Origin of the sequence: Mycolicibacterium tokaiense (genome assembly GCF_010725885.1) — a bacterium.
GTDB classification, from domain to species: domain Bacteria; phylum Actinomycetota; class Actinomycetes; order Mycobacteriales; family Mycobacteriaceae; genus Mycobacterium; species Mycobacterium tokaiense.
Genome location: NZ_AP022600.1, coordinates 2849228 through 3757549 on the forward strand (window position 1 = coordinate 2849228; position 908322 = coordinate 3757549).

Below are 908322 nucleotides of genomic sequence, written 5' to 3' on the forward strand. Positions count from 1 at the left end.
ACCTGGGGACACTGACCACCTCGGCGCTGGGGCTGGGCTGCATGGGCATGTCCGGTGCCTACGGCGTCGCCGACCGCGCCGAGAGCATCGCCACCGTGCGCGCTGCGCTGGACGCCGGCATCACGTTGCTGGACACCGGCGACTTCTACGGCATGGGGCACAACGAGATGCTGTTGGCCGAAGCGCTGCAAGGGATTTCGCGGGAGACCTATCAGCTGAGCGTCAAATTCGGCGGGCAGGTGGCGCCGGACGGGACGTTTGTCGGTTTCGACGGACGTCCGGCAGCGGTGAAGACCTCGCTGTCGTACTCGTTGCAGCGACTCGGTGTCGACCACGTCGACGTCTACCGGCCCGCCCGGCTCGACCCGGCGGTACCCATCGAGGACACCATCGGCGCCATCGGAGAACTGGTCGATGCCGGCTACGTCCGGCACATCGGCCTCTCGGAGCTGGGCGCGGAGAACATTCGTCGGGCCGCATCCGTGCGTCCGATCTCCGACCTGCAGATCGAGTACTCACTGGCGACGCGGGGCGTGGAGGACACGATCCTGCCGGCCTGCCGCGAACTCGGCATCGGCCTCACCGCCTACGGCGTGCTGTCCCGCGGCCTGATCGGCGGACACTGGACCAAAGACAGTGGCGGACAGGGCGATTTCCGCGCCGCCTCGCCACGGTTCGCCACGGAGAACCTGGACCGCAACCTCGCTCTGGTGGAGGCGCTGCGCGTGGTGGCCGAGGACCTGGGTGTCACGGTGGCGCAAGCGGCATTCGCGTGGGTGGCCAGCCGCGGTGGTGACGTGGTGCCGCTGATCGGCGCCAAGACGCGCGAGCGGCTCTCGGAAGCGCTGGGCGCGGCGGACGTGGTGCTGACCGACGCGCAGCTCGCCGACATCGAGAAGGCCGTGCCCGCCGACCAGGTGGCCGGCGCGCGCTACCCGGCGGCGCACATGGCGGCTCTGGATTCCGAGCGTTAGTCACGTTGACACTGCGTCCAGCGCGAGGTCCACTCGAACGTCGTCGCGCCCAGCGCAGTGTCAACGACTCAGGGATTGGCCTTGGCGATGACGTTCTCGGCGAACCACTCCAGGTTGCGGATCTTGGCGTCCAGCGGTTCGGTGTCCTCGCCCTTGATGTAGGGGATGCGGAAACCGACGATGACGTCGGTGACACCCTTGTCCTCGAGGCGCTTGATGCCGTCGAGGGTGAACCCGTCGATCGAGATGACGTGGATCTCGAACTCCTCGGCCTGCCCGACGCGCTCCTCCTCGTCGCGGAACTTGGCGAGCTTGGCCAGCAGCGGGTCGAGGTCTTCGGGATCGCCGCCGCCGTGCATCCAGCCGTCGTTGCGCGCGGCGCGGCGCAGGGCGGCGTCGGCGTGCCCGCCCACCAGAATGGGCACCGGCTTGGTGGGTGCGGGCGTCATCTTCGTCTTCGGGATGTCGTAGAACTCGCCGTGGTATTCGAAGTAGTCACCGGAGGTCAGCCCGCGGATGACGTCGATGCACTCGTCCATCCGTTTGCCGCGCCGGGCGAACGGGACACCCATGATGTCGTAGTCCTCGGGCCACGGACTGGTGCCGACACCGAGGCCCAGGCGGTTGTCGAACAACGCTGCCAGGGAGCCGGCCTGCTTGGCCACCAACGCCGGAGGCCGGATGGGCAGCTTCAACACGAAGATGTTGAAGTGCAGGTTCGTGGTCACCGCCGACAATGCACCGATCAACGCGAACGACTCGATGAACGGCTTGCCGTCGAGGAACTCGCGGTTGCCGTCCTCGGTGTAGGGATACTTCGAGTCCGATTCGAACGGGTAGGCGATGCTGTCCGGGATCGTCATCGCGTGGTACCCGGCTGCGTCGGCCGCCTTGGCCAACGGGATGTAGTAGCTCGGGTCGGTCATGGCCTCGGCATAGGTGAAACGCATACCCCGCAGACTAGAACACGTTCTAACTCACGCACCCGATAATGTTCGGACCTGTGCGGACCATCCACGTCATCGGCATCGGATCGGGCGACCCCGAGCACGTCACGGCGCAGGCGGTGACAGCCCTGAATGCCACCGAGGTGTTCTTCGCGATGGACAAGGGAGCTGCCAAGAGTGACCTGGTGGCGCTGCGGCGGGAGGTCTGCCGCCGGTTCATCCGCACGCCGGATTACCGCTTCGTCGAACTCGCCGACCCGCCGCGCGCTCGTGACGGGGACTACCTGCAGGCGGTCTCCGAGTGGCACGAGGCCCGCGCCGACGTGTGGGCGCACGCCATCGAGACCGAACTCGCTGCCGACGGCGTGGGCGCCTTCCTGGCGTGGGGGGACCCGTCGCTGTACGACAGCACGCTGCGCATCCTGGAGCTGGTCGGGACGCGGGTGGAGTTCCGCTACGACGTCATCCCGGGGATCACCGCGGTGCAGACGCTCACCGCCCGGCACCGCATCCCGCTCAACGACGTCGGCGAGCCGGTGCTGATCACCACCGGCAGGCAGCTGCGCAGCGCCGGGCTGACCGGCGATGCGGTGGTGATGCTCGATGCCGACTGCTCGTTCACCGAATGCCCACCGGCAACGCGGATCTGGTGGGGGGCCTACCTCGGCACGCCCGAGGAGCTGCTGGTCTCCGGCACCGTCGGGGAGGTCGGTGCGCAGATCGTCGAGCTGCGTGCGCAGGCCCGGGCTCGGCACGGCTGGATCATGGACACCTATCTGCTGCGGCCCTGATCGACGGGCGGCCCCGAACTCGTCGGCCAGATCTGTTCGATGGTCGCGTTGAGCTCGGCTCCGAGCAACACCGCCAATGCTGCCAGGTAGAGCCACAGGACCACAGCGATCGGCGCGGCCAGCAGCCGGAACACCTCGTCGTCCGCGTTGAAATCCAGATAGACCCGCAGTGCCGCGGCGGCCAGCAGGAACACCGCCATGGCGAGAACAGCCCCGGGGACGTCGCGACGCCAGGGCGTCCGCCAGGGCACGCCCAGGTGGTACAGCGTGGTCAGGACCCCGACCAGGATCACCACCACGGCCGGCCAGAAGAGACGATCCAGTAGTGCCAGGGTGGTCTCTGCCACGGCCTCGGGCGTCATCCACCGGATCAACCGGGGGCCGATCACCATCGGCGGCAGCAGCGCGACGGCCCCGAGCAGGCCGGCGGCAGTCACCGTCAGCGCCAGCAACCTACGCCGCCAGCCTCGCCGGGGTGGAACTCCGTAGGCGATCGTGATGGTCTCCAGATAGCGGTTGATGGCCCGAGATCCGGTCCAGACGGCCACCACGATGCCCACCGAGACCACACTCCCGTGGGTCTGTTCCAGGACGGCCCGGGCCACCGGTTCGTACGACGCGTAGGTGCGTGCCGACAGCGCCGATTCGGGTGCGTCGAACACCAGGCGGCGTAATTGGCGAGAGCCTTCGGGCCCCAGAATCCCGGCGATGAAGCCCAGCGCCCCGATGAGCGCCAACAGCAGCGCCGGTAACGAGATGACCGTGAACAGCGCGGCTTCTGCGGCCAGGCCGGGGACACGGTGTTCGCCGGCCCGCCGTGCCGTGCGGACGGCAAGCCGCCACAACTGGGCGACCGGCTGCGGTGAGCGAGCCAGCAGTCGCCGGCCCCTACGACGCAGGCCCGACTCCACCGCGGCGAGGCGGCGCCTCAAGAGCAGTAGGACTCGGTGGCCGTCGTCAGGGCTTGGGCGTACATCGGGTCCAGGGCGCGGTCGTGGATCACCGCCTGTTCGGCGCTGCCCAGTGCTTGCCGGCAGGCCGGGCCCAGCAACGTATCCCGGTGCAGCGAGATCTCATTGACGATGGTCTTGTTGAAAGCATTGATGGCGTCGCGCGATACGGACAGATCCGGCGCAGTCACCGGGGCGACCGCCGGATCCAGCTTCCACTGCCCGAACCGCGTGTACTGGATGCCTTCGTTGGCGTCGATCTGGTCCTGGAACACCGCCCGCACGTACATCGCGTCGACCTGCTGGGCGGTGGCATCGGCGGCCACGGTGTCCAGCACCACCGCCACCCGGGGCGGATCGTTGATGGGCCCGCCGTTGACCCACTTGAAGGCGGCTACGTTCTCGGCGGTCTGCAACCGCTGGGTCACGGTGTCGACCAGGGTGTACAGCGGGCTGGGCTCGGCGGTGGCCACCGGGGCTGCGGCCAGGAGGGCCGCTGCGGCCAGCGGTAAGGCGATCAGAGAAGTACGCACACTGCCATCTTGGTCGATGGCATGGGATCAGGCCGACAAACGGTCCGGGGCGGCGTCTGGGGCAGTGTGCCGGCGTGGTGCTTCGACCGTGCGCAGGCTCGGGCGGCGATACCGGGCGCGATAACGCTCGACGCGGTCCTGTTCCAGTTGATCGGCCCAGAAGCTGCGCTTGTGGGTGGCCCCGGCGGCCTCGCTGGCCCTGGCCAGGGCGGCCGCGCCGCGGCGGAAGCTCAGTACCGAGCCGGCCGCGGTGAGTGTCAGCGAGGTTGCGGCCGTGGCGGCCACCACCTCGCTGGCGAACGCCAGACCTGCCGTCAGCGCCCCGAGGGAGACGAACGCAAGCAGCAACATCAGGTAGCCCAGGTAGCTGATGGTCGACGGTCTGAGGCGGGTCACGTGAGTCCTTTCTATCAAACGATACGCGTAGCGTAGCGCTACGCCCAGTGTAGCGTGATGAGGGTCGAGAACATTCCCGAGCGACCGTCGGATGGTGCATATGGACAGCGTCGAAGACCGCATCGCCGAGGCCACGTTGGCGCTGCTGCGCAGCGGCGGACCCCGCGCGGTCACCGTGGAAGCGGTGGCGGCCGCCTCCGGTGTCGCCAAGACAACGATCTACCGACGACACCGGGACCGGCGAGAAGTGCTCTCGGCGGCGCTGTCCCGGGTGGCTTCTCCGCCGCCGATCGACCCCGACGCTTCGGCCACCGACCGGCTGCGCTGGTTGATCACCCAGGCCGTCGAAGCGGTGTCGGGCGGTGTCGGCCTCGGCGGGGTGGCCGCGATGCTCACCGACGAGGATCCCGAGTTCACCACGCTGTTCCGCCGCATCCTGGTGCAGCAGCGCGAGCGACTGGAGGCGGTGATCGACGTCGGCAAAGCAGACGGTGGGCTGCGCCCCGACCTGGACAACGCGGCGCTACTGGATGCGATCGTGGGCGCCTACCTCGCCGAGCATGCGCGCACCGGGGCGGTGGCTGTGCAGTGGCGGGAGCGACTGTTCGTGTTGTTGTGGCCCGCCGTGCAACCGGTCGGGTGACAAATCTCGGCGCAGATCGGCAAACTGGACTGGTGCCCGAACTCCCAGAAGTCGAAGCGCTGGCCGACTACCTGCGCGCCCACGCCGTCGGCTTGCCGGTGGGCCGGATCGACGTCTCGGCGTTTTCGGTGCTCAAGACGTTCGACCCACCGGTCACCGCTCTGTACGGGCAGACCGTCACCGGGGCCCACCGCTGGGCCAAGTACCTGGGCCTGCAGGTCGGGGAGTGGCACCTGATCACCCACCTCTCGCGGGCCGGCTGGCTGCGCTGGTCGGACAAGCTGGCCGCGACACCACTGAAGCCGGGCAAAGGACCCATCGCCTTGCGGGTGCACCTCGGAACACCGGGGGAGGCACCGGGATTCGACCTCACCGAGGCGGGCACCCAGAAGCGGCTCGCGGTGTGGCTGGTCGATGATCCCGCGAAGGTGCCCGGCATCGCCTCGCTGGGGCCGGACGCGCTGGCCCTGGGGCCCGAAGAACTGGCAGCGGTGCTGCGCGGCAACACCGGTCGGATCAAATCGGTGATCACCGATCAGAAGGTGATCGCCGGAATCGGCAACGCCTACAGCGACGAGATCCTGCACGTGGCCAAACTGTCGCCGTTCGCCACTGCGGGCAAACTCACCGACGCGCAGTTGGGAGCCCTGCACGACGCGATGATCTCCGTGCTGACCGATGCCGTCGCCCGCTCGGTGGGGCAGCAGGCCGCAACGCTGAAGGGCGAGAAGCGTTCTGGGCTGCGGGTGCACGCCCGCACCGGCATGCCGTGCCCGGTGTGTGGAGACACGGTGCGCGAGGTCTCGTTCGCCGACAAGTCCTTTCAGTACTGCGCGACGTGTCAGACCGGCGGCAAGGTGCTGGCCGACCGGCGGATGTCGAAGCTGCTCAAGTGAACCGGCTGAATTCATGAACCGGCTGCGGGTGTGGTGCAGCTCGCACCCACATGTCCAGGTGGTTTAAGGACGAAGACGCGGTGGTAGCCCTAGCGACATGATGGTGAAACTTTCGAAGATGACCCCCGCATTGTTCGCAGGTGCCGCAGCCGCGGCGTTCGCCTTCGCCCCCGCCGCGATGGCCACCACCCCGGCTCCGCCGCCACCGCCGTGCGTCAACGCCGACGGCACCCCGTGTGCAGGTAACGCGGTGGCTGGTCCCGGTGGCGCGGCTGCCGTGGCGCCGGGAGGCACCGGTGCCGAGGCGGGTCCCGGCGGCGCCTCTGCGGCCGTCCCGGGTGGACCTGCCGTCGACGCCGGTCCGGGCGGCGCCAGCGCAGTGGTGCCCGGTGGCACCGGAGCTGAAGCCGGTCCCGGTGGCGCCGCCGCCACTGTTCCCGGCGGTGTGGCTCAGGCCGGCCCTGACGGGGCTGCTGCCGTTGCTCCCGGTGGCACCGGCGCCGCGGCCGGCCCCGATGGTGCCAGCGCTTCGGTTCCCGGTGGGCCTGCGGTGGACGCCGGTCCCGGTGGTGCCAGTGTCGATATCCCCGGCGGCCCGGTGGGATCTGCCGGACCCGGTGGAGCGACGGGCTGCATCCCCGGCCTCGGCTGTGCCACCGTCCCGGCCGGCTGATCAACTGATCTGAAATACACTGCGGCACACGGTCTTGTGATCGTGTGCCGCAGTGTGCTGTCCGGGGTGCGGCGGCTCAGCCCACCCGGCTCACACGTCGGGCCGGGCTGGTCTTCGCCTGGCGGCTCAGCCCACCCGGCTCACACGTCGGGCCGGGCTGGTCTTCGCCTGGCGGCTCAGCCCACCCGGCCCCGTTCAGTCCGGTAGTGGCGCACCAGTGCGTCGGTCGAGCTGTCCGACTGCTGCTCCGGCGACCCGTCGCCGGTAATCACCGGCAGCAGCGCTTTCGCCTGGGTCTTGCCGAGTTCCACGCCCCACTGGTCGAACGAGTCGATGCCCCACACCACGCCCTCGGTGAACACCTGGTGCTCGTAGAGCGCGATCAGCTGTCCCACCACCGACGGCGTGAGCTTGGTGGCCAGGATCGATGTCGACGGCCGGTTGCCCGGCATCACCTTGTGTGGCACCACGTCAGCCGGAGTTCCTTCAGCGGCAATGGCTTCGGCGGTCTTGCCGAACGCCAACACCTGGGTCTGGGCGAAGAAGTTGCTCATCAGCAGGTCGTGCATGCTGCCGGTTCCGTCGGCGGTCGGCAGGTCGTCGGTGGGCTGGGAAAATCCGATGAAATCCGATGGCACCAGCCGGGTGCCCTGGTGCAACAGCTGGTAGAACGCGTGCTGGCCGTTGGTCCCGGGTTCGCCCCAGAAGATCTCGCCGGTGTCGGTGGTCACCGGAGAACCGTTGGCGCGCACCGACTTCCCGTTGGATTCCATGGTGAGCTGCTGCAGGTAGGCCGCGAAACGGGCCAGGTCGTTGGAATACGGCAGCACCGCGCGGGACTGGGCGCCGAAGAAGTTCGAATACCACAACCCGATCAGGCCCAGCAGTGCCGGTGCGTTGGATTCGATTGGCGCGGTGCGGAAGTGCTCGTCCACCAGGTGGAAACCGGACAGGAAATCGGCGAAGGCCTCCTTGCCGATCACGGCCATCACGCTCAGGCCGATGGCGCTGTCGACGCTGTAGCGTCCACCCACCCAGTCCCAGAAGCCGAACATGTTCGCGGTGTCGATCCCGAACTCGTCGACCAGCTTCTTGTTGGTGGACACCGCCACGAAGTGCTTGCTCACGGCGGCGTCGCCCAGGGCGTCGGTGAGCCAACGCCGCGCCGCGGTGGCGTTCGTCAGGGTCTCCAACGTCGAGAACGTCTTGGACGCGACGATGAACAAGGTGCTGGCCGGGTCCAGGTCGGCCAGGGTGGCCACCAGGTCGGCCGGGTCGACGTTCGAGACGAACCGCGCCGAGATCCCGGCGTCGGCGTAGTGCCGCAAAGCCTGGTACACCATGACCGGCCCCAGATCCGAGCCGCCGATGCCGATGTTCACCACGGTCTTGATGCGCTCACCGGTGGCGCCGGTCCACTCGCCGCTGCGCAGCCGGTCGGTGAAGGCACCCATGGCGTCGAGCACCTCGTGCACGTCGGCCACCACGTCCTGGCCGTCGACGCTCAACTGCGCGTCGCGGGGCAGCCGCAGCGCGGTGTGCAGCACGGCGCGGTCCTCGGAGGTGTTGATGTGCTCACCGGCGAACATGGCGGCGCGGCGGGCCTCGAACCCGGCGGCCCGGGCCAGGTCGGCCAGCAGCGTCAGGGTCTCGCGGGTGACGCGGTGCTTGCTGTAGTCGATGTAGAGATCGCCGACGGTGAGGGTGAGTTCCTCACCCCGGGAAGGGTCTTCGGCAAATATCTCGGTGAGGTGTTTGGTGCCGATCTCGTCGAAGTGACGGGTGAGTGCGGTCCAGGCTGGAGTCTCGGAGATATCCACGATGTCGGTCATTCCCAAACCCTAGTGCGGACCATGCGGCCAGGGGGTAGATGATTGGTGTATGGACATCGCCGCGCTGCTGAAGTCAGTTCCCACCGGGCTGTGGATCGGCGGTGAGGAACGCGCCGGGTCGTCGACCTTCGAGGTGCGCAATCCCGCCGACGACGCCGTGCTGGTCTCCGTCGCCGACGCCACCGCCGCCGATGCGATCGCTGCGCTGGACGCGGCCGCCGCCGTGCAGGCGGAGTGGGCTGCCACCCCGGCCCGCAAGCGCGGGGAGATCCTGCGCTCGGTGTTCGAGACCATCACCGAGCACGCCGACGACATCGCCGCGCTGATGACCCTCGAGATGGGCAAGGTGGTGGCCGAGAGCAAGGGCGAGGTGACCTACGGCGCGGAGTTCTTCCGCTGGTTCGCCGAGGAAGCCGTCCGTATCGGCGGTCGCTACCAGCACAGCCCCGCGGGCAACGGCCGCATCCTGGTGACCCAGCAGGCCGTCGGCCCGTGCTACGCCATCACCCCCTGGAACTTCCCGCTGGCCATGGGCACCCGCAAGATGGGTCCCGCGTTCGCCGCCGGCTGCACCATGATCGTCAAGCCGGCCCAGGAGACGCCCCTGACCATGCTGCTGCTGGCCAAGCTGATGGATGACGCCGGCCTGCCCAAGGGGGTGCTGTCGGTGCTGCCGACCAGTGATCCCGGCGGTGTCACCACCGCGCTGATCGACGACGGCCGGCTGCGCAAGCTCACCTTCACCGGATCGACGGGCGTGGGCAAGGCACTGGTCAAGCAGTCGTCGGACAAGCTGCTGCGCACCTCCATGGAACTCGGCGGCAACGCCCCCTTCATCGTGTTCGACGACGCCGACGTCGACGCTGCCGTGGACGGCGCCATCCTGGCCAAGATGCGCAACGGTGGCGAGGCCTGCACCGCCGCCAACCGCTTCCACGTCGCCAACGCCGTCCGCGAGGAGTTCACCGAGAAGCTGGTCAAGCGGATGAGCGAGTTCACCCTCGGCAACGGCCTGGACGAGTCGTCCAAGCTGGGCCCGCTGATCAGCACCAAGCAGCTGTCGAAGGTCACCGAACTGGTCACCGATGCCGTCGACCGCGGCGCCGCAGTGGCAGTCGGCGGAGAGGCGCCCGGTGGCGCAGGCCACTTCTACCCGGCCACGGTGCTCACCGACGTCCCCGCCGACGCCCGCATCCTCAAGGAGGAGGTGTTCGGGCCCGTCGCACCGATCACCGGCTTCGACACCGAGGACGAGGGCGTCGCCGCCGCCAACAACACCGAGTACGGACTGGCGGCCTACGTGTACACCAAGTCCCTCGACCGCGCGCTGCGCGTGGCGGAGAGCATCGAGTCCGGCATGGTGGGCATCAACCGCGGCGTCATCTCCGATGCCGCCGCACCGTTCGGCGGCATCAAGGAATCCGGCTTCGGCCGTGAGGGCGGCACCGAGGGCATCGAGGAGTACCTCGACACCAAGTACATCGCGTTGACTCTGTAACCCCGCGGAGCGCCTCCCGGATCGGGCCCCGCCACGCTTCTAGACTCCCGGCAACACCATGGGAGGTCGGGACGTGACAGCGGGGCCCGTCCGCATTGGCGGGCGTCGTCGATGGGTCGCTGAAACCACCCCGAAAACCCGGCGCGCGGGACGCAACATCCCCGCCCTCGACGGCATCCGGGCCGTCGCGGTGCTCCTCGTCCTCGCCGAACACGGCGGGGTTCCGGGCGTTCCGGGCGGCTTCCTCGGCGTCGACGTCTTCTTCGTCCTCAGCGGGTTCCTGATCACCTCGCTGCTGCTCGACGAATTGGGCCGCACCGGCCGGATCAGCCTGCGCGACTTCTGGGTTCGCCGCGCCCGGCGGCTGCTGCCCGCACTGCTGATCGTGGTGGCCGCGGTGCTGGTGGCCCGCGCGCTGTTCCCGCCGGACTCCATCACGGGCCTGCGCGACGACGCCGTGGCCGCCTTCCTGTGGGTGGCGAACTGGGCGTTCGTGGCCCAGGGCACCGACTACTTCTCGCAGGGCAGCCCGCCGTCGCCGCTGCAGCACATGTGGTCCCTCGGCGTGGAGGAGCAGTTCTACCTGGTCTGGCCGCTGCTGATCGTCGCCGTGGCGCTGCTGTTGCTGACCGCGCGCAAGGCCGCGCCCGCGCTTGCGGTGGTGCGCTGGACGGTGTTCGGACTGGCGCTGGCCGGCGCGGCCGCCTCGGCGACGTTGGCGCTGCGGTGGGTGTCCGAGGAGAACGTGAACCGGGTGTACTTCGGCACCGACACCCGCGTGCAGGCGCTGCTGATCGGCGCGGCCGCTGCCGCCCTGCTGGTGCGCGACTGGTCGGCGCTGACGTCCGGAGTGACCGTGCTGCGCAACCGCTGGATCCGGTGGGCCGCCCGGCTGGCGTCGGTGGCAGGCATCGCGGTCCTGGCGTTCGTCGCGCACCGCGCCACCGGCGCCGTCGCGGACTTCCGCGCCGGGCTGTTGATCGCGGTGGCCGTCGGCGCCGTGCTGGTGGTGGTGCCGGTGGCGCTCGATCAGCGCGGACCGGTGGCCCGGGTGCTGGCGCTGCCGCCGCTGGTGTGGCTGGGTGCCATCTCCTACGGCGTGTACCTCTGGCACTGGCCGGTGTTCCTGGTGCTCAACGGCGAACGCACCGGCTGGACGGGATGGCCGCTGTTCGCGGTGCGCTGCGCGGTGACCCTGGCGTTCGCGGCGCTGTCGTGGTGGGCGATCGAGCAGCCGGTGCAACGCTGGCGACCCTCGTCGGTGCCGATGCTGCGGTTGGCCACGGCTACCGCCGCCACCGCCGCCGTCCTGACCGCGACGTTCGTGCGGGTGGACATCGCCGCGCCGCTCGACGATCCGCTGGACATCTCCTCGGCGGCCATGGTGATGCCCGAGGTGCCGGTGCTGGTGGGTTCCGGGGTCGACGATTCGGCGACGCCGACGGTCGCGGTGTTCGGGGATTCGGTGGCCTGGACGCTGATGCGTTACTTCCCGCCCACCCCGGAGCTGCACCTGGCCGACTACACCACCATCGGCTGCGGGATCGCCCGCGGCGGCCCGTATCGGATGACGGGCCAGGAACTGACACAGAAGCCGGAATGCGACACCTGGCCCAGCCGCTGGGCCCAGCGCATCGAGCACTCCCGGCCCGACACCGTGCTGCTGATGATCGGGCGGTGGGAGATCGTCGACCGGATGCACGACGGAGACTGGGCCAATGTCGGCGAGGACGCCTACGACGAGTACCTGCGCGGCGAACTGAACCGCGCGCTGGACATCGTGAGCGCCACCGGCGCCAACGTCGTCGTCACCACCGCCCCGTACAGCCGCCGCGCCGAACGCTCCGACGGCAGCCTCTACCCGGAGGACCGGCCGGCGCGCACCGATGCCTGGAACACGCTGGTGCGGGAGGTGGCCGCCGAGCGGCCGAACGTGACCGTGCTGGACCTGAACAAGAAGATGGGCCCGGGCGGCTACTACCAAAACCGGGTCGACGGCATCCGGTTGCGCGGTGACGGGCTGCACCCGACGCCCGAGGCCGTGGAATGGTTGGCGCCGTGGCTGATCAGTGCATTGGAAGACAGCGCTCCGGAGGATCGAGCTCCGAAGAAATCATCGCCGTCTACGACGCCGCCGGGACGGTGACGGGCGCGGCTCCGCGTTCGCAGGTCTACGCCGACGGGTTGTGGCACGGCAGCGCCGGGGTGCTGGTGCGCTCCGGAGATGGCCGGCGGATCTATGTGCACCGTCGCACGGAGACCAAGGCCGTGTTCGCCGGTATGCACGACTGCCTGGCCGGTGGCGTCGTCGATCCCGGCGAGACCCCGTTGGACACCGCCGTGCGGGAGCTGTCCGAGGAACTGGGGGTCTCGGGGGTGCAGCCGGAGTTCCTGGCGTCGGCGGCGTGGGACGGGCAGTGGGCCGGGCGGCCGATGCGGTGTCACCTGTTCGCCTACGGGATCCGGTTCGACGGGCCGCTGCGGCATCAGGCCTCGGAGATCGCCGACGGCTGGTGGTGGACCGACGCGCAGCTGGCCGGGCACCTGGCCGATCCGGCGTGGCCGTTCGTGCCGGACACCCGGGTGCTGATCCCGGAACTGATTCAGTAGCCCAGGCGACCGCGGCCCATGCGCAGCAGCAGCATGGCCAGGTCTTTGCCCTCCGGTCCCAGGGTGCTGTACCGCTCGATCACCTTCATCTCGCGGCTGTGCACCAGCCGGGTGCCGCCGGAGGCCATCCGGGCCTTGCCGATGATCTTGGAGACCTCGGTGCGGCGGGCGATGGCGGCCAGGATCTCGGCGTCCAGGCGGTCGATCTCGAGGCGCAGATCGTCGATGTCCTCTGCGGTGGCCGGGGTTTCGGCTTCGGTACTCATGTCCTGCTCCGAGTTCTCGCTGTTGGTGGGTGGGTTGGGTCTCATCCGTTTTCGGGCCTCACACAACAGAAGAGCCCCGGATCCGGATTCGGACCGCGGGGCTCAGGGAAGTCGCTAAGCGCCGGGCACCGGTATCCGGTACCCGTAAAAAAATCGACGCCGCGCGTTGAGCACCAATCGAGTGTGCCACCAATACCCGCATCGGCGCAAAGTGTCTGTGTCCAGCGGTAAGTTCGTTGTCGATATGAGTGTGACTACCGAAACCGATCAGTTGCTCGAGGGTTTGAATCCCCAGCAGCGGCAGGCCGTGCTGCACGAGGGCACGCCGCTGCTGATCGTCGCGGGCGCGGGCTCGGGCAAGACCGCGGTGCTGACCCGGCGGATCGCCTACCTGCTGGCGGCCCGGGACGTCGGCGTGGGGCAGGTCCTGGCCATCACGTTCACCAACAAGGCCGCCGCCGAGATGCGGGAGCGGGTGGCGCAGCTGGTCGGCCCGCGGGCCCGCGCGATGTGGGTGTCGACGTTCCACTCGACCTGTGTGCGGATCCTGCGCAACCAGGCCTCGCTGCTGCCGGGGCTGAACTCCAACTTCTCCATCTACGACGCCGACGACTCGCGCCGGCTGCTGCTGATGATCGGCAAGGACCTGGGGCTCGACACCAAGCGCTACACCCCGCGGCTGCTGGCCACTGCCATCTCGAACCTGAAGAACGAGCTGATCGAGCCCGACCGGGCGGTTGCCGACCTAGACGAGAGCTCCGATGACCTGGCGCGCACCGTGGCCTCGGTGTACGGCGAGTACCAGCGCCGGCTGCGCGCGGCCAATGCCCTGGACTTCGACGATCTCATCGGTGAGACGGTGGCGGTGCTGCAGGCCTTCCCGCAGATCGCCCAGTACTACCGCCGCCGGTTCCGGCACATCCTGGTCGACGAGTACCAGGACACCAACCACGCCCAGTACGTGCTGGTGCGCGAGCTCGTGGGCCACGACCTGCCCGCCGACGACGGCGTGGGCCCCGGTGAGCTGTGCGTGGTCGGTGACGCCGACCAGTCGATCTACGCGTTCCGCGGCGCCACCATCCGCAACATCGAGGACTTCGAGCGCGACTACCCGAACGCCACCACGATTCTGCTGGAGCAGAACTACCGCTCCACGCAGACCATCCTCAACGCCGCCAACTCGGTGATCGCCCGCAACGCCGGCCGCCGCGAGAAGCGGCTGTGGACCGATTCCGGGGAAGGCGAGCTGATTGTCGGCTACGTCGCCGACAACGAGCACGACGAGGCGCGGTTCGTCGCCCAGGAGATCGAGGCGCTGGCCGACAAGGGTGAGATCAACTACAACGACGTGGCGGTGTTCTACCGCACCAACAACTCCTCACGCGCGCTGGAAGAGGTGTTCATCCGCGCCGGTATTCCCTACAAAGTCGTTGGGGGAGTGCGCTTCTACGAGCGCAAGGAGATCCGCGACATCGTGGCCTACCTGCGGGTGCTGGACAACCCCGGCGACACGGTGAGCATGCGGCGCATCCTGAACACCCCGCGCCGCGGCATCGGCGACCGCGCAGAGGCCTGCGTGGCGGTGTACGCGGAGAACACCGGCGGCAGCTTCAACGACGCGCTGCTGGCCGCGGCCGAGGGCAAGGTCCCGATGCTCAACAGCCGCTCGGAGAAGGCCATCGCCGGATTCATGGAGATGCTCGACCAGATGCGCGCCAAGCTGGACGAAGAACTCGGCGATCTGGTCGAGGACGTGCTGGACCGCACCGGCTACCGTCGGGAGCTGGAATCCTCCAACGACCCCCAGGACCTGGCCCGGCTGGACAACCTCAACGAATTGGTCAGCGTCGCACACGAATTCAGTACCGACCGGGCCAACGCCCTGGCCTTGCGGGACGAAGACGAGCCGGTCGACGAGGACGTGCCCGAGACCGGTCTGCTGGCCGAGTTCCTGGAGCGGGTGTCGCTGGTGGCCGACACCGACCAGATCCCCGAGCACGGCGCCGGTGTGGTGACCATGATGACGCTGCACACCGCCAAGGGGCTGGAGTTCCCGGTGGTGTTCGTGACCGGCTGGGAGGACGGCATGTTCCCGCACATGCGCGCCCTGGGTGATCCGCAGGAACTGTCCGAGGAACGCCGGCTGGCCTACGTCGGCATCACCCGCGCCCGGCAGCGGCTCTACCTCAGCCGCGCCAAGGTCCGTTCGTCCTGGGGCCAGCCCATGCTGAACCCGGAATCGCGCTTCCTGCGCGAGATCCCGCAGGAGCTGATCGACTGGCGGCGCACCGACGTCGCGCCCTCGGGGTTCAGCGCCCCGGTGGGCAACGCCGGGCGTTACGGCACCCCGCGGCCTGCCCCCGGCCGGACCGCTCCGCGCAACAAGACGCTGGTGGTGCTGGCGCCGGGCGACCGGGTGACCCACGACAAGTACGGGCTCGGCCGCGTCGAGGAAGTCGCGGGCGTGGGGGAGTCGGCCATGTCGCTCATCGACTTCGGCAGCGCCGGCCGGGTCAAACTGATGCACAACCACGCGCCGATCAGCAAGCTGTGACCCATGACCACATTGGCGAACCGAACCGGTACCGCACTGCTGGTCGTCGATGTCCAGCAGGACGTGGTGGCCGGCGCGCATCAGCGTGACAGCGTGGTCGCGACCATCGCGGCGCTGGTGCGCCGTGCGCGCGAACACCAGGTGCCGGTGATTTGGGTGCAGCACAGCGACGACGATCTGGCCCGTGGCAGCGATGGTTGGCAGCTCGTCGCAGAGCTGGCGCCCGACGACTCAGAGCCGTTGGTGGAGAAGAACTTCGGCGACTCCTTCGAAGCCACCGAGTTGGAGGAGGTGCTGGCCCAGCGGGAGGTGGGCCGGCTGGTGGTGACCGGAGCGCAGACCGATGCGTGTGTGCGCTCCACCCTGCACGGCGCCTTCGTGCGCGGGTACGACGTGACGCTGGTCGCCGATGCGCACACCACCTCGGACCTCAGTGAGTACGGGGCGCCGCCGCCGGCGCAGGTGGTTGCACACACCAATCTGTACTGGTCGTTCCAGCGCGCTCCCGGTCGGCAGGCGACGGTGGTGCCCGCGGCCGACGTGACTTTTTAGGACGTCCAGCGTCGCGTGCCGGGCAGGAACGCCAGCACCACGCTCAGCACCGGCAGCACCGGGATCAGATACACCGGCCAGGGGATCTTCGCGCCGGCGACAAACACGGCCCCGAAGGTCAGCAGCGCGACCACCGCACCGTTGGCGATCAGGTAGCGGCCCACGGCGCGGCGCAGCAGCACGGTGATCAGGCCGGCGACCGTGGACGCCGCGAACACGAACGCCAGGAACCCCACGCCGAGGCAGAACAGCCGATCCGTCTCCCACCAGCCGGTGATCAGGTCGGTGGCCACCACCGACACCGCCCAGCCGCTGAGCATCGCCACCACGGACGTGGCGATGGCACCGCGCGGGGACGGGACCGTCGGGGGCGCCGCAGCTGTCGGGAGCGGCGCCGGCGCAGACACCGGCGGGATCAGGCCGGTGGGCGCCTCGGGCGCGGTGGGGATGTGTGTCGTGCGCGGATCCGGTTGAGCGGGAACAGGACCGGTGGGGGCGCGGCGGATGATGCCGGTGCGGGTGTCGTCTGCGGCTGACGGCGGGGCCTGCGGGGCACGCCGGAGGATGCGGGTGTGGTCTGGGTCCGGTTCGGGCACCGGGTCAGCCGGCGTACGCGCCGACGCTGATACCGCGCTTGGCCAGCCACGGCACCGGATCGATCCGGTCGGTGCCGTTGACCAGGACCTCGAGGTGCAGGTGGGGCCCGGTGGAGTTGCCGCGGTTGCCGATGGTGGCGATCTGGTCGCCGGCGAACACCCGCTCGCCGAGCGTGACGTTCCAGCTGTTGATGTGGCCGTACAGCGTGACCGTGCCGTCGGAGTGCCGCAGCTTGACCAGCGCGCCGTATCCGGCCGTCGGCCCCACGTCGACGACCACGCCGTCGGACACCGCGTAGATCGGGGTGCCGATGGAGTTGGCGATGTCGACGCCGCCGTGCAGAGCGCCCCAGCGGTAGCCGAAGCCGGAGGTGAAGATGCCCTGGGTGGGCTTGACGAACAGGGGGCGCTGCAGCCGGGCTTCGCGCTCGGCGCGCTCCTGCGCAAAGGCGGCGCCCTTGGCCAGTTCCTCGGAGTGCATCGGCGTCAGCGCGGTGGGCGCCACGGTGACCAACTGCATGCCCTGCGACGCGGTGTTCAGGGCCCCGTTCATCGACTGCTGGCCGGAGGCCAGGACCGCTTCGGCGGTCGCGGTGTCGGACGGGTTGATGGCGGAGTGCGCCGCGGCCGCCGCGGCACCGGCGGCCATCGCGGCGATCATCACGCGGCCCTTGAGGGCGCTGGCGGCGGGCTTGCGGTGCGCGCCCGCGCGCGGGATCACTTCGGTGAGGTCGGGGTCGTAGCCGCTGAAGGTGTCGTCGTCGTCGGCCTCGCTGTCGACAACGGCCCCGAGGTCCCGGGTCACGTCGTTGTGCTCGACGCGACGCAGCAGGATCACGGGGGCGATGTCGTCGACGTCATGAAGGTCGTCGAGTTCCGGTGCGTTGAGCACGTCGGACTCGAGATCATCGAGGGAGATGACGTCGGTGATGTCGTTGGCGGCCACTGGGAGACCAATGTAGCGGTTCGCCAGCCGCGAGATTTCGGGTGCGCTGGTCGGCTCGTCCCTGGTGGGAGATGCTGCCGAGCGGTGTTGCGCCAACCTGAAACGTCCCTCTAGTCGTGACCAAAGCGTTATCTGGACTCAGAGACGTTAACCAAATTCCAATACAAGTGGCAACCCAAGCGAAGATCCGGCCCGGGATTGTGAGTTGTATCACTTCAACCGGGTCGGTGACATGTGCCACATGAGTGGTGGGCGGTGGTAGCGCGGACCACTCGTGTCGATAAAGTTCCCACCGGCGTGATCCGAGAAACCGACCGTCTTGAAGAATCGACTAAAGCCCGCCACTCCGGCAGATAGACAGTGAGCCCCATGGACCTTTTCGAGTATCAGGCGAAAGAGCTGTTCGCCAAGCACAACGTTCCCACCACTCCAGGCCGGGTGACCGACTCGGCAGAGGACGCCAAGGCCATCGCCGAGGAGATCGGCAAGCCGGTCATGGTCAAGGCGCAGGTGAAGGTCGGCGGGCGCGGTAAGGCCGGCGGCGTCAAGTACGCGGCCACCCCCGACGACGCCTTCACCCACGCACAGAACATCCTGGGCCTCGACATCAAGGGTCACGTCGTCAAGAAGCTGCTGGTCGCCGAGGCCAGCGACATCGCCGAGGAGTACTACATCTCCTTCCTGCTCGACCGGTCCAACCGCACCTACCTGGCCATGTGCTCAGTCGAAGGCGGTATGGAGATCGAAGAGGTCGCCGCCACCAAGCCGGACCGCCTGGCCAAGGTGCCCGTTGACGCCGTCAAGGGCGTCGACCTGGCCTTCGCCCGCGAGATCGCCGATAAGGGCCACCTGCCCGCCGAGGTGCTCGACGCCGCGGCGGTCACCATCCAGAAGCTCTGGGAGGTGTTCATCGGCGAGGACGCCACCCTGGTCGAGGTGAACCCCCTCGTGCGTACGCCGGACGACCAGATCCTGGCGCTGGACGGCAAGGTCACCCTCGACGCCAACGCCGACTTCCGCCAGCCCGGCCACGAGGAGTTCGAGGACAAGGACGCCACCGATCCGCTGGAGCTCAAGGCCAAGGAGAACGACCTCAACTACGTCAAGCTCGACGGCGAGGTCGGCATCATCGGCAACGGCGCGGGTCTGGTCATGTCCACCCTGGACGTGGTGGCGTACGCGGGCGAGAAGCACGGCGGCGTGAAGCCGGCCAACTTCCTGGACATCGGCGGTGGCGCCTCGGCCGAGGTGATGGCCAACGGTCTGGACGTGATCCTGGGCGACAGCCAGGTCAAGAGCGTGTTCGTCAACGTCTTCGGCGGCATCACCTCGTGTGATGCGGTGGCCAACGGCATCGTCAAGGCGCTGCAGATCCTGGGCGACGAGGCCAACAAGCCGCTGGTGGTCCGTCTCGACGGCAACAACGTCGAAGAGGGCCGGCGCATCCTGGCCGAGGCCAATCATCCGCTGGTCGTTCAGGCCGAGACCATGGACTCCGGGGCCGACAAGGCCGCCGAGCTGGCCAACAAGTAAGGGGCGCTTGCTATGTCGATCTTTCTGAACAAAGACTCCAAGGTCATCGTCCAGGGCATCACCGGCGGCGAGGGCACCAAGCACACCGCGCTGATGCTCAAGGCCGGCACCCAGATCGTGGGCGGGGTGAATGCGCGCAAGGCCGGCACCAAGGTCAGCCACAAGGACAAGGACGGCAACGACATCGAGCTGCCGGTCTTCGGCAGCGTGGCCGAGGCCATGAAGGAGACCGGCGCCGACGTGTCGATCGCGTTCGTGCCGCCGGCGTTCTCCAAGGACGCCATCATCGAGGCCATCGACGCCGAGATCCCGCTGCTGGTGGTCATCACCGAGGGAATCCCCGTGCAGGACACCGCCTATGCGTGGGCGTACAACGTCGACAAAGGCAACAAGACCCGGATCATCGGCCCGAACTGCCCGGGCATCATCACCCCCGGTGAGTCGCTGGTCGGCATCACGCCGAACAACATCACCGGCAAGGGCCCGATCGGCCTGGTGTCGAAGTCCGGCACGCTGACCTACCAGATGATGTACGAGCTGCGCGATCTCGGCTTCTCCACCGCCATCGGCATCGGCGGCGACCCGGTCATCGGCACCACCCACATCGACGCCATCGAGGCGTTCGAGAAGGATCCGGAGACCAAGCTGATCGTGATGATCGGCGAGATCGGCGGCGACGCCGAGGAGAAGGCCGCCGCCTACATCAAGGCCAACGTCACCAAGCCGGTCGTCGGTTACGTCGCGGGCTTCACCGCTCCCGAGGGCAAGACAATGGGTCACGCCGGCGCCATCGTCTCTGACGGTGCGGGTACCGCCGCCGGCAAGCAGGAGGCCCTCGAGGCTGCCGGGGTGGCCGTCGGCAAAACGCCGTCGGAGACCGCCGCCAAGGCACGCGAACTGTTCAACAAGCTCTGAGCACCAAACACAGACGGGCCCCCACCGCGAGGTGGGGGCCCGTTGTTGTTGTCTACAGATGTTGGGCCAGGAACTTCTCTACCGCGTGATAGAGGTCGATGCTGTTCTCGGGGTTCACGAATCCGTGCCCCTCGTCTTCCTTGATCATGTACTCGACCTCGACGCCACGGGCCCGCAGTGCGGCGACCATGTTGTCGGACTCGGCCTGCACCACCCGGGAGTCGTTGGCGCCCTGCACCACCAACAGCGGGGTGCGGATCTGATCCACCTTGGTGATGGGGGAGCGGGCCAGCATGTCGGCCTCCTGCGCCGGGTCGGCCGGGTCACCGACGTAGAGGTGCCAGTTGGTGGCCAGGAAGCGGCGGCCCACGACCGGCAGCGTGCGCATGAAGTTCGGCAGGCTGGAGATCCCGACGTAATCGATGGCAGCGGCGAAGACGTCCGGGGTGAACGTGACACCGACCAGCGTCGCGTAACCGCCGTAGGAACCGCCGAAGATCGCCACGCGGTCGCGGTCGGCGTAGCCCTTTTTCACTGCCCAGTCCACGGCGTCGATCAGGTCGTCGTGCATCTTGCCGGCGAATTCGCCGATCGCCGCCTGCGTGAATGCCTTGCCGTAGCCGGTGGACCCGCGGAAGTTGAGCTGCAGCACGGCGTAGCCGCGGTTGGCCAGCAGTTGCACGTCGGGCTGGTACCCCCAGCAGTCGCGGGCCCACGGCCCGCCGTGCACCAGCAGCACCATCGGCAGGTTGGTCGGCTCCTGCCCGACCGGCAGCGTGAGATAGCCGTGCAGATCCAGCCCGTCGCGGGATGCGACGGTCACCGGGGTCATCGGTGCCAGCGCATCCGGATCGAGGTTCGGGTAGGGCCGGAACAGCAGCCTGCTCTCCCCGGTGGCGTGGTCGTAGAAGTAAGCCACCCCGGGCGCGCGGTCGTGGGTGAAGCTGACCACCCACCGCTGACCGCCGGCATCGGTGGAGATGGCGGACAGATCACCGTCCGAGAGTGCCGAGAGCTTCTCCAGTACGCCGGCGAAGTCGGGGTCCAGGGCGTGGATCTCCTGGCGCTCGCCGTAGTACCGGACGCCGATCAGCTCACCGGTCTGCTCGCTGACGATGAACGGCGACGGCAACATGATCTGCGCTGCCAAGTCAAAGCTGGGATGGCTGTCGACCACCGTCTCCTCCCCGGTTGCCACGTCCAGGCGCACCGGTCGCAGCCGATCGCTGCCGTCGTAGGAGCCCAGCCACACCCCGGTGCCGTCCGGGGTGGGGACGATTGGATGGATGCCCAGTGGGTAGTCGCGTCCGTCGTAGACCTTGATGGAACGCGTCGACGTGGTGTCCGGATCCCACTGGGAGATCTCGACGTCGCCGGACGGGGTCAAGTTGTTGGTGAAGAGGTGACCGCCGGGCCCGGGGATCCAGGACACAACATTGCCCGGGTTCTCGGCGAGCAGCGTCAGTTCACCAGAGGCGATGTCCAGCTCGAAAGCGTCCATCAGCTCGGGGTTGCGGGCGTTGTGCTGCACCACGGCCTTGCCGGGCCGGGCCCGCAGCAACTCGTAGGACGAGCGGGTGTTGGGGAACGGCGTCATGTCGACGGCCGCGGCGTCCGGGTCGTCGAGGTCGACGCGGTAGACATGGAAGTTCTCGTCGCCGCCGGTGTCCTGCATGTAGAGCAGGTGACGGGCGTCGTGGGACCAGCTGTAGAGGTACACGCTGCGGGTCTCGTCCGCGGTCACACAGCGGGGTTCGCCGGAGCCGTCCAGGTTGTCGACCCAGATGTTGAGGCGGTTGCGCCAGGGCGCCAGGTAGGCGATGCGCGTGCCGTCCGGTGAGATCTGGGCACCGGCGCGCTCCGGTGGACTGAAGAATTCTTCGACGGAGATGCGGGCGGGGGCGCCTGCGTTCGTGGGCACGGTGTCCTTTCGGCGTTGGGGCCGCGGTGGGCGGTGTCACTAAGTGACAACCACACTCTGTCACTAAGTGACAACATCGTCAAGAATGCGGCCCCCAGCTGGCGAAACGAGAACACGTTCTATTAGCCTGTCGAAATAGTTTTCGATCAGGAGGTTTGGCATGCCCGTCGATCCGCGCACGCCCGTCATCGTGGGTGTCGGCCAGTTCACCGAGCGGATCGACGACCCCGGCTATCGCGGCATGTCGGCAGTGGACCTCGCCACCGAGGCCGCCCGGGCCGCACTGTCCGACACCGGATGCGACGTGAGCACCGTCGCACGGGCAGTGGACGTCGTGGTGGGACTGCGGCAGTTCGAGATCTCCGGTCCCATGCCCGCTGTGCTGGGCAAGTCGAACAACTACCCCCGGTCGGTGATGCGCCGCCTCGGGGGCGACCCGGCGCGGGTGGTTCTCGAGCCGGTGGGTGGGCAGGGTTCGCAGAAGGTGGTCACCGAGTTCGCCGCGGCCATCGCCGCCGGGGACATCGAGGTGGCGATGGTCATGGGCTCCGAGCCCGGTTCGACGGCCAAGTACTTCGCCGACCGCGATGACAAGCCTGATTTCACCGAGCACGTCGACGGGCAGCTCGAGGACCGCGGGCACCAGATCTACAGCTACATCGACGAATACACGGTGACCCATGGGCTGACCGGTGCCCCGGTGCAGTACGGACTGTTGGACAACGCGCGCCGCGCGAGGCTGGGTCTCGGTGTCGACGAGTACCGCCACGAGATGGCCGAGTTGTTCGCGCCGATGTCGAAAGTCGCTGCCAAGAACCCGTTTTCGTCATCACCGGTGGAGCGTTCGGTCTCCGAGATCGAGACGGTGACCGCCGAGAACCGGATGATCTGCGATCCCTACCCGCGACTGCTGGTGGCGCGGGACACTGTGAACCAGGGTGCGGCGACGGTGCTGATGTCGGTGGACGCCGCCCGCAGGTACGGGGTGCCCGAGGAGAAGTGGGTGTACCTGCACGGCCACGCCGACCTGGTGGAGCAGGGTCTGCTGTCGCGGCCCGATCTGGGGGCCAGTCCGGCCGCTGTGCGTGCGGTGCAGGAGGGTCTGCGGGTGGCCGGTATCGGTGTGGATGATGTCAGCACCTTCGACCTCTACAGTTGCTTCCCCTTCCCGGTGTTCGTGGTGCGCGAGGCACTCGGCATTGCCGACGACGATCCGCGGGGGCTGACGCTGACCGGTGGTCTGCCGTACTTCGGCGGCCCGGGCAACAGCTACTCGCTGCACGGGATCGCCGAGACGGTGGCCGAGATGCGGGACAAGCCAGGACGATTCGGCTTTGTCGGTGCCAACGGCGGCATCATGAGCAAGTACTCGGTGGGGATCTACTCCACGTCGCCGGTCGACTGGCGCGTCAGCCGCAGTGCCGAGCTCAACACCGAGGTGGCCGCGCTTCCGACAGTGCCCGTGGTCAAGGAGTTCGACGGCGCAGGCGCCATCGAGACCTACTCGGTGCGCTACGACTGGCCGGTGCGGACCGGGATCATCGTCGGCCGGGCCGAGGACGGGTCGCGGTTCATGGCCACCACCGAGGACGCTGAGCTGGTGGCTCTGATGTCCGACGGTGACCCCCTGGGCGCGCGCATCAGCGTGCAGTCAACCGCGAACGGAAATCGCGCAACGCTTTTCGCCGGTTAGAACGGTGGTGGTCTGTTCCATTCGGTGACGTGGGTGTCGTTGAGTTTGCGTTCGGCGTTGATGCGGTAGGCGCGTTGTCGGGCGTGGTTGCGTTTTCGGTATGTGGGGATGTGGTTGATTTTGCCGGGCGGGGTGGGTGTCGGCGGCGGGGTGGTGATCGGAGCTGAGGTGGTGTTGATGGTGGGGAAGTAGAGGCGGCTGGCGGGTTTGCTGGTGTAGGTCTGTCCGGTGGGGGTGGTGATGGTGCCGTCGGGGGCTTGGCTGTCGGTCCACCCGGTCCAGAAGGTTTTGCCGAAATGATGCAGTTTGCAGTACATCTTGCCGCCGGAGGCATGGGTTGTGCCGGCCGGCCACGGGGTGGTGTGGTCCCATTCGCAGAACTGGGCCGGGCGGTCGCAGTTCGGGAACCGGCACGTCAGGTCGCGGGCGGTGGTCCACTCCTGCAGGGCTGTTGACGGGCGGTAGCGCTGTTCGGGATTTGTCGCCGGTGCGGTGAGGTGGCGGACTGGTGCGCCGCGGGCGATGAGCGCGGCGATCAGCGGCGCCGGCATCGCGCCGAAGCCCACCAGGATGCCCGGCGGCGGATTGGGCACGCAGGGTGCTGGTGTCTCCGCTGCTTCGTTTTCGCTCTCGGGCTCCTGCTGAACGTCTGCTGTGGGCCGGCATTCGGCAGGTGAGCCATCGTTGGTGCTCTCCTGCTCGCGGGCGGGCTCTGGCTCCCCGTCGAGGGGGACGCGGGTGCCGTCGGGGTAGACCAGGGTGATGTCGCTGCGCGGCTGGCCGGGGTCCGGCGGCAACGGCGTGTCGCCGTCCATCAACGGATCGGGCTGGGCGTCGAGGGTGGCCGCTTCGGTGTAGATGTGCACCACCACGTGCGAGGCGCGGTCATCATCGTCGGCGGCGGCGGGGCAGTCCGGGTTCCCGCACTGGCAGGCCAGGTGGAAGGACCCGGCTCCCAGCGCCCCGTGGGCATCAGCGCGACGCTGATTCAGGGTCCGGGGGTCGTCTGTGCAGACCCCTTTGGCCATCGCGGTGATCCGCTGCCAATACAGAGCGGCATCGGCACCGGTGAGGCGCAGCAGGACCTCGGTGACCCCGTCTTTGGTTTCCAGGATCTCCACACCGCGGTCGCGGACCCGCACCCGGACCTGGCGCACCGCGGCGGGGTCGTACCGGTTGACCCAGATGTCGATGGCGTTGTCGAGTTTCTTGACCGATAGGGCACCCCAGGTGGTGGCGGCCTCGGCGAGGTGGGTTTCGACGACGGCGAGTACGTCGGGGTCGATGATGTTGGTGGTGCGGTGCACGATGCGTCGGGCGATGTATTCCGAGATCTGCCCGCCCAGCAACAGTTCAGCGATCTTGGGCAACCGGGTGGCCAGCGCGAGGCCGATTTCCATGTCGTTGGAGGCGCGGCCGTGGCTGGTGTCGCTGGCCAACGAGATCTCGGCGGCGGCGGATTTCCAGGCGGCTTCGGTGTCCTCGACGGGTGTCGTAGTCGTCGGTGTAGGTGCGGCTGGTCTTCTCGGCGATGAACAGCAGCCGGTGGGCGGCGACGGTGGCGGCCAGGGCGGTGTAGGTGGTGATCGCATCGTCGAGTTGCACGTCGGTCGGGCGTGTCAGATGGTTTGTGTAGGAGCTGCATGAGCCAGATGGAGCACGATGATGTCCATGGTTGTTCGGCAGGACAGTCAGGCCGGTGACGGCGATAACGGCGAGGAAGTAGACCGGCTGGAGTCAGGCCGGCAGGCGTTCGAGGCGTTGAAGGCCTCGGGCGGTTTCGACGACGTGCTGGCCAAGATCGACGCGGGTGAGCTGCAGTTGACTGGCGAAGGTGGCTTTCTGCAGGAGATGGTCAAGGCGGTCCTGGAGCGCGGCCTGCAGACGGAGCTGACCGGCCATCTCGGCTACGACAAGGGCGATCCCGCTGGGCGGGTACTTCCCAACGCCCGCAACGGTTTCAGCGCCAAGACAGTCTCTAGCGAGGTCGGCGACGTCACCCTGGCCATTCCACGTGACCGTGACGGCAGCTTCATTCCGATGCTGGTTCCGAAGGGCTCGCGGCGCATCGGTGGACTGGATTCGATGATCATCAGCCTCTATGCCGGCGGGATGACCGTCCGCGACATCGAGCATCACCTGGCCACCACGATCGGCACCGAGATCTCGCGGGAGACGATCAGCAAGATCACCGACGCGGTGCTCGAAGAGGTCCTGGAGTGGCAGCGCAGGCCGCTGGATCCGATGTATCCGATCGTCTATCTGGACGCTCTGGTGATCAAGATCCGCGACGGTCATCAGGTCCGAAACAAGTCCGCTCACATCGCTGTCGGAGTCGATATGGACGGGATCCGCCACGTGCTGGGGATTTGGGTCCAGCCCACCGAGGAGCGAAATTCTGGGCTGGAGTGTGCGCTGAGCTGGCCAATCGTGGCGTTAAGGACGTGCTCATCGCCTGTGTGGATGGGCTAACCGGCTTCGGCGACGCGATTGCCGCGACGTGGCCGCAGACCATCGTGCAAACATGCACGGTGCATCTCCTTCGGTCATCGATGCGTTTTGTTGCCTACGGCGATCGCAAACAGGTGGCCTCTGCGTTGCGCCTCATTTACACCGCACCCACCATCGATGCCGCGGAAATCGCTCTGCACGAGTTCGCCGCGTCCGCTTGGGGGAAGAAGTACCCGACTACGGTTCGAGCCTGGGAGGCAGCCTGGGACCGCTTCATTCCGTTTCTGTCGTTCCCGCCGGCCGTCCGCAAAATTATCTACACCACCAACGCCATCGAGTCGCTGAACTATCAACTCCGCAAAATCATCAAGAATCGTGGTCATTTCCCGAATGATCAAGCGGCAGTGAAGCTTTTGTGGCTTGCGATCTGCGATATCGAAGACAAACGCTCCCGAGAACGCGTTCGTCACCGCGACCGAACGACGCCCCAGCGGTACAAGCAAAGTAACCGTCTCGTCGAAGGCGCCATCGTCACTGGGTGGAAGCACGCACTAGGCGCCCTGGTCCTGGCCTACCCAGACCGACTAGAGCCATACATTTACTAACCAGCGTACTAACCAACGCGGCTCATACACAAAAGTCTTGACAAGCTCCGTCGGTCATCTGCGACCGCGCTGCGCAATCGGGCAACCCTGCGAACATGCCTCCACGATATAGACGGGGTCCGACAGAAAACGGCCGCCGAAAACAGCAGTGACAGATGAGAACTGGACGAATATCAGACCAGGGCGCTGAGCTTTCCGGCCAGCCGCTCCACGTAGGCGGCGACCTCCGGCTCCGACTTGTCCGGCAGGCCGAAGAGCACTTCGGTGACGCCCAGATCCTGCCAGTGCGCCAGCTTTTCGGGCACCGGCTTGAAATCCAAGGCCACGATTTGTGGGGCACCGTCGCGGTCGGCGGCAGCCCAGGTGTCCTGCAGCAGCTTCACCGGCTCGTCGATGTCGAAGTCGCGGGGCGTGGTGATCCAACCGTCGGCGCTGCGCGCGATCCACTTGAAGTTCTTCTCGGTGCCCGCTGCTCCGACGAGCACGGGAATGTGCGACTGGACCGGCTTCGGCCACGCCCACGACGGACCGAACTTCACGAATTCCCCGTCGTACTCGGCTTCCTCCTGTGTCCACAGCGCACGCATGGCCTCGAGGTATTCGCGCAGCATCGTGCGACGCCGGCCCGGTGGCACGTTGTGGTCGGTGAGTTCGTCGGTGTTCCAACCGAATCCGACGCCGAGACTGACCCGGCCGCCGGAGAGGTGGTCCAGCGTCGCGATCGACTTCGCCAGGGTGATGGGATCGTGCTCGACCGGCAGGGCCACCGCGGTGGACAGCCGAACGCGCGAGGTGACTGCCGCCGCCCCGCCCAGTGACACCCAGGGGTCCAGCGTGCGCATGTAGCGGTCGTCGGGCAGGGACTCGTCGCCGGTGGTGGGGTGCGCCGCCTGCCGCTTGATCGGGATGTGGGTGTGCTCGGGCACGTAGAACGTGGTGAATCCGTGCTCGTCGGCGAGCTTGGCCGCGGCTGCCGGGGCGATGCCGCGGTCACTGGTGAAGAGAACGAGCCCGAAGTCCATGCCCAGAATTAGAACGTGTTCTAGTCCAGAGGGCAAGGGTGGCGGATCCGTAACTGGACTCGCGACGAGTTTAAGGGGTGACCGGGTGGGCCGGCCGGAGTGTGATCGCGCCATGACCACTGAACGGATCGCGGAGAACGTCACGTTCGCCTACTGGGTGCCCAACGTCAGCGGCGGCCTGGTGACCAGCGACATAGAGCAGCGCACCGACTGGAACTACGAGTACAACAAGAAACTGGCCCGGACCGCGGAGAACAACGGTTTCGAGTACGCCCTGAGCCAGGTCCGTTACGAGGCCAGCTACGGCGCCGAGTACCAGCACGAGTCCACCAGTTTCTCTCTCGCGCTCCTGCTCGCCACCGAACGGCTGAAGGTGATCGCCGCCGTGCACCCCGGACTCTGGCAGCCCGCTGTGCTGGCCAAACTGGGCGCCACTGCCGATCACCTCTCGGGCGGCAGGTTCGCCGTCAACGTCGTCTCCGGCTGGTTCAAAGACGAGTTCACCCACCTGGGCGAGCCCTGGCTCGAGCACGACGAACGGTACCGGCGCAGCGCGGAGTTCCTCCAGGTGCTGCGCAAGATTTGGACCGAGGACGACGTGGATTTCCGCGGCGACTTCTACCGCATCCACGATTTCACCCTCAAGCCCAAGCCGGTGCACACCCCGGAGCTGTTCCAGGGCGGCAATTCGACGGCGGCCCGGCGCAACGGCGGACGCTACGCCGACTGGTACTTCTCCAATGGCAAGGATTTTGACGGCATCACCGAGCAGGTGGTGGAGGTGCGTGACCACGCCAGGGCGGTCGGCCGCGAAGTCAGCATCGGACTCAATGGATTCATCATCGCCCGGGACTCAGAGAAGGAAGCAAAGGAAGTCCTGAAGGAGATTGTCGCCAAGGCCAACCGGCCGGCGGTGGAGGGGTTCCGCGGAGCCGTCCAGCAGGCCGGCGCCTCGACCGGTGACAGGAAAGGGATGTGGGCAGACTCCAGCTTCGAGGACCTGGTGCAGTACAACGACGGCTTCCGGACCCAGCTGATCGGCACCCCCGAGCAGATCGCCGAGCGGATCGTCGCCTACCGCCGCCGCGGCGTGGACCTCATCCTCGGCGGTTTCCTGCATTTCCAGGAGGAGATCGAGTACTTCGGCTCACGGGTGCTCCCGCTGGTGCGCGAGATCGAGGCGTCGGACAACGCGCGGGAACTGACTCCCGTGTGACACGCGGATCGGCTCATGGCGCGGCCAGGTTGGTGCGCTAGCGTGGATCTCTGAATCACCGTCTCGAATGCCGAAGCCGGTGTTCGTCAGCGTCACCCCGGTGACGCCCCACGACACAGGAGAGGTCATGACCTACTCACCCGGTAATCCACCAGGCGGCGGGTTCCCGCCGGCGCAGCCGCCCGGCTCCTACTCGTCGGGTTCCTACACCGCGCCCACACAGTCGTTCGCTCCGGCGGCCGAGCCCGGCCCGAGCAAGCTTCCGCTGTACCTGTCCGCCGCCGTCGTGGTGCTGGGCCTGGCCGCGTACCTGTCGAGCTTCGGCCCGGTGTTCACCTCCAGCGCCGAACTGGGGCCGATCAGCGTCGAAGCGACCAGCGGCGGAGGGCCCTTCCTGACGCTGGCCACCCTGCTGGCCGCCCTGCTGGCGGCGGTCGGTCTGGTGCCCAAGGTCAAGGGACACCTGGCCGTGGTCGCAATCCTCGCCACCCTCGGTGTGCTGGTGGTCATCGGCCAGCTGTTCAACACCTCGAGCTATGTCACCACGGGCTGGGCCGCCTGGTTGGTGCTGGCCTTCAGCCTGCTGCAGGCCATCGTCGCCATCGCTGCCCTGCTCATCGAAGCCGGTGTCATCAGTGCCCCGACACCGCGGCCCAAGTACGAGCAGCCCCAGTACGGCCAGTACGGCCCGCCCTCGGGTTACTACGGCCAGCCCCAGGGACAGCCGCAGCAGCAAGGCCCGCAGCAGCAGGGCCCGCGGCCCGGGTATCCCACCCAGTACGGCGCCTACACACCAGGCCCCACCAGCGGCTACGTCCCGCAGGAGAGCCAGGACAATAGCCCGCCCACCCCGCCCACCGGCTACCCCAGCTTCAGTCCGCCGCCTGCGGTGGGGTCCGGTCAGCACACCGCCCCGCAGCCGCAGCCGCCGCAGACCCAGCAGTCTGCGCCGTCGCCCGGTCCCACCCCGTCGTAAGTCCGATACCGTCGGACCCGCTCAGGCGGGTGCGACGGGTTCTGACGTGAATGCAGGACAACCGAACGGCGGGCGCGCGCCAGGCGCGTGACCTGATCCGGGTCGCCTTCGGACCGGCTCTGGTCGCACTGGTCATCATCGCGGCGGTGGTGTTGGTTCAGCTGGTGGTCGCCAACAGCGACATGACCGGGGCGTTCGGCGCCATCGCGAGCATGTGGCTCGGGGTACACCAGGTACCCATCTACATCGGCGGCCGTGAGCTCGGCGTCATGCCGTTGCTGCCGGTACTTCTGATGGTGTGGGGGACCGCCCGCACCACCGCACAGGCCACCTCGCAGCGCGCGTCCTGGTTTGTCATCCGCTGGATCGTCGCCTCGGCGATCGGGGGACCGCTGTTGATCGCGGCGCTGGCGTTGGCGGTGGTGCACGACGCGGCCTCGGTGCTGACCGAATTGCAGACCCCCAGCGCTGGACACGCGTTTCTCAACGTGTTCGTGGTGCATGCGGCCGGCGCGCTGATCGGCGTCGGCGGCCGGACCGGGGCCCGGGCGCTGAGCGCGGTGCGGCTGCCGACCTGGCTGGCGGGGGCGGTGCGCGCAGCCACCGCCGGAGTGCTGGCCCTGTTCGGGCTCTCCGCAGGTGTGACGGCGGTGGCCCTGATCCTGCACTGGAGCACCATGCACGAGCTGTTCGGCATCACCGAGTCGATGTTCGGCCAGTTCAGCCTGACGGTGCTGTCGGTGCTCTACGCACCGAATGTCATCCTCGGCGCCACCGCCATGGCAGTCGGCTCCAGTGCCCACATCGGGTTTGCGACGTTCAGTTCGTTCACCGTGTTCGGCGGCGACATCCCGGCCGTGCCCATCCTGGCGGCCGCACCCACGCCGCCGCTGGGGCCGATCTGGGTGGCGCTGCTGATCGTCGGTGCCGCCGCCGGTGTCGCCCTGGGGCAGCAGTGCGCGCGCAAGCCCCTGCCGCCCGGACCTGCAGCGGTGAAACTGCTGGTCGCCGCTCTGCTCGCGGCGGCGGTGATGACTCTGCTTGGCTTCGCCGGCGGGGGTCAACTGGGTAACTTCGGCGCGGTCGGGGTGGACCATGCCACCTACGGGCCGGCGGTGTTCCTGTGGTTCGCCGTCGTCGGCGGCATCACCGTGGTGATGTCCGGCGGCGTGGCGCGCACCCGCCGGGTCAAGCCGGCGCCGGTGGTCGTCGAACCTGCCGAACCCGAGGCGGCGCTCGGGGAGCCGGACGACGAGGTGCTCGCCGAGCAGCAGACCGCACCGCTGATCCTGCCCGCGCCGGAGCCGACGGCCGCGCCGGAGCCGGAGCCGGAGCCGGAGCCGGAGCCTGAGCCGGAGCCGGCACCTGAACCGCTGCCGCCGATCGATCACGAGGCGCTCGCCGAGCTGCCCGACGTCGAGGACTTCCTGGACGCCGACAACGACGCCACCACCGGCGATTCCACCGGGGACAGACCACCGCCGCGCACCGACTAAGCTCCTCGGAGTGCAGCAACCCCTCCATGTGCCGCCCAGCGCGCCGGCCCGCGTGGTCGTCCTGGCGTCCGGCACCGGGTCGCTGCTGACCTCCCTGCTGAAGGCGGCCGTCGACGACTATCCCGCGCGGGTGGTCGCCGTGGGCGTGGACCGCGAATGCGCGGCCGAACAGATCGCCGCCGACGCCGGCATCCCGTCCTACCGGGTGCCGCTGCGGGACCACCCTGACCGCGCCACCTGGGACGCCGCCATCACTGCGGCGACGGCGGCGCACTCGCCCGATCTGGTGGTCTCGGCCGGGTTCATGAAGATCCTCGGCAACCAGTTCCTGACCCGCTTCCCGGGGCGCGTCGTCAACACCCACCCGGCGCTGCTGCCCTCGTTCCCCGGCGCGCACGCCGTGCCCGCGGCGCTCGAGTACGGGGTGCGCGTGACGGGCTGCACGGTGCACCTGGTGGACGCCGGGATGGACACCGGCCCGGTGCTGGCCCAAGAAGCGGTCACCGTCGCCGACGACGATGACGAACAGACTCTGCACGAACGCATCAAGGTCGTCGAGCGACGGCTGCTGGTGGACGTGCTGGCCGCGGTGGCCACCCGTGGCGTGACCTGGAGTGGACGAAAGGCGGTCTTCGCAAATGAGTGAGCGTAAGCCGATCCGGCGGGCGTTGATCAGCGTGTACGACAAGACCGGGCTGGTGGACCTGGCCCGGGGTCTGCACGACGCGGGCGTGAGCATCGTGTCCACCGGCTCGACCGCCAAGACCATTGCCGGCAGCGGCATTCCGGTGACACCGGTGGAGGACGTCACCGGCTTCCCCGAGGTGCTCGACGGCCGGGTCAAGACGCTGCACCCGCGCGTGCACGCCGGGTTGCTGGCCGATCTGCGCAAGCCCGAGCATGCGGAGGCGCTGGCCGAACTCGGTGTCGAGGCCTTCGAGCTGGTGGTGGTGAACCTCTACCCGTTCACCGAGACGGTGGCCTCCGGTGCCGGTGAAGACGAGTGCGTGGAGCAGATCGACATCGGTGGTCCGTCGATGGTGCGGGCGGCTGCAAAGAACCATCCCAGCGTGGCGGTGGTGACCGACCCGCTGGGTTATGACGGGGTGCTGGCCGCGGTGCGCTCCGGCGGCTTCACCCTTGCCGAGCGAAAGATCCTGGCGTCGTTGGCTTTCCGGCACACCGCGGAGTACGACGTGGCGGTGGCGTCGTGGATGGGCGACGTGCTGGCTCCCGAGGAACCGGCACAGAAGCTGCCCGCGTGGTTCGGTGGCACCTGGCGACGCAAGTCGGTGCTGCGCTACGGCGAGAACCCGCACCAGCAGGCCGCGCTCTACACCGACGACGCGGACTGGCCGGGCCTGGCGCAGGCCGAGCAGCTGCACGGAAAAGAGATGTCGTACAACAACTTCACCGACGCCGACGCGGCCTGGCGGGCGGCATTCGACCACGAGGACACCTGCGTCGCGATCATCAAGCACGCCAACCCGTGCGGGATCGCCATCTCGGCGGTGTCGGTGGCCGACGCCCATCGCAAGGCCCACGAATGTGATCCGCTGAGCGCGTTCGGCGGCGTGATCGCCACCAACAGCACCGTCAGCGTGGAGATGGCCGAGACGGTGGCCGACATCTTCACCGAGGTGGTGGTGGCCCCCGCCTACGAGCCCGGCGCCGTGGAGATCCTGGCTCGCAAGAAGAACATCCGGGTGCTGGTGGCCTCAGAGCCGCAGCCCGGCGGCACCGAGTTCCGACAGGTCAGCGGCGGCCTACTGGTGCAACAACGCGACGCGGTGGATGCGCCCGGCGACAACCCCGCCAATTGGGTGCTGGCCACCGGCGAACCGGCCGACGCCGCGACGCTGACGGAACTGGTGTTCGCCTGGCGGGCCTGCCGGGCGGTGAAGTCCAACGCCATCGTGGTGGTCAAGGACGGCGCCACCGTGGGTGTCGGCATGGGACAGGTCAACCGGGTGGACGCGGCGCGGCTGGCCGTCGAGCGCGGCGGTGACCGCGTTTCCGGGGCGGTGGCCGCCTCCGACGCCTTCTTCCCGTTCCCCGACGGTCTCGAGGTGCTGACCGCTGCCGGGGTCCGGGCGATCGTGCATCCGGGTGGCTCGGTCCGCGATGACCTGGTGACCGAGGCCGCCGCCAAGGCCGGCATCACGCTGTACCTCACCGGCGCACGGCATTTCGCCCACTAGGGCAGGCCGGAGAGCATCCGGCGGCGGACAGTCTGCAGATGCCGCTGCATCGCGGCTCTGGCGCCCGCCGGATCGCGATCGAACACCGCATCGGCGATCTCGCGATGCTCACGGCGGTCGGCCGTTCGGTCCTCGAGCGTGCAGTGGGTCAGTCGGCGGCGGTTGTCTTCCACCATGTCGTGCAGCGCCGCGACCACGGGGTTGTGGGTGGACAGTGCGAGCGCCCGGTGAAAGGCCAAGTCCCAGAACAGCACATCCTCGTGGGTCGTGGCGGCGTCGCCGTTCTCCAGGCAACGACGGATCTCGGCGAAGTCATCGGCGGTCGCAGCCACGGCCACCAGTGCCAGCAGCTCGGGTTCCCAGGCAGCGCGGGCCTCGATGAGCTCCGCCGGGCTCACCACGGCCACCTCGGCGAGAAACGTGCCGCGGCCCACCTGACGCGTCACCCGGCCCAGGCTTTCCAGGACCTGCAACTGGTTGCGGATGTCGTGGCGGCTGCGCCCGAGCAGGGCTGCCAGCGCGCGCTCGGTGGGCACCCGGGCGCCCGGCATCAACGCGCCCGAACGCACCTGTTGGTCGAGGTAGTCCTGCACGGACGGCATCACTGTCCCGTCACCACCAGGCGGACGAAACGGAGGTGCTCGGTCATCGCGGCGGCGGCGCGGCAGCGGTCGCGGTCGATCAGGGCGGCGACGATCGCGTGATGCTCACCGTGGATCGTGGCCCGGTTCTGTGGGGTGAACCCGTCGCGCTTGAGCCGGCCCCAGACCGGGTTGTTGCGGGTGGAGTTCAGGACGTCCACCATGGCCAGGACCTGGGCGTTGTGGGTGGCCGCTGCGAACGCACGGTGCAGCGAGATGTCCCACTGCTCGAACGACTCGTAATCGGTTGCGCTGTCTGCCCGTTCGAGGCAGCGGCGAAGCTCGGCGAAGTCGTCCTCGGTGGCGGCTGACGCTGCCAGTGCGACCACCTGCGGCTCGAACACCATCGAGGCGGACATGATCGCCGCTGGTGTGAAGGTGGCCCGCAGCCGTGGGGATGTCGCGTCGGCGGGGGTGACGAACGTGCCACGGCCGACGTGCCGGGTCACCGTTCCCTCCTTTTCCAGCTGGGCCAGGACGCCGCGGATCCGGGTGCGTGAGCAGCCGAGCTGCTCGGCGAGGCGGCGCTCTGCAGGCAGCCGGCCGTCGGCCTCCCGGGCGGCCCGGACCACATCGTCGACGAGGCGGCGCAGCGCTCGGTCCACGGCAGCTCCCTTCGAACAGGCCCGATCAGCGTAGTTGGCACAACCAATCGCAACCAATTGTCGTGCGTAACTCCGCGGTTAACTTTTCTGGCCGCGCTGGCGACCGTTTCACGTGCATGGTTCGCTGGCGGGGAGGCTATCAACGCACACATATTGGTCGGGATTGGTTCACGCCGATGCCGTCGCGACCACCGACGTCAGGAGACCGGCCGTGATCACCTACCAGGACGCCGCGCTGCCCAAGTTCGGCAAGTACTCCACCCTGGGCATCGGGACGCCCGGTGACGTCGTGGTGGTGGCCGGCCAGATGGGGGCGGACAGCTCGGGTGGGTTTCCGACGTCCGACGGGGCCGAACAGGTCAAGATGGCGTTCGACAACCTGGGGGTGGCATTGGCGGCGGCCGGTCTGGGCTTCGAGCATGTCATCGGCTTCCGCACGTATGTTGTGGGGCGCGAGATGATTCCGGAGTTCATGGCAGGGCGGGTAGAGAAATTCGCCGAGATCTATCCGAGCGGGATCTACCCACCCAACACACTGCTGATCATCGGAGGACTCGTCGAGCAGGAGGCGTTGGTGGAGATCGAGGCGCTGGCAGTCCGGCCCTGATCCGACCGTGACCGGGCGGGCTAAGGTTGACCCGTGGTGATCGCGGCCCGCGTGGCGCTTCTGCTGACAGTCTCGGTGCTGGCCGTGTCCTGCACCCGGTACGTCGAACCCACCCCGGTGGCGTCCGAGGACCTGCTGGCGGCGGGGCCGATGACCAGCGAGCAGGACTGCACGCCGGTGGACGCGCCGCTGACCGACATCGAAGCGGTGGACGACGGGGAACCGATCCTGCGCATCCCGCAGCCCGACGGCTGGGAGCGCTACACCGAGATGGACAGCGACCTGTTCCGGTTCACCATGACCAACATCGACCTGGCCAGCGACGACTTCGCGCCGACGGTGGTGGTGACACTGGAGAGCAAGTCGGGCAAGGAAGATCCGCAGGTGGTCTTCGATTCGCAGCGGGAGTCACTCGAGGTGGGCTTCGGCGCCACCGACCTGGTGGTCACCGAACAGCTGCACTGCGGCCTGCCCGCCGAGCTGATCGAGTACACCACCCCGCCCATCGGGGCCGTCGGAGCCTTGCCGGCACAGGTGCTCATCGTCGTGATGCACACCGAGGACCGCACCTACGCCGTGACCGTCACCAGCCAGACCGACGACCCGCAGAACCCGCAGTACCGCAGCGACACCGAACAGATCCTCGGCGGCTTCCAGATGCTGCCGCCCGCCGGCGGTTAACTGTCCTCCCGGCCGTCTCCGTACAGGTAGGGGTAGTGCGCGCCCGGCGCGATGGTGGCGTACTCGTCGGCCGGTAGCGGACCGATCCGCCACGCCGCGGGCAGATTGCAGGCGATGTCGTAACCGAAGAGCACCGGACCGTTCTCGCGCACCGACCCCAGGAACTCGATCCGGACGCCGTCGTCGCGGACCTGCGACGCATTGCGGTGATCGGAGCCAGGCGGGCCGTATCTCTCCGAGTCGTAGGAGAACCCGGCCGCGTCGAACACCGGGGTCATGTCCGCCACCAGCTGCTCCCACTGGGCGAGATCGAAACTGCCACCGGCAGTGACGAATTCACCGGATCGGTAGCGTCGGCCGACGGTGTGGTTGAACGGTTCCAGGCAGGCCTGCAGCCGTCCCGGGGGAGGCTGGCCGGGGTCGTCGGTGGGCACGTCCGGCAGCACCATCCCCGGTTCGATCCGATTGATGGCGTGTTGCACCTGCGCTCGGAGAGTACGCAGTTCGGCCTGCACCGTCTCCAGGTCGGGGCGGGCGTTGACCGTCTCCTGCAGCCGGTTGAGTTCGGCCTCATCGGGTTTGGCGGCCGGATCGACGTCACGCGCGTCGACACAGCCCGCCGATCCGAGGGCCATCCCGACCGCCAGCGCAACGGTGAGCAGGGTTCGCGGTAACGGGGTCACAAGCCTCACGAGTGGTAGTCGGGGTTCCAGATCGGCCCGCGCGGGCCCTGGATGGTCTGGGGCTCCGGCGGCGGCCCGATCACGGCGGACGGTACGCCGCCCACCACCGCGGCCGTGTTCCTGCAGGGCCGCCGCCGATGAGCCGATCCAGCCGGACGACGCGGCGCCGACCGCGCTGACAGCCTGACCGTGACGCGCCGACAGGGCACTCGGCAAACCGGGAAGATCGACCCGCAGGTTCTTCGGCACCGCCCCCTGTCGCTGACAGCAAACTCTGGAACGCATTCTAGTGCAGCTCCCGTCGGACTCGGCAGCGAATCTCTCCGGTTCAGCGTGACGCGTAGCGGGGCCCGAAAGTGGGCGGAGCCCATGCCAGTTGGATGCAGCAGTCGTAGCGTGGAGGTTGTGACATCACCTAACGATCTGCCCCGCACCATCGGCGAGCTGCGCGCCTCCGGCCACATCGAACGCGGTGTCAAGGAGGAGATTCGGGAGAACCTGCTGGCCCGGCTGGCAGACGGAGACACCGCCGAGACGGTGTGGCCGGGCATCGTCGGCTTCCAGGACACCGTGTTGCCGCAGGTCGAACGAGCTCTCATCGCCGGCCACGACTTCGTGCTGCTCGGTGAACGCGGCCAGGGCAAGACTCGGCTGCTGCGGTCCCTGACCGGACTGCTCGACGAGTGGACCCCCGTCATCGCCGGCTCCGAACTGGGGGAGCACCCGTACTCACCCATCACCCCGGAGTCCATCCGCCGGGTCGCCGAGTCCGGGGAGGACACCCCGATCAGCTGGCGGCACCGCAGCGAGCGCTACACCGAGAAATTGGCCACCCCGGACACCAGCGTGGCCGACCTGGTGGGCGACATCGACCCGATCAAGGTGGCCGAAGGGCGGTCACTGGGAGATCCGGAGACCATCGCCTACGGGCTGATCCCACGGGCCCATCGCGGCATCGTCGCCGTCAACGAACTCCCCGACCTGGCCGAGCGGATCCAGGTGTCGATGCTCAACGTCATGGAGGAGCGCGACATCCAGGTCCGCGGCTACACCCTGCGGCTGCCGCTGGACGTGCTGGTGGTCGCCAGCGCCAACCCCGAGGACTACACCAACCGCGGGCGCATCATCACCCCGCTCAAGGACCGGTTCGGCGCCGAGATCCGGACCCACTACCCGATCGAGCTGGACGCCGAGGTGGGCGTCATCGCCCAGGAGGCGCACCTGTCGGCGCAGGTCCCCGACCACCTGCTGCAGATCATCGCGCGGTTCGCCCGGCTGCTGCGCGAATCGACCTCGGTGGATCAGCGCTCCGGAGTGTCCGCCCGGTTCGCCATCGCCGCCGCCGAGACCGTCGCCGCGTCCGCGCGGCACCGCAGCGCCATCCTGGGTGAGCCGGATCCGGTGGCCCGCGTGGTGGACCTGTCCACCATCGTCGACGTGCTGCGCGGCAAACTCGAGTTCGAGTCCGGCGAGGAAGGCCGCGAGATCGCGGTGCTGGAGCACCTGTTGCGCCGGGCCACCGCCGATACCGCCCAGCGGGTGCTCGGTGGGCTCGACGTCGGCCCGCTGGTGGCCGCGGTGGACGCCGATCAGCCGGTCACCACCGGTGAACGTGTCTCGGCCAAGGACGTGCTGGCGGCGCTGCCCGACCTTCCGGTGATCGACGAGATCGCCGCACGCCTGGGTGCCGATTCCGACGGTGAGCGCGCTGCCGCGGTGGAGTTGGCGCTGGAGGCGCTGTACCTGGCCAAGCGTATCGACAAGGTCTCCGGCGAAGGCGAAACCATCTATGGCTAGACCCAGCCACACATCCCGCTATTCCCGCTACACCGGGGGCCCCGACCCGCTGGCCCCGCCGGTGGACCTGCGGGAGGCCCTCGAGCAGCTGGGCGAGGACGTCATGGACGGCACCTCGCCGCGGCGGGCGCTCTCGGAGCTGCTGCGTCGCGGTACGCCGAACATGACCGGTGCCGACAAGCTGGCCGCCGAGGCTCACCGCAAACGCCGCCAGCTGCTGCAGCGCAACAACCTCGACGGGACGCTGTCGGAGGTCAAGAAGCTGCTCGACGAGGCCGTGCTGGCCGAACGCAAGGAGCTGGCCCGCGCCCTCGACGACGACGCCCGGTTCGGCGAGCTGCAGCTCGAGGCGTTGTCTCCGTCACCGGCCAAGGCCGTCGAGGAGCTGGCGGACTACCGGTGGCGCTCACCTGAGGCCGACCAGAAGTATCAGCAGATCCGCGACCTGCTCGGCCGCGAGATGCTCGACCAGCGGTTCGCCGGCATGAAGCAGGCTCTGGAAAACGCCACCGACGAGGACCGTCAGCGTGTCAACGACATGCTCGACGACCTCAACAACCTGCTGGACCGCAACGCCCAGGGCGAGGCCACTCAACAGGACTTCGACGAGTTCATGGCCAAGCACGGCGAATTCTTCCCGGACAACCCGCGCAACATCGACGAACTGCTGGACTCGCTGGCCAAACGGTCCGCGGCAGCCCAGCGGTTCCGCAACAGCCTCTCGGCAGACCAGCGGGCGGAGCTCGATGCGCTGGCGCAGCAGGCCTTCGGGTCACCGTCGCTGATGAACGCCCTCGACCGGTTGGACTCCCACCTGCAGGCCGCCCGTCCGGGCGAGGACTGGGACGGCTCGCAGCAGTTCTCCGGGGACCAGCCGCTGGGCATGGGAGAGGGCGCGCAGGCGCTGGCCGACATCGCCGAGCTGGAGCAGCTGGCCGAGCAGCTGTCGCAGAGTTACGCCGGTGCCGCCATGGACGACGTGGACCTCGAGATGCTGGCCCGCCAGCTCGGCGACGACGCCGCCGTGGACGCCCGCACCCTGGCCGAGCTGGAGAAGGCCCTGATGAACCAGGGCTTTCTGGATCGCAGTTCGGACGGCAGTTGGCGGTTGTCGCCGAAGGCGATGCGCCAGCTGGGGCAGGCGGCGCTGCGGGACGTCGCCCAGCAGCTTTCCGGCAGGCACGGCGAGCGCGAGACCCGGCGCGCCGGTGCCGCAGGCGAACTCACCGGCGCCACCCGACCGTGGGCGTTCGGTGACACCGAACCGTGGAACGTCACCCGGACGCTCACCAACGCGGTGTTGCGCCGGGCCGGCACCGCGGCCGACGGGCCGCTGGACATCACCGTCGACGACGTCGAGGTGTCGGAGACCGAGACCCGGACGCAGGCCGCGGTCGCACTGCTGGTCGACACCTCGTTCTCGATGGTGATGGAGAACCGTTGGCTGCCGATGAAACGCACCGCGCTGGCGCTCAACCACCTGGTCAGCACCCGGTTCCGATCCGACGCGCTGCAGATCATCTCCTTCGGCCGGTACGCCCGTACGGTCAGCGCCGCCGAGCTGACCGGCCTGGAGGGGGTCTACGAGCAGGGCACCAACCTGCATCATGCGCTGGCACTGGCCACCCGACATCTGCGCCGACACCCCAACGCCCAGCCGGTGGTGTTGATCGTCACCGACGGCGAACCCACCGCGCACCTGGAGAGCTACTCGGCGGCCGACGGCGGCGGCTCGGCGGTGTTCTTTGACTATCCGCCCCACCCGCGGACCATCGCCCACACCGTGAAGGGTCTGGACGAGGTGGCGCGCATCGGCGCACAGGTGACCATCTTCCGGTTGGGTGACGACCCCGGGTTGGCGCGGTTCATCGACCAGGTGGCGCGCCGGGTGCAGGGCCGCGTCGTGGTTCCCGACCTCGACGGCCTGGGGGCGGCGGTGGTGGGGGACTACCTCAAAGCGCGCAAACGGCGGTGAGGGTCGGCTGGGTATCGAGATGGTGACAGGACCAGTATCCTGTGCAGGAAGAAATGCGCACCACTTGCCTGGCTCAGCCCGTCGCCCGCGAGTCTCCGTGCCGCCAGCAATACGAGTGTGGACCGCGAGGTAGCAAGTGAACCACTACGATGGCCAGTTTGACGGCCACGCTGACCTCCCGGAATGCGTGGTGACCGAGCAGTGGCGCGAGACGACGGTGATCGTCTCCTGCGCCGGAGTCATCGACATGGTCACCGCCCCGCACGTGGAGCAGCGACTGGCCGAGGTGGTCAAGAAGGAACCCTCAGCGCTGATCGTCGATCTGCTCGGGGTCGACTTCCTGGCCTCGCACGGGATGAACGTGCTGGCACTGGTGCGCCGTGAGCTCGATCCCGAGGTGAAGTTCGCCGTGGTCGCCGAAGGCCCGGCCACCAGCAGGCCGCTGACGCTGATCGGGCTCAGTGAGGCCATCAACATGTGGCCCACCCTCGACGCTGCCCTGAGCAACCTCGACATCACCCTCGCCGACTGACCCCTGCCGGATGACCAAGCGACCGAATGAGGCCGAGCTGGCCTGGGATCTGGTGGACGAACACCGGGACGCGCTGACCCAGGCGGAGCGCGACATGGCCTACGTCAACCTCGGCGTCGGCGAGTTCACCACCGTGATCCGTGACGTGCTCGGGGCGGTGCTGCGCGAGCAGCGGACGCTGTCGGCACCGCACGCCGCGGAGGTGCAGGCGTGGATCGACTGCTACGCGCTGCACGACGAGTTCCGCGCTCTGGTGGGGTAGTTCGGCCGACAGCCTTTTTTCACGCCGGTTGCGGGTGTGGATCGGCACCAGTCTGGGTAACACCGATCCACGTCGACACCAGGGCGGTGCGTCGGCGGCCCCACTGACACGGCTGAGAAGAGGCACCATGACCACCTTGACCGACTACGACGCTCCCCGGCGCCGCGACGTCGAAGACGCCCCCGCCGATCCCATCCGGGAGGTGGCCTCAGGACTCACCGTGCACGGTGACGCAGGTCTGGACGAGGATCCCAGCGATTTCGCGGAGCTCTTCGAACTGCCCGGTGCGGACCTGTCGGGTGAGGAGCTGGTGGTCAAGATCATTCCCAAGCGCGCCGACGAGTTCACCTGCTCGAGCTGCTTTTTGGTCTACCACCGCAGCCGGATGTCGTCCCCCGACTCGATGATGTGTGCCGACTGCTCGTAATCAGTTGTCGCGCAGCCGGTTTCAGGCCGGCAGCTGATTGGTGTTCTGGTTGCGGCGTTTCTTGCGCTTGATGCCGACGCTGCCCCACAGCGAGAACCCCGTGATGGTCACACTCGGCGCCCCCGGCGCACCGGCGGGCGGCACGTCGTGGGCGAAGGTGCCCATCACGCCGGTGCCGCGGATGGCGACGTTGACCTCCAGGGGCAGCAGGATGGTCTGGCCGCCCATGATCGAGTAGGCATGGATGTCGACGTCTGCGGAGGTGAAATCGGCGTAGCGCAGGTCGATCACGCCACCACCCCAGAGGGTGAAGGTGGTGAGCTTGCGTGGCACATTCCACCGACCGCGGCGTTCGAAACCGCTCATGATCGCCAGCAGTACGGTCGACGGGGCGGGCTTGCCCGCACCGCGGCGCGGAGCCAGCACGCCGGGCAGATCCTCCGACAGCCGCTCCAGCTCTGCGGTGGTGGTGGCCGCGTACGTCTTGGTCAACCGGTCCTCGAACTCCTCGAGGTCCAGCCGGCCCGCGGTGGCGGCGTCGGACAGCAACTGCGCAACCCGCATCCGGTCGTCCTGGATCGGATCTGTGTCGGAGGCTCGAGGTGATGAGTCCCTCGGCGCTGAATTGCTCATCACCGTCGAGCGTACGACGAACGGTGGTGGGCGCAAAGGTCAGCGAACAGAATCAACCCAGCGGGGCCGCCGCTTCTCCAGAAACGCGAGCATGCCCTCCTGCGCCTGTTCGGAGACGAACAGCTGCGCCGACTCGCGTGCCAGCCGATCGGCGTCGGCGTCGAACCCCGCCAGCACGGCGGCCGTGGTCAGGGCTTTCGAAGCGGCCAACCCCTGGGGGGACGCCTTGGCCAGATCGGCGACCACGGCGGCGACGGCGGCATCCACCTCCTCGGCCGCCATCGTCACCAGCCCGATCTGGGCGGCGATCGCTGCGGTGAACGTCTCACCGGTGAGGTAGTAGCGACCTGCGGCGCGCGGGGTGAGCTTCGGGAGCAACGTCATGGAGATGATCGCCGGTGCCACCCCGATGCGCGCTTCGGTGAGCGCGAAGGTGCTGGCCGGTCCGGCCACCACGATGTCGCACGCCCCCACCAGACCGAGCCCGCCCGCGCGCACGTGGCCGTCGACCGCGCCGACCACCGGCAGCGGGCAGGCCACCACGGCGCGCAACAGCGCGGCCATCTCGACCGCCCGGGCCAATGCGGTGTCATGCGGGTCGCCTGCGCTGTTCTCACCGAGGTCGGCGCCGGCGCAGAACGTGCCGCCGGTGTGGCCGAGGACCACCACGCGTACCGCGGGATCGGCCACGGCCCGCTCCAGCCCGGCGTGCAGTTGCTCCACCAGCGCGCTCGACAGCGCATTGCGGTTGTGCGGCGAATCCAGCCGCACGTGGGCGGCTCCGCCCTCGACCCGGTAGTCGACCAGCTTCGTCATCAGTAGGAGCGGGGCAGGCCGAGTGACGTCTGCGCCACGAAGTTCAGGATCATCTCGCGGCTCACCGGCGCGATGCGTGCCAACCGGGACGCCGTTAGCACCGAGGCGATGCCGTACTCCTGGGTGAGGCCGTTGCCGCCGAGGGACTGCACCGCCTGGTCCACCGCACGTACCGACGCCTCCCCGGCGGCGTACTTCGCCATGTTGGCCGCTTCGGCGGCGCCGAGGTCGTCCCCGCTGTCATACAGCGACGCCGCCTTCTGCATCATCAGCTTGGCCAGCTCGATCTCTACGTGGATGGCCGCCAGCGGATGTGCGATGCCCTGGTGGGCGCCGATCGGCGTCTTCCAGACCTGACGGGTCTTGACGTACTCGCTGGCCTTGTTGATGGCGAAGCGGCCCATGCCGACCGCGCTGGCGGCGCCCATGATGCGTTCGGGGTTCAGCCCGGCGAACAGTTGGGCGATCGCGGCGTCCTCGGCCCCCACCAGCGCATCGGCGGGCAGGCGCACCTCGTCGAGGAACACCTGGAACTGGAACTCCGGACTGATGATCTCCATGGGGATCTTGGTGTAGGTCAGCCCCGGGGTGTCGGTGGGCACGACGAACAACGCCGGCTTGAGGTTGCCGGTCTTGTGGTCTTCCATCCGGCCCACCACCAGGACGGCCTGGGCCTGGTCCACGCCGGAGATGTACACCTTCTGCCCGCTGAGGATCCAGTCGCTGCCGTCGCGGCGGGCGGTGGTGGTGATGCGATGGGAGTTGGAGCCCGCATCCGGTTCGGTGATGGCAAAGGCCATGGTGAGGGTGCCGTCGGCGATGCCGGGCAACCAGCGCTGCTTCTGCTCGTCGGTGCCGAACTTGGCGATGATGGTGCCGTTGATGGCCGGTGAGACCACCATCATCAGCAGCGCCGCTCCCGCGGCCGCCATCTCCTCCATGACGAGCGAGAGCTCGTACATGCCTGCGCCGCCGCCGCCGTACTCCTCGGGCAGGTTGACGCCGATGAACCCGAGCTTGCCTGCCTCACCCCACATTTCGTCGGTGTGCTGACCGGCCCGGGCCTTTTCCAGGTAGTAGTCCTGGCCGTAGTTCGCCGCGAACGCGGAAACCGACTTGCGCAACGCCTGACGTTCCGCACTTTCGATGAAACTCATGCTGTTCCTTCACTGTCGACGATCGCAAGCACCTGGCCCACCTCCACCTGTACTCCGGGGCCGACCCGCAGCTCGGTGAGCACACCGTCAGCGGGGGCGTTGACGGTGTGCTCCATCTTCATGGCCTCCAACCAGAGCAGGGGTTGGCCCTTGGTGACCGTGGCCCCCGGCTCGACGGTCACCCGGACCACCACACCCGGCATGGGCGCCACCAGGGAGCCGGACGTGTGTGTGCTGCCCGGTTCGACGAAGCGGGGCACCGCGAGAAGTGCGACCGCGCCCAGCGGGGAGTCCACGAAGACCTCGGTGCCGTAGCGCCGGACGTCGAACGCGATGTCCACGCCGGCGTCGGTGAGGATCACCTGGTCTGGGTCGGCCCGGCGCACGCTCACCCCGTCGTCGGCCGGCAGCCGGACCCCGGCGCGGGTGCCGCGGTAATGCACCTGGTGTCGTTCACCGTCGATGTCGAAGGTCTTGACCTGATCGGCCGACGCCAGGTTGCGCCACCCGCTGGGCAGCGTCGCGACGACGGCCGCGTTGCGGCGGTTGTGGGCTGCCGCGGCCAGTGCGGCGGCGACGGCGGACAGCCGCTGCGCCCGCGGGCCGGCCAGCGGCGCGGCCAGCACGCTCAGGTCGTGGGTGTCGAAGAACGCGGTGTCGGTGGCGCCGTCGCGAAACGCCGGGTGCCGCAGCACGTTCACCAGCAGGTCCCGGTTGGTCCGGATGCCGTGTACCTGCGTGCGCGCCAGAGCGGTGGCCAGTCGCCGGGCGGCCTGGTTCCGGTCGGGTGCGTGAGAGATCACCTTGGCCAGCATCGGGTCGTAGTGGATGGACACCAGTGATCCGTCGGTGATGCCGGAGTCCACCCGCACGCCCTCGGGGACCCCGAAGCGGTGCACCGTGCCCGACTGTGGCAGCCAGCCGCGTGCCGGGTCCTCGGCGTAGAGCCGGGCCTCGATCGAATGGCCCTGTGGGGCAGGCGGTTCGGCGTCCAGCCGGGAACCGGCGGCCACCTCCAGCTGCAGCGCCACCAGATCCAGGCCGGTGGTCTCCTCGGTGACCGGGTGCTCCACCTGCAGGCGGGTGTTCATCTCGAGGAAGAAGAAGTCGCCGTCGTCGTCGGCGAGGAACTCCACGGTGCCCGCGCCGGCGTAGCCGATGGCCGAGGCGGCGGTGTGGGCAGCGTCGAAGAGTCTCTGCCGCATCCCCGGGATGCGCTGCACCAGCGGGGAGGGCGCTTCTTCGATGATCTTCTGGTGTCGGCGCTGGATCGAGCATTCGCGCTCGCCCACCGCCCACACGGTGCCGTGCTGGTCGGCCATCACCTGCACCTCGACGTGATGTCCCCGGGGCAGGTAGCGCTCGCAGAACACCGCCGGGTCGCCGAAGGCCGACTGCGCTTCCCGGCGGGCGGCGTCCACCTGGGCCGGGAGATCGGCCAGCTCGGTGACCACCCGCATCCCGCGTCCGCCGCCACCGGCCGACGCTTTGACCAGCACCGGCAGCTGGGCTGTGGTCACGGTGCCGGGATCCAGTTCCTCGAGCACCGGCACGCCGGCGGCGGCCATGAGTTTCTTGGCCTCGATCTTCGAGCCCATCGCGCGGACCGCGGCCGGCGGCGGACCGATCCAGGTCAGGCCCGCCGCGAGCACTGCGTCGGCGAAATCGGGGTTCTCCGAAAGGAATCCGTAGCCGGGATGCACCGCGTCGGCGCCGGCGGAAGTAGCGGCGGCCACGAGCGCACCGGCGTCGAGATAACTGGGCACCAGCACCCGCAGGTCGGCTTCGGCGACATGGAGGCTGCCGGCGTCGGGCTCGGTGTAGACGGCGACGGTGCCCAGTCCCAGGCGGCGGCAGGTCGCGAACACGCGGCGCGCGATCTCGCCGCGGTTGGCCACCAGGACGTTGGTGATCATCGGGCTCACATCCTGAAGACGCCGAAATTCGACGTCCCCTCGATCGGGGCATTGGCGATGGCGGACAACGACATCCCCAGTACCGTGCGGGTGTCCCGCGGGTCGATGATCCCGTCGTCGTAGAGCATGCCGGAGAGCACCAGCGGCAGCGACTCGGCCTCGATCTGCCCCTCCACCGCCGCCCGCATGGCCGCGTCGGCGGCCTCGTCGAACTGCTGACCGCGGGCTTCGGTGGCGGCCCGGTTCACGATGGACAGCACGCCGGCCAGCTGGGTGCCGCCCATGACCGCAGATTTGGCGCTCGGCCAGGCGAACAGGAAGCGAGGGTCGAAGGCGCGCCCGCACATCCCGTAGTGCCCGGCGCCGTAGGAGGCGCCGATGAGTAGCGAGATGTGCGGCACTGTCGAGTTGGAGACGGCGTTGATCATCATCGAGCCGTGCTTGATCATCCCCTTCTCCTCATACGATTTGCCGACCATGTACCCGGTGGTGTTGTGCAGGAACAACAGTGGGGTGTCACTGCGGTTGGCCAGCTGGATGAACTGGGTGGCCTTCTGAGACTCCTCGCTGAACAGCACCCCGCGCGCGTTCGCGAGAATGCCCAGCGGATAACCGTGCACCCGGGCCCAGCCGGTGACCAGCGAACCGCCGTACATCGGTTTGAACTCGTCGAAGTCCGAGCCGTCGACCACGCGGGCGACGATCTCGCGGGGGTCGAAGGGAGTCCGCAGGTCGGCGGGCACGATCCCGACCAGTTCGTCGGCGTCGAAGAGCGGTTCGTGGACAGGAGCCGGTGCCGGTCCCGCTTTGCGCCAGTTCAAGCGCGCCACGATCCGGCGCCCGATCCGCAGGGCATCGGCCTCGTCGACGGCGAAGTAGTCGGCCAGACCCGAGGTGCGGGCGTGCATCTGGGCGCCGCCGAGCGATTCGTCGTCGGACTCCTCGCCGGTGGCCATCTTCACCAGCGGCGGCCCGGCCAGGAACACCTTGGAGCGCTCGGCGATCATCACCACGTGGTCGGACATGCCGGGGATGTAGGCACCACCCGCGGTGGAGTTGCCGAAGACCAGTGCGATGGTGGGGATGCCCGCGGCCGAGAGCCGGGTGAGGTCGCGGAACTGGCGACCGCCCGGGATGAAGATCTCTTTCTGCGTGGTGAGGTCGGCGCCGCCGGATTCCACCAGCGAGATCAGCGGTAGGCGGTTCTCCAGCGCGATCTGGTTGGCCCGGAACAACTTCCGGATGGTCCACGGGTTGCTGGTCCCGCCTTTCACGGTGGGGTCGTTGGCCACGATCACGGTCTCGACGCCCTCGACCACACCGATGCCGGTCACCAGGCTGGCGCCCACCTGGTAGTGACTGCCGTACCCGGCGAGCGGGCACAGCTCCAGAAACGGCGAGTCCTCGTCGACCAGCAGCTCGATCCGCTCGCGGGCGGTGAGCTTGCCGCGGCCGTGATGGCGCGCGACGTACTTCTCGCCGCCGCCGACCAGCGCCTTGGCCAGCTCGGTGTCCACTTCGGCCAGCTTGGCCGCCATGGCCTCGGCGGCCTGGCAGTAGGCGGCGCTCTGCGGATCCAGGACCGACTGCAGTGCTGTCATGACTGGTAGCCCAGCGTCTTGGCGGCCAGGCTGGTGAGGATCTCGGTGGTGCCGCCGCCGATTCCGAGGATGCGCATGTCGCGGTACTGCCGTTCGACCTCCGATTCGGCCATGTAACCCATGCCGCCGAACAGCTGCACCGCCTGGTGGGCCACCCACTCGCCGGACTCGACGGCGGTGTTCTTGGCGAAACACACCTGCGCGATCAGGTTCGCCTCCCCGGCCAGCTGCTGCTCCACCACGTGGCGGGAGTACACCCGCGCCACGTCGATGCGGCGGGCCATCTCGGCCAGGGTGTTCTGCACGGCCTGCCGGGAGATCAGCGGGCGACCGAAGGTCTCACGGTCGCGACACCACTGGGCGGTCAGATCCAGGCAGCGGGCGGCGCTCGAATACGCCTGTGCGGCAAGGCCGATGCGTTCGGAGACGAAGGCGGCGGCGATCTGCAGGAAGCCGGAGTTCTCGACGCCCACCAGGTTGCGCGCCGGCACGCGCACATCGGTGTAGGACAACTCTGCGGTGTCCGAGGAGCGCCAGCCCATCTTGTCCAGCTTCCGGCTCACCTCGAAGCCGGGGGTGCCCTTCTCCACCACCACCAGCGAGACGCCTGCCGCGCCGGGGCCCCCGGTGCGGCAGGCGGTGACCACGTAGTCGGCGCGTACACCTGAGGTGATGTAGGTCTTGGCGCCGTTGAGGATGTAGTGGTCACCGTCGCGGCGGGCGGTGGTGCTCAGGTGTGCGACGTCGGAGCCGCCGCCGGGCTCGGTGATGGCCAGTGCGCCGATCAGCTCCCCGGCCAGCGTGGGCCGCACGAACGTCTCGATGAGGTATTCGTCGCCGGAGGCGGCCATGTGCGGCACGGCGATGCCACAGGTCATCAGCGACGCGAACACCCCTCCGGGGCAGCCTGATTGGTGCATCTCCTCGCAGATCACCAGGGCATCGGCGCCGTCGCCTCCGCCGCCGCCCACACTTTCGGGGAACGGCGCGCCCAGCAGCCCGGCGTCGGCGGCCACGTGGTGCAGCTCGCGGGGCAGCTCACCGGCGCGCTCCCAGTCGTCGATGTGGGGCAGGATCTCGCGGTCGACGAAGCTGCGCACCGTCTTTCGTAGCTGATCGCGTTCCGGCGTGGTCCAGATGCTCACGGGAGAAACCTCTCGGGGATGTCGACAACACGACTGCGCAGCCACTCACCGACTGCCTTGGCCTGGGGATCGAACCGGGCCTGGTAGGCCACTCCTGCACCCAGGAGATCCTCGATGACGAAGTTCACGGCGCGCAGGTGAGGCAGCAGGTACCGGCGGACGGGCAGGCCGGCGGTTTCGGGTAGCAACCGGCCCAGGGTCTCCACGGTCAGAAAGTGCACCAGCCACCGCCACTGGTCATCGGAGCGCACCCACACCCCGACATTGGCCGCGCCACCCTTGTCGCCGCTGCGGGCGCCGGCCACCAGACCCAGCGCCGCGCGCCGGGTGGGGCCGTGCGGCAGGGGGGTGGGGAGTTCTGGTTCGGGAGCGTCGGCCAGGGGGAGAGTGTCGACGGCGCAGGCGATGTCGACCCGGGAGCCGTCGGCGTGCACCGCGACGTGCGGCACCGCGGTGGCATCGACATAGCCGGGGGTGAACACCCCGTAGACCTGACCGTCGGCCGGCGGCGTGGTGGCGTGAAACCCCGGGTAGCTGGCCAGCGCGAGTTCGACTGCGGCGCCGGAGAATCGGCGTCCCACCGCGGCGGGGTCCGGATCGCGCGCCACGCAGTGCAGCAGGGCGCTGGCGGTTTCCTCGGTCTCGGCGTCGGGATGGTCGGTGCGCGCCAGGGCCCACTGCAGCTCCGCAGGCCGGACCGGCAGCGCCGCCTCCAGTTGGCTGCGCACCAGCGCGGCCTTGGCGTCGATGTCGAGACCGGTGAGGACGAAGGTCATGGCGTTGCGGAACCCGCCGATGCTGTTGAGCGACACCTTCAGCGTCGGCGGTGGGGGTTCGCCGGTGACGCCGGTGATGTGCACCCGGTCGGGGCCGGCGGCGTGCAGGCGGACGCTGTCGAGGCGGGCGGTGACATCGGGGTTGGCGTAGCGGGCGCCGGTGACCTCGTAGAGCAGTTGGGCGGTGACGGTGTCGGTGCTGACCGCTCCGCCGGTCCTGGGGTGTTTGGTGATCACCGACGAGCCGTCGGCGTGGATCTCGGCCAGCGGGAAGCCCGGGTGCATGAGGTCGGGCACCTCGCCGAAGAACGCGAAGTTGCCGCCGGTGGCCTGGGTACCGCACTCGATCACGTGGCCGGCGATCACCGCTCCGGCCAACCGGTCGTAGTCGGTGCGGGCCCAGCCGAAGTGCGCGGCGGCCGGTCCGACCACCACCGAGGCGTCGGTGACCCGTCCGGTCACCACCACGTCGGCGCCACCGGCCAGGCACTCGACGATGCCCCAGGCGCCCAGATAGGCGTTCGCGGTCAGAGGAGTGCCGAGCCCGAGTTCGTCGGCGCGCGCCAGTAGGTCGTCGCCCTCGACGTGGGCGACGGTGACGGTCAGTCCCAGGCGCTGGGCCAGGGCGCGCACCGCCTGCGCCAGACCCGCCGGATTGAGCCCGCCGGCGTTGGTGACGATGCGCACGCCGTGGTCGACGGCCAAACCCAGGCAGGTCTCGAGTTGGCGCAGAAAAGTGGCGGCATAACCGCGGTCGGGGTGCTTGATCCGGTCGCGGCCCAGGATGAGCATGGTCAGCTCGGCCAGATAATCGCCGGTGAGGTAGTCCAGGTCGCCCCCGGTCAGCATCTCCTGCATCGCCGCGAGCCGATCGCCGTAGAACCCGGAGCAGTTCCCGATGCGGACCGCCGGAACCGGCTCAGCCACGTGTCCTCCCCATCTCAACCAACCGGTAGGTTACCTATAACCGGAGGTACCGAGTCAAGGGTGAGTTGTGATCACCGCGGTGGGTATCAAGGCGCTGAGCGGGTTCCGTTTTGGAGTCGGGGTCGCCGGCGGGCTATCCTGGGACCCAATCGTCGCCGCCGGCGTGCGCACTTTCCGTGCGGCGGACACCACAAGCAAGGAGATGCTCGTCATGGCTGTGCCCAAGCGCAGGATGTCGCGTTCGAACACCCGTAGCCGTCGCGCGCAGTGGAAGACCGAGGCCACCGGCCTCGTCAACGTCACCGTTGCCGGCGCTGCGCACAAGGTGCCGCGTCGTCTGCTCAAGGCCGCCCGCCTCGGCCTGATCGATCTCGACAAGCGCTGAACTCGTTCGCTGGCCGGCCGATGAAGGTGTGCGAGACTTTCGCGCACCTTCTCCCGCGCGCCTCTCAGGCCGCTCTCAGACATTGGGATAACACTGGTGGCCGTGCGGATTCTTGTCGTTGATGACGATCGCGCCGTGCGCGAATCGCTGCGCCGGTCTCTTTCCTTCAACGGCTACTCGGTGTCGCTGGCCGAGGACGGTGTCGAGGCGCTGAACGCGATCTCCACCGACCGTCCCGACGCCGTGGTCCTCGATGTGATGATGCCCCGGCTCGACGGCCTCGAGGTCTGCCGTCAACTGCGCAGCACCGGCGACGACCTGCCGATCCTGGTACTCACGGCCCGCGACTCGGTGTCCGAGCGGGTTGCCGGCCTCGATGCCGGTGCCGACGACTACCTGCCGAAGCCGTTCGCCTTGGAAGAGCTCCTGGCCCGGATGCGCGCGCTGCTGCGGCGCACGGGTCCCGAGGACAAGGCGGAGGCCGTCGCGCTGAGCTTCGGTGACCTGACGCTGGACCCCGTGACGCGTGAGGTGACCCGCGGCCAGCGTCAGATCAGCCTCACCCGCACCGAGTTCGCGCTGCTGGAGATGCTGATCGCCAACCCGAGGCGGGTGCTGACGCGCAGCCGCATCCTCGAGGAGGTGTGGGGTTTCGATTTCCCCACCTCCGGCAACGCCCTCGAGGTGTACGTCGGATATCTGCGTCGTAAAACGGAAGCGGAGGGCGAGCCGCGGCTGATCCACACCGTCCGCGGGGTGGGTTATGTGCTGCGGGAGACGCCGCCGTGAGCCGATATCGATGAGGTGCCGGGCATAGAGATGGCACGGCCCAACCGGCGCGAGTCGCGGACAACCACATCGTTGTCACTGCGGTGGCGAGTCATGTTGCTCGCCATGTCCATGGTGGCGATGGTGGTCGTCCTGATTTCGTTCGCCGTGTACGCCGTGGTCTCCGCCGCGCTCTACGACGACATCGACAACCAGCTGCAGAGCCGCGCGCAGCTGCTGATCGCCAGCGGATCGCTGGCCTCGGACCCGGGCAAAGCCATCGAGGGCACCGCATATTCCGATGTCAACGCCATGCTGATCAATCCGGGCCGCTCGATCTACACGGCCAACCAAGAGGGCCAGACGCTGCCCATCGGCGCCACCGAGCGCAGGGTGATCGCGGGCGAGCTGTTCATGTCGCGGCGTACCGCCGCAGATCAACGGGTGCTGGCCGTGCACCTGCCCAACGGCAGCACCCTGCTGATCTCCAAGAGTCTGGCGCCCACCGACGCGGTGATGATGAAACTGCGCTGGGTGCTGCTGATCGTCGGCGGCGTCGGTGTCGCGGTGGCCGCCATCGCGGGTGCGGCGGTCATCCGTACCGGACTGCGACCCGTGGCCAAGCTGACCGAGGCCGCCGAGCGGGTGGCGCGCACCGACGACCTGCGGCCCATCCCGGTGTTCGGCAGCGACGAGCTGGCGCGGCTGACCGAGGCGTTCAACATGATGCTGCGCGCGCTCACCGAATCCCGGGAGCGCCAGGCGCGGCTGGTCACCGACGCCGGCCACGAGCTGCGGACGCCGCTGACCTCGCTGCGCACCAACGTCGAGTTGCTGATGGCCTCCACCCGTCCGGGTGCGGCCAGCATCCCCGAATCCGAGATGGACGACCTGCGGGCCGACGTCATCGGGCAGATCGAGGAACTGTCGACACTGGTCGGCGATCTGGTCGATCTCACCCGCGACGACGCCGGCGGGGTGATCCACGAACCCGTCGACCTCACCGAGGTGGTGGAGCGCAGCCTCGAGCGGGTTCGCCGGCGTCGCAACGACATTGAATTCGACATCGACGTGACGCCCTGGCAGGTCTACGGCGACGCCGCCGGGCTGTCCAGGGCGGTGCTGAACCTGCTGGACAACGCCGCCAAGTGGAGCCCGTCGGAGGGGCGGGTACGGCTGACGCTCAAACAGGTGGACCCGACGCACGCCGAACTGGTGGTGTCCGACCTCGGGCCCGGGATCCCGCTGCAGGAACGCCGGCTGGTCTTCGAGCGGTTCTACCGGGCCACCGCGGCCCGCGCCATGCCCGGCTCGGGTCTGGGATTGGCGATCGTCAAGCAGGTGGTGCTCAAACACGGTGGCGCGCTGCGGGTCGAGGAGACGGTGCCGGGTGGGCAGCCTCCGGGCACCTCGATCTTCGTCCTGCTGCCGGGGCGGCCCGGGTCCCCTGCTCCCTTCCCCGACGCCGACGGAACTGACGGTGACGTCAACACCGGCGATTCACTGCCGATGGCCACCGATCAGGCAACGACACGATCACAACCGGGCGTTATCTCAGTCGATTCTCAGTCGACACGGGCAAGGTAGTTGCTAACTGGCAACGTTCTCCCGCCGTGACCCGTCCCGGTCGCGGAAGACTGTCGAAGGATCGGTGACCCGAGCATGACGAGCTACCCAGGGCCGCACAACCCTGGTCCCACGCCACCCAGGTACACCTCCGCGCCGCAGCAGTCCGGACAGCATCCGAATCCGCAGGCGGCGCAGCACGGTTACTACGCGCGTCCTCCCCACGGCCAGCAGAGCTACGACTGGCGTTATGCCACCGCGCCGCAGCCCGACCCGCGGCAGTCGGCGGCCTATCCCGCCTACCGGCCGCCACACACGGCGCCGCTGCCGCGTCAGAGAAGTTCGCGGACCAAGCTCTTTGCCGGTGCGATGGCAATCGCGGTGGTGTCAGCCGGAATCGGCGGCGGCGTGGCGGTGCTGGCCCATCCCGACGAGCGTCCGGTGAACACCTTCACCACGGCCAGCGGGCCTGCACCGGGAGTGCCCGCCGCCAACGTTCCCGCCGGCTCGGTGGAGCAGGTGGCCGCCAAGGTGGTGCCGAGCGTGGTCAAACTCGAGATCAGCCTGGGCCGCGCCCACGAGGAAGGCTCCGGCATCATCCTGTCGCCGGACGGTCTGATCCTCACCAACGCTCACGTGGTCTCTGCGGCCGGTGCGCCGTCGGCCGCACCCGACGCGCTGCCGGGCATCCCGTCCGGTCCGGAGCTGCGCGGGGCCAAGCCCGAGACCAGCGTGACCTTCTCCGACGGGACCACGACGGGTTTCACCGTGGTGGGTGCCGACCCGGCCAGCGATGTCGCGGTGGTCAAGGCCGACGGGGTGTCCGGCCTGACGCCGATCACCCTGGGCTCGTCGGCGGACCTGAGGGTGGGCCAGGACGTGGTCGCCATCGGTTCGCCGCTCGGGCTGGAGAGCACCGTCACCACCGGCATCGTCAGCGCCCTGAACCGGCCGGTGTCCACCGCCGGCGATGCCAAGAACCAGAACACCGTGCTGGATGCCATCCAGACCGACGCGGCGATCAACCCCGGCAACTCCGGGGGAGCGCTGGTCAACATGAACGGCGAATTGGTGGGCGTCAACTCCGCGATCGCGACCCTGGGCGGCGGGGACGACTCCCCGCGTTCCGGCTCGATCGGACTCGGGTTCGCCATCCCGGTGGATCAGGCCAAGCGGATCGCCGATGAACTGATCAGTACCGGTTCGGCGTCGCACGCCTCGTTGGGCGTCCAGGTGAGCAATGACACCGCCATCAACGGCGCGAAGATCGTCGAGATCACCCGCGGCGGCGCCGCCGCGTCGGCCGGCCTGCCCAATGGTGCGGTGGTGACCAAGGTCGACGACCGTCCCATCTCCGGGGCGGGGGCACTGGTGGCGGCCGTGCGTTCGAAGGCGCCGGGGGAGACGGTGACGTTGACCTACGTCGAATCCGATGCGGGCGACCCCCAGACTCTGCAGGTGACACTCGGGAAGGCGGCGCAGTGACCACGATATGGACCGCCACCTCACAGGCGGTGGGCAGGAAGTCGTCCTCCACATATACGGTTGCTTCCATGGAACAGCCGCACGAGCTCGTGGGCCGAGCTCTCGTCGTCGTCGTCGATGATCGGACCGCGCACGGTGACGAGGAAGACCACAGCGGTCCGTTGGTCACCGAATTGCTGAACGAGGCAGGCTTCGTGGTCGACGGAGTTGTGGTGGTGGCCTCGGACGAGGTCGAGATCCGCAACGCCCTCAACACCGCGGTGATCGGCGGTGTCGATCTGGTGGTGAGCGTGGGCGGCACCGGTGTCATGCCGCGCGATGTCACCCCGGAAGCCACCGTGGACATCCTCGACCGCGAGCTCCTCGGGATTTCGGAAGCGCTGCGGGCCTCGGGTCTGTCCGCCGGCATCATCGACGCCGGGATGTCGCGCGGCCTGGCCGGGATCTCCGGCAGCACCCTGGTGGTCAACCTCTCCGGTTCGCGCCCTGCGGTCCGCGACGGCATGGCCACGCTGAGCCCCCTGGCCGCTCAGATCATCGGCCAGCTCTCCAGCCTGGAAATCTGACTCGTCTCTCATGTGCCGTCTGAGTGCTCACCCGACGCCGGTGAGCGCCCAGGCGGCATTTTTTAATCTTCGTCCAATCTTCGGGGGCCACAGCCTCCAACCGTTTCTTAATGCTGCCGCAATGTTTCCTGAAGATGAACAGAACAAACGTGCCGAATGTGATCTTTGTCACAGAGAGGTGGGATTGTGACGTCGTTATCGCCCCGAGATCGAGATTCAGTTAACAAAATCTTCGGCTCGGAAATTCCCCAGGAATCCTCGGACGAGCGCGACCCCGACGCGGGGCGCGATGCCGCCGACCGTGATCGCTGGCTTCGCGACAACGTTCCGCCGCATCATCACTGAGCTGCGGCGACTCTACATATCGCCGTGATCTGCATTTATTTGCGTCCACGCGGATTCTGAACCGCACCTCGACCGCATCCCGGTGGCTCAGGACCCGCTGCGCGGGCGCCTGTGGCCAACTTCTCGGGACACAGCAGTTCAGCAAACTTCTGCCAGCTGAGTGACAGATGTGACACCAAAACCCCCTGCGTTGCCGGTCCCAGGCCGCCCCGTTATGTTTCTCCCGTCATCAACGATGAGCAAAACGTAAGAACAGCATGTGAGACCTCTCATTTGCGAAGTCTTACTTCGGGAGCGGTGTCACCATGCCTCTCACGAAAACCACCGAATCGGTGAAACCGCCCCGGGATCACCGCCGACACAGCTGGGGAGAACATGAAGGTAATCAGTCGGGTGCTGGTGGCGTTGATCGCCTCCATCGCGGCGCTGTTCGCGAGCACGGGCACTTCGCACGCTGGCTTGGACAATGAGCTGAGCCTTGTGGACGGCCAGGGTCGCACCCTGACCATCCAGCAGTGGGACACGTTCCTCAACGGCGTCTTCCCGCTGGACCGCAACCGCCTCACCCGCGAGTGGTTCCACTCCGGCAAGGCCGTCTACGCCGTGACCGGCGAGGGCTCCGACGACTTCGAGGGTGTGCTCGAGCTGGGCTACCAGGTCGGCTTCCCCTGGTCGCTGGGTGTGGGCATCAACTTCAGCTACACCACCCCGAACATCGCCTTCGACGGTCAGGACTACGGTTCGTTCGGCCCCGGTGTCGACACCGGCATCGACCTGATCCCCGCCATCGTGACCCCGCCGCTGTTCCCCGGCGTGTCGATCTCCGCTGACCTGGGCAACGGCCCCGGCATCCAGGAAGTCGCCACCTTCTCCGTGGACGTCGCCGGCGCCAACGGTGCGGTCGCCGTCTCCAACGCCCACGGCACCGTGACCGGTGCTGCCGGTGGCGTGCTACTGCGTCCCTACGCCCGGCTCATCTCCTCGGCCGGTGACAGCGTGACCACCTACGGCGAACCGTGGAACATGAACTGAGTCTTTACTCAGCACCAACAGTTCGTTGACAGAACAACCCCCGGCTTCGGCCGGGGGTTGTTTTGTTTTTTCCGCCGGTGGTATCCGCCATTTCTGGGAGGTGCCTGAAATCTGCGTCGGCGGGGTACCTCGTACCCATTCGACGTACCGGGAAAGCGCGCGCACCTATCCCGATATGACCGCGAGTTGTGTTGTCGCGCAGGTATTTTGAGTTTCCGCTTCGAGGTGGGGCGAACGTCGGAAAAATGTGCGCTCGGCCCCTCCGATATTTCCGGGCTCAGCGCCCGCACAGGGACTTTCACTGGTATTGTTCAGGAAGCTCTACGACTCACAGCAATAGGGCCGCTCCGGGTCCTCACTAATGAAGGGAAGCGCCGATGGCCGAAAACGCCAGTGGCCTCATCCGCAGTTCCAAGAAGCTGGGTGCTCTTGGACTCGGTTCGTTCGCCGTAGCCGCAGCGTTCATGAGCCTCGGCAGCGGAACGGCCAGCGCGGTTGAAGAGGTCGCCCCCACCCCGCAGGTCACCAGCCGCCAGGCGCTCGTCATCGACGACAACTCGCTGCGTTCCAGCGCCATCGGTGAGGCCCGTGGCTTCCTGAGCACCCGCGCCGCCGATTCCGGCATCGTCCACGCCGTCGGCGAGGTCAAGGACAGCATCATGGCCGTCCCCGGCACCACCGCTGCTCCGTTCAACCTGGAGTCCAACGGTGCGTTCGTCTTCTCCCCGCCGATCGGCGACTGGTGATCCAGTCGATCTGATCGTCTGATCCGATACAGAACCGCCCCCGGCCTCAGGTCGGGGGCGGTTTCTGCGTGTCGGGGCTCAGTCCTTGTCGGCGCTGGTGTGGCGGGCCGTGTCGGGACTGGGCCCGGTTCCGGGTCCGGTCACGTGCTGATCCGCCGCCGTGCTGGCGTCGGCGTGCTGGGCGTGCAGGAGGTCGCGGATCTCGGTCAGGATGCTCAGCTCGGTGTCCTGGGCCTGTTCGACCTCACCGCGCTCACGAAGCTTCTTGTACGGCAACACGATCACGAAGTAGACGACCGCGGCCACCAGGACGAAGTTGATGGCCGCCGACAGGACGGCGTTGAGGTCGACGAACTGGTCCCCGCCGAGCGGAATCCGCAGGATGCCGTACTCGCGCTCCGGCCCCGCACCGATGCGGTCGATCAACGGCTGCACCACATTCTGGGTGAAGGCGGTGACGAGCCCGGTGAAAGCGGTGCCGATGACCACCGCGACCGACAGGTCGACGATGTTGCCCCGCGCGATGAACTCCTTGAACCCCTTCAACATGGGTGAACCCTTCCCGCCGTCGGTGTCTGCAGAGCTTGAAGGGTAGTCCGGTGCGCAGCGCTGCGGCAGTTCAATGCAACGTCAGGGTGACGGCCTCGCCCAGGGCGGCGGCCGCCACCTCGGTGGCCGCAGCGGCGGGTAGGGCCACCAGAACCACCCGGTCGCTGCGCCCACCCAGCCCGCCGGCCTCCGGCGAGACGAGCACCACGACGGCATCGGTGGCGACGATGCGTGGGGTGGCCGACGCGTCTGGTGCGGGGCCCCCGGGCGGGACGGCGACGATGTCCACCACGTCCCCTTCTCGAATCAGGTCGAGGATCGCGCTCGATGTCAGCTGCACCGGCACCACCCGCGCGTCGGGGCCGGCGGCCGATTCCGTGAGACGAGGACCGAGCACACGCACATCGGTGATGACCTCCCCGGGCCGCACCGCGCCCGCGGGAGTGGCCCCGACCGCCGCGCCGATGTCACCGAGCGCCCCGTCGGGCAGCGTGTCCACCGGGCGTTGCTGCACCACGACGTCCTGCGCGGTGATGACCACGCCGGGGCGCAGATCCTGGGTGGCGACGATGGCGTCGCGGTGCGCACCGCCGGGTTCGGCACGCAGTGCCGCCGCCGCAGCCAGGAGCACCAGCCCGGCGGCGATCACCCGGCGGGCGCGCGCCGAGTGCACCCAATCCGGTTGCAGCGCTTGGCGAATGCGGTTGAACGGCGTGGGGTCGAGGCGGTGGCCCATTCCGGCACCCTAGAGACGGAAACAGGCAGCCCGCGCGCGATCGGCGGGCTGCCTGTGGATAACCGGGGGTGGCGCTAGCTGGACGCTGCGGCCGGAGCGGGCGAGGACGACTTGTCGCTGCTGGAGCTCTTCTCGCTCGAGCCCTTGCTGCTGGAGGTCGACGAGCTGTCGCTGGACGTCGACTCGGACTTCGAGGACGAGTTGGACGACGAACTCTTGGCGCCTTCGCGGCTGTCGGTGCGGTAGAAACCGCTGCCCTTGAAGACCACGCCCACGGAGTTGAACAGTTTGCGCAGGCGGCCGTCGCACTTGGTGCATGTGGTGAGTGCGTCGTCGGTGAAGGCCTGCACTGCGTCGAAGCGGTCGCCGCAATCGGTACACGCGTAGCTGTAGGTCGGCACCCAAAACCTCCGGAAAGTTCAGACAGTGGTTAGCACTCTACCGTGCCAAGTGCTAGAACGGCTATTCGGTGGCGGGAATTCCCGACCGCGCAGCCAGTGTGAGCAGTCCGGCACCGGGTGTCAACGCGTGCGTCATCGGCACGTCGTGCGGTTCGCTGGGCAGCTCGTCGACCAGTTCGTCGTCCCGGACCACGGCCACCAGGGCGGCAACCGGGTTCCGCAGCGCCAGCGACCGGTCGTAGAAACCCGCCCCTCGGCCGAGTCGTACCCCGAGCCGATCCACCGCCAGGGCGGGCACCAACACGGTTGCCGCGCTGCCGATGGTGTCCGGCGGCAAGGCCTCACCTGTCGGTTCGAGCAGCCCGAAGCCGGCGGGAGCCAATTCGCCGGGGCGATAGTCGGCCCACCACAGGGGGGACGGCGTACCGTCGGCGGTGGTGCGCGTCACCGGCAGCAGCACCCGCCCGCCGGCGGCCAGTAAGGCGTCCAGCAATGCCGGGGAACCGGGTTCGGTGCGAGTGGGAACATACGCGCAAACCGTTGCGCCGAGGCTCGGGATCGTTGCCACGTGCGACTTGAGCGCCGCTTCCTCTGCCTGGCGAACGCTGTCAGGCAGTGCGCGGCGGGTCTGGAGAATTTGCCTGCGCAACTGAGCTTTTGTCGGCGGCTGCACGGGTACAGAATTAGCATCCGGTGGCTTCCCTGGCCAGCCGGTGCGAGACTTCTCCAGCAGTTAGGGTGTGAACGATGAACGCACCTCAGGTACCCATTCCGCGCACGGCGATCGTGCCCGCAGCCGGTCTGGGCACCCGGTTCCTGCCGGCCACCAAAACCGTCCCCAAAGAGTTGCTGCCGGTGGTCGACACCCCTGGCATCGAACTGGTGGCCGCCGAGGCCGCCGAAGCCGGCGCCGAGCGGCTGGTGATCATCACCTCCGAAGGAAAAGACGGCGTGGTGGCGCACTTCGTCGAGGATCTGGTGCTCGAGGGCACCCTGGAGGCCCGCGGCAAAGAGGCGATGCTGGCGAAGGTCCGCCGGGCCCCTGCCCTCATCAAGGTGGAGTCCGTGGTGCAGGAGCGCCCGCTGGGACTCGGTCATGCCGTCGGCTGCGTCGAGAGTGTGCTTTCCGATGACGAGGACGCCGTGGCGGTGCTGCTGCCCGACGATCTGGTCCTGCCCACCGGCGTGCTGGAAACCATGTCGAAAGTGCGTGCCAAGCGGGGCGGGACGGTGCTGTGCGCCATCGAGGTCCCCGGGGACGAGATCAGTGCCTACGGTGTCTTCGATGTCGAGGTGGTGCCCGATGCCGCCAATCCGAACGTGCTCAAGGTCAAGGGCATGGTGGAAAAGCCCAAGGCCGAGGACGCGCCGTCCCCGTACGCGGCGGCCGGCCGCTACGTCCTGGACCGGGCGATCTTCGATGCCCTGCGCCGGGTCGACAAGGGCGTCGGCGGTGAGATCCAGCTCACCGATGCCATCGCGCTGCTGATCGACGAGGGCCATCCGGTGCACGTGGTGGTGCACCGCGGGTCTCGACACGACCTGGGAAATCCCGGCGGGTACCTCAAGGCTGCGGTTGACTTTGCCTTGGACCGTGATGATTACGGCCCGGAACTACGCAGCTGGCTGGTTGCGCGATTGGGGTTGAGCGAGCAATAGCGCTAGCGTCGGCCCGGTCGACCAAGCCGGGGGCCGATGGCAGAAAGGCGCGTTGTGCGTTCGGTGGAGGAGCAGCAGGCCCGTGTGCAGGCCGCCGCGGTGGCGCCGCGGCCGGTCCGGGTGGCGATCGCTGAGGCCCAAGGGTTGATGTGCGCCGAAGAGGTGGTGACCGAACGCCCGTTGCCCGGTTTCGATCAGGCCGCGATCGACGGCTACGCGGTGCGCAGCGTCGACGTGCTGGGCGCGGGTGCCACCGATGACGACGGCGACATGTCCGGTGGTCAGGTCAGCCTGCCGGTGACGGGCGTGATCGAGGCCGGTACCAAGACCCCGAGCCGGCTGCAGCCCAGGCAGGCTGCGCGCGTGCAGACCGGGGCGCCCATGCCCACGCTCGCCGACGCGGTGCTGCCGCTGCGGTGGACCGACGGCGGGCAGTCCCGGGTACGGGTGTTGCGCGGGGTGCGCTCGGGGGCGTACGTGCGCCGCACCGGCGACGACGTGCAGCCCGGTGACGTGGCGGTGCGCGCGGGCACCATCGTCGGTGCGGCTCAGGTGGGCCTGCTGGCAGCGGTGGGACGTGACCGGGTGCTGGTGCATCCGCGGCCGCGGCTGTCGGTGTTGTCCGTGGGCGGTGAGCTGGTCGACGTGTCGCGGTCGCCGGGCACCGGACAGGTCTACGACGTGAACTCCTATGCGCTTGCCGCGGCCGGCCGCGATGCCGGCGCCGAAGTCAACCGGGTCGGCATCGTGGACAGTGATCCGAAGAAACTGCGGGAAGTGGTGGAGGGCCAACTCAGCCGGGCTGAGATCGTGGTGATCGCCGGCGCGGTGGGCGGCGCGGCCGCCGAGAGCGTGCGTGCGGTGCTCGCCGAGCTCGGTGAGATGGAGGTGACCCGCATCGCCATGCATCCGGGATCGGTGCAGGGGTTCGGCCAGCTGGGCCGCGACGGTGTGCCGGTGTTCCTGCTGCCGGCCAACCCGGTGAGCGCCCTGGTGGTTTTCGAGGTGATGGTGCGGCCCCTGATCCGGCTCTCGCTGGGCAAGCGGCAGCCGCTGCGACGCATGGTGCAGGCCCGCACCCTGGCCCCCATCTCATCGGTTGCCGGGCGCAAGGGCTATCTGCGTGGGCAGCTGATGCGCGACCAGGACACCGGGGAGTATCTGGTGCAGGCGCTCGGCGGCGCGCCCGGGTCGTCCTCGCATCTACTGGCCACCCTGGCCGAGGCCAACTGTCTGGTGGTGGTGCCCAGCGAGGTGGAGCAGCTGCGCACCGGTGAGACCGTCGACGTCGCCTTCCTGGCCCAACGCGGCTGACGCTCGTGAATTTCTGGCGGTCCAACTCCCTGCACCCGGGCTGGCCCGCGGCAGTGGGGCCGCTGCGGGTGCGAGCCGGGGTGGTGCGGCTGCGGCCGGTGCGCATGCGCGACGCCGCCCAGTGGAGCCGGATCCGGATCGCCGACCGGCAGTACCTGGAGCCGTGGGAACCGACTGCCGAAATGGATTGGCCTGTGCGGCATGCAGTTTCGGCGTGGCCGTCGGTGTGCTCGGGATTGCGGGCCGAGGCCCGCCGGGGGCGGATGCTGCCCTACATCATCGAGCTCGACGGCCAGTTCGCCGGTCAGCTGACCGTCGGCAATGTCACCCACGGTGCGCTGCGTTCGGCCTGGATCGGCTATTGGGTGCACAGCGAGCTGACCGGCGGCGGGGTGGCCACCGGCGCGCTGGCGCTGGGGCTGGACCACTGCTTCGGTCCGGTGATGCTGCACCGGGTGGAGGCCACGGTGCGCCCGGAGAACACGGCCAGCCGCAAGGTGTTGGCCAAGGCCGGTTTCCGCGAGGAAGGGCTGCTGCGGCGTTACCTCGACGTCGACGGCGGCTGGCGCGATCACCTGTTGGTGGCGATGACGGTCGAAGAGGTCAACGGGTCGGTGGCCTCGACGCTGGTGCGGGCCGGCCGCGCACAGTGGGCCTGACCCAGATGATGCGGAAAATACGTCACGCAGTGTTGCAGATGTGACACGTGTGACTGGTGGTGCTTTACTCCAGCGAATTACAGGTGTGTAATTGACCTCGGCGCGCCGCCCTGGTTGCGCAGGTCAACCGACCTAGCCTGGAGGGGAAAGGAGCAGGCCACCATGCCAAGCATCCCCCAGTCATTGCTCTGGATCTCACTCGTCGTGCTCTGGCTGTTCGTGCTGGTGCCCATGCTCATCAACAAGCGGGACACCGTGAAGCGGACCAGCGACGTCGCCCTGGCCACCCGGGTGCTCAACAGCGGCGGCCGGGCCGCCCGGTTGATCAAGCGTGGCAAACCCGCCGCCGGTCACCGCAGTGACCCGCAGTGGCGCCCCGAAGAAGAACTGGACGATTTCGACGAGGACGAGACCGGTCCCGTCGTCGTCACCGGCAAGCCCCAGCGGGCGCGCGCCGTGGCCGTGGTGACCGCGGTCGCCGAAGAGGACGAGTCCGAGTATCTCGACGTCGACGTGGTCGAGATGGACTCGGGCGCACTGCCGGTGGCCAAGGCCGAGAAGGTCGCCGAGCAGGCCGATGAGCTGCCCCTGGAGTTCTCCTCGGAGGCGCAGGAGACCCCCGTCGAGGAACCCGCGGACGAGTCGGTGGCCGAGGAGCCTGCCGAGGTCGCCGCGGACGCCGGAGCGGAAGACGACGGCAGCGACGACGAGTACGAGTACGTCGACGACACCTCCGGGCTGGAGGCCGAGGAGGATGCCGAGCCTCCCACCGGGGCCATCCCGACCGCGGCCCGCGCCCGCCGCTTCGAGTCCAAGACGGCCGAGGCGGTCAGCGCGCGCAAGTTCCAGTTCCGCAAGCGCATGCTGATGTCGATGGCCGTGGCGCTGCTCGGCACCGCCCTCGCGGCCTACCTGTGGTCGCCGTCGATGTGGTACGCCTGTGCGACCGTCGGTGCCATCACCCTGCTCTACCTGGCCTATCTGCGCCGCCAGACGCGTATCGAGGAGCGGCTGCGGCGGCGCCGGATGCAGCGGATGGCCAGGTCGCGGCTCGGGGTGGAGAACACCGTCGATCACGAGCTCAACGTGGTGCCGGCCCGGCTGCGGCGCCCGGGGGCTGCGGTGCTGGAGATCGACGACGAGGACCCCGTCTTCGAGCACCTGGACTACGTGCCGTTCTCCCGCCAGTACGACCTGCCGCGCGCGGCGGGGCAGTGACGACCGGTTTCGGATTCGGTGCTGCCGGCTGGTAGCCTGCTACCGGTCAAGGGGCTATAGCGCAGTTGGTAGCGCGTCTCGTTCGCATCGAGAAGGTCAGGGGTTCGATTCCCCTTAGCTCCACAGAGATTCCAGCAGTCACGGATCACCGCCGGCTCGAGCGTTCAGGCGAGGGGGAGCTGTGAGTCAGTGGGCTGTGTCGCACATACCCTCGTGGCTGCTGCTGATTCTGATCATCATCGTCACGACAGGTGTGGCCATCGCTGCACAGGCGGTCGTGCGCCGCCGCTTCCCGAACCTGCGCGGTGAAGAGCACAACGACGTCACCAAGTTCGCCTTCGGCGTCGTCGGGTTCGTGTTCGCCTTCTTCATCGGGTTCGTGGTCTCGGCGATGTGGGGCCAGATCAGCCACGCCGACGACATCGTCCGCACCGAAGGGACCGCCGGCGCCCAGCTGGCCCGAGACTCCCACATCTTCGACGAGCCGGACCGCGACCGTATCCGGGCCAGCCTGCTGGAGTACGAGCAGGCGGCCATCACCGAATGGGACGAGATCACCGCGGGCCGGTCCTACCCGGAAGCCGACCGGGCGCTGAACCGGCTCTACGCGGGCTACGAGGCGGTGCAGGCCCGCACAGATGCGCAGAAGACGCTCCTGGCAACGTCATTCAGTAACTTGAACGACCTGAGCAAAGCCCGCGCAGAGCGCGTTCTCCAAGCTGCGACCGACACCGGCCCACCCTGGTCACTGTGGGCGGTCATCCTCATCACCAGTGGCCTGCTGCTCGGTTGCGCCGTCATCTACGGCGTGGAGAAGCCTGCCAACCACTACGCCATGACTGCCATCATCGGCGTCCTCGTCGGCGCGCAACTGTTCCTCGTCGTCGAACTGTCGCACCCCTATGTCGGTGCGGTGTCCACAGTGCCCGAACCCCTGTACCAGATCGTCCGCACTCTGCAGGCCGGGCCGGCCTAGCTGCACGGCAATTCTGGGACAGGAGTGCCACACTGGCTGAGTGACTTTCCAACCGACACCGCTGGAGGCCGTCGCGCTGTTCACCATCGTCCTGGCCATCGGGCTGGGTGCGATGAGCCCGGGACCGAGCTTCGTCATGGTGGCGCGCACCGCGCTGGCGGCCACGCCCGCGCACGGCCGACTGGCTGCACTGGGCATCGGCGCCGCCAGCCTGATCTTCTCGGTGGCCGCCGTGACGGGCCTGGGCGTGGTGTTTCTCGCAGCGGAGTGGCTGTTCGTGGCCGTCAAGGTCGCAGGCGGCGCATTCCTGGTCTACCTCGGGATCCAGATGTGGCGTTCCCGGGGCTCACACGCCGAGATCGAGGCCGAACGCACCGGCGGCGGGTCACGCACCTTCCTGACCGCCCTGCTCACCCAGATGAGCAACCCCAAGGCCATCGTGGTCTACGCCAGCGTGTTCGCCTCGGCGTTGCCCACCAACCCCTCGCTGTGGCTGATGGTCGCGATCCCGGTGTCTGTGGCCGCGGTCGAGACGCTCTGGTACCTCATCGTCGCCACCGTGCTCTCCCGCCAGAGCGCCCAGCAGACCTACCGTCGGTGGTCCCGCGCGATCGACCGGACCGCGGGATCCATCCTGGGTGGCCTGGGTGCCTGGTTCGCCGTGGATGGTGTGCGGACCGCGTTGCGGTAGTCCACAACTGCATCAGCCTCGAAGACGGCAACCGCTCCGGTAACGTCGGCGACATCGGAGAGGACGGAATGTCGTGGCCGAAAGTCTGGTGCAGCGCGCCGAAGATCTCGCTGCGCTCACGGTGTTCGCGGACTGCTTCGGAGCCGACCTCTATCCGCTGGCCCGCGAGCTGACGCCCATCACCGCCGAGCCCGGCGACGTCCTGATGGCCCAGGGCGGCCCGGCCGACTTCTTTCTGATCATCCACACCGGTCGCGTCGAGGTGAGCCACCACAGCGACGACAGTCCCTCCTTCGTCACCGACGTCGGGCCGGGCCGCATCGTCGGTGAGATCGCTCTGCTGCGGCATTCGCCGCGCACCGCCACCGTCACTGCGCTGGAGCACCTGACCGGCTGGGTGGGCGGCGACGACGCGTTCGACGAATTGATCGAACTGCCCGGCGTTCTGGCCCTGTTGATCCGCACCGCGCGCCAGCGGCTCGCCGCGTTCATCACCCCGGTCCCGCTGGCCCTCGACGACGGCACTCGCCTGCTGGTGCGCCCGGTGCTGCCCGGCGACAGCGAGCGCACCGTCACCGGCCCGGTGGAATTCTCCAGCGAGACGCTGTACCGGCGGTTCCAGTCGCCGCGGGTGCCGACACCGAGCCTGATGCGCTACCTCTTCGAGGTCGACTACGTGGACCACTTCGTCTGGGTCGTCACCACCGAAGCGGGTGACGTGGTGGCCGATGCCCGCTACGTCCGCGACGAACGCGACAGCAGTACCGCCGAGATCGCCTTCACCGTCGGCGACGACTACCAGGGCCGCGGCATCGGCACCTTTCTGATGGGAGCGCTCACCGTGGCGGCGCGGGTGGCCGGGGTCAAGACGTTCTCCGGCCGGGTGCTCTCGCAGAACCGGGCCATGCGCTCCATCTTCAACCACGCCGGCGCCCACTGGGAGCGCGAGGATCTGGGCATCGTCACCACCGTCGTCAACGTGCCCGCCACCGTACCGTTCGGTCCCGAGACCGAGAAACGGCTCGAAGACGTTGCCCGGCAGATGATCCGGGTGTTGTAGGGAGTCAGATGACCAGACCGCCGTTGTCCAAGGACACCACCTTGTGCATTTCGCTGGCCGCACGGCCCAGCAATATCGGCACCCGATTCCACAACCATCTCTACGAGACGCTGGGGCTGGACTTCATCTACAAGGCGTTCACCACCACTGACATCGCCGCGGCCATCGGCGGGGTGCGGGCACTGGGAATCCGCGGCTGCTCGGTGTCCATGCCGTTCAAGCAGGACGTGCTGGCACTCGTCGACCACGTGGAGGACTCCGCACGGGTGATCAACGCGGTGAACACCATCGTCAACGACGGCGGGGTGTTGACCGCCGCCAACACCGACTACCTTGCCATCGAGGCGTTGATCGGCATCCACCACCTCGACCCCGCGCAGACGGTGCTCATCCACGGCAGTGGCGGCATGGCCGCTGCGGTCGCCTCGGCCTTCCGCGACAACGGCTTTCGCGCCGGCACGCTGGTGGCGCGCAATCCGGTCACCGGGCCCGAACTCGCCGAACGGCTCGGCTACCACTGGCGTCCGCACGTTGGCGGTGCCACCGCGTCGATCGTCGTCAACGTGACGCCGGTGGGGATGGCGGGCGGACCCGAGGAGCACGACTCGCCGTTCGACACCGCCATGATCGCCGCCGCCGACACGGTGTTCGACGTGGTGGCCCTGCCGTCGGAGACACCGCTGATTGCCGCGGCCCGTTCGGCGGGCAAGCAGGTGATCACCGGCGCCGAGGTGATCGCGCTGCAGGCCGCCGAGCAGTTCGCGCGCTACACCGGGGTGCGCCCCACCCCGGAGCAGGTCGCCGAGGCGTCGCGGATCTCGCGGGCCTGACTCACCCGGCGGTGATGGTGGTCTGCCCGTCGATGAACTGGGTGGCGGCCTCGAGCACCTCAGTCTCCTGCTGGCTGGCATAGGCATTGAGTTGCAGCACGTACACTCCGTCGGCCGCGGGAATCACCACCGTCTTCTGCGCGATCATGCCTTCGCGGCCGTCGATCTCGTACGCGCCGGCAATCTGGAATGCGTCGAAACCACTGAGCTGGTTGCGGGAGCCCTGGTTCATCGGCTGCCAGCCCGGCAGGTTCTCCAGCTCACCCGGGGCGTACTCCAGAATCGCGTCGGGGTCGACGTCGCCGGTGAGCTTCGACATCAGTGCCAGCACCCGGGGCGGGTTGTCCGGCACCTGCGTGCCCGGGAACACGATGGCCCCGAACGGCGCCTCGGGAATGTTGTCCCGGGCCTCCCACCCCGGTGGCACGGGCAGATTCACCACCGGGACCCCCGGTTGATCCCGCGCGACAGCCTGCTCCTGGATCCCGTTGGCCGCGATGTAATCCTGGATGGTCTCGTTGGGGCCGGCAGGCACGGACGGTGTGCTGGATTCCGCGGCCGGCGACGGTGACTCCGAGGTCTCCTGCGCGCTGCTTGTCGCTTCAGTGCTGGTGGCTTCGGTGCTGGTGGATTCGGTCGAGGAATCCGACCCGCAGCCCACCAGGGCCAGGCCGAGTGCGAGAGCGGTGATGCCCGCACCGGCGACGGAGGTGAGCTTCATCGGCGTGTCTCCTTCGAGCTTGGTTTGCCGCGAAGCCTACGGTGAGCAAAGGCGACGTGTTGGCATTGCGGCGGACTACGGTCGAGACCATGCCGTCACGCACTCTTCTCGCCACCGGACTCGGAACCGCCGCCGCCGCGGTGATCGGCAGCATCGCCAGCAAGGCGGGCGTCGAAACCTGGTACCCGACCGTGCGCAAGCCGCGCTATGTGCCGCCCAACGTGGTGTTCCCCATCGCGTGGACGTCGCTCTACACCGACATCGCCGTCACCTCCGCCGCCACCATCGACAGGTTGCGTGCCCGTGACGCCGCCGCAGCCAAGGGCTACACCGCTGCGCTGGGGCTGAACCTGGTGCTCAACGCGGGCTGGAGCTGGCTGTTCTTCAAGGCGCACAAACTGGGCCCGTCTGCTGTCGCGGCGGGTGCGCTGGCCGTCAGCAGCGCTGATCTGGCGCGGCGGACCGCGCAGGTCAGCCCGGCGGCCGGTCTCGCGCTGGCGCCGTATCCGCTGTGGTGCACCTTCGCCACCGTGATGTCCACCGACATCTGGCGCCTCAACCGCTGACCGCGGCGGCTGTGGTAGTAAGGGCCGGTGCGGGCACTGGCGCTGAGCGTCTCGGCGGTCACGGTGCTGGCCGGGTGCGGGCAGCCGGCGCCGCAGCCGCCCGCCCCGGCCACCTCGAGTGCCGCTGCGCCCGCCGGCATCGGCACCATCGACCCTGAACGCATCCGCCGCCTTCGCCCCGCGCTGCCCGAGGGATACGAGGTGGCCGACGTCGGCGGATACGCCTCGTCGCCGGTGGCGTTCTGGGGTCTGGGTCGGGGCGCGACCGCCGAACCGCCGCAGTGCGCAGCGCTGGTGGACCCCGCTCCGGACGGCCCGGCCGTCGGGATATCGGGCTCGGGCCCGGGGGGAATCGTCTACGTCGTGGTGGTCACCGGTCCGCCACGGCCCCAGGCCGGGCTGGACTCGGTGCTGCTCGGCGGCTGCGGACAATGGTCGATGGCCTACGGATCGTCGACCGCGGACGTGACGCTCACCGACGCGCCGATGATCGACGGGGCGGCGACGCTGGGTGCCGCAGCCACCGTTCGGGCCCGGGTGGAATCCGGCAACGAAACCGATTCGCGCGCCGACACTTTCCTGGCGCTGGTGGATCAGTACGTGGTGTTCGTGACCTTGGTGACCGATCCCGGCGCCGTCGGTGCGCCACTGCCGCCGCAGTACGCCAGCGACCTCCTGGTGACGACGGTCAACACGCTGCGTGGGTAGATTGGCCCCCGATGTGGAGTCGTGGTTGCAGTCGCAGAGCGCTGGTTGTCCTGCCGTGCGTCGGTCTGATGACCGCGTGCGCGTCCCCCGAAGAGGCGGCTGACGGCCCGTCCGCCGACATCGCCAAGGTGGCTGACGTCAAGGCGTCGTTCGGTCCCGAATTCACCGTCTCGGAGGTTCCGGTGACGGGCATCGACCCGGGCCTGCTGGCCGCCCAGAAGCTGCCCGACGGGCTGAAATTCGAGCCCGCGGACTGCTCCCAGTTCGCCGCCGGCCAGCAGCTGCCGGCCGACCTCAAGGGCAACATGGCGGCGATCTCGGCCGAGGGCGAGGGACTGCGATTCATTGCCATCGCGATGGAGACCAACACCGAACTGCCGATGGTCGAACCGGCCGAGAACTGCCAGAAGGTCAACTTCGCCGGCGGAGCGCTGCGCGGCACCGTCGAGGTGGCGCCGGTCCCGCAGATCGACGGAGTGCAGACCCAGGCGGTGCACCGCGTTCTGCAGACCACCGTCAACGGACAGCCCCAGACCGGCGAGATCTACAGCTATCTGGCGCACTTCGGCGACTACCAGGTGATCGTCACGGCCAACCCGCTGGTGCTACCGGACAAGCCGGTGGTGCCGGTGGACACCGCGCGGGCGCAGGCCCTGCTGACCGAGGCGGTCTCGGCGATCCGCTCCTAGCGGACGTCGCGCGGGCGGAATTGGATGCTGATCCGCGGCCCCGTCGGTTTCGTCGTCTTCGGGATGGCGTGCTCCCAGGTGCGCTGACACGAGCCGCCCATCACCAGCAGGTCGCCGTGGCCGTGCTGGATGCGCAGAGCGTGCCCGCCGCCGCGGGGCCGCAGCGCGAACGTGCGTGCCGCGCCCAGGCTCACGATGGCGACCATGGTGTCCTGGGTCTGGCTGCGGCCGATGGTGTCGCCGTGCCAGGCCACACTGTCCTCCCCGTCGCGGTACAGACACAGGCCGGCACTGACGAACGGCTCGCCCAGCTCCCCGGCGTAGATGTCGTTGAGCCGGCGGCGCAGCTGTTTGAGCGCCGGATGGGGCACGGGTTCGTCGAGCAGGTGGTGAAAACTGACCAGCCTCGGCACGTCGAGCACGCGGTCGTACATCTTGCGGCGTTCGGCCCGCCAGGGGATCACCTCGCGCAGCTCGTCGAACAGAGTGCGTCCCCATTCGACGTCCTCGATCCACCCGGACCGTACGTCGATCCACGCGCCGTGCTCGAGCTGGCGACGTTCGGCATGGTCGAACAACGAGTCCTGTACTGCTACCGACACCCTCACAGGGTATCGCACAGGCGTTCGACTGGTCAGAGCCGCGCGGCGCCCGGCCCGTGCTCGGCGAGCACGTCGCCGGGGTTGGTCAGCAGACAGCTCTTGAGGCTCAGGCATCCGCAGCCGATGCAGTCGGCCAGGTTGTCGCGTAGCCGCTGCAGGTGCAGGATGCGGTCGTCGAGATCCTGGCGCCAGCCCGCGGACAGCTTCGCCCAGTCCTTGCTGGTGGGCACCCGGTCCGACGGCAGGGTCGCCAGCGCCTCCCGCACCCGGGCCAGGGGGATGCCCAGGCGCTGGGACATTCGGATGAACGCCACCCGCCGCAGCGTGTCGCGGCTGTAACGGCGCTGGTTGCCGGAGGTGCGCCTGCTGGTGATCAGGCCTTCGCGCTCGTAGAAGTGCAGGGCGGAGACGGCCACACCGGCCCGGTGTGCCAACTCCCCGGGGGCCAGGTCGGAGGACTCCATACACCTGAACAATAGTTGAGGCGACGGATCAGGCTACGGTGCTAGGCGTGAGTGTTGCTCAGCTGGGTTCGAATTCCGAGGTCGGCAGGCTGCGCACGGTGATCCTGCACCGGCCCGGCGCCGAGTTGCAGCGGCTGACGCCGCGCAACAACGACACCCTGCTGTTCGACGGCCTGCCGTGGGTGTCGCGGGCGCAGGAGGAACACGACGCCTTCGCCGCGCTGCTCCGCTCCCGCGATGTGGAGGTGCTGCTGCTGCCGGAGCTGCTGGCGCAGGCCCTGGAAAGTGGCGCGGCCCGCATGCACGGGATCTCGGCGGCGGTGGACGCGCGCCGGCTCGGCTTGCCGCTGTCGCAGGAACTGGCGAGTTATCTGCGCACCCTCGACGCCGCGTCGCTGGCGCATGTGCTCATGGCGGGCATGACCTTCGACGAGCTGCCGTTCGGGGAACAGGAATTGTCGCTGGTGCGCCGGATGCACCACGGCGCCGACTTCGTGATCGATCCGTTGCCCAATCTGTTGTTCACCCGCGACTCCTCGTTCTGGATCGGCCCGCGGGTGGCGATCACCTCGCTGGCGATGCCCGCGCGGATGCGCGAGACGTCGCTGACCGATCTGATCTACGCCCACCACCCCCGGTTCCTCGGGGTGCGCCGGGCCTACGAGTCGCGTTCGGCTCCGGTGGAGGGCGGTGACGTGCTGTTGCTCGCCCCCGGGGTGGTGGCCGTCGGGGTAGGGGAGCGCACCACGCCGGCCGGCGCGGAAGCCCTGGCGCGCAGCCTGTTCGACGACAATCTGGCGCACACCGTGCTGGCGGTGCCGATTGCGCAGGAGCGCGCGCAGATGCACCTGGACACCGTGTGCACCATGGTCGACACCGACGCGGTGGTGATGTATCCGAACATCGTGGACTCGTTGTCCGCCTTCACCATTCGACGCCTGGACGGCGGTGCGGTGAAGATCGACCGCGCGGCGCCCTTCGTGGCTGCGGCCGCCGACGCGATGGGCATCGCGAAGCTGCGGGTGATCGACACCGGCCTGGATCCGGTGACCGCCGAGCGCGAGCAGTGGGACGACGGCAACAACACCCTGGCGCTGGCCCCCGGTGTCGTGGTGGCCTATGAGCGCAACACCGAAACCAATGCGCGACTGGAAGATTCCGGGATCGAGGTGTTGCGCATCTCGGCCTCGGAGCTGGGCACCGGCCGGGGCGGCCCACGTTGCATGTCCTGCCCGGCGGCACGCGACCCGCTTTGAACGCGGTCTAACACGCCCGTCGTTTCTGGGTCTCGATGGCCGCTGACACCCGGGAACCGAGGATTCGCGGGGAGTAGCGCTCGGCGGTCCAGACGGTAAACCACCCCTGGGCCTGCAGCACATCGTGTTGAATCTCCCGTTGGCGCAGCAGTCTCGGGTGGGCGGCAGCCTCGTTCGGCAGGAACATCACGGCCACTTTGCACCACGGCCAACCGAGCGGGATCGTGGTGGTGCTGCCGCCATCGCAGATGGTGATCTGGGTCTGCGGCCGGGGCAGTCCCCGGTCCAATAGGTTCAGTCGCAGTCGCGTCTCCCGCAGGGACAACGCCCCGCCGTCCATCAGGTGGGCGGCCAGTCGGGCGTCGCCGATGCCCGGCGTGCCCGCATACCTGTCGGCCACCCGCAGCACTTCCGACGCGGTGAGGCAGTTGCCGTGGGCGAGCGCATCGAGGATGGCCACGGCCTCGTCTCTCGGCCGGCGTCGGCCGATGTCCACTGCGGTCCGCGCGGCGGTGGTGAGGTGACAATCGGGCCAGCGGATGATCTCGTCGTCGGCGATCTGTTCGGCACGCACGCACACCTGCTTCGGCGGCCGGCGTTTCGACGTGATGACCTCAACGGGCCCGGTGAGGGGAATCCGGTACGCCCCCAGCAGGTGGGTGGCGACCAGGCCGGTGATGACCCCGGCACGGCCGGTCCACAACCACGTGGCTTCGGCCCAGTGCCAGGCGTCGAGCTCCGGCCAGTCCTTGGGCACGTAGACATCCGGCAGGATCGGGACGTACCGCCAGCGCAGCTGGCCCCGGGTGAGGAGACCCTGGGCGAGCGCTTCGGACCCCAGAAACGGGCGCATGTGGGCAATCGTGCAGGACCAGAGGCATACGGCCCGTCGTGGTGCGGTGCGGGCTGTGCATGAACGGCGATCTCGCCAGCATGCCGCGCACTTGTTACCGCAAGCGGGGCTGTCGGGTCAGCACCGCGTCGGTGGGAAGTGCTGTGGTGGGTGCTCTGCCTGGGATGTACACCATGGTTGTGGACGCGGTGCTGGGTTGCCGGATTCACGACCCTGGGCGGCGCCTCGGCCGGAACCGCCCGAAGGGCACTTCTAACGCCAGCTGGGCAGCCAGATCTGCATGTTCCAGGTTGCTTGCGAGATCGGCAGCCCGGTCAGGACCGGGAACAGCCACGCGAAGTTCGTCAGCACCACCGCGGTGTAGAAGCACACCACCAGAAGGCCCAGGGTGCGGCGCTCGTCGTTCTGCCCCCGCTTGTAGAGGATGTCCCCGCAGATCAATGCAATCGCCATCACCAGGAATGGCGCCATGGTGGCGGCGTAGAAGAAGTACATCTGCCGGTCGACCTCGGCGAACCAGGGCAGCCAGCCGGCGACGTAGCCCACCAGCACCACCGCGTAGCGCCAATCGCGGCGGAACATCGACCGCCACAGCGCGTACACCAGCACCGGCACGGCCAGCCACCACATGGCCGGCGTGCCCACGAGCATCACCGCCTTGACGCAGGACTGCACCCCGCAGCCGGGGACGTTCTCCTGGTCGATGGCATACAGCACCGGCCGTAGCGACATCGGCCAGGTCCAGGGCTTGGACTCCCACGGGTGATGGTTGCCCGCGGCGTTGGTGAGCCCGGCGTGGAACTCGTAGGCCTTCGCCGTGTAGTACCAGAGCGAGCGAATGGCGTCCGGAGGTTGCCACCACTGCCGCTCGCCGATCTCCTCGCCCACCACGTGCCGGTCCACCGCGGTCTCCGAAGCGAACCAACCCCAGTAGCTGGCCAGATACACCGCCAGAGGAATCAGCGCGAACACATACGCCGTCGGCCCCAGGTCGCGGCGCAGCGTCCCCAGCCAGGGCCGCGGCACCCGGTACTGGCGGCGGGCCGCGATGTCGAAGGCCAGCGTCATCACCCCGAAGAACAGGATGAAGTACAGGCCGGACCACTTGGTGGCGGTCGCCAGGCCCAGCAGCACGCCGGCACCGAACCGCCACCACCGCACGCCCAGACGCGGCCCCCAAGGCGTCTCGGTGATGCGGCCCTCGAGCAGGGCGGTGTGCATGCGCTCGCGCATCTGATCGCGGTCGACTATCAGTGCCCCGAACGCGGCCACCACGAAGAACACCAGGAAGCCGTCCAGCAGCGCGGTTCTGGCCGTCACGAAGGACACGCTCTCGGCAACCAGCAGCACCCCGGCCAGGCCGCCGATCAGGGTGGAGCGGCTGATCCGCCGCACCGTCCTGGCCGCGATCACCACCATCAACACACCCAGCAACGCGCCGGTGAACCGCCAGCCCAGGCCGTTGTAGCCGAAGATCCCTTCGCCGATCGCGATCAGCTGCTTGCCCAGCGGCGGGTGCACCACCAGCCCGAAACCGGGGTTGTCCTCGATGCCGCCGTTGTGCAGCACCTGCCAGGCCTGCGGGGCGTAGTGCTTCTCGTCGAACACCGGGGTGCCGGCGTCGGTGGGCGACTGCAGGTTCAGAAACCGCGTCACCAGCGCCAGGGCCGCCACCACGGCCGTCATGATCCAGCCGTTGGCCTTGTCGACGGGCCCGAAGTCGGCGACGGGGACGAGCGGGCCGGGGCTGATCACGGGTACGGCGCGCTCCGGCATCACGGTGGGAGGAGCGGTCATCGGCTGCGAGTGTACGGACCGTAGGCTGGTATTCCATGAGTGGTGGCCGACTGTTGCTGGGGGCCACTCCGCTGGGACAGCCCTCGGATGCGTCGGCCCGGTTGCGGGCGGCTCTGGCGAGTGCCGATGTGGTGGCCGCCGAGGACACCCGGCGGGTGCGCGCTCTGGCCACCGCGCTGGACGTGCGGATGGCGGGCAAGGTGGTCAGCCTGTTCGACCAGAACGAGTCGACGCGTGCGCCCGTGCTGATCGAGGAGATGAAATCCGGGGCGACGGTCCTGGTGGTCACTGACGCCGGTATGCCCCTGATCAGTGACCCCGGCTACCGGTTGGTCTCCGGATGTGTGGAGGCCGGTGTCCCGGTGACCTGTCTGCCGGGTCCGTCGGCGGTCACCACGGCCCTGGCTGTCTCCGGGCTGCCGTCCGACCGGTTCTGCTTCGAGGGGTTTGCGCCGCGCAGGGGCAGGCGGGCCTGGTTCGCGGCGCTGGCGGTCGAGCAGCGCACATGTGTGTTCTTCGAGTCGCCGCGCCGGCTGGCCGAGCTGTTGGGCGAGGCCGCCGACGCCCTGGGCGACGACCGCCGGGCCGTGGTGTGCCGCGAGCTCACCAAGACCCACGAGGAGATCGTGCGGGGCACGCTCGGCGAGTTGGCGGAGTGGGCCGCGGACGGGGTGCTGGGGGAGATCACCGTGGTGCTGGCCGGGGCGGTGCCCACGGCCGACCTCGCCACGCTGGTGGGTGAGGTGCAGGAGCTTGCCGCCGACGGCGTGCGGGTCAAGGATGCCTGCGCGCAGGTCGTGGCGGCGCATCCCGGCGCACCGTCGCGGCGCGAGCTCTACGAGGCCGTCGTGAAATCGGGAGCGCTCACGTCGCGGGAGTGACGCAGCCCGACCGTGGGCGCGGCCTTGTGCAGACACTCCTCCCACTCGGCGGCGGGGTCCGAGTCCGCGGTGATGCCGCCTCCGACGCCGAGGACCGCGGTGCCGGACGCGTCGAACTCCACCGTGCGGATGGCCACGTTGAGCTCGGTGCCGGCCACCGGCGAGGCCAATCCGACCGTGCCGCAGTACACGCCGCGCCGGTGCGGCTCCCACTGGGAAAGCAGTTCGCGCGCACGTAGTTTCGGAGTTCCAGTGACCGAGGCCGGTGGGAATGTGGCCGCCAGCAGTGCGGAGTTGGGCAGCGCCGTAGGCACGTCGGCGGTGACCGTCGACACCAGATGCCACACCCCGGGGGCCGGCCGCACGGTCAGCAGTTCGGGTACCCGCACGCTGCCGATGGTGGCCACCCGGCCCAGGTCATTGCGCACCAGGTCGACGATCATCACATTCTCGGCCACGTCCTTGACCGACCGGCGCAACAGCGCAGGGTCGTCACGCAGTGGCAGGGTCCCTTTGATCGGGCTGGACCACACAGCCGCGCCCCGGCGGCGCAGGAACAGCTCCGGTGACAACGACGCCACCGCGCCCCAGTCGCCGGCCACGAAGGCCGCGCGGGCCGGGGAGGTGCGCCCCACGGCGTCGGCGAAGAACTGCAGCGGGTCGCCGTCGAGGACGCCGGTGAACTGGGTGCAGACGCAGGCCTGGTACACCTCGCCGGCGGCGATGGCGTCCAGACAGGCGCGCACACCGGCCTCGTGGGCCGTCCGGTCCGGGGCGGTCCAATCGAGGTGCCAGGGCGCCGGCGGCGCGGAGGTGTGCACCGCGTCGGCCAGCCAGTCCGGCAGGTTGGCTCCGGTCAGGTCCTCGTACCACCAGACGCCGTCCAGGTCCCGGCGCAGTACACAGTCGGTCCAGCCGCCCGCGGCGACGGGGACGCGGGCGCCGGCGCCGTCGGGGTAGGACAGATGGCCGATCCATCCGCCGCCGACCGCCGACGGATGGTGGGCGGGAGCCACGTCGAAGACGCGCTCCGGCGCGCACTCGTCGGCGCGCAGCGACGGCGCGATCACTGCCGACGAACCGAACCAGTCGCCGGACAGCGCCGCAGGCGGCGCCAGCCCCTCCCGGGTGGTGGCCGCAGCGACGGCACGCAGCACCGCGGGGAACCCGCCGAGGTCGCCGAGCCGCTGGATGCGCACGGCTCCAGCTTCCCAGACCCGGCGCAGCCTGCAGGCTTCAGCGGCTGATCTGGCGTGGTGTCAGTACCGTGGCCAGCTTCTCCGGGTTGCGCATCGCGTAGAAGTTGGTCACCTTGCCGTCGGCGAACTCCACCAAGATCACCCCGGCGAGCTCGTCCCCGAGATAGGTGAGCAGCGCCGGGGTGTTGTTGTAGACGGCGGGTTCCACCCGGCCCGCCTCGCCGCCCAGGCGCACCAGACCCATGATGAGCTTGGCGACATTGACGGCGCCGGAGACCGGCCGCCGCGCCGCGCTCACCTTGCCGTCGCTGTCGGCGGTCCACACCACATCGGGTGCCAGCATCGACACCAGTCCTTCCAGATCGCCGGTGGCGGCCGCGGCGAAGAACCGGGTGGTCAGCTCGGCAGACGTGCGGGGGTCGACGGGGGTGAAGCGCTTGCGCCGGGCCTGGACGTGTTCGCGGGCCCGGTGTGCCATCTGCCGCACCGCGGCGCTGGATCTGCCGATGGCCGTGGCGATCTCGTCGTGGCCGAAGCCGAACACCTCGCGCAGCACGAACACCGCGCGCTCGTCGGGGGTCAGGGTTTCCAGCACCACCATCATGGCCATCGACACCGATTCGGCCAGCACCACGTCGGCTGCGGCGTCGGTGGTGTCGACGAGCAGGGGCTCGGGAAGCCAGGGGCCGACGTAATCCTCACGCCGGCGAGACTGCGCGCGCAGTGCATTCAGTGCCTGGCGGGTCACCAGCTGGGCCAGGTAGGCCTTGGTGTCGGTGACCCGGGTCAGGTCCACCTCTGCCCAGCGCAGATAACTCTCCTGCAGCACGTCATCGGATTCCGTTGCGGTACCCAGGATTTCGTAGGCGATGGTGAACAGCAGCGGGCGCAGGGCGGTGAAGCGCTCGGCGTGCTCGCTCACCGGGCGGCCGCCGGGGCGCCGGCGAGCCGCCGGGCGCGCCGACCGCCCTTGATCCAGAAGTAGGACCCGGGTTTGCGGGCCTCCTTGCGCAGGAACCCCAGCGTGCCCCGGCACACCTGTTCCTTGATGACAGCAGCGGTGCGCCCGCCGAGGTAGAGGTTGCGCACGCGGTCATCGGTGTGGGACAGCTGAATGGTGCCGGCGCCGCGGCCCAGGCTGACGCATTGACCGGTCATCACCTGCGACAGCTCGGCGGCGTCGGTGCCGGCGAGCCGGGCCAGCACGGTGTTGGCGGCCTGGGCGCCCATCGGCAGGGCGGCCTGGCAACTCATCCGCAGCGGCATACCCGACGGGGTGGCCGCGTCGCCGGCCGCGACGATCCGGGGATGGTCCACGCTGGTCAGTGTCTCATCGACGAGCAACCGCCCCACCGGATCCGTGCTCAGCCCACTGTCACGGGCCAGACTGGGCACACCGAACCCCGCGGTCCAGACCGTCGCCTCGCTGGGCAGCTGCCGGCCGTCGGTGAGTTCGACCGACCGGGCCCCGACCCGGGCCACCGCCGCGCCCTCGACCAGCGTGACCCCGAGGGTGCGCAGCCGCTTGACCACCGACCTGCGGCCGCTCGGGGACAGCGACGGCCCGAGCGCATCGGTGACCAGGGTGACGTGGCGGCCGGCTTCGGCGAACTCGGCGGCGGCCTCGATGCCGGTGAGCCCGCCGCCGACCACGACCACCGGCGCAGCGGCCGGCAGGTCGGACAGCCGGTCGCGCAGTTGTGTCGCATGCTCGAATTCGCCCAGCGGACAGGCGAACTCGGCGGCGCCGGGCACCGCGGCGGGGGCCGCACCGGTACTGCCCACCGCGTACACCAGGTAGTCGTAGCCCAGTTCGGTTCCCGAGCCCAGCGTCACCGTCTGCGCACCGGGGTCGATGCGCACCGCGGTGTCGACGACCAGCTCCACATCGGGGTGCAGCAGGCTGTCGTAGCCCTCAACGGCGTCGTCGTTGCCCGCGGCCAGCTGATGCAACCGGATGCGCTCGACGAACGTCGGGCGGGGGTTGATCAGCGTGACCGCGCATCGCTGGGTGAGGCGGTTGGCGGCCAGCACGCCGGCGTAGCCGCCGCCGATCACGATCGCGCGGGTGTCACTCATGTCGGGCTCCTTCGAGATCAACGGGCCGCCTTGTGGGGCCGTCTGACCTCGAGACACCGCGGGCCTACCGGCTGTGACAGTCTGTGATGCGGATCACTATGGCTGGTAGCGCGGAAACACCCCGCTGGGGGTGGGCAACTGGGTGCCGACCGCCAGTCGGGTGCCGATCGCGGCGAAGTCGCGCTGCTCGGTCGGCTGGCCCAGCAGGTCGAGGAGCTTGGCGGCCGAGGTCGGCATCACCGGCTGGACCAGCAGCGCGGCGATCCGCACCACCTCCATGGTCACGTAGAGCACGGTGCGCAACCGCTGTTGGTCGGCCGAGTTCTCGGATTTGGCCAGCTTCCACGGTTCGTTCGCCGAGAAGTAGCGGTTGGTGGCGCCCAGGGTCAGCCAGATGGCCTCCAGCGACTGGTGCATGGCTTGCTGGTCGTAGGCGGCCCGCGACCGGTCCAGCAGAGCATCGGCCTCGGCGAGCAGCGCGGAGTCGTCGTCACCCAGCGCACCCGGGTCGGGCACCACCCCGCCGAGGTTCTTCGCGACCATCGACAGGCAGCGCTGCGCCAGGTTGCCCAGTTCGTTGGCCAGATCGGTGTTGATCCGCGAGATGATCGCGTCTTCGCTGTAACTGCCGTCCTGGCCGAACGGGACCTCCCGTAGCAGGAAGAACCGGACGGCATCCAGTCCGAAGGCGTCCACCAGGGCCAGCGGGTCGACGACATTGCCGACCGACTTGCTCATCTTCTCGCCGCGGTTGAACAGGAAGCCGTGCGCGAAGACCCGCTTCGGCAGCGGAAGTCCGGCCGACATCAGGAAGGCCGGCCAGTAGACGGTGTGGAACCGGATGATGTCCTTGCCGATCATGTGCAGATCGGCCGGCCAGAACCGGCGGAACGACTCGGAGTCGGTGTCCGGGTAACCCACGCCGGTGAGGTAGTTGGTCAGGGCGTCCACCCAGACGTACATGACGTGGTCGGGGTGGTCGGGCACCCGCACACCCCAGTCGAAGGTGGTGCGCGAGATGGACAGGTCGGTCAGGCCGCCGGAGACGAAGCTGACGATCTCGTTGCGGCGCACCTCGGGCGCGATGAATTCCGGATGCTCGCGGTAGTGCTGGAGCAGTTTCTCGGTGTAGGCCGACAGCCGGAAAAAGTAGGTCTGCTCCTCGGTCCAGGTGACCGGGGTGCCGGTCTCGGTGGCGATCCGGGTCCCGTCCGGCAGTTCCTCGGTCTCGTCGACGGCGAAGAACCTCTCGTCGCGCACCGAGTACCAGCCGGCGTACGAGTCGAGGTAGATGTCGCCGTTGGCGTCCATCGCGGCCCAGATGGCTTTGGACGCCTCGATGTGGTCGGCGTCGGTGGTGCGGATGAAGCGGTCGAACGACGCCCCCAGCGCCTCCTGCAGCCGCTGGAAAACATCGGAGTTGCGCCGGGCCAGCTCCGCGGTCGGGATGCCCTCGGCCGCGGCAGTCTGCGCCATCTTGAGCCCGTGTTCGTCGGTGCCGGTCAGGTAGCGCACGTCGAATCCGTCGAGCCGCTTGAAGCGCGCGATGGCGTCCGTCGCGACGTACTCGTACGCGTGCCCGACGTGCGGTGCGCCGTTGGGGTACGCGATCGCGGTGGTGAGGTAGTAAGGGTCGCTCATCAGGTCTTCCACCTTATGGTGTGGCGGTGAGTTCGAAACGTTCAGGCGGTCGCGAGGCCCCGCCGCTGCCGCCGCCGCTGACGCCGCTGATCGACGCGCACACCCACCTGGACGCCTGCGGGGCCACCGACGCCGCGAGCGTCGCCGAGATCCTGGACCGCGCGCAGGCCGCGGGGGTGGGGGCGGTGGTCACCATTGCCGACGATCTGGACTCGGCGCGCTGGGTGGTGCAGGCCGCGCACTGGGACCCGCGGGTGTACGCCGCGGTGGCGTTGCATCCCACCCGCGCAGACGCCCTCGACGACGCCGCCCGCGCCGAACTCGAGCAGTTGGCCGCCGACCCGCGGGTGGTGGCGATCGGGGAGACCGGGATGGACCTGTTCTGGCCGGGCCGGCTGGAGGGCTGTGCCGAACCTGCCGTGCAGCGGGACGCGTTCGCCTGGCACATCGACCTGGCCAAGCGGACCGGCACACCGCTGATGATCCACAACCGCGACGCCGACGCCGCCGTTCTGGACGTACTCGCCGCCGAAGGTGCGCCGGACACGGTTATCTTCCACTGCTTTTCTTCCGACGCCGAGATGGCGCGTGCCTGTGTGGGCCGCGGCTGGTACCTGAGCCTGTCTGGAACCGTCAGCTTCAAGAACGCCCACGCGTTGCGGGAGGCTGCGGTCCTGATCCCCGATGACCTGCTGCTCGTCGAGACCGATGCGCCGTTTCTGACCCCGCACCCGTTCCGGGGGGCGCCGAACGAGCCCTACTGCCTGCCGTACACGGTGCGGGCACTGGCCGAGCTGCGCGGGACCGCCCCCGACGGCCTTGCCCGAACCACGGCAGCAAACGCCGAGCGCGTGTACGCTCTGCGTTCGAACGTTTCATAGGAGAGGGGCCCGGCGCCGTGACCGTCACAGCCGAGTTGGCGCCGCCCTCCGAGGTTCGTTACCGTCTCGTGATAAATGCGGGAGCATCAGGTCTCGCATCGGGGACAGTGGAACCGGGATATTCACACGTTGAACGCTTTGACCGAACTTCATCAGACACGCTCGCCGATACTGCGCTTCCTGGTCGCCGCCCTGCTTGTCGTCCTCGCGGTCGCCGGCGGCTTCGCAGTGACCGCGCACAAAACCGTCACGCTGACCGTTGACGGGGTGCCCATGACCGTCACCACCATGAAGTCCCGTGTCATCGACGTGGTGACCGAGAACGGCTACAGCGTGGGTGAGCGCGACGATCTGTTCCCCGCCGGCGACGAGCGGGTGAGCAACGCCGAGGCGATCGTCCTGCGCCGCAGCAAGCCGCTGGAGATCTCGTTCGACGGCCAGGACACCAAGCAGGTGTGGACCACGGCCACCACGGTGGACGAGGCCCTGGCGCAACTCGCGATGACCGACACCGCACCCGCGGCGGCCTCGCGGGGAAGTCGCCTCCCGCTCGAGGGCATGGCCCTGCCGGTGGTCAGCGCGAAGCCCGTGCAGATCGACGACGGCGGCGTCATCCGCACCGTGAACCTCGCAGCCCCCGACGTCGGGGCCCTGCTGGCCGCCGCGGGCGCCCCGCTGCAGCAGAGCGACCGGGTGGTGCCCGATGCGTCGTCCCCGGTGACGGCCGGGATGCAGATCCAGGTCACCCGGATCCGGATGGACAAGGTCACCGAACGGCTGCCGCTGCCGCCGCAGGCGCAGCGCATCGAAGACCCCACGATGAACATGAGCCGGCAGGTGGTCGAGGACCGGGGCACCCCTGGAACCCAGGACGTGACCTTTGCCGTGGCCACCGTCAACGGTCAGGTCACCGGGCGGCTTCCCGTTGCCAACACCGTCATCACCCCGGCGCGGGCGTCGGTTCTGCGGGTCGGTGCAAAGCCGGGAACCGAGGTGCCGCCGGTGACCAACGGACTCATCTGGGACGCCCTCGCACGCTGCGAATCCGGCGGAAACTGGGCCATCAACACTGGCAATGGGTATTTCGGTGGTGTCCAATTCGACCAAAACACCTGGGAGCGGCAGGGGGGCCTGCGCTATGCTTCTCGTGCAGATCTAGCAACTCGTGAAGAACAGATCGCGATTGCTGAAGTAACGCGGGCGCGTCAAGGTTGGGGCGCTTGGCCAACGTGCAGCAGTAGGACAGGGGCATCATGACCATTCGTCTGCTCGGTCGTACCGAGATCAGAAACCTGGCGAAGGAACTCGATTTCCGGCCCCGCAAATCGCTCGGCCAGAACTTCGTGCATGACGCGAACACGGTGCGTCGCATCGTCTCTGCATCGGGAGTCAACCGCAACGACAACGTGATCGAGGTCGGACCCGGCCTCGGGTCGCTGACCCTCGGCCTGCTCGACCGCGGCGCCACGGTGACCGCCGTCGAGGTGGACCCGGTGCTCGCCGGCCGGCTGCCGCAGACCATCGCCGAGCACTCCCACAGCGAGATCCACCGCCTCACGGTGCTGAACCAGGACATTCTCACGCTGCGCAAGTCGGAGCTGGAGAAGGAGCCGACGGCTCTGGTGGCCAACCTGCCCTACAACATCGCCGTGCCGGCGCTGCTGCACCTGCTGGCCGAGTTCCCATCCATCCGCACCGTGATGGTGATGGTGCAGGCTGAGGTGGCCGAGCGGCTGGCCGCCGAGCCCGGCGGCAAGGACTACGGCGTTCCCAGCGTGAAGGTGCGCTTCTACGGACGCGTGCGCCGCTTCGGCATGGTCTCGCCCACGGTGTTCTGGCCGATTCCCCGGGTGTACTCCGGCCTGGTGCGCATCGACCGCTACGAGACCTCGCCCTGGCCGACGGACGAGACCTTCCGCGACCAGGTATTCGAGCTGGTCGACATCGCCTTCGCGCAGCGGCGCAAGACCTCGCGCAACGCGTTCCTGGAATGGGCCGGTTCGGGCAACGAGTCCGCGTCCCGGCTGCTGGCCGCCAGCATCGACCCGGCCCGTCGCGGTGAGACGCTGGCGGTCGCGGAGTTCGTCCGGCTGCTGCAGCGCTCGGGCACTGCCGCCCAGTCCGACTCTGAGCAGCAGAGCGCCCCACAGCTCTAGCTCCCGGTCAGTTGCGCCGGCGCAACACCCGGTTCAGCAGTTCGATCATCTCGGCGCAGGTCTCGTACCGGGCGTCCGGATCCTTGGCCAGTGCCTTGGCCAGGATGGAGTCGAAGGCGTGCGGGATCCAGGACACCCGCCGCGCGATCTTCGGCGGCGGCTGCCGCAGCTGTGCGTCGATCAGAGCCGCCGGTGTCGGCGCGGTGAACGCTGCGGCTCCGGTGATCAGTTCGACCGCCGTGCACGCCAAGGCGTATTCGTCGGTGGCAGCTGAGGGCGCACGTCCGGTGAGCAGCTCCGGTGCCGCGTAGGGCAGTGACGCCTGCACGGTGGCCGCAGACCCGGCCGGCTGGTGGGTGATGCGCTTGGCGGGATCCAGCGACAGCCGTCCGGTGGGGTCTCGGGCCAGCCGTGCGGCCATGTCGGCGGCCACCGAGTGGGCCACGCCGAAGTCGATGAGCACGGCACCACGAGCTCCGAAGTCCCTGTGCACCAAGATGTTCGGCGGTTTCACGTCGCAGTGCACGATGCCGCGGCGGTGTGCGAAGTCCAGCGCCTCGGCAATCTGGCGCAGCGCCTGCAGGCGCAGGTCCAGGCTGTGCAGCGTGCTCACGTTGCCGCCGTCGACGTACTGCATGGCCAGCCAGTCGACGCCCCGGGTGTACATCTCGATGATGTGGGGGTGCCCGAGCCGGCGGGCGAAATCGAATTCGCGGGTGATGCGGATGAGCCGGGACTCCGTGCGCCGGCCCGGCGTCAGCACCTTCAACGCCACCTGGTGGTCATCGCTGATGCGCCTGGCCAGGTACACGGTGGCGCTGCCGCCGTGGCCGAGGACCTGCGCCACGGCGTACCCGTTGAAGTCCTCACCTGGACGCGGCACCTCTGCACTCTAGTTGCCGGCCCCGGTACCGCTAGGCTCGTGCGGTGTCCGCATCCGACGGCAGCACCGCCGCAGAGTGGGTACCGACTGGATCGGTGACCGTGCGCGTTCCGGGCAAGGTCAACCTGTTCCTCGCCGTCGGTGACACCCGTGCCGACGGCTACCACGAACTGACCACCGTCTTCCACGCCGTCTCGCTGTTCGACGAGATCACCGTGCGCACCGCCGACGTGATGTCGCTGGACATCACCGGCGAAGGGGCGGAGTCACTGCCCGTCGACGAACGCAACCTGGCCTGGCAGGCCGCCGAGCTGCTGGCCGAGCACGTGGGCCGGACCCCCGACGTGGCGATCACCATCGACAAGTCCATCCCGGTGGCCGGCGGGATGGCCGGCGGCAGCGCCGACGCCGCGGCGGTGCTGGTTGCCGTCAACCATCTCTGGGAGCAGGGCGTGCCCCGGCGTGACCTGCACGCGCTGGCCGCCGAACTGGGCAGCGACGTGCCGTTCGCGCTGCACGGCGGCACCGCGCTGGGCACGGGCCGGGGGGAGGAACTCGCGACTGTCCTGGCGCGCAACACGTTCCACTGGGTGCTGGCCTTCGGCGCGGAAGGACTGTCCACACCGAAGGTCTTCGCCGAGATCGACCGACTGCGCGAGAACGGTGAGCCGCCGCGCCTGGGCGACACGGAGCCTCTGCTGGCGGCCCTGGCCACGGGTGATCCCGCGCAACTGGCCCCGCTGCTGGGCAACGAGCTGCAGGCTGCCGCCATCAGTCTGGATCCGCGGCTGCGCCGCACCCTGCGGGCCGGGATGGACGCCGGTGCGCTGGCGGGGATCGTGTCGGGATCCGGGCCGACCTGCGCGTTCCTGTGCACGTCGGCGGGTGCGGCGGTGGACGTCGGCACGGAGTTGGCGGGTGCCGGCGTGTGCCGCACGGTGCGGGTGGCCAGCGGTCCGGTGCAGGGCGCGCGCGTGGTGCCCAGCCCGCTCGGGCAGTGACGTCGACCCGCAACGTTTGGCAGGTTACTTAAGAGGAGTTTAAGATGATTCGCGGTGGTGGAAACCGGTCTGACACGCGATGCCTCTCGAACGCCCTCCGAGACCCTCGGCGGGCGTTTTGACGACAGCAGTGCCGGGGCCGTGCCCATCGCCGGATCTCTGCCGATTCGAGACCTAACCGCAGCTCAATCGTGCGCGCGCGCCTTCTACGGTCCGCAGCAGACATCCCATACGTTCGAGTCGCTCCGGAAGCCGAGGAGGTCCTCGTGAGCAGGTTCACCGAGAAGATGTACTACAACGCCGCGACCAGCTCGAAAGGGATGGTCACCGGGGAGCCGCACGAGCCCGTCCGCCACACGTGGGGCGAAGTGCACGAGCGGGCCCGCCGGATCGCCGGTGGTCTGGCCGCGGGCGGCATCGGGCCCGGCGACGCCATCGGCGTGCTGGCCGGCTTCCCGGTCGAGATCGCGCCCACCGCCCAGGCGGTCTGGATGCGCGGCGCCAGCCTGACCATGCTGCACCAGCCGACCCCGCGCACCGATCTGGCGGTGTGGGCGGAGGACACCCTCACGGTGATCCAGATGATCGAGGCCAAGGCCGTGGTGGTGGCCGAGCCGTTCCTGGTCGCCATCCCGGTGCTCGAGGAGAAGGGCATCCAGGTGCTCACCGTCGGCGATCTGCTGGCCGCCGAGCCCATCGATCCGGTGGAGACCGGCGAGGACGACCTGGCGCTGATGCAGCTGACCTCCGGCTCGACGGGCTCACCGAAGGCCGTGCAGATCACGCACCGCAACATCTACTCCAATGCCGAGGCCATGTTCATCGGCGCGCAGTACGAAGTCGAGACCGACGTGATGGTCAGCTGGCTGCCCTGCTTCCACGACATGGGCATGGTCGGCTTCCTGACCATTCCGATGTACTTCGGCGCCGAGCTGGTCAAGGTGACGCCGATGGACTTCCTGCGCGACACCCTGCTGTGGGCCAAGCTGATCGACAAGTACAAGGGCACCATGACGGCCGCCCCCAACTTCGCCTACGCGCTGCTGGCCAAACGGCTGCGCCGGCAGGCCCAGCCTGGCCAGTTCGACCTGTCCACCCTGCGCTTCGCCCTCTCGGGCGCCGAGCCGGTGGAGCCCGCCGACGTCGAGGACCTGCTGGACGCAGGCAAGCCGTTCGGCCTGAAGCCGTCGGCGATCCTGCCGGCCTACGGCATGGCCGAGACCACCCTGGCGGTGTCTTTCTCCGAGTGCAACGCCGGCCTCGTGGTCGACGAGGTGGATGCCGACCTGCTGGCGGCCCTGCGGCAGGCCGTGCCCGCCACCAAGGGCAACACCCGCCGCCTGGCCACCCTCGGGCCACTGCTGACCGACCTCGAAGCCCGGATCGTCGATGAGCACGGCAACGTGATGCCGCCGCGCGGTGTCGGTGTGATCGAGCTGCGCGGGGAGTCGCTGACCCCCGGTTACATCACCATGGGTGGTTTCATCCCGGCGCAGGACGAGCACGGCTGGTACGACACCGGCGACCTGGGCTATCTCACCGACAACGGGCACGTCGTGGTGTGCGGCCGCGTCAAGGACGTCATCATCATGGCCGGGCGCAACATCTACCCGACCGACATCGAGCGGGCCGCCGGACGCGTCGAGGGCGTGCGCCCGGGCTGTGCGGTGGCCGTCCGCCTGGATGCCGGGCACTCACGGGAAACCTTCGCCGTCGCTGTCGAGTCCAACGCCTACCAGGACCCCGACGAAGTGCACCGCATCGAGCGTCAGGTGGCCCATGAGGTGGTGACCGAGGTGGACGTCCGGCCGCGCAATGTCGTGGTCCTGGGACCCGGCACCATCCCCAAGACACCGTCGGGCAAGCTGCGCCGCGCCAACTCGGTGGCGCTGGTCACCTAGACCTGTCAGGCCGAGCGCGGCTCGTCGTGCAGGGCCTCGGTGATACGCCGTTGGGCTTCCCCGACGGAGATGCGCAGCCGTCGGGCCAGCACGTCGGCCCAGGAGCTGTCGCCGAACTGCACCGGCTTCGGGCCGGTGACCAGCGTGCGCAACAGCCGGCGGTCGAAGGCGGCCATCTGCTTCTCGGCCTCTTCCACCCGCAGCAGCAGCGCGCGTTGATCGACGGGACGTAACTGCTCCAGCGGCTGCCGGGCCAACGTGCGCAAACCTGCTTCGATGCCGTCCAGTGCGGACAGGATGTCGTTGTTCGTACTCATGGCTGTGACGCTAGACCCGGCCACCGACACCGTGCCTACACTCGGGTGGATGAGTGCACAGCTGACGCAGCGCCGCGGCCTGAACGACTCGATCACCCGGTTCTGGAGCTTCGCCGCTCCCGCCTACAACCAGCCCTGTCTGCAGCGCTGGGTCTACCGCCCGGGCCAGGACGAGGTGGTGCGCGCTCTGCGCTCCCAGGGCTCGCAACGGATCGCCGACATCGCTTGCGGCACCGGCATTCTCACCGACCGGATCGAGCGTGAGCTGCGGCCCGACGAGGTCTACGGAGTGGACATGTCCGACGGCATGCTGGCCCAGGCCCGCCGGCGCAGTGACCGGGTGCGCTGGATGAAAGGCCCTGCCGAGGAGCTGCCGTTCGCCGACGGGTTCCTCGACGCCGTGGTCACCACGTCGGCGTTCCACTTCTTCGACCAGCCGGCGGCGTTACGGGAATTCCACCGCGTGCTGGCGCCCGGTGGGCTGGTGGCGGTGACCACCATCGGCCCGCGGCTGCCCCTGCAGCGGCTCTCGGCCGATCTGCGCAATCCGGCGCACATCCCCTCACCGCGGGAGATGCACACGCTGTTCACCGATGCCGGCCTGACCGTGGCCGATCAGCACCGCGTGGCGCGGCCGCTGTGGACCCAGCTGCTGTCCGATCTGATCACCGTGGGCGTCAAGAGTTAGTGCACGATCGGCAGCCGCAGCACCAGCCGCGCGCCGCCCAGGGCACTCTTTTCCAGAGCTGCTGTGCCGCCGTGCAATTCGGCCTGCTGAGCCACCAGTGCCAGGCCCAACCCCGAACCCGATCGCGACGCCGTGGACCCGCGGGCGAAGCGTTCGAACACCTCGGCGCGCTCGGCTTCGGGCACCCCGGAGCCGTTGTCGTCGACGGCGATCTCCACGCCGGCCGCCGAGCTGACCGCACTCAGCTGCACCTCGGTGGCACCACCGTGCTTGACGGCATTGGCGATCGCGTTGTCGATCACCAGGCGAAGCCCGGCGGGCAGGCCGAGCATCAGCACCGTGGGTGACGGTGCCAGCGACACCTTGAGGTCCGGATAGCTGCGCACGGCGTCGTGGGCGGCACGGTCCAGCAACTCGGTGATGTCCAGCGGCACATGATCGTCGGCGGTGGTCAGCTGTCCCTGCGCCAGCCGCTCCAGCGCGGTCAGCGTGGCCTCGATGCGGGTCTGGGTGCGCATGATGTCGCCGACCAGTTCCTCCCGCTGCGGGCGGTCCAGGTCCAGCGTGGAGAGCACCTCGAGATTGGTGCGCATGGCCGTCAACGGGGTGCGCAGCTCGTGCGAGGCCACCGCGGCGAAGTCGCGGGCCGATTCCAGGGCCTCCTTGGTGCGCTGCTGCTCGGTACCGATCCGGGCCAGCATGCCTTCCACCGCCTCGGCGATCTCCTCGGCTTCGCGCACCCCGCGGACCTGCACGTCGTCGGGGTTGGACTGCGCGTTGATGGCCCGGGCCTGCTGGGCCAACAACCGGAACGGGTTGACCATGATCAACGAGATGAACCAGCCCACCACGAAGGTGCCCGCGATGACGCTGCCGCAGATGATGAGCACCCGCGTGTGCTGGGCGTCGATGCGGCGCTCGGTCTCGGCGACGGGTGCGCCCAGGGCGATGGATGCGGGGCCCGCGGCGAACGTCCGGACCCGGTACTCCACCCCGTCGATGGTGGTGTTGGTGTAGCCGGTGCCCAGTTCGGGCAGCACGATCGATGGTGGCGCCGACACCGTGACCCCCCCGATGCGGGCGGTGCGGACCAGGTTGCCGTCCGGGGTGGCCTGGTCGACGTCACCGGCGCTGGGTGCGCTGAGGAGGTTGGAGAAGTCACCGAGGCTGCTCACCGAGTCCAGGCGCCGGTCCAGCTGGCTGTACTGCTCGTTGGTGATCCCGATCCACACCCAGGCCCCGAGAATCAGCACGGTCGCGATCACCCCGATCTCGGAGATGATCACGATGGTGCGCAGCGACAGCAGTCGGGCCAGTCCCCGCAGCAGCCGCTTCTTACCTGAGGGGGGCACCCAGACATCTTGCCCGACGTGGGAACCGGTTGGGCAATGTGCCCGCCGATGACCGGCGCCAGCTAACTGGTGATGGCACACTGTCAGCCAATGTCGGGGGGAGACACGGATGGGTGCTGCTGACGTCGGCGACACCGCGATGATGCTGGTGATACCCGTGGTGGGGTTGATCCTGCTGAGCTCGGGTATCTGGCGGCAACGACACGAGTCACGGGCTTCCCCGCCGCCCCCGGGAGCGCCGTCGCCCCAGCCGGTGCCGCATTCCGGTCCCGATGCGATCGCCACCGTACTGATCCTGCTGGGCAGCGGCCTGCTGGTGCTGGGCCTGGCCGCCACCGCGCTGGCCGCGCTGGGCCCGAGGCCGGATTCGACGCGGTCCGCCCGGCTGTCGCTGAGCTCACCGACGGCCGCTGCCCACCGGCTGCACGTGGGGGAATGCATCACGGATCGGCAGTACGCGGTGGCGGACATGTCGCCGAGGCCCACCGACTGCGCCGATCCGGACGCCGTCTACGAACTGGCCTATCAGGCCGAGGGCCCGTCGGCCACCTGTCCGGACGGGTTCCGGGAGGACTCCGGCTACGCCGTCCTGTTCAACAACTCCCACACCTACTGCTTCGTGCTCAACGTCGACGAGGGGGAGTGCTTCTCCGTGCTGCCTGAAGCGGACCTGTTCCGGCCGGTGGACTGCACCGACCCCGACGCGAACACCCGGATCGACAAGATTCTGGACGGCGCCGAGGATCTGGCGCTGTGTCCCGCGGGCCCGCAGGGTGCGTCCTTTCCGCAGCCGGCCCGCACCTACTGCGTGGTATCGCCCGGTTGATCGTCGAGGTCGATCAGCACCGGTGCGTGATCGCTGGCGCCCTTGCCCCGACGTTCGTCCTTGCCGATCTCGGCGTGCCGCACCCGGGCTGCCAGAGCCGGTGAGCCCAGGATGAAGTCGATGCGCATGCCGCGGCGTTTCTGGAACGCCAGTTGCGTGTAGTCCCAGTACGTGTAGACCCCGGGGCCCGGGGTGAAGGGACGCACCACGTCGGTGAATCCCGCGTTGTTGATCGCGTGGAACGCAGCCCGCTCCGGCTCGGACACATGTGTGTGGCCCAGGTAGGCCTCGGTGCTCCAGACGTCCTCGTCGGTGGGGGCGATGTTCCAGTCGCCCACCAGCGCGATCGGCGCTCCGGCGTCGTCGCCCAGCCAGCCCGCCGCGGTATCCCGCAGCGCCGCAAGCCAATCCAGTTTGTACGCGTAGTGCGGATCGGCCAGGGAGCGGCCGTTGGGAACGTAGAGGCTCCACACCCGCACCCCGCCGCAGGTGGCGCCGAGCGCGCGGGCTTCCGCAGCCGCCTCGACGTCGGGTTTGCTGCTCCAGGTGGGTTGGCCGGCGAAGCCGATCTCGATGTCCGCCAACCCGACCCGGCTGGCGATCGCCACGCCGTTCCACTGGCTGACCCCGACGTGGGCCACCTCGTAACCCAGTGCGGCGAACGGCATCGACGGGAACTGCGCGTCGGTGCACTTGGTCTCCTGCATGGCCAGCACGTCCACGTCAGCGCGCTCCAGCCAGTCGGTCACCCGGTCCACGCGGGTGCGGATCGAGTTCACATTCCAGGTGGCCAGTCGCATCCGACCACCCTAGGGGGTGCGTTGGAAGCCAGCGTCGGCAGTGTGTCCGATCCGCCAAACCTCCTGTGTCACTTCGGTATCTGAGGCCTCATCGCACCGATTTTGTCGGTGGTCGCCTATATGTTCGATGCATGGGAACGTCAGCTGTCGCCGATCGCGAGGCGATGCTGGCGGCCCTGGCGGAGATGGAAGAGCTGACCGCCCGGATGAATCGGCTGTCGATCGACGCGTTCTCCGATGTCGAGTTGTTGGATGTGCAGCAGCGGCGTGAAGCCATCACCCGCGCGCAGCCGGTGTTCGATCATCGGGTGTATCAGCGGATCACGTCTCAGAGTTCACCGGTGGCCTTGGGTGCCAAGAGTTACGCGGCAGTGTTGTCGCAGCGGTTGCGGATTTCCAGCTCGGAGGCGCGCCGCCGGTTGGATGAGGCGGCGTTGTTGGGGCCGCGGACCTCGCTGACCGGTGAGCCGATGGCGCCCACGATGCCGGGGTTTGCGCGCGGTCAGGCGCAGGGGTTGATCGGGGCCGAGCACATCAAGCATGTGCGGTGGTTTTTCCGTGAGCTGCCCGGCTTCGTGGACTTCCAGACCCGGGCCAACGCCGAAGAACAACTGGCCCAGCATGCCTGCGAGCTGGGGCCTGAGGCGTTCCGCGCCGCCGCCGCGCACATGCTCTATCTGCTGAACCAGGACGGGGAGCTCTCCGATGAGGACCGTCAAGCCCTGGCCTATATCCGGGTGGGTAAGCAACGCCCCGACGGGATGCGCCCGTTCGAAGGCTTGTTGACCCCGGAGGCGTGGGCGACTCTGGAGCCGTTGCTGGAGCGCAACGCCGCCCCGGGGATGTGCAACCCGGCTGATGAGAACCCCTGCCTTGACGGTGAACCCACCGAAGAGCAGATACGCAACGACACCCGCACCACGGGCAAACGGAATCACGATGCGCTGCTGGCTCTGTGCAAGCGCATGCTCACCACGCAGCCGACGGGGACCATCAACGGATTACCGGCGAACGTGGTCATCACCGTGAGTCTGACCGATCTGGAGAAGGGCACCGGCCACGGCCTCACTGCCGGCGGCACGCTGCTGCCGATCGCCGATGTGCTGAAGTTCGCCGCCCACTCCCGCCCCTGGCTGGCGCTGTTCGACGGCAAAGGGCTACCGCTGCATCTGGGCCGGGCCAGGAGGACCGCCACCCTGGCCCAGCGGTTGATGCTGCTCGCGAAGCACCGGGGCTGCACCATGCCCGGGTGCACCGCCAGCGCCTACCGCTGCCAGGTGCATCACGCCAACCAGGACTGGAAAGACGGCGGCCGCACCGACATCGAGGACCTGACGTTGGCGTGCGGGCCGAACAATCGGATGGTGGAGACCACCGGCTGGACCACAAGAAACCGCCCCGAGGATGGTGTCACCGAGTGGATCCCGCCGCCACACCTCGACTGCGGCCAGTCCCGCACCAACAACATTTACCACCCGGAACGGATCATCGACCCCGGCGACGACCCGTAACCAGAAGCTGATGCGCCCTACGCCAGAACGGAATCGACCTCGACATAGCGCACGCGGTGATGCAGGGCGAAGCCCATGGACTCGTAGAGCCGGATTGCCGCGGCGTTGTCGCTGAGCACCTGGACGTAACACCGGGTGGCGCCACGGGCGGCGCCCCACCCCATCAGCCCTTCGCAGATGGTGCGCGCGTGACCGCGCCGGCGCTGCTCGTCTGCCACCCGCACCGACGAAATACCCAGCCAGCGTGTGCCGTCCGGGGCGGAGGTCACCGCACCCCGACCCACGGCGGCACTGCCGACGGAGGCGAAGGTGACCTCGCCGTCGACCACCGCGGTGAGAACCTCGACCGGGACCTCACGTTCATACACCCGTAACCAATCGGCATCCGGACGGGTCGCCGACGTGATGGCGGCCGCGGGGCCTGCTTCGATGTCGCGCACCAGCACCCGGTTCTCCTTTATCCCGGGTGCACCGACCTTCAGCAGCCGCTCCGGCAGGGCCAACCACGCCGGCAGGCCACGCTCGCCGTACCAGCGTGCCACCGCGGGCAGTTCGGCCAACGTGGCTGACATCTGCAGCGGCACAGCTGAATTGGCCCGACTGGTGTGCCCGCCCGCGGCGCGTAGGAACCAGCCGCCGATCCAGTGCTGCTCGGTGCCCGGCCAGGCCAGCGCCGCCGCGTACTCCAGCGCCCGGATCTCGGAGTTGCGCACCGGCCGACCGCTGAGCTCCCGCACGCTGACGACGTCGGCAGGATCCACTTCGACGGTGCCGTCGGAGGCGGTGCGCACCAGGACAAGCGGCGACGTCGCCTCCAAGTGGCCGATGACGTCGGTCAGGCCGTCGGGCACCCGGTACCGGATGCTGACGCGGTTGCCGATGCCGGGGAACTCGATCAATGCCCGAAGGGATCCGGTCCCTCGCCCGGGGTCCAGGAGAAGCCCGGCACACCCCAGCCGTTCCGCTTGACCGCGCGCTTGGCGGCGCGGGCGTGGCGGCCCACCAACCGGTCCAGATAGAGGAAGCCGTCCAGGTGTCCGGTCTCGTGCTGCAGCATGCGGGCGAACAGGCCGGTGCCCTCGATGTCGACCGGGGCGCCCTCGGCGTCGACGCCGGTCACGCGGGCCCAGGTGGCGCGGCCGGTGGGGAAGTTCTCCCCGGGCACCGACAGGCATCCCTCGTCGTCGTCCTCCGGGTCGGGCATGGTCTCGGGTACCTCGGAGGTCTCGAGCACCGGGTTGATCACCACGCCGCGTCGCCGCACCGTCGCCTTGCGGTCATCGGCGCAGTCATAGACGAAGACCCGCAGCGGTACGCCGATCTGGTTGGCGGCCAAGCCGACTCCGTATGCGGCGTCCATGGTCTCGTACAGATCTTCGATGAGTGCGGTCACGTCTTCGGGGATCGATCCGCCGGGGCCGAGCTCCACCGGCTGGGTCGGAGTGTGCAGGACGGGGTCTCCCACGATGCGGATCGGAACTACTGCCATGGTCGGCAAGCTTAAGTCAGCCGACGCGCTGGTTCGGGTGCCCTCCCAAATGACGCGGGCGTGGTTGAATACTCGCGCAGAACCACACCGATGTCATTTCGTTGGCGAATGGTTACAAGGGAGCGGAATGGAAGGCGCCATGGCAAGGGCTGAGCGTTCGGGGGATGACGCTGAGCTCACCGATGGGCTGACCCGTCGCGAGCACGACATCCTTGCATTCGAACGGCAATGGTGGAAGTACGCCGGGTCCAAAGAAGAGGCCATCAAAGAGCTCTTCTCCATGTCAGCCACGCGCTACTACCAGGTGCTCAACGCCCTCGTCGAACGGCCCGAAGCGCTGGCGGCCGACCCGATGCTGGTCAAGCGTCTCCGTCGGCTGCGGGCCACCCGCCAGAAGGCCCGCGCCGCACGCAAGCTGGGCTTTGACATCACCTGAGTTAGGGTGGGCGCGATGAACGAGCGCGTTCCTGACTCCTCCGGGCTGCCACTGCGCGCCATTGTGATGGTGCTGCTGTTCCTGGGCATCGTGTTCCTGCTGGTCGGCTTCCAGGCGTTGAACTCCAGCGGTGACGATGACGACACCGCCGGTACGCCAGTGGTCACCACCACCTCCAGTGCGGCGCCGACCTCGGAGACCGAGGAGCCCGCGCCGCGCCCGGAGGTCCGGGTGTTCAACATCTCCGAGGTGGCCGGGGCGGCCGAGAACGTCGCCAACCGGGTGCGTGAGGACAACTGGAACGTCACCGAAGTGGGCAACCTGGTGCTGCCGGACGTGCCCGTCACCACCGTGTACTTCGGTGAAGGCGAGCAGGAGGCGGCCGAAGAACTGGGACGGCTGCTGGAAGCTCCCGTCGCACCCCGCATTCCCGAGGTCGCAGAGCAACCACCCGGGTTGATCGTGGTGGTCACAGGTTAGGCTGGCGCGCATGCCCGCCAGACTTCTGAAGAAGCCCGCGCTCGCCGTCGCAGTCCTGCTGCCCGTCGTCGGTCTGACCGCGTGCACCCCGTACGAGCCCGTCGCCTCCGAGCCGGGCACCACCCCGCCGGTGTGGACCGGCTCGCCGGCGCCCGCAGCGGGCGAGGGTGAGGGCGAAGGCGGTGCCGAAAGCCAGAGCAGCAGCGGCGCCGAATCGTCGCTCGAGGTGCCGATCAACACCGCCGACGGCACCGAAGTGGCAACGGCCACCTTCGAGTTCAGCGCCGGGTACGCGACCATCACGGTCGAGACCACCGAAACCGGGGTGCTGACCCCCGGCTTCCACGGACTGCACATCCACTCCGTCGGCGCGTGCGAGGCCAACTCGGTGGCTCCCACCGGCGGGGCGCCGGGTGACTTCCTGTCCGCGGGCGGGCACTTCCAGGTACCGGGCCACAGCGGGCACCCGGCCAGCGGCGACCTGAGTTCGCTGCAGGTGCGCGAGGACGGGTCCGCGCGGCTGGTCACCACCACCGACGCCTTCACCGAGGACGATCTGCTGGCCGGCCAGGGCACCGCGATCATGATCCACGAGGGCCCGGACAACTTCGCCAACATCCCGCCCGAGCGCTACAACCAGGTCAACGGAACCCCGGGTCCGGACGCCACGACCATGGCCACCGGTGACGCCGGCGGCCGGGTGGCTTGCGGTGTCATCGGCGGGCAGTAGCGCCGACCGCATCGATTTTGCCGGTTCCTACCGGCCGACCGTCGGCGTCGAATGGGAGTTCGCGCTCGTCGACGCGGTGACCCGCGACCTGTCCAACGAGGCCGCCGGGGTGATCGCCGAGCTGGGTGAGAACCCGCACGTGCACAAGGAGTTGCTGCGCAACACCGTCGAGATCGTCACCGGCATCTGCTTCAACTCCGGGCAGGCCATGGAGGATCTGGCCACGACGCTGCGTGCGGTGCGACAGGTGGTGCGCGGTCGCGGCATGGAATTGTTCTGCGCCGGAACACATCCCTTCGCTGAAGCTTCCGCGCAGAAGCTCACCGATGCTCCCCGCTACGCCGAGCTGATCAACCGCACCCAGTGGTGGGGCCGCCAGATGTTGATCTGGGGCGTGCACGTCCACGTCGGGGTGTCCTCGGCGCACAAGGTGATGCCGATCATCAGCTCCCTGCTCAACCACTATCCGCACCTGCTGGCGCTGTCGGCGTCCTCGCCGTGGTGGGAAGGTGAGGACACCGGCTACGCGAGCAACCGGGCGATGATGTTCCAGCAGTTGCCCACTGCGGGGCTGCCGTTCCAGTTCCAGACGTGGCGCGAGTTCGAGGGCTTCGTGCACGACCAGAAGAAGACCGGCATCATCGACCACATCAACGAGGTGCGCTGGGACATCCGGCCGTCGCCGAATCTGGGCACCGTCGAGATCCGGATCTTCGACGGGGTCTCCAACATCGAGGAACTCAGCGCGCTGGTGGCACTGACGCACTGTCTGGTGGTGGATCTGGACCGCCGCCTCGACGCCGGCGAAGCGCTACCGGTGATGCCGCCGTGGCACGTGCAGGAGAACAAGTGGCGCGCGGCGCGCTACGGCCTGGACGCCATCATCATCCAGGATGCCGACAGCAACGAGCGGCTGGTCACCGAAGACCTCGACGACCTGCTCAACCGGCTGGAACCGGTGGCCCACTCCCTGCACTGCTCCGACGAACTGGCCCGGGTGGCCGACATTCCCCGCCGCGGTGGGTCCTACCAGCGGCAACGTCGGGTGGCGGAGGAGAACGACGGGGATCTGCGTATGGTGGTCGATGCGCTGGTGGACGAGCTCATCCTCTAGAGATCTGGGTGCACCCATGGACTACACGTTGGCCGCACGGATGGTCGCCGGGATCGCGGTGACCGCAGCCGCCGTGGCGGCCTGCAGCACCACCGTCGACGGCAACCCGGTGGCCGGACCCGACACTCAGGCCCTCAGCACGCCGGCCCCCACCACTCAGTCGCCCACCACTCAGTCGCCGACGACGCGGACCACACCCCCCGGTGCGCCCACCGTGCCGTCCGTGCCCACCCGGACCGCGACGCCGGGTTCACCGGCGGCGGACACCACCTGCGACGAGTACATCAACCTCGACGAGACGGCCCAGCGCGAGGTCATCACCGCCGTCGCGGCCGACAACCAGCTGGTGTCGCTGAACCCCGAGCTGTGGGTCACCCTCACCAGCGCGCTGTGCACCTTCGCCGAACCGTCAACGCCGGTGCGCGACGTGCTGGCAGGGCAGGGGATCCGGTGACCGCGACGCCGATGTTCCCGCTGGAGACGGCGATGCTGCCCGGCGAGCAGCTACCGCTGCGAATCTTCGAGCCGCGGTACGCCGCGCTGGTGCAGGACACCTTGGACCGCGACGACAAGTCATTCGGGGTGGTGCTGATCGAACGTGGCCGGGAGGTGGGCGGCGGCGACGACCGCCTCGACATCGGGGTGCGGGCCCGCATCGCGGCCTTCGAGGACTACGGCGATGGCACCTACCGGCTGCGCTGCGCGCTGACCGAACGAATCCGGGTGACGCAGTGGCTGCCTGATGATCCTTATCCGCGGGCCGAGGTGCAGTCCTGGCCCGACGAGCCGGGCCCGGTCAGCAGCAGCGGGGTCGGCGACGTCGAAGACCGCATCTGGGGGCTGTTCGAACGGATCGCCCACGCGCGCGACGCGCACCTGCCGGAGCGGGCCGACGTGCTGGGCGACGGGCTGGATGTGCCTGCCGGACAACGGCTCTACGAGCTGGCGGCCCGGATGCCGATGGGCACCGCCGACAAGTACTCGGTACTGGCCGCCCCGTCGCCGGCCGACCGGCTGACCGCGCTGCAGGAGGCCGTCGACATCGTCTCTGCGATGGTGGAGTTCCAGCTCTCCGGCGACTGAGGCTACCTGTCGTCGCGCATCTCGTCGGCGGCCAGCAGGTCGTCGCGGTCGCGCTGCTCGCGGTAGGCCAGCTGGCCCACCCGCTGTGCCACCACCGGGGCGGTGATGAGGGTGAACAGGCCGGTCAAGATGATCATCCCCACGTCGGGGTGGCCACGCAGCCGCAACGCGGCTCCCAGCAGCACCAGCAACAGGCCCAGCGTCTGGGGCTTGCTGGCGGAGTGCATGCGCGAGAGGGTGTCGGGGAAGCGGACCACTCCGATGGCGGCGGTCAGCGCCAGCGCCGAACCGCCCAGCACCAGCACCCCGGACAGGACGTCGAAGGCGTTCATCGTTTCGCCCCCCGATTCTCGCTGTCGGGCACGCGGAATCGCGCCACGCTGACCGATCCGACGAAGCTGATCAGCGCCAGCGCGGCCAGGCTGTAGGTCACAGTGGTGTCCAGGCTGAACGCCGCCCAGGTGCCGATGCTGCACATGGTGACGGCCACCAGGGTGTCCAGGGCGACCAGCCGGTCCAGTGTGCTCGGGCCGGCCAGCAGCCGGAACATGGTGATGGCCGCCGCGGCGATCAGCATCACCGCGGCGATCAACCACACGGTGTTCACTGCGGCGCCTCCTCGGTCTCGGGGTCGCCGGCCAGTTCCTCCGCCGACGCGGGCCGCCACTCGCTGTCGCGTTCGAACGCCGCGATGAGCAGCCGTTCGACCACGGCGACCTGGTGGTAGAACTGCTTGACCGCCTTGTCCGATCCCACGTTGATGACGTGGGCATACAGCAACCGGCGCACCTGGTCGATTTCCAGCACGATCGAGCCCGGGATCAGGTTGTAGATGTTGACCGCGAGCGCCAGCACCAGGTCCGACTTCACGGACAGCTGGGCCCGCAGCACCGCGCTGCGCGGCGGCGGCCCGGGGCGGATGGCCAGCCAGGCGATCTGGAAACTGGACATCACCAGGTACACGTTGACGCGGATGACCAGGTTGAGCAGTGACAGGACATGCACCTTGCCCTGGACCGGCACCCGTGGCAGCGGCAGGAACACCGTGATGAGCAGTCCCACCGCCAGCCCGGACAAGACATTCGCCGCAGAGACGTTGCCCCACAACAGAACCCATACCGCAGTCAGGCCCACCAGCACCCAGATGCGCAGCATGAACCATCGCATCGTGGGTTTCTTCGGCGGTTTCCTCACGGGCGCGCACCTCCCACCACTGCGCCGATGTACTGATCGCGGTTGATCACCTCGTCGGCGGCCCGTTCGCTGAACGCGAAGATCGGTCCCGCAGCCACCGTCAGGGCCAGCCCGACGGCCATCAGCGCCATGGTGGGCACCACCATGCCGATGGGCATGCGGCCCACGTCGGCGCGCTCCTCGAACGGGATGTCCTCGTCGTCGTCGAGCAGCGCGGCCGGCCCGGCCGTGGAGCGTTCGCCTTCGGGGGCGTCGGCGCGGGCCCGCCAGAACGCCTTGGTCCACACCCGGGCCACCACGTACAGGGTCAGCAGGCTGGTCACCACGCCGCCGCCCACCAGCCACCAGGCCAGCACCGATCCGTCGGCGCTGCCCGCCTCCAGCAGGGCCACCTTGCCGATGAAGCCCGAGAACGGCGGGATACCACCGAGATTCAGCGCCGGGATGATGAACACGAACGCCAGCAGGGGGCTGGCCGCCGCCAGACCGCCGAGCCGTTTGAGCGTCGACGCCCCGGCTTGGCGCTCGATCAGACCCACCACCAGGAACAACGTCGTCTGCACGATGATGTGGTGGGCCACGTAGTAGATGGCCCCGGACATGCCGAGCTGACTGGACAGCGCGATCCCGAAGACCATGTAGCCGATGTGGCTGACCAGCGTGAAGGACAGCAGACGCTTGATGTCGCTCTGTGCGATCGCGCCCAGGATGCCCACCACCATGGTGAGCAGCGCGGCCACCAGCAGCAGGGGATCCAGCCCGCCGCCGGGGAACAGCAGCGAGTGCGCCCGGATGATGGCGTAGACGCCGACCTTGGTGAGCAGCCCGGCGAACACCGCGGTGACGGGTGCCGGTGCAGTGGGGTAGGAGTCGGGCAGCCAGGTCGACAGCGGGAACACCGCGGCTTTGATGCCGAACGCCACCAGCAGCACCGCGAACAGCGCACTGCGTGTTCCGGGGCTCACGTCGTCGAGGCGCAACGCCAACTCGGCCATGTTCAGCGTGCCGGTGGCCGCGTACACCAGCGCGAGTCCGAACAAGAAGATCATCGACGAAACCATCGAGACCATCACGTAGGCGATGCCGGCGCGCACCCGGTCGCGGGTGCCGCCGATGGTGAGCAGTACGAAGCTGGCCGACAGCAACACCTCGAAGCCGACGTAGAGGTTGAACAGGTCACCGGCCAGGAACGCGCTGCAGACGCCTGCGGAGAGCACCAGGTAGGTGGGCAGGAAGATCGACACCGGCTGGCGGTCGTCACCGTCGCGGATGCCCTGACCGATGGCGTAGAAGATCACCGCCAGCAGGACCACCGACGACACCAGCAGCATCAGGGCCGAGAGCCGGTCGGCCACCAGGGTGATGCCCAGCGGCCCCATGCCCGGTTCGCTCTCGCCCCAGCCGCCCACCTGCAGCGCCTGCACCCCGTCGCGGTCCACGACGTACACCAGCGCGGCGCACACCGCCACCACCGAGGTCAGCGCGGCCACGGTGATGGCGCGCTGGGTCCGCGGTTTGCGGCCCGCGATGAGATTGAGGGCGGCCCCGAGCAGCGGGATCAGCACGGGTAGCGGGATCAGGATCTGGGCCAGCATCAGCGCGACCCCTGATGTCCGGGCAGCGCGTCCAGCTCGTCGGGTTCGTCGGTGTCGGGATGCTCGGCCACCGTGCCTTCGAGCGCCTCCTCGTCGGCCTGGGCGGCCTTGGCTTCCTGGGACACCTTGGTGTCTTCGGGGTCGTTGGCGACTTCTTCGACCGTGGTCAGCCGGTAGGACCGGTAGGCCAGCGCCAGCACGAAGGCGGCGATGCCCATGGTGATGACGATGGCGGTCAGGATCATGCCTTGGGCCAGCGGGTCAGCGGTGGTGGTGTTGTTGCCGCTGGTGCGTCCGCGCACCGGGGGATTGCCGGACGGGCCCCCGGCCGTGAGGATCAGCAGGTTGATGGCGTTGCTCAGCAGCAGCAGCCCCAGCAGCATGCGGGTGAGGTTGCGCTCCAGCAGCAGGTACACCCCGCAGGTGGTGAGGCCGCCGATGATGATGAGCGGGACGATGTAGGTGGTCATCGGTGTGCTCCCACCGGCCGGCGCGGATTCTCGGCCATCTCGACGTCGATGCGGGCACCGAGACTGCGCAGGACGTCGAGCACCAGGCCCACCACGATCAGGTACACCCCCAGGTCGAAGAACAGGGCCGTGACGAACTTGATGTGGCCGAGCACCGGCACGTCCAGCTCGACGATGGCCGAGGACAGGGCGGGCGCACCCAGCAGAATGGAGGCCACCGCGGTGCCCGCGGACAGGCCCAGGCCGACGCCCAGGATCTTGCCCGCATCCAGTGGGATCGTCTCACCCAGCTCGTAGCGTCCACCGGCGAGGTAACGCAGCACCAGCGCCAGACCAGCGGTCAGGCCACCGGCGAACCCGCCGCCGGGGGTGTTGTGGCCGGTGAAGAAGAAGTAGATGGACAGCACCATGATCACCGGGAAGATGAAGCGCGTCGCGACCTCCAGCACCAGCGAGCGGTAGCGCGGGTCGCGGTACTCACTGCCCCGCAGCCAGGTGGTGTCGCTGGCGGCCGGGCTGTAGGCCATCACCACACCGATGTCGGGTTGCCCGGCGGGCTGGCTGGCCTGCGGCACCCGTGGTGCCGCGCCGAAGCGCCGATGCCGGAACACCAGCGAGGCTACCCCGGTGGCTGCCACCAGGAGCACCGAGATCTCCCCCAGGGTGTCCCAGGCGCGGATGTCGACCAGCAGCACGTTGACAGTGTTGGAGCCGTGGCCGCGCTCGTAGGCGGCGTCGGGCAAGAGTTCGGCGATGGGGCGGGTGTCGCGGGCGGCCATGGCGAACACCCCGAGGGTGGTGACGGTGGCGCCGACGGCCACGGCCAGCGCGGCGCGCGGGAGGCGGAACCGCTTCATGTGCGTCGCCTCGGCCTCGGCGGGCAGCGTACGCAGCACCAGCACGAAGATGACCAGGGTCAGCGTCTCCACCAGGAACTGCGTCAGGGCCAGGTCCGGTGCACCGTGGAAGGCGAAGATGACGCCGCAGCCGTAGCCGGTGAGGCCGACCAGCAGCACCGCGGCCAGCCTGTTGCGCATCACGACAGCCCCGAGCGCACCGGCCAGCATCAGCACACCCACGATCGGAGTGAACACCGATTGCCACGGCGCGAAGTCCGGCCGGTCACGCGCACCGGCGACCAGCACCACCAACGGCACCAGCACCAGCGTCGCGAGGATGACCGACTGGGTGGCGGGAATGGAGCCGCGCTGCGTGGTGCTGGTGACCCGGAAGGCGACCCAGTCCAGGCCGCGGAGGGTGGCGTCGTACACCCGGTCCGCGTTGCCCAGCGGCAGGAAGTGGAACCGCGCCCCGCGCAGCCGGCCGCGCAGGAAGAACGAGGCCGTACCTGCGGCCACAACCACGGCGGACAACAGCAGCGGCAGTGTGAGGCCGTGCCACAGCGCGAGGTGGTAGTCGGCCCCGCCGGGTAGCGATTCGGCGTACGGATCCAGGGCGTGCTCGAGCAGGCTCGGAACCAGTCCGAAGACCAGGCCCGCTGCGGAAAGCACCGCCGGGGCCAGCAGGAAGGTCGCGGGAGGCTTGTGCAGGTCGGCCACCCGGGTGCTGGGTTCGCGCAGGCCCTTCTTGGCGAAGGCGCCCCAGAGGAAGCGCAGGCTGTAGATGACGGTGAACACCGAGCCCAGGACGATCCCGGCGGTGGCCCAGGGCGCCCAGCTGCCCAGCGACGGACTGTGCAGGAGGGTTTCGAAATCGGCCTCCTTGGCCACGAAGCCCAGGAACGGAGGCAGGCCGGCCATGCTGGCCGTGGCGAGGACGGCGATGACCATCAGAACGGGGAGACGCTTGCCCAGCCACGCCAGTCGCCGGATATCGCGGGTGCCGCTGGCGTGGTCGATGATGCCGGTGACCATGAACAGCGCGGCCTTGAACATGGCGTGCGCGCACAGCATGGCCAGACCGGCCAACATCACGTTGCCGTCGCCGGTGCCCACCAGGACGGTGATCATGCCGAGCTGGCTGACGGTGCCGAAGGCGAGGATGAGCTTGAGGTCGTACTCGCGGATGGCGCGCCAGCCCGCGAGGATCATCGTCAGCAGGCCGAGGCCGAGCACCAGGGGCCGCCACGGCGCGGCGTCGGCGAAGCCGGGCGCCATCCGGGCGATCAGGTAGACACCGGCCTTCACCATGGCCGCGGCGTGCAGGTAGGCGCTCACCGGGGTGGGGGCAGCCATGGCGCCGGGCAGCCAGAAGTGGAACGGCACGAGTGCGGACTTCGACACCGCGCCGATCAGGATCAGCACGATGCCCACGTTGATCGCCAGGCCGGTGGGCGGGTTGGCGATCAGGTCGGAGAGCAGGTAGCTGCCGCCGAGTTCGCCGAGGATGACGATGCCGACCAGCATCGCCAGCCCACCTGCAGTGGTCACCATCAGCGCCTGGGTGGCGGCGCGCCGGCTGGTGGCGCGTTCGGCGTAATGGCCCACCAGCAGGAACGACAGCACCGAGGTCAGTTCCCAGAAGATGTAGAGCAGCAGCAGGTTGTCGCTGGTGACCAGACCGAACATGGCACCGGAGAAGGCGACCAACTCGGCGGCGAAGCTGGGCAGCCGGTTCTCGATGTGCTCGTCGTGGTGGTGGAAGTAGTCGGCGCAGTAGAAGAGCACCAGTGCGCCGATGGCCAGTACCAGCACACTCATCACGGCGGCCAGGGTGTCGAAGCGCAGGTCGATGTCCATCGACAGTTCCGGCACCCACTGGATGGTCAGTCGGTGGTCGTCACCCTGCGACGACGGCCAGTTGGTGGCGACCCAGAACAGTGAACCCGCGGGCACCAGCGCCAGGGGGTAGAAGGCCCGTCGTCCCCATCTTTTCACCAACAGCGGGGCCACCAGGGCGGCCACGGCATGGGCGATCAGGACGGCGAGCATGGCACTCCGTTTTTCTCAGGCGCCCGGGATGCCGAGCGTCGACTTGCGTCGGGGTGTCAGCCCACTGGTGGGCTTCGATCTTTACGGTTTGTTTACGGCCATCCTACGGTGTGGGGCGAAGTCGGAAACGCCCGGATCGCAAGCGTGTGCGAATGCGGGCATGAGACAAGGGTTTTGGATCACCGCCCGGTGGCGAACTCCCGCAGCGAGGCCACCTGCTCGGGGTCCAGCGATGGCCGCACGGTCGCCCGCGCCGCTTCCACGTCGGCCATCGTGACGTCTGCGGCGTCGATGGAGCGCCGCATCGCCGTCAGCGCCGCCTCGCGCAGCAGCGCCACGCAGTCGGCGGCGCTGTAGCCGTCCAGGTCGCCGGCCAGCGCGTCGAGGTCCACGTCAGCACTCAGCGGCACCGACTTGCCGGCCGTGCGCAGGATGTCCCGGCGGGCGTCGGCGTCCGGTGGCTCCACGAACACCAGCTTCTCCAGCCGGCCGGGCCGCAGCAGGGCGGGGTCGATCAGGTCGGGGCGGTTGGTGGCGCCCAGCACCACCACATCGCGCAGCGGGTCGATGCCGTCGAGCTCAGTCAGCAGCGCGGCCACCACCCGGTCGGTCACCCCGGAATCGTGACTTTGCCCACGCCGCGGCGCCAACGCGTCGATCTCGTCCAGGAACACCAGCGACGGGGCGGAATCCCGGGCCCGGCGGAACAATTCGCGCACCGACTTCTCCGAGCTGCCCACCCACTTGTCCATCAGCTCGGCGCCCTTGACGGCGTGCACGCTCAACCTGCCGGTAGAGGCCAGCGCCCGCACCACGAACGTCTTGCCGCAGCCGGGCGGGCCGTAGAGCAGGACGCCGCGCGGCGGGTCCACACCCAGGCGGGTGAAGGTGTCCGGGTGCTGCAGCGGCCACAGCACGGCTTCGGTGAGCGCCTGCTTGGTGGCCACCATGTCCCCGACGTCGGCCAGGGTGACCGCGCCCACGGACACCTCCTCGGTGGCCGAACGTGACAGCGGCCGGATGACTGTCAGGGCGCCGGCGAGGTCGGCCTGGGTCAGCACGGGTGCTTCGCCGTCGGTGCTGGCGCGGGCAGCCGCGCGCAACGCCGCCTCGCGGACCAGGGCGGCCAGATCGGCCACCACGAAACCCGGTGTGCGGCCGGCGATCTCCGTCAGGTCAAGATCGCGCGTCGGCACCGTGCGCAGCAGCACCTCCAGCAGCTGGCGACGGATGTCGGCGTCGGGCAGCGGCACCCCCAGTTCGCGGTCGCAGACGTCCGGGGCCCGCAGTCGCGTATCGAGGGCGTCCGGCACCGCCGAGGTGGCCACCAGCGCCACCCCAGCGGTGGCGATGGCGGTGCGCAGCTCGGCCAGGATCAGGCTGGCCACCGGCTCGGGCGGGCGGTCGGTGGCCGCGGGTAGCAATGCGTCCACATCGGTGATCAGCAGCACCCCGCCGGAGGCGCGGACGTCGGCGCAGGCCCGGGACACCGCCCGCAGCCGGTCCTCGGCGGCCAGCGCCCCGATCTCCGGGCCGTCGAGTTCCACCAGGTGCCGCGACGAGCACACCGTGCGCACCAGGGTGGCCTTGCCGACCCCGGCGGGCCCGGACACCAGCACCCCCAGATTGGCTGTCGCGCCCAGGGTTTCGAGCAGCTGCGGCTCGTCGAGCGCCAGCTTCAGCCACTCGGTGAGCTTGCCCGCCTGGGCGTGGGCGCCCTTGAGGTCGTCGAAGCTCACCGTCGGGCGGACCACGGGTTCGGCGGCCACCGTCGGCGCGGCGGCAGCACCGTCATCCCAGGCGAGCACGGAGTTGGGCTGCACGCTCACCGGTCCGGCCGGGTCGACCGCGCTGACCGTCAGCAGCTCCGAGGTCCAGGTGATCCCGACCGAGCGGGCCAGCGCCGCGGTGGCCTCCGTGGTCGAGGTCCCGGGTCCGAGGTCGCGGGGCAGCAGCGACACCGTGTCGCCGACGGTCATCACCTTGCCCAGCAGCGCCTGGCGCAGGGTGGCCGGGGAGACCGACCCGGCCGTCAGCCGCGACCCGGTCACGGTCACCGACCGGGCGCCGTGCACCGTCACCGGGGCCACCACCACGGAGCTGTCCTCGCGCAGGCCGGCGTTGGACAGCGTCACGTCGTCCAGCAGCGCGGTGCCCACCGGGGTGCCGGGACCCGCCACCCCCACCACGGCCGCGGTGGTGCGCGCCCCGGTGAGCGACACCGCGTCCCACTCCCGGATGCCGAGGGCCGCGATCGCTTCGGGATGCAGCCGGATGACCCCGCGCCGGGAATCCAGCGCGGAGGTGGTGAGCCGCGCCGTCAGGGTCAGCTGTGGCTGCACGTCAGCCGCCCGGCTTGCGCAGACCCAGACGTTGCATCCGGCGGTAGGGCGCCTTGCCGCGGCGGATCTCGCGGCGCTGCTTGCGCCGTTCCTTGGGCTTGGCGTCCCACGCCTCCGGCCGTGCGGCCACCCACCGCTGGCTGCGCACCGTGAACGGGATGATCAGCAGGTAGCCCACGATGATCAGCAACACCAACACGTAGGGGAACAGCAGCAGGGAGGCTGCGGCCGCGGCGATGGCGATCAGCAGGATGGGTGCGGCGTTGGACGGCATCGACACCGATTTCAGAGCCAGCGTGGGCACCCGGCTCACCAGCAGCGTGGCGTTGGCCGCGAACCACAGGCAGACGAACCAGGGCGCCGTCCACCAGCCGTGGCCGAACTGCAGCAGCGCGGCCAACGGGCCGATGACGCCGACGGCCCCACACGGGGCGGGCATCCCGGTGAAGTACTGGCGCGTGTACGCGGGTTTGGTGTCGTCGTCGAGCAGGGCGTTGAACCGGGCCAGCCGCAGCACGATGCACACGCAGTACAGCAGCGCGAAGATCCAGCCCACCGGTGAGGTGGGCAGCAGCGTCACGTACACCACCAGCGCGGGGGCCACCCCGAAGTTCACGGCGTCGGCCAGGGAGTCGATCTCGGCGCCCATCCGCGACTGCGCGTCCAGCGCGCGGGCGATGCCGCCGTCGATCCCGTCCAGCACCGCGGCCGCGCCGATCAGGGCCAGCGCGATGTGGGGCCGGCCGTCGAGGGCGAACTTGATGGAGGTCAGGCCGGCGCAGATGGCCAGCACCGTGGTGGCGCTGGGCAGGATCCGCATGGCGCGCGGACGCTGCCCCTCCCGGCGTTGCATCACGGCAGCTCGGCGAGGACGGTTTCGCCCGCGATGGCCCGCTGGCCGAGGCTGACCAGCAGTCGCGAGCCCTCCGGGAGGTAGGTGTCCAGCCGGGAGCCGTACCGGATCAGGCCGTAGGTGTCGCCGATCGCCAGCTTGTCGCCGGGCTTGACCTCGCAGACAATGCGCCGCGCCACCAGACCGGCGATCTGGGTGGCGATGATGTCCACGCCCTCGGGAGTGCGGATGACGATCGAGTTGCGTTCGTTGTCCGAGCTGGCCGACGGCAGATCCGCGGTGCCGAACAGGCCCGGCCGGTATTCGACGGCCACCACCTCACCGCCGATGGGTGCCCGCTGCACGTGGGCGTCCAGGACGGACAGGAAGACGCTGACCCGGGGCAGCGGCGTGTCGGCGAGCCCCAGTTCGGGCGGCGGCACCGCGTGCTCGATCAGGCACACCTGCCCGTCGGCGGGGGACACCACCACACCCGGGCGGGTGGGCGGCACCCGTTTGGGGTGCCGGAAGAATCCGGCCTGCACGGCGGCGGCGGCGAGGCCGGCGGTGCGCAGCCAGCGGGAGCGGTAGCCCAGGGCGGCCACCGCCAGGCCGGCGCCGACGAACGGCAGGCCCGCGGGGTGCATCGGAGGGACGGTGGACCGCACCAGATCTACGAGATGCGATGCTTCGGACGTGCGGGGTCGTCTGGCCACGCTTCTATCCTAGGTAGGTCGCCGAGGCGGCGACGGAGGAGCCGGGGAGGCAGGGCCTACCTGCAGAGGCTCAAGTGAGTTCCCAGACACGCACGGCCGACCCCGCGTCCACCTGCGTGACGTCCTCACCGATGTCGAGCAGACAGTTGGCGGAGGCGAGGTAGCGCAGGTGGTGGCTGGCGGGCGGTCCGTAGCCGGCTACGGTGCCGGTGGCCGGGTCGTAGACCCCGCGGCGGAACTGCCGTTTGCCGGCCGGGGACGTCAGCGCTTCGGACAGTTCGGCGGTGTGCTGCCTGCGGTGCACGTCGGCCAACCCCATCGCGGCGCGCAGTGCAGGTCGGACGAACACCTCGAAGGACACCAGCGCGCTCACCGGGTTACCGGGCAGGGTGATGATCGGCACCCCGCCGACGCGGCCCGCGCCCTGGGGCATCCCCGGCTGCATGGCCACCTTGGCGAACTCGACTTCGCCGTCGCCCAGGGCGTCCTTGACCACCTCGTAGGCCCCGGCGCTCACCCCGCCGGTGGTGATGATCAGATCAGCGTCCTCGAGATGCGCGGTCAGCGCCGCGCGGAACTCGGCGACGTCGTCGCTGGACATCGGGGCATGGCTGGCCACCGCGCCGGCGTCGCGCACCGCCGCGGCGAGCATCGCCGCGTTGGACTCGTAGATCTGCCCCGGCTGCAGCGCAGTCCCGGGCGCCACCAGCTCGGTGCCGGTGGACATCACCAGCACGCGCTGCCGCGGCGCGACCTCCAGTTCGGCGATGCCCAGTGCAGCGGCCAGCCCGACGGCGGCCGGCGTCACCACCTGGCCGGCGCGCAGTACGGGTGTGCCCGCGGTGACGTCCTCACCCGCGGCGCGCACGTGCTGGCCCGGCGGCGCCGACACCCGGATCTCCACGGTGTCGGTGCCGCCGTCGGTGCGTTCCACGGGTACGACGGCGGTGGCGCCCTCCGGCAGCGGAGCGCCCGTCATGATGCGGTGCGCGGTGCCCGGTGTCAGGGTCAGCGTGTCGGTGCGCCCGGCCGGGATGTCCTCGGCCACCGGCAGCCGCACCGGGGCCGCCTCGGTGGCCGCGGCGATGTCGGGTGCGTACACGGCGTAGCCGTCCATGGCGGAGTTGTCGAACACCGGAAGCGACAGCGGCGCCACCACATCGGCGGTCAGCACCAGCCCTTCGGCCTGCACCAAGGGCAACCGCGTTCCGGCACGCGGCGTCAGCAGGGCAGCCACCACCCGCTGATGTTCTTCGACGGTGCGCATCAGAACGGGAACCGCACACCGGTCAGTTGCTCGGAGACCGTCCACAGCCGCTCCTGCACGGCGACGTCATGGGACTGCTTGCTCGAGGACACCAGCACCGGATGGCCCCACAGTTCGCGGAAGCCGTCCGGGCCGTAGTACTGACCCCCGCTGGCGCCCGGGTCGGTGGCGGCGCGCAGCGTGGCCAGGGCACCCATGGCGGGGGAGTTGGTCACCAGGCCGGTCAGCTTGTCGACAAAGGGCAGTGAGGACCCCGGGATGTGGCGCATCAGCTCGGTGTTGGACACCCCGGGGTGGGCGGCCACCGCGATGGTCTCGGCGCCTGCGGTGGCCAGACGGCGTTGCAGTTCGTAGGCGAACATCAGGTTGGCCAGCTTGGCCTGCCCGTAGGCCGCCACCCGGTTGTAGCCGCGCTCCCACTGCAGGTCGTCGAAATGGATGGCGGCGCGGATGTTGTGCGCGATGCTGGCGACCACCACCACCCGCGAACCCGGCACCGGCAGCAGGTTCTCCAGCAGCAACCCGGTGAGCGCGAAGTGGCCCAGGTGGTTGGTGCCGAACTGCAACTCGAACCCGTCCTTGGTGGTCTGCTTCGGCGGGTACATCACCCCGGCGTTGTTGATCAGCAGGTCGATGCGCGGGTGGGACTCCTTCAGTTCGGCCGCGGCGGTCCGAACCGATTGCAGGGAGCCGAGATCCAGCGGCTGCACGGTGATGTCGGCGCGGGGCACGGCCCCGAGGATCTGCGCCGCGGCGGCATTGCCCTTCTCGACGTTGCGCACCGCGATCACCACGGTGGCCCCGCGGGCGGCGAGGACCTTCGCGGTCTCGAAGCCCAGCCCGGTGTTGGCGCCGGTGACGACCGCGGTGCGGCCGCTCTGGTCGGGGACGTCGTTTTCGGTCCACTTGGTGCTCATGTCCCCGAACATTACGGACACGGCATGCTCGACACCATGGATGGCATGCGTGATCCGTGTAATCCGCCGAGCAGCAGGGCCCCGCTGGTCTGGGCGCTGGGTGCGGCGATCCCGTGGGCGGTGGCCCTGGTGGGCATCGGTGTCTGGTTCGCCCTCGACGACCGGCTGCGGTGGCTGCAGTTCCTGGTCGCCCTGGCCGCCGTGGTGTGCGCGGTGGTCTCCGTGGGCGTGGTTCCGATGTGGCGGTACCGCGTGCACCGCTGGGAGATCAGCGACACCGCGGTGTACACCCGCAGCGGCTGGCTGATGCAGGAGCGGCGCATCGCCCCGATCTCCCGGGTGCAGACCGTCGACACCCACCGCGGCCCGCTGGACCGCTTGTTCGGCCTGGCCACCGTGACGGTGACGACGGCGTCCTCGGCCGGCGCGGTGCAGATCGCCGCCCTGGACACCGCGGTGGCCGACGGGATCGTCGCGCATCTGACCGCGGTCGCCGCGATCGGGGAAGCCGATGCCACCTGAGTGGAGCCGCCTGAGTCCGCGCATGCTGCTGGTGCATCCGGTGCACGAGGTGTTGCGGCAGGTGCCACTGCTGGTCGGGGCGGTGGTGCTGGGGTCGGCCACCAACAATCCGCTGTGGTCGCTGCTGGGTCTGGCACTGGTCATCGCGGTGGGTCTGGCGCGCTGGTTCACCACCACGTACCGCATCGACGACGAGGACGTGGCACTGCGCACCGGGGTGCTGCACCGCAGTGTGCTGACCGTCCCGCGCAGCCGGATCCGGTCGGTGTCCACCGATGCCCGTCCGCTGCACCGCCTGCTCGGGTTGACCGTGCTGCGCATCAGCACCGGCCAGGAAGCTCACGGCGACAAGGTTTTCGAGCTCGACGCGGTGCCCGCCGCCGACGTCGCGCGGCTGCGGGGCGTCCTGCTGCAGCGCGCCGCGACGGCTCCCGAGGCCGCCGTCAGCGAGGTGGTACTGGCGCGCTGGCAACCGTCGTGGCTGCGCTACAGCCCGCTGAGCATGTCGGGGCTGGTGATGATCGGCGCTGCGGTGGGGATCATCTACCAGGCCGGTCTGGGAGCGGCGCTGCAACGCTCCGACGTCGTGGAATCCGGTCTCGATGCCGCCGAGAACCTCGGGGTGGCGGTCGCGGTGGGTGTGGTGGTGCTGGTGATCGTGGTGGCGTCGGTGGTGTTGTCACTCGCGCGGTCGCTGCTGACCTACGGCAACCTGGTGCTGCGGCGGCGCCCCGACACCCTGGCGCTACAACACGGCCTGCTGCGGGTCCGGGAGCACACCTTCGACATGCGCCGGCTGCGCGGCGGCACCCTGCGACAGCCGCTGCTGGTGCGGCTGTTCGGCGGGGCCCGCCTCGATGCGGTGATGACGGGGGTCAACGGTGCCGGTGAGGCGTCGCTGCTGCTGCCGCCGTGTCCGGCGGCCACTGCCAGCGGGGTACTGGCCGAGGTCCTGGGTGACGGCACCCCGGTGCAGGTCCCGCTGCGCCGCCACGGCCCGGCAGCCGCTCGGCGGCGCTGGACCCGGGCGCTGACCGTGCCCGCGGTGCTGGCCGTGGCCGCCGCGGTGGCCGGTGTGCCGGCCTGGGTGTGGCTGGTGCTGGCGGCGCTGACGGTGGTGAGCGCACTGCTGGCCGCCGACCGGGTGCGGGCGCTCGGGCACTGGGTCGACGGCCGGTGGCTGGTCTCGCGCAGCGGCAGTGTGGAACGGCGCCGCGACTGCATCGCGGTGGCCGGGATCATCGGCTGGACGGTGCGCCAATCGGTCTTCCAGCGGCGGGCCCGGGTGGCCACGCTGGTGGCGGCCACCGCCGCGGGCACCAAGCGGTACGTGCTGATCGATGTGCCCGCCGACCAGGCCTGGGCGGTGGCGGCGGCCGCCTCGCCCTGGGTTGCCGACTGCGCCTGGATCGATCGGGGCAAATGAGCCCACAACTTGCGCGGTGACCCCGTGCGTTTACTGTCGCACCATGGCTACCGGCGGAGTGCTCTTCGACATCGATGGTGTGCTGGTGACCTCGTGGAAGCCGATCCCCGGCGCCCGCGAGACGCTGCGGGCGTTGTCCGACAACCAGATCGCGCGGTCCTACCTGACCAACACCACCACCAGGACCCGCGTCCAGATCGCCGATCTGCTCACCGAGGCCGGCATGGACGTCACCCCCGACGAGGTGATCACCGCGGCGGTGCTCACCGCCGACTTCGTGCGCGACCGGTATCCGGATGCCCGGTGCTTCCTGGTCAACAGCGGGGACATCGCCGGGGACATGCCCGGCATCGATCTGGTGGCGTCGGTGGACACGCGCGGTGGCCCCATGCCCGAGACTCCCGACGTGGTGCTGCTCGGCGGTGCCGGACCGGAGTACGACCACGTGACCCTGTCGTGGGTCTACGACTGGATGGCCCAGGGGGTGCCGGTGGTGGCGATGCACCGCAGCATGTCCTGGACCACCACCGAGGGTCTGCGCATCGACACCGGCATGTACCTGGGTGGCATGGAGGAATGCTCGGGGCGCAAGGCCACCGCAGTGGGCAAGCCCGCACCCGAGGGCTTCCTGGCCGCCGCCGCGCGGCTGGGGGTGGAGCCCGACGAGATGTTCATGGTGGGCGACGATCTCAACATCGACGTGCTGGCCGCTCAGGTGGTGGGGATGACGGGGGTGCTGGTGCGCACCGGCAAGTTCCGTCAGGACACGTTGGACCGTTGGGCCGCAGACGATTTCGCCATGCAACCTAATCATGTCATCGACTCGGTGGCCGATCTGCCTGCACTGCTGGGCCTTTAGCGATTTCGGCGCGTCGGTAACCGTCAGGCGGTTACCAACGCGCCCAAGTCGCTGGGACGTCGGGGTTCACGGAGATGATCTCGACGCTGGTCCCCGTCGGCGCTTCGTCGTCGTCGGAGCCACCGGCCGGGATCGGAGTCGATTCGTAGGTGTAGACACCAGCGCCGTTGGGGTTGGGACTGTCGAAGTGCACGTCCTTCAGGATCCAGGTGGTGTTCCCCAGAGTCACGGTCAGATCTCCGTGAACCCGGTAGATGGGTTCCTGTGCAACGATCTGTGCCTGGTACCCGGACCGGATCTTCAGGGTTTCGGTTTCGGTGAAGGTGTGGCTACTGGTCCAGGTGTGTTGGTATTCCTCCGAGATCTCGACGTTGATCAGATCGGAGAGGATCTTGAAGCTCTGCTTGGCGGCAATCTTCAGCGAGTCCGACGAGGACACCGAGTCGGAGATCGCCACGGCATAAGTCTGGTCGTCCGGAGTGGTGTTCTTCACGATGTGGCCGACGATGCGAGGGTCGGTCAGCGTCTCCTCTTGATAAGAGATCGCGAAGTTCTGGCATTTCCCGGTCGCCCCGTCCTTGCACAACAAGTCCACTATCGCCTCCTGGCGGGGGTCATCGGGAGGCAAGGTGATCGTGGTGCCGGGGAGGTCGAACAGGAAGGCGTTGTCCTTGCCGTAATTCTCGGGTGCACATGACACCCCGGACGAGTGAGACGAGCATGTGAGCGCATCGTGAAACGTCAGGTTGCTGATCACCAGCATATGGACATCCCAGGTACCTGCGTCCGAGGTGAAGATGGGGGTCACCGCGTTGTCGTGGAAGAAGAAGTACGTCACCTCGAAGTGTGCGGGCTGGCCCGGTTGGATGACGGTGCCGACACCGGGGCCGGACACCTCGGGATGAGATTCCCGGTAACCCTGAAACGTCACGGGCAGGCTGCTGAAGTTCCAGACGGTGTATCCCTGTGTGGTCACTCCCACGCCGCCGCTGGGTTGGACGTCGACCCGGATGCTGACGGTGCGGGTCATAGATGCGAACGGATTGAGCAGATTGATATGAAAGCCCTTCTGGCGCACGGAGATATCAAAGCTATCGGCTCCGCCGACGGCGGCAAAGCCCTCAGCCGGCGTGTAGGTGAAGGTGCCGTCTGCGGTCACCGTCACAGTGCCGTACCTCGGGTCTTGTCGCACCGTGTAGATCAGGGGGTCACCATCGGGGTCCACCGCGCCGACAGTGCCGATCACCTGGCCGCTCGGTAGCTGGCCATACTGCAGCGGGCGTACGGAGGGAGCGCTGTTGAAGAAGGTGCGCCGGACGAACTCGAACATTCCCGAAAAGAGCAGGGAGATCGGGTTTTCTGTCGGAGCTGTGCCGCCGATTGCATCCTGCAGTGACGCCGACAGGCGACTGAACGGCGTGCCCGGCTGAACGACGACCTCGGTGGCAGCCGGGTCTGCGACGGTATTGATGATATCGGCGGCGCCGGAATGACCATCTGCGATGGCGACGTCCTGGGCTCTGCCGGAAGAGTGTTCGGGTTCGGGTTCGGGGTCGTCCGAGTCGAGGACTGGGATGTCGGTGCCCTCGTCGTCCTCCTCGGAGGTCGGTTCAGCAGCGTCCTGGTGGTGATCACTCTCGGCATGATGGCCCGATTGTGCTGTCTTGGACGGCCGCTCCTGGGTCTCGTCGTCCGATGCCGGCTCCGGTTCGGCTACCGTGTCGGTCTCGTCCTCGTTGTCGTCAAGATCGCTCAGGTCCTCATCCAAATCCGCTGAAGGATCTTTGGTTTCGGCATCGGTGGGCCCAGCCGCGGATTCGCCGGAATTGTGCCGGGGTTCATTCGGCGCGGTTGTGGTCGACGTGTCCGTCGACGGGGATGTCTCATCGGTCGATGTCGATGTCGATGTCGATGTCGATGTCGATGTCGATGTCGATGTCGATGTGTCACTACCCGCCGTCGTGTCGGTCCCGGTTTCGGCGGGAGCGGCGGCCGCAATGGCGGCACCGTTCGCCATCGCTATTCCCAGTCCGACGGCCACGGCCGCGACGCGTGCAGCATTGCTCTTGGGTGACATGGTGCCCTTCCCGAGTCCGACCGGAGGCAGACCTGCATCGGCAGCAACTGGTTTTGCGGACTGAATCAATCACGCCTGTCGGCGGAAATCCATTGTCGGGAAGAGAAGTTCACCCGCAAACACTGAATAATTTGCCTCGACGACAGTCAAGCGCCGACTTGGCTAGGACGTCTGCCCGAAGCCGAGCTCGCGGACCGCGGAGATGCGCTCCTTGAGCTGATCGGAGGTGGCGGCCGCCACGGGTGGGCCGCCGCAGATGCGGCGCAGCTCGTTGTGGATCCAGCCGTGCGGCTTGTTCAGCCGGTGGTGCGCGGCGGACACCAGTGCGTTGAGTTCTTTGCGCAGGTCTTTGATCTGGCCGTGGGTGGCCCGTGGGACGGCGGCTTCGCCGGAGGCCGTGCGCTTTTCGAGCTGGGCCACCTGACGCTTGCTGAGCAGGTCGCGCATCTGGGTGACGTCGAGCAGTCCGGGGATGCCCAGATAGTCGGCTTCCTCGTCACTGCCGGCGGGGGTGGCGGTGCCGAACGACGACCCCTCGAAGATCACCTGGTCCAGTTCGGCGTCGGCGCCCAGGGAGGTGAACGCCTTCTCCTCCTCGCCGGCTTCGTCCTTCTTCTGCTTGGCCAGCTCGGCATCCAACGGGTCTTCGTCACCCTGGGATTCGCGGTGCGGCTTACCCAGGATGTGGTTGCGCTGTTCTTCCAGTTCGCTGGCCAGCATCAGCAGGTTGGGCACCGACGGCAGGAACACGCTGGCCGTCTCACCGGCGCGGCGCGAACGCACGAAGCGGCCGATGGCCTGGGCGAAGAACAGCGGGGTGGAGGCGCTGGTGGCGTACACGCCCACCGACAGCCGAGGCACGTCGACGCCCTCGGACACCATGCGCACTGCGACCATCCAGCGGCTGGTGCCCTTGGAGAATTCGGTGATCCGGTCCGAGGCGCCCTTGTCGTCGGAGAGCACGATCGTCGGCGACTCTCCGGTGATGGTCTCCAGCAGCTTGCCGTAGGCGCGGGCGGTGGTCTGGTCCGAGGCGATGATCATGCCGCCGGCGTCCGGCACGTGCTGACGCTTCTGCTGCAGGCGGATGTCGGCAGCGGCGATCACGGCCGGCATCCACTGACCGGCAGGGTCCAGGGCGGTGCGCCACGCGCGGGCGGTCTGCTCGGCGCTCAGCGGTTCACCGAGGCGGGCGGCGTGCTCGTCGCCGGCGCTGTCGCGCCAGCGGGCCTCGCCCGAATAGGCCATGAAGACCACCGGGCGGACCACGCCGTCGGCGAGGGCGTCGGAGTAGCCGTAGGTGTGGTCGGCGACGCTGCGCTGCAGGCCGTTGGCGTCCGGTTCGTAGGTCACGAACGGGATGGGACTGTCGTCGCTGCGGAACGGGGTGCCGGTCAGCGCCAGCCGGCGGGTGGCGTCGTCGAAGGCTTCGCGGATGGCCTCGCCCCAGCTCTTGGCGTCACCGCCGTGGTGGATCTCGTCGAAGATCACCAGGGTCTTGTAGTTCTCGGTGCGCACCCGGTGGCGATAGGGGTGGCTGGCCACCTGGGCGTAGGTGACGACCACGCCGTGGTACTCCGAAGAGGTCTGGGAGTTCGAGTTGGAGAACTTGGGGTCCAGGGCGATGCCCTGGGTGGCCGCCGAGCGGGCCCACTGGATCTTGAGGTGCTCGGTGGGCACCACGATGGTGACCTTCTCGACCACCCGCTCGCTGAGCAGTTCGGCCGCCAGTCGGATGGCGAACGTGGTCTTGCCTGCGCCGGGGGTGGCGACGGCCAGGAAGTCCCGCGGTTGCGTGGTCAGATATTTGACCAGCGCTTTCCGCTGCCAGCTCCGCAGTGCCTGGGTGCTGGGCGCTGCTTCAGCCCGCACCCTGGGTCTCCTTCCGACGGAAAGTGAGCCTAGGGCAAGGGGTTCCGTCGACGCGAGTCCAGTCGGCGTGTCTTACTCAACAAAGAAATTATCGTTGCGGATGAACCACTCGCGGCGCTCGTCGTCGGTCAGCTCACCCACCTGGGCCAACCCTTCGAAATAGTGCTCCCGGGGCGCCCCGGGAGCGAAGATCATCAGGATGGATGCGGGCTCGTCGGCGACATTGCGGAAGCCGTGGATACCGCCCGGTGGGACGTAGAGGAAGTCCTGGGGTCCGCCGGTCTTCCAGTCGGTGCCGTCGTAGAGCTCGATGGTGCCCGACAGCACGAAAAAGGCCTCGGACATGGCCCGGTGAAAGTGCGGGCCGGGCCCGCCCGCACCGGCGGCGAGATCCACCCGGTAGAGGCCGTAGTCGCCGCCGGTGTCGGTCTGGTCGGCCAGGTAGCGGTACTGCACTAGGCCGAACGAGTCGTGATCGGGGGCGTCGTCGCCGCGTTTGAGCCAGGCGCTGACCTCGGGGTCGCCGTGGTGGCGCGCGGGTGGGTAGGGCGGGACGACGAGGGACACCCGACTCACGCTAAACGGGGAACGTCACCTTGGTGAGCTCTTCGGAGACAGTCCACAGCCGGCGTTGCTGCTCAAGGTCGTAGGACCGGTCGCTGGAGGCGACGACGACGGGGGCGCCGCGCCACTGGGCCAGGTTGGCCGGTCCGTAGTACTGGCCGCCGAGCACGGCCGGGTCGGTGGCCGCGCGCAGCGACGGCAGCGCCCCGGCGGCGGCGCTCTGGGCGATGACCCCTGCCACGGCGTTCATGGCGGGTAGGACGGCGGCCGGCAGGTTGCGGGCCAGCTCGGTGTTCGAGGTGCCGGGGTGCGCGGCCACAGCGATGGTCTTGCCGCGCGGCGCCAGACGCCGCTGTAGCTCGTAGGTGAACATCAGGTTGGCCAGCTTCGATTGGGAGTAGGCGCCCATTCGGTTGTAGGAGCGCTCCCACTGCAGGTCGTCCCAGTGGATGGCGCCGCCCATCTTGTGGCCGTTGCTGCTCACGGTGACGATGCGGGCGCCCTCGACGTCCAGCATTGCGTCCAACAGCAGGCCGGTGAGCGCGAAGTGGCCCAGGTGGTTGGTCCCGAACTGCAGGTCGAAGCCGTCCTGGGTGGTGCCCTTGGGTGTGGTCATGACGCCCGCGTTGTTGATCAGCAGGTCGATCTTGGGGTGATCGGCCTTCAGCTGGTCGGCGGCGGTGCGGATCGAGTCCAGCGAGGTCAGGTCCAGCGCCTGTACCGACACGGCGCCGGAGATCCGGTCGGCGGCCTGCACCCCCTTGTCGGTGTTGCGGACGGCGATCACGACATGGGCGCCTTTGGCGGCCAGCGCCTTGGCGGTCTCGAATCCGAGCCCGGTGTTGGCGCCGGTGATCACGGCGATGCGGCCGGTCTGGTCGGGGATGTCGGCGGTGCTCCACGAGGTCATGTCTGTTCTCCTGGTCGGCGAGTACTCTGGATAAACCGGGGCGTACGCCCCGCTTGGCTCAACTATACGGAACGCCGGCCCCGGTTAAAGGAGGTGCGCTGTGAGCGAACAGGACATGCCGGTCCTCGCGGAAAAACCGATGCGTGCCGATGCGGCCCGCAACCGCGCCAAGGTGCTCGAGGTCGCCTACGAAACCTTCGCGGCCGAAGGGCTGGCGGTGCCCATCGACGAGATCGCCCGCCGCGCCGGCGTCGGTGCCGGCACGGTCTACCGCCATTTCCCCACCAAGGAAGCCCTGTTCGGGGCTGTCTTCGAGGACCGGCTGCGCCGCATCGCCGAGCACGCCCGAGCCTTGCTGTCCTCCGCCGGGCCGAGTGAGGCGCTGTTCGAGTTCCTGCGCCAGATGGTGCGCACCGGCGCCACCGACAGCGGGCTGGTGGACGCACTGGCCGGCTACGGCATCGATCTGGAAGCAGCAGCCCCGGGGGCGGAGGCCACCTTCATCGGCATGCTCGACGAGCTGCTCATCGCCGCGCAGCACGCCGGCACCGTGCGCACCGATGTCGGCGTCATGGAGGTCAAGGCGCTGCTGCTGGTCTGCAAGACCTCCCAGCTGTACGGCCCCGATGTCGCCGACCGCATCACCGAGGTGATCGTGGACGGCCTCGCGACCCGATGACGTGCACGGAGCTGCCACCGACGCCGGTGACGAAGAGGGTGCCGGTGGCGGGGTCGACAACCACCTGACCGTCGCGGTCGGTGATGGGGCCGGACGCGATCGCTCGGCGCGAGCGCGGATCCATCACCACCAGCCGGGGTGCCGCCACCATGATCAGGCTCCCGTCCGCGCCCACCGCCAACTGTCCGCGCCCGGGCGCCGCGGGTGACGGCGCTGTCCTGACCGCCCGGCTGGTCAGGTCGACGGTGTAGGCAGTGTCGGCCGACAGCAGGTAACCCGTGGGTGACGTGGGGTCCAGTGCCGCGACGACGTCCGAGCGGGCCTGTAGGTCGAGACGGTGCACGCCCAGATCGGGGGTCGACAGCATGGCGGCATCCGGCCCGCCGGTGACGACGGCCGTGGCTCCGTCCGCGGTGAGGATCAGTCGGTCCGCCGGAAAGTTCAGGTCCACCTCGGCGAGCTCCTGCCGGGAATCGGCATCCAGCACGGTGATTCCGGCGGGCGCTGCGGCGAAAGGCCGGTGCAGGAGGTATGCGCGTCGAGCCCGTGGATCGAGGGCCAGATCGGCCACCGGCGCCGACAGCAGCCTGGTCTCGACGAAGCGGCCGGAGGTGAGGTCGAGGATCGACAGCATCCGGCTCGGCAGGCCGTGTGTGTCGTCGCCGTTGCCCACCCACGCGGTACCCGTTGCCGGGTCCGCTGCGACGGTGCCGCCGGCCCGATTGGTCTTCACCCGGATCACCCGCGGCGGCCCCGGCTGTGTGGGATCGACAACCATCAGGGCGCCGTCGCCGACTCCCAGTAGCGTGTGGGTGGCGGGCAGGTAGGCCAGCTCGCCGATCGGCCGGTCGAGGGTCAGTGTCCAGGGGCCGGGTTCGATGCGTGTCGGGCCGTCGACGAAGGCGACCGAGCCGAAGGTGAGCGCGGCCGCCAGCCCGGCGGCTACGCCACCGGTCCTCCTCAGCCCGGGCCTGCGGGCACCCATGGTGGGAGTGTGGCACGAACCGGAAAGCCATCCGGTGTTTCCTTGCACTCGGCATGGGCGAGTGCTAAGAATGACATTGGCACTCGCACCTCGCGAGTGCTAGGTCGGCAAGGTGAGGTCGGGTCGCACACCCAGACCGTCCGTCGCGGGCACTGCACCCGACCGCAGCTTATGGGGCGACACGCACGCGGTCGCCCTGGCCGTGCCAGAACATATCCGGAGGATTCACTTCGTTATGGCTAAGACCATTGCGTACGACGAAGAGGCCCGTCGCGGCCTCGAGCGGGGCCTCAATGCCCTCGCCGACGCGGTAAAGGTGACGCTGGGCCCCAAGGGTCGCAACGTTGTCCTGGAGAAGAAGTGGGGCGCCCCCACGATCACCAACGATGGTGTGTCCATCGCCAAGGAGATCGAGCTGGAGGACCCGTACGAGAAGATCGGCGCCGAGCTGGTCAAAGAGGTCGCCAAGAAGACTGATGACGTCGCGGGCGACGGCACCACCACCGCCACCGTGCTGGCCCAGGCCCTGGTTCGCGAAGGCCTGCGCAACGTCGCTGCCGGCGCCAACCCCCTCGGCCTCAAGCGCGGCATCGAGAAGGCCGTGGAAAAGGTGACCGAAGGCCTGCTCGCCAGCGCCAAGGCCATCGAGACCAAGGACCAGATCGCCGCCACTGCCGGCATCTCCGCCGGTGACCAGACCATCGGCGACCTGATCGCCGAGGCCATGGACAAGGTCGGCAACGAGGGTGTCATCACCGTCGAGGAGTCCAACACCTTCGGCCTGCAGCTCGAGCTCACCGAGGGCATGCGCTTCGACAAGGGCTACATCTCCGGCTACTTCGTCACCGACGCCGAGCGTCAGGAAGCCGTCCTGGAGGATCCCTACATCCTGCTGGTCAGCTCCAAGGTCTCGACCGTCAAGGACCTGCTGCCGCTGCTGGAGAAGGTCATCCAGGCCGGCAAGCCGCTGCTGATCATCGCCGAGGACGTCGAGGGCGAAGCCCTGTCCACCCTGGTGGTCAACAAGATCCGCGGCACCTTCAAGTCGGTGGCCGTCAAGGCCCCGGGCTTCGGTGACCGCCGCAAGGCCATGCTGCAGGACATCGCGATCCTGACCGGTGGCCAGGTCGTCAGCGAAGAGGTCGGCCTCTCGCTGGAGACCGCCGACGTCGCGCTGCTGGGCACCGCCCGCAAGATCGTCGTCACCAAGGACGAGACCACCATCGTCGAGGGCGCCGGTGACTCCGACGCCATCGCCGGCCGGGTGGCCCAGATCCGTGCCGAGATCGAGAACAGCGACTCCGACTACGACCGCGAGAAGCTGCAGGAGCGCCTGGCCAAGCTGGCCGGCGGTGTTGCGGTGATCAAGGCCGGCGCTGCCACCGAGGTGGAGCTCAAGGAGCGCAAGCACCGCATCGAAGATGCCGTGCGTAACGCCAAGGCCGCTGTCGAAGAGGGCATCGTCGCCGGTGGCGGCGTGGCTCTGCTGCAGTCGGCTCCGTCGCTCGACGAGCTGAAGCTCGAAGGTGACGAGGCCACCGGTGCCAACATCGTGCGCGTCGCGCTGTCGGCCCCGCTGAAGCAGATCGCCTTCAACGCGGGCCTCGAGCCCGGCGTGGTTGCCGAGAAGGTCACCAACTCCCCGCAGGGCACCGGCCTCAACGCCGCGACCGGCGTGTACGAGGACCTGCTCAAGGCCGGCGTCGCCGACCCGGTGAAGGTCACCCGCTCGGCGCTGCAGAACGCAGCCTCGATCGCGGCGCTGTTCCTCACCACCGAGGCCGTCGTCGCCGACAAGCCGGAGAAGGCCGCCGCACCTGCGGGCGACCCGACCGGTGGCATGGGCGGTATGGACTTCTAAGTCCTGCTCTTCGGGAGGCCCCGGTGCGCTTGGCGCACCGGGGCCTCTTGCGCTGTCCCGAGTGTGGGTTCTGTGCACAGGCTGGGGTGGAAAACCGTGCGGGAAGCCCACGTTCGTCGGTGCAGACCTCCACGGTGCGGTCATGGAACCGTTCATCGGAAGTGCCGCGGTCCGGCGCGGCGAACTGACACGGCGTGGACTTGCGCGCGCCCACCGGCCGATCTACCGCGATGTGTACCTGGCCCGCTTGACTGCGCGATTGCGGGCCCGGGCCGCGTGGCTGGCCACCGGAGCGGTCCTCGGCGGGCTCTCTGCCGCGGCGGTGTTCGGGACGAAGTGGCTCGACCCTGCGGCACCGGCAGAAATCATCCGTCCCGATCGGCATAGTCAGACCGGGATCGTCGCGCATTCCTGGCAGCTGGTGCCCGGTGACGTCTGTTCCCGGCGGGGCATGCTGATGACCACTCCCGCGCGCACCGCTTTCGACATCGGCAGGCTGCGCCCGTGCGACGCCGCCGTGCCCGTCCTCGACGCCCTGATCAGGGCAACCGGGCTTGACCTCGCCGAGGTCGTCGACCTCGCTGGTGCCCGACGACGGGTCCGTGGCGTCGATCAGCTACGCGCGGTTCTCGACCTGTGCGACGGCGGTGCCGAGTCGCCGAAGGAATCGCAGGTCCGGCTGTTGCTCAGGGCTGCGGGTCTGCCGAGGCCGGAGACGCAGATCGAGTTCTACGACGCGTACGGTCAGCCGTTCATCCGAGTGGACATGGGTTGGCGCACCTGGAAAGTGGCCGTTGAATACGACGGCGTGCAGCACTGGGAGAACGCGAGGCAGCGGGAGTGGGATATCGAGCGCATCGCCCTGCTCGAAGCGATGGGCTGGATCGTCATCCGGGTGAGCGCGCCGATGCTGCGACGGCCGCAGGTGTTTATCGAGCGGGCACGTGTCGCCTTGCGTGCCCGTGGTTGCCCGATCTGAGCTCGACCGTGGGGGACATGCACAGATTCTGGGGCGGGACCGTGCACAGCGCCCACGCTCGAAACTGACATCTGCGCCCGCCAACGCGGGATCGCCGGCCCGCGGCCGGGAGGGAGGATCATCGCGCCCCTTGGTACGCCCATCTCCGCGAGGGCCACAACGAGTCGGGTTCTGCGTCAAGGGGACAACGCTGCACTCACGACACCGGATCGAGAACGATCACCGGGATGACGCGGCCGGAGCGGGCTGCGAACTCGTCAATGTGGGGCATCATTGCTCTTTGGCGATCCCAGATACGTTGCCGCTCAGCCTCACTGGCCACCCGCGCTGTGGCTTTGTGCGTGAAGCGTCCAACCTCGATCTCTACATCGGGGTTGGCGACGACGTTGTGATACCAAGCTGGGTTGGTGGGCGCCCCTCCGGCGGAGGCGAAGATGGCCCAGCTCCCACCCAGATCGTGATAGACGAGCAGCGAGATGCGTTCAAGCCCAGTCTTGGCCCCCGTGCTGTGCAAGATCAGCAGGGGCACGTCGCCGAAACTGGCGACTTTGCCGTTGTTGGCGCGGAATTCTTCGATCAGTGTCGCGTTCATCTCTTCGGGGTCGGCCATGTCGTGCCTTTCGTGGGGATGGGTTCCTGGACACAGGCTTGAGCTGACGGATGGTTCGTACTGGCGGCCGTTCGCCGTAGCCATCGCTTCCACTTCAAGACGGTTTCCGGCGTGAGGGGCCCGGAGTCATGTTTCGATGACGACCTTGCCGATGGTGCGGCGCGGAGAGACGGGGATTCGGGTCAGTCCTGTCTCAGGGCATGCAGCCCTGAGAGCGGGCCACCACCGACCTGCATCAGCCGGCCGCCGTCCCGCAGGCCTCCGATGTCGACCGGGGCGAAACCGAAACCGTCGACCACGTCACGGAAAGTTGTCTTCGCTGTGGCGTCGTCCCCGGCGTAGAACAGGAGTTGGCGCCCGGCGGGGTGGCGCGGGTCGGCTGCAATGTATTGGGCGAACAGCGTATTGAATGCTTTGATCACACGGGCGCCCGGCGCGAGACCAGCGACCCACTCGCTTCCGGTCTGATCGCCGAGGTCGGCCACCTCGACCGGGTCCAGTCGGGCGAACTGGTTGGTGGTGTCGACCAGGATGCGTCCGTCCCACGGTGGCAGGCCAGCCAAGGCCGCCGGGATGTCGGGCCACATCACCGTGAGAAACACCATGTCAGCCTTCGCGGCTTGCGCGGCCGTCCCCGCCGAAGCCAATGGCCCCAGGTTGGCTACCACCTCGCCCAACGTGGAGGGACCGCGGCTGTTGCTCAACACCACGCGATGTCCGGCCGCTACCAGATGTTGGGCGAGGGCCCGGGCAATGGTGCCGGCACCGATGATTCCACAGTTCATGATTCGTCCGCATTTCGATTTTTAATGTCTATCGTCATCAATAACGGTAGGCCTAATGCTGTCATTCGTCATCAATAATCGTCAAGCTGACCCAGGGTGCATCGAGACAGCTGCAGCTTCTCGGGGCCGCCGACTGGGCTAACATTGTTTTTGATGACGGATGACATCGATGGGTACGTCGCGTGCCGGAGATGACCGATGTGCAGCTCAGAAAGGGTGGGTCAGATGCCCCGTGTTTCACGGCAGCAGAAAGAGCGCAACCGCGAGCGCATCGTGGCCGCTGCGGGCCAGGGCTTTCGGGCGCGTGGGATCGATGGGGTGGGCATCGACGAGCTGATGAAGACGGCCGGAATGACTCATGGCGGGTTCTACAACCACTTCTCGTCGAAAGAAGACCTCGCCCTCGAAGTCCTCAACCAGGGCTTCACCGCTTCGTTGGATTCCGTCGATGCCTTGATCAGGGCTCATCCCCGCTCCGGCCGCGCGGCCCTGAATGCGATCTTCGACAGCTACCTGAGCACCTACCACCGCGACCACCCCGAAGATGGATGTGCTTCCGTGGCGCTGGCTGCCGACGCAGGCCGGCACGGTCTTGAGGCTCAGAGGCAGTACCGCCGCGGCTTGCACGGCTACCTCGCCGCGATCACCGACCTACTCCGGGGCAGCGCGAAGCCGACCGGAGCCAAGCTTGATGCACGCAGGGCGCGGGAGCAGGCCATCGCAGTGTTCAGCCAGTTGGTGGGCGCACAACTCATCGCCCGCGCGGTCGCCGAGGCCGATCCCGAGCTGTCCGATGAAGTGCTGGCCGCCAACAGTAGAGAGCTCAAACGTCGTTGTCTTTGATGGACAGCGATCATGCCGAGCCCGGGCGTCAGCGACCGTCCCCGATCGCGCGGGCCAGCCGGTACCCGCTGGCGATCACGCCGATGTGGCTGAAGGCCTGCGGGAAGTTGCCCAGGAACGACCCGTCGCGGGGGTTGATCTCTTCGCTGAGCAGCCCCAGGTGATTGGCCCGGGCGCACAACGAGTCGTAGAGTTCCAGAGCCTCGTCGAGGCGGCCCTGCCCGGTCAGGTTGTCCACCAGCCAGAACGAGCACAGGAGGAAGGCGCCCTCCTCGCCGGCCAGGCCATCAGCGGACACGTCGTGGCGGTAGCGGTAGATCAGGCCGTCGCCGGCGTCGAGCTCGCGGCGCACCGCGTCCACCGTGGCGACCATCCGCGGGTCGTCGAAGGCGACCACCCGGCGCAACGGCAACGCCAGCAGTGAACCGTCCAGGCCGCCGCGGGCGCCGCCGTCGATGGCGAGTTGTTCGGTGAACGTGCGGCGCTCGGGGTCCCACGCGTGCTCACGCAGCATCGCCCCCATCTCGTCGCGGGCACTGCGCCAACGGCCGGTGGGGCAGCCGCGCCCGGTGAGCTCGGCGATGCGCAGTGCGCGGTCCACCGCCACCTGGCACATGGCCACCGAATAGGTGAACGGCCGCCCCGAGGCGCGGATCTCCCAGATGCCGTGATCGGGGGTGCGCCAGCTGCCAATCGCCGTGTCCGCCAAGCTGCTGATCATGGACCACAGATGGTCGTCGACGGCGCCGCCGGCCCGCACCCATTGGTAGGCCACGTCCAGCAGTTCGCCGTACACGTCGTGCTGGGTCTGCCCGGCGGCGCCGTTGCCCCACCGCACGGGTGCCGAATCTCGCCAGCCGCGCAGTACGGGGTCGCTGGTCTCCGCGGGTGGTTGGCCCCCATCGAGGGCGTACATGATCGACGGCCCGCCGTCGCGCTCCGCGCAGGTCAGCGTCCAGGACAGGAACGCGTTGGCCTCGCTGGTCAGCCCGATCCGGCGCAACGCGTAGGTGGAGAAGGCGGCGTCACGCACCCAGGTGTAGCGGTAGTCCCAGTTCCTCTCTCCACCAACCCATTCCGGCAGCGACGAGGTGGCCGCGGCCATGATGCCGCCGGTGGAGGCGTGATCGAGGAGCTTGAGCGTCAGCGCCGAGCGCCGCACCAGGTGATGCTGGGGCCCGGCGTAGTCGATGCCCACGGCCCAGCGCCGCCAGACCTGAGCGGTGCGGTGGGCGAGTTCCTGTGCCGACACCCCGATGTGCACCTGACTGTCGGGCGACCAGGTGAGTACCGACTCGTAGAACTGGCCCGCCCGCAGGGCGACCGACGCCGCCAGGGTGTCGTCGCTGCGGTGCTGCAGCGGATGCGACGTACGCAGCTGCAGAGGCAACCCTGGATGGTCCGGTGAGTCGACCGTCCAGGCGTTGCCGATGCGTCCGAACGACGTCACCCGGAAAGGGCTGAACCGGATGTCGAGATCCACCGATCCGGAGATCACCCGCGCGATGCGCACCAGTTGACCGCGGCCGGACGGCACGATCTCGGTGAGGTCGGCGCCCGAGCGCATCGCGAAGAAGTCGGTGAGCTCCACCACCGCGTCGGGCGTGGTCAGCGTGGTGGTCAGCACGGCAGTGTCGTCGTGGTAGCGCTGCTCGGCCTCGAAGGGGCCGGCCGGTGCGATGGACCACACACCCCCGCGGTCGCGATCCAACAGGGAGGCGAACAGCGGTGGGGCGTCGAACCGCGGCACACACAACCAGGGCACCGCACCGTCGCGACCTACCAGCGCACACGTGTTGCCGTCGCCGATCAATCCGTGGTCCTCGATCGGCAGGAACCCGTCATGGGGTCGCAGGGGGCGGGTGGTGCTGACGCCGAACGGGCGGGTGACGCGATGGGGCACAGGCAGTCCTTGAGGGTCGAGGGATGCTCGGTTGGTACCCGTTCTGCCCGGTTTCTATGGCTGTTTCACGTAATACGTTCTGCAGCAATTACTTTGACTACAGCCAGTTCAAAAATATTGATGGTCAATGTTATTGAGGTGTTGCCGCGCGATGCAGCACCGCACGCAGGGGGATCACCCGCAGGCCGTCGCCCACCTCGCCGCGGCCGTCGATGATCAAGGTGAGGCCATCCGGTCGACGGGGCGGCCACACCAGCGTGACCGTGTCGAACGCGTGCACGTTGCGCCGAGTGCTGTTACCCACCGACGCCAGCTCGAACACCCCGTCCCGCAGCACCGGTACCTCGGCCATCACGTGGGTGCGGTGGTCCTCACCGACGGTGATCAGGTAAGCGAACGTATAGTCGGCCAGGGTTTCTGCCAGCGTGTCCAGTTCGACCTTGACGCTCATGCTGTGGGCGCCGGTTGGCGGCCACGGACCAGCCGGCCCGGCCGTGCGGCGGTGGGGCAGCCGTCTTCGGCGATCACCTCTCCGGAGACGATGGTGGCGACGTAACCGTCGGCCCGCTGGTCGAGGCGCCGGCCGCCGGCGGGCAGGTCGTAGGTGATCTCGGGCTTGTGTGCCCGCATGGCGGCGTGGTCCAGGATGTTCAAATCCGCCTTGTAGCCCGGTGCGATACGGCCTCGGTCGGCCAGTCCCGCCACGCGCGCCGGAACCGACGTCAGCTCCCGTACCGCCTCGGCCACCGTGAGCCGGCCGTGGTCGCGGTCCCGGGTCCAGTGGGTCAGCACGAACGTGGGAAACCCTGCGTCGCAGATCATTCCGTAGTGAGCGCCACCGTCGCCGAGGCCCAGTACCACGTCGTCGCGACGCATCCACCGTCCGACCGTATCCAGCGAGTTGTTCTCGAAATTCGCCATCGCCACCATCATCATGGCGTGCCCATCGTCGTCGAGCAGGCGGTCGTAGGCCTCCTCCAAGGGGCTGACGCCGCGTGCCCGGGCACGGGCGCCCACACTCGTCGCGGCGTCGGGCTCGTAGTCAGGCTGCTCGCCGAGGGGGAACATCCAGTCCCAGGCCTGGGCCAGGTACAGCAGCGGGTGCCCGGCGCCGGGGGAATCGCCGAGAATGCGCTGGCGCACTTCCGGTTTGCGCATCTGCGCCACCCGCTCGGCCAGCGGCAGCTCGGCAATCTCCTGGTAGCTGGGATACAGCACGAAGGGGTTTGCGGTCAGCTCCAGCCCGACCACCAGACCGATCGGGCGCGGGAAGACCTGCGCGGTGATGGACCCGCCCGCGGCGTTGTACTTCTCGATCAACGCCATGGCTTCCGGCCACAGGGGATCACCGACGTTGCCGGTCAGCAGCGAGAACGTCACCGGCAAACCGGCCTCGCCGGCCACGTCGAACACCTGACCCAGGACCTTCTCGAAGCCGCCGGCCGGAATGTCGGGCACGAACTGGATCAGCCCGCCGCCACCGTCGACAACACCGGCGAAGATGGCCTCCAGCTCGTCGCGGCCGGCATCGTAACTCGGTATGGGAGAACCACTCTCGGTCTTGTGGAAGGCGAACCGCGAGGAAGCGAAACCCAAAGCCCCCGCCCGTACCGCCTCGGCGGCCAGCTCCCGCATCCGTGCCAGATCAGCCGGTGTCGCCGGTTCCCGGTCGGCACCCCGCTGGCCCATGACGTACACCCGCAGCGGCGAATGGGGCAGGTAGGCCGCCACGTCGATGTCCAGCCGGCGGGCGGCCAGCGCGTCGAGGTACTCCGGGAAGGTCTGCCAGGTCCAGGGCAGCCCGTCGGTCATCACGACGCCGGGGATGTCCTCGACCCCGGCCATCACGTCCACCAGCACGTCGTGATCCTCGCTGCGGCACGGCGCGAACCCGACCCCGCAGTTGCCCATCACCGCGGTGGTCACGCCGTGTGCCGACGACGGGACCAGCCGGTCCGACCAGATGGCCTGGCCGTCATAGTGGGTGTGCAGATCCACGAAGCCGGGCGTGATCAACAGTCCGGTGGCATCGATCTCGCGGCGGCCCCGTTCTGCCACGGCGCCGACGGCGGTGATCACCGCACCGGTCACCGCCACATCGCCGACGTACGGTTCACCACCGAGCCCGTCGACGATGGTGCCGTTGCGGATGACCAGCTCAGGTGTCATACCGAAGCACGGTACTACCGGCCGGTGCGCCGCCGGGCCGCCTTGGCGGACCGGCTCAGCCCTGGTGACCCATGGCCCGGGAGGCTTCCTGGGCGGCTCCGGTTAGCAGCTCCACGTTGGCGGCGAGCTCGCTGTCGGGCAGATGAGCGGTCAGGCCGCTGATACTCAGCGCGGCGATCACCTCGCCGTCGAGGTTGCGGACGGGCGCGCTGATGGCGCGCACCCCGACCTCGACGTCATCGTCGCTGACGGCGTAGCCGGCCAACCGGATGTCGTCGAGCTGATCGGCCAGCCGCGTGCGCGCCTCCTCCGAGCCGCCGACGGCCTTGGCGAAAGCGCCGTCGAGGTACGCCTTGCGGTCACCGTCGGACATCGCCGCCAGCAGCAGCCGGGGTCCGGCGCCGGTATGCAGTGGCAGCGAGCCGCCGATCAACAGTGTGTGGGCGGTGGCATAACGCCCGTCGAGGCGTTCCACACACACCGCTTCGTTGTCACGGCGGACCAGCAGGAACACCGTTTCGCCCGTCACCCGGAACAGTCGGCGCATGGCGGGCAGAGTCCGTTCGCGCACGTCCATGTGGCGATTCATCGCAGCGCCGATGCGGAACGCGCCAATGCCGAGGCGGTACAGGCCGGAGGAAGGCCGTTCGGCGAACCCGCCGGCGGCGAGCGTGTCGAGGATCCGATAACAGGTGCTCTTGTTCAGTTCGAGTTTGGTGGCGATCTCGCCCAGGCTCAGCGGCTCGGGCGACTGCGCCAGCAACTCCAGCACGGCCATGGCCTTGACCAGCACGCGAACAGGTTCGCTACCCCGTGTCCCCTCTGGCACTGTGACCACTCCTCCTCTGCCCTCGGGCAGGACAGACACTACAAGCCACCACGCCCGACGGACGCCCTCAGCGCCTCGGTGGAGGCAAGGTCGACGATTCCGGCGTCGGAGCCCAGCCCTTGGGCGACCTGTGACGCCGCGGCGATCCCGAGCCGGGCCGCGTCGACGAGCGGTTCACCGGACAGCAGCCCGACGAGGTAGCCGGCGCAGAACGCATCACCACAACCGGTGGTGTCCACGACGTCGACGGTCAGCGCCGGCACCTCGTGGGTGCCCTCGCCTGAGACCAGCAGTGCGCCTTGGGCGCCGCGGGTCACGACAACGGTGCCGACACCGAGGGCGAGCAGCTTCTCGGCGGCTTCGGTGAGGTCGTCGGATCCCGTGATGGCCCGTAACTGGTCGTCGTTGGGCAGGAAGTGGTGCACCTGAGGCCACAGGTCGGCCAGGTCCGTGAGCAGGTCGGCGCGACCGACGCTGAGCAGGTCCATGGTGACGACCGTGCCGTGGGCGCCGGCGTGCTCGGCGATGCGCGGCAGGGCGTCGGCGGCGAAGTCGCCCAGCACGTCCGGGCCGCCGATGTGCAGCGCGTCGGCGTGGGCGACGCTGTCGAGGTCGACGTCGTCGGCGGTCAGTCGGTTCATCGCGCCCGGTGCGTGCAGGGCGGGGCGTGAGCCGTCCGGCCGGATCGGCAGGATGGTCGACGGCGTTGCGGCGCCGCGCTTCTCGGCCAGACCGGCGGTGTCGACACCGTGGTCCTCGAGAAGTAGCCGCAGCATCCGGCCGGCGGCGTCGTCACCCACGGCCCCAATGGAGGCAACGCGGGCGCCGAGTTTGGCGAGATCCACGGCGGTGCCCCCGGCGGTACCCGCCGCGGTGATCTTGATTTCGTCGAGCACCCGACGGCCCTGCCCCGGGGGTATGTCAGTCACCGGTCTGCCGAGGATGTCCAGGATGTGGGCGCCCAGACAGATGACCGTCACGATTGCTCCCGTCGGGCGACAACCGCCGCCAGTTCGTCGTCGCTGAGGATGCGCACCCTTCCCAGCGGCGCGGCGGTGGTGTACAGCTGCGCCAGCCATTCCACCAGATGCGCGCGGTCGTAGGCCTGGTCGAGCGTGTCGCCGTAGGCGACCGCACCGTGGTTCTGCATCAGCGCCGCGGTGCGGCCCTGCAAAGCGGACTCGACCGCCGCGGCCAACTCCGGTGTGCCGTAGGTGGCGTACGGCGCGACGCGCGGGGGGCCGCCCAGCCGCGTGATGTAGTAGTGCACCGCGGGAAGTGACTGCAGCGCAACCGAAACAGCAGTGCTGTGCAGCCCGTGGTGGTGTACCACGGCACGGGCATCGGTGCTGGCGTAGACGGTCAGGTGCAGTGGTGTCTCGGACGAGGGTCGGTGCGGGCCGTCGACCGTGGCGCCGGCCAGGTCGACGACGCAGACGTCCTCGGGCCCGATGGCCTGGTAGTCCATTCCCGAGGGGGACACGGCTACCAGGTCTCCGACGCGGATGCTGACATTGCCTGCGGTCCCGGTGACCAGACCGTCGGCGGTCATCCGGCGTCCTGCCTCGGCCACCGCGCGTCGGGCGAGGTCGAGGTCGTTGCTCATGTTGTCACGACGGTGTTGTCGTGGTCAGCCACCAGCACGGAATGCGCGACGTCCCAGCTGACGTCCACCCGGTCGCCGGTGGTCACCGTCGGTGCGTCGGTCCCGTCGCGGACCATGCCTCGCGGGCCGCCGTCGAAGTCCACCAGGATGCGGCGGAAGGCACCCTGGTACACCACTCCGGACACGGTGCCGCTGAGCCGGTTGTGCGCAGTGGAACCGTTGGCGCCGATGGTCATCCGTTCGGGGCGCACAATCAGTGTGCCGGGCCCGTCGGGTCCCTCACAGCGCAGCGCGGAGCTGCCGGTGTCGAGCACTCCGCCGCGCACGGTGCCAGAGAACACGTTCGAATCGCCCAGAAAGGTCGCCACAAAATGGGAAGCCGGTGTCTCGTAGAGCTGGGTCGGGGTGCCGACCTGCTCGATGCGCCCGTCACGGAACACCGCGATGCGGTCCGAGAGCGCCAGCGCCTCTTCCTGGTCGTGGGTGACGAAGACGAAGGTGATCCCCAGTTCCGAATGCAGCCGCGCGATCTCGAGCTGCAGGGAGTCGCGCAGCCGCTTGTCCAGGGCGCCCAGCGGCTCGTCGAGCAGCAGCGCCCGGGGGCGGAACACGATCGCCCGCGCCAACGCCACCCGCTGCTGCTGGCCGCCGGAGAGCTGGGAGGGCAACCGGTCACCGTGAGATCCCAGGCGCACCACCTCGAGCGCCTCGGCCACCCGGCGGGCAGTCTCCTCACGTCCGATCTTGCGGCGCTGCAACGGGAATGCGACGTTCTGCGCGGCGGTCATGTGTGGAAACAGCGCGTAGTCCTGGAACACCATGCCGAGGTTGCGTTTGTACGGCGGGTGTTGGGCGATGTCCTGCCCGTCGAGCAGGATCCGGCCCGCCGTGACGTCCTCGAATCCGGCGATCATGTTCAGCACCGTGGTCTTGCCCGACCCGCTGGGGCCGAGCAGCGTCATGAACTCTCCGGGCCGCACGTCGAGGTTGATCGCATCGACGGCGGGCTTGACCGCGTTCTTGAAAACCTTGGTCAAGCCGGTCACCTCGATGCCGGCTCCGGTTGTGATGTCAGGCATTGTCTGTGCTCCTACTGGTGGTGCCGGTGCGGCGGGCGAGGCCGGCCATTCCCAGCACCAGGGTGGACACGACGAGCACCACCGTGGAGGCCGCCGCGATGGTGGGATCGACCTCGTTGGTGATGGAGGTGAACATCCGGACTGGAAGAGTTTGCAGCTGGGGTGACTGCACGAACAGTGAGACCACCACCTCGTCGAAGGAGGTGACGAAGGCGAACAGTGCCCCGGAGAGCACCCCGGGCCGAATGATCGGCAGCGTGACAACCCGGAACGTCGTCCACGGCGAGGCACCGAGCATGGCAGCGGCGCGGTCGAGGGTGCGGTCATAGGTGCGCAACACGTTGGCGACGTTGACCACCACGAACGGCAGCGAGAGCACGGTGTGGGCGGCGATGAATCCCGTGGCGGTGCCGATCAGTCCCCACTGCAGGAAGACCACGTACAGCGCGACGGCGATCACGATGCCCGGCACGATCAGTGGGGCGGTGAAAAACCTTTCCAGAGCGCCACTTCCGCGGGTCATCCGAACGATCGCGAATGCCGCCATGGTCCCCAGCACGGTGGCGATCACGGTGACGATCACGGCGAGCTGCAGCGACACCAACAGCGAGGTCAGCCAACTGCGCTCGGTGAAGAACGTGACGTAGTGTTCGGTGCCCCAGGACGCCGGTGGGAACGCAAAACTGTTCTCGCCCGAGAAACTGATCGGGATCACGATGAGGACCGGCACCACGAGCCAGATGGCGATCAGTACCGCAAACGCTGTGAGCACCCGGCGCAGGGTGGTGCTGCCCGTCATGCCGTCCCTCCGAAGGTGCTGGTGGTGAGTGAACGCTGGGAACCGCTGCGGCGCCGGGTGAGCAGTTGGACCGCGGCCAACAGCAGCAGTGTCACGATCAGCAGGGTCAACGCCAGCGCACCCGCGCCGCCGAAGTTCACCAGTTCGTTGACCTGGACGCCGATGTACTGCGCCAGCATGGACTGCTGGGGTGACCCGACGAGCGCGGGCGTCACGTAGAACCCGAGGGACAGCACGAGCACCAGGGTTGCGCCCGCGGCGAGTCCGGGGAACGACAGCGGCAGGTAGACCCGAAGAAAGGCCTGGACCGGGTGGGCGCCCAGTGACAGCGCGGCGTCGACGAGACGGCGGTTGATGCCGCGCATGGTGTTGTAGAGCGGCAACACCATGAAGGGCAACATCACCTGGGCCATCGCAATAGTGACCCCGACCGGGGTGCCGAGAAGCTGGACGGAGCCCAATCCGAGTGCGGCGAAGGCCTTTTCGACCAAGCCGCCGTCCTGAAGCAGCACCACCCAGGCGAATGTCCGCGCCAGCAGCGAGGTCCAGAACGGTACCAGGACCAGGATCAGCAGGATCGCGCGCCACCGCGGGGTGGCGATGGTCATCAGGTAGGCGTACGGGTAGGCGATGACAGCGCAGACGATCGCCACCACGACGGCCATCACCAGCGTGCGCACGATGATGCTGACCGCGGCGCCGTCGGCGATGGCGGTGTAGTTCCCGAGTCCGGGCTCCGGTGTGGTGAGCGAAGTCAGCAACAGCTGCACGGAGGGGATGACGAAGTAGAGCAGCAACCACACTGCGGCGGGGACGGCGAGCAGCAGGGCGGCAAGGGTCCGGCGATTCCCGCGGGACGCCGGGGGTTCCGGTGCAGCGCTCGGTCCGTCGCGGGGGTCTGTGGTCGCGGCCGCGCGAGCCGGCTCGGTCACCGCCATGGCACTCCTCGTCATGGTGTTCCGATTTTGCAATGCAAAATCGGTTTCGTCTTTCTGAGACAACCCGATGCCAGCAACAGTGTCAAGGTCATGAAGAACATTTGCAACATTGATGAAACATGCTCATCGACAATGGTTTATGACTTTCCCCGTGCCCTTGACGGGCCACAGCCGATCTTTCTATGCTTTGCATATAGTAAATCGCATTTCACAATACAAAACGCGAAAGGCGAGCAGTGGCGAATCGAAAGCCGTTGACCACCATCACTGCACTGGCCGGCGCATGCGTAGTCGGGCTGACCGGATGCGTCGGGCCGCTGTTCGCGTCGTCGTCCGCCGACTCCCAGACCGTGGTCTTCGCCAATACCGGCGGAACGCTCGCCGAGATCTTCGCCGAGAACGCCTATCCCGACTTGCAGTCGCGGGGGATGACGGTGGCCGAGGAGTCGCCCAACAACGAGGCCAAGCTGACGGCGATGGTGCAGGGCGGTAACCCGACCTGGGACGTCTACTACTCCACTCCCTACAACGCGATATCCGGGTGCGGCACCCTGTTCGAGGAACTCGATCTCGACCGGCTCGACACCACGGGCCTGGACACGGACCTGCTGACCGACTGCGGGGTGCCGATCATCGGATCGGCGATGCTGCTGGTCTACAACAAAGAGACCTACGGCGCCAATCCGCCCACCGGGTGGGCCGATTTCTTTGATGTCGAGAGGTTCCCCGGCACCCGCGGCATCATGAACTTCGCCAAGGACGCCGGCATGGAGACCGCGCTGCTGGCCGACGGGGTGCCCGGCGACCAGCTCTACCCACTCGACTACGACCGTGCTTTCGCCAAGCTCGACCAGATCCGTTCGTCCACCCGGTTCTACACCACCGGCGCGCAGCAGACCCAGGGTCTGGAGTCCGGCGAGATCGACATGATGCTGGCGTGGCCCGGACGGGCCTACGACGCCGCGGCCGCCGGCGCCGACCTGGGCGTCGCATGGGATCAGCCGCTGCTGTTCTTCGACGCGATCACCATCGTCAAGGGCGCGCGCAACCTCGACGGCGCCTATGACCTCATCAATGCACTGATGGCGCAACCCAATCAGCAGGCGATCGCCGACCGGTTGCCCTACCAGCCGATGAACTCGGCCGCCCACGTCTCCGACGACCCGTTGATCCGCGAATTCGTCAACGGCCCGCAGTCACGCGGCACCGCGGTGCAGCGGGACAACACCTGGTGGGCCGAGAATCGCGATGAAGCCACCCAGAGGTGGACCGAGTGGGTGAACCAGTGAGGCTGGTCGGCTACGCAGACAGCCTGTCGGTCCGCGCCGGCGCCGATGTGAGCTTCGCGGTGTCGTCCGAACATCCGCGCGTACAGGCCGAAATCGTCCGGCTGCGCCGCGGCGGTGGTCCCCGGCACGGGATGGAGTTGCTCGAGGAGCGCATCGAATCCGACGTGACCGCTCTGGTGCCCGGACGGGTACAGACCACCGTCTCCGGCTCGTTCATCGAGGCGACGCTGGAGGCTGCCCTCGATGAGGTCGGGCTCGCGCTGTGGTTCAAGCCCACCGCCACCACGGCGCACCCGCGACCGCTGTGCACCGTGGGCACCGTGAGCGTCACCATCGCCGAGGATGGCTGCACGGTCAGCGCGGACGGCCGTGAGGTCGTGCGCGTGTCCGCCGGCGTCGTCGATGGTCAGTGGCACCACCTCAGCGTTCACGTGCACCGGACGGGTGCGGTGACGGTGGATCTGCGCCGGCCCGATGGCACCACAGTGTCAGGGCAGGGACATACGAATCCCCCTCGGGTCACAGGTGTCATCCGGATCGGGAGCGCGGGGGACTCGGGTGTGCCCACGTTCAACGGCGTGGTCGCCCGGCCGGTGGTCGCAGGTTCGTGGAGCGGCGACGTCGGCTCCCACCTGGCGCGGGGCGCCGATCCGCTGGCGGTGCTGGACCCCGCCCACACCAGTGTGCTCGACCTCGCGACCAACCCCGGCGGAACCCGGGTGCCCGACCGGGGCCGGCTCACCGCCGGCGGCGTGGTCCAGCATCTCCCGGCGCGCGGCGTCCCTGGTCCGTTCTGGACCGGTCGGGAGCGCGACTTCCGGCTCGCGCCAGAGGAATTCGACGGTATTCACCTGCACGACGATGATCTGGCCGACGCCGGGTGGTCGCCGGATGTCACCTGGTCGGTGCCGGCCACCCTGCCCAGCGGGGTGTACGCGCTGAAGCTGAGTGCCGGCGACGACGCCGACCGCATCCCCGTGGTGGTGACACCCGCGGTGCACCGGTCGCCGGTACTGGTGGTCCTGCCCACCTGGACCTATCTCGCCTATGCGAACTGGCGCACGTACGCCGAGTACGAGGCCGAACGCCTGCAGATCTACGGCGAAGCCCGCGGCGTCGATGACCGCGACCGTTGGCTGGCGCGGCATCCGGAGTTCGGGCGGTCGCTCTACGACGTCCACAGCGACGGCAGCGGATGCTTCTACGCAAGTACCCGACGCCCCATGGTGAACATCCGGCCGGACTACTACACGCCGACCACGCGCGGCTTCCGCCATTTTGCGCAGGATCTTCTGCTGCTGCACTGGCTCGACGCGCGCGGCGAGGACTACGCGGTGGTCACCGACGACGAAATCGACCGGGACGGAACGGACCTGCTGTCGCACTACCGGGTGGTCCTCACCGGAAGTCATCCCGAGTACTGCTCGGAGGCGATGTTGAACGCCTACGTCTCCTTCACCGACAACGGTGGGCGCCTGATGTATCTGGGGGGCAACGGTTTCTACCAGGTGACAGCACGCCACCCGGAGATCCCGGACGCCATCGAGATCCGCCGCGGCCACGCGGGAGTGGCGACCTGGGTATCGGCTCCCGGTGAGGAACACCTGTCGGCCACCGGCGAACCGGGAGGATTGTGGCGGATGCGCGGACGGGCGCCGAACCGGCTCGTCGGGGTGGGGTTCACCGCGCAGGGCTTCGACAAGGGGCACGGGTACCGCCGCAGCACACGCAGCACCGAATCCGATGTGTCCTGGGTGTTCGCCGGAGTCGGTGCCGACGCCGGCGAGGTGTTCGGCGACGCCGGGCCGGGGTTGGGAGGCGCGGCGGCCGACGAGTTCGACCGGGCCGACACCGCACTCGGCACACCGGCGCACGCGGCGGTGCTCGCATCGTCGGTGGGGCACTCCGAACGGATCGGGTTGGCACCCGAAGAGGTGGATCACGGGTACGCCGCCCCTCCACCCGGGGTGCATCCCAACATCCGCTCCGACCTCGTCCTGTTCGGCAACTCTTCTGGGGGAGCTGTGTTCTCCGTCGGTTCCATCGGCTGGACCACCGCCATGGCACATCACGACGGCGACAACGCAGTCTCCCGGCTCACTGCCAACGTCCTGGATCGCTTCCGCGATCAGCAGGGTTTCGTGGCTCCCCATCCGTGACCGACCCCTCGAGGAACAATGACTGAGATCCCCACCGCGGTGCTCGAAGATCGCGCCCGCTTCATCCGTACCGAAACACTGCGCCTGACCCGCATCGCCGGCGCAGGTCACTACAGCGCGGTGTTCTCCTGCGCCGAGATCTTCGCCGCGCTCTACTACGACGAACTGCGCCTTGACCCCAGCCGGCCCGACTGGGCGGACCGCGACCGGTTCGTTCTCGGCAAAGGGCATGCCGCCATCGGGCTGTACCCCGTGCTCGCGCATCTGGGCTACTTCGATCCGGCCGAGTTGGACAGCTACACCCGGCTGGGCAGCGCGTTCGGCGACCACCCCGACATGAAACGTATCCCCGGGATCGATTTCTCCTCCGGATCGCTCGGGCACGGACTGTCGGTCGGAGTCGGAATGGCCTGGGCCGCCAGGCATGCCGGCAGGGACAACCGCACGTGGGTGATGCTCGGTGATGCGGAGCTGGCCGAAGGGCAGATCTGGGAGGCCGCGATGTCGGCCGCCCACTTCCGGCTCGGCAATCTCGTTGCGATCGTCGACAACAATCAGCTGGGCATCGACGGCCGCGTCGACGACATCATGCGCACCGAACCGATCGACGCCCGCTTCGAGGCGTTCGGCTGGCAGACCCACCGTGTCGACGGCCACGATCTCGAGGCTCTGCGCGCCACATTCGCGGAGCTCGCCCCGCGCGGCGGTGACCGCCCGCAGCTCATCGTGGCCGACACCATCAAGGGCAAAGGCGTTGCCCGAATGGAACTCAGCCCCGACTGGCACGTCGGCAACCTCGTCGGCGCCGACTACGACGATGTGATGGAGGAGCTGACCCGATGAGCTCGACAGAGACCCAGGACCAGTCGGAGATCTTCAACGGGACCGCTTCGGTCGGGTTCAAGGACGCACGCTCGGCCGACGGCACCGACGTGCGGGCCATCCCGGCGTTCGTCTTCGGTGAGGAACTCGCCGTGCTGGCCGAGTCCGACCCGCGAATCGTGGTCCTGACCGCTGATCTCGGGAGATCCAACAGGGCAACGGATTTCGCCGTGCACTTCCCCGACCGTTTCGTCAACGTGGGCATCGCCGAGAAGAACATGGTGACGATGGCCGCGGGCATGGCGGCCGAGGGGCTGATCCCGTTCGCGGCGACCTTCGGCTCGTTCGCCGCGCTGCTGTGCGCAGAACAGATCCGCACAGACTGCGCCTATCCCGGGCTGCCGGTGCGGGTGGTCGGTCACCACTCCGGGATGTCGATGGGCTTCTACGGCACCAGCCACCACAGCCTCGAGGATCTGGCCATGATGCGCAGCATCGCCGATCTCACCGTGGTGTGCGCCACTGATGCCAACCATCTGCGCAGCCTGCTGCGCGTGTCGCTGGACCATCCGGGAGCGATGTACCTGCGGCTGGGCCGCGGCCGCGATCCCGAGGTCTATGACCGGCCCCCCGCGCTGACGCTGGGCCGGGCCGAGACTCTGCGGCAGGGATCCGATCTCACGCTGATCGCCACCGGTTCCACCGTCCACCCCAGTCTTGATGCTGCGCAGCGCCTTTCGGAGCAGGGGGTGTCGGTGCGGGTGGTGGACATGTGGACGGTGGCGCCGTTGGATCGGGATGCTGTGCGCGACGCCTGCAGGCAGACCCCGGCGGTGCTGACGGTCGAAGAGGCCAACCTCGCCGGCGGTCTGGGCTCCGCCGTGGCTGAATGTATTGCCGACGAGGGACTCTCGACACGCTTCCGTCGTCATGGTGTCCCCGACGAACACGTCCCGGTGGGTCCGCCCGCCGCCCTCTACGCCCACTACCGGCTCGACGGCGCGGGCATCGCCGACGTGGCACGCGAGCTCCTCGACCAGGACAGGACCCACCCATGACCTCCACACGCCAGGCTCTCGGCGAACAAGAATCGGCCCTGCGGGGCCGGGCCGGCCGGGTGATCCCCGGGGGGATGTACGGCCACATGAACGTGGCAGCCTTCAGCGACACCCACCCGCAGTTCATGCGGTCCGGGAACGGTGCGCGGGTCGTCGATGCCGACGGCCGCGAATACCTCGACCTCATGTGCAGCTGGGGACCGATGATCCTCGGACACAACCATCCTGGGGTGAACGCAGCCATCGTCGACCAACTCGGCCGCGGAGACTGCCTAGACGGCACCAGCCCGTTGGCGGTCGAGTACGCCGAACTCCTGGTGGACACCATCCCGGCGGCGAACTGGGCGCTGTTCTGCAAGAACGGCACCGACGCGGTGACCACCTGCGTGACCACTGCACGTGCGGCCACGGGGAAGCGCAAGGTGTTGGTGGCCCAGGGCGCCTACCACGGCGCGGTGCCCTGGTGCGCGCTGCGCGGTGAGGGGATCGTGGCCTCCGATCAGGAGCACCTGATCCACTACGAGTACAACGACCTGGCGTCGGCGGTCACCGCGGCCGAGGAGGCAGGCGAGGATCTCGCCGCAATCCTGGTGTGCCCGATGCGCCACGACATCAAGCGCGACCAGGAGATGGTCGACATCGAATTCGCACGCGGGTTGCGCGCGCTGGCCGATCGCACCGGTGCGGTCCTGGTGCTCGACGACGTGCGCTGCACCCACCGGTTGGATCTCGGTGGCAGTTGGGAGCCGATCGGGGTGCGGCCGGATCTGGCGGCGTATTCGAAGCCGCTGGCGAACGGGCAGCCGCTGGGTGCCGTCACCGGTTCGGACGCGCTGCGCGAGGCCGTGCGCTCGATCTACGTCACCGGGTCGTTCTGGACCGGGGCGCTGCCGCTGGCCGCGGCGCTGGCCACGCTGACCGAGCTGCGCAAGGGTGAGGCGCTGCCGATCATGGAGCGCGCCGGCCGGCGCCTGCGTGACGGCCTGGCGGCGCAGGCCGCGTCGCACGGCTTCGTGGTGAACCAGACCGGGCCGGTGCAGATGCCGATGCTGTCTTTCGCCGATGACCCCGACTTCCGGTTGGCTCGCGCGTGGGCCGAGGCCGCCGCGACCCGAGGGGTGTACCTGCACCCGTGGCATAACTGGTTCCTGTCGGCCGCGCACACCGACGACGTCATCGACGCGATCCTCGCCCGCACCGACGACGCGTTCGCAGACGTGGTGTAACGCCGCGGGGTGTCGGACCCCGAACATACGATGACGACGTGATCGATCACTTCGGAATCAACTGCAGCGACTGGCCGAAGTCGCAAGAGTTCTACGACGGTGTTCTGCGCGTGCTCGGGTACAGCAGGCAGATGGATGTCGGGGAGGCCGTCGGCTACGGCACCGAGGGCCACCCGACGTTCTGGATCGCCGACGCCGGTGCGGGCGATGTCACCGGACCCAACCGGGAGACCCACATCGCGTTCGCAGCGTCATCGGCGGCCGATGTCCAGGCCTTCTTCCGGACTGCGCTGGCGTTGGGTGCTGAGCCGCTGCACGAGCCGCGGCTGTGGCCGGAGTACCACGAGAAGTACTACGGCGCCTTCGTGCGGGACCCGGACGGCAACAACGTCGAAGCGGTGTTCCACGGCGGCGGCCCCGCTGACCACGGTGACACGCACGGATCCCTGGGTCCCAACTCCTACGCGTAGCGTCGGACACATGGCCGCAGATGCACTCAACGAACTCCTGACCGATGCGTTCACCCGGCTGATCGAACACGCCGAAGAGATCACCGACGGACTGACCGACAACGTGGCCACCTACCGGCCGACCCCGGACGCCAACACGGTGGCCTGGCTGCTGTGGCACAGCGCCCGGGTGCAGGATGCGCAGGTGGCCGATGTCGCGGGCGTCGAGCAGGCCTGGACGGCCAAGGGCTGGGTGGACACCTTCGGCCTCGACCTGCCCTGCGACGACACCGGCTACGGGCACAGCGCCGCCGACGTGGCCAAGGTGCAGGCCAGCGCGGACAACCTACTCGGCTACTACCGCGACACCCACGAGCTCACGCTGGCGTACATCGACAAGCTCGACGCCGGCGAGCTGCAACGGGTCATCGACGAGAACTGGGACCCGCCGGTGACGGCATCGGTGCGGTTGGTCAGCGTCCTCGACGACTGCGCGCAGCACCTGGGGCAGGCTGCCTACCTGCGCGGCATCACGCCTTGAAGTAGACCAGCTGATGGGTGACGGCCAGCAGGGTGTCGTCGCGTCCCCACAGCTGCGCCGTCTGGTCGAAGAACCCGCCGGTGAAGCGCTGCGCTCGGGCGGTGGCCAGCACGTAGTCCGCTTCTTGGCGCTGCAGTGCGGCGGCATCAGCGTGGAAATACACGGTGAATGAGATGGTGCCGGCGGGCAGCATCTGCCCGCGGCGCAGGAAGACGCGCGGATAGAACACGTCGCACAGCGCGGTCAGCGCCGGGTAGTCCAGGGGGCGGGGCGGCTGATCGCGCACCCACAACGTCGTCGTCGAGTCCGCGCTCTCGCCACTGTCCTCGCCGGGCACGGCGCCCTCGACGTACCGCATGTCATAGTTGCGCATCCACGTCACGAAGCTCGAGATGTCCAGTGGGGCAGTGTGTTCCGGCGCGGGTGCGGCAGGTGGTGCGGTCTCGGTGTCCGACCAGGTGTCGCGGCGGATGCCGAACACGGCGGTGGCGGTGGTCCGGGTCTCGCCGTCCTGAACCAACTCGGCGATCCAGTGCTGATTGGTGCGATTGGTGCGTACCGCACGCAGTTCGATGTCGAACGGGCCGTCGGCGATGGGTGCGGCGTAGTTGACCGTCAGCGACACCGGATCGCCGAGGCGGTCCGGATGCTGCTCGATGGCGCGGAGGACGGCCGCCGCGGTGACCCCGCCGAAGGGGCCGACCATGTTGGCGTAATCCGGGGTGGTGCGCCCGCGCGCGGAACCCGGGCTCGAGTCCAGCGCCAGGGCGACATCAAACGGGTGCGTCATGGGCGTTGAACTTACCCGCCGCCACAGCCCGTTTTGACAGGTGTCAACCCCGGTGCGACATCCGTCACACGGCGTGGTTAACATGGCCCGTATGACTGTCACCAGTGATGTCGCCAACACCGGGACCATCCACAATCCCGCGACCGGCACCGTGGCCGGCCAGGTCACCTGGACCGACCCCGCCGACATCCCGGCCATCGCCGCCGGACTGCGTGAGGCCCAGCGGGAGTGGGAGCGCCGCGGACCCAAGGGCCGTGCCCGGACGCTGTCGCGCTACGCGGTGTGGCTGGCCGACCATCGCGACGAGATCGAGACGCTGCTGATCGCCGAGACCGGCAAGTCCGCAGCAGACGCCGCACAAGAGGTGCCGCTGGTGCTGATGATCCTGTCGTACTACATCAAGAACATCGAGAAGGCGCTGGCGCCCGAAAGCCGTCCGGCGTCGTCGCCGCTGATGGCGATCAAGAAGATCTCGGTGTACTACCGCCCGCGCGCCGTCGTGGGCATCATCGCGCCGTGGAACTATCCGGTGGCCAACGCGATGATGGACGCCATCGGCGCGTTGGCCGCGGGCTGCTCGGTGCTGCTGAAGCCCTCTGAGCGCACCCCGCTCACCGCCGAGGTGCTGCTGCGCGGCTGGAACGAGGTGTCCGCGCCGCCGGTGCTGGCGCTGGCCCAGGGTGCCCGCGAGGTGTCCGAGGCGGTCGTCGACGTCAGCGACTACATCCAGTTCACCGGGTCGTCGGCCACCGGAACCAAGGTGATGGAGCGCGCGGCCCGCCGGCTCACCCCGGTCAGCCTCGAACTCGGCGGCAAGGACCCGATGATCGTCTGTGAAGACGCCGACATCGCGCTGGCTGCCAATGCCGCGGTGTGGGGCGCGATGTTCAACGCGGGCCAGACGTGTGTGTCGGTGGAACGGGTGTACGTCCTGGATGCGGTCTACGACCAGTTCGTCAACGCCGTGGTGGCCGCGGTGAACAAACTCAGTATGGGAGCCGGCGACGGCAACCATTTCGGCGCGCTGATCGACGAATCCCAGGTGGCTGTCACCGATCGGCACGTCCAGGATGCCCTGGCCAAGGGAGCCACTGCGCTCACCGGCGGCAAGCGCCCCACCGGGCGCGGCACCTTCTACCCCCCGACTGTGCTGGTGGACGTCGACCACTCCATGCTGTGCATGACAGAGGAGACCTTCGGCCCCACGCTGCCGATCATGAAGGTGGGATCGGTGGCCGAGGCGGTGAGACTGGCCAACGACAGCCAGTACGGCCTGAGTGCCTCGGTGTTCTCCAAGGACGTGCAGCGCGCGAAAGACATTGCCGTGCAACTCGATTGCGGTGCGGTCAACATCAACGACGTGATCTCGAACTTGATGTGCACCACCGCCCCCATGGGCGGCTGGAAGGCGTCGGGAATCGGAGTTCGCTTCGGCGGTTTCGAGGGGGTGCGCAAGTTCTGCCGCCAGGAGACCGTCGTGGTACCCCGGACCACCCTGGCGGCGGGCGGCAATTACTACCACAACTCGCTCAAGGCGCTGGCCCGGATGAACAAGCTGATGACCAAGGTGGCGCTGTCGGTGCCCCGGAAGGGCGCCAAGTAAGCCGCTGCTGAGCGTCCACCCGCCGTTCACCTTCCGGTCACCGAGGTGTTCGCGACGGCGGATACGTTGCGCCGGTGCTGCTGGACATCAACGCCTCGTACTCCGTCCTCGACGATGACGACGACGACCCCGTGCTGCTGCTGCAGCCCGGGGACGAACCGGTCGACACCTGGCGGGAGAACTACCCGTACGACGAGCGGATGAAGCGCGCTGAGTACGAGGAACAGAAGCGGTTGCTGCAGATCGAACTGCTCAAGCTGCAGAAGTGGAGCCAGGCCAACGGCCACCGGCACGTCATCGTGTTCGAGGGCCGCGACGCCGCCGGCAAGGGCGGCACCATCAAGCGCTTCATGGAGCACCTCAACCCCCGCGGCGCCCGCGTCGTCGCGCTGGAGAAACCCACCGAGCGCGAACGCACGCAGTGGTATTTCCAGCGGTACGTCAACCATCTGCCTGCCGCCGGCGAGATCGTCCTGTTCGACCGCTCCTGGTACAACCGCGCCGGGGTCGAGCGGGTGATGGGCTTCTGCACGCCCAAGCAGCACGCCGAGTTCGTCCGGCAGGTGCCGCTGTTCGAGCAGATGCTGGTCAACGATGGTGTCAGCCTGATCAAGCTGTGGTTCTCGGTGACGCAGTCCGAGCAGCGCACCCGGTTCACCATCCGCCAGGTCGACCCGGTTCGGCAGTGGAAGCTCTCACCCACCGATCTGGCGTCGCTGGACAAGTGGGATGACTACACCGCGGCCAAAGAGGACATGTTCGCGCTCACTGACACCGAGGTGGCGCCCTGGATCGTGGTCAAGAGCAACGACAAGAAGCGCGCCCGGATCAACGCCATGCGCTACGTGCTCGGTAAGTTCGACTACGACAACAAAGACCATGAAGTGGTCGGCCGGGCCGACCCGCTGATCGTGGGGCGCGCACTGTCGGACTGACGGCACCCGCCCCGGAGGGGCTGCTGCTGTGCGTGGGATGCTGGCGACGCTGCTGTGGTTACTCACCACGGTGGCGCTGGCGCTCGCCCTACCCGCGGCGTGGGTGCAGACGCACCTGGTGAATGAGGGCGGCTACGCCCGGTTCGCGGAAGACGCCGCCTCGCAACCTGCGCTGCAGCAGGCAATGGCGGGGGAGTTGACGACGCAGATCCTGAACCTGGGCCCTGGGTTGCAGCCCGACCTGGTGGCGGCGCTGACGTCGAGCTACACCGCCAGTGCGCCGTTCCCGCAGCAGTTCGCCGAGGCCAACCGCTTCGCCCACCGCTGGATGTTCACCGATGCCGTGGGGTCGCAGACCGACGCCGAGGGCCGTTGGGTGGTGGACATCGGGCCCATGCTCAACGACACGTCGATCAAGGACACGCTGCAGAACTACAACATCGAGGTACCGCAGTCGCTGCCGGTGCCGCTGACCCAGAATGCCCCGGAAGCCCTGCGGCCCGGGCGGTTACAGACAGTGGGCAGCTGGGGTCCGTGGTTCACCATCGGTGCGGTGGGGCTCGCGGCGGTGTTTGCGCTGTTGACCTTGGCGGCTGCCCGTTCACGCGGCAAAGCACTTGCGGCGCTGGGGGTCTCGGCGCTGATCGTCGGTGCTGCCGGGTGGGCCGGGCTGGAGATCGGCCGGGGACGGCTGGAAACCGCTCTGGGCGACACCTCCGGTGACGTCCGGGCGATCGCGGATGCGCTGGTGGACACCGCAATCGGCAGCATGCACCACTGGCTGAACCTGACCCTGGCCACCGGCGGGGGACTGGTCGCCTTGGGCGTGCTGTTCGCGATGCTGGGCGGGGTGTTCCGCCGGACGGTGCGGGAACCGGCTTAACGTGCGAACTTTCCGCGTCCCATGGGTCTGCGCCGGCCCAGGTGGTAGCCGAGGACGTACGCGACCGGTGGGAGGGCGAACATCGGAATCGACGCGATGAGGATCGCTACCCGGGAGGATCTGCGGTATGGCTTGTTGGGGCTCGGCGTCGTGGTTGTGTCCGCTCTGCTCTACGGGGCTATCGACGCCATGCATGAGCAACGTGTTGCCCGAGGGCAGATTCTGCAGTTCGCAATCCTGTCTGTGGTTTCGGCGGGGTTGTTCGCCGTGTGTTATTTAGGCGCGCACACGATTACCCGTGCGCTCAGGGCCGGATGTCGGCTTACCGCAGCACCTTCAGGAATGAGTAGCTCAGCGCCGACTCGGACGCCATCCGGGCATCGCCGGCAGCACCGGGGTGGCCCGCCCGGGATACACCCGGTCGTCGCGGTTGGAGGTCGTCATCAACGGCTCCGGGCACTCGACCTCCCAAGAGGCACCTGCCAGCAATAGCGGCTGTAGGCGGCGACGTTCGCGCTTGACCGCGCGGGATACCGATCAACCCAGTGGGACGGGAGTCATCTCGGTGAGCACGTTGAAGTCGAAGCCGTCGGCTTCGGCCAGATACGTTCTGGGGGCCGTGTGTCCGGCGTCGAGGCGCTGCACGCCGCGGGCGCATTGATATACCAGCGAATTCGACAGCGCATTCACCACGTTGACGTCGAGGGTGCCCGCGGCACGTGCGAGCGCCGCCAGCAGATGCAATCCCTCGTAGCAGGATTCACCCATGGTCCCCACCACCGGGGCGTCAGCGCCGAACCGGCGGGCATATCGCCCGACGAAGTCCAGGCTGTCCGACGTGCACAGCGACGAGAAGTACCCCGCGCCGACGTAGAGGTCGCGGCAACTGTGATCGCCCGCGGCCAGGAGCATGTTCTCGTCCATCAGAGGGGTCAGGCGCACCGCCTTGGCATCCAGTTCCCGCTCGGCGTACTGCCGGTGGAACTCGACGGCGTCCTGTCCCACCAGCAGAACGACCACAGCCGTGGCGCTCGAGCGCTCGAGTCGGTCGAGGGTTGCGCCGAAGTCCGCCGTGCCCAGCGGGACATACATCTCGTCGACCAGCGTCCCGGACCCCGTCGTCGCCAGGTGTCCTCGGATGGTGTTGGCGGTCCCGCGCGGCCACACGTAGTCGTTGCCGACCAAGGCCCAGCGGGAGATGCGCCTCTCGCCGGACAGCAGCGTCATCGCGGGCAACAGCTGCGTTTCCGGCGTCTCGCCGGTGACGAAGACTCCCGGGCGCCGTTCGCCGCCTTCGTACAACGAGTTGTAGATGTAGGGGATCGAACCGCCGATGGCTGAAGCCAGTGATTCCCGCACAGTGGAGGTGTGTACGCCCGCGAGCGCTTGTATTCTGCCCGCCATGGCGAGTTCCAGCACTTCCGCTCGAACCGTGTGCACCTGCGCACCGCCGTCGATGTGTGCGAGTCTGACCTCGCGGCCCAGTATGCCGCCGTCGCGATTGATCTCCTCGGCGGCCAGTTCCGCGCACAGTTGCGCGGAGGGACCGATGATCCCGAGCGGTCCCTGCAACGGATTGACCACGCCGACGACCACGGTGTCCGAGTCCGTGCGTCCCATGCTGTTCATGCGGCCCATCTCCACCACCAGGTCGGGGTTGTCCTTTGTTTACCCTCGACCACCCGTTACGGTAATCCACGGCGGGAGGTAACGACAGTTGGGAACCGTGAGCCAGGCTGCGCTGGCGTTGAGTGCGATTCAGAACTCGCTGCTGGAGCGGGTTCGTGAGGTGCTCGCCGCGCAGGGGTGCACCCTGGAGGAGTGGCGGATCCTGGATTGCCTCAACGGCTCCGGAGCTCTCGTGATGTCCGAGATCAGCGAGACGACATCGATTCCGCCATCGGCGCTGACGAAGATCGTCGACCGCATGGTGGCCAACAACCTGGTGTACCGGCGGACCGACCAGGTCGACCGGCGCAAGATCAATCTCCGGCTGACGTCCCGTGGCGCCAGCTCCTACCGGCACCTGGCCGAAATTGTCGATCGTTGCGACCTGCTGTACGACCAGGATCAGCTGCAGAAATTGACCGCGTTGTGTGACCTGGTGCGTGATGTGTCGGGTTCCGACCCGAAGCGGGGCGAGGTCCCGGCGTAGCGTTCCCGCGCCCAGGCCCGGTTACCGGGCGTAGATCTCGTTGTAGATCGCTTCGATGTCATCGGCGCCGGGAACACGGGGATTGTTGGCCGGGGATCCCGATGCCAGGGCCTGCTCCGCCATGGTCGGGATGAGCCGATCCCACTCGGCACGGGAGATGCCATAGTGCTGCGGCGTCGGCACGGTCAGGTCGCGGCACAGCTCGGCGATACCGTCGACGAAGTTCGCGGCGGCGCCGGCGCTGGGCTCGTGTTCGGTGGCCAGACCCATGGCACGGGCGCAGTCGGCGTACCGATCGGCGGCCCCGTCGATCGAGTACCGCGTGACCGCGGGAAAGAGCATGGCATTCGAAAGGCCGTGTGCCACATGAAAGTGCGCACCGATCGGCCTGCTCATGCCGTGGATGAGGGCGACGCTTGAGTTGGAGAACGCCATGCCGGCCTGCGTGGCCGCCATCATCATGGCTGCGCGCGCCTGCTCGTCGCTTCCGTCGGCGACCACCCGCCGGATGTTCTGACCGATCGCCCGGATGGCCAGCAGGCACAGACCGTCGGAGAATGCGTTGGCCTTGCGGCTGACGTAGGCCTCGACGGCGTGGGTGAGCGCGTCGATACCGGTGTCGGCGGTCAATCGAGCCGGCATCGACAAGGTGAGGCGGTAGTCGATGATCGCGGCGATCGGCAGGAACGACGTGCCGATACAGAGCATCTTCTCGTCGGTCGCACTGTCGGTGATGACGGTGAACTGGGTGGCCTCCGACCCGCTGCCGGCCGTGGTGGGGATCGCGACGATCGGTAGTGCGGGACCGGTGTAGACGCTGGGCGCCTTGAACTCTCGCATCGGCCTGTCGTTGACGCCCAGCACGGCCAACGCTTTGGCGGTGTCCATCGGGCTGCCTCCGCCGAAACCGATGACACTATCGGCGCGGTGTGCAGCCAGCGCCGCCTTGGCGGGGGTCAACGAATCGGTCGTCGGGTCGGGCACGGTGTCGGAGTAGACCGCGACGCTGGCCCCCGAGGCTTCCAGGGATGCGACGAGCCTCTCCACCTGGCCTGTGCTGACCAGGAACGCGTCGGTCACGATCAGCGGGCGCCGGGCGCCCAGGTCGCGGAGCACGTCACCGGTCTCGTCGACGGAGCCGCCGCCGATCCTCATGGTGCGGGGAACGGCGATGGCATGCGTCAGGTGTGTCACGGGTGTCCTCGATTTCGATTGCTGACTCGGTGGTCCGAAGCCGTTACAGCTTCCGGGGCGTAAATGCACGCGTCAATCCTCAGATCCGCACGAGCAGCGTGCATATCTGCACGGCAAGATGGGGTTGTGGAATCTGCCGACAACCTCCGCTATCTGCTCGAAGTGACGCGCTCGGGCTCGCCGCACGACGCCGCACGACGTCTCGGAGTCGACCGCACGACGGTCACCCGCCGCATCGCGAGCTTGGAAAGGGCATCTGGCGAGCGCCTGTTCGATCGTTCCAGCGGTGCGTGGCAGCTGACCGATGCCGGACGGCGCATGCTGCCGCATGCCGAAGCCATCGACGCCGCAGTCGTATCGGCGTTCCAGGACTCCGATCGGCATCAGGGCCTGCGCGGGCACGTGCGGATCGTCGCCTCCGACGGATTCGGGGCGTATCTGCTGACCCCCGGGCTGCTCCCGCTGACCGACGCACATCCCGATCTCGAGGTCGCCGTGGTCACCGCCACCACCCACGGTGTGCTGACGATGCGTGATTTCGATTTGGCCATCACCTTGGAGCAGCCATCACCGCATGCGGGTGTGGTCCGTCCGCTCGCTGATTACGAGCTGGGCCTCTACGCGTCCGCGGGGTACCTCGGCGCCCACGCTGAGGTGCGCAGTCTCGGCGACCTCGCCTCGCACGTCGTGATCTGGTACGTCGAGGCCCTACTCGACGTTGCGCCGCTCCGGTTCCTGGACGGCCTGCTCCCCGGTATCCGCGCGCGCGTGCAGACCACCAACATCACCGGGCATCACCACGCGGTGCGCGCCGGCTTGGGCATCGCGCCGCTGCCCACCTATATCGGTGATGCCGACAGTTCACTGACGCGGGTGTTGCCCACGGAATTCGCCGTCACCCGGCACTACTGGGAGGTCGTCCCGCGCGAGATATCGCGGCAGGCACGCGTGCGCGCGTTGCGCGATTTTCTGGACAACCTCGTGCTGACGCACCCGCAGTTGCGACCGCCCACCCAGCAAAGCGTCACATGGAAATAGTTGTTGCATCTAGATAGCACCAGTTCAACGACTTGCGCGTAACATGTACGAAACATACTGGTGAGTAGTTAATGCAGACGTAACCTGAAGTTCTTCAGTGGCGGCCGTGTTCTGGCTAGCGTGTGCTTTCGATCACGAGCGGATCGGGAAGCAGATTCCCGGCCGGAAAGGTGCACACGTGAAAGACGTTCAGGTCGCCGCTGTTCAGTTCGAGCCCACCCTGTTCGACAAGGAGGGCAACATCGACCGCGTGGCAGAGCTCGTCACCCGTGCGGCCGTGGGCGGCGCGAAGTTGATCACCGCTCCCGAGATGTGCACCACGGGCTACTGCTTCTTCGATCAGGGCGAGGCCGAACGGATGGCCGAGCCGGTACCCGGTCCCACCACACAGCGCTTCGAGCGGATCGCCCGAGAATGCCACTGCTACATCGTGTTCGGGATGCCGGAGCGCGACGAGGAGACCGGCCTGCTCTACAACACGGCGGTGTTCGTCGGCCCCGATGGGTTGATCGGAAAGCATCGCAAGACGCACGGCTACATCGCGGAACCGAAATGGGCGGCCCCGGGAGACCTCGGGCATCAGGTGTTCGACACCGAGATCGGGCGCATCGCGGTGCTCATCTGTATGGACATCCACTTCGTCGAGACGGCGCGACTGGCCGCGGTGGGCGGGGCTGAGGTGATCTGTCACCTCAGCAACTGGCTGGCCGAACGAACCCCGGCGCCGTACTGGATCTCGCGCGCCTACGAAAACGGTTGCTACGTCATGGAAAGCAATCGCTGGGGCTTGGAGCGCGGCGTGCAGTTCAGCGGTGGGAGCTGCATCATCGCGCCTGACGCCACGATTCTGGACCACATCGACTCCGGCGATGGTCTCGCCACCGCGACCATCACCGTGGGCTCTTCTGCAGACGCAGACCGGGCAGATCGTCCTGCACTGCGCGCCCGGCGGCCCGAGCTCTACCGTCAGTTGCAGATCAACAGCTATCTGTGGAACCCGAAGGACTTCTTCGGTCTTTACGGCCACCGCGGACTGCCCGAGGGCAAGGCGGCGACAGTCGCGGTGGCGCAATTCACGCCGGTGCCCGACACCGACGCCAACCTCGCCACGATCACCCGGCTCTTCACATCAACTGTCGCCGAACGCGGTGCCGAGCTCGTCGTCTTCCCGGAGCTGTCGCTGACCGCTCGAGCGGTGACCCTGCAGGATCCCGCCGTCGTGCACCTCATGCAGGCGGCCGCCGCGGCGTCGGCCTGGCTGGTCGTGGGTCTGGCGGAGACCGCTCCCGTCGATGGGCGGCAGTACAACTCCCTGGTCCTGATCGGCCCGGACGGCATCGAGGCGGTACACCGCAAGATCCACCTCCGCGATGGCGAACGTGCGCTGTTCGCAGCGGGCTCGGCCTGGACCTACGCCGACATTCCGCTCGGCCGCGTCGGATTGCTGCACGGCGACGACCTCCTGGTGCCGGAATCCGGCCGCATCCTGGCCCTCAACGCCTGTGATGTGATCGCGGGAAGTGCCGACAATCGCGAGCGGATCATGATGGGCCACAGTGGAACCGCAGTCGCGCAGAGCTATCCGATTCCCACCGGGCCGTCGCTGACACACTGGCACCACATGCGGGTGCGAGCGGGTGAGAACAACGTCTACCTTGCCTTCGCGAACACCGTGGACGCCGACGGGGGCGGTGGATGCTCAGGGGTGTTCGGTCCGGACACCTTCGCCTTCCCGCGCCGCGAACAGGTGTTGGCCGGCCAGGAGGGCGTGGCCGCCGTGCGTATCGACACCACCGACGCGGGGTCGGTCTATCCGTCGAACGTGGTGCGCCGCAAAGATCTGGTGGCCATGCGCCTGCCGCACTGGTACGGCGCGCTGTCGGGCCCGGACGTGCTGGTGCGCGACACCGACCTCGAGGACCGGACGGTCGCGGAGCCGCGCCACGCAGTGATCGCCTAACCCCCCCCAGAACCGCACAGGTGTGGACGTCGGCTCATCGCGTCCACACGGCCCCGTCGTGTCAGGTCATGCCGACGGTTGATTCGTCACACCCCGACGGGGTGTCCATTACGAAGAAGGTGAATCCTTGTCCCTCAAAAGCTATTTCCAGGGTCCGGCGACAAGTCTGGACGAGCAGGTCGAGAGTTATGCGACCACGCGTGTGCCCGACAACCAACGGTGGCGGCGCCCCGCCGTGCTGCTTGTCCTCAGTGGCAACATCACGGCGATGTTCTGGTTCGCCCTGGGCGGCCAGATCGGCTTTCTGGTGGGGTGGCCGATGTTCCTGATCCCGGTGGCCTACATGGTGATCGGCGCGACGATCATCGGCGCACTGGTGATGCGCATCGCCAGCCAGGAGGGTCTGTCGCTCACCTTGTTGTCCCGGGGCCTGGGCTTCGGCGCCAAGGGTTCGGCAATCGCCTCCATCGTGTATGCCGTCAACTACGTCTTCTACTTCGTTTTCGAGGGCAGCATCGTCTCGCATGGGCTGAGCCACCTGCTGGGCATCCCGATCGACTCGGGCCAGGCGACGGTGGTGTTCGCCCTGATCGCTGCAGCGGCACTGTACTTCTCCTGGCGTGGAATGCACTCGATGAATCTGCTGCAGCGCTTCGGGCTGCCGATCTTCGTCATCCTGTTCGTGATCGGCATGGTGATGCTGGCCAACGGCTATGTGCTGGTGGGCCCGGGGCAATGGGAGGCACAAGGTGGGCTGACCGCGACGGCGATGTGGCAGGCGATGAGCCTGGCAAACGGGCAGGTGGTTTTCCAGGCGCTGATCGCGACCGACTACGGCCGGTTCGTCAAGCGTTCGGTCGGTTACGCCGGCACTGCGGGCGTCATGTTCGTCGAGCTGGCCATGATCGTGGTTGTCATGGTGTTCGGTGTGCTGCTCGGCTTCACCATGCTCGGGCACTTCGACGGCACGGATACGGAGCGTCAGCTGTCGGCAACCGATCCCGGCTTGATCTTCGCCGTCGTGATGGGAGTGCTGGGGGTCATCTTCGCGATCATCACCCAGGTGCGCATCAACGTCATGAATCTCTATTCCGGTTCACTGGCGTTGTCCAATGCGTGGGACGCGCTGGCCTCCAAGCGAATCGGCCGGCAATGGTGGATGGTGGCGTTATGCGTGGCCGGCGTCGCCTGCTACCCGGTGAACATCCTGCAGTACACCGGAGAGTTTCTTGCCGTCACTGGAATCATGACCAACACCTGGATCTTCATCCTGCTCAGTGACTACTTCGTGTGCCGGAAGTGGCTCAAACTCGCTCCCGCGCAGAACATCGAGTACCGGGATGGACTGGTCAAGGACTGGAACGTGTGCGGAATGGTGGCACTCGGATCCAGCCTGCTGGTCGGCGCGCTCGGTGTGGCCGGCTTCTACCCCGTGTACCTCGCATCGTTTGTCGCGATGCTGCTCGGTCCGGTGATCTACATTCCGCTGACGGTCGCCACCCGGGGGCGCCAGTACGGTGCACAGCTCGAGCGCTCCGGCGAGGTGGGCGACGACGCGGACGCACAGGTCGCCGACGGCGTGTAGCTTCGCACTGCACCGGCGCGGGTGGGCCCAACCGCTCTACCCCAGCACCTTCCACAGGAACGAGTAGCTCAACGCGGACTTGAACGCCGTCTGCGCATTGTCGGCTGCCCCGGCGTGCCCGCCCTCGATGTTCTCGTAGTACCGCACGCGATGGCCGGCGGCCTGCAGTGCGGCGGTCATCTTGCGGGCGTGTCCGGGATGCACCCGGTCGTCGCGGGTGGAGGTGGTCATCAACAGCTCCGGGTACGTCGCCGTCGACGAGATGTTCTGGTAAGGCGAGTACTTGGAGATGAACTCCCAGTCCTGCGGGTTGTCGGGGTCGCCGTACTCGGCCACCCAGGAGGCGCCGGCCAGCAGCAGGTGGAAGCGCTTCATGTCCAGCAACGGCACCTGACACACCAACGCGCCGAACAGTTCCGGGTACTTGGTCAGCATGATGCCCATCAGGAGGCCACCGTTGCTTCCGCCCTGAGCGCCCAGCTGGGGCACCGTCGTGATCCCGCGGTCCACCAGATCGCGCGCCACCGCGGCGAAGTCCTCGTCGACCTTGTGGCGGTTCTCGCGCATGGCCTGGGTGTGCCAGGAGGGGCCGTACTCGCCGCCGCCGCGGATGTTGGCCAGCACGTAGGTGCCACCGCGGGAGAGCCACAGCCTGCCGAGCACGCCGTCGTACCCGGGTGTACGGGCCACCTCGAAGCCGCCGTACCCACCCAGCAGGGTGGGTCGTGGCCCCGGGCCACTGGCCACCACGAAGTAGGGAACCTTGGTGCCGTCCAGGGAGGTCGCGAAATACTGTGTGACGGTGATGTTCTCGGCATCGAAGAATGCCGGCGCGGACTTCACCTGCTCCAACGGGCCGCGGGCCGGTCCGTGCAGCAACCGCGAGGGTGAGTCGAAGCCGCTGGAGTCCAGGAAGATCTCGTCGTGCGTGTCGTCGGCGGCCACCACGACGGTGTTGGTGTTCGCCGGGATGCCCGGCATGGGGGTCGCAGTCCAGGTCCCGGGCTCCAGCACCGAAACGTGGGAGGCCACATCGCGAAGTGTGACAAGCACCAGGGCGTCCTTGGTCCACACGTGCTGGTGCAGGGAGGTGTGCGCATCGGGGGTGAACACCACGTCCAGAGTGGCTGTGCCCTCGAGGAACTGCTCATAAGGCGCAGCCAACAGCGCCCCGGCCGGATAGGTGTGGTCGCCGCGGGTCCAGTCGCTGCGCAGTTCGATCATCAGCCAGTCGTGATGCACGCCGACAGACGCGTCGGTGGGCGCATCGATCCGCAGCAGGGTCCCGTCGCGCAGTTCGGACACCTCGTCATTGAAGAAGTCGGTGGCGCGGCTGACGAAAGTGCGCTCGTACCCCGGGGTCAGATCCACCGAGGCGGCCACGATGACGTCTTCGGTCGAACCCTCGAAGACAGTCACGGCGTCGGTCAGCGGCTGGCCCCGCTGCCAGCGCTTGACCACGCGGGGATAGCCGGATTCGGTCAACGAGTCGGGACCGAAGTCGGTACCGATGAGGACGGAATCTGGACTTTCCCAGCTGATCTGGGTCTTGGCTTCGGGAACCGAGAATCCGTCGGCGACGAATTCCCGTGTGTGCATGTCGAATTCGCGCACGATGGCCGCATCGGATCCGCCTCGCGACAGGCTCACCAGCGCCCGGTCGTAACTGGGTTCGATCACGTCGGCGCCGGCCCACACCCAATTGGTGCCGTCGGCGGCGGCCAGCGCGTCCACGTCGATCACCACGTCCCAGGTCGGGTTCTCGCTGCGGTAGCTGTCCAGTGTGGTGCGCCGCCACAGTCCCCGGGGGTTGGTGGCGTCGCGCCAGAAGTTGTAGAGGTACTCACCGCGGCGCCGGACATAGGGGATGCGGCTGTCGGTATCGAGCACCTCGAGCGCCTGACGGCGCATCTCCTCGAAGTCGTCGTCACTCAACTCGGCGATCGTCGGCTCGTTGTGGGCGCGCACCCAGTCCAACGCGTCGTCGCCGGTGATGTCCTCGAGCCACAGGTAGGGATCGTCCACGGCTCCCATTGTGGCCTCCGGCGTAGTGTGACCCACATGACAGTTCCGTCGCGCGCACTGCTCACCCGGGCCGCCGCCGATCTGCTCGAGAGTCTGCAGCGGCAGCACGGGCCGGTGATGTTCCACCAGTCCGGCGGATGCTGCGACGGGTCCTCGCCCATGTGCTACCCCGTCGGCGACTTCATCGTGGGCGATCGTGACGTGCTGCTCGGTGTGCTCGACGTCGGTGACGGCGTGCCCGTGTGGATCTCCGGACCGCAGTTCGACACGTGGAAACACACCCAACTCGTCATCGACCTGGTCCCCGGCCGCGGCGGCGGCTTCAGCCTCGAGTCGCCGGAAGGGGTGCGCTTCCTGTCACGCGGGCGCGCCTTCACCGACGACGAGAACCGGCAGCTGGAGACGGTCCCTCCGCTGACCGGTGCCCAATATGAGGCGGGTGCGCAGCCGCCCGGGCCGCGGGGCGATGTGGTGGCAGAGGCCGCCGACGCCTGCCCGATACCGGCGGGACGCGCCGCGCAGTTCCCGCAATAGCGAACCGAGCCGTCGTAGGGTTTTTCCCGTGATTCCGCTCCCAAGGGCGTGGCTGCTGACCGGCGCAATGGTGGTGGGCAGCGCCGTCGGCGTGATCATCGGGGTCCTGACGACGGTGTTCGTCCACATCTCGATGCGCCCGGATGCGGCTATCGCACTGGTCCTCGCCGGCCCGACCCTTCTCGGTCTGGTGCTGATCCTCACCGCGGGCAGCCGGTGGGTCACGGTGTGGGGGACTTTCCTGCTGGCCATCGCTCCGAGCTGGTTCGGAGTGCTGGTGTTGACCCAGGTGGTGCAGCATGCGTGACAGCGCGGACACCGGCTCGATGCCGATGACCCAGCCGCACGAGGCGCCCATCTTCGACACCGGACCGCACCCCGTCCCGCTGGCCAAGTCGAAGCCCGACCGCAACCCGTGGTTCGACCCGATGTCCGCGCCGGCCGATGCCGAACGCGTCGACGATCTCTTCGGGCCGTCCGACGTGCTGCTGGCCGAGCGCGAGCCGGAGTCCACATCCAGGTCCGAACCGGTTTCCCCGATGGCGGTGCCCGGCCAGTACCACTTCCTCAAGGTGTGGCAGCTGCTGGCGGTGCTGGGGGCGACGTGGGTGATCGCCGCCGCTGTGGGCATCGGCCTGTACTACTGGTGGTTCCAGGCGGCCGACAAGACGTGGACCGAGGTCGGGGTGCTGATGTACGTGCTCGCGGCGGTGGTGGGAGCGCTGCTGGTGTCGCTGGCGGAGCAGCGCCCGACGCTGTCGGCCACCTCGATCGCCGTGCTGACCGCGCCCTTCGCCTCCGGGCTGGGGGCCGCCGCCCTGTACGTGTCGGTCGTGTTCGGCTGGGTCTCGTTGTAAGCGAACGCACCGCGGTCACATCTGCAAATCCGGCGCATTAGGCTGGTCATCGTGACTCACTATGATGTCGTCGTTCTCGGAGCCGGACCTGGCGGGTACGTTGCGGCCATTCGTGCTGCCCAGCTGGGGTTGAACACCGCAATCGTCGAACCCAAGTACTGGGGCGGCGTCTGCCTCAACGTCGGGTGCATCCCATCCAAGGCGTTGCTGCGCAACGCGGAGATCGCCCACATCTTCACCAAGGAGGCCAAGACCTTCGGCATCAGCGGTGAGGCCACCTTCGACTACGGCGCCGCCTATGACCGCAGCCGCAAGGTCGCCGACGGCCGCGTCGCCGGTGTGCACTTCTTGATGAAGAAGAACAAGATCACCGAGATCCACGGCTACGGCAAGTTCACCAGTGCCAGCGCCATGACCGTGGAACTCAACGAGGGCGGCACCGAAGAGGTCACCTTCGACAATGCCATCATCGCCACCGGCTCCCACACCAAGCTGGTGCCGGGCACGAAGATGAGCGAGAACGTCATCACCTACGAAGAGCAGATCATGGAACGCGATCTGCCCTCCTCGATCATCATCGCCGGGGCCGGCGCCATCGGCATGGAGTTCGCCTACGTGCTGAAGAACTACGGCGTGGACGTCACGATCGTCGAGTTCCTGCCCCGCGCGCTGCCCAACGAGGACGCCGAGGTCTCCAAGGAGATCGAGAAGCAGTACAAGAAGCTGGGCGTGAAGATCCTCACCGGCACCAAGGTCGAGTCGATCAACGACACCGGCTCGTCGGTGACAGTCAAGATCAGCAAGGACGGCAAGTCCGAGGAGCTCAAGGCCGACAAGGTCATGCAGGCCATCGGCTTCGTGCCCAACGTCGAGGGCTTCGATCTGGAGAAGACCGGTGTCCAGCTCACCGACCGCGGCGGTATCGCGATCGACGACTACATGCGCACCAACGTCAAGGGCATCTACGCCATCGGTGATGTCACCGCGAAGCTGCAGCTCGCGCACGTCGCCGAGGCCATGGGTGTGGTGGCGGCCGAGACCATCGCCGGCGCCGAGACCCTGGCGCTGGGCGACTACCGGATGATGCCGCGCGCCACGTTCTGCCAGCCGCAGGTGGCCAGCTTCGGCCTCACCGAGCAGCAGGCCAAGGACGAGGGCCACGACGTCGTGGTGGCCAAGTTCCCGTTCACCGCCAACGGCAAGGCGCACGGCCTGGCTGATCCGACGGGCTTCGTGAAGCTGATCGCCGACAAGAAGTACGGCGAACTGCTCGGCGGGCACCTGATCGGTCCTGACGTCGCCGAGCTGCTGCCTGAGCTGACGCTGGCGCAGAAGTGGGATCTGACGGCCACCGAGCTGGCCCGCAACGTGCACACCCACCCCACCCTGTCGGAGGCCTTGCAGGAGTGCTTCCACGGGCTGACCGGCCACATGATCAACTTCTGATTGTGCGTCTAGCCTCACTGCTGGCCGCCGGCCTCTTTGCCGCAGCGGGTTTGTTCGCCGGTCCCGCTGCGGCCGAACCGGCGGCAGCGAGCGCACCCGATCTGAGCGGGTACCGCGAGTTGCCGGCCGATACGTTCGTCGACAACCTGGTCGCTCAGGGCGAGGTGTACTTCCAGACGCCCGACGGCCTGTTGTGCGCCATCCGGCCCGCCCACGGGGCCGCCGGGTGCGACGGGCGCCTGCCGAACACCCGGGCCGGTGTCAACGAGATCGTGCTGGCCGCCGACCCGGCCGACCGCGGGCTGCGCGCCACCGCCAACCCTCAGTTCGTCAAGCCGTCCGGCAGCGCCGCACGGGTACTGCCCACCGGCTCGAAGATCGTCTATCAGGACTTCGAGTGTGCGGTGGCGGAGAACTCGATCACCATGTGCACCAAATCTTCTGGAGACTCCGGTTCCCAGCTGCAATGGCTGGAGATCTCAGCGGCCGGGACCGGTATCGGACCCGCCACCGCCGGGCTTCCGTCCGGCTTCCCGGACCCCAACGATTTTGTGGTGGGCGATGACACCTACATCGTGGGTGCCGGCGCCAAGAACCTGTTCCCGGTGTTCACCGTCGGCAACGGATTGACCTGCACCATCGCCATGTTCAGCGGCGGCGAGGTCGGCTGCAACGGCCCATTGCCGGGTGTGCGCGGGGGAGAGAACGAAGTCTTCGCGCAGCTGCCGGGTCCCGTCGGCATTCGCAAGACCGACGATCCGAAATTCGACAAGCCCGCCTATCCCGGCGTCATCCGCCAGCTTCCGGTGGGCTACCGCGTCAGCGAGATGGGCACCACCTGCATGGCCACCGAGGGCGGCGTGGCCTGCTTCGGCACGCTGGCCGGTCAGACCCAGGGCTTCCAGGTGTCGCCTGCGGGCACAACGACGTTCGGTGGCACCGACGTTGCCGAGACCGGGGAACTCGCTGCTTCGCCCGAGCCGCCCCGCTGAGAGTCGCGAGACCCTAGTCGGGGAAGTCCAGCGGTAGCTTCAGGGTGTTCATGGTGGCGGCCAGAGTGTCGTATTGCCCAGCCAGGAAGCAGAATTCGATCAACTGTCTCTGGTTGAGGTAGGTCGACAGCGCCGCCCAGGTCTCGCCGGAGACCTCGCGCGACAGCACGAACTCGTCGGTGGCACGCAGTAGGACCCGCTGCCGGTCGGTCAGCCCCTCGGCGTCAGGGCCCTCGAACACCTTGGCCTGCAGGCCTGCATCCACGCCGCGCGAGCGGGCCAGCCGCCGGTGCTGTTGGAGCTCGTACTCGCAGTCGCGCAGATGACCCACCCGCAAAATCACCAACTCTGCTTCGAAGCGCGACAGCCGACCCCAGTAGAGCAGCACACCGGAGAACGGCAGCCAGGCCCAGAACAACGCGGAATGCCGCGACAGGGCGTTGAACAGGTGGAACTGCGGTGCCCGGATGCCGCGGGCACCCAGCCGGCAGATCACCCAGTTGATGGGGCCGACATCACGAATGCTGCTGGTGGCCGGGATCCTGCTCATGACTGCTTCACCAGATACGGCGAGACCGTGCTGCGGTGCTCATCGAGGTCGAGGGCGCGCCCCAGGGCAGGGAAGGCGCGTTGCGGGCAGTTGTCCCGCTCGCATACCCGACAACCCGCGCCGATGGGTGTCGCGAGGTTTCCCGACAGGTCGAGTCCCTCGGAGTACACCAGCCGATTGGCATGGCGCAGTTCGCATCCCAGGCCGATGGCGAAGGTCTTGCCCGGCTGCCCATAGCGGGAAGCGCGGCGTTCGACCGTGCGCGCCACCCACATGTAGTTGCGGCCGTCGGGCATCTGTGCGATCTGAACTCCGATCTTGCCGGGATTGGCGAAGGTCTCGTAGACATTCCACAGCGGGCAGGTGCCGCCGGAAGAGGAGAAGTGGAAACCGGTGGCGGACTGGCGTTTCGACATGTTGCCGGCGCGGTCCACCCGGACGAACGACAGTGGTACCCCGCGCATCGACGGCCGCTGCAGGGTGGAGAGCCGGTGGGCGATGGTCTCGTAACTCACCGAGTAGAACGCCGACAGCCGCTCGATGTCGTAGCGGAAGTTCTCGGCGACCTCGTGGAACTGGCGGTACGGCAGCACCGCGGCTGCGGCGAAATAGTTGGCCAGTCCGAGCCGGGCCAGGATGCGGGACTCCTCGCTGGTGAAGTTGCCCTCGGTGACCAGCTTGTCGATCAGCGACCCGAATTCGAGGTAGGCCAGTTCGACCGCGAGTTTGAAGACCTGCTGCCCACCGGAGAGGTGGGCGCTCATCTCCAGCGTCTTGGTCTCGGGGTCGTAGCGGTGCAGCACGGTGTTGCCCAGGTCGATGCGCCGAATGATGCGTACACCGTGCACATGGGCCAGGCGCTGGGCGATGTCACGGGCCAGGTCGCCCCGGTGCATCCGCATCCTGTCGGTGAGATCCTCTGCGGCGGTGTCGAGTTCGTGGAGATAGTTCTGCCGCTGGTAGAAGTAGTCGCGTACCTCCTCGTGCGGCATCGTGATCGAACCGGTGCCGCTGCCGTCGGCATTGCGGTCCTCGGTGACCGCAGCCAGGCGGGCGTTGGTCAGCCGGTAGCGCTGATGCAGGTTCACCATCGCCTTGGCCAGCGCGGGATGGGCGCTCACGATGTCGGCCAGTTCGGATTGGTCGACATCGACGCCGAGATCCCGGTCGAGGGTGACTTCGCGCAGTTCGGCGATGAGGCGGGTGTCGTCCTGTGAGGCGAAGAAGGTGGCGTCGACGCCGAACACCTCGGTGATGCGCAGCAGGACCGCCACCGTCAGCGGGCGGACGTCGTGCTCGATCTGGTTGAGATAGCTGGGCGAGATATCCAGCATCTGCGCCAGCGCGGCCTGACTGAATCCCCGCTCGGTGCGCAGTTGCCTGACCCGTGAACCGACGAAGGTCTTGGCCATCCGTACAGCCTACCCGTCTGTTAAGGACCTGCTTCGCAGGATTGGCAAGTGTGCGCTGTCAAGCCTTGGTGCTGCCTGGGTAACCTCGAGGCTGCGGGGGGTCTCCCACAGCACAGACGAAGAGGGCGTTCGATGACGACACAGGCGGCTTCGGGGTTGGCCAAGACGATGATGCCGGTGCCCGACCCCCATCCCGACGTCTTCGACCGCGAATGGCCGCTACGAGTCGGAGACATCGACCGCACCGGACGCCTGCGTTTCGACGCCGCCTGCCGGCACATCCAGGACATCGGCCAAGACCATCTGCGTGAGTTGGGATTCGAGGAGACCCACCCGCTGTGGATCGTGCGGCGCACCATGGTCGACCTGATCCGCCCCATCGAGTTCAACGACATGCTGCGCATGCGGCGCTGGTGCTCGGGCACGTCCAATCGCTGGTGCGAGATGCGGGTGCGGATCGACGGTCGTCGGGGTGGTCTGATGGAATCCGAGGCCTTTTGGATCAACATCAACCGCGAGACGCAGGGGCCGTCGCGCATCTCCGACGACTTCCTCGCGGGGCTGCAGAAGACGACGTCGGTGGACCGTCTGCGGTGGAAGGCCTACCTCAAGGCGGGGCAGCGCGAGAATGCCGACGAGATCCGCGACTACCCGGTGCGCGTGTCCGACATCGACCTGTTCGACCACATGAACAACTCGGTGTACTGGACCGTCATCGAGGACTATCTGTTCTCGCACCCCGAGCTGCTGCAGGGTCCGCTGCGGGTGACGATCGAACACGATCTCCCGGTGGCGCTGGGAGACAAGTTGGAGATCCTGTCCCACGTCCACCCGGCCGGCAGCACCGAGGCGTTCGGGCCGGAGCTCGCCGATCGCACTGTGACGACGCTCACATATGAAGTGGCGGGCGAGACGAAAGCGATCGCGTCGCTGTTCTCGATTTAACAGTACCGTTGTCCTGTTATTTTGCGGCTTGACCTGCGCCGTTGGTGTTACCGGTCAGTAACTTCTGAACCGGTTCAGCAGAACAGCTACTTAACAGAATTAGCAAGGCGGGGCCCTGTCATGGCGAAAATTGGCAACGAATTGGCTGGACCTGCACATATCGGCAGTGGCATCGTAGATTCCAGCACACCAGTGAAGCTGCTCAGTCGTTAACAGGTCGGCGATCCCGACAACGACGTGGGCGCTTGACCATTCACCCTCGCGGCGCGTTCGCCGCGCACTTTCACATCCCGAGGAGCCGTCAATGTCGACCGTTGGCACCCCCAAATCGCCCGAACAGATCCAGCACGACTGGGACACCAACCCCCGCTGGAAGGGCATCACCCGCGACTACACCCCGTCTGACGTCGTGGCCCTGCAGGGCAGCGTCGTCGAAGAGCACACCCTGGCCCGCCGCGGCGCCGAGGTGCTGTGGGAGCAGCTGCACGACATGGAGTTCGTCAACTCCCTGGGTGCGCTGACCGGAAACATGGCCGTCCAGCAGGTCCGCGCCGGCCTCAAGGCCATCTACCTGTCCGGATGGCAGGTTGCGGGTGACGCGAACCTGTCCGGCCACACCTACCCCGACCAGAGCCTGTACCCGGCCAACTCCGTGCCGCAGGTGGTGCGCCGTATCAACAACGCGCTGCTGCGCGCCGACGAGATCGCCAAGGTCGAGGGTGACCGGTCGATCGAGAACTGGCTGGCCCCCATCGTGGCCGACGGCGAAGCCGGCTTCGGTGGCGCGCTCAACGTCTACGAACTGCAGAAAGCCCTGATCGCCGCCGGTGTCGCGGGGTCGCACTGGGAAGACCAGCTGGCCTCGGAGAAGAAGTGCGGCCACCTCGGTGGCAAGGTGCTGATCCCCACTCAGCAGCACATCCGCACCCTGACCTCGGCCCGCCTGGCCGCCGACGTGGCCGACGTCCCCACCCTGGTCATCGCCCGTACCGACGCCGAGGCCGCCACCCTGATCACCTCCGACGTCGACGAGCGGGATCAGCCCTTCATCACTGGTGACCGCACCAAGGAGGGCTTCTACCGCGTCAAGAACGGTCTGGAGCCCTGCATCGCCCGCGCCAAGGCCTATGCCCCGTACTCCGACCTGATCTGGATGGAGACCGGCACCCCGGACCTGGAGCTGGCCAAGAAGTTCGCCGAAGGTGTGCGCAGCGAGTTCCCGGACCAGATGCTGGCCTACAACTGCTCGCCGTCGTTCAACTGGAAGAAGCACCTCGACGACGCCACGATCGCCAAGTTCCAGAAGGAACTGGGTGCCATGGGCTTCAAGTTCCAGTTCATCACCCTGGCCGGCTTCCACGCCCTGAACTACTCGATGTTCGACCTGGCCTACGGCTATGCCCGCAACCAGATGAGCGCCTACGTCGAGCTGCAGGAGCGCGAGTTCGCCGCCGAGGAGCGGGGCTACACCGCCACCAAGCACCAGCGTGAGGTCGGAGCGGGCTACTTCGACCGCATCGCCACCACCGTGGACCCCAGCAGCTCCACCACCGCGCTGGCCGGTTCCACCGAAGAGGGCCAGTTCCACTAGAGCAACCAACGAGTCGAGCGCGCGCGTTTGTACAGTGACACGCAGTCACAGACGTACAAGCGCGCGCGCTCGCGCATGAGGGGAATCAGGTGAACAGCATCGAGCGGGTCGGGGTAGTCGGCGCGGGGCAGATGGGCTCCGGAATCGCCGAGGTGGCCGTGAAAGCAGGCGCCGACGTCCTGGTCTATGACACCGACGAGAAGTTCACCGCGTCGGGCCAGTCGCGCATCGCCGGCTCGCTGGACAAAGCCGTGGCCAAAGGCAAGCTCAGCGCCGAGGACCGCGACGCCGCGCTGGGCCGGCTGCGGTTCACCACCGATCTCGCCGATCTCGCCGACCGGCAACTGGTGATCGAGGCTGTCATCGAGGACGAGGACGTCAAGACGGCCATCTTCGCCCAATTGGACGCCATCGTGACCGACCCGGACGCGGTGCTGGCGTCCAACACCTCCAGCATCCCGATCATGAAGATCGCGGCGGCCACCGCAAACCCCGGCCGTGTGCTCGGTCTGCATTTCTTCAACCCCGTGCCGGTTCTGCCATTGGTGGAACTGGTCAGCACGCTGGTCACCGATCCGGCCGCCGCCGAGCGCGTCGAAGAGTTCGCGGGGCGCACGTTGGGCAAGCAGGTGGTCAAGTGCTCCGACCGCTCGGGCTTCGTGGTGAACTTCCTGCTGGTGCCCTACCTGCTGGCGGCCATCCGGATGGTCGAGGCCAAGGTCGCCACGATCGACGACGTTGACAAGGCCGTGGTGGCGGGGCTGTCCCACCCGATGGGGCCGCTGCGGCTGTCCGACCTGATCGGGCTGGACACGCTGAAACTGATCGCCGACAAGATGTTCGACGAGTTCAAGGAACCTCTGTACACGGCGCCGTCTTTGCTACTGCGCATGGTCGAGGCCGGGCAGCTCGGGAAGAAGTCCGGCCAGGGATTTTATTCTTATTGACGACACGGTTGCAGACATTGGCGTTAGACGCCGACCCTCGTTAGGGTGTCTAGCCGTAGGCCCGAGGGGTCGACCGTCGGGGAGACGGACCGCGGCGCGCACCGAGCGTCACTGGTGATCCCCGCGTGCCGCATATCTTCAGACTCAAGGATTGTTGCAGTGTCAGTAATCGAACCGGATCTCGCGCCGTATTACGAAGAATCTCAGTCGATCTATGACATCTCCAACGAGTTCTTCGCACTGTTCCTGGGCCCCACCATGGGCTACACGTGTGGCTACTACGAGCGCGACGACATGACGCTCGAAGAGTCGCAGAACGCCAAGTTCGATCTCGCCCTCGGCAAGCTGGGCCTGCAGCCCGGGATGACGCTGCTCGACATCGGTTGTGGCTGGGGCGGCGCCCTGGAGCGGGCGGTCACCCAGTTCGACGTCAACGTCATCGGCATCACGCTCAGCAAGGCGCAGTCCGAGTGGGCCCGCGCGCGGCTTGCCAAGATCGACACCCAGCGCAGCGTCGAGATCCGCATGCAGGGCTGGGAAGAGTTCAACGAACCCGTCGACCGCATCGTGTCCATCGGTGCCTTCGAGGCCTTCAAGGTGGAGCGCTACCCGCTGTTCTTCGAGCGCGCTTACAACCTCCTGCCGTCGGACGGCGTGATGCTGCTGCACACCATCCTGGCGCACACCCAGAAGTTCTTCCGGGACAACAAGATCAAGCTGACCCTCAGCGACCTGAAGTTCATGAAGTTCATCGTCGATGAGATCTTCCCCGGCGGACGCCTGCCCGCGGTGGAGGACATCGAGAAGCTCGCCGCCGATTCCGGCTTCACCCTCACCCGCACTCATCTGCTGCAGCCGCACTACGCGCGCACGCTGGACATGTGGGCGGCCAACCTGGAGGCGGCCAAGGACCAGGCCATCGCCATGCAGGGCCAGGAGGTCTACGACCGGTACATGAAGTATCTGACCGGCTGCGCCGACTTCTTCCGTCGCGGGATCACCAACATCGGGCAGTTCACGCTAGAGAAGCGTTAGCTCGGTCGCCGAGGCGGCGAGGGACGAGCCGGGGTGGGGGTACCCCCAGCGAAGCGAGGGGGCGCAGGGCCGGGCTACAAAAGCTGAAGCCGCGCCTTTTCGTCCTCCACGTCGAAATCGGCTGCGGGCCAGGACAGGTCAAGAGACTTCAACGCCTCGATCAACAGCTCGTTGATGGCCAGTCGGCTGTACCACTTGCGGTCGCAGGGCACCACGTGCCACGGCGCATGAGCGGTCGACGTCTTGTCCAGCACGGCCTGGTAGGCCTGCTGGTAGGCCGGCCACAACGCCCGCTCATCGATGTCGCCGGGGTTGTACTTCCAGTACTTGTCCGGCCGCTCCAGCCGCTGCGCCAGCCGCCGCTTCTGCTCCTCGAGTGAGACAAACATCGCGACCTTCACAATGGTGGTACCGGCGTCGGTGAGTTCCTTCTCGAAGGCGTTGATCTCGTCGTAGCGCGCGCCCCACACATCCGGCGGCACCAGGTTGCGCACCCGCACGATGAGCACGTCTTCGTAGTGCGAGCGGTCGAAGACGCCGATCTGGCCGGCCGACGGCAGCGCGTTGCGGATCCGCCACAGGTAGTGGTGCGACAACTCCTCGGCGGTCGGCGCCCCGAAGCTGGTGTAGCGGATGCCCTGCGGATTGGCGGCGCCGACGACGTGTTTGACGATGCCGCCTTTGCCCGCGGTGTCCATGCCCTGCAGGATCAGCAGCACCGATCTCCCGTCGCCCGCGCGGCTGTTGGCGTACAGCATTTCCTGCAGTTCAGCCAGCCGTTCGTTGCGCTGGGCCTGAATGCCTGGCGCGTCGGCCTTGTTGCCACTGAATCCGGGGGTGGCGTTGGCATCGATGGCGGCGACCGTGTCGCCAGGCCGGAAGGCGAGCACCGTGTGGGGTGCATGGGTCCACTGCGCAGGCAGGTCGGTCATCGCGTCAGCCTAACGACGGCGGCAGCTCCGGTGGCGGATGCGGCTGACTGTTGAACCGGGCCAGCGATCCGCCGCTTTCCACGATGCCCTGCAGTGCGCTCCACGAGAGCATCGTCAGGTAGTCGATCAGCTCGTCGGAACTCATCCGGCGGTGCGACATCCAGGAGTGGGTGGCCAGCTGGACGCCGCCGACGATCATGTAGGCCCACGGCTCCACACCCTTGGTGTCCATCCCGGCTCGCTGCATGCGGCGGCGGAACATCACGGCGAGCATGCCGGCGATGATCCGTTCGCTGTCGGCGATCACCTTGCTTTTGCTGGCCGAGCTGTTCGCGAAGACAAACGGGTAGATTTCGGGCTCGGCGGCCACGGTGTCGACGTACACCCGGATGATTTCGCGGGTGAGGTCGTAACCATCCAGATGGGTGGACAGCGCGGCCGCCATGTTGGGGATCAGGGTGGTCTGCACAAAGCGCATCATGACCGCGGTGGTGAGGTCGTTCTTGTCCACGAAATACCGGTAGAGAACGGTCTTGGAGACACCGATTTCCGCAGCTATCTCGTCCATGCTGATGTCGCGGCCCTGCCGGCGGATGGCGCCGAGGGTGCCGTCGACGAGTTCGTTGCGCCGATCCACCTTGTGCTGGTGCCAGCGCCGTTTGCGGCCGTCGACCTTGACTGGTTCGGCCTGGGGCTGTTGTGCCACGTGTCCGCTCATCCGTTCTGTCTTTCGGACCCGATGATAATGCGCACCAGCCCGGTCGGCCGGATCTGGTTGACGGAGGCCGTCACAGTAACTGGCTTGTGCCGGAGCGGAGCCGCCACCGGGTCATGACGGATGATGGACGGTGTGGTCGTGAGAAACCCGCCCGAGCGCGCGTCGCTGGCCGAGTCCTTTGCCGGCGCCGATTCGGCCGCCGATGCGCAGCGCCGCTCCGCCCTGCGGCGGATGAAGCTGGTGGCCCTGGGCTTCCTGGTGGCGGCCACGGTGATCTTCCTGGTCTGCACGTGGGCGCAGTCCCAGGGTGCCGCGCCCTGGGTCGGCTACGTGCGCGCCGCGGCCGAGGCGGGCATGGTGGGCGCGCTTGCGGACTGGTTCGCCGTCACGGCGCTGTTCAAGCACCCGCTGGGCATCCCGATCCCGCACACCGCCATCATCCGGCGCAAGAAGGATCAGCTCGGCGAGGGGCTGGGCACGTTCGTACGGGAGAACTTCCTCTCTGCCGACGTGGTGGAGACCAAGATCCGCGACGCGGAGATCGCCGGCCGGCTGGGCAAGTGGCTGGCCCACCCGGCGAACGCGACCCGGGTGGCCGGCGAGTCGGCCACCGTGTTGCGGGTGGGGGTGGAGCTGCTGCGTGACGAGGACGTCCAGCAGGTCATCGACAAGATGATCGTGCGCCGGATCGCCGAACCGCAGTGGGGCCCGCCGGTGGGGCGGGTGCTGGCCAGTCTGCTGGCCGAGAACCGTCAGGAGGCCCTGATCCAGCTGTTGTGCGACCGGGCCTTCGAGTGGTCGTTGAACGCCGGCGAGACCATCGAGCGGGTGGTCATCCGGGATTCGCCCAGTTGGTCTCCCAAGTTCGTCGACCAGTTGCTCGGCGACCGCATCCACCGCGAGCTGATGGACTTCACCGACAAGGTGCGCCGCGACCCCGACCACGAACTGCGCCGCTCGGCCAACCGTTTCCTGTTCGAGTTCGCCGAGGACCTGCAGAACGACGCCGCCACCATCGCCAAGGCCGAGTCGGTCAAGGAACGCCTGATGGCCCGCGACGAGGTGGCGGGCGCCGCGGAGACCGCGTGGCGCACGCTCAAGCGTCTGGTGCTCGAGGGGGTTGATGACCCGTCGTCGACCTTGCGCACCAAGATCACCGAATCGGTGCAGCGCCTGGGCGAATCCCTGTGCAGCGACGCTGATCTGCGCGACAAGGTGGACAACTGGATCGTGCGCGGCGCGCAGCATCTGGTGGCGCAGTACGGCGTGGAGATCACCGCCATCATCACCGAGACCATCGAACGCTGGGACGCCGACGAGGCCAGCCGGCGCATCGAGCTGCACGTGGGGCGCGATCTTCAATTCATCCGTATCAACGGCACCGTGGTGGGGGCACTCGCGGGCCTGGTGATCTACTCAGTGGCGCAGATCATATTCTGACCAGCGCTAGCTAGTGCTTGCAAAAGCTAGCAGCGGTGGGTACCGTGGTTTTTGTCAGTTTCAGACGAACCGCAGATTCCCGCACGTGTCGGAGGAAGACCCATGACGCAGGACGAAAATCTTGCCACCGTGGTGACTCACGCCGCGTCCGACATCGGCAGCTTCATCCGGGCGCAGCGCGAGGCGGCGCAGGTATCTGTGCGGCAGCTGGCCGAGAAGGCCGGGGTGAGTAACCCATACCTCAGTCAGATCGAGCGTGGGCTGCGCAAGCCATCTGCCGAAGTGCTGAATCAGATCGCCAAGGCACTGCGAGTGTCTGCCGAGGTGCTCTACGTGCAGGCCGGGATCCTCGAACCCGGTGAGCCGAACGCGGTCCGCGACGCCATCGTCACGGACATGGCGATCACGGAACGTCAGAAGCAGGTGCTGCTCGACATCTACGCCTCGTTCATCCAGCAGAACGAGGCCGCGGTCGAGGAATCCGTCCGGCCTCTGGAGGCTGCCCGGGAGGAGTCCACCACTGACTGACTGCGCTGCGACCGAGAAGTGCTGAATCACACAAGCTTTGACCAACATCGAAAGGAGCCAACCATGGCTGAGAACCCGACTGTCGAAGATCTGAAGGCCCCCCTGCTCGCTGCCGTCGGCGCCGCCGATTTGGCGCTGGCCACCGTCAACGAGATCGTCGCGACCCTGCGCGAGCGTGCCGACGAGGCCCGGGCCGACGCCTCGGCCCGCGCCGAAGAGCGTCGCGCGGCACTGACCACGGCCGTCGACGAGACCAGGGACCGGCTGACCAAGCTGCAGGACGACCTGCCCAAGCAGTTCGGCGAACTGCAAGAGAAGTTGAGCGCCGATGAACTGCGCAAGGTGGCCGAGGGGTACGCCGAGCAGGCGCAGACCACCTACACCCGGCTGATCGAGCGCGGCGAGGCCGCCATCGAGCGGCTGCGTTCGCAGCCGGCGCTGGAAGAGGCCGCCGAGCGTGCCGAGGGCTACGTTGATCAGGCCGTCGAGCTGACCCAGGATGCGCTGGGCACCGTCGCCACCCAGACCCGCGCGGTCGGCGAGCGCGCCGCCAAGCTGGTGGGCGTCGAACTGCCCAAGAAGGCCGAGGAGGCCGCCGCACCGGTGAAGAAGGCCGCCGCCAAGGCCCCGGCCAAGAAGGCCCCCGCCAAGAAGGCCGCCCCGGCCAAGAAGGCGCCTGCCAAGAAGGCCGCGCCGGCCAAGAAGGTCACCCAGAAGTAAGCAACTCGACGCGCGGTACGAGACCCGCCTACCCTTGACGCTGTGATGCTTCAAGGTGTGGCGGGTCTCGTCCTGTATGCGGTGCATGTCGGTGTGCTGATCGCGACGTTGTACGCGCTGGTGCACGCCGCCCTGCAACGCCCAGATGCCTATCCGGCCGTCGACAAACTGACCAAGCCGGTGTGGCTGATCATCCTGGGCGTCGCACTGCTGCTGGCCGTGGTGATGGGCCCTGGGTTCGGCTCGGCCATCGCCGCCTGCGCCGCGGGGGTCTACCTGGTAGATGTACGGCCCAAACTGCTTGAGATCCAAGGAAAGTCGCGCTAGCTCGATGTCACGTTCCGTCGCTGCCGTGGCAGCTTGCGCTCTCGTGTCCGCCACCGTGCTCCTGGCCCCGCCCGCGCAGGCCAGCCCGTATGTCTCCCATGTGGAATGGGCCAAGTGGGGTGACCTGTCCAGCCTGCGGGTGTATCCGACCACGGTCGGACGCTCCGGCTCGGGGATCGGGCACCGCACCGTGGGCGAGGCGGCCTGGGCCGAGGTGCTCGCCTTGTCGCCCGACGCCGACCTGCCCGGAATGCGTGATCAGTTTCTGTGTCACTGGGCCTTCGCCGAACTCCTGGAGCCCGGCAAGGTCAGCTGGAATCTGGAGCCCTGGCGTCCGGAGGTCAGTGAGGCCGAGCTGTATGAGGCCAACTGCAATCCCGGCGGCAGCGAGGAGCCGTTCTGATGGGCTGGACCCGAGAACAGGTGTCCGCGCTGATCGACCACACGCTGCTCAAGCCGGAAGCCGGCCCCGCGGACGTGGCGGCTCTGGTGGCCGAGGGGCACGCGCTGGGTGTCTACGCGGTCTGCGTGTCACCGTCGCTGGTGTCCACCGCAGTGGGTCCACTGCCGGTGGCCACCGTCGCCGGATTCCCGTCCGGTAAACACGCCTCCGAGATCAAAGCCGCCGAGGCCAGGCTCGCCGTACGCGACGGCGCCGCCGAAGTGGACATGGTGATCGACGTCGGGGCCGCGCTGGCTGGTGACACTGCCGCCGTGCAGGCCGACATCGCAGAGGTTCGCGCCGCCATCCCCGATGCAGTGCTCAAGGTGATCGTCGAGTCTGCGGTGCTGCTCAGCCTCGCCGACGCCGACACCCTGGCCGCGGTCTGCCGGGCCGCAGAGGCGGCCGGTGCGGATTTTGTGAAGACATCAACGGGCTTCCACCCGGCCGGCGGCGCGTCCGTGCCCGCCGTCTCGGTCATGGCCGACACCGTGGGAGGCCGCCTCGGCATCAAGGCCAGCGGCGGCATCCGTACGGCGGCCGCCGCGGTGGCCCTGCTGGACGCCGGGGCCACCCGGCTGGGGTTGTCGGCCTCACGCGACGTGCTCGACGGGCTCTGACTCTCTACAGCCCGGACAGGCAGGGATCCTGGCCGCCGCCGGGAATGCTCGATTCCGACACGGTGAACTGACTGGTCACGCCAGAATCGGTGACCTGCACGTCCTGCAGGTTGATCGCCACCGGGTAGTTCTTGGTGAGCTCACCGGTGAAGACGTCCAGCGCCGGCTGCACGGTCTCGCGGGGCAGGGTGAACCCGAGACCGCTGACCTGCAGCACCTCCAGCGCCAGCCCGCCGTTGACGCTGGTGGGTTTGGCCGTGATGCTGCCGAGGGCGCCCTCGAGGGTGATGGTGCCGTCGTTCGTGTTGGTGGTGACGTCGGAGACGATGCCGCCGAAGAGCGGGATGAGACCCTGCACCGTCTGCTTGATGCCCTCGGCACTCCAGGTGACGTTGCCGACCATCGAGCCGATGGTGCCGCCGGAGTTGCCGCTGTCCTCCAGCCGGACGTCCTTGATGTCCAGGGTCACCTTCATCCCCTTGGCGTCGCGAACCTGGTTGCCCGCGGTCTCGATGGAGATGTTGGTGTAGTGGCCGGTCATGTGCTGCCACAAGAACGGCGGCATGACGCCGAACGACGCGGTGGCCTGGTCTTTGACGATGCAGGCGATCGCGCTGCTCACCACGTCGTCGGCGCGCTTGCGGGCGTAGAGCTCACCGCCGACCAGACCGGCCGCGGCCAAGGCCACCACGATGACGAGCACCAGCACCAGCGACAGCGGGTCCTTAAGCCAGCCCAGGATGCCGCGGTCGTCGTCGTGGTCGTCAGGCGGTGGCGGAGTCTGGCCGGTCGGCCCGCCCGTCTGGGGGTACCACTGCGCCGACGCCTGCGTGGGGTCGTCCATCGGGCCCTGCGGACCGGGCCGCTGGGTTGGGATGTACTGCGTGTTCGGCTCCTGCGGAGCCTGACGCGGGATGCGCTCGGTGGGTGGGGTGTGCGGCGGGCCCTGCGGGGGGCGGCCCCACGGCGACTGGTCGCCGGGGCCCTGTGGCGGATTCGTCACTGTCGGGATTCTGCCTTACTCAGCTGTGCGACCTCGGATCGGTTTCGCAGAACGGCCAGCGCGTCGCGGGCCTTGTCCACGGTGGCGGTGTCGATGTCGCAGGTCAGCAGCTGTGGATCGGCGCCCGCGGTGACCACCGGTTCACCGTACGGTGACACCGCCACGCTGCCGCCCACGCCGGTGGGTCCGGTGGCGGCAACCGCGTCACCCGGATAGGCCTGATCCACCGCGGCGATGTAGCCGGCGGTGTCCAGCGCCCGGGCGCGGGCCAGCAGGGTCCACTGCTCCAGCTTGCCCGGCCCGGCCCCCCAGGACGCGCTGACGGTGATCAGGGCGGCGCCGCGTTGGGCGAGGGTGACGTAGAGCTCGGGGAAGCGGATGTCGTAACAGGTCGTCAGCCCGACGGTCACGCCGTCGACGGTGATGGTCACCGGTTCCCGGCCGGGCGCCACGGTTCGGGACTCCTCGAAGCCGAAGGCGTCGTAGAGGTGAATCTTGTCGTAGTGGGCGTCGGCCGTGGGGCCTGCGGCCACCAGGGTGTTCGTCACCCGCCCGTCCGGTGTCGGGCAGAACATCCCGGCCACGACGGTGAGACCGGCCTGCCCGGCGATCCGGCGCACGCCGTCGGCCCATGGCCCGTCGACCGGCTGGGCCACTGGACCCAGGGGAACCCCGAATCGGCACATGGTGGCCTCGGGGAACACCACCAGCGCTGCGCCGGCCTCGGCGGCGCGGCGGGTGTACTGCTCGACGAGCGCCAGGTTGGCGGCCGGATCGGTGCCCGAGGCGATCTGGGCGAGGGCGATACGCATGCAGCCCAGGGTAGGCGGCGGGACTCGGGCGGGTGTGGGACGAGGCCGGGGGCAGGAGCCGCCCTCCCGGAAAAGCAGTCGGCGGGCAGCTGGCAGCAGGCTGCCAGGACACTGAAACACGGGATTTACACCCGGTGCCTATTGCCGTAACGAGACAGCTATTACCTGTCAACTGACTCATATTGCTATGAGGCGCGCCTAGGGTTCCGCTGCAGTCGCAGGTCTGGTCCGAGAGGTGCAGGCGACCGGCAACGGTGCTGGTCGCTCCACGGCGGGACAAAAGCCCGGGAGACTCCATCGCGTACGGGAGGCTCCACGTGATTCTTCTCGGTGTTGCTCTGAGCATCGCTGTTGTCGTCGCCATCGGTTTCTATGTGTCCAAGCGGGTCGGAGGCGACAGCTCAAACTTCCTGGTGGGCGGCCGGATGATGCCCTACTGGCTGGTGGGCGGGGCTCTGATGGGCTCGGCCGTGGACACTAACGCCACCCTGGGCAACACCGACCTGGCCTACGGGTTCGGCTTCTGGGCCGGTGCCTCACTGCCGCTGGGTCTGGCCCTCTGTCTGCTGCTCACCGGCATCTTCTTCGCCAAGCCGATGAACCGGATGGGGCTGATGTCCTTCCCCGACTACTACCGGTTGCGGTTCGGCCGCCCGGTGGAGATCGGCGCCTCCCTGCTGCTGATCGTCGCGTTCTGCATGCTGGTGGCGGGCAACCTGGTGGCCGGCGGGCTGTTGTTCAACTACTTCCTCGGCATGCCCTACTGGCTGGGCGCCGTGCTGATCGCCGCCATCGCCGTGGCCTACACCGGCACCGGCGGCCTGATCGCCGACGCCTACACCGCGATCATCCAGATGGCGCTCATCCTGGTCGGCGCCATCGGCCTGTTGGTGTGGATGGCCAACACCCACGGCCTCGGCAGCCCCGAGGGCATGGGCCCGTTGGCGCTCGGCCAGCTCTCGGATCCGGCGCAGGGCGCGGTGATCAACTGGGCCACCCTGATCGCACTGGGTATCGGTGACATCGTGGCCATCGACTTCATGCAGCGGGTGTTCGCGGCCAAGTCGCCGGAAGCCGCTCAGAAAGCCTGCTTCTCGGCGGCGGCGGGCACCGCCCTGATCGGCATCCCGTTCGGCATCGCCATCCTGTCGGCGGCGTCCTTCCTGCCGGCCGAACTCGACGGGCCGGTGCTGTTCGTGCTGCTGGACCAGTACGCTCCGCCGGCGCTGGCGGTGCTGGTGCTGTGCGGTCTGGTGGGCGCGTCGATGAGCACCGCCAACGGCGCCATCCTGGCGATCTCCAACGTCTGCGTCCGCAACCTCGGCGGCGTGCGGCGCACCCAGATCACCGGTAAGCACGACCCCCTGCTGCGGGCCTGCCGGGTCGCGATGGCGCCGATGACGGTGTTGTCGATCCTGATCGCGGTGTACGTCCAGCAGACAGGGATCCTGCTCACGCTGGCGTTCGACCTGATGCTGGCCTGCCTGGTGGTGCCCTTCATTCTGGGCCTGGTGTGGCGCCGCGGCACCGTGGTCGCGGCGATGGCCGCCATGGCGGTGGGCCTGGTGGTGCGCATCGTGCTGTTCGCCCTGACACCGACGATGTACGGGGTGGAGAACACCATCTTCTACGTGCCCAACAACCTGGTGTCGGCGTCCTTCGACGGGTGGCCGACGTTCATCGCATTTGCCGCGGCCATCGTCACCTACGTCGCGGTCTCGCTGTCCACGCCGCCGGCCACCCTGCGCGGCCTGGACATCAGCGTGGCCGACGATGTGGACGACGCGCTGGCCTCGGCTCCGGTGAAGGCAGCGATCTAACCGGGGGCCACCACACTCCACGGCACCGTCAGCACGGCGTCGCGCAAGCGGCGCCGCTGCGGCTCCACCGGAAAACCGCTGTCGCGCAACGCTGTCAGCATGGCCCGCCACCGCACCCGCGGCCCGAACACCCCGTGACCGGCCGCCGCGGCCCACGCCTGGTCCGCCGCGGCCAGCAGGGTGTGGATGGGCTGGCCCGCAATGTTGTGGTGGATCAGCACTTTCGGTAACCGCTCAGCCAGATCGGACGGGCGTTCGATGTGGTGGGGATCGCAGGCCAGCGTCAGGCTCACCGGTGCCTGTGCGTCCAGCAGCACCCAGCAACACCGTCGGCCGAGCTCGTCGCAGGTGCCGTCGACGATCAGCCCGCCGGGCGCCAGACCGGCCTGCATAATCGCCCAGGCACCCGCCACCTCCTCCACGGGGTACTGCCGCAGCACGTTGAACGCGCGCACGAGAACCGGTCGCAGACCGGCCAATTCGAACCCGCCGACCCGGAATTCCACATCGGTGCCGTGCCGACGGGCCACCTGTACCCGCTCCGGGTCGATCTCCAGACCGACCACCCGCACATCGGGTCGCACCGCGGGCAGCCGCGCCGCCAGTTCCAGCGTGGTCACCGGCAACGCGCCGTAGCCGAGATCCACCACCAGCGGATCGGCCGCCGATTCCAGCGCCGTGCGCACCGCGGGGGAGTGAACCATCCAGCGATCGCAGCGGCGCAGCCGGTTGCGGCCGGTGGTGCCGCGGGTGATGGCGCCGAGCGGCCGGTGCATCTGCACTGTCTAGCGCTTCCCGGCCGCCCAGTCGGCCATGAACGCGCCCTCGGAGTCGTAAAGGCCGGTGATGTTCGACAGGATCAGCTGCTCAAGGGTGCCGCCGACCAGCGGGATGGACACCTTGCAGACACTGGCCAGCCGCAGCCGGCTGCCGGCGGACGTCGGCTCCAGGAAGTACGTGCCGCCGAAATGCCCCAGCCCGGCGGGGATGGCGGCCGAATAGGTGCCTTCGGCACGGTCGCGGGCCTCGTCGAACGGGTCGAAGTGCTGCTCACGGGTGACCACCATGTCGACCGGCATCACCGCCCGCGCCACCGGGGGCAGGTTGCTGCGCGGCATCACCTGGCGGAACACGATGTCGGTGCCGGTCTCGCCGGTGCGGAAGTCGGTCAGATCGGAGATCTGCTTCTGCCATCGGTAGGCCACCATCAGCGCTTCCCAGAACTCGCGGTCGGTGAACACGGCGTAGACCTCCCGGGCCGGGGCGTCGAAGTCCACCGCATACTCCGAGCGCCGGGTCATGAGCCGGCGAGCCAGGCCGTGGTGAAGCGCTGCTCCTCGATCAGCAGATTGCTCAGCTGACCTCCGATCACGGTCTCCAGCTTGCCGCCCACCAGCGGGATGCGTACCTCGACCGTGGCGCGCAGATCCATCCGGGACCGGTCACCGCGGGCCGACAGCGCACTCGTACCGCGCATGGTGGCCGGGGCTCCCACGATGGCGCAGTCCACCGTGCCGGTTGCCGTGCCGTCCGCCACCGGGTGCCAGGTCTCACGCCGCTGGATGCGCATGTCGCCGGTGAGGAACTGGGTGGCCACCGCGGGCAGGAACTCCCTGGGCAGCACCAGGGTGGTGGCGACGCTGACGGCGCCGTCGGTGGTCGACAGAGAATCCAGGGACGATTCGCCGACTCCCACCTCGGCCAGGCGGGCCAGCCAGAACTGTTCGTCGCCGAACGCCTGACGCACCTGCTCCACGGTTCCTTCGTAGTCGACGGACATGTCGAATGAACGCGGCATAGCCCGTGAGGCTACCGTTACCGCCCGTGACCGGTTCGCTCTACGGCGGCGCGGCAGTGGCCCACGATGTGCCCCTGGCGCCCTTGACCACGCTGCGCGTGGGGCCGGTGGCACGTCGGCTGATCACCTGTACCACCGCCGATCAGATCGTGGCGACGCTGAGCGCGCTGGACGGCGAACCGCACCTGATCCTGGCCGGCGGGTCGAACCTGCTGATCGACGACGAGATTGCCGACCTGACCGTCGTCCAGGTCGCCAGCCCACGAATCTCCCTGCACGGCAACTTGATCCGCGCGGAGGCGGGCGCAGTCTGGGATGACGTGGTGGTCACGGCCATCGCCGCCGGGCTGGGCGGGCTGGAATGCCTGTCCGGCATCCCCGGGTCGGCCGGTGCCACCCCGGTGCAGAACGTCGGGGCCTACGGCGCCGAGGTGTCCGACACCCTGACCCGTGTCCAGCTGTTCGAGGCCGGCGCGACGCGCTGGGCTGATGCGGCCGAACTCGGCTTCGGATACCGCACCAGCATCCTGAAACGGCCCGGACCGGTGCCGGTGGTCCTGGAGGTGGAGTTCGCCCTCGACCCCAGCGGGCTCAGTGCGCCGCTGCGGTACGGCGAACTGAGCCGCACCGTGGGCGTCGAACCCGGCGAGCGCGCCGAGCCCGCCCGCGTGCGCGAGGCGGTGCTCGCGCTGCGCCGCGGCAAGGGCATGGTGCTCGACGACGCCGACCCCGACACCTGGAGCGCCGGCTCGTTCTTCACCAACCCGGTGGTGACGGCGCAGGAGTTCGACCAGCTGCAGGCCTCGGTGGACGGGCCGGTCCCGCACTACCCGGCCGGGGACGCCGTCAAGCTGGCCGCCGGTTGGCTGGTGGAGCAGGCCGGTTTCGCCAAGGGTTATCCCGGCACGGAGGCGCCGGCCAGGCTGTCCACCAAGCACGCTCTGGCGCTGACCAACCGCGGGCAGGCGCGCAGCGCAGACCTCGTCGACCTGGCCCGCCGGGTGCGCGACGGGGTGTGGCAGCGCTTCGGGATCCGTCTGGAACCCGAGCCGGTGCTCGTCGGTTGTGTGATCTGAGCGCGGGATTTCCCTGGCGTCGCAGGGCGTCGGTACCGTGGGTCCACGTGGAGATGAATCGTCGTCGCGCCCTCGGCGCGCTGGCCCTCGGTGTTGCCGCACCCGGTGTCCTGGCGGCGTGCGCGCAAGCGGCGAACAAGATCGAGGCCGCGGTGGAGAGCCCGCCACCGGCCCCCACGCTGGCGTACTCACCCGCAGTGGCCAGCGCCGACGTCACCCCGACGGCGCCGGTCAGCGTGAAGGTCACCGACGGTTGGTTCCAGAAGGTCGCGCTCACCAACCCCGACGGCAAGGTGGTCGCCGGCAATCTGAACCGGGATCGCACCGAGTTCACCACCGCCGAACCGCTGGGCTACGGCGTGCAATACACCTGGAGCGGCTCGGCGGTCGGCCAGGACGGCAAGGCCGTCCCGCTGGCGGGCAACTTCACCACGGTGGCCCCGGCGGTCACCGTCAGCGGTCAGTTCCAGCTGGCCGACGGCCAGACCGTCGGAGTGGCGGCGCCGATCATCCTGCAGTTCGACGCGGCCATCGCCGAGGAGGACCGCGCCGAGGTGGAGAAGGCACTGAAGGTCACCACCACGCCCGAAGTCGAGGGCAGCTGGGCCTGGCTGCCCGACGAGGTGGGTGGCTCGCGGGTGCACTGGCGCACCAAGGAGTACTACCCGACGGGCACCGTGGTGCACGTCGACGCCGATCTGTATGGGGTGCCGTTCGGCCAGAACGCCTACGGGGCGGCCGATTCCACGCTCGATTTCGCCATCGGACGGTTCCAGTTGGTCAAGGCCGAGGCCTCCAGTCACCGCATCCAGGTGCTCACCGACGCCGGCGTCATCATGGACTTCCCCTGCAGCTACGGCGAGGGCGACCTGGACCGCAACGTCACCCGCAGCGGCATCCATGTGGTCACCGAGAAGTACGAGGATTTCTACATGACCAACCCGGCCGCCGGTTACGCCAACGTGCGGGAGCGGTTCGCGGTGCGGATCTCCAACAACGGCGAGTTCATTCACGCCAATCCGGCCAGCTCGGGCGCCCAGGGCAACTCCAACGTCACCAACGGCTGTATCAACCTCTCGCTCACCGATGCCGAGCAGTACTTCAACACCGCGATGTACGGCGACCCGGTGGAGGTCACGGGCACCCGCATCCCGCTGTCCTACGCCGACGGCGACATCTGGGACTGGGCGGTGCCGTGGGAGGAGTGGAAGTCGATGTCGGCCGTCAGCTCGGAGGCCTCGGCGCTGAATCTGCCGAGCACCGCCCCGGCGACACCGACCGATGCGCCGGTGCCCACCGCAGCGCCCGGCGGCTGACCTCAGACCTTGCGGTTGAACCGCCCGTTGGGCGCCTGGTCGCGTGGCCGGATCACGATGGTGTCGAGGTTGACGTGCGACGGCCGGGCCGCGACGAAGCCGATGACCTCGGCGACGTCGTGGGCCACCAGCGGCGTGATGCCCGCATATACCTTGTCGGCGCGCTCCTGATCGCCGCCGAAGCGCACCAGCGAGAACTCCGTTTCCACCGCACCCGGGGCGATCTCGGTGAGCCGCACCGGCTTTCCGAGCAGCTCGCCGCGCAGCGTGCGGTGCAGCGCGCCCTGGGCGTGCTTGGCGCCGGTGTAACCCCCGCCGCCGTCATAGGTCTCGGACGCCGCAATCGAGGTGACCGTGACGATCAGGCCGTCACCGGAGTCGATCAGCTTGGGTAGCAGGGCGCGGGTCACGCGCAGGGTGCCCAACACGTTGGTCTCCCACATCCAGCGCCAGTGCTCGACGTCGGCGTCGGCCACCGGGGCCAGTCCCTTGGCGCCGCCGGCGTTGTTCACCAGCACCGACACCGGCCCGGGTACTGCGGCCGCCAAGGCCTCCACCGACTCGCCGTCTGTGACGTCCGCCACAACCGCGGTTCCGTCGATCTCGGCGGCCAGCGCCTCTATCCGGTCCCTCCGACGGGCCACCACGACCACATGAAAGCCCTGGGCAGCAAGGGTTTTCGCGGTTGCCTCACCGATTCCAGAGCTGGCGCCGGTCACCACGGCGATGCGGCGGTCGGCGCTGGCGGGGGAGGCAGTTGGGCTCGTCATGGGTCCAACTCTAGTAACCGTGCTACGTTCTCCTCTGTGTCGAGGGGTCTTCAGAGCGCGCTGACCGGGATGTGTTGTTGTCCCGGTTCCTGCTGCGCCTGAGCACCCCCGGGAGGTTCCCGAGTCGCACGGCGTGGCCCACCAGCCCCCGCTTCGACTCCCCTGAGGACCTCTCCCATGACTGCATCACTGTCCCGCACCTCGCGTCCGGCAACGCATCCCCTGCGGACCCGCCACGCCATCGTCGCGCCGGCGCTGCGGATCGGTGATGCCGCCGCGGCCGCGGTCTTCAACGCCGCCCGCCTGCGCGGCCCCATCGCGCGTGATGTCATCGCCCAGGTCACCAAACTGTCCATTGCCACGGTGAACCGCCAGGTCACCGCCCTGCTGGACGCCGGCCTACTCCGCGAACGCGCCGACCTCGCCGCCTCCGGGGCCATCGGCCGGCCCCGGGTACCCGTCGAGGTTCATCACGAGCCCTACCTGACCCTCGGCGTGCACATCGGCGCCACCACCACCAGCATCGTCGCCGCCGACCTCTTCGGCCGCACCCTCGACGTGGTAGAGATGCCGACCCCGCGGGTGCCCCAGGAGCAGGCGCTGGCCGCGCTGGCCGGCAGCGCGCGGCGCTATCTGTCGCGCTGGCACCGACGGCGCCCGTTGTGGGTGGGCGTGGCCATCGGCGGCATCGTCGACGGCAATACCGGCCACGTCGATCACCAACGGCTGGGCTGGGAGCAGGCCCCGGTGGGTCCGGTCTTGGCCGAGGCGCTGGGCCTGCCGGTCTCGGTGGCCGCGCATGTCGATGCGATGGCCGGGGCCGAACTGCTGCTCGGCGTGCGCCGGTTCGCCAACCCGCAGGCCACCAGTCTCTACGTCTACGCCCGCGAGACCGTGGGCTACGCGCTGGTGATCGGGGGCCGGGTGCACAGCCCCACCACCGGGCCCGGCACCATCGCCAACCTGCCCGCGCACTCTGAATTGCTCGGCGGCTCAGGCCAACTCGAGTCCACCGTCAGTGACGAGGCGGTGCTCTCGTCCGCGCGCAGGCTCGGGATCGTCGGGGAGAACGCCACTGTGGCCTCGGTGCTGCGCGCCGCCCGCGACGGCAACGCGGCCGCGCGGGAACTGCTCAACGAGCGGGCCCGGGTGCTCGGCGAGGCGGTGGCGCTGCTGCGCGATCTGCTCAACCCCGACGAACTGGTGGTCGGCGGCCAGGCCTTCACCGAATACCCAGAGGCCATGGCCGAGGTGGAAGCGGCGTACGTCGCGCGCAGTGTGCTGCCGTCCCGGGACCTCCGCGTGAGCGCCTTCGGCAACCGGGTCCAGGAGGCGGGCGCAGGCATCGTCTCCCTCGGCGGGCTCTACGCCGACCCGCTGGCGGCCATCCGGCGGTCCGCGACCAGCGCGCGTGTGCTCGCCCAGTCGGACGCCGCGGTAGCGCACCCCGCCTGAACTCGACCCCGGGCCCGGGGTGCCATGATGGGGGCGTGCGCGTCGCCGTGTTGTCCGTCCACACCTCGCCGCTGGCCCAGCCGGGTACCGGTGACGCCGGTGGGATGAACGTCTACGTCATGCAGAGTGCGCTGCATCTGGCCCGGCGCGGCGTCGACGTCGAGATCTTCACCAGGGCCACGTCCTCGGCCGACGAACCGGTGGTGCAGGTGGCGCCCGGGGTGCTGGTGCGCAACGTGGTGGCGGGGCCGTTCGAGGGCCTGGACAAGAACGACCTGCCCACGCAGCTGTGCGCGTTCACCGCCGGGGTGCTGCGCGCGGAGGCCACGCATGAAGCCGGGTACTACGACATCGTGCACAGCCACTATTGGCTCTCGGGCCAGGTGGGCTGGCTGGCCCGCGACCGCTGGGCGGTGCCGCTGGTGCACACCGCCCACACCCTGGCCGCGGTGAAGAACGCGGCGCTGGCCGACGGCGACTGCCCGGAGCCGCCGCTGCGCTCCGTGGGTGAACAACAGGTGGTCGACGAGGCCGACCGGTTGATCGCCAACACCGAAGATGAAGCCCAGCAACTGATGTCGCTGCACCGGGCCGATCCGTCCCGCATCGACATCGTGCACCCGGGCGTTGACCTGACGACGTTTCGCCCAGGATCCAAGGCGGCGGCGCGGGCGGCGTTGGGGCTGGATCCGGCTGCGCCGACGGTCGCGTTCATCGGCCGCATCCAGCCACTGAAGGCACCCGACGTGCTACTGCGCGCCGTCGCCCTGCGCCCGGGCCTGCACGCCGTGGTGGCGGGTGGACCGTCGGGCAGCGGGCTGGCTGCTCCGGACGGATTGGTTGCACTGGCTGCCGAACTGGGTATCTCCGACCGCGTGACGTTCCTGCCGCCGCAGTCGCGCGACCAACTGGTCCAGGTGTACCGCGCCGCCGACCTGGTGGCCGTGCCCAGCCACTCCGAGTCATTCGGGCTGGTGGCCATCGAGGCCCAGGCCTGCGGCACCCCGGTGGTGGCCGCCGCCGTCGGCGGGCTCCCAGTGGCGGTACGCGACGGCCAGACCGGCGCGCTGGTGTCCGGTCACGACCCGCAGCGGTGGGCCGACACCCTGGGGGCGATGCTCGACAGCGACCTGGACGCCACGGGCCGCGCCGCCGCCGCCCACGCCTCGAATTTCTCCTGGGACCGCACCGTCGACGACCTGCTGACGGCCTACCACCGCGCCATCACCGACTACAGCCGCACGCATCGCCGCCCGCCCGCCTGGGAGCTCGCCACCCGGCGCGGCGCTCGGCGGTGGTCGCGCCGACGGGGCGTGCGGGCATGAACGAGTCCGTCACCGCGCTCATCGAAGCCGCGCTGCAGGAACGTGAACTGGTCTACACCCGGCACAAGGGTGCCCACGGCGGGCTGCCGGGCCTGGTGGTGGAACTGCCCGGCGACCGCAAGCTCAAGACCAACACCATCCTCAGCATCGGTGAGCACTCGGTGCGGGTCGAGGCCTTCGTCTGCCGCAAGCCCGACGAGAACTTCGAGGGTGTGTATCGCTACCTGCTCAAGCGCAACCGCCGGTTGTACGGGGTGGCCTACACCCTGGACAACATGGGCGACATCTACCTCGTGGGCCGGATGGCGCTGGAGTCGGTGACCGCCGACGAGATCGACCGGGTGCTCGGCCAGGTGCTCGAAGCGGTCGATCAAGACTTCAACACGTTGCTGGAGTTGGGTTTTCGCACCTCCATCCAGAAGGAGTGGGAGTGGCGCGTCGCCCGTGGTGAGTCGCTGAAGAACCTTCAGGCCTTCGAGCACCTCATCGACGACTGAACCCGTGCCGTCGTGAGACACTGGCGCCATGGCTGAATCGACCTTGGTGCTGCTCCGTCACGGCGAGAGCGAATGGAATGCTCTGAATCTGTTCACCGGTTGGGTGGACGTCGATCTCACCGACAAGGGTCGCCAGGAAGCCGTCCGGTGCGGGGAACTGCTGGTCGCCGAGGGCGTGCTGCCCGACGTGCTCTACACCTCGCTGCTGCGCCGGGCCATCACCACGGCGAACCTGGCGCTGGACGCCGCCGACCGGCACTGGATCCCGGTGCACCGCGACTGGCGGCTCAACGAGCGCCACTACGGTGCGCTGCAGGGTCTGGACAAGGCCGAGACCAAGGAAAAGTACGGCGACGAGCAGTTCATGACCTGGCGCCGCAGTTATGACACCCCGCCGCCGCCCATCGAGAAGGGCAGCAAGTTCAGCCAGGACGCCGACCCCCGCTACGCAGACGTGGACGGTGGCCCGCTGACCGAGTGCCTGGCCGACGTGGTGGCCCGCTTCGTGCCGTACTTCGAGGAGACCATTGCCGCCGACCTGCGGGCCGGCAAGACGGTGCTGATCGCCGCGCACGGCAACTCGCTGCGCGCCCTGGTGAAGTATCTGGACGGCATCTCCGACGACGACATCGTGGGCCTGAACATCCCCACCGGTATCCCGCTGCGCTACGACCTCGACGAGAACCTCAAGCCGATCGTCGCCGGGGGTATCTATCTCGATCCCGAAGCCGCCGCCGCGGGTGCGGCTGCGGTGGCCAACCAGGGCGCCCGGTAGCTCGTCGGGCAAGCACCGGGCAAACACCGGTTGAACGCAGGTGAACGCAAATGAAACACCTGGACGTGACCGTGTGACTTGTCCCGTTTTGGCCTCTCGCTGCTGGGATGGCGTTCACTCGATGCGTACGATTTTCGCGTGAGTGTGCTGTCGGCGTTCATCGTCGCCGGGGTCTGCGCCCTGGTAGCGCTGACGGCAGGTATCGCCATCGGGGCGGCCTTGCTGCCCCGCATTGCCGAGCGGCGACGCCGCGCCGCCGCGCTGACCCACGGCATCACCGTCTCGGAGATGCTGCAACGGCTGGTGACGCTGGCTCCGGTCGGGATCGTGGTGGTCGACATCCACCGCGACGTGGTGTTCATGAACGACCAGGCGGTGGCTCTCGGGGTGGTGCGGGACCGGCTGCTCGACGACCGCGCCTGGCTTGCCGCCGAGCGCACGCTGTCCACCGGTGAGCCCAGCGTCATCGACCTGTCCCCGCGCAAACCGGGCCCGTCCGGTCGCTCTGGGGTCTCGGTGCGCGGTCAGGTTCGACTGCTGGCCGAGGAGGACTCCCGGTTCGCGGTGCTCTACGTCGACGACCAGTCCGAGCATGCCCGCATGGAGGCGACCCGGCGCGACTTCGTGGCCAATGTCAGCCACGAGCTCAAGACTCCGGTGGGGGCCATGGGGGTGCTCGCCGAGGCGCTGCTGTCGTCCCCGGAAGACCCTGAGCTGGTCCGCCGGTTCGGTGGCAAGGTCCTCGCGGAATCCAACCGGCTGGCCAACATGGTGGGCGAGTTGATCGAGCTGTCCCGCCTCCAAGGTGCCGAGCGGCTGCCCGATCTGGAGCCGGTGGATGTGGACACGGTTGTCTCCGAGGCGCTTTCACGCTACAAAGTGGCCGCCGACAACGCCGACATCGAGATCACCACCGATGCGCCGACGGGTCTGCGGGTGCTGGGCAACCAACCCCTGCTCGTGACCGCATTGGCCAATCTGATCTCCAATGCCATCGCCTACTCTCCGCACGGGTCCACCGTCTCGGTCAGCCGCCGCCGGCGCGGAGACAACGTCGAGATCGCCGTCACCGACCGCGGTTTCGGCATCGCCCGCGCCGACCAGGAGCGGGTGTTCGAACGATTCTTCCGGGTCGACAAGGCGCGGTCCCGTGAAACCGGTGGCACCGGGCTGGGGTTGGCGATCGTCAAGCACGTGGCGGCCAACCACAACGGGTCCATTCGGGTGTGGAGCCAACCGGGCACCGGGTCGACCTTCACCTTGTCGATCCCGATGTTCACCGGGCAGACAGAACTCGACACCGACGGAGAGGAATGAGGACGTCGATGACCACTGAGCTCGCTGGAACGAGAGGTACCGCTGCACGATGACCAATGTCCTGATCGTGGAAGACGAAGAGTCGTTGGCCGACCCGCTGGCCTTCCTGCTGCGCAAGGAGGGATTCGAGGCGACGGTGGTGGGCGACGGACCTTCCGCGCTGGCCGAATTCGACCGCACCGGAGCCGATATCGTGCTGCTGGACCTGATGCTGCCGGGGATGTCCGGCACCGACGTGTGCAAGCAGCTGCGGGCCCGCTCCAGCGTGCCGGTGATCATGGTCACCGCACGCGACAGCGAGATCGACAAGGTGGTGGGGCTGGAGCTGGGTGCCGACGATTACGTCACCAAGCCGTACTCGGCGCGGGAGCTGATCGCCCGGATCCGCGCGGTGCTGCGCCGCGGCGGTGACACCGACGATCTGGGACTCGCCGACGGTGTGCTCGAGGCCGGCCCGGTGCGCATGGATGTCGAACGGCATGTGGTCAGCGTCAACGGGACCCAGATCACGTTGCCGCTCAAGGAGTTCGACCTCCTGGAGTACCTGATGCGCAACAGTGGGCGGGTGCTGACCCGCGGCCAGTTGATCGACCGGGTGTGGGGCGCGGACTACGTGGGCGACACCAAGACCCTCGACGTGCACGTCAAGCGGCTGCGCAGCAAGATCGAAGCCGACCCGGCCAACCCGGTGCATCTGGTGACGGTGCGGGGGCTGGGCTACAAGCTGGAGGGCTAGCTTTTCTGCGGCAGGGCGGTGAATCCAGGCGGTCCAGCCCTGCCGCAGAAATCAGTGGTGTGACTCGGCGGCCCTGGTCGCCGGGTGCACAGCTATCAGCCCCAAACCGCTGCGCCGCTTGCACATTGCGGCCAGCTCGGCATAGGCCTTCTCACCCAGCAGCTCGGTGAGTTCGGGGGCATACGACAGGTACACCTGCTTGGCGCCCACGTGGGCATTCGGATCGCCGGTGCAGTACCAGTGCAGGTCCTCGCCGCCGGAACCCCAACCACGCCGGTCGTATTCGGTGATCGTGGTCTTGAGGATGTCCACCCCGTCGGGGCGGGTCACCCAGTCCTGGGTGCGGCGGATCGGCAGCTGCCAGCACACCTCGGGCTTCATGGTCAGCGGTTCCACGCCGAGCTTGAGCGCCTTGCTGTGCAGGGCGCACCCGATGCCCCCCGGGAAGCCGGGGCGGTTGAGGAAGATGCAGGCGCCCTTGTACTTCCGGGTCCGCAGATTCGGCTTGTCGTCGTACTCGTCCATCTCGAGATAGCCCTTGCGGCCCAGGCCCTTGTCGCGGAACTGCCAGTCCTCGTCGGTCAGCTTCTGCACGGCGTCATCGAGCATCGCGCGGTCGTCGTCGTCGGACAGAAAGGCGCCGTGTGAACAGCAGCCGTCATCGGGTCGGCCCGCCACGGTGCCCTGGCACGCCGGCGTGCCGAACACACACGTCCAGCGGGACAGCAGCCACGTCATGTCCGCCACGATCAGATGTTCGGCGTTGTCGGGATCGGCGAATTCGACCCACTCCCGGGGGAAGTCCAGATCCACTTCACCGGGATGGTCGGGGTGCCATGCTGTCACGACAGCAACGGTAGACGAATTGCCGCGGTGCGTCCGTACATGACATCCCGGGGTATAGGTTTGGGTACGTGCGACTGGGCGTGCTCGACGTGGGAAGCAATACAGTTCATCTGTTGGTGGTCGACGCCCGGCGGGGCGGTCATCCCACACCGATGAGCTCCACCAAGGCTGCGCTGCGCCTGGCCGAGGCCATCGACAACTCCGGCAAGATCACCCGCAAGGGCGCCGACAAGCTGGTCACCACCATCGACGAGTTCTCCCGCATCGCGGCCAGCTCGGGCTGCGTGGAGCTGATGGCGTTCGCCACCTCCGCCGTGCGTGATGCCACCAACTCCGAGGACCTGATCGCGCGGGTGCGGGCCGAGACCGGGGTGGCCCTGCAGGTGCTCACCGGGGTGGACGAGTCTCGGCTGACCTTCCTGGCGGTGCGCCGCTGGTACGGATGGAGCGCCGGGCGCATCATCAACATCGACATCGGCGGCGGCTCGCTGGAACTGTCCAACGGCGTCGACGAGGAACCGGATGCGGCGTTGTCGCTGCCGCTGGGAGCCGGCCGGCTCACCCGGGAGTGGATGCCCGACGATCCGCCGAGCCGGCGCACGGTGAGTGCGCTGCGCGATTGGCTCGACAGTGAGCTGGCCGATGCCAGCGCCACCCTGCTCAAGGCCGGCAGCCCGGACCTGACGGTGGCCACCTCGAAGACGTTTCGTTCGCTGGCGCGGCTCACCGGAGCGGCCCCGTCGGGGGCGGGTCCCCGGGTGAAGCGGACGCTGACGGCCAACGGCCTCAGGCAGCTCATAGCGTTCATCTCTAGGATGACGGCGGCTGACCGTGCAGAACTGGAAGGAGTGAGCACCGAGCGCGCCCCGCAGATCGTGGCCGGTGCGCTGGTGGCCGAGGCGACCATGCGAGCGCTGTCCATCGAATCCGTCGACATCTGTCCATGGGCGCTGCGCGAGGGACTCATTCTGCGCAAACTGGACAGCGAAGCGGACGGAACGGCGTTGGTGGAGACCCCGGTGCGGGAAGCTGCGCGCCGCGCAGAGGACCGGCAGGACGGCCGGTCGAGAGGCAACAGACGATGACAGGACCACAGGACAGCGAAACCAGCACGCGGCCCATCTCGGTGGCCGAGCTGCTGGCCAAGAACGGCACCATCGGTGCCGCGCCCCCGGGTGGACGGCGCAGGCGTCGGCGCGGCAACGCCGATGCCGTCACGGTTGCCGAACTCACCGGCGAGATCCCGATCGTCCGTACCGGGGAAATTCCCGTCGTCCGCGAGGAGCCCGAGGCCGTCGCCGAGCCCGACGTCCCTGAGACCGAGGTCATCGAGACCGAGCCGCCCGCGGCGCAGGAGGACTCCGAGAGCCACGACCGCAACGGCAACGGCAGTGCCGCCGCCACCGTTGCCGAGACCCCGCACACCCGTCCTGAGCTCGCTGATGTCCCGGTCGCCCGCCGGGGTCCCGCCGTCAAGCCCGAACGCAGTCATTTCCCGCTGCCCACCCGGCGCGGCCCCGCCGAGACCATGAGCCCGGACCCGGTGGTCGACGAGGCGGCGGCACCCGAGGTCGACGAGCAGCCCGACGAGCTGGGCATCGGCTCGGCGCCGGCGGAGGCCTCGTCGCTGCAGACCTACCTCAAGGCCACCAGCGGACCGCTGTTCGGCGGCCAGACCGTGGCCGACGACCTGGCCCGCCAGTCCCGCACCGATGAGGATGCCGAGCCCACGGTGGCCGCTGACGAGCTGGAAGTCCTCGAGGTGGAGGAGGCGCTGCAGGAGCCGTCCGACACCGGGACGACGGCCGAGGGCTCCACCGAGAAGCTCTCCCGCGGTCAGATGGCGGTGCATGCGCTGCTGATCGCCGTGCAGTCCATCGTCGCGGTGGCCTTCGGTGCGGGCCTGTTCATCGCCTTCGACCAGCTGTGGAAGTGGAACAGCATCGTCGCGCTGGTGCTCGGGGTCCTGGTGATCCTGGGTCTGGTGGTGGGGGTGCGGGTGGTCCGCAAGACCGAGGACATCGGCAGCACGCTCACTGCGGTGGCGGTAGGGGCCTTGGTGACGTTCGGGCCGCTGGCGTTGCTGCAGGCAAGCTGAGCCAGCCCAGGCCTCATTCCGGTGCGTCCCGCCATCAAGGTCGGCCTGTCCACGGCCTCGGTGTATCCGCTGCGAACCGAGGCCGCTTTCGAGTACGCCGCGCGCCTCGGTTACGACGGCGTGGAGCTGATGGTCTGGGCTGAGACCGTCAGCCAGGACATCGCCGCCATCGAGACCCTCTCGGCGCGGTATTCGATGCCGGTGCTCTCGGTGCATGCGCCCTGTCTGCTGATCTCGCAGCGGGTATGGGGCGCCAACCCCATCACCAAGCTCGAACGCAGTGTGCGGGCCGCCGAGCAGCTGGGCGCCCAGACCGTGGTGGTGCATCCGCCGTTCCGCTGGCAGCGTCGCTACGCCGAGGGCTTCAGCGACCAGGTGGCAGAGCTGGAAGCCGGCAGCGAGGTGCTGGTGGCGGTGGAGAACATGTTTCCCTTCCGCACCGATCGCTTCTTCGGCACCGGCCAGCCGTCCATCGAGCGCATGCGCAAGCGCGGGGGCCGCCCCGGCGTCGGCATCTCGGCTTTCGCTCCCTCCTATGACCCGCTGGACGGCAACCACGCCCACTACACCCTTGACCTCTCCCACACCGCCACGGCGGGCACCGATGCCGTCGAGATGGCGCAGCGCATGGGGGAGGGGCTGGTGCACCTGCATCTGTGCGACGGCAACGGTGCGGCCACCGACGAGCACCTGGTCCCGGGCCGCGGCACCCAGCCCACGGTGGAGATCTGCCAGATGCTGGCTGCAAGTGACTTCGCGGGCCATGTGATCCTGGAGGTCACGACGTCGGGGGCGAGGTCGGTCTCGGAGCGGGAGACCCTGCTGGCCGAATCGCTGAGCTTCGCCCGGACGCACCTGTTGCGCTGAGTAGAGGAACTTCGTTTGTCCACCGAAACCCGGTTCTCCCATGCCATGACCCTGCAGCCCGGTCCGGTCGACGGTGACGCGGCGCGCTTCGCCGGGCACCTCAACGAGCACTGGACCATCGGCCCGAAGATCCACGGCGGGGTGATGCTGGCCCTGTGCGCCAAGGCGGCGCGGTCTGCCGGCGGCGACGGCCTCGAGCCCATGGTGGTGTCGGCGAACTACCTGCGCGCCCCCGACCCCGGCGCGGTCGAGCTGCAGACCCAGATCCGCAAACGTGGTCGCCAGGTCAGCCTGGTCGACGTCGAACTGGTCCAGGACGGCCGGGTCGCGGTGCGCGCGGCCGTCACACTCGGCGTGCCCGAACGGGACTCAGCGGCGCTGCTGGACGCCAACCCGGTTGCCGCTGCGATGAGCCCGGAGCCGCCGGCCGACATCGCGGCCATCGGACCGGGGCACCCGCTGGCCGGGGTGAACCATCTGGTGGCCGGCTGTGACATCCGGATCGATCTCTCCGAACTGGCGCCCGGCACCGCCGAACCGCGTACCCGGATCTGGGTGCGTCCGCGCGACGAGGCACCCGATGCGCTGTTCGCGCTGCTGTGCGGCGACATCTCCGCGCCGATGCCGTTCGCGGTGGGGCGGCGCGGCTGGGCGCCCACCGTGCAGCTGACCGCCTACCTGCGGCGGCGTCCGGCCGACGGCTGGCTGCGGGTGCTGTCCACCACCACGGAGATCGGTGCGACGTGGTTCGACCAGGATTACGTGGTGATCGACAGCGCCGGCAGCGTGGTGGCGCAGACCCGGCAGCTGGCGCTGGTGCCCACCCGGGACCCGGCCGAGTTGCGGGACAAGCGTTAGGCAGTAATTCAAGCCGGATCTCCTTCGCCTGCTCGTCCGCCCCCTCGCTCCGCTGGGGGAGCCCCCACGCAGCCTCGGCCTCCGGCGTTAGTTCGCCCACTCCCCGCGCGCGTGCCGGGGCGTGCCCGCGACCATTCGTTAGGGTGCCCACCATGGCAAGAATCGCGATTCTCGGTGGTGGCAACATGGGCGAGGCACTGCTCGCCGGTCTGTTGCGTGCCGGTCGGCAGGTCAAGGATCTGGTGGTCTCGGAGCGGATGCCAGAGCGGGCCAAGTACCTGGCGGAGAAGTACTCGGTGCAGGTCGCCTCCGCCGGCGACGCCGCCGAGCACGCCCAGTACATCGTGATCGCCGTCAAGCCCACCGATGTGGACTCTGTGGTCGCCGAGGTGGCCGAGGCGGCGTCCAAGGCCGAGGCCAACAGCACCGAGCAGGTGATCGTGAGCGTCGCCGCCGGAGTGCCGACGGACTATTACGAAAATCGGCTGCCCGCGGGCTCGCCGGTGGTGCGGGCCATGCCGAACGCCCCGGCTCTGGTGGGCGGAGGTGTCACGGCGCTCGCGCGGGGGCGGTTCGCCTCGGCCGAGCAACTCAAGGGCGTCGCGGAGATGTTCGACTGCGTGGGCGGGGTGCTGACGGTTCCCGAGAGTCAGCTGGATGCGGTGACTGCGGTTTCCGGCTCCGGGCCGGCCTACTTCTTCCTGATGGTGGAGGCACTCGTCGACGCCGCGGTCGACGCCGGGCTGCACCGATCGGTGGCCACCGACCTGGCTGTGCAAACCATGGCCGGTTCGGCTGCGATGTTGCTGGAGCAGATCGATGACGGTCGCCGCGCGGTGGCCGAGGGCGGTGCAGCGGTGGTCCCCGACACCACCGCAGCCCAGCTCCGCGCCACGGTGACGTCGCCGGGCGGCACCACGGCGGCCGGGCTGCGCGAGCTCGAGCGCGGAGGTTTGCGGACAGCGGTGGCAAGTGCCGTGGAAGCGGCCAAAAAGCGCTCTGAGCAGCTAGGAATTACATCAGAGTAGTTCAGGAAATTTTGACCGATAACCCCACACCCGTCGCAGTAACCCCAACAGCCCCGCTATTCTCCTCGTTGTAAGCGCGTGTTCGTGCCAGCGGAGGGGAAGCCGCTGGAACTGGCCGTGCCTGATTGATTGGGTTGCGATGACGTCTATGAACGGGCCATCGGGTGGCAAGCGGGACGGCGGAGCCGGAGACGGCCAGCCGGCTGCCAGAGCGCAGTTCCTCACTGTCGCCGAGGTCGCCGGGCTGATGAGAGTCAGCAAGATGACGGTGTACCGACTCGTGCACAACGGCGAGCTGCCGGCGGTGCGGGTGGGACGCTCGTTCCGCGTCCACGCGAAAGCGGTCCACGACCTCCTGGAGACGTCGTACTTCGACGCGGGGTAGTGCCGCGGGGGACCCCGGTGGGCTGTCCGTCCACCCCCCTTTTTTCGGTAGTGGCCACTCTTTCGGTAAGGTGGCCGGGTTCAGTCGTGTCAGTGAAGCGCGCTCAGCGCGCTGGTAGTAGGCAGCGGAGTTCATGGGTTCAGTCATCAAGAAGCGGCGCAAGCGGATGTCGAAGAAGAAGCACCGCAAGCTGCTGCGTCGTACCCGGGTGCAGCGCAGAAAACTCGGTAAGTAGCGCTTCGGAGATGCGGGCTCGCCATGTGCGGGCCCGCATCATCCTGCGCGGTACCGGTGTGTTTTCTGTCGGTCTCGCAGGTAGTGATGCCGACTGGGTGACCGGCCGGTAACCTGACTGAATGGAATCCGGCGGCGATCGCTACACCCCGGACGCCAGGACCCCTGCTCCTCCGCCCAAAGTCGTTCTCGTCACGGGCGCATGCCGGTTCCTGGGCGGGTACCTGACCGCACGTCTGGCGGCGGACCCCGCCATCGACCGGGTGATCGCGGTGGATGCTGTCACCCCGAGCAAAGACCTGCTGCGGCGGATGGGCCGCGCCGAGTTCGTGCGCGCTGACATCCGGAATCCGTTCATCGCCAAGGTGATTCGTAATGGCGATGTCGACACCGTGGTGCACGCCGCCGCAGCGTCGTATGCCCCGCGTTCCGGCGGGCGGGCCACCCTCAAAGAGCTCAACGTGATGGGCGCGATGCAGTTGTTCGCCGCCTGCCAGAAGGCGCCGTCGGTGCGCCGGGTGGTGCTGAAGTCCACCTCCGAGGTCTACGGCTCGAGCCCGTACGACCCGGTGATGTTCACCGAGGACAGCAGCGCCCGCCGTCCGCCCCGGGACGGCTTCGCCCGCGACAGCATTGACATCGAGGGGTATGCGCGCGGACTCTCGCGGCGCCGTCCGGACATCGCGGTGACCCTGCTGCGGTTGGCCAACATGATCGGCCCCGCCATGGACACCGCGCTGTCGCGTTATCTGGCCGGCCCGGTGGTGCCCACGGTGGTGGGGCGCGACGCCCGGCTGCAGCTGCTGCACGAGCAGGACGCGCTGGGGGTGCTGGAACTGGCCACCAGGGCAGGCAAGGCCGGCACGTTCAACGTCGGTGCCGGCGGCATCATCATGATGTCGCAGGCGATCCGGCGCTCCGGACGGCTGGCGCTTCCGCTGCCGTCGGCAGGGGTTCGGCTGATGGATTCGCTGTTGCGGGCCGCCAGCGGTACGGAGTTCAACCGCGACCAGTTGGCGTACATGAGCTACGGACGGGTCATGGACACCACCCGGATGCGCACCGACCTGGGCTACGAGCCGAAGTGGACGACGGTGGAGGCGTTCGACGACTATGTCCGCGGCCGGGGTTTGACTCCGATAATCGACCCGCGGTGGGTACGCTCGGTGGAGGGTCGCGCTGTGGCGGCAGCGCAGCGTTGGGGCAGCTAGAGATGAATTCTTCGGGGCGGGGAGAGGGTGGCCATCGTGTCTGGTGAGCCGGAAGCGAAAGTCATTCCGCTGCATGGTAATTCAGGCCGCGCGGCGGCCGCGCGGCGGGCATCTCTGCGTGCCGAGGCAGCCCGGCGGCACCCGTCGCTGCTGTCCGAACCGGACACCAGGGCCACCGTCGACGAAATGGCCGCCGTGGTGCGCGAGATCGACGCCCACCGCGGCGGTGCCGGCGGCGGCACCGGTGCGGACGACGCCCCGAACGAACTCGCCGAGCGCATCGCAGGGCTTGCGGAATTCGCGCGCAAGCGTCTCACCGGCGACTACGTGGTCGACGAATTCGGGTTCGATGCACACCTCAACGAGGCCGTCTTCATGCCTTTGCTGAGGTTCTTCTTCCGATCGTGGTTCCGCGTCGAGGTCAGTGGCATCGAGAACTTGCCCGAAGACGGTGCTGCACTGGTGGTGGCAAACCACGCCGGGGTGCTGCCCTTCGACGGGCTCATGGCGTCGGTGGCCGTCAAGGATCACCATCCGACGCATCGGGATCTGCGTCTGCTGGCCGCGGACATGGTCTTCGACATGCCCGTGCTCGGCCACGCGGCCCGCAAGGCCGGCCACACCATGGCCTGCGCCGCCGACGCACACCGACTGCTGGCCGGCGGGGAGCTCACCGCGGTCTTCCCCGAGGGATACAAGGGCCTGGGCAAACAGTTCAAGGACCGCTACAAATTGCAGCGCTTCGGTCGCGGCGGATTCGTCTCTGCGGCCCTGCGTACCAAGGCGCCGATCATTCCGTGCTCGATCGTCGGCTCCGAAGAGATCTACCCCATGCTCGCCGACGTGAAGTTGTTGGCCCGGTTGCTCGGATTGCCGTATTTTCCTGTGACACCGCTGTTTCCGTTGGCCGGCCCGGTTGGCCTGGTGCCGCTGCCGTCGAAGTGGCACATCGCCTTCGGCGCCCCGATCAGCACTGCCGACTACGACGACGGCGCGGCTGATGACCCCATGGTCACCTTCGAGCTCACCGATCAGGTCCGCGAGACCATCCAGCAGACGCTGTATCAGTTGCTGGCGGGCCGCCGGAACATGTTTTTCGGCTGAGGTCGAGCCGCAGCGTGGAACGAGTCTGCGGCGAAGAGCCTCAGCCCAGACAACTCGGCTGACGTGCGTTGAGACAGACATCAGGCGAGAGAATCCGCGGCGGAATCTCTCGCCTGATGTCTATCTCAACTGCTGGGCTCAGCCCTTGGTCAGAGTGAACTGGCAGATGTCGGTGTAGCCCTCGCGGAACAGATCGGCGCACCCGGTGAGGTAGCGCATGTAGCGGTCGTAGACCTCTTCGCTCTGGATCGCGATGGCCTCGTCCTTGCGGGACTCCAGCGCCGTGGCCCACAGGTCGAGTGTCTTGGCGTAATGCAGCCGCAGCGGGTGCACCCGCGCGACGGTGAACCCGACGCGCTCGGCGTGCCGCTGGACGGCGCTGACCTGAGGCAGGTCCCCGCCCGGGAAGATCTCGTCCATGATGAACTTGAAGAACTTCAGCTTGTTCATCGTCAGCGGCAGACCGCGTTCGGCGAATTCCGCATCCTCGGGCTTGACGATCGTGTGCAGCATCATCGTGCCGTCGGCCGGCAACAGGTTGTAGGCCTTGTCGAAGAACGCTTCGTAGCGGTCGCGGCCGAAATGCTCGAACGCGCCGATGGACACGATGCGGTCGACCGGCTGATCGAACTCTTCCCAGCCCTGCAGTCGCACCTCGGCGCTGCGACCGGAGTCGCGTACCACCGGCGACTCGGCGAGCAGCTTCTGGACGTGGGCCTTCTGGTTCTCGCTGAGCGTCAACCCGATGACGTTCACGTCATGCTTCTCGACCGCGCGGTGGATCGTCGCGCCCCACCCGCAGCCGATGTCGAGCAGCGTCTGACCCGGCTTGAGATCACACTTGCCCAGCGACAGGTCGATCTTGGCGACCTGGGCCTGCTCCAGGGTGTAGTCGTCCTGCTCGAAGTAGGCGCAGCTGTACGTCTGGGTGGGATCGAGGAACAGCCGGAAGAAGTCGTCGGAAAGGTCGTAGTGCGTCTGCACATCCTCGAAATGGGGTGTGAGTGCGCCGTCAGTGGAATTGCTGGCCGGGGGCATAGGCGCCGACACTATGCGCCGCTGATCCGCGATGCAATTGCCGCAACCTGTGCATCGGTCTCGGCACTGCTGGAGGCTTCGCCGAGCATGGTGACCACGGTGGTGAGCACCGGCTCGCCGTTCGCGTCGGTGACCTCACTGCGCAGCTCAGCGATGATGGCGCCGTGTGATTCGGTGACGTCATCCAGGTAGGAGTCGAAGTACAGCACGTCGCCGGCAACGATCGGGCGGTGGAATTCGAGCTTCTGGTTGCGGTGCAGCACCCGCGCCAGATTGATGCCGACGTCGAAGTTCTTGAACATCTCCAACTGCACCCGGCGACCGGCGACAGCGATGAATGTGAGAGATGCCACCACCGCGTCGTAGCCGAGCTCTTTGGCCGCTTCTTCGTCGTAGTGCGCGGGGTGATCGTCTTTGACCGCGCTGGCGAACTCGCGGATCTTCTCGCGACCCACCACGAAGCTGTCGTGGTAGCGGTAATGCGTGCCGATGATCTCTTCAGCAATGGCCATGGCAGGTAACGCGTCCTTTGCAATGGTGGTCAGCGGCGGAGCTTATCAGCGGCGACGTCTGGTCAGCGCCGACGTGACGCCACGGCCGCCAGCGCTCCGCCGGCCGCACCGAGCGCCAACGCGGACGGCACCCCGATCCTGGCGGCTTTGCGGGCGGTGCGGAAGTCCCGGATCTCCCAGCCCCGCTCCCGGGCAAGGTCACGCAGGTCGGCGTCGGGGTTGATGGCCACCGCGGTGCCGCACAGGGTCAGCATCGGTACGTCGTTGTAGCTGTCGGAGTAGGCGGTGCAGCGGCGCAAATTCAGGCCCTCGCGGATGGCGAGCGCGCGCACGGCGTGGGCCTTGCCGGTGCCGTGCAGGATCTCGCCGACCAATCTGCCGGTGAACACGCCGTCGACCGACTCGGCCACGGTGCCCAGGGCACCGGTGAAGCCGAGCTTGCGGGCGATGGTGGCGGCCAGTTCGTACGGCGTGGCGGTGACCAGCCACACCTGCTGGCCGGCGTCGAGGTGCATCTGCGCCAGGGCCCGGGTGCCCGGCCAGATCTTGTCGGCGATGATCTCGTCGAAGATCTCCTCGCCGACGGAAACCAGCTCGGCGGTGGGCCGGCCCTCGATGAACGCCAGCGCCTTGCGCCGGCCTTCGGCCACGTCGTCGCTGTTCTCCCGGCCGGTCAACTGGAACTTGGCCTGTGCGTAGACGAAGCCCAGGACATCGCCGTAGGTGAAGTACTTGCGTGCGGCCAGCCCGCGGGCGAAGTGCACCAGAGACGACCCGTGCACCAGGGTGTTGTCCACGTCGAAGAAGGCGGCCGCGGTGAGGTCCGACGGCGGGGGCGGGGGAGGTTCGACGGTCTCCAGCGCAGCGTCTTCGACCTCGGTCAGGCCCTGCGCGGCGCGCTCGGCGCTGGCCTCGCCCGCGACCCCTTGCGCACCGTCGACGTGGCGCCCGAGCATCGCGGACCCCCTTCCTACGGCTACCGGCTGCAGAATCACCCTACTAAGACACACTGGTACAGGTGAGTCGCGCACAGGTGGTGTTGCTGAGCAGGGCCGGGTGCAGTATCTGCATCGCCGTGCTCGAGAGGTTGACCGAGTTGGCCGCCGAGCTGGACTTCGAGCTGTCCACCGTCGACGTTGATGCCCGCGCCGCCGACGGCGACGCCACGCTGCGCGCCGAATACGGCGACCGGCTGCCGGTGGTGCTGCTCGACGGCGCCGAACACAGTTATTGGGACGTCGACGAGCCCCAACTGCGAGCTGACCTGGCCGCCCGGCGGCGTGAGGAATGGAACAGCTGATCAATTTGGTGGCCTGCACGGCAGGGATTACCGTGGACAACAGATTTTGCCGATATTGGCAAGCTTTTTCACCGTTGGCGGCAAGGGAGCGTGCTAGGTGATGGCTCGATTGGTGGCGTGCCTGTGAGCGTTCTGCTGTTCGGTGTTTCCCACCGTAGTGCGCCGGTGTCTGTGTTGGAGCAACTCTCCACCGACGAGTCCGACCAGGCCAAGATCATCGAGCAGGTGCTGCTGTCACCGCTGGTGACCGAGGCGATGGTGCTCTCGACCTGCAACCGCGTCGAGGTCTACGCGGTGGTGGAAGCCTTCCACGGCGGCCTCTCGGTCATCGGCCAGGTGCTCTCCGAGCATTCCGGCATGTCGATGGGCGATCTCACCAAGTACGCCTACGTCCGCTACGCCGAAGCCGCCGTCGAGCATCTGTTCGCGGTGGCGTCCGGGCTGGACTCCGCCGTCATCGGCGAACAGCAGGTGCTGGGCCAGGTGCGCCGCGCGTACGCCGCCGCCGAGGCCAACCAGACCGTGGGCCGCACGCTGCACGAGCTGTCCCAGCGCGCGCTGTCCATCGGCAAGCGGGTGCACACCGAGACCGGCATCGACGCCGCAGGCGCCTCGGTGGTGTCGGTGGCTTTGGGCATGGCCGAAACCCGCCTCGAGACGCTGGCCGGCCGGTCGGCGGCGGTCATCGGGGCCGGTTCCATGGGGGCATTGTCGGCAGCACACCTGGTGCGGGCCGGTATCGCCACCGTGCACGTGGTGAACCGCTCGATGCCGCGCGCGCAGCGGCTGGCCGAGAACCTGCGCGCCCAAGGGGTCGACGCGCACGCACACAATCTCGATGACGTCGCCGACGCACTGACCGATGTGGACGTGGTGGTCAGCAGCACCGGCGCCGTGCGCCCGGTGGTCTCGCTGGCCGACGTGCACAACGCCCTGTCGGGCCGCCGGCGCCAGTTGGTGATCTGCGATCTGGGCATGCCGCGCGACGTGGATGCCTCCGTTGCCGGGCTGCCCGGCGTCTGGGTGGTCGACATGGACCGCATCCAGCGCGAGCCGTCGGCGCGGGCCGCGGCCGCCGACGCCGATGCCGCTCGCCGGATGGTGGCCGCCGAAGTTGCCACCTACCTGGCAAGCCAGCGCATGTCGGAGGTCACCCCCACCGTCACCGCGCTGCGCCAGCGCGCCGCCGACGTGGTGGAGGCGGAGTTGCTGCGGCTGGACAACCGGCTGCCGGGCCTGGACACCGCACACCGCGACGAAGTGGCCAACACGGTGCGACGCGTGGTCGACAAGTTGCTGCACGCGCCCACCGTCCGGGTCAAGCAACTGGCCAGCGCTCCCGGTGGAGACAGTTACGCCGAGGCTCTGCGCGAGCTGTTCGAGCTCGATCCCACCGCAGTGGACGCAGTGGCCACCGCCGGCGAATTGCCTTTGGTGCCAACTGATTACGAGGGCCCTCGACCCGAGGTGGCCGGGTAATCGTTGTCTGAATCCGCCGTGATCCGCATCGGTACCCGTGGCAGTCTGCTGGCGACGACGCAGGCTGGTGTCATCAGAGACGCCCTCATCGCCGCCGGCCACGCCGCCGAGCTGGTGATCATCTCCACCGCCGGGGACCGCTCCTCGGCGCCCATCGCCGAGATCGGCGTCGGCGTCTTCACCGCCGCGCTGCGCGAGGCCATCGCCGCCGGCGAGGTGGACATGGCGGTGCACTCCTACAAGGATTTGCCGACCGCCCAGGACCCCCGGTTCGTCATCGCCGCCATACCGCCGCGCGAGGATGCCCGCGACGCCCTGGTGGCGCGCGACGGGCTGGTGCTGGGGGAGTTGCCGACGGGCTCGGTGATCGGAACGTCGAGCCCGCGACGGGCGGCGCAGCTTAGAGCACTGGGTCTCGGTTTGGAAATCCGCCCCCTACGAGGCAACCTAGACACCAGGTTGAACAGGGTAAGCAGCGGTGATCTCGACGCCATCGTGGTTGCTCGGGCGGGGTTGGCCCGCATCGGACGCCTCGACGCTGTCACCGAGACGCTGGAGCCGGTACAGATGTTGCCGGCACCGGCTCAGGGGGCACTGGCCGTCGAATGCCGCGCCGGTGATATCGACCTGGCGAAGGTGTTGTCCGAACTGGATCACACCGACACCCGGGTCGCTGTCACCGCAGAGCGAACCTTGCTCGCCGAGCTGGAGGCGGGATGCTCCGCACCGGTGGGCGCGATCGCCGAGGTGGTCGAGTCGATCGATGAGGACGGTCACGTCTTCGACGAACTGTCGCTGCGCGGGTGTGTGGCGGCAGTGGACGGATCCGACGTGATTCGCGCATCCGGTATCGGGACTCCCGGACGGGCCGACGAGCTGGGGCTCTCGGTCGCCAGGGAACTGTTCGAACTGGGTGCGCGCGAGATCATTGCGGACACGCGATGAGAAGTGGAGCGGAGCGGGCATGACCTCCCAAACGACGACCTCACAGACCGTTGGTCGGGGCCGGAAGCCGAAGCCGGGACGCATCCTGTTCGTCGGTTCCGGACCGGGAGACCCGGGCCTGCTGACGACACGGGCGCGCGCGGTGCTGGTGAACGCCGCGCTGGTGTTCACCGACCCCGACGTTCCCGAACCGGTGCTCACGCTCGCCGGCTCCGAGCTGCCGCCGGCCTCCGGGCCCGCGCCGGCACCGGAGAAGGACACCCCCAAGGACAGTTCGGCCCAGGCCAGCAGCGACGGCGTCATCGCCGACGAGATCGCCCCGCCGGTGGTCACCCTCGGACCCGACATCCGCCCGGCCCTCGGCGATCCCGCCGAGGTGGCCAAGACCCTGGCCCACGAGGCCCGCCTGGGCGTCGATGTGGTGCGGCTGGTGGCCGGTGACCCGCTGTCGCTGGATTCGGTGCTCGCCGAGGTCAACGCCATCGCCAAGACCAATCTGGTGTTCGAGATCGTGCCGGGACTGCCCGCGGCCACCGCGGTGCCCACCTACGCCGGCTTGCCGCTGGGCTCGGCCCACACCGTCGCCGACGTCCGCGGTGACGTCGACTGGGCGGCGCTGGCCGCCGCTCCCGGGCCGCTGATCCTGCACGCCACCCCTCAGCACCTGGCCGATTCGGCGCGCACCCTGATCGAGCACGGGCTCGTCGAGAGCACGCCGTGTGTGGTGACCGCCCAGGGCACCACCTGCGCCCAGCGCAGCGTCGAGGCCACCCTGCACGAGCTCACCGACCGGGCCGCCATCGGCGCGTCGGAACCCGCCGGACCGCTCACCGGCCCGCTGGTGGTCACCATCGGCAAGACCGTCAACCACCGCGCCAAGCTGAACTGGTGGGAGAGCCGCGCGCTGTACGGCTGGACCGTGCTGGTGCCGCGCACCAAAGACCAGGCCGGTGAGATGAGTGACCGTCTGGTCAGCCACGGCGCGCTGCCCATCGAGGTGCCCACCATCGCCGTCGAGCCGCCGCGCAGCCCCGCGCAGATGGAACGCGCGGTCAAGGGTCTGGTCGACGGCCGCTACCAGTGGGTGGTGTTCACATCCACCAACGCCGTGCGCGCGGTGTGGGAGAAGTTCGGCGAGTTCGGACTCGACGCGCGTGCCTTCTCCGGAGTGAAGATCGCCTGCGTGGGTGAGGCCACCGCCGACCGCGTGCGGGCCTTCGGCATCAGCCCCGAGCTGGTGCCCTCCGGCGAGCAGTCCTCGCTGGGCCTGCTGGACGAATTCCCGCCGTACGACGATGTTTTCGATCCGGTGAACCGGGTGCTGCTGCCGCGCGCCGACATCGCCACCGAGACCCTGGCCGAAGGCCTGCGGGACCGCGGTTGGGAGATCGAGGACGTGACCGCCTACCGCACCGTGCGGGCGGCCCCGCCCCCGGCGCAGACGCGCGAGATGATCAAGACCGGTGGCTTCGACGCCGTGTGCTTCACCTCCAGCTCCACAGTGCGCAACCTGGTGGGCATCGCCGGAAAGCCGCACGCGCGCACCATCGTTGCGTGCATCGGCCCCAAGACCGCCGAGACCGCGGCCGAGTTCGGGCTGCGCGTCGATGTGCAGCCGGAGACCGCTGCCATCGGCCCGCTGGTCGAGGCCCTCGCCGAGCACGCCGCCCGGCTGCGCGCCGAGGGTGCCCTGCCGCCGCCGCGTAAGAAGAGCAGGCGCCGCTAGGCATGCGTCAGCGTCCACGCAGGTTGCGCTCCACCCTGGCGATGCGCCGGTTGGTGGCCGAAACCTCACTGGAGCCACGGCATCTGGTGTTGCCGATGTTCGTCGCCGACGGGGTGGCCGAACCCCGGCCCATTTCCTCGATGCCCGGGGTCGTGCAGCACACCAGGGACTCGCTGCGCCGTGCCGCCGCCGACGCGGTGGCCGCCGGGGTCGGCGGGCTGATGCTCTTCGGCGTACCGCGCGACGAGGACAAGGACGCACTCGGGTCGGTCGGCGTTCACCCGGACGGCATCCTCAACGTCGCTCTGCGTGATCTCGCCGCCGATCTCGGCGAGGACACCGTCCTCATGGCCGACACCTGCCTCGACGAGTTCACCGATCACGGCCACTGCGGCGTACTCGACACCCGGGGTCGGGTGGACAACGACGCCACCAATGAGCAGTACATCAAATTGGCTGTGGCACAGGCTCAATCGGGTGCGCACGTGGTGGCGCCCAGCGGCATGATGGACGGTCAGGTGGCCGCCATCCGCGACGGTCTGGACGCCGCGGGACACAGCGACGTCGCCATCTTGGCGTACGCGGCGAAGTTCGCCTCGGCCTTCTACGGCCCGTTCCGCGAAGCGGTGGGCTCCAGCCTGCAGGGCGATCGCCGCACCTATCAGCAGGACAGCGGCAACGCGCGGGAAGCCCTGCGGGAGATCGAGCTCGACCTCGCCGAGGGCGCTGACATGGTGATGGTCAAGCCCGCGATGTCGTATCTGGACGTGGTGCGCGCCTGCGCCGACATCTCGCCGGTGCCCGTCGCGGCCTATCAGATCTCCGGTGAGTACGCGATGATCAGCGCGGCTGCGGCCAACGGGTGGATCGACCTGCGGGCCTCTGTGCTGGAGTCGCTGACCGGTATCCGTCGCGCAGGGGCGGACATCGTGCTGACCTACTGGGCGGCCGACGTGGCAGGCTGGTTGGCGTGAGCCATCCGCAGGGTTACTACCCGCCCCCCGGGCATCAACCTCCGCCGGCCCCGAAGCCCAAGGTAGAGCGTCCCGCCGATGTCGACACCGGCTTCTGGCTCTGGGTGATCGCGCTGCCCCTGATGAGTATCAGCTACACCGTGGATGCGGTGTCGGCCCCGAACAGCGTGGCGCTGGGCATCGCGCTGTCGCTGGGGATCCTGGTGGTGGTGGACGTCCTGGTCATCACCTTCCTGATCCTCATGCGCTCCGGCTACCGCTGGACCCGCACCGTGCTGACCGCCGGTGGCCTGGCCTCCATCGTGACGACCGTGTTCGGGCTGTTCGCCGAGGGGCGGCCGCCCTGGGCCGCGGTGAGCTCGGCAGTCACCGGCATCATCGGCGTGGTGCTGATCGCCGGCGGGGTGTACCTGCTGCATCGCAAAGAGTCCCACGAGTTCTTCACCCGCTGACCCCCTCTGCCCGCCTTCCCCCGCCACATGTGTGCGGTTTTGCGCAAGACACGCCGTGGCGGGCGAGCTGAGCACACATGTGTGCCGGGCGGGGGCGGGCTGGCTCCGACATGTGTGCGGTTTTGCGCGAGACACGCCGTGGCGGGCGAGCTGAGCACACATGTGTGCCCCGGGGTGACGGCCGCGCCCTCGTCCCTCAGGCGACCACTTGCCCGGCGTAAGCTGACCCGACCATGACCCCGACTTCGGCCACTCCCCGCCCCAAAGCCGTGGACACCGCGTTCTGGCTGCTGGTGGCGGGGGCGATTCTGCTGGTGATCAACGGTCTGATGGCGACCACGCTCAGCTTCAGCGCTTCGGCCACCGACCCCCGGGTGGCGAATTTGCTGGTCTTCCAGCGCGGGGCGGGCATCCTGTTCGTCGTCGTCGGTGCGGCGCTGGGATTCGTCAGCGGCAAGATGCGCCAGGGCGACCCCCGCTTCCGTCGTGCCACCATTGCCTTCGCCGCGACCATCACGGTGCTGGTCCTCGGACTGGCGGTGCTGGCCAAGGCGGTGTTCGTGGTGGCGCTGCTGGCGGTGGTGCCGATCATCGTGGGGGCGCTGGCGTTGACCCGTCCGCCGGTGGTGGCCTGGTTCATCGAGCAGGAAGCCGCGCGTGGCTGAGCCCGTGGAGCAGCCGCAGACCGTGCTGTTCTTCGAGAACGGCGCCAGCTGGTACTGGGTGCTGGCCGGGCCCGCGGCGGCCGCGGCCATCATCGGAATCCAGATCACCAGCGGCGCGGGGGTGCAGTGGGTGGTGCCGGTGGTGTTCCTGGTGTTGGTGTCGGGGTTCATCGCCGTGCAGATCAAAGCGGCGCGGATCCACACCTCGGTGGAGTTGACGCCGACCTCGCTGCGCCAAGGCACGCAGACCATGAGCCTCGACGAGATCGTGGCCGTGTACCCCGCCCCGAAGAACGCGACCCGCAGCTATTACGACGACCGCAGGCTCAACAAGAGCGCCGGAAGATCGAACGCGCTGGCCAACCGGGCGCTGAAAAAGGCCGGAGTCGATCCTGCCGAGCTGCCCGAACCCGCACCCACGCCCCGACAGGACGACGACTCGGCGACGGTGGCCAAGTGGCAATCCGCGCGCGCGCTCGGTGAGCTCACCGGGGTTCCGCGGGGGCGCACCGGAATCGGCCTCAAGCTCACCGGCGGACGTACCGCTCAGGCCTGGGCGCGCCGGCACGTCGAGCTGCGGGCCGCACTGACCGAACTCGTGGAGAGCCGGTCATGACGCAGCGCAGGCGGGCGCTGCTGGAGCTGGTCCTCGCCGTCACGGCTCTGGTCGGCGTGGTGCTCAGCGCGGTCAACGTGCGTCAGGTGGTCGACGTCGCACCCATCGCCGAGGGCGAACCGGCCACCACCTCGGTGCTCTATCACGCTCCGCCGCTGGTCCTGGCTCTGTTGTTGGCGACGGTGGCCGGGGTGCTGCTGGTGCTGGCAATCGCTCGCTGGCGGAGGCCACAAACCCATACCCCCTAGGGGTACTGTGGGTGGCATGACCAACCCATCGGTGAGTTCTGTCGCGACCGATCTCGAGCTGCGCGGCATGACGTGTGCGTCGTGCGCGGCCCGCGTCGAACGCGGGCTCAATGGGCTGCCCGGTGTGCAAGCCAGCGTCAACTTCGCCGTCGAGCGTGCGCACGTCGAGCATGATCCCGGCGTCAGCGTCGAGCAGCTCATCGGCGCGGTGGAGGCGGCCGGCTACCACGCCGCACCCGTTCCGACGCCGGGCGAAGCGCCCTCGCACGACACCCAGGAGCCGAGCCTGCGCGGCCGCCTGATCGGCTCGGCCGTGCTGGCCGTCCCCGTGGTGGTGCTGTCCATGGTGATGGCGTGGCAGTTCACCGGATGGCAGTGGCTGGTGCTGGCGCTGACCACACCCATCGTGGCCTGGGGCGGTTACCCGTTCCACCGGGCCGCGTTCAACGCCGCCCGCCACGGCGCCTCGACCATGGACACCCTGGTGTCCATGGGCACCCTGGCGGCCTACCTCTGGTCGGTGTTCACGGTGATCACCAACCCCGGCCCCCACTTCCACGCCCATGTCTACTTCGAAGTTGCCGCGGCGGTCACGGTGTTCCTGTTGGCCGGACGCACCGCCGAGGCCCGCGCCAAGCGGTCGGCGGGTTCGGCGTTGCGTGCGTTGCTCACCCTGGGCGCCAAGGACGCCGTGGTGGTGCGCGACGGCATCGAGACGCAGATCCCGGTCGCCCAGCTCGCCGTCGGTGACGTGTTCGTCGTCCGGCCGGGGGAGCGGGTGGCCACCGACGGCGACGTGGTGGAGGGCAATTCGGCACTGGACACCTCGGCGATGACGGGGGAGTCGGTGCCGGTGGACGTCACCGCGGGTTCCGCGGTGCTCGGCGGCGCGGTGAACACCTACGGGCGCATCCGGGTGAGGGCCACCAAGGTGGGCGCGGACACGCAGTTGGCCCGGATGGGCCAGTTGGTCACCGACGCCCAGAACGGCAAGGCCTCCATCCAGCGGCTCGCCGATCGGGTGTCGGCGGTGTTCGTGCCCGCGGTCCTGCTGATCGCCGCGCTCACCGTCGCCGGGTGGTTGCTGGCCGGCGCGGGCGTGGCGGCCGCGTTCACCGCAGCCGTCGCCGTGCTCATCATCGCGTGCCCGTGTGCACTCGGATTAGCCACGCCCACAGCCATTCTGGTGGGTACCGGTCGCGGTGCCCAGCTGGGTGTGCTGATCAAGGATCCCCAGGTGCTCGAGACCGTCACCGGCATCGACACCGTGGTGCTGGACAAGACCGGCACGGTGACCACCGGCCGGATGACCGTCGGCGCTGTGGAGCCGCGGCCCGGCGAGGACGCCGACGGACTGCTGCGCCGGGCCGCCGCGGTGGAGGCCGCGTCCGAGCACCCGGTGGCGGCGGCCATCGTGGCGGCGGCACGCGAGCGGGGCCTGGACGTGCCCGAGGTCCACGACTTCGAGAACCGGCCCGGCATCGGCGTTTCCGGTGCGGTGGACGGTGTGCAGGTCACCGTCACCCGGCAGGGCTCGATCACCGGCGTCGACCTGCTGGCACCGACGCCCGCGTCAGGCACCGGTGTCGACGTGGCCTGGGACGGTCGGGTGCGCGGCACCATCCGGCTGGCCGACGTGGTGAAGCCCAGCAGCGCGGCGGCCATCGCCGAGTTGAAGACCATGGGCGTCACCCCGGTCCTGCTGACCGGCGACAACGAAACCGTGGCCCGCGACGTGGCCGCCCAGGTGGGCATCGACCAGGTGATTGCCGGCGTCCTGCCCACCGAGAAGGCCGACGCTGTCCGCCGGTTGCAGGCCGAGGGGAAACGGGTCGCCATGGTGGGCGACGGCGTGAACGACTCGGTGGCGCTGGCGGCCGCGGACATCGGCATGGCCATGGGCACCGGCACCGACGCCGCCATCGAAGCCGGCGACGTCACGCTGGTGCGCGGCGATCTGCGGACGGTGCCGACCGCCCTGCGGTTGGCGACGCGCACGCTGGCCACCATCCGGGTGAACCTGTTCTGGGCCTTCGCCTACAACACCGCGGCCATCCCGTTGGCCGCGGTGGGCCTGCTCAACCCGATGATTGCGGGTGCGGCCATGGCGGCGTCGTCGGTGCTGGTGGTCGGCAACAGCCTGCGCCTGCGCCGCTTCCGCTGAACCCCGAGTTGGAACAAAGTGCAGAATCTGTAACACTGTTGCGGTGACCGAACTCGTGGACCCCGCGGTACAGCCCGACGCGCTGCCCCTGGGTGCGGACTCACTGATCTGGCGGTTCTTCGGCGACAACCGGATGTTCCTCATCGGGCCCCGTCCCGGCGTCCTGCAGCTGATGCTCGCCGAACTCGGCCAGGGGGTGCAGGACCATTCGGTGTTCTTCGCCGACACCGCGGCGCGGATCAAACGCTCACTGCCGCCGATCTTCCGCACCGTCTACGGCTCCGACGATCACAACGCCGGCACCCAGGTGCGCGATTTCCACCACAACATCAAAGGGGAGCTGCCCGGAACCGGCCGGCGTTACCACGCACTGGATCCCGATACGTACTTCTGGGCGCACGCGACGTTTCTGGACCAGGTGTTCTACTTCGCCGACACGTTTGTCACCCGGCTGACCGACGCCCAGAAAGAGCAGATGTACCTGGAGTCCAAGACCTGGTACCGCCGCTACGGCGTCAGCGACCGCCCGATGCCGGCGACCTATGCGGAGTACGAGAAGTATTGGCAGCACATGCTCGACGACGTGGTGCTCGACCACCCGTCGGCCACCTACAGCGTCGGCTACGTCACCAAGGGCTTCCCGCGGCCCAAAGGGATGTCGCCCCTGGCCTGGCGGGTGCTGTCGAAGGTGTTCAACCCGGTCGCGGCCTTCTTGACCACCGGAGGCCTACCACCGCAAGCGCGCGCCACGCTGAACCTGCCGTGGAGCCCCGCGCAGGAGCGGCGCTACCAGCGTTTCGCCGCGTTCTGGCGCAGCCGCCCGGTCAACTGGATCTGGGATCGGCTGCCGATGTCGGTGCGCTACAACGGCATTGCCAACGCCGGGTTCGCCAGGGAGGGGTCATGACCGACGATCCCGCCACCGCCAAGATCCTCGACGCCGCCGTCGCCGAATTCGAGCGCCACGGCTTCCGGCGGGTGGCCCTCGACGATGTCGCCAAGCGGGCCAAGGTCAGTCGCACCACCATCTACCGGCGGTTCGCCAATCGCGACGAACTGGTGGCCGCGGTGATCGACCGCGAGAACATCGCGCTGTGCGCCGACATCGCCGACGAGCTCGAACATCAAGCGCCACAATCCAACTACTACGTCGAGGCCTTCGTCTCGGCGATCCTGCGGTTCCGCAGCCACCGGGTACTCAACCAGCTGATCATCGACGATCCCGGGCTGGCGCTGGAATTGGCGCGCGAACACTACGGCGCCGCAGTGCTGCGCATCGCCGATGCGCTGGAGCGCATCTTCCCCGCCGGGTTCGCGCAGCGGGTGGGGGCGGCGGTGGTCGACGAACTGGCCGACGCCATCCTGCGCTACGCCATGATGGCGCTGCTGCTGCCGGGCAACCGGCCGCTGGAGTCCGCCGAGGACCTGCGTACCTTCGCCGCCGCGCACTTCCTGCCGAGTCTTCCTGCGGCACTGCGCACCGTGGCCGTATAAAGGTCGGTTATGAGCGCACTTGCCGACGTCGCACCCGCGTTTGTCGACATGGCCCACCGGATCGTCTGGGCGTCGGTGGCCACCGTCGACGCCGACGGCAGGCCCCGCTCCCGCGTGCTGCATCCCCTCTGGGAATGGGACGGCACGACGTTGACCGGCTGGATCGCCACCGGCCCCACCCCGATCAAGCGGGCCCACATCGCCGCACACCCAGACGTGTCGCTCAATTACTGGGACCCGACGCAGGACACGTGCAGTTGCGAGGCGACGGTGGAGTGGGTGTTCGACGACGACGAGCGCGTCGCGCTGTGGGAGCGGTTCAAGAACGGCCCGGCCCCGGTCGGCTACGACCCGGCCATCATCGAGCCGTGGGCCGGCGGGCCGACGTCGCAGGCCTTCGCCGGATGGAAGCTGAGCCCGACACGGCTGCGGGTGATGCCCGGCACCGTGATGACCCAGGGCTCCGGCGGGCTGCTCACCTGGCACGGCTGACCAGGGCAAGAACCCCCGCCGGGCATGCTGGATGCCATGACTGACGTGCTGGACGCCGCACAGACGCGGTACCTGGACGAGTTCCGGAAGCTGCGCGAGGAGTTCTCCCGGTTCATGTTCTCCTACAAGTTCGGCATGGAGGAGGTCGCCACCAAGGTCGGGATCCTGCAGCAGGAGTTCCAGCACTTGCAGCAGTACAACCCGATCGAGCACGTCAGTAGTCGGCTCAAGTCGCCGGAGAGCGTGCTGGACAAGATCGCGCGCAAGAACTGCGCGCCGAACTTCGAATCGATCCGCGAGACGATCACCGACATCGCCGGAGTCCGGGTCACTTGTTCGTTCACCTCCGATGTCTACCGGGTGTCCGAAGCGCTGACCCGGCAGGACGACATCACCGTTCTGCAGGTCAAAGACTATGTGCGCGAACCCAAACCGAACGGGTACCGCAGCCTGCACCTCATCCTCGAGGTGCCGGTGTTCCTGTCCACCGGTGGGGTGACGGTCCCGGTGGAAGTGCAGTTGCGCACCGTGGCGATGGACTTCTGGGCCAGCCTCGAGCACAAGATCTACTACAAGTACGACGGGGTGGTGCCCGCCGACATCTCCAGGACGCTGAGCGAGGCCGCGGAGACCGCGGCGCGGCTGGACACCGAGATGGAGCAGCTGCACCGCGACGTGCACGGGGAACTGCTGCCGGTGCCGGTGGAGGTGACGCGCGGCAACATCCCGATGTCCGACGAGGTGATCACCCGGCTGATCGGGGAGGGTTTCTCGGCCCGGCCGTGACGCCTCAGCCGCGGAACGGCACCTGGTCCGCGTGGCACACCGTCGCCGGCACCTGCAGATCCACCAGATAGCTGCGCACCGTCGCGGTGACGCAGACGCTGGGATCGGACACCGCCGGGTGGCCGTAGCCCACGTGGGTCAGCAGCGTCGCGTTGCCCAGCAGCCGGGCCACCGCGGCGGCGTCGCGGAACGGGGTCACCGGATCCAGCGTGGTCCCCACGACCAGCACCGGGTTGGGCGTCACCGCGCTCCACGGCCCCGCGTAGACGTGGGCGCCGCGCACCGGCCAGGACGCGCACGGTGCCCACTGCCACCAGGTCAACAGGGGACCGGACACCGGATCCAGGGCGCGGAACTGCTCCAGCCGCGCGGTGGCCGTCGACGCCGACACCTGGGCGGGGCTGTCCAGACAACTGATCGCCGCGGCCGGCGCCACCTCGGCCGTCCTCTGCGGCCACCACCGTCGCGCCTGCCTCAGCAACAGCCGGCCGTCCCCCTCGGCGGCCGCCGCCAGCCCGCGGGCCAGGTCCGGCCAGCGCCGCGGAGTCTGTAGGGCGCTATAGGTGGCCACCAGTGTGTCGCGGTAGGTGAGAGCCCCGATCGGGGTGGCCATGAGCACGTCGACCAGGGTCTGCTCGGTCAGCGGGCATCCGGCTGCCCGGCACAGCCGGACGAATTCACCGAACACCGCGCGAGCGTCGGTCATCGACGCCGCCAGCCGCTCCTCGGCCCCGGCCGCAACGGCGACGGGATCGGGCGGTCCGTCGAGCACCATGGCGCGCACCCGGGCGGGGAACACGTTGGCATACACCTGCCCCAGGAAGCCGCCGTAGGACTCCCCGTAGAACGTCAGCTGCGAGTCACCCATCAGCGCGCGCAGGTGGTCCAGATCGCGGGCCGACGCCGTACTGCTGACGTGGGCCAGCAGCTCGCCGTGGAACACGCCGCACCGCTGCGCAACGTCGTCGAGCAGGGGTGGGGACTCGGCATCGGTGCAGGTGATGGTGCTCCCGCGCGGATCCCAGCTCACGACGTCGAAGCGATCCCCGCCCAGGGCGGCCAGCTCGCGGCCCCGAGTGCGCAGGGCCTCGACACCAGAGCGTCCCGGTCCGCCCGGATTGACGAACAGCACGCCGAGGCGGTCCCCGGCGGCGGGGAAGCGGGCCACCGCCAGATCGATCGTCGCGCCGGCGGGGGCCGACCAGTCCAGCGGTACCGTCACCGTCGCGCACTCCAGGCCGTCGCCGCAGGGTCGCCACGACACCGCGGGCCGCGGTGGCACCGCGCAGGCGGCGAGCAGCAGGATCAGCACCGCCAGCACTGCGCGCATGGCATCAGTCTCGTCGGTCAGATGTGGCCTGCGTCACGTTTTCCGCCAACTCTGCGCGGTGTCCACTACACCCTGTAGTGGACGATTTGGGTGGAACTGGGACACTGGTCGACATGAGCAGTACCGAGCGGTCCGCCAAGCTCTTCGCCGACGCGTCGGAGGTCATTCCCGGCGGCGTCAACTCACCGGTCCGGGCGTTCAACTCCGTGGGCGGCACGCCCCGCTTCCTGGTGAAAGGGCAGGGTTACTGGCTCACCGACGCCGACGACAACCGCTACGTCGACCTGGTGTGCTCCTGGGGTCCGATGATCCTGGGCCACGCGCACCCCGCAGTGGTGGAGGCCGTCACCGAGGCCGCCCAGCACGGACTGAGCTTCGGCGCCCCCACCGCATGTGAATCGGAGCTGGCCCACGAGATCATCTCCCGGGTCAAGCCGGTGGACAAGGTCCGCCTGGTCAACTCCGGCACCGAGGCCACCATGAGCGCCATCCGGTTGGCCCGCGGCTTCACCGGCCGTCCCAAGATCATCAAGTTCTCCGGCTGCTACCACGGCCACAGCGACGCCCTGCTGGCCGATGCCGGGTCGGGGGTGGCCACGTTGGGCCTGCCGTCGAGCCCCGGGGTCACCGGCGCCGCAGCCGCCGACACCATCGTGCTGCCCTACAACGATGTCGCCGCGGTCGAGGACGCCTTTGCCGCGGCCGGCGACCAGATCGCGGCCGTCATCACCGAGGCCAGCCCCGGCAACATGGGCACCGTGCCGCCGCAGCCCGGGTACAACGCCGCACTGCGCCGCATCACCGCCGAGCACGGTGCGCTGCTGATCTCCGATGAGGTCATGACGGGTTTCCGGGTCAGCCGCGGCGGCTGGTACGGGGTGGACCCGGTGGACGCCGACCTGTTCACCTTCGGCAAGGTGATGAGCGGTGGACTGCCCGCCGCAGCGTTCGGCGGCCGCGCCGAGGTGATGGAGCGGCTGGCGCCGCTGGGGCCGGTGTATCAGGCGGGCACGCTGTCGGGGAACCCGGTCGCGATGGCCGCCGGGCTGACCACGCTGCGCCACGCCGATGACGCGGTGTACGCCAGGCTGGACGCCAACGCCGACCGGCTGCACACCCTGTTGGGCGACGCGCTGACCGCAGAATCGGTGGCCCACGTCATCCAGCGGGCCGGCAACATGCTCAGCGTCTTCTTCACCGACACCCCGGTGACCGATTTCGCCGAGGCGAAGAAAACCGAGACGTGGCGCTTCCCGCCGTTCTTCCACGCGCTGCTGGACGCCGGCGTCTACCCGCCGTGCAGTGCCTACGAAACCTGGTTCGTCTCTGCTGCTCTGGACGACGCCGCCTTCGAGCACATTGCCGCAGCCCTGCCCCGCGCCGCGAAGGCGGCCAAGGAGGCCACCCAGTGATCACCCGCGTCCACGTGATGCGCCACGGCGAGGTGCACAACCCGAGCAAGGTGCTCTACGGCAGGCTGCCGGACTATCACCTGTCCGACCGCGGCCGCGAGCAGGCCGCAGCAGTCGCCGACTGGCTGGCCGACCGCGACATCACCCACATCGTGGCCTCGCCGCTGGAACGGGCCCAAGAGACCGCCGCCGCCACGGCGTCGCGCCACGGGCTGCCCATCGACACCGATGCCGATCTCATCGAGTCCTGGAACATCTTCGAGGGCCAGCGGGTGGCGCCCGGCGACGGCGCATTGCGCGACCCGCGGAACTGGCCCAAGCTGCGCAACCCCCTGCGGCCGTCGTGGGGCGAGCCCTACACAGAGGTCGCTCCGCGCATGATCGCGGCGCTGCACCGCGCCCGTAAGGCCGCCGAAGGCCATGAGGCGGTGTGTGTTTCGCACCAGCTGCCGGTGGAGACGCTGCGCCGCGCCATGATCGGCAAGCGGCTGGCGCACCTGCCGACCAAAGGTGCCCGGATGTGCAACCTGGCGTCGCTGACGTCGTTCGAGTTCGACGGGGACCGGCTGGTGGGCTGGGGTTACGCGGAGCCGGCTGGGCACCTGTGATGCGGCGGTTGGCAGTCCTGTGGTGTGCGCTGGTGGTGGCGCTCGCCGGCTGCTCGACCGGTGACGACGCGGTGGCTCAGGGCGGCACGTTCGAGTTCGTCGCCCCCGGCGGGCAGACCGACATCTTCTACGACCCACCCGCCGACCGCGGGACACCCGGACCTGTCACGGGACCGGACCTGTTGGACCCGAACAGAACCCTGTCGCTGGACGACTTCGCCGGCGACGTGGTGGTGATCAACGTCTGGGGCCAGTGGTGCGCGCCGTGTCGCACCGAAATGCCGCAGCTGCAACAGGTCTACGACGCCACCAGAAGCAGTGGCGTCGCATTTCTCGGCATCGACGTCCGCGACAACAACCGCGACGCCCCGGTGGATTTCGTCACCGACCGCAACATCACCTTCCCGTCCATCTACGACCCGGCGATGCGCACCATGATCGCCTTCGGCGGCCGGTATCCCACCACCGTCATCCCGTCCACCATCGTGCTGGATCGCCAGCACCGGGTGGCCGCGGTGTTCCTGCGCGAACTGCTCGCCGAAGACCTGCAGCCCGTCGTCGAGCGGCTGGCCGCCGAGAGCCCCGAGAGCACCGACGCACCATGACCGGCTTCACCGAACTCGCCGCCACCGGGCCGCTGTTGCTGGCTCTGGGGGCGTGTCTGCTGGCAGGGCTGGTGTCGTTCGCCTCGCCGTGTGTGGTGCCGCTGGTGCCGGGCTACCTGTCGTACCTGGCCGCGGTGGTGGGCGTCGATGACCGCGGTTCGGTCAAGACCGTCTCCAAGATGCGGGTGGCCGGGTCGGCGGCGCTGTTCGTGGCCGGCTTCACCGTGGTCTTCATCCTCGGCACCGTCGCGGTGCTGGGCATGACCACGTCGCTGATCACCAATCAGGTTGTGCTGCAACAGGTCGGCGGAGTGCTGACCATCATCATGGGGTTGGCCTTCATCGGCTTCATCCCGGCCATGCAGCGGCAGGTGAAGTTCACCCCGCGTCAGGTGTCCTCGGTGGCGGGTGCGCCGCTGCTGGGGGCGGTGTTCGGGCTGGGGTGGACGCCGTGCCTGGGCCCGACGCTGGCCGGGGTCATCACCGTGGCGTCGGCCACCGACGGCGCCAGCGTGGCACGTGGGGTCACCCTGGTGATCGCCTACTGCCTGGGGCTCGGGGTGCCGTTCATCCTGCTGGCGTTCGGCTCGTCCTGGGCGGTCGGCGGGCTGGGCTGGCTGCGCCGCAACACCCGCACCATTCAGATCATCGGCGGCGTGCTGATGATCTGCGTCGGCGTGGCGTTGGTGACCGGGCTGTGGAGCGACTTCGTGTCCTATGTCCGCGACGCCTTCGTCAGCGACGTCAGGCTCCCGATTTGAACACCGACACCTCGCGAGCAGACACCAACTCGGGCGACACCCACTCCCCGAGTCCCATGTCGCGTCTGTTCGCGCCGGTACGCAACACCTGGCGGGCACTGACGTCGATGGGCACGGCGCTGGTGCTGCTGTTCCTGCTGGCGCTGGCCGCGGTGCCCGGCGCCCTGCTGCCGCAACGCAGCCTCAACGCCGGCAAGGTCGACGAATACCTGGGGCAGCACACCACCATCGGACCGTGGCTGGACCGCTTCCAGTTCTTCGACGTCTTCTCCAGCTTCTGGTTCACCGCCATCTACGTGCTGCTGTTCATCTCGCTGGTCGGCTGCCTCACCCCGCGGATGATCGAGCACGCCAAGAGCCTGCGTGCGGTTCCCGTCCCCGCGCCGCGCAACCTGGCGCGGCTGCCCAAACACCACACGGCGCAGGCCGAGGGCACCCCGGACTCGGTGGCCGAGCGGATGACCGCGGCGCTGCGCGGGTGGCGCAAGACCGTCCGCACCGACGGCGACACCACCGAGATCTCCGCCGAGAAGGGCTATCTGCGCGAATTCGGCAACCTGGTGTTCCACTTCTCCCTGCTGGGCATCCTGGTCGCCGTCGCAGCGGGCAAGCTGTTCGGCTACGAAGGCAACGTCATCGTCGTCGCGGGCGGGCCCGGCTTCTGCTCGGCGTCACCGGCGGCCTTCGACTCCTTCCGGGCCGGCAACACCGTCGACGGCACGTCGCTGAACCCGATGTGCATCAAGGTCAACGACTTCCAGGCCCAGTACCTCGAGAGCGGCCAGGCCATCGGCTTCGCCGCCGACATCGACTACCAGTACGGCCAGGACCTGACCAGCAACACCTGGCAGCCCTACCGCCTCGAGGTGAACCACCCGCTGCGGGTCGGCGGCGACCGGGTGTACCTGCAGGGCCGCGGTTTCGCCCCGTCGTTCACGGTGACGTTCCCGGACGGGCAGACCCGCAGCCAGACCATCCAGTGGCGGCCCGAGGACCAGACCACCTTCCTGTCGTCCGGCGTGGTGCGCATCGACCCGCCCGCGGGCATGTATCCCGACGCCGACGAGCGGCGTAATCACCAGATCGCCATCCAGGGCCTGTTCGCGCCGACCGCGCAGTTCGACGGGACGCTGCTGTCGTCGAGCTGGCCGGAGCTCAACGATCCGGCCGTGGCCGTCGATATCTACCGCGGCGACGCCGGGCTGGACAGCGGGCGCCCGCAGTCCATCTGGGATCTCGACCCGCGGCTGATCGACCAGGGCCGGCTCACCCGCGAGGAGCGGGTGAACCTGCGTGCCGGGGAGGATGTGCGGCTGGCCGACGGCACGGTGGTCCGCTTCGACGGCGCCACCCCGTTCGTCAACCTCCAGGTCTCCCACGACCCCGGGCAGATCTGGGTGCTGGTGTTCTCGCTGGCCATGATGGGCGGGCTGCTGGTGTCGCTGATCATCCGCCGGCGGCGCATCTGGGTCAGGATCGCCCCGGCCAGCGCGAACGGTACCGTGAACGTCGAGCTCGGCGGCCTGGCACGTTCCGACAATTCCGGCTGGGGCGACGAGTTCGAGAAGTTGACGGAGCGGCTGCTGGACACCGGTGACACCGCAGCGGCTCCGCCCAGAGAGAAGGTCCGATGAACTCCGATCACGTCGATCTCGGTCTGGCCCAGTACTCGGACTGGGCGTTCACGACGTCGACCCTGGTGCTGCTGGCGGCGATGCTGCTGTTGGCCGTCGAGCTGTCCTACAGCCGCAGCCGCAAGGTGGCCGACCGTGAACTGGTGGGCGCCGGCGTACGTGCCGACGGCGACCGGCCTGGCCTGATCGCCGAGGCTCCCAAGCGTCCCGCCGACGAACGCATCGGCCGCGCCGGCATCGCTCTGGTCTACGTGGGCATCGCCGCGCTGCTGGCCTGCATCGTGCTGCGCGGACTGTCCACCAGCCGCGTGCCCTGGGGCAACATGTACGAGTTCATCAACCTGACCTGCTTCTGCGGGTTGGTGGCTGCGGCGTGGGTGCTGCGTAAACCCCAGTACCGCTCGCTGTGGGTGTTCGTGCTGCTGCCCACCTTGATCCTGCTGACCGTCTCCGGGCAGTGGTTGTACACCCACGCAGCCCCGGTGATGCCTGCGCTGCAGAGCTATTGGCTGCCGATCCACGTCTCGGTGGTCAGCCTGGGGTCCGGGGTGTTCCTGGTCGCCGGGGTGGCCAGCATCCTGTTCCTGCTCAAGATGTCGCGGTTCGGTAATGGTGACGGCGCCCTCGCTCGGGTGATCCAGCGGCTGCCCGACGGACAGACCCTGGACCGGATCGCCTACCGCACCACCATCTTCGCGTTCCCTGTCTTCGGCTTCGGTGTCATCTTCGGTGCCATCTGGGCCGAGGAGGCGTGGGGACGGTACTGGGGCTGGGACCCGAAGGAGACGGTGTCCTTCATCGCGTGGGTGGTGTACGCGGCCTACCTGCACGCCCGCTCGACCGCAGGCTGGCGCGACCGTAAAGCTGCTTACATCAACGTCGTCGGCTTCGTGGCGATGGTGTTCAATCTGTTCTTCATCAACCTGGTGACCGTGGGTCTGCACTCGTACGCCGGGGTGAGCTGAGTTTGTGAGGAGTTCCGAACGTGACTGACGAACCCACGGAAGGCCGCCACGGTCGCGAGAGTTCCCGCCGCGAGAACGAGGCGCCGACAACATGGTTCGCCGAACAGAGCGGCGGCGAGCAGGCGCAGGAGCGCCCCGAACCCTCCTCGGACTACACCGAGTTCCACACCCCGGGCTACGGCACGCCGGCCATCAGCGACAGCCCGCCGCGGCCGTTGACAGGCTTTCGCTCCGAGCGCCGGTTCAGTGAACCCACCGGGCTGCCGAACGCCCCGCGCTGGAATCCGCCGCCCCCGGAGTGGAACCCGCCGCCACCACCGCCGGCCGAGCCACAGACCGAGCAGTTCCGCGTCATCCCCGCAGACGCCGCACCCGAGCCGGCACTTCCGGTGCCGTACCGCCCGGAGATCGCGCAGACGCCGTATCCGGACCTGTCCACGAGTTCGCTGCTGCGCGAGGTGAAACCGCCGCCGTCCAGCGGCTGGCGCCGGTTGCTGTATGTGGCGTCGGGCAAGCTGATCAACGTCGGCGAGAGTGCCAAGGACATCCACCACAGGAATCTCGTCGCGCAGGCCAATCAGCCGCTGGCGGGCTGCTACCGCATCGCGGTGGTCTCCCTCAAAGGCGGGGTGGGCAAGACCACCATCACCGCGACCCTGGGCTCGACGCTGGCCTCCCTGCGTGGTGACCGCGTGGTGGCTGTCGACGCCAATCCCGACCGCGGCACCCTGAGCCAGAAGGTGCCGCTGGAGACCCAGGCCACCGTGCGCCACCTGCTGCGCGACGCCGGGCGGATCCAGAGTTACAGCGACATCCGCGGTTACACCTCCCAAGGGCCCAGCCGCCTGGAGGTGCTGGCGTCCGAGACCGACCCCGCGGTGTCGGAGGCCTTCAGCGCCGATGACTATGCCCGCACCCTGGCGGTGCTGGAGCGGTTCTACAGCCTGGTCCTCACCGACTGCGGCACCGGTCTGATGCACTCGGCCATGGCCGCGGTGCTGGCCAAGGCGGACACCCTGGTGGTGGTCAGCTCGGGTTCGGTGGACGGGGCGCGCAGTGCGTCAGCCACCTTGGACTGGCTGGATGCCCACGGCCACCAGGAGTTGGTGCGCAATTCGATCGCGGTGATCAACGCCGTGCGGCCGCGTTCGGCCAAGGTCGACATCCAGAAGGTGGTGGACCACTTCTCGCGGCGCTGCCGCGCGGTGCGTTTGGTGCCGTTCGATCCGCATCTGGAAGAGGGCGCGGAGATCGATCTCACGCGCTTGCGGCGGGACACCCGCGAGGCACTGGTGGAATTGGCGGCTGTGGTGGCCGACGGGTTCCCGAAGCCCAACCGCGACGCGATGAACTGGTGACCGTCAGGTCCGCGGCTTGTTGTCCGGGTGGTTGAGCCGCCACAGGAATTCGGGATCGTCGTCGGGTCCGATGGTGCGAGGCTTGGGACGGTCGGCGCGCGCCTTGAAGACGCGCCAGCCGATGTACACCGCGGCGGCGAGCAGGACCACGAGGACCAGGAACGACACGAAACAACCTCCTTCACTCGAATATACGCGCGTCGGTAGGCTCGGGTTCGTGGTTGAACAGCCTCGTACGGGTCAGATGGTGGCGGACGTCGCGGCCTACCTGGTCGCCCGGCTGCTGTTGGTGGCGGCGCTGGCCGCGGTGCTGGTGTTCGGTGCCCGACTGTTGGGCATCGAGGAGTTCCCCATCGTGATCGCCGTGCTCTTCGCCATCGTGATCGCCCTGCCGCTGGGCATCTGGCTCTTCGCCCCGCTCCGCAGGCGCGCCACCGCGAGCATCGCCGCCGTCGACGAGCGCCGCAAGCGTGACCGAGCCGAATTGCAGGCGCGGTTGCGCGGCGAAGAGCCGCCGGCGGCATGAGGACCGCGTTCGGCGCCGAGTTCGCCGGCGCGCCGGGGTACCTCGATTCGCCGACGGTCGGGCTGCCGCCGGCGTTCGTCGCCGGAGCCGTCGCCGCGCACCTGGACGCGTGGCGCCGCGGCGCGGTGTACGCCCCGGACTTCGACCGCGATGTCGAGGCCGCCCGCGCCGGCTATGCGTCATTGGTCGGTGTCGCGCCTGAGGCGGTGGCCATCGGTGGCAGTGTCTCGGCGCTGCTCGGGCTGATCGCCGCGTCGGTGCCCGACGGTGTCCGGGTGGCCACCGTCGCCGGCGAGTTCACCAGCGTCACGTTCCCGTTCGCCGCGCAGGCCGGACGTGGCGTCACCGTCACCGAACTCGCCCCCGGCGAGTTGGAGCAGCGCGCGGGGGAATTCGACGTCGTCGCCGTCAGCCTGGTGCAGTCGGCCAGCGGACGGATGCTCGACGTGGCGACCCTGCGGGCCAACGCGGGCTCTGCCGTCACCGTCATCGACGTCACGCAGACGCTGGGGTGGTGCGCGGTGGATCTGTCGTGGGCCGCGGTGACCGTCGGTGGCGCCTACAAGTGGCTGTTGGCGCCGCGGGGGATGGCCTGGATGTCGGTGCGCGCCGACCTGCTCGAGGGCATCACGCCGCACAACGCCAACTGGTACGCCGGCCAGGATCCGTGGGCCACGGTGTACGGCCTGCCGCTGCGGCTGGCGCCGTCGGCGAAGCGGTTGGACACTTCACCGTCCTGGGCGAGTGCCATCGGCGCCGGCGCCGCCTTGCCGTGGCTGGCCGCACTCGACCGGTCTGCGGTGCACCGGCACACCGTCGGCCTGGCCGCTACGGTGCGGCGCGAGCTGGACCTGCCGCCGGCAGAGTCGGCGATCGTGTCGATACCCGTTGCGGGAGCGGCGGATCGACTGCGGACAGCGGGCATCCGGGCCGCGGTCAGAGCGGGCGCGGTGCGGGTCGGTTTCCACCTCTACAACACCGAGGACGACGTTGACCGGCTGCTGGAGGCGCTGCGCTGAACGCACAAAAAAGGCGCCCCGAGGGGCGCCTTTGATGTGAACGTGTCGTCAGCGCACGTTGACGTAGACCGTCTTGGTGTTCTGCGGCGCGAACTGGTTGTCGGAGTTGGGGCCGTAGCCGCCTTCGTTACCGGCGTTGGCGTTGGTGTGGCTGAAGGTGGGACCCTGACCGACCGACACGACGCTGGCTTCGCTCAGCGGGGCCGTGGACAGGCGGTTGACGATCACCTTGTAACCCTGGTCCTGCAGCGAGCTGATGGTGTCCTGCGCGTTGCCTGCTCCGGTGGGAGCGGCCATGGCCGGGGCGGCCAGACCGAGGAAGCCCGCGGTGAGGGCGGTGGCGGCGGCAGTGGCAAATCCGAACTTCTTCATGATCATTCTTCTCTCGTCTTTGGTGCTGGTGCGAATCGTGGCTCGCAGTAGATCTGTGGCTCGCGGTTCAGATCGGTCTCTCGTTCCGGTCTGCCCTGTTAAACCGGTGTTACGTCGGATTAATTCCGTCGCCGCTTTTTTTGGGTGCAATGGCGGAAAAAGCACGGCGGAGCGGTCAGATCTGGTGACGGCGATCACGAAAGGCGTTGTTCAGCAACGCCGGTCATAGGGGCTCTGTTTGAGTCGGCATGGCCCGGGCACCCGGAACGCATGAGCATCTGTGACACCTGTGGCAATGACTACGACAAAGCCTTCACCGTCACCTTCAGCGACGGCCGGGCGGCGACCTTTGACAGTGTGGAATGCGCGGCCGCCCAACTGGCTCCGGAATGCGCCCACTGCGGGTGCCGGATCCTGGGCCACGGCATCGAGACCGACGACGGCATCTTCTGCTGCGCGCACTGCGCCCGCAAGGACTCCAACGCCGACGTCAACGACCGTTACCCGGTGCCGGCCGGCGGTTAGCCCACCGTCAGGGCGACCCCGACGGCGATCGACCACACCAGCATGGTCAGCCCGGTGTCACGCAGCACCGGAATCAGGGCCGGTCCACCCTTACCGGTGGTGACCGGGCGCGACGCCCGAACCGCCAGCGGCGCGGCCACCAGACCGGCCAGGCACCACGGTGTGGCCAACGCCAGTCCCAGCGTGCCCAGCCCCGCCACGGCCAGCAGGGTGAGGTAGAGCGTCCGGGTCCGCGCGTCGCCGAGGCGCACCGCGAGGGTGATCTTGCCGGATTCGGTGTCGGTGGGGATGTCGCGCAGATTGTTGGCCACCAGCACCGCCGACGACAGACTCCCCATCACCACGGCGGCCACCGCACCCACCCAGTCGACGGCGAGCGCCTGCACGTACTGCGTGCCCAGTACGGCCACCAAACCGAAGAAGACGAACACCGCGATCTCACCGAAACCGAGGTACCCGTACGGTTTCGACCCGCCGGTGTAGAACCACGCCCCGGCGATGCACACCACGCCCACCGCGATCAGCCACGGGTTGGTGAGGATGGCGAGCGCCAGGCCGGCGGCGGCGGCCAACAGCAGGCTGATCACGGCCGCGATCAGCACCGAGCGCGGGGAAGCGACCTTGGAGCCGACCAGCCGCAGCGGCCCGGCGCGCACGTCGTCGGTGCCGCGGATGCCGTCGGAATAGTCGTTGGCGTAGTTCACTCCGACGATCAGCGCCAGCGACACCACCAGCGCCAGTCCCGCCTTCCACCACACCGCCGCACCCAGCCAGGCTGCGGCGCCGGTGCCGGCGATCACCGGCGCCACCGCATTGGGAAGGGTCCGCGGGCGGGCGCCTTCGATCCATTGGGAGACGGTGGCCATGTCGAAGATCGTCGCACGGGTCCTAGCTGAGGGCCGCCAGCCCCACCACCAGGTTCAGCGTCATGGCCAGGATCACTGCGCCCAGCAGGAAGCTCAGCAGCGCGTGGCGCAGCGCGGTGGCGCGGATGACGCGACTGCGCAGGGCGGTGTCGGACACCTGGTAGGTCATGCCGAGGGTGAAGGCCAGGTAGGCGAAGTCGGCGTACGCGGGGGCGTCGTCGGCGTTGAAGTCGATCCCGCCGCCGGAGGTGTAGTAGAGCCGGGCGTACCGCAGCATGAACACGGTGTGCACCGCGAACCAGGACGCGGCCACCGAGGCGATGCCGAGCACGGCCGCGGCGACGTCCCCACCGGAGGTCAACAGGTACCCGACGCCACCGAGGCTGGCCACGCTGGCCAGCACCACGGTGACGTGGGTGAACCCGCGGGTGGCGTCCTCCTCGTGGGCGTGGCGGGCGTGATGTTCAGTGGCGGCGGCGCCCATCCTGCCCACCAACAGCCAGGTCCAGCTCAGGTAGATGCTCGCGGTCACCACCCAGCCCGCGGCGGGGGCGTACGGCGCACCCGCCGTCGCGACCACGATTGCCGCCGCTGCCACCCCGCCGGCGGCCGCGCCCGCCAGCCGCGCCGCGGCGGGGCCGTCCGCGTGTAGTGCCGAGAAACGTGCCACGTCGGCAGTCAAGCAGAATGGACGGATGCTCGGAGTCATCGGCGGCAGCGGTTTCTACTCCTTCTTCGGGGACGACGCCCGCCCCCTCAGTGTCGACACGCCCTACGGCAGTCCCAGCGCCCCGATCACCGTCGGTTCGGTGGGGGAGCACGAGGTGGCGTTTCTGCCGCGCCACGGGGTCAACCACGAGTTCTCCCCGCACACCGTGCCCTACCGCGCCAACATGTGGGCGTTGCGGTCCCTGGGGGTGCGGCGGGTGTTCGGTCCCTGTGCGGTGGGCAGCCTCGATCCGGCGCTGGGCCCCGGCGCCATGGTGGTGCCCGATCAGCTCCTCGACCGCACCAGCGGACGGAAGGCCACGTACTTCGATTCCGGCGGCATCCACGTGGACTTCGCCGACCCGTACTGCCCCGATCTGCGGGCTGCGGCGGTCGGGCAGCCAGAGGTGGTGGACGGAGGGACCATGGTGGTGATCGAGGGCCCGCGGTTCTCCACCCGCGCCGAGAGCCGGTGGTACTCCAGCGTCGGGTTCTCGTTGATCAACATGACGGGCTACCCGGAGGCGGTCCTGGCTCGCGAACTCGAAATGTGTTATGCAGCAATTGCTCTGGTCACCGATCTGGATGCCGGGGTGGAAGCCGGAGCCGGGGTGAAAGCGGTGGACGTGTTCGCCGAGTTCGAGAAGAACCTGGTGCCGTTCAAGAACCTGGTGCGCCAGGCCATCGAATCGGTGCCCCGGGAGCGCAGCTGCACGCACTGCACCCCGCACGAGGGTGTGACGCTGCCGATCGACTTGCCATGAAGGTATTGCTCACGGGTGCAGCCGGTTTCATCGGAACGCAGATCGCCGCCGCGCTGAGGGCCAAGGGGCATGAGGTGGTGGGCCTGGATGTGTTGTTGCCGGCGGCGCATCACGACGCGGTGTTGCCCGAGGGTGTGGTCCGCGGCGACGTGGCGGCGCCGGACATCGTGGCCCATCTGCTCGACGGGGTGGATGTGGTGTGCCACCAGGCGGCCATGGTGGGCGCCGGGGTGAACGCGGCCGATGCGCCCGCCTACGGCAGGCACAACGACTACGCCACCACCGTGCTGCTGGCGCAGATGTATGCCGCCGGCGTGTCCCGGCTGGTGTTGGCCTCGTCCATGGTGGTCTACGGCCAGGGCGGCTTCGAATGCCCCAAGCACGGCGCGGTGGATCCGCTGCCGCGCCGCCGCGCCGATCTCGATGCCGGGATGTTCGAGCACCGCTGCCCGCTCGGCGACGAACCGGTGCACTGGACGCTGGTTGATGAAGATGCACCGTTGAAGCCGCGCAGCCTGTACGCCGCCAGCAAGACCGCCCAGGAGCACTACGCGCTGGCCTGGGCCGAGGCATCGGGTGGCTCGGTGACCGCGCTGCGCTACCACAATGTCTATGGAGCGGGGATGCCGCGCGATACGCCGTACTCGGGCGTGGCGGCCATCTTCCGCTCGGCGCTCGAGAAGGGCCAGGCTCCCAAGGTGTTCGAAGACGGCGGGCAGATGCGCGATTTCGTGCACGTCAGCGATGTCGCTGCGGCCAACGTGGCTGCCGTCGAATCACCTGCGCAGGGTTTCTTGGCTGCCAATGTCTGCTCAGGGCAGCCCATTTCGATTCTCGATGTCGCCGGTATCGTGTGCGAGGCCCGAGGTGGGCCGGCACCCGAGGTCACCGGGCAGTACCGCAGCGGCGACGTCCGCCACATCGTGGCCTCGCCGGAAGGGGCCGCCGCATCCCTGGGCTTCCGGGCGTCGGTGTCTCCGCAAGAGGGGTTGCGCGACTTCGCGTTCGCGCCGCTGCGGGCATGAGGTTGAGATGGACACCAGTCGAGTGTTTTCAGCCGATCTCTCGACTGTTGTCCAACTCAACCCATGCGCTGTGACCGGGCCCGCTTCACCCGCTCGATGATGTCGCGCTGCCGGTGGTCGGCGAGCACCCGGATGATGATCCAGCCGACGGACGCCAGGTATTCAGCGCGTGCGATGTCGCTGGTGAAGCTGAAGCGGTCGGTGCGATGATGCTCACCGTCGTATTCGACCGCCACCATCAGCTCCGGCCAGCCCATGTCGAGGAAGTACCTGCGCCCGTTGGGTCGACGCACCGGTATCTGCGTCCGCGGTACGGGAAATCCGGCATCGATGAGCGTCAGACGCAGCCTGCTCTCCTGGGGTGATTCGGCGCCGGCATCCACGCGGGCGAGCAGTGCGGGCACGCGCACGAGTCCTCGGATGTGAGGGTGCAGGCGAGAGCTCGAGTACCTCGTCAGCCGAGAACCGCGTCGCCCGTGACAGCGCGTCGAGCCTGGCGATCGCCCGGTATTCGGTGTCGCGGCGGGCCAGATCGAACGCAGTGCGAACGGGCGTGGTCACGCGCACGCCCCGGCGCACCATCACCTCGGCGTCCAGGAGTCGCTCATTCCTGGTGATGACTCCGCGAGGGGATCGACTGTTGGGCAGGTTCATCTCAACCGGTGTCCCGGTGTCCACCCACTTCGCACCGTGCAGAGCGGAGGCGGCGAGGCCCGTGATGACGCCTCTGCCCTTCGACCACTTCCATGCGGCCAGAGTCCGATCTTCCAATGTCACCGGCCCCTTCGCGGTGTACAGATTCGGCAGAAGGCGCTGATAGTCCTGTGCGAGCTGGTATTTGGTCACCTGCCCGGCGGCCACGGCCTCGCTTCCAACGAAGGGTTTCGGCATCGCACGACGGTGCCACGATGCTCACGGCTTCGTTGTCCTCCATCCACAGCGGGTTGAGATGGACGCCAGTCGACAGATGTGGCGGATTCCGTCGACTCCTGTCCACCTCAACCCACCCGGGTGCAGGTTTTCAGCGGCCTGCCAGCAGCCCGCCGTCGACGACGATCTCGGCGCCCGTGACGTAGGAGGCGCGATCGGATGCCAGGAACACGATCACCTCGGAGACCTCGACCGCCTGTGCGAAGCGCCGCAGCGGGATCTGGGTGTGCAGCAGCGCGGTGGCACCTTCGGGCAGCTGATTGAGTTCCGCGTCCAGCATCGCGGTTTCGATGTAACCGGGATGAACGCTGTTGCAACGGATTCCGAGCTTGCCGTAGGTGCAGGCCATCGACTTGGACATGGTGGTCACGGCCCCTTTCGAGGCGGTGTAGGCCAGGTACCCCTCGGCGGCGACGATGCCGAAGATCGATGAGATGTTGATGATCGACGCCGCTCGGCTGCGTTTGAGCAGGGGAAGAGCCGTCTTGGCCCCCAGGAACACACCTGAGGTGTTGATGTCCAGGGTGCGGCGCCAGGAATCTTCGGTCGACTCCTCGAGTCCGGCCATGTCCAGAATGCCGGCATTGTTGACCAGAACGTCGAGGCACTCGTGCCTGGCGGCCACGGCGTCGATCACGTTCTGCCACGACGCGGAATCGGTGACGTCCAGGTCATGGGCGTGCACCTCGAGCCCCTTGGACTGCAGTTGTTCGGCCAGAGTGCCCGCCAGATCGAACTGGACGTCGCCGAAGTGCACGACGGCGCCTTCTTCGGCGAGGCGGCGGACGTGTTCGGCACCCATCCCGCGGGCGCCGCCGGATACCAGCGCCACCTTTCCGTCGAGAAGTGGCTGCTGCGAAGTGGTCACGGTGAGATCTCCTGTGGATCGTGGTGGGTCGTGCGACGGATCAGAGGTGCGAAACCAGCTCGCTGACCTTGGTTCCGATCAGTTCGAAGCTGCGGCGGTACACCTCGGGATCGTCGGTGTACTCGTGCCCGAACGAGATGAGAGTGCCGAAGCCACCCACGGCCGCGTGCAGTGCCTCGATCTTGGCGGCAACGGTGTCCGGCGAGCCGACCAGGTGGAAATTGTCGACCATCCACTCCGCCGTCAGGTCTTCCTTGGCGATGGTGCCGCCCGTCACCAGATCTCCGAGGCCGAGTTCGATGAACGTGGGGATGTTGTAGTTGCCCCACAGGTCGCCCATGGAACCGTTGAGGTAGGCCTCGCGCGCCTGGTCGTCGGTGTCGGCCACCAGTACATCACGGCAGATGCGCCAGTTCGCCCGGTTGGCGGGGTGGCCGGCCGCGGTGGCCGCGGTGGCGTAGGTCTCCCAGTGCTGGCGCAGCACGCTCTCGTGCACCTGCTGACTCATCGGGTAGAAGCCGTGCCGGCCTGCGGTGGTCAGGGTGGGTGACGTCGCCTGCATGCCGGTCATGATGGCGGGGATCTTCGCCTGGAACGGCTTCAGGTGCGGGCCGTGGATGTCATCGGAGTAGGCCGGCATGTCGACGGTCCAGAACTCGCCGTCGATGCGGAACGGGCCCTCTTTCTCCCAGATGGCCTGGATGATCTCCAGCGCTTCGACCATCATCTGCGGGTTCTTCTTGCCGGTGTTGAACAGCTGCGCGTCGCTGGGGAACGCTCCGGGGGCGAAGCCTGCGATGTAGCGGCCTCCGGTCATGTGGTCGAGCCACATGATGCGGTGCGCCAGTGAGATCGGGTTGTGGTAGGCGAGTAGATGGGCTGCCGCCCCCAGTCGAATCTGGGAGGTGAGCTGTGCGGCGGCGGCGATCATGAGATCGGGTGCGGGACTGGGTTCCCCGCCGAGGGTGTAGTGCTCGGCGAAGAACACCTCTTCCCAGCCGTAGTCGTCGGCCCACTTCGTCAAGGTGAGATCCCAGTCGATCACCTGGCGGACGGTGCGGCGGCCGTGTGAGTAGTCACGGGAATAGGGGATGTTGAACAGTCCGAACTTCATGGTGTTCCTTCCTCAGGGTGGGGTGTGGTGGTGCGGTGAAATCGGGAGCGAAAGAACACGAGCGCAGGCTCGGCGGTGTCGTCGGGTGCGCCACCGATTTCGATGACGTCCGCCATGACGATCCAGTGGTCACCACCGTCGACGATTCGGTGGGTACGACAGTCCAGCCAGGCGACGGAGTCGGTGAAGACGGGATTACCTGCCCTCGATGTGGTGTATTCGACTGACTCGAAACGGTTTTCACTGCGAACAGCGAAGCGGCGCGCCAAGCTGTGATGGTGTCCCGCGAGGATGTTCACAGCGAAGGAACCTGTCGGCTCGATCAGGGGCCAGGTGGTCGACGTCCGCGCGACGGCGAGCGCGATCAGCATCGGATCCAGGGACAGCGACATGAACGACTGCAGCGTCATGCCCACGGGTGTCGCCCCGTGGTGGGCGGTGACGATGGTCAGGCCGGTGGGGAAGTGGCCGACGGCGCGTTTGAATGCGGCAACATCGCGGGTGGTTGTGGTCATCGGCTTCACCGTCTCGAGGCGCAAATTTGAACATCTGTTGAAATACGTGAACATCACGCAACGTAAACCGAGCGGGGTCCGCTGTCAATGGGAAGTCCGACTTCCGTCGGCCTGACCTGCCGATAAACCCTGCAGCGCAGCGCGATCAAAAGAACTGGCCTGCAGATGAGGGTGGTTGACTTTTCTGTTGACAGGTGTGGTAGGCGGAGTTACGCTTCCCCCACTCCCAGAGTTCAACGTTTGTTCAAATATTCCGTTGGGCGCCGGACCGTGTCTCCTGGCTCAGGTGAGCCGTCGTAACCACCCCACCCCATGTACTTCTTTCCCGGAAGGAAGATGAACATGTCCGAATCGCTTCAAGCCCCGGGGGCATCGAGTCAAGGGCAGCCCCCGCCTGAACAGTTCAAGCGGTCAATCGGCTTGATCTCCAATTTCTCCCTCGGTTTCACCTACCTTTCGCCGGGTGCGGGAGTTCTCTCCATCTTCGCGCTCGGGCTGGCGACGGCGGGGCCTCCCTCCATCTGGTGGTTCGTCATCGTTGCCGCCGGGCAGCTGCTGGTCGCGCTGGTCTTCGGAGAAGTGGTGTCGCAGTATCCGATCACCGGAGGGATCTACCCGTGGACGAGACGGCTCTGGGGTAGGCGCTATGCGTGGATGGCGGCCTGGATCTATCTGGCGGCCTTGATCGTCACCACCACGTCGGTGGTGCAGTTCGCTATACCGTTCCTGTCCAATCTGTTTCGGATACCGCCCGGTGCCGGAACCGGCCTGATGATCGCGCTCGGGCTGCTGGCAGTTGCCTTCGTCCTCAACAGCACGGGTACCAGAACACTCGCACTGGTCGCGCGAATCGGGTTCTATTGCGAGCTCATCGGGGTGGTGGCGCTGGGTCTGTATCTTCTTGTGTTCGAGCGAAAGAACTCGTTTGCGATGCTGTTCGACTCCATGGGGGTCGCGGGCTCGGAACCCTACCTGTGGGCGTTCCTGCTCGCCGCGCTGGTGGGCTTGTGGCAGTTCTACGGATTCGAGGCGTGTGGCGACGTGGCTGAAGAGGTCAGGGATCCCGAGCGGCGGATTCCGCTGGCCATGATTCTCACCATCGTCATCGGCCTGGTGGCGGCCGTCATCGCCTACGCCGGTTTCATCCTGGCCGCACCGAATCTCCAGGACATCGTCGACGGCAATGTGGCCGATCCCATCCCGGAGATCGTCCGAGCCAGTACCGGTGAGTGGGGCATGACGATGTTGTTGATCGTGGCGGCCACCATCTTCTTGTCGGCGGTGCTCTCGCAACAGGCCGCGCTGAGCCGGTTGCTGTACAGCTTCGCTCGCGACGACATGCTGCCGGGCAGTCGCTGGTTGTCCAAGCTCCACGAGGAGGTGGGTGGGGCTGGGGCAGTGCCGCGCAACGCGATGGTCGTGGCGTGCTGCGCCCCGATGGTGATCAGCCTCTGGCTCTACTTCAAGCCCGAGAGCATCGTGGCGGTTACCGCGTTCGCCGTCCTGGGCATCTACGTCTGCTTCCAGATGGTGGTTCTGGCCGCCCTCCGTCAGCGTCTCAAGGGTTGGCGGCCGGCCGGTCCGTGGTCACTCGGTGGGGCGGGCCTGTTGGTGAACATCGCAGCACTGATCTACGGGGTTGCCGCGATGGTTCTGCTGGCACTGCCCGGCGACGCGAGTCTGCCGTTAGTCGACCGCTGGATCGTGCTGATCGGACTGACGGTGGTGCTCGCCGTCGGCGGCGTCTACATGCTCGTGGCGCGGCCGTATGGAAACTCCGACGCACCCGAGGACGATGCGCTGCAGGTGGCCGAACAGTTGCGCCGGGGGGGCGCCGAGCGGTCGCGTTGACTGTTGTCAAGCTCGGAAAGACTGTCGCCGTGCTCCTTTTCGGGTGCACGGCGACAGCCGTCAGCGGGCCGCCATGGTGCGGCCGTCGGGGTAGTGCCGCAGAGGGTCGGACCTGATGATCGAGAGGATCACCCGGCGCAGCTCATCGTCGGGAAGATAGGCATCTCCGACGATGCGCTGCATCACCGCACCGTCCCAGAGAGCCTCGATCGCCGTCGCGGTGGTGGCGCCGCAATAGGCGGCCACTCCGGACTTCGCCCGCACCGACCACTTGCGCACCAACATGCGGTACCGCCTGTCGCGTGCGGCCTCCACGTACAGTTCCCACATCAGGATTGCGGTGTCGCTGTCGTCGGCAAGTGAATCAATAAGTGCCAGAACGGCATCGGCGAGTTCCTCGTCGTTGCGCGCAGTGCTGAAGCTGTTCTCGTAGGCGACGGAGACCCGCTCGACGTAGAAGGCGAACGAGTCAAGCAGCAGGTCGTTGAGATCGCGGTAGTGATAGTTCACCGTTCCCAGGGACATGTTGGCAACGGAGCACACGCGTCGATGGGTCACGCTTTTGACGCCCGTTTCTGCGACCACCTTCAGAGTCGCCTCCATCAAAGCCGCTCTGGTGGCCTCGGATCGATCGTTCTTGGTTCGCCCCAACCGACCCCTCCGTCAGATCGTGATGCGTTGCATCAGTCGGATTCGTCGAGGATAGCGTGTGCGTAGGGCCGCCTTTCCCGCGCAGAAAGGTAGCGACGCCGGGCGGCGATACTTGACAGTTGTCAACTCAAGGTGGCCATACTGATCGGGTGAAGACTGCGATCTGCGACCGGTTCGGTATCGACTTCCCGTTGTTCGCCTTCAGCCACTGCCGCGACGTGGTGGCCGCGGTGACCAATGCCGGCGGGTTCGGAGTCCTCGGCGGCACCGCGTTCACCCCCGAGCGGCTCGAGCAGGAGCTGGCCTGGATCGACGGGGAGGTGAAGGGCAAGCCGTACGGTGTCGACATCATCGTGCCCGCCAAGTTCGAGGGCAAGGGCGAGTCGCTGTCCACCGGTCAGCTGGTCGACCGCATCCCCGCCGAGTATCGCGCTTATGTCACCGAACTGCTTGCCGCACATGACATCCCCATCGACGACGAGAAGCGCTACGGTGGCTCCAATCTCTCCGGCGACACCGGTGAGCAACTGCTGGACGTCGCGCTCAAGCACCCGATAAAGATGATGGCCAACGCGCTCGGTGTGCCACCGGCGTACATGATCGAGGCAGGTGCCTCCAGCGGCGTGCCGGTGGCGGCACTGGTGGGCGCCAAGGAGCACGCCATCAAGCAGGTGGCCGCCGGTGTGGACGTCATCATCGCGCAGGGCACCGAGGCCGGCGGTCACTGCGGTGAGGTGTCGACGCTGGTCCTGGTGCCGGAAGTGCTGCAGGCTCTGGAAGAGACACCGGGGGGTGGCGGCATCCCCGTGCTGGCCGCCGGCGGCATCGTCACGGGCAGGCAGATGGCGGCCTGCGTGGCGATGGGCGCCGCGGGTGCGTGGACGGGATCGGTCTGGTTGACGACGGAGGAGGCCGAGACCGCGCCGTACACCGTCCAGAAGATGCTGGCCGCGTCGTCCCGCGACACCGTGCGCTCCACGGGCCGCACCGGCAAGCCCGCGCGCCAGTTGGTGTCGGACTGGACCGACGCGTGGGGTCCGGACAAGCAGAAGACGCTGCCGCTGCCCTTGCAGAACATGCTCGTCGAGCCGGTGCTGCGCCGCGTGGACAAGCTTGCCGCGCAGGGACATCCGGGCGCCCAGGCGCTGGCCACCTACTTCGTCGGCCAAGGTGTGGGTCTGATGAACAAGGTCAAGCCCGCCCGCGACGTGGTGCTGGAGTTCATCGAGGATTACGTGGCGGCCGCCGAACGTCTCGGAGCCTCGCTGGAGGACTGAGGCAGAAGGACCCGGCGCGCCACCGCGGGGGCGAACAGCGTCGACGGTGGCTCCAGGAGCTGGGTCACCCGCACGAACCTCTCGAACAGGGTGATGTCGGACATACACCGCGCGATCAGGCGGTTGGTGTACCACGCACCGAACCGCATCGCCGGCGTGCGGCGGCCCGGCACCTCCGGCACGGCGAGGTCCGCGGCGGTGGCCAGCTGCCAGGCCGCATCCACCGTCGCGGCGGTCGCGGCGAAGAACCGCGTCCCCAGTCGTACCGGGCCGTCCGTCAGGCAGCGGCGCAGCGCCTGCGCCTCCAACGCCACCACCGACATCCCCTGTCCGTAAGCAGGATTGAAACTGCAGACCGCATCGCCCAGCACCACCAGGCCCTCGGGGAACCGACGCAGCTTGTCGTAGCGCCGCCACTGTGTCGTCGGGTACCGGTAGCGGGCCGGTTCGCCGATGGGTTCGGCCCGCTGCAGGGCCTCGGCCATCGGCGCAGGTGCCCATCCGGCGGAGAACTCGCGCAGTGCCGGCCACTCGGTCGGCGGCTCGTGACCGGCCATGCCGGCACCGGTCAGTAGCCAGGTGTTGTCCTCACACTGCCCCAGCGCACCGCCGGTGGGCCGCCCGGGTGCGGTGCCGATGAGGAACATCTTCGCCGGCGGGTGTGGGTCGGGGATCCGCAGCAGCTGACTGGCATAGGCCAGACGAACCCGGGTGCCCTCCTCAACGGGCCGGTCGAAGCCCAGTTCCGCCAGGAACGCCGGAGTTCGCGACCCGCGTCCGGTGGCGTCGACCACCAGGTCCGCGGTCAACGCAACACTGCGGCCGCCCTCCCGCGGCGCCACCCGGGCGCCGGTGACACGCGGCCCGTCGGCCAACAGGTACACCGCGTCATGGCCCTCGAGCATCGTCACCGTGGCCAGACGGCGGACCCGCCGCCGCACATGATCCTCCAGAAACGGACGCGTGGACTGATAGGTGCGCAACCTCTCGGCAAACTCACCGGTGCTGCGGTGCAGGTCGTGGCCGCCCAGCACCTGCCAGAACTGCGAGAGCTCGTCCAGGTGTGCCGACCCGTCAGCGGTCAGCTCGTCGAGGATGCCGGGAAACAGCTCCTCCAGCGCCGACGAACCGCTGGCCAGCAGGGCATGCAGGTGTCTGCCCTGCGGAACCCCGCGCCGGTGCGCGGCGGCGGCCGGCAGATGATCGCGCTCCACCACCGTGACGCGGCGGTAGAACTCCGAGAGCACGGCTGCGGCCAGCAGCCCGGCGAAGCTGGCACCCAGAACGACGGCGTGTTCTTCCATGGCGCTCAGCGTGCGACGACGCCGCGGCGCCGACTAGCGTAGTGCGCTACTCCACAGGGCCTCCGCCAGCCAGGATTCGTCGTGCAGGTAGCGGCGGGCCAGCGCCGCGGTGCCCGCGGCGAACGTAGGCGCCAGCGGGATGGCCGCGTCGGCGTCGGCGTGGCTGCCGATCCAGGCCGACAGCATGATCCGCCGTAACATCACGAACGTCGGCACCAGCGCCAGATGGTCGTCGGGCAGCGGACGCACGGTCTGGTAACCGCGCAGCCAGTCGGCAATGATGCGTTCTGCCTCGGGGGTGTCTTCGATGAAGGACACCACCGCACCCAGATCGGCCAAATGCCAGGACCACCCGCAGTCGTCGAAGTCGATGACGGTGATGGGGGCGGTCGGATCGGCGGGGTCCACCATCAGGTTGGCCATCCGCAGGTCGGCATGCACGAGGCCGAAACGGTCTGCGTCGGTGCCGAACTCGGTCAGCCTCTCGATGATGCGTGCCACCGCCAGGTCGACGTCCGTGGCATCGGTTGCCGTGAGGTTGGGCGTGGCACGCCAGTCGCCCCAGCGCCCCAGCGGGCCGACAGTGGTCTCGAGGTCCCAGCGGAAGCGGGTGAAGAACTGCGGCGGCGACCAGCTCTCGACGTGGTTGTGCATCAGCGCCGTCAACCGGCCCAGCAGATCGAAGCCCACGGCGTCCGGCTGGTCTTCTGCGGTGCAGCCCGGGATGTAGGACACCGCGTCGACGTGCAGGACGGCGTCGGCCACGGTGGCGGCCACCACCTCACTGCCGTCGCGGGCCGGGATCAGCGCCGGCGTCACCACCTCGGTCTGTTCCCGCAGCGCGGTCATCCAGCTGAGCTCCGAGCGGATGGCGTCCAGGTCGTGGTAGCCGGGCCGGTGCACCCGCAGCACCCAGGGCACGGCGGTGCCCACCAGGTAGGTGGCGTTCTCCGAGAGGCTCAACAACCGCAGCGGTGCGTCGGCCGGATGGCCGTATGCGGGCAGCGCAGCGCGGGCGAACTCCTCGTGGTTGGGGGGCAGTCCAGGCATCGCAACAGTGTCGCCGAACCGCTCCCTCTCCGCGAGCGCTGGCGTCGGCAGAATTACGTACCTGCCCGCCGCCGATCCGGCCCGCCGGCGCGATTGGTGGCATCGTTGACGGTGTTATGACGAGCACCTTCTCCAACATCATGGACTCCAACAGCTACTCGGCGGGCCCTGGGGACGCCGAACCGCTGATCAGCGCGCGGGAGAAGATGCTCGGACCGGCCTACCGGTTGTTCTACGAGCGGCCGGTGCATCTGGTGCGGGGGCACGGCACCTACCTGTTCGACGCCGACGGGCAGCGTTACCTCGACGCCTACAACAACGTCGCGAGCGTGGGGCACTGCCACCCGCACGTGGTGGACGCGGTGACCCGGCAACTCTCGACGCTGAACACCCACACCCGGTACCTGCACGAGGCCATCGTCGACTACTCGGAGCGGCTGCTGACCACGCTGCCGTTCGAGGTCGACCAGGTGATGTACGGCTGCACCGGCTCGGAGGTCAATGACCTGGCGCTCCGAGTCGCTGAAATGCACACCGGCGCAACGGGTGTGATCGTCACCACAGATGCCTATCACGGCAACACCGCGGCCGTCACCGCCATCTCGCCGTCCCTGGGCGGGGCCACCGCGCTGGGGGCGCACGTGCGCACGGTCGCCCCGCCGGACAGCTACCGGGTGCCCAAAGACCGGTTGGCGCAGGCGTTTGCCGCCGACGTGGCCGCAGCGGCCGACGAACTGGTGCAGGCCGGCTACGGGGTGTCCTGTCTGATCGTCGACACCCTGTTCTCCTCTGATGGCATCTACACCGAAGCCGACGTGCTCGGTCCCGCCGTGGCCGCCATCCGGTCGCGGGGCGGCGTGTTCATCGCCGATGAGGTGCAACCCGGCTTCGGTCGCACCGGCAACGCCATGTGGGGATTTCAGCGCCACGGTGTGGTGCCCGATCTGCTCACCACGGGCAAACCGATGGGTAACGGGATGCCGGTCGCGGCCATGGCGGCCCGCTCCGACGTGCTCAAGTCGTTCGCGGTGGGCGTGCCGTACTTCAACACCTTCGGCGGCAATCCCGTCTCGATGGCGGCTGCCGCCGCGGTGCTCGATGTCATCGAAAACGAGCGGCTGATGGTCAATGCCGCGAACACCGGCGCGCTGCTGCACCGGGAACTGACCCGGATCGCACAGGATCAGCCCGGTGTGGGCGACGTGCGGGGCGCCGGCCTCTATCTCGGGGTGGAGATGGTCACCGATGCGGACACCAAGGCTCCCGACCGGGCCGGCGCGCGGCGTCTGGTCAACCGGCTGCGGGAGCGGCGGGTACTGCTGTCGGTCTGCGGCCATGACGGCAATGTCCTGAAAATCCGTCCGCCGCTGGTGTTTTCACCGGCAGACGTGGATTGGTTGTGCGCGGAGTTCGAGGCGGCGCTCATTCCCTAGCGAGCGGCAGCCGCACCTCGAAGCGTGCGCCGCCGTCGAGATTGTGCGCTGACAGGGTGCCGTGGTGGGCCTGCACCAGGCCGGCGGCGATGGCCAGTCCCAGGCCCGATCCGCTCGGCAACGTCGAATCCCCGCGCGGCACGCGGCCGTTGGAACCGCGGTAGGCGACGTCGAACACCCTGGCCAGGTCGGCCTCGTCGATGCCGACGCCGGTGTCGTCCACCCGCGCCCAGGCGCCGTCGCCGTCGCGGCCCAGTTGCAGCGTCACGGTGCCGCCGGCGGGAGTGTGGGCGATCGCATTGGCCACCAGATTGGACAGCACCCGCACCAGCGCCCGGTCGCTGCCCACCACCCGCAGCGGTGCTCCGGCCACGTCGGAGTGCAGAGCCACCCCGGCCCGTTCGGCGGTGATGCGGTGGGCGGCCACCACGTCGTCGACCACTTCGTCGAGAGCCACGAGGGCATCGGAGGTGGTGACGGCGCCGGCGTTGATCTTCGACATCTCGAACAGGTCGTCGACCATCGCCGAGAGACGGATGGATTCCTGCTCGATGTGCTTGGCATGCTCGCGAACTTCGTGGTCGCTGACCACCCCGTCGGCGATGGCCTCGGAGACCGCGCGGATGCCGGCCAGCGGGGTGCGCAGGTCATGGCTGACGAACGCCACCAGCTTGCGGCGGGACTGCTCGGCAGCACGCTCGGCGTCGCGCACCTCCTGCTCCCACACGGTGCGGCGGGCCTGATACCGGCCGAGTGTCACCGCCGCGGGAACCGTCACCACCGACACCACGATCAACACCACGACGATCTGGCTGAAGGTGTCGTCGAGCATGAAACGGCTGGCACCCAGCACGCCGGTGAAGGTGGCGACCACCGGGATCAGCACCAGCACCACCATGCTCGCCGCCAGCGACAACGTGCGGGCCAACCGGATGATCAGCCCGCCCAGCACCACCACGGGTCCAGAACAGGCCAGGGCGAGCAGCACGATCTCGATCAGCTCAACTGGCTGCATGCGGTACCTGTTCCTCGGCTCCGCGCCACAGGTAGCCGCGGCCCCACACGGTCTGCACCCGATGCTCGGGGCCCAGCTTGGACCTCAGGCGCTTGACGTGCACGGTCACGGTGGACAGGTCGCCGTAGTCCCAGTGCCAGACCTGCTGCAGCAACTGCTCGCGGGTGAACACGGTGTCGGAGTGGGTGAGGAAGAACATCAGCAGATCGAACTCGCGGTTGGTCAGGCCGACGGGTCTGCCGTCGACCTCGACGGTGCGCGCCGCCGAGGACACTGTGAGGCCCCCGACCGTGATGTCCACCGGCAGCACCCCCAGGGGGGCGGGCGACCGCCGCAGTACCGAGCGCACCCGCAGGGTCAACTCCCGCGGGCTGAACGGCTTGACCACATAATCGTCGGCGCCGGCCTCCAGGCCGGCGATGCGATCGTCTTCCTCGCCGAGGGCGGTCAGCAGGATCACCGGGACGCTGAAATCACCTGCCCTGCGCAGGTTGCGGCACAGGCTCAGGCCGTCCTGCCCGGGCATCATCACATCCAGCACCGCGACGTCGATCCGGTCGGTGCCCAGCATGCGAAGGGCGTCGGTGCCGTTGTCGGTCACCAGGACTTCCAGCCCGTCCCGTTCGAGGTATCGGCGCACCACGTCGCGGACGACAACATCGTCGTCGGCGATCAGGACGCGCGCCGCCGCTGCACCCAAGAAGCCTTCTCCTCTACATCCGAAACGCATCTACCTGCGATGACGTAATTCATTCGTCACCGAGTGCACCTCGGATGGGTGGCAATCGCGAATGCTAACGTCGGAGCCCATGCCCAACTGTCCGGTCACAGTGGTGCTGCCCTGCCTCAACGAGGCGGAATCCCTGCCGGGGGTACTGGCGGCCATCCCGACCGGATATCAAGCGCTGGTGGTCGACAACAACAGCACCGATGGCACGGCCGACGTCGCCCGGGCCCACGGCGCGCGGGTGGTCACCGAGCGGGTGCCCGGTTACGGAGCAGCAGTTCATGCCGGGGTAGTGGCCGCCGACACCGAGATCGTTACGGTGATCGACGCCGACGGGTCGCTGGATCCGGCAGATCTGCCACGGCTGGTCGCCGCGCTCGGCAATGCCGACATGGTGACGGGGCGGCGGCGAGCGGTTCCCGGACTGCGCTGGCCGTGGCACGCGAGGCTGGGCACCGCGGCGGTGTGTTTCCGGTTGCGCCGCAGGTACGGACTCGACATCCATGACATCGCGCCGATGCGGGCTGCCCGCCGGGATGCGCTGCTGGATTTGAGGATTGAAGACCGGCGTTCCGGGTATCCACTGGAATTGCTTGTGCGCGCCGCGGCGGCGGGGTGGACAGTGATAGAACTGGACGTCGACTATGGCCCCCGCACCGGTGGAACGTCGAAGGTCAGTGGTTCTGTTCGGGGGAGCATGCACGCCGCGGTCGACTTCTGGAGGGCCCTTACATGACGTCGGAGTTGCCGTGTTGCCTGTTGGTGGTGGCCAAGGCGCCGGTGCCGGGGCTGGCCAAGACCCGGTTGGCGGCCTCGATCGGATCTGAGGCCGCCGCCGATGTTGCCGCCGCGGCGCTGTTGGACACCCTGGATGCGGTGCTCGCCACGCCTGTAACGCAGCGGGTGGTGGCGTTCACCGGGGATCTGACGGCCGCGGCACGCGCCGCTGAACTGGCCGAACGGCTGCGCTCCTTCCGGGTGGTGGAGCAGCGCGGCGACGACTTCGCGCAGCGACTGCGGGCGGCGCACCAGGACTCCGACACCGGTCTTCCGGTGCTGCAGATCGGGATGGACACCCCCCAGGTCACCGCGCAGCTGTTGGAATCGTGTGCCCGCTTGTTGCTCGACCACGACGCGGCGCTGGGTCTGGCCGGCGACGGCGGCTGGTGGGCGCTCGGTGTGCAGAATGCGGCGATGGCCGCGTTCCTGGCCGACGTCCCGATGTCCCGATCCGACACGGGCGCACAGACTTTGGCGGGATTGCGGGCGACGGGTGCCGACGTCGTCTTGCTGCCCGAACTCGACGATGTGGACGAATTGCACGACGTCGCCGCGGTACGCGCAGCCTGTTCACCGTCCAGCCGCTTTGCGGCAGTGGGGATCTGAGATGTTCGGCAACCTCTATGAGCGGGCGCTGACCGGTGAGCGCTGCTGGATCCGCCACGATGACGGCACCGTCGACGTCCTGCCGGTGCAGACCTGGCTGGGCGGCAGGCAGGCCTCGCGCGCCGAAGCGCACTTCGACGCGACGGTGCTGGCCATGTGTGACGGCCCGACCATCGACCTGGGTTGTGGGCCGGGGCGACTGGTGGCCAGCCTGGCCCAGCGCGGCATCCCCGCGCTCGGCGTGGACCTGTCCGCAACGGCCATCGGGTTGGCGCGCAGCAGCGGCGCGCCGGCATTGCGCCGCGACCTCTTCGACCCGTTGCCGGGCACCGGCCGCTGGCACAACGTGTTGCTCGCCGACGGCAATGTCGGGCTGGGCGGTGACCCCTGGCGGGTGCTGCGCCGTTCGGCGGAGCTGCTGCGTCACGGCGGACACTGCCTGGCCGAGTTCGATCCCAAGGCGGCCGGCGTCAAAGTCGACTGGATCAGGTTGGAGACCCGCACCACCGTCGGGCCGTGGTTCCGGTGGGCGTGGGTGGGGGTCGATGTGGCTGCCGACCTGGCCGCTGACGTGGGGTTGACCGTCGACGGTATCCACACCATCGGTGACCGGGTGGTCGCCGCGCTGGCTGCCTGAGATGACGGCCTGTAACGCTTCGCCTCGGGAATGACACTGCACGGTATGAACACTGTGCGCGGCCCCGCCATCACCGCCCGGGTGGGGCGGTGGCTGGGAATCTGTGTGGGCGTCTGCTTCGTGACCGGCCTGCTCAGTCACCTCATCCAGCATCCGCAACCGTGGTTCGTCTGGCCGGCCGGCCCGGTGTGGCTCTACCGGCTGACGCAGGGTCTGCACGTGGCCACCGGAATCGCGGCCATCCCGCTGCTGATCGTCAAGCTGTGGTCGGTATGGCCGAAGCTGTTCGAGCGGCCGTTGTTCCGCTCGCCGCTGCACCTGCTGGAGCGTGGGTCCATCCTGGTGCTCGTCGCCTCGATGATCTTCCAGACGGTGACCGGGCTGATGAACATCGCGCAGTGGTATGCGTTCGGGTTCTATTTCCCTGTCGTGCATTACGCGATGTCCTACGTTCTTGTCGGTTCGGTCCTGTTGCACATCGCGGTCAAGATCCCGGTCATCCGGGCGGCGCTGGCGCAGCCGGTGGACTACGAGCTGGAGCCCGGCGCGATCTCCCGGCGCACCGTGCTGCACGGCACCTGGCTGGCCGCAGGTGTGGCAACGGTGGCCACCGTGGGGCAGACGGTGCCGTGGTTGAGCCGTGTCTCCGTGTTGGCTCCGCGCACCGGTGACGGCCCACAGGGCTTGGCGGTCAACCGCTCTGGCGCCGAGGCGGGGGTGCTGCAATCCGCTCGGGCGCCGGAGTATCGGCTGACGGTCACCAACGGCGACACCAGCCGCACCTTCACCGTCGAGCAACTGGGTGCCCTGCCCCAGACCACCCGCCGGTTGCCCATCGCGTGTGTGGAGGGCTGGAGTCGCAACGCCGAGTGGACCGGCGTGGTGCTGGGGGAGCTGCTGGCCGCCGTGGGCGCAGCCGGCGACCGCGATGTCAGGATGGTCTCCCTCGAGCCGCCGGGGCCGTATTCGCGGACCGTGCTGCCCTCGCGCCACGCCCGCGACGACCAGACCCTGATCGCGCTGCGGCTCAACGGCGAGGTGCTCGACATCGACCACGGTTATCCGTGCCGGCTGATCGCCCCGTCGAGACCTGGTGTGCTGCAGACCAAGTGGCTCAGCCGCATCGAGGTGGTGGCATGAGGATCGCTCTGGGCGTGCTGGGAGTGGCGGCCATGGGTTACGGGGCACTGCTGCTGTTGGACAATCCGTGGCCCATTCTGCTGCGCATAGCGATCTGGGCGGCGGCCGGAGTGCTGCTGCACGACTTCGTGTTCGCGCCGTTGGTGGCCGCGTTCGGCTTCGCGGGCCGGCGCCTGCTGCCGCGGGCATGGTGGGCGCCGCTGGGGGTGGCCGGATTGGTCAGCGTGGTGCTGGTGGCGCTGGCCGTGCCGGTGTTCGACCGCCCCGGCGCGCGGCCCACCAATCCCACGGTGCTGGACCGGGATTACCCGCTGGGACTGTGGCTCGCCCTCGGCCTCACCTGGCTCGTCACCCTGCTGTTCCTGGGATTTCGGCGCGCTCGCAACCGCTCAGCGGTTACCAGCGCGCCCAAATCACCAGTTGGTGAGGATGAGGTGGTTGAGGGCCAGGGCGCCGACGACGTTGGCCGCCAGCCACCAGCGCCGTGACGCCAGCGGCAGCAGTGCCGGTGCGGCGGTCAGCCACACCATGAAACCGAGCCAGATGCGTTCGGTCTCGGCCTTGCTCAGCATGCTCATGTCGGCGCACACGATGGCCAGCAGCGCCGCCAGCACCAGCAGGTGAATCCCTGAGCGCGCCTTGACCGCCGACCAGGAGAACGCCCGCGACACCCCGGCCACACTGCCCAGGCCGATCGCGCACACGGTGGAGGCGAAGTTGGCCCAGCCCCAGTACTGGAACGGCCGGTCCAGCGCGATGCCCTGCCAGTAGCGGGCCTGCACCGCGTGGTAGCCGTCGAACCACCAGAAGCCCGCGGCGTAGAACACCCCGACCACCACCAGCGCCGCCACGGCAGCGATCCCCAGCACCGCCAGCGCGCGGCGCAACGAGGGCGCACAGATCAACACCGCGACCGCAACCAGACCGATCAGCCCCAGGCCGTAGTTCAGGAAGATCGCCCAGCCCAGCAGCAGTCCGGCGGGCACCGCGAACCACACCGACCGGCGCACCGCCAGCGCCAGCAGCGCGATGCCCCACGCGGCGACCCCGGCGAAGTAGCCGTCGGCCGACACCGCGATCCAGATGGCCGTCGGCGCCACCGCCACGAACGGCGCGGCGGCGCGGGCCGGTTCCTCACCCGAGAGTGCCTTGATCGCCACCAGAATCGCCGCGGCGGCGGAGGCGCCGATCACCACGCAGAAGGCTCCCGCCCAGGCGCCGCCACCGAGACCGATGCGGTCCAGCCACACGAACGTCAGCAGCGCCCCCGGGGGATGGCCCGAGACGTGCGTCATCCAGGAATCCGGCTGGAAGTCGATGATGCGGTCGGCGAAAGACCGCACGGCATAGGGGATGTCGTCGACGGTCGGGACCTGGCGCAGATACTCGTGCGTCGCGGTCAGCCGGCCGGCGAAGCCGCGCTGCCAGCCGTCGATCATGGCCAACGAGAACGCCCAGGCGGCCGAGACCGCCCACGTCGCCCACAGCAGCGTGCGCCAGCCCAACCGCGCGGCCACCGACTGTCCCCAGATCACCGCGGCCAGGCCGATCAGGATGGCCGGGACGGTGCCCCAGCCGACGTGGGCGTCCCACCAGCCGAAGATCGGGGCGGCGCCGGCGAACGCCTCGAAGCGTTCCGCGTCGGCATTGATCAGCGGGGTGACGATGCCCAGGTCGAGTTTCGGTACCAGGAAGGCCGCAACCACCAGTACCACCGCCAGACCCACGACGACGAACTCGCGGCGACCGGTCTTCACACTCACCCACCCTAGGTGCCGGGTCGGGGACCCGGCCTGACGATTCGGTGACCGCGTGCCGCAGACTGTCCGGATGCGGCAGGTGCTGGCGCTGTCGGCGCCGATCGGTCTGGCGTTCATTCCACTCGGTATGGCGCTGGGATTCGTGGTGGTGCACGCCGGTCTGGACTGGTGGTGGGCCCCGACCTTCGCCGCGGTGATCTACGCCGGGTCGCTGGAGTTCCTGATGGTGCCGTTGGTGGCGGCGGCCGCGCCGGTGGCGACTGTGGCGCTCACCACGCTGGTGGTCAACGCCCGGCACGTCTTCTATGCGCTGTCCTTCCCGCTGCACCGGGTGCGGGGGATCGGCGGTAAGCTCTACAGCACCTACACGCTGTCCGACGAGGCCTACGCCGTCGGCGTGAGCCCGGAGGCGCAGCACTGGGGCAGCAGGTCGATCCTGCTGATGCAGCTGTGCTTCCAGCTGTTGTGGGTCACCGGCGCGACGCTCGGTGGTCTGGTGGGAGAAGCACTGCCGATCGAACGGCTCAAAGGTCTGGACTTCGCGCTGACCGCGTTGTTCATCGTCTTGGCCATCGACGCCTACCGGCAGCGTCCCGATCGCGTGACCGCTCTCAGCGCCGCCGGGTGCGCAATCCTGGCCTGGGTGCTGGTGCCAGGGCAGCTGCTGGTGTGCGCCTTCGCGGCGTTCACCGCCGTGCTGCTGCTGCGGAAGCGGCGCGGTGCCTGACAACGGTTACATCGCGCTGCTGGTTCTGGTCAGTGCCGCGGTGACGTGGATGCTGCGGGCGTTGCCGTTCGCCGTCCTGGCGCCCATGCGGCACAGCAGCGTGGTGCGGTATCTCAGTGTGCACATGCCCGTCGGCGTCATGGTGATGCTGGCGGTCTACACGGTGCACGGCGCTGCCCGCCAGACACCGGCGGAGGTGGGGTGGCTGGCGGTCGGGGTGGCGGTGACCGCCGGCCTGCACCTGTGGCGGGGTCAGGCGCTGCTGAGCATCGCGGTCGGCACGGCCACCTACGTCACGCTGTTGACGGCCTTCACCTGACAGCCCGGATATCGATCCCGGTGATCCCACCGACCCCGAACGTCAGCCGGATCCGGATGCGGACTCGCCCCTCTGCGGTCAGCACGATCACCGGTGCGCCGTCGAACTCCACCACCGCACCCGCGCGCGCCCGCTCGGCGAAGAAGTGGGTCTCCTCGGCCACCTCACCCGCCCCGCGAACCTCGGTGCGCACGCCGGACGGCACCAGGATGGTGTCCACCCGTCGCACCACACCGGGGGCCAACACCTGCAGCAACCCGAGGATGTCGCCGTCGCGAGACGCCGCCAGAAACGCCTCGGCCAGCGCGCGGTCAGCCGGTCCCGCCTGCGCGCCCCGCACGGCCCGGCGGGCGCGGCTGGCCAGCTGCTTGGCGGCCGCGGGGGTGGTGCCGATGGCGGCGGCGATGTCGGCGAAGGGGAACCCGAACACATCGTGCAGGACAAAGGCCACCCGCTGACCCGGCGACAACAGGTCCATCAGCAGCGGTAGTGCGGATGCGACATCTCCGGCGACGTCATCGCGGCGGTCGTCCCAGCTGAGCGACTCATCGAGCGGCACGTGAAAGCGCCGCTGCCGCAACATGTCCAGGCACACACGGGCCACCAGCGTGGTCAGCCAGCCGGGCACGTTGTCGATCGAACCCAGATCGGCCCCGGCCGCTTTGAGCCAGGACTGCTGCACCGCGTCCTCGGCGTCGTGGACCGAGCCCAGGATCCGGCGGGCGACTGCGGTCAGATGCCCTCGGTTCTCTTCGAATACGGCTGTGAGCTGCACTGTGTCACCTCTTCGACTACTCGGACGTCAACAGGTCAGCACACCGGCGAACCGTCCGAGGAGAACCGTGACAACTCTAACCCTGGTGATCACCGTGGTGACCGCCGTCGCGAACATCGGCATCGCCGTAGCGGACCTGGCCCGCGCCCCGTTCGTCCTGGCCAACTCGGCCGAGGTCGGTGTCGCGGCGAGCTGGATCCCGCCGCTGGCGCTGTGCAAGGCCGCCGGTGGGGTGGGCCTGCTCGTCGGACTGGTGGGCCCACCGCAGATAGGACTGGCTGCCGCAACAGGTTTGGTGCTCTTCTTTCTGGGTGCAGTGGCGATTCACGTCAAGACCCGGGTGCTGCACAACCTGGCGTTTCCGCTGGCGTACCTGGCGCTGGCCGTAACGACACTGGTCCTCAGTACAGCTCGGTTCGCATACTTTCCTCGCTGAACCGTTCCTCCAGTTCGGCCAGGCTCAGCCCGGCGTCCATCGCTTTGACCATCTGCGCCACGCTGGGCAGCGCATCAGGGCGCCAGGTATCGGGTTTCCACGTATCCGAGCGCAGAAAGGCCTTGGCGCAGTGGAAGAACACCTCTTCGATGGCGATCTGCAGGGCCAGGATGGGGCGCTTGCCCGCCACCATCATGGCGTCGAAGTAGTCGGCGTCGGCCACCACCGTGGCCGCGCCGTTGATGCGCAGGGTGTCACCACGGCCCGGAACCACGAACAGCGTTCCGGCCCGGGGACGTTGCAGGACATTGAGGTACCCGTCGACCCGCTTGTTGCCGGGACGCTCGGGGATCGCGATGGTGCTGTCATCGATGACGTGGACGAACCCGGGCGGGTCGCCCTTGGGCGAGACGTCGATGTTGCCGTCGGCGTCGGTGGTGGCCACAAAACCCAGCGGCGAGCGGGCCAGCCAGTCGCGATGGATCGGGGCCAGCGTGGGACTGACCTTCTCTTTGACCAGCTTGTGGGGTTCGCCGACGATGGCGCGGAGTTCTTCGACCGTGCTGACTGTGCGCATGGCCTCCATCATGCTCGGTGACGGTCAGCTGAAGCGGGCTACCAATGCGCGCCGGTCCAGCTTGCCGATCCCGCGACGGGGCAGTTCGTCGAGCAGGTGCAGTTCGCGGGGCGCGGCGGTGGGGTCCAGCGACTGTACGACGTGCGCTTTCAGGTCGGCCAAGGTGGGAGCGGCGCCGGCGGCCACCACGGCCGCCACCACCCGCTGTCCCAGCCGGTCGTCGGGCAGCCCGAAGACTGCGGCGTCGGCCACCGCGGGATGGGTCAGCAGCACGGCTTCGACCGGCTGCGGCAACACCTTGAGGCCGCCGGTGGTGATGGCCTCGTCGATACGGCCGACGACCCGCAGCACGCCGTCCTCCAGCACACCCGCGTCGTCGGTGCGGAACCAGCCGGGTTCGGCGAACGGGTTGTCGTCGGGAATGTTGCGGTAACCCTTGGCCAGCGTCGGCCCGCCCAGGATCACCCGGCCGTCGTCGATTCTGACGAGTACACCGTCCAGGGGCACGCCGTCGTAGACGCAGCCGCCCGAGGTCTCGCTCGAGCCGTAAGTGCGCACCACCACAATCCCTGCCGCAGCGGCATTGTCGAGCACCTGCGCCGGGGCGGGACCGCCGCCGAGCAACACGGCATCCAGCGCTGCCAACGCTTCGGTGGGCGCCGGATCGGTCAGCGCCTTGGCCAGTTGCGGCGCCACCAGCGAGGTGTAGCGCCGCCCGGTTCCCATCGCGGCCACGGCTGCCGGCAACGCGGAGACATCGAACCCCCGCGAGACGTCCAGTTCCACCGGGGTGGTCCCGGCCAGCACGCTGCGGATCACCACCTGCAGCCCGGCGACGTGATAGGCGGGCAGCGCCAGCAGCCAGGTGCCCGGACCACCGAGGCGGGTGTGGGTGGCGCGTGCACTGGCCGTCAGCGCCGCACCCGTCAGCAGTGCGCCTTTCGGAACACCCGTGGTGCCGGAGGTGCCGACGACGAACGCGACGTCGTCGTCGATCTCGTGGCCGGCCCGCAGCGCGGTGCGCAGCAATTCCGACTGGCGGGCATCGGCGGCGGGAACCGGCAACATCGCGGCGCCACCGGTCAGGGCCTGCTCGACGACGGGGATCAGCGCGACACCGGTGGTGACGTCGACCGCACGCAGGATGCTCACGGCAGATCGCGCGGATCGTCCAGAGGCCACCCCTTGGCGGCCAACCGCTCCCGAACCCGCTCGATGTCACCGGGCGAGGGGAGTTCGTCGGTGCGCCGGATGATCTCGGCGCCGATGTCGGCGTCGTCGATGTCGGGTCGGTTCAGCAGTTCGCGGGCCACCTGCTTGACCTCGTCGTGGCTCAACCGCCCGGACAGCAAGGCGAACAGCGGTTGGTAATCGGTGGCGGGCACGCCCTCGGGGTAACCCGCGCGCAGCCACGAGACGATGGCGCTGAGAAACCGGTTCACGTCTCCACTGTCCCCTCTGCGGCGCTCGGCTGCCGACCAGAGGCTACCCGCACGGGTGTGATCTACCAACGATCGGCGTGGCTCGGGTGAACGGGGCATGAACGTCACCTGGGAGTATGTATAAAGCCAGCTCAGCGAACGCTTGGCGGTTGTCGACGGTTAGTCGAATTCACCTATCAGACCGCACAATTAGCCCCATGAGCGCAGAGATGATCATTCTGATCCTCCTTATCGCGACGGCACTGGCATTCGACTTCACCAACGGCTTCCACGACACCGGGAACGCCATGGCCACCTCGATCGCGACCCGCGCGCTGAAGCCCAAGACCGCTGTCCTGCTGGCCGGTGTATTGAACCTGGTCGGCGCGTTCCTGTCGGTGGAGGTGGCGCTGACGGTCACCACCTCGGTGCTGAAGATCCAGGACAGCAAAACCGGCACGCTGCTGCCCAACATCGACGCCTCCACCGGGCTGACCATCATCTTCGCCGGGCTCATCGGCGGCATCCTGTGGAACCTGCTGACCTGGCTGTTCGGCATCCCGTCCAGCTCGTCGCACGCACTGTTTGGCGGGCTCATCGGTGCGGGGATGGCGGCCATCGGGCTGGCCGGCGTCAACTGGTCCGGCGTCACCCAGAAGGTGCTGATTCCGGCGGTTGCCGCCCCGGTGATCGCCGGTCTCGTCGCCGCCTGCGGTACCTGGCTGGTCTACAAGATCACCCAGAACGTACAGAAGAACCGCCGCGAGGAAGGGTTCCGGTGGGGTCAGATCGCCACCGCCTCGTTGGTGGCGCTGTCCCACGGCACCAACGATGCGCAGAAGACCATGGGTGTCATCGCCCTGGCGCTGATCACCACCGGCCACCTCACCGGTGACGTCGCCGAGGACGGACTGCCGTTCTGGATCATCGCCAGCTGCGCGCTCGCCATCGGCCTGGGCACCTACCTGGGCGGCTGGCGGGTCATCCGCACCCTGGGCAAGGGGCTGGTCGAGATCGAGTCGCCGCAGGGGCTGGCTGCCGAGGCCTCCTCGGCCGCGATCATCCTGAGCTCCTCGGCGGCGGGCATGGCGCTGTCCACCACCCACGTGGCCACCGGTTCGATCCTGGGCAGTGGCGTCGGAAAGCCTGGCGCGCAGGTCCGTTGGGCGGTCGCCGGCCGCATGGCGATCGCCTGGATCATCACCCTGCCGGCGGCGGGCCTGGTGGGAGCGGTCGCCTTCTGGATCTCGCACCTGGTCGCCGGAGCCACCACCCAGCTGGTGGGTGACGGCCTGATCTTCCTCATCCTGGTCGCGCTGTCCTTCTACATGTGGTGGCGCGCCCAGCAGCAGAAGGTGGACCACAACAACGTCAACGCCGACTGGGACGAGTCCACCAACTCCGTGGTGCCGGCCGACATGCGCGACGACGCCGCCGCCAAGACCACCGTCTAGAAGGAACCGACATGATCTATGTGGAAAGCATTTTCAAGGTCCTGGTGGTGGGTCTGATCCTGGGTGCCGGGTTGCCCGCGATCTTCGCCGCCGGGCTGGTGGCGTACTCGCACGGCGCCGGTGTCACCGACGCCGACGGCACCACCCACTCGACCAACCCGGCGGTGAAGTTCCTGGGGCTGGCACTGTTCGTCTTCGTCGGCTTCGTCATCCTGACGGCGCTGGCCTGGATCACCCGGTCTACCATCGAGCACCACTTCGGTATCAACCTCTTCCCGTTCGTGTGAGTGAGGCAGCCATGACGCAGAGTTCGTTCAACAACGTGATCGCCTGGCTCAACGCCGGTTTCCCCGAAGGCGTGCCGCCCAAGGATCACTTCGCCCTACTGGCGCTGCTCAAGCGCACGCTGTCCGAGGAGGAGGTGGTGGCCGCCGCCCGCACCATCCTCAAAGGTGCTGACGCCGACACCCCGGTGACCGAGGCGCAGATCCGCGAGGCCATTGCCGCGCTGATCGATAAAGAGCCCAATCCCGAAGAGATGCACCAGGTTTCGTCACGGCTGGCCCTGGTGGGCTGGCCGCTGGCGACGCCGGTGAATTAGCGACGATCGCGCCGCAACGGGTGATCCTCGGGCACCTGGACAAAGATCAGGGTCACCCCGTCGGGGTCGCTGACGTGCATCTCGTGCAGCCCCCACGCTTCCTGCCTGGCGGCCCGCGCAATCGGTACACCCCGGCCCTCGAGTTCGGCCTGGGTGGCGTAGAGGTCGCGCACCTGCAGCCACAGTGAGCCGCCACTGGTGGGCTCCCCGTGTCCGGCGAGTTCGATCAGCGACTGGCCGGCGTAGAACACGGTGCCCCCGCTGTACTCCCGGGCGATGGCCAGACCGATGCTGTCGCGGTAGAACTCGACCGAGCGCCGGTAGTCCGATGGCCGGAACAGGACGCGGCTGGCCAGAATCTCCATGCCCACCTGTCTATCACCCGGGCTGGAAGCCCTGACGTCGCATCAATCCGGTCACCACACCCGGGGCCACGGTGTCGACCGCCCGCGCAGTCATCGCGATCCGCGGTGCAATCCGCACGGGACGGGTGCGGGCTGCCTCGATCATCCAGTCAGCCGCTTCCTCCGCACTCAGGGCGGGCAGACCGTCGTAGGCCCGGGTCGGTGCGATCATCGGGGTGGCCACCAGCGGGTAGTACAGCGTCGTGGATTTGATGCCCTTGGGCGCCCATTCGGTTTCGATGGCGCGGCTCACGGTGCTCAGGGCGGCTTTGGAGGCGTTGTATGCGGCGAACAGCGGCACCGACTCGTTCATCACGCCCCAGGTCGAGACGTTGATGATGTGCCCGTCGCCGCGCTCGAGCATGCCGGGGGCCACGCCGCGGATCAGCCGCAGCGGTGAGTAGTAGTTCAGCGTCATGGTGCGCTCGACGTCGTGCCAGCGGTCCAGCGACTGCTCCAGCGGCCGCCGGATCGAGCGGCCGGCATTGTTGATCAGGATGTCCACCACGCCAACGTCTTTCATCAACGCATCGATGGCATCGAGATCGGACAGGTCACACGGGAACGCGTGGGCGGCGCCGCCGGCATCGGCGATCCGGTCCACCACCTCGTCGAGGAGTTCGGCGCGGCGGGCCACCGCGAACACCGTCGCACCCGCGGCGCCGAACTTCTGTGCGGCCGCGGCACCGATGCCGGAGGAGGCGCCCGTCAGCAGTACCCGCTTGCCCCGCAGATCGATGCGGGTGCGGGTGGGCAGGGTCAGCGGGGGACGCATGCCGGTCAAGGCCACGGCAGTGGCCAGGGCGTTCGTCGCGGCGCGCAGCGGATTCACGGAGCGCACGTTACCCGGCCCGGCTGAGGTGGCCCGCGTGCGCTCGCGGACGCCTCGGCGTCACAGCGGTGACGTGCGCCGCATCAGCCGGCAGGGGTGACGTGGTTGACATCAGCTGGTAAATCGAAATACCATTCGCGGCGACCAGCTCTCGAAAGCGGTCATCTGCCTTTGGTGGATCGGTCTACTCGACATGAGGAGCGCGTGTGGCGGAAGTGGCATTCATCGGCCTCGGCATCATGGGGGCGCCCATGGCGGCCAACCTGGTGGCTGCCGGCCACCGGGTTCGCGGTTACAGTCGCACCGCGGCCACCCGCTCCGCCGCGGCTGCCACCGGGGTCGAGCCTGCCGACACCGCCGCCAAGGCCGTCACCGGTGCCGACGTCGTGATCACGATGTTGCCCGATACCCCCGACGTGCTCGGAGTCCTGTTCGGCAGCCAGCCGTCACCAGTGGTCGACGACATCGCCGCGGGAGCCACCGTCATCGATATGAGCACCATCGAGCCCGGCGCCTCCGCTGAGATCGCCGCCCGCCTCGCCGAGCGTGGCATCGCGGCGCTCGACGCGCCCGTCAGCGGAGGGCAGGCCGGCGCCGAAGAGGGTTCGCTGTCGATCATGGTCGGCGGGGAGCAGGCTGTCTTCGACCGTTGCCGCCCGCTGCTCGAGGCGATGGGTTCGACGATCGTGCGCGTGGGGGCGGCGGGCACCGGACAGTCGGTGAAGGCGGCCAACCAGCTGATGGTGGCCGGACACCTGCAGATGCTGGCCGAGGCCCTGGTCTTCCTCGATTCCCAAGGCGTCGACCCCGAACTCGCCTTGGACGTCATCGGTGGCGGTCTGGCCGGCAGCACGGTGATTGCGCGTAAACGCCGCAACTACGTCGACCGAAACTTCACCCCCGGTTTCCGAGTGGAACTGCACCACAAGGACCTCGGCATCGTCACGCGCACCGCCCGGGACGCCGGGCTGGCGCTGCCGGCGACCGCCCTGGTCAGCCAGCTCGTGGCTGCCCTGGTGGCCCAAGGTCACGGTGGACTCGACCATTCGGCGCTGCACCGGTTGGCCATCGAGATGAACGGTGGAGTGGCCCGGTGAGTGCGGCTCCGATGAACACAGCGAAAGCGCACTTCTCACAGGCGAATTGGTGGGCCTCACCGTTCGCGATGTTCCAGACCAACCTGCGTGAGGTCGATGCGACCATGGACGTCGGTGCCGTCGCCGATGCTGTCGCCGCATTCGGAGCCGACACCTGGCTGGTCAACGGTGGCGGCATCATGTCCTTCTATCCCACCGACCTACCGTTCCAGACCCGCAACCCCTTCCTGGACGCGCGCCCCGGTGGTGATCTGCTGGGCGACGCAGTGGAGGCAGCCCACGCCCGCGGTCTGCGGTTGCTGGCCCGGATGGATTTCTCCAAAGTCAGCCAGGCCATCGCCGATGCCCACCCGCAGTGGTGCTTCGTGGGTCCCGACGGGCGGCGGCAGGTGTACAACGGTCTGGTCAGCGTGTGCCCGAGTGCCGGCTACTACCAGGAGAAGATCTTCGAGGTCATCGACGAAGTACTCGACCGCTACGACATCGACGGATTCTTCTTCAACTGGCTCACTTTCAACGAAGTCGACTACAGCGGCCGCTACTGGGGTGTCTCGCAAAACGCGTCCTCCAAGGCAGGCTTCGCCGAATTCAGCGGCGGCCTCGAGCTGCCGACCGGACCCGATTCGCCGCACTACGATCTGTGGCGGCGCTACTCCAGCGGAGTCATCCAGGAGCTGACCCACCGCATCAACACCCACATCCGCGGTCGCCGGCCCAACGTGGGTCTGATCCGCTCCGACATCGTGTTCTACGAAGCCAACAACGAAGTGGGACGCGAACTCTGGCACCACGCCACCGGTGAGGCCGTCAGCGCGTTCCGGTCCCGCGAGCCGCAGCGTCCGGTGGTGGTCAACTCCGTGGCCTTCATCGACATGCCGTACCGGTTGGCGGGGGAGCAACCGCAGCATTTCGCCCAGTACCTCCTGCAGGCGATGGCGCGCGGGGCCAATCCGTCGACCTACATCATGGGTGTGCCGGGCGACATCCCCAACGCCGCACTGGAATCCGCCGGTGAGATAGTCCGCTTCCATCGTGACCACCGCGCCGTGTACACCGATCTGGGCCCGGGTGCCCGGGTGGGGCTGGTGCGGCCGGACCGGTTGGCCCAGGACCTGGCGCGCCACGAACAGTCCACTCAGGAGTTCCGGGGGCTTTACGCCGCCCTGCAGCAGGCGCACATCGCCTTCGACGTGCTGCCGGCCGAGGGCATCGCCGAGATGAACTCCACCGGCGGCCTGCGGCGCTACCGGTTGTTGGTCATCCCCGACGTCCCCAGTCTGCCCACCGAGGTGATCGCCGCGCTGGACACCTTCGTCGACGCGGGGGGCCGGGTGGCCCTGACCGGTCGCAGCGGATTCGGCGACACCGGCCACGGCGTCCTGGCGGCCACCCCCGCGATCCGGATCACCGACGCGGTAGACGATGCCGAGCAACTCAAATCCACGTATGTCACCGCCGCCGACCAGGTGGCCGACGGGGTGCGCTTCGGCGCTTCCCTGGTTCCGGTGTACGGGGTGCACTACGACGTCGAGCTGCGTCGCGACGCGGACACCCGCGGCAGCCATCTCGCGCGCGCCCCGTTCGGTCCGCCCGAGAAGGCCTACGGCAACCAGCCCGACGGGCAGCCGGCCTTCGTCCTCGGCGCCCCGTCCGGCGCCCTGGGTGGCCGAGTGGGCCTGGTGCCCTGGACGATTGGACGCAGTTTTCACGAGTTGGGGCTGACCAGCATCCGCGACACCTTCCTGGAACTGGTGCACGAACTCGCCGGTGACGACCTCGGGGTGACGGCACAGCTACCCGAGCAGGCGGAGATCACCGTGCAACAACGCCCCGATCTGATGGTGGTCCACGTGCTGAACCTATCGGGGGCGCGACGCAAGAGTTTCGGGCCCGAGATCGACATCTCCGACGGGCGGTTGATCATCCCGATGCAGCCGGGTGCGGTCACGGTGCGTTCGCTGGTCACCGAGTCGGACCTGGCGACCGAATGGGACGGCGGCCGCGTCGTGGTGAGGCTCCCCAAGATCGGCCTCTATGACGTCATCACCATTGCTGCCGAGGAGACCCCGTGAGCAATATCAGGACCATCAGCACCGTGCTGTCCACTGTCCCGTTCACCGAGGCCGAGATCGACCAGCTGCGTGCGGCATTCGCACCGGCGGAGTTCGTGTGGTGCCCGTCTGACGACGACGCGACCATCGCAGCGGTGCTCGAGCGGGCCGACGTCGCTGTTCTCGAAGGCGATCTCGACGACCGCTTCGTCGCGGCGCCGCAACTGCGCTGGGTGCATTGCGATCATTCCGGGCTCAACCGCTCGGCCCGGCCCGACGTGTTTGACAAGGGTCTGATCGTCACCGGATCGGCAGGCCGCTCGGCGCCGGCCCTGGCCCAGCACGGATTCTATTTCGCACTGGCGCTCACCTTCGAGGCGCAACGGCTCTTCGAGCATCAGCGCGAGCACGTCTGGCGTGGCATCGACGGCTACTTCTGGAAGGAAGGCCTGTGGGGTAAGACCCTCGGCATCGTCGGCTTCGGCCACACCGGCCGGGAAATGGCCTCGCTGGGAAAGGCTTTCGGTATGCGGGTGATCGTCTACCGGCGCAACGGTGAGACCGTGCCCGACAATGTCGACGTGCTGCTCGCCGCGGACAACGGCGACACCATCGACCCGCTGGTCAACCAGTCCGATGTCATCATGCTGGCCACCCAGCTCACCGATGCCACCTACCACCTCTTCGACGGGCCGCGGTTCGCGCAGATGAAGTCCAGTGCCTTCATCATCAACCTCGCGCGCGGGGCGGTGATCGACACCGCAGCCCTGATCGACGCGCTGAACCGTGGTGAGATCGCCGGTGCCGGTCTGGACGTGTTCGAAGAGGAGCCGCTGCCGGCCGATTCGCCGTTGTGGGATGCCCCCAATCTGGTGCTCACGCCCCACATGACCCCCCGGATGCCGGACAAGACCCAACGTTCGATCAACACCATCGTCGAGAACGTCCGCCGGTACCGCGCCTGCGAGCCCCTGCTCAACGCCATCACTCCCCGCGATGCTTTCACCCGCAGTCCGCTCCTGGCCCCTGCCCTCGGTGCAGAGTTGCCCTCCCACGAAAAGGAGAACCGCCCATGACGACGATGTCATCGCGAGTCGCGGCGCTCGCCGTCGCCACCCTGCTCCTGTCGACTGCCTGCGGCAGCGGTACCACCGGCGGTGCGCCCGCCGACGGTAATCTGACCATCGTGGTCGCCGTCGAACCTGTGTCCCTGGACCCGTGCGACACCCAGGACGCGGCCAATGCGGTGGTGCTGCGCTCCAACGTGACCGAGTCGCTCACGCGAATCGACCCCGCCAGTGGTGAAGTGGTGCCGCTGCTGGCCGAGTCCTGGGTCCAGAAAGACCCCAACACATGGACTTTCACCCTCCGCGACGGGGTGACGTTCCACGACGGGACACCGTTCGACGCCGAGGCTGCCGCGGCCAGTATCCGGCGGGTGGTCGACCCCGAGCTGAACTGCCAGAACCTCGACCAGTTCCCCTACCCGCTCACCGTCACTGCCGTCGATTCCACCACACTCGACATCACCTCGGAGACACCGGATTCCATCCTGCCGGTGCGCATCAGCTACGCGGACATCGGTGCGCCCAGCACTCCGGCCGACAGCAAGACCACCGAACCGGTGGGCACCGGACCCTTTGCCTTCTCCGACCGGGTGCAGGGCGAGTCGGTCACCCTGGCCCGCTACGACGGCTACTGGGGCGAGGCGCCCGAGGCCAACGGTGTCCGGTATGTCTACCGCGCAGAACCGTCGGTCCGGGCCGGCATGGCCCGCACGGGGGAAGCCAGTCTGGCGGTACCGATTTCGGTGCAGGATGCCACCGATGACGACCGCACCCGGGAGTACAGCGACAACCGGGTGTTTTTCCTGCGTACCCCCACCGAGAAGGCCCCCTTCACCGACGTCCGGGTGCGCCAGGCCGCGGCCTATGCGATCGACAAGGACACCATTGTCGGCACCCTGATGCAGCGTTCTGGGCAGCCCACCGATCAGATCGTGGCCGCCAGCGTCAACGGCTTCGTCGAGGGCTATGAAGGGCCGGGCTTCGACCCCGAACGGGCCAAAGCGCTCCTGGCCGAAGCCAGGGCCGACGGTGTGGATGTCGACGCCGCGTTCGACCTGGTGACCCGCCCGGATCTGTTCCCGGGTTCCGACGAGGTGATCCAGTACGTCCACCAGAACCTGCAGGATGTCGGCTTCAACGTCGACATCCTGAGCCTGGACACCGACGCCTGGCTGCAACTGCTGCGCGCACCCTTCCCCGCCGATCAGAAGCCCAACATCATCGCGATCTCGCACGACAACGTGACGGGCGACGCCAGTTTCACCTTTCCGAAGTACATGGCCGGTGACGGATCCAACTCCACCATCCGCAGCCCCGAGATCGACACCCTGCTGCGCGAGGCCGAGCTGGCGGTCGGCGAGGACCGGGCCCGGCTCTACCAGGAGGCGGCAACCTATCAGTACAACGAGATCGCCGGATTCGTGCCGCTGGCACTGCAATCGAAGCTGCTGATGCTCGGACCCGGAGTCGAGTACGAACCGAACGGACTCACCGGTGTCGAACTCCGGGTCTCCGACATCACCTTCGCCGACTGATATCCCATGGGGACCTTCTTGCTTCGCCGACTCGCCGCCAGTGCGGTGACGGTGGTCGGCGTCGTGGTGATCGTGTTCTTCCTGGCCCGGATCACCGGGAACCCGGCCAACCTGTATCTGCCCGAAGGCGCCAGCCCGGAACGCTATGCCCAGTTCAATGCGCAGCACGGGTTCGACCTGCCGCTGTGGCAGCAGTTCCTGCGGTTCCTCGGCGGTGCCGTGCGACTGGACTTCGGCGACTCCATCTGGCAGCAGCGGCCTGCCCTTCAGGCCGCTGCGGAGGCCATGCCGCCGACACTGGCACTGGCGGTGATCGCACTGGCTGTCTCGCTGGTGCTCGCGGTTCCGTTGGGCGCCATCGCCGCCCGCCGCAAATTCAAGGCGGTCGACAAGGCGATCACCTTCTCCTCGCTGACCTCTGCCAGCGTTCCCGACTTCTGGTTCGCGCTGGTGGGCGTGCTCTTCCTGTCCATCCAGCTGGGTCTGCTGCCGACCTCGGGTGCCGCCTCACCGGCGGCCTGGGTGCTGCCGGTGGCCACCCTGACCCTGGCGCCGCTGGGGGTGCTGGTCCAGGTGACCCGTGGGGCCATGATCGATTCGCTGGCGTCAGGATACGTCCAGAATGCGCGGGCACGGGGATTCACCGGCAACCGGTTGGTTTACCGACACGCGCTGCGCAACGCCGCCCTGCCCATCATCACCGTCGCCGGTGATCGCGCGGCGGGCATGGTCAACGGTGCGATCATCGTGGGCACCGTGTTCGCGTTCCCCGGCATCGGAACGTTGATCGTCGGCGCCGTACTCAACCGCGACTTCGCACTCATCCAGGCCAGCGTGTTCATCGTCGGTATCGCGGTGGTGCTGCTGAACATTCTGGTGGACCTCACCTACGCACTGGCTGACGCCCGTGTGCGGATCAGTTGAGACGAGGCAGGTTACCCATGATCCCCACTCAGTCCGCCCCGGCCGCGGCCCCGGGCCCGGCCACCGGTGGCGCGACGACGGCCGGCCGCAGCGCCCGCCGCACCTACGCCGCCGACCTCAAACTGCTCATCCGCTCGGCCAGTGCACTGGCAAGCCTGATCTGGCTGCTGGCGCTGATCCTGATTGCGGCCGTGTTCCCGCTGTTCATCACCGACGCCGCCAACCACCAGGATCTCGCCCTGCGGTTCCTGCCGCCGTTCACCGTCGACCACGGCCTGTCGTTCGTGCTCGGCGCCGACAGCCTCGGCCGGCCGATCCTGTTGCAGCTCATCGTCGGGGCGCGGACCTCACTGCTGGTGGCGGCGTGCACCGTCGCGCTGTCGGCGCTGGTGGGCACCGTGATCGGCATCGTCTCGGGCTACTACGGCGGCTGGGCCGACACAGTGCTGATGCGCCTGGCCGACATCCTGCACACGGTGCCCTCACTGCTGCTCGCGCTGGCGGTGCTCTATGTGCTGCAGCCGAGCATCACCAACCTCGTGCTCGTGCTCGCGGTCACCCGGATTCCGGTCTACCTGCGCACCGCCCGTGCCCAGACACTGGAACTGCGGGAGCGGGTGTTCGTCGAATCCTCGCGCTCCATCGGTGCTTCCGACTGGCGCATCATGGCCAAGGACATCACCCCCATGGTCACCCCCACCATGCGGACGCTGGCCATGCTGGAAGTGGCCAACGTGATCCTGGCGGCTGCCAGCCTGAGCTTTCTGGGGATCGGCCTGCAGAGACCGGATGTCGACTGGGGGATGATGGTCTCCGACGGCCGGTCCTACCTCAGCGTCGCGTGGTGGGTGACCGTCTTCCCAGGACTGACCATCGTGGCCACCGCGCTGGCGGCCAACCTGCTGTCCAACTGGCTGCGGGCCATCGAAGATCCCACTCAGCGAGGCTTTTTCGTGAAACCGGCCAAGCGCACCACGAAGACGGCACGGTCATGACGGCGGGAACGCCGGCGCTGTCGGTTGATGATCTGCGTATCACCTTCCAGACCGAGAAAGGTGAGGTCGAAGCCGTTCGGGGTGTCTCGTTCACCCTGGCGCAGGGCGAGAGCTTGGCGCTGCTAGGGGAGAGCGGTTCGGGAAAGACGGTGACGGGACGGTCGCTGCTGGGCCTGGTCGATCACCCCGGGCGGGTCAGCGGATCCATCCGCTACCAGGGTGAGCAGATTGTCGGCCGCAGCGAGGAGCAACTGCGCCAGGTACGCGGCGTCGGGATGTCGATGGTGTTCCAGGATTCCCTGGACAGCCTCAACCCGGTGTTCTCCGTCGGCGCGCAACTCACCGAGATCCTGCGGGTGCGCCGCGGTGCGTCGCGACAGGAGGCCCGCGCCGAGGCGCTGCGTCTCATGGATGCGGTGGGCATTCCCGACCCGGAGAACCGCATCCGCGACTACCCGCACCAGTTCTCCGGCGGGATGCGCCAACGCATCTGCATCGCGATGGCGATCGCGCTGAATCCGCGGTTGCTGATCGCCGATGAACCGACCACTGCGCTGGACGTGACGGTCCAGGCGGGCATCCTGAAACTGTTGCGGCAGTTGCAGAAAGAGCGCCTAATGTCGCTCATCTTCGTGACGCACGACCTGGCGGTGGCACGGCTGGTCGCCGACTCGGTGCTGGTGATGTATCGCGGTGAGATAGTCGAGCGGGGCGTACTCGAGCAGGTGTTCGCCGCACCGCGGCATCCGTACACCAAGGCGTTGCTGGCCGCGCACCCCGCGCGGGCCCGGCGGTGGCAGGATCTGCGCTCACTGGCCGACGACGAGATCCAGCAGATGCCCCCGTCCGAGACCGATGCCGTGCTCACGCCTGCCGCGGCCGAGACGATCCTGGAGCAAGGAGCAGTCCATGACCCCCGCTGACGGACCGGTGCTGCAGGTTGAGGGACTGGTCAAGGAGTTCACCGGGGGCCGCGGGCGCGGCCGGACCACGGTGCGCGCGGTCAACGGGGTCAGCTTCTCGTTGTGGGCCGGTGAATGTCTGGCCATCGTCGGCGAGTCCGGCTCGGGCAAGTCGACGCTGGCACGATCGGTGCTGCGGTTGGTGGAGCCCGATGCCGGCTCGGTGCTGTTCCGCGGAAAGGATCTGCTGGCGCTCTCGCCGTCTGAGATGCGCTCGCAGCGGCGGCATCTGCAGATGATCTTCCAGGACCCGTACGCTTCGTTACATCCAAGACGCACTGTGGCACAGTTGATCTCCGAGCCGTGGGTGGTGCACAAGGACGTCTTCACCGATTCCCCGGCCGAGCGCGCGGCCCGAGTGCTCGACCTGCTCCGGCAGGTGGGGTTGCCGGAGTCGTTTGCCGACGAGTACCCGAGTCGGCTGTCCGGAGGGCAGCGGCAACGGGTGGCCATCGCCAGGGCGATCGGTCTGAACCCCCAGGTGCTCGTCCTGGACGAGCCGGTCTCGGCGCTGGACGTGTCGATCCAGGCTCAGATCATCAAGCTGCTGATGACGCTGCGCGAGCAGTTACAGCTGGCGTATCTGTTCATCAGCCACGATCTCGCGCTGGTCCGGCTCGTCGCCGACAAGGTGCTGGTGCTCTACCGCGGGGACGTGGTGGAGGCGGGCGACACCGCGACCATCTTCGCCGATCCTCAGCACGAGTACACCCGCACGTTGTTGGCTGCCTCCCCGACGTTGGACGCTCCCGTCGGGCACTGAGGCTCAGTCCGTGGGGGCCGGGCCGGTGGACCCGCGCACCAACAGGTGTGGACGGGTGACCTGCTGGACTTCGATGTCTTCGCCGAGCAGGTTGAGCAGCTTGGTGGCCACCGCGCGGCCGCGTTGCACCGCGTCGCGCTGGACCGTGGTCAGGGTGGGGTCGATCCACGCCCCGATGGGCAGACCGTCGAATCCGACCACCGAGAGTTGTTCGGGCACAGCCACTCCGCGTCCACGGGCGGCGCTGATGCCGGCGATCGCCATCGGGTCGGAGCCGTAGATGATGGCGGTGGGTTGCGCGTCGGTGCCATCCAGCAACACGGTGGTGCGCTCGGCGGCGTTCTCCGGGGTGTAGTCGGCGGCGATGGAGGCGATGGGCCGCAGCCCCTGGGTCGACATGGTGGCTTCGAACATCAGTCGGCGTTCGCGTGCCTGCACACGGTCATCCGGTCCGCCGATGTAGGCGATGCGTCGGTGACCCAGCTGCACCAGATGCGCTACGGCGTCGTCGATTCCGGCGCCCGGAGGATCGGAGTCCATGTGCGGCACCGGGTCTCCTTCGTCCGGTGTGCCGATCAGCACCGCCGGCAGACCCAGAGACCGCATGAGCGCGAAACGGCCGTCGCCGTAGCGGCTGTCGGTCAGGATCACCCCGTCGACCCGGCGTTCGTCGGCCATCATCCGGTAGGCGCGGGCCTCATCCTCGGGGGTGCGGTCGATCAGATAGAGCAGCAGGCCGTACCCGGCGGGTGCCAGCACCGATTCCAGGCCCGAGATCAACAGCGAACTGGTGGCACCGATCTCGAGCGCCCCCGGCCGATTGAGGACCAGTCCGACGGTCCTGCTGCGGGACCGCCGCAGCGCCACCGCGGCGGTGCTCGGCGTCCAGTTCAGCTTGTCCGCGGCCTCGTGGATCCGCGCCGCGGTGGGTGCGGAGATCCGGCCGGAGTTGTTGAACACCTTGGACACTGCGGCGCGGGAAACACCGGCCAGTGCGGCGACGTCGGCGATCGTCGGGCGTCTGCCGGTTCCCGGCGGGGGCACACTGCGTTCATTGCCCATGGTGGTCTCATCTCGCGGGTCGTACAACAGGTGCTGACAGCTCAGGGTAATCGATCTACCACACCCCGGCACAACTGTCAGACCCGTTTCCTGCGCTGCGCCCGACGCGCGCTCTGCAGCAGCTTGGTCTGCCTGCGGGTGCGCGACACCATCCCCTCGGTCCACCACCGCGCCAGCGGCACCACGATGAGCACGACGATCGGGTACACCAGGCCCCAGGCGTCACCGTCGTAGGCCGCGATCACCAGCAGCAGCACTGCCGCTGCCATCAGGATCGCCGTCATGGCCTGATCGCGGCGCTTGTTGGCCTTGTTCCGGTCCAGGTAGACCGTGCCCAGCCGCAGCGCGGCCTTGAGCACCTCGGGGTCTTCCGGCGCGGGGCCCGAGGTGCTGGCCCGCACGGCCGCCGACCGCTGAGCCGGCGACAGCCCCTGCACCTGGGCGGAGTAGGTCTGGCGGGTGTCCTGGGTGCGCCAGGTCAGCATCGCCGCGAACGCGATGGTGAACACGACGAAGAACAGGGTGCCCGCCGGCCAGTTCAGCAGGATCGGCCGGTGGGACTCGTCGGCGGAGAACATGCTCGCCATGACCGCGACCACGGCTCCCACCAGCGCCCAGCACAGCGCCTGCACCCACAGTGGAGCCAGCAGTATTCGCATGGCTGCATTATCCCTGTGAGTTCGGCGCGCTTCCGACCGCTCACCGGTTACAAGCGCGCCGAAGTCGCTAGAAGTAGCGGGGGAACGGGGTCCAGTCGGGGTCGCGCTTCTCCAGGAACGCGTCGCGGCCCTCGACGGCCTCGTCGGTCATGTAGGCCAGCCGGGTGGCTTCCCCGGCGAACAGCTGCTGGCCCACCAGACCGTCGTCGAGCAGGTTGAACGCGTACTTCAACATCCTCTGGGCCTGCGGGGACTTGCCGTTGATGGTGGCAGCCCACTCCAGCGCGACGGTCTCGAGGTCGGCGTGGTCGACGACGCGGTTGACCGCACCCATCTGGTGCATCTGCTCGGCGGTGTAGGCCTCACCGAGGAAGAAAATCTCACGGGCGAACTTCTGGCCCACCTGCCGCGCCAGATATGCGCTGCCGAACCCGCCGTCGAAGCTGCCCACGTCGGCGTCGGTCTGCTTGAAGCGGGCGTGCTCGCGGGAGGCCAGCGTCAGATCGCACACCACGTGCAGCGAGTGCCCGCCGCCGGCGGCCCAGCCGTTGACCAGACAGATCACCGGCTTGGGCATGAAGCGGATCAGCCGCTGCACCTCCAGGATGTGCAGCCGGCCCGCGCGTGCGACGTCCACCGAGTCCGCGGTCTCACCGCTGGCGTACTGGTAGCCGCTGCGGCCGCGGATGCGCTGATCACCTCCGGAACAGAACGCCCAGCCGCCGTCCTTGGGGGACGGGCCGTTGCCGGTCAGCAGCACCACGCCCACGGTCGGATCCATCCGCGCGTGATCGAGGGCCTGGTACAGCTCGTCGACGGTGTGCGGACGGAACGCGTTGCGCACCTCGGGCCGGTCGAACGCCACCCGGACCGTCGCGTCGGCCTTGGCCCGGTGATAGGTGATGTCGGTGAAATCGAAGCCGGCCACCGGCTCCCACTTCGAGGGGTCGAAAGGGTTCACGGGGTCACACGGTATCGAACCGGAACACCGCGCAACGCCCCGCCAGTGCTTCGAACTCCTCGGGCCTGCCCTCGGTGACCAGTCCCGCGTTCTTCATGAAGCTGACGCCGGTGGGCACCTTGTCGGGGAACATGTACAGCAATGGCCGCGCTTCCTCGACCGACATCTCCACCATGCGCACCTGTTCGCTGCGGCGTCCCTGCGTCAGCACCGCATTCGGATTGGCCCTGGCGTTGCGCACCCAGTCCGCCCCCGGGAAACCGCCCACCACATAACGCTTTCCGTCGACGTACATCGGTGTGATCGGGGTGGACCGCGGCTTGCCCGACGTGCGTCCGATCACCGTCAGCACCAGTGGGCCCTCTTTCCCGAAGATCGGGATCCCGGCCTTTTGGGCGACCATGAAGACCTTGTTCATCGGTTTGAGCCACCACGGTGGACGGGGATCGGCCATGCTGACGAGATTAGACCTCGAAGCCGAAATCGCGCACGGCGCGCAGCAAACCGTCCGGGCGCTCGGCCGTGGGCAGCGGATCCACCAGGGCGAAGCCGCAACCCACCGCGCGGGCGCCGCCGTCGGCTTCATCGCTGTCGCCCACCATCACGGTGTCGGCCGCCGCGACCCCCAGCCGCTGCAGGGCCGCGGTGAAGATCGCCGAGTCGGGTTTGACCGCGCCCACTTCGAACGAGAGCACGAATTCGTCGACGTGCTTGTCGGCGCCGATGGCCGCGAACGCGGGCCGGATGTCGAAGGCGATGTTGGACACCACCGCGGTCTTGATGCCGTGAGCTGCCAGCGTGGAGAGCACCTGTGCGGTGTCCGGGTAGGGCGTCCACGAGGCCGGGTCGATGACGCGTTGATACAGCGATTCGGCGTGGTGGTCGGCGACGCCGGATTCCCGCAGTACGTGGAGGTAAGCCTCGCGGTGCAGGTGTGGGGCCAGGTCGCGGTTGCACCAGGCGTGGTACTCCTGCGGGCCCATCTCCACCGATCGCCCGGTGGGCGCGGTCAGCCGGCGCATCAGCTCGGCCTGGACGTGACCGTCCACCTCCCGGTCGTCGACGGAGATGCCGGCAAACCAGCTCGGATCCTCCTCGAGGCGGAACAGGGTGCCGGAGAAATCGAACATCGCAGCGGTGTGGGGCACCCTCCCATGCTGCCATCGGCCTCGCGCTGATTTGGTTGAAGTCTTGTTTTCTGGATACCTCTTCGCTGTGAGTCTGTTCTCGGGGGCAGGTGTGGTGATTCCCGCACACAATGAGAAGGCGAATCTGCCGCGCACCCTGCGGGCCGTGATCACCGCTGCGGCCGGGGCGCTGATCCCGGTGCACATCGTGGTGGTGCTGGACAACTGCGACGACAACAGCGAGCAATTGGCGGCCATGTTCGGCACGCAGGTCCACTTCGTCACCGTCGACGCCGGCAATGTCGGTGCGGCCCGGGCGGCCGGGTTCAGCTATGTCCGTTCGTTGGGCACCACCGACGAGGACATGTGGTACGCCACCACCGACGCCGACACCCGGGTGGACCCGGACTGGCTGATCCGCCAGCTCGACGTGTGTTCGTCCGAGGGCGCCGACATGGTGCTCGGTGTGGTGCGGATCGCCGACTGGCGGCGGCTGCCGGTGGCAGTCCTGCGGCGGTACGTGCGCGGGTACGAGAGCAAGTCCGATCACGTGCACGGCGCGAACATGGGCTTTCGTGCCGACGCCTACTGGAAGGTGGGCGGATTCCAGCCGCTGCGTAGCAAGGAGGACGTGGACCTCGTGCAGCGGTTCACCGCGGCCGGCCTGCGGGTGCGCCACGAACCGAAGCTGTCGGTGGCCACCTCGGCGCGACCGCAGGGCCGTGCCCCGGGCGGCTTCGCCGCGCACCTGCGATCGCTGAACAAGGACTCCGCGTGACGGTTCGGCAGTGGCTGGAGGCCGGGCTGCTGGACCTGCCGCTGCCGGGCTCCGGTGCCACAGCACAGCGCTGGCGGCGGTTGGCCGACCTCGCCGAACAGGACCTGGTGGCCGCCCGCTTGGCCGAGGCGCATTGTGATGCGGTGGCCATCTTGGCCGAGCTGGGCGCCAAACCGCCCGCGCCGCACGAGCTCTGGGGGGTGTGGGCGGCCGAGGCGCCGGACGCGGTGGTGACGGTTCGCGACGGGGGCGTCCTCGACGGTGTCAAAGCATGGTGTTCCGGCGCGGGTCTGTGCACGCACGCTCTGGTGACCGCCCAGGGTGGGTTGTACGCCGTCGCAGTGGCCGACACCGAACCGCAGCCCTCGACGTGGGCCAACGCCGGCATGTCCGGAAGTGACACGCGCGCGGTGCGATTCGACGGAGTGCGGGCCACCTACATCGGCGACTACCTGGATCGTCCTGGGTTCTGGCACGGTGCCATCGGGGTGGCCGCGTGCTGGCTCGGGGGAGCGCGGGCGGTGGCGGCCCCGCTGTATCGCAAGGCCCGCGATGAGCACGCCCTGGCGCACCTGGGTGCTGTCGACGCCGCACTGGCCGCTGCCGACGCCGTCCTCGAGGTGGCAGCCGATCGGATCGACGCCGATCCGGGCGCCGACGCGCAGGTCCTGGCGCGGCGCGCCCGCGCCGTTGTCGAAGACGCTGTGGACCAGGCGATCACGCGTACCGGGCGGGCGCTCGGACCTGGCCCGTTGTGCGCCGACGCCGCTCACGCCCAGCGCGTGGCGGATCTGAGCATCTATGTCCGGCAGAGCCACGCCGAGCGTGATCTTGCCGAGCTGGGCCGCCGGGTGACGTCGGCGTGAGCAACGGAGCCCGGTTCGTGGCCCGGCCGCTGGCCGGTGGGGGCACCCCGACAGCAGACTGGCTGCGCGCGCAGCCGTTGCCGGTGTTGGACCTCTCCGACTGTCCCGGCCTGGTGGTGGTGGCCGCGCATCCCGACGACGAGACGCTGGGGCTGGGCGGCACGCTGGCGCAACTGGCGGCCCGCGGTGTCGAGGTCTCGGTGGTGTCGGTCACCGACGGCGGGGCCGCGGACGTCGCAGGTATCGACCAGCGCAGCCTCGAGCAGCAGCGGCGCAACGAGTTGAACTGTGCTGCAGAGATTCTCGGAGTCAACAGGGTGACCCGGCTGGGCTTGGCCGACGGTGCGGTGGCGGACGACGAGGATCGCCTGGTCGACCTGCTGGTCGAGATCCTGGCCGGTGAGCAGGTGTGGTGCGCGGCGACCTGGCGCGGCGACGGCCATCCCGACCACGAGGCGGTGGGCCGTGCGGCGGCCGTCGCCGCCCAGCGGGCCGGGGTGACGTTCGTCGAGTATCCGGTGTGGATGTGGCACTGGGCGGCGCCGGCGGATCCGGACGTGCCCTGGCATCGGGCGGTCTCGGTGCCCCTGGACCCCCCGGCGCTGGAGCGCAAAGAGATTGCAGCGCAGTGCTTCCAGAGCCAGTTCGCGGGAATCGACCCGGTGTTGCCGCCGTTCGTCCTGCCCCGCCTGATGGCGGTGGGGGAGGTGCTGTTCCGGTGAGACTGCCCGATGAGTACTTCCAGCGTATGTACGCCCAATCCGACGATCCGTGGCACCTGGCGACCCGCTGGTATGAGCAGCGCAAGTACGCCATCACCATGTCGTTGCTGCCGCGGCCGCGTTACCGGCATGCCTTCGAACCGGGCTGTTCGGTCGGCACTGTCACCGCACACTTGGTGCAGCGCTGCGATCACGTCACTGCCATCGATGTGGCGCAGGCGGCGCTGGACACCGCGGCGGCCCGCGTGACATCGGGGGTCACCTTCGCCCGGGGCAGCCTCGACGACCCCTGGCCCAAGGGTCCGTTCGATCTGTTGGTCCTCAGCGAGGTCGGTTACTACCTGGCCGCTGATGCGCTGGAAGATACTCTGCTGCAGGAGATTCCGCGGCTGGCGCCGGATGCCACGGTGGTGGCCGCGCACTGGCGCCACCCGGTTGACGACTATCCGATCACCGGTGACCAGGTGCACCAGGTCGTGGCCGGTGTCCCCGGGCTCACCCGCCTCGGCGGTTACCGCGACCGCGACGTACTGATCGAGGTGTTCGACACCGGGGATGGAAGCTCCGTGGCAACGCGCGAATTCCTGTGATTTGTGGAGTGTGACCGGTGCTCAGCGCCGGTGACACTCCACAAATCAACCGACTGAGCGGGTGGCGCCCTCCCAGAACCGGGCCCGCACGGCCTTCTTGTCCGGCTTGCCCAGACCGGTCAGCGGCAGGGAGTCGGCCAGCACCACCTGTTTGGGTGACTGCACCGAACCCTTGCGTTCCTTCACCGCGGCCTGGATCTCGGCGGTCATCTGCACCACCGCGGGCTCGGAGGAGTCGGCGTCCGCGCGCAGTACCACCACCGCGGTCACGGCCTCACCCCATTTGTCGTCGGGGGTGCCCACCACACATACCTGGGCCACCGCCGGATGTTCAGCGATGACGTCCTCGACCTCGCGCGGGAAGACGTTGAACCCGCCGGTGACGATCATGTCCTTGACCCGGTCGACGATGAACCAGAACCCGTCTTCGTCCTCGCGGGCCATATCGCCGGTGCGCAACCAGCCGTCCTTGAACGTCTCGGCCGTCTGCTCCGGCAGGCCCCAGTAGCCGCCGGCCAGCAGCGGCCCGGACACGCAGATCTCACCCGGCTCACCCTGGGGTACCGGATTGCCGTCGGGATCGAGCAGCGCGCAGCGGGCGAACAGCGTCGGCCGCCCGCAGGAGGACAGCCGCTTCTCGTCATGATCGACCTTGGCCAGATAGGAGATGGCCATCGGCGCCTCGGACTGTCCGTAGTTCTGCGCGAAGATCTTGCCGAAGCGCGAGATGGCCTCCGACAACCGGACCGGGTTGATGGCCGAGGCGCCGTAGTACACCGTCTCCAACGACGAGAGGTCGCGGGTGTGGGAATCCGGGTGATCCATCAGCGCGTACAGCATCGACGGCACCAGGAACGTCGCGGTGATCTTCTTTTCCTCGATGGTGCGCAGCACCTCGGCCGGATCGAACTTGGGCAGCACGAACATCTCGCCGCCCTTGATCGCCGTCGGCAGGAAGTACGCCGCGCCGGCGTGCGAAAGCGGGGTGATCATCAGGAACCGGGGTGTCTCCGGCCATTCCCACTCCGCCAGCTGGATGGTGGTCATGGTGGTGGTGGCCTGCACCGTCATGATCACGCCCTTGGGCTTGCCGGTGGTGCCGCCGGTGTAGGTCAGGCCGCCGATGTGATCCGGCGGCAGATCCGCGGCCACCAGCGGGCGCGGCTCGAACTTGGCGGCCTCGGCGTTCAGGTCCACCACGGTGGCGCCCGACTCGGCCAGCTCCGGAGGCACCGGCCCGATGGTGAGGATCTGCTTGAGCGAGTCCACCTTGCCGAGTAGCCCCAGCGCGCGCTCGACGAACATCGGCTGCGGGTCGATGATCAACGACGTCACCCCGGCGTCGGAGAGCACGTAGGCGTGATCATCCAGCGAGCCGAGAGGGTGTAGTGCCGTGCGACGGTAGCCCTGGGTCTGTCCGGCGCCGACGATCATCAGCACCTCGGGGCGGTTGAGCGACAGCAGCCCGACCGCGGTCCCGGTGCCGGCGCCGACGGCTTCGAACGCCTGAATGTACTGGCTGATGCGGTCGGCGAGCTGGCCGCCGGTCAAGGTGGTGTCGCCGAGATGCAGTAGCGGTTTGGTGCGGTGCCGCTTGAGCGCCCCCGCGAGCAGGTGGCCGGAATGAACGGGATGACGCAGCAGTTCGTCGCTCATGAACCCCAGACTAGAACGTGTTGCAGTTCTCGTCAGCAACCGGCCGGGAAATAGCATCACCAGATGCCGAGCCTGGACGACCTGCTGGACCGCGTACACGTGGTGAGCCTGCCGATGCGGGTGCGCTTCCGCGGGATCACCACTCGGGAGGTCGCGCTGTTCGACGGCCCGGCCGGCTGGGGCGAGTTCGGCCCCTTCCTCGAGTACGGACCGCCGGAGGCCGCACACTGGCTGGCCTCGGCCATCGACGCGGCCTATCACGACGCCCCCGCACCCCGGCGCACCCGGATCGCGATCAATGCCACCGTGCCCGCGGTGCCCGCCGCGCAGGTGCCGGAGGTGCTGGCCCGGTTCCCCGGCGCGGGTACCGCCAAGGTCAAGGTTGCCGAGCCGGGGCAGACGCTGGCCGACGACGTGGCCCGGGTGAACGCCGTCCGGGCGCTGATTCCGACGGTGCGGGTGGACGCCAACGGCGGCTGGTCGGTGGAGCAGGCGGTGACGGCCGCGGCCGCGCTGACCGCCGACGGGCCGCTGGAGTATCTGGAGCAGCCGTGCGCGACGGTGCCGGAGCTGGCCGCGCTGCGTCGGCGCGTGCAGGTTCCGGTGGCCGCGGACGAGAGCATCCGCAAGGCCGAGGACCCGCTGCTGGTGGTGCGCGAGCGGGCCGCTGACGTCGCGGTGGTGAAGGTGGCTCCGCTGGGCGGGGTGCACGCGCTGCTGGACATCGTGGGCCGCATCGACATCCCGGTGGTGGTGTCCAGTGCGCTGGATTCGGCCGTCGGCATCGGCGCGGGCCTCGCGGCGGCCGCGGCCCTGCCGACGCTGGACCATGCCTGCGGCCTCGGTACCGGCGGACTGTTCGTCGAAGACGTGGCCGACGCGCTGGTGCCCGTCGACGGATACCTGCCCGTCGGGCCCGTCGCCCCCGATCCGGCCCGGCTGGCCGCGCTGCGTGCCCCCGCCGAGCGCCGCGACTGGTGGATCGCCCGCATCCGCGACTGCCACCCCCTTCTCGCCGAAATCGCCACATCGGCCCAGGCCGAGGCTGGCGTGGGGGTTCCCCAGCGGGGCGAGGGGGCGGGCGAGCCAGGTGAAGGAGATGGGCCGGAAGTGTGAGGCCCAGAAGTTCGAGTAGCGACGGGATTTTTGTCGGTTTCGGCGCACCCCTTGACTCGCATCTTGTCAGTGCCTAGATTCTGAACTAGGCACTGACAAGATGGGAGCACGCCATGACGACCCCCGTGGTGGACCGACGTATCGGTGACGCCGACCGAGAGCGCGCCGCAGCCCAGCTCGGGTTGGCGCTCACCCGTGGCTATCTGGACTTCGCGGAGTACGAGACGCGGGTGGGTCAGGTGTTCACTGCGGCGACCTCCGCCGAACTCAACCCACTGACGGCAGACCTGCCCTCGGCGATTCGCCGCCACGACCCGCAACGGCTGGCCGCGCAGGCCCGGGCGGCGCGGCTGAGCGTGCGGATCCACCTGGCCGGCTACCTGGCGATGGTGGTGATTGTGCTGACGGTGTGGGCGCTCACGGCCGTGTTCGCCGGCGCCACCTACTTCTGGCCCATCTGGCCGATCCTGGGCGCCGGCATCGGCGTGCTCTCCCACACCGTCGGCGTCCGCCACGGATTCCGGCCGCCGTGCGCCGCTCCGCGGGGTGCCGGGCATGGACGTCCCGCGCCGTGGCGAGACACCATGAACTCATGACCCAAGTCGCCATCGTCGTCTACCCGGGCTTCACCGCGCTGGATTTCATCGGCCCCTACGAGGTGCTGCAGAGCGTGCCCGATGTCGAAATCCGCTTCGTCTGGCACGAAACCGGCCCCGTGACAGCCGATTCCGGGGTTCTGATGATCGGCGCCACCCACACCTTCGCCGAGACGCCGGATCCGGACGTGCTGCTGATTCCCGGCGGCATGACCACCATGGAGCATGCCCGCGACACCGCGCTGCTGAACTGGGTGCGCCAGGTCCACCGGCGCACGCTGTGGACCACCTCGGTGTGCACCGGCTCGCTGGTGCTGGCGGCAGCCGGGGTGCTCGACGGCGTCCGGGCCACCTCGCACTGGGGGATGCTGCCCGCGCTCAAGGCGTTCGGGGTCACCGCGGTCGGCGACCAGCGCATCGTGGCCCAGGGCAAGATCGTCACCGCCGCCGGGGTGTCGGCCGGCATCGACCTCGGCTTGTGGCTGGCCGCCCGGCTGTCCGACGAGGCCACCGCCAAGGCCATCCAGCTGATCATCGAGTACGACCCGCAGCCGCCGTTTGATTCCGGTCACATGTCGAAGGCCTCCGCCGCCACCAAGGCCTCGGCCACCGCTCTGCTGGGCCGCGACCTGGTGAAGCCGAAAGCGCTGGCGGCCGGCACCTTGCTGTTGTGGGACGCCGCGTTGGCGCGATTTCGGCGCGGAGACAACGCCCGTGAGCGACCGGATTCGCGCCGAAATCGCACGTAGTACCTTGGGCCGGGTGATCAACCTGGCCTATGACGACCGCGGCACCGGCGATCCGGTGCTGTTCATCGCCGGACGCGGGGGAGCCGGGCGCACCTGGCATCTGCATCAGGTCCCCGCCTTCCAGCGGGCCGGCTACCGGATCATCACGTTCGACAACCGCGGCGTCGGCGCCACCGAGAACGCCAGCGGCTTCACCACCGCCACCATGGTCAACGACACCGCGACGCTCATCGAGGAGCTGGTGGGCGGCCCGGTGCGCATCGTCGGGATCTCGATGGGCAGCTTCATCGCCCAGGAACTGATGGTGGCCCGCCCGGATCTGGTCAGTGAGGCCGTGCTGATGGCCACCCGCGGCCGCCACGACCACACCCGCGAGTTCTTCACCAACGCCGAGAAGAGGCGGATGGACGCCGGCATCGAGCTGCCGCCCGACTACTCGGCGAAAATCCGTATGCTGGAGAGCTTTTCGCCGGTCACGTTGAACAATGACCGGATGGCCGGCGACTGGATCGAGATGTTCACCATGTGGCCCGAGCGCAACACTCCGGGGCTGCGCGCCCAGTTGGAGGTGGCGCCGCAGGAGAACCGTCTGCCGGTCTACCGCAGCATCGGCAACCGGGTCCTGGTGATCGGCTTCGGTGACGATGTGGTGACGCCCCCGCATCTGGGCGCCGAGGTGGCCGACGCCATCCCCAACGCCCGTTTCCGCAAGATCCGCGAGGCCGGGCACCTGGGTTTCCTCGAACAACCCGAGACCGTGAACACCGCGATGCTGGAGTTCTTCAATGCCACCCGGCCGTCGCGCCCGGCCCTGGACCTAGTCTGAGTGGGGTGAACCCTTCGACGGCCCAGGCGCGCATCGTCGTCGACGAACTGATTCGCGGCGGTGTGCGCGACGTGGTTCTGTGCCCGGGCTCGCGTAACGCCCCGCTGGCCTTCGCCCTGGCCGACGCCGACCGCGCCGGCCTGCTGCGCCTGCACGTCCGCATCGACGAGCGCACCGCGGGTTTCCTGGCAATCGGGTTGGCTGTGGCCGCTGGGGCGCCCGTGCCGATCGCCATGACCTCGGGTACGGCGGTGGCCAACCTGGGTCCGGCCGTCGTCGAAGCCAACTATGCGCGGGTGCCGCTGATCGTGCTGAGCGCCAACCGGCCCTATGAGCTGCTGGGCACCGGCGCCAGCCAGACCATGGAACAGCTGGGCTATTTCGGCACCCAGGTCCGCGCCACCATCAGCCTGGGGCTGGCCGAAGAGGACGTGGACAGCCAAGCCGCCCAGTGGCGCTCGGCCACCTGCCGGGTGCTGGTGGCGGCCACCGGGGCCCGCACCGGCAACGCCGGCCCGGTGCAGTTCGACATCCCCCTGCGCGAACCGCTGGTGCCCGGACTGCAGGACAGTCCGGTGCCGCCGGGCCGCCCGGACGGCAAGCCGTGGACCTATACCCCGGCGGTGACGTTCGACCAGCCCCTGGAGATCGACCTGACGCCGGACACCGTGGTGATCTCCGGCCACGGCGCCGGCCCGCAGCCCGCGCTGGCCGGGCTGCCCACCGTCGCCGAGCCCACCGCGCCGGCCGCGACCACCCCGCTGCACCCGCTGGCGCTGCCACTGCTGCGGCCCGCGCAGGTGATCATGGCCGGGCGCCCGACGCTGCACCGGCCGGTCTCGGCGCTGCTGGCCGATCCGGCGGTGCCGGTGTTCGCGCTGACCACCGGCCCGCGCTGGCCCGATGTTTCCGGCAACTCGCAGGCCACCGGCACCCGCGCCCTCACCAGCGGCCGCCCCGACCCGGCGTGGCTGACCCGCTGCGCCGAGGCTAATGCCCACGCCTACCGGGCGGTGCGCGAGCAGTTGGCGCAGCACCCGTTGACGACGGGCCTGCACGTGGCCGCGGCGGTGGTCGACGCGCTGCGACCGGGGGACCAACTGGTGCTCGGGGCGTCCAATCCGGTGCGCGACGTGGCCCTGGTCGGCCTGAATGCCGCGGGCGTCACAGTGCGGTCCAACCGTGGGGTGGCCGGCATCGACGGCACCGTCTCCACGGCGGTGGGCGCCGCGCTGGCGCACGGCGGGCGCACGCTCGCGTTGATCGGGGACCTGACGTTCGTCCACGACAGCTCCGGGCTGCTGATCGGACCCACCGAACCGGTGCCTCCGGACCTCACCATCATCGTGTCCAACGACAACGGCGGCGGCATCTTCGAGCTCCTGGAGCAGGGTGACCCGCGCTTCCACGACGTGGCCTCGCGGGTGTTCGGCACACCGCACGACGTGGACGTCGGCGCGCTGTGCCGGGCCTATCACGTGGAGCACCGCGCACTCGAACTCGCCGAACTGCCCAGCGCGCTGGACGAACCCGGAACGGGGTTGCGGGTGCTGGAGGTGAAAGCCGACCGGTCCTCGCTGCGGACGCTGCACGCGGCCATCAAGGCGGCGCTCTAGTGGGTCGCGTGAAACGCTTGTGGCACATCCTGATCCACGGTCCCGGTGGCGAAGTGTCGCACACCAGGGCCGGGCGCATGATCCGGTGGGCGCGAGTGGCGGTACTGCTGATCACCATGCTGGTGACGTTGCAATCGGTGCTCCTGGTCGCCGGGGCCTGGCGCGATGACCTGGCGATCGCTTCCAACATGGGTGTCGCCGAGGCTCAGGTCCTCGACGCCGGGCCGCGGCGGTCCACCATCGAATTCGTCACCCCGGACCGGGTGACCTACCGTCCCGAGCTCGGTGTGCTGTATCCGTCCGAGCTGGAGAACGGTATGCGGATCTACGTCGAATACGATCGGTCCAACCCGGATCTGGTTCGGGTGCAGCACCGCAACGCACTGCTGGCCATCGTGCCGGCCACGTCGGTGGCCGTTGTCGGCTGGCTGGTGGCCGCCGCGGCACTGGTGGGTCTCGCGGTGCTGGAGAAGCGGATCGAGCTCAGCGCAACAGCGTCGTGAGCCACTGCTCGTCGGCGATGTCCACCACCTGTTCTCGGCCGAGGTCGTAAACCAGGGGAGTGCCCAGGTTGTTCGGTGAGATGTTTTCCAGCGCAGTGAAATTGAATTCCAACAGCGCGTCGGTGTCCACGGCGGTGTCGCCGTCGGCAATCCGGGTGACCACGGCGTCGGGCAACCCGCTGTCGGTGGCGATGTCGGCGAAATCCTGATCGGTGAAGTCGAAGAACGACAGGTCCTGGTTGGCCCACAACTCCTCCACGTAGTTCTGGAAGGTCGCGGCGTCCGTGCCGGTGTCGGTGGCGCTGTCGACGGCCAGGAACAGGGTGTTGCTGGCCGTGGCCGAGTAGTCGGTGAGGTATTCGTCGTCGAGGAAGGTCAGCGGCCGGTAGGTCACCGTCAGCCGGCCGGCCTCCATCGCGGCTTTCATCTCCTCGCCGTACCTGGCCTGCAGGTCGGCGCAGTGCGAGCACTGCGGTTCGGTGAAGATCTCCACCTGCAGCGGCGCGTCGGGGAAGCCCGCCACGATGCCGAACCCGTCCTCGGTGAGGGTCACCCCGGCGGTCCGCGGGTCGGGCACCGCCACCCCGGCGACCTCACGGGCACACCCCGTCAGGGCCAGCGCCACGACGGCAGCCAGTGCCAGCCCGGGCAGTCTCATGTCGGCAAAATCTACTCTTCTCGTGTCGTCTGCCTGGCGGCAACCTCGCGGACAGTCGGCGCTGTCAAGGTTGCGGCGTGCGCGTTGCGATCGTCGCGGAGAGCTTCCTGCCGAATGTCAACGGAGTCACCAACTCGGTGCTCCGGGTGCTCGAACATCTGCGCAGGACCGGCCACGAGGCGCTGGTGATCGCCCCGGATACGGTCCGCGGGGAACCGGCCGCCGACAAGGTGTACGACGGGATCCGCGTGCACCGGGTGCCCTCGAAGATGTTCCCCAAGGTGACGTCGCTGCCGCTGGGTGTGCCCCGCCCGCGGATGGTGGGCGTACTGCGGGGGTTCGGCCCCGACGTGGTGCACCTGGCCTCCCCGGCGCTGCTTGGGTACGGCGGTCTGCACGCTGCCCGTCATCTGGGGGTGCCCACGGTGGCGGTGTTCCAGACCGACGTCGCAGGCTTCGCGGCCAGCTACGGGGTGCCCACCCTGGCACGGGCGTCCTGGGCCTGGACCCGGCATCTGCACAGCCGCGCCGACCGCACCCTGGCGCCTTCCACCGCGGCGATGGAAGACCTTGCTGCCCATCGGATTCCCCGCGTGCACAAATGGGCCCGCGGGGTGGACATCACCGGGTTCGCGCCGTCGGCCCGCTCCGAGGACCTGCGCCGGGTGTGGTCGCCTGCGGGTAAACCCGTCGTCGGTTTCGTCGGACGGCTGGCACCGGAGAAGCACGTCGAGCGGTTGGCCGCCCTCGGCGATGACGTCCAGCTGGTGATCGTCGGCGAGGGCGTGGACCGCGACAAGCTCGGAAAGCTCTTGCCCACAGCAGTTTTCACGGGCGCACTCTACGGCCGGGAGCTCGCCACGGCCTACGCCTCGATGGACGTGTTCGTCCACCCGGGTGAACACGAGACGTTCTGCCAGACCGTGCAGGAGGCCATGGCCTCGGGGCTGCCGGTGGTGGCGCCCAACGCCGGTGGGCCCATCGATCTGGTGGCGCCATGGCGCACCGGGCTGCTGCTGGACGTCGCCGACTTCGAGACCAGGCTCAGTGAGGCGGTGGCCCACCTGGTGGCCGAACGACCCCGCTACGCCGTGGCGGCCCGCCGCAGCGTCCTGGACCGCACCTGGCCGGTCATCTGTGACGAGCTGCTCGGCCACTACGAAGCCGTGCAGCACCGCCATCGCCGCCACGCCGCGTAGTGATTGGTGGAGTCTCAGCGGCGCCCACCACCGCTGAGGCTCCACAAATCACCCTTGGGCGAGGACGGCCACCGGCTGCCACTGCTCCCAGGTCTGCAGCCGCTGCTCATAGTCGGCCTTGGCCAGCTGCAGCGGCACCTCGCCGAAGAACACCCGCAGCGGTGGTTCGGGCGCGTCCACCACCTGCAGGATGGCCTTGGCCGACGCCGTGGGATCGCCGGGCTTCGAAACCCGCTTGGCGCGTGCGGCTTTGGCGGCCTCGTGGGCCTCTGCGTAGTCCGGCAATTCCGTGGCGTGCTTGGCCGACGGCCCCGCCCAGTCGGTGTCGAAGCCACCCGGCTCGATCAACGTCACGTGCACGCCGAAGGACTCGACCTCCTGCGCCAGCGCCTGGGAGAAGCCCTCCAGCGCCCACTTCGAGGCGTTGTAGATGCCGACGTTCTGGAAGGCGGTGATACCGCCGATCGAGGACACCTGGATGAGGTGGCCGCTGCGCTGGGCGCGCAGATAGGGCAGCGCCGCCTGGGTGATCCACAGCGCGCCGAACACGTTGGTCTCGATCTGATCGCGTGCCTCGTGCTCCGAGAGCTCCTCGATGAAACCGAACTGCCCGTAGCCGGCGTTGTTGACCACGATGTCCAACCGGCCGAAGTGCTCGTGTGCCTTCGCCACTGCAGCGAAGTCTGCGGCGCGGTCGGTCACGTCGAGCTTGATGGGCAGCAGCGCGTCGCCGAAGCGGGCCACCAGATCGTCGAGCGTGCTGGTGTCGCGGGCGGTGGCGGCCACCTTGTCGCCGCGTTCCAATGCCGCAATGGTCCACTCACGGCCGAATCCTCGCGATGTGCCGGTGATGAACCAGACCTTCTCTGTCATAGCGCCTCCCTGGTGATGTCTGTGATGGACAACGTCGGCAAGGCGTACCCATTCCCGGAAAGACCCGGTTCACAGGTAGCTTTGACGACGTGAGCCGCGCGACGCTGGACAAGGACCCGCATGAGGTCGCCTCGATGTTCGACGCGGTGGCTCGGCGCTACGACCTGACCAACACGGTGCTCTCGCTCGGGCAGGACCGCTTCTGGCGCCGCGCCACCCGGGCCGCGCTGAAGATCGGCCCGGGGGACCGGGTGCTGGACCTGGCCGCGGGGACCGCGGTGTCGACGCAGGAGCTGACCCGCTCCGGGGCCTGGTGTGTGGCCTGTGACTTCTCGGTGGGAATGCTGGCCGCCGGCGCGTCGCGCAAGCTGCCGAAGGTGGCCGGTGACGCCACCCGCCTGCCCTTCGAGGATGGCGTTTTCGACGCGGTGACCATCAGCTTCGGGCTGCGCAACGTGGTGGACACCGTGGGCGGGCTGACGGAGATGGCCCGGGTGACCAAGCCGGGCGGCCGGCTGGTGGTGTGCGAGTTCTCCACGCCGACCGTGCCGGTGTTCGCGACGGTGTACAAGGAGTACCTGATGCGGGCGCTGCCGGCGATGGCCCGGATGGTGTCCAGCGATCCGGAGTCCTACGAATACCTGGCCGAGTCCATCCGGGCCTGGCCGGATCAGGCTGCGCTGGCGCGTCTGATCGCCGGCGCCGGATGGTCCCAGGTGCGCTGGCGCAACCTGTCCGCGGGGATCGTGGCGTTGCACGCGGCCACCAAGCCGTTGCCGCTCTGACAACCGTGTAATTTCGCCGAATTCAGGATTTTGTCATCGGGTTCTGGTCACACCCTGCGCCAGAACGCTTGCTCGGTTGATGTCTAGCCCTGCAACACTGGCAAATCCGGCGTAGCTTCGCAGGAGTTGCACAGATTCTCGTTTTAGCTCGATCTTTTTAATTTTCTGGACCGTCATTTGTTGATATAGCAATCGACCCGATGGTCAATATGTGACCCTGATCATTTGCATACATTGTGACGTGCATGGGTACTAGGAGCCGTGTTACGAATTAGCTGTCGTAACGACCAGCCGACACAAAGGCAACGGATGGCGACGTCGCTGGTGCCCCTCGGGCGCCGACGTAAGCGTCAAAATCCGGACACCGACCTGCCGCCCGACGATTTCGACGGAAGAGCCAAGACCATGAGCCCAGACGCCGTGACCACGGTGCGCGAAGCGATCTCGCGCGATGCCACCCCGCCCACCGTGTCGGTGATCATCCCGGCGCTCAACGAGGCCAGAAACCTGCCGCACGTAGCCAGGGCCATGCCGGTGGACATCGATGAGATCGTGGTGGTCGACGGCGGGTCCAAGGACGACACCGTGGCCGTCGCCCGCGAACTGTGGCCGGACGCGGTGCACATCAAGCAGACCCGCCGCGGCAAAGGAAACGCGCTGGCCTGTGGCTTCGCGGCCGCGTCCGGTGACATCATCGTCGCCATCGACGCCGACGGCAGCACCGATCCTGCCGAGATCCCGCGCTTCGTCGCCGCCCTCACCGAGGGCGCGGATTTCGCCAAGGGCTCGCGATTCATCGCCGGCGGCGGCAGCCACGACATCACCCGACTGCGCCGAGCCGGCAACTGGGGCCTCAACGCTCTGGTGAACGTGCTGTTCGCCGCCACCTACACCGATCTCTGCTACGGCTACAACGCCTTCTGGCGGTACTGCCTCGATGTCATCGACCTGCCGGACACCGAGACGCTGGACCCTCAGTGGGGCGACGGCTTCGAAATCGAGACGATGGTCAACGTGCGCGCCGTGGCGCGGGGGCTGACCATCGCCGAAGTGCACAGTTTGGAAGCCAACCGGATCCACGGGGAGAGCAACCTCAACGCCGTGCGCGACGGGCTGCGCGTGCTGCGCACCATTATCAGCGAATTCCACTCCCACGCCCGGGTCAAGGCGCCGCGCGGAAGCCACGACGAGGGCAACGTGGTGCCCTTCGGTACCTTCCTCAGCCGTCGCCTGCGACGTTCCGATGACCGTATCCGGGTGACCTCGAAATCGTTCTGGAAGGAACGCGCGCTGTGACCGGGGTGGCCCAGCCTGTGGCCGGCGTCGCCGACGCCGAGACCTCGCTGCGGCCCGCCGTGTCGCTGTGCGTGCCGGCCTATCAGGCAGAGCGGCACCTACGTGCCACCCTCGAGAGTCTGCTCGCGCAGACCCACTCGGATTTCGAGATCGTGGTGATCGACAACAACAGCTCCGACGGCACGGCCGCGGTGCTGGAGTCCTTCTCCGACAGCCGGATCCGGGTGATCCGCAACGAATCGACCTTGCCTTTGGTGGACAACTTCAACCACGCGGTGCGCCAGTGCCGGGGTGAGTTCGTCAAACTGGTGTGCGCCGACGACCTGCTGCACCCCGACTGCATCGCCGCGCAGAGCGCGGTGCTCGAACGGTACCGCGGCGTCGCCCTGGTGGGCGCCCAGACCGACTTCGTCGACGACGCTGGATCGGTGTTGCGCAGCCGTCGCGGCCTCGGCAACATCGTCGGGCGCCATCCGGCCCATCATGTGGTGCGCACCATTGTCCGTAGCGGCACCAATCCGATCGGTGCGCCACTGGCGGTGATGTTCCGGCGCTCGGATTTCCTGCGCTCCGGCGGTTTCCGCGACCGGTGGCTGTTTCTCAGCGACGTCGACCTCTGGGTCCGCCTGCTGCAGTACGGCGAGTTCTACGGAGTTCCCCGGACGTTGGCGTCCTTCCGGTTCGGCAGTCAGACCGTCACGGCCACCATGGCCGCCCGCTCTCAGCTTGCGCAGTACCGCGCCTTCGTGCGCGCGCTCAGCGCTCAGCACCGCTGGGGCATCACCCGCACCGACCGCGCGGTGGCCCACGTCCGGATGTGCGACAAGCAGCTGCGCCGCACCGTGCTGTTCGCCATCAGCAAGTACCGAGACGCCCGTCGATGACCGTCGCCGGCGAGGCTTCCACAGAGCAAGGGGCGCAACGTAACCTGCGCCTGAACACCTACAGCCTGGTGCTGGCCAATCTGCTGACCGCGGTGCTGGGCCTGGTGTTCTGGGGTGTCGCGGCGCGGCTCTATCCCGCCGAGGCCGTCGGTATCGGTGCCGCCGTGCTGAATTCGGCGGTGATGCTCTCGGCGCTGTCGATGCTGAGCATCGACTCGTTGTTCGAACGGTTCCTTCCCGCGGCGGGCACCCGCGCCGGGTACCTGTTGCAGCGGGGTTTTCTGGTGGTGGCCGCCGCAGCCCTGGTGGCCGGAGCGGTGACGGTCTTCGTCGGCCCCGACAGTCTGTTCGTCTCCGGCGCGATGATGCTGCTCTACCCCCTGGTGGTGCTCGAACACTGCCTGTTCACCCTGGAGGACCGGGCCACCGCAGGGCTCGGCGTGGCGCGCTGGGCGGCGCTGAAGAACATCTTTCACGCCGTGGCGAAACTCCTGGCGCTGATTGCTTTGGCCTGGACCGGAAGTGCGCTGTCGATCGTGCTGTCCTGGGTGGTCACCGGTGCGGTGGCCGTGGTGGTGGTGTTCCGCGCGATGCGGCGCAGGTATCGCAGCGAGCCGATGTTCCAGGAACCGCCCACGTTGCCGCCCAGGCGGGTGCTGCTGCGCTATTCAGGCACCGCCTACGCGCTGATGGCCGTATCGGCCATCCCGCCGCTGGCGCTGCCCCTGTTGATCCTCAGCCAGAGCGGCCCGGTGGCCAGTGCGCACTTCGCGATCACCTGGTCCATGATCGCCGCGCTGTACATGACTTTGCACCTGATCGTCAGCCCCTACGTTGCCGAGGTGGCGGCCCACCCCGACAAGGTCGGCAGCCTCTCGCGGCGCATGGTCATCATGATGGCGGCCGGCGCGCTGATCGGCAGCACCGGGCTGGTGGTGGTGGGACCGTTTGCGCTCGGCCTGGTCGGCGGCGACTACCGGGCCGGAGGCGAGGGCCTGCTCTATCTGGCCGCCCTCTTCATCCCGTTGGCCGCCATCACCGTGGTGTACGAGGGCTTCGCGCGGGTGAAACGTCGGCTCGGGCTCATCCTGGCTGTCCGGGGGGTCGCCGGTGTCCTGGTCATCGGCGGGTCTGTGGTGGCGATCGGTGAGTGGGGTGTGATCGGTGTGGGCTGGGCCCACCTGGTGGTGGAGGCGGTGGCCGCGGCGGTGGTGCTGGTGCCGATCATCGGTTTCCTGATCCGCAGCAAGCGCGACCCGCAATGGCTGGTGCGCAGCAGCGTCCGACCCGACGACGATCAGCCGATCCCGGTCACCAGCTGATCCGCCAGCGGCCTGCCAACTGCGGAAACCCTTGTGCCACTTCATCGAGAATGTCGGGCACCGTCAGCAGCACGTCATCAGGCGCGGCCTGCACCAGCTCATCAGGGCTGATGATGGGGATGTCGGTGCCCGGCATCCGCCGGCCCTGCTTGGCCGGGGAGGCGTCGGCCACGCCCGCCAACAACGAGCGGTCGGCGCCGGCCAGGCGGAGCAGCGCGACGGCCCGTGACGAGGCGCTGTAGCCGTAGACGGTGCGGCCTGCCTGGTGTGCCGACTCCAGCCAGCGGGCCAGGGACTCCGACTGGTCGCGGGCCTGCCGGTCCAGGTCGGCGACGACGGCCGCGTCGGTGATGCCGAAGGCCGCTTCGCGGGCCAGGATGGCCGAGACCTCGGCCGAGGGTGCGGCATCCCCGTGTACGGCGGCCACCAGCACGGTGCCACCGTAGAGATCGAATTCCCACGCCGCGGCCATACTCATCCCGACCTCAGCCAGCAGACCGCGCAGCGCAGTCAGCGAGTAGTAGGCAAAGTGCCCGTGCCGCAGCGCATTCCACTGCCCCTGCTCCACGATGGTCAGCAGGGAGTGGAACTGCAGCAGCAGTACCCCGTCGTCGGAGGTGGCCAGGCAGCGGGCGCGGAAGGCCGACCACTGATCCGGCTCGTGCATGATGCCGAAGCAGTCGAGCACCACATCGGCGGTCTCGGCCTCGGTGTAGCCGCGCTCGGTCAGCAGCGGGACCCAGGTGCCACCGTGCGGGCTGCCGAACTCCCGGACGGTGTTTCCGCGCAACCAGCCGTCACCCGCCAGCCGGCGCACCGCATCGGCGGCTTGGCTCCGCAGCGCCTCCGGCTCGACACCGCGGGGTTCCTCGGTCTGGGTGTCGTCGTCGGCCAACTGCGCCAGACCGCATGCCCCGCACAGGTCCATCCGCAGCGGATGTGATGATTCTGCTTCGCTCACCGGCATTTCCGCCGGTGGAAAATGATCGGCCGCCGGAACCAGGCCCAGGTCGAGCACCGGCTCCAAGGTCGGACTGGCGCAACCTCGACAGGTTTTCATGCCACAATCTCCTGATGCGCATCGAGCAGACGCGGTTGGCGGACGTGCTGGTGCTTGTCAATGAACCCCATTATGACCAGCGTGGCTTCTTCACGCGGACGTTCGACGCCGACATCTTCGACGGCCATCTCGGCGCAGGTACCTCGGCGAGCTTCGTGCAGGACTCCCAGTCCCGCTCCGTCCAAGGTGTGCTGCGCGGTATGCACGGCAGGTCGGGCCGCGGCGAGGCCAAACTGGTGCGGTGCGCCCGGGGTGCGGTGCACGACGTGCTGGTCGACATCCGAACAGAATCCCCGACCTTCGGTCAGCACGAAGCATTCGTTTTGGACGACACCGCTTTTCGTCACCTGTACATCCCACCGGGTTTCCTCCACGGCTTCCAGGCGCTGACCGCCGAGGCGGATGTCTGCTACCGCATCGACCGGCCCCACGACCCCGCAGAGGACCTGTCGGTCAACGCTCACGACACCGACCTGGCGATCGCGTGGCCGCAGCCGGTGACGCAGATGTCGGCCAGAGACGCCGCCGCGGGCAGTTGGCAGGACCTGCTGGCCCTCCTCACCTGACGGCGGGGTGCATCCGGGGCAGTGGGAAATACAGCTCGCCGCCCCAGTCCCCGATGTAGGCCAGTTGTTCGGTGAGCTCGCGTTCGAGGTTCCACGGCAGCGCCAGCACCACGTCGGGTCGGTCCTGCGCCAGCCGGGCGGGATCGAAGATCGGGATCCGGGTGCCCGGGGTGAATCTGCCGTGTTTGTACGGGTTCCGGTCGACGATGTACTCCAGGAGATCGGCGCGGATTCCGGCGTAGTTGAGCAGGGTGTTGCCCTTGCCGGGAGCGCCGTACCCCACCACGCGCTTGCCGTCGGCGCGGCACTCGAGCAGAAAGCGCAGCAGCTCCTGGCGGATCGCCTGTGTGCGGGACTCGAGCTGCAGGTAGCCGTCCACCTCGTGCAGGCCCGCGTCGGCTTCCTCGGCCAGCACGTCGCGCACCCGGTCGCTGGGCTCGCCGGCGGCCGCCAGCGGGCGCGCCCACAGCCGGATGGAGCCACCGTGGGTGCTCAGCCGCTCCACGTCCACCACGGCGAGGTCGGCGGTCGCCAGCGCCCGCATGGCCGACAGCACCGTGTAGTACTGGAAGTGCTCGTGGTACACGGTGTCGAACTGGGCGTGACGCACCAGGTCCAGCGCGTGGTGCACCTCGATGCTGAGCCAACCCTGATCGTCGAGCAGCCGGCGCAGTGCACGCGTGAAGCCCAGCAGGTCCGGGATGTGGGCGTAGACGTTGTTGGCGACCACCAGCTGGGCCGGGCCGTGCTGGCTGCGCACCCGGGCTGCGCAGGACTCGTCCAAAAACGCTGTCTCCGTGGGTACTCCGCGCTCACGCGCGGCTGCGCCGACGTTCACCGACGGCTCGATGCCCAGGCAGGGGATGCCGGCGGCCACGACGTGCTGCAGCAGGTACCCGTCATTGCTGGCCACCTCGACCACCAGTGAATCCGGGCCCAGACCCAGGCGGTCCACCGAGTCGGCGACGAACGCTTTCGCGTGCTGCACCCAGCTGTCGGAATATGAGGAGTAGTACGCGTACTCGGTGAAGGTGTCCTCGGGCGTGATCAGCGCGGGAATCTGCAGCAGCAGGCAGTCCTCACAGACCCGCAGGTGCAACGGGTAGGTGGGTTCGGGGTCGTCGAGTTCGGCTGCGGTGAGGAACTTCTCACACGGCGGGGTGGCACCGAGGTCGAGGATGCTGCGGAGCTTGTCCGAGTCACACAGTCTGCAACGCACGTTCACTCCAGAACAGTCGGTGGTCCAGTTGACCGGTGGACATCAGGTATTGGATCTGCTTGAGCCGGGTGTGCCCGCGGCCGTGGAAGGTGGCGCCGTCGAGGTCGATGCTGCGGAACACCCGGTGCAGTTGCGCGGCTCCCGCTGCCACCGACCAGCGCGCGGCGAAGTCGGGGAAGGCGGCATGGATGCGCGAGAAGTCCACCCGGTAGCTGCGCTGATCCGCACTGGGCGGGCCGAACGTGACTGCGCAGTCCGGGAATTCGGCGCCCACCAGCTCGGCGATGTCGCGGACGGTCACGTTGTTCTCGTCCGAGCCCACGTTCACCACCAGGTTGTGGGCGACGTCGCGATCGGCGGTGAGGGCACACCGGATGGCCTGGGCGATGTCGAGACCGTGGACCAGCGGCCGCCACGGAGTGCCGTCGCTGGTCATCGCGATGGTCTTCTCGATCCACGCCAATCCGCTGAGGTTGTTCAGCACGATGTCAAAGCGCATCCGTGGGGAGGCGCCGAACGCGGTGGCGTTGCGCAGGAACACGGGGGTGAAGGTGGCGTCGGCCATCGCGGTGAGATCGCGCTCCACCATCACCTTGCACCGGGCGTAGGCGGTCAGTGGATTCACCGGGCTGGTCTCGTCCACCACACCGTCGGCCGCGCCGTACACACTGCACGACGACATGTACACAAACCGTTGCACCCCGGCCTGTTTCGCGCAGGTGGCCAGGTGGACGCTGCCGGCATGGTTGATGTCGTAGGTGACCTCACCGATCAGGTCCCCCAGGGGATCGTTGCTCAACTCCGCCATGTGCACCACGGCGTCGAAGCCACGCAGGTCATCGACGGTGACCTCGCGGATGTCGGTGACCAGCGTCGCGGGCACCAAGCTCGGTGCGCCGGCCTGCCGCTCGGAGCACAGCCAGCCCGACTTGTAGTAACCGGTGTCCAGCCCCACGACGTCGAAGCCGTCGGCGGCCAGGGTGGGGGCCGTCAAGGCGCCCAGGTAGCCGTCGGAACCGGTGATGAGAACACGCATGACGAATCCTTATCTATGGCGTGAGCTTCTTCGACTGCTCGTCCCTCGCAGCCTCGAACTCACGCTGGAAGAACGCGATGGTGAGCTTGTCGGACACGAATCCCTCGGCGTAGCGGTGCTGGGACTGGACGCCGCGGATCCGCATCAGGCCCAGGAAGGCCTCGGCATCGAACCAGGGCTTACCGGTCTGCGAGGGGTAACACTGGTGCAGCAGTTGCTGTTTGCGTTCCGCGTCGGCTGCGGTGGCGGGCACGAAGACGTTGGGGGTGGGCAGATCTGATTCCCATTTCAGGATTTCGTAACCCCAGTACGGATGCCCGCGGAACTCCGTCGGCACCAGCTCGGCCAGCAGGCGGTGGTCCTGGTGCGCGTCGTGACGCTGCGGGCCGATCACCAGATCGGGTTCGCAGCTGCGCCGGAACTCGGCCAACCTGGACTTGAGCGCAGCCCAGTGCTGCGGGAGGCGTCCGTCCGGGAAGTCGTGCACCGTCAAACGCACGTCGGCGCTGTCGCACAGGGCGGCCAGTGCGGCCTTCTCCTCCACTTCCCGCTCGGTACCGGCCCCGGTGCACACCATGGCGTGCACCACCAGGTCGGGGTTGGCGCGGGTCATTGCCAGCAGGGTGGCGCCGGCGCCGATGGCGATGTCGTCGCAATGCGCGCCCACCACCGCGAGGGTGGCGATGTCGCGGGGCGACACCGCCGTCACGCGACGGCCTTGGATTCCCACAGCGCCCAGGGGCGCACACCCTTGTTGTAGTCGGTGTCGAGCTCGGCGCGCTCCTTGAAGGTATCGGCCGGCTTCCAGAAGCCTTCGTGGCGGTAGCCGATGAGTTTGCCACTCCCGGCCAGCGAGTAGCACGCATCGCCCACCAGGTCACCGTTCTCGGGGATCAGGTCGATGACGTCGCGGTGCAGCACGAAGTAGCCGCCGTTGATGCCCACCGACATCTCGGCCAGCGGCTGCACCTCTTTGATCTCACCCGAAGGCGCGATGTCGACACAGTGGAAGGAGCTCGCCGGCGGTACCACCAGCATCGAGGCCAGGGCGCCGCTGCTGATGGTGTTGTTCACCATGGTGTCCAGCGGAGCGTCGGTGAGCACGTCGGCGTAGTTCGCCAGGAAGTACTCGTCGTCGCCGAGGTACTTGCGCACCCGGCGCAACCGCTCACCGATGGGCGATTCGATGCCGGTTTCGGCGAAGGTGATGGACCATTCGGCGATGTCCGACGACAGCATCTGCACTTTGCCGTCCGACAGCACGAAGTCGTTGGACGGGGTTTCGTTGTAGCGCAGGAAGTACTCTTTGATCTTCTCCGCGCCATAGCCCAGGCAGAGGATGAAGTCCTTGTGGCCGTGATGGGCGTAGTACTGCATGACATGCCAGACCAGCGGGCGGGGGCCGACCATCTGCAGCGGTTTGGGGATCACGTCCTCCTGGGCCGTACGCATCCGCATTCCATACCCGCCGCAGAACAAGACGACCTTCATGCTTCGCTCCCTGTCGAACGAGGGACGCGCCGTGCGAGACACACGTGGCGCGCCACATCTGAACTTCTCCCCGAGTTCATTACCCGCAAATCATCAGTTCTTAACCATCGACGTTCTCCGGTCGGCGGGTTCTGAGGATTGAATCGAAATTATCGTCGGTGCGGCGCGGTGTCAATCCGACAGTGGCAAACAGGGCGGCGTATCGCCGGCGTCAATAAAATCTATGGCCTCACCTGCGTGAGTGCTGTGTATGTAGTGCTACACGATCACTTCTCGGCGACCTGGCGTGCTGACACCTGTCGAATCGCCGGTGCGGCGGATGCGTCACGAGGGGGCTCGGAGATGGAGTCGCCATTACGCAATAAGGCAAAGTCTCAGCGAATTGCCAGCACGGCATCGTGAGCTCATGAATGCAAATCGTCGACCTTGGCGGCGACACGGACGACACCGCTGGTGCGGATAGCATGGCGGGGTGGGTCTTCCGGATTTGCTGGCTGAGCTTGTTGTGCTGCAGACGATTTCGGGGGATCCCGCACCGCAGCGCCGAGCCATGGAACTCTGTCTGTCGACGGTTCGCCGTGGGCAGCCCAGTGTGCGCGTCGAATCCGACCTGGCGGGGCCACACCCGTGGGCGGTGCTGACCAACGACGCCGCGCCTGGGACGCCCCGGCTGGCGTTCTGCTGCCACGTCGACACGGTGCCCACCGGGCCGCTGCAGTCCTGGTCCTATGCGCCGTTCGGGGCAGAGATCCACGACGGACGACTGGTCGGCCGGGGCGCCACCGACATGAAGGCGGGGCTGGTGGCCGCGCTGGCCGCGGTGGGACACGCCGTCGATACCGGGGTCCCGGTGGCGCTCATCCTGACCTCCGACGAAGAGGTGGGCTCGCTGGGTGCCCAGGGAGCCGGCCATGCCGCCGCAGCGGCCGACCTGGGTGCCGTCATCGTCCCCGAGGCCACGGCCAATCGGGTCAACCTGGGGCACCGCGGCGCCCTGTGGCTGCGGGTGGCCACCGCGGGGGTGGCTGCCCACGGCAGCACGCCGCACCTGGGTCGTAATGCGATCCTGGCGCTCACCGATGTCATCCAGCGGGCCCGCGCCGAACTCCCGCAGGCCACCCACACCCACCTCGGCTCGTCGACCTGGAACCTCGGAACCGTCACCGGCGGGAGCGCGCCCAACATCGTTGCCGCCGATGCCAGTTGCGTCGTCGATCACCGCACCGTGCGCAACGGACCGGAGCTGCTGCAGTGGTGGACCTCCCAACCGGAGGTGGCGTCGGTGGACGCGCTGATCGACCTGCCTGCACTGTGGACGTCGGCCGACCATCCCTGGGTGGCCGGACTTCCGGTGGCGCCGGCGGCCGACCCGGTGTCCTACTTCACCGACGGCGCGGTGCTGGGCACCGTGCTGCCGGACGTGCCGGTGGTCATCTGGGGCCCGGGGGATCCGGCCACCATGCACGCCGCCGACGAGGCCGTCTCGCTGAGCGACATCGACACCGCGGTCGAGTACTACCGCAGCGTGGTGACGCGCTGGGGCGACGATCAGACCCGGTAGGCGTCCAGGCGCCGGTCGGCGAAGGTGTTGTTGAACTGGTTCAGCTGACGGCTGGCACCGATACCGCTGAGGTCCAGGTCGGCGATGATCACGTCCTCGTCGGAGGGTGATGCCGGCCCCGCCGCGTACCAGCCGCTGGGTGCGGTGATGACGCTGCGGCCCAGGAACTCCTGGCCGCGCTCGGTGCCGCACCGGTCCGCGGCGACGATGGGCACGCCGTTGCAGTGGGAGTTGGCGCTGCACAGGATGTTCGCCATGGCGCGGCCGTCGGCGTCGTTGCCGGCGGTCAGTGGCACCCAGTTGGTGGGCACACACAGCAGGTCCGCGCCGGCGAGGGCGAGGGTGCGGGCGGCTTCGGGGAACCAGATGTCGTAACAGATCAGGATGCCGATCGAGCCCACCGCGGTGTCGTACACCGGTAGGCCGACATCACCGGGGGAGAACACCACGTTCTCCTGATCCCACAGATGCAGCTTGCGGTACCGGCCGATGAAACCGTCCGGCCCCAGCAGCGCGCTGGAGTTGTACAGCCGCTCACCGTCGCGTTCGGCGATCCCGAACACGATGTGCATGCCGAGTTCGGTGCACGCGGCCAGCAGCCGGGCGCAGGTGGGCCCGTCCGGTACCTCCTCGGACACCGTGCGGCACTCGTCGGCATCGGCGAACATGTAACCGGTGGTGGCCAGTTCGGGGAACACCGCCAACTGCACGCCCTCGGCGGCCAGTCGGTGCATCGCGGCCACCATGGCGTCCACGTTGCCGCTGACGTCGAGCATCGTGGGATCGGTCTGCACGCTCGCGACGCGGATCATGGTTGATTCACCTTCTCTGGCTCTGGCTCGACATCTCGGGACAGGGTGCGCCGCCACGCGGGTTTGACCGACGATCGCCGCCACGGGGTCAACAGCACCTCGGCGACGGCCACCGTGCCGAAGGCCAGCAGGCCCAGGATCACCAGCAAGATGATGGCGGCGAACACCGACGCGACGTCGAGGCGGGACTGGGCTTCCAGCAGCGAGACCCCCAGTCCGCCGGTGGTGGAGGCGGTCCATTCGCCGAGTACCGCGCCGGTGACGGCGAAGGTGGCGGTCATCTTCAGGGCGGAGAACAACGGGGTCAAGGTGGCGGGCAGCGTCACCGAACGGAAGATGCGCCAACGGGTTCCACCCATCGCCTTCACCAGGGCAATCAGATCCTTGTCCACCGAGGCCAACCCGTCCAGGACGTTGACCACCACGGGGAAGAACACGATGAGCGCCACGATGGTCAGCTTGGGCGCCAGACCGAAGCCCATCCAGATCACCAGCGCCGGTGCGACGGCGATGATCGGCACGGCCTGGGAGGTGATCAGGATGGGGTAGAGGCCGCGTTGCACCAGCGGTGACCACGACATCACCAGGGCGAAGAAGAAGCCGGCGGTGGCGCCGATGAGGAAGCCGAGGATGAACTCCTGGCTGGTGATGACGGCGCCCGGACCCAGCGACGACCAGTCGTCGCGCAGCGCCTCGAATGTCCGTGCCGGACTGGGCAACACGTAGGGGGCGATGTCGAAGATGCGCACCGCCAGGTCCCACACCACGACCAGCAGGACCATGCCGAGCACGGGAATGCCCAATGCGCGCAGGCGAAGCGGGATGCTGGCGCCGATCTTCGGCATCACGCCACCTCCGGGGCGCGCCCGTAGATGAGGTCCAGCACCCTCGCCTTGAGCTCGACGTAGTGGGCGTCGGTGGTCATGTGGATGTCCCGCGGCCGGGGCAGGTCGATCGGGATGACCTCCTGCACACGGCCGGGCCGCGGTGTCATCACCACCACCCGGTCACCCAGGAACAGTGCCTCGTCGATGTCATGGGTGACGAACATGATCGTCTTGCGCTGCTCACGCCAGACCTGCAGCAGCCACTGCTGCATCAACAGTCGGGTGTGGCTGTCCAGGGCGCCGAACGGTTCATCCAGGAGCATGACGGGGTGATCGAGCGCCAAGGTGCGCATGACGGCCACCCGCTGCCGCATCCCGCCCGAGAGCGCGTGCGGATAGTGGTTGAGGTAGCCGCCCAGGCCGTAGCGCTGCGCCATCTCAGCCGCGGCCTCCCGGTCCTGGCGGGAGGCGCGGCCGGTGATGTCGGCACCCAGCACGATGTTCTCCAGCACGGTGCGCCACGGCAGCAGCAGATCCTTCTGCAGCATGTAGCCGACATGCCCCGACCGGCCTTTGATGTCGCGACCATCCAGGGTGATCGAGCCACTGGTCGGCGTCAGCAGCCCGGAGACGATGTTGAAGATGGTGGACTTCCCGCAGCCCGACGGGCCCACGATGCAGACGAATTCGCCGTCTCGCACGTCGAGGTCCACCGGCGCCAGGGCCTCGATGCCGTCGAAGCGCTGGGAGATGCCCCGCAACTGCAGGGTCACGGGGTGCGCCCGTCGGCGAGCCAGGACACGGTCTGCGTCCACAGCGTCGAGAAACCCTCCCAGCGGGTGAACTCCGCGGGTGCCCAGTGTGGGCCGATGTCACTGGCGAAGGCCGCGCATCGGCCCTCGCCGTAGTGGCCCACGGTCAGAAGCGGGTGGCCGTTCACCTGGGCCAGCACCTCCGATGCCGATCGGGGAGCCAGGCGCTGGAACCCCAGCAGTGCCGGCCAGGTGTCGGGAAGACCTGCGGTGCAGGGATGAACGGGTCCGAACAGGTGCGGGACGGCGCCTTCGGGAGTCTCCTCCCGGTCGTCGCCGTCCTCCATCAGGACCGGCAGCGACTCGGCCAGCGGTGAGTTCTTGTAGTTGGCTTTCGCCTCGATGCCCTGGAAGCTGAGGTAGCCGCCCACCATCATCAGCGACCCGCCCTCGCGCACCCAGTCCCGCAGCACCCGCAGCCGGTTCGGAAACGACTTGCCGTGCAGGAAAACATCGTTGGGCATCAACAGCGTGTTGGACCCGATGTCGGACAGGATCACCACGTCGAAGGCGTCGAGCTGGTCGGCGGAGGTGGGGAAGCTCTGCGCGGCGACGTGGTTGGGCATGAACGTCACCTGGTGCCCGCCGGTGGTCAGCGCGTCCGAGAAGTCCTGCACACCTTCCTGATAGGCCACCGTGGTGAAGGAGTCGAACCCCTTGGTGTGGATCGATGTGGTGGTCCAGGATTCGCCGGCGATCAGTACGCGTGCCACTGCCGACTCCTTTCGAGGTTGAGGGGAGGGGGTGTCATCGGATGACGGTGCACCCGTCGGGGCCGAACCAGATGACATCTTCGACCTTGACTCCGTAGAGGTGGTTGCCGACGAAGGGTTCGACGGCCCAGCCGCCCCACATCGGTGTGGGGTTGTTCCGGTCGATGTAACCCTGTGTGTAGGAGACGTTCTGACCGATCGAATGCCCGATGTTGCCCAGGCGGTCCATGTGATTCCACCCGGTTCCCGCGATGCAGTCGTTGAACGCCGACCACAGCTCGCGGGCGGGCATGCCGGGATAGGCGGCGGCCAGCACGGTGTCGTGGATCTTCTGGATCTCCGCTTTGGCCTCCAGATAGTCGGGCTGATCGCCGATGACGAAGGTCCGGGTGCAGTCGCCCCACCACCCGTCGACCACCGGATGCACGTCGATGAAGCCGGAATCGATGTTCCACAGCATCCGGTCGGTGGGCCCGACGGTGGGGAAGCAGTCCAGGCTGCCGGAGCCGAACCCGACGTTGACGATGGTCCACAGGCCGGTGGACCCGCGGGCGCGCATCGTCTCTTCTGCCCACCGGGCCAGCTCGCGTTCGGTCATGCCGGCCCAGATGACCTCGGCGGCCAGCTCGGCGACGTCACGGGCCAGTAGTTGCGCGGTGACGAGCCCGGCTGGGGGAGTGGGGCTGATGTCCTGCATGCGGTGTCCTCGGTTCGCTCAGTCGGGCAGGTAGTCGTCGGTCCAGTAGGCGCTGGGCTCGTCGACGGACTTCACCAGGTCCTGGGCGACGGCGGCGTCCAGCAATCCCTTCCACTGTTCGTCGCTCTGGACGAACGGCTGCGGCTGGGCCTCGAGGATCTTGGTGGTCGCGTTCCAGGAGTCGGTGATGAACGCCATGTCGGAGTCCGGGTAGGCCTTTTGGAAGGTCTCCATGGCAGCGGCCGGGTCGGCCAGGGAGTCTTCCAGTCCCTTCTTGGTGGCCGCCATGAAATCCTTTGCCGTGTCCTGGTTTCCGTCGAGCCAGCTGGTGTTACCGGCCACCACGAAGATGGGCGCGTTGGGTGCGCCATGTTCTGCGGCGGGCATGAAGAACGGTTCGAAGCCGCCGTTGACGCGGATCTCCGCGGACTCGGCATTGGTGACACCGGTGATGATGTCGACCTTGTTCTCCAGCAGCAGCGGCACGGTGTTGTCGGCGGCGGTGACCAGCTGCACGTCGGGCAGGGTCAGACCCACCGAGTCCAGCATCATCGTCAGCTGCGCCTTGGACCACGCGTCGTTGTAGATGCCGATGGTCTTGCCCTTGACCTGGGCCAGGTCGAACGGTTCGCGGGAGATCAGGCCCCAGTTGTTGCTGTCGCCGTAAGAGCCGATGGCCACCACCGGCGCGTCCTGGTCCTTGGCGAACAGCACGTCCAGGGTGGTGGTGAAGGCGACGTCGGCTTCGTCGGTGCCCAGGAACTTCATGGTGTCGGCGACGGTGGGCGGCGGCGTGATGGTCAGGTCGATGCCGGCGTCGGAGTAGTAGCCCTTGTCCTTGGCCACCACGAACGGCGTCCAGAACGCGTCGGCCACCGGCCATTCCATGATCATCCGGACCGGCTTGAGGCCGTTGTCCGTGGTTTCTGTCGAGTCGCCGCCGCAGGCGACGAGCCCGACGGTGGCGGCGGCGGTCAGCACGGTGGCTGCCACGGAGCGCAAGCGGATCTTCATACGTCTCCTCCGGTGATGTAAACGATTGCCTGAATGATGCGTCATACCAAACCACTGCGCAGTGAAACGGCGCAATAGCTCTGCGTTTCATGTGTGTAAACGATTGCCTGCCTTGGTCCGCAGGTGCTACACATGGGTGGTCGACGGAACGGGCGAACGGAATGAGGGGGCTGTGCGGCCGACTATCAGGCAGGTCGCCGAGCGGGCGGGGGTCTCGACGGCGACGGTGTCGCGCGCGCTGTCGGGCGCACGCACCGTGTCCCCGGAATTGGCGCGCCGCATCGAGGACGCGGTCGCCGAGCTGGGGTACTCGAGCAACGGCATCGCCAGCTCGCTGCGGCGCAGCCGCACCGACACCGTCGGCATGGTGGTCCCCGACATCGCCAACCCGTTCTTCACGGCACTGGTGAAGAACGTCGACCGGGTGCTGGCCGAACGCGGGCTGCAGATGCTGCTCTGCGACGCGCAGTCCAGCCCGCAGGTGGAGGCCGATCGACTCTCCTCATTGATCAACCGGCGGGTGGACGGCATCATCATCAGCCCCACCAACGAGATCGACAGCGGCCCCGCGGTGCGGGCGGCGTCCGCCCGGGTTCCCGTGGTGCAGATCGACCGCCGGGCCCGCGACACCGACACCGATTGGGTGGGCATCGACGACGACTTCGCCCAGTCCCTGATCGTCGGCCACCTGTGCGAGCGCGGGGTGCGGTCGGCGGCGTTCGTCAGCGCCCAGCCCACCGACTCGTCCACCGAACTGCGTCATGCCGGACTGCTGAAACACGCTGGTGCACAAGGCATCACCGTGCACCCGGACGCGGTGCTGATGGGGGAGTACTCCACGCGGTGGGGACAGCAGGCCGGGGCCCGGATTCTGGCGTCGGATACCCGGCCGGACGCCATCGTCTGCGGCAACGACCTCATCGCCCTCGGTGTGCTGCAGGCCTGCCGCGATGCCGGGGTCGCGGTACCGGAGCAGATGGTGGTGACGGGCTTCGACGACATTCCCTTTGCGGCGCTGAGCACCCCGCCGCTGACCACCATCGCCCAGCCGCTGGCCGACATCGCCGCCGAAGGGGTGCGGTTGCTGGCCCAGGCCATCGACGGCACCGCCACCACGCAGACCATCCGGGCCTCGCTGGGATCGCGTCTGGTGGTGCGCCAGTCCACGGTGATTTGTGGAGTGTCACCGGCGGACACCGCCGGTGACACTCCACAAATCACGTGAAGGGCTTGCGGCGATCCAGCCGTCGTGACCCGGCGCCGGCGCCACGCCACAGCTTGGCCACCCAGTCGGCATCCTCGTCGGTCACGAGGTTGCCCATCACCCGCACCGCGATGCCCATCAGCAGCTGCGAGCGCATCGCCAGCGGACCGGCCAGCGGCAGGAACCGGGGAATGGTCAACAACAGCGCCAACCGCCGCGCCACCGAGAAGCCGCGAGAGTAGTGCTGTTGCAGCACCGCCGGCCAGGCCTCGGTCAGATCACCGGAGCCCAGTAGCTCGGCCGCCAGCCGGCCGGTCTCCATGCCGTAGTCGATGCCCTCGCCGTTGAGCGGATTCACACACGCCGCGGCGTCACCGATCAGCATCCAGTTCGGTCCCGCCACCCCGGAGACGGCGCCACCCATCGGCAGCAGGGCCGACGACACCGCACGGGGTTCGCCCTCGAAACCCCACTCCTGGGCCTTGAGCGCGGCGTAGTGCTTGATCAGCGGCCGCAGCGCCACCTCGGCGGGCCGCGTGGCGGTGGCCAGCGCGCCGACGCCGATGTTCACCTCACCGTTGCCCAGCGGGAAGATCCACCCGTAGCCCGGCAGCACCGTGCCGTCGACGGCCCGCAACTCCAGATCCGAGGTCAGCCACGGGTCCGACGCCCTGGGCGACGAGAGGTAGGCCCGCCCGGCAACCCCGTACACCGTCTCCTGGTGCCACTGCCGGCCCAGCACCCGCCCCAACGTCGAGCGGGCGCCGTCGGCGACGATCAGCTCCCGGCAGCTCACCCGGTGCCCGTCGGCGAGCACCACCGCCGACACCCGGCCCGACGAATCATGTTCCACCGACACCGCTTTGACGCCCAACAACATCGCTGCCCCCGAGGCCTCCGCGGCCGCGCGCACGCGGTCGTCGAGTTCGGTTCGCGGCACCGCGGACCCGGTGGCCGGAAACGACGGCCCGGGCCAGCGCACCTGCACCGCGGAACCGAAGCCCGACATCCGCAGTCCGTGGTGGCGGATGTGGCCGTCGAGCCACGGTCCGAGCCCCAGGTGCTCCAGTTCGGCAACCGCCCGCGGGGTCAGTCCGTCGCCGCAGGATTTGTCCCGCGGGAAGGTCGCCGCATCGATCACCAGCACATCGCGGCCGGCTCTGGCGGCCCACGCCGCCGCCGCCGAACCGGCCGGTCCGGCGCCGATGACAACCACATCGGCAGCGCTGGCGGGGAGGGCATTCATGATGCCCAGTATGTTGGACCCGTGAGGACACCGGCGAGCGTGGTGGCGGGCGTGGATTTCGGCGATGCCGAGTTGGCCGCGAGTGTCCGCGACGGCGTGACGCAGATCGAGCAACTGATGGCCACTGAACTGGGCAAAGCCGACGAGCTGATGTCCGAGGCCGTGCACCACCTGTTCCTGGCGGGCGGCAAGCGGTTCCGGCCGCTGTTCACCGTGCTGTCGGCGTCGCTGGGTCCCGACCCCACCAACAACGACGTGGTGATCGCCGGAGCCGTCATCGAGATGGTGCACCTGGCCACGCTGTACCACGACGACGTGATGGACGAGGCGCAGGTGCGGCGCGGAGCCACCAGTGCCAACGCCCGCTGGAGCAACAACATCGCGATCCTGGCCGGCGACTATCTCTTCGCCACCGCCTCGCGGCTGGTGTCGCGGCTGGGACCGGAGGCCGTGCTGGTGATCGCCGACACCTTCGCCCAACTGGTCACCGGGCAGATGCGTGAGACCCGCGGTGTCACCGAGGGCGGCGACCCCATCGATCACTACCTCAAGGTGGTCTACGAGAAGACGGCGTGCCTGATCGCCGCGTCGGGCCGGTTCGGCGCGACGTTCTCCGGGGCCGACGACGAGCAGATCGAGCGACTGTTCCGCCTCGGCGGCATCGTGGGCACGGCCTTCCAGATCTCCGACGACATCATCGACATCGACAGCGATCCCGATGAGTCGGGCAAGCTGCCGGGCACCGATCTGCGCGAGGGGGTGCACACGCTGCCCGTGCTCTACGCACTCCGTGAGGACGGCCCGGATGCCGAGCGCCTGCGCACCCTGCTGGCCAAGCCGCTGGAGGACGACGCGGAGGTGGCCGAGGCCCTGGGTCTGCTGCGGGCGTCCACCGGCATGGCCAAGGCCAAGCAGACGGTGATGAGCTACGCCGAGCAGGCCCGCCAGGAGCTGGCGGCGCTGCCCGATGTGTCCGGCCGGCGGGCGCTGGAGTCGCTGGTGGAGTACACCGTCCATCGCCACGGCTGAGCCCGGGAACCCAGATCGCCGCTCCTGTCGTTAGATGAGCTGACATAGTCGCAATTTCTCGCAGGAGGACGCTGATGACCTGGCACACGGGTGGCAATCAGATCAAGACGTTCTTGCTCTTGATCGGGTTCACCGCCCTGATCGGTTTCATCGGGTTCCTGTTCGCCGGCGTCACGGGCAACACGGTGTGGATCTGGGGCGCCCTGGTCTTCGCGCTCGGCATGAACTTCTATACCTACTTCAACAGCGACAAACTCGCGCTGCGGGCCATGCATGCGCAGCCGGTCACCGAGATCCAGGCGCCGGTGATGTACAAGATCGTGCGCGAGCTCGCCACTGCCGCCCACCAGCCCATGCCGCGGCTCTACATCTCCGACACCGCCAACCCGAATGCCTTTGCGACAGGCCGTAATCCGCGCAACGCAGCGGTGTGCTGCACCACCGGGATCCTGCAGATCCTCAACGAACGTGAACTACGCGCCGTGCTGGGCCATGAGCTGTCCCACGTCTACAACCGCGACATCCTGATCTCCTGCGTCGCCGGGGCGATGGCGTCGGTGATCACCGCGCTGGCCAACATCGCCTGGATCGCGGGCATGTTCGGCGGCAACAACCGCCAGGGCAACGGCGGCAACTTTCTGGTGATCCTGCTGATCCAGCTGCTCGGCCCCATCGCCGCCACTGTGGTCCGCATGGCGGTGTCACGGTCGCGGGAGTACCAGGCCGACCAGTCGGGTGCCGAGCTCACCGGTGACCCGCTGGCCCTGGCGTCGGCGCTGCGCAAGATCTCCGGTGGCGTCGAGATGGCGCCGCTGCCGCCGGATCCCAAACTGGCCGACCAGGCGCACCTGATGATCGCCAGCCCGTTCCGGGCCGGGGAGAAGATCGGCAAGCTGTTCTCGACGCACCCGCCGATCGCCGACCGCATCCGGCGCCTCGAGGACATGGCGGGCCGGGGCCCCGGGCACTACTGAGCCGGCTCAGGCCGCGTCGCGGCTCGCGGTCGCTGTCTTCCCGGTCGGTGTCTTCTCGGTGACCTTGTCCTTGACCGGCTTCGTGTCTGTGTCTGTGTCCAGGTCCTTCACCGGAGCGGTCTCGCCGTCGGTGGGATCGTCGGCGTCCTCGTCGGTGGTGTCCGGCTCGGGTGCCTCGGTCGGCTCCTGGGCGGGTTCTTCGGTGTCCTCGGTCGGCTCTTCGTCCTCGACCGGCTCTTCGGTGTCCTCGACCGGATCTTCCTCGGCGGCGTCCTCGTCTGTCGGCTCCTCGGCAGGCGCAGGTTCCTCGTCCTCGCCGACCGGGACCTCGACGTCGGGCGTGGGTTCGGTCACCTCATCGGTGGGCTCGTCGTCGGCCGGCTTCGGGGTCTTGTCGGACGGCTCCTTGTCCTTGTCCTTGGAGCCCGAATCCGAATTCGACTCGTCGGCCACCTCTGCCGCGGCCAGGCTGGAGGTGGCGTCTTTGTCCGAGCGGTGTCCGACGAACAGCGACTCGATGCCCTCCTTGACCCCGACGATGAAGTCGAGGACCACCTTGATGGTGTCGGCCATGGTGGGCAGCAGACTGTTGCCGTCGGTGGTGGCGTCGCGGTACCCCCAGTAGACCAGCGCGGTGAGCGCAGGTTCGAGGACGTCGGCAAGTTCATTGCCGAACAAGCCGAAGTAGTCACGCAGCGGACGGACCAGCGGCAGCGGCCCGTCGTCCTCGTAGGTGACGTAGGTGACCCCGTTACGCGTCTCGACCTTGGCCTTCACCAGCGTGCCGTCGGGGTTCTTGAAGGTGACGTAGAGGACGCCGTCGATGCGCTCGGTGGTGACGTCCAGGCCGTCGCACGACATGTTCAACCGGCACGTCACGCTGCCGTCGGCGTTGACCTGCACGGGCGACAGCGCGCGGGTGAGGTAGGCCGCGACGGAGTTGGTCAGCGCCAGGGGATTGAGCAGCGACACCGCGGCGTAGGAGTTGAAGTCGTAGCCGAAGCTCGTCACCACATCACCCTGCGTCGGGCCGGCGACCGGAACATCCGGGGCAGGGGGAGTGACGACCGCCTCGCCGACCTGCAGCGACGGCAGATCGAACGACACCACCGGGCTGCCGGGCGGCGGGATATCGGGGACGGTGGCCGGGCCGGTGGGCGCCAGCGGAGGGAGCAGTTGGGGCGGCAGGTTCCAGCCCTGTTGGTTGATGAACGGCATGGTGCTGGTGACGCCCAGGGCCGTGGACGGGACCATGCCGTCCGGCCCGGACTCGTCCAACGCGCTCCAGATGCCGAACGGTCCGGTGAGGAAGTTGACCATGACGCCCCGGCTGTCCGAGGGCAGCAGGCGCTGCTGAATGGCATCGGCGATACCGCCCACGCCGTCGATCTCGCCGGAGCCGTCATCCATCAGCAGCGCGGCCAACAGCAAGGGGGGCGCAGCCGTCAGAGGCTGGATGACGGTGAGACCGGCGACGCTCACGGCAACGGCAGCTGTCGTCAATATCGACGACCGCAAATCCCCCGCCACGCAACCGCCTCCCCCAGAAACACCTGATAATTCACTGAGCAGTGTACGGCCTGCAGACCGTTGCTGAAAGGTATTGCGGACGCCAGCTCAGCTGCGGGTCTTGGCAGATATTGACGTGTGCGCGCAGAGTGGCATTCATTCGGCGATTCTGGCGTTTTCCTGAGCTTTACTGGCGGCATCCTCAGGTTCTGCGGCGAACTCATTCCAGGCTGGTAACACCGAGCGGGTCCTGCGACGAACCTCTAGTGTGAGCAGTGTGCTGAGCAGAGTCCTGATCGCGGCCTGCTGCGCGGGTGCAGCGTTGGCCGGTTCGTCGTCGGTGGCCGCCGCGGAGCCCGCGCCGCCTCCTCCGCCGCCGCCGAACATCAATGGCTTCACCCCGGTGGTGCCCTCGGACTACGAGGTGCAGCCGGGCCTGTACGGCTTCACCACACCTTCGGGCATCACGTGCGTCGTCAGTCGCAGCACCGCCTACGGCTGCAACGGGCCGTTCCCCGGCGCACCCAACGGCGCCAACATGATCACCGGCGGCGCCAACGGCATGCCCGGGTTCACCAACTCGCCGCGGCCGCTGTTCGTCTCCGACACCCCCGCCAAACCGCTGCCGGTGAATTCGCGGCTCAGCTACGGCACCATCAGCTGCGGTGTGGACGGGGCCGGCGCGGCCATCTGCACCAACAGCTTTGATCAGACCGGCTTCGTGCTGGGCCCGGCCACCAGCTGGAACTTCGGCGCCGTCAACCCGCTGCTGGATCGTCCCGAAGGCACCAACCCGTACGCGAACTGAGCACCAGGCGTTGAGGCTGCGCTGACGCCCGTGGTTCGGCCGAAATGGCGGGCGTGGTTGCAGTCTCAACGCACCCATCTCTGCCGGCGCCGTGCGCGCCATGGCAGAACAGCATCGCCGCGCCCGCGGGCTGACCCAGCTGGACAAGCTGATCGACCGCGTGCAGTACGCCCGAGACCTCGAGCGCAGCGACTACATCGCCCACGTCGGGTGGCTCGATATCCGCGTCATCGGAACTCACCCGGAAGCGCGCATCGTGCGACGGGTCAGTGACGCGTGTGTGATGCGCGGCTACGGACCCGGCACAAACCGCCGGGCGATCGGCAACCACTTCTGCAGATCGTCGGAGGTCTCGTACTCCGAGTCCAACAGGTAGAGGCTGGGCGCCGGGCAGCTCGCGCCGATCTCCACCAGCACCGGACGCAAGGTCAGCTCGGGTGCCAACGCATGGGCATACGACCCCCCGAGCATCAGCGGGAACGTGGTGGTCTGGCCGAGCTCGCCGGCGCCGAACTGGTCGAGGAACAGCTTCAGCAGACCGGTGTAGGTGGCCTTGAACGTCGGGGACGCCACCACCAGCACGTCCGTTGACTTCACGATCTCCTTGGCCTCGGCCACTTTCGGGTCACCCCAGCCGAGCAGTCCGGCGCCGAGTTCGACGACCTCGACGACGTGCTCGGGCGCTGCACCGGTGAGTTCGCGCGTCACCAGTTCAGCGGCGGCGCGGGTTCGCGAGTGGGGCTTGGGGTTTCCGACGACGACAACAGCCATGGCCCCAGTCAACACGTAACCGGCGCCGGGTGCAGCGTCGTCAGAACCCGCTGCCGTGCACCTCATGGCCGGGCTTCTCGGCAATCAGGCCGTGATAGGCCTGTTCCACGGAGGATCCGTGGTTGATCACCGCATCCACTTCGCGGGCGATCGGCATCGGGATGCCGTACTTGTCGGCGAACTCCATGATCACGCTGGCGGCTTTGACGCCCTCGGCCACCTGGTTCATCGACGCGATGATCTCGCTGAGCGGCTTACCGGAGCCGAGTTGCTCGCCGACGTGCCGGTTGCGGCTGCGCTGGGAGGTGCAGGTGACGATGAGATCACCCATGCCGGCGAGCCCTGCGAAGGTGTCGCGCGAACCGCCCAATGCCACGCCCAGCTTCGACATCTCCGCGACGGCCCGCGCCATCACCATGGCTCTGGTGTTCTCGCCGATCCCCAGCGAGTACCCCATGCCGACGGCGATGGCGTACACGTTCTTCAACGCGCCGGCCATCTCCACCCCGCACACGTCGTCGGTGGTGTACGTGCGGAAACGCTTGGTGCGGAACAGGTTCGCGAGGTTGGCCGCCAGGTGCTGGTCGGGCATCGCGAGTACGGCCGCGGCAGCGTAACCGTCGGCGACCTCGCGGGCGATGTTCGGGCCGGCCAGGATTCCGGCGGGGTGGCCGGGCAGCACCTCGTCGACGATCTCGCTCATCCGCAGATTGGTGCCCTGCTCGAGCCCTTTGACCAATGACACCACCGGCACCCACGGGCGCAGCTCGCGAGCCAGCTCGGTCAGCACCCCGCGAAACCCGTGCGAGGGCACACCCATGACGATGACGTCGGCGCAGTTGGCTGCTTCGGAAAAGTCGGTGGTGGCCCGCAACGACTCGGGCAGGGCGGTGTCGTCACCCAGGTACCGCGAGTTGCGATGGTTGTTGTTGATGTCGGCGGCGGTCTCCTCGGCGCGGACCCACTGCAGCGTCGGCCCGCGTCGGGCACAGATGGACGCGACGGTGGTTCCCCAGGAACCACCACCGAGCACGACGACCTTGGGATCACGCTGAGCGGGAGGCATGGCGATCAGCGTATTGCGCAGCCCGCAACTTGACGGGCGGTTGGTGAATCCCGTTGCTGGGTCACACCGCAGACTTGCGCATGGTGACCGCGCCGATGGCTGCGGCGATCATGCAGGCAAGTGCGACTGCGGCGGCGAACCAGGGGAACACCGTGGCCAGGCCCCAGTGCGTGGCGGCCCATCCGGCCACGATGGTGGGGATGGCCATGGCGGCGTAGGCGCACAGGTAGAACGCCGACATGGTCTCGCCGCGCTGACCGGAGGGAACCACTTTGGACAGATGGCGCAGCGAGCCGCCGAAGCCGAGGCCGAAGGTGGCGCCCAGCAGTGCGGCCGCGACGAACACCAGCGGCCAGGAGTGCAGCGCCAGCACCGGGATGGTCACCACCAGCGACACGGCCATGCCGACATCGCCGATGATCGCGGCGCGGTGGGCCGGGACCCTGGTGGCGGCCAGCTGCGCCATCGCCGCGGCGAAGGCGGTGATGCCGACAACCCCGCCCGCGAACAGCAGGTTGTCGATGTGCGTCTGGTGTGCGGCCAGCGACGGGTAGAGCGACAGCAGCACACCCAGCACCGACCACGACGCCATGGCCCCCAGCGCGGCGAACCAGAAGTCGGACCTGATGGCCTGCGGCACCGAAGGTTTCGAGATGCGAATGGGCCCACGCGAGCGGCTGGTGTGGGGTTCGCGCAACGTCAGCACACCCACCCCGACGACGGCGCACACCACAGCCACCACCGCGTACGGGGTGCGCAGTGGATGAGGCGCGTACTGGGCCAACACCGAGGACGCGACGATGGCCACGGCGATACCGATGTTGAAGCTGACGCCGCTGTGCAGGCCGGAACGCATGCCGTGGTCCGGTCGCAGATCCAGCAGCGCCGCCGCGGCGGCCACCACGATAGAACCCACGGCAGCACCGTGCACGGCGCGGGCGATCAGCAGCAGCACGATGTCCTCGGCGATCAAGAACAGCACCAAGCCGGCGATCAACGCCACCAGCGCACCCAACAGCACCGGCTTGCGACCCACCACATCGGAGATCCGGCCCGAGACCAGGACCGCGACCAGCGCGGCGAAGGCGTAGACGGCGAAGACAACCGTCGTGGCCAGCGGGGTCAGGTGCCAGGTGGACTCGTAGATGCCGTAGAGCGGTGCGGGCAGACCCGAGACTCCCAGCGCCATGCCGCACAGCACGAGCAGCAGGGGGTAGGCCCTACGCTGCGTTTCGGTTCCGTGCTGCGGATCGGTCGACGCCAGCGCCATCACGTCTCCTGGGGTAAGTTTGATGAGTATCGAACCGGCCCGAGCTTACGCCTGGTTTGATGATCATCAAACTGATTATCGGTGAGACGAGGAGCACAGCATGGCGGAGGTAGCCGCGGTCAGCGCCGTCGCGCCCGTCCATCAGGTGCTGGCCGCACTGCAGGACCCCGTGCGCCTGGAAATGGTGCGCCGGCTGCGCAACGCCGGCGCCCCGGTGAAGTGCCAGCTGCTCTACGACGGCATCAACAAGTCGACGGCCACCCACCACTTCAAGATCCTGCGCGAAGCCGGGCTCATCGAGCGGCTGTGCGCCGATGGGCAGACCCATCAGCGGCTGCGCGACGCCGACGTGGACGCCGCGTTGCCCGGTCTGCTCGATGCGGTGGTGGGCGGGGCGAACCGGGCGGCCGATCACTCAGTCTGAGCCCCTGTGCGCTGAACTTTTCTGTGTTTGCCGCAGCCGTATGGGCAGGATTGCCAAACCCCATCATCTCGCGCCATCATTGGCGACGAATTTCCTGCCGCCAGCATGTAAATCCAGCAAACATGCCGCGCACCTGCGGGTTTTCGCTGTTTCTGCCGGTTCGAAGTAGCGTTCGGCGAAAGTGTGCAAAAGCAAACAGGTTGGCGTAATGTCCTTTTCGTTCCATCGCGGGGGTTGCTCGGAAGAGTGGCAAGTATGCGGACGACGGGCGGCACACGCCGAGGCCGAAAGGTCATGTCCGACATCGCTCCTGTGATGTCGAACGGTTCACGGTGTCACGTCAACCGCAGACGAGAGCAGGCGGCCATGGGGTCGCAGTTCCATCACGCCGCGGTGGTTGCGGCGACGGTCATAGACCGGTGCGGGTGGCAGTCGATGTCGTCGAGGGGTCGACATACTCTGCGGTCACAGCGCCGGCGTCCGGCGCCGCAACCACTCAGGCGATCGCGCTCGCTCTCGCTGCCGGCTTGATGGGCGCCACGTCGGCGGACCGACCGAACACCATGTCCTCGTCGATGCGATCGAAATGATGGTCGATGGCGTCGGCGAAGAAGTTCTGCCGCACATTCCATGGCCGCTTGGTGCCCGACTTCGGCAGAGCGTGCGGGTTGCGCAGCACGTAGTTGGCCTGGATGTCCCAGGCGAGTTTCTCCGGCATCGGCTGGTCGCCCAGGTGTGGATAGGCATGGGTGTAGCCGCGCGAGCGCATGTAGGCCAGCAGCTTGGCCACCGAGCGCGCCGTCATGTCTGCGCGCAGCGTCCACGACGCGTTGGTGTACCCGACGCACCACGCGAGGTTGGGGACGTCCTCGAGCAGGTGTGCCTTGTAGACAAATCGGTCCTGCGGCGCGAGTGGGGCGCCGTCGATGCTGAGTTTCACCCCGCCGAGCGCCAGCAATTCCAGGCCGGTGGCGGTGACGATGATGTCGGCGTCCAGGTGGGCACCGGAGCGCACGACGATTCCCGTCGCATCGATGTGGTCCACGTGGTCGGTCACGACCTCGGCCCGCCCGGTGCTGATGGCGTGGAACAGGTCGGCGTCCGGCACCGCGCACAGGCGCTGGTCCCAGGGGTTGTAGCGCGGCTTGAAATGGACGTCCACCGGATAGCCCGGCGGCAGATTGGACATGGCCTGGCTTCGGATGAACCGCTTCATCGACCTGGGTGACTTGCGGGCCCACAGCCACACGAAGCCTTCGAAAAACGCGGCGAACCACTTCGCGAAAGCGTGAGAGGCCCTGCGCGAGGCTACTTTTCGCACCGCTTCGGTGACGGGGTTGACGCTCGACCCGCTCAGTACATAGCTGGGGGAGCGCTGCAGCATGGTGACTTTGGCGGCCTTCTCGGTGAGCGCCGGGATCAGTGAGATGGCGGTGGCGCCGCTGCCGATCACCACCACCGACTTGCCGGTGTAGTCCAGATCCTGCGGCCAGAACTGGGGGTGCACCACCGTGCCGGTGAAGGACTCCATCCCGGGGAAGGCGGGGGTGTGGCCCTGGTCGTAGTTGTAGTAGCCGCTGCCGAAGAACAAGAAGCGGGTGCGATACACCTTCTGTTCGCCGTCGGCGTCCACGTGCACCGTCCAGGTGTCGGTGCCCGAATCCCAGTCGGCGGAGCGCACATGGCTGCGGTAGCGGATCCGGCGGTCGATGCCGTGGGTGCGGGCCGCGTCCTTGATGTACTCGCGGATGTGGGCGCCGCCGGCCATACCCTCACGCCGGGTCCAGGGTGCCCACGGGAAGCTCAACGTGAAGATGCTGCTGTCGCTGCGCACGCCCGGGTAGCGGAACAGGTCCCAGGTGCCGCCCATCTGCTCGCGGCGTTCGAGGATGACGTAGTTCAAATCGGGGTTGCGTTCGGCGATGCGGTAGGCCGCGCCGATCCCGGAGAAGCCCGCACCGATGATCACGACGTCGACGGTCTCGGGATCGTGGTCGGTGTGCAGTTCTGGTGAAGTCACGACGTCCCCCAAAGATGTGGCACTGGTCACTCCAGCCTAGGCATCCACCGGTTGGTTGGGCCAGCCCGGTCGGTGTTCGGCCGCAGCCGCACTGCATTCATGTGCTATGCAAAAGGAATGGGTTTCTCAGCCGGATGTCGTCGTGACCGCTGAAACCACCGCACCCCCGCTGCCGCCACGCGGTGCTTTCCGACTGCTCATGGACCCCGCGTTCGGCTCCCTGTTCTGGGGCAAGATGCTCAGCGCCGCCGGGGTGTGGACGCACAACCTGGTGGCCGCGGTGGTGGTCTTCGAGGCCACCGGCTCGGCGCTGATGGTGGGCCTGCTCGGGGTCGCGATGTTCGTGCCGCAGCTGGTGCTCAACCCGCTGGCCGGCAAGTGGGCCGACCGCGGCGACCCCATCCGCCAGGTGATGATCGGGCGCATCGTCTGCCTGGTCGGGTCCGGCTCGCTGGCCATCTGGTCGATCCTGGCCACCGATCCGCAGGGCCTGGCCGCCGCGCTGCCCATCATCGCCGCGTCCGGCGTGGTCGGTATCGGGTTCGTGGTGGGCGGCCCGGCGATGCAGTCGCTGGTGCCGTCACTGCTGCGCCCCGGCGAGTTGTCCATCGGCATGAACCTCAATACCGTGCCGCTGACGATCGCGCGCATCGGCGGGCCCGTGCTGGGGGCGTTCGCGCTGGCGCATCTAGGCCCCACCGCCGCGTTCGCGGCCAGCGCCACCACCCACCTGCTGTTCATCGTGATGCTGCTGGCGGTGACGTTCCCCCGCCCGAAGCAGCACGCCGCCGGCACCGACTACCGCGTCAGCGCGGCGCTGCGCTACGTCTGGGCGGACCGCCCGCTGTTCCTGATGCTGCTGGGTGTCAGCATCGTGGGCTTCGCCTCGGATCCCTCGATGACCCTGGCGCCGTCCATGGCCGCCGAGCTGGGCGGGGGCACCAGCCTGGTGGGCTACCTGTCGGCGGCGTTCGGGATCGGTGCTGCGGTGGGCTTGGTGGCGCAGGCGCTGCTGAGCTCGCGGGTGTCGGCCGGTGTCACGGCGTCGGCGGGGCTGTGGCTCATGGTGCTCGGCACCGCGGGGGTGGCGCTGAGCCCGTGGACGGCCGCCGTGCTGGGGTGCTTCGCCGTGGCCGGCGTGGGTTTTTCCTGGGGCATGACCGGGTTGAGCACGCTGGTGCAGTCCCGGGCCCCCGACGAGTACCGCGGCCGCATCATGTCGCTGTGGCTGGTGGGTTTCCTCGGATCGCGGCCCATCGCCGCGGCCCTTCTGGGCTCGACGGCCGATCTGGTGTCGGTGCGGGCGGCCTTCCTGGTGGCCGCGGCGATCAGTGCCGTGGTGGCGCTGCTGTGCCGGGCCCGGGTACTGAACCGGCCGGGCCCGGTCGAGCTGCGCTTCTGACGCGAATCAGCGGTAGTTCACGAACTGCAGCGCGACGTCCAGGTCGGCGCCTTTGAGCAGCGCGATGACGGCCTGGAGGTCGTCGCGCTTCTTGGAGCTGACGCGGATCTCCTCACCCTGGATCTGCGCCTTGACGCCCTTGGGGCCCTCGTCGCGGATGATCTTGGTGATCTTCTTGGCGTCTTCGCTGCTGATGCCCTGCTTGATGTTGCCGATCACCTTGTAGGTCTTCCCGGAGGCCTGCGGCTCGCCGGCGTCGAACGCCTTCATCGAGATGTCGCGCCGGATCAGCTTTTCCTTGAAGACATCGACGGCGGCCTTGACGCGCTCTTCGGTGGACGACACCAGGATTATGCCGTCTTCACCCTGCCACTCGATGGTGGTGTCGGTGCCGCGGAAGTCGAAGCGGGTGGCGAGCTCCTTGGCCGCCTGGTTGAGCGCGTTGTCGACCTCCTGGCGGTCGGCCTTGCTCACTACATCGAACGATGAATCCGCCATCGGACACGTCCCCTCTGTTCAGTCGTTTTCGTGTTCGGTACATCCTCGTTGTACCCTGCTACTCGCACCAAACCCGGCAGGTTGCCCGAGCGGCCAATGGGAGCGGACTGTAAATCCGTCGGCTAACGCCTACACAGGTTCGAATCCTGTACCTGCCACGCGAGTGATGTTGCAAGACATCGCCAAAGCCCTGAATCCCCGCGGGGGTTCAGGGCCTTTTGCGTGGGCGTCCGCAGGGCACTCTGCGGGGTTGGTAGCGAGAGGCTCTCCCGAGCAAGGGCGTCGCGAGCTTCTTCGTGCTTTCCCGCAATACGGGGCCGATTGCTTCGATAGCAACCAAGAACGACGTGGACGGATCGCGGCTGCCGCGCCTGAACCGCTCAGGTCGAATCCTGACTGGATCGTGCACCCCCGGAAACGCCTTTGCGGCTGCGGCCGTCCAAGCGCCAGCGCAGAGACGCCATTGCGAATGTCATTCACGCACACCGCTCGTACAGGGCAGCAAGCGGGTCTTATTTGCTGAAGCAACAATGTGCTTGCGGGAAAACTGAAATCTGATGCGCGGCAGCGAGTAATCGACTAAAAGAGACTCAGTCTTACTGAGTGCATGACCGGGGGGTCCTATGGCTGAATTCTCAATTCCACAGGGTATGTCCGAATACCGGTGGATTCTGCCCACTGCGGTGTTCTTCGCAAAGCCCTACAAGCATACTTTGCTGGGCGTGTTGGGTGACTCGAACGGAACGGCAACGCCCTTGCTATTGGTGGATGTGAACCACGACTCCGGTATTGCAACCACCCATCAGATCGGAACCGTGCCTGCCGATGACCACAACGCACCTGCAATCAGCGCTGCCCCCGGAGACCCGATTCTGGTCGCTTGGAATCACCACGGCCAAGACACCCTGATCCGTTACCGAGTGGGCCTCCCCGACCTGCCCGCTAGTGTGGTCCAAGCACCCGAACAGACAGTTGATGTGGGTGACGTCGTGGCGTACGGGCAAGCCTGGAGAGTCGACCACCTTTCAGACCAGTCCAAGGTGACCTACTACCGGTTGTACCGTCGCACACTCACCGACTGGTATCTCCTGACCGAGGAGGTGGACCGGGAGACGTTGGAAGTCACGACCAATGCGCCCGGAACTCACCTTATTTCAGGGAACGGGACCAAGATTTACTGCACAACAGCCACCGGCTCAGCGGACGCGCAGGTGGTGCGCGTTGCAATTGGAACCAATCCCAGTGACGAAACAATCAATGGGGTGTCCTGGATCGAAATCGATCTGAACTCGGGTGCAATATCGACTCCGCTGGACGACACTTTCACCGCCAACGTCAGCGGCACCAACCTTCCGGTCATCCCAACTTACAGCCTCCGGCTGCTGCCCAACGTCAGCCAGGAGCGACGATTGTTTGCCGCGCGCCCGTGGCCATCCGCGATGGGTGTGCTAACAGCAGAGGGGGTTCCTACTAACCGGCCGGCCACTGCGCGCTACTGGCTATCCGAATGGGGCGGTCAGTACTCGTCACCCACGGTCGGCCCGCCCGCATCCGCCAATGGGCTGATCTGCCCGATCGGCGCTTCACCCAGTTGCGTCAGAAGTACCGAGGTGACGCTTGCGGACGGAGCGACCAGCATCGTGATGTCGATGGACATGACGCTGCCGTCCACGAAGCCGGACTACGCGTACCTGGACTTGTGTGGGCAGTATGACGGCGGCAACGGTTGGTACGCCTGGCTCGGCGCCTCCACCAACGAGCTAAAGTTAAGATTCGTCGTCAGCCGCGCAGGCGGACAAGCCTCCACCCTAACCTCGACGGTGCCGCTGAACGGCGTGTCATGGGGTGATCGCGTGCGGATCAAGATCACTTACACCCCGACAGCGGTCGCCGGCATCCGATGCACGATGGAGAACGCGGTTGGCAGCAGCTCGACGTGGACCACGATCGGCTCCCTCGCTGGTAACTCCGGCGCGATTGTGGTTGATCCCGATGCCTACTCTTGGATCGGAGCCCGAGCTCTGGACCGAGCCGACGGGCTGGTGGTGCACGTTGCTAAGTGGACACTCAGCGGAAACATCGCTACTGACATAAACTTCGGGAACGACGCCACCGGCTGGCCCGGCTACGCCACCGTCTACACCGACAGCTACGGCAATGGTTGGAGCGTATTTGGGCAGGCCGTTGTTGGACGCACCGCTTACGGGCCGGTCATTCCGCCGCAGGCCATTCCAGTTCGCTACGACCTTGGATTAGTCGGCGGTACCCTGTGGGCTTCGAGCTACCCGGGTGGTGCGTTCCAAGGCGCGGCGATCATCCTGGCCCGATTCAACGGGTCGAACCAGGAAGTTGTGCTGGCCTACATCATCGACGGGGACATAGTGGAGACGGTGCTGCATAGCCAGCCCACCAGCCAGGGAGAATTCTTCCGGCCTATGCCACCAGACAACGGCGGCCCATTCTGGGCCTGGGTTCTCAATGTCGAGTCGTATGGCACAGACCGGTTCTACGAGTGGGTGTCGTCGGCCTTCACCGTTAGTCGAGTGTGACGGACCTGAAATTGGCAATTGATCGGAGGCGGCCGCGACCGAGGCATACGGTGCGGGTCCTGCGGAAGACTCCTTGTTGGTGGGTTATCGCCGGCCACCCAAGGCGCCGCGAATCAACTCCATCGCTCTGGCTGGGCTTGCATGCTGAAGATAGCCACCGTCCGAGTGCAGCGCTACGCCGACACTGCTGCGATGCGGCAGTGCGCGAAGGTCTAAACAGGGAGCCCTGCCGTTGGTTGCGGCGTGCCGGCCGCGACCACCTGTGCTGAGGGCGACCCGACTTCTGCCGGTGGGTGCTTTGCAGGGTCCTCGCGAAGCGCGTAGATCACCGCAGCCGCTGTGGCTGCGATCAGGATCGCCATGAGGATGATCTTCACGGCAGGATGAGTGAAGGTTTTTGCGTCCTGCACCCGCGTTCTGAGTTTGCGACGCAGCGAGCGCCAGCGCTTGTACAGCAGAGTGTCCGCCATGGGGCCCCCAGAGCCTTGCGTTGGATTGCGGCGAGACATCGTTGGCAACCGCCGTCGGTCTTGGGCCGATCGACCGGTGAAAGAGATACCGCCTGAACAGCTTTCGTGAACCCTGATCTAGGTGGTCTCCGTCGCCGGGAATTGACGCAGCCGCTAGTCCCTACACTCTAGTCGGAAACCGGGCTGGTGCAAGGCCTACGAAAAGCGCCAGCCGACAGAAACTTTCATGAAGTTTGCCGCCACGGCTGCACCGGAACCAGAGTGCCTGCTAGTTACAGGCGTCGGCCACCATGGGGTCGTAGATGTTGCGGGCGGCGTCGAACTCCCGCACCACGCCGAAATCGACTTCCTGGGCGCTGCGAATCATTTTTCCCGCCTTCGGCTTCTGGTCGCACACCAGCCAGTCGGTGAGGCTGAGCTGACGCTGCTTCATGCCGGTGATGTTGTGCGACTCGAGGTCGAGCGGCATGCCCGCGGCCGCCGCAGTCACAGCGTCTTCGGCTTCCTGCAAATTCATTCCCTCGATAGAGGGCATTTTGAATCCCTGTGCCGCCGCCTGCGCGGGGCCCGCGACACCGACGGCGGCCGACAGCAGCGCCATGGTGCTGGCGGCGATAACGATGTGCTTTTTCATGATGGACAGCCTTCCACTGGGTGACGTGTGACGCAGCTATCTCGAATGCCCAGGTAATCAACCGGTTCAAGAGTGGCTCAGCTGCATTCGCGGACCGCCACAGCAACGTGGCGTCAACGATGTGCAGAGGTTGCCAATCGAGTAGCTGTGAACGCCAGACCTGACAGCTGTGAACGCTCTGTCCGGTGGCTGTGGGACCCTATTCCCGCATCCAGTCACCTCGCGGCACCTTCACAGGAATGGGTACTACATGCGCTGCGGCCTCAGCGAGAAAGGTTTAGCAGGGGTTCCAGGGGCGCTCGACCCGTAACGTCACGCGAGTCCGGGCAGGATTGAAGCTTCTGCCGGCCGCAGGCGACTGGCGACAGACCTGCCAACTGCCGGGGCTGAGAATCTGAGTGGGCTCCCCGTCCACAGGGGCGACTGTGAACCGGAACTGAGTGTCGGGGGACAGCGCCTGCACCGTATCCAGGGCCTTTGCCAGAGTTATCCCCGTCACCGACGGCATGCTGACAGTCGTAGCCGGTTGAGCTGACGTGGTAGGAGCCGGTTCGGCGGCGGCGGTGGTTGCTGAGCCCAACTGCGCAGGCAGCAGCACTGCGGCGGCAGCCACGATGGCGGCGGCATGCTTCTTCAACGATTGGTCCTCCCCTTGAGTCGGAACCAACCTAACCCACCGGTTGTATCAACACGATTGCCACAGCCCACCGAGACCGGACTGTTATGAAGCGCGCAGGTCATCGGCGCATTGATTTCCGTCTCATCAGCGTTGGCTCGGCGCAGCTGAAAACATCGTGTTCGTCGAGAGATTCAGGACGGCGGCGCACCGGGCGGCGAAAGCCAGTACCTGCAGGTCTGCGGACCAGGGCCCGACGATTTGCATGCCCACCGGGAGGCCGTTCGAGGACAGTCCGATCGGAATTGAGATGGCCGGCTGCCCGGAGATGTTGAACGCGTAGGTGTACGGGGTCCACGTCGTCCAGGGCAAGGCTGCCTCACGCTGACCGCCTTCGGGCACCTCAGCCTCGGCCGCAAACGCCGTCAACGGCAGCGTGGGCATCAGAAGGAGATCCCACGTGTCGAACAGACTGAAGGCCCACTCGTTGAAGGCTCTGCGCTGTTGCATGATCGTGAAAAACCCCGGCAGCGAATAGTCCCCGGCCAGGTCGGCGAGGCGGGCGAGCGCGGGGTCCATTACTTCGCGGTGAGTGCGCACCGTGTCGGCGAAGCCGATGCCGCGCCCGGTCACCCACAAAGCGTCGAAGATCTCTCTGGGCGCGGCGCGGTCGAGCGAGGTCTCGGTCATATCGGCGAGTTGTGCGCCCGCCAATGCCGCGACCGCTGAATCGAACACATCAGCCACCGCGGCGTCCGGTGTGACACCAAAAGGCGTGGGTATCACGGCGACGCGCAGCGGCGATGATGTGGCTGGAAGGGGCGCGGAAAACGACGATTGCGGGTCGCGGGAATCCGGCCCGCGTGTGATCCCGAATACGCACTGAGCGTCTTCGACGCTACGGGTCAACGGCCCTGCATGCGAGAGGTTCTCGTTGACGGTGCCCGGCCACACTGGAATCGCGCCCAGGGTTGGCTTGAAACCCACCGCGCCACAGAACGACGCCGGGATGCGGATGGATCCGCCGGCGTCGGTCCCAGTGGCGATGGGGACCGCTCCGGACGCGACGGTGGCACCCGACCCCGCGCTCGAACCACCGGTGTTGCACTCGGTGTTCCACGGGTTGCGCGTGACGCCGGTGCGGGGAGAATTACCGACTGCCTTCCACCCGAACTCAGGAGTGGTGGTGCGACCGACGATTACCGTGCCTGCGTTCTCGAGTCGAGACACCATCGGTGACGACACGGGTGCTGGGTCGTCGCTCGTGGTCAACGACCCTTTCCAGCACGGCTCGCCGGCAATGTACATGTTGTCCTTGGCAGCGATCGGGACTCCGTGCAGTGGGCCGCGGACGCGTCCCCCACGCACTTCGGTTTCGCGTTGCGCCGCCACTGCCAGTGCGCGCTCCGGCATCAGCGCGGCGTAGGCGTTCAGGCGCGGCTCCTCTCGGCGCGCAATCGCCAGAGCGCACTCGGCGAGCTGCACCGGGGACAGTTCTCCGGCGGCGACCCGCCGCCCCAGCGACACCCCGCTGGAGGCTGTGTATTCGTCCAGGCTGATCTCGCTGAAGGTCATCGCAGCGCCACCGTTCGCCAGGCCTTGCAGAAGGTGTCCGCCCAGGCGGGCGGCACAGAGGTACTTATCTTCACGAACCGTTCTCCGAACATCGGGGACTGATAGGTCCCGGGCCGGATGAAAACCCCGGTTTGGGCGAGGATCTGGTCACACAGGTCATCGGAGGTCCATCCGGTATCGGTGAGGTCGACGGCCAGGAAGTTGCCCTGAGACCGGGGCACCACCACCGAGCCCACGCCCGAGTCTGCGACCATGGCCTCGACGGTGTCGAGGTTGCGACGATTGACCTCACGCACCAGCGTCAACCAACGGTCCCGGACTCGCAGCCCCGCGATGGCCGCTCGTTGCGCCTGGATCCCTGCACCCAGAGGATTCGCCGGAACGGCCATCACCTCCGCGAGCAGCTCCGGTGACGCCACCACCGCGCCGACGCGGAGTCCCGCCAGCCCCAACCACTTCGAGAAGCTGTAGGTGGTGAAGGTGCGCTCCGGGTAGAGCGTTGCCGCCAAGGTGTGTGCGTCGGCGAAGTGGCGGTAGGTGGCGTCGTGAATCAGGTACGAGTCGGATGCCCGGGCCACCTCCACGATGTCGGCGAGTTCTTTGGCGGTGTAGGAACTGCCGAGCGGGTTCAGTGGGTCGATCAGGTAGATCAACGAGCATGGTTCGATCACGGTGGCGATCTGTGCGGCGGTCAGCAGCGCGCGGGGTTGCTCGAACACCGGGAGCGTGGTCACCTGCACGCCGCCCAGGCCGACGAACCGGGCCGGCCACGGCCATCCTGGGTCACTGGTGATCAGCCGGGAGATTCGCGGCGCCAGAGTCATACAGAGGTGGTGCAAGCCGGCTACCGCACCGTCGAGCACCCACGCGTCGAATCCGGGCAACTCCAGATCAGCCACGATGAGTTCACGTAGTTCGGTGAATCCCGCCGAGGGGGCGTATACCTGGAACTCGTGCCTGCGGGTGCTCTCGGCCAGCGCGGCCAGCACCTCGGGGGCTGGCTCCAGGTGGGTGGTGTTCTGACCCATCCAGATCACATCGTCCCGGCCGAGCAGCTCCTCGAACGACGGCAATGCCGGGCTGGTCATGTGACGACCCTTCCTTCGACGACTCGGGGCACACCATCGAAATAGACAGTGGCGCTCCGCATTACGCAGTCCAGATGGGCGACGGCCGCCACGGTGCCGCCGTAGGCGATTGAATTGCCGAAAGCGATGTGGGCGCTGCCGAGGGAGGACTCGGTCTCCATCGCCACACCGCAGACCGAGCCCTGCGGGTTGAGCCCGATCGACACCTCGGCCAGGTTGGCCATCCGCGGATCGCCGCAACGCGCCATCATCTCGGTCAGCCGGTCGGCCTCGTCGCCCTCGGTGGCGGTCAGAAGGCCGTCGCTCAGGTGCAGCACCGACAGAGCTGTGCAGGGGCCGGGTCCCATGAAGAGGTAGTCAGCGTCTATCACCACGACCCCGGAGGAGGAGGCCTCCACCGGAGCGGTGCCGGACTCGATGTCCGGCGGTGCCATGTAGGTGCCGGGATCGCGGGCGATTCCTGTGAGCGAGCGGCCTTTTCGTCCTCGGATTGATCCAGAGAGGTCGGTACCGGCAGGCGTGGTGATGCGGTAGGTGTCGGCGGTATCCCAGAGTGCGGCGATGGTCCGGGTGGTGGCGGACAAAGCGTCGAAGTCGACGTCGTAGGGGCCGCCGAGGCGGAAGGTCTCGGCGGTGACGCCCGGCATGGCCAGGTAGCGCCGGCCGGCGTCGGTGGCGTGTCTGCGGGCCTGGTTGGAACCGATGAACACCGAAGTGAGTTCTATGGCGGCGTCGGCGTCCAGCAGTGCCTGTGCCGCCTCGGTCGTCGGCTCCGAGCCCGGGATGTCGTAGCGGGGCGCGATCACCACCCGGGACCTGGCGTTGCGTTGATCGAGTCCGACGGCCAGCCCGGCGATGACGGCGGGGTCGGTGCCCTCATCGACCAGCAGTACCACGGTTTCATCGCTGCGGACACCCAAGCAGGTATCGAGAACCCGGGCGACGGTGCGGTCTGGGAGTGCGCGCATCGCCAAGCTACTCGGCCGCTGTCTCGGCGAGCGCCCTCACCGTGGCCAGGCGGGATTCAACAGTGTCGGTGGTCGGGAACGCAGCAAAGCAATCAATGTCCAACTCCGCCATGGTCTTCAGGTGCTCGCGTACCACCGATTTGTCCCCGCACAATGACATCCGTCGGACGAAACTGTCTGGTAGGAGCCCCGCCGCGGACTTGGCTTCCTGGAACTCTCCGCCGCCGTAGGACGATTTCACCCTCTGCGCGATGTCGTCCGGCAGCCCGGCGAGGCGGCAGTACTCCGGGGCGGTCTGCGGGAACCATGCGGCGATGCTGCGGCCGGCTTCCAGCGCGTATTCCTCGTCATCGCTGACGGCTCCGTAGCCGAACACGGTGATGGACGGGCGCTTGTCGCGACCGGCCTTCTCGGCGCCGCGTTCGATGTGGCTGAGGGCGTATTGCAGACCGTCGGGGTGCAGACCGGCCAGCAGGATGATGCCGTCCGCGATGCGCCCGGCCATCTCGAGGGTCCTGGGGCCGCTGGCGGAGACGTAGAGGGGGATCTGTGCAGGGGTGCCATGCCGGACGTGGGCGTGGTCGAGGCTGAAGCCGTGGGCGTCCCACGAGACCTCTTCACCCGACCAGAGTCGCCGGGTGGCGGTGATGGCATCCTCCAACACCGCCAGCTTTGCTGGTTTGTGGCCCAGGGCGAGCAGCGGGCGGTCACCGGCGCCGATGCCGTAGCGGAACCGCCCGTGGGAGATCTCCTTTTGGGTCAGGGCGGCGACGGCCCCGACTGCCGGATGCCGGGTGACCGGGTTGGTGACCGCTGTGCCGATGGACATGGTGGTGCTGTTCAGTGCCGCCAGGGTGGCGAAGGAGTAGCAGCACTTGGCGTGTAGTGACGAGTCGGTGAGCCAGAGTTGATCGACGCCCCAGCCTTCCATCTCGCTGACGATGCCGCCGAATTCATCTGCGGTGTAAACGGGTTGGAGAGCAGCTCCCACAAGCATGATGTTGTCCTTATCTCGGTGTCTGGTAATCAGGCTCCGGCGCCCAGGCTCAGGGCAGCGAACACGGCGTAGGCGCGGGTGGCTTCCACGATCTCGTCCACTGTCAGGTGTTCGTTGGCAGCGTAAGCGCTTTCGGCGCCCGGGCCGAAGATGATCGTGGGTACCTTATGCCCGACGCTGGAGGTGTCGCCCAGCCAGTTGCCCACCGATACCGGTGATTGGTGTCCACGTACCGATGCGAGCGCGCGGATCATCGTGGTGGCCACCTCGTCATCGCGACTGACGAGGTAACCGTCTTTGACGTCGACGAGTTCGACGTCGGCCTTGAACCGGGGATCGCGCATTGCGGCGGCCGCCAGGCAGCGGTCGATCTCGGCGCGAACCTCTTCGATGGTGACGCCGGGCTGTGGGCGGCAGTCAACCCGGATGACGCACTCGTCCGGGATCATCGACGGCCCGCCCGGCGGCAGCCCGCCGTACACGCGGCCGGGCGCCATGAAGGTCTCCGGGCCGAACAAATCGAGTACCCACTCTTCGAGCTGCGGCTCCAGCTTCGACGCATCGAGCTCGATGATGGCGTGTGCAGCAAGGAGATTGGCATTGATCGCGGCTGGCTTGTGGCAGGTGTGCGCGCTGAGGCCGCGCACCGTGATGTCGAAGTAGTACCGGCCGCGGTGGCCCAGGTAGATCTGGCTGCCCGAGCACTCGCCGAGCACAGCCAGGTCGGCGGGATGGTGAGCGAAGTACTCGATGGCGCCCAACTGGTCACCCATGTGATCGGCGACGCCGGCGAACGCCAGTCGTCCGTTGAGGGGAATTTTGCTGGCGCGCAGTGCTTCCATGGCAATCACCTGGCACACCAGGGCTGCTTTCATGTCCATGATGCCCTGGCCGTAGATCGAACCGTCGATCAGGGCACCCGAGAACGGTTCCGTGACCGTCCAGCCATGTGACGGTGGCTTGGTGTCGAGGTGGCCGGTCAGTACGACGGTCCGACCGCCGGTGCCGAAATCGAGGTGCCCGGTGGCGTTCGGGCGGTCGGGAAGGACCGGTTGCAGTGCCGCGCCATCGAAGCCGGAGGCGTGCATCATGTCTACGAGGTAGGCCGCAAAGGCGCCTTCATCGCCCAGGACGCTGGGAATCCGGCAGATTGCCTGCACGGTGGTGACGAGTCGATCGATGTCGATGTGCTCGTCGATGATGGCCAGAGTCTGTTCTTCGGATTCCGCGATCACGCCGTGTTCCTCCTTTATTAACGACAATATATGAGCAATGCCAGGTCGGGTCAAGCGGAACGGAGAAGCCGAAAAATCCGCTTTAGCAGCTTGTTTGGCAGGTAAGCGTGGACGTAACACAAGCTTTTCATGTACGAAACCACACGCACTCTGCCAGATTGAATACTATCGTCAAGATTCGAACCGCAAGGTCCACGTCACTTGGAGGAGTTCCCGAGCATGAACAAACACGTCTGGGCTGCCGTCAGTGCAGCCACCGCATCCGCTCTGGTCCTGGCCGGCTGTTCCTCCGGTTCCGGCTCGAGCCCGAGTTCGGAGAGCGCGACCGCAGCCGTCGACGGTGCCACGCCGGCGACGCTGATGCTGCCCTTCCCGCGGGGCATCTTCTGGACGCCGCTGATGGTGGCCGAGGAGCAGGGTTACTTCGCGGACCAAGGGCTCGACCTCAGCATCGAGGAGGCGGACGGATCGGGTTTCGTGACACAGCAATTGATCGCCGGTAACGTCGATTTCGGCTTCTCCGGCGCGGCCAGCGCTGTGGTGGCGGCTGAGACGGATCCCAACATCCGCATCCCGATGTGCTACCCGGCCAGCAACATCTTCATCATCGTCACACCCGAGGGCTCCGATGTGGCCTCAGTGGCAGACCTTCGTGGCAAGACTCTCGGCATCACCGAAGCGGGTGGTGGTGAGGAACCCATTGTCAACGCCGCGCTGGCCGAGTCCGGGCTGACGCCCAATGGTGATGTCACACTGCTACCCATCGGCGGAGCGGGCCCGCAGTCGCTGACGGCCCTACAGGACGGAACGGTTGACGCCTACGCCACCAGCTTCGCCGATCTGGCCACCTTTACCGCCGCGGGAAACAAGTTCACCGACATCACCCCCGAATCCCTGAACGTGATTCCGGGCGATTGTCTGGTGAGCACCGCCGCCGCACTGGAGGATCCGGCGAAACGGGAGATCGCAGTCAAGATCGCCCGCGCCTTCGCCATGGGCGCGGCATTCACTGACGCCAATCCCGAGGGCGCACTGGACATCGTGTGCAAGACGGTGCCCGAGGAGTGCACCGACATGAACTACGCCCAGGTGTACTTCGACGAGGTGCGGCGCTACGCGGGCAGCTACGACCCGGCCACACCGTACGGTGCGGTGAGCGCGGAAGGCTGGCAGACCACTGTCGACGTGCTGACCGACTCGGGTGTCATAAAGGGCTCAGCTGATCCCGTTGCGATGGGTTCCGGTGACGACATCACCAGCCTGCAGCAGGAGTACTCCGAGATCGACCTTCCCGCCGTGCAAGAACATGCGCAGCAGTATGCCCCGTGATTTCAGCCCGACCCGCGTCGCTGCTCGAGCCTCACAGGCCACTGGTTCGGCGATCCGGGTCGCCGGGGTGACCAAGGTCTACAACAGCGACAGTGGACCGGTGGCCGCGCTGGACCGTATCGATCTCGACATCGCCGAAGGCGAGTTCGTCTCGCTACTCGGGCCCAGCGGCTGCGGAAAGTCGACCCTGTTGCACATCGTCGCAGGCCTTACCGACGCGTCCTCTGGCAACGTCGACATCGCCGGTTCGCCCGCCAAGGCGGATCGCACCGATGTCTCGATCATGCTCCAGCGGCCGGTGTTGTTCCCGTGGAAGAACGTTCTGGAGAACGTGTTGCTGCCGGCCAAGGTGCAGAGACGGTCCCCGGCCGAGGCCAAGGACGCGGCCATGCACTTTCTGGAACTCACCGGGTTGGCCGATTTCGCCACCAAACAGGTGTGGGAACTGTCCGGCGGCATGAAGCAGCGGGTGAGTCTGGCCCGGGCGTTGGCCACCGACCCACCGGTACTGCTGATGGACGAACCGTTCTCGGCGCTCGACGAATTCACCAGGGAGCGTCTCAATGTGGAGCTCGCCCGGCTACATGACGAAAACGGTCGCACCACACTGTTCGTCACCCACAACATCGCCGAAGCGGTGTTCCTGTCAGACCGAATCGTCACCATGCGGCCGCGACCCGGTGGGGTGGTGGATGTCGTGGACATCGCGCTGCCCAGGCCGCGCACGACGGCGCAGGCCACCTCAGCGGCGTCCGCGGAGTTGGCGGTCAAAGTGCGCGACTCGATCAGCGCGTATCTGTAGATCCCGAGAACCCAAATGTGTAAGGAGCAGTTATGAGCTCGGCGCTCTCGTCGGAACCTGAAGCCACCGTACGCGAAGCGGACGCTCTGCCACGTCGGAGACGTGGATCGTCGATGTGGCGGTCTGTGTGGCCACCCACGGCGGTGATCCTGATGGTCCTCGCGATCTGGGAGGGCGTCGTCGGTTTCGGCATGGTGAACCCGATCATCCTGCCGCCCCCGTCGGCCATCGCCACCAGCCTGGCAGCGATGGTGACCGAACCCTTCTTCTGGGAGGCCGCACAAGCCACCATGACCGAGACGTTGGTCGGGTTTGTGATCGGCATCGTCACCGCCTGGGTGCTGGGCACGTTGCTCGGGATGTCGGATCTGGCCCGCCGTGCGCTGTACCCGATCGTTGTGGCGTTCCAGATCACTCCGCGCATCGCGTTCGCGCCGATCTTCCTGACCTGGTTCGGGTTCGGGCTCGAGTCGAAGATTGTGATGGCAGCAACCATCTGTTTCTTTCCGCTGCTACTCAATGTGTTGGTAGGCATGGAGACGGTGGACCGTGATGCCCGGACCCTGATGCGTTCATTCGGCGCCAGTCGCTGGCAGGAGTACCGGGAGCTGACCTTGCCTTCGTCACTGCCCCTGATCCTCGCAGGTATCAAGAATGCGGTGACGTTGGCATTGATCGGCGCCATCGTGGCCGAGTTCGTGGGTGCCTCCGTCGGAATGGGTGTGCTATCCAAGACGTTCAGTTTTCAGTTGGACGTCGCTTCCTCGTTCGCGGTGATCATCGCCCTGATGTTCTTCGGCCTGTTGCTCTACGGCCTTGTCGAATTGATCGACAAGAGGCTCGTGTATTGGCGCGATCGATCTTGATCCGAGCCCATCAACTATGATCACCGGTTCATCGGCCGTGTCACGGTCGCCAGTTCCTCAGGACACGAGCGCAGGGCTTTCGATGGATCTTCAGCAGGTCAAAGACCGTGTCTACTACCGGCTCCGTGAGGACCTCATCTCCCAGGAGATCCCGCCCGGCGCACCGCTCAAGGAGATCCCACTGTCCGAACGCTTCGGCGTGAGCAAAACCCCGATCCGGGAGGCTTTGGCGCGTCTCGAAAGTGACGGCCTCGTTGAGATCGCACCGTACCGCGGTGCCCGCGCCAAGTGGTACACCGCTCGTGACTTCGATCAGCTCTACGAGGCGCGGTTCGTCATTCAGGCTGAGTGCCTGCAGCGGATTACCGAGAATCCGACGTCCCCAGTGGCCGAGGAATTACGCCTGAACGTGCTGCGGTCCAAGGAACTGCTGGCCGCCGAGAAGTACGACGACCTGGTCGCCGAGATCGATCGCTTCGACGACATTCTGTTCAGCGCCATCGACAATGACGTGCTGCGTGAAGTGATCGATCGAATCGCCACCCATTTCCGCCGGATCGGTAAACACACCATGACCGAGGCCCGGTTTGTGTCGTCGGTGAATGAGCACGACCAGATTGTCAAAGCTGCCCGCGACGGGAACCAGAAGCGGGCGCGGGATCGGTTACTGAAGCACAGTGACCACACCAAGTCAGATCTATTGGCGATGCTTCAGTCCGGTCAGGCAAGCTGAACATTTCATCGAACCCGCGTTGGCGGCAACTGGGCGCATGTGACTCAAGTCACAGTGCGCGTACGATGGACTCATCTCTCAACGAGAGGAGAGGTGACATGAAGGGTGCGCACCACGACCCGGTGGACCACGTCCGAACCACCCAGCCACATGCGGGGGAGTCGTTCATCGACACCCTGTGGTGGCCGGGCCTCTTTCTCCTGGCTCTCGGCGTCATCGCCATCGCCGGTTTCGTCGCCGCGACGGCCTACAGCCGGGACGGTTGGCCGCTGATCCTCGGGCTGATCGCCGGTGCGCTGGTGACGGCAGGGGCGCTGTTGGTCACCATCGAGCATCAACGGGTCAAGAAAGTCGAGCAGCGCTGGATGGCCGAGCATCCTCGCAGCTCACACTGAACAACCCGACTTGCCGATCGGCTGCGCCACGAAACAATTTAGTCCGTCAACGTAACGTGGCGCCTGTCACAAAACTCGTTATGCTGTGATCCTCGCCATAAGGAAACGGGGATTGTCATGACCACTGCCCAGAACGTTCCGCTGGTCCCCGAAGCCGCGCTGCGGCCCGCCGGCAGCGGGCATGTGTCCGCCAAGGGTGTGCTGAGCGCGCTCTTGTTCGTCCTCGCCATGGGCGCCATCACCGCTGTGGTGGTGGCTGCACTCGCCGGCGAGACCACCGTGGCATTGATCATTGCGATCGTCACCGGGGCGGTGTTCGCGGCCCTGATCGTCTGAGCGGGTAGCTCAGCTCTTCAGCCACTGCATGATCTCGCGGGTCGGCCGGTCCACGATGTCGTCGAACTCGTGGTTCTTCTTGACGTAGGCCGAGACCAGCGGGCAGACCGGCACGATCCGTAACCCTTCAGCGCGAGTTGCCGTCAACGCTTCCCGCACCATCACCGTGGCGATCCCGCGGCCGCCGAAACTGTCGTCGACCTCGGTGTGGAAGAAAACCCGCTGACCGTCTTTGTCCCGGAAATCTGCCAGCCCCACCGCCTGCCCGTCCACGGCCACAGTGAACTTTCCGGGTTCCTTGGCGACAGCGAGGGCGGCTCCGGTCTTGTCGGTCAGTGTCATCGAACGTCCTTCCGGGTCGGCGGCTTCCGTGGTGTGAGGCGGGTGGTCGGCAGCGGCGGTGCGGGCAGCCAGTCCGGATCGCCCACGTAGCCCACCACGCTCCCAAAACGTGAGGACCGCTCCTGCCATTCCTGCCGGTATTCCACGATCTCCTCGTGGGTGCGGCCCACGAAGTTCCACCACATCAGCAGTTCCTCGGTGAACGGGGTGCCGCCGAGGATGATCGCGCGTGCGGGGGATTCGCCGGTGTTGACCATCGTCAACGACTCGCGTCCGACACCTTGGAAGGCGAGTTCGCCGACGGCGACGGGCTGCTCCGCGATCTGCAGCGAACCGGAATCCAGCAACACCCCGTGCTCGAAGTCGGTGTCCACCTCGATGGCAAGAGTTGATTGTGGCGGAAGATCGACCTGCGCGCCCAGCAGCGGAGTGAAGGTCGACACTGGGGAGCGTTGCCCTGCAAGTTCACCCAGAAATACCGTGATGGTGGCGTCGCCGCGTGAAACCGGTTGCGGGGCATAGTGATCGAACCGACGCTCGCTGTGGCGAAACTCGTCCGGGAGGGCTACCCACAGCTGAACCCCGTGCAGCACCATCGCCGCCGGCGTCGAGACCTCGGAGTGGCAGATTCCTGCACCGGCCGTCATCAGGTTGAGCTCACCGGGATGCACCAGCGCGTGCACGCCATTGCTGTCACGATGCTCGATCTCACCGGCGAACAGCCAACTCACCGTCTGCAGACCGGTGTGAGGGTGCGGGGGCACGTCCATGCCGGGCCGGTTCCTCACGTCGTCGGGGCCGTAATGGTCGGCGAAACACCAGGCGCCCACCAGGGAGCGCTGCCGCTGCGGCAGTGTCCGGCGCACGGTCATCGCCCGCGGGCCGCCCAGTGGCACGTCCCGGGGTGCCAGGATCTCCAGGCCGGGTAGCGGTGCGCGCGCGGAACAATCGATCTCGACCGGCGCGACTTCGGCGTTACTCATGTGCCGGGCTGCCGGTGGGGGTGGTTAACATCAACGCCACCTGATGACCCTACCCGCGGCAGCGCGGGGCGACGCTGAAAGCGGGCCATGGACGTAGCCCACGTGTTCATCGACAAAGCCGATCCGGCCGCCTATCGCGCGGCGATCGGCATGGCGTCCGCCGTCAGCGCTGCGGCCAAGGAACGGGGGCTCGCGCCGACGCTGGTCGAATTGATCAACGTCCGGGTGTCGCAGATCAACGGGTGCGCCACGTGCCTGGACGTGCACGCGCGCAAGGCAACTGCTGCGGGGGTGACGTCCCGGCAGCTGGCGACGGTGAGCCAGTGGCGGGAGACCGAACTGTTCGACGCGCGGGAGCAAGCGGCCCTGCGGCTGGCTGAGATCACCACGGCCCTGCCCGATCACGACACCGCCGAGCGCGAGTACGCACGGGCCCGCACCGCGCTGACTGACGATGAGGTCTCGGCTGCGGTGTGGGTTGCGATCGCCATCAATACGTTCAACCGAGTGTCGATTCTCAGCCGACACCCGGTACGCCCGTGATGTGGTGGCTAGGTCTACGTGCTGCGTCCAGCTACTCTCCCGTTGCGCCCTCGACACCCGAAAGTGCTTTGCTCGCCGTAGGCTGAGCGCCGAGACTTTTCCCAGAAGGAGACCACTCGTGAAGAAGTTCACCACCGCGGCCGGCGCCGGCCTCACCGCGCTGGCACTCGGCCTGGCCCTCGTGGGTTGCGGCTCGGACTCGTCCTCCGAATCCGACGGTGGAAGCTCGGCGGCGGAGACTTCCAGCGAGGCGACCACCACGGTGGCCCAAGACCCGCCGGCGAACCCCAACGAGACCATTCAGGACTTCATCGGCAAGAACGGCCTGCAGGAGACCGCGGTCAAGCCGGGCGAGGAGGGCGTTCCGACGGTGAACCTGCCGCTGCCGCCCGGATGGCAACGCCGCGACGACGTCCCCGAGGCACCCTTCGGAGCCTTCTTTTTCCCGGGCAGTGCGGTTCCCACCAACCCGCCGCGCATCCTGGTGCTGATGTCGAAGCTCACCGGGGAGGTCAATCCGGATGTCCTGCTCGAGTACGCCCCGGCGGAACTGCGCCAGATGCCGGGGTTCCAGGCCACCAATCCCGCGTCCCGCGGCGAGCTGATGGGCTTCCCCAATTCGCAGTCCGCCGGCACGTACACCACGCCGGGTGGTCTGGGCGTCGTCGCGCAGAAGACAGTGGTGATCCCTGCCGACGACGGAGCCTATGTACTGCAGTTGAACGCCTACGCCGCCGACCGCGAGGCGCCGCTGCTGATGCAGGCAATCCAACTGTTCGATCAGCAGATGGCCATCATCGTCTAGCGGCTGGCCCACAGACGCACAATCGGGTGCCACCCCTAGGGTGGCACCCGATTGACGTTGGAGCTCAGGGTTGGTGGATCACCAGCTGCCGATGGGGGCGCCCTGCCGGAACTCACCGTTCTGGCGGACACCAAATGGTGCCGAGCGGGTGCCCACCACGGCCTTCACACTGTCGCGGACCTCACCCTGCGAGTGCACGATGCCGGTATCGGCCGACCGGGTGCTGCCCCAGAAACCACGGGCCTCACCCTGGGCGCTGCGGCGCAGCGCGTTCTGGTCGACGACGGTGGCCTGGCGGCTGGTGACGTTGGGGCGGGGAGCCATCTCGCGGACGTCGGCACTGGCGGTCGCGGCACCCAGGCTCAGGAACGCGGCGGTGGCAGCCGCCGATCCGATGCCGAGGACGGTCAGCTTGGTAGCCAAGCGTGTCCAGCTACGGGCATTCTCGGTCATCGACTACATCCCCTCCATCACATCGGGCCACGGTGGTCCCTGTGTTTCATCGTTGCGGAGCTGCGAACGTTACCAGTCGAATACTTAACCTGAGGTGAAACTCCGGCGGGCACTGAGGGGGCGTGCTCCTATTGCGAACAGCCTCAATGTATTTCGGAAACGATTGAATTCGGTCGTTGCGCGGAGAAGCCTCGGATCACACTGGCCACACCCACGCTCCACCGTCTGTCTACAGATTCGCCAGTGCTGCCCAGCCACCCTCCGGCCTCCTGGATGGCGAGGCCTTGGGCCAGCGCCAGCAGGACGTGAGCAATGTCGTCGGGGCGTCCACGCAGCTGCCCGGTATCGACGCACCGTCGCACCCTGGAGAGCAGAACGTCCCGCACTGTCGGCGCCTGAGCGAGTTCAGTGGGGCCGGGGGCGAAGTCCTCGAACGGCCGGGAGAACATCACCCGGGCCAGTGCCGGATAGTCCAGACAGAACTGGCGGAACACCGGAATCAGCGCCTGCAGATCGGCCACGGGGTCCCCGGTGTCCGCGACCACCGCCATCGCCCGACCGAGTCGGCGAAAACCCTCGAAATACACCTGTCGCACCAGACCGGCCTTGTCGGCGAACAGTTCGTAGATGGCGGGCACCGACGTTCCGGCCTGTTCGGCTACCCGACGGGTGGTCAACCCGGAGACACCGTCGGCGCAGACCACGTCGACCGCCACCGCCAGCACACGGTCGCGCAAGTCGGCGGTGCGCTGCTTGACCCGCGGCATCGTGCGTTCCTACTTGAGGCCGAATTCGGCCTTCATGTTGTCGATGCCCGCACGGATCCCGTCGAGCGCCTCGGCCCGGGCCCGCAGTTTCGACGCGACATGGGCGCCGCGATGCAGGTTGGCGAACCCTCGGGCGGCCTCCTCGGCGCGCTCCAGCACCGCTTCGGGAAGGGCGATCTCGTCGATCCAGCCGGCGGCCAGGGCGGCTTCGCCGAAGTAGACCTTGGCCAGGCCCACCGACTGCTGGTAGGCGGCGCGGGTGAGGCGCAGTTTCATGACCTCGAGGGCTGCGTAGGGCAGGACCATGCCAATGGCGACCTCATTGGCCTGAATGTTGTAGCCGGGGGCCGCAATTCGATGATCGCCGCTGCACAGCAGGAATGCACCCATCGCGATCGCGTGACCGGTGCAGGCCATCACCACCGGCTTGGGAAACGACAGCAGCCGGTGGGAGAGCTCAAAACCGCCCTGCAGCATCGCGACCGAAGCGTCGACATCGCCGGACTGGAACACCTTGAGGTCGAAGCCGCCGCTGAACACCTTCCGGTTGCCGGCGAGCACCACGGCGCCGACGTCGTCGCGTTCGGCATTGTCGAGGGCGTCGTTGATGGCCTGCTGCATGCCGAGGCCCAGCACATTGGCCTTGCCGTCATCGAGGGTGATGACGGCAATGGTCTCGTCGTGCCGGTAGATGACTGCGCCGCTCATGAGTGACCTCTCCACGCTGGATCCGACGTTTCATAGCGACGTTACGAAACGTCGTTACGAAACGTCAAGAGTCACATCGGTGCGGCCAGCCGCTCTGCCGACGCCGGCCACTCGGTGTCCACCCAGGTGACCCGTTTCGGCAGGTGAAGCCAGTAGCGCGGGTGGGCCTCGACGTAGGCCCGCACACTCGAGTGCACCAGAGCGAGGTCGGGTAATGAGGCCCGCGGGCGCCGCAGCCTGCGCGGCGGCGACGGACGGGAGGGGATGGCCGGCAACGCCACGGTGGTCCCGCGGTACTGCACGCCCGCCTGCTGGGCTCCATCCAGGACCCAGTCCAGCGCCCGGTGGCTCAGCCGGGGATCGCCGGACGGCAGGCCGATGATGTCGGGATAGCCGCCGCGAAACCACACCTCGTCGATCGTCCCGGGGGCCACCGGTAGCGCCGACTCGCCGACCGCAGAGTCGATGCCTCGCGCATGCCGTCCGATCTGCACGGTCGGCAGCGACGTCGACATCGGCGGCAGCTCAGCAGGGGTGACCATGTGCAGCAGACCCACATAGGTGATGGGAACCGGCACGGCGCCGGCGACGGTGGCGGCGAGGTGGCCAAGTCGGGCCCAGTCGCCCTCCGGACGGACAACCGCCGGCGACAACCAGTGGGCGACGGCGAAATCGAACAGGTGATGATCGGGCTCCACCAACCCCACGGTGCCCAGCACCTTTGCCAGGAGGCAGACGCTCGCCGCACCTGCACCGGCGCCGAACAGCACCACCTGGTCCCCGGTGTCGTAGCAACCCGCCAGAGCTGAGTAGGCCTCGGCGGTGCCGCGGTGCAGTCCCTCTCGGTCGCCGCCGATCCGGATCGGCACGTGAACGCCGTCAGGCGCGGCCGGCGGGAGCCCCACCTGGCTCAGGGATGTAGAGGCCTCGAGTTCAACGGACAGCACGATCACCTTCATGGCGCTGACGTTGGTCGAGCATGGGCCGCGGGCCGCGCGTAGTGCGCTACTCGATTCGGTGGAGTCTGGGTCAGCCGCCCATCACGGTGCGCCACTGCTCGAGGCTGGACGCCCGGTACACGTAGTTGCTGCGTTTGACGACGTCCAGTGGCGCGCTGGTGTCCGCCGAGTACCAATGCCCGGGATACACCACCGGGTCGCCCGGCAGCGCTGCCAATTGCTGCAGACTGCGGTACATGTCGTCGACGTTGCCACCGGGGAAGTCGGTACGGCCGCAGCCCTCCAGGAACAACGTGTCGCCGGCAACCAGTCGGCCATCCAGTAGGAAGCACTGACTTCCCGGCGTGTGGCCGGGCGTGTGCAGCAATTCGATGTCGATGGCCCCCACGCTCAGTCGGTCACCGTGCTCGTGTGCGGTCAGATCCGTCCGCGCGATACCGGTGATCCGCGAAACCCATTCCGCTTCGTGAGTGTTGACGTGGATCGGGGTGCTCTGACGTTCCAGCAGTTCTGCGACGCCCTTGAGGGTGAAGCCCATCATCGAGCCGCCCACATGATCGGGATGGTGGTGGGTAACCAGCACGCCGGCCAGCGACATCCCATCCGCCTCGAGGACGTCCACCAGATCGTTCGCCGCGTAGGCCGGGTCCACGATGACGCACTGCTTCGTCTCGCGGTCGCCGATCAGATACGAGAAGTTGCGCATCTGGGTGGCGATCATGTCGCCGGCCGCAAAGTCACGCCCGGCTAGCAGCTGGCGGAAGTAGAGGCGATCATCGGTGCTGGAGGCCATCAGGCCAGAGTAGAGGTTCTTCCATGAGGCTTGACCAGCGGTTTGGTGCTTGATCCAGCCAGGCTGTACCCTCTTTAAGGCCCCGGCGGCAGCGAATGCTGACGCGGTGGGTGACAGGCCCCCTTAGCTCAGTCGGCAGAGCGTTTCCATGGTAAGGAAAAGGTCAACGGTTCGATTCCGTTAGGGGGCTCGGTGGACGTGCGGCGGGATTGTCGCTCGTACCTCGGGGCGGTGTAGCTCAGCTGGTTAGAGCGCACGACTCATAATCGTGAGGTCGGGAGATCGAGCCTCCCCACCGCTACAAGACTGACAAAGACGTGTTGAAAAGGACGAAACCGTGGCCTCCAGTACAGATGTCCGGCCGAAGATCACTTTGGCCTGCGAGGTGTGCAAGCACCGCAACTACATCACCAAGAAGAACCGCCGCAACGACCCCGATCGGCTGGAGCTGAAGAAGTTCTGCCCGAACTGCGGCAAGCACCAGGGGCATCGCGAGTCTCGCTAAACCCCAGTCAGGGCCGGCCGATCAACGGTCGGCCCTTTCTTTCGTTGGTTGAGTCGATCGAGTTAGGTCCACCCGTGCCCCTGTCTGAAAAACTGGTCGGGACGCATTACCGTTACCCCGACCACTATGAGGTCGAGCGCGAGAAAATTCGCGAATATGCCACCGCCGTCAAAAATGACGATGCCCCGTTCTTCGACGAGGGCGCCGCTGAGGAGCTGGGGTATACGGGTCTGGTGGCCCCGCTGACCTTTGTCTCCGTCTTTGGCTACACGTCCCAGCGGGCCTTTTTCGACCAGGCCAACATCGGTATTTCCGATCGCCAGATCGTCCAGGTGGACCAGTCGTTCAAGTTTCTGCGACCGGTCGTGGTGGGGGACAAGCTCTACAGCGATGTCTACGTGCACTCGGTCCGCCAAGCGCACGGGACCGACATCATCGTCACCAAGGTTCTGATCACGAACCAGGACGGCGAGTTAGTTCAGGAGTGCTACACCACCTTGGCGGGGCGTAGCGATGACGAAGAGAGTGGCTTCAACGATGGCTCTGCGTGAGTTCAGTTCGGTCAGTGTCGGCGACACCCTGCCGGAGAAGACCATCCCGTTGACCCGGATGGACCTGGTGAACTACGCCGGTGTGTCGGGTGACCTCAACCCCATCCACTGGGATGACGAGATCGCCAAGCTGGTCGGCCTCGACGTGGCAATCGCGCACGGCATGCTCACCATGGGCCTCGGTGGCGGCTACGTCAGCTCCTGGGTCGGCGATCCCGGTGCCGTCACCGAGTACAACGTGCGCTTCACTGCCGTCGTGCCCGTGCCCAACGACGGCAAGGGTGCCGAGCTGGTGTTCAGCGGCCGGGTGAAATCCGTGGACGCGGACGATAAGTCCGTGGTCATTGCGATCAACGCGACCACCGGGGGCAAGAAGATCTTCGGGCGCGCCGTGGCGAAGGCGACGCTGGCCTGACATGGCGATCAAAACCAACATCCTGGGGATGGTCTACAAGTACCCGGATTACTTCACCGTCGGCCGGGAGAAGGTCCGGGAGTTCGCCAGGGCAGTCAAGAACGACGACCCGGCCTTCTACGACGAGGACGCGGCGGCTGAGCTGGGGTACGACGGCCTCCTGGCGCCGCTGACCTTCGTCTCCACCGTCGCGCTGCTGGTGCAGCAGCAGTTCTTCCGCGACGTCGACACTGGCTTCGAGACCATGCAGATCGTGCAGGTAGACCAGCAGTTCCTCTACCACAAGCCGATCAAGGTCGGCGACAAGCTGTACCCGGTGATGGAAGTGGTGTCGGTGACCGAGCGCTTCGGCGCGGACATCGTGGTCACTCGCAACATCCTCACCGACGAACACGGGGATATGGTCCTGGAGGCCTTCACCACGCTGATGGGCCAGCAGGGTGAGGAATCGGCCAAGATCAAATTCGACATCGCCACTGGTCAGGTGACCCGGGTCGCGGATTAGTAGATAGCCATTACCCCGATGTACACTCGGACCTCGGGGTTCTCCCACGTACAAGCGCGCTGTCCGGCGGTTTGACCGATCGGGTAGCGCGCGAGTTATGTGGGGCCCAACCTGATGGAGTCGGCGTGGCCGGCTGCTGAAGGGGCGTAGCTCAACTGGCAGAGCAGCGGTCTCCAAAACCGCAGGTTGCAGGTTCAAGTCCTGTCGCCCCTGCTCAACTGAATATTCGAGATGGTGGACCACGAAGGAGCATGCGGTGAGCGACGAGCGCGACAACGCCGACGCAACCGACGGCACCACCGACCAGAACACCGGAGACCAGGGCAGGTCCTTGGCCACGGGCACTGTGACACCGCAGCGACCTACCGGTAAGCGTTCGCGTCAGCGGGCACTGGCCGGCGGCGGTACGGATGATGCCGAGCCGTCGACTGACGTCGAGACCGAGGCCAGCACCAACGGATCGGGCAAGACGCCCAAGGCGAAGACCGCCAAGGACAGCGGCGGGCCGTCGCGCAATCCGATCCTGTACGTCATCAACTACCTGAAGCAGGTCGTCGCCGAACTGCGGAAGGTCATCTGGCCCAACCGCAAGCAGATGGTCACCTACACCTCCGTGGTGCTGGTATTCCTGGCTTTCATGGTGGCGTTGATCAGCGGTGTGGATCTGGGTCTGGCCCGGCTCATCTCGCTGGTATTCGGCTAACGCAGCGCCGTCACCGACGACGAACCGCTGAACTGTAAGTGAGAGGACTGACAACCGTGACTAGCTTCGAGGGCGAGCAGCCCGCAGCTGAGTCGGGCGAGTCGATCGCCGACGACCAGTCGGTGACCCTCGTGGAGGACACCACTGAGGCAGAGGCACAGGACGCCCCTGCCGCAGAGGAGGCTCCCGCCGAAGCCGCCGTCGAGGTGGATGAGGACGAGGATCCCGCCGTCGCGCTCAAGCGCGAGCTGCGCAGCAAGCCCGGAGACTGGTACGTCATTCACTCCTACGCCGGGTACGAGAACAAGGTGAAGGCCAACCTCGAGACCCGCGTGCAGAACCTCGACGTGGGCGACTACATCTTCCAGGTGGAAGTGCCCACCGAAGAGGTCACCGAGATCAAGAACGGCCAGCGCAAGCAGGTCAACCGCAAGGTGCTGCCGGGCTACATCCTGGTGCGCATGGACCTGACCGACGATTCGTGGTCGGCGGTGCGCAACACCCCCGGTGTCACCGGGTTCGTCGGTGCCACCTCGCGCCCGACGGCGCTGTCGCTCAACGACGTGGTGAAGTTCCTGCTGCCGCAGGGCCAGCCGAAGAAGGCGGCCAAAGCCACCAGTGGGGCCGCCGCGGCCGCCTCGACCGAGGCCACGCTGGAGCGTCCGGTCATCGAGGTGGATTACGAAGTCGGCGAGTCCGTCACGGTCATGGACGGCCCGTTCGCCACGTTGCCGGCGTCGATCAGCGAGGTCAACGCCGAGCAGCAGAAGCTCAAGGTGCTGGTGTCCATCTTCGGCCGCGAAACACCTGTGGAACTGACCTTTAACCAGGTCGCGAAGATCTAAGTCGGAAAGAAAAGGAACACCCAGCATGCCCCCGAAGAAGAAGGTCACCGGGCTGATCAAGCTGCAGATCCAGGCCGGGCAGGCCAACCCCGCCCCGCCTGTTGGTCCCGCGCTCGGTCAGCACGGTGTCAACATCATGGAATTCTGCAAGGCGTACAACGCCGCGACCGAGTCGCAGCGCGGCAACGTCATCCCCGTGGAGATCACGGTCTACGAAGACCGCACCTTCACGTTCGCCTTGAAGACCCCGCCGGCTGCCAAGCTGCTGCTCAAGGCCGCGGGCGTGCCCAAGGGATCTGGCGAGCCGCACAAGACCAAGGTCGCCAAGGTCACCTGGGACCAGGTGCGCGAGATCGCTGAGACCAAGAAGGAAGATCTCAACGCCAACGACATCGACCAGGCCGCCAAGATCATCGCCGGCACCGCCCGGTCGATGGGCATCACGGTCGAATAAGACGAGCCCGCTTCACCGATTTCGTGGCAGGGCTGGCATCGGCCCGTATTGACCACGACCTCTGAACCAAGGAGATACCAATGAGCAAGACCAGCAAGGCCTACCGCGAAGCCGCCGAGAAGGTCGACAAGACCAAGCTGTACTCCCCGCTGGAGGCGGCGAAGTTGGCCAAGGAAACCTCGTCGAAGAAGCAGGACGCCACCGTTGAGGTCGCGATCCGCCTCGGTGTGGATCCGCGCAAGGCCGATCAGATGGTGCGCGGCACCGTCAACCTTCCCAACGGCACGGGCAAGACCGCCCGCGTCGCCGTCTTCGCGGTGGGCGACAAGGCCGAGCAGGCCCTCGCCGCCGGCGCCGACGTGGTGGGCAGCGACGACCTGATCGAGAAGATCCAGGGTGGATTCCTGGACTTCGACGCCGCGATCGCCACCCCCGACCAGATGGCCAAGGTGGGCCGCATCGCCCGTGTCCTCGGCCCGCGTGGTCTGATGCCGAACCCGAAAACCGGCACCGTGACCGCCGACGTCACCAAGGCCGTTCAGGACATCAAGGGCGGCAAGATCAACTTCCGCGTCGACAAGCAGGCCAACCTGCACTTCGTCATCGGCAAGGCCTCGTTCGACGAGAAGAAGCTGGCCGAGAACTACGGCGCTGCACTGGACGAGATCCTGCGCGCCAAGCCGTCCTCCTCGAAGGGCCGCTACCTCAAGAAGGTCACCGTCTCCACCACCACCGGCCCCGGCATCCCGGTGGACCCGCAGGTGACGCGTAACTTCACCGAAGAGGCCTAGCCACTTCGCAGTTCGTCAACGGAACCCCCGACGCGCCTGGCGCGGAGGGGGTTTCGTTGTGATTACGGCTGTTGCGGCGCGACGGGGATCCTGATGGTGCCCAGCAGAGCCCGATGGTCGGAGCCGGGAACGTACACCGTCTCGACCGAGGACGCCGCGGCGTTGCGCGTCAGAATGTGGTCGATGGTGAGCAGTGGGGGATGCCAGGTGCGCGACGGGAAAGTGGGGGCGAATCCCGATCCCGTCTGCTCGACAGCGTCTCGGTAACCGTTGCTCAGCAGGTCGCGGAACTGACGCGTGTCCGGCGTGCTGTTGAAGTCGCCAGCGACGACGACGGCGCCGCTGCCAATGTTGACCGCGTAGGCGCTCAGGGCTGCCTTCGTGGCGCTGATGCCGATACGCCACTCCCCAACGGTGTCCCGCTTGTCAGCCAACGGCGACTCGACATGGACGACGAGAGGCTCGATCTGCACTCCGGGAACCTCTACTCGCGCCGCCGCCACCGTGTAGTCCCGGGGCACCGGCGGACGGGGCCAGGACTGCATGAGGGAACGTATCTGCCAGCGCGGCTCGGGTGAACCTCTCCAGGGCGGCAGAGGTCAGTTCGGACACCAGGACGACGTCCGCATGCCACTGAGCCAAGGCCACGAATGTTGTTACGTCGGCCCGCCCGAGGCGCAGGTTTGAGGACACATCACGAGCCGGTCGGCGCACCACTACGTGGTGAGTTTCCGCATCATCCGGCGCAAGGTTGTGTTCCGACGGAAGCGGGGGCATTCGCATACCGCACATTCTGTGCCGCGCCGATAGTGCTCATGGCTTGAGCGCGCGTGATCGCACACGCATACATCCCCTCGCACGGACGACACTGTACGCGGAGCAATGATGTGCATGGCCGTCAACCCACCGGCCGGGACGTGATCCTGAGAGCGAGCTGTCGAAGCCCCCGACGCTGCGCCGACGGACTGCTGTTGGTGCTCGTGGGGATACTGAGGTTCTAGAGGGGGAATTTGCCTTGTTCCCCTGGGAACTACTCGCTCTGATGGCAAACAACCCCCGCACGCACCTAATCGACTGTCAAGCCATCTCGGAATCGTTGCTAGTCCTGTCCGGGACCTCCGTGTGCTCCTCTCGGCTTACGCGGGAGACGCTCCAGGATGGCTACCGTGAGCGCGACTACTAACGCGATAGCCAGGCGTTTTGCCTTTGTGAGATGCGATGCGCGCAGGCTGCGTAAGGCACCCCTACCTACCGGGGCGCGTTCCGATTGACACGCGTAAAGCTCTTTGCTCTAACGTCGAGCAGTCGAACGTGACTTGTTAGCGAACGCAAGCGAATCGCCGCGAACCCCGAGAATTAACCGTCTGGACACGCTGTGAGCTGCGGTTCGTGTTGACGACCTGTGAAGTGTCTGCGATGCTTACAGCAATCTCACGCAGTACTCAGGAAACACCAGTAAAGAAAAGGGGGGGACAATGTCCACCATTGCCACCAAGTTGAACTCGGTCACCACGAAGGTCAAGGTCGGCACCGCCGCCGTGGCGCTGGTGGGGGCTGCCACGCTGACGCCGGCTATCGCCGACGCCACCCCGGTGAACTTCACCGTTGCTCAGTCGGTCTCCGCGGCCGATCTCAGCAGCCTGCCTGTGCTGCCCGGCGGTCTGAACGCCACCGTTGATGCGGGCGCCTCGGCTGTCGGCCCGGTTTCCGGCGGCATCGTGTTCCTGGCCTCGCTCCCGCTGTTCGCGGTCGAGGCCCTGCGCGACACCTCCTACACCATCGGCAACCTGTTCGGTGGCGAAGGCAGCTTCATCGGTGGATTCTTCATCGGCTTCGGCAACAACCTCAACGATGCCCTCGAGAACGGCCCGTTCGTTCCTTACGGCTCCTAATTCCGGGCGATCGTTGATCGTTTGATTCTCTGAAGTGGCGCGACTCGTCAGTCGACGAGTCGCGCCATTTTGGGTTTTCTGGAACTCTTGCGGTTGGCTTCACCTGAAGTCCGACCGCACTGAAGCATGGGGAACTTCGACTTGGGTATTTTCTCTCGGCGCTCGGTCCGCGATTCCGACGGCGACGACGGTGACTTGTCCGACGACGTAGACGAACAGAGATGGTGGCAGTCCACGGGCGCCCGGCGGGCGCTGTGGATCGGTGCCGGCCTGGCTGTTCTGGTCGTCGTGTTCGTCGCCTGGTTGGGCGTCAACGCGTTCACCGCCAAGTCGAGCCTCGAAGAGGCACGCGGCAGTGCTCAGAAGACCAAAGATGCTCTGCTGCAGGGGGATACCGACGCGGCCTCACGCTACGCCGGGGAGGCGCAGTCACAGGCCCAGTCGGCCCGGGACGCTACGCATTCCATCCCATGGAACGTCGCCGCCGGCTTGCCGTGGCTGGGTAGTCCGTTCAAGACCGGGCAGCAGATCGCCAACGTCGTCGAAGGCTTGGCCACTGACGTGCTGGGGCCCTCGGCAGAGGTGGGCTCGGTGTTGGCGCCCGATCAGTTGCTCGCCGGTGGCCGGCTGGACGTCAAAGCGCTGAGCGCCGAGGAGCCGAAACTCAGTGCGCTCTCGGAGACCGCTTTGCGTCTAGACGCCGAAGCGCAGAGCATCGCTGAACCGGGATACATCTCGGTGCTCGCTGATGCTCGGACGCAGTTGCAGGATCAGACCCACGAGTTGACCAGCTTGCTGCACAACACCACCCTCGCTGCGCGAATCGCCCCGTCGTTCATGGGCGTCGACGGTCCACGTTCGTACTTCATGGGATTCCAGACGAATGCCGAAGCCCGTGGCACTGGCGGCCTTCTGGGCGGCTTCGGCGTACTGCGGTTCGTCGATGGCGAGCCTTCAGTCGATGACCTCGGTCCTAACACCGAGCTCGACAAAGCGTTCACCCCAATCGATCTGGGGCCCGAGTTCGAGAAGAACTATGGGTTCAGCAATCCCTTTACGGATTATCGCAACAGCAATCAAAGTGCGCATTTCCCGTATGCGGCTCAGATCTGGCAGTCCATGTGGGCGCAGCAGACGGGCATGAATGTCGATGGGGTGATTGCGCTGGATCCGATCGCGCTGAGCTACATCTTGGATGCGGTGGGATCGATCACCATGCCAGACGGCGAAGTGGTCACCCAGGACAACGTGGTCGAACTCACGGAGTCGACCGCGTACGTGCGCTTTCCTGACGATCAGGTAGCACGCAAGCAATACCTGCAGGACATCGCTAATCAGGTAGTCCGCAAGGTAACCGGTGACATTAAGTCCCCGCGCAAGCTGTTGGACGCGCTGGGCAAGGCGGTGAGCGAGCGCAGGATCGCGGTCTGGAGCTCCAATCCCGACGAGCAGGCGCTGATCGAGCAGACTCCGCTTGCCAATGTGATCCCCGATGACCCTGCGCCCTACGCAGAGGTGGTGATCAACAATCTGGGTGGCAACAAGATGGACTACTACCTCACCCGCGAGATCGAGTACGTCGCGGACGGCTGCACGGGGGATACCAGAAATTCCACGGTCACTGTTCGCTTGACCAACACGATCAAAGACATTCCGGAACCGGATTACATCGCGGGAACCCTCGGTTTTCCTGAGCGGTTCCAGGGGACGTTGCCGCGCGGCACCATGCTCAGCTCAGTCCGACTCCTCGCCACCACCGGCGCCACGCTGGAGAGTGTGCTGGTAAATGGCCTTCGTGCGCCCACCTTCATCTCTACCGAGCGCAACCATCCGAGCTTTGAAACGCAGCTGGCCATACCGCCTGGCGATACGGCTGAACTGACGTTTCGACTGGAGGAACCGACATCACCGGGCGCGGCTCGAGTGCCCGTTCAACCTCTCATGGATGATATTGACCCGGTTGTATCCGTACCCAGGTGTTCGGAATAGCCGGATGGCGATTTATTGCAGTATGGCAAATCTGCAGGACGCCAACTATATGCAAATGAGAGCAGCGACGCCGGGCGGCCAGGCCTTAATCCGAACGGTATGCTCTGTTCGATTGCAGGCTCAACAATTCGGCGGGCGCGGGGGCTTTGGAGAAATGGCAGCGAAGGGGCGGAATTGAATCTACAAGACGTATTAAGATCGCTGCGTGCCCGGTGGGTCACTGTAGGTCTGACGGTGCTGATATCAGTCGCGGCGGCGGCGGCGATCACTGTGCTGACGACGCCGATGTATCAAGCCACAACACGCCTCTACGTCTCAGCTGCTGCTGGGGGCTCAGTAGCGGAGATGTACCAGGGAAACAGGCTGTCCCAGGAACGAGTCCTGTCTTACACAGAGCTGCTCAAAGGGCAGACGGTCGCACAGCGGACCGTCGACAAACTCGGTCTGGACATGAGCGCGGCGGCGTTGAGTGCGAATGTCGAAGCAACCGCGAAGCCTGACACCGTGCTGATCGACGTCAGTGTCCGAGACACCTCACCGATCAGAGCCAGGGACACCGCGAATACGCTATCCGACGAGTTTGTGGGCCTAGTTCGCGAACTCGAAACCCCGGAAGCGGGTACACCCCCCAACGCCCGTGTTGTTGTCGAGCAGCGAGCTTCGATACCGACCTCCCCAATTGCGCCGAAGCCGGCGCGGAACATACTTGCGGGCCTGGGGGTCGGTCTGCTGTTGGGCATTGGGCTGGCAGTGCTTCGGGAGGCTCTCGACAACACGGTCAAGAGCAGGCAAGTGCTGGAGGAAACTGCTGAGACGGGTGTGGTGGGAAGTATCCCGCTCGACAAAGAGCGCCGCAAAGAGCCTGCGATCGCGTACGAAAGTGATAACTCGGCTATCGCTGAGGCTTTCAGGAAGTTGCGGACAAATCTGCAATTCCTGGCAGTCGACAATCCGCCGCGAGTCATAGTCGTCACCAGCTCTATGCCGTCTGAGGGAAAGTCAACAACTGCAATCAATATCGCGCTTGCGCTGGCAGAGGCAGAGCACAACGTCGTCATTGTAGACGGTGACATGCGAAAGCCGGTTCTCCACAAATACCTTGATCTGCTTCAGCCTGTGGGTTTTAGCACCGTTCTCAGTGGGGGCGCATCGCTCGACGAGGCCCTGCAGAAAACACGGTTCGAAGGACTTACCGCATTGACGTCCGGAGCGGTTCCCCCGAATCCGAGCGAACTTCTTGGATCCATGGCGGCCAAGAAGCTCCTCAGCGAGATGCGGTCGAGGTTCGACTACGTGATCGTTGACTCGACGCCACTGTTGGCGGTGACTGACGCAGCCATTCTGGCGGCGGGGGCCGACGGTGTGCTTCTGATCGCGCGGTACGGACAGACTAGGCGTGATCAGCTGGCTCACGCTGCAGCGAGCCTGCGAGACGTTGGCGCGACCCTGCTGGGTGCAGTCTTCACGTTGATGCCGCTGCGCGGGAACACCTCATACAGCTACACCTATTACGGCGAGGACAATCCGACCAAGGCAGCAGGCAACTCTTCCCACTCACGTCGCAGAGGTCTTAAGGGATCTTCTGGGCAGCAGAGTGCGTAAATGTCGCTGCTGCTCGAACGGCAGTCATCGAGAGTGATGCATCACGCGGTCTTCGCGCGCTACTGAGGCTTGCTGTCCTGATGTGCAGACTCGGCGAGCTTCACCTGGAGGTAGTAGTGCGTAAAGGCTCCGAATTGTGCCGATGACGAAATATCCCAGCGACGTGCAGCCTGTGCGCCAGGTCGGTCTCGGTCTACAACGGCGGTCAAACTCTCCTAAGATCGGTTGAGGACAAAGGGGGCATATGAAGATCAGCATTTTCGGACTGGGTTACGTCGGGGCGGTGTCGGCGGCGTGTTTGGCTTCTGACGGGCACACCGTGATCGGTGTTGATCCCAATCAAACAAAGGTCGATCTGATCAACTCTGGCCGAACTCCCATCATCGAAGCCGAGATCGGCGAGATGATTGCAGCTGAGGTCGCAAGCGGCCGTCTGCTGGCCACAACGGACGTGCGCGAAGCTGTGGAAGCCACCGATCTCTCGCTCATTTGCGTAGGGACACCCAGCCAATTGAACGGCAATCTCGATCTGAGCTACGTTCGCCGGGTATGTGAGCAGATCGGCGAGGCATTACGCGCCAAGCAGTCGTACCATGTTGTTGCGGCTCGGTCGACGATGCTTCCCGGGAGCATGCGCGGCGTCGTGATACCTACTTTGGAGAACGCGAGCGGCAAGCTCGCCGGCACGCAATTCGGTGTGTGTAGTAATCCTGAGTTCCTGCGAGAAGGAACCGCGGTGTGGGACTACTACCACCCGCCGAAGACGGTGATCGGAGAGACCGACGCTCGAGCCGGCGACCCGCTCGTTGAACTTTATGGGTCGTTGGAGGCGCCGTTGGTGCGCACTTCCGTCGAGACAGCTGAGATGGTCAAGTACACCGACAACAACTGGCATGCGCTGAAAGTGGCATTCGCAAACGAAATCGGAACCATTAGCAAAGCGGTGGGTTTGGACGGCCGCGAGGTAATGGACATCTTTTGCCAGGACCAGAAGCTGAACCTGTCCGCGTACTACATGAAGCCCGGCTTTGCCTTCGGCGGCTCCTGCTTGCCGAAAGACGTTCGCGCCCTGACTTACAAAGCCAGAAACCTAGACCTCGACCTACCGCTCCTAAACTCGATTCTCCCATCGAATAAGCGGCAGGTCGATCGCGCGATATCTATGATTACCTCCAAGGGAAAGCGCAAGATTGGCATCCTTGGATTTGCGTTCAAGGCGGGTACCGACGACCTGCTGTTGCCCGTCGCTATGGATGAGGATGTCGGCGTCATTGGCGGTGATGATGGGTGGGCTATGAGAACGGCCCCGCTCGGTGTGGTGAGCGGGGCCGTGGTGGGCTCGGTGACGGGGTCGTCGGCGTGGTGACGCCGTGGTCGGCGTGGTGAAGCGACTTGGGTTCAGTCGGTTGCTGTTTCGCTGATGGCGATGCGTGCGGCTTTCTCTCCGACGATGGAATGACCGGCGGCGAACGCCGCGGTCAGGGCGTGGAGAGCGAGGTTGTTGACCGCGCGGGGGTGCCCGCGTGAGGCGTTGTGGATCAGCGTGATCGCGTCGTCGGCGAACAGCACGTCGGAGCGGCCGGCGATTTTGGTGTGGTGGTTGATGTAGTCGGCGGTGTCGGCCGGTGTCATGCCGGGCAGGGTGTAGCGCACCGCGATGCGTTGATCCAGTGCGGCCAACACGCCCAGGCGTAGCCGGTGGCGCAGGGTGGGTTGTCCGACCAGCACGACAGCGAATGGTGATCCGGAGTCCATGTCGTGGTTGGTCAGCAGCCGGATCGCTTCGAGTTGACCGTTGTCGAGCAGGTGGGCTTCATCGACGACCAGGACGGGGCTGCGGCCGCGTTCGGCGTGCTCGGCGGCCAGGGCGTCAGCGGCCTGGGGTGCCAGGCGTGCGGTGTGAAAGACCGGGGTGTGGCCGAGGGCGGCCACGATGTGGGTGAGCATGCCGCGCACCCCGATGGTGGGGTTGGCCAGGTAGATGATGACGTGTCGTGCTGGGTCCAGCGCGGTGGCGGCGGCGCGGATGGCCACGGTTTTGCCGGCGCCGACTTCGCCGGTGATGACTCCGATGGCGCATTGGTCCACACACCAGGAGATTCGGGCGATCGCTTCGCTGTGTCCGGGGTGGCGGTGCAGCATCGACGGCGCGAGATCGCGTCCGAACGGCATCCGCGAGAAGCCCCAATGTGATTGCAGTCGTTGAATACTCATGCCGACACCCCATCCTTGTGATCGAGGCTGGGCAGCGCGAGTTGACCGGGAAGCTGATTGTCATCGGTGGCCGTGGCCTGGGCGCCGTAGAGGGCGTGGTAGCCGATGCGTTCGTCATCGCGCAGCTGCTCATGGTGGGCCGCGGCGGTCAATGCCAGGTAGTCGATACCGGTGGCTGCCGGCGGTGTCTGGCTGCTGATTTCGGGTCGGGCTTTGGGGTGGGCGTGGCGGGTGATCGTGTGGGCTATGGCTTGGCCGTAGCTTCTGTCCTGGTCGCGGACCTCGATGGCCTGCAGGTCGAACGGGGAGAACACCAGTTCCACCCGGCGCCCGACCAGGGCGGGGTCGACCTGGTAGGTGTTGGAATGCAGCGAGACGGTGGCGGTTTTGGTCACTATCCGGAACTCCGACCACAGGAACGCTTCGGTCAGATCCGCGGCGGTCGGCAACGCCGCAGGGTGGCCGAGCCGGTCGAAGCCGGCTTCCCAGCGGGCCAGTGGGGATTGCCCGGTCTCGGTATGGATTCGGCGGTGGTATTCGGTTTCAACCCAGGCCATGAACAGCCGGTTGAGCTCCAACAACGCACCAGCATGGTCGACCCCGGCCGCAGCGAGGTCCTCAGCGGTGGTGTCGGTCACCTCGACGAGGAACTGTTCACGCACGGTGCGGAAGAACCGTTCGATCTTGCCGCGGCCCTGCGGGCGACCGGGCGCGGAATGCACCAGCCGGATCCCGAGTTTCGCGCACGCCCGCAGCAACCACGCATCGACGAACGCGGACCCGTTGTCGACATAGATCGAGGCGGGAACTCCGCGAGCAGCCAACGCCGGCTTCAACGCCGCCGCCAGGCGCACGGTGTCTTCGGCGAACCCGAAGCGGTGCCCGACCACCAACCGAGAATGGTCGTCGAGGAACGCGAAGAGGTAGGTTTTGCGGTCCCCGACCCGCGGGCCGTGCAGGGCATCGCCGACCCACAGTTCATTCGGGTCGGGGGCTTCGAACCGCCCGAACACCTCAGCGCTCTGACCTGCGGCCGGGCCCATCAGCTCACACCGATGGAAGTGGCGCAGCAGCGTCGATTCCGAGGGCGCCCACCCAGTCGCGGTGCGCAGAATCCGGGCCACCTGCGCGGCGGTGCGGGCCGGGTTCTCCCGTTTGAGCGAGGCGGCCAACTCCAGCACCTGGACATCGGTGCGGGTGGCCAGCCGGCGCGGTTCAGGGACCAGCGCTTCGAACCCGCCGCCGCGGTAGCGCCGGATCCAGCGGTCCAGGGTGGCCCGCGCGATCTGGACCTGGGTGCCGAACGGGTCGATATGGCGACGGCCGGCGATCTCACGGACTACCCGGCCCCGCTGCCGGGTCGAGAGCCCCTCTTCCAGCGCGGGGCAGATCACCTGATAGCGGAACAACCCGATCGCATTCGCCCGTTCCCGACGCTTGTGGTCCTCCAACGACACCGCAGTGCCCTCCTCACACTCGATGGCCCCACCCGAAACCGTCTGTCGGGCAGGCGCCCTGGCGAGGATCACCGATCACCTGACTGTGCGTCAGGGGCAACTGGTGTTGCACGGCACCGCCGATGACATCGGCGGCCACCCAGGCGCCAACAGTCGAGCGCCGCTGACGGCCACCACCACCAGCGCCGGCGTCACCACGCCCAGCAACCCGGCCGGCCCGAACCGCTGCCCGATCGCCGACGCGGCGACCATCACCGCCGCCACGACATCGCGCCAACCACAGCCGAGCCCGTCGGGGATCATCACATCGATCCCCGTACCCACCGCCACCGTGAGAAACCACGTCCTCATCGACTCCAGACGCTGCCCAGCCCGCCGCAGCCAGCCCCGCACCGTCGACGGCGGTACCTGCAGTCGGGCAGCGATCCCGCGATGCCCTACCCCCTCAGCCCGCGCCGACAGCGCCATCCAAACCCGCTCGGCCGCATACGCTCTGCGCAACAGCATGGTGACCGGCAACAACACATGAGTGACCAGACAGGAGCGGCACCGGGCCCGGCGCGGCCGCACCCGATCATCGAGTCCCTCGACGTGGCGGGCGCGGGCATACCCCCAGCCGCCCAACACCCCGTCCGGACAAGCCGGGCAGGAAATCGCCCCACCAACCAGCCGCGACTCGACGCAGACACGATCGACCTCTACCGTCACCATCAGTGCCTCCGAGCACTACAGCGCGGCACCTCGCCAAGCCCGCCAAGACTTCAGCGAGGTGCCGCGCACCCATCAGTTCCTCGTCACACTGACGGTGCACACGAACAAGATCAACCCGACGACGGCGCCACAGGCCACATCAGCACGCTCAATGACGACCGCATACCCCGTCGTCGTCATCCCGAGAGACGGTCAACACCTGCGAGAGTCTCCGATCGTTGATGTCATCGAGCACCTGATCGGTAAGGGCTACGAACTCAAACTCTATGACAGCAACGTGAGTCTGGCCGCTCTTACCGGAGCTAATCGTGACTACATCTTGAATCATATTCCGCACATCTCGGGCTTGATGGTAGAGACCATCGATGAAGTGGCGGATTTTGCCGAAGTCATTGTTATTGGCAATGGCGCCGACGAATTCAAGTCTGCAGTCGCGAGTTCGCGGCAAGGGCAAGTTGTCGTCGACCTGGTACGAGTCACCGATGACACGAGTGCCGACGACTACGACGGAATTTGTTGGTGAAACTCAGGGTGCCGAACGGATCGCCTGCCACTGGACGTCGAGTTCTGATCCTAGTGGAGAACCTGCCCTCGCCATTCGATCGTCGTGTGTGGCAGGAGGCCACTACACTGCATGCGCATGGTTGGCAGGTGAGCATCATCTGTCCAACCGGCAAGGGCTACCAGAAGACTTTCGAAGAGATCGATGGAATCGAGATCCATCGGTACCGACTGCCCACCGAGGGCGACGGCGCGCTCAGCTATCTGGCGGAGTATTCGTCTGCACTGTGGAACACATTCCGGCTGGCCATCAAAGTTCGGCGGCGCCGGGGGTTTGACGTCATCCACGCGTGCAATCCGCCGGACTTTCTCTTCCTTGTCGCCGCCTTTTTCAAACTATTTGGAAAAACGCGGTTTGTCTTCGATCATCACGACATCAATCCGGAGTTATACGAAGCCAAATTCGGCCGTCGCGACCTTCTGTGGAAGGTGATGATCTGGCTGGAACGGGCAACTTTTAAAACAGCAGACGTGTCGATCGCGACCAATGAGTCGTATCGTAAAATCGCCATCGACAGAGGTCGTATGGATCCAGATCGTGTGTTTGTGGTCCGTAGCGGACCCGTGGTGGAAAGGCTGAGGATCCAGCCGCCCAAAGCAGAATTGAAGTGCGGTAGGAATTTCCTCGTTGGATATGTCGGCGTCATGGGTAAGCAGGAAGGCATCGACCTCCTGCTGGAGGCCGTCCGGGTGATCGTTCACGACACGGGTCGACGCGACGTGCACTTTGGATTGGTGGGGAGCGGTACCTCGTTGGCGGAGATGCAGCAGCTGGCGGTCGAGCTAAATGTTTCGGACTACGTGACCTTTACCGGAAGAGTGCCCGACGATGAGTTGCTCGACGTTCTGAACACGTCGGATGTGTGCGTCAACCCCGATGTTGCGAATGAAATGAACGACAAGTCCACGATGAACAAGATCATGGAGTACATGGCACTGGGCAAGCCCATCGTGCAGTTCGATCTCGCAGAGGGTCGTTACTCCGCGGGCGAGGCTTCTCTGTATGCGGCAAAGAACGACCCGCATGACATGGCGAGAAAGATCGTCGAGCTGCTCGACGATCCGGAGCGTCGTGCGCAGATGGGAGCTTTTGGTCATAAGCGCGTTCACAACGAGTTGGCCTGGCAGTACGAGGTGCCCAAGCTACTTCAGGCTTACGAAGCTGTCATGACGGATGGCCGCTGACTCCATCGGTAGACGGGTAGCTCGAACGGATCGTGCCGATCCCTTTCGGAACCCATGTTCGACCCAGGGTTCGCGGCATCGATGCAGGCACTCGGGCCGGAGCGAATCTGTGCCCGGACCTTGGCACTGCAACGGTGCTAGAGCGGTGGGTCTTCGGGGCCGCACCGGAAACCCGCATGGTAGACGACCCCCGAGGGCATGTCCCGAGACTGATCCCGGTAATAGCCCTCTTTGTAGCGGACTGTTTTGGTGTCGGGGATGAGGGTGCGGACGCGAAATGTGTCCGAGCCGTCTACGAAGGTTTGGCGTTGGCCATTGTGCCAAAGGCGGATCCAGCCTCTGTCGTCTGACGCAGACCAGCGGATCTGCATGGTCACGTCATGCCAATTTCCAACATCAAGCGGGGTGTGGAATATGGTGAATGAACGCTCGTACTCGCCCGGGGCAGATTGCTTCTGCACCTGGAGTGACCAATAACCGTTCTTCTTGCCGACCGACCACGCCAGTGGCGGTCCGGCGTGGGAGACGCCCCACCATTGATTGGTGATGCCTTGGCCGAGGTCGGCGTGATTCATAGGGAAATCGGTGTGGAACTTGGTGGCGAACTGGTACCACATCACTTCGCCTTCGGTACCGCCCGTTTCGGGACCACCCATGACTTCTGAACGCTGGGTTCCGTGCTCGTTCGGATCGCCGGGTTTAACCTCGAAACGGGCCGCGTGCCCGTACTTGCCGTCTTCGACGATGCTCGCTGTGGAATTCGAATCGAAGCCACCGGCACGGCCAGCGTACGACTCGTTCTGAACGGCCACCCACTGGCTGAAGTCGCCTGTGCTGTAGTCACCTACAAAGCTCACCGGTGATGCAGCAACGACACCTGCGGGCCCGAAGAAGAGCAACATCACGACGACTACCGACACTGCCGGCGCGATGGCTCGGGATGCCCGTTTCACCTTAGGTCCTCCAGCCTGAGTTGCACCTTCTCTCCTCTCATCGCTGTAGGAACCGCATCCGTTTCGCAGCGACCCCCGCCTGCGCTGCAAACTATTCATCGAACTCGAGTCGTAGAGAGGCGTTGACCCGTTTCTCCGGAGGCGCACAGCACGGGCAATGATCGCGATCATCTCAAGGCCCGCCCCGCCGCATCTAGCCGAACCTGACCTTGACTGATTCGACCTTCTCTTGTGGAAGGTAGAACGTGTTTTTCTTTCCGATCTGATCAAGAGTGATCTTTCCGTCGGCGTAAGCCGCGCGTCGGTAGTCTTCGGCAAACAAGATCTCTTCGTGGGTCGGTTCTTTGTTGTTCTCGAGAAGGAATATCGGGCGGTCTTTTCGTATGGTTTCAAGACCTCCTCTGAGGACGGTTGCCTCAAATCCCTGTACGTCGATCTTGATGAGATCCGGTGTGGTGCCCACTTCGTCCCAACGTCGAATCTCACAACGTTGTCGCTCGATTTTGAGATGCTTCTCATCGAAGCCGTAGATCCGACGTGCGTTGAGCCAACCGTGGGCGGAGTCGTAGTCGAACGACGCCAATCCATCGAACATGAAACCGCGGTAGTACGGAACGAAGAGTTCGAAGAATCCGTTCTCGTCGCCCAGGCCGAAGGCATGAATCGTTACGTTAGGGTCGTTCTCGTAGCGTTTACTAAGCCGTGCGGCCAGCACCGGATTGGGTTCGAAGGCAACAACCGCCGCGGACTTGTGGTAGAGCCGGAGAGAGTCAATGGTTTGTCCTCGGTTCGCCCCGATGTCAAGGAACTGTTGCCCGGCCGAGATGGGAAGCTTCTCGAAAGCCCGGTAACAGGAATCCGAGGGTGCATGCCTGACCTGGCGTAACTTGCGTTGTCCCCACGCTTTCACGTCAACCAGTGGACCAGCGTAGGTTTGCGCTGTCCGAATTGCCTTCTTCAATTCCACGTCATCCCCTATGTGTTGTGACACCGTGACAAACATCTGTGACATCCGACAATGTCATCGACCTCTGGATTGGCGAGTACTGGTTCTGTTGAGAGCAATCGTTCCGCATCTCCGCAAGCGCCGCTACTTTTGCAACGCCCGGTCATCGAATAGCTGGCCCCTGTCATAGGCCCGTTTTCCCGTACTAGCACCGTACGCCAGGCCGGAGACCATCCCGAGCGCGGTGAAGAACAATGGCGCGGCACCGGCGTCGGACAGATATGGGTGAATGACCATGAAAAGGGTCATGAGCACGAGGAGGAAACGCAGTGCCCGCGCGGCGGGGTTCGCCAGGGAGGCATCGTCGACGGCAACGGTACTGAGAACCCGGTGCATCCGAATCAATGCCGCGACAATCAGAAAAATCAGGGCGCCCAACAATAGGACTCCGCCCTGCATCAGAACTGTGATGTACATCGATTCCATGTAGGGAAATAGATGGCTATTCTCCGGAACCGGGCCGTAACCGGACCATAGATTACGGGTAATGATCGGCACGAAATCGCGCAACCACACATCCACTCTGAACCAGAACGATTTGGGCAGGATGGAGAAACTCTCACTGCTTCCATACTGGATCGCTAGGCGATCCGCGATGTTGTCGCCGATCGGCGAAGCGAGAGCTGCGGCCGAGAGAGCGATGATTCCGCCAATCGCCCAGGCAGCACGGCGAGTCGACAACAGAAACGCGAAAACCGCTGCAACGCAGATCAAGGCTGGGCTGGCGGTAGCGGTTGAGAGGATTCCGATACCCGATAGGAGCACCGTGGCGAGCATCAGTCGTCTGTCGCGATCATCAAGGCTCACCCGGGCCAGGCAGACGACGGCGATAACCACATGGATGCAGAGATACATTCCCAGCGCATGCTGGCTCGGGAAGAATCCCGTCCCGCGATACACCTGATAATCGAGGGGGTTGAGGATCTTATCGCGACCAGTGATCGCTGCCAGAATCCGACGCACGGGGCCAATGTTCGCGACTTGGAGCACCGCAACCACCGACATGACGCACGCAAGGATCATGGATGGTCTGAGCCACGTGAGAAGGCTCCGGCTCTTCTGGCCTATCGCATAAGCAAGCACATAGAGGAGGGCATACTGAGGTGCGCCGAGCAGCTCGTGTGGAAGGACTCCTAGGCTCAGTTCGGTGCGCCGGGCGAAGTTGACCAATGTCATCGCGACGTACACCGCGGCGTATACGAGGACTGCACCGCCGAGGCCGTCGATCAGCCGCCAGCGCCCACCCCAACGAACGAGAACTGCGGCAGCTAGCAGAACCATCAGGACATCAGAGATCTTCAGACCGGGCACGATTGCCCCGCGTGCGGTCCCTGAGGTTGCCGCGATCAACGCCAACACCACCGCGAAATCTCTGGGTTCTCCGCGAGAAACCGGCGGTCGAAGTGTCTTCAACGACGCTGATTGAGTCATTGCAGAGTCGAATGCTTCCGAATGGTCACGTACAGAGATCTCTGTCGGCATGCCGGACAGCTGGTCTTGTGCGAGTACCCCTGGACATGCTCCACCCCGTTCACCCGTTCATACTCTCACGTGAAATGTGGCGGTTCACGGCGTATGAGGTGACGTCTCGAAGCGCGCAGATGCTCGGCGGCCCGGACACCGGCCGGCAGGTCCCAGGTTGCTGACGTCTTAGCTGTCGGCGCACATATCCGACCTCGCACCGCAACTGGTCCTCCGCGTAACATGACAACGAACCGGAGCGCCGAATGGCCTGAGAGCTCCGCGATTTCACCCCGTGATTGCCCTTCGCACTTCTTCCCACATCTTGCGGGCGCCGGCCTTCTGCGTTTCCGCCCGCTCGGAGAGTCGAAGGCGGGTTGCCTCATAGGTCTCGTTTGAATCAAGCTGCTTCAACGCCACCAGCGCCTCATCGGCCGATGCGCTCACCGGCACCACGTACTCCTCAACCCCGTAATCGCGGAAGAGCTCAAGATATTTGTGGCTCCAACCTGTCGCGATCGAAGGAACCGACTGTGAGAGCGCACTCACCAGAGCATGGAACCTCGATCCGACGACGAGGGAACACGACCCGATGATCGCCTTGAGCTCCAGAGCGCTCGAGCGAGCGACGACTTCGACGTCGCACCCGTGTCGTGTCGCTGCCAGATCGCGCACCTGCTCCGCCAACGGGCGGTCCGTCTTTTCATGAATGAGCAAGAACGGACGGTGCCCGTTGTTGACGAGCTCGCGTACCAAACGAACGAGAAACTCCAAGTACGCGTTGCTGGTGTCGTCGCCCGTCTTGTCGAGCATCCGGATGTTGGGGATGATGCACGCCCGCCCGGCGAGATCGGCCGCTGTCGATGAGGGAACGGGATTGAGCAGATTGGTAAAGTCGGGGGCCAAGCGGATACCGGAGGCGTCGTCGCCGAGTGCGTGTAGGGCCTCGTAGGAGCTCTCGTCTCGTGCGAACACGAGATCAGCGGTCCGCAGAATCGCACGGGTGGCGGTGCGGGTGGGTTCTGTTGAGAACGGGCCAAAAGCCTGCGGCAACAACACAACTCGCTTGCCTGCTGCCTTCCATCGGCTGCACAGCCGCGCCATCTTTTGCGCTTTTGCCGGCCCCCATTGATCGCTGAACGCAAATCCCGACGCGTCCAAAATGACGTCCACATCACGATCGCTGACCAACTCGTAGCGCCGCCTCAGTGAAGAGGGGAGAACATTGCCTGCACTCGCCAGAAGCGCCGGTCCGCCCGGAAGGCGGTCGCGCCGCCGATTGGTTGTCCAAACATGGCTGCGAAGCCCCGCTTTGCGCCGTTCCTCGAACGTACCGATTCCGAGGTGCGCCGCCGGGATGAAGCCTTCACCCCATGACGAGTACTCCTGGCTCACGGCGTACGCCATGAGCTCAGCTCCCTTGTTGTAAAAGTTGATTCCGGTCACGGAGGCGATCACCCGCCGAGTATAGGTCGGCGCAAGGTATCTCGTTCGACGGTGAACGTGCTCGTCCCGTCTCCTGAAGGCGGTTCTGGCTACGGCTACACTCTGCGGGTGCCGCGTCGCATCTCAACGGTGGGACTCGCGTCATGTTGGCGCCGGGTCCCTCGAGTTTGGCCGCAACAGTGAATTTTCTCCGAAGTGCGCTACGCCGGTATCGCCGTTCCGGAGCGGGCGGACCCGTTGCTGCGAACGTGGCGTGGCTGCTCTTGGAACGTGGTGTCCAACTCGTCACCGGCTTGGCCGTAAGCATCCTGCTAGCCAGGTATCTAGGAGCGAGCCAGTTCGGTGAACTGAACTTCCTGATATCACTGGTCGCGCTGCTTGCTCCATTGGCCGCGCTCGGTTTGAACCACATTCTGACCAAGTACTTCGTCGAGGATCCTGACAACGCCGACCGTGCCGCCGGGACTGCGATGGCTCTCAGGTTCGGCGGCGGCTTCGTCGCTATCGCAGTCGCCCAGATTGTGTTGCTGTTCGTTCGGCCGGGGGACGGATGGAGTCAGATCTTCGGGCTGTATCTTGGGGTGGGGGCGCTGTTCAACGCCTTCCTGGTGATCGAATTCTGGTTCTTGGCGAAGGTTGAATCTCGGTTCGTCGCGATTGCCAAGATTGTCGGGGCATTGATCAGCGTTGCCACCAAGGCGCTCGCGGTGATGCTTGGCGCCGACTTTCAGGTATTCGTCATTCTCACCGCACTCGACTATGTGGTGGTGGGCCTGCTTCTGCTGGTCGCCTATCAGATCAGAACCAAGGGTGTCGCGCGGTTGAGGGCCAGTCTCAGCACAGCCGGTCGACAGCTGGGGCAGTCCTGGTGGTTGATCCTGTCAGGTTTGACCGCGACGGTGAATCTGAAAATCGACCAGGTGATGCTCGGTGTGATCTCCACCCCAACCGAGGTGGGTCTGTATGCAGTTGCGGCCCGACTCTCCGAGGTTTGGTACTTCGTACCCGAGATCATCGTGTCCTCACTCTTTGCGTCAATCCTTCGCGCCAGACTGGATGATCCCGAGGCGTACCAGAAGCAATTGCAGAAGGTTTACACGTTGCTCGCCTGGTTGGGCATCTCCGTTGCGGTAGTTGCGACGGTTATCGGTCCGCCGTTGATCCGGTTGCTCTATGGGCAGGAGTATTCGGCGTCAGGCACGCTGCTTGTCGTGCATATCTGGGCGGGCGTGTTCATGTCGATGCGCGCGCTCTTCAGCAAATGGCTTATTGCAGAAGAGTTGCTCAAATTCTCGCTGTACACACAAGCGGCAGGTGCGGTCACCAATGTTCTGCTGAACTTGTTGCTCATCCCTGTCTACGGGGCCATGGGAGCAGCCGTGTCCACGGTGATTTCCTACGGCATATCGTCTTTCGGAGCCTTGTTGCTGACCGCAAGGACCCGTCAACCCGCCAAGATGATGATCCTGGCGCTGTTCGCTCCAGCTTTGGCAATCTGCCACGCGATCTCGCGTCGACTGAGTCGCGGGTCTAGGCACGTCTGATGCTGGCTTATGTGTGGCAAGTGCGCACCGGCGCGATGATGCCCCTAAAGTCTCTCTCGTGGCACTGACTTTCCGGAAACGCGTGAAGCGATACCTGCCGTCTCGATATGTTGACGTTGCGCGCCGGTGGAACGGGCGCGCCGAGGCGGCAGCCATGCGCACTGCTGGGAAATCGCGGTTGCTCAGTTACCTGTACTTCGGAAACTGGGTGTCGCCGTTCCGCAGGGAGTTCTATGCGGTGGCTTACGGCCGCAGAATGTTCAACCAGAGTTTGCAGGGAGCCACCGGCGCGACCTATTTCCTCCGACGTAGTGCACACCGCATCGAGAAGGGCTTGATCTCTAGACCTCGTCGCTCGCTGTTCGCGCTCGACTACATCGGTCAGACAGTTTCCGCCTACCGAACCGAGGTCGAGCGGTTGAGTCACGACGCAGATCTGTCGAAAGTCGATCTGCAGTCACTGAATTGGGTGACGGACGTTCTTGGGGCGTACTTCGATGCCGTGGACAGCAGCCCGGTGACCGATAGCGCACGTGAGGTCTTTCTCGAGGCGAGAGCTCTCTACCGCGAGCCCGACCGCGTCCCGGAGTCTCAAAAAGAGCTCGTCCCCTACCCGTTCTCGAGTCTCGAATCGGCGCGAGTCTCCTACGAAGACTTTCTCGCGTTGAGCTGGCGGCGAAGGTCGGTCCGGTGGTTCGAGCCAAAAGCGGTGCCGCGGGACTCGCTTGACAAGGCTGTCGCCGCTGCGTCCTTGTCGCCGAGCGCGTGCAATCGCCAGCCATACGAGTTCAGGATCTTCGACGAGCCGGAGTTGGTGAAGAAGGTCGCGGCCGTACCGATGGGCACGCGTGGCTTCAGCGACAACTTTCCCGCGGTTGTGGTTCTGATAGGCAGGCAGCGGGCATACGCCAACCACCGAGATCGCCACATCATCTACATCGACGGCTCGCTGGCAGCGATGTCATTCATCTACGCGCTCGAAACCATGGGTTTGAGCTCATGTGCCATCAACTGGCCCGACATGGAGCCCCAGGAGTCTGCAATGGCGAAGTTGCTTGGTCTTGAGCCCGATGAGCGAGTCATCATGCTCATCGCCGTAGGGTACGCGGACCCGGAAGGCCTCATTCCGTACTCGCAAAAACTCGCTCTGGATCGGGTTCGGAGCTACAACCGTGCGGGCTGAGGACGTGAAACCTGATCACCCCGCAGTAGTCGAAGGTGGGGTTTTCATCGCATGGACTCGATTCCAGCGCCGGGCCGCGGTCCTGGGTGCACGTATGGGAGTGGACGTCCATTTCTTCCATCTTCGATGGGAAGGCGCGAACCGGTACGCCAAAGTTCTGTCTTACTTTGTCAAGGCGTTCCGGACGTTATTGCTGCTGTCGAAACGGCGCCCGACGTTCGTCATCCTTCAACTACCGCCTACGCCAGCGCTGTATGTCTGTGCGCTCTATGTCCGGATCGCCAGGATCCCGCTCGTCGTCGATTGCCACAACGCCGCCATCATGGAGCATTGGGGAAGGTGGCCCCTGACTGGGGCTTTGCTGCGGAGAGCTACCGTCCTAGCGCACAACGATCACGTCGCAACACTGGCCGCCCAGAGCTTCGACTTGGAGCCAGTAGTTCTACGGACAGGCATCATGAGTGCCGATCCTGACGCAGCGCAAGGAGATGAGACTTTAAAGCGTCTGAAACTCGAGAGTCAAAGCTATGTCTTGCTTCCTTGGAGTCTCCACACCGATGAGCCGCTCGAGGAAGCTCTGTCTGCGATACGGCAAATGCCCACGCAGCGGTTCGTCCTGACCGGTGACCCGCGAAAGATCGACCCGGCGTTGGCGTCGCATCTGCCGCCCAATCTGAGCGTGCCCGGTTATTTGCCGACGGCGGACTTTAACGAGTTGTTCGCTCACGCAGCGGCGGTACTTGTCCTGACTACACGCGAACTCACCCAGTTGAGTGGCATGGCCGAAGCCATGGCCTTCGAGGTCCCGGCAGTCATCAGTGATACAAAAACTACGCGCTACTTGTACGACACTGCGCCCGTCTACGTCGCCAACGAGCCTGATTCGATTCGTGCAGGATTGGAAGAAGTACTGCGTACGCGAGAAGTGTGCATCGCGGAACTCAAGACGTTGCGGTCCAAAACGGAAGAAGAATTCGAACGTCAGGTCCGCACACTAATCCAGACGATTGGGGACGCGAGGGCGCCGGGTAGTCGCTGCGGCTGAGGTGGAGTGAACCCATGCGAGCCGTCCGGTAGTGATATGACGTTGACCTGATCGAAGTGAGGCGAGGAGTGTCCGCTGCACGTCCTATTTGTGTGTACGGGGAACATCTGCCGGTCGCCGACGGGCGAACGACTGGCCGCGGCTTACGCCGCCGAACTCGGCATCCCTGACTTCGTTGCCTCGAGCGCCGGTACCCGTGCGGTGATCGGCCATCCCATTCACGAGAAGGCTGCGGTGGTGCTGGAGGAGCTCGGCGGCGATCCGTCCGACTTCACGGCCCGACAGCTCTCTGAGAAGCTCGCGTCGAAGGCAGACTTGGTGCTCGCCATGACCCGCGGGCACCGGGACAAGGTCCTGGGCATTGCGCCTCGATTGCTCAAGCGGACCTTCACCTTGGCCGAGGCCGCCGCCATAGCCGCGCATCCGGATGCCGCCACCATCGCGGATCTACCGCTGCTCAGGCCGCGCACCCCCACACAACAGCTTGCAGACGTGCAGGACCCCATCGGGCTGGACGCTGCAGTCTTCGAGTCTGTCGGTGCTCAGATCGCCACACTCCTGCCTCCGGTCATGAAGCTGTGTGCCCGTTCGTCGTCCGACTGACCGGGCTTGGACCGCCTCAGGTGTTTGCTTCTAGAACTCGTCATTCGATCTAGGTGGATTCCCGCTACCGCGCTTGGTTACGCGGGCGTGAATTCTTGCCGGTCACGTCGAAATCCTGGTCGCCGCCGTGCTAATTTTCCTGAGCGAATACTGTGCTCGCCTTGAGAATTTGTGAAGCGGTGGGCTAATGTTGCAGCCCAGGGGCCAATCGTTCGGGGGGAAGTATGACGGCGGTACACGACCGACTACGCGACCCAGCAAACATCGGCCCAAGGGGCGCGACTGATCCTGGCCGCGGGAAGATACCCGGGTGGCAGCGTGATTACGCGCGCCGGCTGATCGTTGTTGATGCGTTTGGTGTGATTTTCGCAATTGGCCTGGCCCAGTGGCTGCGCTTCGGTGAGTTGCCGGCAACCGAGGAAGTTTTCCAGCTCGAGAGCTATACCAAGGTCTCCATCGCGATTGCTGCAGGCTGGATGCTGGCCTTGGCGATCAACCGGTCGCGCTCCACGCGGATCATCGGCTCAGGCACCGAGGAGTACCGACGGGTTGTCCTCGCCACGCTGTCGACCTTCGGTGCCGTCGCCGTCATCTCGATGCTGTTCAAGCTGGAGATCGCCCGCGGGTACCTCATGATCGCGCTGCCCACCGGCATCGCGATCCTCACGGTGTTCCGCTGGCTCGCCCGCAAGCAGGTCATCAAGGCCCGCGCCAACGGCGAGTGCATCACCCGCGTTCTGGTGGTCGGCAATGCGCCGGCGGTCCGGGACTTCACTCAGGCGCTGGCTCGCGAGCCGTGGTCGGAGTACCGCGTGGTCGGGGCCTGCGTCTGCGGCCCGGAAGATCGCAAGCTCATCGACGTTCCGGGTGTCGGCACCGTCCGCGCCTTCGGCGACGAATCCAATATCGCCGCCGCCGTGGCCGCCACCGACTGCCAGGCCGTGGCCGTTACTGCCACCGAGCGCCTGGACGGCCGCGGCATCCGCGACCTGTCATGGGAACTGGAGCGGCTCAACATCGACCTGCTGGTCTCACCCGGCGTGGTGGACGTCGCCGTCCCGCGCCTGCAGATGCGCCCGGTCGCCGGCCTGCCGCTGATCCACGTGGAGAAGCCTCAGTACCACGGTGCCAAGCGCTTCGAAAAGCGACTGTTCGATGTCGTGTTCTCCAGCGCGGTGCTGCTGGCCGCATCGCCGATCCTGTTGGTGGTCGCCCTGGCCATCAAGCTGACCAGCCGGGGCCCGGTGTTCTACCGCTCCGAGCGCATCGGCATCGACGGCACGCCGTTCGAGATGATCAAGTTCCGCACCATGGTGCAGGGCGCGGACAAACTGGTCAGCCAGCTCGCCGACCAGAACGAGAGCGAAGGCGGGGTGCTCTTCAAGATCAAGGAAGACCCCCGCGTCACGCCGGTCGGCAAGTTCCTGCGCAAGTTCAGCATCGATGAGCTGCCGCAGTTCATCAACGTCCTCAAGCGGGACATGAGCGTGGTGGGTCCGCGGCCGCCGCTGGCCAGTGAGGTCAAGACCTACGACGACTACGCCAAGAAGCGTCTGCTGGTGAAGCCCGGCATCACGGGACTGTGGCAGGTCAGTGGCCGCTCCGACCTCTCCTGGGAGGACTCGGTTCGCCTCGACATGTTCTACGTCGAGAACTGGACCATGATCTCCGACATGGTGATCGCCGTGAAGACGGTGCGCGCCGTGTTCACAAGCTCTGGCGCATACTGATCTGATTCGTCGCTGACAATTTTCGCCGAAGCAGTCCCTCATCATCGTCGTCGCTCGACCACGGGCTTTTCAGCTGTCCAAACGAGTTTGCTGAGCAGCTCAAGGGTCGCGGAACATCGAGAGCAGGGCCATCGGTCGACGCATGCTCGGCGGCGAAAGTCGTTGTCAGAACACCAAAATCATTTGTGTCAGGTATTGTCTCCCCATCGCAACGACGTCCGCGGCCTTGCCGAAGACGAGTAGCTGACGACCGTGATGACGATGGGGGCGGCTGTGGTGGATCTCGAGTTGGCCAAGTTCCGTTGTCGGAGAAGGTTTTCCGGCATCCGGATCGGCGAGAGTCCGTGCTTCGACACCGATGACACATCGCGCTGGTTTCTGCAGCGGTTGGCCGACTCCAAACGGGTATCTGGAGTTCGGTACCGGGGGCTCCACGTACTCGGCGGCGAAGCTGGGCGTCGAGTTCATCGCCGTTGACTCCGACCGTGTCTTCCTGGATGCCGTGCGCGCCAAGATCGACGGGGACGGCTATGGGCGCCCCGACGGGCAGACCTTCACCTACGCCGACATCGGGGTGACCGGGCCCTGGGGACGCCCGGTCGGCGCGAGTACCCCTGCGCGGTTGGACAAGTTCCGGCGCTACTCCGACCCGCCAGCACAGTGCCTGGCCGACGGTCGGCTGCCGGACCTGATCCTGGTTGACGGCCGGTTCCGCGTCGCCTGCGCCCTCAAGACGCTCCGGATGCTGCGCCACACTCACGGCTGGACCATGCTCGTCGACGATTACACCGATCGGCCTGCCGACCACGTGATCGCCGACTTCGCCGACTTCGTGCAGTTGGTGGGACGCATGGCGGTATTCCGGGCGCCGGCGTCGGTAGACGGCGACGAGCTCGATCGCGCTATCGCGGCCTACGAGACGGTGCTGGATTGACGCTGCACTCGGCGATACGCCGCCGCAGGAACTGCCGGCCCGGTTCGGACGTGTTGCGTTCCAGCGCCTGCCGGTAACTCTCGGCGGCCTCGGTGTAGCGGCCGGCCCGGCGCAACAGGTCGCCACGCACCGCAGGCACCAGATTGGACCGGGCCAGCCGGGGATCGTGGGCCACCTGCTCCACCGCGGCCAAGCCCGCAGCGGGCCCGTCCCGGAAGCCCAGAGCCAAGGCGCGATTGGCGCGGACCACGGGGGAGTCCGTCATCGACACCAACCGGTCGTATGCCGCGCAGATGGTCACCCAGTTCGTCTGCTCCCAGGTGGGGGCGCACGCATGCGCGGCGGCGATCACAGCCTGGGGGAGATAGGGGCCGGCGGACCCGGCGGCGGTACGCAGCCGGTCCAGTCCGCGCGCGATCTTCGCGCGGTCCCAGTGCCGCCGGTCCTGCTCGTCCAGCGGAACCAACGCACGGGCAGCGTCCACCCGCGTCGCCCGCCGTGAATCATGCAACAGCACAAGTGCTGCCAGCGCGTGGCATTCGCGATCGCCGGGCATCAGGGCGCACAGCTCCGCGGACAGGCGCAGCGCTTCATCACACAGTTCGTCGCGCACGGCCGACGGCCCGCCGGTGGACCAGTAGCCCTCGGTGAACACCGAATACACACACGACAGCACGTGGGGCAGGCGCTCGGCCAACAGTTCGGCCGGCGGCACCCGCAGCGGGATGTTGGTGGTGCGAATCTTGTTCTTCGCGCGGGTGATTCGCCGCCCCACCGCACCCTCGTTCTGCAGCAACGCCCGGGCGATCTCGGCGACGGTCAGCCCCGACACCAGCCGCAGCGTCAACGCCAGCTGCGAGGACCGCTCCAACGCCGGGTGGGCGCAGGTGAACATCATTCGCAGCTCGTCATCGCGCACCGGGTGCGGGTCGGTGCTGTCCATCCGCATCAGCGCCTCATTCCGGGCGGCAGTGAATTCCCTGGCAGGGCGCTGGGATTCGCGACGAAGACGATCACGCGCCCGGTTGCGGGCCACCGTCAGCAGCCAGGCGCCCGGGTTGTCCGGAACGCCGTCGCGGGGCCACGCGCGCAACGCCTCGGCACAGGCTTCCTGGACGGCGTCCTCGGCCACACCGAGGTCCCCGCACCAGCGCGCCAGCGCCGCCACCGTGGCACCCCATTCGCGGCGGAAAACGCCGTTCAGCTCGACCACGGCTAGGACACGGAGATGTTGGCCAGTTGCCGTAATTCGACCACCGACACCGGGATCTGCGCGGCGACCGCGACGGCCTCGTCCCGGTCGGCGGCCCGCAGCAGGTAGAACCCGCCGGCCACCTCAGCCCCTTCGGCGTACGGGCCGTCGGTGATGATCGCCTCACCGTCACGCACCCGCACCGTGGTGGCCGTCGACGGCGGATGCAGTGCCGCGCCACCCAGGATGTGCGCGCCGCAGGCCTGGCCGAACTTCTCGTGCTCGCGCACGTCGGCGTCCCACTGCTCGGTCCCGGGCTCGGGGAATTCCGCCCCGGCGGGTTCCAGGAGCAAGGCGAGCCAGTCGGCACCCACCGGACCTGCCGGGGCTTCCCACTCGACCATCGGCCAGACCTCGACGCCGCCGACCTTGCACGCCGGGATGCCGCGGGCCAGCTGAAGGGCGTCGTCGAGGTTGTCCGCCTCGAAGACGTAGTAGCCACCGGCGATTTCGGCGCCTTCGGCGAAGGGGCCGTCGGTTACCACCCCGCCGGCAATGCGGACCGCCTCCGCCGCCGGAGCCAGCGCGTCCCCGGCTCGAATCGCATCCCCGGCCGTAGCGCTGAAGTGGGCGTACTCGGCCATGATCGCCTCAGCGGCGGCAGCGTCGTACTCGCCGGTGGGTTCAGGTCCCCGCAGAATTGCCAGATAGTGCATCATCGTCCGTCCTCGCAGCCAAGGAGTGCACCCTCATGGTGCACTCTCTACCTGTTTGACGAACAGCGCTCTGCAGATCCGACAGCGTTCTCGGACGAGTTTCAGACAACCACCGGCGCCGCGGCGTGGGAGTTGATCACCACCAGCGCGCTGACCCAGTCACCGGTCCCGGGATCTTGCAGCGTGGCCGGCTGCACCAGCCGGGTGCCGTCGGCGCTGACCTGCAGCGGCCCCTTGCGCGGGCCGGGCACCGTGACGGGGGTGCCGATCAGCGCGCCGTGGGCGGTGCTGTAGGCCGCCACCACAGCGGTATAGGTATCGGTGTCCTGATGGTGCACCGAGGTGACGACGTACAGGCGGCTGCCGTCCGGGCTCAACACCGGTGCGGACCCCGCTACAAGCCGCCCCGCCTGCGGGGCCCAGGTGTCGGTGATGCTGCCGGTCACGGTGTCGATGACCAACACGACGGTCTCGGTGTGCCCGGCCACGGTCCTGGAGACGGCGAGATACCCGGGGTCACCGGCGTTTCCGTTGAATGTCATCTCGGCGACCGGGGTGCCCGGCAGTGCAGTCGCAGACACCAGCGCGCCGGTCGCGCTGTCGATCACGATCAGCTTCGTGGCGGTGGTCAGGTACACCCGGTGGCCCTCGTCACTGTCCTGGCCATGCCCCACCAGGGGGCCCGGCAGCTCGACGGTGTTGAGCAGCGCGCCGGTGTCGGTGTCGATCACCAGCATGCGCGTGGACCAGTCCACGTCCGAGGATGTCCTCTCCTGCACCAGCTGGAAGGCGCGGGTGCCGTCGGCGCTGAACTGCACCGACCCATTGCCGTCCTCGAGGGTCTTGGCCACCCGCAGCTCGATCGGCGCCCCGACCAACTGCCCGGTGGCGGTGTCGATCACCGTCAGGTACAGGCTCTGCGCATCGGCGGGGCCCTCATGCTGGTCACCGCGCCGATGGACCGTCAACAGGTACGCGCGGGTGCCACCCGGATTGAACTGCATGGGAAAACCGTTGTCGTCGATGCCGCGGGTCTGCGCGGTACCGATCAGCGTGCCGTCGACGGCGCTGATGGTCGCCAATTGTGTTGTCGCAGGCTCGATCCTGGTGCCGAAATCGGTGACCGTGAGCTGGACGAAGCGGGTGGGATCAGCAGTGGAACGCTGCAGCGTACCCCGCGCACGGCCCTGCAGGACGGTGGTGTGCAACAGGGTTCCGTCGGTGGCGTCGAACATCGCCACTCGCGTGGTTTCGGCGAACGTCACAGGATCCCACACATTGGTGGACACGAACGCGCGGCTGCCGTCGGGACTGAAGAACAGCACCGGCTCGGTATCAGGTGACCCGCTGTCCTCGACGGCATAACCGTTGAGCACCAACGGATCACCAATCAGCGCGCCGGTGTGGGCATCCACCACGGCCGCCCTGGCGGTCGCGGTGTTGGTGAAGTAGATGTCCACCCTGGTGACCGCGTAGACCCGGGTGCCGTCCTTGCTCACCGCGAGGGGGCCGACAGGGTGCCCCTCGATGGTGACCGGGGCGTCGACCAGCGTGCCGGTGGCAATGTCGATGACGGCCAGCGTGGATTTCTGCGGCTGTGTGGCGTCGACGCCGGAGCCCAGGTTCTGCGTCACCATGTAGGCACGGGTGCCGTCCGCGCTGAACGTCAGCGGTTCACGGCTCAACCGGTCATTGGTGTGGATGCGGAATGAGCCGTCGACCACGATCGGGTTGCCGACCAGGGTGCCGGTGGTGGTGTTGATGACGGTGAGTTCGGTGAACCAGACGCGGTTGGTCTCGTCGAAGGTCTGAGTGGTCTGGAAGGCGCTGGTGCCGTCATCGCTGAGTTGCAGGTGCCCGGCCCGGTGTGCCTCGATGACGAAGCGGGAGCCCACCAGATCGCCTGTCGCAGAATCAATCACCACCACAGTGGTGGTGTAATCGTCGGTGTCTTCGTGGTACGCCTCGCTGGTCTGGACCACGCGGGTGCCGTCTTTGCTCACCCGGAAGTCGCCGGGCTGGCCAACGAGAGTGATCGGCGTGCCCAGGACAGCACCGGTTTCGGTGTCGACGACCGTGACCCGGGTGCGGTATTCACCCGTCGTGGCGTCGTAGATCTCCGAGGTGCGGTAGGCGCGGGTGCCGTCCGCGCTCATCACCAGGCCGACAGGTGTTCCCGCCGTGCGGATCTCGCTGATCACGGTCAGCCCGTTCACGTCGTAGGCCACCTCGACGATGATCGAGGTGGTGTCCGATTGCGCCAGTCCGAGCAACTGCGCACCCTGATGGATGACACCCTGGATCATGCCCGCGACTCCGGGCAGCCGGTAGGCCGCGGTATTGCTCGCGGTGACCGTGAAGGTATCGGTGCCGCCGACCGCGGCCAGTTCGGTGCCGGGGGTGTAGGTGAAGGCGCCGGTCACCGGATCGACGACCACCGATCCCTTGGGGGTGGTGCCGCTGCCGGAGTAGGTGAGCGCCGCGCCCTGGAAGTCCTTGCCGTTCAGCGTGCCGATGACCTCACCGGTGGGTGTTTGCCCGGTCTTGACGGGGTCCACTACAGGGCTCCGGTTGAACAGGGTGTACTCGAATTCCCTTCGCAGCCACGCCAGGATGGCCCACGCCGCCGGGCTTCCGGCTGGGGCGGCCGGCGCGGTGCCGGCGGCCTGCGGTGCGAAGCCGAACCACGACAGCACGCTGCTGACAAAAGTCTGGATGGGGTTGGCTGCGACAGCGGAGCCGACGACGGCCGCCGTCTGAGCGGTCAGGACCGGCGCGGGCGGCGCGGTCAGGGTCTCGGCGGTGGTGTCGACGTTCTCCGCCGAGTAGCCGGCGGTCCGCACGGTGCCGGAGTCCTGCTCTTCGGCCGGTTCGGTATCGGGGGAGTCCTCCGCCGGCCGCTCGTATTCGGAAAGTTCCTGCACCGCAGTCGAACCCTGCTCATCCTCGGACTGCTCGTGCCGATCGGACGGGGCGGCTTCCGGCCGGATGACGTCGGTGGTCGACTCGTCTGCGTCATCACTGGCGTCGTCATCACTGGCGTCGTCATCACTGTCGTCGGCGACCGGGGCGCTGCCGTCCTCAGAGGTCGCGTCGTCGTCGTCCTCGGCGGGGTCATCCTCGTCGTCAGTGTCCTCGTCGGTGGTGTCCGCGTCGGGTGAATCCGCACCGCCGTCGTCAGGATCCGCAGCGGGCTCCGGGTCGGATGCCGTGCCGGGGGAGTCCGCACCCGTCGACGACGAGGTGGACGAGGGTGCATCGTCCGCCAGAGCCACAGCGGGGTTGTTGGTGACAGCAACTCCGATGCCCAACGCCACGGCGAGCGCTCCCACCCGACCGATGTATCGCGCGTAACCCATGCTCGCATGCCCTCCCGGCGCAAACTGTGCAGGCCGACTGCGTGAACGGCCTTTTCAATTCATGCGAACGGGCCTCGGCGCCAGGAGCATAACTCTGGCAAACCACCGATAGCCAGGTTATTTACTTTGCCGAAAGATTTTGCGGCAAATTTCTGTGCGCGAGCGTCAGTTTTCGCGCCGGAGGTCGGGGCTTACTTGACGTAGGTGACCAGACTGACGTCCAGCGCCTCATCGACGAAGTAGTACTGGCAGCCGGTGAGGTAGCGCATGTAGTCGTTGTACGACTGCTCACCCGCGGCGGCAATTGCCTCGTCCTTGTGCTGCTCCAGCCGGGCCGCCCAGATGCCGAGCGTCTTGATGTAGTGATTGCGCAGCGACAGCACTTCCGGCACGGTGAAGCCGGCCTTCTCGCCGTGCTCGACCATCATCTTCGTGGTCGGGATGCGGCCACCGGGGAAGATCACCTCACCGATGAACTTGGCGAAGCGCGCCAGCTCGAAGGTGAGCTTCTTGCCGCGGGCCATCAGGTCGTTCGGGTGGTACCCGCAGCTGCTCTGGATGGTCATCCGGCCGCCGTCGGGCAGGCTGTCGTAGCAGGTCTTGAAGAAGGCGTCATAGCGCTCGAAACCGAAATGCTCAAAGGCCTCGATGGACACGATGCGGTCGACGGAGCCCTCGAACTGCTCCCAGCCCTCGAGGCGGACGTCGAAGGTGCGGGCGGTGTCGATCTTGGCCAGCAGCTGGTCGCAGTAGGCCTTCTGGTTCTTGCTCAGCGTCAGGCCGATGACGTTGACGTCATACTTCTCCACCGCGCGCTGCAGGGTCAGGCCCCAGCCGCAGCCCACCTCGAGCAGCGTCATGCCGGGCTCGAGCTGCAGCCGATCCAGGTGCTGATCGACGTTGGCGATCTGCGCCTCCGACAGCGTGGCGTTGGGCCCGGTGAAGAAGCCGCAGCTGTACTTGCGCGTGGGGTCTTGGAACACCCCGAAAAAATCGTCCGAGAGATCGTAGTGGGCCTGGATGTCCTCGAAGTGAGGTGTCAGGTCCTTGGTACCTGCGGATTTGTCAGACATGTGTGTGCTTACTCGGCCTTTCCTACCCAGCGCGCCTGGCAACCCTTCCAGGACAACCGCAACTAGCCCCTCACCATAGCGTTGTGCAGGTGAAGGACCCTACTTCGACGCCGACTTCTCCAGCGTGAATTGGCAAACATCGGTGTAACCCTTGCGGAACGCATCCGCGCAGCCGGTGAGGTAGTGCATGTACCGGTCGTAGACCTCTTGGGACTGGATGGCGATGGCCTCGTCCTTGTGCTCCTCCAGCGCGGCGGCCCAGTGATCGAGGGTCTTGGCGTAGTGCGGCTGCAGCGACTGGGTGCGGGTGACGGTGAACCCGGCCTTCTGCGCGTGCTCCTGGGCCAGCTCGATGGTCGGCAGGTACCCGCCGGGGAAGATCTCGGTGAGGATGAACTTGATGAACCGCGCGACGGAGAACGTCAGCGGGATCTTGCGTTCGGCCATCTGCGGAATCGTGAGCGCGGTGATGGTGTGCAGCAGCATCACCCCGTCCTCGGGCAGCACGTCGTAGGCCTTGGTGAAGAAGTCGTCCCAGCGGTCCCGGCCGAAGTGCTCGAACGCGCCGATCGACACGATGCGGTCGACGGGCTGGTTGAAGTCCTCCCAGCCCTCCAGCCGCACCTCCTTGGTACGCGGGCTGTCCGAGGCGGCGAACACCTCTTCCACCCGTTCCTTCTGGTTCTTGCTCAGCGTCAGCCCGATGACGTTGACGTCATATTTCTCGATGGCGCGCATCATGGTGCCGCCCCAGCCGCAACCCACGTCGAGCAGCGTCATACCCGGCTCCAGACCCAGCTTGCCCAGTGCCAGGTCCACCTTGGCGCGCTGAGCCTGCTCCAGGGTGTAGTCGTCCTGCTCGAAGTACGCGCAGCTGTAGGTGCGCGACGGGTCCAGCCAGAGTGCGAAGAACTCATCAGACAGGTCGTAATGGGCCTGCACATCTGCGAAGTGCGGTTTCAGTTTTCTCGCCATATCGGCTTGCGCCCTTCTGAGAGTCCCAGAGGCCGGTCATCAGGTTTCCCCGAAACCAACAACCACCCCGATGCCGAGTCGGACTCTACCTCTCGTGGATCAGCCGGCAGAACCGAGCGCATCCGAGCGTGGCGCCGACGCGCCCTCGGCAAACGTCACGCCCAGCTCACCGACGATCTGGTCCCACAGTTGCTCGGGTAGCTCGTGCCCCATGCCGGGGAATAGCACCAGCCGGGCGCGCGGGATCGTCGTCGCGATGGACCGCCCGCCGGCCGGACGCATCAGCTTGTCCGCCAGCCCGTGGATCACCACCGTGGGCGCGGTGATCTGACGGTTGTAGCGCAGCAGGCTGCCGCTGCCCAGGATGGCGCCGAATTGCCGGGCCACTCCCCAGGGGTAGAAGCTGCGGTCGTACCCGGCGATGACGTCCGCGCGCACCGTCTCGGCCGGGGTCGGGTAGCCGGGGCTGCCGATGATCTTGTTGACGCGCACCGCGTTGTCGATGATGACCTCACGCGGGGAGTCCGGTCGCGGCCCCTTGATGACGGCGAACAGCGCCCGCGGATCCGGGGGCGGCAGCGCGGCGCGGTTGTTGCTGGAGAAGATGACGCCCAGCGAATTGGTGGTGCCGGCGTGCCGGGCCGCGAACACCTGCGCGATCATCCCGCCCATCGAGGCGCCGACGATGTGCGCGTTGCCGATGCCCAGATGCGCCAGCACCGCGGCGGCGTCGTCGGCCATGTCTTCCAGGGTGTAGACCGCCGGGCTGGGGCGGCCCACCAGTGAGCGCGCCATGCTGGCGTACTGGTTGGTGTCCGCCTTCTGCCCGTCCAGCTTGCTGGACAGCCCGACGTCGCGGTTGTCGAAGCGGATGACCCGCAGCCCGCGGTCGATCAGCTTCTGGCAGAAGCCATCTCGCCACAGCAGCAGCTGCGCGCCCAGGCCCATGATCAGCAGGACAGCGGGATCGTCCGGGTGCCCGAGGTCTTCGTAGTAGATGTCCAGATCGCCGGACTTGGCGTAACCGCTGCGGATGTCCATCTAGACCTTTTCGTCCAGATCGGTGCGGTGCTCCCGGCTGACCTCCACCATGAAGTTGGCGAAGTAGCCGGAGAACTGCGGGTCGTTCATCATCTGCCAGGTCGGCGCGAGCAGCTTCATGTACCGCTCGACGTAGAGGAACTGCTTGCCGATGAGCACCAGTTCTCGGGGCAGCTTGACGTCGTAGGCCTCGGCGAGCGTGGACAGCTGCTTGCCGATGTCGGCATACGACATGTCGCCCAGGGTCTTCATGCTCAGCGGCTCGGCGAACGACTTCAGGTCCTTGGCTGCCTGCGCTTCCGGTTTGACGGTGCCGACGGCGCCGAGCAGGACGACGATCTTGCCTGCGGCGGCGTGGTCCTTCTTCACCAGCAGGGAGTGGATGAGCTCACGCAGCAGCCAACGGGTGCGCGGGTCGATGCGGCCCATGATGCCGAAGTCCAGGAACACCACCTGCCCCTGCTCGTTGACCAGGAGATTGCCGGCGTGCAGGTCGCCGTGGAACAGCCCGTGCCGCAGCCCGCCCTCGAAAGTGGAGAACAGCAGCGCCTTGACCAGCTCGGTGCCGTCGTGGCCCATTGCCTTGATGGCCTTGACATCGTCGATGCGTACCCCGGAGACCCGCTCCATGGTGAGCACACGCTCGCTGGTCAGGGCCCAGTGCACGTCGGGAACCTTGATGTTGCGGCCCAGCGGCGAAGCGTGCAGATGGCTGACCCAGGCCTCCATCGACTGCGCCTCCAGCCGGAAGTCCAGCTCCTCGGCCAGGTTGTCGGCGAAGTCGGCCACCACGTCCTGCGCCGACAGCCGCCGACCCAGCTTGGCGACCTCGACCAGTTGGGCGAACCGCTTGAGGATCTGCAGATCGGCGGCCACCCGCCGGCGGATGCCGGGGCGCTGGATCTTCACCACCACGTCTTCACCGGAGTGCAGCGTGGCGAAGTGCACCTGCGCGATCGAGGCGCTGGCGAACGGCGTCTCCTCGAAGTGCTTGAAGAGGTTCTGCGGCTCGTCGCCCAGCTCCTCCTTGAACAGCTGATGCACTTCGGCGGTGTCGGCCGGCGGCACCGAATCCAGCAGGCCGCGGAACTCGCGGCTCATCGGTTCGCCGAAGGCTCCGGGGCTGGACGCGATGATCTGGCCGAATTTGACGTAGGTGGGGCCCAGGTCGGCGAAGGTCTGCGGGATCTCCTTGATGACCTTCGACTGCCAGGTTCCCCGGGCTTTCAACTTGGATACGACGCGGGCGCCTGCGCAGGTGAGCTGCCAACCCGTCACGCCGATGCGGGCGGCCTCGGCGGGCAGCGGCACCCGGTCGAGCTTGGCCACCTCGCGGTGTTTGGTTGAACTCATACCTGGAGTCTCTCAAATCTGCTGGTCTGAGCCCAACGGTGATGTGCTAAGTAATTCGCGGCCCGGGTGTTCGCCCTGCTCATGGGCCATCGTGAGCGCAGTCACGTTGTTGACATCTGTCACACGAGTGTGGATGAAGCCCATCTTGCGCAGCACCGCCGGAGCGAGCACAAACGGGTAGAGATCCTCGCGTCCCATGGATCGGTTGACCATGTTCAGCGACCACGCCAGCGGCAGCCACATGGCGATGAGATCGTCGAACGTGCTGCTGCGCCGGTCAAAGCCGGCCGCGGCCGGGGCCAGGCCGAACGCGGCCGCCGTGTCGAGGGTGTCGCGGATGTGCAGATAGTGGGCGAACGTCTCCGCCCAGTCCTCGGCCGGGTGCATGGCGGCGTACGCCGAGACGTGGTGTTCCTGCCACGGGCCGGCGCCGGCGGTGTAGTGGGCATCGAGCGCGGCCTGGTAGTCGGCATCCGGATCGCCGAAGAGCCCCCGGAACTCGGCCGACGCGGCGGGCCAGGCACCGACGAGCCGATGGAAGTAGGCGTGCCCGGTTTCGTGACGGAAGTGGCCCAACAGGGTGCGATACGGCTCGTCCATCGACGTGCGCACCCGTTCGCGGTGCACGTCGTCGACTTCCGCCAGATCCAGGGTGATGACGCCGTTCTCATGGCCGGTGGTCACCGGCTCGACGCTGCTCGACAACAGGTCGAAGGCCAGCCCGAATTCGGGGTCGGTGTCACGGCCCACGATCGGCAGCTGGAGTTCGATCAGTTCGGCGATCAGGCGTCGTTTGGCACGCTCTGCCGAGGCGAACTGGGTCATGGCTGAGACGTCGGCGTCATTGGGCCGGGTGCGCGTCAACCGACAGGATCGACAGAGACTTCCGGCGCCGGCGGAGTCGAGGGCAACAAGCCAATTGCAGCCGGCCACATCCAGATTCGCGCACAGACTGTACTGGCCGGCGAGCACCACTTCGCCGGGCAGGCCGGCTGCATCAGGTATCGCGAGCAGCACTCCCGCCTCGGGGGAGAAGCCCAGTCTGCTGCCGCACGACAGGCAGATCGAGTTCTCGAAGGTGAGATGCTGCCCGCATCGCCCGCACCTCAGGTCGCGCATGTGTCCAGGTCGGGGCGCTCACCGAGCAATTCGGCCGTGGTTGCGTCATTCTCGCGGCCGGCTGCCGCCATCATGGCGGTGTGGGCATCCTCGGGGCTGGTCGCCGGCGGCACCACCAGCAGGGTGAGCCGCGCCCGACGCCCGATGACCTCGATGGTGTCCATCGATTGGCGCCGGTAGCCACCCAGGCGCAGGACCTGGCCGTTGCAGGTGATCTTGCGCGGCACGTCCGCCCAGCTGCGCAGGTTGTAGAGCACGCGTTCGACAGGGCCCAGCCGGACCGACAGCACTGCCACCAGATCGGGCAATTCCTTCTCGAGGCAGGCACTTTCGGGCCACCACGCCCCGTCGACAAGGCCGGTCTGCGGGCCCTTGGGCTTCAAGCGCAACCGGGCGGTACTGTGCTGGTGGACATCGTCGAGTAGCTGTGGTGGCGTCATGACGACGCTCCTGTCTAGACCGGAAATCAGCCGGGCTGTGATGATCGGCGACGACACGGCTCGAATGGTCACGTATGCGAAATACCGCCTGCTCACCACTGTACGCGCACACAGCGCTCGACGTGACCGGCGTCGTCGGTGCGTACCGTAGGTTCATGCGCAGAGACCGAACCCTTTCGTGGTTTTCCCGACTCGACCGGGCCGAGCGGGCTGCTCTGCTGGCCAATCCGCACGGTTATGTTCCGAGTACGGCGGCGCGCCGCATCGCCGCCCACACCACGTCGACCCACCGCGGCGAAACACACCAATTGCGTTGGCTGCTCAAGAGTTTCGAGGCCAACCGGCTGGAAGACGAGAGGCACCGTCTGGACGACTGGTGGGCCCGGCTCGCACCGGACGTGCGTGCCGATCTGGTGGATCACCGGTCGGCGGAGGTGCCGCGTGCACACCGGGAAGCGGTGCTGGACCTGATGCCCGGAGGCGTCCGGCAGGACGACGATCTGGAGCGCGGCTTCCCGATGCCCGACGTGGTGACCGCGTATCTCGACGGGCCGGCTACGCTCAGCCGCTCACCGGCTGCTTGCCCCACGGCGTGAGCCACGGGGTGGGCTCCCAGTCCTCGAGGCCGGCCAGCAGCTCGTAGAGGGTGGCGCCGTCGATGCTCTCGCGGATGATGTCGGCGTGGCCGGCGTGCCGCGCCAACTCCTCGATCATGTGGAACAGCACCCAGCGCACCGACCACGCCGAAACGTCCTTGGGGAACCACGGCACGTCGTGCGGCACGGGCACGGCCGCGGCCAGGTCGACGGTCTCGATCAGCCGGATGGCCTCGGCGTTGCCGGCATCGAACGCGGCCAGGATGTCGGCGAGCGTCTCGTTCTCGCGCATCACGAACTCGTTCTCGTACTCGGCCGACAGCTCCTCCATCGATCTGCCGTCGGACGGCGTGCCCTCCGGGGCCGAGGCCACCCGCTGCATCCAGCTGCGCTGGCAGCTGGTGATGTGCTTGATGAGCGCGCCGATGGACAGCGCGCTCGCCGTCGGCGTCTGACGGGCCTGCTCATCGGTGAGGCCGAAGGCGATGGCGTGGTACGCGTACTGCTGCGCCTTGAGGTACTCCAGCAGTCCGGCGCGCTCGTCGGCGATGGGCGGGGGCATGGCGGGCATGTCAGTTCTCCTTGTGTGCGTAAAGGTCACGGATGCAGGCAATTTCGGCTCCGTGATGGATCATCTCGCGGTTGATGTGCAGGACCAGCGTGGTCATCGGCTCGGCCGCCCAGTCGCCTTCGGCCGAACCGACCGGACGGGCCAGGGCGTCGTCGTCGAGCGCTCGGACCCCGTCCATCCAGCCGCGGTAGGCGTCGTCGAGCTGCCGCAGCGCGGTCTGGGCGTCGGGGGCGTAGTCCCAACTCTGGTAGTCCGCGGGCGGCCCACCGAAATGGCTGTGGGTGCGCGCGGCCAGGACGCCGACGATCAGGTGCGCCATCCGCCAGGCGATGGTGGTGAACGGCGCCGGCTCGGGCGGGGGATAGCTGAAATCGACCGAGCCGTCCCGATGCAGGGTCCAGCACCCGGGCACCGGCTCGAAGAAGTACTCGTCGTCGGTCAATCCCGCCAGCCGGGGTCGCAGCGCGCTCTGCCAGTGCAGATCGAGCTGGAAGACCAGCTGGTCGGTGAGGCTTCGAGCTGTCATGCGATCAGCGTCGCACCCCTTTAGGACAGTTTCGGTCCTAGAAGTGCGGCAGACTCGGGGCATGTCCGAAACCACCGGCCGGGTGCTCCAGCTGCTGGGGCTGCTGCAGTCCCGCCGCGTCTGGACTGGCGAGGAACTGGCCCGGCGCCTGGGCGTCACCGGCCGCAGCGTGCGGCGCGACATCGAACGGCTGCGCGAACTCGGCTATCCCGTGCACGCCAGCACCGGCCACGGCGGCGGGTACCAGCTGGGCGCCGGTGCGGCCCTGCCGCCGCTGCTGCTGGACCCCGACGAGGCCGTCGCCATGGCGGTCTGCCTGCGCCTGGCCGCCGGCGGCAGCGTGGCGGGCGTGGGCGAATCGGCGTTGCGTGCGCTGTCCAAGCTGGACCAGGTGATGCCGGCCCGGCTGCGCTCGCAGGTGTCCGCCGTGCACGAGGCGACGACGACCTTGACCGCCGGCTCGGACACCCCCGTCGAACCCGAGGCGCTGATGGCGCTGGCGCGCGCCTGCCGCGACCACGAACACGTCGACGCCGCCTACACCGACATCCGCGGCAACGAGACCTCCCGCCGGCTGGAGCCCTATCACCTGGTCACGACCGGGCGACGGTGGTATCTGCTGGCCTGGGACCGCGACCGCGACGACTGGCGCACGCTGCGGTTGGACCGGATGAGTGAGGTGCTGGCCCGCGGCACCACGTTCACGCCACGCGAGGCGCCGGATGCTGCCAGCTACGTCAGCCGCGCGATCAGCAGCAACTCCTACCGCTATGTGGCCAAAGTGCGCTATTTCTGTTCGAAAGACATTGTGGAACAGCATTTCTCGCCGTCAGCGGCAACCGTGGAAGCCGACGGCCCGGACACCTGCCTGGTGAGTGCGGGGGCCGACGACCCGGAGCGGATCCCACTGTTCCTGGCGATGGTGGGGCAGCCGTTCGAGATCCTGGGCCCGCCGGAGGTGATAGCCGGGGCCGCCGCGATGGCGGCGCGGCTCACTGCGGCGGTGCCGTGACACCCAGGCGGTCGGTCAGGAACAGGAACGCCTCAGCGAACGGATGCCCGGCGGTGGTGCGGCGCACCGACGTCCAGTCCACCTGCTCACGCACCGCTCGGGCCGCGGGGAGGAACTTCGCGAAATTGCAGTGATGCTCGTTGAGTGACAACAACTTCTCGGTCACCACCTCCGTCGGCGGCATCACCGGCATGCGGATGGCCAGCACGTCGGTCTCCTGTGCCGCGGCCAGCGACGCCGCCGTCACCGGCACCCCGTTGAGCTGGTGCAGCACGTCGATCACGAAGTCGTCCTCGATGCACGCTTTGAACAGCCAGTCCTCCGGGGTGCGTTCGATGGTGAAGCCCGCCTTCTCCAACGTCAGCGCCGCAGCCTCGGCGTCCGGCTCGGCCACGATGAAGTCGACGTCGTGCACCGGTTCCGGACCGCCGTGCACCCAGAGTGCGTAGCTGCCCGCCAGGGCGAACTCCGGTCCGTGCGCCTTGAAGGCCGACGCTGCGCGCTTGAGCGCGTCCCGGAGGTCATCGTTTCGCGGCGGCATGGGTACTAGGTACCCATGCGGATGGCCACATTCAACATCCTGCACGGACGCAGCGTGCATGACGGCGAGGTGCGACTGGACCGGCTGATCGAGAGCATCAAGGAACTCGACGCCGATGTGTTGGCGCTGCAGGAGGTGGACCTGGCGCAGTCGCGGTCGTCGATGGCGGACCTCACGGCGGTGGCCGCCGAAGCCATGGGCGCGGTGAGCCACCGCTTTGTCGCCGCGATCTCCGGGACGCCGGGCGCGACGTGGATGGCCGCCACCGGCACCGAGCAGCCCGGCTCTGCCGCCTACGGGATAGCCCTGCTGTCGCGCTTTCCGGTGCTGAATTGGCAGGTGCTGCGACTGCCGCGGATCCCGTTCCGCTTCCCGATGTACCTGCAGGAACCCCGCAAGGTCCTGACGATCAAAGAGGAACCGCGCGCGGCCATGGTGGCGCGTCTGGAAACCCCGCTTGGACCGATGACGGTGGCGAACACGCATCTGTCGTTCGTGCCCGGTTGGAACCGTGCTCAACTGCGCCGGCTGGTGCGCGACGTGCGTGGTTTCGCCGGCCCGCACGTGCTGATGGGTGATCTGAACATGACCCCACCGACCGCACGGCGAACCTCGGGGCTACGCCCGCTGGCAGCGGCGACGACGTTTCCCGCCGGAGAGCCCACCCGTCAGTTGGACCACATCCTGACCAACGATCCGTCACTACGCGGTGTCGAGGTCTCCACGCCGCAGCTGGCCATCTCCGATCACCGACCGCTGGTGGTGGAGGTGTCGAAGGCGTAGGCCGCGCTTGTTGTTGTGCCAGCGCAACTTGAACAGCAGCACGCTGCGGTGGGCTTCGAATCCCACCGAGAGCAGGTCACGAGAGTGTGCTTTCACAATGTCTCCACTGTGGCACAGGCCCCCGACGCTCGCCCTGCGTCGGTGGTCACAGCCCAGTGAACTCTTGGGCACGATCGGTGAACGGGCAGTGGCAACGGCGCCTGCGACCGACAAGCTGGACACATGGCACGGCCAATCCAACAGATGGCGACCGTCTCGGTCACCGTCGAAGACGTCGACGCGCGTGAGGTCCAGTTCCGTGCCAGCACCCCCGGAGCGGCGTTACCGCTGATCGGGACTCCACAATGGCGTCAGCTGCGGCAGTGGTTGATGCGCCTGATCCTGACCGAGCGGGTGTTGCGGTCCGAGGCGGTCCGCCTCGGCGTGTATGCCGACGACGCGCCCGCCCTGGCCGACGTCCTGCCCGACGGCACCGCCCGCTTCGAGGTGGGCAGCATCGCCGCGGCGGCCCTGGCCGATCCGCTGGCCCGCGCCGTGTTTGCCTTCGTCACCGAGGACATCGACGTCAGCGAGATGGAGGTCGCCGCCTACCACGACCGCAACCCGCGCCGCTTCGCCGCGTCCTGCGTCGACGGCCGGCGCGGCGGAACCCCGTCGCTGGATGCCGTGCGGCCCGCCATCGCTGCGCACCTGCGCGGCACCGCCCGCCGGCGCGCGTTCCGGCAATGGCTCGAGACCCGCAGCGCCGAGCTGCTGCAGACCGGCGTCCGCCACGTCGGCGATCCCCGCCGCCCCCGACGACGATGACGGCCGCAACCACGCTCGCACTCGACATCGGCGGCACCAAGATCGCCGCCGGACTGGTGGACGCCGACGGCACCCTGACCTGGTCTGCGAACAAGCCCACCCCTCGTGGGGGAGATCCCGAAGCGGTGTGGAACGTGGTGGCGCAGCTGATCTCCGCGGTGGCCGATCGCGACATCGCCGGGGTGGGCATCGCGGCGGCCGGACCGGTGGACCTGCCGTCGGGAACCGTCAGCCCCATCAACATCTCGGCCTGGTCGAAGTTCCCGCTGCGGGACCGGGTGGCCACCGCGCTGCCGGGGGTGCCGGTGCAGATGGCCGGCGACGGCGTGTGCATGGCGCTCGGCGAGCACTGGCGCGGCGCCGGCCGGGGATCGGCGTTCATGCTCGGCATGGTGATCTCGACGGGGATCGGCGGGGGCCTGGTGCTCGATGGCAAGCCGTACGTCGGGCGCACCGGCAACGCCGGTCACGTCGGGCACGTCGTCGTCGAACCCGGAGGGCCGCTGTGTTCCTGCGGTGCCCGCGGCTGTGTCGAGGCCATCGCCGCCGGACCGCGGATGGCGCAGTGGGCCCACGAACTGGGCTGGGACGCCCCACCCTCGGCGGGGGCACGCGAGCTGGCCGAGGCGGCGCGCGGGGGAGAAGGCGTGGCGCTGCGGGCTTTTCAGCGGGCAGCCGATGCCGTGGCGGCGATGATCGCGTCTGTGGGCGCGGTCTGCGACCTGGACCTCGCGGTGGTCGGCGGCGGGGTGGCCGGTGCCGGTGACGTGCTGTTCGACCCGCTGCGCGAGGCGCTGGCCGGCTACGCGCGACTGGATTTCCTGACCGGTATGCAGGTGGTACCCGCGACGCTGGGCGCTTCGGCCGGGTTGATCGGGGCGGCGGCGCTGCTGCGGGCGTGAGCTTGTTTTCTGCGCCAGGGCTGTGGATTCACGCTTTTCGCGACCGTGGCGCAGAAATGCTGATGCCGCGGCGGGCAAACGCGTCGCGCGCGCGTCGCACGATGAACGTTCTGCTGTGTTCGGCGACGACGCGGATGTCGATCCAACCCTGTTTGTCGATCATCTCGTAGCGCCCGATGTCGTCGACGTAGGTCGGCCGCAGCGCGAGGTGGTGACCGCCTTCGTAGTCCATCCCGATCATCGGCTCCTCCCAGCCGAGGTCGAGGTAGGCCGACCGGCGCCCGTCACTCACCCGCACCTGGGTTCGCGGCCGCGGAAACCCCTCCTCGATCAACAACAGCCGCAGCCAGATCTCTCGGGGTGACTGCGCGCCGGCGTCCATCAACGGCGCGGCCGCGCGGAGCGCACGAAGTCGACGGGCCCGGGGATAACGAGCGGCGACGGCCAACACCGCGTCGGCGTCGACGCCGGTAGCTGCGGCCAGCGCATCCAGGTGGGCGACTGCGCTGTGGCGCGGCAGATACCGTCCCAGGTCGAAAGCGGTGCGCTCCGGCGTCGTGACGCTGAAGTCGCCGATGCGACACACGTCGTCGTCGACAATGCGCTCTTCGTGGACGATCACACCAGGGCGTGGGCGTGTGTGCTCGGTGATGAGCTCGATGGGCACCTGATCGTCGACCCATCGGGCGCCGTGCAGAGCCGCTGCGGCCCGGCCCGCGACGATGCCCCGACGGTTGCTCCACAACCAGGCCTCGCGGGTGCGCAGCAGCAGGGTCGGTTCGACTCCTTTCGGGCGGTGCACCCGCGGCTGCACGCGCGCGTAGTTCCACCGCAGCGAACCGCGGGTGATCGCACCTGAGGCGAGGGATTCGGGGCTGAGCAGTGGGTCCATGGACGCAGCGTGGCGGCCGGCCCGGACCTTGCACGGGCCCGACAACCGCTGCCGGGGCGGGTTGGGGATGAAGGCAGCTCTGTGGAGAGGATTGCTTTTCTGCATCCGGGTCGCGATCTGCCCGATTTCGCGACCCTGCCGCAGAGAAAAGCGCGCGTTTTGGCTGATCGGGGTGGACCGCGCTACAGTGGTCGACGATCCACCGAAGACCGTCGGTCACCGAGCAATCGGTTGAAGGTCCGGGAACATCCCGGCGGCCCACGCAGGAGGACGAGGTTAGAACACGGCACTCGAGTGCCTTTCACGCCCCGGCCGCATCCTGCGCCGGGGCGTTCGTCGTTTCCGGCTCCGGTGGCAGCACGTAAGCAGTCAAGACACACCGAGGAGGCATGCATGGCCAAGCCTGACAAGGCCACCGCCGTTGCAGAGATCACCGAGCAGTTCAAGGCCTCGACTGCCACCGTCGTCACCGAGTACCGCGGTCTGACGGTGGCCAACCTGGCCAAGCTCCGGCGTTCGCTGGGCGAGGGGGCCACCTACTCGGTCGCGAAGAACACGCTGGTCAAGCGTGCCGCGGCCGAAGCGGGAATCGAAGGCCTCGACGACCTGTTCGCCGGACCCACCGCCATCGCCTTCATCCAGGGCGAGCCGGTGGACGCGGCCAAGGCTCTCAAGGCGTTCGCCAAGGAGAACAAGGCGCTGGTCATCAAGGGCGGCTACATGGACGGCGCCGCGCTGTCCGTGGAGCAGGTCCAGGCCATCGCCGACCTCGAGTCGCGCGAGGTCCTGCTGGCCAAGCTGGCCGGCGCCATGAAGGCCAAGACCAGCCAGGCCGCAGCGCTGTTCCAGGCGCCGCTGTCGCAGGTCGCGCGCCTGGCGCAGGCCCTGCAGGACAAGCGGGTCGAGACCGAAGGCGCCCCCGCGGCGCCTGCCGCCTCGGACGAGGCACCGGCAGCCGACGACGCGCCCGCCGAGACAACCGAATAACCATCCCACCACCCGGTCAAGAAATCTAGAAAGGACCACCATCATGGCCAAGCTCAGCACTGAGGAACTGCTCGACGCGTTCAAGGAACTGACCCTGCTCGAGCTCTCGGAGTTCGTGAAGGCGTTCGAGGAGACCTTCGACGTCACCGCCGCCGCCCCCGTCGCCGTTGCGGCTGCCGGCCCCGCCGGTGGCGCCCCCGCCGAGGCTGCTGAAGAGCAGTCCGAGTTCGACGTCATCCTCGAGGGTGCCGGCGACAAGAAGATCGGCGTCATCAAGGTCGTCCGCGAGATCGTCTCCGGCCTGGGCCTCAAGGAAGCCAAGGACCTGGTCGACAGCGCCCCCAAGCCGCTGCTGGAGAAGGTCAGCAAGGAAGCCGCCGAGGACGCCAAGGGCAAGCTCGAGGCTGCCGGCGCTTCGGTCTCCGTCAAGTAGTTCCACGCTTCACACGAAACCGCCTGGGATCCACGCGATCCCGGGCGGTTTTGTCGTATCTGGAAAGGTTGCCCGCATGCGATGGATATCGGCGCTCGTGGTCCTTGCCGTTCTGCTCTGCCCGCCGGCAACGGCCGGTGCCGCTGCGCCGATGTGGTCCGGGCTCGACGCGACGTCCTTCGACGGCCCGATCCCGCCCGCGGGAAGCACCATTGCCTCCGTACCGCTGGACCCGGCGCTGTCGGTGGCCGGAGCCGGGGCGGCCTATCGGGTGCTCTACTCGACGGTGAACCAGCATGACGCGCCGGCAGTCAGCACCGGTGCGGTGTTCCTGCCGCCGGGCCCCGCGCCCGAGGGCGGCTTCCCGGTGATCGCGTGGGCGCACGGCACCGTCGGCCTCGGCGACGACTGCACGCCGTCGGCGCAACCCCGCTCCGAACGGGACAACGAGTACCTCTCGCACTGGCTGGAGCAGGGCTACGCGGTGGTCGCCAGCGACTACGTGGGTCTCGGCACTCCCGGTCTGATGAGCTACCTCAACAGCGTGGCCACCGCCCACGGGATCGTCGATTCGGTGATTGCTGCCCACGACATGGGGCTGCCGCTGTCGACGAAGTGGGCCATCGTCGGGCAGTCCCAAGGCGGCGCCGCCGCGGTCAGCAGTGCCCGTTGGGCGTCGGAGTTCAGTGCCGACACCGGCCTGGACTACCGCGGTGTGGTGGCCACCGGCACCCCGGCCAACATCGACCGGTTGGTGGTGCAGGCCGGCCCGGACATGCAGCTGCCCGACCTGGCGCCGATCGCGAACGCCTACACGGCCTACATCGTCGCCGCGCTGCGCGAGGCGCGCCCCGACCTGGACCTGGACCGGGTGCTGAGCCCCGCCGGGCTGGCGGCCGCGCAGCGCGCCGAGACGGTTTGCGCGCGCCCGCTGGCCGACGAGCTGGCGCATCTGACGCCCGGCGCGTTCTTCACCGCTCCCGTGACATCGCTACCCGGATTCGACGCCGCCGCCCGCGAATTCATGGGCACCCCCACCTCCGGCTTCGACCGGCCCCTCTTCCTCGGGGTGGGCCTGCTGGACCGCGACGTGCCGCCGAGCTCGACGCTGACGTTCTACGACCAGCTGGTGGCCAACCACCAGGACGTGGTGCTGCACACCTATCCCGACGAAGATCACGGCGGCGCAGTGCTTGCCTCGCTGCCGGATTCGACACCGTTCCTCGCGGAGATGTTCCGGTAGTTACTGATTCAGCTGTTGCCTGATGGCCTGGTCCTGTTGCTGCCCGTACTGAACCACCAGATCCATCGGAACGGGATCATCGACTGCGCCCAGGAATTGAACCTCGGTGGCGGTGCCGCCGCGGGTGAACAGCAGCACGCTCACCGACTGTGTACCGTCCGGCGACATTCCGGAGGAGACGGTGCCGTTCTCGCCCACCTCCACCGGTTCGGTGGTCGGCGCGGCCACCAGGGCCGGCAGGTCGGCCTGCATGCTCTGCATCGCGCCGGATGCGGCCATCGGATCGGTCGAGACGATCACGGTGTCGATGATCCGTCTCGAGTCGTCGCGGTGCGCGAAAGTGCGCTCCACACCGGGCTGCCCGCCGGGGTTCAGCACCGGAGGTGCAGCGACGTACGCCGTGGAATCGGAGATGATGTTCGGATCCACCGCCAGTCCGGCGTAGTCGGGTGGCTGCGCGGCGGCCGACCCGGCTGCTGCGATCAGCGCCGCCGCGACCGTCGCGGTGACCGCGGCCGCCCTAGCCGTCAGCATGGGTAGCAGCCGTAGCCGTACCAGCCGTCACGCCAGTGCCATCCGCCGCCGCAGCCGCGGACGCCGGTGGTGCCGCTGCAGTCCAGCGGCTGGATCGACTCCGGACCTGTGACCGGCGCGGGTGCGGGCACACTGCCGACGTTCGGGTTGACCTGCGCTGCCTGCGCGGTGGGTGCGAAGCTCAGGAGCCCCGCGGCCACCACGCCTGCGACCGCCATACGGCGCAGCGTGCCTGGCTGGTGAAGGTGCATCGATGTTCTCACTTTCCTCGACAGATGGGTCATGCGGCGGCAGAGTCTGCCGACGTTTCGGTGTCCGAAGCAGGTTCGGTGTCCGGCTCCGTTGTTGCCGGTGTTTCGGGGGCCTCGTCTTCAGCCGGCTCGACCTCTTCGGCGGGCTCAGCGTCGTCGACGGTTTCGGTGCCTGTCTCATCGGACTCGTCGGTGGCCTCCGGAGCATCCGTCGGATCTTCGGTGTCCGTGGACTCCTCGTCGGCGGCAGGTGTCTCGTCCTGGACAACGTCGTCCTCAATAACGTCGTCCTCAACAACGTCGTCCTCAACAACGTCGTCCTGGATGACGTCCGCCTCGACGAGCGCCGGATCCGGCGCGTCCTCGCCAGTATCGGAAAGGGTGTCGACGGCAACCGTTTTCGTGGTCTGCTCCGGGACATCAGGTCCATGTACGGCGTCGTGGATGCCTTGTTCCACAGCCTGAACGAGGTCGTCGAGCACCGCCAGCGGGTTGGTGCGCAGACTGAACGGCAGGATCGACAGCGGTGCGTAGACGCCGGGGTCCTCGGTGCGGTCATAGCCGAGGTCGATCAGCACCCGCAGCACCGGCGAGATGAGATCGACGAACGGCCGGACCAGGGCGGTGGTGTTGGTTCTAGACGCCAGCTCCAGCAGCGGCATGACGATCGGCAGGGTCGGGCTGGGCACCACGATGTAGGTGTTGCCGTACTCGTCCTGCCTGCCGTTGGCGGGGTCATACACCGCGTCCAGGTACTCCTGCACCGAGGGGTAGTAGCCCGGAGTCTGGCAATTCGGCACCTGACAGGGGAGCGACGGACTGTATTTGTCGGGGGACAGCGTAGAACCGTGCAGATACATGAAGCCCGCGATGGCGTTCAGCACGGCCAGCGGGTTGCCCCAGTACTTCGGTGCATCTCCCACGCCGTCGTATTCCATGATGATCGAGGTGAACGTGATGCCGGTGTCGGTGGGAGTCGGCAGCCCGGTGGTGACGTCGAGAAACGGGATCTGACCGAGGAAGCCCAGCCGCGACCACAATCCGCCTGCGGGGTTGTCGATGTTCCCGCTGAGGACCACCTGTAGCCGAGCCTTGTCGTCGTCGCTCAGCGTCGAGGCCAGCGCGGCAAGGGTATTCGAGATCACCGCGGAGCCCTGCGAATGGCCGTAGAGGACCACCTCGTCGTCGGTGCCGGCCAGCGCCGCACCCATCGCCAGCGCCAACTCCGTCATGCCGCCCTGGACCGAGACATCCCACTTCTGGCAGTCCACAGCACACCAGCGGGGCAGGAAGGACAATGGCCAGAAGGAAGCCGGGTAGCTGATACCCACCACGTCACAGGTGCCGGCGCCCTCGCACGCGGTACCACCGAGGTAGTAGTTCTGGGCGTTGACCATCGAGTCCGGCAGCGGTACCGGCATGCCGGTGGGAGGGACGAACACCACCGTTGCGGCGTCGGCGCCCACCGGCAGGGCGACCGGCGTCGCGGCAACCACCGCCGCCGCGACCACACCGGCCACTACTCTCAGAGTTTCCCGCACGTCACCCCCAGCAAATCCGGTCACAGAATCGGCGGAATACCCCGAGATGGGAAACTCGTGCTGCGTACCGCCCGTCAAGCACGGTACAAATAATTGTCGGGTGTGTAACTAACCCATATGGGTGAAGTCCGCCCGCAAAACATGCAGGCATCTGCGACGGGGGGCGCCATGAGCGCAGGCGGTGAACTCGACCTTCTGGACGCGCTCTACAGCGCCGCGGCCGACCCCGACCGGTGGCCGGCCATCATCACGCTGCTGTCGGATCACGTGGGGGCACACGGCGGGATGCTGGTCCGCAACGCCACGGAGGCATCCGCAAGCAGTTGTGTGGTGGGCCGCCTCTGTCCGGAGATCTCGGCCCTGTACCTCGAGCGGTACACCGACAACCCGTGGACCCGGGCCGCCGAGGTGGTGCCCATCGGGGAGGTCGCGGTCCTGAGCGACTTGTATGACCTCCGCGAAGGTCGCCACCTGCCCTGGTACACCGATGTGCTGGTGGCCTCCAACATCCAGGAAATGGCCTACCTCAGCCTGCCGGGCTTCACCGGGCCCACGAGTGTGGGCGGGTTGGCGTTCTGTTTCGCCGACACCACGCACAGCGCGGAGGCTGCACACCGCCTCCGCGACTTGAGAACGCATCTGCAACGGGCGGTATGGCTGTCCCAACAGGTGGACCGGTCGCGCATGCTGGATCTGCGGCTCGACGAGATGCTGCACCGGTCCCCGGGGCCGGTGCTGTTGTTGTCGACCACGTGCCGGGTGGTCGGCATGAACAGAGCCGCCGAGGCGCTGCTGCGGGAACAGTCGGATCTCGGCGTCGACCGCAACGGGCACCTGCACGCCGACGCGCCCGCCGACGATGATGCGCTGCGCGCTGCGGCGCGGCGCGCGGTCAACCCGGGGGTAGACCCCTGCAGCGGTCCGCTGGCGGTGACGATCAACCGCCCGCCCCGAGCACCGTTGCGGGTGCTGCTCACGCCGCTGCCGCAGAACCACATGCTGCCCGCGCTGGACCCGGACGCGCAGGCCGTGGCGCTGGTGACCGTGGTGGATCCGGAGACGGTGCAACGCGCCAAGGCCGCCGCCCTGTCGGAGCTCTACGGGCTCACCACCGCCGAGGCGCGGGTGGCCGTGGTACTCGCAACCGGCGTCGGCAGGGTGAAAGTAGCGGAGCAGCTTCATGTTTCGCTGGAGACCGTGAAGAAACACACCGCTGCGTGCTTTCGCAAGGTGGGCGTGACCACCCAGGCGGGCCTTGCCTACGTGGTTGCCAGTGTGCCCAGCGGGCTGCCGTGACGCGGTGGGTTGGCGGCGCTTTGCCGCGGACGTCAATAAGGGAGTGACAACAACGGCAGTCCTTTGCGGAGGCGTGCGCTACAGTGACTCAAACCACAGGCCGGTGAGTTGGAGGGATGTCGCGTGGGTATTGGTATCCAGGTCGAGGGGCTGACCAAGTCCTTCGGATCCCAGCGAATCTGGGAAGACGTCACCTTTGATTTGCCGCCGGGCGAGGTCAGCGTGCTGCTGGGCCCCTCCGGCACCGGTAAGTCGGTGTTCCTGAAGTCGCTGATCGGGCTGCTGCGCCCGGAGCGCGGCAAGATCATCGTCGACGGCACCAACATCATCGACTGCTCCGCCAAGGAGCTCTACGAGATCCGCACCCTGTTCGGCGTCATGTTCCAGGACGGCGCCCTGTTCGGGTCGATGAACATCTTCGACAACACCGCGTTCCCGCTGCGCGAGCACACCAAGAAGAAGGAAAGCGAAATCCGTCAGATCGTGATGGAGAAGCTGGAACTGGTGGGCCTCGGCGGCGACGAGGGCAAGTTCCCCGGCGAGATCTCCGGCGGTATGCGCAAGCGCGCCGGCCTGGCCCGCTCGCTGGTGCTGGACCCGAAGATCATCCTCTGCGACGAGCCCGACTCCGGTCTGGACCCGGTGCGTACCGCCTACCTGTCTCAGCTGCTGATCGACATCAACGCCCAGATCGACTGCACCATCCTGATCGTCACGCACAACATCAACATCGCCCGCACCGTGCCGGACAACATCGGCATGCTGTTCCGCAAGCACCTGGTGATGTTCGGTCCGCGCGAGGTGCTGCTGACCTCGGATGAGCCCGTGGTCAGGCAGTTCCTCAACGGCCGCCGCATCGGCCCCATCGGCATGTCCGAGGAGAAGGACGAGTCGACGATGGCCGAGGAGCAGGCCCTGGTCGACGCCGGTCACCATGACGGCGGGGTCGAAGAGATTGTCGGGGTGCCCCCGCAGGTCATGGCGACGCCCGGTATGCCGGAACGCCAGGCTGTCGGCCGCCGGCAGGCCCGGGTGCGCGAGATCCTGCACACCCTGCCGCCGGCTGCCCAGGAGGCCATCCGCGAAGACCTCGACGGCACCCAGAATGCGTCGGCGCACCAGTCGAGTGAAGCCACCACCCGCCAGCAGGCCTACGACGACGATGCCCCGACGGGAGCCATCCCCGCGCAGGGTCAGGCCTGACGGCTCAGCCGAGCAACCAGTCGTTCGGCGAGAACAGCTCGCAGTGCACCTGCGCTGCGGCCACGCCGAGGCGGGTCACCTGGTCACGCACCGCGCGGACGAACCCGTCGCTGCCGCACAGGTAGATGTGTGTGTCCGGGCTCAGCGACACCTCGTCGAGGCTCATCAGACCGGCGTGGACGCCCGGTCGGTCTGACTGGCTGTCCTGGTACCACAGCTCCAGGGTGGCGGCGGGCAGTCGATCGACCAGTTCACGCTGGCGTTCCCGCAGCGGATGCGTGACGTCGCTGCGGTCGGCGTGCAGCACGTGTACCCGGGACTGCGTGCCGGCGGCAGCCAAGTGCTCCAGCAGGCTGATCATCGGTGTGACACCGATGCCGGCCGACACCAGTGCCACCGGCGCATCCGGCGGGGGCAGCGGAAGATCCCCGAACGGGACGGTCACATCGAGCAGGTCGCCGACGTGAACGTGGGCGGCGATCCAGTCCGACACCTCGCCGGACGGTTTGACCGCGAAGGTCAGGTTGCCCTGCGGCGCATTGACAAGGCTGTACTGACGCAACTGGCGGGCGCCGTCGGGCAGGGTCACGCCCACTGAAACATACTGTCCCGGTTGGGTTTCCCCGCGTCCGGCGACGGTGATCAGCACGGCCCCCGAGGGGTCGTCGGTCCGGGCCAGCACCCGCGCCCGCCGGTACACATCGCCGGTGTCGACGCCCGCGTCGGCGTAGAGGTCACGCTCGAGTGCGATGAGGGTGTCGGCAATGATCCAGTACACCTGGTCCCAGGCAGCGGCCACGTCGGCGGTCACGGTGTCCGATCCGAGCACCTCGACGATTGCCGCGAAGAGGTGCTCCTGCACGATCGGATATTGATCGGCGGTGACGCCCAGCGACGCATGCCGGTGGCCGATCCGGGACAGGAGGTCAGCGGGGTGGGGCAGGTCGGGGTCGGCGAGATGCGCGGCAAAGGTGGCAATCGAGGCGGCCAGCGCCCGCTGCTGGGCACCCTGGGCCTGATTGCCCCGGTTGAACAGGTTGCGCAGCAGCTCCGGGTGGGCGTCGAAGAGACGCTGGTAGAAGCAGGTGGTGATGCGGTCGATGTGCGCACCTACCAAAGGCAGTGTGGCCGAGATGATCTCAGCGTTCTCTCGGGTGAGCTCCACCTGTGTGGCGGGTGCGGTCATCGGTCGGTCCTCTCCAACGGGGTGAGTGAGATCAGCTGGAGCGCCGGGCTGCGCGCCAGGTCTGCGACGGTGTAGCGGTCGAGTTCGGCGTAGAACGCGGCCTTGGCGTCGGCCAGGGCGCGGCGCAGTCGACAGCCCGCGATCAGCGGACACGGTGACTGGCCGCCGCACTCGATGACCTCACGGTCACCCTCGAGCTCGCGCACCAGCCATCCGATCGACACCTCTTTGCCGGTGTCGGTCAGCGACAGGCCACCGATGCGCCCGCGGCGGGCCTGGACCAGTCCGAGTTCCACCAGCCGGGAGATGGCCTTGGCGATGTGGTTCTCCGAGGCCCCTGCGCTCGCGGCGATCTGACGGGTGGTCACCCGCTGATCGTCGGCGTCTCCAGCTGCCAGCAGCATCATCGCCCGCAAGCCCAGGTCGGTGAAGCGGGTCAGCTGCATGGTGCTGACGCTACTAATTGCGCATGCGCGATGCGACTTTTTAGGTTGTGGGTTCAAACACCCCGCGACGTGCGGTTTTTAGACCAGGGAAATCGCTATTGGCCGACGGCTTCACGGTGCGCGGGACTGCCCTCGCGATAGAACAGGTACCCGCCGTGGTGCAGGACGTCGCCGTCGAAGGTCCCGTCCGCGGTGAACCCGGTGTCGTCGACATAGTCGATCTGGTTGCCCGACACGGTGTAGGAACCGGTGTAGGCACTCTGGCGGCTGCCGCGGGCCTCGTCGTAGCGGCCGTCGGCGCGCAGTTCCTGGCGGATGTGACCGTCGGCGGTGACCCACATCCCGATGTAGGGATGCTCCGCCGCTGAATCCGCTTGTCCGGCAGGCGCGCACGCGGCCAGGGTGACCATCGTCAGCAGCATCAGCATGACTTTGCTCATACCGCCCGACGGTATCCGCGCCGGAAGAGGCCGGGCACGGTGCAGCTCTCCTGGGTGCGCTGCACCCAGGCTGCGCTCAGTCGACCGACTTCGGCCCGAGCCGTGCGGCGGCGCGGCGGACCACCGGCTCGCGCCTGCGCCAGGCGTCGGCGCGGATGGCCTCGACCACCGCCGGGTCGGTGTCCGCGCCGGACGGGGACCCCGCCCGCATCGGCGGCTGCGGATCGTATTCGAGCGCCAGCTGGATCTTGGCGGCCTCGGCAGGGCCGGCCAACTCAGCGGCCACGGTCAGGGCGAAATCGATCCCGCTGGTGACACCACCGCCGGTGAAGACGTTGCCGTCGCGCACCACGCGCTCATGGACCGGTTGGACGCCCAGGATGTCCAGCATCGGATGTGACGCCCAGTGCGTGGTGGCACGGCGCCCGGTGAGCAGTCCCGCCGCGGCCAGGACAAAGGCCCCGGTGCACACACTCGTCACGTAGCGGGCATCGGCGGCCTGGCGTCGTACGAAATCCAGCGCCACTTCGTCGTCGAGCAGTTCGAAGGCACCCTGGCCGCCGGGCACCATCACGATGTCGGCCTGGGGGGCGTCGTCGAAGGTGGTGGTGGGCATGATCGAGAATCCCGCGTCACTGGGCACCGGATCGAGGGTGTGCCAGGCCAGTTCGATCCGGGCGCCGGGCAGCCGGGAGAACACCTGAACCGGTCCGGTCAGATCCAGCTGCGTGATGTCGGGGAAGAGCAGGGCCACGAACGTCGTCGTCGGGGTGTCAGTGGACATGGTTCTCAGTCAACACCACGGCGGCGGCTCAGAACGGTGTGCCGCTGACCCCCAGCGCCTGCAGCCTGCTCCGGTAGGTATCGACACTGCGCAGCTTGACGTCCTCGTAACCGCGCACCAGGTCGGCGGCCTCGGCCAGCGCGACGGCACGGTCGCGGGTCTCGGCGCTCAGCCCTGCCGTGGCGTCCGCGATCATTCCGCGGTAGTGCGCCAGCAGCGTGCGCTCCAGGCGACGCATGGCGGTGTGCCCGAACGGGTCCAAAGGTGTTCCGCGCAGCCGCTTTCCATGCTTGAGCAGTCGCAGTGCGGCGTGCGTGCCGGGGCGCAGGCCGATCTTGCGGTCGCGGCCGAGCGCTTTGAGCGTGGGCGGGTGCAGCTTGTAGGTGAGGTTCTCTGCGCCGGGGACCGCGGCGCGCACCTGGTCCAGGAAGGCCGGTTCGGTCAGCAACCGCGCGACTTCGTACTCGTCCTTGTAAGCGGTCAGCTTGAACAGACCCCGGGCGACCGCGGCGCTGTAGGCGCTGTCCTCACCCAGGGCGCGCTCGGCACGCCACGCATCGGCCACCACCCGGATGTAGTCGGCGGCCACCGCGGCGCTCTGGAACGCGACGAGCTCGGCGGCGCGACGACGGACCAGGTCCGCGGTCTGGCCGGTGAACCCGGTGCCGCGCAGCAACGGGTGGTCGGCGGCCAGGGTCGGCGGCGTGACAGTGGGGGCCGTGGTGGCCGCCGCGAACGCCGCCGGGTCGGCCACCGCGACGCGGCCCCACTGGAAGGCCGCCTGGTTGGCCGCCACCGCGGCGCCGTTGAACGTGATGGCGTCCAGGATCGCCGACTCCGGAATAGGCAGCGCCCCACGCTGATACGCGGCCCCCACCAACAGGAAGTTGGCGGTGGTGGTGTTGCCGAACAGTGCCTCCGCGGCGGCCAGCGCGTCCATCGTGAGGGTGCTGCGGGACACCGACTGCAGGCGGTCGAGCAGCTCGGCGGTGGACGGGTAACTGGTGGCGGCGTCATACACCATGGCGCCCGTCGGCGTCTGGCTGGTGGACGCGACGACGCTGGTGCGATCGGCCGAGGCCAGCGCCAGGTTCTTGGCGTCGGCAGCGGCCAGCAGGTCGAACGCCAGCACGCAGTCCGCGGAGCCTGGGCTGACCCGGTTCGAGGTGGGGGAGGGGGTGCGCCCGATCCGCAGATGGGAGGTCACCGGACCCGCCTTCTGGCTCAGCCCGGTCTGATCAAGACCCTGCACGTGCAGTCCGGCCCGCAGCGCGGCGGTGCCCAGCACCTGGTTGACCGTGACGATCCCGGTGCCGCCGATGCCGGCCAGGAACACGTTGAAAGGTTGCTCCACCGAAGGCAATTCAGGCTCGGCGACCTTCGGCGGCGTGGTAGTGGTGCGGGTCGAGGCCACCGGCCGCTCCGGCATCTCGACGGTCACGAAGGACGGGCACTCACCGTCGAGGCAGCTGTAGTCGGTGTTGCAGCCGGTCTGATCGATGCGGGTCTTGCGGCCGAACTCGGTGTCCACCGGCTGCACGGACAGGCAGTTGGACTTCACGCCGCAGTCACCGCAGCCTTCGCAGACCGCCTCGTTGATCACCACGCGGGTGCGGCGCACCGGCAGCTGGCCGCGCTTGCGCTTGCGGCGTGCGTCCGCGGCGCACTGCTGGTCGTAGATCAGCACGGTGACGCCGGGGACGTCGCGCAGCAGTCGTTGCGCCTCGTCGAGCCGGTCGCGGTGCCACACCACGGCGCCCTCGGCCAGCCGCGCCCCCCGGTGCCGTTCGGGCTCGTCGGCGCAGACGATGACCTTGGCGACCCCCTCGGCGGCCAGTTTGTGGGTGAGCTCGGGAACCGACAGGCCCCCCTGCGCGTCCTGGGCGCCGGTCATGGCGACCGCGCCGTTGAAGAGCAGCTTGTAGGTGATGTTCACCCCGGCGGCCACGCAGGCCTGCAGCGCGAGCTGACCGGAATGGAAGTAGGTGCCGTCGCCGATGTTCTGGAAGATGTGCCCGACGTCGGTGAACGGTGCCTGGCCGATCCACTGCGCACCCTCGCCGCCCATCTGCGTCAGCCCGGTGACGTGTGAGTCGGCGCGCTCCGAGAGTGTCACCAGGGTGTGGCAGCCGATGCCCCCACCGGCCAGCGAACCGGCAGGCACGGCGGTGGAGCGGTTGTGCGGGCAGCCCGAGCAGAAGTAGGGCGTGCGTTTGGCCGGCAGCACCGTCAGTGGGATCGGGGCCCGCGCCGGGGCCGGCAGGTCGACGAGCCCGCTCAGTGCCCGGCGCAGCACCGGGGCCAGGCGTGCGGCGGTCAGCTCGCCGTCCGCGGGTACCAGGGGCCTGCCCTCGGCGTCCCGTTTGCCGAGCACCGCGGGCGCCGCGGCGAGGCCGTAGAGCGCTTCCTTGACCTGCCCCTCGACGAAACTCACCTTGTCCTCGACCACCAACACCGAGGGGACCCCGCGGGCGAGCTCACCGATCTTGCTGTCGCTCAACGGGTAGGGCATGCCGACCCGCAGGATCCGGATGCCTGCCTGCAGCAGCCGGCCCTCGTCGAGGCCGAGGTCGGCCAGCGCGCCCCGCACCGCGTCGTAGGCGGTACCCACCGCGACGATGCCCAGCCGGGCGTGCGGCGGGTCCACCTCGATGCGGTCCAGCTCGTTGGCTTCGGCGAACGCCCGCACCATCGCCCACCGCGGGCCGTACAGGTCGGCCTCGGCGAGCACACTGTCGGGCGGCGAGGCCATCACACGCTGCCGGTAGGTCCAGGGCGACCCCTGCCACTGCAGTGAAGGAACGTTGATGGACAGGGCGCTGACGTCGGTGTCGAAGGTCCACAGCCCGTCGGCCACATCGGCCACCATCTTCATCGCGACCGGGCACCCCGACGCCCGCGACAGCGCAATCGCGTGCAGTCCGAAGCGGACAACCTCCTCGGCATTGCGGGGAAACACGATCGGGATGTTCAGCGCGGCCAGGGAGCGCTCGCTGGCAGCCGGAACCGTCGACGACTTGGCAGCCGGGTCATCGCCGACGACGGCGAGCACCCCGCCCTTCGGGTGGATGCCGTAGGTGGTCATATGGCGCATGGCGTCCCCGGCACGGTCCAATCCGGGCCCCTTGCCGTACCAGACCCCCACGATCCCGTCATGGGTTCTGGTGCCTGCCGGCAGCTCCGACTGGCTGCCCCACACCGACGTCGCGGCCAGTTCCTCGTTGAGGCCGGGAACCAGGCGGACGTCGTGATCGGTGGCCAGCCATCCGAGGCCGGCAAGCAGGGTGTCCAGACCGGCCAGCGGGCTGCCCTGGTAGCCCGAGACGAAGGTGGCCGACCGCTGGCCGGCGCGGCCGTCGCGCAGGTGCTGCTCGACGAGCAGGCGGGCGATGGCCTGTACCCCGGTCAGCAGCACCGGGCCCGAGTCGGCGCGGAAGCGGTCGTCCGGGTCGGCCGGCGCCGCGGGTGCGATCTGGATCTCGTCGACAGTGCTCATCATGTTCCCCTTGCATCCGGGGCAGCGCACAGCTGCAAATCCTGATACTCAAAGACTCGTCCGATGCGCGATGACGTTCAACTATCCGGCCGATAACTAGTCATACTGATCAGATGGTGATGACCATCACGTTACGAGGTGACCGCAATGCTCAGCATTGACCGGCTCGACGCGAAGCTGCTGGCGGCGCTCACCGACGACGCCCGGGTGGGCATCGGAGAACTGGCCTCCATGCTCGGCATCGCGCGCAACACCGTGCAGGCCCGGTTGCGCCGCCTGACCGAGACCAAGGTGCTGCGCGGATACCGGCCTGACATCGATCTGGCGGCGGTGGGAATCGCCGTCCAGGCCTTCGTCGCACTGGAGGTCCGGCAGAACGAGCTGAGCGCGATCGCCCGGATGCTCGGCGATTTTCCCGAGGTGCTCGAGGTGCACGCGACCACCGGCCGGGAGGATCTGCTGGTCCGGGTGGCCACCTCCAGCCAGGCCGACCTGCAGCGCCTGGTCGAGGACATCGTGTCCCTGGGCGGGGTGATGCACTCGTCGACCACGTTGGCCCTGACCACCCCGTTGCCCTACCGCGTACAGCCGCTGTTGGAGGCCATGACCGAGCGGGCGGGATGGGGGCGCGCGACACCGGCGCCCGAGATCTGAGCGGGGTCAGACCGCCCGGGTGAACCAGGTGCGCAGGGTGCCGAGGTCCACCAGCTCGGTGAAGCGCTGTAGCACCGGAGTGAAGGACGGGTCGTCGTCGCGCACCGATTCCCAGGCCGCCCAGTCACGGACCCGGAGCACCTCCACGACGTCGGCAGCGCCGCCGTCGGGCGCCGAGGTGACGTGGTAGACCTCGAAGGACACCACCTGCGCGCAGGACCGGCAGGCCGGTTGATCGAGTTCGAGGGAGAAGCGCTGGAAGTCGGCCCACGGCACACCGGGGCGCAGCGCGAACATCGTGACGGCCACCAGGTCGTGGTCGGAAGCACCCATGGGGTCAGGATCGCAGACGTTCGTCCAGTTGCTCAGCGAGATACCCAGCCGACTGCTTAGCCGACGGGGAACCGAACGCCGCGTGACGCAGGGGTTTCGTCCGGCGACGGAGTTCACGGTGCCGGACCGGTTGACAGCCGCGTCACCTCTTGACGGAACAGCGCCGAGGGGCCACTCTGTTCGCAGCATGTTTGCAACAGGAGATTTGGACGCCAGCCAGCGTTTGAGAAGCGTTGCAATGGGCTAGTTGAGGAATGCGCGTGTGTCCGCTATTGTTGGACGTTGCGCTGGCTGCCTCCTGCCCACCTCACATTTCGCGCCGACCGTAGTACCTGGCCTGAGTTCTGCTCAGTGATCTGGTCGCGTGCCGTGTGTCTGTGATCCGGACAGCTGTCAACCAGCTCAAACCGAAGCAGATAGCGCGGCATCGGACCTCCGGTTCGCCGGAGATCTGACTCGCCGCATGAGGTGCCTGGAAGGACGCATCTTGGCAGTCTCCCGCCAGAACATTAGCTCTAATTCCTCCGTACCCGGTGCTCCAAACCGCGTTTCTTTCGCCAAGCTCCGTGAGCCTCTCGAGGTTCCGGGGCTTCTCGACGTGCAGACCGCATCGTTCGAGTGGCTGGTCGGTTCCGACCGGTGGCGTGAGAAGGCGCTCGAGCGCGGCGAGCTGGATCCCAAGGGTGGCCTCGAAGAGGTCCTCGAAGAGCTGTCCCCGATCGAGGACTTCTCCGGCTCGATGTCGTTGAGCTTCTCGGATCCGCGCTTCGATGAAGTCAAGGCGCCGGTCGACGAGTGCAAAGACAAGGACATGACGTACGCGGCCCCGCTGTTCGTCACGGCCGAGTTCATCAACAACAACACCGGCGAGATCAAGAGCCAGACGGTCTTCATGGGTGACTTCCCGATGATGACCGAAAAGGGCACCTTCATCATCAACGGCACCGAGCGCGTCGTCGTGTCGCAGCTCGTCCGTTCGCCGGGTGTCTACTTCGACCACACCGTCGACAAGGGCACCGAGAAGGACCTGCACTCGGTGAAGGTCATCCCGGGCCGCGGTGCCTGGCTCGAGTTCGACGTCGACAAGCGCGACACCGTGGGTGTGCGCATCGACCGCAAGCGTCGCCAGCCGGTCACCGTGCTGCTGAAGGCGCTGGGCTGGACCAACGAGCAGATCACGGAGCGCTTCAACTTCTCCGAGATCATGATGAGCACGCTGGAGAAGGACAACACCGCCGGTACCGACGAGGCGCTGCTGGACATCTACCGCAAGCTGCGTCCGGGCGAGCCCCCCACCAAGGAGTCCGCGCAGACCCTGCTGGAGAACCTGTTCTTCAAGGAGAAGCGCTACGACCTGGCCCGCGTGGGCCGGTACAAGGTGAACAAGAAGCTGGGCCTCAACGCCGGCCAGCCGATCACCAGCTCGACGCTGACCGAAGAGGACATCGTCGCCACCATCGAGTACCTGGTCCGTCTGCACGAGGGCCAGACCACGATGACCGCCCCCGGCGGCGTCGAGGTGCCGGTGGAGGTCGACGACATCGACCACTTCGGCAACCGCCGTCTGCGCACCGTCGGTGAGCTGATCCAGAACCAGATCCGGGTCGGCCTGTCCCGTATGGAGCGTGTGGTCCGCGAGCGGATGACCACCCAGGACGTCGAGGCCATCACGCCGCAGACCCTGATCAACATCCGTCCCGTCGTGGCAGCCATCAAGGAGTTCTTCGGAACCTCGCAGCTGTCGCAGTTCATGGACCAGAACAACCCGCTGTCGGGTCTGACCCACAAGCGTCGCCTGTCGGCGCTGGGCCCCGGTGGTCTGTCCCGTGAGCGCGCCGGCCTCGAGGTCCGCGACGTGCACGCCAGCCACTACGGCCGCATGTGCCCGATCGAGACCCCTGAGGGCCCGAACATCGGCCTGATCGGCTCGCTGTCGGTGTACGCGCGGGTGAACCCGTTCGGCTTCATCGAGACCCCGTACCGCAAGGTCATCGACGGCAAGGTCACCGACCAGATCGACTACCTCACCGCCGACGAGGAGGACCGCCACGTCGTGGCGCAGGCCAACTCGCCGACCACCGAGGACGGCGCCTTCACCGAGGACCGCATCCTGGTCCGTCGTAAGGGCGGCGAAGTCGAGTTCGTCACGCCTGCCCAGGTGGACTACATGGACGTCTCGCCGCGCCAGATGGTGTCGGTGGCCACGGCCATGATTCCGTTCCTCGAGCACGACGACGCCAACCGTGCCCTGATGGGTGCCAACATGCAGCGCCAGGCGGTTCCGCTGGTGCGCAGCGAGGCGCCGCTGGTGGGTACCGGCATGGAGCTGCGTGCGGCCATCGACGCCGGCGACGTGGTGGTCACCGAGAAGGCCGGTGTGGTCGAGGAGGTCTCCGCCGACTACATCACCGTGATGGCCGACGACGGCACCCGCCAGACCTACCGGATGCGCAAGTTCGCCCGCTCCAACCACGGCACGTGCGCCAACCAGCGCCCGATCGTGGACGCCGGGCAGCGCGTCGAGTCCGGCCAGGTGCTGGCCGACGGTCCGTGCACCGAGAACGGTGAGATGGCGCTGGGCAAGAACCTGCTCGTCGCGATCATGCCGTGGGAGGGCCACAACTACGAGGACGCCATCATCCTCTCGCAGCGCCTGGTGGAGGAGGACGTCCTGACGTCCATCCACATCGAGGAGCACGAGATCGACGCCCGCGACACCAAGCTGGGCGCCGAGGAGATCACCCGGGACATCCCGAACGTCTCCGATGAGGTGCTGGCCGATCTCGACGAGCGCGGCATCATCCGCATCGGCGCCGAGGTCCGCGACGGCGACATCCTGGTCGGCAAGGTCACCCCCAAGGGCGAGACCGAGCTGACCCCGGAAGAGCGTCTGCTGCGTGCCATCTTCGGCGAGAAGGCCCGCGAGGTCCGCGATACGTCGCTCAAGGTGCCCCACGGTGAGTCCGGCAAGGTCATCGGCATCCGCGTCTTCTCCCGCGAGGACGACGACGAGCTGCCCGCCGGTGTCAACGAACTGGTCCGCGTCTACGTGGCCCAGAAGCGCAAGATCTCCGACGGCGACAAGCTCGCCGGACGCCACGGCAACAAGGGCGTCATCGGCAAGATCCTGCCCATCGAGGACATGCCGTTCCTGCCCGACGGCACCCCGGTCGACATCATCCTGAACACCCACGGTGTGCCGCGTCGTATGAACATCGGCCAGATCCTGGAGACCCACCTCGGGTGGGTGGCCAAGACCGGCTGGAACATCGACGTCGCGCAAGGGGTTCCGGAGTGGGCGTCGAACCTGCCCGAGGCTCTCTACAGCGCGCCGGCCGACACCAACACCGCAACCCCGGTGTTCGACGGAACCCGGGAGAACGAGCTGACGGGTCTGCTGGGCTCCACGCTGCCCAACCGTGACGGCGACGTCATGGTCGACGGCGACGGCAAGGCGACGTTGTTCGACGGCCGCAGTGGCGAACCGTTCCCGTACCCGGTGACGGTGGGCTACATGTACATCCTGAAGCTGCACCACCTGGTGGACGACAAGATCCACGCCCGCTCCACCGGTCCGTACTCGATGATCACCCAGCAGCCGCTCGGTGGTAAGGCGCAGTTCGGTGGCCAGCGATTCGGTGAGATGGAGTGCTGGGCCATGCAGGCCTACGGCGCCGCCTACACGCTGCAGGAGCTGCTCACCATCAAGTCCGACGACACGGTGGGCCGCGTCAAGGTGTACGAAGCGATCGTCAAGGGCGAGAACATCCCTGAACCCGGCATCCCCGAGTCGTTCAAGGTGCTTCTCAAGGAGCTGCAGTCGCTCTGCCTGAACGTCGAGGTGCTGTCTTCGGACGGCGCGGCAATCGAGATGCGGGACGGCGATGACGAGGACCTGGAGCGTGCTGCTGCCAACCTCGGAATCAACCTGTCGCGCAACGAATCTGCCTCTGTCGAAGATCTCGCCTGATATTTATCTAGTCCCGAAAGGGGAAAGGGAGTTACGTGCTAGACGTCAACTTCTTCGATGAACTCCGTATCGGTCTCGCGACCGCGGACGACATCCGCAACTGGTCCTACGGCGAGGTCAAGAAGCCGGAGACCATCAACTACCGCACGCTCAAGCCCGAGAAGGACGGCCTGTTCTGCGAGAAGATCTTCGGACCGACTCGCGACTGGGAGTGCTACTGCGGTAAGTACAAGCGCGTCCGCTTCAAGGGCATCATCTGCGAGCGCTGCGGCGTCGAGGTCACTCGCGCCAAGGTGCGTCGCGAGCGGATGGGCCACATCGAGCTGGCCGCGCCCGTCACGCACATCTGGTACTTCAAGGGTGTGCCCTCGCGTCTGGGCTACCTGCTGGACCTGGCGCCGAAGGATCTCGAGAAGATCATCTACTTCGCCGCCTACGTGATCACCAGCGTCGACGAGGAGATGCGGCACAACGAGCTCTCCACGCTCGAGGCCGAGATGGTCGTCGAGAAGAAGTCGGTCGCCGATCAGCGTGACGCCGACCTGGAGGCCCGCGCCCAGAAGCTGGAAGCGGACCTGGCCGAGTTGGAGGCCGAAGGAGCCAAGTCCGACGTGCGCCGCAAGGTGCGCGACGGCGGCGAGCGCGAGATGCGTCAGCTGCGTGACCGGGCCCAGCGTGAGCTGGACCGGCTCGACGAGATCTGGACCACCTTCACCAAGCTGGCCGTCAAGCAGCTCATCGTGGACGAGAACCTCTACCGCGAGCTGGTCGACCGCTACGGCGAGTACTTCACCGGCGCCATGGGTGCGGAGTCGATCCAGAAGCTGATCGAGACCTTCGACATCGAGGCCGAGGCGGAGTCGCTGCGCGACACCATCAAGAACGGCAAGGGCCAGAAGAAGCTTCGCGCCCTCAAGCGCCTGAAGGTCGTCGCGGCGTTCCAGACCAACCGCAACTCGCCCATGGGCATGGTGCTCAACGCCGTCCCGGTGATCCCGCCGGAGCTGCGTCCGATGGTCCAGCTCGACGGTGGCCGCTTCGCCACCTCGGACCTCAACGACCTATACCGCCGTGTGATCAACCGCAACAACCGGCTCAAGCGACTGATCGATCTGGGTGCGCCCGAGATCATCGTCAACAACGAGAAGCGCATGCTTCAGGAGTCGGTGGACGCGCTGTTCGACAACGGCCGTCGTGGCCGTCCGGTCACCGGGCCGGGCAACCGTCCGCTGAAGTCGCTGTCCGATCTGCTCAAGGGCAAGCAGGGCCGCTTCCGTCAGAACCTGCTCGGTAAGCGCGTCGACTACTCCGGCCGTTCGGTCATCGTGGTGGGCCCGCAGCTCAAGCTGCACCAGTGCGGTCTGCCGAAGCTGATGGCACTCGAGCTGTTCAAGCCGTTCGTGATGAAGCGCCTGGTGGACCTGAACCACGCGCAGAACATCAAGAGCGCCAAGCGCATGGTCGAGCGTCAGCGTCCGCAGGTGTGGGATGTCCTCGAAGAGGTCATCGGCGAGCACCCCGTGCTGCTCAACCGTGCACCCACGCTGCACCGCCTCGGTATCCAGGCCTTCGAGCCGCAGCTGGTCGAAGGCAAGGCCATCCAGCTGCACCCGCTGGTCTGTGAGGCGTTCAACGCGGACTTCGACGGTGACCAGATGGCCGTGCACCTTCCGCTGTCGGCGGAGGCGCAGGCCGAGGCGCGCATCCTGATGCTGTCGTCGAACAACATCCTGTCGCCCGCGTCGGGCCGGCCGCTGGCCATGCCCCGTCTGGACATGGTGACCGGGCTGTACTTCCTCACCACCGAGGTGCCCGGCGATCTCGGCGAATTCACCGCCGCGGCCACCGACTCCCCGGAGACCGGGACGTACTCCTCGCCCGCCGAGGCCATCATGGCGATGGACCGCGGTGCGCTGAGCGTGCGCGCCAAGATCAAGGTGCGGATGACGCGGCTGCGTCCGCCGGCCGAGGTCGAGGCCGAGCTGTTCCCGGAGGGCTGGAAGCCGGGCGACGGCTGGACCGCGCACACCACGCTGGGCCGCGTGATGTTCAACGAACTGCTGCCGGTGAGCTACCCGTTCGTCGACAAGCAGATGCACAAGAAGGTGCAGGCCGCGATCATCAACGATCTGGCCGAGCGCTACCCGATGATCGTCGTCGCGCAGACCGTCGACAAGCTCAAGGACGCCGGCTTCTACTGGGCCACGCGTTCGGGCGTCACGGTCTCGATGGCCGACGTGCTGGTGCCGCCGCAGAAGGCGGCCATCCTCGATCGCTACGAAGGCGAAGCCGACGGGATCGAGAAGAAGTACCAGCGCGGTGCCCTGACGGCCGACGAGCGGCGTGAAGCGCTGGTCAAGATCTGGCAGGAAGCCACCGATGAGGTCGGTAAGGCGCTGGAGGAGTACTACCCGGCGGACAACCCGATCACCCTGCTGCCCAAGTCGGGTGCCACCGGCAACATGACGCAGGTGCGCAACCTGGCCGGCATGAAGGGTCTGGTGACCAACCCGAAGGGTGAGTACATCCCGCGTCCCATCAAGTCCTCGTTCCGCGAGGGCCTGACGGTGTTGGAGTACTTCATCAACACCCACGGTGCACGTAAGGGTCTGGCCGACACCGCGCTGCGTACCGCCGACTCGGGTTACCTGACCCGTCGTCTGGTGGACGTGTCGCAGGACGTCATCGTCCGCGAGACCGACTGCGGCACCGAACGCGGCATCATGGTCGCCATCGCGGAGAAGACCGACGACGGTGCACTGCTGCGGGATCCGCACGTGGAGACCTCGGCGTTCGCCCGGACGCTGGCCTCCGACGCGGTGGATGCCAACGGCAACGTGGTGGTGGAGCGTGGACATGACCTGGGCGACCCGGCCATCGACGCGCTGCTGGCTGCCGGCATCACCGACGTCAAGGTGCGTTCGGTGCTGACCTGCACCACCGGCACCGGCGTCTGCGCCACCTGCTACGGCCGTTCGATGGCCACCGGCAAGCTGGTCGACATCGGCGAGGCCGTCGGCATCGTCGCCGCCCAGTCCATCGGTGAGCCCGGCACGCAGCTGACCATGCGTACCTTCCACCAGGGTGGCGTCGGTGGCGACATCACCGGTGGTCTGCCCCGTGTGCAGGAGCTGTTCGAGGCCCGTGTTCCGCGCAACCGTGCCCCGATCGCCGACGTCACCGGGCGGGTCCGCTTGGAGGAGACCGACAAGTTCTACAAGATCACCATCGTTCCCGACGATGGTGGCGAGGAAGTCGTCTACGACAAGCTGCCGCGTCGTCAGCGTCTGCGCGTGTTCAAGCACGAGGACGGCTCCGAGCGTCCGTTGGCTGAGGGTGACCACATCGAGGTCGGCCAGCAGCTGATGGAAGGTTCGGCCGACCCGCACGAGGTGCTGCGTGTGCAGGGCCCGCGTCAGGTCCAGGTGCACCTCGTCAACGAGGTGCAGGAGGTCTACCGCGCCCAGGGTGTGTCGATCCACGACAAGCACATCGAGGTGATCGTCCGGCAGATGCTGCGCCGGGTGACCATCATCGATTCCGGTGCCACGGAGTTCCTGCCCGGATCGCTGACCGAGCGCAGCGAGTTCGAGTCGGAGAACCGTCGCGTGGTGGCGGAGGGCAACGAGCCCGCCGCCGGCCGTCCGGTGCTGATGGGTATCACCAAGGCGTCGCTGGCCACGGATTCGTGGCTGTCGGCGGCGTCGTTCCAGGAGACCACTCGCGTGCTGACCGATGCGGCGATCAACTGCCGCAGCGACAAGCTGATGGGTCTGAAGGAGAACGTGATCATCGGCAAGCTGATCCCGGCCGGTACCGGTATCGCCCGCTACCGCGACATCCAGGTGCAGCCCACCGAAGAGGCCCGCGCTGCGGCGTACACGATCCCGTCTTACGAGGATCAGTACTACAGCCCGGACTTCGGCCAGGCCACCGGTGCTGCGGTTCCGCTGGACGATTACGGGTATTCCGACTACCGGTAGTTCGGCGACCGATGTGGGGTGAGGAACGAGCCCCGCTGAGGAGCCGGACAATGAGGCGATAGTCCCCGCTATCGGCGCACGAGAGAAAGCCCCCGCTTCGGCGGGGGCTTTTTCGTTGCCTTCTGGGGCCCGGGGCTTGGGGCTCGGCGCTCGCGACGGGCGGCGCTCGCGACATGTGTGCGGTTTACTGCGGGACACGCCGCTGGGGCTGAGTACCGCACACATGTGTGCGGGGGTGCGGGGGCTCGGGCGTGACATGTGTGCGGTTTACTGCGGGACACGCCGCTGCGGCTGAGTAGGGCACACATGTCGATTCACCTGAGGGGCAATTCATGGCAGCACAGCCAGACCCGGCGCCGGCGCGCGCCCGGCCGCGTGCGGGCGCCCGGCAGGCGAAGCTGAGCCGCGACATCATCGTCAACGCCGCACTGAACTTCCTGGACCGCGAGGGCTGGGACGCCCTGACCATCAACGCGCTGGCCAACCACCTCGGCACCAAGGGGCCATCGCTCTACAACCACGTCCACAGTCTCGACGACCTGCGCCGCACGGTCCGGATGCGGGTGATCGGCGACATCATCGGCATGCTCAACACCGTCGGCGAGGGCCGGGTCCGTGAAGACGCCGTGCTGGTGATGGCCGGGGCCTACCGCAGCTACGCCCACCACCATCCCGGGCGGTACTCGGCGTTCACCCGGATGCCGTTCGGCGGCGACGACCCCGAGTACTCCGCGGCCACCAAGGAGGCGGCCGGGCCCGTCATCAATGTGCTGATGTCGTACGGTCTGGAGGGGGAGGACGCGTACTACGCGGCGCTGGAGTTCTGGTCGGCGTTGCACGGGTTCGTCCTGCTGGAGATGACGGGCGTGATGGACGACATCGACACCGACGCGGTGTTCTCGGACATGGTGTTACGGCTGACCACGGGACTGGAACGGCGAAGCTGAAAACGCGGGTAGGTTTGACCTGCGTAAGCGCTCCGGCAGCGGTTTTGTCGCCATGGCTGCCCCTGGTATCGTGGTAGCTCGTGCCTGGCCCAGATGGGCGCACGCGGCCGCTTCGACGGTAGGTGTGCGCGCACGCCGGGCCAATTCGCATGTCTACAGGCATCGGGTGGTCGTGAGATCGTCCCAACGTGCCGGGCGCGTGCGACACGCCCGGTCGCGGGGTACGCGGATCGGGCAAAACTGCAGTACAGAGACTTGACAACAAGGCTGAGTAGCACTTCAGCAACGCAGAGACAGAGCAGCACAGCACTACAGAGGAAGCCGGTAAATGCCAACCATTCAGCAGCTGGTCCGCAAGGGTCGCCGCGACAAGATCGCCAAGGTCAAGACCGCGGCTCTCAAGGGCAGCCCGCAGCGCCGCGGCGTGTGCACCCGCGTGTACACCACCACTCCGAAGAAGCCGAACTCGGCGCTTCGCAAGGTGGCGCGCGTGCGGCTGACCAGCGCGGTGGAGGTCACCGCCTACATCCCGGGTGAGGGCCACAACCTGCAGGAGCACTCGATGGTGCTGGTGCGCGGCGGCCGTGTGAAGGACCTCCCCGGTGTGCGCTACAAGATCATCCGCGGCTCGCTGGACACCCAGGGTGTCAAGAACCGCAAGCAGGCCCGCAGCCGTTACGGCGCGAAGAAGGAGAAGAGCTGATGCCGCGCAAGGGTCCCGCGCCGAAGCGCCCGCTGGTCAACGATCCCGTCTACGGGTCCCAGCTGGTCACCCAGCTGGTCAACAAGGTGCTGCTCGACGGGAAGAAATCCGTCGCCGAACGCATTGTTTATGGTGCGCTCGAACAGGCTCGTGACAAGACCGGTACCGATCCGGTCGTCACCCTCAAGCGCGCTCTCGACAACGTCAAGCCCGCCCTCGAGGTGCGCAGCCGCCGCGTCGGTGGCGCCACCTACCAGGTCCCGGTCGAGGTCCGCCCCGACCGTTCGGTCACCCTGGCCCTGCGCTGGCTGGTCAGCTTCTCCAAGGCTCGCCGCGAGAAGACCATGGTCGAGCGGCTGGCCAACGAGATCCTCGACGCGAGCAACGGCCTCGGTGCCGCGGTGAAGCGTCGCGAGGACACCCACAAGATGGCCGAAGCGAACCGGGCCTTCGCGCACTACCGCTGGTGACTCGCTCCGGCGGGTCGGTGCTGACTGCCGGGCGCAACGGAAAACACCTCATTCAGTAAGCGAAAGTTGGGAATCTAGCCGTGGCACAGGACGTGCTCACCGACCTCACCAAGGTCCGCAACATCGGCATCATGGCGCACATCGATGCCGGCAAGACGACAACAACCGAACGCATCCTCTTCTACACCGGTATCAGCTACAAGATCGGTGAGGTGCACGACGGTGCCGCCACGATGGACTGGATGGAGCAGGAGCAGGAGCGGGGTATCACCATCACCTCGGCTGCCACCACCTGCTTCTGGAACGACAACCAGATCAACATCATCGACACCCCCGGACACGTCGACTTCACCGTCGAGGTGGAGCGCTCGCTGCGCGTGCTCGACGGCGCCGTGGCCGTGTTCGACGGCAAAGAGGGTGTGGAGCCGCAGTCCGAGCAGGTGTGGCGCCAGGCCGACAAGTACGACGTCCCGCGTATCTGCTTCGTCAACAAGATGGACAAGCTGGGCGCCGACTTCTACTTCTCGGTGCAGACCATGAAGGACCGCCTCGGCGCGAACGTCGTCCCGATCCAGCTGCCGATCGGCTCCGAAGGTGACTTCGAGGGCGTCGTCGACCTGGTCGAGATGAAGGCCAAGGTGTGGCGCGGCGAGACCAAGCTCGGCGAGAAGTACGACACCGTCGACATCCCGGCCGATCTCCAGGAAAAGGCCGAGGAATACCGCACCGCCATGATCGAGGCCATCGCCGAGACCGACGATGAGCTCATGGAGAAGTACCTCGGCGGCGAGGAACTGACCGTCGAGGAGATCAAGAGCGGCCTGCGCAAGCTGACCATCACGTCCGCCGGTTACCCGGTGCTGTGCGGCTCCGCGTTCAAGAACAAGGGCGTGCAGCCCATGCTCGACGCGGTGATCGACTACCTGCCGAACCCGCTGGACGTCCCGGCCGCCGAAGGTCACGTGCCGAACAAGGAAGACGAGATCATCTCGCGGAAGCCCTCCGCCGATGAGCCGTTCTCGGGCCTGGCGTTCAAGGTCGCCACGCACCCGTTCTTCGGCAAGCTGACCTACGTCCGCGTCTACTCCGGCAAGGTCGACTCCGGCTCGCAGGTGGTCAACTCCACCAAGGGCAAGAAGGAGCGCCTGGGCAAGCTGTTCCAGATGCACTCCAACAAGGAGAACCCGGTCGAGTCGGCGTCCGCCGGCCACATCTACGCGGTGATCGGCCTCAAGGACACCACCACCGGTGACACCCTGAGCGACCCGAACAACCAGATCGTGCTGGAGTCGATGACCTTCCCGGATCCGGTGATCCAGGTGGCCATCGAGCCCAAGACCAAGAGCGACCAGGAGAAGCTGGGCACGGCCATCCAGAAGCTGGCCGAAGAAGACCCCACCTTCAAGGTGCACCTGGACCAGGAGACCGGCCAGACCGTCATCGGCGGTATGGGCGAGCTGCACCTGGACATCCTGGTGGACCGCATGCGTCGCGAGTTCAAGGTCGAGGCCAACGTCGGCAAGCCGCAGGTGGCCTACCGCGAGACGATCAAGCGCGCCGTCAACAACGTCGAGTTCACCCACAAGAAGCAGACGGGTGGCTCCGGCCAGTTCGCGAAGGTCATCATCAACCTCGAGCCGTTCATCGGCGAGGACGGTGCCACCTACGAGTTCGAGAACAAGGTCACCGGTGGCCGCGTTCCGCGCGAGTACATCCCGTCGGTGGATGCCGGCGCCCAGGACGCCATGCAGTACGGCGTGCTGGCCGGTTACCCGCTGGTGAACGTCAAGGTGACGCTGCTCGACGGTCAGTACCATGACGTCGACTCGTCGGAAATGGCGTTCAAGATCGCCGGTTCCCAGGCGCTGAAGAAGGCCGCCGGACAGGCGCAGCCGGTCATCCTGGAGCCGATCATGGCCGTCGAGGTCACCACGCCCGAGGACTACATGGGTGATGTGATCGGCGACCTGAACTCCCGCCGTGGTCAGATCCAGGCCATGGAGGAGCGCAGCGGTGCGCGCGTCGTCAAGGCGCAGGTTCCGCTGTCCGAAATGTTCGGCTACGTCGGCGACCTCCGGTCGAAGACCCAGGGCCGGGCGAACTACTCCATGGTGTTCGACTCGTACGCTGAAGTTCCGGCGAACGTGTCGAAGGAGATCATCGCCAAGGCGACCGGAGAATAACCTCCGGTGGTCGGCGGACCACACAACTGAACAGTCAAAACCTGCTTTAACCAAAGCACCAACAAGTCCAGGAGGACACAGAAGTGGCGAAGGCGAAGTTCGAGCGGACGAAGCCGCACGTCAACATCGGGACCATCGGTCACGTTGACCACGGCAAGACCACTCTCACTGCAGCAATCACCAAGGTTCTGCACGACAAGTACCCCGATTTGAACGAGTCGCGTGCATTCGACCAGATCGACAATGCGCCCGAAGAGCGTCAGCGCGGTATCACCATCAACATCTCCCACGTGGAGTACCAGACCGAGAAGCGTCACTACGCGCACGTCGACGCCCCCGGCCACGCTGACTACATCAAGAACATGATCACCGGTGCCGCCCAGATGGACGGCGCAATCCTGGTGGTCGCCGCCACCGACGGCCCCATGCCGCAGACCCGTGAGCACGTGCTGCTGGGTCGCCAGGTCGGCGTGCCCTACATCCTGGTCGCGCTGAACAAGTCCGACATGGTCGACGACGAAGAGCTGCTCGAGCTCGTCGAGATGGAGGTCCGCGAACTGCTGGCCGCTCAGGACTTCGACGAGGACGCCCCCGTCATCCGCGTGTCCGCCCTGAAGGCGCTCGAGGGCGACGAGAAGTGGGTCAAGTCCGTCGAGGAGCTCATGGAGGCCGTCGACGAGTCCATCCCGGACCCGGTTCGCGAGACCGACAAGCCGTTCCTGATGCCCGTCGAGGACGTCTTCACCATCACCGGTCGTGGCACCGTGGTGACCGGTCGCGTCGAGCGTGGCGTGATCAACGTGAACGAGGAAGTCGAGATCGTCGGCATCCGCCCCGGCACCACCAAGACCACGGTCACCGGTGTCGAGATGTTCCGCAAGCTGCTCGACCAGGGCCAGGCCGGCGACAACGTTGGTCTGCTGGTTCGTGGTGTGAAGCGTGAGGACGTCGAGCGTGGCCAGGTTGTGGTCAAGCCCGGCACCACCACCCCGCACACCGAGTTCGAGGGCAGCGTCTACATCCTGTCCAAGGACGAGGGCGGCCGCCACACGCCGTTCTTCAACAACTACCGCCCGCAGTTCTACTTCCGTACCACGGACGTGACCGGCGTGGTGACCCTCCCCGAGGGCACCGAGATGGTGATGCCCGGTGACAACACCGACATCTCCGTCAAGCTGATCCAGCCCGTGGCCATGGACGAGGGCCTGCGCTTCGCGATCCGCGAGGGTGGCCGTACCGTCGGCGCCGGCCGCGTCACCAAGATCACCAAGTGATCTAGCTTTTCGCTCAAGAGCGGCGCTCACCCGAGGGGGTGGGCGCCGCTTTTGTTGTGAGCCGGGCTGGTTGAGGGCCGCTGGGGCTGACAAGTGTGCGGTTTACTGCGGGACACGCCGCTGTGGCTGAGTAGGGCACACATGTGTGCCCGGGGGAGAGGGCGCTGGGTGTAACTTCTGGGGCCGCGGCCACGATGAACATCACGTGCTTCGACGTCTAGCTGCCATCATGGGTGCCCTCGCGATCGCCGGTTCGGCCCTGGCCACCGGCACCGCCGCCGCTGAACCGCTGTGCCCCGATGTGCACTGGATCGGTGCGGCCGGTTCCGGCGAGCGCGGGCCCGAGGCGACCCAGAACGGCGGCATGGGCCCGGTGATGTACCGGTCCTACCTCAACTTCCAGCAGCGCGCGGCCGCCAACGGCCAGACCGTCACTGCCGAGCCTGTCGTCTACCCCGCGACCGAGGTGCCCCTCGATGGCGGCATCCTCGACTGGGCCGGCTTCATCGGCAGCGTCGATCAGGGCGCCGGGGCGCTGGCCAACCAGTACGCCACCTTTGTGCAGCGCTGCCCGGGCAGCAAGGTCGTGGTGGCCGGTTACTCGCAGGGCGCGATGGTGGTGCACCGCAACCTCGCCGCCCTCGACGTCAGCCCCAACCTGTCCGCCGCGTTGCTGATCGCCGACGGCGACCGCCGCCCGGAGGACCCCACACTCAACCTGGGCACCGCGAGCCTGCAGCCCGGCGAGCGCCTCGGCGTCGCGCAGGACTGGCCCATCCTGGCCCACGCCCCGGCGCCGCTGCCCGTGACGGTGGGAAGCCGCACCATCAGCGTCTGCGAATACGGCGACCCGGTGTGTGATTACGACCCCGACTCCGACGATGACGAGGTGTCGGCGCGGGCGATCGCCATCCACACCAGCTACGCCAAAGGTGACTACAGCTGGGTGGCACCGCTGAACCAACTGGTGTCGATGGCACCGGCGCCGGTGGTGCCGCTGCCGGCTCCGGTTCCCGCGCCCGTTCCGGGGGTCTGAGCGCACTGCTTGCCGCTACGGTGAGCCCATGTCGACCTTCTGGCGGTATCTGAAGATCCAGGCCTTCGTCCTGGTGTGCGGCATCGTCGGCCCGATCTTTCTGGCGGTCTACTTCATGACGGGCTCGGACCCGACGATGAAGTGGATGTTCTGGACGGGATTGTTCATCACCGCCCTCGACGTGCTGATCGCGTTGGCCATCACCGGTATCGGCGTCCGCAAGAACGCGAAGATGCAGTTCCTGGAACAGCAGGGCGTCCTGGGCACGGCCGAGGTGGTGGGCATCCACGAGACCGGCACCCGGGTCAACGACCAGCCGCTGGTCAAGCTGGACCTGCGCATCGAAGGCCCCGGATTCGACGCGTTCACCACCCAGGACAGCGTGCTGGCGTCGATGTCGCGGATGCCGATGATCACCGGCCGCCGGCTGGTGGTGCTGGTGGACCCGGCCACCCACGAATACCAGATCGACTGGGACCGAAGCGCTTTGATCATCGGCCTGACGCCGGCGCGGTTCACGCTCGACGAGGACCGCCGGACCTACGACCTCACGGGACAGGTTGCCCCGCTGATGGAGATCATGGCGATCCTCAAGGCCAATCACGTTCCGCTGACCGGCACCATCGACATCCGCTCCAACCCCGCGGTGCGCCAGCAGGTGATGAACGTGGTGCGCCGGGCTGCGGCGCCGCCGCCGGCACCCGTTCCCGCACCGGCACCGCAACCCGTGGTGCCGGCGCCGTCGACGGCCGCCCGGCTGCAGGAGCTCGAGACGCTGCGTGCCATGGGCACCATTTCCGAGACCGAGTACACCGCCAAACGGGCTCAGATCATCGCCGAGCTGTAGCCACTAGAACACGTTCCAGTTCTGCTGCTAGCCTCCTACCAGCGGGTCGGCAGAAGGGACGGGATCAGATGACGGGATCGCTCGAGGGACGCGTGGCGTTCGTGACGGGAGCCGCTCGCGGACAGGGACGCGCACACGCCGTCCGTCTGGCCGCTGACGGCGCCGACATCATCGCGATCGACATCTGCGGACCGGTGACCGACTCGATCACCTATCCGCCGGCCACCTCCGAGGAACTGGCCGAGACGGTGCGCCAGGTGGAGGCGACGGGCCGCAAGGTGCTGGCGCGCGAGGTCGACGTCCGCGACCTGGCCGCCCAGCAGCAGGTGGTGGCCGACGCCATGGAGCAGTTCGGCCGCCTGGACGTGCTGGTGGTCAACGCCGGAATCCTGAGCTGGGGCCGGCTCTTCGAGATGTCAGAAGAGCAGTGGGACAGCGTGATCGACACCAACCTCTCCGGTGCCTGGCGCACGGTCCGCGCTGCGGTCCCGGCCATGATCGAGGCGGGCAACGGCGGGTCCATCATCATGGTGAGCTCGTCGGCGGGTCTGAAGGCCACTCCGGGCAACGGGCACTACTCGGCCTCCAAGCACGGCGTCGTCGCCATCACCAACGCCCTGGCGCTGGAGGTGGGGGAGTACGGCATCCGGGTGAACTCCATCCACCCCTATTCCATCGACACCCCGATGGTGGAGCGCGAAGCCATGATGGAGGTCTTCGGCAAGCATCCGACCTACCTGCACAGCTTTGCGCCCATGCCACTGCACCCGGTGCACCACGAAGGCAAGAGCGGCCTGTCGGAGTTCATGTCTCCGGAGGAAGTGTCCAACGTGGTGGCCTGGCTGGCCGGGGATCAGTCGATGGCGATCTCAGGATCGCAGATCGCCGTCGACCGCGGCGTCATGAAGTACTGACGCGAACTGCGCGACGGCCCAGTCGATCTCGTCTTCGGTGATCACCAGCGGCGGCGCGAACCGCAGCGTCGAGCCGTGGGTGTCCTTCACCAATACACCGCGCTGGGCCAGCCGCAGACTGATCTGCTTGCCGGTGCCCAGGGCAGGGTCGATGTCCACGCCCGCCCACAACCCGAGCCCGCGCACCGCCAGCACACCGTCGCCGGTCAAGGCCTGCAACCGGTCATGCAGCCGGGCCCCGAGAAGTGCTGAGCGACGCTGGAATTCGCCGGTCTCCAAGAGCCCCACGACGGTAGCGCCGATGGCAGCGGCCAACGGGTTGCCGCCGAAGGTGGAGCCGTGCTCGCCCGGGTGCAGAACTCCCAGCACATCCCGATCGGCCACCACCGCCGACAGCGGCAGCACCCCGCCGCCGAGCGCCTTGCCCAGCAGGTAGACGTCCGGCACCACGCCCCAGTGGTCGCAGGCGAAGGTGTACCCGGTGCGCGCCAGACCCGACTGGATTTCGTCAGCGATCATCAGCACGTTGTTGGCGGTGCAGATCTCGCGGACCCGCGGTAGGTAGTCGGCGGGCGGCACGATGATGCCCGCCTCACCCTGGATGGGCTCGAGCAGCACCGCCACGGTGAAGTCGTCGATGGCATCCGCCACCGCGGCCGCGTCGCCGAAGGGCACCGCCCGGAACCCGGGGGTGAACGGGCCGAAGCCGCCGCGGGCGGAGTCGTCGGAGGAGAAGCTGACGATGCTGATGGTGCGGCCGTGGAAGTTGTTCTGCGCCACCACGATGTTGGCCTGTCCCGCCGGCACGCCCTTGACGTCGGTGCCCCACTTGCGGGCCACCTTCATACCGCTTTCCACCGCCTCGGCGCCGCTGTTCATCGGCAACACCATGTCTTTGCCGCACAGCCGCGCCAGGGCTGCGCAGAACGGACCCAGGCGATCGGAGTGGAAGGCCCGGCTCACCAGAGTGACTCTGTCCAGCTGGGCGTGGGCCGCCGCGATGACGGCGGGGTGGCGATGCCCGAAGTTCACCGCGGAGTAGGCGGCCAGGCAGTCCAGGTAGCGCCTGCCGTGGGTATCGGTGATCCACGCCCCCTCGGCGGCGGCGGCCACCACCGGCAGGGGAGCGTAGTTGTGTGCGGTGTGGCGCTCTTCCAGGGCCAGGACGTCGGTGTCCTCAACGGTTGTCACGGTAGACCTCCAGCGTGCAGCACTTGACCGAGCCGCCACCCTTGAGCAGCTCGGACAGATCGACGGGGATGGGTTCGAATCCGAGCGTGGCCACCTGCTCGGCGAAACCGTGTGCGGCAGCGGGCATGACCACGTGCCTGCCGTCGGAGACCACGTTGAGCCCCAGCACATAGGCGTCGGCCGAGGTGACTTCGATTGCGTCGGGGAACAGCTGCAGCAGGGTCGCGCGCGACTGCTCGGTGAAGGCGGGCGGGTAGTAGGCGACGGTGGTGTCGTCGAGGACGGCCAGCGCCGTATCGAGGTGGTAGAACCGCGGGTCGGTCAGCTGCAGGGTCACCACCGGCAGCCCGGTCAGGGCGGCCACCTCGGCGTGCGCGGCCTCGTCAGTGCGGAAACCGGTGCCCGCCAGAATCATCGGGCCGACCACCAGCAGATCGCCCTGGCCCTCGTTGAGGTGTTCGGTGAAGCGGGGGGTGTAGCCGGCCGCCGTCATCCACGCGGCGTAGGCCTGCGCCTCACCGGCGCGCTCGGCGTACTTGAAGCGGGCGACGATCGCGGTGTCGCCGATCACCAGGCCACCGTTGGCGGCGTACACCATGTCGGGCAGCCCCACCTCGGGGGACACCAGGTCGACGGTGTGGCCGAGGCTCAGATAGACCTGGCGCAGCTCATCCCACTGGGCCAGCGCGCGCGCCGGGTCGACCGGGGTGGAGGTGTCCATCCACGGGTTGATCGCGTAGTCGACGGTGAAATGGATGGGCGCGGTCATGGCGTAGCGGCGCAGCGTGGCGGCGCGCGTCGGAGTGGCGGCGGTGGCGATGTCGGAAACCGTCATGTCATGAGGATATTTTCGGGCTGAGACGCAATCAATCTTCACTCATTGCGTGTCGAGGTAGCATCTGTTGCGTACATCTAGCAGCAGTAGCGATTTGTTGCGCAAGAGAGGGGTGACGTCGGTGGATCGTCTGGATGAGACCGACGAGCTGATCCTGGCCGAGCTCGCCGAGCACGCCCGGGCCACGTTCGCGGAGATCGGGGAGCGCGTCAGCCTTTCTGCGCCGGCTGTCAAGCGGCGGGTGGACCGGATGATCGACGGCGGGGTCATCCGGGGCTTCACCACGGTGATCGATCGGCAGGCCCTGGGCTGGACCACCGAGGCCTACGTCCAGGTGTATTGCCACGGAACGATTTCCCCCGATCAACTGCAGGCGGCGTGGGTGAACATGCCGGAGGTGGTCGCGGCCGCCACGGTGACCGGCACCGCCGACGCGATCCTGCACGTGCTGGCCCGCGACATGCGGCACCTGGAGTCCACGCTGGAGCAGATCCGGGCCAGCGCCGACATCGAACGCAGTGAGAGCATCGTGGTGCTGTCGAATCTGATCGACCGCTCACCGCCGGGGAGCTAGGGTGCGGCGCCGCCGGGCGTGCTGATCGTGTAGACAACTTGCGTGGGAATTGTCATTGTCGGCGGCGGTCTGGCCGCGACCCGCGTCGCCGAGCAACTGCGCCGCGCGGAGTACGACGGATCCGTCACCATCGTCAGCGACGAGGTGCACCTGCCTTACGACCGGCCGCCGCTGTCAAAAGAGGTGCTGCGCGCGCAGGTCGACGACGTGACGCTCAAGCCGCTGGAGTTCTACGACGAAAGAAACATCACGCTGCTGTTGGGGTCTGCGGCCACCGGCATCGACGGTGACGCCAAGACGGTCCGGTTGGACAACGGCACCGAACTGGCGTACGACGACCTGATCATCGCCACCGGGCTGGTGCCGCGGCGCATCCCGTCGTTCCCCGACCTGGAGGGCGTTCGGGTACTGCGCACCCTCGACGAGAGCCTGGCGCTGCGCAGCCACGCGGCGCAGGCCCAGCGGGCCGTGGTCATCGGTGCCGGGTTCATCGGCTGTGAGGTGGCGGCCAGCCTGCGGGGCCTCGGGGTGGACGTGGTGCTCGTCGAGCCGCAACCGGCCCCGTTGGCGTCGGTCCTGGGGGTGCAGATCGGTGAGCTGGTCGCCCGGTTGCACCGCGCCGAGGGAACCGACGTCCGCACCGGGGTCGGGGTGTCGGAGATCGTGGGACACACCCACGTGGAGAAGGTCGTCCTGACCGACGGCAGCGAGGTCGACGCCGACCTGGTGGTGGTGGGCATCGGCTCGCGGCCGGCCACCGACTGGCTGGCCGGCACCGGTGTGGCGGTGGACAACGGGGTGATCTGCGACAACGTGGGCCGCACCACCGTCCCGCACATCTGGGCCCTCGGTGACGTGGCCTCGTGGCAAGACGCCCTGGGACATCAAGCGCGCGTGGAACATTGGAGCAACGTCGCCGAACAGGCCCGGGTTCTGGTGCCGTCGCTGCTGGGCGCCACCCCTCCCGAGGCGGTGGTGGTGCCGTACTTCTGGAGTGACCAGTACGACGTCAAGATCCAGTGCCTGGGCGAGCCCGAAGGCGACGACGTGGTGCACCTGGTGGAGGACGACGGCCGTAAGTTCCTGGCGTACTACGAACGCGAAGGCGCCCTGGTCGGCGTGGTCGGTGGGGGCATGCCCGGCAAGGTGATGAAGGTACGCGCCAAGATCGCTGCAGGCGCGGCCATCTCAGAGATCCTCACCTGAGCTCACAGCCCGGCGGCCACCACGTCGAAGGCCTGGCCCAGGGCGTCGGTGAGGGCCACGGAGTCGTCAGCCAGCCAGTGTTCGTAGGCCGACAAGGCCACCCCCAGCATCATCCACCCGACGGCCTGGGGGCCGATGTCGGTGGGCTGCTGTCGGCGGCGATGGGCCACGAACTCGGCGATCACCGTCCGCCAGCCCGCGTACATCGTCATCGAATATGCCTGCAGCTCAGCGGTTTCCAGAATCAACCGCATTCGCTCGCGGTGGCGCACCGCCTCCATGGCGTCGAAGGTGTTGAACGCCAGCAGCCCTGAGCGCAGCGCGTCCCGCAGCGGCACCTGGGCGTCGATGCTGTCGAACAGCTCGCGCAGCTGGGCGAGGTGCACGTCGAAGTCACCCCAGGGCAGCGCGCTCTTGGATGCGTAGTAGCGGAACAGGGTGCGGCGGGCGATCCCCGCTGCCGTCGCCACGTCGTCCACGCTCACCGCGCCGAAGCCGCGGGCGCAGAACAGGTCGATGGCGACGTCCGCGATGTGGTCGCGCGTCGTGGACCGTTTACGCCCGAGCTGGGGCCGACCAGAAGTCACCGGTGAATCTCCTCTTCCTTTTCGGCACTGGATGCCATATTGTGATCCGAACCCGACGCTGTGTCGAGTGTCACATCACGAAGGGAGTGCAGCATGGATAACGATTCGCAGGGTGTCGCCGACGCCGAACTGGTCACCGAGTCGCTGGTCGAAGAGGTGTCCATCGACGGGATGTGCGGGGTCTACTGATCATGAGCAGCGCGCCGGCGGTGTCCTTCGATCCGGGTCTGGGGTGGCGGTTGCATCCGCAGGTGGCGGTACGGCCGGAGCCGTTCGGCGCGCTGCTGTATCACTTCGGTACCCGCAAGCTGTCCTTCCTGAAGAACCGCACCATCCTGGAGTTGGTGCAGACCCTCGACGCCCATCCCGACGTGCGCGCCGCGTGTCGCGCTGCCGGGGTCGACGACGACGCCGCCGCGCCGTACCTGCAGGCGCTGGCCACCCTCGCTTCATCGAACATGCTTGTGCGCAAGGAGAATTCATGACTGCTACGCTGCCCGTCCCACGGCTGGTCGATCAGTTCGAGCGGGGCCTGGATGCGCCGATCTGCCTGACCTGGGAGCTGACCTACGCCTGCAACCTGGCCTGTCTGCACTGCCTGTCGGCCTCGGGTAAACGCGACCCGCGGGAGCTGAGTACCGAGCAGTGCAAGGCGATCATCGACGAGCTCGAGCGCATGCAGGTGTTCTACGTCAACATCGGTGGCGGGGAGCCGACCGTGCGCCCGGATTTCTGGGAGCTGGTCGACTACGCCACCGACCACCACGTCGGGGTGAAGTTCTCCACCAACGGGGTGCGGATCACCGAGGCCGTGGCGGCCAAACTGGCGGCCAGCGATTACGTCGACGTGCAGATCTCCCTCGACGGGGCCACCGCGGAGGTCAACGACGCGGTGCGCGGGCGGGGTTCCTACGACATGGCCATCCGCGCGCTGACCAACCTCGCCGAGGCCGGCTTCCGTGACGCGAAGATCTCAGTGGTGGTGACCCGCCACAACGTCGACCAGCTCGACGAATTCAAAGCCCTGGCCGACCGTTTCGGTGCCACCTTGCGCATCACCCGGCTGCGTCCCTCCGGGCGCGGCGCCGACGTGTGGGACGAGCTGCACCCGACCGCCGCGCAGCAGGTCCAGCTCTACGACTGGCTGGTGGCCCACGGTGAGCGGGTGCTCACCGGCGACTCGTTCTTCCACCTGTCCGGCCTCGGCGCCCCGGGCGCACTGGCCGGGCTCAACCTGTGTGGCGCCGGGCGGGTGGTCTGCCTGATCGACCCGATCGGTGACGTCTACGCCTGCCCGTTCGCCATCCACGACAAGTTCCTGGCCGGAAACCTGGTTTCCGACGGCGGCTTCGCCCAGGTCTGGCAGCACGCACCGCTGTTCCGCGAGTTGCGGGAACCGCAGTCGGCGGGCGCCTGCGCGTCGTGCAACCACTACGACGCCTGCCGCGGCGGGTGTATGGCCGCGAAGTTCTTCACCGGGCTGCCGCTGGATGGGCCCGACCCCGAATGTGTGCAGGGCTACGGCGAATCCGCGCTGGCCGGCGATCGCACCAAGCCCAAGCCGTCGGGGGACCACTCCCGCACCACCAAGGGTCGCAACGACCCGGTGCTGCTCACCTTGAGCGCTCCCCCCAAGAAGTTCTGCAACGAAAGTCCGGTGTGAGTCATGGCTCGTGATACCTGGTTCGAAACCGTCGCCATCGCCCAGCAGCGGGCCAAGAAGCGACTGCCCAAATCGGTCTACTCCTCGCTGATCTCGGCCAGCGAAAAGGGCGTCACCGTCACCGACAACGTGGAGTCCTTCGCCGAGCTGGGGTTTGCCCCGCACGTGGTGGGCGCCTCGGCCAAGCGGGACATGGCGACAACGGTGATGGGGCAGAACATCTCGCTGCCGGTGATCATCTCCCCGACCGGGGTGCAGGCCGTCGACCCCGACGGCGAGGTGGCCGTGGCCCGCGCCGCCGCCGCCCGCGGCACCGCCATGGGACTGTCCTCGTTTGCCAGCAAGCCCATCGAAGAGGTGTGCGCGGTCAACGACAAGATCTTTTTCCAGATCTACTGGCTGGGCGGCAAGGAAGCCATCCTGGAGCGGGCCCAGCGGGCCAAGGAGGCCGGCGCGGTCGGGCTGATCACCACCACCGATTGGAGCTTCTCCCACGGTCGGGACTGGGGCAGCCCCAAGATCCCCGAGCAGATGAACCTCAAGACCATGCTCAAGATGAGCCCGGAGGTACTGACCAAGCCGCGCTGGCTGTGGGAGTTCGGCAAGCAACTGTCCCCGCCGGACCTGCGCGTGCCCAACCAGGGGCGCCGGGGCGAACCCGGACCGACGTTCTTCCAGGCCTACGGCGAATGGATGGGCACCCCGCCGCCGACGTGGGAGGACATCGCCTGGCTGCGCGAACGCTGGGACGGACCGTTCATGGTCAAGGGCATCGTGCGCGTCGATGACGCCAAAGCCGCTGTTGACGCGGGCGTTTCGGCCATCTCGGTGTCCAATCACGGCGGCAACAATCTCGACGGCACCCCGGCGGCCATCCGGTGCCTGCCCGCCGTCGCCGAGGCCGTGGGTGACCAGATCGAGGTCCTGCTCGATGGCGGCATCCGCCGCGGCAGCGACGTGGTCAAAGCCGTCGCCCTCGGAGCGCGCGCGGTGATGATCGGCCGCGCCTACCTGTGGGGTTTGGCCGCCGAAGGCCAGACCGGGGTGGAGAACGTCCTGGACATCCTGCGCGGCGGTATCGACTCCGCCCTCATGGGCCTGGGCAAATCCTCCATCCACGACCTCACCCCCGACGACATCCTCGTCCCGGATGGCTTCACCCGGACCCTCGGCGGCTGATACACGCGGGGCAGGCGTGGCGGAGGTGAACTCGATGCCACGGGCGGTGCTGCGGGGGTGAAAGAAAAACGACCGGTGCGTCAACAACTGAGGCGCTCCAGGTGAATTCGGCCTACCATCGGCACGTGCCCCACCGCAGCGAGCTCGGGAGTTCGACGTCGGGTCAGTTGCATCAGTTTTCGTCGGCGGTGCTCGTGCCCGTCGGCTCCTGCGAACAACACGGGCCCCATCTGCCGCTGGACACCGACACCCGGATCGCGGCGGCGGTCTCGTCCGCCCTGGCGCAGCGGCACCCCGGATACCTCGTGGCGCCTTCGGTGGCCTACGGCGCCAGTGGCGAGCACGAGTCCTTTCCCGGCACGGTCTCGATAGGGCAGGACGCCCTGCACGGTGTGCTGGTGGAGTTCGGCCGCTCGGCCTGCCGCTGGGCGCCGCGCGTGCTCCTGGTCAACGGACACGGTGGCAACGTCGGCGCGCTGCGTTCGGCCACCCGGCTGCTGCGCTACGAGGGGCGTGACGTGGCCTGGAGCTCGTGTTCGGTGCCGGGCGGCGACGCCCACGCCGGGCACACCGAAACCTCGGTCTTGCTGTATCTTTCGCCATCTGATGTGCTGATGGACAGGATCCGACCCGGCAACAGCGCGCCCCTGGCAGAGTTGATGCCGCGGATGCGGCACGGGGGAGTGGCGGCGGTGAGTGAGGTGGGAGTGTTGGGGGATCCGACCACCGCGACAGCGGTCGACGGCGCACGACTGTTCGACGGGATGGTGACCGCATGTTCGGAACGGGTGACCCGGTGGTCGCCGGATGCCGACGGGATGTTGCGATGACCCCCGACGTCGACGCCGCCCGCGCGGTGGCCGAGACCCGGCTGCCGGACGGCTTCGCCGTGCAGATCGACCGCCGGGTCAAGGTGCTGGGCGCCGGGGCCGCGCTTCTCGGTGGCTCACCCGCGCGGTTGCTCAGACTGGCCCCGGCGGCGCAGGACATGCTCGACGGCGGCCGCCTCGAGGTGTACGACGCCACCAGCGCCACCCTGGCCAGGACCCTGCTGGATGCCACCGTGGCCCATCCCCGGCCGGCCGGTGGCCCCGGGTACCGTGACGTCACCATCGTGATCCCAGTGCGCGACAACACCTTCGGTGTCAAGCGACTGGTGGCCTCCATGCGCGGACTGCGGGTGCTGGTGGTCGACGACGGTTCGGCGATACCGGTGAGCGTGGCGGATTTCGCCGGCACCCACTGCGATGTCGAGGTGCTGCGGCACCCGGTCAGCCGGGGGCCGGCCGCCGCCAGGAACACCGGGCTGGCGGCCAGCCACACCGACTTCGTGGCGTTCCTGGACTCCGACGTGGTACCGCGCCGCGGCTGGCTGGAGGCCCTGCTGGGTCACTTCTGCGATCCCGCCGTGGCGCTGGTGGCCCCGCGCATCGTCGGGATGTCGGCCACCGACAACCTGGTGGGCCGTTACGAGGCGGTCCGGTCCTCGCTGGACCTGGGCCACCGCGAGGCGCCCGTGGTGCCGTACAGCACGGTGTCCTACGTGCCCAGCGCAGCCATCATCTGCCGGCGTCGCACCGTGGCCGAGCTGGGCGGCTTCGACGAGACCATGCACTCCGGTGAAGACGTCGACCTGTGCTGGCGGCTGGTCGAGTCGGGCGCCCGGCTGCGGTATGAACCCATCGCCCTGGTGGCCCACGAACATCGCACCAAAGTCCGGGACTGGTTGGCGCGTAAGGCTTTCTACGGTACCTCGGCGGCACCGTTGTCTCGCAGGCATCCCGACAAGACCGCGCCGATGGTGGTGTCGGCGCCCACCGTGGTGATGTGGCTGCTGGTGGCGCTGGGCACCCGGCTCGGTTACCTGGCCTCTCTGGTGGCCGTCGGCGTCACCGGGCGGCGGGTGGCCAACGCCATGGCGGCGCCGGAGACGGGGCGTCGTGACGTGGTGGCGGTGACGGGTCGCTGGCTGGGGTCGTCGGTGTTGCAGCTGGCATCGGCCATCTGCAGGCACTACTGGCCGGCGGCGCTGTTGGCGGCCGTCTGCTCGCACCGGTGCCGGCGAATCGTGGTGCTGGCAGCCGTGTTCGACGGTGTGGTGGACTGGCTGTCGCGGCGACATCACGCCGACGAGGACACCAGACCGCTGGGGCTGCCGGCGTATGTGGTGCTCAAACGCCTCGACGACCTGGCGTACGGCACCGGACTGTGGGCCGGTGTGGTCCGCGAACGCAACCTGCGGCCACTGCGCCCGCAGTTCCGCCTTTGACAGCGCACAGCGACGTCCTGATCATCGGGGCGGGCAGCGCCGGATCCGTTCTCGCTGAACAACTGTCGGCCGAACCGGACCGGGTGGTGACCGTGCTGGAGGCCGGCCCCGGCACGCACGAGGCCGGCGTGGACGCGTTGACCCGCAACGGGTTGCAGCTGCCGATCGGGGCAGCCAGTCCACTGGTCGTGCGGTACGCCACCGAGTTGACCACCGCGCCCCAGCGCGTCGCGCAGCTCGTTCGCGGGGCCACGGTCGGGGGCTCGGGCGCGGTCAACGGTGGGTACTTCTGCCGGGCGACCCGGGCGGACATCGAGGGCTGGCAGCTGCCCGGGTGGGGCTGGGACGACGTGCTGGCGCACTACCGCGCCATCGAGACCGATCTGGATTTCGGGGAGCACCCCGATCACGGCGCCGAGGGCCCCATCCGGGTGCGGCGGACAACGGATCTGGCCGGCAGCACCGCTGCCCTGGTAACCGCCGCCGAGCGGGCCGGTTTCGCCTGGCTGCCGGACCTCAATGCCGCCGACGTGGTAGCCGACGGGATCGGCGCGGTGCCCCTGAACATCGTCGACGGGGTGCGCAACGGCCCCGGTGCCGCCTTCCTGGTGCCCGCGACCGCGCGGCGCAATCTCACGGTATTGACCCGAACCCGCGCCCACCGCATCACCTTCTCCGGCGGCCGGGCCACCGGGGTGGAGGTCACAGGCCCGCATGGGTCCACCACCCTGACCGCCGACCGGATCGTGCTGTGTTGCGGCGCACTGGGATCGGCGCACCTGCTGATGCTCTCGGGAATCGGGGACGAGGCGCAGCTGCGGCAGGCCGGCGTCCCGTTGACGGTCGCGGCACCGGTGGGGCAACACTGCGCCGATCACCCCGAGTGGGTGCTGCCCACGGACTGGGCGCACGCGCCCCATCGTCCGGTGCTCGAGGTGGTGCTCAGTGTGCGCGGTGAGCTCGAAATCCGGCCGTACACGGGCGGTTTCGTCGCGATGGTAGGTGACGGCAGCGCAGGGCGGCCCGATTGGCCCCATCTCGGCGTGGCACTGATGCAGCCGCGCACCCGCGGTCGCGTCGCACTCACGTCGGCCGATCAGAGCGCGCCGCTGCACATCGAGCACCGCTACGACGACGAGGCGGCCGATGTGGCGGCGCTGCAGGACGGCGTGGAACTGGCCAGGGAATTGGCGGCCGCGGCCAACGACATCGGTGAGCCGGCCTGGGCCACGTCGCAACACCTGTGTGCCACCGCGCCGATGGGGCTCGACGGTGACCCGGTTGCGGTGACGGATCCGCAGTGCCGGGTGCGTGGCGTCGACGGGCTGTGGGTGGTCGACGGGTCGGTTCTGCCCGCGGTGCCCAGCCGCGGCCCACACGCCACCATCGTGATGCTGGCCCACCGCGCGGCGGAGTTCGTCGCGGCGGGTTAGCTGAGGGGGACCAGCGCTTCGGCCAGCAGGGTGGCGGCTGCCACGCCGTCGAGCACGGGGACGCCGAGGCGCCGGCGCAGCGGCTCGGCGAAGCGCGCCATGGCCGCACAGCCCAGCACGATGGACCTGCTCCCGTCGGCGGCCAGCGCCTGCTCGCACAGCGCACCGATGGGCTGGAGGGTGGTGGGGTCGGAGTCGATGCGCAGCACCGGGATGTCGCAGGCGTGGACGCCCAGGCACGCGGCCGGGGTGTAGGTCTTGGCCAGCTCCCAGCCCCGCGGCACGGTCGCCGACATCGAGGTCACCACCGAGAACGTGCCCGCGGCCAGTGCGGCGGCGTGCATGGCAGCCTGCGCGATGCCCAGCACCGGCCGGCCGGTCAGTCGGCGGGCCTGCTCCAGTCCAGGATCGCCGAAGCAGGCGATCACGAAGGCGTCCGGCCGGGTCTCGGCGGGACGCTGCTGGGCGGCGGTCAGCTGCGCCAACAGCCCTGGCACACAACGACGTTCGTCGTCGTCGTTCTCGATGCTGGCGGGCCCGAACGGCGGATTGACCGCCTCGACCACGGTGCCCGGCCGGGCCACGGATGCCGCACCGGCCGCAATGGCGTCCGTCATGGACTCCGTGGTGTTGGGATTGACCAGCAGTAGCCGCACGCGCCGAGTCTAGGCACGATGGCGGCCGGGGGCGCGGCGGGCGCGCAGCGCCCGGACGAACCGCAGCTGCCGGTCGTCGCGTCCCGGCGCCCAGAGCCCCGCCAGCACGGCTGCGACCAGCAGTACCAGGGCCATCGCGACCAGTGAGGAATCCATGGCCTGCAGAAAAGCCGACTGCGCCGTGTCGGCCAGCGCCGGGCCGGCCGGACCCAGCTGCCCGGCCACCTGCAGCGCCTCGGCCAGCGAGCTCTGGGCCGGGTCGCGGGCCTGCTCGGGAAGCCCGGCGAGCGCGGGTGCGATGGCGTCGTCGTACCGCGCGGCCAGCAGCGAGCCGGCGATCGCGATGCCCACCGCGGCCCCCACCTCGCGGGTGGTGTCGTTGACCGCTGAGGCCACGCCCTGCTTCTCGTCGGGCGTCGACGTCATGATCGCCGATGTCATGGGGGCTGTGCACAATCCGATGCCGGTGCTCATGATGATCAACGGCCAGGCCAGGTCCCAGTAGGACGAGTCGAGATGCAGGAGGCACATGCACAGCAGGCCCGCCGCGATGAGCACCAGTCCGGTGACCAGGGCGACCCGCAGCCCGATCTTCGGGATGTACCAGCCGTTGGTGACGCTCAGCAGCAGCACCGGACCCATCAACGGCACCAGGGCCATCGCCGTCGCCAGCGCGCTGTAGCCCATCACCAGCTGGATGTACTGGATGACGACGAAGAAGAAGCCGAAGTTGGCGAAGAACAGCAGGGTGATCCCGGCTGCACCGGTGGCGAAGTGCGCGTCGCCGAACAGCCGCACGTCCAGGAGGGGGTGCCGGCGACGCAACTCGAGGGTCGCGAAGGCCGCCGCCAGACCCAGGCCCGCCGCCAGGCATCCGCCCACCAGCGGATCGGTCCACCCGCGCACGGGTGCCTCGACGATGCCGAAGACAAAGATCGCCAGCGCCGCGGCGACCAGCGCCGCACCCGCCCAGTCCAGAGGTGCGGCCGCCGGGTCTTTCGACGACGGCACGGTGCAGGTCAGTACCAACAGCACCGCGCTGGCGGCGGTGAACGCCCAGAAGATCGACTGCCACTCCCAGTGCCGCAGCAGCAGCCCGGAGCCCAGGAAGCCCACCACGGCGCCCGAGCCCACCACTCCTGCCCAGATGCCCACGGCCCGGCTGCGCAGGTCCTTCGGATACGCCGCGGTCAGCAGCGACAAGGTGGCCGGCATGATGAACGCCGCGCCGGCCCCGGCGGCCGCGCGGGCGATGATCAGCTGCAGCGGGCTGTCGAAGACCAGGGGAGCGGCCGAGGCCAGGCCGAAGATCGCCAGCCCGATCAGCAGCGCACCCCGGCGCCCGTAGCGGTCGCCGATCGCCCCGGCAGGCAGCAGTAGGCAGGCCAGGGCCAGGGTGTAACCATCCACCACCCAGGTGAGCTGGGTCTGGGTGGCAGAGGTGCTGACCGCGATGTCGCCGAGTGCGGTGTTGAGCGCGATCATCGACGAGACGACGATGCTCACGTCCAGGCAGGCGACGATGAGCAGCCAGAGACGGCCTCGTGACGATACTGCTGACATCGCCGGGTCGGTAGGCTGGCGATGCCGGGTGAGGGTGTCGACCATGTGTCGCTCCGCATCGGTGGACGGACTTTTGAGACTAACAGTCTCGTAGGAGTACCCGAATCCGATCCGACAATCCCACCGGCGGACAGAGGAGCCAGCGATGACCTCCGGGCGCACCGACCCCAGGCCGGCGCGCTCGCGTGCCCGGCTGCTGGAGTCCGCCACCGCACTGCTGCGCACCGGCGGCCCCAGCGCCGTCACCGTCGACGCGGTGCTGCGCGGCGCCAACGTCGCCCGCGCCACGCTCTACCGGCATTTTCCCAGCGGTAACGACCTGGTGGCCGCCGCGTTCCACGCCCTCATCCCGCCGGCCCCGACGCCGCCGGACCAGGGTTCACTGCGGGACCGGTTGATCGCCCTGGTGCAGGCACAGGCCCAGCTGATCGCCGACGCGCCCATCAGCCTGACCGCCATGTCGTGGCTGTCGCTGGGTGGCGACATGGCGCACTATCCGTCATCCACCGACAGCGCCGAAGTGCAGACGCTGCGCCAGCGGGTCGCCGAGCAGTACGCCGCGCCCTTCGAGGCCATCCTGCGCAGCCCGGACGCGGTGGCCGAGCTGGGGGAGGTGGACCGCGCGGAGGCCGCGGCGCTGCTGCTGGGCCCCATCGCCCTCGCCAAGCTCAGCACCCTGCCCGACGTGGACTATGACCGGCTGGCCGTGCTGGCCGTCGATGGCTACCTGGCCACCCACCGGGTCGTCAGCGCAGGGAGTACCGGATCGGCAGGTGCTTGAGCCCGCCGACGAACGTCGTCGCCGACAACTCCGGCGTGCCCGCCAGCTCGATCGACTCGATCCGCGGCACGAGCTCGGTGAACAGGCTGTTCATCTCCATCCGCGCCAGCGCGGCGCCCAGGCAGAAATGCACGCCGTAGCCGAACGACACATGCCGGTTGGGGTCACGGGAGATGTCGAAGCGGAACGGATCGTCGAACACCTCCTCGTCACGGTTGCCCGAGACGTAGGCCAGATAGACCGATTCGCCCTCGGCGATGCGGACACCGCGCACCTCGGTGTCGGCGGTGGCGGTGCGCATGAACTCCTTGACCGGGGTGCTCCAGCGGATCATCTCCTCGACCGCCAGCGGCATCAGGTCGGGATTCTCCCGCAACCGCTCCATCTCCGACGGGTTCTCGATGAGGGCGTGCAGACCGCCGGAGATGGCGTCCTTGGTGGTGTCGTGGCCCGCGCTGGCGACGATGACGTAGTACGACGCGGTGTCGACATCGGAGAGCGGCTCGCCGTCGATGCGGCCGTTGGCGATCGCCGAGGCCAGATCGTCGGTGGGGTTGGCCCGCCGCGAGGCGGTCAGCGTGGAGAAGTAGGAGAAGAAATCCAGCAGCACCGCCATCTGCTCCTCGGGGGTGGTGCCGCGCTTGTACTCGTCGTCGTCACCGCCGAACATCTCCTGGGTCAGGGTGTGCATGCGGCCGTAGTCCTCCTCGGGCAGGCCGAGCAGCGACATGATGACGTACAGCGGAAACTGCACCGCGATGTCGGTGACGAAGTCGCACTCCGGCCCGATGTCGCGCATCTGGTCGACGTAGCGCTTGGCCAGCTCGTCGACCCGGACCTTGAGCGCGCGCATCGCTTTGGGCCGGAACCAGTCCGCCCCGATGGCGCGGACGCCGCGGTGGTGGGGGTCGTCCATGTGGATCAGCGTGCGCAGGCCCATGCCCGCCTCCAGCTGGGCCTTGGCCAGGTCGTCGGCCTGGGCGGTGGACAGCAGCGGCCGCGGCTCGCTGATGAACAGGTTGTTCTCCCGCTCGATGGCCATGATGTCGGCGTGCTTGGTGATGGCCCAGAAGGGCCGGTACGGCGCCTGGTCCACCCAGGCGACCGGCTCCTGCGCCCGCATCCGCGTGAGCGCCGCATGCAGCCGGTCGTCGTCGGCATAGGCGGTGGGATCGGCCAGCACACGGCCGTCTTCGCTGGTGCGGCGATGCTGGGTGGGCGTGCTCATGCAGACGACTCCTCGCGGGCTCATTTGACAGGTGTCAGAGCCAGTGTGCGCGATCGGCGCGGCGCCGGGGAGCGGTTTGCGGCTATTGTCCGGTTACTTTGGATTCGAGTCCTGGGAGCCGCGTGCTGATCAGACGATGGACCGCGGCGCTGGCCCTGGTGACGCTGCTGGTGGGCTGCTCCGACGGCGGCGCCGACGGGCCGGCCTCCACGCTGGACTCCGGCGTCGTGGCCACCGCCGCGGGCTCGGTGCGCGGCCTCGTCGCTCCGGATCATGTTCTCTTCCAAGGGATTCCGTATGCGGCCGCGGCGGTCGGGGACCTGCGCTTCGCGCCGCCCGCGCCCCCGCCGCGCTGGGAGGGCATGCGCGACGCCACCAAGGTGGGCCCGCGCTGTATCCAGGACGCCGCGCGTGACCCGGACTGGGGCCGCGGGATGAGTGAGGACTGCCTGTCGCTCAACGTCTGGTCGCCCACCGACGCCGAGGACCTGCCGGTGATGGTGTGGATCCACGGTGGGGCGTTCGTCAACGGCAGCGCCGACCTCTACAACGCGCAGTGGCTGGCCACCCGCGGCGACATCGTGGTGGTGACCGTCAACTACCGGCTCGGCGCGCTGGGATTCCTGGCCCATCCGGCCCTGGGTCCGGAGGCCGAGGTGGGCAACTACGGCCTGGCCGACCAGCAGGCCGCGCTGCGCTGGGTGCGCGACAACATCGCCGCGTTCGGCGGGGATCCGGCCAAGGTGACGGTGGCCGGCGAGTCGGCAGGCGCCATGTCGGTCTGCGATCACCTGGTTTCGCCCGGTTCTGCTGAGCTGTTCCGGGCCGCCATCCTGATGAGCGGACCGTGCGGGGCACAGATCGACGTCGCCGCGGCCCGCCAACCCAGCCTGGACTACGCCGCCGGTGTGGGGTGCCCCGAGTCGGCCGCCGCTCCGGCCTGCCTGCGCGCCCTGCCCGCCGACGCCCTCACCGAGCCGGTCCCGTTCGGCCTCCTCGGTGACGAAGCGCTCTCCGGGCCGGTCACCGGGACCACGATCCTGCCGGTGGACCCGGTGGAGGCCATGGAGCAGGGCGAAGTCGGCCAACTGCCCGTGCTGGTGGGCACCACCAGCGACGAGTTCACGCTGTTCATGGCGCTGGAGTTCCTGCGGTCGGGTCGCGAACCCGGTCCGGCGGACTATCCGGGCCTGCTGGAGCGCACCTTCGGCGCCGACGCGGTGGCGGTGGAGCGGCAGTACCCGCTGGCGGCACACGCCGACAACACCTCGCTGGCCTACGCCGCGGCCGTCACCGACGGGCAGTTCGCCTGTGTGAACGCATCGATGGCCGACGGCATGGCCGCCGCGGGAGCCCCGGTGTACTCCTATGAGTTCACCGACGCGTCCGCGCCGGCGCCCGAGCCGCTGCGCCAAGTCCCGTTCCCGGTGGGGGCCAGTCACTCGCTGGAGCTGCGGTATTTGTTCGACATCGGCGGCGCACCCGCGCTGAACACCGCGCAGCAGCGGCTGTCGGACCAGATGATCGGATACTTCACCGCGTTCGTGCGCGACGGGGTGCCCGCGGCGCCGGATGCGCCCGAGTGGCCGCGGCTCGACGGTGCGGGCGGGCCGCGGATGTCCTTCGACACCGGTGGCAGCGAGGTCCGATCGGGCTTCGAGCAGGAACACCAGTGCGACTTCTGGGCGGGGCTGCGGCGCTGACCGTTGGCCGCGCACCCCGACATGTGTGCGGTTTTGCGGGGGACACGCCGCTGAAGCTCAGTAGGGCACACATGTGTGCGAGGCGACCGTGGACATGTGTGCGGTTTTGCGGGGGACACGCCGCCAGAGCTGAGTAGGGCACACATGTGTGCGCCGGCGGGGAGGGGTGCAGCGGGGGCTGTACATCCGTTGACCAGGGATTTGGATAGCGCCGGGATCTAGGGCATACTGTTCGGGTTGCCTTCTGCCGGGTCGACGCACTCTGCGTCCGATTCAGCGTGGGCATCCGACCTGCGCCCCCACGGGCGCGTCCGGTCCAACCTTAGGCGCGATCGAATTTTCGACGCGGACGAGGCTGCGTGAGGGCGACACACCCGACCGCGTGGACCGGTGAACCAAAGACAGGTAAACAGCGGCGGCATTTCGCGCGGGCATCGCGCGGAACGACTGGACAGTTGGGGGCTCCAAGGGGAGCCCCGTGAGTAGTGAGGTAGGAGAAAGCGTGGCGGGACAAAAGATCCGCATCAGGCTGAAGGCCTACGACCACGAGGCTATTGACGCCTCGGCGCGCAAGATCGTCGAGACGGTCACCCGTACCGGCGCCAGCGTGGTCGGACCGGTGCCGCTGCCGACCGAGAAGAACGTGTACTGCGTCATCCGGTCCCCGCACAAGTACAAGGACTCGCGGGAGCATTTCGAGATGCGCACCCACAAGCGCCTGATCGACATCCTCGACCCGACGCCGAAGACCGTTGACGCCTTGATGCGCATCGATCTGCCGGCCAGCGTCGACGTGAACATCCAGTAGGAGACCCAAGAACCATGGCACGTAAAGGCATTCTGGGCACCAAGCTGGGCATGACACAGGTGTTCGACGAGAACAACAAGGTCGTTCCCGTGACGGTCGTCAAGGCCGGACCCAATGTGGTGACCCGTATCCGCACCACCGAGCGCGACGGCTACAGCGCCGTGCAGCTCGCGTACGGCGAGATCAGCCCCCGCAAGGTGAACAAGCCGGTCACCGGCCAGTTCGCCGCCGCCGGGGTGAACCCGCGCCGCCACCTCGCCGAGCTCCGGCTCGACGACGAGGCCGCCGCCGCCGAGTACGAACTCGGCCAGGAGCTGACCGCCGAGATCTTCGCCGACGGCGCGTTCGTCGACGTCACCGGCACCAGCAAGGGCAAGGGCTTCGCCGGCACCATGAAGCGTCACGGCTTCAAGGGCCAGGGCGCCAGCCACGGCGCGCAGGCCGTGCACCGTCGGCCCGGCTCGATCGGTGGCTGCGCCACCCCGGGTCGCGTCTTCAAGGGCACGCGCATGTCCGGCCGCATGGGTAATGACAAGGTCACCACGCAGAACCTGAAGGTGCACAAGGTCGACGCCGAGAATGGTGTCATCTTGATCAAGGGCGCCATCCCCGGCCGCAACGGCGGGCTCGTCATGGTTCGCACCGCGATCAAACGAGGTGAGAAGTAGCAATGGCAACCACGATCGACGTTCGCACGCCGGACGGCAAGACCGACGGCACCGTGGAACTCCCGGCTGCCCTGTTCGATGTCGAGGCGAACATCGCGCTGCTGCACCAGGTGGTGACCGCCCAGCTGGCGGCCGCGCGCCAGGGCACGCACTCCACCAAGACCCGCGGTGAGGTCTCCGGCGGCGGCAAGAAGCCGTACCGCCAGAAGGGCACCGGTCGCGCCCGCCAGGGATCGACCCGCGCACCGCAGTTCACCGGTGGTGGCATCGTGCACGGCCCCAAGCCGCGCGACTACAGCCAGCGCACCCCCAAGAAGATGATTGCCGCCGCTCTGCGTGGCGCCCTCAGTGACCGCGCCCGCAACCAGCGCATCCACGCTGTTACCGAGCTGCTCAGCGGTCAGACCCCTTCGACCAAGGCGGCCAAGGCTTTCCTGGCCAGCTTGACGGAGAACAAGAAGGTGCTCGTCGTGATCGGCCGCGCCGACGAGGTGGGTGCCAAGAGCGTGCGCAACCTGCCCGGCGTGCACGTCATCTCGCCGGACCAGCTCAACACCTACGACGTGCTGCACGCCGACGACGTGGTGTTCAGCGTCGAGGCGCTGAACGCCTACATCGAGGCCAACACCAAGGAAGGGGCGAACGCCTGATGGCCACCATCGCCGACCCCCGCGACATCATCCTGGCCCCGGTCATCTCGGAGAAGAGCTACGGGCTGATCGAGGACAACGTGTACACGTTCATCGTGCACCCGGACTCGAACAAGACCCAGATCAAGATCGCCATCGAGAAGATCTTCAAGGTCAAGGTCGATTCGGTGAACACGCAGAACCGCCAGGGCAAGCGCAAGCGCACCCGTGCCGGCTACGGCCAGCGCAAGAGCACCAAGCGCGCGCTGGTCACCCTGGCCGCGGGAAGCAAGCCCATCGATCTGTTCGGAGCGCCGGCGTAGCCGGCAGGGAGATCTAGAAGAATGGCTATTCGTAAGTACAAGCCGACGACCCCCGGTCGCCGCGGCTCCAGCGTCTCCGACTTCGCCGAGATCACTCGCGATCACCCGGAGAAGTCGCTGGTTCGCCCGCTGCACGGCAAGGGTGGGCGCAACGCACACGGCCGCATCACCACGCGGCACAAGGGTGGTGGCCACAAGCGGGCCTACCGCGTCATCGACTTCCGTCGCCATGACAAGGACGGGGTCAACGCCACCGTTGCGCACATCGAGTACGACCCCAACCGCACCGCGAACATCGCGCTGCTGCACTTCCTCGACGGTGAGAAGCGCTACATCATCGCCCCCGAGGGTCTGAAGCAGGGCGCGGTCATCGAGTCGGGCGCCAACGCCGACATCAAGCCCGGCAACAACCTGCCGCTGCGCAACATCCCCGCCGGCACCGTCATCCACGCTGTGGAACTGCGGCCCGGTGGTGGTGCCAAGCTCGGCCGTTCGGCCGGTGTCAGCATCCAGCTGCTCGGCAAGGAAGGCACCTACGCCACGCTGCGTATGCCGTCCGGTGAGATCCGTCGTGTCGACGTGCGCTGCCGCGCCACCGTCGGCGAGGTGGGCAACGCCGAGCAGGGCAACATCAACTGGGGCAAGGCCGGCCGCATGCGCTGGAAGGGCAAGCGCCCCACCGTCCGTGGTGTCGTGATGAACCCGGTGGACCACCCGCACGGTGGTGGTGAAGGCAAGACCTCCGGTGGTCGCCACCCGGTCAGCCCGTGGGGTAAGCCGGAAGGCCGCACCCGCAAGAACAAGCCGAGCGACAAGCTCATCGTCCGCCGCCGGCGCACCGGCAAGAACAAGCGCTAGGCGAGGAAGGAAAGAGCCATGCCACGCAGCCTGAAGAAGGGTCCGTTCGTCGACGGCCATCTGCTCAAGAAGGTCGACGTCCAGAACGAGAAGAACACCAAGCAGGTCATCAAGACCTGGTCCCGTCGGTCCACCATCCTCCCCGACTTCATCGGGCACACCTTCGCCGTTCACGACGGTCGCAAGCACGTGCCGGTGTTCGTCACCGAGGCCATGGTCGGGCACAAGCTGGGCGAGTTCGCCCCCACCCGCACTTTCAAGGGTCACATCAAAGATGACCGGAAGAGCAAGAGGCGGTAATGACTACAGCTATCGAATACCCGTCCGCCATGGCGAAGGCGCGCTTCGTGCGTGTCTCCGCCTCCAAGGCGCGTCGCGTCATCGACCTGGTGCGGGGCAAGTCCGTCGCCGAGGCACTCGACATCCTGCGCTGGGCGCCGCAGAGCGCCAGTGAGCCCGTCGCCAAGGTGATCGCCAGCGCCGCGGCCAACGCGCAGAACAACGAGGGCCTGGACCCCGACACCCTGGTGGTGGCCGCGGTCATGGCCGACGAGGGCCCCACCGCCAAGCGCATCCGGCCGCGTGCCCAGGGCCGCGCCTACCGGATCCGCAAGCGCACCAGCCACATCACCGTGGTCGTCGAGAGCCGCCCGGCCAAGAAGAGCGGCGCCTCGGCCAACGCGGCGCGCAGCCGTCGCGCCCAGGCCAGCAAGGCCGCTTCTGCGAAGACCGCCGATTCGAAGGAGGGCTCGGAGTAGTGGGCCAGAAGATCAATCCCCACGGCTTCCGCCTCGGTATCACCACCGACTGGAAGTCCCGGTGGTACGCCGACAAGCAGTACGCCGACTACGTGAAGGAAGACGTCGCGATCCGCAAGCTGCTGGCCACCGGCCTGGAGCGCGCGGGTATCGCGAACGTCGAGATCGAGCGCACCCGGGACCGGGTCCGTGTCGACATCCACACCGCGCGTCCGGGTATCGTCATCGGCCGCCGCGGCACCGAGGCCGACCGCATCCGCGCCGACCTGGAGAAGCTGACCAAGAAGCAGGTCCAGCTGAACATCCTCGAGGTGAAGAACACCGAAAGCCAGGCGCAGCTGGTGGCCCAGGGTGTCGCCGAGCAGCTGTCCAACCGCGTGGCCTTCCGCCGGGCGATGCGCAAGGCCATCCAGTCGGCCATGCGTCAGCCCAACGTGAAGGGCATCCGGGTGCAGTGCTCGGGCCGTCTCGGCGGCGCCGAGATGAGCCGCTCGGAGTTCTACCGCGAAGGCCGGGTGCCGCTGCACACGCTGCGCGCCGACATCGACTACGGCCTGTACGAAGCCAAGACCACCTTCGGCCGCATCGGCGTGAAGGTCTGGATCTACAAGGGCGACATCGTGGGTGGCAAGCGCGAGCTCGCCGCCGCGGCCCCGGCTGCCGATCGTCCGCGTCGCGAGCGCCCGTCGGGCACCCGCCCGCGTCGCAGCGGCGCGTCGGGCACCACCGCCACCAGCACTGACGCCGGCCGTGCGGCCACGGAAGCGCCCGCGGTCGCAGAAGCGACCCAGGGCACCGAGGCCGCGGCAGGCGCGACCGAGACAACGGAGAGCTAGACATGCTTATCCCTCGCAGGGTCAAGCACCGCAAGCAGCACCACCCGCAGCAGCGCGGCATCGCCAGCGGCGGTACCTCGGTGAGCTTCGGTGACTACGGCATCCAGGCGTTGGAGCACACCTACCTGACCAACCGTCAGATCGAGTCCGCTCGTATCGCCATTAACCGGCACATCAAGCGTGGCGGCAAGGTGTGGATCAACATCTTCCCGGACCGCCCGTTGACCAAGAAGCCTGCCGAGACCCGCATGGGTTCGGGTAAGGGTTCGCCCGAATGGTGGGTGGCCAACGTCAAGCCCGGCCGCGTGCTCTTCGAGCTCAGCTACCCGGACGAGAAAATCGCGCGCGAGGCGCTGACCCGCGCGATCCACAAGCTGCCGATCAAGGCACGCATCATCACGCGAGAGGAGCAGTTCTGATGGCAGTCGGAGTTACGCCTGGCGAACTGCGGGAGCTCACCGAAGAAGAGCTGACCGATCGTCTGCGCGAGTCGAAGGAAGAGCTGTTCAACCTGCGCTTCCAGATGGCCACCGGGCAGCTGGACAACAACCGTCGGCTGCGCACCGTGCGCCGGGAAATCGCACGCATCTACACGGTGCTGCGGGAACGTGAACTGGGTCTGACCGCCGGACCCGATGGTGAGGAATCGTGATGGCAGAACAGGACAAGGGCACCAAGCACACGCCCCGTACCGAGCAGCCGCGTGGCCGTCGCAAGACCGCCATCGGCTACGTGGTCAGCGACAAGATGCAGAAGACCATCGTCGTCGAGCTGGAGGACCGCAAGTCCCACCCGCTGTACGGCAAGATCATCCGCACCACCACCAAGGTGAAGGCGCATGACGAGAACGGCGACGCCGGCATCGGCGATCGCGTGTCGCTCATGGAGACCCGGCCGCTGTCGGCGTCCAAGCGCTGGCGGCTGGTCGAGGTGCTCGAGAAGGCCAAGTAGCACCCGCAGTTCATTTCATCTCGAAAATGCCCGTCGCGTCACTTCGCGGCGGGCATTCTTCGTCTGATCGCGCCAATGTGTTTGCGGGACCGTCGGTTTCTGCATAGGATCGCGACGTGTTCTCCGGCCGTGGCACATCCCACCTGCAGACCTTGAGATGCGGGTGGACCAGCAGTTCTCTGTGCCCAGCCGCGTCGGCGGGCTGAGCCGACGATGGCTCTCCGATCCCATCTGGTCGCTTCGATGCCAGTAGCCGATGTCGCTAGCCTCGGTTCGCTGGACCGGCCCGCGCTGCTCACCCCGCCTTCCCCGGCCAGGCACAAACCCCGTAGCGTCGCCATCACCCTGGCCTCCGACGTTCTCACCGCGGCGGTGTCGCTGGCCGGCGGGGTCTGGTGGGCGTCGCTGGACAACGCCAACCTGGCGCCGGGCTGGCTGACGGTGCTGTTCGTTCCGTTGGTGGTGCTGCTGCTGAGCGTGCGCGGGGTTTACCAGCGCCGGCTCAACAGCAAGTTCCTCAACGAGATCGGCCCGATCGAGACCACCATCGCGGTGTCGGCCATCGTCTGGTTGGCGGCGATGGTTCTGCTGAACGTGCCGGGCCGGCCCGGGAAGATGGCGATCTACACCTGGATCTTCGCCGCGCTGCTGATCCCGCTCGGGCGGTTCGTCCTGGTGGCGATCCGGCGCCTGCAGCAGCGCACAGGCCAGTGGGGCGCTCCCACCCTGATCGTGGGCAACGGGCGGGTGGCCCACCAGATCATCGAACGCCTCGAGTCCTCGCCCGAATATGGTCTGCACCCCATCGGCCTGCTCGACGACGAGGCCCCCAACCTGGGCGGCGAGTCGCTGTCGGAATCCGCGGTGCCGTACATCGGCACGCTGGACGACATCGACCGCGCAGTCACCGAAACCGGCGCGGAGAACATCTTCATCGCCTTCTCGCGGAGCCGTGATCAGGCCTTCACCGACGTGGTGCACATCGCCCACCGCCGAGGGCTACGGGTCTGGGTGGTGCCCCGCATGTTCGACACCATCGGCGAGCGGGCCCGCATCGAGCACATCGGCGGCCTGCCGGTGCTGGCGCTGTCCTACACCAACCCCAACGGTTGGCAGTTCACCGCCAAGCACGCGTCCGACCGGATCCTGGCGGGACTGGGGCTGCTGGTCATCTCGCCGCTGTTCCTGACCTTGATGCTGTTGGTCAAGCTCAGTTCACCGGGGCCGATCTTCTTCCAACAGGAGCGGGTGGGCCGCGACGGCCGGGTGTTCGGCTGCCTGAAATTCCGCTCGATGCGGCCGCCGAGTGCTTCTGACGCCCGGTTCGAGCTGATCACCGGTGCGGCGCCCGGCGGGGTGGAGGGGGTGGACCGCCGCACCAAGGTCGGCAAGTTCATGCGGGCGACCTCACTCGACGAGCTGCCGCAGCTGATCAACGTGCTCCGCGGCGAGATGAGCCTGGTGGGACCCCGACCCGAACGCCCCGACTTCGTGGAACTGTTCGAGATGCAGATCCGCCGCTACGGCGAACGCCACCGGGTGAAGGCCGGCGTGACGGGGTGGGCTCAGGTCCACGGACTACGGGGACAGACCTCGATCGCCGACCGCGCCGAGTGGGACAACTACTACATCGAGAACTGGTCGCTGGGGCTGGATGTGAAGATCCTGCTGCTCACCGTCGCCGCGGTGTTCCGGGGCTCGGAGTAACTCAGCTCGGGCGCAGCAGCCCGGCCTCGTGATAGCCGCGGTCGGTGTTCACCTGCCACGGATCGACGTTCTTGCCGAAGTAGCGGTCCACGCTCTGCATGGCCGACAACATGGCGTGGTCCTGGTTGTCGTAGCGGTGCATGCCGTTGCGCCCGATCGTGTGCAGCGACGGGTAGGTGGCGCGCAGATAGTCCCTGATCTGCGCGACGCTGCGGTCCTGCGCTGCGTTGCGGATCGGGTAGGCGTAGCGGGAGCGGACCACCATGACGTGCTCCACGTCGCCGGTGCTCACACCGAGGGTGCGCAGGTCGCGTTCCACGGTGGTGGTGAGGTCTTCTGTCGTGGAGGGGCGCAGCTCCTCGTCCGGGCCGATGAAGTACTCGAAGCCGAGGTAGGTGCCGTCGAATCCCTTGGGCGCCAGCGCACTCGACCAATGGGCGTAGTTCTGGATCCGACCCACCCGGAACCCGTCGCCAGGGGTGTACACCCAGTTGTAGGGCATGTCGTAGCGGGTGCCCAGCGCGACGGCCACCGTCACCAGCCCGCGGTGCTTCAACGTGGCGGCCAGGCGGCGGATGCGCTCGGGCGGCGCCGGATCGAGGGCCTCGACCAACAGCCGCAGCGGCATGCTGGAGAACACCGCGTCACCGGTGAGGGTGTCGCCGTTGTGCAGTTCCACCGTCCACATCCCGCCGGAGAACCGCACGCGGACAACGCGGGCGTCCAGCGCGGTGCTCACCCCCGCCGCATCCAGCGCGGCAGCAGCGGCTTCCCACAGCTGGCCCGGTCCGTAGCGGGGGTAGAGGAAGGCATCCTGGTCCACGTCGCGCTGCGCCCGGCGGCGCAGGTCCCAGTGAATCGGCTTGATCCGCTGCTCGGCCCAGTCGCTGGTGATGGAATCGGGTTCGGCGCGCCAGGTCTTGCGGACGTAGCCGTCGAAGAACATCTGGTACCAGTAGCGGCCGAAGGTGTCGGTGCCCCAATCCTGGAAGCTCGCCGACTCGTCGGGAGAGCGGGCGCTGCGCTGCATCCGGCTGGCGGTGAAGCTGCCCAGACCCCGCATGCCGCGCCACAGACCCAGTTGGGTCAACAGTTCCCGCCCATGCAGGGGATAGCGAACGAAGTGACCGTCGACCAGCATGGCCGACCGCCGTCGCACCGAGATCCACTGGTCCGGCGGCAACAGCGACTTCCACAGCTCCATCACGGTCTCGTTGCGGGTGAAGAAGCGGTGCCCACCCGGGTCGACGCGCCACTGATCCCTCCGCGGGGTGCGCGCCAGGCCGCCCACCTGACCGGTCTCTTCCAGAATCCGCGGCCTGACGCCCATGCCCGCCAGCGTCAGTGCCGCCGTCAGCCCGGCCGGTCCGGCGCCGATGATCAGTGGCTCGGCCACGGTCACCGGCCCCGGCGCTGGGGGGAGAGCTGAAATTCGGAGAGCAGCTGGTCGATGGAGCCGGGTTCGAGGTCGTTGAGGGGGGTCGACAGGAAGGCCAATTGCGCGTACTGGCTCTGCATCGGCAGGAAGCCCGACAACAACGGTTCGGCGGTGGTGCGGATGACGAGGTCGACCTCGCCGATGTCGAAGGCGTCCGCGATGTCGATGTGCTCACGCTGGGCGCGCAGGTGGGCCTCGCGCATCTCGTCGACGGCGTCGTAGGCGGCCAGGATGTTGATCCTGAAATCCTCACCGATCATCGTCGTCTCCAGTTTGCGGGCGGCTGACAGATAGGTACCCGGTAAGAGCTCGCGTTTACCGTGCAATCGCACGGAACAGGACGCCGGATCAAAATTCTGCGGCAGCAGCGTGGTGAAGAAATGGGTGGAAGCGGCGAAAACCGCGTCCAATTCTTCGTCGGCTCGTCCGAGGTTTGCCCGGCTGAGGTTGTACACGGTGGCGGTGCGGACGCCACGGTCGTGTAAAAGCCTCAGAATGTCGGTGACTTTGTGGGCGCCGCGCAGATACGCCTCGGCGAGCGTGGTGGTGTTGGCCTCGGCCCAGCGGCGCAATCCATCGGGGATCAAGCCCACATGAGCCGGTCCTCGGTGCACCTCGTACCCCCTGGCGACAGCGCTGCGGGCAAATGTACATCGTGTAGCGGGCGGGACGCTAGGGGCGTGGCACCGACTCGAACATGCGCTGAGCTGCGAGGTTGGCCAGATCGGTGATCACCTGGATGTGCCCGGTTCCCCACAGCCGCGGCTTCTGGTCGAACACACACAGGCTGCCCACGGCGTTGCCGTCGGGGCTGATCAGCGGAATGCCCAGATAGGACACGAGCGTTCCGTCCAGTACCGCGGGGTGGTTCTTGAACACCGGATCTGTGCGGGCGTCTTCGAGCACCAGGGGTGCGCCGCTGGCCACGGCGTACTGGCACACCGACCGCTCGAGGGGAGTTTCACGGTCGGCCTCGGACGTGATCTGCAGGCCGATGGCGCTCTTGAAGAATTGCCGATTGGCATCGATCAAGGTGACGGCCGCGAACGGTGCGTCGAGTGCAGCGGCGGCGGCGCGGGTGATCCGGTCGTACACCTCTTCGGTCGGCGAGTCCAGCAGCCCGGTGGCCTGCAGGGCCGCCAGCCGCTGCGGATCGGTGACGGTGGCGCGGGCGCTGGGCATCGGCGGCTTGCTGAGCTGTTCGAGAGCCGCCAGTCGGGACACCAACTCGTCGAGCTGGCTACTGCCGGTCGCCCGGTGATCGGCCACCATCTGTGCGGCGACGGCCCGGGTGACATAGGACCGGACATCCTCGCCTGAATCGAGCGCGCACTGTTCGAGGGCACGGTTGAGCCAGTCGTCGAACCCGGACAGGGATGCGGTCACGGACTCACGCTAAACCACTCGGGGGTGCCGGGCACCAACTAATTGCCGAGGCTTCGGCGACGTGCGTGAGCCGCGCCCATTGTCGAACACCTATTTTCGGTAACGACAGGTGTCGAGTTTTTGCGTTGACGCAGGCGTCAAACATGACATTTCGCGCGTTATGTTTGCGGGTGACACGGTAACTGAATACGCTTTCGCCGTGAATTGGGGAGGGGCCGGCGGTGCACGCGTCGTGGCGGCCGTCATGGTCGGGGTACTGCTCACCGGATCGGGGGCGGGGCCTGCGACGGCAGAGCCCGGCGACGGCCCACTACTGGCCACCGCGCCGACCCTGCGTCTGACCGATCTGGGCGTGCAGCCCGTCCTCCCGTTCTATGGAGCCGCGGGGGAGACGTCGTTGACGTTGCCTGTCCCGCAAGGACTCTCACCGGCCTCGCTGGACGTGCTGGTCGAGCTGCCCGTCAACGTCGCCTCCGGGACCCTGATCGTGTCTCAGGAGGACCGCACGCTGGCGCGGGTCGGGTTGCCCCCGAACGCCGACCGCGCCCCGGTGTCCCTGCCGCTGACCGGGGTGCAGGTCACCGACAACGCAGTGACGGTGACGTTGCGCAGCTACCTGGTGCCGATCCAGGGCTACTGCCTGGACCCGGCGAACCCGCTGCGGCTGACCGACGCCAACCTCCGTTACGAGGGCACCGAACGACCGCCGAGCACCGTCGCCGAATTCCTGCCGCCGGTACTGCGCCAGCTGGACCTGTTCATCCCACCGGAACCGACCAGCGCCGAAACCGACGCCGCGCTGCGCCTCGCGACTGCGGTGGTGGCGCGCTACGGCCAGCAGGACACCGTGGTGACGGTCTCGCCACTGGCCGACGGACAGAGTGTTCCCGCGCGCCCGACGCCGCCGTTCCAGCGCCAGGTGGTGATCCGCGAAGGCGGCGATCAGGGTGTGGGCTTCACCCCCGGACCCGGCGTACCCACGCTGAGCATCGGCGGCCCCGCCGCCGAGATGGCCAATCAGACCAGGCTGCTCAGCAGCGATCTCGGGCGGTTGGCGCTGAGCTCACGAGCGGTGGCCGGCCCGTTGCGGTCCAGCCCGCAGCTACCGACCGATGTCACCACATTGCGTGACCTCGGGCAGGGCGGCGTCACCGCGACCGCGCTGACGCCGCAGGTCAACATCGCGCTGGACCAGACCCGGCTCGGCCGCGCGGCCCACGATCTGCGGGTGCACCTGCGCGGCTCCTACACTCCGCTGCCCGACAGCGTGGGCGGGCAGCTGGTCGCCTCCATCGGCGGGGAGACGATCGACCGGTGGACGGTGGACTCCTCCGGAGTCGTCGACCACTGGGTCGACGTGCCCGACCGGCTCCTGCAGCGCTACACCAATCTCGGTGTGGCCATGGACATCACCGGCAATGTCGGGCAGTGCGGCGAGTTCCAGCCCGTCACGCTGACCATCGACGGGGACAGTCCGGTGCAGAGCCAACCCGCCGATCCGCCGGTGCCCGGCGGGTTCCAGTCCCTGCCGCAGGCCCTCATGCCACGGGTCGAGGTGGGCATCTCCGCGGACTTCGACGACGCCCGCCGCGCGGTGGGTATCCTGGTGGGTCTGCAGCGGCTGAGCGCGCTGCCCATCGACACCGCGGTGGTGCCGGTGGACGAGGCGCTGCGGTCGCCGAATCCGGCGGTGATCATCGACGCCGACAGTTGGTCCCACGAGGGCGTCACGCTGCCCGTGGCAGGCAATTCCGATGGCGAGATCACCGTGCGCGACGCCGCGGGCGACGGCGAACCGAGCACCCTGCGACTGAACCCGGCGTTGGCGTTCGGCTCGCTACAGACGGTCTACAGCGGCGGCCGGACGCTGCTGGTGGCCACGTCCAACGGGGCGCCGGCGCAGCTCGACGAACTGATGGACTGGCTTGACGCCGATCCGGAACGCTGGGCGCGGCTGTCCGGTGACGCGCTGATCTCCGCGCCGGACCAGGCCCCTGTTGTGGTGGACACGATGGCCGAGCAGCAGCCGGCCGCCGACGACAACACGCGCTTCCCGGTGCTGTGGGTCGGTATCGCGGTTGCGGTGGTGGTGGGCGCAGCCCTGGCCGTCGGTGTGGTGATGTCGTTGCGGCGCAAGCGAACCTGATTGATCACCGTCGACACCGCACCGGCCGGGTCCCCATCGCGGGGCACCCCGGCCGCGCGCCTGGGCAGCTGGTATGCCGATCTCAACCCGACGGTGCGCGTCGGCCTGCGCTGGCTGCTGATTCTGGCCTGCGCGGTGGTGGCTTTCTGGCACAGCATCATTGCCCTGGTGCACACCACGCTGGTCGGCGGCATCGGCGGCTATGTGTGGACCGTCCCGGTGATCGCCGTGATGACCGCGGCCGCAGTGGCCCGCCGGTACCGCACCGAGCTGCCCATCCACGATCGCCAGACCGACATGATCGTCGCCATCATGGGCCTGGTCCTGGCCGGGCTGATCCAGCTGGTGCTGGTGCCCCGCTTCGCCGAGTTCTTCCACCTGCTGCGCCTGGATCTGGTGGCGATGCTGCTGTTCATCCTGAGCTCGTGCATCGCGCTGTTCGGTCTGCGTCCGGTGGCTCGCTTCGGGCTGGTGTGGGCGCTGACGTTCACGGTGTTCTCGCTGCCGTACTACCTGGTGGTGCTGATCATCGGCGGCGGGCGGGGAGCGGCGGGCGCGGCCACGCTGCTGATCTCCTCGCTGGGTGTGGCGATCGCCGTCGGCAACACGCGCAGGCGGGGTTTCATCGGCTTCTGCGTGGCCTCGGTGGTGGGGGTCGGGTTGTTGTTCGCCCTGGGCACGGTGTGGCGGGAGGCGCCCATGCGGATCTATCAGGGAGTGCCCGCGGTGGGGACGTTCTGCCTGGTGGTCGGCATCACCTTCCTGCTGCGGATCCGCCGCGACGGCACGCCGTTCACCGTGCTCAATCGCAAGGTCGAACCGCTGGCTGCCAAACAGGTCTGGTCCGCTATCCCGCTGGTGATCGGGGCCGCCCTGGTGCTGGCGTTCGTCCCGCTCCCGGCGCAGGCCGACACCTCGGGGATCCAGCGGGCCGCGCCGGGGGAGTTGACCTTCGGTCAGCCCGTGGTGGCACCGCGCGGCTGGGATACCGTGGCGCGCAGGAACTTCCGCGCAGTCGCCCGGTTCTACAGCAACGACTCGGTGCTGGTGCGCCAGCAGATGCTCGCCGAGACCGGTGACCGGCGCTTCGACAAGCTGTCGCGACCGCGCACGGTGATGGTGGACAGCATCGTCAGCCAGCGGCCGTCCACCTTCAACGTGTATCCGGCCCGGGCGATCTACGACATGACCGGAGCCAGGACCAGCCCCACCCACACGGTCGACCTGGGCTACGGCGTCGAAGGTCAGATCCTCTCGGTGGTCGACGACAACCTGCTGGTCACCTGGAATGCGCTGCGCTTCGACTGGGGTGATGAGCGGCTGGCGCAACGCATCACCGTCTTCGCTGTGGACAACCACGACCCCGACGCCCCCTTCCCGCAGCCCAGCGGGTCGACCTTGGGCACCCTGCGCACGCTGTTCACGTTGCTGTTCCGCGGCAACGACGTGCTGGATCAGCAGGCGCCGTCCTTCAAGGACGAGGAGCTGCTGACCGAATTCGGCCGGGCCCTGGTGGCCGCGCAGTTCGTTCCGGCGGGGCAGGACAGGTGAGCGTCGGTCCGGCCATCCGCGTCCTCGACATGTCCGACGAGGACGACCGCCGCTACGCGTTGCACCGCGCCATCAACCGGTTGCGCGACGACGATCCGGTGGCGTCGGCGGCCAACCCGGTGCTGGGGTGGCAACGCATCGTGTTGTGGGCGCTGCTGGGCGTCGTGGTGGTGTGCCTGGTGCTCGCGCCCATGCCCACCGCGGTGGCGCTGATCGGACTGTGCACCGCGGGATATCTGCTGACCATGGCCGACCGGGTGCTGATCTTCCGGCAGGGGTTGGCCGCCAGCGCCATCAGGATCACCGATGACGAGGCCCGCGAGATCCCGGACGACGAACTGCCGCTCTACACCATCCTGGTCCCGGCCTACAACGAACCGGAGGTGGTGGGCGACCTGATCGGGGCCATGGCCGCACTGGAGTATCCGGCGGACAAGCTGCAGATCCTGTTGCTGCTCGAAGAGGACGACGAGGTGACCATCACCGCGGCCAGGGCGTGCGCCGAGTCCGACGCGATCACCATCTGTCTGGTGCCACCGGCGGATCCCCGCACCAAGCCCAAGGCCTGTAACTACGGGCTGCACTTCGCCACCGGTGAGATCATCACGATCTACGACGCCGAGGACCTGCCGGAGCCGTTGCAGCTGCGCCGTGTGGTGACCGCGTTCCGCAGCCTGCCGGACACGGTGGCCTGTGTGCAGGCCAAGCTGGCCTATCACAACGGCCGGCAGAACATCCTCACCGGCTGGTTCACCGCCGAGTACGGGTTGTGGTTCGGGTACCTGCTGCCGGGCTTCATGCGCACCAACTCACCGATTCCGCTGGGCGGCACCTCCAATCACCTGCGCCGCGATGTCCTGGACCCGATCGGCGGGTGGGACCCGTTCAACGTCACCGAGGACGCCGACCTGGGTATGCGGATCGCCTCGTCCGGATTCCACACCGCCGTCATCGATTCCACCACGCTGGAGGAAGCCAACAGCGATGGCATCAACTGGATCCGGCAGCGCTCGCGCTGGTACAAGGGCTATCTGCAGAGCTGGCTGGTCCAGATCCGACGTCCCGTCCGGCTCTACCGCACCATCGGTTTCCGAAACTTCCTGCGCTTCAACCTGGTGCTGGCGGGCACGCCCATCATCGCGGTGCTCAATCTGGTGTTCTGGTTGATCACCATGCTCTGGTTTCTCGGCCAGCCCCAGCTGGTCGAAGAAGTGTTCCCGATGTACATCTACTTCCCGGCGCTGGTGGCGCTGGTGCTGGGCAACGCGGCCACCCTCTACATGAACCTGATCGCGCTGCGCGAGGACGACCGCTCCGATCTGTTGCTGCCCGCGCTGACGGTTCCGGTGTTCTGGTTGATGATGAGCGTGGCCGCCACCAAGGGCGTCTACCAGATGATCCGTCAACCGTCATACTGGGAGAAGACTTTTCACGGCCTGTCCGAAAAGCCCGCGCAGTGATGGCGCGGTGGAGCACCCGCCGGCTCAAGGTTGTCGTCTTCGTGACCGCCCTCGTCGGTTACGCGCTCGTCGGGTACTGGCTGCAGGTGCGCAATGGGTTCATCATCGGCGATGCGCTGTCGCGGGTGGTGGCCGCTCAGTCGGTGCTGTTCAGCAGGGACCCGCATCTGGCCGCCATCGGCTTCATCTTCACGCCGCTGACAGCGCTGGCGCAGCTGCCGGCGGTCGCGCTGAGCCCGGTGTGGCCGGAGATGACCGAGCGCGCGTTCGCGGGCAGCATCTCCTCCGCGTTCTTCATGGCTGCCGCGGTGACACAAGTCCTGTCGATGGGCACCGATCGTGGTCTGCCGCGGTGGTATTCGATCACCATCACCGCGTTGTTCGCGCTGAACCCGATGATCGTCTTCTACGGATCCAACGGGATGAGCGAGGCGCCGTTCATCTTCTTCATGACGTGGGCGGTACGCCGGCTGATCATGTGGATGATCAACGACGACGTACACCATCTGGTGGTGGCGGGCGCGATCGCCATGGGGCTGGCCTACCTGACCCGGTACGACGCGGTGGCGTGCGTCGCCGCGGCCGGGATCCTGGTGGGCGTCACCACCTTCCTGCGCGCACGCACACAACCCCGGATCCGGCGGGCACTGCTGGATCTGTTGATGGTCAGCCTGCCCGGCTTCGCCGCGTTCCTGGGCTGGGCGGTGGTGAGCTGGCTGATCACCGGTGAGGCCTTCGCGCAGTTCACCTCCCAGTACGGCAATGCCGCGATCCTCGCCCAGACCGGCCAGTCGGCACCGGACTTCCTGGAGGGCATGTCCTTCGCCGTCGTATGCATCACCCTGCTGGCGCCCACCGTCGTGCCGCTGGCCGGCTGGGCGGTGGCGCGGCGCTGGGGCCGGCCGTACTGGCCCACGCTCCTGGTGCCCCTGACCATTTTCGGTGCCGCGCTGACGTTTCAGAGCTACGCCTACGCCACGGGCAGCACGTTCGGATTCCTGCGGTTCTACATCATCGCGATTCCGTTGGCCGCCTGCCTGGCCCTGCTCGCGGTGCCCGACGGCGTGCTGCTGCCCACCAAGCGCCCGGGCCGGTTCGCGCCCCCCGCCCCGGTGGACCCGGCCGCGTCGTTCCGCGGCCCGCACTCGCGGTGGTCCCATGTGGCTGTCGCGGTGGTGTTCGCGATCTCGCTGCCGGTGACCGCGTGGGGGATGGGCCAGCCGAAGTACGCTCCCCAGGAGTTCGCCCTCGGCGCAGTGCTGGCGCCCCAGCCGGACAGCCTCAGCGAGCAGAAGGCCCACGAGCACCGCATCGCCGCGACCTTCTCCACCGAGCGCGAGATCGCCCACTACCTCGACCGCCTCGGGTTGGCCGAAGGGTCGGTCATCACCGACACGGTGTTCGGCTTCGCTGTGCTCGCCGCTGCCGACAACCCCAGGATGTACGTGATCCCGTCGGATCCGGACTTCACCGCGGCCCTCAACGACCCGGTGGCCGGCGGGGTGCGGTACATGCTGGCGGTCCCGCCCACCGGCCGCGGTGTGTCCGACGCGCTGAACCTGCGGTACCCCACGCTCTACGAGACGGGCGCCGACGTGGCCACCCTGGAGCTCGAGGTGCCCAACGCCGGTGACGGTCAGCCGGACTGGCGGCTGTACCGGGTCAACGAGGAAGTGCCCGCCGGCTGACGAGTCAGCAGGACAAACGGCAGTTGAACACACTGTGGGCGAACAAACGCGGGTGTACTGTGCGCTCGAGGTCTTCAGCACGCAGGGTCTATCACGAAACGAGGCGTTCAGTGGCACCGGAATTCAACGGCAAGATCGAGTTGGACATCCGCGATTCAGAGCCAGATTGGGCGCCGTTCGCCGCCCCTGCCGCTCCCGAGGGCGCGCCCAATGTGCTCTACCTGGTGTGGGATGACACCGGGATCGCCACCTGGGACTGCTTCGGCGGACTGGTCGACATGCCGGCCATGCGCCGCATCGCCGAGAAGGGGGTGCGGTTGTCGCAGTTCCACACCACCGCACTGTGTTCCCCCACCCGGGCCTCGCTGCTCACCGGGCGCAACCCCACCACGGTGGGGATGGCCACCATCGAGGAGTTCACCGACGGGTTCCCCAACTGCAGCGGCCGGATCCCGTTCGAAACCGCGTTGATGTCGGAGGTGCTGGCCGAACGCGGGTGGAACACCTACTGCGTCGGCAAGTGGCATCTGACTCCGCTGGAGGAGTCCAATCTGGCCAGCACCAAACGACATTGGCCGTTGTCGCGTGGCTTCGAGCGGTTCTACGGCTTCATGGGCGGTGAAACTGACCAGTGGTACCCGGAGCTGGTGTACGACAACCACCCCGTCGCCCCGCCCGGGACCCCCGAGGACGGCTACCACCTGTCCAAGGATCTGGCCGACAAGACCATCGAGTTCATCCGTGACGCCAAGGTGATCGCGCCGGACAAGCCGTGGTTCTCCTATGTCTGCCCCGGCGCCGGGCATGCGCCCCACCACGTGTTCACCGAGTGGGCCGACAAGTACGCCGGTCGCTTCGACATGGGCTACGAGGCCTACCGCGAGATCGTCTTCGAGAACCAGAAGCGGCTCGGCATCATCCCGCCCGACACCGAGCTGTCGGCGGTGAATCCGTATGCCGACCTCACCGGTCCCGGTGGGGAGCCGTGGCCCCTGCAGGACACGGTGCGGCCGTGGGACTCGCTGAACGACGACGAGAAGCGCCTGTTCGCCCGGATGGCGGAGGTGTTCGCCGGTTTCCAGTCCTACACCGACGCCCAGATCGGCCGGATCCTGGACTACCTCGAGGAATCCGGGCAGCTGGACAACACCATCATCGTGGTCATCTCCGACAACGGGGCCAGCGGTGAGGGCGGCCCCAACGGCTCGGTCAACGAGGTGAAGTTCTTCAACGGCTATATCGACACGGTGGAGGAGAGCATGCGCTACTTCGACCACCTCGGCGGACCGGACACCTACGGCCACTATCCGATCGGTTGGGCGATGGCCTTCAACACGCCCTACAAGCTGTTCAAGCGCTACGCCTCCCACGAAGGCGGCATCGCCGACCCGGCCATCATCTCCTGGCCCAGTGGGATCTCGGCGCACGGCGAGGTCCGCGACACCTACGTCAACGTCGCCGACATCACCCCCACGGTGTACGACCTGCTGGGGATCACGGTGCCGGCCAGCGTCGGCGGGTATGCGCAGAAACCTCTTGACGGTGTGAGTTTTGCTGCCACGCTGAAGGATCCGGAGCTGCCCACCGGTAAGGACACCCAGTTCTACACCATGCTGGGTACACGCGGCATCTGGCACAAGGGCTGGTTCGCCAACAGCCTGCACGCCGCCAGCCCGGCCGGCTGGGGACACTTCGACGCCGATCGCTGGGAGCTGTTCCACATCGAGTCCGACCGCAGCCAATGCCATGACCTGGCAGCCGAGCACCCCGACAAACTCGAGGAACTCAAGGCGCTGTGGTTCGCCGAGGCCGAGAAGTACAACGGGCTGCCGCTGGGAGATCTGAACGTCTTGGAGACCATGACCCGGTGGCGGCCCACCCTGTCGGCGGACCGGACCAACTTCGTCTACTACCCGGGAACCGCCGAGGTCGGTATCGGTGCGGCCGTGGAACTTCGAGGGCAGTCGTTCTCGGTGCTGGCCGAGGTGACCGTCGACTCCACCGGCGCCGAAGGGGTGTTGTACAAACAAGGCGCCGGTCACGGCGGCCACGTGCTGTTCGTCCAGGATGGCCGGCTGCACTATGTCTACAACTTCATGGGTGAGGACGAACAGCGGGTGAGCTCACCGGATGCTGTTCCGTTGGGCAGCCACGTCTTCGGGGTCCGCTATGAGCGCACCGGAACCGTGGAGGGCAGCCACACCCCACTCGGGGTGGTCTCGCTGTACGTCGACGACACCGTGGTGGCCACCGCGGACGGGATCCGGACCCATCCGGGCACCTTCGGTCTGGCCGGTGGCGGAATCGCGGTGGGCCGCAACGGGGGTCAACCGGTAACCAGTGCTTACAAGGCGCCGTTCGCGTTCACCGGTGGGACCATCGTCAAGGTCGTCGTGGACACCTCCGGGACGCCGTACATCGACACCGAACGGGAACTGGCCGCAGCGTTCGCCAAGGACTGACATGTTCGCACGGGTGTTCGCCGGTGTCTGTGCGTTGGCCGTGTGCGGCGTCGAACCTGCTGTCGCACAGGGGGAACCCCTCGACTACGGAGTGGTGGAGACCAGCCGCGTGCAGGTGGCGCCGCAGGCGCAGACCTGCCCGTCGCCGGAGCCGGGGCCGGGCCGGCAGCTGGTGTCCTCCGGCGGCACCGACGTCCCTGTGGTCGCGGTGCTGGCGCCGGACGGCTGGACGGCCCACGGCGCCACCCTCACCGGGCCTGCCGGCATGTCGGCTTCGATCACCGTCACGCCCACCGACCTGGGTCCGGCCCAGGCGTTCGAGTCCTACGCCGACGCCGCACAGGACAAGGCGCCCATCTCGTCGCTGAGCATCCTGCCGGCTGAACTGTGCGGCTACAGCGGGCAGGAGTTCCGCGGCATGTGGTCCGGCGCCGGGGACCCGCCGGTGGACTACCGGGACCGGCTGCTGCACGTGTGGACCGAGGGGCCGTCGTATCTGGTGGTGGTGCACGTCGAGGGACCGCAGGGTGCCCCCGGGCTGGATGCGGCCCAGGAGTTGATCACCGACCGGGTCGGGATCCGCCTGCCCTAGGCGGCGGCCGTCGCCCGCGGGGAGAGCACTCGGTGGCCCTGCCAGGCCACCACTGCGGTGATGCCCGCTGCCAGCCCGAACGGCACGGCGATGTGCACCTTCAGCAGCAGCGCGCCCACCAGGGCTCCGGCGAAGATCATCACGATCGCGCCCAGCCTGCGGTTGAGCAGCACACCCCGGCCGCCCTTGGTCCAGGTCTCCCCGGCCAGCGAGGCCAGCGTGGAGGTCACCACCACGGTGGTCATGTCGGCGACGCCCACCGCGCGCGCGACCACGGCCTGCGAGCCCATCACCGCGGCCGTCACGGCGGCCATCACGATCTCCACCACCGGGGCGGAGTCGTCGCCGACCACGGCCGCCACCACCGTCAGCGCGGTCAGGGTCACCGCGCCGAGCGTCAGCAGCACCGTCACCGTGTGATGCCACCCGGTGCCGCGGGCGGCCCGCGGCTTGCGCAAAGCCAGCCCAGCCACCCACGCGGCGGCGGTGAACGCCGCCAGCGCGATGGCCGGGCCCAGCACCGGCAGGTCGTCGGCTCCGGCGACGCCCATGCCCAGGATCACGATGTTGCCGGTCATGTTCCCGGTGAACACCCGGTCCAGGGCCAGGAACCCCACCGCATCGACCACGCCGGTGACAAAAGTCAGGGCGATCGTCAGGAACAGCGCGGTCTGGGCCCGTTTGGCGTCGGTCATGCCTGTCAGAAAACCAGAATCGCGAACACCGTGGACAGGATGAGGCCCGACATCACCGGGATGAAGCACTTGCGGGCCAGCGTCAACACCGGCACCCGGGCGAAACCGGCCACCGCGATCAACGACGACCAGGCCACCAGGGTGCCGCCGCCGGACCAGATGTTGCCCATCTGGCCGATCGCGGCCAGGGTGGCGGGATCCATGCCCGCGGCCGGACCCAGCGCACCCGCCAGTGAGCCGGTCAGCGGCAGACCGCTGAAACCGGAGCCGTCGAGCCCCGCCACCACACCGACCAGCAGTACACCGAAACCGAGCACGAACGGGCTCGGTGTCACGTGCGCCATGGCGGCGCTGATCAGGTCGAACAGGAACGCGGGACCGGTGGCGTCGGAGCCCATGCCGAGCACCCGCGCAGAGAAGTCACCACTGCCGATGAAGAAGAACCCGGCGATGGGCAGCACGATGCCCATCGCCTTGAACGCGAACACCAGGCCGTCGATGATGTGGCGCGACGAGCTCTCGAGGAAGTCGCGCCGGTCATTGGTGGCACTGGCTGCGAACAGCAGCATCGCTGCGATCCCGCCGACGATGCCCGCGGCGTCACCGCCCTGCAGCGGAGGCACCAGGTCGGTGAACTTGCCCACGAGCAGATACACGATGAACGCGAAGTACGCCGCCGGAACCAGGACGGCAAACGTCTTGGCTGCCATGGTCTTCGGTGGCTCGACCACCTCCACGGCATCGGTACGGGTCAAGGTGGCGGTGCCGGAAGGACCGGTCGGGACGGGCTCGCGAGGGGTGGCTCCGCCGCCGGAACCCGGATCGGTGTCGGGAGTCTCGTCGGGCAGCCCCAGCTTGTCCGCCTTGTTCTCCCAAGCAACCAGCAGGTCCTGCGACGGCTTCTGCCAGGTGCGCCGCTGCATGAGGTAGGTGATGCCCAGGGCGACCAGGCCGACGATCAGGGAGAGCACCAGTGACTTGTCGGCCACGCTGTCGGCGTCCACTCCCGCGGCCGTCGCCGAGATCCCGGGCGCCACCTTGATGATGTAGTCCGACGAGAGCGCCATGCCCTGCCCGGCAATGGCGATCACCATGCCCACCGACAGCGGGCTCAGGCCGGCGCGGATGGCCACCGGGATCAGCACCGCACCCACCAGCGGCACCGCCGGCGTCGGCCAGAAGAACAGCGAGATCACGTAGGTGACCACTGCCAGCACGATGAAACTGCTGGTGCTGCCACGCATGATGCCCCGGAAGGGCGTCACCATCAGCTTGTCGGCGCCCATCTCCCGCAGGGCGCCCAGCATCGCGGTGATCAGCGCGATGATCAGGAAGATGTTGAACAGCTCCTGGGCGGCCACCAGTGAGGCGTTGAAGATCGACGACAAGCCGGTGACGATGCTGCCGGAGAACACCCAGGCGGTGAGCAGGGTGGCGGTGACGGCTGGAACCAGGATGTTCTTGCGCAGCGCCATCGTGATGAGGATGACGACGATGCCTGCCAGATATATCCAGTGTGCGGCGGTGAGTTGTGCGTCCATCGGCGAGGTCTTTCGTTACAACTGCTCGTGGGCTGTGCAGTTTGATTGCAGGAATGCTCGGCTCGATGACCGTGGGGGTCAACGAGCACAGTGCACACCGTTGTGATCTCCACCATGTGCAATATGCGCTACGCAAGGCGACGGTGTGACAGCGCGTTTCGCCCAGGTAAACATGCCAACATCACACCACCGGGGCGGAAATCGCGGGCCGTTTCGCACCTCACGGCGCTGGTCATGTTGACCTGTTGAAGCCTTCTGGGGTGTGCATATCCTCCTGGGCGGGAGCTGCCATCTCCCGGTAGTGGGTGAGACAGTTGTCAGGACATGACTGACACCGACACCCGGGCCGATGCCGCCGGCACCACCGGTGATGGCACACCGCTGGGGCTGGCCGCCTTGCTGTCGGGCACCTTGCTCGGCACGCTGAGCAACAACATCGTCAACGTGCCGCTGCCCGCCATGCTGGCCGATTTCGACGCCCCCTTGAGCAGCGGGGTGTTCGTGGTGGTCGGGTTCCTGCTCACCTTCACCGCGACCATGCCGCTGGTGGGCTGGATCGGGGACCGGTTCGGCCGGCGGCGGGTGTACCTGCTGGCTCTGGTGGGCACCGCGGTCTGCGCCATCGGTGCGGCCACCGCGCCCACGTTGCCGGTGCTGATCGCCTGGCGCTGTGCCGGCGGGGTGGTGGCGGCGGCCTTCGGCCCCGCCGTGATGGGTCTGCTGCAGTGGATGTTCTCCGGAGAGCGCCGCGCCAGGGCCGTCGGGTTGTGGGCGTCGGTCAATGGCATCGGGCAGGCGGTCGGCCCTTCGATGGGCGGCTTCATCGCCGACGCCTGGGGGTGGCGCTGGGTGTTCGTGCCGCTGGTCCCGGTGGCGCTGGCCGGGCTGATCGGCACCCTGCGCCACGTTCCCGTGCACCCCGGCACCCGGATGCGGTTCGACCTGCTCGGCGCGATCGGGCTGACGCTGGGCTCGGGACTGCTGATCCTCGGTATCGCCCTGGTGCCACAGCCGTCCGGGGCGGTGCCGGCCGCGGCCCTGATCGCCGCGGCCGCCGCGGTGCTGGCCCTGTTCTGGTGGCACTGCCTGCGTGCTGAGCATCCGTTCGTCGACGTGCGGTTGGTTCGCGAGGCCCGGTTCGTGCGCAGTTCGCTGGCGGCGTTCGCGATGATGTTCAGCCTCGGGGCCGTGCTGCTGTCGGTGCCGCTGTTCCTCACCGGTGCGGGCCGGTCTGCGTCGGTGTCGGGGCTGGTGCTGCTGGTGGTGCCGGCCACCATGGTGTTGCTGGGCCCGCCGGTGGGCCGGTACATGGACCGGCTGCGTCCCCGCCGGGTGCTGCGCACCGGACTGGTGCTGCTGGCGGCCGGTCAGGTGGGCCTCGCAGCAGCCATGGGTGGGCAGGTTCCGCTCGGGGTTCTGGTCGCCATCCTGGCGCTAACCGGGGTCGGCATCGCGTTGGTCCAGACCCCGGCCGCCACCGGCGCCACCCGCTCGCCGGCCGGGGCCCAGGGCACCGGGCTGGGGCTGTACAACCTGATCCGGTTCAGCGGGTCGGGCATGGGCGCGGCGTGGGTGGCCATCGCCCTCGGCCTGGCCGGCTACCCGCTGCTGTTCGCGGGGGCCGCCGTGGTGGTGGCCTTGGGATTCATCGGGTCGTTCTTCGGGCCGGACCCGGCCTAACGGAAGCTCGCCTCACGGTCGACGGCCGCGCGCACCTCGGTGAGCATGTCGAGGCGGATGGCCAGCCAGACCGTGAACTGGTTCTCCGGTGCCCGGATGTCGAGCCCGATGATCCGCGACACCCGGTCCAGCTTGGCCAGCATGGTGTTGCGGTGCACGTCGAGGGTGCGGGCGGTCGCGTTGACGTTGCCGCCGTGCTCCAGGTAGCGGGTGAGCGTCTCCAGCAGGTCCGGAGACGAGCGCAGCGGTGTGACGATCTCGGCCAGCAGCGCCCGGCTGTGCTCGGTCTCGGCGATGTCGGCCAGCACCGTGAAGCTGCGCAACTGCTGGTAGGACGTGGCGCCGGTGCGGCCCAGTCGGCGGGCGATGCCCAGGGCCACCCGGGCTTCCCGGTAGCTGTCGGAGACGTCGCCGGCGCCGCGTGCCGGCCTGCCGTAGGCGACAGCCACGGGGGTGCCGCGGCGCTTGCGGAGCTCCGCGGTCATGGCCTCGGCGTAGTCGGTCATCTCGGTCCGCATCGCCGCGTTGTCCTGCCCGCGCAGCGACCGGACCACCACCAGGACGTCACCGATGACGGTGACGTAGGACTGCACCAGCGGGTCGGGGGACACCCCGGCGGCATAACGGGCCAGCCGGACCATGCTGGCGGCGGGGTTGTCCACCCCGTGGGGCAGCACGCCCGGTGCGACGAAAACACCGAAGCAGCTGTCGATGTCGATCTCGTGGTGCTCGGCGCGGGCCCGCATGTCGTGGTCGCTGGAGAAGCTGCCATGCACCAGGGCCTGGACAAAATCGCCGCGGGCCCGTTCCTCGGCCTCGTCGACGCTGTGCTGGCGCAGCATCTCCGAGCCGATGATGGCCGTGGCCTGCTCGGTGACGACGATGTGGCGGGCGGTGTCGTGTGCACCGGGTTCGGCACCGGGTACCAACACCAGCACCCAGCCCTCGAACGCCTTGCCGAGTCGGATCGCGCTGGCGATCACCGTCCACGGGCTGTTGTTCGGTCCCGCAACACGTTCCACGCGGGTGTCGTGTCCACTGTGGCGCCGCGAGGCCGGCAGGTCGGCGGACAGCATCACCACCACCGACTCGCTGAGCTGGGCCACCGCGTCGTCGGCGAGCCCGTTGTGCGCGACGACATTGCCGCGGGCGTCCAGGGCCATGGCCGGGTTGCGGGCCAGGTTCGAGACCTCGCGGATCAGCATCTCCAGGCCCGCGCCGCGGTGGAACAGCCCGGCCAGGGAGGCGTGCACGTGCGTGGAGTACCGCATCACGTGCACTTCCTGGTTGAGCGCACGCTCGGCGAGCAGCCGGTTCAGTGCGGCGAACCCGACCGGGAAACCGAGCTCGATGACCACCAGATCGGCGGGCAGCCCGGCGGACAGGAAGTCGGCGGGCAGGCTGCCGTCGACCAGCAGGGTGGTGGCGCCGCGGGCGGTCAGCGCGGTCAGGGTGCCGTGTTTGCCGAGCAGCGCCTCGGGCCGGCTGTACACCGCCACCCCGTCCAGCGGATCGGGCCGCGAGAGCACCTCGCCCAGCGGCAGCACCCACTGCAACTCGACGTGCAGCCGGTCGGCGCCCGCCAGCACCTGCGCGCCCGCCATCAGCGACTCGTCGAGCAAGCCCGCGACCGTCAGCCGGTCGTCCTCACTGGTTGCCTGCACTGTTCTCACCTGCGCTGTCTTCGGATTCGAGTGGGCCTGGTAATCGAATACACCTCGACTCAGCACACGGCCTATGTGCACTTTAACCCGTTTCCGGCCTTGTCACCGGACAACTTGGCCCTGCCACTGGGCTCGCCACGTTGGTAGAACTCTTCCCACGTCACCAACACCAGCTCAGGGATTTGTGGAGTCTCACCGGCGGTAGGCGCCGCTGACACTCCGCAAGTCGCACGAAACCGAAGCGAGGCACGCGCATGCACCAAATCCACCGGATCACCCTCGACGACGCACTGCCGCTGCTGGCGGCCGGGCGCGCGAAGGCGGAGGAGATCGGCGTCAAGCAGACCCTGTGCGTCGTCGACGACGGCGGCAATGTCCTTGCCCTACACCGTCTTCCGGGCGCCCGTCTGACCGGCGTCGACATCGCCATCGCCAAGGCGTTCACCGCCGCCGGCCACGAGCGCGCCACCCACCTGTTCAACGAACCCCCGAACGGTCCCGCGCTGCCCGGCAACGAGGCGTTCGGCATCAGCCACATGCTGCCCGGCAAGTTCGCCATCTTCGTCGGCGGCTTCCCCCTGGTGTTCGACGGGCAGATCGTCGGCGGCGTGGGCATCAGCGGCGGCAACGGCGAGCAGGACAAGGCCGTGGGCGCGGCCATGCTCGCGGAGTTCGCGGCGCTGACGTCCTCGGTGGCCCGTTAGGCCTGTGCACCATGACCGCCGCAGCGTGTTTGCGCAGGTCATTGTGTCCGTGGTCAGTGCCCGCGACGCTCACTAACGTCGACACTGCACCCGCATCGAAGCGGAATCTGTAGCACTGCAGCCCAATTCATCTTCATCCATCTGAGAGGACCGATTTCATGACCGAACTGCTGGGGCGTGACGAATTCCGCGCCGAGCTGGAGAACGCCATCAAGGGCCGCGAGGCCAAGAACGCGTCGTTCTCCAAGGCCTGGGCCGACGGCCTGCTGGAGCGTCACCATTTCGCCCGCTGGGCCGAGAACCACTTCCACTACGTCGGGCCCTTCGCCGACTACCTGGCCAACATCTACGCCAACACCCCCGATCAGTACACCGGCGCCAAGGACTTCACGCTGCAGAACATGTACGAGGAGGAGTTGGCCGACATCCGGCACACCGATCTGCTGATCAAGTTCGGCGAGGCCTGCGGCACCACCAAGGAACGCATCGAAGACCCGAACAACATGAACGCCATCACCCGCGGTCTGCAGTCCTGGTGCTACGCGGTGTCGCAGCGCGAGCACTTCGTGGTGGCCACCGCTGCCCTGGTGGTGGGCCTGGAGTCGCAGGTGCCCAGCATCTACATGAAGCAGATCGTCCCGCTGCGTGAGGTGTACAAGTTCACCGAGGACGAGATCGAGTTCTTCGACCTGCACATCACCTCGGACGTGGTGCACGGCGAGCGCGGTTACCAGATCGTGCTCGACCACGCCGACACCGTTGCCCTGCAGCAGCGTTGCCTGCAGATGGTGCGCTGGGGAGCCGAGATGCGGTTCTCCTACACCAAGGGTCTCTACGACACCTACGTCGCGCCGGAGCTGGCCAGCGTCTAGCGATTTCGGCGCGCTCGTAACCGCCCAGCGGTTACGAGCGCGCCCGAATCGCAGGAAAGGGACATCATGGGTGAGTGGATCGCGGTGGCCAGCACCAAGGAGCTGGGCCGCCGTCGCAAGCTGCGGGTCGAGGTCGACGGCACCGCCATTGCCTTGTTCGCCACTGACGGCAAGGTCTACGCGTTCGCCGATCTCTGTGTGCACCAGGACCGTTCGCTGTTCAAAGGCACACTGTTGCACGGCAAGGTGATCTGCCCCGGGCACCAGTGGCAGTTCGACCTCGAGACCGGCTACGAGGCCGACCAGGACCTGTGCCAACCCACCTTCCCGGTGCGGGTGGACGACGACGGCACCGTCTACGTCTGCAAGACCGTCCAACAGGAGATCCCCGCATGACCCGGCCCACCCATGTGCTCGTCGGCGCCGGCCAGGCGTCCGCGGTGGCCGCCCGCAACCTGCGCCGCCACGGTTTCGACGGCCGCATCGTGCTGATCGGTGACGAGCCGCACGCGCCCTACCAGCGCCCGCCGCTGTCCAAGGAGTTCCTCGCCGGCACCGACACCGAGGACTCATTGTGGATCCTGCCGGAGAAGTGGCGCACCGCCAACGACATCGACCTGATCACCGGGGCCACCGTCACGCGGGTCGACACCGCCACCGCCACAGTGGAATTGGACAACCACGCACCCATCGCCGCCGATGCCGTGCTGTTCGCCACCGGCGGCAGCCCGCGCCGGCTGCCGGTACCCGGCCCACGCCCGGACCTGGTGCACTACCTGCGCACCCTCGATGACGCCACCGGCCTGGCCCCACACCTGGCTCCGGGCCGGCGCCTGGCGATCATCGGTGCGGGCTTCATCGGCCTGGAGTTGGCCGCCACCGCCGTATCGGCCGGTGTGACGGTCACGGTGTTCGAGACCGCACCGGTCCCGCTGGAGCGCGTGCTCGGCGCCGACCTCGGCACCCTGATCACCCGCATGCACCGCGACAACGGCGTCGACGTCCGTACCGGCGCGGGTGTGGCGCACCTGCAGACGACGGCGGACGCGGTGCTGGTCGGCGATGAAGAGTTCGACGTACTCGTGATCGGCATCGGCATCACGCCGAATGTGCAGGCAGCCAACGCAACCGGACTGCACATCGACGACGGCATCGTGGTCGACGCGGCCGGGCGCACGAGTGTGCCCAACGTGTACGCCGCCGGTGACGTGGCCCGGCGCTTCTCGGCCAGGGCCGGCCGCCACATCCGGGTGGAGCACTTCGACAACGCCAGTCGCCAGGGTGTCGCCGTGGCCGGCGCCATGCTGGGCCGCGACGCGATCAACGACGACCCGCACTGGTTCTGGTCGGATCAGTTCGGCCGCAACATCCAGAGCGTCGGCTCGCTGACCGGCACCCCGGTGCTGCGTGGCGATCGCGACGGGCTGGACTTCACCGCCTTCTACCTCGACGGCGGCGCGCTGTGCGGCGCGTTCACCGTCGAACGCGGTGAGGACATCTCGGTGACCCGCGAACTGCTGGGCCGCGAGTTGGACCCCGCCGTGCTGGGAGACGAGGACACCGACCTGTGGGACCTGGCGTACGAGGACGACATCGAAGAGGTGACGGCATGATCGAGGGTTTGAACTTCATCGGCGGGAACTGGGTGCCCGCGGTGTCCGGGGCCACCTTCACCCGCAGCAACCCCGCCGACCCCGGTGACGTCATCGGCGCGTTCCCGGACTCCGGCGCCGACGACGTGCGCCTGGCCGTCGACAGCCTGGCTGCTGCTGCGCCTGCCTGGGCGGCCACCTCACCCGAGCGCCGCGCCGGTATCCTGGAAGCTGCTGCGGCGCAACTGGAGTCACGCAGCGACCAGCTGATCGCCGAGCTGGTCCGCGAAGAGGGCAAAACGCTGGCCGAGGCCACCATGGAGGTCAGCCGCACCCCGATGAACCTGCGGTTCTACGCCGCCGAGGCCACCCGCAGCTGCGGCGCCACCTATCCCGTGGCGGGGCAGACGCTGCTCTACACGGTGCGGGAGCCGATCGGCATCGTGGGCGCCATCACCCCGTGGAATTTCCCGCTCAACATCCCGTCCCGCAAGCTCGGGCCGGCGCTGGCGGTGGGAAACCCGGTGCTGTTCAAACCTTCTGAGATCACCCCGCTGATGGGGCAGCGGCTGGTGGAAGCCCTGCTGGCCGGGGGACTGCCGCCGGAGGTCATCGCGCTGGTGCAGGGCGGCGGGGCCGCCGGTGCCGCCGTGGCCGGCGACGAGCGCGTGGCCGCGGTGACCTTCACCGGATCCACCGCGGTGGGCAGACTGATCCACAGCCAGGTGGGCCCGCACCGGCGGGTGCAGTTGGAGATGGGTGGCAAGAACCCGGTGGTGGTGGCACCCGACGCCGACCCCGAACGCGCAGCTGCTCTGATCGTCAAGGGCGCCTTCGGCCTGTCCGGGCAGGCCTGCACCGGTACCAGCCGGGTGATCGTCACCGAGGCCAACCACGACGCCGTGGTCGATGCCGTTGTCGCGCGCGCCGAAGCGCTGCAGGTGGGCCCCGGCGCCGACACCGGCATCGACATGGGTGCACTCGCCAGCGCCGAGCAGCACAAGAAATTCCTGGGCTACGTCCAGGCCGGCATCGAGGACGGCGCCACCTTGCGCTGCGGCGGCGAGGACACCGGTGGCAACGGATTCTTCGTGCGTCCCGCGGTGTTCACCGACGCCACCGCAGGCATGCGCATCGTCGACGAAGAGGTGTTCGGACCGTTGATCGCCGTGCAACGGGTGAGCACCCTCGACGACGCCATCGACGCGGCCAACAACACCGAGTTCGGGCTCTCGGCCGCCATCGTCACCAACGACCTCACCGTCGCCCAGGAGTTCTCCCGCCGCTCGAAGACCGGGCTGGTCAAGATCAATCAGCCCACCACCGGGATGGCGATGAACGCGCCGTTCGGCGGCTACAAAGCGTCCTCGACCGCCACCTTCAAAGAGCAGGCCGGCGCGTCGATGATCGAGTTCTACCTCAACGAGAAGACCATCTATATGAATCCGGGACTGTGACATGACTGATCAGATCGACGACACCACAACCGAATTCGTCAGGGTGGCGCGCTCCGGCCAGGTGCCGGAGGGCATCGTGCGCCGGTTCTACGCCGGCGAGCACGAATTCGCCGTGGCGCGGTTGAAGGGCAAGGCGTACGCCACCTCCAATTACTGCACGCATCTGGACTGCCTGCTGTCGTCGGGCAAGCTGCGCGACGACGGGATCGGCTGCTCCTGCCACGGCAGTGCGTTCGACCTGGAGACCGGCGAACCGATCAGCCCACCGGCCACCGAACCCATCAAGACCTATCCCTGCCAGGAGCGTGACGGCGAGATCTTCGTCGGGGTCAATCCCGGTGAGGCACCGTCCGGCCCCACCCGGCGGCAGCGTCGGCAAGGATGACACCCGTGCGCCCGCCCACCCTGTCGGCCTCGGCCATGGTCAGCAGCAGCCATCCCGCTGCCAGCCTGGCCGGCGCCCGAGTCCTGGCCGACGGCGGCAACGCCGTCGATGCCACCCTGGCGATGGCCGCGATGACGTGGCTCACCCTGCCCGGTCAGTGCGGTATCGGCGGCGACGCGTTCGCCGTGGTCCGCGAACCGGACGGGCGGGTCTGGACCGTCAACGGGTCCGGCTTCGGGCCCGACGGCGGCACCGCGGACTTCTACCGGGCGCAGGGAATGTCGCGCATCCCCAGGGTCGGGCCGCTGTCGGTCACGGTGCCGGGTGCACCCGCGGCGCTGACGGCGCTGCACGCCCACGGTGGCACCCGGGCGCTCTCCGAGCTGTGGGCGCCGGTGGCCGACGCCGCCGAACGTGGGCTGCCCTGCTCGGCGCGCACCGCCGGCGACGTGGCGGAGGCACTGCACGACGGCGACCCCGGGCTGCTGTCGGTGTACGCGCGGGCGCAGGTGGGCACCCAGCTGCCCCAACCCGATCTGGCCGCGACCATCCGCCGGCTCGCCGACGACCCGGCCTGGTTCTACACCGGCGAGTTCGCGCAGCGCGCGGTGGCGATGTTGCAGGCTGACGACGTTCCCTTCTCCGGCGACGAATGGGCGGCCGGGGCCGCGGTGGCGCGGGAGGGCGCGATCACCGGCCGCTACGCCGGTGCCGTGGTGCATCAGACCCCGCTGCCGACGCCGGGCTGGATGGTGCTGCAGCAGGCGGCACTCTGCGACGCGGCCGTCGGCTTCAGCGGATGGCTCTCGGCCCCGGCCGTCGATCGGATGGCCCGGGCCGCGCGGTTGACCTTCGCTGATCGATTTGTGTTGTGCGGCAATGACAATGACGGTTCCCGTTATGTGCTGGATCCGGATCGTATTCGCGCGCAGCGCCGCGATCTGGACGAGCGCACCGAAGCGCGCACACCCGTCGACGTCGGCGCCGGCGACACCACCTCCACCGTCGCGGTGGATTCCGAGGGCCGGGCCGTCAGCTTCATCCACTCGCTCGGGTTCACCTTCGGCGCCATGATCACCGTGCCGGGCACCGGGGTGGTGCTCAACAACCGCCTGGGACGCGGGGCATATCTGATCGAGGGACACCCCAACGAGGTGGCGCCGCGGCGCAAGCCGCTGCACACCCTGAACGCCTGGGTGGTCACCGACGACGCCGGCGAGCTGCTGCACGTGGGCAACACCCCCGGCGGCGACGGGCAGGTGCAGTGGAACATGCAGCTGCTCTCGCACCTGCTCGACCACGGGCTGGACCCGGCCGAGGCCGTAGCCGCACCGCGGTTCACCGTGTTCCCCGGCTCGGACGCAGACGTCATCGGCGCCCCCGACGAGTTGCGCGTCGAAGAGACGCTGCCCGAGCCGGTCCGGCGGGAGCTGGCCGAGCACCACCACGTCGTGGTGCAGCCGGCCCTGGGCGGCGGCGGCAGCGCGCAGGTGATCTCGCGGGACGAGCGCGGCATCCTCTTCGGTGCCGCCGACCCGCGCCAGGAAGGGATCGCCCTCGGTGTGGGGTGAACCCGGTGTCGACTGACGCCCCGCCGCCGCAGGGTGACTACATCCCCGCGGTGCTGCACGACGGCGTGGTCCACACCGCCGGGATGACGCCGCGACGCGACGGGGTGCTGCTGGTCAGCGGCATCGTGGGGGAGACGTTGAGCGTCGAGGAAGCCCGTGCGGCGGCGGCCATCGCCGTGGGAAACGCCCTGGCTGCGGTCCGTTCCGTGCTGCCCGCGGGCGCAGGCCTGCGGTGTCTGAAGATGACGGTGTTCATTGCGTGTGCGCCGGGCTTCACCCAGCTCAGCGCGGTCGCCGACGGTGCCTCCGCCGTGATCGCCGAACAGCTGGGCCGCCCAGGTCTGCCCGCGCGGTCGGCCATCGGCGTACTGTCGCTGCCGTCCGGTGCCCCCGTCGAGGTGGAGCTCACCGCCGCTGTGGTGTAACTCGCGCGCCGAAACCGACGTTTTCCGTCGGCCACTCGGGCGGTGTCACGAGCAGGGATTTGGAGCAAAGCTGGCTGTCACCTAGACTCTAGGGGTTGCCGTGGGCAGACCTCGGCTGTCGCCTGTGCTCAGGAGATGGCTCTGCGTGCCTTTCGACAACAAAGACCGCGCACGACAGGTTTATCAGCCTGCCCGGAATCCGGGGAGGGTGGCTTCTCCTGGCGTGCACACAGATAAATCAGGTCTGAGGAGATCTAGTGATTCAGCAGGAATCGCGGCTCAAGGTCGCCGACAACACGGGCGCCAAGGAGATCTTGTGCATCCGCGTGCTCGGCGGCTCGTCGCGGCGCTACGCCGGCATCGGTGATGTCATCGTGGCGACCGTCAAGGACGCCATCCCGGGCGGCAACGTCAAGCGTGGCGACGTCGTCAAGGCCGTTGTGGTGCGCACCGTCAAGGAGCGTCGTCGCGCCGACGGCAGCTACATCAAGTTCGACGAGAACGCCGCCGTCATCATCAAGGCCGACAACGATCCGCGCGGCACCCGCATCTTCGGCCCGGTCGGGCGCGAGCTGCGTGAGAAGCGCTTCATGAAGATCGTCTCGCTGGCTCCGGAGGTTTTGTAAATGAAGGTCCGCAAGGGCGACACCGTGCTCGTCATCTCGGGCAAGGACAAGGGCGCCAAGGGCAAGGTCCTGGTGGCCTACCCCGACCGCGAGCGCGTGCTCGTCGAGGGCGTCAACCGCATCAAGAAGCACACCCCGGTCTCGGCCAACCAGCGTGGCGCGTCCTCGGGCGGCATCGTCACCCAGGAAGCCCCGATCCACGTGTCGAACGTGATGGTCATCGATTCCGACGGCAAGCCGACCCGCGTCGCGATCCGTCGTGACGAGGAGACGGGCAAGAACGTCCGCATCGCCAAGACCAACGGCAAGGACATCTGAGAGACATGACCACAGTAGAGAGCAACGAGAAGGTTCAGCCCCGGCTGAAGCAGCGCTACCGCGACGAGATCAAGGGCGCGCTGAACACCCAGTTCGAGTACGCCAACGTCATGCAGATCCCCGGCGTGGTGAAGGTCATCGTCAACATGGGTGTCGGTGACGCCGCCCGCGACGCCAAGCTGATCAACGGCGCCGTCAACGACCTGGCGCTGATCACCGGCCAGAAGCCCGAGATCCGCAAGGCCCGCAAGTCCATCGCCCAGTTCAAGCTGCGCGAAGGCATGCCGATCGGTGCGCGCGTCACGCTGCGTGGCGACCGGATGTGGGAGTTCCTGGACCGGCTGATCTCGATCGCCCTGCCGCGTATCCGCGACTTCCGTGGCCTGAGCCCCAAGCAGTTCGACGGGACCGGCAACTACACGTTCGGCCTCAACGAGCAGTCGATGTTCCACGAGATCGACGTCGACTCCATCGACCGCCCCCGCGGCATGGACATCACCGTCGTCACCTCGGCGACCAACGACGACGAGGGGCGTGCGCTGCTGCGGGCCCTCGGTTTCCCGTTCAAGGAGAACTGAGCAGATGGCAAAGAAAGCTCTGGTCAACAAGGCCAACAAGAAGCCCAAGTTCGCGGTGCGCGCCTACACGCGGTGCAACAGGTGCGGTCGCCCGCACGCGGTCTACCGCAAGTTCGGACTCTGCCGGATCTGCCTGCGTGAGATGGCTCATGCGGGCGAGCTGCCCGGTGTGCAGAAGTCCAGCTGGTAAACCCTCCCCCTTCCTGACAAGCACATCGCGGAAGGCCAGCACACATGTGCGGGGAACCGCCGCGAGAAAGGTGACACACCTGTCATGACAATGACGGATCCGATCGCAGACTTCTTGACGCGTCTGCGCAACGCCAACTCGGCGTATCACGACGAAGTGACCCTGCCGCACTCGAAGATCAAGGCGAACATCGCCGAGATCCTCAAAAAAGAGGGTTACATCAGCGACTACCGCACCGAGGACGCCCGGGTGGGCAAGTCCCTGGTGGTTCAGCTCAAGTACGGCCCCAGCCGTGAGCGCAGCATCGCCGGCCTGCGACGGGTGTCCAAGCCCGGTCTGCGGGTCTACGCGAAGTCGACCAACCTGCCGCGCGTGCTCGGCGGCCTGGGCGTGGCGATCATCTCCACGTCCTCGGGCCTGCTGACCGACCGTCAGGCAGCACGATCGGGCGTGGGCGGCGAAGTCCTCGCGTACGTCTGGTAGCGGGACAGGAGTAGAGAAACCATGTCGCGTATTGGCAAGCAACCGGTCGTCATCCCCAGCGGTGTCGACGTGACCATCAACGGTCAGAACATCGCGGTGAAGGGCCCCAAGGGAACCCTCACCCTCGACGTCAGAGAGCCCATCAACGTCGCCCGCGACGATGACGGTGCCGTTGTCGTCACCCGTCCGAACGACGAGCGCGAGAACCGCTCGCTGCACGGGCTGTCCCGCACCCTGATCGCCAACCTGGTGACCGGTGTGACGCAGGGCTACACCACCAAGATGGAGATCTTCGGCGTCGGCTACCGCGTCGCGCTCAAGGGCACCAACCTGGAGTTCGCGCTCGGCTACAGCCACCCCGTCGTGATCACCGCCCCCGAGGGCGTCACGTTCGCGGTGGAGACCCCCACCAAGTTCTCGATCACCGGCATCGACAAGCAGAAGGTCGGCCAGATCGCGGCGAACATCCGCCGCCTGCGGAAGAGCGACCCCTACAAGGGCAAGGGCATCCGCTACGAGGGTGAGCAGATCCGCCGCAAGGTCGGAAAGACAGGTAAGTAACCATGGCTCAGACAGCTACACAGGCCGCCGCCCGTAAGCCGGTGGGCCAGAACATCTCCGCCACCCGTCGGGTTGCCCGGATCCGCCGCCACGCCCGGCTGCGCAAGAAGGTCACCGGCACCGAACTGCGGCCGCGCCTTGTGGTCAACCGCTCCTCGCGGCACATCCACGTGCAGCTGGTGAACGACCTGACCGGCACCACGGTTGCCGCTGCGTCGTCCATCGAGGCCGACGTGCGTGCAGTCGAGGGTGACAAGAAAGCCCAGAGCGTCCGGGTCGGTCAGTTGATCGCCGAGCGTGCCAAGGCTGCAGGCGTCACCGCCATCGTGTTCGACCGCGGTGGTTACAGCTACGGCGGCCGCATCGCCGCCCTGGCCGATGCCGCTCGCGAGAACGGACTCGAGTTCTAAATGACTGACAACGGAAGGACCGCATGATGGCGGAGCAGACTTCGGGTGCCGAGGGCGCCTCGAACACCGGCGCCCCCAGTGCCGGAACCCGTACCGATTTCCAGCGCGGCGGCCGTGACGACCGCGGCGGACGCGGCCGTGGCCGCGGCGACGACCGTGGTGGCCGCGGTGGCCGCGACGATCGGGAGAAGAGCCAGTACATCGAACGCGTCGTCACCATCAACCGCGTCTCCAAGGTGGTCAAGGGTGGTCGGCGCTTCAGCTTCACCGCCCTGGTGATCGTCGGTGACGGCAAGGGCATGGTCGGCGTGGGCTACGGCAAGGCCAAGGAAGTTCCGGCCGCCATCGCCAAGGGTGTCGAAGAGGCTCGCAAGAACTTCTTCCGCGTGCCGCTGATCGGCAGCACCGTGACCCACCCGGTCCAAGGTGAGGCCGCTGCCGGTGTCGTGATGCTGCGCCCGGCCAGCCCCGGTACCGGCGTCATCGCCGGTGGTGCCTGCCGCGCGGTGCTGGAATGCGCCGGCGTGCACGACGTGCTGGCCAAGTCGCTGGGCAGCGACAACGCGATCAACGTGGTGCATGCCACCGTTGCCGCGCTGAAGCTGCTGCAGCGTCCCGAAGAGGTGGCGGCCCGTCGTGGCCTGCCCATCGAGGACGTCGCGCCGGCTCGGATGCTGCGCGCCCGTCGCGAGAGCGATGCGCTGGCGGCTGCCGCTGCGCGTGAAGGAAGCAACTGATCATGGCAGAACTCAAGATCACCCAGGTGCGGGGCATCATCGGTGCCCGCCACAATGCGCGTGAGAGCCTGCGCACCCTGGGTCTGCGCAAGATCCGTCAGTCGGTCGTACGTGAGGACAACGCCCAGACGCGTGGCCTCATCAAGGCCGTTCATCACCTGGTAGAGGTGGAGGAGGTCCAGTGAGCGTCATCAAGCTGCACGACCTGAAGCCGGCTCCCGGTTCCAAGAAGGCCAAGACCCGCGTCGGTCGCGGTGAGGGTTCCAAGGGCAAGACCGCCGGCCGCGGTACCAAGGGCACCAAGGCACGCAAGAACGTGCCGGTGACCTTCGAGGGTGGGCAGATGCCCATCCACATGCGGCTGCCGAAGCTCAAGGGCTTCCGCAACCGCTTCCGCACCGAGTACGGCGTGGTCAACGTCGGGGATCTCGCCAAGGCGTTCCCCGAGGGTGGCACCGTCGGGGTCCACGAGCTGGTGGCCAAGGGCCTGGTGCGCAAGAACGTGTTGGTCAAGGTCCTGGGCGACGGCAAGCTGTCGGCCAAGGTGGATGTCACCGCGCACAAGTTCTCCGGGAGCGCCCGCGAGGCGATCGCCGCCGCCGGTGGGTCCGCCACCGAGCTGTAGGAACTGCTGAGAAAGGCCCCGCACGCCGAGCGTGCGGGGCCCTTTCTCGTCTGTTGGTCAGCGCGAGGCGACCTGCAGCAGTTCCGAGAGTCCGGTGCGGTGCAGCATCTCCGCGCGCAGCCGGTCCAGCACGGCGAAGCCGACGTCCGCGCCGTCCTGCGCGGGGTCGATGTGCACCCGGAACGGCCGCGACCCGCGCGGTGCCCCGACCACGGCGACCACGGCCTGTGCCACCGCCGCCGGATCGGCGTCGGGCGGGACCACCGAGTTGAACGCCTCCTGCACCCGGTCGGTGAAGCCGGCGTAGGGCCCCGCCTCGTAGGCTTCGGCCACCGCGGTGTCGTCCGGGGACCCGGCGTGGGCGAAGTGGTTGGTGCCCTGGGTGAAGGCGCCAGGGACGATGATCGAGGTCTCGATGCCCCACAGCGCCAGTTCGCGGGCGTAGCTGACCGCCAGCGAATCCATCGCCGCCTTGGCAGCGAAGTACGGGCCCAGGTAGGGCGGTGTACCGCCGGCGGCGCTGCTGCTCGACATCCACACCAGCAGTCCGTCGCCCCGGTCCCGCAGGTGGGGCAGCGCAGCCCGGTTGACGCGCTGCGAGCCGACGACGTTGACGTCGTAGAGCGCGGCGAGCTGATCGGGGCTGAACGCCTCCGACGGCCCGTAGACCATGTGCCCGGCGTTGTGCACCAGGACGTCGAGGTGGCCGTGATCGGCGACCACGTGCGCCACCGCGTTCTCGACGGAGACGGTGTCCGAGACGTCGAGGTCCAGGGCGCGCAGGTCCACCCCGTGCGTGGCGGCGTGGTCCCTGATGGCTGCCACCTGTTCGGCGTTGTGGCCGTCGGTGCCGCGCATCGACGCGTAGACCACGTGGCCGGCGCCGGCCAGCGCCTCGGCGCACATGCGCCCGAATCCGCTGGAGGCGCCGGTGACGAGAATGACCTTGCCGGACATCACTGCCCCCCGTGCGGGTCGGAGGAGTTCAGGGTCGCGACGACGTCGTCGTAGTCACCGCGCGCTTCGCTGTAGCGCAGCAGCTTCACCCGCTCCACCTGGATCTCCTTGGCCTGCGGCTGGTTTTCCAGGATGTCCATCACCTCAGAGATGAAGTCCTCCAACGGCATCGCGAAGTCGCTGTCCCGCTGCCCGGGCAGCAGATCGGTGGCCACCGACGGCGGTACCAGTTCCCGCAGTTCGACGCTGGTGTCGGCCAGCTGCAGCCGCAGCGACTCGGTGAGCATGTGGATGGCGGCCTTGGTGGCGTTGTAGCTGGGGGTGGCCCGTAGCGGGGTGAATGCCAGACCGGAGGAGACGGTCACCACGGTGGCGGCGGGGCGGGTCTGCAGGTGCTCGATGAAGGCCGCGATCAGCCGGATCGGGCCCAGCAAATTGGTGGTGACGATCGATTCGGCGGAGTCCAGGAAACCCTCGGGGTGGTGCCAGTCCTCGACCTTCATGATGCCGGCCATCGCGATCACGACATTCAGGTCCGGGTACCGGGACAGCACGTCCTCGCGCGCTGCCCGGATGCTCTCCGGGTCGGCGGTGTCGATACGCACGGTGCCGAATTCCGGGTTCGCGGAGGCGATCTGGTCGAGCAATTCGGTACGCCGGCCGCCGACGATGACGGTGTTGCCGCGCTTCTGCAGCTCGGTGGCCAGGGCCAGGCCGATTCCGCTGGTGGAGCCGGGGATGAAGATGGTGTTGCCGGAGATGTTCATGGTGTCCTTTCTTGGTCCGTAGTCGCTACAACCCACGCTGCCAAAGAAGCTTCCATAAGTCCCATGCATTCTTATGATGCTGAGCATGCACCTGACGCATATCCTGCGCGCGGACCTGAACCTCATCCCGGTACTGGCCGCCCTGCTCGATGAGCGGCACGTATCGCGAGCCGCCGCGCGGTTGGGGATGAGTCAGCCGGCCACCAGTCGGGCGCTGCAACGGTTGCGGTCGCTGCTGGGTGACCCGTTGCTGATCCGCGAGCGCGACGGCTACCGGCTCACGGCGCGGGCGCAGATCCTGCACACCCAGCTCGGGACGGTGCTGCCGGCGCTGGAAGCGCTGGTGTCACCGGATTCGTTCGAGCCGGCCGATTCCACCACGCCGGTGCAGCTGGTCGGGACCGACTTCGCGGTGCGCCGTTTCGGCCCGGCCATCTGCCGGCGGCTGGGCGCGGACGCCCCGCAGGCGCCGGTGCGGTTCCACAGCTGGCGCTACGACACGATGGCCGACCAGATCCGCGGCGGCAACGTCGATCTCGGCCTGTTCGGCGGGTTCGCGCCCGACGACCTGTCGGTCGGCGAACTGTTGACCGAGCGCTTCGTCTGCGTTGTCGACGTCGACCACCCGGCGGCGGGTGCGGAGTTCACGCTGCGGGACTACCTGAGGCAACGCCATCTGGTGATCGACGTCGCCGAGGGCCGCCAGCCCGACGTCGACCTTCCGCTGAGAGCCCTCGGCGCGCAGCGTCATGCCGCGGTGGTGGTGCCCTATCACCTGGCGGTGCCTGCGCTGCTGGCCGGCACCGACCTGGTGGCCACCGTCCCGATCACCCTGGCGCAGGGGTGGCCGCAGCTGTACCCGGTGCGGCTGCTCGGTGCTCCGGTGCAGGTGCGTGAGCTGGAGTACCGGATGATCTGGCACCGGGCCTACGACGACGACCGCCGACACCGCTGGCTGCGTTCGGTGGTCCGGGACGCGGTGGCGCTCAGCGCCCCGACGGCACTACCGTGACGGGACGGTAGGACGTGTGCAGCAACGACTTCGCCACGCTGCCCAGCACCACCCGGCGCAGCCCGGTGCGCCCGCGCGAGCCGACCACCAAGGCAGCCGCGTTGTGTTCGTCGGCCACGGCGCAGAGAGTCTCGGCAGTGGCGGCCGAGCCGCGGCCCCGGCCGGGCGCGGCGTTGATCACCGAGACGCCCGCCGGTGCCGCTGTCGTGGGCTCGGCGGTGTCGTCCGAGGAGACGGACACCGCCAGTAGCTGCCTGCCGGGGAACAGGTGCTGCGCGGCGGCCACCGCGGTGGCCGCACCCGCCGACTGGTCGAAGCCCACCACGATGGGGCCGGCGGCCAGCGCCTCGTGCTCGGCGGCCAGCAGCGTCCGCTTGGTCACCACCACCGGCACCGGTGAGTGCAGCACCAGCAGTTCGGACACGCTGCCGAGCATCGCCTCGGACCCGGTGAGCCCGCGCGAGCCCACCACCACCGCGTCGGGCGTGTGCGTCTCGGCCAGTTGCGCCAGGCCGATGCCCTCACCGCCCCAGGCCTGTTTGACCAGCGCCTCGGCGTCCCAGCCGCCGGCCGTGGCCAACGCCACCCCGGAGTCGGTGAGCAGTTCGGCCTCGAAAGTGCCTTCGCGCTCCACGGCCTCGGTCAGCGCGGTGATGTTCCGCGACGACAGCCGCAGCCGACGGCGCAGGGCGGGGCTGGCGAACGGCGGGGTCAGGACGTAGGTGATGCGGGCATGCGCCTTCGGAAACAACCTCGTTCCGACTCGGATCGCAGTGGTGGCAGCCGGTGATCCGTCGTAGCCGACAAGCAGATCCATGAGGTCCCCGTTCGATTCCGTGTACACAGTCGATGTTCAGCTTAGTTTCTCCGCTCCGACCGGTCGGTAAGCTCGAAGCATGTTCGCTCTTTCCGGAGTTCCCGGCCTCGACGATGTGCGTACGCTGGCCCGCAAGGTCGACACCGCGCGCCACCACGGAATCCCGAACGGGTGCATCATCGAGTTGAACCTCGACATCGTGCCGCCCGAGACCGTCGGCTTCGACCCACTGGTGGTGCTCACCCGGGGCGGGCGCCCGATGACGCTGCGGCAGGCGGTCGCCGCGATCCACCGCGCCGCAGAGGACCCGCGCGTAGCGGGACTGATTGCGCGCGTTCAAATTCCGGCCGCCGCAGCCGGCCCGGTCCAGGAACTGCGGGCGGCCATCGCCGCGTTCACCGCCCACAAGCCGTCACTGGCCTGGGCGGAGACCTATCCGGGGACGCTGGCGTACTACCTGGCGTCGGCGTTCGGTGAGGTCTGGATGCAGCCGTCGGGCACGGTGGGCCTGGTCGGCTTCGCCACCAACGCCCTGTTCCTGCGCGACGCCCTGGACAAGGCCGGGATCGAGGCGCAGTTCGTCGCGCGGGGTGAATACAAGTCTGCGGCAAATCTTTTCACACAGGACAGCTACACCGACGCCCACCGCGAGGCGGACACCCGGCTGCTGCAGAGCCTGCACGAGCAGGTGTGGCAGGCGGTGGCCCGGTCGCGCGGCATAGACGTTGCCGAGGTCAACGCCCTGGCCGACCGGGCGCCGCTGCTGCGTGACGACGCCGTCTCGGGGCGTCTGGTGGACCGGATCGGCTTCCGGGACGAGGCCTACGCGCGGATCGCAGAACTTGTTGGCGCCGAAGGTATCTCACCCGAGACGGGTAGCGCTGACGACGACGGCGCGCCGCCTCGGCTGTTCCTGTCGCGGTACGCCAAGGCGTCCGCGCAGAACGGGCCCTCGGTGCCGGTGCCGGGGCGCGCCAGGAAGCCCAAGGTGGCGGTGGTGACACTCGCGGGACCCATCGTCAGCGGCCGCGGCGGTTCGGGATCGCCGTTGGGCAGGTCCAACGCCGGTGCCGACACCATCGCCGCCGCACTGCGTGCGGCCACCGCCGACGACGACGTCGACGCCATCGTGCTGCGGGTCGAGAGCCCCGGCGGCTCGGTGACCGGGTCCGAGACCATCTGGCGTGAGGTGGTCCGGGCCGTGGACGCCGGCACCCCGGTGGTGGCCTCCATGGGCGCGGTTGCCGCCTCCGGCGGGTATTACGTGTCCATGGCCGCCAGCGCCATCGTGGCCAACCCGGGCACCATCACCGGGTCCATCGGCGTGGTGACGGGCAAGCTGGTCGCCCGGGATCTCAAGGACCGCCTCGGCATCGGTTCGGATGCGGTGCGCACCAACGCCAACGCCGACGCCTGGTCGGTCAACGCCCCGTTCACCGAGGCCCAGCAGCAGCAGGTCGAGGCCGAAGCCGACCTGTTCTACAACGACTTCCTGGCCCGGGTGGCCGCCGGCCGCAACCTCAGTGTCGAGGCGGTGGACGCCGTGGCCCGGGGCCGGATCTGGACCGGGGCCGACGCGCTGGCGCACGGGCTGGTCGACGAGCTCGGTGGGCTGCGCACCGCGATCGAGCGGGCGAAGGTGCTGGCCGGCTTCGACGCCGACGCCGAGGTGAACCTGGCCGCCTACCCCGGATCATCGGTGCTGGAGGTGCTGCGACCCAAGCAGTCCTCCCAGCCCGCTGCGGCCTCGTTGCCGGAAGCGGTCGGCTCACTGCTGGTCCAGTCGGTGGCGGGTGTGCTGAGCCAGGCCGAGCGCACCCTCAGCGGCGCCAGCGTGCTGTGGCTGGGGGACACCCGGCTCTAGGCCGGGCGGACCGCGCTGACGTACACGATGTCACCCAGCGGGTCGTTCTCGTCGAGTGTCGGCGGGCGAAGGCCGTTGCGGCGGAACAACTCCGAGTTGGGCACGGTGTCCACCTGCCAGCCGCGATCGCCCAGGTAGTCCGCTGCGCTGTGCCGATGACCGCGGTACACCAGCGCGGCCATGTCCAGGTCCAGCCCCTGATCGGCGAATGCCGCCGAGGCGGCCGAGACCCGGTCGGTGTCGAGGTCGACGATGCCGGGTGCGAACTCGGTGGCGACCATGCTGGCGGGGGCGCTGAGGTCGATGATCGTGTCGAACAACCGGTCCTGAGCCTCCGGCGGCAGATAGATCAGCAGCCCCTCGGCGCACCAGGCGGTCGGTTGCGCGGCGTCCCAGCCGGCGGCGCGCAGCGCGGCAGGCCAGTCCTGGCGCAGGTCGACGCCGATGGCGCGCCGCTGCGCCGTCGGCTGCGCACCGAGCTGGGACAACGTGTCGGTCTTGAAGTCGATCACCTGCGGCTGGTCCAACTCGTAGACCGTGGTGCCGCCGAGCCAGGGCAGCCGGTAGGCGCGGGAGTCCAGCCCGGCGGCCAGGATCACCGCCTGCCGGATCCCGGCGTCGCCGGCGGAACGGAAGTAGTCGTCGAAGAACTTGGTACGCAAGGCCATTGCGTCGATCATCTGCTCGGCGCGTTCCGGGGTGAAGTCGGGGAACTGCGTGAGGTCCATCTGTCCGTCGACCATCCTGGTGGAGAAGTCGATCCCGACCGCACGCACCAGGGGAGCGGCCCACGGGTCATCGATGAACCGGCCGGCCTGGGTGGCCAGCGCCCGCGCGGCCGCCACCATGGTCGCGGTGGTGCCCACGCTGGACGCGGGATCCCAGGAGTCGTCTTCGGTACGTGCCATGCGCCTACTCTAGGGCAGCGGTCAGATATCCCGAGTCGCCGCCGAGGAACGCCGAGAGATCATCGGTCGGCAACTCAAAACCGTTGGCGGCGAACGCGTCCGCAGCCCGCAACGTCCGCGTCTGCCAGCCCAGCCCCTGCAGGTAGGCGCCCGCGGAGTTGCGCTGCCCCTGGTAGAACAGCTCGGAGAGCCGGATGTCGGAGCCGGCCTGCTGTGAGCGTTGATCGATCTTCTGCGCCCAGTCCGCCGGCAGCGCATCCATGTCCATGTGTTCGGTGGCCAGTCGGCTGCCCGGGGCCGAGAGCGCGGTGATGTGGTCGAACAGCGTGTCCTGGGCATCTGGCGGCAGGTAGATCAGCAGGCCTTCGGCGATCCACGCCGTCGGCCGCGACGGATCAAAACCGGCCTGCCTCAGCGCCGTGGGCCAGTCGTCGCGCAGGTCGATCCCGACGGTACGACGGTCCGCCGACGGGGTGGCGCCCAACGCGGCCAAGGTGCGCGTCTTGAAGTCGATGACCTCCGGCTGGTCCACCTCGAAGACCGTGGTCCCGGCCGGCCACGTCAGGCGGTAGGCCCTGGTGTCCAACCCGGATGCCAAGATCACCGCCTGGGTCAGGCCCGAGTCGATGAGGAAGTCGTCGAAGAACCGGGTGCGCACCACCATCTGCTCGATCATGGTCTGGCGGCTCATCAGCGGGTCGTCCTCGGTCAAGACGCCGCCGTCGATCATCGCGATGAACTGCTCCACCCCGACGGCCCGCACCAGCGGGTCAGCCCAGGGATCCTCGAGCAGAGCGTCGGGACCCTGTGAGGCCATCGCCCGGCCGGCGGCCACCGCGGTGGCGGTGGCGCCCACGCTGGAGGCCAGATCCCAGGTGTCGGAGTCGGTTCGTGTCATGGTCAATCCTTCCTGGTGGCGATCACGGACAGTGAGTTGCGCAGCGGGGCCAAGGTGTCGGAGGTGGGAAAGGCCCGCCCGTACGAGGCGAACACCTCGGGGCGTGACCGCGCGGTGACGTCCCACCCGCGGGTGCTGAGGTAGTCGACGACGGAGTTGCGCTCACCGCCGTAGGACAGGTCGGCGAAGTCGAGGTCGAAACCCTGCGATCCCCACTGCTCCCGGATCGCTGCCGCCCGTTGCCCGATGGCCGCGCCGGCATCGGGGTGGTACTCGGTGGCCAGCCGGCTGCCCGGGGCCGAGAGTGCGGTGAGGTGATCAAACAGCCGGTCCTGCGCCTGTGGCGGCAGATAGATCAGTAGTCCCTCGGCGCTCCACGCGGTGGGCAGGGAGTCGTCGAACCCGGCGGCGCGCAGCGCGGCGGGCCAGTCGTCGCGCAGGTCCACCGCCACCGTCCGGCGGTCCACCGTGGGTTCGGCACCCAACCCGGCCAGGGTCGTGGACTTGAAATCGATCACCTGGGGCTGGTCGATCTCGTAGACCACGGCGCCCGCGGGCCAGGCCAGGCGGTACGCCCGCGAATCGAGACCGGAGGCCAGGATGACGGCCTGCGGCAGGTCGGCGGAGACGAAGAAGTCGTCGAAGAACCGGGTGCGCACCGCCATGACGGTGGTCATGGCGGTCGCCGCCTCGGCGGCCTCCTCCGGAACCTCGAGGGCGCGATCGACCATCTTGGTGAAGAAGTCCACCCCGACGGCGCGCACCAGCGGTGCGGCGTAGGGGTCGTCGATCAGCGGATCGGGTTCGGTGCTGGCCAGCGCGCGGGCGGCGGCCACCATGGTGGCCGTCGCGCCGACGCTGGAGGCCAGATCCCAGGAGTCGGTGTCCGTGCGCCCGGCCGGAGTGCTCATCGTTGTGCGGTGATGTACACGACGTCGCCGAAGCCGACCTCGTCGTCCTCCACCGGGGTCAGGCCGGCCGCGCGGATCAGTTCCTCGGCCTTGCGCGCCTCGACCTGCCAGCCGTGCTCACGCAGGTAGCCGGCGGCCTCGGCACGCTCGCCCAGGAAGGTCAGCTCGGAGAAGTCGAGATCAAAGCCGTGGTCCTGCCACCGCGAGGTCACCGACTGCATCCGTTCGCGGGCGGCCTCCTGATCCGCGGCGCTGATGACCGGCACGCCCTCGACGGCCAGCCGGCTGCCCGCCGGGCTCAGCTCGGCGATCTGGTCCAGCAGACGGTCCTGGGCCTCTGGCGGCAGGTAGCCCAGTAGTCCTTCGGCGATCCAGGCGATGGGGGCCGAGGTGTCCAGCCCCGCCTCGCGCAGGGCCGTCGGCCAGTCGTCGCGCAGGTCGATCGCGACCGTCTTGTGCTCGGCGGTCGGCGTGGCACCCAGATCGGCCAGCGCCTGGGTCTTGAACGCGATCACCTCGGGCTGGTCGATCTCGAAGACGGTGGTGCCGGCCGGCCACTGCAGGCGGTAGGCGCGGGCGTCCAGGCCGGCGGCCAGGATCACGGCCTGGCGGATGCCGGCGTCGGTGGCGGCGCGGAAGAAGTCGTCGAAGAAGCGGGTGCGGGCGGCCATGCCGTCGGCAAAGCGCTGGACGCTCACCGGGGCGGAGCCGGAATCCAGGTCCGCTGCAGTCAGCTCGCCGGTGGCGAGTTTGGTGAAGAAGTCGACTCCGACCGCGCGCACCAGTGGTTCGGCGAACGGGTCGTTGATCACGGCGTCGGGGGAGTTGGTGGCCATGGCGCGCGCGGCGGCCACCATGGTGGCGGTGGCGCCGACGCTCGAGGCGAGGTCCCAGGTGTCGTTGTCGGTGCGCGGCATGAGCGTGAGTTCCTTCCCGAAGGTTAGTTAGCTGAGCTATAGACCACCCTACGCCGGGAAGGCTGGTAACCGACTGAGAGCAGTAGATGCGGTCGATGAGGGGCCCGGCTGTTACTCTCGTACACTGATTTGACGCGCGAGGCCGCTGGCTGTGGTTACCCCTCTGGCCTGCCGGTACTCGCAGCAAGACCCAGGATTTACCCGTCGCTGGCCCGGCCAGCCCCATCGGCACGTCGCGATAGAGCTGGCTGCCCAGGAGGAAGAGTGCTCTCGGCTTTCATCTCAGCGCTGCGGACAGCCGATCTCAGGAAAAAGATCCTGTTCACGCTGGCGATGGTCATCCTGTACCGGGTCGGCGCCTCGCTGCCGTCCCCCGGGGTGAACTACGGCAACGTGCAGCAGTGCATCGAACAGGTCAGTGGCGGCGACTCCGGCCAGATCTATTCGCTGATCAACCTTTTCTCCGGCGGAGCGCTGTTGCAGCTGTCGGTGTTCGCGGTCGGCGTAATGCCGTACATCACCGCGAGCATCATCGTGCAGCTGCTCACCGTGGTGATTCCGCGCTTCGAACAGCTGCGCAAGGAAGGACAGTCCGGTCAGGCCAAGATGACGCAGTACACGCGTTATCTCGCGGTCGCGCTGGCTGTCCTGCAGGCCACGTCGATCGTGGCGCTGGCCGCCAACGGCGGCCTGCTGCAGGGTTGCTCGCTGGACATCATCGACGACCAGAGCATCTTCGTGCTGGTGGTCATCGTCATCGTCATGACCGCGGGTGCCTCGCTGGTGATGTGGATGGGCGAGCTGGTCACCGAGCGCGGCATCGGCAACGGTATGTCGCTGCTGATCTTCGCCGGCATCGCCGCCGCCATCCCCGGTGAAGGCAAGAACATCCTGGACAGCCGCGGCAACATGGTCTTCGCGCTCGTCTGCCTCGCAGCCTTGATCATCATCATCGGTGTGGTCTTCGTGGAGCAGGGCCAGCGCCGCATCCCGGTGCAGTACGCCAAGCGCATGGTCGGCCGCAAGATGTACGGCGGCACGTCGACCTACCTGCCGCTGAAGGTCAACCAGGCCGGCGTCATCCCCGTCATCTTCGCGTCCTCGCTGATCTACATCCCGCAGCTGATCACCCAGCTGATCCAGAGCGGCAGCAGCAACCCCGGCCAGGGCTGGTGGGAGAAGTTCGTCGCGGACTACCTGTCCAACCCGTCGGACCCGATCTACATCGCGCTGTACTTCGGTCTGATCGTGTTCTTCACCTACTTCTATGTGTCGATCACGTTCAACCCCGACGAGCGCGCCGACGAGATGAAGAAGTTCGGTGGTTTCATCCCCGGCATCCGCCCCGGTAAGCCGACCGCCGACTACCTGCGCTACGTCCTGAGCCGGATCACGCTGCCCGGCTCGATCTACCTCGGCATCATCGCCGTGCTGCCCAACGTCTTCCTCGACATCGGCAACAGCGGCGGTGGCGTGCAGAACCTGCCGTTCGGTGGCACCGCGGTGCTGATCATGATCGGCGTGGGTCTGGACACCGTGAAGCAGATTGAGAGCCAGCTCATGCAGCGCAACTACGAAGGGTTCCTCAAATGAGAATCGTTCTCCTCGGGCCCCCCGGTGCAGGCAAGGGCACGCAGGCCGTGAAGCTGGCCGAGAAGCTCGGCGTCCCGCAGATCTCCACCGGCGACCTGTTCCGCCACAACATCAGCGCCGGCACCGAGCTGGGGATCGAAGCCAAGAAGTACCTCGACGCCGGCGACCTGGTGCCCGCAACGCTGACCAATGCGCTGGTCGACAGTCGTCTCGACGACGAGGACGCCGCCGCCGGGTTCATCCTGGACGGCTTCCCGCGGTCGGTGGAGCAGGCTGCGGCGCTCGAGGAGATGCTGCGCAAGCGCGGCCTGAAGCTCGACGCCGTGGTGGAGTTCCGGGTCCCGGAGGACGAACTGGTGCAGCGCCTGAAGGGACGCGGCCGCGCCGACGACACCGAGGACGTCATCCGCAACCGTTTCAAGGTGTATCGGGACGAGACCGCTCCGCTGCTGGACCACTACAGCGCCGAACTGAAGACCGTGGACGCCGTCGGATCGCTCGACGAGGTGTTCGCCCGGGCGCTGCAGGCGCTCGGCAAGTAATGGTCTCGATCCCCGGGCTGCGCGGCCGCAAGGTCGTGCCGCAACGGAGCCCCGGTGAACTCGACGCCATGGCCGTCGCGGGTGCCCTGGTGGCCAGAGCGCTGCGCGCGGTGCAACAAGCCGCGGTTCCCGGCGCGTCCACCCTGGACCTCGACCGGGTGGCCGAGTCCGTCATCCGTGACGGCGGCGGCATCCCGTCGTTCCTCGGCTATCACGGCTACCCGGCCAGCATCTGCTCCTCGGTCAACGACCGCGTGGTCCACGGCATCCCGTCGACGTCCGACGTGCTGGCCTCCGGCGACCTGGTGTCCATCGATTGCGGCGCCATCGTCGACGGGTGGCACGGCGATTCCGCCGTCACCTTCGGCGTGGGCCCGCTGATCCCGGCGGATGAGTTCCTCTCCGCGGCCACCCGGGAGTCCATGGAGGCCGGCATCGCCGCCATGGTGCCCGGCAACAAGCTCGGCGACGTCTCGCACGCCATCGAGAGCGGTACGAGGGCCGCCGAGCGCAAGTACGACCGGAAGTTCGGCATCGTCGCCGGGTACGGCGGCCACGGCATCGGACGCCAGATGCACATGGATCCGTTCCTGCCCAACGAAGGCCCGCCCGGGCGCGGTCCGCTGCTGGCCCCGGGCTCGGTGCTGGCCATCGAACCGATGCTGACTCTCGGAACCACGGCCACCCGCACCCTCGACGACGACTGGACCGTGGTCACCACCGACGGCTCCCGGGCCGCGCACTGGGAGCACACCGTCGCTGTCACCGACGACGGACCCCGCATCCTGACTCTCTGAGTCCCCGGTGCCCGAAGGCGACACGGTCTACGCGTTGGCCCGGCGCCTGAGAGCGGCGCTGGACGGCCGCACGCTGAGCGTCGGTGAACTCCGGGTGCCGCAGCACGCCACCGACGACCTCGCCGGTCGCATGGTGCTCGAGCACGTCACCCATGGCAAGCATCTGCTCACCCGGCTTTCCGGCGACCTCACCGTGCACACGCATCTCAAGATGTCCGGGTCGTGGACCATCTCCGGGGCGGGCCGGTGGCTGCCGCGCACCGTGATGCCGGACGTGCGGGTGATCCTGCGCACCGACGGCCCGGCGGCCTACGGGGTGAGGTTGCCGGTGGTGGATCTGCTGCGCACCCGCGACGAGCGCGACGTCATCGGGCACCTGGGACCTGACCCGCTGCGCGAGGACTGGGACCCCGCCGAGGCAGCCCGCCGGCTCGCCGCGGCGCCGGACCGCCCGCTGGTGGCCGCCCTGCTGGATCAGCGCTGCGTCGCGGGGTTCGGCAACCTGTGGGCCAACGAGCTGTGTTTCCTGCGCGGACACAACCCGTGGACGCCGGTGGCCGACGTCGACGTGGACGCGCTGCTGCGCCTCGGTGCGCGAGCGCTGCGACATTCGGCGACGGTGCCGGGCGCCATGCAGGTCACCACCGGGGTACGCCGCAAGGGCGAACAGCACTGGGTGGCCGGCCGCGCGGGCCGGCCCTGCCTGCGGTGCGGTACGACCGTGCAGGTGGTCGACGAGGTGCCCGGAGATCCGGAACGACGCCGGACGTGGTGGTGTCCCCGGTGTCAGCCCCGCTGACGATGCTTGAATGGTCGGATGCCGGAGCCAACCCGCGACCCCATCGCGCAGGCGCGCACCAACTGGGAGAAGGCCGGGTGGGGTGACGTCGCCGACGGCATGGTGGCCGTGACGTCGGTGATGCGCGCGCACCAGATTCTGCTGGCGCGCGTGGAAAGTGCCTTGCGGCCTTATGATCTGAGCTTCTCCCGGTTCGAACTGCTGCGGCTGCTGGCCTTCAGCCGCAACGGCGCCCTGCCGATCACCAAGGCGTCGGACCGGCTGCAGGTGCACGTCACCAGCGTCACGCACGCCATCCGCCGCCTGGAGGCCAGTGGTCTGGTGCGCAGGGTTCCGCACCCCACCGACGGCCGCACCACCCTGGTGGAGATCACCGAGCTGGGGCGCTCCACCGTCGAAGACGCCACGGAGACGCTGAACCGCAAGGTGTTCGCCGACATCGGCATCTCGGAGGCGCAAGCGCAGGCGCTGGTGGGCGCCATCGAGACCCTGCGCCACAGCGCGGGCGACTTCTAGCTCAGCGCAGGGCGTTGATGACGGCGCTGAAGTCCTCGCCGGCGTGCTCCTCGTTGAACGCGCGGTAGATCTCGGCGGCGTGGGTGCCCAGCGGCGCCTGGGATCCGGTGGAGGACACCGCGTCCATCGCCAGACCCAGGTCCTTGTTCATCAGCGCGGTGGCGAACCCGGGTTTGAAGTCGTTGTTGGCCGGCGACGTCGGGACCGGCCCGGGGACCGGACAGTTGGTGTGCACCGACCAGCAGTTCCCGGTGGCGCCGGTGATCACGTCGAACAGCGACTGGTCGGACAATCCCAGCTTCTCGGCCAGCACGAACGCCTCGCCGATGGCGATCTGCTGCACTGCCAGCACCATGTTGTTGCACAGCTTGGCGGCCTGGCCGGTGCCCGACGCCCCGCAGTGGATGATCTTGCCCGCCATGGGATCCAGCACCGGGCGTGCGCGTTCGACGGCCTCGTCGCTGCCGCCCACCATGAAGGCCAGGGTGCCCGCGGTGGCGCCCTTGACGCCGCCGGAGACCGGGGCGTCGATCTGCAGGAAGCCGCCCTTCTCGGCTTGGGCGTTGATCTCCCGGGCGTCGGCCACCGAGATGGTGGAGGTGTCGATGAACAGTGTCCCCGGGGCAGCAGCGGGCAGCGCCTCGGCGTAACAGGACTTCACGATGGCGCCGTTGGGCAGCGAGGTGATCACCACCTCGGCTCCCGACACCGCCTCGGCGCCGGTGTCGAACACGCTGGCGCCCTTGGCTTCCAGGGCTTCACGCAGGGCGGGTACCAGGTCGAAGGCCCGCACGGGGTGCCCGGCGGCCACCAGGTTGGCTGCCATCGGGCCGCCCATGTTGCCCAGGCCCAGGAATGCGATCGTCGTCATCGACTACCTCTCAACTCGCCGCTCGCGCGCGTGCGGCTTCTGCTCTGCCGATCACGACGCGCATGATTTCGTTGGTGCCTTCCAGGATCCGGTGCACCCGCAGGTCGCGGACGATCTTCTCCAGCCCGTATTCCTTGAGGTAGCCGTATCCGCCGTGCAATTGCAGGGCCTGATCGGCCACCTCGTAACAGGCATCGGTGACATAGCGCTTGGCCATCGCGCACAACGCCACCTTGTCGGGGTCGTCGGCGTCCAGCGCAGCGGCAGCCTGCCACAACAGCATTCTTGAGGTCTGCAGCGCGGTGGCCATATCGGCCAGGGTGAACCTGATGGTCGGCTCGTCGAGCAGCGATGCCCCGAAGGCCTCGCGGTCGCGGACGTAGGCCGCTGCCTTCTCGTAGGCGGTCTGCGCCCCGCCCAGTGAGCAGGCGGCGATGTTGATCCGGCCACCGTTGAGCCCGCTCATGGCGATACCGAAACCGGTGCCTTCGTCGCCGCCCAGCAGATTCTCCGCCGGCACCCGCACGCCTTCGAAGATCACCTGGGCGGTGGGCTGGGCGTTCCACCCCATCTTGACCTCGTCGGGTCCGAAAGACAGTCCAGCGGAGTCTTTCTCGACGACAAACGCCGAGATACCGCGCGGTCCTTCGCCGCCGGTGCGGGCCATCACCACATAGACATCGGAGCTGCCGGCACCGGAGATGAACTGTTTGACCCCGTCCAGGACGTAGTGCTCACCGTCCCGGACCGCCCGGGTGCGCAATGCCGAGGCATCCGAACCCGCCCCCGGTTCGGTCAGACAGTACGAGGCAATGGCCTCCATCGACGCCAGTTTCGGTACCCAGGTCTTGCGCTGCTCGCGGGTGCCGTAGGTGTCGATCATCCACGCGCACATGTTGTGGATCGACAGGAACGCCGCCACGGTGGGATCGGCGGCGGCCAACTGCTCGAAGATGCGGACCGCATCGATACGCCGCAGGCCGCTGCCGCCGACGTCTTCATTGCAGTACACCGCCGCCATCCCGAGCTCGGCGGCCGCGCGCAGCTCCTCGACCGGAAAGTGTTTGGCCGCATCCCAATCCAGTGCGTGCGGGGCCAGCCGCTTGGTCGCGAACGCCGCCGCGGTCTCGGTGATCACCCGCTCGTCGTCGTCGAGTCCGAACATGTGCATGGCGCGGCCTACTTCATCGTCGGGATGACGAACTCGGCGCCATCCTTGATGCCGGAGGGCCACCGCTCGGTCACGGTCTTGGTTTTGGTGTAGAACTGGATGGACGCCGGACCGTGCTGGTTGAGATCGCCGAAGCCGGAACGCTTCCAGCCGCCGAAGGTGTGGTAGGCCACCGGCACCGGGATCGGGACGTTCACCCCGACCATGCCCACCTGCACCTTGGACACGAAATCCCGTGCGGCGTCGCCGTCGCGGGTGAAGATCGCCACGCCATTGCCGTACTCGTGCTCCGTCGGCAGTCGCAGCGCCTCGTCGTAGTCGTGGGCCCGCACGATACACAGGACGGGTCCGAAGATCTCGTCGGTGTAGATGCTCATGTCGGTGGTGACGTGATCGAAGAGGGTGGGGCCGATGAAGAAGCCTTTTTCGAGGCTCTGGTCGTCGAAGGAGAGTTCGTCGGTGGTCCGTTCGCGGCCGTCGACCACCAGCTCGGCACCGGCTTCGACGCCCTGGCCGATGTAGTTGCGCACGCGCTCGAGTGCTGCGCCGGTGACCAGCGGCCCGTAGTCGGCCTTGGGGTCCAGGCTGTGGCCGACGCGGAGCTGATTGACGCGCTCCACCAAGCGGTTTCGCAGGCGGTTGGCGGTTTCTTCGCCGACGGGCACCGCAACGCTGATGGCCATGCAGCGCTCACCGGCGCTGCCGTAGCCGGCGCCGATGAGTGCGTCGACGGCCTGGTCGAGGTCGGCGTCGGGCATGATGATCATGTGGTTCTTGGCGCCGCCGAAGCACTGTGAACGCTTGCCGTGCGCGGCGGCGGTCGAGTAGATGTACTGCGCGATGTCCGAGGAGCCGACGAAGCCGACGGCCTGGACATCGGGGTGGGTGAGGATCGCGTCGACGGCCTCCTTGTCGCCCTGGACCACCTGGAACACTCCCGCCGGCAGGCCGGCTTCGAGGAACAGTTCGGCCAGGCGCAGCGGCACCGACGGGTCGCGCTCGGAGGGCTTGAGGATGAACGCGTTGCCGCAGGCCAGTGCCGGGCCGGCCTTCCACAGCGGGATCATCGCCGGGAAGTTGAACGGGGTGATGCCGGCGACGACGCCGAGGGGCTGGCGGATGGAGTAGACGTCGATGCCGCCGCCGGCGCCTTCGGTGAACTCACCCTTGAGCAGATGCGGGATGCCGATGGCGAATTCGATGACCTCGATGCCGCGCTGGATGTCGCCCTTGGAATCGGCCACGGTCTTGCCGTGCTCGATGGACAGCAGCTCGGCCAGTTCTTCCACGTGATCGTTGACCAGGGCAATGAATTTCATCATCACCCGGGCGCGGCGCTGCGGGTTCCAGGCCGCCCAGTCCTTCTGTGCCTCGACCGCCGAGGCCACTGCGGTGTCGACATCGTCCTTGGAGGCTAGGAGGACCTGTGCCTGCACCTGGCCGGTGCTGGGGTTGAGCACGTCCGCGGTGCGGGTGGAACCCAGTGTCGAACGCTTGCCGTCGATGAAGTGCGGAATTTGTGTGGTCATGAGTCATCCCAGGATCGGAAGTGGCGCGGGTATCCGCCCGCGATACGGATCAACTAGATACTTGCATATCCTAGTAATGTCTGGCGGCGAGGCGCAAGGGTGTGGTGGTCGAGGAACTGCGACACCCGGTCGTAATCGGCGTCGCGCGGTCACCGCGGGGCTAGTGTCAGCTCAGATCGAAGGGAGTTTGGGCGATGACCGCACACCCGGAGTCCGCGGAGCCGCTGCACGGTGGCTACCCGCGGCCCGATACCGTCCAGCTCGCCTACGAGGCTGTCGACGTCAATCGTGCAGTTCAGGTGTACCGCCACTTCTACCGCTCGGTGTCGGGTGCGGCCGTTTTCGAGGGCACAGTTGCAGCAGGCGTGCAGCCCAACACAGTGTTCGGCTATCTCGACACCCAGCCGCGCCATGTGGGCTTCACCCTCAACTCGGACACCCCGTACGGGGTGATCCTGCTCGACCTGCACGACGGGCCGATGGTGCTCGACGTCCCCGAGGGGTCGTTCGTGGGCGCCGTGATGGACATCCACCAGCGCTGGATCCTGGACTTCGGCCTGCCCGGTCCCGACGCGGGCAGCGGTGGCACGCATCTGATCCTGCCGCCCGGCTACGACGGTGAGGTGCCCGACGGACATCAGGTGGGGCGTGCCGACGCCTTCCGCGTGCTGGTGGCCGTGCGCTCCATCCCGCTCGACGGTGACGTCGCCGCCGCTCTGCAGCGCATCACCACCGTGGGGGTCCGCCCGCTCGGAGAGTCGCCGGATTGGGCCGAACCGACCTGGGTGGACATGACCGACGCCGGTCAGGACACCACCCCGGTGGCCATCGAGACCGGGATCGACTTCTGGACCTCCCTGCACCGCGTCATCGACGCCGAACCCGTGCTCGCGGACAGCCGCGCCCTCTACGGCGAGCTGGCCGCCCTCGGGATCACCAAGGGGCAGCCGTTCGAGCCCGACGACCGGATGACCCGGATCCTCGAACTGGCGGCGAAGACGGCGAATCTGCAGATGCGGGTGGAGTCGTTCGCCGACCGCACCCCAGGTCGGCTGGTGTGGGACGACCGGCACTGGGAGTGGGTGGCCCTGCGCTCGGAGAACGGCACCTTCGACACCGAGAACTACCGCGACACCTATGCGTTGGACAAGTGGTTCTTCCAGGCCATCGCCACCTCCCCGGCGATGTTCCGGCGCGACGCCGGGGCTGGCTCGCTGTACTGGCTGGCGCTGTCCGACCGCACCGGCGCCTACCTCGACGGCAGCAACTCCTACACCCTGACGGTCCCACTTCCGGTGCCCGCCAAGCTCTTCTGGTCGGTGACGCTGTACGACGCCGCGACCCGTAGCCAGGTGCGGACCGATCAGGGCCGGGCTGCACTGCGGTCGTTGTTCGAATTGTCCGACCTCGACGGTGAGTCCGTGACCCTGCACTTCGGTCCCCAACCGCCCGACGGCGACGAGAGTCGTTGGGTCAGGACCGTTCCCGGCGCTGGGTGGTTCGCCTACTTCCGCATCTACGGCCCCGACGGGCCCGCGTTCGACGGTTCCTGGAAGCCGGGGGACCTGGAACTGGTGGGCACCGGCGGCGATTAGGCAGTGTCGTCTAGGCGATGTCGTCGTCGGCGACCGCCGACGCGGCTTCGTCGATGATGGCGCGCATCGCGCGCTCGGCCTGCTCGGCCTCGCCCATCCGGATCGCCCGGGCCACCTCGTCGTGCAGCGCAATCGCGGTGATCTCCGGCTTGGCGGGCATCATCCCGTGGTGGGTACGGCCCATCAGCACCTCCGACACCACGCCGGACAGAGCGCGGAACATCTCGTTCCCGCTGGCGTCCAGCATGGTCCGGTGGAAATTCATGTCGGCGGTCAGATAGGCCTCCAGGTCGCCGGACCGGCCGTGCATCACCATGTCGGACACCGCGCCGGCCATCAGTCGGCAGTGATGCGGGGTGGCGCGCGTCGCCGCCAGGGCGGCGGCTGCCGGTTCGAATCCCTTGCGCAGCTCCGACAGTGACAGCAGAGTCGCGGTCCGATCGCCCACGTCGAGCCGCCACCGGATCACCATCGGATCGAAGACGTTCCAGTGCTCGGCGGGCTGGACGGTGATGCCGACCCGTCGCCGTGAGGTGACCATGCCCATCGATTCCAGCACGCGGACGGCTTCCCGGACGACGCTGCGGGAGACCCCGTGCTCGCAACCCACCTCGTCGAGCGTGAGAACGCGGTTCGCCGGGTACTGACCCGACACGATGGCGGTGCCCAGTGCAGAGACGACGGTGTCATGCAACGCGACGCCCATTGGCCGTTCGACCATCGAAGGATCATGTCAGATAACGGTCTGCTTGGCTAAGAGTCAGAGCAATTCTGGGTTTTGCTTGAATTAATCTGATCTATACGGCACAGTGTGTGATCGTAAGCACACTGGACCAGGCGGAGGACATGGCATCACCAATCGTCGTCATGGGCGTTTCGGGATCGGGAAAGTCAACGGTCGGGGCTGCGCTGGCGCAGCGTCTGCGCGTGCCCTTCGCCGATGCCGACGACTTCCACCCTGAGGCCAACATCGAGAAGATGTCGGCCGGTCATCCCCTCGATGACGATGACCGTCATCCCTGGCTCGAGTCGATCGGCCAGTGGCTGGCGCAGCACAGCGATGGCGGCGTGATGAGTTGTTCGGCACTCAAACGCAAATACCGCGATCAACTGCGCACCCACTGCGCCGACGTCGAATTCCTACATCTGGCCGGAACTCTCGAGGTGATCGGCAGAAGGCAGGCCAGCCGGCCTGGACACTTCATGCCGCCCGCACTGCTGGCGTCGCAGTTCGAGACGCTCGAAGCGCTGGAGCCAGACGAACGTGGCATCGCCATCGACGTGGACAACAGCATCGATGCGATTATCGAAACCTATGTCCAGTCAACCGAATCCGACAACCGGACCGAATAACCACCGCCACCGCACGAACAGTTGGGGAACCTCGTGAACACCATCGAACCGGCCTACGGCACGGGCACTCTACTCATCATCGCGGCGGCTGCCGTCGCCCTGCTGCTCTTCTTGATCATCAAGGTCAAGCTCCACGCGTTCGTGGCACTGGTGCTGGTGAGCTTGCTGACCGCCCTGGCGGCCGGGATTCCGGTGGCTGACGTGCCCACCGCGCTGACGTCGGGCTTCTCCAGCACGTTGGGGTCGGTGGCACTACTGGTCGGCTTCGGGGTGATGGTGGGCCGCCTGCTCGAAGTCACCGGCGGGGCACAGGTTCTTGCTGACACCTTGATCGGCCGGTTCGGTGAGAAACGCGCACCGCTGGCGCTGGGTGTGGCGGCACTGCTCTTCGGTTTCCCGATCTTCTTCGACGCCGGCCTGGTGGTGTTCCTGCCGATCATCCTGACGGTGGCCCGGCGATTCGGTGGCTCGGTCCTGCTCTACGCCCTGCCCGCCGCCGGCGCCTTTGCCGCCATGCACGCTCTGGTTCCGCCGCACCCCGGGCCCGTCGCCGCCGCGGAGGCCCTGGGCGCCAATATCGGTCTGACGCTGCTGATCGGAGCGCCGGTCGCCGTCGTCGTCTGGTTCGTCGGCGGCTACCTGGTGTCGCAGGTGCTGGGCAAGCGCATCCACGTCGACCTGCCCACCTCGATCTTCGGTGAGATCAACGGTGGCCAGGACGCGGATGACACCGCCGTAGGGGGCGGCAGCACCAAGACCGCAGCGCGCACGGCTCCTGCCTTCGGCACCGTGCTCGGTGTGCTCCTGCTGCCGTTCGTCCTGATCTCCTTCAACACCGTGCTCGACACCCTGATGACCGCCGGCGTGATCGAGGACGGCGCCACCTGGGCCGAGTACCTCAAGCTGTTGGGTAACACCCCCGTCGCGCTGCTCATCACAGTCATCGTGGCGACCGTGGCCCTCGGTCTGCGGGGCCGGTCGATGGCCACCGTCAGCGACATCCTGGACAAAGCGTTGGGCCCGATCTGCGCGGTCATCCTGATCACCGGCGCGGGCGGCATGTTCGGCGGTGTGCTGCGCCAGAGCGGTATCGGCGACGCGCTCAGCGGATCGCTGTCCAACCTCGGTATCTCACTGATCCTGCAGGCCTTCCTGATCTCCACGCTGCTGCGGGTTGCCCAGGGTTCGGCCACCGTCGCCCTGACCACTACGGCCGGGCTGCTCAGCGCCTCGGTGGCTGCTGCCGGCCTCGGTGGTGTCCAGTTGGTGGCCTTGGTGATTGCGATTGCGGCCGGCGCCACGGTGCTGTCCCACGTCAACGACTCCGGCTTCTGGCTGGTCAGCCGATTCTTCGGCATGGACGTCAAGACCACGCTGAAGACCTGGACGGTCATGGAAACCACCCTGGGTCTCACTGCCTTCATCATCAGCCTGGGGCTCTGGGCAATCGGCTGAGCGGCCGCCCGTCAGAAGGGTGGTTCTTCGCAGTCGTCTGCCGGTGGTGGTGGGGGTGGTGGTCGCCAGTCGGCGGTGATGGATTCGTCTTCCCAGGGGTCGTTGATCCAGGGGCACCAGGAGGCGGTGCGACGGCGGCCACTGAGGACCAGTCGTTTGAAGCGGACGTCGTTGCGGCGCCCCCGTTGTCTGATTTCGTGGGCGCGTTGCTGGTTGACCCACCGGGTCTCGCGGTTGGACGCCTGTTTGGCCGCCAACCCGGCCCGGGCAGCCGCGATCCGGGCGGTCTTCTCTGCCTTCGGGTCCCGCGGTCGGGTCCACGGTTTGGGGCGGCACGCTGCGGCGAGGTCGTCGAACAACTCCGCCCCATCCGGAGCCGACCGGTACGTCCGCCCGGTGGGTGAGGTCCACTCGATGGTGCCGCCGGTGAGTTGTCTGGTGCTCCAGCCGCCCTCGCCGGACAGGAACGTCTTAATCCTGTGATGGGTGCGGCATTTCGGATCCAGGTTGAACCCGGCGGTCCACCCGCCGCGCAGCGGATGCTGGTGATCGAACGGGATGCTGTGGTCGAGGTCGGCTGTCCAGGCGGGCTGGTTGCAGAACGGGAACGAGCACGTCAGCCCCCGGACGCGGACCCAGCGGTCCATCGCGGCGGACCAGTGGTGGCGCAGTAGCACCGAGGTGCCGTCGCGGGTTTCGGTGGGGGCATTCGGGTCGGTGTCGGGGTTGCGCACATCCCGGCATACGCTGCCCGGTTGGTCAACGAGTTCTCGGACTTGGTCGGCGTCGATGACGCCGTAGCCCTGCAGGAAGCCAGGTTCGTCGCTGTCGCCGGTGACGGTGGCGGCGGGGGCGATGACGTTGATGACGTACTGCGCCGCCGCCGCCGCCGGCGTGGTGTTGGGTTCGGGTCTGGGGGCGGGGCAGTCCTCACACCCGCACGCGCACGCCAACACAAAGCTGCCGTCGGCGATGGCCTCCGCCGCATCCACCCGCCGCTGCACCAACGTTCGCGGATCCTGGCCGCACACCGCCTTGGCCATCTGATCCAGCCGGGCATCGACTTTGGCGATCACCGGAGCGCCGGCGTAGAGGCGGATTTCACCCATTCCGTTGGGTAGTGCCTTCGCGCTGACTCGGCGTTCGGTGTCGGCGGCGACCCGACGCTCTTTGGCGCCGTCGGGATCGACGTGCAGGATGGCTCTGTCGACGGCACCTTGGAGGCGGGTGCGGGACCAGCAGTCCCAGGTCGCGATCTTCGCCGCCAGATTGCGGTCCACGTCCCGGATCGCGGTGTCAGTGACATTGGCCGTGCGGTTGATGATGAGTTTCGTCGAGTCCCAGTCCAACCGTCCGGAGGCCAGCAGACCGTAGATCTGCGGCAGCCGCTCATCAAGGGCGTCGGCATAGCCCACGATCTTCATGGCCACCGCCGGCGGTACCCCCAACGCGGGCCCGATTTCGGCGGCGGTGCGCACGAACCCGGAGATCAACCCGAAACCCGGATCGCCGTCAGGCAGCATCGCTTGTTGGTCGTAGCCTTCGTTCATCCGCTGGGCCAGCAGCGCGGCGATGGCGGCCATCCGATGCGCCCACACCGCGGACTCATCGAGGCGGGAAGATTCCACCTCGGTGAGCAGCGCTCCGGGATCGCATTCTTCGAACATACATTCGATTTTACCAGCGTTGCACCGCGTCTGCCAGCAAAAACAGCTTGCGGCTTGGGGGTGTGGATAAGATCCGGATTGTTGACTAAAGGTAGGCGTTCAGAGATCGGCGATCCGCGGGGCGTCTTCCTGGCGGTAGGGGAAGCGCGAACGGTCAGGCCCCTGACGGCCACCGCGGTCCCCCCGACCGGACTTCAACACCTCCGCTAGTGTCACCGAAGCGCCGAGGCATCGACCGTCGTCATAGTGCTGCGCCATTCGACCCTCAACCCTGCAGGCGCTCGCGCAACTCCGAGACGTACGCCTCGCACGCCGCCCACGTGGGCAGAACGCCGGCATCGCGGGCTTCGGCCACAGTGGGGGCATCGCTGTCGCGCTGGGAGAGCACCCACTCCGCGCCGAACACCGTCGTCGGCCACTCGATGCCCAGGCTGGGATCCAGCGGTGACACGGTGTGCTCGCGGCCGGGGGCATACTCCGACGAGCACAGGTACATCACCGTCGAATCATCCTGCAGGGCGAGGAAACCGTGCGCCAAACCCTCGCCGATGTACACCGATCGGTGCTCGCGGTCGTCGAGGAGTACCGCGTCCCACAGGCCGAAGGTGGGGGAGCCGACCCGGATGTCGACCACCACGTCGAACACGGCCCCGCGCACGCAGGTGACGTATTTGGCCTGCCCCGGCGGCACATCGGAGAAGTGCAGTCCGCGCACCACCCCGGTCGAGGACACCGAGCAGTTGGCCTGCTGCATCCCGAACCGGTGCCCCACCGCAGCACTGAACTCGCGATCGGTGAACCATTCGTAGAACATCCCCCGCTCGTCCTGGTGCAGCCTGGGCACTGTCTCCCATGCTCCCGGCACCCGAAGCTCCCGAAAAGTCATGTCACTGCCCACGTTCGGTGTAACTGCGCTCAACGGCATCTTTGAGTGGCTCCCACCAGTCCCGGTGGGTGCGATACCAGACGATGGTCTCGCGCAGGGCGTCGCGGAAGTCGAGGTGTGCCGGTTTCCACCCCAGTTCGTCGCGCAATGCCGAGGGGTCGATGGCGTACCGCATGTCGTGTCCGGCGCGGTCGGTCACGTGATCAAAGTCGTCGGGGTCGCAGTCCATCAACGTCAGGATGTTCTGCAGCACTTCCCGATTGGTGCGCTCACACTCGGCGCCGATCAGGTAGGTCCGCCCGGCGTCACCGTCGTTCAGGATGCGGCGCACCGCGTCGTTGTGGTCGCCGACGTGGATCCAGTCACGCACGTTGGCGCCGGTTCCGTAGAGCTTGGGCCGGCGGCCGGTCAGGATGTTGGTGATCTGGCGCGGGATGAACTTCTCCACGTGCTGGTAGGGCCCGAAGTTGTTGGAGCAGTTGGAGATCGTCGCCCGCACGCCGTACGACCGCACCCATGCCCGCACCAGCATGTCGGACGCGGCTTTGGTCGCCGAATACGGGCTCGACGGGTTGTAGGGCGTCGACTCGGTGAACCGCTGGTCGGTGCCGAGCTCGAGATCGCCGTACACCTCGTCAGTGGAGACGTGGTGCAGCCGCGCGCCGTGCCTGCGTACCGCCTCCAGCACCGTGTAGGTGCCGATCACGTTGGCATGCAGGAACGTTCGCGGCTCCGTCAGCGAGTTGTCCACGTGCGTCTCCGCGGCGAAGTGCACCACCGCGTCGGCCTCGGCGACCAACTGGTCCACCAGTTCGGCGTCGGCGACGTCGCCCTCGACCAGGCGGACGTCCAGGCCGTCGAGGGCCTGGCGGCTGCCCGCATAGGTGAGGGCATCGAGCACCGTCACCTCATCATCGGGGTGGTCACGCACCGCCGCGTGGACGAAGTTGGCGCCGATGAATCCGGCACCACCGGTGACGAGCAGCCGCATGGCCAAACTCTAGCTGGAGAGCCCCAGCGGTCCGGCCAGCTCGCGCAGCGTCGGCACCAGTTCGTCCTTGCTGCCCAGCACCTGGACGCACACGTGGTCGGCGCCGGCGTCGAGGTGTTCGGTCAGCCGCGCGGCGATGGCTTCGGGGGTGCCGTAGGCCACCACCGCGTCGATCAGCTTGTCGCTGCCGGGCTGCTCGACGTCAGCGGAGGTGAAGCCGAGGCGCCGCCAGTTGTTGACGTAGTTGCTCAGCCCCAGATAGAAGCCCACGGTCTTGCGGCCCAGCTCGCGGGCCTTCTCGGCGTCGGTGGTCAGCACCACCTTGTGCTCGGGCGCCAGGAACACGGTGTTGCCGATGCGTTCGCGTGCCTGGGCGGTGTGCTCCGGCGTGGTCAGATACGGGTGGGCGCCGGCGCTGCGGTCTTTGGACAATTCCAGCACTTTGGGTCCCAGCGCTGCGATCACCCGCCTGCTGGTGGGGACGGTCTTGGCGTCCAGGGCGTCGAGGTACGAGACCAGGGCGTCGTAGGGCTTGACGTACTCCTGGGTGTGCTCCGGGTGCCCGACCCCGATGCCCAGCAGGAACCTTCCGGGGTAGGCCTTCTCGATGCGGTGATAGGACTCGGCCACCGTGTCGGCGTCGGCGGACCAGATGTTGACGATGCCGGTGGCGATCTGCAGCGTGGAGGTCTGTTCCAGGATCGGTTCGACGAAGCTGAGATCGGCCGGCGGCGACCCGCCCACCCAGACTGCTCCGTACCCGAGCTGCTCGATCTCCACGGCCTGCTCCGGGGTGACCGGACCACCGGTCCACACGCCGAAACGACCCAGATCGGGCTTGAGCGACACAGCGTCAGTCATCAGGGGTGATCCCATCTCTATCGGAGACCCAACGGGCCTGCCAGCTCGGTCAGTGCGGGTATCAGCTTGTCAGGTGTGGTCAGCACCTGGACGGGCACATGGTCGGCGCCGGCGTCGAGGTGCGCTCGCAGCGCGCCCACGATGGCGTCGACCTCGCCGTGGGCGATCACGGCGTCGACCAAGGAATCACTACCCGGTTTGGCCACGTCTTCATCGGTGAAGCCGAGCCGTTTCCAGTTGTTGACGTAGTTCACCAGGCCCAGGTACACCTGCAGCATCCGGCGGCCGACCGCACGCGCTGCGTCGGCGTCGGCGGTCAGCACCACCTTGTGTTCGGGCGCCAGGAAGGCCTCCGGGCCCATCAATTCCCTGGCCTGCGCGGTGTGGGCCGGTGTCGTCAGATACGGGTGGGCTCCGGCGCTGCGCTGGGCCGACAGCGCCAGCACCTTGGGTCCCAGCGCGGCCACCACCCGGCGGTTCCGGGGCACGCCGTAGCGGTCCAGGTCGTCCAGATAATCGATCAGGGCGTCGTAGGGCTTCTTGTACTCGGTCTGCGCCTCCGGATGGCCGACGCCGATGCCGAGCAGGAAGCGCCCGGGGTAGGCGGCTTCGATGCGGTGGAACGACTCGGCGGTGGGACCCGGCGCGGCGGTCCAGACGTTGACGATGCCGGCGGCCACCTGCAGCGTCTCGGTGGCCGCCAGGATCGGTTCCACCCAGGTCAGGTCCGCAGGGGGTGATCCACCGGCCCACAGCGCGCCGAAACCGAGTGCCTCGATCTCCTGCAGTTCGTGGGGGCTGAATTGCGCCCACTGCTCGAAGTGACCGAAGACGCCGAACGGACCGAGATCTGGCTTGCTCATCTATTCGGCGTCCGCCGGGGCGATTTCGGCGGGGGTGACCGCCTCAGGGGCCGGGGCCTGCAGTGGCAGGCACACGATGAAGCGGGTGTCACCTGGCTTGGATTCCACCGACAGGTTGCCGTGGTGCTTCTCGACGACAACGCGCCAGGCCAGGTCCAGCCCCAGACCGGTGCCCTGTCCGACGGGTTTGGTGGTGAAGAAGGGAGTGAAGATGCGGTCGATGATGTCGGGGGGGATGCCCGGCCCGTCATCACAGATCTCGATGCGCACCATGCCGTCGCCCTCGCGCATGGTGCGGACGGTCAACGTGCCGTGCCCGTCCATGGCCTGTAGGGCGTTGTCCATGATGTTGGTCCACACCTGGTTCAAATCACCTGGATAGCAGAGGATCTCGGGCAGCCCGGTCTCGAACTCCTTGACCAGGGTGATGGGTTTGCCCTTGCCGGCATGGCCGATCTTGTCGCCGAACATCATCATGGTGCTGCGCAACAATTCGTGGACGTCGGCGCTCTGATAGGAGCCGCGGTCCATTTGCGAGTACTGCTTGGCGCCGGCCAGCAGTGCCGAGATGCGCTTGCTGGCCTCGGCGATCTCGTTCATCCGTAGTTCGTTGTCGATGGTGTATTTCAGCCACCCGACGGCCGACTGCAGCGACGCCGAGGCATCTGCCTCGTCGACCACCACCGACACCCGCTCCAGCCAGTCGGTGTCCAGTCCGGCTTCGACGAAGGTGGGGGCGTACTCCCAGGCGTGACTGATGCCGTGGTCCTCGAGCCAGTCACCGATCTGGTCCTCGCGGTCGGATGCTTCCAGCGCCGACAGTTCCAGGTCCTTGCTCTTGGCCACCTGCTCGGCCACCTGGTCCTGGATGGTGATCAGCGTCCGAAGGGCTTCGGGGGTGAACTTGGCCTCGGCCACCATGGCCAGCTTGTGCCGCATGTGACCGACGCCCTCGCGCAGGTCGGCGACCGCGCGCGCGGTGGCGGCGGCGGGGTTGTTGAGCTGATGGGTCAGGCCGGCGGTGATGGTGCCCAGCGCCAGCAGCTTCTCCCGCTGATCGAGGATCTGGCGCTGGCGCAGGCCGCCGACCATGTGCCCTTCCAACAGGTGTACGGCCATCGGGAACTGGGTCTGCATGAACTCGGCGAACGCGTCGGCCTCGAGGACGAACATGCGCGACTCCCGGGTCAGCCGCACCGAGGCCTGGTACATCGGTTCCTCGTTGGGGATGTAGGCCGACCACGCGCCGCAGTACACGCCGCGCTGCGAGGTGCGGTTGGTCTCGATGTCGACGCCGCCGGAGCGCTTGGACATCACCAGCTCACCGTCGATGAGGACGTAGAAGCAGGTGGCCGGGTCACCCTCGGCGCACAGCGGGCCGGGCGGGAAGGTGTTGATCTCGCCGTGCCCGCACAACATGTCCAGTTGCTCGTCGGTGAGGTGCTCGAACAGAAACAGCGTGCGCAACTCGTCGGCCAGGCACTGTTCGCCCATGGGGTGTCCCTTCTATCTCGCGTCGGTGTCAGGCACGGCGGTCTGCAGCGCGGGGATCGGTCGCCGCGGCAACTCGTGGGAACAAATCCGGCCCCGGTTTGATTCCATGGCGCACAGGTCTGACACGGCCGTGCTCCCGTCAGGCCTCGGCGAGGTAGCGGTGCACCAGCATGACCGCCATGGACCCCTCGCCGACGGCGGCGGCCACCCGCTTCGCGGAGTCTGAGCGGACGTCGCCGGCGACGAAGACGCCGGGCACGCTGGTCTCCAGGTGGTGCGGCGGGCGGTCCAGCGTCCAGCCCGAGATGTCGCGCAGGTCGGGACCGGCGACGATGAAGCCGTGGTCGTCACGCACCACCACCCCGTCGAGCCATTCGGTGCGCGGTTCGGCGCCGATGAAGATGAACATGCGACCGCACGAGAACTCCTCGCGCTCACCGGTTTTGGTGTTCTCCAGACAGATGCCCTCGAGATGGCCGTCGCCCTTGACCGCGTGCACGACGGTGTTGGGCAGCTCCTTGATGTTGTCGGTGGCCCTGATCTGCTGGATCAGGTAATGCGACATCGAGTCCTCCAGCGTGCGCCGGATGACGATGTTGACCGTCTTGGCGGTGCGCGAGAGGAACATCGCTGCCTGGCCGGCGGAGTTGGCGCCGCCGATGACGTACACCTCGTCGTTGTCGCAGTCGGAGGCCACCGAGGCGGTGGCGCCGTAGTAGACGCCTGCGCCGGTCAGCCCGTCGCAGCCCTCGGCGGTCAGCTGGCGGTACTCCACGCCCATGGCCAGGATGACCGAGCGGGCGCCGATCGAACGGCCGTCGGAGAGTTTCACGGTGCGGGCCGAGCCATCGATCTCGAGTGCGGTCACCTCGGCGGCGGTGATCAGTTCGGCCGCGAATTTTTCGGCCTGTCGGCGGGCCCGTTCGGCCAGCTGCGAACCCGACAAGCCGTCCGGGAAGCCCAGGTAGTTCTCGATCCGGGAGCTCTGCCCGGCCTGCCCGCCGGTGGCGGTGCGCTCGATCAGCACCGTCTTGAGGCCCTCGGAGGCGCCGTACACCGCGGCCGCCAGCCCCGCCGGGCCGCCGCCGATGACCACCAGGTCGTAGAAGTCGTCGGCTGGGGTGGTCGTCAGGCCCAGCACGGCGCCCAGTTCGGCGTCGGTGGGATTCACCAACGTCTCACCCTGTTCGGTGATCACCACCGGCAGGGTCAGCTCATCGAGGCTCGCAGCTTCCAGCAGCTGTTTGCCCTTGGCCTCATCGGCCCGGAACCAGGTGTAGTACAGGCGATTTCGGGCCAGGAACTCGCGCACCTCGGTGGAGCGGGCGTTCCACGGGTGGCCGATGATCTTGGTGTGCGGGATGGCGTGGTCGCCGGTGGAGCGCCAGGCGTCGATCAGCGCGTCGATCACCGGGTAGAGCTTCTCCTCCGGCGGGTCCCACGGCTTGAGCAGGTAGTGGTCCAGGTCGACGACGTTGATGGCGTCGATGGCGGCATGGGTGTCGGCGTAGGCGGTGAGCAGCACACGGCGGGCCATCGGGAAGATGTCCATGGCGGCTTCGAGGAACTCGATACCGCTCATCTGCGGCATCCGGTAGTCGGCGACGAATACCGCCACGGTCTCGCCGCGCAGCTTCAGCTCGTTGAGCGTCTCCAGGGCGTCCGGGCCGGATTCGGCGCGCACGATCCTGAAGTGTTCGCCGTAGTGGCGGCGCAGGTCCCGAGCGACGGCGCGTGACACAGCAGGGTCGTCGTCGACGCTCAGGATGACGGGTTTGCGGGTCTGGGACTCTGATCCGGGCATCGTCAGTAAGTATGCGCCGGACCGGCGACAATCGGCGTGGCGGTCGGCCGTTTATTCGGTGGGCGAAACGGGCTGTTCGTCGGCTGTCGGCGCGGCCGGCTCGCTCCGGTTCAACAATTGGGCCAGGTCGATCCCGGAGGCCCGCAGGCTCTCGACGATCTTGGCCACGGCCAGCGGGCTGACACCCAGCAACCCGCCCACCGCGTCCTGGGTGTCGGACGGCCCGCCGATGATGGACAGCCGATCGATCTCGGCCAGTGGCATCGCGGCAGCTTCGGTGGCCTTGACCACCGACGCCAGCACATCGGGCAGCGTCTGCAGCCGGGCGGCCTCGGGGGAGTAGGTGTTCAGCGCCGCTGCGATCTCCCGCTTACCGGCGGCCTCGGCCACCAGCTGCGCCTGCATGCCGTCGGCCTCGGCCTGGCGTTCCACCCGCAGCGCCTCCGCGGCGGCCTTGCGGGCGTCGGCCTGCGCCTGCCCGGCCAGGATGGTGGCCTGGCGCTGGCCTTCGGCCCGGGCGATGTCGGCCTGGCGCTGAGCTTCGGCCGGGGCGATGACGTCGGCCTGCAGAGCGGCCTGGGCCTGCTCGGCGCGACGCTGCTCCACCTCGATACGGGCCTGCACCCGGGCGGCCTCGGCCTGCTCGATCGCGATGCCGACGTCCTTCTGGGCCCGGGCGTTGGCCAGCGGGCCGGCCTGATCGGCCTCGGCGTTCTCGGCCTCGGTCTGGGCCCGGAGCCGTGCCAGTTCCACATCGCGGCGCTGGTTGGCGGTGGCGATCGCGGTGTCGGCCTCGGCCTGGGCGACGGCGCCTTCCTGGCGGGCCTTGGCCGACCGGATCTGGGCGTCGCGCTCGGCCTCGGCGGTGCCCACGGCGGCGTCGCGCTTGACCTCGGCGATGCGCCGCTGGCCCAGCGACTCCAGGTAGCCGTTCTTGTCGGAGATGCCGGCGATCTTGATGACGTCGACTTCCATGCCGATGCGCGCCAGGTCCGCCCCGGCTTCCTCGACGACGCTGCGGGCCAGGGTGTCGCGGTTGGAGTTGAGATCCTCGACCGTCATGGTGGCGGTGATGCCACGCAGGCTGCCGGCCAGGATGTCGTTGATCTGGTTCTGCAACGAATCCAGGTCCGAGGTGAGGAAGCGCTGGACCGCGGTCTGCACCGCCTCGTCGGCCGATCCGATGCGCACCAGTCCGACGGCCTCCACGTTGACCGGGACACCGTCGTTGGACAGCGCGTTCTGCAGGTTGATGCTGACGTTGAACGGCTCCAGGCTCATGATGTCGACGCGCTCGATGCCCGGCACCCGGAAGCGGGCGCCGCCGCGCACCACCTTGGGGGCGCCGCGGCCGGTGAAGACCGCCACCTCGTTGGGCGGCACCTTGATGTAGTTCTTGACGTAGATCAGCGGGACGACGACCAGCAGCAGGACTGCGGCGACAGCGGCGACGATGATGATCACCAGTGTGGACATCTAGAGCCGGCCTTCCAGATCGGGGACGGACACCACGTGGACGTGGTCGGCGTCGACATCGGCGATGTAGACGCGGGTGGACTTGCGTAGGGCGTCGGGTTCGGCGGTGATCGCGCGGGCGCGCACCCGGTTGCCGTCGGCGTCGGCGAAGGACACCTCACCCCATCCGCCCGGCGGGATGTCGAGGGTGACCGTGCCCAGCAACCCGATGTAGGAGGCCCGGCCGCGCTGGGAGTTGGACTGTTGCCGGCGCAGATACGGCAGGGCGAGGCCGTTGAGGACGAGGATCAGACCCAGCGCGGTGCCGGCGGCGACGACGCCCGCCACCGCGGGACCGGCCCCCGCCCAGGTGCTGAGCAGGCCGCCGGTGCCCGCGCCGAGGATCCCCGCCGACAGGCTGGTCAAACTGAGGAAGGGCAACCCCTCGTGGTCGGTACCGGTGTCGCCGAGAAGAAGTGCAGCAAGCAGGGCGATTGCGCCGACGACGAACGCTGCCACATACGCGGCTGTCACTGGGCCCCTCCCTGGTGGATGGACTGCGGTGTCCCTCGGCAGCTGTTTTGGAGCCTGGGCGGCGAGCGGGTATCGTAGACCAACGGTGCGGCTACCGCGCCGACTCTTTGCGTGCCCGTTCTGCAGACCAGTCTGCACGAACCTCAGGAATGTCTCACTTCCGGTCCACGTTTTGTAGTCGGAACAGACGCTGCGCCGACGTCGGACGCAGTTGATACGAAACGAAAAAGCAAGGATCGCCGAAGCGTATGGCCAAGAAAGACGGTGCCATCGAGGTCGAGGGCCGCGTGGTCGAGCCTCTGCCCAATGCGATGTTCCGCATTGAGTTGGAGAACGGTCACAAGGTGCTCGCCCACATCAGCGGCAAGATGCGCCAGCACTACATCCGCATCCTGCCGGAGGACCGCGTCGTGGTGGAGTTGTCTCCCTACGACCTGTCCCGTGGCCGCATTGTGTACCGCTACAAGTAAACAGTCCGACATTCCCATCCAGAACAACAAAGGATCGTTACTGCCGTGAAGGTGAACCCGAGCGTCAAGCCGATCTGCGACAAGTGCAGGGTGATCCGCCGGCACGGGCGGGTCATGGTGATCTGCTCTGATCCGCGCCACAAGCAGCGGCAGGGCTGAAAAACCCGGCTCCAGCAGCACCCACAACTGAATGCAGACCTCCCAGTACCACTGAGTGAATACGTCACTTGTCCACGTCCGGCACGGAGGCCGGACCCCGTGAGGGGAACGGACTGGGAACAGACCTCCGCCAATAGAAGGAACACTGCCTGATGGCACGTCTCATGGGCGTTGATCTCCCGCGCGACAAGCGCATGGAGATCGCGCTGACCTACATCTACGGCGTCGGCCGTACCCGCTCCCAGGAGATCCTGGACGCCACCGGCATCAGCCGGGACCAGCGCTCCAAGGACCTCACCGACGACCAGGTGGCGCAGCTGCGCGACTACATCGAGGGCAACCTCAAGGTCGAGGGCGACCTGCGCCGCGAGGTGCAGGCAGACATCCGCCGCAAGATCGAGATCGGCTGCTACCAGGGTCTGCGGCACCGCCGCGGCCTGCCGGTGCGCGGCCAGCGGACCAAGACCAACGCGCGCACCCGCAAGGGTCCCAAGCGCACCATCGCCGGTAAGAAGAAGGCCAGGTAACCAGCATGCCTCCAGCTAAAAAAGCCACGGGCACCGCTGCCCGGCGCGGCAAGACCACCCGCCGCAAGGAAAAGAAGAACGTTCCGCACGGCGCTGCTCACATCAAGAGCACGTTCAACAACACCATCGTCTCGATCACCGATCCCCAGGGCAACGTCATCGCCTGGGCGTCGTCGGGTCACGTCGGCTTCAAGGGTTCGCGCAAGTCGACCCCGTTCGCCGCGCAGCTGGCCGCCGAGAACGCTGCCCGCAAGGCGCAGGAGCACGGTGTGAAGAAGGTCGACGTGTTCGTCAAGGGCCCGGGCTCGGGCCGTGAGACCGCCATCCGTTCCCTGCAGGCCGCGGGCCTCGAGGTCGGTGCGATTTCCGATGTCACACCGCAGCCGCACAACGGCTGCCGTCCGCCCAAGCGGCGTCGGGTCTAGGGAGGATCTAGAAAATGGCTCGTTATACCGGACCCGCCACCCGCAAGTCGCGCCGCCTCGGCGTCGACCTGGTCGGCGGAGATCAGTCGTTCGAGAAGCGCCCCTACCCGCCCGGCCAGCACGGCCGCGCGCGGATCAAGGAGAGCGAATACCGCAATCAGCTGCAGGAGAAGCAGAAGGCCCGCTTCTCCTACGGCGTCATGGAGAAGCAGTTCCGCCGCTACTACGAAGAAGCGGTGCGTCTTCCGGGCAAGACCGGTGACAACCTGCTGCGCATCCTGGAAAGCCGCCTGGACAACGTGGTCTACCGCGCCGGTCTGGCCCGCACCCGTCGGATGGCCCGCCAGCTGGTCAGCCACGGCCACTTCACCGTCAACGGTGTGAAGGTCGACATCCCCAGCTACCGCGTGTCGCAGTACGACATCATCGACATCAAGGACAAGTCGATCAACACGCTGCCCTTCGAGCTGTCCCGGGCCAGCGCCGGCGACCGCCCGATCCCGGGTTGGCTGCAGGTGGTCGGCGAGCGTCAGCGCATCCTGGTGCACCAGCTGCCCGAGCGGGCCCAGATCGACATCCCGCTCAACGAGCAGCTGATCGTCGAGCTCTACTCGAAGTAACACGTCACGGTCCATCCGGACCGTGGATCACCTCTACGGCATCAAATAGCGGTTGCCGAGAAGGAGAAACAAAGAAATGCTGATTTCTCAGCGTCCCACCCTGGGCGAAGAGGTCATCGCCGAGAACCGTTCGCAGTTCGTCATCGAACCGCTGGAACCCGGCTTCGGCTACACCCTGGGCAACTCGCTGCGGCGCACGCTGCTGTCGTCCATCCCGGGCGCAGCCGTGACCAGCATCCGCATCGACGGCGTGCTCCACGAGTTCACCACCGTCCCCGGGGTCAAGGAAGACGTCACCGACATCATCCTGAACCTCAAGGGCCTGGTCGTGTCCTCCGAAGAGGACGAGCCGGTCACCATGTACCTGCGCAAGCAGGGCCCCGGTGCCGTCACCGCCGGTGACATCGTGCCGCCGGCCGGCGTCACGGTGCACAACCCGGACATGCACATCGCCACCCTGAACGACAAGGGCAAGCTGGAGGTCGAGCTCGTCGTCGAGCGCGGCCGCGGCTACGTCCCCGCCGTGCAGAACAAGGCCTCCGGCGCCGAGATCGGCCGTATCCCGGTCGATTCCATCTACTCGCCGGTCCTCAAGGTCACCTACAAGGTGGAGGCCACCCGTGTCGAGCAGCGCACCGACTTCGACAAGCTGATCCTCGACGTCGAGACCAAGAACTCGATCAGCCCGCGTGACGCCCTGGCCTCAGCCGGCAAGACCTTGGTCGAATTGTTCGGTCTGGCACGGGAACTCAACGTCGAGGCGGAAGGCATCGAGATCGGGCCGTCGCCCGCCGAGGCCGACCACATCGCGTCGTTCGCGCTGCCCATCGACGATCTGGACCTCACGGTCCGGTCGTACAACTGCCTCAAGCGCGAGGGTGTGCACACCGTCGGCGAGCTGGTCGCCCGCACGGAGTCCGATCTGCTGGACATCCGTAACTTCGGCCAGAAGTCCATCGACGAGGTGAAGATCAAGCTGCACCAGCTCGGTCTCTCGCTGAAGGACTCACCCGCCACCTTCGATCCGTCCGAGGTTGCCGGCTATGACGTCGCCACCGGCACCTGGAACAGTGATGCCGGCTACGACCTGGACGACAACCAGGACTTTGCCGAAACCGAACAGCTCTAAGTAGCAACCCGTCCCGGCCCTACCTGATACGGGGGTCGGCCCCACATAGGAGATAGTCGTCATGCCCAAGCCCACAAAGGGTGCTCGCCTCGGCGGGTCGTCTTCACACCAGAAGGCGCTTCTGGCCAACCTGGCCACCTCGCTGTTCGAGCACGGTCGGATCAAGACCACCGAGCCCAAGGCCCGGGCACTGCGGCCCTACGCGGAGAAGCTGATCACCCACGCCAAGAAGGGCACGCTGCACAACCGGCGTGAAGTGCTGAAGAAGATCCGCGACAAGGATGTCGTGCACACCCTCTTCGCCGAGATCGGCCCGTTCTACGCGGACCGCAACGGCGGCTACACCCGGATCATCAAGGTCGAGAACCGCAAGGGCGACAACGCCCCCATGGCCGTCATCGAGCTGGTCCGGGAGAAGACGGTGACCTCCGAGGCCGACCGCGCCCGTCGCGTGGCCGCCTCGCAGCCGGTGGCTGCTGCCGCAGCCCCGCAGGCTGCCGTGGAGCCTGAGGCCGCGGAGGGCCCGACCGCCGACGAGGCCGTCGAGGACACCACCACCGCAGCCGAAGCCGTCGAGGTGACCGACGAGGCTCCTGCCGAGGATGACAAGAAGTAGCACAAGCGCTGTGACCATGCCCGCCATCGCCTCCGATGGCGGGCATGTTCGTCTTCGGTTCGACATCGCCTACGACGGCACCGATTTCGCCGGCTGGGCCCCCCAGGACGGGCATCGCACCGTGGCGGGAGTGCTCGAGGAAGCACTGTCGACGATCTTCCGTACCCCCGTGGTGCTGCGCGTCGCGGGCCGTACCGACACCGGGGTGCACGCCAGCGGGCAGGTGGCCCACGTCGATGTCCCCATCGATGCGCTGGCCCAGGCCTATCCGCGCCGCCCCAGGCCCGACGATCCCGAATTCGGGCCCCTGGTGTGGCGATTGGCCCGGTTCCTGCCGGCCGACGTCCGCGTGCGCGACATCGTGCGGGCGCCTGCAGGATTCGACGCCCGGTTCTCTGCGCTGCGCCGGCACTACCGCTACCGGCTCACCACCGCGCCCTACGGAGTGGAACCCATGCAGGCCCGCTTCGTCACACCCTGGCGGCGGCCGCTCGACGTCGAGGCCATGGCGGAGGCGTCCGCGTACCTGTTGGGGCTCAACGACTTCGCCGCCTTCTGCCGCTACCGCGAGGGCGGCACCACCATCCGCGATCTGCAGCAGCTGTCCTGGGAGCGCGACGGACACCTGGTCACCGCCGCCGTCACCGCCGACGCCTTCTGCTGGAACATGGTGCGCTCAGTGGTCGGCGCGCTGCTGGCGGTCGGCGAGCACCGCCACCCGCCGGAGTGGGTGGGCGGGCTGCTCTCGGAGGTCAAGCGCTCCAGCGACTTCGCCGCCGCACCGGCGCTGGGGCTCACCTTGGTGGGCGTCGACTATCCGCCGGACGACGAGCTGGCGGCACGGACCGCCATCACCCGGGACATCCGCAAGCCTTAGATCCGGCCCGCCACGAAGTCGGCGGCCTGATTCACCATGCCGCTGTTGATGTAGGCCGGCTGCAGGTGATCCGACCAGTTGTTCTCCCAGGTGTTGGGGTCGGCGGGATTGCAGATGGGGTCCGCGCCATGGCACAGCTCGATGGTGCGTTCGCGGTAGAGCGGGCTGAAGTTGCTGATGGGCCCGATCCACGCCGCCCCGTTGCCGAACAACGCCACGGCGGCGATCTTCTGGTCCATGCCAGGCGGCAGCGGGTTCTTGAAACCCATGAAGCCGAACGGCACGGCGAGCACCACATCGGTCACCGCGGCGCCCAGGGAGTACCCGCCGAGCACCAGGCGGGTGTCCGGGCAGCGGGCCGCCATGTCCTGGATCCGGGCGGACATGTCGTTGGCGCCGACATCGATCTCGTTGTCGGCGGGGTAGTTGACCGCGTATACGTTGATGTTCTTGTCGGTCTTCTGCCGCAGTGCACTGACGAAGGCGTTGCCGATCTGTCCGACGCCGGCGGGCTCGATGCGGCCGCGGGCGAAAATCACCTCGACCTGGGGGCAGGCCGCCGCCGCGACGGGGACGGCGCTCAGAGGCCCGGGTGCGGCCACCGGGGCCAGCACTGCCGCTGCGGCGGCGCCGATGACTGCACAGAATGACCCGATCAAGCGCCCGACTCGCATGAGGCACATGGTACGTGGGCCCCGAGGGAGCTTTCAGAGTTTGGCGGCGGCGAAGGTGGCGGCCTGGTTCACCAGACCCGAGTCGAGGTAGGCGGCCTGCAGGTGGTCGCCCCAGTTGCTGGGCCAGGACTGTACATCCAGGCTGGAGCTGCACACCGGGTCCTGCGCATTGCACAGGTCGATCACTTTGTTGGTCCAGGTGGGCAGGAACTCCGACACCGGATACCCCAGCACCTTGCGCGCCCCGTTGCCGAAGAACACCACGGCGGCCACGTGCTCGTCGCTGCCGAGCGGCAGTGGGTTGGAGTAGCCGAAGAACGGGCCGGGGGTGGCCAGCACCATGTCGGTGACGGTGGCGCCCAGGGAATAGCCGCCGAGTACGAGCTCGGTGTCCGGGCAGTTGGCCACCATGTACTGGATGTGCGCGCTCATGTCCCGGGCGCCCTGGTCGACGCTGATCTCCGCGTCGTAGTCCACGGGGTAGTAGCCGATGGTCTTGGTGCTCTTGGCGCGCAGCGCGTTGACGAAGGCAGTGCCGACGATGCCGGTGCCGGCCGGTTCTTCCCGGCCGCGAGCGAACACCACCTCCGCCTCCGGGCAGGACACAGCCGCAGTGGCCGAGGGGACTGCGGCGGGGGCAGCGGTGAGCAGTGCGGCGGTGGTCAGCACCGCACAGGCCGACGCGACGACCCGCCGGATCTGCCTGTGACAGAAGTGACCCATGTGGTCAATATTAACGTGCGTTGCAGCTCAGACCCGTTGTCGTCGATCTGCCGCGTGGCGGCACCTAGAGGCGGCCGACCACGAACCCCGCGGCCTGGGGTACCAGCGGGCTGCGTTCGTAGCTGGTGTGGGCAAACGGATTCCGTCCGTCCGAACAGATCGGGTCGCCGTCGCTGCACATGTCGATGGACTTTCCGGCGAACTGTCCCGAACCGCTCAGCGGAACACCGAACTTGGCCGAGGGATTGCCGAAAACCGCTGCTGCAGCGACATTCCCGGAGAGGTTGCCCGGCAGAGGCGGGGCCGAGCCCAGGTCGCCGATCCGGTTGCCCAGCGGCGGAATGCCCGCCAGCATGTCGACGATCGCGGCGCCCTGGGAGTAACCGCCCAGCACGATGCGGGTGCCCGGGCACTGCTGAGCCATCACCGCGATGTGGTTGGTGGCGTCGCGGGCCCCGTCGGCGGCGCCCAGGAAGTCGTAGGTGGCGGGATAGATCACACCGTAGGTGCCCACGTTCAGACCGCTCTGGGCCCGGATCGAGTCGGCCAGCGCCACTCCCACCCGTCCGATGCCCGGCGCCTCGCTGGTGCCGCGGGCGAAGACCACCTCGACGTCCGGGCAGGCGGGTTCGGCCGATGCCGTGGGCAGACCCGCAGGAGCACCGAACAGCATTGCGGCCGCCAGCACCGGTGCGAGTGCCCGGCTCAGCAGGCGTCGAAGGGGGGTGTCACTCATGGCGCCCATATTCACACAGCGTTGCGACATCATCGACTCCGTCACACCCGTCCGGCGACGAAAGTCGCTGCCTGGGCGGTGAGTCCGGCGGGGCCGTAGTTGCTGTGGGCGAGGATGTCGTCGCCGCCGGAGCAGACGGGGTCGCCGAAGTTGCACAAATCGATCGAGCGGGTGCCGTACACCGGGCTGACAGTCAGCGGCAGGCCCACCTTCGTGGTGGGGTTGCCGAACACGGCCAGCGCCGCGATGTGTTCGGGGACATTGGGCGGCAGGGGAGCGTTGAACCCGACGGCGGGGAACGGGACGGCAGCCAGCACGTCGACGATCGCGGCGCCCTGCGAGTAACCGCCCAGCACCAGCTTGGTGGCGGGGCAGTTGGTCACCATCCACTGGATGTGGCCGCTGGCGTCGTTGGCGCCGCCGGCGGCCGCCAGGAAGTCCCAGGTGGCGGGGTAGTTGACGGCGTAGGTGCCGACGGAACGTCCGCCGACCTGCTCCCGCAGCGAATCCACGAACGCGGAACCGACGCGGCCCAGGCCGGGTGGTTCATCCGTGCCGCGGGCGAACACCACCTCGATGTCCGGGCAGGACGGTTCCGCCTGGGCGGTCGGGATGCCCGCCTGCGGGGTGGCGACCAGTGCCGCCACCGCCATGGCAGCTGCCCCCAGCAGGGCGCCGAGGATGCGGGAGATGCTCATGGGGCGTTTGTCGCGTGTCACAGCAAAGATGTTAGCCGGTCACGACAGTCTAGGGCTGGATGTCTTTGCCAGAGCGCACCGGCGCCACCGCCGGACCGGGCGTTTCCGGCCAGCTGGCCGCGGTCACTTCTGGTGTGCGATCCCCGGAGCGGGCCAGCGCCAGACCCACCAGCACGACGGCGCCGCCGACGGCCTGGACGGGCGTCATGGCCTCGCCCACCAGGAGCCAGGCCCACAAGACGGCGAACAGCACCTCCGACAGGCCGACCAGCGACGCGAAGCTCGGCTTCAGCCGGACGATGCCGCCGATGCCCAGCGTGTAGGCCAGGGCGGTGGGCAGCAGCGCCAGCAGGATGACCGGGACGATCCACGAGGTGGTGACGCCGGCGACCTCGACGACACCGGTACTGAACGCCATCGGCATCAGGCCGGTGAAACCCAGCGCTGCGACCGACGCCGCGCCCACGATCAGGCCCCCTGCAGCGAGAGTGATGGCGTCCAGACCGCTACCGTCGGTACTCACCGACTCGGCCATCAGGAAGTAGCAGGCCGCGCAGACGGCGGCGCCCAGGCCCCACGCCACTCCGACCAGGTTGATCTGAGCCGACGCCAGGCCGTCGAACACCCCGAGCACCAGCATGATCCCGGCCACCGCGATGCCGACCCCGGCCAGCGTACGGTTGCTGGGTCGCCGCGATGTGCTGGCCCAGACCCAGCCGACCACCAGCAGTGGGGCGGTGTACTCCAAGAGCAGCGCCACGCCCACCGACAGATGCGAGACGGCGTTGTAGTAGCACAGCTGCGCACCGGCGATCGGGATCAGCCCGTAGAGGACGACCGGGCGGATGTGCTGCACAGCCGAGCGGAACCAGCCAGGCTTGACGACGGTGGCGAACAACGCCATCGCGATGGCGCCGCCGGCGAGGCGGGCCGTCACCGCGGCCGTCGGGCTCCACCCGGCGGTCATCAGCGACTTCGCGAGGGGGCCGGACAAGCCGAACGTGAACGCCGAACCCAGCGCGAACATCAGACCGAGCCGAAACGTGGCGTCAGCCGACTTCGTCATCAGCATGGAGGCACCCCCTCAGATGTGTAATGAGTAAAATGAGCTTTGGTAGTGACAGTACGGCCGCCCCGCGTCAGGAGTCAAATGATTTTCAGTCATGACACTGAGCTCACACTGCGCGCGGCGTGTGTGCTGGTGAACACCGACCGCGTCGACGGCGAGCAGCTGGGTGACCTGGCCGCCTTGGACGACTATCTGCGCGAATGGGGCTGGACCGGGCGGCGTGACCACGACGGCGCCGAACTCGCCGACGTGCACCGCCTGCGGGTGCGCCTGGGGCAGATCTGGAGTGTCGCCGAGGACGAAGAGCGCGCCGTCGGCCAGGTGAACGCCCTGCTGTCGGACACCAGGGCCGCGCCGTGGTTGACCCGCCACCCCGAGATGCCGGAATGGCACCTGCACCTGGCGTCCATCCACGACCCGCTGGCCCAACGGATGGGCGCCGAGATGGCGATGTCGCTGGCGGACCTGATTCGCGCCGGGGAACTGCGCCGGCTCAAGATCTGTGCCGCACCGGACTGCGAGGCCGTGCTGATCGACCTCTCCCGTAACCGGTCCCGGATGTTCTGTGGCACCGGCAACTGCGGCAACCGGCAGCACGTCGCCGCGTACCGGGAGCGCCGCGCCACCCAGGAGTGAGCTCAGGCTCTTCTCAAGGCAACCAGTAGCCGCGGATCCGGTGGAATCTGCCGCGGCCGGAGATCGCGTTGGCTGCTTGCAGTCCCGACATCACCGCCGCCTCGATGCACCCGGCGTTCATGCCGCAGTCGGTCCAGTCACCGGCCAGCACCAGGTTGTCGTAGCCGCTCTCATCGGGGCGCAGCCGGAAGCGGTCCGAGCCGGGTAGTGATTGCACATACCGGTCCGATGGGTCGATGTTCACCGAGAGGTGCTGAGTGGCCACCGCGGCCGCACCGGTGAGACCGGCGGCGCCCATCAGCAGGCTCCAGTCGAACCCGGTGTCGGTGAACGCGGCGGGAAAGAACAGCCGCAGGTTGTCGAGATGGGCGGTGGCGTCGTCGAGCACCTGGCGGCGCAGTCGCTCGACGTACTGCTGCGCCGGTTCCTCGGTGGGCCAGGCGGCGTCGAGGCTGCCGCAGAAGTAGGCCACCGTGCCCGGAGTGTCTGCGGCAGGCCAGGTTTCGGACCAGAGCGTCTGCGGCATCGAGGCCCACGTCTCGAACGGGCGCAGGTAGCCGCTGACCGTCGAACCCGGATGGGTCCAGCCCAGCGCCGGTTCGTCGGGCCGCAGCCACAGCTGGAAGGCCTGGGTGGCCACCGTCGAGACCTCGCTCACCTGCTGACGCCATTCGGCGCGGTCGGCGATGAGCTCCCGTCCGACGATGGGCACCATCCCCAGCGACACCGCCAGGACGACGTGGTCGAAGTCGACTCCTTTTCGGAGAGTGCGTGTCTCGACGTCGGCGCGGATGCCGAAGTGGGATTCGGTGTCGTCGAGGACCTGGCCCGGACGCAGCTGGTCGGCTCGGGGCGCCGCGGGGAACACCGGCAGCCCGCCGACCCTGATCAGCGGATCGTATTCCTCGACGCCGTGGGCCAGCGTCGCCTGGCGTCCCATCGTGATGGAATCGATGGCACGACGGGAGGGGTCCAGGTGCAGGCCTTCGAGGCGGTGGAAGAACTCGAAGCGCACCCCCCGGGCCTTGAGCGCCTGGTACAACGGCGCGATCACCACGTCGCCCATGCCCGCGGTCATCTTCCAGAAGAAGGCGCCCCGGTAGGTGAACAGCGCCTGCCCCACCAGGAACACCATGGTGCCGGCCGCCACCGCCGGCTGCTCAGAACCTGCGGTGCGGTAACCGAATACAAGGTCGTACAGTCCGCGGATCAGCGCCGAGTCCAGCACCTCAGGGTGTGCGCCGTGGCGCAGCACCCAGTCGCCGAACTCCTCGTCGTTGATCGCCCGTAATCCGGCGGGATCGGTCACCAGATTGTCGGCGAGCACACCGCGGATCGCAGCCGCCACCAGAGAGACCAAAACCCCGACCCGCCGGTCGGAAACCCCCCGCGTGTGGTCGACGGATTTGCCCACCGTCACCAGTGCTTCGTCCAACGCGGTCACCGCCGGCGTCGGCGACCGCCGCGGATCATTCAGGGTGGCCAGTGCGGCGGTGACCGCTCGCAGCAGAACCGAGGCGGAAGACGAGCGAGGTCGGTGTGCCGGGTCCGGCCACGGGGACAGGGACAACCCGACTTCGCCGCCGGCGTCCACGGATCGGGCGAAAGCCGCCAACAGCGTGAGGGCCCGCTCGAGAAAGGCCGGCACCGAGACATCTCGCCCATCGTTGTCCGGGTCCCCCGGCAGCCGGGTATCTCCCGGGTGCGTCCCCAGCCAGGTCTGCCACGTGCCGTGAACCTCCTCGGCCAAACCTGGATTGGCAGCGGGAATGAGGGCCTGCTGCCACGATCTGATGGGGGCATCCGGGTCCGTGGTGTCGCGGTCCAGTTCCGCGTAACACGCGCGCAGCAGCGCGAACGCATTTTCGTAAGACCCCAGCCAGATGTGCAGACCGTGTTCCTGGATCCGGCCGTGCTCACCCCGACTCGACGCGGCTTTGCCCCCCAGCCGTCCACCCCGCTGATACACCGTGATGCCGTCGAAGCGCTGTTGCCAACCGGGTTCGCTCAGTCGCCACGCGGCCGACAGCCCGGCCATGCCGCCACCGAGGACGGCGACTCGGCCGCCGGGGCGCTTCATTGCAGAAGTGCACGCGCACAGGCCAGCTCCGGCCAGTCGCAGGGCTCCGGAAAGTACTCCAGGGTGGCGGCCAGCGTGTCTCGGCCCGCGGGCAGTCCCGCCTCGACCGCACTGACCGCCGCTCGGAGCTGGAAGACCGCCGCGCCCTGGGCCCGTGCCAGTTCGAGGGCGGCGCGCAGGTCGCCATGGCGTTGTGCATCGTCATCGTGGGTGCAGGACCGCAGTCTGAGCAGTTCTGTGTCGTAGAAGTGCATCCCCGTTCGGGCTGCCTCCGCCAGGCCCGCTTCCAGGCATCGCGCTGCGTCCCGGGGCGCCCCGACCGCGAGGTGCAGCCGTGCCAGCACCGCATCGTAATAGGTGATGAGGGAGATCACCCCATACGCGCGCCACGCATCGATGAACGCGGTCAGGGTGGCGATGTGGGTGCGCACAGCGGCGACGTCGTGGCGGTCGGAGTTCAGTGCTGCGAGCGCTTCGACTGTCTCGTGCTGGGCGGCGCCCACCATCGACCAGGAGAAGAAGCCATGTTGCTCACCCAGTCGGGCGAGGTCGGTCGCCGCTGCCCGGGCCTGCCCGATCTCACCCGCCTCGCAACGGATGATCACCTCTATTTGTCTGCTGTAGGCCAGGCTGAACGCGCCCTGCGGAAAATCCAGTTCGGCGCACCGTTTCTCGGCCTTCGACAACTCGCCTTCGGCCGCGGTGAGATCGCCGTCCACATAACGTGACAACGCACGGTGGGTGTAGAGACCCGCGGTGGCATCGTTGGGCATGAACAGCATGGCATCCAACTGCCGGGTGGCGTCGGCGCTGAGCGTCCGTGCAGCCAGGTCCATCTTGTCTCGCGCAATGCGAAAATCGCCGCGGTACCAGGCGAGCATTCCCAGCGCAAAATCGTTGATCGGCAGGAAGTCTCGCCGCGGCCCGGTCAGGCTGGCCCGGATGGAACGGACCAGACGCTCCGCCCGGTCGAGGTCGGCGCGCATGGTGTAGTAGGGATACAGTGACATGACCGTCGAGAACAGGTCGTCGTCTTGCAGATCGGTGCTGCACATGGTCAGGCAGTGCTCGAAGTCGGCAGCCGCGTTCGGGCTCGCCACGCCCTCGGCGGCTTGGGCCAGCAACGCGCGGCGCAGCCGTGCAAGGATCTCTTGTCGGTCGCGCTCGGAACTCGGTGGGCCAGCGGCGATCTGGCGGATGGCCTGACTGAGATGGTTACGTGCCTCCCGCAGCGCCCCGCGCTGCCAGGCGTTTCGTGAGGCGCGTTCCAGCGCGGTCGCGGCCTCGGCGAAGCGCTCGGCGCGGGCCTGGTGATGGGCGATCAACGACCAGTCAGGGTTACCGGTGTCCGAGGCGGCGACCAGCGCATCGGCAATTCGGCTGTGCAGCAGACGACGCACTGTCGGTGGCGACAGTTCAGCGGCGACCTCACGCAACAGCTCGTGTCGGAAGCGCCAACCGCCATCGGCGAGCGGATCCAGAACTCTGCCCGCGACCAACTGGTCCACGACGGTGGCCACCGCACCCTCGTCGGACTGCACGGCCGATGCCAGCAGATTCAACTCCACACGATTGCCGAGCACTGCCGCGGCCTCCACCACCAGCATCGCTTCGGTACTCGATCGCAACCTGGCGAAGAGAGCTTCGTACAACGAGTCCGGTGCTTCCGCCGACGTGGCGGCATCGGTGGCTTGTGCACCGATCTTGGCCACCACCTCTTCGATGTAGAGCGGGATACCGTCGCAGCGCTTGCGAACGGCACGCTGCGCTCGCCACGGCAGGTCGGGTCGCAGCGTGACGATCAGCTCGTCCGATTCCGAGTCCGTCAACGGCTGCAACTCGAAGACCTCGGCGCAGGACTCGACCGGCAGGACGATGTGTTCCCGGCTCGTCATGACGACCATGACGTGCCTACCGAGCGGAGCGCGTAGGAGCTCCTGCACCACTTCGCGCGAGTCCTCGTCGAACCAATGCATGTCCTCGGCGAGGATCAGAGTGGGCGAGTCCTGCACGCAGGCCGCCAAATAGCCCAGCACCGCCGCGACGACCTGGTTGTAGAGTCGGGGTCCCTCGGCCTGCGCCGGCCGATATCCGGCGTGAGGATCGATGCCGAGCACCGGTGCCAGCAGCGGAACGGTGGCCTCTGCGTCGATACCACGCACGGCCAGCTCCTGTCGGAGTAACCGCAGCCGCTCGGCGGGGTCGGAGTCGCGCCCGATGTGGCACTGCCGCTCGATCAACCGGCGGACCGGGCGCAGTCCGATCTCGGGATGGAAGGGCGATCCGATGAGCTGGAGGACCGCGGAGTGTGAGCGCCGGGCCAGGTCGATGACCGACCAGGCCAACCGGCTCTTGCCGATCCCGGCATCGCCGATGATGGCTGCGCCAGGGACTTCGAGGTCGCCGCGGGTTGCTGACTCCCATGCCGCGCGCAGACTCTCGAACTCACGGCGGCGGCCGATCAACGGACCGAACGCCACGGCGGGAACGTCCCGTTCACCGATGACGCGGAAGCAGCGCAGGGGATCCGCGACACCCTTGACGGCCCGAGGGGCCTGAGCGTGCAGTTCGAACACACCACGAACCAGGGGCTCGATTGCCTCTGAGACGGCGACGCTGCCCGGTTCGGCAAGGCTGCAGACGCGGGCGGCCAGGTTGGCCGCCAAACCGAACACGTCGTCCTGGTGGGTGTCGAGGTACACGATGCCCCGATGGATGCCGACGCGGACGTCGATGTCGAACCCGAATCGGCGCTGCACCCTCGCGCTCAATGCAGCGACTTCGCGAGTGATGTCCAAACCCGCCTGGACGGCCCGGCGCACGTCGTCTTCGTGGGCATGCGGGTGCCCGAAAAACGCGAGAAGCCCATCGCCTTTGGTCGATCCGATGTGTCCCTCGTAGCGCCGGACGATCCTGATCACGTCGTCGCGGTAGCGGCCCACGACTGTGCGGTAGACCTCCGGCTCGACCCGCGTCGACAGGGCGGTCGAGTCCACCAGATCCGCGAACATGATGGTGAGTCGACGGATCTCACCCTGATCCGTCGGCGCGGCGAGCAGGTCCTCGGCTTCCAGATTGCCCTCGTCGAGAGCCAGCACGCGGGCGGCCAGGTGTACGGCGGTTCGGCGGTCGCCCAGTTCGATGGCCCGGAACGCCTGGTCGAGAAGCTCATCGATGCGGCTGGGTGAATCAGGTTGAGTCACAGCGCGATCGCGACCGGTAGCGTGGCCTCGCCGACGCTGATCTCGCCGAGGTAGAGACCGCTGGGAATCCCCGCAGCGTTGACGGTCAGGGTCACCGTCGAATGGCCCCGCAGCAGCACCGGCTGGGACCCCTTGGTGACCACGGCCTCAGCCGGCCCGAACCGGGCCAATGCGGCAATGTCACTGCCGAGACCGGGACGTTGCAGCGACGTGACTCTCAGCGGACGGTCGTGCTCCTCGTCGACGCCGACGTCGATGGGATCCGAGGTCCGCTCTGGGCTGGTGTACCGGCCCGGGCCGGCCCCGACGGTCTCGATGACTTCGGCGCCGCGGATCATCCCGATACTGGACAGTCGGATCGCCGTGTCCACCCACCGGTTTGGTGTGAACGCGTTCGCGTCGACGTCGGCGGCAGCCTGCTGGGCAACCTGATCGACGTCGGTGGCAACTCGTGCGGCGACGGTGGCGAGGTGGTCGGCCATCAGCAACGGCTGACTCTCCGGCATACTCTGCAGCGGCACCCTCGCGAGGTTGATCGCGCCGGTCACCGCCACCGTGATCAGGGAGCTGAGAGTGGCCAGGGCGTCTCCCGCCGTGTACGGGGGAGGAGCGGTCGGTGGCGCATCGGTGTCGGAATCAACGGGATTCGTGGTCGCGCCCGCGTTGATCTTGGCGAATGCCCGGTCGGCAATGGCGGCTGTCTCGGTTACGACAGACTGGGCGACGCGGCGATACCGATCGGCGATGGCCTGGGGGTCATCCACGCTGGTTTCCTCCGTCCTGGGTTCGCGTCAGCTCCGGACGGACGTTTCTGGCGGCCGTGTCGTACACGTGCTCGGCGACTTCGACGGCGTTGCTGCCGATCTCGTTGACGATGTCACTCACGTCCTTACGGGTGAGCCCGTCCAACCACCGCGCAGCGGCGCGCCCCATGGTCGCAGTGGCGAGGCTGATCGACTGGGTAGCCAACTCTGCCGCGTCCGCCACGGTGTCGCCGAAGTTGGGTGGAAGATGTGCAGGTGCTGCGGCCGCGGCCGGACATTCGGTGTCCGAGTCCGGCAGCACCTGCGGCGGCGACTTCTCGAAACGGTGATAGCGGGTCTCGAGATCGTGGCGTTCCTGATCCGACAGATCTGGCGACCGCAGCTTTGCGGCGACCATCATGGCATGGCCGGCCAGCATGTCCCTGCTGATCTGACCCCAGCCGAGATGGCATGCCAGCGCCGAGGTGGCGGTGGGGCTCAGGCCGTTGACACGCTCTTGCTTGCTTGTCCGGATCCGCACACCATGCTCCTGCGGGGTGACCCAGATGTAGCCACTGTCGACTTCGACCAGCCCGCAATCGTTCTGTTTCGACGGGTCGATGTCGTAGTTGAGGTAGATGCCGTCCTGGGACTCGCCGTAGTAGAACAACAGCGCGGTCTGCAGGAGATAGTCGTCGGGCTCAGGACTGATGGTTTCCAGTACCCGGGTCCAGCCCGTGGTGGTGAAGACTGGTTCCTGATGGACCACAGCGCGAAAAAATGTGCAGCAGTAGGGCCAATTGCGGGGGTCGAGAATGCGGCGCACATCGTCGACGGTGAGCTTCGGCACCACATGATCGGTGTAGATGGTGCTGCAGTACTGCCCGTCGACTTCCTCGAGCATCCCGAAACAGGTCAGGCACTTGGCAGCGGTATCCGGCCCCAGATCGTCGCTCAAGGTGGCCACGAAATCGCGCCGCCCGTTGATGCGGTGAAGCTTGTCGTGGATGGCGGCGAAGCGCGGGAACTCGACCCGGGACCGCACTGCTTCGGGGGCGGGGTCCCCGGTGCTGGTGCCACCGGCTGCGCACACGATGTCCAGCGGACGGCGCAGTCGGTCAGCACCCGCTGACTCGGTGCCCATCGCACGTGCGGCGCGGCCGGCCGGGTCACCCGTCGGCCCGTTGCGGATCCTGTCGATCTTGGCCAGCACCATGGCGGGGTAGGCCGCACCGTGCAGCACGGCCGAGCGCAGCACCGCATCCTCGGCCGGACTGATGGACGCTGCCTCGACAGCGGTACGGGTGTAGCTGCCGCTGGCGACGCTGTGCAGCGTTTGCACACATTCGTCGTACTTCGGTAATGCCATCGGTTGCGAGTGCGGTGCGCGACGGATGTGCTTGCGCAGGAACTGCTGCAATTCCTCGTACCACCCGGCCTGCCCGTAACCGGTGGTGTTCGGGAGTAGACGTTCGACGGTCTCGATGATCTCGAGATCGTCAGTATTGCGGCGTTCGCGGGCGCGCACCACCTCGGCGTCGATCTCACCGAACAGCCCCAGTTGGTATCCGAAGAGTGAATCCATCCTCGACCCCGTCTTTCGCCGAACGCGGCGTTAGCATACCGTTGTCCGGGCGTCTCGACCGGGGGAACGAGGAGTGGCATGAGTGAGCACCACGCCGGCAGCTCGTCGGAAATTCCCTGGTCGGCGGTATTCGATCCATCTGTCAACGTCCGAGCGCTGGGAGAGATCCAGGCCCGGGGGTTCCGCGCGGCCACCGAACTCGTCGACCGGTTTGTCCGGACGACCGACGCCCCCGGTGGCCACGCGGCGTCTGCCTCCGACCGGCACGGCGGCCCCACCGCCGAAAATTCCGGTCCCGCAGCGCCGTCCGGTTTCGCCTCGATGATTTCGGCGTGGCAGGGGTTGGTGAGCCAGTGGGCCGACACCGTGCAGACGGCACCCGCCAACCGCCGGGGGGCGTGCGCATCGGTGGACCTGCCCATGTCCGCGGCAGAAGGTTGCGTCGCGATCCACGCCGCCGTGCGGGAAGATGCCACGGCCGTCGTGTGGCTGCACAACTCCGGCGACACAGATCTGGGTGAGGTCCGACTGCGGTGCGGCGACCTGATGGCCCACGACGGCAGCCGGATCACGTCCGAGGCCATCGGGTTCGACCCCGGATCGACCTCGATGCCCAGTCGCAGCAGCCGCGGTGTGCGCGTGGTCGTGGGCGTCACCGCCGAGACGCGGGCCGGGATCTATCACGGCACGCTCCTGGTCCATGGTCACCCGGGGGTCTGGTTGCCGGTCACCCTGACCGTCCCAGGAGCCTGACGATGACCAGCATCGACTCGGTGCGCACGATGGACGTGGAAACACAGTTGCACGAGGTGGGCCGGGCTGTGCGGAGATCGATGCTCGACGCCCTCCCCGACGGTGAACCTCACCAGTGGCTCTACAGCTTGATGCGCGAGTATCCGTCCCGGCCGGGAAAGGCTCTCCGACCTGCCCTGTGCCTGGCGGCGGGGCGCGCTTTCGGGGCGCGTACCGGCGATGTCGAGGGATTCGCGGTGGCCATAGAGTTGCTGCACAACGCCTTCCTGGTGCACGACGACGTGGTGGATGGCAGCGAGATGCGGCGCGGCAGGGCGACGCTCGTGGCCCGGCACGGAATGGCCGCCGCCGTGAACGCCGGCGACGGGCTGGCCATCGTGGCCGGGCAGGTGATGAGGCGCACCGCGCGGTTGTTGGATCGTGACCTCGCCGACCTCGTGTGGTCCGAGTTCGACACCATGGCGCTGCGGACCCTGGAGGGGCAGGCCACCGAAATCGGTTGGCAGCGTGACCATGTGGAGGATCTCACGCCGGAGGACTACCTCGAACTCATCATGCACAAGACCTGCTGGTACACCACCATCCATCCGCTGCGGGTCGGTGCCATGGTGGGTTCCGGCGGCACGGTCGATCTGGGACCGCTGGTGCGCTTCGGGTTTCACTTCGGTGCGGCGTTCCAGATCCGCGACGATCTGCTGAACCTCATCGGTGACGAGCAGACCTACGGCAAGGAGATCCTGGGTGATCTCTACGAGGGCAAGCGCACCCTGACCCTGGTTCACCTGATGTCCCACGCGACGGGCGCCGACCGCGATCTGGTGGGGGAGTACCTGCGGTTGCGGCGTGCCGAACGCACGCCGGAGATCGTCGCGGAGGTCCGGGCGCTGATGGACGCCTACGGCAGTATCGACTTCACCCGGGAATATGCCGAAGGGATCCTGCTGGTGGCCGAAGACCTCTTCGAGGTCGCTTTCGCCGACGCCCGACCCGGACCGGATCTCGACTTCCTGCGTTCCCTGGTGCCCTACGTCTGGGCGCGCTGGCGCTGACCTGTGGACAGCCGGCGGCAGGGGCCCGGTGCACCTCGTAGCGTGAGGCGGTGGCCTTTTCTTCGACCCGCGTGACGCTCAGCGGGCAGCGCTTCCTGGCGCACCGCCTGGAACGGGCGCTGGCCGGTGCCGACATCCACACGGACGAGTACTCGCCGCGAGCGCAGAGCATGTCGCTGCTGGTGGGTACGGTGGCCGCGGCGGCCGCCGTCGGTGTCTGTGCCGTCTTCACCGCGTCGCGGCCGACCGCCGACCTCGGCGACGCGCGCATCCTGACCGTCGAGGGCAGCACGGCGCTCTACGTCCGCGTCGACGACGTGGTGCATCCGGTGTCGAACATGACCTCGGCCCGGTTGATCGCCGAGACCGACGAACAACCGACGGTGATCTCCACGGCCGCACTCGATCAGGTGGAACGCGGTGCTGCACTGGGTATCCCGGGAGCTCCCGCGCTACTGGGCACGCCGCTGGACACCACCCCCGGCTGGACGGTCTGCGATCACCGGGGCACCACCGTCATCGCTGGTCCGCCCATCTCGGGTCCGGCGCTACAGGTGCTGGCGCAGGCTCCCTCCGGCCAGACCTATCTGCTGTTCGACGGGCAGCGGGCCCGGGTTGACCTCGGCGACCGGGCCGTGGTGCGCGCCCTGCACCTCGACAACGCGGCGCCGGTCCCGGTATCGGCGGCGCTGCTGGATCTGCTTCCCGAAGTGCCGGCCATCGCCACACCCGCGATCCCCGATCTGGGATCGGACGGGCCGTCGGCCCTGCCCGGTTTCCGGGTCGGGGATGTGCTCAGCGTTGCGTCCACCGCGGAGACCGACTTCTTCGTGGTATTGGCCGCGGGTGTGCAACAGGTGGGCCCGGTGGCAGCAGATGTGCTGCGCAGCAGCAGCATCCGGGCGTCGATCACAGCGGTGGCACCGGCAGCACTCGCCGCCTTGCCGGTGGTGGGCGTGCTGCCGGTTGAGCATTTTCCGCAACAGGTCACCCCGGTGCAGAGCGCCGGTGTCTGCGCCTCCTGGCAGGGCGGCGCCGTCGCCCTCCGCGCCGGGACACCGTCTGTCGACGGGCGGGTCCCGATGCGGCTGGCCGGCGCCGACGACGACGGCCCGGGCCTCGACGCCGTGTCTCTGCCCGCGGGACGGTACGCCTACGTCAGAACCCACGGCGGCGATACGACGGGCTGGTTGATCACCGACCTCGGGGTGCGCTTTCGCGTGCGCGACGCCGACACCGCCCGCGTCCTCGCGCTGCCCGATCCGGTCGCCGTGCCGCGCGCGGTGCTCGACGCCCTTCCTCGCGGTCCCGAACTCAGCCGGTCAGCGGCGCTGCTCGCCCACGACACTGTCGCCTCGCCGTGACCGGGATACCAGACCTGCGACCAGCAGCGCGGCCAAGCAGCACAGTGCCCCGATGGTCGCCGCCCGAGAGCCGGGATCGTCGCGCTGGGTCCGGGCGGTCAACGGAGTCGGCTCCGGAACAGGCTGCGGGGTAACGGGTTCGGTTTCGTTACTGAGAGCAGCGACGGGGTCCACCACGCCGTGGCCGGTCACCGGATCCCACCCGGCGCCGACCGGGCGGGCGGTGTCCTCGATGCGCCGCATCACCTGCCGCGCGGTGAGTGCCGGAAAGCGCGAACGCACCAGTGCCACCACACCGCTGACGACGGGTGCGGCATAACTGGTGCCCGCGATCGCCACGGTGCGGCCGAAGCTCTGCTGGGAGTCGACCAGGCCGGTGCCCGACGGATGCAGGGAGACCACCTGCTCGCCGGGGGCGGCGACGTCCACCCACGGGCCCGGCAGGGTGAACTCCGACGGGGCATCACCGGCACCCACCGATCCGACCGTGAGCACATAGTCGTCATACCAGCCAGGGCTGGAGGCCACCGTGGCCGTTTCCCAGTCCATGTCAGACATCTCGGGTTGCGGCGGGCAACGGCCCGCCCGCCGACGTTGCCCGCGGCGGCCACCACGACGACATCGCGGGTGTCCACGGCGTACGCGAGTGCCGCACCCAGGGGGCCGTCATCGACGAACCCGGAGGCGCAGGCGATCGACGAGATGTTGATGACACCCGCACCCAGGTCCGCGGCGGTACGGACCGCCTTGGCCAGCGTCGCAACATCGCCCACACCAGCCGCGCTGGGATCGGCGGCGGGTGCGAACAGGGTGCTGGACTGCCGGATCGCGACGATGGTGGCCCCCGGGGCCACTCCGCTGAACCCATCGGCGTCCGGAGATGCCGCGATGATGCCGGCCACCATGGTGCCGTGGCCGTCGCAGTCGGTGGTGCCGTCACCGGTGGAGACATAATCACCGCCGGCCTCCACCTGCGCGAGCCGGCGATGGCGCGTGACCCCGGTGTCGATCACCGCAACGCGCTGACCATCACCGCGGCTGAGCTCGTGAATCCTTCCGAGCCGCACCGGGTGTGGTGCGGCGGCAACCGCGGGGACCGCGCACGGCGCGGTCTGCACCGTGGGCACCGGTGGCATCGGTGCGGCCACGGCGGGCAGCAGAGCCGGATCGACGGTGGGTGCGGTGACGGCGTGCGCCGCCGGCGGGGGAGCCGACACGCCGAGCAGTAGCGCGGCCAACACGGCCCGCGCGCCCCTCATGGCCACACCGCGCCGGGGGTGAACACACCGAGGGCCCACCCGGCCACCGGAACCGCGGCGGCCAGAAGCGCCAACTCGAGCCCCTGCGCAGCCCGCCGTCGGGCCGGGCTCGAGAAGCCCCGGGGCGGACGGACCCCCACCAGCGCCACTGCCGCCGTGGCGCCCAGTTCCCAGCCGAGGCCCGGGGCGTGGCGGTGCGCGGCGACGAGGCCGCACACCAGTGCCAGCAGAGCTGCGCCGCACAGGCCGGTGGCCGCGGCTGTCTCCGGATGGGTGCGGATCCGCAGGACCAACACTGTGGCGGTGACCGCGGCCAGCGTGCTGGCCGCCCATCCCGGCGACACCGTGGTCACCACCGCCACCCCGGCTGCCGCGGCGGCGGCGGATCCGGCCACCAGACTGGTGATCAGTTGGCGCGCCTCGCGCAGCCGCGATCCCGGGTCCGGGTCCGAACCGAGCCGGCATACCCCGGCGGCCACCCGGAACGTCGTGGTCAGGACCGCCAGAGACACCACGACCGCGAGCACCGCCGCGGTGACCGCGCCGGCGGTGACGACGGTGGCGGCCAGGGCGGCGACGGCCCACACCGTGGCCAGGCAGGTCAGCGCGCCCCACCACCAGGTGCGGTCGCCGCAGATGCGCCCGCTCACCACGGCGGCCACCGCGGCAGCCGCCGCCCCCAGCAGCACATCGGGTAGCCCGGTGCCCGGCGCCGCGAACGCCGCCGCCGATGCGACCATGGCCGTGACCACCGCCACTCCGGCAACGGCGCCGAAACCCGGCGGCAGCGCCGTGCGGTCGCAGACCGCAGCGGGTTCTACTGGCACCGGTGCGGGTCGTGCCGGCGCCGGGGCCACCAGAAGAAGAACCGTTCCGTCGCCGACTCCGTTGTCGCGCAGACTCTTCGACGTGTCCACCACCCTGCCTGCGGCGTCGGTGACCCCTGCGCACAGCACCCCGGGATCGGCTCCGGCCCCGGTCAACAGGTCGTGCAGGTGCGGCAGCAGCGTCGCCAGTGGGATCCCGTCGGGCACGGCCACATCGGTCTCGGCGCCACCCCCGAAGATCGTCAACCGTGTCATGTCCACCCCGCGACCGTAGGTCGATCCGGCGAGCAGGGGCGACGGTCATCCACAGGTGAATTGCGGACTCCCGCAGCGCTGCCTACCGTCCGCACTCACATCATGAGGGGAGACCGGCTGTGCACCAGGTGATGAAAGCGGACCCGCCGGCGCCCACGGCGGTCCCGGTGGCCGCGCCGCCGCCGGTTCCCGCCGCGGCGCCGGCGGGAGTCGCGGCCCGGCTGATCCCGCTGTCCACCCTGGGCGTGACGGCGGCCATGGTGGCCGTGGTGTTGGCGACGGATTCACCGCTGGCGAGCAACCCGATGTTCCTGATGTTTCCGCTGATGATGGCGGTGTCGGCGCTGGCCAGCCTGGCCGGCGGCCACCGCGGCACCGCCGAGCTCGACGCCGTCCGGCGCCGCTACCTGCACCACCTGTCCGACATCGGGCAGACGCTGACGGAACATGGCGCAGCACAACACCGATGGCTCGCTCACCACCACCCGGGGCCCGAAACTTTGTGGCAGGTAGCCGGATCCGAGCGACGGTGGGAACGCCGCCGCGGGCACCAGGGCTTCGGTCGCATCAGATGCGGCCTGGGCGAGGTGAGCGCCGCCGCACAGCCCGAGCTCCCCGGCGGCACCGAACTCGGCGACGTCGACCCGGTGACCACCGCGGCGCTGCAGCGCCTCCTGCACGCCTACGCCACGATTCGCGACGCTCCCGTCACCGTGGATCTGGGAGCCGCCGCCCTGGTCCGGCTGCTGGGCGACGACAACGCCACCGCAGCGTGGGCGCGGGCCCTGCTGTGCCAGCTGGCCACCTTCCACACCCCGGCCGATGTGGCCATCGCCGTCGCGGGCCCGGAGCACCGGCTCGACCGCTGGGACTGGCTGAAATGGCTACCCCACCACGGGCATCCGCAGCACTGCGACGACGTGGGCCCGGCCCGGCTGGTGTACCGCGGCGTGGCCGACGCGGTGGCCGACCATACGCCGGGCCGGCAGCTGGTGCTGCTGGTGGACGGGACGACGGTGACGGCGGGCGACATCGGCGAGCGCCCCGATGTGACGGTGGTGTGCCTGGGCGGGGCGGTGGGCACCGGGGACGTGGTGTGGGACGCCTGCAGCGGCGAGGTGCGCCCCGATACCCTGTCGCTCCCCGCAGCCGCCGCCTGCGCCCGCCGACTGGCGCGGCGGGCGCCGGCGCCGGAACAGACCGCGGGCGCCGGGGACCCCCTGCACGTGCGACTCGGCCGCACCGACCGCGGCGACCCGGTGTACCTGGATATTCGCGAGGCGGCCCTCGGAGGTGCCGGTCCACACGGATTGTGCATCGGCGCAACGGGTTCAGGTAAATCCGAGCTGCTGCGCACCGTGGCGGTGGCGATGATCGCCCGGCACTCCGTCGACGAATTGAACCTCATCCTGGTGGACTTCAAAGGGGGCGCCAGCTTCCTGGATCTGCAGCGCGCTCCGCACGTGGCGGCCGTCATCACCAACCTCGCCGACGAGGCGCACCTGGTGGACCGGATGCGCGACGCCCTCGAGGGCGAGATGCACCGCCGCCAGCAGCTGCTCCGCGAGGCGGGCAACCTGGCCAAGGCCGACGACTACGCGCGGGTGCGGCAGACCCGCCCGGACCTGCCCGCGCTGCCCGCGCTTCTCGTCATCGTCGATGAGTTCTCCGAATTACTGAGCAGACAGCCCGATTTCATCGACGTCTTCACTGCGATCGGGCGGGTCGGCCGCTCACTGGGCATTCATCTGCTGCTGGCCAGCCGGCGCCTGGACGACGGTCGGTTGCGCGGGCTGGAGTCGCATCTGTCCTACCGGATCTGCCTCAAGACCCTCTCGGTCGCCGAATCACGGGCCGTTCTGGGGGTGCCGGACGCTCACCACCTCCCGGCGACGCCCGGCTCCGCCCTGCTCAAGATCGGCGCCGCCGACCCGGTGCCGTTCCGCGCCGACCAGGTGTCGGCCCCGGCTGTCCCGTCGTTTTCGGCACCCGCGCGTGTGTTGCGGCACCCGGTGCGGTTCACGTCCGTCCCGGCCGGTCCGGTTCACCGCGGTGGTGCCGACAACAGCTCGTGCCGTTCGGTTCTCGAGACGGTCCTCGACGCGGCGGCGGTGCCCGGTGCGGCGGCGCATCCTGTGTGGCTGGCGCCGCTGCGACACTCGCCGCGGCTGGCCGACCTGCCGGTGGGGGCAGGGTTGACCGTGCCCATCGGACTATCCGACCGGGTGTTCGAGCAGCGCCGGGTACCGGCGCTGCTGAACCTGTCGGGGGCGGCGGGCAACGTCGCGGTGGTCGGCGGGCCCCGCTCGGGTAAGACGACCGTGCTGACCACCCTGATCGGTGCGCTGAGCCTGGCGCACGGGCCCGATGAGCTGCACCTCTACTGTCTGGATTTCGGTGGCGGGGCGCTCGCGCCGCTGATCGGCCTGCCGCACGTCGGTGCCGTGGCCGGACGCCGGGATCCGGAGTTGGTGCGGCGCATCGTCGCTCAGGTGGTCGCCGAGGTGCGCCGCCGCGACGGGCGGTGTACCGCGGGTGCCGACACTTTTCTGCTCATCGACGGATGGGCCACCTTTCGGCAGGAGTTCGACGACCTGGAGAACACCGTGGTGTCGCTGGCCACCGAGGGCCTGGCGCACGGCGTGCACGTGGTCGTGACCGCCACCCGATGGGCGGATCTGCGGTCGGTGCTGAAAGACCAGCTCGGCTCCCGCGTCGAGCTGAGGCTCGCGGATCCGGTCGATTCCGAGGTGGACCGCACCCGTGCGCGGGCGGTCCCGAAAGCCCGGCCCGGTAGCGGCCTCACCCCCGACGGGTACCCGATGACAGCGGCCCTGCCCGGTGATCTCGACGCCTTGGCGGTGCAGCTGCGGGCCCGGCACGGGACGTCGTGCGCGCCGCGGGTGACCACCCTGCCCACCCAGGTGGACCGCAGGGCGCTGCCCTGGGCCGCCGACGCGGTGCTCGGGCTGGGAGATCGTGAGATGCAGCCGGTGACCCTCGATTTCGCGGTACGCCCGCATCTGGTGATCCTGGGTGACGCGCAGTGCGGCAAGACGGCGGCGATTCGGCTGCTGCTCGACGAGATCGGCCGCACGTCGCAGGCGGAGGTACACCTGCTGGACCCACGACGCACACTGCACCCGCAGGGTTGTCATGCCTACGCGGGCAGCACCACGCAGTGCGCGGACCTGGTGGCCGATCTGGTGGCGCGCCTGCAACCACGCACCCGGGCGGGCTGGACCGGCCCACAGGTCTACCTGCTGGTCGATGATCACGAGCTGACCGGCCGCGCCATCGAGCCACTGGTCGAGCTGATCCCGCACGCCCGCGACATCGGTCTGCACGTGGTGCTGGCGCGCCGGGGCGGTGCGCGGGCGCTCTACGACCCCGTGCTCACCGCGCTGCGGGACTGCGGTTCGGTGAGTCTGCAGATGAGTCAGGCCGGCGACGACGCCGGCCGGGCACGCGTGCTGCCTCCGGGGCGGGCCACGGTGGCCGTCGGCGCCGAGCAGCAGGTGGTGCAGCTGGCCTGGGTTCCGCCACGATGACCGTCACGTGCCTGCTGGGCCCCGCGGAGGTGCAGCGGGTGACACCGCCGGCCACCGTGGCGGATCCCATGCTGGCGGGCGCGGCCCTCGACGCCGGCCCGGCGCGCGTCGTCCTCGTCGGCGACCAGCCCATTGCCGTCGGCACACTCTGGCACGATCTGCTGGCGCCGCTGCTGGCGGACGCGGACGCGGCCACGCTGGTACATCCCGGTTGGTGGACCCCGCCGATGGTGGAGTTGGTGCACCGCGCCGCCACCGCACTGGTGCAGACCGTCACCGTGACGTCGCGGGCCGCACTGCTGGCAGGAAGCGGCCCGGGCCTGGTGGTCGTCGAGATCGCGGAGCACGCGGTCCTGGTGACCGGCAGCAGCGGCCCGCTCGGCTTGGTGCGCCGCGGTGATGGGTCGGTGGTCGAGCGCATCGCCGACCTGGTGGGCTCGAGCCCGGCCATCATCGACGCTCCCGCGGACATACCCGGGTCCTCGGTGCTCACCGGTGCGGTGGCGGCGGCCTTGTCCGTTCGGGGCGTGCGGGTGTCGCGCAACGGCGCCGAGCGGATCAGTGCCGCCCTCGCATCGCCCGCGCAGAATGTGTCGCGCCGGCCGCGGTGGGCGGTGGCGGCCGCACTGACGGCCGGGCTGGTGTCCGCCGGAGTCTGGGCGCTTCACCCGAGCGAGCCGGATAGGCGACCGGTGGTCACGGCTGCGCTGGTGGAGGGACGGGTCACCGTGCAGGTGCCCGCCGCCTGGACCGTGCAGCGGGTGACCACCGGGCCGGGATCGGCTCGCGTGCAGGTGGTTTCGCCCGAGGATCCCGACGTGATGCTGCACCTGACCCAATCCCGCGTTCCGGTGCAGGACCTCGCCGCCACAGCCACGGCGCTGCGGAGCGCCATCGATGCCGAGCCCGCAGGGACGTTCGTCGACTTCGACCCGGCGGGGCGGCGAGCGGGCAGGCCGGTGGTGACCTACCGGGAAGTGCGGCCCGGCCGCGACATCGGCTGGACGGTGTTGGTCGACGCAGATGTGCGGATCAGCATCGGCTGCCAGAGCGCACCGGGACGCGCGGACACGGTCGCCGCAGCGTGTGACGACGCGGTGCGCACCGCGCAGCGACTCGGGTGAACGCACTTTCGAGGGAACCAAAACGCCTCGGCGACAGACGAACAAGACAAGAGGAAAGGAGCTCCCGATGAGCAACTCAACACTGGCCACCGACTTCGCGCTCATGCGCGCGGCCGCCGACGCCACCGACGCCCGCAGCGCCGAGATCCGCACCCTGCTGCAGGGGTGTATCGGCAGATTGCAGGCGGTGCCCGCCTCGGTGTGGGGCGGCGCTGCCGCAGTCCGCTTCCGGGATGTGGTGGACCGGTGGAACTCCGAGACGGTCCGGCTGTGCCACTCGCTGGACGCCATCGCGGCGACCATCCGCCAGAACGAGAAAACCCTGCAGGAAGCCGGGCACCAACATGCCCAGCAGATCGCCGCCGTATCAAACGATCTGCGGCACTGAGACTTTCAGGGAGAGATGATGGATCAGATCAGCTACGACTTCGGTGAGATCGAGGTGGCCGTCAGGCAGGAGATCGCGCGGACCTCGGTGCGACTGAACGCCGCCCTGGACGACCTGGCCGCGCGGATCGCGCCGCTGCAGCAGGTCTGGACCCGCGACGCCGCCGAGGCCTACCGCGTCCAGCAGACCGCGTGGCAGCAGTCGGCCACAGCGCTCGACGAAATCCTGCAGCGCCTCGGTCGGGCCGTCGGTGACGGCGCAGCGGCCGTGGCCGACACCGACCGGGCAGCCGCCAACGTCTGGCGGTGAGCCGATGAGACCTGTGCGGCCCGGTGGGACCTGGAGAAGCCCGCCGGGCCGCACGGCACTGCAGTGTGGGGCAACCGATGCACCCGCCCGAGGAAAACGGCTATGGTGGCGGTCACACGGAGGGCCCGACCGCGGAGCCCGCCAGGGACCAGTGATCGCCGGTGACAGCTTCGACCAACGCGCATGACGGGCGCCGTACCCCGGCGCTTCATGCTGTGCACGAACGGTTCGTCGCGGGTGAGGTGGATGCCACCTCCCTGGCCGATCAGGTGCGCCCGGTGGTCGCGGAGAGCTGGCGACGCAGCCTCGCCGGTGGCGTCGATCCCGACCTCGGGGGAGCGCGGCCCTCATCGGTGGCACTGACCATCGCCCGGCTGCGCGAGACCCATCCGTTGGCGCCGGCGTTGCCCGTCATCCGGCGGCTGCTGGTCGACGATGCGGTGGAGTCCGGCGTGGTGGTGGCCGTGAGTGCGGCGGACGGGACCCTGCTGTGGGTCGAGGGCGACCCGGTGATGCGCCGCAAGGCCGAGGCCATGAACTTCCTGCCCGGCGCGGACTGGAGTGAGCGCGGCGCGGGTACCAACGCACCCGGTACGGCGCTGGCGTTGGACCAGGAACTGCAGATCCGCGGCGGGGAACACTTTTCCCGGATCGTGCAGCCCTGGAGTTGCACCGCGGCGCCGGTGCACGATCCGAGCACCGGCGCCCTGCTCGGTGCCATCGACCTCACCGGCGGTGACGAGGTGGCGTCGACGCAGACGCTGGCGCTGGTGCGGGCCACCGTGGTCGCCGTGGAGAGCCACCTGGCCCTGCTGCGGCTCACCGGCAACCCCAACCCCACACCGGCCGCCCGCAAGCCGCATCTGGTGGTGCTGGGCCCCCGCCACCGGCCCGGCTGGGTGACCACCGACGACCTCGGCCATCTGCGCGCCACCGGACTGACCGGCCGCCACGCCGACATCCTGGTCCTGCTGAGCCGCCACCCCGAAGGCCTGTCTGCCGACCATCTCGCCGTGTTGCTCGATGACAAGGACCTCGACGTCGTCACCGTGCGCGCCGAGATGTCGCGGCTGCGCAAGGTCATCGGTGCCGAACACCTGGGTTCGCGGCCATACCGGTTGCTGATGCCCATCACGTCCGACATCGGTGAGATCTTCGACGCCCTCGACGACGGGGATGTGGAATCGGCGTTGGCGCGCTACACCGGGCCGTTGCTGCCGCAGTCGGTGTCTCCTGCGATCGCCCGGCTGCGCACCCAGCTGTCGGCGTCGGTGCGCGGTGCGGTGCTCGCCGAGGCGGCGCGCGGCCGTACCGATCTGCTGCGGCGGTGGCTGCAGCTGCCCGAGGGGCGAGATGACCGGGAGGGGTGGCGACTGCTGCGCGACAGCGCGGTATCGGACCCGTTGCGTCGCGCCCAGGCGGGCGGGCATCTGGCGGGGATCGACTACGACCTCAGGTGACGTGCGCGCCGGCCAAAGACGATGTTTAGTGTCGCGTGGCAGCGGGTACCCGTTGTCGACTTTTATCCTTGAGCTGCACTGATCGAGTGGCGGACACAGTGACGATCATCTATCTGCAGGGACTGCGACTGGAGCCCCAGCCGCGCAACCGAGGGTGCGTCCAGCCGCGGCCGCGCTCGCGCACCACGCTGCAGGTCACCGCCCAGGACGGAACGGTCGAGGCACTCGGTGAAGTGGATGCTGCAAACGCGAAATCCTTCTCCGACCAGGTGTGCGCGGCAATCTCGGCAATGGATGACGCGGTGGGCGAGGTCACCGTCGACCTGTCCGGAGTGCGATTTTTCGCCGTCGACGCCTGCACCGCCCTGCATGCCGTCAACGCCCACCTCATGCGCGTCGACCGGGCGTGGTCGGTGGTTCCCGGCCCAGCCGTGAGCCGGGTGCTCGGACTCTGCGATCCGGCCAGCGTGATCCCGGTGGCCGACAGCGAGGAGCTGGCTGAACCCGCCTGAGCCGAGCCCGAGTGAACGTTGCAACTGTGGTGCAACGGTCGATCTCCTACCGTGGTGACGCACGACACACTCGTGAAGCTGACGGCAGGAGATTCCATGACCACCTATGCCCGGCCGGGTGCCGAGGGCGCGCTGATGTCCTTCGACGCCCGCTACGACAACTACATCGGCGGTGAATGGGTACCGCCGAACGCGGGCCGCTACTTCCAGAACCCGACGCCGGTGACCGGTGAGGTGTTCTGCGAGGTCGCCCGCTCCGACGAATCCGACATCGAGAAAGCCCTGGACGCCGCGCACGCTGCCGCGCCGGCCTGGGGCAAGACCTCGGCCGCCGAGCGCGCGGTCATCCTCAACAAGATCGCGGACCGCATCGAGACCAACCTCGAGTCGCTGGCGCTTGCCGAGTCCTGGGACAACGGCAAGCCCATCCGCGAGACCCTGAATGCCGACCTGCCGCTGGCCGTCGACCACTTCCGCTACTTCGCCGGGGTGCTCCGCGCCCAGGAGGGCTCGCTGAGCCAGATCGACGAGGACACGGTCGCCTACCACTTCCACGAGCCGCTCGGCGTGGTCGGCCAGATCATTCCCTGGAACTTCCCGATCTTGATGGCGGTGTGGAAGCTGGCTCCCGCGCTGGCCGCCGGCAACGCCGTCGTCCTCAAGCCGGCCGAGCAGACCCCGGCGTCGATCCTCTACCTCATCTCCGTGATCGGCGACCTGCTGCCCGCCGGTGTGCTCAACGTGGTCAACGGGTTCGGCGTCGAGGCGGGCAAGCCGCTGGCCTCGTCGAACCGGATCGCCAAGATCGCCTTCACGGGGGAGACCACCACCGGCCGGCTGATCATGCAGTACGCCTCGCAGAACCTGATCCCGGTCACCCTGGAGCTCGGCGGCAAGAGCCCGAACATCTTCTTCAGTGATGTGCTCGCCGCCGCCGACAACTACCAGGACAAGGCACTCGAGGGCTTCACGATGTTCGCCCTCAACCAGGGCGAGGTCTGCACCTGCCCGTCGCGCTCGCTGATCCAGGCCGACATCTACGACGAGTTCCTGGCCCTGGCCGCCATCCGCACCAAGGCCGTGCGCCAAGGGGACCCGTTGGACACCGAGACCATGATCGGTGCCCAGGCCTCCAACGACCAGCTCGAGAAGATCTTGTCCTACATCGAGATCGGCAAGAGCGAGGGCGCTCAGGTGGTCACCGGCGGCGAGCGCGCCGAGCTCGGTGGCGACCTCAACGGTGGCTACTACGTGGCGCCGACGATCTTCACCGGCCACAACAAGATGCGGATCTTCCAGGAGGAAATTTTCGGGCCGGTGGTGGCGGTGACGTCGTTCAAGGATTACGACGAGGCCATCTCCATCGCCAATGACACTCTCTACGGCCTGGGGGCCGGGGTCTGGTCGCGTAACGGCAACACCGCCTACCGCGCCGGCCGGGACATCAAGGCCGGTCGGGTGTGGACCAACTGCTACCACCAATACCCCGCACACGCGGCGTTCGGCGGCTACAAGCAGTCCGGCATCGGCCGCGAGAACCACAAGATGATGCTCGATCACTACCAGCAGACGAAGAACCTGCTGGTGTCCTACAGCGACACCGCCGCCGGATTCTTCTGAGCACCTGCGCCACCGGAACGAAACCCCGACGCCGCGTCGGGGTTTCGTCATTTTCGGACGCATCCGGCGAATGTGGGTTCGCGTCGCGGCGGCCGGTGGTTCAATGGCACAGCTTGGAGGACCCTGAGAGTCGGCTGTACGCGGCCGGTGTGCGCGACGACGGGAGTGATCGATGGCAGCGGGGAAACGGCGCGGTATCGCCGAACACCAGGAATCCAGCGAGTACCTCGAGCGGCGGCAGCTGAAGACCGGCAGTGCGGGATGGCTGCTGCTCGCGGGTCTCGGCGTCGGCTACGTCATCTCCGGGGACTACTCAGGGTGGAACTTCGGCCTGGAGCAGGGCGGTTTCGGCGGCCTGGCGATCGCCGCCGTGGTGATCGCGTGCATGTACCTCGCGCTGGTGCTGGGCATGGCCGAACTGTCCTCGGCGCTGCCGGCCGCAGGCGGCGGGTACACCTTCGCCCGCCGCGCGCTGGGCCCGTGGGGCGGATTCGCGACCGGCACTGCGATTCTCATCGAGTACGCGATCGCGCCGGCCGCGGTCGCCACCTTCATCGGTGCCTATGTCGAGTCGCTCGGGCTGTTCGGTATCACCAACGGCTGGTGGATCTATCTGGCCGTCTACGCCCTGTTCATCGGTATTCACCTGGCCGGCGTCGGTGAAGCGCTGAAGGTGATGTTCGTGATCACGGCGATCGCCCTGGTGGGGCTGGTGGTGTTCGCCGTGGCGGCCATCGGGCAATTCGACGTGGCCAACCTGACCGACATCGCCGTTGACGAGAGTGCCGCCGGAGCCTCTGACTGGCTGCCGCACGGCTACCTGGGCATCTGGGCGGCGATCCCGTTCGCGATCTGGTTCTTCCTCGCGATCGAGGGCGTCCCGTTGGCCGCCGAAGAAACAGCGCGACCGGAGCGCAACGTGCCGCGCGGCATCATCGCCGCCATGGGCGTCCTGCTGGTCACGTGCGTGACGGTGCTGGTGCTGACCACCGGAGCCGGCGGTGCCGCCGCGATGTCGACCTCGGGCAACCCGCTGGTGGAGGCCCTCGGTGACGGAACGGCGGCCAGGGTCGTCAACTACATCGGCCTGGCCGGGCTGATCGCGAGCTTCTTCTCGATCATCTACGCCTACTCCCGCCAACTGTTCGCGCTGTCGCGCGCGGGATACCTACCCAAGGTGCTGTCGGTGACCAACTCCCGGAGGGCGCCCACCCTGGCGCTGATCGTGCCCGGTGTGATCGGTTTCCTGCTGTCGCTCACCGGGCAGGGCGATCTGCTGTTGAACATGGCGGTCTTCGGAGCAGCCTTGAGTTATGTCCTGATCATGGTCAGCCACATCGTGCTGCGGCGCCGCGAACCCGACATGCCGCGGCCCTACCGCACCCCGGGCGGTGCGCTGACCACCGGATTCGCGCTCGTCATCGCGGTTCTCGCGGTGATCGCCACGTTCCTGGTGAACCCGGTCGCGGCCGGCTGGTGTCTGATCGTGTTCGCCGCCTTCATGGTCTACTTCGCCGTCTACAGTCGGCATCGGCTGGTGGGCAATTCGCCGGACGAGGAGTTCGCCATGCTCGCCCGCGCCGAAGGTGACCTGGAGTAGCCCGAATCGGCGTTTTGACCTGCGCGGACGCCGGCGGGTAAGCTCCTGCGCTGGCGTGCGATCAGCATCATGCGCCGTTTCCGGGTCAGTGTCGGTCGCCGGGAACGGGCATCACGCGCCGGGCCGACACCCGGAATTCCGGGATCCAGCAGCCCGTCAGGGCCCGAGAAAAGAAGGTAGCGCTGTGCCTACGTACACGCCGAAGGCAGGTGACACCACCCGTTCGTGGTACGTCATCGATGCCACGGATGTGGTGCTCGGCCGGCTCGCCGTCGAAGCAGCCAAGCTGCTCCGCGGCAAGCACAAGCCGACGTTCACCCCCAATGTCGACGGTGGCGATTTCGTGATCGTCATCAACGCCGACAAGATCGCCGTCAGCGGCGACAAGCTCCAGACCAAGTTCGCCTACCGCCACTCGGGCTTCCCGGGCGGTCTGCGTTCGCGTGCACTGGGCGACGAGATGCAGAAGCACGCCGACCGGGTGGTCGAGCGCGCCATCGTCGGGATGCTCCCGCACAACAAGCTGAGCCGTCAGATCCAGAAGAAGCTGAAGGTCTACACCGGCCCGGATCATCCGCATGCCGCTCAGCAGCCGATTCCGTTCGAGATCAAGCAGGTGAGCCAGTGACCGAAACCGTCGACACCACCGAAAACTTCGGCGGCGACGAGGTCGTCGAAGAGACCGTCGTGGCCGAAGAGTCCTACGAGCCCGCCGCCGAGGATGACGCCGCGGTCCGCGAGCCCATCTACATCGACCGTCCCATCCAGACCGTCGGGCGCCGCAAGGAAGCCGTGGTCCGGGTGCGCCTGGTCCCCGGCACCGGCAAGTTCGACCTGGACGGCCGCAGCCTCGAGGCCTACTTCCCGAACAAGGTGCACCAGCAGCTGATCAAGGCTCCGCTGGTCACCGTGGACCGGGTGGACAGCTTCGACATCTTCGCCCACCTCGACGGCGGGGGCCCCTCGGGTCAGGCAGGCGCCCTGCGCCTGGCGATCGCCCGCGCCCTGATCCTGGTCACCCCGGAAGACCGCCCGGCGCTGAAGAAGGCCGGCTTCCTGACTCGCGATCCGCGTGCTATCGAGCGCAAGAAGTACGGCCTCAAGAAGGCCCGTAAGGCTCCTCAGTACTCCAAGCGCTGATCCGTTCAGCCGAGTTTCACACCGATCGCCGGGCACTCATCCGAGTGCCCGGCGATCGGCGTTCGGGGCCCTGATCCTTGGATTGTGACCTGACCCACACCGTGTTTTCAGTGAACTGTCGTCGTGCGGTGCCCTGGTAGGTCCCGCGTCAGAGCTAATTGCGTGAGCAAGCGCCCCGGCCATTTCGCCGGTGGGCGGTTGAGTTCGCGACCCGCCCTGGGACAGCCTCGGATGCGGAACTTCGTCAAGTGGAAGGGGTAACTGATGAAGGTCATCAGCAAGAACGTCATGACCGCGACTGTCGGAACGCTGTTCGGTGGCTCGCTGCTGTTCACCGCGGGGTTGGGCGTCGCCGGCGCCGAGCCGATGCCGCTGGACGTGCCCGACGGCCTGGTGAGCGTGACCGTGGGCGGCACGCCCATCCTGGAGAACGTGCCGGCGGATATCGCCGCGAACGCCAGCATGGCGATCTGCGGCCCGACGGCCGGTGACGCGGCGACGCTCGCCCAGCAGGTGGACGCCGACGGCGCTGAGCAGACGGTGTGCACCGGCCTGCCCGGCGGCGACCTCGTGGTGACGCAGAACGTCAGCGCGGAGTCGACGTCGCCCTCACCGGTGGTCCCGGAAACCGAGGCCGGCGCGAGTGAGAGTGCTCCTGCCGAGGCGCCGACTGATGGCGCTGAGTCCGGCACCGAGGGCGACCTGAACGGCGCCGGGGCCGCTGAGGCTCCCGCCGAGAGCGAGGACAGCACAGGTTAATTGCCAGACACGACACCGCCCGCGCCCGAACCTGGACGCGGGCGGTGTTGTCGTTGTGAAGCACCTGCCTATCGGCTGCCAGGCCTTGATGCTCCAGACTCTCGACAGGAACATCGATCAGTAGGGGCGGCCACGAAAGGAGAGAGTCGATGAGCAGCAGGAACTTCACATCCGCGGTGATGGTGAGCGCAATCGGAGCAGCATTGTTGGTGTCCCTCGGCTCCGGGGTGGCGCAGGCCGCCGGGCCAGACGGCGAGGTCAACGTCGTCGTCGGCGGGGCCACCGTGCTCGACAGCGTGCCCGACGCCCAGGCAGCGCAGGCCGCCGCGTCGATGTGTGCGGCGCCGGAGCCGGCGATGGACACGATGGCCGTTGCGGTGGACGACACCGGTGGCAGCCGTACCGCGTGCGCTGGGCAGGCCGGGAAAGCCGTGGTCTTCGCCCAGAACCTACCTGCCGCAATGGAATCGTCGCCCGTGGTGCCGGGGACCAAGGCGTCCTGGGGGTCAGGAGAGGCTGCGGTGAACCCCGCCGGACCCAAGTCGATCAAGAGCAGCCTGCCCACGTCACCTGACAACATGTCGTCGGAGAACTGACCAGGGTCCGGGGCGCGGCAGTTGGCTCCGGGACCCCCTTGTGTGAGAAGTTTGAGCCCATGGCTCGACTTTTCGGTACCGACGGGGTGCGCGGAGTCGCCAACCGTGACCTGACCGCTGAATTGGCCGTTGCTCTCGGCTCGGCGGCGGCGCGCCAACTGGCCCGTTCGGGCTCCGCGGGGCGGCGGGTGGCCGTCGTCGGCCGGGACCCACGGGCCAGCGGCGAGATGCTCGAAGCGGCCGTGATCGCCGGTCTGGCCAGCGAGGGCGTGGACGCCCTGCGGGTCGGTGTCCTGCCCACGCCTGCGGCGGCGTACCTGACCAGCGCTTACGACGCCGATTTTGGTGTGATGATCTCCGCGTCGCACAACCCGATGCCGGACAACGGCATCAAGATCTTCGGCCCCGGTGGCCACAAGCTCGACGACGCGGCCGAAGACCGCATCGCGGAGTTGGTGGCGTCGGGTCCTGGTGAGCGTCCCACCGGTGCGGCCATCGGGCGTGTGGTGGACGCCGGGGACGCGCTCGAGCGCTACCTGCGGCATGTCGGCAAGGCGGCCTCCGCGCCCCTGGACGGGGTGACCGTGGTGGTCGACTGCGCCCATGGCGCGGCCTACGCCGCGGCGCCTGCCGCCTACCGCGCCGCCGGTGCCACCGTGATCGCCCTGAATGCCGAACCCAACGGTCTCAACATCAACGACGGCTGCGGGTCCACCCACATGGAGGAGCTGCGTGCGGCGGTGCGCGCGCACGGCGCTGATCTGGGCCTGGCCCACGACGGCGACGCCGACCGGTGCCTGGCTGTCGACGCCAACGGCGACGTGATCGACGGCGACGCCATCATGGTCATCCTGGCGCTCGCCATGCAGGAGGCCGACGAGCTGGCCTCCAACACCCTGGTCACCACCGTCATGAGCAACCAGGGTCTACACATGGCCATGCGCGACGCCGGGATCACGGTGCTCACCACCGGGGTGGGTGACCGTTACGTCCTCGAGGAGTTGCGGGCAGGCGAGTACACCCTGGGCGGCGAGCAGTCCGGCCACATCGTGTTGCCCGCGTACGGCACCACCGGCGACGGTATCGTCACCGGCCTGCGGCTGATGTCCCGCATGGCGCAGACCGGGACGTCCATCGCCGCGCTGGCCGCTCCCATGCGGACCCTGCCGCAGGTGCTGATCAATGTTGCGGTGGCCGACAAGACCACCGTCGCAGCGGCGCCCGCCGTGCAGAACGCCGTGGCGGAGGTCGAGGCCGAGCTCGGCGACACCGGCCGGATTCTGTTGCGTCCCTCGGGAACCGAGCAGCTGGTGCGGGTCATGGTGGAAGCCGCCGACGAGGACACCGCACGCCAACTGGCGGTGCGGGTGGCCGAATCGGTGAGCGAACAGAGCTGACGGGGGAACCGATCGGGCCCGTGCCGCGACTGAACACGGTATGGGACATTCCACCACCGCCAACATCGACACCGCCGTACTGATCACCGTCGCCGACCGCTTCGACGACGTCGCGATGCTCCTCGAACGGGCCGGGCGCAGCCGGCTCGGCTTCAGCGGTGCGCATGCGGGTTCGGCGCACACGGCCGGCGGTGATGCCGTGCGCCGTTGCACGGAACACCTGCTGGTGGACATTCAGGGCTGGGCCAGAGCGGCGGCCGAGATCGGCGTCGCACTGCGCAGCGGAGCACGGCGCTACCGTGACGCCGATGAAGCGGCGGCCGGCGGGCTGGGCTGATGACCGTAGATGTGACGGGTCGTCTGGCTGAAGGTATTGGGGCACTGGAGAACTCGCAGACCTATGTGCAGGCCTGTGCTGCCCGCGGCTACCACCACGGCGACCTGACGGCCCACACCCGGCAGTTGCACGACTGGTACGGCACCGAGGACGGGCTGGATCTGACCGTGCTCGACGCCGATCTCGCTGCTTTGCGCGCAATCGCGGCCGGCTGTTCGGATGCCCGGGAGTCGGTGCGTGCCGGCGCAGCGACTCTCGACGGCGCGTGGTCGGGTGAGAGCGGTGGGGCCGCCATCGCGTTCGTCGCACGGCACGGCACGGCTGCGGCCGCCGTCGGTGACGCGGTGGAGTCGGCCGGGCGGGCGGTGCAGCGGCTGCGTGACGAGCTGTGGCGGGTGGTCGACGAGAAGGTGCGCGCCACGCTTTCCGCCGATGACCTTGCCGCGGCGCAGCGCTCCGCCTGGTTGAGCGCTGCCCGGGCCGTGCTGGCCGGCGACACCGGAGATGCTGCTGCAGTGGTGGATTCGCAGATCCGCCCGCACGTCGAGTCGGTGATGGCCGGGGAGTGGCTGTCGGCGATGCGTCACGGTGCGGCGGCCGCGGCCGAGGCCTATCGGGTGGCCGTCGACGCGCTGTCGTCGCATCCCGCGGTACGGTTCGAGATCCCTGGGGATTTTGGTCCGCGGGGTGTGGTGCGAGCCGTGCCTGCAGTTTCGGTGGCTGCTTCGGCGCCGGCCGTGACGCCGACCCTGCCGGATCCCGCGGTGCCGAGCCCTGCAGCGGCCAATCCTGCGGCGCCGGGTCCTGCTGTCGCCCCAGTGAGCCCGGCTGAACCTCTGGCCGCGGCCCCCGGTGCCATGCCGGCGGCACCGATGTCGCTGCCGGATCCCATGTCTGCGATGGGCGGATTGCCCGGCCAGGTCGCCGATGCGCTCGGCGGCCTACTCGGGGGAGGCTCCGGAATGGGTGGTGCGGGATTGCCGGAGCCGGGGCCGATCGAGCCGCCGACCCTGCCGGAACTTGATGAGAAGCAGGACGAACCAGAGCCCATCGATGAGCCGGAATCGGAAGAGAGCGAGGAAGATCCGGTGGAATCCGACGAGCCGGGTGAACCCGAGGAACCCGACGAAACGGACGCCGCCGACGAGCCCGCTAAGCCAAAAGAGCCTGAACCGCTGGCTCCTTCCGCGGATCCTGAGCCGGCGCCGACTCCGGTGCCCGAGCCGGTCCCGCTCGCCGAACCTGTTCCCGAGCCCGTCCCCGGCGCCGAGCCGGAGACCCCCTGCGAGATCGCCGCGGACGAGCTCCCGCAAGTGGGGGAGTGACCTTCCGCCGAGCGTGCGTAGTAAGAGACTATGCCGCGTGTTGCAGTCGAAGATTACGACGTCCCCCTGTTGTCGTTAGAGGGCTTGGTGTCCCAAGACAACGAGGAGGACGTCGTGGTCAACAGTAGTGCTTTATCCCGTGGAGATCGACGCCGTAATAGCAGATTGTCCCGGTTGCGGGAGCTGGTGCCTGTCGGCAATGCCGTACTGGGTATCGATCTGGCTGATACGAAGCAGGTGGTGGTGCTGACTGACCTGGATTCTCAGGTCGTTGCGCGTAAACGAGTGAAGGCCAAAGCTTGGGAGCTTGGGCTGGTATTGGACTGGGCGCAGCGGACTGCCACCGCCAAGGGTTTCGCTGGTGTGACAGTCGGCTGCGAGCCAACCGGTCATCGGTGGCGTGTGGTCGAACAGCTTGCCGTTCAACGTGATGTGCCGTTTGTCTGCGTCAATCCAATGCTGGTCGGAAAGGCGCGGGAAACAGAGGATTACACCCGCGACAAGAGTGATGACAAAGATGCGGTGGTGATCGCCCGGTTGGTGGCGCAGCTGCACTGCTACGTTCCTGAACGGGCCGAGGAGACCTGGGCGCGGCTGCGCCAACTCGGCGCTCGGCGCGAGCGCCTGCTGGTGGAGGCCACCGCCTGTGTGCATCAACTACGTGATTTGCTTGAGTGTGCGTGGCCAGGAGTGCTCGATGCCGCTGCGGACCCGTTCGGTTCGTCGAACTGGTGTGCGGCGTTGTCAGTGGTTTTGAAACGCTGCGACGGCCATCCGGAACGGCTGAGCCGTTGGACCTTGGCGCGGTTTGAATCAGTTGTGGTCAAAGAACTTCCGCGGTGGGGCGGGCTGCGACGTCGCCGCGCCATCATCGAAGCGGTGTTCACCGCATTGGTCGATCCCAACGGAGTATGGGCGCAACGACGCGGCGCCCTGGAACGTGCCGGCTGGGTGCTGCAGGATTGGCAGGCCACGACCCAGCGTGTGGCGCAGGTAGAAGCGCGGATGGTCGAGGTCCTTGATGAGCTGGATCTCACCGATCTGGTCACCAGCATCCCTGGGCTGTCGGCGGTTGGTGCCGCAGCGATTCTCGCCGAAACCGGTGACCCCACCCGTTTCGACAGCCCCCGCGCCTTGGTCAAACATGCCGGGCTGTGCCCACGTGAGAACACCAGCGGCAACTTCTGCGGCCGATCACAGATCTCTCGCCGGGGCCGGCCCCGGCTGCGACTGGCCGCCTGGCGAGCGGCCTGGGGAGCTCTGCACCACAACCCGGTGATGTCCGCCCGCTACCGATATCTGACTACCCGCGACGATAATCCGCTCACCGATGGTCAAGCACGCGCGGCGATCGCTGCGGCACTTCTGAGGTGGCTGCATGTCGTGACGACCCGCAGAATTGCCTGGGATCCACGCGTCGCCGGTGCCGAGGTGATGCCCGTTGCTGCCTGATCCGCACGTGTGAAGACCACGGTTGGGGCCACAAGCTCGAAGCGCGCGTGAGGCACCCAGTGACCTCGTCAAACACCATGAGCAGGCCCCGCCCGTCCTGATGAACTCGGTTGAACGCAGTCGGGAACCGAACCCGCTTGAACACTACGTTGAGACCAGGACGACAGCAGGCCACCCAACCACACCTCTTGACTTCTCCCACTTACGAAGGTGTTTGTACGGGGGCGCGCCGTGGTTTGTGTGCAGTGTGCGCACGCTCGGCACGGGTGAGTCCGGCTCTGCCACTTCTGCAGGGCGGTGCGGGTGTCGGTTGCTCGAGTGTGGAGTTGTGACCCACTTTCTGGGGTGCGGCGGGGATCAAGTCCACACTCGGGCCGTGCCCACCTCCCCGCCGAGCGTGCGTGTTGGTACGGGGGCGCGCCGTGGTTTGTGTGCAGTGTGCGCACGCTCGGCACGGGTGAGTCCGGCTCTGCCACTTCTGCAGGGCGGTGCGGGTGTCGGTTGCTCGAGTGTGGAGTTGTGACCCACTTTCTGGGGTGCGGCGGGGATCAAGTCCACACTCGGGCCGTGCCCACCTCCCCGCCGAGCGTGCGTGTTGGTACGGGGGCACGCCGGTGAATGTGTGCAGAATGCGGACGCTCGGGTGTGGTGAATCCCGCTCTGCCACTTCTGCAGGGCGGTACGGGTGTCGGTTGCTCGAGTGTGGGGTTGAGACCCACTTTCGGAGGCGCGGCGGGGGAGCTTGTCAAGACTTTTGTGTATGAGCCGCGTTGGTTAGTACGCTGGTTAGTAAATGTATGGCTCTAGTCGGTCTGGGTAGGCCAGGACCAGGGCGCCTAGTGCGTGCTTCCACCCAGTGACGATGGCGCCTTCGACGAGACGGTTACTTTGCTTGTACCGCTGGGGCGTCGTTCGGTCGCGGTGACGAACGCGTTCTCGGGAGCGTTTGTCTTCGATATCGCAGATCGCAAGCCACAAAAGCTTCACTGCCGCTTGATCATTCGGGAAATGACCACGATTCTTGATGATTTTGCGGAGTTGATAGTTCAGCGACTCGATGGCGTTGGTGGTGTAGATAATTTTGCGGACGGCCGGCGGGAACGACAGAAACGGAATGAAGCGGTCCCAGGCTGCCTCCCAGGCTCGAACCGTAGTCGGGTACTTCTTCCCCCAAGCGGACGCGGCGAACTCGTGCAGAGCGATTTCCGCGGCATCGATGGTGGGTGCGGTGTAAATGAGGCGCAACGCAGAGGCCACCTGTTTGCGATCGCCGTAGGCAACAAAACGCATCGATGACCGAAGGAGATGCACCGTGCATGTTTGCACGATGGTCTGCGGCCACGTCGCGGCAATCGCGTCGCCGAAGCCGGTTAGCCCATCCACACAGGCGATGAGCACGTCCTTAACGCCACGATTGGCCAGCTCAGCGCACACTCCAGCCCAGAATTTCGCTCCTCGGTGGGCTGGACCCAAATCCCCAGCACGTGGCGGATCCCGTCCATATCGACTCCGACAGCGATGTGAGCGGACTTGTTTCGGACCTGATGACCGTCGCGGATCTTGATCACCAGAGCGTCCAGATAGACGATCGGATACATCGGATCCAGCGGCCTGCGCTGCCACTCCAGGACCTCTTCGAGCACCGCGTCGGTGATCTTGCTGATCGTCTCCCGCGAGATCTCGGTGCCGATCGTGGTGGCCAGGTGATGCTCGATGTCGCGGACGGTCATCCCGCCGGCATAGAGGCTGATGATCATCGAATCCAGTCCACCGATGCGCCGCGAGCCCTTCGGAACCAGCATCGGAATGAAGCTGCCGTCACGGTCACGTGGAATGGCCAGGGTGACGTCGCCGACCTCGCTAGAGACTGTCTTGGCGCTGAAACCGTTGCGGGCGTTGGGAAGTACCCGCCCAGCGGGATCGCCCTTGTCGTAGCCGAGATGGCCGGTCAGCTCCGTCTGCAGGCCGCGCTCCAGGACCGCCTTGACCATCTCCTGCAGAAAGCCACCTTCGCCAGTCAACTGCAGCTCACCCGCGTCGATCTTGGCCAGCACGTCGTCGAAACCGCCCGAGGCCTTCAACGCCTCGAACGCCTGCCGGCCTGACTCCAGCCGGTCTACTTCCTCGCCGTTATCGCCGTCACCGGCCTGACTGTCCTGCCGAACAACCATGGACATCATCGTGCTCCATCTGGCTCATGCAGCTCCTACACAAACCATCTGACACGCCCCGGCGGGGATCAAGTCCACACTCGAGATTCGTGCAAAACTCATCTGTCACTTCCGTTTTCGGCGGGCACGTTTTGTCGGACCCCGTCTATATCGTGGGGTCATGTTCGCAGGGTTGCCCGATTGCGCAGCGCGGTCGCAGATGACCGACGTGCAACTCGACGATGCGATCACCACCTACACCGCCCTGGCCGCCACCGTCGCCGCCCACCGGCTGCTGTTCATCGCCGAGAAGACCAGCCGCACCTACACCGACGACTACGACACCGTCGAGGACACCGAAGCCGCCTGGAAGTCCGCCGCCGCCGAGATCTCGTTGGCCAGCGACACCAGCCACGGCCGCGCCTCCAACGACATGGAAATCGGGATGGCGTTGGCGACTCGGTTGCCGAAGGTCGCTGAGTTGTTGTTGGGCGGGCAGATCTCGGAATACATCGCCCGGCGCATCGTGCACCGCACCACCAACATCATCGACCCCGACGTACTGGCCACCGTGGAGGCTTACATCGCTGAGGCGGCCACCACCTGGGGTGCCCTATCGGTCAAGAAACTCGATAACGCCATCGACGTCTGGGTGAATCGGTACGACCCGGCCGCGGTGCGCCAGGTCCGGGTGCGGGTCCGCGACCGCGGTGTGGAGATCCTGGAAACCAAAGACGGGGTCACCGAGGTCCTGCTGCGCCTCACCGGTGCCGATGCCGCGTTGTATTGGCAGCGGATCACCGCGATGGCCAAAGGGGTCTGCACAGACGACCCCCGGACGTTGGATCAGCGCCGCGCTGATGCCCACGGGGCGCTGGGAGCGGGGTTCTTCCACCTGGCGTGCCAGTGCGGGAACCCGGACTGCCCCGCCGCCGACGATGATGGCCGCGCCTCGCACGTGGTGGTGCACATCTACACCGAAGCCGCGACTGTGGCGGCGCAGCCCGATCCGTTGATGGATGGCGACACTCCGCTGCCGCCCGACCCCAGCCAGCCGCACAGCGACATCACCCTGGTCTACCCCGACGGCACCCGCGTCCCCCTCGACGGCGAACCCGAACCCGCCCGCGAGCAGGAGAGCACCGATGCCGTCACCGGCGATACCGCCGATCACCAAGGCGGTTCGTCCCCCCAGTGCCGGCCTACCCCAGACAGCGAAGTCCCGGGTGTGGAACAAGATTCATCCACTGAGGTCGAAAACCCTGCGGAGGTCGAGGCCGACAATGCCGTGCCAGCACCCTGCGTGCCCAATCCGCCCCCGGGCATCCTGGTGGGTTTCGGCGCGATGCCGGCGCCGCTGATCGCCGCACTCATCGCCCGCGGCGCGACGGTCCGCCACCTCACCGCGCCGGCGACAAATCCCGAACAGCGGTACCGCCCGTCAACAGCCCTTCAGGAGTGGACCACCGCCCGCGACCTGACGTGCCGGTTCCCGAACTGCGACCGCCCGGCCCAGTTCTGCGAATGGGACCACACCACCCCGTGGCCGGCCGGCAAAACCCATGCCTCCGGCGGCAAGATGTATTGCAAGCTGCATCATTTCGGCAAAACCTTCTGGGCCGGGTGGACCGACAGCCAAGCCCCCGACGGCACCATCACCATCACCACCCCCACCGGACAGACCTACACCAGCAAGCCCGCCAGCCGCCTGTACTTCCCCACCATCAACACCACCAGCGCCCCGATCACCACCCCGCCGCCGACACCCACCCCGCCCGGCAAGATCAACCACATCCCCACATACCGAAAACGCAACCACGCCCGACAACGCGCCTACCGCATCAACGCCGAGCGCAAACTCAATGACGGCCGCGCGGCCGAAGCCACCCGGCCGCCACCGTTTTAGTAGCGACTCAGCTATGCAGCCTGCGCAGCGACCCCAAAACCAAGCGGTCGCTGGCCAGCTCGTTGCGCTGTCCCTCGGACAGCGACTGCACCGAACGCAGCATCGTCCGAATGTCGGTGTGCACCCGCGGCTGAGCAGCCAGCAGCGCCTCGACCTTGCCGGTCACGGCAGCATCGAGCGCATCGGCGTCATCAACCACCTCGTTCAGCAACCCGATGCGCACCGCCTCGTCACCGGACACCGGTGCGCCACTGGCGGCCAGCCAGAAGGCAGCCCGTCGGCCGACCATGTGCGGCAGCCACGCCAGCACCAGCGCCGGAGCCAGATTGATCCGGACCTCGGGGAAGCTCAGCTTCGCTGCGCGGGTCGCGACGGCCACATCACACAGCGCTGCCAACCCCACACCGAACCCGGCCGCGTCACCGTGCACGCGCGCCACGGTCACCAGCGGGGTGGACGCCAGCGCCTCGTTGACCGCGACCAGCCTGCGGACCTCGTTCGGCAGATCATCCGGGGTGGCAGCGGTGCGCTCGCGGCCCATGCAGAACTGCTCGCCAGCCCCGGACAGCACCAGGACGTGCACCCCCTCCGGGGGATCGGTCAGTACCGCCGCCAGGGCGTCGCACATGTCCATCGTCATGAGGTTGCCGTCGGCGCTGTCCAACCTAACAGTGAGAACTGCGCCGTCGCGGTGGAAGTCGAGACCGGCGACGGTGGAGTGGGTCATGGTCATCTCAGTTCAGCCTTTCCAGTGCGATGCCGCCATACCAGTCCACGTCATCGGGTGCGGTGCGCACCGTGACCGCCCGGACGTGGGTGAAGTCGTCGAAGGATTCGGTGCCGCCTTCGCGGCCGTGGCCGCTTTCGCGCACCCCGCCCCAGGGGGAGCAAGGATCGAGGCGGTGGTGGTCGTTGACCCAGACGATGCCCTGTTCGAGCTTGGAAGCCACCCGGTGCGCGCGCGCGACGTCGCGGGTCCAGATCGAGGATCCGAGGCCATAGGGGGAGTCGTTGGCGATGCTGATGGCGTCGGCCTCGTCGGTGAACGGGATGACCACCAGGACGGGGCCGAAGATCTCCTCGCGGGCCACCCGCATCTGGTTGGTGACGTTCGACAACACGGTGGGGGCGATGAAGTATCCGTCGAGGCCTGCCACGGTGACGGGCTCGCCGCCGGTGGCCAGCGTGGCGCCTTCGGAGACCCCGATGTCGACGTAGTTGAGGATGCGTTGGCGGGCCCGCTCAGAGATCACCGGGCCCAGTTGAGTGGCGGCCTGGCTGGGGTCGCCGATCCGGATCCGTTCGGCCTGGGCGACCAGGGCGGCCACGAAATCGTCGTACACGGTGTCCTGCACCAGGATCCGGGTGCCGGCGATGCAGGTCTGCCCGGCGCCGACGAACCCGCCGAACGCGGCCCCGCGGGAGGACACCTCGACCGGCACATCGTCGAACACCAGCACCGGGGTCTTGCCGCCCAATTCCACCGTCGACTTCGCAAATCGCGACGCCGTGGCCACCGAGATGATCCGGCCCACCTCCGTACCACCGGTGAACACCACCTTGTCCACCAGGGGATGCTCCGACAGGCCCGCGCCGGTCACCGGACCCAGACCGGGGATGACGTTGAACACCCCAGGCGGGATGCCGGCCTCCAGCGCCAACTCACCGATCAGCAGAGCGGTCAGCGGGGTCTGCTCAGACGGCTTGAGCACCACACTGTTACCGGTCGCCAACGCCGGCGCCACGCTCTTGGAGGCAATCATCAGGGGGTGGTTGAACGAGGACAGGGTGGCCACCACACCGAGGGGGAACCGCGAGGTGTAGGAGTGGTACTGCCCCGACATCGGGACCACCGAGTCGCGGCCGGCCAGCAGCAGCGCGGCGTTGTAGCGGTACCACTCCGGCAGCCGGGTGATCTGCGCCTTGGTCTCGGTGATCGGTCTGCCGTTGTTGACGGTCTCCAGGCGGTAGAGCTTGTGCATGTCGCGTTCGAGCAGATCGCCGAAGCGGTTGAGGATCCGCGAGCGCTGGTGGATAGGCATCTGCGCCCACACCCCGGAGTCGAAAGCCTGCCGCGCCGAGCGCACGGCGTCATCGGTGTCTTCGATGCTGGCGCTGTGACACCGCGCGAACACCTGAGCCGTGGCGGGGTTGACCAACTCGAGGACATCACCGCGGCCTGCGCGGTGTTCCCCGTCGATCAGCAGCCCGTGCACCTGATCGTCGTTCTGGGTGGCGATCGAGCTCATAGCGAGTTCAGACATGGAGTTGTTCTCTCTGGTTTCGGCCGGGAGTTCAGGCAGTGGCAGGGGTTGCGGCGCGCTGGCGTGAGCTGGCTTCGAGGTCTTCGAACCGGCGCAGGATCGACGATTCCAGCACGGCCACTTCCTCATTGGAGGCCTTGCGCGGACGGGGCAGGTCTACGGGGATGTCCTCGTGGATGGTCCCGCCGGGGGCGAGCATCAGGATGCGGTCGGACAGTTCGGCGGCTTCCTTGACGTCGTGGGTGACGAAGACGACCGTCTTGCGGGTCTGCGCCCACAGCTCCTGCAGGTGCTCGCGCAGGCCGCGGGCAGTGATCGCGTCGAGGTGGCTGAACGGCTCGTCCATCAGCAGCACGTCGGGCTCGATGGACAGCGCGCGGGCGATGCCGACCCGTTGCTGCTGACCGCCGGAGAGCTGCCCCGGCCACTTCTTCTCGGCGTGCCCGAGGCCGACGCGCGTGAGCGCCTGGTGCACACGTTCCTTGGCAGCGTCGTCGCGCACCTTCTGGACGTACATCAGGTTGTCGAAGATCGATCGCCAGGGCAGCAGCCGCGGCTCCTGGAAGACGTAGGCCAGCTTGGCCTGCTGACCGGGTGCTCCGATCGTGACAGTGCCCGAGCTGGCGGGCTCGATGCCGGCGATGATGTTGAGCAGCGTGGTCTTTCCGCAACCGGACGGCCCGACCAGGGACACGAAGGACTGATCCGCGATCTCGAAGTTCAGATGGTCGATGACGGTCTGCGGTCCGGTGGGGGTGCCGAACACCTTGAGCAGGTTGGTGACGGTGACGTTGGCCATGAGGTCTCCTTGCAGGAATGAGGTGTGGTTACGCGGCGGCCGCGGTGGGTTCTCCGGGCGTGGATTCGCCGTCACGCCAACGGAATGCGCGCCGCGAGAGGCGCTCGAGCAGCACCCGGTCGGTGATCACCATGAACAGGATGAAGAAGGCGATCCAGGCGACGAAGCCGGGCAGCTGGTTGGCGTCATACCAGTAGCGGGCCCGGTGTCCCACGCCGTCGGCGGAGCCGAACCACTCCGAGAGCAGCAGACCGTTCCAGCCGGACATGACACCGAAGCGGATGCCCGCGACGACGTAGCCGGTAACGGCCGGCAGGACGGCGTGGCGTAGCCGCCGGGACGCCGGCACATCGTAGGACTGCGACATGTCCAGCAGCGCAGGGGGAATGGACCGGGCCCCGGCGGCGACGTTGACCACCACGAAGGGCACGGCGGACAGGATCACGGTGACGATGGGTGCGGTGTCGGCAAAGCCGAACCACATGGCACACAACAGCGCCCAGATCACCGCCGGGATGGCCAGGCCCACCAGGTTGACGTCGCCGAACAGGTTGTCGAACGTGCGGAAGTAGCCGATCGCGATACCGATGGCGATGCCGAGCACGATGGAGATCACCATGCCGATGGCAAATCGCTGCATGCTGACGATGAAGTTGAAGAAGAACTCGCCGCGCTCGATCTCGCTCATCGCCGCCTCGACCACGGGGGCCGGTCCGGGAATGCGGTCGCTGACCATGCCGACCAGCTGCCAGAACACCAGGAACACGGCGGCCGCGGCGACGCTGGCGCCGAACGGGCCGGTGAGCCAGCCCGGTGCCGCCGAGCGGCGGGCCGTGGTGGGACGGTCTGTCACGGGTGCGCTCATGTCAGCGGCCCCCTCTCCATGCGAAGAACCGTCGCTCCAGGCCGGCCAGGAACACTCGCTCGATCAACAGGATGAAGATCACGAAGAACCCGGTCCAGGCCAGCACGCCGGCAACCGAAAACTCTTGGTAGGACTGGCGGATCATGAACCCGATGCCGCTGCGGCCGCCGAAGACCTCGGTCAGCGCCTCCACCTTCCAGGCCATGGCGAAGCCGTAACGCAGGGCGGCGAACAGGAACGGCATCACCGACGGCAGGTACACCGACTTGACGATCTCGCCACGGCCCTGGCCGTAGACGGCGCTCATGTCCACCAGCCGGCGGTCCACCTCTTCGACGCCCTGGGCGACGTTGAGGGCGACGTAGGGCAGGGCCACGAAAGCCACCACCACGATGGGACCCACCGCGCCGATGCCGAAGAGGATCAGGGCGAACACCGCGAACGCCAGGCCCGGCACATTCCCGAGCACCAGCATGGGCTGCTGCCAGAAGTATTTCTGGTAGCGCACCCGGCCCATCAGCAGGCCCAGGGGCACGCCGATGACGGTGCCGATGGCGAACCCGAGTGCGATCTTGACGATGCTGGAACCGAATTGGACGAAGGCGGTGCCGTCGGCGGCCAGATGCCACATCTCGGCGGCGACTGTCCAGGGCGCGGGGAGCACGTACTCGGTGAAGAAGACCAGCGAGCACAACGACCACACCGCCAGCAGCACTGCGTAACCGACGAAGGCGAGCCCGATCCGCCGGGCCACACCGGAACTCCGGCGGGCGGGCACCGCCCCCTTGTTGGGGGCGGTGCCGGGTGCCTCGGCGGCCGTGTTGGCGGTGACGGTCACGATGCGCCGCCGGATTCAGACGGCCGGAACTTCGGCAGTGCCTGGTCCTGCTCCATGAAGCCGGTTTCCTTGAGCAGGGGGAACACCTGGGATTCGTTGTCGGCCCAGCTCTGGTCGAAGCGGATGTCGCGGACGAACCAGTCGTGGTCGTCGACGTAGTTCTGCACGAAGGCAATGTCCTCGGGCGCTTCGACTGCGAAGTGCTGCGGGTAGGTCTCGATGATGCTGGCGTTGTTGGCTTCCCATTCGGACAGGCCACGCTGCCAGACGTCGAGGAAGAACTCGACCTGCTCCGGGTTCTGCTCGGCCCATTCGGAGCCGGCCAGGAACACGTTGATCATCGGGCCCTCGTGACCTTGCACCACCAGTTCGGAGTACATGTCCGAGGAGGCCTTGCCGTCGTAGAGCACCTTGAGCTCACCGCTGCGCAGACCGGGTGCGGCGAACTCGGGCAGGCAGACACACGCCGCCACTTCGCCCTTTTCCACCAGGTCGGCCTGCTGCTGGGGATCGGAGACGATGATGTTGTAATCGCCTCCGCCGGAACGGAAGTCGACGTCGTGCAGCTTTTTGGCGTAGGCGCCCCAGACCAGTGTGGCCGAGACCGCGGTGAAGGCCGAGATGTCCTGGCCCTTGAGATCGGCCAGGGTGGTGGCGGGATTGTCGGCGCGGGCGATGATGACGCTGCGGTCCATGTTGTACTTGCCGATGACGATGGTGTCGCGCCCGGTTTCCTTCTCGATCACCGGCACCTCGTAGGAGGCCGAGGACACGATGTCGGCGTGACCGCCGGCGAACACGCCGAATTCGTCCCAGGTGGAGGAGGCGTCGATCTTGATGCCCGACTCCTGCTCCATCTCGGCGAGGATGCCCTGATCGGTGATGTAGTCCCAGACCGGATCGGGTGCAAAGGTGAAGCGGATGGTGCCGCCGTCACCGCTGGCTTCACCCGAGTCGGGCCGCGAGACACACCCGGACATGGCGACCGTGGTCGTGGCGGCTATCAGTACCGCCGTCAGTCGGCGTCCCAGACCGTTCACGATTGTGTTCCCTTCACTTGAGCGCCCCGCAGCTTCCTTGCCGCGGGTGCGGGTTCTGAGTGACTGCCGTCGTGGAAGCTGATGACGTCATCGGCTCCGGTGGCAGTCGGGTTTTCGAGCAGGTACGACAGGATGAAGTCGTGCGAGGTGGCCAGGTGCTCGCGGGTCAGCCGCGCAGCCAGGGCGGCGTCGCCGCTCTCCACCGCCTGCAGGATGCCGAGGTGTTCGGCGTGCAGGTGCTCGGTCCGGCCGATCACCTCCAGGTGCATGTACATGTAGCGATCGGTGAGGCGACGCAGCTGTTCGACGAGTTCGATCATCCGGGGGCGACTGGCCCGCTTGTACACGGCTGCATGGAATTCGGCGTTGGCAGACAACCAGATCGGCGCTTCGTTGCTGGATTCCATCAACGACATCTGCTTGCGCATCAACATGATGTCGGCCCGCCCGACGTTCGGCACCGCGATCTGGGTGGCCATCGGCTCGATCGCCTCACGCAGTTCGTAGAGCTCCTGTAGTTCTGGGACCGACATGCCGGTGACGATCGCGGTGGCCTTGGTGGTGGGGTGCAGCAGGCCCTCGCTGGACAGCAGCTGGATCGCGTCCCGCACGGGAATGCGGCTGACCCCGAACCGCTCGGCGATGCTCAGCTGCGACAGCCGCGAGCCGGGAGCGATCTCGCCGTGCAGGATCTCGGTGCGCAGTTGCCCGGCGATCCTGTTTGCAGCGCTTTCGTATGCCATTTCATCTCCATGTCGACGTTTCACTAGAAATGTATACAGCCGCGGATGTGCTGTCAATCACGTCCACGAGAATGTGAGATCGACGTCACCATTGAGAGGTCTGTCGACGACGTCGGCCCCGGCGCGGGCGCCGGGGCCGATCGAGGAGGGCGGATCAGGAGGTGAGGTTGACCAACTGTTCGACGAAGCCGACGCCCTCGCGCTCATCGGTGGCCAGCGGGTGCACCAGCATGGTGGTCACGCCCGCGTCGGCGAAGGCTGCCAGGCGCTCCTTGACAAAGGAAGCGGGTCCCACCAGAGAGACGTTGCGCACCAACTCATCTGGCACCGCATTGATGGCTTCCTCCTTGCGGCCGGCCAGGAAGAGGTCCTGGATGTGGTCGGCCTCGGCGCCGTAGCCGTAGCGGGTGGCCAGCTTGTGGTAGAAATTCTGGCCGCGGGCTCCCATCCCGCCGATGTAGAGCGCCAATTGTGGCTTGGCCCAGGCCAATCGCTCTTCAACATTGTCGCCGATCGCCAGGCTGGCCGAGACCATCACATCCAGCGGGCCCAGTGCGGCATCCCGCTTGGCCGCACCGGCGCGCAGCGACTCGCCCCACACGTCGTCGGCCTTCTCGGGCAGGAAGAACACCGGCTGCCAGCCGTCGGCGATCTCGGCGGTCAGCTCCACGTTCTTCGGCCCCAGCGCGGCGATGGTGATCGGAATGCTCTCGCGCAGAGGGTGATTGATCAACCGCAGCGGCTTGCCCAGGCCGGTGCCCCGGTCGGCGGGCAAGGGCACCTGGTAGTGCTTTCCTGCGTAGTTCACCTTCTCGCGGCGCCACACCTGTCGGCAGATCTCCACCACCTCGCGGGTGCGGCCCATCGGCGCGTCGAAGGGCACACCGTGGAAGCCCTCCATCACCTGCGGCCCGGAGGTGCCGATGCCGAGGCGGAACCGGCCGTCGGAAACGTAGTCCAGGCCGGCGGCTGTCATCGCCAGCAGAGTGGGGGTGCGGGTGTAGATCGGCACCACGCCGCTGCCGAGCTCGATCGTCGAGGTCTTGGCCGCCAGATAGCCGAGCTGGCTGATGGCGTCGTAGGAGTAGGCCTCGGCGACCAAGGCGATGTCGACGCCGAGCTTCTCGAATTCGACCACCTGCTCGGCGGCCTCGCGGAAGCCGCCCGAGTAGCTCAGAAAGATGCCAGTGCGCATGAACGAGTTATACACCCAACCAGTTGGTTGGCATCCGTTGCCTCACGGCTTGAGCAGCGAGACCACCTTGTTCTCCAGGTCCACCGGATCCTCATTCGGATCGCCCAGTTCGGTCTTCGGCAACGGCGCCTCGGGGTCTCCGAAGTCCTGATAGTCCTTGTTTCCTGCCAGCTCGGCGAGCAGAAAGCCGGTCAGCAGCGCGCGGACGATCTTCTGGGTGCTCGTGTCGGCGCCGGGCAGGCCGACCGCGCGCGCCAGCCGTCGTCCCTCCACGAGTCCGCCCGCCTTGCCGCCGTTGACCAGGCGTAACGTCCCGGCGTTCCACGCCCGGGCCAACTCGACGGCATTCGACCGCAGGGTCATCGGGTCGCCGGGGGCGGTCAGGATGAGGCCGCGGGCAGCCAGTCCGGCGGCGGCCTCTTCGGCCCGCGGAGAGGTGGAGGACGGGAACAGCGCACCGACGGCCTTCACCCGTGTGGGGGCGCCCGCGGCGGCGAACACCGCCGCCGAGCCGCCGAAACCGTGGCCCGCCACCCCCAGCTTCCCGGGGTGCACGCTGATCTGGCCCGGGCCCAGCCGCACACCCGAGATGATGTCCAGGGTCGTGCCCAGGTCGAAGGCCAGGTTCAGCGCCGACGGCGCCAGCCCCTTCTCGGTGTCCGGGGCCGCCGCCACGATGCCCCACGACGCCAGGTGTTCCAGCGTGCCGGCGTAGCTGTGCGCGGGTGTGAGCCAATCGTGCGCGAACGCCACACCGGGCAGATTGGTGCCGGACTCCGGTGTGTAGACCACCCCCGGCAGACCGGCAAAGGCCAGGTCACCGCGCAGAACACGGTGCGGTCCACGTCGGCGAAGTTTGGCGAAGAGCTTCTTCGTACTGGCCACCCCTAGACCCTATAGCGGGCGTTTCCGGAACAGGGGACAAGGGCGGCTGCACTACCCTGGTACCCCATGTGCGGAATCGTCGGATACGTGGGCACGCGTGATGCTCGCGAGGTCGTCGTCGACGCGCTCGGCAGGATGGAGTACCGCGGTTACGACTCCGCGGGCGTGGCGCTGCTGGACGGCCGGGGTGGAATGACAATCCGTCGGCGCGCCGGCCGGTTGGCCAACCTCGAGGCCGCGCTCGCCGAAACCGATGCCGCTGCGCTGCAGGGCAGCACCGGCGTCGGCCACACCCGCTGGGCCACCCACGGCAGACCCACCGACCGCAACGCCCACCCGCACCGCGATGCCGCGGGCAAGATCGCCGTGGTCCACAACGGCATCATCGAGAACTACGCGCTGCTGCGCCAGGAACTCGAGAACGCCGGCGTCGAGTTCGCCAGCGACACCGACACCGAGGTCGCCGTGCATCTGGTGTCCCGCGCCTACCACGACGGGGCCACCGCCGGAGACTTCGTGCAGTCCGTCTACTCCGTGCTGCCGCGGCTGGAAGGTCACTTCACCCTGGTCTTCGCCAACGCCGACCAGCCCGGCACCATCATCGCCGCGCGCCGGTCGACCCCGCTGGTGGTGGGCATCGGCGAGGGGGAGATGTTCGTCGGCTCCGACGTCGCGGCCTTCATCTCCTACACCCGCGAGGCTGTGGAGCTCGGTCAGGACCAGGCCGTGGTGATCACCGCCGACAGCTACGCCATCACCGACTTCCGCGGTGACGCCGCCGTGGACTACCGGCCTTTTCACATCGACTGGGACCTCTCGGCCGCCGAGAAGGGCGGCTACGAGTACTTCATGCTCAAAGAGATCGCCGAGCAGCCCGCCGCGGTGGCCGACACCCTGCTGGGACACTTTGTCGACAACCGCATCGTGCTCGACGAGCAGCGCCTGTCCGATCAGGAACTGCGCGAGATCGACAAGGTCTTCATCGTCGCCTGCGGCACGGCGTATCACTCGGGGTTGCTGGCCAAGTACGCCATCGAGCACTGGACCCGCCTGCCCGTGGAGGTGGAACTCGCCAGCGAGTTCCGCTACCGCGACCCGGTGCTGGACCGCAGCACCCTGGTGATCGCCATCAGCCAGTCCGGCGAGACCGCCGACACGCTGGAGGCGGTGCGCCACGCCAAGGAGCAGAAGGCGAAGGTGCTGGCCGTCTGCAACACCAACGGCAGCCAGATTCCGCGGGAATGCGACGCGGTGCTCTACACCCGCGCCGGGCCCGAGGTCGGCGTGGCGTCCACCAAGACGTTCCTGGCGCAGGTCGCGGCCAACTACCTCGTCGGCCTGGCCCTGGCGCAGGCCCGCGGCACCAAGTACCCCGACGAGGTGCTGCGCGAGTACAAGGAACTCGAAGCCATGCCGGACCTGGTGTCCGAGGTCTTGACGCGGATGGGATCGGTCACTGACATCGCGCGCCGGTTCGCGCAGAAGTCGACGGTGCTGTTCCTGGGCCGTCACGTGGGCTACCCGGTGGCGCTCGAGGGCGCGTTGAAGCTCAAGGAACTGGCCTACATGCACGCCGAGGGCTTCGCCGCCGGGGAGCTCAAGCACGGGCCCATCGCGCTGATCGAAGACGACCTGCCGGTGATCGTGGTGATGCCGTCCCCCAAGGGCGCGGCGATGCTGCACTCCAAGCTGCTCAGCAACATCCGCGAGATCCAGGCCCGCGGCGCGCTGACCATCGTGATCGCCGAGGAGGGTGATGAGACGGTGCGGCCCTACGCCGACCACCTGATCGAGATCCCGGCGGTGTCAACACTTTTGCAGCCGCTGCTGTCGACCATCCCGCTTCAGGTGTTCGCCGCGGCGGTGGCCCAGGCGCGTGGTTACGACGTGGACAAACCGCGCAACCTGGCCAAGTCCGTCACCGTCGAATAGCTAGCCCAGCAGCCACCCGTCTTCGGCGCCGATGGCGATGCCGAAGACGTTGATGCCGACCACACAGATCACCACACACGCCACGAACGTCCCCACCGCGATCGGCCAGGCCAGCGCTCGTCGCAGCAGCGCCAGCACGGTGAAGGTGATGCCGATGACGCCGGTGACGCCGGTGATCAGCAGGGTGCCGCTGACCGACCCGATGGCGCCCTGCACGCTGCACGTCGCGGGCGGGCAGGTGTCGAGGAACGCCAGCATGAACACCCCGATGAAGGTCGCGAACGCGCCGAACGCCACCGTCAGGATGATCGCGGTGATCGAAACCCCCAGATCCACACCGGAAATCGGCGGCTTGCGCGGGGCAGGCGGTGCTGGGGGCATCCCGTAGACCATGCCGCGAGTCTAAACTCGTGCCATCGACCTCACCGTTCCCGACGTGCGGATCGCCGTCGACAACCGGATCGGGCACTTCCGCAGTGCCGCGGCGTTCGCTGACTTCCTCGACCATTACCGCTCGTGCTGTGCGGCCATGCCGCCGGCAGCCGGCATCAGGGACCTCCCGACGGCGTTCGGCACCGTGCGCTGCTACCGCTTCGCCGGGGGCTCCGGCACCCCGGTGCTGCTGTTGCCCGGACGCAACGGCCCCACTCCGGTGTACGGCACCAACGTTGCGGCGCTGCTGCCCCAGCGTGACGTCTACTGCCTGGACCTGCTCGGTGAACCGGGCCTGTCGGTGCAGACCGCGCCCATCACCGACAGCGCCGATCAGGCGCGCTGGCTGCATCAGGCCATCACCGGTCTGCAGCTGCCGCGGCTGCACCTGTGCGGCATCTCCATCGGCGGGTGGGCTGCGGTCAACTACGCTGTGCGCTGCCGTGGGCCGGTGGCCTCGCTGACCCTGCTGGACCCGGCCATGACCTTCGACCGCATCCCGCTGCCCATGCTGGCGGCCTCGATCCCCATGGTGATCCCCGTTGTGCCGCAATGGATCAGACGACGGCTGCTGAGCTGGATCGCCGGCGGCTCCGATGTGGGCGCGGCCGCACCGGTAGCGGAGTTGATCAGCGCAGGCACCACCGACTTCGTGCTGCGGCTGCCGGCGCCGGTCAGGTTCACCGACGCGCAGCTGCAGGGTCTGCAGCTGCCGGTCCTGGGGTTGCTGGGTGGGCGCAGTGTGGTGGTGCGGGCCGACCGGGCGGCGCAACATGCGCGGAAGCTGTTGCCGCAGGCACAGATCGAAGTCTGGCCGGAGGCCTCGCACGCGATCAACGGTGAGTACCCCGACGAGATCGCCGCGCGTGCCCGGCGGTTCTGGGACACCGGCGGCGCCGACCACGTAGCCTGAGGCCGATGCGTCACTACTACACCGCCGAGGCGATCCGCGCCGCCGAGGCGCCGTTGCTGGCCGCACTGCCCGACGGAGTGCTGATGCGCCGCGCCGCCCACGGCCTGGCCACTGCGATCGCGCGGGAACTCCGGATGCGGACCGGTGCCGTTTCGGGCCGCAGCGTCAGTGCCGTCGTCGGCTCCGGGGACAACGGGGGTGATGCGTTGTGGGCCGCGACTCTGCTGCGCCGCCGCGGGGTCGCGGCCGAGGCGGTGCTGCTCAATCCCGACCGGGCCCACGCCGCGGGGTTGCGGGCATTCCGCGCTGCGGGCGGCCGTGTCGTCGAATCAATTTCACCGGCAACAGATCTGGTGATCGACGGCGTGGTCGGCATCTCCGGGTCCGGGCCGCTACGCGACCACGCGGCGGCCGTCTTCGCCGCCACCGACGCGCCCGTGGTGGCCGTTGACATCCCCAGCGGGATCGACGTCCACACCGGCGCCACCCCGGGATCCCACGTGCACGCGGCGCTCACCGTCACCTTCGGCGGGCTCAAGCCCGTGCACGCGCTGGCCGACTGCGGACGGGTGGAGCTTGTCGACATCGGGTTGGACCTGCCCGAAACCGACCTGTACGGGTTCGATGCCCCCGACGTCCGGGAACGGTGGCCCATCCCCGGGCGCGACGACGACAAGTACACCCAGGGTGTGACCGGGATCCTGGCCGGCTCGGCCACCTACCCCGGTGCGGCAATCCTGTGTACCGGGGCCGCCGTGGCCGCCACGGCGGGCATGGTCCGCTACGCCGGCACCGCCGCGGCCGAGGTGGTCTCCCACTGGCCGGAGGTCATCGCCACCACGGACCTGGCCTCCGCGGGTCGAGTCCAGGCGTGGGTGGCGGGCCCCGGTCTGGGCACCGACGAGGCCGGTGCACGGGCTCTGATGTTCGCACTCGACACCGACCTGCCGGTGATCGCCGACGCCGACGCACTGACCATCCTCTCGGCCCACCCCGAGCTGGTGGCGGGCCGCACCGCCCCCACGGTGCTGACCCCGCACGCGGGGGAGTACCGCAGGCTGGCCGGGCGCGCCCCGGGTGACGACCGGGTGGGCGCCGCCCGGCGGCTGGCCGAGCAGCTGGGCGTCACCGTGCTGCTCAAGGGCAACGTCACCGTCATCGCCGAACCCGCGGGGCGGGTGTTCCTCAACCCGGCCGGTCAGTCCTGGGCAGCCACCGCCGGTTCCGGTGACCTGCTGTCCGGGGTGATCGGCCCCCTGCTGGCCGCCGGGCTGGCGCCGGGCGAGGCGGCCGCCGCGGCGGCATTCGTGCACGCCCGGGCCGCCGGCCTGGCCGCCGCCGACCCCGGACCCGCCCCGGCCCCGACCTCGGCGTCGGGCATCCTCGCTCATCTCCGCCGCTCGATCGCCAGCCTCTAGGAAGGGAACCATGCCGCACATCAATCGCGCGTCGTCCTCGATCACCCCGGCCTACACCGGGCGGATGTTCACCGCGCCGATCCCGTCGCTCCGGCTGCCCGACGAGCCGATGGACCCCACTGCGGCCTACCGCTTCATCCACGACGAGCTGATGCTCGACGGCAGCTCCCGGCTCAACCTGGCCACGTTCGTGACGACGTGGATGGACCCGGAGGCCGAGAAGCTGATGGCCGAGACGTTCGACAAGAACATGATCGACAAGGACGAGTACCCGGCCACCGCCGCCATCGAGCAGCGCTGCGTCTGCATGGTCGCCGACCTCTTCCACGCCGAGAACCTGCGCGACGACGACCCCTCCAGCGCCATCGGTGTGTCCACCGTCGGCTCCAGTGAAGCGGTCATGCTCGGCGGACTGGCGCTGAAGTGGCGCTGGAAGGAGCGCGTCGGCACGAACTGGCGCACGCGCACGCCGAACCTGGTGATGGGTTCGAACGTGCAGGTGGTGTGGGAGAAGTTCTGCCGCTACTTCGAGGTCGAGCCGCGCTACCTGCCCATGGAGGAGGGGCGCTACGTCATCACCCCGGAGCAGGTGCTCGAACACGTCGACGAGGACACCATCGGAGTCGTCGCCATCCTGGGCACCACCTACACCGGTGAACTGGAGCCCGTCGCACAGATCTGCGCGGCCCTGGACCAGCTGGCGGATGAGAAGGGCCTCGACATCCCCGTGCACGTCGACGCCGCCAGCGGCGGTTTTGTGGTGCCGTTCCTGCACCCGGACATCGAGTGGGACTTCCGCTTGCCGCGGGTGGCGTCCATCAACGTCAGCGGCCACAAATACGGCCTGACCTACCCCGGCATCGGCTTCGTGGTGTGGCGCAACGCCGACTGCCTGCCCGAGGACCTGGTGTTCCGGGTGAATTACCTGGGCGGGGACATGCCCACGTTCACGTTGAACTTCTCCCGTCCCGGCAACCAGGTGGTGGGCCAGTACTACAACTTTCTGCGCTTCGGTCGCGCTGGATACGGCCAGGTGATGACGTGTCTGTCCAGCACCGCGCGCTGGCTGGCCGACGAGCTGGACAAAAGCGAGCACTTCGAGGTGATCTCCGACGGCTCGGCCATCCCGGTGGTGGCGTTCCGGCTGTCCGGCGACCCCGGCTACACCGAGTTCGACGTGTCCGCCGGCCTGCGCAGCTACGGCTGGCAGGTGCCCGCGTACACGATGCCCGAGGGGGCGCAGGACGTCGCGGTGCTGCGGGTGGTGGTGCGTGAGGGGTTCTCCACCGACCTGGCGCGGGCACTCAAGGACGACATGATCGAGGTGCTCGGCAAGCTGGACAAGCTCAAGCCGCAGGGCACCTTCGACGATGTGCAGCACTTCGCCCACTGACCCGTCTGGGACAATCGACGGCGGTGAAGACAACCGAGACCCCCGTGAGCGCCCCGACTGCTCAGATCGACCTGGACGCGATCGCCCACAACGTGCGGGTGCTGATCGAGCATGCCGGCTCGGCGGCGGTGATGGCGGTGGTCAAAGCCGACGGCTACGGCCACGGCGCGGCGCAGGTCGGCCGGGCCGCGCTGGCCGCCGGTGCCGCGGAACTGGGTGTCACCACCGTCGGTGAGGCACTGGCGCTGCGCGGTGCCGGGATCACCGCGCCGGTGCTGTCCTGGCTGCATCCGCCCGGCACGGACTTCGCCCCGGCGATCGCCGCCGACGTCCAGCTGGCGGTGTCGTCGGCAGAACAACTGGACGGGGTGCTCGAGGGCGTTCGCCGCACCGGCACCACGGCCATCGTCACCGTCAAGGTCGACACCGGTCTCAACCGCAACGGAGTGCCCGCCGCGGCGTTCCCTGACATGGTGGCGGCGCTGCGTCGCGCGGTCGCCGAGGACGCCATCCGGCTGCGCGGGATCATGAGTCACCTGGCGTGCGGAGACGAGCCGCAGAGCTCGGTCAACGACACGCAACGGCAGCGGTTCGTGCAGATGTGCGAGTACGCGCGTGCCCACGGACTGCACTTCGAGGTGGCGCACCTGGCCAATTCGCCGGCCACCGTGACGCGTCCCGACCTGGCGTTCGACATGGTGCGCCCGGGCATCGCCGTGTACGGGCTGAGCCCCATACCGAGCCGGGGTGACTTCGGTCTGATCCCCGCGATGACGCTGAAAGCCCCTGTGATGCTGGTGAAGTCACTGCGCGCCGGTGACGGCGTGTCCTACGGCCACACCTGGGTGGCCGACCGGGACACCGGAGTCGCGGTGATTCCGCTGGGATACGCCGACGGCATCTTCCGGGCGCTGGGCGGGCAGATGGAAGTCCTGATCAACGGCGTGCGGCACCGCAGCGTGGGCCGGGTGTGCATGGATCAGTTCGTGGTGGACATCGGTCACCACGACGTGGCCGCCGGAGACGAGGCAATCCTGTTCGGGCCCGGCGCTTTCGGTGAGCAGACCGCCCAGGACTGGGCGCAACTGCTCGGCACCATCAACTACGAGGTCGCCACCAGCCCGCGGGCCCGGGTGGTCCGCAGCTACCGGGGAGGCCCGCAGTGACCGAACCCCTGCAGCGCGGGCCCCGGTGGGGTCGTTGGCTGGCCGGTGCCACCGGCCTGGGCGCGGTGGCCGCGGTGGCGGGCGCTTCGGTGGCCAGGTCCATGACGCGCCGCTCGGTTCCCGACGATCCCTGGGCGGCGGAGGATTTCGCGCTGCTGGAAACCGACCGCGGCGGCGTGCTGACCACGCCCGACGGGGTGGATCTGGTGGTGCGCGAATCGGGTCCCGAGGACGCGCCGGTGACGGTGGTGTTCGCCCATGGATTCTGTATGAACATGGGCGCGTTCCACTTTCAGCGCCGCGAGCTCAGCGCCATGTGGGGCGAGCAGGTTCGCATGATCTTCTACGACCAGCGCGGGCACGGCCGCTCCGGCGCCGCCGCCCCGGACACCTATACCGTCGAACAGCTGGGCCAGGACCTGGAACTGGTGTTGACCACCATGGCACCCAGGGGATCGGTGGTGTTGATCGGGCATTCGATGGGCGGCATGACCGTGCTGTCCCACGCCCGGCAGTTCCCGCGGCGCTACGGCAGCCACATCGTCGGTGCGGCCATCATCTCGTCTGCGGCAGAAGGGCTTTCCCGGTCCCCCTTGGGGGAGATCCTGCAGAACCCCGCGCTGGAGGCGGCCCGCTTCGCGACGCGCTACGCTCCGAAGACGGTGCACCGGGGCCGCGGCGCGGTGCGGTGGATCCTGGCGCCGGTGTTGCAGGCGGCGTCTTTCGGCGACGAGCAGGTCAGCCCCGCGGTGGCCAAGTACTCCGAGGAGATGATCCACGACACCCCGGTGGAGACCATGGTCGGTTTCCTGCACGCCCTGGGCACCCACGACGAGAGCGCGGCCCTGCCGGTACTGGCGAAGATCCCCACCCTGATCGCGTGCGGTTCCAAGGACGTGCTGACCACCGCCGAGCACTCCGAGGAAATGGCCGCCGAGCTACCCAAGGCCGAGCTGCTGATTCTCGGCGGGGCCGGGCATCTGGTGCAGATGGAGCAGCCCGATCCCATCGACGACGCGCTGGTGCGATTGGTGGACCGGGCGAGCCCGAGCAAGCTGGTGGCGTTGACGCGCCGCATCAGGGAACGGACCCGATCCCGTGGCTGACACACACGCAGGAACCGCCGAACTCGCCACCCCGGAAGAGACCCTGGCACTGGGCCGCCGGCTGGGCGCCGAGCTGCGCGCCGGGGACGTGGTGGTGCTCTCGGGTCCGCTGGGAGCGGGAAAGACGTTGCTCACCAAGGGTATCGCCGAGGCGCTGGACGTCGACGGTCCCATCACCTCGCCGACGTTCGTGCTGGCCCGGTTGCATCGCGCGCGCCGGGCAGACGCCCCCGCCCTGGTACACGTCGACGTCTACCGGCTGCTGGACCACGGCGCGGCCGACCTGTTGGCCGAACTGGATTCGCTGGACCTCGACACCGACCTCGACGATGCCGTGGTGGTGGTCGAGTGGGGTGAGGGGCTGGCCGAGCGACTGTCCGACCGGCACCTCGACGTCCGCTTGGAGCGACTGTCGGATTCCGAGACCCGGACCGCGGTATGGCAGTGGAGTGTGGCATGACCAGGACCGTGCTCGTCATCGACACCGCCACCGCGGCCGTCACTGCGGCAGTGGTGTCCCTCGGTGACCCGCTGGCCACGCTGGCCGTCAGCATCACCGTCGACCCGCGGGCGCACGCGGAGACCCTGACCCCCAATGTGCTTGCTGCCCTGGCCGAGAGCGGATTGGGCATGGCGGACCTGGACGCAGTGGTGGTGGGCACCGGGCCGGGGCCGTTCACCGGTCTGCGGGTGGGGATGGCCACCGCCGCGGCCTACGGCCACGCCCTCGACATCCCGGTGTTCGGGGTGTGCAGCCTCGACGGCATCGGCGGCCACACCGCCGGCGGCACCCTGGTGGTGACCGACGCCCGCCGCAGAGAGGTCTACTGGGCCCGCTATCGGGACGGGGTGCGGGTGGACGGTCCCGCCGTCAGCGCGGTCGAGCAGGTGCCACTCGATGAGATGACCGCGGTCGCCGGCTCTCCCGACCAGGTGGTCCTCTTCGATCTGCCGGTGCTGGGACCCACCTATCCTGAACCGGCGAGACTGGTTGCTGCCGTGGCGGATTGGGAGTCCGAACCGCCCCCGCTGGTGCCGCTGTACCTGCGCAGGCCGGACGCCAAAACGCTGGTCGAGCGAGGCGTGGCCCGATGAACACGGTGGTGATCGACGCGCTCACCCGCGCCGACGCCCGGCGGTGCGGAGAGCTGGAGGAGATCCTGTTCCCCGGCGACGACCCGTGGCCGGCGCGGGCGTTCCTGCACGAATTGGCCTCGGCGCACACGTTCTACGTGGCGGCCCGGGCAGACGCCCGGCTGGTCGGCTACGCCGGCATCGCCAAGCTGGGCAACGAGGCGCCGTTCGAGTACGAGATCCACACCATCGGCGTCGATCCCGACTACCAGGGCCGCGGCATCGGCCGCGGGCTGCTGTCGGCATTGCTGACCCGCGCCGACAGCGACCGGGCAGCGGTGTTCCTGGAGGTGCGTACCGACAACACCCCTGCCATCACCATGTACGAGTCGACGGGTTTCGCGACCATCGGGTTGCGCAAGAAGTACTACCAGGGCAGCGGTGCCGATGCCTACACCATGCGCCGCGAACCGGTGGAGGAGGCACGATGACGGTCATCCTGGCAATCGAAAGCTCCTGTGACGAAACGGGAGTGGGCATCGCCCGGCTCGAGGACGACGGCACGATGACCCTGCTGGCCGACGAGGTGGCCTCCAGCGTCGACGAGCACGCCCGCTTCGGCGGCGTGGTCCCCGAGATCGCCTCCCGCGCCCACCTCGAAGCCCTGGGGCCGACCATGCGCCGCGCGTTGGCCACCGCAGGCATCACACAACCCGACGTGGTGGCCGCCACCATCGGTCCGGGGCTGGCCGGTGCGCTACTGGTCGGGGTGGCCGCCGCCAAGGCCTACGCCGCCGCCTGGGCGGTGCCGTTCTACGGCGTCAACCACCTGGGCGGGCATCTGGCCGCTGATGTCTTCGAGCACGGCCCGCTTCCCGAGAGTGTCGGGCTGCTGGTCTCCGGCGGGCACACCCACCTGTTGCATGTGCGCTCACTCGGCGAGCCCATCGAAGAACTCGGCACCACAGTCGATGACGCGGCGGGTGAGGCCTACGACAAGGTGGCCCGGCTGTTGGGGCTGGGTTATCCGGGCGGCAAGGTTCTCGACGACCTGGCCCGCACCGGCAACCGCGACGCCATCGTGTTTCCGCGTGGCATGACCCGACAGCAGGACGAGCGGCACGCCTTCAGCTTCTCCGGCCTCAAGACCGCCGTCGCCCGCTATGTCGAGTCCCATCCCGACGCCGACACCGCCGATGTGGCGGCGGGCTTCCAGGAGGCCGTCGCTGATGTGCTCACCATGAAAGCCGTGCGCGCCGCCACCGACCTCGGAGTGTCCACGTTGCTGATCGCCGGAGGGGTGGCCGCCAACTCCCGGCTGCGGGAGCTCGCCGAAGAACGCTGCGCTGCAGCCGGTCTGACGCTGCGGGTACCCCGGCTGCGACTGTGCACCGACAACGGAGCCATGATCGCGTCCTTCGCCGCGCACCTGCTGGCGGCCGGCGCTGCGCCCTCGCCGCTGACCGTGGCCAGCGATCCGGGGTTGCCGGTGGTGCGGGGCCAGGTGGCGTGAGCGCGCTCGACAAGCTCGAGATCGCCGAGCTGCTCTATCGCTATGCCGAGCTGATCGACGCCGGCGACTTCGATGGGGTGGGACGGCTGCTGGGCCGCGGCAGCTTCATGGGCGTGGCCGGTGCCGAGACCATCGCTACGCTCTTCGCGAACACCACCCGCCGCCATCCCGACCATGGCAACACCCCGCGCACCCGGCATCTGGTGCTCAACCCGATCATCGAGGTCGACTCTGGCACGGCGCGGGCGCGCTCGGTGTTCTGCGTGGTGCAACAGACCGACACCGTGGCTCTGGCGCCCATCGTGGTGGGCCGCTACGCAGACACCTTCGCCCACGACGGCCAGGGCTGGTACTTCACCGAACGCACCGTGGATGTCGAGATGGTGGGGGATGTGTCCGACCACCTGTTCATCCAGATGCGCACACCCAAGCCTTGAGCGCTAGCACTCTCGTGTATAGAGTGCTAGGCGGCAGGCGGACACTCCCTGTGTCGGCACCCGCGACGACGGCGCGAGGGTGTGACCGGATGCCGACAACCTGAAAGTTCGTATCAACTGAGTGAAGGGGCTCCATCGTGGCGAGCGTCAACATCAAGCCACTCGAGGACAAGATCCTCGTTCAGGCCAACGAGGCCGAGACCACCACCGCGTCCGGTCTGGTCATCCCCGACACCGCCAAGGAGAAGCCGCAGGAAGGCACCGTCGTCGCAGTTGGCCCCGGCCGCTGGGATGAGGATGGCGAGAAGCGGATTCCCCTGGACGTGTCGGAAGGCGACGTCGTTATCTACAGCAAGTACGGCGGCACCGAGATCAAGTACGGCGGCGAGGAATACCTGATCCTGTCGGCCCGCGACGTGCTGGCTGTCGTCTCCAAGTAAAGCGAATGTGATCCGCCCCGGAGATCCCGCACGCTGCGTGCGGTGATGTCCGGGGCGGCACGCGTAAAAGGACAAACATGAGTAAGCAGATCGAATTCAACGAAACTGCCCGTCGCGCCATGGAGACCGGCGTCGACAAGCTCGCCGACGCGGTCAAGGTGACCCTGGGCCCGCGTGGTCGCCACGTCGTCCTGGCCAAGGCGTTCGGCGGACCCGTCGTGACCAACGATGGTGTCACCATCGCCCGTGAGATCGACCTGGAGGACCCGTTCGAGAACCTGGGTGCCCAGCTGGTCAAGTCGGTGGCCACCAAGACCAACGACGTCGCCGGCGACGGCACCACCACCGCCACGGTGTTGGCACAGGCCATCGTCAAGGCCGGTCTGCGCAACGTCGCCGCCGGTGCCAACCCGATCGCCCTCGGTTCGGGAATCGGCAAGGCCGCCGACGCGGTGTCCGAGGCCCTGCTGGCCGCGGCCACCCCGGTGTCGGGCAAGACCTCCATCGCCCAGGTCGCCACCGTCTCCTCGCGCGACGAGGAAGTGGGCGAGCTGGTCGGCGAAGCCATGACCAAGGTCGGCAGCGACGGTGTGGTCAGCGTCGAGGAGTCCTCGACCCTGCACACCGAGCTCGAGGTCACCGAGGGCGTCGGCTTCGACAAGGGTTTCCTGTCGGCGTACTTCGTCACCGACTTCGACTCCCAGGAAGCCGTCCTGGAAGACGCGCTGGTGCTGCTGCACCGCGACAAGATCAGCTCGCTTCCCGACCTGCTGCCGTTGCTGGAGAAGGTCGCCGAATCCGGCAAGCCGCTGCTGATCGTCGCCGAGGACGTCGAAGGGGAGGCGCTGTCCACCCTGGTGGTCAACGCCATCCGCAAGACGCTCAAGGCCGTGGCCGTCAAGGCGCCGTTCTTCGGCGACCGCCGCAAGGCGTTCCTGGAGGACCTCGCCATCGTCACCGGCGCACAGGTGGTCAACCCCGATGTGGGCCTGGTACTGCGTGAAGCGGGTCTCGACGTGCTGGGCAGCGCCCGCCGCGTCGTGGTCAGCAAGGACGACACCGTGATCGTCGACGGTGGCGGCACCAAGGAGGCCCTGACCGGCCGGGTGGCGCAACTGCGCTCGGAGATCGAGAACACCGATTCCGACTGGGACCGCGAGAAGCTGGAAGAGCGGCTGGCCAAGCTGGCCGGCGGCGTGGCCGTCATCAAGGTCGGCGCTGCCACCGAGACCGCGCTCAAGGAGCGCAAGCACCGCGTCGAGGACGCGGTGGCAGCGGCCAAGGCTGCGGTCGAGGAGGGCATCGTCGCCGGCGGCGGCTCCGCATTGGTGCAGGCTCGCAAGGCGCTCGAGAGCCTGAAGTCGTCGCTGTCCGGCGACGAGGCCCTGGGTGTCGACGTGTTCAGCAGTGCGTTGTCGGCGCCGCTGTTCTGGATCGCCACCAACGCCGGTCTCGACGGCGCCGTGGTGGTCAGCAAGGTGGAGGGTGCCGAGGTCAACCACGGCTTCAACGCCGCCACCCTGACCTACGGCGACCTGGTGGCCGAGGGTGTCATCGACCCGGTGAAGGTGACCCGTTCCGCGGTGCTCAACGCCGCGTCGGTGGCCCGCATGATTCTGACCACGGAGACGGCTGTCGTCGAGAAGCCGGCCCCGGTCGAGGATGACGGGCACGGGCACGGCCATCACGGCCACACCCACTAGGAACAGTTCCACGCACAACACCCCCGGTCCGAGTGGGCCGGGGGTGTTGTCGTCTGTGGTGGCGCCGAGAGTGGGGCCTGTGCACAGAATCGAGCGGGAATGCGTGCATAAGGCCCACGGTCGCACCGGGTGACCACTCTCACCCGAGCGACGACAAATTCACTTGCCTGACACGAGTAAAATCACTTTTGCTCGTGACTCTTGGGGGCCGAGCGGCACATTCGTTGGTGGAGGGCACTGTGGTGGAGTCGACCCCTGGGCGCACGGGGCAGGCGTGGTTGGAGCGTCAGCGCGGAATGCTGGCCCGGATGGTGCGCGAGACCGATCCGCCCACCGACACCCTGCCGCGCATCTCCGCGACGGCCGGGCACGATGACGCCGACTACCGCCTGGTCGACGAGGTGCTCGACCTCGCAGGCAACATCGGCGCCATCCTGATGGCGTCGGGCATGTCCGCGACCTCCACCATGGATCAGGTGACGGCCGTCGCCGCCGCCTACGGCGTCAAGCGCTGCGAGGTCGACGTCATCAACACGACCATCCACATCGCCGCCTACCGCGGACCGTCCGCTCCGGCGGCCAGCACATTGCACATCGTGCAGTCGCGCTCCATCGACTTCAGCCGCCTGGCCGCAGTCGAGCGCCTGCTGGACCGCATCCGTGCCGGCCAGATCTCGCCGACCGACGCGCGTCAGGAGCTGAGCGCCATCATCACCGCGCCGCACCCGTACAAGCGTTGGATCGCCACCCTGGCCTGGGGTGCGCTGGCCTACGCCACCGCCGGCACCCTGGGCGGCACCTGGCTGGTGTGCCTGATCAGTGCCTTGAGTGCGATGACCATCGACCGGGTGAACCGCCGGCTCAACCGGCACGGCCTGCCGTTCTTCTTCCAGTACGTGGTGGGCGGGGCCATCGCGACGGCGCCGCCGATCCTGTTGTACTGGCTCGGTCCCACCATCGGGCTGCAATTCAGGCCCAGCGTGGCGATCGCGGCAGGCCTGGTGGTACTGCTGGCCGGGCTGTCACTGGTCGGGTCGGTGGGCGACGTCATCAGCGGCGCTCCGGTGACCGCGGCGGGCCGGTTCTTCGAGCTGGTGATGATGACCGGGGCGACCATCGCCGGGGTGGCCATCGTGCTGCACTTCGCCTACCAATTCGGTGCGCCGTTCGTCGCCATCAACGGCTATGCGCCCCCGGCCCTGGCCGAACTGCCCGCCCGCGTGGCCTTCGGCGCGGCCAGCGCGGCGGCCTACGCCCTGGCCTGTTATGCCGAACGCAGCGCGGCGCTGGCCGCCGGATTCGGCGGAGCGGCCGGCACGGTGGTGTTCCTGGCCGCCACCGGCGCCGGGGTGGGCGCTGTGGTGGCATCATTCGCCGCGGCTGTCGCCATCGGGCTGGTGGGCCGGCTGATGGAGCGGCGCAACCTGGCACCGCCGCTGGTCGTCTCGATCGCGGGCATTGTGCCGCTGCTGCCCGGTCTGGCTCTGCTGCACGGCGTATACGCCATCCTCAACGATCAGCACGCCGTCGGCTTCGCCTCGGTGCTGAGCGCGTTCTTGGTCGGCACCGCGTTGGCCGCCGGCGTCACGCTCGGTGAGTGGAGCTCGTGGAAGGTGCGCCGCCGGCGTCTCCAGGCCCGCCGCGGCAACCGCCGGCTGCGCCTGTCCGGGCACGCTGCGCTCAGCTCAGCGGACTGACCTAGACGGGCACCCGGGTGAGCAGTTCGTCGAGGGCCACCAGGTCCAGATAGGCGACCACCCGGGTCACCTGACCACCCGCCATGGTCATCACCCAGTTGTATTCGTTGACATACGGCAGGCCGTCACGGGCGGTGGCCGTTCCGCGCCACCGTGCCACCACCTGATCGCCCTGGGCGATCAGCTCGTGCACCTCGGCGGTGATCTGACCGTTCAGGCGCGACGTGATGGGGCCGGAGCCGTTGGCCAGGAACTCCTGCCGCGAGGTGTAGGTGGAGGGCGCCTCGGCGCGGGCCACCGTCCAGTGCACGTCGTCGGCCAGGATTCCGTAGAACGTGTCGGGGGCGCCGACACCGCGGTTGAACGCATCGGCCACGATCGTGATGTTGTCGGGCGCAGCCTCCTCGGCGCCGGCGCGTGGCGCGGCGGCCAGCGCGATCAGCGAACAGACAAGTACGGCAAGCATTTTCGGGTATGACATACCTGGCACGGTAGGTCCGATGCGGGCCGCAGGGCAGGGTGCAGTGCTCCCAGGATCACCCCGATTCGGCGATCGCACGCCCCGGGGTATACCCTGGTCCGCGTGACCATCGGTGTGCGTGCCAGCTATTGGCGCTTTATCAAGGCTCCGGGCGGAGCCGATACAGCGCAGCGCTAAGCAACGCATCCACCCGGAGCCCAGGCAGTGACCACACGGTCGCTGCCTTTTGTATGTCAGGGGCACCGGAGGTTTGCACTGGTGCCCAGTATCAGAAAGGCACCCCAGTGAACCTGGCGCAGATCGCCCCTCAGAACACCTCCGACCGGCGAATCCGCAGTTTCAGCGAGATCCCCAGCCCGCACGACGTGCTCACCGAATTCCCGCTGGGCGCCCGCCGCGCCGAGCGGGTGGCCCGCGACCGTGACGAAATCGCCGACATCCTGGCCGGTCGCGACGACCGCCTGCTCGTGGTGGTCGGGCCGTGCTCGGTGCACGACCCGGCGGCTGCGCTGGAGTACGCCAGCCGGCTGGTCAAGATCGCCGACGAACTGCGCGACCGGCTCAAGATCGTGATGCGGGTGTACTTCGAGAAGCCCCGCACCACGATCGGCTGGAAAGGCCTGATCAACGACCCGGACATGGACGGCACCTTCGACGTGGCGCGTGGCCTGCGCACCGCCCGCCAGCTGTTGCTCGACATCATCGACATCGGCCTGCCGGTGGGCTGCGAGTTCCTCGAACCCACCAGCCCGCAGTACATCGCCGACGCGGTGGCGTGGGGCGCCATCGGCGCCCGTACCACCGAGTCGCAGGTGCACCGCCAGCTGGCCTCGGGACTGTCGATGCCGGTCGGGTTCAAGAACGGCACCGACGGCAACGTCCAGGTGGCCGTCGACGGTGTGGGCGCTGCATCGGCCGCGCATGTGTTCTTCGGGATGGACGACATGGGCCGCGGCGCGTTGGTGAGCACCATGGGTAACGACGACTGCCACGTCATCCTGCGCGGCGGTACCGACGGCCCCAATTACGATGCCGCCGCGGTGACTTCGGCCGCTGCCACCTTGGCCACGGCCGGCCTGCCGGGTCGCGTCGTGATCGACTGCAGCCACGCCAATTCCGGGAAGGATCACATCCGCCAGGCCGTGGTGGCCACCGAGGTGGCACAGCTGGTGCGCGACGGCCTGCCGATCAGCGGAGTGATGCTGGAGAGCTTCCTGGTCGCCGGTGCACAGTCCCCTGATGCCCGGCCGTTGACCTACGGCCAGTCGGTCACCGACAAGTGCATGGACTGGGCGGCAACCGATTCGGTGTTGCGCGAGCTGGCCCGCGGCTAGCCACCGCTGGTATGACGGGCACAACCCGGGCGGGGGTGGTCGTCGTCGGTCTCGGGTCCATGGGGTCGATGGCGTTGTGGCAGTTGGCCGAACGCGGTGTCGACGTGGTGGGCGTCGAGCAGTTCGGCCGGGTTCACACCTGGGGCGCGTACGCCGGTGAGTCACGGTTGTTCCGGGTGGCTGCCAAAGAGGGCAGGGTGTTCACTCCGGCACTGCTGCGCGCACGCGAACTCTGGGTGCAGCTGGGTGCGGCGTACGGCCAGGACCTGCTGATCCCCGCGGGCGCGCTGAGCGTGGGGCCACGTGGCCATCCCGACCTGGAGGCCGGCCTGGCGGCCATCGCCGATCTGTCTCTGCCGCATGAGGTACTCGACGCCGGGCAGCTGCGGGCCCGCTTTCCACAGTTCTACGCCGATGACGGGGACATCGGGGTGCTGGACACCCTCGGCGGGGTGGTGCGGCCCGAGTTGGCGGTGGTGGCGGCCACCGAGCTGGCGCTGGCGCGCGGCGCCACCACCCACTACGGCACCACGGTGAAAGCCATCGAGCCCGGCCCGGCGGGCGTCCGGGTGGTCACCGACCACGGCGACCTGTTGGCCGAGAGGGCAGTGGTGAGCGCTGGGCCGTGGACCGCGCGGCTGCTGCCGGAGCTGGACGATGTCGTCAAGGTGGTCAGCTACCCGCTGATCTGGTTCCTGCCCCGCCACATCGACATGTTCACGCCGGACCGCCTTCCGGGGTTCATGCGTGACCTGCACGGTGTGCACGCGTTCGGCATACCCAGCCTCGACGGCTACAGCATCAAGGCCACTCCCGACATGCATCTCCCGCTGGCCGACGACTGGTCCGACCGCACCACCGCACTGACCGATGCGCAGCTGCAGCGAGCCGGCGTCCAGATGCAGAAGATGATCCCCGACCTGATCCCGGCCGCGTCCCGGTGGTCGGTGCACGCAGAATCGTTGGCCGCCAACAAGATGCCCATCATCGACAGCATGGCCGAGGGCCGCATCGTGGTGGCGACCGCGCTGAGTGGCAACGGATTCAAATTTGCGCCCGTCTGGGGCGAGGTGTTGGCGGATCTCGCCGCCGTGGGGGAGTCCCGATTCTCCGAGGCGGTCTTCACCGTCGATCACCACAAGAAGTTCGCGCTCTGGGGAGTGAGCGCAACCCGCACCGGCTAGGTTGCGGATATGACACTGCGGTACTGGGTTGCGCTGGTGCTCGGCTTGTTCGCTGTCGCGACGATGCTGACCGCGTGCGGTGGGGGTGGCGAATCCTCCCGGCCGGAATCCGGATCGGGGGTGGCCGCCGACAACGTCGCCCCTGTGCCGCAGAACGTGCCGGGGGAGGCGCCGATCGCCAAGCGCGACGTCGTGAAGACCGCAACCATGCAGATCACGGTGGCCGATCCGTCCGCTGCCGCCGACGAGGCCGCGGTACTGGTCGAGGAAGCCGACGGTCGGGTGGACAGCCGCACCGAAGACGCCGGATCGGGCACCGGGCGCGCGCAGACCTCGATCGTGCTGCGGGTACCGGTCGCCGAGCTCGACACCGTGGTGCGCGAGCTCAAGGAACTGGGCACGGTCGAGTTCGCCGAAACCACCGCCGAGGACGTCACTGCCCAACGGGTGGACCTGGACGCGCGCATCCGGGCGCTACAGACCTCGGTGGACCGGCTGTTGGCCATCATGGCCGAGGCCCGCGACCCGGAGGCGTTGATCACCGCCGAGGAGGCGCTGTCGCAGCGCCAGGCCGAACTCGACAGCCTGCGCGCGCAGCGCCAGGCGCTCGGCGAGCAGATCGACTTCAGCACGGTGAGCGTCTCTTTCACCGCCGAGCGGATCGGCGGGCCGGCTCAGTACCAGGGCTTCTTCGGGCAGGTCGAGCGCGGCTGGGACACGCTGGTGTCGGCCCTCGGCAGCGCGGTACTGCTGTTCGGGCTGGTGCTGCCGTGGTTGCTGCTGCTGGCCGCTTTCGCCGCCGTCTGTTACGGCCTGACCCGGTGGCTCGGCCGCGGAAAACGCACGCCCGCGCCCACCGCCGCGGCCCCACCCGCGCCGGTGCCCGCGGCGCCACCCGCCGAGACCGAGGAGTAGTGGCGCACACAGAAGCGCCCGGCTTCCGATGCAGAAGCCGGGCGTCCCCGAATGTCTGTGTCCGCGCTCAGGCGGTGCGGCGTATCCCGCGCTTGAGCAGAAGTTCACGCTCGGACTCCGAGAGCCCTCCCCAGATGCCGTACGGCTCGCCGACTGCCAGCGCGTGCGAACGGCACTGTGCGATCACCGGGCAACGACGGCACATCTCCTTGGCGCGCATTTCACGCTGCGCCCGGGCGCGGCCACGCTCACCATCGGGGTGGAAGAACATCGAGGAATCGACGCCCCGGCAATGTCCCTGCATCTGCCAGTCCCAGATGTCGGCGTTGGGGCCAGGTAGCTGTTGCGGCTGTGGCATTTGGAAACCCCTCTCTCCGCGCACATTTGATGCTGCGAGAGTTGTGGACTCGATCCGAGTGCTGTCGCCGATGACTACTCGTGAGGACAAAGTAGGTGCGCTTAGGAAATTCCGTCAATCCCCTCAGCCTGTGCTTAATGGCATAGAGACGACGCGAGATTTAACACCACGTTCATCATTGAGCGTGTTGCGGAGCGGAATTCGTGGTAGGGGCTTGAGCTCGGTGTGGCGCGATCCGGAAAATCCGCAGTTCGGATTCATCTTCACCCGGGCGTTGTTTCCTAGCGCTCGGCAGGCAGTTGATCTGCCGTTAACATGGCGACGACAAACTGTTAACCAGCAAAGCCGTAAAAACCTTTGAATCGTTACAGCGCCGGCCGCTCGTCCCACGTTGATACCGTGCCGTCGGTGACGTCGCAGACCGAAGCGCTGACCGCCGCCGCATTCGGAGCCGATGTGCACCGTTGGCCGCTGCCGGTCCCCGACACCGCCACGCAGGCCTGGCTGCGGGCCGTGGCAGCAGCCGGCCAGGGGCGCTATGGCGCGGCCCATGCCGACCTGGCGACGGTCCGTCGTACCGCGCCGTCCTCGGCGCTGCTGTCTCTGGCGCACAGCACCACCGGTTCACTGCTGCGCCAGCTGGGCTGGCACATCCGGGCCCGCCGATGGGATGGCATCGCCTTGCGCCTGGCCGGAAATCACCCGGAAGCCAGAGCCGACGCGCTGGTGGGTCTGGCCGCCGACGCGCTGGGGGTGGGGCGGTTCGGGGTATCGGCGACACTGCTGGATGCGGCGCGCACGCTCTCGGGCGCTCCGCCGCGATGCAGTGTCCGCTTGGCCTGGGTCAGCGCGGAGCTGGCGATGGCACGAGGCGACGGCGCCGGTGCCGTAGGGTATGCGCGGGCGGGCATCGAGGCCGCGGATGCCACCTGGCTGCGGCACCGCACCAAGAGCGAAGTGGTGCTGGCCGCGGCCCTGTGCACTGCCGGTGACCTGGATGCCGCGCGCGACGTGGCCGACGCCGCACTGATCGCAGCCACCCGTCACGGGCTGGTGCCCCTGCAGTGGGCGGTGGCGAGTCTGCTGGCAGCGGTGGGCAGCACAACACTGACCGCCGGGCAGCTCGCCGACACGCGGGATCGGGCCGCCGCCCTGATCGCCGCGCGCGGCGGCGACCTGCGCAGCTGAGCTGGGATCCGGCGACTCGCCGGGCCGTCGGGCGGCTGGGGGACGTCTGGGATGCGCCCCGGTCGCTATTGTTTAGCTGAGCCAATCAGCCGTGCTACTTCCGGTTCGTAACGTTGGAGATACCGCCGTCGATGACAATTCCAGGAGAACGTCTCGACGCCGTCGTTGCTGACGCGGTGGCCGGCGATCGGAATGCGCTCCGGGAAGTGCTGGAGACCATCCGCCCGATCGTCGTCCGCTACGTGCGGGCACGCATCGGAACCGCGGAACGCAGCGGTCTCTCAGCTGATGACGTGGCTCAGGAGGTGTGCTTGGCCGCCATGCAGGCGTTGCCGCGGTACCAAGATCAGGGACGACCGTTCCTGGCCTTTGTGTACGGCATTGCAGCGCACAAGGTAGCTGACGCACATCGTGCGGCCGGCCGGAACAAGGCTGACCCCACTGATGTCGTGCCCGAGCGCTTCAGCGTGGACGCGGGTCCCGAACAGCTTGCGATGAACGCCGACGCGGCGTCCCGCATGGATGCGCTGTTGAAGATCCTGCCGGAGAAGCAGCGCGAGATCCTGATCCTGCGTGTGGTGGTCGGAATGTCCGCCGAAGAGGTGGCCGAGGCCGTGGGCAGTACCGCGGGTGCGGTGCGGGTTGCCCAGCACCGGGCGCTGGCTCGGTTGAAGAACGAGATCACGGCGACGGGGTTCGACTATGCCTGATTTCGGGAGGGGTCCAAGCGAGCCGGAATCGCTGGACGACATCAACCGCAGTGACCGTCTGCTCGACGCGCTGGCCGGTGGCCAGCAGCGCATCCGCCCCGGGGACGCGGGCGAGGCCGAGCTGCTGAACCTGCTGGAGGGCTGGCGCGACGGTGTGCGCGCCCCCGGCACCAACGTGCTCAGCGAACAGGACGCGGTCAGCGCCCTGCACCGCGGACTGTCTCAGCCCTCCCCGCAGACCAAGGGCGCACGGAGGCATCTCGCTGTCGTGGGTTCCGTGGCCGCTGCGGTGCTGTGCATCGGTGGGTTCGGCGCCGTCGTGGCCGGCGCCGGCCCGGGTGACTCGCTCTACGGCATGCGCACCGCGTTGTTCGGTGAACCGCAGTCGGTGCGAGACGATCGGGTGGCGTTGGCCGCCCAGACCGAGATGGCCGAGGTCCAGCGGCTGATCGACCAGGGCGACTGGGATCAGGCGCAGCAGAAGCTGCAGACCCTGACCACCTCGGTGGTGCAGGTCGAAGACGCCACCCGCCAGCAGCAGCTGGTCGACGAGTGGAATCTGCTGAACGTGAAGGTGGAGAGCCAGGATCCAGCGGCCACCTTGCCGCCGCCCGAGCCGGGCGCTCCGCCGCTGACCCTGCCGGAGATCACGCTCCCGTCGGAGACCACATCGCCGGAGACCACATCACCGGAGACCACGTCGCCCGACACGACGGCGCCCGACACGACGACGCCCGACACGACGACGGCGCCGTCGGAGACCACCTCTCCGTCGGAGACCAGCCCGCCGTCGGAGACGAGCCCGACCACCACCGAGCCGAGCCCGACCCCCACGTCGACGCCGGCGACCACCACACCATCACCGACGACCACGGCGAGCAGCACGACCAGCCGGCCGCCTACCACGACGACGACCACCACCACGTCCGCGCGCCCGACAACGAGCACGACGACCACCACCACTGCGGTGGCGGAAGCCGAGGAGTCGGCGTCGACGCCGGTCACGACGACGGCGGCCGAGGCTGTGGTGCCCAGCACCACGTTGATGGAGGTGGAAACGGGAACTCCCGCGCCGTCAGCTGAGTCGGAAGCCCCGCAGGCTCCGGAGACGGCGGTGAGCACACCCACCACGACGACGGTCCCGAATGGACCGCTGATTCAGCTGCCCATCCCGGGCTTGAACTGACGCGGGGTCAGCCGTCAGCGATATCCGTCACTGTCCGACGTGGCCTCGTTCAGCGAGGCGTCGGCGTAACCGCGGCAGTAGTCCCAGGTGACGTAGGAGTCGGGTTCCGGGTCGTAGGCCGGTTCGTGCGGGCGGACGGTGCCGTCGATCAACAGCTGGAGCAGATTCGCCCGCAACATGTCCCAGTCGTGGTAGTGATCCTGCTGGCATTCGTCACAGCAGACCACCAGGCCGCGAATTCCCTTGTGCGCCAACAATGCTTCGTACACCGCGAGGTCGGCGAGATCCGCTTCCACAGCGGTGCGCTCCTGGGGATCGAGCGGTTGCCCAGGCTCGATCGCGTCGAGGGCCGCCGACGGGTCGGCAGGATCATCGGCGAAGGGGTCGGGCGGCAAACCCGGGGGGAGGTGGTCGCGCACGCCTCTACAGTACGCAGCCGCGCTGTGATCGCGCTAGCTGATGAGCGTCTGCACGGCCCCGTGGCGGCGTCGGAATCTGCTCCGGTGAGCCGATAAGATAGGTGTCCTCACTCCGCTTTGTCGTGGAGGCACTGCTGTTCTTGGAGGCCCCACCGATGGTTTCACCTGTAACCGATGCCGAACTGCACCCTGGGCGAGTGATCGCCGAGGACCGCGTCCACACCGGCGGCGACGACCCCAACAAGGTCGCGATGCTCGGGCTGACATTTGATGACGTGCTGCTGCTGCCGGCAGCCTCGGACATCATCCCGGCCACCGCCGACACCTCCAGCCAGCTGACGAAGAGGATCCGGCTACGGGTGCCCCTGGTCAGCTCGGCCATGGACACCGTGACGGAATCGCGCATGGCCATCGCCATGGCGCGCGCCGGCGGCATGGGCGTGCTGCACCGCAACCTGCCCTTCACCGAGCAGGCCGCCCAGGTGGAGACAGTCAAGCGGTCCGAAGCCGGCATGGTCACCGACCCGGTCACCTGCTCGCCGGACAACACGCTGGCCGAAGTGGACGCGATGTGTGCCCGCTTCCGCATCTCCGGGCTGCCGGTGGTCGACGACAAGGGCGCGCTGGTGGGCATCATCACCAACCGCGACATGCGCTTCGAAGTGGACCAGAACAAGCCGGTGACCGAGGTCATGACCAAGTCGCCACTGATCACCGCCCGGGAGGGCGTCTCCGCGGACGCGGCGCTGGGGCTGCTGCGGCGCAACAAGATCGAGAAGCTCCCCATCGTCGACGGCAACGGCAAGCTCACCGGCCTGATCACCGTCAAGGACTTCGTCAAGACCGAGCAGCACCCGTTCGCCACCAAGGACAGTGACGGCCGTCTGCTGGTCGGCGCTGCCGTGGGTGTCGGCGACGACGCCTGGGTGCGGTCGATGTCGCTGGTCGACGCCGGGGTGGACGTCCTCATCGTCGATACCGCTCACGCCCACAACCGGATGGTGTTGGAGATGGTGGGCAAGCTCAAGGCCGAGGTCGGCGATCGCGTCGAGGTGGTCGGCGGCAACGTCGCCACCCGGGCGGCGGCGCTGGCCCTGGTCGAGGCCGGTGCGGACGCGGTGAAGGTCGGCGTCGGTCCCGGCTCCATCTGCACCACCCGCGTGGTCGCGGGTGTCGGCGCCCCGCAGATCACCGCCATCCTCGAGGCCGTCGCCGTGTGCGGCAAGGCCGGGGTCCCGGTGATCGCCGACGGCGGGCTGCAGTACTCCGGGGACATCGCGAAGGCGCTCGCCGCCGGTGCGTCCACCGCCATGCTGGGCTCGCTGCTGGCCGGTACCGCCGAGGCGCCGGGTGACCTCATCTTCGTCAACGGCAAGCAGTTCAAGAGCTACCGCGGCATGGGATCGCTGGGTGCCATGCAGGGCCGCGGCGCGGGCGGCGCGGCGGGCAAATCGTTCTCCAAGGACCGCTACTTCCAGGACGACGTCCTCTCCGAGGACAAGCTGGTGCCGGAGGGCATCGAGGGCCGGGTGCCGTTCCGCGGTCCGCTGGCCTCGGTCATCCATCAGCTCACCGGTGGTCTGCGGGCCGCCATGGGCTACACCGGTGCCGCCACCATCGAGCAGCTTCAGCAGGCGCAATTCGTCAGGATCACTGCGGCGGGTCTCAAGGAGAGTCACCCGCACGACATCACGATGACTGTCGAAGCCCCGAACTACTACTCCCGCTAGGGGTCACATCAATGCGTGACATGGTTGAGATCGGCATGGGCAGGACCGCCCGTCGCACCTACGAACTCGACGACATCAACATCGTCCCGTCGCGGCGGACCCGGTCCAGCAAGGACGTCTCGACGGCGTGGCAACTCGACGCCTACCGCTTCGAGATCCCGGTGCTCAGCCACCCGACCGACGCGTTGGCGTCCCCGGAGTTCGCCATCGAGATGGGTCGCCTCGGCGGCCTCGGGGTGCTCAACGGCGAGGGGTTGATCGGCCGGCACGCCGATGTCGAGGCCAAGGTGGCCCAGGTGATCGAGGCGGCCGCCAAAGAACCAGAGCCCTCGGCGTCGATCAGACTGCTGCAGCAGTTGCACGCCGCGCCGCTGGACCTCGATCTGCTGGGCGCCGCGGTCGCCCGGGTGCGCGACGCGGGAGTTACCACGGCGGTGCGGGTCAGCCCCCAGAACGCCAAGGAACTCACGCCCACCCTGGTGGCCGCGGGCATCGACCTGCTGATCATCCAGGGCTCCATCATCTCGGCCGAGCGCGTGGCGTCCGACGGTGAACCCCTCAACCTCAAGACCTTCATCTCCGAACTCGACGTGCCCGTGGTGGCCGGCGGCGTGCTCGACCACCGCACCGCCCTGCACCTGATGCGAACCGGTGCCGCAGGCGTGATCGTCGGCTACGGCTCCACCTGGGGAGTGACCACCAGCAACGAAGTACTCGGCATCAGCGTGCCGATGGCCACCGCCATCGCCGACGCCGCCGCTGCCCGTCGCGAATACCTCGACGAGACCGGCGGCCGGTACGTGCACGTGCTGGCCGACGGCGACATTCACACCTCGGGTGAGCTGGCCAAGGCCATCGCCTGCGGCGCCGACGCCGTGGTGCTCGGCACGCCGCTCGCCGCGTCGGCCGAGGCACTCGGCGACGGCTGGTTCTGGCCGCCGGCCGCCGCCCACCCGTCACTGCCTCGTGGTGCGCTGCTGCAGGTGGCCCAGGGGGAGCGGCCGTCGCTGGCACAGGTGCTCAATGGGCCGTCCGACGATCCGTTCGGCACGCTGAACTTGGTCGGCGGCCTGCGTCGCTCGATGGCCAAGGCCGGCTACTGCGACCTCAAGGAGTTCCAGAAGGTCGGGCTCACCGTCGGCTCCTGAATTCTGCCGAGCAGACGCGAACTCGGGTTCAGCGGCCCGTCATCACCCGAGCTCGCGTCTGCTCGGGGCGCTCAGGTGGTAGGTCAGCCGTTCGGCAAGCCGGCCCGGACTCGCGCGTACATCGCTGCCGATGATCGGCACCACCAGCCACCCCATCTCCTGGAGTGCGGCTGTGCGCTTCTTGTCCCGCAGCATCTCCAGCGCGCCGGCGTGCCAGTCGATGCTCTCGTACTCCGCGGCCACCCTCTGATCCGGCCAGGCGAAGTCGACGCGGTACACGGTCCCGTCCTTGGTGACGATCTCGTACTGAAGTTCAGGAGTCGGCAGCCGGTGGTCGATCATCACCAGGCGCGCTTCGCTTTCCATCGCTGATTCCGCACGGCCGTCGGCGTGGGCGAGCAATTCGCGCACGTGGACAATGCCTCGGCGGCCATGCTGCTCCCAGACGGCTCGCGCCAGTTCGGCCGGCGTGCACCACCTCGAGTGCAGTGCCGCGTCCAGGGTCGCCAGCGCCCGCGGCCGCGGTACCTGCCGGGCCACTTCGATCGCGGTCCAGGCGGGGCCGGTGGCCAGCCGCCCGTGGACTCGTCGCAGCGGGGCGCCGAGGCGTTGATGCACCATCAATCCGATCTGCGGGCGCAGTCGAATGCCCGGATCCAGAACGTGCACGGCCGTCACCCCTTCGGTGTCGAATCCGTACAACGACGCCGCCGTCCCCAGGCACGCAACCACCTCTTGGCCGAGGTGCAGATCCAGCGCCCGCAGGCGGTCCAGCCGGTCGGGTATCCCTGCCGCGTAGATCCCGCGCCGCAGCCGGACCAGGTGTCCGGACTTGACCTGCCAGTCGAGCTGATCGCGGGTGATGATCTCAAGGAGCTGGCGTGTGGTTGCCATGCCACCGAGAACGTCAAGGAGTTGTTGCACCGCGGGATTCATGGCGTGGATGGTTCTCCGGTGACACGCCGCCGGTGTGCACGCGCAACGACGCTGTGGATGATTTCGCCGAGCAGACGCGAGCTCGGGTTCTGGAGCTCGTGATCATCCGAGTTCACGTCTGCTCGGCAAAGAACTTAGGGCACCCTCGCTAGCTTGTTACCGGTCAGTAAGTTCATAATGTGGCCATGGCTCCTGATTACGACGTGCTGGTCATCGGGTCGGGGTTCGGCGGCAGCGTCACGGCGTTGCGGCTGACGGAGAAGGGTTATCGGGTCGGCGTACTCGAGGCCGGTCGGCGCTTCGCCGACGAGGAGTTCGCCAAGACCTCCTGGAACCTGCGCAAATTCCTGTGGGCGCCCCAGTTCGGGTGCTACGGCATCCAGCGCATCCACCTGTTGCGTGACGTGCTGATCCTGGCGGGCGCCGGGGTGGGCGGCGGATCGCTGAACTATGCCAACACCCTCTATGTCCCGCCAGAGCCGTTCTTCAACGACCCGCAGTGGCGCGACATCACCGACTGGCGTTCGGAGCTGATGCCGCACTACGACCAGGCGCAGCGGATGCTCGGCGTGGTGACCAACCCGACCTTCACCGATGCCGACCGCATCATGAAGGAGGTCGCCGACGACATGGGCGTGGGGGACACCTTCGTGCCCACCCCGGTCGGGGTGTTCTTCGGCCCCGACGGCACCCAGACCCCGGGCAAGCGTGTGCCCGACCCCTACTTCGGCGGAGTGGGCCCGCAGCGCACCGGCTGCATCGAGTGCGGCTCCTGCATGACCGGCTGCCGGTTCGGTGCCAAGAACACGCTGGTGAAGAACTACCTCGGTCTGGCCGAAACCGCAGGCGCACAGGTGCATCCGATGACCACCGTCACCAGTCTGCGCCAGCGCGGCGACGGGCTGTGGGAGGTGGCGACGGTGCGCACCGGGCGCAAGGTGCGCCGCCGCAAGCGCACCTTCACCGCTGAGCACGTGGTGCTGGCGGCCGGCACCTTCGGCACTCAGAAGCTGCTGTTCAAGATGCGGGACACCAACACCCTGCCGCAGCTCTCCGACTCACTCGGCGTGCTCACCCGCACCAACTCCGAGTCCATCGTGGGCGCCGGCCGACTGCGCGTCTCCGACGACCTGGACCTCACCCATGGTGTGGCCATCACGTCGTCGATCCACCCCACTGCCGACACTCATATCGAGCCGTGCCGCTACGGCAAGGGGTCCAACGCCATGGGTCTGCTGCAGACGCTGATGACCGACGGCAACGGCCCGGACGGCACTGACATTCCGCGGTGGAAGCAGTTGCTGCACAATGCCTCTCAGGATCCGCGTGGGACCATGCGGCTGCTGAATGCGCGACGCTGGAGCGAGCGCACCATGATCGCCCTGGTGATGCAGCACCTCGACAACTCCATCACCACCTTCACCAAGCGCACCAAGTGGGGCACCCGCAGGCTGACCAGCAGGCAGGGCCACGGGGAACCGAACCCGACCTGGATCCCGGTGGGCAACGAGGTGACCCGGCGCATTGCCAAGAAGATCGACGGCGTGGCAGGCGGCACCTGGGGGGAGATGTTCAACATCCCGCTGACCGCCCATTTTCTCGGTGGCGCAGCCATTTCCGACAGTCCCGAGCATGGAGTCATCGACCCCTACCATCGGGTGTACAACTACCCGACGTTGTATGTCACCGATGGCGCGGCGATCTCGGCGAACCTCGGGGTCAACCCGTCGCTGTCGATCACAGCGCAGGCAGAACGCGCCGCGTCGCTGTGGCCGAACAAGGGCGAAGAGGATCTGCGGCCCGCGCAGGGGCAGCCCTACCGTCGGCTGGCTCCCATCGCCCCCCGCAATCCTGTGGTGCCCCACGACGCGCCGGCGGCCCTGCGGCAGTTGCCGATCGAACCGGTCAACACCGCCCGCTGACAGTCAGTCCGGAAACGCCACCGACGCGGCCGCGTCGCGCTGCGATTCCATGGCGGCCAGGCGTTCGGTGAGTTCGGTGCGGATCGCCTCGTAGCTGTCCAGCCCTGCGGGTAGGCGCAGTGGCGGGTCAGGCCGCCGAGTGCTGTCGTAGATCAGCGCCGCGATCCTCGCGGGATCACCGGTGAGATCGGCCGGATCCAGCGACTGCTGGGCCCGGCGCGCTGCGCCCACCGCCGTATCGCGGTACGGCTGCGTCTCCTCGGTGAACCGCATCCCGGACAGGAAATCGGTGCGGGTGCCGCCGGGTTCGACGATGGTGAACCGGATGTCGAAGTCCGCCACTTCCTTGGCCACGCTCTCGCTGAAGCCTTCCAGGCCCCACTTGCCCGCGTGGTAGCAGCTGTAGCTGGGCACTGTCGTCTGCCCGCCCAGGCTGGCGATCTGGATGATCCGGCCGCCGCCCCGTTCCCGCATGGATCCCAGGAACGCGCGGGTGATCAGCATCGGGGCCACCAGTAGCACCTCGACCTGGTCCCGGATCTGGTCGACGCTCATCTCCTCGAACGCGCCCACCAGCGCGTACCCGGCGTTGTTCACCACGATGTCCACCGGTCTGGCGGCTTGAGTGCGGGTCACCACGTCGTCGACCGAGACCGGCGGGCTGAGGTCGAGCTCTTCGACGGTCAGCAGCTCACCGTGCTGCTGTTTGAGATCATCGAGGGCCGAGGTGCGGCGAACGGTGGCTGTCACGAAATCATGCTGCTGCAGCGCATATTCGGCGATGGCGCGACCCAGGCCCCCGGACGCACCGGTGATGAACCAGTGGCGCGCTTCGGCGGTGTGGAGTTCTGGCATGCTGCGTCCTTTCCTGCCGGGTCAGGTGCTGCGGCGGCGGTGCACCGGCTCGCAGCCGGGCGGTTGTTTCGGGGTCGGCATCAGAGGTTGGCGGCGATAGACCGTCAAGGTGGTGGGCTTGTCGGTCGTGAGCGTCACCTCCTCGCCTGCGTGGCGGATGGTGAGTTCGGCATGCGGCCCGTCGCGCAGCGTGTAGGTGACGGAGTTGTGCACCACGTCGAGAGCCGGAAGTTGCGCCACGCCAGCCGAAACCGCAGCCGGGAGATGCCGTCGGGCAGGTGGGGGTTGAGCACGAGGAGCCCCTCGTCGTCGCGCAGACCACCGAATCCGGCCACCAGAGCCGTCCACGCACCGGCCAGTGAGGCCATGTGCAGGCCGTTGCGGGTGTTCTTGTGCAGGTTGCGCAGATCGATCAGCGCCGCCTCGTAGGTGTAGTCGTGGGCCAGTTCCAGGTGGCCGACATCGGCGCACATCACCGCCTGCGTGCAGGCCGACAACGAGGAGTCGCGGGTGGTACGACGCTCGTAGTAGTCGACGTTGCGGGCCTTCTGCTCGTCGGTGAAGGCGTGGCTCTGCCATTGCATGGCCAGCACCAGATCGGCCTGCTTGACCACCTGCGAGGGGTACAGCCGCACGTACGCCTCGTTGAGCAGCAGGGGGTACTCGGTGTTGGCGTGAAAGTCCCACTCCCGCAACGTGGTGAAGCCGTCGTGCTGCTGATGTACGCCCAGTTCCTCGTCGAACGGGATGTGGGCGGCGGCAGCGGCATCCCGCCACGCCGAGGTCTCCTCGGTGGACACGCCGAGGTCGTGTGCGGCGTCGGGGTGTCGCAGGCAGGCCTGCGCGGCGGCGCGCAGATTGCTCGCGGCCATCAAATTGGTGAACACGTTGTCGCGCACCACCGCGGTGTACTCGTCGGGCCCGGTCACCCCGTCGAGGTGCCAGACACCGTGGCGGTCGTGGTGGCCCAGCGACATCCACAGCCGGGCCGTCTCCACCAGGACCTTGAGCCCGCAGCTGCGCTCCAGGGAGTCGTCACCGGTCACCCACCGGTAACGCTCGAACGCCATGGCGATGTCGGCGTTCACGTGCCAGGCTGCGGTCCCGGCCGGCCAGTACGCCGAGCATTCCTCGCCCCGGATGGTGCGCCAGGGGAAGGCCGCTCCTTTCAGGTTCAGCGTCCTGGCCCGTTCCTTGGCCAGATCGAGAGTGCTTTCCCGCCAGCGCAATGCGTCGGCAGCCGCGGTCGGCATGGTGTAGGTGAGCACCGGCAGCACAAAGCCTTCGGTGTCCCAGAAGGCATGTCCGTCGTAGCCGTTGCCGGTCAGTCCCTTGCCGGGGATGGCGCGACGCTCGGCGCGGATGCTGGCCTGCAACACGTGGAACAGGCCGAACCGCACGGCCTGCTGGATGTCGGCGTCGCCTTCCACCTCGACGTCGGCGCCATCCCAGAACTCGTCGAGGAAGGCCCGTTGAGCGTCGATCAGGCCCTGCCAGCCGGAGTACCGGGCGCCGGCGATGGCTGCGGCCGCCTGATCGCGCAGGGCCGGTCGTGACCGCAGGCTCGACCAGCCGTAGGCCAGATACTTGACGATGCGCAGCTTCTGCCCCGGGCGCAGTCCGCAGATCACGGTGGTGCGGGCCAGATCGTCGTGCGAGTCGGTGGTGGTCTGGACGCGCCCGGGCACGTCGATCTCGTGATCCATCGCGGCCGCCATCATCAGCTCGCTGCCGCGGGTCTGGTGCACCAGCAACGCCGAGTAGTCGGTGTGCTCGTGGTGTATCGCCTGCAGCGGATCCTTCAGTGCCGCCGAGACCCGCGGATCATCTTCGGTCTCGGGCTGGTCCTCGTTGGTGACCAGTTCGGATTGCACTGTGACGCGGGTGAATTCGTCGACCGCTTCGACGATGTACTCGATCGCGGCGACTCCGCGGTGCACCAGCGACACCAGCCGGGTGGAGTGCACCTTGATCTGCTTGCCGGCCGGCGAACACCAGTGCGCGTCGCGCGTCAGCGTTCCCGCCCGCATGTCCAGCACGCGTTCGTGGGAGAGCAGCTCGCCATAGCGCAGATCGAACGGCTCATCGTCGACGAGCAGGCGGAACAGCTTGCCGTTGGTGACGTTGACCAGCGTCTGCCCGGCTTCCGGATACCCGTATCCCGCTTCGGCGTACGGCAGTGGGCGGGTTTCGAAGAACCCGTTCAGATACGTGCCGGGCAGCCCGCTCGGCTCTCCCTCGTCGAGGTTCCCCCGCAGGCCCAGGTGACCGTTGGACAGCGCGAACAGGGACTCGGCTTCGTCGAGCAGATCGAAGTCCAGGCGGGTTTCCCGGACACACCAGGGCTCGACGGGGAAGATCTCCGGGCTGATCACGGGGTGGGGTTCTCCATCAGTTCGGCCAGATCGGCGACGACGATGTCGGCGCCGTGTTCACGTAACGCTTCGCCCTGCTGGTGCCGGTCGATGCCGATCACCAGCCCGAAGCCGCCGGCGCGGCCCGCTTCGACGCCGGCGAGCGCGTCCTCGTACACCACCGCCGCCGACGGGGGAGTGTCCAGCAGTTGGGCGGCGCGCAGAAAGGAATCGGGCGCCGGTTTTCCGGGGATGTGCTCCTCGCGCATGGTCACGCCGTCGACGCGGACGTCGATGTAGCGCGCCAGCCCGGTCAGGTCGAGCACCTCGCGGGTGTTGGCGCTCGACGATACGACCGCCACGGCCAGGCCGGCATCCCGGACGGACTGCAAGTAGCGCTCGGATCCCTCGAAGACCGTCACCCCGTCGGTGTGCAAGGTCTTCTCGAACAGAGCGTTCTTGCGGTTGCCCAGGCCGTAGACGGTCTCGGCGTCGGCGCTGTCGGACAGCTGCCCGTCGGGCAGAGTGATGTCGCGGCTGGCCAGGAAGCTGCGCACGCCGTCTTCGCGTTTGCGCCCGTCGATGTACTTCCGGTAGTCGGTCACCGGGTCGAACGGGGTGTACCCGTCGCCACAACGCCGGTGCAGAAAATCATCGAACATGGCGGTCCAGGCCTTGTTGTGCACGCTGGCGGTGTCGGTGAGCACACCATCGAGGTCGAACAGACACGCGCGTATGTGCTCTGGGAGTCCCATCACAGCTACACCCTTACCCACTCTGGCTCCTGACCATGTGTGGGCGGCTGTGGCTGGGCAGGTGGCCGGGCCCGCCCCTGACTAGACTGGCGCGGTGGCAGATCACTCCTCCCCACGCCCTGTGCTGGTCATCGACTTCGGCGCGCAGTACGCGCAGCTGATTGCCCGCCGCGTCCGCGAGGCGCGGGTGTTCTCCGAGGTGGTCCCGCACACGGCCACGGTCGAGGAGATCAAGGCCAAGGACCCGCAGGCCATCGTCTTGTCGGGCGGCCCGGCCAGCGTCTACGCCGAAGGCGCGCCACAGCTGGATCCAGCCCTGTTCGATCTGGACGTCCCGGTGTTCGGCATCTGCTACGGCTTCCAGGCCATGGCTCAGGCGCTCGGCGGAACGGTGGCCCACACCGGCACCAGTGAGTACGGCCGTACCGATCTCAAAGTTATTGGTGGGGAATTGCATTCGGGTCTTCCCGAGAGTCAGCCGGTGTGGATGAGCCACGGCGACGCGGTCACCGAAGCGCCTGCGGGTTTCGACGTGGTGGGCATGAGTTCCGGTGCGCCGGTGGCCGCGTTCGAGAACCGGGCCCGCCGGCTGGCCGGGGTGCAATACCACCCCGAGGTCATGCACTCCCCGCACGGGCAGCAGGTACTCAGCCGCTTCCTGCACGACTTCGCCGGCATCGGGGCCAAGTGGACCGCGGCCAACATCGCCGAGTCGCTGATCGAACAGGTACGCGCCCAGGTCGGCGACGGCCGGGCCATCTGCGGGCTTTCGGGCGGGGTGGATTCCGCGGTGGCTGCCGCGCTGGTGCAGCGCGCCATCGGTGACCGCTTGACCTGTGTTTTCGTCGACCACGGCCTGCTGCGCGCGGGTGAGCGCGATCAGGTGCAGCGCGATTTCGTGGCGTCCACCGGCGCCAAGCTGGTGACCGTCGACGCCGAGGCCACCTTCCTGGAGAAGCTCTCCGGGGTCACCAATCCCGAGGGCAAGCGCAAGATCATCGGCCGCGAGTTCATCCGATCCTTCGAGGGCGCGGTGCGAGACATCGTGACCGACGGCGGTGGTGAGGTCGACTTCCTGGTGCAGGGCACTCTGTACCCCGACGTCGTGGAGTCCGGCGGCGGTGCGGGCACCGCGAACATCAAGAGCCACCACAACGTCGGCGGACTGCCCGATGATCTGAAGTTCAAGCTCGTCGAACCGCTGCGTCTGCTGTTCAAGGACGAGGTACGCGCAGTGGGCCGTGAACTCGGCCTGCCCGAGGACATCGTTGGGCGCCAACCGTTCCCGGGCCCCGGCCTTGGCATCCGCATCGTCGGTGAGGTCACCGCCCAGCGGCTGGACACCCTGCGCCGGGCTGATTCCATCGCACGCGAGGAGCTGAGCGCGGCCGGCCAGGACAGCCTGATCTGGCAGTGCCCCGTGGTGCTGCTGGCCGACGTGCGGTCGGTGGGCGTGCAGGGCGACGGGCGCACCTATGGTCATCCCATCGTGCTGCGGCCGGTGTCCAGTGAGGACGCCATGACCGCCGACTGGACCCGGGTTCCCTACGACGTGCTGGAACGGATCTCGACCCGCATCACCAACGAGGTGCCCGAGGTCAACCGCGTGGTGCTCGACATCACCAGCAAGCCGCCGGGCACCATCGAGTGGGAGTGAGGGCTCGCCCTCACGTTCTCCAGGGTCTGATCCTCTAGTCGTCGCGGCGGGGCGGCGCGTGCTGCGCACCCGCGCCGAGAATCGGTGGCTCGCGCGCCCCGTCCGCCACAGTGGTCCCGCCCGTATGCCGGCGCCCCAAGCCGCTTGATTCTGTCGGTGGGTGGGTGTTTACTCGTTGTATCGAACATACATTCGAACATCGAGCTGCCGGCCAGGCTGGGAGGGTGAGTGATGACGGCTGCGGTAGCGCCTGATCACGCGGGTTCTGGGCGTGCTGAGCTGCTCAAACAGCTGCGCAGTCAAATGGCGGGTGTCTCGGGGAAGGTGGGAGCGGGGCGGCGGTCACAGCCTACCGCGCCGCAGTCCTCTGCTCCCGAGCCTGCGTCGGAAAGTTTGCTGCCGGTGCCCGAAACGCTGCGTGAGCTGATGCCGGCGGGGTTGCCCAGGGGAGTCGTCGCAGTGGTGACCGGGGCCCGGTCGCTACCGCTGAGCATGGCGGCGGCGGTCACCGCGGCAGGTGGGCACGTGGCGATCGTCGGCCATCCCGAGGCCGGCCTGCTGGCAGCAGTCGAGATGGGGGCGGACCTGACCCGTATTGCGGTCATTCCGGACCCCGGCACTGATCCGGTGGAGGTCGCCGCGGTGTTGATGGACGGGATGGATCTGGTGGTGCTCGGGTTGGGTGGCCGATCTGTGACGCCCACCCGCGCGCGGGCGGTGACGGCCCGCGCGCAGCACCGGGGCTGCACCCTGCTGGCCACCGGCGGAGACTGGCCAGGGGCATCCCTGCGGCTGGAGGCCAGGGTGCGCGGGTACGACATGACGGTGGGTGCGGTGCCCGGACACGGCCGGATCGGCCGCGTCCAGGTGGCTCTGCGAGGTACCGGGCGTGGGGCGCGTTCCCGGTCGTTGGCCGGTTGAGATGGCGCGTTCACCATCTCGGGTGCTGGCTGTCTGGTGCATGGACTGGCCCGCCGTGGCGGCGGCGCTGTCGGCGCAGTTGCCTGCCACCGCGCCCGTGGCGGTCACCCTGGCCAACCGCGTCATCGCCTGTTCGGCGGCGGCCCGTGCGGTGGGGGTCAAACGCGCGCTGCGCCGGCGGGAGGCGCAGGCGCGGTGCCCGGATCTGCATGTGGTGACCGCGGATTCGGCCCGCGATGCCCGTTATTTCGAAGAGGTGACGTCGGCCGTCGACGCACTGGTACCGCGGGCCGAGGTGCTGCGGCCGGGGCTGCTGGTGCTCCCGGTGCGGGGGGCGGCACGGTTCTTCGGCTCAGAGGAGGCCGCCGCCGAGCGGCTCATCGATGCGGTGGCCGCCGGCGGTGCCGAATGCCAGGTCGGCATTGCCGATCAGTTGCCCACCGCGGTGTTCGCGGCCAGGGCCGGACGCATCGTGGCTCCCGGCGGGGATGCCGCCTTTCTGGCGCCACTGTCCATCCGGCAGCTCTCCACCGAGCCCAGCCTCAGCTCACCCGGTCGTGTCGAGCTGGCGGACCTGTTGTGGCGGATGGGTATCCGGGATTTCGGTCGGTTCGCCCAGCTGTCTCGCAGCGATGTCGCCTCGAGGTTCGGAGCCGATGCGGTGCTGGCGCACCGGTTGGCCCGCGCCGAACCCATGCGGGGGCCGTCCGGGCGGGAGGCGCCTGCCGATCTGGCTGCGGTGATGACCTGCGATCCGCCCATCGACCGGGTGGACGCCGCTGCCTTTGCAGGGCGGTCGCTGGCAGGTTCACTGCATCGCAGCCTGGAGTCGGCGGGGGTGGGGTGCACCCGGTTGGGCATCCACGCGTTGACGGCCAAAGGCGAAGAGCTGGAACGGGTGTGGCGGTGTGCCGAGCCCCTCACCGAGGATGCCACCGCCGACCGCATCCGCTGGCAGCTCGACGGTTGGCTCAACCGGCGCAATCCCGGTGACCGACCCAGTGCACCCATCGTCGAGTTGCGGCTCGAACCGGTGGAGGTGGTGTCGGCCGGTGCCCTGCAGCTGCCCCTGTGGGGCGGCCTCGGTGAGGAGGACAGGCTGCGGGCCCGCCGGGCCCTGGTGCGGGTGCAGGGTCTGCTGGGGCCCGAAGCAGTGCAGATCCCCGTGCTCAGCGGGGGGCGTGGTCCGGCCGACCGGATCACGTTGACACCGCTGGGAGACGAACTGGTGCCCCGGGCGGACCCGTCCCAGCCGTGGCCGGGCCAGTTGCCGGAGCCGTCGCCCACAGTGCTGCTCGACGAACCGGTGGAACTGCTCGATGCCCAGGGTGGCCCGGTGCGGGTCACCGGGCGCGGACTGTTCAGTGCCGATCCGGTCCGATTGGATTCACCTGCAGCGCAGGGAGTCCGGGCCGGGATGTTCCGCGGTGACCTGCAGTGGTGGGCAGGGCCGTGGTCGGTCGACGAGCGCTGGTGGGACGTCAAGGCACCGGCTGCGGGCCGCACCGCGCGGGTACAGGTCTTGTTGGAAGGTGACGCCCGGGCTGACGGCTGCGCCCGGGCGTTGCTGTTGTGTTATCGACGCAGGCATTGGTATGTAGAGGGGGTATATGAATAAACCGTAATTCGCACTTCGTCCACCACGCGGTGACCACCGGCTAGCGTCCGACGGGAGTACCCCCACGTCGAAGGGCGAGCCACACCATGCCGGCAGAAACGGCCATCCACTTCTTCCTGCAACTCGCCGTCATCCTGGCGGCGTGCCGACTGGCAGGTCTGATGGCGCAACGGCTGGGGCAGCCCCAGGTGGTCGGCGAGATGATCGCCGGCGTGGTGCTGGGGCCCTCGCTGCTGGGCCGGTTCGCACCTGAGCTGCAGGAATTCCTGTTTCCGACCGGGACGGCGAATGTGGTGCTGTACACCACCGCGCAGGTGGGGCTGGTGCTGTACATGTTCATCATCGGCCTCAACTTCGACGTCGCGCACGTCAGACAGCGGGCCGGCACCGCGGTGGCCGTCTCGACGGCGGGCACCGTGGTGCCCCTGGCGCTCGGGGCGCTGGCCGCCATTCCCCTGCTGCACAGCGGCGGCTTCTTCGGCGGCGAGGTCACCCTGGGCATGGCGATGATGTTCCTGGGCGCTGCACTGGCCATCACCGCGTTTCCCATGCTCGCTCGGATCATCTTCGAAAAAGGGCTCTCGGGAACCACATTGGGCACGCTGGCGCTGGCCTGCGGCGCCACCGCCGATGCGATCTCGTGGTGCATCCTGGCTGTCGTGCTGGCGGTGCACCGGGACAGCCCGGCCACTGCCGCGGTGGCCATTCTCGGGGGCCTGGCCTACACGGTGGTGCTGCTGACCGTCGGACGACGGGTGCTGGGCATCCTCGGCCGGCAGGCGGATGCGCGGGGGTCCATCTCGGCACCCGCGCTCAGCACCGTGCTCATCGTGCTGATGGCATGCGCCTGGTTCACCGACGTGGTCGGCATCTATGCCATCTTCGGCGCCTTCATCCTCGGGGTGGCGATGCCGTCGGGCTTCTTCGCCCGCCGCCTCACCGATCACCTCGAACCCCTCACCACCACCTTGCTGTTGCCGTTGTTCTTCGTCTACTCCGGCCTCAACACCCAGATCGGTCTGGTCAACACCCCAGGGCTGTGGGCGCTGACGCTGGGCCTGCTGATCATCGCCGTGGTGGGCAAAGGGGTCGCGTGCGCGGCGGCGGCCCGGCTGAGCGCGGTGCCGATGCGGGAATCCGTCGCACTGGGATCACTGATGAACGCCCGCGGGCTGATCGAACTGATCCTGCTGAACATCGGGCTGCAGGCCGGGATCATCACCCCGACGTTGTTCACCATCCTGGTGCTGGTTGCCATCGTCACCACCTTGATGGCGTCGCCGGTCTTCGAGTGGGTATACGGTCGCCACCAACGTGCCCACAGCCCGGTCGTGGTCGACTGACGGAGGAATAACGGCAATTCTTTTCCCGGGAGGCGCGTGGTGGCCGCGTGTAACGTGGACTGCGCTGAGGGAGCCCTCGGCACCTGCGAAAGGCAAGCGCGTGACCGGTCGAGCAAACATCTCGCATCTCGACGCAGCCACCCGAGAGGCGTTGGCGCACAAGATCAGGAGCCAGCTCGGCGCGGATCGGCCGGCAACGGCCGACCAGGACGTGGTGATCGCCGGGGGTGGTGTCGCCGCCCTGACGCTGGCGCTTGAGATCCGTGGCGAACGGCCCGGCACGCGCGTCCTGGTGGTCGAGCCGGATGCCTACCCCGTGCCCGAGGTGACGCACACTGTCGGCGAGTCCACCGTTGAGGTCTCCGCCCATTACCTGCGCGAGCGCATCGGGCTGGCCGAACATCTCAGTTCGTCACAAATTCGTAAGATGGGGCTGCGGATGTTCTTCTCCCGCAACGGCAACACCGACATCGCCCAGCGCATGGAGGTGGGTAGCTCCTCCTTCGTACCGCAGGTCACCTACCAGATCGACCGCGGAAGGCTGGAGAACGAGCTACACCGGCGGTGCCTGTCCGAGGGCGTCGACGTCACCTGCGGACGCGTCCGGTCCGTCGACTTCGGGACCGGCGATCAGCCGCACACCGTGCACGTCCAGAACGGCGACACACTCACCGACACCACAGCGCGTTGGGTGGTCGACGCCTCGGGCCGCAACCGTCTGCTGGGGCGCCAGCTCGATCTCAAGCGCGCCAATGCCCACCAGTGCAACGCCGTCTGGCTGCGGGTGGCCACCGAGATCGACGTCGGCCGCTGGAGCGACGACCCGGAATTCCAGGGTCGGCTGGTCGAGGGTGACCGCGCCATGTCCACCAATCACCTGATGGGGCAGGGCTACTGGGTCTGGCTCATCAGGCTGGCGTCCGGGGCCACCAGCGTCGGCATCGTCGCCGACCCCGCCTTTCACGATTTCGACGGGTTCAACACCCTCGACAAGGCCCGTGGCTGGCTGCGTGAGCACGAACCACAGTGTGCCGCAGTGCTGGCCGACAACGAGCACCTGATCCGTGACTTCCGGGTGATGAAGAAGTACAGCCACGGAGTCAGCAAGATGTTCGACGGACACCACCGCTGGGCGCTGACCGGCGACGCCGGCGTGTTCCTGGACCCGCTGTACTCCTCGGGCCTGGATCTCGTGGCCATCGGCAACGGTCTCATCACCGACATGATCGTCCGCGACCTGGACGGACAGGATGTGGCGGTACGGGCGCAGATCAGCGATTCGCTGTTCCGGTCGCTGACCGACATGTGGCTGAACATCTACCAGGACCAGTACACGCTCATGGGCACACCGACGGTGATGTCGGCCAAGGTCATCTGGGATGTGGCGTTCTACTGGGGATTCGTCGGATTCCTCTACATGAACCGCAGTTTCGTGCGGGTCGCCGACGACCCGGGCTTCGTCCCTCACCTGGAGGGCCTGATCGCCCTGAGCAACCGGATGCAGCAGTTCTTCCGGGAATGGGCTGCCGTGGAATCCGGCGCGCCGTCGGTTCCTTTTGTGGACCTGTACGCACCGCTGAACTTCATGGTCACCCTGCACGCCGCCATGATGGGCCCCAGCGCCGACTTCACCGGACAGTTCGACGCCAACGCACGTCTGCTCCGGCAACTGGCCGGTCAGCTGGTCGACAGTGTCCTGGCGGACAAGTCCGCCCTGTTCGACGACGACGCGGCCGTTCACCAGGTGCAGGCCTGGCAGCGGGATTCCCTTCTGCGGCAATGGCGATCGGTCTATCGGCAGGAACAGGCCGACAACCCGGTCAGCGACGGCTGGATCGTCAGCACCACACCGGAGCTGTTGCCCCGTTGACCACAGAATCCACGCGCACAGCAGGGCAGGGGATGACCATGCACAACCACCACCACCCCCGACCGCCGCTGGCGATCGTCGGAGTCGGCTGTCGACTGCCGGGCGATGTCAGCTCTGCACAGCAGTTCTGGGACCTTCTGTACACCGCGACAGACGCCACCAGCGTGGTTCCGGAAACCCGTTGGGACGCCGCACGTTACCACGACGCGGACCCGGCGAAGGTCGGCAAGATCGTCACCCGTCGCGGCGGGTTCCTCGACGAGATCGACCAGTTCGATCCCCAGTTCTTCGGCATGTCCCCGCGGGAGGCGCATTCCCTGGATCCGCAGCAGCGACTGCTGCTGGCTGCCAGTTGGGAGGCGCTCGAGGACGGCGGCATCCCCGCCGCCGAGCTGGCGGGCACCGACGTGGGCGTGTTCGTCGGTGGCTTCACCCTGGACTACCAGCTGCTGCAGAACCTCGGACGCACCAGTCGTTACCGGTTCAAAGCGCATTCGGCCACCGGCATGATGATGACGATGCTGGCCAACCGCATCTCCTACGCGCTGGATCTGCGCGGGCCCAGCATGACGGTCGACACCGCGTGCTCGAGCTCGCTGGTCGCGGTTCACCTTGCCGCGCAGAGTATCTGGAACGGTGAATGCCATCTGGCGCTGGCCGGCGGGGTCAACGTCATGATCGGACCCAACACCGCGATCGCCGAATCCAAGAGCGGGTTCCTCAGTCCGGAAGGACGGTCCAAGGCCTTCGACGACGCCGCAGACGGTTACGCCCGCGGCGAAGGCGGCGCGATCGTGGTGATCAAACCATTGGAGGCCGCGCTCGCCGACGGCGACCACATCTACGCCCAGATCCTCGGCACGGCCATCTCCCAGGACGGTCACACCGACGGCATCACTGTGCCCAGCGAGCTCGCCCAGGAAGCAGCCATCCGGGCCGCACTGGACCGCGCCGGCATCGACGCCACCGAGATCGGCTATGTCGAGGCGCACGGTACCGGGACCCCGGTCGGCGACCCCATCGAGATGCGGGCGCTGGCCGCGGCGCTGACCGCCGACCGCGATGCCGGCGACCCCCTGCTGATCGGGTCGGTCAAGACCAACATCGGGCACCTCGAGGCCGGTGCCGGGGTGGCCGGGCTGATCAAGGCCGCCATGGTGCTCGAACACGGCTACATTCCCGCCAACCTGCACCTGCGGACTCCGACGCGGCACGTCAGCCTGGCCGACCTCAAGCTCGACATCCCCGCTGCGGGACGGCCGTTCCCGGACCGCGCGCGCCGCCTCGCCGGGGTCAACTCCTTCGGCTTCGGCGGCACCAACGCCCACGTGGTGCTGGCCGAGCCGCCCGCCCCCACACCGGTGCCGCCGCCGGACAGCCCGCCACTGCCGCTGGCCGTGCTGCCGATCTCGGCGCGCAGCGAGGAGGCGCTGGTCGCCACGGCGCAGAACCTGGCCGCGCACCTCGATGCGCACCCGGAGATCACACTTCCGGATCTGGCGTACACCCTCGGGCGGCGGCGTTCCCACCTCAATCACCGCTTCACTGCGGTCGCCACCGACATCGCCGATGCGCGCGATCAGCTGCAGGCACTGGCCGACGGCGGCCGGCTCTCGATCGGCCGCACGGGCTCGGCGTCGCCCAAGATGGCCTTCGTGTGCACCGGGATGGGCCCACAGTGGTGGGGGATGTGCCGTGGACTCCTCGCGGAGTTCCCGGTCTTCGCCGCCAGTATGGAACGCACCGACCGCGAATTGTCCCGTTACGCGGACTGGTCGCTGCTGGCCGAACTGGGCGCCGACGAGGCGCATTCCCGGATGGCCGAGACCGAGATCGCCCAGCCGGCGAACTTCGCCGTGCAGGTGGCCCTGGCCGAACAGTTGGCCGAATTCGGCGTCGTCGCCGATGCCGTGATCGGGCACAGCGCCGGAGAGGTGGCAGCCCATCATCTCGCCGGGTTGCTCACCTTCGAGCAGGCTGTGCACGTGATCTACCACCGCAGCCGGCTGCAGCAGCGCACCAGCGGCCGCGGCCGGATGCTGGCCGTCGGTGTCGACGCTGAAACACTGCTGCAGACACTGGATCCGGCCACCCGCGACGAGTTCGGCAGGCGGGTGTCGGTGGCGGCCATCAACAGCCCGTCTGCGGTCACCGTGGCCGGGGAGGGCGCGGTTCTCGACGACATCGCCCGGCATTGTGAACAGGCTGGGATCTTCCATCGTCGGCTGGCGGTGAAGGTGCCCTATCACACGCACTACATGGACGACATCAAAGCCGACCTGATGACGGCTTTCGAGGGGCTGTCGTCCAAAGCTGCTGCCCGGCCTCTCTATTCGACGGTCACCGGTGAGCTGTTGGACGGCTATCAGGCCGGAGCCGCGTACTGGTGGCAGAACACCCGCGCCACCGTGCTCTTCGAACCGGCACTGCAGCGCATGCTCGACGACGGGTACACCCACTTCCTGGAGCTGGGCCCGCATCCGGTGCTGGCGGCGTCCATCCTGGAAACCGCAGGGACGCAGAAGGTGTCGACACTGGCGGCGCAGCGCCGTGACCAGGACGACACCCGCACCCTGCTGGGCTGTGTCGGTGCGCTGTACAGCCACGGTTGTGACCTCGATTGGGCTGCACTGCATCCGGGCGGCGAGGCCGCGCTGGTCGCGCTGCCGTCCTATCCCTGGCAGACCAGGCGGTACTGGAACGAGACCCCGGAGGCGGCCGAGGCGCTGTTCTACCGGCCGGTGCACCCGCTGCTGGGGCAGCCGGTCAGCGGGGTGCACCCCACTTGGGAAGCCGAGATCAGCGCCGACAGTGTCGCTTTCCTGGCCGATCACCGGATCCAGGGCAGCGTCGTGGTCCCCGGCGCGGTTTACCTCGAGATGGCGATGGCTGCCGCCGCCGAGACCTACGGCTCCCAGCACAGCGTGGACAACCTGGTGCTGCACCGGGCGGTCATCCTGGATTCGACCTGCGACCCCATCCTGCGGACCACCCTCAACCAGGACGACGGCACCCTGGAGTTCACGGCGTTCACCGCCGCCGCCGACGGCGATCTGAAGTGGTACATCACCGCCACCGCCGAACTCAACATCCTGCCCGCGCCGCGCAGGCGCATCGGGACGAGCGCCGACGACGACACGGTGATCAGGCTGACCGGCGACGAGTTCTACGACCGAACCCAGGCGCTGGGCTTCGATTACGGCCCCGCCTTCCGGTCGGTGCGCAGCGTGGCCGCCGGACACGACTGGGCCCAGGCCGACATCAGCGTCCCGGCAGCCGTGGCCGATGAGCTCGGGGAGCACCGATTTCACCCCGCGCTCATCGACGGCGCCTTCCACACCCTGTTCGGGGCGCCCTTCCTGGGGCAACAGGCCAGCAATGAACCCTTCCTGCCGACCGCGGTGCGGCACTGCGCGATCTACGGTGCACCACAACAGGAGATGACGGTCCGCGTCGACGTCCGCTCGGCGACCCGCGAGCAGGTGGTCAGCGACATCACGGTCACCGATCGGCACGGGACGGTGCTGGCTGTCATCGACGGTTTCGCGGTGCAGTCGCTTGCCACCTCGGCGCGCATGTCCGCAGAGCGCATCGACAAGGGCCTGTACCAAGTGATCTGGCGGCCGGCCGACACCCCGGACAGCACCGGTGAACCCGCCCACGGCTCCTGGCTGGTGCTGACCGACGACACCGGAGTGGGCGCGCAGGTGGCGCAGCGGCTGCAGGGCCTCGGTGCCCGGGTGCACACGCTGGGCTACCGCGACGCCGCCCAGCTCGACGATCTGATGGCCACCAGCGAGCTCGCCGGCGTCGTCGACTGCTGGCCGCTGGACATCACCGCCGAGTCCGACCACGGCAGGGGTGTCTTCGCCCTGCTAACGGTGGTGAAGACCATTGCGCAGCACAATCTCTCATCGACCAAGGTGTTCGTGCTCACCGCCGACACCCAACCCGTACCGGGTTCGGCGGTCACCGGGGTGGCCCAGGCGCCGCTGTGGGGTCTGGGCCGCGTCATCGGCCACCAGGAGTTCGCCGACCAGTGGGGTGGACTGATCGACGTCGACCTCACCGACGATCCGCAGCGGCTGGCCGAACGGATCAGCGCGCACCTGACCGGCGGCGGGGACGAAGACCAGGTCGCCCTGCGCGGCGAAGCCACCTATGTGCCGCGGCTGGCGTTGTGTACGGGCCTGACGCGGCCGTTTCCCACCAAACTCGCCGCCGATGCCACCTACCTGGTGACCGGTGGCCTGGGCGCCCTCGGCCAGGTGGTGACCGGCTATCTGGCGCAGCGCGGCGCCCGGCACATCACCCTGCTCAGCCGCAGCGCACTGCCCCCGAGGCGGCAGTGGGCCACCCTGACCGAGGCCGATCCGCACCACCGCGCCGTCTCGATGATCCAGGCGGTGGAACGGCTGGGTGTACACGTCGAGACGGCCAGCGTCGATGTCGCCGACGCCACGCAGCTGCGCACCTGGCTGGAGGATCACCACCGCGACGGAGGGCGCCGGATCCGGGGCGTGGTGCACGCCGCCGGAACGGTGGCCGATCAACTGCTGGTGAACATGAGCGAGGACGATTTCGCCGCGGTGCTGCGACCCAAGGTCCACGGCGCCCGGGCACTGCACGACGCCTTCGCCGACCGGGATCTGGACTTCTTCGTCCTGTTCGGCTCCGCCGGGTCCACCATCGCGGCTCCGGGGCAGGGCAACTACGCCGCTGCCAACGCCTACCTCGACGCGCTGGCGAATCACCGCCGGGCCCAAGGCCTTCCGGCGCTCACCATCGGCTGGGGCCCGTGGTCGGTGGGCATGGTCGAAGAACTGCATCTGGAAGATGTCTACGCCCGCCGCGGAATCGAACTGATCACCCCGGCGGTGGGAGCCCGCATCCTCGATCGCCTGATCAACCAGCCGGTGACCGATGTCGTTGCGATCACCGCGGACTGGAGCCGGGCGCGGCACGCCGGCCTCGGCGGCCGGTTGCCGCAGATGTTCGCCGAACTCGGCGCCGAGCCCACCGCCCCGGACGCCGCGGCGGGCTCGTCGCTGCTCGATGTCCTGGCCGCCACCCCGGAGGCTGAGCGCCCCGCGGTGATCACCGGGCAGGTCCGGGGTTTGGTGGCGTCGGTGTTCGACTGTGCGGTTCAGGACATCGAGCCCGACGACATCCTCGACGACATCGGACTGGATTCCATGATGGCGATGGACTTCCGGGTGCGGATCAACACGATGTTCTCGATCGATCTGCCGGTGCTCGAGATTCTGCGCGGGGTCAGTGTGAACTCGTTGTCAGAGCGCGTGCTGACCGAACTGCGCGCGATCCACGGCCAGGCGCCGGCCGCGTCGGAACCCGTCGAGGAGCCTGACGCCGAGCAGATGCTGGCGAACCTGTCCGAAGCCGAGTTGCGGGAACTGCTGGCCGAATTGGAGGCCGACCCCGCTGATCCGGACGCCGGGGCCAGGCAGACGTGAGCGCCGCAGTGCAGGTGCGGGGTCTGTCGAAGACCTACGGCTCCACGGTGGCGGTGCGGAACCTCGATCTCGAGGTCGCCTATGGCGAGATCTTCGCCATTCTGGGTCCCAACGGGGCCGGCAAGTCGACCACCATCGAAATCCTGGAGGGCAACCGGCGGCGTGATTCCGGTCAGGTGACGGTCCTGGGGGAGGACCCTGCCGTCGCTGGGCGGACGTGGCGCACCCGCATCGGGATCGTGTTGCAGGAGGTCAGCGACGCAGGGATGCTGACCGTGCACGAAACGGTGCAGATGTTCACCCGGTGTTACGGCCGCGCACGCGAACCCGCAGACGTCCTGGACCTGGTAGGCCTGGGGATGGTGGCGGGCTCGCGGGTGCGCGCGCTGTCCGGCGGCCAGCGTCGGCGTCTCGATGTTGCGCTCGGCATTGTGGGCTACCCGGAACTGGTGTTCCTGGACGAGCCCACCACCGGGTTCGACCCCGAGGCGCGGCGGCAGTTCTGGGATCTGATCAGGCTGATGGCCGCCGACGGCACCACCATCGTGCTCTCCACCCACTACCTGGAAGAGGCTGCGGCGCTGGCAGATCGGGTGGCCGTCGTCGCCGGTGGGCGCGTGGTGGCGGTGGACGCGCCGGCGAAGTTGACCGGTTACGCGGGTGCGGCGGCGACGGTGCGGTGGATGGACGGCGACACCCTGCGGGTGGAGCACACCGATCACCCCACCGAGCTGATCCGCCATCACAGCCGCCACGGCAGGGAACTCGACCAGCTGACGGTGACGAGGCCGACGCTGGAGGATGCGTATCTGCACCTGATCGGGGCGGTGTGACCACAGCCCAGCCGGCCCCGCGGGTTCCGCCCTCGGCGGTGCGGATCGGATTGTCGCGGGTGATACCGGAATTGAAGATGTTCTACCGCCGGCCGGAGCAGGTGGCGCTGACGTTCTCGATGCCGGCGGTGATCTGTGTGCTGCTGGGGTCCATCTTCACCGCGCAGGTTCCCGGGGCGCCGGTCAACACCGGGGCGGTGATCGCGGCCAGCATGTTGGCCTACGGCATCCTGTCGACGTCGTTCATCAACCTCGGAACCAGCATTGCCGCCGACCGCGACACCGGGGCGCTGCGGCGGTTGCGGGGGACGCCGGCGACGGCGACGTCCTACTTCATCGGCAAGATCCTGTTGGTGGCCATCGTCAGTGTGGCCGAAGCAGTAATCCTGCTGATGGTCGGCGTGTTTGTCTTCGATTTGCAGCTGCCGGCAACCGTTTTCGGCTGGTTCACCCTGGCCTGGGTGTTCGTCCTCGGCATTGTCAGCTGCTCGCTGGTGGGCATCTTGATCAGCAATCTGGCCAGCAACGCGGTGTCGGCGGCCGTACTCACCAACGGGCCGGCTGTCGGGCTGCAGTTCGTCTCGGGCACCTACGTGCCGCTGATGCTCCTGCCCACCTGGATGCTGGTGATCGGGTCGGTGTTCCCGGTGAAGTGGATGGCGCAGGGCTTCCGGTCGGTGCTGTTGCCGCCGGAGATGGTGGCCTTCGAGCCGGCCGGCAGCTGGGAGCTCTGGCGGGTGTTCTTCGTCCTGCTCGCCTGGACCGTGGGCGGGTTGATCGGGTGCCGCTCGGTGTTCCGCTGGTCTGACCGAAGGTAAAGATTGTGCACAATTCAATTGTGCTAAGCTCATCGGTGTGGCGGCTCTCCGGCTCGGCGACCATCTGTGTTTTGCGTTGTACGCGGCGTCGCGCGCGGTGGCTGCCGCCTACCGCCCGTTGCTGACCGAGTTCGGTATCACCTATCCCCAGTACCTGGTGCTCGTCGTGCTGCGCGAGGACGGGGCGATGAGCGTGCGAGAACTGGGGGAGCGGCTCCAACTGGATTCCGGCACTCTCTCTCCGCTGCTGAAGCGGATGGAGTCCGCCGGACTGCTGGTGCGGCAACGCTCCGAACTCGACGAGCGGTCAGTGCACGTCGACCTCACCGACGCCGGCCGCCAGTTGGAGGTCACGGTGCGGTGCGTGCCGCAGCGGCTCGCCGAGCTCGTCGGTGATTCGGGCTGGACCGAGGCAGACGTCGTCGCGCTGCGCGACGACGTCAACAAGCTCACCGCGCTGGTGCGTCACAGCGACAACCCCGATCAGTAGCACCCCATCGAATCGAAAGGAATCACCGATATGAACACCCTCTACACCGCCGAAGCCCTGGCCACCGGCGACGGCCGGGACGGCCACGCCACCACCTCCGACGGCAAGGTCGACCTGGACCTGTCCATCCCGAAAGAGATGGGCGGCACAGGCACCGGCACCAACCCGGAGCAGCTGTTCGCCATCGGCTATGCCGCCTGCTACCACTCCGCGCTGCGGCTGGTGGCCCGCGAAGCCAAGGCTGATGTGAGCGATTCCGCCGTGGGCGCCAAGGTCAAGCTCGGCAACCTCGACGGCGGTGGCTTCGGCCTCGCCGTCGAACTGGAGATCACCCTGCCGCACGTCGACCACGACGCCGCCGCCGAACTCGCGGAGAAGGCGCACCAGGTTTGCCCGTACTCCAACGCCACCCGAGGCAACATCGAGGTGACGCTGACGGTCACCGACGACTAGACGAGCCCGCGGGCGTAGCGGCCCACCCGGTCGGTGAACCGTTCGAAGAACACCGCCGGGTCGACGTCCACCCCGATCAGGGCGTTGGGGCCGCGACCCCAGATCCCGGTCCAGTCGGCGACCGTCATCCCGCGGGTCAGGGTGCCCGTCAGTTCCACATCCACCGTCGCCGCCGCGGTCCGCACCAGGTCCGGCTCCAGTGCCACCGCGGCGGCCAGCGGGTCGTGGACGTGCGCCAGGTAACCCTCGCCCTGGTCGTAGTGGAACTCGAAGTAGAAACGCATGGCGTCCTCGAGCACCCGGATCACCGGGTTCGCCGCGTCCGAGCGGGTACCTCGGGAGTCGAGCACACTCATGGTCACCGTCGGCGAACCCGCGGCGGCCGCCAACCGGGCCAGCCCGGTCGGGGTCATGGCCACCCGTTCGGTCAGGTTGAGCCCCAACACGATCGGCAGATGGGACGGGGTGTCCAGGCCCCACGCGGCACCCCAGCCGGCGAACACCTCGGCAGCGGCCTCGGGGTCCACGGCGATGTTCCACTCCGAGACGGGAGTGGTGTTGCCCTTGTATCCGAACGCCCCGCCCATGATCACCAGCCGCCGCAGCAGCCGCGGCAGGGCCGGCTCCAGGCGCAGTGCCAGCGCCAGGTTGGTCAGCGGTCCACATGCCAACGCCACCAACTCACCCGGGTGGTCGTGGGCGGCCTGCACCCACGCGGCGGCCGCGTCGTGGTCGGTGAGCCGGCGCTCGGTCGCGGGCAGTTCGGCGTAGCCCAGGCCCGAGGGCCCGTGGGTGTCCTCGGCGGTGCGCAGCGGGATCACCAGCGGCTGCGGTGCACCCGCCGACACCGGGATGTCCGGGGCGCCGCACAGTTCCAGCAGCCCGAGGTTGTTGACGCACACCTGCTCCATCGGCACGTTGCCGCCTGTGGAGGCGATGCCCACGATCTGCGCGTCGTCGCTGGCCAACAGGTAGGCCAGCGCCATCGCATCGTCGACGCCGGTGTCGACGTCGACGAAAACCGGGATGCGCGCTACCGATTCAGCCGCCGTCGTCATGCCGCAGACCCTAACGCAAGCCGGGGCCGTCAGCCGCGCACCAAACACCGCGAGCAGTGGCCAACTCGGGTGATCCGCGCCGCAGTCACCCGATTTGGCGTCTGCTCACCAATGGATACCGGGCACCAACCGGGCCACCCGCTTCGCCGGCTTGGGCACGCGGGTGCGGCGCCGAGACCGGGGCCGTGAGTCAATGACCGGCGCCGGCGCCGGCGACGGGGCGACACCGCGCGCCGCTGCGGAGTCCGGATAGCCGAGGTACAACTGGTGCAGCACCCGGCGCGACAGCTTGGGCAGCAGGTAGCGGCCGGCGTCGCCCAGGGTGCCCAGCGGGGTGTCGATCCGCACCGGCTTGTCGACCAGTGCCCGAACCACCATCGCGGCGGCGTGCTCGGCGGTGATCGCGGGAACGGGATTCAGCCGGCTGGACGGCGCGATCATCGGCGTGCGTACCAGTGGCATGTGGATGGTCGTGAAGGTCACGTGGTCCGACAGCGTCTCGGCTGCCACCACTTCCGCGAAGGCGTCAAGTGCGGCCTTGGTCGGTACATAGGCCGAGTACCGCGGCGAGCTGGCCTGCACACCTGCGCTGGACACGTTGACGACATGGCCGAAACGGCGCCGCTGCCAGTGCGGCAGCAATGCCAGCACCATCCGCACCGCGCCGAAGTAGTTGACCGCCATCACCCGCTCGTAGTCGTGGAAGCGGTCGGTGGACGCTCCGATAGAGCGCCTGATGGACCGGCCGGCGTTGTTCACGAGGTAGTCGACGTGGCCGAAGCGGTCGAGGATCTCGGTGACGGTGTGCTGCACGGAATCTGCGTCGGTGACATCGCAAGCGAAGGCATGGGCCTGTCCGCCGTCGGCTCGGATCTCGGCGATCAGCTCGTCGAGCGCGGCGCTGTTGCGGGCCAGGGCGAACACCGTGGCTCCGCGGGCGGCGACGGCGACGGCCGAGGCACGGCCGATGCCGCTGGAGGCGCCGGTGATGACGACGTGACGCCCCGCCAGCGGGTCACGGCTGCGGTGCTGAGCCCAGAAGGTCCACAATGCCGGTGCATAGGTGCCGAAGGCGGGGGCCTCGATACCCGTGCCGCGCAACGCCTCCTGAGTGTGGTCGGCGGTGAACTCCGACGTCATGCCCACGGTGTCGAGCACCCCGGCCGGGATGCCGACCTGGGTCACGGCCATGTTCCGCCACACCTTCAATCTGCCCTGGGCGCCCAGCACCGGGCCGGCGACGGCATCGGGCATGGTCACCGGACGGACCGGCAGCCCGGCCGCAGGCGCCAGGGCACGATAGAAGCCGCGAAGGCTCACCGACTCGGACGCGGTGAGGTGGAACGTCTGGCCGTCGTGCCCGTCGGCGTGCATCAGGGCCACCAGTGCGTCGGCGACATAGTCGACCGGCACCACGTTCATCCGACCCACCTGCGGTAGCGCCACCGGGGCGAACCATGGCAGTGCCGTGAGCTTGGCCAGCAGGCCGAAGAGGTGGTGCAGGCCGCCGGTCGTGTCGATCTCACCGGTGCGGGAGTCGCCCACCACCACACCGGGCCGATAGATGCGAAAGCGCAGGCCGGGGGTCTGGCGCACCCGCCGCTCGGCGTCGAACCTGTTCTGCTGGAACGGAGTCGGTAGATCCTGCCCCACGTCGAAGTCGTCCTCGGTGAACGTCCCGGCGAAGTTGCCCGCTACCGCGATCGAGGACACGAGATGCAGCGTCGCCCCCCACCGAAGGGTGAGTTCGATCAGCGCGCCGAGGTCGTCGTCGGTCCCGCAGTGCACCACGTGATCGACGACGAGGCCGTCCAGATCCGCGGGTGGAGGCGACACCTGGATGTCGGCGTCAGGGTCGTTCAGGTGGATCCGGTCCGCGATGTACCGGGCCAAGAACCCGGTACCGCAGGTAACGATATACTGCATGCAGCCATCGTGGACCGCCGCGGCGGCGCCGTCAACGCCGCAGCGTCAGCCCGACAGGCCGTCCCAGCTGACCAACTGCCAGCCGGTCACCGGATTGCCCTCGATCACCACCTGCCCGACGTTGGGCAACGGATGCGACATCAGCAGGTTCGCATCGGTGTTGGAGACCGTCAGTTGCGTCCAGACGGCGATGGCCGCACCGTGGGAGAAGGCAACCACGTTCTTGTCGCCGCTGTCGTAGATGCGTTGCATCGCGCCGGTGAACTCGTCGATGAACTCGTTGCCATCGATGGCGCCGGGGATCCGCGCGCTCCGCTGGCCCTGCAGCCAGAGCTCCGGGGCCAGGAAGTAGGTCATTGCAGCGGCGTCCTGTGGGCTGCCCTCGAACCAACCCGCGGGGATCTCTTTGAGACCGGGTAGGACGTCGACCTGCTCGCCCAGCTCCCGGGCCAGCGGGGCCGCGGTCTGCTGGGTGCGGATCATCGACGAGGCGTAGATCCCGTCGAAGTCCTTGCCGCGCAGTTCATCTGCCACCTGCTGGCCCTGCTGCTCCCCTTCTCCGGTGATGCCGGGCCCCGGCACCGTGGTGTCGATGACGCCGTCGGCGTTGGCCTGGGACTGGGCATGGCGGACGAAGGTGACGGTGATCGATTCCGGCGGCGCGGGATCGGAGCCGCAGCCGCTGAGCAGCACGGTCAGAGCCAGTAATGGTGCGACAAACCTGGGCATCTAGCGCCGCCTTCCCAGATAACCTTCCTGCGTCACCGTACAGACCAGTTCGCCACTGCGGTTGTAGATCAGCCCAGATGCCAGACCCCGCCCGCCGATGGCGCTGGGCGCGCGCTGGTCGTAGAGCAGCCAGTCGGAGAAGTCGACCGGCCGGTGAAACCACATCGTGTGGTCCAGCGACGCCATGGTTTCCATCGACTGCCAGGTCTTGCCCACCCCGACCTGTACCGGATCCAGGATCGTCCAGTCGCTGACGTATCCCAGCAGACACTGGGCCAGCATGGGGTCGGTCAGCAGCGCGCGCGGCGGTGCGGACTCCACCCGGAACCACACCCGGCACACCGCTTCCTCGGGTACGCCGGCGTCCACCGCCACCCGCGGCGGCGGGTCGATGTAGCGCATCTCGAACAGCTTCAGCCGGGCCAGTTCGGCGTAGCCCTCGTCGATGTAGGGCGCCAGCTGCTCGTCCAGGGTGGGCAGCGCTTCCGGCGGCGTGACCAGCGGCATGGGCTGCTGGTAGTCGTCGCCGGCGATGGGTTCGATGAACGACGCCATGGCTTCCATCACCACCACGTCCCCCTGGACGGTGGTGACCCGGCGGGTGGAGAAGGTGCGTCCCTCCCGCAGTGAGGTCACCTCGTAGCGCAGCGGCACCGCGGGGTTGCCCGGCCGCAGGAACGACGCGTGCAGGCTGTGCAGCAGCCGTCCGCTCACCGTGCGCGCCGCTGCGGCCATGGCCTGGGCCACCACCTGCCCGCCGAACACCCGTACGCGGGGGACGTCGTCGACGGGCTGCGCGCCCCGATAACTGGCTCCACCCAGATCCTGGACGTCGAACAGGTCCAGAACATCCTGCAATGATTGCGGCACGTATCTATAGAGCCACGTGCCCGCCCGGGCCGCTCACCCGGGTCAGTAAGGTCGGGGAAACTGCAAAGGAGCCCCATGGCGATCGACCCGACGGCCATCGGCGCGAAGGCCGACCCGTACACCTTCACCTGGACCGACCGCGACACCATGCTCTACGCCCTCGGCGTCGGCTGCGGCACCGCGGATCTCGCGTTCACCACCGAGAACAGCCACGACACTGCCCAGCAGGTGCTGCCCACCTATGCGGTGATCGCCTGCATCGGGTTCCCCGCCCTCGGCAAGATCGGCGAGTTCAACTTCGGGATGCTGCTGCACGGCTCCCAGCAGATCCGGCTGACCAAGCCCCTGCCGGCGGCGGGCCGGCTGGTGGTGGAATCCGAGGTCGCCGACCTGCAGGACAAGGGCGAGGGCAAGAACGCCATCGTGATGTTGCGCGCCCGCGGCAGCGACCCCGCGACCGACGAGGTGGTGGTGGAGACCCTGGCCACCTTCGTCATCCGTGGTGCCGGTGGCTTCGGAGGCGAACCCGGTACCCGCCCGCAGGCGCCGGAAGTGCCGCAGCGCGAGGCGGATTCACGCACCGCGATGCCCACCCGGGAGGACCAGGCGCTGATCTACCGGCTCTCCGGGGACCGCAACCCTCTGCACAGCGACCCGTGGTTCGCCCAGAACCTCGCCGGTTTCCCCAAGCCGATCCTGCACGGGCTGTGCACCTACGGGTTCGCCGGGCGGGCCCTGGTGGCCGATCTGGGCGGCGGTGACGCTGCCCGCATCACCGACATGTCGGCCCGGTTCACCTCGCCGGTGTTCCCCGGGGAGACGCTCACCACGTCGATCTGGCGCACCGGGCCCGGGCAGGCGGTGTTCACCACCGAGGCCGCCCAGCCCGACGGTTCCGGCGCCCGGCTGGTCCTCGAAGACGGGGTGGCCGCCTTCCAGGCCTGAATCGCCCGTCCAGGAGCCTTTCATCCGGCAGGATGAGCCGCATGAGGCTCATCGTCGGGTACCTGGCCACTCCGAGCGGCGACGACGGTCTGGCGCTGGGGGTGCGGCTGGCCCGCACCCTGGGCGCTGCGCTGGACCTGTGCATGGTGCTGCCCCACGACCGTCTCGGCACGGTGGGCGGCTTCGACCAGTTCCTGGCCGACCAGGCCCAGCAGTGGCTGGACGAGGCCGCCGCCACGGTGCCCGACGACATCGAGGTGGCCACCCATGTCAGCTTCGGTGAATCGTTCGCCGAAGGGCTGATCGAGGAATCGGCCCGCTTGGGCGCCGAGGCGATCGTCGTCGGCGCCGCCGGGGACGGTCTGATCGGGCGCTACTCGGTCGGCTCGGTTACCGGCGAGCTGCTGCACTCGTCGCCGGTGCCGCTGGCGCTGGCGCCGCGCGGCACCCGGCATTCCACGGCGCAGCGGGTCCGGGAGGTCACCTGCGCGTTGGGCCGCCGCCAGGGCGCCGACCTGTTGCTGGCCACCGCGGTACGCGCCAGTGCGGCGGCGGGCACTCCGCTGCGCCTGGTGTCGCTGGTGGCGCTGGACCCGGCGTTCGGCACCCTCCGCGACGATGCGGAGTCGACCCGAGACCGGGCGATCGCCCATGCGCGCCAGACCCTGGATGCCGCCAAAGCCGAATTGCCCGAAGGATTTCCGGTGGAGTCCACGATTGTCGACGGGCCGTCGGTGGAGGCGGCGGTCAACAAGCTCGACTGGCATGACGGTGACCTGATCATGGTCGGGTCCAGCCGGCTGAGTGCGCCGCGGCGGCTGTTCCTGGGGTCGACGGCGGCCAAGATGTTGCGCGTCCTGGAGGTCCCCATGGTTGTGGTGCCCCGCGAGCAACTGGGCGAGGAGGACCTGCCGTGACCGATCAGGCCACCGACGGCCGCAGCGCCAAGGGGCTGGCCGCAGGCAAGGTCGGCACCTTCTCCGGCGCCGTGCTCGGGATCTCCTCGGTGGCGCCGGGGTACACGCTGACCGCCAGCATCGGGCTGATCGTGGCCGCGGTGGGACTGAAGATGCCCGCGATCTTCATCGCCGGCTTCATCCCGATGTTTTTGACCGCCTACGCCTACCGCGAACTCAACTCCCGCACGCCGGACTGCGGTGCGTCGTTCACGTGGTCCACCAAGGCATTCGGGCCCTACGTCGGCTGGATGTGCGGTTGGGGCATGGTGATCGCCACCATCATCGTGCTGTCCAATCTCGCGGCCATCGCCGTGGAGTTCTTCTACCTGTTCATCGCCAAGTTGGTGAACCAGCCGTCCATCGCCGACCTGGCCTACAACACCGCCGTCAACATCGTCAGCACCCTCGCGTTCCTGGGTCTGGCCACGCTCATCGCGAGCCGGGGCATCACCACCAGCGAGCGGGTGCAGTACGTGCTGGTGGGTTTTCAGATGGTGGTGCTGGTGGCGTTCGCCGTCGTGGCGATCACCCACGTGGGTGCCGGTGACGCCCCCGCCGGTCTGAGTTTCGACCTGGACTGGTTCAATCCGTTCACCGGACTGGCCATGGGCGCGTTCGTCATCGGGGTGACCGGCTCGATCTTCGCCTTCTGGGGCTGGGACACCTGCCTGACGTTGGGGGAGGAGTCCAAGGACCCCACCAAGGTGCCCGGGCGGGCCGGATTGCTCTGTGTCACCTCGATTCTGCTCACGTACCTGCTGGTGTCCGTGGCGGTGATGATGTACGCCGGCATCGGGACCGACGGTCTGGGGCTGGGCAACGAGGACAACGCCGCCAACGTCTTCGGTGCCCTGGCCGATCCGGTGCTGGGCCCCGCCGGCGGCCTGGTGCTCTACCTGGCGGTCTTCGCCTCGTCGGTGGCCAGCCTGCAGACCACGTTCCTGCCCGCCGCCCGCGCCATGCTGGCGATGGGGGCCTACGGGGCGTTCCCGGCGAAGTTCGCGGAGGTCAGCCCCCGGTTCCTCACCCCGTCGTTCAGCACCGCCGTGGCCGGGATCGTCACCGGCACCTTCTACACCGTGGTGAGCCTGCTCTCGGAGTCGGTGTTGCTGGATACCATTGCCGCGCTGGGCATCATGATCTGCTGGTACTACGGCATCACGGCCTTCGCCTGTGTCTGGTATTTCCGTCGCGAGCTGTTCTCCAGCGTGCACAACCTCGTCTTCAAGTTCCTGTTCCCGCTGCTGGGCGGCATCATCCTGGCGGCGGTGTTCGTGATCTCGGTCAAGGAGAGCATGAACCCCGACAACGGCAGCGGTGCATCGCTGGGCGGCATCGGGCTGGTGTTCTTCCTGGGCTTCGGGTTGCTGGCGCTCGGTGCGGTGTTGATGGGGGTGATGCGCACCCGCAGCCCGGCCTTCTTCCGGGGCCAGACCATCAGCCGCGACTGAAAATCGGTTGGGTCGGGCGACGCTGCTGTGGCACTGTGGACGCAATGACCACATGGGCGGTACGGTCGGCGACCGACGACGATCAGCAGGCGATGTCACGCCTGGCGGCAACAGGTTTCGGTGTCTACATGGCGCCGGAGAGCAAGCGGCCGTGGCGGGTGATGGTGGCCGACGGTGGTTCGGTGGTGGTGTCCGACGGCCCCGAGATCGTGGGCATGGCCTGTTACCTGGACATGGAGCTCACGGTGCCGGGTGGGGTCACCCTGCCCATCGCCGGCGTCTCGGCGGTTGTGGTGTCCCCGACCCACCGCCGCCGCGGCATCCTGCGGGCCATGGTGACCGACCTGCACCGGCGCATCGAGGCCACCGGTGCGCCCATCGCCGCCCTGACGGCCAGTGAAGGCGGGATCTACGGTCGCTTCGGATACGGCCCGGCCACCATCGAGCGCTCCATGGTGGTGCAGCGGCGACTGGCCGAGTTCCACGCCGACGCCCCCGACGACGGCCGGGTGCGCCTGGTGGCTCCGGCGCAGCACCGCGACCAACTCATGGAGATCTACGACCGCTGGCGCCGCCGCACACCGGGCGGGCTGGCGTGCCCACAGGTGCTCTGGGATGACGTGCTGGCCGACCGGGACAGCGACCGCGACGGTGGCAGCGCCTGGTTCGCGCTGCTACATCCCGACGGCTACGCGCTGTACCGGGTGCGCCACGGCGACAAGGCCGTGGTGCGCACCGGGGTCACCGCCGTCACCCCGCAGGCGCACGCGGCGTTGTGGCGGACGCTGCTCGGGCTCGACCTGATCGACGAGGTGCAGATCGACACCCACCCGGCCGATCCGCTGCCCTACCTGCTGGCGGATTCGCGGCGGGTGCAGACCACCTCGATGGTGGACGCACTGTGGCTGCGCATCATGGACATCCCGGCGGCCCTGCAGGCCCGCACCTACCCCGCTGACGCGCACCTGGTGCTCGAGGTGGGTGACGGCCGGTTCGCGCTCGACATCTCAGGTGGCCGGGCCACGTGTGTCCCGACCGACGCCCCGGCGGATCTGCACCTGGATCTCGACGTGCTCGGCAGCATCTATCTGGGCACCCACTCGGCGCGGGATCTGGCTGCGGCCAACCGGATTCGCAGTGCGTCAGATGAGGCGCTGTACATGGCCGACGCGGCCTTCCGCAGTACGGTGCCCGCGCAGATGGGGTTTCACTTCTGACGCTGCACCCGCAGGATGTCCGACAGGGCGCGCCGCGGTGTCGGCGTCGGGGGCGCGGTCAGACCGGCGGCGCGACCCACCCGGACCAACACCTGCGGCACGCCGCTGCGGCCGATCAGCTCGGCGACCACCGCGCGAGCCGCAGGCAACTCGGTCACGTGCGACACCGTGCACGTGGCCAGCCCGGCGGCGGTGCATTCCAGCAGCACCGTCGACAGCGCCTCCCCGCAGGACAGGGCGTCGGCTCTGGTGTCCTCCGGAGTCGAGAGCACCAGAACCGCCGCCTCGTCGGCGCTGACGTCGGTGTGTGAGGCGTGGACGCCGGCCGGGAAGTTCCGGTTGACGGGCACCCGGTCATTGTCGATGACGCCGTTCAACAGGTCGGGCGGAATGCCCTGGTCCAGGTCGAAAGGTGCGGTCCACCAGTCGAGTTCGGCAACGTAGCCCGCGTCCTGGCGCCGCATCGCCTCGGTGAGCGCGGATGCCTCGAAGAGGTCGGGCAGCAGCGGCTCCGGCAGCACGGCCAACCGGGTGTCGGTGTCGTCCAGCAGATGGGTGAGCACGGGAACCAGCAGGTTCAGGTCGTCCGGGGCGCGCATCGGCAGCCGGTCGGTACGGCGCTGCGTGATGGCGGCGGCCCGGGCGCGGGTGGCCGCGGAGACGAAACCTGCCGGCCAGAACTCGACGGTGACCAGGTGCTCGGGGCGGTTGGGGTCGGGGAACCGGTCGACGAACGTCTGCCATCCGGCCGCGGCGGCCGCCACCCGCAGGTGGTCTAGGGCGGCGCCGCAGCTGATCAGCGCCTGGCGCGCGCCGTGGTCGGTGTTGCGCACCAGCCGGCTGTGGTCCAGGTGTAGCTGCAGGGTGTTGCCGTCGAGCACCCATAACCAGGGTTGGCTGTTGTGCAGGGACGGTGCCCGGCCTGCGAGTTCGACGGCTGTGCTGATCAGATCGGTGCTCACCGCCGTGTTGCCCATGGCGCCATCTTCGGCCCACGCGGGGTGGGCGCCCAAGACCGCTTGGTCACCGGGGGCGGGGACCAAAGGCCTCTCGTCAGTCGAACATCAGTTCGATACACTCGGGTACGTGGACAAGTTCCTGGGGCCGCCCACCTGGGGTGAGATGCAGCGGGTGCTCAACAGCAAACCCCGCCGCGCCGGGCTGCCCATGAAGGAGCCGGTGGGTGACGGCGGGGACAGCCCCGCCTGGTCGCGCAAGCGGGAAGCGTTCGAACCGGCAGGGGAGCGGCGGATCCGTTCCCGGGTGCCGTATGCCGAACTGCACACCCACTCGGCCTACAGTTTCCTCGACGGCGCCAGCACCCCGGAGGAACTCGTCGAGGAGGCCGCGCGGCTGGACCTGCGGGCCATCGCACTGACCGATCACGACGGTCTCTACGGCGTGGTGCGTTTCGCCGAAGCGGCTCAGGAACTGGACATCAGCACCGTCTTCGGGGCCGAACTGTCTCTGGGCGACGGGTCCCGTACCGAGGTCCCAGACCCGCCGGGGCCACATCTGCTGGTGCTGGCGCGCGGAGCGGAGGGCTACCGCCGGCTGTCGCGCCAGATCTCGGCGGCGCATCTGGCCGGCGGGGAGAAGGGCAAGCCGCGCTACGACTACGACGCGGTCACCGCCGCCGCCGGTGGGCACTGGCACATCCTCACCGGCTGTCGTAAAGGCCATGTCCGCCAAGCCCTTTCCGCCGGTGGGCCCGACGCCGCGGAGAAGGCCCTGGCCGACCTGGTGGACCGCTTCGGCGCTGACCGGGTGAGCATCGAGCTCAGCGGTCACGGCGGCCCGCTCGACGACGAACGTAATGCGGTGCTGGCCGCGCTCGCGCCGAAGTTCGGGGTCGGTGTGGTCGCCACCACCGGTGCCCACTTCGCCGCTCCTCAGCGTGGCCGGCTGGCCATGGCGATGGGGGCGATCCGCGCCCGCCAGTCCCTGGACCAGGCGGCCGGCTGGCTGGCACCACTGGGTGGCGCGCATCTGCGTTCGGGTGAGGAGATGGCCCGGATGTTCGGCCAGTTCCCGCACGCGGTCACCGCTGCAGCAGAGCTGGGGGAACAGTGCGCGTTCGGGTTGCAGCTCATCGCCCCGCAGCTACCGCCGTTCGACGTACCGACCGGGCACACCGAGGGCAGTTACCTGCGCGAGCTGACCATGCGCGGCGCCGCCCGCCGTTACGGTCCGCGCGACGGTGCTCCGCAGGCCTACGCACAGCTCGAGCGTGAGCTCGACATCATCTCCCGGCTGAACTTCCCGGGGTACTTCCTGGTGGTCAACGACATCACCCAGTTCTGCCGGGACCACAAGATCCTCTGCCAGGGCCGGGGTTCGGCGGCCAACTCCGCGGTGTGTTACGCCCTCGGGGTCACCCACGTCGACCCGATCGCCAACGAGCTGCTCTTCGAACGCTTCCTGTCCCCGGCGCGTGACGGGCCACCGGACATCGACATCGACATCGAATCCGACCTGCGGGAAGAGGCCATCCAGTACGTCTACACCAAGTACGGCCGCGACTATGCCGCCCAGGTGGCCAACGTCATCACCTACCGGGGTCGCAGTGCCGTCCGCGACATGGCCCGGGCGCTGGGGTTCTCGCAGGGCCAGCAGGATGCGTGGAGCAAGCAGATCGGCCAGTGGGGTGACCTCGCCGAGAGTCAGCACGTCGACGGCATCCCCGAACCGGTGATCGACCTGGCGTGTGAGATCAAGAACCTGCCGCGGCACATGGGCATCCATTCCGGTGGGATGGTGATCTGCGACCGGCCCATCGCCGACGTGTGCCCGGTGGAGTGGGCGCGCATGGAGAACCGCAGCGTGCTGCAGTGGGACAAAGACGACTGCGCGGCAATCGGATTGGTGAAGTTCGACATGCTGGGCCTGGGCATGCTCTCGGCGCTGCACTACGCCATCGACCTGCTGGCCGAGCACAAGGGGCTGGAGGTGGACCTGGCCATGCTCGACCTGTCCGAGCCCGCGGTGTACGAGATGCTGCAGAAGGCGGATTCGGTGGGCGTGTTCCAGGTGGAGTCGCGGGCGCAGATGGCCACGCTGCCGCGGCTCAAGCCCCGGGTGTTCTACGACCTGGTGGTCGAAGTCGCGCTGATCCGTCCCGGGCCCATCCAGGGCAACTCGGTGCACCCGTACATCAGCAGACGCAACGGTCTCGAACCCGTGGTGTACGACCACCCGTCGATGGAGCCGGCGCTGCGCAAAACCCTTGGCGTGCCGCTGTTCCAGGAGCAGCTGATGCAGCTGGCGGTGGACTGCGCGGGATTCACCGCCGCCGAAGCCGACCAGCTGCGCCGGGCGATGGGCTCCAAGCGCTCCACCGAGAAGATGCGCCGGCTCCGGGCCCGGTTCTACGAGGGCATGCACCACACCCACGGCATCACCGGCGACGTGGCCGACCGGATCTACGAGAAGCTGGAAGCCTTCGCCAATTTCGGTTTCCCGGAAAGCCATTCGCTCAGCTTCGCGTCGCTGGTGTTCTATTCGTCATGGATCAAACTGCACCACCCGGCGGCGTTCTGTGCGGCGCTGCTGCGGGCCCAGCCCATGGGCTTCTACTCACCGCAGACGCTGGTGGCCGACGCCCGCCGCCACGGGGTGCTGGTGCACGGCCCGGACGCCAACGCCAGCCTGGCCCACCCCACCCTGGAGAACGCCGGACTGGAAGTGCGCCTCGGCCTCGGCGACGTCCGCCACATCGGTGCCGAGCTGGCCCAGCGCATCGTCGACGAGCGAGATGCCCACGGCGCCTTCCGTTCTCTGCTGGATCTCACCGGCCGGGTCCAGCTCAGCGTGCCGCAGACCGAAGCCCTGGCCACCGCGGGCGCGCTGGGCTGCTTCGGCATCACCCGCCGCGAGGGACTGTGGGCGGCGGGCGCAGCAGCCGCCGAGCGTCCCGACCGGCTGCCGGGGGTGGGCTCGTCGTCGCATGTGCCCACCCTGCCCGGCATGAGCGATGTGGAACTGGCCGCCTCCGACGTCTGGGCCACCGGCGTCTCGCCGGACAGTTATCCCACCCAGTTCCTGCGCGCCGATCTCGACGCCAGGGGGGTGGTGCCTGCGTCCGGCCTGCAGGACGTGCCCGACGGCACCAGGGTCCTGGTGGCCGGAGCGGTGACCCATCGGCAACGGCCGGCCACCGCCCAGGGCGTGACGTTCATGAACCTCGAGGACGAGACCGGAATGGTGAACGTGGTGTGCTCGGTCGGTTTGTGGAGCAAACACCGCAAACTCGCGCAGACGGCGTCGGCGCTGGTGATCCGCGGAGTGGTGCAGAACGCCTCCGGCGCGGTGACCGTGGTCGCCGACAACATGGAGAAGCTGTCGATGCGGGTCAGTTCGAAATCCCGCGACTTCCGCTGACCAGCTGCGGTTAGCCCTCGGTGGGCGTGGTCCATACCTTGTCGATGCTGATCGCGAGGCGGGTGCTGTAGTCGCCCATCACCTCGGTCAGCCCCGCCTGCGCCGCGAGGGCTTCGTACTTGGCCCAGTAGGGGCCGTCGTCGCGGCAGTCGACGCCGTCGGCGTCGATCCGTGCGGTGCCACCGACGACGATGATGCCGCCGCCCCGGCCGTCGGAATCCAGGTTCAGGCTCACCTGCGGATGCCGCCGGATGTGGGTCACCTTGGCCGCGTTCGGCATGGTGTAGACGAACAGCTCCGTCCCATCGAAGAAGAACCAGATCAGCCTGGGTACCGGCAGCCCGGATTTGGCCACGGTGGTCAGCCATCCGAAGTCGTCGCCCGTGAGACGTTCGGTGACTTCCGGAGTCAGTTCAGCGGTCATGGGTGCGAATGTAGTCTCCGATCATGACCCTGCACCTCACTGTCGATGAACTGCTCACCACCACGCGCTCGGTTCGCAAACGGCTGGATTTTGACAGGCCGGTACCGCGGGAAGTGCTGCTGGAATGCCTGGATCTGGCGCTGCAAGCTCCCACCGGCTCCAACTCCCAGGGCTGGCAGTGGATGTTCGTCGAGGATGCCGAGAAGAAGAAGGCCATCGCCGACGTGTACCGGATCGCCGCGACGCCGTATCTGGAGCAGGAGAAGCCCAGCTACGGCGACGCCCGCGACGAACGCACCCCCAAGGTGGTCGACTCGGCCAAGTACCTCAACGAGCATCTGCACGAGGTGCCGGTGATGCTGATCCCGTGCCTGGAGGGCAGGCCCGACGGAGCACCTGCGGGGATGAGCGCCGGGTTCTGGGGCTCACTGCTGCCCGCGGTGTGGAGCTTCATGCTGGCGTTGCGCTCCCGTGAGCTGGGGTCGGCCTGGACCACGCTGCACCTGATGGGCGACGGGGAGAAGCAGGTCGCCGACATCCTGGGTATCCCGTTCGAGAAGTACTCCCAGGGTGGGCTGTTCCCCATCGCCTACACCAAGGGCACCGACTTCAAGAAGGCCAAGCGGCTGCCCGCCGCCGACCTGGCGCACTGGGACACCTGGTGACTACACGGCGCCGGTGAAACCGTGCTGGCGCCAGGCCTCGTACACCACCACCGCCGCCGCGTTGGACAGGTTCAGCGACCGCCGGCCCGCCAGCATCGGGATCCGCAGCCGCTCGGTGATGTGCGGGTCGGCCAGGGTCTGCTGATCCAGGCCGGTGGGTTCGGGTCCGAACATCAGAACGTCGTCGGCCTGGTAGGCGATGTCGGCGAAGGACGTGGTGGCGTGCGCGGTGAAGGCGTACACCCGACGGGGTTGCAGAGCCTCCCACGCGGCGGGCAGCGACGGGTGCACCGTCACCGACGCGAGGTCGTGATAGTCCAGACCGGCACGTCTCAATTTGGGCTCGGAGAGATCGAATCCGAGGGGTTCCACCAGATGCAGCGCAGCACCCGTCGCCGCGACCATCCGAATTGCATTTCCGGTGTTGGGTGCGATGCGGGGCGAATAGAACATCAATCGGAACATCACCCGATGATGTCAGTTCGATCACGAATTGTTTGCTCCGGATCGGTTTTCCGTACTTTCGCGGCACCGGGGCGGTCGCGCTGTTCATGCAGAACTGTGCAGTCGCCGTCCCTGCCCTGTCATACTTCAAGAATTGCCAGGCGAATTGAGCACACGCGCGGGTCGAATTAGCAGGAAAGTCACATGAATCAGGCGCAGACACCACGCGGCGGCGCGCAGCATTGCGCGCCCCGGGACACGGACGCGTCGCGGTGACCCACGATTCACCCGCCCCCATGTTCGACCAGCCCGGGTTGATCCCGCCGGCCGGACCCGTCATCCGCAAGCCGGCCCGCTGGTCACTGAGCAACTGGCCGGTGCGCTGGAAAGTGGCGGCCATCGCGGCGATCCCGTTGCTGCTGGCCGCGGTGTTCGGCGGCGTCCGGGTGTACGCCAGTGCCGTGGAGGCACGTGACCTGGCAGCGGCTGCGGACCGCACCGAGCTGGTGCCCGCGATCGACGACTACATGGCGGCGCTGCAGGATGCGCTGGTGGCCACCGCATCCGGCGGTGACACCGCCACCGCCGATGCCGACTACCAGGCCCGCAGCACCGAACTGCAGGAGCGGGTGGATTCCGTCGACCCGGTGTCCGATGTCCGCCTCGCGGTCACCGATCTGCTGACGCTGGGTCGGCAGCTGGTTGCCGACGCCGGCAGCTCGTACCTGCCCGAGCAGGTGAGTTCGTTTTCCCCCTTGCTGCTGACCGCCGAGACCGCGATCACCGGCTCGGTGCGGGGGGCTGATGAGTCCGTCCGGGTGCAGGCCGAGGGCCTGGCGCGGGCGGTCGGTGCGCGCGGCCAGATGGCCATGCAGCGCCTGCTGGTCCAGTCCGGCGGCGCCGTGGGCGAACCGGAGCTGCGGTCGTCGATGGTGGCACTGGCCGGCACCGAACCGTCCACCGTGCGCGGCATGGCCGAACTGTTGGGCCCGACCTCCGAGGAGGCCGCCGCCCTGCGCTCGCAGATGGTGCAGCGGCTCGACATCCTGTCCGACCCGGCAGCCCCGCTGACCGGTAACCCGCAACTGCTGCAGTCCATCCAGACCACCGACGACATCGCGGCGCGCCTGGTGGACGACACCGCCTCGGGCATCACCGCCGCAGTGCGCGACGAGGCCGCCGACGCACGTGCTGACGCGATCCGCGACGCCGCGGTGGTGGTGCTCACCTTCCTGCTGGTGGTGCTGATCGTCGTCCTGGTGGCCCGCTCGCTGACCCGCCCGCTGCGGCGGCTGCGCGACGGCGCGCTGAGCATCGCCCACCGGGACCTGGTCGACGAGATCGAACGTGTCAAAGCCGGTGACGAACGCGAGCCTGACCCACTGCCCATCCACACCACCGAGGAGATCGGGCAGGTGGCACACGCGGTCGACGAACTGCACACCCAGGCGCTGCTGCTGGCCGGGGACGAGGCGCGGCTGCGGGTGACCGTCAACGACATGTTCGAAACCATGTCGCGACGCAACAAATCGCTTGTCGACCAACAGTTGTCGCTGATCGACCGGTTGGAGCGCAACGAAGAGGACCCCGGACGTCTCGACAGCCTGTTCCGGCTCGACCACCTGGCCACCCGGATGCGCCGCAACGGCGCCAACCTGCTGGTGCTCGCCGGCGCCCAGATCAGCCGCGAACACAGCGCCCCGGAGCCGCTGGCCTCGCTGATCGCGGCGGCTGCCTCCGAGGTGGAGGACTATCAGCGGGTGCACACCCGCGCCGTGCCCGACTGTTCGGTGGTCGGCTCCGTCGCCGGTGACGCGGTACATCTGCTGGCCGAGCTGATCGACAACGCCCTGCGGTACTCACCGCCCAGCGCACAGGTCCGGGTGAATGCCGTGCACACCAGCAACGGCGGTGTCCTCGTCGACGTGGAGGACGACGGCCTGGGGATGACCGACGGCGACCTGCGGATCGCCAACATGCGGTTGACCGCCGGCGGTGAGGTGACCCCGGACAGCGCACGGCACATGGGCCTGTTCGTGGTGGGCCGGCTCGCGCGCCAGCACGGCATGACCGTGCAACTACTGGTCGGCGACACCGGCAGCGGGACCAAGGCCCAGCTCTACGTCCCGCCAGAACTGCTCGAGAACGTCACCGTCGCCCCGCAACCCGAGCCCGAACCCGAACCCGCGCCCCCGGCTGTTGCGCCGTCGCTGTTCGAGGCCCCGGTGCCCGAGCCGGCTGACGAATCCGGCACTGCGCTGCCCCGCCGGACGCCGGGATCCAGCGGCATCACCGGCGAGCCCCCGGCTGCCGATGAGCAGCCCGCCTGGTGGCCCGGTGAGGGTGCCGCGCGCAGCGGCGCACCCGCCGACACCTCCGAGTTCTTCTCCTCCCGCAGGCGCGCGCAGTGGGAAACCCAGGAGGAGACTGGGCACACCGAACCCGAGCCGGCCGAGCCCGCCACCTCCGACGTCGACCTGATCTACCAGAACATGATGTCCGAGTGGTTGGTGGACCCCGAAGACCTGCAGCAGCTGGCCACCCCACAGGATTGGAAGTCGGTGTGGGACAACGGCTGGGCCACCGCGGCCGAGGTCGAGGACGTGCCCGTCGAGACGCACACCGACCACGGGCTGCCGGTGCGCCGGCCCGGGGCACGCCTGGTGCCCGGCGGCACGTCGGCCGGTGCGCCGGAACAGACCTCTGAACGCGACCCCGACGCCATTCGCGCGTCCCTGGGTGCACACTTCTCCGGTGTCCAAGCCGGGCGCACCCACGGCAGCGACACCCCGACCGAAGGACCCGATCAGACATGACAGCGTCGCAGGAGAACCCGCTGGACTGGCTGGTGTCGAAGTTCGCCCGCGACATCCCGGGGGTGGCGCACGCGGTGCTGGTGTCGGTCGACGGTCTGCTGATCGCGTCCAGCGCGCACCTGCCTCCCGAACGCGCCGACCAACTCGCCGCCGTCACCTCCGGGCTGGCCAGTCTGGCGGCGGGTGCCGCGCAGCTCTTCGACGGCGGTCGGGTGCTGCAGTCGGTGGTGGAGATGGACCACGGTTACGTCCTGATCATGCAGGTGGGCGACGGCAGCCAGCTGGCCACGCTGGCGGCGAAGAACTGCGACATCGGGCAGGTGGGCTATGAGATGGCGCTGCTCGCCGAGCGGGTGGGCGGTGTGGTGTCCGCCACCCGTCGGCAGGCTCCGCAGACCTCGTGAGCCGCGATGGCGCCCGCTGATCCCGACCCTTACCGTGAGGCCAGCCTGGTCCGGCCCTACACGCTGACTTCCGGTCGCACCGACACCACCGTCGACCTGCCGCTGGCCGCGCCCATCCAGGCGGTGGGCGCCCACCGCTGGCCGTCGGGTGACCTGCGTGCCCGGATCGTCGACCTGTGTGTCGAGAGCCCGTCGGTGGCCGAGATCGCCGCACGCCTGGATGTCGCGCTCGGTGTTGCCCGTGTCCTGGTCGGAGATCTGGTCACGTCGGGTTACCTTCAAGTGCAGACGACGCTGACCGACGCGTCGAGCGCCGACGAACGTCGTGAACTGATCGGAAGGACGCTCCGTGGGCTACGCGCACTCTGACACGGCCCGGCGTGACGCCGCGTCCACCAAGATCGTCATCGCGGGCGGCTTCGGCGTGGGCAAGACCACGTTCGTGGGTGCGGTCTCGGAGATCATGCCGTTGCGCACCGAGGCCATGGTCACCAACGTCTCGGCCGGCGTCGACGAACTCGCCGCCACACCCGCAAAGTCGACCACCACCGTGGCCATGGACTTCGGCCGGATCACCCTGGGTGAGGACCTGGTGCTGTACCTGTTCGGCACACCGGGGCAGCGCCGCTTCTGGTTCATGTGGGACGACCTGGTGCACGGGGCCATCGGCGCCATCGTGCTGGTGGACACCCAGCGCCTGCAGGACAGCTTCGCTGCCGTCGACTTCTTCGAGGACCGCAAGATCCCGTTCATCGTGGCCGTCAACGAGTTCGACGGCGCGCAGCGGTTCGCTGTCGAGGAGGTGCGGGCGGCGCTGGCGCTGTCCGAGCGCATCCCGGTGATCACCGTCGACGCCCGTGACCGCGACTCCGCCAAGCATGCGCTGATCGCCGTCAGTGAGTACGCGCTGGAGTCGCTGTCGGCGTGACCGGATCCTGGATCGACCGGGAGTTCGTGGGTGAGGACTTCCGCGACGACGACCTGGTGGGGCTGCGCACCGAGCGCGCGGTGTTCACCGACTGTGATTTCAGCGGGGTCAACCTCGCCGAGTCCGAGCACACCGGGTCCGCCTTCCGCAACTGCCGCTTCGACCGGACCTCGCTATGGCACAGCACGTTTCGCGGGTGCAGCCTGATGGGCTCGGTGTTCTCCGACTGCCGCCTGCGGCCGGTCACCTTCGACGAGGTGGACTTCACGCTGGCCGTGCTGGCCGGCGCCGACCTGCGCGGGGCGAATCTGACCGGGTGCCGGCTGCGCGAAGCCGGGCTGGTGGAGACCGATCTGCGCAAGGCGGTGTTGCGCAACGCCGACCTGTCCGGCGCCCGAGTGCGCGGACTGAAGCTCGACTCCGCGGATCTGCGTGGCGCGCGGGTGGATCCGGACCTGTGGACGCAGGCGTCGCTGCGCGGGGCGCGCATCGACCTGCCGCAGGCGCTGGCCTTTGCCGCCGCCCACGGGCTGGACGTGCACGGCGACTGACTTTCCGCCGCCCGTTTTCCGGCACACATGTGTGCTCAGATAGGCCCGGACCGGCGTGTCGCGGAGTAAACCGCACAGTTGTCGAGTGCCGCGGAGGTGAACCTCAAGCAGCCTTGAGCCGGATCTTCCACCGCACGAAGCCGAGATAGGCGATGCACAGCGCAACCAGCATGCCCATGTCGAAGTACCACGCCTTGGTGGTGTGCTCCCACAGCGCGTCCTTGGGCGTCAGCGGCCCGGGCACCAGGTGGATCAGGTCGACCGTCGACGCCGAGGCGGCGAATCCCCAGCGGGCCGGGGTGATCCAGGACAGCTGATCGAGCACCAGGCGGTCGGTCACCGGGATCATGCCGCCGGAGAACACCAACTGGCTCATCACCGCCACCACCAGCAGCGGCATGATCTGCTCGGCCGACTTGGCCATCGCCGACAGCGCCAGACCCACCATCGCGGCGGTCACCGTCGTCGCACCCATCACCACGAACAACTCCGCGGTGGGCGGCAGGAACGAGACCGAACCCTGCGTCGGGCCGCCCTTGCCCAGCACCGCGATGGCCGTGACGATCGAGGACTGCACGATCGCGAACACCGCATAGATGCACACCTTCGCCAGCAGGTAGGCGGTGGTGGACAGCCCGACGGCCTGTTCGCGGCGGAAGATGGCGCGCTCGCCGATCAGGTCACGCACCGTCAGCGCGGTGCCCATGAAGATCGCGCCGACGTTCAGCAGCACCAGGATCTGGCCCGGCTCGTTCGGGGCGTCACCCAATGGGTCGGGCACGCCGAAGCCGACGGTGCCGGGCACCGACAGCGACAGCACACCCATGATGAACGGCAGCAGTGCCAGGAATATGAAGTAGCCGCGGTCGGAGATGATCAGGCGCATCTGCCGGCGACCGATGGTCGAGAACTGCCGCCGGAAGCTGGTCTTGGCGGGCTTGCCCAGATCCCCGGGTTCCTCGGTGGAGGCCTCCGCCTCCGGGGCGGGCCCGGTGCGCTCGATATAGCGTCTGCCCGCCTCGTCGGGGTCGCCGGCGACGGTGGAGAAGATGTCAGCCCAGTTGGTGGTGCCCAACTGCGGACCGATCTGGCTGGGCGGTCCGTAGAACGCGGTCTTGCCGCCGGGGGCCAGCAGCAGCACCTGATCGCAGACGTCGAGGTAGGTCAGCGAGTGCGTGACCACCAGCACCACGCGTCCGGCGTCGGCCAGCTGGCGCAACATCGTCATGACCTGGCGATCCAGCGCCGGGTCCAGACCGGAGGTGGGTTCGTCGAGAATCAGCAGCGACGGTCCGGTCAGCAGCTCGAGGGCCACCGATGCGCGTTTGCGCTGACCGCCGGAGAGCTTGTCGACGCGGGTGTCGAGGTGCTTGGTCATCTCGAGTTCCTCGAGGACCTGCATGACGACGTTCTCGCGGTCTTCCTTCGTGGTGTCCGGCGGCAGCCGCAGCTCGGCGGCGTACATCAGGGCCTGGCGCACGGTCAGCTGGCCGTGCACCACGTCGTCCTGCGGCACCATGCCGATCCGGGAACGCAGCGAGGCGTACTCGGCGTGGATGTCGTGGCCCTCGAAAGTGACCCGGCCGCTGGTCGGGTGGGTCAATCCGGCGACCTGCTTGGCGAAGGTCGACTTGCCGGCACCGGACGGGCCGATCACCGCGGTGAGCGTGCCGGGCCGCGCGTCGATGGAGATGTTGTTGAGCAGCGTCTTGTTGTTCTCGATGGTCCAGGTGAGCCCGCGGACCTCGAGGCCGCCGGTGCGGGTGGCAGCCTGGGTTTCCGACCGCCGCGCCAGCGTGCCGCCGGTGAACACCAGGTCGACGTTGCCGATGGTGACGACGTCGCCCTCACGCAGCGTGGCCTGCTCGACCCGCTGGCCGTTGACGAACGTGCCGTTGATGCTGCGGTTGTCGATGATTTCGGCGCCACCGGCGGAGGGCACCAGCGTCGCGTGATGCCGCGACGCCAGGACGTCGGGGATGACGATCTCGTTGTCGGTGGCGCGACCGATCTTGATGCCGCCCGCCGGCACCTCGGGAGTGCGACCCGGGCGCAGGATCTTGAGCATGCTGGTTGCGAGGTTGCCGTCGCCGGTGCTGCTGGTGACCGAGCGCGGCGGGATGGCCGTGGGCCCCATCTGGGTGGGCATCGCGCCCGAGGCGGGCGGATGCGCGGTCGGGTGCGCCTGGCTGGGGTAGTGCGTCGGAGGCGGCGTCACGGGTGGGCGCGCTCCGGTCGGGTACTGCGGAGGACGCGAGACCGGCGCCGGCGCCGGGGACTGCCACACGCCGCTGGCCGGGTAGTGCGGGGGCTGATAGTTCGACGGGGTGGTCCCGGTGACAGGCCGGTGCGCGACGGGCACCGCCGCGGTCTGCGGGGGAGTGCCCACCGCGCCGGTGTGCCGGCCGACCTCGAACTCCAGCCGGGGGCCGTCGGGGTTGCCGATGTTCAGCGCCAACCCGTCGTGCAGGTCGACGCTGGCGACCCGCCGATTGTTGACGAACATGCCGTTGAGCGAGCCGTTGTCGATCGCGATCCAGCGTCCGTGATCGAAGCGCAGCACCAGATGGGCACGCGAAATCAGCGGGTGCGCGATACGAACGTCTGCGCGCAGGTCACGGCCGACAACAACATCATTGCCTGCGGCGAAATTACGCGAAGACCCGTCGTGCCGAACGGTCAGTGCAGGTGCGACTGGTCGAGACATCGCGTCAACTCTAACCGCAGGGCTCCATTCGATGCGGGTGCGCTCAACGGTCCGGCGCGCCGGTCAGCACGCAGTGGGTGTGGCTGTAGATGGTCGGCATGCACAGGTTGCAGTGTGTGCACTTCGACCGCACCGAGCTGTCGGCGCGGATCCGGTTGATCAGGTCGGGCTCGGCGAGCACCGCGCGGCCCATCGCGACGAAGTCGAATCCCTCGGCCATCGCCTTGTCCATGGTCTCGCGGTTGGTGATGCCACCGAGGAGGATCAACGGCATGGTGAGCTCGGCGCGGAACAGCCGCGCCTCCCGCAGCAGGTACGCCTCGCGGTAGGGGTACTCGCGCAGGAACTTCGTGCCCATCATCTTCACGCCCCACCGCATCGGCGGCTTGAACGCACCGGCGAACTCCTTGACCGGGGCGTCGCCGCGGAACAGATACATCGGGTTCACCAGCGAGCTGCCCGCGGTCAACTCCAGGGCGTCGAGGCCGCCGTCGTCCTGCAGCCAGCGGGCGGTCTGCAGTGACTCCTCGGTCGAGATGCCGCCGCGCACGCCGTCGGCCATGTTGAGTTTGGCGGTCACGGCGATCTGGTCTCCGACCGCGCGCCGGACTGCCAGCACGGTGCCGCGCGCAACTTTCGCCCGGTTCTCCAGCGAGCCGCCGAACTCGTCGTCACGCCGGTTGAGCAGGGGAGAGAGAAACGAGCTGGCCAGATAGTTGTGCCCGAGGTGGATCTCGACGGCGTCGAAGCCGGAGTCGATGGCCAGCCGGGCGGCGTTCGCGTGCGCGTCCATGACAGCGCGGATGTCGTCCTTGGTGGCCTTCTTGGCGAACCGCATCGACATCGGGTTGAAGAACCGCACCGGTGCCAGGGCCTGGGCCTTGTTGGTCTTGGCGTTGGCGACCGGTCCAGCGTGGCCGATCTGCGCGCTGATGGCCGCGCCTTCGGCATGGATGGCCTCGGTGAGCCGGCGCAGCCCCGGGACCGCTTCCGGGCGCATCCAGAGTTGCCAGCCGTCGGTGCGTCCACCGGGGGCGACGGCGCAATAGGCCACCGTGGTCATGCCGATGCCACCCGCCGCGGGCTTGCGGTGGTAATTGATCAGGTCGTCGGTCACCAGCGCATCAGGGGTGGCCGCCTCGAAGGTCGCGGCTTTGATGATGCGATTGCGCAGCGTCAGCGGCCCGAGCTTCGCGGGACTGAACACATCTGGGCTGGTGTTCACTCTGGCACTCCAACACGGTGGCGGGGCAGTGTCAATGGATCTGAAACAATGGCCGCTGTGGGAGCACAGGTGCTGGACGGCAAGGCCACGCGCGACGAGATCTTTGTCGACCTCAAGGAACGGGTGGCGGCGCTGACCGCTCAGGGGCGCACCCCTGGTCTGGGGACCATTCTGGTGGGTGACGATCCGGGGTCGCAGGCCTACGTGCGGGGCAAGCACGCCGACTGCGCCAAGGTGGGCATCAACTCGATCCGCCGGGACCTGCCCGCAGACATCAGTCAGGCGACGCTCGACGAGACCATCGATGAGCTGAACGCCAACCCGGAGTGCACCGGGTACATCGTGCAGCTGCCCCTGCCCAAGCATCTGGACGAGAACGCCGCGCTGGAGCGCGTCGACCCGGGTAAGGACGCCGACGGTCTGCACCCCACCAACCTCGGTCGCCTGGTGCTCAACGAGCCTGCGCCGCTGCCGTGTACCCCGCGCGGCATCGTGCACCTGCTGCGCCGTTACGAGGTGGAGATCGCAGGGGCGAACGTGGTGGTGATCGGCCGTGGCGTGACGGTCGGGCGGCCACTCGGGCTCCTGCTGACCCGTCGGTCGGAGAACGCCACGGTCACGTTGTGCCACACCGCAACCCGCCATCTCCCGCAGCTGGCACGCGAGGCGGACATCATCATCGCCGCGGTCGGGGTGCCGCACATGGTGATCCCCGAGATGGTCAAGCCCGGCGTCGCGGTGGTCGACGTGGGGGTGAGTCGGGTGGACGGCAAGCTCACCGGCGACGTGCACCCCGATGTGTGGGACGTGGCCGGGTTCGTCTCCCCGAATCCCGGCGGCGTGGGCCCGCTGACGCGGGCGTTCCTGCTGACGAATGTTGTTGAGAGGGCCGAGAAGTCGCTGTGAGGCTGCGGGCGCGGCTGCAGAGTCAGTGGCCGATCGTGGTGGTCGGGCTGATCTTCGTGGCCGCGTTCGTCCTGGTGGCGGCCGGCTACTGGCGCCGCGGGGCGTTGCTGATCGGGATCGCCGTGGGGGTGGCGGCGGCGCTGCGTCTGGTGCTTCCCGACGATCGCGCCGGGCTGCTGGCGGTGCGGACCAAGACCATCGACCTCATCACCACGGGTTCGGTGAGCGCCGCGGTGGTGTACATCGCCTGGACCATCGACCGGCTGGGCACCAGCTGACAACACGGGCCGCGGAGCGTGTGCTCCGCGGCCCGGTCGGTGTTCGATGGGTGGGTTACTCGTTGTAGCCGAACATCGCATTCCAGGACCGTTGATCCTGCTCGGCCCATTCGATCGACTCGGCCGGGGTGATGCGGTGCACCCGCGGGTCGTCGAAGTCGGGCAGCTGGACCCCCCGCACCACCGGTGCCGGAACATCTTGTCGCACAGAGTATTCGCCGATGTCGCGGAGCACGTTCTGGCCACGCTGTGAGAGGTTCCAGTTCAGGAACACCTTGGCGGCGGCCAGGTTGGTGGCCGTCGAGGCGACTCCGGTGTAGTAGTCGTAGGCGGTGACGCCCTCGTCGGGAACGACGAAGTTCACCGGGGCGTTCTCGTTCACCGCGATGTTGACGCTGCTGACCACCACGGTGCCGGCGTCGATCTCACCCCGGGCCAGGCTGTCCAGTTCGGCTCCGAGGGAGTCGAACACCCGGGCCTGAGCGGCGTAGGCGCGCAGATAGTCGTCGCCCAGCACATCCCGCTGGAAGCGGGTCAGCGCCAGCGCGCTGCCGCCGGCGCCGGCCTGCGCGATGCCCAGCTTGCCGGCCCACTGGGGTCCCAGCAGGTCCTGCCAGCTCTTCGGTGCGTCCTCGGGATCCACCAGTGCGGTGTTGTAGCCGAACGTGTAGATCGGGTCAAAAGTCCGGTAGTAGTTGCCGTTGTCGAACACCACGTCGTCGCGCAGGTTGGTCGCGGTGGGCGGGGTGTAGGGCTGGAAGACCCCGCGTCGGCTCAGCCCCGAGACGAAGCCGGCATCGGAGATGCGCACCACGTCGGCGTTGAGCTTGCCCGCACCGTGTTCGGCGACGATGCGCTCGTAGAGCCGGTTGGGGGTCAGGCGGACCAGCTTGACGTCGAGCCCGGTGTCGGCTTCGAACTGCTCCAGTACGGTGGCCTCGCTGTCGGCGGTGTAGCCGCTGTAGAGAGTGATGTGGCCTTCCTCTTGGGCCGCCGCCCAGAGGTCGGGATCGGCGATCTGCTCACCGTTGATCACCAGCGCGGTGTCGCGTTCGATGGTGTCGGCGGGCCGGGCCAGCTCCGGCGTCGGGGGCGGCGGCGAACAGGCGGCCAGAACCGTTGCGACCGTGGCGAACCCGAGGGCCAGGCGGGCGGACAACTTCCTCATGAGATCTCCTTGGAGCCGAAGCGGCGGGCGAGCACGGCCAGCACGCCGATGACGGCGCAGTACAACAGGCTGAGTTCGGCCGCGGATTGGAACGACCCGTTGTCGTAGGCGTCGAAGATGGCGATCGACAGCAGCCGGGTGTCGGAGGTGAACAGGAACAGCGCGGCGGTCAGCTCACGCATCGCGAGCATCATCAGCAGCAGGAAGGTCGACGACAGACCCACCCGCAGCAGCGGTGCGGTGACGAAGGTGATGGCGCGGTGCCTGCGGGCGCCGAGCATCACCGCACTGTCCTCGAGGTCCTTGTCCAACTGGACGATCGAGGCCGACACCCCGCGGTAGCCCTGCGGCAGGAACACCGCCACGAAGGCGATGACCAGCACCGCCAGCGTGCCGTAGACCGGGATCGGCAGCGCCAGCCACGTCCACAGCAGGCCCAGGCCCAAGACGATGGCCGGTACCGCCAGCGGCAGCATGGCGACGTACTCGAGAAGTTTGCGGCCCGGCGCCTTGGTGCGGTAGCGGGTGTAGGCCAGAGCGAAGCACAAGGCGGTGCCGATGCCGGCGGTGGCCACACCGACCACCACGCTGTTGATCACGACCTGGTGGAAGTCGCTGCTCTGCAAGGTCTGTCCCATGTTCCACAGCGACAGTGCGCCGGGTGAGCCGAGCTGACCCAGGTTGGCGACGTAGGGGCTGGTCTGCATGGCGGCGACGATGAGGGCGAGTACGGGCAGCAGCACGGCCAGTACGAAGTACGCCCAGGCGAAGACGGCGGCCGGGGTGCGCCAGCCGCGCAGTGAAACCTGGCGGGCCCGTACACCTTTACCGCTGACGGTGGTGTATTCCTTGCCGCCCATGGCCCGTTGTTGGAAGGCCACCACGACCACCAGCAGGACGGTGAGCACCACGGCGAGTGCGGCGGCGTCGTTGGAGCGGGCCGGTGAGGCGTTCATCAGTCGGTAGATCAGGGTGGGCAGGGTGTCCACCCCGCCGGGGACGCCGATCACCTGGGCGACGGGGAAGTTCTCAACGGTCAGCGCGAACACCAGGATCGCCGAACCCAGCACTGCGGGCATCACCAGCGGGAAGGTGACCTCCCGCAGCATCCGGCGCACCGGGGCACCGTGCAGGCTGGCCGCATCCTCCAGGTCGGGGTTCATCAGCGACAGTGCGGAGTGCACCATGAGGAAAGGATATGGGGCGTAATATAATCCGAGCACAAAGATCATCCCGGTGAAGCTGTAGATGTCGATCAGATGGGGCATTCCCATCGCTCCGAACGCCAGGTTCAGGTACCCGGTGGCCGGGCCGGCCAGCAGCGCCCAGGCCAGAGCGCCCACCAATGCGGGCAGGAACAGCGGCATGATGGCGATGCCGTAGATCAGTTTGCGGCCCGGGATGTCGGTACGGGCGGCCAGGAACGCCAGCAGGCAGCCGATGATCAGCGCCACCGCCGATGAGCCGATGCCGACGGCGGCGGAGTTCAGCAGCGCGGTCTGCGCCGTACCCGAACCCAGCACCGCGAAGTTGTCGAAGGTGAAACTGCCGAAGTCGAACAGGTTGTCGCGCTCGGTGTTCTCGCTGAACGCTCCGGCGAGGATGAAGAACATCGGGCACAAGACGATGACGGTCAGCACCGCCAGCTGGATCAGGACGGGCATGGTGCCGCGTAGTCGGAGCCGGCGGCGGCGCGGCGGTTCACCGGCCGGCGCGGTCGACGTCTGCGGTACCGGTGGTGTTACGGTGGGAGCGCTCATGCCGTCACCACCGCGACGTCGGTGCGGTCGTCGATCAGCAGTTGGGCCGCGCCGGGGCGGGCGGTCACGATGGCCGATTCACCGATCCCCAGCACCGGGCTGCCGTTGCCGGTGGCAACGGCCTCGATCTCGGGGCCGTTGTCCAGGGTCACGCGGTAGCGGATCGAGGCCCCTTGGTAGCTGGCCACCTCGACGCGACCGGTCCAGTGTTGGCCCTGCGGTGCGGGTTCGGTGATACCGGTGACCAGCAGATCTTCGGGCCGCAGGCAGACCACCAGTGGCCCGTCGGCAGCGGGGGATTCGTCGGTGGCCACCGTGATGGCGGGGTGGTCGTTGAGCAGATAGCTCTGCCCCGACGAGGCGGCCGAGGCGGCGAAGATGTTGCCGATGCCGAGAAACTGAGCGATCGAGGCGCACGAGGGGTTCTTGTAGATCTGTTCGGGCGAACCGATCTGGACGATCCGGCCCTTCTGCATCAGGGCGATCCGGTCGGCCAGGGCGAAGGCCTCCACCTGGTCGTGGGTGACGTAGACGGTGGTCAGGCCCAACCGCAGCTGAAGTTCGCGCAATTCCATGCGCAGACGCTCGCGCAGTCGCGCGTCCAGGTTGGACAGGGGCTCGTCGAGCATCAGGACGCTGGGCCGCATGACCAGGCTGCGGGCCAGCGCGACGCGCTGCATCTGCCCGCCGGAGAGCTGGCTGGCGCCGCGGTCGGCCAGGTGGCCGAGGCCCACCAGGTCCAGAGCTTCCGAGACCCGCTGCTGGGTCTCGGACTTGCCCACCTTCTGCATCTTGAGGGCGAAGCCGACGTTCTGGGCGACAGTGCGGTGCGGCCACACGGCGTAGGACTGGAACACCATGCCGACGTTGCGTTTGTGGGGTGGCACCGACTTGCCGGTGGTGCTGTCGTGGACCACCCGGTCGCCGATGGTGATGGTGCCGATGCTGGGTGTCTCCAGCCCGGCGACGCAGCGCATGGTGCTGGTCTTGCCGCAGCCGGATTGCCCCAGCAGCACCAGGGATTCGCCGTCGGCGATGTCGAGGTCGAGATCGCGGACCACGGTGTTGCCGTCATAGGAGAGCGTCAGGTTGTCGATGGTGACTTTCATGATGTCCTTCTGTGGTGTGGGTGGCGGTGGATCAGGAGGCGGCCAGAGCGCGGGTGGTGTCGCGGCTTTGCTCGGCCAGAAACAGTTCGGCCCGGGCGATCCGGCGTGCGGCCCGGTGCAGGGCGATGTCGCGGGGGAGGAGATCGCCGTCGAGGGTGACGCTGGTGTCGATCACTCCGGCGGCGGTGCCGATCCGCAGCGACGACGGCGAGCGGCGCGGGCTGACGTTGCGGGCCACGATGCTGCCGTCCACGGTGGCCGCTGCCGCCACCGCCACCGCCGAGGTGAGGCCGATCGCGGGGTGCGGCGCCAGCATGGACACCATCCGGACGGCCACGTCGTATTCGCCTGCGGCCAAGAGATTTTCATCGCTGGTCGTGTAGTCCAGAGCAGGTCCGACGATCCCGACCTTGGGGACCGCGTGCTGCACTGGCTCCCCGGGTCTGGTCAATCCCATCGCCAGTGCGGCCCGGTGGCGCAGCTCGATCAGTAGCGGCAGCCGCTCCGCCAGCGCGCCGGTGTCCTCGGACCCGGTGAGGCCGAAGTCGTCGGCGTGCAGCAGCGCCGCGGGGGCACCCGCGTTGATCAACGTGGCCTCGTAGCGGTGCCCGCCTGCCTCCAGCAGATCCACGGCGTGGCCGGTGGGCAACAGAGCCGCCCGATTCGGCGCAACATCGGTGAACGTCAATGCAACCGGCACCCCGAGGGCCGTCGTTCCCGGTACGGTTGCGGCGCCGTCAGCCGGGACCACACCACCGGGAGTGGCGATCTCGGCAGACAACATGGCGCCGGTGTTCTGGTTGCGCATCCGCACCACCGTCAGCTCGGAGTCGACGGCCACCATGCCGGTCTGCAGGGCGTAGAGCCCGATCGCGGTGGCGCAGTTGCCGCAGTTGCTGCCCCATTCGACGGCGCGTTGGCCGAGGGCCACCTGGGCGAACAGGTAGTCAACGTCCACGCCATCGACCGGCGAGCGTCGCACCACGGCGGCCTTGGAGGTGGTGGACGTGCCGCCACCCACCCCGTCGAGCTGCAGCGGGTCGCCGGAGCCGAAGGCGGACACCAGGATCTCGTCGAGGCCGGTGGTCCGTAACAGTGGGTCGACGTCCACGGCGTTGAACAGCCAGCACTTGCTGGTGCCTCCCCGCATCCACGTGCCCCACAAGCTGGTCATGAGGTCCGGCCTCCTCTCCTCGGCTGGGGTGGCCAGCAAAGTGACCCGGCTCACCCTCGACTGCTGTTTCAGCGTGCATCACGTGAGGGTCGAGTACAATTTCGGAAAAGTCGATAACCATTAAGTTCAACTGAAAGCGGCAGCATGCTGGATCCCCGACGGATGCTCCTCCTGGTCGACGTGGTGCGGGCCGGCTCGCTCACCGCGGCGGCCAACCGGCTCAGCTACACCACCTCGGCCATCTCCCAGCAGATCGCCAAGCTGGAGGCCGAGGCCGGGCAGCCGCTGCTGGAACGGCACGCCCGCGGGGTGCGGCTGACCGAGGCGGGCGCGGCTCTGGCGCGCCGGGCCGAACGGATCGAGACCCAGCTGCAGGCCGCCCGAAGCGAGCTCGACGACATCGCCGGCCTGCGGTCGGGCACCGTGCGGATCGGCACCTTCCCCACCGTCGGGTCGAGCCTGCTGCCGCAGGTGGTCAAGCTGTACAAGTCCCGCCACCCCGCCGTCCGGCTGACGGTGCGCAGCTCCCGCTTCACGGCGCTGCGAGCCATGCTGGACACCGGCGAGGTCGAGCTGTCGCTGCTGTGGGACTACGAGTGGGCGCCGGTGACCGACCGTGAGCTGGTGGTCCGCGAGCTGCTGGTCGATCCGCCCACCCTGGTGGTTTCGGTCAACCACCGATTCGCCCACCGGGAGTCGCTGGACATGGCCGAGCTGGCCGACGAGCAGTGGATCACGCGAGAGGACAACCACCCCGTCGGTGCTGCGCTGGAAAAGGCATGCCAGAAGGCGGGTTTCGTGCCATCGGTGGCCTTTGCGGCCAACGACTACCAGGAGGCCCAAGCCATGGTGGCCGTGGATCTCGGGGTGTCCATGGCCCCGCGACTGGCCTTGTCCAACCTGCGGGAGGACGTCAAGGTCATCCCGCTGCGGGGGGCGCCGTCGCGGCGCATCCTGCTGGCGCATCTCGCCGAACACCGGCTCACTCCCGCAGAGGCGACCCTGGTCGACACCTTCGAAGAGGTGGCCTACCGCCATGACGGGAAGTCGTCGCCGGTCCGTAGATCGCGGCCCTGACGTACGGGCTTAAGTTCAGCTAAAGTGCTCTGCGGATTTTCGAGATTGTTGTGGAGGCACGTCGTTCCTACTGTGATCTGAGTAATGATTCATCGGGGCGTGTGATTGCCGAGGGATGTACTCCGCTCGCACCACGGTCCGGAACCGAGGGAACACCATGTCTTCTGTCGAGATTCTGCCTCTGATCGCGCTGGTGGCGATGTTCGTCATCGCCACGTTCTTCCCGATCAACATCGGCATCCTGGGATTCATCGGCGCCTTCGGCGTCGGTGCCTTCCTGCTGGGTTATGACGACAAGGAGATCCTTGCCGCCTTCCCCAGCTCCATCGTCCTGACCATCATCGGGGTCACGTACTTCTTCGGCATGGCCAAGAAGAACGGCACCATCGATCTGCTGGTCAACGCTTGCATCCGCGCCGTGCGCGGCCGCGTGACCGTGGTTCCGTGGGTGTTCTTCTTCTGCGCCTCGGTGCTGACCGCGCTGGGCACCTTCAGCCCCGCGGCCGTCGCACTGATCTGCCCTGCTGCCCTGTCCTTCGCGGCCAGGACCAAGATGAGCCCGCTGGTCATGGGGATCATGACCATCAACGGTGCCCACGCCGGTGCGTTCTCGCCCATCTCGGTCTCCGGCGTGCTGGTGCATGACCTGGTCGAAAAGAGTGGACTGACCATCGCCCCCTGGACGCTGTTCTTCGCCAGTTACGGCATGAACCTGCTGCTCTCGGTGCTGACCGTGGTCGGCTACGCGGCGCTGGCCCGGATGCGCAACCTGGAGTACAGCGCCACCGGCACCCGCATCGACGATGACGCCGACGGCAGCGGCGGCGCCGGTACGCACCCCGCGTCCGGTCCCGCCGGCGGGGGTGGCACCGGCACCCAGGTGCTGACCCGTCCGGTGCGCCCCGACGCGCTGATCACCCAGGTGCACCCGGTCACCGTGGTGCAGAAGCTGACGCTGTTCCTAATCGCGGCCGTGCTGGTGCTCGTGCTGGTGTTCCACCTGCCGATCAGCTTCGTCTCCATCGCCGCCGGCGCCATCCTGGCCTTCACCGACCTGTCCAAGCAGAACGAGGCCATCGCCGGCATCAGCTGGTCGACGGTGCTGCTGGTGGCGGGCATGGTCACCTACATCTCGCTGCTCGAAGAGGTCGGCACCATCGACCACCTGGCTCAGATGGCGATTACCATCGGCGCACCGCTGATCGTGGCGCTGGTGTTGTGCTACGTCATCGGCGTCACCTCGGCGTTCGCCTCGTCGACGGCCCTGCTGGCGGCGATCATCCCGATGGCGCTGCCGCTGCTGCAGACCGGCGCGCTGCCGGTGGTGGGCGTGGTGGCCGCACTGGCCATCGCCGCCACCGTGGTCGACGTCTCACCCTTCTCCACCAACGGCGCTCTGGTGCTCGCCAACGCCCAGGGCATCGAGCGGCCGCGCTTCTACCGGCAGTTGCTGGTCAACGCCGGCATCGTGGTCGCAGCGACACCGGCACTGTGCTGGCTGCTGCTGGTCGTCGTGCCCTCGATGGTCTGAGCCAGCCAAGGGTTTAGCGCAGCTGAACCCCTCTCCACTTTTACGTCATTGTTCTTCATCTTCGCGCGGGCCACCCTGGTCTCAGGGACCTGTCGCGGCGGAAAGGCACGCTCATGCTCACAGTTCGCGCCACCTGGATGCGGGGAGGCACCAGCAAATGCTGGCTCTTCCACGCGGTGGACATCGACCCCTTGATCGACCACGCCGGCGGCCTGGACGAGCTGCTCACGTCGGCATTCGGATCCGGCGACCCGCGTCAGCTCGACGGGGTGGGCGGCGGCAGCTCGACGACCTCGAAGGCCGCCATCGTCCGCCGCTCCCAGCTCCCCGGCATCGACATCGACTACCTGTTCGCCCAGGTCGCCATCGGCGATCGTCAGGTCGAGTGGGGCAGCAACTGCGGCAACTGCGCCACCGCGATCGGGCTCTACGCGCTGCAGACCGGTCTGGTGGCCGTCGACGCCGAGGTGACCTCGGTGCGGATGCGCAACCAGAACACCGGTGCAGTGCTCACGGCCGAAATTGCCACTCCCGCAGGGGCGATCCCCACCGACGGCGATGCCGCCGTGCCCGGCACCAGTGCGCTCGGTGTCCCGGTGGGCCTGACCTTCACCGGGCTGGCGGGTGCACCCGCGCAACTGCTGCCCAGCGGACGGGCCCTCGACACCGTGACTGTTGCGGGCCACGACTACTCCGCCACGATGGTCACGGCCGGTGCGCCGGCCGCGCTGTTCGACGCCGCCGATCTGGGTCTCACCGGCGCTGAGGACAATGCGGTTGTCGCCGAACACCTTTCGCTGTTGGTGGCGCTGCGCCAGCAGTCCTCTCTGCGGATGGGGTTGAGCAAGCCGGGGGATCCGGTCCGGCACGCGATCCCGAAGGTGGGCGTGGTGGGCAGCCCGCTGGATTACCGGACCGGCACCGGGGACCTGATCCGGGCCGACGATTACGACGTGTCCGTGCGGATGCTGTCGATGCTGGCTCCCCATCCCGCGATCGGACTGACGTCCGCGGTGGCCGTCGCAGCAGCATCCACCGTTGTCGGGGGAGTGGTTGCCGCGCGGAGCGCCGCCGCGCCGACGGGCCCCCTGCGGCTGGGCACCCCGGCCGGAGTTCTGCACGTCGAGCGCATCATGAACAACGGTGTGCTGGAAGCAGTCACGCTGCACCGGGCGGCGCGCCGCATCGCCTCCGCCGAGCTGTTCGTCGCGGAGCGGGCTCACGCCCTGGCGAGCTGACCCCTCACTGCGCCAGCGTCGCCCGGATCCCCACCGTCACATACGGCAACGCCACACCGGTGGATGCGGCCAACGCGGGGTGGGTGGCGAGCAGTTCGCGCACCTGATCCAGGGTCTGCGTCCGCACCTCGTCGGGCGAGGTGATGCAGTAGCTGCGCGATGCCACCAGATCGATGAGTGCCTGGGGCGTCAGGTAATTGGTCCATTCGACGTGGTGGCGCTCGATGTCGGCGAACGGCGCGGGCAGGCTCACCTCGTGGTTGAACGGATCCCGCTCGTGGCCGATGATCCGGCCCAGATCCTTGACCCAGCCCAGTCTTTCGTCGCGGGTGTTCCACACCAGACCCAGCCGCCCGCCGGGCCGCAGCACCCGTGCCACCTCGGGGATGGCGCGTTCCGGATCCACCCAGTGCCAGGCCTGCGCCACCAGTACGGCGTCCACACTGTTGTCGGCCAACGGAATCTCTTCCGCGGTGCCCAGCAGTGCCGGGGTGTCGGGCAGCGCGGCGCTGAGCACCTCCAGCATCTCGGCCAGGGGATCCACCGCCACCACATCGAGGCCGCGTTCCACCAGCCGGGTGGTCAGCTTGCCGGTGCCGGCCCCCAGATCGAGCACCGTCTGCGCACCCGGCGGCAGCAGCCAGTCGATGGCCTCCGGCGGATAGGACGGGCGCCCGCGCTCATAGGCCGCTGCCGCCGACCCGAAGGACCGCGAGAGCTCCCGCCACGAGCTCGACGACCGGCTCACCGTGCGGCCAGTTCCAGCGTCCGCCGCACCAGGACCCCCACCGCGTCGGTCTCGACCAGGAAGCCGTCGTGGCCGTAGATGGAGTCCACCACCTCCAGGCCGTCGCAGCCCGGCAGCAGGTCGGCGATCTCCTGCTGTAACCGCAGCGGGTACAGGCGGTCGGAGGTGATGCCACCGACGATCGTGGGCACCGGGCAGGACTGCAACGCCGTTGCCACCCCGCCTCTACCTCGGCCGACGTCATGGTTGGACAGCGCATCACTGAGAGCCACGTAACTTCCAGCATCGAAGCGGGCCAAAAGCTTCCCGCCCTGGTGTTCCAGATAACTCTGCACGGCGTACCGTCCGCCGGCCAGCGGATCCTCGGTGCCCTGCGCGTCGTTGCCGAAGCGGCTGTCGAGTTCTTCCTCGCCGCGGTAGGTCAGGTGCGCGAACCGGCGGGCGATCTGCAGGCCGGCGTCGGGGCTGCGGCCGGTGCCGTGGTAGTCACCGCCCTGCCAGTCAGGATCGGCCTTGATGGCCGCCACCTGGGTGCTCTGGGTGCCGATCTGGTCGGCGGTGGCGCGGGCGCCGACAGCCAGGATCAGCGCCGCGCGGACGGAGTTGGGGTTACTCACCGCCCACTCCAGCGCGCGGGCACCGCCCATGGATCCGCCGACCACCGCAGCCACCTCGGTGATCCCGAGGGCGGCCAGCGCGGCCACGTCGGCGTTCACCTGATCGCGCACCGAGATCACCGGAAACCTGGAGCCATAAGGCTTTCCGTCGCGGGCCAGCGAGCTGGGCCCGGTGCTGCCACGGCAGCCGCCCAGCACGTTGGTGGAAATGGCGCACCAGCGGTCGGTGTCGATGGGGGCGCCGGGGCCTGCCACCCCGTCCCACCAGCCCGGAGTGGGGTGGCCGGGTCCGGCCGGACCGGTGACGTGGGAGTCGCCGGTCAGGGCGTGCAACACCATCACCACGTTGTCGCGGGTGGGCGACAGTTCGCCCCACCGCTGCACCGCGATGGTCACGTCCTCGAGCACCACACCGCTTTCCAGCGTCAGCGCTCCGATGTGCACAACGCCGAGTTCGCCTTCGGCGGGCAGCGTGGCACTCAACTCAGGGGAGATCGTCACGGGGCGGTCCTCGCTCAAAAGGCCGCCACGGCTTGCGGATCGGTGGCCCCGACCTTGCTTGCCGCTGCGAAGCCCTGCTCGAGATCGGCCAGGATGTCGTCGATGCCCTCGATGCCGACCGCCAGTCGCACCAGTCCGGGGGTCACGCCGGTGGCCAGCTGTTCCTCGGGTGAGAGCTGCGCGTGCGTGGTGGACGCCGGGTGGATCACCAGCGAGCGCACGTCGCCGATGTTGGCGACGTGGCTGTGCAGGGTCAGCGCGTCGACAAAGGCCTTGCCCGCCGCCACCCCGCCGGCCAGTTCGAAGGCCAGCACCGCGCCGGTTCCCTTGGGTGCCAAAGTCTTCGCCCGCTCATGCCACGGCGAGGACGGCAGCCCCGCATAGTTGACCGACAGCACGTCGTCGCGGGCTTCGAGGAACTCGGCCACCTTCTGGGCATTGGCCACGTGGCGCTCGATGCGCAAGCTGAGCGTCTCCAGGCCCTGGGCGATCAGGAACGCGTTGAAAGGAGAGGCCGCCGACCCGAGGTCGCGCAGCAGTTGCACCCGGGCCTTGAGCGCAAACGCCGGTGCACCGAGGTCGGCGAACACCACACCGTGGTAGCTGGGATCCGGGGTGGTGAAGCCGGGGTGCCGGCCCTGGGTCCAGTCGAAGGTACCGCCGTCGACGATCACCCCGGCGATGGCCGAGCCGTGGCCACCGAGGTATTTGGTGGCCGAGTGCACCACGATGTCGGCTCCCTGGCTGATCGGCTGGATCAGGTAAGGGGTGGCGATGGTGTTGTCGACGATCAGCGGGATGCCGTGCTCGTGGGCGACGGCCGAGACGCCGGGCGTGTCCAACAGGTCGATCTGCGGGTTGGAGATGGTCTCGCCGAAGAACGCCTTGGTGTTGGGTTGCACCGCCGCGCGCCAGGAATCCAGGTTGTCCGGGTCGTCGACGAAGCTCACGTCGATACCCAGCTTGGGCAGGGTGTAGTGGAACAGGTTGTAGGTGCCGCCGTAGAGCCGCGGGCTGGACACGATGTGGTCCCCGGCGGACGCCAGGTTGAGGATCGCGAAGGTCTCGGCGGCCTGGCCCGAGGACAGGAACAGCGCCGCGACCCCGCCCTCGAGCGCGGCGATGCGCTGCTCGACGACGTCGGTGGTGGGGTTCATGATGCGGGTGTAGATGTTGCCAGGCTCCGCCAACCCGAACAGCGCCGCGGCGTGGTCGGTGTCGCGGAAGGCATACGAGGTGGTCTGGTAGATCGGCAGGGCCCGCGCGCCGGTGGCGGCATCGGGGCTCTGGCCGGCGTGCACCTGCTTGGTCTCGAAGGACCAGTTCAGGGTGGCATCGGTGGGTTCAGTCACGACTGTCGTGCCTCCATCGGTTCTGGGGGCCCGTTCTGGTGTCGGACCCGCGCTTGCCGTGTAACCGCGTGCGGTTACTCAACCTGGTCGTCTCCCGGGGCACCCCACCGCGGTTGGAGGGTTGCCGGCCAGCAAGCCGGGGCTATGCGCTGGCACTCATGACCGATTCGCACTGTATCGCACGCCCGCCGGTCGTTGCCACCTCGGGCGATCGGTGTGCCCACGCGTCGCCGCCGGTAGCCGCTGACAAGTGTGCGGTTTACTGCGGGACACGCCGTGCGCCGCGAGTAGGGCACACATGTGTGCGCCGGGAGGGCCGGTCGCCGCTGACAAGTGTGCGGTTTACTGCGGGACACGCCGTGCGCCGCGAGTAGGGCACACATGTGTGCGCGGAGATGGGGGCGGGTGCGACGGGCGGGGCGGGTGTGACGGAGGCGACGTCAGCCGGCCGGCGGCGCCATCGGCTGGGGCGAGGCGTTGTCCTCGACGAACTCGGCGATCAGCTCGGTGACCATGCCCGGCGCCTCGAGCATGGGGATGTGGCCCAGGCCGTCGAGCTTGTGGATCGTCGACCCCGCGGGCAGGTTCTCGGTGAAGTGCCGGTTGCCGCGCGGAGTGGGGAACACCCGGTCCTTCCCGCAGAGCACCAGCTGCACCGGGGTGCGAATCTCTTCGAGCTCCAGCAGGCCGGGCGCCGTCAGCGTCTTGACCAGCAGTGCGATGTAGGCGTGGCAGTGTGTGGCGTCGTCGAGCAGGGCCAGCAGGTCAGGGTTGTCGGGGCCGTCGGCGGGCCCGCTGACCATCAGGGTGGCGATGCGGCGGCCGAACGGGATGTCCAGGATCCGGGGCCCGGCCAGGCGGGCGGCCAGCAGCGCTGGCCCCATGGCCAGGAACTTGGCGATGGTCTCGAACTTGGTCGGTGAGAAACGGGTCCAGCCGCCCGCGGGCGCGACGGCGGTCAGGCTGCGGGCGCGACCGCGCCGCTCCAGCTCGAAGGCCACCCAGCCGCCCAGGGAATTGCCCACGACATGCGCTGTGTCCCAACCTAATTCGTCGAGCTGTCGTTCCACGTGGTCGACCAGCAGACCGGTGTCCATGACCCAGGAGCTGATGGTCGGTCCGCCGTTGTGGCCGGCCATGGTGGGCGCGAAGACCTCGAGTCCGCCCCGCTGGTCGAGTTGCTCGGCCACGGTGCGCCAGACGTTCTGCGAGCACAGGAAAGGGTGCAGGAGCAGGACCGGTTCACCCGAGCCCAGATGGATCGGCGCGACGCCGACGGCGGGGGAGTTCATGCGGACCGACATTAAGGTGATACCGGCGGTACCGCAATACTGCCGAGTTCGATTCCGGGCGTTTCGCTGCGTTAGGGTCGTGCTCCGTGATCGTCAGCACCATCAACGTCAACGGCATCCGCGCCGCGGTCAAGCACCGCTCCGCCGACAACCTGGGCCTGCTGCCCTGGCTGGCGCAGACCAATGCCGACGTGGTGTGCCTGCAGGAGACCAGGGCCGACGACGAGCAACTGGCCGCCGCGCTGGCACCTGCCCTGGACGACTGTTGGCAGCTGGCCTCCGCCGAGCCCCACCTCAAAGGCCGAAACGGCGTCGCGGTCCTGAGTCGGCACCCGTTCGACGCGGTCCGCGTGGGCGTCGGAGTCGACGAGTTCGCCGACCACGGTCGCTACCTCGAGGTCGACATCGCGAACCTCACCGTCGCCAGCGTGTACGTCCAGACCGGCGAGGCCGAGACGCCCCGGCAGCTGGAAAAGGAACGGTTCATGGTGGCGCTGGCCAAACGGATGGCCGAGCTGAGCACCTCGGGGCGGGACGCGGTGGTGTGCGGGGACTGGAACATCGCCCACACCGAGAACGACATCAAAGCCTGGAAGGCCAACGTCAAGAAGTCGGGTTTTTTGCCCGCCGAGCGGCAGTGGGTGGGGGAACTGCTCGACGCGGGCTGGGTCGACGTGGTCCGGCATCTGCACCCTGACATGGCGGGGCCCTACAGCTGGTGGTCCTGGCGCGGCAAGGCCTTCGACAACGACGCCGGGTGGCGGATCGACTACCAGCTGGCCAACCAGCAACTGGCGGCCCGCACCGTCGCCGCCCGGGTGGAGCGGCCCGAGGCGTACGCGCTGCGGTGGTCTGATCACGCCCCGGTGACGGTCGAGTACGTCTAGCCGCAGCCGGGTTCGGACGTCGCGCCGGGGGTGCCCGCTCCCTCGATCGCGGTGCGCACCGCGTCGTGCACCCGGGGATCCCAGGTCAGCCCGGTTTCCCACGGCAGGCCCGCGGTCTCGGAGACGAAGATGCTGTGGGTGTCGTCGAACTGCAGGCACCGCCGGTGAGGTAACACCCGCTCGCTGATGTCCACGGCGAGCGCGCTGGTGACCGCGACCAACCCGTCGTTGGGCCACACTGTGCGATTCACCGGGCCGGCCATGGTGAAGCGGTCGCCGGCGATCAGGGTCACCGGGATCTCGTCGAGAACCCCGGCCTGGTACTCGTTCCAACCGTCGGGCCCCATCAGGAACGCTTGATTGACCTCGCGACCGGAGCCGGCCATCAGCCGTTGGACCTCGGCCTGCATACCGTCCATCGCCGTCTCACAGAACCGGTCACCCAGACAGTCGGACTTCGGCGTGATGCCGTTGGCGTAGTCGGACAGGTAAGACCCCTGCCACGGGGTCCCGATGGTGGTCAGCGAGCGGATCCGGATGGGTGAATCGAGGCTCTGCAGCACGGCGAACGCGGCACGGGAGTACAGACCGCCCATGGAGTGACCCACGACATCGAGCTCACGGACGCCGAATTCGTCCTGCAGGTAGGTGAAGAAGCGCGCCAGATGTTCGCCGGCGGTGTCGATGCTGCCGGTCGAATTCACCGTCATGTTCTCGGGCAGGGTGACGGGGCAGTCGCCGAATGCGCCGAAGCCCGGCTGGTCGACGACGGGTCCGCGTCCGGCGAGTGCGGGCGAGGTGTAGACCGTGTGGCCGTGATCCAGGAGGTGTTGGCGCAGCGCGGTATCGGTGTTGCCTGCCGCCAATCCGGTGGCGCAGGCCTGATCCGGAGTGGTGAACGGGCTCGTGGCGTCGCCACCGGACACGATCACCACGGCGCGGCCGGTCGGTGGCGGAGCGGCGCCGGCAGCGGGTGCGCTGCACACGGCCGACATCATAAGGATGGTCACGGCGACCAACAACCTGTGCATGCCACCCACCTGTTCGCGTGTTGTGTTGTCAGGATGCTAGCGAGCCCCTCCGGTGCCGCGTGGGATGATCGATCCATCATGAGCGACACCAGCCGCACGCCTGCCCGCCAGGTCGTCTTCTCCGGCGCCCAACCCACCTCCGATTCCCTGCATCTGGGCAACGCCCTCGGCGCGGTCAAGCAGTGGGTGGCTCTGCAGGAGAGCTTCGACGCGTACTTCTGCGTCGTGGATCTGCACGCCATCACCGTCGCGCAGGACCCCAAGCAGCTGCGCCAGCGCACCCTGGTGACGGCCGCCCAGTATCTTGCGCTGGGCGTCGATCCGTCCAAGGCGACGGTGTTCGTCCAGAGTCACGTGCCCGCACACGCCGAATTGGCTTGGGTGCTGGGATGTTTCACGGGGTTCGGGCAGGCCGCGCGGATGACCCAGTTCAAGGACAAGTCGCAGAAGCAGGGCAGCGACTCGACCACCGTGGGTCTGTTCACCTATCCGGTGCTGATGGCCGCCGACATCCTGCTCTACAACACCGATCTGGTCCCGGTGGGCGAGGACCAGCGCCAGCACCTGGAGCTGACGCGTGACCTGGCGCTGCGGCTGAACGCACAGTACAAGAAGCTTTTCGTGGTGCCCGAGGCGATGATTCCGGAGTCGGCGGCCAAGATCCAGGACCTGCAGGAGCCCAGCGCCAAGATGAGCAAGTCGGCCGTCACCGACGCCGGGTTGATCAGTCTGCTCGACGATCCGGCCAAGACCGCCAAGAAGATTCGTTCGGCGGTGACCGACAGCGAGCGCGAGATCCGCTTCGACCGCGAGGCCAAGCCCGGGGTGTCGAATCTGTTGACCATCCAGTCTGCGGTCACCGGTGTGACGATCGACGCCCTGGTTGCCGGATACCAGGGCCGCGGGTACGGCGATCTGAAGAAGGAGACCGCCGAGGCGGTGGTGGAGTTCGTGACCCCCATCAAGTCCCGGGTCGATGAACTCCTCGCCGACCGCGCCGAGTTGGAGGCGATTCTGGCCGCCGGGGCGGCGCGGGCGCAGGAGGTGTCTGCGAAGACGCTGGATCGGGTATATGACCGGCTGGGCTTTCTGGCTCGGCGAAGATGACGACGTGGGAGGCTGGCAGTGACGGATCCGGCCCGCTCGGACACCGAGGTCGACGACATCGACGCCGAGGCTGAGAAGCCGGGATTGCTGGACCGCTACCGCGCCCGCTGGCACTGGTTCGATCACGTGATGCGGGCGCAGCAGCGCTACACCGACTCCAAGGGTGACTTCTACGCCGCCGGCATCACCTACTTCACCATCTTCGCGCTCTTCCCCCTGTTGATGGTCGGGTTCGCGATCGGCGGCTTCGTGCTGGCCGGATCTCCAGAGCTGATGGCCCAGGTGCAGGGTTGGATCCGCTCGAGCGTCTCCGGTGACATGGGCCAGCAACTGATCACGTTGATGGACTCGGCCATCGAATCGCGCGCCACGGTCGGTGCTATCGGACTGGCCACGGCGGCGTGGGCCGGGCTGGGCTGGATCGGCAATCTGCGTGAGGCCCTGAGCCAGATGTGGGGCCTGTTCCGCGATGAGCCACAGGGTTTCCTGCGCACCAAGTTGTCAGACCTGTCGGCATTGGTCTCGGTATTCGTGGCGATCGTCTTGACGTTCGCGCTGACCGCCCTCAGCAGCGGCAGCACCATGCGAACAGTGCTGCAGTTCTTCGGAGTGGGCGACATCCCGGGTCTGGGGGTGGGGCTGCAGGTGGCCTCCCGCGTCGCGTCGGTGCTGGTGTCATGGCTGCTGTTCACCACCATGATCGCCCGGCTGCCGCGGGAGTCGATCAGCTTCCGCAGCAGTATCAGGGCCGGGCTGATCGCCGCCGTCGGGTTCGAGATTTTCAAATTGGTGGCTTCGATCTACCTGCAGTCGGTGGTCACCGGACCGGCCGGCGCGACGTTCGGTCCGGTGCTGGGCCTGATGGTGTTCGCCTACATCACCGCGCGGCTCATCCTGTTCTCGACCGCCTGGGCCGCCACCTCCAAGGACAATCTCCAGGAGGACGTGGTACCGCCGCCCGAGCCGGCGGTGATCACCACCCGGGTCATCACCCGGCCCGGTATCGGCCCCCTGCAGGCTGCCGCGGCCGCCGCCGTGGGAGCGGTTGGTGTGCTCGGTCTTTCGCGAATCAGGCGGCGCGAGAACGACGATTGACCGCGCGGGCGATCAGGATCAGCCCGAACACCACCACGGTCCCCACCACCGCCACGCCGACGCGCACCGGTACCGCGTCCGCAGCCGGGACCAGGGTGGCCGCCTGCGCCGCTGCCACTGCGGCCATGTCGTCGATCGGTTGCTTCTCCTTGGGCTGCAGAGCCGGGTCCGGGTCCACCAGTTTCCCGACCGAGGTGCCGGCCGGCAGGCTGAAGCCGTAGTCCAGCAGGCGCGCGGCCTGCTCCCAGGGCGCAATCGGTTGTCTGGTGCCCTTGAGCAGAACCGTCACCAGTCGGCGGCCGTCCCGCTCGGCGGCGCCGACGAAGGTCTGGCCGGCGTCGTCGGTGTACCCGGTCTTGCCGCCGAGCGCGCCGGGGTAGTTGTAGAGCAGCTTGACGTCGTTGACGACTTCGTACGGCGGGTTGCCGTCGCGCCCAGGGAAATCGAAGGACTGCGTGCGCACGATGTCGGTGAACGTCGGGTTCTGCCAGGCGTACCGGTAGAACAGCGCCAGGTCGTAGGCCGAGGTGCTCATGCCGGGCCCGTCCAGACCGGACGGGGTGGCGGCGCGGGTGTCGCGGCCACCGAGCTGGCTCGCCAGAGTGTTGAGCTTGCCCAGTGCGGCGTCCCACCCGCCCAGCTGCATCGCCAGGGCATGGGCGGCGTCGTTGCCGGAGTGCATCATCAGGCCGTGCAGCAGGTCGTTGACCGTGTAGAAGCCGCCGGGGCCGACGCCCACCTTGGTGCCCTCGGCGTTGGCATCGTCCTGGGTTCCGGGCACCTGCTTGTTGAGGTTCAGCTCCCGCAATGACGCCAGCGCGGTGAGCACCTTGATGACACTGGCGGGGCGGTGGCGGCCATGGGGATCGCGGGCGGCGATCACCTCGCCGGTGTCCATGTCGGCCACGATCCACGATTCGGCCGAGACGTCGCCGGGGACCGGCGGGGTGTTGGGTGCGGCGATGATGCCGCAGCCGCCGAGGGCGTCTCCGCCCACGGGCTTGGCGGGCACGGCCAGCGGGGCCGGAGTGGGATCGCCGGGCTTGGGCACCTCGGAGGCGTCGACGGCCGGCGGGGTGGTGACCCGGTAGGGGCAGGCTTCGGGTTCGGCGTGCGCCAAGGCGGGGCTGCTCAGCGCGATCAGCGCCACCGCGAGCGCGGCGGCGTGCCGGAACAGGGGTCGTGTGGTCGCCATCGGGATGGAGATTAAGCGACCGATGCGGGCATTTCGGGGAGCCGCGCTGTGACTGATGTGAACCATGTTGTTTCTGAGGTCACGTGGACCGAGAGTGGACCGGCAGCGAGATGGCTACATCTGTCATTCGTCGGAGTCAGACAGCAGCAATGACGATCACGCGCGGTTGTCGACCCTCTCAGCAGTGTTTACCATGAGCTCGCTCGGCGATCAGCTATCGCTGTGTACAGGTGGAACCTGTGTCAGTGGCAGGTGCTCATGGGATCGGGGGACGGTCGGTGGATGGTGCGTGCATACAGACGACTCGAGATGGGCGGCTTGGTGGTGACGCCGCCGCGGTTCGCGGCCCCCTGCGGTTGCCGGGACTCGATGATGTGGAGCACGAATGCTGGCGTCAGTTCAGTGAATCGGCGACCCGGATCGGTGATCTGCTGCAGCGCACCCTGACGCGCGAGCACGGCTTCAGCCTGCACGACGTCATGCTGCTGCAGACGCTGGCGACCGCACCCGCCGGGTCGGCCCGGATGGGCGATCTGGCCGACGCGCTGGTGCTGTTGCCGAGCCGCCTCACCCAGCAGGTGGCCAGAATGGAGGGCGCGGGTCTGGTGGTGCGCAGCGTCAGTCCGCAGGACCGCCGGGGTGTGGTCGCCTCCATCACCGACGCCGGCCGGGTGCGGCTGGGGCCGGCGCTGGACACCTATGCCCGCGTTGTGCGCAGCCACTTCCTCGATCCGGTCACCCGCCGCCAGATGACGTCGATCGGCGACAGCTGCCGGCGGGTCGGCAGCGGGTTCGTCACGCCCCCGCAGCGGCCGAAACCGCTGAGCCTGTGACGAAGTCGGCCCCTGCCGGTGGCAGGGGCCGACTCGGATCGTTACGTCACATCCGGGCAGACGCCTCGGTCAGCACGTTGTGCAGGATGTCGTAGATGGCGTCGAATTCGCGCTGGCCGCAGATCAGCGGCGGCGCCAGCTGCACCACTGGGTCGCCGCGGTCATCGGCGCGGCAGTACAGACCGGCCTCGAACAGCGCCGGAGTGAGGAATCCGCGTAGCAGCCGCTCGCACTCCTCGTCGTTGAAGGTCTCCTTGGTGGCTTTGTCCTTGACCAGCTCGATGCCGTAGAAGAAACCCTCGCCGCGGACGTCGCCGACGATCGGAATGTCGAGCAGCTTCTCCAGCGTCGCCCGGAACGCCGGGGCGTTCTGCTTCACGTGGTCGTTGATCCCCTCGCGTTCGAAGATGTCGAGGTTGGCCAGCGCCACCGCCGCCGATACCGGGTGACCGCCGAAGGTGTAGCCGTGCCCGAAGACGGTGGAGCCGTCATTGAAGGGCTCGAACAGACGGTCGCTGGCGATCATCGCGCCGATCGGGGAGTACCCGGACGTCAGCCCCTTGGCGCAGGTGATGATGTCGGGGGTGTAGCCGAAGTCGTTGCAGGCGAACATCGATCCGATGCGGCCGTAGGCGCAGATCACCTCGTCGGAGACCAGCAGGACGTCGTACTCGTCGCAGATCTCGCGCACCCGCTCGAAGTATCCGGGCGGCGGCGGGAAGCACCCGCCGGCATTCTGCACCGGCTCGAGGAACACCGCGGCCACGGTGTCGGGGCCTTCGTATTCGATGGCCTCGGCGATCCGGTCGGCACAGTAGCGGCCGAACGCCTTGGGATCGGTGCTGAACTGCTCGGGAGCCCGGTAGAAGTTGGTGTTGGGCACCCGGAAGCCGCCGGGGGTCGGCGGATCGAAGGGTGCCTTGAACGCCGGGATGCCGGTGATGGCCAGCGCGCCCTGCGGCGTGCCGTGATAGGCGATGGAACGCGAGATCACCTTGTACTTGCCCGGTTTGCCGGTCAGCTTGAAGTACTGTTTGGCCAACTTCCAGGCGCTTTCGACGGCCTCGCCGCCGCCGGTGGTGAAGAACACCCGGTTCAGGTCGCCGGGTGCGTAGCCGGCGATGCGCTCTGCCAGCTCGATCGCCGGCGGCGTGGCGAACGACCACAGCGGGAAGAACGCCAGCGACTCCGCCTGCTTGGCGGCGGTCTCGGCCAGCTCGGCGCGGCCGTGGCCGACCTGGACGACGAACAGCCCCGAGAGCCCGTCGATGTACTTGTTGCCCTCGCTGTCCCAGATGTGGACGCCGTCACCACGGGTGATGATCGTCGGTGTGATCCCTTCACCGTGGCGGGCGAAGTGGCCCCACAGGTGCCGGTCGGCCTTGGCGGACAGTCCGCCGGCCAGATGTTGTTCGGTTTCCGAGATTATTGTCATCGCGTACCCCAATTGTATTGCTGTTTAACAAGTTTCAGATAAACCAACGTTTCGGTGGATATCACCCCTGGGACGGCGCGGATTTGTGTGTTGAGCAGGTCCAGCAGGTCGTCGTCGTCCTCGCAGACCACTTCGACGATGGCGTCGAAGGAGCCAGCGGTCAGGACCACGTAGTCGACGGATGCGATCTTCGACAGCTCGTCGGCGACCTTGAGGGTGTCGCCGGTGCACTTGATGCCGATCATCGCCTGGCGGGCGAAACCGAGCTGCATCGGGTCGGTCACCGCGACGATCTGCATCACGCCCGCGTCGACCAGCCGCTGCACCCGCTGACGTACCGCCGCCTCGGACAACCCGACAGCCTTGCCGATGCCCGCGTAGGATCGACGGCCATCCTGCTGCAGGTTCTCGATGATGGCCTTGGACAGTTCATCGAGCTGCATCGCCGGCCCGCCCGGGCTCGCGCGAAGATGCCCGGAGCCGATCCCGCCCAATTCGCGCATGGTCCTGATTGTGCACGGAATCAGTTGCGATGGGCAACTAATACTTTCAATATGCTCAGTCGGACCGGTTCAGGTCGAGTGAATACGTACAATCAGCCCTGGTCTGGGCAGTGCCGTTCGGCTACGGTGGCACGCATGACTGCTGTATCTGCGGCCGTGGCCTCCAGCTGGATCAACGGCGCACCGGTGCATACCGCCGGACCGCTGCACACCGTCATCAACCCGGCCGACGGCGCCGCGGTGGCGCAGCTGTCCCTGGCCACCCCCGCCGACGTGGACATCGCCGTCGCCTCCGCCCGCACAGCCCTGCCCGAGTGGTCGCGCGCCACCCCGGCGCAGCGGTCATCGGTGCTGGCCACATTGGCCGAGTTGATGGAGGCCAACGCTGCGGTGTTCATCGCCGAAGAAGTGAGTCAGACGGGCAAGCCGGTGCGGTTGGCGACCGAGTTCGACGTCCCCGGCAGCATCGACAATGTCGCTTTCTTCGCCGGTGCAGCGCGGCATCTGGAGGGCAAGGCCAGCGCCGAGTACTCCGGCGATCACACGTCGAGCATCCGGCGTGAGGCAGTCGGCGTGGTTGCCACCATCACGCCCTGGAACTACCCGCTGCAGATGGCGGTCTGGAAGGTGATCCCGGCGCTGGCCGCCGGCTGTGCCGTGGTCATCAAGCCGGCCGAACTGACGCCGCTGACCACGCTGACCCTGGCCAGACTCGCCACCGAGGCCGGCTTGCCCGACGGGGTGCTCAACGTCGTCACCGGCGCCGGCCACGATGTGGGCACGGCACTGGCCGGCCACCCGGACGTCGACGTGGTGACCTTCACCGGGTCGACGCCGGTGGGGCGCAAGGTGATGGCGGCCGCGGCCACCCACGGGCACCGCACGCAGCTCGAACTCGGCGGCAAGGCGCCGTTCGTCGTGTTCGACGACGCCGACCTCGATGCGGCGGTTCAGGGCGCGGTGGCGGCATCGCTGATCAACAGCGGGCAGGACTGCACCGCCGCCACCCGGGCGATCGTGGCCCGCGATCTCTACGACGACTTCGTGGCCGGCGTCGGCGAGGTGATGAGTTCGATCGTGGTCGGCGATCCCTCCGACCCGGACACCGACCTGGGGCCGTTGATCTCGTTCGCCCACCGCGCCAAGGTCGCAGGGATGGTCGAGCGCGCGCCGGGGCAGGGTGGCAGGGTCGTGACCGGCGGTGTGGCGCCGGAGCTTCCCGGGGCCTTCTACCGCCCCACGCTGATCGCCGACGTCGCCGAGGATTCCGAGGTGTACCGCGACGAGATCTTCGGCCCGGTGCTCACCGTGCGGGCGTTCGACGGTGACGACGACGCCCTGCGACAGGCCAATGACACCGACTATGGGCTCGCGGCCTCGGCGTGGACCCGCGACGTCTACCGGGCGCAGCGCGCCTCCCGCGAGATCAAGGCCGGGTGCGTGTGGATCAACGACCACATCCCGATCATCAGCGAGATGCCGCACGGTGGGGTGGGCGCCTCCGGATTCGGCAAGGACATGAGTGACTACTCCTTCGAGGAGTATCTCACCATCAAGCACGTGATGAGCGACATCACCGCCGTGGCCGACAAAGACTGGCACCGAACGATTTTCATCAAGCGCTAGGGTCAGTCGACGACCACGCCGGCGCGTCGCATCGCGGCGGTGATCAGGTGGTAGTCGATGGCGCCGTGGTGGCGCGCCAACGCGTCGGCGTCATCGGCGCGGCGGTCCTCGATCGCGCGGACCAACTGCTCGTGCTCGTGCAGTGCCCGCTTCTCCATCGCGGCCATGGTGGACGGTTCGCCCCACAGGTGCGCGGGGGCGCCGATGGACACCGTCGCCTTCAGGTTGAGCAGCACCCCGGTCAGCACGTCGTTGTGCGCGGCATCGTTGATGGCCAGGTGTAGCCGACTGTCTGCCTGCTGCGCCGGCAAACCCGAGTCCGCCGACCGGTAGTCGCCGAAGCGCTCCCACAGGATCGCGACGTCGTCGTCGGTGCGGGATTCGGCTGCCGCGCGGCACACCGCCCCCTGGAGGCGGCAGATGGCGTCGCACCGGTCGCGTAGTTCGACCAGGCGGTGCGACAGCGTGCGGCCCACGGTCTCGGTGGAGGAGTCGGGCCACTGGTCGCAGACGAAGGAGCCGCCTCCGCGTCCGCGCCGGGTCTCCAGCAGACCGCGCTCCACCAGGCGCGCCAGGGCGGCCCGAACGGTCATCCGGCCGGCGCCCAGGGCAGCGGCCAACTCCCGCTCGCCCGGCAGGCGGGCGCCGGGGAGGTATTCACCGATGGCGATCGCCGTGATCAGCCGGTCGGTCACTTCGTCCACGCGGGTCGAGGAGTCCAGCTGTTGATGCAGCACACCGGTCTGCGGCGGCGGGGGCGCGTCGCGCGCCGCCGCCGTGGAATGCCAGCCGTTGTGGGCCATTGCTTCACCCCTGTTCGTCAACTCGATGTTAATTCCCCCGATATGGTCTTGCCGCGAGACCTTTAGAGGTTCATGCTGTGCGGGTGCCTCGCGCAGAACGTTTCGTGCCTTTCGGTGATCACCAGACCTGGGTGCAGATCACCACACCGGTCAACGCCGATCCGCATGCCCTCCCGCTGGTGGTGCTGCACGGCGGCCCGGGCATGGCGCACAACTACGTCGCCAACATCGCCGAACTGGCGCAGGAAACCGGCCGTGTCGTGGTGCACTACGACCAGCTCGGCTGCGGTGCGAGCACCCACCTGCCCGATGCCCCTGCCGACTTCTGGACCCCGGCGCTGTTTGTCGACGAGTTCGACAACCTGTGCCGGGCACTGGAACTCGAGCGCTACCACCTGCTGGGCCAATCCTGGGGCGGCATGCTGGGCGCGGAGATCGCAGTACGGCAACCCGCCGGGCTGGCGTCCCTGTCGATCTGTAACTCGCCGGCCTCCATGGAGCTGTGGGTGGCCGCGGCCGGCGAGCTGCGTGACCAACTGCCCCCCGAGGCCCGCGACGCCCTGACCAAGCATGAAGCCGCCGGCACCGTGACCGATCCGGAGTACCTGGCGGCGACGGCCGAGTTCTACCGCCGTCACGTGTGCCGGGTGGAGCCCATGCCGAAGGACTTCCTCGACAGCGAAGCCCAGATGGAAGCCGAACCGACGGTGTACCACACCATGAACGGGCCCAACGAGTTTCACGTCGTCGGCTCGCTGCGGCAGTGGAGCATCATCGACCGGTTGCCGTCGATCACGGCGCCCACCCTGGTGGTGGCCGGCGAGTTCGACGAGGCCACCCCGGCCACCTGGGCGCCCTACGTCACGCAGATCCCCGGTGCCCGCCCCCACGTGTTTGCCGGCGCCAGTCACTGCACCCATCTGGAGCAGCCGGCGCAATTCCGTTCCCTGATAGCCGGATTCCTCGCCGGCTGTGAAGCTTCCGCTCAGTAGAAGGACGACGACATGGTCGACATCAAACCCGACGAGGGGCACCAGCGCAGCCTCGAATCATTCGGCTACAAGCAGGAACTGCACCGCTCGGTCAGCACCTTCGACCTGCTGGTCTACGGGCTGGTGTTCATGGTGCCGATCGCGCCGTGGGCCATTTTCGGCACGGTCTACAACAGCTCGTCGGGCATGGTGCCGCTGGTGTACGCCATCGGGCTGGTCGCCATGCTCTTCACGGCGCTGGCGTACTCGCAAATGGCCAAGTCCTTCCCGCTGGCCGGCTCGGTCTTCTCCTACGTCGGACGCGGAATCCACCCCGGGGTGGGCTTTTTCGCCGGCTGGGTGATGCTGCTGGACTACCTGCTGATTCCCACGCTGCTCTACGTCTTCGCCGCCGAATCGATGATCGGACTGTTCCCCGGCACCCAACGCTGGATGTGGGCCGTCCTCTTCGTGCTGGTGAACACCGTGATCAACCTGCTGGGAGTCGACACCCTCAAGATCGCGAACCGGGTGTTCCTGGCCATCCAACTGGTGTTCGTGGTGATCTTCGTCGTCATCGCCGTGCGCGCCATCAGCGGCGCCACCCTGCCTGACGTCGGCTGGAGTACCACGCCGCTGTGGAACCCGGAGCTGGTCAGCGCGCCGCTGCTGGCCGCCGCACTGTCCATCGCCGTGCTCAGCTTCCTCGGCTTCGACGGCATCGCCACCATGTCCGAGGAATCGACCGGTACCCGGAACCCGGCCGGGCGGGCCATGATCGGGGCGTTGTTCATCGTTGCGTTCCTGTTCATCCTGCAGACCTGGCTGGCCAGCCTGCTGGCCGGCGGCCGTGAGGCGTTCGACGACAGCGAGGCGGGTAACGCGTTCTTCAACCTGGTTCAGGCCGCCTCCAGCACCGGGTGGATGGACGCCTTCTTCGTGGTCAACGTGCTGGCGGTCGGCTTCGCCAACGCCATGGCTGCGCAGGCGGCCACCAGTCGCCTGCTGTTCTCGATGAGCCGCGACCGCCAGCTTCCGCACTTCCTGTCCAAGATCAGCGCACGACAGGTCCCGCTGGCGGCCCTACTGACCGTGAGCGCCCTGAGCCTGGTGCTGGTGTTGTTCTTCGTCGGGCAGATCGGGCTGATCTCCTCGCTGGTGAACTTCGGGGCGCTGACCGCGTTCTGCCTGCTGCACCTGTCGGTGTTGTGGTTCTACCTGGTGCGCAAGAAGTCGAAGAACTACCTGCTGCACCTGGTGGTGCCGACACTGGGCTTCGTGATCATCGGCTACGTGCTGTTCAACGCCGACTCGCTGGCCAAGATCGGCGGCGTGACCTGGCTGGTGCTGGGTGCAATCGTGTTCGCCATCAACCGGTTCCGCGGAGTCCGCACCGAACCCTCGGCGGATCACGCCGCCGAGCCCACGCGCGTGCAACCCTGACCGACGCTGCTACTGACCCTTCGGGACCACGATCACCGGGACGTCGACGCCGGCGAGGATCCGCGCCGCCGTGGACCCCAGGAAGATCCGACGCGGTGCGGCGAACCGGCTCGATCCCACCACCAGCAGATCCCCGTCGGCCCATTTCAGTTTGCGCAGCGCTGATTCCAAGGTGGTGCCGTCGGCCACCAGGGACTGGATGTCGGGCGCCTCGGGGACCGAGCGGGCGGCGGTGAGCAAATTCTGCTCGGCGGCCTCCACCTGCATGCGCCGCGCGACGGCCGTCGAGCCCTTTTCCGGGATGTTCTCGATGGTGACCAGCGAGATCATCCGTAGCGGCAGGGCGGCCGCGCTGGCCAGGGTCAACGCGATCGGCAGCGGATTGTCGGTGCGATCGGTGGTGGGGACGGCGACGGTGATCTCGCGGATCTTCACGGGCGGCTCGTCGCTCCAGCCTCTGGGCGCCAGGGCCACCGGGATGGGGGAGCAGTGCAGCAGGGCGCCGGCCACCGGGCCGATGGTGTGCCCGCCGAAGAATCCGTCCTTGGCGCCGCCCACCACGATCATGTCCGAGTGCTTGCTCTCGGCGAACTCGATCAGTGATTCGGCGAACGATTCCCCGACCAGCACAGCCGAACTCGCGGTCACCCCCCAGTCAGCCAGGGTGGCCACCGCCTCGGCCACCCACTTCTCACCCTGGCTCACCAGCATCTGCTGATACTCCGCGCGGCCGGGGTGCCCGTCGGGCAGCTCCTCCCGCACGATCAGCACCACGTCGACGTCGGCGTCGAAGGTCAGCGCCAGATCCGCGGCCAGGGCGATGCCGTCCTTACCGGTGGGGGTGGCCAGATACCCGACTGTCAGATGCATGACTCGAACCTGTGCTTTCGCTTCAGAAGGTGTCCGGCACCTTGACTTCGGTGGTGGCATTGAGGGTTTCGCCCCGGAAGAACCGCTTGGTGCCGAAGGCGAAGCAGGCCAGCATCAGCGGGATGCCCAGCACCAGCATGCCGACGCCGAGCACAAAGACCCCGCCGATCGACCCGAAAGCGGTATAGCCGTAATCGGGTTGGATCATGTCGGTGGCGCTCTGGACGAACGCCCAGGTCATCGCGATGGCGCCGAGGAGGGGGAAGATGCCGCGGAAGAACAGGTTGCGCGCCGAGGTGAACAACGTCCGGCGGAAGTACCAGACGCAGGCGTAGGCGGTGATGCCGTAGTAGAAGGCGACGGCCAAGCCCAGTGAGGCCACCGAGTCGGCGAGCGCGTTCTCCGACAGGAAGCTCAACACCAGGTAGAAGAACAGCGCCGCGATACCCATCACGATGGTGCCGAAGGCCGGGGTCATGTACCGCGGATGGACGCTGGCGAACCGCTTCGGGATGGCCTCATAGACCGCCATCGACAAAGTGCCGCGAGCGGTGGGCAAGATGGTGGTCTGCGTCGAGGACAGACCCGAGATCGAGACGGTCAGCAGCAGCAGGGACGCCGCGATGCTGCCGGCCACCGGCTCGCCGAGGATGGTCAGCACATCGTCGGCGTTCTCCTCGTTGTTCAGTCCGATCCCCGTGTCTCCGAAGCCGGCGAAGGATTGCACCGCATAGGCCACCAGTACATAGGTGCACACCAGGATCAAGGTGGTGATGACGGCGGCGATCCCGGGTGTCTTACCCGGGTTCTTGGTCTCCTCGCCGACGGCCAGGCAGGCGTCCCACCCCCAATAGATGAAGATGCACAAGATGATGGCCGCTGCGATGGCCGAGGAGTCCAGGCCGGTGGGCAGCAACCACGACAAGGACGGGGTGATGGCCTGTTCACCTGCGGTACCGGAGAACACGCGCACCAGTGCCCATACGCTGACCACGATCAGCACCCCGAACTGGATGGCGATCAAGACGTTCTGCACCCGTTCGGACACCACGATGCCGCGGGCGCTCAGCAAGGTCATCGCAAAGATGAAGAACGACCCGAGCAGTACCTTGGCGGTCAGGTTGTCGGCCAGGGAATCCAGACCCAGGAACTTGAACAGATAGATTGCGGCGACCTCGGAAACGTTGGCCAGCACGATGATTGCGGAGACCGCCAGGCCCCAGCCGCCGATCCAGCCGATCCAGGGGCCGAACGCTTTGACCCCCCAGGTGAAGGTGGTGCCACAGTCCGGGGTGTCCTGGGACAGTTCTTTGTAGGCGAAGGCCACCAGCAGCATCGGGATGAACGCCAGCACGAACATCGACGGCGCCTTGTCGCCCACCGCCAGCACGACGTACCCCAGCGTGGCGGCGAGGCTGTAGGCGGGAGCGACGGCGGCCAGGCCGATCACGATGTTGCCGACCAGTCCGAGGGCACCGGCTTGCAGGCCCTTGCCGGTGGTCGCCGCGGGCGGCGGTTGCGCTATTGCCATGGACGCAAAATATACGGTTCCCGTTGTTGCTGCGAGGCGTTACCACCGAATAGTTTTCCTGCGGGTAACACCGCGACCGAAGACGTTGCCCAGCGCCGGTTCTGATGCGCTGCCGGCCAACCAGGGCCGAGGCTAGGCTCGATTTCGTGACCACTGCAGACGGGCGCGCCGACGTGTTCGAGACGCTGCGGCCGCACCTGCTCGCGGTGGCCTACCGACTCACCGGTTCGTTTGCCGACGCCGAGGATGCCGTGCAGGACGCGTGGCTGCGGTGGGACCGCAGCCACGAATCGGTCGCCGATCCACCGGCCTGGCTGACGACGGTGGTGAGCCGGCTGTGTCTGGACCGGTTGCGGTCAGCCGCTCACCGCCGCGAGACGTACACAGGGCCATGGTTGCCCGAGCCGGTGGTGACACACGTCGCTGATCCAGACCCGCTGGGCGTGGTGGTGGCCGACGAGGAGGCCCGGTTTGCGGCAATGGTGGTACTCCAACGGCTCGGCCCGGCTCAGCGCGTGGCCTTCGTCCTGCACGACGGCTTCGGGATGCCGTTCAGGGAGGTGGCCGACGTCCTGGACATCAGCGCCGCGGCGGCCCGTCAACTCGCTTCGCGCGCTCGCAAGCTCGTCTCTGACGCCCCGGCCCCAACCCGCCACCCCGGGCACGAAGAGCTGGTCGGCAGGTTGCTGGCGGCGATGGCCGACGGAGACTTGGCCGCCGTGGTGCAGGCGTTGCATCCCGACGTCACCTTCACCGGCGATGCGAACCGCCATGCACCCACGGCCGTCCAGGTGATCCGCGGCCCCGACAAGGTGGCCCGTTTCCTGTTCGGCCTGGCGGCCCGTTACGGCCCCGCGTTCCACACATCCGCCCGGCTCGTCCTGGTCAACGGCGACCTGGGGTTCTACACACCGGGCACGCCCGCCGGCGATGGCTTTCCCGCCATGGCGCCGCACATCGTGGCGTTGACGGTCTGCGACGACGCAGTGAGCGCGCTGTGGGACATCGCCAACCCGGACAAGTTCAGTGCGTCGCCGTTGCGGGGTCAGCCACAATGAGCGTTCGCTCGTTCACGTTCCAGGAGGGCCCATGCAAGCGGACACGCCCGTCGCTGTCGTCACCGGCGCCGGCAGTGCGGAGGGCATCGGCTTCGCCTCGGCGCGCCTGATCGGCCGATCGCACCGGGTGCTGGTCGCCGCCACCTCCGACCGGATCCATCAGCGCGTCGACGAACTGAGGGCAGGCGGTGTCGACGCCGCGGGTTTCGTCGGCGACCTCAGCGATTCCGCCGTGGCCGCTGCCTTGGTGGAATCGGCGCGCGCGCAGTGGGGTCGGGTCGACGTGCTGATCAACAACGCGGGCATGGTGGCCACCACCGGCGCGGAGCAGCAACTCGCCGCAGGCGAGACACCGGACGACCAGTGGCGGGCAGCACTGGCACGCAACCTCGACACCACGTTCTATGTCACCCGCGCCGCGCTGGCGCCGATGAGCAACCGCGGTTACGGGCGGATCGTGAACGTGGCGTCCGTGTCCGGTCCGGTGATGGCCTACCGGGGCGACGCCGCCTACCACGCCGCCAAAGCCGCGATCGTCGGGCTCACCAGATCGTTGGCCCTGGACTACGGACACCTCGGAATCACCGCCAACGTGGTGGCACCGGGCTGGATCGAGACGGCCTCGGCGACGGAGCATGAACGCCGGATGGGCGCGGCCACGCCGCTGGGGCGCCCTGGGCGCCCCGACGAGGTCGCGGAGGTGGTCACATTTCTGGCATCGCCCGGTGCGTCGTATGTGAGCGGGCAGGTAATGGTGGTCGACGGCGCCAACTCGGTGGCCGAGGAACGCGGAGCTGGGCTGTGGGTCACGTAGGGCGGTGGCGGGCATAGTTGACCACCGAGGCTGCGCCGTCCGAGCGTGGATCGGAGGCGGCCGTCATGGAACCGTCGGAGGTGATGACGATGGCGTTGGCCTGGCCCATGGCCTCGGTGTGCATCGGCATCGTTTTGATGGGTAACCCGCTGTGTTGCAGCGACTCTCGCGCCTCGACCGTGAGATCGGCTTCGGCGGACACTGTTTCAGCGGTGTTGCCGTCGAATTGCAGGCCGACGATGGCCCGCGGTGCCGACACCGCCGCTTCGGCGCTCGCCCCTGCGATGATGCGGAGCAGGAGTTGCGCGATGATCTGCGGCTGGCCCTGCCCACCCATGGTGGAGAGCACATGACGCACCGCAGCGTCCTGCGTGGTCATGGTGGGCATCAGTGTATGGGCAGGCCGCTTGCGGGGGGCGATGACATTGGCGGACTTCTCATCGAGGGAGAAGCTGCTGCCCCGGTTGTGAAACAGGATGCCGGTCTCGGGGGCGATCAGCCCGGATCCGAACGCCCAGTACACGCTCTGGATCAGGGATACGGCGTACCCGTCGCCGTCGGCGGTGGCGATGCCCACCGTGTCGCCGTGCGGTACCTGGGGCACCCGCTCGGACGCGGTGTCGGTACCCGAGAGGCTGTGGAGGTCGGCGTTGACCAACTTGTCTACGTCGACCGGGACATGGCGTGGATCGGCGAGTAAGCGCGAGCGTAAACCATTGCCGTGAAGGAAGATTCGTATCATTGTGGCGAGGTCGTTGCCGAGCGGATCGGTGATGCCGAGGGCATCCAGGGCGCGCAAGGCCCGCAGCAACACAAAGCCGTGGGTGTTGGGCGGGCTGGACGACACGGTGAGACCGCGGAATGACACCGATACGGGGTCGGTGATCTCGGGGTTGAACTCTGCGAAGTCCCCCTTGTCCAATGTCGAGCCCCGGCTACGTAGGAAAGCGACCATGCTTTCGGCGAGGTCACCTTCGTAGAAGCAATCCGGACCTTCCTGGCGCAGAACGCGGAAGGTCTCCGCCAGTTCCGGTTGCCGGAAGACCTCCCCTTCGCGCAGGCGTCGGCCGCCGGGAGCGAACACGCGATCGAAGTCGCTCGTGCCGAACAGATCGGCCTGCTCGGAATCGACGAGGTGAGCGGCAAGGGACAGCGGCACCGGTGCACCGCCGGCCGCAGCCTCCTGGGCCGGCTCCAGCAGCCGCTCCCACGGTAAGCGGCTTCCCTGTCGCTGCAGGCATTGCCAGCCGCGGACCCCACCGGGAACTGTCACGGTGTCGACTCCGCGCATCGGCATGCGCCCCCGATGGGTCTCGCGCATCCTCGCCGGATCGGTATGTGTGCCTGCCCATCCCGAACCATTGACACACTGGATGCGGCCGTCCGGTGTGCGCACGAGTGCGATCAGGTCGCCGCCGAGCGCCACGTTGTGGGGGTAGATCACCGTCAGCACGGCGGCTGCGGCGATGGCCGCGTCGATGGCGCTGCCGCCGTCGCGGTAGGCGTGGACTCCTGCCTCGGTGGCCAGCGCGTGTGGCGTGGCCACGGCGCCGGTGAAAGACGTGGACGCCTGCGATGCCGTCACTGTGATCTGGCTCCTCGATGTCATGGTGTTCACGAGCTTCGCATGACGGTGAGGAGCACGCCGACCGCCTCGATGTCAGCTGCGCCCCGGCAGGCGGCAGGCGTCGCGGGAATCGAAGCCCTGCTCGGTGATGCCCAGGGCGGTGTTGACCCGGGCCCGCATGTTCTCCACGCCCACCTGATAGGTCAGTTCGACCACGCCGTCGTCGCCGAACCGGCGCCGTAGATCGGCCACCTGGTCATCGGTCACCAGGTGCGGATCGGCGGTCATCGCAGCCGCATAGTCGATGGCCGCGCGCTCGTCATCGGTGAACAGTGGGCTGGTCCGGTAATCGTCGATGTGCTCGAGTCGGGCCTGGTCAAGTCCGTTCAGCCGCATCAGCATGGCTCCGAAATCCACACACCAGGAGCAGCCGATCTGACGGGCGGTCCAGTAGACAGCCAGCTCGCACACGCTCGTCGGCAGCGTCGTGCTGGCACGTTCGAGGACTGCCTCGTGCAGGGCCCCGGCGATCAGCAGTCCCTTGTGGTGGGCGTAGACGGTGAACGGCTCCGGCACGGCGCCGAAGCGCCGCGTCGCGTAGCGGTACAGCAACCGGGTGAGCAGCGAGGTGGCGGGCAGCGGAGTGATTCGTGGCGTCATACCCTTCAGACGAGACAGGGCCGCCTGATGTGACAGCTATCCGGCGCGATTGCGGCTGTGGTGACGGCGTGCCTTCATCCTGTTGCCGCAGACCGCCATCGAGCACCAGCGCGCGGTGTTGGGCTTGCTGCGGTCGATCAGGAAGAGGTGGCACTCGGTGTTGGCACAGGGGCGCAGCCGGCCGGGGCTGGTGATGCGCAGCCCGTCCCAGGCTAGAGCGGCTCGGACGGCGCCGGTGGCTCCGGTCAGCTGCCACCGCACACCCGCCTCGGTGGCAGTCGGAATCAATTCTGCGGCAGCGAGAATCGGCTGCAGCGCCGACGGGGTTTCCTCGCCGCGGACGATTGCCTGCAGGATCGCGCGCGCCCGCAGTAGCGCCTGCCATTCTTCGCGGCTGGTCGACAGGCCGTGTCCGGTCAGCCACGATGCGGCAGCCCGGTGGTCGGCCAGGGTGTCGGTGGGGGAGCCATCGACCACCGGAGTCGTGTTCAGCAGATCGAGGAGCAGTTCCTCGTCGTCGGCATTGCTCAGCGCCAGATCCATACTAACCTCCAAAGACTTCTTGACAGGTTACCGTAATTCCGCTTCCATAGAGATAACCGGTAAAACAATGTTGAGGAGTTAGATCATGTCAGTGCATCACAGGTACGCGACCGTGGCCGGACGGCAGATCTTCTACCGGGAGGCGGGCGACGCCGACGCTCCGGTGATCGTGCTGCTGCACGGCTTTCCGACCAGCTCGTTCATGTACCGCCACCTGATCCCCGCGCTGGCCGACAGCTATCGGGTGATCGCACCCGATTTCCTGGGGTTCGGCTACTCGGACGCGCCCTCGGTCGCCGGCTTCGACTACACCTTCGACGCGCTGGCCGAGCACACGGCGGGACTGTTGGAACAGCTCGGCGTCACGCGGTACGCGATGTATGTCCAGGACTACGGCGCCCCGGTGGGGTGGCGGCTGGCCTTGCAAAACCCCTCTGCGATCACCGCGATCATCACCCAGAACGGCAACGGTTACGACGCCGGCTTCGTCCCCTCCGGTTGGGAGGGGGTCTGGGCCTATCAGCGTGAACAGACGCCGGAGACCGCGGCGGTGCTCACCGAGTTCCTGAGCTACGACGCGACCAAGTTCCAGTATCTCGGCGGCGTTCCGGATGAGAGCCTGGTCAGCCCCGACACCTGGAACCACGATTTTGCCCTGCTCTCGCGGCCCGGCAGTACCGAGATCCAGCTGAAGCTGTTCCTGGACTACCAGTCCAACCCGAAGCTGTATCCGGCCCTGCATGAATACCTGCGCAGCAGTGGCGTTCCCGTGCTGGCGGTGTGGGGCGACAAGGACCCGTTCTTCGGTCCCGACGGCGCGCGCGCGTTTGCCGAGGATGCCGTCGACGCTGAGATCCACCTGCTCGACGGCGGCCACTTCCTGCTCGAGAGTGCGCTCGAGGAGGTCGTCACGCTCACCCGCGATTTCCTGTCCCGCCGCCTCACCTAGGCCGAGCGTGCGCGTCCCCGGGCAACACGCGGGCAGCATCTCGTGGTCTGCGCACGCTCATGCCACCTGACGTGCCAGCTGATGCTTGATCCGGCGCGCCATGTCCCACTTGGACCGGCGGACGTCGTCAGCGACGATCGACATGACCGACCAGCCGAGCTCGATCAGGGCGGCCCGCTTCTGCCGGTCCTTGGTGAAGTCATCCGGCCCCGAATGCCAGTCATAGCCGTCGTATTCGACCGCGAGCAGCTGTTGCGGCCACGCGAAATCGACCCGCCACAGCTTGCCTCTTCTGTCGAAGATCTCGTACTGCAGTTCCGGGCTCGGGACGCCGCAGTCATGCATCGCCAGGCGCGCCTCGCTCTCCATGGGTGACTCGGCTTCGGGCCGCGCCAGCGGGATGAGCTCGCGTACGGCGACGATGCCGCGTCGCCGCTTCTGCCGGGCCGCGGCCAGTGTCAGCGTGCTGGGTGTGCAGGTGCCGCTGCGTAGGGCTGCGTCGAGGGTGGCCAGAGCTCGCGGTCGGCGCAGGCCGCGCGCCACTTCGACGGCGGTCCAGGCCGCGGTGGTGGCGGGCCGGCCGTCCACCGTAGCCAGGGGTGCGCCCTCGCGGCGGTGCACCACCAGGCCGTCGCTGTCGCGGAGGTGGTGCCCGACCGGCGTCAGCACGTGCAGGTCGGACACATCCTCGGTGTCGAAACCGTATGCCGCGGCAGCGGTGCCCAGGCACATTGCCACGGGTTCACCGGCGCGTAGGTCGAGCCCGCGGAGACGGATCTCGTCGGTCAGATCGCCTCGGGTGTAGACACCAGTCCACACCGCAGCGAGGTCGCCGGCCGACACCAGAGACTCGAAACGAGCACGGCCGACCGTCCGCAGGAGTTGTGCGGTGGTGGCGACATCGCCTTGGGTGTGCAGCAGCAGATCCAGCTTCTCGGGCACCCGCACATGCTGGGGTGTGGAACGCGATGTGGGTATTCACCACTGTGGACAAACCCGCGAGCGTGCGCAAACCACGGCTCGGGAGCGGCGCGTCTGCCGGGGACACGCACGCTCGCCGTAAGGAAAGAAAACTAGCGGGCGAACATCAACGCGCGCTTGACTTCCTGGATGGCCTTGGTGACCTCGATGCCGCGGGGGCAGGCCTCGGTGCAGTTGAAGGTGGTGCGGCAACGCCACACCCCGTCGACCTCGTTGAGGATGTCCAGCCGCTCGGCCGCCGCCTCGTCACGCGAGTCGAAGATGAACCGGTGCGCGTTGACGATCGCAGCCGGCCCGAAGTACGAACCCTCACTCCAGAACACCGGGCAGCTGGTGGTGCAGCACGCACACAGGATGCACTTGGTGGTGTCGTCGTAGCGGGCGCGGTCGGTCTGACTCTGGATGCGCTCGCGAGTCGGCGGGTTACCCGAGGTGATCAGGAACGGCTTCACGGCGCGGAACGCGTCGAAGAACGGCTCCATGTTCACCACCAGGTCCTTCTCCACGGGCAGGCCGCGGATGGGCTCGATGGTGATGGTGAGCTGCTTGCCCGCCTTCTTGGGCAGCATGTCGCGCATCAGCACCTTGCAGGCCAGCCGGTTCACCCCGTTGATCCGCATGGCGTCCGATCCGCACACCCCGTGGGCGCAGGACCGTCGGAACGTCAGCGTGCCGTCCAGGTAGCTCTTCACGTACGTGAGCAGGTTGAGCAGCCGGTCGGTGGGCAGACACGGTACCCGGAAGCTCTGGAATCCCTGGGCGTCCGGGTTCTCCGGGTTGAAGCGGGCGATCTTGAGCGTCACCATCACTGCTTCCTCCGGAACGGGAGGCAGGGGCGGGTCGCCGGCTTCGGGCTTGTCGAGGACAGGTGCACTCATGTCAGTACTTCCGTTCCATCGGTTCGTATCGCGTCTGCACCACGGGCTTGTAGTCCAGACGGATGTCGCTGAGGAGGTCGGTGCCGTCTTTGTAGGCCATGGTGTGGCGCATGTAGTTGGTGTCGTCGCGATCCGGGTAGTCCTCGCGGGCGTGGCCGCCGCGAGACTCCTTGCGGTTCAACGCACCGGCGACGGTGACCTCGGCCAGCTCCAGCAGGAAGCCCAGCTCGATGGCCTCCAGCAGATCGCTGTTGTAGCGCTTGCCCTTGTCGTGCACGGTGATTCGCGAGTACCGCTCCTTGAGGGCGTGGATGTCGGTCATCGCCTGCTTGAGGGTTTCCTCGGTGCGGAACACCGCGGCGTTGTTGTCCATCGACTGCTGCAACTCGGTGCGGATGTCGGCGACGCGCTCGTTGCCGTGCTCGCTGAGGATGTCGGCGACCCAACCCACGACCATGTCTGCGGGCTCCGGCGGCAGGTCCACGAAGTCGTGGCCCAGGGCGTACTCGGCAGCGGCGATGCCCGCGCGGCGGCCGAAGACGTTGATGTCCAGCAGCGAGTTGGTGCCCAGGCGGTTGGCGCCGTGCACCGACACGCAGGCGCACTCGCCCGCGGCATAGAGGCCGGGGATCACGTTGTCGTTGTCGCGCAACACCTGACCGTTGACATTGGTCGGGATGCCGCCCATGACGTAGTGGCAGGTGGGGTACACCGGCACCAGTTCGGTCACCGGGTCCACGCCCAGGTAGGTGCGGGCGAACTCGGTGATGTCCGGCAGCTTGGCTTCCAGCACGTCCTCACCCAGGTGGCGCACGTCGATGTAGACGTAATCCTTGTTCGGTCCCGCGCCCCGGCCTTCGAGCACCTCGAGCACCATCGAGCGGGCCACGATGTCCCGGGGCGCCAGGTCGACGATGGTGGGGGCGTAGCGCTCCATGAACCGCTCGCCGTCGGCGTTGAGCAGGCGTCCGCCCTCGCCGCGCACGGCCTCGGAGATCAGGATGCCCAGGCCCGCCAGACCTGTCGGGTGGAACTGGTGGAACTCCATGTCTTCCAGGGGAAGTCCCTTGCGGAAGACGATGCCCAGGCCGTCTCCGGTCAGGGTGTGCGCGTTGGAGGTGGTCTTGTACATCCGGCCCGACCCGCCGGTGGCGAAGACGATGGCCTTGGCGTGGAAGACGTGGATGTCACCGGTGGCCAGCTCGTAGGCGATCACACCGGTGGCCACCGGGCCGTCGGGCGTGTCGGTCAGCGAGATGTCCAGCGCGTAGAACTCGTTGAAGAACTCCACGTCGTGCTTGACGCAGTTCTGGTACAGCGTCTGCAGGATCATGTGGCCGGTGCGGTCGGCGGCGTAGCAGGCCCGGCGCACCGGCGCCTTGCCGTGGTCGCGGGTGTGGCCACCGAAGCGGCGCTGGTCGATGCGGCCCTCGGGGGTGCGGTTGAACGGCATCCCCATCTTCTCGAGGTCGTAGACCGCGTCGATGGCCTCTTTGCACATGATCTCGACCGCATCCTGGTCGGCGAGGTAGTCGCCGCCCTTGACGGTGTCGAAGGTGTGCCACTCCCAGTTGTCCTCTTCGACGTTGGCCAGCGCGGCGCACATGCCGCCCTGGGCCGCGCCGGTGTGGCTACGGGTGGGGTAGAGCTTGGTCAGCACCGCGGTGCGGGCGCGCGGCCCGGCCTCGACGGCGGCGCGCATCCCCGCCCCACCTGCGCCGACGATCACGACGTCGTAGCGGTGTTCATGGATCATGTGGTCAACTCCCGATGTTCGCGTCGAACGTCAGCAACACATAGGTACCCAGCACCAGGGTGAAGACCATCGACAGGGCCAGCAGCGAGTTCAGCCAGAACCGCGTGGAGTCCTTGCGGGTGTAGTCGGCGATGATGGTCCGCATCCCGTTGCCGCCGTGCAGCTGTGCCAGCCACAACAGCAGCAGGTCCCAGGTCTGCCAGAACGGCGAGGCCCAGCGCTGGGCGACGTAGTTGAAGTCGATGCGGTACACGCCGTTCTGCCACATCAACATGATGAAGAGGTGCCCCAGCGCCAGGAAGACCAGGACGATGCCGGAGAAGCGCATGAACAGCCAGGCGTACTTCTCGAAGTTCGGCATCCCACCGCGGCGGCGCGGCGCGCGAGGGTTGTCCAGTCCGGCGGGCCGGTCGAAACTCTTCTCCAGGATCGGCGCGATGGGCCGTTCGGGACTACTCATAGAAATCGCTCCGCCATGTGCATGCCGATGGTGACCAGGCTGGCCGTCATCACCACGATCCAGACCGCGGCGACGCCGACGAGCATCTTCTTCTGATGGCGCGGGCCCTCTGACCAGAAGTCCACCAGGATGACGCGGACGCCGTTGAGGGCGTGGAACAGCACTGCTGCCACGAGCCCGATCTCCATCAGGCCGATCAGCGGTGTCTTGTACGTCTCGATGATCTCGTTGTAGGCCTCGGGGCTCACCCGGACAAGTGCCGTGTCGAGCACGTGCACAAAAAGAAAGAAGAAGATCGTCGCACCCGTGATGCGATGTAGGACCCAGGACCACATGCCCGGATCTCCGCGGTACAGGGTGCGCCGGCGAGGCTTCTCCTGCTTGGCCGGCTGTGCCGGTGCCGCTGTGCTCATCTCAGCGCCTCCAACGCCATCGGTGGACGCCGGGGCAGTGGGCTCATCCCCAGCGTGGCGGTGTTCGATCCCCAATTGTTGCTTCGGGCAACCGTCTAGGAGGACTCTAATCCCATTTGAAGGAGCCAACTAATTGCCAAAACGTGACCGGCCGCCCCAGGCGCTCCGAAGTTAGGGTGACCTTGGTGAAAAGCCTGGTCGGGACAGGGGCTGGGTGAATGCATTCAGAGACAACGCGGGGATGGTGTCATGGACGTTGAAGTTGACTGGAAAGTGCTGCAGGACAAGGCGATAGAGGTCTCCAGGCGGGCATATGCCCCGTATTCGCATTTTCCGGTCGGGGCGGCTGCCCTAGTCGACGACGGGCGAATTGTCTCCGGATGCAATGTGGAGAATGTCTCATATGGCCTGGGTCTCTGTGCGGAGTGTGCTGTGGTCTGCGCCCTGCATTCCAGCGGTGGTGGACGGCTGCTGGCGCTGGCGTGTGTGGCCGCCGACGGCGAACTCCTGATGCCCTGCGGGCGGTGCAGGCAGGTGCTCTTCGAGCACGGCGGGGCGCAGATGCTGATCGCCCATCCGGCCGGCCCGAAGCGGCTGGCGGAACTGCTGCCCGACGCCTTCGGGCCCGACGACATGGAGCGTGTAACACCGTGACCCAGTTCACATTCGATGCGCCCACGGTCATCCGGACCAAGCGCGACGGCGGCCGGCTCAGCGACGCGGCGATCGACTGGGTGATCGACGCCTACACCCGCGGAGTCGTCGGGGACGAGCAGATGGCGGCGCTGCTGATGGCCATCTTCCTGCGCGGGATGGACCGCGCGGAGATCGCCCGCTGGACCGCGGCGATGATCGACTCGGGCGAGCGGCTGGACTTCTCCGACCTGAACCTCAAGCTGGTCGACAAACATTCCACCGGCGGGGTGGGCGACAAGCTGACGATCCCGCTGGTGCCCGTTGTCGCCGCCTGCGGGGCCGCCGTGCCCCAGGCGGCCGGGCGCGGGCTCGGGCACACCGGCGGCACCCTGGACAAGCTGGAGTCCATTCCGGGATTCACCGCGGAGATCGGCAAAGCTCAAGTGCGCCAACAGCTGTGCGAGGTCGGCGCCGCCATCTTCGCCGCCGGTGACCTGGCCCCGGCCGACCGCCTGATCTACGCACTGCGCGACGTCACCGCCACCACCGAATCGCTGCCGTTGATCGCCAGCTCGATCATGAGCAAGAAGCTGGCCGAGGGCGCCGACGCGCTGGTGCTCGACGTCAAGGTCGGTTCGGGGGCATTCCTGAAGACGGAGGAGGAGTCCCGGGAGCTGGCGCGCACCATGGTCGCGCTGGGGCAGGCCCACGGGGTGCCCACCCGGGCGGTGCTGACCGACATGGCGGTGCCGCTGGGCCGAGCGGTCGGCAACGCCGTCGAGGTCGCCGAGTCGCTGGAGGTGCTGGCCGGTGGCGGGCCTGCCGACGTGGTGGAGCTGACGGTGGCACTGGCCCGCGAGATGCTCGACCTGGTGGGTCTGCACGGCCGCGACCCCGCCGACACCCTGCGCGACGGCACGGCGATGGACAGCTTCCGTGCCCTGGTGGCCGCCCAGGGCGGGGACGCCACCGCCGCGCTGCCGGTGGCCCGGCACTCCGAGACCATCACCGCACCGCGAGGCGGCACAATGGGGGACATCGATGCATTGGCGGTGGGCATGGCGGTGTGGCGGCTCGGCGCGGGACGTGCGGTCCCCGGTGAGCGGGTGCAGGCCGGGGCGGGGCTGCTGATGCACCGCCGACCCGGAGAAGCCGTGGCCGCCGGTGACCCGCTGTTCACCTTGTTCACCGACACTGCCGAACGGTTCGGTCCGGCCGTGGCCGAACTCGACGGTGCCTGGAGCGTGCAGGACCAGGCGCCACCGACACGACCCCTGCTCATCGATCGGATCGAGTCATGACAACTCCACTCACGCTGGACAACATCCGCCGCGCCCCCAAGGCCCTGCTGCACGACCACCTCGACGGCGGGTTGCGGCCGTCGACGGTGCTGGAGATGGCCAACGAGATCGGCCACGAGCTGCCCGCCGACGACGTGGACGGCCTGGCCACCTTCTTCCGCACCGCCGCACACTCCGGGTCGCTGGTGCGCTATCTGGAACCGTTCGCCCACACCGTGGCCGTCATGCAGACCCCGGAAGCCCTGCACCGGGTGGCCTTCGAGGCCGTGCAGGACCTGGCCGCCGACTCGGTGGTCTACGCCGAGATCCGCTTCGCCCCCGAACTGCACATCGACAACGGCCTGTCCCTGGACGCCGTGGTCGACGCGGTGCTGGCGGGCTTCGCCGACGGCGAGAAGGCCGCCGCGGCCGACGGCAAGACCATCACCGTGCGCTGCCTGGTGACCGCGATGCGCCACGCCGCCCGGTCCCGGGAGATCGCGGAGTTGGCCATCCGGTTCCGGGACAAGGGAGTGGTGGGCTTCGACATCGCGGGAGCCGAGGCCGGATACCCTCCCACCCGTCACCTCGACGCCTTCGAGTACATGCGGAACAACAACGGGCGCTTCACCATTCACGCGGGTGAGGCCTTCGGCCTGCCGTCCATCCACGAGGCCATCGCGTTCTGCGGCGCCGACCGGCTGGGCCACGGCGTACGCATCGTCGACGACATCGAAGCCCTGCCCGAGGGCGGTGCCAAGCTGGGCCGCGTCGCCGGCATCGTCCGGGACAAGCGCATCCCGCTGGAGCTGTGCCCGAGCTCGAACGTCCAGACCGGCGCCGTCGCCAGCATCGCCGAGCATCCCTTCGCCGAACTGGCTCGGCTGCGCTTCCGGGTCACGGTGAACACCGACAACCGGCTGATGAGCGACACCACCATGAGCCAGGAGATGCTGCGGCTGGTGGAGGCCTTCGGTTACGGCTGGAGCGACCTGGAGCGGTTCACCATCAACGCGATGAAATCGGCCTTCCTGCCGTTCAACGAGCGGCTGGCCATCATCGACGAGATCATCAAGCCGCGCTACGCCGTCCTCGTCGGGTGATTTGTGGAGTCTTTCCGGTGCTGGGCGCCGGTGAGACTCCGCAAATCACTCACTCGCGGCGCAGGCGGGTGTCCAGGAAGCGCTCGAGGCGCTCGAAGCCCTCGACGGCCTTGGTGTAGGGCGCGCCGGGCTTGTCCGCGGCCGCCGGGTCCTCCACGTGGGCGACGAACTGCCCCAGCGGGGTATCGGCGGCCAGGGTCTTGTCCACCGTGTCGTCCCCGGAGTAGTCGCCGACGTCCTGGAGCAGCTCGACGGCCAGGGCCAGCTGATCGCGGTCGATGCCCTCTGGGCCCTCGGCGATCTCCTCCGACAGTCCGGTGAGCACATAGACGTTCTCGTCGGTGACGCTGACGTCCAGCGAGCCGTCCACCGCGGCGGTGCGGATGTCGTCGTAGGTGCTCAAGTCCGAGAGGTCGTGGTCGTGCTCGTCGGCCAGGTAGCGGGCCAGCGCCCGCTCGGAGGTGAAGACGCTGATGCGGCCGTTGCGACCGAGGAACAGCGGGCGGTCATCGAAGTAGCAGCGCAGGGTGAAGAAGGTCCCCGAGCTGGTCATCAGCTGAACCGGATCGATGCCGACCTTGGCCCAGAAGTCATCGTCGCCGCCGAGTGCACCGGCGCTCTCGGCCTCGGCGGCCAGCACCTCGTCCTCGGGGTCAACCTCGTCGTCGAGAACGCCGTCGTCGACGCCCTCGGCGCCGTCCTCGGCCACCAGCTCGTCCTCGGGCTCTTCGGGTGCCGGTGCGGCCAGCTCCTCGGTGGCCGCGGCCACCAGCTTCTCGTCGACATCCGGGGTGGTGATGATGTCGTCGATCGCGGCGATGATGCCGTCCCAGTTGCGCCCCACGATCGCGGCGATGTTGTTCCAGCGCTTGAGGCCGGCTTTGCCGCTGAATTCGTCCAGCCCGCCGTTGACGCCGCTGAGCGCGGGGTTGCCGTTGAAGAACTTGGTGACCGCGGGCAGCTCGCACACCGACCCGATGGACGACACGATGGCCAGCGTGCGGGCCAGGGTGGCCACCGACTCCTCGGTGGGCTTGTCGGCCAGCAGCTCTTCCACGGCGATCAGGTCGAACTGCCGATCCTCGCCCGGATCGAAGCGGTGTGCATTGGCCTCGACCAGCTGCGGCCACGCCGGGTGGTCGGACAGATCGTTGGGGGCGCCGCCGCGCACGAACGCCGCCAGCTCCGCCGGTCCGGGCAGGCCGTAGAGATCGTCCTCGTCACCCAGCAGCGCCTCCCACTCGTCGCCGGCATCGCGCCAGCGGGGCGCCCACACAGTGTAGAAATCGCCCGCGGTCAGGGTGAGTCGGATCGGCACAAGCTCAGCAGCCATGCGGCACAGGATAACGACGTGCCCTGGGGAGTCCGCGACGCCCGTGCGCAAACCACGTCGACGGCGCGGCGTTTTGCCCGCGGGCGCGCACGCTCGGCGGGAGTTCTCTAGGGTTGCGGCCTATGGATGTGCGGGTCGTCGATCACCCCCTGGCCGCGGCGCGGCTGACCACGCTGCGAGACGAGCGCACCGACAACGCCGGCTTCCGTGCCGCGTTGCGCGACCTCACGCTGATGCTGGTCTACGAGGCCACCCGCGACGCCCCCCGGGCGGCCATCAATGTGCGCACGCCGCTGATGGACACCACGGGCCACCGCCTGGCCTCGCCGCCGCTGCTGGTCCCGGTGCTGCGGGCCGGCCTCGGCATGGTGGATCAGGCGCACGCACTCATCCCCGAGGCCAAAGTCGGCTTCATCGGGGTCGCCCGCAACGAGGAGACCCACCAACCCACGCCGTACCTGGAATCGCTGCCCGATGACCTGAGCGAGCAGCCGGTCTTCGTCTTGGATCCCATGCTCGCCACCGGGGGGTCGATGGTGCACGCACTGGGGTTGCTGCAATCGCGGGGCGCCGTGGACATCACGCTGCTGTGCGTGGTGGCCGCCCCGGAGGGGGTGGCCGCCGTAGAGGCGGCGGCGCCACAGGTGAGGCTCTACACCGCCACCATCGACGACGGTCTCAACGAGGTGGCCTACATCGTCCCGGGCCTCGGCGACGCGGGTGATCGCCAGTTCGGTCCCCGCTGAGTGCGACGATTCCTGTTCTGGACCACGGCCGTCGCGCTGGTGATCGTGACCGTGGCCGGGGTGGCCGGGTACGCGCTGTTCACCCGTCCGCATGTCGACCCGCTGACCAAGGCGGACGCCATCGTGGTGCTCGGCGGCGATCAGGACGGCCGCATCGACTACGGACTGGAGCTGGCCCGGCAGGGTTATGCCGACACCCTGGTGATCGCCGACTCCTACCCGCCGGACTACCCGGTGATCCGGCGGGCCTGCGCATCGGGCACGGCGCGCATCGAGGTGGTGTGCTTCGTCCCCGACCCCTGGACCACGCTGGGCGAGGCGATGTTCGCCTCCGCCATGGCCCGGGAGCGCGGCTGGACGCACCTGATCGTGGTGTCCTGGAACTTCCACATGGTGCGGGCCCGCTACATCTTCGAGAAGTGCTTCGGCGGTGAGTTGACCATGCACCCGGTGCCCCGGGCCTACGACTACAGCGTCCCGTATTGGGCCTATGTGTACGCCTACCAGTACGCGGCACTGGCCAAGGCGGCCACGCTGCCCTGTTGACGGGACGGCTCAGTCGCTCCCGGGCCTGCCGGGTTTGCGACGGTGCTCGTCCATCATCGGGGTGTCCGCCACCACCGGGTAGTCGCCGGTGATGCCGATCCGGGCGGCCGAGATCGCCATCACCTTGGCGCGCACCGCATACCAGCCGGCGATCAGGGCGGGCACGATGACGGCGAGAGCGACGGCGTTCCAGTAGTTCTCGTAGCACATCAGGACGGTGACGGCCGCCAGGAAGACCAGGGTCGCGTAACTGGTGTACGGCGAGAGCGGCATTCGGAACGAGGGGCGGGTCAAGATGCCCTTCTTCTCCCACCGGTGCAGCTGGATCTGGCAGGCCACGATCATGCCCCAGGTCGAGATGATGCCCAGAGCCGAGAGATCCAGTGCGATGTTGAACGCCTCGGCCGGCACCACGAGGTTGAGCCCGACACCGAACAACGTGATCAGACCGGTCAGTGCGATCCCGCCGAACGGCACCCCGTTCTTGTTCATCTTGCCGGTGAACTGCGGCGCGCTGCCGTTGAGCGCCAATGAGCGCAGGATGCGGCCGGTGGAGTACAGGCCTGCGTTGAGGCTCGACAGGGCGGCGGTGAACACCACCAGGTTCATCATGCCGCCCGCGGCGGGCACCCCGATGCTGGAGAAGAACGTGACGAACGGGCTCTCGCCCGCCTTGTAAGCGGTGTAAGGCAGCAGCAGCGCCAGCAGGATCAGCGAACCCACGTAGAACACCGCAATCCGCACGATCACCGCATTGATGGCGCGCGGCATGATCTTGGCCGGATTCTCGGTCTCGCCAGCGGCGGTACCCACCAGTTCCACTGCGGCGTAGGCGAAGATCACCCCGGAGGTGACGATCACCAGCGCGAACAAGCCTTGCGGGAACAGTCCGCCGTTGTCGGTCAGGATGCCGAATCCGGTTGGCTGGTCCTGTATCTCGAAGCGGCCGGCCAGGAACACGGTGCCGACGATGAGGAAGAGCACCAGCGCCGCCACCTTGATCAGGGCTGCCCAGAACTCCATCTCGCCGAACAGTTTCACCGAGATGACGTTCATTGCCATCACCACCGCCAGGGCCACCAGCGCGATCACCCACTGCGGGATGGCCTGGAACATGCTCCAGTAGTGGGTGTAGAGGGCGATGGCGGTGACGTCGACGATCGCGGTCATCGCCCAGTTGAAGAAGTAGAGCCACCCGGTGACGTAAGCCGTTTTCTCGCCGAAGAATTCGCGTGCGTAGGACACGAACGCGCCAGAGGACGGTCGGTGCAACACCAGTTCGCCGAGCGCGCGCAGGATGAAGAAGACGAAAACGCCGCAGACGGCGTACACCAGGAACAGCCCGGGCCCGGCGCTGTTGAGCCGACTGCCCGCGCCCATGAACAGCCCGGTGCCGATGGCGCCACCGATGGCGATCATCTGGATCTGCCGGGGTTTGAGGCCTTTGTGGTAGCCCTCTTCCTCGTGGGCCAGCGCTGAGTTGTCGTAGCCCGTGGCAGGCGCGGTGCTCATGGTTCACCTCGGGATCGTCAGGAGCGGACGCACGCCGGTGTGCAGGGACTCCAGAGGTGTTCCCCACCGCAGGTGAACCCCGGTAAACCCTGGGTAAGGTGTCGTTACCCGGACCTGTCAGTTGGCTGTGAGCAGCGCGGAGACCTCCGCGCCGGCCTCGGCGAGCAGGGTGGCGGCCAGGGTGCGGGCCCCGGCCACATCGGCCTGCGGGGGCAGGGCCACTTCCAGATACCCCTTGATCTTGGGCTCCGTCCCAGACGGTCGGATGGCCACTCGCACGGACTCGCCGGTGAAGACCAGCGCATCGGTGCGCTGGTCGCCGCGCCGGTCCAGCAGGTCTTCGACGTTGACGTCGATACCGGCCAGCTGTGCCGGCGGGTGGGCCCGCAACCGGGTCATCACCGCCGGGGCATCATCGACCCGTTCGGTGGCGGCGGCGGTGGCGTGCACCCCGTGCCTGCGAGCCAGGCCGTCCAGGGCCTCGGGGACCGAGCTGTGCGCGGCCTTCAACGCCGACACCAGGTCGCAGGCCAGTACTGCTGCGCTCACGCCGTCCTTGTCGCGCACCGCCGCCGGATCCACACAGTGCCCGATGGCCTCCTCGTAGGCGTACACCAGAGCGTCGTCGGCGGCTCGCGCCAGCCATTTGAACCCGGTCAGGGTCTCCACGTGCCGGGCGCCGTGCGCGGCCGCGATGTGCGCCAGCAGCCGCGAGGACACCACGGTGCTGGCCACCACCGCATCGTCACGGTGTTGCGTGGACAGCACGTAATCGCCCAGCAGCCAGCCGGTTTCGTCACCGGAGAGCATCCGCCAGCCGTCGTGGGTGGGGATTCCCGCCGCGCACCGGTCGGCGTCGGGGTCCAGGGCGATGGCGATGTCGGCGTCGACCTCGCCCGCCAGCGCCAACAGGGCGTCGGTGGCGCCCGGCTCCTCGGGGTTGGGGAAGGTGACGGTCGGGAAGTCGGGGTCAGGCCAGAACTGGGTCTCGACGGTGTGGACGTCGGTGATACCGGCGCGGCGCAGCACCTCCAGGGCCACCGTGCCGCCCACGCCGTGCAGCGGCGTCAGCGCCACCCGCACCGGGCCCGCGGAGCGCCGCACGCCGGCCGCCCGCTCCAGATAGGTCTGCACGATCCCGGTGTCGCTGGGCTGCACCGCAACTCGCTTGATGGCCGGCGGAGCCTGCTGCATCGCCGCCTCGATCTCGCGGTCGGTGGGGGAGATGATCTGCATGCCACCGTCGAGGTAGACCTTGTAGCCGTTGTCGCCTGCCGGGTTGTGCGACGCGGTGATCTGCACCCCCGCGGCGGCGTGCAGGTGCCGGACCGCGAACGCCAGCACCGGGGTGGGCAGCGCGTCGGGCAGCAACAGCACCGAAAACCCGGCGGCGGCGAAGACCTCGGCAGTGGCCAGCGCGAAATCGTCGGAGTTGTGCCGGGCATCGCGGCCCACCACCACGGTGGATCCGGCCAGGCACCGATCGGTCAGGACCCGGGCCAGTGCCCACGTGGCGCGCTCGACGTTTTCGATGTTCATCCCGTCGGGCCCGTCGCGCATGGGGCCGCGCAGTCCCGCGGTGCCGAAGGTGATCACGTCGCTGATTGTGCCGCCTCGCTGTCGGCGAGCTTGCGCAGCACCGGCGCCACGATCATCAGCAGGTCGTACTCCAGTTCGCTGAGGCTCTCGCGCATGGCGGCCTCGAGCCACTGGTCCCGCTCGGCGCGGTCCTCGGCAAGGAGCCGCTCGCCTTCGGCCGTGATCTCGATGAGCTGGCGGCGACGGTCCTCGGGATCCGGACTGCGGGAGACCAGCGCGCGCAGCACCAGTTCGTTGAAGCTGTCGGTCAGTGACTGCACCCGCACCTGCAAGCGGGCGGCGATCTCGGCAGGTGTGGTGACGCCGGCGCGGCTGGCGTCGCCGAGGATCTGCATCTGGGTGAGCGTCAGCCCGGTGTCGAGACGGTGGCGGCGCATCTGCCTGGCCAGCGCCATGACCGATTCACGCAGTTCGGTTGCTGCGGGTCCACGTCCGTGCATCACCAAGTTATACCTTGGTAATTGCGGATCGAGAAGCCGAACACACTGGGTTGATTGATAGGGAAAGCAAAGGGCATACTTGTCAATAATGGTCAAGGGAGGGCTGAGGCTGATGGTGAGAACGGTGGCGCGCTGGGTTCTGCTGGCCGTGGTCACCGTCGCTGCCTCCGTCGGCCTGACGCTGCTGGGCGTGCCGTCTGCAGCCCTGTTCGCCGCCCTGGTGGTGGGCATCGTGCTGGCGCTGCTGTCGCTGGCGCCCACCGCGGTGCCGCGGCGGGCCGGACTGGCGGCCCAGGCGGTGCTCGGCGTCTACATCGGCACCATGGTGCACGACGATTCCCTGGCGGCGTTGGGTCCGCACTGGCCGATCGTGGTGACCGTCGTGGTGGCGACCCTGGCCATCTCCGTGCTGGCGGGGGCGCTGATGGGACTGCGCCGCGACGTCACACCGCTGACCGGTGCGTTGGCCCTGGTGGCCGGCGGAGCCTCCGGGCTGGTGGCCATCGCCCGGGAACTCGGTGGTGACGACCGGGTGGTGGCCGTGGTGCAGTACCTGCGGGTGGGTCTGGTGACCGCCACCATGCCGCTGATCGTGCTGTTCATCTTCCACCCCGACCGGTCCCACCCCACCCAGGTCACCGAGATTGCCTCGGCACCTTGGTATGTCAGCGTGGGCCTGATCCTGGCGATCTCCGTGGTGGGGGTGGTGCTCGGCAAGCTGGTGCGGCTGCCCGGGGCCGGGCTGCTGGGTCCGATGGCCATCACCGTGGTGCTGGAGGTCACCGGTCAGGACCTCGGCCTGACGGTCCCGTCGGCTCTGGTGCAGGTGGGCTACGTACTGATCGGGTGGCAGGCCGGCGTTGCCTTCACCCGCGAGTCCCTGAAGTCGGTGGGCCGCGCCATGCCCCTGGCGGTGGCGCTCATCGCGGCGCTGACCATCGCCACGGCGGGCCTGGGTCTGCTGCTGTCGCACGTCAGCGGTGTCACGCCGCTGGAGGGCTATCTCGCGACCAGTCCGGGCGGGGTCTACGCCGTACTGGCCACCGCCGTCGAGACGGGTTCTGACGTCACCTTCATCGTCGCCGCCCAGGTGCTGCGCATCCTGGTGATGCTGTTCGCCGCGCCGTGGATGGCCCGGGGCCTGGTGAAGCTCACCGAACGGTTCGGCGGTCAGAGCCGCGAGATCACCGAGGACAAGAGGGAGCCCATCGCCGTCGCCGACTGACGGCCGGCCTCGAGAACTTCGGCGTGGCTGAGCGGCTCGCCGGTCATGCCGGCAGCCAAGTTGGTCACCAGCGAGATGCCCAGCACCCGTGCGCCCGCTGCCCGGGCGGCGATGGTCTCGTGCACCGTCGACATGCCCACCAGATCGGCGCCCAGGGTGCGCAGCATCCGGATCTCGGCAGGCGTCTCGTAGTGCGGGCCCGGCAGTCCCGCATACACGCCCTCGGTCAGCGTCGGATCGATCTCGCGGGCCAGCGCCCGCAACGCCGGTGCATAGGCGTCCACCAGGTCCACGAACTCCGCGCCCACCAGCGGGGAGCGCGCCGTCAGATTGAGGTGGTCGCTGATCAGCACCGGCTGCCCCACCGCGAAGTCCGCTCGCAGACCACCCGCGGCGTTGGTCAGCACCACGGTGTCCGCGCCGGCAGCGCACGCCGCCCGCACCGGGTGCACCACGTCGGCCAGGTCATGACCTTCATAGGCGTGGATGCGGCCCACCAGGACCAGCACGCGGTGCTGCCCGAGCGGGACCGACAGCACCCGGCCGCCGTGCCCGGCCGCCGTCGGGGTGGTGAACCCCGGCAACTCGGCCATCGGGATCACCACGGTGGGTTCGCCCAGCACCTCGACAGCCGGGGCCCAGCCGGAGCCCAGCACCACGGCCACATCGTGGCGCTCGACGCCGGTGCGCTCGCGGATGGCGGTGGCGGCACGGGACGCTGCGTCGGCGGGGGAGCTCACGAACGGTGAGCGTAATCGCCCGCGGTGGCCGGGACAGGTCACACCTGCGCCAGTGGGATACTGCTGGGATGTCCGACACCGCCGCGTCCTCGACCGTCGAGGACGTCGTCCGTCGTCGCCGCGACGACCTGGTGGCGCTGTCGCATGCCATCCACGCCGAGCCGGAACTGGCCTTCGAGGAATACCGCAGCTGCGCCAAGGTGGCTGCGCTGGTGGCCGAGCGGGGCTTCGAGATCACCGAGAACGCGGGCGGCCTCGCCACCGCGTTCCGGGCGTCCTACGGCAGCGGACCCCTGACCGTGGGCGTGTGTGCCGAGTACGACGCGCTGCCGGAAATCGGTCACGCCTGCGGGCACAACATCATCGCGGCCTCGGCCGTGGGCACCGCGCTCGCGCTGGCTGACGTCGCCGACGATCTCGGGCTGACCGTCGTCCTGGTCGGAACGCCGGCCGAAGAGGCCGGTGGTGGCAAGGTGCTGATGCTCGACGCGGGTGTCTTCGACGACCTGGCAGCCACCGTGATGCTGCACCCGGGGCCCGTCGACATCGCGGCGGCCCGCTCGCTGGCCCTCTCGGAGGTCTGGGTGACCTACCGGGGGCGCGAATCCCACGCGGCGGTGGCGCCCTATCTGGGCGTCAACGCCGCCGACGCGGTGACCGTCACCCAGGTGGCCATCGGCCTACTGCGCCAACAACTCTCACCCGGGCAGATGATGCACGGCATCATCACCGAAGCCGGCCTGGTCCCCAACGTCATCCCGGCCAAGGCGCAGCTGCGCTACACCATGCGGGCCACCGAGACCTCCGCGCTGCGCGATCTCGAGCAGCGGATGGCCGGATGCTTCCAGGCCGGCGCGGTGGCCACCGGATGTGAGTACGACGTCGCCGAGGCGTCGCCGATGTACCAGGAGCTGACGCCCGACGGTTTCCTGGCCGAGACCTTCCGGGCCGAGATGCAGCGGCTGGGGCGTACCCCGCTGCCCGCTGAGATGGAGGCCTCGTTGCCGTTGGGAAGCACGGACATGGGCAATGTCACCAAGGTGATGCCGGGGATCCACCCCGTGGTCGGGGTGGATGCCGGCGGGGCCAGCGTGCACCAGCCGGGCTTCGCCGCGGCCGCGGCGAGCGCCAGCGGTGACACCGCCGTGGTGGAGGGCGCGATCATGCTGGCCCGGACCGTGGTCGCCCTGGCGGAGTCGGCGACCGAGCGGGACCGGGTGCTGGAATTGCAGGAGCGGCGGGTGGCGTCATGAGCATCAGCGACGTCACCGAATCCTGGCTGGCTGCCCACTACGACCAGCTGGTGGCCTGGCGCAGGCACATCCACCGCCATCCCGAATTGGGTCGCCAGGAGTTCGCCACCACCCAGTTCGTCGCCGAACGGTTGGCCGACGCCGGCCTCAACCCCAAGGTGTTGCCCGCCGGAACCGGCCTGACCTGCGACATCGGTCCCGAGCATCGGCCCCGGATCGCGTTGCGCGCCGACATGGATGCCCTACCGATGGCCGAGCGCACCAATCTGCCGTTCGCCTCCGCACTGCCGGGCGTGGCGCATGCCTGCGGACACGACGCCCACACCGCGATCTTGCTGGGCGCAGCACTGGCGCTGAACTCGGTCCCGGACCTGCCGGTGTCGGTGCGTCTGGTGTTCCAGGCCGCCGAGGAACTGATGCCCGGCGGTGCCATCGACGCCATCAACGCCGGAGTGCTGGCTGGGGTGTCCCGCATCTTCGCCCTGCACTGCGACCCGCGGCTGGCCGTCGGGCGGGTGGCCACCATCCCGGGACCCATCACCTCGGCTGCGGATTCGCTGGAGATCACCTTGCACTCGGCGGGCGGGCACACCTCGCGACCGCATCTGACCAGCGATCTGGTCTACGGGCTGGGCGCGCTGATCACCGGCGTGCCCGGCATCCTGTCGCGGCGGGTGGACCCGCGGCACAGCACGGTGATGGTCTGGGGTGCGGTCAACGCCGGCGTGGCCGCCAACGCCATTCCTCAACTCGGCACCCTGGCCGGGACCGTGCGCACCGCCAGTCGCGAGACCTGGCTGGAATTGGAAGCGCTTGTCGGCGAGGCGGTTTCATCGCTGCTGGCACCCCTGGGCATCGCGCACTCGCTGCAGTACAACCGCGGGGTGCCGCCGGTGGTGAACGAGGAGATCTCCACCCGCATCATGACCCACGCGATCGAGGCCATCGGTCCGGAGGTGCTGGCCGACACCCATCAGTCCGGTGGCGGCGAGGACTTCTCCTGGTACCTGGAGGAGGTGCCCGGCGCCATGGCACGCCTGGGTGTCTGGAGCGGGCAGGGGCCGCAGCTGGACCTGCATCAGCCCACCTTCGACCTCGACGAGCGGGCCCTCGGGGTCGGCGTGCGGGTGATGGCCAACCTGGTGGAGCAGAGCGCCGCCTTCTAGATCGCGTTCACACTGCGTCTACCGCGAGGAAGTGCGAGTGAACCTCGCGGTCACCGCAGTGTCAACGCAGGAGCTCAATTGATGGTGCCGGGGCCGATGTTGCGCGCCGGGCGGGTACGCAGGTCGTGGACGTAGTCGGCGGGAGCCCCGGCGATCTCGGCCGCATCGGCCATCACCCCGAGGTAGCGCGCCGACGGCATCCCGCCCTCCCAGGCGTCCAGCACATAGAGCCACGCCAGCACGGGATCGGTTGTGGTGTCCGAAGTTTCGCGGTGGACGCGGCAGCGGATCTTCTTGTGCACCCCGAAGTCGGAACCCTCCCAACGGTCCAGGGTGTCCTCGTCCTCTTTGGTCATGTCATAGAGCACCACGAACACCTTGGCGCTCGGATCCTCGACGATGGTGGCCAGCGCGCCCTCCCAGCCGATGTCCTCGCCGCCGAAGGTCAGCCGCCAGCCGTGCAGCCACCCGGTTCCCGCCATCGGCGAATGCGGCGCACGCTCCCGCATCTGCTCGGGATGCATGTTCGACCCGTAGGCGGCGTAGATCGGCACCCGATGAGCTTAGTCAGAAAGCGGCAGCTGGCCCATATCAGCGCCTCACCGATCCCCACGGGCCGCGATGGCCTAGGTTTGTACGGTGCCAACGCGCATCGTGATCATCGGCGGCGGCCCCGCCGGATATGAAGCGGCCCTGGTGGCTGCGGCTCGGGGTCCAGAAATTCAGGTCACCGTTGTCGACTCCGACGGCCTGGGCGGTGCGTGCGTGCTGTTCGACTGCGTGCCGTCCAAGACGTTCATCGCTTCCACCGGCGTGCGCACCGAACTGCGCCGTGCCGAGGGCCTGGGCTACGACATCGGTATCGACGCCGCCAAGATCGAACTCACCCAGATCAACAACCGGGTCAAGACGCTGGCCCGCAGCCAGTCCGCCGACATCGGCAGCCAGCTGCTCAACCAGCGCGTCACCATCATCGGCGGGCGCGGTGAGCTGGTGGACGACGTGTCAGGGATGGCACACCACCGGGTCAAGGTCAGCACACCCGACGGCAAGACCGGGGTGCTCAAGGCCGACATCGTGCTGATCGCCACCGGCGCCAGCCCGCGCGTGCTGCCCAACGCGGTGCCCGACGGCGAGCGCATCCTGACCTGGCGCCAGCTCTACGACCTCGACGAGCTGCCCGAACACCTGATCATCGTGGGCTCCGGGGTCACCGGTGCGGAGTTCTGCAACGCCTACACCGAACTCGGCGTCGACGTGACCGTGGTGGCCAGCCGCGACCAGATCCTGCCGCACGAGGACCGCGACGCCGCCGCTGCGCTGGAAGAGGTGTTCAACGAGCGGGGTGTGACGCTGGTCAAGAACGCGCGTGCCGACTCGGTGACCCGCTCCGAGCGCGGCGTCGCCGTGACGATGGCCGACGGCCGCGTCGTCGAGGGCAGCCATGCACTGATGACCGTGGGCTCGGTGCCCAACACCGCGGGCCTGGGCCTCGAGCGGGTGGGCGTGGAGCTCAAGCCCGGCGGCTACATCCCGGTGGACCGGGTGTCGCGGACCCCTGCCTCGGGCATCTACGCCGCCGGCGACTGCACGGGGTTGCTGCCGCTGGCGTCGGTGGCCGCCATGCAGGGGCGCATCGCGATGTACCACGCCCTCGGTGAGGGAGTGGCCCCGATCCGGCTGCGGACTGTGGCATCAGCCACATTCACCCGGCCCGAGATCGCCGCCGTCGGCATCCCGCAGACCGCGATCGACGACGGCAGCGTCCCGGCGCGCACCATCATGCTGCCGCTGAACACCAATGCCCGCGCCAAGATGAGCCTGCTGCGGCACGGTTTTGTGAAGATTTTCTGCCGCCCGGCCACCGGCGTGGTGATCGGCGGCGTGGTGGTGGCGCCCATTGCCTCGGAGCTGATCTTGCCCATCGCTCTGGCCGTGCAGAACCGCATCTCGGTGACCGACCTGGCGCAGACGCTGTCGGTGTATCCGTCCCTGTCGGGCTCCATCGTGGAAGCGGCGCGGCGACTGATGGCGCACGACGACCTGGATTAGCCGACGTAGCCTGGAGAACGCTGCAGCGTGTAACCACTGCGACGAGTAACGAGGAGTGCGCGTGACGGACGTCGAACTGGGCACCGGGTCGTTGATGGGTCCTGCAGAACGCCGGCGGGCGTGGGAGCGCCTGGGCGCCGAGCAGTTCGATGTGGTGGTGATCGGCGGAGGCGTCGTCGGCGCCGGGGCTGCGCTGGACGCGGCCACCCGCGGGCTCAAGGTCGCCCTGGTGGAGGCGCGCGATTTCGCCTCCGGCACCTCCAGCCGCTCGTCGAAGATGTTCCACGGCGGGCTGCGGTATCTGGAGCAGCTGGAATTCGGTCTGGTCCGCGAAGCCCTGCACGAGCGCGAGCTGTCCCTGACCACGCTGGCGCCGCATCTGGTTAAGCCGCTCCCGTTTCTGTTCCCGCTGACCAATCGGGTGTGGGAACGCCCGTACATCGCGGCCGGCATCTTCCTCTACGACCAGCTGGGTGGGGCCAAGTCCGTCCCGGCCCAGAAGCACCTGACAAAGTCCGGGGCGCTGCGGCTGGCCCCCGGCCTGAAGCGCAGCGCGCTCATCGGCGGCATCCGCTACTACGACACCGTGGTCGACGACGCCCGCCACACCATGACGGTGGCCCGCACCGCCGCGCATTACGGCGCCGTGGTGCGCACCTCCACGCAGGTGGTGTCGCTGCTGCGTGAGGGCGACCGGGTGATCGGGGTGCGGGTCCGCGACTCCGAGAATGGCGCCGTCGCCGAGGTGCGCGGACATGTGGTGGTCAATGCCACCGGCGTCTGGACCGATGAGATCCAGGCGCTGTCCAAGCAGCGGGGCCGGTTCCGGGTACGGGCCTCCAAGGGTGTGCACATCGTGGTGCCGCGGGACCGGGTCGTCAGCGAAGTGGCGATCATCCTGCGCACGGAGAAGTCGGTGCTGTTCGTCATCCCGTGGGGCACTCACTGGATCATCGGCACCACCGACACCGACTGGAACCTGGATCTGGCGCACCCGGCCGCCACCAAAGCCGACATCGACTACATCCTGGGCCACGTCAACACCGTGCTGGCCACCCCGCTGACCCACGACGACATCGACGGCGTCTACGCCGGGCTGCGCCCGTTGCTGGCCGGCGAGAGTGAAGAGACATCCAAGCTGTCGCGTGAGCATGCGGTGGCCTCTCCCGCACCGGGCCTGGTGGCGATTGCCGGAGGCAAGTACACCACCTACCGAGTGATGGCGGCGGATGCGATCGACCAGGCGTCCCAGTTCATCCCGGCCCGGGTGGCACCGTCCATCACCGAGAAGGTGCCGCTGGTGGGTGCGGACGGTTACTTCGCGTTGATCAACCAGACCGAGCACGTGGGTGCGCGCTACGGGCTGCACCCCTACCGGGTGCGTCATCTGCTGGACCGGTACGGCTCGCTCATCGACGAGGTGTTGGCCCTCGGCGCCGACGACCCCGACTTGCTGACGCCGATCACCGAGGCTCCGGTGTACCTGAAGGTGGAGGCGGCCTACGCCGCCGCGGCCGAAGGAGCGCTGCACCTGGAAGACATCCTGGCGCGCCGCATGCGGATCTCGATCGAGTACCCGCACCGCGGGGTGGACTGTGCCCGCGAAGTGGCCGAGGTGGTGGCGCCGATCCTGGGCTGGAGTGCCGAAGACATCGACCGCGAGGTCGCCACCTACATCGCCCGGGTCGAGGCCGAGGTGCTCTCCCAGACCCAGCCCGACGACGCCTCAGCCGATGCCCTGCGCGCCGCTGCCCCGGAGGCGCGGGCCGAGATCCTCGAACCGGTGCCCTTGACTTGAGGCCGTTGACTTGAGGGCACCGCTGCCGGACCGAGACGGCTTGGGGCCGACGAGGATTCGGCTGCGCGGGGGAGCGGTGCTGGTCGAACTGGCATCGCGGTTCGGGGAGGCGGCGGCGGACAAGGTGTTCGCCGGTGAGGTGGTGGACGCTGACGGCACGGTGGTGACTGCCGCCACCGTCCTGCGCCCGGGGGCGTTCGTGTACCTGTACCGGGACCTGCCCGACGAGGTGGCGGTGCCGTTCGAGATCCCGATTCTGCACCGCGACGACGACCTGGTGGTGGTGGACAAGCCGCACTTCCTGGCCACCATGCCGCGGGGACGGCATGTGGCCCAGACCGCACTGGTGCAGCTGCGGCGGTCGCTGCAGCTGCCCGAACTCTCGCCGGCGCACCGGTTGGACCGCCTGACGGCCGGGGTGCTGATGTTCACCTGTCGCCGTGACATTCGCGGCGCGTATCAGACGCTGTTTGCCCGGGGTGTGGTGCGCAAGACCTATCATGCTGTGGCGCAGGGGGTTCCGCAGGTCGAACTACCCGCAGTGGTGCGTACCCGCATCGTGAAGCACCGCGGTGTGCTGCAGGCGGTGCAGGAGCCGGGCGAACCGAACGCCGAGACGGTGGTGGAAAGTCTTGGCGGGCAGCGCTATCGGTTGACTCCCCGCACCGGCCGCACCCACCAGCTGCGGGTGCACATGGCCTCGATCGGGTTGCCCATTGCCGGTGATCCGTTGTACCCGGACATCGTCGACGTCGCCGCCGACGATTTCAGCACGCCACTGCAGCTGCTGGCGCACACGCTGGAGTTCGACGATCCGCTGACCGGCGCGCCACGGCAATTCGTCTCCGAACGCGACCTGAGTCGTTGACACTGCGGTGGCCGCGACCGCCACTCGAGGATCTTCGCGGTGGGCGCAGTGTGAACGATGGCGTGACGTAGCTCTTGTGCGGCCTCGGTGGAAATGGTCTTGTTGGGGGCCCTGATTACCGAGAGAAGGTTGTGGACATGCGTGCGGCACTGAGTGCGATGGTGGTTCTGACGGTTGGCGCGATGATCGGCGCCGGTGCTGCCGCCGCCGAACCCGCGCCGTCGGCCGAACAGTTGCAGGCCCAGCTGCAGAAGGTGCTCAACCGCTCGCTGCCCGATGCCGAGCGCGCTGCCGAGTTGCAGGGCGGCCTGGCTGCGGTACCCACCGCCAACAACATCGCCGGGGTCATGGACCAGTACAGCTCGATGATGTCGTGGCGGGTGCAGAACGCGTCGCAGCGCGGTGATCAGGTGGACGCCCAGTTGGCGGTGACCATCCCGATCTTCGGCACCAAGACCCATGACATCTACTGGGTCAACTCCGACGGCGCCTGGAAGCTGAGCAACCCCTCGGCGTGTGTGATCGCCCGTGACGCCGCAGGTGTGGACTGCACGGTCTGATCAATTTCTGGCAAAGGAGTGCGCGCCGGCGCTTTGTGTCCGACGATGTGGTGATGCTTCGGAAGCTGGGATCATGGTGCGCGGCGGTGCTGGTGGCCGGCTCGACCTTCGGTGTCGGTGTGGTGACCGCTCCGTCGGCAGAGGCGATCTGCGGTTCCGTCGGCGGCCGCTTCGTGGATGTCAGTGGGTGTTCGGATCCGCTGGCGGAGTTGCAGTATCTGCCGCCACCGCCACCGCCTCCGCCACCCCCACCTCCGCCGCCCCCGCCGGGTGCGCCCCCTCCGCCACCTCCACCTCCACCGCCGCCCCCACCTCCGCCTCCGGTGTATGTGGACCCCACGCCCAACGTGGATGTGTGTGCCAACGTGGGCCGGCGCATCAGCGTCAGTGGGTGCATCTGAGGCGTTCGTCGTAGCAGTTGGTTACCTGCCTTAATCTCGCGGTAACCGCTGCGGGGTTTCCTCCTATTACTCTCTGTTTCACCACAGAGGATGAGGAGGCGGCATGACCGATACCACCGCAGCTGCAGGACCGACCTTTCAGGTGACGCCGGATTTCTGGCGTCAGCTGCCGCAGATGTCGCTCGAAAAGTACCCCGGCACGCAGGGATTCATCGACGACGTCTATGTCAACCCCGAAAGCGTGCCGATGTGCGCGGGGTACTTCGAGCTGCGCCACACCGAGGCGCCGCTGGACTACTACTACGACTACGACGAGATGAAGGTCGTCCTCGAGGGCGAGTTCCGGCTCGAGAACGTCGACACCGGGCAGGTGCAGATCGCCAAGGCCAAGGACGCGATCTTCTTCCCCAAGGGCTCGCGAATCCTGTTCTCGACGCCGGATCGCGGGTTGGCGTTCTACGTCGGATACCGCTCCTTCGCGCCCTGACGACGTGACGCTCGCCGCGCCCGCACTCGAGACCTACCGGGTGCAACCCGGTTCGATCACCGCGATTCGGGTTCATCCCGGTGACCACCTCGACGTCATCGACCAGTTCGGCCGGCAGCCGGCCGAACTGACAGTGCTCTCTTCCAACCCCGGGGCCGTTCCCGGCGCCCCGGCCGATGCTCCCGCCACTGTGCTGCAGCGACTGGTGCCCGGCGACGAAGAAGACGGTTACGCGGCTCGTCGCATCCTGGGCATGGTGGCCTCCTACGGGGTGGTCGCAGATGAGGCGCGGGCCACGCGCCTGTTCGACGGGCACACCCGCGCGGGTGCCCTGGTGGGGTTCGATGTCGACGACGACGCGGTGCTGCTGCTGGCTGCTCCCGCGGTGCCGATGCAGATCGACAGTCTGGAGCCCAATCCACCGTCGGAGCTGTGGGTCCACCTGCGCCGCGCCGACCCCACCCGGATGGGCCCGGTGGAATTGCCTGCGCCACTGGCCGAGCCACTGCTGGACATGCGCATCGACGCCTCCACCGCGCTGGACTATCAGGTCAAGGCCGGGCAGTTCATCCAGATCATCGACGTCGAGGGCCGGCAGTGCTCGGACTTCCTGGCCTTCGACGCCCGGGCGCTGCAGGACGGCCGGGAGTTCGGCCTCGATGCCACCACCACCCGCACCATCGTCGGAAGCGCCTACCCGCAGCCGGGTCTGCGGGGGAAGTTCTTCGACGCCAGGGGGGCGGCGCTGGTGGAAGTGGTGCGCGACACCGTGGGGCGCCACGACACCTTCGGGTTGGCCTGCAACGCCAAGTATTACGAGGACATGGGCTACCCGGGTCACATCAACTGCACCGACAACTTCAACGCCGCCCTATCGACGTACGGGGTGCGCAGGCGCACCGGTTGGCCCGCCCTGAACCTGTTCTACAACACCGCTTTCGACGCGGCGCACCAGCTGGTGATGGACGAGCCCTGGTCACGGGCAGGTGACTACGTGTTGCTGCGGGCCACCGCCGACCTGGTGTGCGCCTCATCGGCCTGCCCGGACGACATCGATCCGGCCAACGGCTGGATTCCCACCGATATCCATGTGCGCGTTTACGATTCGACCAGGAGGTTCTCCGTGGCGCTGGGCCATCGCGTCACCCCGGATGCCGAGACGGTGCTGACCAAGAAGACCGCCTTCGCGTCGCGCACCGAACCGCTGACCCGGCACTTCACCGAGTACGCCGGCTACTGGCTACCCAGCACCTTCGAGGCTCACGGGGCGCAGCAGGAGTACTGGGCCTGCCGGGAGCGGGCCGCTGTGATGGATCTGTCGGCCCTGCGCAAGTACGAGGTGCTGGGCCCCGACGCCGAGGCATTGCTGCAGTGGGCGCTCACCCGCGATGTCCGACGGTTGTCCCAGGGGCAGGTGGTGTATTCGGCGATGTGTACCGACACCGGTGGCATGATGGACGACTGCACGCTCTTCCGGTTGGGCGACAACAATTTCCGCTTTGTCGGTGGCGACCCCTACGACGGGGAATGGCTACGTGAGCAGGCCGCCCGGCGTGGCCTGAGTCAGGTGTGGATCAAGGACTCCAGCGACCATCTGCACAACATCGCCGTGCAGGGACCGGCCAGCCGCGACCTGCTCGCCGACGTCATCTGGACCCCGCCCACCCAGCCGACCTTGCGTGAACTCGGCTGGTTCCGGTTCCTGATCGGCCGCCTCGGCGGACCGGCGGGGCCACCGGTGCTGGTGTCGCGGACGGGGTACACCGGTGAACTCGGCTACGAGGTCTGGGCCCACCCGCGTGATGCGGCCGCCGCCTGGGATGCGGTGTGGGCGGCGGGTGCGCCGCACGGGCTGTTGCCGCTGGGTCTGGACGCACTCGAGATGTTGCGGGTGGAAGCGGGTCTGGTGGCCAAGGGCACCGAATTCGACGACCAGACCGACCCCTGGGAAGCCGGGGTGGGGTTCACGGTGCCGCTGAAGTCCAAGGCGCACGACTTCCTGGGCCGCGAGGCGTTGATCGAGCGCAAAGCCCACCCGCAACGCGTGCTGGTGGGCCTGCGCATGGAGGGCAATGACACTGTCGGGCACGGCGACTGCGTGCACCTCGGCCGAAGCCAGGTCGGCGTGGTCACCTCCGGTGTGCGTTCGCCGGTGCTCAGTGCATCCATCGCCCTGTGCCGCATGGCAATCCAACACGCCGACATCGGCACGACTGTCGAGATCGGCAAGCTCGACGGTCACCGCAAGCGTCTCCCGGCCACCGTCGTCCGGTTCCCCTTCTACGACCCCGACAAAACGCGACCACGCTCCTAGGAGACTGTTCATGACCCGTACGGCGATCATCGGTGCCGGCCCCTGCGGCTTGGCGCAACTGCACGCGTTCGAGCTGGCTCGTGCTGAGGGCACAGACGTCGGTGAGGTGGTCTGCTTCGAGAAGCAGAGCGACTGGGGTGGGCTGTGGAACTACTCCTGGCGCACCGGCCTCGACGAGCACGGCGATCCGGCACACGGCAGCATGTACCGCTACCTGTGGTCCAACGGACCCAAGGAGTGCCTGGAATTCGCCGACTACACCTTCGACGAACACTTTGGCGCGCCCATCCCGTCGTTCCCGCCGCGCGAGGTGCTGTTCGACTACATCACCGGACGGGCCAAGAAAAGCAATGTGCGCCAGTACATCCGGTTCGACACCGCGGTCCGGCAGGTGAGCTTCGGGGCCGGGATGTTCACCGTCACCACCGAGGACCTGGTGGACAACGAGTTCAACTCCGAGCAGTTCGATTTCGTGATCGTGGCCTCCGGGCACTTCTCCACTCCGCACCTACCGGAGTACCCGGGCTTCCAGACCTTTCCCGGCCGCATCCTGCATTCCCACGATTTCCGGGATGCCTGCGAGTTCGCCGGAAAGGACCTGCTGGTGTTGGGAAGCAGCTATTCAGCCGAGGACATCGCGCTGCAGTCCCGCAAGTACGGGGCGAAGTCGGTGACCATCGCCTACCGGCACAACCCGATGGGATTCGGCTGGCCGGACGGCATCGACGAGGTGCCGGCGCTGCAGCACGTCGACGGCCGCACCGCGCACTTCGCCGACGGCACCACGCGGGACGTGGATGCCATCGTGCTGTGTACCGGTTACCAGCATCATTTCCCGTTCCTGGACCCGAGTCTGCGTCTGCACACCGCCAACAACCTGTACCCGGCCGGGCTGTACAAAGGGGTGGTGTGGACGGCCAATCCGCAGTTGCTGTATCTGGGTATGCAGGATCAGTTCTACACCTTCAACATGTTCGACCCGCAGGCGTTCTTCGCCCGTGACGTGGTGCTGGGCGCGACCGCCGTACCGGATGCCGCGGCGATGACCGCAGATACCGCGGGCTGGCTGGACCGGCTGCCCACCCTGAGCAACCCCGCCGAGATGATCGACTTCCAGACCGACTACGTGCGGGAGCTGCTGAGTCTGACCGACTATGCGTCCTTCGACCTCGACCTGGTGCGGGCGCACTTCTACACCTGGGAACACGACAAGGAGGAGAGCATCACCGGCTATCGCGACAAGTCGTTCAGCTCGCCGTGCACCGGCACCGTTGCCCCGGTGCACCACACCCCGTGGTGGCAGGAGATGGACGACAGTCTGGTGAGGTTTCTCCGGCAGCCCTGACCGGTGCCGCTAGCGCTGGCACCGGGGACACCAATAGGACACCCGGTCGCCCTCGGCGTCGCGGACCACCGAAGTTCCGCAGCGTCGGCAGGGTTCGCCGCCGCGGCCGTAGACCCACAGGTCCTCATCGCGGCGGGTGTTGCCGGTGGTGGTCCGGTTGACGCGCGACCGATTCGCCCAGAGCATCTTCTGCGCTCGTGATGCCAGCCGCAGTGGATCGGCCACCTCGCTGACGGCGGTGCTGGGGCGGAGTCCGAACAGGAAGCAGAGCTCGTTGGCGTACACGTTGCCGACACCGGCCAGATTGCGCTGATCCAGAAGCGCCTCGGCCAGCGGGCGCTGCGGATCGGTCATCAGGTTGGCGGCGGCGGTCTCGGCAGACCAGTCCTCACCCAGCAGGTCCGGCCCCAGATGTGCGACGGTGTCCATGTCGGTGCTGCGCTCGAGAACTTCGAGGATGCCGAGATCGATGCCATAGGCCACGGTGTCGGCGGTACCCAACACGATGCGCACCTTGTACCCGGGTCCGCGAAACCGGCCCACCTGCCAGCTGCCGTCCATCTTGAGGTGGGAATGGATGCTGGCGTCACCCACTCTGATGAAGAGGTGCTTGCCGCGTGCGAGCACCTCGTCTACCACCTGTCCGCTGAGATCAACCGCGGCAAACCGCGGCACCCGGACGTCACAACGGGTCAGTGCCTTGCCGAGCAGGGCGCTGCGCAACTTCTCCGCGGTGCGGTAAACGGTGTCGCCTTCCGGCATGAGAACGACCGTACCCCCGGAGCCGACGGCCCCGGGGGTACGTGTGGATCGAGCTAGCGGGTCACCATTGACCGATCGGCGGATCGAAGACGAACTGCCCGTTGTCCTCGAGGTTGAACGGGGCGGCCGTGGTACCGGGAACCGCCTTCACCGAGTCGTGCACCTCACCCTGGGCACTGATCTCCTGCATGTCGGCGGTGCGGCTCTCGCCGAGACCACGTGCTTCGCCGATGGCAGTGGAACGCAGGGAGTTGTCGTCGATGATGAGCGCCTGCCGGCTGGTCACCTGGGGGGTGGGCGCCATTTCTTCCACGTCCGCGCTGGCGGTGGCGCTGCTGAGGCCCAGGAACGCCGCGGAGACGGCCAGCGATCCCAAACCGAGCACACCCAGCGTTGTGAAGCTGCGTGAGTTGTTAGCCATCGAGCGTTTCCCTTTCTCCGTACAGTGATCGTCACTGCACGCGAAACGCTACCGGCGAAAACCTCGGTGTGCCCTACATTCCCAACATGCTCACAGGCAGTCTCCATGAATCAGACAGCGCGCCAAAGCTATTGACGCGCAGGTTGATTGCGGATTCACAGGTGGTTCCCAGTTGATGTCGAGTTAATCCGCAACTTCGGGCAGGTTGCCGGTCCCTCACCTCAAACGGCTGGTGCCGGTAAAGCGCTGTGGCGCAAGCGATCAAGAGTTCAGGCGGCTGCTGGGACATTCTTGCCGCGGAATGACCTCACAGTGACCGCTCAGGTTCGAGCCTGTCGTTCGCGGATCGGGGTGAAGGCGTCCACCAGTACCGACGCCATCTGCGCGAACACGGCATCGCCTGCGGGGTTCGACACCCGCAGCAGCGCCGCCCCCTCGTACAGGGCGATGATGGCGCCGGCCAGGTCGTCGACGCCCGCATCCGAGCGGCGGTCGTTCGCGGCGGCGACGTCGGAGATCAGCGTGGCGAGCCTGCCGGTGAAGTGGGCCCGGTGGGCGGCGAACTCGGCGCGCAGCGCGCTGTCGCGGGCCGCGTGCACAGTGAACTCTGCGAGCACCAGGATCCACTCGTCACCGCCGGCGCCGCCGTTGGCCGCGTAGTCGAGCAGGAGTCGGACGGTGTCGACCTCCGGTGCTGCGCTGTCCAGCAGGCGGCGCAACTCCTGGAGTATCTCCTCGGTCTTGCGGTCGTAGACCGCCAGGAAAAGCGCTTCCTTGGTGGGGAAGTTGGAGTAGAACGCCCCCCGGGTCAGGTTCGCGGCGGCGGTGATGTCGTGGATCGAGGCGCCGTGGAATCCCCGCTCGAGGAACGTCGCGAGCCCGGCGTCCAGTACGGCGGCGACGGTGACCGGCCTGCGTTTGGTCGGCGACTTCGGCATGGCGATTCCCTTCGTCCGGAACAGTCTGGCACATCTTGATACAGTGTGTATCCGATACGATGTGTATCCGTTTGAATGAGACGAAGGAACGGTAGTGAGCAAGCACGAACGAAGTGAGTCGCTGCGCGAAGGGCTGCGCGACGCCGTGTCGCCGCGCACGCTGTTTCTGGGGGTGGGCGTCCTGCTGCTGCAGTTCGGCTTCATCCTGTCCTACCTGGGCGCCTTTCACGCCCCGACTCCACAGCGCATCCCCGTTCAGGTGGTGGCACCCACACAGGTGTCCCAGTCCGCCGTCGACCGGCTCAACGCCATCAGCGGACAACCTCTGGAGGCCAGCGTGGCGCCTGACGAGAACAGTGCGCGGGCCGCACTCAGCACTGCGGACACCTCCGCGGTGTTCGTGGTCGACCCGGCCGGCACCGGCGACCGGTTGCTGATCGCCTCCGCGGGCGGAACCTCGGTGTCCGGGGCCGTCGAACAGATCTTCCAGCGGGTGGCCCAGTCCGAGGGCAGGACGGTGACGGTGGACGACGTGGTTCCGCTGGAGCCCGGTGACGGACGCGGACTGAGCGGCTTCTACCTCGTCATCGGCTGGGCTGTCGGCGGCTACCTGTTCGCCTCCATGCTCGGGGTGGCCAAGGGAGCGCGACCGGCCACGTTCCCGCGTGCGGTGTGGCGGCTGGGGGCAACGTTGCCCTACAGCCTTGCCTCGGGCGTGGGCGGCGCACTGGTGGCCGGGCCTTTGTTGGGTGCGCTCACCGGTCATGTGTGGGCGCTGGCCGGGGTCGGAACGCTGGTGGTGCTCGCGGCGGCGTCGGTGACCATGGCGTTCCAGATGTTGTTCGGGACGTTGGGGATCGCCTTGACGGTGTTGGTTTTTGTCATCCTCGGCAACCCGTCCGCCGGCGGCGCCTATCAGCCTGCGCTGCTACCGCCGTTCTGGCGGGCGCTGCACAATGTGCTGCCCAACGGCGCCGGAACGGACGCGGTGCGTGCCATCGCCTACTTCGGCGGCCACGGCACGGCAGGCCCGATCGCGGTGCTCGCGGTGTGGTCGGCAGCCGGCATCGTGGCATCGCTGGCCGCCGCGGCGCTGGCGAGCCGTCGACGGTCCCGCACCGCCGCCGAGCACCGTCGGCAGCTGCACGAGAGGCAGTTGGCTTCCGCGTGATCAGCGCAGCCGCAGGCCCCGCGGCGTCCGGCTGAACCCCGCCGCGGTCAGCGCGGCGGACACCGCGGCGTGGTCAGCGCCGGGGTCCAGCACGGCCGCACCGTTGATCCGTTCGACCAGCAGGCCGTCCACGCGGCGCTGGGTCACCAGGTCCGACAGCGCCGCGGCGGCGACATTGAGCGCCTCGGGGTCGGCGGTGAAGCTCAGCAGTGAGCGGCCACCACGTTCCAGGAACCAGGCCAGCTCGCCGTCGACCAGCACCACCAGCGCGCCGGCCTTGCGGCCCGGACGGTGGGCCGTGTCGGCCTCGGCATCGCGTACCGGCCACGGCAGCGCGGCACCGAACGGATTGGCCGGGTCGGTGGCCGCCAGGGCCACGGCAGTGCGCTCGCCACGCTGGTCGTCGACCGAGTCGGCGTGGGTGCGCAGCCTGTCCACGGTGGAGGCCGTCGAAAACTGTGCTCCACCCAGTGATTCGACGAAGTAGCCGCGCTGGCAGCGGCCGCTGTCTTCGAACAGCGACAGCACCTTGTACAGGGTGGCGAACCCGCCCGGTAGATTCTCCGAGGCCACCGAACCCTTGGTCAGAACCCCGTAGCGACCCAGCAGCAGCTCGGCGGAGAAATGGGCGCGCAGCGTCGAATCCTGCTCGGCCGCAGGCAGAGCCGACCAGCGGCCGGCCACCGTGGCGTCCACGGTGCGCGCCTGCGGGTTGGCCACGCTGTAGCGCGACAGCCGCGGCGCCCGCCGGGTGCGGTGGGTCGGAGTAGCCGGCTTGCGCGCCCCGGGTCGGCGGCCGCCCGAGAGTAGGGCCCGCACCGGCGCAAAGGTGTCACCGGTGATCCAGCCTGCCCAGATGAGTTGCCACAGTGCCTCTTTGAGGGAACTCTCGGACACACCACCGGCCACCAGTTGCCGGAAGAAGAAGGCGCCGTGCGCGTCACCGGGCCGGCCGAGGATGTCCAGCAGACCGGTGTGCACGTCGGTGAGGTCCATCTCCGAGGGTGCGGTCAGGGTCAGCGGCGCGGTGTCGGCGGTGTGGAACGCCACCCAGCCGTCACCGCCGGCCAGCGCCCCGGCGCCGGACCACAGCACCTCGCCGGAGGCCAGCAGCTCGTCGAGCATCGCCGGGGTGTAGCCGCGCACCCGTTGCCCGAAGATCAGCGGCTCCACCGCCGACGCGGGCATCGGAACCCCCGAGAGTTGTTCGATCACCCCGGCCAGCCCGTCGATGCCCGATGCGGTCCCCAGCTGTTGCCACCCGGGCAGGAACCGGGCGTAGGCCGCGGTGCTGACCGGCTCGACCTGGGCCCGCAGCGCTGCCAGTGACCGGCGGCGCAAGATGCGCAGCACCTCGGCGTCACACCACTGCTCACCCTCGGCATCGGTGAACTCGCCGCGCACCAGTTTGCCGTCGACCGCCAGGCGGCCCAGCACATCGGCGGCCACCCGCAGCCCCAGCCCGAATCGCGCCGCGGCGTCGACGGTGGTGAACGGTCCATGGGTGCGCGCATAACGGCCCAGCAGCTCGCCCAGGGGATCCTTGACCGATTCGGTGAAGGTGGCGGGCACTCCGACCGGCACGGCGACACCCACCCCGTCGCGCAACCGGCCGATGTCTTCGATGGCCACCCACCAGGTGCGGTCGGCGAAGGCCACCCGCAGCACCCGCTTGGCGTCGAGCAGGCCGTGCAGCCAGCCGCCCACATCGTCGGCGGTGCTGCGTTCGGTGGCCTCGTCCTCGGTGAGGGGACCGAGCAGGCGTAGCAGGTCGGCCAGGCCCTCGGCGTCGCGCACCGCCCGCTCGGGGGTGAGGTGCTGCAGCTGGCGGCCGGTGGAGGTGATGACGTCGGCATCGAGCAGTTCGCGCAACTCGACCCGGCCCAGGAGTTCGGCCAGCAGGGTGGAATCCAGCGACAGGGCCGCGGCCCGGCGTTCGGCCAGCGGGCTGTCGCCTTCGTACATGAAGGCCCCGACGTAGCCGAACAGCAGCGATGCCGCGAACGGTGAGGGCATGGACGTCTCGACCTCGACCACCTTGATGCGCCGCTGGGCGATCCGGCCCATCAGGTCGGTCAGCATCGGGACGTCGTAGACATCCTGGAGGCACTCCCGCACCGCCTCCAGCACGATGGGAAAGTCGGGGTACTTGCGTGCCACATCGAGCAGCTGCGCGGCGCGCTGACGCTGGTGCCACAGTGGGGAGCGCTTGCCGGGATGGCGGCGTGGCAGCAGCAGCGCCCGCGCCGCGCACTCCCGGAACCGGGAGGCGAACAGCGCCGAACCGCCCACCTCGGTGGTGACCAGCGGCTCGATCTCGTCGGGGTCGAACACGAACAGGTCTGCCCCAGGTGCGGTCTCGTCGGTGTCGGGCAGTCGCAGGATGATGCCGTCGTCGGACGCGGTGGGCTTCTCGTCGATGCCGAACCGCTCGTAGAGCCGCTTGCCGATGGCCAGCGCCAGGGGCCCGTGCACCCGCAGGCCGTAGGGGGAGTGCAGGACCACCCGCCAGTCACCCAGCTCGTCGCGGAAGCGTTCCACCACCAGCGTGGTGTCGGTGGGAACGGTACCCGTGGCCTCTTTCTGCTCGTCGAGCAGCCGCCACAGGTTGTCCACCGCGAAGTCGTTGAATCCAATTGTGGTGCAACGTTTTTCGAAGGTGGTGCGGTCCATCCGGGACAGCTCGCCGGTGAAGGCTCCCACTGCGGCGCCGAGCTCGGCGGGCCGGCCCACCGCGTCGCCGCGCCAGAACGGCAGCCGGGCGGGCTCTCCGGGCGCGGGGATGACCAGCACCCGGTCGTGGGTGATCTCGGTGATCCGCCAGCTGGTGGCGCCCAGGGAGATGACGTCGCCGGGCCGGGACTCGTAAACCATCTCTTCGTCGAGTTCGCCCACCCGCGAGGGCTTTTCGGAGTCCGCGCTGGAGGCCAGGTAGACGGTGAACAGGCCGCGGTCGGGGATGGCGCCGCCGGAGGTGACGGCGAGGCGTTGCGCGCCGGGCCGGGCGGTGACGGTACCGGTGTCGCGGTCATAGACCACCCGCGGCCGGAGCTCGGCGAAATCGGTGGACGGGTACTTGCCCGACAGCAGATCCAGGGTCGCTTCGAACGCACTGCGCGGCAGTGTCGCGAAGGGGGCGCTGCGCCGGACCGTGTCGAACCAGCCGTCGGCGTTCAACGGCTCCAGCGCACAGGCTGCGACGGTGTGCTGGGCCAGCACGTCGAGCGGATTGCCCGGTACGTGCATGGTCTCGATCTGACCGGCCAGCATGCGCTGCACCGACACCGCGCAGCCGATCAGGTCCGTGCGGTGCTTCGGGAACAGCACGCCGCGGGAGATCTCGCCCACCTGGTGGCCCGCCCGGCCGATGCGCTGCAGGCCGCTGGCCACCGAGGGGGGCGTTTCCACCTGGATCACCAGGTCGACCGAGCCCATGTCGATGCCCAGCTCGAGGCTGGAGGTGGCGACCACGGCCTTGAGTCGGCCGCTCTTGAGCGCGTCCTCGACGTCGGCGCGGGTCTCCTTGCTGACCGATCCGTGGTGGGCGCGGGCCAGCACGGGCTCGGCCCCGAAACTCTGACCGCTGCCCATGATGTGGGCGGGCGGGCCGCCGGGCACGCCGGGGTTGCGCTCACCGCAGAGTTCGACCCCGGTGCGCTCGGCGTGGATCTCGTTGAGCCGCGCGGTCAGTCGCTCGGCGAGGCGGCGACTGTTGGCGAACACGATCGACGAACGGTGGGTCTCGATGAGGTCGACGATGCGCTCTTCCACATCGGGCCAGATGCTGTTGTTCTCCAGGTTGGCCATGTCCGGCACCGGCACTTGGACGGTGAGCTCGAAGGTCTTGGCCGCAGGCGGGGCGACGATGGTGACCGGGGCGGGCCCCGAGAGGAACCGGGCCACCTCCTCAGCGGGGCGGACGGTGGCCGACAGCCCGATGCGCTGCGCAGGTTTCTCGAGCAGGGCGTCGAGGCGCTCCAGCGACAGGGCCAGGTGGGCGCCGCGCTTGGTGTTGGCGACGGCGTGCACCTCGTCGACGATCACGGTGCGGACTCCGGCCAGCGTCTCCCTGGCTGCGGAAGTGAGCATGAGGAACAACGATTCCGGCGTGGTGATGAGGATGTCCGGTGGTTTGGTGATGAGTTCGCGGCGCTTGGCGGGTGTGGTGTCGCCCGAGCGCACGCCGACGCTGATCTGCGGCGGCGCCGAACCCTCCCGTTCGGCGACGCGGCCGATGCCGGTCAGGGGGGTGCGCAGGTTGCGCTCGACGTCGACGGCGAGCGCTTTGAGGGGCGACACGTAGAGCACGCTGGTGCCGGGCGTGCGGTCGAGGTCGAGCGGGCCGGTCAGCTGGTCGATGGCCCACAGGAACGCCGCCAGGGTCTTGCCGGAACCGGTGGGAGCGATGACCAGCGTGTTGTCGCCGTCGGCGATCGCTTTCCACGCCTGCGCCTGGGCCGGGGTGGGCTCGACGAACGTGCCCGCAAACCACTGCCGGGTCAGTGGGCTGAACCGGAGCAGCGGGTCGGTGGTGACGGGCACGTGTCCATGGTGCCCCGGGGCACCGACAACACAGCTCAGCGGACCGCGATGGCCTCGCTGAGCTGCGACGGAATGCCGGGCACTCGGTTCACCGCATCCAGCAGCGCGTGCGCGCAGGCGCGGGCGATCTGCTCGGCGTCCAGCGTCGGATCGACGATGCGCTGCCGGCACATTTCCAGGGTGAAGGCCAGCCACCCGTACACCGTGACCCGCAGGTCCCGTTTCACCGGCTCGTCCAGGTCCGGCGCGACGGCGCTGACTGCATCGAGGATGCGTTGCATCTGCCGCATGGTGTCGGCGTCGTCGATGCCCATCAGCAGCGGGTCGGTGCGGCCCGGACCGATGTAGGCCGCCCAGGATCCGTGCGGATACCGCTCGTGGTACTCCAGGTAGGCCAGGACGCCGATGCGCAGCCGGTCGAACAGGGTCTGCCCGGGCACCGCCGGGGTGCTGGTGGCCTCGAAGAGTCGCTCGGCCTCCGCCCGGATCACCTCGGCGAAGAACGCCCTCTTGTCCGGGAAGTAGTGGTACATCAGCGCACGCGACACGCCGGCCAGTTCGGCGATCTCGTCGATGCGCACGTCGTCGTAGGGCCGTTCGCCGAACACCCTGGCGCCCAGGGACAGCAGTTCCGAGCGCCGGTCGTCGGGAGAGAGCCTCCTGCGCGACGGCTTGATCTCCGGCTGATCGGACATCCTGGAATACTATCTGACATACGTACAATAAGGGCAGCGGACGGAAGGTGGAGCCATGGCGGTGGTCGTGGGCGGGGTCAGCAGCGGTACGGCTCTGCAGGACCGTCGCCTGCCTCACCCACCGCGCCGGATCCCGCTGCTGGGTGACCTCTTCAGCTTCCGCAGCGACCAACCGTCACAATCGGTGTCCGCACTGGCCACCCGGCTCGGCCCACTGTTCGAATTCGCCTTCCTGGGAGCACGTTACGTCGTGGCCGCCGGCGCGGATGTGGTCACCGAACTCAACGACGAGACCCGGTTCTGCAAACACCTGGGCCCGGACATGGTGGCGCTGCGGGTGGTGGGCGGCGACGGGTTGTTCACCGCGCACAACGACGAGGCCAACTGGCGCCGGGCGCACACGTTGTTGATGCCCGCGTTCTCGCAGGCCGCCATGCGCCGCTACCACCCGACGATGCTCGCCGCGGCCGGCGAGCTCACCGGGGCCTGGGACCGCGCGGCCCAAACCGGCGCAGCAGTCGACGTCTCCGCCGACACCACCCGCATCACCCTGGAGACCATCGGCCGCTGCGCGGCCGGCTACTCCTTCGGCGCGTTCCAGTCCGCCCGCGCTCACCCGTTCGTGGAGAACATGGTGGAGGCGCTGGTGGGATGCGACCGGCTGGGGGTGTTGCGGGCGACGTTCCTGCCAGCGTTCCTCGGCGACCGCTACGAACGCAAGGTCAGGCAGCATGCCGCTGAGATGCACCGGGTCACCGATGCGATCATCGCCGCTCGCCGGGTCGACGGGCTGGGGCACCATGACGACCTTCTGGAATTGATGCTGACGCCCGGCGCCGACGGCGAGCCGGTGCTCGACGAGGCCAACATCCGTTATCAGCTGATCAATTTCCTGGTTGCCGGTCACGAAACCACCTCGGGTGCACTGTCGTTCGCGCTGTACTTCCTGTCCACCCATCCCGAGGTGTTCGCCCGGGCTCGCCACGAGGTGGACCGGGTGTGGGGTGAGAACCCGGAGCCACCGTTCGAGCAGGTCGCCAAGCTGCGCTACGTGCGCCGGGTTCTCGACGAGTCGCTGCGACTGCAGCCGACGGTGCCGGCGTATTACCGCGCCGCCCGGGAGGACACCGTGCTGGCAGGTGAGTACCGGATCCGCAAGGGGGAGTGGGTCCTGGCGCTGACGACGATGCTGCACCGTGATCCCCGGTGGGCCGGTCCGGGGCTGGCGCCGGTGGACGAGTTCGATCCGGATCGTTTTGCGCCCGTGCACCTGCGCGCCCGCCCCGCCCAGTTGTACAAGCCGTTCGGCACCGGTGAACGGTCCTGCATCGGGCGGCAGTTCGCGCTGCATGAGGCAGTGCTGGTGCTCGCGGCCCTGATCCGGCGTTACGACCTGGTGCCCGACCCGGACTACACACTCACCGTCGCCGAGCGGTTGACTCTGATGCCGAAGGACTTCCACCTGGGCCTGCGCCGTCGGGGTGGAACCTGACGGCCGCGGTGGGCGCCGTCGATCAGCTCGGTGAGAAGGCATCCCCGGCGCTGATCCGGCCTTCGCTCACCACCTCGAAGTAGGCACCGGCGCACGGCAGCCGGCCCAGGCCGAACGAGTCGACGAGGTTCTCGGCCGCCGGGGTGCGCAGCGCATGTGTCGCGCGACCGAGGTCGCCGTGTTCGAGGGTGGGTATCACGCAGCGCGGGGTGGGCCCCATTCCCTTCAACCGCGCGGTTCCGACAGCGAAAACCTGCTCAGTCCAGTCGTTCTCGCTGAAGGCGGGGTAACCCGGCGGTGTGGTGACCACGATGTTGGGTCGGTAGCGCACCGCTTCGGTGCCGATCCGCTCCAGCGTTGCGCTGGTGATCACGTGCAGCGGCGCCAGATCGACGAAGGAATCGCCCGGTGTCGCTTCGGCCAGTTCGAGTAGTGGAGCGTCCACCACCGCGTCCAGTCCGTGTTCGAGAACCTGATCGGGATCGGCACGTTCCAGGCTCACGCCGGGAGGCCGCTGGGTGGCAACCCGGACCCGGCGCGACACGAGTGCGGAGACCGCGTCGTCGAATCCGTCCTCCCCGGGGGCGACATCGGTGCCGTCGGGCAGTCGGACCCGCACGCGTCCGTCGTCGATCCTGGCCTCGCACGTCAGCAGCCGGCGCCACAGCCGAGCCTGTTTGGCGCTGGCCACCCTCCCGGTCTCGTCGTCGATCAACGCCAGCCGGCGGTCGCCTTCGGCGCCGTCGAAGCCGACGTGCAGCGCGGGCACTGTCTCGCCGAGCATCGACTTGACGGGGTAGCGGTGCAGGGTCTCCACGTACAGCGACGCTCCGGTGGTCATGGTCGAACCCTAGTCCTGGGCCGCCCATCCACGATTGACAGTCCTGGTCTGGTCAATTAGACCTTGACGTGTGCCCGTGGCTGCGTTGTCGGCGAATCTCGATCTGTCGACCCGGCTGTTCTGGCGGACGGTCGGTCGCCGCGTGGATATCGAGGGAGAACACAGCTGGCTGCAGGCGCCGCACACGGCCCGTGGCGGCAGCGGCGACGACTGGCTCGCCGAGTTCGACCGGGTTGGGCAGGTACGGCCCGTCGACCGACGCGACGGGCTGCTGGCCTCGATGGCGGACCTGGACGGTCCCGGATTCCGCGCGGCGCAGCTGGATCCGCAGGTCCGGGATTTCTACGAGCACACTGCGTCCTGGCGGATGGAGGTGTGGTCGCAGTGGAATGCGTTGTTCGCTCCTGCAGGTGAGGTGATCGCGCGGCTGTGGGGCCGGCGCGTCAAGCAGTTGGCCCTGCCGGTGCAACCGCTGTCCGTCAGCCGCGGGATGTCGAGTGTGGTTCGGGTGGTCGAACAGGACGGCGCTCGTGCGGGTGCGGCCTGGCTGCGCAATCTGCGCTCCGACGGATCGCGGGTCTACAGCGGGTTCTACCGGGTGAGTCGGCTGCCGTCGAACGCGCAGCCGCACGTGCATGTGTCATTTCCCTTGGAGCACGGCAACGTTCAGGTGTTCCTGGTGCCGCGTGTCGATCCGGACGGATCACTGTGGCTGGAATCGAGGTCCCGCTCGTTCGGGCAGGACGGGGCGTACGTCGCGGTGCGGTTCGACAACCGCTGGTATGCGGCGATGGTCCCCCTGCGGGAGACCTTCCACGTGTACGCCGACGAGGAGGGGGTGTTGCGCACCGATCACCAGCTGCGGATCGGACGCTGGCAAGCTTTGCGGTTGCACTACCGGCTGGATCGGTTGGAGAACGGAGACACGGCCGCCGACTGGGTACAGTGAGCGCCGACGGGTCCTGCGGCGCAAAAAGGGGGTTGTGCATGTCGGCGTCGAATCCCTCCGCTGCCAAACCCCCCGCCCGCCTGCGCACGCACGAGCAGGTGGTGGCCGAGATCGAGAGCCGCCTGAATTCCGGGGCGCTCAAAGCCGGGGATCGGCTTCCGCCCGAGCGGCAGTTCGCCGAGACGCTCGGGGTCAGCCGGGGCGCGGTCCGGGAGGCCCTGCGCATCCTCGAGGCGATCGGCGTGGTGGAGGCCGGACCCGGGTCGGGCCCGAACTCCGGGTCCCGGATCGTCACCGACAGCACCGTGGGGATGGGCATGCTGCTGCGGATGCACCTGCAGTTGGCGTCTTTCACCGAAACCGATCTCCTGGAGACGCGGCTGATGCTCGAGCGGCTGGCATGCCGCAAGGCGGCCGGCGTCGCCACCGGCGCGCAGATCTACCACTTGCGCCGCCTGGTCGACGAGATGCGCAGTGCCCCCGGAACGGCTGAGCATCACCAGCTGGACACCGCCTTCCATGTCGGGATCGCGCAGATCTCTGGCAACGGCCTGGCGGCCGCACTGATGGCGGCATTGCGGGACGCCCTGCACAACGCCATGATCGCCGGGTTCGAACGGCTCGACGACCCGGTGTGCACCATGGCAACCCTGACCGATGAGCACGAGCTGATTGTCGACGCGATCGCCGCGGGTGACGGCGGGGCGGCCGCCGACCACGTGGCCAGGCACATCCTCGGGTTCTACCGTGTGCTGGGGTTCAGCGAATTCAGCTGAGCGAGTCAGCTTTTGCCGGGGAAGCTCAGCGGATAGGGCACAAACCGTCCCCGCTCGGGGTCCACCAGAAGTTGCCTGCCGACCGGCGGGGTGGCGCGCTGCGGGCAATGCTGCCGATCGCAGGTGCGGCAGCCCGGCCCGATCGGCATCACATCCGGATCCACCAGGTCCAGCCCCCTGCTGTAGACCAGGCGCCCCGCCTGGCGCAGCTCACAGCCGAGGCCCACGACGAAGGTCTTGGCCGCCGACCCGTAACCGCCGCGACGACGAGTGACAGTGCGCGCCAACCACAGATACCGTTGCCCGTCCGGCATTTCGGCGACCTGCACGTTGACCTGACCGGGGGAGGCGAACGCGTCGTAGACGTTCCACAACGGGCAGGTGCCCCCGGTGTGGGAGAAGTGAAAACCGATGGCCGACTGGCGTTTCGAGATGTTGCCCGCCTTGTCCACCCGTACCAGGATGAACGGGACCCCGCGCATCCCGGGGCGTTGCAGCGTGCTCAGCCGGTGCGCGACGGTCTCGAAGCCCACGTCGAAGCGCTCCGAGAGGATTTCGACGTCGTAGCGCACTTTCTCGGCCGCGTTGTAGAACGTTGTGTAGGGCAGGATCAGCGCGCTGGCGAAGTGGTGGGCCAGACCCAACCGGGCCAGGTCGCGGGTGGTCTGGTCCGGCCAGATCTCGGCGTCGAGGACGTCGTCCAGCAGGTTGGGCACTTCCAGGAGGGCGATCTGGGTGGCCATCCGGAACGCCTGCTGCCCGGGCTGCAGGTCGGCAGCCAGCGTCAGGACGCCCCGATCGCTGTCAAAGGTGTACAGGTCGCCATCCTGGTCGCGACGGGCGGTGGTCACCCGAACCTGGTGGCGCGCCTCCAGATGGGCTCGCAGGTTCTGGCGTAGATCTCCACCATGGGCGGCGATGTCGGCGGCCAGCTCTTCGGCCGCACGGTCGAGCACGTCGACATAGTTCTGGTGCCGGTAGAAGAAATCCCGGACATGCTCGTGCGGCATCAGGGCAGGCCCCTCCGACCGGGAATCGGTCAGGGCCTCCAGGTGCACCATGGCGTCGCGGTAGCGGCGGTACAGGGCGATCACCGCGTCGGCGATCTCGGGCATCAGGCTGGCCAACTGGCGAATATCCGAGGCGGAGTGGGGAATGCCGGGGGCCGCCTCGGGTAGTGCCTCACGCAGCTCGGCGAGTTGGCGTGCGGTGTCGCGGGGCACGAAGAACGCCGGATCGATACCGAAGACCTCGGTGAGCCGGACCAGCACGGTGGCCGTGATGGGCCGCGCGTCGTGTTCGATCTGGTTGAGGTAGCTCGACGAGATGGCCAGAACGCGGGCGAGCTCGACCTGGCTGAGTCCGCGTTCCTCGCGCAGTCTGCGGAGGCGGATGCCTGCGAAGAGCTTGTCCACGGTCACAGGGTAGTACGGATTGCGAGGGTCACTGTTCGCACATTTCGCAAAAGCCGACGAAAGGCCAGGTGAAGGCGATTCTGTCGGGGTCAGTCCGATGCGAAACAGCCTCACGCCACCTCGATCACCGCTTTCCCGCGAATCTGGTGGGCGTCGAGTTCGGCCAAGGCTGCCGGGATCTCATCGAAGCCGAAGCGATGTCCGATCTGAGGGTGCACGGTGCCCTCGGCGTACATCCGGTGCAGCGCCTGCGCGCCCCAGGACAACAGCGTGGGGTCCTTGTCCAGGGTGGCGCCCCAGGCCACGCCGACTGCCGATACATTGCGCAGCAGAAGTCGATTGGTCTTGATCGCGGGGATGCCGCCGGCGGCGAAACCGATCACCAGGATGCGACCTTCCGATGCCAGTGCCCGTACCGCCTCGTCGAAGAGCCAGTCGCCCAGGGGATCGAGAATCACATCGACGCCGTCACCGCCGGTGAGTTCGCGGACCGTGGACGAGAAGCCCTGCTCGAGAACGATCACCTGGTCGGCGCCGGCCTCCTTCGCCACCGCGATCTCATGCTCACCGGCGACCCCGGCGATCACCGTGGCTTTCAGTCCTTTGGCGACCTGGACGGCGGCGCTGCCGATACCACCGGCGGCGCCCATCACCAGCGCGGTTTCTCCCGCTTCGAGGCGCCCGCGCCGGGCCAGCGCGAAGTGGGTGGTGTGGTGGTTGACCACCAGTCCGGCAGCGGTGTCGAAGCCCATGTCGTCCGGAATGGCGACCAAGGACTGCAGCGGCACAGACACCGCCTCGGCGTAGGCGCCGTCCCAGACGAAGGCCATCACCCGGTCACCGGTGGACCAGCCGGAATCTGTTGGTGCCCAGGCGATCACACCGGCCACCTCGCAGCCGGGGGTGAACGGGGTCTGGGGTTTGCGTTGATACTGGCCCTTGGTGAGCAGCAGATCGGGGAAATTGACCCCGATCGCTTTGACCTCGACCACCGCGGTCCCATCGGTGCGGGGCACGTCGGGGACCTCGTCGAGGGTCAGCGCCGTCGGCCCGTCGTAGGAGTGCAGACGGTAGGCCTTCACTGGTCGCCTCGCAGCCGGATCAGCACCTCGGCCACACAGGCAGGTTTGTCGCCGCCCTCGATCTCCATGGTGACCCGCAGGTTGGCCTGCACGCCCCCGGCCACCGGTTCCGCGTTGACCAGGGTGAGGCGCCCGCGCAGCCGCGAGCCCACCGGAACCGCTGCGGGGAAACGGATCTTGTTGGCGCCGTAGTTGATCGACGCGACAGCATCGTCGACGACGAACAGCTCGTTGAGCACCGGCGCGATGAGCGACATCGTGAGGTAGCCGTGCGCAATGGTGGTGCCGAACGGTCCGGTGGCCGCGCGCTCGGCGTCGACGTGGATCCACTGCGGATCCTCGGTGATGTCCGCAAAGGCGTCGATGCGGGGTTGGTCGATCTCCATCCAATGGCTGGAGCCGAGATCGAGTTCGGACTGCTCGGTCAGGGAGGCAATGGTCAGTCCGCTCACATCGACATCCCGCCGTCGACCGAGAGCACGGTGCCGGTGATGAAGCCGGCCTCCTCGGAGGCCAGGAAGCCGATGGCCGGGCACATCTCGGATGGCTGGGCGAAGCGCCCCAGCGGGATGGCCTTGGTCATCTCGGCCTTCTTGTCGGCGGGGATGGAGGCGATCATCCGCGTCTCGGCGTTGGGGGCGATGGCGTTGACGGTGACCCCGAAACGGGCCAGTTCTTTGGCAGTGGTCTTGGTGAAACCGATGATGCCGGCCTTGGCCATGCCGTAATTGGACTGGCCGGGGTTGCCGCGCAGGCCGGTGAAGGAGGTGATGTTGATGATGCGGCCGAAGTTCCTTTCGCGGAAATGAGGTACGCATTCCCGGGTGAACCGGAAGGTACCGCCGGCGTGCACGGCCATCACCTCGTCCCAGTCCTCGTCGGTGAGCTTCCAGACCACCTTGTCGCGCAGCACACCGGCGTTGTTGACCACCACGTCCACCTTGCCGGTGTCCTCGATCACCGTTGCCACAGCGGCTTTCACGTCCTCGGTGCTGCGAACGTCGGCCATCACAGCAACTCCACCGGCACGTTTGGCGGCGTCAGTGAGCTCGTCGGCGTCGACGTCGATCATGTAGGTCGCCGCGCCGGCGCCGGCGAAGAACGAGCCGAGTTCGAAGCCGATGCCGCGTGCGGCGCCGGTGACGATGACCGACCGTCCGGAGAAGTCGTAGGTCAGATTGCCCATGGATGAAGTGCCTTTCGGTGCAGGGGGATTGGGTCAGGAGTAACGGCGCAGAACCAGCGAGGCGTTCTGGCCGCCGAACCCGAAGGAATTGATCTGGATGACGTCGGCGTCCACGTGGGCGGGCTTCTGGGTGATCACCTGGAAGTCGGCGTCCGGATCCACCACGTCGGTGCCGAAAGCGTTGGGGAACATGCCGGATGCGAATGTCTCCAGCGCGGCGACCGCGCTCATGGCGCCCGAGGCCGCTCCGGTGTGCCCGGTGTGGCCCTTGATCCCGGTGACCGGCAGATCGCGTCCACCGTGCACCGTGTTGATGGCGCGGATCTCGGCGGTGTCCCCCTTGGCGGTTCCGGTGGCGTGGGCGTAGAGGGCATCAACCTGCTCGGGTTCGATACCGGCGTTGGCCAGCGCCTTGCGCATGACCAGCGCCTCCCAGGTGCCGTTCGGGTCCGGCGCGGACGGGTGGGGGCCGTCCGCCAGCGAGGCATACCCGGCGATCTCGGCGAGGATGGTCGCGCCGCGAGCCAGCGCGTGTTCCTCGCTCTCGATCACGAACATCGCACTGCCGTCGCCGATCACGATGCCGGTGCGGGACTGGTCGAAAGGGGTCAGGGTGCGGCGCTCGTCGGTGCTGTTGGTGATCATCCCGTACTGGGCCTGGGCGAAATACCAGGCCGGCGCGAAGTCGCCGTCACCCAGGGTCACGGCCTCGGTGCCGCCGGTCAGCGCGACGTCGGCCTCCCCGGAACGGATCAGCCTGGCGGCGTTGCCGATGGCGTCATTGGAGGACGCGCACGCGGTGGTCAGCGTGAGCAACGGACCGTGCAGGCCGTAGCGCATGCACAGTTGGGAACCCGCCATGTTCGGCAGGATGCGGATCATGGTCTTGCGGTCGACGCCGGCGGCGCCGTCGCGCTCGTAGGCCCGCTGCGCCTCGCTCAGCGAGCGGGTGCCGCCCATGCTGGTGCCGTGTACCACCCCGGTGCGCTCCGAGTCGAAGTCGTCCAATCCCGCGTCGATGCGGGCCTGCTCGGTGGCGGCCAGGGCCCATTGCGCGAACAGGTCGGTGCCGTCGGCCACCTTGGCGTCCATCCAGTCCGTGGCCTCGAAGTCGCGGACCGGGGCAAACCAGAAGGTGTCGGTCTCCCCGGGCCAGGAGATGCGCCCGATGCCGGAGACGTTGTTGCGCAACCCGTCCAGATAGTCGGTGACAGAGTTCCCGTTCGGGGCAATGATGCCGCGACCGGTGATGACGACTCTAGGCATGGCGGAGTCCTTCTGTGAGTGGGTATTCGGTTCCGGTCATGGTGCTGGTGTTCTCGAGCCCGCGGCTCACCGCGCCGATCAGATAGGGGCGCAGGTCTGTCGGGGTGACGATGTGGTCGATGGACCCCACCTCGAGTGCACGCTCCACGGTGTGGATGTCGTCGAACTCCTGGGCCACCGCGGCCTGTACCTCGGTGGTCACGGCCGCGGTCAATTCGTGCAACCGGTGGGTGAGCACCGGCTGCTCGTCCGCGGGGGCGGCGGTCAGCCGGCTCTGTAACTCCAGCACCGCCGGGTGCTGTTTGACCCGCGCCCTGACTTCGCGGGTGAACACCACCGCTGCGGCGGGTGCGCCGCCGATCACCGACGCCCGGGAGCCTTCGACGGCTGCGACCTCGAGGTGGGGGTTGAGCGCCTTGGAGAACACCACGTACGCCCCGCCGTGGTAACGGGAGATCACCGTGAAGACGATGGGGCCGCGGTAGTTGACGATGGCCCTGCCGATTTCGGCGCCGTACTCGAGCTGCAGCTTGGACATCGATTCCGGGGAGCCGTCGAAACCGGACAGGTTCGCCAGGATCACCAGCGGCCGCCGGCCACTGGCGCCGTTGATGACCCGCGCGAGTTTCTTCGAGGACTGGGGGAACAGCGTGCCCGCTGTCCAGGAGTCGGGACCATTGGCCGGCCGGGGCAGCCGCCGGCGCAGGTTGCGGGACTCGATGCCCACCAACGACACTGCGAATCCGCCGAGCCGAGTGTCCCAGGCCACCACGTTCTCCGCGTCCTGCCACGCTGTCCATCGCTCCAGAGGCGGGGCATCCTGGTCGCGGACCGCCGACAGCACCGAACGGATGTCGAACGGCCGCTTGCGGTCCGGATTGTGGGTGGCCGAGAAGATCTCGCCGACCGTGGCGAAAGCGGTTCCGTTGCCGCTGTTGCGGTGCGGATACGGGGTGATGTCGCGGTCCACCGGATCGGTCGTGGGCCGCCAGGCGCCGTGCGGCAGCGAAGACTCGTAGTGACGGAACAGCACGGCGCACGCGGACTCGACATCCGGCACCCAGAACTGCGCCTGCCCGTTGGGCCCCGCGATGCGGGCATAACCACCGATGCCGGTGTTGTCCTCGGCGGCCACCCCTCCGGAGAACTCGAGCGCCTGCTTGCCGGTGAGCACCATGGCGCTGCGCCCGACCATGATCAGCACTCCCGAGGTGTGCATCAGCATGGTGGCCTCGGCATCGAAGTACGACTGGGCTCCGACGTTCACCCCGACCACGACGACGTTGATCTCTCCGCCGGCCTGGGTGAACTCGATGATCCGCCGCAGCACCGCCGCCGTCGCGTCCAGGTTTTCGGTGCCGCTGTCCATGGCGATCCGAGCACCGGAGGACACCGCATACCACTCGGCCGGGATGCCCAGTTCGGCGGCCAGGTCCAGTGCGGCGATGATCCTGCGACATTCGGGCTCGGCCAGCGACGCCAGATCGCGGCTGGGCTCGTTCATGATGAGCACCCGGCGGATGGTGGCGGTGGAGCCGGCCGGCCTGCTCTCGATCACCCCGGTGACCACGCGCGCGGTGTTCTGACCGCGGGGACGCTCGACCGCTGCGAAGCCTTCATCGGTGAAGTCGTATTCGACGAAATCGCCGACGGGTAACTCGGTGTGGGTGGCGCCGGTGCCGACCAGGAGCTCGACGATCTCGTAGGGATACACCAGCCCCCGCCGTTGTAGGGTCACCACCCGGCGGCGGTACTCCGACATGGGTCGAATCGTGTTGTGCGAGGGCTTGGTTCGTCCGACCATCACACCCACTCGAGCCGGTGTGGTGATGTGCAGCACCTCGTCCGACCGCTCGCCGGTGTCCGGATCGTGTGTGACGACCCGGCCGATCACCTTCTCCAGGCCCAGTCCGCGGGTCAGGGGCAGCAGCTCGGCGATCAGTTTCTGCAGCTCGGAGTCGGTCAGCGTCCAGGTGGGCTCGGCATGGATCACGATGCGATTGCTCAGCGAGACCGAGGGATCGGGCAGCGCGGCCCTGGCTTGCCTGATGGCGATGGCCGCCTCGGACAGTTGGCCGGTGAGGTGGGCCGGATCGAGATCGAAGACCTCCAGAATCGCGATCAGGCGCTGATCGTTGCGGTTCTCCCGGGCGGTGGCATGCAGCAGGTGGACCCCGTCGGGGGCGGGCAGGCCCGAGAGTGCGAAGTTGTCGAAGCGCCACAGTTCCAGGCGCTCGGCCGCCGCGGGGTGCATACCACCGTGGCGGGTTGCGACGGCGAGGTCTCCGTGGCCGCCGGTGACGGTGAGATGGCGCGGCGCCCCGGTGAATCGGCCGCCCTCCCACCAGGTGATCACCAGGGTCAGATGGTCGCAACGACCGGCGACGTCGGTGAACACCCGCCGGATCGTGGACTCGAGCGCCGTGGCGTCCGGGGCCCCGTTACCGCCGACGAAGATGTCGATGTCGACGACCCCCGTGGTCTCGACACTGCCGGCGGCGGCCGAGAGGACGTCGCCGAGTCGGTCGGCGGTCCCCGCCACGGCCACCATCACCACGGTGTTTCCGTTGTCGCTCCGTGCCGACGTGACCCCGGTGATGCCGGTGAGTGGCAGTGCTGCGCACCGGGCGAGGGCGCGGTGCCGGTGGGTCCGGCGCAGCAGCGCTTCGAGAGCGGCGACCGCCTCGGGGCCCTGGTCGACGGCATGTGCGGCCAGCCAGCGGTCCAGCGGAGCGGGCAGGTGCAACAGGCCGGTGACGTCAGCCTGCTCACCGGCAAGCAGGAGGGCGGCATATCGCTCATCGGCGCTGCGTAATTCCCGGATGGCCGGGTGTTCCACCAGCCGGTGACGGACGGCGCGGCCGAGATCGGCGACGCCCGGGTAGCCGAGCTCTGCTGCCGTGATCACCGCGTCGACAACCTCGACCAACTCAGTGGAGTCCACGGTGTCGTGGTCGGGCTCCAGCCAGCTCTGCAATACCAGGGCGCTCACCTGCGCCACCCGATCCATCCGGGACTCGGCGCGCCAGACGTGGTAGAGCGCGTCGGTCAACTCAGGGCTCTGGCTGACCTCGGTCACGCCGTAATAGGCCAGCACACTGCGTACTTGCGCGGGGAAGTGGCCCGGCGCCAGCTCGTCGAGCCGGTCGGGTGAACGCAGCGCAAGGAGGAGCAGATCGGGCCGGGGGGAGCGGCGCTGCGTGCCGGTGTCCGCGTCGTCGTGGTCTGCGAACAGCGCCATCCGGTCGGCGGCGGCGCGGAGCACCTGCAGCCCGGCATCAAAGGGCAGCGCGTCGATTCGGGCGATGGCCTTGGCGGCAGCGTCGTCGTCGAGATCCTGGCCGAGGATCAGCCGCACCAGGGTGTCGCGATCGGTATCCGCCGAATCGGGTTGGTGCGCGGCCAGGTCGGTGAACGACAGTTGAGTCGCGACGCCCGCCGCGGCCTGATCCAGTGCCTCCATCCGGATGATCGGGCCACCCGCGCCCACCAGAGTTCCCGCCGGACAGACAATCTCGGTGATGCGCCCGGCCGCCGGCGCCACAACGGGCGACTCCATCTTCATCGCCTCCGCGATGAGCAACACCTCGCCGGGCCGCACCTCGTCACCCACAGACACCAGGACCTTGGCCACCACACACTGCGACTCGGCCCGCACCAGTCCGCCGTCCCCGCGCACGATGCGGTAGACGCTGTGTCCGGCCTCCACGGTGATCAGGGGACCACCGGCCACCACCGTCAGTGCCATCTCGTGGTCGCCGACGACCATTCTGCGTTCGAACTTCCCGACCTCGGCGACCTGCGCGGCGACCACCGTCCCGTCGACCTCGATCTCGAAATCATCGGCGCCCAGCCAGCGCACCGTGAAGCGGCGGCGTTCGCCCTCGTATTCCAGCTCGACGGTCATCGCGGTGTCGTCAACCGGGTCCAGGCGTCCGTGAGCGGCCATGCCGGCGAACCTGTCGAGGGCGTCGGCGTGATCGCGCCGGTAGGCCTCCACGGCCGCGGCCACGAGGGCGGGTGCTGCGTCAGGGGCATCCAGCAGGATGCCGCTGTCCAAGGCCCGGTCCAACCACGTCGTGTCGACATGGCCCGCACGGATGTCGGCGTTGTCGAGCAGGGCCATCAGGAAGCGCCGGTTGGTGGTACCGCCTTCGACCACCGCGGCCGAGCGGGCCAGCGCCCGCCGCAGCCGCGCCAGCGCCTCATCCCGGTCCCGGCCCCAGGCAATGACTTTGGCGATCATGGAATCGAATTCGGACGCAATGCTGTCGCCGGCCACCACGCCTGCGTCGGTCCGGATCGACGGACCCTGCGGAATGCGCAGTTCGACCACCCGGCCGGGGGCGGGGGCGAACCCGCGCCGGGGATCCTCGGCGTTGAGCCGGACCTCGACGGCATGGCCGCGTGGTTCGGGCGGGTCGCCGATCAGGGGAAGCCCCTCGGCGATGTCGAGCTGGAGCTTCACCAGATCCACGCCGGTGACCGACTCGGTGACCGTGTGCTCCACCTGGAGCCGGGTGTTGACTTCGAGGAAGTAGAAATCGCCAGTGTCCGGCCGCGCAAGGAACTCCACGGTGCCGACCCCGGTGTAGCCGACGGTCCGGCACAGCCGGCGGGCGGCGTCGAGGATGCGCTGACGGGTGTGAGCGTCGATGTCGACGGGGGCAGATTCTTCGAGGACCTTCTGGCGCCGCCGCTGCACACTGCAGTCCCGCAACCCCAGTGCCCACACAGTGCCGGCGGTGTCGGCGGCCACCTGCACCTCGAAGTGGCGTCCGCCCAACACCTGCGCCTCGAGGAACAGGGTGGAGTCACCGAATGCGGACTCGGCTTCGGACCTGGCGCCCGCGAACGCCGCGGGGAGTTCGGCGGCGTCGCGCACCACCCTGATGCCGCGGCCACCGCCACCGGCGGCGGCCTTGATGACCACCGGGAATCCGATCCGGTGCGCGTGGGCGAGGGCGTCGTCAGCTGTCGCTACGGGGCCATGGCTCCACGGCACCACCGGGACCTCGGCCGACTCGGCGACTCGCTTGGCGGCGATCTTGTCGCCGAGCTTGTCCATGGCCTCCGCGCTGGGCCCGATGAACCGCACTCCGATGCGCTCGCACAGGCGCACGAAATCTGGATTCTCGGCGACGAAACCCCAACCAGGCCATACCGAATCGGCACCGCTGGACCGCAGGGCGGTTTCGAGGACGTCGAGATCGAGGTAGGTGTGCCTGCGGGCACCGGTCACGGGGTCGGTGGACATGGTGGGTCCGAGATGGACGGCGTGGTCGGCCTCGCGGACGAACCAGGAGCCGGCGTCGGCGTCGGTGTAGAGCGCCACCGTTTCCAGGGGCACGCCCCGTTCCATGCCGTACTCACCCGCGGCGTTGAGGAAGCGCATCGCGGCCTCGCCGCGGTTGACGATCGCCACGTGCTTCAGCATCCGGCTTCGCTCCCTTCGTCGACGACGCTGACATTTCCAACTTCGGGGTCGCCGGACAAGGACGCGGGTTTGCGAAGTATTGAGAGCGTCGAACGTGTGAATTGCGAAGATTGCCAAGCAGGTTGGGGTATCACGGCTGGTCGAAGGGTTATCCGGGCGCGCTGAGAAGTCCGCCGAAGCGGCGCCGTGGACGGGTTTGACACGTGTTGTGTGCTGCGTAACTGGTAGCTATTGCCTGTGGCGTACACCACACCTATGGTAGGACCAAAGTGAGCCCTGTCACTTCGATTGGAGATGTCCATATGACCCATCAGAGCGCGGCTCTGCCCTCCGATGTGAAACAGCCATCCGACCCGCGAAGCCTGCGTAGGGTCGGCGCGGCCAGCCTCATCGGCACCACCATCGAGTACTACGACTTCTTCGTGTACGGCACGGCCGCCGCGCTGGTGTTCCCCGCCGTCTTCTTTCCGAGCGCAAGCCCGGCGATGGGCACCATCGCGTCGTTCGCGACGTTCGGGGTGGCCTTCTTCGCCCGCCCGGTCGGTTCCATCATCTTCGGTCACTTCGGGGACAAGATCGGCCGCAAAAGGACGTTGGTGTGGACGCTGCTGATCATGGGTCTGTCCACTGTCGCGATCGGCCTGTTCCCGGGTTACGACACCGGCGTGTTCGGGATTCTCGAGAACGGCATCGGCATCTGGGCGCCCATCCTGCTGGTGGCGATGCGGTTCCTGCAGGGCTTGGCGATGGGCGGCGAATGGGCCGGCGCAACACTGTTGACGGCGGAGTACGCCCCACAGGGTCAACGAGGCCGCATGGCGGTGTACCCGCAGTTGGGCCCGGCATGCGCATTCTTCTTGGCCAGCGGCACGTTCTTCCTGGCTTCGGTCACCATCGGCGCCACCAGCGAGACATTCTTGAACTACGGTTGGCGGCTGCCGTTCATCGCGTCGCTGCTGTTGGTGATGGTGGGCCTGTGGATCCGGTTGTCCATCGAGGAAACCCCCGTCTTCAAAAACCACCTACGCACCAAGGAAACGGTGAGTGCACCCGAGAAGCTGCCGTTCGCTGATGCATTCCGGGAGCAGTGGAAGCAGATCCTGATCGCCGGTCTGGCGATGTCCACCGTCTTCTCGATGTTTTACACCGGCAGCACCTTCCTGACCAGCTACGGCATCGGCAATCTCGAGTTCACCCGCACCATGATCCTGGGCTTCGGCATGATCGCCGCGGTGGCGCTGGGCGTGGTGACCTCCGCGGCCTGCATCCTGAGCGACAAACTGGGGCGCAAGAAGGTGATTGCCGTGGCCTACGGTGCCGCGATCGTCTGGTCGTTGGCATTGTTCCCGCTGTTGGACACCGGTTCGCCCATCGCTTTCCTGATCGGTGTCACCGTGACGCTGTGCATCTACGGTGTGGCCAACGGCCCGGCCGGCGCCTTGCTGCCGGAGATGTTCAAGTCGCGGTTCCGTTACACCGGAGCGGGTTTGAGCTACAACCTGGGCGGCATCATCGGCGGCGCCATCCCGCCCATCCTCGCGGCACAGATCGTGGCCACGTCGTCGAGCATCTGGGTGGGCGTGCTGCTGGCCGCTTTGTCGGCGGTGAGCCTGCTCTGCGTCCTGGCTCTACCGGAGACCAAGGACCGCAACCTGGAGGAGACGGCCGCTCGTTGAGGGGGCTGACACTGCGGCGCCGCCAGGGAATCTCCCTGGCGGCGCTGTTGTTTCGCGGGGGAGTTCCGGCGGGCCTCCTGACTCCGCCGGTTGCAGCCTCCCCATCCCGGGCTCACGGGTCGTCGCCGGGTGGGTCTTCGTCGGGTTCATCGGGGGCGAGGATGCGGTCTCCGGTGGTGGTAGGGGTTGGTGCGGGCTTGCCCGCAGTCCAACGCTGGTGGTGGGATCCACTCGGTGATGCCGTCGTCGGGGCGGTTGCGGGTGGTCCACCCGGTGGTTTCGACCATCCTGTTGTCCGGCCCGCACGCCAGAGTCATGTCCTCGACGTCGGTGTTGCCGCCGTCTTTCCAGTCTTTGTTCGCGTGGTGGACTTCGGAGTGGTAGCCATCGGCGGTGCAGCCCGGGGCGGTGCAGCCCCGGTGCTGAGCCAGCAGCACGATGCGCTGCCCCGGTGAGGCGACGCGGCGGGTGCGGCCGAGATGCAGCGGCACTCCCTTGCCGTCGAACAGTGCCAGCCAGAGGTAGGCGTGCGAGGCCATGCGGATGACGTCGCGCATCGGGATCAGGGTGCCGCCGGCGGTGAGCCCGTGTCCGGCTGCCTTTTCCAGGTCTTTGAGTTCGGTGCGGATGATGATCGTGGCCGGTAGGCCTTTGTGTTGACCGAGATCACCGGAGGCCAGGACCGCTCGACCGGCGGCCAGGAACGCGTCGTGGTCGCGTTGGCTCTGGGTGCGCGTGTCTGTGGCCGCGTGCTCGGGGTCGGGTTCGCCGTCGACTTGTGGGGTGTCGTCGGCGGGGTTGCACATGCCGGGGGCAGCGAGTTTGGCTTTGACCGCTTCCCAGGTGGCTGCGGCTTCGGGGGTGAGGTATCCGGAGATGGGGACGGTGCCGTCGGGGCGTTGTTTGCCCAGGCGCAGCCCGCGGCGGGCTTGGCGGTCGGTGTCGGTGAAGGTGCCGTCTTGGTCGAGCAGGTACTTCAACCGGTCGGCGACGGCGGTGAAGCCGTCGGCGCCGAGGGTGCTGGCGTGGTGGGCGAGGTCGGTTTCGGCGGCTTCGCGGGCTTGGAAGTCCACCGATTGGGGCAGGGTGCGGAAGAACGACTTGATCTCGCTGACATGCTCAGGCCCGATCAGGCCCTTCTGTTGGGCGGCGGCGACTTTCGGCAACGCGGGGGGCATCGGCTCACCGGTCAGGGCGGTGCGGGGCCCGAGGAGTTCGGCGTTTTTGAGGCGCCGGAATGCTTCGGCTTCGCTGATCCGCAGCCGGGCGGCCAGGACTTTGGTGTAGCTGCTGGCGCCCAGTTCTTTCGGGGCGCATTCCGCGCGCAGACGGTGGTAGACCTTGTGATCGAGGACGGGGTGTTGCCAAGAGAGGGTTTCGCGGCGCTGCTGCAGGTCCAACAACTCCAGCGGGGTGAAGGCGTCGATGGACAGTGAGTTCATCTGCGCTTGCAGGGTTTCCATCTGGGTCAGGGCGGCCAGCATCGCCTCACGATCGGCGACAGCTGACGTTCCCATGCCTCGAAACTAGACCTGGGGTCCGACAAAAATCCGAGCAATGTGACGCCAGATACTCAAGTGGCACAGGGGTTTAGGTGCTCAAACCCGCTTTCGCCGAGACCGACGAAATGCCGAACCGCACTCGCAGATTCGGGCCCCATCTCTTGGCCCGATCTCCTTCGACTGGCTCGTGCCTCGCCAGCCTCGGCCTCGGGCCGGCGTCGGTTTGGGCGAGATGGAGGTGGGGGAACTTACTACTGCGGGGTAGCGGAACCCATCTTTGGCTCCACGGGCACCAACGCATCGTTGCCTCGCTTGACCGTCCACCCGGCCTCTTCACGATCCCATTCGGTGGGCGAGGTCTCCATGCCTCGCAGGGTGCGTTTGAGAACCTTGCCGGTGGGCGTCTTGGGGAGATCGCCGATGAACTCGAGATACCGCGGAACGGAGAAGTAGGGCAACCGCTTGGCGCAGTGTCGCAGCACCGCAACAGGATCGGGGGAGTCGGCACCCTCGGCGATCACCAGGAACGCTTTGATGTCGTCCTCGCCCTCCTGGGCGGGCCGGGCGATCACCGCGGCGTCCACGATCCCCGGGATCTCGGTGAGGGCCACCTCGATGTCGTAGGTGGTGACGTTCTCGCCTTTGCGCCGGATGCGGTCATTGAGCCGGTCCAGGAAGTAGAAATAGCCGTCGCTGTCCCGGCGGGCGGCATCTCCGGTGTGGAACCACAGGTTTCGCCACGCTTCGACGGTCCGGTCCGGCATGGCGTGGTAGCCGAGGAAGGTGGTGAACGGGTACCGCGGGCGCACCACGATCTCGCCGGCCTCGCCGTCCGGCACCGGCTCGTCGGTCACCGGGTCGACGATGCGCACCTCGAACCAGCTGTCCAGAGCCTTGCCGCAACTACCGGGCCGCAGCGGCTCGCCAGCGGGACGATAGAGGGGCAGACAGATTTCGGTCATGCCGTAGGCCTCGATGCACAGCGTGTTGAATCGGCGCTCGAAGTCCGCGGCGATGACGCCGGGCAGGGGGATGGTGACCATCCGGCGCACCCGGTGGTCGGTGTCCTCGGGACGCTCGGGGCGGTCGAAGATGTATTGCGCCATCACCCCCAGCAAGCTGGTCACCGTGGCGCCGCAGTTGCGCAGATCGTCGAGCCAGCCGCTGGCGCTGAACGCGTCCGCCAGCACCATCGAAGCGCCGGTCATCAGGCATGGAAGTACTTGCATGAACTGCGCATTGGCGTGGAACAGCGGCAGGCAGATGTAGTAGACGTCGTCGCCCGAGATGTCGAGTTGTTCCACCACGTGCGCGGCAAAGGTGTGCATGTGCGCGTGTGGCACCACCACACCTTTGGCCGGGCCGGTGGTGCCTGAGGTGTAGATGATCGCCGCGGGATCGCGGTATGACACCTCGACAGCGGGGACGGCGCCGTCGGTGTCGTCGAGATCGGACAGGGCGACGGTGGGCAGCGCCAGCGTGGGCATCTCGCCGCGCACCACCACCGTGGCCACCGTCTTGAGCTCTCCCGCAACATCATCGAGCGTGCCCGCGTACCGCGTGTCGATGATCGCAATGGTGGCGCCGGAGTTGTTGGCGGTGTGGGCCAGGCTGGCACCACGATTGGCCGTGTTGGAGGGGACCTCGACGGCGCCGAGCAGATTGATGGCGAACCAACTGATCAGCAGGTCGATCGAGTTGTCCATGATGAGCAACACCCGGTCGCCCTTGTTGACGCCCAGGGACGCCAGACCCGCTGCGCGGCGTTCCACAAGCTCCAGCGCCTGGGCATACGTCAGTGTCTCGCCGGAGATGGTGCTCATGAACGGCTTGTCGGCGTAGGCGCGCGCGGCGTCGCGCAGGAACCGCGGCAGAGTGAAGTCCAGTCTGTCCTCCGGCCGGAAGCGGGGTCCCGCCAGGGGTGGCCGGGTGTCGGACAAAGTCATCGCGGTCTCCTATGCACGTCGTGTGGCCACCGTCGCACCGTTCATCAACTGTGACGTAGGCTACTATGGACTCTGGATCCAGGATTCGCAACCACGCCTCGCAGCATCGAAAGGGTGACCCCGTGCCGGAAACCACCGTGGCCCACCTGATCGCCGCACGGCTGCGGGCCCAGGGCGTGCGGCGAATATTCGGACTCTGCGGCGGCCACATCCAACCGCTGTGGGACGCCGCCGCCAGAGCAGGCGTCGAGATCATCGACGTCCGCCACGAAGCCGCCGCGGTCTACATGGCCCACGCCACCGCAGACCTCACCGGTGAGCTGAGCGTGGCCATGGTGACCGCCGGCCCCGGGCTCACCAACGCGGTGACGGCGATCTCCAACGCGTATGTGGGTCGCAGCCCGGTTCTGGTCCTTTCCGGGCGTCCACCGCGGCCGCAGACCGGCATGGGCGGTATGCAGGACATCGCCCAGGCTGAGATCGTGCGACCCATCTGCCGTCTGGCCGAGCAGGTCTCGGAACGTCACCACGTGATACCCAGGCTGGACAAGGCGATCGCGGCCGCACTGGGTGCGGCCACCGGCGCCACCGGGCCTGCCTACCTCGATTTCCCCACCGACCTGCTGGACGAGCAGGTACACGACGCCGACGTCCCTGCGCTGGCGATGCACCGCCGGGAAGCTGTTGTGGCAGCGCCGGATCCGGTGTCGGTGGGCCAGGCCGCCACGCTGATTGCCGAATCTGCACGCATCGTGGTGATCGGCGGCCGCTCGGTGCGCACCGCGGGGCCTCAGGTGCGCAGCTTCCTCGACCGCACGCAAGCGCTGTACCTGGACTCCGGCGAAAGCCGCGGGGTGATCCGCGACGACGTGCCGGGTTTTGTCCCCGCCGTGCGGGGCCGGGCCATGGCCGAGGCCGATCTGGTGATCACGCTCGCCCGGCGGCTGGATTTCCAGCTCGGCTACGGTTCGCCCGCGGTGTTCTCCCCGCACGCCCGCTTCCTGCGCATCGGGACGTGCTTCGAGGAGCTCGGCGAGAACCGCCGCGGTGACGTCGAGGTGCACGGTACGACGGCAGCCGTCCTCACCGCTCTGGCTGACGCCGCCCCCGCCGCACCGGATCTGGTCTGGGTTCAGGAGATGCAGCGGGCCAACACAATTCGCCGAGACAAGCTGACCGCGGCACTGCTGGATACCACGCCGGCCGACGACGGACTGATGTCGCCCAACGTCGTCATCGGCGCGGTCAACGCCCTGCTGACCGACCGATCGGTGGCGATCGCCGACGGCGGGGACATCCTGTCCTTCGCCCGGGTGGGCCTCAAGCCGGTCGACTACCTCGACTGCGGGGCGCTGGGCTGTCTGGGGGTCGGTGTGCCCTTTGCCGTTGCCGCGGCCCTGGAGCGGCCTGCCGAGCCGGTGATCGCCGTGATCGGCGACGGCAGTTTCGGTTTCACCGCCATGGAGGTGGACACGGCAGTCCGACACGGCGCAAAGGCCGTCTTCGTGGTCGCCAACAATCAGGCCTGGAACATCGAGCGCCACGACCAGGTGGACCGTTTCGACAACAACCTGGTGGGGGTGGACCTACCCGGATGCCGCTACGACCAGTTGGCCCGCAGCCTCGGTGCCCACGGCGAACGCGTGGAAGACCCCGACGACCTGGCCGGCGCACTCACACGCGCGCTCGACAACGCCCCCGCCGTGGTGGACGTCCTGGTGTCCCGGACGCCGAAGTCCGCGGACTACCTCGGTGGCCTCGCGGCGGTTCCACCCCGCCAGGCGGTGGGGCCGTGGAATGCTGCCGAGGTCAAGCGTTATGTCGTCGGCGGTACTCGAGGAGATACCACGTGAGCCTTGGACCCGATCTCGGTGCCCGGACGCCGCACAGTTTCTCATCGCTCGGTGCGCTGCCGCCGCGGGACAGCAGCGCACTGGCCCGGTCGGTGCGCGACCGGCTGCGGCTTGCGATCGTGCTCGAAGAGATCCCGGCGGGGGTGCGGCTGAACCAGGTTCAGGTGGCCGAGCAACTCGGGGTCAGTCGGATGCCGGTGCGGGTGGCGGCGGCCGACCTGGTGGGCGAGGGCCTGCTGGAACCGCTCCCCACTGGTGGCGTCGCCGTGCGTGCCCTCTCACGATACGACGTGGAAGCCGCCTACAAGGTGCGCGAAGCTCTCGAGGCGCAGGCGGTGCGGGAAGTGGCGCTGGCCGAATCCCGGGACCTCTCCGGCATCATGGCTGTACTGGATCGCCATGCCGAGCTGGGTGGCCGCAACGACACCGCGATGCTGCTGGAACTCGATCGGGACTTCCACGGGGCCATCCTCGACGCCACCGAGAACCCGTATTTCAACCGGGCCATGGTGGCCATCTGGTCGGTGGTGGAGCGGGCGATGGCCGGCATGCTGCGCACCGTGCCCGATCTGTTCGACACCGCCTGGAAGCAGCACCGGCAGATCGCCGAGGCGCTGTCCGCCGGTGATGCCGACCTGGCGGAGCGCCTGGCCCGCGAACACCTGCGTGATGCCTTGACGGGCTACCTCGACGCCAACCCGGACAGCTAGCCCTTCAACGTGCGCTGGTAACGGCGCATGCCGCTGATCCAGCGGTCGTAGTCGTTGCCCTTGCCGCGGTACATGTCCAGCACCTGCGGGTGCGGCAACACCAGGAACCGGTCTTCACTCATGGCGTCCAGGGTGGCCGCAGCGACGTCGTCGGCGCTGATCACCGTGCCGGACTGGACAATCGACTGCGCGCCCACCCGGCCGGCCTCCTCGGTGGATGACCGGACCGCATCGAGCAGCGGAGTGTCGACTCCGAGCGGGCACACACAGCTGACCCCGATGCCGTCGTCGCCATAGGTGATGGCCAGCCACTCGGCGAATCCCACCGCGGCGTGTTTGGAGACCGCGTAGCCGGCCGCCCCGATCTGCGACAGCAGCCCGGCCGCCGAGGCCACCGAGACGAAGTAGCCGCTGCCTCTGGCCTGCCACCCCGGAACCAGCTGCTCGGCAGCCCGGATGTGCGCGCGCACGTTCACATCCAGGACGGTGTCCCAGCTGGCTTCGGTGCCCAGGCCGGCGGCGCCGATGATGCCCGCGTTCGCGACGAAGATGTCCACCGGTCCGAAGCTGTTCTCCGCCAGAGCGATCAGGGATGCGATGCCCTCGGAGGTGCCGGCATCGGCTTGCAGTGCGACCGTTCCCGGGGTCTCGGCCCCCGGCGGCGTCAGGTCGCCGACGACCACCCGGGCTCCCGCGGCCGCCAACCCCTGCGCCAGTGCCCTACCGATACCCGAGCCGCCGCCGGTGACGATGGCGACCTTGCCGTCGATGTCCATGGGTACCTGTTTAGACGAATTGCACGCCCTGGGCCAGCGGCAGCTCCGAGGAGTAGTTCACCGTGTTGGTGGCCCGACGCATGTAGGCCTTCCAAGAGTCCGACCCGGACTCGCGTCCGCCACCGGTCTGCTTCTCGCCACCGAACGCGCCGCCGATCTCAGCGCCCGACGTGCCGATGTTGACGTTGGCGATACCACAATCGGATCCGTCGGCCGCCATGAAACGTTCGGCCTCCCGGATGTCGGTGGTGAAGATGGCCGACGAAAGTCCCTGCGGCACCGCATTGTTGAGGGCGATGGCCTCGTCGAGGGTGTCGTAGGTGAGGACGTAGAGGATGGGCGCGAAGGTCTCCTCGTGCACGATCGCGGTCTGCGCCGGCATGCGCACCACCGCCGGCGTGACGTAGAACGCCCCGTCGTCACCGGTCTGCACCCGTTCACCGCCGGTCACCTCGCCGCCGTCGGCGCGGGCCTGCTCGAGTGCGCCCACCATGTCGCGGTAGCCGGTCTCGTGGATCAGCGGACCCACCAGCGTGCCGTCGGCGAACGGGTCACCGACCGGCAGGCTGCGATAGGCCGTGCTGATGCGCTCGGCGAGTGTGTCCACCACCGAGGTGTGCGCGATGACCCGGCGGAGGGTGGTGCAGCGCTGTCCGGCGGTGCCCGCCGCCGAGAACACGATGCCGCGCACGGCGAGATCCAGGTCGGCCGACGGGGTGACGATGGCGGCGTTGTTGCCGCCGAGCTCCAGCAGGACCTTGCCGAAGCGCTGCGCCACCCGTGGGCCCACCTCGCGTCCCATCCGTACCGACCCGGTGGCGCTGAGTAGCGCCACCCGAGGGTCGTCGACCAGCTGTTCGCCGACGTCGCGTCCACCGATGACCAACTGGCTCACCGCGGGCGGTGCACCCACCTCACGGGCGGCCCGCTCCAGCAGAGCCTGACAGGCGATGGCTGTCAGGGGGGTCAGCTCCGACGGCTTCCACACCACCGTGTCGCCGCACACCAGGGCGATCGCAGAGTTCCACGCCCACACCGCGACCGGGAAGTTGAAGGCCGTGATGACGCCGACCACCCCGAGCGGGTGCCAGGTCTCCATCAGCCGGTGCCCCGGCCGCTCCGAGGCAATGGTCTTGCCATACAGCTGACGCGAGAGGCCGACGGCGAACTGGCAGACGTCGATCATCTCCTGCACCTCGCCGCGGGCCTCGGAGGTGATCTTGCCGGCTTCGATGGTCACCAGGGTGGCCAGATCGTCCTTGTGCTCGGTGAGCAGCTCGCCCAGCCGGGCCACCAGCGCACCGCGCACCGGAGCCGGTGTGGTGCGCCAGGATGTGAACGCGTCGGCGGCCGCGGCGATGGCGGTCTCCACGTCGACTCCGGCGCCCTCGGCGATGGTGAACAACACATCCCCGGTGACCGGAGTGCTCGACTGCACCCCGTGACCGCCCGGAGCGGCCAGCTCGACATCCTCGACGGGACGCCCGAAGATCGTCGCCAGGGCTTCCCGGGCACGTCCGCGCAACGTGTCGGATGAGGGCATGGTGGTGGTGGCGTCCATGACTGTCATGATGCCGCTTTCTCGTAGAGGGCGTAAGGGTCGTGCAGATCTGTGCCGATGGCGCCGGCCAGCCATTCCCCGCTGTAGGCGGAGGTGTCGGTGGCGGCGCCGGCCACGGCATCGCTGTCGGTGTTGGAGCGGAAGATCCCCGCCGCGGAGGCTGGCAGGAAGTCCTCGTACACAACGGGTTTGGCGGGATTTCCGTGCTGGTAGTAGGCCAGGCCGGAGGCGCACATCTCGGCGTCGGTGCGGGGGAAGTGGCGTGCCCACACCTCGGCACGGTCGGTGGCGGCGGCCGCCTCGGCAAAGGCGGTGTCGTAGCGGGCGCGGCCGGCGGGGGTGAGCGCGACCCCGCGTGCCTCGACCTCACCGAAGCGCACCCGCAGGGTGCCCTCGGAGACGGCGCCGTCGGCATCGGCAAACCGGCGCGGCTCGGCCAGCGCGCGGAACGACGTCTGGCGCAGCAGCACGTCGGGACCGTCCCAGCGGGGCGGCCCCTGGATGGCGTCGATCATGGTGATCCCGCGCGCCGACATGCGGACGTAGAGGTCGTCGATGTCGAGCACACGCGGGGTGAGGTGGTTGATGTGGGTGGAGGAGACGCCGGCGATGTCGGCGGCCACGGCGGACACCTGCGAGAGCTCCTGGTACCAGGCCCGGTCGATGGGCTCACGGGACAGCGCGAACGCGGCCACCGCCCGCGGGACGAACTCATCGGCCTGGGTGGCTGTGCATCCACCGTCGGCAGCGAATCGCCCTGCGTCGGCGATGAGTTGAGGATCGAACAGCGTGCGTGTCGAGAGTGCGCGCAGGACGCGTGCACGCAGGTCGGCGTCGAAGAACCGGGCGTCATCGGTGGCCAGCATGGAGGTGAACACCCGGAAGGGATTGCGCGCGAGTTCGTCGGCGTAGATGGGCCGAAATGCCGTGGAGACCACCGGCACCGGGGATGCAGCATCACGCAGGTCGTAGAAGCCCACCGGAAACATCCCGAAAGCCGCGAACAACGCGGCGACGTCGGCCAGTTCGCCCGGGGTCCCCACCCGGATGGCGCCGTGGCGCTCGGCGGTGACCCGGTCCAGGCTGCCGAGCCGCTCGGCCTTCGGATGTGCGGTCAGGTGATCACGGTTCACCTGGGCACTGACCTCCACCAGGGTGGTGTAAGCGGGTACCTCGCGGGCGTACATGGCCGACAGGTCGGCGGCGAAACGCGCACGCAGTCGCCAGGTGGGCACGAATGGCTGCCCGTTCATGATGACCCCGTCCTGCGATAGTCTCCGCGTGTGTCTTCTAGCCGAGGGACGGCCGACGCCGAGCATCTCGACGACATCGACAAGGCTCTGGTGCGTGAACTGGTGTCCGACGGCCGCGCCACGCTGGCCCATCTGGCCAGTACTGCCGGCCTGTCGGTGTCGGCGGTGCAATCGCGGGTGCGGCGGCTGGAATCCAGGGGTGTGGTGAAGGGATACACCGCGCGGGTCAATCCCGAAGCGGTGGGCCACATGTTGTCGGCGTTCGTCGCCATCACTCCTCTCGATCCTTCTCAGCCCGATGATGCGCCTGCCCGCCTCGAGCACATCGATGCCATCGAGGCGTGTCATTCGGTGGCGGGCGACGAAAGCTACATGCTGCTGGTTCGTGTGGGATCGGCGCGTGCCCTCGAGGATCTCCTGCAGCAGATCCGGACAGCGGCCAACGTCCGCACCCGAAGCACGATCATCCTACAAACTTTTTACGACGGAAGACAATCTCTACCGTAGATATTCCTGTGAATCAGGGCTGAGGCCGGTTTCTTTACCGTCAGCTGTAAAATTTCCGTTAGTATTCGCGGCATGACGGAACTTTTGTCGCGTGAAGCCGGGTTTGCCGGAGAGATCACGGCCACCGACGTCCACGAGGTGCTGCGGCGCAGCATCCTGGCCGACGGTATGGACCTGGTGCTCGATCTCGAGCGGTCGCAGGGCAGCTACCTGGTGGACGCCCGCACCGGTCGCCGCCACCTGGACATGTTCACGTTCTTCGCCTCCTCGGCGTTGGGCATGAACCATCCGGCGCTCGCCGAGGACGCCGACTTCCGCACGGAACTCGCCGCGGCGGCCGTCAACAAACCGAGCAACTCCGATGTGTACACCGTGCCCATGGCACGGTTCGTCGACACCTTCGCCCGGGTGCTGGGTGACCCCGCGCTGCCGCATCTGTTCTTCGTCGACGGCGGGGCGCTGGCCGTGGAGAACGCGCTCAAGGTGGCCTTCGACTGGAAGAGCCGGCTCAACGAATCCCGCGGCCGCTCAGCCGAACTGGGCACCCGGGTGTTGCACCTCAAGGGTGCGTTCCACGGCCGCAGCGGGTACACGCTCTCGCTGACCAACACCGACCCCAACAAGGTTGCGAGATTCCCGAAGTTCGACTGGCCGCGCATCGACGCTCCCTACGTCCGCCCTGGCGCCGACATCGACGCACTCGAAGCGGAGTCGCTGCGCCAGGCCCGGGCCGCCTTCGAGGCGTACCCGCATGACATCGCCTGCTTCATCGCCGAACCCATCCAGGGTGAGGGCGGCGACCGGCACATCCGCGCCGAGTTCTTCGCCGCGATGCGCGCGCTGTGCGATGAGCACGACGCACTGCTGATCTTCGACGAGGTGCAGACCGGCTGCGGGATCACCGGGACGGCGTGGGCCTACCAACAGCTGGGCGTCGCCCCCGATGTCGTGGCGTTCGGCAAGAAGACGCAGGTGTGTGGCGTGATGGCCGGCCGGCGGGTCGACGACGTGGCCGACAACGTGTTCGCCGTCAGCTCCCGGATCAACTCCACCTGGGGCGGCAACCTGGTGGACATGGTGCGGGCCCGTCGCATCCTGGAGACCATCGAGGCCGACGGCCTGTTCGACAATGCCGCCGCCTGCGGCAGGTACCTGCTCGACGCCCTGACCGAGCTGGCTGCCGATCACCCGGGCGTGGTGCTGGACGTGCGTGGCCGTGGACTGATGTGTGCCTTCAGCCTGCCGACCGCCCAGGCGCGCGACGCGCTTGTCGAGGGATTGTGGCAGCGGGGTGTGGTGATGCTGGCCAGTGGTGGCGACAGCGTGCGGTTTCGTCCGGCGCTCACGGTGAGTCGTGGCGAGATCGACGCCGCGGTGGCCGCGGTGCGTGAGGTGCTCAGCGGGTTGGCGTAGCGGTGACGCGCAGGATCTCGGCTCGCAGGCTGCGTAGCTGAGATCCGCCCACCAGCACGCAGCCGTGCAGTTCGGCCAGGCGGCGGGCAGCCGGGGTGAACTCCTGGTTGGACACCACCATGGTGCGGGTGCAGTCCTGCATCGGAGCGCCCGCCACCACCTCCTGGACCGCACCCGGCCCCACCGGGCGGCCCAGCCGTTTGCACTGCACCGCAACACGATCCGGGCGCCGGCCGAGGATCAGGTCGACACCCCAGTCGCCGGTCAGCGGAGTCATGATCACCGGCACCCCGGCGCGGCGGGCGATGGTGGCCACGAAGTCCTCGAACTCGGTGCCCGACATCTGTGCGGTGGGTTCTTCGCGTGCGGCCGGGGTGGCGGCCCCGCGTAACGCACCTGCCAGGAACCGCGGCGCCAGGATGGCAGCCGCGGCGATGAGCACGCAGAACGCCGGGTCCACGCCGAGCAGATAGGCGCCGACACCGGCCACCGCAGCGAACAGCATCAGAAACCGGACCCGGAGCACGGCACGATGTTAGGGGGCTCATCCGACAGAAGACTCCCGGTCTGCTTACTGTGGAGACCATGACCGTTGCCAAGCGTGAACGCGCCGCCCTCGTCGAGACCCTGCGCGCCGTGGACGCGGACGCCCCCACGTTGTGTGAGGGGTGGACCGCCCGGGACCTCGCCGCGCATCTGGTGTTGCGGGAACGCCGCCTCGACGCCACCCCCGGCATCGCGTTGGCGCCCCTGCAGAAGTACACCGCCAAGGTGCAGGACCGGATTGCGGAGTCCACGCCGTATCCGGAACTGGTCGACAAGATCGCCGGCGGGCCGCCCATCTACTCGCCGTTCGTCATCCTGGATCCGCTGGTGAACGTCACCGAGATGTTCGTACACCACGAGGATGTGCGCCGGGCTCAACCCGGTTGGGAGCCACGGCAATTGGACAGTGCCACCGTGGCTGCGCTACTGCGCCCGTTCCCGTTGCTGAGCAAGGTGGCGCTGGCCAAGGTGCCGGCGCGGCTGGTGCTGCGCACCGACGCCGGCCGCACACTGGCCACCGTGGGCAATGGGCCGGAAGTCGTGTTGACCGGCGCGCCAGAAGAGTTGGTGCTGTACGCCTTCGGGCGCGATGCGATCCGGGTGGACTTCGCCGGTGACGAGACCGCGGTGGCGGCCGCGAAGACCGCCAAGCGGGGACTCTAGCTCTCGGTGCCCGTGGTCAGCGCCCGCCACACCCGGGCCGGGGTCATCGGCAGCCGGTGCAGACGGATCCCGATGGCGTCACGAATGGCGTTCGCCAGCGCCGGCGCCACCGGGTTGTACGGCGACTCACTCATCGACTTCGCACCCTGTGGCCCCAGCCGGTCATAGGTGTCGGCGAACAGGACCTCGGTCACCGGCAGGTCGGCGAGCTGGGGAATGTGGTAATTGCGCAGCGTCGCATTGGTCACCGCGCCGTCGTCGCCGAGCAGCATCTCCTCGTACAGCGCGCCGCCGATGCCCTGTGCGACGCCCCCTTCCACCTGGCCTCGACACTGCTGCGGGTTGATCACCACACCGGCGTCGGCGGCCTGCACCGAGTGCAGCACCCGCACCACGCCGGTCGAGGTGTCCACCGCCACCCGAAAACCCTGCACGTTGAAGGCCACCGATCGCGGTGTGCCGTCGTGGCGACCGACACCCTCCATCGGGGCGTCGCCGACCAGCTCGGCGAACCCGATCAGCCGGTCACCGCACTGCACGCCGTTGGGGCCGAGCTCGCACTGCGACGGGTCAACCCCGGCCAGCGCTGCCGCCGACGCCAGGAGCGTGGTGCGCAGGTGCGCACACGCGGTCTGCACGGCCTTGCCCGCCACCACCGTTCCCGCCGAACCGAAGGCACCCGTGTCGTGTGCGGCCACATCGGTATCGGACTGGCGCAACACGATTCGGTCTGACGTGGTGTTCAGTTCGGTGGCAGCGAGCTGCGCGTGCACCGTCGATGTTCCGTTGCCGAATTCCGCGGTGCCCACCCACAGCGTGTAGGCACCGGAGGCAGACAACGACACCCGTGCTTCGGCAAAATGCCCCCGGGGCGGAATGGTCGCGATCATGGCTGCCGCCATGCCGGTGCCGACCCGCCACTGCGGGCCGACAGGTGCCGGGGTGCCCGCGCCGCTGCGCAGCGACGCCTCCACCAGGTCCAGGCATTGGTCCAGACCGTAACTGCCAAAGGTCAGATCATCGCGGGCCACATGGGAATCGACGAAGTCGTCGCCGGGCACGATGACGTTGCGCCTGCGCATCTCGAACGGGTCGACGCCCAGCTGTACCGCCAGCTCGTCGATCGCCGACTCGATCGCGAAGATCATCTGCGAGAGGCCATAACCGCGGAAGGCCCCTGACGGCAGGTTGTTCGTGTACACGGCTTGGGCGTCGACGTGTTTGTTCGGGCAGCGATACAGCGCCAGCGACTCACCGCAGCTGTGGAACATCACGCCGGGGGAATGGTTGCCGTAGGCCCCGGCGTCCACCAACACGTCGGCGGCCAGTGCGGTCAGCACCCCGTCCGCCCCGGCAGCTGCCGTCACGTCGATCCGGAAGGGATGGCGGCACGGCGCCACCGTGAATTGGTCGCCGCGGGTGAATTCGAAACGCACCGGCTGCCCGAGTCGCAGCACCGCCAGCGCCACCAGGTCCTCGGTCAGCATCTCCTGCTTGCCGCCGAAGCCGCCGCCCACCCTCTTGGTGAACACGTGGACGTCCTCGCGGGCCAGCCCGAAGACATGGCACAACTCGTCGCGAACCAGGAACGGAACCTGGGTGCTGCTGCGGATCACCAGCCGACCGGCATCATCGCGCCACCCGGTGCACCCGTGTGTCTCCAGATGGCTGTGCTGCACCCGCTGGGTGTGCCACCGGCCCGTCACCACCGCGCCACCGGTGGCGCGTGCGGCCGCGATGCCGGCCTCGACATCGCCTACGCCGCCGTGCAATTCGGCAACCGTGTTGCGTGCGGGATCAGCGATGCGGCTGGTGTCCGATTTGTCGCCGTGCACCAGGGGTGCGCCAGGGGAGCGGGCGGCCTCGGGCTCGAACACCGCCGGCAATGCCTCGTACTCGACCACCAGAGCGCGGCAGGCCTTTTCGGCGGTGGCCAGGTCGTCGGCGACCACCGCGGCCACCCGCTGTCCGAGGTGCCGAACGGTGTCGTCGAGCACCCGGGTGTCGTCGGGATCGTCGAGGCGGTTCTCGTGCCGCGCGGTCGAGAACGCCACCGGCGGACTGTCGTGGTGGGTCAATACCAGGCGTACGCCCGGCAGGGATTCGGCGGCGGAGGTGTCGATGGAGCGGATTCTGGCGTGGGCCATCGGACTGGCCAGCACGGCCATGTGCAACAGGCCGGGCATCGTGAAGTCCATGGTGTACTGCTCGGTGCCGGTCACCACCCGCGACCCGGCGGGTGCGCTGACGGACCGGCCCACATCAGCGCCCTGCGCCGGCTTCTCGGTGTTGGCCCGCCCGTCCACCGCGTCGGTGATGCTCCGGTAGCCGGTGCAACGGCACAGGTTGCCCTTCAGGCTGCGGGGCAGATCAGCCAGTTGTGCCTCCGACAGCGCCGAGGCGGTGGTGATCATCCCGGCGGTGCAGAACCCGCATTGAAAGCCGGCGGCTTCCAGGAACTTTCGTTGCATGGGGTGCAGATCGTCGGGGGTGCCCAGGCCCGCGACGGTGGTGACGTCGCGATTGTCGGCGCGAAAAGCCGGGAAGACGCACGAGTGGACCGCACGCCCGTCCACCAGTACCGAACAGGCGCCGCAGTCGCCGGCGTCGCAACCCTTCTTCACCTCGAAGTGCCCCTGGTCGCGCAGGAAGGTGCGCAGACACTGGCCGGGCCGGGGGTTGCCGCCGGCCGGCTCTCCGTTGATGCGGATGCTCACCGCAGCGCCGCGCAGACGTCTCGCGCCAACTGCAGGGTCACGCCGCGGCGCCAGTCCGGATCGCCATGCGCGTCCCTGGTCCACTCGTGGTCGGGGATGCGGTCATGCTCGACCTCGATCTGGTGATCGGTTGGGGCGGTCTCGAACACGAACACATAGGGGCGCACGGTCGCTGCGGTGATCGACAGCCAGAACCGCCCCCCGTCGGCGATGGTGTCGCGGCGGCCGATCACCACGATCCCCGAGCGGCCCAGCTCCGACGGCGCCAGCTTGCGCATCTGCGTCTGGGCCCGCAGTGCGTGTGCGGGTAGGTGCACCGAACGCAGGAGATCACCCGCGCTCAGCACATTGGTGGAATCACCGGTGACGAAGTCGGTGATCGCAACTCGGTACTGCGATCCGTCGGCCCGCCAGACGGTCACGGTGCCGTCGAGCGCCGAGAGCAGCGAGATGATGGCCCCCGCCGGGAACGAGAGACAGACGTTGCCCCCGACGGTTGCGGTGTGCCAGATCTTGAACGACATGAGCAACGCCTCGCAGCACTGCCGCAGCAGCGGGGCGGCCCGCCACTGCGGACACAGCGTCGGGAGTTCGTCGGACAGTGCCGCCACCTGCTCGATGGTGCAGGTGGCGGCAATCTCCAGTTCGTCGCGCCCGATCACCCACGGCTGCCAGTCCAGTCCGGTGATGTCCACCAGTCGCCGCAGCTGAGTCTGCGGCTCGGAGAACAACCACGTGCCGCCCGCCAGCACCGCATCGTGGGGCCCGAGAGGCCAGACATCATCGCGGCTGGTCGCGATGTCGACGACCTCGACGGTGTGCAGGTCCATTCCGTCACGCTAGTCAAGCGGGCACCGCGGCGCAGCGCGGCGAGAAGGGGCCACTGCAGCGGGAAATGCATGAATTACGTCGCAATTACAGCACCGACACGGAAACAATTCGATAAATTTGTGTCCGAACGTTTTGGGTTCCGAACAGGCGGGTACAGGGGAGCACCCGGAAAGGAACGACATGGCGGTCACGCGCAGGTCAGAGGCACAGTTGAGTGCCGATCCCCGCACCGATGACGTGCGCGGCCACACCGGTGGGGGTAAGACTCGCAGCCCTGCCGACGCGGTGCGGTTCACCGTGGCTGTCGCCGTGGCCGGACTCGCCTTCCTCATCATGGCGGCCCTGTGGGTCGGTACGTGTATCGAGTCGATGGACGTCGACACCGTTGCCTGCGGCGTACCGCAGCGCACGTTTCTCGGTGTCGGTGCCCCGATCATCCTGCTCGGCGGCGCGGTCTGGGCATTCGTCTGCACCTATCGCGCCTGGCGAGAGGACAGCGGAGAACGCTTCTGGGCATGGCAGGGCGCGGGGTGGTTCCTGGCCACCGCATTCCTGATCACCCTGGCGATGGGATTCCCGGCGCTCGCCTGGTAGGCACGGCGCAGTGGGAGAGGCGTCAGCGCCGCTCCTCGTCCGGATCCAGCTCGTCCAGGGCCTGCCGCTGTTCTTGCCAGTCCCCGGGGTCGCTCTCCAGTGGCGGGGCGCCGTCCGGACCGTCGGCAGGTGCCGGGTCGGCCACCGGCTGCTGTTGTTCCATGGCATCGTCGATCGGTACGTCATCGGAAAAGGGACCAGACATGCGACGGTAGTTACCCGTGTGACCGTCCGCGAAAACGGTGCCCGCCGACTCGGGGAACTCTGGAGCCGATGCGGGGGCCGGCGAGACCGTCCACCCGCGGTTGATACCCCGGCGCAGGGCGTCCACACACGTCCGTTGCCATGTCACATCGGAGTTTGGCAGCGCCGTTGCGGGGGGTACGACTGCGGTCACCATTTACATCGAGACGGCCGTCGACACCACAGAACGGGGAAGGGTGGAGCCATGGTTAGTTGGTCTGCCAGCTGGGGTAGTCTCGGTGCGATATTGCCGGGAGGCCATTACATGTTCGAGTCCGAAAGTTCCGACACCGCGAGCGTTCGCAGCCCCAAGGCTGTGGAGTTGCGCATCGATGCGCAGCTGGAGAACCTCGCCGTGGTGCGAACCGTCATCGGGGCGATCGGGACTTTCGAGGACCTGGATCTGGATGCGGTGGCCGATCTGCGGCTGGCGGTGGACGAGGCCTGCACGCGGCTGATCAAGTCGGCCGCCAAGGACGCCACGCTGGTCCTGGTGATCGACCCCCGCCCCAACGAACTGGTCATCGACGTGTCGACGTCCTCGACCACAGAGGACGTCCTGACGCCTGGCAGCTTCAGCTGGCACGTCCTGACCTCCCTCACTGATGATGTCAGCACGTTCCGCAACGGATCGGATGTCGACGGGCTCGGACCGGTGTTCGGCATCTCGTTGACGACGAGGCGAGTGAGCCCAGCACGGTGACCCCGCCAGGTTCGCAGGGGTCGGCCTCGCGTACCGGAGCTTCGCGTTCGAGTTCTGAATACGCCGATGTGCCGGACATGTTCCGTGAGTTGGCCGAGCTGCCACCGGATTCCAGGCAGTTTCAGCGGCAGCGCGACCGCATCGTGGAACGCTGCCTGCCCCTGGCCGATCACATCGCCCGCCGTTTCGACGGCCGCGGCGAACCCCGCGACGACCTCGTCCAGGTGGCCCGGGTGGGTCTGGTCAACGCCGTCATCCGGTTCGACGTCAATGCCGGCTCGGACTTCGTGTCGTTCGCGGTCCCCACGATCATGGGTGAGGTGCGACGGCACTTCCGCGACAACAGCTGGTCGGTGAAGGTACCTCGCCGACTGAAGGAACTGCATTTGCGCCTGGGCAGCGCCACCGCCGAGCTGTCCCAGCGGCTCGGTCGCGCCCCCACTCCCACCGAGCTCGCCGAGGAACTCGGTATGGATCGCGACGAGGTGGTCGAGGGCCTGGTCGCAGGCAGCTCCTACAACACCCTGTCGATCGACAGTGGCGGCAGCGGCAACGAAGATGCCCCCGCCATCGCCGATACTCTCGGCGACGTCGACCTGACCCTCGACCAGATCGAGAATCGCGAGGCGCTGCGGCCGCTGCTGGAGTCACTCCCCGAACGGGAACGCACCGTGGTCGTCTTGCGCTTCTTCGAATCGCTGACCCAGACCCAGATCGCCGAACGCATCGGCGTTTCGCAGATGCATGTGTCGCGTCTGCTGGCCCGGGCGCTGACCCGGCTGCGCGATCAGCTCGAGTGAGTGGTCACCACTGGCAGGGTGCGGTCCGGATCGCAGATCCGCAGCACCCGCGCCACTGGCTCGCTGGCTGATACCGTCCATCGGATCCCGGCCGCGGCGCAGCCGACGTTGACCATGTGCAGCGCCGAGAAGCCGGCGGTCCCGAAGAACTGCAACGTGCTCAGGTCGACGTGCAACGCCCGGCCGGGGCGCAGGTGCGCGGTGACGAATCGGCCGAAGTCTTCGGCGTTGGCCGCGTCCAGGTCGCCGGCGAGGGTGATCGTCACATGGTCGTCGTGCCACGCCACCACAGCGCGTTCGAAAGTCGTGGAAATGGGTTTGGTGGACATCGTGACCCCCATCAATCGCTGCGAAAGCTCGCGGGTCGCGTCAAGTCTCGAGTTCTGACAAGCTCGCCAGTTTGACGTTTCCTGGTTCGGCTGTGAACTCAACCTGTAGCCGACCATACGCCTACCGACACCGGCCGACAACATCGTCGGTGGTCAGCGCACCGGAGTGACCGGGCCGCCCATGATGTTGCCGACGATGCCCCGGATGACATTCGTGCCGTCTTCGACCCGCAGCTCGTCGTACCACTGCTGGGTGATCTGCGGATCCTTGGCGTGGGTGACATCGCAGCGTTTGCGTGCCCGCAACACCAGGTCTGCGGCTCGGTCGACGCGGGCTCGCTGGTAGGCCGCGAGTGCGGTGTGCACATCCCCCGGGTGATCGCGGAACGCCCACTGCAATGCCACCGCGTCCTCCATGGCCGAGCAGCCGCCCTGCCCGATGTCGGGGGTGGTGTTGTGCGCCGCGTCGCCGAGTAGCGCGACCCGGCCCTTGACCCAGGTGGAGAACGGGTCGAGGTCGGCGATCTCGACCCGGTTGGTGGTCATCGGGTCCAGCGTGTCGATCAGAGTCTGCACACCAGGTGCCCAGCCCCGGAAATGCTCGCGCAACACTTCGCGGGCGGTACCCGGCTCATAGGGCAGGCCGGGCGGTGCCACCACGTCGAAGAAGAAATAGAACCGCCCTCCGGCCACTGGCATCACCGAAACGCGTTGCCCGTCACCGACGTACGTGGTCCATTCGGTGGCAGGTCCGATGGCGTCGTCAGCGTCCACCAGGCCGTTGAAGTTGACGTAGCCGGCGTAGCGACGCGTCACCGGGGCACCCAGGACGTACTCGCGGGTGATGGAACTGGCTCCGTCTGCGCCGATGACGACGTCCGCGGTCGCGGTGGTGCCGTCGGCGAAGGTGGCGCTGGCCGAGCCAGGACCGTCCTGCACCGCCACCATTTTCATGCCGAAGTGGATGTCCTCGAGGCCGTAGGCCTGCATCAGCATCATCTGCAGATCGGCCCGGGCGATCGGGTAGGGCCGCTGGCCCACCTGGTCGATGAGCGGCTGCAGCGAGAATCGGCACATGGTGTCGCCGCTGTGCCCGTCCAGATAGCTCATGCTGTCGACGATGCCGCCCAGCGCGGCCGTCTGCTGCTCCAGCCCCAGATAGTTCAGACACTTGACCCCGTTGGACCAGACCGAGATGGCGGCACCGACGGGTTTGTTCTCGGTGACGCGTTCGTAGACTTCGGTGTCGATGCCGATCTGCCGCAACGCAAGTGCTGCGCTCATGCCGCCCATGCCGGCGCCGATGATGATGGCTTTCACTGGGCTCAGCTTCCGCGGTAGGTGGAGTAGGCGTACGGCGAGAGCAGCAGCGGTACGTGATATTTGGCTGCGGCGTCGGTGATCTCGAAGGAGATCACCACCTCGGGGTAGAAGCCGACCACACCTTGGGCTGCGAAATAGCTTGCGGTGTCGAAGGTCAGGCGGTACACCCCGGACAGCTCCTCGTCGGTGAGACTGGCGATCCGGCCGTCGTCATCCGTGCCGGCCTGGGCCAGGATGGCGCCCGCGGAGTCGGTCAAGGTGACCGCCACCCCGGCTCCGGGCCGGCCGGTGACGGCATTGAGAACATGGGTGCTCACGTGTGTCATGACCTAGATCCTGCCTCGCTCATCAGGCGCTCGAGTCGCAGGCGGTTGATCTTGGCGAGTTCGGCGCGCATCACCCGGCGCTCGGTCTCGGGATCGTTGTCCAGCCGTTCGGTCAGGATGGCCAGCAGTTCCTCGGCCGAGCGACCGCTGGCGCACACCAGATACACGTAGCCGAACTTCTCGTCGTACGCCTTGTTCTTGAGCGCCAGCTGGGCCTTGACGTCGTCACCGGCGGTGGTCACCGCAGCCTGCTCGCGGGCGGACGACGGGTTGTCCACTGCGGCGCCGATCCGGGGGTGGCCGTCGAGTGCCGCATCGATCTCGGCGTCGGGCAGCTCGGCCAGCACCCGGTCGGCCCGGTCCAACAGCGCGTCGACGCTGCGAAAAGGTGCGCCCGCCAGAACACGACGGGCCCAGATCGTGGAGCTGCACACCCCGAAGAGCAGGTGCATCCGCTGCCGGTCGGTCAGGGCGTTGAAGTCTTCCAGGCTCGGCATCTACTGCAACTCGTTGAGCCGGCTGAACCGCGCGGCCGCAATGGGATTGGCATCGGCCACCAGATCGGTGAACCGGTAGTTGGCGATCTTCTCCACCTCGATCAGTGCGAAGGCGCGTTCGGCCGCCGGGGAATTGTCGATCCGAGACCATCCGTTCTTGAGCACCCGGTCGAAGTGCTCGGTCTCCCGGGCACAGATGATCAAAGGGAAACCGAAGTGTTCACGATAGGCGGCGGCCAGCTGCACCACGTCATTGTGGTCGCTCTCATCGAGATTGGACAATGCGACGTGATCGACGGCCAGGGCGGCCCCGGTGTCGTCCTCGGCCCCCAGGTCCGGGAAGGCGTTGAGTAGCTCGAGCTGCTGGTCGCCGGTGCCGGTGAGCACCGCGTCCTGGAACGCTTCGCGCAGCGCCCTGGTGGTGGCAAAGGGCCGCTGGCTGTAGGCCCGCTCGATCGCCCAGGGGACGTCCTGCACCACGTGACCGAACACCTCGGTGAAGCGTTGCGCGGTCATCGCATTCACTTCGTCGAGGGTGATGGAGCCGCCGCCGGCAACCCGGGCGCCGAGGCCGCCGGTGTGGAAGAACACGATGTTCAACACGATCGCCGTGACGGCGCCGATGCTGATGCCGGAGCCGAAGATCAGATCCAGCCCGGTGGGCATGGCCGAGGCGATGTCGGGATACGCCGTGACCCACAGGGCCAGCGCCAGGCTGGTGGTCACGATGATCAGGTTGCGGTGATCGGTGAAGTCGACCTTGCCCAGGGTCTGGATGCCGACGACCGCGACGGTCGCGAACAGCGTCAGTGCCGCGCCACCGAGCACCGGGTTGGGGATGGAGGCGACGATGGCGGCCACCTTGGGCAGGAAGCCCAGCAGGATCATGAAAACCCCGGCCGCGGCGACCACCCAGCGGCTACGCACGCCGGTGAGGCGGACCAGGCCGACGTTCTCGGAGAATGCGGTGTAGGGGAAGGAATTGAAGACACCGCCGATGGTGGTGGCCAGTCCATCGGCGCGCAGCATCCGGCCGATGTCGGCGGCCTTGATGCGCTTGCCGACGATCTCGCCGGTGGCGATGGTGGAGCCGGTCGACTCCACGGCGGTGATCAGCAGGACGATGATCATGGTCAGGCAGGCCACGAAGTCGAACTTGGGCAGCCCGAACAGGAACGGCGGTGTGAAGCCCACGGCGGCCGCCTCGCCCACCCGGTCGAAGTTCATGTCGCCGAGGGCGTAGGCGACGGTGCAGCCGATCACCAGACCCAGCAGGACGGCGATGGTGGCCAGGAACCCGCGGAACAGTCGCTGAATCGCCACGATCACGGCGATGGTGCCCAGGGCGTACAGCAGCCAGCGCAGGTTGGTCGGGTCCGGTTCATGGGTGGTCGGATTGGTGACCGCGTCCATCGCGCCCACGGGGACCAAGCACAGGCCGATGATGGTGATCAGCGTCCCGGTGACCACCGGCGGGAAGAACTTGAGCAGCTTGATGAACACCGGTGCGATCAGGAAGGTGAAGACACCCGCGACGATCACCGCGCCGTAAACGTAGACCATGCTGGCCGAGCCGCCGCCGTTCGCCAGTCCGATCGCGATGATGGGGGACACCCCTGCGAAGGTGACGCCCTGCAGCAGCGGCAGCCGCACCCCCACCTTCCAGAAGCCGACGGCTTGGATGATGGAGGCGATGCCGCAGGTGAACAGGTCTGCGGTGATCAGCATGACCAGCTCTTGTTCGGACAACCCCACCGCGCCGGCGATGATGATGGGCACCAGCACCGCGCCGGCGTAGAACGCCACGACATGCTGGAAGCCGTAGGTGGCCAACTTGGGGACCGGCAGCAGCTCGTCGACAGGGTGGACGCGCTTGCCTGTGGTCGGTTTCGCCGGGGCGGACATCGTGCAAGTTTCCGGCAGTCCGACAATGTTCGCATGTCGAGCGACGCGCGGGTGACCGGAGTGGTGCTGGCGGCCGGCGCGGGCACGCGCTTCGGCATGCCGAAAGTGCTTGCTGCGCAGGGTGCGTGGCTGCGCCAGGCCATTTCGGCGCTGGCGGGGGGCGGCTGCGACGACGTGGTGGTGGTTCTGGGGGCGGCGGTGGTGGACGTGCCCGCTCCGGCCCGTGCGGTACTGGCGCCGGACTGGTCCGACGGCATGAGTGCCTCGCTGCGGGCCGGTCTGGCCGCTGCGGCCGGGGCCCGGGGGGTGGTGTTGCACCTGGTGGACACCCCCGACGTCGGCGCCGACGTCGTGCGCCGCGTGCTGGCCTCCGATGCGGAGCTGGCGCGCGCGGTCTATCGCGGCCGTCCCGGACATCCGGTCTACATCGGGGCGGCGCACTGGCCGGCGCTGGTGGCCGGTCTGGTCGGGGACCAGGGGGCGCGGGCGTTCCTGTCCGGCCGGCAGGACGTGGTCACCGTCGAATGCGGGGACCTGGCGACCGGTGCCGACATCGACACCCCCGAGGCGATGCGCTGAGCGCTCAGCGGGGCAGCAACCCGAGCGCCCGCACCGCGTCCCGTTCGTCGCGCAGCTCGGCCACCGAGGCGTCGATGCGGGTGCGCGAGAACGGATTGATGTCCAGACCCTCGACGATCTGCCAGCGACCGTCTGCCGCGCGGCACGGGAACGAACAGACCAGACCCTCGTCGACGCCGTAGGCCCCGGGGGAGGGCAGCGCCACCGACGTCCAGTCCCCGGCCGGGGTGCCGTGCACCCAGTCGTCGATGTGGTCGATGGCACCGTTGGCCGCCGATGCCGCCGAACTGGCTCCGCGGGCCTCGATGATCGCGGTACCGCGGCGCGCCACAGTGGGAATGAAATCGTCCGTCAGCCAATGGGTGTCGGCGGCGTAGTCGGCCCCGGACCGACCGCCGACGGTGGCGTGGAAGATGTCCGGGTACTGCGTGGGGGAATGATTGCCCCAGATCGTCATCTGCGTGATCTCGGTGACCGGCACCCGGGCATGCCGGGCCATGGCGGCGATGGCCCGATTGTGGTCCAGGCGGGTCAAGGCGGTGAACCGGTCGGCCGGGATGTCGGGGGCGTGGGCTGCCGCGACCAGTGCGTTGGTGTTGGCGGGATTGCCCACCACCAGGACCCGCACGTCGGCGCCCGCGCCGGCGTTCAGGGCCCGGCCCGCGGTCGCGAAGATCTCGGCGTTGGCCGACAGCAGATCCGCGCGTTCCATGCCCTTGGTGCGCGGGCGGGCGCCGATCAGCAACGCGACGTCCACCCCGTCGAACGCGCGCACCGGATCGTCATGGATCTCGGTGCCCACCAACAGCGGAAACGCCCCGTCATCGAGTTCCATCACCACACCCTCGGAGGCACGAACGGCAGCCGGGAGCTCCACCAGCCGCAGCACCACCGGGGTGTCGTGGCCGAGCATGGCGCCCGCGGCGATGCGGAACAGGGCGGCGTAGCCGATGCTGCCTGCTGCGCCGGTGACGGCAACGATCTGGGGGCGGGGCATCTGCGACTCCTGCGGCTGGGGACGGGCTCGGCCGCCAGTCTGGCATTGCGCCGGTCAGGGCAGCCCCAGTGCCCCCGTCGCGAACCGGCGTACCGCGTGCTCGGCGGTGGTCAGCGCCGCCTGGTGGCCGGTGCGGGCCCGCGCGGTGATGCGGCCGTCGGCCGGGTCGAGCACCACCTCGGCCAGCATCTCGCCTGTGGTGGGCTCGCTCACCGCCCAGGTGAACCGGCGCTCGTCGAGCCAGTCGCGGGTGCACCGGGCGACGTACTCCGGGTCTGGCTCACCGAGGGCCGCCAGCGCCGGGCGGTCGTCCACCCGGTCGTCGGCCCGCAGTGCACGCAGATACCAACTGCCGGCGTTGATCTCGACGGGCTCCACGTCGGCCATTATGCGGCGTCGGCGGGCGACAGCTGCGGGATGTCCCGGTCGTGTGTCGCGGAGGCATCAGCATCGGCATCGGCCGTCTTCTCGGTCTCTTGAGTTTCTGCTGCATCTTCGGTTTCTGCGGTGTCCTGGGTGTCTGCGTCTTCGGTCTCGGCGGGGGAGTCTTCGCTGTCTTCTGCGGCGGGTTGCTCGGACGAACCGGGCTCGCCCTCGGTGTCTGTCTCGTCGTCGTGGCGATCCTCGGGACCGGTGTCCTCGGGCTCTGCGTCCGGTTCGGGTGAATCCGAATGTGCAGTCCTCTCAGCCACTTTCGCGACGTCGAGGGCCGGGACGACACCGACCGGAACCTTCTCGCCCACCGGCACATCGCGGCGGTAGCCCAGATCCACCAACGCCTTCAGTGCAGGCTCCAGCAGTTTCAGTGGGGGTTCCAGCACCGGGCGCAGCACCGGAACGTGCTCGATGAGTTGGTACACCGGCATCAGCAACGGCAGGTGAGGTGCGGCGATGGTGACGAAGCGGACGCCGGTCTCCTCGTCGACGTAGGTCATGTTCGGATCGTCGATGACCTCGCCCAGATCGGCATGCTGATAATCCAGATGCAGGTAGTACCAGCCCAGCGCGGCGTTGAGTGCGGTCAGCGGCAGCAGGGGGTACGCCGGGAAGTCGGAGATCGGATCGTATTCGTAGGCGATGTCGGTCACCGGGAAGTCGGTGTCCGGCAGCGGCCCGCGCACACCCAGCCAGCCAGTCACCGTCGGAAATCGTTCCAGCACACCGCCGTTGCCGCGATACGGTCCGCCGATCAGGATGAACTCCAGCTGCTCCGGACTCAACAGGCCACTCTGTGCCGCGATCTCGTGTGCCGCCACGAGGGCGCCTGAGGAGTAGCCGGCCACAACAAGCTTGTCGAGGTCGTCCTCGTCGTCGACGTCGCTGTAACGATCGATCGCGGCATGCAGTTTGGCGATGCCGTCGTTCTGGGATGCCGTGTAGCCGGGGAAGAGACCGAACGAGTCGGCCCGCCACGGCACCCGAACCACGTCGTAGCCCGGGAAACCGAAATTGGGATCAGCGGGGTCGAAGTAGTGGTCCAGATCCTTCTCGACGCCGTTGGCGGTGGGGTTCAGGTTGCCCGGAACCAGCAGAACGGTCCGCGCGGCCAATCGCAGTTGGGGCGCTGGCACGGGTGCCAGCGCCACGCAGACGGCGGTGGCGACCGCGAACATTGACGCCTGGATCGGCCGCATCAGCGCCCCCCTCGATGATCCGGACGGCCAACGTTACAGGTGGGGGTGCCTGCAGGTGGCGTTCTGACCAGAACGGCCGCCCCGGGTGGGAGCGGCCGTCTCGGTGGTGCGGGGGAGGATCAATCCTTGAGTTCAGCCAGGACGGTGCCCTGGGTGACGGCGGCGCCCGCTTCCACGGACAGGCCGGTCACCGTGCCGTCCTTGTGCGCCGTCACCGGGTTCTCCATCTTCATGGCCTCGAGCACCACGATCAGGTCGCCCGCGGACACCTGCTGGCCCTCTTCGACGGCCACCTTGACCACGGTGCCCTGCATGGGAGCGGTGACCGAATCGCCGGACGCCGCGGCACCACCACCGGCACCGCGCTTGCGGGGCTTGGGCTTCTTGCGGATCACACCGCTGCCGCCGGCCGGCGCACCGCCGCCGATGGCGAGATCGCCGGGCAGCGACACCTCGACGCGACGCCCGCCGACCTCGACGACGACCGTCTGGCGCGGGGTGGCCTCCTCCTCGTCGACCGCGCCGCCACCGGTGAACGGTTCGACGGTGTTGTCCCACTCGGTCTCGATCCAGCGGGTGTGCACGGTGAAGCCGTTCTCGTCACCGATGAACGCCGGATCGGACACCACGGCACGGTGGAACGGAATGACGGTGGCAAGGCCCTCGACGGTGAACTCGGCCAGCGCCCGACGGGAGCGCTCCAACGCCTCCTCGCGGGTGGCGCCGGTGACGATCAGCTTGGCCAGCATCGAGTCGAACTGGCCGCCGATCACCGATCCGGTCTCCACGCCGGAATCCAGGCGGACGCCGGGGCCGGTGGGCGGGACGAAGTTGGTGACCGGGCCGGGGGCGGGCAGGAAGCCGCGGCCGGCGTCCTCGCCGTTGATCCGGAACTCGAAGGAGTGCCCGCGTGGGGTCGGATCCTCGGTGATCTCCAGGGGCAGGCCGTTGGCGATGCGGAACTGCTGGCGCACCAGGTCGATGCCCGAGGTCTCTTCGGTGACCGGGTGTTCCACCTGCAGGCGGGTGTTGACCTCGAGGAAGGAGATGAGCCCGTCCTGGCCCACCAGGTACTCCACGGTGCCCGCGCCGTAGTAGCCGGCCTCTTTGCAGATGCGCTTGGCGGACTCGTGGATCTCCTTGCGCTGCGCGTCGGTCAGGAACGGCGCCGGGGCCTCCTCGACGAGCTTCTGGAAGCGACGCTGCAGCGAGCAGTCGCGGGTGCCTGCGACCACGACGTTGCCGTGGGTGTCGGCGATGACTTGGGCCTCGACGTGGCGCGGCTTGTCCAGGTAACGCTCGACGAAGCATTCGCCGCGACCGAAGGCCGCCACGGCCTCACGGGTGGCCGAGTCGAACAACTCGGGGATCTCTTCGAGGGTGCGGGCGACCTTCATGCCGCGGCCGCCGCCACCGAAGGCTGCCTTGATGGCGATCGGCAGGCCGTGCTCCTTGGCGAACGCCAGGATCTCGTCGGCGTCCTTGACCGGGTCCGGGGTGCCGGGCACCAGGGGGGCGTCGGCGCGCGCGGCGATGTGGCGGGCGGTGACCTTGTCGCCGAGGTCGCGGATGGACTGCGGGCTGGGCCCGATCCAGATCAGCCCTGCGTCCAGCACAGCCTGGGCGAAGTCCGCGTTCTCGGACAGGAAGCCGTAGCCGGGATGGATGGCGTTGGCGCCGGACTTCTCGGCGGCCTCGAGCAGCTTCTCGAACACCAGGTAGGACTCGGCGGAGGTCTGCCCGCCGAGGGCGAAGGCCTCGTCGGCCAGGCGCACGTGGGGGGCGTCGGCGTCGGGCTCCGCGTATACGGCGACGCTTGCCAGGCCGGCATCCTTGGCTGCACGAATCACCCGGACCGCGATTTCGCCGCGGTTGGCAACGAGAACTTTGGAGATGCTCGAACTGGCGTGACTGGGCACTACGCCTCCTGGGGGTCAAGTCTGTCGGTCGGTCAACGGCCGTCTCTAAGAAACGTCTTTAAGAATCTATCCGGCAGTTTAAAGGCCGCACCTGTTGGCTGGTGGAGGCGGTGCCGGTTACTTGAAAGTAAGTTACGTCGGGCGTTGTCAGAGGGCTGCGCGGCCGCGGCCCGGCATTCCCGCTACCGTCGACGGATGGGGGTCGCACGGGTGCTCACCGCGTTGATCCTGACGGTCGCCCTGGGGGCCTGCTCCGAGCGCGTCGTCGCCGGCACCGCGACGAAGCCGGCACAGGAGAAGGCGCCGCATGGTGCTGACCGGTCACTGTCACCGCTACCGGTAATCGGCTACGTCGCCACACCGACGGCAGGCGGTACCGACATCGACGTCTACTATCTCGCGCCGGCGGACTCGGTGCCCAGGGCGGTGGCTTCCATGACCGACGACTCCTGCGTGTCGCTGCCGGACATCGTGTCCGGCGATGACGGGCGCATCGAGATCAGCGTGCGGCTGATGCGGCCGAGCAGCGCCGGTGCCCCGAATTTCCCGGCGTGCCAAATGGCCGGTCAGTACACGGTCAGACGCCAGGAATGGGGGCCGTTCGCCCGCGTCGGCCAGGTGGTCACCGATTCGCCGATCGCCACCACGGGCAACGAGATGACCAAGCCCGCTGCGCCGGGGAACGTGGTGCCGCGCCTGGACGGTCTGCCGCCGACTGACACTTTCACCGGCAGTGACCGCGGCCTGCTGCCGATCCGCGACTACAGCGTCTCCGAGGACGGATATCTCGACATCACCTATCTGAGTCCACGGGTCCCCGGCGCCGCCGCGGGTTCACACACCCCGGGTTGCCGCGACACCCGCATGCACTCCGGGATCGAGAGCAACCGCATCACCGTCAACGTGCGGCTCGGCTGGACCGACGGTGGCGGCCGCTACACCGAGGCCGACAGTGCGCTCTGCCGCAACGAGGGGCCGTGGGCGACAGTCCGCACGTTGATGTGGATCAAGGTCGGTGCAGACCCGCTCGTGCTCACCGACGGACCCATCGTCGACGCAGCGGGTGCGGTGGTGGTGCCGGCCGCTGCCGGCAATCGGGTGCCCGAGCGCGCCTAAACGTCGCGCAGCCGCCGCTTGATCCGCGCCAGCATCGCCGACATGCCGCGCAACCGCAGCGGGCTGATCAGCGACGCCAGCCCCAGCTCGGAGTAGAAGTCATCCGGCACCGCCAAGATGGCCTCGCGGCTCTGACCGTCCAGGCCGGTGGCCAGGATGGAGGCGAAACCGCGGGTGGTCGGCGCCTCGGCCGGGGCGCTGAAGAACAACCGCACCTGATTCGGGTCGGCGGCGTCGACATGCAGGAACAGCGGCGACTGGCATTCCGGCACCGGTTCCATGGCCGCCTCTTCCAGGTCGGCGGGCAACTCTGGGAGGTCCTGGGCGAACTCCAGCAGCAGCTGCAGCTTGTCCTGACCCTGCACCTCGGCGAAGTCGGACACCACCTCGGCCAGCGGCGCGGGCAGCGTCACGCTTCTCCTGGCGCGTCCCCCGACACGATGGGCACCCGCACGGTGTTGCCCCATTCGGTCCAGGACCCGTCGTAGTTGCGGACGTTCTCCACACCCAGCAGGTGGGTGAGCACGAACCAGGTGTGGCTGGAGCGCTCACCGATGCGGCAGTAGGCGATGACAGGCTTGCCGGCCTCGCCGACGAAGCTGTAGATCTCGTCGAGCTCGGCGCGGCTGCGGAAGCGCGAGTGGTCGTCGGCGGCCTTGGCCCACGGAACCGACACCGCGGTGGGGATGTGGCCGCCGCGCAGGGCGCCTTCCTCCGGGTAGTCGGGCATGTGGGTGCGCTCGCCGGTGTACTCCTGCGGGGAGCGCACGTCGATCAGCGTCTCGGTGCCCAGCGTGGCGAGCACGTCCTCCTTGAACGCACGGATGGCGGCGTCGTTGCGTTCCACCACCGGGTAGCCGGTGGCCGAACGCGTCGGCACGTCCAGGGTGGTGTCGCGGCCGTCGGAGATCCACAGGTCGCGTCCGCCGTTGAGCAGCCGGACGTCCTCGTGGCCGAAGAGCGTGAAGACCCACAGGGCGTAGGCCGCCCACCAGTTGCTCTTGTCGCCGTAGATCACCACGGTGTCGTCGCGCGAAATGCCTTTGCGGTTCATCAGTTCCGCGAACTGTTCCCCGGTGATGTAATCGCGCACCTCGGGGTCGTTGAGGTCGGTGTGCCAGTCGATCTTGACCGCGCCGGGGATGTGGCCGATGTCGTAGAGCAGCACGTCTTCGTCGGACTCGACGATGGCCAGGCCCTTGGTGCCCAAGTGCGCCGACAACCAGTCAGCGGTCACGAGGCGCTCGGGGTGGGCGTAGTCCTTGAGCTTGGGGCTGGGATCTGCTGGAAGCGGCACGCGTCGAGCCTACCGGTCGCCCACCCGGTACATGTGCGCTCAGGCGGGGTTGGCGGCCCACAGTGACGCAACGGACACACCGAGGTCAGCCAGCATCCGTCGCAGCAGCGGCAGGCTCAGCCCGATCACGTTCGACGGGTCGCCCTCGATGCGGTCGACGAACCAGCCGCCCCGCCCGTCGAGGGTAAAGGACCCCGCCACGAACAGCGGTTCGCCGCCGGCGATGTAGGCGTCCAGATCCGCGGGCGGCGGTTGGCCGAAATGCACTGTGGTGCAGCCAGATTCGGCAGCCTCACGCCGGGTTCCCGCGGTGCTGCGGATGACGCAGTGGCCCGTGAGCAGCTCGCCGCTGCGCCCGGCCATCGCCGCCCACTGGGTGTGAGCGGCCGCGGCGCTGCCGGGTTTGCCGCGCAGCTCACCGTCGAGCAGCAGCATCGAATCGCAGCCGACCACAACACAATCGGCTGCGATGTCCGCGGGCAGCCGGGCCATCACGTCGTGAGCCTTCGCAACGGCCAGGGCCGTCACCACCTCGGCAGGGGCCGCGTCCGGCATGCCGGCGATGATCGCGTCCTCGTCCACGCCCGAGACCACCACCTGCGGCGCAACCCCGGACTGGTTGAGCACCGCGCGGCGTCCCGAGGACGCCGACGCGAGCACCAGTCGCGTCATCGGCGCATGTGCGTCCGCTCCAGCAGGGTGACCCGCTGCCAGCTCGTCAGGTGGTAGCGCAACTTGTCCACCGGATGGCCCCATGGATTGAGCTCCTGAGGGCCGGGTTCGCCGGTGCCGCCGCCGGCGGCGGTGAGCACCGCCACCAGCGCGGCGATCTCCTCGTCGGAGGGCTCTCCCTTGACGATCCTGATCTCCGTCTGCGGCGGCGCGGGATCGTCGATGGTCATGTCCCGCGGGTCACTGACCTCGGTGATGTCGACGTGTTGAGACAAAGTGGCTCCGTTTTCGAAATCGACGAGGGGTCAGAGCGGGATGTTGCCGTGCTTTTTCGGCGGCAGCTGGGAGATCTTGCGCTCCAGCAGACGCAGCGCGGTACCGATGTAGCCGCGGGTGTGGCTGGGCGGGATCACCGCGTCGACGTAGCCGCGCTCGGCGGCCACGTACGGGTTGACCAAGGTGTCCTCGTAGGTCTGCTGCAGTTCCAGGCGCAGCGCGTCGACGTCGGCGCCCTCGGCGGCTGCGTCCTTGAGTTCCTTGCGGTAGACGAAGCCCACCGCGCCGGAGGCGCCCATCACGGCGATCTGGGCGGTGGGCCAGGCCACCACCACGTCCGCGCCCATGTCCTTGGAGCCCATGACGCAGTACGCACCGCCGTAGGACTTGCGTGTGATGACGGTGACCTTCGCGACGGTGGCCTCGCCATAGGCGTACAGCAGCTTGGCGCCACGGCGGATGATGCCGTTGAACTCCTGGTCGGTGCCGGGCAGGAAGCCAGGCACGTCGACCAGCAGCACGATCGGGATGTTGAAGCAGTCACACGTCCGGATGAACCGGGCTGCCTTCTCCGAGGCATTGATGTCCAGGCAGCCGGCGAACTGGGTGGGCTGGTTGGCCACGATGCCCACCGGACGTCCGTCGACTCGGCCGAAGCCCACCAGGATGTTGCCCGCGTAGCCGGCCTGCACCTCGAGGAACTCGTCGTCGTCGAGGATGCGCGTGATGACCTCGTGCATGTCGTACGGCTGGTTCGGCGAATCCGGGATGAGGGTGTCGAGCTCGACATCCTCATCGGTGAGGTTGTCCTCGACTGCGCCGGGATGCGGCGGCGCCGGGTAGCGCGGCGGCTCGGCGTAGTTGTTGGGGGGCAGGTAGCTCAGCAGGTCCCGCACGTAGTCGAAGGCATCTTGCTCACCTGAGGCGACGTAGTGCGCGGTGCCGGACTTGGCCATGTGGGTGTGGGCGCCGCCGAGTTCCTCCATGGTGACGTCCTCACCGGTGACCGTCTTGATGACGTCCGGGCCGGTGATGAACATCTGGCTGGTCTGGTCGACCATGATGACGAAGTCGGTCAGCGCGGGGGAGTAGACGTGCCCACCGGCCGCGGCGCCCATGATGAGCGAGATCTGCGGGATGACGCCGGAGGCCTTGATGTTGTTGTGGAAGATCTTGCTGTACAGGCCGAGCGAGACCACACCCTCCTGGATGCGGGCGCCCGCGCCGTCGTTGATGCCGATCAGCGGGCGGCCGGTCTTGATGGCCAGCTCCTGCACCTTGACGATCTTCTCGCCGTAGACCTCGCCGAGGCTGCCGCCGAAGACGGTGGCGTCCTGGCTGAAGACGCACACTTCGCGGCCGTCGATGGTGCCGTAGCCGGTCACCACGCCGTCGCCCACCGGTCGGTTCTTCTCCAACCCGAAGTTCGTGCTGCGGTGCCGGGCCAGCGCGTCGAGTTCGACGAACGAGCCTTCGTCGAGCAGGGCGAAGATGCGCTCACGGGCGGTGAGCTTGCCCTTCGCGTGCACCTTCTCGACCGCGGCCTCGCCGACCGGGTGCGCAGCTTCCTCGACCCGCTTGCGCAGGTCGGCGAGCTTGCCCGCTGTGGTGTGGATATCGACCTTGCTGTCTGCAGGAACCCCGGCGTCCGGCTCGGTAACACTCGTCATGGGATCCGATGTTATCGGCTGCGTTCTTAGAATTCCGCCAGGGTTGCGTTGAACCTCCCCCGCGGGGTGTCGGGCCGCGGCTCACGCATTCCAGAGATCTCCGCTTCGACATTTGCTACAGTCCGCGGTACGGGTGAGTGAAAATGGTTGCTGCCTGGTATTTCATGATAGATTCATCCGGCGATGTGGTGATTGCTGGCGGAATTGCCCCGGGGGGGCGCTGTGAGTGTTGCTGATCCGGCAGCGGGTGCACTGGCCGGCGCTGCCGGGCGCGGAACGGATTCAGGAGCGTGGCGCGGCCGGTACCGCCGACGGCTCTTCTACATCGATGCCGGGGCCGTCGCAGCATCGGTCCTGATCGCCCAGTGGCTGCGTTTCGGCGTCTGGCCGGGCAGCGGTGACCGCGGGTTCGCCGACTACAACCTGGTGTCGCCGGCTGTTGCCACCGCCTGGATGCTGTCGCTGGCGATCAATCGGGCCCGGTCCCCGCGCGTCATCGGAGCAGGTCTGGAGGAGTACCGCCGGGTGGTGGTGGCCACGCTGGCGGTGTTCGGCGCCATCGCCGTCGTGTCAATGCTGCTGAAACTCGAGATCGCCCGGGGATACCTGGTGCTCATGCTGCCCCTCGGACTGTCGGGGCTCTTGACGGGCCGGTACGTCGCGCGCCGCCTGGTCCGGCGAGCGCGGCTGCACCATGGCCGGTGCCGGACACGAGTTCTGGTGGTGGGCAACCCCGGCGCGGTCCGGGACCTGGCCGTCAACATGGTCATCGACGCCGAGGCCGGCTTCGACGTGGTGGCCGCGTGCGTCCCGGGACAGCAGGGCGGCCGGTTCATCGACGGCCGATTCATCGAGGTGCCGGGCCACCCCCCGATACCGGTGCGGGGCGACGTCGACAACGTCATCGACGTCGTCGTCGAAGCGGACTGCGGAGCCGTGGCCCTGGTCGCCACCGATCGCCTCGACGCACAGAACATCCGGGCGCTGTCCTGGCAGTTGGAGACCCTCGAGGTCGATCTCATGGTCGCTCCGGGCGTGGTGGACGTGTCGGGAACGCGGCTGACGCTCAAGCCGGTCGCCGGGTTGCCGCTCATCCACGTGGAGAAACCGCAGTACAGCGGCGCGCAGCGATTCCAGAAGCGGGCGTTCGACCTGGTGGTCGCGACCGCGGTTCTGGTGCTCTCCAGCCCGCTGCTGCTCGGGGTGGTGCTCGCACTCACTGTGACCAGCGCCGGGCCGGTGTTGCAGCGCTCGGAACGCATCGGGCTCGACGGAGAGCCCTTCGAGATGCTGGAATTCCGCACCGGCTCCGACGGCGATGCGCGGCTCACATCGCTGGGCCGGCTGCTGCGTCGATTCCGCCTCGACACGCTGCCGCAATTCATCAACGTGCTCCGGCGTGACATGAGTGTGGTGGGACCGCGGCCGCCGCTGGCCGACGAGGTGGCCACCTACGATGACGAGTCCCGCCGTCGACTGCTGGTGAAACCCGGCGTCACCGGGCTGTGGCAGGTGACCGGCCGGGCCGATCTGTCCTGGGACGATGCGGCACGCCTGGACCTCTTCTATGTGGAGAACTGGTCCATGACCGCCGACCTGCTGATCGTCGTCAAGACACTGCGGGCCCTGCTCGCAGGCAGCGGCGGGTCGTAGCCGTGCTTGTCCGCCGCTGCGCACGGCCATGACCTGGGTAAAGTGCCCTCGTGGGTTACCCGGATAACGTCCTGGCCAGAGACGAACAGGTGGTGCTGCACCGGCACCCGCACTGGAAGCGGCTGATCGGTCCGATCCTGGTGCTCCTGCTCGCCACCGCGCTGGCCGCCTTCGGCGCCGCCGTGGTGACCAACACCGACTGGGAACCGACCGCCAGGACCGTCGTCGCGGTGGTCATCGGGGCGGTCTGGTTGATCCTGGTGGGGTGGCTGACGATATGGCCGTTCCTCAACTGGTGGACCACACATTTCGTGATCACCGACCGCCGCGTGATGTTCCGGCACGGACTGATCACCCGCAGCGGCATCGACATCCCACTGGCCCGGGTCAACAGCGTCGAATTCCGCCATGGGCTGCTGGACCGGATCCTGCGCACGGGCACGCTCATCATCGAGTCGGCGTCCCAGGATCCGTTGGAGTTCTATGACATCCCGCGGGTGGAGCAGGTCCACTCGCTGCTGTACCACGAGGTGTTCGACACCCTGGGCTCGGAGGAGTCGCCCAGCTGATCAGGGCTGGTGCTGTCCGGGCACGCCGTGGCGCAGCTCGTATTCGTCCTCGAGCGCCTCGGCGATCCCGCCGCCGGTGAGGGTGGACTCCAACGCTTTCTCGGGGTTGCGTGCGAACTCGTCGGGGAAGACGAAACGCCGGAACGCCCAGAACCGGAACGCCATCTGCAGCAGGTTGCCGATGACGTACGCCGAGATGAAGTCGGCGATGTTCTCGACGGTCAGCGACACCTCCGGCACGCGCAGCATCAGCACGTAGCTCGAGATCCACAGCGGAGCCATCGACAGCAGGACGCCCACCGCACTGACCCCGAAGAACAGCAGGGCCTCGTGGTGGCGCTCACGGCCGCCCCGGTCGCGGAAGCTCCATTCCCGGTTCAGGATGTAGGACGCGATCACCGCGACGATGCCGGCGATGATCTTGGCGGTGACGGGCTTGGTGTCGAGCACCGTCAGCTTGAGCGTGAAGAAGATCGCCGAGTCGATGATGAACGTCGTGGCGCCGACGATGGCGAACTTGATGAGTTCGTGATGCCGTTCGGCGAACGGACGGACCGAACGCGGTAACCGCGCGATCGTTGCATCGGCGAAGGACATAAGGGTGGAGTGTACGGAGCGCTGCGCAGCGCTGGGTAATCGTCGATCATCGGTGCTGCTCACCGGCGGTGATCACCCAGCCGACGGCATGACACCATGATGGTGTGCCGAGATCTTCCCGAGATGCCCCCGTGGTCGCCATGATCGGCGGCGGTCAGCTGGCCCGGATGACCCACCAAGCCGCGATCGCTCTGGGTCAGACATTGCGCGTGCTGGCCGTCGACCCCGGCGACCCCGCCGCTCAGGTCAGTCCCGACGTGGTGCTGGGGTCCCATACCGACTTCGACGCCCTCGCCCGGGCCGCCACCGGTGCGACGGCCATGACCTTCGACCACGAGCACGTGCCCACCGAGTTGTTGGACAAGTTGGTGGCTGCCGGTGTCAACGTGGCGCCGCCGCCGCAGGCTCTGGTGCACGCGCAGGACAAACTGCTGATGCGTCAGAAGCTGAGCGCGCTCGGCGCGCCGGTCCCGCGTTTCGCCGACGTGCAGACCCCCGACGATGCTGCCGCGTTCACCGCCGAGGCCGGGGGCGCCGCGGTGCTCAAGACGGTGCGCGGCGGGTACGACGGCCGCGGCGTGCTGATGGCCGACTCCGCCGAGGACGCCCGCGCCATCGCCGAGCGCTACCTGGCCGACGGAGTTCCGGTGATGATCGAGGAGAAGGTGGCCATGCGCCGCGAGCTGGCCGCGTTGGTGGCCCGCTCACCGTTCGGTCAGGGTGCCGCCTGGCCGGTGGTCGAGACCGTGCAGCGCGACGGCATCTGCGTCGAGGTGATCGCGCCCGCACAGGATCTGCCCGACGGGCTGGGCGCCGCCGCCCAGGAACTCGGCCTCCGGTTGGCTGACGAGTTGGGGGTGGTCGGGGTGCTGGCCGTCGAGTTGTTCGAGACCCTCGACGGCGGGCTGCTGGTCAACGAATTGGCCATGCGCCCACACAATTCCGGACACTGGACCATGGACGGTTCGGTCACCAGCCAGTTCGAACAGCACCTGCGTGCGGTGCTGGACTACCCGCTGGGGGACACCGCCGCCCGTGCCTCGGTGACGGTGATGGCCAACGTGCTGGGCGCGCCGCACACGCCGACGATGAGCGTCGACGAGCGGATCCACCACCTGTTCGGCCGGCTGCCCGAGGCCAAGGTGCACATGTACGGCAAGGGTGAGCGACCGGGCCGAAAACTGGGGCACGTCAACGTCGTCGGCCTGCCGGGCCAAGATCCGGCGGACGTTCGGGAGCGCGCCGTCCGCGCCGCGCACTGGCTGTCGCACGCCGAATGGACCGACGGATGGGAAGGGCACTGATGAGCGTTGCACGTGTCGGGCTGATCATGGGCAGCGACAGCGACTGGACCGTGATGTCCGCTGCCGCCGAGGCACTGGCGGAATTCGAGATCCCCTTCGAAGCGGGCGTGGTGTCGGCGCACCGCACCCCCGCCCGCATGCTCGACTACGCGCAGTCCGCCGCCGACCGCGGAATCCAGGTCATCATCGCCGGAGCAGGGGGAGCCGCGCACCTGCCCGGCATGGTCGCCTCGGCCACGCCGTTGCCCGTGATCGGGGTGCCCGTGCCGTTGGCCCGGCTCGACGGCATGGACTCACTGCTCTCGATCGTCCAGATGCCCGCCGGGGTGCCGGTCGCTACGGTGTCGATCGGTGGTGCCCGCAACGCCGGACTGCTCGCCGCCCGCATCCTCGGCGCCTCCGACACGGCACTGCGCGCCCGGATGGTGTCTTTTCAAGCGGACCTGGAGGCCATGGTGCTGCAGAAGGACGCTGCGTTGCGCGATCGGTTGATGGGCGCCGGCGACTCTTGACGCCCGGCGGTCACTGCGGCGCGGGGCGCAGATGCGTGATGTCGCCGGCGGCCACGGTGGTCGCGGTGTGCCCGTCGTCGATGACCAACCGTCCGTAGGTATCGATGTCGGTGGCCAGCCCCACCAATTCGGTGTCGCCGGGTAGCGACGCCCGCACCCGGGTGCCCAATGTCGCACTGCGCGTGCGGTAATCGAGCACCAGTTGCTCGTCGGCGCCGCCGGCGGCGCGCCAGCGCTGCACCCGCTGGGCGAGGGCGTCGAGGATCGCCCGCACCAAGGCGGTCCGGTCCACGTCCGGGTGTCCCAGCAGGGCCAGCGACGTCGCCCGCGGATCCGGGGCTTCCTCCGCCGACAGCGATACGTTGAGACCGCACCCGACCACGATCACCGGCGCCGGAGCGGCCACCTCGGTCAGGATCCCGGCCAGCTTCCCGTCACCGACCAGAACATCGTTGGGCCATTTCAGACCCGCCTGCACCGAGCAGGTCTGGGCCAGCGCGTCGACCACCGCCACCCCGGTGAGCAGCGGCAGCCAGCCCCAGGCATCCGAGGGGACGTCCGCGGTGCCGATCGCGACCGACATCGCGATCAACGAGCGCGGCGGCGCCGTGAAACTGCGGCCGTGCCGCCCCCGGCCCGAGTTCTGATACTCGGCCAGCAGTACCGCACCAGCGATGTCCTCACCCGCGGCGGCTCTGCGCAGCAGATCGGCATTGGTGGAACCGGTCTCCTCGACCACATCGATGCGCCGCCACGGCGCCAAGCCCTCGAGCGCACTGACATCAAGGGGCGGTCGGGGCTGGACACTCACAGCACCCGACCCTAGCGGTCAGAGCAGGGGTCCCTGCGACTGCACCTGATCGGCGTTGATGGTCTCCAGCGACATGGCCGTCGAGTGCTGCCTGCGCATGACGCTGCGCAAGGCGACGAGGCCGGCCCAGAACATCGCGACGGCGGCGGCGGCCCACGCCGCCCCGAACACCCACGAGGTGCCTCCGTCGACCAGGACGAAGTAGGTGGCGATGAGCGAACTGAGGTAACCGGCACCCGTGTAGAAGCGGGCGTGCACGCTCAGCGACCAGGCGGGGTGGCAACGACTGAACCAGACCCACAGGGCCGGCGTCAGGGCCGCGGCGATGGCGATCACGGGTGTGACCATGAACGGTTCTCCGGCTTCTTCGACGGAACTGCTGCAGTCCAGTGTCCGCCTCGCGAAGTGTTTGACGACGCCAACACAGGTAACTGTTCAGTAACATAGTTGGCAACGCCCGGCGAATCTAGTCCGAAGAGCGAAATTTCCGCGCAATTTTCGTTGTACCAGGAATTGTGCTTGATGTACCAAGCATTGTCCGACACCTCGAGCGGGTGACAGCAACTACTCGAACGCAGTGGTGACCTTTTCCATCTCCCGACGCCGTTGCTGGGCGGCCGGGTCCGGATTGGCGACCTGGACCAGTGACGCACCTGCGGCGAACACGGCCACCAGATTGTCGATCAGCGTCTCGGGGCTGCCCCACTCGCCGGCCGACCACACCCGGTCGGTCGCGGTCAGCCCGCGCGTCTGGGCTCGCTCAGACGCGGCGGCCAGCACCTGGTCCACCGACCGGCCGTCGAGGGCGGGCCCGGGGGAGCGCTCGGGCACGATCTGATCTCCGTGCACCCGCACGGCGGTGGCGTAATCGGTGAGCCCGACGGGCAGGTCGGCGACCGGCTTGCCGAACGGATCCAGCGACAGCACGGCGATCTCGCCCAGGCCCGCCGCGGCGTCCGCCTCATCGAGTCGGTCCACGGTGCACAGCGCCACCTCGGCATCACCGCCGAAGACCACCTCGGCGCCGATCCACCAGATACCGAACACCACTGCCGCGGTCTGCCAGTGCGCAGGCAGCAGCACCGCCACCCGACTGCCCGGGCCCGCGCCCAGTTCATCACGCAACAGGTTGGCGGTCTTGGCGGCCCAGTTCGCCAGCGTCACGGCCGACAACTCGATGCGCTCACCGGTGGCGTCGTCGTAGAAGGTGATGCGCGGACCCATCGGGTCGCTGCGCAACAACGGGTCCAGGACCGCCCCGGAAACGGTGACTGCCATGGTCAGTTGACGCACTGCGGGTCGTCGGACCCCGCGGTCAGGATCGGCGACGGCGGCGGCGGTGCCGTCACTGATCCGGCGGCCTGCGACAGCACGTCGCCGTTCAGGGCGGGATCGGACTCCAGGCCCGAGCCGGGGCCGGTGTAGTCATTGGCCAGCACCACCCGAACGGTGCCTTCGGGCAGGGTCTCGTCGGCCACCACCGGCAGGCTGCCGAGTTCACCGGAGACCGCCTGCGCGCCGAGATCGTCGACACTGCGGGCCAGTACCTGGCTGACCGGGGGGCGCGCGCCTTCGTTGTTGCCCACGTTGCCCGGCAGGAAACCCTTGGCGGTCAGCACATCCGACACCGCAGACGCCAAACCGTTGATGTCGGTGTCGTTGAGCACCTCGACGGTGGTTCGGCCCGGCGAGTAGGCCAACTCCTCGGTCTTGCCCTGGTCCTGGTCCTCCAGCAGGCTGGTCACCCAATCCTTGACCTGGGTGGGATCGATGCGCACCACACTCTGCATGCCGTCGTCGCTCCAGCCGGCCTCGTCGAGCACCGGGATGGTGGCGAAAGCCACGCTGCCGGCCGCCAACTCCTGCAGCTGAGTGATGAAGTTCATGATGTCCCAGCCGTCGGACAGCACCACCGAACGGTGCACCGCGTCTTGCAGCCGGCTCAAGGTGGCGGGGCTGGACAGGGTTTTACCGGAGATCACCTGGTGGGCAAGGGAAGCCATGACGACCTGCTGGCGCACCACACGGTCCAGGTCGCCGCGCGGCAGATCGTGGCGCTGACGGACAAAGCTCAGCGCCTGCGGACCGTTCAGCCGCTGCCAGCCCGCGGGGAAGTCGGCGCCGGAAAGCGGTTCATAGACAGGAGCTTTGAGGCACACGTCGACGCCACCGATGGCGTCGGTGATGAGCGAGAAGCCCAACAGCCCCACCTCGGCGTAGTGGTCGACGGTGACACCGGTGAGATCGGCGACCGTCTCGATGAGCCGTTCGCGGCCGGCTTCGACGCCCCGCTTCTCGCCTTCCACCGGGTCCATGCCCTGGACCTCGATGAGTTCCTTCATGGTCTCGAGCTTGACCTGACCGAAGACGCCGTTGATCTTCATCTTGCCCAGGCCCGGCGCCTCGACGTAGGAGTCGCGCGGGATGGAGATGGCGGTGGCCGATTTCCCGTTGTTGGGGATGCGGACCAGGATGATGGTGTCGGTGTTGGTCGCCACGTCGTCACCGGCCCGCAGCACCGCCAGTTCCTCCGGCGACAGCGGATTGCCGTGGGCGTCGGTCCTGCTGTCCACCCCCACCAGCAGAATGTCGATGGCGCCGTCCTCGCCGCCGCCACCGAGCGCCTCGGCGCTGATGTGGTTGATGCCCTCCTCGAAGGACCGGATGGTGCTCCAGGCGACACCGGTTCCCGCCACGATCGCTATGGCGATCAGGGTCGAGACCACTCGTATCAGTCGGGCTGGCACCTGCCCAGGCTACTGGTGACACCGCCGGGATCCGGGTAGCCGACACCGGCGTGCCAGACTCGGTGACATGGCTGACACCGGACCCCACGCACCGAGGATCGTCATCACCGGAGCCGGCGGACAGGTAGGCGGATTCCTCGCCCGCTTCGCCGAACAGCGAGGTCACCGGGTCGCCGCCTACACGTCGGCGCAGTGGGACATCACCGATCCGCAGGCCGCCGAGGCGGTGCTCGAACCCGATGACGTGCTGGTCAACTGCGCGGCCTTCACCGCAGTCGATGCCGCCGAGGACGATCCCGACCGGGCGTACGCGGTGAACGTCACCGGCGCCGAGAACGTCGCGCAGGCCTGCGCGCGGGTGGGCGCCCAACTGATCCACATCTCCACCGACTACGTGTTCAGCGGCGAGTTCACCGGCGAACCGCGCCCGTACGAACCGGGCGACGACACCGGTCCGCGCTCGGTGTACGGCACCACCAAGCTGGCCGGCGAAGTGGCCGTCCTGGCGGCGTTGCCGGACTGCACGGTGGCACGCACCGCCTGGGTGTACACCGGCGGCACCGGATCGGACTTCGCGGCGGTGATGCGAGCCAAGGCCGCCGGTAGCGGCACCGTCGACGTGGTGGCCGACCAGATCGGCTCACCCACCTACGTCGGAGACCTGTGCGCGGCGCTGCTGGAGATCGCCGGCGGCAGCATCCGTGAGCCGATCCTGCACGTCGCCAACAGCGGCCCGGCCAGCCGCTTCGACATGGCCAGGGCGGTGTTCGAGGAACTCGGCGCGGATCCCGAGCGGGTGCGGCCGGTGGGCACCGACTCCCACCCGCGGCCCGCGCCGCGGCCGCGTTATTCGGCGTTGGGCGCCGAGCTGTCCACGCGGGCGGGCCTGACCCCGCTGCGGCCGTGGCGGGAAGCGTTGACGCAGGCGCTGGCCACCGTCGGCTGACCGCTACCCTCTACGCCGTGAGTGACGAACTGCCGGTGGTGACAGTGACCTACTCACCGGGGCCACACCTGGAACGGTTCCTGTCGTCGCTGAGCCTGGCCACCGATCGGCCGGTGACCGTGGTGCTGGCCGACAACGGCTCCACCGACGGTGCCCCGGAGAGCGCGGCGGAGCGGTTTCCCGGCACCCAGCTGCTGCGGACCGGTGAGAACCTGGGATACGGACGCGCGGTCAACCGCGGAGTGGCATCGCTGGACTGTTCGGCCTCGGAATTCATCGTGGTGGCCAATCCCGATGTGGTGTGGGGACCGGGCAGCATCGACGCGCTGCTCGAGGCGATGAACCGCTGGCCGACGGCCGGCGCGGTGGGGCCGCTGATCCGCGATCCCGACGGGTCGGTGTACCCGTCGGCACGGCACCTGCCCAGTCTCATCCGTGGTGGCATGCATGCCGTCGTCGGCCCGCTGTGGAAGAACAACCCGTGGACGAAGGCCTACCGCCAGGAGCGCCAGGAGCCCAGCGAGCGGGCGGTGGGTTGGCTGTCCGGGTCCTGCCTGCTGATGCGCCGGGCGGCATTCGAGCAGATCGGCGGCTTCGACGAGCGCTACTTCATGTACATGGAGGACGTCGACCTCGGTGACCGGCTGGGCCGCGCCGGGTGGCTGAACGTCTATGTGCCCGATGCCGAGATCCTGCACGACAAGGGTCATTCCACGGGTCGAGATCCTGCCCGCAACCTCGCCGCGCACCACCGCAGCACCTATTTGTATCTGTCTGACCGGCATGCCGGCTGGCAACGGGCTCCGCTGAGATGGGCCATGCGCGGCGCTTTGGCCGTACGATCTCACCTGGTGGTACGCGGTGCGCGGCGGCAGCGCGACTGACACGAGGGGGAAGGGACAGCCGAATGAGCGGGACTCTGGAAGTGGTTGATCCGTCGAAGGTCGACGCCGTGGTGCTGGTAGGTGGCAAAGGCACCCGCCTACGCCCACTCACGCTGGCGGCGCCCAAACCGATGTTGCCGACGGCGGGGCTGCCGTTCCTGACGCATCTGCTGTCGCGGATCGCCGAGGCGGGCATCGAACACGTGATCCTCGGCACCTCGTACAAGGCCTCGGTGTTCGAAGCCGAGTTCGGCGACGGTTCCAAGCTCGGGTTGCAGATCGAGTACGTCTTCGAAGAGGAGGCGCTGGGCACCGGCGGCGGTATCGCCAATGTCGCCCCGAAGCTGCGGCACGATCGCGCGGTCATCTTCAACGGCGATGTGCTCTCCGGCGCCGACCTGGGTGCTCTGCTCAACCACCACCACGCCCACCAGGCCGACGTCACCCTGCACCTGGTGCGGGTGGGTGATCCCCGGGCCTTCGGCTGTGTGCCCACCGATGACAACCACCGGGTGGAGGCGTTCCTGGAGAAGACGCAGGACCCGCCGACCGACCAGATCAACGCCGGTTGTTACGTGTTCAACCGCGAGATCATCGACCGCATCCCCACCGGCCGTGAGGTGTCGGTGGAGCGCGAGGTGTTCCCGCAGCTGCTCTCCGACGGGGTGAAGGTGTGCGGCTACGTCGACGCCACCTACTGGCGGGACATGGGTACGCCGGAGGACTTCGTGCGCGGTTCGGCCGACCTAGTGCGCGGACTGGCGCCCTCGCCGGCGCTGCACGGCCACCGCGGTGAGTCGCTGGTGCACGACGGGGCCTCGGTCGCGCCGGGCGCAGTGCTGATCGGCGGGACCGTGATCGGCCGGGGTGCCGAGATCGGGGCGGGCGTGCGGCTGGACGGCGCGGTGATCTTCGACGGTGTCCGGGTGGAAGCCGGGTGTGTGATCGAGCGGTCGATCGTCGGGCACGGCGCGCACATCGGCCCGCGGTCGCTGATCCGCGACGGAGTGATCGGTGATGGCGCCAGCATCGGGGCCCGGTGTGAGTTGCTGCGTGGCGCGCGGGTGTGGCCGGGTGTCGTCCTGCCCGACCACGGCATCCGCTATTCCAGCGATCTGTGAGCCACGGCGGCGGCCACCAGCGCGTGTACCGCGTGGTCGGTGTCCGCGGGTAGGTCGTCGACCGGCCACCACCGCAGGTCCAGCGATTCGTCGCTGATGCGGATCTGCGCGTGTGCCGGCGCGCTCGCGGCGAACTGCAGATCCAGGTGCCGGGTGGGCCGGCCCAGCGAACACGTCAGCGCGTGCACGTCGACGGCGGCCAGCCCGCCGAGCTGCAGGTCCGCGATGCCCGACTCCTCGGTGGCCTCCCGTAGTGCGGCCGCCCGGATGTGGTTGTCGCCGGGTTCGCAATGCCCGCCGAGTTGGACCCACCGGCCCAGCCGCGGGTGCAGCGTCAGCAACACCCGGGTGCCCTCTGCATCGAGCACCGCCACCGACGCCGTGATGTGGCCTGGCTCGCAGCTGCGCTGACAGGCATCCGGGCGCGCCAGGACGAATCCGAGCACCGCTTCCCGCAGGGCGTCCTGCTCGGGACCCGGTGCGGCCCAGTCGCGCAGCGTGTCGACGACGGAGTCGCGCAGCGTCATCGACGCACCAGCAAACCGTCCGCGACTGCCGGGTCCCGCGGGCCCTGCTGCTGGACCGGATAGCCGATGGCGATGGCGCCCATCGGGTTCCAATCCTCGGGCAGCTCCAGCTGGGCGCGTACCAGATCCGCGGCGAAGATGGTGGACCCGATCCAGCAGCTGCCCACCTCCCGTACCGCCAGCGCCACCAGCAGGGCCTGGACGGCGGCGCCGGCGGCCACCGTGAACATGGTGCGTTCGGCGGCGGTGCGGGTGTCGTCAGGGTAGTGGTGCGCGCCGTCGGGCACCATGAACGGGATGACGACCTCGGGGGCGTCGTACAGTATCTGGCCGCGGGCCACCCTGCGCTCGACGGCGTCGGTGGGCCTGCCGTCGCGGGAAAGGTCTTCGCGCCAGCGTTGTTTCATCGCATCGAGCAGTGGCGTGCGGCTCTCGGGGGTGAGCCAGACGAAGCGCACCGGCCGCGTGTGATGGGGAGCGGGGGCGGTGAGCGCCTCGGCGACGGCCTCTTCGATGAGGGCATGGTCCACCGGCTGGTCGCTGAACTGGCGCACGGACCGCCGCAGCAGCTGCGCCTGTCTGCGGCCCAGGTCGATGGATTCCGCTGTGCCGAGCCAGAACAGGTCGTCTTCGCCGGGGCGCAGCAGATCCCGGCCCGTGGAACCGTCGTCGCGCAGGTGCAGTCCGCGCACCACCGCCACCGGAATTCCGGTCAGCTTTCCCTTCACCAGGTCGGCGGCCGCGGCGATCTCGTCGGCCACCGCCACCTCGGTGACCACCAACTCATTGCCGTGCCGGTCGACTGCCCCGGCGTAGCCGTGCAACACCGGCAGGCCCGCGGCGCCGATGGCCTGGTCGATCTGGCCGCTGCGCCAGGCGCGTCCCATGGTGTCGGTGATGACCACGGCGATCTCGACACCGAGCCGCTCCGCCAGCCCGGTGCGCAGCGCAGCTGCGCTACCGTCGGGATCCACCGGCAACAGCGCCAATTCGGTGGTCCCGATGTTGGAACCGTCGACCCCGGCGGCCGCCTGGATCAGGCCGATGGCGTTCTCGGTGATCAGGGTACGGCCCTTGCGGGCCAGCACCCGCACGGCCTCCTCGTCGATCAGTTTGCGCCGCAGGGTATCTCGTTCCTCGGGATCGGCGGGCGCAGCGACGATGCGGCCCTCGCACTTCGACAGCACCTTGCTGGTCACCACCAGCACGTCGCCGTCACGCAACCACGGCGCGGCGTCGGCCAGCACGCCTGTGAGGTCGTCGCCGGGGCGGAATTCCGGAAGGCCTGTGACGGGCAGGATCTCGATGGCCGCGGCCGCGCCGTGTTCGGTCACAGCTGCACCCCCGCCAGTTCCGCACCGGCGCGCACCATCTGTGCGGTGGCCTCCGGAGAGGTCATCAGCAGGGGGACCGACCGCACTGCCACCCCGTCGATGTCGGCGCTGTCCTGCTCGGAGATCAGCCACGCGTCCAGGATGCCGGTGCCGGAACGGGCGCCGTGATAGCGCCCGACCGCCTCGGAGGTGGACTCCACCCCGATGACGGTCAGGCACTCGTCGGCCATGCCGCGCAACGGTTTCCCGCCGATGATGGGGGAGTAGCCGACCACCGGCGCCGCGGTGGAACGCAGCGCACCGCGGACGCCGGGGATGGCCAGGATGGACCCGATGCTCACCACCGGATTCGACGGTGCCAGGAACACGATGTCGGCCTCGGCTATGGCGTCGGCCACATCGGGGGTCGCGGTTGCTTTTTCGGCACCCACGTAGGCGAAGCTGTGCGTCGTCACCTTGGCCCGGTACCGCACCCACCACTCCTGGAAGTGAATGGCCCGGCGCTCGCCGGTGTCGGGATCGGTGATGACGACGTGGGTCTCGCTGCGGTCGTCGCTGGCGGGCAGCAGCCGGGCGCCGGGCCGCCAGCGCGCACAGAGGGCCTCGGTGACCTGAGTCAGCGGGTACCCGGCCCGCAGCATCTGGCTGCGCACCAGATGGGTGGCCAGATCGCGATCGCCGAGCCCGAACCAGTCCGGTTGCACGCCGTAGGCGGCGAGTTCTTCCTTGGCGTGCCACGTTTCGTTGCGGTGACCCCAGCCGCGTTCGGGGTCGATGCCGCCACCGAGGGTGTACATGCAGGTGTCGAGGTCCGGGCAGATGCGTACCCCGTGCATCCAGGCGTCGTCGCCGACGTTGACGACAGCCGTCAACTCGTGCTCTACCTCAGCTTGACCCTCAGGGGCCGCGAACTGGCCGAGCCCCAGCAATTTCTGAACGCCCAGCAGGAATCTCGCGCCGCCGACGCCGCCGACCAAAACGGTGACCTTCACAACGAACGACACTAGGCGTTGTTGCGGGTCGGGGTCTCAGCACGGTCACGGTGACGACACGCCCATGCACCGACTCGCGGAAATGTCGGTCTCGAATGGTATGAAATTCCGTTCTACGGCTTGACCTCACCAGCTAACCCGTGTCTAATCACATCAGTGTCATTTCCCGGTTGGCCGGCCGGTTCCGGTGTCGCAGACCGAGATTCGATCACCTGTTCGAATAGCATGGCTGCGTATCAATAGTGGGCGACATTCCTGGATCGACTAGCAGAACTGTGAGGAGGCGGAAACATGTCCTATCAGCACCTGATCGGAGCTATGGGCAGTATCCCGCGCACCAGTACGGAACCGGCAACAGAGGGGGAGAGCGAGCTGGGAGGGCGGCCGCATCTGAGCCTCGTGCCCGATCGGTTCGAGTCCGAACTCGAGCCTGCCGACGACCAGTGGCAGGAACGTGCCCTGTGCGCGCAAACCGACCCGGAGGCGTTCTTCCCCGAGAAGGGTGGGTCCACCCGGGAGGCCAAGCGCATCTGCCTGGGCTGTGATGTGAAGAACGAATGCCTCGAGTACGCCCTGGCCAACGACGAGCGGTTCGGGATCTGGGGCGGTCTGTCCGAGCGTGAACGACGCCGCATCAAGCGCGGCATCATCTAGCCGGACCCACCGGTCCTCACTCGTCGTCGAGCGTGGGGTCGATCACCGAGGGCTCCACGCCCAGGTAGGTGGCCACCTGCGCCACCAGAATGTCGTGAAGTAACTCAGTCAGTTCTCCGGTGTCCTTCGCCCGCCGTTCGATGGGCTTGCGAAACAGCACTATTCGCGCCCGGGTGTTTTGTCCCCGGACGTCCACCCCTGCGGGTATGAGTCTGGCCAACGCCACCGGCCCGTCCGCGACCACCTCCGGCGGGAACTGCACGTTTTCCGGATCCCGCGCCGCGATCCGCGGAATCTCGTCCACGGCCACGTCCAGCGCAGTCACCCGGTCGGTGAACCGGCGTTCGATCGGTTCGTAGGCCTCCAGTACCGCCATGTCGAAGCGCTCTGCCCGGCTGCGCCATCCCGGCACATCGGGCGGCAGCAGCGGTCCCCGGATGTTGCGACCGTGGCGGGTGGACCAACGCCCCCCCGATGGTCGGTGCCGTGAGCTGCCGGAGTCTGCCACCGGCCGATCGTAACGGTCCGGCATACCCAGGTAACGGTTCAGTAGTGGCAGCCCCGGGTGCGCGTGTCCGCCCCAGCCCGGGCGTGCCCGCGCGATAGCCTCACGGGCGTGAATGTTCCCCGTCGCTGCTGCAGGCCTGGGTGCCCTCACTACGCCGTGGCGACGCTGACGTTCGTGTACTCGGACTCGACGGCAGTGGTGGGCCCGCTCGCCACGGTTCGTGAGCCGCACTCATGGGATCTGTGCGTGACGCATGCCGGGCGGATCACCGCGCCCCGCGGCTGGGAGTTGGTACGCCACGCCGGACCCCTGCCGTCGCACCCCGACGAGGATGATCTGTCGGCTCTGGCCGACGCCGTTCGGGAAGGCCGCGGCGGTGTGCCGACGGGCCCACCCATGCACGGCTTCTCCGACCCAGGTCCTCATCCCGGGGCGGCCGCCGCCCCGGCGAGCAGTGTGCTGGCGTCGGCGGGCCAGCGTCCGGCCGGCGCCGGACGCAGGCGGGGTCACCTGCGTGTGCTGCCGGATCCTTCCGACTGAGTTCTGGATTCATCTCGCGTCAGGGTTCGCCGGACCGGGTTCAGCCACGCGGAGCCAGCGCCGCGGACCGGAGTTGGCCACTAAATCGCGGGCCTGTTACGGCTAGGCTGGTACCGGCAACCACGTCACACCCACGCAGTAGTCAGGAGTCCGGACATGTCTCGATCCGCTGATGCGGTTGCCCGTGTGATCAAGGCATACGACGTCCGCGGTCTGGTGGGCTCCGAGATCGACGAGCAGTTCGTCGGTGAGGTCGGCGCAGCCTTTGCGCGGCTGGTGCGCGCGGACAGCACCCGCGTGGTGATCGGGCACGACATGAGGGAGAGCTCGCCGGCGCTGGCGGCGGCGTTCGCCTCCGGTGTCACCGGCCAGGGACTCGACGTCGTCCGGATCGGACTGGCCTCCACCGACCAGCTCTACTTTGCCTCGGGATTGCTGGACTGCCCGGGCGCCATGTTCACCGCCAGCCACAACCCCGCCGCCTACAACGGCATCAAACTCTGCCGAGCCGGCGCCAAGCCGGTGGGTCGGGATACGGGTCTGGCGACCATCAGCGACGAGGTGGTGGCCGGTGTCCCGGCCTTCGACGGCCCAGCCGGCTCGGTGACCGACCAGGACGTGCTGGCCGACTACGGGACTTTTCTGCGGAGTCTGGTCGATGTGAGTGCATTGCGCCCGTTGCGTGTCGCCGTTGATGCCGGCAACGGGATGGCCGGGCACACCGCCCCCGAGGTACTGGGTCAGATCGGTTCTCTGACAGTGCTTCCGTTGTACTTCGAGCTGGACGGCTCATTCCCCAATCACGAAGCCAATCCGCTGGACCCGGCGAACCTGGTGGACCTGCAACGGTTCGTCATCGAGTCGAACGCCGACATCGGGCTGGCCTTCGACGGCGACGCCGACCGGTGCTTCGTCGTCGACGAACGCGGACAGGCGGTTTCACCGTCCTCGGTGACCGCGCTGGTGGCGGCCCGCGAGCTCGGTCGCGAGATCGGTGCCACGGTCATCCACAATCTGATCACCTCGCGGGCCGTCCCGGAATTGGTGATCGAGCGCGGCGGCACCCCGGTGCGCTCCCGGGTCGGGCATTCCTACATCAAGGCGCTGATGGCCGAGACCGGGGCGATCTTCGGCGGCGAACACTCGGCCCACTACTACTTCCGCGACTTCTGGGGTGCCGACTCGGGAATGCTTGCCGCGCTGCATGTCCTGTCCGCTCTCGGCGGACAGGACCGCCCGCTGTCGGACCTCGCGGCCGACTACCAGCGCTATGAGGCCTCCGGGGAGATCAACTTCACCGTCCACGACGCCCCGGCGTGTGTGGAGCGGGTCCTGGCGATGTTCGGCACCGGCATCCAGTCCATCGACCACCTGGACGGTGTCACGGTGGATCTGGGCGAGGGCAGCTGGTTCAACCTGCGCACCTCCAACACCGAACCGCTGCTGCGGCTCAACGTCGAAGCCCGCACCTCGGACGAGGTGGCGGGCATTGTCGGCAAGATAGCCACCGAGATCGAAGCGGCCCAGGCGGCACCATGAGCGCCACCCGCGCCTCCATCGACCTCGACGACACCGACGGATTGATCGGCGCCGACCGCGAGGGTCTGCTGCGGGGCGCGTCGACGTCGGGAGCGCAGGTCCGAGCGGTCGCAGCCGCGGTGGACGAGGGCGCGCTGGAATCCGTGCGTACCGGGCAACGGCCCCGTTCGGTGATCTGGGTGGCCGGGCGCGGTGCCGCCGAATCCGCCGGCGCCATCCTGACGGCGGTGGTCGCCGGTGGCGCCGCCCAACCCATCGTCACCGCCGCCGAGGTTCCCCCGTGGATCGGGCCGCTGGACGTCCTGGTGGTGGCCGGCGACGATCCGGCCGACCCGGTCCTGGTGTCGGCCGCGGCCACCGGAGCGCGTCGGGGCGCCAGGGTGGTGATCGCCGCCCCCTATGCCGGGCCGCTGCGCGACGCCACCGCCGGCCGCGTCGCCGTCCTGGAGCCGCGGATGTGGGTGCGCGACGAGTTCGGGTTGTGCCGTTATCTGGCCGTGGGGCTGGCGGTGCTGCAGGCGGTCGAGACAGGAGCCACCGCCGTGCAGGCGGACCTGGCGTTGTTGGCCGATGAACTCGACGCCGAAGCCCTGCGCAACAGCGCCGGACGGGAAATCTTCACCAACCCGGCCAAGTCGCTCGCCGAGCGGATGGCCGGCCGCGGGGTGGTGCTCGCCGGTGACAACACCGCCACACTGGCCCTGGCCCGGCATCTGTCGACCGTGCTGCTGCGCGTGGCCCACCAGGCCGTCGCCGCCGCCGGGCTGGCCGATGCGGTGGTGGCGTTGCGCGACGGAATGGGAGCCGAGAGTCGCGGCGCAGGAAGCGATTTCGATTCGCTGTTCCATGATGAAGAGCTCGACGGTCCGCTGCCGCAGCGGCCCAGGGTGCTGGCTTTCACGCTGGCCACCGAACGGCCGGTGGTCAGCGCGCGGGTGGCCGGGGTCAGCGACGTGGATCTCGTGGGTACCGAGGACGTGCCGGATGAGGGACTGGGCGCAGAACGCCCCGAATCGGACCGGTGGCTCACACCGGCCGTTGTTCCCGCGGAGGCCGGACGCCCGGAGCAGCAGCTGGCGGTCCTGGCAGTCCGAGTGGAGATGGCGGCGGTGTACATGAGACTCATGCGCGGGTGACAGGGGAGGCACAACATGGAGTCGATGCGAGGAGCGGTCCGGAACTACGCGTGGGGGTCGCGCACGGCCATCGCCGAGTTCACCGGACGAGAGATACCGACCAATCACCCCGAGGCCGAGCTCTGGCTGGGTGCGCATCCGGGCGACCCGGCCTTTCTGGCCACTGACGGCGGCGAACAGTCCCTGCTGGACGTGGTGCGCGCCGATCCGGAGGGACAGCTCGGGCCGGTGGTGCGCAACAGGTTCGGCGATGCGCTGCCGTTCCTGATGAAGGTGCTGGCTGCCGACGAGCCGCTGTCGCTGCAGGCCCACCCCAGCTCGGAACAAGCCGTCGAGGGCTTCCAGCGTGAGGAGCGGATGGGTATTCCGCTGAACTCCCCGGTGCGCAATTACCGTGACCGCAGCCACAAGCCGGAGCTCATCGTCGCCCTCGAACCGTTCGATGCGCTGGCCGGGTTCCGGCCGCCGGCGCGCACCGTCGAATTCCTCGATGCGCTGGGCGTCTCCGCACTCAACCCCTACGTCCACCTCCTGGCCGGCCAGCCCGACGCCAACGGATTACGGGCGCTGTTCACCACCTGGATCACCGCACCCCAGCCGGATCTGGATGTGCTGGTGCCCGCCGTGCTCGACGGCGCCATCAACTACCTGCGCTCGGATGCCTCCGAGTTCGACGCCGAAGCCAAGGCCGTCCTCGAACTCGGGGAGCGCTATCCCGGTGATGCGGGTGTGCTCGCCGCACTGCTGCTGAACCTGCTGCACCTCGAGCCTGGGCAGGGTCTCTACATGGCGGCGGGCAACCTACACAGCTACCTGCGCGGGGTGGGCATCGAAGTGATGGCCAACTCCGACAACGTACTTCGCGGCGGCCTCACGCCCAAGCACGTCGACGTACCCGAACTGCTGCGGGTGCTCGACTTCACCCCGGCCAGCGAGGAGTCACTGCTCTCACCGGTGGATGCCGACGGATTCGAATCCACCTACCGCACCCCGGCCGACGAGTTCACCGTCTCGGTGCTGGAACTCGACGGCGACGATCTTGGCCACGAAGTGGACGCGCCCAGTCAGCACGACGGGCCTCAGATCCTGTTGTGCGCGCAGGGTTCTGCGGTGGTGCGCGCCAAAACAGACACGCTGGCACTTGATCGCGGTGCGGCGGCCTGGGTGTCCGCCGACGACGGACCCATCAGGCTGGTGGCCGACCAGCCCACCCGGTTGTTCCGGGCAACTGTGGGGATCTGATCAGGCAGCGCGCCGCGAACGCAGCCACAGTGTGCCGTTGTGCCGGATGGTCCGCGCGACCAACCGCGGTGACGGGACCATGTAGAGGCTGTCGAGCAGGCTGAACCGGCGCAGGAACCATTCCGCCAGAACGGGATCGGTCTCGGCGGCGCCGAGGAACTGGTCGAAGAGGCTGCCGACCGGCCGGTACCACCACGGTCGCGGCCCGGAGGCGTTGTGCAACACCAGGTCGCCGATGGCGTTCATCGTCCACACCGGGAAGGTGGTCTGGGCTGAGCGGCGGGCCAGCGCCCCCGCCAGGTCCTCGGCGCCGGAGTCCAGCACATCGCGTAGGTTGGCGGCCTGGATCGAGGTCATCGTCATGCCCTGCCCGAAGGTCGGGTTGAAGCTGACCACCGAATCACCCAAGGGAACAATCCCTCTCGGGAAGTCCGTGAGCTTGTCGTAACGGCGCCACCGGCTGGTGGGGTATTTGTGCCGGGCCACCTCGCCCACGGGCTCACCTCGGCGCAGTGCCGACACGACGTGTGGCGGCAGGATTTGCTCAGCCAGTGCAATCATGCCGGCGTAGTCAGCGGGCGGTGCGGCCCTGGCGGTACCGAAGGTGGTCAAACCCCAGATGCCATCCTCGTAATAGAGCATGCCCAGGCCCACCGGCTGCTCTGCGGAAGCGCCGGCCACCACCACCTTTTCCTGGATCAGTCCGTCCGGAATCCGTACACGGTGGGTGGAGTAGTCGATGCCGACCTCCACGGTGTCTTCATCTGGTGGTCGGAACCCCCACTGGCGCAACCACACCGGTAGACGGGTGCCGCGACCGGTAGCGTCGACCACCAGATCGGCCGCCACCGTGTCGTCGCCGAGGCGTACCCCGGTCACCCGTCTGCGCACCGGGTCGTAGACCGGTTCGGTGACGGGTCGCTGCGCGATCTCGACATTCGGGATCTGCTGCACCCTGCGTCGGATCTGCCATTCCAGGTGGGGTCGGCTCGGGACATAGGCGGTGAACGCGTCGCGCAACCTGTGCCGGGTTCCCAGCACATGCCCGGCGGCACCGAAATGGATGCAGTCCGGCCGGTTTTCCAGAATCGGCACACCGTCGCTGACCATGGCCTCGAGCAATCCGGGAAACAGCGCCTCGAATTCCTGCGCGCCCCGGGCCATCAGCAGGTGAACGTGCCGGTCCTGGGGGACCGCGGCCCGACATTGTGGACCGTCGGGCAGGTGGTCGCGCTCGAACACCGATACCCGGTCGTAGAAATCGGACAGCACCCGTGCGGCGCACAACCCCGCGATGCTGGCGCCGATCACGACTGCGTGTTCTCCGGTCCTCCCCATCGGAACCCAACGTAATGGGTACTGTGCCGAGACTGGCTCGCGAAAGGTGAAGAAATTATGACTGGACGCTGGCGGACCAAATCCGTTGAGCAGTCGATCGCCGACACCGATGAGCCGGGAACCCGGCTCCGCAAGGACCTGAACTGGTGGGACCTGACGGTGTTCGGTGTATCGGTGGTGATCGGCGCGGGCATCTTCACCATCACCGCCTCCACCGCCGGCAACCTGACCGGGCCGGCGATCTCGATCTCGTTCGTCATCGCCGCGATCGCCTGCGGTCTGGCCGCCCTGTGTTACGCCGAGTTCGCCTCCACGGTGCCGGTGGCCGGCAGCGCGTACACGTTCTCCTATGCGACGTTCGGGGAGTTCATCGCCTGGATCATCGGCTGGGATCTGATCCTGGAGTTCGCGGTGGCGGCCGCGGTGGTGGCCAAAGGCTGGTCCAGCTACCTCGGCACGGTGTTCGGATTCGGTGGGGCGGTGGCCGACGTCGCGGGCGTTCCCTTGGACTGGGGCGCCCTGCTGATCGTCGTGATCGTCACGCTGCTGTTGGCGCGGGGCACCAAGCTGTCGGCCGGCGTCAGCCTGGTCGTGACGATCATCAAGGTTGCGGTGGTGCTGCTGGTGGTGGCCGTCGGCGCGTTCTACATCAAGGCCGCCAACTACACCCCGTTCATCCCCCCGGCCGAGGCCGCCGAAGGTGGCTCGGGCAGCGAGCAGTCGCTGTTCTCGTTGCTGACCGGGGCCGAGGGCAGTTCCTACGGCTGGTACGGCCTGCTGGCCGGTGCCTCGATTGTGTTCTTCGCCTTCATCGGCTTCGACATCGTGGCCACCACGGCCGAGGAGACCAAGAATCCACAGCGGGATGTCCCGCGCGGCATCCTGGGGTCACTGGTCATCGTCACGGTGCTCTACGTCGCGGTGACGGTGGTGCTCTCCGGCATGGTGTCCTACACCGTGCTGCGTGATGCCGAGTCGCCGAACCTGGCGACCGCCTTCGAGGCCAACGGGGTCAACTGGGCGGCGACGGTGATCTCCATCGGCGCGCTGGCCGGTCTGACCACCGTGGTGATCGTGCTGATGCTGGGGCAGACGCGGGTGCTGTTCGCGATGTCGCGCGACGGGCTGATCCCGCAGCAACTCGCCAAGACCGGCGAGCACGGCACCCCGGTGCGGATCACCTGGATCGTCGGTGCCCTGGTGGCCGTGGCGGCCGCGGTGTTCCCCATCGGCAAGCTCGAGGAGATGGTCAACATCGGCACGCTGTTCGCGTTCGTGCTGGTGTCTGCGGGCGTGATCATGCTGCGGCGGTCGAGGCCCGACCTCGACCGCGGCTTCCGGGCCCCGTTGGTGCCGCTGCTGCCGATCCTGTCGATCATCGCCTGCGTCTGGTTGATGCTGAACCTCACCGGTCTGACCTGGATCCGCTTCCTGATCTGGATGGGCATCGGAGTGATCGTGTACTTCCTCTATGGCCGCAGGCACTCGGTGCTGGGCCGCCGGGAGGCTGCTGCCCGCTCCTGACCCCGGAGCATCCGCCACCGCCCCCTCTCCGCCACACCCCCTCTCCGCCACACATGTGTGTCCTGCGGCGCCCGCACGGCGTGTCGCGCGTGTCTGCACACATGTGTGGCGCTTTTAGGTCCCGGGCGTTTTACAAAAATGGACCCTGTGTCTAGACATCGGACAAATTGCCTCTTATAGTCAAGTCATTCAGGGTGATGGCTTTCACATGGAGGTGACGCGTGACCGCACAGATCGACAACGCTCCGACCCCCGAGGTCGAGCAGTGGCGTGACAAGAAGCGCTACCTGTGGCTGATGGGGCTGATCGCGCCCACCGCACTGTTCGTGATGCTCCCGGTGGTGTGGGCGTTCAATCAGTGGGGTTGGCATGCCGCAGCGCAGGTGCCGTTCTGGGTCGGTCCGCTGCTGGTGTACGTGCTGCTGCCGACGCTGGACCGGTTCTTCGGGCCCGACGGCCAGAACCCGCCCGACGAGGTGATGGCGCGGCTGGAGAACGACCGGTACTACCGCTACTGCACGTACGCGTACCTGCCGTTTCAGTACGCCAGCGTGATCGTGGGCGCTTACCTGTTCACCGCCTCGGACCTGAGCTGGCTGGGGTTCGACGGCGGCCTCGGGTGGCCCGCGAAGATCGGCCTGGCCCTGTCGGTGGGCGTGCTCGGCGGCGTCGGCATCAACACCGCCCACGAGATGGGGCACAAGAAGGACTCGCTGGAGCGATGGCTGTCCAAGATCACCCTGGCCCAGACCTGGTACGGGCACTTCTACATCGAGCACAACCGCGGCCATCACGTCCGCGTCGCCACCCCCGAGGACCCGGCGTCGTCGCGGTTCGGTGAGACGTTCTGGGAGTTCCTGCCACGCAGCGTCTGGGGCAGCCTGAAGTCGTCCTGGGAGCTGGAGGCCCAGCGGCTGAAGCGGGCCGGCAAGCCGGTGTGGCATCCGTCCAACGACGTGCTCAACGCCTGGGTCATGTCGGTGGTGTTCTGGGGCGTGCTGATCGCGGTGTTCGGGCCTGCGCTGCTGCCCTACATGGTGATCCAGGCCGTCTACGGCTTCACGCTGCTGGAGACGGTGAACTACCTGGAGCACTACGGCCTGCTGCGGCAGAAGAAGGACAGCGGCCGCTACGAGCGCTGCACCCCCGAGCACAGCTGGAACTCCGACCACATCGTGACCAACCTGTTCCTGTACCACCTACAGCGCCACAGCGACCACCACGCCAATCCGACCCGGCGATACCAGACGCTGCGCAGCATGGACGGCGCGCCCAACCTGCCCAGCGGCTACGCCTCGATGATCGGGCTGACGTACTTCCCGCCGCTGTGGCGCAAGGTGATGGACCACCGGGTGCTGGCCCACTACGACGGTGACATCACCCGCGTGAACATCCATCCGCGCGTGCGTGACAAGGTGTTGGCCCGGTACTCATGAGCTCTTACGCCTGCCCAGGGTGCGGTTACATCTATGACGAGGCCAAAGGTGAACCGCGCGAAGGCTTTCCGCCTGAAACCCGGTGGTCCGAGGTGCCCGACGACTGGGGCTGCCCGGACTGCGCCGTCCGCGAGAAGATCGACTTCCAGGAGATGACATGAGTGACTACAAACTGTTCCGCTGCATCCAGTGCGGATTCGAGTACGACGAGGCCCTGGGCTGGCCGGAGGACGGCATCGCCCCCGGCACCCGCTGGGACGACATCCCCGAGGACTGGAGCTGCCCGGACTGCGGGGCGGCCAAATCCGACTTCGAGATGATCGAAGTTGCCCGTCCTTGACCAGCGGGTCCATTTGACGAGCGGCAGCGTTACTGCCACTCTCGCCCCTGTGGCACGACGGCGCAGCGAGGGTAAGCCGGTGCGCGTCCCGTACGCCGAAGCCTCCAAGGTGCTGCTGCGCGACCTGGTGCTCGACGCCATGCGCGAGCTGCTACTGAGCAATGACTGGTCCTCGATCACCCTCTCCGACGTCGCCAAGGCGGCCGGCATCAGCCGGCAGACCATCTACAACGAGTTCGGGTCCCGGCAGGGCCTGGCGCAGGGGTACGCACTGCGCCTGGCCGACCGCCTGGTGGACGCGGTGGACGAGGCCATCGAGACCAACGTCGGCGACATCTCCGAGGCCTTCCTGCAGGGCTTCCGCTCCTTCTTCGCCGAGTCGGCCGCCGATCCGCTGGTGATCTCGCTGCTCACCGGGGTGGCCAAACCCGACCTGCTGCAGATCATCACCACCGACAGCGCCCCGATCATCGCGCGGGCGTCGGCGCGGCTCACCGACTCGTTCCGGCACAGCTGGGTCCAGTGCAGTGAGCATGACGCCGGGGTGCTGGCGCGCGCCATCGTCCGGCTCGCCATGAGCTACGTCTCGATGCCCCCCGAGTCCGACCATGACGTGGCCGCGGATCTGGCCCGGCTGATGACGCCCTACGCCGAACGCTACGGCGTCATCGAGACGGGCTAGCAAGGCCGCGATCCGACGGGTCCGTATGCGTCTGCCGCGGCCGGATGATGGCCCGGCGCCAGCGCAGGAACACGGCCACCGCCACCACGGCGACGGCGCCGCTGAGCAGGTGCGACGCGTGGTACCCGTAGCGCTGGGAGACCGCGCCGGCCACCACGTTGCTCAGCGAGGCACCCACGCCCTGCATCGTCATCACGGCCGCCAGGCCGATGTTGAAGCGCCCTGACCCGGCCAGCAGCTGCTCGGCCGCAATGGGGGTGGCGATGCCGATCAGGCCGGCGCCGATGCCGTCGAGGGCCTGGATCGGGATGATCGACCAGAAGTCGCTCTGGGTCCCGGCGATCAGCCCGCGCAGCGGCAGTGCGCACAGGCCGACCAGCACCACCGCACCGAGGCCGAATCGGCGGATCAGCAGTGGCGCCGCCACGGCCACCGCGATCATCGACACCTGCGACACCCCGGTGATGATGGCGGTGGTCCGAAACGGACTGCCGAGCTCGATCGCGAAGTCCTGGGCCACCAGCCGGCTCACCGGCGCATTGCCGAAATGGAACATCAACAGCACCCCTCCGAGCAGCATCAGCCCGGGCGTGGAGACGAGCACCCGTAGTCCCGACGGCTGCGATCCCGTCTCGGGCCCGCCCAGCCCCCGCGCCGTTGCGTGGTCGATGCGGTGGGGGTCGATGGCCAGCACTGCGACCACCGCCCCCGTAGCGGTCACCAGCATCAGCGCGATGATGGCGGGCTCACCGAACAGCGAGACCCCGAGGAACACCGCAGCCAGGTACGCCACGTTGCCGACGTGGTTCCAGACCTCGTTGCGGGCGATCTGCCTGCCGAAGAGCCGCTCGCCGACCAGTCCGAGCGTCAGACCCGTCAGCGCCGGACCGATGACGGCCCCGACCACCGCGGTTCCGGTCTGGCCCAGCCACACCACGGCGGTCGTCGGGGCGAGCAGCGTGGCCAGTCCCACCGCGGTGACGAACACCACCGGCCCGGCCACCAGGGCGCGTTTGTACCGGGTGCCGTCGACCAGGGCGCCGAACACAGGCGTCGCAGCCAGGCCGATCAATCCGCCGACGGTCGCGATGCCGCCGAGAGCTATGGGGGACCAGCCCCGGGTGGCCAGGAATGCGTCCAGGAACGGCCCCAGGCCGTCGCGCGCGTCTGCCAGGAAGAGGTTCAGCACTGCGAGGCTGATCAGTGACCGCCTGCCAACGGCCTCACTGCGTTCGCCCATCGGCGCACCTCCCTATCGGCCAGGCGGAGGTACCCCGCACGCGAACCCCTCCAAACAGGGCAGATTGATGAACCGCGCGGCCGGACGCTACGGTGTCATCGATACCCCTTAGCTGGCAGAGCGCTTCAGCCGCCTGTCCCGCGAGCCCGCAGGCTTTGGGTTGTCTGTCCGGGTGCTGCCTCCTGCGCGCCCGACGTTCTCCACAATGACGAATGATTTAGGGGCTCTTACATGACTGCACCGGAACTGACCGCCGACGTACGCAACGGGATCGACTTCAAGGTCGCCGATCTGTCGCTGGCCGAATTCGGCCGCAAGGAGATCCGCCTCGCCGAGCACGAGATGCCCGGCCTGATGGAACTGCGGCGCGAGTACCACGACGTGCAGCCGCTCAAGGGTGCGCGCATCTCCGGCTCGCTGCACATGACCGTGCAGACCGCTGTGCTGATCGAGACCTTGACGGCCCTCGGTGCTGAAGTTCGATGGGCGAGCTGCAACATCTTCTCCACGCAGGACCATGCCGCCGCCGCGATCGTGGTGGGCCCGCACGGCACCCCGGAGGAGCCCAAGGGCACCCCGGTGTTCGCCTGGAAGGGCGAGACGCTCGAGGAGTACTGGTGGGCCGCCGAGCAGATGCTGACCTGGCCGGGTGAGCCGGCCAACATGATCCTCGACGACGGCGGCGACGCCACCATGCTGGTGCTGCGCGGCGCGCAGTACGAGAAGGCCGGCGTGGTTCCGCCCGCCGAGGACGACGACTCGGCCGAGTGGAAGGTCTTCCTCGAGCTGGTTCGCAAGGGCTACGAGCAGAGCAAGGACAAGTGGACCACGATCGCCGCGTCGGTCAAGGGCGTCACCGAGGAGACCACGACCGGTGTGCTGCGGCTCTACCAGTTCGCCGCCGCCGGTGAGCTGGCCTTCCCGGCCATCAACGTCAACGATTCGGTGACCAAGAGCAAGTTCGACAACAAGTACGGCACCCGGCACTCGCTGGTCGACGGCATCAACCGCGGCACCGACGCGCTGATCGGCGGCAAGAAGGTGCTGATCTGTGGTTACGGCGACGTGGGCAAGGGCTGCGCCGAGTCGCTGGCCGGCCAGGGCGCCCGCGTCCAGGTCACCGAGATCGACCCGATCAACGCGCTGCAGGCGCTGATGGACGGCTACGACGTGGTGACCGTCGAGCAGGCCATCGCTGACGCCGACATCGTGATCACCTCGACCGGCAACAAGGACATCATCACCCTCGACCACATGAAGGCGATGAAGGATCACTCGATCCTGGGCAACATCGGCCACTTCGACAACGAGATCGACATGGCCGCTCTGGAGCGTTCCGGTGCCACGCGGATCAACATCAAGCCGCAGGTCGACGAGTGGACGTTCACGGAGTCGGGCAAGTCGATCATCGTGCTGTCCGAGGGCCGCCTGCTCAACCTGGGCAACGCGACCGGGCACCCCTCGTTCGTGATGAGCAACAGCTTCTCCAACCAGGTGATCGCCCAGATCGAGCTGTGGACCAAGAACGACGAGTACGACAACGAGGTCTACCGCCTGGCCAAGCACCTCGACGAGAAGGTCGCCAAGATCCACGTCGAGGCACTCGGTGGCACGCTGACCAAGCTCACCAAGGACCAGGCCGAGTACATCGGCGTGGACGTCGAGGGTCCGTACAAGCCCGAGCACTACCGCTACTGATCTGAGCTCGACAGTCTGATCTGAGAGATCGCCGCGACGGCACTGGTGCCGTCGCGGCGATCGGCGTTTCGGGGGGCGTGACGCGAGGTACCCCGCGGAGATGTCGCCGCCAGGGCCCGCCACAGCTGCCGTCCTCGGCGGTCTGGACCAGGTGCGCAGGTGGCAGGAGAACCTGTACCGCCGGCTGCACCAACACCCGGAGCTCTCGCATCAGGAGAACCGCACCGCCCGCGCTGTCACGGAGCGGTTGATCGCCTGCGGATACCAGGTGCACGACGGGATCGGCGGCACCGGCGTGGTGGGCATACTTCGTAACGGCCCGGGTCCCACCGTGCTGCTGCGCGCGGACATGGACGCGTTGCCGGTGCGCGAGGACACCGGACTCGACTACGCCAGCACCGTTCTGGCCACCGACGCCGACGGCAACCAGGTGCCGGTGATGCACGCCTGCGGGCACGATGTGCACGTCACGGCACTTCTCGGCGCTGCTCAACTGCTGGCCGACGGTGCCGAACACTGGGCCGGCACCGTGGTGGCGGTGTTCCAGCCTGCCGAGGAGACTGCCGACGGTGCGCGTGCCATGGTCGACGACGGCCTCGCCGCCCTGCTCCCAGCAGTGGACGTCGCCTTCGCGCAACACGTCCTTCCACTGCCGGCCGGGCTGATCGGTGTCCATGCGGGCCCGTTCATGGCCGCCGCCGACAGCATTCGGGTAACCGTGCGTGGCCGCGGCGGGCACGGGTCGATGCCGCAGGCCACAATCGATCCGGTGGTGCTGGCGGCAATGATCATCGTCCGGCTGCAGACGGTTGTCTCCCGGGAGATCGCGCCCAGTGAAACCGCGGTGCTCACGGTGGGAAGCGTGCAGGCCGGGAGCAAGAGCAATGTCATCCCGGACCGCGCGGTCCTGCTGCTCAACATCCGCACCTACAGCGAACAGACGCGGGCTGCGGTGCTCGCAGCGATCCGCCGGATCGTCTCCGCCGAATGTGCGGCCGCCGGGTCTCCGAAGGACCCTGAGTTCGAGATGTTCGATCGATTTCCGCTGACCGACAACGATGTCGAGACGACGGGGCGCGTGCGCGGCGCCTTCGAGGCCGTCTTCGGTGACCGGTGCCGGGAGTTGCCGCAGGGAGCGGGAAGCGAGGACTTCAGCGCCATCCCGTCCGCCCTGGACGTGCCGTACTCGTACTGGGGTATCGGCGGTGCCGACCCCGAGGCCTTCCGCCAGGCACTGGAACACGGCCGGGTCGACGAGGACATTCCGGTCAACCACTCGCCGCATTTCGCCCCGGTCGTCCAGCCCACCCTGGACACCGCCACCCAGGCGCTGGTGGTGGCTGCGCTGGCATGGCTGGCTCCGTCCTGATCCGGCGTGTGTACGCCCGACTGAGCGACGTTACATTTCCGCCCGAGAACGACATGTGATGAATCCGTGCCCAGTCGGACGCTCGTTTGTTACTGTCCGGTAGTGATCCGGGCTGGGGCAGTGGTCGTCGTCGCATGTATGGGTATCGTCATCAACTGTCTCGCAACCGGATTGGCGCATGCGGACGACTGGTATCCGTACTACAACGAGGACGAGTACACCGCGTTCTACACGCCACCGATTCCGTTGCCGGACGGGGTGCCCGGTGACCTGATTCGCACGGAGCCGTCGCGGTTGGTGCTGGAGCCGTCCGGGCAGCTGGGCGCGATCATGGCCACCGGCACCCGGATCATGTACCGCAGCACCGATGCCCGCGGGCGTCCCAACGCCGTCACCGGAACCTATTTCGAGCCTTTCAACGCCTGGCCCGGGCAGGGGCCCCGTCCGCTGATCGTCTACGGGCCCGGTACGCAGGGCCAAGGTGACCAGTGCGCGCCGTCGCGGTTGTTCAATCAGGGCATCCACTGGTCGCCGTACCTCGACTTCACGTTCAATTACGAGGAACTGTTCGTTGCGACCATGGTGGCGCGTGGGTTCGCGATCGTGATGACCGACTATGAAGGCCTCGGCACCCCCGGCGTGCACAGCTATGTCAACCGGATCGCCCAGGGCAACGCCATGCTCGACGCCGGCCGGGCAGCCATGCGCCTGCCGGGAACGTCCCTGGATCCGCAAGGGCCGCTGGCCTTCTGGGGATACTCACAAGGCGGGGGAGCCGCCGCCTCGGCCGCTGAGCTGGCCTCGGCGTATGCACCGGAACTCGACGTGGTGGGCACCTACTCCGGTGCGCCGCCGGCCGATCTGACTGCGCTGTTCCCGTTCGCCGACGGCAGCGCACTGGTCGGCGTGGTCGGATACGCGATCAATTCGGTGATGGCGACCTACCCCGAGGCCGAGCCCGCCGTCCGCGCCACCCTCACCCCCCGTGGCACCGACATGCTGTCCAAAGTGGCTGAGCAGTGCATCCCCGAGACCATCGCGAAGTTCACCTTCCGGCACCTGCAGCTGTATTTCAACGCGCCCATCACCGACCTGGTCCAGAAGGAGCCGTTCAAGGGGCTGCTGGACCTGCAAAAACTCGGCCGCTACACGCCCAATGCGCCGGTGCTGTTGAACAGCAATCGATTCGATCCGCTGGTGCCGTACGCGCCCGTCGCGCAATTGGCCCGCGACTGGTGCGCCCAGGGTGCGGACGTCGATTTCCGCACCAACGAGCAGCCCCCGTTCCTGAACAAGGCGGCGGTCAATCACGCCCTGCCGATGCTGGTGGACGGCGAACCGGCGATGCAGTGGATCGCCGCGCGGTTCAATGGTGTGCCGACAACCCCGAACTGCGGTCAGTACTGAGCAGAACTCTCGGTTAGGCTGCGGCGGTGCTCATCGTGATCGAAGGCGTGGACGGTGCCGGCAAGTTCACCTTGTCGCAGGCCCTGCAGTCGGCGTTCGCCGCCGCCGGAAAGTCGGTGACGACGCTGGCGTTTCCGCGGTACGGCCAGTCGGTGACCGCCGACATCGCCGCCGAAGCCCTGCACGGTGATCACGGTGACCTCGCGGACTCGGTGTATGCGATGGCGATGTTGTTCGCGTTGGACCGCGCCGGAGCCATCGACGAGCTGGCCGCGTTGCGGGCCGCTCACGACGTGGTGATCCTGGATCGTTACGTCGCCTCCAACGCCGCCTACAGCGCCGCTCGGTTGCACCAGGGTGCCGACGGTGACGTGGTGGACTGGGTGTACCGGCTGGAGTATGAGAGGCTGCGCCTGCCCAGCCCGGATTATCAACTGCTGCTTGATGTTCCGGTGGAGTTGGCCGAGCAGCGGGCGCGCTCGCGGGCGGACGGCGATCCCAGCCGGGCGCGGGATGCCTATGAGCGCGACGGTGGGCTGCAGCACCGCACCGCCGCGGTCTACTCCGAGTTGGCCGCCGCCGACTGGGGCGGGCGCTGGTTGATCGCTGGAGCGGATGCCGACCCGGCTGCCGTGGCCGCCGACGTCGCAGCAGCCCCTTGACCCGCGATCAGTAGATCCAGGAGATTGTCGAAAGAAGCTGTTGCATCGGGCGTTTGACCGATGCCTGCCAACTCCACGGATACCGCCCCGTGGATGGCGCTCCACACAGCCTGGGCGGTCTCGGTGGGTTCGGAACTGCCGAGACCGGTCACCAATCCGACCAGTGTGGTGAACACCGACCGGCCGTGGGTGGCCACGGCGGACGACTGATCGCTCAGTGGGGTGCCGGCGGCGAAGATCAGTGCGTAGCGGGCGGGATGGCCCAGCGCGAAATCCCGGTAACCCCGGCAGGCCCGGCGCAACCGGTCGTCGGCCTGGCCGCCGTCGACCTCGATCGCCGCGGCCAGGTCGTCGAGTGCCCGGTTGGCCAGGGCGACCAGCAAGCCCTCCTTGTTGGCGAAGCGGTTGTACACACCCATGGGCGCCACCGCGGCCTCCTTCGCGACCGCGCGCACGGTCACCCCGTCGGCGCCGTCGCGGTCCAGCACGGTCTCGGCCGCCTGCAGCAGCGCGGCCGAGACCTCCTCACTGGCCGTGCGTCGGCGCGTCACGGCCGCGCCGGTGCGTCGGTGGCGCGGTGGGCCAGCCACGCCAGCGAGACGTCGGCCACGTCGCGCCATCCGTGGTCGATGGTCAGGGAATGCCCGCGTCCCTCGAACTCGTGGAAGTCCGTGACGGCCTCGGATCGGCGGTACAGCCGATGGGCGGCCCGGGCGGTGCTCAGCGGAACGGTGTGGTCGACCGAGCCGCCGGTGATCAGCAGCGGGCCGCGGTCACCGCGGGCGGTGTCGACGGCGGCGGGGGAGCCGGAGACGAAGTTGGCGGTGGCCGCCTCGAACAGCGGTTTGCCGGGCGACGGGATGGACCACTGCTGCCAGAGCGCGTCGGATTCGGCTGCGGTCACAGCGTTGCCGAAGCCGTAGCGCCACTGCTCCTGGGTCAGCGCGACGGCGCGCTTGCGGTTGCGCGGGTTGCCGAGAACCGGCAGCGCCGAACGCAACTGGGCCGACGGCAGCGCCCGGATGCCCTTGATGGGGGCCGGATCGATGGCCACCGCGGCGGCAGCGCGATTCTGCACCAGCAGCTTCTGGGCGATCAGCCCGCCGAACGAGTGGCCGATCACCACCGGCGAGGTGTCGAATCCGTTGAGCAGCGCGGCGAAGTGGTCGGTCAGCGCGTCGATGCCGTAGCCGGCCTGGGTCTCGGGGTGGGCGCGAGTGGCCTCGATGGACGCTTGTTCGCCCGGCCACGGCAGCGCGACGGCCTGGTGCCCCTGCGCGGCGAAGTACTCGATCCAGGGCTGCCATGCGCTCTGAGCGATCCACAGTCCATGGATGAAGACGACGTTGGTCATGATGTCGGTCCCTTCGAAACTCTTATAGAACGATGTTACATAGGCCTCAACCGTGGTGGGGCCGCAGTTGTTCCCGAGATCCGAGGGAGATTTGCGCGTGTGGTACCGGAGTTTTGTCGCGTATCGGTGACACCATGGACACCATGAGGCAAAGGATCCTGGTTGTCGATGACGATGCATCGCTGGCCGAAATGCTCACCATCGTGTTGCGTGGTGAGGGGTTCGACACGGCGGTGATCGGTGACGGCACGCAGGCGCTGACTGCGGTGCGTGAATTGCGTCCCGATCTGGTGCTGCTGGATCTGATGCTGCCCGGCATGAACGGGATCGACGTCTGCCGGGTGCTGCGTGCCGATTCGGGTGTGCCCATCGTGATGCTGACCGCCAAGACCGACACCGTCGACGTCGTTCTCGGCCTGGAATCCGGCGCCGACGACTACGTGATGAAGCCCTTCAAGCCCAAGGAGTTGGTGGCCCGCGTGCGCGCCCGGCTGCGGCGCAACGAGGATGAGCCCGCCGAGATGCTGTCGATCGCCGACATCGACATCGACGTCCCGGCGCACAAGGTGACCCGCGCGGGAGAACAGATCTCCCTGACCCCGCTCGAGTTCGACCTGCTGGTGGCGCTGGCACGCAAACCGCGTCAGGTGTTTACTCGGGATGTGCTGCTCGAACAGGTGTGGGGATACCGCCACCCGGCGGACACCCGCCTGGTCAACGTGCACGTCCAGCGGCTGCGGGCCAAGGTTGAGAAAGATCCCGAGAACCCGCAGGTGGTGCTGACCGTTCGAGGGGTGGGGTACAAGGCCGGACCACCATGACAGGTCCGTTCACGTGATCCTGCGCTCGAAGCGGCGCACTCGCGGACGCTGGGGCCGCACCGGCCCGTTGCTACGCGGCCTGAGTGCGCTGAGCCGGGCGGTAGGGGTGGCCTGGCGCCGTTCGCTGCAGCTGCGGGTGGTGGTCCTGACCCTGGGGCTGTCGCTGGCCGTCATCCTGGTGCTCGGGTTCGTGCTCACCAGCCAGATCACCGATCGGGTTCTCGACGTCAAGGTCCGCGCGGCCACCGAGGAGATCGAACGGGCCCGCACCACTGTCAGCGGCATCGTCGGCGGTGAGGAATCCCGCTCGCTCGACAGCAGCCTGCAGCTGGCGCGGAACACGCTCATCTCCAAGTCCGACCCCGGCGCGGGGTCGGCGTTGGCGGGCGCCTACGACGCCGTCCTGGTGGTCCCCGGTGACGGTCCCCGCGCCGCGACGGCCGCCGGGCCCGTCGACCAGATCCCGGCAGCACTGCGCGATTTCGTCCAGGCCGGGCAGGTCAGCTACCAGTACGCAGGAGTGCGCACCGAGGGGTTCTCCGGTCCGGCCCTGATCATCGGCAGCCCAACCGCATCGCGGGTGACCAACCTGGAGATCTACCTGATCTTCCCGCTGTCGTCGGAGGAGAGCACCATCACGCTGGTGCGCGGCACCATGGCGACCGGAGGTCTGGTGCTGCTGGTGCTGCTGGCCGGCATCGCGGTGCTGGTGTCCCGCCAGGTGGTGCTGCCGGTGCGATCGGCCTCACGGATCGCCGAACGCTTCGCGGAAGGGCACCTGACCGAGCGGATGCCGGTGCGCGGCGAGGACGACATGGCGCGGCTCGCGGTCTCGTTCAACGACATGGCCGAGAGCCTGAGCCGCCAGATCACCCAACTCGAGGAATTCGGCAACCTGCAGCGCCGCTTCACCTCTGACGTCAGCCATGAGCTGCGGACGCCGCTGACCACCGTCCGGATGGCCGCCGACCTCATCCACGATCACAGCGAGGAACTGGACCCGGCGCTGCGGCGCTCCACCGAGTTGATGGTCAACGAGCTGGACCGGTTCGAGACACTGCTGGCCGACCTGCTGGAGATCTCCCGGCACGACGCCGGTGTCGCCGAACTCTCGGTGGAGGCGGTGGACCTGCGGTCCACGGTCAACAGCGCGCTGGGCAACGTCGGACACCTTGCCGACGACGCCGGCATCGAATTGATGGTGGAGATGCCCGCCGAAGAGGTGATCGCCGAAGTGGACGCGCGCCGGGTCGAGCGCATCCTGCGCAACCTGATCGCCAACGCGATCGACCACGCCGAACGCAAACCGGTGCGAATCCGTATGGCCGCCGACGAGGACACCGTGGCGGTGACGGTGCGCGACTTCGGCGTGGGCCTGCGACCGGGCGAAGAGAAGCTGGTGTTCAGCCGGTTCTGGCGCTCGGATCCCTCCCGCGTGCGCCGCTCCGGGGGCACCGGTCTGGGGCTGGCGATCAGCATCGAGGACGCCCGGCTGCACCAGGGCCGGTTGGAGGCCTGGGGCGAGCCCGGCAACGGGGCATGCTTCCGGCTGACGCTGCCGCTGGTGCGCGGGCACAAAGTCACCACCAGTCCGTTGCCGCTCAAACCCATCGCCCCGGAACGCGACGGTCGCACACCGTCCGCGCAGCCGCGCAGCCGCGAAACTGCCGGGAAGAGCCAGTGAATCGCCTTGCCGCCGCCATCGTCCTGGTGGTGGCCCTGCTGTCGGGCTGCGCCGGAGTGCCGAATTCGTCTGCGCCTCAAGCCATCGGAACAGTCGAACGGTCGGCTCCGCCCAGCCTGCCGAAGCCGACACCGGGCATGGAGCCCGATCTGCTGCTGCGTGAGTTCCTCAAAGCCACTGCCGATCCCGCCAACCGGCACCTCGCGGCGCGCCAATTCCTCACCGAGTCTGCGTCCAACTCCTGGGACGACGCCGGTAGCGCGCTACTGATCGACCGCGTGGTGTTCGTCGAAACGCGGAGTGCAGAACGGGTTTCGGTGTCCATGCGGGCTGACATCCTGGGTTCGCTGTCCGACATCGGAGTGTTCGAGACGGCCGAGGGGGCACTGCCGGACCCGGGCCCGATCGAGCTGGTCAAGACCGAAGACGGCTGGCGCATCGACCGGCTGCCCAACGGGGTGTTCCTGGACTGGCAGCAGTTTCAAGCGACCTACAAACGCCACACGCTGTACTTCATCGATCCCACCGGCGCCACCATGACGCCCGACCCGCGGTATGTGGCGGTCTCCGACCCCGACCAGCTGGCCACCGAATTGGTCACCAAAATGATCTCGGGCCCGCGCTCGGAGATGGCCAACACCGTGCGCAACATGCTCGCCGAGCCGCTGCGTCTGCGCGGCCCGGTCACCCGCGCCGACGGCGGCAAGACCGGGATCGGCCGCGGCTACGGGGGCGCGCGCGTCGAGCTGGAAAACCTGTCCACCACAGACCCGCACAGCAGGCAACTGTTGGCCGCGCAGATCATCTGGACGCTCGCACGGGCAGACATCAAGGGCCCCTACGTCATCGACGTCGACGGCGCCCCGCTGGACGAACGCTTCGCCGACGGGTGGAACACCTCCGACGTCGCAGCCACCGATCCCGGCGCCACCGACGGCGCGGCGGCCGGCCTGCACGCCCTTCTGGGCGGTGTCCTGCATTTCCTGGACGGAGAACGCGCGACGCGGGTTCCCGGCGGTTTCGGTCAGATGCCGGATCAACGCGCGGCGTCGCTGTCGCGGGACGGCCAGCAGGTGGCGTCGGTGACGATGGTGCGCGCCGGGGCGCCGGATCAGGAATCCGCATTGTGGATCGGCGCGCTGGGTCGCGACGGCGAGCGGTCCACCGTCGCGCGCAGTCTCTCGCGCCCCACCTGGGCGCTGGATCAGGCGGTGTGGATCGTCGTCGACGGCAACATCGTCCTGCGCGTCATCCGCGAAGCCGCATCGGGTGAGCCCGCGCAGATCCCCGTCGACTCCACCGCGGTGTCCACCAGGTTCCCGGGGGCCATCTCGGAACTGCAGCTCTCCCGGGACGGAACCCGGGCGGCCATGGTGATCGACGGCCAGGTGATCCTGGCCGGTGTGGAGTTGTTGCCGGGTGGTGAGTTCGCGCTGACCTATCCGCGGCGGCTGGGATTCGGACTCGGCGACTCGGTGGTGTCACTGTCCTGGCGCACGGGTGACGACATCGTGGTCAGCCGCAACGACAGCGCCCATCCGGTGTCGTTCGTCAACCTCGATGGCGTCAATTCCGATGGGCCCAGCGATGATCTGCGCATGCCGGTAACCACGGTGGCCGCCAGTCCGGCCGCCGTCTACGTCGCCGATCGCGCCGGCGTCATACAACTCTCCGCGTCGGGCACCGAGAACCAATTGGCGTGGCGGGGTGTGCAGCCCCTGCTGATAGCCGGCGCCGTGCCGGTGCTGCCCGGCTGACTCTCAGCACAGATAGATGAACGCCGCGTCGTAGATGAACTGGGCGTCCTCGTAGGTGACCTCATCGGCGGTGTTCTGGTAGATGGCTTCCACCGTGGTGGCCTCCGGCACGGAGTGCGCGATGTCCGTGCAGATCTGGTAGCCCATGGTCAACGCGACGTCGGTGGGTCCGGTGAAATTGTTGTTCGCCAGGTCGGTCAGGAACTCCTCCTCACCGGCGTAGGCGGGCGCGGCCACGGTGAGCGCGGCGGCGAGCATGGCAGGTATGAGCAACAGCTTCAACATGTCAGATTCCTCTGTCGGGAAACGATTCTTGAATGCATCCGTGAAGTACGGGTCAGTTGCAGAATATGAATGCTGGCGCTCGACGATTTCGTATTCGTGCAGGTATTCGACAGCGCGAGCTCAGGATAGCGACGCGGTGACCATGTTCGCAGCAATATGCCGGGCAAAGGTGAATTGAGCGCCATCCGTCACGTCGATACCTTTTCTCTTGTGAGTGGAGAACTGCGGGTCGATCCGGCGGTGCTGGCCGCAACATGCTCGTCGCTGTCCGCGGCGGCCGAGCATCTGCTCAAGCAGTTGCAGACGTTGGACTCCCAGGTGGAGGGGATGCTCGCGTCGTGGCGTGGGCAATCCGGCGGCACCTACAAAGAGGCGTACGTGATGTGGTCCACCGGAGCCGACGAGGTGGAGAAGGGCCTGGCCATCATGGCCGACCTGCTGGGGCACGCCGGCACGGAGTTCGGCGCGCAGGACGACGCCGCCCGCGCCCAGTTGGACGGTCTGCATGGCTGAGGCATTCTCGGTGGAACCCCAGGGCTTGGCCGACGCGGTGGAGCGGATGTCGACCTTCCAGACCACCCTGGACGGCTTGTTGTCCGAGATCGACGCGGTGGTCAAGAATCTGCACCTGGGCTGGGACGGTGAGGCAGCCGCGGCACACCAGGCCGCCCACCGGCTGTGGACCGAGGGCGCCGCCACCATGCGCGACGCGCTGGAGAAACTGCACACCGCCGGCGGGGGAGCGCACGACAACTACTCCGGCGCCAGCTCGCTCAACGCGAAGATGTGGTCGACCTAGCCGATGGCCCCGCTGTCCGTCGATCCCGCCGCGCTCGACGGCGCCGGCGTCACCCTGACCGATGTCGGTAAAGACATCGGCTGGACCATGTCGACGCTGGCCGGGACGCTGTCGGGTTGCGGTGGTATGTGCGGGGACGACCCCGTGGGCGCGGCCATCGGGAAGTCCTACGATTCCGCGGCCGCGAGCCTGCTCAAGGCCTTCGCCGCATCCCGCAACGGGCTGGTGAATCTCGTTGATGGCGTGCGGATGTCGGCACACAACTATTCGATGGCCGAGTCGCTGTCCGACGGGCGGGGCCGCGCCGAGCCGTTGCCGGTGCCGGGCTCCAGCGGTGCCATCGCTGCCGGCGAATCGCCCACCTCCGTCGGCGGCGGAATACCGGCGCCGGCGGGCTTCGGCTGGGTGAGCAAGTACATCGGGATGATCTGGCCTGCAGCCGATTCCGCGCAGCTACGCACTGCGGCGGGTGCCTGGATCGCGGCCGGCACGAACCTGCTGGCCACCCAGGCCACAGCAGCACCCGCGCTGGGCATCATCGGCGGCCAACAGATCCCCGAGGCCGAGGCCATGGGACAGGCGTTCGCGGACTCACTGAAGTCCGCCTCGGATGTCATGGTGCACAGCAATGCCATTGCTGCCAAGCTGATCTCGTACGCCGACCAGGTGGATGAGGTGCACGCCGCGATCATCGACCTGCTGGCGCGCATCTGCGATCCGATGACCGGGGCGAAGATCATCTGGGATTTCCTCACCGACGACGAGGAATCCGAGATCAAAGAGATCGCCGAGGACATCAAAACCGTGGTCGACAACTTCGCCACCCAGGTGAACGCTCTGATGGCCGAACTCGAGCCCATGGTCGGAGCAGCGGCCACCATCGCCGAGAGCATGCTGAAGTTGGCGGACAAAGAGTGGGAACAGTTTCTCCAGGGCAACCCGGTGGGCCAGCTCATCGACGACATGGCCCAGGCAACCAAGGGCTTCGGGCTGCAGGCGTGGGAGTTGGTCGAGGGAGCGTGGACTTACAGTCCGCAGCGGGCGGTGGTCGATCCGCAGGGCAGCCTCGACTCCTACCGCCAGTTGGTCAGCGGCATGGCCCCGCTGGTGGGTGCTGATGAGGACGGCTGGACCGGGACGGGCGACGCATGGCTTCAGGTGGGCAAAGAGACCGTGCACTGGGATCTGTGGAAGACCAATCCGGCGGAGGCGCTGGGACGCAGTGTGTTCGACGTCGCCACGTTCTTCCTTCCCGGCGGCGGCGCGACCAAGCTCGGCACCCTGGGCCACGGCGCCGCCGAGACGGCCGAGGCCGCTGCGCGCACCGCGCCACGCCTGCTCGACCCGCCGAAGGTGCCCGAGCTGCCCAAGGTGCCGGAGGCACCCAAAGTCCCTGAGCCGCCCAAGGTTCCGGAGCCGCCGAAAGCGCCCGCCGGTGGTGCGCCCGCGCCGCTGCCAGAGTCTCCCAAAGGCGGCCCCGCGGGCAGCGGCGGTGCAACCCCCGCGTCGCCTCCCGGTGGAAGCGGCGGCCATCACGGACCGACCGCCTCTGGAGCGGGAGTTGCCGCCACCGGTGATGCAGGCAGGGCGACCCCCGACCCGGCACACAGCCCGGCTCCCGCAGCCGCCGGCTCGGGGGACCGGCTGCCGCCGTCGGGTGTGCCGGCGGCTGCAGCAGCACCGGCAGGTGCGCCGGGTGGCGGCCCGCCCGGTGGTGGTCTGGGGGCGTCGGCCAGCCTTGGTGAGCACGCGGGCCAGGTCGCGACGGATGGAGGCGGCAGGTCCCCGGGTGGCTCGTCGGATGGCGTTGGCGCCGGAGCTGATTCAGGCAAGGACCGCGAACTGGTGTCGGTGGGGGCGGGTGCTGAGAAGGCCGCCGACGGTGCGTCGTCCGGCGGGGGTCCGCCTACGCCGCATGATCCGGGCAGCGGGGGATCGGGCTCGAGTGGTCACGACTCGGGCGGAGATGGGCCTGACCCTGCCCCAGGTGCCGGTTCCGGTGACTCCGCTTTCGACTCGCCAGGGTTTGATTCTTCGGGACCACTAGATGTGTCTTCACCGCACGCCCAGGAGCTGGGTATGGACCCGGATGTCGGGCGATTCCGCCCGGCTGAAGCAGAAACGGGGTTGCGTATAGAGAATGAAACCGGCGTCACACTGGAACGGCTTCCGGGCGATTCCCCGGGTGATTGGCGAGATACCGCGACGGGAAAGACTTATGACGCCGTTGGGAATTTCGACGGGAAGTTCTTCGACAAGCAATGGGCTAATCTGAAGGAACAGATACTCAAGCACTTAGACAAGGCGGATTTTGTCCCAATCGATGTTTCCAAGTTCACGCCGGAGCAGACGCAGAAGGTGAAGGTCTTCCTTGAGGGCCTTCACACTGATCGCGCTTTCATTGTGGGCGAGGATGGTTAGGATAGATTGAGTTGCGAAGTATGGAGACAGAATGACGGGTTCGATCACCTTTTCTGAACACACCTGGGACGGGAAGTCTTCGGCTACGCATTTCGCCATGGATTTCATTGCGGAACGGCTACCGGCGGGCGAACTCAGAGACACCGTTAGAGAATTGGCGGATAATAACGTTCTGTTCTTGGATCTTCGCGGTGCTGAATCTGATTTGGCAGTGCGAATCTTGGCCCAGGATCTGCCGGAATACATACAGGGTATTGATGATGCCAGCCGGCGCGCAAATCTCGTAGCAATGTTCGGTGACCTGTGCGACTACGCTCGGCAACAATTAAAGTACAACGCACCGGAAGTTCCTTAGGGCCCCTCTGATGCTCATGAAATACCGCCGGGGCCTGAGGAACTGAGGCTAGCCGTGCGCGCATACGTTGGCCCATCGCTGGCCGCCTCCGCTGTTGAGGTCCACTCGCCAGGCCGCTTCGCCACGCGCAGTCGGGACTCAGCGAGATGTCGGGTTTCCCTGGAAACGCTGAATTTGGCCGCCGTGTCCAGCTCCTCGTGCAGGACGTCCTCGACGTCATAGACATGAGTAGCTACGGTCTGTGCGAACTGATCTGGACGTTGAATTCCGACGACGCGCTGTCTCAAGCCCAAAAGATCGCCATCGCAACCGAATCCGTGACACTGCTCCTCCGCGACCATGGGGTCTCGCTGGTGCAACTGACGTGGCCGTCGGAGACACCGACGCAGAGCCTGGCTCTCGCCGACGTCGACGCAGCGAGCTTCAAGGCCCCGGCGGCCGCCGGTAGTTACACCGCACTCGTGCGTGGACGGCCGCGGTGAGCGGCACCGTCCTGTTGACCGGGTCTGCGTGCGACGGGAAGCCCCCGCCGCGTCGACCGCCTGGGAGATGAGGGGGGTAACTACCTTGCAGTTCGGGAAGATGGGGTCGCAGCGTCATTTGAGGCAAGGGGTTTGCCGATCGATTCTCTCGAGCTCGACTACCATGCGTATGAGTTGACGGGTTCGATGCCCGAAGGCTGGACCGTCGAAATCTCCCAGGTCGCACCGGCATTCGGTCGAGAAGGTGGGAGTTTGCAGGTGTTGATTTTCGATAGCGTCGGCAGGAAAGTCAGTGTCGATCAACTCGAACGGGCGGGTGTGCTTCGGTGACCTCCAGCAGCAGTCCTTTCACTCCGTCACCGCGCTTACTCGCATGGGCCGAGCAGGCGGGTTACAGGTTTGACGCCGATGGGCCCAGTGGAAGCTCGGCTTTTCACAACGCTGGGTGGGAGACGGCATTCTTTGTAAGGGCAGCAGGGCCGTTTCTCCGAATCTCATCCTCTACGCGAAACCAAGACGAGGAATACCTCGCGGACGTGAGTACTGCGGACGTGGCCGAAGATTTTTTCTTGGTTGAGTTCGGGTCCAGCGTTCGAAGTGCCCTTCGGCTGCCGAGGATTCGACTTCCGCTTTCTCGAGATGACGCGTATCCGGGATTCCGGGTTGATGACACCCGTGCAGACAGGCTCGTTCTTCTCGATGGCACCGGAGAACCCGTGGTGGTTATGGATCGACCATGGGATCCGTTCAGTGATGTCTCGACGTTGGTGAGATTGTCATGGGGGATCGGCGCTCCTTCCGACTCGGTGGCCGAGTCGTTCATAAGTCCTACAGGTCAGCCGCTCTTTGAACTCAAGTAGCTGTCGCGGGTGAGATCCTGACTGCGCCCGCCGCCAACAGCGGCTCAACACGTCCCACCCCTGAGTTGTCACACCCCCGGGCCAGACTGCAGCCATGCTCGATCTGATCCTGCCGCTGGAGTGCGGAGGTTGCGGCGCGCCGGGGGAACGCTGGTGTGAGGCGTGCGCGACGGCCCTGTGTGTGCGGCCCGACGAACCCGTCGTCATCACCCCGCGGCTGGATCCCGGGGTGCCGGTATTCGCGCTGGGCCGCCACGCCGGCAGCCGCAGGCAGGCCATCGTTGCACTCAAAGAGCACGGTCGCAGCGACCTGGTGCCACCGCTGGCCTACGCCCTGGCCGGGGGAATCCAGCGTCTGCTCACCTGGGGGGTGCTTGCGGAGTCGCTGGCCGTGGTCCCGGCACCCACCCGTCGCAGCGCTGCCCGCCGGCGCGGCGGTGACCCGGTGACCCGATGCGCCACCCGCGCCGTCGCGGCGTATCCCGCAATCACGGTCGTCCCCGCACTGCGCCTGACCCGCGGTGTTCGGGACTCGGTGGGCCTCGGCAGCAGCGACCGCCAGCGCAACCTCGCGGGACGGGTGCGGCTGCGGCCCCGCAAACTGATCAGCGGGGTCGAGGTGCTCGTGGTGGACGACATCGTGACCACCGGGGCCACCGCCTGCCAATCGGTGCGGGTGCTCTCCGAGGCGGGTGTCCAGGTGGCCGCGGTGCTCACCCTGGCCTACGCCTGACCAACGTCCTGACGTTACGGACCACGGTCCCAGGTAACGACGGTCGAAAGAACTCGCAACAGGTGCGCGAAAAAGGTGGCACGTTTGGGTGAACTCGGACTACCTTCGTGAGCAACACGCTGTGAAGGACTCGCAGCCGGACTTGCCGGGCCGTAGCCTGCGAGGCCACTTCGCCCGGAGGCGACAGGAGGTGATATCCGACCCCTGGCGCCGGCGGGTGTGCGTATCCGCTGAACCCCTCGGCGCATGTTTGTACAAGCCAGACACGCGCTCGCGTTCGACGCAGAGGAGTTTCGAGTTGTCAAGCATGACAAGCCAATCCGCCCAGATGCTGGCCGACACCGACGAGCAAGCTGAAGAGCTGCACGCCGAAGTGGTGGTCAAGGGACGCAACGTCGAGATTCCGGAGCACTTCCGGATACACGTTGCCGAGAAACTGACCCGCCTGGAGCGCTTCGACAAGACCATCTACATGTTCGATGTCGAACTCGACCACGAGAAGAACCGCCGTCAACGCAAGAACTGTCAGCACGTCGAGATCACTGCGCGCGGCCGCGGACCCGTGGTCCGCGGTGAAGCCTGCGCCGACAGCTTCTACGCCGCGCTGGAAGCGGCCGTCCAGAAGCTGGAGGCACGACTGCGCCGCGGCAAGGACCGCCGCAAGATTCACTACGGGGACAAGACCCCGGTGTCGGTCGCCGAGGCCACCGCCGCCATCGCGCCGGACTTCGACATTCCCGCAACCTCCCCGGGCGCCGCGGACGCGCGCACCGATCCCGCTGCCGACGAGCATGTCCCCGGCCGGGTGGTACGCACCAAAGAGCACCCGGACCGTCCGATGACGGTCGACGACGCGCTCTACGAGATGGAACTCGTGGGGCACGACTTCTTCCTCTTCCATGACAAAGAAACCGACCGGCCGACCGTGGTCTACCGCAGGCACGCCTACGACTACGGGTTGATCCGACTGGGCTGATCCGTCGACCCAGGTGGGCGGGATCCTGGCGGGATCCTGCCCACCTTCGTGTTCGGGCTCAGCGCTCCCAGCGGCGTCACCTACGATGGACTGCGCTAAGACTCCGATCCTGTAGGGGATATATCAGTGCTGCTCGATAAGCTGCTCCGCCTCGGCGAAGGTCGCATGGTCAAACGCCTCAAGGGTGTGGCCGACTACGTCAACACCCTCTCCGACGACGTCGAGACGCTCACCGACGCGGAGCTGCGCGCCAAGACCGACGAGTTCCGGGCGCGCATCGAGAAGGGCGAAAGCCTCGATGACCTGCTTCCCGAGGCGTTCGCCGTGGCCCGGGAAGCGGCCTGGCGGGTGCTCTCGCAGCGCCACTTCGACGTCCAGGTGATGGGTGGCGCGGCGCTGCACTTCGGCAACGTCGCCGAGATGCGCACCGGTGAGGGCAAGACCCTGACCGCGGTGCTGCCGTCATACCTGAACGCACTGTCCGGCAAGGGCGTGCACGTCGTCACCGTCAACGACTACCTGGCCAAACGTGACGCCGAGTGGATGGGCCGGGTACACCGCTTCCTCGGTCTCAACGTCGGTGTCATTCTCTCGGGACTCACGCCCGTCGAACGCCGGGCCGCCTACGCCGCCGACATCACCTACGGCACCAACAACGAGTTCGGATTCGACTACCTGCGCGACAACATGGCGCACAGCCTCGAGGATCTGGTGCAGCGCGGGCACAACTTCGCGATCGTCGATGAGGTGGACTCCATCCTGATCGACGAGGCCCGCACCCCGCTGATCATCTCCGGCCCGGCCGACGGCGCCTCGAACTGGTACACCGAGTTCGCCCGAATCGCGCCGCTGATGGAAAAGGACGTCCACTACGAGGTGGACATCCGCAAGCGCACCGTCGGCGTGCACGAGCTGGGCGTCGAGTTCGTCGAGGACCAGCTGGGCATCGACAACCTCTACGAATCGGCCAACTCGCCGCTGATCAGCCACCTCAACAACGCGTTGAAGGCCAAGGAGCTGTTCACCCGCGACAAGGACTACATCGTCCGCAACGGCGAGGTCATCATCGTCGACGAGTTCACCGGCCGCGTGCTGGTCGGCCGCCGCTACAACGAGGGCATGCACCAGGCCATCGAGGCCAAGGAACGCGTCGAGATCAAGGCCGAGAACCAGACCCTGGCCACCATCACGCTGCAGAACTACTTCCGGCTCTACGACAAGCTCTCCGGCATGACCGGCACCGCGCAGACGGAAGCCGCCGAGCTGCACGAGATCTACAAGCTCGGTGTGGTCACCATCCCGACCAACCGCGACATGGTCCGCCAAGACCAGTCCGACCTGATCTACAAGACCGAGGAAGCCAAGTACATCGCCGTCGTCGACGACGTGGCGGAGCGCTACGAGAAGGGCCAGCCGGTCCTGATCGGCACCACCAGCGTGGAACGCTCGGAGTACCTGTCGCGCCAGTTCACCAAGCGCAAGGTCCCGCACAACGTGCTCAACGCGAAGTACCACGAGCAAGAGGCGAACATCATCGCCGAGGCGGGCCGCCTGGGCGCCATCACGGTCGCCACCAACATGGCCGGCCGCGGTACCGACATCGTGCTCGGCGGCAACGTCGACTTCCTGGCCGACAAGCGGCTGCGCGCCCAGGGGCTGGACCCGGTGGAGACCCCGGAGGAGTACGAGGCGGCGTGGGAAGAGACGCTGTCGAAGATCAAAAGCGAGGCCGAGGAAGAAGCCAAGGACGTCCGCGCGGTCGGCGGGCTCTACGTGCTGGGCACCGAGCGCCACGAGTCCCGCCGCATCGACAACCAGCTGCGTGGCCGCGCCGGTCGCCAGGGTGACCCGGGTGAGTCGCGGTTCTATCTGTCGCTCGGCGACGAGCTGATGCGGCGCTTCAACGGCGCCACCTTGGAGTCGTTGCTGACCCGGCTCAACCTGCCTGATGATGTGCCCATCGAAGCCAAGATGGTCACCCGAGCGATCAAGAGCGCGCAGACTCAGGTGGAGCAGCAGAACTTCGAGGTCCGCAAGAACGTCCTCAAGTACGACGAGGTGATGAACCAGCAGCGCAAGGTGATCTATGCCGAGCGCAAGATGGTGCTCGAAGGCGAGAGCCTGCAGCAACAGGCGCATCAGATGCTCGTCGACGTCATCACCGCCTACGTCGACGGCGCCACCGCCGAGGGCTATTCCGAGGACTGGGACCTGGAGAAGCTGTGGGAGGCGCTCAAGACGCTGTACCCCGTCAGCATCGACCACCACGACCTCATCGACTCGTCGGTGGTCGGTGAGCCCGGTGAGCTGACCCGCGACGAGCTGCTGGCCGCGTTGTTGGCGGACGCCGAAAAGGCTTACGCCGCACGCGAAGCGCAGATCGAGGAGATCGCCGGGCCTGGCGCGATGCGACAGCTGGAGCGCAACATCCTGCTCAGCGTGCTGGATCGCAAGTGGCGTGAGCACCTCTACGAGATGGACTACCTGCGCGAAGGCATCGGTCTGCGCGCCATGGCGCAGCGCGATCCGGTGGTCGAGTACCAGCGCGAAGGCTACGACATGTTCCGCGGCATGCTCGACGCGCTCAAGGAAGAGTCCGTGGGCTTCCTGTTCAACGTGCAGGTCGAGGCCGCCCCGACGGCGGCCCCGGCGGTGTCGGCGCAAGCCGCTCCCGAGGGGCTGGCGGAGTTCGCCGCGGCCGCGGCCCGCAAGCAGGGCGCTCCCACCCCCGCTCCGGCGGCGGTGCGCGCCAAGGGCATCGAGGACAAGGCGCCTCCGCTGACCTACACCGGTCCGTCGGAAGACGGCAGCGCGGAAGTGAAGCGCCGCGACGGTGACGGTGGCACGTTCGTCGGCGATGGGACCACCCGCAAGGAACGGCGGGAAGCGGCCCGCCGCGCCGCCAAGACGCGCCGGGGCTGACCCTCACCCGATGTGCAGGGCCGCGAACTGCCACCGCGGGCCGCGGGCGGTCTGCGTGAGCTGTATCCGTCCCGCCAGCGCGTGGGTCCGCGGCCCGCGGGTGTAGACCGCCGCCACCTCGAAGGCGGTTTCCGCGGCGTCTGTTGCCTGCACCCGAACCCGGCGCAACACCGCCGCCGGGCAGCTCCGGTCGGCACCGGCCCGGCGCAGCGCCAGCACCGCATCGGCCAGCCCGCCCACCAGCAGCGGACCGAGTTGACCGGCTGGGCGCCGCTGGTCGATCACCTCCAGTACGGTGCGCAGCGCCGCGTCGGCGAATCCCGAGGCGGCCTGACGCCGCGCCGAGATGGGGGGCACCGCGTGCAGGCGGCGCGGACGCGCAGGCGCGCTGCGGCGTGTCGGCACCGGTGCGCTGCGCTCCGCGTGGGCCGGCGGCTCGTAGTCGACGACGCGGGCGACGGGTGATGTGGACATGCTCGACCTCCAACCGACGTGACACCAGGGACCTGGTCTGCTGGAGAGTGGCAGCCGCGCTGATCATGGCACAGCCGCCGGATTTGCGTGTGCACCCGTGCTGCGCGCTCACCGCAGCTCCCGCTACGGTTGTGCTGTCCATTGACGCGAGGGGGGAGCGCTGACATGGTGGCCAGGCTGTCGGCGTCGGATGCGTCGTTCTATCAGCTGGAGAACACGTCGACACCGATGTACGTCGGTACCTTGTCGATCCTGCGCAAGCCGCGTGCCGGGCTGAGCTATGAGACGCTGCTGGCCACCGTCGAGCAGCGTCTCCCGCAGATTCCGCGCTACCGACAGAAGGTCCGCGAGGTCACCTGGGGGCTGGGTCGTCCGGTGTGGATCGACGACGCCGACTTCGACATCACCTACCACGTCCGCCGTTCCGCACTGCCGTCACCGGGCAGCGACGCGCAGCTGCATGACCTGGTCGCCAGACTGGGCTCCAGGCCGCTGGACAAGTCCCGCCCGCTGTGGGAGATGTATCTGGTCGAAGGGTTGACCAAGAACCGGGTGGCCATCTACACCAGGTCGCACCAGGCGCTGGTGAACGGGATGACGGCCCTGGAGATCGGGCACGTGATCGCCGACCGCACCCAGAAACCCCCGACCTTCGGTGAGGACATCTGGATCCCGGCCCGCGAACCCGGCACGGCCAGCCTGGTTCTGGGCGCCATCGGCGACTGGGTGTCGCGGCCGCGCCAGCAGGCGCAGGCGGTGCAGTCGGTGCTGGCGGGCGTCGTGACCAACTCCGGTGAACTGGCCGAAGCCGGCCGGCGCGTGCTCGACATCGCCCGCACCGTCGCACGGGGTACCGCCCCCAGCAGTCCACTCAACACCACGGTGTCGCGCAATCGCCGCTTCACGGTGGCCAGCGGAAAGCTGGAGGACTACCGGCACCTACGGGCCCGCTACGACTGCGACGTCAACGATGTGGTGCTGGCGGTGATCGGCGGTGCTTTGCGCAACTGGCTGCTGTCGCGCGGCGAGCCCGTCAAGCCGACCTCGGTGGTGCGGGCCATGGCTCCGATGTCGGTGTACACCGACGATCTGGACCCCACCGCCGGACCGGGACAGGCGATCAGCGAGGTGGCGCCGTTCCTGGTGGACCTGCCGGTGGGTGAGGGCAATGCCGTTGTGCGGCTGTCGCAGATCGCCCATGCCACCGAATCCCATTCCACCGCAGCCAGTCTGGTGGACGCCCGCACCATCGTGACGCTCTCGGGGTTCGCCCCACCGACACTGCATGCCATGGGAATCCGGGTGGCGTCCAGCTTTTCGGCGCGGCAGTTCAACCTCTTGATCACCAACGTGCCGGGGGCGCAGGCACAGATGTATGTGGCCGGCACCAAACTGCTGGAGACCTACGCCGTTCCGCCGCTGCTGTCCAACCAGGTGTTGGCCATCGGCGTCACCTCCTACCACGGCATGCTCTACTTCGGCATCAACGCCGACCGGGAGGCGATGAGCGACGTCGACGAGTTCCCGACGCTGCTGCAGGAATCGCTGGACGAATTGCTCGACGCCGCCGGCTGAAAGCCGCTCAGGCGTTGCGCTCGGCCTCGGCCGACAACCGGTATTCCTCGGTGTCGAACACCTCGCCGCCCAGCGGATCCTCGGGTGTGGCGATGGTGACCGCCCCGGTCTCCGGGTCCACCTCGAAGGTGTCGACGTCCACGCTGCGCACCGCGACCAGCCCGGCCAGTGTGGCGGACACATCTCGGCGGCGGGAACGCGATTCCACCGCCGTGGGCTCGGGCACCCCGTCCGGAGCGGAGATGTGCATCAGCCGCGGTGTGGTGGCCACGTCGTAGCGGAAGGCACGCAACATTGCCACACACGCCAGTACCATCACGATCGAGAACGGCAGAGCTGTTGCGATGGAGGCAGTTTGCAGAGCCGTCAACGAACCGGAGCCGCCGACCACCAGAAGTACCGCGGCCGCGACGCCTTCGAGCGTCGTCCAGTAGACCCTGGTGGCCACCGGGGGGTCGAGTTCGCCGCCGGAGGACAGGATGTCGATCACCAGTGATCCCGAGTCCGACGAGGTGACGAAGAAGAACACGATGACGGCGACGGCGATAACGCTGGTGATGACACCGAGTGGCAGCGTCTCCAGCAAGCGGAACATCGAGGTGTTGGTGTCTACGGCCCCGTCGACCAGAAGGTCACCCTCGTCGCGTTGCCGCAGGATTCCCGAGTCCCCGAAGATGGTGAACCACAGCGAACCGATGATGGTGGGGACCAGCAGGACGCCGGTGACGAACTCGCGGATGGTGCGCCCCCGCGAGATGCGGGCGATGAACATGCCGACAAACGGCGCCCAACTGATCCACCAGCCCCAGTAGAAGATGGTCCAGCTACCCAGCCATTCGCCGTCGGAGAACGGGGCGGTGCGCAACATCAGTTCCGGCAATGACTGGATGTACAGACCCAGGTTCTGCACCCAGGCCTGCAGCAGGAACAGCGTGGGGCCGAGCAGCAGAACGAAGAGCGCCAGGGCGGCGGCCAGACCCATGTTGATGTTCGACAGCCACTGCAGACCCTTGTGTACGCCGCTCACCACGGAGAACGTGGCGATGACGGTGATCGCGGCGATCATGCCGACGGTCCACCAGTTGTTCATCTGGATCCAGCCCAGGTACTCCAGGCCGGCGCCGATCTGGGTGACTCCGAACCCCAGCGAGGTCGCGACGCCGAACAGGGTGCCGACCACCGCGACGGTGTCCACCGCATGGCCGATGGGACCTTCGACACGCTGGCGACCCAGCAGTGGCTCGAGCAACCACCGCACGGTCAGCGGCCGTCCCCTGCGATAGGTCATGTACGCCATGCCGAGCCCGACCACGGCATAGATGCCCCACGCGTGCAGGCCCCAGTGAAACAGGGTCAGCGCCATCGCCTGGTTCGCGGCAGGGTCGGTCAGCCCGGGAACGCCGCGCGAGGCGGGTGGTTCGGCGTAGTGGGTGAGTGGCTCAGCCACACCGTAGAACACCAGCCCGATGCCCATACCGGCGCTGAAAAGCATGGCCAGCCAAGGCCAGAACCCGAACTCAGGGCCCTCGTCGTCGCGGCCCAGCTTGATGGTGCCGATGCGCGAGAGGCCGCAGTAGGCGGCGAACACCAAGAAGATGGTGGCCGCCAGGATGTACCACCAGCCGACGCCGGCGGTGAGCGCGGTATTCAGCCGGGAAAAGACGTCCTCGGCAGTACCTGCGTACACCGCGGCGAAGACGATGAGGCCGACGATGATGATCGACGATGGCACGAAGACGCGCGGTTGGACACTGGCTATGGCTTTCTTGAAGCCGGTGGGGCCGGTCCCGGCGGGGGTATCGGGCCCTGATCGCGCCGTCACGTCGTGTTCCTCCTCGTCTCGGTGCGCTCCGCAGACGCGCGCTCCGTGTACTCCTGCGGGCCAGATGACGCCCCAGCGGCTTTCACTACCCACCACGCGGAATTTTCAATCACAGGCGGGTGCCACGCCGGCGATCGTGCCCGGCAACCCGTCGACCATAGTCCATGCCGGTACGATTTCGTGATGGGCAAGTCCAAGACAAAGCTGTCCAAGGACGTCTATGAAGCTGAATTGTTCCGGCTCCAAACGGAATTCGTGAAGCTTCAGGAGTGGACCAAGGACACGGGCGCGCGCATTGTCGTGGTGTTCGAAGGCCGTGACGCGGCGGGCAAGGGCGGCACGATCAAGCGAATCACCGAATATCTGAGCCCCCGGGTCAGCAGGATCGCTGCGCTGCCGGCGCCCACTGATCGCGAACGCGGGCAGTGGTATTACCAGCGCTACATCGCCCATCTGCCCACCGAGGGGGAGATCGTGTTGTTCGACCGGTCCTGGTACAACCGGGCCGGGGTGGAGAAGGTGATGGGTTTCTGCACGCCGCAGGAGCACACCCTGTTCCTGCGGCAGACCCCGATCTTCGAGCAGATGCTGATCGACGAGGGCATCCTGCTGCGCAAGTACTGGTTCTCGGTGTCCGACGACGAGCAGTTGCGCCGGTTCCGGTCGCGGTTGAACGACCCGGTGCGGCAGTGGAAGCTCTCGCCGATGGACCTCGAGTCGGTGTACCGCTGGGAGGACTACTCACGCGCCAAGGACGAGATGATGGTGCACACGGACACCCCGTCGAGTCCGTGGTTCGTGGTGGAGTCCGACAACAAGAAGCACGCCCGGCTCAACATGATGAATCACCTGCTGAGCAGCATCGACTACTACGACGTGCAGCGGCCCACCGTCGAGCTGCCCGAGCGGCCGGTGCTGTCCGGCAACTACCAGCGTCCGCCGCGCGAACTGTCGACCTACGTTCCCGATCACGTGGCGTCACTGCTGGGTGATCCGGAGTAGGTAGCCTCACGGCTATGCGGGTCTACATCCCGGCGACGCTGGGGATGCTCCAGCGACTGGTCGCCGACGGTTCACTGTTTCCCGTCAGCGGAACAGCGTTTGCCGTCACTCCCACCCTGCGTGAGGCCTATTCCGACGGTGACGACGACGAACTCGCCGAGGTGGCGCTGCGCGATGCGGCCCTGGGCTCTCTGCGCTTGTTGGCCGGCGAGGAGGAACCCGGCACCCTGCCGTTGCGGCGGTGCGTGCTGGTGGCCGACGTCGACGGGGCGAAGGCCCGGCCCGATCTCGACGACGCGGTGGTGCGCGTCGGTGAGGCGGTCACGATCGGGGACGTCGTCGCCGTGTACGTCGACCTGGCATCGGCCGAGGACGCGGTTCGGGCCGCGACGGCGGTGGTAGACGCGGCGGACCTCGGTGACGAAGATGCCGAGCTGGCTGTCGGCGACGCCCAGGACCACGACCTGGCCTGGTACGCCACCCAGGAGCTGCCGTTCCTGCTCGAGCTGCTCTGAGGCCTGGATACGGAACCGTAAGTTACGGTACCGTAGGTTCTGCACGCTGCGACTCGAGTGAGGTGGCCATGGCGAAGAGCAAGATCAAGACCGGCGCGAAGGTGGTCGACACCGTGCGCCCCACCGTCGCCGGTGCCGACAAGCATCCCGGCTGGCACGCACTGCGCACTCTGGCTGCTCGGATCACCACCCCGCTGCTGCCCGATGACTACCTGCACCTGGCCAACCCGCTGTGGTCGGCGCGCGAACTGCGCGGCCGCATCCTCGACGTCCGACGGGAGACCGAGGACTCCGCGACGCTGGTGATCAAGCCGGGTTGGGGTTTCTCCTTCGACTACGAACCCGGCCAGTACGTGGGAATCGGCGTGTTGATGGAGGGTCGTTGGCGGTGGCGGTCCTATTCGCTGACCTCGGCGCCGCACACCGAGTCGAAGATCATCACCATCACCGTCAAGGCGATGCCGGAGGGTTTCCTGTCCAGCCATCTGGTCGCAGGTGTGGAGCCCGGCACGATCGTGCGACTGGCCGCCCCGCAGGGCAACTTCGTCATGCCCAACCCGGCGCCGCCGTCGGTGCTGTTCCTCACAGCGGGCTCGGGCATCACGCCCATCATGTCGATGCTGCGCACCCTGGAGCGGCACGGCCAGATCACCGACATCGTGCATCTGCACTCGGCGCCCACGGCCGACGACGTGTTGTTCGGTGATGAGCTGGCCGCGCTGCACGAGGAGCATCCCGATTACCGCCTCCGGGTCCGGGCCACCCGCACCGAAGGCCGCCTGGACCTCAACCGGCTGTCCGAGTTGGTGCCGGATTGGCGCGAACGGCAGGTGTGGGCCTGCGGGCCGGAGGGAATGCTGGCCGAGGCGGAGAAAGTGTGGACCGCTGCGGGGATCGCCGAGCGGCTGCACCTGGAACGGTTCGCGGTCACCCGGGCGGCGCCGCACGGCGCGGGTGGCACCGTCACGTTCGAACGCACCGGCAAGACGCTGGCCGTCGACGGCGCGACTCCTCTGATGGACGCCGGCGAAACGGTGGGCGTGCAGATGCCGTTCGGCTGCCGGATGGGGATCTGCCAGTCCTGTGTGGTGCCACTGCTCGACGGTCACGTGCGTGACCTGCGGACGGGCGTCGAGCACGAACCGGGCACCCGCATCCAGACGTGTGTGTCCGCCGCGGCGGGCGACTGCACGCTCGACGTCTGACCCGACGAATGTGACTTTACTGACTAGTAACCTACGGAGTCGTAGGTTACGCTAGCGTAGGAACCCGGAAGGAGGGCAACCATGGCAATCACGGACGTTCCAGAATTCGCGCATCTCACCGATGCCGACATCGAGAGTTTGGGCGTTGAACTCGACGCCATCCGGCAGGACATCGAGGATTCCCGCGGGGAACGCGATGCCCGCTACATCCGGCGCACCATCGCCGCTCAGCGCGCGCTCGAACTCGCAGGCCGCCTGATGCTGGCCGGCAGCTCCAACCGCAAGGCGTGGTGGGCGGGCACCGCCACCCTCGGCGTGGCCAAGATCATCGAGAACATGGAGATCGGCCACAACGTCATGCACGGCCAGTGGGACTGGATGAACGATCCCGAGATTCACTCCTCCAGCTGGGAGTGGGACATGAGCGGGGCCTCCAAGCACTGGCGCTTCACCCACAACTTCATGCATCACAAGTACACGAACATCCTGGGCATGGACGACGACGTGGGCTACGGCCTGATCCGCGTGACCCGGGACCAGAAGTGGAGCCCGTTCAACCTGGGCAACCTCTTCTACAACACGGTGCTGTGCGCGTTCTTCGAATGGGGTGTCGGGCTGCAGCATCTGGAGCTCGGCAAGATCGCCAAAAGCCGTGACGACCGCGAGGCCACTCTGGAGCGCGTGCGTGAGTTCGGCGCCAAGGCCGGGGCACAGCTGGTCAAGGACTACGTGGCCTACCCGGCGCTGACGTCGCTGTCGCCGGGCGCGACATTCACGTCGACGGCCAAGGCGAACGCGGTGGCCAACATCATCCGCAACGTCTGGGCCAACGCCGTGATCTTCTGCGGCCACTTCCCGGACGGCGCGGAGAAGTTCACCAAGACCGACATGGTGGGCGAGTCCAAAGGCCAGTGGTACCTGCGTCAGATGCTGGGCAGCGCCAACTTCGAGAACGGCCCCGTGCTGCGCTTCATGAGTGGCAACCTGTGCCACCAGATCGAGCACCACCTGTTCCCGGATTTGCCGAGTAACCGGTACTACGAGGTGTCGCTGCGGGTCAGGGAGATCTGCGACAAGTACGACCTGCCCTACACCACAGGCTCGTTCCTGGTGCAGTACGGCAAGTCGTGGCGCACCATCGCCAAGCTGTCGTTGCCCAACAAGTACCTGCGTGACAGTGCCGACGACGCCCCCGAGACCCGCAGCGAGCGGATGTTCGCGGAGTTGGGGCCGGAATTCGGTGGCGTCGACACCACCTCGGGTCGCCGCCGCGGGCTCAAGACCGCCATCGCGACCGTGCGCAAGTGGCGCCGGTCCGGTGGCAAGCGCCAGGAGATCCACGTGCTCGAGGAGCGCAAGACCGCCTGAGCGTTCACGCCTGAACAAAGCCGCCCCGGTTCCTCGAGAACCGGGGCGGCTTTTGTCTTGCTCTGCTCGGGCTACACCGTGCGCGCCAGCCTGCCTGCCAGCAGGGCGGCAAACCTGGCCGGATCGTCGAGCGCTCCGCCCTCGGCCAGAAGCGCTGTGCCATAGAGCAACTCGGCCGTCTCGGCCAGTTCCGGTGCATCGGGCCGCTGCGCCAACGCCCGCTGCAGGCCGGTGACCAGATCGTGGTTCGGGTTCAGTTCCAGGATGCGTTTACCCACGGGGACCTCCTGGCCCGAGGCGCGGTACATTCTCGCCAGCGACGGGGTGATGCCGAAGGTGTCGGTGATCAGGCAGGCCGGGGACTCGGTGAGCCGGGTGGACAACCGAACCTCCTTCACATGCTCATCGAGGGTGTCTTTGAGCCAGGTCAACAATGGGGCGAAAGCCTCATCGCGGTCGGTATCCCGCTCCGACTCATCGGAACCGTCGAGGTCCACTTCGCCTTTGGCGACCGACTGCAGTGCCCTGCCGTCGAACTCGGGTACCGATTCCACCCACACTTCGTCTACCGGGTCGGTGAGCAGCAGCACCTCAAAGCCCTTGGCTTTGAACGCTTCGAGATGCGGCGAGCGCTCCAGCTGCTGCCGTGACTCGCCGGTGGCATAAAAGATCTGCTGCTGGCCGTCCTTCATGCGCTCGACGTACTCGGCCAGCGTGGTGGGGTGCTCGTCGCTGTGGGTGGATGCGAAGGACGAGACCCCCAGAATGGTGTCGCGGTTGTCGGGATCGGACAGCAACCCCTCCTTGAGAACACGGCCGAACTGGGCCCAGAAGGTCTGGTAATCCTCGGGTCGCTTGGTCTGCAGATCCTTGACCGCGGAGAGAACTTTTTTGGTCAGGCTGCGTCGGATCACGGTGATCTGTCGGTCGCGTTGCAAGATCTCGCGCGAGACGTTCAACGACATGTCCGCTGCGTCCACAACACCTTTGACGAAGCGGAGGTACTCCGGCATCAGCTCATCGCAGTCGGCCATGATGAACACCCGTTTGACGTAGAGCTGCACGCCGGTGCGGGCGTCGCGATTGAAGAGGTCGAACGGGGCATGAGAGGGGATGAACAACAGCGCCTGGTACTCGAAGGTGCCTTCCGCTTTCATCGCGATGACGTCCAGCGGTGTGTCCCACGCGTGCGCGATGTGCTTGTAGAACTGCGCGTACTCCTCGTCGGAGACTTCGCTCTTGGGTTTCGCCCAGAGCGCCGTCATGGAATTGAGCGTCGCGGTCTCGACGGTGGTGGTCGGCTCATCGCCGTCGACGGAGGTTTTTTCCACCTCCATGCGAATGGGCCAGGCGATGAAGTCCGAGTACCTGGTGACCAGCTCGCGGATCTTCGACTCCGCGGTGTAGTCGTGCAGCGCATCCTCGGCATCCGCGGGCTTCAGCTGCAGGGTCACCGACGTGCCCTGCGGTGCCTGCTCGACGGATTCGATGGTGTAGGTGCCGTCTCCACTGGACTGCCACCGGGTGGCCGCGGTCTCACCCGCCTTGCGGGTCAACAGGTCGACGGTGTCGGCCACCATGAAGGTCGAGTAGAAGCCCACGCCGAACTGCCCGATGAGGTCATCGGTGTCGCCCTGCTGCTTGGCGTCGCGCAGCTTCTGGCGCAGTTCGGCGGTGCCCGACTTGGCGAGCGTGCCGATCAGGTTGACCACCTCGTCGCGGGACATCCCGATGCCGTTGTCCCGCACGGTGAGAGTGCGTGCGGCCTTGTTGATCTCGATGTCGATGTGCAGGTCCGAGGTGTCGACGTCGAGGTCCTTGTCCTGGAACGCCGCGAGCCGCAGCTTGTCGAGGGCATCGGAGGCGTTCGAGATCAATTCCCGCAGGAAGGCATCTTTGTTCGAGTAGATGGAGTGGACCATCAACTGCAGCAGCTGACGGGCCTCTGCTTGGAACTCTCGCTGCTCGACATGTGCATCCATGCGCGCAGATATTACTCAACCCGACAGCACGGCCAGGAGCCGTCGTGCCGCAGCCACCCGCGCCGCGGCAGCTCCGGTCAAGGCGTCCAGAGCGCACTCGGGATCGGCAGGCGGGCCCATGTGCCCGCAGCCACGGGGGCAGTCCTCGATGGCGCCGGCCAGGTCGGAGAACGCCAGCATCACGTCGTCGGGCTGGATGTGGGCCAGCCCGAACGACCTGATGCCCGGGGTGTCGACAACCCAGCCGCCGGCCTTCAGCGGCAGCGCCACCGACTGTGTCGAGGTGTGTTTGCCCTTGCCCACGCCCGAGACATCGCCGGTCGCGCGGAACGCCTCGGGCACAAGTCGATTCACCAATGTGGACTTGCCCACCCCGGAATGTCCCAGCAGCACCGTCACCAGGTCGGTGAGCAGGGGCTGGACCTGCTCCAGCGGGTCGTCACGGCCGGCGGTGATGACGGTGAGGTCCAGATCGGCGAACTGCGCGGCAAACGGCTCGGCGGGGGCCAGATCACTCTTGGTCAGGCACAGGATCGGTTGCAGCCCGCCGGCATACGCCGCGATGAGAGCCCGCTCGACGAATCCGGTGCGCGGCGGCGGATCCGCCAGCGCCACCACGATCATCAGCTGGTCGGCGTTGGCCACCACCACACGTTCGGTGGGGTCGGTGTCATCAGCGGTGCGCCGCAACACCGTTCGTCGCTCGCCGCGTCGCACGATGCGGGCCAGGGTGTCGGTGCGGCCCGAGAGGTCGCCCACCACGTCCACGTCGTCGCCCACCACGATGGGGGTCCGGCCCAGTTCCCGGGCGCGCATGGCGGTGACCGGCCGCCCCGGGTCGCCGCCGAGCACGCAGCCCCACCGGCCGCGGTCCACGGTGACCACCATGGCGCTGCGCGCATCGGCGTGATCCGGGCGGTTCTTGGTGCGCGGACGCGAGCCTTTGCCCGGGCGCACCCGGACATCGGTTTCGTCGTACTCGCGACCGCTCACCGCGCGCCCACGGGTCAGAAGTCCTGGCCGGCCAGCATGCCGGACCACATCTGGGGGAAGTCCGGCAGCGTCTTGGAGGTGGTCTCGATGTCGTCGACCTCCACCCCGGACACCCGCAGGCCGATCAGGGCGCCCGCGGTCGCCATCCGGTGATCGGCGTAGGAGTGCCAGGTGCCGCCGTGCATCACGGTGGCGGTGATCTCGAGGCCGTCCTCGGTCTCCCGGCAGTCGCCGCCGAGCCCGTTGAGCTCGGCGGTCAATGCGGCCAGGCGATCGGTCTCGTGGCCGCGCAGATGAGCCACGCCCCGCAGCCGGGACACCGAACCCGGGGTGGCGAGAGCGGCCAGCACGGCCACCGTGGGGGTCAGCTCACCGACGTCGCGCAGGTCGACATCGAACCCGCCGTACTCGGCGGACCCGGAGATCTCCAGATGGTTGTCGGCGTGTGTGGTGGTGGAGTTCAGCATCCCGAGCAGGCGCGTGATGGTGTCGGCGGGCTGCAGGCTGGGGGTGGGCCAGCCGGTGATGCGCACGCTGCCGCCGGACACCACCGCCGCCGCCAGGAACGGAACAGCGTTGGACAAGTCGGGTTCGACATCCCAGCTTCGAGCGGCCACCGGCCCCGGGGCGACGTGCCATCGGTGAGGGGTCGAGTCGTCGACCCGGACCCCGGCCTGCCGCAACATGGCCGTCGTCATGGCGATATGTGGCATCGACGGCAGCGACTCACCCGTGTGCACCACGGTCACGCCCTCCTCGAAGGCCGCGCCGCAGAGCAGCAGGCCGGAGACGAACTGCGAGGACGCCGAGGCGTCGATCTCGACGGTGCCGCCCTTGACGGCGCCACCGCCGGCGACCCGGAAGGGCATGGCGTCGGCGTCGATGTCCACGCCGAGGGACCGCAGCGCACCCAGCAGCGGTGCGATGGGGCGTTTGCGGGCGTACTCGTCACCGTCGAACACCACCGACGCGGTGCTCAGGGCGGCCAGCGGCGGGACGAACCGCAGCACCGTGCCCGCCAGCCCGCAGTCGATGGTGGCGCCGTCGGCGGGGGACAGCCCGCCGCTGACGGTCAGCTCGGACAGATGGCCCTCGACGGTCAACCCCAGCGTCTGCAGCGCGCCGATCATCAGGTCGGTGTCGCGGCTGCGCAGCGCGCCGCTGATGGTGGAGGTGCCCTGGCCCTGTGCGGCGGCCAGCGCGGCCAGGATCAGGGTCCGGTTGGTCAGCGATTTCGAGCCCGGGATCGCGACGGTGGCGTGCACGGGCGTCGGGGTGCAGGGGGCGGGCCATGTCGTCACCGTTCCCATCCTGCCTTGTCGGCCCTTTCTGGAACCATGGTGTTCATGTGTGGACGATTTGCAGTCACCACCGACCCGGCTCTGCTGGCCGAGAAGATCAAGGCGCTCGACGAAGCGACCCAGACGTCGACAGGGGCGAAGTCCGGCCCCAACTTCAATGTGGCGCCCACCCAGACCATCACCACCGTGGTCAAACGCCATTCCGAGCCTGACGACCAGTCGACCCGCCGCGTGCGGTCCATGCGCTGGGGCCTGATCCCGCCGTGGGCGAAAACCGCCGAGGACGGCAGCCCGGACAACAAGGGCCCGCTGCTGATCAACGCCCGCGCGGAGAAGGTCACCGACTCACCGGCGTTCCGCAACTCGGCCAAGAGCAAGCGCTGCCTGGTCCCGATGGACGGCTGGTACGAATGGCGACCCAACGGCGAGCCGGGCAAGAAGACCCCGAAGACGCCGTTCTACATGTACGGCGACGACGGCGAGTTGCTCTTCATGGCGGGTCTGTGGTCGACGTGGCGGCCCAAGGGTGCGCCGAAGGACAGCCCGCCGCTGGTCAGCTGCACCATCATCACCACCGACGCGGCCGGCCCGCTGGCCGAGATCCACGACCGCATGCCGCTGACCATCAGCGCGCCCGACTGGGACCGCTGGCTCGACCCCGACGCCCCCGTCGACGAGGGTCTGTTGCGCGGGCACGGCGACCTGGACCGCATCGCCATCCGCGAGGTGTCGACCCTGGTGAACAACATCCGCAACAACGGACCCGAGCTCATCGAGCCGGCCGAGCCGCAGCCCGAGCAGGGTGTCCTGCTCTAGGCTCCACGCCGCCGGACGTCCGGCGCCCTGGGTTCATCAGCCCCTCGCCCGGGGACTCCACGGCTTCAAGATGTCGGTAGCCCTGGCCGTCAAGGCGGTCTGCAGGAACGGGCCGAAGCTGATGCGCGCCACGCCCAGTGCCGCCAGCGCGGTCACATCGGCCTCGTCCGGTCGCACCACGGCGTTCACCGGCAACGGCAACTCCGTAGCCAGCCGACGGTGAGTGTCGTTGTCGTGCAACCCGATCGGGTAGAGGCAATCAGCGCCCGCCGCGGCGGCCTCCCGCAACCGGGCGATTGCCCGGTCCACCCGGTCGGACTCCTCGCCGAGCTGGTGCAGGATCACGTCGGTTCTGGCGTTGATCACGACGTGGACTCCACAGCTGTCGGCCGCGGTGCGCAAGGCTGCCACCAGGTCGGCCAGTTCGGCAGACGACCGGAGTCGGCCGCCGTCGCTGTGCACCGTGTCCTCGATGTTCACGCCGACCGCCCCGGCCTCGAGCAGGCCGGAGATCATCTCCCCGGGGCCGAGTCCGTACCCGGATTCGGCGTCGACCGACACCGGGAGTTGCACTGCCGCAACGATCGCCGCAACCCGATCGAGGACGTCGGTGAACCGCATCCCTTCGTGGTCGGTCTTGCCCAGGGAATGTGCCAGCGGCTTGCTGCCCACGGTGAGGGCGGGGAAGCCGGCGTCGGCGGCCACCTCGGCCGACCACACGTCCCAGACGGTCGGCAGCACCACGGGATCACCGGGGACGTGCAGGCCCAGGAGCGTTTCGGCGAGGTCCGCAGGACGTGACTGACTCAACTCTTTCTCATTTCGTTGATGGTGTGGCCGCGGCTCCGCCGTCGACATCCAAGATGATGCCGTTGACGGCGCCGGCGCGCCACGATGCGAGAAAGACGATGGGGTGCGCGATCTCGAGGGGCGAGGCGCCACGTCCGAGCGGACATGCGGCCGCGGTGTGCGGCAACGCCGCGGCAACGGTGTTGACCCGGACTGCGGCGGCGGCGAATTCGACGGCCCACGTGCGGGTCAAGGCGGCCACCATCGCCGCGGCCGCGGAATTGCCGGTCGTCAGGTTCACGATCGCACCGCCGCCGAGGCGTTGCATGCCGGGAGCCACGGCCGCCACCAGAAAATAGAGACCGCGCACGGTGGGAAAGTCGTGCACCATCGCGGTGTTCACCAGGACGTCGACGGGCATCTGACGAGCCAGGTGATCAACCGAGCCGAGGTCGGCGAGGTCTGCGGTGACGAACTGGGTGCCCGCTCCGATGGCCGCGGCGGCGCGCTTGCCGAGGCGGGAATCGCTGCCGCTGACGACGATGTGGGCGCCGGCACGGCTGAGCAGCCGCGCGCTGGCGAACCCGATTTCGGAACACCCATCGGTCACCATTGCGGTCTTCCCGGCGAAGTCCATCGCGGCCATGGTCTCGTCCCTCTGTGCGGCGGCCCCGCGGTCGAGAGCCAGGATCGACTCTGGCACCGCCGCGCGCCACGGGGACCACGGGAAACGCGTAGTCCGGGTGCCGCTGCACGTGGAGGGCCGGCGTGCGAGGATTTGCTGGTACCGCGGCCGGCGGCGCCGGTCGCATCCAGAGCCCGGCGCACGTACGCACGCCGGCGAGCGGTGAGGTGAGACGGCGCGACCGTGACGATGATCTCCGACCAGCGGGGCAGCGCTCTGCCGGGCCGCGCGGCGGAATGTCGCGCGTTGGAGCATCTGGTCGACACGGTCCGGTCGGGCGCCAGCGAAGTCGTGGTGCTGCTCGGTGAGGCGGGAATCGGCAAGACGGCCTTGCTGGACCATCTGCGCGACTGCGCGGCGGGCTTCACCGTCCTGACCGCTGCTGGCGTGGAATCCGACATGGAGTTGGCATTCGCGGGGCTGCAGCAGCTGTGCGCCCCGGTGCTGCATCACCGGTTCGGCCTCCCGTCGCCCCAGCGCCAGGCACTGGAGCAGGCGTTTGGTCTCGGTGACGGCAACGCGCCGCCCAACCGGTTCCTGGTGGGGCTGGCGGTGGTGGGGTTGTTGGCGGCCGCGGCATCCGAGCAGCCGGTGTTGTGTGTCATCGACGACGTGCACTGGCTTGATCACGTGTCGGCTCAGACCCTGTTCTTCGTCGCGCGCCGGCTGCAGGCCGAATCCGTCGGGGTGGCGTTCGCCTCGCGCACCCCGATCGAGGGCACCGCGGGGCTGCCGACACTGACCGTCACGGGCCTGTCCGACACCGACGCACGCGCTCTGCTGGAGTCCGTTCTGCCCGGGCGGGTGGATCCGGCCGTCCTGGATCGGATTGTGGCGGAGTCGAGAGGAAATCCGCTGGCGCTGTCTCAGACTCCGGTGTTCGCCGAGACCTATCCGGTCACGCACCACGCGCCGGCGCAGCCGGTCAGCGCGGGCATCGAGGCGCATTACCAGCGTGTGCTCGAGGCGCTGCCCGACCAGACCCGGACGGCCCTGCTGGTCGCCGCGGCGGACGTGGTGGGTGATCCCGCCCTGCTACGACGCGCGCTGGCGCAACTGAAGATCGGCCCGGCCGCACTGACGCCTGCCCTGGACGCCGGACTGATCCACCTGGACACCCGGGCACAGTTCCACCATCCGCTGGCACGTTCGGTGGCCTACCGGATCGCCGCTGGCGAGCAGCGGCGCCGGGCCCATGGCGCATTGGCTGCCGCCACCGACCCCGATGTCGATCCCGACCGCCGCGCCTGGCATCGCGCGCTGGCCGCCGAGCAGGCGGATGAGCAGGTGGCCGGCGATCTCGAACGATCCGCCGGTCGTGCACGGCAACGCGGCGGAACGGCCGCCGTCGCCGCCTTTCTCGGCCGCGCAGTGGAACTCACCCCGGATCCGGCGCTACGCAGCAGTCGAGCGCTGGTGGCCGCGGAGGCACACCGGGAGATCGCGTCTTTCGACCTGGCGCGCCGACTGCTGGCCACCGCCGAACTCGGGCCGGTGACGGCGCTGCAGCGAGCTCGGCTGGCGCAGTTGCGGACCCGGGTGGACTTCGCGGATGCGCGGTCCTCCGGGGATGCCACCGCCCTGCGCGAGGCGGTCACGCGCTTCACCTCGGTGGCCCGTGAACTCGAACCACTCGACGCGGCGCTGGCCACCGAGACCTATCTGGAAGCCCTCACCGCCGCCATGTACGTCGGCCGTGGAGGCGGCACGCTGAGCACCGAGATGGCAATCCAGGCCCGGACAGCCCTGGCGCACCTGCCGCCGCGCACTCCGCTGGACCTGGTGACGCACGCGTTCGCCGACCGCCTGGCGTTGGGTCCGGTGGCGGCCATGCCGGCAATGCGCCGCGCTCTGGAGGCCGTCATCGAATCCACGCGCACCGGGCGGGGCTGGTTCTGGCAGGCGTTTCCGCTGGCCCACGATTGCCTGGTCCACGAGACCTTCGACGACCGCTGGCCGGTGATCGCCGACCATGCGGTGGCGGCAGCGACCGAGAGCGGGACGCTGGCGCCGCTGCCCGCAGCGCTGCTGTCGCGCGCGGGCGCACTCTCGGAGAACGGTGAATTGACCACGGCCACCGCAGTTGTGGCCGAGGCCAACGATCTGTCGATGGCGATCAGTTACGTGCCGCTGAAGTATCACGGCCTTCTGGTAGCGGCGTGGAAGGGCGATCAAGCGGAGGTCACCCGACTGGCCGCCGCGGCCACCGAGACGGGCGAAGCCCGCGGTGAGAGCCGGGTGGTCGGACTGGCCCACTACGCGATCGCGGTGGTGAACAACGCAACGGGTCGCTACCACGACGCGCTGGCCGCGACCCGCAGCGGCCTGGAGTACGACGATCTGGGCTTTTACAACGAGCTGTTGGTCGAGTCGGTGGAGGCCGCCGTCCGGTGCGACAACAGGCAGTACGCCGAGACGTGCCTGGCGCAGCTGCGAGAACGCGCCGAAGCCGCCGGGACGCCCCGGGCGCTGGGCGCTCTGAAACGTTCGCAGGCGTTGCTGAGCGCCGGCCCGCGCGCCGAGGAGCTGTATCGGGAGTCGTTGGCGCACTTCGGGTCCACCGCACAACGGATGAACCTGGCGCGGGTTTGGCTCCTGTACGGGGAGTGGTTACGGCGCAACGGCCCCGTGACCGTGGCCAGGGAACCACTGCGCACCGCCCATCGGGAATTCCTGGCGATGGGATCGGCCGCGTTTGCCGAGCGGGCGCGCCGGGAGCTGCAGGCAAGCGGACAGAAAACGCGCAAGCAACCCACCGCCGCGGGGGAGGAACTGAGCCCGCAGGAGCAGCAGATCGCCGAGCTGGCCGGCCAGGGCCTGACCAACCAGGAGATCGCGGGGCAACTGTTCATCAGCGCGCACACGGTGGAATGGCATCTGCGTAAGGTGTTCACCAAGTTGGGTATTCGGTCACGTCGCGATCTGCGGACAAAGCTGAACTCCGGTCGCGCGAAGTAGCTGCGCCGTTAGTCCTGCCGGTCAGCGCCGCGTCGCCGTGATCACCACGTAGGACGCATCGAAAGCGACCGTGCCGTCGTCGCCGGTGTGCGCGGCCAGCGCGTCACTGAAGGCCTTTGTCAGCGCGGTGGCCTGCTCGTCACCGAGGCGGCTGAAGATGTCGACGTGCATGGGTGACTCGGCGGTGACGAATCGTAGTGCTGCGGAATGGGATTCAAAAAGCCAGCGGATCTTGCCGGCATCGAACTGCACGTTGTCGAAGTATTCGGACAAACGCTGTGCGGCGGTGTCCTGATCGCCCCACTGGTCCGGGGTGTGCCCGCGGCTCGGTGGGGTCCCCAGGGTAGCGATGACGGGGTCGAAAAACGGGTTCACCGTGTCGCGGACCCAGGAGGAGAAGGCGAGGGTACCGCCGGGGCGCAGGAGGCGGGCCAGCTCGGGCACCTGAGCGTCCGGCGCGACGAAGATGATGCCCATGTTGGACACCGCCGCGTCGAAGGAGGACTCGGGCAACCCGGTGGCGGCGGCGTCGCCGACGCGCCAGTTGATCGTCAACCCGGCTGCCGCGGCCTTGTGTTCGCCGAGAGCCACCAGTTCCGGGGTGATGTCCAGCGCGGTGACCTGCGCCCCGGTCCGGGCCGCGGCGATGGCGGCGCTTCCGGTTCCGCAGGCCAGATCCACCAGCGCGCAACCGGCCACGGGTGTGCGTGCGTCGACGGCGGCGACCACCTGGTCGGCGATCGGGGCAATGTGCTGGGCGACCGCCTCATAGCGACCGGCGGACCAGAGCGTTGATGACATGGCGTCAACGCTACAAGCCGGGGCTGGGCGGTGGGGGCCCAGAACTAGTTCGGCCCCCGCCGGCGACTCTTGGTCAACGCCACGGGGTCGAGGTCGGTACGCGACCACTCTGCGGCCATCGCCAAGCTGGCTTCGCGCCCCGAATGCACATGGTGAAACGCGGATTCGGCGGCCCGGTCGGGATCGTGGTCGGCGATGGCAGCCAGCAGTTCCTCGTGCTCGAGGCATTGCACGCCGGGATCGCGGTCGCCGGTCAGGTGGAACAGCCATTGGGTGCGCGCGCCCAGCGGCCGCAGCATCGATTCCAGCAGAGGATTGGCGGCCAGGTCGACGATGAGGGTGTGGAAACCGGCGTTGGCAGCGGCGATGGCGGGGCGGTCCTGGTTCCTGGTGGCCTCGCGGGCAGTGTCCAGCTGTGCCTCCAGGGCGTCGAGGCCGGCCTGATCCGCGCGCTCGGCCGCCAAGCGGGCCGCGAGCACCTCGAGGCTCTCCCGGACGTCGAAGAGATCGCGCACGTCGTCGACGGTGAAGGGCGAGACGATGGCGCCCTGACGCGGCACGACCACCACCAGACCGTCCTGTTGCAGGCGTTGCATGGCCTCGCGCAACGGGATTCGAGACACTGCGAGTTCTTCGGCGAGGTCGCGTTCGATCAGCCGGGTTCCCGGCGCGAGTTCCAACCCCACGATCCGTGCGCGCAGTTCGTCGTACGCGTGCTCACGTAGGGGTCTACGGGCGTGGTCGCTGACCGCGGTCACGTCCCCTCCTTCCTGCTCCGGCTCACGAGCATAACCGGGTGAGTCATAAGGGTATACCAGTAACTCGATCATTACGACGGATTAACCGGCAGGAAATAGTCCGGGCCGAAGCTTTTCTTAACGGTATACCGCTAAGGGAATGCCAACGACGCCAGGAGAACTGCTATGGGAAGTATCGGTTTACGCACCACATCGGCGCTGCTCGCCGCCGCGATCTCGGCCGCCGGCCTGTCTGCCTGTAGTTCGGCGGACACCGCAGGCGACGACGACGCGTTGTCGGTCGGTGTGTTCCTGCCGGGGTCCATCAACGACACCGGCTTCATGCAATCCGGATTCCTGGGCTACCAACGGATCGTCGAGAAGTACGGCGACCAGGTCGACGTCAGTTACGTCGAGCAGGTGGCCGCCGCCGACTATCAGCAGGCGCTGCAGCGCTTCGCCTCGCAGAACGACCTGGTGATCTCGGTCGGCGGCCAGACAGACGCCGATGTCCGCAAGATCGCTCCGCAGTTCCCCGAGGTGAAGTTCGTCGAGATCGGCGGACCCTCGGATGCCGAACCGATGTCGAATCTGGCCTACTACGATCCCCAACAGGCCGAGGCCGAGTTCCTGTCCGGGGCCGCCGCAGCCGCGCTCTCGCAGACAGGTACTGTCGGGTTCATCGGCGGCGTCGAACTGCCCGCAATCGTCAATGCAGCCAAGGCATTCGGCAACGGTGCTCGGTTCACCAGAGAAGATGTCACGGTCCTGGCGCCCCAGTACGTCGGCGACTTCAACGATCCCGCCAAGGCCAAGCAGGCCGCGGGCACCGCCTACGCCGGTGGCGCCGATGTACTGGGTCAGATCGTCAACCTCGGCAAGCAGGGCATGGAGCAGGCTGCCGCCGAATCCGGCAACCGGATGATCGGAGGACCGATTCCCGGCGAGTGCGCCGGAGTCTACGGCGGCTTCGTGCGCACCGACATCGGCACCGAGATCGAGTACGCGGTGTCGTCGACGCTCGAGGGCAGCTGGGCTGCCGAGCAGGTGCCGTTCGGCGTCACCACCGACAAGGGCGGCAGCGATTTTGTGGTTTGTTCGGACAACCCAGCCGTGGCTGCCGCGGTGGAGAAGGCCGAAGCCGCGATCATCGCCGGTTCCATCACCCCCTACTGACGGATCCGCGACCATGACCATCGCCACAGACAGCATGGCCACCGCGCACACCTCAACCGACGCAGCACTTCTGGCACTCACCGGGGTGGGGAAGTCATTCGGGCCGGTGCGGGCCCTCGACCAGGTGACGTTGACCGTGAAGCCGCGCTCGGTGCACTGCATTCTCGGGGAGAACGGTGCGGGGAAATCGACCTTGTGCAACAGCATCTTCGGCACCGTGGCTCCCGACACCGGCACGATGACGCTGGCCGGCGCCGACTACCACCCCCGCAATCCGGCCGAAGCGCTGGCCGCCGGTGTAGCCATGGTGCACCAACACTTCTCGTTGATACCCACCATGACCGTGGCCGACAATCTGATGCTGGGACGCGACGGTTTCCGCCCGCCGCGCCGCACACTGTCCCGAGACCTGGACCGGATTGCGGACGCCTACGGTCTGACCGTCGACCCCCGCGCCACGGTCGGCGACCTCACCGTCGGAGCCCGGCAACGTGTTGAGATCGTCAAGGCGTTGCTGCGTGACCCACAGCTGATCCTGCTCGACGAGCCCACCGCCGTGCTGGATCCCCGCGAGATCGACGCGCTGATCGCGACCTGCGCCGCGCTCACCGCCGACGGGAAATCCGTCGTCTTGATCACCCACAAACTCGGTGAGGTGGCCCGCGCCGCCGATGAGGCCACTGTCCTGCGCGCAGGCACCGTGGTGGGTGGCGGTGCGGTCTCCGACGCTGCGCTGCCTGAGCTGCTCAACCTGATGCTGGGAGACACCACACGGGTGGCGCGGACCGAGCGTCTGCGGCAGACCGACGGGTCGGCGGCCGCCGGACTCGAGATCAACGGCCTGACCGTGATTCGCAAGGACGGGAGCACCGCCCTCGCGGACGTCGACCTCGAGGTCGGTGAGAACGAGATCGTCGGGATCGCCGGAGTCGAGGGCAACGGGCAGTCCGAGCTGACGGCAGTCCTCGCCGGAGTGCTACGGGCTGAATCCGGCTCGATACGGATCGGCGATCAGGACCTCAGCACCGCGACAGCGGCACAACGCACCGCGGCGGGACTCGCGGTGATCCCAGAGGATCGCCACGCCGACGGCATGGTCGCGGACATGACCGTCGCGGAGAACATCGCCATGCCCCGGCTGCGCTCCTACCGCCGGTGGGGTCTGCTCGATCGCCGCCGGATGCGCGCCGATGCCGACACCGCGATCGACATGTACTCGGTGCGCGCCTCGGGGCCCGACGCCACCATGGCCTCGCTGTCCGGGGGCAATCAGCAGAAGGTGGTGCTGGCGCGTGAGTTGTCCACGCCCGGTCTACGAGCGGTGGTCGCCGCACAGCCGACCCGAGGGCTGGACGCCGGCGCCGTCGCCTTTGTCCTGAACCGGTTGCGTGACGCCGCCGACAGCGGCGCCGCGGTACTGGTCACCTCGACCGAGATCGACGAGCTCATCACCGTCTGCGACCGCGTGGTGGTCGCCTACCGGGGACAGCTGCACGGCAGCGTCAGCACGGATTCACCCACCGCGGCAACCGAAATCGGTGCCTTGATGACAGGAGTCCCGCAATGATCCCGAACCTGCACCCACGCCACCCGCTGGTGGTGGCCGCCGCAGCGCTGGTGCTCTCGGCCTGCGTGGGTCTGGCCCTGGCCGCGCTGGCCGGCTCCGGCCCGGCTGCCGTGGTCGACGCACTCGTGGACGGCACCCTGGGATCCCCGTTCGCCATCGGCACCTCACTCAACAACGCGGCCCTGCTGATGCTCGTCGCCGCGGGATTCACCATTGCCTACCGGGCCGGTCTGGTGAACGTCGGAGGTGAGGGACAACTGTGCCTCGGCGGTATCGCCGCGACCGCCGTGGGGGTCTCACTGCCCGAGCGCTGGCCCCTGGCGGTCGGACTGCCCCTCACGCTGGGCGCCGCCGTGCTCGCCGGAGCCCTGTGGGCCGGGGTCGCAGCCTGGTTGCGAGTGCGCCGCGGCACCAGCGAGATCATCACCACGCTGCTGCTGAACTTCGTCGGTGTGGCGTTGGTGGTGCTGATGGTGCAGGAACCCGCGTTGTTGCGTCAGCCCGTCACGTCGTCGGAAACGTTGCCGCAGTCCGAGCCGCTGGCGGCCGCTGCCCACCTTCCCCTGCTGGGACTGGCCAAGAACCCCGCCACCATCGCGATTGTGCTGGCTGTGGTGGCCATGGTCATCGTCGGAACAATGTTGCGCAGCAGCGCAACAGGATTGCGGCTGCGGGCGATCGGCCTGTCGCCGACGGCAGCCGCGCGCCTCGGCGTCCCGGTGGACCGCACGGGGGCACAAGCTCTGTGCGCAGCAGGCGGTTTCGCGGGTCTTGCCGGCGGCCTGCTGGTCGCCTCCGCGCCGTTCATCCTGGTCGACGGCTTCTCCTCGGGCTTCGGGTTCGCCGGTCTGGTGGTGGGTCTGCTGGCCCGCGGCTCCATGGCCGCCGTGGCCGCAGTGTCGCTGCTGTTCGGCCTGCTGGTCTCCGGCGGTATCAACCTGCAACTGGAGGCCGGCGTCCCCGCGTCGACCGTCACCGTCGTGCAGAGCGTACTGATCATCACCATCGCCGCTGCGGCGTGGTGGACCACCGCTCGCCCGGCGATCCCCGCCGTACCCACGCGTCAGGAAGTGCCCGCATGAGCGTCGCAATGATCACCGAGATCGTCTCCAGTGGAGTCGCATTCGCCATCCCTCTGCTGGTGGCGGCCGCCGGTGAATCGGTCAGTGAACGTGCCGGCGTGTTGAACCTGAGCATGGAGGGCATGATGCTCACGGGCGCCTTCGCCGGCGTACTGGGCGCCGTCATCACCGGTTCGGCAGTCGCCGGGGCTGTGGCCGGACTGCTCGCCGGGCTCGTCTTCGGGATGGCCCAGGCGCTGCTCTCGGTCCGGCTCCGCGCCGACCAGATCGTGACGGGTATCGCCGCCAACGCCCTGGCGCTGGGGTTGACCACGTTCGGCGCCAGGATCGTGCTCGACGGCGGTCGTGGCCAGAACATACCCGCGTTCGACGATGTGCGGATCCCCGTGCTCAGTGACCTTCCGGTCATCGGCCCTGCCCTGTTCGGTCAGACCGCGCTGGGGTACGTCTGCCTGGCTGCAGTGGTCGTGTTGGCGCTTGTCTTCTCTCCCCGCACCATGCCAGGTATCCGGATCGACGCCGTGGGGGAGGATGCCACCGCAGCCGGGTGGACCGGGTTGGCGGTCAACCGTACCCGGGTCGTCGCGGTGCTGATCGCTTCCGGCGCAGGCGGATTGGCCGGCGCACAGTTGGCCCTGTCGGAAGTGCGGTCCTTCAGTGAGAACATGACCGCGGGGATGGGCTACCTCGCGGTGGTCGCCGTCATCGCCGGTCGGTGGAAGATCATCGGAATACTCTGGGCGGCAATCTTCTTCGGTATCGCCAGGGCCATGCAGTTCGCTTTGCCGGCGCTGGGCGTCGACATTCCCTATGCCGTGCTGGTCATGTTGCCCTACCTCATCGCCATCGTCGCCATCAGCGGATTCGTCGGTGGCCGCAGAGCCCCGTCCGGTCTCGCCGTTCCCCATGTCGGCCGCGTCTAGCGCCGGAGAGGTCCCTCCCATGACTGTTGTGCTGTCCCATTCCGATATCGCCGAACTGATCGACCGGACCGCGGTCTACCACGCGGTGCGCCGTGCCCACGCCGATCTGAGCTCCGGTGGTGCGCAGAACCCGGCTCCGTCGGCCATCCCGGTGCACGGCGATACCACCGTGCTACCCATGGTGGCGACCGCCGCCCGGCACCGAGGCAGTGTCGTGAAGATGCTCTCCGACATGCCGGCCAATCGCGCCTGCGGACTCCCGACCCAGCGTTCGGCGATCCTGCTGATGTCGACCGAAACCGGCGAATGTCAGGCACTCTTGGACGGGAGACTTCTCACCGCGGTGCGGACCGCGGCGGCCAGCGCTGTGGCCACCGCAGCGCTGGCCCGTGAGTACTCCACGACATTGGGGCTGATCGGGGCGGGCGCCCTGGCGGTCGAACACACCCGCGCCATCGCCCGCATCCGGCCCATCGAGAAGGTGGTGGTGTGGTCACGCAACGATTCCACTGTCGAACAGTTCCGTCACCGGATCGGTGACCTGGACCTGTCCGTCGAGCGCGCCGGCTCGCCCCGCGACGTTGTTGTCGCCGCCGACGTGCTGTGCACCCTCACCCCGTCGCAGACCCCCATCGTCGAAGGGGCCTGGTTCCGGCCCGGTATGCACGTCAATGCCGTCGGTGCACCACCGCGGGCCGATCACCGTGAGATCAACGGCCCCGGGATGGGTTCGGTGCGCCTGGTGGTGGACAGCCGCCAGACCGCTCTCACCAAATCGGGTGACGTCCTCATCGCCATCACAGAGGGTTACCTGCGAGACAGCGACGTGACCCTCGAACTCGGCGATGTCGTCGTCGACCCGCGTATCGGTCGTCGCGACGGCGACGACATCACCTTGTTCAACTCGGTGGGAATCGGACTGCAGGATCTCGTCACCGCCCGCGTGTTGGTGGACGCGGCGCTTGAGCGTGGTGTCGGCAGCCGGGTGGATCTCGGCGGATGAGGAACCCGCGCGCTGGGGTCAAACCGCCTGGATGTCGGCAGTCACGGCGCCGGTGAGCGTGATGAGGTCGTCGGGTGCCAGCCCTATCTCCAGGCCGCGCTTACCGGCGCTGCACCACACCGTGTCCCACAGCAGTGCCGTCTCGTCGATCACCGTAGGCAGTGGTTTGCGCTGTCCCAGCGGTGAGATGCCGCCCAGGACGTAGCCGGAGGACCGCTGGGCCGCCGCCTTGTCGGCCATGGCCGCCTTCGGCGCGCCCAGTGCCGCGGCCACCGCCTTCAGTGAGAGCTTGGCGGGCACCGGCACCACCGCCACCGCGAGCCCCGACGGAAGCTCGACCACCAGCGTCTTGAAGATCTGCTCCGCCTCGGCGTTCTTGGCTGCCGCGAGCTCGGCGACGGCTTCGTCGCCGAAGGCCTGGTTGCGGGGGTCATGCTGGTATCCGAACACCTCGTGGGGGACGGAGGCGGCCACCAGAGCCGCGATCGCCGGAGTTGCCGCGCCTGCCACCGGGTCAGCGTAGCCCGGCGGCGGAGCGCGGAAATAGCACGGCTGCGGTCACTGTTGACCTCACTATCACGCCCATCAACATGGGTTTGTCGGTCACAGCCTTAGGATTGCGAGAGGGGAACTTGGTGTCGACGGTATGCCTCGAGCGTGCGGTGTCAGAACCACTGGTCGTGGAGCTGGCATTGCTGCCGTCGATCATCTGGACCTCCGCAACGGAAGGGACTGTGTCAACCAAGATGACCGACATAGATGACAGCACTGGTCTGGAGCCGGCCGAGGAGACGTCGGCCACCAGATCCGAGGACACCGACGCCGAGCTGACGGCGCGCTTCGAACGCGATGCGATCCCGCTGCTGGACCAGCTCTACGGCGGCGCACTGCGCATGACCCGCAACCCGGCGGATGCCGAAGACCTGCTCCAGGAAACCATGGTCAAGGCGTATGCGGGCTTCCGGTCGTTCCGCGAAGGCACCAATCTCAAGGCCTGGCTCTACCGGATCCTCACCAACACCTACATCAACAGCTACCGCAAGAAACAACGGCAGCCGTCCGAGTACCCCACGGACGAGATCACCGACTGGCAGTTGGCGGCCAACGCCGAACACACGTCGACGGGGCTGCGCTCCGCCGAGGTCGAGGCCCTGGAGGCCTTGCCCGATACCGAGATCAAGGAAGCCCTGCAGGCACTTCCGGAAGAATTCCGGATGGCGGTCTACTACGCCGACGTCGAGGGCTTCCCCTACAAGGAGATCGCCGAGATCATGGATACGCCCATCGGGACTGTGATGTCCCGGCTGCACCGAGGGAGGCGCCAGTTGCGCGAGTTGCTGGCCGATGTGGCCCGGGATCGCGGATTCATCCGTGGCTCCGTCGATGCTGCCGAGGAGGTGTCGTCATGAGCGAGGACGAGCGCACGTGGCGCCCGCCGGTCGGTCCGGTGGATCCCGAGCACCCGGAGTGCGCGGCGGTGATCGCCGAGGTCTGGACGCTGCTGGACGGGGAGTGCACGGTGGAAACCCGTGACAAGCTGCAGCAGCACCTGGACGAGTGCCCGGCCTGCCTGCGGCACTACGGGGTGGAGGAACGCATAAAGGCGCTCGTCGCCACCAAGTGCAGTGGCGAAAGAGCGCCTGAGAGCCTGCGACAGCGGTTACGGCTGGAGATCAGCCGCACCACCATCATCAGGGGCTAGTCAGCTGTTGGGCCGCTTGCCGTGGTTGGCCTTGCTGTGCTTGCGGTCACGCTTCTTACGGCCACGCTTGGCCATGATGTACCTCCAGGTCGTGAACTGATTGGGTGGTCCGCCGGCCCGAACCGGGCAGCGGTGACATACCAGTGTCTCACGGGGCACACGATGCTCTGTCCACCCGGTCTTGTGGTTCGATAGCTACAGCAGTGACGTTGCTCCAGTAGAGGTGGGTGAAGATGGCCGAGGATGTTCGCGCCGAAATCGTGGCCAGCGTGCTCGAGGTCGTGGTCCACGAGGGCGATCAGATCGGCGAAGGCGACACCGTGGTGCTCCTGGAGTCGATGAAGATGGAGATTCCGGTGCTGGCCGAAGTGGCCGGCACCGTCAGCAAGGTCAGTGTGGCCGTGGGCGATGTGATCCAGGCCGGCGACCTCATCGCTGTGATCAGCTAGGCGCCCGTGTCGACGCTCGGTGACCTCTTGGCCGAGCACACCGTTCTGCCGGGCGAAGCGGTCGATCACCTGCACGCGGTGGTCGGGGAGTGGCAGTTGCTGGCCGACCTGTCGTTCGCCGACTATCTGATGTGGGTACGCCGCGACGACGGGGCGCTGGTGTGCGTTGCCCAGTGCCGCCCCAACACCGCTCCCACCGGACTGCTCAGCGACGCCGTGTCCACCATGTCCGATGCGGCCGATCTGCCGCTGGTGACGGCGGCATTCCGGTCCGGTGCCATCGCCAGGGAAGATCCCCCCGGCGCGAGCACCGCAGCGGGGCTCAACGTCGAAGCCGTGCCCGTGCGACACGCAGGCAATGTCGTGGCGGTGCTCACGCATCAGACCGCGTTGGCCGCCCTGCGCAAGGCCTCTCCGCTGGAGACCGCCTACCTGGCCTGCGCCGCCGACCTGGTGAACATGCTCTCCGAGGGCACCTTCCCGAACGCGGGCGACATCGCGATGTCGCGGTCCAGTCCCCGGGTGGGCGACGGGTTCATCCGACTGGACGTCTCCGGGTCCGTCGTCTTCGCCAGCCCGAACGCGCTGTCGGCCTACCACCGCATGGGCCTGACCTCCGAACTCGAAGGCCACAACCTGGTGACCGTCACCCGGCCCCTGATCTCGGACCCCTTTGAGGCCCAGGAACTGTCCGAACACATCAAGGTGTCGCTGTCCGGGGGATCGAGTACCCGAATGGAGGTGGACGCCGGCGGTGCGGCCGTCCTGCTGCGGACGCTGCCACTGGTGGTGCACGGCACCCCCGTGGGGGCGGCGCTGCTGATCCGCGACGTCACCGAGATCAAGCGGCGGGACCGCGCTCTGCTGAGCAAAGACGCCACCATCCGCGAGATCCACCACCGGGTGAAGAACAACCTGCAGACCGTGGCGGCGCTGTTGCGCCTGCAGGCGCGGCGCACCACCAATGCCGAGGGCCGCGAGGCCCTCATCGAATCTGTGCGGCGGGTGTCATCGATCGCGCTGGTGCACGACGCCCTGTCGATGTCGGTGGACGAGCAGGTCAACCTCGACGAGGTCATCGACCGCATCCTGCCGATCATGAACGACGTCGCCGCGGTCGACAGCCCCATCAAGATCAGCCGTATCGGCGCGCTGGGAGTCCTGGATGCCGACCGCGCCACCGCGCTGATCATGGTGGTGACCGAACTGGTGCAGAACGCCATCGAGCACGCGTTCGGCCCGGGGGCCGAACAAGGACATGTCAGCATCCGGGCGGAACGCTCGGCGCGCTGGCTGGACGTCACGGTGCACGACGACGGCCGCGGACTGCCCGGCGGGTTCAGCTTGGAGAAGTCCGACCGACTGGGGTTGCAGATCGTGCGAACACTGGTGTCGGCCGAACTGGACGGGTCGCTGGGAATGCACGAGGCGGACAGCGGCGGCACCGATGTGGTGTTACGAGTGCCAATTGGGCGACGTTCGAGATTGGCACAATGAGACACAATTCGTTGGAGCAAAAAGAACGGCCCCGACATTCACTGTCGGGGCCGTCGACGTGCTGTGGGGAGTCTGGTCAGACTCCGCTGCGGGCCTTGGTGCGGGCATTGCGACGCTTGAGAGCGCGGCGCTCGTCCTCGCTCATGCCACCCCAGACGCCCGCGTCCTGGCCGGACTCCAACGCCCAGGCCAGGCACTCGGTGGTAACCGGGCACCGGTTACACACCAGCTTCGCGTCAGCAATCTGCGCGAGTGCCGGACCGCTGTTCCCCACCGGGAAGAACAGTTCCGGATCCTCGTCGCGACAGACCGCCTTGTGGCGCCAATCCATAAGAAGCACTCCTCACTAATGCGCGCAGCAGTGCGCGCCGGGTTTTGTTTTTCGGCTGTTAACGCGTGCACACCAAATGTTTCTGCACTGTTGCATCTGATCGTTCCAGATCGGCAACACAAGTCAATAGCGCGAGTTAACACGTGTGCAATGTCACTCGCGGGGGCCGTTTTCTGATCCCTCATTCGTTTGTACTACGCTCAACCCAGTTGTGCTCTCAATTCAGCGCAGCGATTTCGTCACAGCGGCTTTTGTCGCAGCTAGAGGCATGTTTCTTTCCTGCCTCAGATCAGCGGGGCCACCACGCCGAGCGCGTCGGGGACCGATCGGAACGTCAACTGCTCGCGCAGACCGATGTAGTCGCCGTCGATCTGACTGGCTACCGGCGTGTCGCTGCTCACCCGCACCCACGCCACATCGTCCTCGCGGATCAGGTGGCCGGCCGCCAGCTTCGGCCGCTTGGCCAGCATCTGGCGCACCAGGCCCAGATTCCGCCAGATGCTCATGCTGGTGGTCGCGAAGACGCCCAGGCCGGTGTCGAAGCCGGTATCCGGGTTGGTCCAGACCGGGCGCTTGTTGGCATAGGTCCAGGGGCTGGAATTCGAGACGAAGACGAAATGCACGCCGGTCACCGGATCCTGATCGTCGATCTGCAGCGTCAACCGCGGTGCCCGGCGGGCGCTGCGCAGCACGGTGGGTACCGCCGCGCTGATGTAGCGCATTGCCGTCACCCCGGTGCTGTGTTTGCGTCGCTCCTCGACCGCGGCCACCACCTCGCCGTCGACACCCATCCCGGCGGTGAACACACCCCATCGTTCTCCGCAGTCCATCAGGCCGATCCGCCGCCACACCCCGGTGCTCCGGTATGTGCTGAGCAGGTCCACGAGCAGGTTGGTGGCATCGATGGGATCCTGCGGGATGCCCAGCGACCGGGCGAAGACGTTGGCCGAGCCACCGGGAACCACGCCGACGGCGGGCAGGTCCCGCAGCGGCAGCGGACCCGGTTTCCCGAGCAGGCCGTTGACCACCTCGTTCACCGTGCCGTCACCGCCGTGGACGATCACCACGTCCACACCGTCATCGGCCGCCTGCTCGGCGATCTCGATGGCGTGTCCGCGGTGATTGGTGTGTTCGACGGTCAGCCGGGTGCGGCTCTCCAAGGCATGTGCCAACAGATCACGGCCGGCCGGCGTCGTCGAAGTCGCATTGGGGTTCACGATCAGCACGGCACGCACGAGCCCCAAGCCTATAGGCGTCCTCCAGAGCTGCTCGGTACGGTTGCGTCGTGACAGAACGCCGCCTGCTGCTCGTGAACGGGCCGAACCTCAACCTGCTGGGCACCCGGGAGCCGGAGATCTACGGATCAACCACCCTCGCGCAGATCGAGCAGGCGGTCACCGACCTCGCCGAGCAGCACGGCCTTGCGGTGGACGCGGTGCAGAGCAATCACGAGGGCGTGCTGATCGACGCCATCCACGCGGCGCGGAACGGCTGCGCGGGCATCATCATCAACCCCGGCGCCTTCACTCACACCTCGGTGGCCATCGCCGACGCGCTGGCCGCCGTCGAACTCACCGTGGTGGAAGTCCACCTGAGCAACATCCACAAGCGCGAGGAGTTCCGGCACCACTCCTACGTATCCCCGGTGGCGGACATGGTGGTGGCCGGGGCGGGACCACTGGGCTACGAGCTGGCGGTGCGCTTCCTGGCGAGCAGACTGTGAGCCCGACGCAACCCGCGGTGGTGCGCTACGCCGGTTTCCTGGTGGCCGCGCAGGGCGTCGCCGCTCTGGTGATGGCCGTGGTGCTGCTGGTGCGCGGCCTCGGCGGTGCCGATCAGCACATCGTCAGCGGTTACGGCACGGCCCTGTGGTTCCTGCTCATCGGTGCCGGTGTGGTCACCGGCGGGTGGGCGCTGATCACGGGCCGGCGGTGGGGCCGCGGCATCGGCGTGCCCACCAATCTGCTGCTGCTGCCGGTGGCGTGGTACGTGTTCTCGTCCCACCATGAGGTGTACGGCGTGCTGGTGGCCCTGTTCGCAGTGGCCGTGCTGGGCCTGCTGCTCAGCCCGCCTGCGGTGCACTGGTACGCGACCAAGGGTTAGCGAGCGGCCCGCGCTGCCAGCTGCTCGAGCTCGGGACCGGAGACCCGGTAGGTGGTCCACTCGGTCTGCGGTTTGCCGCCCACGCCGTCATACAGCGCGATGGCGTTGACATTCCAGTTCAGCACTGCCCAGCTCAGGCGCGAATAACTGTTGCGCACGCATTCACGGGCAAGCTCGGCCAGCAGGTCCGCGGCCAGCCCCCGCCGGCGAAAAGCCGGGCGCACGAACAGATCCTCGAGGTAGATGCCCGCCACCCCGTCCCAGGTGGAGAAGTTCAGGAACCACAGTGCCGTGGCGGCGGCTCGGCCGTCCACCTCGACGATGTGGGCGTGCACCGTCGGCTGATCGGCGAACAGGGCATCCCGCAACTGCTCGGCCGTCACGGTGCATTCCTGCGCCGCCTTTTCGAACTCGGCCAACTCGTGGACCATCGCGACGATCTCGTGTTCGTCTCCGGGCACCGCCCGACGGATCACCTCACCCATGCGCTGCTCCCAATCCCGTCATGATGGTGTGGAACTTGGTCGTGGTCTCGTCGAGTTCGTCGTCGGGATCGGAGTCGGCCACGATCCCGCCGCCGGAATGTGCTGTCGCCGTGTGCCGATCGGCGGACAGCTGCGCACAGCGGATCGACACCACCCAGCGGCCGTCTCCGTCGGCGTCACACCAGCCGGTCGCGCCGGCGTAGAAGCCGCGGTCGCCCTCGATCTCGGCGATCGCGGTCGTCGCCTCGGCGGTGGGATGTCCGCCCACCGCCGGTGTCGGGTGCAGCGCCAACGCCAGATCCAATGCCGTGGTGGACTTTTCGCGCAGCGTTCCGGTGACTCTGGTGCTCAGATGCCACAGCGCGTCGGTGTGGTGCAACTGCGGCTCGGCGTCGACCTCGAGGTCGCTGCACAGCGGCGCCAGTGCGTCGCGGATGGCATCGACCACCACCCGGTGCTCGTACCGGTTCTTGGCGGATTCCGCCAGCGCCGCGCCGCGGGCACGGTCGACCTCGGGATCCTGCGAGCGGGCCGCTGATCCCGCGAAAGGCCGGCAGCGCACCTGGTTTCCGAAACGCGCTACCAGCAGCTCGGGGCTGGCGCCCACCAGCACCGCACCGAGGTGGTTCTCGCCCGCCGGCGTCAGATCCGCCAGATAGGTATAGGCGGCCGGATCGGCGGCACGCAGCCGGTTCAGGACCGTGCGGGCATCCCAACCGGCAGCCGAACTCAGCCGGATCGACCGGGCCAGCACCACTTTGCGCAGGGTCGAGTCGGGATCGCGCAGGCGGGCGACGGCCTCGGCGACCCGCCTGCGGTGCTCCGTGGCCTCGGGCACGGTCTGCTCCACCCGTACGGCCCCGGGCTCGTGCGTCGGCCATGCGGGTAGCGCTTCGGTGAACGCGACGGATTCCGGGGTGTGCAGTGCCACCGGACCGGATGCATCGAAAGGTAACGCGCCCAGCACAATCGGGGCTTGACGCGTGCGCAGCGCGGCGGCCGCCGCGGCTACGTCGGAGTACCCGGTGCGCACCCCGGACGCCACCACCGTCCCGGTCGGACCGGACAACACGAAGGAAGGTTCGTCGGCTCCCGGGGTCACGTCGAGACCGGTTCGCGGTGCGCGGTCAACCCCAGCGACTTCAGTTGCCGCAGACCGTGTTCGAATCCGCACACCGCCACTGACGCGGGCCCGAAGCCGTACCGGGCGCCTTCGCGCAGGGGCTGTTCGACCCAGCGGGTGACCACCGAACGGGAGAAGTGGCCGTGCCCGACGAACACCACATCGCGTTCGGACATGTGCTCCAGCGCCAGGTTGACGGCCTGGTCGGCGCGCATGCTGACCTGATCGACGCTTTCGCCGCCCGGGCACCCGTAGGTCCACAGCAGCCAGCCGGGGACGTTCTTGCGGATGTCGTGGGTGGTGACGCCCTCGTAGTCACCGTAGTCCCACTCCGACAGCAGGGGGGTCACCTCGTCGACGGTCAGTCCCGCCAGCTCGGCGGTGGCCAACGCCCGGCGGCGCGGACTGGAGAACACGATGGGGTTCAGCAAGCCCAGGTGATCGAGCGCCAGAGCCGCCAGCCGGGCCTGCTCCCGTCCGTCGTCGGTGAGTTCCAGGTCGGTGGTACTGGTGTGCTGACCGGACTTCGACCACTCGGTTTCGCCGTGCCGAAGCAGTACCAGCCGATGCTTGCCCACGCTCACGTTCGCCAATTCTGCCCCACCCGGGGGCTCCACCCGGGACGCGGGCCGTCTCACATGCCAGGATGGAGCCGTGGGGACACACGTGCTGGCTGTGGCCAACCAAAAAGGTGGGGTCGCCAAGACCACCACGGTGGCATCGTTGGGCGCGGCCATCGTCGCCAGCGGAAAGCGGGTGCTGCTGGTCGACCTGGACCCGCAGGGCTGTCTGACCTTCTCGCTGGGCCAGGATCCGGACAAGCTGGCGGTCTCGGTGCACGAGGTCCTGCTCGGCGATGTCGAACCCGGTGCCGCGCTGGTGCAGACCGAAGAGGGCATGACCCTGCTGCCCGCCAACATCGATCTGGCGGGGGCCGAGGCGATGTTGCTGATGCGGGCCGGACGCGAGTACGCCCTCAAGCGGGCGTTGGCCAAGGTCGGCGACGACTTCGACGTGGTGATCATCGACTGCCCGCCGTCGCTGGGGGTGTTGACACTCAACGGCCTCACCGCCGCCGGTGAGGTGATCGTGCCGCTGCAGTGCGAGACGCTGGCGCATCGCGGAGTCGGTCAGTTCCTGCGCACCGTCACCGACGTGCAGCAGATCACCAACGCGGACCTGACGCTGCTGGGTGCGTTGCCCACGCTGTACGACTCGCGCACCACCCACAGTCGTGACGTGCTGCTGGACGTGGCCGACCGCTACGACCTGCCGGTGCTGGCGCCGCCGATTCCACGCACCGTGCGGTTCGCCGAGGCCAGTGCCTCGGGTGCGTCGGTGATCGCCGGCCGCAAGAACAAGGGCGCCATTGCCTACCGGGAGCTCGCCGAGAGCCTGCTGAAGTACTGGAAGTCCGGCAAGAAGCTGCCGACGTACACCCCGGAGATCTGACGGGTAGGCCCTGACTCACCACAGCGCGGAGTGGTGGATCACCGCGTCGGCCACCAGCGCCACCCCGGCGACCAGGAACAGGATCCGCACGCCGATCGGCCCGAACCGGGTCACGCTGCGCACCACCCAACGCTGGGCCCGCTGAGCCCGCTGACGCCGAATGGTCGACAGCGCCAGCACCGATGTCGCCGGCAGCGCGGCCACCAGGCAGTAGCCCACGATCAGGATCGGCCAGAATTCGGGGCGCGGGTCGAGCGCGGCGATCATCGCCAGGCCGGTGAGGTAGGGCACCGCGGTGGGCGCCTGACCCAGGCCGACGGCGAACCCGACGAAGCCCAACAGCCACGGCCTGCGCCGCATCGTTCCCATGGCCCCCATCGCCCATCCCGGCGCCGAGGTCTGCGCCACCAGGGGAAAGAAGGCCAGGCCGATGAGAACCACCCCGATCGCCAGCTCGCCGCGGTAGCGGAACGCAGGCGTGATCTCGATGTCGAACAGCTCGGTCAGGAAGCTCAGGCCCAGCACCGTCGCGATGCCGAACGCCGTCAGCACCGTGAACACACCCAGGATGTAGCTCAGCCCGCCGGGCACCGGCGAACGCCGGTTGAGCCGGCTGTCGTAGACGATGGCCGACACGACGCCGATGTTGAGCACGTTCAGCGAATCGAGCACGGCGAGGCCGAGCAGCGCCAGTACCAGGGCTGTCATGGATGTCTGTGAACCTATTGGCCCAGTGCCACCAGGGTGCGGCCGCGCTGTTCGAGGATGGTGTCGCCGACGACGGCGGGCACCACCGCGGTATCGGTGGGCGGGCGTTGGACGCTGATGAGGCGCTCCTGTTCACCGGTCTGCGGGTTGTAGACGCCGATGCCACCGGTCACCGGCACCAGCAGCTTCTCCGCCATCATCACCCCGGGGCCCAGCGGCACCTGCCCCCCGGAGCGCCCGATGGTGTAGCGGTACTCGATGTCGGTGCTCGAGAAGACCATCACGGCATCACCGGTCCACCAGGTGATCAGGTCGCCGGTCTTGGAGACCGTGCCCTCGGGGAACGCGGCCGATGCCGGTCCGGGCAGCCGGTGATCGCCGATCTCGGTACCGGTGTCGTCGACCACCTGCACCCGCGGCTCGGGCACCGGCAGGTACACGGCGGTGGTGGTGCCGGACACCGCCAGCACCTGTGCGCCCGAGTCGGCCGGCACCCCGGGTTCCGGAACGTCGCGCACCTCGGGCTCGTCGTCTTCGTCGGTGGCCCGCACCAAGGACAGCTTGACGTCGGTCTCACCCGGGCAGAAGCGCAGCACCGACACCGCGTCGTTGCCCGCGGCCGCCGACAGCAGCGCACAGCCGTTGCCGACGCCCACGTGGACGGGCTTGACCCGGGCGGAGACCTCGCCGAACCCGATCACCCGCACCATGTCCGAGCGCCAGAGTTCGAAGCGTGACCCACCCAGCGAGAGCACGGTGGTGCCGTCGGCGGACAGCTCGACGTGGGGACTGGCCTCTCCGGAGCGCGCGGGTCCACGTTTGCCGGTGGCCGCGTCGACCGTGCTGACCTGACCGCAACCTCTGTCGTCCGGGTAGACCGCCACGGCGTAGTTGTACACCCAGGTGACGCCGCACAGCTCGCGGTTACGTGAGTAACTCCAGCGCACCGCGCCGGAGACCGGATCGTGGCCCTGCATGGTCGACCCGTCGCCGGTGACGACGGTGCCCGCGGCGATCACGGGCACGGTCGTGTGCGGGCTCGGGGCAGACCACAGTTCGCGCAGGCCAGCGGGAACTGCTGTGGCTGCCGGCGGTGCTGTCGACACGTCGGCGGCGGGGTTGCTGTGGGTGGCGCGGGCGTCGCTGGTCCACCAGACGACGCCTGCGGTCAATGCCACCACTGCGGCGATGGCCAGGGCGGCGATCACATCGCCTCTGGTCCGGCGCTCAGGTCTGACCATGGCGGACGGTGTGGGTCAGCCGGCGTTGACCGGAGCGTCGGTCGAGGTGGCCTCGGCGGCGGCACCTGCGGCCTTGCGGGGCCGGCGGCGACGCCGCCGGCGGGCCGGGGCGTCGGAATCCGCTTCGACCCCGCCGTCGGTTGAGGGTTCGGACCCGTCGGTGACCTGCTCGACATGTCCGGTCCCGGTCTGACCACCCCGGGTGCGACGGCGGCTGCGGGTGCGGCGCGGCTTGGCCTCGCCGTCGGCGGAGCTCTCGCCGCGTTCCTTGCGCTCGGGGCGCTTGGAGGACACCTTCTGCGCGGCGCCGACGGAGCTGCCGGCGTCGGCGGGGATCCGGAGTTCTTCGAACAGGTGCGGTGAGCTGGAGTAGGTCTCCGCGGGGTCCGGGGTGTCCAGGCCGAGTGCGGTGTTGATCAGCGTCCAGCGCGGCAGCTCGTCCCAGTCGACCAGGGTGACGGCGATACCGGTCTTGCCGGCGCGTCCGGTGCGGCCGATGCGATGGACGTAGGCCTGCTCGTCGTCAGGGATCTGGTAGTTGATGACGTGGGTGATGTCGTCGATGTCGATACCGCGGGCGGCGACGTCGGTGGCAACCAGAACGTCGATGGCGCCGGTACGGAAGCTCTTGAGCGCCTTCTCGCGAGCGATCTGCCCGAGGTCGCCGTGCACGGCGCCGACCTTGAACCCGCGCTCGGCCAGTTCGTCGGACACCTTCTGCGCGGTGCGCTTGGTGCGGGTGAAGATCATGGTGGCACCGCGGCCTTCGGCCTGCAGGATGCGCGCGACCATCTCGACCTTGTCGAGGGCGTGCGCGCGGTAGACGAACTGTTCGGTGCTGTCATGGGTGGCCGAAGACGCCGCGGACTCGGCCCGGATGTGGGTCGGCTGGTTCATGAACGTGCGGGCCAGCGTGATGATCGGATCCGGCATGGTCGCCGAGAACAGCATCGCCTGACGGCTGTCCGGGGTCAGCCGCAGAATGCGTTCGATGTCGGGCAGGAAGCCCAGGTCCAGCATCTCGTCGGCCTCGTCGAGCACCAGGACGGACAGGCCGCCGAGCTGCAGATGGCCCTGCTGGGCCAGATCGAGCAGGCGTCCCGGGGTGCCCACCACCACGTCGGCACCCTTGCGCAGTGACTCGATCTGCGACTCATAGGGGCGTCCGCCATAGATGGAGACCACGGACAGTGCACGGTCGCCGACACGCAGGTGCTCGGCGGCAGCGGCCAGGTCGCCGTACACCTGGATGCACAGCTCACGGGTGGGCACGACGATCAGGGCGCGCGGCGCACCGGTCAGCGGTCGCTCGGTGTCGCTGGTGATCTTGTGCAGCAACGGCACGCCGAAGGCCAGGGTCTTGCCCATACCGGTGCGGGCCTGGCCGATCAGGTCGTCGCCGGCCATGGCCATCGGCAGGGTCAGCTCCTGGATGGCGAACGGGTGTGATTTGCCCTGCTCTGCGAGGGCACGAACGATTTCTTCGCGAACACCAAGGTCAGCGAAGGTTTTGGGGATGACAGTCATAGGGGAGAAGTGGTGCCTTTCGGTCTCGGTCCGAGATCAGTACTCGTCATTTCGATCACGGCGTATCGATCACGCGCGCACGAGTTCTGAGAGGAACGAGACCGGCCGTCGCGTAGACGTGCCGCGAACCGGTTCGCTGGGCCCAGTGCGATGACAGTGGTCACTGAGTGGGCCAACTGCGTGCACGCACATTACCTAGGTAGGGGCGCAGAAACGCCTCTGCCTACGACCATGGTAGCCGGTCGCACAAGCCCGGCCCGATTCGCCACGGCCCGACGGTCTCCGAGGTGGGTGCCGCGGGCTCAGGAACTACAGTGAGCGCATGAGCTCGATGCAGCCCGTCACGGGGTCTGGTGAACTGTCCTCCGGCGGGTCGGCGCCGGGGCTGACCGCCGATCATCCGGGGATCGACGAGCTGTTCGCATTGCTTGCTTACGGCGAGGTGGCCGCCTTCTATCGGCTCACCGAGGAGGCGCGGATGTCGCCGCACCTGTCCGGCCGGATCAGCATGGCTCGCATGGCCGCCGCCGAGATGGGCCACTTCGAGCTGCTGCGAGACGCGTTGGAGCGCCGCGGGGTGGATGTGGTGCCCGCGATGTCGCGATACGCCTCGGCGCTGGAGAACTATCACCGACTCACCACGCCGAGTACCTGGCTCGAGGCGTTGGTCAAGACCTATGTCGGTGATGCTCTGGCCGCTGACTTCTACCTCGAGATCGCCGATGTGTTGCCGCCGGAGATCGCGGAGGTGGTGCGGGGGGTGCTGGCCGAGACCGGGCATTCGCAGTTCGTGGTCGATGAGGTGCGGGCCGCGGTGGCCGCCAGTGAGATGCAGCGCAGCCGACTGGCCCTGTGGTCGCGGCGCCTGTTGGGGGAGGCCATCACGCAGGCGCAGTACGTCCTCGCCGACCAGGACGACCTGGTGGATCTGGTGCTGGCCAGCACCGGCGGTCTCGGCCAGATGGCGGGTTTCTTCGAGCGCCTTCAGCAGACGCACGCCGATCGGATGGCCGAGCTCGGGCTGAGCTGACGGCCACCGGGGCCGTCTACCCGGTGCAGGTCGCGATCATCGAGTTGTTGTTCTGGGCCACCACCGGGGTTCCCGCTGCGTCGGTGATCGCGCAGTTCAGCTGGCCGGTCAGGCTCGTGGCCGTGACCGACTCGAAGTCCACACCCGGGTTGAGCACCAGCGTCTTCGACCACGGCAGCGCCACGTTCACCTCGGTGCGGGGCAGGCCCTGCTCATCGGTGTAGATGACACTGACCAGATCGATCATCTGCTTGGTGCCGGTGACTGTGTAGGTGACCGTGCGCGGATCGACCGCCGCCGCCGGGGCGGGGGCAACCTGGGGTGCCGGTGCCGCCTCCGGAACTGGAGCCGCCGCGACGGGCGGGGGCGCGGGCGGCGTGGTGGTGATGGTGACCACGGTTTCGGGGGACAGCTGCACCGGCGGCGGTGGCGCCGGGCTGGGCGCGATGGTGGCCACGACGGTGCGGGGTGTCGTCGAGGTCGCGGGGGAGCTCTGCGCGGTGTTCTGGGTGTCGTCGCCGCCGCGCATCACCAGGACGATGGCCAGTACCGCGGCCAACAGCACCGCCACGGCCAGGCCGGCGACCAGACGCCAGCGGGTGTCCGAGTGGTAGTAGACGTCCTCGTCGTAGTCCTCGTACTCGTCGTCGTACTCGAGGTCGTCGTGCTCCGAGTAGTCCAGACCGGGCCGGCGGCGCCGGTAGTCGTCGGTGGTCCGGTACCCGCCGTTGCTGTAGAAGCCGTCGTTGTAGCGCTCACGGGTGCTGATCCGCCCGGTGGGGTTCTCCTCGCCGAACGGGTCGTCGAGAAAACTGGGCCCCTGTTGGTGGCCGCCACTCCAATACGGTTTGCTCACCGGTTCACCGCCGACGCGTCCTTTTCACTTCCGCAACATTTGTCACTCACTTCACTTCAGCGTATCGACGGGAGGGTGGCGTTCGGACCCGGTACGTACTCGATTTGATTGCGATTGGATCACCGTCGCGGCAGGTCGCGAGCCGCTTCGCTGACCGCGAACGCCGTGGTGTGAAGCGTTGCCGGTGCGTCCATTAGCCTTCATGGGTAACCGCTTGTCGAAGAAAGGGTCCAGCGTGGAGGTCAAGATCGGTGTCACGGACAGCCCGCGCGAAATTGTGTTCGTCAGCGCGGCGACACCCGATGCGCTGGAGAAGCAGGTGACGAGCGCCCTGACCGCGGGCGACGGCGTTTTGAGCCTCACCGACGAGAAGGGCCGCCGGTTCCTGATCCAGGCCGCACGGGTGGCCTATGTGGAGTTGGGGCCTGCCGACGGCCGCCGGGTGGGCTTCGGCATCGGAGCCGGCCCGGTCACGCCGCCGGTCACGAACGAGTAAGAGGCACGTGCGACAGACCGCCCCAGATGAACTGGACGGTGCCTTCGATGGCGTCTTCCCGGGAAATGGGGCGGTCGTTGTCGATCCAGTAGCGCGCTGAGTCGACGCTGATGCTCACCAGCCCGACGGCGATCATGCGCGCGCGGTGCGGCTCCAGGCCGGAGTCGTGGCTGATCAGGTCGAACACCGCGTCGGTGCACGCCTCGGTGGCCACCTTGACCTGCTGGGAAACCTGAGGCTCGGTCACGTAGTCGTTCTCGAAGATCAGTCGGTAGCCCTGACCGTCCTGCTCGATGAACTCGAAGAACGCATGCACGGCGGCGCGCACGCGCAGTCGGTTGTCGGTGGTCGTGCGCAGCGCCTGACGCACGCTGGAGACCATGTTGTCCACGTGGCGGGCCAGCACTGCCAGGTACAGCTCGAGCTTGCTCGAGAAGTGTTGATAGAGAACGGGTTTGCTGACCCCGGCCCGGTCGGCGATCTCGTCCATGCCGGCGGCGTGGTAACCCCGGTCCACGAAGACCTCACTGGCGGCGCCCAGCAGCTGGCCGCGTCGTTCGTCGCGGGGCAGCCTGCTTCCGCGCCTGTTGGTGCCCGTAGCCCGGTCTCCCTCGGCCGCGTTGGCGCCCCGCCGTCGTGTCGTGTTGGCGAGCTCGCTCATCAAGTCCTCAATCTGGTTCCGTGCCAGGCCAGGAGGTGCAGGCCCATCGCGACGACATTACTACCCGCGGGCGCCGAACCCACGAATCGTCGGCTCGGGCAGCGGTCCCGGGCGCGCCGAAAACCGTCTGTGTGCGCGTTTGTGCCATTCTGGGTCGGTGACCTTCGACCCAGGGCGTCGCGGGCCCAGTCGTGCACCTGTGGTGCACAGCGAGTGGCGCGAGCCGCTACGTGCCCAGCGCGACCCGCTGGCCGGTGAAACCGGGCGGCCCCGGGCCAACCGGGATGAGCGCCAGCAGTGGCGTAAGCAGACGTGGCTGGGTCGCTTCGTCTCGACCTACGGGTGGCGTGCCTACGCGCTGCCGATCCTGCTGGTGGTGACCGTCCTGGTGGTCTATCAGACGATCACCGGCACCGAGACCGAGACGCCTGTGGCCGTCGACGAGCCGGCCCAGGGACCGCCCACCATCGGTGCGGACTCCACCGCCATCGTCGGAGCGCCCCCGAAGGGTCTGACGCAGTTCGACGCGAACCTGCCCACCGGGATCCTGCCCGCGGGCGGGCCGTTCACCGAGGCCGGCGCCAACACCTGGCACATCGTGCCCGGCGCCGAGCCGCAGGTGGGCCAGGGCACCGCCAAGGTCTTCACCTACACCGTCGAGGTCGAGGACGGCATGGACACCACCTCGTTCGGTGGGGACGAGGGCTTCGCGCAGATGGTCAGTCAGACGCTGTCGAATCCGAAGAGCTGGATCCACGACCCGCAGTTCGCCTTCGTGCGCGCCGACGCGACGTCGACGGCCGAGCCCGACTTCCGGGTCTCGCTGACCTCGCCGATGACCATCCGGCAGGGCTGCGGCTACGAGATCCAGATCGAGACGTCGTGCTTCAACCCGGCCTACAGTCCCAGTCCCGGCGCAGCGCCCACACCCCGCGTGTTCATCAACGAGGCCCGTTGGGTGCGCGGCGCGGTGCCGTTCCAGGGCGACGTCGGCTCGTACCGGCAATATCTGGTCAACCACGAGGTGGGCCACGCGATCGGCTACCGGCAGCACGAGGCCTGCCCGGGTAACGGCGATCTGGCGCCGATCATGATGCAGCAGACGTTCTCCACCGCGAACAACGACAACACGCTTTTCGATCCGGGCGCCATCCCCGCCAACGGGCTCACCTGCCGCTTCAACCCGTGGCCGTACCCCATCGCCTGATCCCGCCCACACCGACACACGGGCCCATTTGTGCGAGTGCGGACCGGCAGATCATCGGTTTCGGCGCATCACCGGATTGTCGGGAAGCGTTGGAGGACGATTACGGTTGCACAGAGGACTCGACGTGAGTCGAGGCATCCCTAGTGCAATCGAGGAGTCATACGGTGTCGTCGTTGCCGCCGCTGGTAGCGCCAGCAGCCGAGCTGACGCGCGAAGAGGTTTCGCGCTATAGCCGGCATCTGATCATTCCGGACCTGGGTCTCGACGGGCAGAAGCGGCTGAAGAACGCCCGCGTGCTGGTCATCGGTGCCGGGGTCTGGGTTCGCCCACCCTGCTCTACCTGGCCGCCGCAGGCGTCGGCACCATCGGCATCGTCGAGTTCGACGTGGTCGACGAGTCCAACCTGCAGCGCCAGATCATCCACGGTCAATCCGACATCGGCCGGTCCAAGGCGCAGAGCGCCCGCGACTCGGTGCGCGAGGTGAACCCGTTCGTCGACGTCCGCCTGCACGAGCTGCGGCTGGAGCCCGAGAACGCGGTGAACCTGTTCAAGCAGTACGACCTGATCCTCGACGGCACGGACAACTTCGCCACGCGGTACCTGGTCAACGATGCCGCGGTGCTGGCAGGCAAGCCCTACGTGTGGGGCTCCATCTACCGCTTCGAGGGCCAGGTGTCGGTGTTCTGGGAGGACGCCCCCGACGGGCTGGGCCTGAACTACCGCGACCTCTATCCCGAACCCCCACCACCGGGCATGGTCCCGTCCTGCGCCGAGGGCGGGGTGCTCGGCATCCTGTGCGCGTCCATCGCGTCGGTGATGGGTACCGAGGCCATCAAGCTCATCACCGGTATCGGCGACACCCTGCTCGGCCGGCTGATGGTCTATGACGCCCTCGACATGAGCTACCGCACCATCAAGATCCGCAAGGATCCCGCCACGCCCAAGATCACCGAGCTCATCGACTACGAAGAGTTCTGCGGCGTGGTGTCCGAGGATGCCGCGGCGGCTGCGGCCGACTCCACGATCACCCCGCGCGAGCTGCGCGATCTGCTGGACTCCGGCAAGAACATCGCGCTGATCGACGTGCGCGAGCCGGTCGAGTGGGACATCAATCACATCGACGGCGCCGAGCTGCTGCCCAAGGGCTCGTTCGAGAACGGTGAGGCGCTGTCGAAGCTGACCGTCGATCGCACACCGGTGTTCTACTGCAAGACCGGTGTCCGCTCCGCTGAGGTGCTGGCCATCGCCAAGAAGGCCGGATTCTCCGACGCGGTGCACGTCCAGGGCGGCATCGCCGCCTGGGCCAAGCAGGTCGAGCCGGACATGATCACCTACTAGGACCCAGGTCACCGCTTCGACACGAAACGGCACACGCTGGTCAGCGCCCCGGTTTGCCCGCGCGGCGACGATAGGCTGACGCCCATGACTGTCGATGCGCCGCCGGATCATGTGTTGGCGGCCTTCGGGCTCGGGGGAGCCAGACCGACACCTCTGGGTTCGACATGGGAAGGCGGCTGGCGCTGCGGCGAAGTGGTGCTGTCCATGGTGGCCGATCACGCCCGTGCGGCGTGGTCGGCGAAGGTGCGCGAGACGTTGTTCGTCGACGGTGTACGGCTGGCCCGTCCGGTGCGCTCCACCGACGGGCGGTACGTGGTGGCAGGCTGGCGTGGCGACACCTACGTCGCCGGCACCCCCGAACCGCGCCACGACGAAGTGGTCTCGGCCGCGGTGCGACTGCACGAGGCCACCGCCACCCTCGAGCGGCCACGGTTCTTGACCCAGCCCCCGGTGGCGCCCTGGGCCGACGTCGACGTGTTCATCGCCGCGGACCGGGCCGCCTGGGAGGAACGCCCCTTGCACTCGCTGCCGGCCGGGGCCCGCGTCGCCCCGGGATCGGCCGACGGACAACGTTCGGTCGATCTGATCAACCAGCTCGCCACGCTGCGCAAGCCGACCAAGAGTCCCAACCAGCTGGTCCACGGGGACCTGTTCGGCACCGTGCTGTTCGCCGGGACGGCGGCGCCCGGGATCACCGACATCACTCCCTATTGGCGACCCACGTCGTGGGCGGCCGGTGTGGCCGTCGTCGACGCGCTCGCCTGGGGGGACGCCGACGACGGTCTCATCGAACGGTGGAGTGCCCTGCCGGAGTTTCCGCAGATGCTGTTGCGGGCGTTGATGTTCCGGCTGGCAGTGCATGCACTGCATCCCCGGTCGACGGCCGCGGCCTTCCCCGGGCTGGCGCGGACGGCCGCGCTGGTGCGCCTGGCCGTCTAGAACGTGTGCCTGACCTCGCGCAGCGGGATCCGGCCGTCGTCAGCCAGCACCCCTTCGGCGCGCAGCCGCTCCAACTGACGCGTGGCCAGATGCGGCGCCGGCCGTCCCGAGCTCCTGATCACCCGGTGCCAGGGCAGATCCGAGGAATCCGTGCGCATGATCCAGGCGACGATGCGGGGACTGGAAAGCTCTGCGGCGGCGGCGATGTCGCCGTAGGTGGACACTCTGCCCGACGGGATCGCGGCCACCAGCCCCCGCACCCGTTCCACCTGCTCGTCGGTGATCGGCGCCATGGTCAGCCTCCCAGTACGCGACGGATGACGGCGGCGGTCTCCCCGGGCTTGGCCTGCGCCACCATGTGGTCGCAGTCGACATCGAGCAATTCGAACCCGGCGCCGAGCTTTTCGCGCAGACCGGAGATCAGCTCGCTGGTCACGTACGGCGGTGAGGTGCGGGTGGCGCGTACCAACACGGTGGGAATCGCGGTGTTCGGCAGCGCCGGCGGCCGCGCCAGTTCACTCCAGTAGGACATCATGGCCGGCAGGCTGATGCGCCACTGCACCCGCCCGTCGGCCCGCCGCACCAGATGCTCGTCCAGCTCTGCGTCCAGCTGCGCGTCGTCGACGTCGGCCCATGAACCGTGACGCTTCTCCGCGCGGGCCTCGGCGCGGTCCGGGTAATCCGGTGAGGCCAGCATGGAGCCGGCGATCTCGGCCATCCAGTCGCCATCCAGACCCACCGCCGGGTCCAGCAGCACCAGCCCGCGCACCAGCTCGGGATGGGTGGCGGCCAGGCTCAGGGCGATGGCACCGCCGAACGAGTGGCCCACCACCACAACGGGTTCGGAGATCAGATCACCCACCGCGGCGACGTTGTGGTCGATGGTCCATGGCGCCCGCCAGGGCGAGCGTCCGTGACCCAGCAGATCGGGTGCCAGCACCGCCACCTCGGCCAGGTGGTGGTTGGCCAGGTGCTCCCACCGTCGGCCGTGGCCGGTGAGGCCATGGACGGCCAGGACACGGGCGGGGCCGTCAGGCCCGTAACGGTGCACATGCAATGGGTGGGTCACACCCATGATCGTGCCAGCTCGCACCGACCTGTCGGACCCCCGTGGTGTCATGTCCGCCATGACCACTTCCACCTCCACCGCCGCGGGCCACGCCCGGGTCTGGCCCGCTTCAGCGTCGGCGCTGCTGCATCCGGGGTGCCAGGGCGTGGTCCGTGTCCTCGGCGGTGCCGGCACGGGCAAGAGCAGCCTGCTGGTGGACACCGCGGTCGCGCGCATCTGCGCGGGTGCCGATATCGAATCCGTGCTCGTGCTCACCGGTTCCGGCCGCCCCGGTGCCCGGCTGCGGGCCCAGCTCACCTCGGCACTGCTGTCTGCGGGGGCCGATCCCGAGCAGCGCCGTGTGGTCCGCCAACCCGTGGTGCGCTCCCTGCACTCCTACGCCTTCGCGGTGCTGCGGCTGGCGGCCCAGCGTGCCGGTGACCCGCCGCCGCGGCTGATCACCAGTGCCGAGCAGGACGGCATCATCCGGGAACTGCTCGAAGGTGATGTCGAAGACGGTGCACTGTTCTGGCCACCCCAGCTGCGGCCTGCGCTCGGCACCGCCGGGTTCGCCACCGAGCTGCGAGATCTCCTGGCGCGCTGTGCCGAACGTGGCATCGATCCCCAGCAGCTGCAACGGCTGGGGCGCTCGGCGCGGCGCCCGGAATGGACCGCCGCCGGCAAGTTCGCCCAACAGTACGAACAGGTGATGCTGCTGCGTTCGGCGGTCGGGATGGCCGCCCCGCAGGCCACGGTTCCGGCGTTGGGTGCCGCCGAACTGGTCGGTGCAGCGCTCGATGCGTTCGCCACGGACCCGGATCTGCTGGCCGCCGAACACGCCCGCATCGGGACCCTGCTGGTCGATGACGCCCAACATCTCGATCCCCAAGCCGCACAGCTGGTCCGGGCCCTGGCAGCCGGGGCGGAGCTCACGGTGCTGGCCGGCGACCCCAACCAGTCGGTGTTCGGCTTCCGCGGAGCGGACCCCGCGCTGCTGATCGAGGGTGACTCGCCCACCGTCGAACTGCAGGTCAGTCATCGCTGCGCGCCCGCGGTGGCGGCTGTGGTCAGCGGGCTGGCGGGCCGGTTGCCGGGTGCCGGCCCGGCCCGGGCCATCACCGGTGATGCCAACCGGTCGGGTTCGGTGAGTGTTCGGCTGGCGGCGTCGGAGCATGCGCAGGCCACCCTGATCGCCGACGCACTGCGCCGCGCCCATCTGCTTGACGGTGTGCCGTGGTCACAGATGACGGTGGTGGTGCGATCGGTGGCCCGGGCAGCGGGTCTGCCCAGGATCCTCGCGGCGGCGGGCGTGCCGGTGGCACCGCCCGGCACGCGCGCACCGCTCGCCGACAACGCGGTGGTCCGCGCGTTGCTCACCGCACTGACCGCGGGCGCCGGGGAGCTGACGGCGCAGCAGGCGCAACTGCTGCTCACCGGCCCCATCGGCCGCGTCGACCCGGTGTCCCTGCGGCAACTGCGACGCTCGCTGCGCCGGCTCGACGGCGGGCACGCCCCCGCCGCTGAATTGGTGGCCGCTGCCCTGCGCCACGGCCTGCCCGACGGACTGGCCCCCGCCCACGCGCGCCCCCTGCGCCGCGTCCGCGCCGTGCTCGACGCGGTGGCCGGTGCCCGGCACCAGGACCCGCGATCCGCGCTGTGGGAAGCCTGGCACCGGTGCGGCCTGCAGCGCCGGCTGCTGACCCTCAGTGAGCGGGGCGGCGCAGGTGGGGCGCGCGCCGCGGCCGACCTCGACACCGTGACCGAGCTGTTCTCCGTGACCGACTCCTATGTCGCGCACACCGCCGGCGCGTCGGTGGCGGGTCTGGTCGGCCACATCGAGAGCCTGGGGCTGCCGGTCCGGGCCGCTGATCCGGTGGCGCCCCCGGAGGCGGTGAGCATTCTCAGCCCCCACCAGGCCATCGACGGGGAGTGGGACCTGGTGGTCATCGCCGGCCTGCAGGAAGGTCTGTGGCCCAACACCGTTCCGCGCGGCGGCATTCTGGGCACCCAGCGGCTGCTGGACACCCTCGACGGTCTCGGCGACACCGTTTCGGCCACCGCACCGGTGATCGCCGAGGAGCGGCGCCTGCTCATCACCGCCGCGGGCCGGGCCCGCCACCGGCTGGTGGTCACCGCGGTGGAAGGCGAGGGCAGCGACGCCGACGGTCTGGCCATCCCTTCCCCGTTCTTCACCGAATTGCTCGCCCACGCCACCACCGACGGCGAGGCGGAGATGCCGTTGGCGCCGGTTGCCGCGCCGCCGGTGCTCTCGGCCCCCGCGGTGGTGGGGCGTCTGCGGGCGGTGGTCTGCGCCCCCGCCGAGGCGGTGGATCCGCAGGCGCGTGCCGATGCCGCCGCGCAATTGGCGCGGTTGGCCAAGGCCGGCGTGCCGGGTGCCGATCCCGCCCAGTGGTACGCCATGACGCCGCTGAGTACCCGCGAGCCGCTGTGGAGTGGTGACCTCCACACGGTCACGCTGTCGCCGTCCACCTTGCAGACGCTGCAGGACTGCTCGCTGCGCTGGCTGCTGGAACGCCACGGCGGGGCGGATGCTCGCGAATTGCGCTCCACCATCGGCACTCTGGTGCACGCCCTGGTCGCACAGTCCAACCGCAGCGAGGCACAGCGCAACGCCGACCTCGACGCGGTGTGGCAGGAACTGCCCTTCGACGCGCAGTGGTTCGCCCGCAACGAACTGGCCCGGCACCGGGAGATGTTGTCCGCATTCACCGAATGGCACAGCCAGACGCGCGGTGAGCTCACCGAGGTCGGCGTGGAAGTGGCCATCGACGGTGACGTCGTTGCCCCCGACGCCGACGGGCCGGGGGTGCGGGTCCGCGGCCGGGTCGACCGACTCGAACGCGACGCCGAAGGCCGGCTGGTCGTGGTGGATGTGAAAACCGGCAAGACCCCGGTCAGCAAGGACGACGCCCAGCGGCACGCGCAGATGGCGCTGTACCAGTTGGCCATCGCCGAGGGCGTGCTTCCCGGCGACAGCACCCCCGGCGGGGCCCGCCTGGTCTACGTCGGCAAATCGGGTGCCGGCGGCGCTGCCGAGCGGAACCAGGACCCGATGACGCCGGCGGCCCGCGACCAGTGGCGCACCCGGATCCGCGACGCGGCGGCGGCCACGGCGGGCCCGCAGTACGTCGCCCGCGTCAACGACGGATGCGGGCACTGCCCCATCCAACCGTTCTGCCCGGCACACAAGGTCGACAAGGAGCAGCCATGACGATCGTCGAGGCGCGCTATCAGCCCGCGGAACTGGCGGCGGCGCTGGGACTTCCGCAGCCCACCGACGAACAGGCCGCCGTCATCGCGTCGCCACCCGGACCGCTGGTGGTGATCGCCGGTGCGGGGGCGGGCAAAACCGAGACCATGGCCGCCCGCGTGGTGTGGCTGGTCGCCAACGGATACGCCCACCCGGGCCAGGTGCTCGGGCTGACGTTCACGCGCAAGGCCGCCGGCCAGCTGCTGCGGCGGGTGCGCTCACGGCTGAGCCGCCTTGCCGGAACCGGCTTGGCCGCAGTCGAATCCACCGATCCGGTCACCGTCAGCACCTACCACGCCTTTGCCGGGACCCTGCTGCGCGAGCACGGCTTGCTGTTGCCGGTGGAACCCGACAGCCGGCTGCTCTCAGAGACCGAGCTGTGGCAGCTGGCCTACGACGTGGTGTGCAACCACCCCGGCGAGCTGGACACCACCAAGACTCCCGCCGCCGTCACCGCCATGGTGCTGCGGCTGTCCGGGCAGCTGGCCGAACACCTGGTCAGCACCGACCAGCTGCGCGACACCCACGTCGAGCTCGAACGGCTGGTGCACACCCTGCCCGCCGCGCCCTACCAGCGCGACCGGGGCCCCAGCCAGTGGCTGCTGCGGCTGTCGGACGCCCAGACCGACCGCGCCGAACTCGTGCCCCTGATCGAGGCGCTGCACCGGCGGCTGCGCGCGGAGAAAGCCATGGACTTCGGCATGCAGATGGCTGCCGCCGCACGATTGGCCGCCGAGTTCCCGCAGGTGGGCGAGCAACTGCGGCAACGGTTCCGGGTGGTCCTGCTCGACGAATACCAGGACACCGGACACGCCCAGCGGGTCGCGCTGTCCGGGCTGTTCGGCGGCGGTGCCGACGACGGCCTCGCCCTCACGGCGGTCGGCGACCCGATCCAGTCGATCTACGGCTGGCGCGGCGCCTCGGCCACCAACCTGCCGCGGTTCACCACCGATTTCCCGTTCGCCGACGGCACCCCGGCGCCCACCCTCGAACTGCGCACCAGCTGGCGCAACCCACCCACCACCCTGCGGGTGGCCAACGCCATCTCCGAGGAGGCCCGGCGACGCTCGGTGGCGGTGCGGGAACTGCGGGCCCGGCCCGACGCCGACGAGGGCACCGTGCGCTGTGCCCTGCTCACCGACGTCGAGGCCGAACGCGACTGGGTGGCCGACCACATCGCCGCCCGCTACCGGGCGGCCGCCGATGCCGACATGCCACCGCCCACTGCGGCGGTCCTGGTGCGGCGCAACGCCGATGCCGCGCCGATGGCGGTTGCGCTGCGCGCTCGCGGCGTCCCCGTGGAGGTGGTCGGCCTGGCGGGGCTGCTGGCCGTCGACGAGGTCGCCGACGTCGTGGCGATGCTGCGGTTGGTCGCGGACCCGGCGTCGGGGGCTGCGGCCATGCGGGTGCTGACGGGCCCGCGCTGGCGGCTGGGCGGGGCCGACATCGCGGCGCTCTGGCGCCGCGCCCGGCACCTGGTGGTGGCTTCGGCTTCCGGCGGCGAGGACCTGACCGCGATCGTCGCGCAGTTGGGCCCCGACGCCGACGCGGCCTCCCTGGCCGATGCCATCTGTGATCCCGGTGCTGCCGAGGAGTATTCGGCCGCCGGCTACCGGCGCATCTGCGCGCTCGGCGACGAGCTGACCGCCCTGCGGTCCCACCTGGGCTATTCGGTGTCCGACCTGGTGACCGAGGTGCGTCGGATGTCGGGTATCGATGTGGAGGCCCGCGCCGTGCCCACCGGTGCCGAGATGTGGTCGGGCAGCGAGCAACTGGATGCCTTCGCCGATGTGGTCGACGCCTACGCGATGCGGGGCGCCACCGGCGCAGGCAACGACATCGCCGGGCTGCTGGCGTACCTCGACGCCGCCCAGGACGTCGAGAACGGCCTGGCGCCGGCAGAGGTGACGGTGGCCAGTGACCGGGTGCAGATCCTCACCGTGCACGCTGCCAAAGGGCTCGAGTGGCAGGTGGTCGCGGTGCCGCACCTGGCCGGGCGGGTGTTCCCGTCCACCGCGGCGCGCAGCACCTGGCTCACCGATGCCGGAGAGTTGCCGCCGCTGCTGCGCGGTGACCGGGCCGGACTGGGTGACCACGGCGTGCCGGTGCTCGACACCTCGGCGGTGGCCAATCGAAAGCAGTTGTCCGACACTGTGATCGCGCACCGCGCGCAGCTCGATCAACGACGAATTGATGAAGAGCGCAGGCTCCTGTACGTGGCCATCACCCGCGCCGAGGATACGCTGCTGCTCTCCGGTCATCACTGGGGTGCCACCGAGAGCAAGCCGCGCGGGCCCTCGGAGTTCCTGGTCGAGCTCAAGGACATCATCGACACCGCGGCCGCCGCCGGTACGCCGTGCGGGGTGATCGAACAGTGGGCGCCGGCACCTGCTGACGGCGAGAGCAATCCATTGCGCGACACCGTGATCGAAGCCTCGTGGCCCGCCGACCCCGCCGCAGACCGGCGCGGCGCCATCGAGGACGGGGCCGCGCTGGTGTTGGCCGCGATGACCACCGACCCACCTGCGGCGGAGACGCCGTGGACGGCGGAGGTGGACGCACTGCTGGCCGAACGTGAGCGCACACCGTGGCAGCCCGCCGCCGTCCTGCCCGGGCAGCTGTCGGTCAGCACGATGGTGGAGCTGGGCCGCGACCGGGCGGAGGCGCTGCGTCGGCTGCATCGCCGCCTGCCGGTCCGCCCCGACCCTTTTGCGCTGCTGGGCACGGCCTTTCACGACTGGGTGCAGCGTTTCTACGGTGCTGAGCGGTTGTTCGACCTGGCCGATCTGCCCGGCGCCGTCGACGGTGAGCTGGCCGCGGCCGAGGCCGAACAGCTGGCCGATCTGCAAGCGTCGTTCATGGCTTCACCGTGGGCGTCGCGCACCCCCGCCGACGTCGAGGTGCCGTTCGAGATGATGATCGGCGGCCACGTCGTCCGCGGCCGCATCGACGCAGTGTTCGCCGACCGCGACGGCGGAATCACGGTGCTGGACTGGAAAACCGGCGCGCCGCCGGAGGGGGAGCAGGCCCAGCGCAACGCCGCCGTGCAGCTCGGCGTCTACCGGCTGGCGGCAGCCGCGCTGTTCGACGTGCCGGAGTCCGAGGTCCGGGCGGTGTTCCACTACGTCCGCAGCGGGCGCACCGTGGCCCCGCCGCTGCTGCCGGGCGCCGAGGAACTCGCCGCGCTGATCTCCGATGACCGTGATGCGTCCGCGTGATCGGCGTTCAGGATTCCCGGCGTATCCTCAGCGCCGTCATGATCATGGGAATCTGCAATGGCAGCCGCGCCAGTGCGGCCACCCGCATCGGCCACGGCTTGCTCCACCACAACCGCACCATGTTGACGTTGGCGGGAAAGACCCCGAGGTACAGCAGCACCGCGGCCAGCGCGCCCAGGCGGCGGGTAGCGGTAGGCACCAGCAGTGCCGCGGTGCCCAGCTCGGCGACGCCGGAGGCGTAGGTGTAGAACCGGGAACTGCCCGGCAGCTCGGCGGGAACGATCCCGTCGAACGGTTTGGGAGCCGCAAAGTGAAGAAGACCGATTCCGGCCAGGCCCGCGGCCATGGTGTACGCCCGCTTGTCAGCAGCGGTGGGGGTGTTCGACGTCATGGTGTCTCCAGCTTCATGGTTACATGATGTCGTGCGCCGGGATGACCCGTGGGAAGAGCCCGATTCTGGTCGGGATCAGGTGAGCGAGCACTGTGGCCAAGAATAGGCTGCGGCGCCGGCTGCTCCGTCTCGATGAGACGCTGACCGCGAAACCGGATTCGGCGCTGGTCGACTACCTGCACATCCCGGAGAACTTCGTCAGCCCGGCCCGCAGGATCTTCCTGCGTGTGGTCTACGCCCTCGGCGCCCTGTTCGCCGCGGTGTTGATCGTCTACGTGGATCGCGACGGCTACCGGGACATCGACAGCGCGCCGGTGCCCGGCGGGCTGTCGTTCCTGGACTGCCTCTACTACGCCACGGTGTCGCTGTCGACCACCGGATACGGTGACATCACCCCGGTCACCGAAACCGCCCGGCTGGTCAACGTCCTGGTCATCACCCCGCTGCGGGTGGCGTTCCTGATCGTGCTCATCGGTACCACGGTCGAAACCCTCACCGCGGCCTCGCGCCAGGCCCTCAAGATCCAGCGTTGGAGGAACTCCGTGCGTAATCACACCATCGTGATCGGCTACGGCACCAAGGGCAAAACTGCCGTCGCGGCGATGGTCGGCGACAACGTCAAGCCCGGGGACATCGTCGTCGTCGACACCGATCAGGCGTCGCTGGACCGTGCCAGCCAGGCCGGCCTGGTCACGGTCCGCGGTGACGCCAACCGCTCTGACGTCCTGCGGCTCGCCGGAGCGCAACATGCGGCCGCCATCATCGTGGCCACCAACAGCGACCCCACCGCCGTGCTGGTCACTCTCACCGCGCGTGAACTGGCGCCCAACGCCAAGATCATCGCCTCCATCCGGGAGTCCGAGAATCAGCATCTGCTGCGACAGTCGGGGGCCGATTCGGTGGTGGTGTCCTCCGAGACGGCCGGCCGGTTGCTCGGCATCGCGACCCAGACGCCCAGCGTGGTGGAGTTGATGGAGGACCTGCTGACCCCGGATGCCGGCTTCGCGATCGCCGAGCGGGAGGTGGAGCCCAAGGAGGTCGGCGGGTCGCCGCGGCACCTCAAGGACATCGTGCTGGGCGTGGTGCGCAACGGTGAGCTCAAGCAGGTCAACGACCCTGAGGTGGACGCCATCGAGGCCACCGACCGCCTGCTCTACGTCCGCAACGCCGAGGAAGACCGTGGCTGATTTCCACCTGCGCAATGTCCCACTGCTGTCCCGGGTCGGCGCTGACCGCTCCGATCAGCTGCGCACCGACATCGACGCCGCCGTCGCGGGTTGGGCAGAGGCCGCGGTGCTGCGGGTCGACGGCCGCGGGCAGGTGCTGATCGCCGACGGCCAGGTGGTGCTGACCTCCAGCGCGGGGCTCGGTGACCGTCCGCCCGCCGACGCGGTGTTCCTGGGCCGCATCGACGGCGGCAGACACGTCTGGGCGGTTCGCGGTCCGTTGGAGGCACCACCTGAGGCCACCGACTCCTATGTCCTCGACTTGCGCCGTGCCGGAACCATTTTCGACGACGTGAGCTCACAGCTGGTGGCCACCGCCTACGCGCTGCTCAACTGGCACGACAACGCCCGCTTCAGCCCGGTCGACGGTTCGCCGACCACCCAGATCAAGGGTGGGTGGGCCCGCGTCAATTCCGTCACCGGGCATGAGGAGTTCCCCCGGATCGACCCCGCGGTGATCTGCCTGGTGCACGACGGCGCCGACCGGGTGGTGCTGGCTCGTCAGACGGTGTGGCCGGACCGGATGTTCTCGTTGCTCGCCGGCTTCGTGGAGGCGGGGGAGTCGTTCGAGGCGTGCGTGGCCCGCGAGATCGCCGAAGAGGTGGGTCTGACCGTGCGTGATGTGCGCTACCTGGGCAGCCAGCCGTGGCCGTTCCCACGCTCGCTGATGGTGGGCTTCCACGCCGTCGCCGACCCGCAACAGGAGTTCGCGTTCAACGACGGCGAGATCGTCGAGGCCCACTGGTTCACCCGGGACGAGGTGAAGGCCGCCCTGGAGATCGGGGATTGGAACAGCGCCGAGGCGTCGGCATCGAGATTGCTTTTGCCAGGGTCTATTTCGATCGCCCGGGAGATCATCGAGTCCTGGGCGTACGCGGTCAGCTGAGGGACAGCTCCGCCAGCTTGCCCTCGACGTCCTTGATGCTCGGGTTGGTCATCGTCGAACCGTCGGAGAACTTCACGGTGGGCACGGTCTGGTTGCCGTTGTTCACCGACTGCACGAACGTCGCGGCCTCGGGCTCGAGTTCGATGTCCACCTCGGTGTAGCCGATGCCCTTGGCCTTCAGCGCCGTCTTGAGACGCTTGCAATACCCGCACCACGTCGTCGAATACATGGTGAGTTCGTTGACCGTCATCCTTCAATAGTGCCGGATCGCCGGGGGCGCGAGGTTCCCGACCCGGTGGCTGTCGGCGCGCGCTGCGATGATGAGACCCATGCCCACCGACACCGTCCTCACCGCGGGCCTCGACGACGAACAGCGCGAGGCCGTGCTGGCCGGCCGCGGGCCGGTGTGTGTGCTGGCCGGCGCCGGGACGGGTAAGACGCGCACCATCACCCACCGCATCGCCCACCTCGTCGGGGCCGGCCACGTCGCCGCCGGTCAGGTACTGGCGGTCACCTTCACCTCCCGGGCGGCCGGGGAGATGCGCACCCGGCTGCGCAGCCTCGACGCCGACGCCCAGACCGGGGCGCGGGTGGGGGCGGTGCAGGCGTTGACGTTCCACGCCGCCGCCCGCCGCCAGCTGTCGTACTTCTGGCCGCGGGTCGTCGGCTCCACCGGTTGGCAACTGCTCGACAGCAAGTTCTCCGTCGTCGCCCAGGCCGCCAACCGGGCCAAGATGCAGGCCAGCACCGAGGACGTGCGCGACCTGGCAAGCGAGATCGAGTGGGCCAAGGCCTCCTTGATCACCCCGGAGCAGTACGCCGCCACGGTCGCCGAAGTGGGGCGCGACATCCCCAAGGACGCCAACCGCATCGCCGCGGTCTACGCGGGGTACGAAAACCTCAAGGCGCGCGGCGACGTGGCGCTGCTGGACTTCGACGACCTGCTGCTGCACACCGCTGCCGCCATCGAGAACGACGCCGCGGTGGCCGCCGAGTTCCGCGATCGCTACCGCTGCTTCGTCGTCGACGAGTACCAGGACGTCACGCCCCTGCAGCAACGGGTGCTGAGCGCCTGGCTGGGCGACCGGGATGACCTGACCGTGGTCGGCGACGCCAACCAGACCATCTACTCCTTCACCGGAGCCTCACCGCGGTACCTGCTGGACTTCTCCCGCCGGTTCCCGGAGGCGACGGTGGTGCGCCTGGAGCGCGACTACCGCTCCACCCCGCAGGTGGTCGAGCTGGCCAACCGCGTGATCGCCGACGCCCGCGGACGGGTGGCCGGCAGCAAGCTGCACCTGGTGGGCCAGCGTCCACCCGGCCCGCGGCCGATGATGCGCGAGTACCCCGATGAGGTGGCCGAGGCTGCCGCGGTGGCCCGCGCCGTCAAAGGTCTCATCGAATCCGGCACGGCCGCAGCCGAGATCGCGGTGCTGTACCGGATCAACGCCCAATCCGAGGTCTACGAGGAGGCGCTGACGGCGGCCGGGGTGGCCTTCCAGGTCCGCGGCGGTGAGGGATTCTTCAGCCGCCAGGAGATCCGCCAGGCGCTGGTGGCCTTGCAGCGGGCCGCCGATCGCGACGCCCAGGACGCCGATCTGCCGGATCTGGTCCGTCGACTCCTCGAACCGCTCGGTCTCACCGCCGAAGCGCCGTCTGGCACCCAGGCGCGGGAGCGGTGGGAGGCGCTCACCGCGCTGGCCGAGTTGGTCGACGAGGAGGTGGCCACCCGGCCGGAGCTCGACCTGCCCGGCCTGGTCGCCGAACTGAAGGTCCGCGCGGACGCTCGCCACCCACCCGTCGTGCAGGGCGTCACGCTGGCGTCGCTGCACGCCGCCAAGGGCCTGGAGTGGGACGCGGTGTTCCTGGTGGGGCTGGCCGACGGCACCCTGCCCATCTCGCACGCGCTGTCCCACGGTCCGGACAGCGAGGCCGTCGAGGAAGAACGCCGCCTGCTGTATGTGGGCATCACCCGGGCGCGGGTGCATCTGACCCTGAGCTGGGCCCTGTCCCGCACGCCGGGCGGTCGGCAGAGCCGTAAGCCGTCGCGTTTTCTGGCCAGCATCGCCCCCAAGCCGCCGCCGGACCGCGGGGCGGGCCGCAAGCAGCGCGGACCGGCCAAGCGGTGCCGGGTGTGCAACGCCGAGCTGAACACCCCGTCGGCGATCATGCTGCGCCGGTGTGAGACCTGCGCGTCCGACATCGACGACGAACTGCTGCTACAGCTCAAGGACTGGCGGTCGCGTACCGCCAAGGAGCAGAAGGTGCCGGCATTCGTCGTGTTCAGCGACAACACATTGATCGCGATCGCCGAGATGCTGCCCACCGACGAGGCGGCGCTGGTGACCATCCCCGGCATCGGAGCGCGCAAACTCGAGCAGTACGGCGCCGATCTGCTGGCGCTGGTCCGAGGGCGATCGTGAATTGCCGTTTGTGCAGGTCAGAAAATTGCTTGTGCACATCCGCCCCGACCGTTTAGCCTCGAACCCGTACGACCCACGGCCGTCAGATGGCCCGCGCACATGGAGAGGAGGAGTCCCGCCAATGATCGATCACACGACTTTCGGCGCAGTAGGCAGCAATGCCGCTGTGGCGTCTGCGGCTGGGGCTCCCCGTTCTCTGCAGCGTGGGAATGGTGTTGCGGTGATGACCGCACCGCCCAGCGCCCCCGCGGCTCACGCCGCCTGGGCGGTTGCCGCCATTGCGCCGCAGCGCAAGCGCCGCACCGCCGCCGCGACTGACGCGTCCGTGGATCGGAGGTTCCTCTAGAAGCCCGACACACCAGCCACTTGGCCACGGACCCGAAGTCACCCGGATCCGTGGCCATCAGTGTCTGACGGGGATGACACCCGACACACCTGGTCCGGATCTCGAAGCAACACACGAGAAGCCATCAGACCAGGAAGCAGGTGAAGGACATGTCAGCCCTGACGGTCCCTGTCGCAGAGGACACGCAGAAGCTGCCGATGCTGCCTTGCCATGTCGGGGACCCCGATCTGTGGTTCGCCGAGACCCCCGCCGATCTGGAGCGCGCAAAGGTGCTGTGCGCCCAGTGCCCGATCCGCCGGCAATGCCTGTCGGCGGCGTTGGAGCGCGAAGAGCCGTGGGGAGTGTGGGGCGGCGAGATCATCGAGCGCGGCTCGATCGTCGCCCGCAAGCGCCCGCGTGGCCGGCCCCGCAAGGATTCGGTTGCAGCATGAGGGATTTGTGGAGTTTCAGCGGCGAATGGCGCCGCTGAAACTCCACAAACCGCTGTCTAATCGGGGTCGGCGAACCCGGGCACCAGGTCGACGGCGATCTGGCGCACCGGGACGTGGGCGTCGAGCTGGCAGGAGATCGCGACGATCGAGGCGATGACCCGCATCGGGATCGCCAGCTTGGCCGGGATGTCCATCTGCCGGGCGGTGCGGATCTGACCGGCAGCGCGGTCGAGGTCCACCGCGGCCATCTTCTGCAGCCACTTGCGGGTGTAGTGGAACTCGTCGACTTCCAGCGGTTGCACGTATTGCTTGAGCATGTCGTCGATGTCGGCGGTGGAGACCTTCTCGCCCTTCTGGATGAAGCCGATCTTCTCCATGGTGGGCAGCAGTTTGTCGTAGTCCCTGTCGACCGCGTAGCGCAGCATCTGGCCCAGCTCGCGCGGCATCCCGCCGGGCAGCGGAGCGACGGCACCGAAGTCGATAACACCCATCTTGTCGCCCTCGAGAAGCATGAAGTTGCCCGGATGTGCGTCGCCGTGCATCATCTCCAGGCGCCGTGGGGCGTCATCGGTGAGCTCAAAAAGCCGATACCCCATCAGATCTCGTTGATCCTGGGTGCCAGTGCGGATGATCTGGGCCAGCGGGATGCCCTCGATCCACTCGGCGATCACGACCTTGGGCGCACTCGCGATCACCGCGGGGACCACAAAATGCGGGTGGTCCTTGTAGGCCTTGGCGAAGGCGCGTTGGTTGTCGGCCTCCAGCCGGTAGTCCAGCTCCATCTCGGTGCGCTCGATCAGCTCGTCCACCACGCCCTGGACATCGGCACCGGGGGAGAGCTGCTTGAAGATCGACACCATGCGCCGCATGGTCTTCAGGTCGGCGCGCAACGCCTCATCCGCACCGGGGTACTGGATCTTGACGGCCACCTCGCGGCCGTCGGACCAGATGCCCTTGTGTACCTGGCCGATGCTGGCGGAGGCGACGGGGGCGTCGTCGAAAGACGTGAACCGGTCCCGCCACTTGGTGCCGAGTTGCTGGTCCAGCACCCGGTGCACCTTCGCCGCGGGCAGAGGCGGCGCGTCCTTCTGCAGCTTGGTCAGTGCCTCGCGGTACGGCTCGCCGAACTGCTCGGGAACGGCGGCCTCCATGACGGAGAGCGCCTGGCCCACCTTCATGGCGCCGCCTTTGAGCTCACCCAGGACGGTGAAAAGTTGGTTGGCGGCCTTCTCCATCAACTCCGCGTTGACGTCGTCTCTCGACTTGCCGGTCAGCCGCTTGCCGAAGCCGAGTGCGGCGCGGCCGGCGAAGCCCACCGGCAATGTCGCGAGCTTGGCATTGCGCGCGGCGCTTCCTCGTCTGATGTCTGCCACGCCACCATCATCCATGACCTTCCTGTGTCCCCGTGTTCCGATAGGGCAACGGGGGTTGTCAGCAGGCGCAACGCGGGTGACGGGGCCAGTGCCGGGACGTGATGGTGCTACTGGTCGCGTCGAATTCGAGTGTGGTGGACAGCGTGGTGGGCGGTCGTGGCCCGGGTGTGCCACGCATCGCCGCGAGCACCGTGTTGATCTGGCCCAGCGCCAGCGCGGCGGTGGCCAGCACGGTGGCCCGGTCTGCGGAGCCCACGGTGTCGCGCAGCTGCGCGGCCACCACCGGCCAGGCAGCGTCGCGGTCGCTGCGGTGCAGGTCGGCGCAGTCCAGGCAGCTGGTAGCATCTTAGAGGGCACTACTGCGAATCGGGGTCGAAATGGCGTCTGACCGGTGCGTTCTCTACGCCCGCATCTCCTACGACCGCAGCGGCGAGCGAGTCGGGGTCGATCGCCAGCTCGTCGAGCTCCGCAAGTTGGCTAAGCAACGCGACTTCGAAGTGGTCGCCGAGGTCACCGACAACGACATTTCCGCGAGCAAGGATCTCCACAGGCCGGGTTACGAGAGCATCTGGGAGTTGGTGCGCGCCGAGCAGATCGATGCCGTCGTGGTGTGGCAGACGAGTCGCCTCACACGCAGCCGGCGCGAACGGGCCGCGGTGATTTCCGAGTTCGGCCGTCACCGTGTGGACGTGGTTGCCGTCAAGGGACCGTCACTGGAGTTGCGGACGGCCTACGGCCGTGGTGTGGCCGATCTCATGACCGCCTTCGACACCATGGAGAGCGAAGTGAAGAGTGAACGAGTTTCTGCCGCCATCGCAGATCTCGCTCGCAAGGGTCGCGCGTGGGGGCTGACTCCATATGGCTGGGATAGCGCCGAGGCTGGCGTCTGGACGATCAACAGGCACGAGGCCGGCGTCGTCAAAGAGATCGTTGGGCGCATACTTGCGCACCAAACGCTCAACTCCATTCAACGGCGGTTGAACGAACGCGGCGAGCCGGCGCCGGCCTTCGCGCTGTGGCAGAAGCTCCCCGAGGACCTCCGCGAGCAAAGGTTGGCCAAGCTGGTCGCCAAGGGGCGTGGCGTTCCATCCCGTCGGTGGGCCGACTCAACCATCCGTGCCATCGCGCTGCGCGACGCCAATGCAGGGGTGCGGGCCCGCCTCGATGACGCCACGGTGACCGCCGGCTGTTGGCCCGTCATCATCAAACGGACTCAGCACGAGCGTGTGCGAGCGATGCTCAGTGCACCGCAGCGCCGCGCGCACACCGGCCCGCGCCCCGGTGCTCGTCGGCATCTGCTGACCAGCGGCATTGGCCTGTGCGGGCCCTGCGGAGGTGTGCTGCGCGTGGCCACGCGCACTGGGAGACGAACCGAGCAGCGCATCTATCAATGCGCGACGAAGGGCTGCACGGGGCGCCGGCAGGACCATGTTGACGCACTGGTGGAACGCGTCGTCATCGGCCGGCTGGCCGATCCGGAGGTGTGGGCACGCATCACCGCGTACTCCGACGACGGCGACGAGGCCTCACAGGCACTGATCGAGCGGTGCGAGGGTCTACAGCGCCGGCTAGACGACGCGGCCGACCTGTACGCGCAGGGCGGCATCACCGCGGCGCAGTTGCAGCGAATCACGGCGACGATCGCGCCCGACCTGGACATAGCGCAACGCGAGCGCGACGCGGCCTTACGTACCACCGACGTCACTGAGCTGGAAGACCTCGCCGGCCCCGAGGTGGCCACCCGGTGGGGGGCGATGGCGGTATCTCAGCGCCGCGCGGTCCTCGATGCCCTCGGCGTGACGGTGACGCTGCTCCCGCGCGCGAAAAAGGGCCCAGGATTTGAGCCCGAGACCGTGAAAGTTACTTGGATTCTGCAACCCAGCTAACGCTGCCACCAGCAGTAGCTCACGGCGTATGTCTATAACTGTGACGCGATGTCATACCCAATGACGTTGCCGCAGGCGCAAACAAGTGCCTAGAGTCATCGTTAACAAATACGAATGGCGACCATGGCGACCTGATGCATAGCAATGCCGCGCGGACGTCTCTCCGAAAAGGTGGGGTGTTTATGACGGTGCAATCTGAAGTTATGGCCGTTGCGCGGGCTGTCCGCGACGGAAATCCCGAGGCGGAATCCGAAGCGCGGCAACGACTTGCCGAAGCCAAAATTAAAGCTTATGTGCAGAAAACGCTCTCCGCGGCGCCGCCATTGAGCGACGATCAAATCGCCCGTCTCGCTGCGCTTTTGAAACCTCGGCGCCGGCGGTGACTCCGCGGGTAAACGCTGCCGCGGCGCCGCGTCTGGCCGACAGGAACGGTGCCGCTACAGCTCACTCAACAACAACCGGGGGCTGTCGGGATATCGATATTGGTCCCGATCCTGGCGCGGTGACCTCGTGACGGCATACGAGACGATTGTCGGGAGGCTGAGCGACGATGGCAGGAAAGTTGTCGAGAAGGCCGACGGTCACGCGCAGGCGGAGTGCCCGGCCCACGATGATCACAATCCGTCGCTGTCGATCGCACCGCGCAAGGATGGCCGAGGGGTCGTGATCTGTTGCCACGCCGGATGTGATTATCTCGACGTGCTCGACGCGCTCGACTTGTCCCCGCGCGATCTGTTCGACGACGAGAGTTTGCAGCGGGTCTATAGTCCGAGGCGCACATACGACTATCCAGATGGCCGAAAGGTGCACCGGAAGCCGGGTAAGTCGTTTCCGCAGATCGTTCCCACGGTTCGAAATCCCGACGGTCACAGTCTGTTTCATGCTGATCGTGTAGGCGGCGCCACTACCGTCTATTGGCCCGAGGGCGAAAAGGACGTCGAGGCCATTGAGGCGCTCGGTGCCGCGGCGGTCTGCTCGCCGATGGGTGCGGGCAAGGCGCACCGCGCCGATGTGGCGCCGCTGCAGGGCCGGCATGTGATCGTCGTGGCCGATCGAGATGGACCAGGGCGTAAACATGCCGACCAAGTGGTCGCGCTTCTGACCGGTGTCGCGGGATCGGTAACCGTGGTAGAGGCCAAGGTCGGAAAGGATGCCGCGGACCACATTGCCGCGGGTCTGGGTCTCGATGACCTGGTGCCTGTCGCGGCCGGGTCGCCGCCTGCCCTGGCCACGCTCGAGGACGCGCACGCGGTGTTCAAGCGCTGGTTCGGAGACGACTACGACACCGACGCTCTCGACGCTGTACTGGCGACGGCGGCAGTCGAACGGCTCGACGGCGATCCGCTGTGGATGTTGCTCATATCGGGTAGCGGCAACGCGAAGACCGAGACGGTCCAGTGTCTTGACGGTATTGACGCGATCGTCACCAGCACCATTTCGTCCTGCGGTGCGCTGCTGTCGGCGACCGCGAAGAAGGAAAGGGCCAAGGACGCAACCGGCGGGCTGCTGCGGAAATTGGAGCCGCGCGGCGTAATGGTCGTCAAAGACGTGACCTCGATTCTGTCGATGTCCGGTGATGCGAAAGCCGAAGTGCTCGGCGCACTCCGCGAGGTCTACGACGGCCGCTGGAGCCGCAACGTCGGTACCGACGGCGGGCGCACTCTGGAATGGGCGGGTCGCATCGCCGTCATCGGAGCCGTAACGACGGTGTGGGACCGGGCCCACTCGGTTATCGCGTCTATGGGAGACCGGTTCGTGCTGATGCGCATGGATTCCACAACGGGGCGGCAGGCGGCTGGGCGCCAAGCCATCGGAAACACCGGTAGCGAAGTTCAGATGCGCGCTGAGCTTTCCGCTGCGGCAGCCGGCGTGATCGCCGGCATGGATACCACGACCATCGAGATCAGCGACGTCGAATCGGACGTGCTCCTTGCTGCGGCCGACCTGGTGACCAGAGCCCGCACCGGTGTCGATTATGACTACCGCGGCGACGTCATAGACGCCCACGCGCCCGAAATGCCCACGCGATTCGCGAAGCAGCTCGCGCAAGTGGTGCGTGGCGCCGTGGCGATCGGCATCGACCGGCCCGCGGCGTTGCGATTGGCCATTCGGTGCGCTCGCGACTCGATGCCGCCGCTACGGTTAGCGATCATCGACGACATCGCGGCGCATCCGAACGGCTCGACGGCGGAGGTCCGCAAGCGGTTGGGGAAGCCGCGCGCGACGGTCGACCGCCAGCTGCAGGCGTTGCACATGCTTGACGTGCTCAAGTGCGACGAGGAATCGATCACCTGGGGTGGAAAGGACGCGACTCGGTGGACATACCGCCTCGCCGATGGCATCGAACCAACAGCGCTCGACCCGAAATCAGTACCAGATTTAGCGTCACGTACCCCTACGCCCCACAGAAGTATGGGGGGTCAGACCGACGAACCAAGTGATCTACACGCACCCCCCGCTAAATCTGGCACCGATCGGTGCGTCGATTGCGGCACACCGCTGACCGTGCCCGAGTCGGTCGCTCGCCAGCGATGCCGCGAATGCGCATTCGATGGCTGAGAACGGCCGACCCCGAGTAGCGGCGTTCCGCGTGGTCGATCAGGACGACGATCACCGAAACGCGGCCTGCCGCCTGGAGGGGGCGGGTCAGTTGGTGACGTCGACTGAGCTGCCCTCTGAGGTTCGCTGCCTGCCGCACGGGCTGGTTGCGCAGATTTGGTTGCGCGCCGCGCTAGCGCCACCGCAGCGGTTCGAGCCGTCGTCGCGTCCGGACCCGTTGGCGGTGCCGAGGCCAGAAGGGTTTCGGCGCCAATCGTGGGCGAACCTGGAGCCGGAAGCGCGCGCCGCCATCGCCGACGCGCTCAAACCGGAAGAACGGAGCTTCTAACGGTGTTCCGCCAGAATAGGAGAATCACAATGTCCGAAATTCAACCGCAACAGCTGAATCCGATACCGCTGGTGCTTCTCTCGGTCGAACTGGACGTGCAAATCGACCGAATTGTCGACCTTCTCGGCGTCCAGACAGTGTTTCGCGGCGCCACGGGTTTGCGGTGCTGTTCACCAGCGGCCGCCCTCGAACTGGTGCAGCGACGGGATGCCGAGGTCGCCGAGCGTGCGCGACAGCGGCGACGGGTGCCGGCGCGAGCCGATTCCGCAGTGAGTCAGCTCCGCCCAGAACTTGAAACGCGCCCCGTCGTGCGCCCTCCTGCGGGCGATGCCTGATGACCTTCAAGGATGGATTCTGTGATTCCAGCGGCCTTTCGGTTGCAGACGAGGCCGCGCTGGGTGAAGCACCTTGGTTAGAGCCATATCTTGAGCCTGGTGACATCGGTCTGTCGAATGCAAGTGTGCGTTGGCAACGGGCTCAAGAGGAGTTGGAGACAGATCCAGACGTCCGGGCGATCCCGCGAGCGCGAACAGCGGGCGGCCTGCTGACGACAGAGCTAGACCCCTCCGGAGCGATCAAAGAGGCCAACCAGTGAGGCCGCCAGACAGGCCGGCTGTCCGTCGTCGGGACGTCGACGTCGAGCCGGGAGGCCGCTTCTTCCGGGCGCTGGCCGTACCTGTCGACCAGGTGTACATCACACGTGACGGTTCGGCCGGAATCATCGCCGAGATCTGGGATGCGGAATCGCTCCGGGAAATGCCAAGCGAAATACCGCTGTTGGTGCACCACTTTCGTGCGTCGGTTCCGATCGGCGTAGTCCATACCGCTGCTTTCGGACCTGCTGGCCTTTGGGTAGAGGGCGAATTGTTGGGCAGCGAGGGCGAAGTCGAAGGCTGGAGATCAAAATGGGCGGCGGGCGTCTACTCGGGTGTTTCGATCGGATTCAGGCCAAGTGGCCGCCAGATCTTCCGCCGATCGCCGGTCAGTGGCCAGCCGCCGTTGCTGCTTCGGCGGGGGTGCATCATCGAGGAGTTATCCGTGACGCAATGGCCCGCGTACTCCAAGGCCGGCGTGATGAGCGTCCGCCGGAAATCCATGAGGGCCGACGCCGCCGAGCGCGAACTCATTGAAACTGAACACCAACTAGCACAACTTGACATGTGGAATGCGAAACGGAAGGCGAAACAACTGTGATCTGTCTCGGCGAGTGCGAGCTGGCCTACGTCGAGCGGGGGCGGCTGCAGTGACGGCACCACAATTTGTCCCGCCTGGCTCCCAGTTGTTGATCGCGCGCGATGCCGACGCGCGTGTCGTACTCGCTCGTCACCGTACCGAGGCCCGCCTGCAGCCGTTAATTGCCGTCACGACGGCCGGGGGAAAGCGCTTCGTGCTTGAATTGTCAGAGGGCGACTTTCGCAACCTTGCGCTCTCCATCAGCCAGTGGGCTGCCGCCGATGAGCAGCAGGTCGCGATGTGGTACGAGGAACTAGGCAACGGCGAGACTGGCCGGCGGCTGAGACCATGACTCAACCACCACCCCGGCGACGGCGGGTGAACCTGCGACAAGGCGGCGCGACGCCACGCAAACGCACACCGCCGGAGCAGCAAGCCCACTCGCAGCGGTATCCGGGTTCGCACCGGCGAATACGGGGGGAATGGCGGCTACTAGTCGAGCGCGGCGAATGTATCTGCTGCCGGTGTGGGAAACCCATTCCGGGATGGCAGGCCAGCGGTCGGGGTAGCGGATTCCATCTGGAGCACGCCGACGGCGTGGCGGGTCCGGTCTACCGCAGCCATCCTCGGAAGGTACCTGCGGCAGGGTATTTGGGCGTATCGCACAGCGCGTGCGGTGTATCTGCATCGCATCGATCGTCGCCGCGTAGGACCACTCGGCGCAGCACACCAACCAATCCACGGGCACGGGCGTTGGACTTCTTCGGGCCGGTCGAGCCCACACCACCACCGCCAAAGCGTCGACGCAGACAACAGCATCAGGACAAGCCGGCCTTAAAGTTCTTCGACGTTATCGACGATAAGTGAATCGTGGTGTTGCTGAACAGTAGCTGTTTAGCTAAATACTTGGGTGCAACAACGTGATTCGCGGGAGCAGCCTGACCTGATATGGACGTGACCACCGTCCTGGGCGTGGTGGTCAGTACGTCAGCATTAACGCCAGATATGCTGTCATGCAAGGCATTTCAGGCTATCGACGCAAATAGACCAGCAATAGTTAGAGTACAAGCATGTCTTCGTCATGCGGGAACCGCCTTTTTTAGGGGCCCCTCGAAGCCTGGCACGTAAGTCCTGGCCTGATCTATTTCTCGCCGATTTTCCGCAAGGCGGCCAAGAGCAACGCTCACATTCGGTCGCATTTTCAGCTAGCGGCTAAGGTATTACCCGAGTCGGGATTGCTTGCTAAAGAGTCGGTGGCCAATCGTAGCCCTTCTGAGTGCAAACCGCGTTTAGCAGCAGATACTCTGGACGATCCTGCCAATCGTCCGGAAGTGCAACGGGGATAAGCGCAGAAGCCTCAATCATTCTGGTCGGCCTGGCCTTATCGGCCTCAAGGTTCAGCTGGCGGACCACCAGAGCCTGGTACAACGCCATGAGGATCCGCGAGGGCGGATCTTCTCGTTCGGCTTCTTCCGCGGCCTCGCGATACAGTCGCATTCCCTGCGCAATGTCCCCGGACGCCAAGAAAGCTAGCCCGAGGGTCGCTCGGAAGACGTACATGTTCTCTGCAATCGGCTTCAGGACGCGAATAGCAACTTCCGGGCGACCGGCCATTGCAAGAACATAAGCGGCGTTGTTTATGACCGCTTCGTCCCCGGGGAACTGTTTCAACGCATACTCAGCGATGACGGCCGCTTCGGACCACCGAGATAGCCCGATGCCCACGGCTAGTAGCGCTGCTGCGGCCGCCATGGGGTTCTCCGGCTCAAGTGAGAACCATCTGTTCGCGGCGGCGCCGGCGCCCTCATTGTCGCCCTCCAGCGACGTGATGCGGTACTCGACGAACGCGCGTTGGATTGCCGTGAGGCTGTCTTCCACCCGCACGTAAGCTTCTCGAAGTGTTGACGCCTCATGGCGCTTTCGAGCCATCGATGCGAAATTCACTACAACGGCTTCGTTGTCTGGAAACTCCGCCATAAGGGCCGCGAGCTGCTGTGCTGCTTCATCGCGAGCTATACGCCCCAAGGAATGCCTGTATCGCACCAAGTTTGACCAAGTTCGACCCTGTGTGCCTCGATCTCCCTCGCGTTTTGCCTCTTCCGCAGCCCGCGTAAGTATGGATACTGCCTTACTTAGTTCGCCTCGCAAAATGAAAGCGCGTGCCTGTATTTCAAGTAACCTCGCATCGAAAATCACGCGTCTTGCCTTTAGAGATGCAATCTCTTGAGCCAGCTTTTCGCTGTCCTTGCAGGCTAGAAGAAGATCAAGATAGAGAAGGGCAGCGTCTCTCCTGCGTGGAGCAGTGCGAGTTGCGCGCAAGGCTGCGCGAGTCGCCCCACGCATTGCACCCAGATTCCAGAGCGAGAAGGACAGATTTAGTAACGAACTAGTGTCGCCTGCGTCTTCTGACAAAGCCTGCCGAAGAAAATGAGCTGCTTGCTGAAAATTGCCCGCACTTGCTAGTAGATAGCCGCGGAATGCCGCAACAGCGGCACCGTCGTAGGGTTCAAGTGCCTGCTGTGCTTCGTCGAGCTCGTTAAGCTCTTCAGCAACGCAGGCAAAAGTCACACTAAGTGACTTGGGTAAAGGAGCGCGGCGAAGCGCGTTGTAGGCGTATTTGGCGTCACCGAGACGCAAAAGGACTTCTGCTGCGATGCTTGCCGACGGGGCGTCTGTCCAAACTGGACCGTCCGTGCCCGTGGTGACGCAAAGGTCAATAGCTTCTCGAGCGGCCATCAAGGCTGCCTCTGTGTCACCTAGCGACGCTTCAGTCTGTGCCAGAGCGGAAAGTGTTGTTGAACTGCGCCTTGCCTGAATTCGACGCACTGCGTAATCGCGCGCGCGCTCAGCGTCATCCAAGATCTGTTGGCCGATGGTGGCGTGGGTCCTGAAGGAATCGCGTGAGGTGGTCATCGCGGGAACTTCGTAAGCGGGGGCTACTGGTCCCACCTTCGCGGATGATGCGTCGTCGTTCGGGCGAACAACTTCTAAGGTACCCAGAACGGTCATTCATGCGCTCCTAGACTTCTTGTAGCTTGTTCGACGTGTCTCGACTGCGAGTCTGCGGCTCATAATGTCCGCACGAGCCAAAAGCCAGAGCAGCCCGTTGTCGGGTGCATAGCGCTTGCCGCGCCGGGGCCGCGGTTGCCGTTCAGACGGCACCGGGTCGCACAGTTGTTGTACAAGCCGTACCGCCTCCTGCCTAATTGGGGGCGCCACCTCCGCGGCCATGATGTCGAGCGCTAGGCGGTACCTGGGCCGCAACGTAGACAGATCGCGAGGCGCACCGTTTCGAAACTCTTGTTCCCCTTCATTTCTCGCGTTTTGCCACGATCCGATAGCGAGAGCAGTCATCGGGTGCCCCGTCGCGAGCTCGACGAAGAGAGAACCTAGCCCGTAAAGGTCGGCGTTGCGGAAATCGGCCTCAGTACCTCCGCCTTGGCAGTAAAGATGTTCGGGCGGCGCGAATTCGGCGTCGCCGCGGCCGAAAACGTAGTTGATGGCCGGCACCGTTGCTGGTTCGGTCATGTCCTTCGACCTTCCCAGGTCGCCAATGCGCACCTGGGTGTCACCCTTGTGCACCATTAGCAGGCAGTTGCCACTCTTCAAGTCGCGGTGCGCAACCCTGGCGAGGTGCATTTGGTGGATGCCTTTTACGGCGCCCCGCCAGTGCGCGAGTCTCTCGGGCCAAGGCAACGCCGCTCGCTGAACTGGATCCAGAATCAGCTCATCGAGTGCGCCGGATGCCAGCGATAGAACATGGTACTTAAGGGCAATCGGGATGGATGTTCCATTCGGCGCCACTACCATGTACTGGAAGGTGCCAGATTCGATCCAATTCACGACACTGGAGCAGCGATTCAGCTTATCGAGAAGGGTTCCTTCTCGGTCGAACTCAGCGGCTGCGTTCGCTATACCGTTCGGTACGAGTATCTTCATCGCAAATCGAGAACCGCTCGACTGCTTCGTAACTTCGAACACAAGACCAAAGGTTCCGACGCCGATGCAAGAGTTAAGCAGGTACCCGTCCACGTCCTGACCCAACAGACTTGGAATCCAGGTTCGCGCGTTGCTCATTCAGTAGACTCTGGTCCATAGCGCTCTCGAAGGTGTGCAATTGCGTCAGGATGGGCGCGAAGAATCTCGACGATGTCCGCGGGGACGTCACCCTGAGCGAGCCATATGACGTCTGCGGACACGCCGTAGTACGAGGAAAGACGTTTGGTGACTTCGGGCGCGAGCCCGCGCTGGCCGCGTTCAAGTCGCGACAGTTGCGACGGCGCGACGCCAATGTCTGCGGCGGCGCTACGCAGTGATCTGCCCTGCTGACGCCGGAGCTCGCGCAGCATATTTGCCGTTTCGGGGGTGGAAGCCACACAAACGAGTGTATGCACTGTTGCCGATTCTGGCAACAGCGCCGACAGGATTCTACACCATCTCGCCGTACGTGTGGCGGCAGGCGCACCATGTGGGATGAAGTCGTATAGCCCACAGGTTGTGCCCGTTAAGGATGGCAGAGGCGGGCGGAGGCAGCAGGGGCGGTAGGGGGTCCCTCGCGCAGGCGACGCCACTACGTGGCCCACGCCCTCGATGGTTGGCTTCTTGCAGTAGCTCCCTCGGCAAGCGCGGTTCTACCGGCTTGGTGGTGGCGAACTGTCTGCCTCGGCGAGTTTCCATGACTTCCGGCTGACCCCGCCAAAGCGGGCATCGCGAGTCCCGCAATTCGCAAATCGAATCAAGGCGAGTCTTTCGGTACCGAAGTAATCGAACGAGGGACGGCGGATAAGAAGGTTGAAAGAATTGGAAATCGAAGGATATAGACAGCCATTATGGCAGAAATCACGACAAATACCCAGGATTCTAATGGTGATCGCCGTCCGCCGTTATTGGCATCCGTGACCGCTTTGGCAAAATCGTGCTGACCTTGTAACTGGCCCAGATCGAAACTGGACGCATTTACCAGATGAGGCTCGCTCAGAATGTCGTCGCGGATGACAATCCAAGCTTGAAAAACAAAGATCGCAAAAGCTATGATCGTAAAGATTGTGAATATTTTGAGCTTTCTACGCAGATGTTTGAAGCGAAGAAACCACCTCTCGCTAACGGCGTCGAGTGCGTCGTTAGATAGGTCGATTCCTCTTTTCGAGCTGGCGACTTCTGCGCCGCGAATTGTTCCGACGAGCTTCGCTCTCCTCGGGGACGTGTGAAGTAATTCAACGATAAATCCGTCAGAGGGATCCAAGAAGTCGAACGATAGTCTGGCGCACTGGGGATCGTCTGAGCCAAACTCACACTTCGCGTCGATCTGTTCACGACTAACTGTGAGCACGCGGGCGTGCAAAACGACAGCGTCCGATTCGAGCTCCAGGCGTAATTGGTCGGTTGGCACGATGTCGGACCCCCGGACTGTATCGCCGCGCGCGTTCCACATAGCGAATCGCGTTCTGCTTACGCTGAGAATCTTGCTTCCGTCAAACTCCATGTTGAGCCGGTCGAGGATGCCATCGTCCGAATCGATGATCACGTCGAAGTCAGCTGCTGACCGCAGGTCCGGCCGCTGCCGTCCCCGGCGCGCGAAGAACCATGCTGCTGGGATGCCGATAACCGCAATGACGAAGCTTGCCCAGCCCAAAATCACGCTCGAATCCATGGTCCCCCTCGTCGGCCTGAACAGACGCGGCTGACAACGTTGATCGCCGACGTTGTCACCCCCGCGGCCTATCGAACCACAACAGCCGTTCGGCTATCTGACGACGATAAGAATCGTGACATGCGGGTAGTGATGCCCTCTGACAGTCGCCAAGACAACTGGTCAGACCCGGCAGCACCAGCGGACCCACCAGGCCAACTCCGTCGCGAACCCGGACCTGCAGGTGCGGTAACCGGGTTTCGCGCAGCTCCCGCAGCAACCGCGGGTCGGCCACCAGGTAGTCGGTCAGCACCACCAGATCCGTCACCCCGGGTCGCACCGAGGCGTGCGGCTGGCTGCTGTGCTTGACGCGGGCGCCGCAGCGAGTCAGGCCGTCGAGGATCACATCGGCCAGGGGTCCGCGGCCGTGCACTCGGATCGCCGGTGCGCGACCGGTGCGGGCGCTGGGGTGGGGCCGCGCCACCCCGGCACTCACCAGGGCACCGATCAACACCGTGAGGTCGTCGGCACCGAGCTCGCCGTGGCGGGCTGCCTCGCGGGCCAGGTCCTCCAGGCCGGCGGTGGCCTGCATCCGGCGCAGCACCGCGGCCAGCGCGACGGGGGTCAGCCCGCCGGGCGGCCGAACGGTGACGGCTCGACGCGGATCCCAGCCCACCTGAACGGTGCCATCCGGGCGCAGCAGCACCGGCATCGCGGGGTCGAGGCTGTAGCGGCCGGCCATGCCGCCGACTGTGGCACGTCGCGGTCAGGCCGGGTTTTATTTGTCCACAGGGGGATCGTCGGGGCCGCGACCCAGTTCCTTCTCGAACTCGGCGATGGCCTTGTCGATGTCGTCGGCGCTGGTGTCGCCGCCGATCACCCGGTCGATGAACCCGGCGGGCTCATCGAGATCGTGAGCGTTGGGCAGCAGGTCGGGGTGCTGCCACACGGCGTCGCGGGCATCGGTGCCTGCAGCTTCGGTCAGTCGTTCCCACAACACGGCCGCCTCGCGCATCTTGCGGGGCCGCAGCTCCAGACCCACCAGGGTGGCGAAGGTCTGCTCGGCCGGGCCGCCGGTGGCGCGGCGCCGGCGCAGCGTCTCGGCCAGCGCGGAGGCGCCGGGGATCCGGTCACCCAGGGCGGCCGCGACCACGGTCTGCACCCAGCCCTCGATGAGCGCCAGCAGCGTCTCCAGGCGTTCCAGTGCCGCGGTCTGCTCCGGGGTGGCCTTCGGCTCGAAGATGCCCTGGTTGAGCAGCTGTTCCATGGCGGCGGGATCAGCCATGGCGGCCGGGTTGAAGCCCTGGGCCAGTTCCTCGATGCCGGACATGTCGATGGTGATGCCCTTGGCGTAGGCCTCGACGTTGCTCAGCAGCTGGCTGGCCAGCCACGGCACGTGGACGAACAGCCGCTGGTGGGCGGCTTCACGCGCAGCCAGAAAGGTGAGGATCTCGGCGCGCGGCTGTTCCAGTCCCGACGAGAACTCCTCGACCGCGTCGGGCAGCAGCGCAGCGACGCCCTTGGGTCCCAGCGGCAGCCCGATGTCGGTGGACGTCAGCACCTCTTTCGAGAGCTTGCCCAGGGCCTGACCCAGTTGGGAGCCGAACGCCATGCCGCCCATCTGGGAGATCATCGCCAGCAGCGGACCGGCCATGCTCTTGGCCTCTTCGGGCAGTGCCGAGGCCCACATGGTCGAGATCTGCTGTGCCACCGGATCGCACAGCCGCTTCCAGGTGTCGATGGTGTTGTCGAGCCAGTCGGTGGCCGACCAGGCGACGGCCTTGGAGGTGCCGGCGGGCAGGGGAGTCACGCCGTCGAGCCAGAGATCGGCCAGGTGCACGGCGTCGGCGATCGCCTTGGTGGTGTTCTCCGGGATCGGCGCGACGAACCCGATGGAGTTCGACGCCAGCTGGCGGGCCAGGTCGTAGTTGACCGGTCCGGCCGAGGCCCCGCCCATGCCCGCGCCGCCCGCGGAGAACATCTGGCCCAGCCGGGTGAAGATCTGCCCCAGGTCGTTCATGTTGAAGTCACCGCCGCCCGCGCCGAAGCCGAACGGGTCGTTCGGGTTCGGGTTCTGTCGGTCCGGATCCTTGTCGGGATCCTTGTTTTCACCGGACGAGAAGCCAAAGGGCAGGTCAGCCATGAGTCCAACGGTACTCATCACCACCAGAGGTTGCGTCAACGGCGCTCACGCTGTCAGTGAATCCGTCCGTGACGCGTACCTGTGTCGACCCGTACGACGACGTTGGCCCTCTCCGGGTGCCCGTACTCTTGCCTCGTGAACAGGCGGATTATGACGCTGGTGGTGGCGCTGGTTCCCATCGTCACCTTCGGCGTGCTGCTGGCCGTGGTGACGGTGCCCTTCGTCTCGTTGGGTCCCGGGCCCACCTTCGACACCTTGGGTGAGTTCGACGGCAAGCCGGTCGTCGACATCGAGGGCACCGAGACCAAGCCCACGTCCGGGCACCTGAACATGACGACGGTGTCCCAGCGGGACGGCCTGACCCTGGGGCATGCGTTGAGTCTCTGGATGTCCGGCCGCGAGCAACTGGTGCCGCGCGACCTGGTGTACCCGCCGGACAAGTCTCGCGAGGAGGTCCAGGAGGCGAACACCGCGGACTTCCAGCGGTCCGAGGACAGCGCCGAGTACGCGGCGCTGGGCTATCTGGATTACGCGCCGGCGCTCACGGTGTCCGTCGTCAACGATCCCGGCCCGGCGGCCGGAAAGCTCGAGCCCGGCGATGCCATCGACGCGGTCAACGGACAGCCCGTCGCCAACACCGACGATTTCATGCGTTTGCTGGAGAAAACCAGGCCGGGGGAGGAGATCGTCGTCGACTACCGCCGCAAGAACCAGCCCGCCGGCACCACCACCATCACCCTGGGCGAGCATCCGGACAAGGACTCGGGTCTGGTGGGTGTCTCGGTGCTCACCGTGCCCTGGGCGCCGTTCTCCATCGACTTCAACCTGGCCAACATCGGCGGCCCATCGGCCGGGCTGATGTTCAGCCTGGCCGTCGTCGACAAGCTCACCACCGGTGACCTCAACGGATCCAAGTTCGTCGCGGGCACCGGCAGCATCGCCCTCGACGGTGCCGTGGGGCCCATCGGTGGCATCACCCACAAGATGCTGGCAGCGCGGGAAGCGGGTGCCACGGTGTTCCTGGTGCCCGCCGACAACTGCGCCGAGGCCGTGACCGATCCCCAGGACGGGCTGGAGATGGTCAAGGTGGAATCACTCGAGAGTGCGGTCAACGCACTCCAGACGCTTTCAGCCGGTGGCGAACCACCCCGTTGCTGACCGACGGTCGGGTCGTTGCCCGAACCGCGTTCAGTACAGTTGGGGCCGTCACAGTACACCCGTCACCACATCGTCACCAGGGAGTTAACACGTGGGTATGCGGCCCGCCGCGCGGATGCCGAAGCTGACTCGGCGCAGCCGGATTCTGATCGCCATCGCCTTGGTGGCGGTGGTGCTGCTGCTGGTCGGTCCCCGACTGGTGGACACCTATGTCGACTGGCTCTGGTTCGGTGAGCTCGGGTACCGCTCGGTGTTCACCACCACCCTGGTGACCCGACTCGTCGTCTTCCTGGTGGTGGCCCTGGGCGTGGGTGCCATCGTGTTCGCGGGGTTGGCGCTGGCCTATCGGTCGCGGCCGGTGTTCGTGCCCACCGTCGGGCCCAACGACCCGGTGGCCCGGTACCGCACCGCGGTGATGTCCCGGCTGAAGCTGGTCGGCATCGGTGTCCCGGTGGCCATCGGCTTCTTCGCCGGTCTGATCGCACAGAGCTACTGGCCGCAGGTCCAGCTCTTCCTCAACGGCGGCACCTTCGGCGTCACCGACCCGCAGTTCGGTCTCGATCTCGGCTTCTATGCCTTCGACCTGCCGTTCTACCGGCTGGTCCTCAACTACGTCATGGTGGCGCTGTTCCTGGCCTTCATCGCAAACCTGCTGGGCCACTACATCTTCGGCGGTATCAGGCTGGCCGGGCGCGCCGGGGTGCTCAGCAAGCCCGCGCGCATCCAACTGGTGGCGCTGGTCGGTGTGCTGGTGCTGCTGAAGGCGTTCGCGTACTGGCTGGACCGCTATGAACTGCTCAGCCACACCCGGGGCGGCAAGCCGTTCACCGGCGCCGGCTACACCGACATCAACGCGGTGCTGCCTGCCAAGCTGATCCTGCTCGCCATCGCGGTGATCTGTGCGGCGGCGGTGTTCTCGGCGCTGGTGCTGCGGGATCTGCGTATCCCGGCCATCGGTCTGGTGCTGCTGCTGCTGAGCTCCATCGTCATCGGTGCCGGCTGGCCGCTGGTGGTCGAGCAGATCAGCGTCCGGCCCAACGCCGCGCAGCGGGAGGCGGAGTACATCTCCCGCAGTATCACCGCGACGCGCGAGGCGTACGGGCTGACCGAGCAGACGGTGAACTACCGCGACTACAGCGGCAACGCGAATGCGACCGCACAGCAGGTGGCCGCCGACCGCGCCACCACCTCCAACATCCGGTTGCTCGACCCGACCATCGTCAGCCCGGCGTTCACCCAGTTCCAGCAGGGCAAGAACTTCTACAGCTTCCCCGAGCAACTGTCGATGGACCGCTACACCGGCGAGGACGGCTCGCTGCGCGACTACGTGGTGGCCGCTCGCGAACTCAACCCGGAACGGCTGATCGACAACCAGCGCGACTGGATCAACCGCCACACCGTCTACACCCACGGCAACGGGTTCATCGCCTCGCCAGCGAACACCGTGCGCGGCATCGCCAACGACCCCAACCAGAACGGCGGCTACCCCGAGTTCCTGGCCAGCGTGGTCGGCGGCAACGGCTCGGTGGTCTCACCCGGACCGGCCCAGCTGGATCAGCCGCGCGTCTACTACGGCCCCGTGATCGCCTCGGCCCCCGCCGATTACGCCATCGTCGGCAGCAACGGTGGCCCGGATCGCGAGTATGACTACGAGACCAACACCGAGACCCGCAACTACACCTACCAGGGCAGCGGCGGTGTCTCGATCGGCAACTGGTTCAACCGGTCGGTGTTCGCCGCCAAGTTCGCCGAGCGCAACTTCCTGTTCTCCGGCGTCATCAACGAGAACAGCAAAATCCTGTTCAACCGCGACCCCGCGAACCGCGTCGAGGCGGTGGCACCGTGGCTGACCACCGACACCAGCGTGTATCCGGCGATCGTCAACAAGCGCATGGTGTGGATCGTCGACGGTTACACCACGCTGGACAACTACCCGTACTCCGAGCTCACCTCGCTCTCGAGTGCCACCGCCGACTCCAACGAGGTGGCCGCCAACCGGCTGCTGCCCGACCGGCAGGTGTCCTACATCCGCAACTCGGTGAAGGCCACCGTCGACGCCTATGACGGCACCGTTACCCTGTACGCCCAGGACGAGTCCGACCCGGTGCTGCAGGCGTGGATGAAGGTCTTCCCCGACACGGTGAAGCCGAAGGCGGACATCAGCGAGGAACTGGCCCAGCACCTGCGCTATCCCGAAGATCTGTTCAAGGTGCAGCGCGCCCTGCTGGCCAAGTACCACGTCGACGACCCGATCACGTTCTTCTCGACGTCGGATTTCTGGGACGTGCCGCTGGACCCCAACCCGACGGCCTCCAGCTACCAGCCGCCGTACTACATCGTGGCCAAGGACATCGCGCAGGATGGCAGCCGGGCGTCGTTCCAGCTGACCAGTGCCATGAACCGCTTCCGCCGCGACTTCCTGGCCGCCTACATCAGTGCGTCCTCGGATCCGGACACCTACGGTCAGCTGACCGTGCTCACCATCCCGGGTCAGGTCAACGGTCCGAAGCTGGCCTTCAACGCCATCAGCACCGACACCGCCGTCAGCCAGGACCTCGGTGTCATCGGCCGCGACAACCAGAACCGCATCCGGTGGGGCAATCTGCTGACGTTGCCGGTTGGCCAGGGTGGCCTGCTGTACGTGGCGCCCATCTACGCCTCACCGGGCAGCAGCGACGCGGCGTCGAGCTACCCTCGCCTGATCCGTGTGGCGATGATGTACAACGACCAGGTCGGTTACGGTCCGACAGTGCGCGACGCGCTGGACGAGATCTTCGGCGCCGGTGCGGGCGCCACCGCGACAGGCCCGGCCCCCACGCCGGGGTCGGCGCTGCCGGCCAACGCGCCGGGGGATTCGCCGCCCCCGAACGCCGCGCAGTCGGTGGAACCGCCTGCCGCGCAGCCTGCGACACCCGCCCCGGAAGCGGCCACCCCGCCTGCCCCCAGCGGTCAGCCGGTCACGCTGTCGCCCGCCCGGGCCGCCGCCTTGGCGGAGGTGCAGACCGCCCTCGACGGTATGCAGGAGGCACAGGTCAGCGGGAACTTCGCCGAGTTCGGTGAAGCCCTGCAGCGTCTGGACGATGCGATGAACAGGTACCGACAGACGCGCTGACAAGGCGTGGCACGCGTACTTAAGATCCACGCGTGCACTATCGGTTGCTCGGCCCGCTGCAGGTGGTGCACGGCGAATCCCAGGTGGACGTCGGCTCCCCCAAGCAGCGGGCCGTGCTCGCGGCGCTGCTGATCGCGCGGGGCCGGGTGGTCTCCACCGATCGATTGATCGATGCGGTGTGGGGTGACGACGTTCCCGGCAGCGCGACGGCCGGGCTGCAGGCTTACATCTCGAATCTGCGCAAGGCGTTGCGTCCCATCGGCGGTGCCGTGTCACCGATCGTGCGGCAGCCGCCCGGTTACGCCCTGGAGGCGGCGAGCACCGATCTCGCGGAATTCGAGGACCGGTGCGCGGCCGCGCGGGCTGCCGTGGCCGAAGGTTCCTGGCGGCAGGCCCTGACCGCGGTCGACGACGCGCTGGCGCTGTGGCGCGGGCCGTTGTTGTCGGACCTGCGCGACGAGCCCTGGGTGCGCGAGGAGGCCGGCCGGGTGGACGATCTGCGTACCGAGTGCGTCGAACATCGCGTGACGGCGCTGCTCGCGCTGGGCCGGGTACCCGAGGCGGTGGCCGAGGCCGCCGAACTGCGTTCCCTGGAACCGCTGCGTGATCGTGGGGCGTGGCTGCAGATGCTGGCGCTCTATCGAGCCGGGCGCACTGCGGAGGCGCTGGACGTATTCGCCTCACACACCAGGACTCTCGACGATGAGCTGGGGTTGGATCCGGGCTCGGAGGTGCGCGACCTGCAGGTCGCGATCCTGCGTCAGGCTCCCGAGCTGGCCGCCTGGCCACGATCCCCGGAGTGGACCGGTGCCGCCGAGGTGCCCGCCCCGGCGGCGACGCAGACGTCGGCGCCGGAGCCGGCGCCGACGGGATTGGTCGGCCGCCACCGTGAATTATTCTCCGCCGCAAGGCTTCTCGATGACGTTATGGCCGGCGGCACGCGATGGCTGGTGCTCACGGGTCCACCGGGGATCGGTAAGACCCGGCTCGCCGAGGAAGTCGCCGACCGTGCGGCACACCGTGGTGCGCAGGTGATCTGGGTCGGATGCCCGGATGAACGCGGCACGCCCGCCTGGTGGCCCATGCGCCAACTGGTCCGCGGGTTGGGCGCCGAGACCGGCCAGGTGCTGCACGTGCCGCCCGATGTCGACTCCGATACCGCGCGCTTCCACGTCTATGAACGCGTCCAGACGTTGCTGGAGCACTGCTCGCGCGCGCAGCCTGTGGCCCTGGTGATCGACAACGTGCAATGGGCCGATCCCACCTCGGCGAGCTGCCTGGCCTATCTGGCCGGGGCGCTGCGGGATCACCGGATCCTGGTGGTGATCACAGTCCGTGACATCGAGCACGGCCCCGAGCTGGCACGCCTGCTGGCAACTGCCGCCCGCGGTGACGGCAACCGGCAGTGGGAGGTACCTGCCCTGGACGGGGCCGAGGTGGCCGTTCTGGCCAACCAGGTGGCCGAGGATGAACTCAGTGACGCCGAAGCTGCGGCGCTGGCCGAGCGCACCGGCGGCAATCCGTTCTTCGTCTCCGAATACGCCCGACTACCCCGGGCCGAGCGCACGGGCGCGGTGTTGCCCGGCGCCATCCGGTCGGTGCTGGACCGCCGCCTGGCTGTACTGGATCCCGCTGTGCTGCAAGTACTTCGAGCTGCCGCCGTGATCGGGGACACGGTGGAGTTCTCCGTGCTGGCAGCCACCACCGGACTCGACGTCGACACCTTGGCCGACCACCTCGACGATGCTGCAGACGAGCGGATAGTGGTGGGCGCCCATGACGGCGAGGGCTACGCGTTCGCCCACGGGCTGCTGCGGACCCAGCTGTTGGCCGACATCCCTGCGCTGCGCCGGCAACGCCTGCACGCCCGGGTGGCCGAGGTGCTCGACGGCGCTGCGGGGGACGCCGCGCTGACGCGCCGCGCTCAGCATCTGGTGGCGGCGCTGCCGTTGGTCGAGCCGGTCGAGGTGGTCGACGCATGCCGTTGTGCGGCCGAATCCGCCACGCAGCGCTGGAGTTCGGAGACCGCGGCGCGCTGGTGGCAAGCGGCGCTCGATGCTTACGACCTGATGCCTGCCGCGCTGCGCAGCGACGACGAGCGGGACGGATTGACGGTGGCGTTGCTGGATGCGCTGGCGCGGGCGGGTCGAGGCCAGACGGTGCTGGAGACCGTGCAGCGGCACATTCTGGAGGCGCTGCACACCGGGCGAACCGCGACCGCCGGACGGTTGGCCGGTGCGCTGCTGCGGGTCAGTGGCGGCTGGCCCTGGCTGGCCCCCGGGGTGGACCCCGGCCCGCTGCTGACGGTGCTCGACCGTGCCGCGGAGTTGGCCACCGCAGATCCGGCAGCCGAAGCGCGCATCCGCGCGGCGCTGGCGGTGGGGCACTGTTATCACCCCGACACCACGGTGGCGGCCGATCACCTGGCACGGAGCATGACGTTGGCGCAGGCCACCCACGACGCCGACGTAATCGCCGATGCACTGATGGGCCACCTGATCACCTACTCAGGCGTCGCCGAGTTCAGCGGCCCCACCGTGCAGTGGGTGGATGAACTGCTTGCGCTGGGGCACAACGGTCTTCGCGAGGACGCCGTGATCGCGCATTCGGTGGCCACCATGGCGGCGATGAACCTCGGCGACGTCGACGGCGCCCAGGCGCATCTGCGGGCCGGGATCGAGGGCAGCGAGGCATTGCAGTTGCCGGTGCTGCGGGCACAGCTGCGCTGGACCGAGGCGCTGATCGCGCTGTGGCGCGGCGACTTCGCCGAAACCGCGCGACACCACGACATTGCGGCGTCGGTGCACGAGCAGACCGAACTGTACGAGGCCGGCAGCGGCATGCTGGCGGCAGCGTCGCTGATCCGCGAGACGGGACGGGTGCCGGAGACCGGGCTGCTGGCCGGGGACGTGCCGGCTGCCGGCGGTGAGGGGATGGTCGGGGTGGTGCGCGTCGCCTTGGCGGCGGTGCGCGGCGACGACCCTGCCGCGGCCGAGATGCTGGTGCGCCGCGGGGTGGACGGCGCCGAGGCGCACGACTGGATGTCGCTCGGTTACCACGTCCTGCTGGCGCAGTTGTGTGCCGATCACGGACTTGCGGGTTTCGCTCGCGAGTTGCTGGCCCGCCTGGATCCGTTCCGCGACCGGATCGCGGTCATCGGGCAGGTGGGTCTGGCAGGCACGGTAGCGCATGCGACGGCCCGATTGCGCGTTCTTCTGGGGGAGTCGGCTGAGGCGGATCTGGCCACCGCCGAGGCGATCAGCCAGCGCACCGATGGCGTCCCATCGCTGGTGCGCTGCCGTCTGCTGCGGCTCGAGCTGGGCGACGGCGACGCGGCGGCTCTCGAACGCGATGCCCGCAGGCTCGGCATGCACGGTGTCGCCGACGCCGCCGCACGCTTGGGGCCGGGCCGGGTGTAGCGCCAAGTTTTCGCCAAGCGAAAGCCAAGGCGGGTCCGCGATGGTGGCTCCACCGAACACTTCGTGCGAAAGGGACTCAGCATGACCGTCACCGACCTGACCGGTGAACACCTCGACGACCACACGGTGGCCCCGCTGCGGGCCCGCATCCGCGGCACCGTGTCGCTGCCGTCCGATCCCGGATACGCCAGGGCGACCCCGTGGAATGTCGCCGTACCGGTGCGTCCGGCTGCGGTGGTGTTCGTCGCCGACGCCCGGGATGTCGCCGAGGCGGTGCTCTTCGCCGCAGCGCACCGCCTGACGGTCGCGGTGCAGGCCACCGGCCACGGTGCTCTGCCGGTGGGGCCGTCCACCCTGCTGGTGCACACCGGTGAGCTCAGCGGGTGTCACGTCGACGCTCACCACCGCACCGCGCTGGTGGGTGCGGGGGTCCGGTGGCAGCAGGTGCTCGACGCGGCCACACCCTTCGGCTTGGCCGCTGCCTGCGGGTCCGCCCCGGGCGTCGGGGTGGTCGGCTTCCTGACCGGCGGGGGTATCGGCCCGCTGGTGCGCAGCATCGGGCTGTCCTCGGACCACGTCCGCGCATTCGAGCTGGTGACGGGTACGGGCGAGATCCTATGGGTCACACCGGATCAGCACGCTGAACTCTTCTGGGGCCTGCGTGGTGGTAAAGGAACTCTCGGCATCGTGACCGCGGTGGAGATCGATCTGCTGCCCATCCCCGAGTTCTACGGTGGTGCACTGTATTTCGGTGCCGATGACGCTGCCGCGGTGTTGCGTGCCTGGCAAGGCTGGCTCGCCGGGCTGCCCGACACGGTGACCACCTCGCTTGCGCTGCAACAACTTCCCCCGCTGCCGGATGTGCCGGAACCGCTGGCCGGCCGGTTCACGCTGGCGGTGCGCTTCGTCGCCCTCGGCGATCCCGCCGAGGCCGAGCAGGTGCTGGCGCCCCTGCGGGCCGTCGCCACACCCCTGATCGACACGGTGTCAGTGATGCCCTACGCGGGCATCGGCGCCGTGCACGCCGATCCGGTGGACCCGATGCCGGTGCACGAAGGGCATGCGCTGCTGCACGAGCTGACGCCCGAGGCGGTGGAGGCGCTGCTGGCGGTGGCCGGGCCGGCGTCGGGTTCGCTGCAGGTCATCGTGGAGTTGCGTCACCTCGGCGGAGCCATGGCCCGGCCGGCCGCGCACCGCAGCGCGTTCTGTCACCGCGACGCCGCGTTCTCCATGGCCACCATCGGGGCGCTGATGCCGGAGATTGCCGAGATGGTGCCGGGGCACGCCGCCTCGGTGCTCGACGCGCTGGCCCCCTGGTCGACCGGGGGAGCACTGCCCAACTTCGGCCCTTCTGCCGATGCGACCAGAGTGGCGCGCTGCTACGACGAGGACACCCTGCACTGGCTGGCCGCCCTGGCGCAGCGGTACGACCCCGCCGGGGTCTTCCGGGTGGGGCAGGTCGCCCGCCATCCGCTGTAATCTGCGTCACGATTACCACCGCAAGCCGGGGTGAAGACCTGCGGTTTCTCGCGTGAAAAGGACGTTGATCAGGCGATTTGGAGCTACCGGGCCGCATCAGTAACCTTGTGTTCACCCGACGCGGGGTGGAGCAGCTCGGTAGCTCGCTGGGCTCATAACCCAGAGGTCGCAGGTTCGAATCCTGTCCCCGCTACCAGGTAAAACGGCCCCCGGAGACTACTCCGGGGGCCGTTTTCATGTCCGATGGGAATACTTTTGGGAACATTCCCAACGCAAAGAACTTGTTGGGAACGGATTGGGAACGCGCGAGCTGTCGTGGCGACCTCGTGCCTGGATCGGTGTGCGCTCAGCGCGGTGCGCTCGGCGAGCGACACCGCATACACGTTCGCTTATCTAGTCGTCCTGGGGATCACGGCCGCACTGGCCCTTGCCCCGCGTCCGGAGCCAGCGTCTCGCGAGTAACACAAGCACGAGGGCCGTTGCCCACCGTGACGAACCATCGGTGGGTGAGTCAAGGTTTGAATTTTGAGCGCGTTGCAGAGGCATGCCCACAGTTTTCGACCGTGGCCGACCCAGGCACCGGAGCAGAACCTCCGCAAGTAATGAGGCCGCGATGCCGAAGAGGAGACTTGCAACAACGAGCGCCTGTTGCCACCGAGCTTGGGAATCTAGATCTAGTAGGCGTGCAGACGGGGCCAGCGGCGATCGAGCAACCCAGTTCAAGGCGTCAGGGCTCTCAAACGTCGGACGACTGTCCTCTATGGCTATGCGAGAGGGTAAGGCACCGGCGTAGATGTCCAGTACTTGAGAGTCTGGCCGCACCCACGTGCCTGGGAGCTCTTCGAATGTGTACGTGCCGCCCATCGACCTAGGGATCGGACTGGGCAGTGCTCCGACAAGAGGCCATGACTCCGAATACCGAGGGCCCTCGAACCAGAGCAGGCTGGGTCGGTGACGAGTTGGCTCCAGCATTCGGCCTATGACGCTTACGGGGGTCCCGAGAAATCCGGGCGGGTCTTGCTCCAACAAACTGGGTACGCATTGCACGGGTTCGGGGATGCTGATCGATATCGCGTCGGTAGGCCCAAGATTAACCGTGTCAGGCGACATTGGGATCTTGACAACACCTGAAAAAGATTGCGCGGTAACAGCTTCTGTCTCAGTCCGATCGTGTGGTAGATATTTCGGCGAGATCAGCCTGGCGTCTCCGCCCATGAGCAGCGTTGCTCGAAAAGGAACTGATGAGTCCGGTTGACCGGCAAAAGAGGTGGTGTTCGCGCAGACTCCGACACTGTATGAGACAGTCGGGTTCGAGTCGCCCGCGCTGGCTTCGTCGCGAGAGACTGTTAGGGCCACTCTGTGTGTCCGCGAACCGTCGTCGCGCATCTGATCGCTAGGCACCACGACTGCTACCCAGCCGGCGAACGGTTGAGCTGACGGGGCTCTCGTCGTGATGTTCGCGATTGGGACATAAAGGGCGATCATCAGCACGCTGACAGCGGCTGTCCAGGTCACTCCTGATGGCTTCATTCGCACTGCTTCGGTGCTTCCCTGGTTCTAGTGCACGGGTTCTGTGTTTGACGCCTGCATCAGGCCGTCAGTTCGACGCTGTCCTCACCGAAGTCGGCAACAATCCGCAAGTGTCCACCGAGTGCGGCGACGTAGGACTGCAGCGTCCTCAACTCCGTATGCGCCAAGTCGCCGCTCTCCAATTGCGAGACCCGCGCCTGCGAGACGCCCATGAGCGCCGCGACGTCGGCCTGGCGAGCGTGGCCGTGCGCCTTCCGAATCTCGGCGAGACGGTAAGCCTGGACGGCTTCATGCATCTGCTTGCGTGCCGAGTCTGCGCGTGCGGGTTCCACGCGACCCTGTTCCACCGCCTCGGCTCGGATCTCACGCCAATTGCGTGCCATGGCTACTCACCTCCCTCGCCGGTCGCCAGCCATCTGGCATAACGCTCGTCCGCGACCGGGATGTTCTTGTCGTACCAGCTTCGCCAGTTCCCGGCCTTGTCTCCGCCGAGCAGCAGGATCGCCTGTCGCTGCGGATCGAAGATGAACAGGATGCGGACGCTGGTACCGGCGGGACGCAGCTCCTTCATGATGTGGAACGTCGAGCCGTTCACCCGGTCCACCGTGGGCCGGCCCAAGGCGGGCCCCTCCGCCTCGAGTAAGTCGATCGCCCCGGTCACCGACGTCATGGTGTCGTCGTCCAGCGTGAAGTACCACCGTTCAACCTCCTCCAGCAGGAGCACCACCCACGCCATCAGTATAACTCCAGCATTATATCGGTCGGGCTTCCTCACTCGAGGTCTGTCGGGTCGGCGTCCTCGTCGTCTTCGGCCCACGCGTGACCGATCAGGAATCCGGCCGCCTGCTCGGCGGCCTCCCGGTCGTCGTTCTGCAGCACGTGGGCGTACGTCTCGAGGAAGAAGCCGACGTTGGCGTGGCCGATGCGTTCGCTGATGACCTTCGGATTGACTCCCGCCCGGAGTGCACCGGTGGCGTACGAGTGGCGCAGGTCGTGAAAGGTGATGCGGGACAAGCCGGCTGCGGCCGACAGACGGTCGAATCGCTGCCGGATCGAGTCCGGGTGCAACGGCCGACCGTCTTCGTAGGTGAACATGTAGCCGCCGGGGTGATAGTCGGGCCCGAAGAACGCGCGCTCGCCGTCCTGGACCTCACGCCAACGGCGCAGTGCGGCCACGGTGGCGCGGTCGATCGAGATGGTCTTGTCGGCGTTGCGCGTCTTGCCGCCGGCTTTGTCGCGAGCCTGCCCACCGACCACCACGCGGTTGTCGTGAACCGCGATGTGGCCGGCGTCGAGGTCGACGGCAGACCACCGCAGCCCGCAGATCTGGCCGCGCCGGATACCCGTCGTGAGCTCCAGCAGGAACAGCGCGCCGAAGCGGTCATGCCGCACCGAGGCGAGGAAGGTCTGAATCTCCTCCGGCCGCCAGACCTGGCGACGGGTGCGCGGCCGTCGGGGCGGCTTCACATTGCTTGCGGGGTTGTCGGTGAGGAACTTCCACGCGACCGCGTCGACCAGGGCGCGATGCATGAACGCATGTACGTTGCGGACCGTCTTGGGTGCGAGACCTCGCGGCGTCGGTTCCGGCACGATGCCGGACCGGTATCGGCGCACCGCGGCGCGGGCGGCGTGAATCGAGGTACCGCAGGCCTCAGACACCGTGCGCGGTGTGGGCTCGTCACCGCGCGCGACGCGCCTCGACCAGTACGCGTACATCGCCGAGTCGTTGTCGCGTTTGACGCGTCCCTCGGCGAGCAGTTTCGCGTAGAGCTTCAGCAGCGTGGGTTCGTCGAGTCGTTGAAGGCGCTCGCCGCCGATGTGCGGGATGACGTACCACCGCGCGTAGTCGCTCCAGCTGCGCCAGGTGGTGGCGTCGAGTGTGGGGTCGACTGCGGTGAGCCATTCCGTCAGGAACTCGCCGACGGTTCGGGTGGAGGGTTTGACGATGCGGCCGCGGTCAGCGTCACGCATCGCGTCACGGCAAGCCTTCCAGGCCTCCCTCTCGGTGTCGAAGCCGCCTTTGGTGATCCAGGGATATGTGCCGGTGGTGGGATCGCGTTGCGGTGAGCGGAATTTGTAGTACCACTTCGCTCCCCGATGGTACACCGATCCCTTCATGACGCGAGCTCACGGAGGCCTGAGGTGACGACATAGACGCGGCCGCCCAGCCGGCGAACCGGCAATTCGCCGGAGTTCACGAGGCGATACGCCGCTGCTCGGCTGATCCCCAGCAGCTCCGCGGCGTGCGGCACGGAGAGAAGCAGGGGCAGTCCCTTGAACGGGTTGTCTTCCATTTTGATCACCACCCTCCACGGAGTCGTGTGGGGCTATGGCCCGTGCGACGTGCTGCAGCGCCTGTGTGGAATTGTCGCCGCGACGTCACGTCGCGGGCTGTTCTGCTCGGCTGCGGTGAGGTTCATCGCGCACCCAACATCACTGTAATTCGCGGTACCGACAGGTTTGTGCAGAGTGTTCGCGCAACGCGTTGCGACGGGTCGCGTAGTGCGCTATGTCGCAACCTGTTTCACGCCTCCGGATTTAACGACACCCTATCTCCCCTCTCCAGCCTTCGTCTCCATTTCCAGTCAATCGCGTCCACATGCATACCGTTGCGTCTCTAAACACAGTGCCTCCCTTAGTCTTATCCCAAGTACTCCACCTCGTCTCACATTCCCAACACCCCCAATTTCTGCATGGCACATTTGCACAACGGTGTGAGTATGTCTGTGGCGCAGCACGTGCCGTAGGCGCCGGCTGAAGGGGCGAGATGATGTTGACGATCGCCAAGCTGAAGCGGTGGTCGATCAACTACTACATCGACACCGCCCAGGCGGCCGAGCGCGCGTCCAACGATCGCAGTCGGTCGGTCGGTGGGCTGGGGGAGTACTACTCCGAACACGAGACCCGCACTCCGGTGTGGGTGTGTGCGGGTGACACCTGCCGCGCGGCGGCTTTGGTCGGGTTGACAGACGCCCAGCGCGCGGGCGGGGAGGCTGACGCGGGGGTGGTGGCGCGCTGGCTCGATGATGGGGTCGCCCCGAGCGGTGCGCGCGGCCGCGCATTCGGCGAGCGCGGGGTGCACGGTTTCGATCTGACGTTCTGCGCACCGAAGAGTGTGTCGTTGGTGCGGGCGTTGCGCGTCGATGACGTCGTGATGAAGGCGATGGCCGACGCGCACGACGCCGCTTTGCGTGAGGCGATGGAGTATCTGTCTACGCACGCGGGCTACACGCGGGTGCACAACCCACGGACCGGCGAGAAGGATCTGGTGCGGCTGCCCGGTCTGGTGTCGGTCGCGTATCAACATGAGACGTCGCGGTGCGGGGACCCGCATCTGCACACCCATGTCATCGTCCCCAACCGGCAGGCCCGCGCCGACGGGCAGTTGGTGTCGATCGACGGAGCCTCGCTGTATCACGAGGCCCGGGCCGCTGGAGTGATCTACCAAGCCACCCTGCGCCGGGAACTGCACCGCTCCATGGTGTTCGAGTGGGCGCCGGTCGACCCATCCACGGGGATGGCGGAGCTGGCCGGGGTGGACCGCGACACCATCACTGCGTGGTCGCGGCGATCTACCGCCTTGCGGGAGTGGGCCGCCGGCAACCTCAAGGTCGTCGAGGGGCCGTTGTCGGCGGCGCAGCTGGCCACCGCGCAGAAGGCCACCCGACCGTCCAAGCCGGAAGAGCTGGTCCGGGGCCAGCTGGGTGACGCAGTGGCGAGCGGATGCGCGGGGCCTGCGCCTGGACCGCACAGCGTTCGAGGAGGCGCGCGCGGCGCGGCGCGCAGCTGCGCGGACGCCGTTCGGCCGTGCGCGCCTGGCCGAGGCTGCGGAGAAGATCGAGAAGGCGGCGTTCACCCGGGCCGACCTGATGGAGATTGTCGGGGCGCAGCTTCCGGTCGACAGTGAGCAGTCACCGCGGGAACTGGCGGAGGCCGCCGCCGACGAGGTGGGGATCAGGCTGACCGCTCCGCGGGCGGCGCATCAACGGGAGGGACACGAGCGGTTCACTCTTGACCAGATCCTGGCCGAAGAGCGCGGTCCTTGATTTGGTGGACGCCCGGAACGATCGCGCGCTGTTGTCGCTCAAAGAGGAAGACACTGCCGGGCTTTCCCCCGACCAGAAGCGCGCGGTGAGAGCATCGGTCGCTCGCCCTGGCTTGTTCAACCGTTGTCGGCGCCGGCCGGGGCAGGTAAGACGACGTCGCTCCGTTCCCTCAATGCCGCGGTGAAGCGCCGCCACAGCGGGACGGTGGTGGTGCTCGCACCGACGGGCAAGGCCGTCGATGTCGCGGTCCGCGAAGGCGCCGGCGACACGGGCTACACGATCGCCAAAGCGCTAAGGATGCTGCAACGCAACGAATTACACCTCGCCCCGTCGACGCTTATCGTCGTGGACGAGGCCGGGATGGTGGGCACTGAAGACCTGCGCCGGCTGTTGACCGCCACGACAGCTGCGGGCGCCAAGACCGTTCTGGTGGGCGACGCCCACCAGCTCGCCCCAGTCAAAGCCCGTGGCGGGATGTTCGCCCAACTTTGCCAAGACTTGCCATGGACGCAGGAGCTGTCCGAGGTGTGGCGGATGCGCGACCCGGATGAGCGGGAAGCCTCGCTAGCGCTGCGCGACGGCGGACTAAACGCCGCCCAACGTGCGGTGGATTGGTATCGCGACCATGACCGTCTGCACTATGGTGACCCGGTCACCATGGCCCACGACGCGCTTCTTGCATACGAAGCCGCCAAAGCCGACCATCAAGACGCGCTGCTGATCTGCGACACTAAAGAACTGGCGCGCGCCCTCAACCGGCGACTGCACGAACAACGTATCGGGCGAGACGACCCCACACTCGTCGCGCACGGGCAGCGCATCGGGGTGGGCGATCTCATCATCAGCTGCCGAAACGATCCCAGCATTACGGTGCGGAAGAGCCCGCACGCCGCCGTTACCGCTGCACCCGTACGCAATGGGAATCGTTGGCGAATCGCAGCGATCGACTCGGTGCGCTACCGAATCGCCGCGGTGCGGCTTGATGATGGTGCCGCCGCAGTGTTTAGCGGGAATTATCTGCGCGAGCAAATTAACCTTGGATACGCGGTTACCGTGCACTCTGCCCAAGGCGTCACCGCCGACACCTGTCACGCTCTGCTTGGAGAGAAGGCTAGCCGAGAAATGTTGTACGTCGCCATGACTCGCGGCCGCCGCGACAACACTGCATACCTTTACGAATGAGGTGCCGATGTCCATGAGGCGCCGACGGGCTGCCTACCGCTCACTCGCGGAAGCTCGTCGGAGGCCGCTCTATTCGTACTATCGGTGATCGCACAGGATCATCAGCCCCAGACCGCCCACGAGACTGCATCCCGGGCCCATTCTGCTGCGATACCCGCTATCGTCAGGGGGCTCAAACTTCGACGCGCTGACCAGCTCGAATCCCGCCGACACGGCTTCCGAGCCTGGCAAACGACAGCCGCTCAGGAAGCCCAGGAACGCCACACGTCCGACGAACGGAATTTGAGCCGAGACACCGTGTACGGCCTAGATCTGTGAAGCCCGTTGGAGCCCGCATCTCACATGTTGCGCAGTCGCAGTTCACAGACGAATAAGTAGGAGCTTGGCGTACCACCGCTTTAGACCCGTACTTGAGTGATCACACCCTCGCGTCGGCGTCCAGTAACCGATCGGCGATCGCCTGTCGCCCATGCTTCCAATCTGCAATCCCTAGCTGCGTGCGCACGAGCATTCCGACATCAACTCCTTCCCCGACTTCGGCAACTTCCCAACGTTTCGGTGGAGTGCCGCCTGGCTGAACCCTCGAGGCGCGCCCGTGATCATCGCTAGGTGACCCAATACGCTGCCAAGAATTGTCGTAAGACCGCGGCTGTCGAAGAACGTCGGTCGGCGCGGGCCGCCCCCGGCGCGGATTGGGCGGCTATTGGCAATGGAACAGATACAGTCCCCAGTAGCCTTTCGGTGATTCGTGAAGTGGCAGTCGCCGCGGCCGCATTGGCTATCAGCGTAATGCGGAGCCGTCACCACATCGCGAGGGTAGGAGCTTTAGATGCCAGAGGATGAAGATGAGTTAACGGAAGCTCCACCGACCCTGCTTCAGCAGGATCATCTCGCCTTGGGCGAGCGGAAGTGGACATCGGGAGAGCCCCTTCCGCCCCGTCGCTATGTTGAGGCCTTCATCGCAGCACTGCTCCAAAGCGAGCACCTCAATCTGTTAGTCGGTTCGGGCCTGACAACCGGCCTTGCGGCGGCCGCAAAAGTTCAATTGAAGGCGGATCTCGCTGCGAAGATCACCACTGGTGACGCCGAGTTAGACCTCATGTTGGAGGCCGCGGCCGGCCTTTCTGCTCGGGCGAGCGGACGCGGTGATCAACCAAATGTGGAAGATCGGCTTCGCGTTGCTCTCCAGGCATACGCAGGGCTCGCTGTGGTGCGGGACCAGCGTGAGTCTCTTCTACGGCAGACAATCGATAACGTGTTGCATTCCGTTCGTGATTCAGTGGCTGCTGTTGAATCGGGACTACGTGACCAGTCATTGGCAGGTAATGATGGCGCGAAGGCTGTCGACCTGCTGACCTCCTTCTTAGGAACGTTCGTGGGTCGAGTTCCCACACGCGACCGATTGCAGGTCTTCACTACTAACTACGACCGAGTGATCGAGTGGGGAGCCGACAAAGCTGGTTTCAGAGTTCTCGACCGCTTTGTTGGCTCACTCGAGCCGTTGTTCCGGTCATCCCGGCTTGAGATCGATTATCACTACTCACCCCCGGGCAGTCATAAGGAACCGAGACACCTTGATGGCGTCTTCCGATTGACGAAGCTTCACGGCTCGTTGGACTGGCGGTGGAATCAGCAAGAGCGGCAAGTCATTCGCATTCCATCCATGTTTGGAATTGCACCGGCCTTGGATGCTAATGAACTGCTCATTTATCCGAACGCAGCTAAAGATATTGAGACGTCCCTGTACCCGTATGCGGACCTCTTCAGAGACTTTTCATCCGCCGCCTGTAGGCCGAACGCCACTGTGGTCACATATGGATACAGCTTCGGTGATGACCACATCAACCGAATCCTCCGCGATATGTTGACCATTCCGAGCGCCCACCTCCTCATAATCGCTTACTCAGACGACGGAGAACGGATTACAAGGTTCGCCGAGCCATATCGCCGAAGTGGGCAGGTCAGCCTAATGATGGGTCCTTCGTTTGCGGACATCGGTCGGCTGACGGAGGAGTGGTTGCCGTGGCCTGGGACCGCCCACCTCAACGGTCTGAAACGGACCCCGGGCGACGCTCTTGACGAAGACGAGGACGACAGCCGTGACTAGAGCCAGGTCGTGGGATTCCATCAGCCAAGAAACGCTCACGGTGGGGCATGTTGTCGAAGTGACGCCGTCAGCGGTCACCGTTGAACTCGATATTGAGGCACCGCACGGAACGTCCATTAATCACGGCGTTCTACAACGCTTCCCGAGTGTCAATGGATTCGTCGCACTGCCATGCGAGGCGGGCGTCATCTTGGCGATCGTGCTTTGGCTGGGCATCGTCGACAGCCCTGCCCTTGCCCGGACGCGCCAGGAGGCAGGCGTTCTCGGATTGCCGACCGGCGGCCGTCGGCTCAAAGCAATGGCGCTGGGTCTGGTGCGGCGCGATTCGAGAGGCGAACTCAGGCTCGAACGTGGCGCGCTGACATTTCCGACCGTTGGCGATCCCGTGAGGCTACCGACGGGATCTGAGGCTGCGCTCGCTGTACCGCTACTTGCAGGCGGCGGACTACGTATTGGGACTGCACCGATGGCGGGCGATAGCCCAGTCGTCGTGAGCCCTAACCGTCTGTTCGGTCGCCATCTCGCCATCCTCGGAAATACGGGCAGCGGTAAATCATGCTCGCTCGCGCATTTGCTACGGACTAGCGCGAGGCTGGCTATTGAAGGCGGAGGGACTTTCCGCGCCATCGTTCTTGACCTAAATGGCGAATACGGTCAGACGTTCGCCGACCTTGAGGGTGTCATACCAGTCAGGCGGTACACCGTAGAACCAGACGTGGATGCGAACGTCGAGACTCTACGAGTTCCGTATTGGCTATGGAGCTTTCGCGAGTGGTCTGCCTTCGCCGCGGCCAGTGGTCGCAGTCAGGCACCAGTTCTCAGACAAGCCCTCCATATACTACGCACTTCGACCTACGGCGGAGTGCCAGAAGGCGTCGTGACGGTCGTTGCGGGGCGCAGGATAGTTCTTCAGTTCAAGTCCGAACGCGTTGCAACTAGAGACATCACAGCCAAGCTGTCTGAGTTGGAACGGATCAGGCAGTCTTGTAAAGCTGTTTATGAGTCTGCCGGAGGCGACGGCGCCGATGAACTTCGCGCGCTGCACGGTGCGCTCAAGGCTGTGTTGGATCGGAGACGCAGCAGCGATTCTCGGTACAAGTGGGCGATGGGTGTTGCGGGCCCGTCGGTCGAAGAGTGCCGAGAACTTATATCCAGTTTTGACAGCGCGCTGGAGGCGCTCGGAGTGCCGAGCATGATCGGAGACGTTTCTAGCATCGACACTCCGACTCCGTTCAATGCGCTTGATCTTGTCCAGTTGATCGAGCTCATTGGCGTTGACGCTGGTTCAGATGTCGCGAGCTGGGTAGCGCCCATGCAGGACCGACTGACGATCGCGATGAGCGACCGCCGCATGAATAACGTCTGCGGCTACCGTGACGAGGAGTCGCTCGAAGGTTGGATTGACCGCTTGATCGGGAAAGATGAAAGCGGCCAGATCTCAGTTCTCGACTTGAGTTTGATTCCTTCGCAGGCTCAGCATGTGATTGCTAGCGTTATTGCGCGGTCAGTCTTAGAAGTTCTGGAGAGGGGGCGCCGCGTCGCAGGTGCAGCTCCAGTCATCCTTGCAATAGAAGAGGCTCACGCTCTAGTTCGCCGTCGTGCCGACACATCCCTGGACGAAGTGTCAACCGGGATGGCTGACTTGTGCCGCGAAGCCTTCGAACGAATCGGAAGAGAGGGACGGAAGTTTGGTCTGTCGCTGGTGGTGTCATCGCAACGGCCGAGTGAGCTATCGGAAACGGTGCTCTCGCAGTGCAACACCTTCCTCGTGCACCGGATCGTGAACGGGCGGGACCAAGACCTGGTACGTCGGCTCGTGCCTGACTCCCTCGGCGACCTCGTGAATGAGGTGTCGGCCTACCCCGCCCGGACCGCACTACTTCTCGGTGCCGCCGCAGAGATTCCTGTGCTCGTGGAAGTCGAAATGCTTGACGGGCGTTTCCGGCCGAATGCGTCCGATCCAGACTTCGAGGCCGCATGGAGGAACGGGGCTCCGCTGGACGTCGCAAGACTAGCCGCTGCGTGGGCTCCGAAGCGGGAGCAAGTCGAAGCGATCGAAGACGCCGACGAGGATGAACCGCCGTTTTAGCTGCTTTTGTACCGCGCCGCATTTCGTCCCCCACAGAAGCACTCCTCAAGTCTTCAAAGAAGCCATTCCCGAAGTTCCTAAATACCCATGAGAGGCCTCGTGCGTGAGATGGGCATCTCGCTGCTGGTGATCGAACGAACGTCCTCAACCGGCATGTCGCCTCTCCGAAGGGGCCGTTGAAATATTGTGTTCAATCATGGGCGATAAGGATGGCAAGGGTGAGCGTAGGCGTTCGAGTGACCGCTCGCGGTGGCCCGAAACCGCAGCCGCAATTGCTGCAATACTCGCGCTGGGCGTAAGCCTTTACTCGATCGTCCAATCGCGCGACGCAAACGAGATAGCGCGAGATGCTCTAGCCGAGGCTCAGAGGAGCAACGACCTCACCGTCTTGGAGCAGAAGGCGTCCGGCGCGATGCCGACAGTGGATGACACCGTCACCGTGCGCGGTGAGTGCGATGAAGGTACTGATTCCTTAGATATTGACGTGGTCTTCCGCAACTCGGGTCGGGTCCCAACCACAGGTAGGGATATTGCGCTGCTTCTGGATTACGAATATAAGGGCGTTAGCGGTCAAGGCCTCGGTACCAAGACGTCACACCCGGGCACCGTGCTTGCCAAGGGGCCTAGCGTCGAGATACCCGGCCAGGATGCGGCGTCGCTGACTCTAGGGGTCCGCTGTGAAGACGTCTCGTTCTTGTGGGCAGGCTTAAGCGCCCAACCAGCGGCGGAAGCGCTGGCAGAGGTCGTAGCTGGGAAGGATGCGACCGCCGGTGGCGCCACCAGTTTGTGGGAGATCCGTGGGCAGCTATTCGTGCAGGTCGATTTTGGGGTGTCGGGTCCTGTAAAGCAGCGGATCACTCACGCGTCGATTGATTAGTCGCTCGGGCGCCTCCGCTAGAAAAGCAAGGTGCTCTGAGTTGCGCAATGTTCGAACAGCTGGACCGGCCACCATAGGATTATTGATCTACCCCGTGTTGAACGCTGTTGCCAGCTGCGTGTATCCGGCGTCGAGATCATGCTCGCTCAGCGCTCCGGGCTGGGGCACCTGTCGGGGCTCTCTGGGAGTGGACGTCGACATCGTCCAACGATGAGCGGTTGGTGGTGCCGCTGGCACCCTCTCGCTGGTTCGGGCTGCGTGAGGATTCTCCGCGCTGTATTTGGCTCGTGTGAAGAACACACTCGCGACAAGAAGTCAGCTGTGTCGGCTGCGCAGTGCACCATGTCCTGATGACCGACGGCAGCTATCAGGCGCGGCGAATCTTGCTCGAGATCCCCGACGCGAACCGGCTTGGGAAGTGGGCCTCGCTGTGGGCGGACCTCACCCACGCGGCGATGGCGCTCCTTGAGCGGTCGCAGCTGCGGGTGATCCCCGCGACGGCGTTCACGCGGCGAGCGCTCTGGGAGTCTGCCATCGTCAGCTACGCGCGGATGCAGACCAGCGGCAAGAAACGCAGACTCGAGCACGAGGACCTTCTGCGCGAGGCACGCGGAGACCGGGGGATCGAGTTCCATGAGATCTTGATGAGCTGGCGTCACGGTCACGTCGGTCACCGCAACTCCGCGGAGTTCGAGGCGGTGCGGGTGTTCGCCGACCAACTCAACGCCGCGACCGGAACGCTGGACTCCCTCCGGGTGGAGATCGTGACGTCCCTCGGCCCGCTGATCGATTCCGAGTTGGCGAAGGAGTTCAGCGACCATGTCGAAGCGTTGCGCGTCACCCTGTGGGAGCAGTACCTGGCCCCGATCGGCGAGGTACTGGCGAAGCAGACGACTCTGGGGCAGCCGATGACGGCCGCTTGGGAACCGCACCCCGACGTTGCCGAGTGCCTGACGCTGGAACTGACGCTTTGGTCGCGGACGAACGGGACCGGGGTGGGTTAAACGAGTGCGCCCGCTCTTCACGAAACCCGCCGCGCCCTGCCTAATCCGGCTTCGCCTCGGTAGACCGGCGCGCGGACACCATGCTGTGTCACCCCCGCTACCTACCGTTACCCCATGAGCATCCCGAACATTGGCGGGCTGACCGCCGACCAAGCCGAGGCTTTCTTCAACCTGGCGAACAACGGCGTCCTGACTCGCATCGACGAGCGCGGGCAACGCGCCGGCGAGCTGTTCCAGTGGGGACTGCACCCGCACACCGCCGAACCGGGAAGTGCACTCGCCGCCGACGACGCTGCCTTCGCCGAGGCGTATCCGCTCACCCTGGCCGGACCTCAGGCCGTCACCGAGCACGCGCTCTTCCCGGCGATGAGCGCCGCGGAGAGTCTGCACACCGTCGGGATCCTGGTCGCCCGCCGCAAGTCGCACCGGCAGCCGCACATCACGGAGATCCTCCAGCTGTGCCGCGTCGCTATGGAGTGCGCCGCGCTCACCATCTGGCTGCTTGGCGACCCGGACCGCACCGTGCGCCGAGACCACTGTCTCGACGAGGAGATGGAGCAGCTTGAGCAACGCCGCAGGTACCTGGTCATCGGGGAGCAGGACGAGACCGCCCGCCCCTCCCGCTACCCGCCCCAAATGCTGGTCGAGAACGCCGAGCACCGCCGCAAGTACAACGCGATGTTCGACGCGGCGAAGGAGGCGTACACGTTCGCGGCGACGCCCTCGTTCACCAAGATGATCAGGTCCTCGGCGCAGTGGGTCGATACGCACGTGCCGGCGCACGACACCGGGGAGATTGCCAATAACGGCCTGGAGAGCAGCGCCCGGCAGTTCTACTCGTACGGGTCCAGCTTCATTCACGGCTACAAGTGGATGACGGACTACTCCCGCGGTGGGACGGTGTTCCCGATGATCGCCGACGCCCTCGCCGTGACGCTAAACATGGCAGAATGCGCGGCGTGCCTTTTCGAAGCGGCATCACGTGCGCCGGGCGGGGCACGGCCCGAGGAGTCCCGCCTTCCGGAGCGGTTCGAGCCGACCGTCGCGGCGTGGTCGACGGAACTGTTTACGGCGTAGCGCCTGCTACTTGCGGCGCAGTTCAGATCGGACGGCGGGCTACCTTGTAGCGATGCGGTGGTATCAGCGGCCCCGAGAATACGGCTGCACAGCTGACAGTCGCGCCCCAACTCGATTCCTGGGACGGCGCCGGCAACCAGAGCCAGGTGCGGCTGAGTACGTTCCTCGCCGATGCGGAAGCAGCCACCGCCGCCTCACGAATCAGCGGCCCGTGGACGCTGCGGCTCGATGTGGGCTTGGAGCCGCATCTGGACTTGCTGAACAAGCGCGACCTGGATAACTACGCCAAGCCACTCGCTTCTCGCCTTTCCGATGGACAGTTGGTGTCGGTCTGGTGCACCAAGCGCACCGGTGCGCAGTCCTTCGTGCGGATCCAAGCGGCCCGCGAGGTGCTCGGTCCGCCCACCGAGGTTCTGCAGGTGACCACCACTGCATCGTGGGACGGCCCCGGAGCGAAAGAGCAGATCCGCACCGCGCTCGCCGCCGTCTCAGAGCTACCGGACGGGCCCGTCAAACTCGAACTTGCCTTCACCGTGGCGCCGAGCAGGAACTGGATCAATCTCTGGAAGCCCACCATCGATTCTTTGGGCGCCCTTCTCGGGCACGAACATCCGTTTCGCGAATGGAACCCCCGCGACGGCCGAATTACCGAACTTGGGCTGCACCTGCACGTCGACTAGACTTTCCGCTACGAGGTCATCATCGGCATCGCAGCCGAATCCACCACGACAACGGCACCGGAGTTCGTGTAGTCACCCAATCGTGGTGGTGCTTTCCGCTAATCGACATCGAAGCCCCACCTGATCGCGCGGGCGAGGCTTGGCGAGTAGTACGCGCTGCCGTACTAGCGCTGTGGTCGCTCAGAAGCCGAGCGACCGCAGCGCCAGATTTCCGTTCATTGCGGTCCGCCAAACCGGTGAGCAAGTTCCGTGTTCCGGTCGCACGGCCGTCGGCGGCCCAACGACGGCGTATCTTCACGCACCATGATCCAACCGGAGTTCTCCTATCTCTAGTCCCAGGGTGATTGTGGGCTACTCGTCAGCCTTCTCAGGCGCTGTGCGTGAGACCCGGTCGCGCCGACGTCTCAGCCTCGCCGATGCCACGCTCGTACACCGCTTTCCCCGCCGCCCGCGACGACTTATTTGCGGGCTCGACCATGCTCCAGCAAACCACATTTGCGAACGGATTTGGGAACAAAACTCCGCGGAACCCCCCGAAATCGGTGCAACGAGGCGATACGGGCCGGACCCTGCACCCCCTCTGGCCTGCGCAAATGAGACTTAGCGACACTCCAGAAATCCCCGGAAGCCAGCCCATAACCCAGAGGTCGCAGGTTCGAATCCTGTCCCCGCTACTAGGTAGACAGGCCCCCGGAGATCTCTCCGGGGGCCTTTCTCATGGGTTTCGTGAATGCACGATTGCCGACAGAGTCAACATCAACAGTTGCCTCTGCCCGGCAGTCTTCACGTCAGCGCTTCGATCAACTCACCCACGGTGTGGGCGGCTTCCAGCGGGTGGCGGAGGCGTCCGGACATGTTGACCGAGTAGTCGTTGCGCCGCCCGACCTTGGTCTTGTCGAGGTAACCCTCGGCGACGAGGTCGGCCAGGACGGCCTGCACCGAGCGCTCGGTGATGCCGATGCGCAGGCTCAGCTCACGGGCGGTCAGGGAACCGGCATGGGCGAGACACAGCAGGACGTGCGCATGATTGGTGAGGAACGTCCACCCGGGGGCCGGGCCGCCGTCGGCGCTGGTACTCGGTGCCGGTTTGCCGGCGGCTGCTCGCGGCCGGGCTACGGACTTCGACGTCCCTGCTCGGCGCGCTTTCTTCGGTGTCTGGCTCGACGCGGCAACCACCGCTCACATACTACTGCCCTGATTCGTGTACTCACTTTCGGTAATCAGGTGGTGACGTGGGCGGGGCGGGGGAGTTGTCGACGGTGCCGGCGCGAGTGGCGATCAGGCTCCACACGATCGACGCGGTGAGGGTGACAACGATGACGCCCAGGGTCACCGGGATGGGCAGCTTGCCCACCGGTGTCTCGGACAGGATGAGTTTGACGCCGGCAAAGGCAAGCAATACCGCAAGCCCGTAATGCAGGTGGGTGAACCGACGGAGCAGTCCAGACAGGCAGAAGTACAGGCTTCGTAATCCGAGCACGGCAAAGGCGTTGGCGGTCCAGACGATGAAGGTGCTGGTGGTGATGGCGAGCACTGCGGCCACCGAGTCGATGGCGAAGATCAGATCGGTCGCCTCGACAGCGATGAGCACCACGAACAACAGTGTGGCAACCCGTTTTCCGTCGATCCGGGTGAAGAACCGGCTTTCGTGATAGTTCGGATCGGTGGGCAGCACTCGGCGCACCAGCCGCACCAGCAGGTTCTTGTCCGGCTCGAGGTCCTTGTCGTGCTGGAAGGCCATCTTGTAGGCGGTATAGATCAGGAAGGCGCCGAAGATGTAGGCGGTCCAGAAGAACGCCGCGAGCAACTCAGCGCCGACAAAGATGAACACGAGCCGGAACAGCAGTGCCCCGACGACACCCCAGAACAGGACCTTGTGCTGATAGCGGTCCGGGACGGCGAAGTAGGTGAAGATCAGCGCGAAGACGAACACGTTGTCGACTGAGAGCGCCTTTTCGATGAGATAACCGGCGTAGTAGGTGCCGGCCACCTCGCCGCCGTAGGCCCACCAGACGATGCCACCGAAGCCCAACCCGGCGGCGATCCAGATCGCCGACCACACCGCCGCTTCGCGGAACTCGATCACGTGGTTGTCACGGTGCATGAACAAGTCGATCGCCAGCAGGGCGACGATGACCACCGTCAGGGCTACCCACCCCCATATCGGCACCACTACCGCATCGGTCATCGATCAACGCGCCTTTCACTTGAATTCCGGTTTGTTCGACCATCTCTGGCAGAGCTAGACATTTTCACGAAGTTTGACACGTGCAACACATTACACGTAATTTACTTCATATGTGGTTCGAGATCGAGAAGTCGGCCTTGACGGCCCTGGTGGCGACACCTCTGCTGGCCGCCGCGGCCGCCTCGGTGCTGGGCCGGCGGGCACCGGCGTTGACGGCGCGTCTGGGCGTCGCCGCGGCCGGCGCTGGGTTTCTCCTGGCCGCGATGTTGGCGACGGTGGCGGGGCGCGGTGCGGTCGTCTCCACCGGCACAGGGGTGTGGGCCATCGCCGCCGATCGCCTGGCTGTGGTGTTGTTCCTGCTGATCTTCGGCGTGAGCACCGTGGCGCAGGCCTTCGCGCTGCGTTACCTGGCGGGGGATCGGCGGGCCGGGTGGTTCACCGGCGGGGCCGGCCTTCTCACCGCGGCCTCGGCGGTACTGGTCAGCGCCACCACGCTGGTGGGTGTCGCCATCGGATGGACCGTGGCCGGCATCGCGCTGTGCCTGCTGCTGGGAACCTATCCCCAGCTCCCCAGCGCCCGCGATGGTGTCCGGCGCGCCGGCGTGGCCTTCCTCATCGGCGATGCGGCGCTGTGGATCGCCGTCGCATTGCTCGGTCTCGCATCGGGTTCCATCACCGTGACCGACGTTGCCAGAACCCAGATCGGCGGGCCGGTGGCGGTGGTCGCGGTGCTGCTGATCGTGGTTGCTGCGCTATCCCGCTCGGCGCAGATCCCCTTTCATCGCTGGCTGCCCGCAACCTTGTCCGCGCCTACGCCGGTGTCCGCGTTGCTGCACGCCGGCGTTGTCAATGCCGGCGGCATCCTGCTGATCAGGATGAGTCCACTGCCGAATCCCGCAGTGGCGGCCGGTCTGCTGGTGACCGCCGGAACCGCCTCGATGGTCTACGGCACCACCATCATGCTCGTCAAGCCGGATATCAAAGGCGCGCTTGCCTACTCGACGATGGCGCAGATGGGCTTCATGATCGTCACCTGCGGATTGGGGTTGTGGGCGGCCACGGTGCTCCACCTGGTCGCGCACGGCTTCTACAAAGCCACCTTGTTCCTGTCCTCGGGCTCGGCGATCGCGCGTGCGCGCCGACACGCTGCCTTGCCCATCGCGCCCCGACCCAGCGGACGTCGCCGCAGTCTCGGCGTGGCCTGCGCGGCGGCGCTACCGGCGCTCGCCCTGTACGCCGCCGTACGATTGATCTCCGCCGGGCCCCACCACCCCGCAGAACAGGCGCTGCTGCTGTTCGCCTGGGTCAGCGGCGCAGTGGCGACCTGGGGCTGGATGCAACGTCGCAGTGACCTGGCCGGCGCTCTGCTCGCCGCGGCTGTTCTGGTTCCGGTCGCCGTCGGATATGTCGCAATCATCAACGCAGTCAGCGAGTTTCTCGCTCCTGCGCTGCCGGGCGCCACCATCTCGGCGACGACCGTGTGGGCGACCGTCGGGCTGACGCTGATCCTGCTCACCGCCATCGCAGGCCTTCGCAGGTCTCCGGCAATCACCACAGCGCACCGCCTCGTCTACACCCATGCACTGACCGCCGGAACCATCGATTCCGCCACATCAGGAGCTCGCCGATGACCCAAACCCACGCGATCGCAGCCGATTCCCACCGTGCCCGGCTTCGCAGCGACATCCGATTGGCGGCACGCGTGCTGCCCGCCCACTACCCGTTGAGTACCTTCATCGCGGTCAATCCCCTTGCCGGTCTGCAGGCCATGCCGTTCGAGCAGGCCATCCGGCGTGCGGGCGATCTCTACGGCACGCCGGGCACCCTGCCGGAGAACACGTTCCGCATTCTGCACCGCCAGGGCAGGATCACCGACACCGATCTGGACAGGGCACTGTTGCGTCGCTACCCGATCTTGGACGAGGAACCCGCTCTTCGGCTGGGCCCGCGTTATTGCACAGCCACCGAACTGCTGCGCGCCGATCTGCTGCACGGCCACCCCCATCCCGGCCCGATCCGGCACTACCGAATCCGCGCCGAGCAGCTCGCCCCCGATGTGGCCGGCCTCATCGACGCGCAGACCGCCAAGTGGTCAGCGGCCTTCCTCGGCCACCCGAGCTGGCCGATGCCCGGGCAGGAACACGGCTTTTATTCGGCCTGGCGGTCACTGGCGCCCAGGGACCGGTCGTTGCCCCGGGCCGTGCGCACCGCGCTGGATGACCTCGCCGACCGTCCGGACGACGCCGCGCTGGCAGCACTGGCCGCCCTCGGGGTATCCGACGACGCGCGGATCACCTACCTGCAAGCCCACCTGACAGCCATGCCGGGCTGGGCCGCCCACGTGCGCCTGTGCGGTGATCGTGGTCAAGGCATCGACCTGCTGCAGTACCTGGCAATGCGCTTGAGTTACGAAGCAGCGCTGCTGCGCAACCACAGCGAACCCGACCCGACCGCAGCGCCGCGGCAAGCGCTGCCCACCGCCCGCGAGCGGGTGGCGCACCTGCTGCGGGTGTGGGGCATCACCGAGGCGACCGACAGCGAGGTGGCCACCGCCGCACGCGTGCTGTGCGCGGTACCTGCTCCAGTCCGGCCCATGGTGTGGCAGGACGCTTTCGAGGCCCGCTACCAGGATTGCCTACTGAATGAGCTGCAATCCCACCGGTCACCGCCTCCGTCGCCGGCACACACCCAACTTGTCGCCTGTATCGACACCCGCTCGGAGGGACTGCGGCGACATCTCGAAGGATGCGGCGGCTACGACACGTTCGGGTTCGCCGGCTTCTTCGCAGTGGCCATCCGGTTCACAGACCTACTGGGCGGGGCACCGGCCGATCTGTGCCCTGTGCTGATCTCACCCAGCCACGACATCGCCGAGCGACCCGCCCGAGACCATGGTGAAGCGTGCCGGCACATCACGGGGTTCACCAACCTGGCAGGTGCCGAGTCGGCCTTCCACGCCGCCAAGGAGTCGGCCACCGCCCCCTTCGTGCTCGCCGAAGCTGCAGGCTGGGTCGCCGCCCCGCTGGCCGCGGCCAAGACCCTGGCCCCCGCCGCGTTCAGCAACCTCCGTCGCCGACTGCGCGACGCAATTGCGCCGCCCGCAGAAACCGTGATCGATGTGGCAGCGATGACGTTGGCCGAGCGGGTTCTGTTCGCTCAGGTCATGCTCACAACCATCGGCCTCACTGACGGTTTCGGTCGCCTTCTCGTGCTGTGCGGGCACCACAGCGCCACCGAGAACAACCCGTACCAGGCAGCACTGGACTGCGGCGCGTGCGGTGGTCAGGGCGGCGGGCCCAACGCCCGCACCGCAGCGCTGATCCTCAATCAGCTCGACGTGCGCCACGAACTACGGTCCACAGGCATCGACATCCCCGACCACACCCACGTCGTGGCGGCACTCCACGACACCGCCACCGACCGGATCACCATCGTGGACGACCACCTCGTTCCCGACAGCCACCGCGCGGCGGTCGACCGCCTCGAAGCCGACCTGACCCGCGCGGGCCGCGCGCTTGCCGCCGAACGCTGCGCCACCCTGCCCGGCGCCCGCCGCACCTCGCCGCGTGCCGCGGCACGACACGTCCGGCGCCGATCGGTCGACTGGGCCCAGGTCTACCCCGAGTGGGCACTGGCCGGCAACGCGGCATTCGTGATCGCGCCCCGGGACGTCACTCGTGGGGTCGACCTGCAACGGCGGACGTTCCTGCACTCCTACGACGCCACCATCGACGCCGACGGCACTGCTCTGGAAACGATCATGACCGCCCCACTTGTTGTCGCACAATGGATCAACTGCCAGTACTACTTCTCGACCGTGGCGCCCGACGTGTTCGGCGCCGGCACCAAGACCGTGCACAACGTCGTCGGTGACGCCGGGGTGATCGGCGGCCATGTCGGCGACCTGCGCCTCGGACTACCGTGGCAGTCGGTCGCGCACCGGGACCGGCTGATCCACGAGCCGCAGCGACTGCTGGCAATCGTGCAGGCCCCGCGTGAGCGCATCGACGCCGTGGTCGCACGCAATCCCATCCTGCAACAACTGTTCGGAAATGAGTGGGTACACCTGGCCGCGCGCGAACACGCCACCGACCCGTGGCAACGCTGGACTCGTACCGGCTGGCAGATGTGGGCGGAAAATTCAAGCAACACAACAGACTACGACAAGGAGATGGTGTCATGACGCCGGCCCTGACCAAGATGACCAAGGTCGAAGTTGTCGTCACCGGCAACGATGTCCCGGCGGTTCGCGAACTCATCGGCAGCATTGGCGCCACCGGCTACACCAGTGTGTCCGGGGTGTCCGGTCTCGGCCACCACGGCTACCGCCAAGGTCGCTTGCTGTTCAATCAGCAGGCCACCCTGGAACTGATCATCACCGTCGTGCCGGACAGCAAGGTCGAGGCGCTACTCGCCGGTCTGCGACCGCTTCTCGACGCCTCATCGGGCGTGATGTTCGTGACCGAGACCTACGTCAGCCGTCCTGAGTACTTCACGTAAACAACAAGCTGAAAGGCAGCCCTCCATGACCACACCCGCACTCGCCTGGGAACACCTCCGTGCCGCCGACCAGAGTTCCGATCTGTGCCCATCGGATCGGCCTGTCGCCGTGGTGTTTCGATGCGCTGACGCCCGCCTGAGCAACGAGGACGTGTTCTGTCGGCCTTCGGGCTCGCTGATCGACATCAGCACCTGGAGCCATACCGTGGACTCCGGTGTACTGGCCGGCATCGAGTACGCCGTCGACAAGCTGGAGATCCCCTTGATCGTCGTGCTCGGCCATGACAACTGCCCGGCGATGCACACGGCACTGCGTGCGTGGGAAACCGCCGAATTGCCCAACGGAGCGATGCGCACCGCCGTCGAGCATGCCTTGCTCTCGGTCGTCCGACGCGGCGTCCCCGCCGACTCGGTCGAGGCTGTTGCCGCAGCACACATCGTCGAAACCGGCCTCGCGCTCATGCAACGCTCACCAGCGATCGCCAGGCGAATCGACAATCGCACCTGCGGAATCGTCTGCGCCACCTTCACCGCGGCGAACCGGCAACTCCACGTCAACGCAACCATCGGATCGGTCGCCGACGACACGGACGCGCTCGTCGAACTCGTGTGAGTGGACGGTGATAACCCTGAAAAGCTCGCAGGTCGAGGACTACTCCGCCGGCGGTGATGTCCCGCTGGGTCACAGCCTTCCGTCGTCAAGGCGGTACAGGGAGGGCTGCGCGGGTGCCGGCGCAAGATGGATCGCCGCAATACGGGGGAGGTGAGGCATGCAATGTCCTGGTCCGACCTGCATCCTCAAGGGCGGCGCACAAAGCGGTCGTCGACGAACAACGCCATCAAGCCGGCGAGCGCATTTCTGGCCATTGTTCGGTTGAGCGCCGCTGCCAGCTCGGTGTCGCGTTCGTGAAACGCCTGCATCAGCCGCTCGTGGTCGGCCAATGACCGGTCCAACTGCCAACCTCGGGCCATCCCCAGGTGACGCAGGTGCAGGACGCGCAACCCCAGTGTATCGATGGTCTGTTTGAGCGTGTCGTTGTCGGCCAGTACGCATGATTCCTCTTGAAAGAGAACGAGCTGCCAGAAGTACCCCTCATGGTCTCCTCGACTCGCCGCCTCGCCCATGGCGGCGAATCGCTGGTCGAGTGTGCTCAGGTTGTGCGCCTTCGCGACAAGGTGTTGGGACACAAGGGCGTAGAGCTCGCCTCGGAGTTCGTAGATCTCAGCGATCACCTTCGGGGAGAAGGTGGTGGCGCGGGGTCTCCGCCGCGGCGGTACCTCGACCATGCCCTGCTTCTCGAGTAGCAGGAGCGCCTCACGCACGGGTGTACGGCTTGTGCCGAACCGCTTGGCCAACTCGAACGAGTTCAGGTCGGCGCCTGGGTCCACACGTTCCTCGATGATGTCGCGTGCAACTTCGACGGCGATCTTGCCGACCAGTGAATCCTCGCGACCGGCGACACCCAGCAGGCGCGTCAGCAACTCCTGCACGAGATCGGGCACAGCACTGGTCGCTGACGTGGCGGTGTCATCTCGGGTGGTCATCTCCACACCGTAACCCGGGTACCACGGGCAAAGTGGCGTAGTGTCGACACTTTTGTCGTACCGCCTTTCGGGGGACTCGACGCTTGGCGGCCTGCAGGTCGATGCTGTCAATGTACTGCCAGTCATAGGAATACTTTGGGGCATCTGGAACGTTGGCTGGTATCAGAACCGATTCCTGCAGGTACCCAATCCTGAAAATAGTGTCGACTCTTTGCGGACGAAGGGGCTGGAGATGGAGAGTGGAGACGATGTCACGGTCCAGCACGGCCGGGCCTGGGTAGATGCGGACCAGTCGATTCGCATCGGCTACACCGTCGCCACGCCACCCGAGCCGACCAAGACCGTCGTCCTCCTGCACGGCGCGCCCCAAACCCGCTACGAGTGGCGCAAGGTCATGATGCCGCTCGCGATCGCCGGCTACCGCGTGATCATGCCCGACTACCGTGGTGCCGGCGCCTCGGACAAACCTCGTGACGGGTACGACAAATGGACCATGGCCGGTGACATCCGCACTCTGGTGCGCGAGGTGCTGGGAGTGGCGGAGCCTGTCTCGCTGGTCGGTCATGACCTCGGATCGACATTGGCCCTGGCTTATGCCCTGCGCTACCGCACGGATGTCGTCAGCGCCACCTTCATGGAAGCCCCGCTGCCGGGCACCGACTACTACACCTGGCGCGTGGCGCAGAAGTCCGCGTGGCAGTTCTCTTTTCACGCCAACACCGACTTGGCGGTGTATCTCACGCACGGACGTGAACGCTGGTACATCACCCGCTTTTTCGACGAGTTGACCTACCAGCAGGACGCCATCTCCAGTGTGGACCTCGACGCCTACGCCCGCGCTTTCGAAGCACCGGGTGCCATGCGGGCGATGTGCGAGATCTACCGCGAACTCGACCGCGACGCTGACGACAATCGGGCCGCGCTGCGAGAACACGGCAAGCTCACCATCCCCGTGCTGGCCTCCGGGGGTGCGTCCAACCCTCTGGCCAAGAACTTCCGGGCTATGTGCGAAGAGGTTGCCGACTCGGTGACGGATCAGCTGGTACCGGACTGCGGCCATTGGGTGGCCGAGGAGCAGCCCGCCTACTTCACCCGGATGTTCTGCGAATTCGACGCAGCTGTTCGGGCGTGAACATCAGTTCCAGAAAACAGAAATGAGGGTAGTTGACATGGTGGATCACCATCCACAGACCATCACCATCGGCGGTAAGACAGTCTCGCGCTTGGGTTTCGGGTCGATGCGATTCACGGGCCGCGGGATCTGGGGTCCGCCCCAGGACCGGGACGAATGTATTGCCGTCGCCCGGCGGGCTGTCGAACTCGGCGTGCAGTTCTTCGACACCGCCGACTCGTACGGCCCGCACGTCGCCGAGGAGATCCTGCACGAGGCACTGTATCCCTATCCCGACGATGTTGTGATCGCGACCAAGGCGGGCCTGACCCGCAATGGTCCTGATGTCATCGACACCCCCTCAGGACCGAAACGCCTCGGCCCGGCGGCGTGGCCCCCGGTGGGCCGCCCCGAATACTTGCGGCAACAGGTACTGATGAGCATGCGCCGCTTGGGCGTTGATCAGATCGATCTCCTGCAGCTGCACCGGGTAGACCCGAAAGTGCCGCTGGCAGATCAGATCGGGGAGCTCAAGGCGCTGCAGGACGAGGGCAAGATCCGCGAGATCGGCATGTCGCAGTGCACTCCTGCGCAGCTCAATGAGGCGCGGCAGATCGCCGATATCGTCAGTGTGCAAAGCCGGTTCAATGTCATCGACCGGAGTGCCCAGGACATGCTGGAGGTGTGTGAACGCGATGGACTCGCGTTCATTCCGTGGGCGCCGGTGGCCCAAGGCGGATTGGCGCAGGCCCATGAAGCGCTCGCCGACGTCGCCCGCACCCACGGTTGCACTGTGGGGCAGGTGGCAATCGCCTGGCTGTTGCAGGTCTCGCCGGTCATGCTCCCCATCCCCGGCACCTCGCAACGCAAGCATCTGGAGGAGAACCTGGCTGCTTCCGAACTGACGCTGACACCGGACGACGTCGGCCGGCTCACTGCGGCCTCCAGCTGACCGGACAGGGCGGGCAGGCTGCCATCCGATTCCTCTGTGCCGACTCGACCCGTTCCGGGAGCACAGGGAGCCGCCACCGCAGCGGCTCCGTTGGGCACCGGGGCGAACCTCTAGCATGGGTGCTGATGCGGGTTCTGATGTTCGGACGCGGTGTCATTGCGACGATCTACGGCTACGCCTTTCACCAGGCCGGCCATGATGTGGAGTTCTACGTGCGTCCGGGTCGCGCCGTCGAGTACGGCCCCGAACTGCACATGGAACTCGTCGATGGGCGCCGTTCCCCGTTGGGCCGACGAACTCAGCACGTCTTTTCGACCCGGCTGCGTGAGTCCGTCGATCCGGGCCACGGTGTTGATCTGATCGTGCTCAGCGTCGGGCACCATCGCCTGCGGGAGGCAGCCGAGTACCTGGCTCCCCGCATCGGGGAGGCGACCGTGCTGATCTTCGGGAATGTGTGGGACGAACCCCTGGCGGCTGTTGCCCCGCTGCCGGCAGATCGGGTGATGTTCGGATTCCCGCAAGCCGGCGGGGGTTTCGGATACGACGGGGTTCTCCGCGGTGCCTTGCTCCGATCGGTGATCCTCGGCACGGGGGCGTCGTCACCGGGCCAGCGGGAACGACACGTGCGCACGATGTTCGAGCAGGCAGGTCTCAGGGTCAAGAGCGAGCGGGACATGCGTGGATGGCTGTGGCTGCACTTCGCCTCGGACGCCGGAATGTTCTCGCAAGCGCTGAGCAGCGGGGGACTGGCGAACATGATCGGCGACCGCCGCGCCTTACGGGAGGCGTTCCTGACCAGTCGGGAGCTGCTGCCGGTCCTCCAGCGGAGGGACGTCGTGCTCCGCCGACACGCCGTCGCGTCACTGCCCTCTCGACTACCCGGGCTGACGGCCACCGCAACGGCATGGGCCACGGGTCGCTTTCCGATCGCGCAGGCAAGCCTCGCGGCACACACCGATCCCCATGCGGCCGTAGCTCGGGCGGTCCTCGAGGACACGCTGGCCACAGCCCGCCGGTTCGACGTCGCCACCCCGCGTCTTGAACGGGCCGTCAGTGAAATGCCCCGCGGGTGATCGGAAGCGGTAGCCGCCGTCAATCACAAGGCGGTGACGGCGGATGCTGATCGGCGCGGCCGCAGGGTGGCTGTTGACGGGACGGTAGGCCGGCATCTGCCATCCTCTGTATCGTCGGGTACAAAGCAGCTGCGGAGAGGACTTGGCGTGAAAGTCGTACCGACCACCGACCGGGGCCGCGCGACGGTCGGCCGTGTCCTGGAGGCGGCCTGCGATCTCTTCAATGCTCAGGGCATTCGCTCGACGTCACTCGACGAGATCGGCGCCGCTGCCGGGGTGGGGCGCGGCCAGCTCTACCACTTCTTCGTCGACAAATCTGATCTGGTGGCCGAGGTTGTGACGTTTCAGGTCGAGCGGGTGATCGCAGGATTACAGCCGACCATGGAGGCCATGTCCACGTCCGATGATGTCCGCGCCTGGTGCGAGGCGGTCGTGGGCTCCTATGCCGCGACTCCGGGGCCGATCCGCTGCCCGCTCGGGTCGCTGATCAATCAGCTCGGCGACGACGATCGGGCCGCGCGGAGTGCACTGCAGGCCGGCTTCGCGCGCTGGGAGCGACTGCTGGAAGCCGGGCTGCAACGCGTCGCCGACAGCGGGGGTCTCCGTGCGGGGGTCGACGCCGGGGATCTGGCCGCGGCGCTCCTCGCGGCTTATCAGGGTGGTGTGCTTCTCACCGCTGTCCACGGCGACGTGGCGCCGCTACGGAGGGCGCTGCGCGGCGTCGCGGATGTGGCACTTGTGGACTCGGCGGCCCGCATCAGTCGGTGAAGCTGGCCAGGTTCTGCCGACGACGGTCGACCACCAGCCGGGTGACGTCCGGGCGTCCGTAATGCCCGGCGGGATCGAAATTCTGGCGCTCGCGACGCACCTCGCCGTGGTCGAGAGTCGCGACCGTCAGGCCCTCGGCGGAATCGACGGGTTCGACCACCCAACTGCCGTCCGGCGCGGCGATGCAGGTGCCCCCGGTGCTGATCTGCTCATCGCTGGCGCTGCGCATCAGGTCCGCGCCCGGCATGGTGTCCGGGATGTGCTCGCGACGCAGCACGCCGGACACGGAGATCACATAGGAGCGTGACTCCAGCGCGATGAACCGGGTGATGTCGGCGGTGTCGTAGAGATCGCCGGGCCACAGCGCCACGTGAAGGTTCTCGCCCTGTGCGTAGAGCGCCGCCCGCGACAGCGGCATCCAGTTCTCCCAACAATTGAGCGACCCCAGGGTGAACGGCGGCAGGTCGTGGGTCACCAGTCCGTGGCCGTCGCCATTGGCCCAGCTCAGGCGCTCTTCGTAGGTGGGTGTGAGTTTACGGTGCACCGAGGCGATTTCGCCGAGCGCGTTGATGGTCACCGCGGAGCAGTAGATGCTGTGACCACCGCGATCCGCCGGCCGTTCGGCGATGCCGAGCACCACCGTCGTGCCGTTTCGTCGTGCAGCGGCACACACGCCGTGGAGGTGACCGGCCTCGATCTGCACGGCTTCGTGCAGGTACATCGAGTGGATGTCCCGCTGTAGCTCGGAGTTGAATTTCGCTCCGTCGGTGCGCCCCAGCCAGAATGGATACCCCGGAACCAGCGTTTCGCCGAACGCCACCAGCTGACACCCGGCCGCACCGGCTTCGTCGATATAGCTTTCGACCTTGGCGAGGGTCGCCGCGCGGTCCAGGAACACGGAAGCCATCTGCACGGCCCCCACCACGAGTGTCTGAGTCACGTGGTCCACCTTTCGCCTAGTAGTTCGTCGATGGTTGCAGTCTCAGGAACCTGGCGAACCATAGCTCGCGAGTCGGCGGGTGGCAGTCGCGCTGTGAGCCGCCATGCCCTCCGAGTCGGAAATGACCTGCACGGCATGAGCCAGTGCGGGGGTCGCGGCGCGGGACACCCGCTGGTACGTCAGCGGCTTGAGGTAACGCGAGACCGACAGTCCTGCACTGTGTTTGGCGCCTCCGGCAGTCGGCAGCACATGGTTGGTGCCCGCCATCCCCTTGTCGGAGTAGGCAACGGTGCTCCACGGGCCGAGGAAGATCGAACCGTAATTCTGCAACCGGTCGTGGTACCAGTCGTCGTCGGCGGTGATGACTTCGAGATGCTCGGGCGCGAGGTCATCCATGAGCAGCGCAGCGGTTTCCCGGTCGTCGGCAACCGTCACCACTCCGTAGTCGCGCCATGCCGGGCCGGCGATGGGCTCGGTGGCCAAGGTGCTCAGTTGACGGTCCACGGCGGCGATCACGGCTCTGCCATGTTCCTCGGAGGTGGTGACCAGCGCGGCAGGCGAATTGGTACCGTGCTCGGCCTGCCCGAGCAGGTCAGCGGCCACCATCTCGGGGTCGGCGGTCTCGTCGGACAGCACAGCCACCTCGGAGGGGCCCGCGAGCAGGTCGATGGCCACGGTCCCGAACAGCTGACGCTTCGCCTCGGCGACATAGGCATTACCGGCTCCTACGAGCATGTCGACCGGGAGTTCGCCCAGCAGACCGAACGCCATGGCGGCCAGGGCCTGCACGCCGCCGAGGACGAAGACCCGGTCGACGCCCGAGAGGTGCGCGGCGTAGACCACTGCCGGGTTCGCGCCGCCGTCGGGCTGAGGTGGAGTGCATGCGATGACGGTGGAGACCCCGGCCACCTTGGCCACCCCCACCGTCATGAAAGCCGATGCGGTCAAGGGAAAGCGACCTGCGGGCAGGTACGCGCCGACGCGGGCGACGGGCACGTAGCGTGTCCCGGTCACGAGCCCCGGGCACAGCTCGGTCTCGAAACCGGTGAGGTGGGACCGCTGTTCGCGGGCGAATGCCTGCGTGCGTTCTGAGCCGAGCTCGATGGCTTCGCGGAGGTCTCGCGGAATGCGGTCACCGCTCTTGGCGACGTCCTCGGCGGAGAGTTCGAAGTCTCGCCGATCGTCGTTGTCCAGCGCACGGCTGAAGTCGCGTACGGCGTCGAGTTTTCTGGTTTCGATGTCACGCAGCATCGCGGTCACCGTGTTGATCACGGCTGGGTCGCGCTGCGCCGCGGGTGCGTCGACGAGAGGACTCTTCAGATGCCGGAACTTGCCCTGCACACGCTCGAGAAGGGGAGTGGAATAACGCATGTGTTTCACGGTAGGGACATTCTCGGTGTTGGACCAGACAGTGATTCCCGGCGCGCTCCATCGCTTTTTGCTATACCCAGGAAAGGTCCGAACACAACAAAACTCCCGTCGGCCTCTCCGAGAGGGAGAAGTCGACGGGAGTGACGAGCGGAGGTCAGGCCGAGGCTGCAGTACTGCTGGCAGAGTGCTCGCTTCTGTTGAGGGCATACTGCGGACCCGCGTCGGCGCGGGCGATGCGTCGCCGCAGGACCAGTACCCACCAGACCGCGGCGATCGCCATGGTGATGACAAAGACGGTGGCATTGGGTCGAAAGTCCGGTAGTAGCAGCAGGGTCGCCAGCACGGATCCGAACACCACCAAGCCGAGGACATACACCGGCACCCGCAGTCGGCCGAGGTCGAACACCCCGGCGGCGCCGGCAGGGATACGCCCGCGGGCGTTGGCCACCAGGAGTCCACCCGTGGTGAGCAGATACACGGCGAAGAATCCGAGGGCGGCCATCCCGACGACGTAGGAGAACGTCTCTTCGTTGGCCAGCGCGGACAACAGCAGCGCGCAGGACACCACACCGGTGGCCCAGACCGCATTGGTCGGCACCTTGTGTGTCTCGGACACCTGGCGCAGGAATCGCGAACCGGGGAGCATGTTGTCTCGTCCGAGGGCGTACACCAGGCGGGTCGCGACCAGCATACTGGCGAGCACGCAGACCAAGATGTTGGTGAGCGCCAACGCAATCACGAGCTTCGAGAACCAGGGGGACACCTGCTGGGCGAACAGGTCGGTGATCGGCGAGGCACTCTCGGTCAGCGTGTCCGGATCCTTGATGACAAGGAGAAACACGATGTACATGAAGAACTCGATCGCCGACGCCACCCCGAGCGCGAGGAACATGGTGCGAGGGATGGTGCGCCGGGCGTCCTTGGTTTCCTCGGCGACGTCGGCCGCGGCTTCGACGCCGAGCAGGCCGAAGATGCACCCGAGGCTGGCGGTCAACCAGACGATCACATAGGGCGATCCCGAGTCGCCGGCGCCGCCGGCGGAGAACAGGAACTCGATGCCCTGGTGTTCGTTGGTCACGAAGAAGGCGACGACGGCGATGAAGGCCGTCGCGCCGACGGTGACCACGAGTTCCAGCGCCACGCCGATGTTGTTCAGCATGGTCGCCAGTTTCACGCCGTAGACGTTGATGAGAACGCACAGCAGAACCACCGCAATGGCGGTGAATATCTGTGTCGCAGTCGTCATTTCGATGCCCAGCAAGGCACCGATGTAGCCCGCCATCACAAACGCCACACCGGTGAAACCGCTGATGAATCCGACCGCGCCGGCGAATCCGGTGAACCACCCCAGGTTGGGGTTGACCAGGCGGCTGGTCCATTGATAGGCGTAGCCGGCCAGCGGCAGTTTGACCACCAGGTCGGCCGCGATCAGCGCCCAGATGAAGAAGATGGCGACCGCGATCGGGAAGGTCCACACAAAGGCTGGTCCTGCCGTGCTCAGGCCGAACCCGAACCCGGAGAACACCGCGGTGGTGGCGCTGATGACCGAGAAGCCGAGGAAAAACGACGACACTCCCCCCACGGATCGACTGAGTTTCTGGGTGTACCCCAGCTCGCCGAGTTGGCGGTCCTCATCAGAGGTGTCCATCGTGATCCTCCCTGCGCTGTGCAATCTCTGTGACCTACCGTAAAAAGCACTCGGGGAGAGGACAACATTGTGAATGCCGTCGCCTGCTATAGGGTTGGGCTATGTCGCTGTCGTTGATACAGCTGCGTGTGTTCGTCACTGCGGCGCAGTGCGGGTCGTTCACTGCGGCCGCGAAGCAATTGCACATGTCACAGCCAACGGTCTCGGAAACCATTCGGCGCGTCGAGCAGCGTTACGGCACACCGCTGTTCGTACGGGGGTCCAAAAGGCTCATCCTGACTGCTCCTGGCGAGGAGCTGATGCCGCTGGCCGAGCAGACCTTGGCGTCCGCAGACGGAGCCGATCGCGCGTTGCGGGCGGTCACGGGACTGCAGGGCGGCGTGGCGTCGATCGGTCTGCTGCGCAATGCCAAGTTCTACGCCATGGCGGACCTGCTGACGTCGTTTCATGCTCGCTACCCGAACGTCCGCCTCCGAGTGATCGGGGTGAACTCCGCTGATGTTGCAGACCTGGTGCGCGACGGAGATCTGGAGGCCGGGCTGGTGGTTCTTCCGGTCGACACCAGGGAACTGTCCGTGACACCGCTGCTCCAGGACGAGGTGCTCTACGCGACGTCGGACCCCGCCCGTACCCGACCGGTATCCCTGGAGGACATGGCAGAGGCGAGCCTGATCCTCTACGACGCACACGCCGGATGGCGTGATCCCACCCGCCGTCAACTGGCGGAGCGGGCGTTGTTGCGGGGTCTCTCACTGACCCCGCGGATCGAAGTCGAACAAGTCGACACCGCACTCGAACTCGTCGCCGCGGGGGCGGGTGAGACGGTGGTGTCGCGGGCGGTGTCGGAATCCTCCATCGCGCCAGCGGGTGTCAGGTATCTGCCCCTGCAGGAGCCGCTCTACGACACGGTGGCTCTCATCCAGAAGGAGTCCGCCATTCTGTCTCCCGCCACTCGGGAACTGGCGCGGCTGGCACGAGCGACCCTCACAGACTTTCGTCCAACCTCCGCGGACCCGTCAGGCGTCGGCGGGCGCCGCCAGTAGCGCGTTCCACATCTGGCTGAGCGAGGGATGAGGCGCAACAGCGTGACGCAGCACCGACAGCGGTACCTGGCCCACCACCGCGACCGTGGCTGCGTGCACGAGGTCGGCGACACCCGGCCCGACGAAGGTGGCGCCGAGCAGGACATCACGATCGGCATCGACCACCAGCTTGGCTGCCGCGTCGAAGCCGTCTCGCTGGATCAGCAGTTCGCCCGGCATGCCCGGATAGTCGACTGTTCTGGTCGTGACGGTGAATCCCGCAGCGCGCGCGTCTGATTCGGTGCGACCCACCTCGATCACGTTCGGGTCGGTGAAGATCACCTGGGGGAGGGTGCCGTTGTCCCGCACCACGTACTCCGGGCCGTCGAGTGCGGTGCCGTCTGCCCGGGCCTTGACCACGTTGGCCACGATTCCCGCGTGGTATTGGGAGACGTGCGACAGCAGGGCGCGACCGGTCGTGTCACCGATCGCATACAGCCAGTGCCCCTCGACACCGGTGGAGGTCAAATGATCGTCCACCGCTACGAATTCCCCGCCGTCCAGGCCGACGGTGGCCATTCCGAGGTCATCGGTGTTGACCAGTCGACCTGTAGCAACGACGATCTCGTCGGCTTCGAGTATGCCGTCGCCGAGCGTGACCGTCACCGCGCCGCCCGCTGCACGACGCGCGACCGAGGTCGGTACGGCGCGGAACTGGATCGTGACACCGCGGTCGCGCAGGGCGCGTGCCACCCGTTCACCTGCGAACGGCTCGGACCCCCGCAGCAAGGTGGTACCCCGCACCAGCATGGTCACGTCACTGCCCAGCCCTGACAGGATGGTCGCGCATTCGACGCCCACCACACCACCGCCGAGCACTATCGTTCGGGGCGGTACACGCGTCATGGTCGCGAGCTCCCGATTGGTCCACGGCGACGCCGCGGCCAGCCCGGCGATATCAGGTAGGAGTGGGCGGGTGCCGGTCGCCAGGACGACTGCGTGGCGGGCTTGCACGCGCTGTGTGCGTCCCTCGACCTCGGTGATCGTCACGGCGCGTTCGCCATTCAGCCGACCGTGGCCGTGCAACACGTCGATACCGGCCTGCGTCAGAGCGTCAACGAGGCCGTCGTCGGACAGGTGGTCGATGATGGTATCGCGTTTGGCCAGGGCTGCAGCGGTGTCGACACGATCCCCGCGCAGGAGCTCGCGCACCCCCGGAACCTCTTTGGCGAGTTCGAGAACTTCGATGGGCCGCAACAACGTTTTGGTGGGATTACACGCCCAGTAATGACATTCGCCGCCGATCAGGCGGTTTTCCACCAGCGCCGTGGTCAACCCCAGGCCGGCCAGTTGGGTGGCCGCGGTGACCCCACCCGGGCCTCCGCCGATGATCACAGCGTCGAACCGCGAATTATCGGACACGATGCCTCCTGTGGACTGTGGTGGCGCGCGCACACGCGGTGGTCGCCGCACCGCTACTGTATCATGCAGTACAATTAATGGTCTGTACGGTACAGTTAGGATGTCTGCGCGTCAAACACGTGGTGGCTGAAGCGCTCAACCCCGTCCACCGTCGACGGTCATCAACGACCCGGTCGTGTAACTCGACGCCTCGGACAGCAGATACAGCACCGCACCGACGATCTCGTCGGGCCGCCCCACCCGCTGCAACGCGACGGGTCGGACCACGCTGGCCAGCAGGTCAGGATTACGGACGAAACCCGCTGTGGCGTCGGTGTCGAACACCCCACACACGATCCCGTTGACGCGGACGCCGACGTTCGCGTACTCCATCGCCGTCGCCGCAGTCAGCGCGTTCAGGCCGGCCTTCGCCGCGGAGTACGTCGTGGTGAGTGGCGTCGGCCTGACCGAGGCCACCGAGCTGATGTTGACGATGGAGCCGCCGCCGGTGCGGGCCATGGCGGTGGCGGCCAGCGCGGTGAGGCGGGTGGGCCCTTTGAGATTGACGCCGACGATCTTGTCGAACAGCGTCTCGGTGGTCTCCAGCAGCGACGGTGCAACCGGGCTCATGCCCGCGTTGTTCACCAACCCGTCCAGTCGTCCCCATACCGCTTCGGCGGCGTCGACAACGCCCTCGAGCGACTCCCAGTCGCCGACATGGCACGCCAGCGGGTGTGCCTGTCCGCCGGCCGCGGTGATCCTGGCGGCCAGCTCCTCGCACGCGGCGAGTTTGCGGCTGGCCACCACCACCCGGGCGCCGCGCTGCGCCAACGCGGTGCTCATCGCGGCGCCCAGGCCCCGACTGCCGCCGGTGACCAGGACCACGCGGTCGGTGACGTCGAAGAGTGGATCGGTCATGACGCACCAACCTCCGGGCCGGGGGTGTTGAAATCAGCCCAACACTAACGGTATTCGGGGTTCTCGTAACCGAAATCGCAGCCGGCGTCCCATTCGGAGCGTTGGTTGCCGTATGCCGGGAAGCCGCCGGCGTCCTTGAGCAGCTTGGCCATGTGCATCAGGTTGTAGGTGAGAAAGGTGGTGTTGCGGTTGACGAAGTCGTTCTCCGGGCCCCCGGAACCCTCGTCCAGGTAGGACGGGCCCGGGCCTGCTTCACCCATCCAGCCGGCGTCGGCCTGCGGCGGCACCGTGTAGCCGATGTGCTGCAGGCTGAACAGGATGCTCATGGCGCAGTGCTTGACGCCGTCCTCGTTGCCGGTCAGCAGACAGCCGCCGGCCCGGCCGTAGTACGCGTACTGGCCGTTGTCGTTGAGCACACCGGAGTACCCGTACAGGCGCTCGATCACCTGGCGCATCACCGAACTGTTGTCGCCCAGCCACACCGGGCCGGCCAGCACCAGGATGTCGGCGGCCAGCACCCGCTGCAGCAGCGCCGGCCATTCGTCGGTGGCCCAGCCGTACTCGGTCATGTCGGGTCGCACGCCGATGGCGATGTCATGGTCCACTGCGCGGATCTGATCGACCTCGACGCCGTTCTTGCGCATCAGGGCCACACTGCGGTCCACCAGGCCCTGGGTGTTGCTGGTTTCCGGTGAGCGTTTGAGTGTGCAGTTGATGAACATGGCCTTCAGGCCGGTGAAATCAGGGGCAACGGGCGGGGTGGTCATGCAACTCCTTCGGAAGTGGTTGCGGCGCAGGCCACATTCGGGCGCAGCAAAACTATTTGACAAACACCTTGATAGTCAACGTTGTTTACTACAAGCGAAAGCCCGACCCTTCCTGGCGCCGCTGCTCCACGACGTCGCGCACGTGCATCGGTATCGCCAGGCCGACGGCCATCGCAGCAACCACCGACGTCGCGACCACACCGTTGGCCACCGTCGCTGCCAGCAGGGACGGCGACGGATCCCCGGGAAGAGCGACCAGCCCGCCCAGCATGTGCAGCGCGTAGGAGCCGGGGATCAGCGACACCACCGAAGCAAAGCCGATGCCGGCAAACGGTATCCGCACCAGGTGTGACACCGGCACCAACAGCACCCCGACGATCAGGCACGCGATCAGTGCGGCCGTCGCCGGGCCACTGCCCCAGCCGGACAGCGCCCACCAGTGCGCAGCATGGGCCAGCATGCCTGCAGCAACGGGCCAGGCGATCAAGCGGTACGGCATGGAGAAGTACACCGAGTACGACGCGGCCGCCACGCCTGCAGCCAGGACGTCGCCGAGCAACGGGGTCCGGCCCACCGAGCTCACCATGGGCAGCGTTTCGCCGCCGGCCTGCAAGCCGAGCATCAGCCCGGCTCCGATGGCGGCCACCAACACCGAGGCGTAACCCAGCCGCGACAACCCGAGCGTCACCCGCAACGCCAGCAGGTCGAGCGCCCCGTTGAGCAGATGCGGGCCGGGCACCAGGATCAGCACGGGGCACAACACCACCAGCGCAGCGCTCGGCCCGAGGTCGGCGCGCAGTGCGGCGGCGCCGATCAGTCCGGCCACCGTCGCCGCCAGCAGTACCTGCGGCAGGGGGCCGGCGCCCCACCGGCCGATTGTGCGTCGCAGCGCCCCACCGACTGCACCGCTGAGCGCGGCCAACAGGACGACGGCGGGATGGTCGGCGCCGAAGATCACCGCCAGCGCACCGGCCCCGGTGGCGCAGGCCAGTGTGAACACCGCGGCATGCGAGGCCGGCAACTGCGCGGCCCGGTCGAGCTCGGCGCGCACGGTGGTCCGATCCAGCGGCCCGTCCTGCGCGGCGTCGACCACCCGCATCGCAGCCGCAACCCGTCTGATGTTGACCCCGGTGGGCGATACCGGGGCCCACCGTGCGGTGCGGGTGCTGTCATCACTGAGCAGCAGCGACGACCAGGAGGGGATCAGCACGGCGTGGGTGTCGAGGCCGCGGTTGAGGCGGTTGACCGCCGCCAGCGTCATGCCGGTGGACTGCCCGTTGTTCTGCAGCAGGGTCGCCGCCTGCAGCACGGCGTCGTGGTCGGGGCTGCCCATCGTGCCTCCCTAGAACGGCCCCACCATCTGTGACGGGACCACGATGCGGTCGAACTCCTCGGCACTGACAAGACCCGAGGCGAGTGCGGATTCGCGCAGCGTACGTCCCGTGCGATCGGCGTCGTGTGCAATCGCCGACGCGTTGTCGTACCCGATCACCGGCGACAGTGCCGTCACCAGCATCAGGGAGCGGTTCACGTAGTCGGTGATCTGCGCTTGGTTGACGTCGATCCCGTCGATGCAGTACCGGCGGAACTTCTCGCACGAGTCGCCCAGGATGCGCGCTGAATGCAGGAAGTTGTTGATGATGATCGGCCGCATCGCATTGAGCTGGAAATTGCCCTGCGATCCCGCCATCCCGATCGCGGCGTCGTCACCGAGCACCTGGATGCACACCATGACCATCGCTTCACACTGGGTCGGGTTGACCTTGCCGGGCATGATCGAGCTGCCCGGTTCGTTGGCGGGCAGTGTGAGTTCGGCCAACCCGGCCCGCGGTCCCGACGCCAGCCACCGGATGTCGTTGGCGACCTTCATCAGGGTCACGGCCAGGCCACGCAGTGCTGCGCCCGCGGCGACGATGCCGTCGAGGCCGCCCAGGGCCTCGAACTTGTTGGGGGCGGTGACGAATGGTCTGCTGGTGAGTGCGGCGATCTCCGCAGCCACCTCGGTGCCGAAATCGTGCGGCGCGTTCAGCCCGGTGCCCACCGCGGTGCCGCCGGCGGCCAGGCGGTAGAGCTCGTTCTGTGCGGCCTCGACCCGGGTGAGCGCGGTGTCCAGTTGCGCCGCCCAGCCGGACCATTCCTGACCGACGGTCAGCGGGACCGCGTCTTCGAGATGTGTTCTGCCGATCTTCACCAGATCGTTCCATCGCTGCCCGGTGTCGGTCAGCGACTGGTGCAGGGCGCGCGCACTGGGCAGCAGTCGACCCTGGATCTCGAGTACGGCGGCGATGTGCATGGCGGTGGGGAAGGTGTCGTTGGACGACTGCCCCATGTTGACGTCATCGTTGGGGTGGATCGGTGCCTTGGATCCGAGCACTCCGCCGAGCAGCTGAATGGCCCGGTTGCTGATGACCTCGTTGACGTTCATGTTCGACTGGGTGCCGGAGCCGGTCTGGAAGACGTACAGCGGGAAGTGGTCGTCGAGGTCGCCGGCGATCACCTCGTCGCACACCCTGGCGATGGCGTCGGCTTTCCACTGCGGTAGTCGACCGGCGCGGGCATTGACCTGTGCGGCAGCCTTTTTCACGTAGCCGTAGGCGTGGTAGACCTCTTTGGGCATCCGGTCGGTGCCGATGGAGAAGTGGATCAGCGAGCGCTGCGTCTGCGCACCCCAGTACCGGTCGGCGGCAACGTCGATCTCGCCCATGGAGTCCGATTCGGTGCGGGTACCGTCGGCGTCGATGCCGATGGGCACGTCCGACATGTGGTATTCGGCCATCATCACCTTCCCAGTGGTGTCACAGGCGTGCATCATCACACGAGCCGGCACCCGCCGCCGGGAACTCAGTTCGGCGGGGTCACTGCCGTCGTGACGATGACACTGTTGGCCACGATCGCAGCCAGGGTGCGGGCCACCGCTTCGCCGGCCGCCGTGGCGCCCCACTGTCCGCGCTCCAGTTCCTGCGCGCGGCTGATCACCGCCGACGTCCAGGGGATCTCGCGGTGCAACTGGGGAAGTGATCCGCTCTTCCACAGCAGCGCGGCCAGTGCGGCGGTACGGGGGCTCGGATCGGCGCCATCGACCAGGGCGTCACGGACGCGGGCGAGAACGGCCGCGCGGCGGCCGTTGTCACCGAGTCGCAGTGCGGTGGAGGTGAACAGGCCCAGCGTTTTCGTCTTCTCCGCCCGCAGGTCACCTCGGGCGACCAGGCGTGCCAGCAGCGGCCCGCGCAGGGTCGGGCCGATCGCGGCCAACACCGTCTGCACCGAGCGCGGTTTCGTGCTGATGTAGTCCCACGTGGAGGCGAAGATGTCATCCGACGGTGGTTGACCCTCAACAGGTTTCACCATCACCGCACCGGACCGCGAGCTCGTGGTCACCTTCTGCTGCAGAGCCAGATCGGAGAGCACGGCACCGGCCAGAGGATAGAACAGCGTGGTCTCCCCGGCGATGGTGCCGGAGTCGGGCTGGAACAACACCAGCAGCAGATCCTCGGCCAGGGTGGGTGTCGGAATGTCAGCGTCCTGCATGCTCACGCCGCATCTCCGACGCCGCAGACCACCCGGGGGATCGGATCGTAGACGACGGTGTGGGACTCGGTGCGGGTCTGTCCGGTGGCGATGTCGCGCAGGGTGCGGGTGTCTGTGATGGTGAATCCCGGCGCGCCGCCGCTGGCGCTGCAGGCCTCACCCGCGGGGATGGTGACGGTCTGCGGTTCGGTGGGTCGGCTGCGCGCGCTCTGCGAGGACGTCACGTCGTACCGCTTGATGCCCAGCAGCCGCACCGTGATGCTGCTCGGTGTCCATTCGGTCTGGATCTGCACGGAGGTGGGGCCGTCGTTGCGGAATTTGACGTCCAGCACGTCTTCGAACACGGTTGCCTCACGGCCCGCCGGGTAGCGGCTGATGTAGTAACTGTGCTCGTGATGCTCGACGTCCTCCATGCCGGCGAAGTAGGCAGCATTGAACAATGTGGTGGCCACCTGCGATACCCCGCCGCCGACACCCCGTGCGGGCCTGCCATTTTCGATGACGCCCGCTTCGACGTAGCCGGCCGCGGCGTTACGCGGATTGGTAGCGGCGTTGAGGCTGAAGGTCTCACCCGGCCGGACCACGAGGCCGTTGATCTGTTGGGCGGCGCGGCGGATGTTACGGCCCGAGTCGCTGGCGAAACCGCCGGTCTGGAACTCGCCGATGACCTCCACCGGTCCCAGCGCGTCGAGCTGCTCGAGGGTGAAGGTGGGCTCGTCGTCGAGGTAGACGGCGGTGATGTCGCGGTCATCGGTGTCGCGCAGCACGGCGGGCAGGTCATCGAGGGTGGCCGCGAAGTCGACCCGGCGGCCATCCTGCGCAGGCACTTTCATCGGCGGGGTGGCCGCGAAGTCGATATCGGCGTTGCGCCCGGGTATCTCGGACGCCGCCAGTTGCGGGCGCAGGACGTCGATGATCCTGGGTGTGTCGAGTTCGGGCACCAACCGGCCCTGCCCGGGGCGGAAGCTCAGCGCCGCTGCGATGTCGTCCGGCGTCAGCACACCGTCGACTCCGTTCTCGCCGCGGACGGTGACAGGTCCCGACACCGCAGGCGTGGCGATGTCGTCCAGTGCCCCCGCCACATCCTCGGCGGCGGTGCGCGCGGGGAGTTCGACGATCGGCAGATCCAGGGTCTCGCCGGTGGCCCAATTGTCCAGGATGGTGGCTGTTGCGGCGGTGACGTCCAGGCGCTGACCCGACTGCGGGTCCGAGGCCACCGGCTCACCGTCGACGAACACGATCGAGCCTTCCACCGGATCCTCGGCGACGGCCGCCCCGATCTCGTCGAGTGACGCGGTGAGCGCCTGCTCGTCCACCGAGCTCACCAGCTCCACGGGTGTCTGTACGAAGAACGACATGACGCGGGTGATCGGGTTCAGCGGTTGTCCGCCGGCCTGCTCGACGGTGGCACCCGGGTCCGCTGCGAGCCCTGTCAGACCGGGGTCGATGGTCGCCTCCACCGATCCCAGGGTCACCGGAATCGGCCGGCTTTGGCGGGGGGAGATCTCCTCACGCAGGCGTTGCTCGGCTTCGCTCGGTGTCAGCCCGCCCAGCGTCACGCCGGCCGCGGTGACTCCCCGGGGCACCTTGGCCGAGGTCACCACCAGGTCAGCGACATACAGCGACGCCAGCGCGACCAGCGGAATGCCGGCGCCCAGGAGTCGCCGACGCAGCCGCCGCCGTGCGCCGTCGCTCTGTTCCTCGGACATCGATCTGTCAACCACGCATCGTCAGGCCGGTATTCCCATGAGCAAATCCTACAGACGGTGGCCCACGGCGGCGCCCGCCAGGGCAATTGCCGTGCATATGATGAAAACTGTTGTGATAGAGAGCATTTGGACGCCAGATCCGGCCAGTGTCGAACCTGCGGCCTGCCCTGCTGCCACCACCAGGAACGCGCTCCCGACGCCGAAGGCGACCCGCTCGGGAAACAGCCGGGTGGCCCAGACCAGCAACACACCGGTCAGGGCGATGTAGGCCGCGCCGAACGCGAAGGCCGCCGCGACGGTGACCACCGGTAGCTGGGCGAACACCGCGAAAGCGGTGGTGGCTGCACCCATGACCACCATGCCGAGTTGCCAGGCGCGTGCGATACCCAGGCGGCCCACCAGTGGACCGGACACCGCACCGACCAGCCCGGCGCCGCCGAGCACCGTCCACACCAGCGCCGACACCAGCGGCGTCCCGCCCTGTTCGCTGATCACCTGGCGCCCCAGCGTCCATACGGCGATGCTGGCCAGGCCGAGTGCCGCCGAACAGACGAGCAAACGCACACTGCCGGGCGGCCAGTTCCCCGGCGAGCGGTGTCCCTCGGGGGCATGGACGCCCGCCGGGACGTAACGCCAGACCGCCACCGTCACCAGGGCGCTGAGCACGGCAAAAATGGCCCAGGCCGACCGCCAGTCGGATCGCAGGGCCAGCGCGATCGGTCCGGAGAGCAATACCCCGATCCCGGTACCGGCATTGACCAGGGTCTGGGCCTGGTCCCTGCGACGCTGCGAGATCCACCGAGCGACGGCCGCCGCCATCGGGGGTGAGGCGATACCGGTGCTGGAACCGGCCACCAGGATCCCGACTGCCAGCATCGCTGCCGACGACGAGGCGGCGACGGTGGCGATCCCCACCGTGGCGGTGGCACCGGCCAGCACGGCTACCCGGCGGGCGCCCCAGCGCGGCGTCAGGACGGTTGCGACGACGATCGCCACGCAGTAGCCCACGTAACTGCCGGAGCCGAGCACACCGGACATTGCCGGGCTCAGCGCGAATTCTGCGGCGAAGTCGGGGGAGAAGAGCCCGTAGGTGAAGCGGGCCAGGCCGTAGCACGAGGCGATGAGCGCAGTACCGGCCGTCACGAGCGCTGCGGAATGGGCCATCAGGCCTGCCAGCCTACCGAGGGGGCTACCGTCGACGGGGTGTCCACTCTCGTCGAGGCGCTGCGGCAGCGCCTGCCGGCTGACCGGTTGATCATCGATCCGGACGTCACCGCGACCTATGCCCACGACGAGGCCGAGTGGGCGCCGCACGTGCCACCGGCGGCGGTGGTGCGTGCCCGGTCCGCCGAGGACGTCCAACAGGTGGTGTTGATCTGTCTGGATGCGGGCGTACCGGTGGTGACACGGGGTGCGGGTACCGGGCTCTCCGGTGGCGCCAACGCCGTCGACGGGTGTGTGGTGGTCTCGCTCGAGGCGATGGACGCGATCCTGCGTATCGACGAACTCGAGCGCTGCGCGGTGGTGCAGCCCGGCGTGGTCAACGACCATCTGCGTGCGGCGGCCGCGGAGAAGGGCCTGTGGTACCCGCCGGATCCGGCCAGCTCGCCGTGGTCGACCATCGGGGGCAATGTCGCCACCAATGCCGGCGGCCTGTGTTGCGTGAAGTACGGCGTCACAGCCGATTACGTGATGGGTATGCAGGTGGTCACCGGTTCCGGGGACATCGTGCGCCTCGGGCGCACCACCGCAAAGGGGGTGGCCGGCTACAGCCTGGCGGCACTGATGGTGGGCTCAGAGGGAACCCTGGGCATCATCACCGAGGTGACGGTGAAGCTGCGCCCGGCGCAGGGTCCCCAGCGCACGGTTGCCGGTTACTTCGACTCGGTGGTCGACGCCGGTCGCGCGGTGGAGAACGTCGCGGCCGCGGGTCTGACGCCGTCGGCGCTGGAACTGGTGGACCGGCAGTGTCTGCTGGCCGTCGATGCGTGGAAGAAGATGGGTCTGGCGGTGGACGCCAACGCGGTGCTGCTGGGGCGTGTAGACACCGCCGATCCAGCTGGCGAGCAGGAGGCTCATCTGATGCGCCGGTGCTTCGACTCCGCCGGCGCCTCGTGGTCGGCGGTGTCGACCGATCAGGAGGAGGCCGAAGCGCTGTTCGCTGCCCGCAGATTGGCGTATCCGGCCATGGAACGGCTGGGCCCGGTGCTCACCGAGGACGTGTGTGTACCCAAGCGCCACGTCGCGGACATGCTCGCGCGGATCGAGAAGATCGGCGCGCGCCACGGGATCACCATCGCCAACGTCGCCCATGCCGGGGACGGCAACCTGCATCCGCTGCTGATCACCGCGCAGGGGGACGAGGATGCCCGCCGGCGGGCGC

At 67.8% G+C, this 908322-nt stretch carries 873 protein-coding genes, 6 tRNA genes, 10 pseudogenes and 2 riboswitches (2 of these 891 only partly in view); of the genes and pseudogenes, 513 read left to right on the top strand and 376 right to left on the bottom strand.

What is annotated here, in order from left to right; all coding sequences use genetic code 11:
• Positions 1-974: the 3' portion of an aldo/keto reductase gene (locus tag G6N58_RS13810; RefSeq protein WP_115278302.1), read on the top strand. 13 nt of this gene lie to the left of the window's left edge; only the last 974 of its 987 coding nucleotides appear in the window; the start codon falls outside the window, past its left edge; its stop codon occupies positions 972-974.
• A 68-nt stretch (positions 975-1042) separates the two neighbouring features.
• Here G6N58_RS13810 and G6N58_RS13815 read toward each other — a convergent pair whose 3' ends face one another.
• Complete coding sequence (locus G6N58_RS13815; RefSeq protein WP_068915220.1) at positions 1043-1924, bottom strand: LLM class flavin-dependent oxidoreductase; 882 nt, start codon at positions 1922-1924, stop codon at positions 1043-1045.
• Positions 1925-1965: 41 nt separating this feature from the next.
• On the opposite strand from G6N58_RS13815, the gene cobF reads away from it, so the two are divergent.
• Positions 1966-2712, top strand: coding sequence for a precorrin-6A synthase (deacetylating) (gene cobF / locus G6N58_RS13820; protein WP_172544975.1), 747 nt, complete (start codon positions 1966-1968; stop codon positions 2710-2712).
• Here the strand turns inward: cobF and G6N58_RS13825 are convergent.
• From G6N58_RS13825 to G6N58_RS13835, 3 genes are read right to left on the bottom strand one after another with little or no spacing between them, the layout of a single operon-like run.
• Positions 2694-3644 (bottom strand): YihY/virulence factor BrkB family protein, encoded by a 951-nt coding sequence (locus tag G6N58_RS13825; protein WP_232067855.1) that lies wholly within the window; start codon positions 3642-3644, stop codon positions 2694-2696. The genes cobF and G6N58_RS13825 overlap by 19 nt on opposite strands.
• Entirely contained in the window at positions 3641-4195 is a 555-nt protein-coding gene (locus tag G6N58_RS13830; protein WP_115278300.1) for a chorismate mutase, read from the bottom strand. The genes G6N58_RS13825 and G6N58_RS13830 overlap by 4 nt, the downstream gene beginning before the upstream one ends.
• Before the next feature lie 27 nt (positions 4196-4222).
• Positions 4223-4591, bottom strand: a complete 369-nt coding sequence (locus tag G6N58_RS13835; RefSeq protein ID WP_115278299.1) for a hypothetical protein — start codon at positions 4589-4591, stop codon at positions 4223-4225.
• A gap of 91 nt (positions 4592-4682) precedes the next feature.
• On the opposite strand from G6N58_RS13835, the gene G6N58_RS13840 reads away from it, so the two are divergent.
• The 3 genes from G6N58_RS13840 to G6N58_RS31180 all read left to right on the top strand — a co-directional run bounded on the left by G6N58_RS13840 (position 4683) and on the right by G6N58_RS31180 (position 6803).
• Positions 4683-5234, top strand: coding sequence for a TetR/AcrR family transcriptional regulator (locus G6N58_RS13840; RefSeq protein ID WP_115278298.1), 552 nt, complete (start codon positions 4683-4685; stop codon positions 5232-5234).
• A 32-nt stretch (positions 5235-5266) separates the two neighbouring features.
• Positions 5267-6130, top strand: a complete 864-nt coding sequence (locus tag G6N58_RS13845) for an Fpg/Nei family DNA glycosylase (protein WP_115281526.1) — start codon at positions 5267-5269, stop codon at positions 6128-6130.
• 118 nt (positions 6131-6248) lie between these two features.
• Entirely contained in the window at positions 6249-6803 is a 555-nt protein-coding gene (locus tag G6N58_RS31180; protein WP_308207341.1) for a hypothetical protein, read from the top strand.
• Between the two features lie 176 nt (positions 6804-6979).
• Here the strand turns inward: G6N58_RS31180 and pgi are convergent, their stop codons facing one another.
• The gene (gene pgi, locus G6N58_RS13855; RefSeq protein ID WP_115278297.1) at positions 6980-8635 is read right to left on the bottom strand and encodes a glucose-6-phosphate isomerase; all 1656 of its coding nucleotides are present in this window, start codon (positions 8633-8635) and stop codon (positions 6980-6982) included.
• Positions 8636-8684: 49 nt separating this feature from the next.
• Here pgi and G6N58_RS13860 point away from each other — a divergent pair, with 49 nt between their 5' ends.
• The 3 genes from G6N58_RS13860 to G6N58_RS13870 are packed head-to-tail and all read left to right on the top strand — an operon-like array spanning position 8685 to position 12743.
• Positions 8685-10133: an NAD-dependent succinate-semialdehyde dehydrogenase gene (locus tag G6N58_RS13860; RefSeq protein WP_163908165.1), complete on the top strand. Its 1449-nt coding sequence runs from the start codon at positions 8685-8687 to the stop codon at positions 10131-10133.
• 58 nt (positions 10134-10191) lie between these two features.
• Positions 10192-12279 carry an SGNH/GDSL hydrolase family protein gene (locus G6N58_RS13865; RefSeq protein WP_115278296.1) on the top strand — a complete coding sequence of 696 codons (2088 nt, stop codon included), beginning with the start codon at positions 10192-10194 and terminating at the stop codon, positions 12277-12279.
• The gene (locus tag G6N58_RS13870) at positions 12180-12743 is read left to right on the top strand and encodes an NUDIX hydrolase (protein ID WP_115278295.1); all 564 of its coding nucleotides are present in this window, start codon (positions 12180-12182) and stop codon (positions 12741-12743) included. The genes G6N58_RS13865 and G6N58_RS13870 overlap by 100 nt, the downstream gene beginning before the upstream one ends.
• On the opposite strand, the gene G6N58_RS13875 is transcribed toward G6N58_RS13870, so the two are convergent.
• Positions 12737-13054 carry a chorismate mutase gene (locus tag G6N58_RS13875; protein WP_115278294.1) on the bottom strand — a complete coding sequence of 106 codons (318 nt, stop codon included), beginning with the start codon at positions 13052-13054 and terminating at the stop codon, positions 12737-12739. The genes G6N58_RS13870 and G6N58_RS13875 overlap by 7 nt on opposite strands.
• A 199-nt stretch (positions 13055-13253) precedes the next feature.
• Between G6N58_RS13875 and pcrA the strand changes: the two genes are divergently transcribed.
• Both pcrA and G6N58_RS13885 read left to right on the top strand, forming a co-directional pair.
• A complete protein-coding gene (gene pcrA / locus G6N58_RS13880; protein WP_115278293.1) occupies positions 13254-15563 on the top strand; it encodes a DNA helicase PcrA in 2310 nt (769 codons plus the stop codon).
• 3 nt (positions 15564-15566) lie between these two features.
• Positions 15567-16115 carry an isochorismatase family protein gene (locus G6N58_RS13885; protein WP_068915232.1) on the top strand — a complete coding sequence of 183 codons (549 nt, stop codon included), beginning with the start codon at positions 15567-15569 and terminating at the stop codon, positions 16113-16115.
• Here G6N58_RS13885 and G6N58_RS13890 read toward each other — a convergent pair.
• Together G6N58_RS13890 and G6N58_RS13895 are read right to left on the bottom strand one after the other, a co-directional pair.
• Positions 16112-16711: a hypothetical protein gene (locus G6N58_RS13890; RefSeq protein WP_170314341.1), complete on the bottom strand. Its 600-nt coding sequence runs from the start codon at positions 16709-16711 to the stop codon at positions 16112-16114. The two genes, G6N58_RS13885 and G6N58_RS13890, sit on opposite strands and share 4 nt — an antisense overlap.
• Before the next feature lie 4 nt (positions 16712-16715).
• Complete coding sequence (locus tag G6N58_RS13895; RefSeq protein ID WP_115278292.1) at positions 16716-17753, bottom strand: M23 family metallopeptidase; 1038 nt, start codon at positions 17751-17753, stop codon at positions 16716-16718.
• Between the two features lie 273 nt (positions 17754-18026).
• Between G6N58_RS13895 and sucC the strand changes: the two genes are divergently transcribed.
• Positions 18027-19190: an ADP-forming succinate--CoA ligase subunit beta gene (sucC, locus tag G6N58_RS13900; RefSeq protein WP_115278291.1), complete on the top strand. Its 1164-nt coding sequence runs from the start codon at positions 18027-18029 to the stop codon at positions 19188-19190.
• Positions 19191-19202: 12 nt separating this feature from the next.
• Positions 19203-20105 carry a succinate--CoA ligase subunit alpha gene (gene sucD / locus G6N58_RS13905; protein ID WP_068915234.1) on the top strand — a complete coding sequence of 301 codons (903 nt, stop codon included), beginning with the start codon at positions 19203-19205 and terminating at the stop codon, positions 20103-20105.
• A 52-nt stretch (positions 20106-20157) separates the two neighbouring features.
• Here sucD and G6N58_RS13910 read toward each other — a convergent pair whose 3' ends face one another.
• Positions 20158-22026, bottom strand: a complete 1869-nt coding sequence (locus G6N58_RS13910) for a S9 family peptidase (RefSeq protein ID WP_170314342.1) — start codon at positions 22024-22026, stop codon at positions 20158-20160.
• A 160-nt stretch (positions 22027-22186) separates the two neighbouring features.
• On the opposite strand from G6N58_RS13910, the gene G6N58_RS13915 reads away from it, so the two are divergent.
• A complete protein-coding gene (locus tag G6N58_RS13915) occupies positions 22187-23719 on the top strand; it encodes an acetyl-CoA acetyltransferase (protein WP_115278290.1) in 1533 nt (510 codons plus the stop codon).
• On the opposite strand, the gene G6N58_RS13920 is transcribed toward G6N58_RS13915, so the two are convergent.
• The gene (locus G6N58_RS13920; protein WP_115278289.1) at positions 23716-25311 is read right to left on the bottom strand and encodes a DUF222 domain-containing protein; all 1596 of its coding nucleotides are present in this window, start codon (positions 25309-25311) and stop codon (positions 23716-23718) included. The genes G6N58_RS13915 and G6N58_RS13920 overlap by 4 nt on opposite strands.
• Positions 25312-25390: 79 nt before the next feature.
• Here G6N58_RS13920 and G6N58_RS13925 point away from each other — a divergent pair.
• A pseudogene (locus G6N58_RS13925) lies at positions 25391-26775 on the top strand (IS256 family transposase).
• 173 nt (positions 26776-26948) lie between these two features.
• Here G6N58_RS13925 and G6N58_RS13930 read toward each other — a convergent pair.
• Complete coding sequence (locus G6N58_RS13930) at positions 26949-27797, bottom strand: LLM class F420-dependent oxidoreductase (RefSeq protein ID WP_068915238.1); 849 nt, start codon at positions 27795-27797, stop codon at positions 26949-26951.
• 112 nt (positions 27798-27909) lie between these two features.
• On the opposite strand from G6N58_RS13930, the gene sfnG reads away from it, so the two are divergent.
• From sfnG to purH, 5 genes are all read left to right on the top strand, one after another.
• Entirely contained in the window at positions 27910-29013 is a 1104-nt protein-coding gene (gene sfnG, locus G6N58_RS13935; protein WP_115278288.1) for a dimethylsulfone monooxygenase SfnG, read from the top strand.
• A 127-nt stretch (positions 29014-29140) separates the two neighbouring features.
• Positions 29141-29989 carry a DUF5336 domain-containing protein gene (locus G6N58_RS13940; RefSeq protein WP_115281524.1) on the top strand — a complete coding sequence of 283 codons (849 nt, stop codon included), beginning with the start codon at positions 29141-29143 and terminating at the stop codon, positions 29987-29989.
• A gap of 50 nt (positions 29990-30039) precedes the next feature.
• Complete coding sequence (locus G6N58_RS13945) at positions 30040-31485, top strand: cell division protein PerM (protein WP_170314343.1); 1446 nt, start codon at positions 30040-30042, stop codon at positions 31483-31485.
• A gap of 10 nt (positions 31486-31495) precedes the next feature.
• Positions 31496-32131 carry a phosphoribosylglycinamide formyltransferase gene (gene purN / locus G6N58_RS13955; RefSeq protein ID WP_068915241.1) on the top strand — a complete coding sequence of 212 codons (636 nt, stop codon included), beginning with the start codon at positions 31496-31498 and terminating at the stop codon, positions 32129-32131.
• Complete coding sequence (purH, locus tag G6N58_RS13960) at positions 32124-33686, top strand: bifunctional phosphoribosylaminoimidazolecarboxamide formyltransferase/IMP cyclohydrolase (protein WP_115278287.1); 1563 nt, start codon at positions 32124-32126, stop codon at positions 33684-33686. The genes purN and purH overlap by 8 nt, the downstream gene beginning before the upstream one ends.
• On the opposite strand, the gene G6N58_RS13965 is transcribed toward purH, so the two are convergent.
• Positions 33683-34288 carry a FadR/GntR family transcriptional regulator gene (locus G6N58_RS13965; RefSeq protein WP_115278286.1) on the bottom strand — a complete coding sequence of 202 codons (606 nt, stop codon included), beginning with the start codon at positions 34286-34288 and terminating at the stop codon, positions 33683-33685. The two genes, purH and G6N58_RS13965, sit on opposite strands and share 4 nt — an antisense overlap.
• Positions 34288-34932 (bottom strand): FadR/GntR family transcriptional regulator, encoded by a 645-nt coding sequence (locus G6N58_RS13970; protein WP_163908166.1) that lies wholly within the window; start codon positions 34930-34932, stop codon positions 34288-34290. Before G6N58_RS13970 ends, G6N58_RS13965 begins: the two co-directional genes overlap by 1 nt.
• A gap of 211 nt (positions 34933-35143) precedes the next feature.
• Here G6N58_RS13970 and G6N58_RS13975 point away from each other — a divergent pair, with 211 nt between their 5' ends.
• The gene (locus G6N58_RS13975; protein WP_068915245.1) at positions 35144-35539 is read left to right on the top strand and encodes a RidA family protein; all 396 of its coding nucleotides are present in this window, start codon (positions 35144-35146) and stop codon (positions 35537-35539) included.
• Between the two features lie 33 nt (positions 35540-35572).
• On the top strand, positions 35573-36220 hold the full coding sequence (locus G6N58_RS13980; protein ID WP_115278284.1) for an LpqN/LpqT family lipoprotein: 648 nt from the start codon (positions 35573-35575) through the stop codon (positions 36218-36220).
• Here G6N58_RS13980 and G6N58_RS13985 read toward each other — a convergent pair.
• Positions 36217-36912, bottom strand: coding sequence for an LppA family lipoprotein (locus G6N58_RS13985; protein WP_163908167.1), 696 nt, complete (start codon positions 36910-36912; stop codon positions 36217-36219). The two genes, G6N58_RS13980 and G6N58_RS13985, sit on opposite strands and share 4 nt — an antisense overlap.
• A gap of 396 nt (positions 36913-37308) precedes the next feature.
• Between G6N58_RS13985 and G6N58_RS13990 the strand changes: the two genes are divergently transcribed.
• The 5 genes from G6N58_RS13990 (at position 37309) to G6N58_RS14010 (ending at position 41896) form a co-directional block, all read left to right on the top strand.
• Positions 37309-38700, top strand: a complete 1392-nt coding sequence (locus G6N58_RS13990; RefSeq protein ID WP_068919557.1) for a sigma 54-interacting transcriptional regulator — start codon at positions 37309-37311, stop codon at positions 38698-38700.
• Positions 38693-40675 carry a vWA domain-containing protein gene (locus G6N58_RS13995; protein WP_068915250.1) on the top strand — a complete coding sequence of 661 codons (1983 nt, stop codon included), beginning with the start codon at positions 38693-38695 and terminating at the stop codon, positions 40673-40675. The genes G6N58_RS13990 and G6N58_RS13995 overlap by 8 nt, the downstream gene beginning before the upstream one ends.
• A gap of 136 nt (positions 40676-40811) precedes the next feature.
• Positions 40812-41207 carry an STAS domain-containing protein gene (locus G6N58_RS14000; protein ID WP_232067859.1) on the top strand — a complete coding sequence of 132 codons (396 nt, stop codon included), beginning with the start codon at positions 40812-40814 and terminating at the stop codon, positions 41205-41207.
• A gap of 10 nt (positions 41208-41217) precedes the next feature.
• Complete coding sequence (locus G6N58_RS14005) at positions 41218-41469, top strand: hypothetical protein (protein WP_068915251.1); 252 nt, start codon at positions 41218-41220, stop codon at positions 41467-41469.
• A 127-nt stretch (positions 41470-41596) separates the two neighbouring features.
• A complete protein-coding gene (locus tag G6N58_RS14010; protein WP_068915252.1) occupies positions 41597-41896 on the top strand; it encodes a DUF4193 domain-containing protein in 300 nt (99 codons plus the stop codon).
• Positions 41897-41917: 21 nt separating this feature from the next.
• On the opposite strand, the gene G6N58_RS14015 is transcribed toward G6N58_RS14010, so the two are convergent.
• The 7 genes from G6N58_RS14015 to G6N58_RS14045 are packed head-to-tail and all read right to left on the bottom strand — an operon-like array spanning position 41918 to position 50867.
• Positions 41918-42529: a DUF1707 SHOCT-like domain-containing protein gene (locus G6N58_RS14015; RefSeq protein ID WP_068915253.1), complete on the bottom strand. Its 612-nt coding sequence runs from the start codon at positions 42527-42529 to the stop codon at positions 41918-41920.
• A gap of 39 nt (positions 42530-42568) precedes the next feature.
• Positions 42569-43345, bottom strand: coding sequence for an enoyl-CoA hydratase family protein (locus tag G6N58_RS14020; RefSeq protein WP_115278281.1), 777 nt, complete (start codon positions 43343-43345; stop codon positions 42569-42571).
• Positions 43345-44502, bottom strand: coding sequence for an acyl-CoA dehydrogenase family protein (locus G6N58_RS14025; RefSeq protein WP_115278280.1), 1158 nt, complete (start codon positions 44500-44502; stop codon positions 43345-43347). Before G6N58_RS14025 ends, G6N58_RS14020 begins: the two co-directional genes overlap by 1 nt.
• Positions 44499-46418 (bottom strand): ATP-binding protein, encoded by a 1920-nt coding sequence (locus G6N58_RS14030; protein ID WP_115278279.1) that lies wholly within the window; start codon positions 46416-46418, stop codon positions 44499-44501. The genes G6N58_RS14025 and G6N58_RS14030 overlap by 4 nt, the downstream gene beginning before the upstream one ends.
• A 5-nt stretch (positions 46419-46423) precedes the next feature.
• The gene (locus tag G6N58_RS14035; protein ID WP_115278278.1) at positions 46424-48019 is read right to left on the bottom strand and encodes an acyl-CoA carboxylase subunit beta; all 1596 of its coding nucleotides are present in this window, start codon (positions 48017-48019) and stop codon (positions 46424-46426) included.
• The gene (locus tag G6N58_RS14040; RefSeq protein WP_115278277.1) at positions 48016-49164 is read right to left on the bottom strand and encodes an acyl-CoA dehydrogenase family protein; all 1149 of its coding nucleotides are present in this window, start codon (positions 49162-49164) and stop codon (positions 48016-48018) included. Before G6N58_RS14040 ends, G6N58_RS14035 begins: the two co-directional genes overlap by 4 nt.
• Positions 49161-50867, bottom strand: a complete 1707-nt coding sequence (locus G6N58_RS14045) for an acyclic terpene utilization AtuA family protein (protein ID WP_163908168.1) — start codon at positions 50865-50867, stop codon at positions 49161-49163. The genes G6N58_RS14040 and G6N58_RS14045 overlap by 4 nt, the downstream gene beginning before the upstream one ends.
• A 211-nt stretch (positions 50868-51078) precedes the next feature.
• Between G6N58_RS14045 and rpmF the strand changes: the two genes are divergently transcribed.
• The 7 genes from rpmF to G6N58_RS14080 all read left to right on the top strand — a co-directional run bounded on the left by rpmF (position 51079) and on the right by G6N58_RS14080 (position 57760).
• Positions 51079-51252 carry a 50S ribosomal protein L32 gene (rpmF, locus tag G6N58_RS14050; RefSeq protein ID WP_068919559.1) on the top strand — a complete coding sequence of 58 codons (174 nt, stop codon included), beginning with the start codon at positions 51079-51081 and terminating at the stop codon, positions 51250-51252.
• A 102-nt stretch (positions 51253-51354) separates the two neighbouring features.
• The gene (locus tag G6N58_RS14055; protein ID WP_068919560.1) at positions 51355-52041 is read left to right on the top strand and encodes a response regulator transcription factor; all 687 of its coding nucleotides are present in this window, start codon (positions 51355-51357) and stop codon (positions 52039-52041) included.
• Between the two features lie 30 nt (positions 52042-52071).
• Positions 52072-53607 (top strand): HAMP domain-containing sensor histidine kinase, encoded by a 1536-nt coding sequence (locus G6N58_RS14060; protein ID WP_115278276.1) that lies wholly within the window; start codon positions 52072-52074, stop codon positions 53605-53607.
• A gap of 75 nt (positions 53608-53682) precedes the next feature.
• Positions 53683-55071, top strand: a complete 1389-nt coding sequence (locus G6N58_RS14065) for a S1C family serine protease (RefSeq protein ID WP_115278275.1) — start codon at positions 53683-53685, stop codon at positions 55069-55071.
• Positions 55072-55139: 68 nt separating this feature from the next.
• Positions 55140-55637: a MogA/MoaB family molybdenum cofactor biosynthesis protein gene (locus tag G6N58_RS14070; RefSeq protein WP_068915262.1), complete on the top strand. Its 498-nt coding sequence runs from the start codon at positions 55140-55142 to the stop codon at positions 55635-55637.
• A 720-nt stretch (positions 55638-56357) separates the two neighbouring features.
• Positions 56358-57014 (top strand): porin MspA, encoded by a 657-nt coding sequence (mspA, locus tag G6N58_RS14075; protein ID WP_068915263.1) that lies wholly within the window; start codon positions 56358-56360, stop codon positions 57012-57014.
• Positions 57015-57391: 377 nt separating this feature from the next.
• Positions 57392-57760: a hypothetical protein gene (locus G6N58_RS14080; protein WP_068915264.1), complete on the top strand. Its 369-nt coding sequence runs from the start codon at positions 57392-57394 to the stop codon at positions 57758-57760.
• Between the two features lie 78 nt (positions 57761-57838).
• On the opposite strand, the gene mscL is transcribed toward G6N58_RS14080, so the two are convergent.
• From mscL to G6N58_RS14100, 4 genes are all read right to left on the bottom strand, one after another.
• On the bottom strand, positions 57839-58309 hold the full coding sequence (gene mscL / locus G6N58_RS14085; RefSeq protein WP_068915265.1) for a large-conductance mechanosensitive channel protein MscL: 471 nt from the start codon (positions 58307-58309) through the stop codon (positions 57839-57841).
• Between the two features lie 70 nt (positions 58310-58379).
• Positions 58380-59045 (bottom strand): SAF domain-containing protein, encoded by a 666-nt coding sequence (locus tag G6N58_RS14090; RefSeq protein ID WP_115278274.1) that lies wholly within the window; start codon positions 59043-59045, stop codon positions 58380-58382.
• A 74-nt stretch (positions 59046-59119) separates the two neighbouring features.
• Positions 59120-59446: an FmdB family zinc ribbon protein gene (locus G6N58_RS14095; protein WP_068915267.1), complete on the bottom strand. Its 327-nt coding sequence runs from the start codon at positions 59444-59446 to the stop codon at positions 59120-59122.
• 61 nt (positions 59447-59507) lie between these two features.
• Positions 59508-60119 (bottom strand): 5-formyltetrahydrofolate cyclo-ligase, encoded by a 612-nt coding sequence (locus tag G6N58_RS14100; RefSeq protein ID WP_068915268.1) that lies wholly within the window; start codon positions 60117-60119, stop codon positions 59508-59510.
• Positions 60120-60193: 74 nt separating this feature from the next.
• Between G6N58_RS14100 and G6N58_RS14105 the strand changes: the two genes are divergently transcribed.
• The 9 genes from G6N58_RS14105 (at position 60194) to G6N58_RS14145 (ending at position 67853) form a co-directional block, all read left to right on the top strand.
• Positions 60194-61105, top strand: coding sequence for a UTP--glucose-1-phosphate uridylyltransferase (locus G6N58_RS14105; RefSeq protein WP_068915269.1), 912 nt, complete (start codon positions 60194-60196; stop codon positions 61103-61105).
• Between the two features lie 54 nt (positions 61106-61159).
• Positions 61160-62419 carry a molybdotransferase-like divisome protein Glp gene (glp, locus tag G6N58_RS14110; RefSeq protein WP_068915270.1) on the top strand — a complete coding sequence of 420 codons (1260 nt, stop codon included), beginning with the start codon at positions 61160-61162 and terminating at the stop codon, positions 62417-62419.
• A 5-nt stretch (positions 62420-62424) separates the two neighbouring features.
• Positions 62425-63078, top strand: a complete 654-nt coding sequence (locus G6N58_RS14115; protein WP_115278273.1) for a GNAT family N-acetyltransferase — start codon at positions 62425-62427, stop codon at positions 63076-63078.
• Between the two features lie 162 nt (positions 63079-63240).
• Positions 63241-64296 carry a divisome protein SepX/GlpR gene (sepX, locus tag G6N58_RS14120; protein WP_115278272.1) on the top strand — a complete coding sequence of 352 codons (1056 nt, stop codon included), beginning with the start codon at positions 63241-63243 and terminating at the stop codon, positions 64294-64296.
• A gap of 50 nt (positions 64297-64346) precedes the next feature.
• Positions 64347-64419, top strand: a tRNA-Ala gene (locus G6N58_RS14125).
• Positions 64420-64477: 58 nt separating this feature from the next.
• Entirely contained in the window at positions 64478-65272 is a 795-nt protein-coding gene (locus tag G6N58_RS14130) for a bestrophin-like domain (protein ID WP_115278271.1), read from the top strand.
• Positions 65273-65312: 40 nt separating this feature from the next.
• Positions 65313-65963 carry a LysE family translocator gene (locus G6N58_RS14135; protein ID WP_197746421.1) on the top strand — a complete coding sequence of 217 codons (651 nt, stop codon included), beginning with the start codon at positions 65313-65315 and terminating at the stop codon, positions 65961-65963.
• Positions 65964-66036: 73 nt separating this feature from the next.
• The gene (pat, locus tag G6N58_RS14140) at positions 66037-67023 is read left to right on the top strand and encodes an acetyltransferase Pat (protein WP_115278270.1); all 987 of its coding nucleotides are present in this window, start codon (positions 66037-66039) and stop codon (positions 67021-67023) included.
• Positions 67024-67031: 8 nt separating this feature from the next.
• Positions 67032-67853, top strand: coding sequence for a shikimate 5-dehydrogenase (locus G6N58_RS14145; protein WP_068915290.1), 822 nt, complete (start codon positions 67032-67034; stop codon positions 67851-67853).
• 1 nt (position 67854) lies between these two features.
• Here the strand turns inward: G6N58_RS14145 and lpqN are convergent, their stop codons facing one another.
• Positions 67855-68574: an envelope biogenesis lipoprotein LpqN gene (gene lpqN / locus G6N58_RS14150; RefSeq protein ID WP_115278269.1), complete on the bottom strand. Its 720-nt coding sequence runs from the start codon at positions 68572-68574 to the stop codon at positions 67855-67857.
• Between the two features lie 89 nt (positions 68575-68663).
• Between lpqN and G6N58_RS14155 the strand changes: the two genes are divergently transcribed.
• From G6N58_RS14155 to G6N58_RS14165, 3 genes are all read left to right on the top strand, one after another.
• Positions 68664-69140 (top strand): TspO/MBR family protein, encoded by a 477-nt coding sequence (locus G6N58_RS14155; RefSeq protein ID WP_115278268.1) that lies wholly within the window; start codon positions 68664-68666, stop codon positions 69138-69140.
• 27 nt (positions 69141-69167) lie between these two features.
• Positions 69168-69848, top strand: coding sequence for a DUF5642 family protein (locus G6N58_RS14160; protein WP_115278267.1), 681 nt, complete (start codon positions 69168-69170; stop codon positions 69846-69848).
• 68 nt (positions 69849-69916) lie between these two features.
• Positions 69917-70537, top strand: a complete 621-nt coding sequence (locus G6N58_RS14165; RefSeq protein WP_232067860.1) for a DUF5642 family protein — start codon at positions 69917-69919, stop codon at positions 70535-70537.
• Here G6N58_RS14165 and G6N58_RS14170 read toward each other — a convergent pair.
• Complete coding sequence (locus G6N58_RS14170) at positions 70534-71139, bottom strand: alpha-ketoglutarate-dependent dioxygenase AlkB (RefSeq protein WP_068915295.1); 606 nt, start codon at positions 71137-71139, stop codon at positions 70534-70536. The two genes, G6N58_RS14165 and G6N58_RS14170, sit on opposite strands and share 4 nt — an antisense overlap.
• Before the next feature lie 32 nt (positions 71140-71171).
• On the bottom strand, positions 71172-71603 hold the full coding sequence (gene soxR / locus G6N58_RS14175; RefSeq protein WP_068915296.1) for a redox-sensitive transcriptional activator SoxR: 432 nt from the start codon (positions 71601-71603) through the stop codon (positions 71172-71174).
• Between the two features lie 47 nt (positions 71604-71650).
• Between soxR and arcA the strand changes: the two genes are divergently transcribed.
• Positions 71651-72859, top strand: coding sequence for an arginine deiminase (gene arcA / locus G6N58_RS14180; RefSeq protein WP_068915297.1), 1209 nt, complete (start codon positions 71651-71653; stop codon positions 72857-72859).
• A gap of 7 nt (positions 72860-72866) precedes the next feature.
• Here the strand turns inward: arcA and G6N58_RS14185 are convergent, their stop codons facing one another.
• Together G6N58_RS14185 and G6N58_RS14190 are read right to left on the bottom strand one after the other, a co-directional pair.
• Positions 72867-73712 (bottom strand): hypothetical protein, encoded by an 846-nt coding sequence (locus G6N58_RS14185; RefSeq protein ID WP_115278265.1) that lies wholly within the window; start codon positions 73710-73712, stop codon positions 72867-72869.
• A gap of 252 nt (positions 73713-73964) precedes the next feature.
• Entirely contained in the window at positions 73965-75509 is a 1545-nt protein-coding gene (locus G6N58_RS14190) for a dolichyl-phosphate-mannose--protein mannosyltransferase (RefSeq protein ID WP_115278264.1), read from the bottom strand.
• 35 nt (positions 75510-75544) lie between these two features.
• Between G6N58_RS14190 and rsmI the strand changes: the two genes are divergently transcribed.
• Positions 75545-76390, top strand: a complete 846-nt coding sequence (gene rsmI, locus G6N58_RS14195; RefSeq protein ID WP_163908169.1) for a 16S rRNA (cytidine(1402)-2'-O)-methyltransferase — start codon at positions 75545-75547, stop codon at positions 76388-76390.
• Here the strand turns inward: rsmI and G6N58_RS14200 are convergent.
• The 4 genes from G6N58_RS14200 to metG form a co-directional block, all read right to left on the bottom strand.
• Positions 76345-77589: an aminodeoxychorismate synthase component I gene (locus tag G6N58_RS14200; protein ID WP_115278263.1), complete on the bottom strand. Its 1245-nt coding sequence runs from the start codon at positions 77587-77589 to the stop codon at positions 76345-76347. The two genes, rsmI and G6N58_RS14200, sit on opposite strands and share 46 nt — an antisense overlap.
• A gap of 37 nt (positions 77590-77626) precedes the next feature.
• On the bottom strand, positions 77627-78511 hold the full coding sequence (locus G6N58_RS14205) for an RNA polymerase sigma-70 factor (protein ID WP_115278262.1): 885 nt from the start codon (positions 78509-78511) through the stop codon (positions 77627-77629).
• Complete coding sequence (locus G6N58_RS14210; RefSeq protein WP_115278261.1) at positions 78508-79668, bottom strand: NAD(P)/FAD-dependent oxidoreductase; 1161 nt, start codon at positions 79666-79668, stop codon at positions 78508-78510. The genes G6N58_RS14205 and G6N58_RS14210 overlap by 4 nt, the downstream gene beginning before the upstream one ends.
• Positions 79669-79764: 96 nt before the next feature.
• The gene (gene metG, locus G6N58_RS14215) at positions 79765-81309 is read right to left on the bottom strand and encodes a methionine--tRNA ligase (RefSeq protein ID WP_115281521.1); all 1545 of its coding nucleotides are present in this window, start codon (positions 81307-81309) and stop codon (positions 79765-79767) included.
• A 20-nt stretch (positions 81310-81329) separates the two neighbouring features.
• On the opposite strand from metG, the gene G6N58_RS14220 reads away from it, so the two are divergent.
• The 3 genes from G6N58_RS14220 to rsmA all read left to right on the top strand — a co-directional run bounded on the left by G6N58_RS14220 (position 81330) and on the right by rsmA (position 84346).
• Positions 81330-82190, top strand: coding sequence for a TatD family hydrolase (locus G6N58_RS14220; RefSeq protein WP_172544974.1), 861 nt, complete (start codon positions 81330-81332; stop codon positions 82188-82190).
• Between the two features lie 129 nt (positions 82191-82319).
• A complete protein-coding gene (locus G6N58_RS14225) occupies positions 82320-83447 on the top strand; it encodes a resuscitation-promoting factor (RefSeq protein ID WP_115281519.1) in 1128 nt (375 codons plus the stop codon).
• Complete coding sequence (gene rsmA / locus G6N58_RS14230) at positions 83444-84346, top strand: 16S rRNA (adenine(1518)-N(6)/adenine(1519)-N(6))-dimethyltransferase RsmA (protein WP_115278260.1); 903 nt, start codon at positions 83444-83446, stop codon at positions 84344-84346. Before G6N58_RS14225 ends, rsmA begins: the two co-directional genes overlap by 4 nt.
• Before the next feature lie 7 nt (positions 84347-84353).
• Here rsmA and G6N58_RS14235 read toward each other — a convergent pair whose 3' ends face one another.
• Positions 84354-85229: a serine/threonine-protein kinase gene (locus tag G6N58_RS14235; RefSeq protein WP_115278259.1), complete on the bottom strand. Its 876-nt coding sequence runs from the start codon at positions 85227-85229 to the stop codon at positions 84354-84356.
• Positions 85230-85273: 44 nt separating this feature from the next.
• On the opposite strand from G6N58_RS14235, the gene G6N58_RS14240 reads away from it, so the two are divergent.
• Positions 85274-86230, top strand: coding sequence for a 4-(cytidine 5'-diphospho)-2-C-methyl-D-erythritol kinase (locus G6N58_RS14240; RefSeq protein ID WP_068915306.1), 957 nt, complete (start codon positions 85274-85276; stop codon positions 86228-86230).
• Between the two features lie 266 nt (positions 86231-86496).
• Positions 86497-88131, top strand: a complete 1635-nt coding sequence (locus G6N58_RS14245; protein WP_068915307.1) for a fatty acyl-AMP ligase — start codon at positions 86497-86499, stop codon at positions 88129-88131.
• A gap of 5 nt (positions 88132-88136) precedes the next feature.
• Here the strand turns inward: G6N58_RS14245 and G6N58_RS14250 are convergent, their stop codons facing one another.
• A complete protein-coding gene (locus G6N58_RS14250; RefSeq protein ID WP_115278258.1) occupies positions 88137-88448 on the bottom strand; it encodes a DUF222 domain-containing protein in 312 nt (103 codons plus the stop codon).
• Positions 88449-88497: 49 nt separating this feature from the next.
• Here G6N58_RS14250 and G6N58_RS14255 point away from each other — a divergent pair, with 49 nt between their 5' ends.
• Positions 88498-89136 carry a class I SAM-dependent methyltransferase gene (locus G6N58_RS14255; RefSeq protein ID WP_115278257.1) on the top strand — a complete coding sequence of 213 codons (639 nt, stop codon included), beginning with the start codon at positions 88498-88500 and terminating at the stop codon, positions 89134-89136.
• Here the strand turns inward: G6N58_RS14255 and G6N58_RS14260 are convergent.
• Positions 89133-90488, bottom strand: a complete 1356-nt coding sequence (locus G6N58_RS14260) for a sensor histidine kinase (protein WP_232067861.1) — start codon at positions 90486-90488, stop codon at positions 89133-89135. The genes G6N58_RS14255 and G6N58_RS14260 overlap by 4 nt on opposite strands.
• Before the next feature lie 109 nt (positions 90489-90597).
• Between G6N58_RS14260 and G6N58_RS30815 the strand changes: the two genes are divergently transcribed.
• On the top strand, positions 90598-91314 hold the full coding sequence (locus tag G6N58_RS30815) for an LppU/SCO3897 family protein (RefSeq protein ID WP_232067862.1): 717 nt from the start codon (positions 90598-90600) through the stop codon (positions 91312-91314).
• Here G6N58_RS30815 and G6N58_RS14270 read toward each other — a convergent pair.
• Positions 91290-92114 carry an exodeoxyribonuclease III gene (locus G6N58_RS14270; protein ID WP_068915311.1) on the bottom strand — a complete coding sequence of 275 codons (825 nt, stop codon included), beginning with the start codon at positions 92112-92114 and terminating at the stop codon, positions 91290-91292. The genes G6N58_RS30815 and G6N58_RS14270 overlap by 25 nt on opposite strands.
• Before the next feature lie 131 nt (positions 92115-92245).
• On the opposite strand from G6N58_RS14270, the gene G6N58_RS14275 reads away from it, so the two are divergent.
• Entirely contained in the window at positions 92246-93625 is a 1380-nt protein-coding gene (locus tag G6N58_RS14275) for an HNH endonuclease signature motif containing protein (RefSeq protein ID WP_115278255.1), read from the top strand.
• Between the two features lie 17 nt (positions 93626-93642).
• On the opposite strand, the gene G6N58_RS14280 is transcribed toward G6N58_RS14275, so the two are convergent.
• Together G6N58_RS14280 and G6N58_RS14285 are read right to left on the bottom strand one after the other, a co-directional pair.
• Positions 93643-94524 carry an N-acetylglutamate synthase, CG3035 family gene (locus G6N58_RS14280; protein WP_115278254.1) on the bottom strand — a complete coding sequence of 294 codons (882 nt, stop codon included), beginning with the start codon at positions 94522-94524 and terminating at the stop codon, positions 93643-93645.
• Positions 94521-95114, bottom strand: a complete 594-nt coding sequence (locus G6N58_RS14285) for a peptide deformylase (RefSeq protein WP_068915314.1) — start codon at positions 95112-95114, stop codon at positions 94521-94523. The genes G6N58_RS14280 and G6N58_RS14285 overlap by 4 nt, the downstream gene beginning before the upstream one ends.
• 127 nt (positions 95115-95241) lie before the next feature.
• Between G6N58_RS14285 and napA the strand changes: the two genes are divergently transcribed.
• The 6 genes from napA to G6N58_RS14315 are packed head-to-tail and all read left to right on the top strand — an operon-like array spanning position 95242 to position 98957.
• Complete coding sequence (napA, locus tag G6N58_RS14290; protein ID WP_068915315.1) at positions 95242-95550, top strand: nucleoid-associated protein NapA; 309 nt, start codon at positions 95242-95244, stop codon at positions 95548-95550.
• A gap of 15 nt (positions 95551-95565) precedes the next feature.
• Entirely contained in the window at positions 95566-96030 is a 465-nt protein-coding gene (locus G6N58_RS14295) for a LytR C-terminal domain-containing protein (RefSeq protein WP_115278253.1), read from the top strand.
• Between the two features lie 10 nt (positions 96031-96040).
• Positions 96041-96760 (top strand): superoxide dismutase[Cu-Zn], encoded by a 720-nt coding sequence (gene sodC / locus G6N58_RS14300; protein ID WP_115278252.1) that lies wholly within the window; start codon positions 96041-96043, stop codon positions 96758-96760.
• Positions 96741-97874, top strand: a complete 1134-nt coding sequence (locus G6N58_RS14305) for a glutamate--cysteine ligase (RefSeq protein ID WP_115281517.1) — start codon at positions 96741-96743, stop codon at positions 97872-97874. Before sodC ends, G6N58_RS14305 begins: the two co-directional genes overlap by 20 nt.
• Before the next feature lie 16 nt (positions 97875-97890).
• On the top strand, positions 97891-98328 hold the full coding sequence (locus G6N58_RS14310) for a hypothetical protein (protein ID WP_232067863.1): 438 nt from the start codon (positions 97891-97893) through the stop codon (positions 98326-98328).
• Positions 98329-98339: 11 nt separating this feature from the next.
• A complete protein-coding gene (locus tag G6N58_RS14315; RefSeq protein WP_068915318.1) occupies positions 98340-98957 on the top strand; it encodes an LON peptidase substrate-binding domain-containing protein in 618 nt (205 codons plus the stop codon).
• Positions 98958-98959: 2 nt separating this feature from the next.
• Here the strand turns inward: G6N58_RS14315 and mnhG are convergent, their stop codons facing one another.
• From mnhG to G6N58_RS14370, 11 genes are all read right to left on the bottom strand, one after another.
• Positions 98960-99289: a monovalent cation/H(+) antiporter subunit G gene (gene mnhG, locus G6N58_RS14320; protein ID WP_068915319.1), complete on the bottom strand. Its 330-nt coding sequence runs from the start codon at positions 99287-99289 to the stop codon at positions 98960-98962.
• Positions 99286-99564 (bottom strand): monovalent cation/H+ antiporter complex subunit F, encoded by a 279-nt coding sequence (locus G6N58_RS14325; RefSeq protein ID WP_068915320.1) that lies wholly within the window; start codon positions 99562-99564, stop codon positions 99286-99288. The genes mnhG and G6N58_RS14325 overlap by 4 nt, the downstream gene beginning before the upstream one ends.
• Complete coding sequence (locus tag G6N58_RS14330) at positions 99561-100124, bottom strand: Na+/H+ antiporter subunit E (RefSeq protein WP_115278251.1); 564 nt, start codon at positions 100122-100124, stop codon at positions 99561-99563. Before G6N58_RS14330 ends, G6N58_RS14325 begins: the two co-directional genes overlap by 4 nt.
• Before the next feature lie 23 nt (positions 100125-100147).
• On the bottom strand, positions 100148-101746 hold the full coding sequence (locus G6N58_RS14335; protein WP_068915322.1) for a Na+/H+ antiporter subunit D: 1599 nt from the start codon (positions 101744-101746) through the stop codon (positions 100148-100150).
• Positions 101746-102216 carry a Na(+)/H(+) antiporter subunit C gene (locus G6N58_RS14340; protein ID WP_068915323.1) on the bottom strand — a complete coding sequence of 157 codons (471 nt, stop codon included), beginning with the start codon at positions 102214-102216 and terminating at the stop codon, positions 101746-101748. The genes G6N58_RS14335 and G6N58_RS14340 overlap by 1 nt, the downstream gene beginning before the upstream one ends.
• Positions 102213-105107 carry a Na+/H+ antiporter subunit A gene (locus G6N58_RS14345; RefSeq protein ID WP_115278250.1) on the bottom strand — a complete coding sequence of 965 codons (2895 nt, stop codon included), beginning with the start codon at positions 105105-105107 and terminating at the stop codon, positions 102213-102215. Before G6N58_RS14345 ends, G6N58_RS14340 begins: the two co-directional genes overlap by 4 nt.
• Before the next feature lie 179 nt (positions 105108-105286).
• Entirely contained in the window at positions 105287-107449 is a 2163-nt protein-coding gene (locus G6N58_RS14350) for an AAA family ATPase (protein WP_115278249.1), read from the bottom strand.
• 1 nt (position 107450) lies between these two features.
• Positions 107451-108302, bottom strand: coding sequence for a CDP-alcohol phosphatidyltransferase family protein (locus G6N58_RS14355; RefSeq protein WP_068915326.1), 852 nt, complete (start codon positions 108300-108302; stop codon positions 107451-107453).
• Entirely contained in the window at positions 108302-108997 is a 696-nt protein-coding gene (locus G6N58_RS14360; protein WP_068915327.1) for a phosphatidylserine decarboxylase, read from the bottom strand. The genes G6N58_RS14355 and G6N58_RS14360 overlap by 1 nt, the downstream gene beginning before the upstream one ends.
• 70 nt (positions 108998-109067) lie before the next feature.
• On the bottom strand, positions 109068-110264 hold the full coding sequence (gene moeA / locus G6N58_RS14365) for a molybdopterin molybdotransferase MoeA (RefSeq protein WP_115278248.1): 1197 nt from the start codon (positions 110262-110264) through the stop codon (positions 109068-109070).
• A complete protein-coding gene (locus G6N58_RS14370; protein ID WP_115281515.1) occupies positions 110264-111181 on the bottom strand; it encodes an SDR family NAD(P)-dependent oxidoreductase in 918 nt (305 codons plus the stop codon). Before G6N58_RS14370 ends, moeA begins: the two co-directional genes overlap by 1 nt.
• Before the next feature lie 45 nt (positions 111182-111226).
• Between G6N58_RS14370 and G6N58_RS14375 the strand changes: the two genes are divergently transcribed.
• Genes G6N58_RS14375 through G6N58_RS14385 form a run of 3 tightly spaced genes read left to right on the top strand, consistent with a single transcriptional unit; the run spans position 111227 to position 113988 of the window.
• Positions 111227-111703 carry a PH domain-containing protein gene (locus G6N58_RS14375; RefSeq protein ID WP_068919572.1) on the top strand — a complete coding sequence of 159 codons (477 nt, stop codon included), beginning with the start codon at positions 111227-111229 and terminating at the stop codon, positions 111701-111703.
• Between the two features lie 22 nt (positions 111704-111725).
• Complete coding sequence (locus G6N58_RS14380; RefSeq protein WP_232067864.1) at positions 111726-113129, top strand: PH domain-containing protein; 1404 nt, start codon at positions 111726-111728, stop codon at positions 113127-113129.
• A gap of 43 nt (positions 113130-113172) precedes the next feature.
• Positions 113173-113988 carry an HAD-IIA family hydrolase gene (locus G6N58_RS14385; protein ID WP_068915330.1) on the top strand — a complete coding sequence of 272 codons (816 nt, stop codon included), beginning with the start codon at positions 113173-113175 and terminating at the stop codon, positions 113986-113988.
• A gap of 31 nt (positions 113989-114019) precedes the next feature.
• Here G6N58_RS14385 and G6N58_RS14390 read toward each other — a convergent pair whose 3' ends face one another.
• The 4 genes from G6N58_RS14390 to G6N58_RS14405 all read right to left on the bottom strand — a co-directional run bounded on the left by G6N58_RS14390 (position 114020) and on the right by G6N58_RS14405 (position 119411).
• Positions 114020-116029 carry a cadherin-like domain-containing protein gene (locus G6N58_RS14390; protein WP_147289317.1) on the bottom strand — a complete coding sequence of 670 codons (2010 nt, stop codon included), beginning with the start codon at positions 116027-116029 and terminating at the stop codon, positions 114020-114022.
• A gap of 198 nt (positions 116030-116227) precedes the next feature.
• A complete protein-coding gene (locus tag G6N58_RS14395) occupies positions 116228-117937 on the bottom strand; it encodes a DEAD/DEAH box helicase (RefSeq protein WP_115278244.1) in 1710 nt (569 codons plus the stop codon).
• Positions 117938-118009: 72 nt separating this feature from the next.
• Positions 118010-118504, bottom strand: a complete 495-nt coding sequence (locus G6N58_RS14400) for a cupin domain-containing protein (protein WP_115281514.1) — start codon at positions 118502-118504, stop codon at positions 118010-118012.
• Between the two features lie 10 nt (positions 118505-118514).
• The gene (locus G6N58_RS14405) at positions 118515-119411 is read right to left on the bottom strand and encodes an SDR family NAD(P)-dependent oxidoreductase (RefSeq protein ID WP_115278243.1); all 897 of its coding nucleotides are present in this window, start codon (positions 119409-119411) and stop codon (positions 118515-118517) included.
• 139 nt (positions 119412-119550) lie between these two features.
• Here G6N58_RS14405 and G6N58_RS14410 point away from each other — a divergent pair, with 139 nt between their 5' ends.
• Positions 119551-120090: a TetR/AcrR family transcriptional regulator gene (locus tag G6N58_RS14410; RefSeq protein ID WP_115281513.1), complete on the top strand. Its 540-nt coding sequence runs from the start codon at positions 119551-119553 to the stop codon at positions 120088-120090.
• Here G6N58_RS14410 and G6N58_RS14415 read toward each other — a convergent pair.
• Positions 120053-121075 (bottom strand): YncE family protein, encoded by a 1023-nt coding sequence (locus G6N58_RS14415; protein WP_115278242.1) that lies wholly within the window; start codon positions 121073-121075, stop codon positions 120053-120055. The two genes, G6N58_RS14410 and G6N58_RS14415, sit on opposite strands and share 38 nt — an antisense overlap.
• A 235-nt stretch (positions 121076-121310) precedes the next feature.
• Between G6N58_RS14415 and groL (G6N58_RS14420) the strand changes: the two genes are divergently transcribed.
• Positions 121311-122936: a chaperonin GroEL gene (gene groL / locus G6N58_RS14420; RefSeq protein WP_068915336.1), complete on the top strand. Its 1626-nt coding sequence runs from the start codon at positions 121311-121313 to the stop codon at positions 122934-122936.
• 142 nt (positions 122937-123078) lie between these two features.
• On the top strand, positions 123079-123915 hold the full coding sequence (locus tag G6N58_RS14425; protein WP_115278241.1) for a DUF559 domain-containing protein: 837 nt from the start codon (positions 123079-123081) through the stop codon (positions 123913-123915).
• A gap of 196 nt (positions 123916-124111) precedes the next feature.
• Here the strand turns inward: G6N58_RS14425 and G6N58_RS14430 are convergent, their stop codons facing one another.
• Positions 124112-124525, bottom strand: coding sequence for a nitroreductase family deazaflavin-dependent oxidoreductase (locus G6N58_RS14430; protein WP_163908171.1), 414 nt, complete (start codon positions 124523-124525; stop codon positions 124112-124114).
• A 182-nt stretch (positions 124526-124707) separates the two neighbouring features.
• Complete coding sequence (locus tag G6N58_RS14435) at positions 124708-125310, bottom strand: NADPH-dependent F420 reductase (protein WP_115278239.1); 603 nt, start codon at positions 125308-125310, stop codon at positions 124708-124710.
• Positions 125311-125535: 225 nt separating this feature from the next.
• Between G6N58_RS14435 and G6N58_RS14440 the strand changes: the two genes are divergently transcribed.
• The gene (locus G6N58_RS14440) at positions 125536-126153 is read left to right on the top strand and encodes a TetR/AcrR family transcriptional regulator (protein WP_115281512.1); all 618 of its coding nucleotides are present in this window, start codon (positions 125536-125538) and stop codon (positions 126151-126153) included.
• 28 nt (positions 126154-126181) lie between these two features.
• On the opposite strand, the gene G6N58_RS14445 is transcribed toward G6N58_RS14440, so the two are convergent.
• From G6N58_RS14445 to G6N58_RS14485, 9 genes are all read right to left on the bottom strand, one after another.
• Positions 126182-128056: a glycoside hydrolase family 15 protein gene (locus G6N58_RS14445; protein WP_115278238.1), complete on the bottom strand. Its 1875-nt coding sequence runs from the start codon at positions 128054-128056 to the stop codon at positions 126182-126184.
• A 130-nt stretch (positions 128057-128186) separates the two neighbouring features.
• Complete coding sequence (locus tag G6N58_RS14450; RefSeq protein WP_068915341.1) at positions 128187-128507, bottom strand: hypothetical protein; 321 nt, start codon at positions 128505-128507, stop codon at positions 128187-128189.
• Positions 128504-130225, bottom strand: a complete 1722-nt coding sequence (locus G6N58_RS14455) for an N-acyl-D-amino-acid deacylase family protein (RefSeq protein ID WP_115278237.1) — start codon at positions 130223-130225, stop codon at positions 128504-128506. Before G6N58_RS14455 ends, G6N58_RS14450 begins: the two co-directional genes overlap by 4 nt.
• 55 nt (positions 130226-130280) lie before the next feature.
• Positions 130281-131018, bottom strand: coding sequence for an IclR family transcriptional regulator (locus tag G6N58_RS14460; protein ID WP_115278236.1), 738 nt, complete (start codon positions 131016-131018; stop codon positions 130281-130283).
• Positions 131019-131092: 74 nt separating this feature from the next.
• Complete coding sequence (locus tag G6N58_RS14465; RefSeq protein ID WP_115278235.1) at positions 131093-132034, bottom strand: carbohydrate kinase family protein; 942 nt, start codon at positions 132032-132034, stop codon at positions 131093-131095.
• Positions 132031-132660, bottom strand: a complete 630-nt coding sequence (locus G6N58_RS14470; RefSeq protein ID WP_115278234.1) for a class II aldolase/adducin family protein — start codon at positions 132658-132660, stop codon at positions 132031-132033. The genes G6N58_RS14465 and G6N58_RS14470 overlap by 4 nt, the downstream gene beginning before the upstream one ends.
• Complete coding sequence (locus G6N58_RS14475) at positions 132657-133739, bottom strand: ABC transporter ATP-binding protein (protein WP_068915346.1); 1083 nt, start codon at positions 133737-133739, stop codon at positions 132657-132659. The genes G6N58_RS14470 and G6N58_RS14475 overlap by 4 nt, the downstream gene beginning before the upstream one ends.
• Positions 133732-134538: an ABC transporter permease gene (locus G6N58_RS14480; RefSeq protein ID WP_068915347.1), complete on the bottom strand. Its 807-nt coding sequence runs from the start codon at positions 134536-134538 to the stop codon at positions 133732-133734. Before G6N58_RS14480 ends, G6N58_RS14475 begins: the two co-directional genes overlap by 8 nt.
• The gene (locus tag G6N58_RS14485) at positions 134535-135491 is read right to left on the bottom strand and encodes an ABC transporter permease (RefSeq protein ID WP_197746423.1); all 957 of its coding nucleotides are present in this window, start codon (positions 135489-135491) and stop codon (positions 134535-134537) included. The genes G6N58_RS14480 and G6N58_RS14485 overlap by 4 nt, the downstream gene beginning before the upstream one ends.
• Before the next feature lie 239 nt (positions 135492-135730).
• Here G6N58_RS14485 and G6N58_RS14490 point away from each other — a divergent pair, with 239 nt between their 5' ends.
• Genes G6N58_RS14490 through G6N58_RS14520 form a run of 7 tightly spaced genes read left to right on the top strand, consistent with a single transcriptional unit; the run spans position 135731 to position 143020 of the window.
• On the top strand, positions 135731-136765 hold the full coding sequence (locus tag G6N58_RS14490) for an extracellular solute-binding protein (protein ID WP_068915349.1): 1035 nt from the start codon (positions 135731-135733) through the stop codon (positions 136763-136765).
• Complete coding sequence (locus G6N58_RS14495) at positions 136750-138924, top strand: N,N-dimethylformamidase beta subunit family domain-containing protein (protein ID WP_147289315.1); 2175 nt, start codon at positions 136750-136752, stop codon at positions 138922-138924. Before G6N58_RS14490 ends, G6N58_RS14495 begins: the two co-directional genes overlap by 16 nt.
• Positions 138925-138942: 18 nt before the next feature.
• Positions 138943-139767, top strand: a complete 825-nt coding sequence (locus tag G6N58_RS14500; protein WP_083230554.1) for a transketolase — start codon at positions 138943-138945, stop codon at positions 139765-139767.
• The gene (locus G6N58_RS14505) at positions 139764-140804 is read left to right on the top strand and encodes a transketolase family protein (RefSeq protein ID WP_068915351.1); all 1041 of its coding nucleotides are present in this window, start codon (positions 139764-139766) and stop codon (positions 140802-140804) included. The genes G6N58_RS14500 and G6N58_RS14505 overlap by 4 nt, the downstream gene beginning before the upstream one ends.
• The gene (locus tag G6N58_RS14510) at positions 140801-142030 is read left to right on the top strand and encodes an aminotransferase class III-fold pyridoxal phosphate-dependent enzyme (protein WP_115278231.1); all 1230 of its coding nucleotides are present in this window, start codon (positions 140801-140803) and stop codon (positions 142028-142030) included. Before G6N58_RS14505 ends, G6N58_RS14510 begins: the two co-directional genes overlap by 4 nt.
• A gap of 38 nt (positions 142031-142068) precedes the next feature.
• Positions 142069-142500 carry a VOC family protein gene (locus tag G6N58_RS14515; protein ID WP_115278230.1) on the top strand — a complete coding sequence of 144 codons (432 nt, stop codon included), beginning with the start codon at positions 142069-142071 and terminating at the stop codon, positions 142498-142500.
• A gap of 10 nt (positions 142501-142510) precedes the next feature.
• Positions 142511-143020: a mycothiol transferase gene (locus tag G6N58_RS14520; protein ID WP_115278229.1), complete on the top strand. Its 510-nt coding sequence runs from the start codon at positions 142511-142513 to the stop codon at positions 143018-143020.
• Here G6N58_RS14520 and G6N58_RS14525 read toward each other — a convergent pair.
• Positions 143010-143810, bottom strand: coding sequence for an acyl-CoA thioesterase (locus G6N58_RS14525; RefSeq protein ID WP_115278228.1), 801 nt, complete (start codon positions 143808-143810; stop codon positions 143010-143012). The two genes, G6N58_RS14520 and G6N58_RS14525, sit on opposite strands and share 11 nt — an antisense overlap.
• A gap of 91 nt (positions 143811-143901) precedes the next feature.
• Here G6N58_RS14525 and G6N58_RS14530 point away from each other — a divergent pair, with 91 nt between their 5' ends.
• From G6N58_RS14530 to G6N58_RS14540, 3 genes are all read left to right on the top strand, one after another.
• Positions 143902-145413 (top strand): aldehyde dehydrogenase family protein, encoded by a 1512-nt coding sequence (locus G6N58_RS14530; protein WP_115278227.1) that lies wholly within the window; start codon positions 143902-143904, stop codon positions 145411-145413.
• A 74-nt stretch (positions 145414-145487) separates the two neighbouring features.
• The gene (gene ppk2, locus G6N58_RS14535; RefSeq protein ID WP_172544972.1) at positions 145488-146348 is read left to right on the top strand and encodes a polyphosphate kinase 2; all 861 of its coding nucleotides are present in this window, start codon (positions 145488-145490) and stop codon (positions 146346-146348) included.
• A gap of 28 nt (positions 146349-146376) precedes the next feature.
• Entirely contained in the window at positions 146377-147231 is an 855-nt protein-coding gene (locus G6N58_RS14540; protein WP_115278226.1) for a hypothetical protein, read from the top strand.
• 537 nt (positions 147232-147768) lie between these two features.
• On the opposite strand, the gene G6N58_RS14545 is transcribed toward G6N58_RS14540, so the two are convergent.
• Positions 147769-148860, bottom strand: a complete 1092-nt coding sequence (locus tag G6N58_RS14545; protein WP_197746424.1) for a substrate-binding domain-containing protein — start codon at positions 148858-148860, stop codon at positions 147769-147771.
• A 97-nt stretch (positions 148861-148957) separates the two neighbouring features.
• On the opposite strand from G6N58_RS14545, the gene G6N58_RS14550 reads away from it, so the two are divergent.
• The gene (locus G6N58_RS14550) at positions 148958-149386 is read left to right on the top strand and encodes a MarR family winged helix-turn-helix transcriptional regulator (protein ID WP_068915359.1); all 429 of its coding nucleotides are present in this window, start codon (positions 148958-148960) and stop codon (positions 149384-149386) included.
• Between the two features lie 21 nt (positions 149387-149407).
• Here the strand turns inward: G6N58_RS14550 and G6N58_RS14555 are convergent, their stop codons facing one another.
• Entirely contained in the window at positions 149408-150571 is a 1164-nt protein-coding gene (locus tag G6N58_RS14555) for an iron-containing alcohol dehydrogenase (protein ID WP_115281510.1), read from the bottom strand.
• Positions 150572-150706: 135 nt separating this feature from the next.
• On the opposite strand from G6N58_RS14555, the gene G6N58_RS14560 reads away from it, so the two are divergent.
• From G6N58_RS14560 to G6N58_RS14570, 3 genes are all read left to right on the top strand, one after another.
• Positions 150707-151618 carry a LysR family transcriptional regulator gene (locus G6N58_RS14560; protein ID WP_115278225.1) on the top strand — a complete coding sequence of 304 codons (912 nt, stop codon included), beginning with the start codon at positions 150707-150709 and terminating at the stop codon, positions 151616-151618.
• A gap of 178 nt (positions 151619-151796) precedes the next feature.
• Positions 151797-153578: a nitrilase-related carbon-nitrogen hydrolase gene (locus tag G6N58_RS14565; protein WP_115281509.1), complete on the top strand. Its 1782-nt coding sequence runs from the start codon at positions 151797-151799 to the stop codon at positions 153576-153578.
• Positions 153579-153705: 127 nt separating this feature from the next.
• On the top strand, positions 153706-155163 hold the full coding sequence (locus tag G6N58_RS14570; protein ID WP_232067865.1) for a purine-cytosine permease family protein: 1458 nt from the start codon (positions 153706-153708) through the stop codon (positions 155161-155163).
• A gap of 36 nt (positions 155164-155199) precedes the next feature.
• Here the strand turns inward: G6N58_RS14570 and G6N58_RS14575 are convergent, their stop codons facing one another.
• Positions 155200-157197, bottom strand: a complete 1998-nt coding sequence (locus tag G6N58_RS14575) for a prolyl oligopeptidase family serine peptidase (RefSeq protein WP_115278224.1) — start codon at positions 157195-157197, stop codon at positions 155200-155202.
• 27 nt (positions 157198-157224) lie between these two features.
• Between G6N58_RS14575 and G6N58_RS14580 the strand changes: the two genes are divergently transcribed.
• From G6N58_RS14580 to G6N58_RS14600, 5 genes are read left to right on the top strand one after another with little or no spacing between them, the layout of a single operon-like run.
• Positions 157225-157722 carry a DUF779 domain-containing protein gene (locus G6N58_RS14580; RefSeq protein WP_115281508.1) on the top strand — a complete coding sequence of 166 codons (498 nt, stop codon included), beginning with the start codon at positions 157225-157227 and terminating at the stop codon, positions 157720-157722.
• Positions 157723-157750: 28 nt separating this feature from the next.
• Positions 157751-158029 carry a putative holin gene (locus G6N58_RS14585; protein ID WP_115278223.1) on the top strand — a complete coding sequence of 93 codons (279 nt, stop codon included), beginning with the start codon at positions 157751-157753 and terminating at the stop codon, positions 158027-158029.
• Positions 158022-158579, top strand: a complete 558-nt coding sequence (locus G6N58_RS14590) for a hypothetical protein (RefSeq protein ID WP_115278222.1) — start codon at positions 158022-158024, stop codon at positions 158577-158579. The genes G6N58_RS14585 and G6N58_RS14590 overlap by 8 nt, the downstream gene beginning before the upstream one ends.
• Before the next feature lie 51 nt (positions 158580-158630).
• Positions 158631-160025 (top strand): dihydrolipoyl dehydrogenase, encoded by a 1395-nt coding sequence (lpdA, locus tag G6N58_RS14595; RefSeq protein ID WP_115278221.1) that lies wholly within the window; start codon positions 158631-158633, stop codon positions 160023-160025.
• A 2-nt stretch (positions 160026-160027) separates the two neighbouring features.
• Positions 160028-161017, top strand: coding sequence for a hypothetical protein (locus tag G6N58_RS14600; protein WP_232067866.1), 990 nt, complete (start codon positions 160028-160030; stop codon positions 161015-161017).
• A 13-nt stretch (positions 161018-161030) separates the two neighbouring features.
• Here G6N58_RS14600 and G6N58_RS14605 read toward each other — a convergent pair whose 3' ends face one another.
• Positions 161031-161567, bottom strand: coding sequence for a carboxymuconolactone decarboxylase family protein (locus G6N58_RS14605; RefSeq protein ID WP_068915371.1), 537 nt, complete (start codon positions 161565-161567; stop codon positions 161031-161033).
• Positions 161564-162979: an acetate metabolism transcriptional regulator RamB gene (gene ramB / locus G6N58_RS14610; protein WP_068915372.1), complete on the bottom strand. Its 1416-nt coding sequence runs from the start codon at positions 162977-162979 to the stop codon at positions 161564-161566. Before ramB ends, G6N58_RS14605 begins: the two co-directional genes overlap by 4 nt.
• Before the next feature lie 132 nt (positions 162980-163111).
• Here ramB and G6N58_RS14615 point away from each other — a divergent pair, with 132 nt between their 5' ends.
• The 4 genes from G6N58_RS14615 to G6N58_RS14630 all read left to right on the top strand — a co-directional run bounded on the left by G6N58_RS14615 (position 163112) and on the right by G6N58_RS14630 (position 167497).
• Entirely contained in the window at positions 163112-163924 is an 813-nt protein-coding gene (locus tag G6N58_RS14615) for an acyl-[acyl-carrier-protein] thioesterase (protein WP_115278220.1), read from the top strand.
• Positions 163925-164228: 304 nt separating this feature from the next.
• Positions 164229-165515, top strand: coding sequence for an isocitrate lyase (gene aceA, locus G6N58_RS14620; protein WP_068915374.1), 1287 nt, complete (start codon positions 164229-164231; stop codon positions 165513-165515).
• A gap of 89 nt (positions 165516-165604) precedes the next feature.
• Complete coding sequence (locus G6N58_RS14625; protein ID WP_264037484.1) at positions 165605-166462, top strand: 3-hydroxybutyryl-CoA dehydrogenase; 858 nt, start codon at positions 165605-165607, stop codon at positions 166460-166462.
• A 159-nt stretch (positions 166463-166621) separates the two neighbouring features.
• Entirely contained in the window at positions 166622-167497 is an 876-nt protein-coding gene (locus G6N58_RS14630; RefSeq protein ID WP_068915376.1) for a cyclopropane mycolic acid synthase family methyltransferase, read from the top strand.
• A 74-nt stretch (positions 167498-167571) separates the two neighbouring features.
• On the opposite strand, the gene G6N58_RS14635 is transcribed toward G6N58_RS14630, so the two are convergent.
• Complete coding sequence (locus G6N58_RS14635; RefSeq protein ID WP_115278219.1) at positions 167572-168429, bottom strand: polyphosphate kinase 2 family protein; 858 nt, start codon at positions 168427-168429, stop codon at positions 167572-167574.
• A gap of 4 nt (positions 168430-168433) precedes the next feature.
• Positions 168434-169147 carry a TetR/AcrR family transcriptional regulator gene (locus tag G6N58_RS14640; RefSeq protein WP_276016765.1) on the bottom strand — a complete coding sequence of 238 codons (714 nt, stop codon included), beginning with the start codon at positions 169145-169147 and terminating at the stop codon, positions 168434-168436.
• Between the two features lie 123 nt (positions 169148-169270).
• Here G6N58_RS14640 and G6N58_RS14645 point away from each other — a divergent pair, with 123 nt between their 5' ends.
• The 6 genes from G6N58_RS14645 (at position 169271) to deoC (ending at position 173224) form a co-directional block, all read left to right on the top strand.
• Entirely contained in the window at positions 169271-170587 is a 1317-nt protein-coding gene (locus G6N58_RS14645) for a DUF445 domain-containing protein (protein WP_068919584.1), read from the top strand.
• A gap of 102 nt (positions 170588-170689) precedes the next feature.
• Positions 170690-171115 carry a helix-turn-helix domain-containing protein gene (locus G6N58_RS14650; protein WP_068915378.1) on the top strand — a complete coding sequence of 142 codons (426 nt, stop codon included), beginning with the start codon at positions 170690-170692 and terminating at the stop codon, positions 171113-171115.
• A gap of 63 nt (positions 171116-171178) precedes the next feature.
• Positions 171179-171835 carry a heparin-binding hemagglutinin gene (locus tag G6N58_RS14655; RefSeq protein WP_068915379.1) on the top strand — a complete coding sequence of 219 codons (657 nt, stop codon included), beginning with the start codon at positions 171179-171181 and terminating at the stop codon, positions 171833-171835.
• Between the two features lie 45 nt (positions 171836-171880).
• Positions 171881-172162: a DUF2516 family protein gene (locus tag G6N58_RS14660; RefSeq protein WP_172545070.1), complete on the top strand. Its 282-nt coding sequence runs from the start codon at positions 171881-171883 to the stop codon at positions 172160-172162.
• A 4-nt stretch (positions 172163-172166) separates the two neighbouring features.
• Complete coding sequence (locus tag G6N58_RS14665) at positions 172167-172565, top strand: DUF2599 domain-containing protein (RefSeq protein WP_068915381.1); 399 nt, start codon at positions 172167-172169, stop codon at positions 172563-172565.
• Positions 172565-173224 carry a deoxyribose-phosphate aldolase gene (gene deoC / locus G6N58_RS14670; protein ID WP_115278218.1) on the top strand — a complete coding sequence of 220 codons (660 nt, stop codon included), beginning with the start codon at positions 172565-172567 and terminating at the stop codon, positions 173222-173224. The genes G6N58_RS14665 and deoC overlap by 1 nt, the downstream gene beginning before the upstream one ends.
• 4 nt (positions 173225-173228) lie before the next feature.
• Here the strand turns inward: deoC and G6N58_RS14675 are convergent, their stop codons facing one another.
• Complete coding sequence (locus G6N58_RS14675; RefSeq protein WP_172544971.1) at positions 173229-174227, bottom strand: LmeA family phospholipid-binding protein; 999 nt, start codon at positions 174225-174227, stop codon at positions 173229-173231.
• Positions 174224-175039 (bottom strand): carbon-nitrogen hydrolase family protein, encoded by an 816-nt coding sequence (locus tag G6N58_RS14680; RefSeq protein ID WP_115278216.1) that lies wholly within the window; start codon positions 175037-175039, stop codon positions 174224-174226. Before G6N58_RS14680 ends, G6N58_RS14675 begins: the two co-directional genes overlap by 4 nt.
• A gap of 187 nt (positions 175040-175226) precedes the next feature.
• Positions 175227-175332: riboswitch (guanidine-I (ykkC/yxkD leader) on the top strand.
• A gap of 24 nt (positions 175333-175356) precedes the next feature.
• On the opposite strand from G6N58_RS14680, the gene G6N58_RS14685 reads away from it, so the two are divergent.
• Complete coding sequence (locus G6N58_RS14685; protein ID WP_115278215.1) at positions 175357-176859, top strand: high affinity choline transporter 1; 1503 nt, start codon at positions 175357-175359, stop codon at positions 176857-176859.
• Here the strand turns inward: G6N58_RS14685 and G6N58_RS14690 are convergent.
• From G6N58_RS14690 to G6N58_RS14700, 3 genes are read right to left on the bottom strand one after another with little or no spacing between them, the layout of a single operon-like run.
• Positions 176856-177635 (bottom strand): class I SAM-dependent methyltransferase, encoded by a 780-nt coding sequence (locus G6N58_RS14690; RefSeq protein ID WP_163908173.1) that lies wholly within the window; start codon positions 177633-177635, stop codon positions 176856-176858. The two genes, G6N58_RS14685 and G6N58_RS14690, sit on opposite strands and share 4 nt — an antisense overlap.
• Before the next feature lie 9 nt (positions 177636-177644).
• A complete protein-coding gene (locus tag G6N58_RS14695) occupies positions 177645-178160 on the bottom strand; it encodes a DUF2505 domain-containing protein (protein WP_115278213.1) in 516 nt (171 codons plus the stop codon).
• The gene (locus G6N58_RS14700; protein ID WP_115278212.1) at positions 178157-178657 is read right to left on the bottom strand and encodes a DUF2505 domain-containing protein; all 501 of its coding nucleotides are present in this window, start codon (positions 178655-178657) and stop codon (positions 178157-178159) included. Before G6N58_RS14700 ends, G6N58_RS14695 begins: the two co-directional genes overlap by 4 nt.
• Positions 178658-178683: 26 nt before the next feature.
• On the opposite strand from G6N58_RS14700, the gene G6N58_RS14705 reads away from it, so the two are divergent.
• A complete protein-coding gene (locus G6N58_RS14705; protein WP_115278211.1) occupies positions 178684-179733 on the top strand; it encodes a UDP-N-acetylmuramate dehydrogenase in 1050 nt (349 codons plus the stop codon).
• 53 nt (positions 179734-179786) lie between these two features.
• Positions 179787-181049, top strand: a complete 1263-nt coding sequence (locus tag G6N58_RS14710; RefSeq protein WP_115281505.1) for a L,D-transpeptidase — start codon at positions 179787-179789, stop codon at positions 181047-181049.
• A gap of 2 nt (positions 181050-181051) precedes the next feature.
• Here G6N58_RS14710 and G6N58_RS14715 read toward each other — a convergent pair whose 3' ends face one another.
• Positions 181052-181819 carry an SDR family NAD(P)-dependent oxidoreductase gene (locus G6N58_RS14715; RefSeq protein ID WP_115278210.1) on the bottom strand — a complete coding sequence of 256 codons (768 nt, stop codon included), beginning with the start codon at positions 181817-181819 and terminating at the stop codon, positions 181052-181054.
• Between the two features lie 177 nt (positions 181820-181996).
• Here G6N58_RS14715 and G6N58_RS14720 point away from each other — a divergent pair, with 177 nt between their 5' ends.
• The 6 genes from G6N58_RS14720 (at position 181997) to regX (ending at position 187924) form a co-directional block, all read left to right on the top strand.
• On the top strand, positions 181997-183274 hold the full coding sequence (locus G6N58_RS14720) for an ROK family transcriptional regulator (RefSeq protein ID WP_115278209.1): 1278 nt from the start codon (positions 181997-181999) through the stop codon (positions 183272-183274).
• Positions 183271-184599, top strand: coding sequence for a D-inositol-3-phosphate glycosyltransferase (gene mshA / locus G6N58_RS14725; RefSeq protein ID WP_115278208.1), 1329 nt, complete (start codon positions 183271-183273; stop codon positions 184597-184599). The genes G6N58_RS14720 and mshA overlap by 4 nt, the downstream gene beginning before the upstream one ends.
• A complete protein-coding gene (locus G6N58_RS14730; protein ID WP_068915392.1) occupies positions 184596-185096 on the top strand; it encodes a type III secretion system chaperone family protein in 501 nt (166 codons plus the stop codon). Before mshA ends, G6N58_RS14730 begins: the two co-directional genes overlap by 4 nt.
• A 28-nt stretch (positions 185097-185124) precedes the next feature.
• Positions 185125-185871 (top strand): phosphoglyceromutase, encoded by a 747-nt coding sequence (locus tag G6N58_RS14735; RefSeq protein ID WP_115278207.1) that lies wholly within the window; start codon positions 185125-185127, stop codon positions 185869-185871.
• Positions 185872-186009: 138 nt separating this feature from the next.
• Positions 186010-187188, top strand: coding sequence for a sensor histidine kinase (locus tag G6N58_RS14740; protein ID WP_115278206.1), 1179 nt, complete (start codon positions 186010-186012; stop codon positions 187186-187188).
• 49 nt (positions 187189-187237) lie between these two features.
• Positions 187238-187924 carry a two-component sensory transduction protein RegX gene (regX, locus tag G6N58_RS14745; RefSeq protein ID WP_083736314.1) on the top strand — a complete coding sequence of 229 codons (687 nt, stop codon included), beginning with the start codon at positions 187238-187240 and terminating at the stop codon, positions 187922-187924.
• Positions 187925-187975: 51 nt separating this feature from the next.
• Here the strand turns inward: regX and G6N58_RS14750 are convergent, their stop codons facing one another.
• Positions 187976-188770, bottom strand: a complete 795-nt coding sequence (locus G6N58_RS14750; RefSeq protein ID WP_115278205.1) for a DUF3109 family protein — start codon at positions 188768-188770, stop codon at positions 187976-187978.
• A 68-nt stretch (positions 188771-188838) separates the two neighbouring features.
• Here G6N58_RS14750 and G6N58_RS14755 point away from each other — a divergent pair, with 68 nt between their 5' ends.
• The 9 genes from G6N58_RS14755 (at position 188839) to G6N58_RS14795 (ending at position 196555) form a co-directional block, all read left to right on the top strand.
• Positions 188839-189855, top strand: coding sequence for a Ppx/GppA family phosphatase (locus G6N58_RS14755; protein ID WP_068915397.1), 1017 nt, complete (start codon positions 188839-188841; stop codon positions 189853-189855).
• Positions 189852-190868 carry an Rv0497 family membrane protein gene (locus G6N58_RS14760; protein ID WP_115278204.1) on the top strand — a complete coding sequence of 339 codons (1017 nt, stop codon included), beginning with the start codon at positions 189852-189854 and terminating at the stop codon, positions 190866-190868. Before G6N58_RS14755 ends, G6N58_RS14760 begins: the two co-directional genes overlap by 4 nt.
• A gap of 21 nt (positions 190869-190889) precedes the next feature.
• A complete protein-coding gene (locus G6N58_RS14765; RefSeq protein ID WP_068915399.1) occupies positions 190890-191735 on the top strand; it encodes a sugar phosphate isomerase/epimerase family protein in 846 nt (281 codons plus the stop codon).
• 15 nt (positions 191736-191750) lie between these two features.
• Complete coding sequence (locus G6N58_RS14770; protein ID WP_435406142.1) at positions 191751-192593, top strand: thioesterase family protein; 843 nt, start codon at positions 191751-191753, stop codon at positions 192591-192593.
• A 152-nt stretch (positions 192594-192745) separates the two neighbouring features.
• A complete protein-coding gene (gene proC / locus G6N58_RS14775; RefSeq protein WP_115281504.1) occupies positions 192746-193621 on the top strand; it encodes a pyrroline-5-carboxylate reductase in 876 nt (291 codons plus the stop codon).
• 139 nt (positions 193622-193760) lie between these two features.
• On the top strand, positions 193761-194006 hold the full coding sequence (locus G6N58_RS14780; protein ID WP_068915401.1) for a cell division/environmental response transcriptional regulator: 246 nt from the start codon (positions 193761-193763) through the stop codon (positions 194004-194006).
• 133 nt (positions 194007-194139) lie between these two features.
• Positions 194140-194241: a 30S ribosomal protein bS22 gene (locus G6N58_RS14785; RefSeq protein ID WP_003402602.1), complete on the top strand. Its 102-nt coding sequence runs from the start codon at positions 194140-194142 to the stop codon at positions 194239-194241.
• Positions 194242-194362: 121 nt separating this feature from the next.
• A complete protein-coding gene (locus G6N58_RS14790) occupies positions 194363-195451 on the top strand; it encodes an SDR family oxidoreductase (protein ID WP_115278202.1) in 1089 nt (362 codons plus the stop codon).
• Between the two features lie 36 nt (positions 195452-195487).
• Positions 195488-196555, top strand: a complete 1068-nt coding sequence (locus G6N58_RS14795) for a lysophospholipid acyltransferase family protein (RefSeq protein WP_068919588.1) — start codon at positions 195488-195490, stop codon at positions 196553-196555.
• A 138-nt stretch (positions 196556-196693) separates the two neighbouring features.
• Here G6N58_RS14795 and G6N58_RS14800 read toward each other — a convergent pair whose 3' ends face one another.
• The 3 genes from G6N58_RS14800 to G6N58_RS14810 form a co-directional block, all read right to left on the bottom strand.
• Entirely contained in the window at positions 196694-197593 is a 900-nt protein-coding gene (locus G6N58_RS14800) for a cyclopropane mycolic acid synthase family methyltransferase (RefSeq protein WP_115278201.1), read from the bottom strand.
• Between the two features lie 11 nt (positions 197594-197604).
• Complete coding sequence (locus G6N58_RS14805) at positions 197605-198105, bottom strand: FAS1-like dehydratase domain-containing protein (RefSeq protein ID WP_115278200.1); 501 nt, start codon at positions 198103-198105, stop codon at positions 197605-197607.
• A 62-nt stretch (positions 198106-198167) separates the two neighbouring features.
• Positions 198168-199061: an HAD family hydrolase gene (locus G6N58_RS14810; protein ID WP_068915405.1), complete on the bottom strand. Its 894-nt coding sequence runs from the start codon at positions 199059-199061 to the stop codon at positions 198168-198170.
• Between the two features lie 62 nt (positions 199062-199123).
• Between G6N58_RS14810 and G6N58_RS14815 the strand changes: the two genes are divergently transcribed.
• The 15 genes and pseudogenes from G6N58_RS14815 to G6N58_RS14880 all read left to right on the top strand — a co-directional run bounded on the left by G6N58_RS14815 (position 199124) and on the right by G6N58_RS14880 (position 211446).
• Positions 199124-199405 carry a glutaredoxin family protein gene (locus G6N58_RS14815; RefSeq protein WP_115278199.1) on the top strand — a complete coding sequence of 94 codons (282 nt, stop codon included), beginning with the start codon at positions 199124-199126 and terminating at the stop codon, positions 199403-199405.
• A gap of 123 nt (positions 199406-199528) precedes the next feature.
• On the top strand, positions 199529-200884 hold the full coding sequence (locus G6N58_RS14820) for a glutamyl-tRNA reductase (protein ID WP_068915407.1): 1356 nt from the start codon (positions 199529-199531) through the stop codon (positions 200882-200884).
• Between the two features lie 18 nt (positions 200885-200902).
• Entirely contained in the window at positions 200903-201829 is a 927-nt protein-coding gene (gene hemC / locus G6N58_RS14825) for a hydroxymethylbilane synthase (RefSeq protein WP_115278198.1), read from the top strand.
• A gap of 19 nt (positions 201830-201848) precedes the next feature.
• Positions 201849-203555, top strand: coding sequence for a bifunctional uroporphyrinogen-III C-methyltransferase/uroporphyrinogen-III synthase (locus tag G6N58_RS14830; RefSeq protein WP_068915409.1), 1707 nt, complete (start codon positions 201849-201851; stop codon positions 203553-203555).
• A 2-nt stretch (positions 203556-203557) separates the two neighbouring features.
• Complete coding sequence (hemB, locus tag G6N58_RS14835; RefSeq protein WP_115278197.1) at positions 203558-204529, top strand: porphobilinogen synthase; 972 nt, start codon at positions 203558-203560, stop codon at positions 204527-204529.
• On the top strand, positions 204526-204981 hold the full coding sequence (locus tag G6N58_RS14840; RefSeq protein WP_179968217.1) for a hypothetical protein: 456 nt from the start codon (positions 204526-204528) through the stop codon (positions 204979-204981). The genes hemB and G6N58_RS14840 overlap by 4 nt, the downstream gene beginning before the upstream one ends.
• Before the next feature lie 233 nt (positions 204982-205214).
• On the top strand, positions 205215-205646 hold the full coding sequence (locus tag G6N58_RS14845) for a hypothetical protein (RefSeq protein ID WP_147289314.1): 432 nt from the start codon (positions 205215-205217) through the stop codon (positions 205644-205646).
• Positions 205639-206262: a transport-regulating membrane protein Mce1N gene (mce1N, locus tag G6N58_RS31315; RefSeq protein ID WP_435406141.1), complete on the top strand. Its 624-nt coding sequence runs from the start codon at positions 205639-205641 to the stop codon at positions 206260-206262. Before G6N58_RS14845 ends, mce1N begins: the two co-directional genes overlap by 8 nt.
• Positions 206259-206510 (top strand): hypothetical protein, encoded by a 252-nt coding sequence (locus tag G6N58_RS14855; RefSeq protein WP_163908175.1) that lies wholly within the window; start codon positions 206259-206261, stop codon positions 206508-206510. Before mce1N ends, G6N58_RS14855 begins: the two co-directional genes overlap by 4 nt.
• A 16-nt stretch (positions 206511-206526) precedes the next feature.
• Positions 206527-206736: pseudogene (locus G6N58_RS31320) on the top strand (heavy-metal-associated domain-containing protein); the annotation flags it as partial.
• Positions 206737-206796: 60 nt separating this feature from the next.
• Positions 206797-208674 (top strand): annotated as a pseudogene (locus G6N58_RS14860) (copper-translocating P-type ATPase); the annotation flags it as partial.
• A gap of 43 nt (positions 208675-208717) precedes the next feature.
• A complete protein-coding gene (locus G6N58_RS14865) occupies positions 208718-209581 on the top strand; it encodes an oxygenase MpaB family protein (RefSeq protein WP_115278194.1) in 864 nt (287 codons plus the stop codon).
• Positions 209578-210168, top strand: coding sequence for a TetR/AcrR family transcriptional regulator (locus G6N58_RS14870; RefSeq protein WP_115278193.1), 591 nt, complete (start codon positions 209578-209580; stop codon positions 210166-210168). The genes G6N58_RS14865 and G6N58_RS14870 overlap by 4 nt, the downstream gene beginning before the upstream one ends.
• A gap of 9 nt (positions 210169-210177) precedes the next feature.
• The gene (locus G6N58_RS14875; RefSeq protein ID WP_115278192.1) at positions 210178-210660 is read left to right on the top strand and encodes a pyridoxamine 5'-phosphate oxidase family protein; all 483 of its coding nucleotides are present in this window, start codon (positions 210178-210180) and stop codon (positions 210658-210660) included.
• Positions 210661-210696: 36 nt separating this feature from the next.
• Positions 210697-211446, top strand: coding sequence for a GTP pyrophosphokinase (locus G6N58_RS14880; protein WP_172544970.1), 750 nt, complete (start codon positions 210697-210699; stop codon positions 211444-211446).
• A gap of 4 nt (positions 211447-211450) precedes the next feature.
• On the opposite strand, the gene G6N58_RS14885 is transcribed toward G6N58_RS14880, so the two are convergent.
• On the bottom strand, positions 211451-212776 hold the full coding sequence (locus tag G6N58_RS14885; protein WP_115278190.1) for an alpha/beta hydrolase: 1326 nt from the start codon (positions 212774-212776) through the stop codon (positions 211451-211453).
• Positions 212777-212889: 113 nt separating this feature from the next.
• Here G6N58_RS14885 and hemL point away from each other — a divergent pair, with 113 nt between their 5' ends.
• The 7 genes from hemL to G6N58_RS14920 are packed head-to-tail and all read left to right on the top strand — an operon-like array spanning position 212890 to position 220119.
• Entirely contained in the window at positions 212890-214188 is a 1299-nt protein-coding gene (gene hemL / locus G6N58_RS14890) for a glutamate-1-semialdehyde 2,1-aminomutase (protein ID WP_115278189.1), read from the top strand.
• A 17-nt stretch (positions 214189-214205) separates the two neighbouring features.
• Positions 214206-214796, top strand: a complete 591-nt coding sequence (locus tag G6N58_RS14895) for a histidine phosphatase family protein (protein ID WP_163908639.1) — start codon at positions 214206-214208, stop codon at positions 214794-214796.
• Positions 214796-215401 carry a TlpA disulfide reductase family protein gene (locus G6N58_RS14900; protein WP_068919591.1) on the top strand — a complete coding sequence of 202 codons (606 nt, stop codon included), beginning with the start codon at positions 214796-214798 and terminating at the stop codon, positions 215399-215401. The genes G6N58_RS14895 and G6N58_RS14900 overlap by 1 nt, the downstream gene beginning before the upstream one ends.
• Entirely contained in the window at positions 215398-216162 is a 765-nt protein-coding gene (locus G6N58_RS14905) for a cytochrome c biogenesis CcdA family protein (RefSeq protein WP_068915420.1), read from the top strand. Before G6N58_RS14900 ends, G6N58_RS14905 begins: the two co-directional genes overlap by 4 nt.
• Before the next feature lie 56 nt (positions 216163-216218).
• Complete coding sequence (gene resB / locus G6N58_RS14910; protein ID WP_083231034.1) at positions 216219-217796, top strand: cytochrome c biogenesis protein ResB; 1578 nt, start codon at positions 216219-216221, stop codon at positions 217794-217796.
• On the top strand, positions 217793-218761 hold the full coding sequence (gene ccsB, locus G6N58_RS14915; protein WP_115278187.1) for a c-type cytochrome biogenesis protein CcsB: 969 nt from the start codon (positions 217793-217795) through the stop codon (positions 218759-218761). Before resB ends, ccsB begins: the two co-directional genes overlap by 4 nt.
• 20 nt (positions 218762-218781) lie before the next feature.
• A complete protein-coding gene (locus tag G6N58_RS14920; protein ID WP_435406140.1) occupies positions 218782-220119 on the top strand; it encodes a MinD/ParA family ATP-binding protein in 1338 nt (445 codons plus the stop codon).
• Between the two features lie 3 nt (positions 220120-220122).
• Here G6N58_RS14920 and G6N58_RS30480 read toward each other — a convergent pair whose 3' ends face one another.
• Entirely contained in the window at positions 220123-220287 is a 165-nt protein-coding gene (locus G6N58_RS30480) for a hypothetical protein (RefSeq protein ID WP_170314348.1), read from the bottom strand.
• Between the two features lie 76 nt (positions 220288-220363).
• Between G6N58_RS30480 and G6N58_RS14925 the strand changes: the two genes are divergently transcribed.
• The gene (locus G6N58_RS14925) at positions 220364-220645 is read left to right on the top strand and encodes a DUF4229 domain-containing protein (RefSeq protein WP_068915423.1); all 282 of its coding nucleotides are present in this window, start codon (positions 220364-220366) and stop codon (positions 220643-220645) included.
• Entirely contained in the window at positions 220642-221664 is a 1023-nt protein-coding gene (locus G6N58_RS14930; RefSeq protein WP_115278186.1) for an aminotransferase class V-fold PLP-dependent enzyme, read from the top strand. Before G6N58_RS14925 ends, G6N58_RS14930 begins: the two co-directional genes overlap by 4 nt.
• Positions 221665-221712: 48 nt before the next feature.
• Here G6N58_RS14930 and G6N58_RS14935 read toward each other — a convergent pair whose 3' ends face one another.
• On the bottom strand, positions 221713-222036 hold the full coding sequence (locus G6N58_RS14935; protein WP_115281501.1) for a hypothetical protein: 324 nt from the start codon (positions 222034-222036) through the stop codon (positions 221713-221715).
• 270 nt (positions 222037-222306) lie between these two features.
• On the opposite strand from G6N58_RS14935, the gene G6N58_RS14940 reads away from it, so the two are divergent.
• Entirely contained in the window at positions 222307-222561 is a 255-nt protein-coding gene (locus tag G6N58_RS14940; RefSeq protein WP_115278185.1) for a metallothionein, read from the top strand.
• On the opposite strand, the gene G6N58_RS14945 is transcribed toward G6N58_RS14940, so the two are convergent.
• The gene (locus G6N58_RS14945; protein WP_115278184.1) at positions 222558-223427 is read right to left on the bottom strand and encodes a 1,4-dihydroxy-2-naphthoate polyprenyltransferase; all 870 of its coding nucleotides are present in this window, start codon (positions 223425-223427) and stop codon (positions 222558-222560) included. The two genes, G6N58_RS14940 and G6N58_RS14945, sit on opposite strands and share 4 nt — an antisense overlap.
• A 22-nt stretch (positions 223428-223449) precedes the next feature.
• The gene (locus G6N58_RS14950) at positions 223450-224097 is read right to left on the bottom strand and encodes a DUF1345 domain-containing protein (RefSeq protein ID WP_232067869.1); all 648 of its coding nucleotides are present in this window, start codon (positions 224095-224097) and stop codon (positions 223450-223452) included.
• A 25-nt stretch (positions 224098-224122) separates the two neighbouring features.
• On the opposite strand from G6N58_RS14950, the gene G6N58_RS14955 reads away from it, so the two are divergent.
• Together G6N58_RS14955 and G6N58_RS14960 are read left to right on the top strand one after the other, a co-directional pair.
• Positions 224123-224899, top strand: a complete 777-nt coding sequence (locus G6N58_RS14955; protein WP_115281500.1) for an S-methyl-5'-thioadenosine phosphorylase — start codon at positions 224123-224125, stop codon at positions 224897-224899.
• On the top strand, positions 224896-225924 hold the full coding sequence (locus tag G6N58_RS14960) for an NAD-dependent epimerase/dehydratase family protein (protein WP_115278182.1): 1029 nt from the start codon (positions 224896-224898) through the stop codon (positions 225922-225924). Before G6N58_RS14955 ends, G6N58_RS14960 begins: the two co-directional genes overlap by 4 nt.
• A gap of 56 nt (positions 225925-225980) precedes the next feature.
• Here G6N58_RS14960 and G6N58_RS31325 read toward each other — a convergent pair.
• From G6N58_RS31325 to G6N58_RS14980, 4 genes and pseudogenes are all read right to left on the bottom strand, one after another.
• Positions 225981-226815 (bottom strand): annotated as a pseudogene (locus G6N58_RS31325) (endonuclease domain-containing protein).
• A 130-nt stretch (positions 226816-226945) separates the two neighbouring features.
• Positions 226946-227722, bottom strand: a complete 777-nt coding sequence (locus G6N58_RS14970) for an SDR family NAD(P)-dependent oxidoreductase (RefSeq protein ID WP_068915431.1) — start codon at positions 227720-227722, stop codon at positions 226946-226948.
• Between the two features lie 40 nt (positions 227723-227762).
• The gene (locus G6N58_RS14975) at positions 227763-228836 is read right to left on the bottom strand and encodes an LLM class flavin-dependent oxidoreductase (protein WP_068915432.1); all 1074 of its coding nucleotides are present in this window, start codon (positions 228834-228836) and stop codon (positions 227763-227765) included.
• Entirely contained in the window at positions 228833-229351 is a 519-nt protein-coding gene (locus G6N58_RS14980; RefSeq protein ID WP_115281499.1) for a flavin reductase family protein, read from the bottom strand. The genes G6N58_RS14975 and G6N58_RS14980 overlap by 4 nt, the downstream gene beginning before the upstream one ends.
• 420 nt (positions 229352-229771) lie before the next feature.
• Between G6N58_RS14980 and G6N58_RS14985 the strand changes: the two genes are divergently transcribed.
• On the top strand, positions 229772-231202 hold the full coding sequence (locus G6N58_RS14985) for an APC family permease (protein WP_197746425.1): 1431 nt from the start codon (positions 229772-229774) through the stop codon (positions 231200-231202).
• Positions 231203-231262: 60 nt separating this feature from the next.
• On the opposite strand, the gene G6N58_RS14990 is transcribed toward G6N58_RS14985, so the two are convergent.
• Positions 231263-231727, bottom strand: a complete 465-nt coding sequence (locus G6N58_RS14990) for a TetR/AcrR family transcriptional regulator (protein ID WP_232067870.1) — start codon at positions 231725-231727, stop codon at positions 231263-231265.
• Between the two features lie 275 nt (positions 231728-232002).
• Here G6N58_RS14990 and G6N58_RS14995 point away from each other — a divergent pair, with 275 nt between their 5' ends.
• On the top strand, positions 232003-233130 hold the full coding sequence (locus G6N58_RS14995; RefSeq protein ID WP_115278179.1) for an NAD(P)H-dependent flavin oxidoreductase: 1128 nt from the start codon (positions 232003-232005) through the stop codon (positions 233128-233130).
• On the opposite strand, the gene G6N58_RS15000 is transcribed toward G6N58_RS14995, so the two are convergent.
• Positions 233085-234434, bottom strand: a complete 1350-nt coding sequence (locus G6N58_RS15000; protein WP_115278178.1) for an FAD-dependent oxidoreductase — start codon at positions 234432-234434, stop codon at positions 233085-233087. The genes G6N58_RS14995 and G6N58_RS15000 overlap by 46 nt on opposite strands.
• A gap of 33 nt (positions 234435-234467) precedes the next feature.
• Positions 234468-235484 (bottom strand): phosphotransferase enzyme family protein, encoded by a 1017-nt coding sequence (locus G6N58_RS15005; RefSeq protein WP_115278177.1) that lies wholly within the window; start codon positions 235482-235484, stop codon positions 234468-234470.
• A gap of 116 nt (positions 235485-235600) precedes the next feature.
• Between G6N58_RS15005 and G6N58_RS15010 the strand changes: the two genes are divergently transcribed.
• Entirely contained in the window at positions 235601-236917 is a 1317-nt protein-coding gene (locus G6N58_RS15010) for an aspartate aminotransferase family protein (protein ID WP_232067871.1), read from the top strand.
• On the opposite strand, the gene G6N58_RS15015 is transcribed toward G6N58_RS15010, so the two are convergent.
• Entirely contained in the window at positions 236907-237932 is a 1026-nt protein-coding gene (locus G6N58_RS15015) for a sensor histidine kinase (protein WP_068915439.1), read from the bottom strand. The genes G6N58_RS15010 and G6N58_RS15015 overlap by 11 nt on opposite strands.
• Complete coding sequence (locus tag G6N58_RS15020) at positions 237919-238632, bottom strand: response regulator transcription factor (RefSeq protein WP_232067872.1); 714 nt, start codon at positions 238630-238632, stop codon at positions 237919-237921. The genes G6N58_RS15015 and G6N58_RS15020 overlap by 14 nt, the downstream gene beginning before the upstream one ends.
• A 109-nt stretch (positions 238633-238741) precedes the next feature.
• On the opposite strand from G6N58_RS15020, the gene G6N58_RS15025 reads away from it, so the two are divergent.
• The 5 genes from G6N58_RS15025 to G6N58_RS15045 are packed head-to-tail and all read left to right on the top strand — an operon-like array spanning position 238742 to position 242310.
• The gene (locus G6N58_RS15025) at positions 238742-239395 is read left to right on the top strand and encodes a glycosyltransferase family 2 protein (RefSeq protein WP_115278176.1); all 654 of its coding nucleotides are present in this window, start codon (positions 238742-238744) and stop codon (positions 239393-239395) included.
• On the top strand, positions 239392-240045 hold the full coding sequence (locus G6N58_RS15030) for a TIGR04282 family arsenosugar biosynthesis glycosyltransferase (RefSeq protein WP_115278175.1): 654 nt from the start codon (positions 239392-239394) through the stop codon (positions 240043-240045). Before G6N58_RS15025 ends, G6N58_RS15030 begins: the two co-directional genes overlap by 4 nt.
• A gap of 1 nt (position 240046) precedes the next feature.
• Positions 240047-240682, top strand: coding sequence for a methyltransferase domain-containing protein (locus tag G6N58_RS15035; protein ID WP_068915443.1), 636 nt, complete (start codon positions 240047-240049; stop codon positions 240680-240682).
• 45 nt (positions 240683-240727) lie between these two features.
• Entirely contained in the window at positions 240728-241822 is a 1095-nt protein-coding gene (locus tag G6N58_RS15040) for a molybdopterin-dependent oxidoreductase (RefSeq protein WP_115281496.1), read from the top strand.
• A complete protein-coding gene (locus G6N58_RS15045) occupies positions 241819-242310 on the top strand; it encodes a hypothetical protein (RefSeq protein ID WP_115278174.1) in 492 nt (163 codons plus the stop codon). Before G6N58_RS15040 ends, G6N58_RS15045 begins: the two co-directional genes overlap by 4 nt.
• On the opposite strand, the gene G6N58_RS15050 is transcribed toward G6N58_RS15045, so the two are convergent.
• On the bottom strand, positions 242236-243579 hold the full coding sequence (locus G6N58_RS15050) for a hypothetical protein (RefSeq protein WP_115281497.1): 1344 nt from the start codon (positions 243577-243579) through the stop codon (positions 242236-242238). The genes G6N58_RS15045 and G6N58_RS15050 overlap by 75 nt on opposite strands.
• Before the next feature lie 73 nt (positions 243580-243652).
• On the opposite strand from G6N58_RS15050, the gene G6N58_RS15055 reads away from it, so the two are divergent.
• Both G6N58_RS15055 and G6N58_RS15060 read left to right on the top strand, forming a co-directional pair.
• Positions 243653-244309 carry an AzlC family ABC transporter permease gene (locus G6N58_RS15055; protein ID WP_115278173.1) on the top strand — a complete coding sequence of 219 codons (657 nt, stop codon included), beginning with the start codon at positions 243653-243655 and terminating at the stop codon, positions 244307-244309.
• A complete protein-coding gene (locus G6N58_RS15060; RefSeq protein ID WP_115278172.1) occupies positions 244302-244628 on the top strand; it encodes a branched-chain amino acid transport AzlD family protein in 327 nt (108 codons plus the stop codon). The genes G6N58_RS15055 and G6N58_RS15060 overlap by 8 nt, the downstream gene beginning before the upstream one ends.
• On the opposite strand, the gene G6N58_RS15065 is transcribed toward G6N58_RS15060, so the two are convergent.
• Entirely contained in the window at positions 244621-245403 is a 783-nt protein-coding gene (locus G6N58_RS15065) for a sigma factor-like helix-turn-helix DNA-binding protein (RefSeq protein WP_115278171.1), read from the bottom strand. The genes G6N58_RS15060 and G6N58_RS15065 overlap by 8 nt on opposite strands.
• Before the next feature lie 67 nt (positions 245404-245470).
• On the opposite strand from G6N58_RS15065, the gene G6N58_RS15070 reads away from it, so the two are divergent.
• Complete coding sequence (locus tag G6N58_RS15070; protein ID WP_068915448.1) at positions 245471-245839, top strand: DoxX family protein; 369 nt, start codon at positions 245471-245473, stop codon at positions 245837-245839.
• On the opposite strand, the gene G6N58_RS15075 is transcribed toward G6N58_RS15070, so the two are convergent.
• Genes G6N58_RS15075 through G6N58_RS15085 form a run of 3 tightly spaced genes read right to left on the bottom strand, consistent with a single transcriptional unit; the run spans position 245805 to position 247858 of the window.
• Positions 245805-246425 carry a pyridoxamine 5'-phosphate oxidase family protein gene (locus G6N58_RS15075; protein ID WP_115281495.1) on the bottom strand — a complete coding sequence of 207 codons (621 nt, stop codon included), beginning with the start codon at positions 246423-246425 and terminating at the stop codon, positions 245805-245807. The two genes, G6N58_RS15070 and G6N58_RS15075, sit on opposite strands and share 35 nt — an antisense overlap.
• Positions 246426-246440: 15 nt before the next feature.
• The gene (gene menE / locus G6N58_RS15080; RefSeq protein WP_435406193.1) at positions 246441-247526 is read right to left on the bottom strand and encodes an o-succinylbenzoate--CoA ligase; all 1086 of its coding nucleotides are present in this window, start codon (positions 247524-247526) and stop codon (positions 246441-246443) included.
• 38 nt (positions 247527-247564) lie between these two features.
• On the bottom strand, positions 247565-247858 hold the full coding sequence (locus G6N58_RS15085) for a DUF3349 domain-containing protein (RefSeq protein ID WP_068915449.1): 294 nt from the start codon (positions 247856-247858) through the stop codon (positions 247565-247567).
• A gap of 197 nt (positions 247859-248055) precedes the next feature.
• Here G6N58_RS15085 and G6N58_RS15090 point away from each other — a divergent pair, with 197 nt between their 5' ends.
• The 3 genes from G6N58_RS15090 to G6N58_RS15100 are packed head-to-tail and all read left to right on the top strand — an operon-like array spanning position 248056 to position 249892.
• Positions 248056-249291, top strand: a complete 1236-nt coding sequence (locus G6N58_RS15090; protein ID WP_115278169.1) for an inorganic phosphate transporter — start codon at positions 248056-248058, stop codon at positions 249289-249291.
• 11 nt (positions 249292-249302) lie between these two features.
• Entirely contained in the window at positions 249303-249578 is a 276-nt protein-coding gene (locus G6N58_RS15095) for a hypothetical protein (RefSeq protein WP_068915451.1), read from the top strand.
• 11 nt (positions 249579-249589) lie between these two features.
• Positions 249590-249892 carry a DUF3349 domain-containing protein gene (locus G6N58_RS15100; RefSeq protein WP_115281494.1) on the top strand — a complete coding sequence of 101 codons (303 nt, stop codon included), beginning with the start codon at positions 249590-249592 and terminating at the stop codon, positions 249890-249892.
• On the opposite strand, the gene G6N58_RS15105 is transcribed toward G6N58_RS15100, so the two are convergent.
• Both G6N58_RS15105 and G6N58_RS15110 read right to left on the bottom strand, forming a co-directional pair.
• Positions 249889-250257 (bottom strand): VOC family protein, encoded by a 369-nt coding sequence (locus tag G6N58_RS15105; protein ID WP_115278168.1) that lies wholly within the window; start codon positions 250255-250257, stop codon positions 249889-249891. The two genes, G6N58_RS15100 and G6N58_RS15105, sit on opposite strands and share 4 nt — an antisense overlap.
• A 13-nt stretch (positions 250258-250270) precedes the next feature.
• Positions 250271-251137: an SDR family oxidoreductase gene (locus G6N58_RS15110; protein WP_435406139.1), complete on the bottom strand. Its 867-nt coding sequence runs from the start codon at positions 251135-251137 to the stop codon at positions 250271-250273.
• Positions 251138-251334: 197 nt separating this feature from the next.
• Here G6N58_RS15110 and G6N58_RS15115 point away from each other — a divergent pair, with 197 nt between their 5' ends.
• Genes G6N58_RS15115 through G6N58_RS15150 form a run of 8 tightly spaced genes read left to right on the top strand, consistent with a single transcriptional unit; the run spans position 251335 to position 260522 of the window.
• Positions 251335-252225, top strand: coding sequence for a 2-hydroxy-3-oxopropionate reductase (locus G6N58_RS15115; protein ID WP_115278167.1), 891 nt, complete (start codon positions 251335-251337; stop codon positions 252223-252225).
• An 11-nt stretch (positions 252226-252236) separates the two neighbouring features.
• On the top strand, positions 252237-254297 hold the full coding sequence (locus tag G6N58_RS15120) for a family 10 glycosylhydrolase (protein WP_115278166.1): 2061 nt from the start codon (positions 252237-252239) through the stop codon (positions 254295-254297).
• Entirely contained in the window at positions 254294-255352 is a 1059-nt protein-coding gene (locus tag G6N58_RS15125; RefSeq protein ID WP_197746426.1) for a D-2-hydroxyacid dehydrogenase, read from the top strand. The genes G6N58_RS15120 and G6N58_RS15125 overlap by 4 nt, the downstream gene beginning before the upstream one ends.
• Positions 255349-256878, top strand: coding sequence for an ABC transporter substrate-binding protein (locus G6N58_RS15130; RefSeq protein WP_115278165.1), 1530 nt, complete (start codon positions 255349-255351; stop codon positions 256876-256878). Before G6N58_RS15125 ends, G6N58_RS15130 begins: the two co-directional genes overlap by 4 nt.
• Positions 256879-256884: 6 nt before the next feature.
• Entirely contained in the window at positions 256885-257802 is a 918-nt protein-coding gene (locus tag G6N58_RS15135) for an ABC transporter permease (protein ID WP_115278164.1), read from the top strand.
• A 17-nt stretch (positions 257803-257819) separates the two neighbouring features.
• A complete protein-coding gene (locus tag G6N58_RS15140; RefSeq protein ID WP_115278163.1) occupies positions 257820-258797 on the top strand; it encodes an ABC transporter permease in 978 nt (325 codons plus the stop codon).
• Positions 258794-259720, top strand: a complete 927-nt coding sequence (locus G6N58_RS15145) for an ABC transporter ATP-binding protein (RefSeq protein ID WP_115278162.1) — start codon at positions 258794-258796, stop codon at positions 259718-259720. The genes G6N58_RS15140 and G6N58_RS15145 overlap by 4 nt, the downstream gene beginning before the upstream one ends.
• Entirely contained in the window at positions 259707-260522 is an 816-nt protein-coding gene (locus tag G6N58_RS15150; protein WP_115278161.1) for an ATP-binding cassette domain-containing protein, read from the top strand. The genes G6N58_RS15145 and G6N58_RS15150 overlap by 14 nt, the downstream gene beginning before the upstream one ends.
• 3 nt (positions 260523-260525) lie before the next feature.
• Here the strand turns inward: G6N58_RS15150 and G6N58_RS15155 are convergent, their stop codons facing one another.
• From G6N58_RS15155 to G6N58_RS15175, 5 genes are all read right to left on the bottom strand, one after another.
• Entirely contained in the window at positions 260526-261584 is a 1059-nt protein-coding gene (locus tag G6N58_RS15155) for a LacI family DNA-binding transcriptional regulator (RefSeq protein ID WP_115281491.1), read from the bottom strand.
• Between the two features lie 77 nt (positions 261585-261661).
• Positions 261662-262243, bottom strand: coding sequence for a hypothetical protein (locus tag G6N58_RS15160; protein WP_115278160.1), 582 nt, complete (start codon positions 262241-262243; stop codon positions 261662-261664).
• Between the two features lie 67 nt (positions 262244-262310).
• Positions 262311-263204: a 1,4-dihydroxy-2-naphthoyl-CoA synthase gene (locus G6N58_RS15165; RefSeq protein ID WP_068915464.1), complete on the bottom strand. Its 894-nt coding sequence runs from the start codon at positions 263202-263204 to the stop codon at positions 262311-262313.
• A gap of 4 nt (positions 263205-263208) precedes the next feature.
• A complete protein-coding gene (locus G6N58_RS15170; protein WP_115278158.1) occupies positions 263209-263658 on the bottom strand; it encodes a nitroreductase/quinone reductase family protein in 450 nt (149 codons plus the stop codon).
• 10 nt (positions 263659-263668) lie between these two features.
• Positions 263669-264334, bottom strand: coding sequence for an HAD family hydrolase (locus tag G6N58_RS15175; RefSeq protein ID WP_115281490.1), 666 nt, complete (start codon positions 264332-264334; stop codon positions 263669-263671).
• 85 nt (positions 264335-264419) lie between these two features.
• On the opposite strand from G6N58_RS15175, the gene G6N58_RS15180 reads away from it, so the two are divergent.
• The 4 genes from G6N58_RS15180 to G6N58_RS15195 are packed head-to-tail and all read left to right on the top strand — an operon-like array spanning position 264420 to position 267287.
• Positions 264420-265109 (top strand): glycosyltransferase family 2 protein, encoded by a 690-nt coding sequence (locus tag G6N58_RS15180; RefSeq protein WP_232067873.1) that lies wholly within the window; start codon positions 264420-264422, stop codon positions 265107-265109.
• Positions 265106-265975: an acyl-CoA dehydrogenase family protein gene (locus tag G6N58_RS15185; RefSeq protein WP_115278156.1), complete on the top strand. Its 870-nt coding sequence runs from the start codon at positions 265106-265108 to the stop codon at positions 265973-265975. The genes G6N58_RS15180 and G6N58_RS15185 overlap by 4 nt, the downstream gene beginning before the upstream one ends.
• On the top strand, positions 265972-266697 hold the full coding sequence (locus G6N58_RS15190) for a PIG-L deacetylase family protein (protein WP_115278155.1): 726 nt from the start codon (positions 265972-265974) through the stop codon (positions 266695-266697). The genes G6N58_RS15185 and G6N58_RS15190 overlap by 4 nt, the downstream gene beginning before the upstream one ends.
• Positions 266698-266723: 26 nt before the next feature.
• Positions 266724-267287: an SAM-dependent methyltransferase gene (locus G6N58_RS15195; RefSeq protein ID WP_115278154.1), complete on the top strand. Its 564-nt coding sequence runs from the start codon at positions 266724-266726 to the stop codon at positions 267285-267287.
• A gap of 45 nt (positions 267288-267332) precedes the next feature.
• Here the strand turns inward: G6N58_RS15195 and fadD8 are convergent, their stop codons facing one another.
• Positions 267333-268943, bottom strand: coding sequence for a fatty-acid--CoA ligase FadD8 (gene fadD8 / locus G6N58_RS15200; RefSeq protein WP_115278153.1), 1611 nt, complete (start codon positions 268941-268943; stop codon positions 267333-267335).
• A gap of 63 nt (positions 268944-269006) precedes the next feature.
• Between fadD8 and G6N58_RS15205 the strand changes: the two are divergent.
• The 6 genes and pseudogenes from G6N58_RS15205 to G6N58_RS15230 form a co-directional block, all read left to right on the top strand.
• Positions 269007-269957: pseudogene (locus tag G6N58_RS15205) on the top strand (o-succinylbenzoate synthase); the annotation flags it as partial.
• Positions 269958-270172: 215 nt separating this feature from the next.
• Positions 270173-270655: a DUF1707 domain-containing protein gene (locus tag G6N58_RS15210; RefSeq protein ID WP_115278151.1), complete on the top strand. Its 483-nt coding sequence runs from the start codon at positions 270173-270175 to the stop codon at positions 270653-270655.
• Positions 270652-271404 carry a DJ-1/PfpI family protein gene (locus G6N58_RS15215; RefSeq protein WP_115278150.1) on the top strand — a complete coding sequence of 251 codons (753 nt, stop codon included), beginning with the start codon at positions 270652-270654 and terminating at the stop codon, positions 271402-271404. The genes G6N58_RS15210 and G6N58_RS15215 overlap by 4 nt, the downstream gene beginning before the upstream one ends.
• 16 nt (positions 271405-271420) lie before the next feature.
• Positions 271421-272230 carry an alpha/beta fold hydrolase gene (locus G6N58_RS15220; protein WP_115281489.1) on the top strand — a complete coding sequence of 270 codons (810 nt, stop codon included), beginning with the start codon at positions 271421-271423 and terminating at the stop codon, positions 272228-272230.
• Between the two features lie 5 nt (positions 272231-272235).
• Positions 272236-273846 carry a 2-succinyl-5-enolpyruvyl-6-hydroxy-3-cyclohexene-1-carboxylic-acid synthase gene (menD, locus tag G6N58_RS15225; protein WP_115278149.1) on the top strand — a complete coding sequence of 537 codons (1611 nt, stop codon included), beginning with the start codon at positions 272236-272238 and terminating at the stop codon, positions 273844-273846.
• 17 nt (positions 273847-273863) lie between these two features.
• Positions 273864-274349 (top strand): DUF3592 domain-containing protein, encoded by a 486-nt coding sequence (locus tag G6N58_RS15230; RefSeq protein WP_068919601.1) that lies wholly within the window; start codon positions 273864-273866, stop codon positions 274347-274349.
• Here the strand turns inward: G6N58_RS15230 and G6N58_RS15235 are convergent.
• The gene (locus G6N58_RS15235; RefSeq protein WP_115278147.1) at positions 274330-275007 is read right to left on the bottom strand and encodes a DsbA family protein; all 678 of its coding nucleotides are present in this window, start codon (positions 275005-275007) and stop codon (positions 274330-274332) included. The two genes, G6N58_RS15230 and G6N58_RS15235, sit on opposite strands and share 20 nt — an antisense overlap.
• Before the next feature lie 77 nt (positions 275008-275084).
• On the opposite strand from G6N58_RS15235, the gene G6N58_RS15240 reads away from it, so the two are divergent.
• On the top strand, positions 275085-276206 hold the full coding sequence (locus G6N58_RS15240; protein WP_115278146.1) for a glycosyltransferase family 4 protein: 1122 nt from the start codon (positions 275085-275087) through the stop codon (positions 276204-276206).
• A gap of 48 nt (positions 276207-276254) precedes the next feature.
• On the opposite strand, the gene G6N58_RS15245 is transcribed toward G6N58_RS15240, so the two are convergent.
• The gene (locus G6N58_RS15245) at positions 276255-277079 is read right to left on the bottom strand and encodes an SDR family oxidoreductase (RefSeq protein WP_115278145.1); all 825 of its coding nucleotides are present in this window, start codon (positions 277077-277079) and stop codon (positions 276255-276257) included.
• Positions 277080-277168: 89 nt separating this feature from the next.
• Between G6N58_RS15245 and G6N58_RS15250 the strand changes: the two genes are divergently transcribed.
• The 4 genes from G6N58_RS15250 (at position 277169) to G6N58_RS15265 (ending at position 281366) form a co-directional block, all read left to right on the top strand.
• The gene (locus G6N58_RS15250) at positions 277169-277864 is read left to right on the top strand and encodes a demethylmenaquinone methyltransferase (protein WP_115278144.1); all 696 of its coding nucleotides are present in this window, start codon (positions 277169-277171) and stop codon (positions 277862-277864) included.
• 405 nt (positions 277865-278269) lie between these two features.
• A complete protein-coding gene (locus tag G6N58_RS15255; protein WP_115281488.1) occupies positions 278270-279160 on the top strand; it encodes a glycosyltransferase family 2 protein in 891 nt (296 codons plus the stop codon).
• Positions 279157-280044: a glycosyltransferase family 2 protein gene (locus G6N58_RS15260; protein ID WP_083230570.1), complete on the top strand. Its 888-nt coding sequence runs from the start codon at positions 279157-279159 to the stop codon at positions 280042-280044. Before G6N58_RS15255 ends, G6N58_RS15260 begins: the two co-directional genes overlap by 4 nt.
• Positions 280041-281366 carry a lipopolysaccharide biosynthesis protein gene (locus G6N58_RS15265; RefSeq protein WP_174904644.1) on the top strand — a complete coding sequence of 442 codons (1326 nt, stop codon included), beginning with the start codon at positions 280041-280043 and terminating at the stop codon, positions 281364-281366. The genes G6N58_RS15260 and G6N58_RS15265 overlap by 4 nt, the downstream gene beginning before the upstream one ends.
• On the opposite strand, the gene G6N58_RS15270 is transcribed toward G6N58_RS15265, so the two are convergent.
• Positions 281356-282426 carry a class I SAM-dependent methyltransferase gene (locus G6N58_RS15270; protein ID WP_115278143.1) on the bottom strand — a complete coding sequence of 357 codons (1071 nt, stop codon included), beginning with the start codon at positions 282424-282426 and terminating at the stop codon, positions 281356-281358. The two genes, G6N58_RS15265 and G6N58_RS15270, sit on opposite strands and share 11 nt — an antisense overlap.
• A 14-nt stretch (positions 282427-282440) precedes the next feature.
• Here G6N58_RS15270 and G6N58_RS15275 point away from each other — a divergent pair, with 14 nt between their 5' ends.
• A complete protein-coding gene (locus G6N58_RS15275; RefSeq protein ID WP_115278142.1) occupies positions 282441-282992 on the top strand; it encodes a dTDP-4-dehydrorhamnose 3,5-epimerase family protein in 552 nt (183 codons plus the stop codon).
• Here G6N58_RS15275 and G6N58_RS15280 read toward each other — a convergent pair.
• From G6N58_RS15280 to G6N58_RS15295, 4 genes are read right to left on the bottom strand one after another with little or no spacing between them, the layout of a single operon-like run.
• The gene (locus G6N58_RS15280) at positions 282985-284211 is read right to left on the bottom strand and encodes a class I SAM-dependent methyltransferase (protein ID WP_115281487.1); all 1227 of its coding nucleotides are present in this window, start codon (positions 284209-284211) and stop codon (positions 282985-282987) included. The two genes, G6N58_RS15275 and G6N58_RS15280, sit on opposite strands and share 8 nt — an antisense overlap.
• Positions 284192-285247 carry an NAD-dependent epimerase/dehydratase family protein gene (locus tag G6N58_RS15285; RefSeq protein WP_115278141.1) on the bottom strand — a complete coding sequence of 352 codons (1056 nt, stop codon included), beginning with the start codon at positions 285245-285247 and terminating at the stop codon, positions 284192-284194. Before G6N58_RS15285 ends, G6N58_RS15280 begins: the two co-directional genes overlap by 20 nt.
• A gap of 13 nt (positions 285248-285260) precedes the next feature.
• Positions 285261-285956, bottom strand: a complete 696-nt coding sequence (locus G6N58_RS15290) for a PIG-L deacetylase family protein (RefSeq protein WP_232067874.1) — start codon at positions 285954-285956, stop codon at positions 285261-285263.
• A complete protein-coding gene (locus tag G6N58_RS15295) occupies positions 285953-286738 on the bottom strand; it encodes a sugar phosphate nucleotidyltransferase (protein ID WP_115278140.1) in 786 nt (261 codons plus the stop codon). Before G6N58_RS15295 ends, G6N58_RS15290 begins: the two co-directional genes overlap by 4 nt.
• A gap of 472 nt (positions 286739-287210) precedes the next feature.
• Between G6N58_RS15295 and G6N58_RS15300 the strand changes: the two genes are divergently transcribed.
• Complete coding sequence (locus G6N58_RS15300) at positions 287211-288299, top strand: M20/M25/M40 family metallo-hydrolase (protein WP_232067875.1); 1089 nt, start codon at positions 287211-287213, stop codon at positions 288297-288299.
• On the opposite strand, the gene G6N58_RS15305 is transcribed toward G6N58_RS15300, so the two are convergent.
• From G6N58_RS15305 to G6N58_RS15330, 6 genes are read right to left on the bottom strand one after another with little or no spacing between them, the layout of a single operon-like run.
• On the bottom strand, positions 288287-289111 hold the full coding sequence (locus tag G6N58_RS15305; protein ID WP_068915484.1) for a nitrilase-related carbon-nitrogen hydrolase: 825 nt from the start codon (positions 289109-289111) through the stop codon (positions 288287-288289). The genes G6N58_RS15300 and G6N58_RS15305 overlap by 13 nt on opposite strands.
• Entirely contained in the window at positions 289108-289956 is an 849-nt protein-coding gene (locus G6N58_RS15310) for an ABC transporter permease (protein WP_115278138.1), read from the bottom strand. The genes G6N58_RS15305 and G6N58_RS15310 overlap by 4 nt, the downstream gene beginning before the upstream one ends.
• Positions 289956-290711 carry an ABC transporter ATP-binding protein gene (locus tag G6N58_RS15315; protein WP_197746427.1) on the bottom strand — a complete coding sequence of 252 codons (756 nt, stop codon included), beginning with the start codon at positions 290709-290711 and terminating at the stop codon, positions 289956-289958. The genes G6N58_RS15310 and G6N58_RS15315 overlap by 1 nt, the downstream gene beginning before the upstream one ends.
• On the bottom strand, positions 290708-291463 hold the full coding sequence (locus G6N58_RS15320; protein ID WP_068915487.1) for a glutamine amidotransferase: 756 nt from the start codon (positions 291461-291463) through the stop codon (positions 290708-290710). The genes G6N58_RS15315 and G6N58_RS15320 overlap by 4 nt, the downstream gene beginning before the upstream one ends.
• A 34-nt stretch (positions 291464-291497) precedes the next feature.
• Positions 291498-292160 carry a M24 family metallopeptidase gene (locus G6N58_RS15325; RefSeq protein WP_115278137.1) on the bottom strand — a complete coding sequence of 221 codons (663 nt, stop codon included), beginning with the start codon at positions 292158-292160 and terminating at the stop codon, positions 291498-291500.
• An 18-nt stretch (positions 292161-292178) separates the two neighbouring features.
• The gene (locus G6N58_RS15330; protein WP_068915489.1) at positions 292179-293174 is read right to left on the bottom strand and encodes an ABC transporter substrate-binding protein; all 996 of its coding nucleotides are present in this window, start codon (positions 293172-293174) and stop codon (positions 292179-292181) included.
• A gap of 172 nt (positions 293175-293346) precedes the next feature.
• Between G6N58_RS15330 and G6N58_RS15335 the strand changes: the two genes are divergently transcribed.
• Positions 293347-294399: a LacI family DNA-binding transcriptional regulator gene (locus G6N58_RS15335; RefSeq protein ID WP_068919606.1), complete on the top strand. Its 1053-nt coding sequence runs from the start codon at positions 293347-293349 to the stop codon at positions 294397-294399.
• Here the strand turns inward: G6N58_RS15335 and menJ are convergent.
• Positions 294392-295624 (bottom strand): menaquinone reductase MenJ, encoded by a 1233-nt coding sequence (gene menJ, locus G6N58_RS15340; RefSeq protein WP_115278136.1) that lies wholly within the window; start codon positions 295622-295624, stop codon positions 294392-294394. The two genes, G6N58_RS15335 and menJ, sit on opposite strands and share 8 nt — an antisense overlap.
• Positions 295625-295645: 21 nt before the next feature.
• Between menJ and grcC1 the strand changes: the two genes are divergently transcribed.
• A complete protein-coding gene (gene grcC1, locus G6N58_RS15345) occupies positions 295646-296653 on the top strand; it encodes a nonaprenyl/(2E,6E)-farnesyl/geranylgeranyl diphosphat synthase (protein WP_115278135.1) in 1008 nt (335 codons plus the stop codon).
• A 74-nt stretch (positions 296654-296727) separates the two neighbouring features.
• Complete coding sequence (gene htpX / locus G6N58_RS15350) at positions 296728-297627, top strand: zinc metalloprotease HtpX (RefSeq protein WP_068915492.1); 900 nt, start codon at positions 296728-296730, stop codon at positions 297625-297627.
• A gap of 6 nt (positions 297628-297633) precedes the next feature.
• On the opposite strand, the gene G6N58_RS15355 is transcribed toward htpX, so the two are convergent.
• Positions 297634-299109: a hypothetical protein gene (locus tag G6N58_RS15355; protein ID WP_115278134.1), complete on the bottom strand. Its 1476-nt coding sequence runs from the start codon at positions 299107-299109 to the stop codon at positions 297634-297636.
• A gap of 295 nt (positions 299110-299404) precedes the next feature.
• On the opposite strand from G6N58_RS15355, the gene G6N58_RS15360 reads away from it, so the two are divergent.
• Entirely contained in the window at positions 299405-299944 is a 540-nt protein-coding gene (locus tag G6N58_RS15360; RefSeq protein ID WP_232067876.1) for a hypothetical protein, read from the top strand.
• A gap of 291 nt (positions 299945-300235) precedes the next feature.
• Here G6N58_RS15360 and G6N58_RS15365 read toward each other — a convergent pair whose 3' ends face one another.
• From G6N58_RS15365 to G6N58_RS15375, 3 genes are all read right to left on the bottom strand, one after another.
• A complete protein-coding gene (locus G6N58_RS15365) occupies positions 300236-300715 on the bottom strand; it encodes an NADPH-dependent FMN reductase (RefSeq protein WP_115278133.1) in 480 nt (159 codons plus the stop codon).
• 40 nt (positions 300716-300755) lie between these two features.
• Positions 300756-301781 carry an NAD(P)H-dependent glycerol-3-phosphate dehydrogenase gene (locus G6N58_RS15370; RefSeq protein ID WP_115278132.1) on the bottom strand — a complete coding sequence of 342 codons (1026 nt, stop codon included), beginning with the start codon at positions 301779-301781 and terminating at the stop codon, positions 300756-300758.
• A gap of 61 nt (positions 301782-301842) precedes the next feature.
• Positions 301843-303051 carry an MFS transporter gene (locus G6N58_RS15375; protein WP_115278131.1) on the bottom strand — a complete coding sequence of 403 codons (1209 nt, stop codon included), beginning with the start codon at positions 303049-303051 and terminating at the stop codon, positions 301843-301845.
• 100 nt (positions 303052-303151) lie between these two features.
• Between G6N58_RS15375 and G6N58_RS15380 the strand changes: the two genes are divergently transcribed.
• Positions 303152-303475 (top strand): ArsR/SmtB family transcription factor, encoded by a 324-nt coding sequence (locus G6N58_RS15380; protein WP_115278130.1) that lies wholly within the window; start codon positions 303152-303154, stop codon positions 303473-303475.
• A gap of 496 nt (positions 303476-303971) precedes the next feature.
• Here the strand turns inward: G6N58_RS15380 and G6N58_RS15385 are convergent, their stop codons facing one another.
• Positions 303972-305480 carry a flavin-containing monooxygenase gene (locus tag G6N58_RS15385; RefSeq protein ID WP_172545068.1) on the bottom strand — a complete coding sequence of 503 codons (1509 nt, stop codon included), beginning with the start codon at positions 305478-305480 and terminating at the stop codon, positions 303972-303974.
• Between the two features lie 157 nt (positions 305481-305637).
• On the opposite strand from G6N58_RS15385, the gene G6N58_RS15390 reads away from it, so the two are divergent.
• Positions 305638-306897, top strand: a complete 1260-nt coding sequence (locus G6N58_RS15390) for an MFS transporter (RefSeq protein WP_115278128.1) — start codon at positions 305638-305640, stop codon at positions 306895-306897.
• A 6-nt stretch (positions 306898-306903) separates the two neighbouring features.
• On the opposite strand, the gene G6N58_RS15395 is transcribed toward G6N58_RS15390, so the two are convergent.
• Positions 306904-307395: a YajQ family cyclic di-GMP-binding protein gene (locus tag G6N58_RS15395; RefSeq protein WP_115278127.1), complete on the bottom strand. Its 492-nt coding sequence runs from the start codon at positions 307393-307395 to the stop codon at positions 306904-306906.
• Between the two features lie 75 nt (positions 307396-307470).
• On the opposite strand from G6N58_RS15395, the gene G6N58_RS15400 reads away from it, so the two are divergent.
• Together G6N58_RS15400 and G6N58_RS15405 are read left to right on the top strand one after the other, a co-directional pair.
• Positions 307471-307553, top strand: a tRNA-Tyr gene (locus G6N58_RS15400).
• Between the two features lie 465 nt (positions 307554-308018).
• Complete coding sequence (locus tag G6N58_RS15405) at positions 308019-309944, top strand: hypothetical protein (protein ID WP_163908177.1); 1926 nt, start codon at positions 308019-308021, stop codon at positions 309942-309944.
• A gap of 212 nt (positions 309945-310156) precedes the next feature.
• On the opposite strand, the gene G6N58_RS15410 is transcribed toward G6N58_RS15405, so the two are convergent.
• The 8 genes from G6N58_RS15410 to G6N58_RS15445 form a co-directional block, all read right to left on the bottom strand.
• Positions 310157-310414 (bottom strand): hypothetical protein, encoded by a 258-nt coding sequence (locus G6N58_RS15410; RefSeq protein WP_115278125.1) that lies wholly within the window; start codon positions 310412-310414, stop codon positions 310157-310159.
• A gap of 268 nt (positions 310415-310682) precedes the next feature.
• Positions 310683-311048, bottom strand: a complete 366-nt coding sequence (locus G6N58_RS15415; protein WP_068915507.1) for a PASTA domain-containing protein — start codon at positions 311046-311048, stop codon at positions 310683-310685.
• A 277-nt stretch (positions 311049-311325) separates the two neighbouring features.
• Positions 311326-311556, bottom strand: coding sequence for a PASTA domain-containing protein (locus G6N58_RS31225; RefSeq protein WP_353961420.1), 231 nt, complete (start codon positions 311554-311556; stop codon positions 311326-311328).
• A 255-nt stretch (positions 311557-311811) separates the two neighbouring features.
• Entirely contained in the window at positions 311812-313239 is a 1428-nt protein-coding gene (locus G6N58_RS15425) for an amidase (protein ID WP_115278124.1), read from the bottom strand.
• A complete protein-coding gene (locus G6N58_RS15430; protein ID WP_115278123.1) occupies positions 313236-314327 on the bottom strand; it encodes a pyridoxal phosphate-dependent aminotransferase in 1092 nt (363 codons plus the stop codon). The genes G6N58_RS15425 and G6N58_RS15430 overlap by 4 nt, the downstream gene beginning before the upstream one ends.
• Positions 314324-315295 (bottom strand): 2,5-dihydroxypyridine 5,6-dioxygenase NicX family protein, encoded by a 972-nt coding sequence (locus G6N58_RS15435; protein ID WP_115278122.1) that lies wholly within the window; start codon positions 315293-315295, stop codon positions 314324-314326. Before G6N58_RS15435 ends, G6N58_RS15430 begins: the two co-directional genes overlap by 4 nt.
• A gap of 7 nt (positions 315296-315302) precedes the next feature.
• On the bottom strand, positions 315303-316292 hold the full coding sequence (locus tag G6N58_RS15440) for an LLM class flavin-dependent oxidoreductase (RefSeq protein ID WP_115278121.1): 990 nt from the start codon (positions 316290-316292) through the stop codon (positions 315303-315305).
• A 29-nt stretch (positions 316293-316321) separates the two neighbouring features.
• On the bottom strand, positions 316322-317527 hold the full coding sequence (locus tag G6N58_RS15445) for a M20 family metallopeptidase (protein ID WP_115278120.1): 1206 nt from the start codon (positions 317525-317527) through the stop codon (positions 316322-316324).
• Between the two features lie 219 nt (positions 317528-317746).
• Between G6N58_RS15445 and G6N58_RS15450 the strand changes: the two genes are divergently transcribed.
• From G6N58_RS15450 to G6N58_RS15475, 6 genes are all read left to right on the top strand, one after another.
• Positions 317747-318856, top strand: a complete 1110-nt coding sequence (locus G6N58_RS15450; protein WP_147289312.1) for an ABC transporter substrate-binding protein — start codon at positions 317747-317749, stop codon at positions 318854-318856.
• Positions 318857-318923: 67 nt separating this feature from the next.
• Positions 318924-319658 (top strand): ABC transporter ATP-binding protein, encoded by a 735-nt coding sequence (locus tag G6N58_RS15455; protein WP_163908181.1) that lies wholly within the window; start codon positions 318924-318926, stop codon positions 319656-319658.
• A gap of 113 nt (positions 319659-319771) precedes the next feature.
• Positions 319772-320524, top strand: coding sequence for an ABC transporter permease (locus tag G6N58_RS15460; protein ID WP_163908183.1), 753 nt, complete (start codon positions 319772-319774; stop codon positions 320522-320524).
• An 82-nt stretch (positions 320525-320606) separates the two neighbouring features.
• Positions 320607-321257, top strand: coding sequence for a GntR family transcriptional regulator (locus tag G6N58_RS15465; protein WP_163908185.1), 651 nt, complete (start codon positions 320607-320609; stop codon positions 321255-321257).
• A 98-nt stretch (positions 321258-321355) separates the two neighbouring features.
• Positions 321356-321652 (top strand): protein UsfY, encoded by a 297-nt coding sequence (gene usfY / locus G6N58_RS15470; protein WP_068915508.1) that lies wholly within the window; start codon positions 321356-321358, stop codon positions 321650-321652.
• Between the two features lie 117 nt (positions 321653-321769).
• On the top strand, positions 321770-321988 hold the full coding sequence (locus tag G6N58_RS15475) for a hypothetical protein (protein WP_068915509.1): 219 nt from the start codon (positions 321770-321772) through the stop codon (positions 321986-321988).
• Positions 321989-321997: 9 nt separating this feature from the next.
• On the opposite strand, the gene G6N58_RS15480 is transcribed toward G6N58_RS15475, so the two are convergent.
• Both G6N58_RS15480 and G6N58_RS15485 read right to left on the bottom strand, forming a co-directional pair.
• Complete coding sequence (locus G6N58_RS15480) at positions 321998-322330, bottom strand: GNAT family N-acetyltransferase (protein ID WP_115278115.1); 333 nt, start codon at positions 322328-322330, stop codon at positions 321998-322000.
• Entirely contained in the window at positions 322327-323313 is a 987-nt protein-coding gene (locus G6N58_RS15485) for a pirin family protein (protein WP_115278114.1), read from the bottom strand. The genes G6N58_RS15480 and G6N58_RS15485 overlap by 4 nt, the downstream gene beginning before the upstream one ends.
• An 87-nt stretch (positions 323314-323400) precedes the next feature.
• Here G6N58_RS15485 and G6N58_RS15490 point away from each other — a divergent pair, with 87 nt between their 5' ends.
• Complete coding sequence (locus G6N58_RS15490; RefSeq protein ID WP_068915512.1) at positions 323401-323856, top strand: carboxymuconolactone decarboxylase family protein; 456 nt, start codon at positions 323401-323403, stop codon at positions 323854-323856.
• Positions 323857-323974: 118 nt separating this feature from the next.
• Positions 323975-324661, top strand: coding sequence for an LpqN/LpqT family lipoprotein (locus G6N58_RS15495; RefSeq protein ID WP_068915513.1), 687 nt, complete (start codon positions 323975-323977; stop codon positions 324659-324661).
• A gap of 78 nt (positions 324662-324739) precedes the next feature.
• On the opposite strand, the gene G6N58_RS15500 is transcribed toward G6N58_RS15495, so the two are convergent.
• The 5 genes from G6N58_RS15500 to G6N58_RS15520 form a co-directional block, all read right to left on the bottom strand.
• A complete protein-coding gene (locus G6N58_RS15500; protein ID WP_232067878.1) occupies positions 324740-325084 on the bottom strand; it encodes a hypothetical protein in 345 nt (114 codons plus the stop codon).
• Between the two features lie 173 nt (positions 325085-325257).
• Positions 325258-325881: a TetR/AcrR family transcriptional regulator gene (locus tag G6N58_RS15505; protein ID WP_115278112.1), complete on the bottom strand. Its 624-nt coding sequence runs from the start codon at positions 325879-325881 to the stop codon at positions 325258-325260.
• Positions 325882-325890: 9 nt separating this feature from the next.
• Entirely contained in the window at positions 325891-326589 is a 699-nt protein-coding gene (locus G6N58_RS15510; protein WP_115278111.1) for a crotonase/enoyl-CoA hydratase family protein, read from the bottom strand.
• 71 nt (positions 326590-326660) lie between these two features.
• Positions 326661-327548 carry a phospholipase effector Tle1 domain-containing protein gene (locus G6N58_RS15515; RefSeq protein WP_115278110.1) on the bottom strand — a complete coding sequence of 296 codons (888 nt, stop codon included), beginning with the start codon at positions 327546-327548 and terminating at the stop codon, positions 326661-326663.
• 70 nt (positions 327549-327618) lie between these two features.
• Entirely contained in the window at positions 327619-328341 is a 723-nt protein-coding gene (locus G6N58_RS15520) for an MBL fold metallo-hydrolase (RefSeq protein WP_068915517.1), read from the bottom strand.
• A gap of 117 nt (positions 328342-328458) precedes the next feature.
• Here G6N58_RS15520 and G6N58_RS15525 point away from each other — a divergent pair.
• The 11 genes from G6N58_RS15525 to rplA all read left to right on the top strand — a co-directional run bounded on the left by G6N58_RS15525 (position 328459) and on the right by rplA (position 333110).
• Positions 328459-328531 (top strand) — tRNA-Thr (locus tag G6N58_RS15525).
• A gap of 37 nt (positions 328532-328568) precedes the next feature.
• Positions 328569-328642 (top strand) — tRNA-Met (locus tag G6N58_RS15530).
• Between the two features lie 36 nt (positions 328643-328678).
• The gene (gene rpmG / locus G6N58_RS15535; protein ID WP_068915518.1) at positions 328679-328846 is read left to right on the top strand and encodes a 50S ribosomal protein L33; all 168 of its coding nucleotides are present in this window, start codon (positions 328679-328681) and stop codon (positions 328844-328846) included.
• Positions 328847-328920: 74 nt separating this feature from the next.
• Complete coding sequence (gene hadA / locus G6N58_RS15540) at positions 328921-329397, top strand: (3R)-hydroxyacyl-ACP dehydratase subunit HadA (RefSeq protein WP_068915519.1); 477 nt, start codon at positions 328921-328923, stop codon at positions 329395-329397.
• Complete coding sequence (gene hadB / locus G6N58_RS15545; RefSeq protein ID WP_068915520.1) at positions 329384-329812, top strand: (3R)-hydroxyacyl-ACP dehydratase subunit HadB; 429 nt, start codon at positions 329384-329386, stop codon at positions 329810-329812. The genes hadA and hadB overlap by 14 nt, the downstream gene beginning before the upstream one ends.
• 1 nt (position 329813) lies before the next feature.
• A complete protein-coding gene (gene hadC / locus G6N58_RS15550) occupies positions 329814-330317 on the top strand; it encodes a (3R)-hydroxyacyl-ACP dehydratase subunit HadC (protein WP_068915521.1) in 504 nt (167 codons plus the stop codon).
• A 140-nt stretch (positions 330318-330457) separates the two neighbouring features.
• Positions 330458-330530 (top strand) — tRNA-Trp (locus tag G6N58_RS15555).
• A gap of 43 nt (positions 330531-330573) precedes the next feature.
• Positions 330574-331020 (top strand): preprotein translocase subunit SecE, encoded by a 447-nt coding sequence (gene secE / locus G6N58_RS15560; RefSeq protein ID WP_115278109.1) that lies wholly within the window; start codon positions 330574-330576, stop codon positions 331018-331020.
• Positions 331021-331076: 56 nt separating this feature from the next.
• Positions 331077-331865 carry a transcription termination/antitermination protein NusG gene (gene nusG, locus G6N58_RS15565; RefSeq protein ID WP_115278108.1) on the top strand — a complete coding sequence of 263 codons (789 nt, stop codon included), beginning with the start codon at positions 331077-331079 and terminating at the stop codon, positions 331863-331865.
• 25 nt (positions 331866-331890) lie between these two features.
• Positions 331891-332319: a 50S ribosomal protein L11 gene (gene rplK, locus G6N58_RS15570; RefSeq protein ID WP_068915524.1), complete on the top strand. Its 429-nt coding sequence runs from the start codon at positions 331891-331893 to the stop codon at positions 332317-332319.
• An 80-nt stretch (positions 332320-332399) separates the two neighbouring features.
• Positions 332400-333110: a 50S ribosomal protein L1 gene (rplA, locus tag G6N58_RS15575; protein WP_068915525.1), complete on the top strand. Its 711-nt coding sequence runs from the start codon at positions 332400-332402 to the stop codon at positions 333108-333110.
• A 62-nt stretch (positions 333111-333172) separates the two neighbouring features.
• On the opposite strand, the gene G6N58_RS15580 is transcribed toward rplA, so the two are convergent.
• The gene (locus tag G6N58_RS15580; RefSeq protein WP_115278107.1) at positions 333173-333655 is read right to left on the bottom strand and encodes an endonuclease/exonuclease/phosphatase family protein; all 483 of its coding nucleotides are present in this window, start codon (positions 333653-333655) and stop codon (positions 333173-333175) included.
• A gap of 930 nt (positions 333656-334585) precedes the next feature.
• Here G6N58_RS15580 and G6N58_RS15585 point away from each other — a divergent pair.
• From G6N58_RS15585 to G6N58_RS15600, 4 genes are all read left to right on the top strand, one after another.
• On the top strand, positions 334586-335002 hold the full coding sequence (locus G6N58_RS15585) for a hypothetical protein (RefSeq protein WP_115278106.1): 417 nt from the start codon (positions 334586-334588) through the stop codon (positions 335000-335002).
• A gap of 126 nt (positions 335003-335128) precedes the next feature.
• Positions 335129-336991, top strand: coding sequence for a DUF4012 domain-containing protein (locus tag G6N58_RS15590; RefSeq protein WP_115278105.1), 1863 nt, complete (start codon positions 335129-335131; stop codon positions 336989-336991).
• 174 nt (positions 336992-337165) lie between these two features.
• Positions 337166-338593 carry a tyrosine-protein kinase domain-containing protein gene (locus G6N58_RS15595; RefSeq protein ID WP_163908187.1) on the top strand — a complete coding sequence of 476 codons (1428 nt, stop codon included), beginning with the start codon at positions 337166-337168 and terminating at the stop codon, positions 338591-338593.
• A 244-nt stretch (positions 338594-338837) separates the two neighbouring features.
• The gene (locus G6N58_RS15600; protein WP_163908189.1) at positions 338838-339959 is read left to right on the top strand and encodes a nucleotide sugar dehydrogenase; all 1122 of its coding nucleotides are present in this window, start codon (positions 338838-338840) and stop codon (positions 339957-339959) included.
• A gap of 32 nt (positions 339960-339991) precedes the next feature.
• On the opposite strand, the gene G6N58_RS15605 is transcribed toward G6N58_RS15600, so the two are convergent.
• The 3 genes from G6N58_RS15605 to G6N58_RS15615 all read right to left on the bottom strand — a co-directional run bounded on the left by G6N58_RS15605 (position 339992) and on the right by G6N58_RS15615 (position 342975).
• A complete protein-coding gene (locus tag G6N58_RS15605; protein WP_011767780.1) occupies positions 339992-340807 on the bottom strand; it encodes an ExeA family protein in 816 nt (271 codons plus the stop codon).
• Positions 340804-342264 carry a DDE-type integrase/transposase/recombinase gene (locus G6N58_RS15610; protein WP_013470158.1) on the bottom strand — a complete coding sequence of 487 codons (1461 nt, stop codon included), beginning with the start codon at positions 342262-342264 and terminating at the stop codon, positions 340804-340806. The genes G6N58_RS15605 and G6N58_RS15610 overlap by 4 nt, the downstream gene beginning before the upstream one ends.
• A 90-nt stretch (positions 342265-342354) precedes the next feature.
• On the bottom strand, positions 342355-342975 hold the full coding sequence (locus G6N58_RS15615; RefSeq protein WP_011767782.1) for an RNA polymerase sigma factor: 621 nt from the start codon (positions 342973-342975) through the stop codon (positions 342355-342357).
• Positions 342976-343033: 58 nt separating this feature from the next.
• On the opposite strand from G6N58_RS15615, the gene G6N58_RS15620 reads away from it, so the two are divergent.
• Together G6N58_RS15620 and G6N58_RS15625 are read left to right on the top strand one after the other, a co-directional pair.
• Positions 343034-343498 carry a UDP binding domain-containing protein gene (locus G6N58_RS15620; RefSeq protein ID WP_232067879.1) on the top strand — a complete coding sequence of 155 codons (465 nt, stop codon included), beginning with the start codon at positions 343034-343036 and terminating at the stop codon, positions 343496-343498.
• Positions 343499-343584: 86 nt separating this feature from the next.
• Positions 343585-344721 carry a glycosyltransferase family 4 protein gene (locus tag G6N58_RS15625; protein ID WP_435406378.1) on the top strand — a complete coding sequence of 379 codons (1137 nt, stop codon included), beginning with the start codon at positions 343585-343587 and terminating at the stop codon, positions 344719-344721.
• A 137-nt stretch (positions 344722-344858) separates the two neighbouring features.
• Here the strand turns inward: G6N58_RS15625 and G6N58_RS15630 are convergent, their stop codons facing one another.
• From G6N58_RS15630 to G6N58_RS15645, 4 genes are all read right to left on the bottom strand, one after another.
• Positions 344859-345674, bottom strand: coding sequence for a heparin lyase I family protein (locus tag G6N58_RS15630; protein ID WP_232067881.1), 816 nt, complete (start codon positions 345672-345674; stop codon positions 344859-344861).
• A gap of 193 nt (positions 345675-345867) precedes the next feature.
• Complete coding sequence (locus G6N58_RS15635) at positions 345868-346641, bottom strand: FkbM family methyltransferase (RefSeq protein ID WP_163908191.1); 774 nt, start codon at positions 346639-346641, stop codon at positions 345868-345870.
• Between the two features lie 123 nt (positions 346642-346764).
• Positions 346765-348162: a hypothetical protein gene (locus G6N58_RS15640; RefSeq protein WP_147289311.1), complete on the bottom strand. Its 1398-nt coding sequence runs from the start codon at positions 348160-348162 to the stop codon at positions 346765-346767.
• 267 nt (positions 348163-348429) lie between these two features.
• Positions 348430-349599: a polysaccharide pyruvyl transferase family protein gene (locus G6N58_RS15645; protein ID WP_115278100.1), complete on the bottom strand. Its 1170-nt coding sequence runs from the start codon at positions 349597-349599 to the stop codon at positions 348430-348432.
• A gap of 236 nt (positions 349600-349835) precedes the next feature.
• On the opposite strand from G6N58_RS15645, the gene G6N58_RS15650 reads away from it, so the two are divergent.
• The 6 genes from G6N58_RS15650 to G6N58_RS15675 all read left to right on the top strand — a co-directional run bounded on the left by G6N58_RS15650 (position 349836) and on the right by G6N58_RS15675 (position 356626).
• Positions 349836-351131, top strand: a complete 1296-nt coding sequence (locus G6N58_RS15650; protein WP_163908193.1) for a flippase — start codon at positions 349836-349838, stop codon at positions 351129-351131.
• 58 nt (positions 351132-351189) lie between these two features.
• Positions 351190-352314, top strand: coding sequence for a nitroreductase family protein (locus tag G6N58_RS15655; RefSeq protein WP_147289310.1), 1125 nt, complete (start codon positions 351190-351192; stop codon positions 352312-352314).
• 94 nt (positions 352315-352408) lie between these two features.
• Positions 352409-353359, top strand: a complete 951-nt coding sequence (locus tag G6N58_RS15660; RefSeq protein ID WP_115278097.1) for a glycosyltransferase — start codon at positions 352409-352411, stop codon at positions 353357-353359.
• A gap of 75 nt (positions 353360-353434) precedes the next feature.
• Entirely contained in the window at positions 353435-353962 is a 528-nt protein-coding gene (locus G6N58_RS15665; RefSeq protein WP_115278096.1) for an arsenate reductase/protein-tyrosine-phosphatase family protein, read from the top strand.
• Positions 353963-354186: 224 nt separating this feature from the next.
• On the top strand, positions 354187-355692 hold the full coding sequence (locus tag G6N58_RS15670; protein WP_115278095.1) for a sugar transferase: 1506 nt from the start codon (positions 354187-354189) through the stop codon (positions 355690-355692).
• A gap of 358 nt (positions 355693-356050) precedes the next feature.
• A complete protein-coding gene (locus tag G6N58_RS15675) occupies positions 356051-356626 on the top strand; it encodes a hypothetical protein (protein ID WP_115278094.1) in 576 nt (191 codons plus the stop codon).
• On the opposite strand, the gene G6N58_RS15680 is transcribed toward G6N58_RS15675, so the two are convergent.
• From G6N58_RS15680 to G6N58_RS15720, 9 genes are all read right to left on the bottom strand, one after another.
• Positions 356595-357839 (bottom strand): RNA polymerase sigma factor, encoded by a 1245-nt coding sequence (locus G6N58_RS15680; protein WP_115278093.1) that lies wholly within the window; start codon positions 357837-357839, stop codon positions 356595-356597. The two genes, G6N58_RS15675 and G6N58_RS15680, sit on opposite strands and share 32 nt — an antisense overlap.
• Positions 357840-357841: 2 nt before the next feature.
• The gene (locus G6N58_RS15685; RefSeq protein ID WP_115278092.1) at positions 357842-358534 is read right to left on the bottom strand and encodes a YciI family protein; all 693 of its coding nucleotides are present in this window, start codon (positions 358532-358534) and stop codon (positions 357842-357844) included.
• Positions 358535-358635: 101 nt separating this feature from the next.
• Positions 358636-361893 (bottom strand): YncE family protein, encoded by a 3258-nt coding sequence (locus tag G6N58_RS15690; RefSeq protein ID WP_115278091.1) that lies wholly within the window; start codon positions 361891-361893, stop codon positions 358636-358638.
• A 191-nt stretch (positions 361894-362084) separates the two neighbouring features.
• Positions 362085-362966 (bottom strand): cyclopropane mycolic acid synthase family methyltransferase, encoded by an 882-nt coding sequence (locus tag G6N58_RS15695; protein WP_115278090.1) that lies wholly within the window; start codon positions 362964-362966, stop codon positions 362085-362087.
• 99 nt (positions 362967-363065) lie between these two features.
• Complete coding sequence (locus G6N58_RS15700) at positions 363066-363941, bottom strand: cyclopropane mycolic acid synthase family methyltransferase (protein ID WP_115278089.1); 876 nt, start codon at positions 363939-363941, stop codon at positions 363066-363068.
• Between the two features lie 99 nt (positions 363942-364040).
• Complete coding sequence (locus G6N58_RS15705) at positions 364041-364982, bottom strand: alpha/beta fold hydrolase (protein ID WP_115278088.1); 942 nt, start codon at positions 364980-364982, stop codon at positions 364041-364043.
• Complete coding sequence (locus tag G6N58_RS15710) at positions 364983-366335, bottom strand: ABC1 kinase family protein (protein ID WP_115278087.1); 1353 nt, start codon at positions 366333-366335, stop codon at positions 364983-364985.
• A gap of 12 nt (positions 366336-366347) precedes the next feature.
• Positions 366348-367454 (bottom strand): zinc-binding metallopeptidase family protein, encoded by a 1107-nt coding sequence (locus G6N58_RS15715; RefSeq protein WP_115278086.1) that lies wholly within the window; start codon positions 367452-367454, stop codon positions 366348-366350.
• Positions 367442-367894, bottom strand: coding sequence for a DUF5994 family protein (locus G6N58_RS15720; RefSeq protein WP_115278085.1), 453 nt, complete (start codon positions 367892-367894; stop codon positions 367442-367444). Before G6N58_RS15720 ends, G6N58_RS15715 begins: the two co-directional genes overlap by 13 nt.
• A gap of 155 nt (positions 367895-368049) precedes the next feature.
• Between G6N58_RS15720 and G6N58_RS15725 the strand changes: the two genes are divergently transcribed.
• Positions 368050-368490: a hypothetical protein gene (locus G6N58_RS15725; RefSeq protein WP_147289309.1), complete on the top strand. Its 441-nt coding sequence runs from the start codon at positions 368050-368052 to the stop codon at positions 368488-368490.
• On the opposite strand, the gene G6N58_RS15730 is transcribed toward G6N58_RS15725, so the two are convergent.
• Positions 368456-369061: a DinB family protein gene (locus G6N58_RS15730; protein WP_115278083.1), complete on the bottom strand. Its 606-nt coding sequence runs from the start codon at positions 369059-369061 to the stop codon at positions 368456-368458. The genes G6N58_RS15725 and G6N58_RS15730 overlap by 35 nt on opposite strands.
• A gap of 1 nt (position 369062) precedes the next feature.
• On the bottom strand, positions 369063-369587 hold the full coding sequence (locus G6N58_RS15735; protein ID WP_115278082.1) for a DinB family protein: 525 nt from the start codon (positions 369585-369587) through the stop codon (positions 369063-369065).
• Positions 369588-369648: 61 nt separating this feature from the next.
• Between G6N58_RS15735 and G6N58_RS15740 the strand changes: the two genes are divergently transcribed.
• Complete coding sequence (locus tag G6N58_RS15740) at positions 369649-370599, top strand: helix-turn-helix transcriptional regulator (protein ID WP_115278081.1); 951 nt, start codon at positions 369649-369651, stop codon at positions 370597-370599.
• On the opposite strand, the gene G6N58_RS15745 is transcribed toward G6N58_RS15740, so the two are convergent.
• Positions 370580-371140, bottom strand: a complete 561-nt coding sequence (locus tag G6N58_RS15745) for a hypothetical protein (RefSeq protein WP_115278080.1) — start codon at positions 371138-371140, stop codon at positions 370580-370582. The genes G6N58_RS15740 and G6N58_RS15745 overlap by 20 nt on opposite strands.
• A gap of 15 nt (positions 371141-371155) precedes the next feature.
• Between G6N58_RS15745 and G6N58_RS15750 the strand changes: the two genes are divergently transcribed.
• The 3 genes from G6N58_RS15750 to G6N58_RS15760 all read left to right on the top strand — a co-directional run bounded on the left by G6N58_RS15750 (position 371156) and on the right by G6N58_RS15760 (position 373632).
• Positions 371156-371923, top strand: coding sequence for an endonuclease/exonuclease/phosphatase family protein (locus G6N58_RS15750; protein WP_115278079.1), 768 nt, complete (start codon positions 371156-371158; stop codon positions 371921-371923).
• A gap of 222 nt (positions 371924-372145) precedes the next feature.
• On the top strand, positions 372146-372730 hold the full coding sequence (locus tag G6N58_RS15755) for a DUF7158 domain-containing protein (protein ID WP_115278078.1): 585 nt from the start codon (positions 372146-372148) through the stop codon (positions 372728-372730).
• Positions 372727-373632: an ROK family protein gene (locus G6N58_RS15760; protein WP_115278077.1), complete on the top strand. Its 906-nt coding sequence runs from the start codon at positions 372727-372729 to the stop codon at positions 373630-373632. Before G6N58_RS15755 ends, G6N58_RS15760 begins: the two co-directional genes overlap by 4 nt.
• Positions 373633-373660: 28 nt before the next feature.
• Here the strand turns inward: G6N58_RS15760 and G6N58_RS15765 are convergent, their stop codons facing one another.
• On the bottom strand, positions 373661-374524 hold the full coding sequence (locus G6N58_RS15765) for a type IV toxin-antitoxin system AbiEi family antitoxin (protein ID WP_115278076.1): 864 nt from the start codon (positions 374522-374524) through the stop codon (positions 373661-373663).
• Between the two features lie 393 nt (positions 374525-374917).
• Between G6N58_RS15765 and rplJ the strand changes: the two genes are divergently transcribed.
• The 3 genes from rplJ (at position 374918) to G6N58_RS15780 (ending at position 377187) form a co-directional block, all read left to right on the top strand.
• Positions 374918-375511 carry a 50S ribosomal protein L10 gene (gene rplJ / locus G6N58_RS15770; RefSeq protein ID WP_115278074.1) on the top strand — a complete coding sequence of 198 codons (594 nt, stop codon included), beginning with the start codon at positions 374918-374920 and terminating at the stop codon, positions 375509-375511.
• Positions 375512-375554: 43 nt separating this feature from the next.
• Positions 375555-375944 carry a 50S ribosomal protein L7/L12 gene (gene rplL, locus G6N58_RS15775; RefSeq protein ID WP_068915553.1) on the top strand — a complete coding sequence of 130 codons (390 nt, stop codon included), beginning with the start codon at positions 375555-375557 and terminating at the stop codon, positions 375942-375944.
• A gap of 76 nt (positions 375945-376020) precedes the next feature.
• Positions 376021-377187: an alpha/beta hydrolase family protein gene (locus G6N58_RS15780; protein ID WP_115278073.1), complete on the top strand. Its 1167-nt coding sequence runs from the start codon at positions 376021-376023 to the stop codon at positions 377185-377187.
• Here G6N58_RS15780 and G6N58_RS15785 read toward each other — a convergent pair whose 3' ends face one another.
• The 3 genes from G6N58_RS15785 to G6N58_RS15795 all read right to left on the bottom strand — a co-directional run bounded on the left by G6N58_RS15785 (position 377188) and on the right by G6N58_RS15795 (position 379492).
• Positions 377188-377721: a hypothetical protein gene (locus G6N58_RS15785; RefSeq protein WP_115278072.1), complete on the bottom strand. Its 534-nt coding sequence runs from the start codon at positions 377719-377721 to the stop codon at positions 377188-377190.
• Positions 377715-377939, bottom strand: a complete 225-nt coding sequence (locus G6N58_RS15790) for a hypothetical protein (protein WP_083230588.1) — start codon at positions 377937-377939, stop codon at positions 377715-377717. Before G6N58_RS15790 ends, G6N58_RS15785 begins: the two co-directional genes overlap by 7 nt.
• Positions 377940-378001: 62 nt before the next feature.
• Positions 378002-379492 carry a PE-PPE domain-containing protein gene (locus G6N58_RS15795; RefSeq protein ID WP_115278071.1) on the bottom strand — a complete coding sequence of 497 codons (1491 nt, stop codon included), beginning with the start codon at positions 379490-379492 and terminating at the stop codon, positions 378002-378004.
• A 189-nt stretch (positions 379493-379681) separates the two neighbouring features.
• Between G6N58_RS15795 and G6N58_RS15800 the strand changes: the two genes are divergently transcribed.
• Both G6N58_RS15800 and G6N58_RS15805 read left to right on the top strand, forming a co-directional pair.
• The gene (locus tag G6N58_RS15800; RefSeq protein ID WP_115278070.1) at positions 379682-380809 is read left to right on the top strand and encodes a helix-turn-helix transcriptional regulator; all 1128 of its coding nucleotides are present in this window, start codon (positions 379682-379684) and stop codon (positions 380807-380809) included.
• Between the two features lie 123 nt (positions 380810-380932).
• The gene (locus G6N58_RS15805; protein WP_068915558.1) at positions 380933-382012 is read left to right on the top strand and encodes an ABC transporter ATP-binding protein; all 1080 of its coding nucleotides are present in this window, start codon (positions 380933-380935) and stop codon (positions 382010-382012) included.
• A gap of 4 nt (positions 382013-382016) precedes the next feature.
• On the opposite strand, the gene G6N58_RS15810 is transcribed toward G6N58_RS15805, so the two are convergent.
• From G6N58_RS15810 to G6N58_RS15830, 5 genes are all read right to left on the bottom strand, one after another.
• Positions 382017-383198 (bottom strand): globin domain-containing protein, encoded by a 1182-nt coding sequence (locus G6N58_RS15810; protein WP_115278069.1) that lies wholly within the window; start codon positions 383196-383198, stop codon positions 382017-382019.
• A complete protein-coding gene (locus G6N58_RS15815; protein ID WP_115278068.1) occupies positions 383195-383644 on the bottom strand; it encodes an RrF2 family transcriptional regulator in 450 nt (149 codons plus the stop codon). Before G6N58_RS15815 ends, G6N58_RS15810 begins: the two co-directional genes overlap by 4 nt.
• A gap of 95 nt (positions 383645-383739) precedes the next feature.
• Positions 383740-384084, bottom strand: coding sequence for an Atu4866 domain-containing protein (locus tag G6N58_RS15820; protein ID WP_115278067.1), 345 nt, complete (start codon positions 384082-384084; stop codon positions 383740-383742).
• Between the two features lie 76 nt (positions 384085-384160).
• On the bottom strand, positions 384161-384868 hold the full coding sequence (locus G6N58_RS15825) for a DJ-1/PfpI family protein (RefSeq protein ID WP_115278066.1): 708 nt from the start codon (positions 384866-384868) through the stop codon (positions 384161-384163).
• Positions 384869-384896: 28 nt separating this feature from the next.
• The gene (locus G6N58_RS15830) at positions 384897-388364 is read right to left on the bottom strand and encodes an indolepyruvate ferredoxin oxidoreductase family protein (protein ID WP_336385835.1); all 3468 of its coding nucleotides are present in this window, start codon (positions 388362-388364) and stop codon (positions 384897-384899) included.
• A gap of 147 nt (positions 388365-388511) precedes the next feature.
• On the opposite strand from G6N58_RS15830, the gene G6N58_RS15835 reads away from it, so the two are divergent.
• Entirely contained in the window at positions 388512-389018 is a 507-nt protein-coding gene (locus tag G6N58_RS15835) for an Lrp/AsnC family transcriptional regulator (protein WP_115281483.1), read from the top strand.
• A 6-nt stretch (positions 389019-389024) separates the two neighbouring features.
• On the opposite strand, the gene G6N58_RS15840 is transcribed toward G6N58_RS15835, so the two are convergent.
• Complete coding sequence (locus G6N58_RS15840) at positions 389025-389351, bottom strand: RedY/HapK family protein (RefSeq protein ID WP_115278064.1); 327 nt, start codon at positions 389349-389351, stop codon at positions 389025-389027.
• 463 nt (positions 389352-389814) lie between these two features.
• On the opposite strand from G6N58_RS15840, the gene rpoB reads away from it, so the two are divergent.
• The 10 genes from rpoB to G6N58_RS15890 all read left to right on the top strand — a co-directional run bounded on the left by rpoB (position 389815) and on the right by G6N58_RS15890 (position 405678).
• The gene (rpoB, locus tag G6N58_RS15845) at positions 389815-393321 is read left to right on the top strand and encodes a DNA-directed RNA polymerase subunit beta (protein WP_068915566.1); all 3507 of its coding nucleotides are present in this window, start codon (positions 389815-389817) and stop codon (positions 393319-393321) included.
• 35 nt (positions 393322-393356) lie between these two features.
• Positions 393357-397304, top strand: a complete 3948-nt coding sequence (locus G6N58_RS15850) for a DNA-directed RNA polymerase subunit beta' (RefSeq protein WP_115278063.1) — start codon at positions 393357-393359, stop codon at positions 397302-397304.
• A gap of 332 nt (positions 397305-397636) precedes the next feature.
• Positions 397637-398251 carry a TetR/AcrR family transcriptional regulator gene (locus G6N58_RS15855; protein ID WP_068915582.1) on the top strand — a complete coding sequence of 205 codons (615 nt, stop codon included), beginning with the start codon at positions 397637-397639 and terminating at the stop codon, positions 398249-398251.
• A gap of 328 nt (positions 398252-398579) precedes the next feature.
• The gene (gene rpsL / locus G6N58_RS15860) at positions 398580-398954 is read left to right on the top strand and encodes a 30S ribosomal protein S12 (protein ID WP_068915583.1); all 375 of its coding nucleotides are present in this window, start codon (positions 398580-398582) and stop codon (positions 398952-398954) included.
• Positions 398954-399424 carry a 30S ribosomal protein S7 gene (rpsG, locus tag G6N58_RS15865; protein ID WP_068915584.1) on the top strand — a complete coding sequence of 157 codons (471 nt, stop codon included), beginning with the start codon at positions 398954-398956 and terminating at the stop codon, positions 399422-399424. Before rpsL ends, rpsG begins: the two co-directional genes overlap by 1 nt.
• A 131-nt stretch (positions 399425-399555) precedes the next feature.
• Positions 399556-401607 (top strand): elongation factor G, encoded by a 2052-nt coding sequence (gene fusA / locus G6N58_RS15870; protein WP_232068106.1) that lies wholly within the window; start codon positions 399556-399558, stop codon positions 401605-401607.
• 83 nt (positions 401608-401690) lie between these two features.
• Positions 401691-402881 (top strand): elongation factor Tu, encoded by a 1191-nt coding sequence (gene tuf / locus G6N58_RS15875; protein WP_068915586.1) that lies wholly within the window; start codon positions 401691-401693, stop codon positions 402879-402881.
• 229 nt (positions 402882-403110) lie between these two features.
• A complete protein-coding gene (locus G6N58_RS15880; RefSeq protein WP_115278056.1) occupies positions 403111-403917 on the top strand; it encodes a cutinase family protein in 807 nt (268 codons plus the stop codon).
• A 28-nt stretch (positions 403918-403945) separates the two neighbouring features.
• The gene (locus tag G6N58_RS15885) at positions 403946-404764 is read left to right on the top strand and encodes an SHOCT domain-containing protein (protein ID WP_115278055.1); all 819 of its coding nucleotides are present in this window, start codon (positions 403946-403948) and stop codon (positions 404762-404764) included.
• A 68-nt stretch (positions 404765-404832) separates the two neighbouring features.
• On the top strand, positions 404833-405678 hold the full coding sequence (locus tag G6N58_RS15890; protein WP_115278054.1) for a mycofactocin-coupled SDR family oxidoreductase: 846 nt from the start codon (positions 404833-404835) through the stop codon (positions 405676-405678).
• Here G6N58_RS15890 and rocD read toward each other — a convergent pair.
• Both rocD and ddaH read right to left on the bottom strand, forming a co-directional pair.
• Positions 405634-406869, bottom strand: coding sequence for an ornithine--oxo-acid transaminase (gene rocD / locus G6N58_RS15895; protein WP_163908195.1), 1236 nt, complete (start codon positions 406867-406869; stop codon positions 405634-405636). The two genes, G6N58_RS15890 and rocD, sit on opposite strands and share 45 nt — an antisense overlap.
• A complete protein-coding gene (ddaH, locus tag G6N58_RS15900) occupies positions 406856-407704 on the bottom strand; it encodes a dimethylargininase (RefSeq protein WP_115278052.1) in 849 nt (282 codons plus the stop codon). The genes rocD and ddaH overlap by 14 nt, the downstream gene beginning before the upstream one ends.
• A gap of 121 nt (positions 407705-407825) precedes the next feature.
• Here ddaH and G6N58_RS15905 point away from each other — a divergent pair, with 121 nt between their 5' ends.
• Positions 407826-408278: an Rv2324 family transcriptional regulator gene (locus G6N58_RS15905; RefSeq protein ID WP_068919615.1), complete on the top strand. Its 453-nt coding sequence runs from the start codon at positions 407826-407828 to the stop codon at positions 408276-408278.
• 42 nt (positions 408279-408320) lie between these two features.
• A complete protein-coding gene (locus tag G6N58_RS15910) occupies positions 408321-409484 on the top strand; it encodes an NAD(P)/FAD-dependent oxidoreductase (protein WP_068915592.1) in 1164 nt (387 codons plus the stop codon).
• Between the two features lie 2 nt (positions 409485-409486).
• On the opposite strand, the gene mftR is transcribed toward G6N58_RS15910, so the two are convergent.
• Positions 409487-410071: a mycofactocin system transcriptional regulator MftR gene (gene mftR, locus G6N58_RS15915; RefSeq protein ID WP_068915593.1), complete on the bottom strand. Its 585-nt coding sequence runs from the start codon at positions 410069-410071 to the stop codon at positions 409487-409489.
• 93 nt (positions 410072-410164) lie between these two features.
• Between mftR and mftA the strand changes: the two genes are divergently transcribed.
• The 7 genes from mftA to mftG all read left to right on the top strand — a co-directional run bounded on the left by mftA (position 410165) and on the right by mftG (position 416615).
• Entirely contained in the window at positions 410165-410260 is a 96-nt protein-coding gene (gene mftA / locus G6N58_RS15920) for a mycofactocin precursor MftA (RefSeq protein WP_083230592.1), read from the top strand.
• A 2-nt stretch (positions 410261-410262) separates the two neighbouring features.
• Entirely contained in the window at positions 410263-410556 is a 294-nt protein-coding gene (mftB, locus tag G6N58_RS15925) for a mycofactocin biosynthesis chaperone MftB (RefSeq protein ID WP_068915594.1), read from the top strand.
• A complete protein-coding gene (gene mftC / locus G6N58_RS15930) occupies positions 410553-411734 on the top strand; it encodes a mycofactocin radical SAM maturase (RefSeq protein WP_115278051.1) in 1182 nt (393 codons plus the stop codon). The genes mftB and mftC overlap by 4 nt, the downstream gene beginning before the upstream one ends.
• 3 nt (positions 411735-411737) lie before the next feature.
• Positions 411738-412913: a pre-mycofactocin synthase MftD gene (gene mftD / locus G6N58_RS15935; RefSeq protein ID WP_115278050.1), complete on the top strand. Its 1176-nt coding sequence runs from the start codon at positions 411738-411740 to the stop codon at positions 412911-412913.
• Between the two features lie 101 nt (positions 412914-413014).
• Positions 413015-413743 carry a mycofactocin biosynthesis peptidyl-dipeptidase MftE gene (gene mftE / locus G6N58_RS15940; protein WP_115278049.1) on the top strand — a complete coding sequence of 243 codons (729 nt, stop codon included), beginning with the start codon at positions 413015-413017 and terminating at the stop codon, positions 413741-413743.
• A gap of 26 nt (positions 413744-413769) precedes the next feature.
• The gene (gene mftF / locus G6N58_RS15945) at positions 413770-415182 is read left to right on the top strand and encodes a mycofactocin biosynthesis glycosyltransferase MftF (protein WP_115281482.1); all 1413 of its coding nucleotides are present in this window, start codon (positions 413770-413772) and stop codon (positions 415180-415182) included.
• A complete protein-coding gene (mftG, locus tag G6N58_RS15950; protein ID WP_068915599.1) occupies positions 415179-416615 on the top strand; it encodes a mycofactocin dehydrogenase MftG in 1437 nt (478 codons plus the stop codon). Before mftF ends, mftG begins: the two co-directional genes overlap by 4 nt.
• Here the strand turns inward: mftG and G6N58_RS15955 are convergent.
• Together G6N58_RS15955 and G6N58_RS15960 are read right to left on the bottom strand one after the other, a co-directional pair.
• Positions 416612-417271, bottom strand: coding sequence for an aspartate/glutamate racemase family protein (locus tag G6N58_RS15955; protein WP_115278048.1), 660 nt, complete (start codon positions 417269-417271; stop codon positions 416612-416614). The two genes, mftG and G6N58_RS15955, sit on opposite strands and share 4 nt — an antisense overlap.
• A gap of 9 nt (positions 417272-417280) precedes the next feature.
• Positions 417281-418879 (bottom strand): MFS transporter, encoded by a 1599-nt coding sequence (locus tag G6N58_RS15960; RefSeq protein ID WP_115278047.1) that lies wholly within the window; start codon positions 418877-418879, stop codon positions 417281-417283.
• A gap of 100 nt (positions 418880-418979) precedes the next feature.
• Between G6N58_RS15960 and G6N58_RS15965 the strand changes: the two genes are divergently transcribed.
• Positions 418980-419615: a TetR/AcrR family transcriptional regulator gene (locus G6N58_RS15965; RefSeq protein ID WP_115278046.1), complete on the top strand. Its 636-nt coding sequence runs from the start codon at positions 418980-418982 to the stop codon at positions 419613-419615.
• On the opposite strand, the gene G6N58_RS15970 is transcribed toward G6N58_RS15965, so the two are convergent.
• Complete coding sequence (locus tag G6N58_RS15970) at positions 419581-420843, bottom strand: cytochrome P450 (protein ID WP_115278045.1); 1263 nt, start codon at positions 420841-420843, stop codon at positions 419581-419583. The genes G6N58_RS15965 and G6N58_RS15970 overlap by 35 nt on opposite strands.
• Positions 420844-420965: 122 nt before the next feature.
• Here G6N58_RS15970 and G6N58_RS15975 point away from each other — a divergent pair, with 122 nt between their 5' ends.
• From G6N58_RS15975 to G6N58_RS16035, 13 genes are all read left to right on the top strand, one after another.
• Positions 420966-422546, top strand: a complete 1581-nt coding sequence (locus tag G6N58_RS15975; RefSeq protein WP_232067882.1) for a carboxylesterase/lipase family protein — start codon at positions 420966-420968, stop codon at positions 422544-422546.
• A gap of 502 nt (positions 422547-423048) precedes the next feature.
• Positions 423049-423354, top strand: a complete 306-nt coding sequence (rpsJ, locus tag G6N58_RS15980) for a 30S ribosomal protein S10 (RefSeq protein WP_003883485.1) — start codon at positions 423049-423051, stop codon at positions 423352-423354.
• A 14-nt stretch (positions 423355-423368) separates the two neighbouring features.
• Positions 423369-424022, top strand: coding sequence for a 50S ribosomal protein L3 (gene rplC, locus G6N58_RS15985; RefSeq protein WP_068915605.1), 654 nt, complete (start codon positions 423369-423371; stop codon positions 424020-424022).
• A gap of 2 nt (positions 424023-424024) precedes the next feature.
• The gene (gene rplD, locus G6N58_RS15990) at positions 424025-424672 is read left to right on the top strand and encodes a 50S ribosomal protein L4 (protein WP_115278044.1); all 648 of its coding nucleotides are present in this window, start codon (positions 424025-424027) and stop codon (positions 424670-424672) included.
• Complete coding sequence (rplW, locus tag G6N58_RS15995; RefSeq protein ID WP_068915607.1) at positions 424672-424974, top strand: 50S ribosomal protein L23; 303 nt, start codon at positions 424672-424674, stop codon at positions 424972-424974. The genes rplD and rplW overlap by 1 nt, the downstream gene beginning before the upstream one ends.
• A 21-nt stretch (positions 424975-424995) precedes the next feature.
• The gene (gene rplB / locus G6N58_RS16000; RefSeq protein WP_083736077.1) at positions 424996-425832 is read left to right on the top strand and encodes a 50S ribosomal protein L2; all 837 of its coding nucleotides are present in this window, start codon (positions 424996-424998) and stop codon (positions 425830-425832) included.
• An 18-nt stretch (positions 425833-425850) separates the two neighbouring features.
• A complete protein-coding gene (gene rpsS, locus G6N58_RS16005) occupies positions 425851-426132 on the top strand; it encodes a 30S ribosomal protein S19 (RefSeq protein WP_068915609.1) in 282 nt (93 codons plus the stop codon).
• On the top strand, positions 426132-426590 hold the full coding sequence (rplV, locus tag G6N58_RS16010) for a 50S ribosomal protein L22 (protein WP_068915610.1): 459 nt from the start codon (positions 426132-426134) through the stop codon (positions 426588-426590). Before rpsS ends, rplV begins: the two co-directional genes overlap by 1 nt.
• Positions 426590-427426, top strand: a complete 837-nt coding sequence (rpsC, locus tag G6N58_RS16015) for a 30S ribosomal protein S3 (RefSeq protein ID WP_068915611.1) — start codon at positions 426590-426592, stop codon at positions 427424-427426. Before rplV ends, rpsC begins: the two co-directional genes overlap by 1 nt.
• A gap of 2 nt (positions 427427-427428) precedes the next feature.
• Positions 427429-427845 carry a 50S ribosomal protein L16 gene (gene rplP, locus G6N58_RS16020; RefSeq protein WP_068915612.1) on the top strand — a complete coding sequence of 139 codons (417 nt, stop codon included), beginning with the start codon at positions 427429-427431 and terminating at the stop codon, positions 427843-427845.
• Positions 427845-428078 carry a 50S ribosomal protein L29 gene (gene rpmC, locus G6N58_RS16025; protein ID WP_068915613.1) on the top strand — a complete coding sequence of 78 codons (234 nt, stop codon included), beginning with the start codon at positions 427845-427847 and terminating at the stop codon, positions 428076-428078. The genes rplP and rpmC overlap by 1 nt, the downstream gene beginning before the upstream one ends.
• Positions 428078-428377 carry a 30S ribosomal protein S17 gene (gene rpsQ, locus G6N58_RS16030; RefSeq protein WP_068915614.1) on the top strand — a complete coding sequence of 100 codons (300 nt, stop codon included), beginning with the start codon at positions 428078-428080 and terminating at the stop codon, positions 428375-428377. The genes rpmC and rpsQ overlap by 1 nt, the downstream gene beginning before the upstream one ends.
• A 243-nt stretch (positions 428378-428620) precedes the next feature.
• The gene (locus tag G6N58_RS16035) at positions 428621-430084 is read left to right on the top strand and encodes a sugar transferase (protein ID WP_115278043.1); all 1464 of its coding nucleotides are present in this window, start codon (positions 428621-428623) and stop codon (positions 430082-430084) included.
• 1 nt (position 430085) lies between these two features.
• Here G6N58_RS16035 and G6N58_RS16040 read toward each other — a convergent pair whose 3' ends face one another.
• The 3 genes from G6N58_RS16040 to G6N58_RS16050 all read right to left on the bottom strand — a co-directional run bounded on the left by G6N58_RS16040 (position 430086) and on the right by G6N58_RS16050 (position 432908).
• The gene (locus G6N58_RS16040) at positions 430086-431486 is read right to left on the bottom strand and encodes an FAD-dependent oxidoreductase (protein ID WP_115278042.1); all 1401 of its coding nucleotides are present in this window, start codon (positions 431484-431486) and stop codon (positions 430086-430088) included.
• A complete protein-coding gene (locus G6N58_RS16045) occupies positions 431483-432115 on the bottom strand; it encodes an undecaprenyl diphosphate synthase family protein (RefSeq protein ID WP_115278041.1) in 633 nt (210 codons plus the stop codon). The genes G6N58_RS16040 and G6N58_RS16045 overlap by 4 nt, the downstream gene beginning before the upstream one ends.
• Before the next feature lie 79 nt (positions 432116-432194).
• Positions 432195-432908 carry a GAF domain-containing protein gene (locus G6N58_RS16050; RefSeq protein WP_232067883.1) on the bottom strand — a complete coding sequence of 238 codons (714 nt, stop codon included), beginning with the start codon at positions 432906-432908 and terminating at the stop codon, positions 432195-432197.
• Positions 432909-433107: 199 nt separating this feature from the next.
• Here G6N58_RS16050 and G6N58_RS16055 point away from each other — a divergent pair, with 199 nt between their 5' ends.
• The 6 genes from G6N58_RS16055 to G6N58_RS16080 all read left to right on the top strand — a co-directional run bounded on the left by G6N58_RS16055 (position 433108) and on the right by G6N58_RS16080 (position 442807).
• Entirely contained in the window at positions 433108-435054 is a 1947-nt protein-coding gene (locus G6N58_RS16055; RefSeq protein WP_336385834.1) for a hypothetical protein, read from the top strand.
• Positions 435055-436605: a hypothetical protein gene (locus G6N58_RS16060; RefSeq protein WP_232067884.1), complete on the top strand. Its 1551-nt coding sequence runs from the start codon at positions 435055-435057 to the stop codon at positions 436603-436605.
• Positions 436606-436634: 29 nt separating this feature from the next.
• On the top strand, positions 436635-438065 hold the full coding sequence (locus G6N58_RS16065; RefSeq protein ID WP_115281477.1) for a glycosyltransferase: 1431 nt from the start codon (positions 436635-436637) through the stop codon (positions 438063-438065).
• Entirely contained in the window at positions 438065-439753 is a 1689-nt protein-coding gene (locus G6N58_RS16070) for a glycosyltransferase family protein (RefSeq protein ID WP_115278040.1), read from the top strand. Before G6N58_RS16065 ends, G6N58_RS16070 begins: the two co-directional genes overlap by 1 nt.
• A gap of 110 nt (positions 439754-439863) precedes the next feature.
• Positions 439864-442215 (top strand): arylsulfatase, encoded by a 2352-nt coding sequence (locus tag G6N58_RS16075; protein ID WP_115278039.1) that lies wholly within the window; start codon positions 439864-439866, stop codon positions 442213-442215.
• Between the two features lies 1 nt (position 442216).
• On the top strand, positions 442217-442807 hold the full coding sequence (locus G6N58_RS16080) for a hypothetical protein (protein WP_115278038.1): 591 nt from the start codon (positions 442217-442219) through the stop codon (positions 442805-442807).
• On the opposite strand, the gene G6N58_RS16085 is transcribed toward G6N58_RS16080, so the two are convergent.
• Together G6N58_RS16085 and G6N58_RS16090 are read right to left on the bottom strand one after the other, a co-directional pair.
• Positions 442804-443502: a YoaK family protein gene (locus G6N58_RS16085; protein WP_115278037.1), complete on the bottom strand. Its 699-nt coding sequence runs from the start codon at positions 443500-443502 to the stop codon at positions 442804-442806. The two genes, G6N58_RS16080 and G6N58_RS16085, sit on opposite strands and share 4 nt — an antisense overlap.
• A 5-nt stretch (positions 443503-443507) precedes the next feature.
• Positions 443508-445043 carry a hypothetical protein gene (locus G6N58_RS16090; RefSeq protein WP_115278036.1) on the bottom strand — a complete coding sequence of 512 codons (1536 nt, stop codon included), beginning with the start codon at positions 445041-445043 and terminating at the stop codon, positions 443508-443510.
• A gap of 324 nt (positions 445044-445367) precedes the next feature.
• Here G6N58_RS16090 and G6N58_RS16095 point away from each other — a divergent pair, with 324 nt between their 5' ends.
• Positions 445368-446723: an MFS transporter gene (locus tag G6N58_RS16095; RefSeq protein ID WP_115278035.1), complete on the top strand. Its 1356-nt coding sequence runs from the start codon at positions 445368-445370 to the stop codon at positions 446721-446723.
• Here the strand turns inward: G6N58_RS16095 and G6N58_RS16100 are convergent.
• Positions 446720-448327: a PucR family transcriptional regulator gene (locus G6N58_RS16100; RefSeq protein WP_083231047.1), complete on the bottom strand. Its 1608-nt coding sequence runs from the start codon at positions 448325-448327 to the stop codon at positions 446720-446722. The genes G6N58_RS16095 and G6N58_RS16100 overlap by 4 nt on opposite strands.
• 314 nt (positions 448328-448641) lie before the next feature.
• On the opposite strand from G6N58_RS16100, the gene G6N58_RS16105 reads away from it, so the two are divergent.
• The 18 genes from G6N58_RS16105 to rplO all read left to right on the top strand — a co-directional run bounded on the left by G6N58_RS16105 (position 448642) and on the right by rplO (position 459921).
• Complete coding sequence (locus G6N58_RS16105) at positions 448642-449091, top strand: GlcG/HbpS family heme-binding protein (RefSeq protein WP_068915625.1); 450 nt, start codon at positions 448642-448644, stop codon at positions 449089-449091.
• A gap of 158 nt (positions 449092-449249) precedes the next feature.
• Positions 449250-449963: an iron-containing redox enzyme family protein gene (locus G6N58_RS16110; protein ID WP_068915626.1), complete on the top strand. Its 714-nt coding sequence runs from the start codon at positions 449250-449252 to the stop codon at positions 449961-449963.
• Positions 449964-450029: 66 nt separating this feature from the next.
• Positions 450030-450359: a Rieske (2Fe-2S) protein gene (locus G6N58_RS16115; RefSeq protein WP_068915627.1), complete on the top strand. Its 330-nt coding sequence runs from the start codon at positions 450030-450032 to the stop codon at positions 450357-450359.
• Positions 450356-451576 (top strand): NAD(P)/FAD-dependent oxidoreductase, encoded by a 1221-nt coding sequence (locus G6N58_RS16120; protein WP_115278033.1) that lies wholly within the window; start codon positions 450356-450358, stop codon positions 451574-451576. The genes G6N58_RS16115 and G6N58_RS16120 overlap by 4 nt, the downstream gene beginning before the upstream one ends.
• Positions 451573-453012, top strand: a complete 1440-nt coding sequence (locus tag G6N58_RS16125; protein ID WP_068915629.1) for an aldehyde dehydrogenase family protein — start codon at positions 451573-451575, stop codon at positions 453010-453012. Before G6N58_RS16120 ends, G6N58_RS16125 begins: the two co-directional genes overlap by 4 nt.
• 1 nt (position 453013) lies before the next feature.
• Positions 453014-453397, top strand: coding sequence for a Rieske (2Fe-2S) protein (locus tag G6N58_RS16130; RefSeq protein WP_068915630.1), 384 nt, complete (start codon positions 453014-453016; stop codon positions 453395-453397).
• Positions 453394-454968 (top strand): gamma-glutamyltransferase family protein, encoded by a 1575-nt coding sequence (locus G6N58_RS16135; protein WP_115278032.1) that lies wholly within the window; start codon positions 453394-453396, stop codon positions 454966-454968. Before G6N58_RS16130 ends, G6N58_RS16135 begins: the two co-directional genes overlap by 4 nt.
• Positions 454969-454973: 5 nt before the next feature.
• Positions 454974-455393 (top strand): RidA family protein, encoded by a 420-nt coding sequence (locus G6N58_RS16140; RefSeq protein ID WP_435406138.1) that lies wholly within the window; start codon positions 454974-454976, stop codon positions 455391-455393.
• A gap of 257 nt (positions 455394-455650) precedes the next feature.
• Complete coding sequence (gene rplN / locus G6N58_RS16145) at positions 455651-456019, top strand: 50S ribosomal protein L14 (protein ID WP_003883432.1); 369 nt, start codon at positions 455651-455653, stop codon at positions 456017-456019.
• The gene (rplX, locus tag G6N58_RS16150; RefSeq protein WP_068915633.1) at positions 456020-456337 is read left to right on the top strand and encodes a 50S ribosomal protein L24; all 318 of its coding nucleotides are present in this window, start codon (positions 456020-456022) and stop codon (positions 456335-456337) included.
• 5 nt (positions 456338-456342) lie between these two features.
• Positions 456343-456915, top strand: coding sequence for a 50S ribosomal protein L5 (rplE, locus tag G6N58_RS16155; RefSeq protein WP_068915634.1), 573 nt, complete (start codon positions 456343-456345; stop codon positions 456913-456915).
• A gap of 4 nt (positions 456916-456919) precedes the next feature.
• Complete coding sequence (locus G6N58_RS16160) at positions 456920-457105, top strand: type Z 30S ribosomal protein S14 (RefSeq protein ID WP_047329118.1); 186 nt, start codon at positions 456920-456922, stop codon at positions 457103-457105.
• Positions 457106-457189: 84 nt separating this feature from the next.
• Positions 457190-457588 carry a 30S ribosomal protein S8 gene (rpsH, locus tag G6N58_RS16165; RefSeq protein ID WP_068915635.1) on the top strand — a complete coding sequence of 133 codons (399 nt, stop codon included), beginning with the start codon at positions 457190-457192 and terminating at the stop codon, positions 457586-457588.
• Between the two features lie 21 nt (positions 457589-457609).
• Positions 457610-458149: a 50S ribosomal protein L6 gene (gene rplF, locus G6N58_RS16170; protein ID WP_068915636.1), complete on the top strand. Its 540-nt coding sequence runs from the start codon at positions 457610-457612 to the stop codon at positions 458147-458149.
• Positions 458150-458151: 2 nt separating this feature from the next.
• Positions 458152-458559, top strand: coding sequence for a 50S ribosomal protein L18 (rplR, locus tag G6N58_RS16175; protein ID WP_068915637.1), 408 nt, complete (start codon positions 458152-458154; stop codon positions 458557-458559).
• Positions 458560-458582: 23 nt separating this feature from the next.
• Positions 458583-459296 carry a 30S ribosomal protein S5 gene (gene rpsE, locus G6N58_RS16180; protein WP_068915638.1) on the top strand — a complete coding sequence of 238 codons (714 nt, stop codon included), beginning with the start codon at positions 458583-458585 and terminating at the stop codon, positions 459294-459296.
• A 2-nt stretch (positions 459297-459298) separates the two neighbouring features.
• Complete coding sequence (rpmD, locus tag G6N58_RS16185; RefSeq protein ID WP_068915639.1) at positions 459299-459481, top strand: 50S ribosomal protein L30; 183 nt, start codon at positions 459299-459301, stop codon at positions 459479-459481.
• Positions 459478-459921 (top strand): 50S ribosomal protein L15, encoded by a 444-nt coding sequence (gene rplO / locus G6N58_RS16190; protein WP_115278030.1) that lies wholly within the window; start codon positions 459478-459480, stop codon positions 459919-459921. The genes rpmD and rplO overlap by 4 nt, the downstream gene beginning before the upstream one ends.
• Positions 459922-459978: 57 nt before the next feature.
• Here rplO and G6N58_RS16195 read toward each other — a convergent pair whose 3' ends face one another.
• Both G6N58_RS16195 and G6N58_RS16200 read right to left on the bottom strand, forming a co-directional pair.
• Positions 459979-460878 carry an SDR family oxidoreductase gene (locus G6N58_RS16195; RefSeq protein WP_163908197.1) on the bottom strand — a complete coding sequence of 300 codons (900 nt, stop codon included), beginning with the start codon at positions 460876-460878 and terminating at the stop codon, positions 459979-459981.
• Positions 460878-461645, bottom strand: a complete 768-nt coding sequence (locus G6N58_RS16200) for an SDR family oxidoreductase (RefSeq protein WP_163908199.1) — start codon at positions 461643-461645, stop codon at positions 460878-460880. The genes G6N58_RS16195 and G6N58_RS16200 overlap by 1 nt, the downstream gene beginning before the upstream one ends.
• 85 nt (positions 461646-461730) lie before the next feature.
• Between G6N58_RS16200 and G6N58_RS16205 the strand changes: the two genes are divergently transcribed.
• Positions 461731-462657: a LysR family transcriptional regulator gene (locus G6N58_RS16205; RefSeq protein ID WP_163908201.1), complete on the top strand. Its 927-nt coding sequence runs from the start codon at positions 461731-461733 to the stop codon at positions 462655-462657.
• Here the strand turns inward: G6N58_RS16205 and G6N58_RS16210 are convergent.
• Positions 462632-463474, bottom strand: a complete 843-nt coding sequence (locus G6N58_RS16210; RefSeq protein ID WP_068919620.1) for a universal stress protein — start codon at positions 463472-463474, stop codon at positions 462632-462634. The two genes, G6N58_RS16205 and G6N58_RS16210, sit on opposite strands and share 26 nt — an antisense overlap.
• Before the next feature lie 79 nt (positions 463475-463553).
• Between G6N58_RS16210 and sppA the strand changes: the two genes are divergently transcribed.
• The gene (sppA, locus tag G6N58_RS16215) at positions 463554-465338 is read left to right on the top strand and encodes a signal peptide peptidase SppA (RefSeq protein ID WP_115278028.1); all 1785 of its coding nucleotides are present in this window, start codon (positions 463554-463556) and stop codon (positions 465336-465338) included.
• Here the strand turns inward: sppA and G6N58_RS16220 are convergent.
• From G6N58_RS16220 to G6N58_RS16235, 4 genes are read right to left on the bottom strand one after another with little or no spacing between them, the layout of a single operon-like run.
• Positions 465335-466246 carry an SAM-dependent methyltransferase gene (locus tag G6N58_RS16220; protein ID WP_115278027.1) on the bottom strand — a complete coding sequence of 304 codons (912 nt, stop codon included), beginning with the start codon at positions 466244-466246 and terminating at the stop codon, positions 465335-465337. The genes sppA and G6N58_RS16220 overlap by 4 nt on opposite strands.
• A gap of 4 nt (positions 466247-466250) precedes the next feature.
• Positions 466251-467144 carry an SAM-dependent methyltransferase gene (locus tag G6N58_RS16225; protein ID WP_115278026.1) on the bottom strand — a complete coding sequence of 298 codons (894 nt, stop codon included), beginning with the start codon at positions 467142-467144 and terminating at the stop codon, positions 466251-466253.
• A 2-nt stretch (positions 467145-467146) separates the two neighbouring features.
• On the bottom strand, positions 467147-468055 hold the full coding sequence (locus G6N58_RS16230) for a class I SAM-dependent methyltransferase (protein WP_115278025.1): 909 nt from the start codon (positions 468053-468055) through the stop codon (positions 467147-467149).
• Entirely contained in the window at positions 468052-468972 is a 921-nt protein-coding gene (locus G6N58_RS16235) for a class I SAM-dependent methyltransferase (protein WP_115278024.1), read from the bottom strand. Before G6N58_RS16235 ends, G6N58_RS16230 begins: the two co-directional genes overlap by 4 nt.
• A 264-nt stretch (positions 468973-469236) precedes the next feature.
• On the opposite strand from G6N58_RS16235, the gene secY reads away from it, so the two are divergent.
• Genes secY through G6N58_RS16260 form a run of 5 tightly spaced genes read left to right on the top strand, consistent with a single transcriptional unit; the run spans position 469237 to position 473219 of the window.
• Entirely contained in the window at positions 469237-470565 is a 1329-nt protein-coding gene (secY, locus tag G6N58_RS16240; protein ID WP_115278023.1) for a preprotein translocase subunit SecY, read from the top strand.
• Positions 470562-471107: an adenylate kinase gene (locus tag G6N58_RS16245; protein ID WP_068915649.1), complete on the top strand. Its 546-nt coding sequence runs from the start codon at positions 470562-470564 to the stop codon at positions 471105-471107. Before secY ends, G6N58_RS16245 begins: the two co-directional genes overlap by 4 nt.
• Complete coding sequence (gene map / locus G6N58_RS16250) at positions 471107-471904, top strand: type I methionyl aminopeptidase (RefSeq protein WP_115278021.1); 798 nt, start codon at positions 471107-471109, stop codon at positions 471902-471904. Before G6N58_RS16245 ends, map begins: the two co-directional genes overlap by 1 nt.
• A gap of 7 nt (positions 471905-471911) precedes the next feature.
• Positions 471912-472703, top strand: a complete 792-nt coding sequence (locus G6N58_RS16255; protein ID WP_115278020.1) for a DNA-formamidopyrimidine glycosylase family protein — start codon at positions 471912-471914, stop codon at positions 472701-472703.
• A gap of 18 nt (positions 472704-472721) precedes the next feature.
• Positions 472722-473219 carry a MarR family winged helix-turn-helix transcriptional regulator gene (locus G6N58_RS16260; protein ID WP_068915652.1) on the top strand — a complete coding sequence of 166 codons (498 nt, stop codon included), beginning with the start codon at positions 472722-472724 and terminating at the stop codon, positions 473217-473219.
• A gap of 1 nt (position 473220) precedes the next feature.
• Here the strand turns inward: G6N58_RS16260 and mmsB are convergent, their stop codons facing one another.
• From mmsB to G6N58_RS16275, 3 genes are read right to left on the bottom strand one after another with little or no spacing between them, the layout of a single operon-like run.
• Positions 473221-474090, bottom strand: coding sequence for a 3-hydroxyisobutyrate dehydrogenase (gene mmsB / locus G6N58_RS16265; RefSeq protein WP_115278019.1), 870 nt, complete (start codon positions 474088-474090; stop codon positions 473221-473223).
• A 10-nt stretch (positions 474091-474100) separates the two neighbouring features.
• Positions 474101-475261, bottom strand: a complete 1161-nt coding sequence (locus G6N58_RS16270; protein WP_068915654.1) for an acyl-CoA dehydrogenase family protein — start codon at positions 475259-475261, stop codon at positions 474101-474103.
• A gap of 8 nt (positions 475262-475269) precedes the next feature.
• A complete protein-coding gene (locus G6N58_RS16275; protein WP_068915655.1) occupies positions 475270-476790 on the bottom strand; it encodes a CoA-acylating methylmalonate-semialdehyde dehydrogenase in 1521 nt (506 codons plus the stop codon).
• Between the two features lie 194 nt (positions 476791-476984).
• On the opposite strand from G6N58_RS16275, the gene G6N58_RS16280 reads away from it, so the two are divergent.
• Positions 476985-478385, top strand: a complete 1401-nt coding sequence (locus tag G6N58_RS16280; protein ID WP_115278018.1) for a DUF1254 domain-containing protein — start codon at positions 476985-476987, stop codon at positions 478383-478385.
• Positions 478386-478395: 10 nt separating this feature from the next.
• Here G6N58_RS16280 and G6N58_RS16285 read toward each other — a convergent pair whose 3' ends face one another.
• On the bottom strand, positions 478396-479106 hold the full coding sequence (locus G6N58_RS16285; protein ID WP_068915657.1) for a FadR/GntR family transcriptional regulator: 711 nt from the start codon (positions 479104-479106) through the stop codon (positions 478396-478398).
• A gap of 125 nt (positions 479107-479231) precedes the next feature.
• Here G6N58_RS16285 and G6N58_RS16290 point away from each other — a divergent pair, with 125 nt between their 5' ends.
• Together G6N58_RS16290 and G6N58_RS16295 are read left to right on the top strand one after the other, a co-directional pair.
• Positions 479232-479738, top strand: a complete 507-nt coding sequence (locus tag G6N58_RS16290) for a gluconokinase (RefSeq protein ID WP_115281476.1) — start codon at positions 479232-479234, stop codon at positions 479736-479738.
• 33 nt (positions 479739-479771) lie between these two features.
• Positions 479772-481193 (top strand): GntP family permease, encoded by a 1422-nt coding sequence (locus G6N58_RS16295; RefSeq protein WP_115278017.1) that lies wholly within the window; start codon positions 479772-479774, stop codon positions 481191-481193.
• Positions 481194-481204: 11 nt separating this feature from the next.
• On the opposite strand, the gene G6N58_RS16300 is transcribed toward G6N58_RS16295, so the two are convergent.
• The 9 genes from G6N58_RS16300 to G6N58_RS16340 form a co-directional block, all read right to left on the bottom strand.
• A complete protein-coding gene (locus G6N58_RS16300) occupies positions 481205-482860 on the bottom strand; it encodes a DUF222 domain-containing protein (RefSeq protein ID WP_115278016.1) in 1656 nt (551 codons plus the stop codon).
• 265 nt (positions 482861-483125) lie between these two features.
• The gene (rfbC, locus tag G6N58_RS16305; protein WP_115278015.1) at positions 483126-483746 is read right to left on the bottom strand and encodes a dTDP-4-dehydrorhamnose 3,5-epimerase; all 621 of its coding nucleotides are present in this window, start codon (positions 483744-483746) and stop codon (positions 483126-483128) included.
• 1 nt (position 483747) lies between these two features.
• Positions 483748-484737, bottom strand: a complete 990-nt coding sequence (rfbB, locus tag G6N58_RS16310) for a dTDP-glucose 4,6-dehydratase (protein WP_115278014.1) — start codon at positions 484735-484737, stop codon at positions 483748-483750.
• 9 nt (positions 484738-484746) lie between these two features.
• Entirely contained in the window at positions 484747-485598 is an 852-nt protein-coding gene (locus G6N58_RS16315) for an LLM class F420-dependent oxidoreductase (RefSeq protein ID WP_068919623.1), read from the bottom strand.
• Positions 485599-485615: 17 nt separating this feature from the next.
• Positions 485616-486461 carry an LLM class F420-dependent oxidoreductase gene (locus G6N58_RS16320; RefSeq protein ID WP_115278013.1) on the bottom strand — a complete coding sequence of 282 codons (846 nt, stop codon included), beginning with the start codon at positions 486459-486461 and terminating at the stop codon, positions 485616-485618.
• Positions 486462-487955 carry an ATP-binding protein gene (locus tag G6N58_RS16325; RefSeq protein WP_115278012.1) on the bottom strand — a complete coding sequence of 498 codons (1494 nt, stop codon included), beginning with the start codon at positions 487953-487955 and terminating at the stop codon, positions 486462-486464. It lies immediately after the preceding gene.
• Between the two features lie 139 nt (positions 487956-488094).
• Complete coding sequence (locus tag G6N58_RS16330) at positions 488095-489759, bottom strand: NAD(P)/FAD-dependent oxidoreductase (protein WP_068915664.1); 1665 nt, start codon at positions 489757-489759, stop codon at positions 488095-488097.
• A gap of 51 nt (positions 489760-489810) precedes the next feature.
• On the bottom strand, positions 489811-491235 hold the full coding sequence (locus tag G6N58_RS16335) for a flotillin family protein (RefSeq protein WP_115278011.1): 1425 nt from the start codon (positions 491233-491235) through the stop codon (positions 489811-489813).
• Positions 491236-491748 (bottom strand): NfeD family protein, encoded by a 513-nt coding sequence (locus G6N58_RS16340; protein ID WP_115278010.1) that lies wholly within the window; start codon positions 491746-491748, stop codon positions 491236-491238.
• Positions 491749-491996: 248 nt separating this feature from the next.
• Here G6N58_RS16340 and infA point away from each other — a divergent pair, with 248 nt between their 5' ends.
• The 8 genes from infA to truA all read left to right on the top strand — a co-directional run bounded on the left by infA (position 491997) and on the right by truA (position 496571).
• Positions 491997-492218, top strand: coding sequence for a translation initiation factor IF-1 (infA, locus tag G6N58_RS16345; protein ID WP_003418601.1), 222 nt, complete (start codon positions 491997-491999; stop codon positions 492216-492218).
• A 45-nt stretch (positions 492219-492263) separates the two neighbouring features.
• Entirely contained in the window at positions 492264-492377 is a 114-nt protein-coding gene (gene rpmJ / locus G6N58_RS16350) for a 50S ribosomal protein L36 (protein ID WP_003879483.1), read from the top strand.
• Positions 492378-492529: 152 nt separating this feature from the next.
• Complete coding sequence (gene rpsM / locus G6N58_RS16355; RefSeq protein WP_068915667.1) at positions 492530-492904, top strand: 30S ribosomal protein S13; 375 nt, start codon at positions 492530-492532, stop codon at positions 492902-492904.
• Positions 492905-492909: 5 nt separating this feature from the next.
• Positions 492910-493329 carry a 30S ribosomal protein S11 gene (rpsK, locus tag G6N58_RS16360; RefSeq protein WP_068915668.1) on the top strand — a complete coding sequence of 140 codons (420 nt, stop codon included), beginning with the start codon at positions 492910-492912 and terminating at the stop codon, positions 493327-493329.
• A gap of 14 nt (positions 493330-493343) precedes the next feature.
• Complete coding sequence (rpsD, locus tag G6N58_RS16365; protein WP_068915669.1) at positions 493344-493949, top strand: 30S ribosomal protein S4; 606 nt, start codon at positions 493344-493346, stop codon at positions 493947-493949.
• Between the two features lie 76 nt (positions 493950-494025).
• Entirely contained in the window at positions 494026-495078 is a 1053-nt protein-coding gene (locus G6N58_RS16370; protein WP_068915670.1) for a DNA-directed RNA polymerase subunit alpha, read from the top strand.
• Positions 495079-495139: 61 nt separating this feature from the next.
• Positions 495140-495694 (top strand): 50S ribosomal protein L17, encoded by a 555-nt coding sequence (rplQ, locus tag G6N58_RS16375; protein ID WP_068915671.1) that lies wholly within the window; start codon positions 495140-495142, stop codon positions 495692-495694.
• A 16-nt stretch (positions 495695-495710) separates the two neighbouring features.
• Positions 495711-496571, top strand: coding sequence for a tRNA pseudouridine(38-40) synthase TruA (gene truA / locus G6N58_RS16380; RefSeq protein ID WP_115281475.1), 861 nt, complete (start codon positions 495711-495713; stop codon positions 496569-496571).
• Here the strand turns inward: truA and G6N58_RS16385 are convergent.
• The 5 genes from G6N58_RS16385 to G6N58_RS16405 form a co-directional block, all read right to left on the bottom strand.
• Positions 496568-497245: a cutinase family protein gene (locus G6N58_RS16385; RefSeq protein ID WP_232067885.1), complete on the bottom strand. Its 678-nt coding sequence runs from the start codon at positions 497243-497245 to the stop codon at positions 496568-496570. The two genes, truA and G6N58_RS16385, sit on opposite strands and share 4 nt — an antisense overlap.
• A 33-nt stretch (positions 497246-497278) precedes the next feature.
• The gene (locus tag G6N58_RS16390) at positions 497279-497968 is read right to left on the bottom strand and encodes a cutinase family protein (RefSeq protein ID WP_068915673.1); all 690 of its coding nucleotides are present in this window, start codon (positions 497966-497968) and stop codon (positions 497279-497281) included.
• A 64-nt stretch (positions 497969-498032) separates the two neighbouring features.
• Positions 498033-498704 carry a cutinase family protein gene (locus tag G6N58_RS16395; RefSeq protein WP_179968218.1) on the bottom strand — a complete coding sequence of 224 codons (672 nt, stop codon included), beginning with the start codon at positions 498702-498704 and terminating at the stop codon, positions 498033-498035.
• Between the two features lie 41 nt (positions 498705-498745).
• Complete coding sequence (locus G6N58_RS16400; protein ID WP_115278008.1) at positions 498746-499402, bottom strand: cutinase family protein; 657 nt, start codon at positions 499400-499402, stop codon at positions 498746-498748.
• A gap of 49 nt (positions 499403-499451) precedes the next feature.
• Positions 499452-500468, bottom strand: coding sequence for an EamA family transporter (locus G6N58_RS16405; protein WP_232067886.1), 1017 nt, complete (start codon positions 500466-500468; stop codon positions 499452-499454).
• Between the two features lie 84 nt (positions 500469-500552).
• Here G6N58_RS16405 and G6N58_RS16410 point away from each other — a divergent pair, with 84 nt between their 5' ends.
• On the top strand, positions 500553-501107 hold the full coding sequence (locus G6N58_RS16410) for a CGNR zinc finger domain-containing protein (protein WP_115278006.1): 555 nt from the start codon (positions 500553-500555) through the stop codon (positions 501105-501107).
• Positions 501108-501120: 13 nt separating this feature from the next.
• On the opposite strand, the gene G6N58_RS16415 is transcribed toward G6N58_RS16410, so the two are convergent.
• From G6N58_RS16415 to G6N58_RS16430, 4 genes are read right to left on the bottom strand one after another with little or no spacing between them, the layout of a single operon-like run.
• A complete protein-coding gene (locus G6N58_RS16415) occupies positions 501121-503187 on the bottom strand; it encodes an FAD-dependent oxidoreductase (RefSeq protein WP_163908203.1) in 2067 nt (688 codons plus the stop codon).
• A complete protein-coding gene (locus G6N58_RS16420) occupies positions 503184-506390 on the bottom strand; it encodes an ATP-binding protein (protein WP_232067887.1) in 3207 nt (1068 codons plus the stop codon). The genes G6N58_RS16415 and G6N58_RS16420 overlap by 4 nt, the downstream gene beginning before the upstream one ends.
• Entirely contained in the window at positions 506387-507154 is a 768-nt protein-coding gene (locus G6N58_RS16425; protein WP_115278003.1) for a hypothetical protein, read from the bottom strand. Before G6N58_RS16425 ends, G6N58_RS16420 begins: the two co-directional genes overlap by 4 nt.
• Complete coding sequence (locus G6N58_RS16430; protein WP_115278002.1) at positions 507147-508718, bottom strand: hypothetical protein; 1572 nt, start codon at positions 508716-508718, stop codon at positions 507147-507149. Before G6N58_RS16430 ends, G6N58_RS16425 begins: the two co-directional genes overlap by 8 nt.
• A gap of 78 nt (positions 508719-508796) precedes the next feature.
• Between G6N58_RS16430 and G6N58_RS16435 the strand changes: the two genes are divergently transcribed.
• The 3 genes from G6N58_RS16435 to eccB are packed head-to-tail and all read left to right on the top strand — an operon-like array spanning position 508797 to position 511884.
• Positions 508797-509471: a hypothetical protein gene (locus G6N58_RS16435; RefSeq protein ID WP_115278001.1), complete on the top strand. Its 675-nt coding sequence runs from the start codon at positions 508797-508799 to the stop codon at positions 509469-509471.
• 2 nt (positions 509472-509473) lie between these two features.
• On the top strand, positions 509474-510520 hold the full coding sequence (locus G6N58_RS16440; RefSeq protein ID WP_163908205.1) for a polyprenyl synthetase family protein: 1047 nt from the start codon (positions 509474-509476) through the stop codon (positions 510518-510520).
• Between the two features lie 50 nt (positions 510521-510570).
• Positions 510571-511884: a type VII secretion protein EccB gene (eccB, locus tag G6N58_RS16445; protein ID WP_115278000.1), complete on the top strand. Its 1314-nt coding sequence runs from the start codon at positions 510571-510573 to the stop codon at positions 511882-511884.
• Here the strand turns inward: eccB and mycP are convergent.
• Positions 511843-513143: pseudogene (mycP, locus tag G6N58_RS16450) on the bottom strand (type VII secretion-associated serine protease mycosin). The gene eccB and the pseudogene mycP sit on opposite strands and share 42 nt — an antisense overlap.
• Complete coding sequence (locus G6N58_RS16455) at positions 513140-514225, bottom strand: EsaB/YukD family protein (RefSeq protein WP_147289308.1); 1086 nt, start codon at positions 514223-514225, stop codon at positions 513140-513142. The pseudogene mycP and the gene G6N58_RS16455 overlap by 4 nt, the downstream one beginning before the upstream one ends.
• A gap of 119 nt (positions 514226-514344) precedes the next feature.
• Between G6N58_RS16455 and eccCb the strand changes: the two genes are divergently transcribed.
• The 16 genes from eccCb (at position 514345) to G6N58_RS16535 (ending at position 531795) form a co-directional block, all read left to right on the top strand.
• Positions 514345-517776: a type VII secretion protein EccCb gene (eccCb, locus tag G6N58_RS16460; RefSeq protein WP_435406369.1), complete on the top strand. Its 3432-nt coding sequence runs from the start codon at positions 514345-514347 to the stop codon at positions 517774-517776.
• Complete coding sequence (locus G6N58_RS16465) at positions 517773-518900, top strand: type VII secretion-associated protein (RefSeq protein ID WP_115277998.1); 1128 nt, start codon at positions 517773-517775, stop codon at positions 518898-518900. Before eccCb ends, G6N58_RS16465 begins: the two co-directional genes overlap by 4 nt.
• Before the next feature lie 67 nt (positions 518901-518967).
• Positions 518968-519288 (top strand): WXG100 family type VII secretion target, encoded by a 321-nt coding sequence (locus G6N58_RS16470; protein ID WP_115277997.1) that lies wholly within the window; start codon positions 518968-518970, stop codon positions 519286-519288.
• A gap of 15 nt (positions 519289-519303) precedes the next feature.
• The gene (locus G6N58_RS16475) at positions 519304-519597 is read left to right on the top strand and encodes a WXG100 family type VII secretion target (protein ID WP_115277996.1); all 294 of its coding nucleotides are present in this window, start codon (positions 519304-519306) and stop codon (positions 519595-519597) included.
• A 161-nt stretch (positions 519598-519758) separates the two neighbouring features.
• Complete coding sequence (locus G6N58_RS16480) at positions 519759-521057, top strand: helix-turn-helix domain-containing protein (RefSeq protein ID WP_115277995.1); 1299 nt, start codon at positions 519759-519761, stop codon at positions 521055-521057.
• An 86-nt stretch (positions 521058-521143) separates the two neighbouring features.
• Positions 521144-521569 carry an STAS domain-containing protein gene (locus G6N58_RS16485; protein WP_115277994.1) on the top strand — a complete coding sequence of 142 codons (426 nt, stop codon included), beginning with the start codon at positions 521144-521146 and terminating at the stop codon, positions 521567-521569.
• A gap of 96 nt (positions 521570-521665) precedes the next feature.
• Positions 521666-523189, top strand: coding sequence for an aldehyde dehydrogenase (adh, locus tag G6N58_RS16490; RefSeq protein ID WP_068919628.1), 1524 nt, complete (start codon positions 521666-521668; stop codon positions 523187-523189).
• A gap of 172 nt (positions 523190-523361) precedes the next feature.
• Positions 523362-524789, top strand: coding sequence for an ethanolamine permease (gene eat, locus G6N58_RS16495; RefSeq protein WP_115277993.1), 1428 nt, complete (start codon positions 523362-523364; stop codon positions 524787-524789).
• 184 nt (positions 524790-524973) lie between these two features.
• Complete coding sequence (rplM, locus tag G6N58_RS16500) at positions 524974-525417, top strand: 50S ribosomal protein L13 (protein WP_068915691.1); 444 nt, start codon at positions 524974-524976, stop codon at positions 525415-525417.
• A 59-nt stretch (positions 525418-525476) separates the two neighbouring features.
• Positions 525477-525929: a 30S ribosomal protein S9 gene (rpsI, locus tag G6N58_RS16505; protein WP_083231050.1), complete on the top strand. Its 453-nt coding sequence runs from the start codon at positions 525477-525479 to the stop codon at positions 525927-525929.
• A gap of 264 nt (positions 525930-526193) precedes the next feature.
• The gene (locus tag G6N58_RS16510) at positions 526194-526688 is read left to right on the top strand and encodes a hypothetical protein (RefSeq protein WP_232067888.1); all 495 of its coding nucleotides are present in this window, start codon (positions 526194-526196) and stop codon (positions 526686-526688) included.
• Between the two features lie 149 nt (positions 526689-526837).
• The gene (locus tag G6N58_RS16515) at positions 526838-527284 is read left to right on the top strand and encodes a hypothetical protein (protein ID WP_068915693.1); all 447 of its coding nucleotides are present in this window, start codon (positions 526838-526840) and stop codon (positions 527282-527284) included.
• Between the two features lie 59 nt (positions 527285-527343).
• The gene (glmM, locus tag G6N58_RS16520; RefSeq protein ID WP_115277991.1) at positions 527344-528681 is read left to right on the top strand and encodes a phosphoglucosamine mutase; all 1338 of its coding nucleotides are present in this window, start codon (positions 527344-527346) and stop codon (positions 528679-528681) included.
• 40 nt (positions 528682-528721) lie between these two features.
• Positions 528722-529018, top strand: a complete 297-nt coding sequence (locus G6N58_RS16525) for a type VII secretion target (protein ID WP_115277990.1) — start codon at positions 528722-528724, stop codon at positions 529016-529018.
• The gene (locus G6N58_RS16530; RefSeq protein ID WP_115277989.1) at positions 529018-530343 is read left to right on the top strand and encodes a hypothetical protein; all 1326 of its coding nucleotides are present in this window, start codon (positions 529018-529020) and stop codon (positions 530341-530343) included. Before G6N58_RS16525 ends, G6N58_RS16530 begins: the two co-directional genes overlap by 1 nt.
• A gap of 30 nt (positions 530344-530373) precedes the next feature.
• Positions 530374-531795 (top strand): IS110 family RNA-guided transposase, encoded by a 1422-nt coding sequence (locus G6N58_RS16535; protein WP_115277988.1) that lies wholly within the window; start codon positions 530374-530376, stop codon positions 531793-531795.
• A 786-nt stretch (positions 531796-532581) separates the two neighbouring features.
• Here the strand turns inward: G6N58_RS16535 and G6N58_RS16540 are convergent.
• Positions 532582-533966: pseudogene (locus tag G6N58_RS16540) on the bottom strand (IS256 family transposase).
• Between the two features lie 160 nt (positions 533967-534126).
• On the opposite strand from G6N58_RS16540, the gene G6N58_RS31055 reads away from it, so the two are divergent.
• On the top strand, positions 534127-535851 hold the full coding sequence (locus G6N58_RS31055) for a DUF222 domain-containing protein (RefSeq protein WP_163908208.1): 1725 nt from the start codon (positions 534127-534129) through the stop codon (positions 535849-535851).
• A gap of 7 nt (positions 535852-535858) precedes the next feature.
• On the opposite strand, the gene G6N58_RS16550 is transcribed toward G6N58_RS31055, so the two are convergent.
• The 9 genes from G6N58_RS16550 to G6N58_RS16590 all read right to left on the bottom strand — a co-directional run bounded on the left by G6N58_RS16550 (position 535859) and on the right by G6N58_RS16590 (position 544480).
• Positions 535859-536584, bottom strand: coding sequence for an enoyl-CoA hydratase/isomerase family protein (locus tag G6N58_RS16550; RefSeq protein WP_232067889.1), 726 nt, complete (start codon positions 536582-536584; stop codon positions 535859-535861).
• A gap of 1 nt (position 536585) precedes the next feature.
• On the bottom strand, positions 536586-538115 hold the full coding sequence (locus tag G6N58_RS16555; RefSeq protein ID WP_163908210.1) for an aldehyde dehydrogenase: 1530 nt from the start codon (positions 538113-538115) through the stop codon (positions 536586-536588).
• 31 nt (positions 538116-538146) lie between these two features.
• Positions 538147-538914 (bottom strand): ABC transporter ATP-binding protein, encoded by a 768-nt coding sequence (locus G6N58_RS16560; RefSeq protein WP_068915700.1) that lies wholly within the window; start codon positions 538912-538914, stop codon positions 538147-538149.
• Positions 538915-538942: 28 nt separating this feature from the next.
• On the bottom strand, positions 538943-539779 hold the full coding sequence (locus G6N58_RS16565; protein WP_115277986.1) for an ABC transporter permease: 837 nt from the start codon (positions 539777-539779) through the stop codon (positions 538943-538945).
• A 1-nt stretch (position 539780) separates the two neighbouring features.
• The gene (locus G6N58_RS16570) at positions 539781-540617 is read right to left on the bottom strand and encodes an ABC transporter permease (protein ID WP_083230597.1); all 837 of its coding nucleotides are present in this window, start codon (positions 540615-540617) and stop codon (positions 539781-539783) included.
• Complete coding sequence (locus G6N58_RS16575; protein WP_068915702.1) at positions 540614-541657, bottom strand: ABC transporter substrate-binding protein; 1044 nt, start codon at positions 541655-541657, stop codon at positions 540614-540616. The genes G6N58_RS16570 and G6N58_RS16575 overlap by 4 nt, the downstream gene beginning before the upstream one ends.
• Positions 541654-542400, bottom strand: a complete 747-nt coding sequence (locus G6N58_RS16580) for a GntR family transcriptional regulator (RefSeq protein ID WP_115277985.1) — start codon at positions 542398-542400, stop codon at positions 541654-541656. Before G6N58_RS16580 ends, G6N58_RS16575 begins: the two co-directional genes overlap by 4 nt.
• Positions 542401-542554: 154 nt before the next feature.
• Positions 542555-543595 carry an LLM class F420-dependent oxidoreductase gene (locus tag G6N58_RS16585; protein WP_115277984.1) on the bottom strand — a complete coding sequence of 347 codons (1041 nt, stop codon included), beginning with the start codon at positions 543593-543595 and terminating at the stop codon, positions 542555-542557.
• Positions 543596-543637: 42 nt separating this feature from the next.
• The gene (locus G6N58_RS16590; RefSeq protein WP_115277983.1) at positions 543638-544480 is read right to left on the bottom strand and encodes a dienelactone hydrolase family protein; all 843 of its coding nucleotides are present in this window, start codon (positions 544478-544480) and stop codon (positions 543638-543640) included.
• A gap of 66 nt (positions 544481-544546) precedes the next feature.
• Between G6N58_RS16590 and glmS the strand changes: the two genes are divergently transcribed.
• Positions 544547-546412 (top strand): glutamine--fructose-6-phosphate transaminase (isomerizing), encoded by a 1866-nt coding sequence (gene glmS, locus G6N58_RS16595; protein WP_115277982.1) that lies wholly within the window; start codon positions 544547-544549, stop codon positions 546410-546412.
• Here the strand turns inward: glmS and G6N58_RS16600 are convergent, their stop codons facing one another.
• Complete coding sequence (locus G6N58_RS16600; RefSeq protein ID WP_115277981.1) at positions 546413-546805, bottom strand: hypothetical protein; 393 nt, start codon at positions 546803-546805, stop codon at positions 546413-546415.
• 43 nt (positions 546806-546848) lie between these two features.
• On the opposite strand from G6N58_RS16600, the gene G6N58_RS16605 reads away from it, so the two are divergent.
• The 13 genes from G6N58_RS16605 (at position 546849) to G6N58_RS16665 (ending at position 559704) form a co-directional block, all read left to right on the top strand.
• Positions 546849-547757: an alpha/beta fold hydrolase gene (locus G6N58_RS16605; protein WP_232067890.1), complete on the top strand. Its 909-nt coding sequence runs from the start codon at positions 546849-546851 to the stop codon at positions 547755-547757.
• 5 nt (positions 547758-547762) lie between these two features.
• Positions 547763-549175: an NAD(P)H-hydrate dehydratase gene (locus tag G6N58_RS16610; protein ID WP_115277980.1), complete on the top strand. Its 1413-nt coding sequence runs from the start codon at positions 547763-547765 to the stop codon at positions 549173-549175.
• Between the two features lie 10 nt (positions 549176-549185).
• Positions 549186-550568 (top strand): glutamate decarboxylase, encoded by a 1383-nt coding sequence (gene gad, locus G6N58_RS16615; RefSeq protein WP_115277979.1) that lies wholly within the window; start codon positions 549186-549188, stop codon positions 550566-550568.
• Positions 550569-550591: 23 nt separating this feature from the next.
• Positions 550592-551734: an alanine racemase gene (gene alr / locus G6N58_RS16620; protein ID WP_179968219.1), complete on the top strand. Its 1143-nt coding sequence runs from the start codon at positions 550592-550594 to the stop codon at positions 551732-551734.
• Positions 551731-552840: an alpha/beta fold hydrolase gene (locus tag G6N58_RS16625; protein WP_232067891.1), complete on the top strand. Its 1110-nt coding sequence runs from the start codon at positions 551731-551733 to the stop codon at positions 552838-552840. The genes alr and G6N58_RS16625 overlap by 4 nt, the downstream gene beginning before the upstream one ends.
• Positions 552833-553300, top strand: coding sequence for a tRNA (adenosine(37)-N6)-threonylcarbamoyltransferase complex ATPase subunit type 1 TsaE (gene tsaE, locus G6N58_RS16630; RefSeq protein ID WP_068915712.1), 468 nt, complete (start codon positions 552833-552835; stop codon positions 553298-553300). The genes G6N58_RS16625 and tsaE overlap by 8 nt, the downstream gene beginning before the upstream one ends.
• Positions 553297-553935, top strand: a complete 639-nt coding sequence (gene tsaB / locus G6N58_RS16635) for a tRNA (adenosine(37)-N6)-threonylcarbamoyltransferase complex dimerization subunit type 1 TsaB (protein ID WP_115281468.1) — start codon at positions 553297-553299, stop codon at positions 553933-553935. Before tsaE ends, tsaB begins: the two co-directional genes overlap by 4 nt.
• A complete protein-coding gene (gene rimI, locus G6N58_RS16640; RefSeq protein ID WP_068915713.1) occupies positions 553932-554405 on the top strand; it encodes a ribosomal protein S18-alanine N-acetyltransferase in 474 nt (157 codons plus the stop codon). Before tsaB ends, rimI begins: the two co-directional genes overlap by 4 nt.
• Positions 554402-555427 carry a tRNA (adenosine(37)-N6)-threonylcarbamoyltransferase complex transferase subunit TsaD gene (gene tsaD / locus G6N58_RS16645; RefSeq protein ID WP_115277977.1) on the top strand — a complete coding sequence of 342 codons (1026 nt, stop codon included), beginning with the start codon at positions 554402-554404 and terminating at the stop codon, positions 555425-555427. Before rimI ends, tsaD begins: the two co-directional genes overlap by 4 nt.
• Positions 555424-555864 carry a nuclear transport factor 2 family protein gene (locus tag G6N58_RS16650; RefSeq protein WP_115277976.1) on the top strand — a complete coding sequence of 147 codons (441 nt, stop codon included), beginning with the start codon at positions 555424-555426 and terminating at the stop codon, positions 555862-555864. The genes tsaD and G6N58_RS16650 overlap by 4 nt, the downstream gene beginning before the upstream one ends.
• 137 nt (positions 555865-556001) lie before the next feature.
• Positions 556002-556304 (top strand): co-chaperone GroES, encoded by a 303-nt coding sequence (gene groES / locus G6N58_RS16655; RefSeq protein WP_068915716.1) that lies wholly within the window; start codon positions 556002-556004, stop codon positions 556302-556304.
• Between the two features lie 77 nt (positions 556305-556381).
• The gene (groL, locus tag G6N58_RS16660) at positions 556382-558007 is read left to right on the top strand and encodes a chaperonin GroEL (protein ID WP_115277975.1); all 1626 of its coding nucleotides are present in this window, start codon (positions 556382-556384) and stop codon (positions 558005-558007) included.
• Between the two features lie 194 nt (positions 558008-558201).
• Positions 558202-559704, top strand: a complete 1503-nt coding sequence (locus tag G6N58_RS16665; RefSeq protein WP_232067892.1) for a threonine/serine exporter family protein — start codon at positions 558202-558204, stop codon at positions 559702-559704.
• Position 559705: 1 nt separating this feature from the next.
• Here the strand turns inward: G6N58_RS16665 and G6N58_RS16670 are convergent, their stop codons facing one another.
• Positions 559706-560185, bottom strand: a complete 480-nt coding sequence (locus tag G6N58_RS16670; protein ID WP_232067893.1) for a nuclear transport factor 2 family protein — start codon at positions 560183-560185, stop codon at positions 559706-559708.
• 284 nt (positions 560186-560469) lie between these two features.
• Here G6N58_RS16670 and G6N58_RS16675 point away from each other — a divergent pair, with 284 nt between their 5' ends.
• The 3 genes from G6N58_RS16675 to G6N58_RS16685 are packed head-to-tail and all read left to right on the top strand — an operon-like array spanning position 560470 to position 563618.
• A complete protein-coding gene (locus G6N58_RS16675) occupies positions 560470-561519 on the top strand; it encodes a 3-deoxy-7-phosphoheptulonate synthase (RefSeq protein ID WP_115277973.1) in 1050 nt (349 codons plus the stop codon).
• Positions 561520-561530: 11 nt separating this feature from the next.
• Positions 561531-562703: an N-methyl-L-tryptophan oxidase gene (gene solA / locus G6N58_RS16680; protein ID WP_115277972.1), complete on the top strand. Its 1173-nt coding sequence runs from the start codon at positions 561531-561533 to the stop codon at positions 562701-562703.
• A gap of 9 nt (positions 562704-562712) precedes the next feature.
• Entirely contained in the window at positions 562713-563618 is a 906-nt protein-coding gene (locus G6N58_RS16685; protein WP_115277971.1) for a DUF4349 domain-containing protein, read from the top strand.
• A gap of 67 nt (positions 563619-563685) precedes the next feature.
• Here the strand turns inward: G6N58_RS16685 and G6N58_RS16690 are convergent, their stop codons facing one another.
• The gene (locus G6N58_RS16690; RefSeq protein ID WP_068919635.1) at positions 563686-563976 is read right to left on the bottom strand and encodes a WhiB family transcriptional regulator; all 291 of its coding nucleotides are present in this window, start codon (positions 563974-563976) and stop codon (positions 563686-563688) included.
• A 408-nt stretch (positions 563977-564384) separates the two neighbouring features.
• Between G6N58_RS16690 and G6N58_RS16695 the strand changes: the two genes are divergently transcribed.
• From G6N58_RS16695 to G6N58_RS16705, 3 genes are all read left to right on the top strand, one after another.
• Positions 564385-565164 carry a hypothetical protein gene (locus G6N58_RS16695; protein ID WP_115281466.1) on the top strand — a complete coding sequence of 260 codons (780 nt, stop codon included), beginning with the start codon at positions 564385-564387 and terminating at the stop codon, positions 565162-565164.
• A 131-nt stretch (positions 565165-565295) separates the two neighbouring features.
• Positions 565296-565874 (top strand): sigma-70 family RNA polymerase sigma factor, encoded by a 579-nt coding sequence (locus tag G6N58_RS16700; protein WP_115277970.1) that lies wholly within the window; start codon positions 565296-565298, stop codon positions 565872-565874.
• Entirely contained in the window at positions 565867-567060 is a 1194-nt protein-coding gene (locus tag G6N58_RS16705) for an anti-sigma-D factor RsdA (RefSeq protein ID WP_115277969.1), read from the top strand. Before G6N58_RS16700 ends, G6N58_RS16705 begins: the two co-directional genes overlap by 8 nt.
• 14 nt (positions 567061-567074) lie before the next feature.
• Here G6N58_RS16705 and G6N58_RS16710 read toward each other — a convergent pair whose 3' ends face one another.
• On the bottom strand, positions 567075-567479 hold the full coding sequence (locus G6N58_RS16710) for a DUF5319 domain-containing protein (protein WP_068915726.1): 405 nt from the start codon (positions 567477-567479) through the stop codon (positions 567075-567077).
• A 155-nt stretch (positions 567480-567634) separates the two neighbouring features.
• Between G6N58_RS16710 and guaB the strand changes: the two genes are divergently transcribed.
• Together guaB and G6N58_RS16720 are read left to right on the top strand one after the other, a co-directional pair.
• Complete coding sequence (gene guaB / locus G6N58_RS16715; RefSeq protein ID WP_272866075.1) at positions 567635-569209, top strand: IMP dehydrogenase; 1575 nt, start codon at positions 567635-567637, stop codon at positions 569207-569209.
• Between the two features lie 20 nt (positions 569210-569229).
• Positions 569230-570357, top strand: coding sequence for a GuaB3 family IMP dehydrogenase-related protein (locus tag G6N58_RS16720; protein ID WP_172545066.1), 1128 nt, complete (start codon positions 569230-569232; stop codon positions 570355-570357).
• A 42-nt stretch (positions 570358-570399) separates the two neighbouring features.
• Here the strand turns inward: G6N58_RS16720 and G6N58_RS16725 are convergent, their stop codons facing one another.
• Positions 570400-571293: a type IV toxin-antitoxin system AbiEi family antitoxin gene (locus tag G6N58_RS16725; RefSeq protein ID WP_115277968.1), complete on the bottom strand. Its 894-nt coding sequence runs from the start codon at positions 571291-571293 to the stop codon at positions 570400-570402.
• A gap of 185 nt (positions 571294-571478) precedes the next feature.
• Here G6N58_RS16725 and G6N58_RS16730 point away from each other — a divergent pair, with 185 nt between their 5' ends.
• Positions 571479-573215, top strand: coding sequence for a GMC family oxidoreductase (locus G6N58_RS16730; RefSeq protein WP_115281464.1), 1737 nt, complete (start codon positions 571479-571481; stop codon positions 573213-573215).
• A 3-nt stretch (positions 573216-573218) separates the two neighbouring features.
• On the opposite strand, the gene G6N58_RS16735 is transcribed toward G6N58_RS16730, so the two are convergent.
• The 3 genes and pseudogenes from G6N58_RS16735 to G6N58_RS16745 all read right to left on the bottom strand — a co-directional run bounded on the left by G6N58_RS16735 (position 573219) and on the right by G6N58_RS16745 (position 577179).
• Positions 573219-574070, bottom strand: coding sequence for an SDR family oxidoreductase (locus G6N58_RS16735; RefSeq protein WP_115277967.1), 852 nt, complete (start codon positions 574068-574070; stop codon positions 573219-573221).
• A gap of 21 nt (positions 574071-574091) precedes the next feature.
• Positions 574092-576445: pseudogene (locus tag G6N58_RS16740) on the bottom strand (glycoside hydrolase family 65 protein).
• Complete coding sequence (locus G6N58_RS16745; RefSeq protein ID WP_115277965.1) at positions 576442-577179, bottom strand: beta-phosphoglucomutase family hydrolase; 738 nt, start codon at positions 577177-577179, stop codon at positions 576442-576444. The pseudogene G6N58_RS16740 and the gene G6N58_RS16745 overlap by 4 nt, the downstream one beginning before the upstream one ends.
• Before the next feature lie 94 nt (positions 577180-577273).
• Between G6N58_RS16745 and guaA the strand changes: the two genes are divergently transcribed.
• The 10 genes from guaA (at position 577274) to G6N58_RS16795 (ending at position 592656) form a co-directional block, all read left to right on the top strand.
• Positions 577274-578836, top strand: coding sequence for a glutamine-hydrolyzing GMP synthase (guaA, locus tag G6N58_RS16750; protein WP_494337746.1), 1563 nt, complete (start codon positions 577274-577276; stop codon positions 578834-578836).
• A gap of 231 nt (positions 578837-579067) precedes the next feature.
• Positions 579068-579757 carry a DnaE2-dependent mutagenesis accessory factor ImuA' gene (gene imuA', locus G6N58_RS16755; protein ID WP_115277963.1) on the top strand — a complete coding sequence of 230 codons (690 nt, stop codon included), beginning with the start codon at positions 579068-579070 and terminating at the stop codon, positions 579755-579757.
• A gap of 40 nt (positions 579758-579797) precedes the next feature.
• Complete coding sequence (locus G6N58_RS16760; protein WP_435406136.1) at positions 579798-581375, top strand: DNA polymerase Y family protein; 1578 nt, start codon at positions 579798-579800, stop codon at positions 581373-581375.
• 86 nt (positions 581376-581461) lie between these two features.
• Positions 581462-582718, top strand: a complete 1257-nt coding sequence (locus G6N58_RS16765) for a cation:proton antiporter domain-containing protein (RefSeq protein WP_115277961.1) — start codon at positions 581462-581464, stop codon at positions 582716-582718.
• Between the two features lie 100 nt (positions 582719-582818).
• Positions 582819-584588: an NAD(P)/FAD-dependent oxidoreductase gene (locus G6N58_RS16770; RefSeq protein ID WP_115277960.1), complete on the top strand. Its 1770-nt coding sequence runs from the start codon at positions 582819-582821 to the stop codon at positions 584586-584588.
• A gap of 32 nt (positions 584589-584620) precedes the next feature.
• Positions 584621-590062, top strand: coding sequence for a type I polyketide synthase (locus tag G6N58_RS16775; RefSeq protein WP_115277959.1), 5442 nt, complete (start codon positions 584621-584623; stop codon positions 590060-590062).
• On the top strand, positions 590059-590895 hold the full coding sequence (locus tag G6N58_RS16780) for an ABC transporter ATP-binding protein (RefSeq protein WP_115277958.1): 837 nt from the start codon (positions 590059-590061) through the stop codon (positions 590893-590895). The genes G6N58_RS16775 and G6N58_RS16780 overlap by 4 nt, the downstream gene beginning before the upstream one ends.
• Positions 590892-591713, top strand: coding sequence for an ABC transporter permease (locus G6N58_RS16785; RefSeq protein ID WP_232067894.1), 822 nt, complete (start codon positions 590892-590894; stop codon positions 591711-591713). The genes G6N58_RS16780 and G6N58_RS16785 overlap by 4 nt, the downstream gene beginning before the upstream one ends.
• A gap of 37 nt (positions 591714-591750) precedes the next feature.
• Positions 591751-592203, top strand: coding sequence for a MarR family winged helix-turn-helix transcriptional regulator (locus G6N58_RS16790; protein ID WP_115277957.1), 453 nt, complete (start codon positions 591751-591753; stop codon positions 592201-592203).
• Between the two features lie 30 nt (positions 592204-592233).
• Positions 592234-592656, top strand: coding sequence for an organic hydroperoxide resistance protein (locus G6N58_RS16795; RefSeq protein WP_068915748.1), 423 nt, complete (start codon positions 592234-592236; stop codon positions 592654-592656).
• Here G6N58_RS16795 and G6N58_RS16800 read toward each other — a convergent pair.
• The 4 genes from G6N58_RS16800 to G6N58_RS16815 all read right to left on the bottom strand — a co-directional run bounded on the left by G6N58_RS16800 (position 592653) and on the right by G6N58_RS16815 (position 597239).
• Positions 592653-593714 (bottom strand): nucleoside hydrolase, encoded by a 1062-nt coding sequence (locus tag G6N58_RS16800; protein ID WP_163908212.1) that lies wholly within the window; start codon positions 593712-593714, stop codon positions 592653-592655. The genes G6N58_RS16795 and G6N58_RS16800 overlap by 4 nt on opposite strands.
• Before the next feature lie 105 nt (positions 593715-593819).
• Positions 593820-595640: an SDR family oxidoreductase gene (locus tag G6N58_RS16805; protein ID WP_115277956.1), complete on the bottom strand. Its 1821-nt coding sequence runs from the start codon at positions 595638-595640 to the stop codon at positions 593820-593822.
• A 45-nt stretch (positions 595641-595685) separates the two neighbouring features.
• The gene (locus tag G6N58_RS16810; protein WP_115277955.1) at positions 595686-596369 is read right to left on the bottom strand and encodes a histidine phosphatase family protein; all 684 of its coding nucleotides are present in this window, start codon (positions 596367-596369) and stop codon (positions 595686-595688) included.
• Entirely contained in the window at positions 596370-597239 is an 870-nt protein-coding gene (locus G6N58_RS16815; RefSeq protein ID WP_115277954.1) for an acyl-CoA thioesterase, read from the bottom strand.
• A 75-nt stretch (positions 597240-597314) separates the two neighbouring features.
• Here G6N58_RS16815 and G6N58_RS16820 point away from each other — a divergent pair, with 75 nt between their 5' ends.
• The 4 genes from G6N58_RS16820 to G6N58_RS16835 are packed head-to-tail and all read left to right on the top strand — an operon-like array spanning position 597315 to position 601811.
• A complete protein-coding gene (locus tag G6N58_RS16820; protein ID WP_115277953.1) occupies positions 597315-598184 on the top strand; it encodes a MaoC/PaaZ C-terminal domain-containing protein in 870 nt (289 codons plus the stop codon).
• Between the two features lie 41 nt (positions 598185-598225).
• Positions 598226-599101: a universal stress protein gene (locus G6N58_RS16825; RefSeq protein WP_115281461.1), complete on the top strand. Its 876-nt coding sequence runs from the start codon at positions 598226-598228 to the stop codon at positions 599099-599101.
• Positions 599098-600594, top strand: a complete 1497-nt coding sequence (locus tag G6N58_RS16830; RefSeq protein WP_115277952.1) for an APC family permease — start codon at positions 599098-599100, stop codon at positions 600592-600594. The genes G6N58_RS16825 and G6N58_RS16830 overlap by 4 nt, the downstream gene beginning before the upstream one ends.
• Before the next feature lie 44 nt (positions 600595-600638).
• A complete protein-coding gene (locus G6N58_RS16835) occupies positions 600639-601811 on the top strand; it encodes a GNAT family N-acetyltransferase (RefSeq protein ID WP_115277951.1) in 1173 nt (390 codons plus the stop codon).
• Here the strand turns inward: G6N58_RS16835 and G6N58_RS16840 are convergent.
• Entirely contained in the window at positions 601802-602788 is a 987-nt protein-coding gene (locus G6N58_RS16840; protein WP_115281460.1) for an Acg family FMN-binding oxidoreductase, read from the bottom strand. The genes G6N58_RS16835 and G6N58_RS16840 overlap by 10 nt on opposite strands.
• Positions 602789-602933: 145 nt before the next feature.
• Here G6N58_RS16840 and G6N58_RS16845 point away from each other — a divergent pair, with 145 nt between their 5' ends.
• A complete protein-coding gene (locus G6N58_RS16845) occupies positions 602934-606191 on the top strand; it encodes an error-prone DNA polymerase (RefSeq protein WP_115281459.1) in 3258 nt (1085 codons plus the stop codon).
• A gap of 10 nt (positions 606192-606201) precedes the next feature.
• Here G6N58_RS16845 and G6N58_RS16850 read toward each other — a convergent pair whose 3' ends face one another.
• Entirely contained in the window at positions 606202-606615 is a 414-nt protein-coding gene (locus tag G6N58_RS16850) for a TIGR03667 family PPOX class F420-dependent oxidoreductase (protein ID WP_115277950.1), read from the bottom strand.
• A 23-nt stretch (positions 606616-606638) separates the two neighbouring features.
• Here G6N58_RS16850 and G6N58_RS16855 point away from each other — a divergent pair, with 23 nt between their 5' ends.
• On the top strand, positions 606639-607280 hold the full coding sequence (locus tag G6N58_RS16855) for a nitroreductase family protein (protein ID WP_068915758.1): 642 nt from the start codon (positions 606639-606641) through the stop codon (positions 607278-607280).
• Here G6N58_RS16855 and G6N58_RS16860 read toward each other — a convergent pair whose 3' ends face one another.
• Entirely contained in the window at positions 607281-607745 is a 465-nt protein-coding gene (locus G6N58_RS16860; protein WP_068915759.1) for a tRNA (cytidine(34)-2'-O)-methyltransferase, read from the bottom strand.
• 251 nt (positions 607746-607996) lie between these two features.
• Between G6N58_RS16860 and G6N58_RS16865 the strand changes: the two genes are divergently transcribed.
• The 5 genes from G6N58_RS16865 to G6N58_RS16885 are packed head-to-tail and all read left to right on the top strand — an operon-like array spanning position 607997 to position 612423.
• The gene (locus G6N58_RS16865; protein ID WP_232067895.1) at positions 607997-610540 is read left to right on the top strand and encodes an ATP-binding protein; all 2544 of its coding nucleotides are present in this window, start codon (positions 607997-607999) and stop codon (positions 610538-610540) included.
• The gene (locus tag G6N58_RS16870) at positions 610537-610944 is read left to right on the top strand and encodes a roadblock/LC7 domain-containing protein (protein ID WP_068915761.1); all 408 of its coding nucleotides are present in this window, start codon (positions 610537-610539) and stop codon (positions 610942-610944) included. Before G6N58_RS16865 ends, G6N58_RS16870 begins: the two co-directional genes overlap by 4 nt.
• 6 nt (positions 610945-610950) lie before the next feature.
• Positions 610951-611313, top strand: a complete 363-nt coding sequence (locus tag G6N58_RS16875; protein ID WP_068915762.1) for a DUF742 domain-containing protein — start codon at positions 610951-610953, stop codon at positions 611311-611313.
• Complete coding sequence (locus tag G6N58_RS16880) at positions 611294-611872, top strand: GTP-binding protein (protein WP_068915763.1); 579 nt, start codon at positions 611294-611296, stop codon at positions 611870-611872. Before G6N58_RS16875 ends, G6N58_RS16880 begins: the two co-directional genes overlap by 20 nt.
• Entirely contained in the window at positions 611869-612423 is a 555-nt protein-coding gene (locus G6N58_RS16885; RefSeq protein ID WP_115277948.1) for a pentapeptide repeat-containing protein, read from the top strand. Before G6N58_RS16880 ends, G6N58_RS16885 begins: the two co-directional genes overlap by 4 nt.
• 103 nt (positions 612424-612526) lie before the next feature.
• Here the strand turns inward: G6N58_RS16885 and G6N58_RS16890 are convergent, their stop codons facing one another.
• Both G6N58_RS16890 and G6N58_RS16895 read right to left on the bottom strand, forming a co-directional pair.
• On the bottom strand, positions 612527-615130 hold the full coding sequence (locus G6N58_RS16890) for an FHA domain-containing protein (RefSeq protein WP_115277947.1): 2604 nt from the start codon (positions 615128-615130) through the stop codon (positions 612527-612529).
• 43 nt (positions 615131-615173) lie between these two features.
• On the bottom strand, positions 615174-616355 hold the full coding sequence (locus G6N58_RS16895) for an NADH:flavin oxidoreductase (protein ID WP_068915766.1): 1182 nt from the start codon (positions 616353-616355) through the stop codon (positions 615174-615176).
• A 57-nt stretch (positions 616356-616412) separates the two neighbouring features.
• On the opposite strand from G6N58_RS16895, the gene G6N58_RS16900 reads away from it, so the two are divergent.
• Together G6N58_RS16900 and G6N58_RS16905 are read left to right on the top strand one after the other, a co-directional pair.
• A complete protein-coding gene (locus G6N58_RS16900; RefSeq protein WP_179968220.1) occupies positions 616413-617261 on the top strand; it encodes a bifunctional methylenetetrahydrofolate dehydrogenase/methenyltetrahydrofolate cyclohydrolase in 849 nt (282 codons plus the stop codon).
• A gap of 2 nt (positions 617262-617263) precedes the next feature.
• The gene (locus G6N58_RS16905; protein WP_068919643.1) at positions 617264-617539 is read left to right on the top strand and encodes a DUF3017 domain-containing protein; all 276 of its coding nucleotides are present in this window, start codon (positions 617264-617266) and stop codon (positions 617537-617539) included.
• Positions 617540-617594: 55 nt separating this feature from the next.
• Here G6N58_RS16905 and G6N58_RS16910 read toward each other — a convergent pair whose 3' ends face one another.
• From G6N58_RS16910 to G6N58_RS16925, 4 genes are read right to left on the bottom strand one after another with little or no spacing between them, the layout of a single operon-like run.
• Positions 617595-618707: an ABC transporter substrate-binding protein gene (locus G6N58_RS16910; RefSeq protein ID WP_115277945.1), complete on the bottom strand. Its 1113-nt coding sequence runs from the start codon at positions 618705-618707 to the stop codon at positions 617595-617597.
• Entirely contained in the window at positions 618704-620467 is a 1764-nt protein-coding gene (locus tag G6N58_RS16915; protein WP_232067896.1) for an ABC transporter permease, read from the bottom strand. The genes G6N58_RS16910 and G6N58_RS16915 overlap by 4 nt, the downstream gene beginning before the upstream one ends.
• The gene (locus G6N58_RS16920; protein ID WP_115277943.1) at positions 620464-621576 is read right to left on the bottom strand and encodes an ABC transporter ATP-binding protein; all 1113 of its coding nucleotides are present in this window, start codon (positions 621574-621576) and stop codon (positions 620464-620466) included. Before G6N58_RS16920 ends, G6N58_RS16915 begins: the two co-directional genes overlap by 4 nt.
• A 31-nt stretch (positions 621577-621607) precedes the next feature.
• Complete coding sequence (locus tag G6N58_RS16925; protein WP_115277942.1) at positions 621608-622750, bottom strand: PrpF domain-containing protein; 1143 nt, start codon at positions 622748-622750, stop codon at positions 621608-621610.
• A 144-nt stretch (positions 622751-622894) separates the two neighbouring features.
• On the opposite strand from G6N58_RS16925, the gene G6N58_RS16930 reads away from it, so the two are divergent.
• The 3 genes from G6N58_RS16930 to G6N58_RS16940 all read left to right on the top strand — a co-directional run bounded on the left by G6N58_RS16930 (position 622895) and on the right by G6N58_RS16940 (position 626596).
• On the top strand, positions 622895-623827 hold the full coding sequence (locus G6N58_RS16930; protein WP_068915772.1) for a LysR family transcriptional regulator: 933 nt from the start codon (positions 622895-622897) through the stop codon (positions 623825-623827).
• Positions 623828-623984: 157 nt separating this feature from the next.
• Positions 623985-625358, top strand: coding sequence for an SLC13 family permease (locus tag G6N58_RS16935; RefSeq protein ID WP_115281458.1), 1374 nt, complete (start codon positions 623985-623987; stop codon positions 625356-625358).
• Positions 625359-625471: 113 nt separating this feature from the next.
• Positions 625472-626596: a PrpF domain-containing protein gene (locus G6N58_RS16940; RefSeq protein WP_115277941.1), complete on the top strand. Its 1125-nt coding sequence runs from the start codon at positions 625472-625474 to the stop codon at positions 626594-626596.
• Positions 626597-626600: 4 nt separating this feature from the next.
• On the opposite strand, the gene G6N58_RS16945 is transcribed toward G6N58_RS16940, so the two are convergent.
• The 4 genes from G6N58_RS16945 to G6N58_RS16960 form a co-directional block, all read right to left on the bottom strand.
• Entirely contained in the window at positions 626601-627344 is a 744-nt protein-coding gene (locus G6N58_RS16945) for a class I SAM-dependent methyltransferase (protein ID WP_115277940.1), read from the bottom strand.
• Positions 627341-628462 carry a homoserine O-acetyltransferase MetX gene (gene metX / locus G6N58_RS16950; RefSeq protein ID WP_115281457.1) on the bottom strand — a complete coding sequence of 374 codons (1122 nt, stop codon included), beginning with the start codon at positions 628460-628462 and terminating at the stop codon, positions 627341-627343. Before metX ends, G6N58_RS16945 begins: the two co-directional genes overlap by 4 nt.
• A 14-nt stretch (positions 628463-628476) precedes the next feature.
• Positions 628477-629814 (bottom strand): bifunctional o-acetylhomoserine/o-acetylserine sulfhydrylase, encoded by a 1338-nt coding sequence (locus tag G6N58_RS16955; RefSeq protein WP_115277939.1) that lies wholly within the window; start codon positions 629812-629814, stop codon positions 628477-628479.
• Positions 629815-629858: 44 nt separating this feature from the next.
• Positions 629859-629978: riboswitch (SAM riboswitch) on the bottom strand.
• Between the two features lie 276 nt (positions 629979-630254).
• Complete coding sequence (locus G6N58_RS16960) at positions 630255-631106, bottom strand: epoxide hydrolase EphH (protein ID WP_163908214.1); 852 nt, start codon at positions 631104-631106, stop codon at positions 630255-630257.
• An 86-nt stretch (positions 631107-631192) separates the two neighbouring features.
• On the opposite strand from G6N58_RS16960, the gene G6N58_RS16965 reads away from it, so the two are divergent.
• On the top strand, positions 631193-631993 hold the full coding sequence (locus G6N58_RS16965) for an exodeoxyribonuclease III (RefSeq protein ID WP_115277937.1): 801 nt from the start codon (positions 631193-631195) through the stop codon (positions 631991-631993).
• Here G6N58_RS16965 and G6N58_RS16970 read toward each other — a convergent pair.
• Positions 631990-632988 carry an alpha/beta fold hydrolase gene (locus tag G6N58_RS16970; protein WP_435406370.1) on the bottom strand — a complete coding sequence of 333 codons (999 nt, stop codon included), beginning with the start codon at positions 632986-632988 and terminating at the stop codon, positions 631990-631992. The genes G6N58_RS16965 and G6N58_RS16970 overlap by 4 nt on opposite strands.
• Before the next feature lie 114 nt (positions 632989-633102).
• Between G6N58_RS16970 and trpS the strand changes: the two genes are divergently transcribed.
• Together trpS and yhjD are read left to right on the top strand one after the other, a co-directional pair.
• A complete protein-coding gene (trpS, locus tag G6N58_RS16975) occupies positions 633103-634131 on the top strand; it encodes a tryptophan--tRNA ligase (RefSeq protein WP_115277936.1) in 1029 nt (342 codons plus the stop codon).
• A gap of 18 nt (positions 634132-634149) precedes the next feature.
• Positions 634150-635226, top strand: a complete 1077-nt coding sequence (gene yhjD / locus G6N58_RS16980) for an inner membrane protein YhjD (protein WP_232067897.1) — start codon at positions 634150-634152, stop codon at positions 635224-635226.
• On the opposite strand, the gene G6N58_RS16985 is transcribed toward yhjD, so the two are convergent.
• Complete coding sequence (locus tag G6N58_RS16985) at positions 635201-636421, bottom strand: D-alanyl-D-alanine carboxypeptidase (protein WP_068915780.1); 1221 nt, start codon at positions 636419-636421, stop codon at positions 635201-635203. The two genes, yhjD and G6N58_RS16985, sit on opposite strands and share 26 nt — an antisense overlap.
• A gap of 374 nt (positions 636422-636795) precedes the next feature.
• On the opposite strand from G6N58_RS16985, the gene G6N58_RS16990 reads away from it, so the two are divergent.
• The gene (locus G6N58_RS16990; RefSeq protein ID WP_232067898.1) at positions 636796-637254 is read left to right on the top strand and encodes a MarR family winged helix-turn-helix transcriptional regulator; all 459 of its coding nucleotides are present in this window, start codon (positions 636796-636798) and stop codon (positions 637252-637254) included.
• Positions 637255-637300: 46 nt separating this feature from the next.
• Here G6N58_RS16990 and G6N58_RS16995 read toward each other — a convergent pair whose 3' ends face one another.
• A complete protein-coding gene (locus G6N58_RS16995) occupies positions 637301-638689 on the bottom strand; it encodes an aspartate aminotransferase family protein (RefSeq protein WP_115277935.1) in 1389 nt (462 codons plus the stop codon).
• The gene (locus G6N58_RS17000; RefSeq protein ID WP_068915782.1) at positions 638686-639192 is read right to left on the bottom strand and encodes an Lrp/AsnC family transcriptional regulator; all 507 of its coding nucleotides are present in this window, start codon (positions 639190-639192) and stop codon (positions 638686-638688) included. The genes G6N58_RS16995 and G6N58_RS17000 overlap by 4 nt, the downstream gene beginning before the upstream one ends.
• A 135-nt stretch (positions 639193-639327) precedes the next feature.
• On the opposite strand from G6N58_RS17000, the gene G6N58_RS17005 reads away from it, so the two are divergent.
• Complete coding sequence (locus tag G6N58_RS17005; protein WP_115277934.1) at positions 639328-640818, top strand: gamma-aminobutyraldehyde dehydrogenase; 1491 nt, start codon at positions 639328-639330, stop codon at positions 640816-640818.
• Between the two features lie 2 nt (positions 640819-640820).
• On the opposite strand, the gene G6N58_RS17010 is transcribed toward G6N58_RS17005, so the two are convergent.
• Complete coding sequence (locus tag G6N58_RS17010; protein WP_068915784.1) at positions 640821-641621, bottom strand: FadR/GntR family transcriptional regulator; 801 nt, start codon at positions 641619-641621, stop codon at positions 640821-640823.
• Positions 641622-641725: 104 nt separating this feature from the next.
• On the opposite strand from G6N58_RS17010, the gene G6N58_RS17015 reads away from it, so the two are divergent.
• Positions 641726-642613, top strand: coding sequence for a proline iminopeptidase-family hydrolase (locus tag G6N58_RS17015; RefSeq protein ID WP_232067899.1), 888 nt, complete (start codon positions 641726-641728; stop codon positions 642611-642613).
• Positions 642614-642625: 12 nt separating this feature from the next.
• A complete protein-coding gene (locus tag G6N58_RS17020; RefSeq protein ID WP_115277933.1) occupies positions 642626-644035 on the top strand; it encodes an APC family permease in 1410 nt (469 codons plus the stop codon).
• A 9-nt stretch (positions 644036-644044) separates the two neighbouring features.
• On the opposite strand, the gene G6N58_RS17025 is transcribed toward G6N58_RS17020, so the two are convergent.
• Positions 644045-644905, bottom strand: a complete 861-nt coding sequence (locus G6N58_RS17025; protein WP_115277932.1) for a universal stress protein — start codon at positions 644903-644905, stop codon at positions 644045-644047.
• A gap of 22 nt (positions 644906-644927) precedes the next feature.
• The gene (locus G6N58_RS17030) at positions 644928-646436 is read right to left on the bottom strand and encodes an APC family permease (RefSeq protein ID WP_115277931.1); all 1509 of its coding nucleotides are present in this window, start codon (positions 646434-646436) and stop codon (positions 644928-644930) included.
• A gap of 146 nt (positions 646437-646582) precedes the next feature.
• Between G6N58_RS17030 and G6N58_RS17035 the strand changes: the two genes are divergently transcribed.
• Positions 646583-647494, top strand: coding sequence for a sigma-70 family RNA polymerase sigma factor (locus G6N58_RS17035; RefSeq protein WP_163908216.1), 912 nt, complete (start codon positions 646583-646585; stop codon positions 647492-647494).
• Between the two features lie 31 nt (positions 647495-647525).
• Positions 647526-648308: an SDR family NAD(P)-dependent oxidoreductase gene (locus tag G6N58_RS17040; RefSeq protein WP_115277929.1), complete on the top strand. Its 783-nt coding sequence runs from the start codon at positions 647526-647528 to the stop codon at positions 648306-648308.
• Here G6N58_RS17040 and G6N58_RS17045 read toward each other — a convergent pair.
• The 3 genes from G6N58_RS17045 to G6N58_RS17055 all read right to left on the bottom strand — a co-directional run bounded on the left by G6N58_RS17045 (position 648301) and on the right by G6N58_RS17055 (position 651078).
• Complete coding sequence (locus G6N58_RS17045; RefSeq protein WP_232067900.1) at positions 648301-649893, bottom strand: gamma-glutamyltransferase family protein; 1593 nt, start codon at positions 649891-649893, stop codon at positions 648301-648303. The genes G6N58_RS17040 and G6N58_RS17045 overlap by 8 nt on opposite strands.
• A 75-nt stretch (positions 649894-649968) precedes the next feature.
• Positions 649969-650535, bottom strand: a complete 567-nt coding sequence (locus G6N58_RS17050; RefSeq protein WP_115277928.1) for a carboxymuconolactone decarboxylase family protein — start codon at positions 650533-650535, stop codon at positions 649969-649971.
• 36 nt (positions 650536-650571) lie between these two features.
• Positions 650572-651078 carry a CGNR zinc finger domain-containing protein gene (locus G6N58_RS17055; RefSeq protein ID WP_115277927.1) on the bottom strand — a complete coding sequence of 169 codons (507 nt, stop codon included), beginning with the start codon at positions 651076-651078 and terminating at the stop codon, positions 650572-650574.
• 82 nt (positions 651079-651160) lie between these two features.
• Here G6N58_RS17055 and G6N58_RS17060 point away from each other — a divergent pair, with 82 nt between their 5' ends.
• Complete coding sequence (locus G6N58_RS17060; RefSeq protein WP_115277926.1) at positions 651161-652027, top strand: alpha/beta fold hydrolase; 867 nt, start codon at positions 651161-651163, stop codon at positions 652025-652027.
• Positions 652028-652084: 57 nt separating this feature from the next.
• On the opposite strand, the gene G6N58_RS17065 is transcribed toward G6N58_RS17060, so the two are convergent.
• From G6N58_RS17065 to sdhC, 5 genes are all read right to left on the bottom strand, one after another.
• Positions 652085-652969, bottom strand: a complete 885-nt coding sequence (locus G6N58_RS17065) for a type IV toxin-antitoxin system AbiEi family antitoxin (RefSeq protein WP_115281454.1) — start codon at positions 652967-652969, stop codon at positions 652085-652087.
• Between the two features lie 131 nt (positions 652970-653100).
• Positions 653101-653886, bottom strand: coding sequence for a succinate dehydrogenase iron-sulfur subunit (locus G6N58_RS17070; RefSeq protein ID WP_068915803.1), 786 nt, complete (start codon positions 653884-653886; stop codon positions 653101-653103).
• Between the two features lies 1 nt (position 653887).
• Positions 653888-655642: a succinate dehydrogenase flavoprotein subunit gene (gene sdhA / locus G6N58_RS17075; RefSeq protein ID WP_068915804.1), complete on the bottom strand. Its 1755-nt coding sequence runs from the start codon at positions 655640-655642 to the stop codon at positions 653888-653890.
• A 4-nt stretch (positions 655643-655646) separates the two neighbouring features.
• A complete protein-coding gene (locus G6N58_RS17080; protein WP_068915805.1) occupies positions 655647-656102 on the bottom strand; it encodes a succinate dehydrogenase hydrophobic membrane anchor subunit in 456 nt (151 codons plus the stop codon).
• Entirely contained in the window at positions 656099-656515 is a 417-nt protein-coding gene (sdhC, locus tag G6N58_RS17085; protein ID WP_083230607.1) for a succinate dehydrogenase, cytochrome b556 subunit, read from the bottom strand. The genes G6N58_RS17080 and sdhC overlap by 4 nt, the downstream gene beginning before the upstream one ends.
• Positions 656516-656764: 249 nt before the next feature.
• On the opposite strand from sdhC, the gene G6N58_RS17090 reads away from it, so the two are divergent.
• The 3 genes from G6N58_RS17090 to G6N58_RS17100 are packed head-to-tail and all read left to right on the top strand — an operon-like array spanning position 656765 to position 659534.
• Positions 656765-657169 carry a cytidine deaminase gene (locus G6N58_RS17090; RefSeq protein WP_068915806.1) on the top strand — a complete coding sequence of 135 codons (405 nt, stop codon included), beginning with the start codon at positions 656765-656767 and terminating at the stop codon, positions 657167-657169.
• On the top strand, positions 657166-658452 hold the full coding sequence (locus G6N58_RS17095) for a thymidine phosphorylase (RefSeq protein ID WP_115277925.1): 1287 nt from the start codon (positions 657166-657168) through the stop codon (positions 658450-658452). Before G6N58_RS17090 ends, G6N58_RS17095 begins: the two co-directional genes overlap by 4 nt.
• A complete protein-coding gene (locus G6N58_RS17100; protein ID WP_115277924.1) occupies positions 658449-659534 on the top strand; it encodes an adenosine deaminase in 1086 nt (361 codons plus the stop codon). Before G6N58_RS17095 ends, G6N58_RS17100 begins: the two co-directional genes overlap by 4 nt.
• 49 nt (positions 659535-659583) lie before the next feature.
• Here the strand turns inward: G6N58_RS17100 and G6N58_RS17105 are convergent, their stop codons facing one another.
• Positions 659584-660867 carry a SatS C-terminal domain-containing protein gene (locus G6N58_RS17105; protein WP_115277923.1) on the bottom strand — a complete coding sequence of 428 codons (1284 nt, stop codon included), beginning with the start codon at positions 660865-660867 and terminating at the stop codon, positions 659584-659586.
• 122 nt (positions 660868-660989) lie between these two features.
• Here G6N58_RS17105 and upp point away from each other — a divergent pair, with 122 nt between their 5' ends.
• Positions 660990-661613 carry a uracil phosphoribosyltransferase gene (gene upp, locus G6N58_RS17110; RefSeq protein WP_115277922.1) on the top strand — a complete coding sequence of 208 codons (624 nt, stop codon included), beginning with the start codon at positions 660990-660992 and terminating at the stop codon, positions 661611-661613.
• Positions 661614-662159, top strand: a complete 546-nt coding sequence (locus tag G6N58_RS17115; RefSeq protein ID WP_115277921.1) for a YdcF family protein — start codon at positions 661614-661616, stop codon at positions 662157-662159. It abuts the gene before it with no gap.
• A gap of 9 nt (positions 662160-662168) precedes the next feature.
• Here G6N58_RS17115 and G6N58_RS17120 read toward each other — a convergent pair whose 3' ends face one another.
• The 3 genes from G6N58_RS17120 to G6N58_RS17130 form a co-directional block, all read right to left on the bottom strand.
• Positions 662169-663671, bottom strand: coding sequence for an amino acid permease (locus G6N58_RS17120; protein WP_115277920.1), 1503 nt, complete (start codon positions 663669-663671; stop codon positions 662169-662171).
• Between the two features lie 117 nt (positions 663672-663788).
• On the bottom strand, positions 663789-665381 hold the full coding sequence (locus G6N58_RS17125) for a phospho-sugar mutase (protein WP_435406135.1): 1593 nt from the start codon (positions 665379-665381) through the stop codon (positions 663789-663791).
• On the bottom strand, positions 665264-665710 hold the full coding sequence (locus G6N58_RS17130; RefSeq protein ID WP_068915813.1) for a MarR family winged helix-turn-helix transcriptional regulator: 447 nt from the start codon (positions 665708-665710) through the stop codon (positions 665264-665266). The genes G6N58_RS17125 and G6N58_RS17130 overlap by 118 nt, the downstream gene beginning before the upstream one ends.
• 112 nt (positions 665711-665822) lie before the next feature.
• Between G6N58_RS17130 and G6N58_RS17135 the strand changes: the two genes are divergently transcribed.
• Positions 665823-666935: an AbrB family protein gene (locus tag G6N58_RS17135; protein WP_179968221.1), complete on the top strand. Its 1113-nt coding sequence runs from the start codon at positions 665823-665825 to the stop codon at positions 666933-666935.
• Here G6N58_RS17135 and G6N58_RS17140 read toward each other — a convergent pair.
• Positions 666881-667675 carry a purine-nucleoside phosphorylase gene (locus G6N58_RS17140; protein WP_115277919.1) on the bottom strand — a complete coding sequence of 265 codons (795 nt, stop codon included), beginning with the start codon at positions 667673-667675 and terminating at the stop codon, positions 666881-666883. The two genes, G6N58_RS17135 and G6N58_RS17140, sit on opposite strands and share 55 nt — an antisense overlap.
• Before the next feature lie 68 nt (positions 667676-667743).
• Between G6N58_RS17140 and G6N58_RS17145 the strand changes: the two genes are divergently transcribed.
• Positions 667744-668928, top strand: coding sequence for a M20 family metallopeptidase (locus tag G6N58_RS17145; RefSeq protein WP_115277918.1), 1185 nt, complete (start codon positions 667744-667746; stop codon positions 668926-668928).
• Entirely contained in the window at positions 668925-670094 is a 1170-nt protein-coding gene (locus tag G6N58_RS17150) for an amidohydrolase (RefSeq protein WP_115277917.1), read from the top strand. Before G6N58_RS17145 ends, G6N58_RS17150 begins: the two co-directional genes overlap by 4 nt.
• A gap of 74 nt (positions 670095-670168) precedes the next feature.
• Here G6N58_RS17150 and G6N58_RS17155 read toward each other — a convergent pair whose 3' ends face one another.
• Positions 670169-670648 (bottom strand): gamma-glutamylcyclotransferase family protein, encoded by a 480-nt coding sequence (locus G6N58_RS17155; RefSeq protein WP_115277916.1) that lies wholly within the window; start codon positions 670646-670648, stop codon positions 670169-670171.
• Between the two features lie 85 nt (positions 670649-670733).
• Here G6N58_RS17155 and G6N58_RS17160 point away from each other — a divergent pair, with 85 nt between their 5' ends.
• The 8 genes from G6N58_RS17160 (at position 670734) to G6N58_RS17195 (ending at position 679919) form a co-directional block, all read left to right on the top strand.
• A complete protein-coding gene (locus tag G6N58_RS17160; RefSeq protein ID WP_115277915.1) occupies positions 670734-672146 on the top strand; it encodes an NAD(P)H-quinone dehydrogenase in 1413 nt (470 codons plus the stop codon).
• A gap of 94 nt (positions 672147-672240) precedes the next feature.
• Positions 672241-673944 (top strand): glycerol-3-phosphate dehydrogenase/oxidase, encoded by a 1704-nt coding sequence (locus G6N58_RS17165; RefSeq protein ID WP_115281452.1) that lies wholly within the window; start codon positions 672241-672243, stop codon positions 673942-673944.
• A 40-nt stretch (positions 673945-673984) separates the two neighbouring features.
• Positions 673985-674812 carry a pseudouridine synthase gene (locus tag G6N58_RS17170; RefSeq protein ID WP_232067901.1) on the top strand — a complete coding sequence of 276 codons (828 nt, stop codon included), beginning with the start codon at positions 673985-673987 and terminating at the stop codon, positions 674810-674812.
• Positions 674813-674949: 137 nt separating this feature from the next.
• Positions 674950-675372, top strand: a complete 423-nt coding sequence (locus G6N58_RS17175) for an MTB12 C-terminal domain-containing protein (protein ID WP_068919655.1) — start codon at positions 674950-674952, stop codon at positions 675370-675372.
• Positions 675373-675425: 53 nt separating this feature from the next.
• The gene (locus tag G6N58_RS17180) at positions 675426-675773 is read left to right on the top strand and encodes an RNA-binding protein (RefSeq protein ID WP_163908218.1); all 348 of its coding nucleotides are present in this window, start codon (positions 675426-675428) and stop codon (positions 675771-675773) included.
• Between the two features lie 103 nt (positions 675774-675876).
• Entirely contained in the window at positions 675877-676260 is a 384-nt protein-coding gene (locus G6N58_RS17185) for a cupin domain-containing protein (RefSeq protein ID WP_115277912.1), read from the top strand.
• 4 nt (positions 676261-676264) lie between these two features.
• Entirely contained in the window at positions 676265-678574 is a 2310-nt protein-coding gene (locus G6N58_RS17190) for a trimethylamine N-oxide demethylase (RefSeq protein WP_232067902.1), read from the top strand.
• Positions 678575-678584: 10 nt separating this feature from the next.
• Positions 678585-679919 (top strand): trimethylamine monooxygenase, encoded by a 1335-nt coding sequence (locus G6N58_RS17195; RefSeq protein WP_115277911.1) that lies wholly within the window; start codon positions 678585-678587, stop codon positions 679917-679919.
• A gap of 9 nt (positions 679920-679928) precedes the next feature.
• Here the strand turns inward: G6N58_RS17195 and nei2 are convergent, their stop codons facing one another.
• The 3 genes from nei2 to G6N58_RS17210 form a co-directional block, all read right to left on the bottom strand.
• Positions 679929-680681: an endonuclease VIII Nei2 gene (nei2, locus tag G6N58_RS17200; RefSeq protein ID WP_115277910.1), complete on the bottom strand. Its 753-nt coding sequence runs from the start codon at positions 680679-680681 to the stop codon at positions 679929-679931.
• Between the two features lie 61 nt (positions 680682-680742).
• Positions 680743-681102, bottom strand: a complete 360-nt coding sequence (locus tag G6N58_RS17205) for a hypothetical protein (protein WP_068915823.1) — start codon at positions 681100-681102, stop codon at positions 680743-680745.
• Positions 681103-681422: 320 nt separating this feature from the next.
• Positions 681423-682040 (bottom strand): TetR/AcrR family transcriptional regulator, encoded by a 618-nt coding sequence (locus G6N58_RS17210; RefSeq protein ID WP_068915824.1) that lies wholly within the window; start codon positions 682038-682040, stop codon positions 681423-681425.
• 94 nt (positions 682041-682134) lie between these two features.
• Here G6N58_RS17210 and G6N58_RS17215 point away from each other — a divergent pair, with 94 nt between their 5' ends.
• Positions 682135-683211 carry a YhgE/Pip domain-containing protein gene (locus G6N58_RS17215; protein WP_115277908.1) on the top strand — a complete coding sequence of 359 codons (1077 nt, stop codon included), beginning with the start codon at positions 682135-682137 and terminating at the stop codon, positions 683209-683211.
• On the opposite strand, the gene G6N58_RS17220 is transcribed toward G6N58_RS17215, so the two are convergent.
• Both G6N58_RS17220 and G6N58_RS17225 read right to left on the bottom strand, forming a co-directional pair.
• Positions 683212-687753 carry an ATP-dependent helicase gene (locus G6N58_RS17220; protein ID WP_115277907.1) on the bottom strand — a complete coding sequence of 1514 codons (4542 nt, stop codon included), beginning with the start codon at positions 687751-687753 and terminating at the stop codon, positions 683212-683214.
• Between the two features lie 35 nt (positions 687754-687788).
• Entirely contained in the window at positions 687789-688430 is a 642-nt protein-coding gene (locus G6N58_RS17225) for a TetR/AcrR family transcriptional regulator (RefSeq protein ID WP_115281450.1), read from the bottom strand.
• Between the two features lie 73 nt (positions 688431-688503).
• On the opposite strand from G6N58_RS17225, the gene G6N58_RS17230 reads away from it, so the two are divergent.
• The gene (locus G6N58_RS17230; protein ID WP_068915828.1) at positions 688504-689940 is read left to right on the top strand and encodes a cytochrome P450; all 1437 of its coding nucleotides are present in this window, start codon (positions 688504-688506) and stop codon (positions 689938-689940) included.
• 22 nt (positions 689941-689962) lie between these two features.
• On the opposite strand, the gene G6N58_RS17235 is transcribed toward G6N58_RS17230, so the two are convergent.
• Positions 689963-690781, bottom strand: a complete 819-nt coding sequence (locus tag G6N58_RS17235) for an MOSC domain-containing protein (protein ID WP_115277906.1) — start codon at positions 690779-690781, stop codon at positions 689963-689965.
• Positions 690782-690857: 76 nt separating this feature from the next.
• Here G6N58_RS17235 and G6N58_RS17240 point away from each other — a divergent pair, with 76 nt between their 5' ends.
• Positions 690858-691730, top strand: coding sequence for a hypothetical protein (locus tag G6N58_RS17240; RefSeq protein WP_115281449.1), 873 nt, complete (start codon positions 690858-690860; stop codon positions 691728-691730).
• 38 nt (positions 691731-691768) lie between these two features.
• On the top strand, positions 691769-692506 hold the full coding sequence (locus tag G6N58_RS17245; RefSeq protein ID WP_115277905.1) for a FadR/GntR family transcriptional regulator: 738 nt from the start codon (positions 691769-691771) through the stop codon (positions 692504-692506).
• A 5-nt stretch (positions 692507-692511) separates the two neighbouring features.
• On the opposite strand, the gene G6N58_RS17250 is transcribed toward G6N58_RS17245, so the two are convergent.
• The 6 genes from G6N58_RS17250 to G6N58_RS17275 form a co-directional block, all read right to left on the bottom strand.
• Positions 692512-693921, bottom strand: coding sequence for a short-chain fatty acyl-CoA regulator family protein (locus G6N58_RS17250; protein ID WP_115281448.1), 1410 nt, complete (start codon positions 693919-693921; stop codon positions 692512-692514).
• A 110-nt stretch (positions 693922-694031) separates the two neighbouring features.
• Positions 694032-695003: an NADPH:quinone oxidoreductase family protein gene (locus G6N58_RS17255; RefSeq protein ID WP_068915832.1), complete on the bottom strand. Its 972-nt coding sequence runs from the start codon at positions 695001-695003 to the stop codon at positions 694032-694034.
• Positions 695000-695455, bottom strand: coding sequence for a MaoC family dehydratase (locus tag G6N58_RS17260; protein WP_068915833.1), 456 nt, complete (start codon positions 695453-695455; stop codon positions 695000-695002). Before G6N58_RS17260 ends, G6N58_RS17255 begins: the two co-directional genes overlap by 4 nt.
• Positions 695452-696189: an SDR family NAD(P)-dependent oxidoreductase gene (locus tag G6N58_RS17265; RefSeq protein WP_068915834.1), complete on the bottom strand. Its 738-nt coding sequence runs from the start codon at positions 696187-696189 to the stop codon at positions 695452-695454. The genes G6N58_RS17260 and G6N58_RS17265 overlap by 4 nt, the downstream gene beginning before the upstream one ends.
• Positions 696190-696222: 33 nt before the next feature.
• Positions 696223-697455 carry a beta-ketoacyl-[acyl-carrier-protein] synthase family protein gene (locus G6N58_RS17270; RefSeq protein ID WP_115277904.1) on the bottom strand — a complete coding sequence of 411 codons (1233 nt, stop codon included), beginning with the start codon at positions 697453-697455 and terminating at the stop codon, positions 696223-696225.
• Entirely contained in the window at positions 697448-702892 is a 5445-nt protein-coding gene (locus tag G6N58_RS17275; protein ID WP_115277903.1) for an ATP-binding protein, read from the bottom strand. The genes G6N58_RS17270 and G6N58_RS17275 overlap by 8 nt, the downstream gene beginning before the upstream one ends.
• Before the next feature lie 302 nt (positions 702893-703194).
• Between G6N58_RS17275 and G6N58_RS17280 the strand changes: the two genes are divergently transcribed.
• On the top strand, positions 703195-704568 hold the full coding sequence (locus tag G6N58_RS17280) for an MFS transporter (protein ID WP_115277902.1): 1374 nt from the start codon (positions 703195-703197) through the stop codon (positions 704566-704568).
• 146 nt (positions 704569-704714) lie between these two features.
• On the opposite strand, the gene G6N58_RS17285 is transcribed toward G6N58_RS17280, so the two are convergent.
• Positions 704715-706085, bottom strand: a complete 1371-nt coding sequence (locus G6N58_RS17285; protein ID WP_337769778.1) for an HNH endonuclease signature motif containing protein — start codon at positions 706083-706085, stop codon at positions 704715-704717.
• Positions 706086-706321: 236 nt separating this feature from the next.
• Positions 706322-708016: an AMP-binding protein gene (locus tag G6N58_RS17290; RefSeq protein ID WP_115277901.1), complete on the bottom strand. Its 1695-nt coding sequence runs from the start codon at positions 708014-708016 to the stop codon at positions 706322-706324.
• A gap of 122 nt (positions 708017-708138) precedes the next feature.
• Here G6N58_RS17290 and G6N58_RS17295 point away from each other — a divergent pair, with 122 nt between their 5' ends.
• Complete coding sequence (locus G6N58_RS17295) at positions 708139-709869, top strand: 2-hydroxyacyl-CoA lyase (protein ID WP_197746429.1); 1731 nt, start codon at positions 708139-708141, stop codon at positions 709867-709869.
• Positions 709866-710579, top strand: coding sequence for a GntR family transcriptional regulator (locus G6N58_RS17300; protein ID WP_115277899.1), 714 nt, complete (start codon positions 709866-709868; stop codon positions 710577-710579). Before G6N58_RS17295 ends, G6N58_RS17300 begins: the two co-directional genes overlap by 4 nt.
• Here G6N58_RS17300 and G6N58_RS17305 read toward each other — a convergent pair.
• From G6N58_RS17305 to hglS, 3 genes are read right to left on the bottom strand one after another with little or no spacing between them, the layout of a single operon-like run.
• The gene (locus tag G6N58_RS17305) at positions 710576-711355 is read right to left on the bottom strand and encodes an SDR family oxidoreductase (RefSeq protein ID WP_115277898.1); all 780 of its coding nucleotides are present in this window, start codon (positions 711353-711355) and stop codon (positions 710576-710578) included. The genes G6N58_RS17300 and G6N58_RS17305 overlap by 4 nt on opposite strands.
• Positions 711356-711365: 10 nt before the next feature.
• On the bottom strand, positions 711366-712925 hold the full coding sequence (gene amaB, locus G6N58_RS17310) for an L-piperidine-6-carboxylate dehydrogenase (RefSeq protein WP_115277897.1): 1560 nt from the start codon (positions 712923-712925) through the stop codon (positions 711366-711368).
• On the bottom strand, positions 712922-714169 hold the full coding sequence (hglS, locus tag G6N58_RS17315) for a 2-oxoadipate dioxygenase/decarboxylase (protein WP_115277896.1): 1248 nt from the start codon (positions 714167-714169) through the stop codon (positions 712922-712924). Before hglS ends, amaB begins: the two co-directional genes overlap by 4 nt.
• A 30-nt stretch (positions 714170-714199) precedes the next feature.
• Between hglS and G6N58_RS17320 the strand changes: the two genes are divergently transcribed.
• Together G6N58_RS17320 and lat are read left to right on the top strand one after the other, a co-directional pair.
• Entirely contained in the window at positions 714200-714676 is a 477-nt protein-coding gene (locus tag G6N58_RS17320) for an Lrp/AsnC family transcriptional regulator (RefSeq protein ID WP_115277895.1), read from the top strand.
• 72 nt (positions 714677-714748) lie between these two features.
• Positions 714749-716089: an L-lysine 6-transaminase gene (gene lat, locus G6N58_RS17325; protein WP_115277894.1), complete on the top strand. Its 1341-nt coding sequence runs from the start codon at positions 714749-714751 to the stop codon at positions 716087-716089.
• Here the strand turns inward: lat and G6N58_RS17330 are convergent.
• A complete protein-coding gene (locus tag G6N58_RS17330; RefSeq protein ID WP_115281447.1) occupies positions 716073-716594 on the bottom strand; it encodes a restriction endonuclease in 522 nt (173 codons plus the stop codon). The two genes, lat and G6N58_RS17330, sit on opposite strands and share 17 nt — an antisense overlap.
• A gap of 80 nt (positions 716595-716674) precedes the next feature.
• On the opposite strand from G6N58_RS17330, the gene G6N58_RS17335 reads away from it, so the two are divergent.
• Entirely contained in the window at positions 716675-717298 is a 624-nt protein-coding gene (locus G6N58_RS17335; RefSeq protein ID WP_068919659.1) for a TIGR03085 family metal-binding protein, read from the top strand.
• On the opposite strand, the gene G6N58_RS17340 is transcribed toward G6N58_RS17335, so the two are convergent.
• Together G6N58_RS17340 and G6N58_RS17345 are read right to left on the bottom strand one after the other, a co-directional pair.
• Positions 717295-720015, bottom strand: a complete 2721-nt coding sequence (locus G6N58_RS17340) for a molybdopterin-dependent oxidoreductase (protein WP_115277893.1) — start codon at positions 720013-720015, stop codon at positions 717295-717297. The genes G6N58_RS17335 and G6N58_RS17340 overlap by 4 nt on opposite strands.
• Positions 720012-720845 carry an FAD binding domain-containing protein gene (locus tag G6N58_RS17345; RefSeq protein WP_115277892.1) on the bottom strand — a complete coding sequence of 278 codons (834 nt, stop codon included), beginning with the start codon at positions 720843-720845 and terminating at the stop codon, positions 720012-720014. Before G6N58_RS17345 ends, G6N58_RS17340 begins: the two co-directional genes overlap by 4 nt.
• 181 nt (positions 720846-721026) lie before the next feature.
• Between G6N58_RS17345 and G6N58_RS17350 the strand changes: the two genes are divergently transcribed.
• The gene (locus G6N58_RS17350) at positions 721027-721440 is read left to right on the top strand and encodes a hypothetical protein (protein WP_232067904.1); all 414 of its coding nucleotides are present in this window, start codon (positions 721027-721029) and stop codon (positions 721438-721440) included.
• Positions 721441-721462: 22 nt separating this feature from the next.
• On the opposite strand, the gene G6N58_RS17355 is transcribed toward G6N58_RS17350, so the two are convergent.
• A complete protein-coding gene (locus G6N58_RS17355; protein WP_115281445.1) occupies positions 721463-721645 on the bottom strand; it encodes a hypothetical protein in 183 nt (60 codons plus the stop codon).
• 303 nt (positions 721646-721948) lie between these two features.
• Here G6N58_RS17355 and G6N58_RS17360 point away from each other — a divergent pair, with 303 nt between their 5' ends.
• Together G6N58_RS17360 and G6N58_RS17365 are read left to right on the top strand one after the other, a co-directional pair.
• Positions 721949-722386, top strand: coding sequence for an ATP-binding protein (locus G6N58_RS17360; protein WP_068915850.1), 438 nt, complete (start codon positions 721949-721951; stop codon positions 722384-722386).
• Positions 722383-723186, top strand: a complete 804-nt coding sequence (locus tag G6N58_RS17365) for an RNA polymerase sigma factor SigF (RefSeq protein WP_068915851.1) — start codon at positions 722383-722385, stop codon at positions 723184-723186. Before G6N58_RS17360 ends, G6N58_RS17365 begins: the two co-directional genes overlap by 4 nt.
• On the opposite strand, the gene G6N58_RS17370 is transcribed toward G6N58_RS17365, so the two are convergent.
• The 5 genes from G6N58_RS17370 to G6N58_RS17390 form a co-directional block, all read right to left on the bottom strand.
• Entirely contained in the window at positions 723174-723515 is a 342-nt protein-coding gene (locus G6N58_RS17370) for an STAS domain-containing protein (protein WP_232067906.1), read from the bottom strand. The two genes, G6N58_RS17365 and G6N58_RS17370, sit on opposite strands and share 13 nt — an antisense overlap.
• A gap of 153 nt (positions 723516-723668) precedes the next feature.
• Positions 723669-724835, bottom strand: coding sequence for an FAD-dependent urate hydroxylase HpxO (hpxO, locus tag G6N58_RS17375; RefSeq protein WP_115277890.1), 1167 nt, complete (start codon positions 724833-724835; stop codon positions 723669-723671).
• Between the two features lie 5 nt (positions 724836-724840).
• A complete protein-coding gene (gene uraH, locus G6N58_RS17380; protein WP_115277889.1) occupies positions 724841-725164 on the bottom strand; it encodes a hydroxyisourate hydrolase in 324 nt (107 codons plus the stop codon).
• The gene (gene uraD / locus G6N58_RS17385; RefSeq protein WP_115277888.1) at positions 725161-725661 is read right to left on the bottom strand and encodes a 2-oxo-4-hydroxy-4-carboxy-5-ureidoimidazoline decarboxylase; all 501 of its coding nucleotides are present in this window, start codon (positions 725659-725661) and stop codon (positions 725161-725163) included. The genes uraH and uraD overlap by 4 nt, the downstream gene beginning before the upstream one ends.
• The gene (locus tag G6N58_RS17390) at positions 725662-727566 is read right to left on the bottom strand and encodes a PbuX/PucJ/PucK family nucleobase permease (protein WP_115277887.1); all 1905 of its coding nucleotides are present in this window, start codon (positions 727564-727566) and stop codon (positions 725662-725664) included. It lies immediately after the preceding gene.
• Positions 727567-727599: 33 nt separating this feature from the next.
• On the opposite strand from G6N58_RS17390, the gene G6N58_RS17395 reads away from it, so the two are divergent.
• On the top strand, positions 727600-728145 hold the full coding sequence (locus G6N58_RS17395; RefSeq protein WP_068915857.1) for a nucleotidyltransferase family protein: 546 nt from the start codon (positions 727600-727602) through the stop codon (positions 728143-728145).
• 4 nt (positions 728146-728149) lie between these two features.
• On the opposite strand, the gene G6N58_RS17400 is transcribed toward G6N58_RS17395, so the two are convergent.
• The 4 genes from G6N58_RS17400 to G6N58_RS17415 all read right to left on the bottom strand — a co-directional run bounded on the left by G6N58_RS17400 (position 728150) and on the right by G6N58_RS17415 (position 732695).
• On the bottom strand, positions 728150-729142 hold the full coding sequence (locus G6N58_RS17400; protein WP_115277886.1) for a malate dehydrogenase: 993 nt from the start codon (positions 729140-729142) through the stop codon (positions 728150-728152).
• Between the two features lie 54 nt (positions 729143-729196).
• Positions 729197-729520, bottom strand: coding sequence for a hypothetical protein (locus tag G6N58_RS17405; protein ID WP_115281443.1), 324 nt, complete (start codon positions 729518-729520; stop codon positions 729197-729199).
• An 8-nt stretch (positions 729521-729528) separates the two neighbouring features.
• The gene (locus tag G6N58_RS17410; RefSeq protein WP_115277885.1) at positions 729529-730776 is read right to left on the bottom strand and encodes a PE-PPE domain-containing protein; all 1248 of its coding nucleotides are present in this window, start codon (positions 730774-730776) and stop codon (positions 729529-729531) included.
• Between the two features lie 119 nt (positions 730777-730895).
• Entirely contained in the window at positions 730896-732695 is a 1800-nt protein-coding gene (locus G6N58_RS17415; protein ID WP_068915860.1) for an acetyl/propionyl/methylcrotonyl-CoA carboxylase subunit alpha, read from the bottom strand.
• 195 nt (positions 732696-732890) lie between these two features.
• Here G6N58_RS17415 and G6N58_RS17420 point away from each other — a divergent pair, with 195 nt between their 5' ends.
• Positions 732891-733811 carry a hypothetical protein gene (locus G6N58_RS17420; protein ID WP_115277884.1) on the top strand — a complete coding sequence of 307 codons (921 nt, stop codon included), beginning with the start codon at positions 732891-732893 and terminating at the stop codon, positions 733809-733811.
• Here G6N58_RS17420 and G6N58_RS17425 read toward each other — a convergent pair.
• The 5 genes from G6N58_RS17425 to G6N58_RS17445 are packed head-to-tail and all read right to left on the bottom strand — an operon-like array spanning position 733808 to position 737726.
• Positions 733808-734224, bottom strand: a complete 417-nt coding sequence (locus G6N58_RS17425; RefSeq protein ID WP_232067907.1) for a SufE family protein — start codon at positions 734222-734224, stop codon at positions 733808-733810. The genes G6N58_RS17420 and G6N58_RS17425 overlap by 4 nt on opposite strands.
• Positions 734221-735108, bottom strand: a complete 888-nt coding sequence (locus tag G6N58_RS17430; protein WP_115277882.1) for a sulfurtransferase — start codon at positions 735106-735108, stop codon at positions 734221-734223. The genes G6N58_RS17425 and G6N58_RS17430 overlap by 4 nt, the downstream gene beginning before the upstream one ends.
• Positions 735109-735147: 39 nt before the next feature.
• Complete coding sequence (locus G6N58_RS17435; RefSeq protein ID WP_115277881.1) at positions 735148-735780, bottom strand: Maf family protein; 633 nt, start codon at positions 735778-735780, stop codon at positions 735148-735150.
• Positions 735777-736055 carry an acyl-CoA carboxylase epsilon subunit gene (locus tag G6N58_RS17440; RefSeq protein WP_068915865.1) on the bottom strand — a complete coding sequence of 93 codons (279 nt, stop codon included), beginning with the start codon at positions 736053-736055 and terminating at the stop codon, positions 735777-735779. Before G6N58_RS17440 ends, G6N58_RS17435 begins: the two co-directional genes overlap by 4 nt.
• Before the next feature lie 30 nt (positions 736056-736085).
• Positions 736086-737726, bottom strand: coding sequence for an acyl-CoA carboxylase subunit beta (locus G6N58_RS17445; RefSeq protein ID WP_068915866.1), 1641 nt, complete (start codon positions 737724-737726; stop codon positions 736086-736088).
• Positions 737727-737948: 222 nt separating this feature from the next.
• Between G6N58_RS17445 and G6N58_RS17450 the strand changes: the two genes are divergently transcribed.
• The gene (locus G6N58_RS17450; protein ID WP_115277880.1) at positions 737949-739379 is read left to right on the top strand and encodes an exopolysaccharide biosynthesis polyprenyl glycosylphosphotransferase; all 1431 of its coding nucleotides are present in this window, start codon (positions 737949-737951) and stop codon (positions 739377-739379) included.
• Positions 739380-739429: 50 nt separating this feature from the next.
• On the top strand, positions 739430-739948 hold the full coding sequence (locus tag G6N58_RS17455) for a PH domain-containing protein (RefSeq protein WP_068915869.1): 519 nt from the start codon (positions 739430-739432) through the stop codon (positions 739946-739948).
• On the opposite strand, the gene G6N58_RS17460 is transcribed toward G6N58_RS17455, so the two are convergent.
• Positions 739949-740545, bottom strand: a complete 597-nt coding sequence (locus G6N58_RS17460) for a GtrA family protein (RefSeq protein WP_232067908.1) — start codon at positions 740543-740545, stop codon at positions 739949-739951.
• Between the two features lie 104 nt (positions 740546-740649).
• Between G6N58_RS17460 and G6N58_RS17465 the strand changes: the two genes are divergently transcribed.
• Together G6N58_RS17465 and purE are read left to right on the top strand one after the other, a co-directional pair.
• Entirely contained in the window at positions 740650-741849 is a 1200-nt protein-coding gene (locus G6N58_RS17465; RefSeq protein WP_115277879.1) for a 5-(carboxyamino)imidazole ribonucleotide synthase, read from the top strand.
• Positions 741849-742361: a 5-(carboxyamino)imidazole ribonucleotide mutase gene (purE, locus tag G6N58_RS17470; protein ID WP_163908220.1), complete on the top strand. Its 513-nt coding sequence runs from the start codon at positions 741849-741851 to the stop codon at positions 742359-742361. Before G6N58_RS17465 ends, purE begins: the two co-directional genes overlap by 1 nt.
• 10 nt (positions 742362-742371) lie before the next feature.
• On the opposite strand, the gene G6N58_RS17475 is transcribed toward purE, so the two are convergent.
• From G6N58_RS17475 to G6N58_RS17490, 4 genes are all read right to left on the bottom strand, one after another.
• Positions 742372-743172 carry a biotin--[acetyl-CoA-carboxylase] ligase gene (locus tag G6N58_RS17475; RefSeq protein WP_115277878.1) on the bottom strand — a complete coding sequence of 267 codons (801 nt, stop codon included), beginning with the start codon at positions 743170-743172 and terminating at the stop codon, positions 742372-742374.
• An 18-nt stretch (positions 743173-743190) separates the two neighbouring features.
• Positions 743191-743520, bottom strand: coding sequence for a hypothetical protein (locus G6N58_RS17480; protein WP_115277877.1), 330 nt, complete (start codon positions 743518-743520; stop codon positions 743191-743193).
• A 216-nt stretch (positions 743521-743736) separates the two neighbouring features.
• A complete protein-coding gene (locus tag G6N58_RS17485) occupies positions 743737-744450 on the bottom strand; it encodes a TIGR03089 family protein (RefSeq protein ID WP_115277876.1) in 714 nt (237 codons plus the stop codon).
• 2 nt (positions 744451-744452) lie between these two features.
• Complete coding sequence (locus tag G6N58_RS17490; RefSeq protein WP_068915874.1) at positions 744453-745919, bottom strand: LCP family protein; 1467 nt, start codon at positions 745917-745919, stop codon at positions 744453-744455.
• A gap of 67 nt (positions 745920-745986) precedes the next feature.
• On the opposite strand from G6N58_RS17490, the gene rfbD reads away from it, so the two are divergent.
• From rfbD to manB, 3 genes are read left to right on the top strand one after another with little or no spacing between them, the layout of a single operon-like run.
• Positions 745987-746865 carry a dTDP-4-dehydrorhamnose reductase gene (gene rfbD / locus G6N58_RS17495; protein WP_068915875.1) on the top strand — a complete coding sequence of 293 codons (879 nt, stop codon included), beginning with the start codon at positions 745987-745989 and terminating at the stop codon, positions 746863-746865.
• A gap of 17 nt (positions 746866-746882) precedes the next feature.
• A complete protein-coding gene (locus tag G6N58_RS17500; RefSeq protein WP_068915876.1) occupies positions 746883-747749 on the top strand; it encodes a glycosyltransferase family 2 protein in 867 nt (288 codons plus the stop codon).
• A gap of 23 nt (positions 747750-747772) precedes the next feature.
• Positions 747773-748870, top strand: coding sequence for a mannose-1-phosphate guanylyltransferase ManB (manB, locus tag G6N58_RS17505; protein WP_172544966.1), 1098 nt, complete (start codon positions 747773-747775; stop codon positions 748868-748870).
• On the opposite strand, the gene G6N58_RS17510 is transcribed toward manB, so the two are convergent.
• Genes G6N58_RS17510 through cofD form a run of 3 tightly spaced genes read right to left on the bottom strand, consistent with a single transcriptional unit; the run spans position 748852 to position 751723 of the window.
• Positions 748852-749397, bottom strand: coding sequence for an NUDIX hydrolase (locus tag G6N58_RS17510; protein WP_115277875.1), 546 nt, complete (start codon positions 749395-749397; stop codon positions 748852-748854). The two genes, manB and G6N58_RS17510, sit on opposite strands and share 19 nt — an antisense overlap.
• Positions 749394-750731, bottom strand: coding sequence for a coenzyme F420-0:L-glutamate ligase (locus G6N58_RS17515; RefSeq protein ID WP_163908222.1), 1338 nt, complete (start codon positions 750729-750731; stop codon positions 749394-749396). The genes G6N58_RS17510 and G6N58_RS17515 overlap by 4 nt, the downstream gene beginning before the upstream one ends.
• A complete protein-coding gene (cofD, locus tag G6N58_RS17520; RefSeq protein ID WP_068919663.1) occupies positions 750728-751723 on the bottom strand; it encodes a 2-phospho-L-lactate transferase in 996 nt (331 codons plus the stop codon). The genes G6N58_RS17515 and cofD overlap by 4 nt, the downstream gene beginning before the upstream one ends.
• 291 nt (positions 751724-752014) lie before the next feature.
• On the opposite strand from cofD, the gene G6N58_RS17525 reads away from it, so the two are divergent.
• Positions 752015-752377 (top strand): WhiB family transcriptional regulator, encoded by a 363-nt coding sequence (locus tag G6N58_RS17525; protein WP_115277874.1) that lies wholly within the window; start codon positions 752015-752017, stop codon positions 752375-752377.
• Between the two features lie 16 nt (positions 752378-752393).
• On the opposite strand, the gene G6N58_RS17530 is transcribed toward G6N58_RS17525, so the two are convergent.
• Positions 752394-752816, bottom strand: coding sequence for a metallopeptidase family protein (locus G6N58_RS17530; protein WP_068919664.1), 423 nt, complete (start codon positions 752814-752816; stop codon positions 752394-752396).
• Between the two features lie 177 nt (positions 752817-752993).
• Here G6N58_RS17530 and G6N58_RS17535 point away from each other — a divergent pair, with 177 nt between their 5' ends.
• The 4 genes from G6N58_RS17535 to manA all read left to right on the top strand — a co-directional run bounded on the left by G6N58_RS17535 (position 752994) and on the right by manA (position 757342).
• Positions 752994-753425 carry a DUF3499 domain-containing protein gene (locus G6N58_RS17535; RefSeq protein WP_197746430.1) on the top strand — a complete coding sequence of 144 codons (432 nt, stop codon included), beginning with the start codon at positions 752994-752996 and terminating at the stop codon, positions 753423-753425.
• A 156-nt stretch (positions 753426-753581) separates the two neighbouring features.
• Complete coding sequence (locus G6N58_RS17540) at positions 753582-754964, top strand: phosphomannomutase/phosphoglucomutase (protein ID WP_115277873.1); 1383 nt, start codon at positions 753582-753584, stop codon at positions 754962-754964.
• Positions 754961-756100, top strand: coding sequence for a TobH protein (locus tag G6N58_RS17545; RefSeq protein ID WP_115277872.1), 1140 nt, complete (start codon positions 754961-754963; stop codon positions 756098-756100). The genes G6N58_RS17540 and G6N58_RS17545 overlap by 4 nt, the downstream gene beginning before the upstream one ends.
• Positions 756101-756115: 15 nt before the next feature.
• Positions 756116-757342, top strand: a complete 1227-nt coding sequence (gene manA, locus G6N58_RS17550) for a mannose-6-phosphate isomerase, class I (protein ID WP_115277871.1) — start codon at positions 756116-756118, stop codon at positions 757340-757342.
• Here manA and G6N58_RS17555 read toward each other — a convergent pair whose 3' ends face one another.
• Positions 757343-758680 (bottom strand): FAD-dependent oxidoreductase, encoded by a 1338-nt coding sequence (locus tag G6N58_RS17555; RefSeq protein ID WP_115277870.1) that lies wholly within the window; start codon positions 758678-758680, stop codon positions 757343-757345.
• Between the two features lie 57 nt (positions 758681-758737).
• On the opposite strand from G6N58_RS17555, the gene G6N58_RS17560 reads away from it, so the two are divergent.
• From G6N58_RS17560 to alkX, 5 genes are all read left to right on the top strand, one after another.
• The gene (locus G6N58_RS17560; protein ID WP_115277869.1) at positions 758738-760204 is read left to right on the top strand and encodes an amino acid permease; all 1467 of its coding nucleotides are present in this window, start codon (positions 758738-758740) and stop codon (positions 760202-760204) included.
• Between the two features lie 221 nt (positions 760205-760425).
• Complete coding sequence (locus tag G6N58_RS17565; RefSeq protein WP_115277868.1) at positions 760426-761640, top strand: alkane 1-monooxygenase; 1215 nt, start codon at positions 760426-760428, stop codon at positions 761638-761640.
• Positions 761637-761801 (top strand): rubredoxin, encoded by a 165-nt coding sequence (locus G6N58_RS17570; RefSeq protein WP_068915887.1) that lies wholly within the window; start codon positions 761637-761639, stop codon positions 761799-761801. The genes G6N58_RS17565 and G6N58_RS17570 overlap by 4 nt, the downstream gene beginning before the upstream one ends.
• On the top strand, positions 761798-761980 hold the full coding sequence (locus G6N58_RS17575) for a rubredoxin (protein WP_067010268.1): 183 nt from the start codon (positions 761798-761800) through the stop codon (positions 761978-761980). The genes G6N58_RS17570 and G6N58_RS17575 overlap by 4 nt, the downstream gene beginning before the upstream one ends.
• A 49-nt stretch (positions 761981-762029) precedes the next feature.
• Positions 762030-762662, top strand: a complete 633-nt coding sequence (gene alkX, locus G6N58_RS17580) for a TetR family transcriptional regulator AlkX (protein WP_232067909.1) — start codon at positions 762030-762032, stop codon at positions 762660-762662.
• On the opposite strand, the gene G6N58_RS17585 is transcribed toward alkX, so the two are convergent.
• A complete protein-coding gene (locus tag G6N58_RS17585) occupies positions 762646-763902 on the bottom strand; it encodes an MFS transporter (protein ID WP_115277866.1) in 1257 nt (418 codons plus the stop codon). The genes alkX and G6N58_RS17585 overlap by 17 nt on opposite strands.
• Positions 763903-764133: 231 nt before the next feature.
• Here G6N58_RS17585 and ahcY point away from each other — a divergent pair, with 231 nt between their 5' ends.
• The 4 genes from ahcY (at position 764134) to G6N58_RS17605 (ending at position 769038) form a co-directional block, all read left to right on the top strand.
• Positions 764134-765600: an adenosylhomocysteinase gene (ahcY, locus tag G6N58_RS17590; protein ID WP_115277865.1), complete on the top strand. Its 1467-nt coding sequence runs from the start codon at positions 764134-764136 to the stop codon at positions 765598-765600.
• A 100-nt stretch (positions 765601-765700) separates the two neighbouring features.
• A complete protein-coding gene (locus tag G6N58_RS17595) occupies positions 765701-766969 on the top strand; it encodes an amidohydrolase (protein WP_115277864.1) in 1269 nt (422 codons plus the stop codon).
• Positions 766970-767107: 138 nt separating this feature from the next.
• Positions 767108-768376, top strand: coding sequence for a lipase family protein (locus G6N58_RS17600; protein WP_115277863.1), 1269 nt, complete (start codon positions 767108-767110; stop codon positions 768374-768376).
• A 26-nt stretch (positions 768377-768402) separates the two neighbouring features.
• Positions 768403-769038 (top strand): dTMP kinase, encoded by a 636-nt coding sequence (locus G6N58_RS17605; protein ID WP_115277862.1) that lies wholly within the window; start codon positions 768403-768405, stop codon positions 769036-769038.
• On the opposite strand, the gene G6N58_RS17610 is transcribed toward G6N58_RS17605, so the two are convergent.
• Positions 768936-769589 carry a TetR/AcrR family transcriptional regulator gene (locus G6N58_RS17610; protein WP_163908224.1) on the bottom strand — a complete coding sequence of 218 codons (654 nt, stop codon included), beginning with the start codon at positions 769587-769589 and terminating at the stop codon, positions 768936-768938. The genes G6N58_RS17605 and G6N58_RS17610 overlap by 103 nt on opposite strands.
• A complete protein-coding gene (locus tag G6N58_RS17615; RefSeq protein ID WP_115277860.1) occupies positions 769586-770392 on the bottom strand; it encodes an alpha/beta fold hydrolase in 807 nt (268 codons plus the stop codon). Before G6N58_RS17615 ends, G6N58_RS17610 begins: the two co-directional genes overlap by 4 nt.
• Before the next feature lie 134 nt (positions 770393-770526).
• Between G6N58_RS17615 and mtrA the strand changes: the two genes are divergently transcribed.
• From mtrA to lpqB, 3 genes are read left to right on the top strand one after another with little or no spacing between them, the layout of a single operon-like run.
• Positions 770527-771213, top strand: coding sequence for a two-component system response regulator MtrA (gene mtrA, locus G6N58_RS17620; RefSeq protein ID WP_068915896.1), 687 nt, complete (start codon positions 770527-770529; stop codon positions 771211-771213).
• 13 nt (positions 771214-771226) lie between these two features.
• Positions 771227-772897: an MtrAB system histidine kinase MtrB gene (gene mtrB / locus G6N58_RS17625; protein WP_115277859.1), complete on the top strand. Its 1671-nt coding sequence runs from the start codon at positions 771227-771229 to the stop codon at positions 772895-772897.
• The gene (gene lpqB / locus G6N58_RS17630) at positions 772894-774654 is read left to right on the top strand and encodes an MtrAB system accessory lipoprotein LpqB (RefSeq protein ID WP_163908225.1); all 1761 of its coding nucleotides are present in this window, start codon (positions 772894-772896) and stop codon (positions 774652-774654) included. Before mtrB ends, lpqB begins: the two co-directional genes overlap by 4 nt.
• A 3-nt stretch (positions 774655-774657) precedes the next feature.
• Here the strand turns inward: lpqB and G6N58_RS17635 are convergent, their stop codons facing one another.
• Positions 774658-774939, bottom strand: coding sequence for a DUF732 domain-containing protein (locus G6N58_RS17635; RefSeq protein WP_115277858.1), 282 nt, complete (start codon positions 774937-774939; stop codon positions 774658-774660).
• Between the two features lie 210 nt (positions 774940-775149).
• Between G6N58_RS17635 and G6N58_RS17640 the strand changes: the two genes are divergently transcribed.
• The 10 genes from G6N58_RS17640 (at position 775150) to secA (ending at position 784487) form a co-directional block, all read left to right on the top strand.
• Complete coding sequence (locus G6N58_RS17640) at positions 775150-775452, top strand: WXG100 family type VII secretion target (protein WP_163908227.1); 303 nt, start codon at positions 775150-775152, stop codon at positions 775450-775452.
• Positions 775445-775738, top strand: coding sequence for a WXG100 family type VII secretion target (locus G6N58_RS17645; protein WP_115277856.1), 294 nt, complete (start codon positions 775445-775447; stop codon positions 775736-775738). Before G6N58_RS17640 ends, G6N58_RS17645 begins: the two co-directional genes overlap by 8 nt.
• 3 nt (positions 775739-775741) lie before the next feature.
• Complete coding sequence (locus G6N58_RS17650; protein ID WP_163908229.1) at positions 775742-778159, top strand: NAD(+)--arginine ADP-ribosyltransferase; 2418 nt, start codon at positions 775742-775744, stop codon at positions 778157-778159.
• Between the two features lie 31 nt (positions 778160-778190).
• Positions 778191-778514: a hypothetical protein gene (locus G6N58_RS17655; protein ID WP_147289304.1), complete on the top strand. Its 324-nt coding sequence runs from the start codon at positions 778191-778193 to the stop codon at positions 778512-778514.
• A gap of 224 nt (positions 778515-778738) precedes the next feature.
• Positions 778739-778996: a hypothetical protein gene (locus G6N58_RS17660; RefSeq protein ID WP_147289303.1), complete on the top strand. Its 258-nt coding sequence runs from the start codon at positions 778739-778741 to the stop codon at positions 778994-778996.
• Positions 778997-779056: 60 nt separating this feature from the next.
• The gene (locus tag G6N58_RS31230) at positions 779057-779326 is read left to right on the top strand and encodes a TNT domain-containing protein (RefSeq protein ID WP_353961421.1); all 270 of its coding nucleotides are present in this window, start codon (positions 779057-779059) and stop codon (positions 779324-779326) included.
• Positions 779323-779856 carry an Imm61 family immunity protein gene (locus G6N58_RS31235; protein ID WP_115277851.1) on the top strand — a complete coding sequence of 178 codons (534 nt, stop codon included), beginning with the start codon at positions 779323-779325 and terminating at the stop codon, positions 779854-779856. Before G6N58_RS31230 ends, G6N58_RS31235 begins: the two co-directional genes overlap by 4 nt.
• Positions 779857-779950: 94 nt before the next feature.
• Positions 779951-780589: a ComF family protein gene (locus tag G6N58_RS17675; RefSeq protein ID WP_115277850.1), complete on the top strand. Its 639-nt coding sequence runs from the start codon at positions 779951-779953 to the stop codon at positions 780587-780589.
• Positions 780590-780896: 307 nt separating this feature from the next.
• Complete coding sequence (gene hpf, locus G6N58_RS17680; protein WP_115277849.1) at positions 780897-781565, top strand: ribosome hibernation-promoting factor, HPF/YfiA family; 669 nt, start codon at positions 780897-780899, stop codon at positions 781563-781565.
• 129 nt (positions 781566-781694) lie between these two features.
• Positions 781695-784487, top strand: coding sequence for a preprotein translocase subunit SecA (secA, locus tag G6N58_RS17685; protein WP_115281440.1), 2793 nt, complete (start codon positions 781695-781697; stop codon positions 784485-784487).
• 3 nt (positions 784488-784490) lie between these two features.
• On the opposite strand, the gene G6N58_RS17690 is transcribed toward secA, so the two are convergent.
• Complete coding sequence (locus tag G6N58_RS17690) at positions 784491-784961, bottom strand: Rv3235 family protein (RefSeq protein ID WP_115277848.1); 471 nt, start codon at positions 784959-784961, stop codon at positions 784491-784493.
• Between the two features lie 165 nt (positions 784962-785126).
• Between G6N58_RS17690 and G6N58_RS17695 the strand changes: the two genes are divergently transcribed.
• Positions 785127-786536 (top strand): WS/DGAT/MGAT family O-acyltransferase, encoded by a 1410-nt coding sequence (locus tag G6N58_RS17695; protein WP_115277847.1) that lies wholly within the window; start codon positions 785127-785129, stop codon positions 786534-786536.
• Positions 786537-786543: 7 nt separating this feature from the next.
• On the opposite strand, the gene G6N58_RS17700 is transcribed toward G6N58_RS17695, so the two are convergent.
• A complete protein-coding gene (locus G6N58_RS17700) occupies positions 786544-788358 on the bottom strand; it encodes a BCCT family transporter (protein WP_115277846.1) in 1815 nt (604 codons plus the stop codon).
• Positions 788359-788541: 183 nt separating this feature from the next.
• Between G6N58_RS17700 and ppk2 (G6N58_RS17705) the strand changes: the two genes are divergently transcribed.
• From ppk2 (G6N58_RS17705) to G6N58_RS17720, 4 genes are all read left to right on the top strand, one after another.
• Complete coding sequence (gene ppk2, locus G6N58_RS17705) at positions 788542-789360, top strand: polyphosphate kinase 2 (RefSeq protein WP_115277845.1); 819 nt, start codon at positions 788542-788544, stop codon at positions 789358-789360.
• A 14-nt stretch (positions 789361-789374) separates the two neighbouring features.
• A complete protein-coding gene (locus G6N58_RS17710; RefSeq protein WP_115277844.1) occupies positions 789375-789875 on the top strand; it encodes a DUF6912 family protein in 501 nt (166 codons plus the stop codon).
• 68 nt (positions 789876-789943) lie between these two features.
• Positions 789944-791080 (top strand): ferredoxin reductase, encoded by a 1137-nt coding sequence (locus tag G6N58_RS17715; protein ID WP_115281439.1) that lies wholly within the window; start codon positions 789944-789946, stop codon positions 791078-791080.
• An 81-nt stretch (positions 791081-791161) separates the two neighbouring features.
• Entirely contained in the window at positions 791162-792448 is a 1287-nt protein-coding gene (locus G6N58_RS17720; RefSeq protein WP_068915910.1) for a fatty acid desaturase family protein, read from the top strand.
• A gap of 71 nt (positions 792449-792519) precedes the next feature.
• Here the strand turns inward: G6N58_RS17720 and htpG are convergent, their stop codons facing one another.
• The 3 genes from htpG to aroA are packed head-to-tail and all read right to left on the bottom strand — an operon-like array spanning position 792520 to position 796733.
• Positions 792520-794430 (bottom strand): molecular chaperone HtpG, encoded by a 1911-nt coding sequence (htpG, locus tag G6N58_RS17725; RefSeq protein WP_115277843.1) that lies wholly within the window; start codon positions 794428-794430, stop codon positions 792520-792522.
• A 15-nt stretch (positions 794431-794445) separates the two neighbouring features.
• Entirely contained in the window at positions 794446-795423 is a 978-nt protein-coding gene (gene rsgA, locus G6N58_RS17730) for a ribosome small subunit-dependent GTPase A (protein ID WP_115277842.1), read from the bottom strand.
• A 14-nt stretch (positions 795424-795437) separates the two neighbouring features.
• Positions 795438-796733, bottom strand: coding sequence for a 3-phosphoshikimate 1-carboxyvinyltransferase (gene aroA / locus G6N58_RS17735; RefSeq protein ID WP_115277841.1), 1296 nt, complete (start codon positions 796731-796733; stop codon positions 795438-795440).
• Between the two features lie 36 nt (positions 796734-796769).
• On the opposite strand from aroA, the gene G6N58_RS17740 reads away from it, so the two are divergent.
• A complete protein-coding gene (locus tag G6N58_RS17740; RefSeq protein WP_197746431.1) occupies positions 796770-797540 on the top strand; it encodes an SOS response-associated peptidase in 771 nt (256 codons plus the stop codon).
• A 36-nt stretch (positions 797541-797576) separates the two neighbouring features.
• Here G6N58_RS17740 and G6N58_RS17745 read toward each other — a convergent pair whose 3' ends face one another.
• Together G6N58_RS17745 and G6N58_RS17750 are read right to left on the bottom strand one after the other, a co-directional pair.
• Positions 797577-798350 carry an isocitrate lyase/PEP mutase family protein gene (locus G6N58_RS17745; protein ID WP_232067910.1) on the bottom strand — a complete coding sequence of 258 codons (774 nt, stop codon included), beginning with the start codon at positions 798348-798350 and terminating at the stop codon, positions 797577-797579.
• A gap of 7 nt (positions 798351-798357) precedes the next feature.
• On the bottom strand, positions 798358-798975 hold the full coding sequence (locus tag G6N58_RS17750) for an SDR family NAD(P)-dependent oxidoreductase (protein ID WP_435406371.1): 618 nt from the start codon (positions 798973-798975) through the stop codon (positions 798358-798360).
• Positions 798976-799203: 228 nt separating this feature from the next.
• On the opposite strand from G6N58_RS17750, the gene G6N58_RS17755 reads away from it, so the two are divergent.
• Positions 799204-801972, top strand: a complete 2769-nt coding sequence (locus tag G6N58_RS17755) for an AAA family ATPase (RefSeq protein WP_115277838.1) — start codon at positions 799204-799206, stop codon at positions 801970-801972.
• 21 nt (positions 801973-801993) lie between these two features.
• On the opposite strand, the gene G6N58_RS17760 is transcribed toward G6N58_RS17755, so the two are convergent.
• Both G6N58_RS17760 and G6N58_RS17765 read right to left on the bottom strand, forming a co-directional pair.
• The gene (locus tag G6N58_RS17760; protein WP_115277837.1) at positions 801994-802773 is read right to left on the bottom strand and encodes a class I SAM-dependent methyltransferase; all 780 of its coding nucleotides are present in this window, start codon (positions 802771-802773) and stop codon (positions 801994-801996) included.
• A 44-nt stretch (positions 802774-802817) separates the two neighbouring features.
• A complete protein-coding gene (locus G6N58_RS17765) occupies positions 802818-803531 on the bottom strand; it encodes a GntR family transcriptional regulator (protein WP_068915918.1) in 714 nt (237 codons plus the stop codon).
• Between the two features lie 165 nt (positions 803532-803696).
• Here G6N58_RS17765 and G6N58_RS17770 point away from each other — a divergent pair, with 165 nt between their 5' ends.
• Genes G6N58_RS17770 through G6N58_RS17790 form a run of 5 tightly spaced genes read left to right on the top strand, consistent with a single transcriptional unit; the run spans position 803697 to position 809261 of the window.
• Positions 803697-804686: a BMP family protein gene (locus G6N58_RS17770; RefSeq protein ID WP_115277836.1), complete on the top strand. Its 990-nt coding sequence runs from the start codon at positions 803697-803699 to the stop codon at positions 804684-804686.
• Between the two features lie 13 nt (positions 804687-804699).
• Positions 804700-806253, top strand: a complete 1554-nt coding sequence (locus G6N58_RS17775; RefSeq protein WP_232067911.1) for an ABC transporter ATP-binding protein — start codon at positions 804700-804702, stop codon at positions 806251-806253.
• On the top strand, positions 806250-807335 hold the full coding sequence (locus tag G6N58_RS17780) for an ABC transporter permease (RefSeq protein ID WP_115277835.1): 1086 nt from the start codon (positions 806250-806252) through the stop codon (positions 807333-807335). The genes G6N58_RS17775 and G6N58_RS17780 overlap by 4 nt, the downstream gene beginning before the upstream one ends.
• Complete coding sequence (locus G6N58_RS17785; protein WP_115277834.1) at positions 807332-808258, top strand: ABC transporter permease; 927 nt, start codon at positions 807332-807334, stop codon at positions 808256-808258. Before G6N58_RS17780 ends, G6N58_RS17785 begins: the two co-directional genes overlap by 4 nt.
• Before the next feature lie 19 nt (positions 808259-808277).
• Positions 808278-809261 (top strand): ornithine cyclodeaminase family protein, encoded by a 984-nt coding sequence (locus G6N58_RS17790; RefSeq protein ID WP_115277833.1) that lies wholly within the window; start codon positions 808278-808280, stop codon positions 809259-809261.
• 18 nt (positions 809262-809279) lie between these two features.
• On the opposite strand, the gene G6N58_RS17795 is transcribed toward G6N58_RS17790, so the two are convergent.
• Positions 809280-809771: an aminoacyl-tRNA deacylase gene (locus G6N58_RS17795; RefSeq protein ID WP_115277832.1), complete on the bottom strand. Its 492-nt coding sequence runs from the start codon at positions 809769-809771 to the stop codon at positions 809280-809282.
• Positions 809772-810007: 236 nt separating this feature from the next.
• On the opposite strand from G6N58_RS17795, the gene G6N58_RS17800 reads away from it, so the two are divergent.
• Together G6N58_RS17800 and rsrA are read left to right on the top strand one after the other, a co-directional pair.
• Positions 810008-810670 carry a sigma-70 family RNA polymerase sigma factor gene (locus tag G6N58_RS17800; protein WP_170314350.1) on the top strand — a complete coding sequence of 221 codons (663 nt, stop codon included), beginning with the start codon at positions 810008-810010 and terminating at the stop codon, positions 810668-810670.
• Positions 810667-810963: a mycothiol system anti-sigma-R factor gene (gene rsrA / locus G6N58_RS17805; protein WP_068915924.1), complete on the top strand. Its 297-nt coding sequence runs from the start codon at positions 810667-810669 to the stop codon at positions 810961-810963. The genes G6N58_RS17800 and rsrA overlap by 4 nt, the downstream gene beginning before the upstream one ends.
• On the opposite strand, the gene G6N58_RS31330 is transcribed toward rsrA, so the two are convergent.
• Entirely contained in the window at positions 810964-811038 is a 75-nt protein-coding gene (locus tag G6N58_RS31330) for a 50S ribosomal protein bL37 (RefSeq protein WP_085976515.1), read from the bottom strand.
• 158 nt (positions 811039-811196) lie between these two features.
• On the opposite strand from G6N58_RS31330, the gene G6N58_RS17810 reads away from it, so the two are divergent.
• Both G6N58_RS17810 and G6N58_RS17815 read left to right on the top strand, forming a co-directional pair.
• The gene (locus tag G6N58_RS17810; RefSeq protein WP_068919671.1) at positions 811197-811412 is read left to right on the top strand and encodes a biotin/lipoyl-binding carrier protein; all 216 of its coding nucleotides are present in this window, start codon (positions 811197-811199) and stop codon (positions 811410-811412) included.
• A 6-nt stretch (positions 811413-811418) separates the two neighbouring features.
• Positions 811419-812909 (top strand): two-component system sensor histidine kinase PdtaS, encoded by a 1491-nt coding sequence (locus G6N58_RS17815; protein ID WP_115277831.1) that lies wholly within the window; start codon positions 811419-811421, stop codon positions 812907-812909.
• 76 nt (positions 812910-812985) lie between these two features.
• Here the strand turns inward: G6N58_RS17815 and whiB1 are convergent, their stop codons facing one another.
• Both whiB1 and G6N58_RS17825 read right to left on the bottom strand, forming a co-directional pair.
• Entirely contained in the window at positions 812986-813240 is a 255-nt protein-coding gene (whiB1, locus tag G6N58_RS17820) for a transcriptional regulator WhiB1 (protein WP_068915926.1), read from the bottom strand.
• Positions 813241-813524: 284 nt separating this feature from the next.
• Entirely contained in the window at positions 813525-814475 is a 951-nt protein-coding gene (locus G6N58_RS17825; RefSeq protein ID WP_115277830.1) for a diacylglycerol/lipid kinase family protein, read from the bottom strand.
• Between the two features lie 50 nt (positions 814476-814525).
• On the opposite strand from G6N58_RS17825, the gene aroQ reads away from it, so the two are divergent.
• Positions 814526-814963, top strand: coding sequence for a type II 3-dehydroquinate dehydratase (gene aroQ, locus G6N58_RS17830; RefSeq protein ID WP_115277829.1), 438 nt, complete (start codon positions 814526-814528; stop codon positions 814961-814963).
• Complete coding sequence (locus tag G6N58_RS17835; RefSeq protein WP_068915929.1) at positions 814960-815343, top strand: hypothetical protein; 384 nt, start codon at positions 814960-814962, stop codon at positions 815341-815343. The genes aroQ and G6N58_RS17835 overlap by 4 nt, the downstream gene beginning before the upstream one ends.
• Here G6N58_RS17835 and G6N58_RS17840 read toward each other — a convergent pair.
• Genes G6N58_RS17840 through G6N58_RS17850 form a run of 3 tightly spaced genes read right to left on the bottom strand, consistent with a single transcriptional unit; the run spans position 815340 to position 817535 of the window.
• Positions 815340-815828, bottom strand: coding sequence for a GNAT family N-acetyltransferase (locus G6N58_RS17840; RefSeq protein ID WP_115277828.1), 489 nt, complete (start codon positions 815826-815828; stop codon positions 815340-815342). The two genes, G6N58_RS17835 and G6N58_RS17840, sit on opposite strands and share 4 nt — an antisense overlap.
• Positions 815821-816900, bottom strand: coding sequence for an isochorismate synthase (locus G6N58_RS17845; RefSeq protein ID WP_232067912.1), 1080 nt, complete (start codon positions 816898-816900; stop codon positions 815821-815823). Before G6N58_RS17845 ends, G6N58_RS17840 begins: the two co-directional genes overlap by 8 nt.
• 26 nt (positions 816901-816926) lie before the next feature.
• Positions 816927-817535, bottom strand: coding sequence for an acid phosphatase (locus G6N58_RS17850; protein ID WP_068915932.1), 609 nt, complete (start codon positions 817533-817535; stop codon positions 816927-816929).
• Between the two features lie 70 nt (positions 817536-817605).
• Here G6N58_RS17850 and G6N58_RS17855 point away from each other — a divergent pair, with 70 nt between their 5' ends.
• On the top strand, positions 817606-818403 hold the full coding sequence (locus tag G6N58_RS17855) for a ParA family protein (protein ID WP_163908230.1): 798 nt from the start codon (positions 817606-817608) through the stop codon (positions 818401-818403).
• A 15-nt stretch (positions 818404-818418) separates the two neighbouring features.
• Here G6N58_RS17855 and G6N58_RS17860 read toward each other — a convergent pair whose 3' ends face one another.
• Genes G6N58_RS17860 through G6N58_RS17870 form a run of 3 tightly spaced genes read right to left on the bottom strand, consistent with a single transcriptional unit; the run spans position 818419 to position 821879 of the window.
• Entirely contained in the window at positions 818419-819111 is a 693-nt protein-coding gene (locus tag G6N58_RS17860; protein WP_068915934.1) for a GAP family protein, read from the bottom strand.
• Between the two features lie 14 nt (positions 819112-819125).
• Positions 819126-820352, bottom strand: a complete 1227-nt coding sequence (locus G6N58_RS17865) for an Rv3212 family protein (RefSeq protein WP_115277825.1) — start codon at positions 820350-820352, stop codon at positions 819126-819128.
• Positions 820353-820367: 15 nt separating this feature from the next.
• Positions 820368-821879, bottom strand: coding sequence for a DEAD/DEAH box helicase (locus tag G6N58_RS17870; protein WP_115277824.1), 1512 nt, complete (start codon positions 821877-821879; stop codon positions 820368-820370).
• A gap of 331 nt (positions 821880-822210) precedes the next feature.
• Between G6N58_RS17870 and G6N58_RS17875 the strand changes: the two genes are divergently transcribed.
• Positions 822211-822909, top strand: coding sequence for a ferritin-like fold-containing protein (locus G6N58_RS17875; protein WP_179968227.1), 699 nt, complete (start codon positions 822211-822213; stop codon positions 822907-822909).
• A gap of 16 nt (positions 822910-822925) precedes the next feature.
• On the opposite strand, the gene G6N58_RS17880 is transcribed toward G6N58_RS17875, so the two are convergent.
• Positions 822926-823765 (bottom strand): MmpS family transport accessory protein, encoded by an 840-nt coding sequence (locus G6N58_RS17880; protein ID WP_163908231.1) that lies wholly within the window; start codon positions 823763-823765, stop codon positions 822926-822928.
• Between the two features lie 235 nt (positions 823766-824000).
• Here G6N58_RS17880 and G6N58_RS17885 point away from each other — a divergent pair, with 235 nt between their 5' ends.
• A complete protein-coding gene (locus G6N58_RS17885; RefSeq protein WP_068915938.1) occupies positions 824001-824261 on the top strand; it encodes a DUF3107 domain-containing protein in 261 nt (86 codons plus the stop codon).
• On the opposite strand, the gene fasR is transcribed toward G6N58_RS17885, so the two are convergent.
• Positions 824248-824922 carry an HTH-type transcriptional activator FasR gene (gene fasR / locus G6N58_RS17890; RefSeq protein ID WP_115277821.1) on the bottom strand — a complete coding sequence of 225 codons (675 nt, stop codon included), beginning with the start codon at positions 824920-824922 and terminating at the stop codon, positions 824248-824250. The two genes, G6N58_RS17885 and fasR, sit on opposite strands and share 14 nt — an antisense overlap.
• A gap of 157 nt (positions 824923-825079) precedes the next feature.
• Here fasR and G6N58_RS17895 point away from each other — a divergent pair, with 157 nt between their 5' ends.
• The 3 genes and pseudogenes from G6N58_RS17895 to G6N58_RS17905 all read left to right on the top strand — a co-directional run bounded on the left by G6N58_RS17895 (position 825080) and on the right by G6N58_RS17905 (position 828407).
• The gene (locus G6N58_RS17895) at positions 825080-826129 is read left to right on the top strand and encodes a DUF3152 domain-containing protein (protein ID WP_068915940.1); all 1050 of its coding nucleotides are present in this window, start codon (positions 825080-825082) and stop codon (positions 826127-826129) included.
• Between the two features lie 173 nt (positions 826130-826302).
• Positions 826303-827468 (top strand): annotated as a pseudogene (moeZ, locus tag G6N58_RS17900) (adenylyltransferase/sulfurtransferase MoeZ).
• Positions 827469-827552: 84 nt separating this feature from the next.
• Positions 827553-828407, top strand: a complete 855-nt coding sequence (locus G6N58_RS17905) for a TIGR02569 family protein (RefSeq protein ID WP_115277819.1) — start codon at positions 827553-827555, stop codon at positions 828405-828407.
• Here G6N58_RS17905 and G6N58_RS17910 read toward each other — a convergent pair.
• Both G6N58_RS17910 and G6N58_RS17915 read right to left on the bottom strand, forming a co-directional pair.
• Complete coding sequence (locus tag G6N58_RS17910; protein WP_068915943.1) at positions 828404-828700, bottom strand: MGMT family protein; 297 nt, start codon at positions 828698-828700, stop codon at positions 828404-828406. The two genes, G6N58_RS17905 and G6N58_RS17910, sit on opposite strands and share 4 nt — an antisense overlap.
• 2 nt (positions 828701-828702) lie before the next feature.
• A complete protein-coding gene (locus G6N58_RS17915; protein ID WP_272866074.1) occupies positions 828703-829482 on the bottom strand; it encodes an alpha/beta hydrolase in 780 nt (259 codons plus the stop codon).
• Between the two features lie 52 nt (positions 829483-829534).
• On the opposite strand from G6N58_RS17915, the gene G6N58_RS17920 reads away from it, so the two are divergent.
• Positions 829535-832687: an ATP-dependent helicase gene (locus tag G6N58_RS17920; protein WP_115277818.1), complete on the top strand. Its 3153-nt coding sequence runs from the start codon at positions 829535-829537 to the stop codon at positions 832685-832687.
• Entirely contained in the window at positions 832624-835944 is a 3321-nt protein-coding gene (locus tag G6N58_RS17925) for an ATP-dependent helicase (RefSeq protein ID WP_115277817.1), read from the top strand. Before G6N58_RS17920 ends, G6N58_RS17925 begins: the two co-directional genes overlap by 64 nt.
• A gap of 7 nt (positions 835945-835951) precedes the next feature.
• On the opposite strand, the gene G6N58_RS17930 is transcribed toward G6N58_RS17925, so the two are convergent.
• Positions 835952-836335, bottom strand: a complete 384-nt coding sequence (locus G6N58_RS17930) for a DoxX family protein (RefSeq protein ID WP_115277816.1) — start codon at positions 836333-836335, stop codon at positions 835952-835954.
• A gap of 92 nt (positions 836336-836427) precedes the next feature.
• Here G6N58_RS17930 and G6N58_RS17935 point away from each other — a divergent pair, with 92 nt between their 5' ends.
• Together G6N58_RS17935 and nudC are read left to right on the top strand one after the other, a co-directional pair.
• Positions 836428-837522 carry a potassium channel family protein gene (locus tag G6N58_RS17935; RefSeq protein ID WP_068915947.1) on the top strand — a complete coding sequence of 365 codons (1095 nt, stop codon included), beginning with the start codon at positions 836428-836430 and terminating at the stop codon, positions 837520-837522.
• Positions 837515-838447, top strand: coding sequence for an NAD(+) diphosphatase (gene nudC, locus G6N58_RS17940; protein ID WP_115277815.1), 933 nt, complete (start codon positions 837515-837517; stop codon positions 838445-838447). The genes G6N58_RS17935 and nudC overlap by 8 nt, the downstream gene beginning before the upstream one ends.
• Here the strand turns inward: nudC and G6N58_RS17945 are convergent.
• Complete coding sequence (locus tag G6N58_RS17945; RefSeq protein ID WP_068915949.1) at positions 838440-838697, bottom strand: mycoredoxin; 258 nt, start codon at positions 838695-838697, stop codon at positions 838440-838442. The genes nudC and G6N58_RS17945 overlap by 8 nt on opposite strands.
• Before the next feature lie 79 nt (positions 838698-838776).
• On the opposite strand from G6N58_RS17945, the gene G6N58_RS17950 reads away from it, so the two are divergent.
• The 3 genes from G6N58_RS17950 (at position 838777) to G6N58_RS17955 (ending at position 841647) form a co-directional block, all read left to right on the top strand.
• The gene (locus G6N58_RS17950) at positions 838777-840870 is read left to right on the top strand and encodes an ATP-dependent DNA helicase UvrD2 (RefSeq protein ID WP_170314351.1); all 2094 of its coding nucleotides are present in this window, start codon (positions 838777-838779) and stop codon (positions 840868-840870) included.
• A gap of 223 nt (positions 840871-841093) precedes the next feature.
• Positions 841094-841216 carry a hypothetical protein gene (locus G6N58_RS31060; RefSeq protein ID WP_264035708.1) on the top strand — a complete coding sequence of 41 codons (123 nt, stop codon included), beginning with the start codon at positions 841094-841096 and terminating at the stop codon, positions 841214-841216.
• Between the two features lie 149 nt (positions 841217-841365).
• Entirely contained in the window at positions 841366-841647 is a 282-nt protein-coding gene (locus tag G6N58_RS17955) for a WhiB family transcriptional regulator (protein WP_068915951.1), read from the top strand.
• Positions 841648-841703: 56 nt separating this feature from the next.
• Here G6N58_RS17955 and G6N58_RS17960 read toward each other — a convergent pair whose 3' ends face one another.
• Positions 841704-843035, bottom strand: a complete 1332-nt coding sequence (locus tag G6N58_RS17960) for a macrolide-binding ATPase MABP-1 (RefSeq protein WP_068915952.1) — start codon at positions 843033-843035, stop codon at positions 841704-841706.
• 43 nt (positions 843036-843078) lie between these two features.
• Positions 843079-843360 (bottom strand): annotated as a pseudogene (locus G6N58_RS17965) (cyclodehydratase); the annotation flags it as partial.
• A 37-nt stretch (positions 843361-843397) separates the two neighbouring features.
• On the opposite strand from G6N58_RS17965, the gene G6N58_RS17970 reads away from it, so the two are divergent.
• The 7 genes from G6N58_RS17970 (at position 843398) to G6N58_RS18000 (ending at position 849318) form a co-directional block, all read left to right on the top strand.
• Positions 843398-844906 carry a recombinase family protein gene (locus tag G6N58_RS17970; RefSeq protein WP_115277813.1) on the top strand — a complete coding sequence of 503 codons (1509 nt, stop codon included), beginning with the start codon at positions 843398-843400 and terminating at the stop codon, positions 844904-844906.
• 182 nt (positions 844907-845088) lie between these two features.
• Positions 845089-845289, top strand: a complete 201-nt coding sequence (locus G6N58_RS17975; RefSeq protein ID WP_115277812.1) for a hypothetical protein — start codon at positions 845089-845091, stop codon at positions 845287-845289.
• A 127-nt stretch (positions 845290-845416) separates the two neighbouring features.
• The gene (locus G6N58_RS30825; protein ID WP_232067914.1) at positions 845417-847465 is read left to right on the top strand and encodes a hypothetical protein; all 2049 of its coding nucleotides are present in this window, start codon (positions 845417-845419) and stop codon (positions 847463-847465) included.
• The gene (locus G6N58_RS17985) at positions 847458-847793 is read left to right on the top strand and encodes a hypothetical protein (RefSeq protein WP_115277811.1); all 336 of its coding nucleotides are present in this window, start codon (positions 847458-847460) and stop codon (positions 847791-847793) included. The genes G6N58_RS30825 and G6N58_RS17985 overlap by 8 nt, the downstream gene beginning before the upstream one ends.
• A 29-nt stretch (positions 847794-847822) precedes the next feature.
• A complete protein-coding gene (locus tag G6N58_RS17990; RefSeq protein WP_147289302.1) occupies positions 847823-848128 on the top strand; it encodes a hypothetical protein in 306 nt (101 codons plus the stop codon).
• A 256-nt stretch (positions 848129-848384) separates the two neighbouring features.
• Positions 848385-848987 carry an HK97 family phage prohead protease gene (locus G6N58_RS17995; protein ID WP_115277810.1) on the top strand — a complete coding sequence of 201 codons (603 nt, stop codon included), beginning with the start codon at positions 848385-848387 and terminating at the stop codon, positions 848985-848987.
• Positions 848988-849075: 88 nt separating this feature from the next.
• Positions 849076-849318 (top strand): hypothetical protein, encoded by a 243-nt coding sequence (locus tag G6N58_RS18000; RefSeq protein WP_147289301.1) that lies wholly within the window; start codon positions 849076-849078, stop codon positions 849316-849318.
• 890 nt (positions 849319-850208) lie between these two features.
• On the opposite strand, the gene G6N58_RS18005 is transcribed toward G6N58_RS18000, so the two are convergent.
• From G6N58_RS18005 to G6N58_RS18030, 6 genes are all read right to left on the bottom strand, one after another.
• A complete protein-coding gene (locus G6N58_RS18005) occupies positions 850209-851702 on the bottom strand; it encodes a hypothetical protein (RefSeq protein WP_147289300.1) in 1494 nt (497 codons plus the stop codon).
• A 273-nt stretch (positions 851703-851975) separates the two neighbouring features.
• The gene (locus tag G6N58_RS18010; RefSeq protein WP_115277807.1) at positions 851976-853043 is read right to left on the bottom strand and encodes a protein kinase domain-containing protein; all 1068 of its coding nucleotides are present in this window, start codon (positions 853041-853043) and stop codon (positions 851976-851978) included.
• Positions 853040-853342 (bottom strand): helix-turn-helix domain-containing protein, encoded by a 303-nt coding sequence (locus G6N58_RS18015; RefSeq protein WP_147289299.1) that lies wholly within the window; start codon positions 853340-853342, stop codon positions 853040-853042. Before G6N58_RS18015 ends, G6N58_RS18010 begins: the two co-directional genes overlap by 4 nt.
• Before the next feature lie 359 nt (positions 853343-853701).
• Positions 853702-854616 (bottom strand): hypothetical protein, encoded by a 915-nt coding sequence (locus tag G6N58_RS18020; RefSeq protein ID WP_115277805.1) that lies wholly within the window; start codon positions 854614-854616, stop codon positions 853702-853704.
• Between the two features lie 55 nt (positions 854617-854671).
• The gene (locus tag G6N58_RS18025; RefSeq protein WP_115277804.1) at positions 854672-855337 is read right to left on the bottom strand and encodes a cyclodehydratase; all 666 of its coding nucleotides are present in this window, start codon (positions 855335-855337) and stop codon (positions 854672-854674) included.
• 36 nt (positions 855338-855373) lie between these two features.
• A complete protein-coding gene (locus G6N58_RS18030) occupies positions 855374-856738 on the bottom strand; it encodes a zinc-dependent metalloprotease (RefSeq protein ID WP_115277803.1) in 1365 nt (454 codons plus the stop codon).
• 135 nt (positions 856739-856873) lie between these two features.
• Here G6N58_RS18030 and G6N58_RS18035 point away from each other — a divergent pair, with 135 nt between their 5' ends.
• The 5 genes from G6N58_RS18035 (at position 856874) to G6N58_RS18055 (ending at position 866102) form a co-directional block, all read left to right on the top strand.
• Positions 856874-857896 carry a YlbL family protein gene (locus G6N58_RS18035; protein WP_163908233.1) on the top strand — a complete coding sequence of 341 codons (1023 nt, stop codon included), beginning with the start codon at positions 856874-856876 and terminating at the stop codon, positions 857894-857896.
• A gap of 91 nt (positions 857897-857987) precedes the next feature.
• Positions 857988-861008, top strand: a complete 3021-nt coding sequence (locus G6N58_RS18040) for a UPF0182 family protein (RefSeq protein ID WP_115277801.1) — start codon at positions 857988-857990, stop codon at positions 861006-861008.
• Between the two features lie 32 nt (positions 861009-861040).
• Positions 861041-864427, top strand: coding sequence for an ATP-binding protein (locus G6N58_RS18045; protein WP_232067915.1), 3387 nt, complete (start codon positions 861041-861043; stop codon positions 864425-864427).
• An 81-nt stretch (positions 864428-864508) separates the two neighbouring features.
• On the top strand, positions 864509-865906 hold the full coding sequence (locus tag G6N58_RS18050; protein WP_115277800.1) for an FAD-binding oxidoreductase: 1398 nt from the start codon (positions 864509-864511) through the stop codon (positions 865904-865906).
• A 119-nt stretch (positions 865907-866025) separates the two neighbouring features.
• Positions 866026-866102, top strand: a tRNA-Met gene (locus G6N58_RS18055).
• Positions 866103-867495: 1393 nt separating this feature from the next.
• On the opposite strand, the gene G6N58_RS18060 is transcribed toward G6N58_RS18055, so the two are convergent.
• Genes G6N58_RS18060 through G6N58_RS18075 form a run of 4 tightly spaced genes read right to left on the bottom strand, consistent with a single transcriptional unit; the run spans position 867496 to position 869730 of the window.
• Positions 867496-867819, bottom strand: a complete 324-nt coding sequence (locus tag G6N58_RS18060) for a type II toxin-antitoxin system RelB family anti-toxin (protein ID WP_115277799.1) — start codon at positions 867817-867819, stop codon at positions 867496-867498.
• Between the two features lie 2 nt (positions 867820-867821).
• Positions 867822-868172 (bottom strand): type II toxin-antitoxin system RelE/ParE family toxin, encoded by a 351-nt coding sequence (locus G6N58_RS18065; RefSeq protein ID WP_115277798.1) that lies wholly within the window; start codon positions 868170-868172, stop codon positions 867822-867824.
• A 35-nt stretch (positions 868173-868207) separates the two neighbouring features.
• Complete coding sequence (locus G6N58_RS18070) at positions 868208-869554, bottom strand: site-specific integrase (RefSeq protein WP_115277797.1); 1347 nt, start codon at positions 869552-869554, stop codon at positions 868208-868210.
• A complete protein-coding gene (locus tag G6N58_RS18075) occupies positions 869551-869730 on the bottom strand; it encodes a helix-turn-helix domain-containing protein (RefSeq protein ID WP_064917597.1) in 180 nt (59 codons plus the stop codon). The genes G6N58_RS18070 and G6N58_RS18075 overlap by 4 nt, the downstream gene beginning before the upstream one ends.
• A 473-nt stretch (positions 869731-870203) precedes the next feature.
• Between G6N58_RS18075 and mobF the strand changes: the two genes are divergently transcribed.
• The 8 genes from mobF to G6N58_RS18110 all read left to right on the top strand — a co-directional run bounded on the left by mobF (position 870204) and on the right by G6N58_RS18110 (position 880498).
• The gene (gene mobF, locus G6N58_RS31335; protein WP_435406372.1) at positions 870204-871343 is read left to right on the top strand and encodes a MobF family relaxase; all 1140 of its coding nucleotides are present in this window, start codon (positions 870204-870206) and stop codon (positions 871341-871343) included.
• A gap of 262 nt (positions 871344-871605) precedes the next feature.
• The gene (locus tag G6N58_RS31340; protein ID WP_435406373.1) at positions 871606-872664 is read left to right on the top strand and encodes an ATP-dependent DNA helicase; all 1059 of its coding nucleotides are present in this window, start codon (positions 871606-871608) and stop codon (positions 872662-872664) included.
• An 829-nt stretch (positions 872665-873493) separates the two neighbouring features.
• On the top strand, positions 873494-874771 hold the full coding sequence (locus G6N58_RS18085) for an SIR2 family protein (protein WP_115277796.1): 1278 nt from the start codon (positions 873494-873496) through the stop codon (positions 874769-874771).
• Positions 874764-876860: an ATP-binding protein gene (locus G6N58_RS18090; protein WP_147289298.1), complete on the top strand. Its 2097-nt coding sequence runs from the start codon at positions 874764-874766 to the stop codon at positions 876858-876860. Before G6N58_RS18085 ends, G6N58_RS18090 begins: the two co-directional genes overlap by 8 nt.
• A 196-nt stretch (positions 876861-877056) precedes the next feature.
• A complete protein-coding gene (locus G6N58_RS18095; RefSeq protein WP_115277794.1) occupies positions 877057-877737 on the top strand; it encodes a hypothetical protein in 681 nt (226 codons plus the stop codon).
• A gap of 350 nt (positions 877738-878087) precedes the next feature.
• Positions 878088-878741, top strand: a complete 654-nt coding sequence (locus G6N58_RS30555) for a hypothetical protein (protein WP_174904642.1) — start codon at positions 878088-878090, stop codon at positions 878739-878741.
• A 114-nt stretch (positions 878742-878855) separates the two neighbouring features.
• Positions 878856-879818 (top strand): hypothetical protein, encoded by a 963-nt coding sequence (locus G6N58_RS18105; RefSeq protein ID WP_115277793.1) that lies wholly within the window; start codon positions 878856-878858, stop codon positions 879816-879818.
• 146 nt (positions 879819-879964) lie between these two features.
• A complete protein-coding gene (locus G6N58_RS18110) occupies positions 879965-880498 on the top strand; it encodes a hypothetical protein (RefSeq protein ID WP_115277792.1) in 534 nt (177 codons plus the stop codon).
• 783 nt (positions 880499-881281) lie between these two features.
• Here G6N58_RS18110 and G6N58_RS18115 read toward each other — a convergent pair.
• Both G6N58_RS18115 and G6N58_RS18120 read right to left on the bottom strand, forming a co-directional pair.
• Positions 881282-881674 carry a helix-turn-helix transcriptional regulator gene (locus G6N58_RS18115; RefSeq protein WP_115277791.1) on the bottom strand — a complete coding sequence of 131 codons (393 nt, stop codon included), beginning with the start codon at positions 881672-881674 and terminating at the stop codon, positions 881282-881284.
• A gap of 31 nt (positions 881675-881705) precedes the next feature.
• A complete protein-coding gene (locus G6N58_RS18120; protein ID WP_115277790.1) occupies positions 881706-882686 on the bottom strand; it encodes a TerC family protein in 981 nt (326 codons plus the stop codon).
• A 110-nt stretch (positions 882687-882796) separates the two neighbouring features.
• On the opposite strand from G6N58_RS18120, the gene G6N58_RS18125 reads away from it, so the two are divergent.
• The 4 genes from G6N58_RS18125 to G6N58_RS18140 are packed head-to-tail and all read left to right on the top strand — an operon-like array spanning position 882797 to position 887799.
• Positions 882797-884317, top strand: coding sequence for a proton-conducting transporter transmembrane domain-containing protein (locus G6N58_RS18125; protein WP_115277789.1), 1521 nt, complete (start codon positions 882797-882799; stop codon positions 884315-884317).
• Complete coding sequence (locus G6N58_RS18130; protein ID WP_115277788.1) at positions 884314-886869, top strand: DUF2309 domain-containing protein; 2556 nt, start codon at positions 884314-884316, stop codon at positions 886867-886869. The genes G6N58_RS18125 and G6N58_RS18130 overlap by 4 nt, the downstream gene beginning before the upstream one ends.
• On the top strand, positions 886866-887186 hold the full coding sequence (locus G6N58_RS18135) for a P-II family nitrogen regulator (RefSeq protein WP_068915962.1): 321 nt from the start codon (positions 886866-886868) through the stop codon (positions 887184-887186). Before G6N58_RS18130 ends, G6N58_RS18135 begins: the two co-directional genes overlap by 4 nt.
• Positions 887187-887211: 25 nt before the next feature.
• Positions 887212-887799, top strand: a complete 588-nt coding sequence (locus G6N58_RS18140) for a carbonic anhydrase (RefSeq protein WP_115277787.1) — start codon at positions 887212-887214, stop codon at positions 887797-887799.
• 185 nt (positions 887800-887984) lie between these two features.
• Here the strand turns inward: G6N58_RS18140 and G6N58_RS18145 are convergent, their stop codons facing one another.
• Positions 887985-888731 (bottom strand): GntR family transcriptional regulator, encoded by a 747-nt coding sequence (locus tag G6N58_RS18145; protein WP_163908234.1) that lies wholly within the window; start codon positions 888729-888731, stop codon positions 887985-887987.
• 232 nt (positions 888732-888963) lie between these two features.
• Between G6N58_RS18145 and G6N58_RS18150 the strand changes: the two genes are divergently transcribed.
• The 4 genes from G6N58_RS18150 to G6N58_RS18165 all read left to right on the top strand — a co-directional run bounded on the left by G6N58_RS18150 (position 888964) and on the right by G6N58_RS18165 (position 892635).
• Positions 888964-889863: an alpha/beta fold hydrolase gene (locus G6N58_RS18150; protein ID WP_115277785.1), complete on the top strand. Its 900-nt coding sequence runs from the start codon at positions 888964-888966 to the stop codon at positions 889861-889863.
• A gap of 22 nt (positions 889864-889885) precedes the next feature.
• Entirely contained in the window at positions 889886-890794 is a 909-nt protein-coding gene (locus G6N58_RS18155) for an aldo/keto reductase (protein ID WP_232067916.1), read from the top strand.
• A gap of 125 nt (positions 890795-890919) precedes the next feature.
• Complete coding sequence (locus tag G6N58_RS18160) at positions 890920-891867, top strand: ketopantoate reductase family protein (protein WP_115281433.1); 948 nt, start codon at positions 890920-890922, stop codon at positions 891865-891867.
• A gap of 147 nt (positions 891868-892014) precedes the next feature.
• On the top strand, positions 892015-892635 hold the full coding sequence (locus tag G6N58_RS18165; RefSeq protein WP_163908236.1) for a TetR/AcrR family transcriptional regulator: 621 nt from the start codon (positions 892015-892017) through the stop codon (positions 892633-892635).
• Here the strand turns inward: G6N58_RS18165 and G6N58_RS18170 are convergent.
• From G6N58_RS18170 to G6N58_RS18180, 3 genes are all read right to left on the bottom strand, one after another.
• Positions 892625-893575 carry a carbon-nitrogen hydrolase family protein gene (locus G6N58_RS18170; protein ID WP_197746432.1) on the bottom strand — a complete coding sequence of 317 codons (951 nt, stop codon included), beginning with the start codon at positions 893573-893575 and terminating at the stop codon, positions 892625-892627. The two genes, G6N58_RS18165 and G6N58_RS18170, sit on opposite strands and share 11 nt — an antisense overlap.
• Before the next feature lie 42 nt (positions 893576-893617).
• The gene (hisD, locus tag G6N58_RS18175) at positions 893618-894946 is read right to left on the bottom strand and encodes a histidinol dehydrogenase (RefSeq protein WP_115277782.1); all 1329 of its coding nucleotides are present in this window, start codon (positions 894944-894946) and stop codon (positions 893618-893620) included.
• Between the two features lie 154 nt (positions 894947-895100).
• Positions 895101-896594: an APC family permease gene (locus G6N58_RS18180; RefSeq protein ID WP_115277781.1), complete on the bottom strand. Its 1494-nt coding sequence runs from the start codon at positions 896592-896594 to the stop codon at positions 895101-895103.
• A gap of 101 nt (positions 896595-896695) precedes the next feature.
• Here G6N58_RS18180 and G6N58_RS18185 point away from each other — a divergent pair, with 101 nt between their 5' ends.
• Positions 896696-897637 (top strand): LysR family transcriptional regulator, encoded by a 942-nt coding sequence (locus G6N58_RS18185; protein WP_115277780.1) that lies wholly within the window; start codon positions 896696-896698, stop codon positions 897635-897637.
• On the opposite strand, the gene G6N58_RS18190 is transcribed toward G6N58_RS18185, so the two are convergent.
• From G6N58_RS18190 to G6N58_RS18225, 8 genes are all read right to left on the bottom strand, one after another.
• Positions 897611-899038 (bottom strand): dihydrolipoyl dehydrogenase family protein, encoded by a 1428-nt coding sequence (locus tag G6N58_RS18190; protein ID WP_115277779.1) that lies wholly within the window; start codon positions 899036-899038, stop codon positions 897611-897613. The genes G6N58_RS18185 and G6N58_RS18190 overlap by 27 nt on opposite strands.
• 135 nt (positions 899039-899173) lie before the next feature.
• A complete protein-coding gene (locus G6N58_RS18195; RefSeq protein ID WP_115277778.1) occupies positions 899174-899935 on the bottom strand; it encodes an SDR family NAD(P)-dependent oxidoreductase in 762 nt (253 codons plus the stop codon).
• A 44-nt stretch (positions 899936-899979) separates the two neighbouring features.
• On the bottom strand, positions 899980-900702 hold the full coding sequence (locus tag G6N58_RS18200) for a flavodoxin family protein (RefSeq protein WP_068915977.1): 723 nt from the start codon (positions 900700-900702) through the stop codon (positions 899980-899982).
• Positions 900703-900790: 88 nt separating this feature from the next.
• Positions 900791-902035, bottom strand: a complete 1245-nt coding sequence (locus G6N58_RS18205; RefSeq protein WP_115277777.1) for a threonine/serine exporter family protein — start codon at positions 902033-902035, stop codon at positions 900791-900793.
• 9 nt (positions 902036-902044) lie between these two features.
• Positions 902045-903478, bottom strand: a complete 1434-nt coding sequence (gene fumC, locus G6N58_RS18210; protein WP_232067917.1) for a class II fumarate hydratase — start codon at positions 903476-903478, stop codon at positions 902045-902047.
• A 65-nt stretch (positions 903479-903543) separates the two neighbouring features.
• Positions 903544-904230, bottom strand: a complete 687-nt coding sequence (locus G6N58_RS18215; RefSeq protein ID WP_115281430.1) for a GOLPH3/VPS74 family protein — start codon at positions 904228-904230, stop codon at positions 903544-903546.
• Positions 904231-904232: 2 nt separating this feature from the next.
• Complete coding sequence (locus G6N58_RS18220) at positions 904233-905939, bottom strand: VanW family protein (protein ID WP_115277776.1); 1707 nt, start codon at positions 905937-905939, stop codon at positions 904233-904235.
• A gap of 48 nt (positions 905940-905987) precedes the next feature.
• Entirely contained in the window at positions 905988-907103 is a 1116-nt protein-coding gene (locus G6N58_RS18225; RefSeq protein ID WP_115277775.1) for an MFS transporter, read from the bottom strand.
• Between G6N58_RS18225 and G6N58_RS18230 the strand changes: the two genes are divergently transcribed.
• Positions 907095-908322: the 5' portion of an FAD-binding oxidoreductase gene (locus G6N58_RS18230; RefSeq protein WP_163908238.1), read on the top strand. 206 nt of this gene lie beyond the right edge of the window; 1228 of the gene's 1434 nt are visible here — the first part of the coding sequence; it begins with the start codon at positions 907095-907097; its stop codon lies beyond the right edge, outside the window. The genes G6N58_RS18225 and G6N58_RS18230 overlap by 9 nt on opposite strands.

Bases quoted from the DNA above. Each gene is read 5' to 3' on its own strand.
- G6N58_RS13815 (WP_068915220.1), bottom strand. From the start codon at position 1,924: ATGCGTTTCACCTATGCCGAGGCCATGACCGACCCGAGCTACTACATC.
- cobF (WP_172544975.1), top strand. From the start codon at position 1,966: ATGTTCGGACCTGTGCGGACCATCCACGTCATCGGCATCGGATCGGGC.
- G6N58_RS13840 (WP_115278298.1), top strand. From the start codon at position 4,683: ATGGTGCATATGGACAGCGTCGAAGACCGCATCGCCGAGGCCACGTTG.
- G6N58_RS31180 (WP_308207341.1), top strand. From the start codon at position 6,249: ATGACCCCCGCATTGTTCGCAGGTGCCGCAGCCGCGGCGTTCGCCTTC.
- pgi (WP_115278297.1), bottom strand. From the start codon at position 8,635: ATGACCGACATCGTGGATATCTCCGAGACTCCAGCCTGGACCGCACTC.
- G6N58_RS13860 (WP_163908165.1), top strand. From the start codon at position 8,685: ATGGACATCGCCGCGCTGCTGAAGTCAGTTCCCACCGGGCTGTGGATC.
- G6N58_RS13865 (WP_115278296.1), top strand. From the start codon at position 10,192: ATGGGAGGTCGGGACGTGACAGCGGGGCCCGTCCGCATTGGCGGGCGT.
- G6N58_RS13870 (WP_115278295.1), top strand. From the start codon at position 12,180: ATGGTTGGCGCCGTGGCTGATCAGTGCATTGGAAGACAGCGCTCCGGA.
- G6N58_RS13875 (WP_115278294.1), bottom strand. From the start codon at position 13,054: ATGAGACCCAACCCACCCACCAACAGCGAGAACTCGGAGCAGGACATG.
- pcrA (WP_115278293.1), top strand. From the start codon at position 13,254: ATGAGTGTGACTACCGAAACCGATCAGTTGCTCGAGGGTTTGAATCCC.
- G6N58_RS13885 (WP_068915232.1), top strand. From the start codon at position 15,567: ATGACCACATTGGCGAACCGAACCGGTACCGCACTGCTGGTCGTCGAT.
- sucC (WP_115278291.1), top strand. From the start codon at position 18,027: ATGGACCTTTTCGAGTATCAGGCGAAAGAGCTGTTCGCCAAGCACAAC.
- sucD (WP_068915234.1), top strand. From the start codon at position 19,203: ATGTCGATCTTTCTGAACAAAGACTCCAAGGTCATCGTCCAGGGCATC.
- G6N58_RS13915 (WP_115278290.1), top strand. From the start codon at position 22,187: ATGCCCGTCGATCCGCGCACGCCCGTCATCGTGGGTGTCGGCCAGTTC.
- G6N58_RS13920 (WP_115278289.1), bottom strand. From the start codon at position 25,311: ATGCGATCACCACCTACACCGCCCTGGCCGCCACCGTCGCCGCCCACC.
- G6N58_RS13930 (WP_068915238.1), bottom strand. From the start codon at position 27,797: ATGGACTTCGGGCTCGTTCTCTTCACCAGTGACCGCGGCATCGCCCCG.
- sfnG (WP_115278288.1), top strand. From the start codon at position 27,910: ATGACCACTGAACGGATCGCGGAGAACGTCACGTTCGCCTACTGGGTG.
- G6N58_RS13940 (WP_115281524.1), top strand. From the start codon at position 29,141: ATGACCTACTCACCCGGTAATCCACCAGGCGGCGGGTTCCCGCCGGCG.
- G6N58_RS13945 (WP_170314343.1), top strand. From the start codon at position 30,040: ATGCAGGACAACCGAACGGCGGGCGCGCGCCAGGCGCGTGACCTGATC.
- purH (WP_115278287.1), top strand. From the start codon at position 32,124: ATGAGTGAGCGTAAGCCGATCCGGCGGGCGTTGATCAGCGTGTACGAC.
- G6N58_RS13965 (WP_115278286.1), bottom strand. From the start codon at position 34,288: ATGCCGTCCGTGCAGGACTACCTCGACCAACAGGTGCGTTCGGGCGCG.
- G6N58_RS13995 (WP_068915250.1), top strand. From the start codon at position 38,693: ATGGCTAGACCCAGCCACACATCCCGCTATTCCCGCTACACCGGGGGC.
- G6N58_RS14005 (WP_068915251.1), top strand. From the start codon at position 41,218: ATGACCAAGCGACCGAATGAGGCCGAGCTGGCCTGGGATCTGGTGGAC.
- G6N58_RS14010 (WP_068915252.1), top strand. From the start codon at position 41,597: ATGACCACCTTGACCGACTACGACGCTCCCCGGCGCCGCGACGTCGAA.
- G6N58_RS14015 (WP_068915253.1), bottom strand. From the start codon at position 42,529: ATGAGCAATTCAGCGCCGAGGGACTCATCACCTCGAGCCTCCGACACA.
- G6N58_RS14020 (WP_115278281.1), bottom strand. From the start codon at position 43,345: ATGACGAAGCTGGTCGACTACCGGGTCGAGGGCGGAGCCGCCCACGTG.
- G6N58_RS14025 (WP_115278280.1), bottom strand. From the start codon at position 44,502: ATGAGTTTCATCGAAAGTGCGGAACGTCAGGCGTTGCGCAAGTCGGTT.
- G6N58_RS14030 (WP_115278279.1), bottom strand. From the start codon at position 46,418: ATGATCACCAACGTCCTGGTGGCCAACCGCGGCGAGATCGCGCGCCGC.
- G6N58_RS14035 (WP_115278278.1), bottom strand. From the start codon at position 48,019: ATGACAGCACTGCAGTCGGTCCTGGATCCGCAGAGCGCCGCCTACTGC.
- rpmF (WP_068919559.1), top strand. From the start codon at position 51,079: ATGGCTGTGCCCAAGCGCAGGATGTCGCGTTCGAACACCCGTAGCCGT.
- G6N58_RS14060 (WP_115278276.1), top strand. From the start codon at position 52,072: ATGGCACGGCCCAACCGGCGCGAGTCGCGGACAACCACATCGTTGTCA.
- G6N58_RS14065 (WP_115278275.1), top strand. From the start codon at position 53,683: ATGACGAGCTACCCAGGGCCGCACAACCCTGGTCCCACGCCACCCAGG.
- G6N58_RS14070 (WP_068915262.1), top strand. From the start codon at position 55,140: ATGGAACAGCCGCACGAGCTCGTGGGCCGAGCTCTCGTCGTCGTCGTC.
- mspA (WP_068915263.1), top strand. From the start codon at position 56,358: ATGAAGGTAATCAGTCGGGTGCTGGTGGCGTTGATCGCCTCCATCGCG.
- G6N58_RS14080 (WP_068915264.1), top strand. From the start codon at position 57,392: ATGGCCGAAAACGCCAGTGGCCTCATCCGCAGTTCCAAGAAGCTGGGT.
- mscL (WP_068915265.1), bottom strand. From the start codon at position 58,309: ATGTTGAAGGGGTTCAAGGAGTTCATCGCGCGGGGCAACATCGTCGAC.
- G6N58_RS14090 (WP_115278274.1), bottom strand. From the start codon at position 59,045: ATGGGCCACCGCCTCGACCCCACGCCGTTCAACCGCATTCGCCAAGCG.
- G6N58_RS14105 (WP_068915269.1), top strand. From the start codon at position 60,194: ATGAACGCACCTCAGGTACCCATTCCGCGCACGGCGATCGTGCCCGCA.
- sepX (WP_115278272.1), top strand. From the start codon at position 63,241: ATGCCAAGCATCCCCCAGTCATTGCTCTGGATCTCACTCGTCGTGCTC.
- G6N58_RS14145 (WP_068915290.1), top strand. From the start codon at position 67,032: ATGACCAGACCGCCGTTGTCCAAGGACACCACCTTGTGCATTTCGCTG.
- lpqN (WP_115278269.1), bottom strand. From the start codon at position 68,574: ATGAAGCTCACCTCCGTCGCCGGTGCGGGCATCACCGCTCTCGCACTC.
- G6N58_RS14155 (WP_115278268.1), top strand. From the start codon at position 68,664: ATGCCGTCACGCACTCTTCTCGCCACCGGACTCGGAACCGCCGCCGCC.
- G6N58_RS14165 (WP_232067860.1), top strand. From the start codon at position 69,917: ATGACCGCGTGCGCGTCCCCCGAAGAGGCGGCTGACGGCCCGTCCGCC.
- soxR (WP_068915296.1), bottom strand. From the start codon at position 71,603: ATGGAGTCCTCCGACCTGGCCCCCGGGGAGTTGGCACACCGGGCCGGT.
- G6N58_RS14185 (WP_115278265.1), bottom strand. From the start codon at position 73,712: ATGCGCCCGTTTCTGGGGTCCGAAGCGCTCGCCCAGGGTCTCCTCACC.
- G6N58_RS14190 (WP_115278264.1), bottom strand. From the start codon at position 75,509: ATGACCGCTCCTCCCACCGTGATGCCGGAGCGCGCCGTACCCGTGATC.
- rsmI (WP_163908169.1), top strand. From the start codon at position 75,545: ATGAGTGGTGGCCGACTGTTGCTGGGGGCCACTCCGCTGGGACAGCCC.
- G6N58_RS14210 (WP_115278261.1), bottom strand. From the start codon at position 79,668: ATGAGTGACACCCGCGCGATCGTGATCGGCGGCGGCTACGCCGGCGTG.
- metG (WP_115281521.1), bottom strand. From the start codon at position 81,309: ATGAGCGACCCTTACTACCTCACCACCGCGATCGCGTACCCCAACGGC.
- rsmA (WP_115278260.1), top strand. From the start codon at position 83,444: ATGACCATTCGTCTGCTCGGTCGTACCGAGATCAGAAACCTGGCGAAG.
- G6N58_RS14250 (WP_115278258.1), bottom strand. From the start codon at position 88,448: ATGAGTACGAACAACGACATCCTGTCCGCACTGGACGGCATCGAAGCA.
- G6N58_RS14255 (WP_115278257.1), top strand. From the start codon at position 88,498: ATGAGTGCACAGCTGACGCAGCGCCGCGGCCTGAACGACTCGATCACC.
- G6N58_RS30815 (WP_232067862.1), top strand. From the start codon at position 90,598: ATGGGTGCTGCTGACGTCGGCGACACCGCGATGATGCTGGTGATACCC.
- G6N58_RS14270 (WP_068915311.1), bottom strand. From the start codon at position 92,114: ATGCGACTGGCCACCTGGAATGTGAACTCGATCCGCACCCGCGTGGAC.
- G6N58_RS14275 (WP_115278255.1), top strand. From the start codon at position 92,246: ATGGGAACGTCAGCTGTCGCCGATCGCGAGGCGATGCTGGCGGCCCTG.
- G6N58_RS14285 (WP_068915314.1), bottom strand. From the start codon at position 95,114: ATGGCAGTAGTTCCGATCCGCATCGTGGGAGACCCCGTCCTGCACACT.
- napA (WP_068915315.1), top strand. From the start codon at position 95,242: ATGGAAGGCGCCATGGCAAGGGCTGAGCGTTCGGGGGATGACGCTGAG.
- G6N58_RS14295 (WP_115278253.1), top strand. From the start codon at position 95,566: ATGAACGAGCGCGTTCCTGACTCCTCCGGGCTGCCACTGCGCGCCATT.
- sodC (WP_115278252.1), top strand. From the start codon at position 96,041: ATGCCCGCCAGACTTCTGAAGAAGCCCGCGCTCGCCGTCGCAGTCCTG.
- G6N58_RS14310 (WP_232067863.1), top strand. From the start codon at position 97,891: ATGGACTACACGTTGGCCGCACGGATGGTCGCCGGGATCGCGGTGACC.
- G6N58_RS14315 (WP_068915318.1), top strand. From the start codon at position 98,340: ATGTTCCCGCTGGAGACGGCGATGCTGCCCGGCGAGCAGCTACCGCTG.
- mnhG (WP_068915319.1), bottom strand. From the start codon at position 99,289: ATGAACGCCTTCGACGTCCTGTCCGGGGTGCTGGTGCTGGGCGGTTCG.
- G6N58_RS14330 (WP_115278251.1), bottom strand. From the start codon at position 100,124: ATGCGATGGTTCATGCTGCGCATCTGGGTGCTGGTGGGCCTGACTGCG.
- G6N58_RS14335 (WP_068915322.1), bottom strand. From the start codon at position 101,746: ATGCTGGCCCAGATCCTGATCCCGCTACCCGTGCTGATCCCGCTGCTC.
- G6N58_RS14340 (WP_068915323.1), bottom strand. From the start codon at position 102,216: ATGACCACCTACATCGTCCCGCTCATCATCATCGGCGGCCTCACCACC.
- G6N58_RS14345 (WP_115278250.1), bottom strand. From the start codon at position 105,107: ATGCTCGCCGTCCTGATCGCCCATGCCGTGGCCGCCCTGGTGGCCCCG.
- G6N58_RS14355 (WP_068915326.1), bottom strand. From the start codon at position 108,302: ATGCAACGCCGGGAGGGGCAGCGTCCGCGCGCCATGCGGATCCTGCCC.
- moeA (WP_115278248.1), bottom strand. From the start codon at position 110,264: ATGCGCACCGTCGAAGAACATCAGCGGGTGGTGGCTGCCCTGCTGACG.
- G6N58_RS14370 (WP_115281515.1), bottom strand. From the start codon at position 111,181: ATGAGCACCAAGTGGACCGAAAACGACGTCCCCGACCAGAGCGGCCGC.
- G6N58_RS14375 (WP_068919572.1), top strand. From the start codon at position 111,227: ATGCGTGATCCGTGTAATCCGCCGAGCAGCAGGGCCCCGCTGGTCTGG.
- G6N58_RS14380 (WP_232067864.1), top strand. From the start codon at position 111,726: ATGCTGCTGGTGCATCCGGTGCACGAGGTGTTGCGGCAGGTGCCACTG.
- G6N58_RS14385 (WP_068915330.1), top strand. From the start codon at position 113,173: ATGGCTACCGGCGGAGTGCTCTTCGACATCGATGGTGTGCTGGTGACC.
- G6N58_RS14405 (WP_115278243.1), bottom strand. From the start codon at position 119,411: ATGACCTCGTGGAGCACCGCCGACATCCCCGACCAGACCGGCCGCATC.
- G6N58_RS14410 (WP_115281513.1), top strand. From the start codon at position 119,551: ATGCGTGCCGATGCGGCCCGCAACCGCGCCAAGGTGCTCGAGGTCGCC.
- G6N58_RS14415 (WP_115278242.1), bottom strand. From the start codon at position 121,075: ATGGGTGCCCGCAGGCCCGGGCTGAGGAGGACCGGTGGCGTAGCCGCC.
- groL (WP_068915336.1), top strand. From the start codon at position 121,311: ATGGCTAAGACCATTGCGTACGACGAAGAGGCCCGTCGCGGCCTCGAG.
- G6N58_RS14425 (WP_115278241.1), top strand. From the start codon at position 123,079: ATGGAACCGTTCATCGGAAGTGCCGCGGTCCGGCGCGGCGAACTGACA.
- G6N58_RS14430 (WP_163908171.1), bottom strand. From the start codon at position 124,525: ATGGCCGACCCCGAAGAGATGAACGCGACACTGATCGAAGAATTCCGC.
- G6N58_RS14435 (WP_115278239.1), bottom strand. From the start codon at position 125,310: ATGAACTGTGGAATCATCGGTGCCGGCACCATTGCCCGGGCCCTCGCC.
- G6N58_RS14440 (WP_115281512.1), top strand. From the start codon at position 125,536: ATGCCCCGTGTTTCACGGCAGCAGAAAGAGCGCAACCGCGAGCGCATC.
- G6N58_RS14450 (WP_068915341.1), bottom strand. From the start codon at position 128,507: ATGAGCGTCAAGGTCGAACTGGACACGCTGGCAGAAACCCTGGCCGAC.
- G6N58_RS14455 (WP_115278237.1), bottom strand. From the start codon at position 130,225: ATGACACCTGAGCTGGTCATCCGCAACGGCACCATCGTCGACGGGCTC.
- G6N58_RS14470 (WP_115278234.1), bottom strand. From the start codon at position 132,660: ATGAGCAACGACCTCGACCTCGCCCGACGCGCGGTGGCCGAGGCAGGA.
- G6N58_RS14475 (WP_068915346.1), bottom strand. From the start codon at position 133,739: ATGCCTGACATCACAACCGGAGCCGGCATCGAGGTGACCGGCTTGACC.
- G6N58_RS14480 (WP_068915347.1), bottom strand. From the start codon at position 134,538: ATGACGGGCAGCACCACCCTGCGCCGGGTGCTCACAGCGTTTGCGGTA.
- G6N58_RS14485 (WP_197746423.1), bottom strand. From the start codon at position 135,491: ATGACGAGGAGTGCCATGGCGGTGACCGAGCCGGCTCGCGCGGCCGCG.
- G6N58_RS14500 (WP_083230554.1), top strand. From the start codon at position 138,943: ATGACTGAGATCCCCACCGCGGTGCTCGAAGATCGCGCCCGCTTCATC.
- G6N58_RS14505 (WP_068915351.1), top strand. From the start codon at position 139,764: ATGAGCTCGACAGAGACCCAGGACCAGTCGGAGATCTTCAACGGGACC.
- G6N58_RS14510 (WP_115278231.1), top strand. From the start codon at position 140,801: ATGACCTCCACACGCCAGGCTCTCGGCGAACAAGAATCGGCCCTGCGG.
- G6N58_RS14520 (WP_115278229.1), top strand. From the start codon at position 142,511: ATGGCCGCAGATGCACTCAACGAACTCCTGACCGATGCGTTCACCCGG.
- G6N58_RS14525 (WP_115278228.1), bottom strand. From the start codon at position 143,810: ATGACGCACCCGTTTGATGTCGCCCTGGCGCTGGACTCGAGCCCGGGT.
- G6N58_RS14530 (WP_115278227.1), top strand. From the start codon at position 143,902: ATGACTGTCACCAGTGATGTCGCCAACACCGGGACCATCCACAATCCC.
- G6N58_RS14545 (WP_197746424.1), bottom strand. From the start codon at position 148,860: ATGAACAGCATGGGACGCACGGACTCGGACACCGTGGTCGTCGGCGTG.
- G6N58_RS14575 (WP_115278224.1), bottom strand. From the start codon at position 157,197: ATGGGAGCCGTGGACGATCCCTACCTGTGGCTCGAGGACATCACCGGC.
- G6N58_RS14580 (WP_115281508.1), top strand. From the start codon at position 157,225: ATGACAGTTCCGTCGCGCGCACTGCTCACCCGGGCCGCCGCCGATCTG.
- G6N58_RS14590 (WP_115278222.1), top strand. From the start codon at position 158,022: ATGCGTGACAGCGCGGACACCGGCTCGATGCCGATGACCCAGCCGCAC.
- G6N58_RS14605 (WP_068915371.1), bottom strand. From the start codon at position 161,567: ATGAGCAGGATCCCGGCCACCAGCAGCATTCGTGATGTCGGCCCCATC.
- ramB (WP_068915372.1), bottom strand. From the start codon at position 162,979: ATGGCCAAGACCTTCGTCGGTTCACGGGTCAGGCAACTGCGCACCGAG.
- G6N58_RS14615 (WP_115278220.1), top strand. From the start codon at position 163,112: ATGACGACACAGGCGGCTTCGGGGTTGGCCAAGACGATGATGCCGGTG.
- aceA (WP_068915374.1), top strand. From the start codon at position 164,229: ATGTCGACCGTTGGCACCCCCAAATCGCCCGAACAGATCCAGCACGAC.
- G6N58_RS14635 (WP_115278219.1), bottom strand. From the start codon at position 168,429: ATGACCGACCTGCCTGCGCAGTGGACCCATGCACCCCACACGGTGCTC.
- G6N58_RS14640 (WP_276016765.1), bottom strand. From the start codon at position 169,147: ATGAGCGGACACGTGGCACAACAGCCCCAGGCCGAACCAGTCAAGGTC.
- G6N58_RS14645 (WP_068919584.1), top strand. From the start codon at position 169,271: ATGGACGGTGTGGTCGTGAGAAACCCGCCCGAGCGCGCGTCGCTGGCC.
- G6N58_RS14650 (WP_068915378.1), top strand. From the start codon at position 170,690: ATGACGCAGGACGAAAATCTTGCCACCGTGGTGACTCACGCCGCGTCC.
- G6N58_RS14655 (WP_068915379.1), top strand. From the start codon at position 171,179: ATGGCTGAGAACCCGACTGTCGAAGATCTGAAGGCCCCCCTGCTCGCT.
- G6N58_RS14660 (WP_172545070.1), top strand. From the start codon at position 171,881: ATGCTTCAAGGTGTGGCGGGTCTCGTCCTGTATGCGGTGCATGTCGGT.
- G6N58_RS14665 (WP_068915381.1), top strand. From the start codon at position 172,167: ATGTCACGTTCCGTCGCTGCCGTGGCAGCTTGCGCTCTCGTGTCCGCC.
- deoC (WP_115278218.1), top strand. From the start codon at position 172,565: ATGGGCTGGACCCGAGAACAGGTGTCCGCGCTGATCGACCACACGCTG.
- G6N58_RS14680 (WP_115278216.1), bottom strand. From the start codon at position 175,039: ATGCGTATCGCCCTCGCCCAGATCGCCTCGGGCACCGATCCGGCCGCC.
- G6N58_RS14690 (WP_163908173.1), bottom strand. From the start codon at position 177,635: ATGCACCGGCCGCTCGGCGCCATCACCCGCGGCACCACCGGCCGCAAC.
- G6N58_RS14695 (WP_115278213.1), bottom strand. From the start codon at position 178,160: ATGACCCGGCGCTCGGAGTATGCGGTGGACTTCGACGCCCCGGCCCGG.
- G6N58_RS14700 (WP_115278212.1), bottom strand. From the start codon at position 178,657: ATGCCGCGTTCATTCGACATGTCCGTCGACTACGAAGGAACCGTGGAG.
- G6N58_RS14710 (WP_115281505.1), top strand. From the start codon at position 179,787: ATGAATCGTCGTCGCGCCCTCGGCGCGCTGGCCCTCGGTGTTGCCGCA.
- G6N58_RS14715 (WP_115278210.1), bottom strand. From the start codon at position 181,819: ATGACGAGCCCAACTGCCTCCCCCGCCAGCGCCGACCGCCGCATCGCC.
- G6N58_RS14720 (WP_115278209.1), top strand. From the start codon at position 181,997: ATGACTGCATCACTGTCCCGCACCTCGCGTCCGGCAACGCATCCCCTG.
- G6N58_RS14730 (WP_068915392.1), top strand. From the start codon at position 184,596: ATGAACGAGTCCGTCACCGCGCTCATCGAAGCCGCGCTGCAGGAACGT.
- G6N58_RS14735 (WP_115278207.1), top strand. From the start codon at position 185,125: ATGGCTGAATCGACCTTGGTGCTGCTCCGTCACGGCGAGAGCGAATGG.
- regX (WP_083736314.1), top strand. From the start codon at position 187,238: ATGACCAATGTCCTGATCGTGGAAGACGAAGAGTCGTTGGCCGACCCG.
- G6N58_RS14760 (WP_115278204.1), top strand. From the start codon at position 189,852: ATGACAGGACCACAGGACAGCGAAACCAGCACGCGGCCCATCTCGGTG.
- proC (WP_115281504.1), top strand. From the start codon at position 192,746: ATGGCAAGAATCGCGATTCTCGGTGGTGGCAACATGGGCGAGGCACTG.
- G6N58_RS14780 (WP_068915401.1), top strand. From the start codon at position 193,761: ATGACGTCTATGAACGGGCCATCGGGTGGCAAGCGGGACGGCGGAGCC.
- G6N58_RS14785 (WP_003402602.1), top strand. From the start codon at position 194,140: ATGGGTTCAGTCATCAAGAAGCGGCGCAAGCGGATGTCGAAGAAGAAG.
- G6N58_RS14790 (WP_115278202.1), top strand. From the start codon at position 194,363: ATGGAATCCGGCGGCGATCGCTACACCCCGGACGCCAGGACCCCTGCT.
- G6N58_RS14800 (WP_115278201.1), bottom strand. From the start codon at position 197,593: ATGCCCCCGGCCAGCAATTCCACTGACGGCGCACTCACACCCCATTTC.
- G6N58_RS14805 (WP_115278200.1), bottom strand. From the start codon at position 198,105: ATGGCCATTGCTGAAGAGATCATCGGCACGCATTACCGCTACCACGAC.
- G6N58_RS14810 (WP_068915405.1), bottom strand. From the start codon at position 199,061: ATGCTCGGGCGCCACGTCGACGGTGCGCAAGGGGTCGCGGGCGAGGCC.
- G6N58_RS14830 (WP_068915409.1), top strand. From the start codon at position 201,849: ATGACCTCCCAAACGACGACCTCACAGACCGTTGGTCGGGGCCGGAAG.
- hemB (WP_115278197.1), top strand. From the start codon at position 203,558: ATGCGTCAGCGTCCACGCAGGTTGCGCTCCACCCTGGCGATGCGCCGG.
- G6N58_RS14845 (WP_147289314.1), top strand. From the start codon at position 205,215: ATGACCCCGACTTCGGCCACTCCCCGCCCCAAAGCCGTGGACACCGCG.
- G6N58_RS14855 (WP_163908175.1), top strand. From the start codon at position 206,259: ATGACGCAGCGCAGGCGGGCGCTGCTGGAGCTGGTCCTCGCCGTCACG.
- G6N58_RS14870 (WP_115278193.1), top strand. From the start codon at position 209,578: ATGACCGACGATCCCGCCACCGCCAAGATCCTCGACGCCGCCGTCGCC.
- G6N58_RS14875 (WP_115278192.1), top strand. From the start codon at position 210,178: ATGAGCGCACTTGCCGACGTCGCACCCGCGTTTGTCGACATGGCCCAC.
- G6N58_RS14880 (WP_172544970.1), top strand. From the start codon at position 210,697: ATGACTGACGTGCTGGACGCCGCACAGACGCGGTACCTGGACGAGTTC.
- G6N58_RS14885 (WP_115278190.1), bottom strand. From the start codon at position 212,776: ATGCGCGCAGTGCTGGCGGTGCTGATCCTGCTGCTCGCCGCCTGCGCG.
- hemL (WP_115278189.1), top strand. From the start codon at position 212,890: ATGAGCAGTACCGAGCGGTCCGCCAAGCTCTTCGCCGACGCGTCGGAG.
- G6N58_RS14895 (WP_163908639.1), top strand. From the start codon at position 214,206: ATGCGCCACGGCGAGGTGCACAACCCGAGCAAGGTGCTCTACGGCAGG.
- G6N58_RS14900 (WP_068919591.1), top strand. From the start codon at position 214,796: ATGCGGCGGTTGGCAGTCCTGTGGTGTGCGCTGGTGGTGGCGCTCGCC.
- G6N58_RS14905 (WP_068915420.1), top strand. From the start codon at position 215,398: ATGACCGGCTTCACCGAACTCGCCGCCACCGGGCCGCTGTTGCTGGCT.
- resB (WP_083231034.1), top strand. From the start codon at position 216,219: ATGTCGCGTCTGTTCGCGCCGGTACGCAACACCTGGCGGGCACTGACG.
- ccsB (WP_115278187.1), top strand. From the start codon at position 217,793: ATGAACTCCGATCACGTCGATCTCGGTCTGGCCCAGTACTCGGACTGG.
- G6N58_RS14925 (WP_068915423.1), top strand. From the start codon at position 220,364: ATGGTGGCGGACGTCGCGGCCTACCTGGTCGCCCGGCTGCTGTTGGTG.
- G6N58_RS14930 (WP_115278186.1), top strand. From the start codon at position 220,642: ATGAGGACCGCGTTCGGCGCCGAGTTCGCCGGCGCGCCGGGGTACCTC.
- G6N58_RS14935 (WP_115281501.1), bottom strand. From the start codon at position 222,036: ATGAAGAAGTTCGGATTTGCCACTGCCGCCGCCACCGCCCTCACCGCG.
- G6N58_RS14940 (WP_115278185.1), top strand. From the start codon at position 222,307: ATGAGCATCTGTGACACCTGTGGCAATGACTACGACAAAGCCTTCACC.
- G6N58_RS14945 (WP_115278184.1), bottom strand. From the start codon at position 223,427: ATGGCCACCGTCTCCCAATGGATCGAAGGCGCCCGCCCGCGGACCCTT.
- G6N58_RS14955 (WP_115281500.1), top strand. From the start codon at position 224,123: ATGCTCGGAGTCATCGGCGGCAGCGGTTTCTACTCCTTCTTCGGGGAC.
- G6N58_RS14960 (WP_115278182.1), top strand. From the start codon at position 224,896: ATGAAGGTATTGCTCACGGGTGCAGCCGGTTTCATCGGAACGCAGATC.
- G6N58_RS14975 (WP_068915432.1), bottom strand. From the start codon at position 228,836: ATGAAGTTCGGACTGTTCAACATCCCCTATTCCCGTGACTACTCACAC.
- G6N58_RS14980 (WP_115281499.1), bottom strand. From the start codon at position 229,351: ATGACCACAACCACCCGCGATGTTGCCGCATTCAAACGCGCCGTCGGC.
- G6N58_RS14990 (WP_232067870.1), bottom strand. From the start codon at position 231,727: ATGTCCCTGGGAACGGTGAACTATCACTACCGCGATCTCAACGACCTG.
- G6N58_RS15000 (WP_115278178.1), bottom strand. From the start codon at position 234,434: ATGGAAGAACACGCCGTCGTTCTGGGTGCCAGCTTCGCCGGGCTGCTG.
- G6N58_RS15005 (WP_115278177.1), bottom strand. From the start codon at position 235,484: ATGCCTGGACTGCCCCCCAACCACGAGGAGTTCGCCCGCGCTGCGCTG.
- G6N58_RS15010 (WP_232067871.1), top strand. From the start codon at position 235,601: ATGACGAGCACCTTCTCCAACATCATGGACTCCAACAGCTACTCGGCG.
- G6N58_RS15015 (WP_068915439.1), bottom strand. From the start codon at position 237,932: ATGCAGCCAGTTGAGCTGATCGAGATCGTGCTGCTCGCCCTGGCCTGT.
- G6N58_RS15025 (WP_115278176.1), top strand. From the start codon at position 238,742: ATGCCCAACTGTCCGGTCACAGTGGTGCTGCCCTGCCTCAACGAGGCG.
- G6N58_RS15030 (WP_115278175.1), top strand. From the start codon at position 239,392: ATGACGTCGGAGTTGCCGTGTTGCCTGTTGGTGGTGGCCAAGGCGCCG.
- G6N58_RS15035 (WP_068915443.1), top strand. From the start codon at position 240,047: ATGTTCGGCAACCTCTATGAGCGGGCGCTGACCGGTGAGCGCTGCTGG.
- G6N58_RS15040 (WP_115281496.1), top strand. From the start codon at position 240,728: ATGAACACTGTGCGCGGCCCCGCCATCACCGCCCGGGTGGGGCGGTGG.
- G6N58_RS15045 (WP_115278174.1), top strand. From the start codon at position 241,819: ATGAGGATCGCTCTGGGCGTGCTGGGAGTGGCGGCCATGGGTTACGGG.
- G6N58_RS15055 (WP_115278173.1), top strand. From the start codon at position 243,653: ATGCGGCAGGTGCTGGCGCTGTCGGCGCCGATCGGTCTGGCGTTCATT.
- G6N58_RS15075 (WP_115281495.1), bottom strand. From the start codon at position 246,425: ATGGAGGCCATGCGCACAGTCAGCACGGTCGAAGAACTCCGCGCCATC.
- G6N58_RS15090 (WP_115278169.1), top strand. From the start codon at position 248,056: ATGAGCGCAGAGATGATCATTCTGATCCTCCTTATCGCGACGGCACTG.
- G6N58_RS15095 (WP_068915451.1), top strand. From the start codon at position 249,303: ATGATCTATGTGGAAAGCATTTTCAAGGTCCTGGTGGTGGGTCTGATC.
- G6N58_RS15100 (WP_115281494.1), top strand. From the start codon at position 249,590: ATGACGCAGAGTTCGTTCAACAACGTGATCGCCTGGCTCAACGCCGGT.
- G6N58_RS15105 (WP_115278168.1), bottom strand. From the start codon at position 250,257: ATGGAGATTCTGGCCAGCCGCGTCCTGTTCCGGCCATCGGACTACCGG.
- G6N58_RS15120 (WP_115278166.1), top strand. From the start codon at position 252,237: ATGAACACAGCGAAAGCGCACTTCTCACAGGCGAATTGGTGGGCCTCA.
- G6N58_RS15130 (WP_115278165.1), top strand. From the start codon at position 255,349: ATGACGACGATGTCATCGCGAGTCGCGGCGCTCGCCGTCGCCACCCTG.
- G6N58_RS15135 (WP_115278164.1), top strand. From the start codon at position 256,885: ATGGGGACCTTCTTGCTTCGCCGACTCGCCGCCAGTGCGGTGACGGTG.
- G6N58_RS15140 (WP_115278163.1), top strand. From the start codon at position 257,820: ATGATCCCCACTCAGTCCGCCCCGGCCGCGGCCCCGGGCCCGGCCACC.
- G6N58_RS15145 (WP_115278162.1), top strand. From the start codon at position 258,794: ATGACGGCGGGAACGCCGGCGCTGTCGGTTGATGATCTGCGTATCACC.
- G6N58_RS15150 (WP_115278161.1), top strand. From the start codon at position 259,707: ATGACCCCCGCTGACGGACCGGTGCTGCAGGTTGAGGGACTGGTCAAG.
- G6N58_RS15155 (WP_115281491.1), bottom strand. From the start codon at position 261,584: ATGGGCAATGAACGCAGTGTGCCCCCGCCGGGAACCGGCAGACGCCCG.
- G6N58_RS15160 (WP_115278160.1), bottom strand. From the start codon at position 262,243: ATGCGAATACTGCTGGCTCCACTGTGGGTGCAGGCGCTGTGCTGGGCG.
- G6N58_RS15170 (WP_115278158.1), bottom strand. From the start codon at position 263,658: ATGGCCGATCCCCGTCCACCGTGGTGGCTCAAACCGATGAACAAGGTC.
- G6N58_RS15175 (WP_115281490.1), bottom strand. From the start codon at position 264,334: ATGTTCGATTTCTCCGGCACCCTGTTCCGCCTCGAGGAGGATCCGAGC.
- G6N58_RS15195 (WP_115278154.1), top strand. From the start codon at position 266,724: ATGTACGCCCAATCCGACGATCCGTGGCACCTGGCGACCCGCTGGTAT.
- fadD8 (WP_115278153.1), bottom strand. From the start codon at position 268,943: ATGAGCGACGAACTGCTGCGTCATCCCGTTCATTCCGGCCACCTGCTC.
- G6N58_RS15210 (WP_115278151.1), top strand. From the start codon at position 270,173: ATGACGACCCCCGTGGTGGACCGACGTATCGGTGACGCCGACCGAGAG.
- G6N58_RS15215 (WP_115278150.1), top strand. From the start codon at position 270,652: ATGACCCAAGTCGCCATCGTCGTCTACCCGGGCTTCACCGCGCTGGAT.
- G6N58_RS15235 (WP_115278147.1), bottom strand. From the start codon at position 275,007: ATGAGACTGCCCGGGCTGGCACTGGCTGCCGTCGTGGCGCTGGCCCTG.
- G6N58_RS15245 (WP_115278145.1), bottom strand. From the start codon at position 277,079: ATGACAGAGAAGGTCTGGTTCATCACCGGCACATCGCGAGGATTCGGC.
- G6N58_RS15255 (WP_115281488.1), top strand. From the start codon at position 278,270: ATGAGCCCAGACGCCGTGACCACGGTGCGCGAAGCGATCTCGCGCGAT.
- G6N58_RS15265 (WP_174904644.1), top strand. From the start codon at position 280,041: ATGACCGTCGCCGGCGAGGCTTCCACAGAGCAAGGGGCGCAACGTAAC.
- G6N58_RS15270 (WP_115278143.1), bottom strand. From the start codon at position 282,426: ATGAAAACCTGTCGAGGTTGCGCCAGTCCGACCTTGGAGCCGGTGCTC.
- G6N58_RS15275 (WP_115278142.1), top strand. From the start codon at position 282,441: ATGCGCATCGAGCAGACGCGGTTGGCGGACGTGCTGGTGCTTGTCAAT.
- G6N58_RS15285 (WP_115278141.1), bottom strand. From the start codon at position 285,247: ATGCGTGTTCTCATCACCGGTTCCGACGGCTACCTGGGCGCCTTGACG.
- G6N58_RS15295 (WP_115278140.1), bottom strand. From the start codon at position 286,738: ATGAAGGTCGTCTTGTTCTGCGGCGGGTATGGAATGCGGATGCGTACG.
- G6N58_RS15305 (WP_068915484.1), bottom strand. From the start codon at position 289,111: ATGATCCGCGTCGCGAGCGTGCAGACCGATCCCACGATGCTCGACGTC.
- G6N58_RS15310 (WP_115278138.1), bottom strand. From the start codon at position 289,956: ATGCCGAAGATCGGCGCCAGCATCCCGCTTCGCCTGCGCGCATTGGGC.
- G6N58_RS15325 (WP_115278137.1), bottom strand. From the start codon at position 292,160: ATGCAGGACATCAGCCCCACTCCCCCAGCCGGGCTCGTCACCGCGCAA.
- G6N58_RS15330 (WP_068915489.1), bottom strand. From the start codon at position 293,174: ATGAAGATCCGCTTGCGCTCCGTGGCAGCCACCGTGCTGACCGCCGCC.
- menJ (WP_115278136.1), bottom strand. From the start codon at position 295,624: ATGAATGCCCTCCCCGCCAGCGCTGCCGATGTGGTTGTCATCGGCGCC.
- htpX (WP_068915492.1), top strand. From the start codon at position 296,728: ATGACCTGGCACACGGGTGGCAATCAGATCAAGACGTTCTTGCTCTTG.
- G6N58_RS15365 (WP_115278133.1), bottom strand. From the start codon at position 300,715: ATGGCTGTTGTCGTCGTCGGAAACCCCAAGCCCCACTCGCGAACCCGC.
- G6N58_RS15370 (WP_115278132.1), bottom strand. From the start codon at position 301,781: ATGCCTCCCGCTCAGCGTGATCCCAAGGTCGTCGTGCTCGGTGGTGGT.
- G6N58_RS15375 (WP_115278131.1), bottom strand. From the start codon at position 303,051: ATGGCGCTGGCGTCGACCGATCCGCAGCACGGAACCGAAACGCAGCGT.
- G6N58_RS15380 (WP_115278130.1), top strand. From the start codon at position 303,152: ATGGCGGAGGTAGCCGCGGTCAGCGCCGTCGCGCCCGTCCATCAGGTG.
- G6N58_RS15395 (WP_115278127.1), bottom strand. From the start codon at position 307,395: ATGGCGGATTCATCGTTCGATGTAGTGAGCAAGGCCGACCGCCAGGAG.
- G6N58_RS15405 (WP_163908177.1), top strand. From the start codon at position 308,019: ATGGCTGAATTCTCAATTCCACAGGGTATGTCCGAATACCGGTGGATT.
- G6N58_RS15410 (WP_115278125.1), bottom strand. From the start codon at position 310,414: ATGGCGGACACTCTGCTGTACAAGCGCTGGCGCTCGCTGCGTCGCAAA.
- G6N58_RS15415 (WP_068915507.1), bottom strand. From the start codon at position 311,048: ATGAAAAAGCACATCGTTATCGCCGCCAGCACCATGGCGCTGCTGTCG.
- G6N58_RS31225 (WP_353961420.1), bottom strand. From the start codon at position 311,556: ATGCCGTCGGTGACGGGGATAACTCTGGCAAAGGCCCTGGATACGGTG.
- G6N58_RS15425 (WP_115278124.1), bottom strand. From the start codon at position 313,239: ATGACCTTCAGCGAGATCAGCCTGGACGAATACACAGCCTCCAGCGGG.
- G6N58_RS15430 (WP_115278123.1), bottom strand. From the start codon at position 314,327: ATGACCAGCCCGGCATTGCCGTCGTTCGAGGAGCTGCTCGGCCGGGAC.
- G6N58_RS15435 (WP_115278122.1), bottom strand. From the start codon at position 315,295: ATGCGCGCACTCCCAGACCGCACCGTCGCCCGGGTTCTCGATACCTGC.
- G6N58_RS15440 (WP_115278121.1), bottom strand. From the start codon at position 316,292: ATGCTTGTGGGAGCTGCTCTCCAACCCGTTTACACCGCAGATGAATTC.
- G6N58_RS15450 (WP_147289312.1), top strand. From the start codon at position 317,747: ATGAACAAACACGTCTGGGCTGCCGTCAGTGCAGCCACCGCATCCGCT.
- G6N58_RS15460 (WP_163908183.1), top strand. From the start codon at position 319,772: ATGTGGCGGTCTGTGTGGCCACCCACGGCGGTGATCCTGATGGTCCTC.
- G6N58_RS15465 (WP_163908185.1), top strand. From the start codon at position 320,607: ATGGATCTTCAGCAGGTCAAAGACCGTGTCTACTACCGGCTCCGTGAG.
- usfY (WP_068915508.1), top strand. From the start codon at position 321,356: ATGAAGGGTGCGCACCACGACCCGGTGGACCACGTCCGAACCACCCAG.
- G6N58_RS15475 (WP_068915509.1), top strand. From the start codon at position 321,770: ATGACCACTGCCCAGAACGTTCCGCTGGTCCCCGAAGCCGCGCTGCGG.
- G6N58_RS15480 (WP_115278115.1), bottom strand. From the start codon at position 322,330: ATGACACTGACCGACAAGACCGGAGCCGCCCTCGCTGTCGCCAAGGAA.
- G6N58_RS15485 (WP_115278114.1), bottom strand. From the start codon at position 323,313: ATGAGTAACGCCGAAGTCGCGCCGGTCGAGATCGATTGTTCCGCGCGC.
- G6N58_RS15490 (WP_068915512.1), top strand. From the start codon at position 323,401: ATGGACGTAGCCCACGTGTTCATCGACAAAGCCGATCCGGCCGCCTAT.
- G6N58_RS15505 (WP_115278112.1), bottom strand. From the start codon at position 325,881: ATGCCGCGGGTCAAGCAGCGCACCGCCGACTTGCGCGACCGTGTGCTG.
- G6N58_RS15510 (WP_115278111.1), bottom strand. From the start codon at position 326,589: ATGAGCGGCGCAGTCATCTACCGGCACGACGAGACCATTGCCGTCATC.
- G6N58_RS15515 (WP_115278110.1), bottom strand. From the start codon at position 327,548: ATGAAGGTGATCGTGCTGTCCGTTGAACTCGAGGCCTCTACATCCCTG.
- G6N58_RS15520 (WP_068915517.1), bottom strand. From the start codon at position 328,341: ATGGCCTCCAGCACCGATGATCGCCTCTACTTCCGCCAGCTGCTAGCC.
- hadB (WP_068915520.1), top strand. From the start codon at position 329,384: ATGGCTCTGCGTGAGTTCAGTTCGGTCAGTGTCGGCGACACCCTGCCG.
- hadC (WP_068915521.1), top strand. From the start codon at position 329,814: ATGGCGATCAAAACCAACATCCTGGGGATGGTCTACAAGTACCCGGAT.
- rplK (WP_068915524.1), top strand. From the start codon at position 331,891: ATGCCCCCGAAGAAGAAGGTCACCGGGCTGATCAAGCTGCAGATCCAG.
- rplA (WP_068915525.1), top strand. From the start codon at position 332,400: ATGAGCAAGACCAGCAAGGCCTACCGCGAAGCCGCCGAGAAGGTCGAC.
- G6N58_RS15580 (WP_115278107.1), bottom strand. From the start codon at position 333,655: ATGCAGTCCTGGCCCCGTCCGCCGGTGCCCCGGGACTACACGGTGGCG.
- G6N58_RS15585 (WP_115278106.1), top strand. From the start codon at position 334,586: ATGTCCACCATTGCCACCAAGTTGAACTCGGTCACCACGAAGGTCAAG.
- G6N58_RS15590 (WP_115278105.1), top strand. From the start codon at position 335,129: ATGGGGAACTTCGACTTGGGTATTTTCTCTCGGCGCTCGGTCCGCGAT.
- G6N58_RS15600 (WP_163908189.1), top strand. From the start codon at position 338,838: ATGAAGATCAGCATTTTCGGACTGGGTTACGTCGGGGCGGTGTCGGCG.
- G6N58_RS15605 (WP_011767780.1), bottom strand. From the start codon at position 340,807: ATGAGTATTCAACGACTGCAATCACATTGGGGCTTCTCGCGGATGCCG.
- G6N58_RS15615 (WP_011767782.1), bottom strand. From the start codon at position 342,975: ATGGTGACGGTAGAGGTCGATCGTGTCTGCGTCGAGTCGCGGCTGGTT.
- G6N58_RS15640 (WP_147289311.1), bottom strand. From the start codon at position 348,162: ATGCCGACAGAGATCTCTGTACGTGACCATTCGGAAGCATTCGACTCT.
- G6N58_RS15660 (WP_115278097.1), top strand. From the start codon at position 352,409: ATGGGAGTGGACGTCCATTTCTTCCATCTTCGATGGGAAGGCGCGAAC.
- G6N58_RS15670 (WP_115278095.1), top strand. From the start codon at position 354,187: ATGACGGCGGTACACGACCGACTACGCGACCCAGCAAACATCGGCCCA.
- G6N58_RS15675 (WP_115278094.1), top strand. From the start codon at position 356,051: ATGACACATCGCGCTGGTTTCTGCAGCGGTTGGCCGACTCCAAACGGG.
- G6N58_RS15685 (WP_115278092.1), bottom strand. From the start codon at position 358,534: ATGCACTATCTGGCAATTCTGCGGGGACCTGAACCCACCGGCGAGTAC.
- G6N58_RS15690 (WP_115278091.1), bottom strand. From the start codon at position 361,893: ATGGGTTACGCGCGATACATCGGTCGGGTGGGAGCGCTCGCCGTGGCG.
- G6N58_RS15695 (WP_115278090.1), bottom strand. From the start codon at position 362,966: ATGTCTGACAAATCCGCAGGTACCAAGGACCTGACACCTCACTTCGAG.
- G6N58_RS15700 (WP_115278089.1), bottom strand. From the start codon at position 363,941: ATGGCGAGAAAACTGAAACCGCACTTCGCAGATGTGCAGGCCCATTAC.
- G6N58_RS15705 (WP_115278088.1), bottom strand. From the start codon at position 364,982: ATGGACATCCGCAGCGGTTACGCCAAGTCCGGCGATCTGGACATCTAC.
- G6N58_RS15710 (WP_115278087.1), bottom strand. From the start codon at position 366,335: ATGAGTTCAACCAAACACCGCGAGGTGGCCAAGCTCGACCGGGTGCCG.
- G6N58_RS15715 (WP_115278086.1), bottom strand. From the start codon at position 367,454: ATGCGCGACCTGAGGTGCGGGCGATGCGGGCAGCATCTCACCTTCGAG.
- G6N58_RS15720 (WP_115278085.1), bottom strand. From the start codon at position 367,894: ATGACGCCACCACAGCTACTCGACGATGTCCACCAGCACAGTACCGCC.
- G6N58_RS15725 (WP_147289309.1), top strand. From the start codon at position 368,050: ATGCGCAGAGACCGAACCCTTTCGTGGTTTTCCCGACTCGACCGGGCC.
- G6N58_RS15730 (WP_115278083.1), bottom strand. From the start codon at position 369,061: ATGCCCGCCATGCCCCCGCCCATCGCCGACGAGCGCGCCGGACTGCTG.
- G6N58_RS15735 (WP_115278082.1), bottom strand. From the start codon at position 369,587: ATGACAGCTCGAAGCCTCACCGACCAGCTGGTCTTCCAGCTCGATCTG.
- G6N58_RS15740 (WP_115278081.1), top strand. From the start codon at position 369,649: ATGTCCGAAACCACCGGCCGGGTGCTCCAGCTGCTGGGGCTGCTGCAG.
- G6N58_RS15745 (WP_115278080.1), bottom strand. From the start codon at position 371,140: ATGCCGCCGCGAAACGATGACCTCCGGGACGCGCTCAAGCGCGCAGCG.
- G6N58_RS15750 (WP_115278079.1), top strand. From the start codon at position 371,156: ATGCGGATGGCCACATTCAACATCCTGCACGGACGCAGCGTGCATGAC.
- G6N58_RS15755 (WP_115278078.1), top strand. From the start codon at position 372,146: ATGGCACGGCCAATCCAACAGATGGCGACCGTCTCGGTCACCGTCGAA.
- G6N58_RS15760 (WP_115278077.1), top strand. From the start codon at position 372,727: ATGACGGCCGCAACCACGCTCGCACTCGACATCGGCGGCACCAAGATC.
- G6N58_RS15765 (WP_115278076.1), bottom strand. From the start codon at position 374,524: ATGGACCCACTGCTCAGCCCCGAATCCCTCGCCTCAGGTGCGATCACC.
- rplJ (WP_115278074.1), top strand. From the start codon at position 374,918: ATGGCCAAGCCTGACAAGGCCACCGCCGTTGCAGAGATCACCGAGCAG.
- rplL (WP_068915553.1), top strand. From the start codon at position 375,555: ATGGCCAAGCTCAGCACTGAGGAACTGCTCGACGCGTTCAAGGAACTG.
- G6N58_RS15780 (WP_115278073.1), top strand. From the start codon at position 376,021: ATGCGATGGATATCGGCGCTCGTGGTCCTTGCCGTTCTGCTCTGCCCG.
- G6N58_RS15785 (WP_115278072.1), bottom strand. From the start codon at position 377,721: ATGCTGACGGCTAGGGCGGCCGCGGTCACCGCGACGGTCGCGGCGGCG.
- G6N58_RS15790 (WP_083230588.1), bottom strand. From the start codon at position 377,939: ATGGCGGTCGCAGGCGTGGTGGCCGCGGGGCTCCTGAGCTTCGCACCC.
- G6N58_RS15800 (WP_115278070.1), top strand. From the start codon at position 379,682: ATGAGCGCAGGCGGTGAACTCGACCTTCTGGACGCGCTCTACAGCGCC.
- G6N58_RS15810 (WP_115278069.1), bottom strand. From the start codon at position 383,198: ATGACCGCACCCGCCACACAGGTGGAGCTCACCCGAGAGAACGCTGAG.
- G6N58_RS15815 (WP_115278068.1), bottom strand. From the start codon at position 383,644: ATGCAGCTGACCCGCTTCACCGACCTGGGCTTGCGGGCGATGATGCTG.
- G6N58_RS15820 (WP_115278067.1), bottom strand. From the start codon at position 384,084: ATGAGCAAAGTCATGCTGATGCTGCTGACGATGGTCACCCTGGCCGCG.
- G6N58_RS15825 (WP_115278066.1), bottom strand. From the start codon at position 384,868: ATGTCCACTGACACCCCGACGACGACGTTCGTGGCCCTGCTCTTCCCC.
- G6N58_RS15830 (WP_336385835.1), bottom strand. From the start codon at position 388,364: ATGAGCACTGTCGACGAGATCCAGATCGCACCCGCGGCGCCGGCCGAC.
- G6N58_RS15835 (WP_115281483.1), top strand. From the start codon at position 388,512: ATGCTCAGCATTGACCGGCTCGACGCGAAGCTGCTGGCGGCGCTCACC.
- G6N58_RS15840 (WP_115278064.1), bottom strand. From the start codon at position 389,351: ATGGGTGCTTCCGACCACGACCTGGTGGCCGTCACGATGTTCGCGCTG.
- rpoB (WP_068915566.1), top strand. From the start codon at position 389,815: ATGAGGTGCCTGGAAGGACGCATCTTGGCAGTCTCCCGCCAGAACATT.
- G6N58_RS15855 (WP_068915582.1), top strand. From the start codon at position 397,637: ATGGCAGCACAGCCAGACCCGGCGCCGGCGCGCGCCCGGCCGCGTGCG.
- rpsL (WP_068915583.1), top strand. From the start codon at position 398,580: ATGCCAACCATTCAGCAGCTGGTCCGCAAGGGTCGCCGCGACAAGATC.
- rpsG (WP_068915584.1), top strand. From the start codon at position 398,954: ATGCCGCGCAAGGGTCCCGCGCCGAAGCGCCCGCTGGTCAACGATCCC.
- fusA (WP_232068106.1), top strand. From the start codon at position 399,556: ATGGCGCACATCGATGCCGGCAAGACGACAACAACCGAACGCATCCTC.
- G6N58_RS15880 (WP_115278056.1), top strand. From the start codon at position 403,111: ATGGGTGCCCTCGCGATCGCCGGTTCGGCCCTGGCCACCGGCACCGCC.
- G6N58_RS15885 (WP_115278055.1), top strand. From the start codon at position 403,946: ATGTCGACCTTCTGGCGGTATCTGAAGATCCAGGCCTTCGTCCTGGTG.
- G6N58_RS15890 (WP_115278054.1), top strand. From the start codon at position 404,833: ATGACGGGATCGCTCGAGGGACGCGTGGCGTTCGTGACGGGAGCCGCT.
- ddaH (WP_115278052.1), bottom strand. From the start codon at position 407,704: ATGACGGTTTCCGACATCGCCACCGCCGCCACTCCGACGCGCGCCGCC.
- mftA (WP_083230592.1), top strand. From the start codon at position 410,165: ATGGATAACGATTCGCAGGGTGTCGCCGACGCCGAACTGGTCACCGAG.
- mftB (WP_068915594.1), top strand. From the start codon at position 410,263: ATGAGCAGCGCGCCGGCGGTGTCCTTCGATCCGGGTCTGGGGTGGCGG.
- mftC (WP_115278051.1), top strand. From the start codon at position 410,553: ATGACTGCTACGCTGCCCGTCCCACGGCTGGTCGATCAGTTCGAGCGG.
- mftD (WP_115278050.1), top strand. From the start codon at position 411,738: ATGGCTCGTGATACCTGGTTCGAAACCGTCGCCATCGCCCAGCAGCGG.
- G6N58_RS15960 (WP_115278047.1), bottom strand. From the start codon at position 418,879: ATGGTCGACACCCTCACCCGGCATCGCCAGCCTACCGACCCGGCGATG.
- G6N58_RS15965 (WP_115278046.1), top strand. From the start codon at position 418,980: ATGACCTCCGGGCGCACCGACCCCAGGCCGGCGCGCTCGCGTGCCCGG.
- G6N58_RS15970 (WP_115278045.1), bottom strand. From the start codon at position 420,843: ATGAGCACGCCCACCCAGCATCGCCGCACCAGCGAAGACGGCCGTGTG.
- rplC (WP_068915605.1), top strand. From the start codon at position 423,369: ATGGCACGTAAAGGCATTCTGGGCACCAAGCTGGGCATGACACAGGTG.
- rplD (WP_115278044.1), top strand. From the start codon at position 424,025: ATGGCAACCACGATCGACGTTCGCACGCCGGACGGCAAGACCGACGGC.
- rplW (WP_068915607.1), top strand. From the start codon at position 424,672: ATGGCCACCATCGCCGACCCCCGCGACATCATCCTGGCCCCGGTCATC.
- rplB (WP_083736077.1), top strand. From the start codon at position 424,996: ATGGCTATTCGTAAGTACAAGCCGACGACCCCCGGTCGCCGCGGCTCC.
- rpsS (WP_068915609.1), top strand. From the start codon at position 425,851: ATGCCACGCAGCCTGAAGAAGGGTCCGTTCGTCGACGGCCATCTGCTC.
- rplV (WP_068915610.1), top strand. From the start codon at position 426,132: ATGACTACAGCTATCGAATACCCGTCCGCCATGGCGAAGGCGCGCTTC.
- rplP (WP_068915612.1), top strand. From the start codon at position 427,429: ATGCTTATCCCTCGCAGGGTCAAGCACCGCAAGCAGCACCACCCGCAG.
- rpmC (WP_068915613.1), top strand. From the start codon at position 427,845: ATGGCAGTCGGAGTTACGCCTGGCGAACTGCGGGAGCTCACCGAAGAA.
- rpsQ (WP_068915614.1), top strand. From the start codon at position 428,078: ATGGCAGAACAGGACAAGGGCACCAAGCACACGCCCCGTACCGAGCAG.
- G6N58_RS16035 (WP_115278043.1), top strand. From the start codon at position 428,621: ATGCCAGTAGCCGATGTCGCTAGCCTCGGTTCGCTGGACCGGCCCGCG.
- G6N58_RS16065 (WP_115281477.1), top strand. From the start codon at position 436,635: ATGTCCGACGAGGACGACCGCCGCTACGCGTTGCACCGCGCCATCAAC.
- G6N58_RS16070 (WP_115278040.1), top strand. From the start codon at position 438,065: ATGGCGCGGTGGAGCACCCGCCGGCTCAAGGTTGTCGTCTTCGTGACC.
- G6N58_RS16080 (WP_115278038.1), top strand. From the start codon at position 442,217: ATGTTCGCACGGGTGTTCGCCGGTGTCTGTGCGTTGGCCGTGTGCGGC.
- G6N58_RS16085 (WP_115278037.1), bottom strand. From the start codon at position 443,502: ATGACCGACGCCAAACGGGCCCAGACCGCGCTGTTCCTGACGATCGCC.
- G6N58_RS16090 (WP_115278036.1), bottom strand. From the start codon at position 445,043: ATGGACGCACAACTCACCGCCGCACACTGGATATATCTGGCAGGCATC.
- G6N58_RS16095 (WP_115278035.1), top strand. From the start codon at position 445,368: ATGACTGACACCGACACCCGGGCCGATGCCGCCGGCACCACCGGTGAT.
- G6N58_RS16100 (WP_083231047.1), bottom strand. From the start codon at position 448,327: ATGGCGGGCGCGCAGGTGCTGGCGGGCGCCGACCGGCTGCACGTCGAG.
- G6N58_RS16105 (WP_068915625.1), top strand. From the start codon at position 448,642: ATGCACCAAATCCACCGGATCACCCTCGACGACGCACTGCCGCTGCTG.
- G6N58_RS16110 (WP_068915626.1), top strand. From the start codon at position 449,250: ATGACCGAACTGCTGGGGCGTGACGAATTCCGCGCCGAGCTGGAGAAC.
- G6N58_RS16115 (WP_068915627.1), top strand. From the start codon at position 450,030: ATGGGTGAGTGGATCGCGGTGGCCAGCACCAAGGAGCTGGGCCGCCGT.
- G6N58_RS16120 (WP_115278033.1), top strand. From the start codon at position 450,356: ATGACCCGGCCCACCCATGTGCTCGTCGGCGCCGGCCAGGCGTCCGCG.
- G6N58_RS16125 (WP_068915629.1), top strand. From the start codon at position 451,573: ATGATCGAGGGTTTGAACTTCATCGGCGGGAACTGGGTGCCCGCGGTG.
- G6N58_RS16130 (WP_068915630.1), top strand. From the start codon at position 453,014: ATGACTGATCAGATCGACGACACCACAACCGAATTCGTCAGGGTGGCG.
- G6N58_RS16135 (WP_115278032.1), top strand. From the start codon at position 453,394: ATGACACCCGTGCGCCCGCCCACCCTGTCGGCCTCGGCCATGGTCAGC.
- rplX (WP_068915633.1), top strand. From the start codon at position 456,020: ATGAAGGTCCGCAAGGGCGACACCGTGCTCGTCATCTCGGGCAAGGAC.
- rplE (WP_068915634.1), top strand. From the start codon at position 456,343: ATGACCACAGTAGAGAGCAACGAGAAGGTTCAGCCCCGGCTGAAGCAG.
- G6N58_RS16160 (WP_047329118.1), top strand. From the start codon at position 456,920: ATGGCAAAGAAAGCTCTGGTCAACAAGGCCAACAAGAAGCCCAAGTTC.
- rpsH (WP_068915635.1), top strand. From the start codon at position 457,190: ATGACAATGACGGATCCGATCGCAGACTTCTTGACGCGTCTGCGCAAC.
- rplF (WP_068915636.1), top strand. From the start codon at position 457,610: ATGTCGCGTATTGGCAAGCAACCGGTCGTCATCCCCAGCGGTGTCGAC.
- rplR (WP_068915637.1), top strand. From the start codon at position 458,152: ATGGCTCAGACAGCTACACAGGCCGCCGCCCGTAAGCCGGTGGGCCAG.
- rpsE (WP_068915638.1), top strand. From the start codon at position 458,583: ATGATGGCGGAGCAGACTTCGGGTGCCGAGGGCGCCTCGAACACCGGC.
- rpmD (WP_068915639.1), top strand. From the start codon at position 459,299: ATGGCAGAACTCAAGATCACCCAGGTGCGGGGCATCATCGGTGCCCGC.
- G6N58_RS16195 (WP_163908197.1), bottom strand. From the start codon at position 460,878: ATGTCCGGCAAGGTCATTCTCGTCACCGGCGCCTCCAGCGGATTCGGG.
- G6N58_RS16200 (WP_163908199.1), bottom strand. From the start codon at position 461,645: ATGAACATCTCCGGCAACACCATCTTCATCCCCGGCTCCACCAGCGGA.
- G6N58_RS16205 (WP_163908201.1), top strand. From the start codon at position 461,731: ATGCACCTGACGCATATCCTGCGCGCGGACCTGAACCTCATCCCGGTA.
- G6N58_RS16210 (WP_068919620.1), bottom strand. From the start codon at position 463,474: ATGGATCTGCTTGTCGGCTACGACGGATCACCGGCTGCCACCACTGCG.
- sppA (WP_115278028.1), top strand. From the start codon at position 463,554: ATGTTCGCTCTTTCCGGAGTTCCCGGCCTCGACGATGTGCGTACGCTG.
- G6N58_RS16220 (WP_115278027.1), bottom strand. From the start codon at position 466,246: ATGGCACGTACCGAAGACGACTCCTGGGATCCCGCGTCCAGCGTGGGC.
- G6N58_RS16225 (WP_115278026.1), bottom strand. From the start codon at position 467,144: ATGACACGAACCGACTCCGACACCTGGGATCTGGCCTCCAGCGTGGGC.
- G6N58_RS16230 (WP_115278025.1), bottom strand. From the start codon at position 468,055: ATGAGCACTCCGGCCGGGCGCACGGACACCGACTCCTGGGATCTGGCC.
- G6N58_RS16235 (WP_115278024.1), bottom strand. From the start codon at position 468,972: ATGCCGCGCACCGACAACGACACCTGGGACCTCGCCTCGAGCGTCGGC.
- G6N58_RS16245 (WP_068915649.1), top strand. From the start codon at position 470,562: ATGAGAATCGTTCTCCTCGGGCCCCCCGGTGCAGGCAAGGGCACGCAG.
- map (WP_115278021.1), top strand. From the start codon at position 471,107: ATGGTCTCGATCCCCGGGCTGCGCGGCCGCAAGGTCGTGCCGCAACGG.
- G6N58_RS16260 (WP_068915652.1), top strand. From the start codon at position 472,722: ATGCCGGAGCCAACCCGCGACCCCATCGCGCAGGCGCGCACCAACTGG.
- mmsB (WP_115278019.1), bottom strand. From the start codon at position 474,090: ATGACGACGATCGCATTCCTGGGCCTGGGCAACATGGGCGGCCCGATG.
- G6N58_RS16270 (WP_068915654.1), bottom strand. From the start codon at position 475,261: ATGCACATGTTCGGACTCGACGACGACGAGCGGGTGATCACCGAGACC.
- G6N58_RS16275 (WP_068915655.1), bottom strand. From the start codon at position 476,790: ATGACCACACAAATTCCGCACTTCATCGACGGCAAGCGTTCGACACTG.
- G6N58_RS16280 (WP_115278018.1), top strand. From the start codon at position 476,985: ATGACCGCACACCCGGAGTCCGCGGAGCCGCTGCACGGTGGCTACCCG.
- G6N58_RS16285 (WP_068915657.1), bottom strand. From the start codon at position 479,106: ATGGTCGAACGGCCAATGGGCGTCGCGTTGCATGACACCGTCGTCTCT.
- G6N58_RS16290 (WP_115281476.1), top strand. From the start codon at position 479,232: ATGGCATCACCAATCGTCGTCATGGGCGTTTCGGGATCGGGAAAGTCA.
- G6N58_RS16300 (WP_115278016.1), bottom strand. From the start codon at position 482,860: ATGTTCGAAGAATGCGATCCCGGAGCGCTGCTCACCGAGGTGGAATCT.
- rfbC (WP_115278015.1), bottom strand. From the start codon at position 483,746: ATGACTTTTCGGGAGCTTCGGGTGCCGGGAGCATGGGAGACAGTGCCC.
- rfbB (WP_115278014.1), bottom strand. From the start codon at position 484,737: ATGCGGCTGCTCGTCACCGGTGGTGCCGGATTCATCGGCGCCAACTTC.
- G6N58_RS16315 (WP_068919623.1), bottom strand. From the start codon at position 485,598: ATGACTGACGCTGTGTCGCTCAAGCCCGATCTGGGTCGTTTCGGCGTG.
- G6N58_RS16320 (WP_115278013.1), bottom strand. From the start codon at position 486,461: ATGAGCAAGCCAGATCTCGGTCCGTTCGGCGTCTTCGGTCACTTCGAG.
- G6N58_RS16325 (WP_115278012.1), bottom strand. From the start codon at position 487,955: ATGGGCGAACAGTGCCTGGCCGACGAGTTGCGCACGCTGTTTCTGTTC.
- G6N58_RS16330 (WP_068915664.1), bottom strand. From the start codon at position 489,759: ATGCCCGGATCAGAGTCCCAGACCCGCAAACCCGTCATCCTGAGCGTC.
- G6N58_RS16335 (WP_115278011.1), bottom strand. From the start codon at position 491,235: ATGTCCACACTGGTGATCATCATCGTCGCCGCTGTCGCCGCAGTCCTG.
- infA (WP_003418601.1), top strand. From the start codon at position 491,997: ATGGCCAAGAAAGACGGTGCCATCGAGGTCGAGGGCCGCGTGGTCGAG.
- rpsM (WP_068915667.1), top strand. From the start codon at position 492,530: ATGGCACGTCTCATGGGCGTTGATCTCCCGCGCGACAAGCGCATGGAG.
- rpsK (WP_068915668.1), top strand. From the start codon at position 492,910: ATGCCTCCAGCTAAAAAAGCCACGGGCACCGCTGCCCGGCGCGGCAAG.
- rpsD (WP_068915669.1), top strand. From the start codon at position 493,344: ATGGCTCGTTATACCGGACCCGCCACCCGCAAGTCGCGCCGCCTCGGC.
- G6N58_RS16370 (WP_068915670.1), top strand. From the start codon at position 494,026: ATGCTGATTTCTCAGCGTCCCACCCTGGGCGAAGAGGTCATCGCCGAG.
- rplQ (WP_068915671.1), top strand. From the start codon at position 495,140: ATGCCCAAGCCCACAAAGGGTGCTCGCCTCGGCGGGTCGTCTTCACAC.
- truA (WP_115281475.1), top strand. From the start codon at position 495,711: ATGCCCGCCATCGCCTCCGATGGCGGGCATGTTCGTCTTCGGTTCGAC.
- G6N58_RS16385 (WP_232067885.1), bottom strand. From the start codon at position 497,245: ATGCGAGTCGGGCGCTTGATCGGGTCATTCTGTGCAGTCATCGGCGCC.
- G6N58_RS16390 (WP_068915673.1), bottom strand. From the start codon at position 497,968: ATGGGTCACTTCTGTCACAGGCAGATCCGGCGGGTCGTCGCGTCGGCC.
- G6N58_RS16395 (WP_179968218.1), bottom strand. From the start codon at position 498,704: ATGAGTGACACCCCCCTTCGACGCCTGCTGAGCCGGGCACTCGCACCG.
- G6N58_RS16400 (WP_115278008.1), bottom strand. From the start codon at position 499,402: ATGAGCATCTCCCGCATCCTCGGCGCCCTGCTGGGGGCAGCTGCCATG.
- G6N58_RS16405 (WP_232067886.1), bottom strand. From the start codon at position 500,468: ATGACGAAGTCGGCTGACGCCACGTTTCGGCTCGGTCTGATGTTCGCG.
- G6N58_RS16410 (WP_115278006.1), top strand. From the start codon at position 500,553: ATGATTTTCAGTCATGACACTGAGCTCACACTGCGCGCGGCGTGTGTG.
- G6N58_RS16415 (WP_163908203.1), bottom strand. From the start codon at position 503,187: ATGAAGCGCCCCGGCGGCCGAGTCGCCGTCCTCGGTGGCGGCATGGCC.
- G6N58_RS16430 (WP_115278002.1), bottom strand. From the start codon at position 508,718: ATGGATTCACTCTTCGGATACCAACTGGGGCTGTTCGGTGAGATCGAC.
- G6N58_RS16435 (WP_115278001.1), top strand. From the start codon at position 508,797: ATGAGTGAGCACCACGCCGGCAGCTCGTCGGAAATTCCCTGGTCGGCG.
- G6N58_RS16440 (WP_163908205.1), top strand. From the start codon at position 509,474: ATGACCAGCATCGACTCGGTGCGCACGATGGACGTGGAAACACAGTTG.
- G6N58_RS16455 (WP_147289308.1), bottom strand. From the start codon at position 514,225: ATGACACGGTTGACGATCTTCGGGGGTGGCGCCGAGACCGATGTGGCC.
- G6N58_RS16465 (WP_115277998.1), top strand. From the start codon at position 517,773: ATGACCGTCACGTGCCTGCTGGGCCCCGCGGAGGTGCAGCGGGTGACA.
- G6N58_RS16470 (WP_115277997.1), top strand. From the start codon at position 518,968: ATGAGCAACTCAACACTGGCCACCGACTTCGCGCTCATGCGCGCGGCC.
- G6N58_RS16475 (WP_115277996.1), top strand. From the start codon at position 519,304: ATGATGGATCAGATCAGCTACGACTTCGGTGAGATCGAGGTGGCCGTC.
- adh (WP_068919628.1), top strand. From the start codon at position 521,666: ATGACCACCTATGCCCGGCCGGGTGCCGAGGGCGCGCTGATGTCCTTC.
- eat (WP_115277993.1), top strand. From the start codon at position 523,362: ATGGCAGCGGGGAAACGGCGCGGTATCGCCGAACACCAGGAATCCAGC.
- G6N58_RS16510 (WP_232067888.1), top strand. From the start codon at position 526,194: ATGAAGGTCATCAGCAAGAACGTCATGACCGCGACTGTCGGAACGCTG.
- G6N58_RS16515 (WP_068915693.1), top strand. From the start codon at position 526,838: ATGAGCAGCAGGAACTTCACATCCGCGGTGATGGTGAGCGCAATCGGA.
- glmM (WP_115277991.1), top strand. From the start codon at position 527,344: ATGGCTCGACTTTTCGGTACCGACGGGGTGCGCGGAGTCGCCAACCGT.
- G6N58_RS16525 (WP_115277990.1), top strand. From the start codon at position 528,722: ATGGGACATTCCACCACCGCCAACATCGACACCGCCGTACTGATCACC.
- G6N58_RS16530 (WP_115277989.1), top strand. From the start codon at position 529,018: ATGACCGTAGATGTGACGGGTCGTCTGGCTGAAGGTATTGGGGCACTG.
- G6N58_RS16535 (WP_115277988.1), top strand. From the start codon at position 530,374: ATGCCGCGTGTTGCAGTCGAAGATTACGACGTCCCCCTGTTGTCGTTA.
- G6N58_RS31055 (WP_163908208.1), top strand. From the start codon at position 534,127: ATGTTCGCAGGGTTGCCCGATTGCGCAGCGCGGTCGCAGATGACCGAC.
- G6N58_RS16550 (WP_232067889.1), bottom strand. From the start codon at position 536,584: ATGACCATGACCCACTCCACCGTCGCCGGTCTCGACTTCCACCGCGAC.
- G6N58_RS16555 (WP_163908210.1), bottom strand. From the start codon at position 538,115: ATGTCTGAACTCGCTATGAGCTCGATCGCCACCCAGAACGACGATCAG.
- G6N58_RS16560 (WP_068915700.1), bottom strand. From the start codon at position 538,914: ATGGCCAACGTCACCGTCACCAACCTGCTCAAGGTGTTCGGCACCCCC.
- G6N58_RS16565 (WP_115277986.1), bottom strand. From the start codon at position 539,779: ATGAGCGCACCCGTGACAGACCGTCCCACCACGGCCCGCCGCTCGGCG.
- G6N58_RS16580 (WP_115277985.1), bottom strand. From the start codon at position 542,400: ATGGCATACGAAAGCGCTGCAAACAGGATCGCCGGGCAACTGCGCACC.
- G6N58_RS16585 (WP_115277984.1), bottom strand. From the start codon at position 543,595: ATGCGCACTGGCATCTTTCTGAGCTACTCGGGCGGCTTCCGCGAGGCC.
- glmS (WP_115277982.1), top strand. From the start codon at position 544,547: ATGTGCGGAATCGTCGGATACGTGGGCACGCGTGATGCTCGCGAGGTC.
- G6N58_RS16600 (WP_115277981.1), bottom strand. From the start codon at position 546,805: ATGGTCTACGGGATGCCCCCAGCACCGCCTGCCCCGCGCAAGCCGCCG.
- G6N58_RS16610 (WP_115277980.1), top strand. From the start codon at position 547,763: ATGCGTCACTACTACACCGCCGAGGCGATCCGCGCCGCCGAGGCGCCG.
- gad (WP_115277979.1), top strand. From the start codon at position 549,186: ATGCCGCACATCAATCGCGCGTCGTCCTCGATCACCCCGGCCTACACC.
- tsaB (WP_115281468.1), top strand. From the start codon at position 553,297: ATGACCAGGACCGTGCTCGTCATCGACACCGCCACCGCGGCCGTCACT.
- rimI (WP_068915713.1), top strand. From the start codon at position 553,932: ATGAACACGGTGGTGATCGACGCGCTCACCCGCGCCGACGCCCGGCGG.
- tsaD (WP_115277977.1), top strand. From the start codon at position 554,402: ATGACGGTCATCCTGGCAATCGAAAGCTCCTGTGACGAAACGGGAGTG.
- groL (WP_115277975.1), top strand. From the start codon at position 556,382: ATGAGTAAGCAGATCGAATTCAACGAAACTGCCCGTCGCGCCATGGAG.
- G6N58_RS16670 (WP_232067893.1), bottom strand. From the start codon at position 560,185: ATGTCATACCCGAAAATGCTTGCCGTACTTGTCTGTTCGCTGATCGCG.
- solA (WP_115277972.1), top strand. From the start codon at position 561,531: ATGACGGGCACAACCCGGGCGGGGGTGGTCGTCGTCGGTCTCGGGTCC.
- G6N58_RS16685 (WP_115277971.1), top strand. From the start codon at position 562,713: ATGACACTGCGGTACTGGGTTGCGCTGGTGCTCGGCTTGTTCGCTGTC.
- G6N58_RS16690 (WP_068919635.1), bottom strand. From the start codon at position 563,976: ATGCCACAGCCGCAACAGCTACCTGGCCCCAACGCCGACATCTGGGAC.
- G6N58_RS16700 (WP_115277970.1), top strand. From the start codon at position 565,296: ATGACAATTCCAGGAGAACGTCTCGACGCCGTCGTTGCTGACGCGGTG.
- G6N58_RS16705 (WP_115277969.1), top strand. From the start codon at position 565,867: ATGCCTGATTTCGGGAGGGGTCCAAGCGAGCCGGAATCGCTGGACGAC.
- guaB (WP_272866075.1), top strand. From the start codon at position 567,635: ATGGTTTCACCTGTAACCGATGCCGAACTGCACCCTGGGCGAGTGATC.
- G6N58_RS16720 (WP_172545066.1), top strand. From the start codon at position 569,230: ATGGTTGAGATCGGCATGGGCAGGACCGCCCGTCGCACCTACGAACTC.
- G6N58_RS16725 (WP_115277968.1), bottom strand. From the start codon at position 571,293: ATGAATCCCGCGGTGCAACAACTCCTTGACGTTCTCGGTGGCATGGCA.
- G6N58_RS16730 (WP_115281464.1), top strand. From the start codon at position 571,479: ATGGCTCCTGATTACGACGTGCTGGTCATCGGGTCGGGGTTCGGCGGC.
- G6N58_RS16735 (WP_115277967.1), bottom strand. From the start codon at position 574,070: ATGCCAGAACTCCACACCGCCGAAGCGCGCCACTGGTTCATCACCGGT.
- G6N58_RS16745 (WP_115277965.1), bottom strand. From the start codon at position 577,179: ATGGGACTCCCAGAGCACATACGCGCGTGTCTGTTCGACCTCGATGGT.
- imuA' (WP_115277963.1), top strand. From the start codon at position 579,068: ATGACGGCTGCGGTAGCGCCTGATCACGCGGGTTCTGGGCGTGCTGAG.
- G6N58_RS16760 (WP_435406136.1), top strand. From the start codon at position 579,798: ATGGACTGGCCCGCCGTGGCGGCGGCGCTGTCGGCGCAGTTGCCTGCC.
- G6N58_RS16765 (WP_115277961.1), top strand. From the start codon at position 581,462: ATGCCGGCAGAAACGGCCATCCACTTCTTCCTGCAACTCGCCGTCATC.
- G6N58_RS16775 (WP_115277959.1), top strand. From the start codon at position 584,621: ATGACCATGCACAACCACCACCACCCCCGACCGCCGCTGGCGATCGTC.
- G6N58_RS16795 (WP_068915748.1), top strand. From the start codon at position 592,234: ATGAACACCCTCTACACCGCCGAAGCCCTGGCCACCGGCGACGGCCGG.
- G6N58_RS16800 (WP_163908212.1), bottom strand. From the start codon at position 593,714: ATGACGACGGCGGCTGAATCGGTAGCGCGCATCCCGGTTTTCGTCGAC.
- G6N58_RS16805 (WP_115277956.1), bottom strand. From the start codon at position 595,640: ATGCAGTATATCGTTACCTGCGGTACCGGGTTCTTGGCCCGGTACATC.
- G6N58_RS16810 (WP_115277955.1), bottom strand. From the start codon at position 596,369: ATGCCCAGGTTTGTCGCACCATTACTGGCTCTGACCGTGCTGCTCAGC.
- G6N58_RS16820 (WP_115277953.1), top strand. From the start codon at position 597,315: ATGGCGATCGACCCGACGGCCATCGGCGCGAAGGCCGACCCGTACACC.
- G6N58_RS16825 (WP_115281461.1), top strand. From the start codon at position 598,226: ATGAGGCTCATCGTCGGGTACCTGGCCACTCCGAGCGGCGACGACGGT.
- G6N58_RS16835 (WP_115277951.1), top strand. From the start codon at position 600,639: ATGACCACATGGGCGGTACGGTCGGCGACCGACGACGATCAGCAGGCG.
- G6N58_RS16840 (WP_115281460.1), bottom strand. From the start codon at position 602,788: ATGGGCAACACGGCGGTGAGCACCGATCTGATCAGCACAGCCGTCGAA.
- G6N58_RS16845 (WP_115281459.1), top strand. From the start codon at position 602,934: ATGCAGCGGGTGCTCAACAGCAAACCCCGCCGCGCCGGGCTGCCCATG.
- G6N58_RS16850 (WP_115277950.1), bottom strand. From the start codon at position 606,615: ATGACCGCTGAACTGACTCCGGAAGTCACCGAACGTCTCACGGGCGAC.
- G6N58_RS16855 (WP_068915758.1), top strand. From the start codon at position 606,639: ATGACCCTGCACCTCACTGTCGATGAACTGCTCACCACCACGCGCTCG.
- G6N58_RS16860 (WP_068915759.1), bottom strand. From the start codon at position 607,745: ATGTTCCGATTGATGTTCTATTCGCCCCGCATCGCACCCAACACCGGA.
- G6N58_RS16870 (WP_068915761.1), top strand. From the start codon at position 610,537: ATGACAGCGTCGCAGGAGAACCCGCTGGACTGGCTGGTGTCGAAGTTC.
- G6N58_RS16875 (WP_068915762.1), top strand. From the start codon at position 610,951: ATGGCGCCCGCTGATCCCGACCCTTACCGTGAGGCCAGCCTGGTCCGG.
- G6N58_RS16890 (WP_115277947.1), bottom strand. From the start codon at position 615,130: ATGTCTCGACCAGTCGCACCTGCACTGACCGTTCGGCACGACGGGTCT.
- G6N58_RS16910 (WP_115277945.1), bottom strand. From the start codon at position 618,707: ATGAGGAAGTTGTCCGCCCGCCTGGCCCTCGGGTTCGCCACGGTCGCA.
- G6N58_RS16915 (WP_232067896.1), bottom strand. From the start codon at position 620,467: ATGAGCGCTCCCACCGTAACACCACCGGTACCGCAGACGTCGACCGCG.
- G6N58_RS16920 (WP_115277943.1), bottom strand. From the start codon at position 621,576: ATGAAAGTCACCATCGACAACCTGACGCTCTCCTATGACGGCAACACC.
- G6N58_RS16925 (WP_115277942.1), bottom strand. From the start codon at position 622,750: ATGACCAGCTTGTGGGGCACGTGGATGCGGGGAGGCACCAGCAAGTGC.
- G6N58_RS16930 (WP_068915772.1), top strand. From the start codon at position 622,895: ATGCTGGATCCCCGACGGATGCTCCTCCTGGTCGACGTGGTGCGGGCC.
- G6N58_RS16935 (WP_115281458.1), top strand. From the start codon at position 623,985: ATGTCTTCTGTCGAGATTCTGCCTCTGATCGCGCTGGTGGCGATGTTC.
- G6N58_RS16940 (WP_115277941.1), top strand. From the start codon at position 625,472: ATGCTCACAGTTCGCGCCACCTGGATGCGGGGAGGCACCAGCAAATGC.
- G6N58_RS16960 (WP_163908214.1), bottom strand. From the start codon at position 631,106: ATGAACTCCCCCGCCGTCGGCGTCGCGCCGATCCATCTGGGCTCGGGT.
- G6N58_RS16970 (WP_435406370.1), bottom strand. From the start codon at position 632,988: ATGTCGGCCGTGTGCAGCGCACCCGCTGCCGGCGCCGCTCCGCCACCG.
- trpS (WP_115277936.1), top strand. From the start codon at position 633,103: ATGAGCGACACCAGCCGCACGCCTGCCCGCCAGGTCGTCTTCTCCGGC.
- G6N58_RS16985 (WP_068915780.1), bottom strand. From the start codon at position 636,421: ATGGCGACCACACGACCCCTGTTCCGGCACGCCGCCGCGCTCGCGGTG.
- G6N58_RS16995 (WP_115277935.1), bottom strand. From the start codon at position 638,689: ATGACAATAATCTCGGAAACCGAACAACATCTGGCCGGCGGACTGTCC.
- G6N58_RS17000 (WP_068915782.1), bottom strand. From the start codon at position 639,192: ATGCGCGAATTGGGCGGGATCGGCTCCGGGCATCTTCGCGCGAGCCCG.
- G6N58_RS17005 (WP_115277934.1), top strand. From the start codon at position 639,328: ATGACTGCTGTATCTGCGGCCGTGGCCTCCAGCTGGATCAACGGCGCA.
- G6N58_RS17010 (WP_068915784.1), bottom strand. From the start codon at position 641,621: ATGGCCCACAACGGCTGGCATTCCACGGCGGCGGCGCGCGACGCGCCC.
- G6N58_RS17020 (WP_115277933.1), top strand. From the start codon at position 642,626: ATGGTCGACATCAAACCCGACGAGGGGCACCAGCGCAGCCTCGAATCA.
- G6N58_RS17025 (WP_115277932.1), bottom strand. From the start codon at position 644,905: ATGCATCTGACAGTCGGGTATCTGGCCACCCCCACCGGTAAGGACGGC.
- G6N58_RS17030 (WP_115277931.1), bottom strand. From the start codon at position 646,436: ATGGCAATAGCGCAACCGCCGCCCGCGGCGACCACCGGCAAGGGCCTG.
- G6N58_RS17040 (WP_115277929.1), top strand. From the start codon at position 647,526: ATGCAAGCGGACACGCCCGTCGCTGTCGTCACCGGCGCCGGCAGTGCG.
- G6N58_RS17050 (WP_115277928.1), bottom strand. From the start codon at position 650,535: ATGACGCCACGAATCACTCCGCTGCCCGCCACCTCGCTGCTCACCCGG.
- G6N58_RS17055 (WP_115277927.1), bottom strand. From the start codon at position 651,078: ATGGATCTGGCGCTGAGCAATGCCGACGACGAGGAACTGCTCCTCGAT.
- G6N58_RS17070 (WP_068915803.1), bottom strand. From the start codon at position 653,886: ATGAGTGCACCTGTCCTCGACAAGCCCGAAGCCGGCGACCCGCCCCTG.
- sdhA (WP_068915804.1), bottom strand. From the start codon at position 655,642: ATGATCCATGAACACCGCTACGACGTCGTGATCGTCGGCGCAGGTGGG.
- G6N58_RS17080 (WP_068915805.1), bottom strand. From the start codon at position 656,102: ATGAGTAGTCCCGAACGGCCCATCGCGCCGATCCTGGAGAAGAGTTTC.
- sdhC (WP_083230607.1), bottom strand. From the start codon at position 656,515: ATGAGCACAGCGGCACCGGCACAGCCGGCCAAGCAGGAGAAGCCTCGC.
- G6N58_RS17090 (WP_068915806.1), top strand. From the start codon at position 656,765: ATGGACGTTGAAGTTGACTGGAAAGTGCTGCAGGACAAGGCGATAGAG.
- G6N58_RS17100 (WP_115277924.1), top strand. From the start codon at position 658,449: ATGACAACTCCACTCACGCTGGACAACATCCGCCGCGCCCCCAAGGCC.
- G6N58_RS17105 (WP_115277923.1), bottom strand. From the start codon at position 660,867: ATGGCTGCTGAGCTTGTGCCGATCCGACTCACCCTGACCGCGGGCGAT.
- upp (WP_115277922.1), top strand. From the start codon at position 660,990: ATGGATGTGCGGGTCGTCGATCACCCCCTGGCCGCGGCGCGGCTGACC.
- G6N58_RS17120 (WP_115277920.1), bottom strand. From the start codon at position 663,671: ATGAGCACCGCGCCTGCCACGGGCTACGACAACTCAGCGCTGGCCCAC.
- G6N58_RS17130 (WP_068915813.1), bottom strand. From the start codon at position 665,710: ATGCACGGACGTGGACCCGCAGCAACCGAACTGCGTGAATCGGTCATG.
- G6N58_RS17135 (WP_179968221.1), top strand. From the start codon at position 665,823: ATGGTGAGAACGGTGGCGCGCTGGGTTCTGCTGGCCGTGGTCACCGTC.
- G6N58_RS17145 (WP_115277918.1), top strand. From the start codon at position 667,744: ATGTCCGACACCGCCGCGTCCTCGACCGTCGAGGACGTCGTCCGTCGT.
- G6N58_RS17150 (WP_115277917.1), top strand. From the start codon at position 668,925: ATGAGCATCAGCGACGTCACCGAATCCTGGCTGGCTGCCCACTACGAC.
- G6N58_RS17165 (WP_115281452.1), top strand. From the start codon at position 672,241: ATGGGTCCTGCAGAACGCCGGCGGGCGTGGGAGCGCCTGGGCGCCGAG.
- G6N58_RS17175 (WP_068919655.1), top strand. From the start codon at position 674,950: ATGCGTGCGGCACTGAGTGCGATGGTGGTTCTGACGGTTGGCGCGATG.
- G6N58_RS17180 (WP_163908218.1), top strand. From the start codon at position 675,426: ATGCTTCGGAAGCTGGGATCATGGTGCGCGGCGGTGCTGGTGGCCGGC.
- G6N58_RS17185 (WP_115277912.1), top strand. From the start codon at position 675,877: ATGACCGATACCACCGCAGCTGCAGGACCGACCTTTCAGGTGACGCCG.
- G6N58_RS17195 (WP_115277911.1), top strand. From the start codon at position 678,585: ATGACCCGTACGGCGATCATCGGTGCCGGCCCCTGCGGCTTGGCGCAA.
- nei2 (WP_115277910.1), bottom strand. From the start codon at position 680,681: ATGCCGGAAGGCGACACCGTTTACCGCACCGCGGAGAAGTTGCGCAGC.
- G6N58_RS17205 (WP_068915823.1), bottom strand. From the start codon at position 681,102: ATGGCTAACAACTCACGCAGCTTCACAACGCTGGGTGTGCTCGGTTTG.
- G6N58_RS17210 (WP_068915824.1), bottom strand. From the start codon at position 682,040: ATGCCGAAGTCGCCGACCAAACGCAGGCCGGTCACCGTCGCCGCCGTA.
- G6N58_RS17230 (WP_068915828.1), top strand. From the start codon at position 688,504: ATGGCGGTGGTCGTGGGCGGGGTCAGCAGCGGTACGGCTCTGCAGGAC.
- G6N58_RS17235 (WP_115277906.1), bottom strand. From the start codon at position 690,781: ATGACCACCGGAGCGTCGCTGTACGTGGAGACCCTGCACCGCTACCCC.
- G6N58_RS17245 (WP_115277905.1), top strand. From the start codon at position 691,769: ATGTCGGCGTCGAATCCCTCCGCTGCCAAACCCCCCGCCCGCCTGCGC.
- G6N58_RS17265 (WP_068915834.1), bottom strand. From the start codon at position 696,189: ATGGGCAATCTGACCTACGACTTCTCCGGACGGTCGGTCATCGTCACC.
- G6N58_RS17270 (WP_115277904.1), bottom strand. From the start codon at position 697,455: ATGCCTAGAGTCGTCATCACCGGTCGCGGCATCATTGCCCCGAACGGG.
- G6N58_RS17275 (WP_115277903.1), bottom strand. From the start codon at position 702,892: ATGCTGAAGCACGTGGCGATCGTCAACCGCGGCGAGGCCGCGATGCGC.
- G6N58_RS17280 (WP_115277902.1), top strand. From the start codon at position 703,195: ATGACCCATCAGAGCGCGGCTCTGCCCTCCGATGTGAAACAGCCATCC.
- G6N58_RS17285 (WP_337769778.1), bottom strand. From the start codon at position 706,085: ATGGGAACGTCAGCTGTCGCCGATCGTGAGGCGATGCTGGCCGCCCTG.
- G6N58_RS17290 (WP_115277901.1), bottom strand. From the start codon at position 708,016: ATGACTTTGTCCGACACCCGGCCACCCCTGGCGGGACCCCGCTTCCGG.
- G6N58_RS17305 (WP_115277898.1), bottom strand. From the start codon at position 711,355: ATGGACATCGACGGCAAGGTCGCCATCGTCACCGGCGGCGGCTCGGGT.
- amaB (WP_115277897.1), bottom strand. From the start codon at position 712,925: ATGACAGTCATGGACGCCACCACCACCATGCCCTCATCCGACACGTTG.
- hglS (WP_115277896.1), bottom strand. From the start codon at position 714,169: ATGAACGGGCAGCCATTCGTGCCCACCTGGCGACTGCGTGCGCGTTTC.
- lat (WP_115277894.1), top strand. From the start codon at position 714,749: ATGACGGAACTTTTGTCGCGTGAAGCCGGGTTTGCCGGAGAGATCACG.
- G6N58_RS17330 (WP_115281447.1), bottom strand. From the start codon at position 716,594: ATGCTGTTCGCTGCGGTGGCCGGTGTCGGCGCCTATCTGCTCGGCGTG.
- G6N58_RS17335 (WP_068919659.1), top strand. From the start codon at position 716,675: ATGACCGTTGCCAAGCGTGAACGCGCCGCCCTCGTCGAGACCCTGCGC.
- G6N58_RS17345 (WP_115277892.1), bottom strand. From the start codon at position 720,845: ATGGACCTGCACACCGTCGAGGTCGTCGACATCGCGACCAGCCGCGAT.
- G6N58_RS17350 (WP_232067904.1), top strand. From the start codon at position 721,027: ATGGCGGTCACGCGCAGGTCAGAGGCACAGTTGAGTGCCGATCCCCGC.
- G6N58_RS17355 (WP_115281445.1), bottom strand. From the start codon at position 721,645: ATGTCTGGTCCCTTTTCCGATGACGTACCGATCGACGATGCCATGGAA.
- G6N58_RS17360 (WP_068915850.1), top strand. From the start codon at position 721,949: ATGTTCGAGTCCGAAAGTTCCGACACCGCGAGCGTTCGCAGCCCCAAG.
- G6N58_RS17370 (WP_232067906.1), bottom strand. From the start codon at position 723,515: ATGTCCACCAAACCCATTTCCACGACTTTCGAACGCGCTGTGGTGGCG.
- uraH (WP_115277889.1), bottom strand. From the start codon at position 725,164: ATGACACACGTGAGCACCCATGTTCTCAATGCCGTCACCGGCCGGCCC.
- uraD (WP_115277888.1), bottom strand. From the start codon at position 725,661: ATGCCGAGCCTGGAAGACTTCAACGCCCTGACCGACCGGCAGCGGATG.
- G6N58_RS17390 (WP_115277887.1), bottom strand. From the start codon at position 727,566: ATGTCCGCCCCGGCGAAACCGACCACAGGCAAGCGCGTCCACCCTGTC.
- G6N58_RS17395 (WP_068915857.1), top strand. From the start codon at position 727,600: ATGTCGAGCGACGCGCGGGTGACCGGAGTGGTGCTGGCGGCCGGCGCG.
- G6N58_RS17400 (WP_115277886.1), bottom strand. From the start codon at position 729,142: ATGCCCCGCCCCCAGATCGTTGCCGTCACCGGCGCAGCAGGCAGCATC.
- G6N58_RS17410 (WP_115277885.1), bottom strand. From the start codon at position 730,776: ATGCGGCCGATCCAGGCGTCAATGTTCGCGGTCGCCACCGCCGTCTGC.
- G6N58_RS17420 (WP_115277884.1), top strand. From the start codon at position 732,891: ATGGGGGTCGCACGGGTGCTCACCGCGTTGATCCTGACGGTCGCCCTG.
- G6N58_RS17435 (WP_115277881.1), bottom strand. From the start codon at position 735,780: ATGACGCGACTGGTGCTCGCGTCGGCGTCCTCGGGACGCCGCGCGGTG.
- G6N58_RS17445 (WP_068915866.1), bottom strand. From the start codon at position 737,726: ATGACGAGTGTTACCGAGCCGGACGCCGGGGTTCCTGCAGACAGCAAG.
- G6N58_RS17460 (WP_232067908.1), bottom strand. From the start codon at position 740,545: ATGTCCTTCGCCGATGCAACGATCGCGCGGTTACCGCGTTCGGTCCGT.
- purE (WP_163908220.1), top strand. From the start codon at position 741,849: ATGAGCGTTGCACGTGTCGGGCTGATCATGGGCAGCGACAGCGACTGG.
- G6N58_RS17480 (WP_115277877.1), bottom strand. From the start codon at position 743,520: ATGGTCACACCCGTGATCGCCATCGCCGCGGCCCTGACGCCGGCCCTG.
- G6N58_RS17485 (WP_115277876.1), bottom strand. From the start codon at position 744,450: ATGGCAGTCACCGTTTCCGGGGCGGTCCTGGACCCGTTGTTGCGCAGC.
- rfbD (WP_068915875.1), top strand. From the start codon at position 745,987: ATGGCTGACACCGGACCCCACGCACCGAGGATCGTCATCACCGGAGCC.
- manB (WP_172544966.1), top strand. From the start codon at position 747,773: ATGAGCGGGACTCTGGAAGTGGTTGATCCGTCGAAGGTCGACGCCGTG.
- G6N58_RS17510 (WP_115277875.1), bottom strand. From the start codon at position 749,397: ATGACGCTGCGCGACTCCGTCGTCGACACGCTGCGCGACTGGGCCGCA.
- G6N58_RS17525 (WP_115277874.1), top strand. From the start codon at position 752,015: ATGTCCTATCAGCACCTGATCGGAGCTATGGGCAGTATCCCGCGCACC.
- G6N58_RS17540 (WP_115277873.1), top strand. From the start codon at position 753,582: ATGTCTCGATCCGCTGATGCGGTTGCCCGTGTGATCAAGGCATACGAC.
- G6N58_RS17545 (WP_115277872.1), top strand. From the start codon at position 754,961: ATGAGCGCCACCCGCGCCTCCATCGACCTCGACGACACCGACGGATTG.
- manA (WP_115277871.1), top strand. From the start codon at position 756,116: ATGGAGTCGATGCGAGGAGCGGTCCGGAACTACGCGTGGGGGTCGCGC.
- G6N58_RS17555 (WP_115277870.1), bottom strand. From the start codon at position 758,680: ATGGGGAGGACCGGAGAACACGCAGTCGTGATCGGCGCCAGCATCGCG.
- G6N58_RS17560 (WP_115277869.1), top strand. From the start codon at position 758,738: ATGACTGGACGCTGGCGGACCAAATCCGTTGAGCAGTCGATCGCCGAC.
- G6N58_RS17570 (WP_068915887.1), top strand. From the start codon at position 761,637: ATGAGCTCTTACGCCTGCCCAGGGTGCGGTTACATCTATGACGAGGCC.
- G6N58_RS17575 (WP_067010268.1), top strand. From the start codon at position 761,798: ATGAGTGACTACAAACTGTTCCGCTGCATCCAGTGCGGATTCGAGTAC.
- G6N58_RS17585 (WP_115277866.1), bottom strand. From the start codon at position 763,902: ATGGGCGAACGCAGTGAGGCCGTTGGCAGGCGGTCACTGATCAGCCTC.
- ahcY (WP_115277865.1), top strand. From the start codon at position 764,134: ATGACTGCACCGGAACTGACCGCCGACGTACGCAACGGGATCGACTTC.
- G6N58_RS17595 (WP_115277864.1), top strand. From the start codon at position 765,701: ATGTCGCCGCCAGGGCCCGCCACAGCTGCCGTCCTCGGCGGTCTGGAC.
- G6N58_RS17600 (WP_115277863.1), top strand. From the start codon at position 767,108: ATGGGTATCGTCATCAACTGTCTCGCAACCGGATTGGCGCATGCGGAC.
- G6N58_RS17615 (WP_115277860.1), bottom strand. From the start codon at position 770,392: ATGACCAACGTCGTCTTCATCCATGGACTGTGGATCGCTCAGAGCGCA.
- mtrA (WP_068915896.1), top strand. From the start codon at position 770,527: ATGGACACCATGAGGCAAAGGATCCTGGTTGTCGATGACGATGCATCG.
- G6N58_RS17635 (WP_115277858.1), bottom strand. From the start codon at position 774,939: ATGTTGAAGCTGTTGCTCATACCTGCCATGCTCGCCGCCGCGCTCACC.
- G6N58_RS17645 (WP_115277856.1), top strand. From the start codon at position 775,445: ATGGCTGAGGCATTCTCGGTGGAACCCCAGGGCTTGGCCGACGCGGTG.
- G6N58_RS17650 (WP_163908229.1), top strand. From the start codon at position 775,742: ATGGCCCCGCTGTCCGTCGATCCCGCCGCGCTCGACGGCGCCGGCGTC.
- G6N58_RS17655 (WP_147289304.1), top strand. From the start codon at position 778,191: ATGACGGGTTCGATCACCTTTTCTGAACACACCTGGGACGGGAAGTCT.
- G6N58_RS17660 (WP_147289303.1), top strand. From the start codon at position 778,739: ATGAGTAGCTACGGTCTGTGCGAACTGATCTGGACGTTGAATTCCGAC.
- G6N58_RS17675 (WP_115277850.1), top strand. From the start codon at position 779,951: ATGCTCGATCTGATCCTGCCGCTGGAGTGCGGAGGTTGCGGCGCGCCG.
- hpf (WP_115277849.1), top strand. From the start codon at position 780,897: ATGACAAGCCAATCCGCCCAGATGCTGGCCGACACCGACGAGCAAGCT.
- G6N58_RS17690 (WP_115277848.1), bottom strand. From the start codon at position 784,961: ATGTCCACATCACCCGTCGCCCGCGTCGTCGACTACGAGCCGCCGGCC.
- G6N58_RS17695 (WP_115277847.1), top strand. From the start codon at position 785,127: ATGGTGGCCAGGCTGTCGGCGTCGGATGCGTCGTTCTATCAGCTGGAG.
- ppk2 (WP_115277845.1), top strand. From the start codon at position 788,542: ATGGGCAAGTCCAAGACAAAGCTGTCCAAGGACGTCTATGAAGCTGAA.
- G6N58_RS17710 (WP_115277844.1), top strand. From the start codon at position 789,375: ATGCGGGTCTACATCCCGGCGACGCTGGGGATGCTCCAGCGACTGGTC.
- G6N58_RS17715 (WP_115281439.1), top strand. From the start codon at position 789,944: ATGGCGAAGAGCAAGATCAAGACCGGCGCGAAGGTGGTCGACACCGTG.
- G6N58_RS17720 (WP_068915910.1), top strand. From the start codon at position 791,162: ATGGCAATCACGGACGTTCCAGAATTCGCGCATCTCACCGATGCCGAC.
- htpG (WP_115277843.1), bottom strand. From the start codon at position 794,430: ATGGATGCACATGTCGAGCAGCGAGAGTTCCAAGCAGAGGCCCGTCAG.
- aroA (WP_115277841.1), bottom strand. From the start codon at position 796,733: ATGGGAACGGTGACGACATGGCCCGCCCCCTGCACCCCGACGCCCGTG.
- G6N58_RS17740 (WP_197746431.1), top strand. From the start codon at position 796,770: ATGTGTGGACGATTTGCAGTCACCACCGACCCGGCTCTGCTGGCCGAG.
- G6N58_RS17750 (WP_435406371.1), bottom strand. From the start codon at position 798,975: ATGGCCGCGATGGACTTCGCCGGGAAGACCGCAATGGTGACCGATGGG.
- G6N58_RS17755 (WP_115277838.1), top strand. From the start codon at position 799,204: ATGATCTCCGACCAGCGGGGCAGCGCTCTGCCGGGCCGCGCGGCGGAA.
- G6N58_RS17760 (WP_115277837.1), bottom strand. From the start codon at position 802,773: ATGTCATCAACGCTCTGGTCCGCCGGTCGCTATGAGGCGGTCGCCCAG.
- G6N58_RS17770 (WP_115277836.1), top strand. From the start codon at position 803,697: ATGGGAAGTATCGGTTTACGCACCACATCGGCGCTGCTCGCCGCCGCG.
- G6N58_RS17775 (WP_232067911.1), top strand. From the start codon at position 804,700: ATGACCATCGCCACAGACAGCATGGCCACCGCGCACACCTCAACCGAC.
- G6N58_RS17780 (WP_115277835.1), top strand. From the start codon at position 806,250: ATGATCCCGAACCTGCACCCACGCCACCCGCTGGTGGTGGCCGCCGCA.
- G6N58_RS17785 (WP_115277834.1), top strand. From the start codon at position 807,332: ATGAGCGTCGCAATGATCACCGAGATCGTCTCCAGTGGAGTCGCATTC.
- G6N58_RS17790 (WP_115277833.1), top strand. From the start codon at position 808,278: ATGACTGTTGTGCTGTCCCATTCCGATATCGCCGAACTGATCGACCGG.
- G6N58_RS17800 (WP_170314350.1), top strand. From the start codon at position 810,008: ATGACCGACATAGATGACAGCACTGGTCTGGAGCCGGCCGAGGAGACG.
- rsrA (WP_068915924.1), top strand. From the start codon at position 810,667: ATGAGCGAGGACGAGCGCACGTGGCGCCCGCCGGTCGGTCCGGTGGAT.
- G6N58_RS17810 (WP_068919671.1), top strand. From the start codon at position 811,197: ATGGCCGAGGATGTTCGCGCCGAAATCGTGGCCAGCGTGCTCGAGGTC.
- whiB1 (WP_068915926.1), bottom strand. From the start codon at position 813,240: ATGGATTGGCGCCACAAGGCGGTCTGTCGCGACGAGGATCCGGAACTG.
- G6N58_RS17840 (WP_115277828.1), bottom strand. From the start codon at position 815,828: ATGGGTGAGGTGATCCGTCGGGCGGTGCCCGGAGACGAACACGAGATC.
- G6N58_RS17860 (WP_068915934.1), bottom strand. From the start codon at position 819,111: ATGACAGCCCTGGTACTGGCGCTGCTCGGCCTCGCCGTGCTCGATTCG.
- G6N58_RS17865 (WP_115277825.1), bottom strand. From the start codon at position 820,352: ATGGTCAGACCTGAGCGCCGGACCAGAGGCGATGTGATCGCCGCCCTG.
- G6N58_RS17870 (WP_115277824.1), bottom strand. From the start codon at position 821,879: ATGACTGTCATCCCCAAAACCTTCGCTGACCTTGGTGTTCGCGAAGAA.
- G6N58_RS17875 (WP_179968227.1), top strand. From the start codon at position 822,211: ATGCAGCCCGTCACGGGGTCTGGTGAACTGTCCTCCGGCGGGTCGGCG.
- fasR (WP_115277821.1), bottom strand. From the start codon at position 824,922: ATGAGCGAGCTCGCCAACACGACACGACGGCGGGGCGCCAACGCGGCC.
- G6N58_RS17905 (WP_115277819.1), top strand. From the start codon at position 827,553: ATGACTGTCGATGCGCCGCCGGATCATGTGTTGGCGGCCTTCGGGCTC.
- G6N58_RS17910 (WP_068915943.1), bottom strand. From the start codon at position 828,700: ATGGCGCCGATCACCGACGAGCAGGTGGAACGGGTGCGGGGGCTGGTG.
- G6N58_RS17915 (WP_272866074.1), bottom strand. From the start codon at position 829,482: ATGGGTGTGACCCACCCATTGCATGTGCACCGTTACGGGCCTGACGGC.
- G6N58_RS17920 (WP_115277818.1), top strand. From the start codon at position 829,535: ATGACCACTTCCACCTCCACCGCCGCGGGCCACGCCCGGGTCTGGCCC.
- G6N58_RS17925 (WP_115277817.1), top strand. From the start codon at position 832,624: ATGCGGGCACTGCCCCATCCAACCGTTCTGCCCGGCACACAAGGTCGA.
- G6N58_RS17930 (WP_115277816.1), bottom strand. From the start codon at position 836,335: ATGACGTCGAACACCCCCACCGCTGCTGACAAGCGGGCGTACACCATG.
- G6N58_RS17945 (WP_068915949.1), bottom strand. From the start codon at position 838,697: ATGACGGTCAACGAACTCACCATGTATTCGACGACGTGGTGCGGGTAT.
- G6N58_RS17950 (WP_170314351.1), top strand. From the start codon at position 838,777: ATGCCCACCGACACCGTCCTCACCGCGGGCCTCGACGACGAACAGCGC.
- G6N58_RS31060 (WP_264035708.1), top strand. From the start codon at position 841,094: ATGACCGCACCGCCCAGCGCCCCCGCGGCTCACGCCGCCTGGGCGGTT.
- G6N58_RS17955 (WP_068915951.1), top strand. From the start codon at position 841,366: ATGTCAGCCCTGACGGTCCCTGTCGCAGAGGACACGCAGAAGCTGCCG.
- G6N58_RS17960 (WP_068915952.1), bottom strand. From the start codon at position 843,035: ATGGATGATGGTGGCGTGGCAGACATCAGACGAGGAAGCGCCGCGCGC.
- G6N58_RS17970 (WP_115277813.1), top strand. From the start codon at position 843,398: ATGGCGTCTGACCGGTGCGTTCTCTACGCCCGCATCTCCTACGACCGC.
- G6N58_RS17975 (WP_115277812.1), top strand. From the start codon at position 845,089: ATGACGGTGCAATCTGAAGTTATGGCCGTTGCGCGGGCTGTCCGCGAC.
- G6N58_RS17985 (WP_115277811.1), top strand. From the start codon at position 847,458: ATGGCTGAGAACGGCCGACCCCGAGTAGCGGCGTTCCGCGTGGTCGAT.
- G6N58_RS17990 (WP_147289302.1), top strand. From the start codon at position 847,823: ATGTCCGAAATTCAACCGCAACAGCTGAATCCGATACCGCTGGTGCTT.
- G6N58_RS18005 (WP_147289300.1), bottom strand. From the start codon at position 851,702: ATGGCCGCTCGAGAAGCTATTGACCTTTGCGTCACCACGGGCACGGAC.
- G6N58_RS18010 (WP_115277807.1), bottom strand. From the start codon at position 853,043: ATGAGCAACGCGCGAACCTGGATTCCAAGTCTGTTGGGTCAGGACGTG.
- G6N58_RS18020 (WP_115277805.1), bottom strand. From the start codon at position 854,616: ATGGATTCGAGCGTGATTTTGGGCTGGGCAAGCTTCGTCATTGCGGTT.
- G6N58_RS18025 (WP_115277804.1), bottom strand. From the start codon at position 855,337: ATGGCCGGCCGCTACAGCCTCGACCCCGCGATGCCGGTGCTGCTGCGC.
- G6N58_RS18030 (WP_115277803.1), bottom strand. From the start codon at position 856,738: ATGGCTGACCTGCCCTTTGGCTTCTCGTCCGGTGAAAACAAGGATCCC.
- G6N58_RS18050 (WP_115277800.1), top strand. From the start codon at position 864,509: ATGACCGTCACCGACCTGACCGGTGAACACCTCGACGACCACACGGTG.
- G6N58_RS18060 (WP_115277799.1), bottom strand. From the start codon at position 867,819: ATGGCACGCAATTGGCGTGAGATCCGAGCCGAGGCGGTGGAACAGGGT.
- G6N58_RS18065 (WP_115277798.1), bottom strand. From the start codon at position 868,172: ATGGCGTGGGTGGTGCTCCTGCTGGAGGAGGTTGAACGGTGGTACTTC.
- G6N58_RS18070 (WP_115277797.1), bottom strand. From the start codon at position 869,554: ATGAAGGGATCGGTGTACCATCGGGGAGCGAAGTGGTACTACAAATTC.
- G6N58_RS18075 (WP_064917597.1), bottom strand. From the start codon at position 869,730: ATGGAAGACAACCCGTTCAAGGGACTGCCCCTGCTTCTCTCCGTGCCG.
- mobF (WP_435406372.1), top strand. From the start codon at position 870,204: ATGATGTTGACGATCGCCAAGCTGAAGCGGTGGTCGATCAACTACTAC.
- G6N58_RS18085 (WP_115277796.1), top strand. From the start codon at position 873,494: ATGCCAGAGGATGAAGATGAGTTAACGGAAGCTCCACCGACCCTGCTT.
- G6N58_RS18095 (WP_115277794.1), top strand. From the start codon at position 877,057: ATGGGCGATAAGGATGGCAAGGGTGAGCGTAGGCGTTCGAGTGACCGC.
- G6N58_RS30555 (WP_174904642.1), top strand. From the start codon at position 878,088: ATGACCGACGGCAGCTATCAGGCGCGGCGAATCTTGCTCGAGATCCCC.
- G6N58_RS18105 (WP_115277793.1), top strand. From the start codon at position 878,856: ATGAGCATCCCGAACATTGGCGGGCTGACCGCCGACCAAGCCGAGGCT.
- G6N58_RS18120 (WP_115277790.1), bottom strand. From the start codon at position 882,686: ATGACCGATGCGGTAGTGGTGCCGATATGGGGGTGGGTAGCCCTGACG.
- G6N58_RS18125 (WP_115277789.1), top strand. From the start codon at position 882,797: ATGTGGTTCGAGATCGAGAAGTCGGCCTTGACGGCCCTGGTGGCGACA.
- G6N58_RS18130 (WP_115277788.1), top strand. From the start codon at position 884,314: ATGACCCAAACCCACGCGATCGCAGCCGATTCCCACCGTGCCCGGCTT.
- G6N58_RS18135 (WP_068915962.1), top strand. From the start codon at position 886,866: ATGACGCCGGCCCTGACCAAGATGACCAAGGTCGAAGTTGTCGTCACC.
- G6N58_RS18140 (WP_115277787.1), top strand. From the start codon at position 887,212: ATGACCACACCCGCACTCGCCTGGGAACACCTCCGTGCCGCCGACCAG.
- G6N58_RS18145 (WP_163908234.1), bottom strand. From the start codon at position 888,731: ATGACCACCCGAGATGACACCGCCACGTCAGCGACCAGTGCTGTGCCC.
- G6N58_RS18150 (WP_115277785.1), top strand. From the start codon at position 888,964: ATGGAGAGTGGAGACGATGTCACGGTCCAGCACGGCCGGGCCTGGGTA.
- G6N58_RS18155 (WP_232067916.1), top strand. From the start codon at position 889,886: ATGAGGGTAGTTGACATGGTGGATCACCATCCACAGACCATCACCATC.
- G6N58_RS18160 (WP_115281433.1), top strand. From the start codon at position 890,920: ATGCGGGTTCTGATGTTCGGACGCGGTGTCATTGCGACGATCTACGGC.
- hisD (WP_115277782.1), bottom strand. From the start codon at position 894,946: ATGCGTTATTCCACTCCCCTTCTCGAGCGTGTGCAGGGCAAGTTCCGG.
- G6N58_RS18180 (WP_115277781.1), bottom strand. From the start codon at position 896,594: ATGGACACCTCTGATGAGGACCGCCAACTCGGCGAGCTGGGGTACACC.
- G6N58_RS18185 (WP_115277780.1), top strand. From the start codon at position 896,696: ATGTCGCTGTCGTTGATACAGCTGCGTGTGTTCGTCACTGCGGCGCAG.
- G6N58_RS18195 (WP_115277778.1), bottom strand. From the start codon at position 899,935: ATGACCGATCCACTCTTCGACGTCACCGACCGCGTGGTCCTGGTCACC.
- G6N58_RS18200 (WP_068915977.1), bottom strand. From the start codon at position 900,702: ATGACCACCCCGCCCGTTGCCCCTGATTTCACCGGCCTGAAGGCCATG.
- G6N58_RS18205 (WP_115277777.1), bottom strand. From the start codon at position 902,035: ATGGGCAGCCCCGACCACGACGCCGTGCTGCAGGCGGCGACCCTGCTG.
- fumC (WP_232067917.1), bottom strand. From the start codon at position 903,478: ATGGCCGAATACCACATGTCGGACGTGCCCATCGGCATCGACGCCGAC.
- G6N58_RS18215 (WP_115281430.1), bottom strand. From the start codon at position 904,230: ATGCAGGACGCTGACATTCCGACACCCACCCTGGCCGAGGATCTGCTG.
- G6N58_RS18220 (WP_115277776.1), bottom strand. From the start codon at position 905,939: ATGTCCGAGGAACAGAGCGACGGCGCACGGCGGCGGCTGCGTCGGCGA.
- G6N58_RS18225 (WP_115277775.1), bottom strand. From the start codon at position 907,103: ATGGCCCATTCCGCAGCGCTCGTGACGGCCGGTACTGCGCTCATCGCC.